750 protein-coding genes, 1 tRNA gene, 25 pseudogenes and 3 riboswitches are annotated in these 922,746 nt (G+C 74.3%); of the genes and pseudogenes, 370 read left to right on the top strand and 406 right to left on the bottom strand.

Annotated elements, in window-relative coordinates:
- Positions 1–222: 222 nt before the first annotated feature.
- The 6 genes from JE024_RS35455 to JE024_RS35430 all read right to left on the bottom strand — a co-directional run bounded on the left by JE024_RS35455 (position 223) and on the right by JE024_RS35430 (position 4,359).
- Positions 223–1,281 (bottom strand): AraC family transcriptional regulator, encoded by a 1,059-nt coding sequence (locus JE024_RS35455; RefSeq protein WP_205377952.1) that lies wholly within the window; start codon positions 1,279–1,281, stop codon positions 223–225.
- Positions 1,282–1,443: 162 nt separating this feature from the next.
- On the bottom strand, positions 1,444–2,484 hold the full coding sequence (locus JE024_RS35450) for a YihY/virulence factor BrkB family protein (protein WP_372449901.1): 1,041 nt from the start codon (positions 2,482–2,484) through the stop codon (positions 1,444–1,446).
- A gap of 158 nt (positions 2,485–2,642) precedes the next feature.
- Positions 2,643–2,912, bottom strand: coding sequence for a DUF4235 domain-containing protein (locus JE024_RS35445; RefSeq protein WP_205377950.1), 270 nt, complete (start codon positions 2,910–2,912; stop codon positions 2,643–2,645).
- Positions 2,909–3,283 carry a DUF3618 domain-containing protein gene (locus tag JE024_RS35440; protein ID WP_205377949.1) on the bottom strand — a complete coding sequence of 125 codons (375 nt, stop codon included), beginning with the start codon at positions 3,281–3,283 and terminating at the stop codon, positions 2,909–2,911. The genes JE024_RS35445 and JE024_RS35440 overlap by 4 nt, the downstream gene beginning before the upstream one ends.
- The gene (locus JE024_RS35435) at positions 3,280–3,696 is read right to left on the bottom strand and encodes a phage holin family protein (RefSeq protein WP_205377948.1); all 417 of its coding nucleotides are present in this window, start codon (positions 3,694–3,696) and stop codon (positions 3,280–3,282) included. Before JE024_RS35435 ends, JE024_RS35440 begins: the two co-directional genes overlap by 4 nt.
- A gap of 285 nt (positions 3,697–3,981) precedes the next feature.
- Positions 3,982–4,359, bottom strand: a complete 378-nt coding sequence (locus tag JE024_RS35430) for an STAS domain-containing protein (RefSeq protein WP_205377947.1) — start codon at positions 4,357–4,359, stop codon at positions 3,982–3,984.
- Between the two features lie 135 nt (positions 4,360–4,494).
- On the opposite strand from JE024_RS35430, the gene JE024_RS35425 reads away from it, so the two are divergent.
- Positions 4,495–4,944, top strand: coding sequence for an ATP-binding protein (locus JE024_RS35425; RefSeq protein WP_244883417.1), 450 nt, complete (start codon positions 4,495–4,497; stop codon positions 4,942–4,944).
- A 178-nt stretch (positions 4,945–5,122) separates the two neighbouring features.
- On the opposite strand, the gene JE024_RS35420 is transcribed toward JE024_RS35425, so the two are convergent.
- Together JE024_RS35420 and JE024_RS35415 are read right to left on the bottom strand one after the other, a co-directional pair.
- Positions 5,123–5,494 (bottom strand): ATP-binding protein, encoded by a 372-nt coding sequence (locus tag JE024_RS35420; protein ID WP_244883637.1) that lies wholly within the window; start codon positions 5,492–5,494, stop codon positions 5,123–5,125.
- Between the two features lie 783 nt (positions 5,495–6,277).
- Positions 6,278–7,654: an IS1380 family transposase gene (locus JE024_RS35415; RefSeq protein WP_205377879.1), complete on the bottom strand. Its 1,377-nt coding sequence runs from the start codon at positions 7,652–7,654 to the stop codon at positions 6,278–6,280.
- Between the two features lie 254 nt (positions 7,655–7,908).
- Here JE024_RS35415 and JE024_RS35410 point away from each other — a divergent pair, with 254 nt between their 5' ends.
- Positions 7,909–8,229, top strand: a complete 321-nt coding sequence (locus JE024_RS35410) for an STAS domain-containing protein (RefSeq protein WP_205377946.1) — start codon at positions 7,909–7,911, stop codon at positions 8,227–8,229.
- Between the two features lie 523 nt (positions 8,230–8,752).
- Here the strand turns inward: JE024_RS35410 and JE024_RS35405 are convergent.
- From JE024_RS35405 to JE024_RS35380, 6 genes are all read right to left on the bottom strand, one after another.
- Positions 8,753–10,618, bottom strand: coding sequence for a serine/threonine-protein kinase (locus JE024_RS35405; RefSeq protein ID WP_205377945.1), 1,866 nt, complete (start codon positions 10,616–10,618; stop codon positions 8,753–8,755).
- 164 nt (positions 10,619–10,782) lie between these two features.
- A complete protein-coding gene (locus tag JE024_RS35400; protein WP_205378538.1) occupies positions 10,783–11,193 on the bottom strand; it encodes an ATP-binding protein in 411 nt (136 codons plus the stop codon).
- A 610-nt stretch (positions 11,194–11,803) separates the two neighbouring features.
- Positions 11,804–12,217, bottom strand: coding sequence for a DUF6355 family natural product biosynthesis protein (locus JE024_RS35395; protein WP_205377944.1), 414 nt, complete (start codon positions 12,215–12,217; stop codon positions 11,804–11,806).
- 465 nt (positions 12,218–12,682) lie between these two features.
- A complete protein-coding gene (locus JE024_RS35390) occupies positions 12,683–13,516 on the bottom strand; it encodes an NAD(P)H-binding protein (RefSeq protein ID WP_205378537.1) in 834 nt (277 codons plus the stop codon).
- A 90-nt stretch (positions 13,517–13,606) separates the two neighbouring features.
- Positions 13,607–14,415, bottom strand: a protein-coding gene (locus JE024_RS35385) for an IS5 family transposase (protein WP_205377943.1) whose coding sequence is annotated in 2 segments (ribosomal slippage) — positions 13,607–14,076 and positions 14,076–14,415 — 810 coding nt in all. Because the reading frame shifts where the segments join, the coding sequence is not laid out codon by codon here.
- Between the two features lie 144 nt (positions 14,416–14,559).
- Complete coding sequence (locus JE024_RS35380) at positions 14,560–15,438, bottom strand: LysR family transcriptional regulator (protein ID WP_205377942.1); 879 nt, start codon at positions 15,436–15,438, stop codon at positions 14,560–14,562.
- A 60-nt stretch (positions 15,439–15,498) separates the two neighbouring features.
- Between JE024_RS35380 and JE024_RS35375 the strand changes: the two genes are divergently transcribed.
- The 3 genes and pseudogenes from JE024_RS35375 (at position 15,499) to JE024_RS35365 (ending at position 17,793) form a co-directional block, all read left to right on the top strand.
- Positions 15,499–15,849: a DoxX family protein gene (locus tag JE024_RS35375; protein WP_372449900.1), complete on the top strand. Its 351-nt coding sequence runs from the start codon at positions 15,499–15,501 to the stop codon at positions 15,847–15,849.
- A 133-nt stretch (positions 15,850–15,982) separates the two neighbouring features.
- Positions 15,983–16,318, top strand: a pseudogene (locus tag JE024_RS35370) (ISAzo13-like element transposase-related protein); the annotation flags it as partial.
- Positions 16,319–17,256: 938 nt separating this feature from the next.
- A complete protein-coding gene (locus JE024_RS35365; RefSeq protein ID WP_205377941.1) occupies positions 17,257–17,793 on the top strand; it encodes a GNAT family N-acetyltransferase in 537 nt (178 codons plus the stop codon).
- A gap of 88 nt (positions 17,794–17,881) precedes the next feature.
- On the opposite strand, the pseudogene JE024_RS35360 reads toward JE024_RS35365, so the two are convergent.
- A pseudogene (locus tag JE024_RS35360) lies at positions 17,882–18,211 on the bottom strand (VOC family protein); the annotation flags it as partial.
- A 251-nt stretch (positions 18,212–18,462) separates the two neighbouring features.
- On the opposite strand from JE024_RS35360, the gene JE024_RS35355 reads away from it, so the two are divergent.
- Positions 18,463–18,885 carry a hypothetical protein gene (locus JE024_RS35355; RefSeq protein WP_205377939.1) on the top strand — a complete coding sequence of 141 codons (423 nt, stop codon included), beginning with the start codon at positions 18,463–18,465 and terminating at the stop codon, positions 18,883–18,885.
- Here JE024_RS35355 and JE024_RS35350 read toward each other — a convergent pair.
- The gene (locus JE024_RS35350; protein WP_205377938.1) at positions 18,864–19,643 is read right to left on the bottom strand and encodes a helix-turn-helix domain-containing protein; all 780 of its coding nucleotides are present in this window, start codon (positions 19,641–19,643) and stop codon (positions 18,864–18,866) included. The two genes, JE024_RS35355 and JE024_RS35350, sit on opposite strands and share 22 nt — an antisense overlap.
- 86 nt (positions 19,644–19,729) lie before the next feature.
- On the opposite strand from JE024_RS35350, the gene JE024_RS35345 reads away from it, so the two are divergent.
- From JE024_RS35345 to JE024_RS35340, 3 genes are all read left to right on the top strand, one after another.
- On the top strand, positions 19,730–20,704 hold the full coding sequence (locus JE024_RS35345) for an LLM class flavin-dependent oxidoreductase (RefSeq protein ID WP_205377937.1): 975 nt from the start codon (positions 19,730–19,732) through the stop codon (positions 20,702–20,704).
- A 37-nt stretch (positions 20,705–20,741) separates the two neighbouring features.
- Complete coding sequence (locus JE024_RS42415; RefSeq protein ID WP_372449911.1) at positions 20,742–21,041, top strand: tetratricopeptide repeat protein; 300 nt, start codon at positions 20,742–20,744, stop codon at positions 21,039–21,041.
- A 142-nt stretch (positions 21,042–21,183) separates the two neighbouring features.
- Entirely contained in the window at positions 21,184–23,037 is a 1,854-nt protein-coding gene (locus tag JE024_RS35340) for a pentapeptide repeat-containing protein (RefSeq protein WP_205377936.1), read from the top strand.
- Between the two features lie 281 nt (positions 23,038–23,318).
- Here the strand turns inward: JE024_RS35340 and JE024_RS41415 are convergent, their stop codons facing one another.
- Entirely contained in the window at positions 23,319–23,534 is a 216-nt protein-coding gene (locus JE024_RS41415; protein ID WP_244883415.1) for a hypothetical protein, read from the bottom strand.
- 105 nt (positions 23,535–23,639) lie between these two features.
- Positions 23,640–25,256 carry a glycoside hydrolase family 43 protein gene (locus JE024_RS35330; protein ID WP_205377935.1) on the bottom strand — a complete coding sequence of 539 codons (1,617 nt, stop codon included), beginning with the start codon at positions 25,254–25,256 and terminating at the stop codon, positions 23,640–23,642.
- 358 nt (positions 25,257–25,614) lie between these two features.
- Here JE024_RS35330 and JE024_RS35325 point away from each other — a divergent pair, with 358 nt between their 5' ends.
- Positions 25,615–26,022, top strand: coding sequence for an STAS domain-containing protein (locus JE024_RS35325; protein ID WP_205377934.1), 408 nt, complete (start codon positions 25,615–25,617; stop codon positions 26,020–26,022).
- A 207-nt stretch (positions 26,023–26,229) separates the two neighbouring features.
- Here the strand turns inward: JE024_RS35325 and JE024_RS35320 are convergent, their stop codons facing one another.
- Positions 26,230–26,433: a cold-shock protein gene (locus JE024_RS35320; protein WP_205377933.1), complete on the bottom strand. Its 204-nt coding sequence runs from the start codon at positions 26,431–26,433 to the stop codon at positions 26,230–26,232.
- A 247-nt stretch (positions 26,434–26,680) separates the two neighbouring features.
- Positions 26,681–27,031 carry a MerR family transcriptional regulator gene (locus JE024_RS35315; RefSeq protein ID WP_205377932.1) on the bottom strand — a complete coding sequence of 117 codons (351 nt, stop codon included), beginning with the start codon at positions 27,029–27,031 and terminating at the stop codon, positions 26,681–26,683.
- Positions 27,032–28,501: 1,470 nt separating this feature from the next.
- Here JE024_RS35315 and JE024_RS35310 point away from each other — a divergent pair.
- Both JE024_RS35310 and JE024_RS35305 read left to right on the top strand, forming a co-directional pair.
- Entirely contained in the window at positions 28,502–29,482 is a 981-nt protein-coding gene (locus tag JE024_RS35310) for an SGNH/GDSL hydrolase family protein (protein ID WP_307840735.1), read from the top strand.
- A 340-nt stretch (positions 29,483–29,822) separates the two neighbouring features.
- Positions 29,823–31,064, top strand: a complete 1,242-nt coding sequence (locus tag JE024_RS35305) for an MFS transporter (RefSeq protein ID WP_205378536.1) — start codon at positions 29,823–29,825, stop codon at positions 31,062–31,064.
- Between the two features lie 581 nt (positions 31,065–31,645).
- On the opposite strand, the gene JE024_RS35300 is transcribed toward JE024_RS35305, so the two are convergent.
- The 4 genes from JE024_RS35300 to JE024_RS35285 all read right to left on the bottom strand — a co-directional run bounded on the left by JE024_RS35300 (position 31,646) and on the right by JE024_RS35285 (position 40,150).
- On the bottom strand, positions 31,646–34,087 hold the full coding sequence (locus JE024_RS35300; protein WP_205377930.1) for a glycoside hydrolase family 3 C-terminal domain-containing protein: 2,442 nt from the start codon (positions 34,085–34,087) through the stop codon (positions 31,646–31,648).
- Between the two features lie 170 nt (positions 34,088–34,257).
- A complete protein-coding gene (locus JE024_RS35295) occupies positions 34,258–35,349 on the bottom strand; it encodes a DUF1996 domain-containing protein (protein WP_205377929.1) in 1,092 nt (363 codons plus the stop codon).
- A 173-nt stretch (positions 35,350–35,522) separates the two neighbouring features.
- Positions 35,523–37,697: a discoidin domain-containing protein gene (locus JE024_RS35290; RefSeq protein ID WP_205377928.1), complete on the bottom strand. Its 2,175-nt coding sequence runs from the start codon at positions 37,695–37,697 to the stop codon at positions 35,523–35,525.
- A gap of 248 nt (positions 37,698–37,945) precedes the next feature.
- Complete coding sequence (locus JE024_RS35285) at positions 37,946–40,150, bottom strand: discoidin domain-containing protein (protein WP_205377927.1); 2,205 nt, start codon at positions 40,148–40,150, stop codon at positions 37,946–37,948.
- Positions 40,151–40,555: 405 nt separating this feature from the next.
- Here JE024_RS35285 and JE024_RS35280 point away from each other — a divergent pair, with 405 nt between their 5' ends.
- The 3 genes from JE024_RS35280 (at position 40,556) to JE024_RS35270 (ending at position 43,739) form a co-directional block, all read left to right on the top strand.
- A complete protein-coding gene (locus JE024_RS35280; RefSeq protein WP_205377926.1) occupies positions 40,556–41,575 on the top strand; it encodes a LacI family DNA-binding transcriptional regulator in 1,020 nt (339 codons plus the stop codon).
- Positions 41,576–42,367: 792 nt separating this feature from the next.
- Complete coding sequence (locus JE024_RS35275; protein ID WP_205377925.1) at positions 42,368–42,736, top strand: low affinity iron permease family protein; 369 nt, start codon at positions 42,368–42,370, stop codon at positions 42,734–42,736.
- Positions 42,737–43,280: 544 nt separating this feature from the next.
- On the top strand, positions 43,281–43,739 hold the full coding sequence (locus JE024_RS35270) for an FhaA domain-containing protein (protein ID WP_244883412.1): 459 nt from the start codon (positions 43,281–43,283) through the stop codon (positions 43,737–43,739).
- 417 nt (positions 43,740–44,156) lie between these two features.
- On the opposite strand, the gene JE024_RS35265 is transcribed toward JE024_RS35270, so the two are convergent.
- On the bottom strand, positions 44,157–45,002 hold the full coding sequence (locus tag JE024_RS35265) for an SDR family oxidoreductase (RefSeq protein WP_205377923.1): 846 nt from the start codon (positions 45,000–45,002) through the stop codon (positions 44,157–44,159).
- 210 nt (positions 45,003–45,212) lie between these two features.
- Between JE024_RS35265 and JE024_RS35260 the strand changes: the two genes are divergently transcribed.
- Positions 45,213–45,776 carry a TetR/AcrR family transcriptional regulator gene (locus tag JE024_RS35260; RefSeq protein WP_205378535.1) on the top strand — a complete coding sequence of 188 codons (564 nt, stop codon included), beginning with the start codon at positions 45,213–45,215 and terminating at the stop codon, positions 45,774–45,776.
- A 126-nt stretch (positions 45,777–45,902) separates the two neighbouring features.
- Here JE024_RS35260 and JE024_RS35255 read toward each other — a convergent pair whose 3' ends face one another.
- Complete coding sequence (locus tag JE024_RS35255) at positions 45,903–46,757, bottom strand: SigB/SigF/SigG family RNA polymerase sigma factor (protein ID WP_244883635.1); 855 nt, start codon at positions 46,755–46,757, stop codon at positions 45,903–45,905.
- 631 nt (positions 46,758–47,388) lie between these two features.
- Between JE024_RS35255 and JE024_RS35250 the strand changes: the two genes are divergently transcribed.
- From JE024_RS35250 to JE024_RS35235, 4 genes are all read left to right on the top strand, one after another.
- The gene (locus JE024_RS35250; protein WP_205377921.1) at positions 47,389–48,006 is read left to right on the top strand and encodes a hypothetical protein; all 618 of its coding nucleotides are present in this window, start codon (positions 47,389–47,391) and stop codon (positions 48,004–48,006) included.
- Positions 48,006–48,527 carry a HEAT repeat domain-containing protein gene (locus JE024_RS35245; protein WP_205377920.1) on the top strand — a complete coding sequence of 174 codons (522 nt, stop codon included), beginning with the start codon at positions 48,006–48,008 and terminating at the stop codon, positions 48,525–48,527. The genes JE024_RS35250 and JE024_RS35245 overlap by 1 nt, the downstream gene beginning before the upstream one ends.
- A 391-nt stretch (positions 48,528–48,918) precedes the next feature.
- Entirely contained in the window at positions 48,919–50,133 is a 1,215-nt protein-coding gene (locus JE024_RS35240) for a PP2C family protein-serine/threonine phosphatase (RefSeq protein WP_244883410.1), read from the top strand.
- Between the two features lie 76 nt (positions 50,134–50,209).
- Complete coding sequence (locus JE024_RS35235; RefSeq protein WP_205377918.1) at positions 50,210–50,965, top strand: NAD(P)H-dependent oxidoreductase; 756 nt, start codon at positions 50,210–50,212, stop codon at positions 50,963–50,965.
- 187 nt (positions 50,966–51,152) lie between these two features.
- On the opposite strand, the gene JE024_RS35230 is transcribed toward JE024_RS35235, so the two are convergent.
- Complete coding sequence (locus JE024_RS35230) at positions 51,153–51,677, bottom strand: VOC family protein (RefSeq protein WP_205377917.1); 525 nt, start codon at positions 51,675–51,677, stop codon at positions 51,153–51,155.
- A 435-nt stretch (positions 51,678–52,112) separates the two neighbouring features.
- On the opposite strand from JE024_RS35230, the gene JE024_RS35225 reads away from it, so the two are divergent.
- Both JE024_RS35225 and JE024_RS35220 read left to right on the top strand, forming a co-directional pair.
- Positions 52,113–52,340 (top strand): hypothetical protein, encoded by a 228-nt coding sequence (locus JE024_RS35225; RefSeq protein ID WP_205377916.1) that lies wholly within the window; start codon positions 52,113–52,115, stop codon positions 52,338–52,340.
- A gap of 158 nt (positions 52,341–52,498) precedes the next feature.
- Positions 52,499–53,665 (top strand): serine hydrolase domain-containing protein, encoded by a 1,167-nt coding sequence (locus JE024_RS35220; protein WP_205377915.1) that lies wholly within the window; start codon positions 52,499–52,501, stop codon positions 53,663–53,665.
- 276 nt (positions 53,666–53,941) lie between these two features.
- Here the strand turns inward: JE024_RS35220 and JE024_RS35215 are convergent, their stop codons facing one another.
- The 4 genes from JE024_RS35215 to JE024_RS35200 form a co-directional block, all read right to left on the bottom strand.
- On the bottom strand, positions 53,942–54,319 hold the full coding sequence (locus JE024_RS35215; RefSeq protein ID WP_205377914.1) for a GntR family transcriptional regulator: 378 nt from the start codon (positions 54,317–54,319) through the stop codon (positions 53,942–53,944).
- The gene (locus tag JE024_RS35210) at positions 54,316–55,164 is read right to left on the bottom strand and encodes a hypothetical protein (protein WP_205377913.1); all 849 of its coding nucleotides are present in this window, start codon (positions 55,162–55,164) and stop codon (positions 54,316–54,318) included. Before JE024_RS35210 ends, JE024_RS35215 begins: the two co-directional genes overlap by 4 nt.
- 437 nt (positions 55,165–55,601) lie before the next feature.
- Positions 55,602–56,018 (bottom strand): RNHCP domain-containing protein, encoded by a 417-nt coding sequence (locus JE024_RS35205; RefSeq protein WP_205377912.1) that lies wholly within the window; start codon positions 56,016–56,018, stop codon positions 55,602–55,604.
- Between the two features lie 26 nt (positions 56,019–56,044).
- The gene (locus tag JE024_RS35200) at positions 56,045–56,410 is read right to left on the bottom strand and encodes an RNHCP domain-containing protein (RefSeq protein WP_205377911.1); all 366 of its coding nucleotides are present in this window, start codon (positions 56,408–56,410) and stop codon (positions 56,045–56,047) included.
- A 377-nt stretch (positions 56,411–56,787) separates the two neighbouring features.
- Between JE024_RS35200 and JE024_RS35195 the strand changes: the two are divergent.
- The 3 genes and pseudogenes from JE024_RS35195 to JE024_RS35185 form a co-directional block, all read left to right on the top strand.
- Positions 56,788–56,898, top strand: a pseudogene (locus JE024_RS35195) (IS481 family transposase); the annotation flags it as partial.
- Positions 56,899–57,120: 222 nt separating this feature from the next.
- The gene (locus JE024_RS35190) at positions 57,121–58,203 is read left to right on the top strand and encodes an IS110 family RNA-guided transposase (protein ID WP_205377910.1); all 1,083 of its coding nucleotides are present in this window, start codon (positions 57,121–57,123) and stop codon (positions 58,201–58,203) included.
- 29 nt (positions 58,204–58,232) lie between these two features.
- Positions 58,233–58,423, top strand: a pseudogene (locus JE024_RS35185) (integrase core domain-containing protein); the annotation flags it as partial.
- Positions 58,424–58,617: 194 nt separating this feature from the next.
- On the opposite strand, the gene JE024_RS35180 reads toward JE024_RS35185, so the two are convergent.
- The 6 genes from JE024_RS35180 to JE024_RS35155 all read right to left on the bottom strand — a co-directional run bounded on the left by JE024_RS35180 (position 58,618) and on the right by JE024_RS35155 (position 64,935).
- Positions 58,618–59,586 (bottom strand): FAD-dependent oxidoreductase, encoded by a 969-nt coding sequence (locus JE024_RS35180; protein ID WP_205378534.1) that lies wholly within the window; start codon positions 59,584–59,586, stop codon positions 58,618–58,620.
- A gap of 14 nt (positions 59,587–59,600) precedes the next feature.
- The gene (locus JE024_RS35175; protein WP_244883402.1) at positions 59,601–60,005 is read right to left on the bottom strand and encodes an NUDIX domain-containing protein; all 405 of its coding nucleotides are present in this window, start codon (positions 60,003–60,005) and stop codon (positions 59,601–59,603) included.
- Between the two features lie 9 nt (positions 60,006–60,014).
- Complete coding sequence (locus JE024_RS35170; RefSeq protein ID WP_205377909.1) at positions 60,015–61,214, bottom strand: damage-control phosphatase ARMT1 family protein; 1,200 nt, start codon at positions 61,212–61,214, stop codon at positions 60,015–60,017.
- 273 nt (positions 61,215–61,487) lie between these two features.
- Positions 61,488–62,402: an FAD-dependent oxidoreductase gene (locus JE024_RS35165; RefSeq protein WP_205377908.1), complete on the bottom strand. Its 915-nt coding sequence runs from the start codon at positions 62,400–62,402 to the stop codon at positions 61,488–61,490.
- A gap of 4 nt (positions 62,403–62,406) precedes the next feature.
- A complete protein-coding gene (locus tag JE024_RS35160) occupies positions 62,407–62,976 on the bottom strand; it encodes a cysteine hydrolase family protein (RefSeq protein WP_205378532.1) in 570 nt (189 codons plus the stop codon).
- 333 nt (positions 62,977–63,309) lie between these two features.
- Complete coding sequence (locus JE024_RS35155; RefSeq protein ID WP_205377907.1) at positions 63,310–64,935, bottom strand: glycoside hydrolase family 43 protein; 1,626 nt, start codon at positions 64,933–64,935, stop codon at positions 63,310–63,312.
- Positions 64,936–65,261: 326 nt separating this feature from the next.
- Between JE024_RS35155 and JE024_RS35150 the strand changes: the two genes are divergently transcribed.
- The 3 genes from JE024_RS35150 to JE024_RS35140 all read left to right on the top strand — a co-directional run bounded on the left by JE024_RS35150 (position 65,262) and on the right by JE024_RS35140 (position 68,371).
- Positions 65,262–66,671: a hypothetical protein gene (locus JE024_RS35150; protein WP_205377906.1), complete on the top strand. Its 1,410-nt coding sequence runs from the start codon at positions 65,262–65,264 to the stop codon at positions 66,669–66,671.
- A 382-nt stretch (positions 66,672–67,053) separates the two neighbouring features.
- Positions 67,054–67,776, top strand: coding sequence for a hypothetical protein (locus tag JE024_RS35145; RefSeq protein ID WP_205377905.1), 723 nt, complete (start codon positions 67,054–67,056; stop codon positions 67,774–67,776).
- Positions 67,763–68,371 carry a Fic family protein gene (locus JE024_RS35140; RefSeq protein WP_244883399.1) on the top strand — a complete coding sequence of 203 codons (609 nt, stop codon included), beginning with the start codon at positions 67,763–67,765 and terminating at the stop codon, positions 68,369–68,371. The genes JE024_RS35145 and JE024_RS35140 overlap by 14 nt, the downstream gene beginning before the upstream one ends.
- 187 nt (positions 68,372–68,558) lie before the next feature.
- On the opposite strand, the gene JE024_RS35135 is transcribed toward JE024_RS35140, so the two are convergent.
- The 3 genes from JE024_RS35135 to JE024_RS35125 all read right to left on the bottom strand — a co-directional run bounded on the left by JE024_RS35135 (position 68,559) and on the right by JE024_RS35125 (position 70,706).
- A complete protein-coding gene (locus tag JE024_RS35135) occupies positions 68,559–68,930 on the bottom strand; it encodes a MerR family transcriptional regulator (RefSeq protein ID WP_205378530.1) in 372 nt (123 codons plus the stop codon).
- Positions 68,931–68,956: 26 nt separating this feature from the next.
- Positions 68,957–69,724, bottom strand: a complete 768-nt coding sequence (locus JE024_RS35130; protein WP_205377904.1) for an SDR family NAD(P)-dependent oxidoreductase — start codon at positions 69,722–69,724, stop codon at positions 68,957–68,959.
- Between the two features lie 457 nt (positions 69,725–70,181).
- Positions 70,182–70,706, bottom strand: a complete 525-nt coding sequence (locus JE024_RS35125) for an AAA family ATPase (RefSeq protein WP_244883633.1) — start codon at positions 70,704–70,706, stop codon at positions 70,182–70,184.
- Between the two features lie 407 nt (positions 70,707–71,113).
- On the opposite strand from JE024_RS35125, the gene JE024_RS35120 reads away from it, so the two are divergent.
- Positions 71,114–72,490 carry an IS1380 family transposase gene (locus JE024_RS35120; protein WP_205377879.1) on the top strand — a complete coding sequence of 459 codons (1,377 nt, stop codon included), beginning with the start codon at positions 71,114–71,116 and terminating at the stop codon, positions 72,488–72,490.
- Between the two features lie 161 nt (positions 72,491–72,651).
- Here the strand turns inward: JE024_RS35120 and JE024_RS35115 are convergent, their stop codons facing one another.
- Both JE024_RS35115 and JE024_RS35110 read right to left on the bottom strand, forming a co-directional pair.
- Complete coding sequence (locus tag JE024_RS35115) at positions 72,652–72,987, bottom strand: hypothetical protein (RefSeq protein WP_205377903.1); 336 nt, start codon at positions 72,985–72,987, stop codon at positions 72,652–72,654.
- Positions 72,988–73,280: 293 nt separating this feature from the next.
- Positions 73,281–74,090 carry a transposase family protein gene (locus JE024_RS35110; protein WP_205377902.1) on the bottom strand — a complete coding sequence of 270 codons (810 nt, stop codon included), beginning with the start codon at positions 74,088–74,090 and terminating at the stop codon, positions 73,281–73,283.
- Between the two features lie 101 nt (positions 74,091–74,191).
- Here JE024_RS35110 and JE024_RS35105 point away from each other — a divergent pair, with 101 nt between their 5' ends.
- Positions 74,192–74,737 carry an AAA family ATPase gene (locus JE024_RS35105; protein ID WP_205377901.1) on the top strand — a complete coding sequence of 182 codons (546 nt, stop codon included), beginning with the start codon at positions 74,192–74,194 and terminating at the stop codon, positions 74,735–74,737.
- 31 nt (positions 74,738–74,768) lie between these two features.
- On the opposite strand, the gene JE024_RS35100 is transcribed toward JE024_RS35105, so the two are convergent.
- Genes JE024_RS35100 through JE024_RS35090 form a run of 3 tightly spaced genes read right to left on the bottom strand, consistent with a single transcriptional unit; the run spans position 74,769 to position 75,996 of the window.
- Positions 74,769–75,092, bottom strand: a complete 324-nt coding sequence (locus JE024_RS35100; protein ID WP_205377900.1) for a DMT family transporter — start codon at positions 75,090–75,092, stop codon at positions 74,769–74,771.
- The gene (locus JE024_RS35095) at positions 75,089–75,451 is read right to left on the bottom strand and encodes a DMT family transporter (RefSeq protein ID WP_205377899.1); all 363 of its coding nucleotides are present in this window, start codon (positions 75,449–75,451) and stop codon (positions 75,089–75,091) included. Before JE024_RS35095 ends, JE024_RS35100 begins: the two co-directional genes overlap by 4 nt.
- The gene (locus JE024_RS35090; protein ID WP_205377898.1) at positions 75,448–75,996 is read right to left on the bottom strand and encodes a TetR/AcrR family transcriptional regulator; all 549 of its coding nucleotides are present in this window, start codon (positions 75,994–75,996) and stop codon (positions 75,448–75,450) included. The genes JE024_RS35095 and JE024_RS35090 overlap by 4 nt, the downstream gene beginning before the upstream one ends.
- A gap of 423 nt (positions 75,997–76,419) precedes the next feature.
- On the opposite strand from JE024_RS35090, the gene JE024_RS35085 reads away from it, so the two are divergent.
- The 4 genes from JE024_RS35085 to JE024_RS35070 all read left to right on the top strand — a co-directional run bounded on the left by JE024_RS35085 (position 76,420) and on the right by JE024_RS35070 (position 78,866).
- Entirely contained in the window at positions 76,420–76,620 is a 201-nt protein-coding gene (locus tag JE024_RS35085) for a type II toxin-antitoxin system VapB family antitoxin (RefSeq protein WP_205377897.1), read from the top strand.
- Positions 76,621–77,012: 392 nt separating this feature from the next.
- On the top strand, positions 77,013–77,321 hold the full coding sequence (locus JE024_RS35080; protein ID WP_244883397.1) for a glycosyltransferase: 309 nt from the start codon (positions 77,013–77,015) through the stop codon (positions 77,319–77,321).
- Positions 77,322–77,680: 359 nt separating this feature from the next.
- Complete coding sequence (locus tag JE024_RS35075) at positions 77,681–78,286, top strand: dihydrofolate reductase family protein (protein ID WP_205377895.1); 606 nt, start codon at positions 77,681–77,683, stop codon at positions 78,284–78,286.
- Between the two features lie 190 nt (positions 78,287–78,476).
- Positions 78,477–78,866, top strand: coding sequence for a hypothetical protein (locus tag JE024_RS35070; RefSeq protein ID WP_205377894.1), 390 nt, complete (start codon positions 78,477–78,479; stop codon positions 78,864–78,866).
- Between the two features lie 54 nt (positions 78,867–78,920).
- Here the strand turns inward: JE024_RS35070 and JE024_RS35065 are convergent, their stop codons facing one another.
- Complete coding sequence (locus JE024_RS35065; protein ID WP_280521582.1) at positions 78,921–80,036, bottom strand: DUF5954 family protein; 1,116 nt, start codon at positions 80,034–80,036, stop codon at positions 78,921–78,923.
- Between the two features lie 169 nt (positions 80,037–80,205).
- Between JE024_RS35065 and JE024_RS35060 the strand changes: the two genes are divergently transcribed.
- Positions 80,206–80,733 carry a hypothetical protein gene (locus JE024_RS35060; protein ID WP_205377893.1) on the top strand — a complete coding sequence of 176 codons (528 nt, stop codon included), beginning with the start codon at positions 80,206–80,208 and terminating at the stop codon, positions 80,731–80,733.
- A gap of 198 nt (positions 80,734–80,931) precedes the next feature.
- Complete coding sequence (locus tag JE024_RS35055; protein WP_205377892.1) at positions 80,932–81,474, top strand: hypothetical protein; 543 nt, start codon at positions 80,932–80,934, stop codon at positions 81,472–81,474.
- A 25-nt stretch (positions 81,475–81,499) separates the two neighbouring features.
- On the opposite strand, the gene JE024_RS35050 is transcribed toward JE024_RS35055, so the two are convergent.
- Complete coding sequence (locus JE024_RS35050; protein WP_205377891.1) at positions 81,500–82,702, bottom strand: serine hydrolase domain-containing protein; 1,203 nt, start codon at positions 82,700–82,702, stop codon at positions 81,500–81,502.
- A gap of 269 nt (positions 82,703–82,971) precedes the next feature.
- A complete protein-coding gene (locus tag JE024_RS35045; protein WP_205377890.1) occupies positions 82,972–84,192 on the bottom strand; it encodes a cation:proton antiporter domain-containing protein in 1,221 nt (406 codons plus the stop codon).
- A 352-nt stretch (positions 84,193–84,544) separates the two neighbouring features.
- Between JE024_RS35045 and JE024_RS35040 the strand changes: the two genes are divergently transcribed.
- From JE024_RS35040 to JE024_RS35030, 3 genes are all read left to right on the top strand, one after another.
- Positions 84,545–85,174, top strand: a complete 630-nt coding sequence (locus JE024_RS35040) for a dihydrofolate reductase family protein (protein ID WP_205377889.1) — start codon at positions 84,545–84,547, stop codon at positions 85,172–85,174.
- A gap of 79 nt (positions 85,175–85,253) precedes the next feature.
- A complete protein-coding gene (locus tag JE024_RS35035) occupies positions 85,254–86,039 on the top strand; it encodes a hypothetical protein (RefSeq protein ID WP_205377888.1) in 786 nt (261 codons plus the stop codon).
- A 295-nt stretch (positions 86,040–86,334) separates the two neighbouring features.
- Positions 86,335–86,538 (top strand): MbtH family NRPS accessory protein, encoded by a 204-nt coding sequence (locus JE024_RS35030; RefSeq protein ID WP_205377887.1) that lies wholly within the window; start codon positions 86,335–86,337, stop codon positions 86,536–86,538.
- Positions 86,539–86,584: 46 nt separating this feature from the next.
- Here JE024_RS35030 and JE024_RS35025 read toward each other — a convergent pair whose 3' ends face one another.
- From JE024_RS35025 to JE024_RS35015, 3 genes and pseudogenes are all read right to left on the bottom strand, one after another.
- A complete protein-coding gene (locus JE024_RS35025; protein ID WP_205377886.1) occupies positions 86,585–86,899 on the bottom strand; it encodes a hypothetical protein in 315 nt (104 codons plus the stop codon).
- Positions 86,900–87,060: 161 nt separating this feature from the next.
- The gene (locus JE024_RS35020) at positions 87,061–88,326 is read right to left on the bottom strand and encodes an IS701 family transposase (RefSeq protein ID WP_205374336.1); all 1,266 of its coding nucleotides are present in this window, start codon (positions 88,324–88,326) and stop codon (positions 87,061–87,063) included.
- A gap of 279 nt (positions 88,327–88,605) precedes the next feature.
- Positions 88,606–88,791 (bottom strand): annotated as a pseudogene (locus JE024_RS35015) (transposase); the annotation flags it as partial.
- 19 nt (positions 88,792–88,810) lie between these two features.
- Between JE024_RS35015 and JE024_RS35010 the strand changes: the two are divergent.
- Positions 88,811–89,209 carry a zinc ribbon domain-containing protein gene (locus tag JE024_RS35010; RefSeq protein WP_307840733.1) on the top strand — a complete coding sequence of 133 codons (399 nt, stop codon included), beginning with the start codon at positions 88,811–88,813 and terminating at the stop codon, positions 89,207–89,209.
- Here JE024_RS35010 and JE024_RS35005 read toward each other — a convergent pair.
- On the bottom strand, positions 89,187–89,669 hold the full coding sequence (locus JE024_RS35005) for an ATP-binding protein (RefSeq protein WP_205377885.1): 483 nt from the start codon (positions 89,667–89,669) through the stop codon (positions 89,187–89,189). The genes JE024_RS35010 and JE024_RS35005 overlap by 23 nt on opposite strands.
- 483 nt (positions 89,670–90,152) lie before the next feature.
- Here JE024_RS35005 and JE024_RS35000 point away from each other — a divergent pair, with 483 nt between their 5' ends.
- Positions 90,153–90,479, top strand: a complete 327-nt coding sequence (locus JE024_RS35000) for an STAS domain-containing protein (protein WP_205377884.1) — start codon at positions 90,153–90,155, stop codon at positions 90,477–90,479.
- 23 nt (positions 90,480–90,502) lie between these two features.
- On the opposite strand, the gene JE024_RS34995 is transcribed toward JE024_RS35000, so the two are convergent.
- From JE024_RS34995 to mihF, 3 genes are all read right to left on the bottom strand, one after another.
- Positions 90,503–92,725, bottom strand: a complete 2,223-nt coding sequence (locus JE024_RS34995; protein WP_205377883.1) for a GAF domain-containing SpoIIE family protein phosphatase — start codon at positions 92,723–92,725, stop codon at positions 90,503–90,505.
- Positions 92,722–93,123: an STAS domain-containing protein gene (locus tag JE024_RS34990; RefSeq protein WP_205377882.1), complete on the bottom strand. Its 402-nt coding sequence runs from the start codon at positions 93,121–93,123 to the stop codon at positions 92,722–92,724. The genes JE024_RS34995 and JE024_RS34990 overlap by 4 nt, the downstream gene beginning before the upstream one ends.
- 257 nt (positions 93,124–93,380) lie before the next feature.
- Positions 93,381–93,698 (bottom strand): integration host factor, actinobacterial type, encoded by a 318-nt coding sequence (mihF, locus tag JE024_RS34985; protein ID WP_205377881.1) that lies wholly within the window; start codon positions 93,696–93,698, stop codon positions 93,381–93,383.
- Positions 93,699–93,927: 229 nt separating this feature from the next.
- Here mihF and JE024_RS34980 point away from each other — a divergent pair, with 229 nt between their 5' ends.
- The 6 genes from JE024_RS34980 (at position 93,928) to JE024_RS34955 (ending at position 100,859) form a co-directional block, all read left to right on the top strand.
- On the top strand, positions 93,928–94,164 hold the full coding sequence (locus JE024_RS34980; RefSeq protein ID WP_205377880.1) for a hypothetical protein: 237 nt from the start codon (positions 93,928–93,930) through the stop codon (positions 94,162–94,164).
- A 243-nt stretch (positions 94,165–94,407) separates the two neighbouring features.
- On the top strand, positions 94,408–95,784 hold the full coding sequence (locus JE024_RS34975) for an IS1380 family transposase (RefSeq protein WP_205377879.1): 1,377 nt from the start codon (positions 94,408–94,410) through the stop codon (positions 95,782–95,784).
- Positions 95,785–95,994: 210 nt separating this feature from the next.
- Positions 95,995–96,882: a nucleic acid/nucleotide deaminase domain-containing protein gene (locus JE024_RS34970; protein ID WP_205377878.1), complete on the top strand. Its 888-nt coding sequence runs from the start codon at positions 95,995–95,997 to the stop codon at positions 96,880–96,882.
- The gene (locus JE024_RS34965; RefSeq protein ID WP_205377877.1) at positions 96,879–98,636 is read left to right on the top strand and encodes an AAA family ATPase; all 1,758 of its coding nucleotides are present in this window, start codon (positions 96,879–96,881) and stop codon (positions 98,634–98,636) included. The genes JE024_RS34970 and JE024_RS34965 overlap by 4 nt, the downstream gene beginning before the upstream one ends.
- A gap of 90 nt (positions 98,637–98,726) precedes the next feature.
- Complete coding sequence (locus JE024_RS34960) at positions 98,727–100,262, top strand: WXG100-like domain-containing protein (protein WP_205377876.1); 1,536 nt, start codon at positions 98,727–98,729, stop codon at positions 100,260–100,262.
- Between the two features lie 27 nt (positions 100,263–100,289).
- Positions 100,290–100,859: an SUKH-4 family immunity protein gene (locus JE024_RS34955; protein WP_205377875.1), complete on the top strand. Its 570-nt coding sequence runs from the start codon at positions 100,290–100,292 to the stop codon at positions 100,857–100,859.
- Between the two features lie 105 nt (positions 100,860–100,964).
- Here the strand turns inward: JE024_RS34955 and JE024_RS34950 are convergent, their stop codons facing one another.
- On the bottom strand, positions 100,965–101,591 hold the full coding sequence (locus tag JE024_RS34950; RefSeq protein WP_205377874.1) for a DUF6461 domain-containing protein: 627 nt from the start codon (positions 101,589–101,591) through the stop codon (positions 100,965–100,967).
- 181 nt (positions 101,592–101,772) lie between these two features.
- Positions 101,773–102,474 (bottom strand): hypothetical protein, encoded by a 702-nt coding sequence (locus tag JE024_RS34945; RefSeq protein WP_205377873.1) that lies wholly within the window; start codon positions 102,472–102,474, stop codon positions 101,773–101,775.
- Between the two features lie 378 nt (positions 102,475–102,852).
- Here JE024_RS34945 and JE024_RS34940 point away from each other — a divergent pair, with 378 nt between their 5' ends.
- Entirely contained in the window at positions 102,853–103,668 is an 816-nt protein-coding gene (locus tag JE024_RS34940; RefSeq protein WP_244883394.1) for a hypothetical protein, read from the top strand.
- Positions 103,669–103,772: 104 nt separating this feature from the next.
- Here the strand turns inward: JE024_RS34940 and JE024_RS34935 are convergent, their stop codons facing one another.
- Complete coding sequence (locus JE024_RS34935) at positions 103,773–104,111, bottom strand: thioredoxin family protein (protein ID WP_205377872.1); 339 nt, start codon at positions 104,109–104,111, stop codon at positions 103,773–103,775.
- A gap of 113 nt (positions 104,112–104,224) precedes the next feature.
- Positions 104,225–105,364 (bottom strand): PucR-like N-terminal domain-containing protein, encoded by a 1,140-nt coding sequence (locus JE024_RS34930; protein ID WP_205377871.1) that lies wholly within the window; start codon positions 105,362–105,364, stop codon positions 104,225–104,227.
- A gap of 131 nt (positions 105,365–105,495) precedes the next feature.
- Here JE024_RS34930 and JE024_RS34925 point away from each other — a divergent pair, with 131 nt between their 5' ends.
- The 4 genes from JE024_RS34925 to JE024_RS34910 all read left to right on the top strand — a co-directional run bounded on the left by JE024_RS34925 (position 105,496) and on the right by JE024_RS34910 (position 109,677).
- Positions 105,496–106,506: a ferredoxin reductase gene (locus JE024_RS34925; protein WP_205378526.1), complete on the top strand. Its 1,011-nt coding sequence runs from the start codon at positions 105,496–105,498 to the stop codon at positions 106,504–106,506.
- Between the two features lie 7 nt (positions 106,507–106,513).
- Entirely contained in the window at positions 106,514–107,632 is a 1,119-nt protein-coding gene (locus JE024_RS34920; protein WP_205377870.1) for a fatty acid desaturase family protein, read from the top strand.
- A gap of 131 nt (positions 107,633–107,763) precedes the next feature.
- Positions 107,764–109,260: a S1 RNA-binding domain-containing protein gene (locus tag JE024_RS34915; RefSeq protein WP_205377869.1), complete on the top strand. Its 1,497-nt coding sequence runs from the start codon at positions 107,764–107,766 to the stop codon at positions 109,258–109,260.
- 144 nt (positions 109,261–109,404) lie between these two features.
- Entirely contained in the window at positions 109,405–109,677 is a 273-nt protein-coding gene (locus tag JE024_RS34910; protein WP_205377868.1) for a hypothetical protein, read from the top strand.
- Positions 109,678–109,770: 93 nt separating this feature from the next.
- On the opposite strand, the gene JE024_RS34905 is transcribed toward JE024_RS34910, so the two are convergent.
- Positions 109,771–110,823, bottom strand: coding sequence for an NAD(P)-dependent alcohol dehydrogenase (locus JE024_RS34905; protein WP_205377867.1), 1,053 nt, complete (start codon positions 110,821–110,823; stop codon positions 109,771–109,773).
- Between the two features lie 127 nt (positions 110,824–110,950).
- Between JE024_RS34905 and JE024_RS34900 the strand changes: the two genes are divergently transcribed.
- Together JE024_RS34900 and JE024_RS34895 are read left to right on the top strand one after the other, a co-directional pair.
- Positions 110,951–111,817, top strand: a complete 867-nt coding sequence (locus JE024_RS34900; RefSeq protein WP_205377866.1) for a helix-turn-helix domain-containing protein — start codon at positions 110,951–110,953, stop codon at positions 111,815–111,817.
- A gap of 209 nt (positions 111,818–112,026) precedes the next feature.
- Positions 112,027–113,715, top strand: a complete 1,689-nt coding sequence (locus JE024_RS34895; protein ID WP_205377865.1) for an alpha/beta hydrolase — start codon at positions 112,027–112,029, stop codon at positions 113,713–113,715.
- Positions 113,716–113,757: 42 nt separating this feature from the next.
- Here the strand turns inward: JE024_RS34895 and JE024_RS34890 are convergent.
- Both JE024_RS34890 and JE024_RS34885 read right to left on the bottom strand, forming a co-directional pair.
- Positions 113,758–113,834: transfer RNA gene (locus JE024_RS34890), tRNA-Trp, on the bottom strand.
- Between the two features lie 78 nt (positions 113,835–113,912).
- A complete protein-coding gene (locus JE024_RS34885; RefSeq protein ID WP_205377864.1) occupies positions 113,913–114,962 on the bottom strand; it encodes a zinc-binding dehydrogenase in 1,050 nt (349 codons plus the stop codon).
- Between the two features lie 277 nt (positions 114,963–115,239).
- Here JE024_RS34885 and JE024_RS34880 point away from each other — a divergent pair, with 277 nt between their 5' ends.
- A complete protein-coding gene (locus JE024_RS34880) occupies positions 115,240–115,716 on the top strand; it encodes a hypothetical protein (RefSeq protein WP_205377863.1) in 477 nt (158 codons plus the stop codon).
- A gap of 177 nt (positions 115,717–115,893) precedes the next feature.
- Positions 115,894–118,641 (top strand): tetratricopeptide repeat protein, encoded by a 2,748-nt coding sequence (locus JE024_RS34875; RefSeq protein WP_205377862.1) that lies wholly within the window; start codon positions 115,894–115,896, stop codon positions 118,639–118,641.
- Between the two features lie 24 nt (positions 118,642–118,665).
- Here the strand turns inward: JE024_RS34875 and JE024_RS34870 are convergent, their stop codons facing one another.
- A complete protein-coding gene (locus JE024_RS34870; protein WP_205377861.1) occupies positions 118,666–119,094 on the bottom strand; it encodes a hypothetical protein in 429 nt (142 codons plus the stop codon).
- Between the two features lie 242 nt (positions 119,095–119,336).
- Between JE024_RS34870 and JE024_RS34865 the strand changes: the two are divergent.
- Both JE024_RS34865 and htpG read left to right on the top strand, forming a co-directional pair.
- A pseudogene (locus tag JE024_RS34865) lies at positions 119,337–119,771 on the top strand (type III effector protein); the annotation flags it as partial.
- Between the two features lie 158 nt (positions 119,772–119,929).
- The gene (htpG, locus tag JE024_RS34860) at positions 119,930–121,846 is read left to right on the top strand and encodes a molecular chaperone HtpG (protein ID WP_205377860.1); all 1,917 of its coding nucleotides are present in this window, start codon (positions 119,930–119,932) and stop codon (positions 121,844–121,846) included.
- A gap of 63 nt (positions 121,847–121,909) precedes the next feature.
- On the opposite strand, the gene JE024_RS34855 is transcribed toward htpG, so the two are convergent.
- Entirely contained in the window at positions 121,910–122,614 is a 705-nt protein-coding gene (locus JE024_RS34855; protein ID WP_205377859.1) for a helix-turn-helix transcriptional regulator, read from the bottom strand.
- Positions 122,611–123,795 (bottom strand): pyridoxal-phosphate dependent enzyme, encoded by a 1,185-nt coding sequence (locus tag JE024_RS34850; protein WP_205377858.1) that lies wholly within the window; start codon positions 123,793–123,795, stop codon positions 122,611–122,613. Before JE024_RS34850 ends, JE024_RS34855 begins: the two co-directional genes overlap by 4 nt.
- Before the next feature lie 373 nt (positions 123,796–124,168).
- On the opposite strand from JE024_RS34850, the gene JE024_RS34845 reads away from it, so the two are divergent.
- Positions 124,169–124,759 carry a helix-turn-helix transcriptional regulator gene (locus tag JE024_RS34845; RefSeq protein WP_205377857.1) on the top strand — a complete coding sequence of 197 codons (591 nt, stop codon included), beginning with the start codon at positions 124,169–124,171 and terminating at the stop codon, positions 124,757–124,759.
- Between the two features lie 10 nt (positions 124,760–124,769).
- Here the strand turns inward: JE024_RS34845 and JE024_RS34840 are convergent, their stop codons facing one another.
- The 4 genes from JE024_RS34840 to lanKC all read right to left on the bottom strand — a co-directional run bounded on the left by JE024_RS34840 (position 124,770) and on the right by lanKC (position 131,513).
- Positions 124,770–126,482 carry an ATP-binding cassette domain-containing protein gene (locus JE024_RS34840; RefSeq protein WP_244883628.1) on the bottom strand — a complete coding sequence of 571 codons (1,713 nt, stop codon included), beginning with the start codon at positions 126,480–126,482 and terminating at the stop codon, positions 124,770–124,772.
- A 131-nt stretch (positions 126,483–126,613) separates the two neighbouring features.
- On the bottom strand, positions 126,614–128,488 hold the full coding sequence (locus JE024_RS34835) for an ATP-binding cassette domain-containing protein (protein WP_205377856.1): 1,875 nt from the start codon (positions 128,486–128,488) through the stop codon (positions 126,614–126,616).
- Positions 128,489–128,691: 203 nt separating this feature from the next.
- On the bottom strand, positions 128,692–128,820 hold the full coding sequence (gene ramS / locus JE024_RS34830) for a mycelium formation morphogenetic lantipeptide SapB (RefSeq protein WP_015037662.1): 129 nt from the start codon (positions 128,818–128,820) through the stop codon (positions 128,692–128,694).
- Positions 128,817–131,513 (bottom strand): class III lanthionine synthetase LanKC, encoded by a 2,697-nt coding sequence (lanKC, locus tag JE024_RS34825; protein ID WP_205377855.1) that lies wholly within the window; start codon positions 131,511–131,513, stop codon positions 128,817–128,819. Before lanKC ends, ramS begins: the two co-directional genes overlap by 4 nt.
- Before the next feature lie 213 nt (positions 131,514–131,726).
- On the opposite strand from lanKC, the gene JE024_RS34820 reads away from it, so the two are divergent.
- Positions 131,727–133,235, top strand: a complete 1,509-nt coding sequence (locus JE024_RS34820) for a DUF4246 domain-containing protein (protein WP_205377854.1) — start codon at positions 131,727–131,729, stop codon at positions 133,233–133,235.
- Between the two features lie 21 nt (positions 133,236–133,256).
- Here JE024_RS34820 and JE024_RS34815 read toward each other — a convergent pair whose 3' ends face one another.
- A complete protein-coding gene (locus tag JE024_RS34815) occupies positions 133,257–137,801 on the bottom strand; it encodes a HEAT repeat domain-containing protein (RefSeq protein WP_205377853.1) in 4,545 nt (1,514 codons plus the stop codon).
- Between the two features lie 264 nt (positions 137,802–138,065).
- Here JE024_RS34815 and JE024_RS34810 point away from each other — a divergent pair, with 264 nt between their 5' ends.
- From JE024_RS34810 to JE024_RS34795, 4 genes are all read left to right on the top strand, one after another.
- A complete protein-coding gene (locus tag JE024_RS34810; protein ID WP_205377852.1) occupies positions 138,066–138,674 on the top strand; it encodes an SUKH-4 family immunity protein in 609 nt (202 codons plus the stop codon).
- A gap of 427 nt (positions 138,675–139,101) precedes the next feature.
- Positions 139,102–139,848 carry an SAM-dependent methyltransferase gene (locus JE024_RS34805; RefSeq protein ID WP_205377851.1) on the top strand — a complete coding sequence of 249 codons (747 nt, stop codon included), beginning with the start codon at positions 139,102–139,104 and terminating at the stop codon, positions 139,846–139,848.
- Positions 139,849–140,006: 158 nt separating this feature from the next.
- Positions 140,007–141,212 carry an NAD(P)/FAD-dependent oxidoreductase gene (locus JE024_RS34800; RefSeq protein ID WP_205377850.1) on the top strand — a complete coding sequence of 402 codons (1,206 nt, stop codon included), beginning with the start codon at positions 140,007–140,009 and terminating at the stop codon, positions 141,210–141,212.
- The gene (locus JE024_RS34795) at positions 141,209–142,132 is read left to right on the top strand and encodes an RNA polymerase sigma-70 factor (RefSeq protein WP_205377849.1); all 924 of its coding nucleotides are present in this window, start codon (positions 141,209–141,211) and stop codon (positions 142,130–142,132) included. Before JE024_RS34800 ends, JE024_RS34795 begins: the two co-directional genes overlap by 4 nt.
- A gap of 58 nt (positions 142,133–142,190) precedes the next feature.
- On the opposite strand, the pseudogene JE024_RS42605 reads toward JE024_RS34795, so the two are convergent.
- Positions 142,191–142,292, bottom strand: a pseudogene (locus JE024_RS42605) (carbohydrate ABC transporter permease); the annotation flags it as partial.
- A gap of 216 nt (positions 142,293–142,508) precedes the next feature.
- On the opposite strand from JE024_RS42605, the gene JE024_RS34790 reads away from it, so the two are divergent.
- The 3 genes from JE024_RS34790 to JE024_RS34780 are packed head-to-tail and all read left to right on the top strand — an operon-like array spanning position 142,509 to position 146,045.
- Positions 142,509–144,302, top strand: coding sequence for a glycoside hydrolase family 20 zincin-like fold domain-containing protein (locus tag JE024_RS34790; protein ID WP_244883393.1), 1,794 nt, complete (start codon positions 142,509–142,511; stop codon positions 144,300–144,302).
- On the top strand, positions 144,299–145,288 hold the full coding sequence (locus tag JE024_RS34785; RefSeq protein WP_244883392.1) for an acyltransferase domain-containing protein: 990 nt from the start codon (positions 144,299–144,301) through the stop codon (positions 145,286–145,288). Before JE024_RS34790 ends, JE024_RS34785 begins: the two co-directional genes overlap by 4 nt.
- Positions 145,281–146,045, top strand: coding sequence for an SAM-dependent methyltransferase (locus tag JE024_RS34780; protein WP_205377847.1), 765 nt, complete (start codon positions 145,281–145,283; stop codon positions 146,043–146,045). Before JE024_RS34785 ends, JE024_RS34780 begins: the two co-directional genes overlap by 8 nt.
- Before the next feature lie 123 nt (positions 146,046–146,168).
- On the opposite strand, the gene JE024_RS34775 is transcribed toward JE024_RS34780, so the two are convergent.
- Genes JE024_RS34775 through kdpF form a run of 4 tightly spaced genes read right to left on the bottom strand, consistent with a single transcriptional unit; the run spans position 146,169 to position 150,751 of the window.
- On the bottom strand, positions 146,169–146,843 hold the full coding sequence (locus JE024_RS34775) for a potassium-transporting ATPase subunit C (RefSeq protein WP_205378523.1): 675 nt from the start codon (positions 146,841–146,843) through the stop codon (positions 146,169–146,171).
- An 8-nt stretch (positions 146,844–146,851) separates the two neighbouring features.
- Positions 146,852–148,993, bottom strand: a complete 2,142-nt coding sequence (kdpB, locus tag JE024_RS34770) for a potassium-transporting ATPase subunit KdpB (protein WP_205377846.1) — start codon at positions 148,991–148,993, stop codon at positions 146,852–146,854.
- Positions 148,990–150,654, bottom strand: coding sequence for a potassium-transporting ATPase subunit KdpA (kdpA, locus tag JE024_RS34765; protein ID WP_205377845.1), 1,665 nt, complete (start codon positions 150,652–150,654; stop codon positions 148,990–148,992). The genes kdpB and kdpA overlap by 4 nt, the downstream gene beginning before the upstream one ends.
- A 7-nt stretch (positions 150,655–150,661) precedes the next feature.
- Positions 150,662–150,751, bottom strand: a complete 90-nt coding sequence (gene kdpF, locus JE024_RS34760) for a K(+)-transporting ATPase subunit F (protein ID WP_205377844.1) — start codon at positions 150,749–150,751, stop codon at positions 150,662–150,664.
- A 283-nt stretch (positions 150,752–151,034) separates the two neighbouring features.
- Between kdpF and JE024_RS34755 the strand changes: the two genes are divergently transcribed.
- Positions 151,035–151,991, top strand: a complete 957-nt coding sequence (locus JE024_RS34755) for a GlxA family transcriptional regulator (RefSeq protein ID WP_205377843.1) — start codon at positions 151,035–151,037, stop codon at positions 151,989–151,991.
- Between the two features lie 152 nt (positions 151,992–152,143).
- The gene (gene gap, locus JE024_RS34750; protein ID WP_205377842.1) at positions 152,144–153,142 is read left to right on the top strand and encodes a type I glyceraldehyde-3-phosphate dehydrogenase; all 999 of its coding nucleotides are present in this window, start codon (positions 152,144–152,146) and stop codon (positions 153,140–153,142) included.
- Between the two features lie 75 nt (positions 153,143–153,217).
- Here the strand turns inward: gap and JE024_RS34745 are convergent, their stop codons facing one another.
- Entirely contained in the window at positions 153,218–153,538 is a 321-nt protein-coding gene (locus JE024_RS34745) for a nuclear transport factor 2-like protein (protein WP_205377841.1), read from the bottom strand.
- Positions 153,539–153,766: 228 nt separating this feature from the next.
- Positions 153,767–154,465: a tectonin domain-containing protein gene (locus tag JE024_RS34740; protein WP_205377840.1), complete on the bottom strand. Its 699-nt coding sequence runs from the start codon at positions 154,463–154,465 to the stop codon at positions 153,767–153,769.
- 443 nt (positions 154,466–154,908) lie between these two features.
- Here JE024_RS34740 and JE024_RS34735 point away from each other — a divergent pair, with 443 nt between their 5' ends.
- Positions 154,909–155,649 carry an alpha/beta hydrolase gene (locus JE024_RS34735; RefSeq protein WP_205377839.1) on the top strand — a complete coding sequence of 247 codons (741 nt, stop codon included), beginning with the start codon at positions 154,909–154,911 and terminating at the stop codon, positions 155,647–155,649.
- A gap of 235 nt (positions 155,650–155,884) precedes the next feature.
- Here JE024_RS34735 and JE024_RS34730 read toward each other — a convergent pair whose 3' ends face one another.
- A complete protein-coding gene (locus JE024_RS34730) occupies positions 155,885–156,559 on the bottom strand; it encodes a MarR family transcriptional regulator (protein WP_205377838.1) in 675 nt (224 codons plus the stop codon).
- A 183-nt stretch (positions 156,560–156,742) separates the two neighbouring features.
- Here JE024_RS34730 and JE024_RS34725 point away from each other — a divergent pair, with 183 nt between their 5' ends.
- The 3 genes from JE024_RS34725 to JE024_RS34715 all read left to right on the top strand — a co-directional run bounded on the left by JE024_RS34725 (position 156,743) and on the right by JE024_RS34715 (position 159,476).
- The gene (locus JE024_RS34725) at positions 156,743–157,936 is read left to right on the top strand and encodes a cytochrome P450 (protein ID WP_205377837.1); all 1,194 of its coding nucleotides are present in this window, start codon (positions 156,743–156,745) and stop codon (positions 157,934–157,936) included.
- Complete coding sequence (locus tag JE024_RS34720) at positions 157,933–158,154, top strand: ferredoxin (protein WP_205377836.1); 222 nt, start codon at positions 157,933–157,935, stop codon at positions 158,152–158,154. The genes JE024_RS34725 and JE024_RS34720 overlap by 4 nt, the downstream gene beginning before the upstream one ends.
- Before the next feature lie 62 nt (positions 158,155–158,216).
- A complete protein-coding gene (locus JE024_RS34715; protein ID WP_205377835.1) occupies positions 158,217–159,476 on the top strand; it encodes an MFS transporter in 1,260 nt (419 codons plus the stop codon).
- 113 nt (positions 159,477–159,589) lie between these two features.
- Here the strand turns inward: JE024_RS34715 and JE024_RS34710 are convergent, their stop codons facing one another.
- The 7 genes from JE024_RS34710 to JE024_RS34680 form a co-directional block, all read right to left on the bottom strand.
- Positions 159,590–161,500, bottom strand: coding sequence for a hypothetical protein (locus JE024_RS34710; protein ID WP_205377834.1), 1,911 nt, complete (start codon positions 161,498–161,500; stop codon positions 159,590–159,592).
- Positions 161,497–165,363, bottom strand: a complete 3,867-nt coding sequence (locus JE024_RS34705; protein ID WP_372449910.1) for a DUF5682 family protein — start codon at positions 165,361–165,363, stop codon at positions 161,497–161,499. Before JE024_RS34705 ends, JE024_RS34710 begins: the two co-directional genes overlap by 4 nt.
- Before the next feature lie 227 nt (positions 165,364–165,590).
- Positions 165,591–166,841 carry an ATP-binding protein gene (locus JE024_RS34700; protein ID WP_205377833.1) on the bottom strand — a complete coding sequence of 417 codons (1,251 nt, stop codon included), beginning with the start codon at positions 166,839–166,841 and terminating at the stop codon, positions 165,591–165,593.
- Entirely contained in the window at positions 166,838–172,039 is a 5,202-nt protein-coding gene (locus JE024_RS34695) for a hypothetical protein (protein WP_205377832.1), read from the bottom strand. The genes JE024_RS34700 and JE024_RS34695 overlap by 4 nt, the downstream gene beginning before the upstream one ends.
- Positions 172,036–172,896, bottom strand: a complete 861-nt coding sequence (locus JE024_RS34690; RefSeq protein WP_205377831.1) for a DUF4132 domain-containing protein — start codon at positions 172,894–172,896, stop codon at positions 172,036–172,038. The genes JE024_RS34695 and JE024_RS34690 overlap by 4 nt, the downstream gene beginning before the upstream one ends.
- Positions 172,897–173,210: 314 nt before the next feature.
- Positions 173,211–173,708 (bottom strand): hypothetical protein, encoded by a 498-nt coding sequence (locus JE024_RS34685; RefSeq protein ID WP_205377830.1) that lies wholly within the window; start codon positions 173,706–173,708, stop codon positions 173,211–173,213.
- Between the two features lie 54 nt (positions 173,709–173,762).
- Positions 173,763–173,978, bottom strand: coding sequence for a hypothetical protein (locus JE024_RS34680; RefSeq protein WP_205377829.1), 216 nt, complete (start codon positions 173,976–173,978; stop codon positions 173,763–173,765).
- Between the two features lie 280 nt (positions 173,979–174,258).
- Between JE024_RS34680 and JE024_RS34675 the strand changes: the two genes are divergently transcribed.
- Both JE024_RS34675 and JE024_RS34670 read left to right on the top strand, forming a co-directional pair.
- Complete coding sequence (locus JE024_RS34675; protein WP_205377828.1) at positions 174,259–174,432, top strand: hypothetical protein; 174 nt, start codon at positions 174,259–174,261, stop codon at positions 174,430–174,432.
- 159 nt (positions 174,433–174,591) lie between these two features.
- Positions 174,592–174,888, top strand: a complete 297-nt coding sequence (locus tag JE024_RS34670) for a YkvA family protein (protein WP_205377827.1) — start codon at positions 174,592–174,594, stop codon at positions 174,886–174,888.
- A 124-nt stretch (positions 174,889–175,012) separates the two neighbouring features.
- On the opposite strand, the gene JE024_RS34665 is transcribed toward JE024_RS34670, so the two are convergent.
- Entirely contained in the window at positions 175,013–175,159 is a 147-nt protein-coding gene (locus tag JE024_RS34665) for a hypothetical protein (RefSeq protein ID WP_205377826.1), read from the bottom strand.
- Between the two features lie 138 nt (positions 175,160–175,297).
- On the opposite strand from JE024_RS34665, the gene JE024_RS34660 reads away from it, so the two are divergent.
- Both JE024_RS34660 and JE024_RS34655 read left to right on the top strand, forming a co-directional pair.
- A complete protein-coding gene (locus tag JE024_RS34660) occupies positions 175,298–175,594 on the top strand; it encodes an ArsR/SmtB family transcription factor (protein WP_205377825.1) in 297 nt (98 codons plus the stop codon).
- Positions 175,594–175,980 (top strand): VOC family protein, encoded by a 387-nt coding sequence (locus tag JE024_RS34655; protein WP_205378521.1) that lies wholly within the window; start codon positions 175,594–175,596, stop codon positions 175,978–175,980. The genes JE024_RS34660 and JE024_RS34655 overlap by 1 nt, the downstream gene beginning before the upstream one ends.
- 39 nt (positions 175,981–176,019) lie before the next feature.
- Here the strand turns inward: JE024_RS34655 and JE024_RS34650 are convergent.
- Together JE024_RS34650 and JE024_RS34645 are read right to left on the bottom strand one after the other, a co-directional pair.
- A pseudogene (locus tag JE024_RS34650) lies at positions 176,020–177,218 on the bottom strand (macrolide family glycosyltransferase).
- A gap of 85 nt (positions 177,219–177,303) precedes the next feature.
- The gene (locus JE024_RS34645; RefSeq protein WP_205377824.1) at positions 177,304–177,957 is read right to left on the bottom strand and encodes a CatB-related O-acetyltransferase; all 654 of its coding nucleotides are present in this window, start codon (positions 177,955–177,957) and stop codon (positions 177,304–177,306) included.
- Positions 177,958–178,060: 103 nt separating this feature from the next.
- On the opposite strand from JE024_RS34645, the gene JE024_RS34640 reads away from it, so the two are divergent.
- Positions 178,061–178,672: a TetR/AcrR family transcriptional regulator gene (locus JE024_RS34640; protein WP_205377823.1), complete on the top strand. Its 612-nt coding sequence runs from the start codon at positions 178,061–178,063 to the stop codon at positions 178,670–178,672.
- 106 nt (positions 178,673–178,778) lie between these two features.
- Here the strand turns inward: JE024_RS34640 and JE024_RS34635 are convergent, their stop codons facing one another.
- On the bottom strand, positions 178,779–179,327 hold the full coding sequence (locus tag JE024_RS34635; protein WP_205377822.1) for a GNAT family N-acetyltransferase: 549 nt from the start codon (positions 179,325–179,327) through the stop codon (positions 178,779–178,781).
- A gap of 204 nt (positions 179,328–179,531) precedes the next feature.
- Here JE024_RS34635 and JE024_RS34630 point away from each other — a divergent pair, with 204 nt between their 5' ends.
- Together JE024_RS34630 and JE024_RS34625 are read left to right on the top strand one after the other, a co-directional pair.
- Positions 179,532–180,680 carry a tetratricopeptide repeat protein gene (locus JE024_RS34630; protein WP_205377821.1) on the top strand — a complete coding sequence of 383 codons (1,149 nt, stop codon included), beginning with the start codon at positions 179,532–179,534 and terminating at the stop codon, positions 180,678–180,680.
- Positions 180,677–181,822 (top strand): polyprenyl synthetase family protein, encoded by a 1,146-nt coding sequence (locus JE024_RS34625; RefSeq protein WP_372449899.1) that lies wholly within the window; start codon positions 180,677–180,679, stop codon positions 181,820–181,822. Before JE024_RS34630 ends, JE024_RS34625 begins: the two co-directional genes overlap by 4 nt.
- A 58-nt stretch (positions 181,823–181,880) precedes the next feature.
- Here the strand turns inward: JE024_RS34625 and JE024_RS34620 are convergent, their stop codons facing one another.
- From JE024_RS34620 to JE024_RS34600, 5 genes are all read right to left on the bottom strand, one after another.
- Complete coding sequence (locus JE024_RS34620) at positions 181,881–183,614, bottom strand: glycoside hydrolase family 13 protein (RefSeq protein WP_205377820.1); 1,734 nt, start codon at positions 183,612–183,614, stop codon at positions 181,881–181,883.
- A 43-nt stretch (positions 183,615–183,657) separates the two neighbouring features.
- Positions 183,658–185,304 carry a PP2C family protein-serine/threonine phosphatase gene (locus tag JE024_RS34615; RefSeq protein WP_205377819.1) on the bottom strand — a complete coding sequence of 549 codons (1,647 nt, stop codon included), beginning with the start codon at positions 185,302–185,304 and terminating at the stop codon, positions 183,658–183,660.
- A 70-nt stretch (positions 185,305–185,374) separates the two neighbouring features.
- Entirely contained in the window at positions 185,375–187,321 is a 1,947-nt protein-coding gene (locus JE024_RS34610) for an alkyl/aryl-sulfatase (RefSeq protein WP_205377818.1), read from the bottom strand.
- 14 nt (positions 187,322–187,335) lie between these two features.
- Positions 187,336–188,532, bottom strand: a complete 1,197-nt coding sequence (locus JE024_RS34605) for an acyl-CoA dehydrogenase family protein (protein ID WP_205377817.1) — start codon at positions 188,530–188,532, stop codon at positions 187,336–187,338.
- Positions 188,533–188,563: 31 nt separating this feature from the next.
- A complete protein-coding gene (locus JE024_RS34600) occupies positions 188,564–190,144 on the bottom strand; it encodes an AMP-binding protein (protein ID WP_205377816.1) in 1,581 nt (526 codons plus the stop codon).
- A gap of 149 nt (positions 190,145–190,293) precedes the next feature.
- Between JE024_RS34600 and JE024_RS34595 the strand changes: the two genes are divergently transcribed.
- Positions 190,294–190,890 carry a TetR/AcrR family transcriptional regulator gene (locus tag JE024_RS34595; protein WP_205377815.1) on the top strand — a complete coding sequence of 199 codons (597 nt, stop codon included), beginning with the start codon at positions 190,294–190,296 and terminating at the stop codon, positions 190,888–190,890.
- Positions 190,891–190,942: 52 nt separating this feature from the next.
- On the opposite strand, the gene JE024_RS34590 is transcribed toward JE024_RS34595, so the two are convergent.
- The gene (locus JE024_RS34590; RefSeq protein ID WP_205377814.1) at positions 190,943–192,328 is read right to left on the bottom strand and encodes an MFS transporter; all 1,386 of its coding nucleotides are present in this window, start codon (positions 192,326–192,328) and stop codon (positions 190,943–190,945) included.
- A 362-nt stretch (positions 192,329–192,690) separates the two neighbouring features.
- Between JE024_RS34590 and JE024_RS34585 the strand changes: the two genes are divergently transcribed.
- The gene (locus JE024_RS34585) at positions 192,691–193,893 is read left to right on the top strand and encodes a serine hydrolase domain-containing protein (RefSeq protein WP_205377813.1); all 1,203 of its coding nucleotides are present in this window, start codon (positions 192,691–192,693) and stop codon (positions 193,891–193,893) included.
- Here JE024_RS34585 and JE024_RS34580 read toward each other — a convergent pair.
- Positions 193,890–194,999: a helix-turn-helix transcriptional regulator gene (locus JE024_RS34580; protein WP_205377812.1), complete on the bottom strand. Its 1,110-nt coding sequence runs from the start codon at positions 194,997–194,999 to the stop codon at positions 193,890–193,892. The genes JE024_RS34585 and JE024_RS34580 overlap by 4 nt on opposite strands.
- Before the next feature lie 262 nt (positions 195,000–195,261).
- Here JE024_RS34580 and JE024_RS34575 point away from each other — a divergent pair, with 262 nt between their 5' ends.
- Positions 195,262–195,969 (top strand): putative quinol monooxygenase, encoded by a 708-nt coding sequence (locus JE024_RS34575; protein ID WP_244883622.1) that lies wholly within the window; start codon positions 195,262–195,264, stop codon positions 195,967–195,969.
- 39 nt (positions 195,970–196,008) lie between these two features.
- Here JE024_RS34575 and JE024_RS34570 read toward each other — a convergent pair whose 3' ends face one another.
- Entirely contained in the window at positions 196,009–197,028 is a 1,020-nt protein-coding gene (locus JE024_RS34570) for a helix-turn-helix transcriptional regulator (protein ID WP_205377810.1), read from the bottom strand.
- 180 nt (positions 197,029–197,208) lie between these two features.
- On the opposite strand from JE024_RS34570, the gene JE024_RS34565 reads away from it, so the two are divergent.
- Both JE024_RS34565 and JE024_RS34560 read left to right on the top strand, forming a co-directional pair.
- Entirely contained in the window at positions 197,209–197,610 is a 402-nt protein-coding gene (locus tag JE024_RS34565; RefSeq protein ID WP_205377809.1) for a RidA family protein, read from the top strand.
- Between the two features lie 125 nt (positions 197,611–197,735).
- Complete coding sequence (locus JE024_RS34560; RefSeq protein WP_205377808.1) at positions 197,736–198,077, top strand: DUF5713 family protein; 342 nt, start codon at positions 197,736–197,738, stop codon at positions 198,075–198,077.
- Between the two features lie 42 nt (positions 198,078–198,119).
- Here the strand turns inward: JE024_RS34560 and JE024_RS34555 are convergent.
- From JE024_RS34555 to JE024_RS34525, 7 genes and pseudogenes are all read right to left on the bottom strand, one after another.
- Positions 198,120–199,477, bottom strand: a pseudogene (locus JE024_RS34555) (VWA domain-containing protein).
- 371 nt (positions 199,478–199,848) lie between these two features.
- Positions 199,849–201,072: an AAA family ATPase gene (locus JE024_RS34550; RefSeq protein WP_205377807.1), complete on the bottom strand. Its 1,224-nt coding sequence runs from the start codon at positions 201,070–201,072 to the stop codon at positions 199,849–199,851.
- Positions 201,073–201,346: 274 nt separating this feature from the next.
- Positions 201,347–201,808: pseudogene (locus JE024_RS34545) on the bottom strand (LOG family protein); the annotation flags it as partial.
- A gap of 118 nt (positions 201,809–201,926) precedes the next feature.
- Positions 201,927–203,414 (bottom strand): SulP family inorganic anion transporter, encoded by a 1,488-nt coding sequence (locus tag JE024_RS34540; protein WP_205378519.1) that lies wholly within the window; start codon positions 203,412–203,414, stop codon positions 201,927–201,929.
- Between the two features lie 363 nt (positions 203,415–203,777).
- On the bottom strand, positions 203,778–204,893 hold the full coding sequence (locus tag JE024_RS34535; RefSeq protein ID WP_205377806.1) for an adenylate/guanylate cyclase domain-containing protein: 1,116 nt from the start codon (positions 204,891–204,893) through the stop codon (positions 203,778–203,780).
- Positions 204,890–205,339: a universal stress protein gene (locus JE024_RS34530; protein WP_205377805.1), complete on the bottom strand. Its 450-nt coding sequence runs from the start codon at positions 205,337–205,339 to the stop codon at positions 204,890–204,892. Before JE024_RS34530 ends, JE024_RS34535 begins: the two co-directional genes overlap by 4 nt.
- Before the next feature lie 184 nt (positions 205,340–205,523).
- Positions 205,524–205,916, bottom strand: coding sequence for a hypothetical protein (locus tag JE024_RS34525; protein WP_205377804.1), 393 nt, complete (start codon positions 205,914–205,916; stop codon positions 205,524–205,526).
- 185 nt (positions 205,917–206,101) lie between these two features.
- Between JE024_RS34525 and JE024_RS34520 the strand changes: the two genes are divergently transcribed.
- Complete coding sequence (locus JE024_RS34520; protein ID WP_205377803.1) at positions 206,102–207,118, top strand: helix-turn-helix domain-containing protein; 1,017 nt, start codon at positions 206,102–206,104, stop codon at positions 207,116–207,118.
- Positions 207,119–207,418: 300 nt separating this feature from the next.
- Here the strand turns inward: JE024_RS34520 and JE024_RS34515 are convergent.
- Positions 207,419–207,985: pseudogene (locus tag JE024_RS34515) on the bottom strand (RNA-guided endonuclease InsQ/TnpB family protein); the annotation flags it as partial.
- Positions 207,986–208,239: 254 nt separating this feature from the next.
- Here JE024_RS34515 and JE024_RS34510 point away from each other — a divergent pair.
- Entirely contained in the window at positions 208,240–208,881 is a 642-nt protein-coding gene (locus JE024_RS34510) for a dihydrofolate reductase family protein (RefSeq protein ID WP_205377802.1), read from the top strand.
- 106 nt (positions 208,882–208,987) lie between these two features.
- Positions 208,988–209,311, top strand: a complete 324-nt coding sequence (locus tag JE024_RS34505; protein ID WP_205377801.1) for a putative quinol monooxygenase — start codon at positions 208,988–208,990, stop codon at positions 209,309–209,311.
- Positions 209,312–209,394: 83 nt separating this feature from the next.
- Here the strand turns inward: JE024_RS34505 and JE024_RS34500 are convergent, their stop codons facing one another.
- The 4 genes from JE024_RS34500 to JE024_RS34485 all read right to left on the bottom strand — a co-directional run bounded on the left by JE024_RS34500 (position 209,395) and on the right by JE024_RS34485 (position 213,799).
- Positions 209,395–210,123 carry a hypothetical protein gene (locus JE024_RS34500; RefSeq protein WP_205377800.1) on the bottom strand — a complete coding sequence of 243 codons (729 nt, stop codon included), beginning with the start codon at positions 210,121–210,123 and terminating at the stop codon, positions 209,395–209,397.
- A 199-nt stretch (positions 210,124–210,322) separates the two neighbouring features.
- The gene (locus tag JE024_RS34495) at positions 210,323–210,805 is read right to left on the bottom strand and encodes a lamin tail domain-containing protein (protein WP_205377799.1); all 483 of its coding nucleotides are present in this window, start codon (positions 210,803–210,805) and stop codon (positions 210,323–210,325) included.
- Between the two features lie 430 nt (positions 210,806–211,235).
- Positions 211,236–212,990, bottom strand: coding sequence for a DUF6297 family protein (locus JE024_RS34490; protein ID WP_205377798.1), 1,755 nt, complete (start codon positions 212,988–212,990; stop codon positions 211,236–211,238).
- The gene (locus JE024_RS34485) at positions 212,987–213,799 is read right to left on the bottom strand and encodes an ABC transporter ATP-binding protein (RefSeq protein WP_205377797.1); all 813 of its coding nucleotides are present in this window, start codon (positions 213,797–213,799) and stop codon (positions 212,987–212,989) included. The genes JE024_RS34490 and JE024_RS34485 overlap by 4 nt, the downstream gene beginning before the upstream one ends.
- Before the next feature lie 108 nt (positions 213,800–213,907).
- Here JE024_RS34485 and JE024_RS34480 point away from each other — a divergent pair, with 108 nt between their 5' ends.
- Positions 213,908–214,903, top strand: a complete 996-nt coding sequence (locus JE024_RS34480; protein WP_205377796.1) for a DUF389 domain-containing protein — start codon at positions 213,908–213,910, stop codon at positions 214,901–214,903.
- A gap of 90 nt (positions 214,904–214,993) precedes the next feature.
- Positions 214,994–215,638: a dihydrofolate reductase family protein gene (locus tag JE024_RS34475; RefSeq protein ID WP_205377795.1), complete on the top strand. Its 645-nt coding sequence runs from the start codon at positions 214,994–214,996 to the stop codon at positions 215,636–215,638.
- Positions 215,639–215,666: 28 nt separating this feature from the next.
- Here JE024_RS34475 and JE024_RS34470 read toward each other — a convergent pair whose 3' ends face one another.
- Positions 215,667–215,993 (bottom strand): hypothetical protein, encoded by a 327-nt coding sequence (locus JE024_RS34470; protein WP_205377794.1) that lies wholly within the window; start codon positions 215,991–215,993, stop codon positions 215,667–215,669.
- A 65-nt stretch (positions 215,994–216,058) separates the two neighbouring features.
- Positions 216,059–216,865: a molybdate ABC transporter substrate-binding protein gene (gene modA / locus JE024_RS34465; protein WP_205377793.1), complete on the bottom strand. Its 807-nt coding sequence runs from the start codon at positions 216,863–216,865 to the stop codon at positions 216,059–216,061.
- A gap of 683 nt (positions 216,866–217,548) precedes the next feature.
- On the opposite strand from modA, the gene JE024_RS34460 reads away from it, so the two are divergent.
- Positions 217,549–219,435, top strand: coding sequence for a CASTOR/POLLUX-related putative ion channel (locus JE024_RS34460; RefSeq protein ID WP_244883621.1), 1,887 nt, complete (start codon positions 217,549–217,551; stop codon positions 219,433–219,435).
- A gap of 61 nt (positions 219,436–219,496) precedes the next feature.
- On the top strand, positions 219,497–220,111 hold the full coding sequence (locus JE024_RS34455) for a GNAT family N-acetyltransferase (RefSeq protein ID WP_205377791.1): 615 nt from the start codon (positions 219,497–219,499) through the stop codon (positions 220,109–220,111).
- Here the strand turns inward: JE024_RS34455 and JE024_RS34450 are convergent.
- Positions 220,034–220,672, bottom strand: coding sequence for a LysE family translocator (locus JE024_RS34450; RefSeq protein WP_205377790.1), 639 nt, complete (start codon positions 220,670–220,672; stop codon positions 220,034–220,036). The two genes, JE024_RS34455 and JE024_RS34450, sit on opposite strands and share 78 nt — an antisense overlap.
- Positions 220,673–220,785: 113 nt before the next feature.
- Positions 220,786–221,331 (bottom strand): EF-hand domain-containing protein, encoded by a 546-nt coding sequence (locus JE024_RS34445; protein ID WP_205377789.1) that lies wholly within the window; start codon positions 221,329–221,331, stop codon positions 220,786–220,788.
- 306 nt (positions 221,332–221,637) lie between these two features.
- On the opposite strand from JE024_RS34445, the gene JE024_RS34440 reads away from it, so the two are divergent.
- Positions 221,638–223,368 carry a protein kinase domain-containing protein gene (locus JE024_RS34440; RefSeq protein WP_205377788.1) on the top strand — a complete coding sequence of 577 codons (1,731 nt, stop codon included), beginning with the start codon at positions 221,638–221,640 and terminating at the stop codon, positions 223,366–223,368.
- Between the two features lie 44 nt (positions 223,369–223,412).
- On the opposite strand, the gene JE024_RS34435 is transcribed toward JE024_RS34440, so the two are convergent.
- Positions 223,413–224,318 (bottom strand): LysR family transcriptional regulator, encoded by a 906-nt coding sequence (locus JE024_RS34435; protein WP_205377787.1) that lies wholly within the window; start codon positions 224,316–224,318, stop codon positions 223,413–223,415.
- Between the two features lie 89 nt (positions 224,319–224,407).
- Between JE024_RS34435 and JE024_RS34430 the strand changes: the two genes are divergently transcribed.
- Positions 224,408–225,751, top strand: a complete 1,344-nt coding sequence (locus JE024_RS34430; RefSeq protein ID WP_205377786.1) for an aspartate aminotransferase family protein — start codon at positions 224,408–224,410, stop codon at positions 225,749–225,751.
- 41 nt (positions 225,752–225,792) lie between these two features.
- Here JE024_RS34430 and JE024_RS34425 read toward each other — a convergent pair whose 3' ends face one another.
- Positions 225,793–227,343: an alpha/beta hydrolase gene (locus JE024_RS34425; protein ID WP_205377785.1), complete on the bottom strand. Its 1,551-nt coding sequence runs from the start codon at positions 227,341–227,343 to the stop codon at positions 225,793–225,795.
- Positions 227,344–227,445: 102 nt separating this feature from the next.
- Here JE024_RS34425 and JE024_RS34420 point away from each other — a divergent pair, with 102 nt between their 5' ends.
- Positions 227,446–228,378: a helix-turn-helix domain-containing protein gene (locus JE024_RS34420; RefSeq protein WP_205377784.1), complete on the top strand. Its 933-nt coding sequence runs from the start codon at positions 227,446–227,448 to the stop codon at positions 228,376–228,378.
- Between the two features lie 20 nt (positions 228,379–228,398).
- Here JE024_RS34420 and JE024_RS34415 read toward each other — a convergent pair whose 3' ends face one another.
- The 6 genes from JE024_RS34415 to JE024_RS34390 all read right to left on the bottom strand — a co-directional run bounded on the left by JE024_RS34415 (position 228,399) and on the right by JE024_RS34390 (position 234,423).
- On the bottom strand, positions 228,399–229,421 hold the full coding sequence (locus tag JE024_RS34415; RefSeq protein ID WP_205377783.1) for an alpha/beta hydrolase: 1,023 nt from the start codon (positions 229,419–229,421) through the stop codon (positions 228,399–228,401).
- Positions 229,414–230,178, bottom strand: coding sequence for an ABC transporter permease (locus JE024_RS34410; protein ID WP_205377782.1), 765 nt, complete (start codon positions 230,176–230,178; stop codon positions 229,414–229,416). Before JE024_RS34410 ends, JE024_RS34415 begins: the two co-directional genes overlap by 8 nt.
- Positions 230,175–231,251 (bottom strand): ABC transporter ATP-binding protein, encoded by a 1,077-nt coding sequence (locus tag JE024_RS34405; RefSeq protein WP_205377781.1) that lies wholly within the window; start codon positions 231,249–231,251, stop codon positions 230,175–230,177. Before JE024_RS34405 ends, JE024_RS34410 begins: the two co-directional genes overlap by 4 nt.
- Before the next feature lie 75 nt (positions 231,252–231,326).
- The gene (locus JE024_RS34400; RefSeq protein WP_205377780.1) at positions 231,327–231,992 is read right to left on the bottom strand and encodes a response regulator transcription factor; all 666 of its coding nucleotides are present in this window, start codon (positions 231,990–231,992) and stop codon (positions 231,327–231,329) included.
- Complete coding sequence (locus tag JE024_RS34395; RefSeq protein WP_244883387.1) at positions 231,989–233,170, bottom strand: sensor histidine kinase; 1,182 nt, start codon at positions 233,168–233,170, stop codon at positions 231,989–231,991. The genes JE024_RS34400 and JE024_RS34395 overlap by 4 nt, the downstream gene beginning before the upstream one ends.
- A gap of 26 nt (positions 233,171–233,196) precedes the next feature.
- Positions 233,197–234,423, bottom strand: a complete 1,227-nt coding sequence (locus tag JE024_RS34390) for an RNA-guided endonuclease InsQ/TnpB family protein (RefSeq protein ID WP_205378517.1) — start codon at positions 234,421–234,423, stop codon at positions 233,197–233,199.
- A 15-nt stretch (positions 234,424–234,438) separates the two neighbouring features.
- Here JE024_RS34390 and tnpA (JE024_RS34385) point away from each other — a divergent pair.
- A pseudogene (tnpA, locus tag JE024_RS34385) lies at positions 234,439–234,823 on the top strand (IS200/IS605 family transposase).
- A gap of 247 nt (positions 234,824–235,070) precedes the next feature.
- Here tnpA (JE024_RS34385) and JE024_RS34380 read toward each other — a convergent pair.
- Positions 235,071–235,355, bottom strand: coding sequence for a hypothetical protein (locus tag JE024_RS34380; RefSeq protein WP_205377779.1), 285 nt, complete (start codon positions 235,353–235,355; stop codon positions 235,071–235,073).
- A 130-nt stretch (positions 235,356–235,485) separates the two neighbouring features.
- Positions 235,486–236,148 (bottom strand): DUF4097 family beta strand repeat-containing protein, encoded by a 663-nt coding sequence (locus tag JE024_RS34375; RefSeq protein WP_205377778.1) that lies wholly within the window; start codon positions 236,146–236,148, stop codon positions 235,486–235,488.
- Positions 236,149–236,371: 223 nt separating this feature from the next.
- Between JE024_RS34375 and JE024_RS34370 the strand changes: the two genes are divergently transcribed.
- From JE024_RS34370 to JE024_RS34360, 3 genes are all read left to right on the top strand, one after another.
- Positions 236,372–237,145 (top strand): GbsR/MarR family transcriptional regulator, encoded by a 774-nt coding sequence (locus JE024_RS34370; RefSeq protein ID WP_205378516.1) that lies wholly within the window; start codon positions 236,372–236,374, stop codon positions 237,143–237,145.
- 154 nt (positions 237,146–237,299) lie between these two features.
- Positions 237,300–237,575: a GlsB/YeaQ/YmgE family stress response membrane protein gene (locus JE024_RS34365; RefSeq protein WP_205377777.1), complete on the top strand. Its 276-nt coding sequence runs from the start codon at positions 237,300–237,302 to the stop codon at positions 237,573–237,575.
- 237 nt (positions 237,576–237,812) lie between these two features.
- Positions 237,813–238,652, top strand: coding sequence for an endonuclease/exonuclease/phosphatase family protein (locus JE024_RS34360; protein ID WP_205377776.1), 840 nt, complete (start codon positions 237,813–237,815; stop codon positions 238,650–238,652).
- A gap of 18 nt (positions 238,653–238,670) precedes the next feature.
- On the opposite strand, the gene JE024_RS34355 is transcribed toward JE024_RS34360, so the two are convergent.
- Together JE024_RS34355 and JE024_RS34350 are read right to left on the bottom strand one after the other, a co-directional pair.
- Positions 238,671–239,306, bottom strand: a complete 636-nt coding sequence (locus JE024_RS34355; RefSeq protein WP_205377775.1) for a hypothetical protein — start codon at positions 239,304–239,306, stop codon at positions 238,671–238,673.
- Between the two features lie 91 nt (positions 239,307–239,397).
- Entirely contained in the window at positions 239,398–240,405 is a 1,008-nt protein-coding gene (locus JE024_RS34350; protein WP_205377774.1) for a GlxA family transcriptional regulator, read from the bottom strand.
- 71 nt (positions 240,406–240,476) lie between these two features.
- Between JE024_RS34350 and JE024_RS34345 the strand changes: the two genes are divergently transcribed.
- Complete coding sequence (locus JE024_RS34345; RefSeq protein WP_244883386.1) at positions 240,477–241,781, top strand: MFS transporter; 1,305 nt, start codon at positions 240,477–240,479, stop codon at positions 241,779–241,781.
- Between the two features lie 82 nt (positions 241,782–241,863).
- On the opposite strand, the gene JE024_RS34340 is transcribed toward JE024_RS34345, so the two are convergent.
- From JE024_RS34340 to JE024_RS34310, 7 genes are all read right to left on the bottom strand, one after another.
- The gene (locus JE024_RS34340; RefSeq protein ID WP_205377773.1) at positions 241,864–242,733 is read right to left on the bottom strand and encodes a heparin lyase I family protein; all 870 of its coding nucleotides are present in this window, start codon (positions 242,731–242,733) and stop codon (positions 241,864–241,866) included.
- A complete protein-coding gene (locus JE024_RS34335; RefSeq protein ID WP_244883384.1) occupies positions 242,730–244,751 on the bottom strand; it encodes an outer membrane protein assembly factor BamB family protein in 2,022 nt (673 codons plus the stop codon). The genes JE024_RS34340 and JE024_RS34335 overlap by 4 nt, the downstream gene beginning before the upstream one ends.
- 133 nt (positions 244,752–244,884) lie before the next feature.
- Positions 244,885–245,895 (bottom strand): hydroxyacid dehydrogenase, encoded by a 1,011-nt coding sequence (locus JE024_RS34330; protein ID WP_372449897.1) that lies wholly within the window; start codon positions 245,893–245,895, stop codon positions 244,885–244,887.
- A gap of 24 nt (positions 245,896–245,919) precedes the next feature.
- A complete protein-coding gene (locus JE024_RS34325) occupies positions 245,920–246,861 on the bottom strand; it encodes a carbohydrate ABC transporter permease (protein WP_205377772.1) in 942 nt (313 codons plus the stop codon).
- Positions 246,858–247,754: a carbohydrate ABC transporter permease gene (locus JE024_RS34320; RefSeq protein WP_205377771.1), complete on the bottom strand. Its 897-nt coding sequence runs from the start codon at positions 247,752–247,754 to the stop codon at positions 246,858–246,860. Before JE024_RS34320 ends, JE024_RS34325 begins: the two co-directional genes overlap by 4 nt.
- Positions 247,755–247,803: 49 nt before the next feature.
- Positions 247,804–249,108: an ABC transporter substrate-binding protein gene (locus JE024_RS34315; protein WP_205377770.1), complete on the bottom strand. Its 1,305-nt coding sequence runs from the start codon at positions 249,106–249,108 to the stop codon at positions 247,804–247,806.
- 118 nt (positions 249,109–249,226) lie between these two features.
- On the bottom strand, positions 249,227–250,318 hold the full coding sequence (locus tag JE024_RS34310) for a substrate-binding domain-containing protein (protein WP_205377769.1): 1,092 nt from the start codon (positions 250,316–250,318) through the stop codon (positions 249,227–249,229).
- 203 nt (positions 250,319–250,521) lie between these two features.
- On the opposite strand from JE024_RS34310, the gene JE024_RS41405 reads away from it, so the two are divergent.
- Both JE024_RS41405 and JE024_RS34300 read left to right on the top strand, forming a co-directional pair.
- Complete coding sequence (locus JE024_RS41405; RefSeq protein ID WP_244883383.1) at positions 250,522–251,388, top strand: hypothetical protein; 867 nt, start codon at positions 250,522–250,524, stop codon at positions 251,386–251,388.
- 410 nt (positions 251,389–251,798) lie between these two features.
- A complete protein-coding gene (locus tag JE024_RS34300) occupies positions 251,799–252,182 on the top strand; it encodes a VOC family protein (protein WP_205377768.1) in 384 nt (127 codons plus the stop codon).
- A 69-nt stretch (positions 252,183–252,251) separates the two neighbouring features.
- On the opposite strand, the gene JE024_RS34295 is transcribed toward JE024_RS34300, so the two are convergent.
- Positions 252,252–253,454, bottom strand: a complete 1,203-nt coding sequence (locus tag JE024_RS34295) for an erythromycin esterase family protein (RefSeq protein ID WP_205377767.1) — start codon at positions 253,452–253,454, stop codon at positions 252,252–252,254.
- A 69-nt stretch (positions 253,455–253,523) separates the two neighbouring features.
- Between JE024_RS34295 and JE024_RS34290 the strand changes: the two genes are divergently transcribed.
- Entirely contained in the window at positions 253,524–254,255 is a 732-nt protein-coding gene (locus JE024_RS34290) for a TioE family transcriptional regulator (protein WP_205378512.1), read from the top strand.
- A gap of 150 nt (positions 254,256–254,405) precedes the next feature.
- Here JE024_RS34290 and JE024_RS34285 read toward each other — a convergent pair whose 3' ends face one another.
- On the bottom strand, positions 254,406–254,960 hold the full coding sequence (locus JE024_RS34285) for a GNAT family N-acetyltransferase (RefSeq protein WP_205377766.1): 555 nt from the start codon (positions 254,958–254,960) through the stop codon (positions 254,406–254,408).
- 214 nt (positions 254,961–255,174) lie between these two features.
- On the opposite strand from JE024_RS34285, the gene JE024_RS34280 reads away from it, so the two are divergent.
- The 10 genes from JE024_RS34280 (at position 255,175) to JE024_RS34235 (ending at position 266,784) form a co-directional block, all read left to right on the top strand.
- Positions 255,175–256,431: an ATP-grasp domain-containing protein gene (locus tag JE024_RS34280; RefSeq protein WP_205377765.1), complete on the top strand. Its 1,257-nt coding sequence runs from the start codon at positions 255,175–255,177 to the stop codon at positions 256,429–256,431.
- Between the two features lie 104 nt (positions 256,432–256,535).
- Complete coding sequence (locus JE024_RS34275) at positions 256,536–257,423, top strand: Rossmann-like domain-containing protein (protein ID WP_205378511.1); 888 nt, start codon at positions 256,536–256,538, stop codon at positions 257,421–257,423.
- Complete coding sequence (locus tag JE024_RS34270; protein ID WP_244883381.1) at positions 257,420–258,655, top strand: PLP-dependent cysteine synthase family protein; 1,236 nt, start codon at positions 257,420–257,422, stop codon at positions 258,653–258,655. The genes JE024_RS34275 and JE024_RS34270 overlap by 4 nt, the downstream gene beginning before the upstream one ends.
- A complete protein-coding gene (locus JE024_RS34265) occupies positions 258,652–259,719 on the top strand; it encodes a mandelate racemase/muconate lactonizing enzyme family protein (protein WP_205377764.1) in 1,068 nt (355 codons plus the stop codon). Before JE024_RS34270 ends, JE024_RS34265 begins: the two co-directional genes overlap by 4 nt.
- The gene (locus JE024_RS34260) at positions 259,716–260,990 is read left to right on the top strand and encodes an MFS transporter (RefSeq protein WP_205377763.1); all 1,275 of its coding nucleotides are present in this window, start codon (positions 259,716–259,718) and stop codon (positions 260,988–260,990) included. Before JE024_RS34265 ends, JE024_RS34260 begins: the two co-directional genes overlap by 4 nt.
- Entirely contained in the window at positions 260,987–261,808 is an 822-nt protein-coding gene (locus JE024_RS34255; RefSeq protein WP_205377762.1) for a class I SAM-dependent DNA methyltransferase, read from the top strand. The genes JE024_RS34260 and JE024_RS34255 overlap by 4 nt, the downstream gene beginning before the upstream one ends.
- A 92-nt stretch (positions 261,809–261,900) precedes the next feature.
- Positions 261,901–263,502 (top strand): ABC transporter substrate-binding protein, encoded by a 1,602-nt coding sequence (locus JE024_RS34250; RefSeq protein ID WP_205377761.1) that lies wholly within the window; start codon positions 261,901–261,903, stop codon positions 263,500–263,502.
- Positions 263,499–264,452, top strand: coding sequence for an ABC transporter permease (locus JE024_RS34245; RefSeq protein ID WP_205377760.1), 954 nt, complete (start codon positions 263,499–263,501; stop codon positions 264,450–264,452). The genes JE024_RS34250 and JE024_RS34245 overlap by 4 nt, the downstream gene beginning before the upstream one ends.
- Positions 264,449–265,234, top strand: coding sequence for an ABC transporter permease (locus tag JE024_RS34240; protein WP_205377759.1), 786 nt, complete (start codon positions 264,449–264,451; stop codon positions 265,232–265,234). Before JE024_RS34245 ends, JE024_RS34240 begins: the two co-directional genes overlap by 4 nt.
- Entirely contained in the window at positions 265,231–266,784 is a 1,554-nt protein-coding gene (locus tag JE024_RS34235; protein WP_205377758.1) for an ABC transporter ATP-binding protein, read from the top strand. Before JE024_RS34240 ends, JE024_RS34235 begins: the two co-directional genes overlap by 4 nt.
- Positions 266,785–267,070: 286 nt before the next feature.
- On the opposite strand, the gene JE024_RS34230 is transcribed toward JE024_RS34235, so the two are convergent.
- Positions 267,071–268,921 (bottom strand): flavin-containing monooxygenase, encoded by a 1,851-nt coding sequence (locus tag JE024_RS34230; protein ID WP_205377757.1) that lies wholly within the window; start codon positions 268,919–268,921, stop codon positions 267,071–267,073.
- Positions 268,922–269,093: 172 nt separating this feature from the next.
- Here JE024_RS34230 and JE024_RS34225 point away from each other — a divergent pair, with 172 nt between their 5' ends.
- Positions 269,094–270,146 carry an SMP-30/gluconolactonase/LRE family protein gene (locus tag JE024_RS34225; protein ID WP_205377756.1) on the top strand — a complete coding sequence of 351 codons (1,053 nt, stop codon included), beginning with the start codon at positions 269,094–269,096 and terminating at the stop codon, positions 270,144–270,146.
- 246 nt (positions 270,147–270,392) lie between these two features.
- Here the strand turns inward: JE024_RS34225 and JE024_RS34220 are convergent, their stop codons facing one another.
- From JE024_RS34220 to JE024_RS34200, 5 genes are all read right to left on the bottom strand, one after another.
- On the bottom strand, positions 270,393–270,995 hold the full coding sequence (locus JE024_RS34220) for a TetR family transcriptional regulator (protein ID WP_205377755.1): 603 nt from the start codon (positions 270,993–270,995) through the stop codon (positions 270,393–270,395).
- 64 nt (positions 270,996–271,059) lie between these two features.
- Positions 271,060–272,061, bottom strand: a complete 1,002-nt coding sequence (locus JE024_RS34215; RefSeq protein ID WP_205377754.1) for a glutathione S-transferase family protein — start codon at positions 272,059–272,061, stop codon at positions 271,060–271,062.
- 138 nt (positions 272,062–272,199) lie between these two features.
- Positions 272,200–272,715 (bottom strand): DUF3291 domain-containing protein, encoded by a 516-nt coding sequence (locus JE024_RS34210; protein WP_205377753.1) that lies wholly within the window; start codon positions 272,713–272,715, stop codon positions 272,200–272,202.
- Between the two features lie 32 nt (positions 272,716–272,747).
- Positions 272,748–273,419, bottom strand: coding sequence for a helix-turn-helix transcriptional regulator (locus tag JE024_RS34205; protein WP_205377752.1), 672 nt, complete (start codon positions 273,417–273,419; stop codon positions 272,748–272,750).
- A gap of 79 nt (positions 273,420–273,498) precedes the next feature.
- Positions 273,499–274,449, bottom strand: coding sequence for an NADP-dependent oxidoreductase (locus JE024_RS34200; protein ID WP_205378510.1), 951 nt, complete (start codon positions 274,447–274,449; stop codon positions 273,499–273,501).
- Between the two features lie 220 nt (positions 274,450–274,669).
- On the opposite strand from JE024_RS34200, the gene JE024_RS34195 reads away from it, so the two are divergent.
- A complete protein-coding gene (locus tag JE024_RS34195) occupies positions 274,670–275,035 on the top strand; it encodes a winged helix-turn-helix transcriptional regulator (RefSeq protein ID WP_244883377.1) in 366 nt (121 codons plus the stop codon).
- 95 nt (positions 275,036–275,130) lie between these two features.
- Here the strand turns inward: JE024_RS34195 and JE024_RS34190 are convergent, their stop codons facing one another.
- The 4 genes from JE024_RS34190 to JE024_RS34175 all read right to left on the bottom strand — a co-directional run bounded on the left by JE024_RS34190 (position 275,131) and on the right by JE024_RS34175 (position 278,157).
- The gene (locus JE024_RS34190) at positions 275,131–275,865 is read right to left on the bottom strand and encodes a chitinase (RefSeq protein WP_205377751.1); all 735 of its coding nucleotides are present in this window, start codon (positions 275,863–275,865) and stop codon (positions 275,131–275,133) included.
- Positions 275,866–276,006: 141 nt separating this feature from the next.
- Positions 276,007–276,525 carry a lytic polysaccharide monooxygenase auxiliary activity family 9 protein gene (locus JE024_RS34185; RefSeq protein ID WP_205377750.1) on the bottom strand — a complete coding sequence of 173 codons (519 nt, stop codon included), beginning with the start codon at positions 276,523–276,525 and terminating at the stop codon, positions 276,007–276,009.
- A 313-nt stretch (positions 276,526–276,838) separates the two neighbouring features.
- The gene (locus JE024_RS34180; protein ID WP_205377749.1) at positions 276,839–277,288 is read right to left on the bottom strand and encodes a GvpU-like protein; all 450 of its coding nucleotides are present in this window, start codon (positions 277,286–277,288) and stop codon (positions 276,839–276,841) included.
- A 149-nt stretch (positions 277,289–277,437) separates the two neighbouring features.
- Positions 277,438–278,157 (bottom strand): B3/B4 domain-containing protein, encoded by a 720-nt coding sequence (locus tag JE024_RS34175; protein ID WP_205377748.1) that lies wholly within the window; start codon positions 278,155–278,157, stop codon positions 277,438–277,440.
- A 119-nt stretch (positions 278,158–278,276) separates the two neighbouring features.
- On the opposite strand from JE024_RS34175, the gene JE024_RS34170 reads away from it, so the two are divergent.
- Positions 278,277–278,861 carry a helix-turn-helix domain-containing protein gene (locus JE024_RS34170; RefSeq protein WP_205377747.1) on the top strand — a complete coding sequence of 195 codons (585 nt, stop codon included), beginning with the start codon at positions 278,277–278,279 and terminating at the stop codon, positions 278,859–278,861.
- Positions 278,862–278,971: 110 nt separating this feature from the next.
- The gene (locus JE024_RS34165; RefSeq protein ID WP_205377746.1) at positions 278,972–279,145 is read left to right on the top strand and encodes a hypothetical protein; all 174 of its coding nucleotides are present in this window, start codon (positions 278,972–278,974) and stop codon (positions 279,143–279,145) included.
- A 133-nt stretch (positions 279,146–279,278) separates the two neighbouring features.
- On the opposite strand, the gene JE024_RS34160 is transcribed toward JE024_RS34165, so the two are convergent.
- Complete coding sequence (locus JE024_RS34160; protein WP_205377745.1) at positions 279,279–279,968, bottom strand: DUF4230 domain-containing protein; 690 nt, start codon at positions 279,966–279,968, stop codon at positions 279,279–279,281.
- 299 nt (positions 279,969–280,267) lie between these two features.
- Here JE024_RS34160 and JE024_RS34155 point away from each other — a divergent pair, with 299 nt between their 5' ends.
- The 5 genes from JE024_RS34155 (at position 280,268) to JE024_RS34135 (ending at position 284,456) form a co-directional block, all read left to right on the top strand.
- Positions 280,268–280,468 carry a hypothetical protein gene (locus tag JE024_RS34155; RefSeq protein ID WP_205377744.1) on the top strand — a complete coding sequence of 67 codons (201 nt, stop codon included), beginning with the start codon at positions 280,268–280,270 and terminating at the stop codon, positions 280,466–280,468.
- 108 nt (positions 280,469–280,576) lie between these two features.
- Positions 280,577–281,104 carry a MauE/DoxX family redox-associated membrane protein gene (locus JE024_RS34150; RefSeq protein WP_205377743.1) on the top strand — a complete coding sequence of 176 codons (528 nt, stop codon included), beginning with the start codon at positions 280,577–280,579 and terminating at the stop codon, positions 281,102–281,104.
- Between the two features lie 127 nt (positions 281,105–281,231).
- Positions 281,232–281,834 (top strand): TlpA family protein disulfide reductase, encoded by a 603-nt coding sequence (locus JE024_RS41400; RefSeq protein WP_244883375.1) that lies wholly within the window; start codon positions 281,232–281,234, stop codon positions 281,832–281,834.
- 8 nt (positions 281,835–281,842) lie between these two features.
- A complete protein-coding gene (locus tag JE024_RS34140) occupies positions 281,843–283,843 on the top strand; it encodes an ABC transporter ATP-binding protein (RefSeq protein WP_244883373.1) in 2,001 nt (666 codons plus the stop codon).
- 142 nt (positions 283,844–283,985) lie between these two features.
- A complete protein-coding gene (locus JE024_RS34135; RefSeq protein ID WP_205377742.1) occupies positions 283,986–284,456 on the top strand; it encodes a S26 family signal peptidase in 471 nt (156 codons plus the stop codon).
- A 75-nt stretch (positions 284,457–284,531) separates the two neighbouring features.
- Here JE024_RS34135 and JE024_RS34130 read toward each other — a convergent pair whose 3' ends face one another.
- Both JE024_RS34130 and JE024_RS34125 read right to left on the bottom strand, forming a co-directional pair.
- Positions 284,532–285,134, bottom strand: coding sequence for a response regulator transcription factor (locus JE024_RS34130; protein ID WP_205377741.1), 603 nt, complete (start codon positions 285,132–285,134; stop codon positions 284,532–284,534).
- Positions 285,131–286,291: a sensor histidine kinase gene (locus tag JE024_RS34125; RefSeq protein ID WP_244883371.1), complete on the bottom strand. Its 1,161-nt coding sequence runs from the start codon at positions 286,289–286,291 to the stop codon at positions 285,131–285,133. The genes JE024_RS34130 and JE024_RS34125 overlap by 4 nt, the downstream gene beginning before the upstream one ends.
- A 268-nt stretch (positions 286,292–286,559) precedes the next feature.
- Here JE024_RS34125 and JE024_RS34120 point away from each other — a divergent pair, with 268 nt between their 5' ends.
- Both JE024_RS34120 and JE024_RS34115 read left to right on the top strand, forming a co-directional pair.
- Entirely contained in the window at positions 286,560–287,444 is an 885-nt protein-coding gene (locus JE024_RS34120; protein WP_205377740.1) for an ABC transporter ATP-binding protein, read from the top strand.
- Between the two features lie 65 nt (positions 287,445–287,509).
- Positions 287,510–288,229, top strand: a complete 720-nt coding sequence (locus tag JE024_RS34115; protein ID WP_205377739.1) for an ABC transporter permease — start codon at positions 287,510–287,512, stop codon at positions 288,227–288,229.
- Here JE024_RS34115 and JE024_RS34110 read toward each other — a convergent pair.
- Positions 288,132–289,109: an EamA family transporter gene (locus JE024_RS34110; protein WP_205377738.1), complete on the bottom strand. Its 978-nt coding sequence runs from the start codon at positions 289,107–289,109 to the stop codon at positions 288,132–288,134. The genes JE024_RS34115 and JE024_RS34110 overlap by 98 nt on opposite strands.
- A gap of 39 nt (positions 289,110–289,148) precedes the next feature.
- Here JE024_RS34110 and JE024_RS34105 point away from each other — a divergent pair, with 39 nt between their 5' ends.
- Complete coding sequence (locus tag JE024_RS34105; protein WP_205377737.1) at positions 289,149–289,733, top strand: MarR family winged helix-turn-helix transcriptional regulator; 585 nt, start codon at positions 289,149–289,151, stop codon at positions 289,731–289,733.
- A 13-nt stretch (positions 289,734–289,746) separates the two neighbouring features.
- Here the strand turns inward: JE024_RS34105 and JE024_RS34100 are convergent, their stop codons facing one another.
- A complete protein-coding gene (locus JE024_RS34100) occupies positions 289,747–290,595 on the bottom strand; it encodes an aldo/keto reductase (protein WP_205377736.1) in 849 nt (282 codons plus the stop codon).
- 113 nt (positions 290,596–290,708) lie between these two features.
- Between JE024_RS34100 and JE024_RS34095 the strand changes: the two genes are divergently transcribed.
- Positions 290,709–291,260: a GNAT family N-acetyltransferase gene (locus JE024_RS34095; RefSeq protein WP_205377735.1), complete on the top strand. Its 552-nt coding sequence runs from the start codon at positions 290,709–290,711 to the stop codon at positions 291,258–291,260.
- A gap of 19 nt (positions 291,261–291,279) precedes the next feature.
- Here the strand turns inward: JE024_RS34095 and JE024_RS34090 are convergent, their stop codons facing one another.
- Together JE024_RS34090 and JE024_RS34085 are read right to left on the bottom strand one after the other, a co-directional pair.
- Complete coding sequence (locus JE024_RS34090; protein WP_205377734.1) at positions 291,280–292,242, bottom strand: LLM class flavin-dependent oxidoreductase; 963 nt, start codon at positions 292,240–292,242, stop codon at positions 291,280–291,282.
- Positions 292,239–293,498, bottom strand: a complete 1,260-nt coding sequence (locus JE024_RS34085) for an MFS transporter (RefSeq protein ID WP_205377733.1) — start codon at positions 293,496–293,498, stop codon at positions 292,239–292,241. Before JE024_RS34085 ends, JE024_RS34090 begins: the two co-directional genes overlap by 4 nt.
- Positions 293,499–293,614: 116 nt before the next feature.
- Between JE024_RS34085 and JE024_RS34080 the strand changes: the two genes are divergently transcribed.
- The gene (locus JE024_RS34080; RefSeq protein ID WP_205377732.1) at positions 293,615–294,175 is read left to right on the top strand and encodes a TetR/AcrR family transcriptional regulator; all 561 of its coding nucleotides are present in this window, start codon (positions 293,615–293,617) and stop codon (positions 294,173–294,175) included.
- Positions 294,176–294,289: 114 nt separating this feature from the next.
- On the opposite strand, the gene JE024_RS34075 is transcribed toward JE024_RS34080, so the two are convergent.
- A complete protein-coding gene (locus tag JE024_RS34075; RefSeq protein WP_205377731.1) occupies positions 294,290–294,925 on the bottom strand; it encodes a response regulator in 636 nt (211 codons plus the stop codon).
- Positions 294,922–296,145 carry a sensor histidine kinase gene (locus JE024_RS34070; protein WP_205377730.1) on the bottom strand — a complete coding sequence of 408 codons (1,224 nt, stop codon included), beginning with the start codon at positions 296,143–296,145 and terminating at the stop codon, positions 294,922–294,924. Before JE024_RS34070 ends, JE024_RS34075 begins: the two co-directional genes overlap by 4 nt.
- 171 nt (positions 296,146–296,316) lie before the next feature.
- Between JE024_RS34070 and JE024_RS34065 the strand changes: the two genes are divergently transcribed.
- The 4 genes from JE024_RS34065 to JE024_RS34050 all read left to right on the top strand — a co-directional run bounded on the left by JE024_RS34065 (position 296,317) and on the right by JE024_RS34050 (position 300,480).
- Positions 296,317–297,402: an ABC transporter permease gene (locus JE024_RS34065; RefSeq protein WP_205378505.1), complete on the top strand. Its 1,086-nt coding sequence runs from the start codon at positions 296,317–296,319 to the stop codon at positions 297,400–297,402.
- The gene (locus JE024_RS34060) at positions 297,399–298,130 is read left to right on the top strand and encodes an ABC transporter ATP-binding protein (protein ID WP_205377729.1); all 732 of its coding nucleotides are present in this window, start codon (positions 297,399–297,401) and stop codon (positions 298,128–298,130) included. The genes JE024_RS34065 and JE024_RS34060 overlap by 4 nt, the downstream gene beginning before the upstream one ends.
- 154 nt (positions 298,131–298,284) lie before the next feature.
- Positions 298,285–299,418 carry a polyprenyl synthetase family protein gene (locus JE024_RS34055; RefSeq protein ID WP_205377728.1) on the top strand — a complete coding sequence of 378 codons (1,134 nt, stop codon included), beginning with the start codon at positions 298,285–298,287 and terminating at the stop codon, positions 299,416–299,418.
- A 66-nt stretch (positions 299,419–299,484) separates the two neighbouring features.
- Positions 299,485–300,480, top strand: a complete 996-nt coding sequence (locus JE024_RS34050; protein ID WP_205377727.1) for a phytoene/squalene synthase family protein — start codon at positions 299,485–299,487, stop codon at positions 300,478–300,480.
- Positions 300,481–300,710: 230 nt separating this feature from the next.
- Here the strand turns inward: JE024_RS34050 and JE024_RS34045 are convergent, their stop codons facing one another.
- The 4 genes from JE024_RS34045 to JE024_RS34030 all read right to left on the bottom strand — a co-directional run bounded on the left by JE024_RS34045 (position 300,711) and on the right by JE024_RS34030 (position 304,162).
- Positions 300,711–300,905 (bottom strand): hypothetical protein, encoded by a 195-nt coding sequence (locus tag JE024_RS34045; protein ID WP_205377726.1) that lies wholly within the window; start codon positions 300,903–300,905, stop codon positions 300,711–300,713.
- A 53-nt stretch (positions 300,906–300,958) separates the two neighbouring features.
- Entirely contained in the window at positions 300,959–301,762 is an 804-nt protein-coding gene (locus JE024_RS34040) for a methyltransferase domain-containing protein (protein WP_205377725.1), read from the bottom strand.
- Positions 301,759–302,994: a lycopene cyclase family protein gene (locus tag JE024_RS34035; RefSeq protein ID WP_244883369.1), complete on the bottom strand. Its 1,236-nt coding sequence runs from the start codon at positions 302,992–302,994 to the stop codon at positions 301,759–301,761. The genes JE024_RS34040 and JE024_RS34035 overlap by 4 nt, the downstream gene beginning before the upstream one ends.
- A gap of 538 nt (positions 302,995–303,532) precedes the next feature.
- The gene (locus JE024_RS34030; protein WP_244883367.1) at positions 303,533–304,162 is read right to left on the bottom strand and encodes a DUF642 domain-containing protein; all 630 of its coding nucleotides are present in this window, start codon (positions 304,160–304,162) and stop codon (positions 303,533–303,535) included.
- Positions 304,163–304,604: 442 nt separating this feature from the next.
- Between JE024_RS34030 and JE024_RS34025 the strand changes: the two genes are divergently transcribed.
- Both JE024_RS34025 and JE024_RS34020 read left to right on the top strand, forming a co-directional pair.
- Positions 304,605–305,645 carry a YihY/virulence factor BrkB family protein gene (locus JE024_RS34025; RefSeq protein ID WP_205377722.1) on the top strand — a complete coding sequence of 347 codons (1,041 nt, stop codon included), beginning with the start codon at positions 304,605–304,607 and terminating at the stop codon, positions 305,643–305,645.
- Positions 305,646–305,772: 127 nt separating this feature from the next.
- Positions 305,773–306,039 (top strand): DUF4235 domain-containing protein, encoded by a 267-nt coding sequence (locus tag JE024_RS34020; RefSeq protein WP_205377721.1) that lies wholly within the window; start codon positions 305,773–305,775, stop codon positions 306,037–306,039.
- Between the two features lie 95 nt (positions 306,040–306,134).
- Here JE024_RS34020 and JE024_RS34015 read toward each other — a convergent pair whose 3' ends face one another.
- The 6 genes from JE024_RS34015 to JE024_RS33990 all read right to left on the bottom strand — a co-directional run bounded on the left by JE024_RS34015 (position 306,135) and on the right by JE024_RS33990 (position 309,876).
- Positions 306,135–306,941, bottom strand: a complete 807-nt coding sequence (locus JE024_RS34015; RefSeq protein WP_205377720.1) for an SDR family oxidoreductase — start codon at positions 306,939–306,941, stop codon at positions 306,135–306,137.
- Between the two features lie 109 nt (positions 306,942–307,050).
- Positions 307,051–307,377 carry a plasmid stabilization protein gene (locus JE024_RS34010; protein ID WP_205377719.1) on the bottom strand — a complete coding sequence of 109 codons (327 nt, stop codon included), beginning with the start codon at positions 307,375–307,377 and terminating at the stop codon, positions 307,051–307,053.
- A gap of 109 nt (positions 307,378–307,486) precedes the next feature.
- On the bottom strand, positions 307,487–307,873 hold the full coding sequence (locus JE024_RS34005) for a hypothetical protein (RefSeq protein WP_205377718.1): 387 nt from the start codon (positions 307,871–307,873) through the stop codon (positions 307,487–307,489).
- 107 nt (positions 307,874–307,980) lie between these two features.
- Positions 307,981–308,850: an FG-GAP-like repeat-containing protein gene (locus JE024_RS34000; protein WP_205377717.1), complete on the bottom strand. Its 870-nt coding sequence runs from the start codon at positions 308,848–308,850 to the stop codon at positions 307,981–307,983.
- A 130-nt stretch (positions 308,851–308,980) separates the two neighbouring features.
- On the bottom strand, positions 308,981–309,205 hold the full coding sequence (locus JE024_RS33995; protein WP_205377716.1) for a hypothetical protein: 225 nt from the start codon (positions 309,203–309,205) through the stop codon (positions 308,981–308,983).
- Between the two features lie 89 nt (positions 309,206–309,294).
- Positions 309,295–309,876, bottom strand: a complete 582-nt coding sequence (locus JE024_RS33990; RefSeq protein WP_205377715.1) for a TMEM165/GDT1 family protein — start codon at positions 309,874–309,876, stop codon at positions 309,295–309,297.
- A gap of 331 nt (positions 309,877–310,207) precedes the next feature.
- Here JE024_RS33990 and JE024_RS33985 point away from each other — a divergent pair, with 331 nt between their 5' ends.
- The 7 genes from JE024_RS33985 to JE024_RS33955 all read left to right on the top strand — a co-directional run bounded on the left by JE024_RS33985 (position 310,208) and on the right by JE024_RS33955 (position 317,161).
- Positions 310,208–311,506 carry an amidohydrolase family protein gene (locus JE024_RS33985; RefSeq protein ID WP_205377714.1) on the top strand — a complete coding sequence of 433 codons (1,299 nt, stop codon included), beginning with the start codon at positions 310,208–310,210 and terminating at the stop codon, positions 311,504–311,506.
- Positions 311,507–311,615: 109 nt separating this feature from the next.
- Complete coding sequence (locus tag JE024_RS33980) at positions 311,616–312,029, top strand: hypothetical protein (RefSeq protein ID WP_244883365.1); 414 nt, start codon at positions 311,616–311,618, stop codon at positions 312,027–312,029.
- A 99-nt stretch (positions 312,030–312,128) separates the two neighbouring features.
- Entirely contained in the window at positions 312,129–313,040 is a 912-nt protein-coding gene (locus JE024_RS33975; RefSeq protein ID WP_205377713.1) for an aminoglycoside phosphotransferase family protein, read from the top strand.
- A gap of 145 nt (positions 313,041–313,185) precedes the next feature.
- Positions 313,186–314,757 carry a glycosyltransferase family protein gene (locus JE024_RS33970; RefSeq protein ID WP_244883363.1) on the top strand — a complete coding sequence of 524 codons (1,572 nt, stop codon included), beginning with the start codon at positions 313,186–313,188 and terminating at the stop codon, positions 314,755–314,757.
- Positions 314,758–314,988: 231 nt separating this feature from the next.
- Complete coding sequence (locus JE024_RS33965; RefSeq protein ID WP_205377712.1) at positions 314,989–315,825, top strand: alpha/beta fold hydrolase; 837 nt, start codon at positions 314,989–314,991, stop codon at positions 315,823–315,825.
- Complete coding sequence (locus tag JE024_RS33960) at positions 315,818–316,381, top strand: TetR/AcrR family transcriptional regulator (protein ID WP_205377711.1); 564 nt, start codon at positions 315,818–315,820, stop codon at positions 316,379–316,381. The genes JE024_RS33965 and JE024_RS33960 overlap by 8 nt, the downstream gene beginning before the upstream one ends.
- A 162-nt stretch (positions 316,382–316,543) precedes the next feature.
- Entirely contained in the window at positions 316,544–317,161 is a 618-nt protein-coding gene (locus tag JE024_RS33955; RefSeq protein ID WP_205378502.1) for a maleylpyruvate isomerase family mycothiol-dependent enzyme, read from the top strand.
- Positions 317,162–317,438: 277 nt separating this feature from the next.
- On the opposite strand, the gene JE024_RS33950 is transcribed toward JE024_RS33955, so the two are convergent.
- Positions 317,439–317,921, bottom strand: coding sequence for a hypothetical protein (locus JE024_RS33950; RefSeq protein ID WP_205377710.1), 483 nt, complete (start codon positions 317,919–317,921; stop codon positions 317,439–317,441).
- 305 nt (positions 317,922–318,226) lie between these two features.
- On the opposite strand from JE024_RS33950, the gene JE024_RS33945 reads away from it, so the two are divergent.
- The gene (locus tag JE024_RS33945; RefSeq protein WP_205377709.1) at positions 318,227–319,477 is read left to right on the top strand and encodes a calcium:cation antiporter; all 1,251 of its coding nucleotides are present in this window, start codon (positions 318,227–318,229) and stop codon (positions 319,475–319,477) included.
- Positions 319,478–319,576: 99 nt separating this feature from the next.
- On the opposite strand, the gene JE024_RS33940 is transcribed toward JE024_RS33945, so the two are convergent.
- On the bottom strand, positions 319,577–323,461 hold the full coding sequence (locus JE024_RS33940) for a BTAD domain-containing putative transcriptional regulator (RefSeq protein WP_244883361.1): 3,885 nt from the start codon (positions 323,459–323,461) through the stop codon (positions 319,577–319,579).
- A 251-nt stretch (positions 323,462–323,712) separates the two neighbouring features.
- Between JE024_RS33940 and JE024_RS33935 the strand changes: the two genes are divergently transcribed.
- From JE024_RS33935 to JE024_RS33920, 4 genes are all read left to right on the top strand, one after another.
- Positions 323,713–324,333: an SDR family oxidoreductase gene (locus JE024_RS33935; protein WP_205377708.1), complete on the top strand. Its 621-nt coding sequence runs from the start codon at positions 323,713–323,715 to the stop codon at positions 324,331–324,333.
- Positions 324,334–324,489: 156 nt separating this feature from the next.
- Positions 324,490–325,734 (top strand): MFS transporter, encoded by a 1,245-nt coding sequence (locus JE024_RS33930; protein ID WP_205377707.1) that lies wholly within the window; start codon positions 324,490–324,492, stop codon positions 325,732–325,734.
- A gap of 408 nt (positions 325,735–326,142) precedes the next feature.
- A complete protein-coding gene (locus tag JE024_RS33925; RefSeq protein ID WP_205377706.1) occupies positions 326,143–327,324 on the top strand; it encodes an IS701 family transposase in 1,182 nt (393 codons plus the stop codon).
- Positions 327,325–327,356: 32 nt separating this feature from the next.
- The gene (locus JE024_RS33920) at positions 327,357–328,064 is read left to right on the top strand and encodes a response regulator transcription factor (protein ID WP_205377705.1); all 708 of its coding nucleotides are present in this window, start codon (positions 327,357–327,359) and stop codon (positions 328,062–328,064) included.
- A 121-nt stretch (positions 328,065–328,185) separates the two neighbouring features.
- Here the strand turns inward: JE024_RS33920 and JE024_RS33915 are convergent, their stop codons facing one another.
- Positions 328,186–328,992 (bottom strand): maleate cis-trans isomerase family protein, encoded by an 807-nt coding sequence (locus JE024_RS33915; RefSeq protein ID WP_205377704.1) that lies wholly within the window; start codon positions 328,990–328,992, stop codon positions 328,186–328,188.
- Positions 328,993–329,230: 238 nt separating this feature from the next.
- Here JE024_RS33915 and JE024_RS33910 point away from each other — a divergent pair, with 238 nt between their 5' ends.
- From JE024_RS33910 to JE024_RS33855, 12 genes are all read left to right on the top strand, one after another.
- Positions 329,231–330,382: a hydroxymethylglutaryl-CoA lyase-like TIM-barrel protein gene (locus JE024_RS33910; RefSeq protein ID WP_205377703.1), complete on the top strand. Its 1,152-nt coding sequence runs from the start codon at positions 329,231–329,233 to the stop codon at positions 330,380–330,382.
- A gap of 165 nt (positions 330,383–330,547) precedes the next feature.
- Positions 330,548–330,733 carry a lysine biosynthesis protein LysW gene (locus JE024_RS33905; protein WP_147986172.1) on the top strand — a complete coding sequence of 62 codons (186 nt, stop codon included), beginning with the start codon at positions 330,548–330,550 and terminating at the stop codon, positions 330,731–330,733.
- Between the two features lies 1 nt (position 330,734).
- Positions 330,735–331,586, top strand: a complete 852-nt coding sequence (locus JE024_RS33900; RefSeq protein WP_205377702.1) for an ATP-grasp domain-containing protein — start codon at positions 330,735–330,737, stop codon at positions 331,584–331,586.
- Positions 331,583–332,650: an N-acetyl-gamma-glutamyl-phosphate reductase gene (gene argC / locus JE024_RS33895; RefSeq protein WP_205377701.1), complete on the top strand. Its 1,068-nt coding sequence runs from the start codon at positions 331,583–331,585 to the stop codon at positions 332,648–332,650. Before JE024_RS33900 ends, argC begins: the two co-directional genes overlap by 4 nt.
- 32 nt (positions 332,651–332,682) lie before the next feature.
- A complete protein-coding gene (locus JE024_RS33890) occupies positions 332,683–333,477 on the top strand; it encodes an amino acid kinase family protein (protein ID WP_244883359.1) in 795 nt (264 codons plus the stop codon).
- 11 nt (positions 333,478–333,488) lie between these two features.
- Positions 333,489–334,052: a type 1 glutamine amidotransferase gene (locus tag JE024_RS33885; RefSeq protein ID WP_205377700.1), complete on the top strand. Its 564-nt coding sequence runs from the start codon at positions 333,489–333,491 to the stop codon at positions 334,050–334,052.
- 94 nt (positions 334,053–334,146) lie between these two features.
- Positions 334,147–335,265 carry a Glu/Leu/Phe/Val dehydrogenase dimerization domain-containing protein gene (locus tag JE024_RS33880; protein ID WP_205377699.1) on the top strand — a complete coding sequence of 373 codons (1,119 nt, stop codon included), beginning with the start codon at positions 334,147–334,149 and terminating at the stop codon, positions 335,263–335,265.
- A gap of 296 nt (positions 335,266–335,561) precedes the next feature.
- Complete coding sequence (locus tag JE024_RS33875; RefSeq protein WP_244883619.1) at positions 335,562–337,199, top strand: AMP-binding protein; 1,638 nt, start codon at positions 335,562–335,564, stop codon at positions 337,197–337,199.
- A 68-nt stretch (positions 337,200–337,267) separates the two neighbouring features.
- A complete protein-coding gene (locus JE024_RS33870) occupies positions 337,268–338,563 on the top strand; it encodes a pyridoxal phosphate-dependent aminotransferase (protein WP_205377698.1) in 1,296 nt (431 codons plus the stop codon).
- Between the two features lie 119 nt (positions 338,564–338,682).
- A complete protein-coding gene (locus JE024_RS33865) occupies positions 338,683–339,594 on the top strand; it encodes a fumarylacetoacetate (FAA) hydrolase (RefSeq protein WP_205377697.1) in 912 nt (303 codons plus the stop codon).
- Between the two features lie 139 nt (positions 339,595–339,733).
- Positions 339,734–341,113 carry an NtaA/DmoA family FMN-dependent monooxygenase gene (locus JE024_RS33860; protein WP_244883357.1) on the top strand — a complete coding sequence of 460 codons (1,380 nt, stop codon included), beginning with the start codon at positions 339,734–339,736 and terminating at the stop codon, positions 341,111–341,113.
- On the top strand, positions 341,110–342,327 hold the full coding sequence (locus JE024_RS33855) for an LLM class flavin-dependent oxidoreductase (protein WP_205377696.1): 1,218 nt from the start codon (positions 341,110–341,112) through the stop codon (positions 342,325–342,327). Before JE024_RS33860 ends, JE024_RS33855 begins: the two co-directional genes overlap by 4 nt.
- A gap of 60 nt (positions 342,328–342,387) precedes the next feature.
- On the opposite strand, the gene JE024_RS33850 is transcribed toward JE024_RS33855, so the two are convergent.
- The 4 genes from JE024_RS33850 to JE024_RS33835 all read right to left on the bottom strand — a co-directional run bounded on the left by JE024_RS33850 (position 342,388) and on the right by JE024_RS33835 (position 348,753).
- Positions 342,388–342,669: a hypothetical protein gene (locus JE024_RS33850; protein ID WP_205377695.1), complete on the bottom strand. Its 282-nt coding sequence runs from the start codon at positions 342,667–342,669 to the stop codon at positions 342,388–342,390.
- 119 nt (positions 342,670–342,788) lie between these two features.
- Positions 342,789–344,630 (bottom strand): ThuA domain-containing protein, encoded by a 1,842-nt coding sequence (locus JE024_RS33845; protein ID WP_244883354.1) that lies wholly within the window; start codon positions 344,628–344,630, stop codon positions 342,789–342,791.
- A gap of 20 nt (positions 344,631–344,650) precedes the next feature.
- Positions 344,651–347,485: a PQQ-dependent sugar dehydrogenase gene (locus JE024_RS33840; protein ID WP_205377694.1), complete on the bottom strand. Its 2,835-nt coding sequence runs from the start codon at positions 347,483–347,485 to the stop codon at positions 344,651–344,653.
- A 311-nt stretch (positions 347,486–347,796) separates the two neighbouring features.
- Positions 347,797–348,753: a helix-turn-helix domain-containing protein gene (locus JE024_RS33835; RefSeq protein ID WP_205377693.1), complete on the bottom strand. Its 957-nt coding sequence runs from the start codon at positions 348,751–348,753 to the stop codon at positions 347,797–347,799.
- Between the two features lie 113 nt (positions 348,754–348,866).
- Here JE024_RS33835 and JE024_RS33830 point away from each other — a divergent pair, with 113 nt between their 5' ends.
- The 3 genes from JE024_RS33830 to JE024_RS33820 all read left to right on the top strand — a co-directional run bounded on the left by JE024_RS33830 (position 348,867) and on the right by JE024_RS33820 (position 351,512).
- Positions 348,867–349,916: a saccharopine dehydrogenase NADP-binding domain-containing protein gene (locus JE024_RS33830; protein WP_205377692.1), complete on the top strand. Its 1,050-nt coding sequence runs from the start codon at positions 348,867–348,869 to the stop codon at positions 349,914–349,916.
- Positions 349,917–349,928: 12 nt separating this feature from the next.
- A complete protein-coding gene (locus JE024_RS33825; protein ID WP_205377691.1) occupies positions 349,929–350,120 on the top strand; it encodes a DUF1737 domain-containing protein in 192 nt (63 codons plus the stop codon).
- 222 nt (positions 350,121–350,342) lie between these two features.
- On the top strand, positions 350,343–351,512 hold the full coding sequence (locus JE024_RS33820; RefSeq protein ID WP_205377690.1) for an alanine--tRNA ligase-related protein: 1,170 nt from the start codon (positions 350,343–350,345) through the stop codon (positions 351,510–351,512).
- 144 nt (positions 351,513–351,656) lie between these two features.
- On the opposite strand, the gene JE024_RS33815 is transcribed toward JE024_RS33820, so the two are convergent.
- The 5 genes from JE024_RS33815 to JE024_RS33795 form a co-directional block, all read right to left on the bottom strand.
- The gene (locus JE024_RS33815; protein ID WP_205377689.1) at positions 351,657–352,682 is read right to left on the bottom strand and encodes a LacI family DNA-binding transcriptional regulator; all 1,026 of its coding nucleotides are present in this window, start codon (positions 352,680–352,682) and stop codon (positions 351,657–351,659) included.
- Between the two features lie 117 nt (positions 352,683–352,799).
- Positions 352,800–353,879: a rhamnose ABC transporter substrate-binding protein gene (gene rhaS, locus JE024_RS33810; RefSeq protein WP_205377688.1), complete on the bottom strand. Its 1,080-nt coding sequence runs from the start codon at positions 353,877–353,879 to the stop codon at positions 352,800–352,802.
- A 117-nt stretch (positions 353,880–353,996) separates the two neighbouring features.
- Positions 353,997–355,013, bottom strand: a complete 1,017-nt coding sequence (locus JE024_RS33805; protein ID WP_205377687.1) for an ABC transporter permease — start codon at positions 355,011–355,013, stop codon at positions 353,997–353,999.
- The gene (locus JE024_RS33800; protein WP_205377686.1) at positions 355,006–356,085 is read right to left on the bottom strand and encodes an ABC transporter permease; all 1,080 of its coding nucleotides are present in this window, start codon (positions 356,083–356,085) and stop codon (positions 355,006–355,008) included. Before JE024_RS33800 ends, JE024_RS33805 begins: the two co-directional genes overlap by 8 nt.
- Positions 356,082–357,599 carry a sugar ABC transporter ATP-binding protein gene (locus JE024_RS33795; protein WP_205377685.1) on the bottom strand — a complete coding sequence of 506 codons (1,518 nt, stop codon included), beginning with the start codon at positions 357,597–357,599 and terminating at the stop codon, positions 356,082–356,084. Before JE024_RS33795 ends, JE024_RS33800 begins: the two co-directional genes overlap by 4 nt.
- A 277-nt stretch (positions 357,600–357,876) precedes the next feature.
- Here JE024_RS33795 and rhaI point away from each other — a divergent pair, with 277 nt between their 5' ends.
- The 4 genes from rhaI (at position 357,877) to JE024_RS33775 (ending at position 363,835) form a co-directional block, all read left to right on the top strand.
- A complete protein-coding gene (gene rhaI / locus JE024_RS33790; protein ID WP_205377684.1) occupies positions 357,877–359,037 on the top strand; it encodes an L-rhamnose isomerase in 1,161 nt (386 codons plus the stop codon).
- 117 nt (positions 359,038–359,154) lie between these two features.
- Complete coding sequence (locus tag JE024_RS33785) at positions 359,155–361,194, top strand: bifunctional aldolase/short-chain dehydrogenase (RefSeq protein ID WP_205377683.1); 2,040 nt, start codon at positions 359,155–359,157, stop codon at positions 361,192–361,194.
- A 225-nt stretch (positions 361,195–361,419) separates the two neighbouring features.
- On the top strand, positions 361,420–362,901 hold the full coding sequence (locus JE024_RS33780; protein ID WP_205377682.1) for a rhamnulokinase: 1,482 nt from the start codon (positions 361,420–361,422) through the stop codon (positions 362,899–362,901).
- Between the two features lie 202 nt (positions 362,902–363,103).
- Positions 363,104–363,835: a hypothetical protein gene (locus JE024_RS33775; protein ID WP_205377681.1), complete on the top strand. Its 732-nt coding sequence runs from the start codon at positions 363,104–363,106 to the stop codon at positions 363,833–363,835.
- 10 nt (positions 363,836–363,845) lie between these two features.
- Here the strand turns inward: JE024_RS33775 and JE024_RS33770 are convergent, their stop codons facing one another.
- The 3 genes from JE024_RS33770 to JE024_RS33760 form a co-directional block, all read right to left on the bottom strand.
- Entirely contained in the window at positions 363,846–365,087 is a 1,242-nt protein-coding gene (locus tag JE024_RS33770) for a DUF4032 domain-containing protein (protein WP_205377680.1), read from the bottom strand.
- 29 nt (positions 365,088–365,116) lie between these two features.
- On the bottom strand, positions 365,117–366,133 hold the full coding sequence (locus JE024_RS33765) for a hypothetical protein (RefSeq protein ID WP_205377679.1): 1,017 nt from the start codon (positions 366,131–366,133) through the stop codon (positions 365,117–365,119).
- A 76-nt stretch (positions 366,134–366,209) separates the two neighbouring features.
- On the bottom strand, positions 366,210–366,629 hold the full coding sequence (locus JE024_RS33760; RefSeq protein ID WP_205377678.1) for a MerR family transcriptional regulator: 420 nt from the start codon (positions 366,627–366,629) through the stop codon (positions 366,210–366,212).
- Positions 366,630–366,690: 61 nt separating this feature from the next.
- On the opposite strand from JE024_RS33760, the gene JE024_RS33755 reads away from it, so the two are divergent.
- The gene (locus tag JE024_RS33755; protein ID WP_244883353.1) at positions 366,691–367,800 is read left to right on the top strand and encodes an alkene reductase; all 1,110 of its coding nucleotides are present in this window, start codon (positions 366,691–366,693) and stop codon (positions 367,798–367,800) included.
- A gap of 211 nt (positions 367,801–368,011) precedes the next feature.
- On the opposite strand, the gene JE024_RS33750 is transcribed toward JE024_RS33755, so the two are convergent.
- Together JE024_RS33750 and JE024_RS33745 are read right to left on the bottom strand one after the other, a co-directional pair.
- Positions 368,012–369,853, bottom strand: coding sequence for an ABC transporter ATP-binding protein (locus JE024_RS33750; protein WP_205377676.1), 1,842 nt, complete (start codon positions 369,851–369,853; stop codon positions 368,012–368,014).
- A complete protein-coding gene (locus JE024_RS33745; protein ID WP_205377675.1) occupies positions 369,850–371,583 on the bottom strand; it encodes an ABC transporter ATP-binding protein in 1,734 nt (577 codons plus the stop codon). Before JE024_RS33745 ends, JE024_RS33750 begins: the two co-directional genes overlap by 4 nt.
- A gap of 280 nt (positions 371,584–371,863) precedes the next feature.
- Here JE024_RS33745 and JE024_RS41395 point away from each other — a divergent pair, with 280 nt between their 5' ends.
- Positions 371,864–372,061 carry a DUF4236 domain-containing protein gene (locus tag JE024_RS41395; RefSeq protein WP_244883352.1) on the top strand — a complete coding sequence of 66 codons (198 nt, stop codon included), beginning with the start codon at positions 371,864–371,866 and terminating at the stop codon, positions 372,059–372,061.
- 40 nt (positions 372,062–372,101) lie between these two features.
- Here JE024_RS41395 and JE024_RS33740 read toward each other — a convergent pair.
- Positions 372,102–374,081, bottom strand: a pseudogene (locus tag JE024_RS33740) (SpoIIE family protein phosphatase); the annotation flags it as partial.
- 244 nt (positions 374,082–374,325) lie between these two features.
- Between JE024_RS33740 and JE024_RS33735 the strand changes: the two are divergent.
- From JE024_RS33735 to JE024_RS33720, 4 genes are all read left to right on the top strand, one after another.
- Entirely contained in the window at positions 374,326–375,507 is a 1,182-nt protein-coding gene (locus JE024_RS33735) for a spore photoproduct lyase family protein (protein ID WP_244883351.1), read from the top strand.
- Positions 375,508–375,582: 75 nt separating this feature from the next.
- On the top strand, positions 375,583–375,762 hold the full coding sequence (locus tag JE024_RS33730; protein ID WP_205377672.1) for a DUF6480 family protein: 180 nt from the start codon (positions 375,583–375,585) through the stop codon (positions 375,760–375,762).
- Positions 375,763–375,894: 132 nt separating this feature from the next.
- Positions 375,895–376,617, top strand: coding sequence for a DUF2470 domain-containing protein (locus JE024_RS33725; RefSeq protein ID WP_205377671.1), 723 nt, complete (start codon positions 375,895–375,897; stop codon positions 376,615–376,617).
- 77 nt (positions 376,618–376,694) lie between these two features.
- Entirely contained in the window at positions 376,695–377,150 is a 456-nt protein-coding gene (locus JE024_RS33720; protein WP_205377670.1) for a potassium channel family protein, read from the top strand.
- Between the two features lie 244 nt (positions 377,151–377,394).
- On the opposite strand, the gene JE024_RS33715 is transcribed toward JE024_RS33720, so the two are convergent.
- Positions 377,395–377,829, bottom strand: a complete 435-nt coding sequence (locus tag JE024_RS33715) for a nitroreductase family deazaflavin-dependent oxidoreductase (protein ID WP_205377669.1) — start codon at positions 377,827–377,829, stop codon at positions 377,395–377,397.
- Between the two features lie 252 nt (positions 377,830–378,081).
- Here JE024_RS33715 and JE024_RS33710 point away from each other — a divergent pair.
- The 6 genes and pseudogenes from JE024_RS33710 to JE024_RS33685 all read left to right on the top strand — a co-directional run.
- Positions 378,082–379,134: pseudogene (locus JE024_RS33710) on the top strand (ATP-binding protein); the annotation flags it as partial.
- Between the two features lie 541 nt (positions 379,135–379,675).
- Complete coding sequence (locus JE024_RS33705) at positions 379,676–380,077, top strand: roadblock/LC7 domain-containing protein (protein WP_030212242.1); 402 nt, start codon at positions 379,676–379,678, stop codon at positions 380,075–380,077.
- On the top strand, positions 380,074–380,427 hold the full coding sequence (locus tag JE024_RS33700; protein ID WP_205378497.1) for a DUF742 domain-containing protein: 354 nt from the start codon (positions 380,074–380,076) through the stop codon (positions 380,425–380,427). The genes JE024_RS33705 and JE024_RS33700 overlap by 4 nt, the downstream gene beginning before the upstream one ends.
- Positions 380,408–381,025 carry a GTP-binding protein gene (locus JE024_RS33695; protein WP_205377668.1) on the top strand — a complete coding sequence of 206 codons (618 nt, stop codon included), beginning with the start codon at positions 380,408–380,410 and terminating at the stop codon, positions 381,023–381,025. Before JE024_RS33700 ends, JE024_RS33695 begins: the two co-directional genes overlap by 20 nt.
- Positions 381,022–382,251, top strand: coding sequence for a cytochrome P450 (locus JE024_RS33690; RefSeq protein WP_205377667.1), 1,230 nt, complete (start codon positions 381,022–381,024; stop codon positions 382,249–382,251). Before JE024_RS33695 ends, JE024_RS33690 begins: the two co-directional genes overlap by 4 nt.
- On the top strand, positions 382,248–383,492 hold the full coding sequence (locus tag JE024_RS33685; RefSeq protein WP_205377666.1) for a cytochrome P450 family protein: 1,245 nt from the start codon (positions 382,248–382,250) through the stop codon (positions 383,490–383,492). The genes JE024_RS33690 and JE024_RS33685 overlap by 4 nt, the downstream gene beginning before the upstream one ends.
- 42 nt (positions 383,493–383,534) lie before the next feature.
- Here JE024_RS33685 and JE024_RS33680 read toward each other — a convergent pair whose 3' ends face one another.
- The 3 genes from JE024_RS33680 to JE024_RS33670 form a co-directional block, all read right to left on the bottom strand.
- On the bottom strand, positions 383,535–384,083 hold the full coding sequence (locus JE024_RS33680; protein ID WP_205377665.1) for a DUF1707 SHOCT-like domain-containing protein: 549 nt from the start codon (positions 384,081–384,083) through the stop codon (positions 383,535–383,537).
- 58 nt (positions 384,084–384,141) lie between these two features.
- Positions 384,142–385,011 carry an APH(3'') family aminoglycoside O-phosphotransferase gene (locus JE024_RS33675; RefSeq protein ID WP_205377664.1) on the bottom strand — a complete coding sequence of 290 codons (870 nt, stop codon included), beginning with the start codon at positions 385,009–385,011 and terminating at the stop codon, positions 384,142–384,144.
- 119 nt (positions 385,012–385,130) lie between these two features.
- The gene (locus JE024_RS33670) at positions 385,131–385,952 is read right to left on the bottom strand and encodes an inositol monophosphatase family protein (protein WP_372449909.1); all 822 of its coding nucleotides are present in this window, start codon (positions 385,950–385,952) and stop codon (positions 385,131–385,133) included.
- A gap of 145 nt (positions 385,953–386,097) precedes the next feature.
- Between JE024_RS33670 and JE024_RS42410 the strand changes: the two are divergent.
- Together JE024_RS42410 and JE024_RS33660 are read left to right on the top strand one after the other, a co-directional pair.
- Positions 386,098–388,163, top strand: a pseudogene (locus JE024_RS42410) (DUF4139 domain-containing protein).
- Between the two features lie 5 nt (positions 388,164–388,168).
- Positions 388,169–389,731: a mucoidy inhibitor MuiA family protein gene (locus tag JE024_RS33660; RefSeq protein ID WP_205377662.1), complete on the top strand. Its 1,563-nt coding sequence runs from the start codon at positions 388,169–388,171 to the stop codon at positions 389,729–389,731.
- 92 nt (positions 389,732–389,823) lie between these two features.
- On the opposite strand, the gene JE024_RS33655 is transcribed toward JE024_RS33660, so the two are convergent.
- The gene (locus JE024_RS33655) at positions 389,824–391,443 is read right to left on the bottom strand and encodes a phytoene desaturase family protein (protein WP_205377661.1); all 1,620 of its coding nucleotides are present in this window, start codon (positions 391,441–391,443) and stop codon (positions 389,824–389,826) included.
- Complete coding sequence (locus tag JE024_RS33650) at positions 391,443–391,892, bottom strand: SRPBCC family protein (RefSeq protein WP_205377660.1); 450 nt, start codon at positions 391,890–391,892, stop codon at positions 391,443–391,445. Before JE024_RS33650 ends, JE024_RS33655 begins: the two co-directional genes overlap by 1 nt.
- A gap of 296 nt (positions 391,893–392,188) precedes the next feature.
- Here JE024_RS33650 and JE024_RS33645 point away from each other — a divergent pair, with 296 nt between their 5' ends.
- The 3 genes from JE024_RS33645 (at position 392,189) to JE024_RS33635 (ending at position 394,137) form a co-directional block, all read left to right on the top strand.
- Positions 392,189–393,070: an SDR family oxidoreductase gene (locus tag JE024_RS33645; RefSeq protein ID WP_205377659.1), complete on the top strand. Its 882-nt coding sequence runs from the start codon at positions 392,189–392,191 to the stop codon at positions 393,068–393,070.
- A gap of 184 nt (positions 393,071–393,254) precedes the next feature.
- Positions 393,255–393,596, top strand: a complete 342-nt coding sequence (locus JE024_RS33640; RefSeq protein ID WP_205377658.1) for a hypothetical protein — start codon at positions 393,255–393,257, stop codon at positions 393,594–393,596.
- Between the two features lie 46 nt (positions 393,597–393,642).
- A complete protein-coding gene (locus JE024_RS33635; RefSeq protein WP_205377657.1) occupies positions 393,643–394,137 on the top strand; it encodes an MSMEG_6728 family protein in 495 nt (164 codons plus the stop codon).
- 45 nt (positions 394,138–394,182) lie between these two features.
- Here the strand turns inward: JE024_RS33635 and JE024_RS33630 are convergent, their stop codons facing one another.
- A complete protein-coding gene (locus JE024_RS33630; protein WP_244883616.1) occupies positions 394,183–394,938 on the bottom strand; it encodes a dienelactone hydrolase family protein in 756 nt (251 codons plus the stop codon).
- Positions 394,939–395,208: 270 nt separating this feature from the next.
- On the bottom strand, positions 395,209–395,613 hold the full coding sequence (locus tag JE024_RS33625) for a (2Fe-2S) ferredoxin domain-containing protein (protein WP_205377656.1): 405 nt from the start codon (positions 395,611–395,613) through the stop codon (positions 395,209–395,211).
- Positions 395,614–395,655: 42 nt separating this feature from the next.
- A riboswitch (cobalamin riboswitch) is annotated at positions 395,656–395,842 on the bottom strand.
- A gap of 262 nt (positions 395,843–396,104) precedes the next feature.
- Between JE024_RS33625 and JE024_RS33620 the strand changes: the two genes are divergently transcribed.
- Both JE024_RS33620 and JE024_RS33615 read left to right on the top strand, forming a co-directional pair.
- The gene (locus JE024_RS33620) at positions 396,105–396,899 is read left to right on the top strand and encodes an SDR family NAD(P)-dependent oxidoreductase (protein ID WP_205377655.1); all 795 of its coding nucleotides are present in this window, start codon (positions 396,105–396,107) and stop codon (positions 396,897–396,899) included.
- Between the two features lie 84 nt (positions 396,900–396,983).
- A complete protein-coding gene (locus tag JE024_RS33615) occupies positions 396,984–397,157 on the top strand; it encodes a hypothetical protein (RefSeq protein WP_205377654.1) in 174 nt (57 codons plus the stop codon).
- A gap of 238 nt (positions 397,158–397,395) precedes the next feature.
- On the opposite strand, the gene JE024_RS33610 is transcribed toward JE024_RS33615, so the two are convergent.
- Complete coding sequence (locus JE024_RS33610; protein ID WP_205377653.1) at positions 397,396–397,869, bottom strand: DUF6194 family protein; 474 nt, start codon at positions 397,867–397,869, stop codon at positions 397,396–397,398.
- 74 nt (positions 397,870–397,943) lie between these two features.
- Here JE024_RS33610 and JE024_RS33605 point away from each other — a divergent pair, with 74 nt between their 5' ends.
- Together JE024_RS33605 and JE024_RS33600 are read left to right on the top strand one after the other, a co-directional pair.
- A complete protein-coding gene (locus tag JE024_RS33605; RefSeq protein ID WP_205377652.1) occupies positions 397,944–398,675 on the top strand; it encodes a MerR family transcriptional regulator in 732 nt (243 codons plus the stop codon).
- Between the two features lie 201 nt (positions 398,676–398,876).
- Positions 398,877–400,913, top strand: a complete 2,037-nt coding sequence (locus JE024_RS33600; protein ID WP_205377651.1) for a glycosyl hydrolase family 28-related protein — start codon at positions 398,877–398,879, stop codon at positions 400,911–400,913.
- A 6-nt stretch (positions 400,914–400,919) separates the two neighbouring features.
- Here the strand turns inward: JE024_RS33600 and JE024_RS33595 are convergent, their stop codons facing one another.
- On the bottom strand, positions 400,920–403,013 hold the full coding sequence (locus JE024_RS33595) for an NACHT domain-containing protein (RefSeq protein ID WP_205377650.1): 2,094 nt from the start codon (positions 403,011–403,013) through the stop codon (positions 400,920–400,922).
- A 226-nt stretch (positions 403,014–403,239) separates the two neighbouring features.
- Between JE024_RS33595 and JE024_RS33590 the strand changes: the two genes are divergently transcribed.
- The 3 genes from JE024_RS33590 to JE024_RS33580 all read left to right on the top strand — a co-directional run bounded on the left by JE024_RS33590 (position 403,240) and on the right by JE024_RS33580 (position 407,072).
- Entirely contained in the window at positions 403,240–403,926 is a 687-nt protein-coding gene (locus tag JE024_RS33590) for a GntR family transcriptional regulator (protein ID WP_244883349.1), read from the top strand.
- A gap of 211 nt (positions 403,927–404,137) precedes the next feature.
- Entirely contained in the window at positions 404,138–405,415 is a 1,278-nt protein-coding gene (locus JE024_RS33585; protein ID WP_205377648.1) for an amidohydrolase family protein, read from the top strand.
- A 349-nt stretch (positions 405,416–405,764) separates the two neighbouring features.
- Positions 405,765–407,072, top strand: a complete 1,308-nt coding sequence (locus JE024_RS33580; RefSeq protein WP_205377647.1) for an amidohydrolase — start codon at positions 405,765–405,767, stop codon at positions 407,070–407,072.
- A gap of 290 nt (positions 407,073–407,362) precedes the next feature.
- On the opposite strand, the gene JE024_RS33575 is transcribed toward JE024_RS33580, so the two are convergent.
- Positions 407,363–409,954: a SpoIIE family protein phosphatase gene (locus JE024_RS33575; protein ID WP_372449896.1), complete on the bottom strand. Its 2,592-nt coding sequence runs from the start codon at positions 409,952–409,954 to the stop codon at positions 407,363–407,365.
- On the bottom strand, positions 409,951–414,264 hold the full coding sequence (locus tag JE024_RS33570) for a HAMP domain-containing protein (RefSeq protein ID WP_205377646.1): 4,314 nt from the start codon (positions 414,262–414,264) through the stop codon (positions 409,951–409,953). Before JE024_RS33570 ends, JE024_RS33575 begins: the two co-directional genes overlap by 4 nt.
- Positions 414,265–414,546: 282 nt before the next feature.
- On the opposite strand from JE024_RS33570, the gene JE024_RS33565 reads away from it, so the two are divergent.
- A complete protein-coding gene (locus JE024_RS33565) occupies positions 414,547–415,056 on the top strand; it encodes a DinB family protein (RefSeq protein WP_205377645.1) in 510 nt (169 codons plus the stop codon).
- A 6-nt stretch (positions 415,057–415,062) separates the two neighbouring features.
- Here the strand turns inward: JE024_RS33565 and JE024_RS33560 are convergent, their stop codons facing one another.
- Both JE024_RS33560 and JE024_RS33555 read right to left on the bottom strand, forming a co-directional pair.
- Complete coding sequence (locus tag JE024_RS33560) at positions 415,063–416,646, bottom strand: molybdopterin-dependent oxidoreductase (RefSeq protein ID WP_205378494.1); 1,584 nt, start codon at positions 416,644–416,646, stop codon at positions 415,063–415,065.
- A 169-nt stretch (positions 416,647–416,815) separates the two neighbouring features.
- Positions 416,816–417,382: an NADPH-dependent FMN reductase gene (locus tag JE024_RS33555; protein ID WP_205377644.1), complete on the bottom strand. Its 567-nt coding sequence runs from the start codon at positions 417,380–417,382 to the stop codon at positions 416,816–416,818.
- Positions 417,383–417,516: 134 nt separating this feature from the next.
- Between JE024_RS33555 and JE024_RS33550 the strand changes: the two genes are divergently transcribed.
- Positions 417,517–418,164, top strand: a complete 648-nt coding sequence (locus JE024_RS33550) for a TetR/AcrR family transcriptional regulator (protein WP_205377643.1) — start codon at positions 417,517–417,519, stop codon at positions 418,162–418,164.
- A gap of 80 nt (positions 418,165–418,244) precedes the next feature.
- Here the strand turns inward: JE024_RS33550 and JE024_RS33545 are convergent, their stop codons facing one another.
- The 7 genes from JE024_RS33545 to JE024_RS33515 all read right to left on the bottom strand — a co-directional run bounded on the left by JE024_RS33545 (position 418,245) and on the right by JE024_RS33515 (position 427,253).
- A complete protein-coding gene (locus JE024_RS33545) occupies positions 418,245–418,610 on the bottom strand; it encodes an SH3 domain-containing protein (RefSeq protein WP_244883348.1) in 366 nt (121 codons plus the stop codon).
- A 150-nt stretch (positions 418,611–418,760) separates the two neighbouring features.
- Positions 418,761–419,786 carry an ArsR/SmtB family transcription factor gene (locus JE024_RS33540; protein ID WP_205377642.1) on the bottom strand — a complete coding sequence of 342 codons (1,026 nt, stop codon included), beginning with the start codon at positions 419,784–419,786 and terminating at the stop codon, positions 418,761–418,763.
- A 109-nt stretch (positions 419,787–419,895) separates the two neighbouring features.
- The gene (locus JE024_RS33535) at positions 419,896–420,720 is read right to left on the bottom strand and encodes a DUF1684 domain-containing protein (RefSeq protein ID WP_205377641.1); all 825 of its coding nucleotides are present in this window, start codon (positions 420,718–420,720) and stop codon (positions 419,896–419,898) included.
- 78 nt (positions 420,721–420,798) lie between these two features.
- Positions 420,799–421,722, bottom strand: a complete 924-nt coding sequence (locus JE024_RS33530; RefSeq protein ID WP_205377640.1) for an LLM class F420-dependent oxidoreductase — start codon at positions 421,720–421,722, stop codon at positions 420,799–420,801.
- Complete coding sequence (metX, locus tag JE024_RS33525) at positions 421,719–422,936, bottom strand: homoserine O-acetyltransferase MetX (RefSeq protein WP_205378492.1); 1,218 nt, start codon at positions 422,934–422,936, stop codon at positions 421,719–421,721. The genes JE024_RS33530 and metX overlap by 4 nt, the downstream gene beginning before the upstream one ends.
- A 5-nt stretch (positions 422,937–422,941) precedes the next feature.
- Positions 422,942–424,303, bottom strand: coding sequence for a bifunctional o-acetylhomoserine/o-acetylserine sulfhydrylase (locus JE024_RS33520; protein ID WP_205377639.1), 1,362 nt, complete (start codon positions 424,301–424,303; stop codon positions 422,942–422,944).
- A gap of 427 nt (positions 424,304–424,730) precedes the next feature.
- Complete coding sequence (locus JE024_RS33515) at positions 424,731–427,253, bottom strand: DUF4132 domain-containing protein (protein ID WP_205377638.1); 2,523 nt, start codon at positions 427,251–427,253, stop codon at positions 424,731–424,733.
- 201 nt (positions 427,254–427,454) lie between these two features.
- On the opposite strand from JE024_RS33515, the gene JE024_RS41985 reads away from it, so the two are divergent.
- The 3 genes from JE024_RS41985 to JE024_RS33505 all read left to right on the top strand — a co-directional run bounded on the left by JE024_RS41985 (position 427,455) and on the right by JE024_RS33505 (position 430,981).
- Positions 427,455–427,586: a hypothetical protein gene (locus JE024_RS41985; protein ID WP_280521581.1), complete on the top strand. Its 132-nt coding sequence runs from the start codon at positions 427,455–427,457 to the stop codon at positions 427,584–427,586.
- Between the two features lie 327 nt (positions 427,587–427,913).
- The gene (locus tag JE024_RS33510) at positions 427,914–429,140 is read left to right on the top strand and encodes an RNA-guided endonuclease InsQ/TnpB family protein (RefSeq protein ID WP_205378491.1); all 1,227 of its coding nucleotides are present in this window, start codon (positions 427,914–427,916) and stop codon (positions 429,138–429,140) included.
- Positions 429,141–429,325: 185 nt separating this feature from the next.
- A complete protein-coding gene (locus JE024_RS33505; protein ID WP_205377637.1) occupies positions 429,326–430,981 on the top strand; it encodes a WD40 repeat domain-containing protein in 1,656 nt (551 codons plus the stop codon).
- On the opposite strand, the gene JE024_RS33500 is transcribed toward JE024_RS33505, so the two are convergent.
- On the bottom strand, positions 430,959–431,330 hold the full coding sequence (locus tag JE024_RS33500; RefSeq protein ID WP_205377636.1) for an STAS domain-containing protein: 372 nt from the start codon (positions 431,328–431,330) through the stop codon (positions 430,959–430,961). The two genes, JE024_RS33505 and JE024_RS33500, sit on opposite strands and share 23 nt — an antisense overlap.
- A 71-nt stretch (positions 431,331–431,401) precedes the next feature.
- The gene (locus JE024_RS33495) at positions 431,402–432,694 is read right to left on the bottom strand and encodes an MFS transporter (protein ID WP_205377635.1); all 1,293 of its coding nucleotides are present in this window, start codon (positions 432,692–432,694) and stop codon (positions 431,402–431,404) included.
- A 72-nt stretch (positions 432,695–432,766) separates the two neighbouring features.
- Here JE024_RS33495 and JE024_RS33490 point away from each other — a divergent pair, with 72 nt between their 5' ends.
- Positions 432,767–434,086, top strand: coding sequence for an aminotransferase class I/II-fold pyridoxal phosphate-dependent enzyme (locus JE024_RS33490; RefSeq protein WP_205377634.1), 1,320 nt, complete (start codon positions 432,767–432,769; stop codon positions 434,084–434,086).
- Between the two features lie 132 nt (positions 434,087–434,218).
- On the top strand, positions 434,219–435,124 hold the full coding sequence (locus JE024_RS33485) for a universal stress protein (protein ID WP_205377633.1): 906 nt from the start codon (positions 434,219–434,221) through the stop codon (positions 435,122–435,124).
- A 156-nt stretch (positions 435,125–435,280) separates the two neighbouring features.
- Here the strand turns inward: JE024_RS33485 and JE024_RS33480 are convergent.
- Both JE024_RS33480 and JE024_RS33475 read right to left on the bottom strand, forming a co-directional pair.
- Positions 435,281–436,642, bottom strand: a pseudogene (locus JE024_RS33480) (GntP family permease); the annotation flags it as partial.
- Between the two features lie 166 nt (positions 436,643–436,808).
- Positions 436,809–438,548 carry an IlvD/Edd family dehydratase gene (locus JE024_RS33475; protein ID WP_205377631.1) on the bottom strand — a complete coding sequence of 580 codons (1,740 nt, stop codon included), beginning with the start codon at positions 438,546–438,548 and terminating at the stop codon, positions 436,809–436,811.
- 130 nt (positions 438,549–438,678) lie between these two features.
- Between JE024_RS33475 and JE024_RS33470 the strand changes: the two genes are divergently transcribed.
- Positions 438,679–439,353 carry a GntR family transcriptional regulator gene (locus tag JE024_RS33470; protein ID WP_205377630.1) on the top strand — a complete coding sequence of 225 codons (675 nt, stop codon included), beginning with the start codon at positions 438,679–438,681 and terminating at the stop codon, positions 439,351–439,353.
- 40 nt (positions 439,354–439,393) lie between these two features.
- Here the strand turns inward: JE024_RS33470 and JE024_RS33465 are convergent, their stop codons facing one another.
- Positions 439,394–448,927 (bottom strand): type I polyketide synthase, encoded by a 9,534-nt coding sequence (locus tag JE024_RS33465; RefSeq protein ID WP_244883346.1) that lies wholly within the window; start codon positions 448,925–448,927, stop codon positions 439,394–439,396.
- A gap of 223 nt (positions 448,928–449,150) precedes the next feature.
- Positions 449,151–449,849 carry a TetR family transcriptional regulator gene (locus JE024_RS33460; RefSeq protein WP_205377629.1) on the bottom strand — a complete coding sequence of 233 codons (699 nt, stop codon included), beginning with the start codon at positions 449,847–449,849 and terminating at the stop codon, positions 449,151–449,153.
- Between the two features lie 76 nt (positions 449,850–449,925).
- Between JE024_RS33460 and JE024_RS33455 the strand changes: the two genes are divergently transcribed.
- Positions 449,926–452,085 carry an MMPL family transporter gene (locus JE024_RS33455; protein WP_244883343.1) on the top strand — a complete coding sequence of 720 codons (2,160 nt, stop codon included), beginning with the start codon at positions 449,926–449,928 and terminating at the stop codon, positions 452,083–452,085.
- A 145-nt stretch (positions 452,086–452,230) separates the two neighbouring features.
- Here the strand turns inward: JE024_RS33455 and JE024_RS33450 are convergent, their stop codons facing one another.
- The 11 genes from JE024_RS33450 to JE024_RS33400 form a co-directional block, all read right to left on the bottom strand.
- Positions 452,231–452,470, bottom strand: coding sequence for a DUF5988 family protein (locus JE024_RS33450; RefSeq protein ID WP_205377628.1), 240 nt, complete (start codon positions 452,468–452,470; stop codon positions 452,231–452,233).
- Positions 452,471–452,579: 109 nt separating this feature from the next.
- The gene (locus JE024_RS33445) at positions 452,580–453,356 is read right to left on the bottom strand and encodes a thioesterase II family protein (RefSeq protein WP_280521580.1); all 777 of its coding nucleotides are present in this window, start codon (positions 453,354–453,356) and stop codon (positions 452,580–452,582) included.
- An 84-nt stretch (positions 453,357–453,440) separates the two neighbouring features.
- On the bottom strand, positions 453,441–460,637 hold the full coding sequence (locus JE024_RS33440; RefSeq protein ID WP_443742876.1) for a type I polyketide synthase: 7,197 nt from the start codon (positions 460,635–460,637) through the stop codon (positions 453,441–453,443).
- Between the two features lie 41 nt (positions 460,638–460,678).
- Positions 460,679–471,850: a type I polyketide synthase gene (locus JE024_RS33435; protein ID WP_205378488.1), complete on the bottom strand. Its 11,172-nt coding sequence runs from the start codon at positions 471,848–471,850 to the stop codon at positions 460,679–460,681.
- A 76-nt stretch (positions 471,851–471,926) separates the two neighbouring features.
- Entirely contained in the window at positions 471,927–476,972 is a 5,046-nt protein-coding gene (locus JE024_RS33430) for a type I polyketide synthase (protein WP_205377626.1), read from the bottom strand.
- A 53-nt stretch (positions 476,973–477,025) separates the two neighbouring features.
- Positions 477,026–486,589, bottom strand: a complete 9,564-nt coding sequence (locus JE024_RS33425; protein WP_205377625.1) for a type I polyketide synthase — start codon at positions 486,587–486,589, stop codon at positions 477,026–477,028.
- 28 nt (positions 486,590–486,617) lie between these two features.
- On the bottom strand, positions 486,618–493,088 hold the full coding sequence (locus JE024_RS33420) for an SDR family NAD(P)-dependent oxidoreductase (RefSeq protein ID WP_443742872.1): 6,471 nt from the start codon (positions 493,086–493,088) through the stop codon (positions 486,618–486,620).
- Entirely contained in the window at positions 493,085–508,576 is a 15,492-nt protein-coding gene (locus JE024_RS33415; protein WP_205377623.1) for a type I polyketide synthase, read from the bottom strand. Before JE024_RS33415 ends, JE024_RS33420 begins: the two co-directional genes overlap by 4 nt.
- Before the next feature lie 657 nt (positions 508,577–509,233).
- Positions 509,234–509,647, bottom strand: coding sequence for a nuclear transport factor 2 family protein (locus JE024_RS33410; RefSeq protein ID WP_244883337.1), 414 nt, complete (start codon positions 509,645–509,647; stop codon positions 509,234–509,236).
- Between the two features lie 187 nt (positions 509,648–509,834).
- On the bottom strand, positions 509,835–512,699 hold the full coding sequence (locus tag JE024_RS33405) for a helix-turn-helix transcriptional regulator (protein ID WP_205377622.1): 2,865 nt from the start codon (positions 512,697–512,699) through the stop codon (positions 509,835–509,837).
- A gap of 704 nt (positions 512,700–513,403) precedes the next feature.
- Positions 513,404–514,084 carry an NAD(P)H oxidoreductase gene (locus JE024_RS33400; protein WP_205377621.1) on the bottom strand — a complete coding sequence of 227 codons (681 nt, stop codon included), beginning with the start codon at positions 514,082–514,084 and terminating at the stop codon, positions 513,404–513,406.
- Positions 514,085–514,238: 154 nt separating this feature from the next.
- Between JE024_RS33400 and JE024_RS33395 the strand changes: the two genes are divergently transcribed.
- A complete protein-coding gene (locus JE024_RS33395; protein ID WP_205377620.1) occupies positions 514,239–515,171 on the top strand; it encodes an AraC family transcriptional regulator in 933 nt (310 codons plus the stop codon).
- Positions 515,172–515,351: 180 nt separating this feature from the next.
- Here JE024_RS33395 and JE024_RS41980 read toward each other — a convergent pair whose 3' ends face one another.
- Positions 515,352–516,407 carry a GbsR/MarR family transcriptional regulator gene (locus JE024_RS41980; RefSeq protein WP_205377619.1) on the bottom strand — a complete coding sequence of 352 codons (1,056 nt, stop codon included), beginning with the start codon at positions 516,405–516,407 and terminating at the stop codon, positions 515,352–515,354.
- Between the two features lie 222 nt (positions 516,408–516,629).
- Between JE024_RS41980 and JE024_RS33385 the strand changes: the two genes are divergently transcribed.
- The gene (locus JE024_RS33385; protein ID WP_244883336.1) at positions 516,630–517,742 is read left to right on the top strand and encodes a serine hydrolase domain-containing protein; all 1,113 of its coding nucleotides are present in this window, start codon (positions 516,630–516,632) and stop codon (positions 517,740–517,742) included.
- 76 nt (positions 517,743–517,818) lie between these two features.
- Here the strand turns inward: JE024_RS33385 and JE024_RS33380 are convergent, their stop codons facing one another.
- From JE024_RS33380 to JE024_RS33340, 9 genes are all read right to left on the bottom strand, one after another.
- Positions 517,819–518,283 carry a hypothetical protein gene (locus JE024_RS33380; RefSeq protein ID WP_205377617.1) on the bottom strand — a complete coding sequence of 155 codons (465 nt, stop codon included), beginning with the start codon at positions 518,281–518,283 and terminating at the stop codon, positions 517,819–517,821.
- A gap of 220 nt (positions 518,284–518,503) precedes the next feature.
- Complete coding sequence (locus JE024_RS33375) at positions 518,504–519,001, bottom strand: metallophosphoesterase family protein (RefSeq protein ID WP_205378486.1); 498 nt, start codon at positions 518,999–519,001, stop codon at positions 518,504–518,506.
- Positions 519,002–519,086: 85 nt separating this feature from the next.
- Positions 519,087–519,233: a hypothetical protein gene (locus JE024_RS33370; protein WP_205377616.1), complete on the bottom strand. Its 147-nt coding sequence runs from the start codon at positions 519,231–519,233 to the stop codon at positions 519,087–519,089.
- Between the two features lie 81 nt (positions 519,234–519,314).
- On the bottom strand, positions 519,315–520,256 hold the full coding sequence (locus JE024_RS33365; RefSeq protein WP_205377615.1) for a Rieske (2Fe-2S) protein: 942 nt from the start codon (positions 520,254–520,256) through the stop codon (positions 519,315–519,317).
- Between the two features lie 242 nt (positions 520,257–520,498).
- Positions 520,499–521,446, bottom strand: a complete 948-nt coding sequence (locus tag JE024_RS33360; RefSeq protein WP_244883611.1) for an endonuclease/exonuclease/phosphatase family protein — start codon at positions 521,444–521,446, stop codon at positions 520,499–520,501.
- A 300-nt stretch (positions 521,447–521,746) separates the two neighbouring features.
- Positions 521,747–522,877 (bottom strand): sensor histidine kinase, encoded by a 1,131-nt coding sequence (locus JE024_RS33355; RefSeq protein ID WP_205377614.1) that lies wholly within the window; start codon positions 522,875–522,877, stop codon positions 521,747–521,749.
- Positions 522,870–523,709 (bottom strand): response regulator transcription factor, encoded by an 840-nt coding sequence (locus JE024_RS33350; RefSeq protein WP_244883334.1) that lies wholly within the window; start codon positions 523,707–523,709, stop codon positions 522,870–522,872. Before JE024_RS33350 ends, JE024_RS33355 begins: the two co-directional genes overlap by 8 nt.
- A gap of 81 nt (positions 523,710–523,790) precedes the next feature.
- Positions 523,791–524,624: a DUF3152 domain-containing protein gene (locus tag JE024_RS33345; protein ID WP_205377613.1), complete on the bottom strand. Its 834-nt coding sequence runs from the start codon at positions 524,622–524,624 to the stop codon at positions 523,791–523,793.
- Between the two features lie 97 nt (positions 524,625–524,721).
- Positions 524,722–525,495 (bottom strand): nitroreductase, encoded by a 774-nt coding sequence (locus JE024_RS33340; RefSeq protein WP_244883332.1) that lies wholly within the window; start codon positions 525,493–525,495, stop codon positions 524,722–524,724.
- A 256-nt stretch (positions 525,496–525,751) separates the two neighbouring features.
- Between JE024_RS33340 and JE024_RS33335 the strand changes: the two genes are divergently transcribed.
- Positions 525,752–526,675, top strand: a complete 924-nt coding sequence (locus tag JE024_RS33335) for a YihY/virulence factor BrkB family protein (RefSeq protein ID WP_205377612.1) — start codon at positions 525,752–525,754, stop codon at positions 526,673–526,675.
- Positions 526,676–526,702: 27 nt separating this feature from the next.
- Here the strand turns inward: JE024_RS33335 and JE024_RS33330 are convergent, their stop codons facing one another.
- From JE024_RS33330 to JE024_RS33290, 8 genes are all read right to left on the bottom strand, one after another.
- Positions 526,703–527,443 carry a nucleotidyltransferase domain-containing protein gene (locus tag JE024_RS33330; RefSeq protein ID WP_205377611.1) on the bottom strand — a complete coding sequence of 247 codons (741 nt, stop codon included), beginning with the start codon at positions 527,441–527,443 and terminating at the stop codon, positions 526,703–526,705.
- 182 nt (positions 527,444–527,625) lie between these two features.
- Positions 527,626–529,092 (bottom strand): alpha/beta hydrolase, encoded by a 1,467-nt coding sequence (locus JE024_RS33325; RefSeq protein WP_244883330.1) that lies wholly within the window; start codon positions 529,090–529,092, stop codon positions 527,626–527,628.
- 208 nt (positions 529,093–529,300) lie between these two features.
- On the bottom strand, positions 529,301–529,876 hold the full coding sequence (locus JE024_RS33320) for a dihydrofolate reductase family protein (RefSeq protein ID WP_205377610.1): 576 nt from the start codon (positions 529,874–529,876) through the stop codon (positions 529,301–529,303).
- 324 nt (positions 529,877–530,200) lie between these two features.
- A complete protein-coding gene (locus JE024_RS33315) occupies positions 530,201–530,806 on the bottom strand; it encodes a hypothetical protein (RefSeq protein WP_205377609.1) in 606 nt (201 codons plus the stop codon).
- Between the two features lie 115 nt (positions 530,807–530,921).
- Positions 530,922–531,854, bottom strand: coding sequence for a CDP-diacylglycerol diphosphatase (locus tag JE024_RS33310; protein ID WP_244883328.1), 933 nt, complete (start codon positions 531,852–531,854; stop codon positions 530,922–530,924).
- A 497-nt stretch (positions 531,855–532,351) separates the two neighbouring features.
- On the bottom strand, positions 532,352–532,675 hold the full coding sequence (locus JE024_RS33305) for a hypothetical protein (protein WP_205377608.1): 324 nt from the start codon (positions 532,673–532,675) through the stop codon (positions 532,352–532,354).
- Positions 532,672–533,469, bottom strand: a complete 798-nt coding sequence (locus JE024_RS33295) for an Asp23/Gls24 family envelope stress response protein (RefSeq protein ID WP_244883326.1) — start codon at positions 533,467–533,469, stop codon at positions 532,672–532,674. The genes JE024_RS33305 and JE024_RS33295 overlap by 4 nt, the downstream gene beginning before the upstream one ends.
- Positions 533,466–534,050, bottom strand: a complete 585-nt coding sequence (locus JE024_RS33290) for an RNA polymerase sigma factor (protein WP_244883325.1) — start codon at positions 534,048–534,050, stop codon at positions 533,466–533,468. The genes JE024_RS33295 and JE024_RS33290 overlap by 4 nt, the downstream gene beginning before the upstream one ends.
- A 207-nt stretch (positions 534,051–534,257) precedes the next feature.
- On the opposite strand from JE024_RS33290, the gene JE024_RS33285 reads away from it, so the two are divergent.
- Both JE024_RS33285 and tatA read left to right on the top strand, forming a co-directional pair.
- A complete protein-coding gene (locus tag JE024_RS33285; protein WP_205377606.1) occupies positions 534,258–534,833 on the top strand; it encodes a TerD family protein in 576 nt (191 codons plus the stop codon).
- Positions 534,834–534,910: 77 nt separating this feature from the next.
- Positions 534,911–535,165, top strand: coding sequence for a twin-arginine translocase TatA/TatE family subunit (gene tatA, locus JE024_RS33280; protein ID WP_205377605.1), 255 nt, complete (start codon positions 534,911–534,913; stop codon positions 535,163–535,165).
- A 94-nt stretch (positions 535,166–535,259) separates the two neighbouring features.
- Here the strand turns inward: tatA and JE024_RS33275 are convergent, their stop codons facing one another.
- Positions 535,260–535,484: a hypothetical protein gene (locus tag JE024_RS33275; protein WP_205377604.1), complete on the bottom strand. Its 225-nt coding sequence runs from the start codon at positions 535,482–535,484 to the stop codon at positions 535,260–535,262.
- A 363-nt stretch (positions 535,485–535,847) separates the two neighbouring features.
- On the bottom strand, positions 535,848–537,155 hold the full coding sequence (gene eno, locus JE024_RS33270; RefSeq protein ID WP_205377603.1) for a phosphopyruvate hydratase: 1,308 nt from the start codon (positions 537,153–537,155) through the stop codon (positions 535,848–535,850).
- Positions 537,156–537,316: 161 nt separating this feature from the next.
- Here eno and JE024_RS33265 point away from each other — a divergent pair, with 161 nt between their 5' ends.
- The 4 genes from JE024_RS33265 to JE024_RS33250 all read left to right on the top strand — a co-directional run bounded on the left by JE024_RS33265 (position 537,317) and on the right by JE024_RS33250 (position 540,458).
- Positions 537,317–537,739: a MarR family winged helix-turn-helix transcriptional regulator gene (locus tag JE024_RS33265; protein WP_205377602.1), complete on the top strand. Its 423-nt coding sequence runs from the start codon at positions 537,317–537,319 to the stop codon at positions 537,737–537,739.
- A gap of 170 nt (positions 537,740–537,909) precedes the next feature.
- Complete coding sequence (locus JE024_RS33260; protein WP_205377601.1) at positions 537,910–539,142, top strand: NAD(P)/FAD-dependent oxidoreductase; 1,233 nt, start codon at positions 537,910–537,912, stop codon at positions 539,140–539,142.
- Entirely contained in the window at positions 539,139–540,038 is a 900-nt protein-coding gene (locus JE024_RS33255; protein WP_205377600.1) for an RNA polymerase sigma-70 factor, read from the top strand. The genes JE024_RS33260 and JE024_RS33255 overlap by 4 nt, the downstream gene beginning before the upstream one ends.
- Before the next feature lie 81 nt (positions 540,039–540,119).
- A complete protein-coding gene (locus JE024_RS33250; RefSeq protein WP_205377599.1) occupies positions 540,120–540,458 on the top strand; it encodes a hypothetical protein in 339 nt (112 codons plus the stop codon).
- Positions 540,459–540,503: 45 nt separating this feature from the next.
- Here JE024_RS33250 and JE024_RS33245 read toward each other — a convergent pair whose 3' ends face one another.
- Positions 540,504–541,511: a winged helix-turn-helix domain-containing protein gene (locus tag JE024_RS33245; RefSeq protein ID WP_205377598.1), complete on the bottom strand. Its 1,008-nt coding sequence runs from the start codon at positions 541,509–541,511 to the stop codon at positions 540,504–540,506.
- Positions 541,512–541,658: 147 nt separating this feature from the next.
- Here JE024_RS33245 and JE024_RS33240 point away from each other — a divergent pair, with 147 nt between their 5' ends.
- Together JE024_RS33240 and JE024_RS33235 are read left to right on the top strand one after the other, a co-directional pair.
- Positions 541,659–541,991, top strand: coding sequence for an alpha-amylase inhibitor (locus tag JE024_RS33240; protein ID WP_205377597.1), 333 nt, complete (start codon positions 541,659–541,661; stop codon positions 541,989–541,991).
- Between the two features lie 272 nt (positions 541,992–542,263).
- A complete protein-coding gene (locus JE024_RS33235) occupies positions 542,264–543,340 on the top strand; it encodes a polyprenyl synthetase family protein (protein ID WP_244883317.1) in 1,077 nt (358 codons plus the stop codon).
- Positions 543,341–543,342: 2 nt separating this feature from the next.
- Here the strand turns inward: JE024_RS33235 and JE024_RS33230 are convergent, their stop codons facing one another.
- Together JE024_RS33230 and JE024_RS33225 are read right to left on the bottom strand one after the other, a co-directional pair.
- Positions 543,343–543,909 (bottom strand): GNAT family N-acetyltransferase, encoded by a 567-nt coding sequence (locus JE024_RS33230; protein ID WP_205377595.1) that lies wholly within the window; start codon positions 543,907–543,909, stop codon positions 543,343–543,345.
- Between the two features lie 54 nt (positions 543,910–543,963).
- Positions 543,964–544,332, bottom strand: a complete 369-nt coding sequence (locus JE024_RS33225) for a VOC family protein (protein ID WP_205377594.1) — start codon at positions 544,330–544,332, stop codon at positions 543,964–543,966.
- 176 nt (positions 544,333–544,508) lie between these two features.
- Between JE024_RS33225 and JE024_RS33220 the strand changes: the two genes are divergently transcribed.
- A complete protein-coding gene (locus JE024_RS33220; RefSeq protein ID WP_205377593.1) occupies positions 544,509–546,461 on the top strand; it encodes an APC family permease in 1,953 nt (650 codons plus the stop codon).
- Between the two features lie 128 nt (positions 546,462–546,589).
- Here JE024_RS33220 and JE024_RS33215 read toward each other — a convergent pair whose 3' ends face one another.
- From JE024_RS33215 to JE024_RS33205, 3 genes are read right to left on the bottom strand one after another with little or no spacing between them, the layout of a single operon-like run.
- Positions 546,590–547,405 carry an ABC transporter ATP-binding protein gene (locus JE024_RS33215; RefSeq protein ID WP_205377592.1) on the bottom strand — a complete coding sequence of 272 codons (816 nt, stop codon included), beginning with the start codon at positions 547,403–547,405 and terminating at the stop codon, positions 546,590–546,592.
- The gene (locus JE024_RS33210; RefSeq protein ID WP_244883315.1) at positions 547,402–548,514 is read right to left on the bottom strand and encodes a FecCD family ABC transporter permease; all 1,113 of its coding nucleotides are present in this window, start codon (positions 548,512–548,514) and stop codon (positions 547,402–547,404) included. The genes JE024_RS33215 and JE024_RS33210 overlap by 4 nt, the downstream gene beginning before the upstream one ends.
- Positions 548,511–549,551 carry an ABC transporter substrate-binding protein gene (locus JE024_RS33205; RefSeq protein ID WP_372449893.1) on the bottom strand — a complete coding sequence of 347 codons (1,041 nt, stop codon included), beginning with the start codon at positions 549,549–549,551 and terminating at the stop codon, positions 548,511–548,513. The genes JE024_RS33210 and JE024_RS33205 overlap by 4 nt, the downstream gene beginning before the upstream one ends.
- Positions 549,552–549,581: 30 nt before the next feature.
- A riboswitch (cobalamin riboswitch) is annotated at positions 549,582–549,759 on the bottom strand.
- 114 nt (positions 549,760–549,873) lie between these two features.
- On the opposite strand from JE024_RS33205, the gene JE024_RS33200 reads away from it, so the two are divergent.
- Entirely contained in the window at positions 549,874–550,407 is a 534-nt protein-coding gene (locus tag JE024_RS33200; RefSeq protein ID WP_205377591.1) for a DUF7822 domain-containing protein, read from the top strand.
- 138 nt (positions 550,408–550,545) lie between these two features.
- Here JE024_RS33200 and JE024_RS33195 read toward each other — a convergent pair whose 3' ends face one another.
- Positions 550,546–551,163, bottom strand: coding sequence for a TetR/AcrR family transcriptional regulator (locus tag JE024_RS33195; protein ID WP_244883314.1), 618 nt, complete (start codon positions 551,161–551,163; stop codon positions 550,546–550,548).
- A 201-nt stretch (positions 551,164–551,364) separates the two neighbouring features.
- Here JE024_RS33195 and JE024_RS33190 point away from each other — a divergent pair, with 201 nt between their 5' ends.
- Entirely contained in the window at positions 551,365–552,645 is a 1,281-nt protein-coding gene (locus JE024_RS33190; RefSeq protein ID WP_205377589.1) for an acyl-CoA dehydrogenase family protein, read from the top strand.
- The gene (locus JE024_RS33185; RefSeq protein WP_244883312.1) at positions 552,645–553,745 is read left to right on the top strand and encodes a phosphotransferase family protein; all 1,101 of its coding nucleotides are present in this window, start codon (positions 552,645–552,647) and stop codon (positions 553,743–553,745) included. Before JE024_RS33190 ends, JE024_RS33185 begins: the two co-directional genes overlap by 1 nt.
- Before the next feature lie 209 nt (positions 553,746–553,954).
- On the opposite strand, the gene JE024_RS33180 is transcribed toward JE024_RS33185, so the two are convergent.
- Complete coding sequence (locus JE024_RS33180) at positions 553,955–554,914, bottom strand: YihY/virulence factor BrkB family protein (RefSeq protein WP_205377587.1); 960 nt, start codon at positions 554,912–554,914, stop codon at positions 553,955–553,957.
- Positions 554,915–555,176: 262 nt separating this feature from the next.
- Between JE024_RS33180 and JE024_RS33175 the strand changes: the two genes are divergently transcribed.
- Entirely contained in the window at positions 555,177–555,458 is a 282-nt protein-coding gene (locus JE024_RS33175; RefSeq protein WP_205377586.1) for a hypothetical protein, read from the top strand.
- Positions 555,458–555,787 (top strand): hypothetical protein, encoded by a 330-nt coding sequence (locus JE024_RS33170; protein WP_205377585.1) that lies wholly within the window; start codon positions 555,458–555,460, stop codon positions 555,785–555,787. The genes JE024_RS33175 and JE024_RS33170 overlap by 1 nt, the downstream gene beginning before the upstream one ends.
- 44 nt (positions 555,788–555,831) lie before the next feature.
- Here JE024_RS33170 and JE024_RS33165 read toward each other — a convergent pair whose 3' ends face one another.
- Positions 555,832–556,281 carry a large conductance mechanosensitive channel protein MscL gene (locus JE024_RS33165; protein WP_205377584.1) on the bottom strand — a complete coding sequence of 150 codons (450 nt, stop codon included), beginning with the start codon at positions 556,279–556,281 and terminating at the stop codon, positions 555,832–555,834.
- A gap of 177 nt (positions 556,282–556,458) precedes the next feature.
- Between JE024_RS33165 and JE024_RS33160 the strand changes: the two genes are divergently transcribed.
- Positions 556,459–557,181, top strand: coding sequence for a (2Fe-2S)-binding protein (locus JE024_RS33160; protein WP_372449892.1), 723 nt, complete (start codon positions 556,459–556,461; stop codon positions 557,179–557,181).
- Here JE024_RS33160 and JE024_RS33155 read toward each other — a convergent pair whose 3' ends face one another.
- The 3 genes from JE024_RS33155 to JE024_RS33145 all read right to left on the bottom strand — a co-directional run bounded on the left by JE024_RS33155 (position 557,182) and on the right by JE024_RS33145 (position 559,724).
- Positions 557,182–557,469, bottom strand: a complete 288-nt coding sequence (locus tag JE024_RS33155; RefSeq protein WP_205377582.1) for a hypothetical protein — start codon at positions 557,467–557,469, stop codon at positions 557,182–557,184. It abuts the gene before it with no gap.
- Between the two features lie 76 nt (positions 557,470–557,545).
- Entirely contained in the window at positions 557,546–557,845 is a 300-nt protein-coding gene (locus JE024_RS33150) for a hypothetical protein (protein WP_205377581.1), read from the bottom strand.
- 118 nt (positions 557,846–557,963) lie between these two features.
- Positions 557,964–559,724, bottom strand: a complete 1,761-nt coding sequence (locus tag JE024_RS33145; protein ID WP_205377580.1) for an FG-GAP repeat domain-containing protein — start codon at positions 559,722–559,724, stop codon at positions 557,964–557,966.
- Between the two features lie 340 nt (positions 559,725–560,064).
- On the opposite strand from JE024_RS33145, the gene JE024_RS33140 reads away from it, so the two are divergent.
- Entirely contained in the window at positions 560,065–560,535 is a 471-nt protein-coding gene (locus tag JE024_RS33140) for a protealysin inhibitor emfourin (protein WP_205377579.1), read from the top strand.
- A gap of 64 nt (positions 560,536–560,599) precedes the next feature.
- Here the strand turns inward: JE024_RS33140 and JE024_RS33135 are convergent, their stop codons facing one another.
- Together JE024_RS33135 and JE024_RS33130 are read right to left on the bottom strand one after the other, a co-directional pair.
- On the bottom strand, positions 560,600–561,475 hold the full coding sequence (locus JE024_RS33135; RefSeq protein WP_205377578.1) for an alpha/beta fold hydrolase: 876 nt from the start codon (positions 561,473–561,475) through the stop codon (positions 560,600–560,602).
- 130 nt (positions 561,476–561,605) lie between these two features.
- Entirely contained in the window at positions 561,606–562,031 is a 426-nt protein-coding gene (locus JE024_RS33130; protein ID WP_205377577.1) for a Rid family hydrolase, read from the bottom strand.
- A 130-nt stretch (positions 562,032–562,161) separates the two neighbouring features.
- Between JE024_RS33130 and JE024_RS33125 the strand changes: the two genes are divergently transcribed.
- Positions 562,162–562,671, top strand: coding sequence for a MarR family winged helix-turn-helix transcriptional regulator (locus tag JE024_RS33125; protein WP_205377576.1), 510 nt, complete (start codon positions 562,162–562,164; stop codon positions 562,669–562,671).
- 557 nt (positions 562,672–563,228) lie between these two features.
- The gene (locus JE024_RS33120) at positions 563,229–563,864 is read left to right on the top strand and encodes a uridine kinase family protein (protein WP_205377575.1); all 636 of its coding nucleotides are present in this window, start codon (positions 563,229–563,231) and stop codon (positions 563,862–563,864) included.
- A gap of 83 nt (positions 563,865–563,947) precedes the next feature.
- Here JE024_RS33120 and JE024_RS33115 read toward each other — a convergent pair whose 3' ends face one another.
- The 6 genes from JE024_RS33115 to upp all read right to left on the bottom strand — a co-directional run bounded on the left by JE024_RS33115 (position 563,948) and on the right by upp (position 571,562).
- Complete coding sequence (locus tag JE024_RS33115; protein WP_205377574.1) at positions 563,948–564,889, bottom strand: pseudouridine-5'-phosphate glycosidase; 942 nt, start codon at positions 564,887–564,889, stop codon at positions 563,948–563,950.
- Positions 564,886–565,140, bottom strand: a complete 255-nt coding sequence (locus JE024_RS33110) for a tautomerase family protein (RefSeq protein WP_205377573.1) — start codon at positions 565,138–565,140, stop codon at positions 564,886–564,888. The genes JE024_RS33115 and JE024_RS33110 overlap by 4 nt, the downstream gene beginning before the upstream one ends.
- A 109-nt stretch (positions 565,141–565,249) precedes the next feature.
- Complete coding sequence (locus JE024_RS33105) at positions 565,250–569,086, bottom strand: amino acid adenylation domain-containing protein (RefSeq protein WP_205377572.1); 3,837 nt, start codon at positions 569,084–569,086, stop codon at positions 565,250–565,252.
- A 213-nt stretch (positions 569,087–569,299) separates the two neighbouring features.
- Positions 569,300–569,956: an HAD family hydrolase gene (locus tag JE024_RS33100; protein ID WP_205377571.1), complete on the bottom strand. Its 657-nt coding sequence runs from the start codon at positions 569,954–569,956 to the stop codon at positions 569,300–569,302.
- Positions 569,953–570,924, bottom strand: coding sequence for an EamA family transporter (locus JE024_RS33095; protein ID WP_205377570.1), 972 nt, complete (start codon positions 570,922–570,924; stop codon positions 569,953–569,955). Before JE024_RS33095 ends, JE024_RS33100 begins: the two co-directional genes overlap by 4 nt.
- Positions 570,921–571,562: a uracil phosphoribosyltransferase gene (upp, locus tag JE024_RS33090; protein WP_205378479.1), complete on the bottom strand. Its 642-nt coding sequence runs from the start codon at positions 571,560–571,562 to the stop codon at positions 570,921–570,923. Before upp ends, JE024_RS33095 begins: the two co-directional genes overlap by 4 nt.
- Before the next feature lie 446 nt (positions 571,563–572,008).
- On the opposite strand from upp, the gene JE024_RS33085 reads away from it, so the two are divergent.
- Positions 572,009–572,527 (top strand): DUF427 domain-containing protein, encoded by a 519-nt coding sequence (locus JE024_RS33085; protein WP_244883311.1) that lies wholly within the window; start codon positions 572,009–572,011, stop codon positions 572,525–572,527.
- A 112-nt stretch (positions 572,528–572,639) separates the two neighbouring features.
- A complete protein-coding gene (locus JE024_RS33080; protein ID WP_205377569.1) occupies positions 572,640–573,200 on the top strand; it encodes a DM13 domain-containing protein in 561 nt (186 codons plus the stop codon).
- A 168-nt stretch (positions 573,201–573,368) separates the two neighbouring features.
- Here the strand turns inward: JE024_RS33080 and JE024_RS33075 are convergent, their stop codons facing one another.
- The 3 genes from JE024_RS33075 to JE024_RS33065 all read right to left on the bottom strand — a co-directional run bounded on the left by JE024_RS33075 (position 573,369) and on the right by JE024_RS33065 (position 575,473).
- Positions 573,369–574,088: an SGNH/GDSL hydrolase family protein gene (locus JE024_RS33075; protein WP_205377568.1), complete on the bottom strand. Its 720-nt coding sequence runs from the start codon at positions 574,086–574,088 to the stop codon at positions 573,369–573,371.
- Positions 574,085–574,555, bottom strand: a complete 471-nt coding sequence (locus tag JE024_RS33070; protein WP_205377567.1) for a cupin domain-containing protein — start codon at positions 574,553–574,555, stop codon at positions 574,085–574,087. The genes JE024_RS33075 and JE024_RS33070 overlap by 4 nt, the downstream gene beginning before the upstream one ends.
- An 81-nt stretch (positions 574,556–574,636) precedes the next feature.
- Entirely contained in the window at positions 574,637–575,473 is an 837-nt protein-coding gene (locus JE024_RS33065; protein WP_205377566.1) for an AraC family transcriptional regulator, read from the bottom strand.
- A 483-nt stretch (positions 575,474–575,956) separates the two neighbouring features.
- Here JE024_RS33065 and metG point away from each other — a divergent pair, with 483 nt between their 5' ends.
- Positions 575,957–577,681, top strand: coding sequence for a methionine--tRNA ligase (metG, locus tag JE024_RS33060; RefSeq protein WP_205377565.1), 1,725 nt, complete (start codon positions 575,957–575,959; stop codon positions 577,679–577,681).
- Between the two features lie 113 nt (positions 577,682–577,794).
- Here the strand turns inward: metG and JE024_RS33055 are convergent, their stop codons facing one another.
- From JE024_RS33055 to JE024_RS33045, 3 genes are all read right to left on the bottom strand, one after another.
- Complete coding sequence (locus JE024_RS33055; protein WP_205377564.1) at positions 577,795–578,994, bottom strand: alpha/beta hydrolase; 1,200 nt, start codon at positions 578,992–578,994, stop codon at positions 577,795–577,797.
- Between the two features lie 557 nt (positions 578,995–579,551).
- Positions 579,552–579,902, bottom strand: coding sequence for a hypothetical protein (locus JE024_RS33050; RefSeq protein WP_205377563.1), 351 nt, complete (start codon positions 579,900–579,902; stop codon positions 579,552–579,554).
- A 282-nt stretch (positions 579,903–580,184) separates the two neighbouring features.
- Positions 580,185–581,099 carry an alpha/beta fold hydrolase gene (locus JE024_RS33045; protein WP_205377562.1) on the bottom strand — a complete coding sequence of 305 codons (915 nt, stop codon included), beginning with the start codon at positions 581,097–581,099 and terminating at the stop codon, positions 580,185–580,187.
- Positions 581,100–581,195: 96 nt separating this feature from the next.
- Here JE024_RS33045 and JE024_RS33040 point away from each other — a divergent pair, with 96 nt between their 5' ends.
- Positions 581,196–581,867, top strand: a complete 672-nt coding sequence (locus JE024_RS33040) for a TetR/AcrR family transcriptional regulator (RefSeq protein WP_205377561.1) — start codon at positions 581,196–581,198, stop codon at positions 581,865–581,867.
- 348 nt (positions 581,868–582,215) lie between these two features.
- Here the strand turns inward: JE024_RS33040 and JE024_RS33035 are convergent, their stop codons facing one another.
- Complete coding sequence (locus JE024_RS33035; RefSeq protein WP_205377560.1) at positions 582,216–583,151, bottom strand: AraC family transcriptional regulator; 936 nt, start codon at positions 583,149–583,151, stop codon at positions 582,216–582,218.
- 93 nt (positions 583,152–583,244) lie between these two features.
- Between JE024_RS33035 and JE024_RS33030 the strand changes: the two genes are divergently transcribed.
- Together JE024_RS33030 and JE024_RS33025 are read left to right on the top strand one after the other, a co-directional pair.
- Complete coding sequence (locus JE024_RS33030; protein WP_205377559.1) at positions 583,245–584,177, top strand: NADP-dependent oxidoreductase; 933 nt, start codon at positions 583,245–583,247, stop codon at positions 584,175–584,177.
- An 838-nt stretch (positions 584,178–585,015) separates the two neighbouring features.
- Complete coding sequence (locus JE024_RS33025) at positions 585,016–585,585, top strand: SMI1/KNR4 family protein (protein WP_205377558.1); 570 nt, start codon at positions 585,016–585,018, stop codon at positions 585,583–585,585.
- A gap of 15 nt (positions 585,586–585,600) precedes the next feature.
- Here the strand turns inward: JE024_RS33025 and JE024_RS33020 are convergent, their stop codons facing one another.
- From JE024_RS33020 to JE024_RS33015, 3 genes and pseudogenes are all read right to left on the bottom strand, one after another.
- Entirely contained in the window at positions 585,601–586,335 is a 735-nt protein-coding gene (locus JE024_RS33020; protein ID WP_205377557.1) for a translation initiation factor IF-2, read from the bottom strand.
- A 124-nt stretch (positions 586,336–586,459) separates the two neighbouring features.
- Positions 586,460–586,624, bottom strand: a pseudogene (locus tag JE024_RS41365) (pirin family protein); the annotation flags it as partial.
- A 425-nt stretch (positions 586,625–587,049) separates the two neighbouring features.
- Positions 587,050–587,577, bottom strand: coding sequence for a reverse transcriptase domain-containing protein (locus JE024_RS33015; RefSeq protein WP_244883310.1), 528 nt, complete (start codon positions 587,575–587,577; stop codon positions 587,050–587,052).
- A 593-nt stretch (positions 587,578–588,170) separates the two neighbouring features.
- On the opposite strand from JE024_RS33015, the pseudogene JE024_RS33010 reads away from it, so the two are divergent.
- Positions 588,171–588,692: pseudogene (locus JE024_RS33010) on the top strand (transposase family protein).
- 50 nt (positions 588,693–588,742) lie between these two features.
- On the opposite strand, the gene JE024_RS33005 reads toward JE024_RS33010, so the two are convergent.
- On the bottom strand, positions 588,743–589,297 hold the full coding sequence (locus JE024_RS33005; protein WP_205377556.1) for an N-acetyltransferase: 555 nt from the start codon (positions 589,295–589,297) through the stop codon (positions 588,743–588,745).
- Positions 589,294–590,556: an NsdA family TPR-like regulatory protein gene (locus tag JE024_RS33000; RefSeq protein WP_205377555.1), complete on the bottom strand. Its 1,263-nt coding sequence runs from the start codon at positions 590,554–590,556 to the stop codon at positions 589,294–589,296. The genes JE024_RS33005 and JE024_RS33000 overlap by 4 nt, the downstream gene beginning before the upstream one ends.
- 152 nt (positions 590,557–590,708) lie before the next feature.
- Between JE024_RS33000 and JE024_RS32995 the strand changes: the two genes are divergently transcribed.
- The 3 genes from JE024_RS32995 to JE024_RS32985 all read left to right on the top strand — a co-directional run bounded on the left by JE024_RS32995 (position 590,709) and on the right by JE024_RS32985 (position 592,103).
- Entirely contained in the window at positions 590,709–591,164 is a 456-nt protein-coding gene (locus JE024_RS32995) for a recombinase family protein (RefSeq protein WP_205377554.1), read from the top strand.
- Positions 591,145–591,558, top strand: a complete 414-nt coding sequence (locus tag JE024_RS32990) for a hypothetical protein (RefSeq protein WP_205377553.1) — start codon at positions 591,145–591,147, stop codon at positions 591,556–591,558. The genes JE024_RS32995 and JE024_RS32990 overlap by 20 nt, the downstream gene beginning before the upstream one ends.
- Before the next feature lie 83 nt (positions 591,559–591,641).
- Positions 591,642–592,103 carry a hypothetical protein gene (locus JE024_RS32985; RefSeq protein WP_244883309.1) on the top strand — a complete coding sequence of 154 codons (462 nt, stop codon included), beginning with the start codon at positions 591,642–591,644 and terminating at the stop codon, positions 592,101–592,103.
- A 576-nt stretch (positions 592,104–592,679) separates the two neighbouring features.
- On the opposite strand, the gene JE024_RS32980 is transcribed toward JE024_RS32985, so the two are convergent.
- Positions 592,680–593,645, bottom strand: coding sequence for a pirin family protein (locus JE024_RS32980; protein ID WP_205377552.1), 966 nt, complete (start codon positions 593,643–593,645; stop codon positions 592,680–592,682).
- Positions 593,646–593,772: 127 nt separating this feature from the next.
- Here JE024_RS32980 and JE024_RS32975 point away from each other — a divergent pair, with 127 nt between their 5' ends.
- Both JE024_RS32975 and JE024_RS32970 read left to right on the top strand, forming a co-directional pair.
- Positions 593,773–594,120 carry a tetratricopeptide repeat protein gene (locus JE024_RS32975; protein WP_205377551.1) on the top strand — a complete coding sequence of 116 codons (348 nt, stop codon included), beginning with the start codon at positions 593,773–593,775 and terminating at the stop codon, positions 594,118–594,120.
- 336 nt (positions 594,121–594,456) lie between these two features.
- Positions 594,457–595,632, top strand: coding sequence for a DNA topoisomerase subunit B (locus tag JE024_RS32970; RefSeq protein WP_244883308.1), 1,176 nt, complete (start codon positions 594,457–594,459; stop codon positions 595,630–595,632).
- A 145-nt stretch (positions 595,633–595,777) separates the two neighbouring features.
- Here the strand turns inward: JE024_RS32970 and JE024_RS32965 are convergent, their stop codons facing one another.
- Positions 595,778–596,722, bottom strand: coding sequence for an AEC family transporter (locus tag JE024_RS32965; protein WP_244883307.1), 945 nt, complete (start codon positions 596,720–596,722; stop codon positions 595,778–595,780).
- Between the two features lie 334 nt (positions 596,723–597,056).
- On the opposite strand from JE024_RS32965, the gene JE024_RS32960 reads away from it, so the two are divergent.
- Complete coding sequence (locus JE024_RS32960; RefSeq protein WP_205377550.1) at positions 597,057–598,307, top strand: DUF6357 family protein; 1,251 nt, start codon at positions 597,057–597,059, stop codon at positions 598,305–598,307.
- Between the two features lie 227 nt (positions 598,308–598,534).
- On the opposite strand, the gene JE024_RS32955 is transcribed toward JE024_RS32960, so the two are convergent.
- Positions 598,535–599,968 carry a dihydrolipoyl dehydrogenase family protein gene (locus tag JE024_RS32955; RefSeq protein ID WP_205377549.1) on the bottom strand — a complete coding sequence of 478 codons (1,434 nt, stop codon included), beginning with the start codon at positions 599,966–599,968 and terminating at the stop codon, positions 598,535–598,537.
- Positions 599,969–600,087: 119 nt separating this feature from the next.
- Here JE024_RS32955 and trxA point away from each other — a divergent pair, with 119 nt between their 5' ends.
- Positions 600,088–600,504, top strand: coding sequence for a thioredoxin (trxA, locus tag JE024_RS32950; protein ID WP_205377548.1), 417 nt, complete (start codon positions 600,088–600,090; stop codon positions 600,502–600,504).
- Positions 600,505–600,597: 93 nt separating this feature from the next.
- Here the strand turns inward: trxA and JE024_RS32945 are convergent, their stop codons facing one another.
- The 4 genes and pseudogenes from JE024_RS32945 to tnpA (JE024_RS32930) all read right to left on the bottom strand — a co-directional run bounded on the left by JE024_RS32945 (position 600,598) and on the right by tnpA (JE024_RS32930) (position 604,155).
- Positions 600,598–601,782, bottom strand: coding sequence for a thiolase family protein (locus JE024_RS32945; RefSeq protein WP_205377547.1), 1,185 nt, complete (start codon positions 601,780–601,782; stop codon positions 600,598–600,600).
- Between the two features lie 275 nt (positions 601,783–602,057).
- Positions 602,058–602,327, bottom strand: a complete 270-nt coding sequence (locus tag JE024_RS32940; RefSeq protein WP_205377546.1) for a hypothetical protein — start codon at positions 602,325–602,327, stop codon at positions 602,058–602,060.
- Between the two features lie 70 nt (positions 602,328–602,397).
- Positions 602,398–603,420 (bottom strand): LacI family DNA-binding transcriptional regulator, encoded by a 1,023-nt coding sequence (locus JE024_RS32935; protein ID WP_205377545.1) that lies wholly within the window; start codon positions 603,418–603,420, stop codon positions 602,398–602,400.
- A 301-nt stretch (positions 603,421–603,721) separates the two neighbouring features.
- Positions 603,722–604,155, bottom strand: a pseudogene (tnpA, locus tag JE024_RS32930) (IS200/IS605 family transposase).
- Between tnpA (JE024_RS32930) and JE024_RS32925 the strand changes: the two are divergent.
- On the top strand, positions 604,154–605,410 hold the full coding sequence (locus tag JE024_RS32925; RefSeq protein WP_205377544.1) for an RNA-guided endonuclease InsQ/TnpB family protein: 1,257 nt from the start codon (positions 604,154–604,156) through the stop codon (positions 605,408–605,410). The pseudogene tnpA (JE024_RS32930) and the gene JE024_RS32925 overlap by 2 nt on opposite strands.
- Entirely contained in the window at positions 605,407–605,904 is a 498-nt protein-coding gene (locus JE024_RS32920) for a type II toxin-antitoxin system PemK/MazF family toxin (RefSeq protein ID WP_205377543.1), read from the top strand. Before JE024_RS32925 ends, JE024_RS32920 begins: the two co-directional genes overlap by 4 nt.
- Before the next feature lie 198 nt (positions 605,905–606,102).
- Here the strand turns inward: JE024_RS32920 and JE024_RS32915 are convergent, their stop codons facing one another.
- Positions 606,103–606,960, bottom strand: coding sequence for a TIGR02452 family protein (locus JE024_RS32915; protein WP_205377542.1), 858 nt, complete (start codon positions 606,958–606,960; stop codon positions 606,103–606,105).
- A 138-nt stretch (positions 606,961–607,098) separates the two neighbouring features.
- On the opposite strand from JE024_RS32915, the gene egtA reads away from it, so the two are divergent.
- From egtA to egtD, 4 genes are read left to right on the top strand one after another with little or no spacing between them, the layout of a single operon-like run.
- On the top strand, positions 607,099–608,373 hold the full coding sequence (gene egtA / locus JE024_RS32910; RefSeq protein ID WP_205377541.1) for an ergothioneine biosynthesis glutamate--cysteine ligase EgtA: 1,275 nt from the start codon (positions 607,099–607,101) through the stop codon (positions 608,371–608,373).
- On the top strand, positions 608,370–609,764 hold the full coding sequence (gene egtB / locus JE024_RS32905; protein ID WP_205377540.1) for an ergothioneine biosynthesis protein EgtB: 1,395 nt from the start codon (positions 608,370–608,372) through the stop codon (positions 609,762–609,764). The genes egtA and egtB overlap by 4 nt, the downstream gene beginning before the upstream one ends.
- A complete protein-coding gene (gene egtC, locus JE024_RS32900; protein ID WP_205377539.1) occupies positions 609,764–610,519 on the top strand; it encodes an ergothioneine biosynthesis protein EgtC in 756 nt (251 codons plus the stop codon). The genes egtB and egtC overlap by 1 nt, the downstream gene beginning before the upstream one ends.
- A complete protein-coding gene (egtD, locus tag JE024_RS32895) occupies positions 610,516–611,478 on the top strand; it encodes an L-histidine N(alpha)-methyltransferase (RefSeq protein ID WP_205377538.1) in 963 nt (320 codons plus the stop codon). The genes egtC and egtD overlap by 4 nt, the downstream gene beginning before the upstream one ends.
- Here egtD and JE024_RS32890 read toward each other — a convergent pair.
- The 3 genes from JE024_RS32890 to JE024_RS32880 form a co-directional block, all read right to left on the bottom strand.
- Complete coding sequence (locus tag JE024_RS32890) at positions 611,373–612,257, bottom strand: lysophospholipid acyltransferase family protein (protein WP_205377537.1); 885 nt, start codon at positions 612,255–612,257, stop codon at positions 611,373–611,375. The genes egtD and JE024_RS32890 overlap by 106 nt on opposite strands.
- A complete protein-coding gene (locus JE024_RS32885) occupies positions 612,254–613,099 on the bottom strand; it encodes a GNAT family N-acetyltransferase (RefSeq protein WP_205377536.1) in 846 nt (281 codons plus the stop codon). Before JE024_RS32885 ends, JE024_RS32890 begins: the two co-directional genes overlap by 4 nt.
- A gap of 174 nt (positions 613,100–613,273) precedes the next feature.
- On the bottom strand, positions 613,274–614,521 hold the full coding sequence (locus JE024_RS32880; protein WP_205377535.1) for an extracellular solute-binding protein: 1,248 nt from the start codon (positions 614,519–614,521) through the stop codon (positions 613,274–613,276).
- 345 nt (positions 614,522–614,866) lie between these two features.
- On the opposite strand from JE024_RS32880, the gene JE024_RS32875 reads away from it, so the two are divergent.
- Positions 614,867–615,082, top strand: coding sequence for a dodecin (locus JE024_RS32875; protein ID WP_205377534.1), 216 nt, complete (start codon positions 614,867–614,869; stop codon positions 615,080–615,082).
- A 70-nt stretch (positions 615,083–615,152) separates the two neighbouring features.
- On the opposite strand, the gene JE024_RS32870 is transcribed toward JE024_RS32875, so the two are convergent.
- Complete coding sequence (locus tag JE024_RS32870) at positions 615,153–615,650, bottom strand: phosphatase domain-containing protein (RefSeq protein WP_205377533.1); 498 nt, start codon at positions 615,648–615,650, stop codon at positions 615,153–615,155.
- Between the two features lie 291 nt (positions 615,651–615,941).
- Between JE024_RS32870 and JE024_RS32865 the strand changes: the two genes are divergently transcribed.
- A complete protein-coding gene (locus JE024_RS32865; RefSeq protein ID WP_205377532.1) occupies positions 615,942–616,412 on the top strand; it encodes an SRPBCC family protein in 471 nt (156 codons plus the stop codon).
- Between the two features lie 37 nt (positions 616,413–616,449).
- On the opposite strand, the gene JE024_RS32860 is transcribed toward JE024_RS32865, so the two are convergent.
- Together JE024_RS32860 and JE024_RS32855 are read right to left on the bottom strand one after the other, a co-directional pair.
- Positions 616,450–617,157: a ribonuclease H family protein gene (locus JE024_RS32860; RefSeq protein WP_205377531.1), complete on the bottom strand. Its 708-nt coding sequence runs from the start codon at positions 617,155–617,157 to the stop codon at positions 616,450–616,452.
- Positions 617,158–617,240: 83 nt separating this feature from the next.
- The gene (locus JE024_RS32855; RefSeq protein ID WP_205377530.1) at positions 617,241–618,128 is read right to left on the bottom strand and encodes an NAD(P)-dependent oxidoreductase; all 888 of its coding nucleotides are present in this window, start codon (positions 618,126–618,128) and stop codon (positions 617,241–617,243) included.
- 54 nt (positions 618,129–618,182) lie between these two features.
- Here JE024_RS32855 and JE024_RS32850 point away from each other — a divergent pair, with 54 nt between their 5' ends.
- The gene (locus JE024_RS32850) at positions 618,183–618,551 is read left to right on the top strand and encodes a winged helix-turn-helix transcriptional regulator (RefSeq protein WP_205377529.1); all 369 of its coding nucleotides are present in this window, start codon (positions 618,183–618,185) and stop codon (positions 618,549–618,551) included.
- 117 nt (positions 618,552–618,668) lie between these two features.
- On the opposite strand, the gene JE024_RS32845 is transcribed toward JE024_RS32850, so the two are convergent.
- The 4 genes from JE024_RS32845 to JE024_RS32830 form a co-directional block, all read right to left on the bottom strand.
- Positions 618,669–619,058, bottom strand: coding sequence for an STAS domain-containing protein (locus tag JE024_RS32845; RefSeq protein ID WP_205377528.1), 390 nt, complete (start codon positions 619,056–619,058; stop codon positions 618,669–618,671).
- Positions 619,055–620,224 carry a cobalamin B12-binding domain-containing protein gene (locus JE024_RS32840; RefSeq protein WP_205377527.1) on the bottom strand — a complete coding sequence of 390 codons (1,170 nt, stop codon included), beginning with the start codon at positions 620,222–620,224 and terminating at the stop codon, positions 619,055–619,057. The genes JE024_RS32845 and JE024_RS32840 overlap by 4 nt, the downstream gene beginning before the upstream one ends.
- Positions 620,221–621,888, bottom strand: coding sequence for a PP2C family protein-serine/threonine phosphatase (locus JE024_RS32835; protein WP_244883306.1), 1,668 nt, complete (start codon positions 621,886–621,888; stop codon positions 620,221–620,223). Before JE024_RS32835 ends, JE024_RS32840 begins: the two co-directional genes overlap by 4 nt.
- Before the next feature lie 260 nt (positions 621,889–622,148).
- Complete coding sequence (locus JE024_RS32830) at positions 622,149–622,568, bottom strand: PRC-barrel domain-containing protein (protein ID WP_205377525.1); 420 nt, start codon at positions 622,566–622,568, stop codon at positions 622,149–622,151.
- A 234-nt stretch (positions 622,569–622,802) separates the two neighbouring features.
- Here JE024_RS32830 and JE024_RS32825 point away from each other — a divergent pair, with 234 nt between their 5' ends.
- The 3 genes from JE024_RS32825 (at position 622,803) to JE024_RS32815 (ending at position 624,505) form a co-directional block, all read left to right on the top strand.
- A complete protein-coding gene (locus tag JE024_RS32825; RefSeq protein ID WP_205377524.1) occupies positions 622,803–623,177 on the top strand; it encodes an STAS domain-containing protein in 375 nt (124 codons plus the stop codon).
- A 126-nt stretch (positions 623,178–623,303) separates the two neighbouring features.
- Positions 623,304–623,741, top strand: coding sequence for an ATP-binding protein (locus JE024_RS32820; protein ID WP_205377523.1), 438 nt, complete (start codon positions 623,304–623,306; stop codon positions 623,739–623,741).
- Positions 623,742–623,998: 257 nt separating this feature from the next.
- The gene (locus JE024_RS32815) at positions 623,999–624,505 is read left to right on the top strand and encodes a MarR family winged helix-turn-helix transcriptional regulator (RefSeq protein ID WP_205377522.1); all 507 of its coding nucleotides are present in this window, start codon (positions 623,999–624,001) and stop codon (positions 624,503–624,505) included.
- A 47-nt stretch (positions 624,506–624,552) separates the two neighbouring features.
- Here JE024_RS32815 and JE024_RS32810 read toward each other — a convergent pair whose 3' ends face one another.
- From JE024_RS32810 to JE024_RS32785, 6 genes are all read right to left on the bottom strand, one after another.
- Complete coding sequence (locus JE024_RS32810) at positions 624,553–625,755, bottom strand: PP2C family protein-serine/threonine phosphatase (RefSeq protein WP_205377521.1); 1,203 nt, start codon at positions 625,753–625,755, stop codon at positions 624,553–624,555.
- Positions 625,756–625,891: 136 nt separating this feature from the next.
- Positions 625,892–627,139 (bottom strand): PP2C family protein-serine/threonine phosphatase, encoded by a 1,248-nt coding sequence (locus JE024_RS32805; protein WP_205377520.1) that lies wholly within the window; start codon positions 627,137–627,139, stop codon positions 625,892–625,894.
- Complete coding sequence (locus tag JE024_RS32800; protein WP_244883305.1) at positions 627,136–628,143, bottom strand: SpoIIE family protein phosphatase; 1,008 nt, start codon at positions 628,141–628,143, stop codon at positions 627,136–627,138. The genes JE024_RS32805 and JE024_RS32800 overlap by 4 nt, the downstream gene beginning before the upstream one ends.
- Positions 628,140–628,676, bottom strand: coding sequence for an ATP-binding protein (locus tag JE024_RS32795; RefSeq protein WP_372449891.1), 537 nt, complete (start codon positions 628,674–628,676; stop codon positions 628,140–628,142). The genes JE024_RS32800 and JE024_RS32795 overlap by 4 nt, the downstream gene beginning before the upstream one ends.
- Positions 628,673–629,095 carry an STAS domain-containing protein gene (locus JE024_RS32790; RefSeq protein WP_205377518.1) on the bottom strand — a complete coding sequence of 141 codons (423 nt, stop codon included), beginning with the start codon at positions 629,093–629,095 and terminating at the stop codon, positions 628,673–628,675. The genes JE024_RS32795 and JE024_RS32790 overlap by 4 nt, the downstream gene beginning before the upstream one ends.
- On the bottom strand, positions 629,092–629,991 hold the full coding sequence (locus JE024_RS32785; protein ID WP_205378473.1) for an STAS domain-containing protein: 900 nt from the start codon (positions 629,989–629,991) through the stop codon (positions 629,092–629,094). Before JE024_RS32785 ends, JE024_RS32790 begins: the two co-directional genes overlap by 4 nt.
- Positions 629,992–630,213: 222 nt before the next feature.
- On the opposite strand from JE024_RS32785, the gene JE024_RS32780 reads away from it, so the two are divergent.
- A complete protein-coding gene (locus JE024_RS32780; RefSeq protein WP_205377517.1) occupies positions 630,214–630,636 on the top strand; it encodes an ATP-binding protein in 423 nt (140 codons plus the stop codon).
- Between the two features lie 191 nt (positions 630,637–630,827).
- Here JE024_RS32780 and JE024_RS32775 read toward each other — a convergent pair whose 3' ends face one another.
- The 4 genes from JE024_RS32775 to JE024_RS32760 all read right to left on the bottom strand — a co-directional run bounded on the left by JE024_RS32775 (position 630,828) and on the right by JE024_RS32760 (position 635,236).
- The gene (locus tag JE024_RS32775) at positions 630,828–632,348 is read right to left on the bottom strand and encodes a hypothetical protein (protein WP_244883304.1); all 1,521 of its coding nucleotides are present in this window, start codon (positions 632,346–632,348) and stop codon (positions 630,828–630,830) included.
- Positions 632,349–633,059: 711 nt separating this feature from the next.
- A complete protein-coding gene (locus JE024_RS32770) occupies positions 633,060–633,263 on the bottom strand; it encodes a cold-shock protein (RefSeq protein ID WP_147988844.1) in 204 nt (67 codons plus the stop codon).
- A 252-nt stretch (positions 633,264–633,515) separates the two neighbouring features.
- Positions 633,516–634,643 carry a YncE family protein gene (locus JE024_RS32765; protein ID WP_205377516.1) on the bottom strand — a complete coding sequence of 376 codons (1,128 nt, stop codon included), beginning with the start codon at positions 634,641–634,643 and terminating at the stop codon, positions 633,516–633,518.
- The gene (locus tag JE024_RS32760; protein ID WP_205377515.1) at positions 634,640–635,236 is read right to left on the bottom strand and encodes an ankyrin repeat domain-containing protein; all 597 of its coding nucleotides are present in this window, start codon (positions 635,234–635,236) and stop codon (positions 634,640–634,642) included. Before JE024_RS32760 ends, JE024_RS32765 begins: the two co-directional genes overlap by 4 nt.
- Before the next feature lie 359 nt (positions 635,237–635,595).
- On the opposite strand from JE024_RS32760, the gene JE024_RS32755 reads away from it, so the two are divergent.
- Positions 635,596–636,714: a winged helix DNA-binding domain-containing protein gene (locus JE024_RS32755; protein ID WP_205377514.1), complete on the top strand. Its 1,119-nt coding sequence runs from the start codon at positions 635,596–635,598 to the stop codon at positions 636,712–636,714.
- A gap of 55 nt (positions 636,715–636,769) precedes the next feature.
- Here JE024_RS32755 and JE024_RS32750 read toward each other — a convergent pair whose 3' ends face one another.
- On the bottom strand, positions 636,770–637,888 hold the full coding sequence (locus JE024_RS32750; RefSeq protein ID WP_205377513.1) for a PP2C family protein-serine/threonine phosphatase: 1,119 nt from the start codon (positions 637,886–637,888) through the stop codon (positions 636,770–636,772).
- Between the two features lie 265 nt (positions 637,889–638,153).
- Between JE024_RS32750 and JE024_RS32745 the strand changes: the two genes are divergently transcribed.
- A complete protein-coding gene (locus JE024_RS32745) occupies positions 638,154–640,850 on the top strand; it encodes a SpoIIE family protein phosphatase (protein ID WP_205377512.1) in 2,697 nt (898 codons plus the stop codon).
- 27 nt (positions 640,851–640,877) lie between these two features.
- On the opposite strand, the gene JE024_RS32740 is transcribed toward JE024_RS32745, so the two are convergent.
- Positions 640,878–641,540, bottom strand: coding sequence for a TetR/AcrR family transcriptional regulator (locus JE024_RS32740; RefSeq protein ID WP_205377511.1), 663 nt, complete (start codon positions 641,538–641,540; stop codon positions 640,878–640,880).
- A gap of 137 nt (positions 641,541–641,677) precedes the next feature.
- Here JE024_RS32740 and JE024_RS32735 point away from each other — a divergent pair, with 137 nt between their 5' ends.
- From JE024_RS32735 to JE024_RS32720, 4 genes are all read left to right on the top strand, one after another.
- Positions 641,678–642,556 (top strand): metal-dependent hydrolase, encoded by an 879-nt coding sequence (locus JE024_RS32735; RefSeq protein ID WP_205377510.1) that lies wholly within the window; start codon positions 641,678–641,680, stop codon positions 642,554–642,556.
- Positions 642,557–642,659: 103 nt separating this feature from the next.
- Complete coding sequence (locus JE024_RS32730; protein ID WP_205377509.1) at positions 642,660–643,868, top strand: PDR/VanB family oxidoreductase; 1,209 nt, start codon at positions 642,660–642,662, stop codon at positions 643,866–643,868.
- Between the two features lie 98 nt (positions 643,869–643,966).
- Positions 643,967–644,839, top strand: a complete 873-nt coding sequence (locus tag JE024_RS32725) for a M24 family metallopeptidase (RefSeq protein WP_205377508.1) — start codon at positions 643,967–643,969, stop codon at positions 644,837–644,839.
- Positions 644,836–646,602, top strand: a complete 1,767-nt coding sequence (locus tag JE024_RS32720) for an SDR family oxidoreductase (RefSeq protein WP_205377507.1) — start codon at positions 644,836–644,838, stop codon at positions 646,600–646,602. The genes JE024_RS32725 and JE024_RS32720 overlap by 4 nt, the downstream gene beginning before the upstream one ends.
- A gap of 99 nt (positions 646,603–646,701) precedes the next feature.
- Here the strand turns inward: JE024_RS32720 and JE024_RS32715 are convergent, their stop codons facing one another.
- The 9 genes and pseudogenes from JE024_RS32715 to pgfA all read right to left on the bottom strand — a co-directional run bounded on the left by JE024_RS32715 (position 646,702) and on the right by pgfA (position 658,760).
- Positions 646,702–647,520 carry an FkbM family methyltransferase gene (locus tag JE024_RS32715; RefSeq protein ID WP_205377506.1) on the bottom strand — a complete coding sequence of 273 codons (819 nt, stop codon included), beginning with the start codon at positions 647,518–647,520 and terminating at the stop codon, positions 646,702–646,704.
- On the bottom strand, positions 647,517–647,804 hold the full coding sequence (locus JE024_RS41360) for a Trm112 family protein (RefSeq protein ID WP_244883607.1): 288 nt from the start codon (positions 647,802–647,804) through the stop codon (positions 647,517–647,519). Before JE024_RS41360 ends, JE024_RS32715 begins: the two co-directional genes overlap by 4 nt.
- 216 nt (positions 647,805–648,020) lie before the next feature.
- Positions 648,021–648,905 (bottom strand): annotated as a pseudogene (locus tag JE024_RS32705) (hypothetical protein); the annotation flags it as partial.
- A 2-nt stretch (positions 648,906–648,907) separates the two neighbouring features.
- A complete protein-coding gene (locus tag JE024_RS32700; RefSeq protein WP_205377505.1) occupies positions 648,908–649,630 on the bottom strand; it encodes a class I SAM-dependent methyltransferase in 723 nt (240 codons plus the stop codon).
- Positions 649,627–650,958, bottom strand: a complete 1,332-nt coding sequence (locus tag JE024_RS32695; RefSeq protein ID WP_244883303.1) for a condensation protein — start codon at positions 650,956–650,958, stop codon at positions 649,627–649,629. Before JE024_RS32695 ends, JE024_RS32700 begins: the two co-directional genes overlap by 4 nt.
- Positions 650,959–651,124: 166 nt before the next feature.
- Entirely contained in the window at positions 651,125–655,453 is a 4,329-nt protein-coding gene (locus JE024_RS32690) for an alpha-(1->3)-arabinofuranosyltransferase domain-containing protein (protein WP_205377504.1), read from the bottom strand.
- The gene (locus JE024_RS32685) at positions 655,450–656,169 is read right to left on the bottom strand and encodes a class I SAM-dependent methyltransferase (protein WP_205377503.1); all 720 of its coding nucleotides are present in this window, start codon (positions 656,167–656,169) and stop codon (positions 655,450–655,452) included. The genes JE024_RS32690 and JE024_RS32685 overlap by 4 nt, the downstream gene beginning before the upstream one ends.
- A 197-nt stretch (positions 656,170–656,366) precedes the next feature.
- A pseudogene (locus JE024_RS32680) lies at positions 656,367–657,506 on the bottom strand (glycosyltransferase family 4 protein); the annotation flags it as partial.
- Positions 657,507–657,794: 288 nt separating this feature from the next.
- Positions 657,795–658,760 carry a cell envelope lipid trafficking protein PgfA gene (gene pgfA / locus JE024_RS32675; protein WP_205377502.1) on the bottom strand — a complete coding sequence of 322 codons (966 nt, stop codon included), beginning with the start codon at positions 658,758–658,760 and terminating at the stop codon, positions 657,795–657,797.
- A gap of 182 nt (positions 658,761–658,942) precedes the next feature.
- On the opposite strand from pgfA, the gene JE024_RS32670 reads away from it, so the two are divergent.
- The gene (locus JE024_RS32670) at positions 658,943–659,095 is read left to right on the top strand and encodes a hypothetical protein (RefSeq protein ID WP_205377501.1); all 153 of its coding nucleotides are present in this window, start codon (positions 658,943–658,945) and stop codon (positions 659,093–659,095) included.
- The gene (locus JE024_RS32665) at positions 659,092–660,300 is read left to right on the top strand and encodes a PucR family transcriptional regulator (RefSeq protein WP_205377500.1); all 1,209 of its coding nucleotides are present in this window, start codon (positions 659,092–659,094) and stop codon (positions 660,298–660,300) included. The genes JE024_RS32670 and JE024_RS32665 overlap by 4 nt, the downstream gene beginning before the upstream one ends.
- A 289-nt stretch (positions 660,301–660,589) precedes the next feature.
- On the opposite strand, the gene JE024_RS32660 is transcribed toward JE024_RS32665, so the two are convergent.
- Together JE024_RS32660 and JE024_RS32655 are read right to left on the bottom strand one after the other, a co-directional pair.
- Positions 660,590–661,264, bottom strand: coding sequence for a response regulator (locus tag JE024_RS32660; RefSeq protein ID WP_205377499.1), 675 nt, complete (start codon positions 661,262–661,264; stop codon positions 660,590–660,592).
- A complete protein-coding gene (locus tag JE024_RS32655) occupies positions 661,261–662,571 on the bottom strand; it encodes a sensor histidine kinase (RefSeq protein ID WP_372449890.1) in 1,311 nt (436 codons plus the stop codon). Before JE024_RS32655 ends, JE024_RS32660 begins: the two co-directional genes overlap by 4 nt.
- Before the next feature lie 214 nt (positions 662,572–662,785).
- On the opposite strand from JE024_RS32655, the gene JE024_RS32650 reads away from it, so the two are divergent.
- The 3 genes from JE024_RS32650 to JE024_RS32640 all read left to right on the top strand — a co-directional run bounded on the left by JE024_RS32650 (position 662,786) and on the right by JE024_RS32640 (position 666,505).
- Positions 662,786–663,493: an ABC transporter ATP-binding protein gene (locus tag JE024_RS32650; protein ID WP_205377498.1), complete on the top strand. Its 708-nt coding sequence runs from the start codon at positions 662,786–662,788 to the stop codon at positions 663,491–663,493.
- On the top strand, positions 663,490–665,859 hold the full coding sequence (locus JE024_RS32645; RefSeq protein WP_205377497.1) for an ABC transporter permease: 2,370 nt from the start codon (positions 663,490–663,492) through the stop codon (positions 665,857–665,859). Before JE024_RS32650 ends, JE024_RS32645 begins: the two co-directional genes overlap by 4 nt.
- A 124-nt stretch (positions 665,860–665,983) precedes the next feature.
- Positions 665,984–666,505, top strand: a complete 522-nt coding sequence (locus tag JE024_RS32640) for a hypothetical protein (RefSeq protein WP_205377496.1) — start codon at positions 665,984–665,986, stop codon at positions 666,503–666,505.
- A 124-nt stretch (positions 666,506–666,629) separates the two neighbouring features.
- Here the strand turns inward: JE024_RS32640 and JE024_RS32635 are convergent, their stop codons facing one another.
- Positions 666,630–668,204: an amidohydrolase gene (locus JE024_RS32635; protein ID WP_205377495.1), complete on the bottom strand. Its 1,575-nt coding sequence runs from the start codon at positions 668,202–668,204 to the stop codon at positions 666,630–666,632.
- Between the two features lie 217 nt (positions 668,205–668,421).
- Here JE024_RS32635 and JE024_RS32630 point away from each other — a divergent pair, with 217 nt between their 5' ends.
- Positions 668,422–670,119, top strand: coding sequence for an ABC transporter ATP-binding protein (locus JE024_RS32630; RefSeq protein WP_205377494.1), 1,698 nt, complete (start codon positions 668,422–668,424; stop codon positions 670,117–670,119).
- A 58-nt stretch (positions 670,120–670,177) separates the two neighbouring features.
- Entirely contained in the window at positions 670,178–671,986 is a 1,809-nt protein-coding gene (locus JE024_RS32625; RefSeq protein ID WP_205377493.1) for an ABC transporter ATP-binding protein, read from the top strand.
- Positions 671,987–672,037: 51 nt separating this feature from the next.
- Here JE024_RS32625 and JE024_RS32620 read toward each other — a convergent pair whose 3' ends face one another.
- From JE024_RS32620 to JE024_RS32605, 4 genes are all read right to left on the bottom strand, one after another.
- A complete protein-coding gene (locus JE024_RS32620; RefSeq protein ID WP_205377492.1) occupies positions 672,038–672,508 on the bottom strand; it encodes an SAM-dependent methyltransferase in 471 nt (156 codons plus the stop codon).
- Positions 672,509–672,622: 114 nt separating this feature from the next.
- Positions 672,623–672,841 (bottom strand): MbtH family protein, encoded by a 219-nt coding sequence (locus JE024_RS32615; protein ID WP_205377491.1) that lies wholly within the window; start codon positions 672,839–672,841, stop codon positions 672,623–672,625.
- A complete protein-coding gene (locus JE024_RS32610) occupies positions 672,838–688,428 on the bottom strand; it encodes a non-ribosomal peptide synthetase (RefSeq protein ID WP_205377490.1) in 15,591 nt (5,196 codons plus the stop codon). The genes JE024_RS32615 and JE024_RS32610 overlap by 4 nt, the downstream gene beginning before the upstream one ends.
- A gap of 406 nt (positions 688,429–688,834) precedes the next feature.
- A complete protein-coding gene (locus JE024_RS32605) occupies positions 688,835–690,187 on the bottom strand; it encodes a lysine N(6)-hydroxylase/L-ornithine N(5)-oxygenase family protein (RefSeq protein ID WP_205377489.1) in 1,353 nt (450 codons plus the stop codon).
- Positions 690,188–690,465: 278 nt separating this feature from the next.
- Here JE024_RS32605 and JE024_RS32600 point away from each other — a divergent pair, with 278 nt between their 5' ends.
- Entirely contained in the window at positions 690,466–691,413 is a 948-nt protein-coding gene (locus tag JE024_RS32600) for a methionyl-tRNA formyltransferase (RefSeq protein ID WP_205377488.1), read from the top strand.
- 46 nt (positions 691,414–691,459) lie between these two features.
- Here JE024_RS32600 and JE024_RS32595 read toward each other — a convergent pair whose 3' ends face one another.
- Positions 691,460–692,515 (bottom strand): maleylacetate reductase, encoded by a 1,056-nt coding sequence (locus JE024_RS32595; RefSeq protein WP_205377487.1) that lies wholly within the window; start codon positions 692,513–692,515, stop codon positions 691,460–691,462.
- A 295-nt stretch (positions 692,516–692,810) separates the two neighbouring features.
- Between JE024_RS32595 and JE024_RS32590 the strand changes: the two genes are divergently transcribed.
- Entirely contained in the window at positions 692,811–693,710 is a 900-nt protein-coding gene (locus JE024_RS32590) for an oxygenase MpaB family protein (protein ID WP_205377486.1), read from the top strand.
- Positions 693,711–693,767: 57 nt separating this feature from the next.
- Here the strand turns inward: JE024_RS32590 and JE024_RS32585 are convergent, their stop codons facing one another.
- On the bottom strand, positions 693,768–694,628 hold the full coding sequence (locus tag JE024_RS32585) for a LysR family substrate-binding domain-containing protein (RefSeq protein WP_205377485.1): 861 nt from the start codon (positions 694,626–694,628) through the stop codon (positions 693,768–693,770).
- Between the two features lie 61 nt (positions 694,629–694,689).
- Between JE024_RS32585 and JE024_RS32580 the strand changes: the two genes are divergently transcribed.
- Complete coding sequence (locus JE024_RS32580) at positions 694,690–695,100, top strand: DUF5997 family protein (RefSeq protein ID WP_205377484.1); 411 nt, start codon at positions 694,690–694,692, stop codon at positions 695,098–695,100.
- 88 nt (positions 695,101–695,188) lie between these two features.
- Here JE024_RS32580 and JE024_RS32575 read toward each other — a convergent pair whose 3' ends face one another.
- The 3 genes from JE024_RS32575 to JE024_RS32565 form a co-directional block, all read right to left on the bottom strand.
- Positions 695,189–695,545: a hypothetical protein gene (locus JE024_RS32575; RefSeq protein WP_205377483.1), complete on the bottom strand. Its 357-nt coding sequence runs from the start codon at positions 695,543–695,545 to the stop codon at positions 695,189–695,191.
- Between the two features lie 10 nt (positions 695,546–695,555).
- A complete protein-coding gene (gene ctaD / locus JE024_RS32570) occupies positions 695,556–697,307 on the bottom strand; it encodes an aa3-type cytochrome oxidase subunit I (protein WP_205377482.1) in 1,752 nt (583 codons plus the stop codon).
- A 346-nt stretch (positions 697,308–697,653) separates the two neighbouring features.
- On the bottom strand, positions 697,654–698,028 hold the full coding sequence (locus JE024_RS32565; protein ID WP_205377481.1) for a hypothetical protein: 375 nt from the start codon (positions 698,026–698,028) through the stop codon (positions 697,654–697,656).
- A 226-nt stretch (positions 698,029–698,254) separates the two neighbouring features.
- Between JE024_RS32565 and JE024_RS32560 the strand changes: the two genes are divergently transcribed.
- A complete protein-coding gene (locus JE024_RS32560) occupies positions 698,255–698,770 on the top strand; it encodes a hypothetical protein (RefSeq protein ID WP_205377480.1) in 516 nt (171 codons plus the stop codon).
- A gap of 90 nt (positions 698,771–698,860) precedes the next feature.
- On the opposite strand, the gene JE024_RS32555 is transcribed toward JE024_RS32560, so the two are convergent.
- The 3 genes from JE024_RS32555 to JE024_RS32545 all read right to left on the bottom strand — a co-directional run bounded on the left by JE024_RS32555 (position 698,861) and on the right by JE024_RS32545 (position 701,255).
- Entirely contained in the window at positions 698,861–699,532 is a 672-nt protein-coding gene (locus JE024_RS32555; protein WP_205377479.1) for an enoyl-CoA hydratase-related protein, read from the bottom strand.
- Positions 699,533–699,715: 183 nt separating this feature from the next.
- A complete protein-coding gene (locus JE024_RS32550) occupies positions 699,716–700,723 on the bottom strand; it encodes an NAD(P)/FAD-dependent oxidoreductase (protein WP_205377478.1) in 1,008 nt (335 codons plus the stop codon).
- Between the two features lie 103 nt (positions 700,724–700,826).
- On the bottom strand, positions 700,827–701,255 hold the full coding sequence (locus JE024_RS32545; RefSeq protein WP_205377477.1) for a nuclear transport factor 2 family protein: 429 nt from the start codon (positions 701,253–701,255) through the stop codon (positions 700,827–700,829).
- Positions 701,256–701,355: 100 nt separating this feature from the next.
- Here JE024_RS32545 and JE024_RS32540 point away from each other — a divergent pair, with 100 nt between their 5' ends.
- Complete coding sequence (locus JE024_RS32540) at positions 701,356–701,916, top strand: PadR family transcriptional regulator (RefSeq protein ID WP_205377476.1); 561 nt, start codon at positions 701,356–701,358, stop codon at positions 701,914–701,916.
- 212 nt (positions 701,917–702,128) lie between these two features.
- Complete coding sequence (locus JE024_RS32535; protein ID WP_205377475.1) at positions 702,129–702,386, top strand: hypothetical protein; 258 nt, start codon at positions 702,129–702,131, stop codon at positions 702,384–702,386.
- A gap of 123 nt (positions 702,387–702,509) precedes the next feature.
- On the opposite strand, the gene JE024_RS32530 is transcribed toward JE024_RS32535, so the two are convergent.
- From JE024_RS32530 to JE024_RS32515, 4 genes are all read right to left on the bottom strand, one after another.
- A complete protein-coding gene (locus JE024_RS32530; RefSeq protein WP_205377474.1) occupies positions 702,510–703,508 on the bottom strand; it encodes a Rossmann-fold NAD(P)-binding domain-containing protein in 999 nt (332 codons plus the stop codon).
- 115 nt (positions 703,509–703,623) lie between these two features.
- Complete coding sequence (locus JE024_RS32525) at positions 703,624–703,971, bottom strand: transglycosylase family protein (RefSeq protein ID WP_205377473.1); 348 nt, start codon at positions 703,969–703,971, stop codon at positions 703,624–703,626.
- Positions 703,972–704,130: 159 nt separating this feature from the next.
- Entirely contained in the window at positions 704,131–707,505 is a 3,375-nt protein-coding gene (locus JE024_RS32520) for a pyruvate carboxylase (protein WP_205377472.1), read from the bottom strand.
- 218 nt (positions 707,506–707,723) lie between these two features.
- Entirely contained in the window at positions 707,724–708,572 is an 849-nt protein-coding gene (locus tag JE024_RS32515) for a class I SAM-dependent methyltransferase (protein ID WP_205377471.1), read from the bottom strand.
- A gap of 288 nt (positions 708,573–708,860) precedes the next feature.
- Between JE024_RS32515 and JE024_RS32510 the strand changes: the two genes are divergently transcribed.
- The 5 genes from JE024_RS32510 (at position 708,861) to JE024_RS32490 (ending at position 714,203) form a co-directional block, all read left to right on the top strand.
- Positions 708,861–709,787, top strand: coding sequence for a PfkB family carbohydrate kinase (locus JE024_RS32510; protein ID WP_205377470.1), 927 nt, complete (start codon positions 708,861–708,863; stop codon positions 709,785–709,787).
- A gap of 275 nt (positions 709,788–710,062) precedes the next feature.
- The gene (locus JE024_RS32505) at positions 710,063–711,574 is read left to right on the top strand and encodes an MFS transporter (protein ID WP_244883301.1); all 1,512 of its coding nucleotides are present in this window, start codon (positions 710,063–710,065) and stop codon (positions 711,572–711,574) included.
- Between the two features lie 148 nt (positions 711,575–711,722).
- Positions 711,723–712,490, top strand: coding sequence for an SDR family NAD(P)-dependent oxidoreductase (locus tag JE024_RS32500; protein ID WP_205377469.1), 768 nt, complete (start codon positions 711,723–711,725; stop codon positions 712,488–712,490).
- Positions 712,491–712,686: 196 nt separating this feature from the next.
- Entirely contained in the window at positions 712,687–713,481 is a 795-nt protein-coding gene (locus tag JE024_RS32495; protein WP_205377468.1) for a VOC family protein, read from the top strand.
- Positions 713,482–713,639: 158 nt separating this feature from the next.
- Positions 713,640–714,203 (top strand): hemerythrin domain-containing protein, encoded by a 564-nt coding sequence (locus JE024_RS32490; protein ID WP_205377467.1) that lies wholly within the window; start codon positions 713,640–713,642, stop codon positions 714,201–714,203.
- Between the two features lie 86 nt (positions 714,204–714,289).
- Here JE024_RS32490 and JE024_RS32485 read toward each other — a convergent pair whose 3' ends face one another.
- Positions 714,290–714,523: a hypothetical protein gene (locus tag JE024_RS32485; RefSeq protein ID WP_205377466.1), complete on the bottom strand. Its 234-nt coding sequence runs from the start codon at positions 714,521–714,523 to the stop codon at positions 714,290–714,292.
- Positions 714,524–714,956: 433 nt separating this feature from the next.
- Here JE024_RS32485 and JE024_RS32480 point away from each other — a divergent pair, with 433 nt between their 5' ends.
- Complete coding sequence (locus JE024_RS32480) at positions 714,957–716,210, top strand: serine/threonine-protein kinase (protein ID WP_244883603.1); 1,254 nt, start codon at positions 714,957–714,959, stop codon at positions 716,208–716,210.
- Between the two features lie 32 nt (positions 716,211–716,242).
- Here the strand turns inward: JE024_RS32480 and JE024_RS32475 are convergent, their stop codons facing one another.
- Both JE024_RS32475 and JE024_RS32470 read right to left on the bottom strand, forming a co-directional pair.
- On the bottom strand, positions 716,243–718,729 hold the full coding sequence (locus tag JE024_RS32475) for a SpoIIE family protein phosphatase (protein ID WP_205377465.1): 2,487 nt from the start codon (positions 718,727–718,729) through the stop codon (positions 716,243–716,245).
- 117 nt (positions 718,730–718,846) lie between these two features.
- Positions 718,847–720,943, bottom strand: coding sequence for a SpoIIE family protein phosphatase (locus JE024_RS32470; RefSeq protein ID WP_244883300.1), 2,097 nt, complete (start codon positions 720,941–720,943; stop codon positions 718,847–718,849).
- 275 nt (positions 720,944–721,218) lie between these two features.
- Here JE024_RS32470 and JE024_RS32465 point away from each other — a divergent pair, with 275 nt between their 5' ends.
- A complete protein-coding gene (locus JE024_RS32465; protein ID WP_244883299.1) occupies positions 721,219–722,067 on the top strand; it encodes a GNAT family N-acetyltransferase in 849 nt (282 codons plus the stop codon).
- A gap of 219 nt (positions 722,068–722,286) precedes the next feature.
- Here the strand turns inward: JE024_RS32465 and JE024_RS32460 are convergent, their stop codons facing one another.
- On the bottom strand, positions 722,287–723,048 hold the full coding sequence (locus JE024_RS32460) for a hypothetical protein (protein ID WP_205377463.1): 762 nt from the start codon (positions 723,046–723,048) through the stop codon (positions 722,287–722,289).
- 375 nt (positions 723,049–723,423) lie between these two features.
- Here JE024_RS32460 and JE024_RS32455 point away from each other — a divergent pair, with 375 nt between their 5' ends.
- The 5 genes from JE024_RS32455 (at position 723,424) to JE024_RS32435 (ending at position 732,932) form a co-directional block, all read left to right on the top strand.
- A complete protein-coding gene (locus tag JE024_RS32455) occupies positions 723,424–724,650 on the top strand; it encodes an MFS transporter (RefSeq protein WP_205377462.1) in 1,227 nt (408 codons plus the stop codon).
- Positions 724,651–724,875: 225 nt separating this feature from the next.
- Positions 724,876–726,225 (top strand): alpha/beta hydrolase, encoded by a 1,350-nt coding sequence (locus tag JE024_RS32450; RefSeq protein WP_205377461.1) that lies wholly within the window; start codon positions 724,876–724,878, stop codon positions 726,223–726,225.
- A 97-nt stretch (positions 726,226–726,322) separates the two neighbouring features.
- Positions 726,323–727,417 carry a trypsin-like peptidase domain-containing protein gene (locus JE024_RS32445; protein ID WP_244883298.1) on the top strand — a complete coding sequence of 365 codons (1,095 nt, stop codon included), beginning with the start codon at positions 726,323–726,325 and terminating at the stop codon, positions 727,415–727,417.
- A 6-nt stretch (positions 727,418–727,423) separates the two neighbouring features.
- Positions 727,424–728,530: an effector-associated domain EAD1-containing protein gene (locus tag JE024_RS32440; RefSeq protein WP_205377460.1), complete on the top strand. Its 1,107-nt coding sequence runs from the start codon at positions 727,424–727,426 to the stop codon at positions 728,528–728,530.
- Positions 728,523–732,932, top strand: a complete 4,410-nt coding sequence (locus JE024_RS32435; RefSeq protein ID WP_205377459.1) for an ATP-binding protein — start codon at positions 728,523–728,525, stop codon at positions 732,930–732,932. The genes JE024_RS32440 and JE024_RS32435 overlap by 8 nt, the downstream gene beginning before the upstream one ends.
- Before the next feature lie 42 nt (positions 732,933–732,974).
- Here the strand turns inward: JE024_RS32435 and JE024_RS41355 are convergent, their stop codons facing one another.
- Positions 732,975–735,503, bottom strand: coding sequence for an FUSC family protein (locus tag JE024_RS41355; protein ID WP_244883297.1), 2,529 nt, complete (start codon positions 735,501–735,503; stop codon positions 732,975–732,977).
- Positions 735,504–735,764: 261 nt separating this feature from the next.
- On the opposite strand from JE024_RS41355, the gene JE024_RS32425 reads away from it, so the two are divergent.
- From JE024_RS32425 to JE024_RS32415, 3 genes are all read left to right on the top strand, one after another.
- On the top strand, positions 735,765–736,259 hold the full coding sequence (locus JE024_RS32425; RefSeq protein ID WP_205377458.1) for a peptidylprolyl isomerase: 495 nt from the start codon (positions 735,765–735,767) through the stop codon (positions 736,257–736,259).
- A 186-nt stretch (positions 736,260–736,445) separates the two neighbouring features.
- On the top strand, positions 736,446–736,601 hold the full coding sequence (locus JE024_RS32420) for a hypothetical protein (protein ID WP_205377457.1): 156 nt from the start codon (positions 736,446–736,448) through the stop codon (positions 736,599–736,601).
- Between the two features lie 110 nt (positions 736,602–736,711).
- Positions 736,712–736,909, top strand: a complete 198-nt coding sequence (locus tag JE024_RS32415) for a CsbD family protein (RefSeq protein ID WP_205377456.1) — start codon at positions 736,712–736,714, stop codon at positions 736,907–736,909.
- A gap of 213 nt (positions 736,910–737,122) precedes the next feature.
- On the opposite strand, the gene JE024_RS32410 is transcribed toward JE024_RS32415, so the two are convergent.
- The 3 genes from JE024_RS32410 to JE024_RS32400 all read right to left on the bottom strand — a co-directional run bounded on the left by JE024_RS32410 (position 737,123) and on the right by JE024_RS32400 (position 739,410).
- A complete protein-coding gene (locus tag JE024_RS32410) occupies positions 737,123–737,350 on the bottom strand; it encodes a hypothetical protein (RefSeq protein WP_205378599.1) in 228 nt (75 codons plus the stop codon).
- A 92-nt stretch (positions 737,351–737,442) separates the two neighbouring features.
- Entirely contained in the window at positions 737,443–738,540 is a 1,098-nt protein-coding gene (locus JE024_RS32405; RefSeq protein ID WP_205377455.1) for an SRPBCC family protein, read from the bottom strand.
- 3 nt (positions 738,541–738,543) lie between these two features.
- Entirely contained in the window at positions 738,544–739,410 is an 867-nt protein-coding gene (locus JE024_RS32400; protein WP_205377454.1) for a histone H1-like repetitive region-containing protein, read from the bottom strand.
- A 246-nt stretch (positions 739,411–739,656) separates the two neighbouring features.
- Here JE024_RS32400 and JE024_RS32395 point away from each other — a divergent pair, with 246 nt between their 5' ends.
- From JE024_RS32395 to JE024_RS32350, 10 genes are all read left to right on the top strand, one after another.
- On the top strand, positions 739,657–740,013 hold the full coding sequence (locus tag JE024_RS32395) for a gas vesicle protein GvpO (protein ID WP_205377453.1): 357 nt from the start codon (positions 739,657–739,659) through the stop codon (positions 740,011–740,013).
- Between the two features lie 30 nt (positions 740,014–740,043).
- Positions 740,044–740,529 carry a gas vesicle protein GvpJ gene (gene gvpJ, locus JE024_RS32390; RefSeq protein WP_205377452.1) on the top strand — a complete coding sequence of 162 codons (486 nt, stop codon included), beginning with the start codon at positions 740,044–740,046 and terminating at the stop codon, positions 740,527–740,529.
- Positions 740,530–740,532: 3 nt separating this feature from the next.
- A complete protein-coding gene (locus JE024_RS32385) occupies positions 740,533–741,246 on the top strand; it encodes a GvpL/GvpF family gas vesicle protein (protein WP_205377451.1) in 714 nt (237 codons plus the stop codon).
- 13 nt (positions 741,247–741,259) lie between these two features.
- The gene (locus tag JE024_RS32380) at positions 741,260–741,511 is read left to right on the top strand and encodes a gas vesicle protein GvpG (RefSeq protein ID WP_205377450.1); all 252 of its coding nucleotides are present in this window, start codon (positions 741,260–741,262) and stop codon (positions 741,509–741,511) included.
- A 66-nt stretch (positions 741,512–741,577) separates the two neighbouring features.
- Positions 741,578–742,030, top strand: a complete 453-nt coding sequence (locus JE024_RS32375; RefSeq protein ID WP_205377449.1) for a gas vesicle protein — start codon at positions 741,578–741,580, stop codon at positions 742,028–742,030.
- The gene (locus JE024_RS32370; RefSeq protein WP_205377448.1) at positions 742,023–742,982 is read left to right on the top strand and encodes a GvpL/GvpF family gas vesicle protein; all 960 of its coding nucleotides are present in this window, start codon (positions 742,023–742,025) and stop codon (positions 742,980–742,982) included. The genes JE024_RS32375 and JE024_RS32370 overlap by 8 nt, the downstream gene beginning before the upstream one ends.
- Positions 742,979–743,236 (top strand): gas vesicle protein, encoded by a 258-nt coding sequence (locus JE024_RS32365; RefSeq protein ID WP_205377447.1) that lies wholly within the window; start codon positions 742,979–742,981, stop codon positions 743,234–743,236. Before JE024_RS32370 ends, JE024_RS32365 begins: the two co-directional genes overlap by 4 nt.
- Complete coding sequence (locus JE024_RS32360; RefSeq protein ID WP_205377446.1) at positions 743,226–743,645, top strand: gas vesicle protein K; 420 nt, start codon at positions 743,226–743,228, stop codon at positions 743,643–743,645. Before JE024_RS32365 ends, JE024_RS32360 begins: the two co-directional genes overlap by 11 nt.
- A 90-nt stretch (positions 743,646–743,735) precedes the next feature.
- The gene (locus tag JE024_RS32355; RefSeq protein ID WP_244883296.1) at positions 743,736–744,284 is read left to right on the top strand and encodes a hypothetical protein; all 549 of its coding nucleotides are present in this window, start codon (positions 743,736–743,738) and stop codon (positions 744,282–744,284) included.
- Between the two features lie 172 nt (positions 744,285–744,456).
- Entirely contained in the window at positions 744,457–744,651 is a 195-nt protein-coding gene (locus JE024_RS32350) for a DUF6381 family protein (RefSeq protein ID WP_205377445.1), read from the top strand.
- A 168-nt stretch (positions 744,652–744,819) separates the two neighbouring features.
- Here the strand turns inward: JE024_RS32350 and JE024_RS32345 are convergent, their stop codons facing one another.
- A complete protein-coding gene (locus JE024_RS32345; protein WP_205377444.1) occupies positions 744,820–745,782 on the bottom strand; it encodes an LLM class F420-dependent oxidoreductase in 963 nt (320 codons plus the stop codon).
- A 73-nt stretch (positions 745,783–745,855) separates the two neighbouring features.
- Positions 745,856–746,887, bottom strand: a complete 1,032-nt coding sequence (locus JE024_RS32340) for an NAD-dependent epimerase/dehydratase family protein (RefSeq protein WP_205377443.1) — start codon at positions 746,885–746,887, stop codon at positions 745,856–745,858.
- A 548-nt stretch (positions 746,888–747,435) separates the two neighbouring features.
- Between JE024_RS32340 and JE024_RS32335 the strand changes: the two genes are divergently transcribed.
- From JE024_RS32335 to JE024_RS32305, 7 genes are all read left to right on the top strand, one after another.
- Complete coding sequence (locus JE024_RS32335) at positions 747,436–748,620, top strand: zinc-dependent alcohol dehydrogenase (protein WP_205377442.1); 1,185 nt, start codon at positions 747,436–747,438, stop codon at positions 748,618–748,620.
- A gap of 138 nt (positions 748,621–748,758) precedes the next feature.
- Positions 748,759–749,511 (top strand): HemK2/MTQ2 family protein methyltransferase, encoded by a 753-nt coding sequence (locus JE024_RS32330; protein ID WP_205377441.1) that lies wholly within the window; start codon positions 748,759–748,761, stop codon positions 749,509–749,511.
- A 19-nt stretch (positions 749,512–749,530) separates the two neighbouring features.
- Positions 749,531–749,701 (top strand): CDGSH iron-sulfur domain-containing protein, encoded by a 171-nt coding sequence (locus tag JE024_RS32325; RefSeq protein WP_205378463.1) that lies wholly within the window; start codon positions 749,531–749,533, stop codon positions 749,699–749,701.
- A complete protein-coding gene (locus JE024_RS32320; RefSeq protein ID WP_205377440.1) occupies positions 749,698–750,735 on the top strand; it encodes an iron-containing redox enzyme family protein in 1,038 nt (345 codons plus the stop codon). The genes JE024_RS32325 and JE024_RS32320 overlap by 4 nt, the downstream gene beginning before the upstream one ends.
- A gap of 140 nt (positions 750,736–750,875) precedes the next feature.
- Complete coding sequence (locus JE024_RS32315) at positions 750,876–752,036, top strand: mandelate racemase/muconate lactonizing enzyme family protein (RefSeq protein WP_205377439.1); 1,161 nt, start codon at positions 750,876–750,878, stop codon at positions 752,034–752,036.
- A complete protein-coding gene (locus tag JE024_RS32310; RefSeq protein WP_205377438.1) occupies positions 752,033–753,052 on the top strand; it encodes a zinc-dependent alcohol dehydrogenase in 1,020 nt (339 codons plus the stop codon). Before JE024_RS32315 ends, JE024_RS32310 begins: the two co-directional genes overlap by 4 nt.
- Before the next feature lie 166 nt (positions 753,053–753,218).
- Entirely contained in the window at positions 753,219–754,184 is a 966-nt protein-coding gene (locus JE024_RS32305; RefSeq protein WP_205377437.1) for a hypothetical protein, read from the top strand.
- 47 nt (positions 754,185–754,231) lie between these two features.
- Here JE024_RS32305 and arfA read toward each other — a convergent pair whose 3' ends face one another.
- The 4 genes from arfA to JE024_RS32285 form a co-directional block, all read right to left on the bottom strand.
- On the bottom strand, positions 754,232–755,773 hold the full coding sequence (arfA, locus tag JE024_RS32300) for an arabinosylfuranosidase ArfA (RefSeq protein WP_205377436.1): 1,542 nt from the start codon (positions 755,771–755,773) through the stop codon (positions 754,232–754,234).
- Positions 755,774–756,128: 355 nt separating this feature from the next.
- On the bottom strand, positions 756,129–756,983 hold the full coding sequence (locus JE024_RS32295; RefSeq protein ID WP_205377435.1) for an SMP-30/gluconolactonase/LRE family protein: 855 nt from the start codon (positions 756,981–756,983) through the stop codon (positions 756,129–756,131).
- Positions 756,980–757,753, bottom strand: coding sequence for an IclR family transcriptional regulator (locus JE024_RS32290; RefSeq protein WP_205377434.1), 774 nt, complete (start codon positions 757,751–757,753; stop codon positions 756,980–756,982). The genes JE024_RS32295 and JE024_RS32290 overlap by 4 nt, the downstream gene beginning before the upstream one ends.
- Positions 757,754–757,901: 148 nt before the next feature.
- Positions 757,902–758,684 carry an SDR family oxidoreductase gene (locus JE024_RS32285; protein WP_205377433.1) on the bottom strand — a complete coding sequence of 261 codons (783 nt, stop codon included), beginning with the start codon at positions 758,682–758,684 and terminating at the stop codon, positions 757,902–757,904.
- A 35-nt stretch (positions 758,685–758,719) separates the two neighbouring features.
- On the opposite strand from JE024_RS32285, the gene JE024_RS32280 reads away from it, so the two are divergent.
- Together JE024_RS32280 and JE024_RS32275 are read left to right on the top strand one after the other, a co-directional pair.
- The gene (locus JE024_RS32280; RefSeq protein WP_205377432.1) at positions 758,720–759,382 is read left to right on the top strand and encodes a TetR/AcrR family transcriptional regulator; all 663 of its coding nucleotides are present in this window, start codon (positions 758,720–758,722) and stop codon (positions 759,380–759,382) included.
- A 392-nt stretch (positions 759,383–759,774) separates the two neighbouring features.
- The gene (locus tag JE024_RS32275) at positions 759,775–761,493 is read left to right on the top strand and encodes a PP2C family protein-serine/threonine phosphatase (RefSeq protein ID WP_205377431.1); all 1,719 of its coding nucleotides are present in this window, start codon (positions 759,775–759,777) and stop codon (positions 761,491–761,493) included.
- A gap of 15 nt (positions 761,494–761,508) precedes the next feature.
- Here the strand turns inward: JE024_RS32275 and JE024_RS32270 are convergent, their stop codons facing one another.
- Positions 761,509–762,522 carry an MASE1 domain-containing protein gene (locus tag JE024_RS32270; protein WP_205377430.1) on the bottom strand — a complete coding sequence of 338 codons (1,014 nt, stop codon included), beginning with the start codon at positions 762,520–762,522 and terminating at the stop codon, positions 761,509–761,511.
- A gap of 106 nt (positions 762,523–762,628) precedes the next feature.
- Positions 762,629–763,465, bottom strand: a complete 837-nt coding sequence (locus JE024_RS32265; RefSeq protein ID WP_205377429.1) for a PP2C family protein-serine/threonine phosphatase — start codon at positions 763,463–763,465, stop codon at positions 762,629–762,631.
- Between the two features lie 274 nt (positions 763,466–763,739).
- On the opposite strand from JE024_RS32265, the gene JE024_RS32260 reads away from it, so the two are divergent.
- Complete coding sequence (locus JE024_RS32260) at positions 763,740–764,096, top strand: hypothetical protein (protein WP_205377428.1); 357 nt, start codon at positions 763,740–763,742, stop codon at positions 764,094–764,096.
- A gap of 216 nt (positions 764,097–764,312) precedes the next feature.
- Positions 764,313–765,734, top strand: a complete 1,422-nt coding sequence (locus JE024_RS32255) for an FAD-dependent oxidoreductase (RefSeq protein ID WP_205377427.1) — start codon at positions 764,313–764,315, stop codon at positions 765,732–765,734.
- Between the two features lie 451 nt (positions 765,735–766,185).
- Here the strand turns inward: JE024_RS32255 and JE024_RS32250 are convergent, their stop codons facing one another.
- Complete coding sequence (locus JE024_RS32250) at positions 766,186–766,872, bottom strand: HNH endonuclease family protein (RefSeq protein ID WP_205377426.1); 687 nt, start codon at positions 766,870–766,872, stop codon at positions 766,186–766,188.
- A gap of 333 nt (positions 766,873–767,205) precedes the next feature.
- Between JE024_RS32250 and JE024_RS32245 the strand changes: the two genes are divergently transcribed.
- Positions 767,206–767,865, top strand: coding sequence for a LamG domain-containing protein (locus JE024_RS32245; protein ID WP_205377425.1), 660 nt, complete (start codon positions 767,206–767,208; stop codon positions 767,863–767,865).
- Here JE024_RS32245 and JE024_RS32240 read toward each other — a convergent pair.
- Complete coding sequence (locus JE024_RS32240) at positions 767,813–768,943, bottom strand: AraC family transcriptional regulator (protein WP_205377424.1); 1,131 nt, start codon at positions 768,941–768,943, stop codon at positions 767,813–767,815. The two genes, JE024_RS32245 and JE024_RS32240, sit on opposite strands and share 53 nt — an antisense overlap.
- A gap of 165 nt (positions 768,944–769,108) precedes the next feature.
- Here JE024_RS32240 and JE024_RS32235 point away from each other — a divergent pair, with 165 nt between their 5' ends.
- Positions 769,109–771,184, top strand: a complete 2,076-nt coding sequence (locus JE024_RS32235; protein WP_205377423.1) for a neutral/alkaline ceramidase — start codon at positions 769,109–769,111, stop codon at positions 771,182–771,184.
- Positions 771,185–771,218: 34 nt separating this feature from the next.
- On the top strand, positions 771,219–771,617 hold the full coding sequence (locus JE024_RS32230) for a DnaJ family domain-containing protein (protein ID WP_205377422.1): 399 nt from the start codon (positions 771,219–771,221) through the stop codon (positions 771,615–771,617).
- Between the two features lie 24 nt (positions 771,618–771,641).
- Here JE024_RS32230 and tgmB read toward each other — a convergent pair whose 3' ends face one another.
- The 4 genes from tgmB to JE024_RS32210 form a co-directional block, all read right to left on the bottom strand.
- Positions 771,642–772,574 carry an ATP-grasp ribosomal peptide maturase gene (tgmB, locus tag JE024_RS32225; protein WP_205377421.1) on the bottom strand — a complete coding sequence of 311 codons (933 nt, stop codon included), beginning with the start codon at positions 772,572–772,574 and terminating at the stop codon, positions 771,642–771,644.
- Between the two features lie 51 nt (positions 772,575–772,625).
- A complete protein-coding gene (gene tgmA, locus JE024_RS32220) occupies positions 772,626–772,817 on the bottom strand; it encodes a putative ATP-grasp-modified RiPP (RefSeq protein WP_147989659.1) in 192 nt (63 codons plus the stop codon).
- A 315-nt stretch (positions 772,818–773,132) separates the two neighbouring features.
- On the bottom strand, positions 773,133–773,705 hold the full coding sequence (locus JE024_RS32215; protein ID WP_205377420.1) for a Clp protease N-terminal domain-containing protein: 573 nt from the start codon (positions 773,703–773,705) through the stop codon (positions 773,133–773,135).
- Positions 773,705–773,914 carry an HTH domain-containing protein gene (locus JE024_RS32210; protein ID WP_205377419.1) on the bottom strand — a complete coding sequence of 70 codons (210 nt, stop codon included), beginning with the start codon at positions 773,912–773,914 and terminating at the stop codon, positions 773,705–773,707. The genes JE024_RS32215 and JE024_RS32210 overlap by 1 nt, the downstream gene beginning before the upstream one ends.
- A 132-nt stretch (positions 773,915–774,046) precedes the next feature.
- On the opposite strand from JE024_RS32210, the gene JE024_RS32205 reads away from it, so the two are divergent.
- Positions 774,047–774,559, top strand: coding sequence for a mycothiol transferase (locus tag JE024_RS32205; protein ID WP_205377418.1), 513 nt, complete (start codon positions 774,047–774,049; stop codon positions 774,557–774,559).
- Between the two features lie 340 nt (positions 774,560–774,899).
- Positions 774,900–776,378 (top strand): glutamate-cysteine ligase family protein, encoded by a 1,479-nt coding sequence (locus JE024_RS32200; protein WP_205377417.1) that lies wholly within the window; start codon positions 774,900–774,902, stop codon positions 776,376–776,378.
- Between the two features lie 39 nt (positions 776,379–776,417).
- Here the strand turns inward: JE024_RS32200 and JE024_RS32195 are convergent, their stop codons facing one another.
- From JE024_RS32195 to JE024_RS32180, 4 genes are all read right to left on the bottom strand, one after another.
- Positions 776,418–776,801 carry an SH3 domain-containing protein gene (locus tag JE024_RS32195; protein WP_205377416.1) on the bottom strand — a complete coding sequence of 128 codons (384 nt, stop codon included), beginning with the start codon at positions 776,799–776,801 and terminating at the stop codon, positions 776,418–776,420.
- Between the two features lie 231 nt (positions 776,802–777,032).
- Entirely contained in the window at positions 777,033–777,224 is a 192-nt protein-coding gene (locus JE024_RS32190) for a DUF6381 family protein (protein ID WP_205377415.1), read from the bottom strand.
- 86 nt (positions 777,225–777,310) lie between these two features.
- Positions 777,311–778,861 (bottom strand): glycerol-3-phosphate dehydrogenase/oxidase, encoded by a 1,551-nt coding sequence (locus tag JE024_RS32185; RefSeq protein ID WP_205377414.1) that lies wholly within the window; start codon positions 778,859–778,861, stop codon positions 777,311–777,313.
- Positions 778,858–779,457 (bottom strand): TetR/AcrR family transcriptional regulator, encoded by a 600-nt coding sequence (locus JE024_RS32180; protein WP_205377413.1) that lies wholly within the window; start codon positions 779,455–779,457, stop codon positions 778,858–778,860. Before JE024_RS32180 ends, JE024_RS32185 begins: the two co-directional genes overlap by 4 nt.
- Before the next feature lie 71 nt (positions 779,458–779,528).
- Between JE024_RS32180 and JE024_RS32175 the strand changes: the two genes are divergently transcribed.
- From JE024_RS32175 to JE024_RS32165, 3 genes are read left to right on the top strand one after another with little or no spacing between them, the layout of a single operon-like run.
- Positions 779,529–781,124 carry an FAD-binding oxidoreductase gene (locus JE024_RS32175; protein WP_205377412.1) on the top strand — a complete coding sequence of 532 codons (1,596 nt, stop codon included), beginning with the start codon at positions 779,529–779,531 and terminating at the stop codon, positions 781,122–781,124.
- Between the two features lie 26 nt (positions 781,125–781,150).
- Positions 781,151–782,065 carry a diacylglycerol/lipid kinase family protein gene (locus JE024_RS32170; RefSeq protein ID WP_205377411.1) on the top strand — a complete coding sequence of 305 codons (915 nt, stop codon included), beginning with the start codon at positions 781,151–781,153 and terminating at the stop codon, positions 782,063–782,065.
- Positions 782,066–782,097: 32 nt separating this feature from the next.
- Positions 782,098–782,397, top strand: coding sequence for a hypothetical protein (locus JE024_RS32165; protein ID WP_205377410.1), 300 nt, complete (start codon positions 782,098–782,100; stop codon positions 782,395–782,397).
- 94 nt (positions 782,398–782,491) lie between these two features.
- Here the strand turns inward: JE024_RS32165 and JE024_RS32160 are convergent, their stop codons facing one another.
- Complete coding sequence (locus tag JE024_RS32160; RefSeq protein WP_205377409.1) at positions 782,492–783,604, bottom strand: ABC transporter substrate-binding protein; 1,113 nt, start codon at positions 783,602–783,604, stop codon at positions 782,492–782,494.
- A gap of 238 nt (positions 783,605–783,842) precedes the next feature.
- Here JE024_RS32160 and JE024_RS32155 point away from each other — a divergent pair, with 238 nt between their 5' ends.
- Entirely contained in the window at positions 783,843–784,178 is a 336-nt protein-coding gene (locus tag JE024_RS32155) for a YnfA family protein (protein WP_205377408.1), read from the top strand.
- Here the strand turns inward: JE024_RS32155 and JE024_RS32150 are convergent.
- Both JE024_RS32150 and JE024_RS32145 read right to left on the bottom strand, forming a co-directional pair.
- Positions 784,161–786,167, bottom strand: coding sequence for an elongation factor G (locus JE024_RS32150; RefSeq protein WP_205377407.1), 2,007 nt, complete (start codon positions 786,165–786,167; stop codon positions 784,161–784,163). The genes JE024_RS32155 and JE024_RS32150 overlap by 18 nt on opposite strands.
- A gap of 262 nt (positions 786,168–786,429) precedes the next feature.
- Positions 786,430–787,089, bottom strand: coding sequence for a hypothetical protein (locus JE024_RS32145; protein WP_244883295.1), 660 nt, complete (start codon positions 787,087–787,089; stop codon positions 786,430–786,432).
- Positions 787,090–787,288: 199 nt separating this feature from the next.
- Here JE024_RS32145 and JE024_RS41350 point away from each other — a divergent pair.
- The 8 genes and pseudogenes from JE024_RS41350 to JE024_RS32110 all read left to right on the top strand — a co-directional run.
- A pseudogene (locus tag JE024_RS41350) lies at positions 787,289–787,453 on the top strand (helix-turn-helix domain-containing protein); the annotation flags it as partial.
- Positions 787,454–788,304: 851 nt separating this feature from the next.
- Positions 788,305–788,949 (top strand): hypothetical protein, encoded by a 645-nt coding sequence (locus tag JE024_RS41345; protein WP_244883654.1) that lies wholly within the window; start codon positions 788,305–788,307, stop codon positions 788,947–788,949.
- A gap of 104 nt (positions 788,950–789,053) precedes the next feature.
- Positions 789,054–789,728, top strand: coding sequence for a class I SAM-dependent methyltransferase (locus tag JE024_RS32135; RefSeq protein ID WP_205377406.1), 675 nt, complete (start codon positions 789,054–789,056; stop codon positions 789,726–789,728).
- Between the two features lie 169 nt (positions 789,729–789,897).
- The gene (locus JE024_RS32130) at positions 789,898–790,443 is read left to right on the top strand and encodes a DUF5709 domain-containing protein (RefSeq protein ID WP_205377405.1); all 546 of its coding nucleotides are present in this window, start codon (positions 789,898–789,900) and stop codon (positions 790,441–790,443) included.
- A 193-nt stretch (positions 790,444–790,636) separates the two neighbouring features.
- Positions 790,637–791,149 carry a DUF5709 domain-containing protein gene (locus tag JE024_RS32125; protein WP_205377404.1) on the top strand — a complete coding sequence of 171 codons (513 nt, stop codon included), beginning with the start codon at positions 790,637–790,639 and terminating at the stop codon, positions 791,147–791,149.
- 6 nt (positions 791,150–791,155) lie between these two features.
- The gene (locus JE024_RS32120) at positions 791,156–791,815 is read left to right on the top strand and encodes a phosphoribosyltransferase (protein WP_205377403.1); all 660 of its coding nucleotides are present in this window, start codon (positions 791,156–791,158) and stop codon (positions 791,813–791,815) included.
- 61 nt (positions 791,816–791,876) lie between these two features.
- Entirely contained in the window at positions 791,877–794,582 is a 2,706-nt protein-coding gene (locus JE024_RS32115) for a SpoIIE family protein phosphatase (protein ID WP_205377402.1), read from the top strand.
- 399 nt (positions 794,583–794,981) lie between these two features.
- Positions 794,982–795,629 (top strand): hypothetical protein, encoded by a 648-nt coding sequence (locus JE024_RS32110; RefSeq protein WP_205377401.1) that lies wholly within the window; start codon positions 794,982–794,984, stop codon positions 795,627–795,629.
- A gap of 54 nt (positions 795,630–795,683) precedes the next feature.
- On the opposite strand, the gene JE024_RS32105 is transcribed toward JE024_RS32110, so the two are convergent.
- The 3 genes from JE024_RS32105 to JE024_RS32095 form a co-directional block, all read right to left on the bottom strand.
- Positions 795,684–796,766 carry a class I SAM-dependent methyltransferase gene (locus JE024_RS32105; RefSeq protein WP_205377400.1) on the bottom strand — a complete coding sequence of 361 codons (1,083 nt, stop codon included), beginning with the start codon at positions 796,764–796,766 and terminating at the stop codon, positions 795,684–795,686.
- Between the two features lie 109 nt (positions 796,767–796,875).
- Entirely contained in the window at positions 796,876–797,367 is a 492-nt protein-coding gene (locus tag JE024_RS32100) for a GNAT family N-acetyltransferase (RefSeq protein ID WP_205377399.1), read from the bottom strand.
- A 78-nt stretch (positions 797,368–797,445) separates the two neighbouring features.
- A complete protein-coding gene (locus JE024_RS32095; protein ID WP_205377398.1) occupies positions 797,446–798,168 on the bottom strand; it encodes a siderophore-interacting protein in 723 nt (240 codons plus the stop codon).
- Positions 798,169–798,309: 141 nt separating this feature from the next.
- Between JE024_RS32095 and JE024_RS32090 the strand changes: the two genes are divergently transcribed.
- A complete protein-coding gene (locus JE024_RS32090) occupies positions 798,310–800,931 on the top strand; it encodes a GNAT family N-acetyltransferase (protein ID WP_205377397.1) in 2,622 nt (873 codons plus the stop codon).
- Positions 800,932–800,981: 50 nt separating this feature from the next.
- Here the strand turns inward: JE024_RS32090 and ligA are convergent, their stop codons facing one another.
- Together ligA and JE024_RS32080 are read right to left on the bottom strand one after the other, a co-directional pair.
- Complete coding sequence (ligA, locus tag JE024_RS32085; protein WP_205377396.1) at positions 800,982–803,102, bottom strand: NAD-dependent DNA ligase LigA; 2,121 nt, start codon at positions 803,100–803,102, stop codon at positions 800,982–800,984.
- A 61-nt stretch (positions 803,103–803,163) separates the two neighbouring features.
- The gene (locus JE024_RS32080) at positions 803,164–803,697 is read right to left on the bottom strand and encodes a GNAT family N-acetyltransferase (RefSeq protein WP_205377395.1); all 534 of its coding nucleotides are present in this window, start codon (positions 803,695–803,697) and stop codon (positions 803,164–803,166) included.
- A gap of 252 nt (positions 803,698–803,949) precedes the next feature.
- On the opposite strand from JE024_RS32080, the gene JE024_RS32075 reads away from it, so the two are divergent.
- Positions 803,950–805,374 carry a PP2C family protein-serine/threonine phosphatase gene (locus JE024_RS32075; RefSeq protein WP_205377394.1) on the top strand — a complete coding sequence of 475 codons (1,425 nt, stop codon included), beginning with the start codon at positions 803,950–803,952 and terminating at the stop codon, positions 805,372–805,374.
- Between the two features lie 162 nt (positions 805,375–805,536).
- On the opposite strand, the gene JE024_RS32070 is transcribed toward JE024_RS32075, so the two are convergent.
- Positions 805,537–807,030: a DNA-binding protein NsdB gene (locus tag JE024_RS32070; protein WP_205377393.1), complete on the bottom strand. Its 1,494-nt coding sequence runs from the start codon at positions 807,028–807,030 to the stop codon at positions 805,537–805,539.
- 235 nt (positions 807,031–807,265) lie between these two features.
- Between JE024_RS32070 and JE024_RS32065 the strand changes: the two genes are divergently transcribed.
- The 3 genes from JE024_RS32065 (at position 807,266) to JE024_RS32055 (ending at position 813,299) form a co-directional block, all read left to right on the top strand.
- On the top strand, positions 807,266–808,390 hold the full coding sequence (locus JE024_RS32065) for an aminoglycoside phosphotransferase family protein (protein ID WP_205377392.1): 1,125 nt from the start codon (positions 807,266–807,268) through the stop codon (positions 808,388–808,390).
- Between the two features lie 501 nt (positions 808,391–808,891).
- Positions 808,892–810,877, top strand: coding sequence for an N-acetylmuramoyl-L-alanine amidase (locus JE024_RS32060; protein WP_372449889.1), 1,986 nt, complete (start codon positions 808,892–808,894; stop codon positions 810,875–810,877).
- A 190-nt stretch (positions 810,878–811,067) separates the two neighbouring features.
- A complete protein-coding gene (locus tag JE024_RS32055) occupies positions 811,068–813,299 on the top strand; it encodes a terpene synthase family protein (protein WP_205377391.1) in 2,232 nt (743 codons plus the stop codon).
- Here the strand turns inward: JE024_RS32055 and JE024_RS32050 are convergent.
- Together JE024_RS32050 and JE024_RS32045 are read right to left on the bottom strand one after the other, a co-directional pair.
- Positions 813,275–815,503, bottom strand: coding sequence for a glycoside hydrolase family 95 protein (locus JE024_RS32050; protein WP_244883601.1), 2,229 nt, complete (start codon positions 815,501–815,503; stop codon positions 813,275–813,277). The two genes, JE024_RS32055 and JE024_RS32050, sit on opposite strands and share 25 nt — an antisense overlap.
- A gap of 212 nt (positions 815,504–815,715) precedes the next feature.
- The gene (locus JE024_RS32045; protein ID WP_147991239.1) at positions 815,716–816,216 is read right to left on the bottom strand and encodes a hypothetical protein; all 501 of its coding nucleotides are present in this window, start codon (positions 816,214–816,216) and stop codon (positions 815,716–815,718) included.
- A gap of 190 nt (positions 816,217–816,406) precedes the next feature.
- Here JE024_RS32045 and JE024_RS32040 point away from each other — a divergent pair, with 190 nt between their 5' ends.
- Positions 816,407–816,790: a hypothetical protein gene (locus JE024_RS32040; protein WP_205377389.1), complete on the top strand. Its 384-nt coding sequence runs from the start codon at positions 816,407–816,409 to the stop codon at positions 816,788–816,790.
- 28 nt (positions 816,791–816,818) lie between these two features.
- On the opposite strand, the pseudogene JE024_RS32035 reads toward JE024_RS32040, so the two are convergent.
- From JE024_RS32035 to JE024_RS32025, 3 genes and pseudogenes are all read right to left on the bottom strand, one after another.
- Positions 816,819–817,013: pseudogene (locus JE024_RS32035) on the bottom strand (CGNR zinc finger domain-containing protein); the annotation flags it as partial.
- A gap of 444 nt (positions 817,014–817,457) precedes the next feature.
- Positions 817,458–817,871, bottom strand: a pseudogene (locus JE024_RS32030) (ABATE domain-containing protein); the annotation flags it as partial.
- A gap of 76 nt (positions 817,872–817,947) precedes the next feature.
- Positions 817,948–818,481 (bottom strand): VOC family protein, encoded by a 534-nt coding sequence (locus JE024_RS32025; RefSeq protein ID WP_205377388.1) that lies wholly within the window; start codon positions 818,479–818,481, stop codon positions 817,948–817,950.
- Positions 818,482–818,779: 298 nt separating this feature from the next.
- Between JE024_RS32025 and paaK the strand changes: the two genes are divergently transcribed.
- On the top strand, positions 818,780–820,078 hold the full coding sequence (paaK, locus tag JE024_RS32020; RefSeq protein WP_205377387.1) for a phenylacetate--CoA ligase PaaK: 1,299 nt from the start codon (positions 818,780–818,782) through the stop codon (positions 820,076–820,078).
- A gap of 60 nt (positions 820,079–820,138) precedes the next feature.
- Here the strand turns inward: paaK and JE024_RS32015 are convergent, their stop codons facing one another.
- On the bottom strand, positions 820,139–821,641 hold the full coding sequence (locus tag JE024_RS32015) for an acyl-CoA synthetase (protein ID WP_205377386.1): 1,503 nt from the start codon (positions 821,639–821,641) through the stop codon (positions 820,139–820,141).
- Positions 821,642–821,824: 183 nt separating this feature from the next.
- Between JE024_RS32015 and JE024_RS32010 the strand changes: the two genes are divergently transcribed.
- Positions 821,825–824,212, top strand: coding sequence for a penicillin acylase family protein (locus tag JE024_RS32010; protein WP_205378460.1), 2,388 nt, complete (start codon positions 821,825–821,827; stop codon positions 824,210–824,212).
- A gap of 155 nt (positions 824,213–824,367) precedes the next feature.
- On the opposite strand, the gene JE024_RS32005 is transcribed toward JE024_RS32010, so the two are convergent.
- Positions 824,368–825,474 (bottom strand): calcium:cation antiporter, encoded by a 1,107-nt coding sequence (locus JE024_RS32005; RefSeq protein WP_205377385.1) that lies wholly within the window; start codon positions 825,472–825,474, stop codon positions 824,368–824,370.
- A 224-nt stretch (positions 825,475–825,698) separates the two neighbouring features.
- Between JE024_RS32005 and JE024_RS32000 the strand changes: the two genes are divergently transcribed.
- Together JE024_RS32000 and JE024_RS31995 are read left to right on the top strand one after the other, a co-directional pair.
- Positions 825,699–827,507: a serine hydrolase domain-containing protein gene (locus JE024_RS32000; protein ID WP_205377384.1), complete on the top strand. Its 1,809-nt coding sequence runs from the start codon at positions 825,699–825,701 to the stop codon at positions 827,505–827,507.
- Between the two features lie 318 nt (positions 827,508–827,825).
- On the top strand, positions 827,826–829,181 hold the full coding sequence (locus JE024_RS31995) for a glycoside hydrolase family 10 protein (protein WP_372449908.1): 1,356 nt from the start codon (positions 827,826–827,828) through the stop codon (positions 829,179–829,181).
- 34 nt (positions 829,182–829,215) lie between these two features.
- Here JE024_RS31995 and JE024_RS31990 read toward each other — a convergent pair whose 3' ends face one another.
- The 4 genes from JE024_RS31990 to JE024_RS31975 form a co-directional block, all read right to left on the bottom strand.
- Positions 829,216–830,757: a phytoene desaturase family protein gene (locus JE024_RS31990; RefSeq protein WP_205377383.1), complete on the bottom strand. Its 1,542-nt coding sequence runs from the start codon at positions 830,755–830,757 to the stop codon at positions 829,216–829,218.
- Between the two features lie 239 nt (positions 830,758–830,996).
- Positions 830,997–833,369, bottom strand: coding sequence for a serine/threonine-protein kinase (locus tag JE024_RS31985; RefSeq protein WP_205377382.1), 2,373 nt, complete (start codon positions 833,367–833,369; stop codon positions 830,997–830,999).
- Positions 833,351–834,289, bottom strand: a complete 939-nt coding sequence (locus JE024_RS31980; RefSeq protein ID WP_205377381.1) for an oxygenase MpaB family protein — start codon at positions 834,287–834,289, stop codon at positions 833,351–833,353. Before JE024_RS31980 ends, JE024_RS31985 begins: the two co-directional genes overlap by 19 nt.
- A 114-nt stretch (positions 834,290–834,403) precedes the next feature.
- A complete protein-coding gene (locus tag JE024_RS31975; RefSeq protein ID WP_205377380.1) occupies positions 834,404–835,564 on the bottom strand; it encodes a serine hydrolase domain-containing protein in 1,161 nt (386 codons plus the stop codon).
- Positions 835,565–835,738: 174 nt separating this feature from the next.
- On the opposite strand from JE024_RS31975, the gene JE024_RS31970 reads away from it, so the two are divergent.
- The gene (locus JE024_RS31970; RefSeq protein ID WP_205377379.1) at positions 835,739–836,785 is read left to right on the top strand and encodes an enoyl-CoA hydratase/isomerase family protein; all 1,047 of its coding nucleotides are present in this window, start codon (positions 835,739–835,741) and stop codon (positions 836,783–836,785) included.
- A gap of 142 nt (positions 836,786–836,927) precedes the next feature.
- Here the strand turns inward: JE024_RS31970 and JE024_RS31965 are convergent, their stop codons facing one another.
- Both JE024_RS31965 and JE024_RS31960 read right to left on the bottom strand, forming a co-directional pair.
- Entirely contained in the window at positions 836,928–839,165 is a 2,238-nt protein-coding gene (locus JE024_RS31965) for a SpoIIE family protein phosphatase (protein ID WP_244883293.1), read from the bottom strand.
- Between the two features lie 557 nt (positions 839,166–839,722).
- Positions 839,723–843,166, bottom strand: a complete 3,444-nt coding sequence (locus JE024_RS31960) for a phosphodiester glycosidase family protein (protein WP_372449907.1) — start codon at positions 843,164–843,166, stop codon at positions 839,723–839,725.
- A gap of 281 nt (positions 843,167–843,447) precedes the next feature.
- Here JE024_RS31960 and JE024_RS42405 point away from each other — a divergent pair, with 281 nt between their 5' ends.
- The 6 genes from JE024_RS42405 to JE024_RS31935 all read left to right on the top strand — a co-directional run bounded on the left by JE024_RS42405 (position 843,448) and on the right by JE024_RS31935 (position 849,235).
- Positions 843,448–843,591, top strand: coding sequence for a putative leader peptide (locus JE024_RS42405; RefSeq protein WP_372449906.1), 144 nt, complete (start codon positions 843,448–843,450; stop codon positions 843,589–843,591).
- Positions 843,592–844,139: 548 nt separating this feature from the next.
- A complete protein-coding gene (locus JE024_RS31955; protein ID WP_244883291.1) occupies positions 844,140–845,162 on the top strand; it encodes an ABC transporter substrate-binding protein in 1,023 nt (340 codons plus the stop codon).
- A gap of 2 nt (positions 845,163–845,164) precedes the next feature.
- Positions 845,165–845,974 (top strand): ABC transporter ATP-binding protein, encoded by an 810-nt coding sequence (locus JE024_RS31950; protein WP_205377377.1) that lies wholly within the window; start codon positions 845,165–845,167, stop codon positions 845,972–845,974.
- Positions 845,971–846,858: an ABC transporter permease gene (locus JE024_RS31945; RefSeq protein ID WP_205377376.1), complete on the top strand. Its 888-nt coding sequence runs from the start codon at positions 845,971–845,973 to the stop codon at positions 846,856–846,858. The genes JE024_RS31950 and JE024_RS31945 overlap by 4 nt, the downstream gene beginning before the upstream one ends.
- A gap of 9 nt (positions 846,859–846,867) precedes the next feature.
- Positions 846,868–848,202, top strand: coding sequence for an LLM class flavin-dependent oxidoreductase (locus tag JE024_RS31940; RefSeq protein ID WP_205377375.1), 1,335 nt, complete (start codon positions 846,868–846,870; stop codon positions 848,200–848,202).
- A gap of 136 nt (positions 848,203–848,338) precedes the next feature.
- Positions 848,339–849,235, top strand: coding sequence for a TauD/TfdA dioxygenase family protein (locus JE024_RS31935; RefSeq protein ID WP_205377374.1), 897 nt, complete (start codon positions 848,339–848,341; stop codon positions 849,233–849,235).
- A gap of 90 nt (positions 849,236–849,325) precedes the next feature.
- On the opposite strand, the gene JE024_RS31930 is transcribed toward JE024_RS31935, so the two are convergent.
- The 4 genes from JE024_RS31930 to JE024_RS31915 form a co-directional block, all read right to left on the bottom strand.
- A complete protein-coding gene (locus JE024_RS31930; RefSeq protein ID WP_205377373.1) occupies positions 849,326–849,958 on the bottom strand; it encodes an LAETG motif-containing sortase-dependent surface protein in 633 nt (210 codons plus the stop codon).
- 136 nt (positions 849,959–850,094) lie between these two features.
- Entirely contained in the window at positions 850,095–850,643 is a 549-nt protein-coding gene (locus JE024_RS31925) for a DUF6328 family protein (protein ID WP_205378456.1), read from the bottom strand.
- Between the two features lie 191 nt (positions 850,644–850,834).
- The gene (locus JE024_RS31920; protein ID WP_205377372.1) at positions 850,835–852,697 is read right to left on the bottom strand and encodes a transketolase; all 1,863 of its coding nucleotides are present in this window, start codon (positions 852,695–852,697) and stop codon (positions 850,835–850,837) included.
- A gap of 151 nt (positions 852,698–852,848) precedes the next feature.
- On the bottom strand, positions 852,849–853,076 hold the full coding sequence (locus JE024_RS31915; protein ID WP_205377371.1) for a hypothetical protein: 228 nt from the start codon (positions 853,074–853,076) through the stop codon (positions 852,849–852,851).
- Between the two features lie 199 nt (positions 853,077–853,275).
- Here JE024_RS31915 and JE024_RS31910 point away from each other — a divergent pair, with 199 nt between their 5' ends.
- From JE024_RS31910 to JE024_RS31895, 4 genes are all read left to right on the top strand, one after another.
- Positions 853,276–855,165 (top strand): methylmalonyl-CoA mutase family protein, encoded by a 1,890-nt coding sequence (locus tag JE024_RS31910; protein ID WP_205377370.1) that lies wholly within the window; start codon positions 853,276–853,278, stop codon positions 855,163–855,165.
- Positions 855,165–857,369: a methylmalonyl-CoA mutase gene (gene scpA, locus JE024_RS31905; RefSeq protein WP_205377369.1), complete on the top strand. Its 2,205-nt coding sequence runs from the start codon at positions 855,165–855,167 to the stop codon at positions 857,367–857,369. The genes JE024_RS31910 and scpA overlap by 1 nt, the downstream gene beginning before the upstream one ends.
- Before the next feature lie 3 nt (positions 857,370–857,372).
- On the top strand, positions 857,373–858,362 hold the full coding sequence (meaB, locus tag JE024_RS31900; RefSeq protein WP_205377368.1) for a methylmalonyl Co-A mutase-associated GTPase MeaB: 990 nt from the start codon (positions 857,373–857,375) through the stop codon (positions 858,360–858,362).
- A 113-nt stretch (positions 858,363–858,475) separates the two neighbouring features.
- Positions 858,476–859,033, top strand: coding sequence for a type 1 glutamine amidotransferase domain-containing protein (locus tag JE024_RS31895; protein ID WP_205377367.1), 558 nt, complete (start codon positions 858,476–858,478; stop codon positions 859,031–859,033).
- A 78-nt stretch (positions 859,034–859,111) separates the two neighbouring features.
- Here the strand turns inward: JE024_RS31895 and JE024_RS31890 are convergent, their stop codons facing one another.
- Positions 859,112–859,351 (bottom strand): DUF6158 family protein, encoded by a 240-nt coding sequence (locus JE024_RS31890; protein WP_205377366.1) that lies wholly within the window; start codon positions 859,349–859,351, stop codon positions 859,112–859,114.
- Positions 859,352–859,698: 347 nt separating this feature from the next.
- On the opposite strand from JE024_RS31890, the gene JE024_RS31885 reads away from it, so the two are divergent.
- Positions 859,699–861,948: a PP2C family protein-serine/threonine phosphatase gene (locus tag JE024_RS31885; protein WP_205377365.1), complete on the top strand. Its 2,250-nt coding sequence runs from the start codon at positions 859,699–859,701 to the stop codon at positions 861,946–861,948.
- Positions 861,949–862,104: 156 nt separating this feature from the next.
- Here the strand turns inward: JE024_RS31885 and JE024_RS31880 are convergent, their stop codons facing one another.
- The 3 genes from JE024_RS31880 to JE024_RS31870 form a co-directional block, all read right to left on the bottom strand.
- Positions 862,105–862,314 (bottom strand): hypothetical protein, encoded by a 210-nt coding sequence (locus JE024_RS31880; RefSeq protein WP_205377364.1) that lies wholly within the window; start codon positions 862,312–862,314, stop codon positions 862,105–862,107.
- A 98-nt stretch (positions 862,315–862,412) separates the two neighbouring features.
- Positions 862,413–865,367: a hybrid sensor histidine kinase/response regulator gene (locus JE024_RS31875; protein WP_205377363.1), complete on the bottom strand. Its 2,955-nt coding sequence runs from the start codon at positions 865,365–865,367 to the stop codon at positions 862,413–862,415.
- Between the two features lie 125 nt (positions 865,368–865,492).
- The gene (locus JE024_RS31870; protein ID WP_205377362.1) at positions 865,493–865,918 is read right to left on the bottom strand and encodes an ATP-binding protein; all 426 of its coding nucleotides are present in this window, start codon (positions 865,916–865,918) and stop codon (positions 865,493–865,495) included.
- Positions 865,919–866,040: 122 nt separating this feature from the next.
- On the opposite strand from JE024_RS31870, the gene JE024_RS31865 reads away from it, so the two are divergent.
- A complete protein-coding gene (locus JE024_RS31865) occupies positions 866,041–866,916 on the top strand; it encodes an RNA polymerase sigma factor SigF (RefSeq protein ID WP_205377361.1) in 876 nt (291 codons plus the stop codon).
- 90 nt (positions 866,917–867,006) lie between these two features.
- On the opposite strand, the gene JE024_RS31860 is transcribed toward JE024_RS31865, so the two are convergent.
- Together JE024_RS31860 and JE024_RS31855 are read right to left on the bottom strand one after the other, a co-directional pair.
- The gene (locus JE024_RS31860; protein ID WP_205377360.1) at positions 867,007–867,453 is read right to left on the bottom strand and encodes an ATP-binding protein; all 447 of its coding nucleotides are present in this window, start codon (positions 867,451–867,453) and stop codon (positions 867,007–867,009) included.
- Positions 867,454–867,464: 11 nt separating this feature from the next.
- On the bottom strand, positions 867,465–867,860 hold the full coding sequence (locus tag JE024_RS31855) for an STAS domain-containing protein (RefSeq protein ID WP_205377359.1): 396 nt from the start codon (positions 867,858–867,860) through the stop codon (positions 867,465–867,467).
- Between the two features lie 342 nt (positions 867,861–868,202).
- Between JE024_RS31855 and JE024_RS31850 the strand changes: the two genes are divergently transcribed.
- Positions 868,203–868,991, top strand: coding sequence for a SigB/SigF/SigG family RNA polymerase sigma factor (locus tag JE024_RS31850; RefSeq protein ID WP_205377358.1), 789 nt, complete (start codon positions 868,203–868,205; stop codon positions 868,989–868,991).
- A gap of 48 nt (positions 868,992–869,039) precedes the next feature.
- On the opposite strand, the gene JE024_RS31845 is transcribed toward JE024_RS31850, so the two are convergent.
- The 4 genes from JE024_RS31845 to JE024_RS31830 form a co-directional block, all read right to left on the bottom strand.
- Positions 869,040–870,515, bottom strand: a complete 1,476-nt coding sequence (locus JE024_RS31845) for an MFS transporter (RefSeq protein ID WP_205377357.1) — start codon at positions 870,513–870,515, stop codon at positions 869,040–869,042.
- Complete coding sequence (locus JE024_RS31840; RefSeq protein WP_205377356.1) at positions 870,512–871,780, bottom strand: FUSC family protein; 1,269 nt, start codon at positions 871,778–871,780, stop codon at positions 870,512–870,514. The genes JE024_RS31845 and JE024_RS31840 overlap by 4 nt, the downstream gene beginning before the upstream one ends.
- An 87-nt stretch (positions 871,781–871,867) precedes the next feature.
- Complete coding sequence (locus JE024_RS31835; protein WP_205377355.1) at positions 871,868–872,122, bottom strand: DUF5133 domain-containing protein; 255 nt, start codon at positions 872,120–872,122, stop codon at positions 871,868–871,870.
- 162 nt (positions 872,123–872,284) lie between these two features.
- Positions 872,285–873,124, bottom strand: a complete 840-nt coding sequence (locus tag JE024_RS31830) for a VOC family protein (protein WP_205377354.1) — start codon at positions 873,122–873,124, stop codon at positions 872,285–872,287.
- 275 nt (positions 873,125–873,399) lie between these two features.
- On the opposite strand from JE024_RS31830, the gene JE024_RS31825 reads away from it, so the two are divergent.
- On the top strand, positions 873,400–873,783 hold the full coding sequence (locus JE024_RS31825) for a VOC family protein (RefSeq protein WP_205377353.1): 384 nt from the start codon (positions 873,400–873,402) through the stop codon (positions 873,781–873,783).
- A 198-nt stretch (positions 873,784–873,981) separates the two neighbouring features.
- Here JE024_RS31825 and JE024_RS42175 read toward each other — a convergent pair whose 3' ends face one another.
- Entirely contained in the window at positions 873,982–874,350 is a 369-nt protein-coding gene (locus tag JE024_RS42175) for a type 1 glutamine amidotransferase family protein (RefSeq protein ID WP_307840728.1), read from the bottom strand.
- Positions 874,347–874,685, bottom strand: coding sequence for a type 1 glutamine amidotransferase family protein (locus JE024_RS42170; protein ID WP_307840727.1), 339 nt, complete (start codon positions 874,683–874,685; stop codon positions 874,347–874,349). The genes JE024_RS42175 and JE024_RS42170 overlap by 4 nt, the downstream gene beginning before the upstream one ends.
- A gap of 129 nt (positions 874,686–874,814) precedes the next feature.
- Between JE024_RS42170 and JE024_RS31815 the strand changes: the two genes are divergently transcribed.
- Both JE024_RS31815 and JE024_RS31810 read left to right on the top strand, forming a co-directional pair.
- The gene (locus tag JE024_RS31815) at positions 874,815–875,720 is read left to right on the top strand and encodes a LysR family transcriptional regulator (RefSeq protein WP_205377352.1); all 906 of its coding nucleotides are present in this window, start codon (positions 874,815–874,817) and stop codon (positions 875,718–875,720) included.
- A 162-nt stretch (positions 875,721–875,882) separates the two neighbouring features.
- Positions 875,883–876,095, top strand: coding sequence for a hypothetical protein (locus JE024_RS31810; protein WP_205377351.1), 213 nt, complete (start codon positions 875,883–875,885; stop codon positions 876,093–876,095).
- A 76-nt stretch (positions 876,096–876,171) separates the two neighbouring features.
- Here the strand turns inward: JE024_RS31810 and JE024_RS31805 are convergent, their stop codons facing one another.
- Positions 876,172–877,395 (bottom strand): cation:proton antiporter, encoded by a 1,224-nt coding sequence (locus JE024_RS31805; RefSeq protein ID WP_205377350.1) that lies wholly within the window; start codon positions 877,393–877,395, stop codon positions 876,172–876,174.
- A gap of 3 nt (positions 877,396–877,398) precedes the next feature.
- Positions 877,399–877,884, bottom strand: a complete 486-nt coding sequence (locus JE024_RS31800; RefSeq protein ID WP_465270494.1) for a cation:proton antiporter regulatory subunit — start codon at positions 877,882–877,884, stop codon at positions 877,399–877,401.
- Between the two features lie 263 nt (positions 877,885–878,147).
- Between JE024_RS31800 and JE024_RS31795 the strand changes: the two genes are divergently transcribed.
- The 4 genes from JE024_RS31795 to JE024_RS31780 all read left to right on the top strand — a co-directional run bounded on the left by JE024_RS31795 (position 878,148) and on the right by JE024_RS31780 (position 882,380).
- Positions 878,148–879,101, top strand: a complete 954-nt coding sequence (locus JE024_RS31795; RefSeq protein ID WP_205378455.1) for a sensor histidine kinase — start codon at positions 878,148–878,150, stop codon at positions 879,099–879,101.
- Positions 879,098–879,766, top strand: a complete 669-nt coding sequence (locus JE024_RS31790) for a response regulator (RefSeq protein ID WP_205377348.1) — start codon at positions 879,098–879,100, stop codon at positions 879,764–879,766. The genes JE024_RS31795 and JE024_RS31790 overlap by 4 nt, the downstream gene beginning before the upstream one ends.
- A gap of 192 nt (positions 879,767–879,958) precedes the next feature.
- Complete coding sequence (locus tag JE024_RS31785; protein ID WP_205377347.1) at positions 879,959–880,939, top strand: LysR family transcriptional regulator; 981 nt, start codon at positions 879,959–879,961, stop codon at positions 880,937–880,939.
- Positions 880,940–881,009: 70 nt separating this feature from the next.
- Complete coding sequence (locus tag JE024_RS31780) at positions 881,010–882,380, top strand: carbohydrate-binding protein (protein WP_205377346.1); 1,371 nt, start codon at positions 881,010–881,012, stop codon at positions 882,378–882,380.
- Between the two features lie 48 nt (positions 882,381–882,428).
- Here the strand turns inward: JE024_RS31780 and JE024_RS31775 are convergent, their stop codons facing one another.
- Genes JE024_RS31775 through JE024_RS31760 form a run of 4 tightly spaced genes read right to left on the bottom strand, consistent with a single transcriptional unit; the run spans position 882,429 to position 888,432 of the window.
- Positions 882,429–883,667, bottom strand: a complete 1,239-nt coding sequence (locus JE024_RS31775; RefSeq protein ID WP_205377345.1) for a type III PLP-dependent enzyme — start codon at positions 883,665–883,667, stop codon at positions 882,429–882,431.
- Positions 883,664–885,475 (bottom strand): IucA/IucC family protein, encoded by a 1,812-nt coding sequence (locus tag JE024_RS31770; RefSeq protein WP_205377344.1) that lies wholly within the window; start codon positions 885,473–885,475, stop codon positions 883,664–883,666. The genes JE024_RS31775 and JE024_RS31770 overlap by 4 nt, the downstream gene beginning before the upstream one ends.
- Before the next feature lie 6 nt (positions 885,476–885,481).
- Positions 885,482–887,233, bottom strand: a complete 1,752-nt coding sequence (locus JE024_RS31765; RefSeq protein ID WP_244883290.1) for an IucA/IucC family protein — start codon at positions 887,231–887,233, stop codon at positions 885,482–885,484.
- On the bottom strand, positions 887,230–888,432 hold the full coding sequence (locus JE024_RS31760) for an ATP-grasp domain-containing protein (protein WP_205377343.1): 1,203 nt from the start codon (positions 888,430–888,432) through the stop codon (positions 887,230–887,232). The genes JE024_RS31765 and JE024_RS31760 overlap by 4 nt, the downstream gene beginning before the upstream one ends.
- Before the next feature lie 284 nt (positions 888,433–888,716).
- Here JE024_RS31760 and JE024_RS31755 point away from each other — a divergent pair, with 284 nt between their 5' ends.
- The gene (locus JE024_RS31755) at positions 888,717–889,583 is read left to right on the top strand and encodes a (2Fe-2S)-binding protein (protein ID WP_205377342.1); all 867 of its coding nucleotides are present in this window, start codon (positions 888,717–888,719) and stop codon (positions 889,581–889,583) included.
- Positions 889,584–889,647: 64 nt separating this feature from the next.
- Here the strand turns inward: JE024_RS31755 and JE024_RS31750 are convergent, their stop codons facing one another.
- Positions 889,648–891,744: a SpoIIE family protein phosphatase gene (locus JE024_RS31750; protein ID WP_372449888.1), complete on the bottom strand. Its 2,097-nt coding sequence runs from the start codon at positions 891,742–891,744 to the stop codon at positions 889,648–889,650.
- A gap of 137 nt (positions 891,745–891,881) precedes the next feature.
- Positions 891,882–892,316 carry a DUF7144 family membrane protein gene (locus tag JE024_RS31745; protein ID WP_205377341.1) on the bottom strand — a complete coding sequence of 145 codons (435 nt, stop codon included), beginning with the start codon at positions 892,314–892,316 and terminating at the stop codon, positions 891,882–891,884.
- 194 nt (positions 892,317–892,510) lie between these two features.
- Here JE024_RS31745 and JE024_RS31740 point away from each other — a divergent pair, with 194 nt between their 5' ends.
- Both JE024_RS31740 and JE024_RS31735 read left to right on the top strand, forming a co-directional pair.
- Positions 892,511–893,104 (top strand): potassium channel family protein, encoded by a 594-nt coding sequence (locus tag JE024_RS31740; protein WP_244883289.1) that lies wholly within the window; start codon positions 892,511–892,513, stop codon positions 893,102–893,104.
- 159 nt (positions 893,105–893,263) lie between these two features.
- Positions 893,264–894,541 (top strand): alpha-L-fucosidase, encoded by a 1,278-nt coding sequence (locus tag JE024_RS31735; protein WP_205377340.1) that lies wholly within the window; start codon positions 893,264–893,266, stop codon positions 894,539–894,541.
- 291 nt (positions 894,542–894,832) lie between these two features.
- On the opposite strand, the gene JE024_RS31730 is transcribed toward JE024_RS31735, so the two are convergent.
- A complete protein-coding gene (locus JE024_RS31730) occupies positions 894,833–895,642 on the bottom strand; it encodes a helix-turn-helix domain-containing protein (RefSeq protein ID WP_205377339.1) in 810 nt (269 codons plus the stop codon).
- 174 nt (positions 895,643–895,816) lie between these two features.
- On the opposite strand from JE024_RS31730, the gene dhaK reads away from it, so the two are divergent.
- From dhaK to JE024_RS31695, 7 genes are all read left to right on the top strand, one after another.
- Positions 895,817–896,809 (top strand): dihydroxyacetone kinase subunit DhaK, encoded by a 993-nt coding sequence (dhaK, locus tag JE024_RS31725; RefSeq protein ID WP_244883288.1) that lies wholly within the window; start codon positions 895,817–895,819, stop codon positions 896,807–896,809.
- A gap of 85 nt (positions 896,810–896,894) precedes the next feature.
- Complete coding sequence (gene dhaL / locus JE024_RS31720) at positions 896,895–897,509, top strand: dihydroxyacetone kinase subunit DhaL (protein WP_205377338.1); 615 nt, start codon at positions 896,895–896,897, stop codon at positions 897,507–897,509.
- Positions 897,506–897,919 carry a PTS-dependent dihydroxyacetone kinase phosphotransferase subunit DhaM gene (locus JE024_RS31715; protein WP_205377337.1) on the top strand — a complete coding sequence of 138 codons (414 nt, stop codon included), beginning with the start codon at positions 897,506–897,508 and terminating at the stop codon, positions 897,917–897,919. Before dhaL ends, JE024_RS31715 begins: the two co-directional genes overlap by 4 nt.
- A 170-nt stretch (positions 897,920–898,089) precedes the next feature.
- A riboswitch (cobalamin riboswitch) is annotated at positions 898,090–898,316 on the top strand.
- Between the two features lie 29 nt (positions 898,317–898,345).
- On the top strand, positions 898,346–899,047 hold the full coding sequence (locus tag JE024_RS31710; protein ID WP_205377336.1) for an energy-coupling factor ABC transporter permease: 702 nt from the start codon (positions 898,346–898,348) through the stop codon (positions 899,045–899,047).
- The gene (locus JE024_RS31705) at positions 899,044–899,469 is read left to right on the top strand and encodes an energy-coupling factor ABC transporter substrate-binding protein (RefSeq protein WP_205377335.1); all 426 of its coding nucleotides are present in this window, start codon (positions 899,044–899,046) and stop codon (positions 899,467–899,469) included. The genes JE024_RS31710 and JE024_RS31705 overlap by 4 nt, the downstream gene beginning before the upstream one ends.
- Positions 899,470–899,475: 6 nt before the next feature.
- On the top strand, positions 899,476–900,225 hold the full coding sequence (gene cbiQ / locus JE024_RS31700) for a cobalt ECF transporter T component CbiQ (RefSeq protein WP_205377334.1): 750 nt from the start codon (positions 899,476–899,478) through the stop codon (positions 900,223–900,225).
- Positions 900,222–901,040 (top strand): ATP-binding cassette domain-containing protein, encoded by an 819-nt coding sequence (locus JE024_RS31695; RefSeq protein ID WP_205377333.1) that lies wholly within the window; start codon positions 900,222–900,224, stop codon positions 901,038–901,040. Before cbiQ ends, JE024_RS31695 begins: the two co-directional genes overlap by 4 nt.
- A 457-nt stretch (positions 901,041–901,497) precedes the next feature.
- Here the strand turns inward: JE024_RS31695 and JE024_RS31690 are convergent, their stop codons facing one another.
- Complete coding sequence (locus tag JE024_RS31690; protein WP_205377332.1) at positions 901,498–903,483, bottom strand: heavy metal translocating P-type ATPase; 1,986 nt, start codon at positions 903,481–903,483, stop codon at positions 901,498–901,500.
- A gap of 72 nt (positions 903,484–903,555) precedes the next feature.
- Here JE024_RS31690 and JE024_RS31685 point away from each other — a divergent pair, with 72 nt between their 5' ends.
- From JE024_RS31685 to JE024_RS31675, 3 genes and pseudogenes are all read left to right on the top strand, one after another.
- Positions 903,556–903,906, top strand: a complete 351-nt coding sequence (locus tag JE024_RS31685) for an ArsR/SmtB family transcription factor (protein WP_205377331.1) — start codon at positions 903,556–903,558, stop codon at positions 903,904–903,906.
- Between the two features lie 141 nt (positions 903,907–904,047).
- Positions 904,048–904,632 carry a hypothetical protein gene (locus JE024_RS31680; RefSeq protein ID WP_205377330.1) on the top strand — a complete coding sequence of 195 codons (585 nt, stop codon included), beginning with the start codon at positions 904,048–904,050 and terminating at the stop codon, positions 904,630–904,632.
- A gap of 13 nt (positions 904,633–904,645) precedes the next feature.
- Positions 904,646–905,268: pseudogene (locus JE024_RS31675) on the top strand (class F sortase).
- A 151-nt stretch (positions 905,269–905,419) separates the two neighbouring features.
- Here the strand turns inward: JE024_RS31675 and JE024_RS31670 are convergent.
- Both JE024_RS31670 and JE024_RS31665 read right to left on the bottom strand, forming a co-directional pair.
- Positions 905,420–906,694: a M48 family metallopeptidase gene (locus JE024_RS31670; RefSeq protein ID WP_205377329.1), complete on the bottom strand. Its 1,275-nt coding sequence runs from the start codon at positions 906,692–906,694 to the stop codon at positions 905,420–905,422.
- A gap of 201 nt (positions 906,695–906,895) precedes the next feature.
- On the bottom strand, positions 906,896–907,564 hold the full coding sequence (locus JE024_RS31665; RefSeq protein ID WP_205377328.1) for a class I SAM-dependent methyltransferase: 669 nt from the start codon (positions 907,562–907,564) through the stop codon (positions 906,896–906,898).
- Positions 907,565–907,941: 377 nt separating this feature from the next.
- On the opposite strand from JE024_RS31665, the gene JE024_RS31660 reads away from it, so the two are divergent.
- Positions 907,942–908,157 carry a hypothetical protein gene (locus JE024_RS31660; protein WP_205377327.1) on the top strand — a complete coding sequence of 72 codons (216 nt, stop codon included), beginning with the start codon at positions 907,942–907,944 and terminating at the stop codon, positions 908,155–908,157.
- Positions 908,158–908,178: 21 nt separating this feature from the next.
- On the opposite strand, the gene JE024_RS31655 is transcribed toward JE024_RS31660, so the two are convergent.
- Positions 908,179–909,180, bottom strand: coding sequence for an alpha/beta fold hydrolase (locus JE024_RS31655; protein WP_205377326.1), 1,002 nt, complete (start codon positions 909,178–909,180; stop codon positions 908,179–908,181).
- A gap of 231 nt (positions 909,181–909,411) precedes the next feature.
- Here JE024_RS31655 and nagB point away from each other — a divergent pair, with 231 nt between their 5' ends.
- The 8 genes from nagB to JE024_RS41340 all read left to right on the top strand — a co-directional run bounded on the left by nagB (position 909,412) and on the right by JE024_RS41340 (position 921,135).
- Positions 909,412–910,197, top strand: coding sequence for a glucosamine-6-phosphate deaminase (gene nagB, locus JE024_RS31650; RefSeq protein ID WP_205377325.1), 786 nt, complete (start codon positions 909,412–909,414; stop codon positions 910,195–910,197).
- A gap of 819 nt (positions 910,198–911,016) precedes the next feature.
- Positions 911,017–912,867: a phage tail sheath family protein gene (locus JE024_RS31645; RefSeq protein ID WP_205377324.1), complete on the top strand. Its 1,851-nt coding sequence runs from the start codon at positions 911,017–911,019 to the stop codon at positions 912,865–912,867.
- 35 nt (positions 912,868–912,902) lie between these two features.
- Complete coding sequence (locus JE024_RS31640; protein WP_205377323.1) at positions 912,903–913,427, top strand: phage tail protein; 525 nt, start codon at positions 912,903–912,905, stop codon at positions 913,425–913,427.
- A 28-nt stretch (positions 913,428–913,455) separates the two neighbouring features.
- Positions 913,456–914,202, top strand: a complete 747-nt coding sequence (locus JE024_RS31635; protein ID WP_205377322.1) for a T4 family baseplate hub assembly chaperone — start codon at positions 913,456–913,458, stop codon at positions 914,200–914,202.
- A gap of 712 nt (positions 914,203–914,914) precedes the next feature.
- Entirely contained in the window at positions 914,915–915,724 is an 810-nt protein-coding gene (locus JE024_RS31630; protein ID WP_205377321.1) for a Pvc16 family protein, read from the top strand.
- A gap of 31 nt (positions 915,725–915,755) precedes the next feature.
- Positions 915,756–918,011 (top strand): ATP-binding protein, encoded by a 2,256-nt coding sequence (locus JE024_RS31625; RefSeq protein WP_244883287.1) that lies wholly within the window; start codon positions 915,756–915,758, stop codon positions 918,009–918,011.
- Entirely contained in the window at positions 918,002–918,298 is a 297-nt protein-coding gene (locus JE024_RS31620) for a hypothetical protein (protein WP_205377320.1), read from the top strand. Before JE024_RS31625 ends, JE024_RS31620 begins: the two co-directional genes overlap by 10 nt.
- The gene (locus tag JE024_RS41340; RefSeq protein ID WP_244883286.1) at positions 918,295–921,135 is read left to right on the top strand and encodes an eCIS core domain-containing protein; all 2,841 of its coding nucleotides are present in this window, start codon (positions 918,295–918,297) and stop codon (positions 921,133–921,135) included. Before JE024_RS31620 ends, JE024_RS41340 begins: the two co-directional genes overlap by 4 nt.
- Positions 921,136–922,746 lie beyond the last annotated feature (1,611 nt).

The following is a 922,746-nucleotide window of genomic DNA, read 5'->3' as shown; positions in this document are numbered from 1 at the left end:
AGGGCCGGCACGAGGTTCGCGCACGGCGGCGCTGGTGCAGCGGCGGGCGGTCCTGACTCGGCCTGGACGAACCTCTCACCAGCGAGTCGGGGTGAGCCGCAGTTCAGCCCGCTGCGGGAGCGGAGCGACAGCGATCACCTTCGCCCAGCGCCAACCGGAGCGCGGTCGCCCCCAGTGGGGGCTTCGCCCGCCCGGGCCATCCGGCGCCGGAGTTCGGACCGGTTACCGTCTCTCGCCCCGCGGCCCCTTCGAGACCGGAGCGCGCCCGGTGCCGGGGGTGCGCATCGTCGAGAGAGGCAAGGCGTCGTCGTGCAGGGTGCGCGACGGGGCGGTGACGTAGGCGCGCCGGTAGGCGGCAGTGAAGTGGCTCGGGTTGGTCCACCCCCAGCGTGCCGCGACCGCGGCGACCGTGGTGCCGTCGCCGTGCTCGGCGACGGCGAGCTCTGCGTGTGCCCGCTCCAGCCGCACCCGGCGCAGGTAAGCCATGGGTGAGGTGTTCAGGTGGCGGGCGAAGCCGTACTGCAGGGCTCGGCCGGTGACGCCGGCGGCCTGTGCGAGGTCGGCCAGTGTCAGTGCGCGTGCGGCGTGGTCGTGGATGTGGTCTACGGCCCGCCGCACTGCCGCCGGGCCGACCGCGCCGGGGCCGCGTCCGCCGGGGCCGGGCGGGGCGAAGCTGCTCGGGAAGACGTCCAAAGCGGTCACGGCGACGAGACGGGCGACCGTGTCCGCCACCAGCGGCGCTACCCGCCCTCCACTGACGACCTCGTCGGCGTAGCGGACCATCGCCCCCCAGCGTTCGTGCAGGACCGCCGTGAGCGGCATCAGGGCGTGCAGGTGCAGCGGGGTCTCGTCGTCGGGAGGGTAGCCTGCCGCGGCCCGTAGCCGGTCGACGGGCAGGGACACGGTGCGGGCGTCCATGGTGTCCAGGCGGCCCTGGTAGCCGGCGCCCGGGTCGCACGGTGCCCACGCCTGCCCGGGCCCGGCATTGACGCCCAGTCCGCCTGAGCGGGTCTCGATGCGGCCGGACTCCAGGTAGGTCACCGCGAACATCGGGAACTCATCGACTTCGAAGCTGAACCGGCATGGCATGCTCATCTCGTCCACGTACAGCCCGGCCGCCTCCCAGCGGGACGCTTCGAGGACGGGAGCCGCACCGACCCCGTCGAGTGTGAGGCGGGATGTCAGCCCGTACAGGGTGTGCAGGCTCTCCACGACCGCCTGCTCGCCGACCGCCCTCACCCGTAGCGGGCCACCCTTCTGCGCACTGTCTGTCGCTGTCACTCGTACCCCTCGGACGGAGGATGTGCCACCGGCTTCCACGCATACGGCACGGTATGCCGCGTCGGCAAACGGCGGGCCGCTTTGCGAAACGTTTCGGCGGTTGGCAGTCACATCGCGCACTTAGCCTGCCGCTGCCCCTGGCCAACTCGATGCCTTCCTGGGTCAGTCGTGGCGCCGGTCGCCGTCGTCCGCGGGGCCGGTGTCGCCCATGGCCCGCCGGTCCTCCTCGGTCCACTTGCGGGTGTCCTGAGGCTCGACGTACGGCTCCTCCTGGGCCGGGTGGCCCGCCACGATGGCCCGTTCGCGGTCCATCTCCGCGTCGAACTCCAGGCCGAGCAGGATGGCGAGGTTGGTGATCCACAGCCAGACGAGGAAAATGATGACACCGGCGAGGGTGCCGTACGTCTTGTTGTAGGAACCGAAGTTCGCCACGTAGAGGGCGAAGCCGGCGGACGCGACCATCCAGATGACCAGGGCGAGCAGACTCCCCAGGGTCACGAACTTGAAGCCGCGGCCCTTGGCGTTGGGGGCCACCCAGTAGAGGATGGCCAGCATCAGGGCAACCAGCAGCACCAGCACCGGCCACTTCGCGATCGACCACACCGTCAGCGCAGTGTCGCCGATGCCGAGCGCGCTACCCAGCTCTCGTGCCAGACCGCCGGAGAGCACCACCATCAGCGCGGTGGCGCAGGCCAGGATCAGCAGCAGCAAGGTGAGACCGACGCGGATCGGCAGCACCTTCCAGACCGGGCGCCCTTCGGGCAGGTCGTAGACGGCGTTGGAGGCCCGGATGAAGGCGGCCACGTAGCCGGAGGCCGACCACAGCGCGCCCAGCAGGCCGACGATCGCGAGAATCGAGCCGACTCCGGCGCTGCCCTGCAACTGCGTCACGGCGTTGGTCAGGACGTCGCGGGCCGCGCCCGGCGCCAGTTTCTGGATGTTGTCGAGCACCGACTGCGTGGTCGACTCCCCCGCGATCCCCAGCAGGGAGATCAGCACCAGCAGCGCGGGAAAAAGCGCCAGGATCGCGTAGTAGGTGAGCCCGGCGGCACGGTCGGTCAGTTCGTCCTTCTTGAACTCCTTCAAGGTCCGCTTGAGGACCGCTTTCCAGGACTTCTTGCTCAGATCAGTCGGGGTGTCCGGCGTTTCCCCTTCCACTCTCGAGCCAGATGATGCGTTTTCAACCTTTTGTTCTCTTGCCATACGGCGAGGGGTAACCCGCTTCAGCCAAGCCATGCCTCGCTGCCTCCGCCACTCGGCCTACGGGGCGCAGCCCCGGTTCCGGCTGTGCCATGAGAGCCAGAACCGGGGGCGGAGCACCCTGCACATGGCGCCGGGGCCAACGGGGGGCGGGAGAGGCATCAGCCGGGCCAGGCGCCGGTGAGGCGGTGCACGGTGGTGGCGCCGGCGCGGTCCACGCCGGCCTTCACCGCGGCGAAGACCGCGCCCTGGAGGGTGGCGGCGAGAAGTACTTCGCGCCAGGTGCGGTCGGGGTCGGTGGCGTCGGGGGCGTCGTCCTCGTCGTGCCCGATCTTCTTCCAGAGCTGCTTGAAAACGGCTCCGGCAAGGACTCCGCTGACCGCTCCGAGGGCCATGCCGAGGGGCTTGTAGGCGACCTTTGCGGTGTTCACTTCCTCCACCTCCTGGACAGGAGAACTGCGAGGGCGAGGGCGGCTGCGCCGGCGATCAGCAGGCCCTGATGCTGCCGGGCGGCGGCACCGGCCTGGGCGGCATGCTGACGCACCGGCTCCGGAGTGCGGTCGTGCGCCGCGTGCAGAAGCCCTGCGGCCCTGTCCTGCGCGTCGTGGGCGACATCGCGGGCCCTGGCCTTGGCCGCGTCGGCCTTCTCCTGCGCCTGCGTCTTCACATCGGCCTTGCCGGCCAAGGCTTCGAGGGTGATGCCGAGTTCCTCGCGGGTGCCCTGGACCTGCTCGCGCAGCTCGTCGGGACCGGGGGCCTCGCTGCTGCGGCTGGTGCCATTGCTGTTGCTGTCGTGAGTCATCGGTGCGCGCTCTCCTTGATCCTCGCGGCGTCGGCCTTGACGCTGTCAACGGTGCGTTCGGGGGCGGGGGAACCAGCCTTGCGGACTTCCTTCTTGCCCAGCAGCGCGAGTACGCCCGCGACGACGAACAGAACGGCCGTGACCACGAGCGCGGCAAGCCACAGGGGCCACACCAGATCGAGCGCGATCACCACGGTGGCCACCAGCACCTGCAGCGCCAGTACGGCCGTCAGTCCAGCGCCGCCGAACAGACCGCCGCCGCGACCGGCGCGTTTACCCTTCTCCTGCATCTCCGCCTTGGCCAGCGCGAACTCTTCACGCACCAGCCGCGTCATCTGCTGCGACGCATCCGCGACCAGTTCCGCCACCGACTCGTCCCTGCGAGACGGCGACGTACCCATGAGCCTGCTCATCGTTACCTCCCGTGCGGCGCCTCGCGGCAGGTAGGACCACGCGCGTTCCCGTGCGTGACCGGCGGCGCCTGTCGCACGCGGTACCCATGGCCGGAGAAGGTATGCAGAGTGAAGGAGACATAGCGGGCGTCCGGCAGAGCGTGCCGGGAGCGGCACGTCGGCCAACGTCCCGCCTGCTCCCACCCGCGATACAGCCTGCCATTCCGCTTCCCGGAACAATCGCCCCGGAAATGCCACGCAAGAGGGCTCGATGAGGTGAAAGGGCTCCGGCCTGGGCGCGCGCTGTCAGGCGCCCAGAGCGCTGTCCAGGGTGTCGTGGCACGGGATGACCTGGTCGATTCCGACCATGCTCAGCAGTCGGATCACGACGGACGAGGGCGCAGCAATGTGGAGGCTTCCGCCGCTCGCTCTGTGGGACTGATACGCGGCAAGGAGGGTGTTGATGCCGGTGGAATCCATGAAGGTGACCCGCCTCAGGTCCACCACGGTCCGGATCGCGCGCCCTTGCGGGGACTGGAGAGCGTCACTCAGCGGCTGCACGTTGTGGTGGTCGATCTCACCCGCTGGGGTCACCACACGGACACCGTCGATCGCCTCCGTGCTGACCTGCAGCCGGTCGTAGTACCCGGGTTGTTCTGAACGCGTCCCATCCTCCTCAGCCATGCGCACTATCCTGGCACACTGGACCGTTGCGCTGCAGTCAAGGTCACTGGCGAGGACTCTGCCCCTGGGAAGCCGCTGTGTCAGGACAGCACTCCGGGGTACTCGCAGGGGCCACGACGACGAGGGAGGCATGCGGTGTTCCGGGAAAGCGGCGACGGGCAGAACGGGCTGCCGCGCGCCCAGGTCGCCTTGGACGGCAGCGGGGCGTGCATCGGTCAGGCCCGCGACGCCGCAGCCGCCTTTCTTGCCCGGGAGTGGGACGAGGGACGGTTTACAGTCTCCAAGCGCACTGCCGAGCTGACCGGACTAGTGGTCAGCGAACTGGTCACGAACGCGATCAAATACGCGCCAGGGCCGGTGCTGCTGGACCTGCTGATCGCTGAAGACACAGTCGAGGTCTCGGTGTGGGACACCGACCCGGTGCTCCCGGCCGCCCGGGCCGCGGACCCCGCCCGGGTGGGGCAACACGGACTCGAGATCGTCACGGCCGTCGCCCGCAGGATGAGCGCGGTGAGCAAGGGCATGGGCAAGTGCATCACTGTCGCTCTCGCACTCGCTGACGACACCACTCCCCGCACGGCGTAGCCGAGGCGGGCGCATTGCCTGGCAGGGCGGCTTAGCTGCCCCGTTGCACGTCCTGGACTACTCGCCGTTACATCGGTTTAGCTTCCCTAGCGATCCGTCGGGCTCGGCGAACGTCGGCCGGCCGGTCTGCCCCGGCTGCACCGGGAAATTGAAGGGGTCACGCCTCACGGCCACCTCCTCACAGGGGAAGGCGTCCGGTCAGCGCTCCACCGGGGTCGTCGGGCAGGGCGATGCGGGCGGTGATGCTCTTCCCGACCGGCTGACGCTGCGCTTCGAAGGCCTGGGCAACGCTCATCACGATTTCCAGGCCGTGCTGGCCGACCCGGGCAGGGTCGGCCGCACGGGCAACAGGAAGGACGGGGTCACTGTCCCAGACAACGACTTCGACCAGGTCTCCGAGGATCCGCAGTTCCAGCAGCATCGGGCCCGGGGCATACTTGCAGGCGTTGGTGACCAGCTCGCTGACAATCAATTGGGTCAGGTCCATCGCCCGGTCCGACACAGGAAGCCCGTGCACCGCTTGTACGCGGGTCAGGAAGCTGGCGGTCATGCGGCGCGCGGCGGAAATGCAGGAGCCGTCCCCGTCCAGAGTGGCACTGAAGACCGGCGTGCTCGTCGTCAGCTCGCTGTCGCCGACCGGTATGGGTTCCGTGTCGTCCATGGCTTCCCCCGTTGTTCGTCCCCCGTCTACCCGCAACATACCTGCACAGGCACGACATCAGCGGCACAGAGCGAGAATCGGAACGCCATGTCAGACGTCCTGACAGTTGCCCGTCGCACGTTCACTCTCCACTGTGCGTTCGTCGAACAGCTGTGGCCGCGCCCGCCGAAGTGCGTTGATTCGTCCGCGGATTGGGCTGCCATGTACCGGCGGGCAGCGGTGGCGCAGTTGCTGCCGAATGCGCGACACCGAATCGCATTCCCGCATAGAGGCTCCATGCCAGCCCACCGGGCGCTGTTGCGTTCTGCAGTCCGACGTTTCGCGCAACGGCTACCAGTTCAGAACCAGGCACCTCACCGCGGTGAGGCTGTCTACGCAGCTCAGCAGTTGCCGCCTCGCGAATAAGCCGGCTTACCAGGGCGTAGGGGCCACTCAGCGGCTGTACCACCTGGCACTGAGCGTATCGGGTATGCGACGCTGAGCTAACAAGAGATTGAGCCGGTGCCGCTAACCTCGATCTTTCGTGACGGTCCGTGGGTTTCTTCGGCGGGCCGTTTCGGTTGTTCGGGCTGGTGGTGGTCAGGCTGATGGCCCGGCTGTCGCGTCGGGTGGGCGCCGGGTTCCACGGCTCCGGCGGGGGTGGTGCTGCTCGCAGGGACGGGAACACGCTGGTCAGCCGGGGTTCGGGAGGGCTTCGAGTCGTGCCAGGGCGTCGGTGATCATGTGGGTCCAGGGCCAGTGGCGGGCGAACCGCAGGTGCCGGCGGCGGGCGGTGGTGACCAGCTGGGCGGCGGCGGAGAAGAGGCGGAGCCTCAGGCGGCGGGGTTCCCACCTGCGGGTTTCGCCGGTCAGGGCGAGCATGGGCATCCAGGCGAGGAGGTCGAGGGCGATCTGGACGATCTCCAGCCAGATCTGGTTCTGCTTGGTGTCGTGCAGGGGCAGGTTGCGCAGGCCGGTGGCGCGAGCGGCACGGATGCGGTCCTCCGCCCGGGCTCGCCGGCGGTGCCGCAGTTCGAGTGCGGCGATCGGGATGCCGGTGGTGTTGGTGGCGAACGCGGTGAGCCGCAGGCCGTCGGCGTCGGTGATCCGCAACTGGGCGCCGGGGTGAGGCCGTTCCTTCCGCACGATCAGCCGCATTCCCTTCGGCCAGCCCTTCAGGCAGTCGCCGGACAGTTCGGCGACCCAGGCCCCGTCCCGGATCTCGCCGCCGGGCTCGGTCGCCGCCGTCCAGGCCGAGGCGGGGGCCTTGAGGACGGCCTGGTGAATCTGCTCGGTGATGGTCATGCCGACCGAGTACGACAGCCACCGGCCGCGTTGGGCGAGCCAGGCGACGAACTCGTGGGTGCCGCCTCCTGAGTCGGTACGGATCAGCGTCCGGCGTCCGCGCCGGTACTTCTTCGGCAGCTGGGCCAGGGCGAGTTGGGTGGTGGTGATGTGGTCGGCGGCGGTGTTGCTGCCTGCGTTGCCGGGCCTGAGCAGGCCGGCCACCGGCTCCCCGCTGCCACTGCTTCCGTGGTCGACGAACCCCATCAGGGGGTGGTGTCCGAAGGTCTTCTTCCAGGTCGCGGTGGCGTCCTGCTTCTCGGAGTGGGCCAGAACGAGGACCCCGTCCAGGTCCACGATCACCTGCCCGCCCGCGTCAGGAGCCGCGGTTTTGGCCAGGCTCCAGACGCGCTCGCGGGCTTCGGCCCGCGCGGCCCGTATCGCGGACAGGGCCTTCGGCCCGGCGGCGGCGAGGGTGTCGACGAGCCGGGAGACGGTCGGGTCGGACGCCACCGGCCCGAACACGGCCGGCTCGGCCCGCAGCATCCCGACATCCGCGAGGCAGTCCCCGCCCAGGGCGACCGCGAGTGCCACGTCCAGCAGGATCTTCCCTGGATCGTGCACTGCCCGTGAACGTCGCCACGGCGTCAGTGCCGTCGATATCGCCTGGTCCAGCCCGGCCTTGCGGGCGGTCTCGACCAGCAGCACGGCCCCGGCCTGGGACACCACTCCGCGACCACCGCCCTCGATGCGGACGCGTGGATAGGACCCGATACGCTTCTTCACCTGGGAAGTGCCTCCGGCATGGCAGGAACAAGGACCTCGACAATCCTCATTCTTGCTGGTCAGAGGCACTTCTCGTTTACCTGACCGCCCGTCGGACAGCCCGCTTCATGAAAGCGCGAGGCTAAGGCCCGGCTCCTTGGGTCTCGGGCGTTGCCCCCTCCCCGGGCATCCGGGGCCTGCCATAGTCGTCGGCCACGCTGATCGTGGCTCGTCTGTGGGCTCATCAACCCCCTGGGAAGGGGGCCTCGCCCACCATGAACATCACCACCGAGATTCACGGCAACGCCGCCACGCTCACGCCCCGCGGCGACATCGATTACCAGCACCTCGACCTCCTGCGCGCCACCCTCCACCAGCTCCCGCCCACCGTGACGGACGTGGCCTGGGACCTGCGCGACACTCCCTTCGTCGATGTCGCCGCCCTGCACCTGCTCAGCACCCCAAGCGACCCGCAGCGCGCAACCAGCCTCACCAACCTCCAGCCCCAGCACCGACGGCTTCTCGACATTGCCTGCGAACTCTTCCCCGACGCGGACTTCGACCGCTACCGCCCCGGCGAACACCAGGCCGCATAACAAGCCACGCGGCCAGACCCGCACACGGGTCGGGGCGTTCGCGTGCGCGGCAGGCGGCACCCCGCAGAGGCTTCAGCATGATTTTGCGAGAAACCCCGGTGCTTTAGCGCCGGGAGGAATCGCATCCTTCGCGCGCAGGCGCGGAGCCATGGTGGTGTGCGCCCGTCGCGGTGCCGCACAGTCGGTTGGTGCGGCAGGAGGTTCTTGGGCGGCGCGGCCGAGGCCGGCATGCAGGGTGACCGATGCCGAAACGCCGTACGCGGCCGGGTCGGCGGCGGCGAACCGGCCCTGGTGGGCGCAGCCCCACCTTCAGCCGTCACGCCACCACTCGGCTATCTGTGGCACCTGCGGTGGGCCCGCGCCCGGGCCCCTCCGGCGGTTCATCACGCAGCCGCGGACAAGGTCGGACGACCCTCTCGATCACGTCGGCGGTTCGAATGCGCCGACGCCGGGGCCGGCAGGCCACTCCGCAGGACATCACCGATCGAGCTCACCTCGGCCCAGCAGGCGCGCCGGTGCCCGGTCAGGGTGTGGTTGTCATCCGGCCCGAGGCCGTGGCGTCCAGCGAGCGGTAATCCAGGTGCCCGTCGGGGGCCACCACCATCAGCAGCGGCGACCGGGTCTCGGGGCACTGCTCCTCCTGGTAGGCGAAGCGGGTGACCGCCCGGAGGGGGGTCGTCAGCAGTTGCGATTCGTCGGCGGTGAACACCCTGGCCTCGTAGTCGCACGACGGGTCCGGTCCCATGCCGTCCCGGAGGGTGATGGTGGAGGTGTCGACTGAACTCCCCGCCACCGAGAGCTGTGTGGTCGGGTCCATGTCCGGGTCGTCCGTGTCGCCCCACCACAGCCCCTTGGCAGCGTACTTGCCGAGGGGTGCGCGCCCCTCTCTCGTCAGCTGGACCTCGAATCCACCGACTCTCCACACCATCCGGTCTTTCCCGCTCCCGGCGAATCCGAGGGTGCTGCGTTCCGGCTGCCAGCAGGCGCCGGCTTCGCCCGCCGGAGTGGCGCTGTCCACGCGCGCCCTGCCCAGGGTGAGGGCATGTCCGGCGAAGTTCTCGTCCTGTGCCGCCTGCTCGATGCCGCTGCCTGCCCGGCACAGCCTGGTCTTGTCGAGCACGGCGACCTGGGCGGGACGTCCGGCGCCGTCGGCGATCTCTATGCGCACGTACCCCTCGGGCGCCCCCGCGCCCTTGGGGAACTCGCCCTTCCAGGTGCCGAGAAACTCGCGAGGGGCGGCCGTCGTGCCCTCGCTTCCGTCGCCTTCGGCGTCCCGGAAGCCGTCGGTGAGCAGGTATGCCCCCGCGCCCGCGGCAACCAGCACCAGGGCGACGGCCAGGGCCATGGGGCGCGAACGCCATCTGCCGGTGCGATCCGGGTTGGCGGGTGGCGCGGGCGGCTGCTCGGGGAGCGTGGGGAACGCGCCCGGGGCCGGCGCGGCGGTCTGAGTGGGTGGATGGGCGGGTGCCGGTTCGGGTGTCGGGTGGTCGTGGTCGAGTACCTGCCCGGCCCGCCGTCCCAGCTGCTCCAGGACCTCCCCCGGCAGCCACGGCCCGACGGGCACCGCGGTGCGCTCGGCGACCTCGTCCGTACCGGGCCGCAGACCGGGGTCCTTCTCCAGACAGGCTCGCACAAGCCCGAGCAATGCCGCGGGCACACCGTCGAGGTCCGGTTCGTCCTCGACCACCCGGAACAGCTGCGCGTGGTGACCTTCCGAGCCGGTTACTCCGAAGGGCTGCCGCCCCGTCGCCGCGTAGGCCAACACCGAACCCAGGCAGAACACGTCGCTCGCCGGCCCGATCTCGCGCCCTCTCACCTGTTCCGGAGACATGAAGCCTGGCGAGCCGACCAGCATTCCCGTCCGGGTCCTCGGCGCGCCGGGCGCAGCCGTGCCCGCATCCTCGAAGGCACGCGCGATGCCGAAGTCGATGAGGCACGGGCCGTCGACGGTGACGAGGACGTTCGACGGTTTGAGGTCCCGGTGGACCAGACCCGCTCCGTGGACAGCCGCGAGAGCGAGCGCGAGCCGGTTGGCCAGCACCCGCAGGGACCGCTCGGGCAGCGGACCGAAGTCCTCCGCAACAACCTCGTACAGCGAGCGTCCGAGGACGTACTGCGTCGCCACCCACGGCAGCGCCGCTTCGACGTCCGCGTCGAGGACGGCCGCCGTCCACTGCCCGCCGACCCTCCGCGCGGCCTCGACCTCCCGCGCGAACCGTGCGCGCAAGTCCGGCACTTGGGCCAGTTCCGCGTGGATGGCCTTGATCGCCACCGTCCGTCCACCTGCGGAACGCCCAAGAAAGACACGGCCCATACCGCCCTCACCAAGCCGGCCCACAAGGCGGTAGTGTCCGAGGTGCGACGGGTCGCCCGGTTGCAGTCGCTGCATGCTCTCCTCCCCCGAGTGGCAAACTCCCAACAGACCGTGTCCGCCATCCTGCACGACCCCCCGCCTCGGTCGGCCATCGGGGTCGCCCCGACAAGCGCACGGAATGGTGCCCGGCAGTCGAACCCCGTGCCCCTGTCCGCGCGTACAGGGTCGAGGCCAAGGATTTAGGAGGCCATGTCGGGGGCGCCGGAGAGGTTGATGCGGGCCGTTATGCGCTTGCCGAGTGGGTCCTGCTCCATGAACAGACTCTCCGTGACCGCTCGGACGATCTCCAGGCCGTGCTGGCCGACCCTGCCGGGATCAGCGGCCCGGGCCGAGGGGATCGTGGGCTCGCTGTCCCACACCACGACGTCCACCGCGCGACCGCTGACGCGTAGCTCCATCAGGACAGGGCCGGGGGCGTACTTGCGGGCGTTGGTGACCAGCTCGCTCACCACCAACTGGGTAAGGTCCCTCGCGCGGGCGGAAACCGTCACCTGGTGCTCAGCGTGTGCCTGGTCGAGGAATGCTGCGGCGTGGTGACGGGCATCCGCGATGCACGCGCCATCCCCAGTCAGGGCGAAGCCGGCCCGCATCAGGCACATGTCCGGCACCGTTGAGCCGTCATCGTCGGCTTGCCCCACAGAACTTGTCCTGACTCTCCCTGCACGCACGTGCCACTACCCGATTATCCGCCGTGCATACCCCAACGCAGTGCACCGCGAAGGTAGGGGGCGGCCGCATCCCAGACGCCGCGCAGCGGCGGCCGTCACACGCTCAGGACTGCGAGCGCCTCATCCCACACCCGGAATCGCTGAGCACCTGTGCCGCGGTCACACTGATGACCAGACGCATCACCCGTCTGTCGTCCTGCGGGAGCCGGCGCCCCGCTTCCCGCGAGGCCAGCTGGGACAGACCGTTCTCAAGTTCACGGTCGGCACTCCCACCCGGACTGAACTCCCGCCGGGAAGCCACCCTGTCATGAACATCCGTGATTCTGAAAGTCGTTCCGCGGCCGCCGCCCCAGGTCGGGTCCACGATCTCTTCCCGCTGGACATCCGGGCACACGACACTCATGACAACGGCCTTCGACTGATTCTCCTTGTGACGGAGCACAGGATCAGACGAAGGCCGCCCTCACGGCGAATGCCTAGGTGAGTGGCCTCGTTCGGGATACCGTTCGAGACCGAGAAAACAAGTGCAGGCTCAGCCGCAGGTGCCTGCGATGGCCCATGCGTTGTCGATCTCGTCGGTCGACCCCAGATGGGTCTCACCCGGCGGGACGCACCTCTTGATGTCGGTCGGCCACCAGTCGATGTCGACCTGGATCTTGACCCAGGTGCTGCCGCAGTGGCCGTAGTACGAGTCTGTCTGCGTCTCGTAGTAGCCGCAGGCCTTGACCCCCATCGCCGTGGCGGCTTTCCCCTCGGGCGCGGCGTGGGCACTCCCGGAAAGCACCGCGCCCGCGAGGAGTGCAGCGCTGAACGCGGCGGCGGCCAAGCGGCGCTTACTTGCGGTCTTCTGCATGAACGGGTTCCTCTTCTTCTCCAAGGACACGCTGTGCCTCTCTTTCTCCCCCCACCTCTCGCGGGGCCACACAAGAGGTTCCCAGCGGTCCATGACCACTCCACGCGGCAAATTTGACGGGACCATGACCGTTCCGCCCCAGGTGCCGTCATGTTGCTCCATCGCGTCGTTCACGGACGAATCAGCACGCAGTCCAAGGCTCAGGCGAGAGAGCTGCACCCTGGGGGCGAGCGCGGTTGCGGCATTACCACCACCCGGTGGTAATGCCGTTTCCCCTGTCTGCCTGCCGCAGGCTCGGAACAGCCATGGGTTGTCGGTATACTTGACAACCTGGGCCCCGCTGATGTTCGGATTGCCGGCACTCTGCACGGACCAAGGACCGCACTGCAGCCAGCCGTTGCCGCCGGTCGCTCGGCATTGAGCTGAAGAACGCCAAGGCTGTGCTGCGCCGCGTGCTGGACGGTGATGACTCAGGAACGCTTCCCGAGATGGAACACCTGGCCCGCACGTTTCGAGTGGCGGCATCGCTGCTACCGCTACTCGCCCTTAGCTAGCGTTTTAACGGAAGGCGTCGGCGTTCTCCGAAGCCCACTGCCGGAACGGGCGAGCCGGCGTTCCGGTGACCTGAGAAACCGTGTCGCGCACCATCAGCAGCTCGCGGTTCACGTCTCCACCAGTAACGTCGAGCACCGCGTCCGCGGCCTCGGCCCCGAAGACCTCGACCATCTGCTCGTGGGCCTGCCGACGGCTGATCTCGACGAAGGGAATCTCCCGACCCAGTACTGCCGCGATGACCTCGACCTGCTGTCGGGCGGATATCGGCTCTGGCCCGGTCAAGGCATACGTGCGTCCGTGGTGGCCTGGCTCGGTCAGTGCCACCCGCGCCACCGATGCGATGTCCGCAGGGTGGATGGTCGGCAGCGCGGTCTCGGCGTACGGCGCGCGGACAGTCCTGCGGCCACGGATGGACGCAGCCCACATCAGGGCGTTCGACGCGAACTGCGTCGGCCGCAGGATCGTCCAGGCCATGCCGGTTTCCTTGAGCAGTTGCTCCACCGCCAGGTTCTCGCCGGCGGGGCCGAGGTGCGGGTGGGTCTGGACGGTGATGGACGACACCAACACGACGTGCTCCACCCTCGCCTGCCGGGCGGCTTCGAGGATGTCGGCGTCCGAGCCCAGGCGAGACACAAGAAACAGCGAGCGCACCCCCGCCAGCGCCGGCTTCAAGGACGCCGGCTCTGTGAAGTCGCCCTTCATAGCCTCGACCCCTTGCGGGAAGACGGCCCGTGCGGCATCACGCGTAAGCCCTCTCAGCGACCCGACACCGCGTGCGTGCAGCTCCTTCAGCAGGGTACTGCCTATGTTTCCAGTGGCTCCGGTCACGAGGATCACGAGCGCGATTCCCATCTTCAGATCATCAGGTAGGCGACACGCTAGAACCTCAATCATGCTTCAGGTCAAGAAGACGGTTAACTGATCGTTTCAGAATGAGGTTCGTAGGCGTCTCAAGCAGATGATGCTGCAGGCGAGTTGGAGCAGTCCGAGGTGGAGGTCGGCGCGTATCTCGTAGCGGATCCGCAGTCGTTTGAACTGGTGAAGCCAGGCGAAGGTCCGCTCGACGACCCAGCGTGTCTTGCCCAGCCCGGAGCCGTGTGGAACGCCGCGTCGGGCGATCTTCGGTGTGATGCCGCGGGCCCGCAGGACGCGCCGGTACTTGTCGTAGTCGTAGCCACGGTCGGCGAACAGCCGGCCCGGCCGGTGCCGCGGTCTCCCGCGAAGTCCTCGGATGCGGGGGATCGCGTCCAGCAGCGGCGTCAGCTGGGTGACGTCGTGCCTGTTTCCGCCGGTCAGCGACACGGCGAGGGGTGTGCCGTGCCGGTCGACGATCAGATGGTGCTTGCTGCCCGGCCGCGCGCGGTCGACCGGCGAAGGTCCGGTGTGAGCCCCCCCTTCAGGGCCCGGACGTGCGAGCCGTCAATCGCGCAGTCGTCCATGTCCAACAGACCTGCCTTGCGCAGCTCCGCCAGGAGGACTTCGTGCAGTCGGGGCCAGACGCCGGCCTCTGTCCAGTCCCGCAGCCGCCGCCAGGCCGTCACCCCGCTGCAGCCGGTCCGCTCCGCGGGAACATCCCTCCAGCTCACGTTCTTGCGCAGCACGTACACGATGCCCCGCAGGGCCGCACGGTCGTCCACCGGCAGACGTCCGGGGTAGCGATGACGCCTCGGCGGGCGGGGCGGCAGCAGTGGAGCCACGCGTTCCCACAGGTCATCAGGCACAAGATCATCCGACACCCGCACCACTCTGCCGCCACCAGACCCGACCGCCAAGCCCTCACACTGAACTCATTCTGAAACGATCAGTAAGGGCTTGCCGATCATCAAGGTGTGCTTTTGCGGCTGGGGTCTCGTTGATGTCGAGCAACGACGGGCCGGTCGTCAGCTCTCGGCCAGTCGGAGCGCGATGGCTTCCAGTAGCTGATCCAGCGCCGCTTCGTGCGTCCGCCGCCGAGGCCGGGCCAGCCCGACCCGGCTCGGTGAGACGCCGCGCACGGGACGGAACACCACGTCCGGGTGGGAGTAGAAGCGGGCTGCCGACACCGGCGCCAGTGCCACGCAGCCGCCGGCCACCGCTCCGAGCCACTCGTCGGGAAGGCTGGTGACGGCCCCGACCCGGGCTGGGCGGTCCCGCTCCTCCTCCGCCAGCCAATGCCCCCTCCAGGCTCCAGTCCCGGCTCCGGCTGCGACGAACGGCTCGTCCCACAGCTCGCGGAATTCCACCATCTCGCTCTTCGCCAGCGGATGCCGAACCGACAGCAGCACCCCGCGCTCCTCGGCGAACAACTCACGCACGGTAAACCGTTCCTGCCCCTGAAATGGCAAGCGCACCACCGCCGCAGCCACCTCACCGCGAGCCAGGCCGGCGCTCGGGTCCGACCAGTCGAACTGCCGCAGCTCCACCCGCCACTCCGGCTGCGCCCGGCGGAACTCGGTAATGATCTCGGGGACACCACCCACTGCGCCGGCATCCAGGAAACCCAGGCGCAGTACCCGCGCTGCACGGCCGGTTGCCCGTACCGCCTCGTCCCAGCCGTCCAGCAGTGCGGGCACCCGCGAGGCAAGCTCACGACCAGCTTCGGTCAGTGCCATCCCTGATCGTGAACGCGTGAAGAGCCGTCCCCCGATCTCCTCCTCCAGACGCCGGATCTGCTTGGTCAGCGCAGGCTGCGAGACGAACAGCCTTTCTGCCGCCCCGGTCAGGCTGCCCTCCTCCGCCACAGCGGCGAAGTACCGAAGCAGGCGCGTGTCCACTTCCATGCCCCCAGGTTATAGAAGCAGGTATTGGACCGCGTCGAAGCGCCCACAGAACCTGAAGGCATGACCGGTATCCAGATCACCCTCCTCGTCGTCACCCTGCTCACCGCCACCATCAACGTCGGGATGGCCGTTGCCGACCTGGCCGGGGCCCGCTTCGTGCTCGCCAACTCGGCGGAGGTGGGTGCCCCTCGATCCTGGCTGCCTCGGCTGGCCGCCCTCAAACTGGCCGGGACGGCGGGCCTCCTCCTCAGCCTCTTCGACACCGCACTGCGCCCCCTCGGTGCCGCCGCAGCCAGCGGCCTCGTCCTGCTCTACCTGGGCGCGCTCGCCTGCCATGTGCGCGCCCGCGTGTTCCACAACCTTGCGTTTCCCGGCTTCACTTCGCCTCCGCCGTCGCCTCGCTGGCCTTGACCGTTTCCTCCTGAGGGCGGCACCAGTCGATGTGCAATGAGAGCACTCAGCCGTCGCTGCGACAGGTCATCAAGCTAAGGGCTTGTCGATCATCAAGGTGTGGCTTTTGCGGCTGGGGTCTCGTTGCTGTCGTATGCGCATCGGGGACGAGCATCGTGACCAACTTGCTGTGCAGTTCACGGTGTTGTTCCCGCATCTAAGCGAGCGGCAGCGGAGGCCCGGAGCCTGGGCCATGGCGGCATGCGGGTGGTGGCCCGGGCGGCCGGGATGAGCGTGACAACGATCCGCAAGGATACGTCCGACCTGGAGGCGGGCGGGGCGGGTGCCGCGGCCGGGCGGTGGGCGCAAACGCGTCGCGGACCTCGATCCCGGACTGCGGTCTGCGCTGCTGGCGCTGGTCGAGCCGGACGAGCGCGGCGAACCGATGTCGCCGTTGAGGTGGACCACCAAGTCGACCCGCACGCTGGCGGTCGACTGACTTACCAGGGACCCCACTAGCCGCCCTGACAGCCCTCCAAGCCAAGTCGCTTCCCGAAGCAACAACCTCAACAGCAAGTTACAGACAACAGGTTGCTGATCGGCAAGTCCTTAGAGTGCGGCCTGGAGCGCTGTTACCCCGGCTCGTAAGCGGTTCCGAACCACCATTCGCCCTGACCGACGCCAGTCGATCACGCCTCCATGAAACGTGTGACGACAGGTATGCCGACCGAGCGGTCCACCGTGACCACGATGAAGCGTCGGTCCGAGGGGGCTTCAGCCAGGCCTCCGACCAAGTCGAAGTCCTCGGTCAGTGCCGTCAAGGCGTCAGTCGTGAAGTAGCCGCTGTGCGGACCGGCTTGGACACAGAGGTCCGGCCCACCTTACATACCTCGAGTTGCCCGTCGTCGGCTACGCGGAAACGTCTCCCGCCGCACACCCCAGAACGAGCCCGGGGCTGCCGGCGAGTTCGAACACGCCGGTGCTGAGACCACGGGCTGGCGACACCTCGAAAACAGGACTTCCGTTGCCGGCATAGCCGGCCAGGAGTCGTACGTGGGTGTCCGCGAGCGGAATGGAAGCAGACGTCATGCGCGCGATCGTGCTACACCACCCGCATCAACCCGAGAAGTCACCGAGGCAGGCCTGGTGTACGGTTTCGTGTCACTGTCAGTGCAGCTGTGCATGATCGATGGAGCGATCAGCGCGGCCGTCCGTGTGTCTGGAACGGTTACGGTCCGCTCGTCGAGCGCAGCAACGATGTCCTCGGCCGACCGCGGTACCTTCCGTCATAAGCGGATCCGCCTCGCGCACGTTTTTCGCCAGGCACCGGAACCGGCCTCAGCTACACGCCCGCCGTGCGCGTCTCGGCCGCCGAGCACACTCGAGAACGACCGCGGTGCGCCGCGCGCTGGATGGCAGACTATGCGAATGATCGCTGATCTTCCCCCCGGCCTGACAGCCCGGCACCTCATGGACGAGGACCATCTCCCCGTGCTTGCCGTGCTGGACAGGTGGTGGGGCGGCCTCAAAGGGCAGGCGGGGTCGACGGAGCGCGCCTTGCTGCTGCCCCGGCTCTACTTCGACCACTTCACCACCACCAGCTTCGTGGTCGAACGTGACGGCGAGATCGCCGCCTTCCTGATCGGCTTCCTGTCCCAGACAGAACCCGGGACCGCATACGTGCACTTCGCCGGCGTCGACCCGGCGCTGCACGGACAGGGTGTCGGACGCGCCCTTTACCAGGCGTTCTTCGCGATTGCCCAGTCCTACGGGCGCCACCACGTGCGCTGCGTCACCAGTCCTGAGAACAGCTCATCGCAGGCGTTTCACGTCCGGCTCGGCTTCACCGCCTCAGCCGTGAAGCCGGACTACGACGGCCCCGGGCTCGACCGGGTGACCTTCAGCATCGAACTGCCCGTGGATGCAGTGGCCGTTCCCCCGGCGGAGCGGTACCTCGGTTCCTGACCTGGCGGGCCGGCCGGGCCGGCATGGCGTTCCTCGGTGCTCGTCGCCGCCGGGTCGTCTTCGTCCCGCAGCCAACTCCCAGCGCCGCTCAGGGGTTCGGACGCAGCGGGGGGCTCGCCACTCCCGCGTCCCGGCCGCTCAGCTCGGCGTCCAGCGTCTCCTGAGCCACGCGCATCGCCTCGGCATACTTCGGCTCGGCCATGCGCTCCCAGGCCAGGTCGGGTGCGACGTCCTCGACCCGGCTCACCACCCACCAGATGTTGCCGAGCGGATCCCGCACCCGGCCCCCACGATCCCCCCACGCACTGTCGGACACCTCGGTGACCACCTGCGCCCCGTGTGCGACGGCCGCGGCCACGGCGGCATCCGCGTCGGGAACGTAGATCCGCAGCAACGAGGGCATCACCGGCCAGTCGGACCGCCAGAGGACACCGCCGGGCATGGTCCGTGACGGGTGCCGACCGGGATCACGGTTCGACATAGGCGTCAGGCCTTTGAGACCCCGCGCCCGGTCGACGGCGGTGGGAGCGGGGTGTGCACCAGGTGCCCCCGCATATGGCCGCTGGCGTCGTTGAGAAAGAAAGTCCCATTCCCTAGAGGGAATTGTCGGTCTCCACCGCGCCCCGCAGGATCTGTTCCGAATGAACCCGTCCAGGCGAGGAGACAAAGGTGGTCGAGATCGACCCGCAACAGTTGGCCGAGCGATACATGGCGCAGTGGAATGCACCCGAGGCTGCGGAGCGCCGCGCTGCCATCGAGGGACTCTGGGCCGAGGACGGCACTCACATCCTTCACCCGCCCGCGGCGATTCGGGAAGCCGCCGCGGCCCTCGGCTTCGACCACCCGACTCTGGAGGCACAGGGACACGACGCCATCGAGACCCGAGTAGGGCGAAGCTACGAGCGGTTCGTCGAGAAACAGGGATTCGCGTTCCGGGCGCGGCCGGGTGCGACACGTCTCAATGACGTGGTCAGGATAGGCTGGGACACGGTGTCCACCGCGACTGGCGACGTGGTGGGTGGTGGTTCAGACCTCCTCGTACTCGACGACGACGGCCTCATCAAGGTGGACTACATGTTCCCCGGCGCCTGAGTGGCGGCTGAACAGGCCACGGCCGCGGCGGCTGCTGAGAGAGCCTCGGCAGTCGTCGGGTCGGCCGGCAAAAACGCCTCCAGCTTCAGCTCGGCAAGCGTCACGTCGACAGCGGTCGCGAAGGTTGTCACCGTCGTCATCAGGCGGAGTTCCCCGTACGGGGACCGCAGTCGCAGCGGCACTGCGAAGCCGAGTTGCCCTGCGGACGGCTCCAAGTCGGGAACGTATCCGGTGAGCTCGGTCCGCAACTCGTCCAGATGGACGAGTCGCACCAGGATGTGGCGCGCCCACTCGGCAAGGTTGAGGATGCGGGGAGCCAGTCCGTGGGGATGCAGCGCCAGGCGGTAAATGTTCGTACCCGGGCCCACCAGTTCGTCTGCCGCGCCCTCGGTGATCAGGTCGAAGGCATCGTTCGCGGTGATTAGGTCGCCGCCTCGGTCCACGACCAGCGCCGGATAGGGAAGATAGCCACGGAGGATGCTGTCGATCGCCGTGCGCACGGGGGCCAGCACGGGATCGTCCAGTGAGCTCTCCGGGTAGGCGGGCGCGTACCCGGCGGTCAGCAGCAGTTCATTGCGCTCCCGCAGCGGCAGCTCCAGCGACTCGGCCAGGCGCACGACCATGTTGCGGCCCGGGACGGACCTGCCGGATTCGATGAAACTGAGGTGGCGCTGGGTAGTGCCCGCTCGCAGCGCCAGGTCGAGCTGGCTGACATGACGGCGGGTACGACGATCACGAAGCATACAAGGGAAGTCCACGGCCCTGTTGTAACGGTGGCGGAGGGCCCCAGGCCATTCCCCGCAGGGAATTGTCGCCACTCCTGCCGGCCGTGCACATTACCGACATGGACATCGGTGTACTGCTTCCGACCGGCACCGCCCAGTGGGGCCCTGCCGACGACCCTCGCGAGCTGATTGCCTTCGGTCGCTGCGCCGAACGCTCGGGGTTCTCCTCGCTCTTCGCAAACGATTCTCTCATCAGCCCGCGCGTCGAAGCACTGACGATGTTGGCCGCACTCGCCCCGGTGACCGAGACCGTGACGCTGGGAACAGCTGCACTGCTGCCGTTCCTCCGTCGACCGATCCAGGCCGCGCAGGCACTCGCGTCGCTCGACCTGCTGTCCGGTGGCCGGCTCACTGTGACCGTAGGGGCTGGCTTCCCCGGCCGCTTCGGGCGGCCCCTTTACGCCCTGTCAGAGCTGCCATGGGAAAGGCGCTTCGCCCGCCTGGACGAGACTGTTGCGCTGTGGCGGGCCCTGTGGGGCGGCGCCGGGGCCTTCCACGGCGAGATCTTCAGGTTCGATGACATCCCGCTCACGACCAGGCCGTCCCGAGCCGGCGGTCCGCCCATGTGGCTTGGCGGTGCGGCCCCCGCAGCCCTGGCCCGCACCGGCCGCCTGTACGACGGATGGCTGCCCTACCCACCTGACCCCGCCGACTACGCGTCCGGCCTGCGCACCGTCCGCACAGCAGCGGCCGAAGCAGGACGCGAGACCGCGGACATCACCCCCGCGCTATTCGTCTCTGTACGTATCGAGAACGACATCGAGAGCGGCCGTCGGGCACTGAACGAATACGCACAGGGCACGTACGGCATGCCGCTGGAGCAGCTGGAAAAAATCCAAGCAGTTGTCACCGGCTCCGCGGACCAAGTGCTGGAACACCTGGAACGGTACGTCGCCGCCGGTGCCCGGCACATCGTCGCCCGCCTCGGTGCCTTGGACCTGCACTCCCAACGCGACCAGCTCGAACGCATCGCAGACCTGATCCCCTCCGTGCAAGGTGCAGCGGACCACCCCTGCAGCTTGGAAAGCTCCTGAGCCCGCGCGCGCCGGCTCCCCGTCGTGACCTGCCGACCTGTGGACTGAGGCCGTCGACATCCTGATACGGCTCGGCGAAACAGCACTCGCCGACGGTCACGCCCCACAGGCGACGCAGCTGTACCAGCGCGCGCTGACCACATGCACCGAACGCGCCTCCCCCCGGGGAGAAGCCCGCACCCAGACCGGTCTGGCCCTGGCCGCCCGCCTGCGAGGAGACGAAGAGGCCGCCCGGCATCACCTCAACCGGGCACCAGCCAAGAACCGTTGCTGTTATCTCGGGTGTCGAGCGGGCGACAGGCGTTTGAGGCATGTGCCCTCGATGTTCCGTGCCTGACCTATATCTACGGTTCTTCAGGCACGTGCGGCATCTTCGCAGTGGGAGCCTCCCCCATGCTGCCCTGTCACCGTCGAGCCTGAACCGTTCCCGTCCGCAGGGCGTCCATACAGGCACCCTGACACCGTGGAGTCGCCGCACCATGAGTACAGCCGAACCGCCGCTTTGGCCGCACTGCGCACACGGTGCAGACCCTGCTGCCGACCCCGTTGGTTGCCGCGGCATCCACGTCCCCGGCCACACCGTATGCCTCGCCCACCTGTCCGTCGACGACCGCGACTCCTACCTGGCCGCCCTGACTCCCGGCGCCGGCATCGACCATCGGGGCACCCACTTCACCGAATCCCTTCTCAATGCTCTCCTCAACGCCCTCCACGACCCTGAAACTGGGCACCCCCGCCTCGGCCATACCAAGTTCGAATTGGCCACCTTCGAGGGCGACGCCTTGTTCGAGTCAGTGATATTCGAGGACTGCGCCTTGTTCGAGTCGGTGATCTTCGCGGGCGACCATGCCCTGTTCGGCCAGGCGACTTTCAAGAGCAGCGCCAACTTCGCATCGGCGACCTTCAAAGGCCAGGCCGGGTTCGACCAGGCGACCTTCGAGGTGGGTAGCGCAGGGTTCGGCTCGGCGACCTTCGAGGCGGCGACCTTTGAGAGCCGCGCCGAGTTCGGCCTGACGACCTTTGAGGGCATCGCCCTGTTCGACTCGGCGACCTTCGAGGGCGGCGCCGGGTTCCTCATGGCGATCTTCAAGGATACCGCCAGGTTCATCTCGGCCACCTTCCAGGGCGACGCCCTGTTCACGGATGCGACCTTCAAGGGCAACACCTGGTTCAACTCGGCGACCTTCCAGGGCGACGCCTGGTTCGAGTCGACGACCTTCGTAGCAGCAGAGCAGCTCGGACCTTTGGCGTGTACTGGACGGGTTGTGCTGTCCGGTGCGGCCTTCGGTGGCCCGGTGACCCTCTCGTTCGCTGCGCGCCGTCTGGAGTGCCGTCGTACTCGCTGGTCATCGACAGCGGAGATCCGCCTGCGTTACGCCACGGTGGACTTCGCGCATGCGGTGTTCGAGTACCCCCTCACAATCGCCGCCGAGCCGGATCCGTTCGTGCTCGCCAACGGCCGACACCTCGCCGAAGAGCCCTTCCCGATCCTGGCGGTCCCCCGCGACCCCAGGGTGCGGATGGCGTCGCTTCGTGGGGTGGACGCAGCTCATCTGGTCCTCTCAGACCTCGATCTGTCGGGGTGCCTGTTCGCCGGCACCGTACACCTGGACCAACTCCGCCTGGAGGGGGCCTGCACTTTCGACACCGCCCCACCCGCCGTGTGGTGGCGCTGGCCGCCCGTGCGTTTCACCGAGCGCCGCGTCCTGGCCGAGGAACACCACTGGCGTGCCAGCCAGCCGGGAGCAGTGCAGGGCTGGAACGTGGCAGTCCTCGGCGCTGGACGCGCTGGGCCGCTGCAGCTGGCTCCGGTGTACCGGGCTCTGCGCAAGGCTTTCGAGGACGGCAAGCATGAGCCGGGGGCTGCGGACTTCTATTACGGGGAGATGGAGATGCGCCGCCACGCCGACGACATCCCCCGCAGTGAACTGGGGCTGTTGACCGCGTATTGGGCGCTGTCCGGCTACGGACTGCGCGCATCCCGGGCCCTGGCGTGGCTTGGGGCGGCCATGCTCCTCACCATCGTCTTGCTGATGGCCTTCGGCCTCGCCAAGGACACCCCGAAGCAGACTGCGATCGGCACCGTCCCGACCGGCGGGGGCAAGGTCACGTTCGAGATCGACAAGGACGATCCGCAGAACTCCACCGGCAATCGGTTCACCGGCAAGCGCTTTGAAAGGGCTCTGAACGTCACCCTCAACTCGGTGGTGTTCCGTTCCTCCGGCCAGGACCTGACCACCGCCGGCACCTACATCGAGATGACCTCCCGCCTGACCGAACCCGTCCTGTTGGGCCTCGCCGTCCTCGCCATCCGCAACCGCGTCAAACGCTGACGGCCCTGCCCCGGGCCGACGAAGCCCTGGGAACGGTTCGACCGAACCGTTCCCGGCTGCGTGTCGTACTTGCTTGCAGCACGGATCATGCCTTTGAACTGCACAGAAAGCCTTCGACCCCTAGATAACGATGGAGGCCGTAGTCAGGTCTCAGCATTGCGGACACTTCTGCGCGGAAGGTCCGTCAGGTCACCAAAGTGTCCGGGGCTCGGCCTGAGTACGGTCTCTCGCTTGCTCCTGCCGCTGCTGCGGCAGGAGTGCGCCCCCTGCCCGCCCCGCACTCACCTTGCGGCGGGTACGGGTGGTGCGGGTCTTCTGGTCGCCTCCACTAAGCTTCGACACCGCCGGGGCGCTGTCCTGGTCTCCGGCCACTCGGTACCAGCCGTGCAGGCCGCCGCGAGCGCGGCAAGGTTGAGTGCGGCGCTGTCGTCCCGGTCGATGACCAGGCCACAGGCGTCGCATGCGTAGGTCCGGACGAGCAGCGGCAGCTTGGCCATCACCGCGCCGCACCCGGAACAGGTCTTGGCTTACCCGATCGCCGGTCGCCCTCCGACCAGCCACGGCCGCGCGGCTGAATACGTCCTCGCGACGTCAGCGGGATGTCAACAGGCCGCGCGCCAGGACGCCTCGTCGAAGTCGGCGGGCAGGCCGCCTCCGGTGAGATCCCAGGCCCACATCCCTGCGAACGCGCCGGTGAAGCCGAGAGACCTGATCTGCCCGTGCTCGAACTCCTCGGCGTGCTCGTCCGACAGGACCGTGGCGTCAAGGGGCACGCCGATCGGACACCAGTCGCCGTCGACGGCGTAGCGAAAACGCAGCACGGGTCCGCTCAGGTCGAAGCCGAGGGACAGGCGGCGCACGTCACCCAGTGGTACTCCCCCGGCCTCGTCCACGCTCAGCACGCCCCGGTCGCAGCCGGCCACACGCAGCACGGCATGCGTCTCGTCGTCCGCGGTGACGTGCAGGAAGTACCAGTTGCGCGTGTTGTAGTACGCGGTGATGCCGGCCAGGTGCTGGAAGGACCGCGGCCGGTACTCCATGGTCGCCTCGAACGCGCCGTGCGCCGCCGTCAGCCGACGGGCCACCAGACTGGGGCCGGTCAGGCTCTGCGGCGAGCGGCCGCCGTGCAAGCGCAGATGGGACGGGCGCGCGGAGAGGGAGGCCCAATCGTCCGTCGCGGGACGCCGCAGGGTGGACCATTGAGGCCCGAGCACAGGCTGCTCGAAGTCGTCGGCGTCGTCGCTCTCGGCACCGGTCGCGTCGTCGCCGGGGCTCAGGTCAGGGGCCGCGACGTCGAGTGCGGGCAGGCTGTCCGGGACACGCGGCCACCCGTCGGCGGTCCAGGTGACGGACGCCAGCGCGGTCTCGCGGCCCAGGACACAGGGGCCATGGCGGCCCTCGGGTCGGGCCACGAGGTAGGCGAGGAACCACGCGCCGTCGCCGGTCTCGACGAGACTGCCGTGCCCGGCCTTCTGCAGCGGCAGGTCCGGACGATGACGGGCGGTGACCAACGGCCCGTGCGGGTCACGTTCGTAGGGGCCGGTGAGAGTACGGGAGCGGGCCACGGTGACCTGGTGGTCGTAACCGGTGCCGCCGTCGGCGGTCAGCAGGTAGTACCAGCCGCCGATCCGATACAGATTGGGCCCCTCGATCCAGCCGGCCTGCGGCGGCAGCACGACAGTCACGGGATCCCCGACCAGGCGGCGCGCGGACCGGTCGTAGCGGGTCGCTTCCAGGCCGGCCGAGCCGCCGTGTCCCGGCCGCCAGTCGTGGACCAGGTTCAGCAGCCAGCTGTCGGGACCATCGTGGAAGAGGGACGCGTCGAAACCACGTGCATGCAACGGCACCGGATCGGACCAGGGACCCTCGATCCCCGGGGCCGTGGAGAGGTAGTTGGGGCTGTCGGTGCAGCCTCCCGCATAGGTGGAGACGTTGCTGAAGACCAGGTGGAACAGGCCGTCCGTGAAGGTGAGGTTCGGTGCCCACACCCCGCCGGAATCGGGGCACCCGGTGAGATCCAGGAGCCGTGCGGCGTCCAGAGCACCACCCAGCGGCCGCCACCGCACCAGGTCACGGGATCGGTGCAGCCGCACGGCGGGGTACCACTCGAACGTCGAGGTCGCCAGGTAGAAACAGTCACCCACCCGCAGCGCGGACGGGTCCGGATGCGAACCGGCCAGGACAGGATTCCGAATGACCTGCACGCTGCGCTGCCGCATACGCCGCCTGAACCTCTTCGTACCTCGGTGAGCACCCCGGACCGAGCCATGACGGTAATGTCGAACAACCTTGCGTGCAACGCACGGATCCGGCCCGTACCTTGCACACCGGCCCCGCCCGGGCCGGCCTCAGCAGGATTCGACGCCGCGGCCACTGACGTCGGTCTTGCTCGCTTCCGGTCACCCTCCCGGTCCCCTGTTGCAGGCACCCTTCCGGGCAACGCTCCAGCCTCCTCCCATGCAGCCCCGGCCCCGACCACTACGCGCGCGTTCAGCGCGCCGCACACCTGCCCCGCGCCGCGTCGCGCCAGGATGGGGGCCCGTGGGTCCGTGAGCCTTCGGGTGGCGGGAGCAGAAATTGATCGACCTAGACGTCCAGCACTGTGGCAGCTCGATTCTGATCAGTGCCGCTGGCGAGCTCGACGAGGGCGCTGGTGCGGTTCTCCGGCACGCGCTGGACCACGTGACTTCGGACGCACGCGATCTCCTGGTGGACCTGCACGCCGTTGCGGCCATAGACGTCGACGGCCTGCTCCATCTCCTGAGCCTGCACGGACGCGCCGAGGGCATGTGCCTGCGCGTACTGGTCACCGGCTGGCAGCCCCAACCCCAGCAGTGCATGGCCACCGTCGCCGGCATCCCCGGGCCCAGAGCGGACACCGGGGAACGCTACGCTCTGGCAGGCTTCCGCCGGCTCCTCGAGCAGAGGGCGCTGGGCGCACGGGAGCGCTCCGACTTCATTGAGGGCTGGCTGCCCCGCGTCTAGCAAAGCCCTGGCATCGCCCAGCCCGGGGGCGACGGTCAACGGGCTCGGCGGGGGCTGTGGCTCACTGCCCAGCGGGACGGGGCGCGGTCCCCGGCGCGGTTCGCGTCGGGGCTCGGCGCCGGGGGCGGCCTGTGAGCCGGGGCGCCGGGTTAAGGTCGACGGAGGCCGAGCCCGCAGCGGTGCCCGCGGGCCGGCCCCCGGCGTGGATCAGGCCGGATTGATGTTCTCGGCCTGGGGGCCCTTCTGGCCCTGGGTGATGTCGAACGTCACCGCCTGGCCCTCCTGAAGCTCACGAAACCCCGTCGAGTTGATCGCGGAGTAGTGGGCGAAGACGTCCGGGCCGCCACCGTCCTGCGCGATGAAGCCGAAGCCCTTCTCCGCGTTGAACCACTTCACCGTTCCCGTAGCCATATGTGTGCCTTCCAGTCGACGGACGCCTGCCGCACCATGCGGGAGGCGGAGGTGATCGCCCTGGTTCCTGCGACACAGCACAGCAGAACGCCCACGCCGAAGGCGTGGGCAGGGAAACTTCCGAACCACGACAGCTGACGCAGAAGATACCCGTCCGCACATCCTGTCACCAGGGGCGACCAGCCGGCTCGCCCCCAGCGGCATGGAGGTCCTGGGCGCCGTTGGCGCTGCGGGAACGGATACGGCGTCAGGAGGAAGCTTCCGGACCGGCCGTATCGGCCGCTCGGCGGTACTCGGCGTTGATGCGCTGCGCCTCTTCGAGCTGGTCCTCGAGGATGATGATGCGGCAGGCGGCCTCGATGGGGGTGCCCTGGTCGACGAGTTCCCGCGCGCGGGCTGCGATGCGCAGTTGGTAGCGCGAGTAGCGGCGGTGTCCGCCCGCGGAGCGGAGCGGGGTGATGAGGCGGGCCTCGCCGATCGCGCGGAGGAAGCCCTGGGTGGTGCCGAGCATTTCGGCGGCGCGGCCCATGGTGTAGGCGGGGTAGTCGTCGTCGTCCAGACGGCCGCCGAGCGGGCCCATCGGATGGTCTGCTGTCATCGAACCTCTTTCGTCAACGCGTGGAGGGGCCCTGGCGCCTATAGCGCCAGGGCCCCGGAGGAACAGTTACACCATCTGCCGGCCCTGATACTGCGCCGGCCCTCTGTTGCCGCCTGCCCGGCCTGAGCTGCGCCGGGGAGAGCGGGGATCGCGGTGCTTGACCGAAGACCACCTCACTATCGATGTCCTGCGGTACCCGGACCCGCATGGCGTCCGGGCGATCCTGATGGTGCTCCCTCCTCCGTTCTTCCCTCTGGGATCAACTACTGGTGACCTGTACAAGCGCCACCTTCGACTCACGGCCCCGTCCTTTGTTGCTCTGGCCGAGACACCCTGCCGAACCTCCCGGAGCGCGCGCCCGCAGCCGACGCCTTCACCGAGGTACTGCTCACTGACTTCACTGCTGGGTACTGCTGTCACTGCATCAACTGCTGGCGGCGGCCCCTGACACTGCGGGCCACCCGGTCCGGTGATCAGTCCCGTCGCCGTCCCGCACCACTCTGGCTTCGACACTCCACCACCGCACCGTCCTGCTGAACGGCACACCACCTTCACGCGCACCGCGAGTACTGCTGCCCGGCAGTTCATCTCTGCCGAGCCCTTCGTCCTCTCTGGCTACGAGAGAAACCATAACCACGCCGAACCCCAATGTCTACTCCCGCCGCGACAGATTTTCGCGAGGTTTCGCTACAGGTAGCTGGGTCTCCGCACTACCCGCACAGACCGGCTCGGCGGAGTAGGCGCAGGACAGCACGCGCCCAGGGCGGCCAGCCGTCGCAGGCGTCGGCGACCACTTCGACCATGCGCATACGGACTCTCGCCGGTGCTCGGGGCTTACCTGGGGGCCTCGGGCCATCTTCAGTACCGGTTTTGAGCTGCGGCGAGGCCCGCGCTGCCCTGCCGCCACCACGGCCAGCACGGCCTCCTCAGGCTGCTCGACGGACGGACGCACGTTGGTGGTGGACCCGGCCGCGCAACCATCCCGGCCATGTTCAGGCGGTTCGGTGACGATGCCGCCTGGCGGTTTCTGCTGCGGCTCGCCGTGAGCCTTTCGCCGCTGGTGGGGCGGTCGGAAGAGGAGGACCTTCACTCGCCCCTGCCCGGGGGACACGCCTTCGGCCAGGCGGACCAGGCGCCTGGTCGAGCCCGGGGCGCGCGAGCCTGCGGGGCCGAGACGTGGTGCCGTCGGACCCGCGCTCGCGGTGGAGGCGAGGTGGCCCAAGCGGGGACGTTTCAGCAGGTGAACCTGGGTTGCCGTTCGAGTGACTCGCGCGGCGGGGGTGGTGAGTGGCCGGAGGGGCGCCGGTATCAACTCGGTCGTGATCAGGAACCTGTCGAGGGGCCGTTCGCCGTTTGCCGTGTCCCCCTCGCACGTTTCCATCCGCTTCTCCTCGACCTTCAACGAAAAGGGGCACATCCATGTCGGAAGCCGTTCGAACGACGACCGCTTCGAGGGCTCGGCTCGCTGCCGTGGCCGTCGCGCTGGGCAGCTGTCTGGTACTCGCCGTCCCGGCCGGTAACGCCGGCGCAGCCGCGGCCGACCCGGTGCCGACCGTCTTCTTCGGCGACTCCTACACCGCCAACTTCGGCATCTCCCCCGTGAACCATCAGGACAATGAGAGAGGTTGGTGCTTCCAGTCCACGGACAACTACCCCGCCGTCACCGCGCGGAGCCTGGCAGCCAAGGGCATTACTCTCGCCGTGCAGGCCGACGTCTCCTGCGGCGGCGCGCTCGTCCACCACTTCTGGCAGCAGCAGGAGCTGCCCTTCGGAGCCGGGAATCTCCCTGCGCAGCAGGAAGCGCTCCAGCAGGACACCCAGTTGGTCGTGGGCAGTCTGGGAGGCAACACCCTGGGCTTCGCACGCATCATCAAGCAGTGTTCCGACAAGCTCCGGGAGCCTTCCCTTCTGCCCGGAGAGCCGGTGGACCCGGACAAGCCGGCCAGTGAGTGCAAGGACTTCTTCGAGACGGGCGACGGCAAGGAGTGGCTGGACTACAAGTACGAGCAGGTCGAAGGTGAACTGGAAGAGGCGCTCCAGCGCATGGAGTACTTCTCCCCGGACGCCCGGCGCGTCCTGGTCAGCTACCCCCGGCTGGTGCCCGCCGACATCACCAAGTGCCTGGCCGCGGCCCCCGGCCAGAGCGAGCTGCCTTTCGCCGATATTTCCCAGGAGGCCCTGCCCGTCCTGGACCAGGCCCAACAGCGGCTGAACGACATCATGATGAAGGCCGCCACGGACAACGGCGCCGACTTCGTGAACCTTTACGCCCACACGGGAAGCAACACCGCCTGTGACGGCACTGATCGGGGCATCGGCGGCCTGCTGGAGAACTCAAAGCTTGAACTCCTCGGCTCCCCGATTCCCTGGTACGCGCACCCCAACGAGAAGGGCCGCGACCTCCAGGCCGAACACGTCGCCACGACGATCGAGACCGCTCTCAACCAGTAGCCATCCGCACCCGCGCAAGCCGCCCGCGGTCGGCCACGACCGTACTGGGTGACTGCCGCCGTGCCGGCCCGCCTCCGGACCGGCACGGCGGCAGCCGAGGACCGGCGTCATCACAATGAGTGATGAGCCACGACCATGATCATTGTTGGCAGCCGCGGAGCCCCGGCACCACCCCGAGATGAAGGCGCGCGTTCGGCACAGGTGTCCTGGTAGCCCGGGAACTCCGCTGGCGCATAGCGGCAATTCCGTTGTACCGGTCCGACGTTGTGGGAGATCATGCGCGTCTGTGAACTCGCGTGAAATTGAACCCGTCCAGGCGACGGCCTCGCCCGTCCCCGCCGTGGCCGTCGCCCCCTCCACCGTGGTGCATCGGGACGGCAACGTCCTGCGCTGGCTGATCGCCTACACCTTCTCCGTGGTCGGTGACGCCGCCTACTTCGTGGCGCTCGGTTGGGCCGCGCAGAAGGTGGCCGGACCGGCCCAGGTCGGCCTGGTGATGGCGGTCGGCGCGATACCCCGGGCGATCCTCATGCTCGGCGGCGGTGTGATCGCCGACCGGTTCGGCCCGCGCCGGGTGGTCATCTCCTCCGACGCGGTCCGCGCCGTGGTGATCCTCGCGGCCGCCGCGGCTCTAGCGTTCAGCACCCCCGGCCTCTGGCTGCTCGTCGTCCTCGCCCTCGTCTTCGGCGTCGTGGACGCACTGTTCATGCCGGCGGTCGGAGCCATGCCGCCCCGACTCACCGGCCGCGACCAGCTGATGCGGGTGCAGAGCCTGCGCAATCTGGTGCAGCGGTCCGGCCACATCGCCGGCCCGCCGCTCGCCGGGTTCTCGATCGGGCTCGGCGGCCCCGCCGCCGCGTTCGCCGTGACCGGCGTCCTCTTCGCCCTCTCGCTGTTCCTCCTGATCGCGGTCCGGCTCGCCCCGCTGCCGCCCGAGGAACAGCCCGCCGCGGACTCCACCGTCCGCCGCGACCTGATCGACGGCATCGTCTACCTGCGCCACGAGCCCGTCGTCGGCCCGCTCGTCCTCTCCGGCCTGCTCTCCATGATCGGCTGCATCCCGCCGATGGCGATCGGCGTCATCATGCTGGCCGAGGAACGGGGCTGGGGCCCCTCCGGCGGTGCCTGGGTGAACGCCGCCCTCAGCACCGGCGTCTGCGCTACCTCGCTCCTGCTCGTCGTGCGCGGGCGCTTCCCGCGGGCCGGCCACTGGCACAACATCACCCTGCTCGTCGCCTCCGCCGGCATCGGCCTGATCGGCGTCATGCCGAACCTCGCCCTCGCCGTCGCCGTGGCGCTCGTCTCCGGTCTGGTCTCGGGCCTCTGCGGCGGTCTGTCCATGGCTCTGATGCAGGCCAACACCGCCCTCAACTTCCAGGGCCGGGTCGCGTCCGTCCAGGCACTCAGCGCGGTCGGCATCACCCCGGTGATGTTCCCGCTCTTCGGTCTCCTGGTGGAAGTATGGGGCGCCGGGCCCACCTTCCTCCTCTTCGGCTGCATCAGCATGCTCGGCGCCACTGTCTCGACCGCCTCTTATGCCGTCCGCGCTGCCGACCTGGACTTCACGAAGACCGCGCGCTGACTCCGGCTCCCGGCCCTCCCGGCCGACCGAACCCTTCTGGACTCCGCCGGCGCGGGCCCGGGTGCCACCTCGCAGGCATGACTGCTCCGGCGGCGTGCGGGAACAGCACACGGATACACGGACGGCGGCACGAAGACGATCGGGCGCAGCGGCGGGGATACGGCGCGGGAGGGCGGGCGGTGACATGTGGACCGGGGTGATCATCGCTGCCGCGGCGGCGGTCGGCGCGGGCGGCTGGACGAGGTGGTGCGTTCGCGCGGCCGCGCGGACGCACAGCCGGACAACCCGCGCGCGGCGTCAGGCGCTTCGGGACGTCGGCCTGAGCCGCCTGCCCTGACCCGTGCATCCGGTCCCATCCGGACGGTTGACGCCGCCCGCTGCCTCTCCTGTCCCCCAGCACGGGAGCCGGCCGCCCGGCGGGGCTCGATCAGGTACGCCTCCTTTAGCCCCGGTGGGCGCGGCGGGCATCGGGCCCTGCGAGGTGCGAGCCCTCGCGAGGGGGGCCGTGCCGCGCCCGGAGCGGGACGTGCGCGACGACGTATGAGGCCGCCCGTCGTGCATCGGCGCCGGGGCGGCTTCCGTCACTGGACGGCGGGCTCCCGGACGTCCAGTTCGCCGTGCCAGACGATCCGGCCCGCCGACCTCCCCACCATGACGCGGTAGGGCCCGGTCTCGGTGCGCCAGGTCCGGTCCTCCTCGGACCAGTGCCGCAGTGCGCGGGCGGGGACGTCCACCACGGCCGTCGCCGCCTCGCCCGCTTCCGCGTGGACCGCGGCGTAGCCGGCGAACCAGAGGGCCGGCCGCTCCACGGCGGAGTCGGGGCGTGCCAGGTACACCTGGACCACCTCGCGGCCGGCCCGCGCGCCGGTGTTGCGCAGTTGGACGGCCACGCTGAACGGGCTGCCCTGCGTCACCCGCGGCGGGACGCGCACCGCCCCGTACTCCCAGGTCGTGTACCCCTCGCCGTGTCCGAACCAGTAGGCGGGTTCGGATTCGGCGCGCGCCCACGCGCGGTAGCCGATGTGCAGTCCCTCCTCGTAGTCGAGCCGGCCTTCGGCCGGCTGCGAGCGGGTGACGGGTGCGTCCGCGAGGGAGGCCGCCCAGGTCGTCGGGAGCCGGCCGCCGGGCTCGGCGAGCCCGAAGAGCATGTCGGCCAGTCCTGACCCGGCCTCTTGTCCGGGGAACCAGGTGAGCAGGACCGCGCCGGCCTCGTCGCGCCACGGAAGCTCCACCGGTCCCCCGCTGTTGACCACGGCGACCGTGCGCGGGTTGGCGGCCGCCACGGCGCGGACGAGGGCGTCCTGGTGGCCGCCGAGGCGCAGGTCGGCGCGGTCGCGTCCTTCGGTCTCGGTGTACTCGGTGGTGCCGACCACCACGATCACCGCGTCGGCATTGCGTGCCGCTTCCACCGCCTCGGTGAGCGCGGCCGCCGGCTCGCGCTCCGGGGGTGCCGCCGCGACGATCACGGCCCGTCCGGTATCGGGCGCCAGTTCGCGCCGGGCCACCAGGCGGACGGGGCGGTGCGTGCCGATCGTCGCTCGTGCCGTGTGGAGGGGCGGAGTCACATGGACGACGGCCGGATCGTCGGTAATGCGGGGGAACTCACCGTCCAGAACGGTCCGGTCGTCGATCGAGAGCGACATGCGGCCGAAGCCCGCGACACCGAAGGTCCACTCCCCCGTCGTGTCGGCCCTGATCAGGGCGCTGATCTCGACGGTGCGGGCACCGGGGACGACCGGCGGCTCCAACTGCCTGCCGGAGAGGCGGTGCTCGGCGTGCAGTTCCTGTCCGGCGGCGTCCAGGAGCCGCAGCAGCACCCCGGGCTGACCGGACCGGGGGTTGCTGCACCGGTCGGGATCGAGCGGAGCGGGGGGCACGTCCAGGGAGGGACCGGGTACGTGGACGACGCGGGCGTGTCCCCGCAGTCGGGCGCGGATGCCGGTGAGCGGGGTGACCGTGCCGGAGTCGAAGACGCCCGCGCTGCCGCCGCCCTGCACCCGCGGTGTCGCGGCGTGGACGCCGATGACCGCGACGGTCGACAGGGCGGCCCGGTCCAGCGGAAGCACGCCGCGGTTGCTCAGGAGCACGGATCCAGCGGCGACGGTCCGGCGCAGCAGCTCGCGGGTGTCGCGGGATGGGGACGCCGGTGCGCGCCGGGGCCTGCGCGGTCCGAGGGCGTGGAGGCGGGCGGCGAGTCTCAGCAGGCGCCGCACCTTGTCGTCGACGGCCTCGACGGGGACGAGGCCGTCCTTCACCGCCCGGACCAACTCCGCTTCCCAAGGTCCCTGCGGTCCGGGCATCGCCAGGTCGAGCGCGGCGAGCGCGGGGGCGGTCGTGGAACGCAGCGCGCCCCAGTCCGACACGACGACGCCGTCGAAGCCCCAGTCGCTCTTGAGGGGTTCGGCGAGGAGGGAATTGGCGGTCATAGTCGCGCCGTTCACGCTGTTGTATCCGGCCATGACCAGCCACACGCCCGCGTCGACGGCCGCCTCGAACGGTGCGAGGTACACCTCCCGCAGGACCCGCTCGGAGACGCGGACATCCACGTGCATGCGCTCGGACTCGGAGTCGTTGGCGACGTAGTGCTTGGCCGTGGCCGCCGTGCCGGCTGCCTGGATGCCGCGGATCAGCGCGGCCCCGGTGCGGCCGGTCAGCTCGGGGTCCTCCGAGAAGCACTCGAAGTGCCGTCCTCCGAGCGGAGTGCGGTGCAGGTTGAGCGTGGGGGCGAGGACGATGTCGACACCCTTGCGGGCCGCTTCCGATGCGAGCAGGCCGCCCAGCCGTGCGGTCAGCTCCTCGTCCCACAGGGCGCCGATCGCGGACGCCGAGGGCAGCAGCGCGGAGGTGCGCCGCTCGTCCCACGCCTCTCCCCGCACACCGGCCGGGCCGTCGGACATGACCATCTGGCGCAGCTCGACGGCCGGCTCGTCGGCGGTCCGCCAGGTGGTGGCACCGCTCAGCAGCCGTACCTTCTGGGCCAGATCGAGCTTGTCGAGCATCAGGTCGATCACGTCGTCGGTCATCCCCACCCCAGTCGTGTCAGCCGCCCGATTGCTCGGGAGAGCGCTCTCCAAACTCTCGCCCCCGCGAAGGTCCACGTCAAGTCCTCGTCGATGGGCCGTCATCGGTGCATGCACAGGGCCCGGTCACCCCGTGTCCGGGGTGACCGGGCCTGTGGGCGCCGCCGACGGGTCTAGGGCAGCCGGTGGTCCTCGTTCAGCACCGTCCCGCGCTCGGGCCGGTACAGGTCGAAGCCCCGTGTGTCGCACTGGAGGCCGCCGACGATGCAGTGGTCGACCAGGGCTTTCTGGGTGCGCTCCTCCCACGCGTTGAAGAAGTCGTAGTGGAAGGAGTAGCCGCGGCCGCTGGCCAGGCGGACCTGGCTCATGTCGCCGTTGACCGGCCACGCCATCTTGAACTCGATCATGGGCAGGGCGACCGGGTGGGAGGCCGGGCACATGTTGTCGTTGGTGCCGGGCTTGACCACCGGATACGCCATGTGGCTCTTGTGGTCGGGGGTGTCGAGGTACAGGCCGTTCCAGCAGCTCGGCGCCTGCATGCGCAGGTTGAGCTGGACGTCGGGCCGGCTCGGACAGCTCGCCGGGATGTCGGTGTTGAAGAAGCTGTCACCGCACTCCCAGCCCTCGACGAAGCCCTTGTGCGCGCGGAACTCCTGGGCGGTCTGCATCGGGTTGCCGACGACGAACCGCAGGCCCTTGGGGAAGGGCCGCACACTGCGGTAGTCGGTCACGCCCGCCTTGTAGTAGATGACCTGCGGGCCCACGGGCAGGATCTTCTGGTCGCCCTTGTACAGCGAGGGCATCCAGTAGGCGGAGGCGTCCGCGGGCGCCTTGCAGGTGGTGGCCCCTCCGTAGAGCGAGCCCGTGGTGCTCGCGGCGTCGGTGGACCTGTTGCCCATGAACGTGTGGTCGTGGGACTTGCCGAACTGGCCCGGGTAGACGATCGGGTCGTCCGGCGCGGTGTGGGTGACGGAGCAGCCGGCCTGGAACTCGTGGTGGTAGGCCGGGGGCGGGGTGGCGGTGGACGGGACGACACCGGCGACCTGGGGTACGGCCGGGATGTAGCCGTCCCCGTCGGGGTCGTCGCCGGAGGCCTGGGTGGAGGCGGCCATCTGGTGACCTGTGTGGTGGGCGGCCGCGGCGGCGACGGAGGACGTGCCGCCGTCCGCGCCGGTGGCCGAGGCGATCGTGCCGGCGCCCAGCACGCCGGCGACGAGGGCGGAGCCGAGGAGGAGCCCGGTGAGCCGTTTGGACGTCAGTCTCATGAAGATCTCCTGCCGGATGGTGGAGGTGGGGGTGGTGCTGCCCGCGGGTGGCGGGAGCGGCTCGCTCCCGCCACCCGCGGTCCGGCCGCTCGTGCGACCGGGGTCGAGGCCGCGGCGGCCCCACGGCCGCGGTCGGCGGACCGGCCGCGGTCGTGCCGCCTCGGGTGGGACGGTCAGCTGTAGATGCCGAACTCGTGGAGCGAGTAGCCCCAGCCGGTCCCGCGTGCGGTCAGGTTCAGGCGCACGTGGCGGGCTGTCGCTGACACGTCGATGGTGTCGACGTCACCGTTGCCGGCCGTCGTGGTGTGGACGGTGCGCCAGGTGGTGCCGTCGTCGGAGACCTGGACCTCGTAGGACTTGGCGTAGGCGGGGTCCCAGACCAGTTGCAGCTTGCGGATCGGGGCGGGGGCACCGAGGTCGACCCTGATCCACTGCGGGTCGCTCCAGTCGCTGGCCCAGCGGGTACCGGTGTTGCCGTCGGTGGCGTTGGCGGCCGGGCACGGGCAGTCGCCGTAGGAGGCCTGGGCGGAGGAGGCGGTGGTGGGCTTGTTCAGGGCGATGTTGGTGCCGGTGACGGGCGGGGCGACGACCTTGACCGACTTGGTCTCGATGCCGGCGTTGCCGCGGCCGTCCTCGGCCTGGATGTAGACCTTCCAGACGCCGAGCTTCTCCGGCGCGGTTACGGCGAAGGTGCCGTTGCCGGTGGCGCGCCACTTCGCCTCGATCAGCCGCTTGTCGCCGTTGGCGTAGTTGCCGCTGAGGAAGATCTTGTGGGTCAGGGGGTCGTTCTCGGGATCGCGGATGTCGGCACGGACGGTGAACTCGCCGCCTGCCGGGGCCTGTGACGCCGGGGAGACCGTCATCCCGCTGATCACGGGCGGGGTGTTGTCGCCCGCGGTCGAACCGGCGTAGGCCCTCTTCACCGCGTAGTACGACAGCCGCTTGAGGCCGTCGGGCAGCAGGTTGAACCAGACGCCGCCGAAGTCGTGCTCGATCCCGTAGTGGAACATCGTGGCGCCCAGGGCCACGCCCCGGTGCCCGGTGATGCACTCCCAGGCCTTGGTGTAGCCCTCGGCCTTCTGGACGTCGGTCGGCTCGTCGGGGACGCCGTTGGCGTCGTCGGGCACCTCCCACTCACCGGCGTTGCCCGTCTCGGTGATGATGTACGGCTTGTTGTAGCCGCCGTCGATCCAGTCCTGACGCACTCCGCAGATGTCGCCGTAGGCGTTCATGGAGTAGAGGTCGAGGTTGGGTGCGTTGCGCTTGTAGTAGGGCCAGGCTCCGGTCCACGCGTCGGTGGAGGTCACGGGGTGGTCGGGGTCGATCGAGTGGATCCTCTTGGCGACGTCGTTGACGAAGGACGTGTAGGCGTTGCGCTGGGCCTCGAGCTCGGTGCCGCTGTAGCAGTTCTGCAGACCGAGGACCGACTCGTTGCCGACGTTCCACATCAGCGTGGCCGGGTGGGACTTGTAGGCGTCGACCCACTTGGCGAACTCGGTGAGCATGGTGTTCTTGTACGCCGTGTCGGTGACGTAGTTCACGCACCCGCCGGAGCCGGGGCCGCCGCCGGGCTGCAGCCAGAAGCCGTTGACCACCTTGATGCCCTGGGCGGCGGCGGTGTCGAGCAGCGGCTTGGTGCCTCCGTCCGTGCCCCAGGTGCGGATGGTGTTGACGCCCATGGACTTCAGGTCCGGCATGTACTTCGGGGCGTCGGCGATGGACGGGCCCCAGGTGAGGCCCTTCACGGTGTACGGCTGCCCGCCGACGGTGAGCTGCCAGTTCCCATGGGAGCCCGTCACGCGTACGGCACCCTGGGGCGGGTTCGTGCCGCCGTTCTCGCCGTACACCTGGAACTCCCACAGGGAGTAGCCGTAGCCGCCGGAGCGGGCGAGGCCATTCATGCGCACGTACCGGCCGGAGCCGGAGATCGCGAGCTCGTCGGTGCCGCCGTCGCCGCCGGTGACGGTCCTAGCGGTGCGCCAGTCGGTCCCGTTGTCCGAGAGCTGGATCTCGTAGTTCTTGCCGTAGGCGCCCTCCCAGGTCAGGACGACACGGCTCAGGTCCCGGCTCGCGCCGAGGTCGACCTGGAACCACTGGGCGTCGCTCCACTGGCTGGCCCACCGGGTGCCGGTGAGGTTGCCGTCGACGGCTGCCGCGGCGGAGAAGGCGGCGCCTTCGGAGGAGGACGCGGTGGCCGTCCTGCCCTGGGAGAGCAGGGACTCCGCGGCGCTCGCGGAGGGCGCGGTGGCGAGGGTGAGGGAGGAGGCGAGGAGGGATCCGAGGGTGAGAGCGGCCGCCGCGCCGCGGGTGCGGCGGGCCGGCGTGGTCGTGGAGGGGGGTCGGGACATTGCGGCTCCTGATGTGAAGGGCGGTGACGTCCGGCCGGTTCCGGGAGGGGGCTCGCCCGTCGGTACGGCGCTCTCCGGGCGACGGACCGGGGCATGCCCCGGTCCGTCGCCCGACGCGTCCGTGCGGTGGACGTCCTGGCCGGTCGGGAGGGTGCCCCGGGCCGGGGAGCGGGGTCTGTCGCCCCGGCCCGGGGAGTCGCGGTCGGCTCCGTCGTGTCACCGGAGTCCGGCGCGATGGTGACGGGTCGTCAGGGGAAGGAGACGAGGGTGGAGGGCACGGTCGAGGTTCCGGCGGGGATCGTGGAGGCCCCGGTGCTGTTGATGACGTGGTTGTAGTGGCCCATCCCGCCGAGGGAGACCACCAGGAGGCTGTGGAACTTCACCCCCGGCTTCACGGGCGCCTTGAAGCCGTGGTCCTGGACGATGGTCGGGTCCACGTTGTAGTTGCAGTAGCTGCCGAGGCCCCACGCCTCGTGGGTGTTCACGGAGTCGTCGACCCGGTAGGCGGCGTACCCCTTCGTGGAGCCGTTCTGGATCGCGGCCTGGTTGGGGGCGTCGTACGCCTTCTCGTTCTGGTAGAAGATCGTGCGTCCGCGCTCGCCGTACCACTCGACGTCGTACTTGTTGAAGTGCTCGACGAACAGGCCGGTGGCGAGCACGTCGTCGCCGTTGACACGGACTCCGTAGTCGGCGCGGTTGGTCTCCCAGCCCCAGCCCTCGCCGTGGTCGGCGCGCCAGACCCAGGTGTGGTCGATGATCGTGTCGTCGCTGTTGACGACCATGCTGGTGGTGGCCTTGCCGACGTGGGCCCCGCCGATGCGGATGTACACGTCCTGCACGGTGGTGGGGTTGGCGGCGTGGTCCGCGCCGGCCCCCTGCGGACCGATCTCCAGCAGCGTCGGCGAGTTGACCGGTCCGGCGTCGATCAGGAAGCCGGCCAGCCGGACGCCGTCGACATCGGCGACCTTCATCGCGGTGACGCCGTTGTCCGGGATGATCGTGGCGAGGCCGAGACCGAGCACGATGGTGTTGGCGCGGTTCACCTCGATGGTCCGGTCGACGTGGTAGACGCCCGGGGTGAACAGCAGGTGCAGGCCCTGGGCCAGCGCCTGGTTGATGGTGGCGGCGGTGGCGCCCGGCTTGACCACGTAGAACTGGCTGAGCGGGATCGACTCCCCCTGCGGTGCGCCGCCGGCCCACGTGGTGCCACGGGCATTGGTCCGCTTGGCGGGCGCGAACACCTTGTACTCGTTGCCGTCCAGGTAGAGGTAGGGCTTCTCCCGGGAGATCGGGGTGGTGTCGAGCGTGGTGTAGCGGGGCTCGGGGAACGCGTTGGCGGGTGCGCCCTGGACGCCCGAGAACGTCTGGTTCCAGACGCTGTTGGACCAGCCGCCGATGGAGCTGTCGCGGGTGTACCACTGCTGCTGCGAGTAGTTGCCGACCTGGCCGTCGATCCTGGAGTCGGCGATGTAGCCGCCGCTGGCCCAGCCGTAGCCGTTCGGGGCGAGGTTGAGGCCGCCCTCGACGTGCATGCGGCGGAAGGAGGACGCCTGCGAGACCGCCCACCGGTTGGTGCCGCTGACCGGGTTGAGGGTCAGGCCCTCGGCGCCGCGCCAGAAGTTCTGGGTCGCGTTGCCGTTGAACCACCCGGCGTCGACGGTCACGTCGCCGTTGATGGTGGTGTCACCGGGCCGCAGCCCGAGACCGGCTATCTGGGTGTAGAAGCCGATCTGCGCGTTGAGGTTGTTGTACGTGCCCGGCTTGAAGAGGAAGGCGTGCCGGCCGGAGCCGAACTGGGCCGACTCCTGCTGCTGGAACACCTGGTCCAGCTTGGCCTGGATGCCGGGTGTGGACGGGTCGAAGACGTGCACGTTGGGACCGAGGTCGCCGCCGCCGGGAAGAGTCGGCCCGCCACCGCCGTCGGTGGAGCCGTACACCTGGAACTCCCAGAGCGAGAAGCCGTATCCGGTCGCCCGGGTGAGGCCGTTCATACGGATGTAGCGCCCGGTCCCGGACAGGGAGACCTCGTCGGTGCCTCCGTCGCCCGCGCCGACGGAGGTGACGGTGCGCCAGTCGGTGCCGTTCTCCGAGGACTGGATCTGGTAGCTCTTTCCGTAGGCCCCCTCCCAGGTCAGGACGGCATGGCTGAGCGTGGCGCTCTTGCCGAGGTCGACCTGGAGCCACTGGGCGTCCTGCCACGAGCTGGCCCAGCGGGTGCCGGTGAGGTTGCCGTCGAACGCAGCGCTCGCGGCGAAGGCGGGGCCCTCGGTGGAGGAGGCGGTGGCGGTCCTTCCCTGGGAGAGCAGGGTGGGGGCGGCCTGCGCCGTCGTTGCGGGGACCAGCGCGAGCAGGCTCCCCGCCAGGGCGGTGGCGAGCGCCCCGGCGATGCCTCTGCGGGCCGGACGAGAACGGCGTCCGCGGGGTGGTGGTGCGAGGGGGATGCTAACGGGCATGAAGGGCTCCTTGGGTGACCCGGGGTGGGAGAGCGACGGGAGAGCGCTCTCCAGACCTTGAACCCTCCGCGCAGGGCGGTCAATATCCCGGACCGACTTTTCTCATGGCTTCCATTAAGTAAGTGAACGAACAAGGGGCGGACGGGCCTGCGGCGGGCAACGGGCGCGCAGGGTCGCGCCGTTGGACGCGGGGCGGCCGTGACGTGCACGGGGCGGGGTGGCCGTTTCTCGCGGCGGGCGGCCGTCGGGGCGGGGTGGCCCTGCTGCTCGTGCGGGGCGGGGTGGCCGTGTCGTCCGCGGCGGGCAGGGGCGAGCAGTGTTCCGCGGCGCAGGCGGGGCGGAGCCCGTGCGCGCGCCCCAGGCCGGGCAACCTCGGGGGTGGAACGGCACGTTAGGGTTCGCGTCATGAGCAGAACGGGTCCGACGCTGGAGGATGTGGCGCGGCAGGCCGGAGTGTCGCGGGCGACGGTGTCCCGGGTCGTCAACGGCATCCGCAATGTGGACCCCGACATCCAGGAGCTCGTACGCCACGCGATCGAGCAGACCGGGTACCGGCCCAACCGCGCCGCCAGGTCGCTCGTCACCCAGCGGACGGAGGCGGTCGCGCTGATCATCTCCGGCGCGGGTGACACCTTCGCCTCACGCGTCTTCGCCGACCCGTTCTTCGGACGGGTGGTGAGCGGTGTCTTCGGATACCTGCGCTCCCACGCGATGCATCCGGTGCTCATCGTCGCCGAGTCCGACGCCGCACGGGAGCAGGTCGTCGACTACCTGAGCCAGGGCAGCGCCGACGGAGCGCTGGTGGTGTCGATCCAGGTCTGCGACCCCTTGCCGCAGATGCTGGTCGCCGCACGGATACCCGTGGTGCTCTTCGCCCGCCCCGGACATATGGACGACGTCAGCCACGTCGACCTCGCACATGCCGAAGGAGCCCGGCTGGCCGCCGAGCACCTCCTGGCCCGGGGTTGCCGGCGCATCGCGACGATCTCCGCGCCCCAATCGATCCCCGCGGCCCGCGACCGCCTCGACGGCTTCCGCGCGGCGCTGGCCTCCGCCGGGGTGGCGGATGTCCCCTCCACCGAGGGGAACTTCACCGTCGACAGCGGCGCCGCGGCCATGGCGGAGCTGCTCGACGGCCATCCGGACGTGGACGGCGTCTTCGCCGCGAACGACCTGATGGCCCAGGGCGCCTGCCAGGTGCTGCGCGAGCGGGGCAGGCGGATCCCCGACGACGTAGCCGTCGTCGGCTTCGACGACTCGAGCGTGGCGACGACGTGCCGCCCGCCGCTGACCACGGTGCGCCAACCGGTGGAGAAGATGGCCGGCGCGATGGCCCGGCTCCTGTCAGAGCACATCCAGGGCACGCGCACCCGGCCCACGTCGGTGATCTTCGACGCCGAACTGGTCGTGCGCGAGTCGGCCTGAGCGGCCCGGGGCGGCACGTACGCAGTCGGCTCGCGGCGGGGGCCGACCACCTCGCGCGCCGACGTACGGGCCGGCATCGCCGGGACCGGGTCCCGTGCCGCGCGGGCCTCCGCACCAGCGTCGGGCCCTTCACGCCGCATCCACGCAGCCTTCGGCAACAAGTACAAGCTGTACCTGCAGGCGCTGGGACCGTACACGCACCGCCAGGACCCCGGCCTGCTGGCGGACCTCGCCCGACGCTCCCGGCTGTGCGCAAACACTTGCTCCGCTTCGACCGAAAGGGCTACTTCAGCGGAAGGCGGGCGCGGCTGCGCTATCACGAACTCGCCGCCGAACCCGGCCCGCGAGGCCCGGATGCGGCCCGCCGGGTCTCACCAAGCTGGCGCCATCTCCTCACCGGCAGCGTGCCGGTGGGCTGGCAGGCACCGACGTGGGTGAACCCCGCGGCCGAGCGGTGTGCCGCGCGCGGTCGCCATGGTCGGCCGCCTCGTCACGCGGCACCTCGACGACGGAAGCAACCATCACGTGGACAGGGCGACCATCGCGAGCAGGCTCCCGCCGCCGCGGTGCCAGCCAGGCAGGCAGCTGATGCCTTCCGGTCTGCCGCCGGGTCGCCCGGCAAGTAAGGGTGACCAGCACGTCTGCCACCGCCACCGCGACTGGCACGGTCGGCCCGGCCTACCCCCGAAAGCCGCCAACGCCCCCGGCCTTCGTCAATCCGAACTGGTCCGGACTGGTCCGCCGCCCAACGGGCAGGAGCAGAACACTCAGCGGGACCGAAAGAGGCGACACATGACCCTGGAGCACCCGGCCGACCGCGGCGGCAGCAGGCGCGGGCCCTTCGAGCGGCTCGCCGAGCACGCGTCCAACTTCACCAGCAGCCCGGCATTCTTCGGGGTCTGCATGCTCCTGGTCGGCACCGTCATCGGCGTGCACATCGCGAAGGCGCCACTCACATGGATGCTGCTCGCCGGCGAGTCCATGACCGCGGTGACCCTCCTACTGCTGGCGCTGCTGAAGAACAGCGAACGCCGGGCCGAGCATGCCGTGCAGCGCAAGCTCGACGCCATCGCAGCCGCTCTGCTCGAAACCCAGCACGATGCCCCCGGCCCGGCCCAGCGCGCCCTGCGCACGGCCATCGGCATCGAAGAGCAGACCTGAGCGAAACCGTGCCAACAGCCACGCCCGCCAGAAGGCGCGCCGTCGTGACGGCCACCCCACCCGCGGCGCCCGAGGCCAAGCCGCAGCGCGCCAGCACCACGACGAAGTGCGCTTGGCCCTGGTGAGGGGCCGCACACCATGTGGTCGCCGCGCACGGATGCTCGCTTCTTCTCGAGTGCGGGCCTCCCGGCCGCCGTAGCAGCAGCGACGGCTGCGCCGCGGTCGGTGCCTAGGAGTAGTAGCGCTCTCCCCGGCCGGATACGCCGCACGCGCCGTCGTCGTGACACTCCCCCGGTCGGCGCCGCAGACGTGAGATCTGAACGTCGGCTGGATCGAAGCCACGCGGTCGCGTGCCCGGCCGGGCATCGTCGCAGTGCCGCCGGGTACGCGCCTGGTGGACGACCCGAGGAGGAACCGTGTCCGCACCGATCAGCCAGAGCAAGGGATTCACCCGCAGCCCTCAGGACCGGCGCGAGGTCGCGTCGGCCCGGCGCGCCGCCGATGCGCGCCGGTGGGAGCGGGTACGCGGGTTGCGAGGATGCCGGTGACGGGCCGGCGGGAGGGCGGACGCCAGGGCGGGCTCTCGCGATGGGAACGGGCCTGGGAACGCTGGCAGAACAGTCTGCTGCGCAAAGTCCGCCGCCGCGGGCACGTCGAACTGCTCGAGGCTCTGCACCGCGAGTGCGATGACAACGCCGTGGTGTGCAGCGAGAACAGGGTTGTCGTCCCCAATGCCTATGAAGTGGAACTGGACGCCCAAGTGCACGAGGAACTGACCCGCCGTGGACGGGGCGGTGTCGGTGAGGCGCTCGCGGAGGACCTCGTCCGCCACGGGGAGCACAACGGCTACGAGTGGGCAGGTCCGCTCACCGTCCGCGTCACCGCCGTCGCGCATCCCCGCGCCGACCCGTACCGCGTGAGCAGCAGCCCGATGCCCCATGTGCGGGCTGACGCCTTTCCGGCCCACGGGATCGCACCTACCGACCCACCACCGTCTCCCTAGCAGCACGCTGCAGCGGGCAACCGCAAGGCGTAGGCGGATCCCCGGGGCGGCAACTCTCCGCCTGTACAGACCCAAGAGGCCAGGCGTGGCCGAACAGTGGATTCTCGGCCTCGATCCGCCCGCCTCCGACGCAGCCCCCGGGACCGGTTGGGAGCGTCTTGTCCGTGTCCGAGCGCCAGACTCGCTCCGGCCACCCGAGGCGGCCCATGCCGCACGGGCAGGAACGACGCCGGCGACGAAGAGGTAGTCGTCTGGGCCCGTCGGTGTCGGTGTGCCGAAGGCCCGCCCGGCAAGACGTTGCATGATGCCGCCACCTCCGCGGGTGGCGAGAAATGCGTCATGCTGAGTGGCGGTTGCTCCGCTACAGGCGCCAGCACCCCGGATGCGGAGCTGCACCAAGGAGCCGGGGCGGGTGGATCAGCGGAAGGCCGGCAGGTTGCGCGCGACCCATGCGTCGAACGGTGCGGCCGGCCGGTGCAAGACCTCTTCCACATCAGGGCTGGGCGCCTGCTCGGCCGGCAACGGGACGCCGAGGACGTCGAGCGTGCCGTCGATGACTTGTTCCGGCATGAACTGAGCCATGCGGGCATGGGCCTCCGCGCGCGACAGTTCCTGGAAGGCAACCCTTTCGCCGAGGCCCCGGGAGATCGCTGCGGTCTGCTGGCGTGGGCTGATGGCCTCGGGACCGGTCAGGACGTACGTACGGCCCGAGTGTCGCTCCTCGATCAGGGCTGCCGTGGCGACCGCCGCGATGTCGGCCGGGTCGATGACGGGCAGGGCCACGTCGCCGAACGGGGCGAAGACGGTGCGCTGCGCGCGGATCGACTCGGCCCACCCGAGGGAGTTAGAGGCGAAGCCGCCCGGGCGCAGGATCGTGAAGTCCGCGCCGGACGTGCGCACGCTGCCTTCGAAGGCGCGCAGTCGTTCGTGGGAGAGCGCGTGAGGGCGGGTGGAGTTGAGCTGGGACGAGAGCAGGACGATCCGCTTGACCCCGGCCTCGACGGCGGCGCCGACAAGGGCGCTGGGGCTTTCGCCGCGGCCGTTGAGCTCCCCGCCCAGCAGGAGGAAGAGGCCGTCGGCGCGTTGGAGTACGGGCTGCATGCTCGCACTGTCCCCGACGTCGGCCCGGACGGGCCTGACCTGGGAGGGAAGCCCTTCGACCTCGGCCCGCCGGGAGACGGCCACGACGTCCTCGCCGGCCTCGGCCAACAGGGACACCAGGGTCCGTCCGATGTTGCCGGTTGCGCCTGTCACCACGATCACGAAGACTCCCGAGCTAGTTAGTTAGCTGACTGACTAAGTGGGTCGGTGAACTGTAGCCAGACGAACCGGGTTCTGTCGAACGCGAGTTGCGCCCCGTCCTCGCGGAGCCGCAGCCACGCCCTGATGCAGCAAAGACGGCTGGCTATAGTCAGTCGGGTGGCCAACTCAGTAAATCGGCGGGGATCGGCGTCGCAGAAGCGCGCACGCCTCATGGCGGCAGCGGCCCGTGTCCTGCATGAGCAAGGGGTTGAACGCACCACCCTCGCCGACATCGCGCAGGCGGCCGACGTCCCCGTCGGCAACGTGTACTACTACTTCAAGACCAAGGACGAGCTGATCCAGGCGGCGCTGTCCGAGCACAGCGCACACCTGGACCAACTCACCGCCCGTCTGGAGCAGATGACCGACCCGCGCGCCCGCCTGAAGGCCCTTATCGAGACCTGGATCGAGCAGCGTGACCTGGCCGCGCGCCGCGGCTGCCCCACTGGCACCTTGGCCGTCGAACTCGACAAGCGCACCGAGGGAGATCTCGACGCGGAAGCCGGCGCACTCATCCGCCGGCTGCTGGACTGGGCCTCGGGCCAGTTCCGTGAACTCGGGCTGCCCGACCCGGACGACCTCGCCCTCACCCTTGTCGCCGGCTACCAAGGCATGTCGCTTATGGCCAACGCACTGCGCGACCCCGGCATCATGAGCCGTGAAGGAGACCGTCTGCTGCGCTGGGTCGACACCCTCCAGCTGCCCGACCGGAACCCGTCCCCCAGGACCCGCTGACCGGGCGATCCCGTCAACAGCTCGCCCCCGGGATCCGGGCCGCAGCAGTGTTCCGCGCAGCAATCGGCCACGGGTGAGCGAGGGTGATCACATGACAGACCGTGTCACTCGCGGCGGCGAGAAATGTCAGGCGAGCATGCCGGTGCGGAGCTGCGCGAGCGCGCGGGACAGCAGGCGGGACACATGCATCTGGGAAACGCCGAGTTCTGCACCGATCTGGGCCTGGGTCATCTCCTGGCCGAACCGCATGGCGATGATGCGGCGGTCCCGCTCACCGAGCCCCCCGAGAAGCGGAGCCAGCGCGTGCAGATCCTCCGCCCTCTCCAGCGCCGGATCTACCGCCCCCAGAACGTCCTCATAAGGGCGTGCGACGCCCGCCGGGCCCTCTCCGTCGCCGGGCACCTCCAGTGAACCGGCCGTGTACCCGTTGGAAGCGATCAAGCCCTCGATGATCTCGTCCTCGCCCAACTGGAGGTGGTCCGCCAGTTCCCCCACGGTCGGTTCACGGTCCAGGCGGGCAGCAAGGAGTTCCTTCGCCTGAGCCAGCGCGATACGCAGTTCCTGCAAGCGGCGGGGTACGTGGACAGCCCAGCTGGTGTCGCGGAAGAAGCGCTTGATCTCGCCGACGATGTAGGGGATGGCGAAGGTGCTGAACTCGACCTCACGGGACAGGTCGAACCGGTCGATCGCCTTGATCAGACCAATGGTGCCGACCTGGATGACGTCCTCCATGTCACCGGCCTCACGGCCGCGGAAGCGGCGGGCGGCGAACTGCACCAAAGAGAGGTTCATCTCGATGAGCGTGTTGCGTGCGTACTGATGCGCGCGCGTGCCCTCCTCCAGCACCTGCAGCCGGTCGAAGAACACCTTCGACAGCGCTCGGGCGTCCCTGGGAGCGACCTTCCCCGCATCCTCGACCCAGGGCAGCTCGGCAACATCCGGGACCCGCTCTTCCGGGCCCGCCTGCGCGTCGGTCGCCATGATGTCCGTCCGCTGCACAGAAATCGCTGCCATGTCCAAGCCCTCTCCGGTGATGCGTTCTTACCGGACCGGCATCTTCCCAAGTGCAGCTCGCCTACACCTCCCGCAGTGCCCCAGCAGGCCGACGTTCACGAGCCCGGGCCGGCTCCCCCGCTGCCGCTCAGCACCCCAAGCATCCCGCAGCGCGCAACCAGCCTCGCCAACCTTCAGCCCCAGCACCGCAGGCTCCTCACCATCGCCTCGCCGGCGAGCTCTTCCCCGACACGGTTCGACCGCTACCTCAACAGCCCCGGTGCGCACCAGGCTGCGTGAGGGTCCGCACGGCAGGCCTGCGAGCACGGCCCGGACCGATCGCGTGCACGCCAGGCGAGTGACGCCGCCCACCTCGCAGGGGTATGAGCGCCGAGCGGTACCCGTGCGCGCGTGCGCTGCATCCGACCCGGGCGGCGTCCCCGGGCAACGCCGCCCTCGGGGCGCTCATAGGCTGTGGGATATCCGCTGCGCCGGATCGGGCAAATCCGGACCGCACCGGAACAGGGCCGGGAGCGAAGTGTTGTATGGGGGCGGGTGCGTGCGCGAATCGTCGGAGTCTTTCCTTGTCGCCGCTGCTCGGGCGGGAGACCTGCGCCGTGTGCAGCAGCTTCTGGAGGAGGACGAGGGCTACGACGAGCTGACCGCCGCGTTCGCTGTGGCTGTTCAGGGGTTCCACGGGCACCTCGCCGATCTGCTGCTCAGGGCTGGTGCCGATGCCCGCCGATGCGCGCCGCAGGAGCTGGTGTCCCTGCGCGAGGCGGTCGACTCAGGTTCTCCCGCGCTGGTTGGGGTCGTCTTGGGTTCCGGCCTTCGGGACAGGTACCCAGCGTTCGAGCTGATGGAGGCGCGGGATCTCGCGGGCACGTGGCACGAGGCGGGGACGGAGGCCGAACTGCGGCGCCGTACCAACGCCCAGGCCGATCCTGTCCGTTCTCGGGTCCAGGACGCCGAGTACTACACCGTCGACGAGTTCACGCTCGGTGGACTCACCGTGCGTGACGGGCACGGGGCGATCCTCACAGACATGGAGGAGCTGCTCGGCATCCGTGCCTCGTGCGAGGAGCTTCTCACACGCGCATTAGAGCGCGACTGCGACCACGCGGCGTGGGGGCTGGCCGCCATCGTCATGTCCCACCGGCGTGACAGAGAGACCTGGCAGGCCGCCGAGGCCCTGCGCACCGGCGCGGACGCTGCCGACTGCTCGGTGCCGAGGTGATGCGGCTGATCAAGCTCTTCGCCGACGACCGCGAGGAAGAGTTCTGCGTCCTCGCCGTCGACGCCCTCACCAACTGGTCGGCCTCGGAGACGAACAACGAGGTGCTCGCGACAGTCCTCCTTGGACTCGGTTCGTACGCCGGACCGCGTGCCGAAGCGGCGCTTCTGGGGCCTGCCGACCACCACGACGCCGATGTCCGGCGTGCCGTGGCCGCCGGCCTCGGCACGAGCCGGGACACCCCATGCCTGTCCACCGAAGCTCGGGAGGCGCTCCTGACCCTGAGGGGCGACCCCGATCCAGACGTGCGGATCGACGCCTGCCGGCGTGCCGGCGAGGAAGGACAGGGCGATTCCGCGCTGTCCGACGCCATGGCGGCACTCCTCGGGCACCCGGAACGCCGGGTTCAGCTGGCTGCCGTATGCGGTCTCGCCCTCCACGACGACGAACTGTGCGTGGAAGCGGCAGACCGTCTGGGCCCTCCGCGGCCCGGCTTCCGCAGCGAGGAACTCGGCTGCCCTTGAGGCTGCGTGGCGTTGTCAATGGCGCCGTGACGGGCTCTGACGATAGTCGGCTTGGATATCGGACGCTCCGGAGCCAGGATACGGCGGCAGCGCGGAAGGGTGCCGGGGCTCGGTAGAACGCCGGGCGGATCCGCGCGACGGTCGCGTTCCTCGGGTGCTCACGGCACGCTCGGGGCGTCGGCACAGACCGCTCCGACGCGCGGCGCGGCATCCGGTCGGCTCGGCTCGCCAAGCGCATGATGGGGAGATCGCCGGGTCGTCCGGCTGTACGCGTGGCAAGGGCGGGCTGATGCCAGTGGCGGAGGGCACAGAGGGCGTGCTGGCCGAGATGCTTGCCGCGTCCCACCGTCTCCCCCCGCGGTGCATCCCTGCTCTGGTGCAGGAGGCCGGGGTGCGCCTCGGGCTCGCCTCGGCGCGGGTGTACGTGGCCGATCTCCAGCAGCGTCAGCTGATCGACCTGCCCGCTTCCCCACCGGAACAACGCGATGCCGGGGAAGAGGACGGGGAGGCGGAAGCACTGCCGGTCGACAACTCGCTCGCGGGGCACGCCTATCGCACGCAGACGGTTCGCGTCGCGCGGCCTGGCGAAGCGGACGCGCTGTCCACCGGCTGGGTCCCCGTCGTGGACGGCATCGGCCGCCTGGGGGTGCTGCGGGTCCGGGCTCCGGAACTCGACGCGTCCCTGCTTGAACAGTGTCAGGCTCTAGCCGATCTGGTGGCCATGGTGCTGACCACCAAGCAGCCCTACAGTGACGACCTCGCCCGTACCATGCGCACCCGGCCGATGAGCCTGCAGGCCGAACTCCTGTGGGCCTTTCTGCCGCCGCGCACCATCGGCACGGACTCCGTGACCTCCAGCGCTGTCCTGGAGCCGGCCTATGAGGCGGGGGGCGATGCGTACGACCACAGCCTGGCCGGCACGACACTGCACCTAACCCTGCTCGACGCCATGGGGCACGACCTCGCCTCCGGAGGCTGCAGCGCCGTGGCGCTGGCCGCCTGCCGCTCCACACGGCGCGCCGGTGGCGGACTCGACGACATCGCGCGGGAGATCGACAGCACGCTGGAGCAGTGGATCCCCGACCGCTTGCTGACCTGCGTCATCGCGAACCTGGACACCGCCACCGGCCGCCTGGACTGGGTCAATTGCGGTCACCCGCCGCCGCTGCTGATCCGTGACCGGCACATCGTGGCAGGAGCACTGGACGGTGTCCCTCACCTGCCGCTCGGGCTGACCGGCTGGGGGGTGCCCCCTCCGCCCGTCCAAACGGTGCATCTGGAGCCCGGCGACCGCGTACTCCTGATCACCGACGGCGTCACCGAGGCACGCTCGGCCTCCGGAGAGCTGTTCGGCGAACAACGCCTGGCCGACATCGTCGTGCGCGCCATGGTGGACGGCTTCGCCGCCCCCGAAGCCCTCCGCCGCCTGATCAAGGAGATCGTCGTCCACCAGGACCAACGGCTCCACGACGACGCCACCATCGTGCTCGTCGAGTGGCATCCCCGGCCCGGGCGGTCGGTGTGCGGGGCCGTCCCGGCCGGCACGTCGACGAGGGCCCGCAACCCCGACTCCACCGGGCATCCTGTGAAACTGGACGGTCCGTGATCACGGTCAGCGAGCCGTAGACGGGCCGTCCGTCGGCCGGGGAGTGCGGCACCGGTGCCGGGGTAGGGCGACCGGCATGGAGATACTCTGGCTTACCGCGCATCCCGAACCCGCCTCCCTCACCGGCCATCTGAGCAGGGAGGGTGCCCGTGCGGCCCGCGCACTCGGGCACATTGTCACCGAGTCGGATCTCTACGCCATGGGCTGGGATCCCGTCGTCACCGCAGCCGACTACCCGGACCACACCGGCCGCCTGATCGTCGCCGACGCCTCGCATGAGGCCCTGGCTTCGGGGCGCATCGCTCCGGAGGTGCGCGCGGAGCAGGAGAAGCTGCTCCGCGCCGATGCGCTGGTGGTCCAGTTCCCGCTCTGGTGGTACGGCCCGCCGGCGATCCTCAAGGGCTGGTTCGACCGCGTCCTGGTCAAGGGCCTCGGCTACGGCACGGGCGAGCGCTACGGTGCCGGGGCGCTCGCCGGGAAGCGGGCGCTGACCGTGGTCACCGCCGGGGCGCGGGGCACCTCCATGGCGCCGCGCGGCATCCACGGCTCGCTGTCGCAGATCCTCTGGCCGCTGCTGCACGGCACCTATTTCTACACGGGCATGTCGGCTCTGGAGCCCTTGCTGATCCCCTCCGCCGACCGCGCCGACGAGCACCAAGCCGCCGAGGCCGCACAACGGCTGGCGTCCCGCCTCGCGACGCTCTTCACCGAGGACCCGCTGCCCTATCGGACCGAGACGGGCGGTGACTACGACGACGACCTGGTCCTGCGTCCACACGTCGCTCCGGGAGAGGTCGGCCTGGAGGCCCACGAAGCAGCCTCCCGCGGGTGACGAAGCACGGGCTGAGGCAACGGGTGCGCGCACACGGGGCGGCGCGCAGGACGCTCCGTCCCTGCCTGCCTCGGGCCGCGAAGCCGCGGAGTTCACCGGTGCTGGCGGGCCGGGGCGGCGGCGTGACGTTCCTCGGCGCTCGCCGCCGCCAGGTGCTCGTCAGCCCGAAGCCGACACGCCGCGCGGCTCAGGGGCTCGGACGCAGCGGGGGGCTCGCCACTCCCGCGTCCCGGCCGCTCAGCTCGGCGTCCAGCGTCTCCTGAGCCACGCGCATCGCCTCGGCATACTTCGGCTCGGCCATGCGCTCCCAGGCCAGGTCGGGTGCGACGTCCTCGACCCGGCTCACCACCCACCAGATGTTGCCGAGCGGATCCCGCACCCGGCCACCGCGGTCCCCCCACGCGCTGTCGGACACCTCGGTGACCACCTGCGCCCCGTGTGCGACGGCCGCGGCCACGGCGGCATCCGCGTCGGGTACGTAGATCCGCAGCAACGAGGGCATCACCGGCCAGTCGGGCCGCCGGTCGAAGGCCAGGACGACCGTGTCGCCGACACGGATCTCGCCATGGCCGATGGTGCCGTCCTCGACCGGCACCCGCGCGATCTCCTCGCCCTCGAACGCGGCGGTGATGAAGTCCAGCAGCGCACCGGTGTCGTCGGTGACCACCCACGGCGCCACACTGGTGTAACCCTGGGGTGCGGTGTGCCTCATCGGCTTCGTCCTCTCGTCGGATCCCTCGATGCGGCGACTCTAGGATCCGGCTAGGTCAGGAGATGACCTAGATCACCACGAGATCGGCAGCGTCCCTACGGCGGCGCCGCCGGGCGAGGTTCCGTGACGCGTACCGGCCGGAATCACGGTGGGCGCGGCCGCGGGACCGACGGCCGCATCGGGGCCGTGCGACCGCCGGGTCGGTCGATGGCGGTGAGCGTGCGGTGCTGGAGAACGGGGCCCCGAAGCCCAGCGGGACGGCCTTGACATATATGTCGAGGGCCATGTCATGGCCGCCTCACCGGCCCGCTGCCAGGCTCGGAGCCACCTGAACCGCCCGCGGCCCAGGGGACGCCGGCTGCCGCCGGTCCCCGGCGTGGGCAGCGCGGCCGGTCCCTCGTGCGGGCGGCGCCTGACAGAAGAGCGGGAGTCGACATGGCCTATCGCTACTGGTGCGGTGAATGCCGTCACCGGACCTCGTGGCTTCGTCAGTCCGAGGCCGAGCGGAAGCACCTCGACCACTACGTGGCCGAGCATCCGCGCATCGCGCTCGGAGGACGGATCGAGATCGACGAGAAGGACCCCGAAGGAGGATCGGGATGCCTGCTCGTCCTGGTCCTTCTCTCCCTCGTGCTGGTACTTCCGGCCGCGTGCCAGCGCTGATTCCCGCCCACGGGAAGGGCCCCGGAGCCGCAACGCCGACCAATGAGCAGGAGTTGGCCATGTGTCCGGCAACGTCCCCGTCCGCCGCGTGACGGCGTCCCTCGCGGCCGAAACCGACCGCAGTTGACACATCGCACCCGAACCGAGGAGCACCGACCATGGCAAGGAACCGCACGCGCGGGACGACTCTCCCCGCGATCACGGCCGCAGTGGTGTGCACGGCACTGCTGACGGTCTCGGCACCGGCAGCACGCGCCGACACGGCCGACGAGGCGCACCCGGCGACGCTTGCCGCGCTCCAAGCGTTCCAGGCAAGAGGAGGCCCCGGCGCGGCCGTGTACGCGGGGGACGGGAACAGTTCCTGGACACTGTCCGCGGGTACCAGCACCACCGGCGCGAACCGCCCCGTCCAGGCGGACGAGTACCTGCGCTCGGGCAGCCAGACCAAGACCTTCACAGCGGCCGTCGTGCTCCAGCTGGTGGACGAGGGGAAGGTATCGCCGGACGAGCCGATCGAGACGTACCTGCCGGGCGTCGTCACCGGCAACGGCTACGACGGCACCCGGATCACAGTCCGCCATCTGCTCCAGCACACCAGCGGGGCCGCCGCCTACACCCCCGACCCTCTCGTCAACCACCCCGCCCCGCTGCCCGACGGCACCTACGACCTGACGGCCTCGATCCGCAAGGGCCTGGCGTTCGCGCCGGTCGCCGTGCCGGGGGCCCGGTACACGTACTCCAACACCAACTACCTCGTCCTCAGCCTGCTGATCGAGCGGATCACGGGGCAGCCGGTCCACGAGGCCGTCACCGATCGGGTCATCACTCCCCTCGGCCTCACACGCACCGTGTTCGCCGCGCCCGGCGAGCGCTCGCTGCCCTCTCCCGCGGTCAGGGGCTACCACGGGGTGCGGGTCGGAGGGTTCTTCGTGTGGTTCCCCGCGACCGAGGCGGACCCCACCCTCTACAGCGGAGCCGGCGCGGTGGTGTCCACCCTGGAGGACCTGAGCACCTTCTACCGGGCTCTGATCGGCGGCCGGCTCCTCTCCCCCGGGATGCTGGCGGAGATGCGGGCAGCGGTGGACACCGACACGCACGGCAGCGGCTACGGCCTCGGTCTGGTCCGCGTTCCACTGACGTGCGGCGGCGTGGCGTGGGGGCACGACGGCGGCGCCCCGGGCTTCAGCACCATGACGCTGGTGACCGAGGACGGCCGCCACGCGTCGCTGGTGACCAACGTGCTCGCGCAGTTCAACGCCCCGGGCAGCGAGCGGGCGCTGCTGATCGACACCGCGCTGTGCGAGGACCGGCCCCGGCAGCCCTGATCCACTGCCCCGCCCCGGGGGGCCGCCCTCGGGGCGCGGCGGCCCCGGCCGCGGTCCGTGTTTCGGGGTCAGCGGTGGAAGGCGTCCTTCGTCTTCTCCCTGGTCTGACGCGCGTGGGAGACAGATCGCCGGCTCGGCCGGCCCTCCCGCCCAGATCCGTTTCCTTGCCCGGCGCTCTGTCGGCCGATGCCCACACCTGCCGCCCCTCGCCACCGCGGAATGTGCGTCCGACGGGCACAGCGCCGGCGCACCGGCGCCGCGGGCTCGACCCGGCCGTCAGTTCGTCAGGGTGGGTGCCGCGCGGTGGCCGAGTGCGGCACCCACGATGCGGAGGGCCTCATCGGCGCCGATGCCGGTGCGGGCGATGACGGCGGCGTAGTCGGCAGCCGCGCGATGTGCCTGGGCGCGTGCGTTCTCACCGGCCGCGGAGACGAAGGAGCCGGCTGCTCTGCGGGTCTCGATCAGCCCTGCCTCCTCAAGTTCCCGGTAGGCGCGGCCGACGGTGTTGGCGGCCAGCCCGAGGTCCGCGGCGAGGCGGCGGATGGTCGGCAGCCGGGTGCCCACGACCAGCGTGTGGTCCAGGATCTGCTGGGCGAGCTGGGCGCGGAGCTGCTCGAAGGGTGGGACGGCCGAGGCCGGGTCGATGACGATCACGGGTTCACCAGCCGCTCGCGGTGAGCCGCAGCCAGGCCGCCTCTGCGGTGGTCCGCGAGATTGGCCGCTACGAGCACGACGGCGCCGACGACGATCAGGACGATCCAGGACACCGTCCACCAGCCGAAGGCGGTGCCCGGCGCCGCCGCCGTAGGCAGGTACCAGGGCAGGCACCAGACCATGGTGGGCGTGGCGGTCTCGCGGGCGTCCTCGATCCGCAGGATGACGTCGGCGGTCAGTGATGCCTCGTCATCGGCCACGGCCGGGCGCGTCAGGACATGGCGGAGCTGGACCAGCACGACGGCCGCGACCCCGCACAGTGCGATAAGCACAACGGCAGCCCCGTACCGGACGCCGGGATCCGCCGATGTCAGCGCTCCGGCGGTCAGCGCCGCCGCACCGGCGAACGTGCCGGCCACGAGGGCGGCACGGGGCCGGCCGAGCACGGCGCGCCAGCCGACGCGGACAGGATGGGCCGCCCGGCGCGGCAGCGCCGCGGCCACCTGCCGATCGATCCTGCGCACGCGCCGGTCCAGCAGCGCCTGGACCGCGACGAGCCCGGCAACGACCGCTGTCAGGAGCAGCAGGGACGCGGACGGTGGCAGGGACGGGCCAGACGGGTCGGTGGCAGGATCGTTGCTGACGGTGTAGACGAGGGCGACCGCGAGGATGAAGCCGGCCAGCAGCAGACTCCCGGCCAGGCGGCAGCTCTGCCGCACGGCCAGACGCCGTGCCAGCGCGGCCGTCGGCGGGATCTCGCCCAGGCCGTGCCCCGCCAGCCACAGGCGGGCCCGCTCGAGCTCGTCAGGCGGCTTTCGGTCACCCCGCGGAGATACGGTCGGCACGGCGCCCCCCTTGTCTCAGGTCTTGCCTCAAGAGGGTGCTTCAAGACTTGCGACAAGTCAACGCCGACGGACGGGAAGCCCGGACGAGCCGTCCGGGAACGGCTCCCTGACGAGAAAGGGGACGCACGGGGACTCCCGGTGCGGGAACCGGCAAACGCCCTGACCTGCGGCGCGTCCTGCAACTGCTCCACGACGCGGCCGCCACCCCCGGCACCGAGCGACGGGCATGAACGGTCGCTCATGCGACCTGCCCGCCGGACGGTCCTGAGGCCACCCCAGAACTGACCTGTTCCCCTTCGCCAGAGGGGTGCCACTTTGGCTGACACGGGTGCCGAGGACGGGGACGCTCCCTGGGGCAGTGGTGACGTTCGGGGGTGGGGGCCGTGGGCGGGGCGCGGCTTCCAGGGGGCGCCCCGCCCGCGGTCGGCACGGTCGGATCACAGGCTGAGCAGGGCGCGGCCGGCGTGCTTGGGGTCGGCGAGGGGCCTGAGGGCGAGGCGGACCAGGGCGAGCGGGTTGTCGTCACCGGCGATGCGGTTGGCGCTGAGCTCGCCGCAGGAGACGCACTGGTGGATGATCATCCATTCGCCGTCCGGGCGGACGGACATGCCCAGCGCCTCCATCCGGCCGTGGCAGTCCGTGTCGCGGTCGCCCGGGATCTTCCGGTCGACGTGCAGACTGGTCAGGCAGTTGGGGCAGTGATTGCGGTGCGCGGTGCCCGGTGCGTCCAGCGACACGTCGAGCCGGCAGGACGTGCACCGGAAGTCGCCTGTCCGGTGCCCGCCCTGCGTGTGCAGGACATCCTTGTGCCGCTGCGGACGGCTCCGCCCGCGACTGCTGTTGGTGCGTGCCATGGCAGTGCTCCTTCCCTGTCGGGCGGTCAGAGGGTTCCGAACGCTTCGAGCGGGAAGGGTGGTTGGGCCAGCGGGCGGACCGCCATGCGCATCAGGATCAGTTGGTCGTCGTCCGTGCACACCGGGTTCGAGGTGAGCTCGTCGCAGCGAACGCAGCGGTGGATCACCATCCAGTCGCCTGTGCGGAGTACGGCGACGGCGATCGGGGACATCCGGCCCTCGCAATCGCTCGGACCGCCCTCCACGTGGTCGAGAAGGTGCAGGGAGTGCAGGCAGGACGGGCAGTGATTGCGCGGAGTGCCGTCGGCGGCGCAGGCGGACACGGTCAGCCCGCACCAGGTGCAGGCGAAGGTGCTGAGGCCGAGAGTGCTGGTGGTGGTGTGGCTGGACACCTGGGTGCTCCTTGCTGGGAGTCGATCAGGACAGCAAGAGCAGGCCAAGTGGCCCCGTCAGAAGACAGCCCGACAACGCGGCGGACAGGCAGATCAGAGCACCGGAGGACACGTCCGGCGGCAGCCCGCAGGATGGGGCAGCCGCAGGTGGCGGACGGTTACGCGGTACGGCGAGGCGCACTCGGCGCGGGCCGGGACATCAGTACACCTCTTCCAGGGCGCGCAGGCCCAGAACGCATCACAACGACCCCGTGAGGCTAACAAGACACCTGCCTGGGGCGTCAACGCATTATTACGCCGGCGGACTGCGGGTGGCAGAACGTGCTCCACGGCAGTGTCTCGGAGCCGAACCGCGGCGCCGCGTCGTCTGATCACTAAAGAAGCTGACCGACAACGGCTCCTGCTACCGCTCCCGCGCCTGGCGCGACGCCCTGGCAGCGGCCGGGATCACCCACAAGCGAACCCGGCCCTACCGGCCCCAGACCAACTGCGAGGATCTGAAGGCGTTCTTCCGGTCGGCCTGACCCACAGACCAACCGGCCGTTCGTGCCTTGTTGCCGATGTGTCGGTCGATTGGGAGAACGCGTGCGGCTGCACCGGCGGACCGCCGGATGTGACCTGATAAGAGCCTGGCTCCCACGCCTCATCGCAGTTGTGTCCCCGGTGCTCCGTCGGTGCGGCTCCAGTCACATGGACCGCCAGGAGGACAGGTGCTTAGCAGTTCCATCACCAGCGTGACACTCGGAGTCGACACCCACGCCGACGTCCATGTCGCTGCCGCTCTCGACCAGCTCGGCCGCCGGCTGGGCACGCTGACCGTTCCTGCGACGCCAGAGGGATATGCCTCCTTGGAGTCCTGGGCGGCGAACATGGGCATCATCGAGCAGGTGGGCCTGGAGGGCACCGGGTGTTACGGCGCCGGCCTGTCGCGGTGGATGCGGCAGAGGGGCCATCGAGTCGTCGAGGTCAACCGACCCGACCGCCAGACACGACGGCGCCGCGGGAAGTCCGACGCAGTCGACGCCGAAGCCGCCGCACGAGCGGTGCAGGCCGGCGTCGCTACGGCCATACCGAAGACCGGCGATGGTGCCGTCGAGATGATCCGCACCCTCAGGGTCGCCCGCCGCAGCGCAATGAAAGCCCGCACTCAGGCCGTCAACCAGCTCAAGTCCCTGATCGTGACGGCTCCCGACACTCTCCGCGAGCGCATCCGAGGGCTGCACCGGTCGGAGCTGATCCGCACCGTCACACGCTGGCGGGCTGGAGCGGAACCGGACACGCTGACCGCGGTCACCAAGCTGGCGATGAAGTCCATCGCTCTTCGGTATCAACAGCTCAGCGACGAGACCTCAGAGCTCGATCGCCACCTGCACAGGCTCGTCGGCCAGGCAGCAGCCGAGCTCTTGGCCGTCAAGGGGCTCGGCGCCGGGACTGTCGCAGCGCTACTCATCGCCGTCGGCGACAACCCCGAACGCCTCCGGTCCGAGTCGGCCTTCGCGCACCTCTGCGGAGTCGCTCCCATCCCCGCCTCTTCAGGCAAGACCAGCCGCCACCGCCTCAACCGCGGAGGCGACCGGCAAGCCAACCACGCCCTCTACATGATCACGGTCACCCGCATGGCCTGGGAGCCACGCACGCGCGCCTACGTCGCTCGCAGGACAGCCGAAGGCAAGACAAAGTCCGAGATCATCCGCTGTCTGAAACGGCACATCGCCCGTGAGATCTACCGCCTGCTCGTCCCCCGCATCCCGGTCCATCCGCCATCCCAACGAGACCTGGCAACCGCAGCCTGATAACCCTCCTTGACAGCTATAGGAGCATCGGCAAGGTCGAACGCCTCAACCGCACCTGCTCGACGAATGGGCCTACGCCCGCCCCTACCGTTCAGAACAGGAACGACGCGACGCCTTCCCCGGCTGGCTCCACTCCTACAATCACCACCGCGGACACACCGCGCTCGCAGGCAAACCACCCGCCAGCCGCGTCCCCAACCTCACCGGGCAATACACCTAGGCACCTGAGCCCGTAGCACCGGTCGACCCGACAGCAGGCTGGCCTGGGAACCTCGCACAACACGAACGGCAGCCGGGATCATCCGCGGCTGCCGTTCGTGTCAGAGGCACCCGCCCAGGGCACCGATCAGCTGGTGGCTGTCGCCCGTAATGCCAGTGAGGCGGACCTCCGGGAAGGCATCTCCGGCTGGTCCTTCAGGACCTGTCTGCCCTGTCGGCGGCCAGGAGGCTCGCAGCCTCTTCAGCGCAGCCCCACGAGAGCGTGACGCCGGCGCCTCCGTGCCCGTAATTGTGCACCACCACGGTGCCGTCCTCAGCCCGCTCCGCCTCCACGCGCACCATGGCCCGGGTCGGCCGGGCGCCGAGCCGGTGCTCCAGGACACGGGCCTTGGCGAGACGGGGTTCGGCCTCGACACAGCGAGCGAGGATTCCGGCTGCCGCCTTCTCGTCGGGGGCAAGGCTGCCTTCGCCGTCGATGGCGGTGCCGCCCAGGACAACGGCGTCGCCGTGGGGGTAGAAGCACAGCAGGTCTTGTGAGAGGCCGGTGTCCTCGGAGAAGAACTCGGTCAGCCCCGGGTTGGTGACGACGACGTGCTGGCCGCGGATGGGCCAGAGGTCATGGTCCGGGACCAGTTCCTGGGCACCCAGGCCCGTGCAGTTGACGATCAAGGCAGCGGGGCCAGCGTCCGCGAGCGAGACCAGGCGCCGCCGGTCGACCGTTCCTCCAGCGGCGTCGAGCCGGCGCAGAAGGTAGGCGAGGTAGGTGGGCATGTCGATCAGCGGCACCGTGAACCGGTAGCCGGCCGACAACCCGACCGGCAGTTCGGCCGGCTCGCACGGCCGGAAGCCGGGCAGGGTGGTGGCCCACTCCGGTGGTGCCTCGGCCGCGCGGGACGCCTCGATGCCGCTGGTGAGCCGGACGCCCGTGGACGGGTCCTCCGCCAATCTGCGGAAGATCTCCAGGGACCTCTGCCCCCACTGGTCGCCCTTGTCCTTCGGCTCGACCAGGTACGGTCCCCACATCGCCCCGGCCGCCAGCGAGGTGACGCCCGGCACCTGCTCGGCGATCACGTGCACCAAGGCTCCGGCCTCGGCCAGGACGACAGCGGTGGTGAGCCCTGCCACTCCAGCCCCGACAACGACAACGCGCACCTCGCGCTTCAAGAACGCGACGGAATTCACGAGAGCAGAGCCTCATCGAGGTAGTTCTGCACCGGCCCGAACAGCCCATGCGGCACGTACTGTGAAAGCTCGCCATGCGTGGCCCAGGCCAGGCCGGCCACCTCATCAGCACTCGCCACGACCGCCTGGCCGCCGACGGGGCGGCATGCGATGTAGTGGATCTCCCGGCCTGTCATGGGGTGCACCCGTTGTCCCAGCACAGTCTGGGGCACCACCAGGAGCCCGGTCTCTTCCTCGGTCTCACGTGCTGCGGCTTCCCCGGGAGTCTCCTCGAATTCGATCTTCCCTGCCGGGAACTGCCACGAGAGCGCCCCTTCCGCCACACGTCGCCGCACGAGCAGGACTCGCTCGCCCCGCACGACGACGGCAGCGGCGACCGCTCTCTGGGTCTCGACCGTCACGAAGATCCCCTACCGTCGCACCTGGACCAGCGCGTGCGTTCCACTCGTTCGCCAGGCAGATCCGGACCGTTCGAGCCCGTCCAGCGCTTCCTGCTCCAAACCGACGATGACGTCGGACTTCAGGGTCCGGAGCGCTGCGACGGCCCCCGGGAAGTACGCGGTGAGATCGGCGAAAGACGCTGTGGCGTCCCACAGCTGGTCGCCCACCAGGCGTCGATAGTTGAGGTCGCCCTTAAAAATGGTGAGCGTGGCGCTCTCGACCTCGCCGCGGAGGTCCTCGGGCATCTCCTCGTATGGCAGCGGAGCGCAGAAGAACGGGTGGGTGCGGACCTCCAGGCTTCCTGCTGCCATGGCCTTCCACAGCCGGCCTCCGATCGCACTGGCTTGGCCGGGTGCGTCGGTGAGGCGGCGGAGGCAGTCGACGACGTCGACCGTCATCGCGTCGGAGACGTAGTAGGGGTACGGCTTGAGGTGGAGCACGACCTGTTCGGCATGCCGCTGTTCGAGGAGGTGGTCGATGAGGATCAGGTCCGGGATCAGCTCGCGCCCCGCATTGTCCGCCACCACGGCGACGGTCGAGGAGCCCCCGACGGGCAGCAGCTGCCACAACAAGGCGCTGTCGTCAGCCACCAGCGCGGAGGCAGCGGCGTCACCGGCTGCCGGCTCCCCCGCCGAGACGCGGAAGCCGAGGTCCGCCCGGTTGCCCCAGAGCGACGCGTGGAGCAGGGCAGCAGCCCGCTCGTCCGCCGGAGCGCTCGCGAGCGCGTCCAGGGCCCGTAGTTCCTCCTCCACGGCCTCACCGCGCAGCTCGGCCCGTTTGAACGGCGCGAACGGATCGACTCCCTGCCATGGCCCGCTGCCGAAGTACCCGACCGCGCCGAGGAGCCTGCGGTAGAAGTAGCTCTCCGCCCACAGGAACGGGGCGTCGTACCAGGAGCGTCCGAAGTGCTCCTGTCCCCAGTCCGCCCAGCGTTCACGGTCGTGCTCTCCAGGGGCGAGCGGCTCGATGACGCCGTTGGTGATCTCGTCCAGCAGGGCGTCGAGGGCCTCGTGCTGCTCACGGCCGTACGGGAAGGCGTCCCGCACTTGCTGAATGAGGGCGGGGTGGCGCTTGGCCAGCACGCCCCAGGCGAACGAGCCGGGCTCGTTACTCAGGATGACCGGTGCTCCATTCGCATCGTTCGAGCTGCGGGAGGTCTTCTCTGTCATGGCGTCCAAGCCCTTCGGGTCTCGCTCACATGTCCATGGTCCCCGCGGGTCACAACGCCAGCAGCGCTGCCTACCAGCACCTCACCGGTCGCCGGAGTGAGACGTCCATCCACCCGGACCTTCGATCTGCCGCTGAGGCGGGAAGTGAACCGGTCCGTCCCCAGATGCCGTACCTCGATACTTCCGGTTCCCGACCCGATCGCCACCCCAGTCTCACTGATCGCGGAGCTTCCCCTCTGAGTGCCATCGTCGTCGCATCCCGCCAACGTGGTCTCAGCCCTTGGCGAGAAGTTCCCTGGCCGCGTAGTAGGCGTGCAGTGCGGCCTCGCTTCCGGAGCCCAAGGCGGTCATGATCCGCTGGAAGCGGGCCGAGCGGAGGTCGCCGGCCACAATGACGCGGGGGTGCTGGTCGGTCGGCGGGCAGTATCCGTCCAGACCGCGAGTCAGGTCGCCGGACGGGGCGGTCGGGGCGTTGCCGATGCTGAGGTGGGCTGCATCCGCCGTGATCGCCTGCCGTTCGCCGTTCCACCCCACCGCTTCCGCCGACACCGCGATGCCTTTTCCGGTCCGGAGCGTCAGGTGCTCCACGGGAAGGAGCGTGACCCGGGGGTCCTCGCGGATCTCCTCAATCTTGTATTCATCCGCCGCCGGGTACGCCACAAACAGGCGAGTGTCGGTGCTCGGGTGGGCGCGCAGGAAGGTGCCGATCGGGCGGTCGCCGCCGAGGACAAGGAGGGTGCTGCCCTCGGCCTCGTCCGCCTCGGCCTGCCAGAGCGGGGACAGGGTCAGGCCGTCCGGGGCGGTGATCCAGAGGACGTCGCGGGGCTGGAGCGGGCCGACGCCGGTGGCGACGATGGCGTACGGGGCGGTGAGACGGGTGCCGGTGTCCACCGTGATGGTCACCCGGTCGTCGTCGGCGTGGAGCTCGGTGACGTGTCGGCCGAGTTCGAGGCGGCACAGCTCAGTGTTCTTCAGCTCCTCGACGATGGAGTCAGCGAGCTCGGGGCCGCTGGTGTGGCCGCCGAGGGAGTTGTTCAAGGCCGGGATCCGGTAGAGGTTGCGGCACAGCCGGTCCGGCTCGACGAGGATCGAGCGCATGCCGACGCTAGCGGCCATGCGAGCGGCGGCGCAGCCAGCCGGGCCGCCGCCGATGATGATCAGGTCGGTGTCGTACAGCGTGTCGGCCATGGGGCTATTCCAGCACCGGGGCTCCGGCGTACGCGGTGAGTTGGCCGATCACGTGGTCGCTGGTGACGAGTTGGCCGGTTCCGATCAGGCGGCGGGCGACGAGAAGCCCGGCGTCATGCACCTCGGGGCCGGCGTCGCTCGCGGAGGCGTCGGTGACGATCCAGGGTGCGTAGCCGTGCTCGAAGGCGTCGGCAGCGGATTTCAGGACGCAGCTCTCGGTGGCGATCCCGCAGAAGACGAGGTCGGTCCAGCCGGCCTGGCGGATCAGATCGGCGGCCTCCGGGGTGAGGAGGGTGTAACCGGTCTTGTCGACGACCGCGTGTGCGTGGGCGGCGGCCTCGACGAGCTCGGGGACGATGTCGGTCTCGGGCGCTTCCTGGAGTCGGCGCCACTGGAAGAAGCGCTCGTAGGGGCTGTCCGGATAGTTGAAGTACCGGGTGAAGATCACAGGTCGGCCCGCGGCGGACCACTGGGCGACCAGGTCGGAGACCGCGAGCACGGCGTGGCGGCTATGGTGGTTCACGAAGCCGTTCTGCATGTCGATCACGACCAACGCGGCGCTGCCGATGTCCATCCGCTGTCTCCCCTGCCCCGTGTTCTCAGCCGACGCTCTCGCGCAGAGCGTCTTGTGCGGCGCGCAGCCGTTCGCCAGTCCGCTGGTCTTCATGATGGCCTCCCGCATCAGGACGTGCTGTGAGTAGGGCGCCACCGTTCGGCCATGCTCTGTGCGCGGCGGGACCATGCTCTGTGCGCCTCGGGACGAATCGGCAGCATCCGGGTTCCGGACCTCGCCCTGCTCGGTGCCCCCTGCCCCACAGCGTCGACGCGTCCCGCCCGATCGCCGGTCGTCGCCCTCCGACCAGCCCCGCCGAGCGGCTGAACACGTCCTCGCGACGTCAGCGGGATGTCAACAGGCCGCGCGCCAGGACGCCTCGTCGAAGTCGGCAGGCAGGCCGCCACCGGTGAGATCCCAGGCCCACATCCCGGCGAACGCGCCGGTGAAACCGAGAGACCTGATCTGCCCGTGCTCGAACTCCTCCGCGTGCTCATCCGACAGGACCGTGGCGTCAAGGGGCACGCCGATCGGACACCAGTCGCCGTCGACGGCGTAGCGAAAACGCAGCACGGGTCCACTCAGGTCGAAGCCGAGGGACAGACGGCGCACGTCACCCAGTGGTACTCCCCCGGCCTCGTCCACGCTCAGTACGCCCCGGTCGCAGCCGGCCACACGCAGCACGGCATGCTTATCGTCGTCCGCGGTGACGTGCAGGAAGTACCAGTTGCGCGTGTTGTAGTACGCGGTGATGCCGGCCAGGTGCTGGAAGGACCGCGGCCGGTACTCCATGGTCGCCTCGAACGCGCCGTGCGCCGCCGTCAGCCGGCGGGCCACCAGACTGGGGCCGGTCAGGCTCTGCGGCGAGCGGCCGCCGTGCAAGCGCAGATGGGACGGGCGCGCAGAGAGGGAGGCCCAGTCGTCCGTCGCGGGACGCCGCAGGGTGGACCATTGAGGCCCGAGCACAGGCTGCTCGAAGCCGTCGGCCTCGTCGGCGTCGTCGCTCTCGGCACCGGTCGCGTCGTCGCCGGGGCCCAGGTCAGGGGCCGCGACGTCGAGTGCGGGCAGGCTGTCCGGGACACGCGGCCACCCGTCGGCGGTCCAGGTGACGGACGCCAGCGCGGTCTCGCGGCCCAGGACACAGGGGCCATGGCGGCCCTCGGGTCGGGCCACGAGGTAGGCGAGGAACCACGCGCCGTCGCCGGTCTCGACGAGACTGCCGTGCCCGGCCTTCTGCAGCGGCAGGTCCGGACGATGACGGGCGGTGACCAACGGCCCGTGCGGGTCACGTTCGTAGGGGCCGGTGAGAGTACGGGAGCGGGCCACGGTGACCTGGTGGTCGTAACCGGTGCCGCCGTCGGCGGTCAGCAGGTAGTACCAGCCGCCGATCCGATACAGGTTGGGCCCCTCGATCCAGCCGGCCTGCGGCGGCAGCACGACAGTCACGGGATCCCCGACCAGGCGGCGCGCGGACCGGTCGTAGCGGGTCGCTTCCAGGCCGGCCGAGCCGCCGTGTCCCGGCCGCCAGTCGTGGACCAGGTTCAGCAGCCAGCTGTCGGGACCGTCGTGGAAGAGGGACGCGTCGAAACCACGTGCATGCAACGGCACCGGATCGGACCAGGGACCCTCGATCCCCGGGGCCGTGGTGAGGTAGTTGGGGCTGTCGGTGAAGCCTCCCGCATAGGTGGAGACGTTGCTGAAGACCAGGTGGAACAGGCCGTCCGTGAAGGTGAGGTTCGGTGCCCACACCCCGCCGGAATCGGGGCACCCGGTGAGATCCAGGAGCCGTGCGGCGTCCAGAGCACCACCCAGCGGCCGCCACCGCACCAGGTCACGAGACTGGTGCAGCCGCACGGCGGGGTACCACTCGAACGTCGAGGTCGCCAGATAGAAGCAGTCACCCACCCGCAGCGCGGACGGGTCCGGATGCGAACCGGCCAGGACAGGATTCCGAATGACCTGCACGCTGCGCTGCCGCATACGCCGCCTGAACCCCTTCGTACCTCGGTGACCACCCCGGACCGAGCCATGACGGTAATGTCGAACAACCTTGCGCGCAACGCACGGACCGCCCGTAAGTTGGACCCTCGCTCTCGCCGAGCCCCCCGACATCGCGGCACCCGACGGACGCGAGCGGCTGGACCGCCGCCTCGCCGCTCCTCTGATCCGACACTCGCGCGAGCCGAGGCGCCGTCGTGACAGACCCGTTCGAAGTGAACGCGGGCGTCCGGTGGAGACGCCGTGACAGGATACCGACGTTTCACCGGACGGTTGGATGTAGTCAACTCAAGGGGAATATAAGGAAGATGAGGATATTTCGGCGGCGCGGAGCCTCTCAGGACCGGGATCGTACCGAGCAGGCGATCCAGGAGTACCGGACGGCCTACGAACGAGGGCTCGCCGCCGAGCAGAGTCAGGAGCCGGCACGGGCGCTCGCCGAGTTCGCGCGGGCGCAGCACGCCCTGGACCGTTTGGACGCCGCCTCCCCGGACCTGCCCGAGGTTCCCCAGGCCAGAGCGGGACTGCTCTACGCCATGGGACGGGCCAGGACCGATGTCGGGGACGTGGCCGGTGCGGTCGCAGCCCTGGACCAGGCCGAGAAGCTGTACCAGCGGATGGAGGCGGAGCAGCTCGTCGCCCGGAAGGAGGGTGAGCTGCGGGGGGACCGGCAGGAGACGGGTCCCGTTCCGGCGGTCCTGCTGACGGCCGATGTCCGGCTGCGAAGGGCCCGGGCCTATGCCGAGTGGGACCGTCCCTTCAGTGCCCTCAGTGATCTGGATATGGCGATCGGTGGGTACATGCGGGCGGGAGCCTTCACTCCGCTCTCGGACCGGTCCGGGGACGCGGCCCGGATCCTCGCGGTCGGCGCGGGGATCCAACTGCGGGCAGGGGACCATGAACTGGCCCTGGAATGCGGCCAGGCGTCCCTCGCGCGATACCAGGAGATGGGCGGGGTCGGCCCTGAGGTGCTCACGTACGCGATCGGTTTTGCCGCCCCGGTCGTCTCCATGCTGGAGGCGGCGCGTGGGCGGTGGGACGCGGCGCTGGCCGTGGACGGCGTGATTCTGGAGGCCGCAGAACTCGGCCGGGCCGGGAGTTCCGGGGCTCATGCCCGGATCGGTGTCCACCTGCGAGAGGCCGGGCGGGACGCGGAGGCGGCCGGACATCTGGCCATGGCCGCCCGTGGGTCGCATGATCGGATCGCGGAGATGGAGCGGGAGTTCGCGTCGGTGCTGGCGCCGAGTCTGCGGGAGGCACTGCTGGAAGCGGAGCGGACGGAATCCACGAGGCTCGCAGGCGGCGCGCGGGCCGGCGCCCTGGATCCGCTGGAGATCCGGACGCTGCGACTTGCCCTCTGCGGCGGGGACGGAGCCAGGTTCTCGGCCACCGGCCGGATGAACGTGGTCAACGCTGTGCCACGTCAGGCCACTTCGCTCGCCCGGATCGGCCACCAGCTGATCGCATCCGACCGCCTTCCCGCGGCACTGCGCGTCCTCTGGGAGGCACTGCTCCTCTGCGATGCCGCCCACCGCTGGGCCACCATGAACACCGGCGACTCCACCGCGACCGTGCCCCTGCGCGAGGCCGAGGAGACCGCCTTGACCGCAGCGGCCGCTCTCGTCGACACACTGGACCGAGCCGGGGATCCGATGAGCGACGCGCTCACCGCCGACCTGAGGAACGCCAGGGAACGCCTCGGCCTGTCGGCACACTGAGCATGGCCGGTGTTGAGGCTCCGGGGTGAGGACGGCTGCGGCGATGGCGGTCTCGCGGTTGGGGCGCAGCGGGCCTTGCGTGAGTTTCTGTGGGCGACCACCAGCACCGGTCGCTCGGCCCTCTCGGCATCGCGCACCGCGCCCGTGCCGGCCCGCAGGTCCACGGTGGAGTACTCCCCGAACCGCTGGATGTGCCCGGTGCTCGGTCAGGTACGGGGAGACCTGGGCGAGGCCGAGGATGACGGGCAAGCCGGCGCGGTCCGGAAAACCCTTCGCTGTCCCGGGGGCATTGAGCCGAGACTGGTGGGTCGATCACATCGAACGGAAAGAGTGGCCGGCCCTGACGTACAACCGTGACTCCTTGCCTCTCCCCGAGAACCGTGTGCCTCGCCTCAATCACGAGGACATCCGGGACTGGGATGACTCCGACCCTGCCCGCCACACGTTCGCCTGGGACGAGGACGAGGAGGAACGCCTCCGCTCGCTGGTCCGCGAGTGGGTACCGCCCGTGCTCTCCGACATGGCCGGCTGGTGGCAGGGAGAACACTGGTGTGAGAGCCAGGTGGACGCGGTCATCCGGGAGCGATACGGCACCTGGACCTGGGGATGGAACTGGAGCTACCGCGACGGTGGGCCCATCGGCAACTGGGCCGGCGGGCCGACCTCGGTGACGGCCCCCGACGCGACCGCGGAACGGGTCGTGGCCGCCCTGCTGGAGTGGCGGGAGTGGTTGGAGCGAACGGCCCAGCGCTTCGCCGAACTGGCGCCGCCGCCGGACGCCGCACCCGAGGATCGCAGTTGGCACCTGGAGCGGGCCTGCGTCCGGCTCGTGACCCACACCCTGGACTCGGGTGCGGAGGGAGGCTGGTACGGGCAGGCATCGCTCGTCCTGGGCTGGTTTCTGACCAGCACCGGCATGGACCGGGCCGAAGCCGCGCGAGCGGTGGAGAGCGCGATCGGCGGCCGGTTCAGGAGCTGGGTCTTTCCGGAGCGGACGCTGATCGAATCCGTCGGCGAGGACCTGGCCATCGGCCTCACCGGCCGCGCCCCGTACCAGGACCACCGTGAGAGGGCGGCGCTGGAGGAGTTGCATGACCGCTACTGACAGCCTTTCGGCTTGGCTGCGCGTGCGCCGCGAGGTCGACTGGCACCGTGCACCGGCCCTGAAACGGGTCCCGGCCGGCCGCGACGGGTTCCCGTCCTGGTGTGAGGGACCGGTGCGCCGGCGCGACCCGATGCGCGCGGAGCGTCTGCTCGCCGCACACACCCTGGCCCGAGAGGATGCCGTACGCCGGAGCCCGCTGAACTTCGCACTCCTGGCCCGCTGGCAGCGCGAAGTCCTCGCTGCAACAGAGACACCGTTCCGCGTGGGCGACGCCTATGCGAAGGCCGGCCGCGAGCGCTACGGTCTCACCTCTCACACGCAGTCTGATTTCGACTGCTGCCTGCGCGAAGCGACCGACCCGGACCTCCCTCCAGCGGCACGCGCGGCCCGCGCCTACCTCGATGTGGCGTTCTTCCACCCCTTCACCGATGGCAATGCCCGCGCCGCACTGCTGACCTTGGTCCATGTCCTGGCGCGGGAGGACATCGCCCTTCCTGAGATCGGCCCTCTCCAGACCACCCGCTACGCGGACGATCCCGCCGGCGCCGCCGATCTTGCCACTCTGATCGGGGTACTCAACCGCCGCCGGCTCTGAAGCGTTCGTGGGGGTGCACCCCTGGTGGTTCAACAACCCCGACCACCCATGTCGCCAGCGCACCGGATCGAACCGCCCGGGGCCGCACCGACCCGTCCGACCGGTTCGAAGAAGCCGGTCAGCCAACTCGTGGGGTCATCATGCGGTGGGTCCGGCCCCGGACCTGCTCGGCAGCGAGACCGACCGGTCAGGTCACTGTGCGGGGTCCGGCACCGCTCTTCCTCCGGAGTGCTGCTTCCAGCCGGTCGCGGGCCTCGGTCTGGGAGGCAATCCGTTCGTTGAGGACCGCGAGGCGTTCCCGTGCGACCCGCAGTCCTTTGTCCGAGGGCGGCGCGGCGGCCACATCGCCGTCCAGACACGGCAGGAACACGCGCACGTCGTCCAGGGTGAGCCCGGCCGTCAGCAAGTAGCGGATGTTGCGTACGCGCACCGCCACGTGTTCGTCGTAGATGCGGTAGCCGTTGGGGGCCCGTCCGGAGGAGATCAGCCCGGCCTGCTCGTAGTGCCGCAGCGCACGGGCGGATGCCCCCGTCACCCTGGCCAGCTCGCCTATCCGCACCCGTCCCACCTCCGAGGCCACTCCTATCACGCCACGACCGCCCCGCCGTCGACGGGGAACACCGCGCCGGTGACGAACGACGCGGCCGGCGAGGCAAGCAGGCTGACGGCCCAGGCCACCTCCTCGGGGCGGCCGATCCGGCCCAGCGGTGTGTGCGCCATCTGCCACTCCCGTACCGCGGCCATCCGCTCCGGCGTCAGGCCCTGATGGTCACCAATGGGGGTGTCGATCGCGCCGGGGGCGACCGCCACCACCCGGATCCCGCGGGGCGCCAGCTCGACCGCCCAGCTACGGGTCAGCAGTTCCAGAGCGGTCTTGGTCGCCGCATAGACCGAGCTGCCGGGCCAGGCCCGCTGCCCCACCGAGGTACTGATATTGACGATCACCCCGCCCGCCTTCTCCAGGAGTGGCAGCGCGGCCTGGGCCAACAGGATCGGGGCGACGAGATTGGTGGCAAGCTGCACCGCGATCGTCTCCGGCGTCAGCGTGCCCAGGGCGCCGCTGCGCACAATGCCGGCGTTGTTGACCAGCACGTCCAGCCGGCCGTGGGAGTCGAGCACGGCGCGGATGATCCGATCGGGCTCGCCCTCGGCGGTGATGTCGGCAGCCAACGGCACGATCCGGTCGTACCCGGCAGCGGTCTCCTCGAGAAGCCCGGCTCGCCGGCCGATCGCGACCACGAGGGCTCCCTCCACGGCAAAGGCCCGGGCGGTTGACCGGCCGATGCCAGTACCTGCTCCGGTGACGGCGACAACCCTGCTGCTCTGCGGTGCGGTCCTGTTCATGCCGGTCATCGTGCAACCCTGCCGCCAGCGGCAAGGTCAAGCAGCCATGATCAGCGGTTACCAAGCCGGGAGCGTTCGCGGCGTGGTGATACGGGAACGGACAGGCAGCACGTCCCGGCCCTTGTGCCTCGGACGCGGCACCCTTGGTGTATCGCGCTGTTCGGCGCCATCGTTCACCGGCGACGCATCGCCGGAACGTCGGGACATCGGGACGACGGGACGACGAGTCGACGCGGCCGAGTGCGGTGGCGTGGTGCACGGGGTCTATGTCGTGCGCGGTGTTGGCAGGCGCCTCACCGGCAGCGTCCGCGCCTCTACTCGCCGACTGTCCCAGGGCGAACGCGGCGTCCAAGCGCTCGCGCCAGTCCGCGTCGGCGAAGCCGGTGCCCACGAGCAGGTCTCGGAAGTCCTGCTGGGCGAGCTCGAGCAGGCTCAAAGGCCGGCTCGGCCGACGACGTCGCAGGCATCAGCGATCGGTCGGCAGCACCGGTCCAGGCCGCTCTCCCGAAGGATCGTCCAGGGCGCTGGTGGTGCCGATGACGGTCTCGAGGGCGTCGGGCAACAGGTCCCCCTCGCGGTACCAGTCGCGCAGGTGCTCCTCGGTGACGTGCTGGAGGTACTCGGCATCGGGCTTTGTCGCGTGTCGGCGCACCGTCTCCCTGAAGGGCACATCGAGGTAGTAGCAGCGGGAGACGCCGCGGTGGGTGCGCACGAGGTCCTGGAGCATGCTGCCGTAGTGATCGGCGTACAGGATGCCCTCGATGACGACGTGGAAGCCGTTGTCCAGGGCGTAGCGCGCGGTGAGGTCGATCAGGCCGATGTTCGCGGCGCCCGGCCGGTCGTGTTCGCGTAGCACGGTCCGTCGCAGGTTGTCCTGCCCGACGATCGCGAGGTTGCGGCCGAACCTCTCGCGCAGGCGACCCGCGACGGACGACTTGCCCAAGGCGCTGTTCCCCCGGACCACGATCAGACGCGTCTCCTCGGTACCCACCACGCACGGCACGATAGCGGCGTTCCCGTCAGATGTCCGGCGCACCGAGCGACGTGCACGAGCTGGCCGGGTCCATCTCCTTCGACACCGATGGGCCGGAGGGCCGCCCCTTCTTCCGGGTCTGGAGTGGCCTTCTCTTCCGGAAGCCCGACCCCGTACTCGTACTCGTCACGCCGAACGCTGTTGAGGCCGTAGCCGTGTTGGTCGGGCTACTACCCGCTCACGGCGTGAAGAGCCGACCGTAGTGGCACCTTTCTTGCACGGCGATATCGGGAAAGCCCTTTAGCCTCGCGCTTTCATGAAGCGGGCTGTCCGACGGGCGGTCAGGTAAACGAGAAGTGCCTCTGACCAGCAAGAATGAGGATTGTCGAGGTCCTTGTTCCTGCCATGCCGGAGGCACTTCCCAGGTGAAGAAGCGTATCGGGTCCTATCCACGCGTCCGCATCGAGGGCGGTGGTCGCGGAGTGGTGTCCCAGGCCGGGGCCGTGCTGCTGGTCGAGACCGCCCGCAAGGCCGGGCTGGACCAGGCGATATCGACGGCACTGACGCCGTGGCGACGTTCACGGGCAGTGCACGATCCAGGGAAGATCCTGCTGGACGTGGCACTCGCGGTCGCCCTGGGCGGGGACTGCCTCGCGGATGTCGGGATGCTGCGGGCCGAGCCGGCCGTGTTCGGGCCGGTGGCGTCCGACCCGACCGTCTCCCGGCTCGTCGACACCCTCGCCGCCGCCGGGCCGAAGGCCCTGTCCGCGATACGGGCCGCGCGGGCCGAAGCCCGCGAGCGCGTCTGGAGCCTGGCCAAAACCGCGGCTCCTGACGCGGGCGGGCAGGTGATCGTGGACCTGGACGGGGTCCTCGTTCTGGCCCACTCCGAGAAGCAGGACGCCACCGCGACCTGGAAGAAGACCTTCGGACACCACCCCCTGATGGGGTTCGTCGACCACGGAAGCAGTGGCAGCGGGGAGCCGGTGGCCGGCCTGCTCAGGCCCGGCAACGCAGGCAGCAACACCGCCGCCGACCACATCACCACCACCCAACTCGCCCTGGCCCAGCTGCCGAAGAAGTACCGGCGCGGACGCCGGACGCTGATCCGTACCGACTCAGGAGGCGGCACCCACGAGTTCGTCGCCTGGCTCGCCCAACGCGGCCGGTGGCTGTCGTACTCGGTCGGCATGACCATCACCGAGCAGATTCACCAGGCCGTCCTCAAGGCCCCCGCCTCGGCCTGGACGGCGGCGACCGAGCCCGGCGGCGAGATCCGGGACGGGGCCTGGGTCGCCGAACTGTCCGGCGACTGCCTGAAGGGCTGGCCGAAGGGAATGCGGCTGATCGTGCGGAAGGAACGGCCTCACCCCGGCGCCCAGTTGCGGATCACCGACGCCGACGGCCTGCGGCTCACCGCGTTCGCCACCAACACCACCGGCATCCCGATCGCCGCACTCGAACTGCGGCACCGCCGGCGAGCCCGGGCGGAGGACCGCATCCGTGCCGCTCGCGCCACCGGCCTGCGCAACCTGCCCCTGCACGACACCAAGCAGAACCAGATCTGGCTGGAGATCGTCCAGATCGCCCTCGACCTCCTCGCCTGGATGCCCATGCTCGCCCTGACCGGCGAAACCCGCAGGTGGGAACCCCGCCGCCTGAGGCTCCGCCTCTTCTCCGCCGCCGCCCAGCTGGTCACCACCGCCCGCCGCCGGCACCTGCGGTTCGCCCGCCACTGGCCCTGGACCCACATGATCACCGACGCCCTGGCACGACTCGAAGCCCTCCCGAACCCCGGCTGACCAGCGTGTTCCCGTCCCTGCGAGCAGCACCACCCCCGCCGGAGCCGTGGAACCCGGCGCCCACCCGACGCGACAGCCGGGCCATCAGCCTGACCACCACCAGCCCGAACAACCGAAACGGCCCGCCGAAGAAACCCACGGACCGTCACGAAAGATCGAGGTTAGTCAGCTGTACCGAACCAGCAGATACCGATGAAACGCTGTGGATCTTCTAGGCGTCGCATCTCGTCCGCCACTCGCCGAAGTGTCTCCTCCTTGGAAATTCCCCACGGAAGAAGATCTTCGCCTTCCGCGCTGCCCATGTCCCCGACCTGAATCCCTTGATCCAGCATTCCGGAGATCAATCGCAGGGTTTCTTGACGAATCTCGGACTCTTTTGCCGAGTCACCAGCGAGGCATTCCGCGGAATCGCGTACCAGGAAGAAATAGACCGGACTCATCCTGGCGTAGTCCACCAGATAGTTCAGTTCCTCTAGGTACCCCTGATTTTCGCTCACCAGCACCACTCCAAAGCGTCGCATATACCGCCCCAGACCAACTCCTGGAGCGTGGCCGTGGTCGCCCCTCGGGAACCCTCACATCCTGCGAAAATGAAGCGGCCCTCCGTGGCTCGACCTGGCAGTCCTGTCCAGCCAGGGGTACTGCCGCCCCCTGCAACACCCCTGGAGTGGCTGAATCACCTACACCGGCGAAGGGGTGGATCATTTATAACAACACACCGAGCTGGAACGCCCGGAGGGTTCATGCCCTGACGGGGAATGCCGGGTCAGTGAGGTTTTCTCTATGAAGATCACTTCCAGCGCTGGTTGAGGACGAGTGCGGAGCGGGTGATGTCGCCGATGCGGCAGGGGCTGAGTGTGATGCGCTTGAGCGCGCGCCAGCGTTCCTTGAGCTCGGCGGCGGCACGTTCCCCCAGGGCTCGGACGTACCTGATCAGGGCGTTCGTCATCCGGATGTCGATGTGGAGGGCTTGCTCGGAGCGGCCTGTCGGGCGGCGGACCGGGACACGAATGCCGATGCCCGCCCCGATGTAGCCCTTATCTGCCAGGGTCGGCAGGCCCTGGGCAGCCGCCTTGTAGAGCGCGGGCAGGACGTGGATCCGGGCCGCAGTGATGTCAGGCGTCGATCCGGGCTCAACCTCGGATACCCACAGCGGAGTGCCGTCCGGGGCGGACAGAAACTGCACGTTGGCGCCGAACGCCTTGTGCTTCTGGCTGAACCACAGGTCGTTGCCGTTCTCGCGCTCCCCGGAGACGCGGTCCGACTCGATCAGGGTGCCATCCAGGATCACGTGCGTCATTCCTTCCTCCTGGCAGCGTGTCAGGACGTCGTGCAGGTCGGGGGCCTGGTCGGCAAGGACGTCGATGCCCTCGTGCAGGTAGCGGTAGCCAGTGGCCTGCGAGATCCCGGCGTCTCGCGCCAGGCAGTGCACGCAGCCACGCTCCCGGAACCAGCGCAACACCAGCACGGCCTGCCGGAACGGCCCGAGCGCCCGCGAGCCGCGCGGAGTGCCGATTAGGCGGCGGTGCGCGGCCAGTAGGCGGGCGAGGTAGTCCACGACCTGGCGGGGGACATCGAGCGTGGCAACATAGGTGACCAACGTGAAGCCTCTTGGTTACGAACATGATCTTGTGGTGAGACCTGTCCTACCAGGGATTTCACGGCAGTTCCGACTCAGGTGCACCACGACGGGGGCCAACAGTGCAGGAGCTCAGTTCCGCAGTCGTGCTCGTTACTGGAGTCATGGCCTCAGGGAAGTCCACCGTCGCCCAGTTGCTGGCCGAGCGGCTCCCACGCTCCGTGCACCTGCGCGGCGACAGCTTCCGGCGGATGATTGTGTCCGGTCGCGAGGAGTTCACGCCCCAGCCGACCGCCGAGGGAAGGGCTCAGCTGCGACTGCGCTACCAGGCATCCGCCGCGGTCGCAGACCTGTACGCGCAGGCGGGATGGACCGTCGTCGTCCAAGACGTCGTTCTCGGCGAGCACCTGGATGCCTACCTTGACGCCGTGAAGGCGAGGCCCCTGTATCTGGTCGTCCTTGCCCCCCGCCCCGAAGCAGTCGCAGCGCGTGAGGCCGGCCGCCACAAGAACGGCTACGGCGGCCCCTGGACGGTCGACATTTTGGACGACGCACTACGCCGGGACACCCCGCTCCGCGGACTCTGGCTGGACACGTCGAACCAGACACCCCACCAAACCGTGGAGCAGATCCTCGCCGACCTCGCCACGGCTCGCATCGTCGGCTGAGAGATCCCATCAGAAGGTCGCTGAGAAAACCTCAGTGGGTGGCGCCGAGTTCGATGCAGAGGACTCCGACGGCGATGAGACCGATGCCTGCGCCCATGACCTTGGTCAGGGGTTCGTGGAACAGGATGCGGGAGGCGACAGCGGTCAGGGCGACGCCGCTGGCGGCCCAGATTCCGTAGGCGACGCCGAGGGCCAGGCCGCCGTCGAGGGCCAGGGTGAGGCAGCCGAACGCGGCCAGGTATCCGGCAACGGTGCCGGCGAGCCACTTGGTGCCGCCGCCGTGGGAGGCCATCCGCAGGCACAGGGTGGCGGCGACCTCGGTCAGGATGGCGCCGATGAGGAGAATCCAGGTCACGAGGCCGCTCCTTGCGTGTCCTGGTTCTGACGGGCGTGCGCGGCCTGCGTGCCGAGTTCGACGCACAGCACTCCGGCGATGACCAGCGCGATGCCGACGCCCATGAGCGCGGTGAGCGGGTCGCCGAAGATGAAGGTGGCGAGGACGGCGGTGAGCGCGACACCGGAGGCGCCCCAGATGCCGTAGGCGACGCCGAGGGGCAGGCCCGCGCGCAGCACCAGGGACAGCACGGTGAAGGCGCCGATGTAGCCGGCTGCGACGACGAGGTAGAGCGCCGGGTGGTCGAGCGCTCCGCGCAGCGAGAGGGTGGCGGTGACTTCGAGCAGGATCGCCGCCACGAGGAGCAGCCACTTCTTCATCGGGAAGTCTCGTCTTTCAGGAGGTCTTCGGTCACGGCCAGGAGTTGGAGGCGGTCGCGGTCGGGCACGGGGAAGACGCTGGTGGCGGCGGCCGTGCAGTAGCCGTCGGCGAGGAGCCGGGCGGCGGTGAGCCGGGCTCGCTCCGTGTCCGGCAGGGTGTCGGGCAGGGTGATCCAGGGCTCGATGCGGCGCACCCAGGTGTCGGTCAGCGCGGTGCGGTAGTGGGCGTCGGCGCAGATCGCGAAGTCCGCCCGGTCGAACGGGGCATCGAGTGCGACCTCGACGTAGGCGCGGATGCGCTGGTGCGGTGACGCGGTCTCCAGCGGCCTGCTCAGCCGGTCGCGCAGCAGCTGCACCCATCGGTCCGCGACATGGTCGACCACGGCGAGCATCAGGGCTTCCTTGGTCGGAAAGTGGTACATCAGCCCGGGCTTGGTGAGCCCGGCCTGCTTGGCCGCCGCGTCCAGGGTGATCGACCCGCCGCCCTCGATGCGGAGAAGCTCCAGCGCGCCGTCCAGGATCAGGCGCTTCACGTTTCTTGCCATGACTCTACTTTACCAACCGGAAGGTAAAGTTGATAGGCCGTGCGCCGCGGCAGCCCTGACCGGACCGCACGGCATTGGGCGGATCACGGCACCCGGGTCCGGTCGAGGTCGCCGCCGCGGCAGAAGGCAGCAGCCGCAGTGGCTGTCAGAGCCGGTGAAGGCCAGGCCCGTTCACCAAGGGCATCACCTCGCCCTCGCCCCCCGGTGTCGGGCAGGAAGACCGCGACCACCGGTCGCGGAAGGCTGCGGGACCTGACGCATACGCAGGTGGCCGGCTCCGTACCCACACCGCCGGCACGACGTGGCCCCCTGACATCGAGGGCCGCGAGGAGGTCGAAGCGCGGATCACCGTGCGCAGGCGTTGCTGATGGAGGTAGGTTCTGGAGCGATTCGTTGCGGAGTGGGGCCGACGAGGAGAGGGCCGTGGCCAAGGTCAATATCAGTCTCGATGCCGAGTTGGTGGTGGAGGTGATGGTCCTGGCCGGCGTCGCGTCGCCGCAGGACGCCATCGAGGTGGTCGTGCGTGACTACATCGCTCGCGGTCATCGCACCGAAGCGCGCGTCGAGCTCACTGACCGGAAACTGCGCGAAGTCGAGGTCAAACCGCAGGACCCGCAAGGCTGACCTTCGATACGCCATGCCGGCAGCGGGACAGCCGTTCCCCGGCTCGGACAGCGACGGCGCGGCAACGCCGGGAGCAGAATCCGCGCTCTGCAGCACAGGCCTCCGGCGCCGCCCCAGCTGCGGTGGCCTGAGCCTGTCCCGGCAAGCCCCGTACCGAGAAGAACGAGTGCAGCCGGAGCCAGGAACGGCATCTGCCGCCCTCACGGTCGAGGTCATCGATGAAGTACCCGCAGAGCCCTGCACACTTCGGGGACAACGCCGAGGATGTGGGGTCACTGTCCCGGTGGCAAGCCGGTGAAGACGTGTGCGGGCGGGCGACAATCCGGCGACGGTACTGCAATTGTGTGCGCTGACAGATCGTCGGATCCTGAAGGGCGTCACCACTCATGCGCATGAACCGTCTCACCACCGTCGTCCTGGCCGCCGCGCTCAGCTGCGCCGGTGTGCTCGTCGTCGGCCCCGCGGCCAGCGCGTACGCCGCGTCCGGATGCCAGTACAAGGTCCTGTGGCCGACCGCCGGTGTGTACGAGAACCCGAACCCGAACAGCGTGGTCGTCAAGACCAAGCACGCCGGTGACATCGTCGGCGCCTCGACCTGCGAGGGCGCCAGCTACAACGAGTACGGCTACGTCCTGGTCGCCACCGACGCGGCAGCCGACGGCCGCGGCTGGATGCGCGCCGAGGCCGTCGTCCAGATCTGACACACCCGCGCGCGGCTCCGGGGCCGAGCCCGTTCGCCTCCTGGTCCCCCGCCACAGCGGGTGCGGCCACCGCGGGGACGGCGGGACGGGCCGCTCCGGGGCCGCCGGGGCCGCCGGTGCCGGCGCTGCTCGCCGGCCCCGGCCCCCGAGCGCGGGGCGGGCACTGTGGGCTCGGTGGGGACCAACTGCTTGTGCGCGGCCGTGTAGGGGACGGGAAGCTCGCGGATCGCTCCCGAGCGGCTCCCCCGACCGGCTGAGCGTTGCGGTCGGCCCGAGCCGATTCACCTTCTCCACCGCGGCCGATGAGTTCGCGGCTCCCGGCCGGTCCAAGCTTGTGACACCAAGGAAAGGACACCGCCATGTCAGAGCTTCTCGTCGACTTCATCACCTCCCTCGACGGCTACGCGTCAGGAGAAGGATGGCCCGGGTTCTGGGGCCTGGAGGGCCCGGAGTACCTCGCGTGGCTCGGCGAGCAGCCCGAGGTCACCTACCTGATGGGAGCGAACACCTACCGCCTGATGTCGGGCTTCGCCGCAGGCGAGGTCCCGACCGGCCAGGACGAGTTCAGGCCCGAAGAGGAGGCGTCCGTCGACGAGCTCACGAGGGCTTCCAAGGTCGTGTTCTCCTCCTCTCTCGAGGAGCCGTTGACCTGGGCCAACACCACGCTCGTCCGCGACGACGCCGTCGAGGCCGTCCGCGCCATGAAGGCGAGTGGCTCGGGGCTCCTCAGCACGATCGGCAGCCTCAGCCTGGGCCGGTCCCTGCTGCGAGCCGGACTCGTCGACCGCTTCCGGGTCGTGATGTTCCCGGTGATCACCGGGGCCACCGGTGCAGAACGCATCTACGACGGCTATCCGGACGTCGCCCTGGAGATGATCGAGCACCGCACCTTCGACGGCCGCACCCAGCTCGTCGAATACAAGCCCCGCGTGCTCGACCACCCGCCGCTCGGCGCACCTGCGTGACAACTTCCTGGCGGACGGCGGCGGTCAGCCGGTCCGACTGCGGCAGGAACACCCTGAGATGGCCTCCGGCCTGATGGAGACCGGCGGGCCGCCGGGCCATCACCGGTCGGCCCGCGCCGCCCATCAGCGCGGGCATCGCCCGGCCCCATTCGATTGCCTTCGGTACCCGGCACGGTGTGGCATACCGGGCATGAGCAGAATGGCGCAGGTCATCGTGTTGGCGCGGTACGAGGACGAGGTGATGGAGCCGCTGACGCGGCCGGACGAGGCCCGTACCTGGCGCGGCTGCTTCGTGCGGGTTCCCTGGTTCGTCGGGGGCTGGTACGTCGAGTTCGAGAGGTGGCAGGAGCGCCGGGGTGTGCTCAGGGACCTGGAGTCGCTCCCGTGGAACGAGCCCGCCTGTGTGCAGGTCATGCTGCACGACGAGGACGACGACGTGTTCGGCCTGTGGATGCTGCGCGACGGGGTCCTCGTCGAGATGGGCATCCCCGGCATTCAGCGGGTGCACACCGCTGTCCGATCGCAGGAAAGGAGCCCTGGCTTCCTGTCAACCAGAGCCGCTCGCCGGACGTCCGTTTGAGATTCGGGCACAGGTGCCGGGGTCGGAGCGGGCCCCGTGCGCGCCCCGCTCCTGTCAGGAGGCGGGTTCGTCTTCCGCGGGCGCGTCGTAATGGACGGTGCCGTCCTCGTCGAGGCGCGGGTGGAGCGCCTTGGGGGTGTGGGTGCTGGTGTCGGACGGGCGGGGGCCTTCCGGGCCGTCGGGGCCCCAGCGCAGGAGGCGTCGCGAGCGGGCGATGCGGTAGACGGTGTTGTGGGCCTCGACCTGGTCGCAGCGGCCGACGCGCAGCCTGTCCGCGGCCTTAGCGAGTGCGTTGAGCGCCGCGGCTGCCGCGTCGGTGGTGCCGGCGGGCGGGTGGCGGGCATCGGCCGTGCGGTCGGCGCCGAAGGGAATCAGGCCGCGGGAGCGGGGCTCCATCCAGGTCAGGCCGAAGTCCAGGGTGCGGCGGGCGTCGTGGGCGGTGGCGTGCAGGGCGCTGCCCGGTGACCAGGGGCCGTCGCCGGAACGTTCGGCGATCTGGAAGGCTGCCGGCATCAGCAGGACGTCCGGATGGGTTTCCACCGCCCGTGCTGAGTCGGCCAGGACATGGGCGGGGAACCGGGACCCGCTGTAGGCCAGGGGGCGCAGGGCGAGGCGCTCGGCCGCCTGCAGCGGGGACAGGGGTGCGTCCGGGTCCAGGACCAGGCCGTCGTCGATCCGGGGACTGCGGGCGCCCGCGTCGGTGCTCCAGTCGGGGACGGGAGGTTCGGGATCGGTGGGCCGCGGCGTCTCGATGTCGCCCTGCGCGTCGACGGCCGCGTACTCCTCGGCCCGCACCACGCGGTAGACGGTGCCGAGCACAGTGAGTTCGTCGACACACTCCTTCTCCAGCCGGGCGACCGCGGCCAGCAGCGCACGCCGCTCCCCGCGGGCCTGCGCCTCGTCCTTCGCCCTGAACCAGAGCAGGGAGTTCAGCGCGTCGCGGGCCTGTTGCGGACAGCCGTGGGTGACCTCGACGACCACCCGCCACCGGCGCCCGCCTTCCGTCTCCCGGTCCTGCACGGCGATGCCGAACAGCGGCCCCCGCACCGCCAGAGAACTGTGGCTGGCCGCGGCGTCGAGGGCATCGGCCTCCATCGCTGCCTCCACCGGCTCCACCGGAACCCGCACCACCACCGGTCCCGGGACCGATCCCGCGTTCTGTTCGCTCACGCCACCATCCTGGCGGCCCCCGCGCGCTCACACCGCCGATTCACCGGATCTCCGCCCGATTCGGGGTCGGTCCGGTGTCGGCCTTGCGGGTTCCGGCAGGTGGGCGGTGGGTGTCGTTGCCGGGTTCCGGCATGGGATCGGCGTCCGTGGGCGTGTGATGCTGCGGGGCATGGGGTGGAGTTTCAAGGTGCACAGTGCCGTCGCGCTGGGGTTGGGCGCGGTGCTGCTGACGGCGGCCGCGCTCACCTGGCTGCCGGGGATGCTGCCGTGGGCGGGGGTGCGCTGGTTGGCCGTGCTGCTGCTCGTGGCGGCCTTTCCGGTCGTCGTGGCGGCGGTGGTGCGGGGCGTCCTCGCGAAGGCGGACCGGTGGACGCTCCTGATGGCGTTGCGGTGCCTGCCGGGCCGGGTGCAGGTGGTCATGGTCGCCTTGGCAGCGCTGGGGCTGGCAGTCTCGTTCGGCCCGGGAGGCGGGGACGGACATCTCCAGGGGCCGGAGATCCGTGACGGCCGGTACACCGCGTTCAGCACCGCCCCGCACGCGCGCGGCACGGTCGAGATCACCCGGGCCCAGTACCTGACGGTGCTGGAGAACGACCAGCGCCTTCTGCTGGGCATCCCCGGGCTGCTGCTCGTCGGCGCGGCGTGCGCGGTCCTGGCGGCCGGTGAGATCCACCGAGCAGACCTGCGAGCGCGATGAGCGCCTCATGCCCGGTGCGGGTGGGAGTCGAGCTTGCGTTGAGGTTCTGAGGTCCGGAGAATGCGCTACTGATCAAGCACGTCATGTGCGAGAGGCGTGGTCAGCGCCTGTTCCTCACGAAACAGCCGATCAATGGTAGCCGTTGGCAGCTGTGCCTGTTCGCGAGAACACATCACCCGGAGCACAGTGGAGGTCGCCATGGCGTACCAGTGGAGAGCGCGGAAGCCCGCAACGAGGAGACGGGGCGGCGGGCGGAGAGGTCTCGGCGCTGCCCTCTGTGTGGCGCTGTCCTGGACTGCGGTTGCCTGTACCGGATCTGCGCCCCGTCCCGCTGATGACAGGCCTGCGGTCGCCGCCACGGCGTCTTCATCGCCTGCGACGGACTCGGACTACCCCGGAGTCACGCACGAGGAGAAGTACCGGGACGCGGAGAAGGGTGTGGAAGCGGCCCTGCAGGAGAAGTACGGCTCCCAGTGGCGCAAGGACTTTGCCGATGTCTCGGTCCACGACGCCATCGTGAGGGTGTTCACGACGTGGAGTCCAGGCGCGGAGGCGCGCCGGCGTGGTGCGGCCGTGTGCGACACCGTCGCGTCGCATGTGCACGAGCGTGCGCCCGAGGGGCAGTTCCCCTCGGGAACCGAGATCATCGTTTACACCGAGGAGAGCGATTCCGGTAACACGATGGCCTATCTCGACGTCGCGGAAGGGAAGTGCCGGGCGACACCCGCTTTTGGGGGTTAGCGATCGACGATGCGCGTCCTGAGTGTCACCTCGGCGGGACCGGGCGGTCGTAGACGTTGTCCGGTGTCACGATCTCGGTGATGGCCCGGGCGAGCGGGGTGCTCGGTTCCACTCCCCCGGTGGTGATGTCGGTGTTGAGCATGAGCACCAGAGTCGCCTGCTGCGAGGGCAGGTACACGGTCACGGTCTCGTAGCCCGGGATGCTGCCGTTGTGACCAACCCAGCCGCCCGTCTCGAAGATGCCGAGCCCATAGCTGGTGCCGGGGAATCCGGTCGGCAGTGTCGTGAGGCGCTCCGCCTGCGTCCGCGGGCTGAGCAGCTCGCCGGTGGCGACGATCCCGGCCCAGCGGCGCAGGTCGTGGAGGTCGGAGATCATCGCGCCGGCCGCCCAGGCCCAACTGGGGTTCCAGTCGGTGGAGTCCTCGACCGCGCCGGTCAGCGTCTGGTTGGTGTAGCCGCGGGGGTGGGGTGCGGAGAACGAGGCGTCGGCGGGGAGCAGGGTGTGGTGCAGGCGCGCGGGGCGGAGCACCCGCTGGTCGAGGAAGTCGGCGAGGCGCCGGCCGCTGACCTTCTCGACGACCAGGCCGAGCAGGACCAGGTTGGTGTTGGAGTACTGGAACCGGGCGCCCGGTGCGAAGGTGTTGTCGTGCCGGTAGCCGTAGCGGAGCACCTCCCGCGGTGTGAACGAGCGGCTCGGGTCGCGGAACAGTGCCTGCTGGAACCGGGCGTCGGCGGTGTAGGGGAACAGGCCGCTGCGCATCCCGGCGAGGTGGCGCAGGGTGATGTTCTCGCCGTCCGGTACGCCGTCGACGTAGTCGGCGATGGGGTCGTCCAGGCCGACCAGCCCGTCGTCGACGAGTTCGAGGAGCGCGGTAACCGTGAAGGTCTTGGTCTCGCTGCCGATGCGGACGAATCCGTTCTTCGACATTGGCCGGCCGGTGGCGGTGTCGGCGACGCCGCTCGCGCGGACGTAGCTGCCCTTGCCCGGCATCCACAGCCCGACGACGACGCCCGGGATGCCGGCCTGCTGCCGGACCTCCTCGATCGCCTTGTCCAGCCTGGCCACCGTCTCGGTGCCGAGTCCGTCGGGCGGGCAGTCGTCCCGCGGGCCGTGCCGGTCGGCGGCCGCGGCGGGCACGGCCGTTGCTGGGGCCGTCGTCACGGGGGCCAGTACGGATGCCACGAGGAGTGCCGCGGCGAACAGGCGCCGGGAGGGGGAACGTCGCATGCGGGGATGCCTCTTCCGGGTCAGGGGCTCTCGGACGGCAACGTCACCACCTCGGCACCGGGCTCAGGGCACGTGCCGGAGGGATTCCGGCCGAGTCCACTCGTTCGGAGCCGCGCGTGCGCGGCGGCCGGTTCGCAGGGCTCGGCGATCAGGCGGGCGGGCATGCGGTCCGGGCGCGGCGGACCACGTCGTCCGTTCGCAGACTCCCGTTTGCGCCCCGCTCGCCGCTCGTGACGCCCGCGCCGCGGCCGGCGCCCGAGGCCGGGCCGTCAGGGGGTCGGCGCCGGTGCGGCGCGCCGGCTGCGGGCGTAGCGTCGGGCCAGGGGTTCGCCGCTGAGGCCGTGGACGACGATGCTGACCATGACGGTGATGACCATGACGCGGGAGATGAAGTTGCCCCCGCTCGCGCCGCGCAGTTCCAGGGCGGCGAGCAGCCCGAAGACGACCGAGGTCACTCCCCTGGGCCCCATCCAGCCGAGGAACAGCCGGTCGGTCAGGGACAGGTCCGTGCCGATGAGCGCGAGCATGACGGGCACGATGCGTACCAGGCTGACGGCGAGGAGCGCGTAGAGGACGACCGAGAGGTGGAAGCCGTCCCAGAACTCATCGGTGACGATCTGTCCGAAGAGGAACCAGAGGGCGAGCGTGAGGAGGGTGACGAGGTCGTCGGTCATCTCCACGGCGTTCTCCGGCATGTGCCGCATCGCGGGCGCGATGCAGACACCGGCCACGAACGAGGCCACGAAACCGTTGCCGCCCAGCGCCGACGACAGCGTGTACGCGGCGACGGGCACGCTCAGGACGCCGAGGCGCATCGCCGCCGGCTGCGCCCAGCCTTTCGCCCAGGACGCGCGGAGCAGCCATCCGGCCCCGTAGCCGACGAGTGAACCGGCGCCGAGCGCCCAGGCCGCTGCGCCGACGGCGTCGAGGACCGCCTCGGCATAGTCGTCGCCTCCCGTGTGGGCCTCCGCCGCGGCGGCCACGCAGAGCAGGAACACCGGCGACACGATGCCGTCGTTCAGGCCGCCCTCGACGTTGAGCACCTCCCGGAGCCGGGCCGGGATGCGGTGGTCGCGCACCACGGCGGCGGTGGGTGCGAGGTCGAGCGGGACGACGACGGTGGCGAGCACCGCCAGGACCCAGCCGGGCCGATCAGGGAAGAACGCGAGCGCGGTCAGGAAGGCGGCGGCCAGGGTCAGGGGCAGCGCGCCCCCGAGGAGGCGGGCCACGACGCGGCGTTCGCGTCGGATGGCGCCCGAGGGGACCTCGGTCGCGTCGACGAAGAGCAGCAGAGCGAGGACGACTTCGACCGCGTGCTCGAACCCGGCCATGTCGCCGAAGTCGAAGACGAGGGCCGGGTCCGAGCCGCTGGTGAGGGCGATCCCGGCGCCGAGCATGGCGATCGGTGCGGTGATGCTCCAGCGCGCGAGCCGGTGCGACAGGACACACCAGGCGAGCAGCACGGCCGCGATGACGGTGACGGCGAGCAACGGCTTCGGCGCTTTCGGAGAGGAGCGGCTGACGCAGGCACGGTAGTGCCGCCGGTGGTTCTCCTCCGGGGAGCACGCCGACGGCCGCGCCGTCAGCCCCCGAACGGCCCCGTGACGCCGGGGAATCCGTCGGCCGTAGCCCCTGCCGTGGGGCAGCGGACGGACGGGACATGACGTCGGCCGGGTGCACGGTCCGGAGCAACTCCTCGGCCCGGGGCGGCCCCAGCGCACCGTCGGGCCGGTGCTTCGGGATCGACGCGCTGCCAGGAGAGGATGCCGCGGTGGGCGATGAGTCCCGCTCCTGCAGGGAGTGGACTTCGGGAAAGCAGGCACGCGGATGGGAGCAGCACGCATGGGACAGCTGATCGTGGTCAACTTCGTCTCGCTGGACGGTGTCATGCAGTCGGTCCTCTCGGCCGACGAGGACCGGGACGGTGGGTTCGAGCAGGGCGGCTGGGTGCTGCCCTATGTCGACGAGGCGGTGGAGCGCTTCATGAGCGAGGCGACGGCCGCTGCCGGAGCCCTGCTCCTGGGCCGCAGGACGTACGAGATCTTCGCCGCGGTGTGGCCGCACGCGGACATGAACGACCCGGCGGTGGCGGCGATGAACGCGATGCCCAAGTACGTGGCTTCCCGCATGCTCAGGGATCCGGAGTGGGATCCGGAATGGGCCAACTCCACCCTTCTCGGCGCCGATCTGGCGGAGGAGGTCAGGCGTGTCAAGGACGCGTCCGCGGGTGAGACGCTAGTGCTGGGCAGCGGAGGGCTGCTGGGAACCCTGATCGAGCACGACCTCGTCGACGAGTACCGGCTGCTGGTGTTCCCTCTCATCCTGGGCGGCGGAAAGCAGCTCTTCGCCGACGGCAGGGGCCTTCGCCGTCTCACGCTCACGGCCACGCGGGCGACACCGTCCGGGGTCCTGATCAACACGTACCGCCGCGCCGACCGCGGCCAAGGGCACACCGCTGCTGTCAGTACCTGATGGCAGCATCACCGATGGGGCGCCGCACGGACGCGGTGCGGGCCCCCGACACCTTCCAGAGCAAGGAGCGTTTCCACCGATGACCGCACAGCTCGCCCGCCCTGAGCGCGGCGCTCCCCGGACGGCTCGGACGGCCTCGGCCGGGGATGTCCCGCCGTTCCCGCCTTCTCTCGTCAAGGCGGTGTTCCGGGACGTGACGTCGCTGAATGTCTCCCGGCCGGCCGCGTGGGCCGCCTCGGTGGTGACGCGGACCGTGCTGGCGGAGATCATCGACGGCGCGAGAGGAGCGGCTGCGGAGGAGGCCAGGAGGAGGCTGACTCCCCGGGACCTGATAGCGGCGATCGACCGGAACGTGGAGGTGGAGGTCGGGTCGGGGTGGTACCTCCACAGCCCGACCTTCCACGGCCTGATGGGTGAGCTGTACGACGCCGAGGGTGTGCTCGTGCCTCTGCGTCAGCGTCGCGGACCGCATAAACCGAGGGCCGTGGCCGGCGCCCACCGGTTCGAGGCCGGGGTACGGAAGCTGCTGCGGAGCCGGGGGGCGACGGCGGTCCCGGCGATGGTCCGCGACCTGGACGGCATCGCGAGCGTGTTCATGACGGACCTGGCCCGGGACGCGGCCATGGTCGTCCGCGAGGGCGGGGTCAAGCGTTTCGGGTCGGTGAGCCTGGTGACACCGGGTGAGCCAAACCCGGCTCCGCTCCTGAAGGATCCCCTGCTGGCCGTGTCCACCCGTCGCGGGGACCGGCGGACCGTCGGCGAGGCCGACGTCCTGGCAGCGGTCACGATGCAGTTGTTCGGCGACATCAGGCAGCGCGCCCTCAGCGAGGTGCGCAGGGCGGCACGGAGCACGTCGGTCGGCTGAACGGCACGCCCGGCAGGGCCCGACCCGGCGCCGCCCGCTGGCTTGCGCGGGTACGGGGGGGCGGAAGGCTCGGCGGGACCGCGAGCGGATGCGGAGACGTTCGCGGTCCGCGAAGGTGGGATGGCCGCCTGGGCGATGGGCCGGCACCGGCGTCACGATCGACACGCGCAGTGGCAGCTCCGCATGCCGACCCCATATCCCGGCCCACCGGTTGCGGGGCGGCATCGGTGCATTGCCACCGGGTTCACGGACAGCAGCGCCGGTCCTCACCCCCCGAGACGAGAGGCACAACGTCGTGACCGGTAAGACCTACACCGTGATCCGCAGCAACACGAACGAGCACTCGGTCTGGCCCACGGACACGCCCGTACCGGCCGGGTTCGACGAGGTCGGGGTGACCGGCTCCCAGGAGCACTGCGAAAGCTACGTCCAGAAGACGCACGCCAACCCGCAGGCCACCTCCCCGCATCCGACGCCGGAGGACGACAACCCTCGCTAGCTCTGACCGCAAAGATTCACCGGGTTTGCTGCACTCCTGGCAAGGACTACTTCTTGCGCTGGCTCTCGATCTCGGCAGACAGCACGACCATGTGGTGCAGATGCGTGTAGTACTTGGCCGCGTACTCGTCGTCGATCGCCGGAAGGACCTTCCCGAACGCCGACGTCAGCCGCGTCAGGCGTGCGTGGGCCTGTTCGCTGAGCAGGTCTTCGTGGACGCAGGCGGCGTAGGCATAGGCGTCCGAGTCGAGCATCACCATGTCCCGGCCCTCGATGTCCAGGCCGCGGAAGCCGGGCGGGAACGGCCTGGCCATGTGCTCTGCCATCATCTGCGCAAGCGCGTCGAGCTTCTCATCAAGCATGGGGAGATCCTGCCAGGCAACCCGGCGAACCTTTGCGGTCACAGCACTAGTAGGGCTTGGTCATGTTGGTGCAGGGTCCGGTATGTCGCGGTGACAGGTGGGGCAGGCGCCGGTCCAGGTCGCGAGGAGTATCTGCAGCTCGCGGACGACTCGGTAGAGGCTCAGGCCGGCGCCGTCTCTTTTGGGGATCGGCTCAGTCGCTGGAGGGTGCAGAAGGCGTGGGCTACTGAGACAAGGGTGACGTGGTGGTGCCAGCCTGGCCAGGTCCGGCCTTCGAAGTGGGCCAGGCCGAGGGCTTGTTTCATCTCGCGGTAGTCGTTCTCGATGCGCCAGCGGAGTTTCGCCGTGCGCACGAGGACGGGCAGCGGGGTGGTCTCGGGCAAGTTGGAGAGCCAGAACTGCACGGGCTCGTCCTGGTCGGCGGGCCATTCGGCCAGCAGCCAGCGGACCGGAAGCTCGGCGGTGGTCGCGGCCTTGCGGATCTCACGTCCGGCGGGCCGGATCCGCAGGGCCACGAAGCGCGAGTACATGCGCTTGAATCCGCTGCGGCCACTGCCCGGCCGTGATCCTTCCCTCCACTGCACCGGCCGTGCAGAGGATTTGCCGGCCGCGATGACCAGGTCTTTCACTCGCTGTGCCGACTCGGGGTATGCAGGGACCGGCCGCCGGCCCCTGCCGAGGTAGGCCGGGGTCGTAGGCTGTGCGTCCTCGGGGTGTGCGGTGGTTGTGGTCGAGATGCCCACCACGTAGTCGAGTCCGCGTGTCTCAAGGCCGAGCCGGAAGGCGGCGGTGTCCCCGTAGCCGCCGTCGGCGATGACCTGGGGCACTTCGATGCCCCAGGATCGAGTCTCATCGATCATGTCGAGGGCCAGCTGCCACTTCTCGACATGGCCCACCTGGGCAGGGATGGCGCACTTGTTACGGCGGGCGACCTTGGCCGGATCGGCTGTCGGTGAGGCGGGATCCCAGCTCCCTGGCAGGAACAGACGCCAGTTCACCGCCGCGGAGGCGCTGTTGGAAGCCAGGTGGAGCGAGACACCGGCCTGGCAGTTGGTGACCTTGCCCGCAGTGCCGGTGTACTGCCGGGTCACGCACGCCGACGCGTCCCCGTCCTTGAGGAATCCGGTGTCATCGATGACCAGCGCGATGGGCTTGATGACCGGCTGTATGCGCCAGGCCAGCCGGGCCCGCACATGCGCCGCATCCCATGGGCTGGAGGTCACGAAGTGGGCCAGGGCCTGCCGGTTACCTTCCTCGCCAAGGCGGGCGGCCATCGGCTCCACCGACTTGCGGCCGCCGTCCAGCAGCAGCCCCCGCAGATAGACGCCGCCCCACCGGCGCTGATCCGCCCGCGCGAACGGCTCGAACATCTCCGCCGCGAAGTCCTCCAGATCACACCGAACCGCGGCCAACTCCTCGCTCAGCACATCCAGTCAACGACACGGCCGATCAAGAAGACACGCCATGGCAAATCGCACATGACCAAGCACTACTAGCACGCGTCGGGGACGGCCGGCAGCCGCGGGAGGGCGCCGCCCCGTGGTTCCGGGTGCCGCGTGACTCCTGGGGCGCCGGGGATCCGCAATCTTGGTTGCTCCGCCCTTCAGGGCGGGTGAAGGCCATCCTTGACCGGGAGGCGCGTAGCGCCGGATTTCTGTGCATCTCCGGGGTGACAGTCAGGCAGGCCGCTTCTGGTTTTCGATGTACTACTTGACCACCGTCAGCGGTGCCCTTCCGCAGCCCCCGGCGAAGTACGAGCCGGACCACAAGTGTCCACCCCACAGGCACCGGCGCAGGTGGCCGTCGTACTCCGTGCGCAGCATCCGGGCCGAGACGTCCTGGAGCGAGTTGACCAGCTTCGACAGCTGGGTCTTGGGCGGGTAGTGCATCAAGGGACTCGCCCGCACCCGCATGGCCAAGTCCGTGCACGACGCCGGATGGTCGGCGTTCACCACGATGCTCGAGTACAAGGCCGCCCCGTACGGGCGCGCCTTCCACCGCATCGGGCGGTTCGAGCCCACGTCTCAGATCTGCTCGGCCTGCGGCGTCAAAGCCGGCCCCAAGCCCCTCCACACCCAGGTATGGACGTGCAGGGCCTGCGGGACCGGGACATCACGCGACCAACAACGTCGCCAAGGCCGCCGGACTGCCCGTATCAGCCTGCGGAGCGCGGGTAAGACCCGGACTATCCCGGCACAGCGCGTAGAAACAGGAACCCACCCGAAACCCCGTCCAGTAACCACCGGCAGGCAGACGGGAATCTTGGCCCCTTGGGACGAAGAGAAATTCAAAGCGGGAGACGTCCCGTAACGGCGCCGTCGGGGTCGTCGGGGAGGGCGACGCGGACGGTGATGCTCTTGCCGACGGGCCGGCGTTGCACCTCGAAGGCCTGGGCCACGGTCATCACGATCTCCAGGCCGTGCTGGCCGACACGGGCAGGGTCGGCCGCGCGGGCGATGGGGACGACGGGAGCGCTGTCCCAGACGACGACCTCGACCAGGTCGCCGACGATCCGCAGTTCCAGCAGCACCGGCCCCGGGGCGTACTTGCAGGCGTTGGTGACCAGTTCGCTGACGATCAGCTGGGTGAGGTCCATCGCACGGTCCGACACCGGAAGGCCGTGCACGGCCTGGACCCGGGTGAGAAAGTCCGCGGCCATACGGCGGGCGGTGGATATGCAGGAGCTGTCACCGTCCAGAGCGGCGCTGAAGACCGGCTCGCTCGCGGTCGTGTCGAAGCCGCCGACTGGTGCGGGTGCTGTGTCGTCCATGGTCCTCCCCCGGTCCCGTGCCGCATCTGCCCGTCATGTGCCGGGGCAACCGGGGTACGGTCTGCGCCAACCGTGCGGCGCGACGAGGAATGCTACGTCGCACCCGAGTGCCGGCACACATCATCGCCCACCCCGCATGCGTTCTGGAGTCCAAGCGTTTCGCTTCCCGGCTGTTCCGCCTGCCGGGAGCCGAAGACGCTCGCGCCGGCATCGTGGCAGACCAGAGGGCATAAAGGCGCCCGGATCCGTTCACGAGGGCGTGGCGGGCCGGCCAGGGGCCTACCCGGTCATGGCGTTCACGGCAGGGCGTGTGCCACGCTGGCCGGACAAGAGAACGGAGCCGGTGCCGCTACGGCCCGGCTCCTTTGGGTCCGCGGACGTTGCCCCCTCCCCGGGCATCCGCGACCTGCCATGGCCGTCGCCCCACGCAGGTGGGGCGCCTCGACTGTGGGCTCATCACCCCCTGGGAAGGGGGCGCCCACCATGCACATCACCACCGAAGTCCGCGGCAACTGTGCGACGTTGACGCCTCGCGGCGACATCGACTTCGAGCACCTCGATCAGCTGCGCACCAGCCTGGACCAGCTCCCGTCCACCGTGACGGACGTGGCGTGGGATCTGCGCGACACGTTCTTCGTCGACATCGCCGGCCTCCACCTGCTCGGCACCCCGGGCACTCCGGAGCGCGCGACCAGCCTCACCAACCTCCACCCCCAGCACCGACGGCTGCTCACCGTCGCCTGCGAGATCTTCCCCGAAGCCGGCTTCGACCGCTACCTCCAGGGACCCGGCGCACAACGGGCGGCGTGACGGGCCTCCGCCGGTCCCGGGCGTCAGGAGGGCTCGGTGGCGGTCAGCACCAGGGCTGCCTGATCGTCGTCGATGACGTCGCCGTCGGTGAAGAAGTGGACGGCTCGGGTGAGCGAGTCGATGATCTGCTGCGCCCCCGGGCGGGCGGGGACGCCGGCGACCGCCTCGGTGAGACGCAGCTCGTCGAACATCTCGCCGTCGCGGCGGCGTGCTTCGGTGATGCCGTCGGTGTAGAGGACCAGGCTCTCGTGGGGTCGCAGGTGCAGGCGGTGGGGTGTGACGTGCAGGTCGGGTCCGATGCCGAGCAGCATCCCCTGGGCGTCGACGGTGCGGACGGTGCGGTCGGCGTCCAGGTGCAGGGGCGGGGTGTGGCCGGCGCGCACGAGTTCGACGTCCAGCCCGGTGGGGGTGGGGATGAGCTGGCCGTAGATGAGGGTGACGAATCCGGTGCCGTGCCCGGCGGGCCGGTTGGTCAGGGCCCGGTTGACGGCGTTGACGACGTCCTCGGGGCCCGGCAGCAGCGGGGCGACGGCGCGGGCGGTGTGGCGGACCAGGGCGGTGGTGGTGGCCGCGATGGCGCCTCGTCCGCAGACGTCGCCGAGCATGAACGCCCACCGGCCGTCGTGCAGGGGGAAGACGTCGTAGAAGTCGCCGCCGATGTCGAGCCCTTCTCCGGCGGGGTGGTAGTAGGTGGCCACGTCGGCGCCGCGCACCTGGGGCAGGTCGGGCAGCAGCAGACCCGCCTGGAGGTCGCGGGCGAGGGTGTGCCGGTGGGTGTACTGGCGGGCGTTGCGGGCGGCCAGGGCGGCGCGGCGGGCGAGTTCTTCGGCCAGGGCGACGGTGTGCCCGTCGAAGCTGTGCTCGGCGGTGGACAGCAGGGTCACGGCGCCGAAGGCCCGGCTCCGGTCGACCAGCGGGAGGCACAGGTAGCCGGTGACGCCCAGGTCGTGCCAGGGTCCGGGTCCGGTGGGGGTGCGGCGGGCGACCTCGCTGGTGCCGGAGGCCAGGACACGGGCGACGGCGTCGTCGGCGGCGTCGAAGACGGGGATGTGCGAGGCCAGCAGGTCTTGCGCACGCTGGGTGGGGGCGGCGGTCGCCATGCGGCGCACCCGGCCGCTCTCGATGACGTCGACGGCGCACAGCGACGCGAGCTTCGGCACGCAGAAGGCTGCCAGGCGGCTCAGGATCTGGCCTGCGTCCAGGGCGGAGGACAGGGCCGTGCTGGCTTCCAGGAGGAAGGCGAGGTCGTCGCGTGCAGCCTTCTCCCGGGCCTCGGCCGTCGTGCGGGCCTGCTCGGCGTGATGGCGTTCGATGGCCAGGGCCGCGGTGTCGGCGAAGGTCCGGGCCAGCGCCAGGTCGGCTTCCTGGGGGGCCCGCGGGGTGCGGTGGTACATGGCGAAGGTGCCCAGCAGCGCGCCGTCGCGGGCCAGGATGGGCGTGGACCAGCAGGCGGCCACCCCGGCCTTGTCGGCCAGGTCGCGGAAGTCGTCCCAGAAAGGATCAGTGCGGATGTCGGTGACGATCACGGGCCGTCGCCGGTGGGCGGCGGTCCCGCAGGAGCCGACGCCTTCGCCAGCAGCAATGCCGTCGATGGCCTGATTGTAGAAGTCGGGCAGACTGGGCGCGGCACCGTGGTGCAGATGGCGGCCGTCGGCATCGGCGAGCAGCACGGAGACGAGGACTTCCTCGGGGGCGAGGTCCTCAATGGCCCGGGCCATGCCGTCCAGGACGTCGGCCAGGGGCGCCTGGCGGGCGATCTGCTCCAGCAGCACCCGGTGCTCGGCGGTCAGTCGCTTGGCCTGCTTGACCTGCGTGGACTCCACGCCGATCACCCGGACGCCCATGACGTTGCCACCGGTGTCCAGCCGGGGCTCGTAGGAGAAGTCGAAGAACCCCTCCCGCGCCCCCGCGCCGACGCCCAGGATCACCCGGGCCTCACGAGCGGTGTACGCCTCGCCCGTGCGGTAGACCCGGTCCAGGAGCGTGAGGAAACCCTGCTCGGCGAGTTCGGGCATCAACTGCCCGAGCGGCAGGCCGGTACGGGTGCGCTCGGGGCCGCCGATCGTCGTGAAGAAGGCGGTGTTCGCCGTCTCCAGCATGTGCGCCGGTCCGGCGAGGGAGGCGAAGATGGCGGACGACTGTCCGAACAGCGACCGCAGGTCCTGATCCCCGTCCGCGGGGCCGGTGACGCGCGCGGCTGCCCTCCCGGCGGGCTGAGAGGCGCCGGGCCGAGGTCGGCGCTTCATGCGTTCCGGCCGTCCGTCGGCTGCGCCGTGGCGGTGGACGCCGTGCCGTGTCGGCCCGTGCCTGCGGCGAGCGCCTGATCGGCGTCGGTGTACACCGGGAAGACCTGGTCCAGTCCTGTCACTGAGAACTGCCGCGCCACCGACGGGGGCAGGGCCGCCAGCCGCAGCGCCCGCCGCTGGGCGGCCAGCTGCTGGAACAGCCGCAGCAGCCCGCCGATACCGGACGAGTCGCAGAACGTGAGGCGTTCGCAGTCGGCCACCACCGGGCCCGCCTCCGGCCCCCGGGCCAGTTCCTCGTCGCCGGCCTCGTAGAGCTGGACCATGCTGTCGAAGTCGAGTTCCCCGCGCAGCGCGAACACCGCCCCTCGCGCCTGCTGCGTGACCTGCACCGAGAACACCGTTCAGCTTCTTTCGTGTGGAGCGTGTGCGGACAACCCTGCCCACAGTAAGAGGCTCGCTCGCGGAGCCCCGGCCAGCGGGCGGAGTGCGCCGTCACCTCCAGGAGCAGCCCTGAAGCCGACGGAAGCCCCCGGGCCGGGGGCTTCCGCCATGAACATGAGAGGCGGCACTCGCCTCGGTGCCCGCCGACACTCCCGAGCCCGGCTCCCGGTCCCGGGAAACCGGCCGCCTCGGCGCGCTGCGGGACAGGGCACAGCTATGCCCGGGCAGGGAACCTCTGCAGGATCGACTCCCGCTGCCGGGGCCCCAGCCCCTGCACCCGCCGGCCCTCGGGGATGGCCAGCTCCTCCATGACCTGCGCGGCGCGAACCTTGCCGACGCCGGGGATCGCTTCCAGGAGCTGGCGCACCTTGGTCTTGCCGACGACGTCGGAGGTGCTGCGCAGTACGTCGGGCAGGGAGCGCTGCCGGGACTTCAGCTCCCCCAGCAACTGGGAACGTTCCCGGCGGACGAGCGCCGCCTTCTGCAGGGCCGCGGCCCGCTGCTCGGGGGTCAGGGTGGGCAGATCCGTCATCGTGTGCCTCTCTCGCTGTGTCTCATCGCGGTGTACGTCTTGCCGCCCGAGCGCCTTTCAGTCCTGCTGACTGGCTGATTCCCTGCGGCAGCACCTGCGGTGACGCAGCCTCATCGGCAGCGCGTGATCGTGGCGAGGGTCATGCCACGCACGCCTCGAATGCCCCCGTGTGCGGCTCATGGGCGTGTTGCCGCGCCCGCCACCGGCCCGGACGTGGAACCGTCTCGGCATGACCGAAGGATTTCCACCTCATGTGCCCGCGGCGCGGATCACCGTACTCGACGTCCAGCCCGGCAACCCGCCCTTTCGCATCGTGGAGGTCGACGGAGAATTCGTCGGCAGGGCGATGTCGATGACCGATGTCCTGCTGGTCGCCTCGGAGGCGGGGATCCCGATCCATGACCTCGACGATCTGGACGAGGTGCGGTGGGTCGGGGGGAACAAGTACGCCTGGACTCCGCACTGAGCCGAGGGGCCGAGGCGTTCGCGCGCGGCAAGGGACCGGTAGCGACGGGCTCCTCGGCGGGAAGCGGGCCCGGTACGGGGCCGGACGGGACTCGCGGCCCGGCTGTCCGCGGGCACGGCTAACCTCGCGCTTTCATGAAGCGGGCTGTCCGACGGGCGGTCAGGTAAACGAGAAGTGCCTCTGACCAGCAAGAATGAGGATTGTCGAGGTCCTTGTTCCTGCCATGCCGGAGGCACTTCCCAGGTGAAGAAGCGTATCGGGTCCTATCCACGCGTCCGCATCGAGGGCGGTGGTCGCGGAGTGGTGTCCCAGGCCGGGGCCGTGCTGCTGGTCGAGACCGCCCGCAAGGCCGGGCTGGACCAGGCGATATCGACGGCACTGACGCCGTGGCGACGTTCACGGGCAGTGCACGATCCAGGGAAGATCCTGCTGGACGTGGCACTCGCGGTCGCCCTGGGCGGGGACTGCCTCGCGGATGTCGGGATGCTGCGGGCCGAGCCGGCCGTGTTCGGGCCGGTGGCGTCCGACCCGACCGTCTCCCGGCTCGTCGACACCCTCGCCGCCGCCGGGCCGAAGGCCCTGTCCGCGATACGGGCCGCGCGGGCCGAAGCCCGCGAGCGCGTCTGGAGCCTGGCCAAAACCGCGGCTCCTGACGCGGGCGGGCAGGTGATCGTGGACCTGGACGGGGTCCTCGTTCTGGCCCACTCCGAGAAGCAGGACGCCACCGCGACCTGGAAGAAGACCTTCGGACACCACCCCCTGATGGGGTTCGTCGACCACGGAAGCAGTGGCAGCGGGGAGCCGGTGGCCGGCCTGCTCAGGCCCGGCAACGCAGGCAGCAACACCGCCGCCGACCACATCACCACCACCCAACTCGCCCTGGCCCAGCTGCCGAAGAAGTACCGGCGCGGACGCCGGACGCTGATCCGTACCGACTCAGGAGGCGGCACCCACGAGTTCGTCGCCTGGCTCGCCCAACGCGGCCGGTGGCTGTCGTACTCGGTCGGCATGACCATCACCGAGCAGATTCACCAGGCCGTCCTCAAGGCCCCCGCCTCGGCCTGGACGGCGGCGACCGAGCCCGGCGGCGAGATCCGGGACGGGGCCTGGGTCGCCGAACTGTCCGGCGACTGCCTGAAGGGCTGGCCGAAGGGAATGCGGCTGATCGTGCGGAAGGAACGGCCTCACCCCGGCGCCCAGTTGCGGATCACCGACGCCGACGGCCTGCGGCTCACCGCGTTCGCCACCAACACCACCGGCATCCCGATCGCCGCACTCGAACTGCGGCACCGCCGGCGAGCCCGGGCGGAGGACCGCATCCGTGCCGCTCGCGCCACCGGCCTGCGCAACCTGCCCCTGCACGACACCAAGCAGAACCAGATCTGGCTGGAGATCGTCCAGATCGCCCTCGACCTCCTCGCCTGGATGCCCATGCTCGCCCTGACCGGCGAAACCCGCAGGTGGGAACCCCGCCGCCTGAGGCTCCGCCTCTTCTCCGCCGCCGCCCAGCTGGTCACCACCGCCCGCCGCCGGCACCTGCGGTTCGCCCGCCACTGGCCCTGGACCCACATGATCACCGACGCCCTGGCACGACTCGAAGCCCTCCCGAACCCCGGCTGACCAGCGTGTTCCCGTCCCTGCGAGCAGCACCACCCCCGCCGGAGCCGTGGAACCCGGCGCCCACCCGACGCGACAGCCGGGCCATCAGCCTGACCACCACCAGCCCGAACAACCGAAACGGCCCGCCGAAGAAACCCACGGACCGTCACGAAAGATCGAGGCTAAGGTCGACTCCGACCACCTGCCGTCTGTCTGTTGTGCGAGGTATCCATGTCGTCCCCCGCTCCTGAGAGCCGCGACGAGCTGCTTCAGCATTTCGGTCGCGACGGGTTGCGGCGTTTCTCGCGGGCGAGCCTGTCAGGGGCGCGGCTGCCGGAGACGGCTGCCGTGCTGCTGAAGGAGTCCGGCGTTCCCGTGGTCGTCCCTCCGTACTTCAGCGCCCCGCTGGAGGGGGACCCGGTGACCCTGGGTGCTGTCGCCGCCCGTTCGGCGGGACCGCGGCCCCATCCGGAGCTGGAGAGCTGGCCGCGCATCGGCTTCGACGGTCTGGCGCATCTGTGCGTCCGGCCCGACGGCGCGGTGCAGGCCGTGGTGCTGAACGGTGTGGTGGACGACATGTTCGTCAGCACGGACGTGTCCACCCTCGGCGCGTCCCTGGTGGCGCTCGACCGTGCGCGGTCCCTCCTTGCCGTGGCCTCGGGGCTGCCGGAGGCAGCGGCGGTCTTCCGGGACCTGGCGGCGGAGCTGCGGCGGATCGACGCCGCGGCGTTCGAGGAGCGCGAGTCCTGGTGGCCGCGCGTCCTCGACGACGTGCGGCACACCCTGAACTTCCCGTTCTCCGCCGCGTTCGCGTACGTCGACTCCGCCGGCGCGGAGCACGTGGTCACGGAGGCGACGGGGCCCGGGCGTCCGCACCCGGAGGAACTCATCTGGAAGCGTCTGTCCGGCGAGGGTGTCGAGCCGCATCAGGTGCGGCGGGTCTACTGCGAGCTGGAGCCGTGCCTCATGCCGGGTCACTACTGCGCGGTGTGGATGAAGGAGACCTTCCCCGAGGCGCAGTTCACCCACAGCTTCGACTACGGGGAGACGGCCGGATCCCGTGAAGAAGGCTTCAAGGAGCTCGTCGTGCACGCCGCGGAGCAGGCGAGGGGCCGGTGACGCGGTGGGAGCGTCCCGCGGCCGGCCGTGAGCCGGCGGCCGCGGCCCTGCTGGGCTGGCTCGCCGATCCCCAGGCTCCCGGGCTGTGTCTGGTGTCGGGCTCGCAGGGGTCCGGGAAGTCGGAGTTGCTCGCCTGGTTCGTGCGTCACGGCAGCCGGAGCGACGTGGTGCCGGAACGTGCCGTGCACGCCGTCGCCCTGCCGGCAGAGCCCGAGACGGCAGAAGCCGTGTCGGCGGGACCTCTGGCGGCTGGACCCCTGACGGCGGGTCAGAGCGTGCTGGGTGCCGTGTGGGCGATCGCCGATCAGCTCGGGATCGTGGCGCGCGCCCCGGGGGAACTCGTGGCGGCACTGGAGCGGGACGCCCGCCACACGGTGATCGTCCTGCCCGACCTCCATGACGCGGATGTGGCCGGGTTCGTCATATCGCTCGCCGAGCTGCCTCAGGTCCGTCTGATAGCCGAAGCCCGCTCGGGCAGTCCCGCCCACCGTCTGCTGTCCGGGAGCCCGTGCGCGGAGCTGGACCTGGATCGTGCTCAGTGGCGGGACGAGGAGCGCTTCGCGCTGTGGCGGGAAGCGGTGGCCCGGAGCCCGCGAGAGGTACAAGAGCACCGGTCGGACGACGGCGCGGCGCCCGACCTGTCCGATCCGGTCGCCGTCTGCGAGGCGGACCCCTGGAAGGTCACCGCCGCCTACGAGAGGGACACCGGCCATGAGCACGGTGGTCTCCGGGCCGCCTGGCTGAGGGCGGGGCAGGCCCTGTGCGCGGAGTCGCGGCCCGCCACCCGTGCGCTGACCCTTCTGGGCGTGCTGGGCGACGGTGCGGACCCGCGGATCGCCGTCGCCCTGCACGAGGCCGCTGCGGGGGCCGACTGGCGGATGCTGTGGCGTCGCGTCCGCGGGGATGTCACGCCGCCGTGGTCCGGCCCCGTCACCGCCGCGGCGGTGGGACAAGGGCCGCTCGCCGGAAGCGTGGTGCTCGCAGATGCCCATGGCGTGGTGCAGGCCGTCTCCCTGGACGGCGCCGCAACGCGCGGGCGTCTGCCGGAGCTGTGCCCCGACCCGTTGACCGCGAGCGTCCTCCCGGACGGGACCGTGCTGGTGCTCGACGACGGCGGCCGGGTGACAGCCCATTCCGGCTGGGCGACGCGCTCGGCGGGCTCGGGACTCGCCGGACTGCTGGCCGACGGCCCCGGTGACACGGAGCGCCTGCTCGACGCGCTGCGGGGGCAGCGGGGCACGGCCCTCGCCCATGCGGCAGGGCCCGGCCCGGGAACCGTGGCCCTCGGCGGCGCCGACGGGACCGTACGGCTCCTCGGCGACGTCACGGATGCGGCCCCCCTGCACAACGGGCCGGTCCGGGCGCTGGCCGTTCTCGACGTGCCCCTGGGCGACGGGGTGAGCACGCCCCTCTTCTACAGCGGCGGGGCGGACGGTGCCGTCCGCGCCTGGGCACCGGGAAGTGCTCCGATGGCGGCGCCCGTCCTTCGGCGGTCGTCGCCGGTGGTCTGTCTCGACGCCGCGGTCACGGCGGGCGGCGCGACGCTCGTGGCCGCCTGGGGCGACGGCCTGGTCGAGTACGTCGGCTGGGACAGCGGCGTTCAGCAAACGTTCCGGCCCGGCCCGCCCGTCCGCGCGGTCGCGCTGGACGGCGCGGGCCGCGTGGTGATCGGCATGGACGAAGCTCTGACCTGCCTCGTGCCGAAGCAGGAACGTTTCCATGAAGACGGGACGCAGCAGCCGCCGTTGAGCTGACGGAACTCCACAGGGCCCTCACGGAAGCAAAGTTGACGAGCGCTCAGTCACCCGAAAGAGTGACAGTTTCATCGTCGAACGGGGGTTCACATGGGCATGACGCTGCCCGACGACCTGGTCGAGGTCCTGGACCTGGTGGGCGTCGACTGGCCGAAGATCGACGAGGACGACGTCAAGGCGTCCGCCAAGGACTACCGCAACCTGGCCGAGGGCATCCGCGACGCCGTCAAGGAGGGCAACAAGGCCTGCTCCCACATCGTCGCCGGCAAGAGCAAGGGCGCCACGGTCAACGCCATCGACCGCCGCTGGGGCAAGCTCACCACGCGCGACCTGGCCACCTTCGCCAAGGGGTGCGACGACCTCGCCGGCGCGCTGGACCAGTGCGCCGACCTCATCGTCGGCTGCAAGATCGCGATCATCGGCAAGCTCACCGCGACGGCCGCCACCGCGACCGCGGGCGTCGTCGGCATGTTCTTCACCGTCGGCCTCAGCGGGCTGCTCTCCGCCGCGGCCATCGCCGCGGCGCGCTTCATCATCCAGGAGGCGATCGACTACGCCATCGGCGAGATCACCGCGATCGTCACGGACAAGATCGAAGGGAAGATCCTCTCCGAGATCGAGAAGCTCTTCTCCGACCACCTCGGCGCGAGCACGCAGGACGTCATGGCCTCGGGCAGCGCGGACATGGCCCAGGACCTCGTCATCGAGTTCGACGAGTTCGACCGCGCGGCCGGCGACTACAAGAAGACCGCCGACAACTTCGGCACCAAGAAGGGCGAGTTCACGACCGGCGGCGCCGGACGCAAGACCTCGGTGAAGAAGGACAGCCGGTTCCACAAGCTCGCCACCGTCATGGACAAGGCCGAGGACGCGGTCGACAAGAAGGCCGACGAGATGGTCAAGACCCTCGAGGACCACGGCGGCAAGATCGACAAGAGCAAGTCCGACCAGAAGGGCACCGACAAGAAGACCAAGGACGAGGTGGACAAGTGCAAGACGCCGGACGGCGACGACGACACCCCGATGTATCTGCTCAACGCCGACGGCACCGTCCGTGAGCTGCACGCCGACGGAACCACGAGCAAGGTCAGCGCCACCGACGACTCGGGCATACGGAACATCATGCAGCCGGACGGGACGGTATGGCGCCACACCGGGAAGGGGAAGAACCCGTTCCCGGTGCAGAAGTCGGACACCGCCAAAGTCACGTCGACGAAGATCCAGCCCGGCAGCACCGACCTGTCCCGAGCAACGGAAATAGCCCGTTTCGCCAAAGGCGACTACGGCGGAACGAATTTCGCCGCCGCTCGATATGTCGACCCGGACACCAACAAACCGATCATCCTGGTCGGCGACAGCGAAGGGCCGCACTCGGAAAAGACGATCGGTTACCCGATACTCAAAAGCGGACGCCAGGACGGACTGGAGGCGGTATACACTGAGCGCGAACCATGCCAATTGTCCCCGAGATGCGACGCCTGGCTGGCCCGGCATTTCGGTCAGGACCTGGAAGTCACACACGCCAACAACTACGACCAGACAGACAAATCGAATGCGCGTGACAGCGAGCACAGGAAATACATGCAGGACCTCAAGGCGCGTCACACGGCTCAAGGCCACCCGTAGCAGCTACCCGAAGATCGGCTCACCCTCATGTTGACCACCATTCCGCCGCAGCGGCTCCTCGACGTGTTCGGCATCACCGGAGTCGTCTACTTCGCGATCCCCCAGGAGTCGGGACTGCGGCAGGAGACAGCCGGCTTCCTCTCGTTCACGGGCCTTCCCACGAGCAAGTGGTTCACCCCCGAGGACGATCTGGAGGAGCGTGAGTCGATCTCCCGCACCTCCGGCCTGCTGGAGTACTTCGAGGACGAAGGATCCGAGGCTCCGGCCGGCTGCGAGAGCTGGGAAATTCTGGGGCGGCTCCTGCACTGGACCATCTTCATCGATCCCGAATCGGGGAAGGTCTACGAAATTCCGGAGGGGGACGATGTGATCACGGAGATCCATGCCGATGTCACGTCCCTCGTCCACGCGTTGATCGTGCTCCAGGAGGGCGAGCGGGAATTCAAGGGAATCTCGGACCCTGACTACACCGTCCATGCCGATATCGTCGAACGAATGAAGTCCGAGATCCTGAGGATCGACGAGACGCCTTTCTCCGGCGCGGAAAGCTGCTGGAACCGCCTGTTCGAGGAGATCTCCCTCGGAATGTGGGGATGATTCTCATCGGGTTACCGAAACCGATCAGGAAGAACGAGGAAAGTTCACGACTTTCACCGAATCCCCGATCGGACTGGTGCAGGCGTACGGCCTGGAAAATGTCACCTACTTCCCACAGCGCATGCTTGTCACCTTCGTGCTGCCGCAGACGAAGGTGGTTGCGGAAAGCAGCTCCCGTGTGAGGCGGATGCCGGTGAGATGCTCGGCGAGTGCGAACGCCGCCGGGCCCGCGAGGGAGTCCGCGGTGTCGGAGGTCTCCGCCGTGAACTGGAAGCCGATGTCGTGCATGGGCTGCAGGACGTCGTCAGGGGTCGTGCCCCACCGGCTGTCGGGAAAGAGCGGCTCGAACGACAGGCGCTTCGTCGTGTCCTCGGCCCAGAGGAACGCGTCGACGCCGTTGATGTTCGCGAAGTGCGAGATCCAGCGCGTGCCCGCGGAGGCCGGCAGGGCCCGGTCCTCGCTGACGCCGAGGTAGCCGTTGGGCTCGATGATCAGCGTCCAGTCCCCGACGGTCGTCATGGCCAGCAGCTGCCGGGCGTCGTCGGCGCACAGTAGGTCGTACGCGGCCTCGTCGATCTCGTCCGCGCCGGTCCTCGGGGGCTCGTCACGGCCGTCGAGGCGCTGGAGCACGTCCAAGGGAGACAGCCCCTGCACCAGGGTGACGCAGTAGGCATTGGCGAGTTCGGGGAAGTCTTCCTCGAACCACAGGTAGTCGGCAGCGGTCGCAGTCATGCCCGAGATCATCTCCGAGAGCACTGACAGTCGCACGTGTCCGCGCCCGAGGGCCGGCCGTGTTGTGTGCGGGGCGATCCCCCGAGGCGGCCGTCTCCGTGATCCGCCGGCCCGCCCCGGGCGGGCCGGCGGATCACGGTGCGGAGGTGCTCCGGGCGCGCACCGAGGCCGGTCGGGGACCTCAGCAGGCCTGCTGCGGGCCCGAGTTGACGGTACCGACACGGCCGATGACCGTCTCGTCGCCGAGACCGGTGCCTGCCGCCCGGGCGATGTAGCAGGAGTACCTGGTCTTGTTGATCACTTCGAGGTGGATGTGGGCGCCGGTGTTCCCGTTGACCTGGTAGCAGGAGGAGTAGCGGAACCTGCCGGTCTGGCCGAGCCGGGTCCAGGGGCCCACGGTGGCGCCGACCGTGATCGAGGCGGGCTTCTGGTCGACGTGCATGACGTCGGCGCGGCCCACGATCGTCCCCGTCGAGTCGTCGCGGGCCTCCAGGCCGATGCGCCAGCCGCCGTCGGCCAGGTTGCCGGTGGCGCAGCCGGGGGTGACGGTCACGACGCGTACGGTCACCGGGCTGCCGGCGGAGGTCTTGCTGCCGAACGGGGACACCACCGTCGCGCCGGGGTTCTGGTAGATGTCGACCGACCAGTCGTTGAGGTAGCCCCAGTTGGAGAAAACCCGGTGGTGGGACGAGGGCGGCGTCTGGCCGAAGCGGTCCCAGAGGGAGGACCCCTGAATGGGCGGGTAGACCGCGATGGTGGCGGCGGCCAGCGGTTGTGCCTTCGGCCCGGCGTCCTCGGCCATGGCCGAGGGAGCGGTCAGCAGAGCGGTGGAGGCGGCCACTGCGCAGGCGATGGCCCATCGTGCGTGGCGGAGCAGTCCCATGTGGGCTCCCGGTGGGTGGAGGGAGAGGCGGGGCGCCAGTCAAGCATTGGGACAGCGGGGGCGCCAGGGTGCATGGGGTGATGATTGGGCGTCAACTTGCCTTTGTCAGAGGCGAGTTGGGGAAGGAAGAGAGGGTTCGGGCGTCGGCTGGTCCATCCGTGTCGCGTCCGTGCGGGTCTGTTGGCGCTCGGCCCGTCGGCCGGCCTCCGGCGCCACCGACCGTCCCCGGCGGCCTCGGTGTTCCCCGGGACGCGGGCGCGGTTGCCCGTCGGTGTGGGAGTCCCCGGCCTGCGAAACGGATGGGTACCCTGCTTGACCTGCTGGGTTACCCCTCACACACTGACGCGTGCCCGGCAGGGCAAGGGGAGAGAACCAAACATGACCACGCTGGAGAATCACCTGGACCGGTGCGAGCAGCTGTTCGTCGCCGGCGGGCACGCCGCCGTGCGGCGCGCGGCGCAGGAAGGGCTCGACGCGCAGGGGCCGCAGCCGGACCTGTACTGCTGGCTCGCGCTCGGACACGTCGCCGAGGACGACGACGACCACGACGACTGTGCCGAGGAAGCGTTCCGGGCCGGCCTCGCGCTCCAGGCGGACCATGCGGGGCTTCTCGCCGGGTACGCCGAGTTCTGCCTCCGCGCCGATGCTTTCGAGCACCCCGCCCGGGCCGGCCGGGCAGCCGGGCTCTCGCGGCGGCTGAGGGAACTGGCACCCCACTCCGCGGAAGCCCAGCGGCTGGCCGAGGCGGAGCGCTGGGCCCGACGAGGCTACTGGGAGGACATCAGGATGCGGGCAGCGGCCAGGACCGCCGAACACCGCAGCACCGAGGCACAGGCACGCGCTCTCGCCGCCGACCTCGCAGGGGGCAAGGTGGCCGCGGCGAGTGCCGTCGACCCTGCCGACCGCGAGGCCGCGGTGCGTGCCGCGACCCTGGGCATGCTCTCCGGACCGTGGAACGCACCGGTCCGTCTGATCGGTCGCCACCGCACGGCCGTCTGGGCCGTATCCGTCGGGTTGGGTCTCCTCACCAACGTGCTGCTCCGTCAGACGGGCACTGTCGAGTCGTTCGGCATCTGGGGATGGCTCTGGCTCGCGCCCGTGCTGCTCGTCGACCGCCGCTTCGCCGCGGTGCGCAGGGAAGCCGAGGTGCGCCATGTCGCCGCTCTCGAGGCCTCCCTGGCCGCACGCGGTTGACGGGACGACCGCTTCCGGTGGGTGAGCCGCGGAGCGGCCGTCCGGGCCCGGACGGGGGTGCGAAGGTCAGCAGCGGGCACGGGGCCGCGGGCCGCGGCGGACGTTCAGAGGTGGCCGTCCAGGAGCGCCCGTACCTCGGCGGTGGTCATGGGCCCCGTGCCGTGGGCCACCGCCTCCCCCTCCTTCAGCAGGACGCAGGACGGGGCTCCGGTGATCCCGTAGCGTTCGGTCGCGGCCGGGCAGCGGGTGATGTCGGCGCGGACGACCGTCAGGCGGCCCGCGCAGTCGTCGGCGATGCCGCCCACGACGAGGTCCATCGCCCGGCAGGGCTCGACGGCCTTGGGCCATGTCCCGGTGAAGCAGGCGAGGACCGGGACGTCGCTCATCCTGAGGATGAAATCGAACTCCGCGTCCTCACGGGGCCGGTGCACCCGCTTCGCCATGGAACCTCCTGACCTCGTGTCCGTTGCGCCGTCCCCATCATCCCCCGCGCGGTGTGCCGGCCCGTGTCGCCGGCGATACGGGCCGGTTCATCCCGGGGACGGGGCCGTGCCCGTCAGCCGGTCCGGAGACCGACCGCCAGTGTCAGTTCGAGGAAGCGCTGCGGCGATGCGAGATCCGGGAACAGCTCCCGCAGCTGCGACATCCGGTACCGGACCGTCTGGGGGTGGACGAACAGCGCCGCCGCCACCTCCTCCCGCCTGCCCTGGTGCAGCAGCCATGCCCGCAGCGTCTCCTCCAGCCGCCGGGCGGTGGCGGCGGGCAAGGTGCGCAGCGGTGCGAGGGCCCGGGCGCGCAGGTCCGCGAACGCTTCCGCGTCGGCGCTCAGCACCAGCGCGGGCAGGTGGTCCTCGGTGTCGCGGATGTCGGAGGAGAGGGAGCGCGCGCGGACGGCCCGCGCGTACGAGGCGGACGCACGGGCCCATGGCCGGGCCGGGCCGACGACGGCGGAGCGGTCGGTCAGCTGCCTCAGGAGATGTGGTCGGTCCGCATCAGGAACGAGCAGCACACCGGTGGCGTCCGGCAGATCGTCGAGGACGAGGGTGCTCGGGTCGAGCACGCGGTAGGCGGGCCGGGCCTGGGCGGCGGGCAGCAGGACGGCGGTCAGCGAACCCGGGGGCTGCCACCCGGCGCGCTGGACGGAGGCCAGCAGCACGTCCGTGCTCGCGCCGGCGAGCAGGTCACGGGCCAGGTGTTCCAGGTGTCGCTCGTGGGCCCTGCCCCGGGCGGCCAGTTCGTCGGCGTGGCCCGCGGCGCTCGCGGCGGAGAGCTCGTCGATGTAGGCGAAGGTCAGCTCGGCGAACTTGGCGACCTCGGCGGCGGGCAGACCCGCCGGTACGGCGCCCGCGGCCAGGCACCGCCAGGCCACGCGGGCGCCGACGCGGTACGCGCCGAGCAGGGCGTCCATCGTCCGGCCGTCGCGGACCTCGCCGCGGCCCAGCTCGTACGCCGCGTCGCCGGCGTCGCCGCCGGTGGCGTTCCCGCTCGCCAAGTCCAGGTAGTGCCCGAGGGCGGTGCGGACGGCCCGGCGGATCCTGGCGCCCATGTGGCCCGACAGGGCGTTGGCGTAGGGAGGGACCTCGTCGATGATCGCCTGGACGACCTCGTCGGCGGTGGTCTTCAGCTCCGCCCGAAGCGCAGTGACCGTCGTCTCGTCGAGGGCCAGCTCGCTGGCTCTTTGGATTGCTTGGCTCATTTTTTGTTCCCTGCGAACAATTCAGACGACCAGATTCACGTCCTGTGGTCAGGACTTTACGCCTTGGGGCACAGCAAGCTGGAGCCATGACGAGTACGGCCCTGCGCGGCAGGGCGTGGAAACTGCTGGAGATGGTCACGACGCCGCTGCTGCCGTCGGACTACCTCGACCTGGTCAGCCCGCTGCGTGCGGGCGCCGACCTGCGGGGGCGCATCGAGGCCGTGCGCCCCGAGACGGGTGACGCCGCCACCATCGTGATCAGACCGGGACGGGGCTGGCGCGGCCACACCGCCGGCCAGTACGTGCGGGTCGGCGTCGACGTCGACGGGGTGCGCCTGTGGCGCGCCTACTCCGTCACCTCGCCGACGCACCGCCGGGACGGCCGCTTCACGATCACCGTGAAGGCGATCCGTGACGGCAAGGTCAGCAACCACCTGGTCCGCCGGGCGAAGCCGGGCACGCTGATCCAGCTCGACCAGGCCACCGGCGACTTCGTGCTGCCGCGGGCCAAGCCCGCGAAGGTGCTCTACCTGACGGCCGGCAGCGGCATCACGCCCGTGATGGGCATGCTGCGCGACAGCGAGTTCGACGACGCCGTCATGGTCCACTGCGCGCCGCAGCCGCACGACGTGATCTTCCGCGAGGAACTGCACGGCCTGGTCGCGGCCGGGAAGCTGAGGCTCACCGAGGTGCACACCGCAACGGACGGCATGCTCGACGTCGCCCGTCTCGGCGAGCTCGTGCCCGACTGGGCCGAGCGCGAGACCTGGGCCTGCGGGCCCGCGGGACTGCTCGACGCCGCCGAGGAGCACTGGAACGGGCACGGTGTGCCCGAGCGCCTGCACACCGAGCGCTTCCGCCCCAACGTCGTCGTCGCCGGGGCGGGCGGCGAGGTCACGTTCAGCACCACCGGCAAGAGCGTCGACGCGGACGGCGCCACGCCGCTGCTCGACGTCGGCGAGGACGCCGGGGTGCTCATGCCCTCCGGGTGCCGCATGGGGATCTGCTTCGGCTGCGTCACGCCGCTCAAGGCGGGTGCCGTCCGCGACCTGCGCACCGGCGAGATCACCGAGGCCGAGCCCGGCGTCCTCATCCAGACCTGTGTGTCCGCCGCCGCGGGCCCCTGCGACATCGAACGGTAGGAGCACCTTGACCGCCATCGACCCCACCGCCCACCTGACCGCGGAGCAGATCGAGGAACTCGGCCGCGAGCTGGACGCGATCCGCGACGAGGTGATCGCCAGCCGCGGCGAGCAGGACGCCGCCTACATCCGCAAGGTCATCGCGGCACAGCGCAAGCTGGAGCTGGTCAGCAGGGGTGTGCTGCTGTTCTCGATCTTCCCGCCCGCGTGGGTGCTCGGCACCGCCGGTCTGTCCGTGGCGAAGATCATGGACAACATGGAGATCGGCCACAACATCCTGCACGGCCAGTGGGACTGGATGCGCGATCCGAAGATCCACTCCACCACCTGGGAGTGGGACCACGTCTCACCGGCCGCACAGTGGAAGCACTCGCACAACGAGCTGCACCACACGTACACCAACGTGATCGGCAAGGACAACGACCTCGGCTACGGCATCATGCGTGTCGACGAGGACCAGAAGTGGCACCCGTTCCACCTCGGCCAGCCGCTGTGGAACTTCGTCAACGCCTGCTTCTTCGAGTACGGGATCGCGGCGTACGACCTGGAGCTCGGCAGGAACCTGAGCAAGCACCGCCGCAAGAGCCCGGAGTTCCGTGCGCGGGCCAGGGCGGTGGGCCGCAAGATCCGCAAGCAGGTGCTCAAGGACTACGTCGTCCACCCGCTGCTGTCGGGCCCCTCGTTCCTCCCGACGCTCGCCGCCACGTTCACCGCGAACCTGGTCCGCAACATCTGGTCCCACTCCGTGATCATGTGCGGGCACTTCCCCGAGGGCGTGCAGGTCTTCGAGCGCCGGTCGATCAACGGCGAGACGCGCGGCCAGTGGTACCTGCGCCAGATGATGGGCTCGGCGAACATCAGCGGCAGCAAGGCCATGCACTTCATGACCGGCAACCTGTCGCACCAGATCGAGCACCACCTGTTCCCCGACCTGCCGAGCAACCGGTACGCCGAGGTCGCGGTGAAGGTGCGCGCGCTGTTCGAGAAGTACGAGCTGGAGTACGTCACCGGCCCCCTGCCCAAGCAGGTGTACTCCGCGTGGCGCAAGGTCTTCCGGCTCTCGCTGCCCAACCGGAAGCCGCACGTCAAGGCACCGGAACGCGAGCGGGAGCTCGTCGCGGCCTGATCCCGGTACCGCTTCGTCCGACCGGGACGCGGGCGGTGTGGGTGAGGGACGGGGGCGGGCCCGGGATGCGGCCGGTGCTTGCCGGGGCACCGTCGTTCCCCCACACCGCGGCCCTGCGCGAGGATGGCGCCATGCTCCTCTCCACCTACCGCGTCACCATGTACGATCCCGCCCACCGCGACGAACACGGCCGCTACGACGGCCCCTTGGAGCCCGTGAGTGATCACGGCGAGCGTGAGGCTGCCTACCTGCAAGCAGTCGAGGCGTTCGCCGTCGACGCCGGCGTCGAGTGGTTGCACGTCCGGGAGCCGATGGTCCCCTCGTTCGTCCACTTCGGCGCCGCGCCGCTCGTCGAGGGCTTCGGGCTGGACGGGCTGATCCCCGGCGGTGTGCGGGGTTTCCACGACGGGGCGGTGGTCTCCCTGGCCACGGGGCTGGAGCTGGTGCGGGTCATGCTGCGGGAACAGGGGGCCTGGTGCCGTCTGGAGGTGGAGGGCGTCTTCGCGGTGCATGTCGGCTGGGACCAGTACGTCTACGTCTCGACCGGCGCGCCCGGCGAGCGTGCGCTGGCCCTCACCCGCGAACTCGGGCTCTTCCCGGAGGCGCTGGACGCCTCGCCCTACGTCATGGAGCGGGACGAGGGCGAGATCCAGCGGCCGGGCGACGACTTGTTCTGGGCGGCGCTGGACTGGTCGGTCTCCTCGGGGTGCGCGGGTCTTCTGGAGGAGACGTACGCCGACGGTGCCGTGCGGTGGCACAGTCTCCTCGACGCCGACCTCGGTGCCGTGCGCGCCGGTCTGGCGCCGCGTGCGCGGCTGGCGGTGTGGCCGGCGCTCTCCCGCGATGTCGGCGCCGTGGTCGCGGCCCTGCCCGACGACGGGCTGATCGAGGGCGTGTGGCAGGACGCCGACGGCCGGATCCACAGCGCCGTCGTGGACGAGGAGAGCTTCGCCGAGCTGACCGCCCGCCTGTCCGGTGCCGTCGCCGCCTGCCTGCTGTCGATGTATGCCGAGGAGCGGGTGCCGCTGTTCACGGCCGTCATGCCGGACGAGGACGGCGTCGTCCGTGCACGCTGGGGCACCGACCCGACTCCCGACGACCGCACGTGGGCCTTCCTCACCATGCTGCGACGCGGGCAGGTCGTGACGGGGACCGTGACCCGGATCGCGCCCTTCGGTGTCACCTTCGTCGATGTCGAGGGCTTCGAGGCCTTCATCAACATCCCCGAGCTGTCGTGGCGCCGCTTCGAGCACCCCTCCGACGTCGTCTCCGTCGGCGAGCGGATCCGGGCGGAGGTCCTGGACGCCGACCTGGTGCGCGGCCGGCTGGCGCTGTCCCTCAAGGGCCTGCAGGACGACCCGATGCGGGAGCTGACCGGGCTCGTCGGCCGCACGGTTCGCGGCCGCGTCACCAAGCTCATCCCCTTCGGCGTCTTCGTGCGCGTCGAGGACCGGCCCGACGGCTTCGAAGGGCTGGTGCACAACGACGAGTTGCTCGACCGGTGGGCGGACGATCCCCAGGCCGGCATCGCGGTCGGCGACGAGATGCGTGTGAAGGTCCTCGCCGTGGACCCGCCCCGCCGTCGCATCACCCTCTCCGAGCGCCGGGCCGACGAGCCGGAGAGCTGATTCCGGTGCCGATGCCCCGCCGAAGAGCAGGCCCGGGGCGGTGGCGCCTCGGACGGTGGCGGTGGCTTGTTCGCGTCGGTGACGGGTGGCAGAGTTCCGCGGACGACCATGCCGTGGTGGCAGGAGGTCTGAGGAGGGGCTGCGGTGTTGGTGGCGATCGGACTGCTGGTGATGGGACTGGCTGCCGCAGGGTGGGGCGCGGCATTCCTCTTCAATCTGCGGGGCGCGACGGATCGGGCAGTGACGCGCCGCAACGCGGTCCGGGCGGTCACGGCGGCTCGGATGTCGGACCTCTCGCTCGCGGAACCGTCCCTGCTGGGCGCCTGGTTCTTCCGGTTGGTGGGAGGCATTCTGCTGCCGGCCGGTCTGTTCATCGCGTTCATCGGCCTGGTTTTCACCATCGCCGGGCCGCCGTGATCCCCCGCGGGCTTCGAGGGGATGCGCCGCGCGGGGTGTCCCTGCGGCGGCCCCCGCTCCGGGCGCGGGCTCGGAGCGGGGGCCGTCGGTGGGTCAGATCGTGGCGGTGTCGATCACGAACCGGTAGCGCACGTCGCTCGCCAGCACGCGCTCGTACGCCTCGTTGATCTGGTCGGCGCGGATCACCTCGATCTCCGCGCCCAGGCCGTGCTCGGCGCAGAAGTGGAGCATCTCCTGGGTCTCGGGGAGGCCGCCGATCCCGGATCCGGCGAGGGTCTTACGGCCGCCGATGACGGAGAACAGGTTCAGCGAGACCGGCTCCTCGGGGGCGCCGACGTTGACGAAGGCGCCGTCCGTGCGGAGCAGGCCGAGGTACTTGTCGACCGGCAGCGGCGCGGACACCGTGGAGACGATCAGGTCGAAGGTGCCCGCGAGCTCCTCGAAGGTCGCCTCGTCGGAGGTCGCACGGTAGTGGTCGGCGCCGAGCTTGAGGCCGTCGGCCTGCTTGCGGAGCGACTGGGAGAGGACGGTCACCTCGGCGCCCAGTGCGTGGGCGATCTTGACGCCCATGTGGCCGAGGCCGCCGAGCCCGACGATGGCGACCTTCTTGCCGGGGCCGGCCTGCCAGTGGCGCAGCGGCGAGTACAGCGTGATGCCCGCGCACAGCAGCGGGGCCGCCTCGTCGAGGGCGATGCCCTCGGGGATGCGGACGGTGAAGCGCTCGTCCACGACGATGTGGGACGAGTAGCCGCCGTAGGTGGGCTCGCCGTTCTTGTCGAGGGCGTTGTACGTGCCGACGCTGCCGCCGGTGCAGTACTGCTCCAGGCCGGCCACGCAGTTGTCGCAGTCGCGGCAGGAGTCGACGAGGCAGCCGACGCCGACCCGGTCGCCGGCCTTGAAGCGGGTCACGCCCGGGCCGACCTCGGTGACGATGCCGGCGATCTCGTGGCCGGGCACCATCGGGTAGATGCCGGTGCCCCAGCCGTCACGGGCCTGGTGGATGTCCGAGTGACAGATGCCCGCGAACTTGATGTCGATCAGTACGTCGTGCTCGCCGACCGGTCGGCGCGGAATGGTCGTGCGCTCCAGTGGGGCGCCCGCGGCGGGGGCGGCGTAGGCGGGGACGGTGGAAACGTTCGTGGTCATATCGTCGAGCCTGCCCGGTCGCCGAGGAGTCACCCAGCCCTCTGTTGTGCCTACGTCCGCCGTGCCTACCACTGGCAGGGTCAGGCTCACCCCACGGGCCGCCGCGGGCGTGGCCGATACTTGGGGGATGGACCAGCGCGCCGAACTCAGTGAATTCCTCCGGTCCCGGCGTGCCCGGCTGAAGCCCGAGGACGTCGGGCTGCCGGACTTCGGCCGCCACCGCCGCGTCCCCGGGCTGCGGCGCGAGGAGCTGGCCCAGCTGGCCGGGGTGTCGGTGGCCTACTACACGCGGCTGGAACAGGGGCACGGGCAGAACGTGTCAACGGAGGTGCTGGACTCGATCGCCAGGGCTCTGCGGCTGACGGACACCGAGCACGCGCACCTGACGCATCTGGCGAGTCCCAAGCTCAAGAAGAAGCGGGGCGCGGTGCACCGGACGCAGAAGGTGCGGCCCCAGCTCCAGCACCTGATCGACACCATGGACCAGGTGCCCGCGGTGTTCCTGGGACGCCGTCTGGAGGTCCTGGCGTGGAACCGGATGGCCCGTGCCCTGTTCGGTGACTTCGCGGCGATGGAGCCGGCCGAGCGCAACATGGCCCGGCTGGTGTTCCTCGATCCGAACGCCCGCTCGCTGTACCTGGACTGGGAGTGCAAGGCGGTCGAGGTGGTGAGCACCCTGAGGCTGTGCGCCGGCTGCTACCCGGACGACCCGCAGCTGTCCTCCCTGGTGGGTGAGCTGTCGGTCAAGAGCGAGGAGTTCCGTTCCCTGTGGGCGGCGCACACGGTGCAGGAGAAGGGCCACGGTGTGAAGCGGCTGCACCACCCGCTGGTGGGTGAGCTGGCTCTCGCGTACGAGACGCTACGCTTCCCCGACGACCACGATCTGTCCCTCGTCACGTACCACGCGGAACCGGACAGCCGCTCCGCCGAGTCCCTGCGGCTGCTGGCCGGCTGGGGCGTGGACGAGGTCCCTGCGGACGCGGGCACCACCTGACGCTCCCCGCCGCGAGCGCCGCCCGGGTCCGGGTGATCCCCTGCGGCCAGGGGGCCGGCGGCAGCGGTCACGTTCCGTAGAAGTGGTTAAGCCGGACAGCCGCTGCCGGCTCGTGCGCGCTCCCGGGATGCGATGCCTTGGACCTGGACGCGGCGCCGGCGCCCCCGAGGAGCGGGTGGCGGGCACGCGTCCGGAGAGGCGGAACACCCATGCCCATACCGGGAGCGACGACGCGCCGTCGAGGTCGCGTCGCCGTCATCGCAGCGCTGGTGACCTGCTCGGCCGTCCTGACAGGTCAGGGCCCGGCCACGGCCGGCGGGGACCCTGCCCCTGCGGTCCCCGCACCGCAGCTCGAATGGAGTCCCTGCACCAAGGGCAGCCCGTTCGACTGCGCGACCGCGCAGGTGCCGCTGGACTACGACGAGCCGGCGGGCCGCCGCATCGAGCTGGCGGTGGTGAAGCGGAAGGCGACCGGGCCCGGCAGCCGGATCGGCACCCTGTTCTTCAACCCCGGCGGACCCGGTGGGCCGGGGACGGTCCAGATGCCGCAGAACTACGAGTCCTTCCCCAGCGAGGTGCGGGAGCGGTTCGACATCGTCAGCTGGGACCCCCGCGGCATCGGCAACAGCACCGCGGTGAACTGCTTTGCGAGCCCTGACGAGGCCGCGGAGTGGAACGCTAGCAAGGCGGCGGGCTTCCCCGTCGGGCAGAAGGAGCGGGCGGCGTTCGCCGCCGCCTACGAGGAACTGGGCCGCCGCTGCGAGCAGCGTGTCCCCGAGCTCCTGCGCCATGTGTCCACCGCCGACTCGGCCCGTGACCTGGAGCAGCTCCGCAGGGCGGTGGGCGACCGGCAGCTCACCTACTACGGGATCTCCTACGGCACGTACCTCGGCGCCACCTACGCGAACCTCTTCCCCGAGAAGGTCCGCGCCATGGTCTTCGACGCCGACTGGGATCCGCGGGCCTGGACGGGCAACGCCTCCGACGCGCCGGCGCGGACCACGTCGTTCCAGCGTCTGGGCTCGGGCCGCGGTGCCGAGGGCGCCGTGGAACGGATGCTCACCTTGTGCGGGTCCGCCCCGACGGAGCGCTGCGCGTTCTCCGCCGGGAGCCCGCAGGCGACCCTGGACAAGTACGAGCGGCTGCTGCAGCGGCTCCGGAAGGAGCCCGTGGGCTCGTGGACGTACGCGGGTACGGTCGCCGACGTGGTGAGCAGCCTCTACGTCGTGCGTCCCGGTGCGGAGAACCTCGCCCGCAGGCTGCAGGACCTGTGGGAGGGGCGGGTGCCCGAGCCCACTCCCCTGCCGCCCCCGCCGCCGGTCCGCGACCCGAATCCGTACGTGGGCGAGGAGCAGAGCAGCGCGGTCTTCTGCGGTGACAGCCCCAATCCGCGGGATCCCGGTGCGTTTCACACGCTGGCGGAGGAGGAGGCCGCCCGTGCGGGGGACACCGGCCGGTACTGGGTCTGGGCGTCGGCGGGCTGTGCGGACTGGCCGGCGGTTGCCGAGGACAGCTACCGGGGCCCGTGGGACAGGCCGACGGCGAACCCCGTCCTGGTGATCGGGAACACCGACGACCCGTCCACGCCCCTGTCGGCCGCGCGGGCCATGACGCGGGAGCTGGCCGACGCCCGGCTGCTGATCCATGACGCCGTCGGGCACACGGCGCTGTTCAACCCGAGCCGGTGTGTCGACGCCCGGACGAGTCGCTATCTCGTCCACGGGGTCCTGCCGCCGACCGGGACGACGTGCCGGCAGGACGTCCTTCCGTTCGCCGCGCCCCAGCTGGCGCGGACGGGCGGCACCGGCACGGCCGCTCTCGCCGGGCTTGGCGCGGCTTTGCTCTTGGTGGGCGGTGGGGTGCTGTCAGCCGTGCGCGGTCGCCGCGGCGACGACTGACGCCGGGGGAGGCGGGCGCCGGCCGGAGGCGGGCGCCCGGGATGGCAGGGGCGACAGGAATCGAACCTGCGACATCCGGTTTTGGAGACCGGCGCTCTGACCAGCTGAGCTACACCCCTTCGGTGTGCGAGCAGCTTGCCACCGCGGCGGGAGGCGGTGCCACCGTATTTCGCCGCGGCGGGGGCGGAGCCGCCGGCTCAGGGATGCATGACGATCTTTCCCACGTGTGTCCTGCGCGCGAGCTCCTCCTGGGCCCGGGCGGCCTCTTCCAGGGGGAACACGGCGGCGACGACGGGCCGGACCGTGCCCCGACGCGCCAGGTCCGTGAGCCCGTCGAAGTGCGCGGGTGTGTGCATGGAGGAGCCGATCACCTGTGCGTTGTGCAGGTAGAGGCGACGCACGTCGAAGGTCACGTCGTGGCCGCCGAGGGCACCGGCGACGACCCACCGGCCACCCTCGCGCAGCAGCGGCAGCCCGTCGGCCACCAGTTCCCCCGCGACGACGTCGAGTGCGACGTCGATGCCGTCCGGGGCGGCGGCGCGGATCTGCCCGGTCAGGTCGCCCGCACGGTCGACCGTCTCGTGGGCGCCCGCCTCGCGTACCTGCGCGGTCTTGGCCCCGCTGCTGACGGCCAGCACGCGGGCGCCGCGCGCCCGGGCGAGCTGTACGAGCGCGAGGCCGACACCGCCGGACGCCCCCGAGACGAGGGCGGTCTCCCCTTCTCGCAGGCGGCCCCGCTCGATCATGCCGAGCGCCGTGCCGTAGGCGGTGGGGAGTGTCGCGAGCTGGTCGTCCGTGAGGGGGGAGGCGGTCATGTCGTGCACGCGGTCCACCGGCGCGGTCACGTATTCGGCGTACCCGCCGTCACGTTCGCTGCCCATGAGCCCCACCGGGTTCGCGTGCGGCCCTTCCGCGTCGTAGATCGCCGGATCGACGACCACTCGGCGCCCGAGGAGCCCGGCGTCGACGCCGGTGCCGACCGCCGCGATCCGGCCGGCCACGTCGGCGCCCTGTATGCGGGGGAACTCGATCGGGCCCCGCCAGCCCGACAGGGCGTCCGGATCCCCCGGCCTGCCGTACGCGCCCTCGCGCGTCCACAGGTCGGTGTTGTTCAGGGCGACGGCGGCCACCCGGATCAGCACCTCTCCCCTCTGCGGGACGGGCACGGGCACCTTCGCCGTCTCGAGAACCTCCGGCCCGCCGTGCGCGGTGATGCGCACCGCGCGCATGGACTCGGGCGTGTCCATCGTTCGACCTCCTCACGGTCAGGGTGCACCGCGCGTCGCCGCGCGGTGTGTGGCATCTGTGCCATGTTCCACGTTTTCGCCGCCTTGATTCCTCATGGGGACCGCCGTTCCCCGTGCTCGCGCGTCCCGTGGGCGGGGCCCGCCCACGGCCACCTGACTCGGGGCTCGGGTCCGGGCTCCGGCCGCCGCTGTGCCCGGGCCGGCCCGGCACCTCGTCCGGATCCGGACGGAGACCCCCGTCCCGGGGTCCGCGGAAGACGGACTACGGTGGCGTGTCGTGAGTGACTACTACGACATGTTCCTGGCGGTGGACCTGCCGCCGGAGCTGTCCGAACCGGTGCTGTCGGAGGTCCGGTGGCTTCTCGGCCAGGGGGACATGCCGACCGAACCGCGGGCAACCGACTGGGAGTCGTGGGGCGGCCCCTGGCAGGCCTTCGCCGGCGGCTCGGCGAGCCACGCGTTCGCAGGGGCCGACGTTTCGGCGCTGACCCGCGCCGTGGACAGGCCCGAGCCCGACGGCGGCGAACCGTGGGCCCTGACCGTCCGGTCGTGCGTGCACGAGGACGACTTCGGGGTGACGATGGACGTCGTGGGGTGGCTGCTGCGGCACGCGACGACCGAGGGGTGGGTCGGCTTCATCCGTGATTCCGGCCTGGGCACGGTCCGGCATCTCGTACGCCACGCGGACGGGTTCGACCTCGTCGACGTCCGCCCGGCCCGCCGACCGCCCGCCGCTCCCCCGGCACCGCGATAGCCCGACTCCGGGAGCGGCACGCCTCGTCGACCGCCGCGGCGAGGCCGGCGGAGAAGGTCAACCCGCGCACGGAGCGGGCCCGTCTCTGCAACCATCGTCGGGTACAGGGGGGTGCCCCGCCGCGCGCGGCGGCAGGAGGCAGGCCCTGGCGCGGCATCGGCCAGGAGGGGGCGGCAGATGGGGAACGGACCGGCGGCGCAGGATCCCCGGGGCGCCTTCGCGGCAGAGCTCACCCGGCTGCGCCGGCAGCTGCCCGGCCTGACCGACGAGGCGCTGGCCCGGCGGGCCGGTGCGGTGGTGCTGCCGTCCGGGAGCCGCGTCGCCGTCAACGCCCGTCGTCTGGGCGAGTGGACGGGCGGGCACGCGGTGCCCCGCCGGTTCGAGGCCGTGATGGCGGTGGTCCACGCCGTGGCGCAGGCGGTCGGCACCGCGGCCCCCGACCGGGCCGCGACGGCGCACTGGCAGCGGCTGTGGCGCGCCGCCCGGGACGAGCGCGGTGCCGGGGACGAAGCCGGATCGCCCCGGGTGGGCCATGCGCGGCGGCCCTCGTCGCCCGTGGTCCGGGCGCCGGTCGTCGTCGGGCGCCCGCCGGGCGACGCCGCCGCGCTGCGGCGGCGGGACGGCATCGCCGCGCGGATCGACGCGGGGCTGGCGGACGCGACCGTCCGCCGGGTCCTACTCACCGGCGCGGGCGGGGTCGGCAAGTCGCAGCTCGCGGCCGCCGCGTTCCACCGGGGCGGGCGGCGCGCCCGGCTGCTGCTGTGGGTGCCGGCGGGCAACCGGGCGTCCGTGCTGCAGAGTTACGCCCGTGCCTGGCGGGCGCTGCCGCGGCTCGGCGCGGGCGGCGACGCGGACCCGCACCCCGGCGACGGCACCCCCGCCGGCCCGTACGGCACCGGCGGTGACGACGAGACCCAGGCCGACCTGTTCCTCGTGTGGCTGCGGTCGACCGACGTCCCCTGGCTGATCGTCCTCGACGACGTCGACGACCTCGGCGAGATGGCGGGACTGTGGCCGGAGGGGGACGCGGGCCGGAGCCTCGTCACCACCCGGCGCCGGGACGCCGCGCTGCTGCGTCCGGGCGTGCGGGTGGTGACCGTCGGCGTGTTCACCGCCGACGAGGCCGTCGGGTATCTCGCCGAGCGCCTGGCGCCCCACTCCCCCGGCGGCACCGTGCACCACGGGGAGGCGATGGCCGCTCTGGCCACGGCGCTCGGCTGCTTCCCCCTCGCCCTGTCCCAGGCGGCGGCCTTCGTCATCGACACCGGTACGGACCTGCCGTCGTACCTGGGTCTGCTGGGCGACGAACGGGAGAGCCTCGCGGGACTCCTCCCGTCCTCCTCCCCCGCCGACGAGCACGGCGGAACGGTGACCGGCACCCTGCAACTCGCCCTGACGCGGGCGCAGTCACTGGCACCGCCCGGTACCGCCGCCGCCCTGCTGGAACTGATCTCGCTGCTGGCGCCGGACGGCATCCCGGAGGCGGTGCTGCTCGGCCCCGCGGCCCGTGCCTGGACCGACGGCGGGCGGCACGCCGCAGGGGCGGCGAACGGCACCGCGCCCGGGGCCGCCGGGCGGCACGCGCTGCTCGCGCTGCGCGCCCTGCACCGGCTGAGTCTCGTCACCCACCGGGAACCGGGCGGCACGGCCCTGGTGGAGGCGCACTCCCTCGTCCAGCGGGCGACCCGGGACGGCCTGCCGGCGGCCCGCCGCGCGGGTGCCTGCGCGGCGGCGGCCGACGCCCTGGAGGAGGTGTGGTCCGCGCCCGACTGCGCTCCCCCGACCGCCGCCCTGCTCCACCGGTGCGCCGAAAGCCTGCTGTCGCACGCCGGCGACCGGCTCTGGTCCGACGCCGGCATGCATCCGCTGCTGCGCAGACTCGGTCCCCACCTGGCAGGGCTCGGCTGCCACGAAGCGGCCCGGGCCACGGCGCAGGCGCTGGCCGGCCGGGCGGAGCTCCATCTCCGCCCCGGTCACCGGGACCTGCTCGTCCTGCGGGCCCAACTGGCCCAGGCCGAAGGGGACCTGGGCAACACCGCGGACGCCGTACGGCTGCTGACGCGGTTGCGCGGCGAGGCGGTGGACGGCCTCGGCCCCCTCGACCCGGACACCATGTCCATCCGTCTGCACGAGGCCCGCTGGCGGATGGAGTCGGGCCTGATCACCGACGCGCTCGCCGACTTCGTCCACCTGGCGGCCGAGGCGCGGACGGTGCTTCCCGCGGACGATCCCCTGGTGACGGCCGCCGAGGAGCACACCGCGCTGTGCCGCGGCCTGTCCGGGGACGCCGTCGGCGCACGCGACGCCTACGCCGCGCTCGCCCGGGTCCTGGAGCGCGGCCCGGGACCGCTGCACCCGTCGACCCTGCGGGTGCTGTGCGACCTCAGCCGGTGGATCGGGGAGACCGGGGACGTCCGGACGGCCGTCGAGACGTACCGAAGGGCAGTAGACGGGCTCGACCGCGTCCTCGGGCCGCTGCACCACGACACCCTCATCGCCCGGCACAACCTCGCCTACTGGCACGGGACCGCCGGTGATCTGGGCCTGGCGATCGAGCAGTTCACGACGGCGGCGCAGGACGCGTCACGCGCCCTGGGCGCCGAGCACCCCACTACGCTCACCTACCGTGCCAATCTCGCCTTCTGGCGCGGCGCGGCCGGGGAGACCGACGTGGCGGTGGAACACCTCGGCCTGCTGCACCGGACGGCGGAACGGGTCTTCGGTCCCGACCATCCCCGTTCCCTGCGCATCCGGCAGCAGCGGGCCGAACTGCTCCACCGCGCGGGCGACCATGGCACCGCGGTCGCCGGCCTCGCCGCCGTCCTGACGGACATGGAACGCGTCCAGGGCGCCCGGCACCCCCGCACCCTGGAGACCGCGCGCATGCTGGCCGACTGGACCGCGGAGCGGGCCGCCGCGCCGTAGGGCGGCGGCACAGGGCGGCTGCGGTCACAGGGACGGGAAGACGACCGTCAGGAAGATCCAGAGCAGCAGGCCCCAGAAGGCCGCCCCCACCAGCGACACCGGCAGGGACCTGCGCCACCGCAGCACCAGGGGCGGGAAGAGCAGCAGAGCCGCCAGCGGACCGGGCCCGCGGTCGGGAAGGCCGCCCGCGGTCGCGGGGCGGCCGGCGGCGGCCCGGCGCAGCAGCCGCCGGGAGACGAGACCGTGGAGGCCGAAGACGACGGGCAGGAACCACCAGGGGGTGGCCGCCATCAGGTCCGACTCGGAGAAGTCGTCGAAGGCGACGGCGTACAGGTATACGGCGCCCAGCAGCCCGCCCGTCAGCGCGACGGCGTAGAGCGCCCCGAGCATGACCGGCTCCTCGGGAGCCACCGGCTCCGGGCCGTCCGGACCGTACCCCTGACGTGTGTTCATACGACACCCCTCTCCGCCGTCCTGTTCGGGCAGCACCGTAGGGACACGGCCGGGCGGGGGCGTCCGGCGCCTCGGGCGGCGGCCGCATCGTCCCAGGCCGGGCCCGGGCCCCCGCTTTCCCGGACCGGGCCGCTACGGGGCGGCGGGGCCGAACCGGCATGTGCTTCACCGGCTTTCGCTTGTCATCCACTGGATGACACATATGATCTCGTCGACGTGACAACGAGCCGAGGGAGATGCCCGTGACCGCGGCCGACCGGCCCCGCGCGGCCGGCGCCGGTGCCCGCCGCCCGGCGTCCTTCCTGGCCGCCGCGGCGGCGCTCGCCGCCGTGGACGACGCCCTGCGCGGCGCCCGGCTGGAGTCCCCCGACACCGCGGGCCCCGGCCCCGAGCAGGCGCTGGCCTCCCTGATGCTGCTGCGGCAGGTGCGCGAGCAGCTCGCCGGCTGGGAGACCGGCCTGATCGAGACCGCCCGTGAGGCGGGCGCCAGTTGGGCCGATGTCGCGGGCCCGCTCGGTGTCGCCAGCCGCCAGGCCGCCGAACGCCGGTATCTGCGCGGCCGGCCCGGTGCCGCCGGGGCGACCGGCGAGCAGCGCGTGACGGCCGCCCGCCGGGCGAGGGCCGCCGAACGGGCCACCGCCGATCTCGCCGTACGCCTGGACGCCCTCGACGGGCGGGTCCCGACGACGGAAGCGGCCGACGACTGACTCCCACCGCCGACAGCCGCACCGTACGGGTACGGTCCGGCCCGCCCGAACCACGCCGACGGCGGGCGACGCCCGCCCCGGCCTCCGAGCCCCATCCGTTCATGACGTTCCCACAGAAAGAGATCCCCATGGTCAGCAGTGTCGAGACGCTGGAATTCCAGGCCGAGACCCGTCAGTTGCTCCGGCTGGTTATCCACTCGATCTACTCCAACAAGGACATCTTCCTGCGCGAGCTGATCTCGAACGCCTCCGACGCACTGGACAAGCTGCGGCTGGAATCGCTCACCGACTCCAGCCTGGAGTCCGACACGGCCGACCTCCATATCTCGCTGGAGGTCGACGATGACGCCCGCACCCTGACCGTCCGTGACAACGGGATCGGCATGACCCGGGACGACCTCGTGGAGCTGATCGGCACGATCGCCAAGTCCGGCACCGCCGGCCTGCTGGAGAAGATCAAGGAGTCGAAGGACGCCGCCACCGCCGAGAACCTCATCGGGCAGTTCGGCGTCGGCTTCTACTCGGCGTTCATGGTGGCCGACAAGGTCACCCTGCACACCCGGCGGGCCGGCACCTCCGAGGGCACCGCGTGGGAGTCGGACGGCGAGGGCACCTACGACATCCGCTCCGTCGACGGCCTGCCCGTGGGCACGTCGGTCACCCTGCACCTCAAGCCCGCAGACAGCGAGGACGGGCTGGCCGACTACCTGTCCCCGGCGAAGATCCGTCAGGTCGTCAAGCAGTACTCGGACTTCATCCGCTGGCCGATCCGGATGGCCGCCGAGCGCACCGACGCCGAGGGCGCGACGACCGTCGAGGCCGACACGCTCAACTCGATGAAGGCGCTGTGGGCCCGGTCGCGCAGCGAGGTGACCCAGGACGAGTACAACGAGTTCTACCAGCAGATCAGCCACGACTGGCTGCCCCCGGCCGAGACCATCCACATGCGCGCCGAGGGCACCTTCGAGTACGAGGCGCTGCTGTTCATCCCCGCGCAGGCGCCCATCGACCTGTTCTCCCGCGAGAGCAGCCGCGGTGTGCAGCTCTACGTCAAGCGAGTGTTCATCATGGACGACTGCGAAGCGCTCATGCCCGACTACCTGCGCTTCGTCAAGGGTGTGGTGGACGCCCACGACCTGTCGCTGAACGTCTCCCGCGAACTGCTCCAGCACGACCGCCAGATCCACGGCGTACGCCGGCGCCTGGTCAAGAAGGTCCTCGGCGCCGTCAAGGACATGCAGTCCAAGGACGCCGAGCGCTACGCGAAGGTGTGGGACCAGTTCGGCCGGGCGCTGAAGGAGGGGCTGCTGGAGGACACGGACAACACCGAGGCGCTGCTCGACCTGGTGTCGGCCGCCTCCACCCACGACCCGGAGAAGACCACCACCCTGCGCCAGTACGTCGAGCGGATGAAGGACGGCCAGGACACCATCTACTACCTGACCGGCGAGACCCGCGCGATGGTAGAGAACTCCCCGCACATGGAGGCCTTCACCGCCAAGGGGTACGAGGTGCTGATCCTCACCGACCCCGTCGACGAGGTGTGGGTGGACCGGGTCCCGGCCTACGACGGCCGTCCTCTGCGGTCCATCGCCAAGGGGCAGGTCGACCTCGACGAGTCCGCCGACAACGGCGAGGACGCCGACGCCGAGAAGGCCCGGCGCGAGGAGGACTTCGCGGCCCTGCTGTCGTGGCTGTCCACCACCCTGTCCGAGCAGGTCAAGCAGGTCCGCCTGTCGTCGCGCCTGACGACCTCGGCGGCGTGCATCGTCGGTGACGCCCACGACGTGACCCCGACGCTGGAGAAGATGTACCGGGCGATGGGGCAGGAACTGCCCACCGTCAAGCGGATCCTGGAGCTCAACCCCACTCACCCGCTGGTCACCGCCCTGCGCACGGCGCACGAGGCCGACGCCGGCGACCCCGCGCTGCCGGAGATCGCCGAGCTGGTGTACGGCAGCGCGCTGCTCGCCGAAGGGGGCGACCTGTCCGACCCGGCCCGCTTCACCCGGCTGCTCACCAACCGTCTGACGAGCGCCCTGTGACCTCGGGCGCGTGAGCGCGCCCGTCTCCGGCGCCCGTACCGGGCGCCGGAGACGGGCGCGGCCCTAAGCCTCCTTCGTGTAGTTGTAGACGGTCGCCCGGGAGATCCCGAGCTGGTCGGCGATCAGCTGTGCGGAGCCTCGGGTGTCGAAGAAGCCGTCGTGGTGCAGCCGCCGCACCAGGTCGCGCTTCTGGTCGCGGTGGAGGGCGCGCGGGGTGCTGGAGCGCTCGGCGGCGAAGGTGTCGATGGCCGAGCGGAGTTCGCGTCCGCCGCGGTCGCGCAGTGTTTCCAGTGCCTCGCCCCGGCGTCCGGCTTCCGTGGCGACGAGGTTGGCCAGGGTCAGGGCGAGCGGCGACAGTGTGCTGACGTCGAGGTTCAGGCAGAGCGCCGCGACATAGCGGCCCTCGGCGTTCTTGATGCCGATCGAGGTGCTCTTGGCGGGGCGCCCGTCGGGAAACCGGTTGCCGTAGTTCTGGACGACGCCGGGGTAGTCGGGGTCGGCGATGCGGCGCAGGCCCAGTTCGGTCGCGGAGTCGCCGACCTGCCGCCCGGACAGGTTGTTCTCGATGACGCGGATGGCGTTGCCGGGGTGGCGCAGGTCGTGCAGGACGACTTCGCACAGGCCGGGGAACATGCGCCCGACGGCGACGGCGATCCGTTCCGCTTCGCGCAGGAGGTGCTCGTCGTCGTCCGGCGCGTGGTGCGCGTCCTGGGACACGGGGGGCCGGGGGGCGTGTCCGTCGTCGGGCCGGCCGGTGGGGTGCGTCATCGGGCGCCGCCGTGTTCCCGGGGGACGGCTGAGTGTTCGGCGAACACCGCGGCCATCTTCTCGGCGGACTTCAGCCCCGCGCCGGTGAGCACGACCACGGTCGTCTCGCCGGGAGCGATCTCTCCGGAGGCGGTGAAGCGGTCGAGGGCCGCCGCCGCGACGGCGCTGGTCGGTTCGGCGTACAGGCCCCGGGCGCTCAGGGCGCGGACCGCGGCGTGGATCTCCGCCTCGGTGACGGCGCAGGCGCCGCCGCCGGAGCGGCGGACGGCCTCCACCGCCTCGGGCAGCCGGACGGGGTGGGCGATGGACGCGCCCTCGGCGATCGTCGGCACCCGATCGCCGCGGGCGGCCCGGTCGATGCCGTTGACGGTGTCGGCGATGGTCGCCCAGTGCTCGGGCTGTCCGACGAACAGGCGCGGGCGCCTGTCGATCAGACCGGCTCCGAGCAGTTCGCCGAAGGCGAGGTCGCACCCGATGACGTTGCTGCCCGCGCCGGCCACGAGGACCACGTTGTCGGGCGCGGTGAAGCCGAGGGACTCCCACATCTCGTAGGCGACGGTCTTGGTGCCCTGGATGAACAGGGGGTGCCAGTTGTGGCTGGCGTAGGGGATCTCCTTCGACTGCCGGACCGCCTCGTCGGCGACCTCGTCGCGGGTGCCGCCCACCAGTTCGATCTCGGCACCGTAGGCGCGGGCCTGGAGGATCTTGGCCGCGGAGGTGGCGGCGGGCACGATGATCCGGGCGCGGACGCCCGCGGCTGCGGCGTAGGCCGCCACCGAGGCTCCGGCGTTGCCCGAGCTGTCCTCGAGTACGCGGTCGGCGCCGTGCGCCGCGAGGTGGGACATCATCACCGACACGCCCCGGTCCTTGAAGCTGGAGGTCGGGTTGAACCACTCCAGCTTGAAGTGGACGTGCTGGCTGCCCCAGGCGGTCCGGACCATCGGCGTGCACCCCTCGCCCAGGCTCACCCGGTGGGACAGCGGGACGGGCAGGGCCGCGTGGTAGCGCCACAGGGACCGTTCGGCGGTGTCGATCTGCTCGGGCCGTAGGCCGGGCAGCGGACCGACGGCCAGGGGGCTCCCGTCCTCCCCCCGCCAGCGGGGACTGTCCAGGGGGTAGCGCTTCCCGGACCGGTCGTGGAGGTGGGGTGCGGTGGGGGCTGAGAGCTGTTCGTCGTCCATGTGCCTGCGGCTCCTCCCGGCTCAGCGTGCGGTCGCCCGGTCACGCGGCCCGGCGCACACTCGGTCCTCCCATTCTAGATACAATTTCCATGTCTGGACAACTAATCCAAGAAGTCCGGGCATGTCCGCCGCCGCGGCCGGCGGTGCCGGACCGGGCAGGGCACGAGAAATCCGGCCATTCCCCGCTCCGCTCAGGCGTTCGGAGGTGTTCGTCGGCCTGCGGGGCTGTCGGGGCGAGCGAACGGATCCGGTCGCGCCCCCGCCCAATGCGCCCCCAATGCGCCTGATCGCACGTTCTACGCACAGCGGCAGGGGCACAGGAGTGAGGTGGCCGCACGGTCACGGATGTACCTGGGGGTCGAAGGGGTGGGGGATGGTACGTGTGACGGTGGTCTACGAGGCGCACCTGCTGCGGGCCGCGCTCGTGGAGCTGCTGGAGTCGGGCGGGATACGGGTGGTCTCCTCCCTGCCTCACTGGCCTCAGGGGGTGGCGGAGGGGGCCCCGCCGGACGTGTACGTCGTCGACGCCGAGTGTCTGGCGCCCGCCGGGGCGGCGCCGGCCGCCTGCCCGGCGGCGGAGGGTTCGGCTCTGCTGGCGCTGATCCCGGCGCAGCGGCCCGGAGTGCTGCGCCGGGCGCACGCGGCGGGGGCGACGGGCTTCGTCGACAAGAACGGCTCGAAGGGGCGCCTGCTGGAGGCGGTGCGCCGGGTGGCGGAGGGCGGCCGCTTCATCGACGACACCCTCGCCGCGGAGTTCCTGGAGGCGGCGGAGATGCCCCTGACCCGGCGTGAGCTGAGTGTTCTCGCGCTGGCCGCCAAGGGCGAGCCGGTCGCCGAGATCGCCGCCACGCTGTACCTGTCCAAGGGCACGGTGCGCAACTACATGGCGAGCGTCATACGCAAGGTCGGCGCGCGCAATCGGGTGGACGCGATCCGGATAGCGCAGGGCGCCGGGTGGACGTGACCCCTGCCGGTCAGCCGTGGGCGTCGTTCCAGTGGCCCACGAGGTCGCGGTAGAGGGCGGACGTGCCGAGCAGTTCCCGGTGTGTGCCGTGCTGTGCCCGGGTGCCGTCCAGGACGAGCACCCGGTCCGCGCGCAGGGCGGACGACAGCCGGTGGGCGACGACGACCACCGTCCCGGTGCGGGAGCGCAGGGCGTGTTCGGCGGTGGCCTCGGCGACGGGATCGGTGTGGCAGGTGGCCTCGTCGAGCAGCAGCAGCGGGGCCGCGCAGAGGTGGGCGCGGCCCAGCGCGACGAGCTGGCGTTCGCCGAGGGACAGCGCGTCGGGCCGCAGGGGCCGGTCGAGTCCGCCGAGGCGGTCGACGAGCGGGTCCAGGGCGAGGGCCCGCACGGTCGCCATGACGTCGGACGGGCGGGCGTCGGGCCGCAGATAGCGCAGGTTGTCGCGGAGGGTGCCCGTGAAGACGTAGGCCTCCTGCGGGAGCAGTGCGCGCAGGGCCGCGAGGTGCGACGGGCGGCAGTCCCCGACGGGGCGGCCGTAGAGCCGGACCTCGCCCTGATCGGGTGTCAGCAGCCCCGCGGCGACCCGCAGGAGGGTGGACTTGCCGATACCGCTCGGGCCGACGACGGCGAGGTGCTCGCCGTCCTCGACGGTCAGGTCCAGCCCGTCCAGGACGGCGCGTGCCCCGGGACCGTAGGCGACCTCCACCCGGCGCAGCTCCACCGCCGCGGCCGCGCGGCGATGCCCCGAGGCCGGGGCGGGTGGCTGCCGGGGCGTGGTCAGGGGCTCGGCCTCGGGCGGCGGCGGGCCGGCGAGCCGCTCCAGGATCACCAGCAGGCGGGCTCCCGCCGTGCCGAGCACGGTCATCAGCGTGTGCAGCGCCGGGAGCAGCGCCTGGAGGAGGTAGGTGAGTGCGCCCACCAGGGCGCCCGCAGTGACGCCCTGGCCAAGGAGCCAGGGGGTCGCGGCCAGCAGCAGGAGCACCGGCAGCTGGCCCGCTGTCGCCACGCAGAGGGTGCGCACCGCCGCCCAGCAGGCCAGGGCACGCTGGGCGGCGGCGGCCTCGTCGATCGCACGGCGGTTGAGCGCGTCGGCCGGTTCCTGGGTGCCGCAGGCGACGATGTCCCTCAGGGCGGTGCGGGTGGTCTGCGCTCGGCGGCCGATGTACTCGTCCGCGTCGAGGTAGCGGTGCTGGGCCCGTGCCATCGGCCGCAGGGATGCGGTGAACAGCGCGAGGCCCAGCACCAGGGGCGGAAGAACGACGAGGAGGAACTGGGGGGCGAGCGACACGAGGCCGGCCAGGGCTCCCGCGGCCACGAAGACGAAGGACCGGGCGGCGAGCACCAGGCCGGCGAAGCTGTCCCGGGCGATCTCGGTCTGGCTGGTGAGCCGGGACACGGCCGTCGCGTCCACGGCCCGGCCCGTGGTGTCGGCGGTGGCGGTGGCGAGGGCCTGCACCACCGAACGCCGTACGAGCGCGTCGCGCAGCGGCTCGGTGAGCAGGGGCAGTTGGGCGAAGACGCCGCGGACGACCGGCGCGCCGAGCAGGATGGCGAGGGCGGCGCCGCCGAGCCAGAGCAGGCCGGTCGCCGGCGCTCCGCGCAGGAAGCCGTCGTCCAGGGAGCGGGCCACGCACCAGCCGCCGAGGAAGGTCTGCGCGGACTCGGCCGCGGACCAGGCGGCCAGCCGGACCAGGACCGCTGCGCGGCGGCGCAGGAAGCGCACGGCCGAGGCGCGGACACGGCGGGAGGCGCCGGAGCGGGGGTTGTCGGCGTGGGGCTTGTCGGCGTGGGGGGCGGCGGGCCCCGGGCCCAGGTCGGGGTCCGGGGTCGCCGGAACCGGTCGCGCCGCGGGGTTCACCGGTCCTCCCGAGGGCCGTCGAGGGCGGCGGACTCGGCGGGGCCGGCCTGCCGGGCGGGGATCCGGGCCGGGGGCGGCGCCGGCGCGGGATCCGTGTCGCCCCGGTCCCCCGGGCCCGCGGCCGGTGCGGGGGGCTGTGCCAGGAAGACGGCGCGGTAGTCCGGGTCCCGCCACAGCAGGTGGTGCGGTGCGCAGCGCCGCACGCGGCCCGACTCCAGCCAGATCACGCGGTCCGCCCGGGCCGCGGTGGACACCCGGTGGGCCACGATCAGTTTGGTGCAGGGCCTCAGTGCGGTGGCCAGGGCGCGCTCGACCTGCCGCTCGGTGGCCGTGTCGAGGCTGGAGGTCGCGTCGTCGAGGATGATCAGCCGCCCCTGGCCGGCGAACGCCCGTGCCAGGCCCAGGCGCTGGTACTCGCCGCCGGAGAGCGGGGTGCCGGCGAGTGGGGTGTCGTAGCCGAGGGGCAGAAGGCGGATGAAGGTGTCGGCGCTCGCGGCGCGGGCGGCGCGGTGGATCCGGGCGGCGGGGACGGGGTCCCCGCCGGAACCGGGAGCGGGGTCCCTTCCGGCACCGGCACCGGCGGCGAGCGCGGAGAGGACGGTGGCGCCGGCGTCGTCGTCGAAGACGGGCCGCGCGAAGGCGTAGGCGATCGCCTCGCGCAACCGGGTGCGGGTCAGGGAGGCCACATCGACTCCGTCCACCAGGACGGTTCCGGCGTCGGGGTCGGCGAGCCGGCCCGCGACAGCGGCCAGGGTGGACTTGCCGGCCCCGGAGCGTCCCACCACGGCGACCGTCGAGCCGCCCTCGATCGTGAGGGTGACGTCCGTGAGCAGGGCGGCGCCCTCGCCCTCCACCCGCACGCCCCGCAGCTCCAGACGGCCGGTGCCGCCGGCGGGCAGGGAGGCCTCGCCGTGGGACATCGGCGGGAGATCGGCCAGTTCCGCGGTGCGGCGGGCGGCGCTGCGCGCGCGGACGAGGGTGCCGAGGGGTGCCGCGATGCCTCCGATGCCCGCGGCCAGCGCGGCGTACCGGGACGCGGCGAGCAGTTCGCCCACGCTGACCTGGCCGGCGGCCAGTCTGCTGCCCGCGACCGCGACGACGGCCGTGGTGAGCAGCGGGAGCAGGACGCCGCTGCGGGCCACGGCCCGGCCGTGGACGAGCCACAGGTGTGTTCCGTGCCGGGCCATGCCGGCGAGCGGCGCGAGGATGCGCTCCTGTTCACGCCGTGCGGTGCCGGCGGCGGCGATGGTCTGCGAGCCGTCCAGCGCCTCGGCGAGCCGGGCGGCGATGGTGCCCTGCGCCTGCTGGTAGCGGTCGACGGCGTCCGAGGAGTCGCGGGAGAACGTCCGCAGCAGCAGGACGAGGAGTGGCAGGCCGGCCACGAAGACGGCAGCGGTCCAGGGGTCGATGAGGGCCAGTGCGACGAGGGCGCCGACGGGGACCAGGACGCAGGAGGCCGCGTTCGCCAGGGCCGCAGGCGCGGTGCCGCTGTCCGTCGCGTTGACGCACAGGCGGGCGGCGACGTCCCCGCCGGGAAGAGGGGCGGCGCGGTCGACGGTGGTGCCGAGCAGGCCGGTGAGGGCGCGGTGGCGGATCCAGCCGGCGGCCCGCGCGTTGGTGAGCTGGGTCAGCAGGACCGCGGCGGTCTCCAGCGCCAGCTCCGCGGCGATCAGCGCGGCGGCCCAGGTCAGCCAGCCGCCGGCGCCCGGGCGCTGGTTCAGCATCAGGTCCAGTGCCCTGCCGGTGACGGCGGGGACGGCGAGCGAGCAGGCCGCCGCGGCGACCTGGCAGAGCAGCAGCAGCGCCGTGCTGCCGGCGGTGTGCCGTACGGCGCCGCGCAGAAGCGGGTCGGAGCCGGTCGGCGAGGCCATCCGATGCCTTTCTTCTGTCGGCCGCGGGCTTCGCGTGTCCTGGCGGCCGCATGCGTCGCGTCTCTGGCAGCCGCGGACTTCGCGTGTCCTGACGGACGGGGTGCGCACCCGGACCGGACGGCCGGTGCCCCGAAGGGTCGCTTCGGGGCACCGGGCGTCGCGTCCTGCGGCATGACGGCCGCAGGACGCGGAGCGGGACCGGATCAGTTACAGGTGGTCACGCTGAGGCTGCTGTCGCCGCAGAGGAGCAGGCTGGCGCGGCTGCCGGTCTCGACGTCGCCGATGGCCTCGTCCTTGGGGGTCTCCAGCGACTGCAGGTCGAACAGGTTCATGATCGTTTCCTTTCCTGTGGGGACGGTGGTGCTGTGGACGACCCCTGGAGCGGGGCCGGTTCATGGGGCCGCGGAAGCGGCGGGAGGAAGGGCAGGTGGGCCGGGCGGTCGCCCAGCGCTGCCGCGAGGACCAGCAGGACGCCGGCGGTGCCGGTGGCGAGGTCCATGGACAGGCGCATCATCTGTTCGCCGGGGAAGGCGAGATGGCCCTGGTAGGACATCGCGTGCCAGGACAGGCAGCCGATCTGGCGGCGCACGTCGCCGGGCTCGGTGCCGGGACCGCCGGCGTCGGTGCGTGCGAGATGGAGCACCATGCCGGCGGCGCCGCGGAAGAGGCCGGGCTGGGCGTAGAAGGTGGCCTGGGCGGCCTGCACGATGTCGCGGCGGGCGGTGTCGAGGGCCTCGTCGCGGCGGTGGTGGAGGAAGTCGTCGATCACCATGCCGATGCCCACGCTGCCGGCGCCCAGGTAGGGCATGGTGCGCCAGCCCTCGTCCACCTGCAGGGTGCCGGAGATCCCGCGGACGCAGCGGGTGAGGTCGTCGTGGAGCGCCTCGGCGGCCAGATCGAGCAGGGCGGTGTCCCGGGTGCGCTCGTGGAGCCGCAGGTACAGCAGGGCCCGGCCGGCCGCGCCGTGGAGCAGGCCGGTCCGCGGCCTCCCCCGTGTCTCCCCCGTGTGCGCGGGGACGGGCCTGCGCGGTCGGGCCGTCAGTTCGGCGCACCGCAGGGCCGCCGCGCGGAGGGTGCTCTCGCCGGTGGCGGCGGCGAGGGCGTCGAGGGCGAGCCCGATCCCGGCGGTTCCGCCGTGCAGGTCGGGGGCGAGCGCCTCATGGTCCTGCGCGAGGACGAGTTCGGCCAGGTCGAGGGCGGCGGCCGTGTGCCCGAGCCGCTGGAGGGTCCAGGCGATGCCGGCGAGCCCATCGTAGAAGCCCAGCGGCGTGCCGGACTCCGGCGCCCGGGCGTACGCCAGGAGCCGCTCCTCCGCGGGCGGGCAGCGGTCGGCGCCGCTCTCGTGCAGGGCGTACAGGACTCCCGCGGTGCCGTGGCCGAAGGACATGCCGCCGCCGGCGTCGGCGAACTGGGCGATGTCGCCGGGGAAGAACCGGTCCTCGCGTGCGGGTGTCGCCGAAGCCAGGATCGCCCGCACCATCGAGTCGCGGCTGCGGGGCCAGTCGCCCGGTTCCTCGGGCGGGAAGCGGACGGCGTCCGAGGGGGCGTTGGTGGTGGCGGTGGTGGGCACGCCGCCGTGCGCCGGGGCGGCGGTGGTGGCGGGATCGCGGGTGATCTCGCGTACCGCCTCGTCGAGGAAGCCGGGTGGCACGGGGAACCGGTCGGCCGCGACCCGGGCCAGATGCGCGGCCTTCGCGCGGTCCACGGCGAACAGGCTGGTGAGCGGGACGAACAGGGCGATCCGCAGGCACGCCAGCGCATAGCGGTCCACGTCGGGGCCGCGCCGGTCGGCCGGGGCGACGAACGCCGGGTTGGCCACCGTCTGGCGACCGCCCAGCTCGGCGGGCTGGGCCGCCTCGAAGTCCAGCAGCACGACGGAGGACTCGTCCTCGGACACCATGATGTTGAACAGGTGCAGGTCGTTGAAGACGATGCCACGGGCGTGCACCGCGGCCACCGCCTGCTCGACGAGCCCGTGGATCCGCAGCGCCCAGTCGGTGTAGTCGGCCAGCCGGTCCTCGGGCGGATCGGCCTCCATCAGCGGGTGCCTTCGGGCGAAGAAGGTGTTGAGCGGCCTGCCCTCCACGAATTCGAGCGCCAGGAAATGGTGCTCGCCGACCGTGAAGAAGTCCAGGACCTCGGGCGTGCAGGCGAGCCCCGCCAGCCGTTCCAGCGCGGTGCGTTCGCGGTGCAGCCGGGTGACGGCGTCGGCGCCGTCGGCCGCGAGCCCGGCCCAGGGGCGCGCCTCCTTGAGGACGACCCGCCGGCCGGTCTCGCGGTGCTTCGCCTCGTACACGCCGCCGCCGTTGGAGAAGTGCAGGGCCTTGACGATCTCGTACGGCATGTCCCGCACGGTCACGGCGGCCCGCGCGTCGAGGTGGGGCCGCAGGAAGGCGGGCGGGGTCACCCAGTCGGGCACGCGGAAGACGGGACCGCGCTCGTCGGGCACGAGGGTGCCGGTGCCGTCCTCCAGCGCCGGCCGCAGTGTGCCGTGCTCGTCGTAGCAGTGGCGGCGGGTGAAGCTGCCGTACCGCAGGTGCACGGGGCCGCTCCCCCAGCGCAGGTCGCTGAGGATGTAGGGGCCCGGCCGGCCGTCGAGGAGGTGGGCCAGGTCGGTGGCGACGCGCTCGCACTGCTCGTCGTCGGCCGGGTACACCGTGATGAACTTGCCGCTCGCGGCGCGGTCGGCGTACTTGGCGTTGCGCTGGTGCAACAGGTACCGGCTCGGCACGAACTTGAAGGCGACACCGTGCCGCAGGCAGTGCTCGCGGACGGTATCGAGGACCGCCTCCGCGTCGTCGAGCCCGGCCGAGACGTGGATCTTCCAGCCCTGGGACGGCAGCGCCCGGTCCAGGGGGCGCAGGGCGAGCCAGTCGCCCGTGCGGTGGCTGGTCCAGCCGTCGGGTACGGGGAGGGTGGCGGCGCGGTAAAGGGATCCGTCCGCGGCGCCGGCGAACACCAGGCGGTGCGGGGCGTCGTAGAAGTGACGGTCTGCGTCGCAGAAGACCGCGTACCCCTTGTTCACACGCACTCCCTCGGTCGGTGACGGGCATGACGTTGTCACGGCCCGCCCGGGCCGGAACAGTCGCCGCTGTCACGTTCCGCCCATGCGCTACGCACAGGTAACCGGGAGCGGGGCGCTGCCCCGCTCGGCCGTGCTCCGGCCATCGCGGTTGTGGTGTCGGTGGCCTGACGTAGGCTTCCGCCACCGCTCGACCGACCGCGAGGATCAAGAGAATTGACTGCCCTGTCTGCGTTTCCGCTGCCCTTCCGCGCTTCCCGTTCCCTGTCGTTCGCATCGCCCCGGACGCTGCGGGAACTGCAGATGATGGAGTGCAGCGCGCACATCCGGGCGAAGCCCCGGTGGTTCGACAAGATGCGCGACGCCGAGATCGTCGCCCGGTGGACGCGCGAGGCCGTCGCCCAAGGCCTCACCGAGGCGCAGGTGCGTCATGTGCTCGCCGAGTTGGCGCACTACGCCGCGCTGCGTGACGGACCGACCGGTGTGGAGGTGTCCGCCGTCGACGGGGTGTGGCAGTCGGACACACTGATAGACGACGGGCTCCGATCCCGGCTGCGCGCGGCGGTCCGGGTGCTGGAGGAGGTGCCGGAGGAGGAACGGGACTGGCATCCCGGATCCGGCGGCCAGGTGCTCGATCTGGTGCATCCCTCGCTGTTCTGCCTGGTCAGGGAGGTGACGGGCGCGCCCGAGCAGGCTTTTGAGAATCCGACGGACCGCTACTCGAAGCACGAGTTCTCGGAGCGGTTCCAGTGGCTGCCCACGGACGCCGATGTCGGCGAGGACGGCGAGGTGGTGTTCCGTTCGTACGTCAACAACGTCCGCCCCGAGGCTCATCGCGAGCTGGCGGCCGTGCTGCCGGACGTGTTCGCGCGGGTGCGCCCGCTGCTGGAGAACGTGCTCACCGATCTGCGCCATCCGCGTGCTCCCCGCATCACCGCGGATCCCTACGGGTGGTACGACTCGGAGCCCGAGTTTCCGGACGAGTCCGAGTACAGCGACGAAGAGGCCCACGCCGAGGCCGTCGAGGCGTGGGAAGCGACCTACGACACCTGGTGGGAGACACGTCGCCCGGTCGTCCCGGACGCCCCGGAGTTCACACCGCCCGAGCTGCCCGACGCGTCGGCGCGGGTCGATCTGCGGGGGCGCCGGCTCCAGGTCATCGTCAAGCTCGCCACGATTCAGCTCACGCCGGACAAGCCCGAGTACGCCGGGGGTTCCTGGCACGTCGAGGGCATGCTGAACGAGCGGATCGTCTCGACGTGCATCTACTACTGGGACAGCGAGAACATCACCGAGAGCCGTCTCGGCTTCCGCACCGCGCTCCACGAGCCGTCCTACGAGCAGAACGACGGCACCGGTATGCGTGAGGTGTACGGCCTGGAGAACGAGGGCGCGCTGAACCAGGTGCTCGGAGCGGCGTCCACCCCGGCGGGCCGCTGCCTGGCGTTCCCCAATGTGCTCCAGCACCGCGTGGGTCCGTTCCGTCTGGAGGACCCGGCGCGCGCGGGACACCGCAAGATACTCGCGTTCTTCCTGGTCGACCCGTCGCGGACGATCGTGTCGACGTCCGATGTGCCACCGCAGCAGCCGTGGTCCGACACCTCGACCATGACGCTGGAGCAGGCCGGGGAGTACCGCGAACAGCTCATGAAGGAGCGCAAGTTCTTCGTCGGGGAACACAACGAGCAGCTCTACGAGCGGGAGTTCTCGCTCTGCGAGCACTGAACGCACACTGACCGGTGCCGGTCAGGAGGGTGCGGGTGCGGGCGGGCCGGGTTCCGGGGGCGCGGACGACACACGGGTCAGCAGATCCGTGTAGCGGACGCGGCGGTCCGGGCGGGCACGGGCGGCGGCGTGGCGCAGCGCCGGCACGGCGGCCGGACCGAAGCGCAGCAGCCCCAGCTCCGCGGCCCGGCGGACCGTCTCGTGCCCGTGGCCGAGCAGGGCCACTAGCGCGGGAACGGCGGACTGCCGGCGGGCCTGCGCCAGAACACGGACCGCCCGGCACACCACGTCCGGCTGGGAATCGTTTAACAGCACTTCGGTGAGCCCGAGGTGGGTCTCCCGGTCGAGCAGCGTCCGGGAGACGCGGTGTGCGTGGAGCCGTACGCCGGCCCTGGGGTGGGTCAGCAACTCGCTGAGGAGGTCAGCGAGTTGCCGGGGCACGATCCCTGCAGGGTTCTCCGTCAGCAGGGTGAGAGCGCGGCGCACCCGTCTCGGTTCGCCCGAGCGTGCCAGGGCGAACAACTCCTCGGTAGTGGGCGGCCGGAGCGCTTCGGCGGGCGCGGCGCGGTCACGGAGCGTCCGCAGCGCGGCGGCGTCCCGCGCCGCGGCTTCCGGGCCGCGCAGTGGTCCGTCGACGAGCAGCAGGCGGGCTTGCGGATGCCGCTCGCGCAGCCGCGCCAGCGCGGGGGTCCGCAGCAGGGGCCGGCCGGCGAGCAGGTCCAGCAGTCCGGTCGCGCCGGCCGTGATCCGGGGCTCCAGGTGCTCGGCGAGGGTGTCTGCGGGCACGTTCGCCAGTCCTCGGGCGGCGTGCCCCCGTGCGTCGGGCGGGCCGGTCTCCCACAGGCGGAGCAGCAGCGGCAGGAACGGTCCGCGCGCGTCGGCGTCCGCCGCGACAAGGCCCGCGGCCAGGAGGGCGAGACGTTCGGGACGGGCGCCGTCCGCGGTGTGGACGGCCGGCCCCGACTCGGCCAGCGCCGTGTGCAGGGCTCCCGGGTCCGGCAGGTCGACGCTGTCGCGCAGGTACGCGTCGAGGACCGTCGCGCGGATCTCCGGCTCGGGCCCGCCCAGCAGGTTGCCGGCGGCCCGTGAACGCCGCTCCCGGTCGTCCGACGCCAGCAGGGCCAGCAGCCGGGCCCGCTGGGCGGCCGAGCGGGGCTGGTCCAGGTCGTCGGCGCGCACCGTGCGTGCCGGTGCGGCCGGGGCCGCTGCCGTCTCGCCGAGCGTCCAGGCGGGCGCGCACGGCGGCTGGAGGTCCGTCATCCAGTCGATCAGCACGGTCCGGGCCGCCGGCGTCGCGTCGGGGTGGGCGCCGGCGAGGGCGGCGACCTGGGCGCGCGATCCGCCGGGGAAGGGGTGACCGGCACGGTAGGCGGCCAGGTCGCCGGTGTCGCGGACGGCGGCGGCCAGCCCGTCCCGCCACGCGCGCACCCGCGCGGCGCGCGGTGCGGTCGGCGACGGGTCGGCGGTGCCCTGCGGTGTCCGTCCGTCCCGGTGTGCGGGTCGCGTCCGGTCGTCGGCCTGCGCGGGTTGCTCCGGCAGTCCGGCCACGACCTCCGGCTGTCCGGCCGCGACCCCGAACGCCTCGTGGAGCAGGCGTTCGCGGGCCGCGTCCGGCTCGGTGGTGAGACCGGCGGCGGCCAGCTCCCGGTCGAGATCGGCGCGCCCGACGACCGCTCCGCAGGCGCGCAGCAGGCGCAGCGCCGAGCGCCGTCCCGCCGCACGGGGGCTCGCCACGCGCACCGCGGCGACGACGGACGCGGCGAGCGCGGGCCGCAGCCGGGTCGCGGCGTCCTCCAGGAGGCCGAGCAGGTCGTCCCGCGCCTGCCCGGCCGCCTCGGCGAGGCCGTCGAGCAGCACGGGCACGCCCCGCGCAAGCGCGGCCTGTTCGTGCGGCGCGCGCGGCTCGGGGCAGAGCAGGGGAAGTAGGGGCAGCACGGCCCGGCGGGCCTCGGCGGAGCCGGCGGCGAGGTCGAGCCAGTCCACGAGGTACACGCGCAGCGGGCGCAACCGCTCGCCGAGCTGCCGCCGCCCGTCCTCCGGTTCGGCGGTGGCGCGCCGGGCGAGGCGCAGGGCGGGCGCCGGGTCCCAGCCGTGATCGGCCAGCCGCGCCACGTCGGCGTCGGGGGGCTCCGGGGCGGTCGGCAGCGCGGCCAGCAGACGGTCGCGGACCGGCCCCTCGGGCTCCTGTTCGGCGGCGGCCCGGACGGTCGCCGGGAAGGCGTCGTCCAGCAGCGCCCGCAGGGCGGCGACGAGCAGCGTCCGCAGTCCGGGATTGTCGTCGCGGCCCAGCCGGTTCAGGAGGGCGGGCACGGCCCGTGGGGTACCGGCCCGGGCGAGCGCCCCGGCCGCCGTCTTCCGCACCTCCATGTGGGGGTGAGTGAGGCAGTCGGCGAGCGCGTCGGACGCCCACCGGGCCCGCGCCTCGCCCAGGGCGGCGGCCGTCGCCCGGACGGTCTGCGGGTCCCCCGCAGACCCGGTCAGGCGGATCAGCCGGGCCGAGAGGGCCGCCACGCCGTCGGGGTCCCGGGCGAGCAGCGCGACGACGTGCTTGCGTACATGCCGGTCCGGGTGGCGCAGCAGCCGGTGCACCCGCGCCCGGACCGGACCGGGCGGGGCGTCGGGCAGGTCGCGGACCATCCGCAGCAGGATCGCCTGCTCGGGCGCGGTGACGCCGGGCCGCTCGACCAGCCCGAGGGCCAGGTCGGCGGCGAAGGCGTGCCCTGCGGCCGTGGCGGCGGGAGCGTCGAGCAGGCACCGGGGCCGGATCCGGCCGCGCTCGTACAGCCGTCGGCCGAGCGCCGTCAGCGCGTCCACGGCCTCCTGGGGGACGGCAGGTTCGGGGTCGGCCGTGCGTGCGGCGACGCGCGCGCCGCCGCCCTCCGCAAGGGATGTCCGCGTGCCCGCCGAAACGGGTTCCGGGGTGCCCGCCGCGCCGGATTCCCGGGTGCCGGGGCGGCCGGATGCCCCGGTGCCCGGCGGCCCCTGGCCCGCCGCACGGGCCGCGACGCACGCTCCGGCGACCCGCAGCAGGAGATCGGCGAGGACGGGCAGGCCGTCCGGACCGCCGTGCGCGGCCAGCCTGGTCAGCGCGTCGAGCGGGTCGCCCGGGTCCAGATGGGAGGCCAGGACGGCGAGTTCGCGTGCGTCGGGCCCGCCGAGGTCGGCGGCGATCCGGGGCGGGAGCAGCAGCGGGTCGAGCCGGGCGAGGATCCTACGCCGCAGGTCCGGGTCGTCGGCGAGCAGCCACAGCAGGGCGAGTGCCGGTGCGCGCAGGGCGCGGAGCGGCGGTGCGACGGTGGGGACGGGCGGCGGTGCGACGGCGGCGGGCGGCGGCGGCTCGGGGTGCAGGCCCGCACCGCCCGACCCGGCGGCGGGCGGTGCGGACGCGTCGGTCTCGTCCGGTGCGATGCCGAGGCCGTGGGCCAGCACGCGCACGGTCCGCGCGCCGCCCACCGCCTCCAGCGCGTGGAGCGAGGCGCCCGGGGCGACCGGCAGGGCGGCGAGTACGGCGTCCTCGGTGCCGGGGTCGCCCAGCTCCCGCAGGGCCCGCAGGAAGGGCGCGGGTGCGGACACCGCGGGCAGCAGCCGCGCGATTCCCGCGGCGACCGGCAGTTCACCATCGCCCTGGGCGGCCAGCGCCACGAGCAGGTCGAGCCGGCGCGGCCAGGAGAGGTCGCCGGGGGCGGCGTCCAGGAGCAGCCGGAGCACGGTGTGCCGGGTGGTCCAGAGGATGGTGGCCACGGTCCGTGCCGGGACGGTGTGGTCGGCCAGCGCCAGATCGATGACGGCCGGGGCTCCGGGTCCGGCGACGAAGTGTCCGCGCCGGTGCAGGGCGCGCAGGCAGTCCACGGCCGGACCGGCGAACAGCAGGGGGTCGTCGGCGGCGAGCGCGAGGAGGTCCGGGATGTCGCTCCGGTCGGCCGTCTCTCCGAGCAGTTCCAGGGCGCGGCGCCGTACACCGGGCGGGAGTTCGGGGTCGGCGGCAGCCAGGCCCAGGAAGGAGCCGTTTCCGTGCGCGGCGGCGACGGCGAGCGCGGATCCGGCCGTGGCGGCGGTACGGAGCAGACCGGCCGCGGGCTCGACGGCGGGCAGGCAGGCGGCCCAGGGCGCGGCCAGTTCATCGAGCGCGCCGGCCACGACGGTCTCCGCCCGGGAGGTCAGCAGACCGGTCAGCACGCCGCGGACGAACCGGGGCGTGAGCACGAGGGCATGGAGTCCGGCCCGGGCCAGCCGCAGTGCTTCGCCCTCCAGCACCGGGTCGTCCGTGCCGGCCAGTGCCGTGACGAGCTCCGGGAGTCGGTCGGCCTCGCCGGCTTCGATGCCGCGCACGGCCTGGTACAGCGGCTCGCCCCGGTCCGCACCGCGCAGCGCACGCGGGTCACGGGCCGTCTCCGCGCCGAGCAGCGCCGCCCGCACCACCGGCGCGAGCACCTCCGGGTCCCACTCCGGCCACCCGTCGATCACCCCGGACCGCGCCCGCTCCAGGGCCTCTTCGGCACTCGCGGGCGCTCGCGTGCGGGCAGGGCGGGCGGACGGGGCCGGGGTGGTGTCCGCGCAGGTGATCATCCCGCGATCGTAGGGTCCGGTCCCGTGGGCACGCACATGTGTTTCAGGGGCGGGAGCGAGGATGCTGCCATGCGGGCCGGCCACGGACTCGCCCGGCGGCACGCCGGCCGGTGGTCCGGACGCTGATCCGGACCGCCGTCCGGACGGTGACGGCGGTGCCGGTGTCACAGCCGGCGGCGGGATCGGCGAGGCTGTGGGGGTGACCTCTTGCATTCCCCATGAGTCCCACGGCGCCCGTGACGGCGCCGGTTCGGAGTGACGGCCGTGCTTTTCGATGTGGACCGCGGTGAACTCGCCGCCGAATTCGGTGAGGACGGGCTCGTGACGCTGCCCGCCTCGGCCTTTCCGGCCTCCTCGGCAAGCTGCGTGGGCGCCCGCCTTCTGGGGACCGTCGGCGTCCCCGTCGGGACGGTGATGGTGCGTGAGCCCGACCAGGGCACCGGGAGGCTGCCGTTGGTGCGGGACGTCGTCGAGGCCGGGGAGTTGGAGGGCGCCCCGGCGGGTGTCGGCGAGTGGCCCGTGATCGGCTGGCTGCTCAACGCCCACCTCGCGCTGGATCCCCGCTCGGGGGCCGTGCACTCCGTCGATCCTGACGAGGAGACCGTGCGTCACCTGCACGCGGACGTCTCCTCGCTCGTGTACGTCGCCGCCCGGTTCCAGCGGCTGCTCGACGGGTTCTCCTTCGGCGACGACGAGGAAGCCGGCTTCGCGCGCCTGGACCGCGAGGTGAGGCGGGTCCGTGAGGAGACGGGCGGCGTGGATCCGCTGCCGTTCCGGGACGACGAGACCGAGTGGTCGGTGGTCGGCGAGGAGATCGCCATGGGCCAGCGCTTCACGTCGGGCAGTCCCGCGGGCCGGTCGCTCCACGGGTGACGGACCGGGCCGGTGGCGCAGCGGCCGGACCGCTGCACGACCGGGCACGAGCGGCGCCGGGGGCGGGTGCTATCGTGCAGGCGGCGCCGATCCGTGCGCTCGGGGAGATCCGAGGAGGTGAGTTGATGACTGTCGTGGTGAACACCGCTGTGCGCGGTGCCCGGACCATCCTCACTTCCCGGGCTTCGTCCTGACCTTCGCCTGCCTTCCTCCCGTGCGGGAGTGGATCCGGCACGCCCGCGGTCCGGCGGAGCCCCTTCTCAAGGGTCCTCACGTTGCCTCGTCAACCCACTTCGTCCCGTCCTGCGCGCTCCCCTGCCGCGCGGGCCTCTCCTGAGCGCGTCCGCCGCGACGCCCCTCTCGCGCGCCCGCGGCGCGCGGTCAACCACTCTTCCCCCCGCACGGCATGACGGAAAGGAATCTGGTCATGGACCTTCCCCGTATCTTCACCATCCGCGAGAGCGGCCACCGCATCCACAACCCGATGACCGCGGCCAAGTTCGCCGCCCTTGGCGAGGCGCTCCGCCTCGCCCCGGGGGCGCGGATGCTCGACCTGGCCAGCGGCTCGGGCGAGATGCTGTGCACCTGGGCGCGCGACCACGGGATCGGTGGCACGGGCGTGGACATCAGCACGGTGTTCACCGAGCAGGCCCGGGCGCGCGCCGTCGAACTCGGTGTCGCGGACCGGGTCGGCTTCGTGCACGGTGACGCCGCCGGACACGTCGCCGACGAACCGGTCGACGTGGCGGCCTGCATCGGCGCCACCTGGATCGGCGGCGGCGTCGCCGGGACGGCGGAGCTGCTGGAGCGCAGCCTGCGCCCGGGCGGTCTGATGCTGATCGGCGAGCCCTACTGGCGGCGGACCCCTCCGGACGAGGAGACCGCCAAGGACTGCCACGGCTCGTCCCTCGCCGATTTCCTGCCGCTCCCGGACCTGATCGAGCGGTTCCAGGGACTCGGGTACGACGTCGTGGAGATGATCCTGGCCGACCAGGACAGCTGGGACCGGTACGTCGCGGCCCAGTGGCTCAGCATGCGCCGCTGGCTCGACGGCAACCCGGACGACGAGCTGGCTCCCGAGGTGCGCCGGGAACTCACCACCGAGCCGGCCCGCCACGCGCGCGCCACGCGTGAGTACCTCGGCTGGGGAGTCTTCGCCCTCATGAGGCGCTGACCCTCCCGCCCCGTGCGCGGACCGGACGTCACACCGTCCGGTCCGCGCACGGGCACGCGGGGGCCGGTGTGGCGCGCGTCACACCGGCCTCGTGTCACGTCCTGGCCGCCCGCTCCCATCTGGTGGGTGTCAGCAGGCGGACCGAGGAGGACGCAACGATGAGCGCACGACACGGGAACGGCACCGAGACGGCGCACCACGTGGTGGTGCTGGGGGCGGGATACGCGGGCATGGCCGCGGTCGTCCAGCTCGCGGCCCGGGTGAAGGGGCGCGACGGGGTGCGGGTGACCCTGGTGAACGCGCGGGAGCGGTTCACCGAGCGGATGCGGCTCCCCCTGACGGCGACCGCGCAGGAGACCGCCGAGCTGAGCGTCCCCGAACTGCTGGAGGGGACCGGCGCACAGTTCGTCCGCGGCTGGGTGACGGCGGTGGACGCGGACGCAAGGACGGTGCGGATCGACGACGACCGGGTGCTGGGCTACGACACGCTGGTGTACGCGCTGGGCGCCGCCGTCGACACCTCGGGGGTTCCGGGAGCCGAGGACCACGCGTACACGCTGGACGGCGCCCAGGAGGCCGAGCTGCTCGCCGGCCGACTGACGCGGCTCGGCGGCGGGACGGTGGTGGTCGCGGGCAGCGGGCTGACCGGTGTCGAGTCGGCCGCGGAGATCGCCGAGCGGCACCCGCGGCTGAAGGTGGTGCTGCTGGGCCGCGACGAGCCCGGTGCCGCCATGGGCCCGAAGGCCCGGGCCCATCTGCGCGGCGCGCTCGACCGCCTCGGCGTGGAGGTGCGCGCCGGTGTCGAGGTGCGGAAGGTGCTGCCCGGCGCGGTGGAGCTGGCGGGCGGGGAGAGCGTCGCCGCCGACGCGGTCCTGTGGACGTGCGGCACGCGGACGTCGCCACTGGCGGCCGCCGCCGGTCTGACGGTCGACGACCGGGGGCGCGTCGTCACCGACAGCGCCCTGCGGTCGGTCTCCCACCCGGACGTGTACGCGATCGGCGACGCGGCCGCCGTCCGCCAGGGGTACGGCGTCATGCACGGCACCTGCCAGGGCGGCATGCCGACCGGGGTGCACGCCGCGCTGTCGATCGACCGGGTGCTCAGGGGCCGGCGGCCCAAGCCGTTCCGCTTCGGGTACTACCACACGCCGGTGAGCCTCGGACGCGGCAACGCCGTGGTGCAGTTCACGCGGCCCGACGACAGTCCGCGGCGGATCTTCCTGACGGGCCGTGCGGCCGTCCGGTACAAGGAGACGGTGACCGCCTCGCCCTGGCCGACGTACGGCCGCATGAAGAAGATGCCCGCCTCGGGCGCGTTCTGGCCCCGTGGCGGCCGCTTCACCCGCATCCGGGGGACCAAGTGACGAACGGCCCGTCCGACCACCCCGGCCAGCGGGTCTTCCAGGAGCACCGGCGGCTGCTGTTCTCCGTGGCCTACCGTCTGCTCGGCAGCGCGGCCGACGCCGAGGACGCGGTCCAGGACGCCTGGATCAAGTGGTCCGCCGCGGACCGCTCGCAGGTGGCCGACCCCAGGGCGTACCTGACGCGGATCGTCTCGAATCTGGCGCTGGAACGGCTGCGCTCGGCGCGGCACAAGCGGGAGACCTATGTGGGGCCGTGGCTGCCGGAGCCCGTCCTCACCGTCCCGGACGCCGCCGAGGCCGTCACGGACGCGGAGTCGGTGTCGATGGCCATGCTGGTGGTGCTGGAGACTCTCAGCCCGCTGGAGCGGGCGGTGTTCGTGCTGAAGGAGGTCTTCGGCTTCGGCCACGCCGAGATCGCCGAGGCGGTGGAGCGCTCCGAGGCGGCGGTGCGGCAGGCGGCGCACCGGGCCCGGGAACACGTACAGGCCCGGCGGCCGCGCTTCACCGCCGACCAGTCGCGGCAGCGCGAGGCCACCGAGCGGTTCCTCGCCGCCGCCACCGGCGGTGACGTCAACGCCCTGATGGAGCTGCTGTCCCCGGACGTCACGCTGTGGACCGACGGCGGCGGCAAGGTCCGCCAGGCCCTGCGTCCGGTCGTGGGCGCGGCGACGGTAGCCGCCTGGTTCGCGGCCATCGGCACCATCAGCTACCAGGGCGTCGAGCCCGCCGACATGAAGGCCGAACTCGTCGGGATCAACGGCGGGACGGGCCTGGTGTTCAGCGGGGCGGGACGCGTGATCGCCACCGTCACCTTCGACTTCGACACCGAGGGCCGCATCGCCGCCCTCCACAACGTGGCCAACCCGGACAAGCTCCGGGCCGTCGCGGACGGCACCGCCTACGACCTCGGCAGGCCGTGAGCGCCGTCACCGCCCGCCACCGCCCGGGCGGACGGGCCGACGGTCGCGCGCCGCGTAACTTGACGCTGCCCACCGTGAGACCTGATTGCCAGAAGCGCAGAAGCAGCAGGAAGGCGACAACCAGGGGCAGCAGGGCGAGCAGCGAACCGATCACACGAAGTCCGCGGCGAAGATGGTGCGACGACGTGAAGGGCTCCACCTCCCGCGCCGATACCTGCGTGGTCCGCGGCTGCTGAGCCCGCCGCCGTGCGCCCGTCCGGGCGCACGGCACCCGGGGGCCGGGTACGCCCGGCTCCCGGTGCACGACCCGCGGCGTGCCCTCCCGGGCGCGGCGCGGGCGATCCGTCCTACGACCTGGAGCGTTTCCTTGCCCGTCATGCCCTTCCCGCGTCCGCGCAGCCTCACCACCTCCCCCGGCGGCGCCCCGCCGGACGCGCCGTTCACCGTCACCACCGACACGGCGCTCCCCGCGCAGGGGTACCGGCTGCGCACCGGGCCCGGTGGTGTGCACCTCGCGCACGCCGACGCCGCGGGGCTGCGGTACGGGCTGGCGACGCTCGACCAGCTGCGCGCAGGGCCCGGCTTCTCGGAGACCGGCTACCAGGTGGACGACCACCCGGACTTCGCCGTCCGCGGCTTCCTGCTCGACGTCAGCCGGGACCGCGTCCCCACCCGGCGCACCCTGCGCCGCTGGCTGGACGTGCTCTCGCTCGCCCGCTTCAACCAGCTCGAGCTGTATACGGAGCACACCTACGCCTTCCGCGACCACCAGGACGTGTGGCGGGACGCCTCCCCGCTCACCGCCGACGACCTGCGCTGGCTGGACGCGCAGTGCGCCGCGCTCGGCATCGCGCTCGTCGCCAACCAGAACACCTTCGGGCACATGGAGCGCTTCCTCGCCCTGGAGCGGCACCGCGACCGCGCCGAGAACCCGGACGGCTTCGTCCGCGGCGGGGTCCACCGCCCGCCGTCGACGCTCGCGCCCACCCCGGACAACGTCGCCTTCGCGCACGGCCTGGTGGCCGAGGTCGCGGGCCGGCTGCGCACCCGCCGGGTGAACATCGGCGCCGACGAGCCGTTCGAGCTCGGCACCGGCCGGTCCCGGGACCGGGTCGCCCGCGAGGGCGTGGGCGCCGTCTGGCTCGACCACGTGGGCTCCTTGATGGAGCCGTGGCTGGCCGACGGGTGGACGGTCCAGTTCTGGGCCGACGTCCTGGCCGGGCACCCCGAGCTGCTGGCCGCGCTGCCCGCGGGCTCGGTGCCGGTGGTGTGGCAGTACGACGCGCCCGGCACCGCCCGCGCCGTCCTCGCCGCCGCCGGTGAGGAGGCCGCCCGCTGGAAGGGGCTGGGCACCGATCTGGACGCGCTGGCGGAGGGTTTCCGCTCCCGTACGCGGATGTTCCGCGAGGCCGGGCAGGAGTTCTGGGTGGCCCCGGGCACCGGCACCTGGAACTCGCTGCTCGGCCGGCTGGACAACGCCCGGGAGAACATGACCGACGCCGCCGAGGCGGGCCTGGCGGACGGGGCGACGGGCTACCTGCTCACCTGCTGGGGCGACCACGGCATGTGGGAGCCGCCGGCGCCCGCGTTCGGCCCCGTGGTCCACGGCGGCGCCGTCTCCTGGTGTCTGGGCGCCAACCGGGACCTGGACCTGCCGTCGGTCCTCGACACCCATGTGCTGCTCGACTCCACCGGCCTCGCCGGAAGCGTCCTCGACCGGCTGGGGCGGCTCGGCGAGTCCCTCGGCGTGCCGCTGCTCAACGCCTCGCCGCTGGTGCGGGTGCTGCGTCCGGACGCCGCCCTGCCGGTCACCGACCACCCCACCGAGGAGGCGATGGACGCGGCGGCGCGCACCCTGGAGGAGTGCCGGCGGGACCTCGCGGACGCGGACCTCGCCGTGCCCGACGGCGAGAGCGTGGTCCGCGAAGTCGGACACGCCATCGGGCTGGCCGCGTTCGCGCTGGACCTGCTGCGCGCGCAGGCGCGGGCCGGCGGCCCGGCGGACACGGTCGACGCCGCGACCGCCGCCCGGCTGCTGCGGCGGCTCGACCCGCTCCTCGCGGAGCAGCGCGCCTGCTGGCTGCTGCGCTCGCGGCCGGGCGGTCTGGAGGACAGCATGGCCCGCTTCGACGCCGTACGGCGTCTGCTGATCGCGGCGGCCGGGGCGTGACGCCCGGGGCGCCGGCGCCCGACGCCTGGACGGCCGCGCTGCTCGCTCAGCCGCCCCGGGCCGGCGTGCCCGACCCGCTCCAGCCCGCCGCCGGCGGGCTGGAGCACGCCCTCGACATGCTCGCGGTGCCGGCGGCCGAACGGCCCGAACTGTTCGCCACGCTGCCCGATCCGGTGCGGACGCCGGTGCGGTGGGAGGCCCTGGTGCGCTGCCACCAGACGCTGTTCGGCGCAGGCCGCCCGTCGAACGCCGCGGACTGGCCGACCGCCCCCGCCGCGCTCGGCGCGGCCGGCCGCTGGTTCTACGTCCACCTCTTCCTCCTCGCCCTGCCGCGCGCGCTGGAGGAGCAGCACCGGCGCGAGGTGCCGGACGCCGTCGTCCGGGACACCTTCGCGGATGTCGGCGCCACGGTGGTGTCCTACCGGCGGGGCCACGGCACCGGCGGTTTCGACCGCCAGAGGTGGATCTGCCGCCACTTCCGCGGCACCCTCCACCGGCTGGGCCGGCTCCAGTTCGAGCGGGCGGTCTACGACTCCGCCGTCTGGGGCGCCGCCGGCGCCCCGGCCGGCGGGCCGGCGGAGGGCGAGGCGGTCCTCGACGTCCACATCCCCGGGGACGGCCCCCTCTCCCCCGCGCTCTGCGACGCCTCCTTCGCCGCCGCCCGCCCCTTCATGGCCCGCCACCACCCCGGCGGCCGGTACGCGTTCGCCGCCTGCCACTCCTGGCTGCTGGACCGCGCCCTCGCCGACGGGCTGGCCCCCGGCTCCAACATCCTCGCCTTCCAGCGGCGGTTCACCCCGCACGGCGACCGGCCCGCCGCCGACGACGACGTGGTGGACGCCCCTGCCCTGACGACTCCGCCCGCCGGGACCGGCACCGGCCGTGCGGGTCCCGGTGCCGGTGCCGTGCCGGTGTGGTCCCGGTCCCGGCAGGGGGCACTCCGGCCGTGCGCGGGCGCGGCCACTAGCGTGGCCTGTCATGGCTGACAACGATCTTCCTCCGCGCCTGACCCGTCTCACCTTCCTCGGTCCGCTCTCCGAGGCCAGAGCCGCACGGATCGTCAGCAGGCTGGCCCCGGCGGCGCCTTCGACGGTCCTCGACATCGGATGCGGCTGGGGCGAGCTGATGCTCCGGACGCTCGACGCGGTGCCGGGGGCGAGCGGTCTCGGGATCGACGTCAACGCGGAGGACATCGCCCGGGGCCGCGCGAACGCCGAGGCCCGTGGACTGGCCGGCCGCGTGCGGTTCACCGAAGGCTCCGCCGGCGAGGACGCGCTGCAGCCCGCCGATCTCGTCCTCTGCCTCGGGGCCAGCCACGCGCTCAGCGACGCGCGGCCGCCCCGGCACACCGCCGCGGCACTGCGGGCGCTGCGCGGTCTGGTCGCGCCCGGGGGGCGTGTCGTGTTCGGGGAGACCTTCTGGCAGCGCACCCCCACCGAGGCGGAACTCGGCGCCATGTGGCCCGGCGCCCGGGCCGACGAGTGCCCCGACCTCGCCGGACTGGTCGATCTCGCCGTCGCCGCCGGCTTCCGCCCGCTCTGGATCGAGACGGCGAACGGCGACGAGTGGGAGGAGTTCGAGTCCGGCTACCAGTCCGACGCCGAGGAGTGGCTGGCGGGCCACGCCGACCACCCGTCGGCCGCGACGACGCGCGAGCGGGTGGACCGGCACCGGGCGAGCTGGCTGCGGGGCTACCGGCAGGTGCTGGGGTTCGCCTACCTCACGCTGGTGCCCGTGGACTGACGGCCGCGCGCCCGGCGGCCGGTCGCAACGGGCGCCCTGCGCAACGGGTGTACGGCGAAGCCGCCGGGCGCGGATGGCGCGCCCGGCGGCTTCGCCGGCGCCGCGGGCGGCCGGCCGTCGGCGTCAGCCGCCCGTCAGTTCCCTGAGCGCGATGTTGAGGCGCAGCACGTTGACGCGGGGTTCACCGATGAAGCCGAGGGTGCGCCCCTCGGTGTGGTCGGCGACCAGCTTCCCGACCTGTCCGACCGTCAGGCCGTTCTTCTCGGCGACGCGGTGGACCTGGAGTTCCGCGTAGCGCGGGGAGATGTGCGGGTCCAGGCCGGAGCCGGACGAGGTGACGGCGTCCGGGGGCACGTCGGAGGGCTCGGGCGTCCAGCCCCCGGCCGTGTTGTCGTCGATGACGGCCTGTTTGGCGTCGGTGACCCACCGGATCAGTTCCTCGTTGTCGCCGGAGCGGTTGGTGGCGCCCGACAGGATCAGCGCGTACTGGGTGTTGACGCTGTTGGTGCCCAGTCCGTTGGAGGGCCGGGGCTGGAACCACCGCAGGTCCGGGCGCGCTGCCTCCTCCGGGTCAGCGGGGTTCCGCTTCGGCAGGTCGTAGCGCTGGCCGATGAGGGCGGAGCCGACGACCTCGCCGTCGCTCCTGATCTCGGAGCCGTTGGCCCTGCCGGGGAACAGCGCCTGCGCGGCACCGGTCACCGCGAGGGGGTAGAGGACACCGCACAGGGCGGTCAGGACCAGCAGGGCCCGCAGGCCCGCGCCGATCAGCCGGGCGGTGCCGGAGAGGGAGTTGTTCATGGTGGTCGTCACCCGATGCCAGGGATGAGGGAGATGAGCAGGTCGATGAGCTTGATGCCGAGGAAGGGCGCGACCAGGCCGCCGAGCCCGTAGACGGCGAGGTTGCGGCGGAGCATGCGGTCCGCGCTGGTGGGCCGGTAGCGCACGCCCTTGAGGGCGAGCGGCACCAGGGCGACGATGATCAGCGCGTTGAAGATCACCGCGGAGAGGATGGCGGTCTCGGGCGAGGCGAGGCCCATGATGTTGAGCTTGTCGAGGCCCGGATAGGCGACGGCGAACATCGCGGGGATGATCGCGAAGTACTTCGCGACGTCGTTGGCGATGGAGAACGTGGTCAGGGCGCCGCGGGTGATCAGGAGCTGCTTGCCGATGGCGACGATCTCGATGAGCTTGGTCGGGTCGGAGTCGAGGTCGACCATGTTCCCGGCCTCCTTGGCGGCCGAGGTGCCGGTGTTCATCGCGACGCCGACGTCGGCCTGCGCGAGTGCGGGTGCGTCGTTGGTGCCGTCGCCGGTCATGGCGACGAGCCTGCCGCCGGCCTGCTCGCTCTTGATGAGGGCCATCTTGTCCTCGGGGGTCGCCTCCGCCAGGAAGTCGTCGACGCCCGCCTCCTCGGCGATGGCCTTCGCGGTCAGCGGGTTGTCACCCGTGATCATGACCGTCCGGATGCCCATCCGGCGCAGTTCCGCGAACCGTTCCCGCATGCCCTGCTTGACGACGTCCTTCAGATGGATGACGCCCAGCACCCGGGCCCCGTCGGCGTCCTCGGCCGCGACCAGCAGCGGGGTGCCGCCGGCCTGCGCGATCGCCTCGGCCGTGCGGCCCGCGTCGGCCGCCACCTCGCCGCCGCGTTCGGCGACCCAGGCGAGCACCGAACCGGCCGCCCCCTTGCGGACCCTGCGGACCGCGCCGTCCTCGACGAGGTCGACGCCGCTCATCCGGGTCTGCGCGGTGAAGGCGACCCACTCGGCGTCCGCGAGCTCGCCCTGCTGCCGCTCGCGCAGACCGTACTTCTCCTTCGCCAGGACCACGACGGAGCGTCCTTCGGGCGTCTCGTCGGCGAGGGAGGAGAGCTGGGCGGCGTCGGCGAGCCTCGCCGCCGTGACGCCCTTCACCGGCACGAACTCGGCTGCCTGGCGGTTGCCGAGGGTGATGGTGCCGGTCTTGTCGAGCAGCAGGGTCGACACGTCGCCCGCCGCCTCGACCGCGCGGCCGGACATGGCGAGCACGTTGCGCTGCACCAGGCGGTCCATGCCGGCGATGCCGATGGCGGACAGCAGGGCCCCGATGGTCGTGGGGATCAGGCAGACGAGCAGGGCGACCAGGACGACCATGGACTGCTGCTGTCCCGCGTAGACCGCGAACGGCTGCAGGGTGACGACCGCGAGCAGGAAGACGATGGTGAGGGACGCGAGCAGGATGTTGAGCGCGATCTCGTTGGGCGTCTTCTGCCGGGCGGCCCCCTCGACGAGGGCGATCATGCGGTCGATGAAGGTCTCGCCGGGCTTGGTGGTGATGCGGACGACGATCCTGTCGGAGAGGACCTTGGTGCCGCCGGTGACGGCCGACCGGTCGCCGCCGGACTCACGGATGACCGGAGCGGACTCGCCCGTGATGGCGGACTCGTCGACCGAGGCCACACCGTCGACGACGTCGCCGTCGCCGGGGACGAGGTCGCCGGCCTCGCAGACGACGAGGTCGCCGATCCGCAGCTCGGTGCCCGGCACGTGCTCCTCGGCCCCGTCCACGAGGCGGCGGGCGACCGTGCCGGTCTTGGCCTTGCGCAGGGTGTCCGCCTGGGCCTTGCCGCGTCCCTCGGCCACCGCTTCCGCGAGGTTGGCGAAGATCGTGGTCAGCCACAGCCAGCCGGCGATCGCCCAGCCGAACCAGTCCCCCGGGTCCTGCACGGCGTAGACCGTGGTCAGCACCGAGCCGACCAGGACGACGAACATCACGGGTGACGTGATCATCACGCGCGGGTCGAGCTTGCGGATCGCGGCCGGCAGCGACCGGAGCATCTGCCGGGGGTCGAACAGCCCGCCGCCGACCCGGCCTGCCGGCGGGTGGCCGCCGGCCGGATCGCCGTGCGGTGCCGCCGCGGGAGCGGACAGGGACATCGTGTCCTCGTGCTTCTTCGTGTCGGTGGTCATGACGCCAGTCCTTCGGCGAGCGGCCCCAGCGCCAGCGCCGGGAAGTAGGTCAGACCGGTGATGATCAGGATGGTGCCGACGAGCAGGCCCGAGTAGAGGGGCTTGTCGGTGCGCAGGGTGCCCGCGGTCGCGGGGACCGGCTTCTGCTGCGCGAGGGAGCCGGCCAGCGCGAGGACGAACACCATGGGCAGGAACCGGCCGAGCAGCATGGCGATGCCGATGGTGGTGTTGAACCACTGGGTGTCGGCGTTGAGTCCGGCGAACGCGGAGCCGTTGTTGTTGGCGCCGGAGGTGTAGGCGTAGAGGATCTCCGAGAAGCCGTGCGCGCCGGAGTTCGTCATCGAGTCGCCGGGCGTCGGCAGGGCCATCGCGGCGGCGGTGAAGCCGAGCACGAGGGCCGGGGTGATCAGGATGTAGCAGGCCGCGAGCTTGATCTCGCGGGTGCCGATCTTCTTGCCGAGGTACTCGGGCGTGCGGCCGACCATCAGGCCGGCGATGAACACCGCGATGATCGCCATGATCAGCATGCCGTAGAGGCCGGAGCCGACGCCGCCGGGTGCGATCTCGCCGAGCTGCATGCCGAGCATGGTGATGCCGCCGCCGAAGCCGGTGAAGGAGGAGTGGAAGGAGTTCACCGCACCGGTCGAGGTGAGGGTGGTGGCGACGGCGAAGAGGGACGAGCCGGCGATGCCGAAGCGGGTCTCCTTGCCTTCCATCGCACCGCCGGCGATGTCGAACGCCGGTCCGTGGTGGGCGAACTCGGTCCACATCATCAGCGCGGTGAAACCGATCCAGATGGTGGCCATGACACCGAGGACGGCGTATCCCTGCTTCAGCGATCCGACCATGCGCCCGAAGGTGCGGGTGAGGGCGAACGGAATGAGGAGGATCAGGAATATCTCGAAGAGGTTCGAGAGCCCGCCGGGGTTTTCGAAGGGGTGGGCCGAATTGGCGTTGAAGTAGCCGCCGCCGTTCGTTCCCAGTTCCTTGATGACTTCCTGGGAGGCGACCGCTCCGCCGTTCCACTGCTGGGTGCCGCCCATGAACTGGCCGACCTCGTGGATCGGGGCGAAGTTCTGGATGGCGCCGCACGCCACGAGGACGAGCGCGCCGATCACGGAGATCGGCAGCAGAATCCGGACGGTGCCGCGGACGAGGTCGGACCAGAAGTTGCCGAGCTCTCCGGTGCGCGAGCGGGCCAGTCCGCGCACCAGCGCGACCGCGACGGCCATGCCGACGGCGGCGGAGACGAAGTTCTGCACCGCCAGGCCGCCGGTCTGGACGACATGGCCCATGGCCTGCTCGCCGTAGTACGACTGCCAGTTGGTGTTCGCCACGAAGGACGCGGCGGTGTTGAACGCCTGGTCCGGGTCGATCGACGCGAAGCCGAGGGATCCCGGCAGGCTCCCCTGCAGCCGCTGCAGGGCGTAGAGGAACAGCACGCTCACCGCGGAGAAGGCGAGCACTCCGCGCAGATAGGCGGGCCAGCGCATCTCGACGTTCGGATTGGCGCCGATGCCCTTGTAGATCCACTTCTCCACCCGCAGGTGCCGGTCGGAGGAGTAGACCCGCGCCATGAAGTCACCGAGCGGGCGACAGGCCAGGGCGAGCGCGGCGATCAGGGCGAGCATCTGGAGGACGCCCGCGATCTGGGGACTCATATGCCGCTCAGAACCTCTCCGGACGAATGAGCGCGAGGACGAGATAGCCGAGCAGGGCGACGGCCACGACGAGGCCGACGATGTTTTCGGCGTTCACAGCTTCGCCACCCCCTTGGCTATGAGAGCCACCAGCGCGAATACCGCGGCCACGGTGACGACGAAGGCCAGATCGGCCATCGTGAGCTCCTGGATGAAGAGACGGGACGGAAAGGGAAGAGAGGGAATCGGCCAGGCGGCCGGATCTCAGCAAACCCCCGCCCCGGCGGGTCGTCGAACACCCTTGATGGGGCCCATACGGTGGAGCCGAATTCCTTGACGGCTCCCTTGCACCGGGTGTGACGGGGCCCACCCGCCGGCGCACCGGGCGATAGCCTCTCCCTGTGCCCGCACCCCGCCTGCATCGTGTCGCCGTCCTCGTCCTGGAGGGTGCGAAGCCCCTGGACGTCGGAATCCCGGCGCAGGTGTTCACGACCCGCGCGAGCATGCCGTACGAGGTGCGGGTGTGCGGGGCGGCGCCCGGTCTCGTGACGGGCGGCGACGGCCTCGCCTACTACGTCGCCCACGGTCTCGACGCGCTCGCCTGGGCCGACATCGTCTTCGTGCCCGGCTACCGGTTCCCCGACCGCGACGATCCGCCGCCGGCCGTGGTCGAGGCGCTGATCGCCGCCCACGCCCGGGGCGCGCGGCTCGCCGCCATCTCGACGGGCGCCTTCGCGCTCGCCGCCACCGGCCTGCTCGACGGCAGGCGCGCCACCACGCACTGGCACTACACCCGGGCGCTGGCGGCCCGGCATCCGCTCGTCCTGGTCGACGAGAACGTGCTGTTCGTCGACGAGGGCAGCGTGCTCACCTCGGCCGGCGCCGCCTCCGGGATCGACCTGTGCCTGCACATCGTGCGCGGCGATCTCGGTGTGGCCGCGTCCAACCACGCGGCCCGGCGGCTGGTCGCGGCCCCGTACCGCAGCGGCGGTCAGGCCCAGTACGTGCCGCGGAGCGTGCCCGAGCCGCTGGGCGAGCGGTTCGCCGCCACCCGCGAGTGGGCGCTGCGCCGGCTCGGCGAGCCGCTCACGCTCGATGTGCTGGCGCGGCAGGCGGGGGTGTCGCCGCGCACCTTCTCCCGGCGCTTCGTCGAGGAGACCGGCTACACGCCGATGCAGTGGGTGATGCGTGCCCGTGTCGACCGGGCCCGCGAACTGCTCGAACGCTCCCAGCTCGGTGTGGAGCAGATCGCCGCCGATGTGGGTCTCGGTACCGGGGCGAACCTGCGCCTGCACTTCCAGCGCATCCTCGGCACCACGCCGAGCGAGTACCGGCGCACCTTCACCCGGGGCGAGTGACCCCCAGCCGGACCCGGGCGAGTGCCCCTCCCACCGGGGCGGACGCCCGCCCGGCGCCGCCTGGCGGGATCCTTGTGAACCATGGCGATCCCGCCACTGTCAGCGGGGCGCGGCGCGAGCGAGCCTGGTGGGGAACCGAAGGGACACCACTCATGACTCGCATCGCCATCAACGGATTCGGCCGCATCGGACGCAATGTGCTGCGCGCGCTGCTGGAGCGCGACAGCACCCTCGAGGTCGTGGCCGTCAACGACCTGACGGAGCCCGCCACGCTCGCCCGGCTGCTCGCCTACGACAGCACCGCGGGCCGGCTCGGGCGCCCGGTGAGCGTCGACGGGAACACCCTCGTCGTCGACGGCCGCCGGATCGCGGTGCTGGCGGAGCGCGAGCCGGCGCAGCTCCCGTGGGCGGAACTCGGCGTCGACATCGTCCTGGAGGCCACCGGCCGCTTCACCTCGGCCAAGGCCGCCCGGGCCCACCTCGACGCGGGTGCGAAGAAGGTCCTCGTCAGCGCGCCCTCGGACGGCGCCGACGTCACCCTCGCGTTCGGGGTCAACACCGACGCCTACGAGCCGGCCGTGCACACGGTCGTCTCCAACGCCTCCTGCACCACCAACGCGCTCGCGCCGCTGGCCAAGGTGCTCGACGACCTCGCCGGCATCGAGCACGGCTTCATGACGACGGTGCACGCCTACACGCAGGAGCAGAACCTGCAGGACGGCCCGCACCGCGACGCCCGTCGCGCCCGCGCCGCCGGCGTCAACATCGTGCCGACCACGACGGGCGCCGCGAAGGCGATCGGGCTGGTGCTGCCGAACCTCGACGGCAAGCTGTCGGGCGACTCGATCCGTGTGCCGGTGCCGGTGGGCTCGATCGTCGAACTCAACACGACCGTCGCCCGCGACGTGACGCGCGACGAGGTGCTGGAGGCGTACCGCGCCGCGGCACAGGGGCCGCTCGCCGGTGTCCTGGAGTACTCGGACGACCCGCTGGTCTCGTCCGACATCACGGGCAACCCCGCCTCGTCGATCTTCGACTCGGCGCTGACCCGCGTCGACGGCCGCCACGTCAAGGTGGTCGCCTGGTACGACAACGAGTGGGGCTTCTCGAACCGCGTGATCGACACGCTGGACCTGCTCGCCTCCTCCTGACCGGACGCCGTGGGCCGGCCCCGCTCTTCGCGAGCGGGGCCGGGCCGCGGCGGGCCCGGAGGCGCCGGAGGCGGGTCAGGCCTGGCCGGTGTCGAAGCGGCTGATGCGCCCGTCGGTGACCTCGAACGCCCAGCGTGTGCGCATGCCGCCGAAGGTGTCGTTGGCGTAGTCGACGACGAGCGAGCGGCCGCCGTCGGATTCGCTCTCCACCTCCATGCGGCCGCCTGAGGACCAGATCTCCCGTTCCGTCCAGTCGTCGACATCGCGGTCGGTGCCGTCGTCGGTCATGGTCGCGCCCGGGGCGAGAAGTGCCTGGAACGCCTTCCGGTCACCGCTGTTGACGGCGCTGACGAAGGCGCGGACGGTCGGGTCGCTGAGTCGGTCCTGAGGGATCACTGGGGCTCCCGGTCATCGAGGGGGCTGGGTGTGTGCGGGGTCAAGGAGAGCACCCCCGCCCCGCCCCCGGAGGGACCGTCACCCGTTCGCCGTGCCCGCGCGGTGGCGTGCGACGGCAGGTGCCCGGGCTCCCTCCGCCGGGAGTCCGGGCAGCCGTCGTGCGTGTGCCGTGCGTGCGGGCCCGCGCCGGGAAGGCGGATTCACGGGTGGGGCCCGCCCGCGGGCCGGTCAGGCGGGGAGGTCGCCGGTGTAGCGGTAGATGTTGCCGGCCGCGTTGACCCCCCACACCGTGCCGTCCGCCGCGGCACCGATGTCGGACAGCCCGCCGGGGATCTGGATCCAGGGGTTGGCGTCGTTGTTGGTGTAGGAGTAGACGCTGTCGGCGGCGTTGACGCCCCACACGTTCGTCCGCGAGCCCGCGTCGATGCCCTTGAGCCCGCCGTTGATCTGCTTCCAGTGACCGCTCTCGTGGTCGCCGGTGTAGCGGTAGATGTTGCCGGCCGCGTTGACCCCCCACACCGTGCCGTCCGCCGCGGCACCGATGTCGGACAGCCCGCCGGGGATCTGCACCCAGGGACTCGCGTCGTTGTTGGTGTACCGGTAGATGTTCCCGGCCGAGTTCACGCCCCACACGTTCGTCCGCGAACCCACCGTGATGCGTGCCAGGCCGCCGTTGATCTGCTTCCAGTGACCGGCCTCGTGGTCGCCGGTGTAGCGGTAGATGTTGCCGGCCGCGTTGACCCCCCACACCGTGCCGTCGGCCCCGGCACCGATGTCGGACAGCCCGCCGGGGATCTGCACCCAGGGACTCGCGTCGTTGTTGGTGTACCGGTAGATGTTCCCGGCCGAGTTCACGCCCCACACGTTCGTCCGCGAACCCACCGCGATCCGCACCAGGGCCCCGCTGATCTGCTTCCAGTCGGCCATGCCGCCGACTCCCTTCGCTGGGGAATGCTGCCGTTGCATGGTCCCGAAGGGAAACGGTTCACCTGTTAAGCGAATTTTCCGAGTGATCATCCTTTTCGACCGGAAGACGGCGTTTACCGCGCCGGGGCGCAACCGCCGCACCAACACCCGCCGTTCCAGGCGCAGTCGACGTGACGTGATCCCCGATCATCCGAACGAGTGAACCCCGCCTCGGTCGTTGATGTTCCGCTTGCGGGAACGGCGCGAGGGGACCGGTCGCGGAGCCCCCGGAAAAGGCGTGGCGGACCGCGGCGACCGCTGCTAGCTTTCCTCGGGCCGTGCGAGAGAACGAGGAGGTGGTACCCGTGAACGCAGTGTCGACATGGGTGCTCCCCTCCGGGGTCACGGTCGGGCGATAGACGGCCCGGGAGCGCCGTTCCAGAGCTCTCCCGAAAGGCACGAACGTGCACTTCGTCTCCGAACAACTCCTCGACGGCGGCGTCCTCGAACGCCGCTTCACCCTCGACCGGATCCCCGGCATCCTGTGGACGCCCGTGTCCGCCTCCGCTCCGGTGCCGCTCATCCTCATCGGCCACCCGCCGCTCGGCCTGCCCCGGATGTATCCCCGACTGGCGGGGCGGGCCCGCCACTACGCGGCACGCCACGGCTTCGCCGCGGCGACCGTCGAGCTCCCCGGAAGCGGCGAGCGGCCCCGCTGGGCCGCGGCCGAACAGGCCCGCGCGGACCTGCGCCGGGCGCTGGAGGCCGGCGGACCGGTCGGCGGCGACATCGTCGACGCCCTCGTCATGCCGCTCGTCGAAAGAGCCGTCCCCGAATGGCGGACGGCGCTGGACGCCCTGCTGGCGCTGCCCGGGATCGGCGGCCCGGTCGGGTACGAGGGCGGAGTGATCTCCGTCGGTGTCCGCCTCGCGGTGGTCGAGCCGCGCATCGTGGCCGCCGGACTCTTCGCCGGGAGTCTCGTCCCCGCCGCCATGTTCGAGGAGGCCCGCCGGGTCACCATTCCGCTGCACGTCCTGCTGCAGTGGGACGACGAGGGCAACGACCGGCAGGCGGCCCTGGACCTGTACGACGCCTTCGGCTCGAAGGAGAAGACCCTGCACGCCAATACCGGCGGGCACACCGGCGTCCCGGCGTTCGAACTCGACACCGGGGCACGGTTCTTCGCCCGGCACCTCCTGACGTGAGGCCGTGCCCCGGGACCGGCGGAACGGCCGCCGGTCCCGGGGCACATCGGGACCGGCGGCCGGTGCCCGGGGGCTGTCCCTTCCCGCCCGGGCACCGGTCGCGCCGCACAGGCAGCGGCACGACGTCCGACGGGCACGCACCCTCCGAGCGGCTCGCGGACGACCTCTCTTCGGGGCCGGCGGGCACTCCGGATTGCCCGCCGGGCGGACATCACCCGATCGGAGCAGCGGCGGCTCAGGTCAGCAGGGTGCGCCAGCGGTCGGCCGACTCCTTCATGTCCTCCACGACCCGCTCCAGGAAGGTGCCCGCCCGGAGGAGCCGCCGGCCGACGGGCGAGCCGGGGCCGAGCGTCCCGGCCGCCTCCGTCGCGGCCCGGGCCGACGCGAGGGTCTGCCGGGCACTGATCGCGATCGAGTGGTACCAGGCCTCGTCGTCGACGACGTAGACGTCGCGCCGCCGCCGGGGATCGCGCTCGCGCCGGGCGTACCCGTGCCGGACCAGGTAGTTCACGGCCACGGAGACGGAGGCCGGGCTGACCTCCAGCCTGCGGACGAGCTCGGCCGCGGTACGCCTGCCGTCCTCGGACATCAGCAGGTCGACATGCACCCGCGCCATGGTCCTCGGCATCCCCGACGCGACCGCCAGCGCGACGATCCGGTCCTCCGTCGTGCCGCCCGGGGGCCTGCCCTCGCGGGAGGCGACGGGTGTGCCGCGCCGCGCCCGCCGCACCGTGGCCAGGTGGGCCTGCTGGGGCCGGTAGCGGCCGGGCCCGCCGTTGCGGGACACCTCCCGGCTGATCGTGGAGGTCGGGCGTTCGAGCCGGCGGCCGATCTCGGCGTAGGAGAGGCCGTCGGCGAGCCCGGCCGCGATGCGCTGGCGTTCCTGCTGGGTCAACCGTCCTCCTGGCATGCCGTCAGTATTGCCTTCGCCGCTATCCATTGCAACGCCCCGTTGCGTTCAAGCGCAGCCATTGCATCAATTTCCCTTGCTCCACCTGGGATGATGATCTCTCATCATTGACCACATCATGAACGCAACGTAGCGTTCGGGCAGTTGCGAACACGCCATATCGCGAAACGGGGATGGGTCGACATGAGTGAGTCCGTACACGCCGTCGGGGCACTGCCCGCGGAGCGCAGCACCGCCTGCCCCTTCGACCCGCCGGCCGAGCTGCTCGACGCCCGCCGGCACGGGCCGATCAGCCGCTACACCCATCCCGGGGGCAAACCGGGCTGGCTGATCACCGGGTACGAGATGGTGCGGTCGGTCCTGGCCGATCCCCGCTTCAGCTCGCGCAAGGAGCTCATGAACGTCGTCGACTTCGCGCTTCCTCCCGCGCCGCCCGGCGAGTTCCTCCTCATGGACGAGCCGGAGCACAGCCGCTACCGGCGGCCCCTGGTGGGCAGGTTCACCGTGCGGCGGATGCGGATGCTCACCGAGAGGATCGAGCAGATCACCGCCGGCTGCCTGGACGTCATGGAGGAGACCGGGCCGCCGGCCGACCTGGTGACCGCGTTCGCCAAGCCCATCCCCACCATGGTGATCTGCGAGATCCTCGGTGTGCCGTACGAGGACCGCGCCTCCTTCCAGGAGCAGATCGACACGTTCATGGGCGGGGAGGTCGGCGACGACGAGCTCATCGCCGCCTACACCGCGACGCAGGAGTACCTCGCACGGCTGGTGGCCGCGAAGCGCGCGGAGCCGACCGACGACATCCTCAGCGAACTCACCGGGAGCGAACTGACGGACGAGGAGCTGAAGGGGATCAGCCTCATCCTCCTGGCGGCCGGATTCGACACCACCGCGAACATGCTGTCGCTCGGCACCTTCGCCCTGCTGCGGAACCCGGAGCAGTTCGCGGCGCTGCGCGACGATCCCGCCCTCACCGACGGGGCCGTGGAAGAACTGCTGCGGTACCTGAGCGTCGCCAAGACGTTCCACCGGACGGCGCTGGAGGACGTCGAACTGGGCGGGCAGACCGTCCGGGCCGGCACGACGGTCGTCCTGTCGTACAACACCGCCAACCGCGACCCGGACCGCTTCGCCGACCCCCACGCACTCGACATCCGCCGGCAGGCCGCCGGACACCTGGCCTTCAGTCACGGCATCCACCAGTGCCTGGGGCAGCAACTCGCCCGGGTCGAGATGCGGGTCGCGTTCCGCGCGCTGGTCGACCGCTTCCCCACCCTGCGTCTTGCCGTCCCGCCCACGGAGGTCGTCCTGCGCCCGGAGACCGCGGACATCTTCGGCGTGAAGCGCCTCCCGGTCACCTGGGACGCGCGGTGAACGCGCCCCGGCTGAGCGTCGATCGGCAGCGCTGCATCGGCGCCGGCATGTGCGCCATGACGGCCCCCGACGTCTTCGACCAGGATCCGGACGACGGCCTCGTGCTCCTGCTCGACGCCGAGCCTCCCGCCGCCCGGCGCGCGTCCGCGCGGACCGCCGCCGGCGTGTGCCCCTCCGGTGCGATCACGCTCCACGAGGCGGACCCCCTGGGACATTGACCCATGATTCCGCCGGGGAAATGCACCCTGCCGCAGGTCGATCGGGGACCTAGCTTCGACGCATGACGACCGTTGACCACACACCGGGGACCGCCGCCGCCGGCCGCTCACCCCTCAGGGGGTGGCTGGCCGTGCTGGCGGTGACCCTGGGCATCTTCACCTTGATGACGTCCGAGCTCCTGCCCGTGGGACTGCTCACCCCGATCGGCTCCGACCTGGACGTCTCCGAGGGAACGGCGGGGCTCATGGTGACCGTCCCCGGACTGGTCGCCGCCCTTTCGGCGCCCCTGGTGACCGTCGCGACCGGGCGCGTCGACCGGCGCGTCGTTCTGGCGGTGCTGATCGGCACGGTCGGAGCCGCCAACCTGGCCTCCGCCTTCGCGACCGGCTTCACCGTCGTCCTGATCGCCCGCTTCCTGATCGGCGTCGGCGTCGGCGGCTTCTGGTCCCTCGCGGGCGGGATCGCGCTGCGCCTGGTGCCGGAGCGGCACGTCCCGCACGCCACCGCCGTCATCTTCGGCGGTGTGGAGACCGCTTCCGTCCTGGGCGTCCCCACCGGCACGTTCATCGGCGACCTCAGCGGCTGGCGCACCGCGTTCGCCGTCGTGGGCCTCCTCGGCCTGACGGCCCTGGTCCTGATGGTCTGTCTGATGCCCCGGGTGCCCGCCGCGCGCACCGTGACCTTCGCCGACCTGCCGGAGGTCCTGCGGGGCAACGCGGGCCTGCGCACCGGGATCGCCGTCACGTTCCTGGTCGTCACCGGCCACTTCACGGCCTACACGTTCGTGCGGCCGGTCCTCCGGGAGGACGGTGTCGACGGCGGCATGGTGGGCGTGATGCTGCTGGCCTTCGGTATCGCCGGGATCTGCGGCAACTTCGTCGCGGGGGCGCTGATCGCCCGACGGCTGCGGGCGACCGTGGCGGGCCTATCCCTCGTCCTCACCGCGGCCATGAGCGTGCTCGCGCTCACCGGCACCGGCGCCGTCACCACCGGCGCCCTGATGGTGCTGTGGGGCCTGGGCTACGGCGCGGTGCCGGTCACCCTCCAGAGCTGGATCCTGGACGCGGCGCCCCGGGCCACCGAGGCCGCATCGTCGCTGTACGTCTCCGCGTTCAACCTGTCCATCGCGCTCGGCGCGCTCCTCGGCGGGGCGGCCGTCGAATCCGCCGGCGCCGCTGGTGTGCTGTGGATCGGGGCCCTCCTCGCCTTTCTCACCCTCCCGTTGGTCCTGCGCCGGCCCTGCCGCCCGGGGGTCGCCGCCGGGCGGGCGGGCGAGGAGCCGAAGGCTTCCGGTACCCCGTCCGGCCTGGACCGGAGCTGACGGCCCCGGACGGGGTGCGGCGGCAGTGCTCGGGCAGGCGGCCCCGGGCCGGGGGCAACATTCGCGCTCCGGCCGGTGGCCCCGCCCTGCCGCCGGGCGGAGCCGGCCTCCCGTCAGCGGGACGGTGCCAGGGCGGACACCGCCGCGGCCCGGTCGTCCTGGGCCGGCTGCCAGGCCGCCGTGCAGAGGGACTCGGCCACGGCCGCCGTGTAGCGGGCGGCGGCGAGCCAGTGGGCGGCGAAGCCGTCGGTGTCGGCGGGCAGGAGCCGGCCGAAGAGGTCGCGCTCGCGCCGGCCCGCGGAGGCGCACAGCGCCGTCAGCAGCCCGGCGGCCGTGGGGAGGCCGGCCCGGCGGAGGCGGCTCGCGTCGGGTGTGACGTCGCCCAGCATGCCGAGGGCCGCCCGGCCCGCCGGGACCGTCTGGTCGACCCGGCGTTCCAGGAGGTGCAGGGGCGAGTGCGCACCGGGCCCGCCGGGACGGGGCGGGGCGATGTGCACCGGGGCGACCGGGTCCGGGAGGTCGGCGCGGCGCAGACGGTCCAGACCGAGGTCGATCGTGCCCTCGCCGGTGGGGTGCGAGCAGGCGAGCAGGGTGAGCCTCGGGTGGAGGGCGGGCACCAGGCGGCCGATGATCCTCAGCCGTGTCCCCGGCGCCGTGGCCAGCAGCATCAGATTGTCGCGGTGGGCCAGCGCCGGGTCGTCGTCGGCGACGGTGAGCCGGACCGGGACGCCTCCGTCGCACAGCGCGAGCAGGCAGGTGCCGCCCGGTTCCCGCACGGCGCCGAGGAGTTCGACGTCCAGGAAGAGCAGGTCGCTGCCGCCACCCTCCGGGTCCGCGTAGCGGGAGGTGGACCGCAGGGCACGGGCGGCCTGTTCGGACGGCGGCGTCTCCCAGAGGGCGGCGAGCGGCTGCTGTGTCCAGGCCGCGCCCCGGGCGCTGACGGCCTTGACGCCCTTCCCGGCGCCGAGTCTGCCGTCCGGCGAGACCGTGGCTCCGGAGACGGCCAGACCGGCCCGGCCGAGCTCCCGGTGGGTGAGCGCGCTGTCCCCCAGGCGCACGGCCCGGTCGGCCACGCCCAGGGCGCGCCCGACGCCGCCGGGCGCCACGTCGCCGACCGTGTAGAGCCGGCCGTCCGCTCCGGCGACCCAGGTCCGGGCGCCGCCGTGCCCCGAGTCGGTGACCACGGTCTCGGTGAACAGCCCGTAGAGGCGCAGCGAGCCGTCGGGGCTGTACGGGCGGCGGGCCCGGCCCCTGACAACGGCCAGCTCCGCCCCGGACGCCGTCCCCACCCGGTGCGCGGTGCCCAGGAGTTCGGCCAGCGCCGTGACGAGGTCGGCGGTGCGGTAGGACGGGTCCCCGGCACGGGCCGCGCGCAGCAGGGTGACGACGGACAGCGCGGCGCCCGCGGGGCGGGGCAGGTGCCGGAGCCGGGCGGTGTGCGCGGCGCGCAGGAGGGCCGACTGGGCGACGGCGCCGGCCCCGTCGACGCCGGCCTCCAGCACGGCCGCGCCCGCCGACCACAGGGCATCGGCCGCGGCCCGCTGTGCCTCGGTGGCCGCCTCCGGCGGGGACTCGGGGACGGGGTCGCCGTCGAGGGCCGCGGTGGTGGCGGGGGCAGCGGAGGGGGCGGGCGCGGCGGGTTCACCGGGGTGCGGGACGGCGGCCGGTTCGCCGGGGTGCGCGGCGGAGCCGGGGGCCGCCGGGGCGGGCGGGTCGGTGAGGTCGGGGGCCGGGTCGGCCACGGGGGCGGCGCAGGCGGCGGCCGCGCGGTGGACGCATGCCGGGGCGAGGAGGCAGCCGCAGGTGATGGCGTCCGACGTCGCCACCACACCGCCCGGGGCGTGCAGGCGCAGCTCGGTCTCGTCGTCGACCGCGATCGTCACCGTGTCCCCGTCGCGGTGCGCCGGGCGGGCGCCGAGCTTGGCCACCGCCCCGTCCAGCCGTTTGCGCAGCCGGGGCGACAGGTCCTCCACCAGTGTGGCCGTGACCTCCGGCGCGACGGGTGGCAACTGGGCGGCGGTCATGCGGTCTTCTCCCCTATCCAGCGGGCCAGTTCGAGTGGGCTGAGGGCCGCGACGGGCATGCCGGCGGCCACGAGCTGCCCGGCGACGCCCGTCGAGTACCGGGGACGGCCGGCGTCGTCGAGGCTGGCGCACCCAAGGACGTGGCAGCCGGTTGCGACCAGGGCCCGCACCTCGGACAGCAGCCCGCCCAGCGGCGCGCCCTCCTCGAAGTCGCTGATGACGACGACCAGGGTGCGGCTGGGCACCGTGATCAGGCTGCGGGCGTGGCGCAGACCGGCGGCGATGTGGGTGCCCCCGCCCACGCTCACCTCCAGCAGGAGGGAGAGGGGGTCGTGGACATGGCCGGTGAGGTCGACGACCTCGGTGGAGAAGGCCAGGAAGTGGGTGCTCAGGGTCGGCACCCCGGCGAGCACGGACGCGGTCAGCGCGGACCAGATCGTGGACGCCTCCATGGATCCGGAGACGTCGGTGACCAGGATCAGCCGCCAGTCGGCCGACCGGCGGGAGCGGCTGCGGAACACCGGCTTCTCCGGGATCACCTGGACCGTGCCGTCCTCCGTCCGGCGTGCGGTGGCCAGATTGGCGCGCAGCGTGCGCGGCAGGTCGAGCCGGCCGCCGGGGCGGCGGGTCGGCCGGGCCGACATGGTGCCGGTGAGGGCGGGGCGCAGCCGGGTGGCGAGCTGCCGGGTCAGTTCGTCGACCAGACGGCGGACCAGGGGCCGGAGCGCCGCGAGGCGGGCTTCGGGCAGACCGCCCGCGTACCGCAGGACCGTCCGGAGCAGTTCCACGGAGGGGGTGGCGGCCGCCGGGTCGAGTTCGGCGAGGACGTCCGGCCGGCCCGTCGCGGCCGCGGCGGCGAGGACCTCCTCGCGGATGCCGGGGCCGAACAGCGCGGCCAGTTCCTCGGACCAGCCGCGCACGCCGGGGAAGGACGCCTCGCGGCCGCCGCCGGGCAGCCCGCCGCGGGAGCCCTCGCCGCGCCCCGCGCCGTAGAGCTCGTCCAGGGCGGTGGCCAGGCGGGCGGCGCCGGACGGCACTTGGTCCGGGCGGCGGCCGAGCACCAGCCGCCACCGGTCGGCGGGCGCGAGGGTCCGCACGGGGGCGGCTTCCGCGGCGGATGCGCCGGTGGACGGCACCCCGGCGGGGTCGCAGGGCGGCGGCGGGAGGCTGTCACCGGGCGCGGTCGGGACGGGATCGCCGGGTGACGGGGAGACGGCGTGGCCGGGTGCCGCGGGCGGCAGGGGGACGGGATCGCCGGGTGACGGGGCGACGCTGTCGCCGGGCGCCGCGGGTGCCGCGGGCGGCAGGGGGACGGGATCGCCGGGCGGCAGGGGAACGGGCAGGCCCAGGTCGGCGAGGAGGGTGCGGGCCGCGAGGTCGGCGGCCGTGCGGCGGGCCAACTCGGCCGGGTCGTCCGCGTCGAGGGTGTCCACCCGAACGCCCAGCCGCTCCTCGACGGTGTCCAGCAGCCGGTCCCTGGCGGCGGGGCTCAGGGTGTCGAAACCACCGCGCAGGGCCGGGAGCCGGGCCAGGAACGCGCTGTCGTCCAGCTCGACGACCCGGTGCAGCAGCGGGTCCAGGGCTCCGACTCCGACGGTCAGGAGAGGGCCCGCGGCCGTCAGCACGCCGGTGAGGCGGGCGGTGAGCGCGGCCCGTGAGGCGCCGTCCACGGCTGCGTCCACCCAGGAGGCGACGCGCACGCCGAAGGCTCCCGCCTCCTCCTGGCCGGTGAGCACCCGGACGGCTCCGGCCGCGGCGGCAATCAGCGGCGTGCCGTCGGCGGCGAGCCGGGCGAGGGCGCCGGCCAGCCGGATGCCGCCCACCCGGTCGGCGCGCTGGGCCAGTTCGAGCAGGGCCCTGGCGTCCTCGGGCTCCTCGGAGCCGGTGAGGCCGTCGACCTGGCGGACCGCCGCCGAGGTCAGGAGCTCGGCCGCGTGCGCGGCGCGGGCGGAGACCGGTGCGGTGGCGGAAGCCGCTTCCGTCGTGGCGGCGGAAGCTGTCTCCGTGGGGGTTCCGGAACCCCTCTTCGTGGTGGCTCCGGTGGCGGGGGCGGATTCCGGCGCGGTGGCCCCGTCGGTATCGGCCGGCGCTCCAGGGGCCGGCGGGGCATCGGGGGCGGTCAGGCCCGGAAGGTGGCCCGCGTCGATGCGGTCCAGGAGGTCGAGCCCGGCGAGGAGCTCGGGCAGGGTGCCGCTCGCGGGGAGCACGGACGCCAGTTCCGTCAGCCGTTCGCCGGCCAGGGCGCGGAGCCCGCACCCGGCGGCCTCCGTGAGGCCCCGCACGACCTGGGCGGCCGTCGGGCCGCCCTCCGCCAGCTCGGCCGCGTGCCGCTGACGCAGCACTCCTTCGGCGGCCTGGGCCGGGGTGACACCGCGGGCACCGGCCGCGGTGAGCATCGCGGCCGTCGCCGGGGTCCACCGCACCTGCCAGCGGGTCGTGAGTCCTTCGCTGCCCGCCGCGCCGGTCACCCCCTGCTCCTGCGCGTAGGGGATGCCGCACACGGTCAGCCTGCGCAGCAGCAGTTCGCGGCGCCGGTCCAGGGCGGAGCGCGCCGGGTCGAGCCGGAGGTCGCGCGGTGTCTTCTCGTGCGCGTCCCCGGGGCCGGGGAGCGAGAGCGCCGCCGTCTCCGTCTCGACGGCGGGACCGAGTCCGCTGCGCGGGGCTGCGGGCGCGGGGCGCCCTGTGCGGGCTCCCACGAGGACGCCTTCGAGGGCCCGGGCGACGGCGCGGCCCGTGCCGTAGGTCTCGCCGCGGCCGAGCACCGTCTGCACGGCCTCCAGCAGTTCGCCGCGGCCGGGGGCGGGCAGGTCGCGCAGGCGGGCCAGGTCGCCGGCCACCCGCACGACCTCGCGGCCGTCCGCCGGGCCGTAGGGGTGGCCCTGTTCGCGCAGGGCCGCGCAGACGCGGACCGCGGTGCGGATCAGCGCCTCGTGCAGCGCGGTCGGGTCCCCGGCGGCGTCCAGCACGGTGTGCTGCCACTCCGGGTCCCGGATGCCGGCCGGGTAGCCGGACCGGGAGTCGAGCAGCGGGTAGGTGTAAGGGATCAGGGAGACCGTGCACGCGGCCGTCCCGGCCGCGTCGTCGGCGTGGCCGTCCGCGCCCGGCGCGGGCTCGGCGGCGGTCCGGGCTCCCCCGGCGGCGGACGCCAGGAGTGCCGGGGTGTGGAAGGCGCCCACCACGACGGCGGGCCGCCGCCCGCTCGCCAGGGCCTCGGCCACATGACGGCGCATGCACGCCTCGCGCACCAGGTCCGTGCCGTCGACCGCGCCCTGTGCCTCGGCCTCGTGGCGCAGCGCCCAGCCGGTGAGCAGGGCGGCACGCCGGAGGGCCTCGGGCGGCGAACCGGGCGCGGGGGCCTCCACCAGCCGGTCCCAGAGGTCGTCGCCGTCGCGGCCGGTGAGCCGGGACCGGAGCGCCGCGGACAGCCCGTGCCCCTCCCCCGGCCCGGGCGCCGGGCCGGCGTCCGGGACGGGGGCGGGTGTGTCGGGGCCGCCGCCCGCCCACGCCCGGTCGGCGAGCGGCAGATCGCAGGCCACGGCCGGGACCCCGTGCCGTGCCGCCCAGCGCAGGGCGACCAGTTCGGGCGAGAAGTCGGCGAACGGGTAGAAGGCGGGACCCCGTTCGCCTGCCGGGCCGCTCCCGGGCCCGTCCGCGAGCACGGCGGCCAGCGCCACCGGTGCCTCGGTGTCCTCGTGGGCGAGCCAGCCCAGCCAGGGCTGGAACTCGGCGGGCAGTTCGACGAGGAGGACGTCGGGGGCCGCAGCGTCCAGCAGGGCCGGGAGGGCGGCCGCGAGCGAGGGCGCGTGGTGGCGCACCCCGATCAGGAACGGCAGCCCCGGGCCGTCCGCCGCGAGGGCCGCCACGGCGGCCTCGGGGGTCAACGGCCCGGCGGCCGGGCCGTCCACCGGGACGCCGTAGGGCGTCCCGGTGGACGGTTCGGCCTCGCCGCCGGGCGGCGCGCCGATGGCGGGCGGCGCGCCGGTGGACAGCGCCGCCTCGGTGGGTGGCACCGCGGCGACCGGCGGCGCCGCGGCCGTGGACGGCGCCACGGCCTCGGCCGGCGTCTCGGGGGTGGTCGATCGGCTCACCGTCAGTTCTCCAGTACCCCGCGCAGGTCCCACAGGGCACGCCAGGTGGCCGAGCCCTGCTCGGCGCGGCGGCGCACCGGGCCGTCCCAGTAGCCGAGCAGCCGGGCCGCGTCGGCGGGGTCGTCCTTGCGGACGACACCGAGGAGATGGCCGGGCAGGAGGGAGAGCACGTCACGGTCGCCGGGGAAGTAGGCGGCGGCCAGGCCCAGGGACCCCGCGACGGAGACCGCCTCGGCCGTGCTCATCACCGTGGAGGGGCGCTCGACCTCCCAGCCCTCCACGGAGCGGCCCTCGCGCAGGTCCCGGAAGGCGGTGACGAGGGCTTCGAGGACCGCGTCGTCCACCTGGTAGGCGGCGCCCGCGCGTTCGACGGCTGCGCGGGACTGGCGCCGGACGAGCGCGGTCTCGGCGTCGACGTCGCCGATGGGGCCCACGGTCTCGAAGTTGAAGCGCCGCTTCAGCGCGGCGGACATCTCCGAGACGCCCTTGTCCCGCAGGTTGGCGGTGGCGATCAGGGTGAACCCGGGGGCCGCGTGCACCTGGGCGCTGTCGCCGCCCGCGAGTTCGGGGACCGCGATCCGCCGCTCGGAGAGCAGGGACACGAGGGCGTCCTGGACCTCGGGCAGGCAGCGGGTGACCTCCTCGACACGGGCGACGGCGCCCCGGGTCATCGCGGTGAGCACCGGTGAGGGGACCAGGGCCTGCTCGGTGGGGCCCTGGGCGAGCAGCAGCGCGTAGTTCCAGCCGTACTTGAGCTGGTCCTCGGTGGTGCCGGCGGTGCCCTGCACGGTGAGCGCGCTCGTCCCGCAGACGGCCGCCGACAGCAGCTCGGAGAGCATGGACTTGGCGGTGCCCGGTTCGCCGACGAGGAGGAGTCCGCGCTCTCCGGCGAGGGTGACCACGCACCGTTCGACCAGGGCGCGTTCGCCGACGAACTTCTGCTCGATCACCAGCCGGCGCGGCACGCCGGCCCCGGGCCGGGCGCCCTTCGGCAGCGCCAGTGCCTCGCCCGCGCTGCCCATCACGAAGGTGACGACGGCGCGCGGGGTGAGCAGCCAGCCGGGCGGGCGCGGCCCGGTGTCGTGGGCGGCGAGGAAGGCCAGCTCGGTGGCGTACCGGTCCTCGGGCGGGGTGACCTGGCGGTGCTCCCGGCCGGTTGCGGCCGCCTGGTCCGGGACGCCGCCGGTGGTGGCGTCGGTGGTGGTGGCGCCGGGGGCGGTGGCGTCCGTCGTGGTGGTGGTGTCGCTCGTCATCGGCGGCGGCCCTTCCGGGGTGCGCGGGTGTCCAGTTCTTCGAAGGCGGGGGCGTCGCCGCCGCGGACCCGGGCCCAGGCGGCTGCGAACAGCGCGGGCACGGGGAGGTGTGGCACGGTCCGGGCGGATCCGGACACCGGGTAGAGGTGTTCTTTCCAGGTCTCCAGCGGCAGTGCGGGGGCGCTGCGTTCGAGCCAGCCGCAGGGGAGGAAGAGGGCGCGGCCGGCGCGGGAGCGCTTGGCCTCCACCACGAGGCCGGTGGCGGCGAGTTCCGCCCGGGCCTTCTTGACCTGGGCCGGCTTCCACTGCGTCCAGCGGACGCAGTTGCGGTCGGTCGGATCGGGGAGGGCGAGCAGCATCAGGTACAGGGCGGCTGCGTCGGCGGACAGGCCCAGGGTGCCGGCAACCTCGGCCACCAGGTCCGGCACCGCGCGCGACGGGTCCTGGGCGGGGTGGTGCGGGGAGCCGTCGGGGGCGCCCGCCGCGGCCAGCGCGCCGGTCTCCTCGTCCAGCAGTGCGCGCAGGGCGAGCAGATCACCGGTGCCGTAGCGGGCGACGGTGCCCTCGATGAGGCCGAAGGCCGGGTCCTCGGGGCCGGACAGTCCGGCCGGGCGGATCAGCAGCTTCTCACTGCTGCCGTGGCCGGGGGCGAGGAGGAGTGCCGTGCCGGCCCGGACCAGGCCGTCGGGGCCGGCGCCGCCGGACTCGGGGAGCCCGTGGGCTAGGCGGATGGCGGCGCCGATCGAGGTCCCCGACTCCGTCCAGTCCAGGCCGAGGTCCAGCACCAGGTGCGGGTCGGCGAGGCGGTCGCGCAGTGCGGCGAGCCCGGTGGGCAGGTGTGCCCGCAGGGGGTGTCCGTACGGGAGCGTGTAGGCGAGGGTGCGCAGGGCGGTGAGGGCCGTGGAGATCGCCCCGCGTGCACCGACCCGGCGCAGGCCCGGGCGGCCGGTGCCGTCCGGGATGTCGGCGCCGTGGGTGAGCCAGTTCCGGGAGCCGGCGTTGAGGATCAGGTCGACGGCGCCGGATGTGGTGCCCGTCAGGTCGAGGTCCAGTTCCTCGGGGACGCGGACGAGGGAGGACAGGCGCTCCTGCCAGACCTCGGCGGCCGCCCCGGTGTCCGGTCCGGTGGACCACAGCGCGGCCGGGTCGGCGGGCAGCAGGGCCCGGAGCAGGGCGTGCCGGTCGGCGCGGGGCAGGGCGTCCAGTTGTGCCTGGGCCGCCTCGAAGGCCCGGGTCTTCGTGCCGAGCAGGGTGAGCGCTTCGGCGCCGGGCTCCTCGACGGCGGCCGACAGCAGGGCGGCGGACTGGAGGGGGCCGATCCCGGTGGCGGCGTGGAACGCCTCGGCGGACTCGGGACGCCAGGGCGCCGGGCCCTGCTCCCGCACCAGGGCGGTGAGCCGGGTGAGCCGGTCGCGGTCGATGCCCTGCCGGTGGACGTGCTCGTTGTCCAGCGTGAAGCCGGGCACGGGGCCGAAGGCGCCGGTGGGGTCGTGGTCCAGGGCGAGCCAGCGGGCCGCGTCGTTCCGGGAGTTCCGGCCCTGGTGGGTGAGGATAACGACGGTGCGGGCGCCCTTGCGCAGCACCTGTCCGAGGCGGTGCACGGCCTCGGGGCTGCTCTGCCCGGAGGTCCCGCCGCTGTACGGCTCGGTGAGCTCCACGTGCCGCACGGTGCCCGCCGGGTCGGCCAGCGGGCCCGCGGCAAGGGTGTCGAGCAGGACCAGAAGCCCGGCGCGGTGCTCGGGCGAGGTGGTCGCCGAGGCCGCCCGGTAGGCGAGTTGGGGCAGCTTGTCGAGGAGCGGCAGCCAGCCCAGGGAGTCGCCGGGCACGGTGTACTCGTCGCGCTGCCAGCCGTCCGCGGCGGTGAAGGGGACCTTGGACGGCACGGCCGGGCCGAAGGCCGGCTCGCCGCCGAGGACGTGGTTGACGGCGAGGATCTGCCGGATCGTGGTCCAGCGGCTCGCGGCTCCCCACCAGCCGCCGTGCATCCGCTCGGAGCCCCAGACGGTGGCGTTCCGCAGGGTCGTGTCGTCGGCGTGCTCGGGGGCGTGGTCGAAGAACATGCCCTGGGTGCGCGCGGTGTTGCGGGGCGTGGCCGGCTGCGCGGGCTTGGGCGGTTCCAGGTAGCGGGCCGCCGCGGCGGCCCGGTCGACGGCGTTGCGGACGAGGGCGGTGACGCCGTCGAGGAGCCGTGGGTCGGACACCTCGGGCAGGACCGCGGCGACGGCCTCGCGACTGAGCTCGCGGGAGGAGGGCCCGGTGTACTCCTTGACCGCCCGGAAGGCCTCCAGGTGGCGGGCGACCGCGGCCTCGACCTCCTTGAACAGCTCACCCGCCCGGGAGTCGGTCAGCTGCCGCAGGGCGGCGGAGCCCCGCTCGTCCCTCGGGCGCAGGGCGTGCCAGTAGGCGACGGGCGCCACATAGGGGGTGCCGGCCGCGTCGTTGCCGCCGGTGGAGTCGGTGCCGACGGACCACAGGCTGCCGCCGGTGCCGTCGGTGTCGGCCGGGTACGCGTGGACGGAGCGGTGCAGCAGGGTCGTGACGGGCCGTGAGCCGCCGGGCAGGGTGAGGGCGCCGATCGGCACCGGGGTGCCGCCGCCGGGCAGCGGGTGCGGCAGGCTCACGGTGTGGCCGTCGGGCGTGCCGGCGACGATCCGGTGGCCGTCGGCGGGGGCTGCCGTGCCGGGCTCGGCGACGGTGCGGCGGACCCAGCGGCCGAGGACGGTGCCGTCGGTGCCGAACGGGGTGTGCTCCAGGCCGGGCTGGAGGGGCAGCACCTGGCAGTCCCCGGTGAGCAGCCGGGTGCCGTCCTGGACGCCGGAGCGGAGGAAGTCGGGGAGGGAGGCGCGGCCGTGGGTGCCGCCGGCCGGGTCGTACTCCAGCCACACCCGCTGCGTGCCCTGATGACCGTCCCGCCAGTAGCCGGTGCCGTCGGAGATGACGGCGCGCTGGGGCGGGAGGGAGGTGTCGCCCGCGTGCAGGGCCTTGCCGCCGGTGGCGCGGCCGCCGCCGGGCAGCGGGAGGCAGACCGCGTCCGAGGGGCTGGAGCCGCCCCAGCGGGGGATCTGGTCGCCGCCGACGGCGAAGACCTCGGCGGGACGGTTCGACCAGTAGCCCTGCTGCTTGCCGTCCTCCCACCACAGGACCAGCAACTCGCCGTCGACGTAACGGAAGGCAGGCGTCCGCCAGCGGTCGGAGCTGGCGGGCATCCGCAGGGTGTGGCGCAGCAGGACGCCTTCCGGGCCGACGACGACGGCACGTTCGCGGGTGTTGAGGATCAGCGCGGGCCAGGCGCCGGTGACGCCGACGCCCTCCGAGCGGCCGCGCTGCTGCTGCGCGGCGGCGGCCGCCTCGGCGGCCAGCTCCGCGTAGGTCTCGTCGAGGGCGGCCCAGCCCAGTTCGTCGAGGACGCCGGTGCGCAGGGTGGCGGCCAGCAGCGGCACCACGTCGTGGGTCCTGAGGCGTTGTACGGCGTCCGGGGCGACGTCCGCGGCGACGGTGCGGAACGCCGAGAGCCGGTTGAGGGTGGTGTGCAGAGCGGGGAGTCCTCGTGCTGCCGTGTACTCCTCGGCGCGGGCGGTCAGCCACTCGCGCAGGATCCCGGAGAGCACGGGGTGTGCCGCCAGGGTCGCCATGGCGGCGTCGCCCAGGCGCTGGCCGCGTCCGCCGCCGAGGTCGCCGACGGTACGGCTGAGCAGGGTGCGGAAGGCCGGCTGTGCGGCGACGGCGGTGAGATCGCGTGCTCCGGGCGCGGTGTCGGTGAGCCAGGCCTCGAGCGGGAGGCCGACGGGCTGGGTGGTGTCCTGGTCGTCCGGTTCGGCGACGGGGACGCCGGAGGCCAGGCAGAGGTCGAGGAGGTCCAGGTCGGCGGTGCGCTGCCAGCGGCCCTGGAACAGTTCGACGGGGCGGTCGTCGGCGCGCAGCCGGCCGGTCATGCGGGCCGCCAGTTCGTGGGTGCCCCGGCCGCGGCCCGAGGTGGCGCGGTTGCGCCGGCGGTGTGCCTCCCAGCGGGCGAGCCAGTCCGCCGGGGACACGGTCGGCGCCGCGTCGGAGGGGGCGGGGGCGGCGGCGTCCGGGAGGGCGGTCAGCAGGTCCTCGGCGCCGGACTCGGCGAGCAGGGCGAGCCAGTCGCGTTCGCCGTCGACGTCACGGCCGCTCTCGCTGAAGGTCTCCGGGAAGAAGCCGAGGAGCCGGGCGCGCACGGCCGTGTCCCGCTGGGCGAGGGCGACGAGCGCGGGGCGGTAGGCCGTCCAGAACGAGGCGGGGGCGCGGACGACTCCCGGGGAGCCGATCAGATCGGCCACCAGATCGCGTTCGGCGGCGTCGCGGTCCAGGCCGGCGGCCTTGACCAGCGCGCGGACGTCCTGCGGGAGGGCGGCGTAGGGCGGCATGCCGGCGGCGCAGCGCTCGACCAGCAGCCGGCGGAACTGCGCCCAGGCGTCCGCCGGGGCGAGGCGGGCGACGAGGTCCCGTACGTACTGGCGCAGCGCCTTGACCGTCAGCGCGCCGGCGAAGGCGAACTCCAGGAAGACGGCCCGCTGCCGGTCCTCGTCGACGACCAGGCCGTGCACCCGCTCGGCCTCGCGGGCCTTGCCGAAGAAGGAGGCGGCGTAGGTGGTGTTCTCGGCCTGGAGGAAGAGACGTGCCACCTGCTCGTAGTAGGTGGGGAGGAAGTGGGGGACGGCGCGGCCGAGCCGGGTGCCGAGGGCGTCGAAGCCCTCCTTGGCCGCTCCGGCGCGGGACTTGGCCTGCCGGCCGAGCCGCTCGATGTCCTTGACCAGGGCGAGGGCGTGGTGCCCGTTGGCCGGGTCGTTGACCAGCGCCCAGGCGGGGAAGCCCAGCGTCTCGCGGCGGACCTGGCCGACGACGGGCGCCTCGGTGCCGCGGGTGAGCCCGAGGAACTCCAGGGCCAGGTCCTCGGCTTCGCCGAGGGTGCCGGGCACGAGCCGGACCACGGGGCGGTCGCCGAGGGCGGTGTGGGTGTAGGTGCGGGCGGTCAGCGCGTCGGCGTCGTCCCGGTCGGTGGTGCCGGCCGGGAGGACCGCGCCCGCTTCCAGCAGGGCGGCCGCGCGGGCCTCTGCGGCGGAACTGCCCGCGCCCCGGGCCTGGGCGGGCAGGGACGCCGCGGTGTCGGTGGTCGTCTGGCTCACGTCGGTGTCCGCATCCGTGTTCGCGCCGGTGTTCGTCGTCGTGGTGCTCATGCCGCCCGCTCCTCGTCCGCCACGTCGCGGCCGGCGTAGAGCGCCGCGGCCATGCGCATGCCCTCGGACCACGCGACGGGGCCGACCTCGGCGGCCGTCAGCGTGCGCCCCGTGGGGTCGGTCCAGCCCAGGGGGCCCGTCTCGGTGTCGTACGCGTCGTATCCGTCGTGCTCGCCGATCCAGATGCGCGCCTCGGCGGTGACGCCGTCCTCGACGACGGGGCAGACGGCATATCCTCCGCGCGAGCGGTACCCGAGCTGGGTGACGCGGCCGTGCAAGAAGCGCAGTTCCTTGAAGACGCCGCCGGCGTAGGTGTCCACGGAGGTGGTGTCGGGGGCGGTGCCGGGCGGGCGGCGCCACACCTCGCGGAACAGCTGCTCCACCTGCTGGTCCACGCCGAGTTCGACGGCGAACTCGCGCAGGTCGTCGAGGTCGTCGAGGAGGACGGGGTGGGGGACGCTGACGACGTCGGGGGTGATGCGGACCGTGTCGCCGTCGAGGTCGACGAGGCCGAGGCCGCGGTCGGGGTCGACATCGCGCAGGAATCCGGCGACCCCGCCGTCCGCGCCGGTGACCACCACGTCCCGCAGGGCCGCCTGCCAGGCCGGGTCGGGCCACACGCGGGCGAGGACGGCCGTGGGCACGGGCAGCGAACGCACCATCCACTGCTCGACGTCGCTCAGGCACCGGCGTTCGTGCCGGTCCAGCCACTCGGTGAGCTGCTGGAGCCCGACGACCGCGGGGTCGTCCTTCAGTTTGGCCGGGACCGACTTCAGCAGCCGGCCCTTCCCGTTGCGGCAGACCACCTTGCCCGCCTCCAGGGCGACTTCGTAGTCGCCCGCGGATACCCACCCCATGCGCTGTTCTCCCCGTAGTCCCGGACGGCCGCCGGACCGGCGGCACGCTGATGAGACCCGTCGACGGCAACACACCGTGACGAGTGGAAGAGACTCTAGGGGGCCCCAGTGACAACGGGGTGGGTGCCCTTGCGTTCACGGGGCCCGGCGGGGGCGGACGTCCGTGCGGCGGGCGGCGGGAGACACGCCCCCGCCCGGGTGACACCGCGTCCGGCGGCCCGTGTCGGCGCGGTGTGCACGGCCGTGTCGGTGGACGGAGCCGGCCCGGAGGCGGGCCGCTCCCCCGGGATCCCGCGGGCCGTCAGGACCCGCTGTCACCCGATGGGTTCCCGCGCGGGTGTGTCCGCCTCGGCGGCCATCCAGGCTTCGAGCTGCTCCCGGGTGGTCGCGGGGTCGGCCACGAGTGCGCCCAGGTCGTCGCCCTCGACGACGGTGGTCGCCAGGGCCGGGCAGCGGCGGCAGCCGTCCACCCCGGTCTGCACCCACCACTTGCAGTGAGGGCGCAGATGACACCGCGGCACGTTCCGGTTCCCGTCCGCGGGCGTCGCCGCGACCCGCTCCACCAGGGTGCAGTCGTTGCCCCTGCGGTGCAGGCAGTTGCTGACACAGTGCGACGCGAAGCGCAGCACCCGTGTCGGCTCGACGTCCTCGGGAACGACCGGGAGGACGTCCCGGGCGGGTACGGGATCGGCGAGGTACACGACCTCACCGTCCTGCCCGGAGCGCACGCCCAGCACGACCGACTCCGGTGCGTCGGCCTTGCCGCTCGGGCACCATGTACGGGTCGTGCCGGTACGGTCCGCGGTGTTCATCTCGACCTCCTCGTAGGTCCTGCGGTCCTGCGGTCCTGCCGGACGTTCCGGCCGCTAGACGATCTGGCCGGCGCAGGCGGGCGTGCAGGCGGCGGCCATGCGCTCCTGCGCGACGGCCTCGGTGAGGTGCGACTGCAACTGCGCCGCGGTGATCTGCGCGGGCTTCGGCGACGGCTGCGCGGACGCGGCCCCCGCGGCACCGAGCACGAGCGCGGCGGCAGCGGCGGCGGCAGCGGTGCCTCCGACGGCGGAGCGGGCGGTGTACTTCATGCGAACCTCCTGGAACGGCATGGCGGAAATCGGTGTACCGGCACGCTAGGACGCCCCCGGAGCCGCCACCGGCAGTTCGGGCGGCTGTCGGGGGGCAGCCTCGGCGCCGGCCCGGACGGGGCCGCCCAGGGCGTGTCCCCTCGGGAACAATTCGTCACCCCGTGCACGTTTTGCGGACTACGGGACGGCAATAACGCCAGTGCGTCGCGCACCGAAGGACAGGGACCGCGCGCACGCGGCGTTCGGCGCCCGGGCAGGGCACCTGTTTCTAGGAGAGTTCATGAGCAAGTTCCGCGGCGGGATCAAGGTGCTGCGCGGCCTCAAGCAGGAGGCCGACGGCAAGGCGCTGATGGACGCCCGGCTGCGCACGGCGGGGCGCCGTCTGATCGACCAGGGGCGCAGCGAGATGCACCCGCACCACACCCGCGTCACGCCCGGCCCCGGCCCCCACTGACCGATGTACCAGCGGGCGGCGGAGCACCTGCTCCTCCGTCCGCGTCCGCCGCGGGAGCGCGGCGGCCCGCGCCGCGCCCGGCACGGCCGGGCTCCCGCGGGGTAGAAGGAGGACATGCCCCCGGGAAGGCCGGGCGCACCGGCGGTGGAGGAGAGTGGCATGGACTTCGAGGTCGGCGGTCCGCTGCTGGTGGCGGCCGTGGTACTCGCCGTGGCGGCCGCGGTCTACGCGGCCGTGCTGCTCGTCAAGGTGTTCCGGGCGCGCAAGCTGCTGATGGACGCCGGTGTGCCGCTGCGGTCCAAGGCCCTGTTCTGGGCGGCGGTGATCTACACCGTCTCGCCCGTCGACCTGATCCCCGACCCCGTCTACCTGGACGACATCGGCGTCCTGCTGCTCGCCCTGCGGGCGCTGCACTCCGCCGCCACCGACCGGTCCCGCGACGGCGCCCGGCCCTGACCGGCGGGCGCCCTCGCGACACCGCCGTGCACAACGGTGCGCTCCCCGCGTCGCGGGGAGCGCACCGCGGGGCCGGGCGGCGCTCGCCTCGGCGTCGTGTCCCGCCCCGCCGGCCGCGAGGGTGTCAGCGGCGTCCGCGCAGCCGGCCGAACAGGCTGCGCGCCTGGGCGCGCTTGCGCGGGTCGGCCGCGGCGCGCCGGGCCGAGGCGATGGTCCGCTGACCCTGAGGGCTGCGGCTGAACTGCGTGAGACGGGCGATCAGTCCGGGCATGGTTCCTCCTCGAAGCGGTATGCGATCCGCCTACCCCGATACGGAGCGAGGATGTCCGGGCGTCGCGCCGCGCCGGCGCCCCGGACCCCGGAGCGGCGCTCCTTGACAGGCAAGTGAGCACTTGCCTATAACGGAGTCATGACCGCCGAAGCCGACCTGTTCAAGGCCCTCGGCGACGCGACGCGGCGCATCATCCTCGACGAGCTGTCCGAGCAGGACGGGCAGACGCTGTTCGAGATCTGCGGCCGGCTCACGATGAAGCACGGTCTCGCCTCGTCACGCCAGGCCATATCCCAGCACCTCGCCGTCCTCGAACAGGCCGGCCTCGTGCACACCCGGCGACAGGGCCGGTACAAGTTCCACCACCTCGACACGGGCCCGCTGCGCTCGATCGTCGAACGGTGGCCGATCGACCGAGAGGAACCGAGTCCGTGATCCGGATCAACATCACCAGCGTGCTCGTCGACGACCAGGCGAAGGCGCTCGCCTTCTACACCGACAAGCTCGGATTCACCAAGAAGACGGACGTGCCCGCGGGCGACGCCCGCTGGCTCACCGTCGTCTCCCCCGCCGACCCGGACGGGGTGGAGCTGCTGCTGGAGCCGGACGGCCATCCGGCGGCGCGCCCGTTCAAGAACGCGCTGGTCGGGGACGGCATCCCCTACACGCAGTTCGCCGTCGACGACGTGTACGCGGAGGTCGAACGGCTCAAGGGCCTCGGCGTCGAGTTCACCCAGGAGGCGACCGACCTCGGGCCCGTCGTGACCGCCGTGCTGGACGACACCTGCGGCAACCTCATCCAGCTCGCCACCATGAAGTAGCCGGTCCGGACCCGCACCGCGGGCGCGGCCCGGCCGCGCTCAGCGCGCCGCGCCCGCCGGAGGCGTCAGCTCCTCCTCGACGAGGGCGACGGCGCGGAGCGTGCCGCCCTCGGCGCGGCAGGCCGCCCGCAGCAGCCGGGAGCGCTCGGCCCGTGCGGGTCCGCGACGAGGTCCTCCAGCGCGGCGCGCAGGGTCGCGGCGGTGGCGTCCGCGGTGTCCACACGGCGGGCGACGCCCAGCTCCACGAGGCGGTCGGCGTTCATGAACTGCTCGGCGCCCTGCGGCACGGCGATCATGGGGACGCCTGCGAGCAGCCCTTCGCCGCACCCGCCCATGCCCGCGTGGGTGACGAAGGCGTCGGCCTGCTCCAGGATTGCCCGCTGCGGGACCCACGGGTGCACCTCGATGGTGCGCGGGACGTCGCCGAGCACCGCGGGGTCGGTGTACGCGCCGATCTGGAGCACGACGTGCCAGCCCGGCAGGTCGCCGAAGGCCTCGACGCACCGGAGGTAGAACTCCGGCTGCCGCGTGTAGGCCGAACCGAGCGAGACGAGCAGCACCTTCTCGGCATCCGCCGGCCGGGTCCAGCCCTCGGCGGCGCCGGCACGGGTGTCGAAGCAGGGCCCCACGAAGGTCACCCGCCGGGGGTCGACACGGTCGGCGTGCGGCTGCATCGCCTGCGGGATGAGGGCGAGGGCCCGGGCGGGCGGCCCGGAGAAGGCGTCGACGTCCGTGGTGGTCGCCCCGCACCCGGCGAGCCACCGGGCGAACCGGTCCCGGTAGGCGTCCGCCCCGGGCAGCTTCCGCAGGTGGACGGCCACGTCCTCCTCGTAGCCGTCCCATCCGACGAAGGTCGGTGACAGTTGCAGAAGGGGCCGCCCCTGCGCCTCGGCGAGGGCGCGGGCGGCATAGGCGCCGATGTCGTAGAGGTACAGGTCGGCCGGGTCGTCGTCGTAGGCGGCGCGCAGTTGTGGAAGCGCCTGGACCGCGTCGTCGAGGAAGAGGCCCGCCGCGGCGATGGGGTCGTCGGGCCAGGTGTTGTCGGCGAAGGGGAGCACCGAGGAGCAGGGCACGAGTTCCGCGCCGGTGGACGCGATCCGCTCGGCCATGACCGGATCGTTGGCACAGGTGACCCGGTGCCCGCGGGCCACCAGCTCGCGGATCACCGCGAGGCCGGGCAGGACATGGCTGACGACGGGCACGCCGACCATCGCGATGTGGGCGCGGCGACGGGACATGGGCGATCACTCGTTTCCTGGGCGTGGCGCCTGAAGTGGTTCCGGGGCCGGGTCTGCAGCCCGGGGCGCGCCTCGGTGCCCGGTGTCAGGCGCGGGCGGCGGGCGGGGCGGCCGCTTCCAGGTCGGCGACCGAGCCCGACATGATCGTCCGCACGTGCGCGGTGATGTGTTCCACGGGCCAGTCCCACCACGCCACGGCGAGGAGCCGCTCGACGTCCCCGGCGTCGTAGCGGGTGCGGATGAGCCGGGCGGGGTTGCCGCCGGCGATGCCGTAGTCCGGTACGTCGGAGGTGACCACGGCCCCGGCGGCGACGACGGCGCCGTGGCCGATGCGCACGCCGGGCATGACCGTGACGCCGTGGCCGAACCACACGTCGTTGCCGACGACGGTGTCGCCCCGCCCGGGGAGGCCGGTGATCAGGTCGAAGTGGTCCGCCCAGGAACCGCCCATGGTGGGGAACGGGAAGGTGGAGGGGCCGTCCATGCGGTGGTTGGCGCCGTTCATGAGGAAGCGGACACCGGTGCCCAGCGCGCAGTACTTCCCGATGACGAGGCGCTCGGGCCCGTAGTGGTGGAGGACGTTGCGCGTCTCGAAGGCGGTCGGGTCGTCCGGGTCGTCGTAGTACGAGAAGTCGCCGACCTCGATCAGCGGCGACGTCACCAGCGGCTTGAGCAGGACGACGCGCGGGTGATCGGGCATCGGGTGGAGCACGGTGGGGTCGGCGGGAACGGGTGGCATCGGGTGGGCGGTTCCTCTCGGCTGGACCACTAACGCGACAGACGTTGCGTTAGGATGCTGACACAGGACAGGCGTCCCGATCAACCGGGAAAGGGGAATGCCCATGACGGACCCACCGGACCGCCGGCCGGGCGGTCGCACCGCCCGGGTGCGCGCCCAGGTGCTCGACGCGGTCCGCGCCGAGCTCGCCGAGGGCGGTCACGAAGGGCTGACGGTGGAGGGGGTCGCCACGCGGGCGGGTGTGCACCGCACCACCGTGTACCGGCGCTGGCGGGATGTGGGCGGCCTGCTCGCCGACCTGATCTCGGCCGCGGGCGAGATCGACTGGCAGCCGCCCGACACCGGCTCCCTGCGCGGCGACCTGACCGCCCTCAACGAGGAGATCCTGGAGTCCCTGACCGTGCGGCCGTCGTTCGCCGTCGCCCTGATGGCGGCCTCATTCCACTCCGAGCAGGCCGCGCGGGCGCAGACGCGGCTGTGGGAGGACCGGTACGCCCAGTGCGAGGTCGTCGTCGCGCGCGCCGCCGGACGGGGGGAACTGCCCCCGGGGGACACCGACGCGCGCGGCCTGCTGATCGCCGCCACCGCGCCGCTCTACCACGCGTCGGTGCTGATGCGCGCCGATCCCGACCCGCGCCTGCCCGCCCGGGCCGCGGCGGCGGCGGTGCTGGCGGCTGCGGCCGGCGCCTTCTCCGCGGGAGGGGGCACCGCCTGACGGAGCCCGGGCGCCCGCTCGGCGCGGGGGCCCGGACCCGGGGGCCGCTCGACGGCCGGCGGGACGCGGGGGCGAGCGGGTGGGTGGGTGGGGCCTCCCGGCGGGCTCAGACGCCGGGCAGGGACGGGTCCGGTGTCCACGGGGCCGGCGCCGTGAGGGCCCAGCGTTCGTGGTCGCGCCAGGCCCCGTCGATCCAGAGGTACGCGGCCGACAGCCCCTCGCGGCGGAAGCCCAGCCGCCGGACCAGGGCGAGGGACGCCGCGTTCCCCGGCTGGATGTTGGCCTCCAGCCGGTGGAGCCGCAGTTCGGTGAAGGCGTGCCGCAGGACGGCGGCGACCCCCTCGGTCATGTACCCGTGCCCGGCGGACGGGGCGAAGGCCGCGTACCCGATGGACGCCCCCTGGTACCGGCCCCGGATGACCGAGTTGATGTTGACGCTGCCCGCGGCCTCGCCGGTCTTCCGGACGCGGACCAGGAACCCCAGGTTGGTGCCGTCGTCGAAGCGGTGCATCCAGACCCGGAACTCCTCCGCCGTCGAGGGCAGTTGCATCCACGGCTGGTGCAGCTCCTGGCTGGCCCGCACGAGCGCGCAGAATTCGTCCTGGTCGGCAAGGGTGAGCGGGCACAGTTCGACCCGGGGCGTCATCGGAAGCATGGGCCAACGGTAGGACCTCCCCAAGACGCCTCCTCCCCGACCCCCGTCGCGGGCGACGGGGCGGCCCCGCGGCGTACGTCCGAATGCCTACCGGTCCCCGCGCCGTAGGACTCCAGAGGGACCCCGGGACGGGCACGAAGGGGGACTACAGGGGCCCGCTCCCCCGCCTACCGTCATGATCACCGAGCTGCGGAAGGCGGATACATGACGGTTCATCAGGTGACGGCCGGCGCGCCGCGGGCCCTGCCCGCGGCACCCGGCGAAGGGCCCGCCGCGGGCCGGGCGTCGGCGCCCGAGTACCAGGGGGCGCTGGGCTCCCTGTCGGTCAACTCCTCGCTGCACGAGGTCGTCGAGCGGGGCCTCGGGGAACTGCGGGCCGCCGAGGCGGCCGGCGACCGCAGGGAGGCCGCACGCTGCGGGATAGCGGTGGCGGAGGCCTACCGGCGGCTGGGCCGGGTCCAGGACGCCGAGCGGGTCTGGAAGTCCAGCTACCGCACCGCCCGGGCGGCCGGCGACCTCGGCGGCATGGCGTGGGCCGCCTGGAGCGGCGGCACCCTCGCCCGGCAGCGCGGCGCGCTCCCCCTCGCGTACCGGCTGCTGCGGATCGCCGCCGACCTCGGCGAACGCGGCGGGGACGTGGTCGCGCGCGGCTACAGCCTCGCCGGGCTGGCCGAGACCGGCCGGATCCAGGGCGACTACGAGGCCGTGGGCAGGCTGCACGAGCAGCTCCTCGCCGAGGCCCGCCGCCGGGGCGAGGCCCGCCACACGGTGTGGGCGCTGGAGGGCATCGCGCAGATGCACCGCAACACCGGCTCCTACGACAGGGCCCTCGCGCTCTTCGAGGAGGCCGCCGCCACGGCGGAGCGGGCCGACGACCGACGGGGACGGGCCTGGGCGCTGCGCGGGGTCGCCGACGTGCTCTCGGCTCGCGACGGCGACGCGGAGCGGGCGCTCGCCCTGCTGAGCGAGGCGGAGGGGCTGTGCCGGGAGATCCGTCTCGCGGGCGCGCTGGCGTACAACCGCAAGATGCGCGGGAACGTGCTCTACCGGGCGGGCCGGTACGCGGAGGCCCGGGAGGCGTACGCGGGTGCTCTAGCGGAGTTCCGGGAGATGCAGGAGGCGCGGGGCACGGCGCTGGCCCGGCTGGGCCTGCTCAAGTCCCGGGCCCGGCTGGGCCGGGACGCCGCTGAGACCGCCGCCGAACTGGCGGAGCTGCACGGGGAGCTGCGGAGCATCGGCCTGCTGCACGCGGACCGGGTCGTCGCGGGGGCGGCCGGGGAGCTGGGGGTCGAGGCGCCCCCGGGGGTGTGCCCCGAGCCGGCCGCCGCGTGGGGCACGGGGACGGATCGTTGAGCCCCGGCCGTGCGGCGACCGCCGCCCTGCCCGCGGGCCCGGTCGCACCGGGCGGCGGCGCCGCGGCGGCCCTGGAGCGCAGCCGGCGGCTGGTGGTGCCCGCGCTGGCGCGCGCACTCGGTGAACTGGACCCGTGGACCGGGGAGATGGCCGCGTACGCGTTCGGCTGGCAGGACGTGCGGGGCACCCCGGCGCCCGGCGCGTCCCCGGGCAAGGGCGTGCGCCGGACGCTCGCGGTGCTCGGGGCGGAGGCGGCCGGCGCTCCGGGCGGGGCGGCCGTGCCCGGAGCGGTCGCGGTCGAACTCGTCCACGCGTTCTCGCTGCTGCACGACGACCTGATGGACGGCGACGAGACGCGGCGCCGCAGGCCCGCTCTGTGGAAGGCGTACGGGGCCGGTCCGGCGGTCCTCGCGGGCGACGCGCTGTTCGCGCTCGCGGTGCGGACGGTGGCGCTCACCGCGGACGGCGTCGCGCCCGCGGCGATGCGCCGGCTGTCGGTCGCGCTGGCCGACCTGGTCCGCGGGCAGGCGCGCGACCTGGCGTCCGAGGGCCGGCCCTGGCTGGGGCCCGACGCGGTGAGCCCGCGGGAGTACGGGGTCACCGCGGAGCTCAAGACCGGTTCGCTGCTGGGCTGCGCGGTGGCGAGCGGCGCGCTCCTCGGCGGGGCGGGCGAGGAGACCGTGCACGCCCTCGACCTGATGGGCCGGCACGCCGGGGTGGCGTTTCAGCTCGTCGACGACGTCCTCGGGATCTGGGGCGACCCGGGGGTGACGGGCAAGCCCGTCCACGGTGATCTGCGGCGCGGGAAGAAGAGCTACCCGCTGCTCGCCGCGCTGGCGGACGGGGGCCGCGCCGCGCGGGAGCTCTCCGCTCTGCTGGCCGAGTCCGAAGAGGGGGCGGGCGGGGCGTCCTTCCCTGGTGCGCGAGGCGGGCACGATCCGGCGGAGGGGGGCATGGACGACGCCCGCGCCGCACTGGCCGCCGCACTGGCCGAGGCGGCGGGCGGGCGCGCGGCGGCACTGGCCGAGGCCGGCCGCCGGCTCGCGACCGCGCGCGCCTGCCTGCGCGCGGTGCCGCTCGATCCGGGGGCGGCGGACGCGATCGACGACCTGCTGACCCGGCTGCGCGAGCGCACGAGCTGACGGGGGCGGGGCCGCGTGCGGCGCGTGAGGGGCGGGCGCCCCGAGCGCCGGCGGCGTGTCAGGTGCGGCAGCGGTGGACGCGGGCCTCCCAGGGGTGCAGGGTGTGCCGGGCTGTGAGCGCCGTGGTGGCGGGGATGTTGGCGATGAGGGTTTCGCTGTGCTCCCAGCCTTCGGGCAGGTCGACGGTGAGGTCGGCTCCGCTGAAGTTCGCGAGGACGAGCAGCTCGGTGCCGGAGGCCGCGTCGTGGCGGGTGAAGGCGTAGAGCTGCTCGTGGTCGGGGTGGAGCATCTGGAAGTCGCCATGGGTGAGCGCCGGTTCGGTGTGGCGCAGGTCGATCAGGCGGCGGTAGTGGTGGAAGACGGAGTCGGGGTCGGCGAGCTGGGCCTCGGCGTTGACGGTGCGGTGGTCGGGGTTGACGGCGATCCAGGGCGTTCCCGTGGTGAAGCCGGCGTGGTCGGTGGCGTCCCACTGCATGGGGGTGCGGGCGTTGTCGCGGCCGCGCCGGCGCAGGCCGGCCAGGACACGCTCCGCGTCGGCGCCGAGGGCGGTCTGCTCCGCGTGGTGGTTGAGGGACTCGATGTCGCGGAAGTCCTCGATCGAGGCGAAGGGGGCGTTGGCCATGCCGAGTTCCTCGCCCTGGTAGACGTAGGGGGTGCCGCGGTGCAGGTGGAGGACGGTGGCCAGCAGCTTCGCGGAGCGCTCCCGAAAGGCGGGACTGTCGTCGCCGAAGCGGGATACGACGCGGGGCTGGTCGTGATTGGTCCAGTACAGGCTGTTCCAGCCGGTGTCGCCGAGCCCGGTCTGCCAGCGCCCGAGGCTGGCCTTGAGGTCGGTCAGCTTCAGGGGGCGGACGTCGAACTTGCCGCCGGGCCCCTGGTCGAGGCCGACGTGCTCGAACTGGAAGACCATGTCGACCTCCCGGCGGGCGGGGTCGGTGAACAGCCTGGCCTCCTCCACGGTGACACCGGGCATCTCGCCGACGGTCAGCAGCCGTCGCGGATGGTCCGCGAAGACCTCGCGGTGCATCTCGGCGAGGAACTCGTGGATCCTCGGGCCGCAGATGTAGTGGGGGCTGCCGTCACCGTACCGGTCGCCTTCGTGGACGGCGCCGTCGGGCAGGCCGGGCGTCTTGGAGATGAGGTTGATGACGTCCATGCGGAAGCCGTCGACGCCGCGCTCCAGCCACCAGCGCATCATCGCGTACACGGCCTGGCGGACGTCAGGGTTCTCCCAGTTGAGGTCGGGCTGCTTGCGGGAGAACAGGTGCAGGTAGTACTCGCCGCTGGTCTCGTCGTACGTCCAGGTGGGGCCGGAGAAGAAGGATCCCCAGTTGTTGGGTTCGGCTCCGGGGGTGCCCGGCCGCATACCGTCGCAGGCGGGGCGCCAGACGTACCAGTCGCGCCGCGGGCCGGCGGGGCCGCCGTCGCGTGAGGCGGTGAACCAGGGGTGCTCGTCGGAGGTGTGGTTGACGACGAGGTCCATGACGAGCTTCATGCCGCGCTCGTGGACGGCGGCCAGGAGCCGGTCGAAGTCGTCGAGGGTTCCGAACAGCGGGTCGATGTCCTGGTAGTCGCTGATGTCGTAGCCGTTGTCGTCGTGCGGGGACGGGTAGACCGGGGAGAGCCACAGCACGTCGACACCGAGCTGGGCGATGTAGTCGAGGCGCTCGATGACGCCTTGCAGATCACCGATTCCGTCCGCGTTGGAGTCGGCGAAGCTGCGCGGATAGACCTGGTAGACCACGGCGCGGCTCCACCAGGCGTCCGCGGGGCCGGTTGCGTTCACGGGCACGTCGGTGCCTCCTTCTCCGTCGGGGGCCACGTTCGTCGGGGCGTCATGCGAGGGGGTCCGGTCGGGGTCGCGGGGGCGGCTCCGCGCGGTCGGCGGACGGTCCCAGGGGCTGTGTCGCGGCCGTCTCCACGCGCGGGGGTCCGGCGGCGGCCGGTTTCGCCGGGCCGAGCGCGGCGGCGAGGAGGCTGACGTCGTCCCGCGCCCAGTCGATGGCGAACCGTTCGGCGGCCGTGTAGAGGGTGGTGACGGCGGCGAGGGGGCTCGGGTCCGCGAGTCCGGACAGGACGCCGGCGACCCGCTGCTCGCCGAACTCCTCGCCGCTGCCGCCACGGCCTTCGGTGAGGCCGTCGGTGGACAGCACCAGCAGGTCCCCCGGGTCGAGGCGGGTGGAGCGCGTCCCCCAGGTGCCGGGCGGGGCGGGCAGCAGCGGGTGGACGATCGGGCCGGTGGTCGCCAGCCGTTCGAGGGTGCCGTCGGTGCGGCGCAGGAACGGCTCCTCGTGGCCGGCGTTGACCCAGGTGAGCGTGGACCGCCGAGGGTCCAGCACGGCCACGGTCAGGGTGGTGAAGCGTTCTTCCTCCCCGGCCAGGGCGTGGTGCACCGCGCGGACGCAGGTGTCCAGACCGGCGCCGAGGCGCAGGCCGACCATGACGACGCTCTTGAGGCGCACGGCGAGCAGGCCCGCGGCCACGCCGTGGCCGCAGACGTCGCCGAGGAAGACGGCGGTGGTCCCGTCCGTCAGGGGCACGGTGCCGAGGTAGTCGCCCGCGATCAGGCCCTCGGCCGCGCGCACGTCGCCGGCCGTGAGGATGCCGGGGCCGGGGTCGTCGCGGGCGGCGAGGATCTCGTGCAGGCCCCTGACCGCGGGCCCGACCTGGACGAGGGCCTCCTGGTCACGGCGGGACGCGCGCTCGGACCTGGCCAGGCGTTCGCGTACCCGGTCGGCCTCCCGGGTGAGACGGCCGAGCCAGCCCCGGCGGCTGGGGTCCGCCCTGCCGGCGGTCGTGTCGCCGCTTGAGGTGCGCCGCAGGTCCTGGGCGAGGGCGCCCGCGGGGGCGAGGTAGCGGCGCTGGAGCACCACCGCGGCGACGACCGCGGCGAGCAGCAGCGCGGCGGCGAGGCCGAGGATGTAGAGCATCACTCCCTTCATGTGCCATGCCGTGCTCTCGACGTCCTCGGCCCGGCGCCGCTCCAGCAGGGCCGCGAGCGCGACGGTCCGGGCGTCGACGGCCGCGTAGGTGCCCTCGGCGGGATCGGTGCCGGCGGCGGCCGCGGGCAGCGCGAAGACGGCGCGGCCGTCCGCCGTGCCGGTGCGGCCGGCGCCGTCCAGCCACCTGGTCACACTGCGGCCGACGTCCGCGGTCCGCAGGCGTACCTCGGTGTCGGCACCGTCCGCCAGCCGCCGGAGCGCGGTGAGATGGCCGCCCATCTCCTGCCGGGGGTCGCCGCGCAGGTCCCGGCCGGCGGCTCCGGCGAGAGCGGCGGCGCGGAAGTCCCCCGCCGCCGCGCGGACGGCGCCGAGTTCCGCGACGGCCGGGCCCCAGCGGGTCTCGATCCGCCCCGCGGCCTCGTCGTGGTGGGCGCTCAGCACCATCCCCACCACGGCGACGACGCCCGCCACCACGGCCACCACGCCGACCACGGCGGTGAGCAGCAGCCTCGATCCCGTCAGACCACGCAGCGACAGCACCCGCACGACGCTACCGACCGGGCGTTCCCGCGTCCGCGGCACCACGCCGGGGCCGGGGCCGGGCGGCTCCTCAGGGCGTGACGATCGGGAAGGCGGGGGCGGGCCTGTCGAGGACGGACAGCAGCCGGGTGAGCAGGGCGGGGTCGCCGTCCATGGTGATGCCGTCGGTGCCCCGGCCGGCGAGCACGCGCAGCAGCTGCGCCTTGGTCATCGTCATGGTGAGCCCGGCGCCGGTGGCCCGGCCGGGGCCGGTGGTCCAGGTGAGGAGCCCGTTCGCGAGGCGGAGGTGCCAGTGGTCGGCGCCGATGTGCCAGTCGATCAGGAGCTCGGTGTCCCACGCCTTCGGTCCGTTCACCCGGACGGCGAGGCCGTCGATGAGCTGGCCGACCGTCAGGGCCTGCTGCATGTCGGGCCCGGGGGCGGCTCCGGCGGCGGGGGCGACACCGTGGGCGAGCTCCTGCGCGCCGGTGAGGTAGAAGTTGCGCCAGACGGCGTTCTCGACCGTCTGCCCGAGGCGGATGTAGAGCGCGGCCAGGTCACGGCGGGCCCGCTTGTCCCCGGGATCGTTGAAGACGGCGTGGTTGAGCAGGGTGACGGCGAAGCGGAGGTCTCCCCGGTCCGTGTAGTGCCGGGCGCGGGCACGGACCGCGGCCTGGCCGCCGAGGGACTCGACCCAGCGGCGGGCCTCCTCGACCGGGGGGTGTTCCCACAGATGGGCGGGGTTGCCGTCGAACCAGCCCATGTAGCGCTGGTACACCGCCTTGACGTTGTGGCTGAGGGAGCCGTAGTAGCCGCGGTTGGCCCAGACGCCTTCCAGTCGCGGCGGCAGCCGGAAGTTCTCGGCTATCTCGGTGCCGGTCAGGCCCTGGTTGATCTGCCGGACGGTCTGGTCGTGGACGTAGCCGTACAGGTCCCTCTGGTGGGTGAGGAGTTCAACGATGGCGCCGTTCCCCCAGGTGGGCCAGTGGTGGGAGGCGAAGGCCACGTCGGCGGTGCCGGTGTACAGGCTGATCGACTCGGTGAGGTAGCCGGCCCAGGCGTGGGCGTCGCGCACCTGGGCGCCGCGCAGGGTCACGATGTTGTGCATGGTGTGGGTGGCGTTCTCGGCCATGCAGACGGCGCGCAGGTCGGGGAAGAGGAAGTTCATCTCCTCCTGGCACTCGGTTCCGGGTGTCATCTGGAAGCGGATCCGGACCCCGTCGAGGGTCGTCTCCTCGCCGGTGGCCCGGATCGAGCGGGTGGGCGGGATCAGGCCGATGGTGCCCAGCGAGACGGTCAGGCCGAGGCCGCATCCGACCTGTGCGGTGACGCCGGCGGGGAGCCGGGAGCCGTACATGTAGGAGGCGCGTCGGGACATGGCCGGGCCCGCGTAGACGTTCTCGCTGACGGCGTGTTCCATGAAGCCCTCGGGGGCCAGGACGGGTACGTCCCCGGCGCCGTCCGGCAGGACGCCCCGGCAGCCGCCGAAGTGGTCGACGTGCGGGTGGGTGTAGATCATCGCCGTGACGGGCCGCTCGCCGCGGTGGTCGCGGTAGAGGCGCAGCGCGGCGGCGGCCGTCTCGGCGGAGATGAGCGGGTCGATGACGATGACGCCCCGCTCGCCCTCGACGATCGTCATGTTGGACAGGTCCAGGCCCCTGACCTGGTAGATCCGGTCGGTGACCCGGTAGAGGCCCTGCTCCGACAGCAGGCGCGCCTGCCGCCACAGACTGGGGTCCACGGTCTCGGGGGCCCGGTCGCCGGCGTCCCGGAGGAAGCGGTAGGCGTCCGGGTCCCAGGCGGTCCTGCCGTCGGCGGTGGTGATCGGTCCGCCGGTGAACGCGGCGACGAAGCCCCTGCGGGCGTCGGCGAAGTCGTCCGTGTCGTCGTAGGGGAGGCCGTCCGTGCGCGTCGGTGACGGTGTGCCGGGCCGGTTGGGGCCCGGTGCGGCCTGTGAGGTCCGGGGGTCGGGCGAGACGGCGGCGGCCGCCGCGCCGGCCGTGGCGGCGACGAAGCCGCGCCTGTTCATCGGCGTCATGGGATGCGTGCCTCTCAGTGCTGGAAGGCCAGGGCCCTCGCGATGCCGTTGCGCTGGATCTCCGAGGTGCCGGTCAGCACCCGGAACATGCGGATCTTGCGGAAGAGGAACTCGATCTCGTGGCCCTGGGTCAGCCCTTCCTTGCCGTGGATCTGCACGGCCTCGTCGAGGATGCGGAAGGCGGACTCGGCGACGAAGAGCTTGCACATGAACGCCTCGGTGTGCACCTCGCGGCCCTGGTCGAGGGCGGCGAGCGCCGCGTAGGTCATGGAGCGCGCGGCGTAGAGCTCGGTCGCCATGTCGGCGACCTTGTGCTGGATCGCCTGGAGGGAGAGCAGGGGCCTGCCCTGCGCGACGAGGCGGGTGCGGGCCCGGTCCAGTGTGAGGTCGAGTGCCCGGCGGGTGGCGCCGAGGACGGTGGGGCAGTGCAGCAGCCGGTTGGTGGTGACCCGGCCGAGCGCGATGCGCATGCCCTCGCCCTCCTCGCCGAGCAGGTTGGCGGCCGGCACCCGGCAGTCGTCGAGGACGATGTCGCTCTCGATGTGCTCGCCGGACATCGGGACGGCGCCGTCCTCGACGCGGCAGCCTGGGCTGTCGAGGTCGACGAGGAACGCGGAGAACCGCGGCTTGCCGTCGGTCGGTTCGTCCTCCCCGGCCATGCGGGCGACGACGATGGCGAAGTCGGCGAACGGACCGGCGGAGGAGAAGACCTTGTGCCCGGTCAGCCGGTACGCGTCGCCGTCGCGGACGGCGACGGTGCTCATGGAGCGCACGTCGGAGCCGGCGTCGGCCTCGGTGAGGGAGAAGCAGCAGGCGCGCTCGCCGCGGATCAGCGGCAGCAGATAGGTGTCGAGCTGGTGCCGGGTGGCGTGGCGGAGGATGTCGCCCGCGCGCAGCGGGCCGCCCATGTCGCCGAGGACGCTGCTCGCCAGGACGCGTCCGCTGGCGCCGAGTTCCTCCTTCAGCGCGGCGAGCCGGGTGTGGTCGAGACCCTGCCCGCCGTACTCCGCGGGCAGATGGATGCCGTAGAAGCCGAGTTCGCGGCTGCGGCGCCAGACCGGTTCGAGATCGGCGCGGGTGAGGCGGCCGGACGGGGTGATGCCGCGCTCGCGCTCGTAGTCGGCGAGTTCGCCGTCAATGTAGTCGCGCAGGCGGTCGACGAGTTCCGCCGTGCGGGGGTCGTCGTAGGCGGGGCGGAGGGAGAAGGTCACGGGTGCTCCTGGAGGGAACGGGAGGGCGGAGTCAGTTGACGCGGCGGGCGGCGTGGGCCCAGTACGGTTCGCGCACGGCCTTGCGGTCGAGCTTGCCGTTGCGGTTGTGGGGCAGCTCGGTCACGAAGTCGACGGCCCGGGGCTTCTTGAAGCGGTCCAGGCGTTCGGCGCAGAACGCGATCAGCTCGTCGGCGGTGACGCCGGTGTCCCCGGGGCCCGCGATGACGACGGCCCTGACGGCCTCGCCCCACTTCTCGTCGGGGACGCCGACGACGCACGCCTCCTGGACCGCGGGGTGCTCGTAGAGGGCGGCCTCGACCTCGGTGCAGTAGATGTTGAAGCCGCCGGAGATGATCATGTCCTTCTTGCGGTCGACGATGAAGAGGTAGCCGTCCTCCCGCATCCAGGCGAGGTCGCCGGTGTGCACCCATCCGTCGCGGAAGGTCTCCGCCGACAGCTCGGGCTCCTTCCAGTACTCGCGCACGCAGTCCGGGCCGCGCACGATGACCTCGCCGACCTCGCGCGGGCCGAGTTCGCGGCCGTCCTCGCCGACGACGCGCACCTCGGTGTCCCAGGAGGCGCGCCCGCACGACTGGAGCAGTTCGGGGTCGTCCAGCACGGCCCGACCGATCTCGTCGGCGCTGAGGCCGGCGACCACGCTGGTGGTCTCGCCGAGCCCGTACCCCTGGGCGACGACGGGGCCGAAGAACTCCACGGCCTCGCGCAGCCGCTGCGGCGAGATGGGCGCGCCGCCGATCCGCACGCTGGTGAGCGACGACAGGTCGTGGCGCCCGGCTCCGGGGTGGGCGAGCACGGTGGTGACCATGGCCGGGACGAGGAAGGTGGCGGTGATGCGCTCCTTCTCCACCGTCTCCAGGAAGGCGGCCGGGCTCCACGCGGGCAGGACGTAGGTCGCGGATCCGCCGAACACACCGGCCAGCAGCCCCATGCCGGTGGCATGGGTGATGGGGCCGCAGGCGAGGTAGCGGGCGCCGGGCCGGGGGCGTGACTCGTCGGACATCAGCAGCTTGCGCATGTTCGCGAGCCGGTTGCCGACGGTCTGCACGGCGGCCTTCAGCGCGCCCGTGGAGCCGGACGTGAAGTTCAGGACACAGGGATCGTTCTCGTCCTGCTCGACCAGGAAGGGGACCGTGGCGTCGCCCTCGGCGAGCAGGGTGGCGTAGGGGACCGACGGCACGGTGGGGGCGGTGTCGTCCCGTTCCTCGTCGAGCGGGACGGCGAGGCAGCCGGTGCCGGCCTCGGCGATCGCGGCGAGGGCGTCCTCGCGGTGTGCGGCGTCGTAGACCAGGGCGCGCACGGGGGCGTAGCGCAGGATGTGCGCGATCTCGCCCCGGCCGAGGCGGGCGTTGACCGGTGCCCTCGTCAGGCCCGCCTTGTAGAGGGCGAATTCGGTCTCCACCAGTTCGCCGCGGTTCCAGGCGACCGAGGCCACGGCGTCGCCGGGGCGCAGGCCCCGGGTGGTCAGGGCGGAGGCCAGGGCGTTCGCCGAGCTCTCCAGCGCGGCGAAGGTCCAGGTGCGGTCGCCGCAGACGAGGGCCGGGGCGTGGGGCCAGTAGCGGGCGCTGCGCGACAGATAGGTGCCGAGGTTCATGTAGCACTGCTCCAGGTCGGGATGGTCTTCAACGGATATGCACAGTCAGTTCAATTACAGACAGCTTGTTCAGTAACTTGTGGAGTGTCAAGAGTCTTCTAGACTGGGCGCCCTCACAGCGCGACGGACGATCGAGGAGAGGTGGCTTCGTGGCCGAGGACAGACGGACGAGGCGCTCACGCCGCGCCCTGGGGGCCGCCCTGGTGGAACTGGTGCTGGAGCGCGGCTGCGCGGCGCTGACCGTCGAGGACATCACCGAGCGGGCGGACGTGGCCCGTGCCACGTTCTACGCCCACTTCCGCGACAAGGAGGACCTGTTCGCCCGGGTGACGGCCGACCTGCTGGCCGGGCTCGGCGAGCGCCTGGAGCCCGCCGTCGCCGACAGCCGGGTCGGCTTCACCGGGAAGCCGGTCCTGGAGATGCTGCGGCACGCCCGGGAGGAGCGCGACCTGTACCGGATCGTCCTGCGGGGCGAGGGCGACGGCAAACCTCTCCAGATGTTCACGGATGCCGTCGCGCGGGCGACGGCCCAGGAGTTCCGCGCCCGCGCGGAGCGCAACGCGGTGCAGCCCCGCATCGACCCCGAACTGCTGGCCCGCGTATGGGTGGGCGAGCAGATCTCCGTGCTGCGCTGGTGGGTCGAGCAGGACACGCCGTCGCTGCCGGCCGAGGAGGTCGTGCGGATGCTGCTCGACCTGGCCCTGCGCGGCAGGTACTGGGCGAGCGGCTTCGACACCCGGGACTGATCCCGGCCGGGCCCCGGCGGCCGGCCCCGGAGCGGGGCCGGCCGCCGTGCGGTCAGCCGACGCCGAGCCGCCGCGCGTCCCGCTCGGGCCGGATGGTGACCAGGGCGACGACGGCGCAGACCAGCATGACGGCGGCGGACAGCAGATACGCATGCGCGTAGCCCTCGCTCCGGGTGGTGGCGGAGTCCAGCAGACGGCCGGTCAGATACGGGGACACCAGCCCCGGCAGCGTCCCGGCCGCGGCGACGACGCCGAACACGGCGCCCCGCTGGAGCGCCGGGACCACCGCCGACGCGGTCATGTAGTGCAGCGGGAAGACGATGGCGTGACCGCCGAACGCCACGGCGAGCAGCACGAGATGGGCGCCCCGCCCGTCGACGAAGGGCAGGGTCGCCATCGCGAGTGCCGCGACGCCGACGGCGACTCCCTGCGGGGCGCCCGTGGACCAGCGGGCCGAACGGCCGCGCCGCCGGAGGGTGTCCACCAGTACCGGCACAGAGAGCAGCAGCACGAGGCTGAAGGCCGAGATCGCGCTGATGACCGTCGCTGCGCCGCCCGGCGCCATGCCGAGTTCGGTGCGCAGGTAGGCGGGCAGCCAGGCGTGGCTCAGCGCCAGCGCCCAGGAGGCGCCGAAGGCGGCGACGACGGACCCGAGCACCGTGCCGTTCAGCAGCAGGCGCCGGTAGGGCAGCCGTACGGGCGGCGCGGACACACCAGGAGCCCCGGCCGGCGAGGCGTCGGCGGCGGCCCCGTGCCCACCGGCCCCGCCCGCGGACTCACCGCCGTAGGGGCCGTCGTGGCCGACCCACCACCAGATCACGCTCCACACCACGCTCGTCACGGCGAGGACCACGAAGGCGGAGCGCCAGCCGAAGTCCGTGATGAGCCAGGTGACGACCGGCGCCGCGACCAGCATGCCCAGCGCGGCACCGCTGATCTGGAGCGCCGACGGCAGCCCTCGCCGGTCCGCGGGGAACCACTTGTACAGCGCGTGCATCGACATCGACGCCGCGGGGCCCTCCGCGGCACCGAGCAGGACACGTCCGGCCACCAGCGCCGGGACCGAGGCGACGACGAGCACCGGCACCTGCGCCACGGCCCACAGGACGGCCATGGTGAAGAGCAGCACCCGGCTGGAGATACGGGCCGAGGCGAAGCCGACCAGCAGCCCCGAGAGGCTGAACAGCAGCGAGAACGAGCTGGAGATCATCCCGTAGGTGCTGTTGCTGATACCCAGCTCGTCCATGATCGGGACGGCCGCGAGCCCCAGCACGGACTTGTCCGCGTAGTTGATGAGCATGAACGCCACGATCATCGCGGCGATCAGCCAGGCGTGACGCCGGTCGAAGGCCGGTCGCGCCGGCGCTCCCTTTCCTTCGACCCCGGGGACACCGCCCGCGGCGTCGAGCGGCGGGGCGGACGAGGACGGTTCGGCCATGGGGCACACTCCTGCGGCTCTGGAGGAAGCATGGAAAGGGAGGGGAAGGGGGCGGGGCGCGGAGTCGGTGCGGGGAAGGGAGCGCGCCGGAGCGCTCGTCACCCGCGACAGCACGCGCGGCAGCCGTGCGACAGCCGTTCGCCGGCTGCGCGACGGCTGCGCGCAACGACCGTGCGACAGATTCCATACACACTGTCTGGTATCGATCGGAACATGTGGCAACGTAGACCGCCCTGGCCAGATCGTCAACGATCCGTCGAGGAGAAATTGGCCTCTGTTCCTGTAAATGAACAATGTGTACGGTAACGAATGACCTGCATGGGAACCCGCAGGAACCCACGGCCCGAGGAACGGAGCGACACATGACCGAGGCCCACCCGCTGAGCGACCTCGGCTGGACGCGCGGCTACACGGACCCGGCCTGGATCCGCCGCTTCACGTCCGCCGGCCGGGAACTCTCACCGACCCGCCGCGTCTGGCGGGGCGCCGGCCGCCCCCGCGACCTGCCCGCCGGAGGCGACGGGTCCGGGCTCGACACCGTGCCCCTCCCCCTCGGCGGCGGCGCCACGGTCACCCTGCCGGAGCTCTTCGCCGCCGCGCAGACGGACGCCTTCCTCGTACTGCACCGGGGCTCCGTCGTGTACGAGCGGTACCTGCACGGCACCGAGGCGCACACCCCGCACTTCAACGCCTCGGCGGCGAAGTCCTGGCTCGGCCTCGTGGCGGCGGTCCTGGCACACCGGGGGCTGCTGGACCGCGAGGCCCCCACGACGGCCTACGTCCCCGAACTCGCGGGAACCGCCTTCGGCGAGGCCCGGATCCAGGACCTGCTGCACATGGGCACCCAGGTCGCCTACGGGCGCCGCCCCTTCGACAAGTCCATCGAGGCGCAGCGGTACTTCGCCGTGATCGCCCCCCGGATGCGCCCTGTCGACCACAACGGCCCCGCCACCATCCGCGAGCACCTGCTGACCGCCCGTGCCACCGGCGCCCCCGGCACCGGTTTCCGCTACGAGAACGGCAATGTGGAGGCCCTCGCCGAGGTGCTGCGCCGGATCACCGGCCTGAGCACCTCGGCCCTGCTCGGCGACGTCCTGTGGTCCGGGATCGGTGCCGAGGAGGACGCGTACTACGTCCTCGACGCCGACGGCGTGGAGGCGGCGAGCGGCGGCTTCAGCGCCACGGCACGGGACATCGCCCGCCTCGGCGAGATGCTGCGCTGCCGGGGAGCGGTGGGCGACCGGCAGGTGGTGCCCGAGGCGGTGGCCGCCGGCATCGCCAGCGGCGTCCCCGACGGCTACCCCCGCCGTGTGCGCCTCCCCGGCGCGCCCCTGACCTCCCCGGCCACGCTGTCGTACCACGACCTGTGGTGGATCCCGAACGACGCCCACGGCTCGTTCATGGCCAGCGGCATCCACGGCCAGCGCCTGTTCGTCTCCCCCGGACTCGACCTCGTCGTCGTCCACTTCGGCTCCCAGGTCGTCTCCCCCTCGGTGCCCGCCGTGCCGTTCGCGCGGGCCTTCCTCGGGATCGGCGCGCAGCTCACGGCGGCCGTCCCCGTCTAGCGGCCGCCCTGCCGGACCTCGCCGTCCGCCCTGGGGGGCTCGTCGTCCGTCCCGTCGGGCTCGTCGTGGGGACGGGCGTCGTGGGGACGGGTCTGCCGGGGTGCCACGACGTCGTCTTCGTGCGGGCCGTAGGCGGATCCGTAGGCCCTGGCCAGGGCGCCGACGGTGTCGGCCATGGCCCGGCGCAGTTCCGGTGGTCCGACGACCACCACGTCGGCGCCCAGGCGCAGCAGTTCGCCGCAGGCGTGGCCGGTGCTCTCGGTCGGGACGACCGCCTCGATCCAGCCCGCGTCACCGACGGGGGTCGCCGTGCCGTCGACCGCCCGCACGAACTCCGGGGGGACGTTGTCGGGCAGACGGCGGCGGCCCCGGGGAGAGAGGCGCACGGTGGCCGTCCCCGTGTAGCGGCGGGCGCCGAACTCGTCGAGGTAGGACGTCCAGTACGCGCCGAGGTCGAAGTCCGCGGGCCGGTCGAACCGTTCGCCGGTGAGCGTCGCGTCGAGGACACTCGTCACCCGGTAGGTGGCCGTCCGCTCCCCGGACTCCGCCACGAGATACCAGACACCGGACTTGAGCACGAGCCCGTAGGGCCGCAGCCGTCGGTGCACCTCCTGCGGCGCGCGCCAGCGGCGGTAGCGCACGTCGACGGCCTGCCGGCCGATCACCGCGTCGGCCAACAGCGGCAGATGGGGTGCGCTCTCGGACTCCCGGTACCAGCCGGGGGCGTCCACGTGGAAGACGGCCGCGGTGCGCCGGGCCTGCTCGCGCAGCGTGGTGGGCAGCGCCGCCAGCAGCTTCAGGCGTGCCGCCGTCACCTCGTCGCCGATCCCGAGATCGGCGGCGGCGCCGGGCAGTGCGGCGAAGAGCAGCGCACGCGCCTCGGCCTCGCTCATGCCCGTCAGCCGGGTGCGGTAGCCGTCGACAAGTCGGTAGCCGCCTGCCCGGCCGGTCTCCGCGTAGAGCGGGATGCCGGCGGCCTGCAAACGGGTCAGGTCGCGGTAGGCGGTGCGGACGGACACGCCCAGCTCGTCGGCGAGCGCGCGTGCGGACATGCGGCCGCGGGACTGCAACAGCAGCAGCACCGACAGCAGTCGACCGGCAGACATGCGCGCAATTCTCCCCCGGAGACCCGGACACCCGGAAACACTGACAGCCCCTGGCACACCCCTCTCCTACCGTCGGCTCACACCGGCTGCGGGGCGGACGACCCGTGACCGCCGCCGGGGAAGCGAACCGAACAGGAGCCTTGCCGTGCCCGCTGCCCGCGTCACCGACCCCAACCACCCCGCTGTGTCCGCTGCGTCTGCTGTACCTGCCGCGTCCGGCGCGTCCGGCGGGCCGTCGGGTGACCCCGTCGTCCGCCCCGCCGTGATCGAGCTGCGGCAGTACACGCTGCGCCCGGGTCGCCGGGACGAGCTCGTCGAGCTGTTCGACCGGGAGTTCGTCGAGACCCAGGAGGCGGCCGGGATGGTGGTGCTCGGCCAGTTCCGGGACCGGGACGATCCGGACCGCTTCGTCTGGCTGCGCGGATTCACGGACATGACGGCCCGCCACCGGGCCCTGACCGACTTCTACGGCGGCCCGGTCTGGGCCGAACACGGCCCCCGAGCCAACGCCACCATGCTCGACTCCGACAACGTCCTCCTGCTGCGGCCGCTCGCGGACCCGAGCGGCTTCGCCGTCCGGCCGTCCGAGCGGCCCCCGGCCGGTGCCCCAGCGCCGGGCACCTGTGTGTCGGCGACCGTGTGGTCCTTCCCGGCGGGCCGGGATGAGGGCGTCACGCTGATCCGCGACGGGCTGCTGCCCGTCCTCCGCGCCCTGGGACCATCGCCGCTCGCCGCGCTCACCACGTCGACGGCGCCCAACACCTTCCCCAGGCTCCCGGTGCGCACCGGGGAGAACGTCGCCGTGGTCGTCACCTCGTACCCGGACGACGAAGCGCGGCGCCGGCACCTGGCCGAGGTGCTGGCCCATCCCGTCGTCCGGGACGAGATCCTGCCGGGCATCGAGAAGCACCGGACGGCGGCTCCGTGGACACTGCGCCTCGCGCCCACGGGCCGTTCGCTCACCGTCTGACCCGGGGTCTGCCGGGGGCCGTGGCGGCCAGGGGTCCGGCTACTCCGGGGCGGGGAGACACCCGGGCGGGACGGCCGCCGCCTCCCGGGTGTCATCCCTGTAGCGGGCGGCCATCGCGGTGGCGCGCTCGTGCAGGGACGCGCGCAACGCCCGCGGTGCGAGCGCCTCCGCGTCGGTGCCGAACTGCCACAGCGCCCACTCGGCGTGCCGCATGTCCTGAAAGGTCGCCTCCAGCCGCAGCCGACCGTCCGCGTCCGGCGTCCGCGCGCGCACGGCCAGCGCCGTGTCCAGCAGTTCCTCCCGCCGCGCCGGATGCAGCCGCAGCAGCACCGTCACGTGGTCCCCGCCGGAGAGGAAGCGCGCCGAGCGTTCGCGCCAGATCCGGTCCAGGTCGACGCTGTCCGGCCGCTGCGCCGGCTCGGGCAGCACCTCGGCGGCCAGCACCCGCGCCAGCCGGTAGGTGCGGTCCTCGCCGGACCGGGTGGCCAGCAGATAGGCCCGGTCCCGCACGGTGACCAGGCCGATGGGGTCCACCGTGCGCCACCGGGGCTCCCGGCCGGTCGGCGCGTAGTGGATGCGCAGTTTGTGCCCGGCGAGCACCGCGCGCCGGACCTCGCCCATGGTGTCCCCGGGGATCTCGTCGGTCACCTGGCGGCGCGCCAGCAGGTCGGTCTCCGGGTCGACGAGGAACCGCCGGGCGGCGTCGCTCGCGGTCGCCCGGTGGCCGGCGGGCAGCGCGTCGACGACCTTCCGCATGGCGGAGGCGAGCGCCGAACCGAGGCCGAACACCAGCTCGCCGCGGCCCGATCCGGCGGTCAGCAGCGCGAGGGCCTCGTCGTGGTTCAGACCGGCGAGATCGGTACGGAAGCCGGGCAGCAGCGCGAACCCCCCGTGCCGGCCGCGCTCGGCGTAGACCGGCACGCCCGCCGCGGACAGGGCCTCGATGTCGCGCAGCACGGTGCGCGTGGACACCTCCAGCTCGCGGGCCAGTACCTCCGCGGTCAGCCGGCCGCGCTGGCGCAGCAGCAGAACCAGGGAGACCAGCCGGTCGGCACGCATGCGGGCACGGTAACGGAATACGTGACCGAGGGTGTCGTGATTTGTTGCGAGGCTCGTGCACACGACGTCCCCGGCCGGCGGTGCACCGGCGGGGGGGCGTATGTCCGTGGATCCGTGATCCCTGAACGGTGATCCGTGGATCCGTGATCCGAACCGATTCCGAAACGAGCTGATGTGGCAGTGGCAGTCGAAAGAACGGCGGTCAACCCGGTGGCATGGTCGGCGGCCCTGGGGTTCCACCAGGGCGAGGTCGTCTCCGGGCACACCCGCACCCTGTACATCTCCGGGCAGACCGCGATGAACGGCGACGGTGTGCCCCAGCACGACGGCGACATGGCGGGGCAGTTGGCGCTGAGCGCCGACAACGTGGAGGCGGTGCTCGGCGAGGCCGGCATGTCCCTCGCGGATCTCGTCCGGCTCACCGTCTACACGACCGACGTCGACCTGCTGCTGCGGCACTACGGCGTGCTGGCGGCACGGCTCGGCGCCGCCGGGGTGGCTCCGGCCACCTCCATGCTCGGGGTGACACGGCTCGCGGTACCGGGCCAGCTCGTCGAGCTGGAGGGCACCGCCGTGGCGTGATCCGCCGGTGTCCGCCGTCCGTGCCGGCCCGGTACGGACGGCGGACGCGCCCCGGGGGCGGGGCGGTTGTCAGTGGGGTCGTGCATGATCGGCGGGTCAGTCCACTCCGGCGACGAGGACGTGTCATGCCGATCACCAACCAACGGGCCGCCGACCACCCGTTCCTGCGCCACATGTACGGGGACGCGTACTTCCCCGATCACATCGTCGACCGCGGCAGGGCGATCCTGGTGCGGCTGTGCGAGCGGATCGAGGCCGAGCGGCCGTCGGACCTGGCCGCGCTCTACGCGCTCACCCAGGCCGCGACGGAGGAGTTCAACGGCCTGGACGAGGAGTTCGGGGCGGCCGGGAGCGGGATCGAGACGGTCGGGCGGGAGTGGATAGCCGAGGACTTCTTCTTCGTCGCCTCCGCCTACGGGTTCGCGGACGCGGACGTCGAGGAGCTGATCGCCAACCGGGACTGGTGACCACGGCGGGCGGCAGAGGGCAGGGGGCAGGGATGCAGGTCGTCAGATCAGGCGGAAGAGGTGGGCCGCGGCGCGGGGGTCGGTGAAGTCCTCGACCGTGCGGAGGTTGTCGCAGAGGGCGTCCAGGACCGAGCCCTCCCCGGCGGCCGGGGGCGCGCCGACGGCCAGGCCGAAGACGCGGAAGCCCAGCCGGTGCCTGGCCTCGTTCCAGCCGCGCATCCATTCCTCGGTGACGCCGCACTCGTCGTCGGTGATCATCACGATGTCGCCGCGCGAGCGGGCGGCGTCGCCGAACTCCTCCTCCAGGACCTCGCGGGCCGCGGTCAGGGGTGTCTGGTAGCTGGTGCCGCCGCCGAGGAAGGTCTCCGCGAAGTCGAGGACCGGCTCGACGCCGGCTTCCCGGCCTGCCGGGAAGCGGAAGACCCGGACGCGGTCGGCGGCGGAGAACAGGATGCCGACGAAGTCGCGCCCCGCGTGGCGGGCCTGGTCCAGCAGGGCCAGGGCGCATGCCTTGGCCCACGCCTCGCGGGTGATGCCGCCGGGGCCCTCGATGTACATGGAGTGGGAGGTGTCGACGCAGGCGATGACGGCGCCCTTGCCGCTGTTCCGCTCCCCCCGGCTGTCGTAGAGCATCAGCTCTCCGGCGGCGTAGCGTGCGGCGAACACGGCGCGCAGCTCCGGCAGGCCGAGGTTGGCCAGTTCGGCGGGTACGAGCCGGGAGAGGTCGCTGCCGAGGGTGACGCCGACGAGTTCGCCGGTGGTGTTCTCGACCTTCCGGGCGCGCTCGCCGCCGGCCATCTCGCGGAACCGGCCGATCAGTTCGGCCCACCGGGTGAGACGGCTGGTGCGCAGCCGCTCGGCGAGCCGGGCGCGCCGGTCGAACGGCATGCGCTCCAGCGTGCCGGGGGCGACGCCCCACGCGCGCATCAGCGCGGCTTCCCGCCGCGCTGCCCGCGCGGCCCGCGACACGGCGCCTGCGGACGCGGCGCGGGTGCCAGGAGCAGCGGCGGCGAGGGCCTGCGCGGCGTCCCGGGCCGCCCGCCGGGCAGCGGACGCGTCGGCCTCGGCGGCCGCGACCGCCCGGTGCACGGCGTCGGCGGCGTCGGCCGGGCCACGCCGTCGTCCTCGTCCGTGCCGGCGGCCGCCGCGGCCTGCCGGAGCGCCTCGGCGACGGCGGTCGCCGCGAGGTCGGAGCCCTGCTGGGCCGACGCGGCCCGCTCGGCCCGCTCGCGGGCGTCCCCGGCGCCGTCGAGCATCCGGCGTACGGCGGTGGCCAGGGCGAGCACGGCCATGGCGGCGGCGTACGGGTCGCCGGCCGTCTCGCGGCGCAGTTCGGCGAAGTCGGGTGTGTCCGCCAGGCTCTGGACGAGGTGGTGGTTGACCAGCAGGCCGGGGGCCATCTCGGCGCGCTCGCGCAGCAGCGGTCCGGCCGTGAAGGCGGCCTGGAAGAGATCGGCCAGCAGCTCGTTGGTGTGCGGATGACGCCTGCTCAGTTCCGCGTCCAGCTCGCGCAGTCCGGCCGACTGCTCGTAGGTGTCGCGCCAGGTCATCCGGTCGAGGCGGTCCGCGACCACGGCCGTGGTGTGCCGCCCGGGGGCGGCTGCGGCCGGGCCGGCCCCCGGGCCGCTCTCCTCCTGACCGGGCCCGTCCTCCCCGTACCCGTGCCGCCGGCCCCGCCCGTCCTGCCGGTGCTGCCCGTCCTGCCGGTGCTGCTCGGCGTGCCCGTGCTGCTCGGCTTGCGTGTTGTCCACGGCCTCGGGTCCTCCGGGGTTCAGAGCTGGGCCTGGACCGTGCTCGCGTCCATGCCCAGTGCCTCGGTGAGGACGCGGGCGCGGACGGCCCGCTGCCGGCCGGTGACCCGGTCGATGGTGGCCGTGGACCGCCCGGCGACCGCCGCCTCCTCGCGGAGCCGCTCCAGCCGCTTGCCCGCCGTGGCGAGCTTGTTGTGGGCGTTCTTGATGACCCACTCGCTCAGCGCCTCGCGGGACTGCCCGGCCATGGCGTCGAGCTGGGTCTCCAGTTCGTGGAGGGTGTCCGCCAGGTCGAGTGCCTCCTTGGCGTCGGGGTTGACCAGGTGCAGCACCTCACGTTCGACGGTGGGGCGCTGCGCGGGAGAGTCCCACAGCACATGGGTCAGCATCTGCAGGTCGGTCTCCGTAACGGCCGGGCGGCCGTCCAGGTAGGCGGAGGCCTGGAGCAGCCCGACGGCCTGCCGCCAGCGGCGGTCGGAGGCGACGATCTCCCTGCGGCGCAGGGCGGACCGCAGCGCGCACACCGCGTCCACCATGTCGTCGGGGACCTCCACCGCGGGGACGGCCTCGGTCACGGCCTGGCGCAGTGCGGCCAGTTCGACCGTGGTCCGGGCCGGCGCCGGGTGGGGCCGTGCGACGGCCGAGCGCACCAGCGCGGCGAAGTTCGAGGGGTCCTCGAGGTAGCCGACCTCCACGCGCACCAGCAGCCGGTCGTAGACGGCGGCCGTGTCCTCGCCGTCGGGCAGCTCGTTGCTGGCGGTGATGGCGCCGATGAGCGGGCAGTGGATCGGGGCGCCGCCGTTCTCCGGGTGGTAGATCCGCTCGTTGAGGAAGCCCAGGGTCTCGTTCAGTGCCGCCGTGGAGCACTTGAAGATCTCGTCGATGAACGCGATGTGCGCGGTCGTGGCGCGGCCCTCGTACACCTGGCGGTACTCGCCGCGGGCCAGCGCGGCCACGTCGACGGGGCCGAACATCCGGGTGGGCGCGGTGAACTTCGACAGCAGGATCTCCCAGTAGGAGGCGCCGTCGATCCGGCCCGTGAGCTCGCGGGCCAGCTCGGACTTGGCGGTGCCGGGCGGGCCCAGCACCAGCGAGTGCCGGCCGGCGAGCAGCGTGGCCGTCAGCGTCCGCACCACGTCGTCGCGCTCGTAGAAGCGCTCCGACAGCTCGCCGACGATCGCCCGCAGCCTCGCGGCCGTCTCCCGCTGCTCCGTGTCCCGCCTGTCCCCGTCCCGCGCTTCCATGTCCCGCCCCTCCCCCATACCCGTACCCGTATCCGTATCCGCGTGGCCGTCCCCGCCGCGCCTCACACGTCGCTCGGGCCGTCGCCGTCGCCGTCCCACCCGCCGGGCACCGCGCGCGGGGCCGTGCCCGGCGCCGCCGTCCGGGCGGCGCGGCGCCGGCGTCCAAGGCGCCGTGCGCGGGGCGGTGGGCGCCGCGCAGCCGGTCCTCCAGCGCTTCCAGCAGGCCGGGGAGGTCGGGGGCGACGGCGAGGTCGTCCAGGGTGCTCGCGGCGAGGAACCCGGTGTCGGAGATGCCGCGCAGGGCGCTCAGCAGCGGTGTCCAGAAACCTCCCGCGTCGAGGAGGCCGACCGGCTTGGTGTGGAAGCCGAGCTGGCGCCACGACCACACCTCGAAGATCTCCTCCAGGGTGCCGAGGCCGCCGGGCAGGGCGGCGAAGGCGTCCGCGCGGTCGGCCATGATCGCCTTGCGCTCGTGCATCGAGTCGCAGATGACGAGTTCGCTCACGCCGTCGTGCGCCCACTCGCGTTCGATCATGCTGCGCGGCATCACCCCGATGACCTCGCCGCCCGCCTCCAGCGCGGCGTCGGCCAGGATGCCCATCAGGCCGGTGCTGCCGCCGCCGTAGACGAGGCCGATGCCGCCGCGGGCCAGCTCGGCGCCGACACCGGCGGCCAGTTCGGCGTACGCCGGGTCGTGTCCGTCGGAGGAGGCGAGGAAGACGGCGAGGCGGCGCATGCGGAACTCCGGTGACGGCTGCGGCGGACGGTCCGGTCTACCACGGCCGCATCGCCGCCGACCAGCGGAATACGGACGGCCGCCGCGCCCGGCGCCCCGCCGGGCGGGGCCGGGGCGGTCAGTGGCCGGCGAGTTCGCCGGTGAGCCTGCGGTGGAGGTCGGCGCTCGGGTCGTTGAGGCCGGTGATCTCGACGGTCTTGCCGCGCTGGGCGTACTTGGTCTCCACCGCGTCGAGGGCGGCGACCGAGGAGGCGTCCCAGACGTGGGCGTCGGACAGGTCGATGACGATCCGGCCGGGATCGCCCGCGTAGTCGAAGCGTCCGACGAGGTCGTTCGACGAGGCGAAGAAGAGCGCGCCGGTGACCCGGTAGACGACGGTGGTGCCGTCCGGGTCCGGCACGGCGGTGACCTCGGCGAGACGGGCGACGCGACGCGCGAAGACCGCCATCGCGGTGAGGGAGCCGAGGACGACGCCGACGGCGAGGTTGTGGGTGGCCACGACGGCGCCGACCGTGACGACCATGACGGTGATCTCGCCCGCGGGCATCCGGCGGAGCGTGGCGGGGGCGACGGAGTGCCAGTCGAAGGTCGCGAACGACACCATGACCATCACGGCCACCAGCGCGGCCATGGGGATGTCGGAGACGACCGGGCCGAAGACGATGCACAGCACCATCAGGAACGCGCCGGCGAGGAAGGTGGACAGCCGGGTCCGTGCGCCGGAGACCTTCACGTTGATCATCGTCTGGCCGATCATGGCGCAGCCGCCCATGCCGCCGAAGAAGCCGGTGACGATGTTGGCGATGCCCTGGCCGACGGACTCGCGGGTCTTGTCGGAGCGGGTGTCGGTGATGTCGTCGACGAGCTTGGCCGTCATCAGGGACTCCATGAGGCCGACCAGCGCCATCGCGAACGCGTACGGGGCGATGGTCGTGAGCGTCTCCAGGGTGAACGGCACGTCCGGCAGGCCGGGCACGGGAAGGGCGGACGGCAGCTCGCCCTTGTCGCCCACCGTCGGCACCGCGATCGCGGCGCCGATCGTGATCACCGTCAGGACGACGATGGAGACGAGCGGGGCGGGGACCACGGTGGTGACCTTCGGGAAGAACACCATCAGCGCCAGACCGGCCGCGATCAGCGGGTACACGGCCCACGGCACGTCCCGCATCTCCGGGATCTGCGCCATGAAGATCAGGACGGCGAGCGCGTTGACGAAGCCGACCATCACCGAGCGGGGGATGAACCGCATCAGCTTCGCCACCCCGAGCACGCCCAGCACCACCTGGAAGACACCGGCGAGGATCACGGCCGCCACGAGGTACCCGAGGCCGTGCTCACGGTTGAGCGGGGCGATGACGAGCGCGACCGCGCCGGTGGCGGCGGAGATCATCGCGCGCCGGCCGCCGACGACGGAGATGACCACGGCCATGGTGAACGAGGCGAACAGGCCGATCGCGGGATCGACGCCGGCGATGACGGAGAACGAGATCGCCTCCGGGATGAGCGCGAGGGCGACGACCAGGCCGGCGAGGACCTCGGTGCGCCAGACCTTGGGGTCGTTCAGCCAGTCGGGCTTCAGACGGCGCAGACGCGCGACCGGGGACACTGCGATGGCGGCAGAAGACAACGGACGGTACCTGTCGTGCTCGGGCGGCCCCCGGCGGGCGGGGCGGGGGCGCGTGAGGAGAGCGGGGGCCGGACCGGCGCCCCGCGGACGGCTCCGCGGTCGCGGAGCCGGACATCGGAGGGGGTCGGGACGCGGCGGGGCCGGCACGGTGGCGCGGCCGGGCTCACGTCCGGCGGCGCGGTGTCACGGCGGGCAGGGGGCGGCGACGGGCGTCATCGGCTCGCGCACGCTTGTCTCCTGTGTCTCCTGCGGGAATCCTCACCGGGATCGCGGCCGGGGGCGGCATCGGCCCCGGCACGACGGCGGCGGGGGCCCGTCGGGGCCGTCCCGCCACCGGCGATCCTACCCCGGCGCGCCGGGGCGGGGTCCGTCGCCGCCCGTCCGCTGCCGGCCGGGCCGGGGCGACCGCAGCAGGACGGGGCGGAGCCTGCTGTAGCCGCGGACGGACACCGGGCGGAGCGCTTTCAGCGCGTAGTCCGTCCTGCCCGCCAGTTCGCCGGCGAACGCCGTGTCGACCAGGACGGTGCCGGGGCGGGCCACGGCGGTGAGCCGGGCCGCGACGTTCACCGTCGCCCCGTAGACGTCGCCGAAGCGGCTGAGGACGACGCCGTGGGCCAGGCCGGACCGCACCTGCGGCAGCTCCCGCTCCGCCTCGGCGCGTGCGGTGAGCTCCAGGGCGATGTCCGCCGCCTCGGACGCCGTCCCGCAGACGAAGAGCACCTCGTCGCCGATGGTCTTCACCACCTGTCCCCCGCCTTCGGCGACCGTGTCCCCGGTCAGGCTCTCGAACCGGTCGAGCACCCGGACGAGTTCGGCGTTGCCCAGGCCCCGGGTCAGCCGGGTGTACCCGACCATGTCGGTGAATCCCACTGCCCGTGCGCGGACGTCGGCACCCTCGCGGGCCGTCGCCTGCCCGCTCTTGCCCGGTCCCGAGGGCTGCGGCCCGGCGGGGGCGGCCTCCTCCGCGTCGGCGAGCGTCCGTTCGGCGTGTGCCGCCAGATGCCTGCGCCACACATGGCGCTGCAGCAGCTCCATCTCCGCCAGCAGCGTCCCGGCGTGCTCCGTCAGCGCCGCGGGGTCCGGGAGGACGCCCGTGTCCTGGTTGATCCACACCCAGAGGGTGTGCACCTGCCACTCGGCGAGGCGGGACAGGTGGTGCCCGAGGGCGCGCGCCATCATGGTCTCGCTGCTCTCGGTGATGAGCCCGGCCCCGATGAGCCGCTCCCCCGCCCGGAGCGCCTCGACGTCGGCGTCGGTGAACACCCTGGCGTCGTCGTCGGCCGCCGGGAAGCCGAGCGCGTGCCAGATCTGCGCGGTGCGCTCGGGTGTCACCCCGGACCGTTCGGCGATGTCCCGCCTCGTCCACAGCCGGCCGCCGCCGAGCAGCACCTCCTCGATCGTCCGCCGTACGTCGTCCGCGGCGGCGGGGGCCGGGGTCCGCTCCGGCGGTGTGCTCATGTGGTGTGCACGATCAGGACGTCGAGACCGGCCTTCCTGGCGATGTCCGCGGGCACGGAGCCCAGCAGGCGCCCGGCGAGCGAACGCAGCCCCCGGTTCCCGACGACCAGCAGATCCGCCGAGCACTCCCGCGCGGTCCGCACCAGCGCGGCGACCGGCTCGTCCTCCACGGCGATGGTCCGCACGTTCCCCGCCCCCTGCGCGCGGGCCCGGTCCGCCGCCGTGCGCAGCGTGTCCTCGGCGGGCGCGGACCCCACGACCTGGTACGCCTCGGCCCCTAACCGGTCCTGCGCCGTGGCGAGTTCACGCCCGCGCATCGGCACGTACGCGCAGACGACCACCAACTCCCCCTCGCACACCGCGGCAAGCCGCGCCGCCGCCTCGACCGCCGAGTACGACGACCTCGATCCGTCCGTGCCCACCATGACCGTCCGATAGACCGCCACCGCACCAACCCCCTTACTCCGGAGTAAACTTACTTCAGAGTAAGCTAGAACGCCGGGACTCCCCCGGGCAAGAGGGCGCGACGCCGCGGGGCCTCGCGATGGGCGAGCCATGGCCCCGAAGCTCTCGACCGGCGCAGGGGCCTGCGGCACCCAGCCGGACCGGCGTTGCCGTCACCCCGCGACGTCAGATCAGGTAGGGCCAGAGGGTCACACGGTCCGAGGCGACGGCGAGCTCCACCCATGCGCCGTCCGCGCCGTCGGCGATCGGCGGCACCACGTCCAGGAGAATCGGCGAGACTCCCATCTGCATCCAGGCGCCGCCCTCGACGAGGTGGAACCGTCCGCGCATGACCACGCGGTCGCCCTCCTGCCACAGACCCGGCTCCGAGAGCCCGGCCGGCACCGTGTTGACGCCCCAGTGGACGTCGTCGTCGACGGTCCACTCGACGTGATGGTGCCCGTCGGCCTCGCGAGGATCTCCGCACCAGACCACCTCGGCGACTCCGACAGGTGTGTGGACCCGGACTCTCGTCCGCTCCTGGCCGACCTTCGCCAGTCTCCCCGTGCGCACCAGCATTCCCTCATGATCCGATGCGCGGCCGCCCGCCCCTTCGGGAGCCCCCCCCAACCGGCTCCCACCCCGGACCGCGGTCCTCGTGGCGGCGACACGCCCCGGTCCCGGACAGCTTTGGCGAGGGTGCGGCGGCTGGGTCATGCTGGTGCCGCGAGTGCAAAGGCTGAGCAAAAACGGGGGAGAACGCGATGCTGCGCATTCATTTCACCGATCCCGACCTGGGCCGCACCAGACTCGCCGCGCGCCCCGACCCGCTGTGGGAGATCGCCGCGAGTCTGCACCGGCTCCAGTCACGGAAGGGCGCCTGGGCGTTCGCCGGGTGGAGCCGGATGGCGCGGCAGCGGTTACGGGAGAAGAAGCTGGACCGGCAGGTGCGGGACATCCTGCTGCGCCTGTACCCGCGGGCCGAGTACTTCCCGGACTTCCTGACACCGGCCGGCGCCCTGGACGGGTTCGACGCAGGCGTGGAGGCGATCCTCGCCACGCCGCCGCGCCGGATCCTTCAGGAGGTGACCACCCTCGACCGGACCGTCGGCGCGCCGCCCTGGGTCGGCCGGCTCGTCGAGCCGTCGGCGCGCCGGGAGCTCGTCGGGCTGCTCCGCGCGTACCACGAGGCCGTGGTGGTCCCCTACGAGGAGGTCGCGCTGGCGAAGCTGGAGGCCGAACGGGCGGCGCGCTGCCGCGGGCTGCTCGACGGGGGCGTCGACGGCATGCTCTCCGGGCTCGGCCCGATGATGCGGTGGCGTCCGCCGGTCCTGGAGGTCTCCTACCCCACGCAGGCGGCGGACCGGGACCTGCATCTGCACGGCCGGGGGCTCACGCTCGTCCCCTCGTACTTCAACTGGGCCGAGCCGGTCGCCTTCGCCGATCCCGAACTGCCGCCCGTCCTGTGGTACTCGATGCTCCACGAACCGCCCGCGGCCGGCGTTGACGACCCCGGGAAGCCCCTGACGGCCCTGCTGGGCCGGGCCCGGGCGGTCGCCCTGCACGCCGCGGCCGCCGGTGCCACGACCGGGGAGATCGCGCGGGCAGCAGGGGTCTCGGCATCGTCCGCCAGCAGGCACGCGACCGCGCTGCGCGACGCGGGACTCGTCACCACCGTCCGCCACGGCCCGGCCGTGCTGCACACACTGACCCCGGTGGGGGCGTCGATGCTGCGGGCCGCAGCGGCCCGGCGTCGGCCCGGGCCGCTCGCCCCCGCCTGACGCCGGGCGCGGCGGCGCTGGGCAGGCGCGGGCAAGCGGCGGCGCCTGCCCGGCCGACCGGGCACGGGGTACGCGACGGTCGCGACGTCGTCAGCGTAGTTGAACGCCTGGACGGCGACGGCCAGGTCAAAGCGCTCGCCGCGGGCGGGCGGTTCGGCGATGCGCCCATCTCGTAGCGGCCCCCAGCGGCTCCTCGTCCTCCCAGGCCCGGGCGGCGGCGATCATGACGCCCGAGATATCGATGCCGAGCACGTCGGACGCGCGCGGCACTTGAACTCCCGGCTTTGACATCCTCTCCGCCTAAGGGGCGGCGATTTCCGCCTGGCTGCCGGATGTCCGGCTGGCCTTCGGGTGGGTTCCTGTTTCTTCGCGCTGCGCCGGGATGTGTCCCGGTCTTACCCGCGCTCCGCAGGCAGTGACCGCCAGCCCGGCGGCCTTGGCGACGTTGATGGCCGCGTTGATGTCCCGGTCCAGGACGGCCCCGCAGGCCTCGCACATCCACACCCGGACGTTGAGGGGCTTGGGGCCGTCCTTGACGCCGCAGGCCGAGCAGACCTGAGACGTGGGCTCGAACCGCCCGATGCGGTGGAAGGCGCGCCCGTACAGGGCAGCGTTGTACGCCAGCATCGCGGTGAACGCCGACCATCCGGCGTCGTGAACGGACTTCGCCAGGCGAGTACGGGCAAGTCCTTTGACCGCCAGGTCTTCCACCGCGACCGCTTGGTTCTCGCGGATCAACTTGGTGGAGAGCTGGTGGTGAAACTCGCGCCGCGCATCGGCGGTCCGTGCGTGGGCGCGGGCAACCCTGATCCGGGCCTTCGCCCGGTTGTTACTGCCTTTCGCCTTCCGGCTCAGGTTCCGTGGTGCTCCCCTCTGGTCCGGGCGCCGGCCTTCGGGAGGGCCGGGGTTCCGGCGGGAAGTCTCGCCGCCGGCCGCCGCGGCGCCGTACTGGCGCTAGGCATCGACCTGCCGGGGCGGCTTCGTGTGCTTTTCGTCCGACGACGGGCGGGTCGGCGGTCCGTAGGAGGATCCGACGGGCGGGCCCCGGCGCGGCGATGAGTATCGGGCTCCGGGCCGGTCTATCCCTCTGCAGGGGACAACCCGATCGTCAGGAGCAAGTGATGGGCCTCATCCACATCGAGATGTTCGCGACCCTCGACCTCGTCGGCCAGGCGCCGGGCGGCCCGGACGAGGATCCGGCGGGCTTCCCGTACGGCGGTTGGCAGGCGCCGCTGCTGGACGACGTCGCCGGGGCGCAGGTCGCGTCGGCGTACGAGGGCACGGACGCCCTGCTGCTCGGCCGGCGGACCTACGACATCTTCGCGGCCTACTGGCCGCACCAGGAAGGCGGCCAGGACAACGCGATCGCCACGCTGTTTAACAGGATTCCGAAGTACGTGGCCTCTCGCGGTACGCCCGACCTCGCGTGGGCCGGCTCCACGCACCTCGGCCCGGATCTGGCCGGTGCGGTCCGCGAGGTCCGCGACCGGCACGAGAACGTGAAGGTGGTGGGGAGCCTGAACCTCGTGCAGACCCTGCTGCGCGAGAAGCTGTTCGACCGGCTCGACCTCTGGCTGCACCCGATCGTGCTCGGCGTCGGCAAGAGGGTGTTCGAGGACGGCGCGGTACCCACCAACGTCACCCTCCTCGCACCCCCGGCGGCCGGCCCGCGCGGCACGGTGTACCTGCGCTACGGCCTCGCCGAGGGCACCCCGGCCACGGGTGACATGGCCGCGTCCGACCGCGGGGCCGCGAGCGGGTGACCGGCGGACGGCGGCGTCCGGGTCCCGGGTCCCCGCCGTCCGGCGCCTGACACCTGGCGTCCGGGGCGATATCAGCGGGATGGGAGGAATGGTCTAGAGTTCCCTGATGATCTTTATCGTAGTGAAGTTTCCGGTGAAGCCCGAGCACGTCGAGGAGTGGCCCGAGAAGGTCGGCGCGTTCACCCGCGCCACCCGCGAGGAGCCGGGCAACCTGTGGTTCGAGTGGTCGCGCAGTCTTGAGGACCCGAACACCTTCGTCCTGGTCGAGGCGTTCCAGGACGACGCCGGTGCGGCCCACGTGAACTCCGACCACTTCCGCGCCGGCCTGGAGGCCATGCGCCCCCTGCTGAGCCGCACCCCGGAGATCGTGAGCACCACGATCTCCGGCGCCGAGGGCTGGAGCGCGATGGGCGAGCTCACCATCGGCTGACCTCCGCGCGGCGACCGGTGGGGCGGGGCGGGAGCCGCCCGGCCCCACCGGAACACCCTCGGGCCCCCGCCGCCGAAGCGGCCTCAGGCGCGCCCGCCGCCCCCGGTGAGGTCCGGGCACCCGTCGGCGAAGCCCTGCGAAACGGGCTGCCACACGCCCTGGTCCTCACGCGAACTCAGCCGGTCCGCTTCCGCTGCGGCGTCCACGAGCTGAGTGGTGGTCAGGGGAACGGCCGCGGCGAGGACGCGTCCCAGGTGGTGGCAGTGCACCATCGGGCGGATCCCCTCGCCGTACGGCTCGCCGGCAACCGCGAAGAGGTCGGGCAGGGTCCAGCCCAGTGGGCCCGCTATCGCGGACAGTTGCTGCCGCCGGTGTGGGTTCGGTTCCCAGCGCTCCACCATCATGTTGAGCGTGCTGCGGGACAGTCCCAGGAACGGCAGTTCGCGGATCCCGAAGCCGCGGTTGCGGATCAGCTCGCCGAGCACGGCGGAGCACCTGGTCCGGGCGGGACGGGACCTCGGCCACGGCAGTCGCGTGCCCGTTTCCGCCGCGGCGTCCCGCGGCAGCGAGCGGACGAATGCCTCCAGCGCGGCGAGCTGCGGGTGGTCGCAGTGACTGGCCCGGTAGACGAACACCCGCACCGCTTCCGCGTCGCGCTCCGGCGGGAGGAGGTCTGCGGGGACCGGATGGCCCGCGACGGCGAGGAGATCGGCCACCGGGATGTCGAGTTCGGCGGCGCGTTCGGTGACGCGTCGCGCGGTGGTGTCGGTTCCGGTCGCGGCGATGCCGCGCAGGATGTCGGCGCGTTCCATGCGAGGAGGGTAACGGCGGCCCGCGCGGACGGAGGGGGCCGAGGCCGCACCCATGTGACGGTGCCGGGGCGGCGCGCATACGACGGGGCCGGACCCTGGGCAGCGCATGCGAGGGTGCCAGGCGGATGGCTCCCGCCCGGCACCGTCACGGCCCGTCCGTCACGGGCGGGGTGTCAGGTCCCTCGCCCGTGCGGATGGATCAGTGGTGGCGGTGGTGGTGGCGTCCGCCCCAGGACTCGGTGTCGACGGTGCGGCCGCGGTCGTCGCGCAGGACGGCCGTGTCGGCGCGGTTGCCCCAGATGTGGTCGCGGCGGTCCTGGTAGACGTCCGTGCGGGTGTCGCGGCCCTCGCCGGTGTGGACACGGACGGTGGCGCGGCCGCGCAGCCGCACGTCGTCGAAGCGGTAGCGGTTGCCGTCGTCGTCGCGCAGCGTCCAGCCCCGCAGGTCGACCGCGTGGCGGGTGTTGTTGGTGATCTCCACCCACTCCCCGTTCAGCGACCGGTTGGAGCGGTTGTCGCGGCCCGGGCTGTCGGCCTGGACGGCGCTGATCTCCACCCGCGGGGTGCGGTGGCGGTCGCGGTCTCCGTCGTGCGCGGAGGCCGGCAGGGCGACGGCCGAGACCACGGCGCCGGCGGCGAGAACGGTGGCCGCGATACGGCGGGCGGAAGTCGAAGCAGACATGGGTGCTGTCTCCTCAGGAACAGTGCCCCACACACCGGAAGGGCGGTGGTGGCAGTGCGGGTCCCCGGCCCGTCGTGGGCCGGGGACCCGAACTCTGCACCGGCCGGAGGGGCGCCGGCGGGCCCACCGGCGCCCGTTACGGAATGCGGATATCTGCGTAACTGTCGCCTGTAACGGTCACGCATATGCGCTGACCGTGGCCCTGACATTCACTGATCGCTACACCCATCCTTTGAACGATCAACAGAAAGGGATTTCCAGCCACCCGCGCACCACCGGTCGCGCCACCCGGCGCACCACCGCCACGTGGGTGAACGGATGAGGTAACGGTCCTTCTGCACGTTTCTTCGCACAGCGGAACGGATCTCGCGCAGGGAGACGGATCCTGTGACGGGAAACGGATCGTGCGGGCCGTGCGTGCTCCGACCGGTCAGCCGGCCTGGAGGCGACGGGCGGTGCGGTGCGCCCAGAACAGACCGCCCGCGCCGCACACCAGCAGCCATCCCGCGCCCGACGGCCCGGCCCCGCCCGCCGCGAGGGCGTCGCCGACGACGGGGACGGCGACCGCCAGCAGCGCGAGGAGTCCGCGCAGGTACCAGACCGCCGTCTGCACCGGGGCGGTGTCGCCCATCGGGGTCTGCGCACCCAGCAGCAGATGGAACGGGACCGGGCCGCGGTAGGCGCCGACGAGCGCGGCACCCACGGCGGCGGGCACTGCCGCCGCCACCGGCACGAGGCCCGGCGTCCACCGGCCGACGATCGCGCACACCAGCATGCCGAGCGTGGTGGTGGCGGCCAGCAGCACGGTGGGCACCAGCGCGTGCCACAGCGCGAGGGCCCCGGCGGTGTACGGGAGGAGGGCGCCGCGGCGTACGTCGTCGCTCTCCAGCCGGGCCGGTTCCGCGAACTGAGCGGCCGCCAGATACAGCGCCCACACCGCGACCGCGGAGGCCACCGTCGCCGAACCGGGCCGCTCCGCCCCCTGGACGAGGGCGGCGGTGGACAGGGCGGACCACGCGCACCCCCAGCCCAGCCGCCCGGGCGCCCGGGCGAGAGCGAGCGCGTCACGCCAGGGCATCACCAGCCACGGCACACGGGGCGCCGGGAGCGGGGCCGGCCGCACGGGCCCGCGCCGGTGCACCGAGTGGATCACGGAGCGCGTCCGGCGCAGGTCGAGGGTGAACAGCGACGCGCTCACGCGGTCGGCGACCGTGGCACGCAGCCGCAGGGACTCCGCGGAGATCTCCGGCACAGCGCGCACCGCCCACAGCACACAAGCACCCACCGCCGCCGCCCACAGGGCCATCGCCGCCCACCACAGCGGCGCGGTGCCCGCAGCCGCCGCGGCGAGGGGCTGGGCCGCCCAGCCCCACGGCAGGAGCCAGGCGGCGGCCGTCGCCGCCCACCCGGGCAGACCGGAGGTGAGTGCCACGACGGACAGCAGCCCGAGCACGGCGACGGTGCCGTGGCAGACCGCGGACCATGTCCGCCGTCCACGGAGGGGGCGCCGTTCGTGCCGCACGGACACCGCGCCCAGCGCCGTGCCCGTCAGCGCCGTGCCCAGCCCCGCCCAGGCGCCCGCCGCCGTCGCCTGCGGCCAGGGCGTGCCGGACGCCGCGGCCACGAGGTGCCCGAGCGCCCCGCCGCCCAGGGTCCCGAGGAGTCCGCCGACGGCCGCCGACGACGCGAGGTGCGGCAGCAGCAGGGGGCCGCGCGCGACGGGTTGGGGCAGCAGCCAGGACACCGTGGCGCCGTCGACGACGACCGGACCGCGCCAGGCGGCGCTGCGCACGACGAGCAGGGTGCACAGGGCCATCAGGGCGGCGGACCACAGCGGCAGGAACTGGAGGAGCGGACGGTCCGCCGGGTCGTGGCCCGCTCCGGAGCGCGCGAGGCGGGCGCCCGCCAGCAGCACCGGCACGCCCCACACGCCGCCGAAGAGCAGCAGCAGATAGGCGGCGAACGCGGCGCTCCGCCGCCGGCGGGCCCGGTGAGCGCCGCGCACCGCCGCCAGGAAGCGCAGCATGTCGGCGGTGCCGGTGTCGGTATCGGTGTCGTTGCCAGTGCCGGTGCCCGCACCGGGGTCGGTGCCGTTGCCGGTGCCGGTCTCGAGGTCGGCGCCCGTGTCGGTGCCGTCGCGGCCGGTCGGCGAGGCGGCCCCGCCGGGACGCGTGCCGGTGCTCATCCGCGGTCCCCGGCCGCGGCTTCCCGTCCGCCGCCGCCCCGGTCCGCGTCGTCGCCTCCGGAAGCCTCCCCCGCCGCGTCGTCCTCCCCGGCCCCGCCTCCCGCCGGACCCTCCGGGTCCGGCGGGTCCTCCTGGCCATCGTCCCCCAGGCGCACCACCCGGTCGGCGAGCGCCGCCACCAGCGGGGCGTGGTGGGTGGCCACGAGGAGGGCGACGCCGTGGGCCTTGTGGCGCACCAGGCGCGCGGCGAGCTCCCGGCGCGCGCCGGCGTCCAGCCGCTGCTCCGGCTCGTCCAGGATCAGCAGTCGGTGCGGTCGCACGAAGGCGGCCGCGAGCAGCATCTGCTGCCGCTGCCCGGAGGAGAGCGCGGACGGCGGCACTTCCGCCCGGTCCGTCAGGTGGTGGGCGGCGAGGGCCGCGGAGACCGTCTCCGGCGCCGCTCCCCCGCCGCCGTGCGCGAGGGCGACGAGCATCAGGTGCTCGCGCACCGTCAGGTCCGGGTAGAAGGCGTCGGTGTCGATGACGGTCGCGACCGCCGACCGCACCTGCCGTCGGTCGCCGTCCATCTCGGCGCCGTCCAGGCGGACCGTGCCCTTCGTGGGGCGCTCGCGTCCGGCGGCGAGCCGCAGCAGGGTGGACTTGCCGGAGCCGTTGCCCCCGGTCACCACGACGCAGCGGCCCTTGTGGACGGTCAGGCCCACCGGGCCCAGCACCGGGACCCCGCCGTAGGACCGCGCGACGTCCCGGAGCTCCAACACGGCTGCGCTGGCGCCCTGTTCGGCATGCGTACGACTGGTGTTCGGTGGCATCCACGCCAGCATAGGTGGACGCGTGTGACGCGCGGGCCGGGGGTGACGCGTGGACGCGGTGCGGTGTCGCAGCGGCCCTCCTGTCCGTCTTGTCCGGATACTTGACGCATGCTCGGCCACCTGCGTGACACGGTTCTGCCGGACCGTCAGCGACATTCCCTGGATGACCTCCGGGAGGACCTGGACCTGTCGTCGGGAGACAGGCGGTCCAAACAGTCGGCGTTCTGGACGATGCTCACGCTGTCAGCGGTGATCGCCGCGGGCGGCATCCTGACGGACTCCACCGCGACGGTCATCGGCGCCATGATCATCGCGCCGCTGTCCACACCCATCATGGGGATCGCTCTCGGCGCGGTGGAGCGCCGCCGTGCCACGGCGGCGCTGTTCGTGGCCCTCGGCTGCCTGCTCGTGCTGCTCGTCGGCGCATGCGCCTCCCTGGTGGTGCCCCCGGCCTACGACCTGCTGGACAATTCCCAGATCTCCGGCCGGACCTCCCCCGGGCTCCTCGACATGATCGCGGCCGTGGCGACGGGCTTCGCGGGGGCGGTGGCGCTGGCGCGTAAGGACGTCGCGGCCGTCCTGCCCGGAGTGGCGATCGCGATCTCCCTGGTGCCGCCGCTCGTGGTGAGCGGCGTGTGCGCCGGGCAGGGGTCGTGGTGGCTCGCCCTGGGCGCGCTGGTGCTCTTCCTCTCCAACCTCGTCGCTCTCGTGTTCGCGGGCATGGTGGTCTTCGCCGTGCTGGGATACGCCCGCGGCGAGGGGCGGCACCGGGCCCGCGGGCGCGCGTACCTGATGCTCGGACTGCTGTTCACCGCGGTCCTCCTGCCGCTGGCGGCCAACACCGTGACCACGGTGCTGCTGAACGCCTGGGCGACCCGCACCAAGAGCGCGGCGGAGCGGTGGCTCTCGGACACGCCGGGCGCGGAGGTAACGAGCGTCGAGGGCCAGTCGCGGACCCTGTACGTCCATGTGCGCGCCCCGGGCGGTCTGCCGCCGATCGACGATCTCCTCGACGACCTGGAGGGCAAGGTCCCCGGCGGGGTTCCGATCGTGGTGGACGCCACCCGGGGACAGCAGATCACCGCCGGCACGGTCGGCGGCTGAGAAAGTCGCACGCCGGTGTCGATCCGGGCCCGTGCCGTTCGACGCGTTGATGCGGGGCACCCCGCCACCGCACCGTTTCCGAGGAGAGCCATGAGCCAGTTGCTGAGAGTGATGAACTTCAACGTCTCGCAGGACGGCGTCGCCGCCGGTGAGCACCAGAGTCTGGAGAACCCGTTCGGTCTGGACGGTGCCGAGCGGCTGTTCTCCTGGGCCGGTGCGACGGCGAGCTGGCCCATGCGTACCGAACCGGGAGGGAGCAGGGGCCTCGACGACTACTTCACCCGGGACTACTCCCACGGCATCGGCGCCGAGATCATGGGGCGCAACAAGTTCGGCCCCCAGCGCGGGCCCTGGCAGGACCACGACTGGCAGGGCTGGTGGGGCGACGAACCCCCGTTCCGTACGCCGGTGTTCGTGATGACCCACCACGAGCGTCCGTCGATCACACTCTCGGACACCACGTTCCACTTCGTCGGCGGCGACCCCCTCGCGGTCCTCGAACGGGCGCGGGAGGCCGCGCGGGGCATGGACGTGCGGCTCGGCGGCGGGGTCACCACCGTCCGGGAGTTCCTCGACGCCGACCTCGTCGACACCCTGCATGTGGCCGTGGCGCCGGTGGAGTTCGGGACCGGGCTGCGGCTCTGGGACTCGTCCGACGAGCTGCTCGACCGCTTCCACCGGGAGGTCGTGCCCAGCGCGAGCGGTGTGGTGCACCACCTGTTCTGGCGGAGGTGACCCGGGGCGAGCGGAAGGGCCGGCGGTGTCAGGCGTCGTCGAGTGCGGAGAGCCCGTCCCGCCACCGGCGCCGGCGTTCCTCGTCGGACTGGTCCCACCACGGTGTGCCGCGCTCGCCGAGGGCGACCTTCGCCGTGTGGACGCGGGCCCGGGCGGCGCGCTCGGCGTCCGGGTCGCCGTCGGCGAGGGCGGCGCGCACGGCACGGCGGGCCGCCATCAGATGGCTGCGCAGGCGGGCCGCCGGCTCCTCGGGGACGCCGGGGTCGGTGGCCCGCCACTTCCGGCCGCGGATGACGACGAAGTGGCCGTCCGGTGTGGTCCGCCGCTCTCCGTCCGCCTGCACGGACCCGATCATCGCAGGCGGCCGCGGGGCGTCGGCCCCGACACACCGCGGGACGGCGGTGTGCCGGGTCCGGGCCGCTACGGCTTCTGAAAGCCGGCGTCCTGGAGGATCTTCTGCCCATCCGCAGAGGAGAGCCAGGCGACGAACGCGGCGGCGGCCCCGGCGTTCTCCGACTGCTTCAGGGTGGCGGCGGGGTACTCGGCGATGGCGTTCTGCGCGTCGGGGATCTCGATCGCGTCAACCTTGTCCGCGGCGCTGTCGGCGTCGGTCTTGTAGACGAGGCCGGCGTCGGCCTCGCCGAGTTCGACCTTGCTGAGCACGGCGCGCACGTTGGGCTCCTGGGAGACCGGCTTCACCGTGATCTTCTGGGCGTCGAGGATCTGCCGGCTGTACTTGCCCGCGGGCACCTCGGGGGCGGCGAGGACGACCTTCAGCTTCGGGTCGGCCAGGTCCTTCAGGTCGTCGACCTTGAACGGGTTGCCCTCGCCGGTGGCGATGACCAGGCGGTTCCTGGCGATGACCGTCGGCGCGCCCGTGTCGGCCTTCACCTTGTCCATGCTCTTGGTGTCGGCGGTGACCAGGGCGTCGGCGGGCGAGCCCTGGGAGACCTGGGCGACGAGTTCCTGGGAGCCGGCGAAGGAGAAGGTGATCTTCATGCCGGGATTCGCCTTCTCGTAGGCGGCGCCGGCGGTCTTGAACACATCGGTGAGGGAGGCCGCGGCGAGGACCGTCAGGTTCGCCTCGGGTGCGGTGCTCCCGGTCCCGGAGGGGGCGGAGCCCCCGGTGTCCTTCGGGTCGTCGTTGCCGCAGGCGGCGAGGGGGACCAGGAGCGCCGCGGTGAGCGCGGCCATGGCGGCACGCCGTCCGGTGAGTGCGAAGGACATCGGGGTGTGACTCCTTGGGGACGTGAGGAGGGTGCGCGAAGGGACGGCCTCGCCGGAACGCCCGCCCGGCAGGCGCGCGTCCCGATCCGCAGCCCGGTGCTGCATATGCGCCACCGTATGGCTGTTCTTCTCGCATGTGCAAGAACACGGTGGAACCATCCATGGCGTTTGCGAGACGCATTGGAGGAATTGCTGAACGGTGAGCCCTGGGGTCTCACCTGGCGGACGCGAAGGGCTGCGGGGGCGGACACCGGGCGGGCTTCCCGAAGACCTAGAGTGGGGGTCATGGGGGAACGGAAGCCTTGCAGACAGTGCCGGCGGCCGCTCACGGGAAGCCGGTGGCGGCGCCCCAAGCGGTTCTGCAGCCGGCGTCACCAGGCGCGCTACTGGGCCGAGGAACTGCTGGACGGCATCTTCGGCTAGGACCTTTCGGCCGGATCCGGACGATCGGCCGCCGGGGTGTCACGAAGGGATGAATACGGGGCAAGATCACCCCGCCGCAGCCGGGCGCCCGGCACGCTGCCGGTGTGCGCAAAGCAGGAGACGGGGCCGTTCCCCGACAGCGGACCACGGCGCCGGAACGCCACCGGCGGCCCACCCCACGCCCCCCGGCCCCCCGGCGCCGGCCCCGCGGGCGCGGCGGCCCCGTCGAGGCCCGCGTCCGGTACTGGTTCGACACCACGCTGGCCCACGGCACCTCGGCCCTCGTCGGATGGCTGGCCCTCGCCTGTCTGGCGGTGGTGGTCCCGCTCAGCGTGCTCCTCGTCTGGACCGACCGGCAGGCCACGGGGTCGAAGATCGCCGCGGTGTGGCGCAGCACCGGCCAGACCATGCGGCTCGGCGGCGAGGTGGGGCCGCCGCTGCGGGTGGCCCTGTCGGTGCTGCTCGCCCTGGTCGCCCTCTTCTACGTGTCGACCCTGGTCAGCCTGATCACCGCGGGGATCACCGACCGGCTGATCGCCCTGCGGCGGGGCCATTCCACGGTCCTGGAGAGCGGCCACACCGTGATCCTCGGCTGGTCCGAGCAGATGCAGACGGTTGTCTCCGAACTGGTGGCGGCGCACACGGGCCGGCGTCCCGCCGTCGTCGCGGTGCTTGCGGACCGCGACCCGGCCGAGATGGAGGAGGACCTGCGGGCCGACGTCGGCGACACGGGCCGCACCCGGCTGATCATCCGCAGCGGGCGCCCGACCGACCCCACCGCCCTGGCCCGGGTCAGCCCCGCGACCGCCGACTCCGTGGTGGTGCTCCCGCGGGACGACCCGGCCGAGGACGCCGAGATCGTCAAGACGCTGCTGTCGCTGCGGGCCGTCGTCGGCGAGGACCGCGAACTGCCGGTGGTGGCGGCCGTGCGGGACGACCGCTACCTGGCCGCGGCCCGCCTCGCAGGCGGCCCCGGGGCCACGGTGCTGGAGATCGACGACGTCACCGCCCGGCTGCTGGTGCAGTGCGCCCGCCGGCCCGGCCTCTCCCTCGTCCACCAGGAACTCCTGGACTTCGCGGGCGACGAGTTCTACACAGTGCGGGATCCGGCGCTGACCGGCCGGACCTTTCGGGAGGTAGCCGCCGCCTGCCCCGTGTCCAGCGCGGTCGGGGTCGTCCACCTGGCGGGCGGGCTCACCCTCGGCCCGCCCGCCGCGCTCCGGCTGGCCGACGGCGACGGGCTGGTCGTCATCGCCCGCGACGCGGGAGCCACCCGCCCGGCGCCGGTCGCCAGCCCCTACGATCCGACGGCCGTGGCCGGCGACGTCCCGCCGAAGGCCGCGAGACCGGAGCGGCTCCTGCTGCTCGGCTGGAACCGCAGGGCCCGCCGGATCGTCGACCAGCTCGCCCGGTCCGCGCCGCCCGGATCGTCCCTGGACGTGGTGGCCGAACGCCGGGCGGCCACGGTGGCCGCGCTGCGGGCCGCCGGACGGACGGCGGGCGACGGGCTCGCGGTCGTCCTGCGGCAGGGCGACCCAGCGCTGCGCGAGACCGTGGCGGGGCTCGACCTGGCCGCCTACGACGGGGTGATCGTCCTCGGCCCGGACCGCCGCCCCGGGCAGGACGACCCCGACGACCGCACCCTCGTCACGCTGCTCCATCTGCGGGCCCGCGAGCGCGAGACCGGCACCCGGGTCCCCGTCGTCACGGAGATGACCGACGACCGCAACCGGCTCATCGCGCCGGTCTCCCCGGGCGCCGACTTCGTCGTCAGCGGCAAGCTGATCGGCCTGCTGATGACGCAGATCTCGCAGAACCCCCGACTGGCCGCGGTGTTCGAGGAGCTGTTCGCGCCGGACGGGAACACCATCCGCCTCCGCCCGGCGGGCGAGTTCGTCCGCACGGGCCACCCGGCGTCGTTCGCCACCGTGGCCGAGGCCGCGTCGCGCCGCGGCGCCTGCGCGATCGGCTACCGCTCGGCCGCCCGGGCCGGGGAGCCACCGCGCCACGGGGTGCGCATCAACCCACCGAAGGCGTACGTCAGACGGTGGGACGAAGCCGACGAGGTGATCGTCGTGGCACCGGCCGGCCCCTCCCCCGCTCCCCCGGCGGCCCTGACGCCCGAGGCGCAGGGCGACACGGTGTGAGAACGGTCCGCGAGGGGCGTGCGGGTGCGCACGAGCGCCCGCCACCGCTAGGTTGCCCCGCATGACCGCACTCGGCCCCTGCGCCTGGCCACCGGCCCCGATCGGCACCGAGCGCCTGGTGCTCCGCGAGTCCGAGGCACGCGACCGCGCGGCGTTCATCGAGCTGTTCGCCTCGCCCGAGGTGCGCGCCCACCTCGGTGGTCCGAGGCCGTGTGCGGAGCTGGAGGAGGCGGTGCCCGAGGTGCCGGGGCGCCGCCCCGGGGTCTTCGTGATCGCCGTCGACAGGGCGATGATCGGCACCGTCTCGCTCGACCGGCGTGACGCGACGCGTCCGGGGCAGGTCCGTGAAGGCGGCGGCGACGCCGAACTCGGGTACGTGTTCCTGCCGGAGGCGTGGGGGCGGGCGTACGCCTTCGAGGCGTGGCCCGCGGCACTCACCTGGTTCGCCGACGCGTTTCCCGGCGAACCGGTGGTGCTGTGCACGCAGGTCGCCAACGACCGCTCGATGCGTCTCGCCGAGCGGCTGGGATTCGCCGAGGCGGCGCGCTTCGAGGAGTACGGCGCCGTGCAGTGGTTCGGCGTGCGGGACCCGGGTGGGTCAGTCCTTGCGTCCCGTCACGGCGACGGTGACGCCGAGGCCGATCATCGTGAGTCCGCCGACGCCTCCGACCAGTGAGAGCCGGCGGGGCGAGCGGGCGAACCAGTCGCGGCCGGTGGCGGCGGCCAGGCCCCACAGGCTGTCGGAGGCCACCGCGATGATGTTGAAGACCAGCCCGAGGATCAGCATCTGCACCACGACATGGCCCTGGGAGCGGTCCACGAACTGCGGGAGCACGGCGGCGAAGAAGACGATGGTCTTCGGATTGGCCACCCCGACGGCGAAGCCCTCCCACAGGGTCCGCAGGCCGCCGTGCGCGGACGTGTCGGCGCTGAACGCGGCGGCGAGCGAGTGGCGTTGCCGCCACGCCCGCACACCGAGGTACACCAGGTAGGCGGCGCCGGACAGTTTCAGCAGGGTGAAGACGAGGACGGACCGCTCGACGACGGAACCGACCCCCAGGGCCACCGCCACGATGAGCGCGTAGGCGCCCAGCGTGTTCCCCACCACCGTGGTGAGCGCGGCACGGCGGCCCTGGGCCAGGGCCCGCCCGATGACGAAGAGCACACTGGGCCCGGGGATCACGATCAGCAGGAACGACATCGCCGCGAAGGCGAGCAAACGCTCGGGAGTCACCATGCGGGTCATGGAAGCACGGGCCCCCCGCTTGCCTCAGCCCCTTTTCCCGGCACCCGCCCGGGGCAGGCGACTTCCCCCGGCACCGGCCCCGGGGCAGGCGGACCGGGGTGCCGTCAGGCGGTCGGGGCGAGCGGGCCGCACATCACGTTGCCCGGCTCCTGCGGGTCGTCGCTGATCCAGAACTGCGTCCAGAGCACGGCGAACTCGGGGCGGCTGAGGTAGCCGTCGCCGTCCTCGTCGAGCCGGTCGAAGACGTCCGCCGTCGTCATGGACCGGCCGTGCCAGGTGTCGATCAGCCGCTGGTGCTCGGCGCGGGAGATCCGGCCGTCGCCGTTCTCGTCCACCGCGTCGAAGATGGTCTCGGCCGTCGCCGCGACGTCCTCCCGCATCGACGGCAGCCGGTCCACCATGGCCATCAGCTCGGCCATGTCGATCCTGCCGTCCTTGTCCGCGTCGGCGGCCTCCGACAGCAGCCGCCACCAGCCCATGATCACGGCCTCCACCCGCGCCGTCAGCTCCGGCCCCTCGGCCACCCGCGGCAGCCTGCCCCACCGGGCCGTCAGGGCCTCGAAGTCCCGCTGCTCCAGATACCCGTTGCCGTCCGCGTCGAAGGCGTCGAACATCGCCTGGATCTTCGCCCACTGGAACCCACTGGCCATCACAAGCCTCCCTCGTTCACTGTGCCGGGGAAGAACCTGCCCGTCCGCGAACGCCGCAAGGCGGCGCACAAGATCACCCCACCCGGCGCCCGCACCACCGCGCTCCGCCCGTACGCTCCGAGCGCCGGTTTGAGAACGGGCCGCCCGGAACCGGACCGTCCGTGAGGCGGGCCGCCCGTGAGACGGGACGACACCGTCGCGAGGCCCGGGCCCGCCCGGTGAAACCACCGGTGCCGCCTCGACGTCTCCTCTAGCCTGACCCGTTGTTCGCGTTCATCGGCGCGGTGGTGAAGGAGACTGTGCGCAGTGCAGGCCCTGTGTGAGGACGACCCGGTCCGGGTTGCGGACTACCGGCTGCTCGGCCGGCTCGGCGAAGGCGGCATGGGCGTGGTGTACCTCGCCCGCTCCCCCCGCGGCCGCATGGTGGCGGTCAAGGCAATCCGCCGCGAGCTGGCGTCGCTGCCGGACTTCCGCCTCCGGTTCGCCGAGGAGGTCGCCATCGCCCAGCGGGTCGGCGGGGACTGGACCGCGGCCGTGCTGGACGCCGACCCGCACGCCGAGACACCGTGGGTCGCCACCGCGTACGTCCCCGGCCCGACGCTCGCCGACGTGGTGACCCGTCACGGACCGCTGCCGGAGCGCTCGGTGCGCGGTCTGGCGTCCGGTCTCTGCGACGCGCTCGCGGACATCCACGCGGCGGGCCTCGTCCACCGCGACCTGAAGCCTTCCAACATCATGATCACCATCGACGGCCCGAAGGTGATCGACTTCGGCATCGTCCGCGCACTGGACGGCCCGACCCACGGCGGACTGACCTCCAGCGGTGTGATCGTCGGCTCGCCCGGCTTCATGGCACCCGAGCAGGTGCGCGGTGAGCGTCTCACCGCGGCCTGCGACATCTTCTCCCTGGGATCGGTTCTCGCGTTCGCCGCGGGCGGCCGTCTGCCGTTCGAGGCGCCCGAGGGGCGTCCGCACGCTCTCATGTACCGGGTGGTGAACGAGGAACCGGACCTGACCGGTGTCCCGGATCCCCTGCTGCCGCTGCTCCGTGACTGCCTCGCCAAGGACCCCGCCGCACGGCCGTCCCTCGCCGCGCTCAGGGAGCGGGACGAGACCCAGTTCCGGCACCTCGGCCCCTGGCTGCCCGCCCCGGTCCTGGCGCGGCTCGGGCAGGACGCGGCGCAGCTGCTGGAGCAGGAGGACCCGCGCACCGCGCTGGGCGACGGGGCCCTCCTCCCTCCACCGGCCCCGGTGCCCCGGGAGGAGACGCTCGGGGCCCCCGGGCCGCGTCCGGCGGTCGCGGGAACCGCCCCGGTGACGGCTCCGGACCTGCCGGTGTCCCCGGGCCCGTCCCCGACGCAGCCGCGCACCCTGGCCGAGGAACGCAACGGAGGCAACGGCCCGTCGCCGGCCACGGTGGCGGTGTACATCATGCTGGCGCTGTACGCGCTGGTGGCCGTGGGCGCGACCGTCAAGCAGCTCGACATGCTGGAGAGCACCTTCGACACCGGCTGGGGATTCGACGAGGAGATCGCCTGGATGTGGGGCTACGCCCAGGTCGCCACCGCGGTCGGTCTGATCGTGGCATGGCTGATCTGGTGCTCCCGGACACGGGCGGCCGCCGAGGAGTTCGCCCCCGGGCGGCTGCGCTACAGCCCGGCGATGGCCGTGCGTTCCTGGCTCGTCCCGTTCGGCAACCTCTATCTGCCCAAGCAGATCGCGAACGACGTCTGGCACGCGTCGAGCCCGCCCGCCGCGGGCGGTGCGATGGCTCCGGCCGCCCCGCTCCACGTCTGGTGGGCCTTCTGGCTGATCAGCGCGATCACCTCGCCGCTCTTCTGGTGGTGGGGTGCCTTCGAATGGGCCACCTACGACAACTTCGTCAGGACCAGGCCCGACGAATACGTGTACGTGCTCGAGACCAACGGGCTGGTGGCCCTGGTGCTGCGCCTCCTGGTCGTGCCCACCACCGTGGCGGCCGCCGTGTACGTCCATCGGCTGACCGCCCTCCAGCAGGCGCGCCGCGCGGCGCTCTGACGGGCCGTGCGCCTCGCCTCGCGCCGCCGGCGCCCCGGGCGCCGTCAGCCCGCGTCGCCCGGAGGCCCCGAGACGCGGCGCAGGGCATCGAGGACGGCCTGGACGGCGGTGCGCGGTGGGGAGGTGCGGCGGATGGCGGCGGTGATGGAGCGGGTGAGCGGGGTGGCGAGCTCACGGGTGGTGACGCGGTAGCGGCCGGTGTCGACGGCCATCCCGGGGAGCAGGGTGATCGCGTGGCCCGCCTCCACGTGCTGAAGCGTCAGCGGGTAGGTGCCGAACCTGCTCACCACCCGCGGTTCGAAGCCGGCCTGGCGGCAGAGCCGCAGCGCGAGGTTCGCCATGTACGACTGCGGCACGTCGAAGGCCCAGGGCTCGTCCGCGTAGGCCGCGAGGTCGGCGGGGCCGCGGCCGGCGGTGGGGTGGCCGGGCGGGAGGACGAGCAGGACGGGGTCGGTGGCCAGCGGCAGCAGGTCGATGTCGGGTCCGAGCGGCTGCTCGTCGAAGTCGGTGGTGGTGATGACGATGTCGGCGTCGCCGCCGCGCAGCGCCGGCAGGCTGTCGTGCGGCTCCAGTTCGAGCAGTTCCACCTCCAGGTGGGGGTGGTGGGCGGCGAGCCGGCCGACGGCCGGGACGGCGAGGGTGTGGACGGCGCTCTGGAAGGCGCCCAGCCGTACCCGCCCCGCGGGCTCCCGGCCGAATCCGCGCAGTTCGGCCTCGACGCTGTCCATGTGGTCGAGGATGTCCCGCGCCCGGCGGGCGAGGATCAGGCCCGCCGAGGTCAGCCGTACCCGGCGGCCGGTGCGCTCCAGGAGCTGGGTGCCCGTCTCGGTCTCCAGCACGGCGAGCTGCTGGGAGACGCTGGACGGGCTCAGGCTGGCGGCCTGGGCGACCGCCCGTACGGTGCCGAGGGCGTCGAGCTGGCTGAGCAGGCGCAGCCTCCACGGGTTCATCACCCGTCGATTGTTGTACGGATCTTCCGAACAGGAAAGCCGGAAAGAGTCGATGGACGTGTGCTTCGCACGGCGCCTACCGTCGCGGCATGACCTCTCCCACCGGCACGACCGTCTCCCCCGCCGCCCCGTCGGCCGACGCCTTCTGGGCCGACGCCGACCGGCATCTGGTCCGCTACGGCGGCGAGTTCTGCCGTGAGGTGATCGAGCACGCCTCCGGCAGCTTCGTCCACACCGCCGACGGCCGGAAGATCCTCGACTTCACCTCCGGTCAGATGAGCGCGATCCTCGGTCACGGGCATCCGGCGATCGTGGAGACCGTGCAGCGGCAGATCACCACCGTCAGCCACCTCTACAGCGGCATGCTCAGCCGCCCGGTGGTCGACCTCGCGCGCCGGCTGGCCGGCACCCTGCCCGAGCCGCTGGAGAAGGCGCTGCTGCTGACGACCGGGGCGGAGTCGAACGAGGCGGCGATCCGGATGGCGAAGCTGGTCACCGGGCGCCACGAGATCGTCTCGTTCGCGCGGTCGTGGCACGGCATGACGCAGGCGGCCGCGTCCGCCACCTACAGCGCGGGCCGCAAGGGCTACGGCCCGGGCGCCCCGGGGAACTTCGCCATCCCGGCGCCGCACGCCTACCGGCCGGACTTCACCCTGCCCGACGGGTCGCACGACTGGCGCCGTCAGCTGGACTTCGGGTTCGACCTGATCGACGCGCAGTCGACCGGCAGCCTCGCCGCGTGCATCGTGGAGCCGATCCTCAGCTCGGGCGGCATCATCGAGCCGCCGCCGGGCTACTTCGCGGCGCTGAAGGCGAAGTGCCGGGAGCGCGGGATGCTGCTCATCCTGGACGAGGCGCAGACCGGGCTGTGCCGCACGGGCACCTGGTACGCGTTCGAACGCGACGGGGTCGTGCCCGACATCCTCACGCTCTCCAAGACGCTCGGCGCCGGTCTGCCGCTGGCGGCCGTGATCACCAGCGCCGAGATCGAGCAGGCGGCGCACGAGCGCGGCTACCTGTTCTTCACCACCCATGTCGCCGACCCGCTCGTCGCCGCGGTCGGCAACACCGTGCTCGACGTCCTCACCGCCGAGCGGCTCGACGAACGCGCTGCCTCGCTGGGCGAGTTCCTCCGCGACGGGCTGCTGGACATCCAGCAGCGGCACCCGGTCGTCGGTGACGTGCGCGGCCGGGGCCTGCTGGCCGGGATCGAGCTGGACGCCTCGTACGAGGCGGGGGCGAGCACGGATCTGCTGGGCGCGCGCATCACCCGCCGCTGTCTGGAGCTGGGTCTGCACATGAACATCGTGCAGCTGCCCGGGATGGGCGGGGTCTTCCGCATCGCCCCGCCGCTGACCATCACCGAGGACGAGCTCTCGCTCGGTCTCGCCCTGCTCGACCAGGCGATCGACGACGTCGTCGGCGGGCGCTGAGCGGCCCGGGGCCCGCGCGGCGGCGCACGGGCCCCGGGACTCTACTCCTCCTCGCGCAGGTGGCCGGCGACGGCCGCGACCGCGGCGCGGACCGCGGCGCGGGCCTCCGGCGTGTGGTCGATCGTCTCGAAGCCGTGGTGGGCGTGCGGGACGTCGATCACCTCCAGCGCCGCGCCGCAGGCGTCCGCGGCCTCGGTGAACCGGGCCACCGTGGCGGCGATCGCGGCGTGTTCCAGGCCCACGCGGGTGAGGACGAGGGGCAGGCTCCCCGCCCGGGGCAGCTCCTCGGCGGGGCGGAACGGACGGCCGGTGGATCCCCAGCCGGGCAGTGCCGCGAGGACGGGGTAGGTCGCCGCCAGGCAGCGCAGCCACGGCGGGGGTGCCGCGAGCCAGTCCGCCGCGAGCAGTCCGCCGCCGGAGAAGAACCAGAGGGCCACCCGGTCCGGGTCGACGCGCGGGTCGGCGCGGACGAGCTCGACGGCGGCGGCGAGGTCGTCGGCGGCACGCCCGTAGTCCGCGACGTCGTGCAGCCGGTGGTCGAACATGACCGCGGCCACGCCGCCGTCCGCCAGCGCGCGGCCGTAGCCGGCAAAGGCGGGCCAGTCGCGCGGGGTGGGCAGGACACCGGCGGGTACCGGGCCGCCGTGCACGAGGACGACGGCGGGCACGGGCCCGTCCGTCTCGGGCAGGTAGAGGTCGAGGGCGTCCGTCCGCTCGCGCGTGCACGGGGGCACGTCGAGCAGGAAGGGCCGCAGATGGGGCGGGTCCTGTCGGGCGGCCCGGGTGATGCGGTGGCCCTCCCCCCGGGCCGCCTCCGCCAGGACGCGGGCCAGTTCGCCGGGGACGGACAGCATCGGCCAGTGCCCCGTGGGCAGTTCGAAGAAGGTGACCCCGGGCGCGGTGAGGGCGGCCTCCAGCCGGGGGTCGCCGAAGCTCACCACGTGCTCGACCAGGGCGATGCTCGACCCGTTGGCGAGGCACAGGACGCCCGTCGTCGGCACCTCACCGGCCGTGCCGGACCGTCGGAGCGGCTGGGTGAGGGTGGCCGCGGGCTGGGGTGCGGCGAGGTGGGCCAGGCGGTCCAGCGCGTCGGCGGGGACGCCGTCGGTGCTGCCCCAGCGGTGCCAGGAGGCGGCGTCGGGCGGTGGGACGGGCCGGGCGCCGCCTCGCCCGGCGACGGTGCCGGGGCCGCCGTCCGAGGCGTTGGCGGCATACGCCGTGAGCCGTTCGCGGACGCCCTCGTCGGGGACGAGGACCAGCGGCGGGTCGCCGTCCCGGGGCAGGCCGGCGTCCAGGTGCACGACCCGGGCGATCCGGCCGGGGCGCAGGTCGGCGGCCCCCAGTACGGGGTGGATGCCGTAGCCGTGCCCGACGAGGACCACCTGCGGTGCCTGGAGGGAGTCGACGGCCTCCACCACGTCCGCGACGTGGGTCCCCAGGTCGGTGTCCGGTCCGGCGGGGCGTGCCGGGTCCCCCATGCCCGTGAGGGTCACGGGGTGTGCGGTGTGCCCCGACTCCCGCAGCCGTGACACGGTTTCCTGCCAGATCCAGCCGCCGGTGTGTGCCTCCGACACCAGGACGAACGCGGTCATGTACGCCTCCTTGTGGACGTCGTGGGTGCGGCCGGGCCCGTGGAGGCGCGGCCGCCGACGCCGGTACGGTAGGAACTCCCCCTGAGGGAGGTTCAAGACGTGATGCCCGACGGCCGGTGGAGCATCGGCGAACTCGCGGCCCGTGCGGGTGCGACCGTCAAGACGGTCCGCTTCTACTCCGACCGCGGTCTGCTGCCCGAGGCCGGCCGCAGCACGGGCGGCCACCGGCGGTACGGCCCCGAGGCCCTCGAACGGCTCGGCCTGATCCGCTCCCTGCGCGCCCTCGGCCTGACGGTGTCCGAGGTGGCCCGGGTCCTGGACGCCGAGGAGGACGTGCCGGGCAGGACGCTGGAGGACGCCGTCGCCGGGCAGTTGCGCGAGGTCGGCTCCCAACTGGCGGCGCTGCGCTGGCGGGAGGCGGCGCTCCGGCTGGTCGGGGAGAGCCCGCCCGGGGAGCGTGCCGAGCGGCTGCGGCTGGTCGGCGCGGTGACCAGTCCGCCGAACACCGCCTCGCTGGCCCGCTTCTGGCGGCGCTGGCTGCCGCCGCGGATGCCGGCCCGGGTGGTCTCGGCCGTCGTCGAGCACGCCGTCCCGCAGCTTCCCGGCGATCCGGCTCCGGCCGAGGTGCTGGCCTTCGCGCGGCTGCACGCGCTGGTGTCGGGGCCCTGCACGGGCGGGCTGCCGTGCCAGCCCGCCGCCCACCGCAGCGGCGGGGGCTACCGGCCCGCGGTGCTCTACGAGGGGCTGCCGGAGGCGTACGCGCTGGCCGCCTCCGAACTGCTGGCGCGGCGGGCCCCCGGCCCGGGTGAGGCGCTCGACTGCTTCGTCGCGGTCTACGCCGCGGCGTGCGGGGCGCGGAGCACCCCGGACTTCCGGCGGCGGCTGGGCGGCCAGCTCGCCGCCGACCCGCGGATCGACGCCTACTGGCAGCAGGCGGCGGTGCTCTTCGGCCCGGCGGCGCCGACGCCGGGTGCCGCGCACGACTGGCTGTGCGCGGCACTGGACGCGGAGACGGAGCGGGCGGCGGTCGCCTGAGGGGGCGGCGCGACATCCGCTCAGGGGTCGAGGGCGTCGAGCAGGGCGGGCAGGGTGCGGTCGAACTCCCGGTGCCAGTACGGCGGGGAGTGGGTGCCCCGGTAGAAGTGGGTGCTCACCTGCACTCCCTCGTCCCGCAGCCGTTCGGCGACCAGGCGTGACTCCTCGCCCATCAGGGCCTCCGTCGGGGAGATCACATCGGCGGGGAAGGGGTCGGCCGGGTCCTCGAGGCCGGGGACGTGCGGGTCGGGGCCGGTGCCCGGCGGGTCGAGCGCCCCCGGCCGGCCGTCCCCGGCGGACAGATGGACGCGGGTGCCGCGCAGGTGCCGCGCGAGGTGGTACGGGTCGTGCGCCTCCCACACCCGGCGCTGCGCCACGGGATCGCCCCACAGGGCCCGCCAGTCGAGACCGAGGTAGGTCATGCCCGCGCGCACCGCGTGGGGGTGGCGCAGCGGGTGGACGAAGCCGCTGTAGCCGGCCACGGCCCGGAAGAGACCCGGGTGCCGGGCGGCGTAGGAGAGGGCGCCGAAGCCGCCCTGGGATTCGCCCGCCGCCACCCGTGCGGTGCCTGCGCCGTAGTGGCGCTCGATCAGCGGCAGCACCTCGCGCAGGTGGAAGCTCTCGACGGCCGGGGGCCCGCCGCGGCCGTGGTTCCACCAGTCGGTGTAGAAGCCGTAGAGGGGCATCTCCGGCATGACGACGAGGGTGTCGCGCAGGGCGGGGTTCTCGTGGACCCGGTACTCGCGGGTCCAGGTCTCGTGGTCGCCGTCGCCGCCGGCGAGCAGGTGGAGCACCGGCCACCGGTCGTCGGGACCGCGCCGCTCCCAGCCCTCGGGGGTCAGCAGCCGCACCCGCGCGTCCCGGCCCAGGGCGGCCGAGCGCACGGTCAGGTCGGTGATCCGCTCCCCCGTCCGCCGCTCGGACACCACCCGGAGGCCGTCCGGCCCGCTCGGCGGTGCCGTGGGGGCGAGGCAGACCGCCGCGGTCACCAGCGCGAGCAGCAGCCGGGCCGCCGTCCACGCCGTCCCGCGCCGCTCAGACATCGCGCCTCCGCAGGACGAGGGCCGCTCCGGCCAGGGCGAGGGCCGTGTACGCCGCGACCAGGGCCAGCGAGGGCCAGGCTCCGAGGCTGCCGACCGCCTCGGCCGAGGCGTCCGAGGTCTGGGTGAGCTTCTCCAGCGCCGCGGTCGGGGCGGCACCCGCGACCCAGGGCCCCGCGCCGCCGAGGAGCGGGCCGAGCAGCGAGGGCAGCAGCAGCACGGCGACCACGGAGACGACCGCGCCGGCCGCGTGGCGCACCAGGGTGCCGATCGCCAGCCCCAGGACGCCGACCAGGGAGAACAGTGCCGCGATGCCGAACAGCGCGGGCAGCGGGCTGCCCTGGGGGTGGGAGCCGTCGATGACGGCGTCGCCCAGCAGGTACACCACGGCGCACGAGACGAGGCCCAGCGCGCCGAACACCCCGGCGACCAGGGCCGCCTTGGCCCCCAGAGCCCTGCCGCGGCGGGGCACCGCCGCCAGGGTGGCGGTGATCGTGCCGCTGGAGTACTCGCCGCAGACCACCAGGGCGCCGACGGCGCCCGCGGTCATCAGGGCGACGACGGCGAGGGTGAGACTGCCGCCGAGCACGGTGTCGTCGGCCTGGAGGCTGCCGCTCAGTCCCACGAACACCGCGCCGGCCATGGTGACCAGCGCCGTGGCGGCCGTCGTCCACACCGTGGAGCGCAGGCTCGCGAACTTGGTCCATTCGAAGGCCAGGGCCCGGCGGAAGCCGGGCGGTGGCGTGGTGGTGTCGGTCATGTCAGCAGCTCCCTCGTGTCCGTTCGCGCCCGCGCGCCCCCGTCCGGGTCGGTGCCTGTGCCCCCGTCCGGGCCGGTGTGCGCGTGGGTGTCCGGGCCCGGGCCGGTGTGCGTGTACGCGTCCCTGCCCGTGTCGGTGTGCGTGTCCGGGCCCGGGCCGCTCGGCGCGTCCCCCCGGTACTCGACGTCCTCCCGGGTCATCGCGGTGAAGATCTCCTCCAACGAGGAGCGCCGGGGCGTGAGTTCATGGACGGCGAGGCCGTGCGTCCGGGCCGTCTCGCCGACGGCCCCGGCACTCGCTCCGGTCACCCGCAGTCCCCCGCGGTCCTCCGGGCGCACCACGGCGCCCAGGGCCTCCAGGGCGGCGCGCATGCGGGCGGTCTCGCCGTCCGGGACGCGCAGCAGCACCGATTCCGGCGAGTGGCGGTCGATGAACTCGGCCATGGAGGTGTCGGCGAGCAGCCGGCCCCGCCCGATGACGACGAGATGGTCGGCGGTGCGTTCCAGTTCGCTCATCAGATGGCTGGAGAGGAACACCGTGCGCCCCTCGGCCGCCAGCGAGGTCAGCAGCGTGCGGATCCAGCGGATGCCCTCGGTGTCCAGCCCGTTGACGGGCTCGTCCAGGACGAGGACGCCGGGGTCGCCGAGCAGCGCCGCGGCGATGCCGAGCCGCTGTGCCATGCCCAGGGACAGGCCCTTCGCCCGTCTGTCGGCGACCGCCTCCAGGCCGACGGTCCCGAGCACCTCGTCCACCCTGCGGGCGGGCAGGGCGTTGGAGCGGGCCAGGCCGAGCAGATGCCGGCGCACGGTCCGGCCGCCGTGGACGGCTCGCGCGTCGAGGAGTGCGCCCACCTCGCGCAGCGGCGCGGCGAGCCGGCCGTACCGGGTGCCGGCGACGGCGACCGATCCCCGGGTCGGTGCGTCGAGGCCGAGGACGAGGCGCATGGTGGTGGACTTGCCGGCGCCGTTGGGGCCGAGGAATCCGGTGACCCGGCCCGGGCGTGCGGTGAAGGTCAGTGCGTCGACGGCGGTCCTGCCGCCGTATTCCTTGGTGAGTTCCCTCGCTTCGATCATGTTCCCGACGCTAGGGACCGCGCGGCGGCGGGACATCCGCCCGGCGGAGTCGGCCGCTGCTCCGCCGGGAGCAGGTCAGTGCTCCCCCGCGCGTACCAGGCCGGTCTCGTAGGCGGTGACGACGAGCTGGGCCCGGTCGCGTGCCCCCAGCTTGGTCATGGTCCGGCTGACGTGGGTCTTCGCGGTGAGCGGTGACATCAGCAGACGGGCGCCGATCTCGTCGTTCGACAGGCCGCGGCCGACCATCGCCAGCACTTCGCGTTCCCGTGCGGTGAGGGGCTCCAGCCGGCGGCGCGCGTCCGCCTCGGGTGCCTTCAGCCGGGCGAACTCCTCGATCACCCGGCGCGTCACGGAGGGCGCGAGCAGGCTGTGCCCGCCGGCCACGGTGCGGATCGCGGCGCGCAGGTCGTCGGGCTCGACGTCCTTCAGCAGGAAGCCGGCGGCGCCCGAGCGGAGCGCCTCGAAGACGTACTCGTCGGCCTCGTACGTGGTGAGCACCAGGACGCGCACCGCGGCCAGTGCGGGGTCGGCGACGATCCGGCGGGTGGCTTCGAGGCCGTCGGTCCGCGGCATGCGGATGTCCATCAGCACCACGTCGGGCAGGGTGGTGCGGGCGAGTTCCACCGTCTGCCCGCCGTCGGCGGCCTCGGCGACGACCACCAAGTCGTCGCCGGTGTCGAGCAGGGCACGGAAGCCGGCCCGCACCACGGTCTGGTCGTCCGCCAGGAGCAATCTGATCACTGTGCCGCTTCCCTGTCCGCGGGCAGCCGTGCCCGCACCCGCCAGCCGCCGCCGGGCACCGGCCCGGCCTCCACCGTGCCGCCAACCGCGACGGCCCGTTCCCGCATGCCGGCCAGCCCGAACCCGGCGCCGTCCGCGGGCGGCGCGGCGGTCCCGTCGTCGAGGACCTCCACGGTGAGCCAGTCTCCGTCCCGGCGCACCGAGACCGCCGCGTGCCGCGCCCGGGCGTGCTTGATCACGTTCGTCAGCGCCTCCTGCACGATCCGGTAGGCCGCCAGCTCCACCAGGCGGGGCGCGTCGCCGTCCTCGGTGTCCACGCGCAGGCCGACGTCCAGGCCGGTCGCGTCCAGCCGGCGCACCAGGTCGCCGAGTCCGTCCAGCCGGGGCACCGGACCGGTCGGCGGTGCGCCGTCCGACCGCAGCACGCCCACCGTGGCGCGCAGTTCGCGCACCGCCTCCTTGCCGGAGGCGCGCACCTGCCGCATGGCCTCCCTGGCCACCTCCGGCCGCGCGTCGAACGCGTCGAGGGCCAGCCCGGCCTGCACCGTCATCGCCGACACGGTGTGGGCCACCACGTCGTGCACCTCGCGGGCGATGCGCAGCCGTTCCTGCTCCACCCGGCGCCGCGCCTCCCGCTCCCGTTCGGCCTCCGCGCGGGCCGCGCGGTCCGCGTAGTGCCGCACCAGTTCACGGCGGCCGCGCACGACCTCCCCGAGCAGCAGCGGCACGAGCGGCCACAGCATCTCCAGCAGGGGCGCGCCCTGCGGCTGTGCCACGTCGATGCCGGCGATCAGCGAGACCACGCCGGACGCGGGGGCGGCGACGAGGCCGGCGCGGATCGTCCGGGTGCGGTCGCCGCGCACGGCGACGGTGTACAGCGCGACCATCACCGGCAGGTTGAGCAGTTCGCCGATGTGCCCGTACAGGGCCCATCCGGCGCAGGCCGCTCCGGTGACCACCGCGACCGCGACCGGATACCGGCTGCGCACCAGCAGCGCCCCGACGGAGACCGCGAACAGGGTCCAGGTGACGGCGTCGGCCTGGCGGTAGCCGGGGTCGTTGACCGCCGCGTCGGATCCGGTGAGCAGGGCGGTGACCGCCGCGACCGCCCAGTCCGCGACGTGCGGGGGCGGCGGCCAGGGGGTGCGGTCGCGCAGCCGGGCGAGGGAACGGTTCACAGCCTCACCTTGACATCCTCTCCGTCCTAAAGGGCGGAGATTCCCGTCTGCCTGCCGGTGGTCACCGGCTGGGGCTTTGGGTGGGTTCCTGTTTCTTCGCGCTGTGCCGGGATGTGTCCCGGTCTTACCCGCGCTCCGCAGGCAGTGACCGCCAGTCCGGCGGCCTTGGCGACGTTGACCGCCGCGTTGATGTCCCGGTCCAGGACGGTCCCGCACGCCCTGCACGTCCATACCCGGACGTGCAGGGGCTTGGGGCCGTCCTTGACGCCGCAGGCCGAGCAGACCTGAGACGTGGGCTCGAACCGCCCGATGCGGTGGAAGGCGCGCCCGTACAGGGCGGCCTTGTACGCCAGCATCGCGGTGAACGCCGACCATCCGGCGTCGTGAACGGACTTCGCGAGACGCGTACGGGCGAGTCCCTTGACCGCCAGGTCTTCCACTGCGACCGCTTGGTTCTCGCGAATCAGCCGGGTGGAGAGCTGGTGATGGAACTCGCGCCGCGCATCGGCAGTCCGTGCGTGGGCGCGGGCAACCCTGATCCGGGCCTTCGCCCGGTTGTTACTGCCTTTCGCCTTCCGGCTCAGGTTCCGCTGCGCCTTCTTCAGCTTCTTCTCGGCCCGGCGCAAAAAGCGCGGGGAGTCGATCTTCGTACCGTCGGAGAGGATCGCGAAGTGGGTCAGGCCCAGGTCGATCCCGACCGTCGCGTCCGTGGCGGGCAGCGCCTCGGGCTCGGTCTCGACCACGAACGAGGCGAAGTACCGGCCCGCGCGGTCCTTGATCACGGTCACCGTGGACGGAACTGACGGCAGCGAGCGCGACCAGCGAACCGCAACGTCGCCGACCTTCGGAAGACGGAGCTTTCCGCCGGCCGTGATCTTCCACCCGGCGTTCGCGGTGAAGCGGACCGCCTGACGGGTGTCCTTACGGGACTTGAACCGGGGCGCACCCACGCGCGGGCGCTTGCCCTTCAGGCCGTCGAAGAAGTTCCTGTAGGCAGTGTCCAGGTCCCTGAGAGACTGCTGCAGCACAACCGAGGACACCTCGCCGAGCCATGCCCGCTCGGAGGTCTTCTTCGAAGCGGTGAGCCGCCTGGACAGCTCGCCCGAGGCAACGAACGGCAGCCTGGCGGCACGGGCGGTCTTACGGACGCGAAGCGCGTCGTTGAAGACCACCCGAGCACACCCGAACGCCCGCCCCAACGCCATGCGCTGACCGGCGCTCGGGTACACGCGGAAGCTGTACCGAAGCTGCATGTTGATCACCATACGATGAACCCCGATCCCGATGTGCGCACCGGTCGTCATGTCCACCACCTGCACGTCCACTTGGTTTTCGTAGTGAAGTACCGGCGTCAGGCCATGACCGACGCCGTGCTGACGCGGTGCGAAGAGATCATGCGGGAGGAGCTCACGGACTTCGAGGCCGAGCTGAAGCAGTTCAACGGCGAGGACGCCACGTCCATCTGCTGGTGCACTACCCCCCCAAGACCCAGCTGTCGAAACTGGTCATTTCACTCCAGGGCGCCTCGGCCCGCATGCTGCGCACGGAGTACGACAGCCACATGCGCCGGTACCTGTGGGGAGAACACTTCTGGTCCGGCTCGTACTTCGCCGGGAGCTGCGGCGCGCACCACTGACCATGGTCAAGCAGTAAGTCGAATACCCGAAGCGGCCTGCCTGACTGCCACCCCCAGAGGCGCAGAGAACTCCGGCGCCTCGCGCCTCCGGGTTAACGATGGCCTTCACCCCCGTCCTGAATGGCGGATCACTGGCCAAGATCAGAGGTAGAAGCCCGCCGGGGCGGGGGTGTACGACGAGGGGAGTACGCGCCGTGGCGGACCGCGCGGGCACCCGGCCGGAGCAGGCCGCGCCTCAGGTGCCGGCGGGTGCGGGCGGAGCGGTCACTCGGGGGCGAGCGCGGCGGCGGGCTTTCCCGGGGCCGTGCGGCGCGCTGCCCGGGCGGGGGCGGCGGCCTCGATGCGCCGGAGCAGGACGCAGGCCGTGAGCAGCAGCCCGGCGAAGAGGCCCAGGAGCAGGAGCGAGGCCCACATCTGGCGTCCGCCCGGGGCGTGGGAGGCGGTCCAGGCGGCCGAGCCGGCCCACAGGAGGAACCCCCCGGTGTAGAAGGAACGGATCCTGCGCAGTTGGCGCACGGCTTTCACGGGCTTGCGGCGATCGGTCCTCATGCGGGCACGTGTACCCCTTCCGCGGCCGGCTAACTGCGCCGGACGCCGGCAACCCGCGGGGCGGCCTCCCCGGTGTCTCCCGGGGTGCGGAGGCCGCCCGTCGCAGGGGCTGCCACGGTGTGCCCGGCGCTCAGAGGCTGCGGGCGGTGATGTCGCCGTGGGCGGTGGTCGCGCGGATGCTGAGCACGGCGGTGCCGTCGTTGCGCAGGCCGTTGCTGACGCGGCCGTAGGAGGTGCCGGCGTCCAGGGCGGCCGAGACCCCGGTGGCGGCGCCGACCGAGATGTCGCCGGACTGGGTGCTGAGCACGACCGCGCCGCGCGTGGCCTCGGTGATCCGGATGTCACCGCGCTGGGTGCTGATCTCCGCGGGCCCGTTGAGCCTGCCGACCTCGACGTGCCCGTCGACGGCGGTGAGGCGGATGCTCGCGGCCTCGTCGATCTTGATCTTCCGGTACGCCCCGTCGAAGGAGACGTCGCCGAGGCGGCCGACGCCCCGGAACTCGGTCGCGGCCGCCTTCCCCTCGACACGGGAACCGGCGGGGAGCCGGACGGTCACCTCGACGGCCCCGGAGGAGCCGAGGTGACGGTTCTTCACCGGGACCTCGACGCGCAGGGCGCCGTCGGCGTAGGCGACCGTGGCCTGCTCGGCAAGCTTCACGTCACGGCTCTTTGAGGCGTCCATGGGCCGGATCTCGACCACGGTGTCCGTGCGGTCGGCGGCGATGATCTGGACGCGCCCGGCGGGGATGTCGAAGGCGGCGGTGACGGGGGCGGGGGTGTCGAAGGTCTGCATGGTGAGCTCCTTGCGGTTCGTTGTTTCTGACACCGCAAAAGCTACGTTGCGTTCAATGTTCCAGCAACTACTTCGTTGCAGAGTTCTCTTGTTTATGCAGTTCAGAGCCTCATAATCGTTGCATCGGGCAGCAGCATAACGCAACACACGATGGCGCATCTGTTGCAATGGAGAGACGGTGAACGCTATGGTGACGGCCGCAGACGCCACGAAGGAGGCCGCAGTGCCGGGAGGCAGGCTCACCCAGAAGGACCGCCAGCAGATCGCCCTGGGGCTGGCCGACGGCCTCGCCTACGCGGAGATCGCCCGGGGGCTCGACCGTCCGACCTCGACGATCACCCGCGAGGTGATGCGCAACGGCGGGCCGACCGGCTACCGCGCGGACCTGGCGCACCGCGCGACGGAGCAGCGCGCCCACCGGCGCAGGGCCCCAGCACTCCGGGGCTCCCGGCCGGTGCCGCAGCCCCACGGGCGTGACGCCGAGGCGGTGCGCGCCTACGAGGAGGCGTTCACGACCGTTCTGATGCAGTCGGGTCTGCCCAAGATGATGGCCCGGGTCATGGTCGCCCTCATGATCACCGACACCGGCAGCATGACCGCGGCCGAACTCGCCCGGCGCCTGGAGGTCAGCCCGGCGACGATCTCCAAGTCGATCACCTTCCTGGAGAGCCAGTCGCTCGTCCGGCGGCAGCGCGACGAGGGCCGGCGGGAGCGCTACGTCATCGACGACGACCTCTGGTACCAGTCCATGGAGGCCAGCGTCCGCTCCCTGGCCCAGCAGGTCGAGATCGCGCGCGAGGGCGTCGGGGTCCTCGGCCCCGGCACGCCCGCCGCCGTCCGGCTGGAGAACGTCGCCCGCTTCCTCGACTTCGTGGGCGAGAGCCTCGGCCGCGCCGCCGAACAGGCCCGGGCCCTCCTCAACACCCGCCCGGAGACGCCCGCAGTCCCCGCCGCCGCACCGCACGGCGACGAGGAGGCGCACCCCGGCGGGACGTGACACGCGTTGCACCCGTCGCCGTCACCGCTCCGCCACGGTCACCGCGCCGTCGTCGTCATCGTCACGGGATTTTCAGAACCGGACGTTTGTCCGGGCTCAAACGGTGCAGACGATGAGCTGAGACACCTCTTGCACATCGGGACGGAGTTGCGATATGGGCATCATCGCGTGGATCATCATCGGCCTGCTCGCGGGCGCGATCGCCAAGGCCATCATGCCGGGCAAGGACCCGGGCGGCGTCATCATCACCATGCTCATCGGCATCGCGGGCGGCCTGCTCGGCGGCTGGCTCGGCAAGGTGATCTTCGGCGTCGACTCGATCGACGGCTTCTTCGAACTTTCCACCTGGATCGCCGCGATCGTCGGCTCGCTCATCCTGCTCGCGCTCTACCGCATGGTGACCGGCAACCGCTCCCGCCGCCACGCGTGAGGCCCGGCGCCTTACGCAACCGGCGCCTCGCGCGGCCGATCGACTCCGGACGGCTCCCGTCCCGCCCCGCGGCGGACGGGAGCCGTCGGCGTGTGCGGGGCCGTGCGCGACCGGTCTTCGCGTGCCGCCGGAGCGCGGCGGCGCGCAAAGACCGGGTCCACCGCGCTCGCCCGTGACCGCATCGCATAACCTCGTGCCCGGGACGTCGTGGACGTGTAGAGGTCACCACCGGGAGGCATGGTGTTCGAAAGGGGCACGCGGTTGCTCGCGGGCGCCGCGGTCGTGGCCCTCATGGTGCTCGTGGGCCCCAGCGCGCCTAGCGGTGCCTTCTCCGCCGCCTCGCTGCCGGCCGAGGACGTCAGACAGGCCGTACCGAACCGGGTGATGACCTGGAACATCTGCAATCCCTGCGACTCGGGCAACGGCGACCGCGCGGCGGACATCGCCGAGTACGCGCCCCAGGTCATCGGGCTCCAGGAGTCGTGCGTCCGCGACGTGAAGAAGATCCGGGACGACCTGAAGCGGCGCTACGGGCTCGTCTACCACGTCGAGTACGGCACGGTGCTGCAGAACTGGGGCCGCTGCGGCGGGCTGCCGTGGGATCCGGGCGGCTACGGCCAGGCGATCCTGTCGGTGGCGCCGATGACGGACCACATTAGCGTGGAGTACCCCGACGGCGGTTCCGAGGACCGCGGGTACATGGCCGTGACGACGACGGTGGGCGGCGAGTCCGTCCGGGTCTTCAACACCCATCTCGCCCAGCGGCAGCAGGAGTCGGTCCGCGCGGAGCAGACCCGGGTGCTGGCCGCCGCCGTCGCCCGGCACGAACGCGCCGTCGTGCTCGGCGACTTCAACGCCCGGCCCGACGCCCCCGAACTCGCCCGGGTGTGGGCACTGGCCAAGGACACCGATCCGCAGTGCCACCCCTCGCCCGTCGGCGCCTGCGCGCCGACCACCGACTGGCAGAGCAAGTTCGACTACATCTTCCTGCGCGGCATCGTCCCGCTCGCCCACCGGGTGCACCCCAGCGAGTACTCGGACCACCACCTCGTCCACGCCGACCTGGGCGCCGCGTAGCGATCGCCCCCGGGCGGGTCAGCCGCGGCCGAGCGCCGGGGGTACCAGCCCCGCCGTGACGTCCCAGCTCTCCTCCCCCGACGGGTCGAACGCGCAGGCGGCGTGCACGCCTCCCCGGAGGCGTCCGCCGTCGGGAGTCCAGAAGTAGACCTGCCGCCCCTCGTCGTCGTGCTCGGCGCGCAGCACCAGTTCGGCGTCGCCCGGCGCGGCATCGTGGGCGACGATCCGCCAGCCGTCGGCGACCAGCGCGTCGTGCAGCCGCTCCAGCCCCGCGACCGCGTCCTCGCGCGGAACGCCGCCGACGTCCCAGGTGTGCGACAGCGCGTAGGAGCCGGGCGTGGGCTCGTCCGCCGCCGACTCCAGGCCGCCGGGGTAACACATGTCGGAGGAGAAGGAGTTCGACTCGCCCGCCGGGATCAACGGGCCGGGGCCGAGGAGGGCGTACGCCTCCCGCGAGCGCGCGGCCGCCCGGTCCGCCGTCGTCCGCGGGGCGACCGTCGGATAGTCCTCGGGGACGGAGCGCTGCACCGCGAAGGTCACCACCACGCCCAGGACGATCAGCAGGGGCAGGCCGACGAGCACGGCCACGGTGACGCCGAGCGCCCGGGTGCACGACATGCCCTGCCGGGGCGCGCTGTCCTTGTCTTCGCTCACACGGCGACGCTACGAGCCTGCGGGCCGGCCCGGCATCCGGTCCCGTCCCCATCCCGCGGTGGGCGATCGTACTCAGCCGGAACGCGCCGCGTCAGGGCGCCGCGGCACCCTGCCCGGCCCGGTCGGCGCGGAAGGCGCGCCGGTAGGCGGCGGGGGTTGTGCGCAGCGCCTCGTGGAACCGCCGCCGCAGGTTGACGGCCGAGGAGAGGCCGACCTGGCGGGCGATGGACTCCACGGGCAGGTCGGTCTCCTCCAGGAGCGCGCGGGTGGCGGCGATGCGGCGGTCCAGCAGCCAGCGCCCGGGGCTGATGCCCAGCTGTCCGGTAAAGCGGCGCGTCAGGGTGCGGGCCGAGACCTGCGAGCGGGCGGCCATCTCGGCGACGCCGATCGGCTGGTCCAGCCGTTCGGACACCCAGTCGAGCAGCGGTGCGAGCGAGTCGCCCACCGGTCCGGGCGAGGGCAATTCGGCGTACTGGAGCTGGCATCCCTCGCGGTGAGGCGGCATCACCATCCGCCGGGCGATCCGGGTGGCGTACGCGGCGCCCTGATCGGCGCTCACCAGGTGGAGGCAGAGGTCCACGCCGGCCGCCGACCCGGCGCTGGTGGCGACGTCGCCGTGGTCCACGTAGAGCACCGCGGGGTCGACCCGGACCCGCGGGAAGCGGGCGGCCAGTTCGGCGGCGCGGGCCCAGTGGGTGGCGGCGCGCCGTCCGTCCAGCAGCCCGGCGGCGGCGAGCACCAGCGCCCCCGTGCAGATGGCGGCGATCCGGGCGCCCCGCCGGTGCGCCTCGCGGACGGCCTCCACGACCGCCGGGGACACCTCGGCACCGGGGTCCTGCTCCCAGCCGGGGACCACCACGGTGTCGGCCCGCCCGACGGCTTCCAGGCCCGCCGTGACCAGCAGGTCCTGCCCGAGACCGGTGCGCACCGGGCCGGGGTGCTCGGTGCAGATCTCGAAGGTGTAGCGGGCGGGGACGGCCGGGCCGTGGTCCCCGAACACCTCGGCCGCGCAGGCCAGCGGGAAGGCCGGCTGCGGGGGCCTGGTCAGGGCGACCACCCGGTGCGGCGCCGGAGTGTTCGGCAGCGGACGAGGCGTCATGGCGCGAAAGTACCCCATGACGTCGTTCGCGACACTGGATTCGGGCTATTGGTCCAGACCAGTATCGCGGCGTGACGACCTCGCAGACCAACACCCCGACACCCCGGGCCGCTTCGGCGATCGCCGGGCCGCCCGCCCCTCCCCCGCTGTGGGACCGGCGCTTCACGCTCTACTTCGCCGCCCGCGCAGTCTCGCTGTTCGGCGACGCCATGATGCCGGTGGCGGCGGCGCTCGCCGTCGGCGCGCTCTACGGCGTGTCCGGGGTCGGCTTCGTCCTCGGCACCTGGACAGGCACCTTCGTCCTGCTGGTGCTGTTCGGCGGGGTGCTGGCCGACCGGTTCGGCGCACGCCGGATGATGGTCGTGGCGGACCTCGTGCGCGTGGTCACCCAAGCGGTGCTGGCGGTGGCCTTCTTCGCCGGGACGCCGCCGTTCTGGCTGCTGGTGTCGATGGCCGCGCTGGCCGGTGCGGCCGTCGCGATGTTCCTGCCGGGGGCGAACGGCATGGTGCCGCTGGTCTCCAGCGAACCGCAGCGGGCCAACGCCACGCTCAAGGTGGCCGACGCACTCGCCCATCTGCTCGGCCCCGCACTGGCGGGCGTGCTGCTGGCGCTGACCAGCGCCGGGACCGTGTACGCCATCGACGCGGGCACCTTCCTGGTCAGCGCGCTGTGCCTGGCCCTCGTCCGGCTCGCCCCCGCCCGAGTGCCCGCGAGCACCGGCGGATCCCTGCGCCGCGATCTGCGCCAGGGCTGGCAGGAGTTCCGCGCACGCACCTGGATGTGGGCCGTGATCCTCATCTGGGTGGGCTGCGGCATTCTCGTCTTCGGCCCGCTGGTCCCGCTCACCGCGGCACTGATCGGGGACCGGCTGGGCCCCGACGCCTACGGCCTGGCGGTCTCCGCACTCGGCGCCGGGACGGTGCTCGGCGGCCTGCTGGCGCTGCGGGTCCGCCCGGCCCGCCCACTGGCCGCGGGCGCGGTGGCCGTCGCCCTGTACACCGTGCTGCCGCTGTCGGTGGCATGGGACGCCGGGCTGCCGGTGCTGCTGGCGGGGCACGTGCTCGGCGGGGCGGCCGTGGCCTTCTGGTCGGTGATGTGGGCGACCAGCGTGCAGACCCACACCCCGCCCGCCGTGCTCAACCGGGTCACGGCGTACGAGCTGGCGGGCTCGGTCTCCGGGATCGCGGCCGGCCAGATGCTGGCGGGACCGGCCACCGCCCTGGCCTCCCCGGACCGGCTGCTGCTGGTGTCGGCCGGCGCCTGCCTGGCCGGCGGGGTGGCGCTGCTCGCGACCCCGGCCGTCCGCGGACTGCGCCGCGCCGCCCGCGCGGACGACGGCGCACACACGGGGACGGCCGCCCCGGAGGGGACGTGACCGGCGGCCGCCAGCCCTCGCCCCCGTGCCCCGCCGGAGCGGCGGGGCACGGGGGCGAGGGCCGGCGGCGGGGCCGCGTCGTTCATCCGCCGGAGAGGCCGGTCACCCGGATGTCGTCGTGGTGGACGACACGGGTCGGCACATCGCCGTTCTCCGGCGTCTGGCCGGGCCGGTACAGGCCCCACTTCAGGTAGCCGAAGGCGGTCGGGTTCTTCGGATGGAACGTCCGGACGCCTTCGTAGGCGTGCCGCGCCGTCCAGCCGGAGTCGCCGGGCATCCGGGTGGAGATCCGGTAGTGGCCGGTGTCGTCGTCCGTCCACTTCACGTCCACCCGGAAGCGCATCCACCTACCCAGGTACGGTCGGAAGTCGTCGACCACGGCGGTCTGCAGGTCGAGGGTGGGTGACCGGAAGGCGATGCCGTTCCGCTTGGTCATCAGGTAAAACGACGGCAGGTTGCCGCCGGCGTGCTTCCCCTGGAAGACGATGTCGCCGCTCTGCGACTCCCCCGGCTCCCAGGTCTTCCAGTCCTGGAGCAGCAGGCTGAACTCGTAGCGGTGCTCGTCGCCGACGCGGAAGGTCCCGCCGGCGACGGCGTTGGTGGCGCTCTCGCTGCGCGGGGCGCCGTCCGAGACGTAGCCGGGGTCGCCGAGGGTCACCTTGTGGGCGACGGCGTGGTCGTCGCCCGCCGGGACGACCGATGAGGCGTCCGCCGCCGTGGCGTGAGTGGTGGTCAGGTCCGGGACACCGGAGTCGAGGGTGCCGGACCGGTAGTCGACGCTCAGCAGCGCCGCCCGGCCGGACGACGGGGCCGGGGCGCCGGGCAGGTGCTGGCCGGCCTCGGCCGTGGCGAGCGCGGCCGGGGTCAGCGTCGCCGCGAGCGCCGCAGCGAGGGCGGTGCGCCGTGTCGTCCTGCCCGTGGTCCGCCCGGCCCTCCTGTCGGTCCTCCTCATGCTCCGAACACCGGCCTGTCGTCGACGCGGACGAGCCGGTGGCCGCGCATCGTGTACAGCCGGCCGTCGCGGTCGGCGTTGACGTGCGGCCCGCTGTACCAGGCGCCGTCGATGGCGGCGACCACCGTGCTGACGGCGAAGGTCTCCGGGTGGAAGCGGAAGAGCGTGGTGTCGGAGACCCCGTAGACCACGTTCCGGCTGGTCACCATCGCGGCGAAGCCGGGGCACAGGGCACGGTGGTCGGCGGTGTGCACGAGGCGCCGGCTCCGGGTGTCGATCACGAAGAAGCCGCCCCGCCTCGTGAGGCCGTACAGATGGCGGCCCCGCACGGCCAGCGCGGCCACACCCAGGGCGAGCGGGAGGTCGATGCGCCACCGCTCGCGCCCGCCGACGGGGTCGACGGCGACGACGGTGCCGCGCGGGCCCCGCGCGGACGGGTTGTCGCCGCCGAGGTACGCGACGCCGTCGCGGGCGGCGACCGCCCGGACGGTCTGGTCGGCGTCGACCGGGTTGACGTACGCGGTCCCCTCGGCCTTCCCCGGGGAGTACGTCCACAGGGCGCCGCCGCCCTCGGTGTCGGACTGCACGGCGACGAGCAGCAGCCGGTTCACGTCGTCCCAGCAGATGTCGAGGGGCCGGTTCTGCTCGCCGGGGAACCCGGCGGCCCGGCGCGGACCGCCGCCGGGCCCCGGCGCGTACCGCCAGATGCCCTGGGAGTTGTACTGCCCGGTGTAGAGCACGCCGTTCAGCACCTCGGCGTCCTTGGCCTCACCGGGGGCCCGGAGGTTTCTCACCTCGCCGGTGCGCAGGTCGTGGCGGGCGATGACGTTGTTGCCGCCGACGTAGGCGTAGCGGTGGTCGGCGGCGATGCCCATCGTGGTCTGCGGGGTCACGGGGGCGCCGGCGGAGCCGAGTTCGGTGATGACGGCCGTGCCGGCGGCGATGTCCACCTCGCCGACGAAGCCGTAGCCGGAGACGACGGCCAGGGTGCCGCCGGCGTGGTCGAGGCCCCAGATCTCGCCGAGGTCCGGCCCGTCGTGCGCGAGGGGTGTCACGGTCCTGGTGGCGGGGGTGCAGGAGTACAGGCCGGCGTCGGTGGCGAAGAAGATCCGGTCGCCCGCGGCGGTGAGGTTCTTGACCACCCCTCCCTCGGTGGGCATCAGGGTGTACGCGGAGGGGTCGGCCAGGTCCAGCACGGCGAGCTTGGCGTGCTCGGTCGACCCCGAGGTGCTGGCCAGGAGCCGGTCGCCGTGGACGGCGAGCTCCCGCAGGCTGGGGTCCCTGGTCAGCTCCTTCGGCGTGATGTCGGTGAAGGCGCCCGACGCCCGGTCGTAGGCGTACAGGCAGGCCCGGCTCGCGCCGTCCCCGCCCGCGAGGACGCTGCCCGCGCCGAAGTAGACGGTCGTGTCGGTCGCCGCGACGGCCCGGGCGAGGGTGGCCTTCGGGTCGGGGACGCCGAGACCGGTCACCTCGCCGGTCCCGGGGTCGTACATCCACAGGGCCGGCGCGTCGCCGGGGACGCCGCCCACGGCGTACACGGTGCCGTCGGGGGCGACGGCGAGTTCGCGGATGTCCCGGTCGCCGGTCCGGCCGATGCCCGCGGCGGGCCGGCCGGGCGTGCTCAGGTCCCAGCGGAAGAGGTTGGGCTTCCCCTCGTCGGCCTTGGTCAGGATGCCCGCGTAGAGGTAGCGGCCGGTGGGGTCGGCGGCGAGGGCCTGCACGGAGTGGCCGCTGCCGAGGTCGGTCCGCGAGACCACCTTCCGGGTCGGCAGGTGGAATCCGATCACCCTGGTGGGCTGCTGGTTGCGGGAGCCGATGTAGACGGTGTCGCCGACGAGGAGTCCGCTCATGAGCGCGAACTGCTCGATGGCGGGGCCCAGGTCGGTGACGGTGGTGCGGGGACCGGCCGGGGCCGCGTGCGCCGTGGGGCCGAGCAGCGGGGCAGCGGCGGCGGCGAGCCCGAGGGCTCCGCCGGCGCTCAGCAGCCGGCGCCGGTCCATGGACGGGGTGGGGGGCATGGGGACTCCTTGGGTCGTCGGTTGGGACGGTGCTGGAGGGTGCGGAGGCACGGGTGTGCCGTGGGAGCCGGCGAAGGGGCCGGCCCGGACGTCCGGCGGGGATCCCGGCGGACGTCCGCCGCCGGGCCGGTCCTCAGGCGGAGGTGGACAGGGCCTCGTGGCGGACGGGGTGCGCGAAGGGGCGTCCGGCGCAGTAGCGTTCGATCTCGTCCAGGGCGCTGTGGGTGATGCGCCCGAGTTCGCCGCCGAGCGAGCCGGCGATGTGCGGGGTGAGCAGCACGTTCGGCAGCCGGTAGAGCGGTGAGCCGGCGGGGAGCACCTCCGGTTCGGTGACGTCGACGACCGCGTGGATGCGGCCGGTGGCGGCTTCGGCGGTGAGCGCCCCGGTGTCGACGAGGGATCCCCGCGCGGTGTTGACGAGCGTGGCGCCGTCCCGCATGAGGGCGAGCCGTCGCGCGTCCATCAGGTGGCGGGTCTCGGGGAGTTCGGGGGCGTGCAGCGAGACGACGTCCGACGCGGCGACGAGTTCGTCCAGTTCGACCTGCCGGGCGCCCAGCCGGCGGGCCTGTTCCGCGTCGGCATGGGGGTCGGCGAGGAGGAGGTCGAGGTCGTGGGGCCGCAGCAGTTCGAGGACCTTGCGGCCGACGAGCGAGGCGCCGACGACGCCCACGGTCCTGCGGTAGTTGCCGAAGCCGGGGAAGCGCCGGGACCAGTCGAGGGGGGCGCGGTGCTCGCGGTAGAGGGCGCCGATCTCCAGGACCCGCTTGTTGGCGAGGAGCACGGCGGCGACGGTGTACTCGGCGACGGGCACCGCGTTGGCCGCGGCGGCGGAGGAGACGCGGATGCCGCGGTCCCAGCACGCCTGGGTCACATGGTGCTTGACGCTGCCGGCGGCGTGGACGACGGCCTTCAGCGCGGGTGCGCGTGCCAGGACGTCCTCGTCGATGGCGGGGCATCCCCAGGAGGTGATCAGGATCTCCGCGGCGTGGAGTGCCGGCGCGCGGCCGAAGTCCTCGGCGACCTCGTCCGGGTCGATGTCGACCCAGCCGGTCAGGCGCCGGACGGCAGGGGCGGGGAAGAGCGTGTCGCGGTGGCGCCGTCCCATGGCGAACAGGGCGCGGGGGCGGCGGGCGGGCGGTTGCATCGGGGAAGTCCTCACGGTGGCGGTCTACTTGACGGCGCCGGCGGTCATGCCGGACTTCCAGAACCGCTGGAGCATCAGGAAGACGGCGATCAGCGGGGCGACGGCGACGAGGGAGCCGACGACGGCCAGGAGGTAGTCCTCGGGGTGGCCCTGGGCCAGCGCCGAGGAGTACCAGACGTAGAGGCCGAGGTTGACCGGGTACAGGTCCTGGTCGGAGAGCATGACCAGGGGAAGGAAGAAGCTGTTCCAGATCTGGGTGAACTGGAAGAGGAAGATGGTGACGAAGCCGGGCGCCAGCATGGGCAGGCCGATGCGGCAGAAGGCCCGGAACTCGCCCGCCCCGTCCATCCGGGCCGCCTCCAGGACCTCGTCGGGCACGTAGGCGGCGCTGAAGACCCGGGCGAGGTACACGCCGAAGGGGAAGACCAGACCGGGGAGGAACACACCCCAGAAGGTGTTCACCAGGCCCGCTTCGGCGGCCAGCAGGTACAGCGGGATCGCCAGCGCCGTGCCGGGCACCATCACCCCGAGCAGGACGAGTGCGAAGAGCCGTTCCTTGCCGGGGAACGCGAGCTTGTCGAAGGCGTATCCGGCCGCGACGCCGAACAGCGCGGCGAGCAGCGCTCCGCCGCCCGCGTAGGCCACGGTGTTGGCGAGCCAGCGGAGGTAGACGCCGCCGTCGGCGGAGAAGAGGTGCCGCAGGTTCTCCGCGAGGTGCATCTCCTCGCCGAGGGCGAACCCGTTCGTGCCGAAGAGATCGGCGCGGCTCTTGGTGGAGGAGAGCAGCAGCCAGGTCAGCGGGGCCAGGGTGTAGACGGTGGCGAGGGCGAGCACCGCGGTGACGCCCGCCCGGGAGAGCAGCGCGGACGGCGGCTTCGGGGCGCGCCGGCGGCGTGCGGGGCTCGTGGGCGGGGTGGTCGCGGGCGTCGCGGCGGGCTCGGCGGGGTGGCGGACGGCAGGGGTCACGACTGGCTCCCGCGGCGTGAGATACGGGTGACGGCGAACGACAGCGCGGCGGCGAACAGGGCGATCAGCAGCGACGCGGCGGCGGCCAGGCCGAAGTCGTTGTTCTGGAAGGCGGCGGTCTGGACGTACATGTTGGGTGTCCAGCTGCTGCCGATCGCGGTCGAGGCGCTGTAGATGACCTTCGGTTCGGTGAAGAGCTGGACGGAGCCGATGACGGTGAACAGGACGGCGAGCGCCACGGCGGGGCGGATCATCGGCACCTTGACGGACAGGGCCGTCCGCAGGGCTCCCGCTCCGTCGACCTTCGCGGCGTCCAGGGTCTCGCGGGGCACCGCCTGGAGGGCGGCGTAGAAGATGACCATGTTGTAGCCGGTCCACTCCCAGACGGCGATGTTGGCGGTGGAGAGGACCGCGGTGTCGGCCGAGAGGAAGCCGATGTCGATGCCGCCGGACCGGAGCAGGTCGACGACCGGGCTCAGGCCGGGCGTGTAGAGGTAGACCCAGATCAGCGCGGCGATCAGGCCCGGTACGGCGTGGGGCAGGAACAGGGCGAGCTGGAAGAACGAACGGGCCCTGGCGAGGCCGGAGTCGAGCAGCAGGGCGAGGACGAGGGCGCCGCCGATCATGACGGGGATGTAGACGGCGCAGTAGGCGGCGACGACGAGGAAGCCGTCGCGGAACCCGGGGTCGGACAGGGCCCGTGCGTAGTTGTCCAGGCCGGCGAAGACGCTCCGCGCCCCTGCGAAGCCGAGGCCCGAGGTGCGGGTGGTGAACAGGCTGAGCCATGCCGTGTGGAGGAGCGGGGCGAGGGTGACGGCGGCGAACAGGACGAGGAAGGGTGACAGGAGCAGGGCGGCGGCTCCGCGCTGCCCGCGCGTGGACGGTGTTGCCATGGCGGCCTTTCGGGGACGGGCGGTGGTGTCGGACGGGGGCCGGGCCGCCTCAGGGGGCGGTGACCTCCATGCCCCGCTGCCTCATCTGCGTGACGGTGGTCCGCTCCGCCCGGGCGAGGACGCCGGGCAGGGTCACGGTGCCGTCGGCGACCCCGGCCAGTTCGTCGGCGATGGCGGTGTTGGTCGTGCCCATGACCGGGCCCCACGTCCAGCCGTGCCGGATGGCCCCGTAGGACGCGGCGCCGACGGCGTAGACGTCCTGTCCCGCGTAGTAGTCCGTGCCGAACGCGGCCTTGGTGACGGGGACGAGGCTCGGATCGGCGGGGAACATGCTGCTGGTGCCGGAGGCGACCCAGGCCTTCATGCCCTCGGGGTCGGTGGTGATCCACTTGATGAACTCGGCGGCGGCGGGGCTGTTCCCGGTGCCCTTGGGGATCACGAAGGAGGAGCCTCCGTACATGGCCGACGCCGGCTTGCCGTCCCAGGTGGGGACGGGGGCGACGGCCCACTTGCCGGCCTGGTCGGGGACGGTCGCCTGGTGCGCCCCGGCGCACCAGCTCGCGCAGACGTAGGCCACGGTCCGGTTCTTCTGGACGCTCGTCCAGAACGGGTCCAGTGAGCTCGTCGGCAGGACGAGGTCGCGGCGGGCGAGGTCGCCCCAGTAGGCGGCGGTCCGCGTGGAGGGCGTGTCGTCGACGGTGACCTTCCAGGAGTCCTCACCGGCGCTGAACCACCGCCCTCCGGCCTGCCAGGCGAGGGCGGTGAGCAGGCCGGGGTTGTCGGTGTAGAGGACGCCGCCGCGGGCTTCGGCGTCCGCCTCCTTCACCTGCTCGGTCATCGTCCGGTAGGCGTCCCACGTCGTGGGGACGGTGATCCCGTGCCGGGTGAAGAAGTCCTTGCGGTACATCAGCAGCAGGGGGGCCGCGTCACGCGGGACGGCCCACGTCCTGCCGCCGAGGTCGACGAGCTGCCGCACCGCTGCGGGGAACCGCTCGCGCACCACGGGGCCGAGCGTGTCGCTGAGGTCCTCGATCTTGCCCTGGGCCGCGAACTCCGGCAGGTGGGGGTATTCGACGACGGCGACGTCCGGGGCGGTGCCGGCCTTCACCGCATTGGTCAGTTTGGAGTAGTACTCCTGGCCCGACGGAACGGTCTCGAAGGTGACCTCGATGTCCGGGTGGGTGCGGTTGAAGGCCGCGGCCACCTGGTCGGATCCCTTGACGAAGGACCAGAACGTGACCTTTCCGGTCGCGTCGGCACGGGAGGCGCCCTCGCCGGGGCCGCCGCAGGCGGTCGCGAGGAGGGCGAGGGCGGTGAGGGATCCGGCCAGGGTGGCGGCGGTTCTGCGAAGCATGATGGACACCGATCGTTCGCTGGGGCTTCGAACGGCATCATTCGTCAGATGCTAGGCGAGCGTCAATGCTTTTCGCTTCGATTGATGTTAAGTGAAAGAAAGTGAAAGCGAATGAGGTTCACCGACGGGCGTCCGACCCCCCGGCGGCCCCGCTGGAGGCCCTGACCCGCAGCTCCGGCCGGAGCAGCAGCTCGGCCAGCGGCGCCGAGGGCTCCGCGAGCCGCCGCCGCATCAGGTCGACGGCCCAGGCGCCGACCGCCCTCTTGGGCGGCGCCACGGCGGTCAGCGGCACGTCGCTCAGCTCGGCGACCTCGTCGTCGTACGTCACGACGGCCAGGTCGTCCGGCACCTTCAGACCGCGCGCCTGGAGCATGCCGACGACGGTGACCGCGTCGAGATCGTTGTGCACCAGGGCGGCCCGGACCTCACCGGCCCCGACGGCGCGCACGAGCTCCTCGAACCACTCGGCCGGGGCCCCGCCGTCGGCCGCGTCGATCCGGTACAGGGGCCCGGCCACCAGCCCGAGATCCCGGCAGGCCGCCGCGTAACCCTCCTGGATCAGCGGCGTGTTCGGGCTGTCGGACCGGGCGACGAAGGCGATCCTCCGGTGCCCGAGCCCGGCGAGGTGCCGGACGGCGAGCCCCGCCCCGTACGCGTGGTCGGACGCCACCTGCTCCAGCCGCCCGGCGTGCCCGCCGGCCCTGCGGTCGACGAGGACGACCGGCACTCCGAGGTCCGCCAGCCACTCCTCGGGGTGCTCGGCGGCCTCCAGCCCGGCCCTCGGCATCAGCAGCAGCCCCTCGGCCCCCGCGGCGACCAGCCTGCGCACCTGTTCCCGGTTGTCCGCCAGGGTCTCGCCGGAGACCGCCAGCACCACGCGCGCCCCGTGCGTGCGGGCGGCTTCCTGCACCCCGCGGATGATCTCGGGGTAGTAGTAGTCGCCGGGCGGAACGACCAGCCCGAACACGGGCCCGGGCCGGGCCGCCGGCCGGGACTCCTCCCCCTGGGGCCCGGACGCCTGCCGCGCGGCGGCCGGGGACATCGCCCCGCCGTGCACCCGCACCACCAGCCCGCGGCTCGCCAGGTCCCGCACGTCCTGCCGGACGGTGACCGCGGAGACCGACATCTCCTCCGCCGCCTCCTTGACCGTGACCGTCCCCCGCCGTTCGACCATGCGCAGGATCGCCTCGCGCCGCTCCTCGGTGAGCACCCGTCCACCCCTCTCCCTCGGATCTCCCGCCGAGTGAAGCCATGCGCTTTCACCCGACAAGTGAAAGGTATCAACGAAGCCTCTCCGCCCGGCGGTGTGCTCCGCCCGGCGGTGTGCTCCGCCCGGCGGTGTGCGAGAGGGCGCCGTACCGGGGCCGGTGCGAGCATCGGACGACGTTCTCTGTTGATCACGGGAGGAGCGGCATGGACGACACCGGTGACGCGCACGGCACGGCCGGCGAGGAAGAGGAACCGGACACCGACGTGTTCGACGAGGACGGCACGGAGGAAGCGGAGGAGTGGGCCGGCGAGCCCGACGTCCTGCTGGACATCCCGCACCTCCAGGTCGACGAGATCGCCCTCGACGTGGAGAACCTGCGGGCCCGGGTGTCGCTCCGGGCGGAAGTGCTCGACCTGGTGAAGCTGCACGTCGGAGCGGATGTGGAGCTCGGCGCCGTTCATCTCGACATCAAGGGTGTCGAGGCGCAGGCGCTGCTGAAGGTGCACCTCGACAACGTCACCGCGGTCATCGCCCGCGTCCTCACCACCATCGACCGGAACCCGGAGATCCTGCGGGACATCACCTCGGGGGTGGGGCCCGCGCTCGAAGAGGCGGGCACCGGAGTGGGCAGGGCGCTCGACGAGACCGGGCGCGGGGTGGGCCGGGCCGTCGACGAGGCGGGCCGCGGAGTGGGCCGGGCCGTGGACGAGGCCGGACGCGGTGCCGGCCGTGCGGTGGCGGACGTCGGCGAGGGGGCACGCTCCGCCGCCGGTGACGTCGGCCGTGCGGCGGGCGAGGTCACCGGCACCGCGGGGGCCGCCGCCGGCGCCGTCGCCGACGAGGGACTCACGGCGGCGGACGGGGCGCTCGGCGCGGACGAGCGCGACGGCGGAACCGACCGGGACAGCCGCCGCCGGGCCCGGGACACCCGCCGCACCCGGTCCGCGAGGCGCGGGGACGCGACACGGGCCCGCCGCGCGGAGGAGTCCGGGGACACGGACCCGCCGCAGCGCACCCACCGCCCCGCGCGGCGCTCCCGCCGGACCTCCGGGGCCGACGAACCGACCTGAAGGCGGCCCCCGTCCGACATCGCGCTGGACGCCTCGGCCGGCGCGCGTGCCCTGCGGTTCCGGGAGCACCCCCGCACGCATGTCGCCGTCGACGCGCCCCGCTCGACGACCGCGAGCAGCCGTACGGGCCTGCCCAGGCCCGTCGACACCGGCACCGTCCACCGGGACGTGCGCGCGTCCTACCGGCTGCGGGCCTCGGCCCCGGACCCCGGACCGCCACCGGACGCGGCGCCCGGGCCGGGTGCGGCGGACTGACCGGGGCGGGTGCGGCGGGCCGACCGGGGCGGGTGCGGCGGGCCGACCGGGGCGGGTCCGTGGGCCCGGGCGGCGCGGCGGATCGGCCGGGCCGGGTGCGGCGGACCGACCCGGAGCGGGTCCGTGGGCCCGGGCGGCGCGCCTATCATCGCGGCATGGCCTGCCGTATCACCGAGATCGTCATCGACGCACAGGACCCCAACCGCCTGGCCGCCTTCTGGTGCGAGGTCCTCGGCTATGTCGAGCTGGACCGCGAAGCCGACGGCAGCATCCAGATCGGCCCGCCCGGCGCGGAGGCCGGCGGCGCGCTGCCGACCGTCGTCATCGGCGCCGGCCGCGACCCGCGCCCCGGGAAACTCCCCGTGCACTTCGACCTCAACGCCACCGACCGCGACCAGGAGGCCGAACTGGCCCGGCTGCTCGCGCTGGGCGCCGTGCCGGCCGACGTCGGCCAGAGCGGCGAGGAGAGCTGGCACGTCCTCGCCGACCCGGAGGGCAACGAGTTCTGCCTGCTGCGCGCGCGGGTGAAGCCCGTCTGAGACGTGACCCGGCCGGCGGGCTCCCGGGGGCGGCGGGCGCCGCCCCGGAACGCACCCGCCGGCCCCTGTTCAGCGCCGCGGGACGTCCCTGAGGAACACGATGCCGTCGATCGCGGGCAGGTGTGCCGGGTCCAGCGGGGCGTAGCCGAACCAGGGGGACGGGCGGGGGGCGGGGGTGGCCGGGCCGAGGGCGGCGGCGAGGCGCGGGGCGTCCAGGAGGCAGCGGTCGCCCGGGAGTTGCGACAGGATCCCTTCGAGGGAGTCGGGCGGCGGCGCGTCCACGCCGCGGTGCCGGAGGGTGCCGAGCGCGGTGGCCACGAAGCCGTAGTCCGCGCCGAGCCGGGTGCTCACCAGCGCGCCGGCGCTCCACCAGTGCAGCGGAGCGCCGTTCATCCGCGTCGTGCTCCGCTCGCGCTGGAGATGGGAGTTGTGCGCGTGGACGAGTGCCGGTCCCCGGTCGGCGACGGCGAGCAGGTTGTGCGCCATCATCTGGTCCCGGACGCCCAACAGCCGGGACAGACGGGCGGGCGAGGTGTCGGCCATGGCGGCGTGGTAGCGCAGCAGGCCGACGGCGGAGCGCGCGTACAGCGCCACCCGCTCCCGGTCGCCGGGCGGGACGGCGGCCGCCAGGTGCGGCGCCTGGGTTTCGAGCAGGGCCGCCAGGTCGTCGGCGAGCAGCCGCAGCCGTGCCGCGTCGTCGGAGCGGCCCACGGACAGGGACGCGTCCCACATCACGGCGGGGTCGGTCCACCGGTCGTCGTCGCCGAGCAGGCGGTCGAGGGTGTCCCGGGTACAGGGCAGCAGTTCGGCGTCCACATGGGCCGCGAGGTGGCCGTGGAGCGCGGTGAGGGCCTGCCGGGGGCTCGCGGCGCCCTCCGTTTCCAGCGGGCCGTCGATCCCGGCGAAGCGGACCGCCTCCGGCGCGGGCCGCTTCGCGTTGTGGGCGCGCATCCAGCGCACGAGGTCGCGGTTGGCCGGTGAGGCGCCCCAGCCGTGGCTGAAGCCGTGCTCCATGGCCTCGTCGAGGGTGCCCGTGCCGGTGGTGACGTAGTCGTCGACGATCAGGCCCTTCAGGCAGTCGGTCTCCATCGCGACCGTGCGGTAGCCCTCCTCCTCGACGAGGCGCCGGAAGAGTTCGTTGCGCACGTCGAGCAGGGCGTCCTCGCCGTGGGTGGGCTCGCCCAGGGCCAGCAGCCGGGGGCGGGCGGCGAACAGGCCCAGCACGGCGGAGGGTTCGACGGCGAGGGCGGTTTCCTTGAGGTCCGTAGCCATGGCTTCAACGGTATCGTTGAACCTTCGGTGGAGACTTGGGCGATGTTTTGCCGGGCCATGGACGGGATGATGGGGAGCAACCTTCAAAGCGGTGGGCGGCTGCGGCCGGTCGATCTCGCGCGCGGGCACGGTCTGTCCACCCAGGCGGTCAGGAACTACGAGGAGGCCGGGATCCTGCCGGCCGCCGATCGCACACCGAGCGGCTACCGCGCCTACACCCCCGCGCACGCGGCCGCGCTGCGCGCCTTCCTCGCCCTGGTGCCGGGCCACGGCCACGCGTCCGCGGCGTCGGTCATGCGGGCGGTGAACCGGGGCGACACCGACGAGGCGCTGCGGCTCGTCGACGAGAGCCACGCCCAGCTCCTCGACGACCGGCGCACCCTGCGGGCCGTCGAGGGCGCCCTTCGCGATCTCGGGGCCGCCGCCGTGCCCGGGGCGGGCGAAGAGCCGGAGCCCGGCGGTGTGTTCATCGGTCCGCTGGCGGGCCGGCTCGGGATCCGGCCCGCCACGCTGCGCGCGTGGGAACGCGCCGGACTGGTGCGGCCGCGGCGCGACCCGCGGACCGGGTACCGCGTGTACGGCGAGGCCGATGTGCGCGATGCCCGGCTGGCCCACCAGCTCAGGCGGGGCGGCTACCCGCTGGAGCGGATCGCCCCGCTGCTCGCCCAGGTGCGGCAGGCGGGCGGGCTGGAGCCGCTGGAGGCCGCGCTGGGCGACTGGCAGGCCCGGCTGTCCGCCCGCGGGAGGGCGATGCTCGCGGGGGCGGCGGAGCTGGACGCGTACCTCCGCCTGCGCGGCTGAGACGCCCCGGCCGGGACGCTTCCGGCGCTCGTCCCCCGGCTGGGACGCCCGCGGTGCCTGCGGGCCCGCCGACCGGGGCGTTTGCGGGCGCGCCCGTCCGGGCCCTGCCGGCGGGTGGCCGCCCCCGGTGGCGGCCACGCACCGGCGCGGTCAGCGCGGCATGGGGATCTCGAAGTGCACGGTGGCGACCCCGGGGCCGTGTTCGCCGGTCGGGCGGGCGTCGAAGATCTCCTTGGCCGTGCTCCGCCAGAAGGCTTCGGCGCCCTCGGCCTCGGTGTTGGTGTGCAGGTAGACGCAGTCGTACCCGGGGACCGACGCGGCGAAGTCGCAGGCCCGCCGGACCAGGGTGCGCGCCAGGCCGTGGCGGCGGTGCTCCGGGCGCACGTACACCCGCACGAGCTGGGCCGTCGTCGCCGGCGGGTAGCGGTCGGCCAGCCAGCGGGGGTGCGGCGGGTGCTGCGGGCCGCCCGCGCGGATGCCCGTGGTGGCGACGACCTCCTCGCCGTGCACGGCCACCAGGAGCAGGTGCCGGGGGTTCTCGAGGTAGGTGCCGGTGATGTCGAGGACGTCGCGGTGCCACGCGGGCACGTATCCGTAGCCGAACTCCCGGTAGAAGGTGTCGAGCATGAGGCGACGCGCGCCTTCCACGTCGGCGGGTGCGGCGGGCCGCACGGTGTACGCGGGGCTGTGCGGGGCGTCGTTCATCGGGTGTTTCCGTTCGCTGTGAGGTGTCGCGGTGCGCGGTCGGTCCGCCGGTGCGGCGGAGACCGGGTGTCCCGGATGGCGGGAAACCGACCGGGCGTCAGATGACAACGACAACCATTGTCGATAGTGTGCGCGTCGGTCAAGGCGCCGCGCCCCCAGGGCGTGCCCGCCGGACCGTGCCGAATCCTCAACCTCGTTGTGAACAGGGGAAGCCGTGGCGCATCTGCTGATGGTGGAAAGCTGGGTCGGATCGATGAGCAGGCTGCTGCCACGGGCCGTCCGGGAGGCGGGGCACGAGTTCACGTTCCTCACCCGGGACCTGCACCACTACCTGCGCTCCGCGCCGGAGGGCACGGCGCACCCGCTGCTCGCCGCGCGCCACGTACTGACGGCGGACACCAACGACACACCGGCGCTGCTGCCGTTCGCCGAGCGGGCGCACGCCGCGCTGGGCTTCGACGGTGTGATCACGTCCTGCGACTACTACCTGCCGACAGCCGCCCGGATCGCCGAGCGCCTCGGACTCCCCGGTTCGCCCCCGGACGCGGTGGAGGCCGCGTGCCGCAAGGACGCGACGCGGCGGATCCTGGCCGACGCCGGTGTGCCGGGCCCCCGGTTCGCGGTCTGCGCGGACTGGGCCGACACCGCCGCGGCGGCGCGCGGCATCGGCTACCCGCTGGTGCTCAAGCCGGTGGACCTGTGTGCCGGGATGTACGTCCGCCGGGCCGACGACGAGGAGCAACTGGCCGCCGCCTACCGGGCGCTGGCCGGATTCCCCGTCAACGCGCGGGGCCAGCGGCGCGTACCCGTGGTGCTCCTGGAGGAGTTCCTCGACGGGCCGGAGGTGAGCGTGGAGACCGTCTCCTCCGGCGGCGCCTCCCGGGTGGTCGGGGTGACCGACAAGAGCACGGGCGGGGCCCCGGCCTTCGTCGAGACCGGGCACATGTTCCCGGCGGCGCTCACCCCGGCGGACGCGGCGGCGGCCGGCGCGACGGCCCTCGCGGCCCTCGACGCGCTCGGCCTGGACACCGCCGTCTCGCACACCGAGGTCAAGCTCACGGCCGGCGGCCCCCGCGTCGTGGAGGTCAACCCCCGGCCCGCCGGGAACCGCATCACCGAACTCGTGCGGCACGTCACCGGCATCGATCTCGCCGCCGCCTGCGTCGAGGTGGCCCTCGGGCGGGAGCCCGATCTGCGCCCCCGGGAGACCGGGCTGCGCAGCGCGGCCATCGCCTTCCTCGTGCCCGGCGCCGCCGGGGAACTCGAAGCGGTCGACGGGGCGGAGGAGGTGCGCGGCGCGCCCGGCCTGCTGGAGCTGCAGCTCGCCGAGCCGGGCAGGGCGGTCGAGGCCGCCGTGAGCAACAACGAGTACCTCGGGCACGTGATGGCCGGCGACGCCGGCGGCACCGGAGCCCGCGGCCGGGCCGAGGCCCTGCTCTCCGCGCTCTCGCCCCGGGTCGTGGGCCGGTGAGCGCGATGGGCACGGTGGGCGCGGCAGGCGCGGCGGACACGGCAGGCACCGCAGGCACGGCAGGCACGGCGGGCTCGGTGAGCACGGCAGGCACCGCAGGCACGGTGAGCGCGGCAGGCACCGCAGGCGCCGCGGGCTCGGTGGGCGCCGCGTCGTACGCCGACCTCGTCGAGCGCGTGCTCCGCGGCGAGTTCGGCCCCGACCCGCGCGAGCGGCGGGTCTCGGTGGCGTTCACGACGCGTCAGTGCGTACGCCACGAAGGGCGCGGCGGGGGCTACCGCAACGAGGTACTGAGTCTACGCGTCGCCGAGGCGGTGGGGTCGTGCGCCGTCGAACCGGGCGCGCTGGCGGACGCCACCGTCGAGGAGTGCGTCGGGGCTGACGTCGCCCGGCTGCTGGGGCACGAGCTGGCGCCGGTGCGGGTGGCCGCGCTGGACGCCTATCTGTCCCACGCGCTCCCCCACACCCCCGCCAACGGGGCGCGGCCCCGGCCGCTGCCCGCCGGCACCTCCCTGGAGAAGTCCCGGGCGCGGGCCCGCGCGGTGGCCGAGCTGATCGGCGCGCCCGACGGCGGCACCGTGCTCGTGGTGGGCGTGGTGAACTCGCTGCTGGAGGCGCTGCGGGCCCGCGGGCTCGGCTACGTCCCCTGCGACCTCAAGGGCGGCACCACGGAGTGGGGCGAGCCGGTGCACACCGACGCGCTGGCCCATCTCGACCGGTGCGACGCCCTCCTGGTGTCCGGGATGACCCTGGGCAACGGCACGTTCGAGCCGCTGCGCGAGCACGCGCTGCGGGCCGGCAAGCCGTTGGTGATGTTCGCCCAGACGGGCAGCGCGGTGCTGCCGCGCCTCATCGGGGCGGGCGTCAGCGCGGTGTGCGCGGAGCCGTACCCCTTCTTCTGGCTGGACGGGGGGCCCGGTGCGGTGCACCACTACGGCGGCACCGGCAGCGGCAGCGGTCTCGCCGGGCACCTCGCCGGAGGGGCTTCATGACCGCCGCCGTGCTCGCCCCGACGGGCAACCGGGAGCTGCTCGCCCTGCTGGGCCGGACGCCGCTCGCCCGCGTCACCGCCGATCTGCCCTGCCCGCAGCCGGGGTTCTGGGCGAAGCTGGAGGGGCTCGGTGTCGGCGGGATGAAGGCCCGGGCCGCCGTCTCGATGCTGCGCGGCGCCGAGGAACGGGGGGAACTGCTGCCCGGCGCGCCGGTCGTGGAGTCCACCTCCGGCACCCTGGGCATCGGGCTCGCCTTCGCCGGACAGGCCCTCGGCCATCCCGTCGTGCTGGTCGGCGACGCGGAACTGGAGCCGTCCATGCGGCAGCTGCTCCGCGCCTACGGCGCACGGCTGGAGCTGGTCGACCGGCCCGCCGCGGAGGGCGGCTGGCAGGCCGCCCGGCTGGCGAGACTGCGCGAGCTGCTCGCGGGGCTCCCCGGCGCGTACTGGCCCGACCAGTACAACAACCCGGACAACCAGGCCGGATACGCCTCCCTGGCCGCCGAACTCGCCGACCGGCTCGACCATCTGGACGTGCTGGTGTGCAGTGTGGGCACCGGCGGTCACAGCGCGGGCATCGTCGGCCCGCTCCGCCGCCACTGGCCGGCGCTGCGGCTGATCGGTGTGGACGCGACGGGGTCGACGATCTTCGGCCAGCCGGCCCGGCCGCGGGTGATGCGCGGGCTGGGCAGCAGCATCCATCCGCGCAACGTCGCCTACGAGGCGTTCGACGAAGTCCACTGGGTCGGTCCGGCGGAGGCCGCGGACGCGTGCCGTCGGCTGGCCAGGCACGCCTTCGTGAGCGGCGGCTGGAGCACGGGCGCCGCCGCGCTGGTGGCGGCCTGGGCCGCCCGCGTCCACCCCGGGGCCGTGGTCGCGACCGTCTTCCCGGACGGGCCGCAGCGCTACCTCGGCAGCGTCTACGACGACGAGTTCGCCGCCGCCCACGGTCTGGATCCGGGCTCCGCGGCCGTCCGGCCCGTCGAGATCCCGCATCCGCGCGCCGTCGAGGCCACCGGCTGGGCCCGGTGCCGCACGGTCACCGACCCCCTGGCCCACCGCGCCGCCCCACCGGCGCCCCGCCTCGCCCTGCCGGCCGCCGACACAACGGCGCACCGCGCCGGCCCACCCGCCGCGGCCCTCCGCGCCACACCGGCGGAACGCGCCACCCCACCGGCCCCCGGCACACCGCCGCACCACACCACCCCACCGATACCGGAAGGGAAACCGTGAAGGTCACCCTGCGCACCGTGCGCCTCGAACTCAGCGAGCCGCTGCGCATCTCCCGCTCCACGATGGCGGCCCGGGACGCGGTGTGGCTGTGCGTCGGGCACGGGGCGGAGCACGGCTGGGGCGAGATCGTCAGCAGCGTCTACTACGGCCTGGACGCCGGCACCATCGCCCGGCTGCTGAGCGAGGTCGCCGCCCCGGAACTGGCCCGCTTCCCCGACCCGGAGACGTCGCTCGCCGCGCTGCGCCACGAGGCGTGGCGCCCGGACGTGCCGCCCGCCGTGACGGCGGGGATCGAGTCGGCGCTGCTGGATCTCTGCGGCAAGCGGGCCGGGGTGCCCGTCCACCGGCTCCTCGGCACCGCGGCGCCGCCGTCCGCCGAGACCGCCCGCACCATCGGCATCACCCCGCCCGGACGGGCCGCGGCCCAGGCGGACCGCCTCGCCCGGGGCGGCTTCACCGTCCTCAAGGTCAAGGCGGGTTCCCCCGATCCGGACGACGACCTGGAACGCGTACGGGCCGTGCGGGCCGCCGCCCCCGGTGCGCGGCTGCTGCTCGACCCCAACGGCGGCTGGGCGGTCAGGGACGCGGCGCGGCTGCTGGCGCGCTGCGCCGAACTCGGCGTCGAGGCCGTCGAACAGCCCGTGGCGCCGGGTGATCCCGAGGCCCTGGCGCGGCTGGCGGAGGGCTCACCGGTGCCGATCGTCGCCGACGAGGACGCGGCCGGGCCCGAGGACGCCCGCCGGCTCGCCGGGCGCGTCCAGGGCGTCAACGTCAAGCTGGCCAAGTGCGGTGGCGTCAGCGCGGCCCTGCGCATCGCGGAGATCCTCGCCGGGAGCGGCACGGAGCTGATGCTGGGGTGCCTGACCGCCAGCACGCTGGGCATCGCCCCCGCCGTCCACCTCGCCGACCGGGCCCGCTGGACCGACCTCGACGGGCATCTCCTCCTCGCCCACGACCCCTGGACCGGCATCGGCGGCGCGGACGGCACGGTGCGGGTGAGCCGGTCCCCCGGGCTCGGCGTCCGCCCGGCCCCCGGCGGCGGCGGCACGGGGCGGCGGCCGTGAGGACATGGCGGGAGCTGCGCGCCTTCCCGCTCGCCATACGCCTGCTCCTGGTCAACCAGCTCGGTGTGAACACCGGCTTCTACCTGCTGATCCCGTACCTGGCCGTCCATCTCACCGAGAACGCCGGCATGTCGGCGGCGGCCGTCGGCATCGTCCTCGGGGTGCGCAACCTCAGCCAGCAGGGGCTGTTCCTCATCGGCGGTTCGGCGTCCGACCGGCTCGGCGCGCGGGGGGTCATCATCGCCGGCTGCGCCCTGCGGACCGCCGGCTTCGGACTGTTCGCGCTGGGCGACGAGCTGGCCGTGCTGCTCGCCGCCTCCGTGCTCAGCGGCCTGGCGGGAGCCCTCTTCAACCCCGCCGTGCGCACGTATCTGACCCTGGAGGCCGGGGAGCGCAGGGCCGAGGCGTTCGCCCTGTTCAACGTGTTCGCGACGACCGGCGCCCTGATCGGTCCGCTGCTCGGCAGCGCGCTGCTCCTCGTCGGCTTCCGGGCGTCGGCGCTCGTCGCCGCCGGGATCTTCGCCGTGCTGACCGTCGCCCAGGCCCTGGTGCTGCCGGGCCGAGCCGCCGTCAGGAGCGGGAACGGCGTGCTCGGGGACTGGCGCGAAGTGGCGGGCAACCGCGCCTTCCTGGCCTTCGCCCTCGCCATGGCCGGGCTGTTCACCCTGGAGAGCCAGTTGTACCTGCTGCTTCCCCACGGAGCCCGCGAGGCGACCGGCTGGGACGGGGCGGCGGCGATCGTGTTCCTGACCGGCACGCTCGCCGGCCTGTGGCTGCAACTGCGCATCACCCGACGGCTGAAGGAGCGGGGCAGCCGGTCCCGCTGGATAGCGGCGGGGCTGATGCTGGCCGGGCTCGCCTTCCTTCCGCCCATGGCCGTGGCCGGCGGCGCCCCGGCCCCCGCCGGGGCCGGCGAGGCCGCGCTCCGCGCGCTTCCCGTGCTGGCGGGGGCGCTGCTGCTGTACCTGGGCGTCATGGTCGCCCAGCCGTTCGTGATGGAGCTGATCCCCGGCTTCGGCCGCCCCGAACTCACCGGCACCTGCTTCGGGGTGTTCTACGTGATCTCCGGCGTCGCCGCGGCCGCCGGCAACACGGCCGTCGGCTGGGCCATGGACGCCGGCGCCCGCAGCGGCACGCCCTGGCTGCCGTGGGCGTGCTGCCTCGCCGTGGGCCTCGCCTCGGCGGCCGGCCTCGCCCGGCTCCACCACCTGGGCCTTCTGCCCGGCCGCCCCGAGCCCGACGGCTCGACACCAGAGAGGGAACGACTGTGAACGGCTGCCCCGACGGCGCGAACCTGCTGACCGACAACCCCGCGCTCTACGAGGCCCGTTTCCCGGATCCGGAGCGGATCGCGGGGCGCTGGGCCGAGGCGTGCCTGGCGCGGTACGGAGCCGGTCCCCGGGTGCTGGACGTCGGCTGCGGGACGGGTCGGGACGCGGAGCATCTGCACCGGGCGGGGCGCGCCGTGACGGGGGCCGACGTCTCCGCGGCGATGCTCGCCCACGCCCGCGTGCACCACCCGGGCCCCCGCTACGTGCACGCCGATCTGCGCCGCTTCGACCTCGGGGAGGACGCCTTCGACGCCGTGGTGTGCCTGGACAGCGCGCTGCTGTACTGCCACACCAACGACGAGCTCGACGGTTTCCTCGCCTCGTGCCGCCGCGCGCTGCGGTCCGGCGGTCTGCTCGTGGCGGAGATGCGCAACGGCGCCTTCTTCCTCGGCCGGACGGAGCTCCTGGACGCTCCCCGCACGGACTGCTTCACCTGGGAGGGCGTCGTCCACCGGTCCACCACCACGCTCCGGGTGGACCGCGCGGCCCAACTGCTGCGCCGCAGCAGGGTGTGGACCGCCGACGACGGCTCACCGCCGGTCGAGCAGCGTTCCGCGTGGCGGCTGCTGTTCCCGCAGGAGCTGCGCCGCTTCCTCGACGCGCACGGCTTCGAGGTGCTCGGTCTGTACGACCGTCCGGGCCCGCGCACCGACCCGCCGTGGCACGAGGGCGCCGCCCCCGAGGAGACCACCGGGGCTCCCGGGACCGCCGACGGGGACCGGCTGCATCTCGTCGCCCGCCTCCGGGCCCCGCGCTGACCGGCCTCCGCCCTCCCCGCGCTCCTTCACCCCCGTCATCGCCCTTCATCCCCGTCATCACCCTTCTTGACCCGTCACGCAAGGACACCGCCATGCACGAAACCTCCGCCACCCCCTCCCCCGGCGCCCCCGGCGCACACCGTTTCCCGGGGCTCGGCCGCCGGGGCTTCCTCGCCGCCGGCGGGGCGGCCGGCCTCGGCGCGCTCGCCGGCTGCGCCGGCACTCCCCCGGACGCCCCGGGCAAGGGCGACGGCGCACCCCGGCGCGGCGGGCGGCTGCGCGCCGCGTTCGCCGGCGGGGGCGCGGGCGAGACCCTCGACCCCCACCTCGCCAACCTGTTCGCCGACGTGGCACGCGCCAAGGCGCTCTACGACAAGCTGGCCGACTACGGGCCGGACCTCTCCGCCCGGCCGCGCCTGGCCGCCTCCTGGGAGCCCGACGCCGGGCTGACGCGCTGGCAGGTCACCCTGCGCGAGGCCGTCTTCCACGACGGCAGACCCGTCACCGCCCAGGACGTGCTGCACAGCTACCGCCGCATCACGGACCCGGAGAAGGCGTTCCGGGCCAGGGCCTCGCTGGAGCCCCTGGATCTGCGCGCCAGCCGCGCCCTCGGCCCGCGCACCCTGGAGTTCGTCCTCAAGCGCCCCACCGCCGAATTCCCCAATGTGCTCGCCGCGTTCGGGGCGTACATCGTCCCGGAGGGCGCCGCGGACTTCGACCGGGCGCCCGTGGGCAGCGGGCCGTTCCGCTTCGTGTCGTTCGCGCCCGGCCGCTCCACGGTCCTCGCGCGCAACGACGCCTACTGGGACGGCGCCCCGCATCTGGACGAGCTGGAGTTCGTCGTCGCGAACGAGGAGTCCGCGCGGGTGGGCGCCCTCCTCGGCGGACAGGTGGAGTACGCGCACGAACTGAACCCCGCCACCGCCCGCGCCCACGAGGGCCGGGGCCGGATCGTGATCGTGCGGCTCCGCAACAGCGCCATGCAGTCCTTCGTCATGAAGACCGACCGCCCGCCGTTCGACGACCCCCGGGTCCGGCAGGCGTTCTTCCTCATCGCCGACCGCGAGGAGCTGGTGAACGGCGCCCTGTCCGGCGCGGGCGAGATCGGCAACGACCTGTTCGGCAAGGGCTACGAGTACTACGCGTCCGGCCTCCCCCAGCGGCAGCAGGACATCGGCCGGGCGCGGGCGCTGCTCAAGGAGGCCGGGGCGGAGGGGCTGCGGGTCACCCTGGACACCTCGCCCGTCGCCGCGGGCTTCACCGAGGCTGCGACCGTCTTCCGGGACCAGGCGGCGAAGGCGGGCGTCACCGTCACCGTGCGGACCGGCAGCAAGGACAGCTACTGGAAGGACATCCTGGACTCCGGGACGCTCGCCTCCTACCGGTCCGGCGCCATGCCCATCGAGTCCCACATCTCCCAGCGGCTGCTCACCGACTCCACCACCAACGCCACGCGGTGGCGGCACAAGGACTTCGACGCCCTCTACCGGCAGGCCCAGTCCACCAGGGACCCCGGGGAGCGTGCCGCCGTCTACACGCGCATGCAGCGTCGGCTGCACGCCGAGGGCGGCTTCCTGGTCTGGGGCTTCGCCGACTGGATCATCGGCTGCGCCCGGAACGTCCGCGGTGTCGACGCCGAGGCGCCGGCCAACTCCCTCGACTGGGCACGGTTCGACCGGGTGTGGCTGGCGTGAGCGGGACCGTCCCCTGGGCCGCCCGGCGGCTGCTGCTCGGCGCGGGACAGACGGCGGCGGTCGTGCTGCTCGTCTTCGTCCTGACCGAGGCGCTGCCGGGCGACGCGGCCGTGGCCCTCGCCGGGGACCAGCCGGACCCGGAACGGATCGCGGCCGTCCGTACGGCGATGGAGCTGGACCGGCCCGCCCACGAGCGGTTCGCGCTCTGGGCGGCCGGACTGCTGCACGGCGATCTCGGCACCTCGCTGGTGTCCGGGCGGCCGGTGACCGCCTACCTCGCCGACGGCTTCGGTCCGACGCTGCTCCTCGCCGGGCTGACCCTGGTCCTGCTGGTGCCGGCCGGGGTAGGGCTCGGGGTGCTGGCGGCCCGTCACGAGGGGCGCCTCGCCGACCGGGTGGTCAGCTCCCTGACCCTCGGCGTCTACGCGGTGCCGGAGTTCGCGTTCGGGGTGCTGCTGACCACGGTGTTCGCCCTGCGGCTGGGCTGGCTGCCGCCGACCGCCGTCGGCCACGGCACGGACCTGCTCGCCCATCCGGCGGTGCTGGTGCTGCCCGTCGTCGTCCTGCTGTCCCGCCCGGTGTGCTCGCTGGCGAGGCTGGTGCGGGCGGGCATGATCGAGGCGCTGGCCTCGCCGTACGCCGCGCATGCCCGCCGCTGCGGGGTCCCGGGTGTCCGCGTCCGGTACGCCCACGCCCTGCCCGGCGCCGTCGCCCCGGCCGCCCAGCAGCTCGCCCGCACCGTCGACTGGCTGCTGGGCGGGGTCGTCGTCGTGGAGGCGCTGTTCGTGATCCCCGGGCTCGGCACCGTGCTGATCGACGCCGTCGCCGAGCGCGACGTGCCCGTGGTGCAGGGGCTCGCGGTGGTCTTCGGGATCACCACCGTGGTGCTGAACCTCGGGGCGGATCTGGTGACCCGCCGGTTCGCCCCCCGGGCGGGGGTGGCCGCGTGAGGCCGCGTTTCGCGCTGGGTGCGCTGCTGCTGGCGGTGCCGCTGCTGCTGGCCGTGCTGGGGCCGCTGTTCGCGGGCGAAGCGGGGCCGCGCGCCGCCTCGTTCACGGCCGGCGGCGGGCACTGGCTCGGTACCGACTTCACGGGCCGCGACGTGTGGCGGGAGGTCCTGCTCGGCGGGCGCTCGGTGGTGCTCGTCGCCCTGTCCGCGACGGTGCTCGCGTATCTCGTGGCGCTGCCGATCGGCCTCGTCTGCGCGCTGACCGGCCGGGGCTGGCTGGAGGAGGCGCTGATGCGGCCGCTGGACGTGCTGCTGGCGGTGCCGTCGCTGCTGATGATCCTGCTGGTGGCGTCGGTGCTGACGCCGGGGCCGGCCGGTCTCACCCTGCTCGTGGCGCTGGTGAACATCCCGGACGCGGCCCGGATCGTGCGGGCCGCGGCGGCCGAGGTCGCGTCGCGTCCGGTGGTCGAGGCACTGCGCATGCAGGGCGAGAGCTGGTGGCGCACGGCCGTCGGGTACGTGGGCCGCTGCCTCGGGCGGACACTCGCCGCCGACGCGGGCGTCCGGCTGACCGGGGTGCTCTACCTGGTGGCGACCGCCGCGTTCCTGGGCGTCGGCGTGGGGCCGGACGCCTCCGACTGGGCCGTGATGGTGGACCGCAACCGCACGGGCCTGTTCGTGCAGCCGTGGGCGGTCGTGGTGCCCGCGCTGCTGATCGTCGCACTGACCACGGGGAGCAATCTGCTCGTCGACGCCGGTCTGGAGAAGAGGAGGCGGACATGACCGCGGTCGCGGAGATCACCGGGCTGCGCGTCGAGACGGGCGGCCGGGCGATCGTCGACGGGGTGGACCTGCGGGTCCTGCCCGGCACGATCACCGCGCTCGTCGGCGCGTCGGGCAGCGGCAAGACCACCACGGGGCTGGCGCTGCTCGGCGAGTTCCCGGCGGGCGCGCTGGTCCGGGGCGACGTACGGGTGCCCGAGGGCCTCGTCGGATACGTCCCGCAGCACCCGGGCACGGTGCTCAACCCGGCGCGCCGGGTCGGGGCGCTGCTGGGGGACATCGCCCGTCTGCGGGTCCGGTCGCTGCCCCGGTCCGCGCGGCGGGCCGCCGCGCGGGAGCGCGTCGCGCGAGCCCTGGCGCTCGCCCAGCTCCCGGAGGGCCGGGAGCTGCTGCGGCGCTTCCCCCACCAGCTCTCCGGCGGGCAGCAGCAGCGCGTCGTGCTGGCGCAGGCGCTGCTGCTGGGCGCCGGGGTGATCGTCGCGGACGAGCCGACCACAGGGCAGGACCCGCTGACCAAGCGGGGCATCGTCGAGCAGCTCGCGGGGGTGGCCGCGGAGGGGATCGCGGTGGTGCTCCTGAGCCACGACCTCGACGTCGTCCGCGCGCTGGCCGACGAGGTGCTGGTCATGCGTGACGGCCGGGTCGTGGAGTCGGGGCCGCCGGAGCGGCTGGCGCTCGCGCCGCGGCACCCGTGGACCAGGGAGCTCTTCACCGCGGTGCCCGCCCCGGCGGAGCACGTGCCCGGCGGGCGGGGCGCCGAGGTGCTGCGGGTCCGTGACCTCACGGCCCGGCACGGCCGCGCCGTGGTGCTGCGCGCGGGCGCCCTGGCGCTCTGCGCGGGTGACGTGCTCGCCGTCGTCGGCCGTTCCGGCAGCGGCAAGACCACGCTCGCGCGCTGTCTGGCCGGGCTCCACCGCGACCACGAGGGGGCCGTCCTGCTGGACGGGGAGCCGCTGCCCCGCAGTGTGCGCGGCCGCGACCGCACCCGGCTGGCGGCGGTGCAGTACGTGTTCCAGGACGCGCGGGCCGCGTTCGACGAGCACCGTCCGGTGGTGGAGCAGGTGGCCCGCACGGCGGTGCGGCTGCGCGGCGCGGCCCCGGCCGGCGCCCGGGCCGAGGCACTGGAGACCCTGCGGGGTCTGGGGCTGGCGGAGGAGGTGGTCGGCCGCCGGCCGGCGCGGCTGTCCGGCGGGGAGCTCCAGCGCGCCGCGCTCGCCCGGGCGCTGCTGGCCCGGCCGCGGGTGCTGGTCTGCGACGAGGTCACCTCCGGCCTCGACACCGTGACCCGGCGCGCCCTGCTGGACCTGCTGGCCGGCGTGCGCCGGGAGCGGCCGGAGCTGTGCCTCGTCCTCGTCACCCACGATCCGGACGTGGCGGCGACGGCGACGCACGTCGCCGTCCTGGACGGCGGGGAGATCGTCGAACAGGGCCCGGTCCACGAGGTGCTGAGTGCGCCTCGGCACGCCTTCGCCCGCGCCCTGACGGCGCCCGGGCCGCGGGCGCTGGGAGCGGGGGTGGGCGCCTCGGGGGCGGCCCGCACCGGGGCCTGAGGGGCTCCGTCCCGGGGGCGGGTCGGCCGCGCGCCGGCGGGCGTAGCGGGTCGGTCGCGCGCCGGTGCTCGTGCCGGGCCGGCCGCGCGCCGGTGGGTGCGGCACGGCCTGCGGCCGTGTCCTCAAACGCCGGACGGGCTGAAGATGCCCCGGACCAACGGCCCAACCCACGGCCGGAGCCCACCCGGACCGAGGCGCGGCACCAGGCCGACCGCACGCCCGTGAGCCCGGCACGGCCTGCGGCCGGGTTCTCACGCGCCGGGCGGGCTGGAGCGCGGTCGGGTTCTCACGCGTCGGGTGGGCTGGAGATGCCCCGGCCAGGGGTGCTGGCGTGTGGTCTCGGGGAGGTGCGGGGGCGGAGGGCCTCGTGGAGGGACTGCTCGCGCCAGTGGCGCAGGAGGTCGTGGAAGGCGGCCGCGCCGTGGGGGTAGGCGATGGGGCCGTTGGGGCGGCCGCGGCCCTCGGCGTTGTAGTAGCCGGGGGTGCACTCGGCGTGGAACCACTCGTGGTCGGGGCCGTCCGCCAGGACGGCGAGCCAGGCGTCCTCCGCCTCGGGGGACGGTTCGACGACCGCGCCCCGGGCCTCCGCCGCGGCGACCAGGGCCGCGGCGTGCACGGCCTGCTCGTCGAGCACATGGGTGAAGTTGACGCTGCTGGCGCTCTGGGCGCCGCCGAGATGGATCAGGTTGGGGAAGCCGTGGCCGGTGAACCCGTGGAGCGTGCGCGGGCCGCGCTGCCGCCAGGCGTCCTGGAGCCGGACGCCGCCGCGGCCGTGCACGGGCAGCCGCCCGGAGTGCACTCCGGAGACGCCGACGGAGAACCCGGTGGCGAGGACGAGGCAGTCGAGCGGGTACTCGGTGCCGCCGACCACGGCTCCGCGCCGGGTCATCCGCTCGATGCCGTGGGTGTCCGCCGTGTCGACCAGGGTGACGTTGTCCCGGTTGAACGCCTGGAGGTAGGCGTCGGAGAACGTGGGGCGTTTGCAGGCGTAGCGGTACCAGGGCTTGAGCTTCCGCGCGGTGTCCGGGTCGGTGACGACGCGGTCGACGCGGGCCCGTATCTCCTCCATCCTGGCGGCGTCCGCGGCCTCGTAGGTCCGCTCGAAGGCCGCCCGGTCGCCGGAGCGGCGGAAGCTCGGCAGCAGCTTCTCCAGCAGGACGGCCGAGGCGGTCCATCCGTCGGCCACCAGATCCGCCTCGGCGCCCTCCCCGGAGACGATGCGCAGGAAGTTGTCCCGGCGTTCCCGCGCCCAGCCGGGGCGGCCGGCGCCGATGTCGCCGGCCTCGGTACGGCGGTTGGCCCGTACGTCCACGCTGGAGGGGGTGCGCTGGAAGACGAGGAGATGTCCGGCCGCCTCGGCCAGCGGCGGGACGACCTGGACGCCGGTGGCGCCGGTGCCCACGACACCCACCCGCTTGCCCGCGAGGCCCGTGAGGCCGCCGTCGGGGGTGCCTCCCGTGTAGGCGTAGTCCCAGCGGGAGGTGTGGAAGGTACGGCCCCCGAAGTCCTCGATCCCGGGGATGCCGGGGAGTTTGAGCTCGGACAGGGTGCCGGTCGCCGTGATCACGTAGGCGGCCCGGAACGCGTCGCCCCGGTCGGTGGCGACGATCCACTCCTCGCTCGTGTCGTCCCAGGTCAGGGAAGTGACGGAGGTGGAGAACAGGGCGTCCTCACGGAGCCCGGACAGCTCCGCGATCCGTACCGCGTGGCGGCGGATCTCCTCGCCGGGGGCGTACTTCCACTCCGGCACGTAGCCGGTCTCGTCGAGCATCGGCAGGTAGACGTGCGACTCGATGTCGCAGTGGATGCCCGGGTAGCGGTTCCAGTACCAGGTCCCGCCGAAGTCGCCCCCCTTCTCGACGATCCTGATGCGCGCGACGCCCGCCCCGCGCAGCCGCGCTCCGGCGAGGACGCCGCCGAATCCGCCGCCCACGACCGCGACGTCCACCGTGTCGTGCAGCGCCTCGCGTCCGGCGGTGTCCGGCGCGAAGGGATCCTCGGCGTGGTCGCCGGGGAGGGCGTCGGCCGTGAGGTACTGCCGCGGGCCGTCGGGGCGTACGCGTCGCTCGCGTTCCTGGCGATAGCGCCGCCGCAGACCGGCGAGCGCCTCGGGTGAGGTGACGTCAGCGTGCGTCATGTGGGGGGACCTCGATCCTTCCGGTACGTGCCGGGAGCGGCACGGTGTCGGTCAAGTGGGGCCGCGGACTGGGGGGTTGAGCGCGCGTGCACTACCGTAGCAAGTACCGGACAACACTGTCCGGTTGAGGCGGAGACTGCTTCCGCGGACCCCGGACAGGAAGAGCGATCCCATGCGACGACGCCCGCTCCGACCCCTTGCCGCACTCGCCGCGGCGATCTGCCTGACGGCCCTCACCGGCTGCGGGACGCAGACGGCGGGCCCCGGCGACCGCGGCGCGGGCGGACCGAACCCGCACACGGCGGGCGGGCCCGGCGGGGGCGGGACCGTCCGGGCGCAGAAGGTCGTGCGGCTCACGACGCCGCACGAGGCGACGGGCATGACCCTGCTCGAAGGGCCGGTCTTCGACGAGCGCGGGGACCTGCTCGTCGTCGATGTCACGGCACCCGCGGGCGGGCCGAAGGTGCTGCGGGTCGACATCGGCCGGAAGACCTCGCGGCAGGTGCACACCGACGATCGCGGCGCCTACACCTCGGCCCAGTTCAGTCCCTACGACGGGCGCCTCTACCTGACCGACTTCGTGCACGGCGACATCGTGAGCCTGGCCCCGGACGGGAGCGATCCGCGCACCTTCTTCTCCGGGGAGGTCGACGGGGCGCCGATGAACCCCGACGACCTCGCCTTCGACCGGGACGGCCATCTGTACCTCAGCGACTCCCGGGGCATGTCCGAGGGGAAGGCGATCGGGCGTGTGGTGCGGATCGACCGCGAGGGGCGCGACGCCACCGTCCTGGCCGGCGGCCTGGCGGCGCCCAACGGCATCTCGTTCGACGAGCGGTACCGCGGTCTGTGGGTCAGTGAGCTGACCGAGAACCGCGTCTCCTACCTCCTCCTCGACGGCAAGGGCTCGGTGGCCTCCCGGCACACCGCGATCCGGGTCGACGGCGGGATCGCCCAGACCGACTCGATCGCCGTGGACGCGGACGGGAACGTGTACCAGGCCCTGCACGGCAGGCCCGCGATCGCGGTGTACGACCGGCACGGCGAGCGCCTGGCGACCGTCGACGTCCGGGGCCGTGATGCCGAAGGGCTCGAATCGGCCACCAATGTGGCCATCACGCCCGGGGGCACCCGGGCCTACATGACCGTCAGCGGGCCCGCCGGGGGGTTCCTCTACGCCTTCGACGCCCTGGGGAAGGGCATCCGCCAGTCCAACGGCGGCTGATGCCGCACCCGTCGGCGGCGAGGCGGTGCGGGTGCCCCGGCGCGGGTTGCTCCGGTGCGGGGCGCGCCGGGATGCCCCGGTGCGAGGCACCGAGGTGCGGGATGTTCCAGCGCGACGCGCGGGATGCCCCGGTGCGGGATGTTCCGGCGCGACGCGCGGGGTGCCGCGGCTCGGGGCCCGCGGACGTGCCCCGGTGCGCCCTGCCGGGTGGCGGCGGTCGGGCGGCGGCCGGTGGTCCGCCGGCCGTCAGCCGGTGCCGTCATCGAAGGGCCGCACCGGCCCCACGTCCACGCCGAGCAGCCGCCACGCCGCCAGCGCGCGGTGCGTGCGCCGTTCGCGGCCCGCCCCGGTGACGGCGCCCGAGACCATGGCCACGGCGATCATGAGGTCCCCCTCCTCCGCAGCCAGCGGGTGCCGGGCCGGCAGCAGGACGCGCAGCGCGCGCTCCACCCGCACGGACAGCGCGACGGCGTACGGGGGCACGGCGGACCCGCCGGCCGCCCCCTTTGCGTGCAGCATGCCGACGAACGCCGCGGATTCCGCCTGATGCCAGGTCAGGACGCCGAGGACATCGGCGAGACCGGCTCCGTCCGTCGCCGCCGCCTGCTCGATCTGCCGGACGTTCTCCTCCAGCACGGCGGTGGCGACGGTGGCGCGGTCGGGGAAGTGGCGGTACAGCACGCCCTGCCCCACACCGGCCCGCCGCGCGACGGCGGACAGCGGGGCGTCCAGGCCGGACTCCGCGTACACCTCCCGGGCGGCGGCGACCAGGGCCGCCCGGTTGCGGGCGGCGGCCCGGCGGCCTTCGTTGGCGGGCCGCCGCTCGTCGCGCAGGGGTTGCTGGGTCACCCCGAGAGGGTAGCGGGGCGGGGTGCGGGCGGCGGCTGCCCGGGGCGCGGTGCGCCGGCGCGGGTCACGGCGCGTGCCCTGCCGGGACCTCCTCGCCGGGCGGGGGCGGCCCGGGCGGGGTGCCGTCGCCGAAGGGCCGTCCGCCCAGTTCCTCGCGTCCGTGGGGTGCGAGCCAGCCGGAGAGGTCGGGGCCCAGGGGGACGATGCCCGTCGGGTTGATGTCGGTGTGGACGACGTAGTAATGCCGTTTGATGTGGTCGAAGTCGACGGTGTCGCCGAAGCCGGGCGTCTGGAACAGGTCGCGCGCGTAGGCCCACAGCACCGGCGTCTCCGACAGTTTGCGCCGGTTGCACTTGAAGTGGCCGTGGTAGACGGCGTCGAAGCGCACCAGTGTGGTGAACAGCCGGACGTCGGCCTCGGTGAGGGTGTCGCCGACGAGGTAGCGGCTGCGTTCCAGCCGCTCCGAGAGCAGGTCGAGCCGGGCGAAGAGGCGCTGGTACGCCTCGGCGTACTTCTCCTGCGATCCGGCGAACCCGGCCCGGTACACGCCGTTGTTCACGTCCCGGTAGACCATGTCGTTCACGGCGTCGATCTCCTGGCGGAGGGCCGGCGGGTAGAGCAGCGGCGCTCCGTCCCGCCAGTGCGCGGACCACTCCAGGGACATGTCGAGGGTGATCCGCGAGACGTCGTTGGTGACCACCGCGCCGGTGGGGACGTCGACGACGGCCGGCACCGTGATGCCCCGGTCGTAGCCGGGGTCGCGGGCCAGATAGGCGTCCCGCAGCCGCTCGATGCCGAGCACCGGGTCGCGGCCGCCGGGGTCGAGGTCGAACGTCCAGCTGCGCTCGTCGTGGGTGGGTCCCGCGATCGCCATGGGGAGGGCCTTCTCCAGCCCGAGGAGCCGCCGTACGATCACGGCGCGGCTCGCCCAGGGACAGGCCCGGCTGACCACCAGCCGGTACCGGCCCGGCTCGACGGGGTAGCCGTCGCGCCCGTCGGCGGTGATCCGGGTGGTGAGGTAGCGGCTGTCGCGTGTGTACTCCCGGCCTGCGCTCACGTACGTCATGTGCGCGCGAGTACCCGGATTCGGTGACGCGGAACGCGCGCCCGGCCCCGGCGACGCGACACGCCCGGCACCCGGCACCCGGCCCGGGGACGCGGCGAGACCGGCTCCGGGGCCCCGAGCGCCTGGCACGGCGGGCCTCTACGGCGCCGGCGTCCCGCCGGCCGCCACCTGCGGGGCGGCCTCATGGGCGGCGGCCTCGGCGGGGGTGTGGGCGGAGGCGAAGGTGAAGGCACGCGGGGAGGGGCCATGGGTCCGCAGATGGGCGAGGCGGTCGAGCGCCTCGGCCACGGTGGGGATGTGGCCCGCCGGGACCCACCAGAGGACGAGATGGGCCTCGACGTGCCGGGCGAACCAGTCCCGGCGCCCCCGCATGACCTCCAGGTGTCCGCTGCGGTAGGTGAAGTCCCACAGCGCCTCCTGGGACTCCCAGACGGTGAGGTTGACGATGACGTCGTCGCCGGCCGGGCGGAGGCCGGTCGCGTCGCCGGACCCGTCGCCCACGAGCCGCCACACGAAGCCGGGCGCACCGTCGGCGGCGGCGTTGACCGGGTCGAGCATCTCGACGAAGGGCGCGATCCGCGGGTCGTCGAGGGGGTACCGGAGGGTGGCGACGTTGAGTTGGGCGAGGTGCGCGTCCCGCGCGGCTTCGGTCATGCCCTCATCCCAGCACGGCGCGGTTTTCTATGTCAATCATCTTTGTTTTTAGAAGCTTCGACCACCACGCAGCACTCCCCCGGCCGGGCGTCCATCCGGGTGCGGACGGGACCGTCGGCACCCAGCAGCCCCTCCAGCAGCGCGAGGTTCATGCCGCAGACGAGCGGCGGGAAGCGTTCGGCGACGGCGTGGAAGGGGCAGTTGCGCATCCGGACGGTCCGGGCGGCACCGTCCCCGGCGTCCTCCTCGTGGGGTTCGTAGCCCCGGCCGGCGAGCACCTCCCGGGCCTCGTCCAGGCCGCCGACGGGCGGGGCCCCACCGCGCAGGGCCTCGCCCCGGCGGCGGGCGGCGGCACAGAGCCCGGCATCGAGACCCGCCTCCTCCGCGGCCTCGGCGAGCAGTTCGGCGGCGGTGCGGTAGTCGCGGGCGGGCAGCGACACGGACCGCTCGGCCGGCGCCCGGGTGTACACCTTCGCGGGCCGTCCGGCCCCGGGCCCGGTGCGGCCGGTCAGGCGGCGGCTGCCGCTCACCAGCAGTCCGGCCTCGGTCAGCCGGTCGAGGTGGTGCGCGGCGAGCGTGCGCGCCACACCGGCCGCCTCCGCCGCCTCGTTGCGGCCGACCTCCCGGCCCTGGGCCGCCACGTACTCGTACAGCCTGCGCCGCACCGGATCCTGCAGTGCCGCGATCGCGTCGATGTCCTTCACACCCGCCATTCTAGGAACAACGCGCGTTGGACTTAGAAGGCCGGAGGGCCCCGGCGGGCAGCGGCCCTCCGGCCGGCGGTCAGCTCCGCACGTCCAGGACCAGCTTGCCCCGGGTGCGGCCCTGCTCCCCCTGTGCGTGGGCGCGGGCCGCCTCGGCGAGCGGGAAGGTCTCCTCGACGGCGACCGCCACCCCTTCGGTGTCGATCAGGCGCGCGATCGCGGCCAGGGCGTGCCCGTCCGGCTCGACCAGGAACGGGCTGGTGCGCACCCCGGCCTCCTCCGCGGCCCGGCGCAGCTCCTCGCTCACCCCGGCGGGCACGGCGACGAGCAGCCCGCCTTTCCTGAGCGTCCGCAGCGACCGGCGGCTGGTGTCGTCGTGGTCGCCGAGCAGGTCGACGACGACGTCGGCGTCGGCCACGACGTCCTCGAAGCGCTCCCGGGTGTAGTCGACGGAGCGCGCCGCGCCGAGTCCGGCCAGCCACTCGTGCCGCGCGGTGCGCGCGGTGCCGACGACCTCGGCGCCCAGGTGCCGCGCGAACTGGACGGCGAAGTGTCCGACCCCGCCCGCGGCGGCGTGCACCAGGACCCGCTGCCCCGGCTCGACGTGTGCCGTGTCGGTGAGGATCTGCCAGGCCGTGAGGGCGGCCAGCGGCACGGCCGCGGCTTCGGTGTGACTCAGCGATGCGGGCTTGCGGGCGAACTGGCGGGCGGGGGCGGTGACGTACTCCGCGTAGGCGCCGGCCTGGCGCGGGAACCAGGGCATCCCGTACACCTCGTCGCCCGGGGCGAGGGCGGTCACACCGAAGCCGACCTCCTCCACGACGCCGGAGACGTCCCAGCCGAGGACGAACGGCGGGTCCCCGAGCACGCCGGCCATGCCGCCGCCGGCGCGGGTCTTCCAGTCGACGGGGTTGACCCCTGCCGCGTGCACCCGCACCAGGACCTCCGTGGGGAGGGGCGCGGGCCGCGGGATCTCCGCGAGCCGCAGCACCTCGGGGCCTCCGAGGCCGTCCTGCACGACGGCGCGCATCATGGGGCTGGTCACATCTGACTCCTGATCCGGTGTTCGCGGTTCTCACCGCCGCACGCCGCTGTCCGGCGCGCCTCCCGCACGCTAACCATGAGGGTGTAGTTACCCGCAAGGGACACTGCTACCTTTTGGGAAGTATGAAGAGTCCCTGAAGCATGAAGAGTCCCGGACACCCTCAGCGTCCCGGACGTACGCAGAGTCCCGAAGGAGAAGCGGCGCCATGACCACGCGGTGCACCAACGGCGAGCACGACCCCCACGACGTGTACGAGGCGCAGTGCCCCTGCCGGGCCATGCTCGACCTGCTGGCGAACAAGTGGGCGGCGCTCGCGATCGGGGCGCTGGAGGGCGGGCCGCAGCGGTTCGGCGCGGTGCAGCGGCGGCTGAAGGGTGTCAGCCCGAAGGTCCTCACCCAGACGCTGCGCCGGCTGGAGGGCGCCGGTCTGGTGGACCGGACGGTCTACCCGGCGGTGCCGCTGCACGTCGAGTACGAGCTGACGGCGCTCGGGCAGGGCGCGGCCGTCCCGCTCGGCGCGCTGCGCGCCTGGGTCGAGGAGAACCTCGACCGCTCCCCCGCCGACGCCTGACCCGGGGGCGGGCCCGGGGACGGCGGGTGCCGCCCGCGGCGCGGGAGCGCGACGGGCGGCACGGTGCGGACGGGGCCGCCGGTGGGCCCCGGGCGTCAGCAGCTCAGATTGCCGCCGGGTTCGACGCCGAGGAGCTGGGTGAAGCGCTGGTAGTTGTCGATCCGGCTCTGGACCTGCCCCGGGTTGCCCCCGTTGCACTCCAGGCTGCCGTTGATGGCGCGTATGGTCTCGCCGAAGCCGGCACCGTTGACCATGGCGTCATGGGGCGTCATGGTGCCCGGACCGCTCTGTGTGTTCCAGTACCACAGGCCCGTCTTCCAGGCGACGGCCGCGTCGTTCTGCACGAGGTCGGGGTTGTTCAGCAGGTCGATGCCGAGGGCGTCGCCCGCGGCCTTGTAGTTGAAGTTCCAGCTCAGCTGGACCGGGCCGCGGCCGTAGTACTTGTCGTTGCCGGCCGGGCAGCCGTACGGCTGGGTGGTGTCGCAGTAGTGGGGGTAGTTGGCCTGGTTCTGCTCGACGATGTGGACGAGGCCGCCCGTCTCGTGGCTGACGTTGGCGAGGAAGGCCGCGGCTTCCTGCTTCTTCACGGTGTCGCTGCCGGTGTTGGAGAACCCGGGGTAGGCGTCGAGCGCGGCGGTGAGGCCGCTGTAGGTGTAGAAGGCGTTCCGGTTCGGGAACATCTCGTTGAACTGCGCCTCGCTGACCACGAACGCGGCGGCGTCGGTCCCGCTTCCCGCCTTTTGGGCGGAGGCGGAGGGGGCGAGGGTCAGGGTGCAGAGGGCCGCGGCCGCGCCGGTGGCGGCGAGCAGTCCGAGGATGCGTCGGTGCACGGTGTCGCTCCTGTGGGGTGTGGGGGGATGTGCGGCGGCGCAGGGGCGTGCGTGTGGGGGGACGCCGGGGTGCGCCTGGAGGGGGCCGGATCGCCGGCCGGGCGGGCCGGTCCCGTGACGGGACCGGCCCCGAGTGGTGTGTCAGCCGCCGACGTTGACGTCGATGCAGGCGTAGAAGGCGTTGTCGGTGTCGGCGACGTTCCAGACGGCGAGCACCTTCTGCTGCCCGCTCAGGCCGCCGAAGTCGACCTGGTGGTTCACGACCGCGCCGGGCTGTGCGCCGCCGTCGTCGAACTGGGCGATGCGCTGCCCGCCGGCGAAGTACTCCCAGGTGCTGGTGGCGTGGCGGGCGGTCAGCTTCCACGAGAACGTGGCGTTCTTCGGGACGGGGGTGACGGTCCAGCCCTTGCCGTCGTCGTCCAGGTCGGAGAAGCGGCTGTTGCCGCCGCTGCAACTGGTCAGCCCCTTGGGGCCCTCGACGCTCTGCGGTTCGTAGCTGATGTCTCCGCAGGACACCGTGCCCGCGGCACACTGCGCCTGGCGGCTGGGCGGATCAGAGATGTAGCCGTGGGCGCTCGCCGTCCCCGCGGGGAGGGTGAGCGCGACGACGGGGGCGAGCACGGCGCCGAGAAGGGCAGCCGTCTTCCTGCTGGCGTGCATGGGGAACTCCTTCACATCTGGCCGTCCGGTCGCGTGCGGTCGAGTGGGGGGACCGCACGCGCCGGGCCGGCCTCTCGTTGGGTGGGGCCAAGAGGCGGAAGGTGACGCGCGCTCGCCATCCGGGCAGGGGGTGTCTCCCCCGCGAAGGGATCAACTCCCCAAACGGAGCGGCGAGTTCTGTTGGCCTAGACCATACAAGTGGTGATGAGCGTGTCAAGGGCTCGGCGGAGCGGGGCACATGCCCGGGCGAGCGCCCCGCGGGCCCTCGGAGTTCCCCCTTGCGACGGCGTGTCGCCGGGTGCGGAGGGGCCGTTCAGGAGGGGATGGACAGCGACCAGCCGACGACGTCGGCGAGGCGTCCGCGCCACAGTTCGTAGTGCATCGTCTGGGCTGTGGCGCCGGTGAGGAACGTGGCATTCCGCAGGTGGACCCACCTCGGGAGCGGGTCGGCCTCGCGCTCGTCCCGCCGGCCTTCGACGACCTCGTCGATCAGGCGCGGGATACGGGCCAGGCCCTCGGCGCCGGCGCCGGGAAGGCCGCGCAGGGAGGACTCCCACTCCCGCGCGTAGGCGTCGCGGCTGACCACCTGCCCGTAGATCACCCCGCCGGGAATGTTGAGCGACACCCCGAAGTGGGACCGGTTCTCCTCGTCCTGGTCCACCAGCCGGACGAGCATCCGCAGCTCCATGTCCATCAGCGGCTCCACCACACCCGGGAACCGCGGCGTCCCCTCGCTGCCGGCCACTGCCTGCCCATCGGCCATCCTGACGTCCTCTCGGCGGGGGCGGCCGCTGCGGGCCGCCCGGGATCGGTTCACGCGTCCCCCGGCCGGCTGCCCCGGCCGGGGTTCCCTGACCGGCTGCCCCGGCCGGGCCCTGACATGCGGGGATCCGCGGCCGGCACCCCGCGCCGCTACCGGCCGGCCGCGATGTCGGCCTCGGGCCGGGCGGGGTCGAGGAAGTACACCGCCGTCCGCTCGGCGTGCGGCAGGAGCAGGCCCTGCAACTCGTGGGCCGCGGCCCTCAGGACGTCCCCGTCGGGGGTGGCGCGCAGGGTCTCCAGGACGAAGACGACACGGGTGGAGTCCTCGGTGACGCGGGTGCGGTGGGCGTCGCGGTGGTTCCAGTGGCGGGTCAGCACACCGGCGGCGTCGGCGTAGACGATCTCGCCGGGCTTCGGGTTCTCGACGGTGTCCGGTTCGCCGAGCGGGGTGAACCCCTCGCCGCCGTCCGCGTGGCGGATGTCGATGTCCCCGACGACGCGGTCGAGGTCGAAGGCGCCCGCGGGAAGGCCGTGGCCGACGGAGACGGTGTTGTAGGAGTCGACGGCCGCGTTGATGCGCGGCAGCACACCCTTCTTGGCCAGCCGGCGCCCCAGCGCGTCGACGCTCGGGCGCACGCGGCGGGGGTTGGTGCCGAAGGAGCGGTAGGCGGCGTGCCAGGAGGCGATGCGCGGATCGTCCTCGCCCGCGGGCTGCCGGCGCCCGTCGGCGAGCTGCCGCTCCAGCTCCCGCACGGCCGCGTCGGTGGCGGGCCAGGGCTCGTGCCCGCGCATGCCGGCGGCGGTGACCAGGGCGATCAGGGTGTCGGGGAAGGCGTCGGCCACGGCGGGGGCGATACGGAGGACGGTCATGAGGACTTCCCTTGCTTTCACGTCGGAACGACCCGACCGTACAATGAACCGACCGCCGCCTGTCAATTGAATGACCGGACGGTGCATTGGAATGATCCCCTTGTCAGGACGGTGACCGGATGCCCGAAGCCGAGGCGGCACTGCGCACGCTCGCCCACAACGTCCGGGCCGCGCGCACCCGCGCGGGCCTGTCCCTCGACGAACTGGGCCGGCGCGCCAAGGTCAGCAAGGGGGCGCTGGTCGGCCTGGAGAAGGCCCAGGGCAACCCCAACTTCGCCACCCTGGTCCGGCTCGCCGACACCCTCGGCGTCTCGGTGTCCGCCCTGCTGGAGGGCCCGGCCCACAGCAGGGTCCGGGTGGTGTCCGCCGATGCCGTGATGCCGTTGTGGGCGGGCGAACGGGGCGGCGAGGCCCGGCTGATGCTCACCACCACGGGGGCGGCTCCGGTCGAGGTCTGGCGCTGGAGACTGGAGCCCGGCGAGGAGTACACCAGCCACCCGCACCAGGCGGGCGTCGTGGAGACCGTCAGCGTCACCGGCGGCCGGATGACCCTGGTCGTCGACGGCACGGAACACCCCGTCGAGACGGGCCAGACCGCCACCTTCGACGGCGACGCCCCGCACACCTACCGCGGCGCGGGAACCGGGACCTGCCACCTCGTCATGACCGTCCACCTGCCCCCGGGCCCCGCCCCGACGGCCTGACGGCCCCGGCCCGCACACAACTCACATCGAACGTGTCTGCGAGCGCTTTCCCGGGGCACACGCACGGTTGCACCAAAGCGATCCGTCCCCGCGCACAGAGGAGTTGTTCCATGCTGGGTATCGCCGCCGCCGTTCTGTTCTTCATCTCCTTCCTCATCAACGCCGCCGATCTCGGCACCAACGACGTGTTCTCGTCGGGCAACATCATGCTGCTGGGGCTGATGTGCCTGGCGCTGCACGTGGCGGGGGTGGGCGGCGCACTGCGCACCGGCCGCCGCCGCTGACGCGTCGCGGGGAACGAGATCGCCGCCCACCCGGACACCGGGTGGGCGGCGATGTGTTCGGGGCCTTCCACGGCCTCCGGCGCTCCGGCCGGCCGTGGCCGACCGCGGTCGGCCGTGGACCGGAAGGGCGCGGTCAGCCGTAGACGACCGTCACCGAGCGGAAGCCGAGGGAGCCGAGCAGGCCCTCCAGCATGGCGGTGGTGTTCTTCTCCGCGCGGGCGGTCAGGCCGCTCTCGCGGGCGGCCTTGTCGATGTGGTCGGCGGCGAGCCGGTGGACGGCGCGCTCGTCGGCCGGGTTGTCGGAGAACAGGTCGCCGAGCCGGTCCAGCAGGCCGCGTTCCTTGGAGACCGCGTAGGAGCGGTCCGGGTCGAGGGCGGCGGATCCCAGGCGGGCGTGCGGCAGTCGGACGGTCGCCTCGGTGCGGTCGTCGTTCACGCGGACGCTGTCCTCGCGGAGGGATCCGAAGTCGACGTAGGCCGAGACACTGCCGGCGCCGACGAAGAGGGTGCGGGTTCCCCGGATGGCGTCCGGGAGGAACTTGGTGTCCTTCTCCAGGTCGACGACGACCTGGAAGTCGCCTGCCGCGCCCTCGTAGCGGTCGAGGTCGCGGACGGATTTCAGCAGGACGGGGCCGGTCCGGTCCTCGGTCCGCTCGCCGAACAGGTCGCCCAGGCCCCCGAACGGGTTGAACCCCACGAGCAGGGTGACCACCAGGGCCAGGCACACCAGCGCGGCAACGACGACCGCGACCGTGCGCCGGGCGCCACGCACGACGGCGGGCTCCGGGGCGGAGCCGTCACTCTTGCGCAGAAGCTTCGTCATAGCGAACGGATGCCCGCGCCACCGCGGATCAGGCCGGGCCAACTCCGCCCGGAGGGCGCCTCGTTCGCCCCGGCCCGTATCACCATATGGACTAGACCAATTTCGTGGCACCGTCGCGCCCACCTGCTGCTCTTCGTCCGCCACCTGCGGCGGACCCGGCGAACCGCGGCGCCCGGCCGGACCCCGGGGCGGCTATTGGTCTAGACGTTTCCGGCGGGCCGTCGTTACGTTGTCCCGCGCACGATCAAGGGAGCTCCCGAACAGCCGTACTCGTCATTCCACGTCATCGGAGGAACCTAATGGTCAAGAGTCTGTCCGCCTTCGCCGGCCGCGCGTTCGCACGGGTCCTGCCCCAGGAGACCGCGGCCGCCGCGTGCGCGTGCCCGGCCGGCAGCTCCAGCTGGTGTTCGGGCGAGAACCTGTACACCCGCTTCTGCTGCTCCTGGAACTGCGCCGCCGCGCCGACCTGCACGGTCACCGTGGTCTACGGGGCCTGCTGACGGACCGGCCGCACCACCGGGTCCCGGCGGCACCGCCCGCCGCCGGGACCCGGCACCGCCGGCCCGCCGGGGGCCGGCCCGGAATCCGGGACGGACAGGACGGGAGACATGGAATACCTGCTCTTCGGCGCACGGTGCGCCCTGGCCCTGACCCTGCTGGCCTCGGTCACCGGCAAACTGCGCGCGCCCGGCGGCATCACCGGGACCGTCGCGGACCTCGGCATCGTGCCCCGCCGCCTCGCGGGGCCGGTCGGCGCGGCCGTGATCGCCGCCGAGACTTCCGCGATCGCGCTGGTCTGGCTGCCCGGACCGGCCGGTGTCGCCGCCTTCCTCGGCGCCGCCGCCCTGATCGCGGCCTTCACGGCGGTGCTGGTCGTCCTGATCCGCCGGGACGACGACGTCTCGTGCGCCTGCTTCGGCGCCTCGCGCACACCGGTGGGCCCCGCGCACCTGGTGCGCAACGGCGTGCTGCTGGCCGTGTGCGGCCTCGGCGCCGCCGCGGCGGCCGCGGGCCCCGGCGCCGCGCTGCCGCCCGAGCTGCCGGCCGCGTTCGCGGCGGGGCTGGTCGCCGTCGTCACCGGCGTCCTGCTGATCTCCACCGACACCCTGGCCGGTCTCTTCACCCGCCCCTCCTGACCGGGGCCGGGCGGCACCGCGCGCGCCGTGCGCGCGGGCCCGCACCCCACCCTCCGAGAACCGGCACCGACCACGGTCCGGCCGGTGGCCGTCCGGCCACCGTCAAGCGCACGGAAGTGAGGCACCGTTGTCCGTCACCACCACCGTCGTCGTCTGCGTCAACGCCGTCATCGGCGTGCTCAACCTGCTGCTGCTCCTGGCGCTCGCCCGCCGCATCGCCGACGGCGGGCACGGTCACGGCGGACCCGCGGGGGACGCGGCCGTCACCGTGCCGGAGAACCGCCTGAGCGACGGATCCCCCGTGCCCGCCTTCCGGGTGACCACCCGCCAGGACGGCCCGATCGGCGACACCGACCTGACCGGGCCCGCCGCCGTCGGCTTCTTCTCCACGACCTGCCGGCCCTGCCGCGAGCAGGCCCCGGGCTTCGCCCGGATCGCGGCCACCGTCCCCGGCGGACGCGACCATGTCGTCGCCGTCGTCAAGGGAGCCGGGCCGGTCGCCGACGAGCTCGTGGAACTCCTCTCCCCCGTCGCACGGGTCGTGGTCGAGGCCGACGACGCGAACGACCCGACGCTGCGGCCCGGCGTCATCCTGGCATCGGAGGCCTTCGGGATCGTCCGCTGGCCCAGCTATGTCGAGATCGGGGCGGACGGGCGGATCGCCAACCGGGAGTCGGCGACCGAGCTGTTCACCGGCTCCGGCGCACTGCCCGCGCCGCAGACGGTCTGAGCGCGGCCGTGGACACCGCGCAGGGCGACGGCACGCGCCGCCAGGCCCGTGAAGCCGTGCGTTCCGCCGCCGCCGCCTTCGCCCTCGCCTGGCGGGCGGGACCGGCGGTGGTCGCGGCGTACGTCGCCGTCAGCGTCGTCGCGGGGCTGCTCCCCACGGCGGCCGCCCTGCTGGTGAGCAGCCTCCTGGACCGGCTCACCACGCCCGGCGGCGGTGCGCTGGCGCCCGTCGCGCTGCTGCTCGTGGCGGCGACGCTCGGCATCTCGCTCACCACCCCCGCCGGGGAGTTCCTGCGCGGCGAGAGCACCCGGGCGCTGCGCGTGCGGGTGCAGGAGGAGATGCTGGACGCGGTCAACCGGCTGCCCGGCATGCGGCACTTCGAGGACCCCGCGTTCCAGGACCGGCTGCGTCTCGCGCAGCAGGCGGCCGGCAACGCGCCCGATCTGCTGGTCGGTTCGGTCGTCAGCGGCCTCCAGGCCGCGGTGCTGCTCGCCGGGTTCCTGATCACCGTCTTCGTGATCAACCCCGTGCTCGGCGTCGTCACCCTGCTGCTGGCGGTGCCCGCGCTGCGCACCCAGCTCGCGGCCGGCCGCCGTCGTGCCGAGGTGCTGCGCGACACGATGGGCAACAGCCGCCGCGAGATGTTCTACGGCAGCCTCCTGTCGGACACCGACACCCTGAAGGAGGTCCGGCTCTTCGGCCTCCAGCGGTACTTCACCGACCGGGCGGCGGCCGAACTGCGCACCGTCGTGCGCGCCGAACGCGGCACCGATCTGCGGGCTCTGCGCGAGCGGGTGCCCGACCTGCTGCTCGGCGCGGCCGTCTTCGCCGCCGGCCTGCTGTGGGCGGTGCGCGCCGCGGACCGGGGCGAGCTGACCGTCGGCGACCTGTCGGTCTTCGTCACCGCCACCGCCGGGATCCAGCGCGGGGTGGCCCAGCTCGCCTCCACCGCGTCCACGGCGTACCAGGCGGCCCTGACCTTCACCTTCTTCCGCACCCTCCGCGACGTGCCGCCGGACCTGGCGCTCGCCGAGGCGCCGCGCCCCGTGCCGGGCCTCGCGGGGCGCGTCGAGCTGCGCGACGTGTGGTTCCGCTACACGCCGGACTCGCCGTGGATCCTGCGCGGCGTCGATCTCAGCCTGGAGACGGGCGGGGTGACGGCGCTCGTCGGCGTCAACGGCACCGGCAAGAGCACCCTGGTGAAGCTGCTGTGCCGGCTCTACGAACCCACGCGCGGCCGGATCCTGTGGGACGGCACGGACCTGCGCGACTTCGACCCGGCCGAACTGCGCGAGCGCGTCGCCGCGGTGTTCCAGGACTACGGGCGGTACGACCTGACGGCGGGCGAGAACATCGGCATCGGCCGCGTGGCGGAGATCGGGCGCGAGGACCTCGTGACCGGCGCCGCCGTGGCGGCCGGGGTGCATCCTCGGCTCTCCCGTCTCGGGCAGGGGTACGGGACGCTGCTCAGCCGGATCTTCGCCTCCGCGGGGTCCGCCGGGGCGGCCGTCGGCGAGCTGCTCTCCGGCGGCGAGTGGCAGCGGGTGGCCGTGGCCCGCGCGTTCATGCGCCGCGACGCCGACCTGATGATCCTCGACGAGCCGAGTTCCGGTCTGGACGCCGCCGCCGAGCAGGAGATCCACGACAGTCTGCGCACGCTGCGCGCCGATGCGACGGTGCTGGTCATCTCGCACCGGCTCAGCACCGTCCGGGACGCCGACCGCATCGTGGTCCTCGGCGGGGGCCGCGTCACGGAGAGCGGGACGCACGAGGAACTGCTCGCCCTCGACGGGACCTACGCGGGGCTGTTCCGCCTCCAGTCGGCGGGGTACGCGCCGGCGGGCCCGGTTCCGGATCCTCCGACGGGGTCCGTTCCGGATCCGGGCGGCGTCACCCGGCCGGGCGGCGACACGGGCACCGGACCGGACCACCGGGACGGGGACGGTGCGGGCGCGCCCGCACACGGCGGGCAGCCGCCCGCGGCCGCCGGCACCGGGGCCCCTCGGTGACCCGCCGCCCCGGCCGCCTCCCGGGCCTCCGCGCGGACGCACCGGCGCCGCGCGCGCCGCGTCGCCGGGCGCACGCGCACCCGGTGGCCCGGCTTGCCCCCGGCCCCAGCTCCCGCCCCCGCACCGAAGGACGTGCCCGCCGATGACCGCAGTCGCCCTCACCGTGTCCGCCGTCGTGGCCCTGGCCGCCGTGCTGCTCGCCGTGGCCCGGCGCGTGCTCCTCGTCGTGACGGTGCACGGCGCCAGCATGTACCCGGCGCTCGCGCCCGGGGACCGCGTCCTGGTGCTGCGGGCCGGGCCCCCCGCACGGCGCCCGCGCCGCGGCCGTGTGGTGGTGCTCCGCGCCGACCGCGTCCCCGGGGCCGGCCCGGGGGGTCTGCTCGTCAAGCGCGTCGCCGCGCGGGCGGGTGAACCCGTGCCGCCGGGGGCCGGCGAGGGCGTCGTCCCGGACGGGCGCCTCGTCGTGCTCGGCGACAACCCGGAGGTCAGCACCGACTCGCGCGTCTGGGGTCCGGTGCCGGCCGCGAGCGTCGTCGGCGTCACGATCGGCCGGCTGCCGCGTGCCGCCGGCCCGTCGCGGCCGCCGGCGCCGAGCGCCCCCCACGGGGTGTGACACCCCGGCCCGTCGCGGCAGGCGGCGCGTGGCGCCCCGCACCGGGTGCGGCACCCCGGCCCGGGGGCCGGGCGGTCAGAGCCAGTCGTGCTCCCGCGCGTAGCGCGCCGCCTCGTGGCGGGTGCGGGTCTGGGTCTTCTGCATGGCGTTCGAGAGGTAGTTGCGCACCGTCCCCTCCGCGAGGTGTAGCCGGGCGGCGATGTCGGCGACCGAGTAGCCCTCGCCGGTCACCCGCAGCACGTCCGTCTCCCGGTCGGTGAGCGGGCAGTCGTCGATGACGGCGCGGGCGGAGACGTCCGGGTCGATCCACCGCTTGCCTTCGTGCAGCGCGGCGATGACCGAGGTGATGTGCGCCGGCTCCGCCGCCTTGCTGACGAAGCCCTGCACCCCCAGCTTGAGGGCCTTGCGCAGCACCCCGGGGCGCGCGTGGCGCGTGAGCATGAGGATCACCTGCCCGGGCCGGGCGCGGCGGATCTCCGCGACGGCGCCGAGACCGTCCACCCCGGGCATCTCCAGGTCGATGACGAGCACGTCGGGCCGGTGCCGCAGGGTGGCCTCGACGGCCTCCGCGCCGTCCGCCGCCTCGGCGAGCACGGTGATCTCCCCTTCCAGGGGGAGCAGCGCCGCCAGCGCCTTGCGCAGCAGGACCTCGTCGTCGGCCAGTACCACCGTGGTCATCTCTCGCCCTCCCTCGTCGCCGGGCTGCCGCCGGGGCGCGGGAAGTCCGCGGCGGTCAGGAACCATCCGTCGTTCTGCTCCACCGTCAGTTCGCCTCCGTCGTCCGCCACGCGCAGCCTCAGGGCGGACAGCCCCCTGAGCTCGGGGAGCGGCCCTTCGCGCGCCCCGTCGTTGACGATGGTGATGCCGGATCCGGAGAGGGTGATGCGCACCGTCGCGGCCTGTGCGTGGCGCAGGATGTTGGTCGTCGTCTCGCGGAGGACCTGGCCGAGGTGCTCGCTGGTGCGGGCGTCGACGGACGGCCCGCGGGTGACGCTCACCTCGATGCCGGCGGCCTCGAAGAGGTTCTTGGCGTTCTCCAGTTCGGCGGAGAGGTTGAGCCGGCGCTGCGCGTGGGCGAGTTCCTTGGTCCGGTCGATGGTGTCGCCGACGAGGGCCTGGATCTCGCCCAGTTCCCGCTCCGCCCGGGCGGGGTCGGTGTGGACCAGCTTCCTGGCCAGGGCGACCTTCAGCTTGACGACATGGAGGGTGTGCCCCTGGATGTCGTGGAGGTCGCCGGCGAAGCGGACGCGTTCCCGGATGACGGCCAGCTCGGCCTCCCGTTCGCGTGACTGCTCCAGCTCCGCCACGAGGCCGTAGAACCGCTGGTTGGGGAACATCAGACCGGTCACCACGGCGGTCACACCGGCGGGGATGATCACGTACGAGATCAGCACGGCGGGGATGTCGTCCTGGGTGATCCACAGCCGGGCCAGACCGACCCCGGTGACGAAGCCGACCAGGGCGACGGCCGCCGCGCCGCGGTGGCGCGGCAGCCGGGAGACGACGTGGGGGCCGACGACGGCCAGTCCGTAGAAGGCGGTGTCGCAGCCCTCGGCCACGCCGTACACCCACACGGCGGCGGTGACGGCCAGGCAGGGGACGGCGACGGCGAAGAGGCGGCCCGAGGCCCACCGCACGAACGCCAGCAGGGCCGCCAGCACGCCCGCGCCGAGCACCGCGGCCTGCGTCCAGCTCTCGGCGTCGAACGCCACCGTGGCCGCCCCGGCGAAGGCGAGGGGCGGGAGCAGCATCACCAGATTGAGCCTGCGCAGCCGGCCGCGGGTCTCCTCGGAGTGCTCGGGCGGGGGGTGCGCCGTGTCCCCGGTCCGCCTCACCGCCGGCGTCCGGCCGTGCGGCGGGGGGTGGCGGCACCGCGCGGACCGTGCGGTGGAACGGCCGCGGGGGCCGTCCGCGCGATGCGCGGTGGTGCGGTGTCCATGGGGGTCTCCGGGCTCGGACGGCGGATGCTGCCTCCCAGTATTGGCCGGGGCCCAGGGCGCGACCAGTGACACCGTGTCATGGCCGGGGCCTGCCGGATGTCACGGTGCGGTGGTGACGTGGCCGCACTGACGGCCCGGCCCGGCGGCCGGTGGAATGGGACGCATGTCCTCCACACCGGTCATCGACGTCGAACACCTGCATCTCGCCTACGGCGACTTCCACGCCGTGAAGGACGTGTCCTTCCGGGTGGCACGCGGCGAGCTCTACGCCCTGCTGGGCACGAACGGGGCGGGGAAGACCTCGACCCTGGAGATCGTCGAGGGGCACCGCCGGGCCACCTCGGGGACCGTGCGCGTCTTCGGCCGCGATCCGCGGGACCGCGCCGCCGTCCGGCCCAGGATGGGCGTGATGCTCCAGGAGAGCGGCTTCTCGCCCGATCTGACGGTGGCGGAGTCCGTCCGGCTGTTCGGCGAGCTCAGCCGGCGGCGGGACAGCGTGCCGCGGGTGCTCGCCGTCGCCGGGCTCACCCACAAGGCCGGCACCAGGGCAGCCCAGCTCTCCGGCGGCGAGAAGCGGCGCCTGGACTTCGCCACCGCCGTGTACGGCACGCCGGAGCTGGTGTTCCTGGACGAGCCGACCACGGGTCTGGACATCCAGTCGCGGGACGCCCTGTGGGACGCGGTGGACCGGCTGCGCGAGGACGGTTCCACCGTCGTGCTCACCACCCACTACCTGGAGGAGGCCCAGCAGCGCGCGGACCGCATCGGGCTGATGCACCGGGGCACCCTCCACCAGGAGGGCACCGTCCACGAACTGACCAGGACCCTGCCGGCGACGATCCGCTTCACCCTCGCGGACGGCGCGCCGGAGCTTCCGCTGCCGGCCGTGCGCCGGGACGACGGCAGGGTCCTCGTCGAGACCTTCGACCTCCAGGCGGACCTGTACACCCTGCTGGGCTGGGCGCACGCCCACGCCACGGAACTGCGGGGGATCGAGGCGGGGCCGACCCGGCTCGACGACGTGTTCCGTGCCCTCGACAACCCGTAGCCGCCCGCCCGCCCCCGGAAAACGACTCCCCGACCTCCCCGTCTCCCCGAAAGGGGCTCTCCACCATGCTCGCCATCGCGCTCAGCGAACTGATCCAGATCTTCCGGAACCGGTCGGTACTGCTGGCCGGCTTCCTCATCCCCGTGGTGCCGTGCGCGTTCTTCGTCTACCGGCACGAGGTCTTCGAGGACCTCGCCGGCCTCGGCTACATCGCGGCGGTGGTGGTGTGCACCGTGGGCGCGTTCGGGCTCTACACCACGACGGTGACCACGCTGGCCTCGCGCCGCCAGACCCTCTTCCTGAAGCGGCTGCGCTCCACGCCGGCGGGTGACGCCACCATCCTGCTGGGGCTGATGCTGCCGGTGACCGTCCTCGCGCTGCTCCAGGTGACCGTGATCCTCGTGGTGCTGTCGGCGGTCACCGGCGGCCCGGCCCAGGTCCCGCTGCTGGTGGCGGCGATCGTCGCGACCGTGGCGATGATGCTCGGTCTCGGGCTGGCCACGGCCGGGCTGACCAACTCCCCCGAGCACGCCCAGGTGACGACGCTGCCCGTGAGCATCGGCACCATCGCGGTGGCGACCTGGGTGGGGATCACCGGTACCGAGGAGCTCACCCTGCTCAAGCGGCTGCTGCCCGGCGGCGCGGCCACGGAGCTGGTGGTCGACGCCTGGGAGGGCGGCGCCGCCGTCACAGACTCCCTGGTCCTGCTGGCCCCCACGCTCGCCTGGGTCGTCGTCGCCGCCGCGCTGGCCTCGCGCCTGTTCCGGTGGGAGCCGCGCCGCTGACGTCCCGCGGCCCGTGCCCGGCCGGGCCGTGCGGACGCCGGGCGGGCCGGCCGAGGACGACCCCGAGCAGCACGAGGGCCAGGCCGCCCGCCTGCTGGAGCGCCAGCGTCTCCCCCGCCACCAGCGTGCCGAGCAGCACGCCCGTGACGGGGTTGAGCAGGCCGACGAGCCCGACGGTGCCGGCCGGCAGACGCCGCAGCCCGGCGAACCAGGCGGCGAAGGCGAGCGCCGTGGCCACCAGGGCGACATAGCCGAACGCCAGCAGCGCGGACGCCGGCAGGGCGGGCGGCGGCCCCTCCACCGCGGCGGCGACGGGCAGCAGGATCAGGCCGCCCGCGGTGAGCTGCCACGCGGTCGACGAGAGGACGTCGGCGCCCGTGCTCCACCGCTTGGCGAGGATGTAGCCGCACGAGGAGACCACCATGGCCGCCGCCGAGGCGAGGACGCCGGGCACGCTCACGCCCCCGTCCCCGGTGAGCACCATGAGGCACACCCCGCCGAGCCCGATCGCGGCACCGGCGAGATGCGCGGCGCCCGGGCGTTCGGACACCAGGGCCCAGGCCATGAGCATCATCGTCAGCGGCGCCGCGGCCATCACCGTGGCCGCGACGCTGGTCGGGAGCAGCTGGGACGCGGCGTAGACGAGGACGAAGAAGACGCTCACATTGAGCAGCCCGAGCACCGCGGAGCGCCACCACCAGGCGCCGTGGGGCCGGCGCCGGCACAGGCACAGCAGGAGGAGGCCGGCCGGCAGGGCCCGCAGGACCGCGCCGTAGAGGGGGTGCTCCGGGGGCAGGTACGCGTGGGTGACGTAGTAGTTGGTGCCCCAGGCCACCGGCGCGACGGCGGTCAGGGCCATCCACCGCAGATTACCTTCCATGGAAGACAATATAGCTTCCACGGAAGATAGACTCGCCCCATGGACTCCAGGGACTCCTCGCACTCCGACCCGCACCCCGGCCCGCACCCCGACTCGCACCCCGACGACCGCGTCGCCCGCATCCAGGCCGAATGGCGCCGGGAACGCCCCGACGTCGACGTCTCCCCCCAGGCGGTCATCGGCCGGCTGCACCGGCTCGCCGGCCGGCTCACCGCGGAGCTGCGGATCGTCTACGACCGCTACGGCCTCGGCGAGGGCGAGTTCGACGTGCTGTGCGCGCTGCGCCGCGCCGGGGAGCCCTTCGAGCGGGCGCCGGGCGAACTCGCCGCGCACACCATGGTCACCACCGGGGCGATGACCAAGCGGATCGACCGCCTGGAGCGCGCCGGGCTCGTCACCCGCCGCCGCTCCGGCGACGACCAGCGGGCCCGGATCGTCGCCCTCACCCGCCCCGGGCTCGACCTCGTCGACCGGGCGTTCGCCGACCACATGCGCAACGAGCGCCGTCTGCTGGACCTGCTGACCGCGGACGAGTCCGCCGGTCTGGAGACCCTGCTCACGAGCTGGCTGGCCCGCATGGACGCGCCCTCGGCCGGGGACCGACCCGCCGGGCCGCCGCGCTGACGGGAGAGGCCGCTCAGTCGTCCAGTGTCGCGTTGCCGAGGCGGCTGACCATCTCGGGGTCGCGGTGGTCGAAGAACGCCGAGGCGCCCGTGTCGAGGGACGCGACGGCGGCCATCTGCTCACCGGTGAGGGCGAAGTCGAAGACGGCGAGGTTCTCGGCCATGCGCTCGGCGCGGACCGACTTGGGGATGACGACGACGCCCCGCTGGACGAGCCAGCGCAGCACGACCTGGGCGACGGACCTGCCGTGGGCGGCGGCGATCCCGGTGAGCAGCGGGTCGGTGAAGAGGTTGTTGCGGCCCTCGGCGAAGGGGCCCCACGACTCGATCTGGACCCCGCGTCCGCGCATCAGGTCCTGTTCGGCCGTGCGCTGGAAGAAGGGATGGGTCTCGATCTGGTTCACCGCCGGGGTGACCTCGTTGTGGTCGATGAGGTCGACGAGCCGGTCGGAGTGGAAGTTGGAGACGCCGACGGCCCGCGCCAGGCCCTCGCGGTGCAGGGCCTCCATGGCCCGCCAGGAGCCGTGGACGTCGCCGTAGGGCTGGTGGATCAGATAGAGGTCCACGTAGTCGGTGCCGAGCTTGCGCAGGGAGGTGTCGAAGGCGCGCCGCGCCCGGTCCTCGCCCGCGTCGGACACCCACAGCTTGGTCGTGACGAACAGGTCCTCGCGCGGGATGCCGCTGCCGGCGACGGCACGGCCGACGGCTTCCTCGTTGCCGTAGGCGGCCGCCGTGTCGAGCGAGCGGTACCCGGCGGCGAGGGCCTCGGTGACGGCCCGTTCCGTGTCGCCGGGCGGGATCTGGTAGACGCCGAAGCCGATGACGGGCATCTCGACGCCGTTGTTCAGGGTGACGGTGTGCATGAAGGGATCCTCGCGTTCCGGGTTGCCTCTCCTGCGGGTGGACGCTCCGGGCCCGCTCGAACCCGCACGGAAAAGCGATTGCCCCGGCGCGGGTGCTCGCGTTGGCTGCGGGCATGACCGAACTGCTCACCGCACGCCTCGTACTGCGCCACTGGCGCGACTGTGACCTCGCGCCCTGGGCCGCCATGAACGCAGATCCCGCGGTGCGCGAGCACCTGGGGGCCCTGCTCACACGGGAGCAGAGCGACGCGTCCGTGGCCCGGTTCCGTGCGGACTTCGAGCGCCGCGGCTACGGATGGTGGGCGGTCGAGGTCCAGGACACCGGGGAGTTCGTCGGGTTCGCCGGACTGGACGACACCGAGGACGCCATGCCGCTGACCGGGGTGGAGATCGGCTGGCGCCTCGCCCGGCCCGCCTGGGGCCGGGGCTACGCCACCGAGGCCGCCCGGGCGGTGCTCGCCCACGGCTTCGGCGCGCTGGGCCTGGCCGGGATCTTCGCCGTCACGACCGCCGGCAACCTCCGTTCGCAGGCGGTGATGCACCGGATCGGCATGGTGCGCGAGCCGGCCGGCGACTTCGACGACCCGTCCGCGCCCGAGGGGCCGCTGCGCCGTCAGGTGGTGTACCGGATCGACCGGGGCCCCGGGGCCGACCGCCCGGCCTGACGGGGCCCCGGGGTCCGGCTCAGAGCACCCGGGCCAGCGCGGCCAGGGCCGCGCGGCGGTCGGGGCCGGCCGGGATGAGCACGGCACTGGTGACACCGGCGGCGAAGAGGCCGTCGATACGGGTCCGGACGTGCGCGGGGGTGCCCGCCAGGGCCAGTCGCTCCACCCACTCCGCCGGCATCGCCTCCGCGAACGCCCGGGCGTCCGCGGAGGCGGCGCGGAGTGCCGCGAGCTCCTCGTGGAAGCCGAGGGGCACGATGTGCGGCCGCCAGTCGGCGTCGCCCAGCGCCTGGAGGGCGGGACGCACGGCGGCGACGGCCGCCCCGGGGTCGTCGGCCACCGCGGCGACGTTGTAGGCGGTGATCCGGTGCGGGCCGCGCGGCGCGATGCTGCGCAGGGCCTCGCGGACGTACGGGGGTGTGACGGGCTCGGCGAGCAGCGTTCCGTCAGCCGTCTCGCCGGAGAGGGCGAGCGACTTGGGGCTGCGGACCCCGGCGAACACGTCGGGGACCAGGTCGGGCACCGCCGTGGGCGCGAGCCGCACGCCGTCGAGCCGGACGTAGCGGCCGTCGACGTCGGCCGTCCCGCCCGACAGCAGGGTGCGCAGGGCGGGGATGTACTCGCGCAGCAGCGTGAGCGGGCTGCGCGGCCAGGCGCCCGCGGCGCGCATCCAGTCGGGCATGCCGTGCCCGACGGCGATGTCCAGCCGGCCGGGGTGGAGCTGGGCGAGCGTGGCCGCCTCCATGGCGGCGAAGGCGACGTTGCGGGCGCCCGCGGGCAGCAGCCCCACGCCGACCCGGATGCGCGAGGTGACGGCGAGCGCCGTCGCGGCCTGGGCGAGCCCGCCGCGGTGTCCGAGGTCCTCGGCGACCCACAGCTCGTCGAAGCCGAGGGCGTCCGCGTCGCGGGCGAAGCCGATCACCTCGGCCGCGGGGAGGTCGCAGGGCAGCAGGACGCCGATCGCGCCGGCCGTGGCGGTCATCGCCCCTCCCCCTGGTGCGACGGGTGCTTCACGGACTCGTCCGCCGGCCGGGGCGGCACCGGCACCGGGCCGGCGGTCACCGGGGCACGGGTGCCGGCTGCGGGGGCGAGGAGGACGGCGGAGGCGACGAAGACCAGGACCACCGCCATCGCGGAGCGCAGTCCGTAGTGGTCCCCGAGGAAGCCGAGGGCCGGCGGCCCCACCAGGAAGGCGACGTAGCCGATGGTGGCGACCAGGCTCACCCGGGCGGTCTTCCCGGGGCCCGAGTCGCCCGCCGCCGACAGGGCGACGGGGAAGCCGAGCGACGCGCCCAGTCCCCAGAACAGCACGGCCGCGGCGGCCACGACGGCGTTGTCGGAGAAGACGACGAGGACCAGCCCGGCGGCGCCGGACACGGCGCTGGCGCGCAGCACCGCCACCCGTCCGTAGCGCTCGATGAAGAACGAGCCGCTGAACCGGCCGAGGGTCATGGCGGCGGCGAACCCGACGAAGACCAGCGAGCCGAGCGCCGGGTCGAGACCGTGGCCGTCGACCATGAGCAGGGGCAGCCAGTCGTTGGCGGCGCCCTCGGCGAGCGCCATGGCCAGGACGATGCCGCCGATCAGCAGCAGGGCGCGGTCCTTCCACACCGGGGCGCCGTGCTCGCCCTCCGGGTGGGACTCGTCCCGGCCCGCGGAGCTGATGCCGGTGCCGGCCGGCACCGCGCGCAGGGCGTGGACGAGGATCGCCGTCGCGATCAGGCCGATGCCGGCCAGGTGCCAGTGGGCGGGGAACGCGGTGGCGGTGGCGGCCATGCCGAGCAGGCCGCCGACGACCGTGCCCAGGCTGAAGCAGCCGTGCAGGGCCGGCAGGACGGCGGTGCCGGTGAGGTGTTCGACGTCGGCCCCGTCCACGTTGACGGCGACCTCGCCGCCTCCCATGCCCGCGCCGAAGACGCCGAGCCCGGCCGCGACCAGCGGTGCCGAGGAGGCGGCGCTGCCCGCGGCGATGACGAAGACGGCGGCGATGACCAGCAGGGTGCCGACGGCGATGACCGGCCGGGTGCCGAAGCGCGACACCAGGCGGCCGGAGCACAGGATGCCCGCCATCGAGCCGACGGACAGGCCGAAGAGGATCAGGCCCATCTGCCCGATGGACACGCCGAGCCCGTCGCGGATGTCCGGGGTCCGCGTGATCCACGACGACATGGCGATGCCGGGCAGGAAGAAGAAGAGGTACAGGGCCTGACGGCGTCGGCGCAGTGCGGGGTCTGTCACGGGGGCTCCGCTGGTTTTCGGAAGTATGGTCCGGCAGACACCAGGTCCGAGCACCCACCGAGTATGCACAAATGTACATACCCGGTGGGCGCCGGTGAAGAGAGGCAGGCTCGGCGATGAGCGGCAGCACGCGCGGCCCGAACGACCCGCGACGACGCGAGCGCATCCTGGACGCGGCGCTCGACGTCGTCGCCGAGCACGGCGCGATCAAGGTGACGTACCGCAGGATCGCCGAAGCCGCGGGCGTGCCGCTGGGCTCGCTCACCTACTACTTCGACGACATGGAGCACCTGCTCACCGCCGCGTTCGGCAGGCTGGCCGATTCCGTCTCCTCCCGCTACGGGGCCCTCCTGGAGGCGGCCGGCACACCGCAGGAGGCGGAGGCCGCCGTCGTCGAGATCATCTGCGGCAAGGTCTGGGGCACCGACCGCGATCTGCTGCTCAGCTACGAGCTGTACGCCTTCGCCACCCGCCACCCGGAGCTGCGCGAGGTGATGCGCTCCTGGATGCGGGCCAGCCGGATGTCGCTGGCCCGCCACTTCGACCCGCTGACGGCCCGGGCGCTCGACGCGCTGGTGGAGGGCCTGTCGATCCACAACTCCGTCGACGCGGAGCCGGCCGACCGCGCGGACGTGGCCGCGATCGTGCACGCCGTCGCCTCCCGGCCGGGCCGCTGAGCCCACGCACGGCGGGGCGCGGGGCCGGAGGGATCGCGCGCGGCGGGGTGCCTGACGCGGACCGGTCATCCCCTGGCCCCCTGCCCGCGCCGACCGCCCTGCGGGTCGGTGCGGCTAGCGGCGGATGATCCCCAGCCCGGTGGCGGCGGCGACGGCCGAGGTGCGGGAGTCGACGCCGAGCTTGGCGTAGACGCGGGCCAGATGGGACTTGACCGTCCCCTCCGTGAGATGGAGACGGCCCGCCACGGCGTGGTTGGACAGGCCCTCGGCGACCAGCGCGAGCACCTCGGTCTCACGGCGGGTCAGGGCCGTGCCCGGTGTGCGCAGCCGGTTCATCAGCCGGTCGGCGACGGACGGCGCCAGCATGGTGCGGCCCTCCGCGGCCGTGCGCACGGCCGCGGCCAGGTCCTCGGGCGGGGCGTCCTTCAGGAGGTAGCCGGTGGCGCCGGCCTCGATGGCGGGCAGGGTGTCCGCGTCGGTGTCGTAGGTGGTGACCACGACCACGCGGGGTGCGCCGGGACGGGCGGTGATGAGGGCGGTGGCCTCGGCGCCGTTCATGCCCCGGCCGAACTGGAGGTCCATCAGGACGACGTCGACGTCCCCCTGCCCGGCCCGGGCGACGGCGGCCTCCGCGGTGGCGGCCTCGGCCACCACGTCGATCCCGGGTTCCGTCTCCAGGACGGCGCGCAGTCCCGCGCGGACGACGGGATGGTCGTCGGCCAGCAGCAGGCGGATGGGGTGACCGGTCACGGGCGTGCCTCGGGTGCGGGGTGGGCGGACGGGGTGTCGAGGGGCAGCCTGGCGGTCAGGACGGTGCCGTCGCCGGGGGCGGAGGCGACGGTCAGGGTCCCGCCGAGGGACCGCACCCGGGCGCGCATGGTGCCCAGTCCGTAGCCGCCGGTCTCCGGGTCGGGTGCCGGCAGGCGCGCCGGGTCGAAGCCGCGCCCGTCGTCGGCCACGCCGAGGGAGACCTGGCCGCCGCCGTAGGTGAGGGTGACGTCCGCGCGGGCGGCTCCGGCGTGGCGGACGGTGTTCGCCAGCGCCGACTGCGCGACGCGCAGCAGCGCGACGTCGTGCGCGGTGGGCAGCGGGACGGGGTCGCCGACGACACGGAAGGCCGCGGCGGGCCCCTGCCGCCCGTCGGTGGCCGCGCACAGACGGTCCAGGGCGTCGGACAGGGTGGCTCCGTCGAGGGCCGGCGGGGCGAGCGCCGCGACGAACCGGCGGGCCTCGGCGAGGTTGTCGACGGCGGCCCGGCGGGCCTGGCCGACGTACCGGGAGGCGTTCGAGGGCGTGTCCGGCAGGGCGCGCTCGGCGGCCCGCAGCAGGAGCTGGATGCTGGACAGGCCCTGGGCGAGGGTGTCGTGGATCTCCCGCGCCAGGCGTTCGCGTTCGGCGAGGACACCGGCGGTGTGCTGGGCGGCGGCCAGGTCGGCGCGGGCCGCGGTTAGCTCCTCGATCAGCCGGCGGCGTGCGTCGCTCTCCCGGTACAGGGCCTGGTAGCCCCGCACCACGGCGACGGCCACCGCCGCGCCGAGCAGGGGGCCGATCGCCATCGCCGCGCCGAAGGAGTCCTGGTGCGCGGCGAACCCGCCGACCGCGGCGACCGCGGTGGCGGCGACGGCCGCCGTGCCGGTCCTCGGGGGCAGCAGATGGAGCTGGAGGAAGTACAGCGGGAAGGCGAGCCACACCGCGTCGGCGGACAGCGCCAGCAGCACCAGCCAGACACCGCCGACGGCGGCCAGCCACAGCGCGGCGGCGCGCCGGGAGCGGGCGACGGCCGGCAGCAGGGGGCCGGCCGCGTAGACCAGGGCGCACACCGCGGCGGCGGCCGGCACGGCCCCCGGGTGCGGGCCGGTGCCGGCCGCCGCCCGTACGGCGGTGAGGGCGAGCAGCCCGAGGAGTAGCAGGTGCAGGCACCACGCGAGGGCGCGCGTGGTCGGGGTGGGGGCGGGGGCGGTGGTCTTCACAGTCCTCCCAGCCTACGGAGGCGGCGGGGCTCGCCGCCTCTGTCGAAAGGTGCAGTCCGCCACCCGCCCATCGGCACGTCAGGTGCTGTCCTGGGCCGGATGCGGGGGCGCGGGGCCGGCCGCGACGGTGGACGCGTACACCGCCGACGGATGGAAGGACAGGCCGACACCGTGTTCGTCGCCTGGAGGGATCTCAGGTTCGCCAAGGGGCGCTTCGCGCTCATGGGCGTCGTCATCGTGCTCATCACCCTGCTGGTCGGACTGCTGTCCGGGCTGACGGCCGGGCTGGGGCGGCAGAACGTCTCCGCCGTGACCGGCCTGCCCGCGGACCGGATCGCCTTCGGCGTGCCCGGCGGAGGCGAGCCGTCGTTCACGGAGTCCGCCGTCACCGAGGAGCAGTGGCGGCGCTGGGCGGACACGCCCGGGGTGACGCGTGCCGAACCGCTGGGCATCGCGCTCACCAGGGCGAGCGCCGGGGAGCGCGGCACCGCGGTCTCCGCCTTCGGTGTGCGGCCCGGTTCCTCCCTCCCCCCGGACGGCGACAGGATCGGCGAGCACACCGCGGTCCTGTCGGCCGCGGCGGCCGAGGAACTCGGCGTCGCGGAGGGCGGCCGTCTCGTCCTCGCCGGACAGCCCCTGACCGTCGCGGCGGTGGGCGGCGACGCCTGGTTCAGCCACACCCCCGTCGTCTGGACGAGCCTGGCCGACTGGCGGCGGGCCGCGCCGCCGGCCGCCGCGTCCGGCGGCCCGTTCGCCAGTGTCATCGCCCTCACCACCTCGTCCGGCAGCCCCGTGGGGGCGGTCGACGAGGCGGTGGGCACCAGCACCGTCCGGACCGCGGACGCGCTGTCGGCGATCGGTTCCTACGCGGCCGAGAACGGCAGCCTGCAACTGATGCGCGGCTTCCTCCTCGTCATCTCCGCCCTGGTCGTCGGCGCCTTCTTCACCGTGTGGACGATCCAGCGCGGCGGTGACGTCGCCGTCCTCAAGGCGCTCGGCGCCTCCACGGGCGGCCTGCTGAGGGACGCACTCGGCCAGGCGCTCGTCCTGCTGACCGGCGGCACCCTCGCCGGCACGGCGCTCGCCGCCGGAGCCGGAGCCCTGCTCGCCGGGTCCGCCGTGCCGTTCCACCTCTCCCCCGCCACCGTCCTCGTCCCGGCCGCCGCGACGGTCGCGCTCGGTGCGCTGGGGGCCGCGCTCTCCGTGCGCCGCATCACCTCCGTCGACCCGCTGACCGCCCTCGGGAGCACCCGGTGAATCTGCGCCTGACCGATGTCACCCTCACCTACCCGGACGGCGACGCCCGGCTGACCGCGCTCGACCGGGTCTGTCTGGACGTGCCCGGGGGCAGCCTCGCGGCCGTCACCGGGCCGTCCGGCTCCGGCAAGTCGAGCCTGCTGGCGGTCGCCGGCACCCTGATCACCCCGGACTCCGGCACCGTGACGGTCGCCGGGACGGACGTCACGGCCCTGACCCGGGCGGAGCGCGCCGTGCTGCGCCGCCGCCACATCGGCATCGTCTTCCAGCAGCCCGGGCTGCTGCCCTCCCTCACCGCCGCCGAGCAGCTCCAGGTGATGGCGCGGATCGACGGCCGCCCGGCCCGCTCCGCCCGGGGCCGGGCCATGGAACTCCTCGCATCCGTCGGCCTGGCGGGCTCGGCCGGCCGGCGGCCGCATCAGCTCTCGGGCGGCCAGCGCCAGCGGGTCGGCATCGCCCGCGCGCTGATGAACGACCCCGCCGTGCTCCTCGTCGACGAGCCCACCAGCGCCCTCGACCGGGAACGGGGCGCGGCCGTCGTCGACCTGCTCACCCGCCTCACCCGGGAGCGCGGCACCGCGACGGTGCTGGTCACCCACGACCGCGCCCATCTCCCCGCGGCCGACCGGGTGGTCGAGGTCCACGACGGTCGGCTGCGCCCCGCGGCGGACCACGAGGCCCCGCTGCCCCGGCCCGCCCGGCCGGCGCCCGCGTCACCGGACCGCTGACCCGGGCCGGGCCCTGACCGGCCGCCACCCGCGCTGGGCCGGGCGGGTGAGCCCCTGCGGCCGGTGCGGCCGCACGGGGCAGGCATCAGCGCATCCGCACCCGTGCCGACGGCAGAAGGACCGTGCACAGGCGGACGAGAGCGGAAGGCTGACCATGCTTGGACTGCGGCCGACAGCGGCCGGACCAGCCGGGCGCTTCGGCGCTCCGCGCACGGCCCGCGACGCCGTCACGGCGGTCGAGGCGGAGCTGGAGCGGTTCCTCGACGCGGAGTTGCGCCGGGCCCGCGGGACGGACGAGGTGTTCGCCCGTCAGGTGGCCGAGCGGGTGGACGCGTTCGTGCGGCGGGGCGGGAAACGGCTGCGTGCCGCCTTCGCCTGGTGCGGCTGGCGCGCCGCCGGGGGCTCCGGCGACGCCCGCGCGGTCCTGCGCACGGGCGCCGCCCTGGAACTCCTCCAGGCGTGCGCGCTGATGCACGACGACGTGATGGACGGGTCGCCGCTGCGCCGGGGGGCGCCCTCGGTCCATGTCGAGCTCGCCGGTCTGCACCGGGCGGCCGGCATGGCCGGCCCGCCCGACGCCTTCGCCCACGCCGCCGCCGTGCTCGCCGGCGATCTCGCGCTGGCCTGGGCCGACGACCTGCTGACCGAGACGGCGCTCGTCTCGCCGCAGGGGCCGCGGCTGCACGAGGAGTGGCGCGCGATGCGCGCGGAGATGGTCGCCGGCCAGTACCGGGACATCCACGCGCAGGCGGCCGGTTCCTCCGGGATCGACGAGGCCCTGACCATCGCCACCCTCAAGAGCGCCCTGTACACGGTCGGGAGGCCGCTCGCGCTCGGCGCCTGCCTGGCGGACGCCGGGCCTCCGGTCCTGGACGCGCTGCGGGACGCCGGGCGCTGCGCGGGGCTCGCGTTCCAGCTCCGCGACGACCTGCTGGGCGCCTTCGGCGAACCTGCGGTGACCGGGAAACCGGCCGGTGACGACCTGCGGGCCCGCAAGCTCAGCTATCTCCTCGCGGTGGGCGTCGAGCGGGCCGGGGCGTCCGGCGACGAGGAGGCGGCCGCCGCCCTCGCCCCGGCGGGTCCCGACCGCCCGGAGCACACCGTGCGGCGGATGCGCGCTGCCCTGGAGCGCACCGGCGCGCGTGCCGCGGTGGAGGACAGGATCGGGGAACTGGCCGCCGAGAGCAGGCGGCACTTCGCGGCCTCCGGCGCGCCGGACGCGGTCCGCGGGGAGTTCGCCGCCCTGGTCGCACGGGCCGCGGGCACGCCGGCCGGTGACGGCGCGTGAGGACCGTCACCGGACCGACCGACGACACGGCGCGCCCCGCGCCCTCCCCGACCGTGGCAGGCACCCATGACCCGTCGTGAACTGGACGCCGCAGGCATCACCGATCCCGCGCTCCGCGCGGCCTACCGCAGGTGCCGGACGCTCAACGCCCGGCACGGGCGCACGTACTTCCTGGCGACCCGTCTGCTGCCGGTGGACCGGCGCTCCTCGGTGCACGCCCTGTACGGCTTCGCCCGGCGGGCCGACGACATCGTGGACGACCTCGGCCCGTCCCGCCCGCCCGGCGAACGGGACGCCCGCCTGAAGGAACTGGAGAACGACCTCGCGCACGGGCTGCGCACGGGCCGCGGGACCGATCCGGTGGTGCGGGCGGTGGCGCACACGGCGGAACGCCTCGGGATCGAGCACATCCTGTTCGCCGACTTCCTGGCCTCGATGCGCAGCGATCTGCGGGTCACCGACTATCCGACCTACGCCGACCTGCGCGCCTACATGCACGGCTCCGCCGCGGTGATCGGCCTCCAGATGCTGCCGGTGCTCGGCACCGTCGTCCCGCGCGAGGAGGCAGCCCCGCACGCGGCGGCGCTCGGCGTGGCGTTCCAGCTCACCAACTTCCTGCGGGACGCGGGCGAGGACCTGGACCGCGGACGGGTGTACCTGCCGGCCGATCTGCTGGCCGCCCACGGCGTGGACCGGCCGCTGCTGGAGTGGAGCCGCCGGACGGGGCGGCGGGACGGCAGGATCCGCGCGGCCCTGGTGGCGGCCGAGGCCATGACGCGCGAGGTGTACCGGGAGGCGGAACCGGGGATCGCGATGCTCGACCCGCGGGTACGCCCGTGCATCCGGGCGGCGTTCGTGCTGTACGGCGGGATCCTCGACGCCGTCGCGGACGCGGACTACCCGGTGCTGCACCGCCGTGTGGCGGTGTCCCGGGGTCGCCGGGCGGCGACCGCCGCGGCCGGCGCGGCGCGGGTGGCCGGCGCCCGGTGGCGCGCCCGGGCCGTGCCCGCCGGCTCCGCGGACCGGGACGCGGCGGTGCCGGGGAACGGCCCCGCGCGGTGACGCGGGTGTGGACGGGCGCCCCGCCCGGTGGACGCCTCCGGCGCGGCGGCGCGGCCCGGGGCGCCGGCCGGCGGCGCCGGTGCGCGGGACGGGGCGGCCGCCGTCGGCACGTCGACCTCGCCTGCGCGGAGCACCACCGGGCGCTGCGCGGCGGGGGCCGCTTCCCCGGGTGAACCGCTGACCCCCGCCCGCGTGCCCCGGGGCCGGGGCATCACCCCCATGCGCCGCCGTTAGCGGACGGCGAGGGCGGAGAGGGTGCGCAGCACCTGGTGCCGTGGCCGGAGAGCCGGCCTGCGAGCGCCTCCTGGGCGGGCGCCGCGTTCGGCCGGCAGGACGGCAGCGGAGAGCCCGGCGATGCCGCCGCCGACCACGGCGACGCCCGGCGCCTCCCGGACGGTGAGGCGGTCCCGGCGGGGGACGGGCATGACGACACGGGCTCCGCGGTCGCGGCCGCGGCGGGGTGGGTACGCGGCGGGGCTCATCGGGTCGGCGGGGTGGGCGTGTTCGGGGTGCCCGGGGTCCCGGGCGTGTTCGGGGTGCTCGGGATCTCCGGCGTCGTCGGCCCCGTCGGGGCGGTGTGGGCGGTGTGGGCGACGAAGGTGTGCGCGATGCCGGTCTGCCAGCCGGCGACCGGCACCGCGCGCGGGTCGCCGAACCCGGCGCGCGCCAGGCGCCGGGTGAACGCGGGGGCGGTGTCGAAGTCGAGGACGCTGCGCCACAGATGGCGGTAGAGGGCCCGGTCCCCGCTGAGGGAGCCCGCCGGCAGGATCACCCCCTGGCACACGGCGGTCCACAGGGCCCGGTGGCGCGCCGAGCCGCTGAGGCTGTACTCGTGCACGGCCAGCCTGCCGCCGGGGCGCAGCAGGGCCCGGATCCCGGCGAGGACGCCGTCCGGATCGGTCAGGTTGCGGAACAGATAGGCGGCGAAGACCGCGTCGAACGGCCCTGCCGTGTCCGGGGTCAGCTCCTCCGCGGGCAGATGGCGGAAGTCCACACGGTCGGGCCACGGCTTGCAGCGTGCCCGCCGGAGCATGCCCGCCGAGGCGTCCACGCCGGTGATCCGGGCGCGGGGCGCCACCCGCAGCAGGGCCAGTGTGGAGGCGCCGGTGCCGCATCCCAGGTCGAGGATGTGCAGTCCCGCCCCGCCGTGGGGCAGCCGCAGCCGGCGCGCCGAGCGCAGCAGGTCCGTGCGGTAGCCGGGGTTGAGGGCGGTGAGCCGGTCGTAGCTCCGCGAGGCGTGGTCGAAGGCGCCGGCCAGCTCGTGGTCGTGCAGGAGGGTCATCGGCGGTTCTTCTCCGGTTCGTTGACGGGGGCTGCGGCAGGGTGCTCGCGGCGGGGCAGGAAGGGGAGCTCGGCGGCGGTCCGGAGCATCGGCAGCACGGGGCCCCGCAGTCCGATGCCGAACTCCTCCCGGGGCGAGGTGGCGCCGTCCAGGAAGCGCAGGATGCGTTCGGCGGGCGTGGTGCGGAACAGGCGGGTGAAGTAGGCGGGGCCGTCGATCCGTCCGGTGTCCAGCGCCCGGAGCAGCACGGCGTCCATGGCGAGGGCGCGCCGCCCGTGAGGGGCGGGGACGGTGGTGCTCCCGTCGCGCAGGCCCTCGGCGATGGCCCGGCTCTGGCGGCGCACGGCGGCGAAGGTGTAGCCGGTGGAGGGGCGGGTGGCGCCGCCCGCGGTCCCGATCCGGAAGACGCCCGGCTCGATCCGGCGCGGGAAGCGCGCGTCGGTCATCGGGATGACGCCGTGTTCGGTGGCCTCGACGGTGAAGGCGTGGAGCCCGAGGACCTTGCGGCTGTAGTGGCTCAGCGCCGCCGCGTACGCGGCCGGGGTTAGCGGGGCCCGGGAGAACTCGGTGTACTCGACGAGGGCGTGGTCGGACGCCAGCGGCAGGACGTAGCCGAAGGCGAGGCCGTGGCGCGGCTGCGGCACCCGGAAGTCCATCAGGTCGGCAACGCCCGGATCGAAGCGCCCGGCCGCCGTGCGCACGAACCAGCCGCAGAAGTGCTGGAGCAGCGTCGTACGGGCGGGCGGCAGCGCGGGCAGCGGACGCGAGTCGAACACGAGGCGGGCGCGCAGGGTCAGTTCCCGTCCGTCCGGGACCGAGCAGCGCACTTCGGCGCCGTCGCCGACCGCGCGCACGGTACCGGCCACGGCCCGCACCACCCGCGCCCGGGGTGACGCGTCGAGCCGTGCGTGCACCAGGCGTTCGAACGCGGCGGAGCCCAGCATGCGGTAGCGCAGGGGGTGCGGTTCGACGGTGGTGGCGCCGCCGTCGGGGGCGTGGATCCGCAGACGCGACCAGGACGCCCGGACGGCCGGCTCGACGTCGTCCGCCTCCGTGTCCCAGAAGCACCACCTCCGTTCGGGCGGCCGCAGCGGGCCGTCGGGCGGTTCCACCACGGTGACCGTGGCGCCGCCGGCGCGGGTCAGCCGGTCGGCGAGGCTGAGTCCCGCCGCGCCCGCACCGAGGATGACGACGTCCGAGGTGCCAGCGGTGTACCGGTCCGCGCCGCTCACCCGGTCCGCCGTCCGGCGGCCCCGCCGGTGGCGGCTCCACGGGGCGCGCCGGCGGGGCCGGCTGCCGGGACTTGTGTGCCGGGATCGTCCACGCATCACTCCGGGGGTCCGCTGCCGTTCTGCCGTGTGCCGGTCGCTTCGTCGCGCCTGTGGTGCCAGTGCCGGTGCCGCTGGTGGTGCCTGTGGTGCTGGTCGTGCTGGTGGTGCCGGTGCGGCTCGTCGTGCCTCGCCGGCCGTCCGTCGTCCCGGTTCGCCGCCGCCGGCATCCACGACGTCCCGGTCCACCGTCGCTTCGGGCCGTGTGCCGCCGGCGGATGCGGACGGACGGGAACGGGGCGCGCAGTCCGGGGCGGGCGCGGGGCGGGGGCGTCGGCGGTCCGCCCAGCGTGGCATACGGGGCGGTGCGCGGCGGGTAGGCACGTCCGGGCACGAGCACGGGCCCGCTGCCGGCGACGGTCGGCGGGACGTCGCGGCCCCCGCCGCCGGGCCCGGGAACGGGGCGGCGACGCGGGCGGGGTGCTGACGACGCCTCAGCCGGTCACCCCGAGTGGGGACTCAGCTGCGGGCCCTTGTGCAGGCAGAGCACCAGCAGGCAGCTCCGGATCGTGACGTCGTCGACGGCGGGACCGCGGTTGCCGGGCGTGGTGCTGGTGAAGGTCAGCGTCGCCGAGGTGTGGAGCACCGTGGTGAAGTACGCGGTGCGCTGCTCCCAGCCCATGTCGCGGGGGCCGCGGCCGGTGGTGTCGAAGGTGAGGTCGTCGATGAGGGCGCCGTTGACCCTGACGTCCCCCGTCTTGACCACGGGCGACGGACCGCCGGTGTTGCCGGCCAGCTTGTAGGTGACGACGTAGGTGGTGAGCGGGAGCGTGGGGACGGTCCGGGAGATGCTGCCGGGAGCGCCTCCGCTGAGGTCGACGGACTGGTCGCCCTCGGCGGCGTCCCACAGCCGGTCGGAGACCAGGTCGACGCTGCCGCCCCCGACCGTCCAGGGGCCGAAGGTCTGGCCGGCGGCCATGTAGGTGAACGGCTGCGGGGCCGGGACGACCGGCTCCTCGAAGCCGTCGGGCCACGCCCCCGTGGTGAGGGTGGCGGGGGACGGCGCGGCGGAGGCGGTCGCGGCGGTGGTGCCCAGCAGAAGTGCCGCCGCGGACAGGGCGGTTATGCACATGCGTAAGTGACGCATCAGGGCCTTCCGGTCAGGAGTGACGCCTCACGGCGGGGCCCCGTGCGAGAACCCAATCGGAGTGTGCAGCGGCCGCCGGAGGCCGCCAAGGGCACGGTCCTCCCACCGGGTCCGGTGCGCCTTCCGCCGCGACTGCTCCGTGTGGGTGTCGGGGAGCACGGGCACCGGGCCCGCACGCCCCGGCGCACGCATGCCCTGACCTGGATCGATGTCGAACCTCCTGCTGCCGGGCGCCACGCCGGAGGCATGGGCGCCCGCGCCGGGGCGTGCGGCCGGACACCCGCGCTCCGACGCATCTCCGGCCGCCCGTCCGGCCGCTCGGCCGACGGCGGGCGGACGGCTCGCGGAGCCACGCGGATCGCACCGAACCGGGAACTTCTCCCGGGTGCCGGCGCATGGGGGCGCCGGGGGCGGTTACCAGTCGTCCATGACCAGAGACCGGACCCACCGTGACACCGCGTCCCCTCCGAGGGCTGAGGGCGAGGCGCCGGACACCCCGACCGACCTCGGCAAGAAGTCCTGGGGCGCGGTGCTCAAACGCACCGTGAAGGAGTTCCAGCAGGACGAGCTGACCGACCGGGCCGCGTCCCTGACGTACTACGCCGTACTGGCGCTGTTCCCCGCGCTGCTGGTGCTGATCTCGATGCTGGGGATCGCCGGGGACTCGGCCACGCAGTCGGTGCTCGACAACATCAAGAAGCTGGCCCCGGGCCCCGCCCGGGACGTGCTGACCGACGCGGTGACGCAGTTACAGGGCAGCGCGGGGGTCGGCTCGGTGCTGGCCGTGGTCGGCCTGCTGGGCGCCCTGTGGTCCGCCTCCGGCTATGTGGGGGCGTTCATCCGTACCTCCAACGCGGTGTACGACCTGCCGGAGGGCCGCCCCGTCTGGAAGGTGCTCCCGGTACGCGTGGGCCTGACGCTGCTGCTGATGGTGCTCGCCTGCGTCACCGCGCTGATGGTCGTCTTCACCGGCGGTCTGGCCCGCGAGCTGGGGACGGCGCTGGGCATCGGCGACACGGCGCTGACGGTGTGGGCGATCGCCAAGTGGCCGGTGCTGGTGCTGCTGGTCGCGCTGATGCTGGCGATCCTGTACTGGGCCGCGCCCAACGCCAAGGGCCGCGGCTTCCGGTTCGTGACGCTGGGCAGCCTGCTCGCCCTGCTGATCTGGCTGATCGCGTCGGCCGGCTTCGCCGTCTACGTCGCCAACTTCGGCTCGTACAACAAGACCTACGGCACCCTGGCCGGTGTCATCGTCTTCCTCGTGTGGCTGTGGATCACCAATCTCGCCATCCTGCTCGGCCTGGAGTTCGACGCGGAGATGGACCGGGAGCGCGCCATCGTGGCGGGCCACCCGCCGCGGGAGGAGCCGTACGTCGAGCCCCGGGACACCCGCAAGTGGAGCGAGGAGGACCGGCGGGCGATGGGTGACACCGGCCCCGAGGACCCCGAGGACCGGCGGGGGGACTGACTGACCGGGAGGCTCGTGCCCGGGGCGGCGCCGCGCGGGGACTGCGCGGCGCCGCCCCGGGTACGCGGGGGCCCAGGACGGATCGAATGCGGGTCCGGGCCCAGTCGGTTCGAGGGAAGGACACGCGATGAAGGCGTCCAAAATCGCCTACAAGCCGGTCGGCATGGTCCTGGGAGCGGTCAGCGGCGCTCTCGCGGGCGCGTTGTTCAAGCAGGTCTGGAAGAAGCTCGGCCACGACGACGACGCACCGGACGCCACGGACCCCGACCGCACCTGGCGCGAGGTCCTGCTCGCCGCCACGCTCCAGGGCGCCGTGTTCGCCGCCGTCAAGGCGGGTGTGGACCGCGCGGGCGCGACCGCCGTGCACCGTGCGACGGGGGTGTGGCCCGGCTGACGGGGGCACGGCGCCGTTCGGCGCCCCGTCCGCGCGGGGAGCGCGCGAACGGGGCGCCGAACGGTTTCCGGGGGATCCGGCGGGGCGTCGGGGGCCTAGGGGACGCGCCAGCTGTCGTCGCCGAGATGGGATCCCGCCATGGGGCCCATGCGGAGCATGCCCCCGTCCACGGGCCAGGAGGCGCCGGTGACGTACGACGCCTCGGGGCCGGCCAAGAAGCCGACGACGGCCGCCACCTCGCGCGCGTCGCCGGGGCGGCGCAGCGGCACGCCGGGGCGCTCCGCGGCGTGGACGTCGGTGTCGGTCTGCCCGGTCATGGGGGTGGCGATCTCCCCCGGGGCAACCGCGTTGACGGTGATGCCGTGCTCGGCGAGTTCGAGTGCCATCACCTGCGTCAGCAGGCCGAGGCCGCCCTTCGCCGCGCAGTAGGGGGCGGCGCCCACCCGGGGCGCGTGTTCGTGCACCGAGGTGATGTTGACGATCCGGCCGCCGTCGCCCTGCTCGATCATGTGGCGGGCGGCCCGCTGCGCGCAGAGCAGCGGGCCGACCAGATCGACGTCCAGCACGCGCTGCACGGTGGCGAGTTCGAGGTCGAGGAACGGGGTGGCGGTTCCGGTGCCCGCGTTGTTCACGAGCACGTCGACGCGTCCCAGCTCCCGGGCGAAGATGTCGACGACGTCCGCCGCGTCCGGCAGCACGGTGAGGTCGCAGTGCTCGACGACGGCCTGCCCGCCGTGCCGCCCCACTTCGTGCGCGGTCTCCTCCGCGCCCCGTTCGTCGGAGTGGAAGGTGAGGCCGACGTCCATTCCCAGGGCGGCGAGCCGGACGGCGCTGGCCCGGCCGATGCCCGAATCGGCGCCGGTGACAACGGCCACCCGTCGTCCCGTGTACGCGTCGGACATGGCGCCTCCTTCGGCGGTCCGGCGCCCGGGGGCGGGCGCCGTGCGGGGGGAGGTGGGCCGGCCGCGCGGCCGGCCCACCTCCCGGTCGACGGATCTGCTGGTCTGCGGGTCAGCGGCCGAGCGCCTCGCGCAGTTCCTGCTTGTTCATCGAGGAGCGGCCCTCGATGTTCTTCTTCTTCGCCTCTTCGTAGAGCTGGTCCCTGGTGGGGCCCTGGGCGCCCTGGTGGGAGCGTTCGCCGCCGCGCTGGGAAGCCGACTTCCTGTCCTGCGTCGAGGTCCTGCTCGCCGTCTTCGACTCGCCGGCGCGGGCACGCTCCTTGTTGACCGTGCGTGCGGCGATCTCCTCGGCGCGGCCGGTGGACTCGCCCCGCCGCTCCGCGCTGTCCTTGATGTGCTCGTACTGCCGTTCCCTCTTGGCGTTCGATCCTGCCGGCATGGCCGCCTCCGATCCGATCACGGTGTCGCCTGCGGTGACTGCTCGCGCTCCCCCGGGTTCCCGGCCCGGCCGCTGGTATGCGGCCCGTCCGGCCGGTGCGCGCGGGCGCTCAGCCGCCGCTGCGGGTGCCGGGCGGGTCCTGGGGGTCGACCCCGGTGGTCGCCGAGGCGTCCTTCGTCCCGCTGGGCCGCTGCGAGCGGCCCCTGCGTCCGGCAGAGTGCATGCCTTCCTCGCCGGACCGCGGCCCGCGCCGTTCGCCGCGGGCGCCGGTGCTCGGCACGGTGTCACCCGGGACGTCCTCGGTCTCCTCCTCGGAGACCTTCCGGCCGGGTCCCTTCCCCGGGGCGTGCCGCTCGGGGTGGAAGGAGCGGTGGGCGCTCGGGTTGTCCTGCCGGCGCGTCTCGTCCACGTCCGGCGACCAGCCGTGCTGGGCGCCCCCGTGCCTGCTCGGCCCCTCACCGTGTGAGGAACCGGACGACTTCGGCTGCTGGGACATGTCCTCACCTGCCTTCTTCCGGACGAGGCTGCTTCCCGCCTCTCGTATGCGGTGTCCGGATTCGGGCGAAGTAGTCATGTCGTTCCGCGGGACGGTGCCGGGCGGCGCTACAGCAGGTCGTAGATCTGGAAGCCGGTGCCGATCCTGACCGGCTTCTCCCAGACCCCGGGCGCGGTGCCCGTGCCCGAGTACCGGTAGAGGTCGCCGTCCGGCTCGCGGGCGATCAGGTCGGCCCTGCCGTCCGCGTCGAGGTCGCCGACGGACAGCAGCCGGTCGTAGGCGTTCCAGCCGCCGCCGATGCGCGTGCGGGGTGCGAAGGGGGCCTTGCGGTCGCCGGTGCCGGGGTGGAGCCACAGGACGCCCGCGGTGTCCCGGGCGACGATGTCGGGCCTGCCGTCGCCGGTCAGGTCCCCCTGGCCGGCGAGCTGGGTGTAGGCGCCCCAGCCGCCGCCGACGCGGGTGCGTGCGGTGAGGGAGCCGTCCGGGCGGGCCAGGTGCAGCCACAGGACGCCCTTCTTGTCGCGGGCGACGAGGTCGGCCTCCGGGGCGCCCCCGAGGTTCCCGGGGGACAGCACGGAGGTGTAGACGTCCCAGCCGGTGCCGACCTGCTCGCTGTGGTAGGCGAGCCGGTCGTCGATCCAGGAGTGGTCGAGGGTCCCGTCCTCGTACAGGTTCCAGGTGCCGTCGCTCCAGCCGTCGCCGTCGTCGTCCACGTCGATCGAGTCGGCGAAGGTGCCGTAGCCGACGGCCACGTGCTCGCGGGGCTCGAAGCCGCCCTCGCGGTCCGTGAAGTACAGGTACGGCTCGGCGGTCTCCCGGTCGACGCCCTTCATCGAGAAGCTGGGCGTGTCGACGCGGGGGCCCGGCGCGGGACGGGCCGCGGCGAAGGCGCCGCCGGCCGTCGCGGCCATGACGGCCGTGACGGCGGTGGCCACGAGCGCGCCCCGGAGCGCGTACCGGCGCCGACCGATGATCATGGAACTCCCCCTGCCGTGTCCCCGACGGCCCCGCCCTGCGGCCTCGATGACTCAGCACCCTCTCAAGATCGGCTCCCTCCCACAAGGTCTCCGCGGAGCGCGGACCCCCGGTGCGGGTGCGACGAGCGGATCAGGCCGCGCTCCAGTGGTGGGCGCGGCCGCCGCGCCACTCCACCCACCGGGGGTCGTCCAGCACCGCCTCCGGGTCGAGGATCCCGGCGGCCTCCAGGAAGACGACGAGATCGTGGTCCGAGTACGCGGTCCCCAGGATCTCGTCACGGCCCTGGGTGTGGACGGTGACCCGCCGGCCGCCGGACGCCGAGGGCCTGTGCACGATGATCGGCGCAGTTCTCATACGTTCCAGGCTGCGCCGGGTGCGCCGGGGCGGCCACCGCTCCCGCGGACGGCCGCCCCGGGGAGCGCCGGGCGGCGCTCCGGGCACCGTCAGACGGTGAACGCCTCGACGAGGGTCCAGATCGCGAGTCCGGCCATGCACACGGCGCCGATGCGCTGGACGGTCTTCAGGGGGACCCGCTGCGCGATGAAGCGGCCCACCAGCAGGGCGAGGGCGGAGACCGACATCAGGGCGAGTGCGGAACCGATCGCGGTGGGGAGCCAGCCGTTGGTGGCGGCGAGGTTGGCGGTGGTGATCTGGGTGAGGTCGCCCCACTCGCTGATGAAGACGGCCATGAACGCGGTGGTGTACACGGGCCAGAAGCCGGTGACGGTCTTCGCCCCGCCCTCCTCGTCCTCGTCGTCCCCGCCCCTCAGCAGGACGAACGCGCCGAACGCGAACAGCGCCGCCGAGACCAGCTTGACGGCCATCTCCGGGAGCAGTCCGAGCAGGCTGCCCGCGCCGACCGCGATGGCGACGTGCACCACGAAGGCGGTGGAGGTGCCGAACCAGACGTACAGCGGCCGCATCCGCGTGCCCATGGCCAGGGAGGCGAACATGGTCTTGTCGGGGAGCTCCGCGAGGAAGATCAGACCGAAGGCGGTGAGCATCGCCACGGGGTCGAAGGTCATTCCCTTGCTTTCTGCTGGGGCCGGGCCGTCGGCTCGTGCGGCACCCAGGGGGCGACGGGAGGAACCACTCGGCCCGGCACGACGGTGGTGACCCCACCCATGTGGGGCCGCATCATGCCTGGCCGAAGGTCTCGTCCGCCCCGCAGAGTATGCGGCGGCCCGGTGGCCGGGGCACCCAAGGGCGCCCAGTGTGTCGACCAGCGGTTCTCGGGACTACTCCCCTTCGCTGCCGACCAGGGTAACAGCCGCGCCCGAGGCGGCCCGCACCGGTTGCGCTCCCCTCGCGTGCGGGGACCATGGGTCGGAGCACTGCGCGGCAGAAAGGACAGCCGTGAACGGGTCTCCTGTCGTCCTGCACAACGCCCGGCTGATCGACGGCACGGGCGCCCCGCCCGTCGCGGACGGCGCGCTGGTCGTCGACGGTCCGCGGATCGGCTGGTGCGGGCCCGCCCGGCACCTGCCGGACGACCCCGCGCTGCGGGGCGCCGTACGCGTGGACCTCGGTGGGCGGACGGTGTGCCCCGGGTTCTTCGACGTCCATGTGCACTTCGCGCTGCCCGGTCCGGCCGGCAACCCGCTGACGGGCGCCGGCGAACCCGTCACCTACCGGGCCCTGAAGGTCCTCGACCGGCTGCGCACCACGCTCCACAACGGGGTGACCACCGCACGCGATCTGATGGGCATCGACGCGGGCTTCCGCCGCGCCGTGGCCGAGCGACGCATCGAGGGGCCGAGGCTGCTGGTCGCCGTGGCGATGCTCAGCCAGACCGCCGGGCACGCGGACTTCCGTCTGCCCGGGGGCGTCGACGGGCTGCGGACCGCGGTCGCCTTCCCCGGCAGTCCCGGCGGCATCGTCGACACCGTCGACGAGATCCGCACCCGGGTCCGCGCGCTGGTGGCCGCCGGGGCCGACTGCGTCAAGCTCGCCACCAGCGGCGGCGTCACCTCCCCGCACGACCGGCCCGAGTGGCTCGGTCTGCGTCCCGAGATGGTGCGGGCGGCCGTGGAGGAGGCCGCCGCCTACGGCGGGCTGCCGGTCGCGGTGCACGCGATCGGGGAGGCGGGCATCGCCGCCGCGGTCCGTTCCGGGGTCGCGAGCATCGAGCACGGCTACGCCCTGACCGACGAACTGCGGGCGGAGATGGCCGAGCGGGGGCAGTTCCTCGTCCCCACCCTGCTGGAGACGATGGCGGAGCCCGACCCCGGCCGGGTGCCGCCCGCCGTGTACGCCAAGGCGGTGCGGTGGCACCGCACCGCCCAGGAGGCGTTCGCACGTTCCGTCGGCGCCGGGGTGCGCGTGGCCCTGGGCACCGACGCGGGGCTGACGGCCCCGCACGGGGCCAATCTGCGGGAGCTGGGCCTGATGGTGCGGTTCGGCGGGATGACCCCGCTCCAGGCCATCCGTGCCGCGACCGCCGACGCGGCCGAACTCTGCGGTGTCGCGGACGCCCTGGGCTCGCTCACCGCCGGACGGACCGCCGACCTCGTGGTCTGCGGCACCGACCCGCTCGCCGACATCGACTCCCTCGGCAGCCCCGACGCGATCCACGCCGTCGTCAAGGAGGGGTGCGTCGCGGTCGACCGGGCGGGCGTGCTCCGGGACGCGGGCCTGCCCCTCCTGGTGCCGTGACCCGGACCCGGCACGCTCCCCGCGGGCGGCGGGAACCGCCGGGCGCGCGGCGGCGTCCTCGTCGCCGTCCGCTGTGGGTGCGAACGGGGAGGCCGTCATCACCGCCATCATGTCCGAGCCGGCCGGTCCGGCCGTGCGGCCGAGCCGGTGGGGCGGGGTCGTCAGGGTGCTGCTGGGGGTGGTCGGCGGCGTCCTGCTGACCACGGCGTTCATGACGGTGATGTGGTGGCCCCGGTCCGAGGTGCTGCACCGGGCCGAGGCTCCGGCGTCGGTGGTGTACGAGGACGGGTCGCCCCACTTCCTGGGTCTGGTGCACCGGCACACGCTGTCCGGACGGCACGACTACCGGCTGGTGATCGGCAGGGATCCCGGGCTGTCCTACGGACACTGGGTCGACGTGGGCGCCTTCGAGGCGGTCGAGGGTGTGCAGTCCACCGCGTGGACGGCGGAGGGGGTGCGCGTCCGGTTCCGGACCGGGCACGAGGTGTTCGTCCCGGCGGAGTACTTCCTGTTCGGGCGGTGACGGCCGGACGCGGCCGCACCGCGACCGCGCGTCCGGCGCGGGGAAACCGCGGGGGAAACCCGGTGGCCCGGCGGGGGCCGCGGCCGCGAGACTCCCGGGGTGACTCTTCACGAGAACGAGGTCCCGGTCGACGGCGCGCTGGTGCGGGAACTGCTGCGGGAGCAGCGGCCCGAGTGGGCGGCGCTGCCGCTGGCGCCCGCGGGCGCCGGCACGGAGAACACCATGTACCGGCTGGGCGACGAACTGCTCGTGCGGCTGCCCAGGACCACGGAGGCGGCCGGCTCGCTGGCGAAGGAGCGGCACTGGCTCCCCCGCCTGGCGCCCCTGCTCGGCCGGGCCGTGCCCGAGCCCGTGCACTCCGGGGACCCCGGGCCCGGTTATCCGCTGCCGTGGTCGGTGCACCGCTGGATCGAGGGCGCGGAGGCGGGCCCCGCGACGGTACGGGACTGGGCCGCTTTCGGGACCGATCTCGCCGCCTTCGTACGGGAGTTGCACGGCATCGGGCTGATGGGCGCCACCCGTGCGGGTGATCTCGCCTGGTACCGCGGCGGGACCCTCGGGGCGTGCGCCGGGTGGGTGGGCCGCGACTTCGGGACGTGCCGCGCCGCCGGGGACACCCACCTCGACCTCGACAGGCTGGAAGCGCTGTGGAACGCGGCGCTGGAGCTGCCCGACTCCCCGGCGCCGCACGTGTGGCTGCACGGGGACCTGAAGCCGACCAACCTCCTCGTGCGGGAGGGCAGGCTGCACGCCGTCATCGACTTCGGGGCGCTGTCGGTGGGGCTTCCGGACGCCGAGCACGCGACGGTCTGGGACCTGCCGGCCGCCGCCCGCCACGCCTACCGGGCCGCTCTGGACCTGGACGACGCGACCTGGCACCGCGCGCGGGCCTGGGCCGTCGCGGTCGGTGTCACCGGTGTCGCGTACTACCGGCACACGTTCCCCGCGTTCGTCGACGAGTGCACCGCACGGCTGCGGGCGATCCTGGCGGACGCTGACGCGGAGGTGTGAGCCGGGGACGGGAGGTGCCGGGGTGTGAGCCGGGGCGGGAGGAGCCGGGGCGGGCCCGGCGGCTGAGCGCGGCAGCGGCCGTGGGCGGTCTGCGGCCTGCGGCCTGCACCGGGGCCGATGGTCCGTCAGCAGCCGCTCGCATAGGGTGATCCGGCCACGGAGGAAGGCGCGCCCCGCGCGCCCGTTCGACGGAGGGGCCATCGAGCTTCGGGAGCAGGACCGCGACGCCTCCCGCACCGCCGCGGCTCCGGACGCGCCGGCGTGGCCGTCGGCGCGGGGCGCGGTCATCGTGCCGGCGCTCGCCGCGCTGGCCCTCGGGCTGTGGGGCCTCACCCGGCAGGGGACCCTGTGGCGGGACGAGTCCGTCACGTACCAGGTCGCACACCGGAGTCTGCCGGAGATCGTGGATCTGCTGGGCGGCGCCGATGCCGTGCACGGGCTCCACTACCTCGCCATGCACGCCCTGTTCGGGGTGTGGGACGGCGGTCTGCTCACGCTGCGGCTCCCCTCGGCCGTGGCCGTCGCCGCAGCCGCCGGGCTCGTCGCCGCGACCGGTCTGCGCCTGACGGGACGCCCCGCGGTGGGGCTCGTCGCCGGGCTGGTGTTCGCGGTGACCCCCGAGGTGCAGATGTACGCGCAGGAGGGCCGCTCCTACGCCCTGGTCTGCGCGCTGGTGGCGCTCGCCACCTGGCAGTTCACCGGGCTGGGCCCGGACGCGACGCCGGGCCGCTGGTTCCGCTACGGGGCGGTGGTCCTGACGGCCGCGCTGCTGCACGAGTTCGCGGTGCTCGCGCTGCTCGCCCACGGCGTGGCGCTTCGGTTCTCCCCCGCCGCGGCCTCCCGCGCGCGCAGGTGCTTCGCCGTCACGGCGGCGGCCGTGGCCATGGCGCTGGCGCCGCTGGCCGTCCTCAGCGCGGCCCAGTCGGGCCAGGTGTCCTGGATCAGCGGCCCGGGTGCGCGCGAGTGGTGCGAGATCGCGGGCTTCGCCGCCCTGGCCGTGGTCTGCCGGTGGTTCCTGGCACGGCGGGGAGGGAGCGCGGCGGCCGTCGGCACGCCCGCCCTGGCGCTGGCGCTGCTGCCGACCGCGGTCCTGCAGTCGGCGGCGGTGCACCAGCCGGTCTACGTGGACCGCTACGTGCTCTACTCCCACATCGGTCTCGCCCTGCTCGTCGGCGCGGCGCTGGTACGGGCGGCGGACGGTGCGGGACGGGTGGTGCGCGGCCGGGCCGCGCGGGCGGCGGCGGTGGGTGCCGCGGGCCTGCTGTGCGCGCCGGCGCTGCTGCCGGTCAGTGCGCAGATGAGGACGCCGGACAGCCGCAAGGACGACGTCACGGCCATCGCCGCGGAGGCGGCACGGCTGTCGGCGGGGGCCGACGCCGTCCTGTTCACCCCGGCCCGGCGCCGTGAGTGGACGCTGTCGTATCCCGGCCGCCTCGCCGGGACGGCCGACATCGCGCTCGCGGAGTCCCCCGCGGCGTCGGGGACGCTCCAGGGGACCGAGGTGGCGCCCGGGGAGATCGGGCGGCGGCTGTCGCGCGCCCGCGTGGTGGTGGTGCTCGCCGACCCGGAGGGGCAGCCGCTGGACACGACGCCCGCGGAGCGGGTCAAGCGCCGGGTGCTCGCACGCGACTTCACCGTCTGCGCCCGCACGGACCTCAAGGGCGGTCGCGTGACGCTGTACGCCCGCACGGTCTGCCCGCCGCCCGCCGCCGACTGAGCACACCGCCGTTCGTCCGCCGGACCCGCACGCCGCTCCGACATCTGCACCTGCGCCCGCACCCGCTGATGTCTGCGCCGTCGGCCTCCGCACCGCAGACAGCCGTGCCGTCGAGAGCCCTGCCGTCGGCGGTCGTGTCGTGGGCGAACGTGTCGTTGACAGCCGAAGCTAATGCTATTAGCTTTACGGCTAACGACATTAACCACGGCACACCGACCCACGGGGTGGATCATGACCGAGTTCCTGGAGACCGACGGCGGCCGCCTCGCGTACGAGGTGACCGGCGAGGGGCCACTGATCGTGCTCGCCCACGGCATGGGCGACAACAGAGCGGCCTTCCGGGAGCTGGGCGCCCTGCTCGCCGGGGCCGGCCACCGGGTCGCCGCGGTGGACCAGCGGGGGCACGGCGAGTCGAGCACCGGCTGGGCGTCCTACACCCGCACCGACGCGGCGGGCGACCTGCTCGCCGTGATCCGCCACCTGGGCGGCCCCGCGGTCGTCGTGGGCCACTCCTTCGCCGGGGGCGCCGCCACCATCGCGGCCGCCGAGGCGCCCGAACTGGTCACCGCCGTGGTGGAGATCAGCCCCTTCACCCGCGCGCAGAAGATCGACGCACGCGCCCTGCTCTCCGACGCCCGCTACCGCAAGGGCATGTCGCTGCTCCTCGGCACGGGACTGCTGCGCAGCGTCGGCCTGTGGAAGCGCTACCTGGACCACGCCTACCCGGGCACTCGGCCCGAGGGGTACGCCGCGCACCGGGAAGCGCTGGAGGCAGATCTGCGCAGGCCGGGCCGGATGGCCGTGGTGAGCAGGATGGGCATGTCCGCCCCCGTCGACGCGGGCGCCCGGCTGGGCGACATCCGCTGCCCCGCACTGGTCGTCGAAGGCACCCTGGACCCCGACTGGGCGGACCCGGTGGCCGAGGGCGAGGGCATCGTGGCGATGATGCCCGAGGGGCTCGGGCGGCTGGTGACGATCGAGGGCGCGGGCCACTATCCGCACGTCCAGGCCCCCGCCGAAGTCGCCTCGGCCGTCCTGGCCTTCCTGAAGGACACCTCCCGTGCCTAGGGCGTCGCTGTCCGCGGACGCGGTCGTCGCCTTCGCTCTGGAGACCGTCGACGAGGCGGGCCCCGCCGCCCTCACCCTCTCGGCCGTCGCGGGCCGGGCGGGCGTCGCCACACCGTCCCTCTACAAGCATGTGCGCAATCTCGCCGAGCTCCGCGACCTCGTCTCGGCGCGGATCATGAACGACCTGGCCGACGAGGTCGGCCTCGCCGTGCTCGGCCGCTCGGGCGAGGAGGCGCTGCGCGCCTTCATGACGGCCTGGCGGGCCTTCACGCTCCGCGCCCCGCACCGTTACGCCGCGATGCTCCAGACCCCGGAGCCGCGTACGGCCGAGGCCGGGGAGCGGCTGCTCGACATCATCCGCGCCGCGCTGCGCTCGTACGGGATGACGGACTCGGCAGCCGTCCACATGGCCCGCTGCCTGCGCGCCGCGGTCCACGGCTTCGCCGTCCTCGAGACGGACGGGGCGTTCGGGCTGCCCGAGAGCCTCGACGAGAGCCACGCGCTGCTGGTGACCATGGTGGTGGCGGGGGCGGGGGCTCCCGGGCCGCAGGGATAGAGCCGGACCGCAGGCGCCCGGCGCAACGGGGTGACGCGGGCGTCGGGCGATGAGTTCCGGCGGCGCGGGCGGTCATCTCTCACACGGACACCGGGAAGGGCCCGGCATCCGGGAGCGGGCCGAGGAGAAACCGTGAACGCCGTGAACGACGACGTCTGGCCGATGGTGCACACCGAGCGCGCGGCGCTGATCGAGGACCTGGCGGGGCTCGACGACGAGCAGTGGCGGCGGCCGTCGCTCTGCGACGGGTGGACCGTGCACGACGTGGTGGCCCACCTCGTCGACACGGCGCGCACGACACGGCTCGGGTTCGTGGCCGGGCTGGCCAGGGCCCGGTTCGACTTCGACCGGCAGAACGCGCGGGGCGTGGAGCGGGAGCGGGCCGCGTCGCCCGCGGAGACGCTGGAGCGGCTGCGGCAGGTGGCGTCGCGGACGTCCACTCCCCCGGCGCCCCTCGACAGCCGGCTCGTCGAGGAGGTCGTCCACGGGGAGGACATCCGCCGTCCGCTGGGCCTGATCCGCGCCTATCCGCCGCAGGCGGTGGTCCGGGGGCTGCGGTTGCAGCTCCGTACCCCCGCGTCGTTCGGCGGCGCCAAGGAGCTGACCTCGCGGGTGCGGCTGGCCGCGACGGACGCCGAGGTCTCCGTCGGCGAAGGACCGGAGGTGCGCGGCCCCGCGCTCTCGCTGCTGCTGGCCGTCTCCGGGCGGCGGACGGCCCTGGGGGAACTCGACGGGCCCGGTCTGAGCGCGCTCGCGTCGCCGACCGGGCCGGCCGCCTGACCGGGGCAGCGCCCGCGGGACCGCCGCCGGGGGTGCGTCGGCGGCCGGGGGTGCGTCGGCGGCCGGGGGTGCGTCGGCGGCCTTGCGCGCGGCTGCGGCCTTGGGCGCGGCTGCGGACCGGGTCAGCGGCCGTGGGCGGGCGGCGGTCCCGGTCAGGCGGCCGTGGGCACGGCGGCGAACGGCGTCAGCGGCCGTGGGCGGGTGGCGGACCCGGTCAGGCGGCCGTGGGCACGGCGGCGAACGGCGTCAGCGGCCGTAGGTGTGGTGCCGGACCGGGTCAGCGGCCGTAGGTGTAGCGGCAGAGGCGGGTCACCTGCGACGAGGTGACGCCCTCCGACTCGGCGCACAGGTGCCGCATCGCGGGGACGTACCCGCGGGGAGGGGCGTGCCGGGGTGCGGAGCGCTGTCCGGGGCGCGGCGCGGGCTTCACGGCAGGGCGGGGGCGGTGGGGGCGCAGGCGCGGCGCCGGGTGCGGCCCGTGCGCCCCGCCGCGGGCCCGCTCGGCGGGCGGCGCCTGCGCCGGCCCGGCCGCCGGCGTCTCGGGACCGGTCGCGGCGAGTGCGTCGCGCCCCGCGGACTGGGCGGCCGGCAGCGGACCGGCGCCCGCACCGGGGACCACCGCGCCGGCCGGAGCGGGCCCGGCGGGCGCCGGGGAGAGGACCGGCCGGTCCCGGCCACTGCCGGTGGGGACGCTGACACAGCCGGAGACGGCGAGGACCAGGACGAGCACGAGGGGAGGGAGGAGGCGGCGCAGGAGCATGCCGCCACCGTGCCGGACGCACGCCGCCGGGCGCAGGGAGACGCGCGGCTCTCATCATGACGAGTGATCACTTCACGGACGGGCGACGCGGGAGCCGGCCGCTTCGGAGCGCCCCCGGACGAACGGGGCCGCAACACCGTCCGGAGCAGGGCCCGTTGGGTGACGAGGGCGGACCGGGGCACGCGCCGGCCGGGGCCCGCGGCGCGCCGGAGCGCCGTTCCGGCCCGGCCGCGGGACGTCAGACGTCGGCGGGCCACGCCGCCCCGGGGCACGGAACGCCGCGGGCTTCTGGCAGTCTGATCACCATGAGCGCGGACAACAGCACACCAGTGGTACGGCAGTGGACAACATGGATGCCGGTGCTGGCGTTGCTCGCACTCGCCTTCGGCTGGGGGCGCGATCTGCCCGCGCTCGGGGTGACGGTCGTCGCCCTGTGCCTGTTCGGGGCCGTGCTCGCGGCCGTCCACCACGCGGAGGTCGTCGCGCACCGCGTCGGTGAGCCGCTCGGTTCCCTGGTGCTGGCCGTCGCCGTCACGGTCATCGAGGTCGGCCTGATCGTCATGCTGATGACGGGCGGCGGCGACAAGGCGTCGACCTACGCGCGCGACACGGTCTTCGCGGCCGTGATGATCACCTGCAACGGCATCGTCGGCCTCTGCCTGCTGGTGGGCGCCGTACGCAATCGGACCGTGGTCTTCAACGCGGAGGGTTCGGGCGGCGCGCTCGCCACGGTCATCACGCTCGCCACCATGACGCTGGTGCTGCCGACGTTCACCACGGGCGCGGAGGGCCCCGAATTCACCGCCGGACAGCTCGCGTTCGCGGCGGTCGCCTCGCTCGGGCTGTACGTCCTGTTCGTCACCGTGCAGACCGTGCGGCACCGCGACTACTTCCTCCCCGTCGACCGCCGCCACGAGCGCGGGGCCACCACGGGGCAGGGGACCCGGCCGAAGTCTCCGGCGCGGGCTCAGGGTTCGGCGGGCGGCACCGGGGGCGCGGCGGCCGGCGACAGGACCGGTGCGGCCGTCCGGGAGGCCCCGGACGCGGGCGAGGGCGCGGTCGGGACCGACGACGGCGAGGAGCACGCTCCGCCGCCGCCGAACCGCGCGGCCCTGATCAGCCTGGGCCTGCTGCTGCTCTCGCTGATCACCGTGGTCGGCAACGCCAAGGTCATCTCCCCGACGATCGAGCGCGGAGTGGACAACGCGGGGCTGCCCTACGGCGTGGTGGGTGTCGTCATCGCGCTGATGGTGCTGCTGCCCGAGACGCTGTCCGCCGTCCGCTCGGCCCGCCGCGACCGGATGCAGACCAGCCTCAATCTGGCCTACGGCTCGGCGATCGCCAGCATCGGACTGACCGTCCCCACCATCGCGTTCGCCTCCATCTGGCTGTCCGGGGACCTGGAGCTCGGACTCCAGCCGGTGCATCTGGTGCTGCTCGCGCTGACCGCCGTGGTGAGCGCGCTGACGGTCGTGCCGGGGCGCGCGAACCTCTTGCAGGGCGGGGTGCACCTGGCGCTGTTCTCCGCGTTCATCTTCCTGTCGCTCAGTCCCTGAGGCAGGGCGCGCCGACCGCACCCGGGGCGGCTCCCGGGGCTGGTGCCGGGGCCGTGCGGCCCAGGACGGGACAGGCGCGGCGCACGGCCTCCTCGGCGGTCAGCGCCGCTCCGTTCCGGTAGGCCGTCGTGAACGCCGTGCCGCCCAGGGCGGTGCGGGCCGCGGCGGCGGCACGGTCGACGTCCCCGCGTTCGGCCGCGGGCAGCGGGGCGCCGACGCCCCGGCGCGCCGCGTCGGCCGCGCCGAGCAGCAGGGCCGCGCACCGCGCCCCGGCGCACCGCCGCCGAGGGCGGCCGCCCCGGCGAGGCCCTCCAGCGAGAGCGCCAGCGCGCGCGGCTCGCCGAGGGAGCGCGCCACGGCGAGACCCCGCAGATGGTGGGCGGCGGCCGTGCCGGCGTCCCCGCGCAGTTCGGCGAGGAAGCCGAGTTCGGCGAGGAGCAGATGGTCGCCGGCCTCGGACGAGACATCGGCGTAGCCGTCGCGGATGCGGGCGAGGTGGGCTTCGGCGGCGTCGAGGTCCCCGGAGCGGCGGGCGCCGAGCGCCAGGCCCATCTCGGAGTGGATCTCGCCGTACTTGTAGCCCTGTTCGGCGGCGATGCGGCGGGCCTGTTCGTGCAGTTCCCTGCCGCGTTCCCAGTCCCGGGAGAGCAGGGCGAGGCGGCCCAGCCCGGAGAGCCTGGCCGAGACCTCGGCCAGCAGGCCGAGTTCCCTGGCCATGCCGAGGCCCTCGCGCTGGCGGCGCGCGGCGTCCTCGTAGTCGCCCCGGATCTCCGCGAGCGCGGCGAGCGGGGTGACGGTCTGCAGTTCGCCCCAGCGGTCGCCGAGTTCCCGGAAGAGGGCGGCGCCGCGGACGCCGTCCCGGCTGAGGCCGGCCAGGTCGCCGCGGACCAGCGCGAGCGTCGCGCGCAGGCCGAGGGCGGCGGCGGTGCCCCAGCGGTCGCCCGCCGCCGTGAACAGTCCGAGGGCCCGGTCGTTGAGCCGATCCGCCGCGCCGGGCTCCCCGGCGCTGAAGCGCCCGTAGGCGCACAGCCACAGGGCGCGCCCGCGCCGCACGGGGTCGCTGACGGCGTCGGCGTCGGCGGTTCCGGGGGGACGGTCGGGGTCGGTGTCCGAGGGCGCGTTCGTGTCCGCGAGGGCGGCCCGGGCGGTGCCGGTGTGGTCGCCGGTGAGGAGCGCGAACGCCGTGTGGAGGAGGACGAGTTCGGGGTCGGGGGCGGGGGTGGTGGCGCCGGGACCGGGGGCCGTGGCGGAGGCGGCGAGTACGGCGGTCAGGGCTCGGTGCGCCTCGATCAGACGGCCGCGCAGCAGCCACCACCAGGACAGTGCCGTCGCCAGCCGGACGGCCTCCCCCTCGTCACCCGCGGCCGCCCGGCGTACCGCCTCGTCGAGCGCGGCACGCAGATTGGCGGCCTCGGCGTCCAGCCGGGCGAGCAGATGGCGCTGGTCGGGGCCGCGCAGCAGGGGCTCGGCGTGCTCGGCGAGTGCCAGGTAGTGCCGCAGGTGCCGCCCGGCGACGGCGGTGACGTCCGCCATCTCGTGGAGCCGCTCGGTGGCGTACGCGGCGACGGACTCCAGCAGCCGGTAGCGGCGCCCGGTGGGACCGTCCACCACGACCACCAGGGAGCGGTCGACCAGCCGTGTGACGAGGTCGAGCACCTCGTCCCGGGTGACGCCGTCGCCCGCGCAGGTCGCCTCGGCCGCCTCCAGGTCGCAGCCGTCGCTGTGCACGGCGAGGCGGCGCAGCACGATGCGTTCGGGGGCGCTGAGCAGTTCCCAGCTCCAGTCGATGACCGCGCGCAGCGTCTGCTGCCGGGCCGGGGCGCCGCGCCCGCCCGTGGTCAGCACCCGGAAGCGGTCGCCGAGGCGTGCGGCCAGGCCGCGTACGCCGAGGGCGCGCACGCGGGTGGCGGCGAGTTCGAGGGCGAGCGGGATGCCGTCCAGCCGGCGGCAGATCTCGGCGACGGCCTCCCGGTCGGCGTCACCGTCGCCCGTCCCGGTGCGGCCGAAGCCGGGGTCGCGGGCGGCGGCGCGCTCGGTGAACAGCCGCACGGCGGCATCCGGGCCGAGCGGCTCGACCACGTGGACGGCCTCTCCCGCCAGGTCCAGCGGCTCCTGGCTGGTGGCCAGCACCCGCAGGCCGGGCGCGGTGCGCAGGATGAGCGCGGCCAGTTCGGCGGCGGCGTCGACGACGTGCTCGCAGTTGTCGAGCACGAGCAGGACCCGCCGGTCGCGCAGGGCGGCGGCGAGCCGGTGCGCCGGTGAGGGGGCCCCGGCGCAGCCCGCCGCACTGCCCGGCAGGGCGGCGGGCGCGCCGTCCCTGATCCCGAGCGTCGCGGAGACGACCTGCGCCAGGTCTCCGGCACCGCCCGCGCGCACCCCGGCGAACTCCACGAGCCAGACGCCGTCGGGCAGTTCGCCGTCTCCACCGGCGGCCACCCGCGCCGCCGCCGCGGCGACGGCCAGCCGCGTCTTGCCGACCCCCCCGGCCCCGGTGAGCGTCACCAGCCGCGCCCCGTCCAGCAGCCGCGAGACCTCGGCAAGCGCCTCGTCCCGCCCGACGAGCCCGGTCAACGGCACGGGAAGGTTCGACGCGACGGGGGTGGCCGCCCGCGGCGGCACGGACACGGGGGTGGCCTGGGGCCACCCTTCGCCGGGCGGAGCCGCCCCGGGTGCCGCCGCACCGGGCGCGCCCGGGAAGGCATCCGCCGCCTGTCCGTCGCCGCCGGGCGGCCGGACACCCGCGGGCCGGCCCACCTCCGGCGCGGCCGCACTCGGGGCAGAGGGAACCGCCGCACCGGGCGTGCCCGGGTACACGCCGGAACCGGCCGGCGGCCACCCGCCGGAGGGCGGAGCCGCATCCGGAGGAACCGCACCCGGCGCGGAAGGACCCGCTCCGGGTGCGGCCTGCGGGGCGGCATCCGGCCGGACACCCACGGGCGGGCCCGCCTCCGGGGCGGCAGCGCGGGCCGTCGGCGGCCACCCCCCGGAGGGTGAGCCCACCTCCGGGACGACCGCACCCGTCGGCGCACCGGTCCCGCCCGGCGGCACGGCACCGGCAGGTGAGCCCTCCTCGGGGGTGACCGCACCGTGCGTGCCCGGGAAGGCATCCGCCGCCTGTCCGTCGCCGCCGGGCGGTCGGACAGGCGCGGGCCGGCCCACCTCCGGCGCGGCCGGACGCACCGCGGCGGAACCCGCCGGCGGCCACGCCCCGGAGGCCGATTCCGGCGAGGCGCCGGGCGGCGGGGTCGTGAGGGCGGGGTCCTGGCGGAGGACGGCCTGGTGGAGGGCCGTGAGGCTGGGGCCGGGGTCGACGCCGAGGTCGTCGGCGAGGCGGGTGCGGAGGTGTTCGTAGGAGGCGAGGGCCTCGCTCTGGCGGCCGGTGAGGTAGAGCGCGCGTATCTGGGCCGCGCGCAGGCGCTCCCGCAGCGGGTGGCGTTCCACCAAGGCGGCCAGTTCGCCCGCGAGCAGCAGGTGGTCGCCGACGGCGAGGCGGGCCTCGGCCTGTTCCTCGGTGACGGACAGGCGCTGCTCGTCGAGGCGACCGGCCGCGCCGCGGACGAAGGGTTCGTCCGCGAAGTCCGCGTAGGCCGGGCCCCGCCACAGGCCGAGGGCCTCGGTGAGCAGGGCGGCCCTGGCGTGTGGATCGGCCGCGGTGCGGGCCTCGTTCGCCAGGGCGCGGAAGCGGTCCGCGTCGACCTGGCGGGCGTCCGGGTCGAGCCGCAGCCGGTAACCGGCGGGCTCGTGGGTGACGTTGTCCCGGCCGAGGACCCTGCGCAACTGGGAGACCTTGGCCTGGAGCGCTCCGGCGGGCTTGCCCGGCGGGTCGTCGCCCCACAGGTGCCGGACGAGGCGGTCGGCGGAGACCGGGCCGCCGTCGTGTGCGAGCAGGGTCGCGAGCAGCGCCCGGACCTTGGTCTCGGGCACCGTGACCGCCGTGCCCCCGTCGTCCCACACCACGAGTGGGCCGAGTACCCCGAACCGCATGCGGGCCACCGTACAGGCTGCCGGGCGGGCGGTGAGCCGCCTCCGGGCAGACGACATCGTGCGTACACAACACCGGTCGGGCGGTGGTGCGACGGGCCGTCAGCGGACCGTCAGGAAACCCTCGGCGGACCCGAAGCGGGCGGGTGCACAGTCGGCTGTGCCGGGCCGCCGTACGGGCCGGCCGCGGCAGCGCGCCGACCGACGTGCCGCCCGCGCGGCGGGTCCCGCCCACCGGAAGGAGTTCGGCAGCGATGACCAGATATGCGGGGAGCAGGGCCGTGGTCGTGGGCCAGGAGCCCGGGATCGCGCTGGCCATCGCCAAGCGGCTGGTGGAAGGGGGTGCGCAGGTGCTGCTGACCGTCGGCGGCCAGGAGGAGCGGGCCCGGGCCCGGACGGAACTGGGCTCGGCCGCCCGGCTGGTGGTCCTCGCGCCCTCCGCCGCGCCCGGTGACCGGGGCGCGCTCGCCGGTGAGCTGGGCCGGTGGGGCGGCCCCGGGGAGGACGGCGGCGCGGATCTGCTGTTCGCCGGGGCCGTGGACACGGCGCGCCCTCTGCTGCCCTGGGTGCGCGACGGCGGAGCGGTGGTGCTGACCTCACCCGTTCCGCCGGACACAGCGGCGCCGGACACAGCGACGCCGGACACGGCGGTGGGCGCGCTCGCGAGCGAGCTCGCCGGGCGCGGGATCCGCGTCAACGCGGTGGCGCCCGGCTGTATCGAGGCGCCGCCGGCGGGCGCCGTGCCGCTGCCGCCGCTCGGCCGGCTCGGTTCCGCCGAGGAGGTCGCCCGCGCCGCCCTCTTCCTGGCCACGGACGCGACGTTCACGACGGGGGCCCGGCTCCCGGTGGACGGCGGTCTGGGCCGCCGCCCCTAGGCGCCTTCCCCGTGCGCCGCCCTCCCGCCCGGGGGCGGCGGCGGCCGCGCGGTCCGCACCGCCGGCGGGCGCATCCGCCGTACCGCCCGGCCCCGCGGCCGGGCCCGAACACATCCCCGGACACCCACACGTCCCCCGACACCCGGAGCACATCACATGAGCACCTCCCCCGACACGGCGACCGCCCCCGGCGGTTCGGAGTCCCGGCCGGCGCCGCCGGCCGCGGGCGCCGGAGAACCGCAGAAGCTGCCGCTGCTCGCGCTGCTGGCCCTGGCCACGGCGGTCTTCATCACCAGCCTCACCGAGACCCTGCCCGCCGGTCTGTTGCCGCAGATGAGTTCGGATCTGCGGGTGAGCGAGTCGGCGACCGGGCAGACGGTCACCATCTACGCCATCGGCACGGCCCTGACGGCGATCCCGCTGACGGCGGCGACGGCCGGCTGGCGGCGCAAGCGGCTGCTGCTCGTGGCCATGGCGGGCTTCGCCGTCGCCAACACCGTGACGGCGGTGTCGTCGGTCTACGGTCTGACGATGGTGGCCCGGTTCGTCGCCGGTGTCGCCGCCGGTCTGGCGTGGGCGCTGCTCGCCGGGTACGCCCGCCGGATGGCGCCGGTCCACCTCCAGGGCAAGGCGATCGCGATCGCGATGGCGGGTATCCCGGTGGCGCTGTCGCTCGGTGTGCCGGCGGGCACGTTCCTGGGCACCGCGGTCGGCTGGCGGGTGGCGTTCCTGGTGATGACGGCGCTGACCGTGGTGCTGCTGGGGTGGATCTGGGCCGCCGTGCCCGACTACCCGGGCCAGGAGCGCGGTGAGCGGCCGGCGATGCTGCGCGCCCTGAAGGTGCCGGGTGTGGCCCCGGTGCTGTTCGTGACCCTGGTCTTCGTGCTGGCGCACACGATCCTGTACGCGTACATCGCCACCTTCCTCGACGACGTCGGCCTGGGCGGCAGCACGGACCTGGTGCTGCTGGTGTTCGGTGCCGCGTCCCTCCTCAGCATCTGGATCGTGGGGGCGCAGATCCACCGGCGGCTGAGGCTGCTGACGGTGGTCAGCACACTGCTGGTCGCGGTGGCGTCGGCGCTGCTGGCGGTGCTCAGCGACAACACCGCGCTGGTGTACGTCGCGGCCGCGCTGTGGGGCCTGGGATGGGGCGGTGTGCCGACGCTGCTCCAGACGGCGGTCGCCGACGCGGGCGGCGAACAGGCCGATGCCGCGCAGGCGATGCTGGTGACGCTGTGGAACGTCGCCATGGCGGGCGGCGGGATCGCCGGCGGCATCCTGCTCGACGGCATCGGCAGCGACTCCTTCCCGTGGACGGTGCTGCTGCTCCTCGCGCCGGTGCTGGCGGTGGTGGTGTTCGCCCGTGCCCACGGCTTCCCGGTGAAGCGGCCGGGGGCCTGACGGCCCGGCCGCGCGGGCCGCGCGCCGAGCCCCCGTACCTCCCGGCCGGGCCGGGAGGTACGGGGGCTCGGCGGTGTGCCGGGTGGTTGTTCACGAGCTGTTGACACAAACCGGCGGCCCCTCGGAGGACGGCCGTCCGGCGGGTCCCCGCAAGGTGCCGGATCCCAGGTGGCAGCGGGTCGAAGGGGTGTTCGGCGCCGGCGCGCGCAGGCATCGCCCGCGCTCCGTGAACACTCCCTTCACTCCCCCCTCGAAGCGGCGTTTGCGCAGGTCGGAGGCGGAAGTCGCTAAGTCGGGGCGCTCCCCGTGAAATTGTGCAGGGAGCAGGTACTTTTGTGCCTCGTCCGAAGCGTCAGGCATCCGTCCCGCGGGGCGGGGCCGGGGGAGGTACGACGAGGGGGGCGTTCCATGGCGTCACACACCGGGCACAGTGCCGTGCCGGACGAGAGCGCACAGCAGCAGGCGTTTCTGACGGAGGTCTTCGGCCCCTTGCACCGGGTGGAGCAGCGCCGCTGGGCGCGGGCGTACCTGCACGGTCTTCTGCACTCGCCCGGGAAGAAGACACCCCGCAACATGGCGCGGACGGACCGCTTACCGCCCGCGGCGGCGCACGGTCTGCACCAGTTCGTCAACGCCAGCACCTGGGCGTGGGAGCCGGTGCGCCGGCGGCTCGCCCAGTGGGTCGCCGCCGATGCGGCGCCGCACGCCTGGACGGTGGCGGAGCTGGTCATTCCCAAGCGCGGGGAGCACTCGGTGGGGGTGCACCGGGTGACCGACCCGGTGACCGGGCGCACCGTCAACGCACAGCGCGCGGTGGGCCTCTTCCTGGTCACCGACGCCCACTGCCACCCGGTCGACTGGAGCCTGGTCCTCGACGGCGTCTGGGGGCGGGACCGCGACCGCCGGCTGCGGGCCCGGGTGCCGGCGCACGAGACGGCGCGGCAGGCGAGCGCCCATGTCGTCGACCACGCGGCCCAGGTGACGGCCCATCCGCTGCTGCCGCGGCTGCCCTGGGCCCTGGACCTGACCCGTGGCCACGACGCCGGCGGGGTGCTGGCCGGGCTCGCCCGGCACACCTCGGACCTGGTGTGCGAGGTGGACCCCGGCCAGGTGGTGATCAGCGGCCACCGGGCCCCGACGGTGACCACGGTCGCGGGCCTCTTCGAGCAGCGCCGGTCCCGCCGTCCCTCCGTGATGACACGTGACACGGCGGACGGGCGGCACCGCGCGGTGACCGTCCACACCTACGCCGGCACCGTCCGGCTGCCCCGGCGGCGGGGCACGGACGGTGTGTCCGGCGCCCACGGCTACCGGCTGCTGGAGGTCGTCGACCCGACGGGTCGTCAGCCGGGCAGGTACTGGATCACCTCCCCGGGCGACCGGTGCGTGGAGAAGGTGCTGCTGGCGATGCGCGGTCGTGCCACGCTCCGGGCGGCCGTCGGCGAGTTGCGGGAACGATTCGGCGTGCTGGACTTCGAGGGACGTTCGTTCCCCGGCTGGCACCACCACATGACCATGGCCTCGGCCGCGTACGTCTACCACCACCTCCACGGCGGCCCGGGCGCCACCGCGGCCCGGGCCGCGGGCTGAGGGCGAACAGGGAAGAGGAAGGGTCCTGAGCAGTGAGAAACGTTCTCGTGGTGGAACGGGAGACATCGGCCGCCGACGCGATGGTGCGCGATCTGCGCCGCCAGGGGTACGCGGCCCGCAGTGTGGGCACCGGCGCGCACGCGCTGCACGCGTACCGTGAGGCCGATCTGGTGCTGCTCTCCCTGGAGTTGCCCGATGTCGACGGGATCGAGGTGTGCCGCACCCTGCGGGCGGCGAGCGACATTCCGCTGATCGCCTTCACCCGTCGCGACGACGAACTGGAGCGGGTGCTCGCCCTCAAGGCGGGTGCGGACGACTGTGTGGCGCAGACCTGGGGATTCCGTGAGATAGGCGCGCGCGTCGAAGCGGTACTGCGCCGCTCGCGCCGCGGCCCCGCGCATTCCGAGGCCATTTCCCTGCGGCCGCTGCACATCGATCCGCGCACCCGGGAGGTGCGGCTGCGCGACCGGCTGATCGACGTGACGTCGAAGGAATTCGAGCTGCTCTACCTTCTCGCCTCGAATCACGAGACGGTGGTTTCCCGGAAGGAATTGATGTCGAAGGTCTGGGGAAGCGACTGGGGGCCGACGAGCCGCACGATCGACACTCATGTGAGCACCCTGCGGGCGAAACTCGGGTGCAGCCGCTGGATCGTCACCGTCCGCGGGGTCGGCTACCGGATGGCCGTCGCCCGCCGCTCCCCCGAGCCGGCGGAGGCGGCGTTCGCCGCGGAGATGTGAGCCGGGCGCCCCGGGCGACCGGAGCGCCCGGCCGCGGGACACCGTGGCGACGGGCCGTCGTGCCGTCAGCGCGTCGGGCCGCCTGGCCGTCAGGCCGTCGCGCCGTCAGGCGGTCAGGCGGTCAGGCCGTCGCGCCTCGCGGTCGCCCGGCCGTCAGGCCGCCCGGCGGATCCCCGGCGTCCAGCCTGCGCAGCAGCGGATGCACCTGGCCGCCGCGGGTGCCCGTGACCCGGCGGGCCCACCAGGCGGAGGCCAGGTTGGAGGTCAGCAGCACCCGGGCCGGCTCCTCGCGGGCGAGTTCGTGGAGTGCGGCGAGGGTGGCCATCCCCGTACCGGTGAACAGCAGCGCGCTGTCCACGGGCGGGCGCCGTCCGCCCAGGTGGGCGCGGAGGCGTTCGCGCAGGCTCGGCAGTCCCACGGCGTACGGGTCGTAGTGCTCCGCACCCTCGGGGGTGCGGCCCGCCGGGACGAGGACGACGCCGTCGACGGTGAGGCCGGCCCGCTCCCAGTAGGCGCGGGAGACGTCGGTGAGCCAGGGCTCGTAGGGCGAGACGAGTGTCAGCCGGCTGACGCCGAGGGCCTCGCAGGCCGCGAGGACGGCCTGGGTGGAGGACCGCACCGGATGGCGCACCCGCACCGACAGCTCCTCGCAGAACGCGCGGTCGCCGGCCGGGTCCAGCAGGTAGTGCGAGGCGCTGCACGCCACCACCGTGGCGTCCAGGCGCAGGCCGCCGAAGTCGCCCAGGGTGTCGGGGAGCACCTCGTTGTAGGTCTCCAGCATCCGCCGGAGGCCGAGGCCGGGCGTGGTCGGGAAACGGGCGGTGTAGACGTTCAGTCCGGTGCCGAGCAGATGGTTGAACTCCGGTTCCGCCGTGGGGTTCTCCGGCGGGACGACGACTCCTAGCCGTGGCAGCGAGAAAAGGTCCATGACGGCACGCTAGGACCGCGTGCGCGACGGCGTCACGAGTACGGCCGGGAAAAGACATGCCGCACACACGCCCTTTGCGCGCCCTTTCGTTCCTGACATTCCTTGACACTCCCCCACACACATCTGACCCGGATTCCCTTGTTTCCGGGGGCGATTCGCCGGATCGTGGTGATCACCGCCCGCCGAACCCTTTCCGACGCGGTTCACCGACCACTTTCCCGAATGAGGAGTGATGGCCATGGCAGCCAAGGAAATACCGGACGAGGCACCGGTCGCGCCGCGCGTCTCCGACGCGACGCTGCGGGATTCGGCGCACATGGCGGGTGTCGAGTTCGGCCCCGGGGACGCCGCCGTGATCGCGGATCTGCTGGTGCGCACGGGCGTCGAACTGGTCGAGGTGGGCATGGTCTCCGGACCGGGCTCCAAGGACGCCCCGCTCGTCGGCGCCGTCCACGAGGCCGTGACCCCCGAGCGCAGCATGACCCTGGTCGTGGTGCGTGACCGGCGGCAGGTCGTGCAGGCGCTCGACGAGGCGCTGCGGCTCGGGGTGCGCCACATCATGTACTCCATCCCCACCTCCGAGCAGCACGCCCGGCTGAAGCTGGGCTCGCCCAGCCCGAAGTTCCTCCAGTCCCTGGCCCGCGCCGCGATCACCGAGGCCAAGGAGCGCGGCTTCCACGTCACCTTCAGCGGCGAGGACGGCGCCCGCACCCCCAGGGAGCGCCTGGTGCCCTATGTGGAGGCGGGGTTCGCGGCCGGGGCGGACCGCTTCCGGCTCGCGGAGACCGTCGCCTACCTCTCGCCGTGGCAGATGGAGGAGGTCGTCGGCGACCTCACGGCGATCGACGGCTCGGAGATCGAGATCCACTCCCACAACATGCTGGGCATGGCCGTGGCCAACTCGCTGGCCGCGGTGCGCGCCGGCGCGCGGTGGATCTCCGCCACGGTCGGCGGCATCGGCGAGCGGGGCGGGAACGCCCCGCTCGCGGAACTGCTGACCTCGCTGCGGGTGATCCACGGCGACACCCGGTTCGACCTGAGCCACCTCACCGAGCTCTCCCGGGTGGCGCTGCGGGGCGCCGGTCTCGGGGAGTCCTTCCAGTCCGGGCCGACGACGGAGCACGCCTTCGCTTACGAACTGCCCGGTCAGCTCGTCAACCCGGAGGCGTACGAGACGCTGCCCGCCGAACTGGTCGGCAACACCCGGGAGCTGAGGGTGCGCAGCAGGCTGACGCCGGCGCTCGTGAAGTGGGCGCTCGACGGTTCGGGCGTCTTCGTCGACCCGGACGCGTTCACCCCGTGGCTGGCCGCGCGCCAGGCGCGCGACGGCGCATCGCTGCTGGACCGCGACGCGATCCGCAAGGCGGCCATCGACTTCCAGGCCGCCTGACGCCCCTCCGCCCACGCCCCATACGAACCCACCGCCCGACCCCGTCACGAACCACCGCACGAACCCACCGCGTGAACCCACCACGCGCCCCCACCGCGCGACCTCATCGCCCGACCCCATCACGCGCCCCCCACCGCGCGACCCCATCGAACAGGAGTGCCTTCCATGACCACCGCCACCCTGACCGGAACCTGCCCCGAGTGCGAGACCGGTCTGACCGTCCCGCCGGTCGTGGAGGGCGAGACCCTCTCGTGCCCCGAGTGCATCCTCACCCTGCGCGTGGAGGCCGTCCGGGAAGGCGTGCTCAGCCTGCGGATGGTCGAGGTGCAGCTTCGCGACTGGGGCCAGTGACATGACCGTCGCCATCGCCGTCGTCGCGGACCGGATCGCCTGGGAGGAACGGCGCCTCATCGAGGCCGCCCCCGCGCACGGTCTGCGCATCGAGTGGGTCAACGACGAGTCGCTGAGCCTGGGCGACCCCTCCGCGCCCTCCCTGGCCGGCTACGACGCGGTGCTGCTGCGCAGCCGCAGCTACACCCGCGGCGGGCTGATCGCCACGCTCGCCGAGGCCGCCGGGATACGCGTCCTCAACTCGGCGCACGCCATCCACACCTGCGAGAACAAGGCGGTGCTGCGCGCGGCGCTGCGCCGGGCGGGCGTACCCGTGCCGGACTTCCGGCTGGCGCTGTCCCGTCCGGACTTCGAGCGGGCGCTGGCGGAGCTCGAACTGCCGCTGGTGCTCAAGCCCGTCTTCGGCGGCATGGGCAAACGGGTCACGCTGCTGCGCGACCCCGACCTCGCCGCGTCCGTGTACGACTACGTGGAGGACCTCGGGCACGCCTTCGAGCAGGCCTGCCTCGTGGAGCCCTACATCGGCGGCGGCACCTCGGTGCGCTGCCTGGTCGTCGGGCGGGAGCTGGTGGCCGCGGCCGAGTTCGCGAGCGGCGGCACCGACTGGCGCAACAACGCGGCGCTCGGCAACAGCAGCCGGGCCGTCGCCCACGACCCCGAAGTCCTCAAGATCGTCGACGGGGTGGTGGACGAACTCGGCCCCGGGATCTACGGGGTCGACCTCTTCGCCACCCCCGACGGCCTCGTCGTCAACGAGGTCAACCACGCACCCGCGTTCCGCGCGGTGGCCTCCGCGACAGGGGCCGACGTCCCGTCGGCCGTCGGCCGCTACCTCCAGGAGCTGCTCGTATGACGCGCCCCATCCGCGCGGGGGTGGTCGGCGCCTCCGGCCTCGCCGGCGGCGAACTCCTCCGCCTGATCACCCAGCACCCCGGTCTGGAACTCGCCTTCCTCGGCGGCTCCTCCCACATCGGCCGCCGGCCGGCCGAGCTGCACCCCGGGCTCCGCCTAGGACTGAACGGCCTCACCGTGCGCCCGGTGACCGAGGAGATCGCCGGCGAACTGGACGTGGTCTTCCTCGCCACCCCGGCGCCGGTGTCCGCCGAACTCGCCGCGCTGCTCGCCGACCGGGTGCCCGCCGTGATCGACCTCAGCGGCGCGTTCCGCATCCGCACCCCCGAGCTGCACCAGCGCTGGTACCCGAAGGTGCAGCGCCGGCCCGACCTCGCGGAGCGCTTCGTCTACGGCGTGCCGGAGCTCGTCGGCGACCGGCTCGCGGACGCGTCCCTGATCTCGCTGCCCGGCTGCTACGCCACCGCGATCACCCTCGGCCTGGCACCGCTCGCCCTCGGCCTCGGCCTCGATCTGCGGACGGTGGTGATCGACGGCAAGAGCGGTTCCAGCGGCGGCGGTCTCCAACTCCGCACCACCGACCTGCACCCGTACCGCAACGGGGCCATCGCCCCGTACGCGCCGACCGGGCACCGGCACGCGGGCGAGGTGCGGGACTTCCTGGAGCGCGAGGGCGCCGGACCGGTCGGCTCGCTCACCATGTCCGCGTACGGCGTCTCCCATGTCCGCGGGCTGCTCACCAGCAGCTACGTCTTCACCGACCAGGAGGTCGACCAGCGCGAACTCCAGCGGGCGTACCTGCGGTTCTACAAGGGGCATCCGTTCGTCCGGGTGCGCAGGCACGACGAGACGCTGATCCCGGTGCCCGACCCGCAGGCCGTGCTCGGTTCCAACTACTGCGACGTGACCGTGCTGCACGACGAGGAGGACGGCCGGATCGTGGTCCTCGCCGCCCTGGACAACCTCGTCAAGGGCGCGGCGGGGCAGGCCGTCCAGGCCGCGAACCTGCGCTTCGGACTGCCCGTGGAGACGGGCCTGACGATGCACCCGGTGATGCCGGCGTGAGCGGCGCGCCCGGTGACGGCGGCGTGAGCGGCGTGAGCACACCGACCGTGGTGAAGCTCGGCGGAAGCTGCCTGGACGATCTCGACGGCGCCTGGTGGGACGACCTGGCCGCGTACGGCCGCGAGCGCCCGCTGGTGCTGGTGCACGGCTGGTCCAAGCCGCTGAAGCGGCTGCGTCCGCGCTACAGCGAGCCGTCCGCGGTCCTGCGCGACCGCTACGGCAACCAGAGCAGGTGGACCACACCCGAGGTGATCGAGGACATCAGGACGGTGAGCGCGGCGCTGGCCGAGGACGTCCTCGGACGGCTCGACCGGCGCGGGATCACCGCGGAGCGGCTGCTCGGCAGCGACGGACTCGTCGCCGCGGGCGAGGCCGAACGCTGGTGGTGGCGCGAGAAGCGGCTCGTGGAGCTGGAGAACCTGGTCGGGCCGATCACCGGGGTCGACCCGGCGGCCCTGAAGAACCTCCGCCCGGGCCACGCGTATCTCGTCACCCCGCTCGCCCGGAACGCCGCCGGCCGGGAGGTCAACACCGACGCGGACCGGGCCGCGGCGGCCGTCGCCGGGGCCACCGGCGCGGCCGACCTGGTGCTCGTCACCGATGTCGCCCATCTGCTGGTCGACGGCGAACCGGTGCGCGAGATCGGCGCCGCACAGGCCGCGGCCTTCCGCGACAAGGGGGCGACGGGCGGGATGCGCAAGAAGCTGCGGGCCGCCGGTGAGGCCCTCGACGGCGGCGTCCGGCGGGTGGTGCTCGGCAGCGCGTCCGTCACCGACCTGCTGGCGGGCCGCACCGGCACCGTCATCACCCGAACCCCGCAGACCTGAGGAGCTGGACCGTGGCGCAACCCCGTGTGCTGGTCGTCGACAACGGCACGCTCTCCCTCCCCCAGCTCCGCGCCCGCTTCGAGCAACTGGGCTCGGACACGGACGCCGTCGACGCCGCGTCCGTCCCGGCACGGCTCGGCGGCCGCTACCAGGCCGTCGTGCTCAGCGGCACCAAGGTCCGGGCGTACGACACCGACTACTACCGGCCGCTGATCGACCTCGTCCACAGCAGCGACGTACCGGTCTTCGGGATCTGCGGCGGCATGCAGATCCTGGCCGTGTCGGCCGGCGGGCGGCTCGCCGACGGCCCCCAGCGGGTCGGCGGCTTCGAGGTCCAGGTCGACAAGGAGGAACCGCTCTTCACCCATGTGAAACCGACCGTGACCGTCTTCCACCGGCACACCCTCTACCTCCAGGAGGCCCCCGAGGGCTTCCGCTCCATCGGCCGCTCCGAACACGCCCCCGTCGAGTTCCTGCGGTCCGACGACGGCCGGATCCTCGGGTCCCAGGCGCATCTGGAGTTCCGCTCCGACGGCCTGGAGATCCTGCGCGGCTTCGCCCAGCTCTACCGGTGACGCGCCCGCGCCCACCCCGCCGGCCCGTCACCGGCGTTCTTCGTACACACCCCCTCGTGTCGCACATGTCCCATGTGCGGGGAAGGACTTGGCAATGAGTGATCAGGACAGCCCGCAGGAGCCGGCGTTCACCGTCTCCCTGAACGGCAGCGGAGGTTCGATCAGGGGCTGGGTGGTCGTCGACTCGCTGTACGACGGCCTGGCGATGGGCGGCACCCGGCGGACGGCCGGTGTCACCGAGGAGGAAGTGGCGGGCCTCGCCCGCGACATGACGGACAAGTTCACGCTCGCCCGGCTGCCCATCGGCGGCGCCAAGGCCGGCATCGTCGCCGACGACGCGGACCGCGAGGAGACCTTCCGCACCTTCGGCAGGACCGTCAAGCCGCTGCTGCACGGCGGCATCCACCTGGGCATCGACATGGGCGTCACCCCCGCCGACCGTGCCGTGTTCTTCGACGCGGCGGGCTACGACCCCCGCTACCGGCTCGGTGCCCCGGACATGCCCGTCGACTGGCGCACCTACTACGAGCCGCTGATCGACGCCACCGGACACGGTGTCGGCGTCGCGGCGGTGACGGCGCTGGAGGCGAGTGGCCGCACCGGTCCCGCCCGGGTGGTCGTCCAGGGCTTCGGCGCGGTGGGCCGGGCGGTGGCCCGGTTCCTGGAGGACCGGGGCCATGTGGTGGTCGGTGTCGCCGACATCGAGGGCACCGTCAGCGCGGAGCGCATCCCGGTGGCCGACCTGGTCGCGATCACCGACGAGTACGGCCGGATCGACCGGTCGCGGCTGCCGCAGGACGTGACCTTGTCGTCCGAGCCGGACGCCTGGCTGGACGTCGACGCCGACCTGCTGATCCTCGCCGCGCAGAAGCACGCGGTGAACGCCGAGAACGCGCACCGGCTGCGGGCCCGGCTGGTCGTGGAGGGCGCCAACCTCGCCTCCGGCGCGGAGGCGAAGGAGAAGGTGCGGGCGGCGGGGGCCGTGCTGGTGCCCGGGGTGATCGCCAACATCGGCGGCGCGGCGTCGGCGGCGCTGGCCGTCACCCGGGTGGTGCCCTTCGACCTGGCGGCCGGGGCCCGCAAGGCGTGGGTCTTCGACTGGGTCGGCGACCGGGTGCGGCAGAACACCCGCGATCTGCTGGAGATCGCGGCGTCGAGCGCGGGCGACCCCCTGCCGGAGTTGCTCGCGGCACGCCGCAAGGAGCGCCGGTGACGGCGGCACCGGCAAGGCCCGGTACCGGGGGCCGGACCGTCCCGGACGAGGGTGCGGTCCGTGGTGACACGGCGGACCGGACCCCCGTGGCCCGGGCGGGGAACGGGCCGTCCCCGGCCGGGGACGCGCCGCGCGGTGACGAGGCGGCGCTCCCCGCGGACGGAGCGGCCTCGGACGCCGGGACCGGACGGGGCGCCGCAGGCGAACGGGGCGCCGCGCCCCTGCCCGGCGCCCCGGGCCGGGCGGCCCCGGACGGGGCAGCGGGCGCCGGCCCGGGGCCTCGCGTCCCGGCCGAGGTGGCGGCGGAGTACCGGCGCCGGGGGTGGTGGCGGGAGGAGACGTTCCTCGACGACCTGTTCCGGCAGGCGCGGGAGCGGCCCCACCGGCTCGCCGTCGCGGCCCGGCGGGTCGCCGAGTCCCGCACCGACACCCTGGACTGGGCCGAACTGGCGCGGCTGACCGACCGCTTCGCCCTGGCCCTGCTCGACCTGGGCGTCCGGCGCGGCGACTTCGTGGCCGTGCAGCTCCCCAACCGGTGGGAGATGGTGCCCCTGATCTTCGCCGCCGCGCGGATCGGCGCCGTGATCTGCCCGATCTCGCCGATCTGCCCGGAGGAGGAGCTGCGGCACCGCCTCGGCCTCACCCGGGCCCGGGTGTTCGTCACCCAGCCGCAGTGGTCGGGGACCGGCCTCGCCGCGATCGGCGTGCGGCTCCGCGCCGAGCTGGACACCCTCGACCATGTGGTCGTCGTGGACGGCCCGGTGCCGGAGGGCGCCCACTCCTTCCACGAGCGCTTCGTGGCCCCGGCGGACGAGGACCGGCGCGCCGGTGAGCTCGCCGGACTGGCGCTCGGGCCCGACGAGCCGTTCGTGGTCCTGTTCACCTCCGGGACCACGGGCGAGTCCAAGGGCGTGCTGCACAGCCAGAACACCGTGCACTCCGCGGTCCGCGGCTACGCGGACGCCTTCGGGCTGGACGGCGACTGGGTCGCCGCGGTGTCCACACCGCTGGTGCACTACTCGGGCTTCGCGCAGGGCGTCCTCGCCGGCACCCTGCTCGGCGGCACGGTCGCCTTCCAGGACGAACGGCGCAACGAGGCCCTGCTGGACCTGGTGGAGCGCTACGGGGCGACGCTGCTCTACGGGCCGCCGGCCACCCTGGCGGACGTCGCGGCGTCCCAGCGGGAGGTGAAGCGCGACACGAGCACCCTGCGGCACGTGGTGATCGGGTCCGCGCCCGTGCTCGCCGCGCTGGCGGACGAGGTGCACGAGACGCTCGGCGCGCGCGCCCACTCGCTGTGGGGCATGTCGGAGAACGGCCCCGTCACCATGACCCGCCCCGACGACCCCCAGGACCGGGCGGCGCACAGCAACGGCCGGACCATCGAGGCGATGGAGGTCCGGGTCGACGCGGAGGGCGTCGGGGACGGCGGGCCGGTGGGCGGCGGCGTCGGCCGGCTCCGGGTGCGCGGCGCGTCGCTGGCGCTGGGCTACTACCGGCGCGAGGAGGTCTTCGCGGCGGAGTTCACCGCGGACGGCTGGTTCGACACCGGCGACCTGGCCCGCGAGGACGGTCACGACGGCATCCGCATCGTCGGCCGGGCCCGTGACGCGATCGTCCGGGACGGGCACGTCGCCCCGATGACCGAGCTGGAGGCGGTGATCGGCAGCCACCCCCGGGCCGTGGAGGCCGCCGTCGTCGGCCTGGATCCGGACGGGCCGGGCGCGTCGTCGGTGATCGTCGCGGTGGTGGTCCCGCGGGACGGCGAGGGGCCGACGCTCGACGAGGTCCGCGCGCACCTGCTGGCGGCGGGCCACGGGGACCGTTTCCTGCCGGACCGGGTGGAGTCGCTGCCCGTGCTGCCCAAGACGCTGACGGGCAAGGTCCGCAAGGTGGCACTGCGCGAGCGGTACGCCGGGCCGCCGGGCGCCTGACGCCCGTGCCCGGCTCGCCCGGGAACACCCGCGACCGATCGCCCGCCCTCACTCCCAGGAGCCCTGAGATGCCTGTGTCCACACCGGTCCCCATGTCGGCCACGCTCGCCGCCGACGAGGCGCTGGCGCGCCGGCGGGCGGCCGGGGAGCGTGTCCTGTCCATGGCCAGCGGGGAGATCGGCCTGCCGGTGCTCCCCGCCCTGCGGGAGCGGCTCGCCGCCGCCGCGGGCGAGAACGCCTACGGGCCGGTGCCCGGCAGCCCGGAGCTGCGGGCCGCGGCCGCCGGGTACTGGCGGCGGCGCGGGCTCGCCACCGACCCCGGTCAGGTGGTGGCCGGGCCGGGCAGCAAACCGCTGCTGTTCGCGCTGCTGCTGGCGATCGGCGGCGACGTCGCCGTCCCCGTGCCGGGCTGGGTGAGCTACGGGGCGCAGGCACGGCTGGCGGGGGCGGAGCCCCTCCCGGTGCCGACCCGGCCGGGCGAGGGCGGGGTGCCCGATCCGGAACTGCTGCGCGAGGCGGTCACGGCGGCGCGGCGGGCGGGCCGGGATCCCCGGGCGGTCGTGGTGACGGTGCCGGACAACCCCACCGGCACGGTCGCGCCGCCGGACACGGTGCGGGCGCTCGCCGAGGCGGCGAGGGAGCTCGACCTGGTGGTGGTGTCGGACGAGATCTACTGCGACCTGGTCTACGACACGTCGGCGCCCGCCCACTCACCGGCCCGGTACGCGCCGGAGCGGACGGTGGTGACCTGCGGGCTGACGAAGAACCTCGCGCTCGGGGGCTGGCGCACCGGGGTGGCCAGGCTGCCGGACGGCGAGGCCGGCCGGGAGCTCGGCACCCGGCTGGTGTCGGTCGCCAGCCAGATCTGGTCCAGCCCGCCCGCGCCGGTGCAGTCGGCCGCGGCGTACGCGTTCGGCGAGCCGCCGGAGGTGATCGCGCAGGTCGCGGCGGCCCGCCGGCTGCACGGGACGGTGGTGCGCGCGGTCGCCGGGCACCTGGTCGCGGCGGGCGCGGCGCTCGCCCCGGTCGCCGCGACCTGCTACCTCTATCCCGATTTCGCCCCGCTGCGCGACCGGCTGGCCGCCGCGCACGGGGTGCACGACGGCGACGGCGTCGCCCGGTTCCTGGGCGAGCGCCACGGCGTGGGCGTCCTGCCGGGGAGTGCCTTCGGCGAGCCGGCGGGGTCGCTGCGCGTCCGGCTGGCCACCAGCCGGCTGTACGGCGCGGACGACGGGCAGCGGCTGGCGGCGCTGGCCGCGCCCGATCCGCTGGCGCTGCCGTGGATCGCCGGGGCCGTCGCCTGGGCCGGCGAGGCCCTCGCCGACCTGGCCGCCGGCCCGGGCCCGGCCGCCCGCCGCCCCTGAGCCGCACCCTCCCTCCCCGGTCCCGCCCACGTGCGGCACCGGACCGGACCCGCCGCCGGGCGGGCCGAACCCGCCGCACCGCAACCGCTGTTCCCACCATCACCAGGAGGACTGGTCCCATGTCCCTTCCGACCCTTCCGACCCTTTTCGAGGCCCTGTACCGGGGCGAGCGGCACGTCGGCTTCGGCAGGCCGGAGCCGGGCACGCCGCAGACCCTGTACCGGGTCCCCGAGGGGCGGCTCGCGGAGATCTTCGTGACCACGGACGGCTCGCCCGGGGCGGTGCGGGCCGCCGTCACCGAGGGCGCCGAGGAGGTCACCGTCACGGCCGGCGACCCGGAGGTCCGGCTGCTGCCGCCGCTGCTGCCCGCGCGGAGCGGGGCGGCCCTGCTGAGCGGCTTCATGGGGACCCACAAGAAGAAGTGGGGCGGCGCGTCCGCGCCGGAGGGCGGCGAGTTCGAGCCGCCGAAGTGGTTCTTCAAGGGATTCGGCGACTGGGTGCGGCTGCCCGGCGAGACGCTGAACGTGCCGGCGAACCCGATCGCCCTGATCGAGGAGCCCGAGGTGGCGCTGGTCTACGTCAACGACGAGGACGGCAACCCGCACTACGCCGGCTACACCTTCGGCAACGACCTCTGCGACATCGGGCTGCACCGCAAGGACCCGGGCTACAACCCGTACTGCAAGCTGTGCGACACCGCGCTCACCCCCTGGCTGTTCCTCGGCGAGCCGCCGCGCACGGTCACCGGGCGGGTCACCATCACCCGGGACGGGGCCACCGCCTGGGAGGGGAGCTTCGACTGCGGCGACGACGCGCTGTACTTCCGGATCCGGGACATGGCGGCGCATCTGTTCTCGTTCCCCGCGGTGCGGCGGCCGGGGCTGGTCAACTACGTGCTCCTGGGGGCCGACGAGGCGAGCTTCCACGACGGGTTCCGGATCGCCGACGGCGACCGGATCGCCATCGACGTGAAGAGCCACGGTGTGGCGTTCGAGAACCCGGTGGCGTATGTGTCGCCGCCGCCGGCCTGAGCGCGGCGTCGCTTCGGCGGCGTGAACAGCTCATGAAACAGGGCCGGTTGGCCTGGGCAGGCCGGTGCCCGCCCAGGCAGGCTCGACGTCGACCGGCCGGCCCCCGGGGGCCGGCCTCCTGGAGTGAAGGAGCCCCATCGTGCCCGCCGGATCGAACGCCGGACAGCCGCCGCCCCGCGCGGGGCAGGCCAAGCAGGTGCACCTCGCGGTGCAGTTGCCCGGCATCCACAACGTGACCGTCTGGACGGACCCGCGGTCCGAGAGCCAGATCGCCGTCGACTCGTTCATCCGGCTCGCGCGCGCGGCGGAGCGGGGGAAGTTCGACTTCTTCTTCCTGGCCGAGGGGCTCCGGCTGCGCGAGCACAAGGGACAGGTGTACGACCTCGACGTGGTCGGACGGCCCGAGAACCTGACGATGCTCGCCGCGCTCGCCGCCGTGACCAGCCGTCTCGGTCTCGCAGCCACCGTGAACACCACGTTCAACGAGCCGTACGAGGTGGCCCGGCGCTTCGCGACGCTGGACCTGCTGAGCGAGGGCCGCACCGCGTGGAACGTGGTCACCAGCTACGACGCCTTCACCGGGGAGAACTTCCGCCGCGGCGGCTACCTCGACGAGGCGGACCGCTACACCCGGGCGGCCGAGTTCCTGTCCACCGCCAAGGAGCTGTGGGCGAGCTGGGGCGAGGACGACCTCGTGGCGGACGCCTCATCGGGCGAGTTCGTCCGCCCGGGCGCGGGGCGGTTCGCCCACCACGGGGAGCACTTCGACATCTCCGGCCGGTTCGGCACGCCCCGCGGGCCGCAGGGGCACCCGGTGATCATCCAGTCCGGGGAGTCCGACGCCGGGCGGGAGTTCGCGGCCCGCGACGCCGACGTCATCTTCAGCAAGTACAGCAGCCTGGAGCAGGCCCGGCCGTTCTACGAGGACGTGAAGCGGCGGCTGGCCGCCTACGGCAGGACGCACGACGACCTGAAGATCCTGCCGACCGCCACGGCCGTCGTCGCCGACACCGACGAGGAGGCGCGGGCCTACGCCGACGAGATCACCCGTGAGCAGGTGAGCCCGCAGACCGCGATCGCGCATCTGGAGGGCGTCTGGGGCCGGGACCTGTCCGCCTACGACCCGGACGGTCCGCTGCCGGACGTCGACCCGGAACCGGAGTCGCTGATCCTCAAGGGCCACTCGGTCTTCCGCAAGGGCCGCGAGGAGACCGCGCGGCGGTGGCGCGAGATCGCCGGGGAACGCGAACTGAGCATCCGTGAGCTGATGATCGAGGTGCACGGCGGCCAGACCTTCGTCGGCAGCCCGCGCACGGTCGCCGACAGCATCGACCACTTCGTGCAGTCGGACGGCGCCGACGGCTTCATCCTGGTGCCCCATCTGACGCCCGACGGCCTGGACGAGGTGGTGGACCGTGTGGTGCCGCTGCTCCAGGAGAAGGGCGTGTACCGCGAGGACTACACGGGGCCCACGCTCCGCGACCACCTGGGCCTCGGCCTGCCGAAGGAGACGCCGTGACCGGCACACCGTTCCATCTGGCCGTCGCCCTGGACGGGGCCGGCTGGCACCCGGGCGCCTGGCGGGCCGCGGGCGCCCGGCCCGGTGAGCTGTTCTCCGCGGGCTACTGGACCGACCTGGTGACCGAGGCCGAGCGCGGGCTGCTCGACTTCGTGACCCTTGAGGACACCCTGGCCCCGCAGTCCGAGCCCTTCCACCGCCCCGACGACCGCACCGACCGGGTGCGGGGCACCGTGGACGCGGTGCTGCTGGCGGCCCGGCTCGCCCCGGTGACCCACCGCATCGGCCTGGTGCCGACGGCGAACGTGACCCACACCGAGCCGTTCCACGTGGGGATCGGCATCGCGACCCTGGACCACGCGTCCGAGGGCCGGGCCGGCTGGCGTCCGCAGATAGCCTCGCGTGCCTCGGACGCCGCGCTCTTCGGCCGCCGCACCACACCGCAGCTCACCGACGACGACATCCGCGACCCGGAGGCCATCGCCCGGCGGCTGCGCCCGCTGTTCGCGGAGGCGGCCGACGCGGTGGAGGTGGCCCGCAGGCTGTGGGACAGCTGGGAGGACGACGCGGAGATACGCGACGCGGCGTCGGGCCGCTTCATCGACCGCGACAAGCTCCACCACATCGACTTCGAGGGCCCGCACTTCCATGTGCGGGGGCCCTCCATCGTCCCGCGCACCCCGCAGGGGCAGCCGGTGGTGGCGAGCCTCGCGCACGCCTCGACCCCGTACGAGTTCGCGGCGACGGCGTCCGACGTCGTGTTCGTCACCCCGCGGGACCGGGCGGGCGTCGCCCGGATCCTCGCCGAGGTGGACGAGGCGGTCGCGGTCACCGGCAGGGACCTGGCCGCACGGCCGCTGAAGCGGTTCGCGGACCTCGTCGTCGTCCTCGGCGACACCGCGGCGGCCGCGGCGGAACGCGCGGCCCGGCTGGACGACCTGGCCGGCGCGCCGCTCGCCTCCGACGCCGCGGTCTTCACCGGCACCGCGGCCGGACTGGCCGATCTGCTGGAGGACTGGCGCGCCGAGGGGCTCGACGGCTTCCGCCTCCGCCCGGCGGCACTCCCCCACGACCTGTCGGCCGTCACCGGCACGCTGGTCCCGGAGCTCCAGCGGCGCGGGGTCTTCCGGACGGAGTACACCTCCACCACGCTCCGCGGCCACCTCGGGCTCGCCCGGCCGGCGAGCCGCTACGCGGTGCCCGCCGCGGGCTGACGGGCGCGGGTGCCGGAGCCGGTCGGGGCTCCGGCGCCCGCCACCGCGCGGGCCGGAGGGTCAGGGGGCGTCGGCGGACCAGTCGTAGCGGCCGGGGTCGCCCGGGCGCGGCTCGTACACGGACCGGCCGCCCGCGCCGAAGGCACCGAGCTCCGTGGGCAGGACGGCGGCGGTGCCCGCGTCGCCCGGGGCGCGGCCGGTGATGTCGAGCAGCAGTCCGTCCAGCGGCCCGCCGACCAGCTCCGCGTAGACGCGGCCCGGCCGCGGGCCGGGCCGGGGGTCGTCGTGGTCCGTGCCGTAGACCCGTCCCCGCAGCAGTTCCTCGTCCCGGTCCCTGTCCATGGGGTCCAGCCTGGCAGCCGCCACTGACAACGGCTGTGCGGGGCGGTGTTCCCGGGGTGGGGCGGGCGCCCGGGCGGATGGGCCCGGGCGCCTGCCGCACCGTGCCGGTGCGGGGTCCGTCAGGGCAGGGTCCACCGCTGGTTGGGACCGGTGTGGCAGGTCCACAGGTGGACCCGGGTGCCGTCGTTCCAGGTCGAGCCCTCCGCGTCCAGGCACTTGCCCGACTGCGGATTGCGCAGCGAACCGTCCGGCTGCGCCGCCCAGCGCTGCGCACCCGTCCCGTTGCACGTCCACCACTGCACCTTCGTACCGTCCGCCGAACCACCGCCGCTCACGTCGAGACAGCCGCCCAGCGCACGCACCGACCCGTCACCCGGCACCTCCCACCGCTGCGCGGCCGTCCCGTTGCACGACCACAACCGCACCTGAGCACCCTCGACACCCGAACCGCCCGCCACGTCCAGGCACTTGCCGTTCACCCCCGTCACCGCCGACGACACCGGCGGTGCGCCGGTGGCGCGGAGGCGGACGTCGCGGAAGGAGACGGTGTCGCCGTCGCCGTGGTTCTGGAGGCCGATGTGGCCCTGGCGCAGGCTGCGGGCGGGGTCGGTGTTGGTGAAGTCGTTGACGCGGGTGCCGTTGAGGAAGACCTCCAGGCGTTCGCCGGTGACCCTGATCTCGTAGGTGTTCCATTCGCCGGGCGGGTTGAGCGCCGCGTCACGGGCGGCGGTGTCGGCGGACCGGAATCCGTAGACCGCGCCGGTGGTGCGGTCCGGGGAGTCGGTCGCGTCGATCTGGATCTCGTAGCCGTTGTTCACCGCCGACCAGGGGTCGTCGGACGCGGGGAAGCCGACGAAGACGCCGGAGTTGTCGTCGCCCTCGGCGCGCCAGTCCAGCTTGAGGGACCAGTCGCCGGTCAGTTCACGGCCCGCGTACCAGAGCAGGCCGAGACCGCCCTGCGAGGTGAGGGTGGAGTCGGCGAGCGAGAACGAGCCGGGGCCCGCCTGCCGCCAGCCGGCCGTGCCGCTCTCGAAGAGCGGTTCGTAGCCGTTCTCCGGGCGGCAGTCGGCACGGGTCATGCCGGCGGCCCAGCGGATCCCGCCGAGGACGTGGCGGCGGAAGGCGGGCTCGGAGTAGGACTCGTCGGTGTGGCCGCCGCCGGTGTAGAAGGCCCGGCCGCCCTCGTAGTCCTTGCACCAGGCGATCGGGTGGTCGCCGGACATGGAGCCGCCGGTGTAGCTGGACTCGTCCAGCGAGGCGAGGACGTGCGCGGTGGTGCGGGGGTTGGTGCGGTAGTTGTACCACTCGTCGAAGCGCTGCCAGGTGGTGCCGAGGTGGGCGGTGGCGTCGTGGGCGCGGTTCTCGACCTCGACGGTGGCGGTCTGGTTGTGCGGGTGGGACTGGAAGAGGGCGCCCGCGAGCCCGGCGTAGAAGGGCCAGTCGTACTCGGTGTCGGCGGCGGCGTGCACACCGACGTAGCCGCCGCCGGCGCGGATGTACTGCTCGAACGCGGTCTGCTGGGTGCCGTCGAGGACGTCGCCGGTGGTGGAGAGGAAGACGACGGCCCGGTAGCGGGCGAGGTTGGCGGTGGTGAACGCGGTGGGGTCCTCGGTGGCGTCGACGGTGAAGTTGTTGGCGCCGCCCAGTTCGCGCAGGGCGGCCAGTCCGTCGTCGATGGAGGAGTGGCGGAAGCCCGCCGTCCTGGAGAAGGCCAGGACCCGGTAGGCGGGGTCGGCCACGGCCGCGGCCGCGGCGGGCTCCGGGGCGGGGTCCGGGGCGGAGGCCGCCGCGGACGCCGTGGCGGGCAGCGTGGCCCCCGCGCAGAGCAGGGCCGCCGCGCCGAGCCAGGCGCCCGCGCGGGCCAGGGGGCGCCGTGTCCGGACCGTCCGGGGCGTCGTCGCGCCCGGTGCGGCGGCGCGGGGGGCGGTGCGTCGGGCGAGGTGTCGTGTGAGGTGTCGCATCGTGTGTCGCCTCCTTCCTGCTACGGCAGGATCCATCGCTGGTTCGGTCCGTCGTGGCAGGTCCACAGGTGGACCCGGGTGCCGTCGTTCCAGGTCGAGCCCTCCGCGTCCAGGCACTTGCCCGACTGCGGATTGCGCAGTGAACCGTCCGGCTGCGCCGCCCAGCGCTGCGCACCCGTCCCGTTGCACGTCCACCACTGCACCTTCGTACCGTCCGCCGAACCACCGCCGCTCACGTCGAGACAGCCGCCCAGCGCACGCACCGACCCGTCACCCGGCACCTCCCACCGCTGCGCGGCCGAGCCGTTGCACGACCACAACCGCACCTGCGTGCCCTCGACGGCCGAACCGCCCGCCACGTCCAGGCACTTGCCGTTCACCCCCGTCACCGCCGACGACACCGGCGGCGCGCCGGAGACGGTGAAGCGGAAGTCGTCGAGGTCGAACAGCGATCCGGCGCCGCCCTTGAAGACGAGGTGGAGCGAGGTGGTGCCGGCGGGCCGGTCGGTGAGCGGGGTGCCGACCTCCTGGAAGGTCTCCCAGCCGCCGGTCACCGGGACGGCGACCGTGCCCATCAGGGTGCCGGTGGGCGAGCCGGCGCGTACCTCGATGGTGCCGCCCGCCCCGCCGGACGACACCCGCGCGGTGAAGCGGGTGGCGTTGCCGAGGGCGTAGGGACGGAAGGAGATCCAGTCGCCGTTGTCGATGTAGCCGACCGTCCGGCCGCCGTGCGCGGTCGCGTGCGAGGCCACCTGGACGCCGGAGGAGTCGCCGAAGTGTTCGCCCTGGCGGTGGGTGGGCTGGCTGATGTGCTGGTCGTGGGTGGTGAGGGCGGGCTGTCCGCCCGCGCCGCCGTCGGTGTACTCCGCGTCCCACACACCGAAAATGTTGGCGTTGGGGTCGTGCTCGCCGTCGGCGATGGTCTGCACGGTGCCCGAGCATCCGGTGGCGGAGGTCTGGGGGTGGCCGTGGCTGTCGTGGCCGATGATGAAGGTGACCTTCACCCGCGAGCAGTCGATGGCGGGGTCCTCGGGGTCGGTCACCGTCACCTTGAAGGGCACCGCCGCGCCGGGGTCGATGATGCTGCCGTCCGCGGGGAGTTCGAGCCTCACGGTCGGCGCGGTGTTGCCGACGGTGATCTGGACCGAGGCGGTGGCCTGTTTGCCGGTGGAGTCGGTGACGGTCAGTTCGGCGGTGTAGCGGCCGTTGGCGGTGTACGTGTGGCTCGGGTTGGCGCTGGTGGAGGTCGCGCCGTCGCCGAAGCGCCAGGCGTGGCGCAGTGTGTCGCCGTCGGGGTCGGCGGAGCCGGCGGAGGAGAAGGCGACGGTGAGCGGCGCCTTGCCCGAGGTGCGGTCGGCGGCGGCCTGGGCGACGGGCGAGCGGCCGTCCGTGATGTGCTCGATGCGGTAGAGGGCGGAGTTCTGGTCGCCGCTGAAGTAGCCGGTTCCGTAGTCGAGGACGTACAGGGCGCCGTCCGGGCCGAAGGCCATGTCCATCACCTGGGTGCCGGTCCAGGGGAAGGGGCTGATGGACTGGATCGTGCCGGCGCCGTCCTGGGCGACGCGGCGGATCCACTTGCGGCCGAACTCGCCGGCGAAGAAGTGGCCGTCGTAGCTCTGGGGGAACTTCACGGCCGAGGTCGAGCCGGCGTCGTAGCGGTAGACCGGTCCGGCCATGGGCGATTCCGATCCGCCGCCGAACTCGGGCACCGAGTCGCCGTCGTACGGCAGCCAGGCGGGCTGCGCGGGCGGCAGTTCGGTCAGGCCCGTGTTGCGCGGCGAGGTGTTGCGGGGTGCCGCGCAGTCGAAGCGGGCGCCGGAGCTCCCGGTGGCGAAGTCGTGGTCGTTGTAGGCGTCGTTGTCGCCGGTGCAGTAGGGCCAGCCGAAGTTGCCCGCCTTGGTGATCCGGTTGAACTCGACCTGTCCGGCCGGTCCCCGGGTGGCGCTCGCGGTGCCGGCGTCGGGGCCGTAGTCGCCGAGGTAGACGGTGCCGGTCTGCTTGTCGACGCTCATCCGGAACGGGTTGCGAAAGCCCATGGCGTAGATCTCCGGGCGGGTCCGCGCCGTGCCGGGGGCGAAGAGGTTGCCCGCGGGCACGGTGTAGGAGCCGTCGGCGGCCACCTTGATGCGCAGCACCTTGCCGCGCAGGTCGTTGGTGTTGCCGCTGGAGCGCTGGGCGTCGAAGGCCGGGTTGCGCGAGGCGCGCTCGTCGAGCGGCGAGTAGCCGTCGGAGGCGAAGGGGTTGGTGTCGTCGCCGGTGGTCAGGTAGAGGTTCCCCTGGGCGTCGAAGTCGATGTCGCCGCCGACGTGGCAGCAGATGCCGCGGGAGGCGGGGACGTCGAGCACGGTCTTCTCACTGGCGGTGTCCAGCGTGCCGTCGGTGCGCAGGGTGAAGCGGGAGAGCCGGTTGACGCCGTCGAACGGCGCGAAGTCGGCGGCCGTCCCGTCGCCGGGCGCGTCGCCGCCGGGTGTGGCGAGCTTGGGCGCGTAGTACAGGTACACGTGCCGGTTGGCGGTGAAGCCGGGGTCCACGCCGATGCCCTGGAGGCCCTCCTCGTCGTGGCTGTACACGTCGAGGCGGCCGGCGACCTTGGTGGTCCCGGCGGCGTCGGTGAGCCGCAGGGTGCCGTCGCGGGAGGTGTGCAGGACGGAGCGGTCGGGCAGGACGGCCATGGTCATGGGCTCGCCGGTCTCGGCGACGCCCTTGGCGAGGGTGACCTGCTGGAACTCCTCGGCCGCGGCGGGGGCGGGGGCCGCCGCCGATGCCGTGGGGACGATGGGTGCCAGCAGGGCGGTGAGGAGTGCCAGGGCGGTGGCCCCGGCGGCTCTGCGGGCACGCGGGGATCTGTGGCGCACGGAAGTCTCCCAGGGGTGGGGGGTGCCGACGGGTCCACTGCGGATCCGCCGGGGAGAACTCGGGCGTGCGCCGTCACGCCGGTGTGCGGGCCGGGTGGTGGTCAACCTGCCTGGCCCGTTGGGAAGTTAGCGCGCCGGGGGTGTGCCGCGTAAGCCCTTCGACACGGGAATCACCAACTTCTTCCACCGGATGGACAAAGGTTTTCGGACATCCGGCGGACATCCGGCGGCCGACGTCCGACGTCCGGCGTCCGGCGTCCGGCGTCCGGACGCCGCTACCGGCCGGGTCGGGGGCCGGACGGGCGGCCGGGTCAGGAACCGGGGGCGGCCGGGCCGGTGCGGAAGGTCCGGCGGTAGGTGTCCGGCGGGACGCCGACGGTCCGGTGGAAGTGCCGGCGCAGGGTCGTGGCGGTGCCCATCCCGGTGGCGGCCGCGACGGCGTCCACGCTCTGGTCGGTGGTCTCCAGCAGTTCCTGGGCGCGGCGGATGCGCTGGGTCAGCAGCCACTGGAGCGGGGTGGTCCCGGTGGCGGCCCGGAAGTGGCGGCCGAGGGTGCGCGAACTCATCCGGGCGCGGCGCGCGAGGTCCTCCACGCTCAGCGGCTGATCGAGGCGGGCCAGCACCCAGGGGAAGAGCGCGGTGAGCGGATGGGAGTCCCGCTCGGGGACGGGCGTGGTCACGAACTGGGCCTGGCCGCCCGCCCGGTGGGGCGGGACGACCAGCCGGCGGGCGGCGGCGTTGGCGACGGACGAGCCGTGGTCGAGGCGGACCAGGTGGAGGCAGAGATCGAGCGCGGCGGCCTTGCCCGCCGAGGTGAGGACGGTGCCGTTGTCCACGTAGAGGACGTCCGGGTCGACCTCCACCCGGGGGTGGCGGGCGGCCAGCACGTCGGTGTGGGCCCAGTGGGTGGTCGCCCGCAGACCGTCCAGGAGGCCGGCCGCGGCGAGGACGAACGCGCCGGTGCACAGCGAGGCCACCCGCGCGCCCGCGTGGTGCGCCGCGCGCACCGCGTCGACCAGGTCGGCGGGCGGCGGGCGGTCGACATCGGCCCAGCCCGGCACGATCACGGTGTCCGCCTCCCGCAGCCGGTCCAGGCCGGCGTCGGGCTCCAGGCCGAAGCGCCCGGCGCGCACGGTGCCGGGGCCGCACAGGACGACGTCGTACCAGGGCACGTCCACACCGTCCGGGACGCCTCCGAACACCTCGTAGGCCACGGCGAGTTCGAAGTGGAGCATCCCCTCGGTGAGGGCCAGCGCGACAGTGGTCATGTCCGGAAGTGTACGGGTCATGTCGTTCCGGACACTCACGCCGGAGCCGGCCGTCCGGCCAGGATGTTCAGCAGCGGATCGACGGAACGACGGAACACGAGAAGGAGCAGGTCATGAGCGCGGGTCAGACGGTCGCGGTGTTCGGGGCGTACGGGCACACGGGGCGGTTCGTGGTGGCGGAACTGCGGGACCGCGGCTTCCTGCCGCTGCTGTCCGGCCGGGACGCGGCGAGGCTGGAGGAACTGGCCGGTTCCGCCGGCGCGGCCCCGGAATCCGTGCGGCCCGCGTCGGTGGACGACCCGGCCTCGCTGGACCGCGCGCTCGCCGGCGCGGCGGCCGTCGTCAACTGCGCGGGACCGTTCGCCACGACGGCGGCCCCGCTGATCGAGGCGGCGCTGCGCGCGGGCATCCCCTACGTGGACGTGGCGGCCGAGATCGAGGCCAACGCGGACACGTTCGCGCACTTCGGCGAGCGGGCCCGCGAGGCAGGCGTGGTGGTGGTCCCCGCGATGGCGTTCTTCGGCGGCCTGGGCGACCTGCTGGCGACCGCCGCGATGGGCGACTGGGCGTCGGCCGACGAGGTGCATGTCGCCTACGGCCTGAGCGACTGGCACCCGACGGCCGGGACCCGGTCGGCCGGCGCGGTCTCCCGCGAGCGGCGCGGCGGCCGGGGGGTCCGCTGGACGGGCGGACGTCTGGAGTACGGGGACGCGGCCCCCGCGACCCGGGAGTGGACCTTCCCCGGCGAGGACACGCGCACCCTGCGCGAGATGACCATGGCCGATGTGGTGACCCTCCCCCGGCATCTGGACGTCCCGGAGGTGCGCACCTGGATGACCGCCGAGGCCGTCGGCGACCTGTCGGCCCCCGGCACCCCGGCGCCCGTGGCGGCCGACGAACGGGGGCGTTCGGCGCAGACGTTCACCGTGGACGTCGTGGTCCGGCGCGGCGGCGCCGAGCGGCGGGCGGCGGCGAGCGGGCGGGACATCTACGCGGTCAGCGCGCCGCTGGCGGTGGAGGCGGTGGCACGTGTCCTCGCGGGCGGGGCCGGGGCGGCGGGCGTCCGCTCGGCGGGGGAGCTCTTCGACGCCCCCGCCTTCCTCGGCGCGCTCTCCGCGCACCTGACCACAGACCTGGCCGGCGGGGGCGCGGACGGGGTGTGACAGGGTCGCCGTATGACGACACCTCCGGACGGGCTGCCCGTCTACCGCGTCCTGACCGGCCCGGACGACTCGGCGTTCTGCCACCGGGTGAGCGAGGCACTGGAGCTGGGCTACCGGCTCCACGAGGGGCCGGCGGTCACCTTCGACGGGCAGCGGGTGGTCGTGGCCCAGGCCGTCGTGTGGTCCGGGCGGAAATCCGGGTGACCCGCCCGGGCCGCGGCGCTATCCTCGGCGGTATGAACGTCACCGGCCCACGCATCACCGCGACCGCGCGAGCGACCAGCTCGCCGGCCGCCGCCGTCTGACGTACCCCCACCCCACCGGCGACCGGAAACGGTCCGCCGGTGGTTCCGTGGCCTCCTCGCCCGGTTCCGGTGACACGGACCGTTGTCCGGCGCCCGACCGCTGTGACGCGAAGGAGCCACCATGGACACCGAGACCGTCGTCCGCACGTTCACGTCGTACTACGAGGAACGCGGACACGCCCTGATCGACGGCTCGACACTGGTACGGCCGCCGGGCGACCCGGTGCTGTTCACCACCTCGGGCATGCACCCGCTCACCGAGTACCTGACGGGGCGCCCGCATCCGCTCGGCACCCGGCTGGCCGGTGTGCAGCGGTGTCTGCGCACGACCGACCTGGAGGAGGTCGGCGACCCGACCCATCTCACCGTCTTCGAGATGCTCGGGAGCTGGTCGCTCGGCGACTACGAGGGGCCGGTCAGTCTGCGCTGGGCCCACGGGCTGCTCACCGAGGGCTTCGGCGTCCCGCACCGGCTGCTGCACGCCACGGTGTTCGGCGGCGACGGGCAGGTGGGGCCGGACACCGCCTCGCAGGAGCTCTGGGAGGAACTCGGGGTGCCGGTGGAGCACACCACCGGGGACAACTGGTGGGACAACGGGCCGACCGGCCCCTGCGGGCCCGATTCGGAGATCTTCCTGTGGACCGGCGACACCCCTCCCGAGTCCACCCCCACGGGCGACGACCGCTGGGTGGAGGTGTGGAACCACGTGATGATGCGTCACCGGCGGCTCGACGACGGCTCGCTGGTGCCGCTGCCCCTGCGCAGCATCGACACCGGGCTCGGTCTCGAACGCCTCGCCGCCGTGCTCCAGGGCCGCGCCTCGGTGTTCGAGTGCGATGTGTTCGCCCCCTGGCTCCGGGAGGTGCCGCTGCTGTGGCCCGGCCTGGACGTGCCGTCGCTGCGGCTGGTCTGCGACCATCTGCGGTCGGCCGTGGTGATGACGGCCGACGGGGTGCGCCCGGCCGCCACCGGGCGCGGCTACGTGCTGCGCCGGCTGGTGCGGCGGGTGCTCACGGTGCTCCGGCGGGACGATTTCTCACGCGGACTCGGCGACCTGCCGAAGGAGCTGGTGGAGCACACCCTGGACCGCTTCCGGCAGGACGGGAGCCCCGAGGAGGTGCGCCGGATGCTGGACGACGAGGAGCGGCGCTTCCGGCGGCTGCTGGAGCGCGGCCGGCAGGTGCTGGCCCGTCCGCGCTTCCGGGGCCCGCTGGACGAGGAGGACCTGCGCTACCTCCACGACACCCACGGGCTGCCCCGCGATCTCGTGACCGACCTGCGGAACGGCTGACCCGGCGCGGGCACGGCGCTCCCGCGGCGCCGCGCCCGGAGCACCGGCGGACGGCACTCCCCCGGGGCCGCGACCGGGGCACGGGGCAGCGCTCTCCCGGGGCCGCGCCCGGGGCTCCGGGGGGGCGCTCCCGTTGTGCCGTGCTCAGGGCACCAGCGTCGAGCGGCGGACGACCAGTTCGGGCTGGAGCACGACCCGGCGGGCGCCGGCCGTCCGCGGTGCCGCGCCCGGGCGCTCGGTCTCCTCCAGGAGCAGCTCGGCGGCCATCGCCCCCATGGAGACGGCGGGCTGGCGGACGGAGGTGAGCGGGACGGCGGCGGCCGCCGCGAACTCGATGTCGTCGTAGCCGACGATGGCGATGTCCTCGGGGACGCGGACGCCGACCCCGACCATGGTCTGGAGCACCCCGAGGGCGAGCAGGTCGTTGGCGCAGAACACGGCGGTCGGACGGTCGGCGAGGCCGAGCAGACGGGCGCCCGCGTCGCGGCCGGCCACCACGTCGAGGCGTTCGGCGGGCAGTTCGTGCAGCCGGTCGGTGCCCAGGCCCGCCTCGGCGAAGGCCTGGCGGGCGCCGGTGCGGCGGTCCTGGACCTGCCGGAGCCCGGCCGGGCCGCTGACGTAGGCGATGGACCGGTGTCCCGTCCGGATCAGATGGCGCACCGCCATCGCCCCGCCCGCCACGTCGTCCACGGACACCGACGACTCGGCGGCGTCCTCGGCGACCCGGTCGACCAGCACGAAGGGGATGCCGTGGCGGCGGAACGCCTGGAGGGTGCGGCCGGTGGCGTCCGCCGGGGTGATCAGCACGCCCCGCACCCGCTGTTCGGCGAAGAGGGAGAGGTACTCGGCCTCCTCCGACGGGTCCTGGGCGCTGTTGCACACCATCACGCCGAGCCCGGCCCGGCGTGCGGCGCGCTCGGCGCCGCGGGCCACGTCCACGAAGAAGGGGTTGCCCATGTCGAGGACGAGCATGCCCATGATCCGGCTGCGGCCGGCGCGCAGTTGCCGGGCGGACTCGCTGCGGACGTAGCCGAGCCGCCGGATCACCCCCTGCACCCGCGTCCGGGTCTCGGCGGTGACCGTGTCCGGGCGGTTGACGACGTTCGAGACCGTGCCCACCGAGACCCCGGCGGCGCGGGCGACGTCCTTCATGCTGACCGACTGGGACATCGGCGCCTCTCCTCCAGGTCCTGACGGCCGGGGCGGCCGTCGCCCCGCCCGTCCGGCCCCGCGCCCGGGCGGAGAACCGGGCGGGCGGGACCGGACGGGCGGTCACGGGGCCGCGGCTCAGAAGTCGAACGAGTCGATGTTCTTCGCGTCGAACACGGTCGGCTTGCCCAGGTTGATCACGCCGTCCTTGCCGATGGTGTACGTCGTCGTGCCGGCGGTGAACGTCTCGCCCTCCTGGCCGGTGATCTGGCCCGACGCCAGCGCGACCGCGGTCCGCGCGGCCAGGTCGCCCAGCGCGGCCGGGTCCCACAGCTCGAACGCCTCGACGGTGCCGTTCTTCACGTAGGTGCGCATGTCGTTGGGCGTGCCCAGGCCGGTGAGCTTGACCTTGCCCTTGTACTTGGAGCCCGACAGGTACTGCGCGGCGGCCTTGATGCCGACGGTGGTCGGGGAGATGATCCCCTTCAGGTTCGGGTACTCCTGGAGCAGGCCCTGGGTCTGCTGGAAGGACTGCTGGGCGTCGTCGTTGCCGTACGCGACCTTGACCAGCTCGATGTCCTTGTACTTCGGGTCCTCGAGTTCCTTCTTCATGAACTCGATCCAGGTGTTCTGGTTCGTCGCGGTCTGCGCGGCCGACAGGATCGCGATCTCGCCCTTGAAGCCGATCTGCTCCGCCAGGAGCTGCACCTCGGTGCGGCCCAGGTCCTCCGCGGACGCCTGCGAGACGAAGGCGTGCCGGCAGTCGGCCCGGGTGTCGGAGTCGTAGGTGACGACCTTGATGCCGTTGCCCATGGCCTGCTTCAGCGCCGTGCACAGCGCGCCCGGGTCCTGCGCCGACACCGCCATCGCGTCGACCTGCTGCTGGGTCAGGGTGTTGACGTAGGAGACCTGGCCGGAGGTGTCGGTGCCGCTGGACGGGCCGACCTCCTTGAAGGACGAGCCGAGCTCCTTGAGCGCCTTCTCGCCGCCCTTGTCCGCGGTGGTGAAGTAGGGGTTGTTGACCTGCTTGGGCAGGAAGCCGACGGTGAGGCCCTTCTTGGTCTCGGCGTTCGGGTCGGCCTTGCCGGCCGCGGCGGCCGCGCCGCCCTCCTTCTGCACGTCCTCCTTCGAGGTGCCGCCGCAGGCGGTGACGGCGAGGGCGAGCGAGGTGACGGCGGCGAGCGCCGCGCAGGAACGGCGGAGGCTTCTCTTGCGCATGACGGGGGCTCCTCGGTGAGGGTGGGGTGTGCGGAGTGGGTGGTGCGGTGCGGGCGTGGGGTGCCCGGTGGGACATGCGGTGCGGGCGTGGGGTGCCCGGTGGGGTGCGGGGCGCCGTCAGGTGGACGTGGGCGCCTGGGCCGGGGCCGGTGGTTTCCCGGCCGCGGCTCTGCGCCCCGCCCTGGCGACGGAGACCTGCCGTGCGACGCGGGGTCCGAGCACGGACAGCACGAGCAGGATGCCGGTGACGACGATCTGGGACTGGGCGGAGACGTCCTGGAGGCTCATCACGTTCTGGAGCGCGCCGAGCAGGAAGACGCCCGCGATCGCGCCGCCGAGGGTGCCCTTGCCGCCGTCGAAGTCGATGCCGCCGAGCAGGACGGCGGCGACGACGGACAGTTCGAGGCCGGTGGCGTTGTCGTAGCGGGCGCTGGCGTAGTGCAGGGCCCAGAACACACCGGTGAGGGAGGCCATCATGCCGGTCACGGTGAACAGCAGCAGCTTCTGCCGCCGGACGCGGATGCCGGCGAAGCGCGCGGCCTCCTCGTTCGCGCCGACGGCGAACAGCGAGCGGCCGAAGGGGGTGGCGTGCAAGGTGACGACGGCGATGGCGAGCAGCACCAGGAAGGGCAGGAAGGCCTGCGGGAGGAAGGTCTCGCCGACCCGGCCGGCGGCGAACTCCAGGTACTGCGAGGGGAAGTCGGTCACCGCGTCGGAGCCGAGGACGATCTGCGCGATGCCGCGGTAGGCGGCGAGGGTGCCGATGGTGACGGCGAGGGAGGGCAGGCCGAGCCGGGTGACCAGGAGGCCGTTGACCAGCCCGCACACCACGCCGAGCAGCAGGCAGATCGGGATGATCGTCTCGATGGTCATGCCCTGGTTCCACAGGGCGCCCATGACGGCACCGGACAGGCCGGCCGTGGAGGCGACGGAGAGGTCGATCTCGCCGGAGACGACCAGCAGCGTCATGGGCAGCGCGATGAGCGCGATCGGCAGGGTGTTGCCGATCAGGAAGGACAGGTTGAGGGCGTTGCCGAAGCCGTCCACGAAGCCGAAGGACAGCAGGAGCAGGACGATCAGGAGGGCGCCGACGACCGTGTCCCACCGGATGGCGCGGGTCAGGGACTCAGGCATGGCGGGTGTCCCCCTTCTGCGGGGTTGGCGGGAGTTCGACGTGTGCCGACTTCTTCTTGAGGGCCGTGGCGACGCGCAGGGCGACGATCCGGTCCACGGCGATGGCGAGCAGGAGCAGCACGCCGTTGATGGCGAGCACCCACACGGAGCTGACGCCGAGGGCGGGCAGGACGCTGTTGATGGAGGTCAGCAGGAGCGCGCCGAGGGCGGCGCCGTAGACGCTGCCGGAGCCGCCGGTGAAGACGACGCCGCCGACGACGACCGCGCTGACGACGGTGAGTTCGTAGCCGTTGCCGGTGCCCGAGTCGACGTTGCCGAACCGGGCGAGGTACAGGACGCCGGCGAGTCCGGCGAGCGCGCCGCAGAAGGTGTAGGCGGCGAGGATGCGCTTGCGGACGGGGATGCCGGCGAGCCGGGCGGCCTCCGGGTTCGAGCCGAGGGCGTACAGCTCCCGGCCGCTCACGAAGTGCTTCATGTAGTACGCGGTGGCCACCAGGACGCCCAGCGCGATCATCGCGAGCCACGGCACGGCCGAGACGCCGCCGGAGCCGAAGTCGACGAAGCCGCCCGGGAGGTCGGCCGCGGTGATCTGGCGGGAGCCGACCCAGATGGAGTCGATGCCGCGGATGATGTAGAGCGTGCCGAGGGTCACCACCAGGGCGGGCACCTGGCCGAGGCTGACGAGCAGCCCGTTGAGCAGCCCGAAGCCGGTGCCCATCAGCACGGCGAGCAGCACGGCGACGACGGGGTGCCCGCCGCCCTGGAGCCAGGTGCCGGCGGCGAAGGCGCTGATGCCGAGGGTGGAGCCGACCGAGAGGTCGACGTTGCGGGTGATGACGACCAGGGACTGGCCGACCGCGACGAGCACCAGGATGGTGGCGTTGAGCAGCAGGTCCTTGACGCCCTGCTCGGAGAGGAACTCGCTGTTGCCGGCCTGGGTGATGCCGATCATCACCAGGAAGACAAGCAGGATGGCGAGTTCGCGCATCTTGAAGACGCGGTCGACCAGGCGGGTGCCGCCGGACTTGGGCGCCTCGGCGAGGGGCGGTCGTGCGGGGGCGGAGACCGTCATGCGGCGGCCCTCCCGGTGGCTGCGGCCATCACGGTCTCCTCGGTGGCGTCGGATCGGGGGATCTCGGCGGTGAGCCGGCCCTCGTGCATCACCAGCACGCGGTCGGCCATGCCGAGGATCTCGGGGAGGTCGGAGGAGATCATCAGGACGGCGACCCCGTCGGCGGCGAGCTGCGACAGCAGCCGGTGCACCTCGGCCTTGGTGCCGACGTCGATGCCGCGGGTGGGCTCGTCGACGATCAGCACCTCGGGTCCGGTGGCGAGCCACTTGGCGAGGACGACCTTCTGCTGGTTGCCGCCGGAGAGCGTGGAGACGGCGTCGGCGATACGGGCGTACTTGACCTGGAGCCGGAGGGCCCAGTCGAGCGAGCGGCTGCGCTCGGCGCCGCGGTCCACCAGACCGGCCTTCACGGTGGTGCGCAGTCCGGTGAGGCCGATGTTGCGCTCGATGGACATGTCCATCACCAGGCCCTGCGCCCTGCGGTCCTCCGGGACGAGGGCGAGCCCGGCCGCCATGGCGGTGGAGGGGGCGCCGTTGGTCAGCGCGCGGCCCTTGACCTCGACCTCGCCCGCGTCCCAGCGGTCGATGCCGAAGACGGCGCGGGCGACCTCGGTGCGGCCGGCCCCGACGAGTCCGGCGAGGCCGACGATCTCCCCGCTGCGCACCTCGAAGGAGACGTCGGTGAAGACGCCCTCCCGGGTGAGGCGGCGCACGCTCAGGGCGACCTCGCCCGGCACCACGTCCTGCTTGGGGTAGAGCTCGTCGAGGTCGCGGCCGACCATCCGGCGCACGAGGTCGTCCTCGGCCATGCCGGCGAGCGGTTCGGAGGCGATCCAGGCACCGTCGCGCAGGGTGGTGACCCGCTCGCAGATCTCGAAGATCTCCTCCAGGCGGTGGGAGATGAACAGCACGGCGGCGCCCTGTTCGCGCAGGGTGCGGACGACGCCGAAGAGGCGGGCCACCTCGCTGCCGGTGAGCGCGGCGGTCGGCTCGTCCATGATCAGGACACGGGCGTCGAAGGAGAGCGCCTTGGCGATCTCCACGATCTGCTGGTCGGCGATGGACAGGCCGCGCGCGGGGCGCTCGGGGTCGAGGTCCACGCCCAGGCGGGACATCAGGGCGACGGTGGCGGCGTGGGTGGCCTTGTGGTCGATGCGGCCGAGGCCCCGACGGGGCTGGCGGCCGATGAAGATGTTCTCCGCGATCGACAGGTCCGGGAAGAGCGTGGGCTCCTGGTAGATCACGGCGATACCGGCGTCGCGGGCGTCGCCGGGGCCGTTGAAGGCGACGGGCCCGCCGTCGAGCAGCACCTGGCCGGCGTCCGGTCGGTGCACCCCGGCCAGCGTCTTGATCAGCGTCGACTTGCCCGCGCCGTTCTCGCCGGCGAGGGCGTGCACCTCGCCGGGGAACAGCTCCAGGGACACGCCTTTGAGGGCGCGAACGGCACCGAAGGACTTGGCGACGTCCTTCAGCGCCAGCACCGGCGCGGGTCCCGGACGGGACGGGTGGCTCATGGGGACTCCTCGACGACACCGGCGGGTAGTCCGTCACGGCATCGTGAAAGGTTTCAATTGGGTTGCCGGGACGTTATGCAGCACCGATGGGCGGAGTCAATGGGTCCGGAGGAAAACCGTCGGCAGGAAAGAGTTGCATTTCGGTCACACTGCGCGCGTGTTTCTCGGGGGTTGACAGTCCCGGCGCGGCACCCTAGCTTCCCCATGAATCGTTTCACTCGCTCGCCTGGCAGGAGTCCACGCTCCTTCGCCGACGCATGACTTCAGGAGTCCCGAAGTGACCGACCTCGCCGCGGTGAAGGCCGCGCTCAAGACCCAGGCCGTCGAGACACCGTCGTGGGCGTACGGCAACTCCGGGACGCGTTTCAAGGTGTTCGCGCAAGCGGGTGTGCCCCGCACGCCGCAGGAGAAGATCGAGGACGCGGCGAAGGTCCACGAGTTCACGGGCGCGGCGCCGACGGTGGCCCTGCACATTCCCTGGGACAGGGTCGACGACTACGCGGCGCTCGCCGCGCATGCCGAGGGGCTCGGGGTGCGGCTGGGCGCGATCAACTCCAACACCTTCCAGGACGACGACTACAAGCTGGGCAGTGTCTGCCATCCGGAGGCGGCGGTGCGGCGGAAGGCGGTGGACCATCTGCTGGAGTGCGTGGACGTGATGGACGCGACCGGGTCGCGGGATCTGAAGCTGTGGTTCGCCGACGGGACCAACTACCCGGGGCAGGACGACATCCGGGCGCGTCAGGACCGGCTGGCCGAGGCGCTCGCGGAGGTGTACGCCCGGCTGGGCGACGACCAGCGGATGCTGCTGGAGTACAAGTTCTTCGAGCCGGCGTTCTACAGCACCGATGTCCCGGACTGGGGGACCGCGTACGCGCACTGCCTGAAGCTGGGGCCGAAGGCGCAGGTCGTGGTGGACACCGGGCACCACGCGCCGGGCACCAACATCGAGTTCATCGTCGCCTCGCTGCTGCGCGAGGACAAGCTCGGCGGTTTCGACTTCAACTCCCGTTTCTACGCGGACGACGACCTGATGGCGGGCGCCGCGGACCCGTTCCAGCTCTTCCGGATCATGTACGAGGTGGTGCGCGGGGGCGGGTTCACCCCCGAGGTGGCGTTCATGCTCGACCAGTGCCACAACATCGAGGCGAAGATTCCGGCGATCATCCGCTCGGTGATGAACGTGCAGGAGGCGACCGCCAAGGCGCTCCTCGTCGACCGCGACGCCCTCGCGGCGGCCCAGGCGGCCGGGGACGTACTCGCCGCCAACGGCGTCCTGATGGACGCCTACAACACCGACGTCCGCCCGCTGCTCGCCGAGGTCCGGAGCGAACTCGGCCTCGACCCCGACCCGATGGGCGCCTACCGCCGCTCCGGCTGGGCCGAGAAGATCACCGGCGCGCGCGTCGGCGGACAGCAGGCCGGCTGGGGAGCCTGACCCACGCCCTGGAGCCCACCCGCCCCACCCTGCCCACGGCCGGGCGGCCGCACACCGCGGACGCACGCGACCGGCGCTGCCCCGTACCCGCAGATCCGCCCGAGAAGGACAACCACCATGGCATCTCATCCCGAAGCCGTTTCGCTGCTCGCCCGGTCGCATCGGCTCGGCGCCGATCCCCGGAACACCAACTACGCCGGCGGCAACACCTCCGCGAAGGGCACCGGCACCGATCCGGTGACCGGCGGTGCGGTGGAGCTGATGTGGGTGAAGGGCTCCGGCGGCGACCTCGGAACGCTGACCGAGGGCGGGCTGGCGGCGCTGCGCCTGGACCGGCTGCGCGCGCTGGAGGGCGTCTACCCGGGTGTGGAGCGCGAGGACGAGATGGTCGCCGCGTTCGACTACTGCCTGCACGGCAAGGGCGGTGCCGCGCCGTCGATCGACACCGCGATGCACGGTCTGGTCGACGCCGCCCATGTCGACCACCTCCACCCCGACTCCGGTATCGCGCTGGCCTGCGCGGCGGACGGCGAGAAGCTGACCGCCGAGTGCTTCGGCGACCGTGTGGTGTGGGTGCCCTGGCGCAGGCCGGGCTTCCAGCTCGGCCTGGACATCGCGGCGGTGAAGGCGGCCAACCCGCAGGCGATCGGCTGCGTCCTGGGCGGCCACGGCATCACCGCCTGGGGCGACACCAGCGAGGAGTGCGAGGCCAACTCGCTGCACATCATCCGCACCGCCGAATCGTTCCTGGCCGAAAAGGGCCGCCCCGAGCCGTTCGGCCCCCTCCTCGACGGCTACCAGCCGCTGCCCGAGGCCGAGCGCCGCGAGCGCGCGGCCGCGCTCGCCCCGCACATCCGCGCCGTCGCCTCCAAGGACCGGCCGCAGGTCGGCCACTTCGACGACTCGGACACGGTGCTGGACTTCACCTCCCGCGCCGAACACCCCCGCCTCGCCGCGCTCGGCACCTCCTGCCCCGACCACTTCCTGCGCACCAAGGTCCGCCCGCTGGTCCTCGACCTGCCCCCCACCGCCCCGCTGGAGGAAGCGGTCGCCCGGCTGAGCGAGCTGCACACCGCCTACCGGCAGGAGTACGCCGCCTACTACGAGCGGCACGCCGCCCCGGACTCGCCCGCGATGCGCGGCGCGGACCCGGCGATCGTGCTGGTGCCCGGGGTGGGCATGTTCTCCTTCGGCAAGGACAAGCAGACCGCCCGGGTCGCGGGCGAGTTCTACCTCAACGCGATCAACGTGATGCGGGGCGCGGAGGCCGTCTCCGCCTATGCGCCGATCGAGGAGTCGGAGAAGTTCCGCATCGAGTACTGGGCGCTGGAGGAGGCCAAGCTCCAGCGGATGCCGAAGCCCAAGCCGCTCGCCACCCGGGTCGCGCTCGTCACCGGCGCCGGCTCCGGCATCGGCAGGGCGATCGCCCACCGGCTCGCGGCCGAGGGCGCCTGTGTCGTCGTCGCCGACCTGAACGCCGAGAACGCCGCCGCCGTCGCCGATGAGCTGGGCGGACCGGACACCGCCGTCGCCGTCACCGTCGACGTCACCTCCGAGGAGCAGATCACCGCCGCGTTCGACCAGGCCGCTCTCGCCTTCGGCGGCGTCGACCTGGTCGTCAACAACGCCGGCATCTCCATCTCCAAGCCGCTGCTGGAGACCAGCTCCCGCGACTGGGACCTCCAGCACGACATCATGGCCCGCGGCTCCTTCCTCGTCTCCCGCGAGGCCGCCCGGCTGATGGCCGCGCAGAAGCTCGGCGGCGACATCGTCTACATCGCCTCCAAGAACGCCGTCTTCGCCGGCCCGAACAACATCGCCTACTCCGCCACCAAGGCCGACCAGGCCCACCAGGTCCGCCTGCTCGCCGCCGAACTCGGCGAGCACGGCATCCGCGTCAACGGCGTCAACCCCGACGGCGTCGTCCGCGGCTCCGGCATCTTCGCCGCGGGCTGGGGCGCCCAGCGGGCGGCCACCTACGGCATCGAGGAGGACAAGCTCGGCGAGTTCTACGCCCAGCGCACCATCCTCAAGCGCGAAGTCCTGCCCGAACACGTCGCGAACGCCGTCTTCGCCCTCACCGGCGGCGACCTCACCCACACCACCGGACTCCACATCCCCGTCGACGCCGGCGTCGCCGCCGCCTTCCTGCGCTGAAACCCGGCCCGCGGTGCCCGGACCGGGCGCCGCGGGCCCTCTCCGGGGCCGTCCCGTCCGCACCGGGGCGGCCCCGGCCGCACTCCCCGGACGCCGGGCCGTGGCCCGACCGGCCGGGCGTCCGGGGCATCCACCCCTTCGCCGTCCCCACCCCGCCCGCCCGACCGGCCGGGGCATCCACTCCTTCGCGTCCCCACCCCGCCCGCCGCACCACTGCGAGGACCCATGTCATCCACCCCGCGTACGTTCGCCGCCGTCGACCTGGGTGCCTCCAGCGGGCGGGTGATGCTCGCCAGGGTCGGCCCCGGCACCCTGGACCTGAGCGAGGTGCACCGGTTCCCCAACCGCCCGGTACGGGTCGGGGGCACGCTCCACTGGGACGTCCTCGCCCTGTACCGGGGGGTGCTCGACGGGCTCCGCGAGGCGGGCCGGGCCGCGGGCGGGCGGCTCGACGGCGTCGGGGTCGACAGCTGGGCCGTCGACTACGGCCTGCTCGACGCGGACGGATCGCTGCTGGGCAACCCCGTCCACTACCGGGACGCCCGCACCGACGGGGCCGCCGAGAAGGTGCACGCCGTGCTCCCGGCGGAGTACCTCTACGCCGCCACCGGCCTCCAGCACCTCCCGTTCAACACCGTCCTCCAGCTCGTCGCGGCCCGGGACACCCCCCAACTGGCCGCCGCCGAGCGGCTGCTGATGATCCCCGACCTGATCTCCCACTGGCTCACCGGCGTCCAGGGGACCGAGATCACCAACGCCTCGACGACCCAGTTGATCGACCCCCGCACCCGCGACTGGTCCACCGAGGTGGCCCGCCGCACCGGGATCGACCTCTCCCTCTTCCCCCCGCTGCGCAGCCCCGGCGACCCGGCGGGCGAACTGCTGCCCGAGGTGCTCGCCGAGACCGGTCTGACCGGGCCCGTCCCGGTGACCGCCGTCGGCTCGCACGACACCGCCTCCGCCGTCGTCGGCGTCCCGGCGGACGGCGAGGACTTCGCGTACATCGCCACCGGCACCTGGTCCCTGGTCGGCACGGAACTGCGCGAACCGGTTCTCACCGAGGCCTCCCGCCGGGCCAACTTCACCAATGAGCTCGGGGTCGACGGCACCGTCCGCCACCTGCGCAACGTCATGGGCCTGTGGCTGCTCCAGGAGTGCATGCGCACCTGGGCCGACCGGGGGGACCCGCAGGACCTCGGCACGCTGCTCGCCGCCGCGGCGGAACTGCCGCCGCTGCGCTTCGTCGTGGACGCGGGCGACCCCGCCTTCATCCCTCCGGGCGACATGCCCCGCCGCATCGCGGACGCCTGCGCCGCCACCCGCCAGCCCATCCCCCGCACGCCCGCCGAGTTCACCCGCTGCGTGCTGGACTCGCTCGCCCTCGCCCACCGCGAGACCGTCGCCCGCGCCCGGGCGCTGTCCGGCAAGCGGGTGGAGACCGTGCACGTCGTCGGCGGCGGGGCGCGCAACGCGCTGCTGTGCCAACTCACCGCCGACGCCTGCGGGCTCCCCGTCGTCGCCGGGCCCGCCGAGGCCGCCGCCCTGGGCAACGTGCTGGTGCAGGCGCGGGCGGCCGGGGCGCTGAGCGGCTCGCTGGCGGACCTGCGGGCGCTGCTGCGGTCCACCCAGGAGCCGGTCCGCTACACGGCCCGCCCCGACACCGCCGCCTGGGACGACGCCGCCGCGCGGATCGGTCTCGGCGTCTGAGCACCGGCCCGTCCCGGGCTCGGCGACGCCCCGGGGGCATCGCCGAGCCCGCCTACTACCCGTTCGGCACTCCGACGCGCCATGATCGACGACACGTACGCACTTCGCGCCCCGCGGGCGGTCCCGGCACCCGGGACGCAGCGTCCCGGGCGGCGGGCGGCGTACGCGCACCAGAGGGCACGCGCGAACGAGGAGAACGTCAGTGGACGCCGGCGACGAAGGACGACAGCAGCTCGACGCGGTCAGCATCCTCAACGCGAGGCAGACGCTCATCGGATACCTCGGCCGGGCCGGGCTGTTCGCCGGTGACGCGGAGGAGCTGGTCCGCATCGTCGAGGCGGGCGCCGTGGCCCTGGCCCACGAGGAGGTCGGCGCACCCGGGCGGGACGCGCCGCGGGACCGGGGCGAGCCGTACGCGGCCGGCTGGCTCGACGGCGCCCGGGCCGTCACCGGCGAGCTCGGGGAGCTCGCCGAGGGCGCGCTGCGGGAGGCCCTGACCGCCGTGCCGGCCGCCCCGGCCGGGCCGCCGCCGCCCGTCCGGACGATGGAGGTGGAGCGCGCCCGGGTGGCGATCGTGCCGCTCTACCTGTCGTTCACCGAGGTCTCCGACCTCGACCCCGAGGTCTCCGAACAGGTCCTCGTCGCCGTCCTCGCCACCATGGACCCCCGGCAGCGGGCCGGATACGCGGGCCGGCTCGCGGAGTTCACCTCCGGGCACCGCGCCCGGCTGGAGCGCCTGTACGCCCGCTACGGACCGGCCAGCCCCACCGCCATCCACGGCCGCTACTCCCTGCTCCACTCCCCCACCAGCATCGCCGTCCTGGAACGCCTCTGGGCCGCCCCCGGCCCCCTGGAGGCCGAATGGGACACGGGCGAACTGCCACCGGCCTGGCTGGAGGGGCTCAGGAGGGGGTGGGAGGAGGCGGGGGCCTGAAGCGGCTCCGCTACGCCTCCCCGGGCTCCTCACCCGCCGGGGCCTCCGCGGTCTTCGCGAGCACCGTGGCGACGAAGTCCTCGACGGCCGCCTCCAGTCCGATGTCCTGCTGGGCCTGCTCGGAGAGGTACCAGCGGTGCTCCAGGAGCTGGTGGTAGACCTCGGCCGGGTCCAGGGCGCCACGGCACCCCGGGGGCACCATGCGCACGGTGGGGCGGAAGACGTCGCGGACCCAGCGGTGGCCGAGCACCTCGGGGCGGGCGCCGAGGGCGTCGCCGGGCGCGTAGTCGTCCTGGGTGGCCATCCAGCTCTCCAGGTCGGCCAGCAGCCGGCGGGCCTGGTTCTCCTCCGTGTCGAGGCCGGTGAGGCGCAGCAGTTGGCGCTGGTGGTGGCCGGCGTCAACGACCTTGGGGACGAAGGTGACCGTGTCGCCCTCGGGCGAGGTGGCGATCTGCATCTCCGCCACGTCGAAGCCGAGGTCGTTGAGCCGGCGCACCCGGCGCTCGATGTAGTGGTACTTGCCCGCCGGGTAGACCGAGGTGCGGGTCAGCTCGGTCCACAGCTCCTGGTAGCGCCGGCAGATCTCGGTGCCGAAGGCGATGGGGTCGACGCTGGGGTGGAGCGCGCCGGACGCCTCCAGGTCGAGCATCTCGCCGCTGATGTTGACCCGGGCCAGGTCGATGTCGTACTCCCGCTGTCCGGTGCTCAGCCGGGCGTGGGTCTCGCCGGTCTCGGCGTCGACCAGGTAGGCGGCGTAGGCCCCGGCGTCGCGCCGGAAGAGGGTGTTGGACAGGGAGCAGTCGCCCCAGGCGAAGCCGACCAGGTGCAGGCGGACGAGAAGCACGGCGAGGGCGTCCATCAGCCGGTGGACGGTGGCGGGCCGCATCGTGGTCTCGAACATGGAGCGGTACGGCAGGGAGCCGCCGAGGTGGCGGGTGATCAGCACGGGCTCCAGCGGTTCGCCGCCGGGGCCGGTGCGGCCGGTGACGACGGCGAGCGGGTCGACCGCCGGTATGCCGAGCCGGTGGAGGTCCCTCAGGAGTTCGTACTCCCGCACGGCGGGGCGTTCGGCGAGTTCCTTGACGGCCACGATCTCGCTGCCCGCCGCGGCGTAGCGCACGACGTGGCGCGAGATGCCGCGGGGAAGCTGCACCAGGTGCTGCTCGGGCCACTCCTCCAGCGGTGCGTGCCAGGGGAGTTCGAGGAGCAGTGCGGGGTGTTCGGGGTTGGTGGCGGTGAACTGCAGTGCCATCGGTTCCTCGCTGGTCGGGGCCGCGGGGGTCAGCGCGGGAGGCGGAGGTCGGTGCAGCCGTGCTGCCGTGCCGAGCGCTCGGCGAACGCGGTGAGCGCGGCACGGGCGAAGGCGTCGTCGTCCTCGCCGGCCGGGGTCTCGGTGTGGACGCGGAAGTGTGCGCGGGCGGTGGCGCCGGGGCAGGCGGCGGTGGCCCAGTGGGTGCCGCCGGAACCGCCGGCCGGTTGCGGCTCGCCGTCGCCGAAGGGGACGACGGCCTGGGCGAAGGGGCCGAAGGAGGCGGTCAGGCTGAGGAGTTCGGGCCGGTTCTCCGCGTCGACCGCCGCGCCGAGGACACAGCTCTCCAGCGGAGCCGTGCCGGGCGACGCGGTGGTCTCCTTGATCCAGTCGACGTCGTCCCGGTCGCGCAGCGGGAGGCCCGCGCAGGTGCCCTCCGCCTCGAAGCGGGACTTCTCCTGCGGCTCGGGGTAGTCGTCGGGTGTCGCGCCGCCTGTACCGGCCTCGCAGTCCCAGTGGCCGGCCGCGCGCTCCGCCGTGGCGGTGAGGAGCCGCGCGGTGGCGCTGCCGGCCACGTCGCGGCCCGAGGGCGCCGCTGCGACGACGACGGAGGCGTCCTGGCCCTCGCACGTGAGCACCACCGCGGCGCTCGCGCGGTTGGTGTAGCCGTGCCAGCCGCCGCCGAGCGGCAGCGGCAGGGTGCCCGCAGGAGCGGGCCGCAACGCGTCGAACACGCTGCGGCGCCCGTCGTCGTCACGGGCGTCGGCGGGGATCCTGGCGATGGTCAGCACCTGCCTGCCGACCTTGCAGTACTCGTAGCCGCCGGACCCGCCGTAGTGCCGGTCGAGCGGCAGCCCGGCCCCGGTGTCGTAGTCGGTGAGGACGGCGGACTCCTCCGGCGGGATCAGCCCCTGGCAGTAGCCGGCGAGGGCGTCCTCGTAGCGCCAGCGCTTGCCCGTGTCGCCGAACTGGTACCAGCCGTAGCCCGCCACGGCGACCAGCGCCAGCGGCAGCGCCACGTACAGCGCCAGCCTGCGTATGACCGTCATGTGAGACCCGCTCCCCCGTTCGGTGTGCCCCGGCACCCTACCCCGGGGTCACGGGCCGTCCCGGGGGCGCGTGCCCCTACGCGGCTCCGCTGCCCGCCGGGACCGGGCGGCCGGGTGCGGTGGCCTCGTGGGCGGTGGTGGTGTCGTGGGCGGCCGCCCGGATCACGTCGTCGAGCAGGGCGCGGGAGCGGACCAGGTCGTCGATCATGCGGTCGATGCGCTCGCGCTCCACGGTGAGGTCCCTGACGAGGTTGTCGTCGGGGGTGGCCGGTCCTCCGTCGGTGTCGCGCATGCAGGGGAGCAGGGTGGCGATCTTCGAGCTGCACAGGCCCGCCGCGTAGAGCTGCTGGATGCGGCCGACCCGGTCCACGGCCGTGCCGCCGTACTCGCGGTGTCCGCCCGGCGTGCGGTCGGCGGAGAGCAGCCCCTCCTTCTCGTAGTAGCGCAGGGAACGTTCGCTCACTCCGGTGCGCCGGGCCAGTTCTCCGATCCGCATGACGTGGATCACACCCTTCCCGCTTGATTCTGACATTGGTGTCAGGTTCTACGGTAGCCGCATGAGCACCGAGACGACCACCTCCCCGCTTCTCCGATCCGCCGCCCTGGGCTCCCACCGCCTGGCGAACCGCCTGGTCATGGCCCCCATGACCCGCAACCGCGCGGCGAGCGACGGCACCCCGTCGCCGCTGATGGCCGACTACTACGCCCAGCGCGCCTCGGCCGGCATGATCATCGCCGAGGCGTCCACCCCCAACGCGGTCGGCCGTACCTACCCGAACATCACCGCGCTGTACTCGGACGCCCACACGGCCGGCTGGCGCGAGGTGGTGCGGGCCGTCGAGGCGGCCGGGGGCGGGCCGCTCTTCCTCCAGATCCAGCACGGCGGGCGGGTGGGCCACCCGGACACCAGCGGCCACACCCCGCTCGCCCCCTCGGCGGTGCCGCTGCCGGACACCATCCACACGCCCACCGGCCGCCAGGCCGCCGTCACCCCGCGCGCGATGACGACCGCGGAGATCGGGAGCACCGTGGCGGACTTCGCCGCGGCGGCCCGGCGCGCGGTGGACGCCGGTTTCGCCGGGGTCGAGGTCCACAGCGCCAACGGCTACCTGCTGCACCAGTTCCTGGCGCCGAACACCAACCTCCGCACGGACGGCTACGGCGGCGGTGTCCCGGGCCGCATCCGTTTCACCACGGAGGTGGTCGACGCCGTCGCACAGGCCATCGGCCCCGAGCGCACCGGTCTGCGCATCTCCCCCGGGAACCCCGTCAACGGCATCACCGACACCGACGCGGACGAGCTGTATCCCGCGCTGCTGAGGGCCAACGCCGGCAAGGGCCTCGCCTATCTGCACCTCGCGTACGCCGATCCCGCCGCTCCCCTCTTCGCCCGTCTGCGGGCGCTGTGGACGGGGACCCTCATCGCCAATCCGGTGCTGCCGCGCGAGCAGATCCCCGCCGACGGCGGGCGGGAGGCCGCCGAGCGCCTGCTGGCCGCCGGCGCCGACCTGGTGGCCCTCGGCCGCCCCTTCCTGGCCAATCCCGACCTGGTGGAGCGCATCCGCACGGGCGGCCCCGTCAATCCGGTGCGGGCCAGGTACGCGATGTACACGGGCGGGGCGACGGGGTACACCGACTACCCCGCGCTCCCGGCGCTCGCCCGCTGACGGCGCCGGCGGCCGGCGCGGTGCGGCCGTCCGGGGGATTCGGCGGCCGCGGCGGGAGTGCCGCCCGCCCGGGGCCCCGGGCACCGCGCATGATGACGGCGTTAACTCCAAGCGCTCCCCACACCGGAGTGGCTGGCCGGAGCCCCCGCGGACCACCTGGTCCGCGGGGGCTCCGTCTCGTCCGGGGGCGCGCCCCCGGGGTGCGGCCCGTTCACACGGCGGGCGCGAACTGGGCGGCGTACAGCCCGGCGTAGGCGCCGCCGGCGGCGAGCAGTTCCTCGTGGGTGCCCTGTTCGGCGATCGAGCCGCCCTCCATGACGACGATCAGGTCGGCGTCGCGGATCGTGGAGAGCCGGTGGGCGACGACGAAGCTGGTGCGGCCCGCCCGCAGGGACGACATCGCCTGCTGGACGAGGAGTTCGGTGCGGGTGTCGACCGAGCTGGTGGCCTCGTCCAGCACCAGGACGGCCGGCTCGGCGAGGAACGCCCGGGCGATCGTGACGAGCTGGCGCTCGCCCGCGCTCAGTCCGGTGCCGTCCTCGTCGAGCACCGTGTCGTAGCCATCGGGCAGGGTGCGGATGAAGCGGTCCGCGTGGGTGGCCTCGGCGGCCGCGACGACGCGTTCGCGGGAGACCTCGCCCGGCACCCCGTAGGCGATGTTCTCGGCGATGGTGCCGCCGAACAGCCAGGTGTCCTGGAGGACCATGCCGATGCCCGACCGGACGTCCTCACGGGTCATCAGGGCGGTGTCCACGCCGTCGAGGACGATCCGGCCGCCGGTCACCTCGTGGAAGCGCATCAGCAGGTTCACCAGCGTCGTCTTGCCCGCGCCGGTGGGGCCGACGACGGCGACCGTCTGCCCCGGCCGCACCGTCAGGGACAGGTCCTCGACGAGCGGGGTGCCGGGCTCGTAGCGGAAGGCGACCTTCTCGAACGAGACCCGGCCGCCGGGGCGCCCGGGGCGCAGCGGCCGGGCCGGTTCCGGGGACTCCTCGGGGGCGTCGAGGAGGTCGAAGACCCGCTCGGCGGAGGCGACCCCGGACTGGAGCAGGTTCGCCATGGCCGCGACCTGGGTGACCGGGCCGTTGAACTCGTACGAGTACTGGACGAACGCCTGCACGTCCCCGACGGACAGGGTGCCCGAGGCCACCCGCAGTCCGCCGGCGACCGCGATCAGGACGTAGTTGAGGTTGCCGACGAAGGTGAGCGCGGGCTGGATGAGGCCGGACACGGACTGGGCGCGGAAGCTCGCCCGGTACAGCTCCTCGCCGAGTTCCTCGAAGCGCGCGACGGCGTCGTCCCGGCGCCCGAAGGCGACGACCTCGGCGTGGCCGGTGATCATCTCCTCGGCGTGGCTGTTCAGCCGGCCCGTGACGGACCACTGCCGCACGAACTGCGGCTGGGCCCGCTTGCCGATCCGGGCCGCGGTGAACACCGAGAGCGGGACGGTCGCGAGGGCGATCAGGGCGAGCAGCGGCGAGATCCAGAACATCATCGCGAGGACGCCGACGAGGGTCAGCAGCGCCCTGATCATCTGACTGAGGGCCTGCTGGAGGGTCTGGGTGACGTTGTCGATGTCGTTGGTGGTGCGGCTGAGGATCTCGCCCCGGGGCTGGGCGTCGATGTAGGTCAGGGGCAGCCGCGCCAGCTTGTGCTGCGCCCGTTCGCGCAGCCGGTGCCCGGTCCGCTGGACGACGGTGGTGGCGATGCGCTGCTGGATCAGATTGAGCAGGGCGGAGCCGGCGGCCAGCGCAAACACGACGGCCAGCGCCCGGGCGAGGGCCGGGAAGTCGACGCCGTCGCCGGCGGCGCCCGCGAGCACGAGGTCGGTGGCCCGGCCGAGGATGGCGGGGGTGACGACGGCGAGCGAGATCCCCACCGCCGCGGCCGCGAACACGGCGGCCAGCCGGGCCCGTTCGGGTGCCAGGGTGCGCAGCAGCCGCAGGCCGGAGGCGCGGAAGTCGAGGGAGCGTTCGAGGGCGGGGGCGGCGAGGCCGGGAGCGCGCTGCTGGGGCGCCGGGCCGCGGCGTTCGGGCGCGGTGCGGGTGGTCATGCGGCTTCCTCCTCGGTGAGCTGGGAGAGGACGATCTCCCGGTAGACGGCGCTGTCCCGCATGAGCTCCTCGTGGGTGCCGCGGCCGACGGCCCTGCCCCGGTCGAGGACGACGATCCGGTCGGCTCCGCGGACGGTGGCGACCCGCTGGGCGACGATCACGACGGCGGCGCCGGCGGTCTCCTCGGCGAGCGCCCGCCGCAGCGCGGCGTCGGTGCGGTTGTCGAGGGCGGAGAAGGAGTCGTCGAAGAGGTACACCCGCGGGCGTGCGACGAGGACCCGGGCGATGGCGAGGCGCTGGCGCTGTCCGCCGGAGAGGTTGGTGCCGCCCTGGGTGACGGGTGCGTCCAGGCCGCCGTCGAGCGCGCGGACGAAGCCGTCCGCCTGGGCCACCTCCAGGGCGTGCCACAGTTCCCCGTCGCTCGCGCCGGGCCTGCCGTAGCGCAGATTGTCCGCGACGGTGCCGGAGAAGAGGTACGGCTTCTGCGGCACGAGTCCGACGGTTCGGGCGAGGAGGGCCGGGTCCATGGCGGTGACGTCGACGCCGCCGACCCGTACCGTGCCGGCGGTCGCGTCGAGGAGCCGCGGGACGAGTCCGAGGAGGGTGGACTTGCCGCTGCCGGTGGAGCCGATGACGGCGGTGGTGGTGCCGGGCCGGGCGGTGAGGCTCACCGAGCGGAGGACGGGTTCCTCGGCGCCGGGGTAGCGGAAGCCGGCGTCGCGGATCTCCAGCAGTCCGGGTCCGCGCAGTGCGCGCACCGGGTCGGCGGGCGGGGCCACCGAGGGAAGGGTGTCGAGGAGTTCCTGGATGCGTTCGGCGCAGACCTCCGCGCGGGGCAGGTGCATCAGCAGGAAGAGCACCATCATCACCGACATCATGATCTGGAGCAGGTAGCCGAGGAACGCGACGAGCGAACCGGCCTGCAGGGCGCCCGATTCGATGCGGTGGGCCCCGACCCAGATGACACCGACGGTGGCCAGTTCCCAGACCACCAGCACGATGGGGAACATCACCGCGGAGAGGCGGCCCACCCGCAGGCCGACGTCGCGCAGTTCGTCGTTGGCGGCGGCGAACCGCCCCTGCTCGTACCGGTCCCGGACGAAAGCGCGGACGACGCGGACGCCGGTGATCTGCTCGCGCACCACCCGGCCCACCCGGTCGACGCGCTGCTGCATGCCGCGGAACAGCGGCCGCATCCGCAGCACGACGGTGCCGACGGCGCCCGCCATCAGCGGGACGAACAGCAGCAGGAGCAGGGCGAGCGGGACGTCCTGGCCGAGTGCCATGACGATACCGCCGGCGCACATGAGGGGCGCGGCGACGAGCATCGTCAGGATGAGCACGGCGAACGTCTGCACCTGCTGCACGTCGTTGGTGGTGCGGGTGATCAGCGACGCGGTGCCGAAGCGGCTCATCTCCCGGGCGGAGAAGGACTGGACACGGCGGAAGGCGTCGGCGCGCACGTCACGGGCGACGCCCATGGCGATCCTGGCGCCGAACCAGACGGCGGCGGCAGCGGCGGCGGCCTGGACGAGGGTGGCCCCGGCCATCCGCGCGCCGCCGGCCAGCACATGGGCGGTGTCGCCGCGCAGGACGCCGTTGTCGATGATGTCGGCGTTGAGGCGGGGCAGGGTCAGCGAGGCGAGGACCTGCACGAGTTGGAGCAGGACGAGGAGGGCGAGGGTCCACCGGTAGGGGCGCAGACGGCCGGCCACGAGTCTCAGCAGCATCGGTCCGCCCTCTCAGCGCGTACCGGGGCGGCGGGGCCGGCGGGTGGGGCGGTGGTGGGTCGGGTGAGGTCCATGCCGGCGATCGTGGTACCTCAACTCCACTTGAGGTCAAGCGCGGTTCCTCCCGGCGGGCGGCACCGGTTCCGCTCCGGGGCCGGGGCGCCGCCCGCCGGTCCGCGGGACGCCGCCTGACGGCCCGTGGGACGCGGGGCGGACGGGCCGAGTGACAGGGGAAACCGGGGGAAGACGCGAGAACGCATCCCGACGAAAGGAGCCCGTCATGCCGATCACGTTCCGCAAGAGCTTCCGGATATTCCCCGGCGTCCGCCTCAACGTCAACCGCAAGTCCATGTCCCTCACCTTCGGCAAGGGGAAGGGCCCGCGGCACACCTACTCGACCACCGGACGCCGGACCACCTCGATGGACCTGCCGGGCCCCTTCGGCTACCGCAAGACCACCACCCGCGGCAGCCGCTGACCCGGGCGGGATCGAGGGCCTGTTCGGTCCAGATCGTCTTGCCGCGGGCGCCGTACCGGCACCCCCACCGGGTGGAGAGCTGCGCGATCAGGAACAGCCCCCGGCCGCCCTCGTCCGTGCTGAGCGCGCGGCGCAGGCGCGGCTGGGTGTTGCTGGGGTCGGCGACCTCGCACACGAGCACCCGGTCGCGGATGAGGCGCAGGACGACGGGGCCGCCCGCGTGCCGGATCGCGTTGGTGACCAGCTCGCTGACGATGAGTTCGGTGGCGAACGACTGCTCCTGGAGGCCCCACACCTCCAGCTGGCGCACCACGTCGGTGCGGGCGTCGTGCACGGCGGCGGGGTCGGCGGCGTACTCCCAGGTCGCCGTGTCCCGTCCGTCGACGGCCCGGGTGCGGGCGAGCAGCACGGTGACGTCGTCGGCGGGCTGCTCCGGCGCGGCGCGGCGGGCGGTGAGCTCGGCGGCGATGCCGTCGAGGGAACGCCCGTCCGCCACCAGCTTCGCCAGCTCCGCCGGGAGCGGATCCTCCGCGCCGCCCGGCGCGTCGTCCCCGCCGCCCGCGCGCCGCACCAGGCCGTCGGTGTAGAGGGCGAGCACACTGCCGACCGGGAGGGTCGTGCTGAACACCTCGAACGGGTTGTCCCCCACGCCCAGCGTCGGCCCGGGGACCACCGCCGCGTACTCGGCGCTGCCGTCGGGGCGGACGACGACCGGCGGCGGATGGCCCGCACTGGCCATCTGGCACACGCCGGTCACCGGGTCGTAGACGGCGAACAGGCAGGAGGCGCCGACGGTGTCGGGCTCCTTCGACTCCGCCACCATGCGCTGCACCAGGTCGTCGAGCCGGGTGAGGAGTTCGTCGGGGGGCAGGTCGAGGTCGGCGAGGGTCTGCACGGCGGTGCGCAGCCGCGCCATGGTCGCCGTCGCCTGGAGGCCGTGGCCGATGACGTCGCCGACGACGAGGGCCATCCGCAGCGAGGAGACCGGGAAGGCGTCGAACCAGTCGCCGCCGACGCTGACGCTGCCGCCCGCGGGGAGATAGGCGCCGGCGGTCTCGGCGGCGGCCGTCTCGGTGGCGGCGGGCGGGAGCAGGCTCTGCTGGAGGACGACGGCCGTGCGGTGCTCGCGGGTGAAGCGGAAGGCGTTGTCGATGGCGAGGGCGGCGCGGAAGCACAGGTCCTGCATGAGTTTGACGTCCGCCTCGCCGAACGGGTCGGGGTTGTCGACGCGGTACACCTGGGCGTAGCCGAAGAAGCGTCCGCGGTGGTGCAGGGGGCAGCCGAGGGCGTGCCGCATGCCCTCGGGCATGAGGCGGCGGAGCAGATGCGGGTCGTCGCCGACGATGCGGCGGCCGAGCTCCTCGTCGATGACGAGCGCGCCCCCGGCGGTCGTCTCGGCGGGCATCAGCGGTTCGGGAGGGGTCGGCACCAGCTCGCCGACCCGCACCAGACCGGCGGGCCATTCGCCGTCGGCCGACTTGGTGGCCACCCGCCGCGCGGCGAACGCCTCCGCGCCGTGGTAGCCGGGCGTGGGGTCGCGGCCCTGGAGGACGTCGTCGGGGAAGTCGACGAAGGCGAGGTCGCCGAGGGCGGGCACCAGGACGGCGGCCAGGTCGCGCGCACTGTGCACGACGTCCAGCGAGCCGCCGATCTCGAAGGCCTCCCGGTAGGCGGCCGACAGCCGCCGCTGGGCCCGGTGCCGCTCGGTGACCTCGACGGCGGCGATGGCGATGCCGACGGGCGCCCCGAGGGGGTCGGTGACGCGGATGCAGGTGAGGGAGACCATCCGGTCGGAGCCCTCGGGGCCGAGGGGGTACTCGGCGGCGACCACGGGTGTGCCGGTCTCGGCCACCCGGGCCATGAACGCGCGCACCGTCCCGTGGGCGCCCGTTCCGGTGACCTCCAGCAGCCAGTCGTCGCCCGCCCCGCCGGGGCGCATCGCCGCGTACGCCCCGTTCGTGCGGACGGGGCGCAGGTCCATGTCGAGCTCCATGACGGCGATGCTCTGCTGGGAGAGCACCGCGCGGGCGAGGGCCGAGTCCTGGTCCCAGCCTCCGGCCCGGCCGTTTCCGTCGCCCCGTGGAGCAGATGTCACGTCGTGTCGCTCCCTGGTTCGGCGGCGTTCGGCGGCAGCGGGCCGGTCGCGGTCGTGGCGGCGCCCAACCGCCAGGATGCGCCCTGCGCGGAAGCGGGGCACTTCGGCGCGTCCCCGTCGCGGGCCGCGGACGGGACGGCGCGGCGCCCGTTCTGTGTACGGTTCCGGGGTGAGCACCTTCGGCCCTTCTTCCGGCCCCGGGGACCCCGACGCGCTGTTCGGCCTGGAGGAGATCCTCCCCGCGCCGCCGGTCCCCCGGGGGCCGGGGCCGTCGTTCCGTACCTCCGCGGAGGCCCGGCGGATGCTGGAGGTGCGGGAGATCCACGCCGAACCGGCCGCGGCGGCGTCCCCGCGCGGCCGGGAGATCCTCGCGAGGTTCCCGGAAGCCCGGGTGGTCCCCGTCGAATCGCACTGGCGGATCCCGGGCCTGCACGGCAATCCGGGCAACGCGGAGAACTGGGTGCGGATCAAGAAGACGGTCCTGGTGTTGGGCGAGAAGAAGACGCTCACGGTGCGGCCCAACGGCAGGTCGGCGGACTGGATCGCCCCCGGCGCCTCCAACGGGTGTGCGATGGCCTGCGCCTACTGCTACGTCCCGCGCCGCAAGGGCTTCGCCAACCCGGTCACCGTGTTCACCAACATCGAGCGGGTGATCGGCCGCCTGGGACGGCATGTGGCGGCCCAGGGGCCCAAGGCCGAGCCGAACCAGTGCGACCCGGTGGCGTGGGTGTACGACATCGGCGAGAACGGCGACTGCTCGGTGGACGCGCTGATCAGCGAGAACACCGCCGATCTGGTGCACGCCTTCGCCCGCTGGCCCACCGCCAAGGCGTCCTTCGCCACCAAGTTCGTCAATCCCGATCTGCTGCTGCTCGCGCCCCGCGGGCGCACCCGGATCCGCTTCTCGGTGATGCCCCCGAAGGACGCCCGGCTGCTGGACATCCGCACCAGTCCCGTCGAGGACCGGATCGCCGCCGCCGGGGACTTCGTGGAGGCCGGGTACGAGGTGCACTTCAACTTCTCCCCCGTCGTCGTGCGTCCCGGCTGGGAGGAGGCGTGGGCGGAGCTGTTGCGCAGGATGGACGACGTCCTGCCGCGGGCGGTCAAGGACCAGGCCGCGGCCGAGGTGATCATGCTGACCCACAACCGGGACCTGCACGAGGTGAACCTGGCCTGGCACCCGCGTGCCGAGTCCGCCCTGTGGCGGCCCGGGATCCAGCAGCCCAAGCGCTCGGAGAACGGGAGCTGGAACGTGCGGTACCGCACCGGGGTCAAGGGCGAGGCGGTGGACACCGTGCGCCGGCTGGTGGAGCGCCACACCCCGTGGCTCCCGATCCGCTACGCGTTCTGACCCGGCCCACCGCAGCCGCGCGGTGGAGCGGGCGCAGCGGGTGCGCCATCGCGCGGGCTCCGCGAGCCTGGATACATGACCGATCCACTGGTACCGCCCGAGGAGACCCCGCCGGCGGAGGGCTCCATCGCCGAGGCCCACGAGGAGCGCCCGGACGGAGGCCCCTGGGAGCATCCGGGCCTCTGGGTCTGGCTGATCGTGGCCGGGGCCGTCGTCGTCGCCGCGTTCTTCATCTTCCGGCTCATCTCGCTGTAGCCCGTTCCCGCCCGGCCCGCCCGGCGGCGTGCGTTGCCGCGCATGCCGCCGAGGTCCGTGCGTTCCGGCCCATCCGGCTGCAACGGGACACAGATTCTTGTTAGGTTAGCCTTACCTAACAGAGGAGAGACGATGATTCCGGCGAAGTCCCGCGTCGACGAGCCCGGCTGCGCCGAGCGCGTCCGCTCCGTCATCGCGGCCGCCCCGTCACTGAGCCTGACCGCCGACGATCGCTGCTACGACCTGGTCGACATGCACAGCGTCGACCGCAAGGGCCGCCTGCTGCTGCACGCGCCGGCGGACAGCCCGCTCGCCGCCCAGGCCGCCCACGCGCCCCGTGGCGACCTCGCGGCCCTCCTCGAATTCACCGACATCGCCCCGGCCGGCGTCCGCGACCGCGTCCGCGCGAAGGTCACCCTGGCCGGGCGGCTCGTCCCCTGCGACGCCCGCGCCGGCGCGAAGACGCTGGTCCTCGGCCTCGACCTGGCACGGGCCGCCATCGAGCGCCGCGGGCGCGTGGAGCACGTCGACCCGGAGGACCTGGCCCGGGCCCGGCCGGACGTGCTGGCCGCGCACGAGACGTCGATGCTGCTGCACCTGACCGACGACCACCAGGACGTCGTCGACCGGCTCACCCTGCTCACCGACCCCGCCCTGCGCCAGGACGCCCTTCGCGTCCGGCCGCTGGCGCTCGACCGCTTCGGCATCGTGCTCCGTCTCGAACACCCCGGCGGCGGCCACACCGACACCCGCATCGCCTTCCCCGGCCCGGTCCGCGACACCGAGGACGTCGGCCGCCAGATCGACCGCCTCCTGCGCCGGCCCGCCCCCCGCCGCACCCGCAACCGCCCCTGACGGCGCCTGTGCCCCGGCGCGCCCCCGGGGCCCGGCGGGGGATCGCGGGGAGACTGGGGCGGGCGGAAGGAGGCGGCATGGTTCCGGGATTCCTCACCAGAGCGGTCGCCGTGCTGCTCGGGCGGGAGGGGCGGTCGTTGCACCTCAAGGCGGCGGGCGGGGCGACGGTCGTCCTGGTGCTGGTCATGCTCGGCGGCGCGTGGGCCGTGACCGCCGCCGAGGAAGGGGCGCACGGGGCGAATCTGACGTCGTACCCGAAGGGCCTGTGGTGGTCGATCGAGACGGCGACCACCGTCGGCTACGGGGACTTCTACCCGGTCACGCTGTGGGGCAGGGTCGTCGGCGCCGTCGTCATGGTCGTCGGCATCACCACGTACGGCATGGTGACGGCCGCCCTGGCGACCTGGTTCGTCGGCCGGGAGGAGCGGCGCCGCGACCACACCCACCGCCTGCGCGAGGAGACCCGCGCCCTGCACGAGCGCTTCGACCGGATCGAGCGGATGCTGGCCGGCGAGCGGGGCGGCGCCGACTGAACGGCGCGGGACGCCGCTCCTGTCGAGCGGCCTCCCGCCGAGGACCCCGCCGGACCCGGCCGCGCACACGGACCCGGCCGGCAGCCTCCCGGCCCCGCCGGCGATGGAGGCGCGGGACGCGGGGCGGAGCCCCGCCGGACCCGGCCGCGCGCACGGGCCCGGCCGCCGGCGGCGGCGACCAGCCCCGCGGAGCGCCGCGCACGGGCCGGCCCGGCCCGTGCGCGCACACCCCGGTGACGTCCCGTCAGGCCCGCTCGGCCAGGAAGACGGGGATCTCGCGGTCGGTCTTGACCTGGTAGTCCGCGTAGTCGGGGAACGCCTCGACGGCGCGCTCCCACCACTCGGCGCGTTCCTGACCGGTGATCAGCCGGACGCGCATGTCCCAGACCTCGGTGGCGTCGCGCAGTTCGATGCCGGGGTGGGCGACCAGGTTGTGGTACCAGACGGGGTGCTTCACGGCACCGCCGTTCGACGCGACGAGCGCGTACGCGCCGTCGTGCTCCACCCGCATCAGCGGTGTCTTGCGGATCCGGCCGCTGCGGGCGCCGACGTTGGTCACCAGGACGACGGGCATGCCCCGCATCGTGGTCCCCTCGGTGCCTCCGGACGACTCGTACAGCTCGACCTGCTTGCGCACCCAGTCCGAGGGGCTGGGCTCGTACTCGCCTTCGAGCGGCATGGCGTTCGCTTCCTCTCGTCGCGGGCACCGGTGCCCGGCGCACCGGCGTGACTCCCGACGCTATCCGATCACACACGGCGGCCGTGATCACACATCGCAAGGAGTGCGACTTTTCCGGGCGCTCATACGAAAAGGTATGCCACAACAGGAATATCAATCCGGTCAAGAGAGTTCCCGACTGATCAACTGCCCCTCTATAGTGCGGACGTTACGACTCCCCGCCCTGTGTGCCCGCTCCCGAGAGTCTGGTTGATGTCGGCGTCACCCACCCCCTTCCGCCCTGCCCTGACCGCCTCGCTGCTCACCGCCGCCGCGGGCGGCGCGATCACCGTGGCGGCGCTCTCCGCGGCCCCGGCCGGGGTCCGCCCCGAACTCGGCGCGGCCGCCGCCTGCGGCGTGCTGCTGCTCTGCGCCGCCGCCTTCGCCGTGACCTGGTACGCGCGCACCGCGCGCGCCCTGAACCGGCGGGCCGGCGCCCTGTCCGGCGAACTCACCTCCCGCGACGCCGCCCTCGCCGCCCTCCGGGCCACCGCGGGCCGCGAGACGGCCGCGGTCCAGGAACGCGCCGCCGCCGAGGCGGCGGCGTCCGAGGCGCGCCACGCCGCCCGGACCGAGGAACTGACCCGCGCGCACAAGGCGCGGACGGAGGAGCTGACCGCCGGCCTGACGGCCGAAAACGAGAGCCTGCGGGCCCGGTTGCGGCGCGCGGAGTCCGGCCGGTCCGCCGCGATGGCCGCCGCCGCCAACTCCGCCGGACGCATGCAGGCCCTCACCACCAGCATGCTGACCGACCTCCGGGAGATGGAGCACCGTCACGCCGACGAGAACGTGCTCACGGACCTGCTCCACCTCGACCACCGCACGGCCCAGGCCGGCCGGCTCGCCGACTCCATCGCCGTGCTCACCGGAGCGCGCTCCGGGCGGCGCTGGGCACGTCCGATCGTGATGGAGTCGATCCTGCGCGGGGCGATGGGGCGGATCGGCGGCTACCAGCGGGTGCGGCTGCACTCCGGGAGCGACGCGGCGGTCGCCGGTCACGCGGCCGAGGGCGTGATGCACGCCCTCGCCGAACTCATGGACAACGCCGCCAACTTCTCCCCGCCGACGGCCGAGGTGCACGTCTACGTGGAGGAGGTCCCCGCGGGCGTCGTGATCACCGTCGAGGACAGCGGTCTGGTGATGAGCGATGTGCAGCTCCGCCGCGCCGAATCCGCCGTGAGCGCGGCCGACCAGGACCTCGCCGGTCTCTCCGGCACCCGGCTCGGGCTGGCCGTCGTCGGGCGGCTCGGCCGCAAGCACGGACTGACCGTCTCGTTCCGTCCCTCGGCGCGCGGCGGCACCGGCGCGCTGCTGATGCTGCCCCAGGAACTGATCACCCGCGCCCCGGCACAGACGCCCGCCGCGCCGTCCGTCGCCGCCCCCGCCCCCGTGCCCGCTCCGGCCGCGCCGCCCGTCCCGGAGCCCGAGGCCGAGCACGGCCCGGCCGCCGAGCGCACCGGCGAGCACCCGGAGTTCGGCGAGAGCGGGCTGCCGCGCCGGCGGCGCGGCCGCACCTCGCCGCCGCGGGGCACGAGGCCCCGGGAACCCCGGGGAAGGAGCGCCCCGCGGCCCCGCGCACCGGCGCGGCGGCGGGCGCCGCCAGCCGGTTCGGCAGCTTCCGCAAGGCGGTCCGCGCCACCGGCGCGACCGCCGCCGACGGCGGCACCGGTGACTCCCCCGCCCCGACGGGCCCGGCGGACGGCGACCGTCCGGCCGGCCCCGCCGCATCCTCCGCCCCGCACGGCGCCACGTCCGCTCCCCGGACGCCGTCGTCACCGAACACCCCGCATCCGGAAGGCAACCCCGAATGACCGGCACCACGACCGACGAGAAGCTGAGCTGGCTCCTGGAAGGCCTGCTGGAACGCACCCCGGGCACCCGTCACGCCCTGGTCCTGTCCCGCGACGGCCTCAAGCTCTGCCGCACCCCCGAGCTCTCCGTCGACCAGGCCGACCAGCTCGCCGCCATCGCCGCGGGCATCCAGAGCCTGTCGCACGGTGCCTCGGTCGAGTTCGGCGACGGCACGGGCGGGGTGCGCTCCGCGATGGCCGAGTTCTACGGCGGCATCCTGTTCATCGTGGAGGCCGGCGAGGGCGCCCACCTCGCGCTCGTCGCGGACGAGGACGCGGACGCCGGCCTCGTCGGGCACAACATGTCGGAGCTGGTCGAGCAGCTCGGCGAGCACCTCGTCGCCAGGCCCCGGGGATGAGCCGCCGCAGACCGGGCCGGGACGACACCCCGGACCGGCTCTACACCCTGACCGGCGGGCGCAGCCGGGCCGGGACCGACGCCTTCGACCTGGTGACGCTCGTCGTCGCCGAGAGCGACCCGGTCCCCGGCATGCAGTCCGAGCACGCCGCGATCCTGCGCATGTGCCGCTACCCCACCGCCGTGGTGGAGGTGGCGGCCGCGCTCTCGCTGCCGGTGTCGATCACCCGCATCCTGCTGACCGATCTGCAGGACACCGGCCGGATCAGCGCCCGCCACCCCCGCCCCACGTACCGCCTTCCCGATCACGACATCCTGGAGCAGGTGCTCGTTGGACTCCGTAACCTCTGAACAGCGCCAGACCCTGCACAGCACCGCCGACAACGGCCTGAAGATCGTGGTCGTCGGCGGCTTCGGTGTCGGCAAGACCACTCTGGTGCGCTCGGTCAGCGAGATCCGTCCGCTGAACACCGAGGAGACCATGACGCAGGCCGGCGAGGGCGTCGACGACACCGACGGGGTCGCCGCGAAGACGGCCACCACCGTCGCCTTCGACTTCGGCCGGATCTCGCTCGACGAGCGCAACGTCCTCTACCTGTTCGGCGCGCCGGGCCAGGAGCGGTTCTGGTTCCTGTGGGACCGGCTGTTCTCCGGCACGCTCGGGGCGGTCGTACTCGTCGACACCCGCCGGCTCGCCGACTCGTGGTACGCCATCGACCGGCTGGAGCACCACGGCACGCCGTTCGTCGTCGCCTGCAACGACTTCGGCGGCACCGCCCACACCCCCGCCCAGATCCGCGACGCCCTCGACCTCGCCGACGAGGTCCCGCTGGTGCTCTGCGACGCCCGGTCGCGCGAGTCCAGCAAGCAGGTCCTGATCTCGCTCGTCGAGCATCTGCGGACCGTCACCGCCGCGGAACCGAAGCCGATCCCGGAGCCCGCCCCGTGACCCGTCCCGAGACCTGCCCCGTCCCGCTGGGCGGCCCCCGTTTCCAGACCGACCCGGCCGGGCTGTACCGGCAGATCCGCGGGGAGCACGGCTCGGTCGCGCCCGTCGTCCTGGACGGCGACATCCCCGCCTGGTTGGTGCTCGGCTACCGCGAGCTCCACCAGGTCACCAGCGATCCGGTGCTGTTCTCCCGCGACTCCGAGCTGTGGAACCAGTGGGACCGCATCCCCGCCGACTGGCCGCTGCTGCCGATGATCGGCCGCAAGCAGCCGTCGATCCTCTACACCACCGGCGAACGGCACCGTGAGCGCGCCCGGGTGATCTCCGACGCGCTGGAGGCGATCGACCCGTTCGCCCTGAAGGAGCGGGCCGAGCGCTTCGCCGACGAACTCATCGACGCCATCTGCGCCAAGGGGTCCTGCGACATCATCGCCGAGTACGCGATGCTGCTGCCGGTGCGGGTGCTCGCCAGCGTCTACGGCTTCGCCGACGAGGAGGGGCCGGGCCTGGTGACGGCCATGAACGACATGATCAACGGCCAGGAGGGCGCCCTGGAGGGCCAGCGCCACCTCGGCACGTCGATGGGCGCGCTGCTGGCCGCGAAGAGCGCGGCGCCGGGCGACGACGTCGCCTCCCGGATGCTCGCCAACACCGCCGGGTTCACGGTCGAGGAGGTCGCCCAGGACCTCATGGTGATGATGGCCGCCGGCCACCAGCCGAGCGCCGACTGGATCGGGAACTCGCTGCGGCTGATGCTCACCGACGACCGGTTCGCCGCCTCCCTCTCCGGGGGCCGGCACAGCGTCGCCGAGGCGATGAACGAGGTGCTGTGGGAGGACACCCCCACGCAGAACGTCGCCGGCCGCTGGGCCTCGCGCGACACCCACCTCGGCGGACGTCTGATCGGCCGCGGCGACCTGGTGCTGCTGGGCCTGGCCGCCGCCAACTCCGACCCCCAGGTGCGCACCGACGCGGGGGCGCTGACCGGCGGCAACAACGCCCATCTCTCCTTCGGCCACGGCGAGCACCGCTGCCCGTTCCCCGCCCAGGAGGTCGCGGAGACCATCGCGCGGACGGGGATCGAGGTGCTGCTCGACCGGCTGCCGGACGTCGACCTCGCGGTCGACGAGCACGCGCTCACCCAGCGCCCCTCCCCCTGGCTGCGCGGCCTCACCGCGCTTCCCGTGACCTACACCCCGACCCCCGCCCTTGGAGCCACGCGATGACCTGCCCGCATGCCGGAACCGCTGCGCCCGCCACCGATGTGATCACCCTGGACCCGTTCGTCGGCGACCTCGACGGCGAGGGCGCGCGGCTGCGCGAGGCGGGCCCGCTCGCCCGCGTGGTGCTGCCCGGCGGGGTGCCCTGCTGGGCCGTCACCCACCACGCCGAGGCCCGGAAGCTGCTCACCGACTCCCGCCTGGTCAAGGACATCGAGGTGTGGGGCGCCTGGCAGCGCGGCGAGATACCGATGGACTGGCCGCTGATCGGGCTGGCCAACCCGGGCAAGTCGATGCTGACCGTCGACGGCGAGGAGCACCGGCGGCTGCGCACCCTGGTGGCGCAGGCGCTGACCGCGCGCCGGGTGGAGCGGCTGCGCGAAGGGATCCAGGCCCTGACCGACGGGATGCTGGACCGGCTCTCGGCGCTGCCGGCCGGTGAACGGGTCGACCTGAAGGCGGAGTTCGCGTACCCGCTGCCGATGAACGTGGTCAGCGAGCTGATGGGCGTCGACCCGGCCGACCACCCGCGGATGAAGGCGCTGTTCGACAAGTTCTTCTCGACGCAGACGCCGCCCGAGGAGGTGCCGCAGATGATGGCGGACCTGGGCGTCCTCTTCGCGGGGATCGTGGCGGGCAAGAAGGAGCGGCCCGGGGACGACCTGACCAGCGCGCTGATCGAGGCGTCCGAGGGCGGTGACAAGCTCAGCACGGAGGAGATCACCAACACCCTCCAGCTGATGGTCGCCGCGGGTCACGAGACGACCATCAGCCTGATCGTCAACGCGGTCGTCGCCCTGGAGACCCACCCCGAGCAGCGCGCTCTGGTGCTCTCCGGCGAGGTCTCCTGGGAGAACGTGATCGAGGAGACGCTGCGCTGGTCCACGCCGACCTCGCACGTGCTCATCCGCTTCGCCCGGGAGGACATCGAGGTCGGCGACCGGGTGCTGCCGCAGGGCGAGGCCCTGATCGTGTCGTTCGGCGCGATCGGCCGGGACGCTGAGCAGCACGGGCCGACGGCGGGCGAGTTCGACGTGACGCGTACGCCGAACCGGCACATCTCCTTCGGTCACGGCCCGCATGTCTGCCCCGGGGCGGCGCTCTCCCGTCTGGAGGCGTCGGTCGCGCTGCCCGCGCTCTACGCGCGATTCCCGGACCTGCGGCTCGCCGTCGCGCCCGGGGAGCTCCGCAACAAGCCGGTCGTGACGCAGAACGACCTGTTCGACCTCCCGGTCGTGCTGGCCTGATCTCCCGCCCCGGCCCCCGGGCGGGGGCCGGGCGGACGACGGCTAGCGGCGTGCGTGACGGACGGTCAGCCGGCCGAAGCCCAGGGTCCCGGTGATCCGGATCCGCGGTCCGGCGGGGCCGTCCGCACCGGTCCGCGCCCTGGCGCGGTAGCGGGTGTCCTTCATCGGGGCCACCACCGCGTCGAGTTCCACGACCGCGTCGCGCGGCACGACGATCCGCGCGCTGCCGGTGCCCAGTCGCAGCTCGATGTCGACCACCGGGTGTTCCAGGACGGCCCGTGACAGGTCCAAGCGCACCTTGGCGAAGGCGGAGGCGACGGTGAGGGTCCGCGGGACGCGCCAGCCCCTGCCGCGCCGGATGCGTCCCACGGCGGCGAGGACCGTGGCGGCGGAGTCCGGCTCCGCCGGGAGCGCGTCGAGCGCGGGGCCGAGGTCGCCGCGCGTCCGTGCGGTGAGGACGCGCTGGATGCGCTCCTCCAACTCCTCGTGGCTCAGGTGCCCTTGGCCGTAGGCGTCCCTCACGCGCCGCAGCGCGGCGTCGCGGTCGTCGTCGGCGACGGGTGTCAGCGGATCCTCCTGCGAAAGGGTCACGGCGTCACCCTACTGCCGGGGCCGCGCGGCGGGGAGCGGTGCCCGGCGCGGCCTCCGGTCAGCCCCAGGTGAGCGGGTCGAGGTCGAGGTAGAACCGCAGCCTGCCGGGGTCCGGGACCATGCCGTACCCCTCGGCGAACGCCGCGTCCGCGGCCTCGGCCTGCTCCTCGTCGGCCCAGGTCTCCCGCGCGTTGGCGAGCAGCAGCGCCACGTCGGCGTGCCGGTCGGCCCGCCCGAGGCGGCCCAGGTCGATGAAGCCCGTCACCTCCAGGGTGTGCGGGTCGACGAGGATGTTGGGCAGGCAGAGGTCCCCGTGGCAGACCACGGTGTCGGCGGGCTCCTGTGCGCGCCGCCGGGGCACCTGGGCGAGGACGCGCTCCAGCAACAGGCCCGCAGGCGTGTGCTGTTGCTCGTCGGGCAGGAACGCGGGATCCACCGCGCCGCGGGCGACCACGTCGCGGGCGGCGGCGACCATGATGTCGAGGCCCCTGTCGTACGGGCATTCGGCGGCGGGCAGCCGGTGGAGCCGGCGGACGGCGTCGGTGACGGATCCCCAGGCGGCCCGCAGGGCCTCCGGCGGCAGCCGGTCGGCGCCGGTACCTGGGACGGCGCTGCTCACCAGGCAGGCGCCTGCGTCGCCGGAGTACCAGTCGAGCACCCGGGGGCCCGGCACGCCCTGCCCCGACAGCCAGGTGATCCGGTCGCGTTCGGCGCGCAGGGCCTCCGTGTCCGCGGCCGGGACGCACTTGGCGTAGCGGGTGGCGTCCGCGCCGCGGAAGACGGCGGCTCCCGACTCTCCCCCGCCGACGGGCAGCCAGTCGCCGTCCGCGCCGGGGGGCGCGGGCGGCGCCTCGCGAGGTGCGTCCGGTGCGGTCCGGGGCTGGGCGGGGCGTTCGTCCTGCGGTTCCGGCGGGGGCGAGGAGGGCATGGCGCGAGTCTACGAGCCCGGTGGCGGGCGGGGCCGCGATCACGCCAGGGGCGCCTTCCCTGCCGCGCACGGGCAGGACCACGGGCCCGGCGGCCCCGGTCCGAACTCCCCCGCGCTGCCTACGCCCCGCCCCGGATCATCGACATCAGCAGCGCGTGGGTCTCCTCGTCGGCGGCGGCCACCAGCCCGCCGGCCGTCTCGCCGATCGGAGCCCCGTCGATCCCGGTGACGACGCAGCCGGCGGCCCGGCACAGCGCGATGCCGGCCGCGAAGTGCACGCTGTCCGAGAGGTCGCCCCCGTCGGTGACGTACGCGGCCCGTCTGCCGGCGGCGACCCAGGCCACGGCCAGGGTCGTCGACACCACCCGGGGCCGGAAGCGCGCGGCGAAGCCGGGGTGGGCGAGCAGTTCGACGGCCCGGAAGCCGGGGGCGTGCGGGAACGGCGGATCGAGGTTGACGTCCACCAGGCGGCTGGCGGACGAGGGCCTGAGCGGCTCCTCGCCGGCTCCTTCGCGCCGTACCCGGGCGGTCCTGCCGTCGGTGAGGTAGACCTCGCCGCCGAACGGGTCGGCCACCGCGGCCGCCCCGTCGCGCAGCGCCACGTTGACGGCCACCGCCATGGTGCTGACGGCGTAGTTCAGCGTGCCGCACAGCGGGTCCACCAGCCACTGGCGCGCGGCGCCCGCGGCGCCCTGCTGCCCGCCCTCCTCGCCGAGCACCGCGTCGCCGGGCCGCGCGGCCCGGATGACGTCGAGCACGGCCTTCTCGGCCGCCACGTCGGCGTCCGTGGCGAAGTCCCCGCCGCCCTTGTCGATACGGCCGAGCCGCCGTCCGTACATGCTCCGGACCACGTCCGCGCCGGCCAGCGCCCCGGCCGCCGCGACATCGGCGTCGTCGGCGGCAGCGTCGAAGGAGCTGTGTGTGTCGATCACGCCCGGCAGGCTACCGAAGCGGGTCGCCGCCGCCCAACCGCCCCCGCCCGGTGCCCTGTCGGTCACGGACCGGTGTCACCGGGACCGGGGCCCCACCGTGCGCCGCGCCCGGCAGTAGGCTTCGGTCCGCACTGGCGCGTCGGGGGCGGAGGACATGGAAGCGACTGGGACAGCGGACAGGTGGGGATCCACCCTCGATTCGGTCGTCGTCTACGCGCAGGGCGCGCTCTGCCGCCGCCTCGCCGCGGGACGCGTGCCGCAGGACGGCCGGATCCGGGTGACCGGACTGCCGCGCAGCCTCGACCCCGCCTCGCTGCGGGCCCACGTCACGGGCGCCGCCGGGGTACGGGTCACCGAGGCCCGGGTGGAGACCGAGGCGGAGCCCGCCGGCGCCGGCCCGCCCGACGGGCTGCGCGGCGAGGTCGAGCGGCTGCGCGACGCCCACGCGGCGGCCCTGGCCCGCCGGGACCGGCAGGCCGCGCTGATCGAGGAGGTCTCCGCGCTGCGCCCGGTCCCGCCGGTGCCCCGGCGGGGGGACCCGCCCCGCCGCACCCCCGTGGACGCGTGGCTGGAGCTCTCCGCCTTCACCGACGAGCGGCTCACCCGGCTGCACGCCCGCCTCGCCGAACTGGAGGACGCGCTGCGGGACGCCGGGCACGAACTGGCCGTCGCCGGGGACCGGCTCGCGCGGGCGTCGACGGACGCGCCCGCGGCGCATGTCGCGACCACCGTCTCGGCCGTCCTCACCCTGGACGGCGCCGAGGGGCGGCCCGAGGTCGGGATCGAGCTGGAGTACGGGGTACCGGGGGCCGTCTGGGTGCCCGCGTACCGCCTGACGCACCGTCAGGGCGAGGACGGCGGACGGCTGGTGCTGCGGGCATCAGTCGCCCAGCGCACCGGCGAGGACTGGACGGGCGTGCGTGTCGCGCTGGCCACCGCCGACCTGGGGCGCCGCACCGATCTACCCCGGCTGCGTTCCGTCCGCATCGGCCGCAGCCAGCCCGCTCCCGCGCCGTCCGGGTGGCGCGAGCCCCCGCCGGGCCTCGCGGGCCTGTTCACCGGCTACGACGCGGCGGGCCCCCGCCCCGCCGCCGCGCCCGTGGCGGTACCCACTTCGGCGGGCGCCCTGCCGCCGCCCCCGCCTCCCCGCCGCCGCCCGCCCCGCTGGGGTACGGCGCCGCTCCCGCCGGACTCCCGCAGCCGGGCGGCGTCTTCGGCGCGGCACCGGAGGCCTTCAAGAGCGCCCCGGCACCCGCACAGGCGGCGCCCTCCCCCCGTGCGCGGTCGGCCGCCGGCCGGCCGGGCGCGCCCGCCGCACCGGCCCCGCCGGGCGGTCCCGTGCCGTCGGCGCCCCCGCCGCCGTCCGCCCAGCCGCCCGCCGGCCCGCCGCGCCCGAGCGACGCCGAACTCGACTACGCCGCCCTCGTGCTGAGCGGCGCCGACGCCCCGTCCGGACGCCGGGGGCGGCTGTTCCCCGGCGCGTCGGGCGACGCGGTGGCCGCCGAACACCGGCGGCGCGCCGAGGCGGTGGCCTCGCTGCCGCTGCCCGCGCACGCCGTGCCTCCCCGGGTCTCGGCCGGCTCCTTCGACCACCGCTTCGACGCGGCCGCCCGCGCCGACATCCCCTCGGACGGCACCTGGCACACCGTCACCGTCGGTGAGATCGCGGTCGGACTGCGCACGGAGTACCTGTGCGTGCCGTCCGTGGAGCAGACCGTGTACGCGACGCTGGTGCTCTCCAACGCCACGGACCAGGCGCTGCTGGCCGGCCCGGTGGAGGTCACCGTGGACGACGAGTTCCTGCTGACGGCCGCCCTGCCGACGCTGCCGCCCGGCGGCGTCCGCCGGGTCGGGCTGGGCCGGGCCGAGGGCATCCGGGTCACCCGCCGCACGAGCCTGCACGAGTCGGCCGCGGGCCTGCGCAACACCACCACCGTGCTCGACCACCGCGTCCATGTGGAGCTGGCCAACCGGCTCCCCGGGCCCGTCACCGTCGAGATCCGCGAACGGGTGCCCGTCACCTCCGAGGCGGACGTCCGCATCCAGGAACGGGGCGACTGGGCCGCGCCCGGGCACGGCGCGGACTCCGAGCCCCCCGTCCCGGGCACCCGCGTCTGGCGGGCGGAGCTGCGCGCCGGGGGCACCGCCGTCTTCGACGGCGGCTACGAGATCCGCTTCCCGGCGGGCAAGTCCCTCGCCGGCGGCAACCGCAGGAGCTGACCACCATGTCCACGGATCCGCAGCCGATCCCCCTTCCCGTCACCGCCGTCACCTGCCTGGAGGACCGCGCGCAGGTCGAACGCACCGCCACGCTCGCCCTGGAGGCGGGTGTGCAGCGGCTGCGGCTCGGGCCCATCGGCGCCCTCGCTGTCGACCGCACCCTGCACGCCGAACTGACCGCGGGCCACGAGGCGACCGTGCTGGACGTGCGGATCGTGCGCGCCTGGACCCCGCGCCACCCGGTACCGTCCCCCGGCGACGACCCCGCCCTGCGCCTGCGCGAGCACGAACTCGACACGGAGCGGCGCACGCTGGAGCAGCTCCGCGACCGGCTGCGCGCCCGGCTGGACCTGCTCGGCCGTCTCGCCGCCGATGTGCTGCGCGACGCCGCCGAGGGCGCGGGGGCCGGTGAGGCGGACGCCGCCCGCTGGGCGGACGCCCTGGACCGGGTCGACGCCGAGCGCGACAGCCACGGCGAGCGGCTGCGCGCCACCGAGGCCCGGCTCACCGCCCTCGCCGCCGAACTCGGCGACGTGCGGCGGGCGATGGAGCAGTCCGTCCAGGAGCCCGCGGAGCTGCTCGGCCATGTCGAGCTGACCGTGGAGTCCGCGGCGGCGGGCCCGGCCGGGCTGCGGCTGACTCATCTGACCCCGTGCGCCCTGTGGCGCCCCGCCTACCGGGCGGTGCTGGACGGCGGTTCGCTGACGCTGGAGACCGACGCGATGGTGTGGCAGCGCACCGGCGAGGACTGGCACGACGTCCGGCTGACGCTGTCGACGGCCCGCTCGGCGCAGGCGGCCGAGCCGCCGCGGCTGACGGAGGACCGGCTGACCCTGCGGGACCGCTCGGCCGCCGAACGCCGCACGGTCGACGTGGAACTGCGCGAGGAGGAGATCGGGGATCTCGGGCCGGCGCCCGTCCAGGGCCTGCCCGGGGTGGACGACGGCGGCGAGACCCGCGTCCTCACCGCCCCCGCGCCGGTGTCCGTCCCCGGGGACGGGCGGGCCCACCGGGTGCCCGTCTCCTCGTTCATGGCGTCCGCGCGCAGCGAGTACGCCTGCGCGCCCGAACTGTCGCCGCTGGTCACCCAGGTGGTGCGGTCCGACAACCTGGCCGGCCACACCCTGCTCGCCGGTCCGGTGGACCTGATCCGCGGCAGCGGCTTCACCGGCCGCGGCACCCTGGAGTTCACCGCTCCCGGCGCGCCGCTGGAGCTGGCCTTCGGCAGCCGCGACGACCACCGGGTGGTCCGGCGGACGGAGGAGTTCCGCGATGTCACCGGCCTCGCCCAGCGGACCGTGATCTCGCGGACGGTCACCCTCCATCTGTCCCGGTTCTCGCCCCCGGGCGAGGAGGGCGACCGGCTGGTCGTCGTGCGGGAGCGGATCCCCGTCTCCGAGGTCTCGGCGGTGGAGGTACGCGTCCGCAAGGACGCCTGCTCCCCGGCGCCCGACGCCGTCGACGAGGAGGGCGTCGTCCGCTGGGAGGTCCTGCTGCCGCCGGGCGGCTCCCGCACGGTGACCCTGGCCTACGAACTCGTCGCGGGCTCCAAGGTCGCGGGGCTCTGAGCACGGGCGCGCGGGGCAGCGTCGGAGCACCCCGCGCCCCGGAGCCGTGCGCCTTGGCACCGCGCCCTGGCACCGGCCGCGCCGGGCCCGGGTCAGGGCCGGGGTTCGCCGGAGCGCCGGGCGAGGGTGTGCTGGGCGCGGGCCAGCAGCCGGCGGGGGGGCCGGGAGCGCAGGGCGGCCCGCGCGGCGTTCGCGCCAGGCGCGCCGTGCACGCCGCCGCCCGGGTGCGCGGAGGCGGACGCCAGGTAGAGCCCGGGTACGGGGGTCTCGGGGCGGCCGGTGCCGGGCAGCGGGCGGAAGAGGAGCTGCTGGTGCAGGGAGGCGGTGCCGCCGTTGATGGCGCCACCGTGGAGGTTGGCGTCGAGCGCCTGGAGCGTGGGCGGGGCGAGCACCCGGCGGGCCCGCACCCCGTCGCGGAACCCGGGCGCGCAGCGCTCGACCTGGGCCTCGACGCGGTCGGCCATGGCCTCCCGCTCGGCCTCGTCCCAGATGCCCCGGATACCGGCGGGCCCGGCGTCGCCGCGCACCTCGTGGGGCACATGGGTGTACGCCCAGGCCGATTCCGTGCCGGCGGGTGAGCGGGATGGGTCGGTGGTCGTCATCTGGCCGAGGACGAGGAAGGGCCTGGAGGGCACCTGGCCGCAGGCGAGCTGCGCGGCGAAGCGGGTCAGCCCGTCGACGCCGTCGGCCAGATGCACCGTCCCGGCCTCCGACGCCCCCGGCGAGGTCCACGGGACCGGGCGGTCGAGCGCCCAGTCGACCTTGAAGGTGGCGTAGTCCCACTGGAAGCGGTCCATGGCCGCCGACAGGCTCGGCGGCAGATGGTCCCGGTCCACCAGGCGTCCGTACAGGGCGGGCGCCGACACGTCCGCCAGCACCGCGCGGTTCGCCCTCACCTCCTCGCCGCCGGCGGTCCGCACGGCGACGGCCCGCCCGCCGCGCACCACCACGCCGGCCGCCTCCTGGCCGCAGCGGACGGCGCCGCCGCGCCGCCGGAGCCGGGAGACCAGCGCGTCGGTCAGGGCGCTCGCGCCGCCGACGGGCGCCGGGAAGCCCACGTGCTGGCCGAGCATGGACATCAGCCAGCCGTAGCCGCCGCTGCCGGCGGCCTCCGGGCCGAGGTCGGCGTGGAGCGCGTTCCCGGCGAGCAGCAGCCGGCCGCCCTCGCCGCGGAAGTGCTCCTCGCCGAGCCTGCGCACGGGCAGCAGCAGGGTGCGTGCGAGGCTCAGCCCGCCGGCTCCCCGCATCCGGGCGGCGAGGCGCCCGGCGGCACGTACGGGCGGGAACGGCGTGAACAGCGCCCGCACGATGTCGTCCCCGAGCCGCTGCCACACCTCGTACAGGCGTTCCCATGCCTCGCCGTCGCCCGCCGCGAAGGCGTCCAGGCCCTCGGCGGTGCGTTCCGGCGAAGCGTCCAGCACGGCGCAGCGCCCGTCGGGCAGATGGTGTGCCAGCACCCGCGGCGCGCGGGCCCAGCGCAGCCCCTCTCGGCCGAGGTCGAGCCCGGCGAGCACCGGGGAGGCGGCCGCCAGCGGGTAGAAGGCGCTGAACAGGTCGTGGACGTAGCCGGGCAGCACACCGCTGTCGCTGCGGACGGCCCCGCCGGGACGGTCCTGGGCCTCCAGGACCTCGACGCTCCAGCCCTCGTCGGCGAGCAGATTGGCGGCGACGAGCCCGTTGGGGCCGGCGCCGATCACCACGGCGTCGGGCATCAGCGCCGCTCCGGGGCGGTGGCGTCTTCCACGGTCCGCGCGAACCGGCGCAGCAGAACCCGGTGCCGCAGCTGCTGCACGGCGTCCAGGGCCGCATTGTGCACGGCGCCGCCCATACCGCGCAGCGGGTGCTCGTCGAAGATCACCAGGGTGTCGTCGCCCCAGGGGCGCAGTTCGAAGGCGATCCGGGCGGTGCCGAGGGGGCCGCTGTAGGCCTCCAGCTCCAGGCGGCGCGGCGGTTCGCTGACGCGCACCACCGTCCGGCCGTCCGCCTGCCACCGGCCGAGGCGGACGGTGTACGTGATGCGCGCCCCCTCCGCCGGCCACTCGCCGTCCCGCTCCGAGGACCCCGAGGTCCCCACCACCCAGGTGCCGAAGCGGTCGCCGTCCGCGAGGACGTCCCACACCTGCTGGGGTGTGCGCCGGACGAGTCGGTGTCGCACAGCCATGAGCCCTCCAGGGGTGCGGCCGGACAGGTGCGCTGCCGGACCCGTTCAGCGTAGACCGGCGCGCCCGTGCCGTCCTGCGGGCGGCCGGCGGCGGTGTGCGCCGGGTACCCGGTGACCCGCCGCGGGGCGGGCGGCGGTGTGCACCGGGCCGCGCCGGGTACCCGGCGACCCGCCGCAGGACGGGCGGCGGCACGGCGCCTGCCGGAGAATGCCCGGTGCGGCAGCGGCCCGCGCACGATCGCGCGGCGGCGGACACCCCGAGGACCGCGCGACGGTCCCGGCCGAAGGGACACCGGATGGACAACGGATTTCCGCACCGCCGCGTGGCGGTGGTCACCGGGGCGGCCCGGGGCATCGGCGCCGCGCTGTCGCGCGAGCTGGCCGCCCGCGGGCTGCGGGTCGCGCTGCTGGGCCGGGAGGTCGAGACGCTCCGGGCCGTCGCCGTCGAGCTGCCCTGGGACGCACGGTGCTTCGGGGTGGACGTCACGGACCTGGCGGCCATGGAGGCGACCGCGGCCCGGGTGGCGGACGAGATGGGGCCGGCGTCCGTGGTGGTGGCCAACGCGGGCATCGCGGCCACGGGCCCTTTCGCCGGGGGCGACCCCGCGCTGTGGGAGCGCGTGGTGGGCGTCAACCTGTTCGGCAGCGCCAACACCGCGCGCGCCTTCCTTCCCCAACTCGCCCGTACTCAGGGGTACTTCCTCCAGGTCGCCAGCACGGCGGCCTTCGGGGCAGCCCCCATGATGAGCGCGTACTGCGCCTCGAAGGCGGGCGCCGAGTCCTTCGCGCAGGCCCTGCGCGCCGAGGTCGCCGCCCAGGGGATCGGGGTCGGGATCGCGTATCTCCACTGGACGAGGACAGAGATGACCCGGGACATCGACGAGCATCCGGTGCTGGAGGCCCTGCGCGCCTCGCAGCCGCGCTTCGCCGCGCGGGTGCACACCGCGGAGGAGGTGGCCCGCCGGCTGCGGCGGGGCGTCGAGCGGCGGTCCACGAGCATCCACTGCCCGCCGTGGCTGCGGCTCGTCCAGCCGCTGCGTCCGGCGTTTCCGCCGCTCGTGGGACTGGTGGCCCGCAGGCATCTGAAGCGGCTCGACACCGGCGAGCTCGCCCGGGCCTCGGGGGTCCTGGGCGCGGGCGGCGAGGCGGACTGGGCGGCCCGCGGCCGAGGGCGATGACGTCCCCCGGGTGGAGGCACCCGCGGGGCGGCCCCGGCGCGGTGGGTGTGGACTCGCCGGGTGGGGGTAAGCGGGCCGGACACCGGCCGGACGGGCGGCGGTCGTGCGATCGCCGTCCGGCGGGGCCGCCGGTTCCGTGCCCAGCCCGCCCCATCCGGTCCGCGACCCGTTTGGAGAACCGCAGATGACAGCGACCCCCTGCTTCACGGCCCCCGGCATCCGGCGACGCGGCCGGGCGTGGGTGATCACCCTCGGGGACACCCCGCGCGGCCCGGCCCTCGACAGCGTGGTCCGCACCGTCGACGGCATCGCCGCGAAGGACGCCGCCCTGGTCGTCGACGCGGGCGCGGTGACCTCGGCCGACGACAGCCTGGTGGAGTGGCTCACGGACGTCGGCAGGCGCCTGCCTCTGTGCGTCGCAGCGCCCTCCCCGGCCGTGCGGACGCTGCTGCGCGGCTCCGGCGCGGGCCGCTCGGTGCCGTCGGCCTCGTGCATGGGCGAGGCGCTCGACACCGTCGGCATCTGACCGTCCCCGGGCGGTCGCGAGGCGCCCGCACAGGAGGTGAACCGGTGTGCAGACCTTTCTGCCGTACCCGGACTTCAGGGAGTCGGCGGCCGCGCTGGACGTCAAGCGTCTGGGCAAGCAGCGGGTGGAGGCGCTCCAGGTGCTCCGCGGCCTCACCGTGCCCGGATACGGCTGGCGCCGGCATCCGGCCGTGCGCATGTGGGCGGGATACGAGGAGGCGCTCGTCCGCTACGGGCTCGACATGTGCGAGGTGTGGACGGACGCCGGGCGCGCCGACACCTGCGCGCTGACCCTGGTGCACGACTTCCGGGGCTGGGCGCCCGAGGGGCTGTCCACCGTGCGGAGCCAGGACCGCCTCGCGGAGGCCGGGGACCTCCCGCCGTGGCTCGGCTCGGCGGACTTCCACCGCAGCCACCGGTCCGCGCTGGTCCGCAAGGACCCCGCGCACTACCGCGAGCGGTTCCCCGACGTGCCGGACGACCTGCCCTACGTGTGGCCGTCCTCCGACCGGGCCACCGAGCCCCCGGCCCGGGCGGGCTGAACGGGCCGGGGTCGTCGCTCGCGGCGGCGGGTCTCGCGACCGGGCTCAGCCCATGCCCGCCGCCGGGTCCCCCGTCATGTCCCCCATCGGGTCCTCCGCCTGGTCCCCCGTCATGTCCTGAGTCAGGTCCTCCGTCAGGGGTAGGCACTCGGCGAGCAGGTCGAGCACGTCGCGCCAGGCCCGCCGCGCGTGCCGTGGATGGTGACCGACGCCGGGGACCGTGGGGTGATCGACCGTCGGATGGTGGAAGGCGTGCAGGGCGCCGCCGTAGACCGTCAGACGCCAGTCGACGCCCGCGGCCTGCATCTCGGCCGTGAACGCGTCCCGTTGCGCGGGCGCCATGATCGGATCCTGTGACCCGACCCCTGCCCACACCGGGCAGCGAATGTTCCCCGCCTCGCCCGGCCGGCCCGTGGTGGTCGCGTTGACCGTCCCGATCGCGCGCAGATCGACGCCGTCGCGCCCGAGTTCCAGCGCGATCGCGCCCCCGGTGCCGTAGCCGACGGCGGCGATCCGGTCGGGGTCGGTCCGCGGTTCGGCGCGCAGCACGTCGAGCGCCGCACGGCCGATGCCCCGCATCCGGTCGGGGTCGTCGAGCAGGGGCAGGCACCGGGCCAGCATCTCCTCGGGGTCGCCCAGATAGCGCCCGCCGTGGAGGTCGAAGGCCAGCGCCACGTATCCCCGCTCGGCGAGGGCATCGGCCCGGCGGCGTTCGACGTCGCTGAGCCCCGTGCCCTCCGGTCCCAGCAGCACCGCGGGCCGGCGGTCGGCACCGGCCGGGAGCGCGAGGTGCCCGGTCATCGTCAGACCGTCGGCCGGGTACGCGACCGTGCGCGTCGTCACCGTCGTCCGTGCCGCCCGTGCCGCCCGTGCCGTCTGCGTCGCCCCGGTCGCCTGTGTCGTCCTCGTCGTCCTCGTCGTCATGGGAAGGGACCGTAGTGATCGTCGGGCCCCGTCCGGGCGGTGTTCCGCCGCCGGCAGAACCCGCCCCGGGCCCCGGACGACGCCCGGCATCCGCCGAGGACACCGAGCCGGGTGTCCGCCGCGCCTGCGGCGGACACGGCGGTGGCGTCAGGAGACCGCCGGGCGGCCGGGCGGGGTGAACGTGTACAGGTCGAGGATGTCCGGCAGCGGTGCGATGCCGGGGCCGCCGGCGCGGACCCAGGCGACGACGTCCTCCGTCGCCGCGGCGTCGTTGACCAGCCCGAGCCAGACCGGGCGCCCGCCGGCGGCCCTGCCCGCGGCGGAGGGCCGGACCACGATGACATTGGCCTGGTCGCACACGTCGAGGCAGTCGGAGACGCTCACCGGCCCGGCCTGGCGCAGGCGTGCGGTCTGGGCGGCGTGGTCGACGCCCCGCACCTTGGAGCTGCCGCAGCAGCAGTCGCGGCAGACGACGACGCGGCACGGCACGGGTCCGCCGCCCGTCCTGCGCGCGGGTTCGCCGGTCGTCGCTCCGGTGGGTGTGGCGGGCATGGCGCACCGTCCCTCTCTCCGGGGAGATCCGCCCCGGTGGTTCGTGGAGGAGGCGACCGCGTGAGTCTCCTGGCTCTCGGGTCCGTGCCCGTCCGCCGCCTTCCCGCCCGTGCGGGCAGGGGCTCGTCGGGACCGGCTCACCGATCACAGTGGCGGGACCGCGCCGGATTCACACCGGCTTCCTCGTCCGCCGTCGCCTTGTCGCCGGGCATCATCTCATCCGCGATCTTGAGCCGGAACGGAGGCCGGCGGACGTGGGCACAGGGGCCGACGCGCATGCGCCCGCGCGGTGTTCGCCCGCGCGGTGTTCGCCCGCGCGGTGTTCGGGTGCCGGCGCCGCTGTTCGCGTGTCGGCGGTTGTGTTCGCGTGTCGGCGGCGACGGCCCGGGGCGGAGGTGACTCAATTGAGGGCGCACCGCACCACCCCGCCGGCTCCGGACGGGTGCACCGGGCCTCCCGGCGGATCCGACCATGTGAGGAGCGCAGTCGCGATGCAGATCGACCTCGGCGGGAAGACGGCCCTGGTGACCGGGTCGACCCAGGGGATCGGGGCGGCGATCGCCGCCGGTCTGGCGGCGGCCGGCGCGCGTGTCGCCGTCAACGGACGCGATGCCGGACGGACTGGGGAGGCGGTCGAGCGGCTGCGCGGGCAGGTACCGGAGGGCGACTTCGTGGCCGCGCCGGGGGATCTGGCCACGGAGGAGGGGGCCGGGGACGTGCTGGGGCGGCTCCCCCGGGTCGATGTGCTCGTCAACAATCTCGGCGTCTTCGGGGCGCGGCCGGCGCTGGAGATCGACGACGCCGAGTGGCGGCGCTACTTCGACGTGAACGTGCTGTCGGCGGTCCGCCTCATCCGCTCCTGCCTGCCGGGGATGACGGACCGCGGCTGGGGCCGGGTGCTGAACATCGCCAGCGACTCGGCGGTGGTGACCCCGGCCGAGATGATCCACTACGGCGCGACCAAGACCGCCCTGCTGGCCGTCACCCGGGGCTTCGCCAAGGAGGCGGCGGGCACGGGCGTGACGGTCAACTCGGTGATCGCGGGCCCCACGCACACCGGAGGGGTCGAGGACTTCGTCCGCGAACTCGTCGGCCCGGACCTCCCCTGGGACGAGGCGCAGCGGGTCTTCATGAGGGAGCACCGGCCGCAGTCGCTGATCCAGCGGCTGATCGAGCCCGAGGAGATCGCGCACCTGGTCGTCTACCTCGCCTCCGGTTTCGCCTCGGCGACGACGGGCGGCGCGCTGCGGGTCGACGGGGGCTACGTCGACTCGATCCTGCCGTGACACCGCTCGGAAACGGTGTGTTTCCCCGCCGGGAGCACGGGCAGGCGAGTGCGTGAGCAACGACGCAGCGAGGAAAGGACCGACATGAGCGCCGGAGAGAAGGCCAAGGCCAAGACCGAGCAGGTTGTCGGGAAGGCCGTGCGCAAGGCCGCCCACGCGATGCACAACGAGACCACCGCGGCGAAGGGTGCGGCCCTGGAGACCCGGGGCAAGGCCCGGGAGGCCAAGGAGAAGACCAAGGGCGGCTTCGGCCACTGACCGCGGCCGCGTACCGCGAGGGGCCACGGGGCCCGGTGTCCATGGGACGGACGCCGGGCCCCGTTCCGCGTCCCGGCGCGGTGCCGGGGCCCTTCCGGCGGCGGGGGCCTCGTACCGCGGACCGAGCCGCCGCACGAACCGCGGAACGAACCGCCTGCCGCACCGCCGCCTGACCGCCGACCGCACCGCGGACCGCACCGCGAACGGATCATCGGCGGTTCCGCCGGATGATCCGCCGTCAGCTTCCCGTGGTGCCGGAGCGCCGCTCGTGGCGGGCGCGGGCGAGGCGGTGGGCGGTGGTCAGCAGCTCCCTGGCGGCCGTCCGCGTGCGGGGGCCCGGGTTCGCCACCGCCAGCCAGCCGGCGGCGCCGTAGACGGGGTGGGCGGTCACGGTGTCGTCGTCGGTGCCCGCTCCGGCGGGGGCCGGGTCGCGGGGCGCGCGGCCGGTCCACCGGGTGAACTCCTCCTTCCCCGCGGCGACGTTCACCCGGTAGGCGCCGGGACGGTCGAGGTGCGACGTCGTGTCGCCGGGGAGGTCCTTGGTCACGATGGTCGCGAACGGCTGGGCGGTCGCGGGGACGGCGCCGTCGGGGGCGTAGTAGAAGTACGTGTCCCCCTGGGCGGCGTCCGGCGAACCGTCCCCGGGGACCGGGCGGATGGTCAGCACGCCGTCCATGCCGCTCGTGAAGGTGATGATCTCGTCCTGGGTCATGTGCTCCAGCGTTCCATTCAGGTGCTTGTGGAGACTTGGGGGCGGCCGGGAGCCGGTGGGCGAAGGGATTCGGGATGACAGGTCTCCACTCGGCGCGTCTGCGGACCGTCGACGTCGCGCGGCGGACGGGGTACTCGGTGCAGCAGGTGCGCAACCTCGAACGCGACGGTGTGCTCCCGCCCGCGGCGCGCACGGCGTCGGGGCACCGGGTCCACGGGGAGCGGCATGTGCGGTCCGCGCTGGCCTACCGGGCGTTCGCGGCGGGCGCCGGTCCGGTCGAGGCGAAACGGATCGTGCGGGCCGCGCACCGGTTCCCCGGGTCGCCGGAGGTGTTCGCCCTGCTGGACGCGGCGCACGCGCGGCTGGACGCGGAACGTGCCGGGCTGCGCCGCGCGCGGGAGGCCGCCGGGCTGATCTCGGGTGAGCCGATCGGGGCGGTGCGGGTGTCGGACGCGATGGGTGTCTCCGAGCTCGCCGGGGCCCTCGGGGTGCGCCCGTCGACGCTGCGGCACTGGGACGCGGAGGGGCTCGCCGTACCCGACCGCGACCCGGTCCGGGGGACGCGGCGGTACTCGCCGGCCCAGGTGCGGGACGCGCGCGTCGTCCATCAACTGCGCGGGGCCGGGTACCGGATCGGCCCGCTCCGGGCCCTGATGCCGGAGCTGCGGCGGGGTCGCCGGTGGACGGAGGTGGCGGCGGCGCTGGACAGCCGGGAGACCGCGCTCACGGCCCGCTCCCGGGCTCTGCTCGACGGGGCCGCCGCCCTCGGCGCGCTGCTCGACGAGGACGCCCCGCGCGGCGCCTGACGCCGGGCGCGCGTACCTCGACGTCGACCTCCGGTCGAGGGCAATCACTCAACATTCCCCTGCATCGATTTGCCTTTGACACGCAATTTTTCGACAGAACTCTTGTGGGCGGATCACCGCGGGCCCTACTGTCCCCACGCCGCCCCCTGCCGTGCGCGGGGGCGCGCGCTCCCTCTACCGCCCGACAGAAGTGAGTCCCGGATGTATGCGAGCCGTGCCGGACATGGCGCACGAAGCGGCCGAAGAGCCGCCCTGGTGACCACCGTCCTCGCCCTGTTCCTGACCGCGACGCCCGACGCCGCGGCGGCGGGCCGTCCGTCCGGTCCCGCGGACCCCGGTGCTCCCGTGGTCACCCGGGCCGCCGTCGACCCCGCGCTCGTCGCGGGGCGGGGCGCCACCGTGGCCTTCGACGAGCAGGAGGCGGAGAACGCCCGCGGCAACGGCACGGTCATCGGCCCGGACCGGACGCCCTACACCCTGGCCTCCGAGGCCTCCGGGCGCTCGGCCGTGAGGCTGACACCCGGCCAGTACGTCGAGTTCACACTGCCCCGCGACGCCAACGCCGTCACCGTGCGCTACAGCATCCCGGACGCCCCCGAAGGAGGCGGGATCACCGCTCCCCTCGACGTCACCGTCGACGGGCAGCATCGCAGGACGATGACGCTGACCTCCCAGTACGCCTGGCTGTACAACCAGTACCCGTTCACCAACGACCCCCGGGCGGACCTGCTCCACCCCGACTGGTGGATCGCCGAGTGCTCCTGCGTCCCCGCGGAGACCACGCCGGCGCCGGAGATCGGCAAGCCCTTCCGGCCCACCCACTTCTACGACGAGCAGCGGCTCCACCTGGGACGCACCCACCGGGCCGGGGAGCGCGTCCGGCTGACCGTGCCCGCCGGCAGCCGCGCCGCCTGGACGGTGATCGACCTCCTCGACAGCGAACTGGTTGCGAAGCCGCACGTCGAGCGGGGCGGCCTGGACGTGCGGCTGTTCGGTGCCGACCCCACCGGACGGCGCGACGCCGCACCCGCCATCGAGCGGGCCGTCGCCCTGGCCCGCCGGCTCGACCGGCCGGTCTACCTGCCGCCGGGCACCTTCCGCGTCGACCGGCACATCGTGGTCGACGACGTCACCATCGTCGGGGCCGGCAACTGGCACACCGTCCTCAAGGGCCGCGCCACGGCCCTCGGCACACCCGCCCCCGACGGTTCCCGGACCACCGGGGTCGGGCTGTACGGGAAGAGCGCGGCGGACGGCGGCAGCCGGGGCGTCCACCTCCGGGGCTTCGCGATCGAGGGCGACGTGCGAGAGCGGGTCGACACCGACCAGGTGAACGCGATCGGCGGGGCGATGAGCGACTCCACGATCGACGGGCTGTACCTGCACCACACCAAGGTGGGCCTGTGGTTCGACGGCCCGATGTCGAACGTGAAGGTCACGAACAACGTCGTCGTCGACCAGATCGCCGACGCCCTCAACTTCCACACGGGTGTCACCGACTCGCTCGTCCACAACAACTTCGTCCGCAACACCGGGGACGACGGGCTCGCCATGTGGTCCGACACGACGGCCGACGCGCGCAACACCTTCTCCCGCAACACCGTCCAGTCGCCGACGCTGGCCAACGGCATCGCCGTCTACGGCGGCGCCGACAACACCGTCAGCGGCAATCTCGTCGCCGACCCCGTCCGCGAGGGCAGCGCGCTGCACGCCGGTTCCCGCTTCGGCGCCGAACCCTTCACCGGCACCCTCCGCTTCACCGGCAACACGACCGTCCGCGCCGGAACCCTCGACCTCAACTGGAGGATCGGACTCGGCGCGATCTGGTTCTACGCACTCGACCGGAGCATCGACGCCGACATCAGGGTGACCGGCGACCACTACCTCGACAGCACCCACAACGCGATCATGATGGTGAGCGAGTACGGGGTGAAGGACCGGTACGACATCCCCTCGGTCCATTTCAAGGACATCCGCGTCGACGGCACCGGAAACTCCGTGCTCAGCGCCCGCACCCGGGGATCCGCCACCTTCGAGAACGTGGACGCCCGCAACGTCGGCGCCGTGGGCGTCAACAACTGCGGCTCGTTCAACTTCCCGGCCACGGGATCGGAGTTCTCCCTCACCGACCGGGGCGGCAACGACGGCGGCTGGCTCGCGGGGTGGCTGCTGCCCAACACCATCACCTGCGACGACCGGCCGCCGGTCGTCCTGCCGCCGCCGCCCTCGACCTGGTGAGGCGGGTCAGGGACCGGCGGGCGGTGTGACCACCGGGTCCGGGTGCGCGGCGAGCCAGTGCTGGAGCTCCGCGTGCCGGAACTGGTACGCGGGGCCGGAGTAGCGCATCAGCCCGGTGGAGCAGGCCCAGTCGAGGAACCGGCCCAGCCGGAACGGCAGCCGTCCGAGGGAGCACAGCAGGAACACCAGATAGCGGCGGGCCGCGCTGCACCCCGAGGCCTGGCCCGCCGCGACCGCCGTGGCCGTCCCGACGACGAGCCCCGTGACCGGCTCCAGCAGCAGGGCGGTCGCGGCACCGACGCCGAGACCGCCGAACAGCCCGGTGGACACGGCGTAGAGCAGCCCGTACACGGTGTCGTCGCGGAGCGCGACCGGCGGGCTCACCGCTGTCGGCGGGGCGCCGCGCAGTCCGGCCGCCAGGCTGAAGCGGAAGCCCGCGCCGAGTCCGGCCGCCCAGCTCACGACGGTCCCGGCGGCGAGCGCGGCCGAGGGCCGTCCGGCGGCGGCGAGCGCCGTACCGGTGCCGGTCCCGGCGGCGACGCCGACGACGGTGGCGAGGACGGGATTGACCGCGAGCCCCGCCACGAACGGCTTCCGCAGTCCGGGGATGCGGCGCTTCTGCCAGTCCACCCGGCTGGGGCTGAGCGCGAGCGCGGCGGCCAGGCCGGACGCACCGGCGAGGGCGAGCACGGCGGCGGCCGCCTCGCCCGGCCGGGGTGTCAGCCAGGCGGCCGGCAGCACGGCGGCGGTCAGACAGAAGGTGAGCAGGGCGTCCGCCGCCCGTACGGTACGGCGGCCGGCGAGCGGCCAGAGTCCGTGCACGGTGATGTCGGTCGTCGGGTAGGCCGCCGCCCCCGTCCCCGTCAGATGGCCGGTGAGGTGGTGCAGCCAGCGGTGGACCTGCTGCGGCCGGTAGCGGGGCGGCGAGGCGTCGCCGTCCGCCGGCCCGGTGGCCGCCGGGATGTAGCGGGCCAGCAGGTGCCGGTCGAGCGCGCCGGGATCGTGGAGCGCGAGCAGGTCCCCCGGGTCTCCGTGGTACCGGTAGACGGTGGCGGTCAGCCCGAGCCGCCAGGGCGTCGACAGGGCCCGTGCGTGGACGCCGTCGGGGTCGGCTGACAGATGGTCCAGCAGGGGCTGCCAGCGGTCGCGGTCGTGGCATCGGTCGCGCAGGTAGGTGAGCGCGGCGGCGGACTCCACCGGCGCGACGACCGCCAGCGCGGAGTCGATCAGGGGCTCGTGCGCGAGGAGCGACTCGTAGTGCGCGATCCGGCTGGTGAGGACCAGCGGGCCCGCGTCCAGGCCGGACTGATGGGCGTTCAGGTGCCGCAGGGCCGCCCGCGCCCGGGGGGCCCGGGGATCGGGCGAACCGTCGGCGCGCGGCGGGTCCATCTCGTCCAGTCCGTCGAGGACCGGCAGGACCATCCCGTGGGCCACCAGCCTCTCGGCCATCTGCCGGGGCCAGTCCAGCGCCTGCACGAGGTGGTCCACGAGCAGTCCGGACAGGTTGTGCGAGGTGTCCCACTGCGCCATGGGGATGCGCACCGGCACCGGGTCCCCCTCGGAGCGGCCGGAGGCCAGGGCGAGGACGAGCTCCAGCGCCAGGACCGTCTTGCCGGAGCCCGGCGCGCCGGCGATGACCAGGCGTCGGGGCCGGACGGCCCGGAAGTACTCGGCGATGTCATGGTCGGGCCCGGGGCTGTCGGCGTCGCGGAAGGTCCGGCCCGACGGCGGGGCGAGGGCCGGGCGCCCCGGCACCTCGCGCAGCGCGTAGCGCAGGTCGATGCGCCGGACGTCGCCGCCGAGGAGCTGGTGCCGCAGCTTGCTCTCGTTCTCCCCGACCTGGGCGGCCAGCGTCGCCGCCCACTGCCGCACCAGGTCGGCGTCGGTGCCCTGCCAGGGGCGGCGCAGTGCCGCGACCGCGGCCACCAGGCCCGCCGCCGCGAGCGGGAGGCCGAGCACCGCGGCGGTGTCCGCCGGATCGATGCCGCCGCGCGCCAGTTGTGTCACCGCGTACGCGGCGCAGCTCAGCAGCAGCGCCGCGACGCACACGGCCGCGACACGCCGCCGGTCCCGTTCCCGCCGTCCCCCGAATCCCGCCATGGCCCACTCCCTACCCGCCGTGGGCCCCGAACTCCCCTGCCGGGGCGGCGGATGTCCCGCGCGGCCCGGGGGCCGCGCCCCGGGCGGGCAGGGCCCGGGGCGTCCGCCGGCCCGCCCCCGGACACCGCCCGCTCGGCGGCTCCGCGCCCGTCCCGTGCCGCCCGCTCGCCTGCCCGCTCGCTCGCCGTATCCTCGCCGGGGACACGGCGAGCGGAGGACGGTGCAGGTGGCAGGCAGCGGACCGGAGGGGACCCCGGCGCCGGGGGCGGGCGGGCGGACCTCGCTGAGCGCGCGGGCGCGCGAGGCGGTGCGGCAGCGGATCGTGGACCGCCGGTATCCCATGGGCTCCCGCCTGGTGGAGCGGGAGATCGCCGAGGAACTGAGCATGTCCCGGGTCCCCGTCCGGGAGGCCCTGCGGGCTCTCGTCGCGGAAGGGCTGCTGGAACTGCTGCCGCACAGCGGGGTACGGGTGCGGCGGCTGGAGCGCGAGGATGTGCGCCACCTGTACGAGGTGTGGGAACCGCTCGCGGTGCAGGCGTCGCGCCTCGCCGCCCGGCGGGTCGCGCGGGCTGAGGAGGAGCCGGACGGTCTCGCCGCCCTGGCCGCGCTGCTGGAGCGCGCCGAACAGGCGGCCGCGGCGGACGAGGACGAGCGCGAGGTGGCCGCGCACACCGCGTTCCACGAGCAGATCGTGTCCCTGGGCGGCAATCCGCTCCTCGCCCGGACCATGGAGCAGCTGAGCTGGCAGCTCCAGTTGCTCTTCGGGCTGCACGAGGAGCCGGACCACATGCGGTCGCAGCACGCGGAGATGTTCCGGCACATCGCGGCGGGCGACGAGGAGGCGGCGGCGGCCAGCACCCTGCTCCATGTCCGCGACAGCCGCACGGTCGCGCTGCGGTCCCTCTTCGGATAGCCCCCGCGGGCGGACCGCTTCCTGGGGACATCACCCCGCTCGGCGGATTTTGTATACCGAATAGCGAGAGGCCTTCGAACGACCTTCGCACCACCTCCCCATATCCCCGCATCGAGCCGCTGGATCTTGTCGCCACCTGAGCCTTGGTATACAAACGGTCGGACAGGCCTTCCGGGCCGCCCCCCTGGCCACCGCTTTCCGAGGAGCCCTCATGTGCGTCGAGCCGATCCCTCCGCCCGCCCCCTCGCTCACCCGCCGGGGCGTGCTCGCCACGGCCGCGGCCCTCGCCGGCACGGCGGCCGTGCTCGCGTCCGCCGACCGCGCCACGGCCGCCCCGCGCCACGGGGAGGGCGCGGCGGACACCGGCGACCTGGTCGTCGAGGGCGGCACCCTGCTCGACCCGGCGACGGGCGAGGTCACCGAGGACGCGGTCGTCGTCGTGCGCGACGGTGTCGTGCGGGCGGCCGGCCCGCGCTCCCGGGTGCGGATCCCGGACGGCCTCCCGCGCCTCGACGCCCACGGCCACTGGGTCCTGCCGGGACTGATCGACGCGCACATCCATCTCTCCACCACCGCCGAGGCGCGTTCGGCCGTGCGCGCCGGCGCGACCAGCGCGCGCAGCGGCTCCACCTCGTACTACCAGGACGTGGCCGTGCGGGAGCTGGCCCGCCGGGCCCCGGAGCTCGCGCCGCGCCTGCGCGCGGCGGGCGTCTTCGTCTCCCCCGACCTCGGGGACACGGTGCTCGCGGATCCCGACCTCACCCCGCTGGCCCGGCTGCGCGACGGCGTGCGGTCCCCCGAGGCGCTGCGCCGGGTGGTCGCGGTCAACCTGCGGCGGGGCGCGGACGTGATCAAGACGCGCGTCAACGAACGGGCCGGGCTCCCCGAGCAGGACCCGCTGACGCAGGTCTACTCCCACGCGCAGCTCAGCGAGGTGGTGGCCGCGGCCCGCAAGGGCGGTCGGGGGGTGCTGTGCCACAGCTACAGCGAGAAGGGCTGCCACGACGCGGTGACGGCGGGCATCGCCTCCCTGGAGCACGGGGTGTTCGTCGGGGAGCGCACGCTGCGGGAGATGAACCGCCGGGGCACGTACTTCACGCCGACGCTCACCGCGATCGCGGGGCTGGCCCAGTCGTCGGACCCGGTGCTGGCGGAGCGCGGGCGCACCTACCTCCCGGTGCTGGAGCGCGCGGTGCTCGCCGCCCATGAGCTGGGTGTGCCGCTCGCCGCCGGAACGGACTCCTCCGGCGGCACGGTCGACCCGATCGGCCGGGAGATCGTGCTGATGCGCGGGGCCGGGCTGCCGGCCCTCGACGCCATCCGCACCGCCACGACCGGCGCGGCCCGGCTGCTCGGTCTGACCGGCACCGCGGGCCGGCTCACGCCGGGACACGCGGGCGACATGGTCCTCGTGGCGGGCGACCCGCTCGCCGACGTCTCGGTCCTCACGGCCCCGGCACGCATCGTCCGCGCGGGCATCCCCGTCTGACCGCCCGGCGGGGCGCTCGGCCTCCGGCACACACCGTCCGCCCGGGGCAGACGGCCTCCGGTGCCCCGGGGCCTCGGCCGACCGGCCCCCTGGGCGCTCGGCGCGGCCGGCCCCGAGACCGTCCCGCCCCCGGTGCCCCCGCCCACCTGCCACCCACCGTCCGGCGCAGCCCTCGGCCGCACCACGCCTCCCCCTCCCGCGCACGGACCGCGGCCGCGCCGCCTCCGGCGCGCGCCGTCCCGCCGGGAGGCACCGCGTGAGCGGCCCCCGCCGGGACCGCGGCGGCCCGCACTTCCCCACCGCCCCGCCCGCGCGGGGCGTCCCCACCCCCACCCAGCAAGGAGTTCCCATGGTTCCCCCTCCCCTCTCCCGGCGCGGAGTCCTGGCCGGGGCCGCGTCCCTGGCGGGCACCGGTGCGGCGTTCGCCGGGGCGGCGACGCCCGCTGCCGCGGACGCGCGGACGGACGGACGGCGGCCCGGGCGTGCCGTCGTCTTCCGGGACGTCCGGCCGTTCGGCACCGGCGACCCGGTCGATCTGACCGTCGTCGACGGCCGGTTCAGCGACCGTCCCGCGCCGAAGGGCGCCCGGATCGTGGAGGGCGGCGGCCGGATCGCGCTGCCCTCGCTGGTGGACGCCCACATCCATCCGGACAAGACCTCCTGGGGCGGCGACTGGGTGTCCCGCGCGCCCGCCTCGGGCATCGCCGAGTACTGCGAGCAGGACGTCGAGCTGTTCCGGTCCCAGCGGCGTCCGGTCGGCGAGCGGGCCTACGGGCTGATGGCGCACGCCGTCACCCGCGGCACCCGGGCCATGCGGGCGCACGCCGACGTCGCCCCGGCCTACGGGCTCGCGGGCCTCGAAGGGGTCGCCGAGGCGAGGGAGCGGCTGGCGCACGCGCTGGACGTCCAGGTGGTGGCCTTCCCGCAGCACGGTGTCGTCCGCACGCCCGGGACGGCGCGGCTGCTGGAGGACGCGGCGCGCGGCGGGCTCGTGGACCAGATCGGCGGCATCGACCCGATCAGCTTCGACGACGCGCTCGACGAGCAGCTCGACCTGGTGTTCCGTCTCGCCGACCGGTACGGCGTGGGCGTCGACATCCACCTGCACGACCGGGACGAGAAGGGCACCCGGGTGCTGCGCGGCATCGTCGAGCGCACCAGGGCGCTGTCCCTCCAGGGCCGGGTGACCGTCAGCCATGTGTTCTGCCTGCCGTACCTCCCGGAGCGGGAACTCGACACCATGGCCGCGGATCTGGGGGCGCTGGACATCGCGCTGACGACGGTGGCGCCCAGCGAGTCGCTGGTCCTGCCGATCGCCCGGCTGCGCGAGCACGGTGTACGGGTGGGGCTGGGGTCCGACGGGGTCCGCGACTCCTGGAGCCCGTTCGGCAACGCCGACATGCTGCACCGCGCCCACATCCTGGGCTGGGTCACGGACGTCCGCCTCGATGCGGAGCTGACGGACTGCTACAGGGTGGGTTCGGACGGCGGCGCCGATGTGCTGGGCCTGGACCGGGTCGGTTTCGCGGCGGGCGACCCGGCGGACTTCGTGCTGGTCCGCGGCGAGTGCACCCCGCAGGTCGTGGTGGACATGCCCCGGCGGGACATGGTCGTCCACGGCGGTGAAGTCGTCGCCCGCAACGGCGAGCTGGTCTGAGACCGCGTCCGGGGCTGCGGGCCGGTCGGCCCGCAGCCCCGGACGCCGGGTCAGCGGCCCGGGAGGCCGCGCGGGGCGGGTCCATGACCGGCCGCCCGCCCGCGCACGGCGGGGGCGATGGTCGCCCGCCCGCGCGCCAGGTCCGTGGCGGTGACACGAGCACCGGGTCCATGGCCGCCGGCACGAGCGGCTGTGCAGGGAGCAACTCGTGCTCCCCGCACACCACTTGTATCACCGGTGGGAGGGCCGGAGCACCGCGTTCCCGGCCGTGCGGGACGCGGCGTCCGGCGTCAGGACACCCGGATGCCGATCAGACAGGTGTCGTCGTCGGTGTCCGACCTGCTGTGCGTCAGCAGACTGTCGAGTCGGCGTTCCAGCGACGCGGCGGGTTGCTGTGCCGTCGCGAGCAGGTGCTGGAGGGACTCCTGCACCGCCGTGTCCCGGCGCTCCACCAGGCCGTCGGTGTACATCATCAGGGTGTCGCCCGGCGTCAGCCGCACCTCGCCCTCGGCGTACTCCGCCTCCGCGACCGCCCCCAGCAGCATCCCGCCGAGGAGCGGCAGCGTGGTGGCCTCTTCCCCGCGGACCAGGACCGGGGGCAGATGGCCCGCCCTGGCCCAGCGCAGCACACGCTCCTGCGGGTCGTACACCCCGCAGACCGCGGTGGCCGTCACCTGCTTGGTGAGATGGTGGGCCACGATGTTCAGCCAGGACAGCAGCTGCCCGGGCCCCGCGCCCGTGACGGCGAGGCCGCGCATCGCGTTCCGCAGCACGACCATGCCGGTGGCCGCCTCGATGCCGTGCCCCGCGATGTCGCCGACGCACAGCAGGATCTTCTTCGACGGCAGGGTGACGGCGTCGTACCAGTCACCGCCGACCAGCGAGTCCGACTCCGCGGGCCGGTAGCGGACGGCGACCTCCAGACCCGGCACGTCGTAGGGGTCCCGGCTGGGCGGCATGATGGCGTGCTGGAGCTGGAGCGCGAGCCGGTTGCGTTCGGCCGACTCCTGCTCGGTGTGGGCGAGCTGGTCGCGGGTGGCTGCCAGCGCCACCTCGGTCCAGTGCTGCGAGGAGATGTCCTGGTACGCCCCGCGCACCGCGAGGAGCCGGTCGCCCGCGTCGAGCACCGGCTCGGCGATGACCCTGATGTGCCGGGTGACACCGTCGGGCCGCTGGAGCCGGAACGCGGTCGACGTGGCACGGCGGTGGTGCAGCACGGCCTGCAGGAACCGGCCGATGGCGACGGCGTCGTCCTGGTGGGCGTGCGCGGCGAGGTCCTGGAGCGAGACCGGGCCGTCGGCCGTGCCCCGCCCGTACAGCGTGAAGAGCTGCCCGTTCCAGGTGATCTCGCCCGAGATCACGTTCTCCTCGAAACCGCCGATGTTGCCCAGGCGCTGGGCGTGCTGGAGCAGGCTGGCCAGCCGGGCCGTCTCGTCCTCGATGCGCCAGATGAACAGCACGCTCCCGCCGTGGCGGCTGACACTGAGGTCCGCCACCGTGGACAGCGGCACCTGGCCCACGAGGGCCGTGAGCGTCATGCGCTGGGCGCGGAACGGCTCGCCCGTCGCGTAGACCCGTTCGATCTTCTCGAAGAGGCCGTCGTCGCCCGCCGCGAGCGGGTACGCCTCCAGCAGCAGCGCGCCGTCGACGGCGCTGCGGGGACGGCCCGCCGGGTCCTGGAAGCGGCCGTTGGAGTGGCGGATGCGGAAGTCCGCGAGGTGGCCGTCCGGGCCGATCAGGGGCGTCAGGACGAGGGCCGGGTCGTACAGGCCGTCCGCCAGGTCGACGAGTTCCGACACCTCGGCCGGCCCGGGCCGGCCTGCCTCGGACGGTGCGCCCCCGGGCGGATTCTCCAGGGTGTGGGCGCAGAGTTCGGCGAGGGCCTCGATCTGGCGTGCCACGGCCGCCGGCTGCGGGGCCAGCGGTTCGGGCCAGCAGATCTCCAGCACCCCGTGGATCCGGCCGCCCGCGCCGGCGGGCACGGCGACGCGGCCGCCCCGGGGGTGCTGCGCGCGCCCGATGCTGGGCGCGGGGGAGCTCGCCGGCGAGTCGATCCACACGGCACGCCGCTCGCTGAGCGCGTGCCGTGCGATGGTCGCGACGCCGGGCGGGACGTAGCGCCAGCGTTCGGCCTCCTCCGGGCCGAACCCGGCGTGCCCCCGCAGGGTGAAGGAGGTGTCGGCAGCGGCGGCCCACACGGCGACGGCCGTCGCCCCCAGCGGGGCGAGCGCGTGCTGCAGCAGCGACTCGGCCACCGTCTGGGTGTCACCGGCCGCCAGCGCCGCGCTCTCGGCCGTCCGCAGCCGCACCGCGACGGAGACGTCGTCGGCGGCCCGGCGGCCGTCCTCGGCCTCCTGCTCCCCGGTGCCCTCGACCGTGCGCCGGACGAAGTCGCCCGCGGCCTCGGCGACATGGTCGCGGGCCGCCTGGTTGATGATGTCCGCGGCCAGTTCGATGGGGGACAGGCCCGCCTGCTCGGCCAGTTCGGCCAGTTGCAGGGCGGCCTGCGCCGGGCCGCAGCCGAGCCGCTCCACCATGATGCCCTTGGCCATCTCGATCAGGGCCCGGCCCTCGGCCGCCGCGTGGGCGGCCTCCACCTCACCCCGCAGCCGATCCACCATCGCGGCCAGCCGCCCGACCGAGGCCGCGCCCGCCGGGCTCGCCCCGTCCCGGTCTCCCGGCGCCCGGTGCGCAGGGTCCGTGATCAGCGGCGACGCGACGCCCACCACATCGGACCGCCCGCCCGGCAGGCCCCCGGAACCGACCTGCGACGGTACGTCCGGGACACCGCCCGTTCCTGCCGCGGCCGGGACGCCGCCGCCCCGCCCTTCCTCCGCCGGTGACGCGCCCGCGGTGCCGTCCGAGCCGGCGACGGACGTCACGCGACGGGCCCGTTCACGTGCCGGGTGCTCAGCCAGCGGCGCACACAGGCGATGAGGTCGTCGGCGTCCACCGGCTTGGTGACGTAGTCGCTGGCGCCGGACGCCAGCGACTTCTCCCGGTCGCCCGGCATCGCCTTCGCGGTGACGGCGACGATGGGCAGGCCCGCGTGCTCGGGCATCCGGCGGATCTCCGCCGTCGCCGCGTAGCCGTCCATCTCCGGCATCATCACGTCCATCAGGATCAGGTCGATCTCCGGATGGCGGGCGAGGGCCTCGATCCCCTGGCGCCCGTGCTCCGCGTGCAGGACATGGATGCCGTGCAGCTCCAGGATGCCGCTGATGGCGAAGAGGTTGCGGGCGTCGTCGTCCACGACGAGCACGGTGTGCCCGTGCAGGCTGTCGTCCGGTGTCTGCGGGGTCCGGGTGGCCGTGTCCTCCCCGCGGACCAGGGGCACCACGTCGCCGGGCTGCTCGGCCGACAGGTGGAGCGCGATGCGTTCCCGCAGTTCGTCCAGGCTGGAGTGCACTTCCAGCGGTCTGTGGTCGGCCCGGTTCTGCAGCATCCGCTCGGCACCGGGGTCGAGCCGCCGGTTGTTGTGCGCGAGCACGGGCACCGTGCGCAGCGCCGGGTCGCCGTCCAGCGCGTCCAGGAAGTCCAGGGCGTCGCTGGTCGTCAGATCGAGTTCGAGGACCACGCAGTGGACCGGATCGGCGGCGAGCGCGCTCGCCGCCTCCTGCGGCCCGAGGACCGGGACAAGCTGGATGTCGGAGCCCGCGTGCCCGCCGTCGAGTTCCGCCAGGGCGCTCTCGGCGACCAGGGTCAGCAGCCCGTGCCGGCGGCTCTCGCAGACCAGCAGCCGCCGGGGCTTGGGCGTCTGGGCCTCGACGGCCGCCGGGCGGCGCGTCTCGGCGGGCACGGCCGCCTGCCCCGCGCCGTGCGGGGTGTGGGTCTCCCGCCCGCCGTCGGCGTGGTGGTGGTAGTCCTCCCGCGCCACCGGCAGGTACAGGGTGAACGTGCTCCCCACCCCCGGCGCGCTCTCGGCGGTCAGCGCGCCGCCGAGCAGGTGGGCGATCTCCCGGCTAATGGACAGGCCGAGGCCGGTGCCGCCGTACTTGCGGCTGGTGGTCCCGTCGGCCTGCTGGAACGCCCCGAAGATGGCCTCCAGGTGCTGCTCGGGAATCCCGATCCCGGTGTCCCGGACGCGGAAGGCCACGACGGGCCCGCCGCGCAGGACCTGGGTCGGCACCTCGCCGTCGGGGGCGGGCTCGATCCGCAGTTCCACACCGCCGCGCTCGGTGAACTTCACCGCGTTGGAGATCAGGTTGCGCAGCACCTGCCGCAGCCGGGAGTCGTCCGTGAGCACGTCGACCGGCACGCCGGCCGCCGTGGTGATGGTGAAGTCGAGGCTGCGCTGGGTGGTCATGGGCCGGAAGGTGGCCTCGACGTAGTCCAGGAGCTGGCGCACCGGCACCCGCTCCGGATTGACGTCCATCTTCCCCGCCTCGACCTTCGACAGGTCGAGGATGTCGTTGATCAGCTGCAGCAGGTCGGAGCCGGCCGAGTGGATGATGCCCGCGTACTCGACCTGCTTGGCGGTCAGATTGCGGGTCGGGTTCTGGGCGAGCAGCTGCGCCAGGATGAGCAGGCTGTTGAGCGGGGTGCGCAGCTCGTGGCTCATGTTGGCGAGGAACTCGGACTTGTACTTGGACGCCAGCGACAACTGCTGGGCGCGGTCCTCCAGTTCCTGGCGCGCCTGCTCGATCTCGAGGTTCTTCCCCTCGATGTCGCTGTTCTGCGCCGCCAGCAGCGCGGCCTTCTCCTCCAGTTCGGCGTTGGAGCGCTGGAGTTCCTCCTGCTGCACCTGGAGTTCCTCGGAGCGCGCCTGGAGTTCGCCGGCCAGCCGCTGGGACTCGCCGAGCAGTTCGTCGGTGCGGGCGTTGGCGACGATGGTGTTCACGTTGACGCCCACGGTCTCCATGAGCTGTTCGAGGAAGTCCCGGTGCACGGTGGTGAACGCCGTGAAGGAGGCCAGCTCGATCACGCCGAGGACCTGGTCGTCGACGACGATCGGCAGCACGATCAGGCCCCCGGGCGCCGTGCTGCCGAGCCCGGACGAGATGGCGACGTAGCCGCCGGGCACGTTGTCGGAGAGGATGACCCGCCGGCTGCGGGCCGCCTGGCCGACCAGCGACTCGCCCAGCAGGAAGCTCCCCGCCGCCTCGTGGCCGGCCGGCCGCCCGTACGACCCGACGAGCCGCAGCTCCAGACCGGAGCCGGACTCCTCGGCGAGGTAGAAGGCGCCGTACTGCGCCGACACCAGCGGCGTCAGCTCGTCCATCACGAGTTCCGCGACGACGGCCAGGTCCCGGTGGCCCTGCATCAGGCCGGAGACGAGGGCGAGGCTGGACTTCAGCCAGTCCTGCTCCTGGTTGGCCCGGGTGGTCTCCCGCAGGGAGCCGACCATCGCGTTGATGTTGTCCTTCAGTTCGGCGACCTCGCCGGAGGCGTCGACGTTGATGGACCGGGTGAGGTCGCCCTCGGCGACCGCGCTGGCGACCTCGGCGATGGCCCGCACCTGGCGGGTGAGGTTGCCGGCCAGCTCGTTGACGTTCTCGGTGAGGCGCTTCCAGGTGCCGGAGACGCCCTCGACCTCGGCCTGGCCGCCGAGCCGCCCCTCGCTGCCGACCTCGCGGGCCACGCGGGTGACCTCGGCGGCGAACGAGGAGAGCTGGTCGACCATGGTGTTGATGGTCGTCTTCAGCTCCAGGATCTCGCCGCGGGCGTCCACGTCGATCTTCTTGGACAGGTCTCCGTTGGCGACCGCCGTGGTGACCAGGGCGATGTTGCGCACCTGCCCGGTCAGGTTGTTCGCCATGGAGTTGACGTTGTCGGTCAGGTCCTTCCAGGTGCCGGCGACGTTCGCCACCCGCGCCTGGCCGCCGAGCTGGCCCTCGGTGCCGACCTCGCGGGCGACGCGGGTGACCTCGTCGGCGAAGGCGGAGAGGGTGTCGACCATCGTGTTGATCACACCCGCGAGCGCGGCCACCTCGCCCTTCGCCTCGACGGTGATCTTCTGCGAGAGGTCGCCCCGGGCCACCGCCGTGGCCACCTGCGCGATCGAGCGCACCTGGCCGGTCAGGTTGGACGCCATGACGTTGACGTTGTCGGTGAGGCCCTTCCAGGTGCCCGAAGCGCCCCGCACCGTCGCCTGCCCGCCGAGGTTGCCCTCGGTGCCGACTTCCCGGGCCACCCGGGTGACTTCGTCGGCGAAGGCGGAGAGCTGGTCGACCATCGTGTTGATGGTCTCCTTGAGTTCGAGGATCTCGCCGCGGGCGGTGACGGTGATCTTCTGGGACAGGTCGCCCTGTGCCACCGCCGTGGCGACCTGGGCGATGGAACGCACCTGGGCGGTGAGATTGCCGGCCATGGAGTTGACGGAGTCGGTGAGGTCGCGCCAGGTGCCGGAGACGCCCTTGACGTCCGCCTGCCCGCCGAGAATGCCCTCCGTGCCGACCTCGCGGGCCATCCGGGTGACTTCGTCGGCGAAGGCGGAGAGCTGGTCGACCATCGTGTTGATGGTCTCCTTGAGTTCGAGGATCTCGCCGCGTGCGGTGACGGTGATCTTCTGGGACAGGTCGCCCTGTGCCACCGCCGTCGTCACCTGCGCGATGTTGCGCACCTGGGCGGTGAGATTGCCGGCCATGGAGTTGACGGAGTCGGTGAGGTCGCGCCAGGTGCCGGAGACGCCCTTGACGTCCGCCTGCCCGCCGAGGTTGCCCTCGGTGCCGACTTCCCGGGCGACCCGGGTGACTTCGTCGGCGAAGGCGGAGAGCTGGTCGACCATCGTGTTGATGGTCTTCTTCAGTTCGAGGATCTCGCCGCGGGCGTCCACGTCGATCTTCTGCGACAGGTCGCCCCGGGCGACCGCGGTGGCGACCTGCGCGATGTCGCGGACCTGGGTGGTGAGGTTGCCGGCCATCGCGTTGACCGAGTCCGTCAGGTCGGCCCAGGTGCCGGAGACGCCGGGGACCTCGGCCTGTCCGCCGAGCGTCCCCTCGGTGCCGACCTCCCGCGCCACCCGGGTGACCTCGGAGGTGAACAGCGACAACTGGTCGACCATGCCGTTGAACACGGTGGCGATCTCGCCCAGCAGACCGTCCGCGTCGTCCGGCAGCCGGGTGCCGAAGTCACCGTCGCGCACCGCCGTCAGCCCCGCCAGGAGCTGCCGCAGCTCCGGTTCCCCGACCTTGCCCGTGCCGCGCGCACGCGTGCGCGCGGCCGGCCGCTCGCCTTCGACCGTCTCCGTCATGTTCGTCCCTGTTCAGCGCTCGGCGGACGCCCGGACGTGCCGGGCCCCGTCACGGCCCTGACTGGGCCGCCCCCCTTGCGTCGTGCGCCAATGATCATTGCCGCACGGCAAATGCGCCGCAGGTTATCCCGCCGCCGGGCGCCGCGTCCACGCGGCGCTTCGTTCCGCGGACACGGCGCTTCGCCCGGTGTCGACCGGTTCATCTTCCTCGTCGCGCCGAGGTCCGCCGGTGCGGCGGAAAACAGCTCGGGCCGCATGGCCGGGCTCCGTAGAGTGGCCGCCATGGTCACCCATCCGTCCGTGGAGCCCGGCGTCCTCGGCGCCCCGCTCCGCCGTCAGTTCGACGCCTTCCTCGACGAGCACCGGGCCGCCCTGCACGACAGCCTGAACGGCCTGACCGAGGAGCAGGCGCGCCGGTCCCTGGTCTCCTCCCGGACCACGCTGCTGGGCCTCCTCAAGCACGCCGTCTTCGTGGAGAAGGTCTGGTTCGACGAGGCGATCACCTGCCGCCCGCGCGAGGAGATCGGGATCCCCGCCACCCCGGACGAGTCGTTCGTCCTCGACGACGGCGACACGATCGCCTCGGTGCAGCGGGCCCACCGGCAGGCGTGCGAGGAGTCCCGCCGGGCCGTGGCCGCGCTGGGTCCGGACGACGTGGTGCACGGCAACCGCCGCGGCCCGCTGCCGCTGCGCTGGGTCTATCTGCACACCCTGCGCGAGCTGGCCCAGCACTGCGGGCACGCCGACATCCTGCGCGAGCAGATCCTCGACAGCGCGGAACGCCCGGGCTGACGAGCCCTATTCGACGGTGACGACGACCGAGTGCCATCCGCTCGCCCCGTCGGGGATCGTCCGGGTGCGCCGGTCGGTCTGGGTCGCGCCGGTGCCGTCGGTGGCCCGGACGGTGAGCGTGTGGCTGCCGGGCGTCGCCTTCCAGGGCCAGGACCACTGGCGCCAGGTGTCCGCGGTGTGCTCGGCTGCGAGGTCGGCGCGGCGCCAGGGCCCGTCGTCGACCCGCACCTCGACCGCCTCGATGCCGCGGTGCTGCGCCCAGGCGACGCCGGCGACCATCACGGTGCCCGCCCCGGGCCGGGCGAAGGGCTTGGGGGTGTCGATCCGGGACTGGGTCTTGACCGGCGCCTCGCGCGCCCAGTCGCGCTTCACCCAGTAGGCGTCGTAGGCGTCGAAGGTGGTGAGCTCGATGTCCTCGATCCACTTGCAGGCGGAGACGTATCCGTAGAGCCCGGGCACGACCATGCGCACGGGGAAGCCGTGGTCGAACGGCAGGGGTTCGCCGTTCATGCCGACCGCGAGGAGCGCGTCGCGGCCGTCCATGACGTCGTCGACGGGTGTGCCGATGGTCATGCCGTCGACCGAGCGCGACACGAGCTGGTCGGCGGGGCCGCCCCGGGACGGCGGCCGGACGCCCGCCTCGCGCAGCAGACCGGCGAGGGGGACGCCGATCCAGCGGGCGTTGCCCACGTAGGGGCCGCCGACCTCGTTGGACACGCAGGTCAGGGTGATGTCCCGTTCGACGAGCGCGCGGCGCAGCAGGTCCTGGAAGGTGAGGGTGAGCGGGGTGCGCACGCCCCGGCCGTGGATGCGCAGCCGCCAGGCGGTGGCGTCGACCTTCGGCACCACGAGGGCGGTGTCGACGCGGTAGAAGTCCTTGTTCGGGGTGACGAAGGGCTGGAGCCCGGGCACCCGCAGGGCCGCGCCCGGGGGCACGGGCGCCGCCTTCGACGCCGGGCGCGGCAGGGTGACGGCGTCGCGGGAGGCGGCGGCGTCGCCGCCCCGGGCACCGGCCGCGACGCGGGCCGCGGTGCCCGCGCCGGCGGAGGCGACGGCCGCGGCGGAGGCGGCGATCAGGAAGCCGCGCCGGTCCCAGGCGCCGCCGTCGGCCCCGTCCGCGCCGGGCGGGGCCGCGGTGAGGCGGCCCGCCAGCACATGGAGCACCGCGGCGCCGGCCAGCGCTCCGGCGACGGAGGGCAGGGCGTCGGTCCAGGAGGAGGAGTCCGGCCGCGACAGGGCCGCCGCCGCACCGACCACCCCGAAGAGGAGCACCCCGGCGGCGGCCGCCCGCCGGTGGCGAAGCGCGGCGAGTCCGAGGCCCACCGCGAGGAGGGCCAGCACCAGCAGGATGCCGAGCTGGAGGACGAGCTTGTCCGCCTCGCCGAACGTGCGGATCGCCCAGTCCTTGACGGGCGCGGGCGTCCGGTCGATCGCGCCGGAGCCGACCGCCACGACCGGGCCCGCCTCCGGGCGGACGGCGACGGCGGCCAGTTCGGCCACCGCCAGGGCGGCGGCCCCGGCGAGCAGGCCGCTGAGACCGGCCAGGGCACGGCGGGCGAGAGGTGCTCGGTTGATCGTCACGCCCGGGATTCGGAACACGGCGGGCGGCGGATTGGTCCGTTCTGCGACCGAGTGATCGAGCGACGGAGCGACGGAGCGACCGAGCGGCCGAGCGGTCAAGCGGCCGGGGCGGCCGGGGCCGGTGTTCGTCCGCCCAGCCGTCCACGGGCCCGTGGTGCGCCCGCCCGCGGTGCGCCGGTCAGGCGGCCTGCGGGGCGGCCTGCGTCACATGGCCGCTGATCCGGTGGATGATCTCGACGAGCTGGTCGGTGACCTCGGTGTCGTCGGCGGGGTGGGTCTCGGCGAAGCGGACCATCGAGTTCGGGATGGTGAGCTGGAGGTCGCCGAGGACGCTGCCGCCGGCGATGCCGGCCGCCTTGCGGGCTTCCTCCTGCGCCCAGGCGCCGCCGTACTGGCCGAACGCTGTGCCCACCACGGCGGTGGGCTTGCCGCTGACGGCGTTGCCGCCGAAGGGGCGGGACAGCCAGTCGATGCCGTTCTTCAGCACGGCCGGCATGGTGCCGTTGTACTCCGGGGTGAACAGCAGCAGCGCGTCGGCACGTCCGGCGGCCTCGCGCAGGCGGACCGCGGAGGCGGGGGCGCTGTCCGTGTCGATGTCCTCGTTGTAGAAGGGGATGTCCCCCAGGCCCTCGTAGAGCTCGACGGTGGTCCCCTCCGGGGCGTGGCGGGCGGCCGCCTCGGCGAGCTGACGGTTGTGCGAGCCGGAGCGCAGGCTGCCGACGAGAGCGAGGATGCGGACGGACATGGCGATCTCCCAAGGGGGCGGAACGGCGACAGGTAATCGGACCGTGGTCCGTTTACAGTTGTACCAGCTAAACGGACCGGGGTCCATTTCCATTCCGCGGTCCTCACCGCACGACGAAGCCCTAGGCTGGAGCCATGCCCACTCCCTCCCCGTTCCCCCTGCCCTCGGGGCCGGACGCGCCGGTTCTCATGGAGCTGACGGGGCCGGACGACACCCCGGCCCTGCGCGCGGACGCGGTGCGCAACCGCGCCCGTCTGCTGGAGGCCGCCTCCCGCTTCGTGGCGGAGCACGGGGTGGACTGCCTCACCATGGAGGCCGTGGCCAAGTCCGCCGGCGTGGGCAAGGGGACGGTCTTCCGGCGCTTCGGCGACCGCACCGGGCTGCTGATGGCCCTGCTCGACCACTCCGAGCAGGCGTTCCAGGCCGGGTTCCTCAGCGGCCCGCCGCCCCTCGGCCCCGGCGCCCCCGCACTGGACCGGCTGCACGCCTTCGGCCGCGCCACCCTCCGGGAGGCGGCGAGCAGGCTGGAGCTCTACCTGGCCGCCCAGCCGGACGGCGCGCGCCGCTACTCCAACCCGCCCTACCAGGTCCGCCTGACCCATCTGACGATGCTCGTCCGCCAGGTGGCGCCGGACGGGGACGCCGAACTGCTGTCCCAGGCGCTGATGGCCTCTCTGGATCCGGCGCTGATCCACCACTGCCTGCGCCGGCGCGCCATGCCGCTGGAACGGCTGGAGGCCGGCTGGTCCGACCTGGTCGACCGCTGCGCCCGGGCGGCGTGACGGCCCCGCCCCGTTCGCGAACGCCGTCGAGGGCACCGGCCTTGCGGCCGGTGCCCTCGACGTGACGCGACGTCGCCCCGCTACGCGGGACAGCGCCGGTCGCTGCCGTTGTCCTCCAGCAGGTCGTCGCGCATCCAGCCCGCGTAGCCGGTGCTGAGGTTGCGGGCGTACGTCCAGGTGTGGTTGTCCTGACCGAGCGTCCAGCAGTGGTAGTTGACGGTGTGCGACAGGTGGGCGAGGCCCCGGCTGCCGCACGCGGTGCTGGAGCCGGTGCGCATGTTCCCCCCGTTCGCCTTCCCCGTGCCCTGCTCGGGGTCGAGGTCGGGCGGCGTGCTTCCGCAGCCGTAGTGCGCGGGGGCGGCCGATGCGGTGCCGGCCAGGGCGAGCGGGCTCACGAACGCGGCTGCCACGGCGAGCGGCAGCAGTCTGGCGGTGAGTGACCTCACGGTCCTCTTCTCCTTCGTCGGTTGGACCCGGTGTGCCGGGGCCCCGGACCGTCCGTGTTCCGTGGGGGCCGCGGCCGGCCGGGACGGGCGCCCCGGCCGACGGCAGCATCCTCAGGCGCGGGCCGGGGCGACAAGCCGTTAAGCCACGCCTTAAAGGCCGGTGCCGCCGTCCCGGGTCCGGCCCGCCGTCGTACCGGTCCTCAGCAGGGCGAGCCCCAGCGGTGTGACCAGGTGCAGCACCGAACCGCCGCGGCGGCGGGTGGTGATGAGCTCCGCGCGGCGGAGCACCGTCGCGTGCTGACTGGCTGCCGCGGGCGAGACACCGAGACGGCGCGCCAGTTCCGTCGTCGTGCAGCCCTGCGCCGTCACCCGCAGCGCCGCGGCCCGGGTGCGGCCGAGCAGCGACTCCAGATGGGGGCCGGGGGAGCCGTCCGGCAGCGCCGGTCCGGCGCCGGTCAGCGGTTCCCGCAGCACCGGCACGGTCAGACGGGGAGGCCGCGAGGCGTCGAGCGGGTCCCAGAGGAAGCTCACCGACGGCGGGGAGAACACCGCGGGCGTGATCACCAGACCGCTGCCCCGCAGACGCACCTCGACCGGCCGGGGATGGGGCGCCTCCAGCACCGGCGGACGCCAGCGGACCAGCGGCGGGCACACCGACCGCAGCAGCAGGTCGGCACCGCCGTCCAGCAGCAGATCCGCGCAGCGCGCGGCGAACGCGGCCAGTTCGGACCGCGCCTGGCGCCAGTAGGGCTCCACCGCCAGCCGGTGGACGGCGCGCACCGCGTCCCCGAGGTCCTTGCGCGCCTCCCGGTCACCCTCCGACACCCGCCGGGCCCACGGGAGATGCGCGGGGTGGAAGTCGATCCCCGCGAACTCCCGCCGCAGCCGCGCCACGGGCACGGACATCAGATGGTCGACGGCATGCTCCAGGGAGCCCGCGTCCCCCATCAGCGCCGGCACGTCGAGCCCCGGTCCGCGCGCCGGGAGCAGGGACGTCAGCGGTCCGGCGTCCGCCCCCACCCGCTCTCGCACCACCGACCGCCACAGCGACAGCAGGGGTATGTCCCGTGGCTCGCGCAGCAGTTCCAGGCTGTGGACGGTCTCGGCCGCCGCACCGATCGTCGGGGCCACATGGGTCCGTGCGAGGTCCTCCGCCGTGAAGTGGATGCGTAACACCGCTCGCCCCCTGCCGCCGTCGCGGATGCCGTGCCGTCCCGTCCCGTCCCGGCCGTCAACACTAGGCCGACGGCGGCCGTTCGGCACGGCGCCGCGGCGGCGCCACCCGTCAGGCGCCGCCGCGTTCGCGGGGGATGCGGTGGCCCGCCTCGATCGCCAGCGGGAGGCGGTTCTCCGCGGGCGGCAGGGGGCAGGTGGCCAGATCCGTGTAGGCGCACGGGAGGTTCGCCGCCCGGTTGAAGTCCAGGACCACGCCGCCGTCGGGGGAGGGGACCCCCACCGTCAGGGCGCGGTTGGCGGCATAGGTGGTCACGCCCGAGGTCGCGTCGGTGAACAGCACCGTCAGTGTGCCCGGGAGGTGCCCGGGGAACGCCGTCAGGGACAACGGCCGCCCCTGGAGCGTGAATTCGATGCGTCCCGGGGCGTCGTAGACGTGCTCCAGACCCTCCACGGAGGCGCCCACGGTGGTCGGCCGGGGCTCCTCGAAGGCGAGGTAGCGGCCCTCGACGACCCAGCCGGGGTCCGGCGCGTAGGCGGGCGTGCCGGCGAAGGCCGTCCGCAGCGGCGCGTCCGGATGCCGCGGCCGGACGATGTCGTTGCCGCCGCGCCGGGCGACCTCGATCACCGCGTCGCCCCACACCGCGTCGACACCGCCGCGCTCGGGCAGCACGCCGAAGCGGTGCTCGCCGCGCACCGGCACCCCGTCCACCACCAGCTCCTCGCCCTCGGCCAGCGTCACGGTGACGCCGTCAGCGCCGGTGCGCCAGGCGCCGGGGGCGTCGTCGAAGCGCTGCGGCCGCTCGTCCAGCCAGTGCAGCGAGGTGATCGCGAGGAAGCCGTGCGGGGCCGCGAGCCGGTCCTCCTGCGCACGGTGCCAGGCGAGCCACTCCTCGGTGAACGCCTGCAGGTCCTTGGCCGTGGCCTGTGCGGTCATGGGTACTCCTCCGTCCGCGAGGCCCGGGGCCCCGCCGTGGTGTGCGGGTGGATGGGGCGGCGGTGCCGCCGCGGGGGTTCAGCCGGCCAGTTCGCCGAGGAGCGCCCAGGTGCGCCGCCGGTCCTCCTCGCCGGCGATCTCCGTTCCGGAGAAGACGACCTCCGTCGCCCCGGCGTCCCGGTAGCGCCGGACCTCCGCCGCGACCGTCTTCTCGTCGCCGATCACGGCCACGTCCGACGCCCGCCGGGCCCCGGAGAGTTCGACGACCCGCGCGTAGGACGGGATCTGCTCGTAGAACGCGAGCTGTTCGGTGGCCTTGCGCCGCACCCGTTCGACGTCGTCCGTGACCACGCCGTGCACCAGGGCCACGACCCGGGGTGCCGGGCGGCCGGCGGCCTCCGCCGCGGCCACCAGGGCCGGGACGATGTGGTCCGCCAGGGCGCGCGGGCCCGCGAGGTAGGGCAGGATGCCGTCCGCCAGTTCACCGCTGACCCGCAGGGCCTGCGGTCCCATCGCGGCGACCAGCAGCGGCACGCCGCCCTCGGCGCCCGGTACGCGTGCCGGGACCGGTGTCACCGCGGTGAGCAGTTCCCCGCGGAAGTCGGCCTCCCCCTCCCGCGTCAACTGCCGCAGGGCCAGCAGGAATTCGCGCAGCCGGGCGATGGGCCGCTCGAAGGGCAGACCGAAGCCGCCCTCGGTGAGCAGCTTGGTGCCCAGTGCGAGGCCGAGGTGGTAGCGGCCGTGGGTGGCGGCCTGGGCGGTCTGCGCCTGGCCGGAGACCACCAGGGGGTGCCGGCCGAAGACCGGGATCGCCGATGTGCCCACCTGGAGCCCGGGCACCGCGCGCCCGACGAGGGCGGCGAGCTGCGGCGAGTCGGCACCGAAGGTCTGCCCGAACCAGGCGGAACGCAGACCGGCCTCCGCGGCCTCACGGGCCAGCAGCACGGAGGCGTCGACCTGGTTGTCCGCGTCGGATGCGTTGAGCGCCACTCCTACTGTCATGTCTGGGAAAACCGCCGTCCGTCGGTACCGCATTCCGGTGGGTGTGTGACAGCTTCTTGTCGGTCATGTGAAGCGGGCGGCGGCAGGAGTTCCCCGACGAGGGCGGCCACCTGCTCCGTCTCGACGAGGAAGCCGTCGTGGCCGTGGGGCGACCCGATCAGCCGGACACCGTCCGCCGTGGGGATGCCCGCCGCCAGCTCCGCCTGCTGCGACGGCGGATAGAGCCGGTCGGAGTCGACCCCGGCGACGAGCGTCCTGGCTCGCACCCGGCCCAGCGCCGCGCGCACACCGCCCCGGCCGCGGCCGACGTCATGGCTGTTCATGGCCTCGGCCAGGGTCACGTAACTGCCCGCGTCGAAGCGGCGCACCAGCGTGGCGGCGTGATGGTCGAGATAGGACTCCACCTGGTACCGCCCGCCCGACCATGGATCCTCCGCGCCCTGTGCCGCACGGCCGAACCGCTCCTGGAGCTCCGGCTCGCTGCGGTAGGTGACGTGGGCGAGGCGCCGGGCGAGGCCGAGACCGGTGTGCGGGCCTCGGCCCGTGCCGTGGTAGTCGCCGCCGCGCCAGTCGGGGTCCGCCCGGATGGCACCCGTCTGCACACCGGCCCAGGCGATCTGCTCGGCGCTCGCTGCGGCCGTCGTCGCGAGCAGCAGCAGCGCCCCGGTGCGCTCCGGCCGGCCGACCGCCCACTCCAGCGCCCGCATGCCGCCCATCGAGCCGCCGACGACCAGGGCCCAGCGGTCGATGCCGAGGGCGTCGGCCAGACCGGCCTCGGCATCGACCTGGTCGCGCTGCGTCAGGAAGGGGAAGGCGCTTCCCCAGGGGCGGCCGTCGGGCCGCGGGGACGACGGCCCGGTGCTGCCCTGGCAGCCGCCGAGCACATTGGGCGCGACGACGAAGTACCGGTCGGTGTCGAGGGCCCGCCCCGGCCCGACGAGCCCGTCCCACCACCCCGCCGTGGGGTGGCCCGGCCCGGCGGGACCGGCGGCATGGCTGTCACCGGTGAGGGCGTGCAGCACCAGCACGGCGTTGGAGCGCCCCGGCGCCGGCCGGCCCCAGGTCTCGAACGCGAGCCGAGCGCCCGGCAGTTCGCCGCCCGCCTCCAGCCGCAGCGGCTCGCCGTGCTCGTACCAGCGGCGCCGCCCGGGCGGGTCCCCCTCCCGCCAGGCACCGGAGGCCGGCGGGAGGGGGACCGGGGAGGGCGCCGGCAGGGTGCTCAGGACGCGCCCTTCGCCGCCCGGAAGCCCGCCTCCAGGTCGGCCTTCAGATCGGCGAGGTTCTCGATGCCGACCGAGAGGCGCACCAGCCCGGGGGAGGCGCCGGTGGCCGCCGCCTGCTGCTCGTCGAGCTGGCTGTGGGTGGTGGACGCGGGGTGGATGATCAGACTGCGGACGTCGCCGATGTTCGCGAGATGGCTGAACAGCTCCACCGCGTCGACGAACCGCTTCCCCGCCTCCGCACCGTCCCGCAGTTCGAAGGCGAGCACCGCCCCGCCGCCGCGCGGGAGGTAGCGCTGCCCGGCCTCGTACCAGCGGTTGGAGGGCAGCCCCGGGTAGTGGACGGCGGCGACCTCGTCGCGCCGCTCCAGCCACTCGGCCAGCGCCTGCGCGTTCGCGGAGTGCCGCTCGATGCGCAGACTGAGCGTCTCCACGCCCTGGAGCAGCAGGAAGGCGGAGTGCGGCGAGAGGGCGGGACCGAGGTCGCGCAGCAACTGCACGCGCAGCTTGACCGCGAACGCGCCGGGGCCGAGCGCGGGCCAGTACCGCAGGCCGTGGTAGCTGGGGTCGGGCTCGCTGAAGTCGGGGAAACGCTCGGGGTGGGCGCCGAAGTCGAAGGTGCCGCCGTCGACGACGACACCCCCGATGGTGGTGCCGTGGCCGCCGAGGAACTTGGTGGCCGAGTGCACCACGATGTCGGCGCCGTGCTCGATGGGCCGCAGCAGATACGGCGTCGGCACGGTGTTGTCCACGATCAGCGGGACGCCCGCCTCGTGCGCGATGTCCGCCACGGCCCGCACGTCCAGGACGTTGCCGCGCGGATTGCCCAGGGTCTCCGCGAACAGGGCCCTGGTGCCGGGCCGGATCGCCGCCCGCCAGGCCTCGGGGTCGTCCGGGTCGTCGACGAACGACACCTCGATGCCGAACCGGGGCAGCGTGTGCCGGAACAGGTTGTACGTGCCGCCGTACAGCGACGTGCTGGAGACGATGTGGTCGCCCGCGCCCGCCAGGGTGAGGATCGCCAGCGTCTCCGCCGCCTGCCCGGAGGCCAGCGCCACCGCGGCGACACCGCCCTCCAGCGCGGCGATCCGCTGCTCGAAGACGTCCTGGGTGGGGTTGTGGATGCGGGTGTAGATGTTGCCCGGTTCGGCGAGCGAGAACAGGTCGGCGGCGTGCCGGGTGTCCCGGAACACGAACGACGTCGTCTGGTAGACGGGCGTCGCCCGGGCGCCGGTCGTCGGGTCCGGCGCGGCGCCGGCGTGCACCTGCTTGGTCTCGAAGGACCAGGCGGAGGTGTCGGGCCCGGCGGGCTCCTCGTCGGGGGTGTGGCCGGCGGTGACGGAGTCGATCGGCTGGCTCATGGTGGTGCTCCCTTGGTGCGGGCGTACGTCGGAGGAGACACCGCTGCGCTCCCGCCGCAGGACGCGGAGCGGCGCGGAGGGGAGGCAGGGTGGAGGATCCGCGCGGCCGCGCGCCCGGAAGCGGGCGGCGGGCGGGGCGGAGCGGTGCGAAGGCGGTTCAGATGCCTGAGCGAGTGGTCAGCGTCAGGCGGAACAACCCGTGGTGGTGACACGCACGTAGTCGACGTGGCGGCGGGTCACGAGCACGGTCATGGAGCCAGGTAACCACACCCCGGCCCCGGAGCGCCAGGACAACTCCCCTCGTACGCAGGTGCGATGGGCTCCCCGGGCGGGGCGCGCCGGCCGCCCGGGCAGACGGATCCGCCCGGGGAGACGGCATCCCCGTGGGGCCCGGGGAGACGGCACCTCCGTGGCGCGCGCCCCCGCGTCAGCGTTCGCCGGTGAGGGTTCCGGGCAGGGCGGGGAACGCGGGGTCGTGGACGGTCTCGTCCTCGGCGAGCAGCAGCACCGTGCCGAGGACGGCACCCGTCGCCCCGTCCTCGTCCGCGAACGGCAGGAACAGGCGCGGATGCGTGGCGGCGGCGAACGCGGCGGGCAGCACGCAGGGCCGGTCTCCCGGCTCGATCCGCACACCGCCGCTCGCCAGATGCACCCGGTAGGTCGCCCGGGTGCCGCGGACCAGGGCGCTGTGCCCCTCGACCGAGACCCGGCTCAGCCCCAGCTCGGCGACGAGTGCCGTCAGCACCTGCGCCCGGCTCGCCGCCACCGCCGTCGAGGAGTCCTCCGCCTGCCCCGTGCCGGCGACCGACACCACCAGGTCCAGGTCCCGCATCGCCTCGGAGAACACCACCGGCGGCACCTCGGCGGGCGGCACGGCCGCGCCGCCGTCCCCGCTCCCGGCGCGGAGCCGGCCGGTGAGGAACCGCAGTCCGCCGACGACGACGGGGCCCGTGCCGAACCAGCCGTGGACCTCGCAGCGCAGCGCCGCCGTCAGGCCCCCGCCGACCGCACGGGTCGCCTGGTGGTCGGCGTACTCGCTGTGAGTGCTCCAGCCCCGCCCGGAGAGCAGCCGGCCCGCCACCCTGCCGTCGACGGTCCGGCCGGCGAACCGCCGCGACTCCTGGCCCGCGTGTTCCGCGGCGGTCGGCAGGTACACCTCCCGGAACACCTGCCGGACCGGCTGCCGGAGCCGCTCGCGCACCACCCGGCCCTGCCAGCCGGCGAGCGACCCCGCCGCGAGCAGCTCCACGGGGTGGACGGCGCTCACACCGCCCGCGGCGTCGACCTCGCCGAGCAGCCCGACCGCCCCCGCCGCGTCCCGCCAGACCAGCCTGCTCAGCATCGCCGCGCCCGCGGGCAGCGACAGCAGCCGCGCCAGCTCCTCCGCGGACAGCGTCCCCGCCGTGGCGACCAGACGCTCCACCAGGCCCGACCGCATCCGCCGGGCCTGCTCCCGGAGCCGCTCCTGATGCTCCCGCAGCTCCCGGTAGGCGGCGTCGGAGCGCACCGCGGCCGGCACCGACTTCAGCGCCCGGCCGTTCCTGCCGACCTCGATCACCGGATCGTCGTCGTCGAAGCGCAGCACGGCACGGTAGGCGCCGATCTCCGCCTCGGCGGGGGCCGCCTCGACGAGGCGCGCCTCGCAGTCCCACTCCAGACGGCTCGCCTCCGCCACCCCGGCCACCTGCGCCAGGTGCTCCAGGGCGACCGCCACGGCGGCGGCGTGGCTGTGCCGGCGGTTCGGCCCGAGGGCGGCCCCCTTCCGCGCGGACTCGCGCAGCGCCAGGTAGCGGTCGAGGACCGTCTCCCCCTCGGCGAGGGGGAGCATCCCGTAGGCGGCGACCCCGTGCAGCGCGTGGTGCCGGAAACGCCGCAGGACCTGCGCCCGGTTCACGCCGACGACGGCCTCGGCCATCTCGTGCGGCACCAGTTCCAGCAGCCGCAGCGCGTTGTCGTGACCCGCGGCCGCCACGGCGCCGAGGACGGCGTCCCGGTCCCGGCGGACCACCTCGTCGGCCGGCATCGCACGGATCAGGCGCAGCAGCCCGGCCGCGGAGCCGAGACCGAACAGCGGCAGCAGCGCCTCCGCGTCACCCGCCTCCAGCCGCCACCCGAACACCCGCCGCCGCTCCGGCTCGGGCAGCTCCCGCGCCAGGGCGAGCAGCTCCGCGCGTTCGCCGGCGGTGAGCTCCGCCGCGCCGAGATGGGCCGCGGCCCGCGGGTCGCCCCGCCACTCCAGGGCCGCCCGCACGAACCGCAGCCCGCGCGGGACGAGGACCTTGGGCAGCTCGTCCCAGCCGGCCGGTGCCGGGCCGGTGACAAGGCGCCAGGTCAGCGCGTCCACCTGTGCCCGGACGGCGTCCGCGCACGCCTTCGGCGGACCGGGCTCCCCGCCGGACGGCGTGCTGCCGACGATCGCGTGCCCGAGGTGGAGGTCGGCGAGGAAGGCGTGCTCGACCACGGCGGCGTCCAGCGCGCCCGCCGCGTGCAGGGCGTCCAGGACGCGTGCCACCGCCTCCCGGCCGAGGTCGCTCAGCGGGGAGGTCACCAGCAGCCGCAGCAACGGCACATCGGCTTCCGCGGCGGCCCGCTCCGCGACGCCGTCCAGCGGCAGCCTGCGGAGGGGCTCACTGCCGAGGAGCGCGGCGAGCGCCGCCCGCCGGCCGGCCGACGGCCACGGGGCGCCGAGCAGGGCGGTGACGGCGTCGGCGGGGGCCACCGGGAAGGCGGTGTCGTACAGCGCGTCGAGCTCCGCGACCACATCGCCCAGGTGGGGCCGCAGATTCCCCAGGACCCGGTCGTCGCCCTGCTCGATCCGGCGCAGCACCGTGGCGGCCAGCTCGCGCAGGCCCGGCAGGTCGCCCGCCGCCACCGCCGACCGCACGGCACGCGCCAGGTCCCCCAGGGCCTCGCGCTCCTCGCGGACGGCGTCGGCGTAGATGTCCGGCACACCGCGCTCCACCGCCGTCACCCGCCGCTCGGCGCGACGGCGCTCCGGAAGCCGGCCGGATCACCCGCGCGCACCTCGGTCTGCGTCATGGGCGTCACCCTAGGACAGGGGTCCGACAACGCCGGCCGCCGGTCAGCGGCGGGCCCACGACACGCGCTGACACACCGTCAGGATGGTCACCGGGCTGCCTCGGCTGCGCACATGGGCCAGGACGACAGCGAGGACCCCCGGCGGCGCCACCTCCCGGCGCACAGCCCGGCCGCCCCCGCGGGCGGCGCGGTGCCGACGGCGTCGGACTCGCTCGACTGGCTCAAGGAACGCCTCTACCTCTGATCTTGGTCAGTGCTCCGCCCTTCAGGGCGGGGGTGAGGACGATCTTTTACCGGGAGGCGCGTAGTGCCGGAGTTCTCTGCGTTTCCGGGGTGACAGTCAGGCAGGCTGCTTCTGGTTGTCGATGTACTGCTTGACCACGGTCGGCGGTGGGCCGCCGCAGCTCCCGGCGAAGACGAGCCGCACTGGAAGTGTCCGCCCCACAGGCACCGGCGCAGGTGGCTGTCGTGCTTCGTGCGCTGCATCCGGGCCGAGACACCCTGGAGCGAGTTGACCAGCTTCGAGAGCTGGGTCTTGTGGGTAGTGCACCAGCGGATATGGTTGATCAACATGCAGCTTCGGTACAGCTTCCGCGTGTACCCGAGCGCCGGGCAACGCACAGCGTTAGCCCGGGCGTTCGGGTGTGCTCGGGTGGTCTTCAACGACGCGCTTCGCGTCCGTGAGACCGCCCGTGCCGCTGGGCTGCCGTTCGTTGCCTCTGGCGAGCTGTCCAAGCAGCTCACCGCTTCGAAGAAGACCTCTGAGCGGGCATGGCTCGGCGAGGTGTCCTCGGTTGTGTTGCAGCAGTCCCTGAGGGACCTGGACACGGCCTACAGGAACTTCTTCGACGGCCTCAAGGGCAAGCGCCCGCGCGTGGGTGCGCCCCGGTTCAAGTCCCGCAAGGACACCCGTCAGGCGATCCGCTTCACCGCGAACGCCGGGTGGAAGATCACGGCCGGCGGAAAGCTCCGGCTTCCGAAGGTCGGCGACGTGTCCGTGAAGTGGTCCAGGTCGTTGCCGTCAGTCCCGTCCACGGTGACCGTCATCAAGGACAGCGCGGGCCGGTACTTCGCCTCGTTCGTGGTCGAGACCGAGCCCGAGGCGCTGCCCGCCACGGACGCAGCGGTCGGGATCGACCTGGGCCTGACCCACTTCGCGATCCTCTCCGACGGCACGAAGATCGACTCCCCGCGCTTTTTGCGCCGGGCCGAGAAGAAGCTGAAGAAGGCACAGCGGAATCTGAGCCGGAAGGCGAAAGGCAGTAACAACCGGGCGAAGGCCCGGATCAGGGTTGCCCGCGCCCACGCACGGACCGCCGATGCGCGGCGCGAGTTCCACCACCAGCTCTCCACCAAGTTGATCCGCGAGAACCAAGCGGTCGCAGTGGAGGACCTGGCGGTCAAGGGGCTTGCCCGAACGCGTCTCGCGAAGTCCGTTCACGACGCCGGATGGTCGGCGTTCACTACGATGCTGGCGTACAAGGCCGCCCTGTACGGGCGCGCCTTCCACCGCATCAAACGGTTCGAGCCCACGTCTCAGGTCTGCTCGGCCTGCGGCGTCAAGGACGGCCCCAAGCCCCTCAACGTCCGGGTGTGGATGTGCGGGGCCTGCGGGACCGTCCTGGACCGGGACATCAACGCGGCGGTCAACGTCGCCAAGGCCGCCGGACTGGCGGTCACTGCCTGCGGAGCGCGGGTAAGACCGGGACACATCCCGGCGCAGCGCGAAGAAACAGGAACCCACCCGAAGCCCCAGCCGGTGACCACCGGCAGGCAGACGGGAATCTCCGCCCCTTAGGACTCCGTTGGGAACGGAGTTCTTTAGGACGGAGAGGATGTCAAAACGTCGTCCACATCGAGCCTGACCCCGGCCTGCTGCCCGGAGCGCTGCGCGGTCTGGTCTCTCGCTGCCTGGCCAAGGATCCCGCGCTGCGCCCCGGCCCGGCCGCGATCCTGGAGGCCGTAGGCCGGATCGCGCCCGCGGTGCGGCCCTGGCCCGCCGCCGTGCACGACCTGATCGACGCCCAGCACGCGGACGTGCTGCGCGTGCTGGGCCTGCGGGAGGACGAGAGCACGCTGGTCACGGAGTCCGGCACGCTGGCGGTGGTGCGCACCCCACCGGGCGCGGACACCTCCCGCACGGCCCCGTCCGGGAGCGACACCCCGGTGGGCGGCTCCTTCGCCGACCTGCCGACGGCGACCGCGGTCCCCTCGGAGCGGCGGCCTCGGGAAGGCGCATCGGGCACGGGCGCCCCCGGTGGCGCGGGCGCCAGGGGTGCGACAGCCGGCACGGGCGGCGCCCCCTCGGACGGGGCGAGAAACCCGGCCGGCTCAGGCGGTCGGGCGGCGGGCGGCGCCGATGCCCCCGGCGAGGCAGGCGTCTCGGGCAGCCCCGTCGGCACCCCGGGCGAGCAGGGGGCGCGCGGGGCGGGCGACCCCGGTGCCGTGGACGGCACCACCCCGGGCGGGCGACCCAGCAGGCGGACGCTGCTGTTCGGCGCCCTGGGGGTGGGCGGGGCCGCAGCCGCGGTCGCCGTGCCGCTGGTCCTGGACCGCGGGAGCGGGGGCTCCGGCCGCGGGGCGTCGGGCGCCGGCTCCTCGTCGAAGTCACCGTCCCCGTCCGCGAGCGCCTCCCCCTCGCCCTCCCCGTCCCCCTCCTACGAACGGACGTCCAACGCCCTGGCCTCCGCCGAGTCGGGCACCATGCTGAGCGCCGGGCGCTTCGGCAAGGACGGCCGGTTCCTCGCGGTCGGCGACCGGGACGGCTTCGTCGAACTGCGCGACAGCTCCACCCTGGAGGTGCTGGCCACGCTCCGGAACGAAGCGAGCGCGGCCGAGTCGGGGGTCGGGGACCTGCGGTTCAGCCCGGACGGATCGCTGCTGGCGGTGGTGGACGACCACGCTGCGGTCACCTTGTGGGACGTGGCCTCCCGGAAGGTCGCGGCGACGCTGCGCGGCGACAGCGCCCAGGTGGAGACGACGGTCGCGGACTGTCTCGCCTTCAGCCCGGACGGGCGCACCCTCGCCTACGGGGCGGACCGCACCGTCGTGGTGTGGGACGTCCCCTCGCGCCGCAGGATCGCGCGGATGACGGACTCCGCCGACCCCGAGGCGGAGTACAAGGCCGAGGACTACATCGGCGCACTGGCCTTCGGCCGTGACGGACGCACCCTCGTGCACTGCAACAACCTCGGCAAGCTGCGCTTCTGGGACCTCGGGCGGCGAAGGGTCACCGCCACCGTGCGGGAGCCGGTGGACTCCATCACCGATCTCGCCGTGTCACCGGACGGCAGTCTGCTGGCGGCGGCCACCCCGGAGGGAGTCAGCATCCTGCGCACGGACACCCGCAGGGTCACCGAGCGGCTCGCCTTCAGCAGCCGGACCGCCTTCGCCGTGGAGTTCAGTCCCGACGGCAGGCGGCTGGCCGCCACGGAGGAGGGCGGGAGGGTGCAGGTCTGGTCCACCGGCGGCTGGGAAGCCCTCGCCACCTTCGAGCGGCCCTCGGACACCCCGGACGGCTATCTCCGGGACGCCATGGCGAACGGCACCGTCCCGCAGGGGCTCTCGTTCGACCCGCGCGGTGACCGGCTGCTGGAGACGTTCGACTACCACCTCGTCATCTGGACGCTCCCCCGCTGAGGCACGGGCCCGGCGGCAGCCGGCCGCCCGGTGCCGTGTCGTCGACTATCGTGAACAGCTTCCGCGTCCCGGAGTGCACGAGCATCCGGTTCATCACCGAGGGCAGCGGCCCCAGCAGGACCAGGGACGTCCGGGCGGGAAGCAGCACCCTCAGCAGCGCGCAGTCGGCGAAGGCTACGGCGCGGCAGTCGACCACCACCCGCCGGACGGCGACCGGGACCTCCCGCAGGGCGTCGCCCACCAGAGGGGCGGTCGCGACGTCGAACTCGCCCGCCAGCACCAGCCGTACCCCGCCGCCGTCGTCACTCCGCACACCGACGGTCGCCGACTCGTGCGCACGCTGTCTCATACGGTCACGGCCCCTTTCGCTCCCCCGCCTCTCCTGTCCCCCGCCCTCGGCTTCTGCCCCGTGACACCACGTCACACCTGAGGAGCCCCGAGGCTTCGTTTTCCGGATACCGGCCGGACCGGCTCGCGCGGCCGGACCAGGCGGTGCTGGACGAGGCAGGCCGTGAGGAGTGTCGCGCCGAGGAGCGGCCAGGCCGCCGCGCCGGCGGTGACGGCGGCCCCGACCACGAGCGGGCCGAGGCTGCGCTGGGCGGACTGGGCGAGGCCGTGCACGCCGACGTAGGCGCCCTGCGCTTCGGCGGGGGCGAGGGCGACGGAGAGTTCCCAGGAGGTCAGCGAGTGCAGGATCTCGGCCAGGGTGAAGGCGGCGCCCGCGAGGAGGACGGCGCTGGTCGCGAACCACGGGCCGCCCCGTGTCGAGGCGGCGAGCGCCACGCCGCCGGCGAGGAAGGCGGCGCCGAGCGGCAGGAGCAGGCGGCGGGCCTCTGCGGTCGTCCCGGCGAAGCGGGACAGCGGCACCTGGAGTGCGACCACCATGACGCTGTTCAGGACCAGGATCAGGGGCGCGAGGCCGACGGGGGCCTCGGTGGCGTGGACGATCCAGAGCGGGAAGCCGACCTGGAGCACGCTGTCGTCGAGGAACAGCCAGACCTCCGTCGCGGTGAATCCCAGGTACCGGCGGTCGCGCCACGGTGTGGCCGGCCGTACGGGCGCGTCCGGGGCGGTGCCGGAGGTGGTCACGACCAGGCCGGGCGCGGTGGGTTCGGCGCAGGTGAGGGTGATCGCGGCGACGGCGAGGTAGGACGCGACGTTGCCGAGGAGCAGTACCTGGTAGGCGGTGGCGGTGCCGACGGTGAGGACGGCCGCGGCGCCGGCTCCGCCGACGGCCCATCCGATGTTGACCGCCGTGCGCTGGATCGCCTGGTAGCGCACGCGCCGCGGTCCGGCGACGCGTGCCGCGAACAGTTTGGTGAGCACGCTGGAGGCGCGGTCGGGCAGGGCGCCCAGTGCCGAGTACAGCATCAGCGGCAGGAAGTCGTGGGTGGTCAGCAGGGCCGCGAGGGCCGCGCCCCGGGCGAGCTGGGCGACGACCAGCAGGCGTGTCACGGGGAAGCGGTCGGCCAGCCGGCCCGCCAGCGGGGGGCCGGCGATGCCGAGGACGCCCGCGACTCCCATCAGGGTGCCGATCTGACCGATCGACAGATGCGCGACGTAGACGAAGTACAGGGTCGAGGCGCCGGCCCACAGTCCGGTGCCGATCTTGTCGACGACGGCGACCAGCAGCATCCGTCTGCCGTCCCGGCCCCCGGGTATCGCCGTGGCGATACGCCGTACGAGCGGTGTGCGGCCCTGCTTCGGCTGCATCCGTCCCCCCTCCACGCCCGGCGGTCGCGCCGGACGTTGACAGATCTTTTGTATCGGTACAGACTTGCTTCTGTGGCAGAACAATATGGGATCACCGGCGGAACGGCCAGGGAGATCGCGGCCTCCGTCGAGAACGGTGTGAGCGCCGGCGCGCTCGGGCCCGGCGCCGCCCTGCCCCCCGTGCGCCGGCTGGCCGGGGAGCTGGGCGTCAGCGCCGGCACGGTCGCGGCCGCCTACAAGGAACTGCGCGACCGCGGGGTGGTCCGGACGCTGGGGCGCGGCGGCACGGTCGTCGCGGCCGCGCCCGCCGTCGCCTCCCGGCGACCCCCGAAGGTGCCCGCCGGGCTGCGGGATCTGGCGGGAGGCCATCCCGACCCGGCCTGCCTCCCGGTGCTGCGCCCCCCGGCCCGGCTGGAGCCCGTGCCCGGCTCGCACCGCGCCGCGCCCCGCCTGCCCGCGCTGGAGGAGGCCGCCCGCGCCTGGTTCGCCCGCGACGGTGTGCCCGCCGAGGCCGTGACCTTCGCCCACGGCGCCCTCGACTGCATCGGACGGCTGCTCGCCACCGGGCTGCGGCCCGGCGACGCCGTGGCCGTGGAGGATCCCGGCTTCCACCATCTGCTCGACCTCGTCCCGGCGCTCGGGATGCGGATGCTGCCCGTCGAGGTCGACGACGAGGGCATGCGCCCCGAGGGCCTGCGCTCGGCGCTGCGCGCCGGGGCGCGGGCGCTGGTGTGCAGCCCGCGCGGCCAGAGCCCGCTCGGCGCCCGCTTCACCCCCGCGCGCCGGGAGGCGCTGCTCGGGGTCCTGCGCGACCACCCCGACGTCCTGGTGGTGGAGGACGACCACAACGCCGAGATCTCCGGCGCGCCCGCCGTGACGCTGGCCTCCGGCGGGCTCCCCCGCTGGGCCCAGGTGCGCACCGTCTCGAAGCACCTGGGCATCGACCTGCGCTGGGCGGCCCTGGCCTGCGACCCCGCCACCCTCGCGCGCCACGACGGGCGGATGCTGCTGACCTCGGGGTGGGTGAGCCACATCCTCCAGAGCACCGTCGCGGACCTGCTCACCGATCCCGCCACGACACGTCTGGTGAGCCGGGCGGCCGAGACCTACACCGTCCGCCGTGAGGCGCTGCGCGCCGAGCTCGCGCGGCACGGCGTCGGCTCCCGCGGGGTGAGCGGCCTCAATGTGTGGGTCCCCGTCCGGGACGAGTCGGCCACCGTCAACGGCCTGCGCACCCGCGGCTGGTGGACGGCGGCCGGGACCCGCTTCCGCATCGCCTCCCCGCCGGCCGTCCGCGTCACCACCGCCTCCCTCACCCCCGACGAGGCGCGCGCCTTCGCCCGCGACCTGGCGGACACCCTGCACGAGTCGGAACCGGTCTACGGAGGCTGACGCCCGTCACGGAGCGCACGGCGCCGGGCACCGGGCAGCACGGGTGGCAGGCGCCCTGTTTGCTGCGCACCCTGGAAGGGTGACGGGGCCGCCGGCCCGGGCGTCATGGATCCCACGAGACAGGGGGACGGTGTGCGACAGCCCGTCGTCGTCGGAGTGGACGGCACGTCCGACAGCCTGATCGCGGCCGGCTGGGCCGCCGGGGAGGCCCGGCGGCTCGATGCGCCGATGGTGCTGCTGCACGGCCACGTCCCGCAGTTCGGCTACAACAGGATGCTCTCGGGCGACATCGAGGACGAGCGCCGGGCCGCGCGGCGGCTGCTGGACGACTCGCTGGCGTGGGTGCGCGAACACTTCGCCGACGTCGAGGTGAGCGGCGAGGTGGTGGCGCAGCCGGAGGCGGACCTGCTCGTCGAGCGCGGCCAAGGCGCCCTGATGCTCGTGCTCGGCTCCCGCAGGCCGGGCCCGGTGACGGGCTTCCTGCTCGGGTCGGTCGGGCTGCGCGTCCTCGGCCGGGCCGCCTGCCCGGTGGTCATGATCCGCGGCGGCACGGCGAGCCGCCGCCCGCAGGACGGCGAGATCGTCGCCGGTGTGCCCCAGGCGGAGGAGGCCGAAGGCGTCCTGGACTTCGCCTTCCGGACCGCCGCCGCACGCGGGGCCCCGCTGCGCGCGGCCCGTGCCTGGAACCTGCCCACCCTGTTCACCTACGAGCCCGGGCTGCTCGGGCGGTCGGACGAACTGGGCGGTCTGGAGGAGGTGCACCGCCACGATCTGGCGACGCTGCTGGAACCGTGGCGCAGGCGCTATCCGCAGGTGACCGTGGTGGAACACGTCGAACTCGGTCCCGCGTCGGAGATGCTGGTGACCCTCGCGGCCGCGGCCCAGCTCCTGGTCGTCGGCCGCCGCGCCCGGCCCCGCAGCCGCTATCTGGGGCATGTCGCCCACGCGACCCTCCACTTCGCCGACGCGGCGATCGCCCTGGTGCCCCACCGGGTGGACGAGGGCGCGGACGACGAGGGCGACGACACCGACGAGTGACGGGCCACGCCGGGGCCGGCGCGTGCCCGGTCGCCCGGCGGACCCCGGCGGTCACCCGGGGCGGCCTGTCGGCGTCGTGTCCGCGACTGCCCGGCGACCGGGCGGGCGAGGCGCAGCCGACGGGTGGCCGAGGGGCGGCCTACCGTCGGTCGACGGTCAGTTGACGAAGACTCCCACGAGAAGGACCGTGGCGAAGCCGGTGCAGCCGACGGCCGTCTTCATGACCGTCCAGGACTTGAGCGTGTCCGCCACCGACATGCCGAAGTAGCGGTTGGCCATCCAGAAGCCGGAGTCGTTGACGTGGGAGAACGCCGCTCCCCCGCAGGCGATCGCGATCGTGGTCAGGGCGATCTGGGCCGAGCCGGCGTTCATGGCGTGGGCCAGCGGTGCGCTGAAGGTGGCGCCGGTGATCATGGCGATCATTCCGGAGCCCTGGCAGATGCGCATGACCGACGCGGTGAGGAAGCCGAAGACGGCCAGGGGGATGCCCGCGTCCTTCATCGACTCGGCGAGGACCGTGCCCAGTCCCGATTCGACGAGCACACCGCCGAAGGCGCCGCCGGCCCCCGTGATCAGGATGATCTGGCCCGCGGGGCCGAGCGCCGAGCCGGCGAGTTCGCGCAGCTCCGCCGTGGTGGCACCGCGGCGCAGGCCGAAGAACCACAGCGTGTAGAGGCAGGTGAGCAGCAGCGCGATGACCGGGTGGCCGACGAAGGCGAGGGCCGTGCCCCATGCCGAGTCCTCGCCGAGGGCCTTGTCGCCGACGGTGCCGAGCACGATCAGGGTCAGGGGAAGCAGCAGGGCGCCGACGACGGCGCCGAAGCCGGGCAGCACCCTCTCCTCCGGCTTCCCGGCGTGGCCGGGGCCGCCGTCGTCCCGGCCCGTACCGCCCTCGCCCGCACCGTCCTCGGTCACCTCGCCCCCGGTCGTGCCGCTGCCGCCGCCGGTGACGCCCGCGACCTGGAGGTGGGCGGGCACGGGGACGAAGATGCGCCGGGCGATCAGCCGGCCGAACAGCGGTCCGCCGACGACGACCGCGGGGATGCCGCACAGGATGCCGAAGAGGATGACGAGGCCGAGGTCGGCGTCCATGATCCCGGCGGCGGCCAGCGGTCCGGGCGACGGCGGCATGAAGGTGTAGGCGCAGCTCAGGCCGGCGCACAGGGGGATGCCGTAGTACAGCAGCGACTTGCCGGTGCGCTGGGCGATGCCGTAGAGCATCGGCACCAGGATGACGATGGCGACGTCGATGTAGACCGAGATCGACACCAGGAAGCCGGCCGCGGCGAGGCCCCAGGCGATGTTCCGGTCGGAGAACTTGCCGGCCAGCGTCGTCGCGATGCGCTCCGCCGCGCCCGCCTGCTGGAGCACGGTGCCGAAGACCGCGCCGAGACTGATCACCAGGGCGAGTTGGCCCAGTGATCCGCCCATCTCCTCGACGACCAGGTCGATCAGGGCGAGGGGGCTGGTGCCGACGGCGAGTCCGAAGGCGAGGGTGGTCACGAGGAGGGCGAGGAACTCCCTGCATCTTGAACTTGATCACCAACAGCAGGAGGAGGGCGATCGCCGCTGCCGCGGCTGTCAGTGTCCACGTCGAACTGGCCATGTCATCTCCGTTGATGCGGCTCGGTGGAGGGGAGAACGGGTGCGGGCGCGGGGCCGGTGGCTGCGGGGCCGGTCCGGGTCAGCGGGTGCGGGGAACGGATCCGCGGAAGGTCTCGGCCTGGAGGAAGCGGAAGTCGACGCCCTCCTCGGCCTGGGTGACCTGTTCGGTGAACAGGCGGGCGTATCCGCGGGCGGGCGTGGGCGGTGCGGACACCGGGGAGAGCCGTGCGCGCTCGGCGAGTTCGTCGTCCCCGACGTCGAGGTGCAGCGTCCGCTCCGAGACGCTCAGGCGGATCGTGTCGCCGTTGCGCACATGGGCGAGGGTGCCGCCGAGCGCGGCCTCGGGTGACACGTGCAGCACGATGGTGCCGGCGGCGGTGCCGGACATGCGTCCGTCGGAGATGCGGACCATGTCCTTGACGCCCTGGCGGGCGAGCTTCCTGGGGATCGGGATGTATCCGGCCTCGGGCATGCCGGGGGCGCCGAGCGGTCCGATGTTCTTCAGGACCAGGATGTCGTCGGCCGTGACGTCGAGGTCCTCGTCGTCGATCCGGCGGGCCAGGTCGGCCGCGTCCTCGAAGACCACGGCCCGGCCCCGGTGTTCGACGAGACGGGGACTGGCCGCGGCCTGCTTGATCAGCGCGCCGCCCGGTGCGAGGTTGCCGCGCAGGACGGCGAGTCCGCTGCCGGGGTGGATCGGCGAGCCCAGCGGGCGGATCACGTCCTGCTCGAACGGGGCCGGGGCGTCGTCGAGTTCCTCGCCCAGGGTGCGTCCGGTGACCGTCAGCGCGTCCAGGTCGAGCAGGTCGCGCAGCTCGTGCAGGAGGCGGGGGACGCCGCCCGCCCGGTGGAGGTCCTCCATGTAGTGCTCGCCGGCCGGTTTGAGGTCGACCAGCACTGGCGTCTGGCGGCTCATCCGGTCGAAGGCGTCGAGGTCCATGCGGTAGCCGAGCCGTCCGGCGACGGCGGCCAGGTGCACCAGGGCGTTGGTGGAGCCGCCGAGTGCGAGCACCACGCGCAGCGCGTTCTCGAAGGCCGCGGGGGTGAGGATCCGGTCGACCGTCAGCCCGTCGCGGGTCAGGGCGACCGCGCGGCGGCCCGTCCGCTCGGCGATCCGCATGCGGTCGGCGGTCACGGCGGGCGGGGTGGCGCTGCCGGGCAGTGCGATCCCGGCGGCCTCGGCCACGCAGGCCATGGTGCTGGCGGTGCCGGCGACCGAGCAGGTGCCGACGCTGCCGACCAGGCGGCCGTTGACGTCGCCGATCTCGCTCTCGTCGAGCTCGCCCGCGCGAAAACGCCCCCAGAACGCACGGCAGTCGGTGCAGGCTCCGACCGTCCGGCCGCGGTAGGAGCCCGTGAGCATCGACCCGGTCACGAGCTGGACGGCCGGCTTGCCCGCCGAGGCGGCGCCCATGAGCTGGGCGGGGACGGTCTTGTCGCAGCCGCCGATGAGCACCACGGCGTCGACCGGCAGCGCGCGGATCATCTCCTCGGTGTCCATGGCCATCAGGTTCCGCAGGAACATGCTGGTCGGGTGGGAGAAGGACTCGTGCAGCGAGATGGTCGGGAACTCCACCGGGAATCCGCCGTCGAGCATGACCCCGCGCTTCACGGCCTCGATCAGCTGGGGCATATTGCCGTGGCAGGGGTTGAACCCGCTGCCCGTGTTCACGATCCCCACCACGGGCCGGTCCAGCACGTCGTCGGTGTATCCGGCGCCCTTGATGAACGCCTTGCGCAGGAACAGCGCGAACTCGTCGTCGCCGTAGCTGACCAGGTTGCCGCGCAGTCCCGCCGCCGGCGTGTCCTCGGCCGTCACCCTTGCCTCCAGATTATTGATAATCTCATCGAAAGTAGGTCGGGGCATGGAATCACAGCCTCCGGGACGGGGCAAGGGGCGTGCGAAGATGGGCCCTCCGGCACCGTGACGCGAAGGAGAGCCAGGTTCCGTGACAGCCGAGCACGCACCGGATCCCAGGGCGGCCTCCAGCGGCGAGGTGACCGACCTGCTGGAGGAGGAGATCGTCCTGGGCCTGCGCTACCCGCGCGAGCGCCTGGTGGAGGACGAACTGATGGAGCGTTACGCGGCGAAGAGGCATGTCGTCCGCAGCGCCCTGAAGGAGCTGGAGACGCGCGGGCTCGCCGTGCGCAGGCCGAACGTCGGCGCCTTCGTCCGCGCGTACACGGCGAAGGAGGTGCACGACATCTACGCGGTGCGCGAGCTGCTGGAGGTGCACTGCGCCCGGACGATCGGCCTGCCCGCTCCCCCGCGCGCGCTGGAGGAGCTCGTCGCCGTCCAGCGGGAGCACGACAAGGCGATCGACGCGGGGGACCTGCGCGGCGTGGTGCGCGCCAACACCGCGTTCCACCGGGCCCTGTTCGCCCTCTCGGACAACGAGGCCCTGGTAGGCGACATCGCGCGGCACGCGCAGATGACCCACGCCATCCGGTCCGTCACCGCGACCTCACCGCAGTTCCAGCGCCGTTCGCAGCAGGAGCACTGGACGATGATCAGGGCCCTGGAGGACGCCGACACCGCGCTGCTCGCCGAGACCTGCCGGGCCCACCTGATCCCGTCCCGGGACGCCTACCTCCAGCGCGTCGCCCAGCCCCCGGCCGGCTGACGGAGCCGGACGGGGACCGGGCGACGCGGGGGCCGGGCCGTCACTCGCCCTCCAGCTCCTTGTCGATCAGGGCGAAGATCTCGTCGTCGTCCGCGGCGGCGGCCAGGTCGTCGTGCCCGCCGGACCGCAGCAGGTCGTCGGCGCCGCCGACCTCCGTCAGCAGCAGGCGCAGCCGCTCGGCCACCGCGCCCCGGTCCTCGCCCGCGACCGCGGCGACGGCGGTGCGCAGCCGTTCGATGTCGGCGAGGACGGCCGCGGCGGCATCGGGGGTGTCCGGCTGCGGGAAGAGCTCGGTCAGCAGCCGGTCGGCCAGCCGTTCGGGTGTGGGGTGCCGGAAGATGACCGTGCTCGGCAGCCCGAGGCCGGTGGCGGAGTTGATGCGGTTGCGCAGCTCCACGGCGGTGAGGGAGTCGAATCCGACCTCGCGGAAGGGCCGGTCCTCCTCCACCTCGTCGGCGTCGGTCAGGCGCAGCACCGTCGCCGCCTGGGTGCGGACCAGTTCGAGCAGCGCGTGGCGGCGCTCCTCGGGGGCCGCGCCGGCGAGCCGCCTGGCGAGGCTCGCGTCGTCGGCGCCCACGGCCGGGGACGGGGCGGCGGCACGGCGGCGGCCGGTGCCGGCCAGCGTGCGCAGGACGGCGGGCAGTGCGTCGGCGCTCTGCTCCCGCAGGGCGGCGATGTCGAGCCGGGCGGCGACGGCACAGGGTTCGTCGGCGGCGAGGGCCGCGTCGAACAGGGCGAGTCCGTCGGCCGACGCGAGGGGCGCGACGCCGGTCCGCGAGAGCCGTCCGACGTCCTGGCCGTCGAGGTGCCCGGTCATGCCGCTCGACTGCTCCCACAGGCCCCACGCGAGGGACACGGCCGCGCGGCCCCGGCGCCTGCGGCGGGCGGCGAGGGCGTCCAGCGCGGCGTTGGCGGCCGCGTAGTTGGCCTGTCCCGCCGTGCCGAGCACTCCGGCGACGGAGGAGAAGAGCACGAACGCGTCGAGGTCGGTGCCGGCGGTCAGCTCGTCGAGCAGTTCGGCGGAGCGGACCTTGGCGCGCAGGACCCGTTCCACCTGCGGGGGCGTCATGGCCTCCACGGTGGCGTCGTCGAGGAGTCCCGCGGTGTGCACGACGGCGCCGAGCGGCCGGTCGGCGGGGATGCCGGCGAGCAGTGCGGTGAGCGCGTCGCGGTCGGCGGCGTCGCAGGCGACGACGTCGGCGCGGGCGCCGAGTTCGCCCAGTTCGGCGGCGAGGGCGGCGGCGCCGTCGGCCTCGGGGCCGCGCCTGCTGGTGAGGAGCAGGTGGCGGACGCCGTGCCGGGTGACGAGGTGGCGGGCGACGAGGCTGCCCAGGGTGCCGGTGCCGCCGGTGACGAGGACGGTCCGGTCGGGGTCCCAGCTGTGCGGCAGGGTGAGGACGATCTTGCCGAGGTGGGTGGCGCCGCGGAGGGTCTCGAAGGCCTCGGGCGCGTGCCGGATGTCCCGGCTGCCGATGAGCGGGAGGCGCACCTCGCCGTCGGCGAAGGGGCCGGCGAGCCGGGTGAGCCCCTGGTGGATCCGGTCGGGCTCCTCGGCGAGCAGGTCGAAGTAGAGGTAACGGACGCCCGGGTGGGCGGCGGCGACGGCCTCGGGGTCGCGGACGTCCGTCTTGCCCATCTCGACGAACCGGCCGCCGCGCGGGAGGAGGCCGAGGGAGGCGTCGGTGAACTCGCCGCTGAGGGTGTTCATGACGACGTCCATCCCGGCGCCGTCCGTCGTGGCGAGGAAGTGCTCGCGGAAGGAGAGGTCCCGGCTGGAGCCGATGTGCGCGTCGTCGAGGCCGAGTTCGCGCAGGAAGGCGTGCTTGCCGGGGCCGGCGGTGGCGAAGACCTCGGCTCCCGCGCGACGGGCGAGCTGGAGGGCGGCGAGGCCCAGCCCGCCGGTGGCGGTGTGGACGAGGACCCGGTCGCCCGGTCCGAGTCCGGCGCCTTCGACGAGGCCGAGCCAGGCGGTGAGGAAGACGACGGGGGCGGACGCCGCCTGGCGCAGGGTCCAGCCGTCGGGGACGTGCGCCAGGGTGCGGGCGTCGGCGACGGCCAGGGGCGCCATGGCGTCGGGCAGCAGCCCCATCACCCGGTCGCCGACCGCGAACCGGGTGACGCCCGGTCCGGTCTCGACCACCGTGCCGGCGCCCTCCACGCCGATGCCCTCCAGCCCGGGCACCATGCCCAGACAGACCACCACGTCGCGGAAGTTGAGGCCGGCGGCCGCCATCCGCACCCGTACCCGGCCCGGCTCCAGCGGCCGGGCCGCGGCGGGCGCGGGCAGCAGGGCGAGCCGGTCGAGGGCCCCCTCGGCGGTGACACCCAGCCGCCAGGGCCCTTCGGCGGGCGCGGCGAGGACACGGTCCGCGGGGCGGGCGAGCCGCGGGACGGTCCGGCTTCCGGTGCCCGTCCGCACCTCCGGTTCGTCCCCGGCCGCCGCGGCGGCGTCCGCGTCGGAGGATCCGGCGGGCAGGTGGACGAGGGCGAAGCGCCCCGGGTGCTCGGTCCGTGCGGAGCGGACGAATCCGGCGACGGCGGCTTCGGCCGGGCTGTCGCCGTGCACGGCGAAGACGAGGGTCGAGCGGGCGGACCGCTCGTCGGCGAGCCACGCGCGCACGGTGCGCAGCGTGTGGCCGACGGCGGCGGCCACGTCGTCCGTGGCCGTGACGCGTGCGACGACGGTTGGCGGGAGGGGGTCGGGGAGTTCGTCGCCGTAGAGGCACCAGTCGACGGAGCCGGTGTCGGCCCCGGTGTCCGGGGCGGGCACCCAGGCGACCCGGTACAGGCCCTCCGGGACGGTGTCCGCCGGGCCGGCGGCGGCGGGCGCCTCGCGCAGGACCAGGGCCTCCACGTCGGCGAGCGGCCGGCCGCTCGCGTCGGCCACGGTCACGGCGACGGTGGCGGTCCCGGTGTCGCCGTCGGTCCCGGGACCGGCCGGGACGATGCGCACCCGGGCCGCGGTGGCGCCGGTGGCGTGGAGTTCGACGCCGGACCAGGCGAAGGGCAGCGCGGGGCGGGCGGCGCCCGCGTCGAGGCGGTCGAGGAGCGCGGCGTGCAGAGCGGCGTCGAGCAGCGCCGGGTGCACCCCGTAGGCGTGCGCCTCGGCGTGCCGGGCGTCGGGCAGGGCGACCTCGGCGTAGACGGCGTCGTCGCGTCGCCAGGCGGCGGTGAGCCCGCGGAAGGAGGGGCCGTACTCGTAGCCGAGGGAGGCGAGTTCGGTGTAGAGCTTCTCCAGGGCGACCGGCTCCGCGCCCGGGGGCGGCCAGGTGGTGAGGTCCGGGACGGGGGCCGGGGCGGCGGTGCGGGAGGGCGCGAGGGTGCCGGTCGCGTGGCAGGTCCACGGGATGTCCGGGGCGCCGTCCGCCGGACGGGTGTGCACGGTGAAGGGGCGGGCGCCGGTGCCCTCCCGGGGCTCGCGCACGGCGATCTGGAGGCGCACCGGGGAGCCGTTGCCGGGCAGCGGCAGGGCGGCGTGGAGCGTGAGGTCCTCCAGCCGGGCGCAGCCGACCTGTTCACCGGCGCGCAGCAGCAGTTCGACGAAGGCGGTGCCGGGCAGCAGGACGTCGCCGGTGACGGCGTGGTCGGGGATCCAGGGCGCGGTGGCGCGCGAGAGGAGTCCGGTGAGCAGGGCCCCGTCGCCGTCCGCGAGGCGTTCGACGGTCGCGGCGAGCGGGTGGTCGCCGGCCGCGGGGCGGGCGGTGGCGCCGTCGAGCCAGTGGCGCCGGTGCTGGAAGGCGTAGGTGGGCAGATCCACCACGGCGGCGCCGGGGAAGGCGGGACGCCAGTCGACGACGGCGCCGCGGACATGGGCCTCGGCGAGCGAGGTGAGGAAGCGGCGGGGTCCGCCGTCGTCGCGGCGCAGGGAGCCGACGGCCGTGAGGGAGCCGTCCGCGGTCTCCGCGACGGCCATGGTGAGCACGGGGTGCGGGCTCATCTCGACGAACAGGCCGTGCCCTTCGGCGGCGAGCCCTTCGACGGCGGTGGTGAACTCGACGGTGTGCCGCAGGTTGCGCACCCAGTAGGCGGCGTCCAGGCCGGCGGTCGCGACGACCTCTCCGGTGACGGTCGAGTGGAACGGCACGTCCGGCGTGCGGGGGCGCACCGGGGCGAGGATCTCCAGGAGTTCGTCGCGCACGGAGTCGACGTGCGAGGAGTGCGAGGCGTAGTCGACGGCGATGCGGCGGACGCGGACGCCCTCCGGTTCGAGCAGCGCGAGGAAGGCGTCGAGGGCGGCGGGCTCGCCGGAGACGACGGTGGCGGAGGGGCCGTTGACGGCGGCGACCTCCAGCCCCTCCCCGACCTCGGCGAGGCGGGCGCGGACGGTGGCCGCGGGGAGCGCCACCGACGCCATGCCGCCGCGCCCGGCGAGGCGCCGGCCGATGACGCGGCTGCGCTCGGCGACGATCCGGGCACCGTCCTCCAGGGTGAGGGCGCCCGCGACGACGGCGGCGGCGATCTCGCCCTGCGAGTGTCCGACCACCGCGGCGGGGGTCACTCCGAAGGACTCCCACAGGCGCGCCAGCGACACCATCACGGCCCAGGTCGCGGGCTGCAGCACGTCCACCCGGTCCAGGTCGCCGGCGAGTTCGGTCCGCAGGTCCCAGTCCGTCCAGGGTGCGAGCGCCTCGGCGCAGGCGTCGAGCGCGGCGTCGAACACGGGGTAGGCGGCGGCGAGTTCGCGGCCCATGCCGGACCACTGGGCACCCTGGCCGGGGAAGACGAACACAGGCCCGGCTCCGGTGCCCGCGGCGGCGCCGGTGACCGTCGTGCCGGCCGGCGCGCCGTCGGCGAGGGCGGCGAGCGCGGGCAGCAGGTCGTCCCGGTCGCCGCCGATCACGACGGCCCGGTGTTCCAGGGCGGACCGGGTGGTGGCGAGGGAGAGTCCGACGTCGGCCGGGTGCGGGGCGCTCTTGCCGGACAGGCGGGTGTGCAGTCGCCGGGCCTGGGCGGCGAGCGCGGGCGCGGTACGGGCGGAGAGCGCCCAGGCGACCGGGGTGTCCGCGCCGTGGGGGGTGGCGGGGGTGTCCGCGCGGTCGGCGGCAGGGGTGGCCTCCGCACGGTCGGGGGCAGGGATGTCGCCCGCGCGGTCGGCGGCAGGGACGTCGCCCGACGCGGCCTCCTCCAGGATGACGTGCGCGTTGGTGCCGCTGATGCCGAAGGAGGAGACGGCGGCCCGGCGGGGCCGGCCGCGGTCGGGCCAGGTCTCGGCCTCGGTCAGCAGCGACACGGCGCCCGTGTCCCAGTCGACGTGGGGAGACGGCTCACCGGCGTGGAGGGTCTTGGGCAGTGTGCGGTGGCGCAGCGCCATGACCGTCTTGATGACGCCGCCGACACCGGCGGCGGCCTGGGCGTGCCCGATGTTGGACTTCAGCGAGCCGAGCCGCAGCGGATGCGCGGGGTCGCGGTCGGCGCCGTACGTGGCGAGCAGGGCCTGGGCCTCGATCGGGTCGCCGAGTGTGGTGCCGGTGCCGTGCGCCTCGACGGCGTCCACGTCGTCGGGGGTGAGCCCGGCGCCGCGCAGCGCCTGCCGGATGACCTGCTGCTGGGCGTCGCCGTTGGGCGCGGTGAGGCCGTTGCTGGCGCCGTCCTGGTTGACGGCGGAGCCGCGGAGCACGGCGAGGACGCGGTGCCCGTGGCGGCGGGCGTCGGCGAGCCGTTCGAGGACGACGACGCCGACCCCCTCCGCCCATCCGGTGCCGTCGGCGCCGGACCCGAAGGCCTTGCAGCGGCCGTCCGCCGCCAGACCGCGCTGCCGGCTGAACTCCAGGAACATGCCGGGGTGCGGCATGACCGTCACCCCGCCGGCGAGCGCGAGGGAGCAGTCGCCCTGGCGCAGCGCCTGGGCGGCGAGGTGCAGGGCGACCAGGGAGGACGAGCAGGCTGTGTCCACGGTGACGGCGGGACCGCGCAGGCCGAGCCCGTAGGCGACCCGTCCGGAGAGCACGCTGCCCGCCGTCCCGGTCAGCATCTGCCCCTCGAAGCCTTCGGGTGCCTCGTGGAGGCGTGTGCCGTACTCCATGGCCATGGCGCCGGCGAAGACCCCGGTGCCGGTGCCGCGCAGGGCGGCGGGCACGATGCCCGCGCGCTCGACGGCCTCCCATGACGTCTCCAGCAGGAGCCGCTGCTGCGGGTCCATGGTGCTCGCCTCGCGGGGCGAGATGCCGAAGAACGCGGCGTCGAAGTCGGCGGCCCCGTCGAGGAATCCGCCGTGCCGGACGTACGAGGTGCCGGGGTGCTCCGGGTCGGGGTGGTACAGCGCGTCGAGGTCCCAGCCGCGGTCGGCGGGGAACGGGCCGATGGCGTCGGTGCCGTCGGCGACGAGGCGCCAGAGGTCCTCCGGCGAGGCGACGCCGCCGGGGAACCGGCAGGCCATGCCGACGACGGCGATCACGTCGTCGTCCTCGTCGGCGGCCGTCGCGGGCCCGTACGCGCCGGAGTCCCGGTCCGCGGTCCCGAGCAGGTCCTCGTGGATCCGGTCGGCGAGGGCGGCCGGGGTGGGGTGGGAGAACAGCACCCCGGAGGGCAGCCGCAGACCGGTGGCCCGGGACAGGCTCTGCTGGAGCTCGACGGTCATGTGGGAGTCGAACCCGGCGTCCTTGAAGGTCGCTTCGTCGTCGACGCGCGCGGCGTCGGTGTGGCCGAGGACGGCGGCGGCGTGGCGGCGCACGAGCTCCAGCAGGCCGCGGCGGTGCTGCTGCGGGGTCCGGCCCGCGAGGTGGGCGAGCGGTGCGGCGGAGGGCGTGTCCGGGTGCCGGGGCTCGGTGGGAGGGGCGGTGGGCACGGGGGTGGTGCTCCCGGCGGTGAGCCAGTGGCTCTCGCGCTGGAAGGCGTAGGTCGGCAGGGGGCCGCGCCGGGCTCCCGGCCGGTGGAACAGGGCGTCCGCCGCCACGGGCAGACCGCTCGCCCAGGCGGCGGCCGCCCCGGCGAGGAAGCGGTCCCGCCCGCCGTCGTCCCGCTTCAGCGACCCGATCACCGCGGTGGCGCCGGAGTCCTGGAGCCCGACGGCGAGGACGGGGTGGGCGCTGCACTCGACGAAGGCGGTGAGCCCGTCGGCGATCAGCGCCCGGACCGTGGCCTCGAACTCGACCGTCCCGCGCAGGTTCCGCACCCAGTACGCGGCATCCAGCGTGTCCGTGTCGATCAGGCCGCCGGTCACCGTCGAGTAGAACGGCACGGTGGCCGAGCGGGGCGCGACCGGGGCCAGCACCTCCAGCAGCTCGTCGCGGATGGACTCCACATGGGAGGAGTGGGAGGCGTAGTCCACCGCGATCCGCCGGACCCGCACACCGTCTCCCTCCAGCATGCTCAGCAGCTCGTCGAGCGCGACCGGCTCACCCGAAACCACCGTCGAGGAAGGCCCGTTGACGGCCGCGACCGCGAGGCGGTCCCCGTAGCCGTCGACCTTCTCGCGCACGGCCTCCGCGGGCAGGGCAATCGATGCCATACCGCCCCGCCCCGCCAGCCGTTCACCGATCACCCGGCTGCGCTCGGCCACGATCCGCGCACCGTCCTCCAACGACAACGCGCCCGCGATCACGGCGGCGGCGATCTCGCCCTGCGAATGGCCCACCACCGCGGCCGGAGTCACACCGAACGACTCCCACAGCCGCGCCAGCGACACCATCACCGCCCACGACGCCGGCTGCACCACATCGACGCGGGCGAGATCCCCCGCGAGCTCGGTGCGCAGATCCCAGTCCGTGAACGGCCCCAGCGCCTCCCCACACGCGTCGAGCGACGCGGCGAACACCGGGAAGGCGTCCGCAAGTTCCAGCCCCATCCGCGACCACTGCGCCCCCTGCCCCGGGAACACGAACACCGGGGCGGGCGGGCCCGTGGGGGCGTCGCCGCCGGTGATGCCGGGGTCGGGGAGGCCGTCCGCGAGGGCGGTGACGGCGGCGGTGAGCCGGCCGAGGTCCTCGCCCCGCACCACGGCGCGGTGGCGGAAGGCGGTGCGGGTGGTGGCGAGGGAGTGGCCGATGTCGGCGGGCACGGCGTCCGGGTGGCGTGCCAGGTGGTCGCGCAGGCGCGCGGCCTGGTCGCGCAGGGCCTCCGGTCCGGCCGCCGAGAGCGGCCACAGCACGGTGCCGGTGGCGGTGGACGGCTCGGCGGGGGCGGGCCCGTCGCTTCCCGGGCCCTCCACCACCACATGGCAGTTGGTGCCGCCGAGTCCGAAGGAGGAGACGCCGGCGACCGGCGTGCGCCGGGGCTCGGGCCAGGGTGTGAGGGCCGTCTGGACGCGGAGGCCCAGGGCGTCGAGGGGGATGCGCGGGTTGGGGGTGGTGTGGTGGAGGGTGGGGGGCAGCTCGCGGTGGCCGGCGCTCAGCAGCACCTTGAGCAGGCCGACGATGCCGGCGGCGCCTTCCAGGTGACCGATGTTGGTCTTGACGCTGCCGACGGCCAGCGGGGCGCCGTCGGGCCGCAGGGTGCCGAGGGCCGCCCCGAGGGCCGCGGCCTCGACCGGGTCGCCCACGGGCGTCCCGGTGCCGTGGAGTTCGACGTAGTGGACGTCGGCCGGGTCGGTGCCGGCCCGCCGGTGGGCGAGCCGCAGGACGTCCTCCTGGGTCTCGCGGCGGGGCACTCCGAGCGCGTCGCCGTCACCGTCGTTGTTGACCGCGCTCCCCCGGATCACACCGAGGATCCGGTCGCCGTCGGCACGGGCCAGGTCGAGGGGCTTGAGGACGAGGACGGCGCCGCCCTCGCCGCGGACGTAGCCGTCGGCCCGCGCGTCGAAGGTGTGGCAGCGGCCGGTGGGGGACAGTGCGCCCATCCGCTCCGACGCGGCCGTCGAGCCGGGGCCGGCGATCAGGTTGACGCCGCCGACGAGTGCGGTGGTGGCCTCCTCGGCGCGCAGCAGTTCGCAGGCGAGGTGGACGGCGACGAGGGAGGACGACTGGCCCGTGTCGACGGTGAGGCTGGGGCCGTTCAGCCCGAGGGTGTGGGAGAGGCGGTTGGCCAGCATCGCCCGCCGGGTGCCGGTGAACGAGTGGTGGGTGAGCGCCTCGGGGCCGCCGCCGTGGGTGAGTTCGGCGTAGTCGTCCCAGATGGCGGCGGCCAGCACGGCCGTCCGGCTGCCGCGCAGGGCGGCGGGGAGGGTGCCGGCGTTCTCCAAGGCCTCCCAGCCGAGTTCGAGGAGGAGGCGCTGCTGCGGGTCGGTGGCGGCGGCCTCGCGGGGCGAGATGCCGAAGAACCCGGCGTCGAAGGCGTCGATGCGGTCGAGGTAGCCGGCGACGGCGGGGGCCCCCGCGGTGCCGCGGCCCTCGGGCAGTGCGCGGACGGCGTCGCCGCCGGAGCGGAGCAGGTCCCAGAACTCGTCGGGGTCCGCGGCGCCGGGCAGCCGGCAGGCCATGCCGATCACGGCGACGGGGGCGACGGGTCCGGCGGGCGCCTTCGGTCGGCGGGCCCCCGGGCGGCCGGCGGAGTCCCGTCCCCCGGGGCCGCCGGCCGGGGCGGGGCCCGTCGCGGCGGCCGGCTCCGCCGCGGCCGTGCCCGGCCGGCCGGTGGTGGTCTCCGGCCGGTCCGGCGTGGGCCGCGGCCCGGATCCGTGCGCCGTCGACTCGTCGTTCCTCATGCCCTCAGCCCCCGCTGACCCGGTGGTCCCGTTGGTGGTGCGGCCTGTCTGATGCCGTACGGCGCCCGTCGGACGCCGGTCGTCATTCTGTGCGGGTGCCGGACGGTCCTGCCCTGGTGATCTCCCCCGGCCACACCCCCAGACTTTCCCGGGGACCGCGGGGCGCCGCCGCCCCGGGGGCCCGGGGTCCCCCCGCGCCCGGGCCCGGGGGGTGGGGGGCGGTTCAGACGGACGGGCCGCCGGGGCCGGGGCGGGGCGCGCCGAGGGTGCCGATGCCGCGGAGGGCGACCGTCGCGGCGGTGGTGATGGCGTCGAGCAGTTCACCGGAGGCGGGGTCGTCGGGCAGGACCGTGAGCGCGGTGTTGACCAGGGCGCCGACGAGGGCGCCGACGGCGGCGGCCGCCTCGGCCGGGGTGAGTTCGTCCGGGAAGGTGCGCAGCAGGGCGTCGGTGAGGTCCCGCTGGGCGCTGGTGATGCAGCGCATGGCGCCCGCCTGGAGGGCGGGGGTGGAGAGCACCAGGCGGATCCTGCGGGAGGCGACCTCGCCGGACAGCTCCTGTGCGGCCGTGCTGGTGTCGAGCGCCTCCAGGAGGGCGCGCAGCAGGGCGTCGGCGGGGCCCTCGCCGGGCCGGCGGTCCGTCACGCGCCGTACGGCGTCCTCGATCCGCTGCCCGGTCTCGGCGAAGAGGATGTCCTCCTTGCTCGGGAAGTAGGCGAAGAAGGTGCGGGTGGAGACCTCGGCGGCGGACGCGATCTCGGCCACCGTCGTCTCGTCGTACCCCTTGGCGTGCATGAGTTCCACCGCTGCGGAGATCAGCGTGGCCCGCGTCCGCTGCTTCTTCCGCTCGCGCAGCCCCGGGGCGGCGGGCGGGGCTGCGGTGGCGGTCGGGTGCGGGCCGGTGGTCGCTGGGACATCTGTCATAGGCGCATTTTAGTCTTCACCGGATGCACATTCGCACTCATTGAAAAACTGCATCGAGTGCGATTTCATGCTTCCCATGGAACGCTTACTGGAACGGCTCGGTGCGCTCTGCGCCCGGCGCCCGTGGCGCACGATCTCCGCCTGGCTGCTGATGGCCGCCGCCCTGCTGGCCGTCGGCCAGACCGCGGGCAGCGCCTTCGTCAACGATTTCCGGGTACCGAACGCGGAGTCTCAGGAAGCCACGGACGTGGCCCGTGAGCACTTCCCGACCTTCGGCGTGGTCAACGCCCAGGTCGTCTGGCGGGCGCCCGAGGGCGAGCTGGACGATCCGGCGCGCGCCGCGGCCGTCCAGCGGATGATCGCGGAGATCCGCGAACAGCCCGACGTGGCGGGCGTGGACGACCCCTTCCCCAGTCCCGACGGGGAAGCCGCGATGGTCAACGTCGACTACGACAAGGAACTGGGCGAGCTGGACGCCTCGCACTACGAGCGGCTGCGGGAGGCCGCCGAACCGGCCCGGGACAGCGGTCTGGACGTCGAGTTCCGCGGCATGGTGGTCGACCTCGGCACCGAACCGTCCACCAGCGGCGCCGAGATCGTCGGCGTGGGCACCGCCCTCGTCGTGCTGATCGTGGCGTTCGGCTCGGTGGTGGCCGCCGGTCTGCCGCTCGCCGTGGCGCTCGTCGGCATCGTGGTGGGCACCGCGCTGGTGCTGCTCGTCGGCCTGGTGGTGGACATCCCGACCTCGGCGCCGATCGTGGCCGTGATGCTCGGCCTGGGCGCGGGCATCGACTACGCCCTCTTCGTCCTCAGCCGCTTCCGCGTCGAACTGTCCCACGGACACCCACCGGTGAAGGCCGCCGGGCACGCCACCGCGGCCGCGGGCCACGCCGTGGTGTTCGCCGGCGGGACCGTCGTCGTCGCCATCCTGGGCCTGATGTTCGCTGGCATCCCCTTCGTCGGCGCCATGGGCGTCGCGGGCGCGCTGACGGTGGGGGTGATGGTCGTGGCAGCGGTGACGCTGCTGCCGGCCCTGCTCGGGCTGCTCGGACACCGGGTGGACTCGCTGCCCGTGCCCCGGCTGCGCCATCGCGGCGAGCGCCGACCCGCCCCCGACGACGAGAACACCATGACGTACCGCTGGGGCAGCCATGTCCAGCGGCACCGGGTGAAGTACGCGGCCGGCTCCACCGCCGTCCTGCTGCTGCTGACCGTCCCCGTGCTGGGGCTGCGGCTCGGGACGCCCGACGACGGCATCCAGCCCTCGGAACTGACGCAGCGCCAGGCGTACGACCTGGTCGCCGAGCACTACGGGCCGGGCTGGAACGCCCCGCTGGTCATCACCGTCGAGGGCGCCGACGCGGCCGGGCTGGACCGGCTCAAGGGGGCGCTGGAGGCGGACGAGGAGGCGGAGACCGTCATGCCGCCCGCGCCGAGTGAGGACGGCGAGGCCGCCGTGGTGACCGTCATCCCGCGGCACGCGCCGCAGGACGAGCAGGTCGGCGAGCTGGTGCACCGCATCCGCGACGACCTGGCGCCCCGGGCGCTGGGCCCGGCCGGCGGCACGGCGATGGTCGGCGGCGCGACCGCGGTGGTCATCGACATGGCCGACGTCGTCGGCGAACGCCTCCCCTGGGTGATCCTGGCGGTGGTCGGCGCCGGGATGCTGCTGCTGTACGGGATGTTCCGGGCGCCGCTGGTGGCACTGAAGGCGGCCGTGATGACGCTGCTGTCGATCGGTGTGTCCTTCGGCGTGATCATCGCGATGTTCCAGTGGGGCTGGGGCCTGGACCTGCTGGGTCTGGACAAGACGGTGCCCATCATGTCCGCCGTGCCGATGCTGCTGTTCGCCGTGCTCTTCGGACTCTCCATGGACTACGAGGTGTTCCTGCTCTCCGCCGTCCGGGAGGCCTACGACCGCGACGGGGACGCACAGCGCGCCGTGGTACGCGGGATCGGCGCGACGGCCCGGGTGATCACGACGGCGGCCATCATCATGGCGGTGGTGTTCCTCAGCTTCGTCTCGGTCCCGGAGACACTGATCCAGATGATCGGCATCGGGCTCGCAACAGCGGTGATCATGGACGCGACCGTGATCCGGATGGTGCTGGTGCCGGCCGTGATGAGCCTCATGGGCGACCGGGCGTGGTGGCGGCCCGGAGCCCGCAAGGCGGCGGGACCGGAGCGGCCGGGCAGGACGGACGAGCCGGAGCCGGCGGCGGCCGGGGAGGCCTGACGTGCCGCCACCCGGCATGCGCGGCATGCCGGGTGGCGGTCGGCGGAAGGGGCCGTGCCCGCGGGCACGGCCCCTTCGTCGCGTCCTGGGCCCCCGGGTCTCCGGTGGGGACGCGGGCGGGCCGGGTCACTTCACCCCCGGCGCCTCACTCGGCGACGTAGGTGCGGCGCGACCACTCGAACACCCGCAGCCGCACGCCTTCCCGCTCGACGCTCTCGGCGGTCGGGAGGAAGTGCTCGTAGGCGTTGCCGAAGAGCACCTTCAGGTGCCCCTCGACGTCCGTCGCGTAGCGCGTGCGCTCCTCGTCGGGCAGCCAGGCCGGTCCACCGCGCAGGACGACGTTGGGCAGCTGCCCCGTCAGGACCTCGGGCTGGGCGGAACTCATACGGAATCACTCTCCGTCTCGGGTGGTGGGGTGAGGGGTGGGTCGAAGCGCGCGTCCGGCGGGCGCCGGGCGCGCGGGTCGGGGGCGGTGCGTCGGCGGTGCGGGCGGGTCAGCGCGGGCCGGCGCCGAACGCGGCCAGACAGGCGCGGACCGCCGTGCCGACGGCGGGCCACTGGTCACCGAGGTAGAAGTGGCCGCCGGGGAAGGTCCGCAGGGTGAAGGCGCCGGTGGTGTGGTGCGACCACGCCCGGGCGTGGTCCGCCGTGACCCGCGGATCGCCGTCACCGGTCATCACGGCGACCGGGCAGGCCAGTTCGGGCCCCGGCGTGTGGCGGTACGTCTCGACGGCGGTGTAGTCGGCGCGCAGGGACGGCAGGATCATCGCGCGGACCTCGGCGTCGTCCAGCAGGCTCCCGGCGGTGCCGCTGAGCGCGCGCACCTCGTCGACCAGGCCGTGGTCGTCGCGCAGATGGACGGTCTCCTCGACGAGGACCCCGGGGGCGCGACGGCCGGACGCGATCAGTCCGAGCGGACCCGCGCCGGTCTCCCGCTCCAGCCTCCGGGCCAGTTCGTAGGCGACGACCGCGCCCATGCTGTGGCCGAAGAAGACGTACGGCCGGTCGCCCCATTCCTCCAGCTCGGCGCGGACGCCCTCGACGAGGACGCCCAGATCGGCGGGCGGCGGCTCGGCGCGGCGTTCCTGGCGCCCCGGGTACTGCACGCCGAGGACCTCGGCGGCGTCGCCGAGCGCCCGGTGCAGCGGGTGGTAGAAGGACGCGGACCCGCCGGCGTGGGGGAAGCAGATCAGACGGACCCCGGGCGGGGCGCCCGGGGCGGGGCCGAACCTGCGGATCCACAGGTCCGTGGGGGTGTCGGTGAGCGGCATGGGCGGTGGTGCCTCCTGGGTGTCGTGCGTGGGAGTCCCCGGCCGGTGCCCGTCGGCACGGGCACCGGCCGGGGACGGGGGCGTTCAGCCGGCCGGGGTCCCGGCGGCGGTTCCGGCGGTGTTGTCGGCCGGGGTCCCGGCGGCGGTCCCGGCCGCGGCTCCGGCGGCGGTTCCGGCCGTGATGAGGTGCAGCGGGGTGCGCAGCCAGTAGCCGGTGCGCTGGAACGGGTAGGTCGGCAGTTCGACCAGGCGGTGCGGGGTGTCCCCGCAGACCCGGTCCCAGGCGACGGCGACGCCGAGCGTGTGCAGCCGGGCGAGCGCCGCGGTCACGGCGTCGGTGCCGTCCCCGGTGACGGCGAGCACGACGCGGTCGGCCGCCTCCTCCGTCCCCGTCCCCGGCGCCGGGCGCGGTGTGCCGCCGAGGTCGAGGACGACGGCCCCGGCGGGTGCCGCGCCGCTGCCGAGGGACCAGGCCGCCGTCCAGTAGGCCGCCGACCCCGGCTCGGGGCTGCCGGTGTCACCGGAACCCGAGGCGTTCGCGGAGTCCGAGGCGTTGAGGGCGTGCCGGGCGTCCAGCGGCGGCAGCGCGGCCCCGGCCGTGGGCGGGGTCAGCCCGGCGACGACCGCCTCCAGGGGCTCGCCCCCGCCCGCGAGGGCGACGAGCAGACGCGCCGCCCCGTCCTCGTCCAGCGCCCCGGTGGCCACGGCCGCGGCCACCGCCCCCGGGCCCCGCCCGGCGGCGGCCGTGGGGCGGACGCCCCAGGAGGCGAGCAGCCGGAACAGGGCGAGCCCGAGGGCGTAGGACGCCGCGTGCGCGGTCGGCGCGTGGCGTGCCGCGCCGGTCTCCGGCGCGTCGGCGAGCAGCAGATCGAGCGGGGAGTGCTCCAGCAGCGGTTCGAGCCGGGCACAGACCGCGTCCAGGGTGTCGGCGAACTCCGGGACCGCGGCGTGGAGGGCGCGTGCCGCGCCCGGGGCCACGGGCGCGTCACCGAAGGCGACGGCCACCGGCCGGTCGCCGGTGCCGGACCGGCCGAGGAACACGGACGGGCTCTCCTCGCCCCGCTCCACGGCGGCGAGGCCGTCGAGGAGCGCGTCCCGGCCGGCCGCCAGGACGACGGCACGGTCGGCGAAGGCGGACCGGCCCGCCGCCAGGGTCCAGGCGACGTCGGCGACATCGGCCGCGGGCCGTGCGCCGAGGTGCGCGCGCAGCCGGGCGGCCTGCTCGCGCAGGGCGTCCGTGCCGCGCGCGGACAGCACGACCGGGGCCACGGGCAGGCCCTGCCGGGTGCCGCGGGCGGCGGGCCCGGCGTCGTCGGCGGCGGGCTGTTCGAGCAGGATGTGCACCTTGGTGCCGCTGGCGCCGAAGGACGACACACCGGCGCGGCGCGGCCGGCCGGTCTCCGGCCACGGGATGGTCTTCCGCAGCAGGCGCACTCCCCCGGCGTTCCAGTCGACGTGGCTGCTCGGCTCGTCGGAGTGGAGGGACCGGGGCAGGCTGCCGTGCGTCAGGGACAGCACCGTCTTGATGACGCCGATGACACCGGAGGCGGCCTGCGGGTGGCCGATGTTGGACTTGACCGTGCCGAGCCAGAGCGGCCGGGCCGGATCGCGGTCCTGACCGTAGACGGCCAGCAGGGCCTGGGCCTCGATCGGGTCGCCGAGTTCGGTGCCGGTGCCGTGGCCCTCGACGGCGTCGACGTCGCCGGGCGCGAGGCCCGCGTTGGCGAGGGCCTGCCGGATGACCCGCTGCTGCGAGGGGCCGTTGGGGGCGCCGATGCCGTTGCCGGTGCCGTTGTGGTTGACGGCGCTGCCCCGGACGACGGCGAGCACGCGGTGGCCGCGGGCGCGGGCGGTGGACAGCCGCTCGACGAGCACCATGCCGGCGCCTTCGCCCCACCCGGTGCCGTCGGCGCCCTCCGCGTACGACTTGCAGCGGCCGTCGCCCGCCGCGCCGACGCCCATGTCCGGGGAGACGGCGGGGTTGGCGAGCACGGACGCGCCGCCGGCGAGGGCCTGTTCGCACTCGCCGTTGCGGACCGCCTGGCAGGCGAGGTGGAAGGCGAGCGAGGAGGACGAGCAGCCGGTGTCGAGGGTGAGCACCGGGCCTTCGAGGCCGAGGGTGTAGGCGATCCGCCCGGCGGCGAGCGCCGGGGAGATGCCGCCGCTCAGATAGGGCCGGGTCGCCTCGGGGACCTCCTGCATGCCGGTCCAGTAGCCCTGCGAGAAGGTGCCGAGGAAGACGCCGACGGGCGCGCCGCGCAGCGAACCCGGCGCGGTGCCGGACCGCTCCAGGGTCTCCCAGGACAGCTCCAGCAGCAGCCGGTGCTGCGGGTCCATGGCGAGCGCCTCGTCGTCGCCGATGCCGAAGAACGCGGCGTCGAACCGGGAGGCGTCCCGCAGGAAGCCGCCCTGCCGCACGAACCGCATGCCGGGGACGTCGAGTCCGGCCGCGACCAGGGCGTCGACGTCCCAGCCGCGGTCCTCGGGCAGGCCGGCGACGGCGTCGCGTTCCTCCACGACGAGCTGCCACAGCTCGTCGGGTGTGTCGACGCCGCCGGGCAGCCGGCAGCCCATGCCGACGACGACCACGGGGTCGTCGTCCGCGGCGCCTGGGCGGGCCGCCGCGGCGGCGTCCGGTGCGCCGTCGGCGCCGTCGTCCGCGTCGCCGAGGAGGGTGCCCCGCAGGTGGGCCGCCAGGTCACGCGGTGTGGGGTGGTCGAAGACGACCGTCGCGGGGAGGGTGATGCCCGTCGCCGCGCCGAGCCGGTTGCGCAGTTCGACGGAGGTGAGCGAGTCGAACCCCAGCTCACGGAAGGGCCGGTCGGCGTCGAGGGCGTCGGGCGACGCGTGGCCGAGGACGGCCGCGGCGTGGGTGCGCACCAGGTCGACCAGGGCCCGTTCGCGCTCCTCGCGCGGCAGTGCGGCCAGTTCCCGGGCGGCGGGGAGGCCGCCGCCGGTGTCGTCCGTGCGGGGCTCGCGTTCCGCGGCGCGCAGCAGCCGCCGCACGTCCTCCAGTTCCCGCAGGAACGGGCGCGGCCTGCTGTCGGCGCCGGTGGCGTTGGCGGCGATGCGGTCCCATTCGATCAGCGCGAGCGCCACCACGGTCTCGTCGTGGTCGAGGACGTGGCCCAGGGCACGCAGCGCCGTGTGCGGCTCGATCTCGGAGCCGCCGCGGCGGCGGAGCTGCGCCTCGGCGGTGCCGGAGGCGATGCCGCCGCCGGACCAGTGGCCCCAGGCGACGGAGGTGCCGGGCAGCCCCTGGGCGCGCCGCGCACGGGCGAGGGCGTCCAGGTAGGCGTTGCCGGGCGCGTAGTTGCCCTGCCCGGCGACGCCGAAGGTGCCGGCGAAGGAGGAGAAGAGGACGAACGCGGTGAGGTCGGCGTCGCGGGTCAGCTCGTCGAGGTGGTGCGCTCCGCGTGCCTTGACGCGCAGGACGCGGTCGAGCTGGGCCGGGGTCAGCGCGTCGACGACGGCGTCGTCCAGCACCGCCGCCGTGTGCACGACCGCCCGCAGGGGCAGCTCGTCCGGCACCTCGGCGAGCACCCGGGCCAGCGCGTCGCGGTCGGCGACGTCGCAGGCGACGACGGTGACGCGGGCTCCCAGGCCGGTGAGTTCACGCTCCAGCTCGGCGGCGCCGGGCGCGTCGGGGCCGCGTCCGCTGAGCAGCAGCAGGTGCGGCGCGCCCTGGGCAGCGAAGTGGCGGGCGACGTGTCCGCCGAGCGCCCCGGTACCGCCGGTGACGAGGACGGTGCCGTCGGGCCGCCAGACCCGCGGCTCGCGCCCGTCGCCCCACGGCGCGCGGACCAGCCGGTGGGCGAGGACACCGGACCGGCGCACGGCGACCTGGTCCTCGTCGTCCGCTCCGCCGAGGACGGCGGCCAGCCGGGCGCGCGCCCGGGCGTCGGCCTGCTCGGGGAGGTCGACGAGTCCGCCCCAGCGGTGCGGGTTCTCCTCGGCGACGACCCGGCCGAGCCCCCAGATCTGGGCCTGGGCGGGGTCGGTCAACGGGTCGGAGGGGGCGGTGGAGACCGCGCCGCGCGTCGCGCACCACAGGGGTGCGTCGATCCCGGCGTCCCCGAGCGCCTGCACCAGGGTCAGCGTGCCGGCGAGCCCGGCGGGCGTCGAGGGGAGGCCGGGCAGGGGTGCGTCGGCGAGCGCGAGCAGCGACAGCACGCCGGTGACGTCCCCGGCGCCGGTCCGCGCGGCGGAGAGCATCGCGGTGTGCTCCGCGCGTCCGGCGCCCGGGTGGAGGGCGACCCGGAGCGTGTCCGCCCCGGCCTCCCGCACGGCGGTCTCGACGGCGTCGGCCCATACCCCGGCGGCGTCCGGGGACGGCTCGGGGACGACGACCAGCCAGGTGCCGGAGAGCACGGCCTCGGGCGTGGTGACGGGCCGCCAGGCGGTCCGGTAGCGCCAGGAGTCGATGACGGACTCCTCGCGGCTGCGCCGCCGCCAGGAGGCGAGTGCGGGCAGCAGGGTGCCGAGGCCGGCCCCGTCGAGGCCGGTCCCATCGAGGTCGAGGGAGGCGGCGAGCGAGGCGGCGTCCTCGCGCTCGACCGCCTCCCAGAAGGCCGCCTCCGCCACATCGGCCGGTCCCGGCTCGGGCGTGGCGTCCTCCTCGCCGACCAGCCAGTAGCGGGTCGCACGGAACGGGTAGGTGGGCAGCTCGACGGGCCGGGCGCCGCCGAGCAGCGGCGTCCAGTCGACGGGGAGTCCGGCGGTGAAGGCCTCGGCGAGCGAGGTCACGAAGCGCTGTGCCCCGCCGTCGTCACGGCGCAGCGAACCGACGGTGCCGGTGGCGCCGGAGTCCTGGATCCCGACGGCGAGGACGGGGTGGGCGCTGCACTCGACGAAGGCGGTGAGCCCGTCGGCGATCAGCGCGCGGACCGTGGCCTCGAACTCGACCGTCCCGCGCAGGTTCCGCACCCAGTAGGCGGCGTCAAGGGTGTCCGTGTCGATCGGACCGCCGGTCACCGTCGAGTAGAACGGGACGGTGGCGGTACGGGGCGCGACCGGGGCCAGCACCTCCAGCAGCTCGTCGCGGATGGACTCCACGTGCGAGGAGTGGGAGGCGTAGTCCACCGCGATCCGGCGGACCCGCACACCGTCGCTCTCCATCATGCTCAGCAGCTCGTCGAGCGCGGCCGGCTCACCCGAAACCACCGTCGACGACGGCCCGTTGACGGCCGCGACCGCGAGGCGGTCCCCGTAGCCGTCGAGCTTCTCGCGCACAGCGTCGGCGGGCAGGGCGACCGACGCCATACCGCCGCGTCCCGCAAGCCGTTCACCGATCACCCGGCTGCGCTCCGCGACGATCCGCGCACCGTCCTCCAGGGAGAGCCCGCCCGCGATCACGGCGGCGGCGATCTCGCCCTGCGAGTGGCCCACCACCGCGGCCGGAGTCACACCGAAGGACTCCCACAGCCGTGCCAGCGACACCATCACCGCCCACGACGCGGGCTGCACCACATCGACGCGGGCGAGATCACCCGCGAGTTCGGTGCGCAGATCCCAGTCCGTGAACGGCCCCAGCGCCTGCCCACACGCGTCGAGCGACGCGGCGAACACCGGGAAGGAGTCCGCCAGTTCCAGCCCCATCCGGGACCACTGCGCACCCTGCCCCGGGAACACGAAGACGGCCTTGTCGCCGCCGCCGGGTGTGCCGGTGACGACCGCGGGGTGCGGCTCGCCGGCCGCGACGGCCGTCAGGCCGGCGAGCAGGGCCGCGCGGTCGGCGCCGACGACGACCGCGCGCCGGTCGAGGACCGCGCGATGGCGGGCGAGGGTGGCGCCGGTCCCGGCGGGAGTGTGCTCCGGGTGGCGTTCGAGGTGGGCCCGCAGGCGGTCGGCCACGGCGCAAAGCTGCTGCTCGTCGCGCGCGGAGACGATCCACGGCAGCGCGGGCGCCGCCACGCCCGCCGGGCGGGCGGCGTCGGCGGCGGCGGGGGCCTGTTCGAGGATCACATGGGCGTTGGTGCCGCTGACGCCGAAGGAGGAGACGGCGGCGCGCCGGGACTCCCCGGTCTCGGGCCACGGTTCGGCCTCGGTGAGCAGGGAGACGGCTCCGGACGCCCAGTCGACGTGTGTCGACGGCTTGTCGACGTGCAGGGTCTTCGGGAGGGTGCCGTGGCGCAGCGCCATGACCATCTTGATCACGCCCGCGACACCGGAGGCGGCCTGCGCGTGCCCGATGTTCGACTTGATGGAGCCGAGGCGGAGCGGCCGGTCCGCGGCCCGGCGGCGTCCGTAGGTGGCGAGGAGGGCCTGGGCCTCGATGGGGTCGCCGAGGGTGGTGCCGGTGCCGTGGGCCTCGACGGCGTCCACCTGGTCCACGGTCAGGCGCGCGTTGTCCAGCGCCTGGCGGATGACGCGCTGCTGCGAGGGCCCGTTGGGGGCGGTGAGCCCGTTGGAGGCGCCGTCCTGGTTGACCGCTGAACCGCGCACCACCGCCAGTACGCGGTGGCCGTTGCGGACCGCGTCCGAGAGCCGTTCGACGAGCAGCACGCCGACGCCCTCCGCCCAGCCGGTGCCGTCGGCGGCGTCCGCGAACGCCTTGCAGCGCCCGTCGGGCGAGAGGCCGCGCTGGCGGCTGAACTCCATGAACACACCGGGGTCGGACATGATCGTGACGCCGCCGGCCAGCGCCATGGTGCACTCGCCCTGGCGCAGCGCCTGCACGGCGAGGTGCAGGGCGACCAGGGACGAGGAGCACGCGGTGTCCACGGTGACCGCCGGGCCCTCCAGGCCGAGGGCGTAGGCGACGCGGCCGGAGACGACGCTGGTGGCGAGGCCGGTCAGGGTGTAGCCCTGGATCTCCTCCGGGGCGTCCTTGAGGCCGGCGCCGTAGCCGGGGGTGCCGGAGCCGATGAAGACACCGGTCCGGCTGCCCTTGAGGGTGTGGGCGTCGATGCCGGCACGCTCCACGGCCTCCCACGCGGTCTCCAGCAGCAGGCGCTGCTGGGGGTCCATCGCGAGGGCCTCGCGGGGCGAGATGTGGAAGAACTCGGCGTCGAACTCCCCCGCCGCGTGCACGAATCCGCCCTCGCGGACGTAGCTGGTGCCGTGGGAGGAGTCCGGGTCGAAGAGGGCGTCGAGGTCCCATCCCCGGTCGGCCGGGAACGGGGACATGGCGTCGGCCTCGTCGGCGACGAGGCGCCACAGGTCCTCCGGGGACCGTACGCCGCCCGGGTAGCGGCAGGCCATGCCGACGATGGCGACGGGCTCGCTGAGCGTCGCCGTCAGCTCCTTGTTGCGGCGGCGCAGTTCCTCCGCCTCCGTCAGCGACGCCCTTAGGGCGGTGACGAGTTGGTCGGTCGATGTGGTCATGCGAGCTCCGTCTCGGTGTCGCGTCCTGCTTCGTTCTTGTGGAGCGCCATGTCGACGAGGGCGTCGATGTCCATGGCCGCGATGGAGGCGGCGTCGTGTTCCGGCGTCTCCGGGGTGTCCGTCTCGTCCTCGAATCCGGTCAGGCGGCGCAGGAGGCCGAGGACCCCCGCGTCACGCAGCGCGGACATCGGCACGTCTGCAAGGGCGCGGCGGAATTCGGCCTCGGACCGGTCGCCGCCGCCGGGGGCGCCGTCGGTTCCGGGGGCGAGGTGTTCCAGCAGGTGCTCGGTGAGCGCCGACGGGGTGGGGTGGTCGAACACCGACGTCGGGGACAGGCGTATGCCCGTCGCCGCGGCCAGCCGGTTGCGCAGTTCCACACCCGTCAGCGAGTCGAAGCCCGCCTCACGGAAGGGGCGTTCGGCCTCCACGCGTCCGGTCTCGCCGAGTCCGAGGACCGCGGCGGCCTGCTGGCGCACCAGGTCGAGCACGATCCGGTGCCGTTCGGTCCCGGAAGCGGCGTCGAGGCGACGGCGCAGCGACTCGGCGCCCGAGGCGTCGACGACGCCCGCGGTGCGCCGTCCCGTCGCGCGGACGAGCCCGCGGAACAGGCCGGGGACCTCCTCGCCGGCGGCGCGGGCGCGCAGGGTGGTGAGGTCCAGGCCGACCGGCACGAGGAGGGCCTCGTCGGTGGCGAGCGCCGCGTCGAAGAGGGCGAGGCCCTCCTGCGAGGTGAGGGCCCGGACACCGGACCGGTCGGCACGGGCCCGGTCGCCGCTGCCGAGGTGGCCGGTCATGCCGCTGGCCTCCTCCCAGAGTCCCCAGGCGAGGGACTGCGCGGGCAGGCCGCGTGCGCGGCGGCGTTCCGCCAGCGCGTCGAGGAAGGCGTTGGCGGCGGCGTAGTTGCCCTGGCCGGCGCCGCCGAGGACGCCGCCGACGGACGAGTAGAGGACGAAGGCCGCGAGGTCGGCGTCCGCGGTGAGGTCGTCGAGGTTGACGGCGGCGTCGGCCTTCGGCCGCAGCACGCGTTCGACCTGCTCGGGCGTGAGCGAGGTGAGGACGGCGTCGTCGACGACGCCCGCGGTGTGGATCACGGCGGTCAGGGGGTGTTCGGCGGGGACGGCGGCCAGGGTGGCGGCCAGCGCCTCACGGTCGGCGGCGTCGCACGCGGCGACGGTGACCGTGGCCCCGTCCTTCTCCAGCTCCACCACCAGCTCGGCCACCCCCTCGGCCGCGGCACCGCGCCGCGACGCCAGCACCAGGTGCCGCACACCGTGCGCGGCCACCAGATGCCGCGCCACCAGCGCCCCGAGCGTGCCCGTACCACCCGTCACCAGCACCGTGCCGTACGGATCCAGCGCACGCGGCATCGTCAGCACGACCTTGCCCACATGCCGGGCCTGGCTGATGAACCGGAACGCCTCCCGCGCCCGGCGCACGTCCCACGACGCGACCGGCAACGGCTCCAGCGTGCCCTGCTCCAGCAGGCCCACGATGTCGGTGAGCCAGCCGCCGATCCGTTCCGGGCCCGCCTCGATCAGGTCGAACGCCCGGTAGACGACGTCCCGGTGGAGGGTGCGCACGGTGTCGGCGTCACGGATGTCCGTCTTGCCCATCTCGATGAACCGGCCGCCGCGCGGCAGCAGGTCGAGCGAGGCGTCCACGAACTCGCCGGAGAGCGAGTTGAGGACGACGTCGACACCGCGCCCGCCGGTCGCGCCGAGGAACCGCTCGCGGAACTCCAGCGACCGCGAGGACGCGATGTGCGCGTCGTCCAGGCCCAGTTCGCGCAGGGCGCCCCATTTGGCCGGGCTGGCCGTGGCGAACACCTCCGCGCCGAGGTAACGCGCCACCTGCACGGCGGCCATGCCCACACCACCGGCGCCCGCGTGCACCAGCACGGCCTCACCGGCGCGCACACCGGCCAGTTCGGCCAGCCCCATCCACGCCGTCAGGAAGGCGACCGGGGTGGCCGCGGCGGTCTCGAAGGACCATCCGGCGGGCAGCGCGGCGAGGAACCGGTGGTCGGTCCGGGCGACGGGGCCGACGGAGTCCGGCAGCAGGCCGAACACGGCGTCGCCGGGGGCGAGGCCGGGCACACCGGGCCCGGTCTCCAGGACGACTCCGGCCGCCTCGTTGCCGATCGCGGGCGCGGCCCCGCCGGGGTACATGCCGAGGGCGATCAGCACATCGCGGAAGTTCAGGCCCGCCGCGCGGACGGCGATCCGCACCTCACCGGGCTCCAGCGGCTCGTCGGCGGGGTCGGGCAGCGGCGCCAGCGACAGGTCCTCCAGGGTGCCCGTCCCACCGCGCACCGCGAGCCGCCAGTTGGGGGCGGACGGCACGGGCAGGGCGTCGGCGGAGGCCGCCCGGGCGAGGCGCGGCCCGAACAACCGGCCTTCCCGTATCCGCAGTTGGTTCTCACCGGTGGCGACGGCGCTCGCCACCGCCGCCGGTGCGGGCCGGTCCTCGTCGGTGTCGACGAGGAAGAACCGTCCCGGGTTCTCGGTCTGCGCGGTCCTGACCAGGCCCCACACGGCCGCGTGGGCGAGCGTGCCGGCCCGGGTGACCACGGCGAGGCGGGTGGCGTCGCAGCGCGCGTCGCCGAGGAAGCGCTGGAGCAGCGCCAGGGTGTCCCCCACGGCACGCCGCACGTCGGCGGCGGGATCGGCATGGGTGACGAGGAGTTCGGGGAGACCGCGGGCCACGAGGTCGTCCAGGGCAGACGCCTCCTCCAGCACGGCGGCGGCCGGGCCGGGGTCCTCGGCAGCGGCGAGCGGTACCCAGTCGATGCGGTAGAGCGAGTCGTGGCCGGCGGTCGAGGCACGCAGGGCGTCCGCGGACACCGGGCGGAGCGTCAGCGCGTTCACGGACACCACCGGCTCCCCCGCGGTGTCGGCCACGAGCAGCGACACGGCGTCGCCCCCGACGGGGGTGAGCCGCACGCGGACGACGGACGCGCCGGAGGCGTGCAGTTCCACCCCGTCGAAGGAGAACGGCAGCAGGGTGCCTCCCTCGTGGGCGTCGACGAGTCCGCCGAGGCCGATCGGGTGCAGGGCGGCGTCCAGCAGGGCCGGGTGCACACCGAAGGCGCTGGTCTCGACGCCCTCGGGGAGGGCGACCTCCGCGAAGACCTCGCCTGCGGTCCGCCAGGCGGCCCGCAGGCCCCGGAAGACCGGCCCGTAGGCGGAACCGGCCTCCGCCAGCCGCGGGTAGAAGCCGTCGAGGTCGACGGGTTCGGCGTCGGCGGGCGGCCAGGCGGCGAGGTCCTGGTCCGGGGCATCGCCGGTGGCGGCGGTGAGCCGTCCGGTGGCGTGCAGGGTCCAGGTGTCGCCCGCGTCGGGCCGCGAGTGCACGGCGACGGGCCGGCCGCCCGTGGCGTCCGGGGCCTCGACCACGACCTGGAGCCGCACCCCACCGCGCTCGGGCAGGATCAGCGGCGCCTGGAGGGTCAGCTCGTCGACCCGACCGCAGCCGACCTCGTCCCCGGCCCGCACCGCGAGTTCCACGAACGCCGTCCCGGGCAGCAGAACGGCACCGGCGACCTGGTGGTCCGTCACCCAGGGCTGAGCGCCCCGCGCGACCCGACCCGTCAGCACCACGCTCCCGCCCTCGGCCAACGACACCGCAGCCCCGAGGAGGGGGTGACCGGTGCCGGAGAGACCGAGGTCCACGGGGTCCGAGGTGCCGTTGTTCCGCTGGAGCCAGTAGCGACCACGCTGGAAGGCGTAGGTGGGCAGGTCGATCCGCCGGCCGCCGGAGCACAACGGCGTCCAGTCGACCGGCACGCCGGACGTCCAGGCGCGGCCGAGTCCCTCGACCACCGACACGGCCTCGTCCCGGTCCTTGCGGCACAACGCCACCAACGCCAGCGCCTCCGGATCGGCCAGCGCCTGACCCGCCATACCCGTCAGCGTCGCGTCCGGACCGATCTCCACCAACGCCGTCAGCCCACGCCCTTCCAGATCCGCCACCGCATCCGCGAACCGCACCTCCACCCGGGCATGACGCACCCAGTACTCGGCACTCGCCACATCACCGCCACCCGCAACGGTCGACACCCACTCGACCGACGGCGCACGGAAGGTCAACTCAGCAAGCACCTGCCTAAACTCGTCCAGCATCGGCTCCATCAACGGCGAGTGGAACGCATGCGACACCCGAAGACGACGGGTCCGCACACCCCGCTCCACGAACAACGCCGCAACCTCCTCGACAACGCCTTCGGCACCGGAGATCACCACCGACGACGGACCGTTCACCGCCGCCACCGACACATCCCGGCGGCCGGCCAGTACCTCCAACACCTCCGACTCCGCCACCGCGACCGCCACCATCGCCCCACCCACAGGCAACTCCTGCATCAACCGGCCACGCGCCACCACCAGACGCACCGCATCAGCCAGCGACAACACCCCCGACACATGCGCAGCCGCGATCTCACCCACCGAATGCCCGACCACCACATCCGGCCGCACACCCCACGACTCCACCAACCGGAACAACGCCACCTCAAACGCGAACAACGCAGGCTGCGCCCACCCCGTCCGCGACACATCCTCCTCACCCGGCGACAGACCGACCGCCGCCCACACCTCGTCCCACACCGCACCGAACACCGGGAACGCAGCCGCCAACTCACCACCCATACCGGCACGCTGCGAACCCTGACCGGCGAACAGGAAACCCACCCGGCCGTCCCGCACACCCACACCCACACCCACACCCGCGTCCGCACCCGCATTCACAGCCGCGGACAGAGCACCCAACAGGGCACCCCGGTCACGACCCGCGAACACCGCGCGATGCGTCAGCCCGGAACGACCGAGCAACGACACGGCCACATCAGCCGCGCCCAGTTCCGGACGAGCCTCCACATGCGCGGCCAACCGCTCGATCTGCGCCGCGAGCGCCGCCTCCGAGCCCGCCGACAGCACCCACGGGATCACCTCTCCGGGCTCGGGCAGTGCCTCGGCCGCGGGCTCCTCCTGCGGGGCCTGCTCCAGCACCACATGCGCGTTGGTGCCGCTGATGCCGAACCCCGACACCGCCGCCCGGCGCGCCCGGCCGGTCTCCGGCCAAACGCGCTCCTCGGTCAGCAGCTCCACCGCACCCGACGCCCAGTCCACCTCCGGCGACGGCTCCTCCACGTGCAGCGTCCGCGGCAGGAGTCCGTGGTCCATCGCGAGGACCATCTTCATGACGGAGGCGACTCCGGCGGTGGCCTGGGTGTGGCCGATGTTGGACTTCAGCGAGCCGAGCCACAGGGGCTGTGCGGGGTCGCGGTCCTGGCCGTAGGTGGCCAGCAGCGCCTGCGCCTCGATCGGGTCGCCGAGCTTGGTGCCGGTGCCGTGCGCCTCGACGGCGTCGACGTCGCCGGTGGTGAGGCCGGCGTCGGCGAGGGCCTGGCGGATGACGCGCTGCTGCGAGGGCCCGTTGGGGGCGGTGAGCCCGTTGGAGGCGCCGTCCTGGTTGACCGCTGAACCGCGCACCACGGCCAGGACCCGGTGGCCGTTGCGGCGGGCGTCCGAGAGGCGCTCCACGAGGAGCACGCCCGCGCCCTCGGCCCAGCCGGTGCCGTCGGCCGAGGCGGCGAACGCCTTGCACCGCCCGTCCGGCGACAGGCCGCGCTGGCGGCTGAACTCGACGAAGACCTCGGCGTCGGGCATGACGGCCACGCCCCCGACGAGGGCCATGCCGCACTCGCCGCGCTGGAGGGCCTGGGCGGCGAGGTGGAGGGCGACGAGCGACGAGGAGCAGGCCGTGTCGACGGTGACGGCCGGTCCTTCGAGCCCGAAGGTGTAGGCGATCCGGCCGGACATGACGCTGGAGGCGTTGCCGGTCATCGTGTAGCCCTCGGCGCCCTCGGGGAGCTGGCCGAGGCTGGTGACGTAGCCGCGGTGGCCGGCTCCGACGTAGACGCCGGTGCGGCTGCCGCGCAGCGCGGCGGGGTCGATGCCCGCGCGCTCCATCGCCTCCCAGGACGTCTCCAGCAGCAGCCGCTGCTGCGGGTCCATCGCCAGCGCCTCACGCGGCGAAATCCCGAAGAAGCCGGCGTCGAACTCGGCCGCGTCGTACAGGAATCCACCCTCGCGGACGTACGACTTCCCGGGTGCGTCCGGGTCCGGGTCGTAGAGGTCGTCCACGTCCCAGCCGCGGTTGTCGGGGAAGAGGGCGATGGCGTCGCCGCCGTCCGCGAGGAGCCGCCACAGGTCCTCGGGCGAGGTGACATCGCCGGGCAGCCGGCAGGCCATGCCGACGATCGCGACGGGCTCGTCCGTGGCGCCGGGCGCGCCGCCGGCCGGGGCGGCGGCGTCGTGCGGGGGGCCGTCGGCGAAGAGCTGCTCCTCGATGTGGCGGGCGAGTGCGGCCGGGGTGGGGTGGTCGAAGACCAGGGTGGCGGGCAGCCGCAGGCCGGTGGCCTGGGCGATGCCGTTGCGCAGGTTCACGGCGATGAGGGAGTCCGCGCCGAGGTCGCGGAAGGGGCTGCCGGCGGGGACGGCGTCCGGGTCGGCGTGGCCGAGGGCGGCCGCGGCCTGCTCGCGGACGAGGCGCAGCAGTTCACGGGCGCGGGCGGGCCGGTCGAGGCCGGCGAGCCGCTCGGCGAGGGCGTTGCCGTCGCCCGCTGCGGCGTCGGCGCCGGCCGTGGGCGTGATGGCCCTGCGGGCCTCGGGCACACCGGTGATCAGCGGATAGGGGCGGACGGAGACGGCGGTGGGGGCGACGCGGGCCCAGTCGATGTCGACGACGCCGACGACGGTGTCCTCCTCGGCGAGGGCGCGGGCGAGCGCTGCCACGGCCGCTCCCGGGTCCATGGGCGGGACGCCCTGGGCGCGGAGGCGTTCGCCGATCTCGCCGTCGGCGAGTCCACCGCCGCCCCAGGAGCCCCACATGACGGATGTCGCGGGCAGGCCGCGGCCGCGCCGGTGGACGGCGAGGGCGTCGAGGTAGGCGCTGGCGGCGGCGTAGTTGGCCTGGCCGACGCTGGGGAAGACACTGGCGAAGGAGGAGTACAGCACGAACGCCGACAGCTCGGTGCCGAGGGTCAGTTCGTGCAGATGGCGGGCGGCGAGTGCCTTGGCCCGCGCGACGCCTTCGGCCCGTTCGGGGGTGAGGGTGTCGACGATGGTGTCGTCGACGACGCCGGCGGTGTGGAAGACGGCGGTGAGCTGGTCGCCGTCGGCGTCGAGGCGTTCCAGCAGCGCGGCGAGGGCGTCGCGGTCGGCGACGTCGCAGGCGGCGAGGGTGACGCGGGCGCCCAGGTCGGTGAGTTCGGCCGCGAGGTCGGCGGCGCCGGGTGCTTCGGCGCCGCGGCGGCTGGTGAGGACGAGGTGCTCGGCGCCCTCGCGGGCCAGCCAGCGGGCCAGGTGGGCGCCGAGCGCGCCGGTGCCGCCGGTGACGAGGCTGGTGCCCTCGGGGCGCCAGGCGGGTGCCGGGCGGTCGGGGCGGGGGGCGCGCACGAGGCGGGCGGCCAGCAGTCCGGCGGGGCGGACGGCGAGCTGGTCCTCGCCGTCGGTGCCGGTGAGGGCGGCGGTGAGACGGCGCAGCGCGAGACGGTCGGCCGTCTCGGGGAGGTCGACGGTGCCGCCCCAGCGTTCGGGGTATTCGAGTGCGGCGACGCGCCCGATGCCCCAGGCGGGGGCCTGCTCGGGATGCGGCAGGCGGTCGTCGGGGCCGGTGGCGACGGCTCCGCCGGTGACGCTCCACAGGGGGGCGGTGTGCGCGTACCGCCCCAGGTCGCGCAGCAGGGCGAGGGTCGCGAGGGTGCCCCGGCCGACGGCCGGGTGCTCGGGGTGGGGCCGCTGGTCGAGCGGGAGGAGCGACAGGGCGCCGGCGATCGGGGGCACGTCGGCGAGTGCGCCGCCGAGCACGCCGGTGAGGCCCTGGTGGGCGGTGTCCGTGTCGACGTCGACCCGGGCGACGCCGGCGCCAGCCTCCCGCAGCGCACGGGCGCAGGCGTCGGCCCAGTGGGCCGTGTCCGCACCGTCGGCCTCGGTGTGGGGCGGCGGGTCCTGTGTGCCGTCGCCGGTGTCCGGGCCGCCGGGGACCTGCGGGACGACGAGGAGCCAGGTGCCGGTGAGGCGCGGGTCGGTGTGCTCGGGGAGGTTCTGCCAGGCGAGCCGGTACCGCCAGGCGTCCACGGCGGACTGCTCGCGGCTGCGGGTGCGCCACGCAGAGAGGGCGGGGAGCAGCTCGCGCAGGCGTTCCTCGTCGAGTTCGAGGGTGCGGGCGAGTCCTTCGGCGTCCTCGCGTTCGACGGCGTCCCAGAATCCTGATTCCACCACGTCGGCGGCGCCGACCGCTTCGACGGTCGCGGCGTCGACGTTCTCCAGCCAGTAGCGGGTGCGCTGGAAGGCGTAGGTGGGCAGGTCGACCGCGCGGGCGGAGCCGGTGAGGAGGGGGTTCCAGTCGACGCGCAGGCCGTGGACGGACGCCTCGGCGAGGGAGGCGACGAAGCGTTCGGCACCGCCTTCGCCGCGTCGGATGGAGCCGACGGTGGCGACTTCGGTGCCGGTGGCGTCCGCCGTCTGGGAGACGCCGAGGGCGAGGACGGGGTGGGCGCTGCACTCGACGAAGGCCGTGTAGCCGTCGTCGACGAGGGCCCTCGTCGTGGCCTCGAACTCGACCGTCCCGCGCAGGTTGCGCACCCAGTAGGCGGCGTCGAGGGACGCGGTGTCGGTCACGCCGCCGGTGACGGTGGAGTAGAAGGGCACCGTGGCACCGCGGGGGGCCACGGGGGCCAGGACGTCGAGCAGTTCGTCGCGGACGGACTCGACGTGCGCCGAGTGGGAGGCGTAGTCCACGGCGACGCGGCGGACGCGGACGTCCTGGGCGACGAGGGTGGCGAGGTAGCCGTCGAGGGCGTCGGGTTCGCCGGAGACGACGGTCGAGGACGGGCCGTTGACGGCGGCGACGGCGAGGCGGTCGCCGTAGCCGTCGAGCTGCTCGCGGACGGTGTCGGCGGGCAGGGCGACGGATGCCATCCCGCCCCGGCCCGCGAGCCGTTCGCCGATGATCCGGCTGCGCTCGGCGACGATCCGCGCGCCGTCCTCCAGGGAGAGCCCGCCCGCCACCACTGCGGCGGCGATCTCGCCCTGCGAGTGGCCCACCACGGCGGCCGGGGTCACACCGAAGGACTCCCACAGCCGCGCCAACGACACCATCACCGCCCACGACGCCGGCTGCACCACATCGACCCGCGCCAGATCACCCGCGAGTTCCGTGCGCAGATCCCAGTCCGTGAACGGCCCCAGCGCCTGCCCACACGCGTCGAGCGACGCGGCGAACACCGGGAAGGCGTCCGCCAGTTCCAGCCCCATCCGCGACCACTGCGCGCCCTGCCCCGGGAACACGAAGACGGCCTTCTCGGCGAGGGGGCCGGTGCCGACGACGGCGCCGGCGGCCGCGGTGCCGGACGCGACGGCCTCCAGGCCGGCGAGCAGGGCGGGGCGGTCGCCGCCGACGACGACGGCCCGGTGCTCCAGGGCGGCGCGGGTGGTGGCCAGGGCGGCGGCCACGTCGGCGGGGTCGAGCGCGGGGTGGTCGCGCAGGTGCGCGAGCAGGCGGCCGGCCTGGGCGCGCAGACCGTCGGCGCTCCGTGCGGACACGGCCCAGGGCAGGACCCCGCCGGGCGCGGCGGCTGCCTCGCCGTTCGGTGCCGTCTCCGGGGCGGGCTGCTCCCCCGGCGTGGTCTCCCCCGGTGCTGCCTGCCCTGGTGCCTCCTGCTCCGGTGCCGCCTGCTCCGGGGCGGTCTCCTCCGGGGCCGCCTCCTCCAGGATGACGTGGGCGTTGGTGCCGCTGATGCCGAAGGAGGACACACCGGCGCGGCGCGGTTCGCCGGTCTCCGGCCAGGGGCGCGACTCGGTGAGCAGCGACACGTCGCCCGCGGTCCAGTCGATGTGCGGCGAGGGCTCGTCGGCGTGCAGGGTCCGGGGCAGCACGCCGTGCCGGAGCGCCATGACCGTCTTGATGACACCGGCGACGCCGGCCGCGGCCTGGGCGTGGCCGATGTTGGACTTGAAGGAGGTCAGGTGCAGCGGCCGGCCCGCGGGGCGGCCCTGACCGTAGGTGGCCATCAGGGCGTGCGCCTCGATCGGGTCGCCCAGCGGGGTGCCCGTGCCGTGGGCCTCGACCATGTCGACGTCCGCGGTGGTGAGGCGTGCGTCGCCGAGCGCCGCGCGGATGACCCGTTGCTGCGCGGGGCCGTTGGGGGCGCTCAGCCCGTTGCTGGCGCCGTCCTGGTTGACGGCGGAGCCGCGGATCACGGCGAGGACCCGGTGCCCGTTGCGGCGCGCCTCGGAGAGGCGTTCCAGCAGCAGCACACCGATGCCCTCGGCGAGGCCGAGGCCGTCGGCCCCGGCGCCGAAGGCCTTGCAGCGGCCGTCCTCGGACAGCCCGCGCTGGCGGCTGAAGGCGATGAACCCCTCGGGCGTGGACAGCACGGCGGAGCCGCCGGCGATGGCCATGCCGCAGTCGCCGTGGCGCAGGGCGAGACAGGCGAGGTGGAGGGCGACGAGTGAGGAGGAGCAGGCGGTGTCGAGGGTGACGGCGGGGCCTTCGAGGCCGAAGGTGTAGGCGATCCGGCCGGAGGTGACGCTGGAGTTGCTGCCGGTCAGCAGGTGTCCCTCGACGCCGTCGGGGACGCTGCCGAGGTGTCCGGCGTAGTCGGGGCGGTTGCCGCCGATGAAGGTGCCGATGCGGCGGCCGCGCACGCCCGTGGGGTCGAGTCCGGCGCGTTCGAAGACCTCCCAGGAGGTCTCCAGGAGCAGCCGCTGCTGCGGGTCCATCGCCAGTGCCTCGCGGGGGGAGATCCCGAAGAGGCCGGCGTCGAACCGGGAGGCGTCGTAGAGGAAGCCGCCGTCGCGGACATAGCTCTTGCCGGGGGCGTCCGGGTCGGGGTCGTAGAGGCCGTCGACGTCCCAGCCGCGGTCGGTGGGGAGGTGGGAGACGGCGTCGACGCCGTCCTCGACCATCCGCCACAGGTCCTCCGGGGAGCCGACGCCGCCGGGGAAGCGGCAGGCCATGCCCACGATCGCGATCGGCTCGTGGGCGGCGTCCTCGGCGTCCCGCAGGCGCTGACGCGTCTCGTGCAGGTCCGCGGTCACCCACTTGAGGTAGTCACGGAGCGTCTTTTCGCTGTTGGCCACTGGTGTCTCCCACGAGTCGTTCAGGCGTAGCAGTCGTCAGGTCTGGGCGCCGGGCGGCGGCGGGGAGGGCCGCCGCCGCCCGGCGGGTCCGGGGGGTCGCTCAGGAGCGGCCGAACTCCCGGCGGATGAAATCGAACATCTCCTCGTCGCTGGCGGACTCCAGCTGTTCGGCGACGGAGGCGGGTCCGGCGGCGCCGTCCGGCTCCCCGGCCGTCCAGCGGTCCAGCAGGGACCGCAGCCGCGCGGTCACGGGCGCGCGTTCGGCGGTGTCGACGTCGAGCCGGGCGAGGACGGTCTCCAGGCGGTCGAGCTGGGCGTGGAGGGACTCGGAGGTGGCGGGCCCGTCGTCGAGGAGTTCGGTGCGCAGCAGCGCGGCCACCGCGTTCGGGGTGGGGTGGTCGAAGACCAGGCCGGCGGGGAGGCGCAGGCCGGTGGCGCGGTTGAGGCGGTTGCGCAGTTCGACGGCGGTGAGCGATTCGAAGCCGAGGTCGCGGAAGGCGCGCGCGGGCTGGACCTCGTCCGGGCCGTCGTGGCCGAGGGAGGCGGCGGCGTGCTCGCGGACCAGGTCGAGCAGGTGCCGGTCGGCCTCCTCGGCGGTGAGCGCGGAGAGCCGCTCGCGCAGGGTCTCGGCCTCCTCCTCGTCGTCCGTGGTGCGCTTCTCGCTCTCGGCGATCCGCTCCAGGGCGGCGCGGGCCTCGGGCAGGTCGTCGAGGAGGCGGGTGGGGCGGGCCATGGTGAACAGGGAGACGAAGCGGTCCCATTCGATGTTGGCGAGGGCGACGTTGACGTCGTCGTGGTCGACGGCCTGGCGGAACGCCTCGATGCCGAGGTCGGGCTCCAGGAACGGCAGTCCCTGGGCCTGGGCGCGTTCGCTGATGGCCATGCGTTCGGCGGCGTAGCTCTCCTGGATGTCCACGGGCCGCCACACGCCCCAGGCGAGGGAGGCGGCGGCCTTGCCGCGGGCGCGGCGCTGCTGCGCCATGGCGTCCAGGTGGGCGTTGGCGGCGGCGTAGGAGCCGTGCAGGCCGCTGCCCCAGAAGGCGGCGATGGACGAGTAGAGGACGAAGGCGTCGAGGTCGTGGTCCTCGAAGACGCGGTCGAGGTTGCGGGCGCCGCGGATCTTCGCGTCGTAGGCGTCCGTGAACTCCTCGACGGTGGTCTCCAGGAGGGGGCCGAGATCGATGTGGGCGGCGGTGTGGACGACGGCGGTGACGGGCGGGCCGTCGGCCTCGACGCGGTCGACGAGCGCGGCCAGTTGGCCGTGGTCGGCGATGTCGCAGCCGGCGATGGTCACGCGGACGCCGAGGCCGGTCAGTTCCGCTTCGAGGGCGTCGGCGCCGGGGGCGCCGGGTCCGCGCCGGCTGGTGAGGACGAGGTGCTCGGCGCCGTTGCTGGCGAGCCAGCGGGCGAGGAGCTTGCCGAGGGCGCCGGTGCCGCCGGTGACGAGGACGGTGCCGCGCGGCCGGTAGGTGCGCGCGGGGGTGCGGTCGGCTGCCAGGTCGCGGACCATGCGGCGGCCGAGGGGGCGCCCGCCGCGTACGGCGATCTGGTCCTCGGCGTCGGTGCGGCGCAGGGCGGCGGCGATCTCGCGCGCGGCGGTGGCGTCGTCGGTGGCGGGGTCCAGGTCGACGAGGCCGCCCCACAGGCGGGGGTTCTCCAGGGCGGCGACGCGGCCCATGCCCCAGAGTTCGGCCTGCACCGGGTCGGCGGGGGTGCGGTCGTCGGTGGCCACGCCGCCCCGGGTGACGCACCACAGGGGCGCGGTCAGACCGGTGTCGGCGAGGGCCTGGAGGACGGCGAGGGTGCCGAGGGTGGCCGTGCTGAGGGTCGGGCTGCCGGGCAGCGGGCCGCCGTCGAGGGACCACAGGCTGAGCACGCCGGCGAGGTCCCGGCCGTCGCCGACGGCCTCGTGCAGACGGGCGGCGAGCTTGCCGCGGTCGGCGTCGGCGGAGGCGACCGGCAGCAGGTGGACGTCGGCGCCGTCCGTCTCCAGGGCGCGCAGTGTCGCGGCGACGAAGGGTGCGGACGCCTGCTCCTCGGGCGCGACGAGCAGCCAGGTCCCGGCGGGCGCGGGTCCGGCGGGGGCGGGGCCGAGCGGACGCCAGCCGGTCTTGTAGCGCCAGGCGTCGACGGTGGCCTGCTCGTGGCGGGTGCGCCGCCACGCGCCGAGGGCGGGCAGCAGTTCCGGCAGTCCGGCGCCCTCGGACAGGCGGAGGGTGTCGGTGACGGCGGAGAGGTCGCCCCGGTCGACGGCCTCCCAGAAGCGGGCCTCGGCGCGGTCCGCCGGCGGGGCCGCGGCGAGGGCGGCGGGCTCCGGCTCCAGCCAGTAGCGCTTGTGCTGGAAGGCGTAGGCGGGCAGCGGGGTGGTCCGCGCGCCGTCCGGGAGGGCGGGGGTCCAGTCGACGGGGGCGCCGTGGACGAACGCCTCGGCGAGGGAGGCCAGGAAGCGGTCGTGGCCGCCGTCGCCGCGGCGCAGGGAGGCGACGGTGACGGTGTCGGGGCCGGTCGTCTCCTCGATCGCGAAGGAGAGCACGGGGTGGGCGGCGGCCTCCACGAAGAGGGTGTGGCCGGCGTCCGCGAGCTGCCGGGCGACCTGGGCGAACTCCACGGTCCGGCGCAGGTTGCGGACCCAGTAGGCGGCGTCGAGCCCGGTGGTGTCGAAGGGCCGGGGGCCGGCGTCGACGGTGGAGTGGAACGGCACCCGGGCGGCGCGGGGCGTGATCGGGCCGAGTTCGGCGAGGAGTTCGTCGCGCACGGCCTCGACCTGCGGGGAGTGGGAGGCGTAGTCGACGGGGACGACACGGGCCCGTACGCCGTCGGCCTCGCAGGCGGCGACGAGTTCGGCGATCGCGCCGGGTTCGCCGGAGACGACGGTGGCGCGGCTGCCGTTGACGGCGGCGACGCCGAGCCGGTCGGCCCAGGGGCGCAGGCGCTCCTCGGTGTCCTCGCGGCCGAGCGCCAGGGAGGCCATGCCGCCGAGGCCGGCCAGGCGGCGTCCGATGACCTTGCTGCGCCGGGCGACGACGAGGGCGCCGTCCTCCAGCGACAGCGCACCGGCGACGACGGCGGCGGCGATCTCGCCCTGCGAGTGGCCGACGACGGCGGCGGGCTCCACGCCGTGCGCCCGCCACAGCTCGGCGAGGGACACCATGACGGCCCAGGAGGCGGGCTGGACGACGTCCACCCGGTCGAGGGGGCCGCCGAGTTCGGTGAACAGCTCCCAGTCGACGTGCGGTTCCAGCGCCGCGGCGCAGGCGTGCAGGGAGGCGGCGAAGGCGGGCTCGGCGTCGGCGAGGGCCAGCGCCATGCCGGACCACTGCGCGCCCTGCCCGGGGAAGACGAACACGGGGCGCGTGGCGCCCTCGCGGACGGAGCCGGTGGTGACGGTGCCGTTGCAGGCGATGGCGCCCGAGGTGGCGATGCCGGCGAGGCCGTCGAGGAGGGCGGCCGGGTCGGAGCCGACGACGGCGGCCCGGTGGTCCAGCGCGGCGCGGCCCGTGACGAGTGTCCGGGCGACGTCGGACGCGTCGGTGCCGGGCCGGTCGGCGAGGAAGCCCCGCAGCCGGGCGGCCTGTTCGCGCAGGGCGGCCTCGGTCGCGCCGGACACCACCCAGGCGAGGGCCCTGCCGTCGGCGGGCGCGGCCTGCTCGCCCGTGGCTGCGGCGGGCGCGGCCTGCTCGCCCGTGGCTGCGGCGGGCGCGGCCTGCTCGCCCGTGGCTGCGGCGGGCGCCGGGCGGTCGGCGGGGTCCGGCTGTTCGAGGATGACGTGGGCGTTGGTGCCGCTCATGCCGAACGCGGAGACGCCCGCGCGGCGCGGCCGGTCGCGGTCGGGCCAGGGCAGGTTCTCGGTCAGCGGGGTGACCGAGGCGTCGGACCAGTCGACCTCGGGGGTGGGCCGCTCGGCGTGCAGGGTCCGCGGCAGCAGTCCGTGACGCATGGCCTGGACGGTCTTGATGACGCCGCCGATGCCTGCGGCGGCCTGCGCGTGGCCGATGTTGGACTTCAGCGAGCCGATCCACAGCGGCCGGTCCTGCGGGCGGTTCCGGCCGTAGGTGGCGAGCAGCGCGCCGGCCTCGATCGGGTCGCCGAGCTTCGTGCCGGTGCCGTGGGTCTCGACGGCGTCGATCTGGTCGGGTGCGAGCCGGGCGTCCTGGAGCGCGGCCTCGATGACGCGCGCCTGGGCGGGCGCGCTCGGCGCGGTGAGCCCGTTGGAGGCGCCGTCCTGGTTGACGGCGGAGCCGCGGACGACGGCCAGGATCTCGTGGCCGTTGCGGCGGGCGTCGGCCAGCCGTTCCACCAGGACGAGGCCGACGCCCTCGCCGAGGCCCATGCCGTCGGCGTCGGCGGAGAACGCGCGGCAGCGGCCGTCGGCGGACAGTCCGCGCTGCCGGCTGAAGCCGACGAACTCGGCGGGCGTCGACATGACCGCGACGCCGCCGGCGACGGCGAGGTCGCACTCTCCGCGGCGCAGCGCCTGCACGGCCAGGTGCAGGGCGACCAGGGAGGAGGAGCACGCGGTGTCGAGGGTGACCGCGGGGCCCTCCAGGCCGAAGGTGTAGGCGATGCGGCCGGAGACGACGCTCGCGGCGCCGCCGGTCAGCAGGTGTCCCTCGAAGCCGTCGGGCACGGTGGTCAGCCCGGAGCGGTAGTCGAGCGGGTTGGCCCCCACGAAGGTGCCGACGCCGCTGCCGCGCAGGGACAGCGGGTCGATGCCGCCGCGCTCGAAGACCTCCCAGGCGGTCTCCAGGACGAGCCGCTGCTGCGGGTCCATGGCGAGTGCCTCGCGCGGGGATATGCCGAACAGCCCGGGGTCGAACTGGTCGGCGCCGTCGAGGAAGCCGCCCTGGGTGACGTAGGTGGTGCCCTCGCGGTCGGCGTCCTGGTCGTGGAGGGCTGCCAGGTCCCAGCCGCGGTCGGCGGGGAAGGCGCCGATGGCGTCGCCGCCCTCGCTCACCAGCCGCCACAGCTCCTCGGGGTCGCGCACCCCGCCGGGGAAGCGGCAGGCCATGGCGACCACGGCGACCGGCTCGTGCTCGCGGGACTCGACCGAGCGCAGCCGCTGCTGGGTCTGCTGGAGGTCGGCGGTGACCTTGCGCAGATAGTCGAGGAGTTTCTCTTCGCCGGCCGGCGTGGACGTGTTCGACATCGTGGGATCTCCAGTCAGGGGTTCGGGTCGTCGGGAGGCGGGGTCCGTCTCGGTCACGAGGGATCCAGTCCCCTGTCGATCAGGTCGAACAGTTCGTCGGCGGAGGCCGAGGCCACGTCCACGGGGGCGGTGGCGTCGCCCTGTCCGGCGGCGGCGCCGTCGGCGGGGCCGCCCTCCTCGGACCAGCTCCACAGCAGGCCCTGGAGCCGGCGGGCGAGCTGCTGCCTGGTGGCCGGGTCGGGCGGGGAGGCGGCGAGCGCGGCCTCGAAGTCGCCGAGCCGGAGCAGGGCGAGCGGGTGGGCGGAGTCGTCGTCGGGCAGCAGCAGGGCGCGCAGCCGTGCGGCGAGCTCCAGCGGCGAGGGGTGGTCGAAGACGAGGGTGGCGGGCAGTTTCAGACCGGTGGCGGAGGCGAGCCGGTTGCGCAGCTCCACCGCCGTCAGCGAGTCGAAGCCCATCTCCCGGAACGCCCGCCCCGGATCGACGGCCTCCGCCTGCGGGCCGTGCCCGAGGACGGCGGCGGCCTGGGCGCGGACCAGTTCCAGCAGGAGGTGCGCCTGCTCGGGCCGGGAGAGCCCGTCGAGCCGCCGGGCGAGCCCGTCGGCCCCGTCGGGTCCCGCCGTGGGCTCCTCGGGGGACTCCAGGGCGCGTGCGGCCTCCGGCACCTCCGTGAGCAGGACGGATTCCCTGGCCATGGTGAACAGGGCGACGAAGCGGTCCCAGTCCACGTCGGCGACGGCGACCACCGTCTCGTCGTGGTCGATGATGCGCCGCAGCGCGGTGAACGCCTGCTCCGCGTCGAGCAGCGGCAGCCCGTGCCGGCTGGACTTCTCGTTCTTCAGCGCCCGCATCTCGGTGTTGCGCTCGTCCCAGTCGTTCGCGGCGTCCCAGATGCCCCAGGCGACGGAGCTCGCCCGCAGCCCCCGTGCCCGGCGGCGTTCGGCGAGCGTGTCGAGGTGGGCGTTGGCGGCGGCGTAGGCGCCGTGGTCCCCGCTGCCCCAGAACCCGGCGATGGACGAGAAGAGCACGAACGCGTCGAGGTCCCGCCCGGCGAAGACCGCGTCCAGGTTCTCGGCGCCGAGCACCTTGGCCCGGCAGATCTCCGACAGCGCGCCGGCGGTGGTGTCCGCGAGCATGCCCAGTTCGATGTGGGCCGCGGCGTGCACGACGGCGGTGACGGGCGGTCCGTCCGCCTCGACCTGCCGCACCACGGCGGCGAGGGCGTCGCGGTCGGCGATGTCGCAGGCCGCGAACACCGTCTCGGCACCCAATTCCTCTATGGCGGCTGCCAGTTGGGGCGCGCCGATCGCGTCCTCGCCGCGCCGGCTGACGAGCACGAGGCGCTCGGCCCCGCCCCGCGCCAGCCAGCGCGCCAGGTGCCCGCCGATGCCGCCGCTGCCGCCGGTCACCAGGACCGTGCCGCGCGGAGCCCAGGTGCGGCCGGGTGTCCGGCCCGCGAGCAGGGAGCGCACCAGCCGGCGCCCGAACACCCCGGCCGCCCGGACGGCGAGCTGGTCCTCGCCGGGGGCTGCGGCCAGCGCGGCCGTCGCGAGCCACAGGGCACGCTCGTCCGCCGCCGCGGGCAGGTCCACGAGACCGCCCCACAGCTTCGGGTGCTCCAGCGCGGCCACCCGGCCCCAGCCCCAGAGCTGGGCCTGGGCGGCACCGGTGAGGCGGTCCGTGTCGGACACGGCCACGGCGTCCCGGGTGAACAGCCACAGCGGCGCCTCGGCGCCCAGGTCGTGGAGGGCCTGGAGCAGGGTGAGGCCCCCGAGCGAACCGCCGCTCAGAGCAGGGAAGTCGGGGTGCGGGGCGTCGTCGAGACCCCACAGGGCGACGACACCGGACAGCCGCACGCCCTCGCCCGCCACCTCGGCGATCCTGGCCGCCAGTTTGGCCCGGTCGGCGTCCCCGGCGGACACCTCCAGCAGGCAGACGTCCGCGCCCCGGGCCTCCAGGGCCCGGGTGAGGGCGGGCGTCGTGCCCGCGCGCTCGGTCACGGGAGCGACCACGAGCCAGGTACCGGAGAGCGCGGACCCGTCGTCGAGGCCGGCCAGCGGCCGCCAGGCGGTCTTGTAGCGCCAGGAGTCGATCACGGACTCCTGGCGGCTCGCCCGCCGCCACGACGCCAGCGCCGGCACCAGGGGGCGCAGATTCTCGCCGTCCAGATCGAGCGAGCGCGCCAGCGACTCCAGGTCCTCGCGCTCGACGGCCTCCCAGAACCGCTCCTCCACCTCGTCCCGCGACACGGCGGTGGCGGGAAGCTCACCCGCCTCCAGCCAGAAGCGGGTTCCCTGGAACGGGTACGTCGGGAGATCGACCGTCGAACCGTCGGCGACCAGCGAGGACCAGTCGACGGGGAGCCCGGTGGTGAAGGCCTGCGCGAGGGAGGTGACGAACCGCTGGGCGCCACCGTCGTCGCGCCGCAGCGAACCGACGACGCTGGACGCGCCCGACTCCTCCACACCGAGAGCGAGGACGGGGTGGGCGCTGCACTCGACGAAAGCGGTCAGCCCGTCGCCGATCAGCGCGCGGACCGTCGCCTCGAACTCGACCGTCCCGCGCAGATTCCGCACCCAGTACGCGGCATCGAGCGTGGCGGTGTCGATCGGACCGCCGGTCACCGTCGAGTAGAACGGGACGGTGGCGGTGCGGGGCGCGACGGGGGCGAGGACCTCCAGCAGTTCGTCGCGGATGGACTCGACGTGGGAGGAGTGGGAGGCGTAGTCCACGGCGATCCGCCGGACCCGCACACCCTCCGACTCCAGCATGCTCAGCAGCTCGTCGAGCGCGGCCGGCTCACCCGAAACCACCGTCGAGGACGGCCCGTTGACGGCGGCGACCGCGAGGCGGTCACCGTAGCCCTCGACCCGCTCCCGCACAGCGTCCGCAGGCAGGGCGACGGACGCCATACCGCCGCGTCCAGCGAGCCGTTCGCCGATGATCCGGCTGCGCTCGGCGACGATCCGCGCACCGTCCTCCAGGGAGAGTCCGCCCGCCACCACCGCGGCGGCGATCTCGCCCTGCGAGTGGCCCACCACGGCGGCCGGGGTCACACCGAAGGACTCCCACAGCCGTGCCAGTGACACCATCACCGCCCACGACGCGGGCTGCACCACATCGACGCGGGCGAGATCCCCCGCGAGTTCGGTGCGCAGATCCCAGTCCGTGAACGGCCCCAGCGCCTGCGCACACGCGTCGAGCGAGGCGGCGAACACCGGGAAGGCGTCCGCCAGTTCCAGCCCCATCCGCGACCACTGCGCCCCCTGCCCCGGGAACACGAACACCGGACGCGAACCCGCACCCGCACCCGCCACACCCGACACCACACCCGGCTCACCCGCGGCCACGGCACGCAGACCGGCGAGCAGCTCGTCGCGGTCGCGTCCCACCACCACCGCGCGCCGCTCCAGCCGCGCCCGCGACCGCACCAGCGCACCGGCGACGGCGGCGGGGGCTTCGTCGGGCCGGCTCTCGGCGTGGGCGTGGAGGCGGAGTGCCAGGCGTCGCAAGGATGCGTCGGACCCGGCGGTGAGCGCCCAGGGCACGACTCCGTGTGCCGCGCCGGCCGGTGCGGGCCGTTCGGCGGGGGCCTCGTCGGCCGCGGGCTGCTCGAACAGCACGTGCACATTGGTGCCGCTGATGCCGAAGGAGGAGACACCGGCCCGGCGCGGGCGTCCGGTTTCGGGCCACGGCTCCGCCGCGGTCAGGAGCGAGACCGCGCCCTCCGACCAGTCGATGTGCGACGAGGGGGCGTCGACGTGCAGGGTGCGGGGCAGCACCCCGTGCCGCATCGCCATCACCGTCTTGATCACACCGGCGACACCCGCCGCCGCCTGCGCGTGGCCGATGTTGGACTTGACCGAGCCGATCCGCAGGGGCTGCGCGGGGTCCCGGTCGCGGCCGTAGGTGGCCATGAGGGCCTGCGCCTCGATGGGGTCGCCCAGCTTGGTGCCGGTGCCGTGGGTCTCCACCGCGTCCACGTCGCCCGCCGCCAGACCGGCGTTGGCGAGGGCCTGGCGGATGACGCGCTGCTGCGAGGGGCCGTTGGGGGCGGTGAGCCCGTTGGAGGCGCCGTCCTGGTTCACTGCCGAACCCCGCACCACCGCCAGCACCCGGTGACCGTTGCGCCGCGCGTCCGACAGCCGCTCCACGAGGAGCATGCCCACGCCCTCGGCGAGGCCGAAACCGTCGGCCGCGTCCGCGAACGCCTTGCACCGGCCGTCCGGCGACAGGCCGCGCTGACGGCTGAACTCGGTGAACGCGGCGGGCGACGCCATGACGGTCACACCGCCCGCGAGCGCCATCGTGCACTCGCCCTGCCGGATCGCCTGCACGGCCAGGTGCAGGGCGACCAGCGACGACGAGCACGCGGTGTCGACGGTGACGGCGGGGCCCTCGAAGCCGAAGGTGTAGGAGACACGGCCCGAGGCGACGCTCGCGGTGCTGCCGGTCATCCGGTAGCCCTCCAGCCCCTCCGGGACGGGCAGGGCGGGGTGGGTGACGCCGTAGTTGTGGTGCGTCATCCCGGCGAAGACACCGGTCCGGCTGCCCTTGAGCGACGTGGGGTCGATCCCCGCGCTCTCCAGCACCTCCCAGGACGTCTCCAGCAGCAGGCGCTGCTGCGGGTCCATCGCCAGCGCCTCACGCGGCGAGATCCCGAAGAACTCCGGGTCGAACCGGTCCGCGTCGTGCACGAACCCGCCTTCGCGGACGTAGGTGCGGCCGGTCGCCGCCGGGTCGGGGTCGTACAGCGTCTCGATGTCCCAGCCGCGGCCGGCGGGCAGCGGCGAGATGGCGTCCCCTTCTCCGGCGACGAGCCGCCACAGGTCCTCCGGCGACGCGACCCCGCCGGGAAGGCGGCAGGCCATGCCGACGACGACGACCGGGTCGTCGTGCCCCGCCGTGCCGCCCTGCCGGACGGTGACGGCCGACTCGGCGCCCTCGCCGAGGAGTTCGGTGTGGAGATGGGCGGCGAGCCCGGCCGGCGTCGGATAGTCGAAGACCAGGGAGGCCGGCAGGCGCAGGCCGGTGAGGCTGTTGAGGCGGTTGCGCAGTTCGACGGCGGTCAGCGAGTCGAAGCCGAGGTGCCGGAAGGCACGGCTCTCGTCGACGGAGGCGGGGTCGTCGTGGCCGAGGACGAGTGCGGCGTTGCGGCGCACCAGTTCGGTGAGTTCGCGGCGCCGGTCGGCCTCGGGCAGGGCGGCCAGCCGGCCGACCAGCTCGGACGCCTCCTGCTCGTCGTCCTCCGCCGCCGCCGCCGCGTCGGCCTCGAAGAGCGCGCTGCGGGCCTCGGGGATCTCGTCCAGCAGCCTGCTGGGCCGCTCGGAGGTGAACACCACGGCGAAGCGGTCCCACCGCATGTCGATGACGACGGGGCAGGTCTCGTCGTGGTCGAGGATCTGCTGGAGCGCCCGGGTCGCGGGCTCGGCGTCCAGGGCGAACACGCCGTGGCGGCGCGCCCGGTCGCCGACCGCGCCCTCGGCCATGCCGGCTCCGGCCCAGGTGCCCCAGGCGACGGCGGTCGCGGGCAGCCCGGCCGCGCGGCGCTGCTCGGCGAGGGCTTCGAGGTGGACGTTGCCGGGCGCGTAGTTGCCGAGCCCCGGGGTGCCGAAGGTGGCCGCGAACGAGGAGAAGAGGACGAAGGCGGTGAGGTCCAGGCCGCTCGTCAGCTCGTGGAGGTTGAGCGCGCCATGCGTCTTCACGCGCAGCACCCGCTCGACCCGGTCGGCGTCGAGGGCGTCGACGACGCCGTCGTCCAGGACGGCGGCGGTGTGGAACACGGCCGTGAGCGGCAGGTCGCCGGGGACGCGGGCGAGTTCGGCGGCGAGGGCGTCCCGGTCGGCGATGTCGCAGGCGGCGAGCGTGACGCGGGTGCCCGACTCGGCCAGTTCGGTGACGAGTTCGGATGCTCCCGGAGCGTCCGGTCCCCGGCGGCTGAGCAGGAGGAGGTGCGGGGCCCCGTTGCGGGCCAGCCAGCGGGCGATGTGGGTGCCGAGGGCGCCCGTGCCGCCGGTGACGAGGACGGTGCCCTCGGGCCGCCAGTCGCGCGGCGGGACCGCGCCGCCGAGGGGTGCCCGCAGCATGCGGCGGGCGAGCAGCCCGGTGGGCCGGAGCGCGAGCTGGTCCTCGCCGTCGAGCCCGGAGAGCGCGGCGGCGAGACGGCGCCGCGAGGCGGTGTCCGGCTCCTCCGGCAGGTCGAGCATGCCGCCCCACAGGCGGGGCTGCTCCAGGGCGACGACCCGGCCGAGGCCCCACAACTGGGCCTGCGCGGCGTCGGCCGGCGGCTCGTCGGGGCGGGTGCCGACGGCTCCCCGGGTGGCGCACCAGACCGGCGCGCCGAGGTCGCTGTCGGCCGCGGCCTGGACGAGGGCGAGCGTGGCGGCGTAGCCGCTGGTGACGGTGGTCAGCCCGGGGTGGGTCCGTCCGTCGAGCGCCAGCAGCGAGAGGACGCCGGTGACGGCGGCGCCGCCGAGGTCGGCGGCGAGGGTGTGCCGGTCGGCCGCCGTGGTGTCGGGGGCGAGGACGGTGACCCGGGCGCCCGCGTCACGCAGCGCGCGCTCGGCGGCCTCGTTCCACGGCTGCGCGCCGGGGACGTCGGATACGACGAGGATCCAGTGTCCGTCGAGCCGTGCCGCCGCCGGGTCGGGCAGCGTGCGCCAGGCGATGCTGTACCGCCAGGAGTCGGTGACGGTCTGCTCGCGGCTGCGGCGCCGCCAGCCGGCCAGGGCGGGCAGCAGGGGACGCAGGTTGTCGTCGTCGAGGTCCAGCGAGGCGGCCAGCGCACCCAGGTCCTCGCGCTCGACGGCGTCCCAGAAGGTCTCCTCCGCGGGATCGCGCGGGGCGGCCGTGCCGACGGACGCCCTGGCCAGCCAGTACGAGCGGCGCTGGAAGGCATACGTGGGCAGGTCGACCACGGGGCCGTCGCCGAGCAGCGTGGACCAGTCGACGGGGAGCCCGGTGACGAAGGCCTGCGCGAGGGAGGTGACGAACCGCTGGGCGCCGCCGTCGTCGCGCCTCAGCGAACCGACGACGGTCGACGCGCCCGACTCCTCCACACCCACGGCGAGCACCGGGTGCGCGCTGCACTCGACGAAAGCGGTGAGCCCGTCGGCGATCAGTGCACGGACCGTCGCCTCGAACTCGACCGTCCCGCGCAGGTTCCGCACCCAGTAGGCGGCGTCGAGCGTGTCGGTGTCGATCGGACCGCCGGTCACCGTCGAGTAGAACGGGACGGTGGCGGTGCGGGGCGCGACGGGGGCGAGGACCTCCAGCAGCTCGTCGCGGATGGACTCCACGTGCGAGGAGTGGGAGGCGTAGTCCACCGCGATCCGGCGGACCCGCACACCGTCGCTCTCCAGCATGCTCAGCAGCTCGTCGAGCGCGGCCGGCTCACCCGAAACCACCGTCGACGACGGCCCGTTGACCGCCGCGACCGCGAGCCGGTCCCCGTAGCCGTCGAGCTTCTCGCGCACGGTGTCGGCGGGCAGGGCGACGGACGCCATCCCACCCCGGCCCGCGAGCCGTTCACCGATCACCCGGCTGCGCTCGGCGACGATCCGCGCGCCGTCCTCCAGGGAGAGCCCGCCCGCCACCACCGCGGCGGCGATCTCGCCCTGCGAATGGCCCACCACCGCGGCCGGAGTCACACCGAAGGACTCCCACAACCGCGCCAGCGACACCATCACCGCCCACGAGGCGGGCTGCACCACATCGACGCGGGCGAGATCACCCGCGAGTTCGGTGCGCAGATCCCAGTCCGTGAACGGCCCCAGCGCCTGCCCACACGCGTCGAGCGAGGCGGCGAACACCGGGAAGGCGTCCGCCAGTTCCAGCCCCATCCGCGACCACTGCGCACCCTGCCCCGGGAACACGAACACCGGGCTCGGTGTCCCGTCGGCCGCCGTGCCGTGGGCGACGTCGGCGTCGGGGGTGCCGTCGGCGAGGGACCGCAGGCCGCGGAGGAGGTCGTCGGGCCGGGTGCCGACGACCACGGCGCGGTGGCCGAGCGCGGCGCGCGTGGTGGTGAGCGCGCGGGCGACGTCCGCGGGCACCGGCTCGCGGTCGGTGGGGTGGCCGGTCAGGTGGTCGAGGAGCCGGGCGGCCTGGGCGCGGAGGGCCTTGGGCCCCGCGGCCGAGATCGTCCAGGGGACGGTGGCCGGTGTCGGGGCGTCGTGGGCCGCGACGGGGTGGTCCGGGGTGCCGGGGGCCTCGGCCGGCGTCTCGGCGGGGGCGTCCTCGATCACGACATGGGCGTTGGTGCCGCTGACACCGAACGAGGAGATGCCCGCGCGGCGGGGCTCCTCACCCGCAGGCCACGGGCGGGCGTCGGTGAGCAGGGACACGGCGCCCGCGTCCCAGTCGACGCGAGGCGTCGGCTCGTCGGCGTGCAGGGTCCTGGGGAGGGTGCCGTGGCGCAGCGCCATGACCATCTTGATCACACCGCCGACCCCGGCCGCGGCCTGGGAGTGGCCGATGTTGGACTTCAGCGAGCCGAGCCACAGCGGCTGTTCGGGGTCGCGTCCCTGGCCGTAGGTGGCGAGGAGGGCCTGCGCCTCGATGGGGTCGCCGAGGGTGGTGCCGGTGCCGTGGGCCTCGACGGCGTCGACCTGGTGGGAGGCGAGACCGGCGTTGGCGAGGGCCTGGCGGATGACGCGCTGCTGCGAGGGGCCGTTGGGGGCGGTGAGCCCGTTGGAGGCGCCGTCCTGGTTCACGGCCGAGCCGCGCACCACCGCCAGCACGCGATGGCCGTTGCGGCGGGCGTCCGACAGCCGCTCCACGAGGAGCACACCGACGCCCTCGGCCCAGCCGGTGCCGTCGGCCGAGGCGGCGAACGCCTTGCAACGGCCGTCCTGCGACAGGCCGCGCTGGCGGCTGAACTCGGCGAAGAGTTCGGGGGTGGGCATGACGGTGACGCCGCCCGCGACGGCGAGGGAGCACTCGCCCTTGCGCAGTGCGGTGACGGCGAGGTGGAGGGCGACGAGCGACGACGAGCAGGCGGTGTCGACGGTGACGGCCGGCCCTTCGAGGCCGAGGGTGTAACTGATCCGGCCGGTGACGACGCTGGCGGCCTTGCCGGTCATCGAGTAGCCCTCGACGCCCTCGGGGAGGTCGCTCTGGCCGAAGGTGACCCCGTATCCGGGGTGTCCGGCGCCGATGAAGACCCCGGTGTCGGAGCCCTTGAGGTGTGCCGGGGCGATCGCCGCGCGTTCGACGGCCTCCCAGGTGGTCTCCAGCAGGATCCGCTGCTGGGGATCCATGGCGAGGGCCTCGCGCGGGGAGATCCCGAACAGTTCCCCGTCGAATTCGGCGGCGTCGTGGAGGAAGCCGCCCTCGCGGACGTAGCTGGTCCCGGGGGTGCGCAGCTCCGGGTCGTAGAGGGCGTCGAGGTCCCAGCCGCGGTCGGTGGGGAAGCCGGACACGGCGTCGCGGCCCTCGTCGACCAGGCGCCACAGGTCCTCGGGGGACCTCACGTCCCCGGGGTAGCGGCAGGCCATGCCGATGATGGCGACGGGTTCGTGGTCGCGCTCCTCCAGTTCGGAGATGCGCCGCCGGGCCTGGCGCAGGTCGGTCGTGGCCCGCTTGAGGTAGTCACGAAGCTTGTCTTCGTTGGTGGTCATGATCGCTACTCACCTGTCCTGGGCCGCGTCACGGGGTTTCGAGTTCGTCGTCGAGGAGGCCGAACAGCTCCTCGTCGGTGGCCGAGCCCAGATCCTCGGCAGGGTCGCCGTCGGTCGGGTCGGCCTTGGCGTCCCAGCGGGAGAGCAGCGTGCGCAGCCGCAGGGTGACCTCGGTGTGGACGGCGGCGTCCACGTCGAGGGATGTGAGGGTGCTTTCGAGCCTGCTCAGCTCCGTGAGGAGCCGGGGCACGGCCTGCGTGCCGCCGTCGGAGGCGAGGTGCTCCAGCAGGTGTTCGGTGAGCGCCGCCGGGGTGGGGTGGTCGAAGACGGCGGTGGGCGACAGCCGCACCCCGGTCGCCGCACCGAGCTTGTTGCGCAGTTCGACGCCGGTGAGCGAGTCGAAGCCGGCCTCCCGGAAGGGGCGTTCGACCTCGACGAGGCTCGCGTCCGGCAGGGCGAGCACGGCCGCGGCCTGCTGCCGGACGACGTCCACGAGCAGGCGTCGGCGCTCGGGCGCGGACGCGGCGTCGAGGCGGCGGCGCAGGGCCTCGGCGGCGGAGGTGCCGGTGTCCGTGGCCGCCGTGCGCCGGCCGCCGGCGCGCACCAGTCCGCGGAAGAGGGACGGCAGTTCGCCGTCGGACGCGGCGCGGGTCCGCAGGACGCCGAGATCGAGGTGCAGGGGCACGAGGAGGGCTTCGTCGGTGGCGAGCGCGGCGTCGAAGAGGGCGAGGCCCTCCTGCGAGCTGAGCGCGCGGACGCCGGTGCGCTCCATGCGGGCGCGGTCGCTGTCGCCGAGGTGCGCGGTGAGGGCGCTCTCCTCCTGCCAGAGTCCCCAGGCGAGGGACTGTGCGGGCAGGCCGCGTGCGCGGCGGCGTTCGGCGAGCGCGTCGAGGAAGGCGTTGGCGGCGGCGTAGTTGCCCTGGCCGGGTGTTCCGACGACGCCGGACGCGGACGAGTACAGGACGAAGGCCGCGAGGTCCGCGTCCGCGGTGAGGTCGTCGAGGTTGACGGCGGCGTCGGCCTTCGGCCGCAGCACGCGTTCGACCTGCTCGGGCGTGAGGGTGTCGAGCGCCGCGTCGTCGGACACACCGGCGACGTGGATCACGGCGGTCAGGGGGTGTTCGGCGGGGACGGCGGCCAGGGTGGCGGCCAGCGCCTCACGGTCGGCGGCGTCGCACGCGGCGACGGTGACCGTGGCCCCGTCCTTCTCCAGCTCCACCACCAGCTCGGCCACACCCTCGGCCGCGGCACCGCGCCGCGACGCCAGCACCAGGTGCCGCACACCGTGCGCGGCCACCAGATGCCGCGCCACCAGCGCCCCGAGCGTGCCCGTACCACCCGTCACCAGCACCGTGCCGTGCGGATCCAGCGCCCGCGGCACCGTCAGCACGACCTTGCCCACATGCCGGGCCTGGCTGATGAACCGGAACGCCTCCCGCGCCCGGCGCACGTCCCACGACGCGACCGGCAACGGCTTCAGCGTGCCCTGCTCCAGCAGGCCCACCACCTCGGTGAGCCAGCCGCCGATCCGCTCCGGACCCGCCTCGATCAGATCGAACGCCCGGTAGGTGACTCCGTCGTGCTCGGCGGCGACGGTCTCCGGTTCGCGGATGTCGGTGCGGCCCATCTCGACGAACCGGCCGCCGCGCGGGAGCAGGTCGAGCGAGGCGTCCACGAACTCGCCGGACAGTGCGTTGAGGACGACGTCGACACCGCGCCCGCCGGTCACGTGGAGGAACCGCTCGCGGAACTCCAGCGACCGCGAGGACGCGATGTGCGCGTCGTCCAGGCCCAGTTCGCGCAGCGCGCCCCATTTCGCCGGGCTGGCCGTCGCGAACACCTCCGCGCCGAGGTGACGCGCCACCTGCACGGCGGCCATGCCCACACCGCCGGCGCCCGCGTGCACCAGCACGGCCTCACCGGCGCGCACACCGGCCAGTTCGGCCAGCCCCATCCACGCCGTCAGGAAGACGATGGGCACGGAGGCCGCGGTCTCGTGCGACCAGTCCTCGGGCACCCGGACGACCATGCGTGCGTCGGCGACGGTCCGGGTGGCGAAGGCGCGCGGCACGATGCCGAGGACGCGGTCGCCCGGCGCCAGGTGGGTGACGGCCGCCCCGGTCTCCAGGACGACGCCCGCGGCCTCGTCGCCGAGCCAGGGGGCCGACTCCCCGGGGTACATGCCGAGGGCGATCAGCACGTCCCGGAAGTTGACACCGGAGGCGCGGACGGCGATCCGCACCTGTCCGGGCTCCAGCGGCGCGTCGGCCTCCGGGGCGGGCGCGAGACGCAGCGCGTCGAGGGAGCCGGCCTTCGCGGTCTCCAGGCGCCACGGCCCCTCGGCCGGGGGAAGCAGGGTGTCGGGTCCCCCGGCACGCGCCAGTCGCGGCACCCGTACCTCTCCGCCGCGCAGCCGGACATGGTCCTCGCCGGGGACGACGGTGCCGGCGAGGGCGGGCGCCGGGAGGGTGTCGTCGTCCGTGTCGAGCAGCAGGAAGTGTCCCGGGTGTTCGGCCTGCGCGCTCCTGACGAGACCGCGTACGGCGGCGTGGGCCGGGTCCTCGCCGTGGGTCACGACGAGCAGCGGCGTCCCGGCGGCCGGGGACTCCTCGTGGAGCCGGAGGCGGGCGAGGGCCAGCACCCGGTCGACGGCCTCGCGGACGCCGAGTCCCCGGGGCACCCGGGTGAGCAGCAGTTCCGGCGCCTGCCCGTCCGGAAGTGGCGTCGCGGCGGCGTCCGGGCCGATTTCGGCGACGGTCACCGGCCGGCCCGCCGCCCCGTCGGTGCGCGGTGCGGGCACCCAGTCGACGCGGTACAGCGAGTCCTGGCCCACGGACGCGGCCCGCAGCGCGTCCGCCGAGACGGGCCGCAGGGCGAGGGCGTCGACGGACGCGACCGGCCGGCCGGTGGCGTCGGCCATCAGCAGCGACACGGAGTTCCCGCCGGCGGCGGAGAGCCGCACCCGCAGCAGGGTCGCGCCGGTGGCGTGGAGTTCCGCACCGTCGAACGAGAAGGGCAGCATCGCCCCGCCCGGGGTGTCGACGAGTCCGCCGAGGCCGATCGGGTGCAGGGCGGCGTCCAGCAGGGCCGGGTGCACACCGAAGCCGTCGGCCTCGGCACCGGCCGGGAGGGCGACCTCGGCGAAGACCGCGCCGGCGCCGCGCCAGGCGGCCCGCAGGCCCCGGAAGACCGGGCCGTAGGCGAGCCCTTGCTGGGCCAGCGCGGCGTAGAAGTCGGTGAGGTCGACGGGTTCGGCGTCGGCGGGCGGCCAGGCCGCGAGGTCCTGGTCCGGTGCGGCGCCGGCGGCGGTGAGCCGGCCGGTGGCGTGCAGGGTCCAGGCGCCGTCGTCGGCGTCCTCCGTCAGGGAGAAAACCGAGACCGGGCGGCCACCGTCCTCGTCGGCGTCCCCGACGACGACCTGGATGCGCACGGGACCGTCCTCCGGGAGGACGAGCGGTGCCTGGAGGGTGAGTTCGTCGACCCGTCCGCAGCCGACCTCGTCCCCGGCCCGCACCGCGAGTTCCACGAACGCCGTCCCGGGCAGGAGAACGACGCCGCCCACCTGGTGGTCGGTGACCCATGGGGTGGCGGAACGCGAGAGGAGGCCGGTGAGGACGAGCCCCCGTCCGTCGGCCATCGGCAGGGCAGCGCCGAGGAGGGGGTGACCGGTGCCGGAGAGACCGAGACCTTCCGCGTCACCCGAGGCGGTGGACTTGGGCAGCCAGTAGTGGGTGCGCTGGAACGCGTAGGTGGGCAGGTCGATCCGCCGGCCGCCGGAGCACAACGGCGTCCAGTCGACCGGAACGCCGGACGTCCAGGCGCGGCCGAGTCCCTCGACCACCGACACGGCCTCGTCCCGGTCCTTGCGGCACAACGCCACCAACGCCAGCGCCTCCGGATCGGCCAGCGCCTGACCCGCCATACCCGTCAGCGTCGCGTCCGGACCGATCTCCACCAACGCCGTCAGCCCACGCCCTTCCAGATCCGCCACCGCATCCGCGAACCGCACCTCCACCCGGGCATGACGCACCCAGTACTCCACAGTCGCCACATCACCGCCACCCGCAACGGTCGACACCCACTCGACCGACGGCGCACGGAACGTGAGCGAGTCCAGCACCTGCCTGAACTCGTCCAGCATCGGCTCCATCAACGGCGAGTGGAACGCATGCGACACCCGAAGACGCCGGGTCCGCACACCCCGCTCCACGAACAACGCCGCAACCTCCTCGACAACGCCTTCGGCACCGGAGATCACCACCGACGACGGACCGTTCACCGCCGCCACCGACACCGCATCACCACGGTCGGCCAGTGCCTCCAACACCTCCGACTCCGCCACCGCGACCGCCACCATCGCCCCACCCACAGGCAACTCCTGCATCAACCGGCCACGCGCCACCACCAGACGCACCGCATCAGCCAGCGACAACACCCCCGACACATGCGCAGCCGCAATCTCACCCACCGAATGCCCGACCACCACATCCGGCCGCACACCCCACGACTCCACCAACCGGAACAACGCCACCTCGAACGCGAACAACGCAGGCTGCGCCCACCCCGTCCGCGACACATCCCCCTCACCCGGCGACAGACCGACCGCCGCCCACACCTCGTCCCACACCGCACCGAACACCGGGAACGCAGCCGCCAACTCACCACCCATACCGGCACGCTGCGAACCCTGACCGGCGAACAGGAAACCCACCCGGCCGTCCCGCACACCGACCCCACCCCGCACACCCACACCCGCGTCCGCACCCGCGTCCGCACCCGCATTCACAGCCGCGGACAGAGCACCCAACAGCGCACCCCGATCACGACCCGCGAACACCGCACGATGATCCAGACGCGCACGCCCCAGCAACGACACCGCCACATCCACCGCGCCCAGCTCCGGACGAGCCTCCACATACGCGGCCAACCGCTCGATCTGCGCCGCGAGCGCCGCCTCCGAGCCCGCCGACAGCACCCACGGCACCACACCGGCCGGGGCCGGTGTCTCGGCCCCGTCCTGGGTGGCGTCCGCTGCGGCGTCGGCAGGCGTCGGCGCCTGCTCCAGCACCACATGGGTGTTGGTGCCACTGGCTCCGAAGGAGGACACGGCGGCGCGGCGCGGACGGCCGGTCTCCGGCCAGGCTCGGCGCTCGGTGAGCAGGGCGATCTCGCCGCTGTCCCAGCCGACCTGGGGCGTGGGCTCGTCCAGGTGGAGGGTGCGGGGCAGTACGCCGTGGCGCATCGCCATGACCATCTTCATCACGCCGCCCATGCCGGCGGCGGCCTGGGAGTGGCCGATATTGGACTTCAGCGAGCCGAGGTAGAGCGGGTGTCCGCCGTCGCGGTCCTGGCCGTAGGTGGCCAGCAGCGCCTGCGCCTCGATCGGGTCGCCGAGTGTGGTGCCGGTGCCGTGCGCCTCGACGGCGTCGACCTCGGAGGCGGAGAGCCGGGCGGCGGCCAGTGCCTGGCGGATGACGCGCTGCTGGGCGGGGCCGTTGGGAGCTGTGAGGCCGCTGCTCGCGCCGTCCTGGTTGACGGCGGTGCCGCGGACGACGGCCAGGACCGGGTGGCCGTTGCGGCGGGCGTCCGAGAGTCGTTCGACGAGCAGGACGCCCGCGCCCTCGGCCCAGCCGGTGCCGTCGGCCGAGGCGGCGAACGCCTTGCACCGCCCGTCCGGCGACAGGCCGCGCTGTCGGCTGAAGCCGATGAAGACGTCGGGTGTGGCGAGGACGGTCACACCGGCGGCGAGGGCCATGGTGCATTCGCCCTGCCGGAGGGCGGTCACAGCGAGGTGCAGCGCGGTCAGCGACGACGAGCAGGCCGTGTCGAGGGTGACGGCCGGTCCTTCGAGGCCGAAGGTGTAGGCGATCCGGCCGGAGAGGACGCTCCCCGCGTTGCCGGTGCCGATGAACGCCTCGACGTCCTGCGGCACCTGGTCCATCGGGGCGCCGTAGTCGTGGTACATGATCCCGGCGTAGACGCCGGTGCGGCTGCCGCGCAACGCGGCGGGGTCGATGCCCGCGCGCTCCATCGCCTCCCAGGAAGTCTCCAGCAGCAGCCGCTGCTGCGGGTCCATCGCCAGCGCCTCACGCGGCGAGATCCCGAAGAAGCCTGCGTCGAACTCGGCCGCGTCGTACAGGAATCCGCCCTCGCGGACGTACGACTTCCCGGGTGCGTCCGGGTCCGGGTCGTAGAGCGTGTCGAGGTCCCAGCCCCGGTCGGCGGGGAAGCCGGACACGGCGTCGCGGCCCTCGTCGACCAGGTCCCACAGGTCCTCCGGGGACCCGACGCCGCCGGGGAAGCGGCAGGCCATGCCGACGATCGCGACGGGTTCGGTGGCGGCGGCCGTCAGCCGGTCGTTCTGCCGGCGCAGCCGCTCGGTCTCCTTCAGCGCGTTCCGGAGGGCGCCGACCACCTTGTCCTGGGTCGGCCGGTCTCCGGCGTTGTCCTGGGATGGAGTCATGGCTCGTTCCTTGGCTTCGGCGCGGTCGGGGGTCACTGGTCGTCTCCGGCGAGGCGGAGGAGGTCGTCGAGGTCCATGCCGTCGATGCCGGCGCTCGCGTCGTCGTCCGTCGTGCCGTCGGGGTCACCGTCGGGCGAGGGAGCCCCGGTGAGGGCGTCCGCGGTGTCCAGTCCGGCGAGGCGGACCAGTGTGTCGAGGACGCCGGCCTCCCGGAGCCGGTTGAGCGGGATGGCGGAGAAGGCCCGGCGGACGCGCTCCTCCTCGGCCGCGCGGGTGTCCGTGCCGTCGGCGACGGCGAGTTCCTCGCCGAGGTAGCGGGCGAGCGCGGTCGGTGTCGGGCAGTCGAAGATGACGGTCGCGGGCAGCCGGATCCCGGATTCGAGGGCGAGCCGGTTGCGCAGTTCGACGGCCATGAGGGAGTCGAAGCCCTGGTCGAGGAAGCCGGTCTCCGCACCGACGGTGCCGGGGCTGCCGTGTCCGAGCACCGTCGCGGCGTGGCCGCGGACGGTGTCGAGCAGCAGCGCCTCCCGCTTCTCGGCCGGGACGGCGGCGAGGCGCCGGGCGAGCGTGGGGCCGTCGCCCGCCGCAGGGCCGCCGACCGCCGCGGCGCGCCGGACGGGCACCCGCACCAGGTCGCGGAAGAGCGGCGGCACGGGTTCGGTGGCGGCGCGGGCGGTGAGCGCCCGCTGGTCGAGTGCGACCGGGACGAGCAGCGCCCGGTCCGCGGTGAGTGCGCGGTCGAACAGGGCGAGCGCCTGCCCGGTGGTGAGGGCGCGGACGCCCGCCCGGGTGCCGCGTGCCAGGTCGCCGCGGTCCAGTCGTCCGGTGATACCGCTGGCCTGCTCCCACAATCCCCAGGCAAGCGACACGCCGGGGAGACCGAGGGCCCTGCGGTGCTGGGCGAGAGCGTCGAGGAACGCGTTGGCGGCGGCGTAGTTGGCCTGTCCGGCGCTGCCCAGCACACCGCTGAACGAGGAGAACAGGACGAAGGCCGACAGCTCCATGTGCTGGGTCAGACGGTGGAGGTGGACGGCGGCGTCGACCTTGGGCCGCAGGACCCTTTCGAGCTGTTCGGCGGTGAGGGTGCCGACGATGCCGTCGTCCGTGACGCCCGCGGCGTGCACCACGCCGCTGAGCGGGTTGTCGTCGCCGAATCCGGCGAGCAGTCCGGCGAGTGCGGACGGGTCGGCGGCGTCGCAGGCGGCGACGGTGACCTCACTCGCCCCGGCGGCCGTGAGGTCGGCGACGAGGTCCGCCGCGCCCTCCGCGTGCTGGCCGCGGCGGCTGGTCAGCAGCAGACGGCGTACACCGTGCCGGGTGACCAGGTGGCGGGCGACGAGTCCGCCGAGGGTGCCGGTGCCTCCGGTGACGAGGACGGTGCCGGTGTCCAGGCGCACATCCGGGGTGGTCTCGGGAGCGGCTCCGGCCGGGGCGAGCGCCGGTGCCAGCGATGTGCCCGCGCGGACGGCGAGTTGTTCGTGTCCCGAGGCGACGGCTCCGGCGAGGGCGTCCCAGGAGGCGGCCGAGTCGTCGACGTCGACGACGGCGAACCTGCCGGGGTGCTCGGCCTGCGCGGAGCGCATCAGCCCCCAGAGGGCGGCGCCGGGGAGACCGGTGGCGGCATCGCCCGCGAGCGGCACGGCGCCGCGGGTGACGCAGACCAGCCGGGCCCTGGCGAAGCGCTCGTCGGCGAGCCACCGCTGTGCCGTGGCGAGCGCGTCCGCGGTGCGGCGGTGCACGGTGCCGGCGAGGTCGTCACCGACGGCGCCGGCCGTGGCCGGCGTCGCCAGCACCACGGTGTCGGGCACAGGGGCGCCGGCGTCCACGCCCGCGATCAGGGCATCGAGGTCCGGGTACGCCTCGACGGTCGCGGCACCGCTCTTGAGCGCCGGCAGTACGTCCGCGCCGGTGCTCTGGAGCACGGCCCACCGGCCGTCGCCCCGTGCCGGGGCGGCCGAAGTGATCTCGGAGGCCGGCTTCCAGTCCAGGTGGAACAGCGACTCGCCGCCCGCCGCCGCACCGAGCGCGCCGCCCTTCACGAGCCGGGAGACGAGGCCGTCCACACGGGCCACGGTGTGTCCCGACGCGTCGAGCAGGGTGAGCGCGACGGAGTCGGTCCCGGTCCTGGCGATGCGCACCCGCGCCGCGGCGGCACCGGAGGCGTGCAGCTCGACCCCGTCGAAGGAGAAGGGCAGCCGGACGTTCTCCTCCCCGGGAGCCCCCGCGTCGAGGAGCACCGGGTGCAGCGCGGCGTCGAGGAGTGCGGGGTGGATGCCGTAGGAGGCGGCGTCGCCGTCCTCGGGCAGGGCGACCTCGGCGAGGAGGTCCGTGCCGTGGCGCCATGCCGAGGCGAGCCCGCGGAAGGCATGTCCGTAGTGGTAGCCGCGTTCGGCCAGGTCCTCGTAGAAGTCGGTGAGGTCGACGGGTTCGGCGTCGGCGGGCGGCCAGGCCGCGAGGTCCTGGTCCGGGGCATCGCCAGCGGCGGCGGTGAGCCGTCCGGTGGCGTGCAGGGTCCAGGTGTCGCCCGCGTCGGGCCGCGAGTGCACGGCGACGGGCCGGCCGCCCATGGCGTCCGGAGCCTCGACCACGACCTGGAGCCGCACCCCACCGCGCTCGGGCAGGATCAGCGGCGCCTGGAGGGTCAGCTCGTCGACCCGTCCGCAGCCGACCTCGTCCCCCGCCCGCACCGCCAGTTCCACGAACGCCGTCCCGGGCAGCAGAACGGCACCGGCGACCTGGTGGTCCGTCACCCACGGCTGAGCGCCCCGTGCGACCCGACCCGTCAGCACCACGCTCCCGCCCTCGGCCAACGACACCGCAGCGCCGAGGAGGGGGTGACCGGTGCCGGAGAGACCGAGACCTTCCGCGTCACCCGAGGCGGTGGACTTGGGCAGCCAGTAGTGGGTGCGCTGGAACGCATACGTCGGCAGGTCGACCCGCCGGCCACCGGAGCACAACGGCGCCCAGTCGACCGGCACGCCGGACGTCCAGGCGCGGCCGAGGCCCTCGACCACCGACACGGCCTCGTCCCGGTCCTTACGGCACAACGCCACCAACGCCAGCGCCTCCGGATCAGCCAGCGCCTGACCCGCCATACCCGTCAGCGTCGCGTCCGGACCGATCTCCACCAACGCCGTCAGCCCACGCCCTTCCAGATCCGCCACCGCATCCGCGAACCGCACCTCCACCCGGGCATGACGCACCCAGTACTCGGCACTCGCCACATCACCGCCACCCGCAACGGTCGACACCCACTCGACCGACGGCGCACGGAACGTGAGCGAGTCCAGCACCTGCCGGAACTCGTCCAGCATCGGCTCCATCAACGGCGAGTGGAACGCATGCGACACCCGAAGACGCCGGGTCCGCACACCCCGCTCCACGAACAACGCCGCAACCTCCTCGACAACGCCTTCGGCACCGGAGATCACCACCGACGACGGACCGTTCACCGCCGCCACCGACACATCCCGGCGGCCGGCCAGTACCTCCAACACCTCCGACTCCGCCACCGCGACCGCCACCATCGCCCCACCCACAGGCAACTCCTGCATCAACCGGCCACGCGCCACCACCAGACGCACCGCATCAGCCAGCGACAACACCCCCGACACATGCGCAGCCGCAATCTCACCCACCGAATGCCCGACCACCACATCCGGCCGCACACCCCACGACTCCACCAACCGGAACAACGCCACCTCGAACGCGAACAACGCAGGCTGCGCCCACCCCGTCCGCGACACATCCCCCTCATCAGGCGACAGACCGACCGCCGCCCACACCTCGTCCCACACCGCACCGAACACCGGGAAAGCAGCCGCCAACTCACCACCCATACCGGCACGCTGCGAACCCTGACCGGCGAACAGGAAACCCACCCGGCCGTCCCGCACACCCACACCCGCACCCGCACCCGCGTCCGCGTCCACAGCCACGGACAGAGCACCCAACAGCGCACCCCGATCACGACCCGCGAACACCGCACGATGACCCAGACGCGCACGCCCCAGCAACGACACGGCCACATCCACCGCGCCCAGCTCCGGACGAGCCTCCACATACGCGGCCAACCGCTCGACCTGTTCCGTCAACGCGGCCTCGGAAGCGGCCGAGAGCACCCACGGCACGACCGCGCCCGGCTCCTGAACCTCCGGCTCGGGCAGTGCCTCGGCCGCGGGCTCCTCCTGCGGGGCCTGCTCCAGCACCACATGCGCGTTGGTGCCGCTGATGCCGAACCCCGACACCGCCGCCCGGCGCGCCCGGCCGGTCTGCGGCCAAACGCGCTCCTCGGTCAGCAGCTCCACCGCACCCGACGCCCAGTCCACCTCCGGCGACGGCTCCTCCACATGCAACGTCCGCGGCAGGACACCGTGCTGGAGCGCCAGCACGGTCTTGACGACACCGGCGATACCGGCCGCGGCCTGCGGGTGCCCGATGTTGGACTTCAGCGAGCCGAGGTAGAGCGGGTGTCCGCCGTCGCGGTCCTGGCCGTAGGTGGCCAGCAGCGCCTGCGCCTCGATCGGGTCGCCCAGCGTGGTGCCGGTGCCGTGCGCCTCGACGGCGTCGACCTCCCCGGTCGTCAGCCCGGCGTTGGCGAGGGCCTGGCGGATGACGCGCTGCTGCGAGGGGCCGTTCGGTGCGCTCAGTCCGTTGCTGGCACCGTCCTGGTTGGTGGCGGAGCCGCGGATGACGGCGAGCACCGGGTGGCCGTGGCGCCGGGCTTCCGACAGGCGTTCCAGGAGGATCACACCGACGCCCTCGGAGAGACCGATGCCCTCGGCGTCGCTGGAGAAGGTGCGGCAGCGGCCGTCGTGGGACAGACCTCGCTGACGGCTGAAGCCGATGAAGCCCTCGGGCGTGGACATGATGGCCACACCTCCGGCGAGCGCCATCTCGCACTCGCCCTGCTTCACCGCCTGCGCGGCGAGGTGCAGCGCGGTCAGCGACGACGAGCAGGCGGTGTCGACGGTGACGGCCGGCCCTTCGAGACCGAAGGTGTAGGCGATCCGGCCGGACACGACACTGTTGTGCCCACCGGTGACGAGGTGGCCCTCGTAACCCTCGGGCGCCTGGCCCATGGCCGCCCGGTAGTCCGACGGGTTGGCGCCGATGAAGGTGCCGGTGCGGCTGCCCTTGAGGGTGGCCGGGTCGATGCCGGCCCGCTCGATCGCCTCCCAGGACGTCTCCAGCAGCAGGCGCTGCTGCGGGTCCATCGCCAGCGCCTCACGGGGGGCGATGCCGAAGAAGCCGGCGTCGAACTCGGCCGCGTCGTGCAGGAAGCCGCCGTGGCGGGCGTAGGTCTTCCCGGGGGTGGCGGGGTCGGGGTCGTAGAGGCCGTCCAGGTCCCAGCCGCGGTTCTCCGGGAAGCCGGTGATCGCGTCGCCGCCGTCGCGGACGAGCCGCCACAGCTCGTCGGGCGAGGCGACGCCGCCGGGCAGCCGGCACGCCATGCCGACGATGGCGACGGGCTCGTCGTGCAGCGCCGTGGTCGCGGTGACGACGGGGGCGGCCGCCGCGGGCCGGTCGGCCGCGTCCGGGAAGCACCTGTCGTGGAGGTGGGCCGCCAGCTCGGCGGGGGTCGGATGGTCGAAGACCACGGTCGCGGGCAGCCGCTCGCCGGTGGCGGCGTTCAGCCGGTTGCGGAGGTCGACGGCGGTCAGGGAGTCGAACCCCAGCTCACGGAAGGCACGGTCCAGACCCACCTGGTCCGCCGTGGCGTGCCCGAGGACGGCGGCGGCCTGCGCACGCACCAGGTCGGCCAGTTCGCGTTCCCGGTCCTCGCGGGGCAGCGCTCCGAGCCTGCGGAGCAGGGCGGCCGCGTCGTGCCCGGCGGCGTCGCCCGGTGCGGCGGCGTCGGCGGCCGCGGCCGCCTCCGGGATCTCCCGGATCAGGGCGCTGGGCCGGGCCGAGGTGAACAGGGTGGCGAAGGGCCCCCAGGCGATGTCGGCTATCGCGACGAACGTCTCGTCGTGGTCGAGCGTCTGCCGAAGGCCGGCGCACGCCGCCTCCGGGTCGAGCAGCGGAAGGCCCTGCTGCACGGCGCGGTCGGTGATCGTGCGGCGCTCGGCCGCGCTCATGGAGTCCCAGTCGTTGTACGCGTCCCAGATGCCCCAGGCGATCGAGGTGGCGGCGAGGCCGCGTGCGCGGCGGCGTTCCGCGAGCGCGTCCAGGTGGGCGTTGGCCGCTGCGTAGGCGGCGTGATCGCCGCTGCCCCAGAAGCCGGCGATCGACGAGAAGAGCACGAAGGCGTCCACGTCCGCGCCCAGCAGGGCGTCCAGGTGCTCGGCACCGGCGACCTTGGCGCCCAGGAGTGCGGCGAAGTGGCCGGGGGAGGCGTCGGTGAGCGGGGCGAGTTCCGCCTGGACGGCGGCGTGCATCACGGCACGGACGGGATCGCCCTGCTCCGCGAGCCCGGTGACGAGGGCCTCGACGGCGGCGCGGTCGGCGATGTCGCAGGCGGCGACGGTGACCCGGGCGCCGAGCGCGGTCAGTTCCCGCGCCAGGTCCTCGGCGCCGGGGGCGTCGCCGCCGCGCCGGCTGGTGAGGACGAGGTGCTCGGCACCCTCGCGGGCAAGCCAGCGGGCCACATGTGCGCCGAGGGCGCCGAGTCCGCCCGTGATGAGGACGGTGCCGTCGGGCTGCCAGCGGCGGGGCGCGGCAGCGCTGCCGAGCGGCGCGCGCACCATGCGCCGGGCGAGGACACCGGCGGCGCGGACGGCGAGCTGGTCCTCGCCGCCGGGCTCGGCGAGGATGCCGCAGAGCCTGCGCAGCGCGCGCTCGTCGGCGTCGGCGGGGAGGTCGACCAGACCGCCCCAGACACCGGCCTGCTCCAGCGCCGCCACCCTGCCGACGCCCCACACCTGCGCCTGCACGGCGCTGATCGTCATCGTCGCATCCGAGGGTCCGGTGGCGACGGCGCCGCCGGTGAGGCACCAGAGCGGCGCGGGCGCGTCGAGGTCGCGCAGCGCCTGCACCAGGGCGACGGTGCCCGCGAGCCCGGCCGACACCAGCGGCTGGGCGTCCGTCGGCGTCTCGTCGAGCGCCCACAGCGACAGCACACCGCCCGCCTTCGGGCGCCCGGCCAGCGCCTCCTGGACGCGGGCGGCGAGCGCGGTCCGGTCGGCGTCGTCCGCCGTGACGGCCAGGGTCACGACGTCGGCACCGCGGCCGGTCAGCGCACGGACGAGGGAGGTGGTCGTGTCGTCCTCGGCGATCGCCGCGGGGACCACGACGAGCCAGGTGCCGGACAGGACGGGGACGGAGGTGCCGGGGACGGGCCGCCAGGCGGTCTTGTAGCGCCAGGAGTCGATCACGGACTCCTGGCGGCTCGCCCGCCGCCACGACGCCAGCGCCGGCAGCAGAGGACGCAGGTTCTCGCCGTCCAGATCGAGCGAGCGCGCCAGCGACTCCAGGTCCTCGCGCTCGACGGCCTCCCAGAACCGCTCCTCCACCTCGTCCCGCGGCACAGCGGTGGCGGGAAGCTCGCCCTCTTCCAGCCAGAACCGGCTGCGCTGGAACGGGTACGTGGGCAGGTCCACCCTTCCGCCGTCACCCGTCAACGGGGTGAAGTCGACGGGGAGCCCCGTGACGAAAGCCTGCGCGAGGGAGGTGACGAACCGCTGCGCGTCGCCGTCGTCGCGCCGCAGCGAACCGACGACGGTCGACGCGCCCGACTCCTCCACACCCACGGCGAGCACCGGGTGCGCGCTGCACTCGATGAAAGCGGTCAGCCCGTCGCCGATCAGCGCACGGACCGTGGCCTCGAACTCGACCGTCCCGCGCAGATTCCGCACCCAGTACGCGGCATCCAGCGTGTCCGTGTCGATCGGACCGCCGGTCACCGTCGAGTAGAACGGCACGGTGGCGGTACGGGGCGCGACCGGGGCCAGCACCTCCAGCAGCTCGTCGCGGATGGACTCCACGTGCGAGGAGTGGGACGCGTAGTCCACCGCGATCCGCCGGACCCGCACACCCTCCGACTCCAGCACGCCCAGCAGCTCGTCGAGCGCGGCCGGCTCACCCGAAACCACCGTCGACGACGGCCCGTTGACCGCCGCGACCGCGAGCCGGTCCCCGTAGCCCTCGACCCGCTCCCGCACAGCGTCCGCAGGCAGAGCGACGGACGCCATCCCACCCCGCCCCGCAAGCCGTTCACCGATCACCCGGCTGCGCTCCGCGACGATCCGCGCACCGTCCTCCAACGACAACGCACCCGCGATCACGGCGGCGGCGATCTCGCCCTGCGAGTGACCCACCACCGCGGCTGGAGTCACACCGAACGACTCCCACAACCGCGCCAGCGACACCATCACCGCCCACGACGCCGGCTGCACCACATCGACGCGGGCGAGATCACCCGCGAGTTCCGTGCGCAGATCCCAGTCCGTGAACGGCCCCAACGCCTCCCCACACGCATCGAGCGACGCGGCGAACACCGGGAAGACGTCCGCCAGTTCCAGCCCCATCCGCGACCACTGCGCCCCCTGCCCCGGGAACACGAACACCGGACGCGAACCCGCACCCGCCGCACCCGACACCACACCCGGCTCACCCGCGGCCACCGCGCGCAGTCCGGCCAGCAGTTCCTCGCGGTCGCGTCCCACCACCACCGCGCGCCGCTCCAGCCGCGCCCGCGACCGCACCAGCGCACCGGCGACGGACAGCGGATCGCGGTCGGCGTCGGGCGCGGCGAGGAGGTGGGCGCGCAGCCTGTCGGCGGTGGCGCGCAGGGCGTCGTCGGAGGCGGCCGAGAGCACCCACGGGGTGACTCCCCCGCCGGCGGTGGGGAGGGACGGGGCGGGCGCGTCGACCGGTTCGGCGGATTCCAGGATCACATGGGCGTTGGTGCCGCTGACGCCGAACGACGAGACGCCCGCACGGCGCGGACGGCCCGTGCCCGGCCACTCCCGGGCCTCCGTCAGCAGCGACACCTCCCCCGCCGACCAGTCGATGTGCGACGAGGGGGCGTCGACGTGCAGGGTGCGGGGCAGCACACCGTGCCGCATCGCCATCACCATCTTGATCACACCGGCCACACCCGCCGCCGCCTGCGCGTGGCCGATGTTCGACTTCAGCGACCCCAGCAGCAGCGGACCGCTCTCCCCGCGCTCCTGCCCGTAGGTCGCCAGCAGCGCCTGCGCCTCGATCGGGTCGCCCAGCCGGGTGCCCGTGCCGTGCGCCTCGACCGCGTCCACCTCACCGGTGGTCAGGCGCGCGCTCTCCAGTGCCTGGCGGATGACGCGCTGCTGCGCGGGCCCGTTGGGGGCGGTGAGCCCATTGGAGGCGCCGTCCTGGTTGACGGCCGAACCGCGCACCACCGCCAGCACCCGGTGGCCGTTGCGCCGCGCGTCCGACAGGCGTTCCACGAGGAGCACACCGACGCCCTCGGCCCAGCCGGTGCCGTCGGCGGCGTCGGCGAAGGACTTGCAGCGGCCGTCGGTGGCGAGGCCCTGCTGGCGGCTGAACTCGGAGAAGACACTGGGGCTGGACAGGACGGTGACACCGCCGGCGAGGGCCATCGTGCATTCGCCCTGGCGCAGTGCCTGTGCCGCGAGGTGCAGGGCGACCAGCGACGAGGAGCACGCGGTGTCGACGGTGACCGCCGGTCCTTCGAGGCCGAGGGTGTAGGCGACACGGCCGGAGGCGACGCTGCCGGAGGTGCCGGTGGCCAGGTAGCCCTCGACGCCCTCGGGCAGACGGTCGAGGCGGCTGGCGTAGTCGTGGTACATCACGCCGGTGAACACACCGGTCCGGCTGCCCTTGAGCGACGTGGGGTCGATCCCGGCACGCTCCAGGGCCTCCCAGGAGGTCTCCAGGAGCAGCCGCTGCTGCGGGTCCGTCGCCAGCGCCTCGCGCGGCGAGATCCCGAAGAAACCGGCGTCGAACTCGGCCGCGTCGTAGAGGAATCCGCCGTCGCGGACGTAGGAGGTCCCGCCGCTGCCGTCGGTCGCGCCGAGCAGCGCGTCCATGTCCCAGCCGCGGTCGGTCGGGAACGGCGAGACGGCGTCGACGCCGTCGGCGACGAGCTGCCACAGCTCCTCCGGGGAGCCGACGCCACCGGGCAGGCGGCAGGCCATGCCGACGATGGCGACGGGCTCGTCGGTGGCGGAGGTGCGGCGGGGGCCCGGGGTCGTCAGCGGCCCGGGGCCGCCGTCGAGCAGGGTGCCGATGTGGGCGGCGAGGCGGGCCGGTGTCGGGTGGTCGAAGACGGCGGTGGCCGGCAGGCGGAGACCGGTCGCGGTGTTGAGGCGGTTGCGCAGTTCGACGGCGGCGAGCGAGTCGAAGCCGAGGGCGCGGAACGGCTGGGCTGCGTCGACGGCGGCCGCCGACTCATGGCCGAGGACCGCGCCGGCCTGGGCGCGCACCAGCTCGGTGAGGGTGTGCTCCCGCTGCTCGGGCGCCAGGGCGAGGACGTGCCGGGCGAAGTCGCTGACGGCGGCCGGTGTCCCACGTCCGGCGGTGGTGACGCGCCGCCGCACGCGGGGGGCGTGGGCGCGCAGGAGGGACGACAGGGTGTCGCCGTGCGCGGCTTCGCGCAGGGCGGCCCGGTCGAGCGCGAGGGGCACGACGGCCGGGTGCGGGGTGTGCAGGGCGGCGTCGAAGAGGGCGAGGCCCTGGGCGGTGGTCATGGGGGCGACGCCGGTCCTGGCGAGACGCAGCACGTCCCCGCGGTCCAGGTGGCCGGTGAGGCCGCTGGCCTGCTCCCAGTAGCCCCAGGCCAGGGACACGGCGGGCAGGCGCTCCCGGTGGCGCCGGGCGGCGAGGGCGTCTAGGTAGGCGTTGGCGGCGGCGTAGTTGGCCTGGCCCGCGGTGCCGAGGACGCCGGCGGCGGAGGAGAAGAGCACGAAGGCGGAGAGGTCCAGCTCGGCGGTGAGCTCGTGGAGGTGCCGGGCGGCGTCGGCCTTGGGGCGCAGCACCTGGTCCACATGGGCTTCGGTGAGGGAGGTGACGACGGTGTCGGCGAGTGCGCCGGCGGTGTGGACGACGGCGGTCAGCGGGTGGGCGGGGTCGATGCCGGCGAGGACGGCGGCGAGGGCGTCGCGGTCGGCGGCGTCGCAGGCGGCCAGGCCCACCCGGGCGCCGTGGGCGGTGAGCTCGGCGGCGAGTTCCGGTGCGCCGGGGGCGTCGGGACCGCCGCGGCTGACGAGCAGCAGGTGCCGTACACCGTGCTCGGTGACGAGGTGGCGTGCGAGGAGGCTCCCGAGGGTTCCGGTGCCGCCGGTGACGAGGACGGTGCCGTCGGCGTCGAAGGGGGTGGCCGTGGTGTCGGGGGCGGCGGGCACGGGGGCGAGGCGCGGGGTCGCGACGCCGTCCGGGCCCAGGGCGAGCTGAGGCTCGGCGGTGGCGAGGGCGGCTGCCGTGGCGTCTTGCGACGGGCTGGTGCCGGGGGCGATTTCGAGGAGCTGGAAACGGCCGGGGTGCTCGGTCTGCGCGGAGCGGACGAAGCCGCGGACGGCGGCGTGCGCGAGGCTGTCGCGGTGGGTGACGAAGGCCAGGCGGGCGTCCGCGAAGCGGTCGTCGGCCAGCCAGCCGCGCACGAGCGCGAGTGCCGAGCCGACGGCTTCGCGTATGTCGGTGTCGCCTATGCCGGTGCCGCGTACGTCGGTGTCGCGTACGTCGGTGTCGCGTACGTCGGTGTCGCGTATGCCGGTGCCGCGCATGCCGGTGTCGTCCGGCAGGGTCACGGCGACGATGTCGGGTACGGAGCCGTCGAGGGTGTCGAGGGCCCCGTCGGCGGCGTCCAGGAAGACGACGGTGGGCGCGGTCGCCGGGATGTCGGCGGCCGGTTCCCACACGACGTGCAGGAGATCCGCGGGGCCGGAGGTGCCGAGCGCGTCGGTGGCGGGTGCCCGCAGGACGAGCGCGTCGACGGCGGCGACGGGTGCCCCGTCGGTGTCGCCGAGACGCACGCTCACCGTGTCGTCGGCGGTCCGGGTGAGGTGGACGCGCAGATCGGACGCGCCGGTGGCGTGGACCTCGACACCGCTCCACGAGAACGGCAGGCGGAGCGTGCCGGTGTCGGCGGTGCCGCCGGTGCCGCCGGTGCGGACGAGGATCGCGTGCAGCGCGGCGTCGAGGGCGGCCGGGTGGAGCAGGAAGCGGTCGGCGTCCTCGGACGCGGGCGGCGAGACCTCGGCGAAGACGTCGTCGCCCGCGGTCCATGCGGCGCGCAGGCCCTGGAAGGCGGGCCCGTACTGGTAGCCGAGGGCCGCGGCCTCGTCGTAGAAGGCGTCGACGGGAACGGCGGTGGCGCCGGGCGGGGGCCAGGCGGTGAGGTCGAAACCTGGGTCGGCCGCCCCGGCCGGGGCGAGGGTGCCGGTGGCGTGGCAGGTCCACGCGGCGTCCCCGGAGTCGTCCGTGCGGGCGTGCACGGTCAGGAGCCTGCTGCCGTCCGCCTCTGGGGCGCCGACGGCGACCTGGACGGTGACGGGCCGGCCGTCGACCAGCTCCAGGGGCGCCTGGAGGGTGAGGTCGGCGACTCGGCCGCAGCCGACCTCGTCGCCCGCTCGGACGGCGAGTTCGACGTAGGCGGCACCCGGCAGGATGACGTGTCCGTCGACCGCATGGTCGGTGAGCCACGGGTGGTCGGCGAGCGACAGCCGCCCGGTGAGCAGCGCGCCGTCGGTGTCGGCGAGACGCACGACGGCGCCGAGCAGCGGGTGGTGCGCCGCGCCGAGGCCGACGGCGGTGACATCGGCGCGTCCGAGACGCGGGCGGATCCAGTAGTGGGTGCCCTGGAAGGCGTAGGTGGGCAGGTCGACGGTACGTCCGTCGGCGACGAGGGCGCCGAGGTCGACGGGGAGTCCGGTGGTGAACGCCTGCGCCAGCGAGGTGACGAACCGCTGCGCACCACCGTCGTCGCGCCTCAGCGAACCGACGACGCTCGACGCACCCGACTCCTCCACACCCACGGCGAGCACCGGGTGCGCGCTGCACTCGACGAAAGCGGTCAGCCCGTCGGCGATCAGCGCACGGACCGTCGCCTCGAACTCGACCGTCCCGCGCAGATTCCGCACCCAGTACGCGGCATCCAGCGTGTCCGTGTCGATCGGACCGCCGGTCACCGTCGAGTAGAACGGCACGGTGGCCGAGCGCGGCGCGACCGGAGCCAGCACCTCCAGCAGCTCGTCCCGGATGGACTCCACATGCGACGAATGCGACGCGTAGTCCACCGCGATCCGCCGGACCCGCACACCATCCGACTCCAGCACGCCCAGCAGCTCGTCCAGGGCCGCCGGCTCACCCGAAACCACCGTCGACGACGGCCCGTTGACCGCCGCGACCGCGAGCCGGTCACCGTAGCCCTCAACCCGCTCCCGCACAGCGTCCGCAGGCAGAGCGACGGACGCCATCCCACCCCGCCCCGCCAGCCGCTCACCGATCACCCGGCTGCGCTCCGCGACGATCCGCGCACCGTCCTCCAACGACAACGCACCCGCCACCACCGCGGCGGCGATCTCACCCTGCGAATGACCCACCACCGCGGCCGGGGTCACACCGAAGGACTCCCACAGCCGTGCCAGTGACACCATCACCGCCCACGACGCCGGCTGCACCACATCGACGCGGGCGAGATCACCCGCGAGTTCGGTGCGCAGATCCCAGTCCGTGAACGGCCTCAACGCCTGCGCACACGCGTCGAGCGAGGCGGCGAACACCGGGAAGGCGTCCGCCAGTTCCAGCCCCATCCGCGACCACTGCGCACCCTGCCCCGGGAACACGAACACCGGACGCGAACCCGCACCCGCCACACCCGACACCACACCCGGCTCACCCGCGGCCACGGCCGCGAGGGCGGTGCGGAGGGTGGTGTCGTCGGTGCCGACGGCGACGGCACGGTGGTCCCAGAGGGCACGGGTGGCAAGAAGGGAGTGGCCCACGTCCGCCGGGCGCACGGCGTCCCGGTCGTCCCCGTCCTGCCGGGCGTCCCGGTCGTCCCCGTCCTGCCGGGCGTCCCGGGCGTTCTCGTCGTCGAGGTGGGCGAGCAGGCGCGCCGCCTGGTCGCGCAGGCCCTCGGCGCTGCGCGCGGAGAGCACCCACGGCACCACTGCCGCCGAAGCGTCGGCCAGGGCTCCGGCCCGAGCCTCCTCCTCCGGCTGCTCGTCGGAGGTGGTGTCCGGCCACGGGGCCTGTTCGAGGACGACGTGGGCGTTGGTGCCGCTGATGCCGAACGACGAGACGCCCGCGCGGCGCGGGCGGCCGGTGCCCGGCCATTCCTGCGACTCCGTCAGCAGCGCCACCTGCCCGGCCGACCAGTCGATGTGGGTCGACGGCTCGTCGACGTGCAGGGTGCGGGGCAGCATCCCGTGCCGCATCGCCATCACCATCTTGATCACACCGGCGACGCCCGCCGCCGCCTGGGTGTGGCCGATGTTCGACTTCAGCGACCCCAGCAGCAGCGGACCGCTCTCCCCGCGCTCCTGCCCGTAGGTCGCCAGCAGCGCCTGCGCCTCGATCGGGTCGCCGAGCCGGGTGCCCGTGCCGTGCGCCTCGACCGCGTCCACCTCACCCGTGGTGAGGCCGGCGTTCGCGAGGGCGCGTCGGATCACGTCCTCCTGGGCCTCGTCGTTGGGGGCGGTGAGGCCGTTGGAGGCGCCGTCCTGGTTGACGGCGGAGCCGCGCACCACGGCCAGCACCCGGTGGCCGTTGCGCAGCGCGTCGGAGAGGCGTTCGACGAGGAGGAGGCCGACGCCTTCGGCGGGGCCGAAGCCGTCGGCGCCCTCGGCGAAGGCCTTGCAGCGGCCGTCCGCGGCGAGGCCCTGCTGGCGGCTGAGGTCGACGATCCAGTTCGGTGCCGCCATGACGGTGACACCGCCGGCGAGGGCCATGGTGCACTCGCCCTGGCGCAGTGCCTGCACGGCGAGGTGCAGCGCCACCAGCGACGACGAGCACGCGGTGTCCACCGTCACGGCGGGGCCGCGCAGGCCGAGGGCGTAGGCGACCCTGCCGGACATCACACTGGTGGTGTTGCCGACCGCGAGGTAGCCCTCCAGGTCCTCGGCCGCCGGGTCGCCGTGGCGGGGCGCGTAGTCCTGCGGGACCGCGCCGACGAAGACGCCGACGTTCTCGCCGCGCAGGGTGGCGGGGACGATGCCGGAGCGTTCCAGGGTCTCCCAGGCGGTCTCCAGGAGCAGCCGCTGCTGGGGGTCCATGGCGAGGGCCTCGCGCGGCGAGATGCCGAAGAAGCCGGCGTCGAACTCGGCCGCCCCGTGCAGGAATCCGCCGCCGCGGATGTAGCTGGTGCCGGCCCGCAGCGGGTCGGCGTCGAAGAGCGCGTCAAGGTCCCAGCCGCGGTCGGTGGGGAGCGCGGAGATGCCTTCCGCCTCGTCGGCGACGAGGCGCCACAGGCTCTCCGGGGAGTCGACGCCGCCGGGGAAGCGGCAGGCCATGCCCACGATGGCGATGGGCTCGCGGTTGCGGGCCTCGGCCGCGTTCAGACGCTGCCGGGCCTGCCGGAGATCGGCCGTGACCCGCTTGAGGTAGTCGCGGAGCTTCTCTTCATTGGGCGAGGTGGCAGGCATGGAACACAACTCCACAGGCGGAAGGGAGACGGGACGGCAGGGTGGTGCGATGCCGCGGGGGTACGGGCGCAGGGCGCGCGGAGGCGTCACGGCGTCTGCGGTGTCGGGGATGCGGCCGCGACCGTCGGGGCGCGGCGTGCGGTGACGGCGGTCCTGTGCCTAGGACCGGGTTCTCCCGCCGGACGCCGATCGCGTCGACGGACAGGCATGCCGGACCGGATGATCCCTCACTGAATACGTCCCCCGAGTCGTGCCGTATCGATGGTTGGTGCGTGCTGCCGGTCCGCGGTGGGCGGCGGCTTCGTGCCTGTTCCGTCCGGTGCGGTGCGTCGACAGCGGTGTGGTGCGGTGTGGCCCTGGCGGGCGTGGTGTCGTGGGTTCCGGCGCCGTGGCCGGTGGCCGGCCGCGTCCGGGAGGGGACCTCTCCGGTCCCCCGGCCGCCGGGTGGCGGCACGGTGTGTTCGACGAGTCGATTCTGCGCCAGAAGTGGCGGCCCTGGCTTCGGGGTTCACCCCCGGCCGCCACCCCAGCATCATCGTTCCGTCCAGCCCCGGGCGTCCCTGGGGACGCGGCCGGGGCCCCTGTTCTCCGGTGTCAGGGTCCCGGTGTCACAGTCCAGGCGTCGGAATCCCGGTGTCAGGCGCCGGAGTCCCGGTGTCAGGCGCCGGCGGGTGCGATGTCGGTCATCCCCCAGTAGGCGCGCATCTCGCGGATGAGGCCGGAGTCCCCGATGGTGAAGACGGAGATGACGTTCACGTCGAGGCGGCTTCCGCCGGTGGGGTCCTGGGGGTTGTTGATGGTCGCCTTGAGCGGGACGGCGACGCTCGCTCCGTCCTGGGCGCCGGTGGGCACGCCCGGGACGTCGTGGGTGTCGAACTCGTGCAGGACCCGCTGGAAGTAGGCGCGCAGGGCGTCCTCGCCGGTGACGGCCGGGCCGCCGACCGGGTCGAGGACGAGGGCGGCGGTGTCGAAGAGCTTCACGACACCGTCGAGGTCCTTGTCGTTGACGCGCTCGAAGTACTCGAGAACGGTGGCCTTGCGCTGGGTCTCGTCGATCACGGGTTTCTCCATGCCATTCGGATACCGGCGTTGTGACGCGAGCGGTCGCTCGCGCGGCCACCGACGCCGTCCGGTCTGCGGTGGCCGCGCTGCGATTCTGGTGCGCCGGTCGGAGCGGCAGGTCGGGGTTCGCCCCCAGCCAGCCCCCAGTATCGGCCCCCGGGCCTGGGGTCCGGGGCGGCGGGAGCGGGCCCCGGGGTCAGTTCTGGGTCAGGGCGTCCCGGAGTTCGATGCGGGAGGCGACGCCCAGCTTCCGGTAGACCTGGCTGAGATGCCATTCGACGGTCTTGACGGTCACGAAGAGCATGTGGGCGATCTCCTGGTTGCGCTTGCCCTCGGCCGCCAGGAGGCAGACCCGGTGTTCCCTGGGGGTGAGTCCGGAGATGCCGGTGCGCGCCGTCTCGCGGACCCGTACGCCCATGACGGCGAGTTCCTGGCGGGCCTGCTTGCTCAGGGCGGTGGCGCCCATGCCGTCGGCGAGGTCGCTGGCCGCGCGGAGCCGGCGCCGGGCCTCGGCGGGCTGGCCGGCGACCCGCAGGGCGGTGCCGTACTGGATGAGCGCGGCACACTCGTCGACGGCGTCCGCGGTGCCGCCGAGCAGTTCGACGGCCTGTTCGAGGTCTTCGAGGGGCATGGCGCCGCGGGTCGCCCGGGCCCGTGCGCACAGCACGAGGGCGATCTCCCGGTCGCTGCCGAAGGCACGGGCGACGTCGAGCTGTTCCTCGGCGAGGGCGTGGGCCTCCTCCCTGCGTCCGAGGTCGCACAGGGCGTGCACGGCCTCCGTCGACGGGGAGAGGGCGGGGCACTTGGCGCCCCAGTCGTGCAGCAGTTCATGGGTGCGGAGCAGGTCGCGCATGCCGGCCTCGACCTCGCCCTGGGCGATGCGGATCTGGCCGCGGGCGACCATGAACGGCAGGAAGGTGGAGAACTGGGGTATGTGGGCGGGGATGCCGTACCGCTCGTACGCCTCGACGGCGGCGCCGACCTGGTTCCGGCGCAGGAGCACACCGACGAGGGCGAGCACGGCGAGGGGGCGGCCGAGCGCGGGGACGGAGTCGCCGCCGCTGATGCCCTTGAGGGCGCTGAGCGCGTCGACCTCGGCCTCGCCGAGCGCGCCGCGGCGCATGTTCACCAGGGCGCGCAGGGCGCGGATGTCCTCGGCGGCGAGCCGCAGGTGTTTGGCCTCGGCCTCCTGGAGGGCCTCGTCGAGGATGCCGAGGGCCTGGGTGAGCCGGCCGCAGCAGAAGAGGCAGAACGCGGCGATCCAGGACGCCTGGGCGCCGCCGTCCGGTTCGGCGACGAGGGTGCCCGGGAGCACGGAGTCCTCGCTCAGGCGGGCGACCTTGTCGGCCGGCTCGCCGTTGAGGAGGGCGGCCTGGGCCTGCTGGGCGCGGATGAGGGTGGCGGATCCCTCGGTGCCGCCGGCGCCGACGATGGCGGCGAGATCCTGTTCGGCCGCCGGTTTGGTGTTGGGCGAGAGACTCGCGAGCTTGATGAGTTCGGAGCGGAGGCGGACGGCGAGTTCGCGGTCGTGGGGTTCGACCTCGGCGTGCACACCGCGCAGGACGTCGAGTGCCTCGCCGAAGCGCATCGCCATGCTGAGGGCGCCGCTGAGGCTGAAGGCGATGGAGGCGCGGGTGACGGGGTCCTGGGTGAGTTCCATGGCCTGGGTGAGGTGTTCGACGGCCCGGGGGTCGCGTGCCCGGTGCTCGGCCTCGCCCAGCCGGATGAGGAGGTCGGGCAGCATGTCGTCGGGGACCTTCTCCTGCATGGCGCGCCGCAGGACGGAGACGGCCACGGTCGCGTTGCCGCCGGCGAGGGCCTTCTCGCCCGCGGCGACGAGGATGTCGACGGCGCGCCGGTCCTCGCTGGGAGGGGCGTGGAGCAGGTGTTCGGCGACGTGTTCGGCGGGGGCGCCGTCGCGGTCGAGGGCCTTGGCGGCGCTGGAGTGCGCCCGGAAGCGGAAGGTGCTGGGCAGGTGCTCGTAGACGGCGTTGCGCACGATGGGGTGGCGGAAGCGCAGCGGGGTGCCGTGGGCGAGGAGTCCGATGTCCATCAGCGCGCTGGCCGCGTCGGTGACCTCCTCCTGGTGGAGGCCGGTCGCGGAGGCGAGTTGGGCGAAGTCGCCGCTGGAGCAGAGCACGGCGAGGCTGCGCGCCAGGACGTTGGCGTTGTCGCGGTATCTGGGCGGGACGAGTCCGACCCAGCGGGGCAGCGCGCGGGCCAGGGTGCGCGGGGCGGTGCGGGCGGCGGCTCCGGCGCCGGGGGCCTCGTCGCCCTGGCGCTGGATCTCGATGAGGAGTTCGTTGAGGAAGAAGGGGTTGCCGCCGGTGACCTCGTGGCACATCCGGACGACGTCGGGGTCGGGGTCCCGGTTGAACACGGCGGCCAGGAGGTCGCGGACGCCGTCGCGGCTGAGGTCGTCGAGGCAGAGCGCGGGCATGCTGGGCAGGGTGATGACGTGCTCGGCGTCGGGGTCGTTGCCGTGGTGCACGGGGGCGGTGACGGCGACGCACAGGATGGGGTGCTGTTCCAGGCGGCACTCGATGTACTGCAGGAACCGGAGCGAGGGTTCGTCGGCCCAGTGGAGGTCGTCGACGAGCACCAGCACGGGGCGGCGCTGCGACAGGTTGACGAGCATCCAGTACAGGCCGCGCAGCAGCGCCTGTTCTCGGTCGGGGGCGACCTCGCCGTGGACGCCGCCGTCGGTGTACTCGAAGAGGGGTGCCGCCATGGCGGCCGGCCCCGCGAGCAGCGCCCGGCGTTCCTCGGGGCTCGCGGCGGCGAGCAGGTACTCGAAGAGCTGTCGCACCAGGCCGTAGGAGAAGCCGGATTCGGTCTCGTTGCCCCGTGCGTGCAGGACGGTGAACCCCTCGACGGACGGCAGCGAGCGGACGGCTCTCAGCAGCGAGGTCTTGCCGGTGCCGAAGCGTCCTTCGACGAGGAGCAGTCCGCCGTTGTTCTTCTGGCACTCGCGGCAGGCGTCGTCGAGGATCTGGATGTGGTGCTGCCGGTCGATCAGCGGCGTGACGTCCGACCCTGCTGATCCCCTGTGGTGCAACAAATGAGGAACCCCCGTCCTTCTTCCGTTTCGGCCCGGGTGCCCTGGTGCGGGCCCGCCCGGTGGATGTCCGCGTGGATCCGGCCTCAGCCGTCGTGACGGGGAGGGCGGTCGGATCGTGCGAGAGAGCGCCGTACGGCCGGACCGGAAGGGTGTGGCGTCGGGGGCGGTCCGGGCTCGGGGCTCAGCGGGCGGCGGGCGGGGGCGAGGCGTCGTGTGCCGTCGGCCGACGGCATGCGCCGAACACCCGCATTCGTACGAACCACAGCGGCTCCCCCAACCGTCTGGTCCTCGGCGCACCGCACCGAATGTCCCGCTGCCGGGCAGCGGGAACTCCTGTGACCTGCGGTAACTGGCTCGCCTGTGGTGCGCCGGATCGCGACTGCCAGGAGGGACGACAGCCGCCCCCACCGCAAGACTTGGCCATCATAAGGAGCAAATATGACGGAGAATTTACGAACGGCAAGATCCAGTCGACTTCTCCCGACCTCCCATGATCGACCCCGACCGTGTGCGCCGGACACCGTCCCGCACCAGCAGCCACAACGACACCACGGAGGGTTGCGCGAGGATCCGGCCGAAGTGGCCGAGGATGGCTGAAAAGTTTCGACGTGGCGACTTGATGTCCCCGCCCTGTATCCACTCCGCGACGACGCCGTCCGCCCGGTCGCGTACCGGGCGGACGGCGTCGGGACGGACCGCCGGCGTCAGACCGCCACCAGCTCCTCCGTCAGGAACTCCTCGACGAACCGGTGGGCGCGGCGGTCGAAGTCGGCGTACTTCGCCTCGCGTTCGGCCCCCGTGACGACGTCGCCGACGAGCAGGGCACCCGTGGCGTCGACGCGCTGCGGGCGCTCCTCCGCGTCGAGGAGCAGGCCGACCGCGGAGCGGGCGAAACCGCAGTAGTAGGCGATGCCGTCGCTCAGGGTCGCTTCGAGGGCCGCCCGCATGCCGTCCGCGACGGGGTCGTCGGCGGTGGCACCGGCGAGCCCCAGCCACAGCACACGCTTGCCCGCGAGGCGGGGCCTGCTGCGGCCGTAGGCGAAGCCGTAGTTCCACACCCGGTCGATCCACCCCTTGAGGATGGCGGGCACGCCCTGCCAGTAGACCGGGAAGACGGCGACGACGGTGTCGGCGTCGAGGATGCGCCGCATGTGGGCATGCGTCTCCTCGGAGTACGCCTTCTCCCGGTCGCCCCAGTCCGGCTGGTCCTGCGTGGTCATCCGGGGGTCGAAGCCCTCGGCGTGGAGGTCCAGCAGGTCGACCCGGTAGCCGGCCTCCTCCAACTGGGCGGCGGCACGGCGGGCGGTGTGCGCCGTCAGGGAATCGGTGCGGTGGTGCGCGACGACGACGAGGGCCGTCCTGACGTCGGTGCTGTGCTGCGTCACAGTGTCTCCTGGCTGGTCTCCACGCCGTTCGGCAGCGGCCGGTGCCGGTGCCGACGCGGTCTCGATCACGTCCTGGATCCAGTACAACCGCGATCCCGTGGACGATCCATGGGAGAAGCTCCATGAGACATAGGAGATCGTCTACGCTCTGTCCATGGATCCTCTGAGTGCACTGCTGAGCGGCATCCGGGCCGAGGGATCGATCGTCAGCCACGCCGTCCTGACGGCCCCGTGGACGATCAGCTTCACCGACGGCGCGCCGCTCACCATGGTCACCGTCCTGCGCGGCGGCGGCACCCTGCTGCTGGCCGACGGCACCGAACGGCCGGTCGAGGCGGGCGACACGGCCGTCGTGCGCGGCCCGGCGCCGTTCCGTCTCGTCGACGACCCCGCCACCGTCCACGGGCCGCACGCCGCCTACGAGATCGCCTGCTTCACCCCGGACGCCGACCGCACCTCCGAGGAGCTCGACGGCCTCCACTGGGACACCGAACCGCAGGGCGCGACCGCGATGATCGTGGGCGCCTACCGCGCCCCCAGCCACCGCCACGAACGGCTCATGCGCACCCTGCCGCCCGTTCTGGTGGTCCACGAGGGCGACGAGGTCTGCGCCTGGCTGGAGTCCGCCGCCACCGACGCCGTCCAGCTCTCGGCCGGTTCGCAGGCCCTGATGGACCGCCTCCTCGACTGGGCCCTGGTGTGCACGCTGCGCACCTGGTTCGAACAGGCGGGCGCCGACGCGCCCGACTGGTACCGGGGCCTCGCCGACCCCGTCCTCGCCCCCGCCCTGCGGGCCTTCCACGACCGCCCGGCCGGCCCCTGGACGGTGGCGCTGCTGGCCGCCCGGGCCGGTGTCTCCCGGGCGCTGTTCGCCCGGCGCTTCACCGAACTGATGGGCCGTCCGCCCCTGGCCTACATCACCGAGTGCCGGATGGACGAGGCCGAGGCGCTCCTGTTCGACACCGACCTCAGCATCGCCCGGATCGCCGCGTCCGTCGGCTACGCCGACGCCTTCGGCTTCAGCGCCGCCTTCAAACGCCACAAGGGCCTGAGCCCCAGCACGTTCCGGGCCGCGGCGGCCGCCTGACCCCGGGTCACGTGGGCACCGTGCCGGGCGGCACGGCGGCCGGGCGGGACCGTGGGGCAGGGGCCGGGGCGGGCCGGCGCACGTGGCCGGTCGCAGGCGGCGGGTCCGCGCGGCGGCAGGCCGTCGCACATGGTGGGACGCGGCCGGCGGGCCCGCGCCGGGTGCGGGGCGACCCGGCCGTCAGGGACGGCCGGTCGGGTCCGCTGCGGGGCGGGGCGGTTCGACGGGCCGGGCGAGCGCCGTGCGCTGGGCCGGGGTGAGCCGGCCTTGCCGGTCCCCGACCAGGAGCGCCCCGGACGGTGTGCGCCGGAGCGCCACGGGGCCGGTGGCGTCCGGCGGGTGCTCGGCGGCGTCCACGGCCGCGGCGGTGCGCCCCCTGGTCCACCCGAGGGCTCCGGCGAGTTCACCGGCGGTGAGCGGGCGGCCCGCGTGGAGGAGCGCGGCCACCACGGTGCCGGCGTCGTCGAGGATCTCGGTCGCCGACGCACCGGCCATCTCCCGGTGGACCCCGGCGAAGAACCTGCGCATCGCCTCCAGCCGCACCCCGGCGGGAGAGCCCGCGCCGAACAGCTCGATGCCCCGCCGAGCCGTCTCGGCCCACACCGCGTTCTTCCGGGCGCCGGCCCGCCAGGTGCGGAGCCAGACGCCGTCGTCGACGACATGGAACGGGCGGCGCCGGCCCGGTTCGTACCGGCGGGTGAGCACATCGAGCGCTTCGAGATACCCCACGGCCTTGGACACTGAGGCGGGGCTGACGCGCAGCCGTTCGGCCAGCTCCGCCGCGGTGAGCGCGCCGGACGGAGCGGTCACCAGACAGGCCAGCGCCCTCGCGGCCGTGCGGGGGAGCCCGGCCCCGGCCAGCACGGCCGCGAAGCCGTCGACGTACGCGTGCACGGCGGCGGGATCGGCGCCCCGCGCCGTGTCGTCGCCGGTGCCGTCGGGACCGTGGCCGAGCGGGCCGCCTGCGGCATCGGCGTGATCGGGGCCCCGAGCGGCTCCGGTGCCGGCGTCCCGCCGGGCCGCGCGCGGCGGACGGCGGTCGCGGCGCCGCCAGACGGCGGCCCGGTCGGCGTGCTCCGCGCGGTACCCGCCGCGCCCACCGTTGCGGGCGACCTCCCGGCTGACGGTCGAGGTCGGCCGCCCCAGCCGTCGGGCGATCGCCGCACACGCCAGCCCCTCGGCCAGTCCCGCCTCGATGTCCTCGCGGTCCCGCGGAGTCAGTCTCCCGCCGCCCATGTCCGACCTCCCGCCCCGGGCCCTGACGACAGCGACGCGACCTTGCGCCCGCCCCTGCGGAGCGCCCGTTGCGTTAGCCGTCACGGGCAACGCTACACAACCCCGAAATCCCTCGGGATTCCCGGACTTCGCCTGCCCGCACGGCTTCCGCGGCCACGCCCCGACCGTAGCTTTCAGGTGGAACGAAAAGTCGAGAAACGAGGGCTGTACATGGGGGTTCACATGGCTGACGACACCTCTGCCACGGGTGTCACCCGCGAGGGCGACACCGCCGTCCGGCAGGTGCTCGACGCGGCGGTGCGCGAAGGGGGCGTGCCGGGCATCCTCGCCGAGATCCGCGACGGCGGCGGGCAGTGGTACGGCACGGCGGGCGCCGCCGACACGGACACGTGCCGGCCGCGCGGGCACGGGGACCGCTTCCGGATCGGCAGCATCACCAAGACCTTCACCGCCACCGTGCTCCTGCGCCTCGTCGCCGAGGGCCGGTTGACGCTGGAGGACACGGTCGAGCGATGGCTCCCCGGCATGGTCACGGGGAACGGGCACGACGGCAGCGCCGTCACCGTCCGCCGGCTCCTCGACCACACCAGTGGGATCCACAGCCACACCAACGACCAGCCGGCGCTCAGCAGACAGGCGAGCTACACGCCCGGCGAACTGGTGGCAATCGCCCTGTCCCATCCGGCCGACTTCCCGGCGGGGACCGGCTGGGCCTACTCCAACACCAACTACGTCCTGGCCGGGCTGATCGTGGAGCGGGTGACCGGGCGGGGGCTGGCCGAGGAGATCGCCGACCGCCTCGTCCGCCCGCTGGGCCTGACGGGGACCTCCCTGCCGCTCGGCGCCGACCCGGACCTCCCCGCACCGCATGCCCGCCACTACACCCGGCTGTTCTCCCCCGACCCCGGGGCGCCGGTCCACGACGCGACGGAGCTGGAGACCAGCCCGTACTGGGCGGCCGGCGGCATGATCTCCACCGTGTCCGACCTCACCCGGTTCCTCGCGGCCCTGCTCGGCGGGGAACTCCTCGGCCCGGAGCAGCAGCGGGAGATGCTCACCATGGTCCCGACCGCGGACTGGCTCCCCCGCGCCTCCTACGGACTCGGCCTCTCCCGGCTGGTCCTGCCCTCCGGGGTACCGGTCTGGGGCATGGGCGGCGCGCTGTTCGGTTCCTGGTCGTACGTGTACGGCACCCGCGACGGCAGCCGGGTGGTCGCGGCGAACATCAACGCCGACTGGGTGCGGGGGCGTTGGGAGGATCCGGTCGGTCTCTTCACCGACCTGCTGGAGGCGGGGCTCGGCCCCGCGGCAGGCGGCGTCCAGAGCCTCGACTGACCGGCCTGCGGCAGGTCGGGCAGATCGGGCGGGTCAGACGGGTCGGGCAGATCGGCGGGTTGGGCAGATCGGCGGGTCAGGCGGCCCGGGGTGCGGAGCGGCGCTCGTGGCGGCGGCTCATCCAGGTCCGCCTGCCCTCCGTACGCGAGGGCTCCGCCGTGCGCGCCGTGCCCGCGAGATCGGCGTGGGCGCGGCTCGCCGAGCTGAAGGCGGTGTCGAAGTGGGGGTGGACGCCCATGCGGTGCCGCACGGTGGTCTCCTCGGCTTCGAGCAGACGCCGCACGGGCGCGCTGTGCGTCGCCACGGACAGCAGCACGCCCGGATTGCCGCACCGGCGGTGCGCCTGGCGCACGACCTCCGCGGTCGCGGCGGTGGACGCGGCGTCGGCCATGACGACGACCACCGGCGCGGGCCGGTGGGCACACATCAGGTCGGCGAGCCGCCGGGCCGTCTCCGCGCGCTCCGCGCGGGCCGGTTCGTCGTGGATCGTGATCACCAGGACGCCGTGGCCGAAACTCTGGGACAGCATCATCGTCTTCACGGCGCTCATCCTCCTGCTCGTCCGCGCGGCGCCGCCGTCGGCACCGCATCGGCGCGCCTGCCCGGCGGACCGCTTCGCAACTGCGGCGGAGGCGATCCGTTCGCTCAGTGCGCACCCGGCGGCGTCGCGCTTCGTTCGGCGGACAGCCGCACCGGCCGGGCGGCGCCGGTGCGGCTGTCCGCCGCCCTCGTCGAGGCGTTCACCGGCGGCGGGGACGGATTCAGCGCTGCGGAAGCCGGTGCAGGACGAGGTCCCGGAGGGTCCCCTCCCCCACCACGCACGTCATGTAGGTGCGGTACGGCTGTCGCCGGCGGTCCGTGGGCGAGCCGGGGTTCAGCAGCCGCAGACCGCCCGCGCTCGTGTCCCAGGGGATGTGGCTGTGGCCGAAGACGAGGACGTCCAGGCCGGGATGGCGCGCGGCACAGCGCTCCTCGCGCCCCCGCGCGGGCCCCGTCTCGTGGACGACGCCGAACCGCAGGCCGCCGAGCCGGGCGCGGGCGACCTCGGGGAGCCGTGCGCGCAGGCCGGGGCCGTCGTTGTTGCCGAACACACCGATCAGCCGCCGCGCCCGGGCCTCCAGCAGATCGAGGGTGGCGACGTCGACCCAGTCACCGGCGTGGAGCACGACGTCGGCGCGCTCCACCTCGCGCAACAGCTCGTCGGGGAGCCGCTTCGCCCGCAGCGGCACATGGGTGTCCGCGACGAGGAGCAGCCGCAGCGGGGACGCCTCCCCGGGCGCGGCGTCGTCCGTGGCGTCGTCCATCTCCGTACCGCCTTCCACGAGGGGCGGGGCTCCGGGCGGCTCAGTCGTCGCCGGATTCCCCGACGTCCTCCGTCGTCTCCTCCTCGCGCTCCCCCTCGGCCTGGGAGGGGGTCGTGCGGGGCGGGCCGGGCGGCCCGGTGTCCGGCTCGCGTTCGCCCTCGGCCTGGGACGGTGTCTGCTCACTCATGATCGGCCTCCGTGTCGGGGCTGTCGGGGCTGTTGCTGCTGTCGGCGCTGTCAGGGCTGCCGGCGTGTTCGGGGGACGGCGTCACGCCGCGTCGGGGGCGGAGGTGCCTTCGTCCGGGGTGCCGCGCAGCCGGGCCTCGACCCGGCCGCCGGTGACGCGGGCCTCGAAGGCGGGCTGCGGGGCCGTCGCGGGCCCGCGCACGTTCCAGCCGTCCTCCAGCCGGAAGACGCTGCCGTGCCAGGGGCACCGTACGCAGCCGTCCTCGACGGTGCCCTGGGAGAGGGGTCCGCCCATGTGGCTGCACTCGTCCGCGAGTACGTGCACCCGGTTCCCGCTCTCCCGCACGACGAGGACCGCGACGTCGTCGATGTGGCGCCGGACCGGGCTGCCGACGGGCAGGGCGGCGACCTCGCCGATGTCGTGCCAGCCGGGCTCCACCAGCTCCGGCACAGCCTCGGCGTGGTTGGCTCCGGAGGCCTGCCGGTAGGCCATGTGTCCGCCGATCGCCCCGCCGAGGCCCACGGCCGCCAGGCCGGCGAACCCGAGGGTCTTGCCCAGCGCGGTGCGGCCGCGGGAGCGGGCGACGAGGGAGCCGGTGTAGAGCCACACCCCGGTGAGGTTGGCCGCCGCGTGGACGAGGCCCACGCGCATCTGGCGGCGCTGGAGCTCGGCCCAGTCGGCCCAGCCCGCCGCGGCCGCCGGGGCGGCGGCCGCGAGGCCCACGCCGATCAGCACGCTCGCCGCCCGCCGCTGCCCCGGTACGAGGTCGAGGACCGCGGCCGAGAACCAGGTGCCGACGGGCACCTGCACCATCACCGGGTGCAGGGGGTGCCCCAGCCAACGGCCGTGCAGCACGTCCCGCCCCGGGCCCAGCGGGGCGGCCCGGACGGTGTCGCGCACCCGGTCCGCCACACCGTCCAGGGCCTGCGCCCGCTCCAGGCGGTCCATGCCGCGCAGGATCCTGCCGGGGCCCGCGGCCGACGGGAGGACCCGCCTGATCGCCCGCTGTACCGATCCGCTCATCTCAGACACCGTCCTCATGGTCCGGTCGACGCGTCAAGGACGACAGGTAACCGTTCGGCGGGCGGGGAAACGGCCGACGGCTCCGTTCGGCGGGCCCGGGGGTACGTCCGACAGGTCCGGCGGCGGGCCGGGATGAGCCCGACGGGTCGGTTCGGCGGGCCGGGATGAGCCCGACGGGTCGGTTCGGCGGGCCGGGATGAGCCCGACGGGTCGGTTCGGCGGGTCGGGCGTTCGGCCCGTGGTCACCAGGCGAACGCCGCCGCCACCGGCAGATGGTCGCTGGGCGTGGCCGGCAGCACCCACGCGCTCCTCGGCTCCACCCCCCGGGCCAGGATCTGGTCGATCCGCGCCATCGGGAAGGACGCGGGCCAGCTGAACCCGAAGCCGTCCCCGGCCTTCTCGTGGGCCGAGTCGAGCCGCGCCGTGAGGCCGTCGAACACGCGGTCGTCGGTGGTGCCGTTCATGTCGCCGAGCACCATCACCCGTTCGTTCGGCTCGGCGGCGACCGCCGCGGTGAGCGCGACCGCGCCGGCGTCGCGGGAGTCCGTCCAGAAGCCGTTGCGGGGCATCAGCCGCACCGACCCCAGGTGCGCCACGTACACGGCGAGCGGCCCCCGGTCGGTGGCGACGGTGACGCGCAGCGCCCGGGGCGGTTCCGCCGGGCGGTCCCCGGCCCGCCGGGTCTCCGCCAGCGGCCCGGCGTCGCCCCGCAGGACGTCGACCGCCCGGGAGTCGGACAGCGGCAGCCTGCTCCACAGGCCGACCGTGCCCCGCACGGTGTGGTGCGGGTAGGCCGCGGCCAGTTCCTTCCGGTAGGTCTCCGTGGCCTGCGGGGTCATCTCCTGGAGGGCCAGCAGGTCCGCCCCGGAGGCGGCGAGGTCGCGTGCGGTGCCCGCGGGGTCGGGGTTCTCGGCGTTGACGTTGTGGCTGACCACGGTGAGGTCGCCGCCCGGCGCGGATCCGCCGGCGAGCAGTCCGCCGAAGAGGCTCAGCCAGGCCGTGACCGGCAGCAGCAGGGCGATCAGCGCCGTGGCCGAGCGGTGCCACAGCGCCGCGGCGAGCAGCACCGGGACGAACAGCCCGAGCCACGGCAGAAACGTCTCCACCAGGCTGCCGAGACCGCCCCGGTCCGTGACCTCGGCGTGGAGCAGCAGGAGCAGGCCGAGGCCCAGGGCCAGGGCGGCGAGCAGCGGCCCGCGCTTCCACGGTCCCGGCCCGAAGAGGCCGCGGACCGCCCGGCGGACGCGCGGATACCGGACGCCGGGGCCGGCGGGCCCGGTGGCGCCGGTCGCGCCGCTGTCGGCTGCGCCGGTGGTCGCGGAACCGGCCGTCCCGGGAGCGGCGGGCCCGGTGGCGTCCGGCCCGGTCCCCCGTACGTCCGGTGCAGCCGGTGGGTTCGGTGTGTTCGGTGTGTCCGGGGTGCCGGCACGCCGTCGGCCGCCGCCCTCCCGCGGTGCGCGGGGGGCGTCTCGCAGTGCTTCGGTCACGGGTCAGCTGTCCTTCGGGAAGGGTTTCGAGGAGGGCGCGGGCGGCGCGGGCAGTCGCACGTCGACGCGGAGGCCGCCGCCGGCGCGAGGGGCGAGGACGAGGGAGCCGTCGTGCACCTCGGTGATCCGCCGGACGATGGCCAGCCCGAGTCCGACACCCGCGTGGTCGCCGCGCAGCCGCGCGGTGGCGCGCTGGAACGGTTCGGTGAGCGTCGCGATCAGCTCGGGGGCGAGGTGCTCGCCGTGGTTCTCGACCGTGAGCACCACGGTCCCGGCGGGGCCCGCCCCGGTGCTGACCCGGACCTCGCCCCCGTCGGCGACGTTGTGCACGATCGCGTTGTGCACGAGGTTCGTCGTGAGCTGGAGCAGCAGCGCCGGTGACCCGAGGGCCGGCGCGACGTCCCCGGAGGTCTCCAGGGTGACACCGCGCTTCTCGGCGAGCGGGAGCAGCGTCTCGGTGGCCTCCTCCACGAGGAGGGAGAGGTCGACGGGCTCCCGGGTGAAGGACCTCTGGTCGGCGCGGCTGAGCACGAGCAGCGCCTCGGTGAGGTCGATCGCGCGCGCGTTGACGGCGTGCAGGCGGTCCAGCGTCTCGCGGAGGTCCTGGTCCGGATCGTCGCGGGCCACGTCGAGGAGCGCCCGCGAGATCGCCAGCGGGGTGCGCAGTTCGTGCGAGGCGTTGGCCGCGAATCTCCGCTGCTCGGCCATGTGCGCTTCGAGGCGGGCGAGCATCGTGTCGAAGGCGTCGGCGAGTTCGCGGAACTCGTCGCTGCGGCCCGGCAGCCGGATGCGGTGGGAGAGGGATCCGCGGGTGGCGGTGCGGGTCGCCTCCGTGATGCGGGTCAGCGGGGCGAGCATGCGGCCGGCGAGTATCCACCCGCCGACGAGGCCGAACACCAGCAGGAAGCCCAGTACCGCGGCCGCCCTCGGGGCGAAGACGTCGAGGAGCGCGGACCGGATGGGGAAGACCCCGTCGGGACGGTCGCTGGGGTCGATGAGCATCGCGCGGTCGGGGACGTAGCGCAGCAGGAACACCCACACCGCCGCGAGCAGCAGCAGACCGGCGAAGACGAGGAAACCGGCGTAGCTGAGGGTGAGCCTGACGCGGACGCTGAGCCCGGGCCGTCTATCCACGGTCCGCTCCCCCGTGGTCCGACGACGGCCGACCGCTGTCGGCTCCCCCGTGGTCCGACAACGGCCGACCACCGTCCGCTCCCCCGTGGTCCGACGACATCCGACCACCGTCCGCTCCCCCGTGGTCCGACGACATCCGACCACCGTCCGCTCCCCCGTGGTCCGCCGAGGGCCGGGTGTCGATGCGGTACCCGGCGCCGGGAACGGTGGCGATGACCCAGGGCTCCCCGAGCCGTTTGCGCAGGGCGGAGACCGTGATGCGGACGGCGTTGGTGAACGGGTCGGCGTTCTCGTCCCAGGCCCGCTCCAACAGTTCCTCGGCGCTGACGACACCGCCGTCGGAGGCGACGAGGACTTCGAGCACGGCGAACTGCTTCCTGGTCAGCGCCACATAGCGGCCGTCGCGGTGGACCTCGCGGCGGAACGGGTCGAGCCGCAGGCCGGCGATCTCGCGGACGGGCGGTCTGCTGTGGGCGCGGCGGCGGTCGAGCGCCCTGAGCCGGAGCACGAGTTCCCGGAGCTCGAACGGTTTGGTGAGGTAGTCGTCGGCGCCGAGTCCGAAGCCGGTGGCCTTGTCGTCGAGCCGGTCGGCGGCGGTGAGCATGAGGATCGGCATGCCGCTGCCGGAGGTGACGATGCGTCGGGCGATCTCGTCGCCGGACGGGCCGGGGATGTCCCGGTCGAGCACGGCGATGTCGTAGCTGTTCACGGTGAGCATCTCCCAGGCGGTGTCCCCGTCACCGGCGATGTCGGAGGCGATCGCCTCACGGCGCAGGCCGTCGCGGATGGCCTCGGCCATGTAGGGCTCGTCCTCGACGATCAGCACTCGCATGTCCCGAGGGTACGAGTCGCCCCATATCGTCGGCATATCGAAAGCCTCCCGGGCACCTGGCGGGGCCGTCCCGCCCGTCGTTCAGGGCTCGTGGGGACCGTCGTGGAACGTGCCGTCACGGCCGTAGGGCCAGGCGTTGGACACACAGCCGTGCAGTCCCTTGATCTGCTGCATCATCACCGGGGCGGGCGCGCCGGGCCCGGGGCAGCCGCGGTGGCCGTACCCGAGCCAGTGTCCGACCTCGTGGTTGACGATCAGCGCCCGGTACTCCTCGGGCGGCCCGTCGAACTCGGGCGAACCGAGCTGCCAGCGCCGGAGGTTGACGACGACCGTCGCGCCGACCCGGCAGTTGAGCTCGCCCCGGGTGTCGAGGCCGCCGGTCGCGCAGATGCCGTCGGAGGTGTGCGGGGTGGCGATGCGGATCACCAGGGTGGCGCTGTCGTCGGCGACCTGTCGGAAGGCGGTGCCGTCGCCGCGCGACCAGCCCTGTTCGTGGCCGAGGATCGCGGCGATCCGCTCGGCGGCGTCGTCGGGGCGGACGCCGCTGCCGTCCTCCGTCTCGACCCGGTAGGGCCTGCCCGCACCGGTGGCCCGCGCTCCGGCGGTGGCGGTGGTGAAGGTGCCGGGGCCGGATTCCGGCACGGACGAGCGGGTGGGGGCCCGCGCCGTGCCCGCCGGGTCCGGCGCGGCCGTCTCCCCGGCCGGGGTGGCCCCGGCGGCGTCCCGGCCCGAGCGGTCGTGCGGTCCGGGCAGGCCGTGGGCGACGGCGAGGTAGAGCGAGGCGGCGCCGGCGGCCAGCAGGGCGGTGGTGGCGGCTGCCCTGCGGCGTCCTGTCCTGCGGCGCGCCGTCCCGCGGCGTCCGGGGGCGGCCCGGTGGGTGCGCGCCCCGGGGTGGTCCTGTCGTGCGTCGAGCATGGGTCCACTGAAGGCGACCGGCTGTTGCGGCGGCGTATGCGGTTTCCGATACGCGCGCGATACACGCCCCGGGCGGCACCGGACCGGGCGGAGACCGTCAGTCGGTGTGCCAGGTGGTGGCGTTCCCGGTGTCCTCGCGGCCGGTGCGGAACCCGTTGACGGGATGGCCGGGGTCGGCGTATCCGAAGGCTATGCCCGCCACCACCCGCCGGCCGGGAGGGAGGGCGAAGTGGTCGCGGAGGAAGTCGGAGTAGGAGGCGAGGGCGGCCTGCGGGGCCGCGGCGAGCCCGAGGCTCTGGGCGGCGAGCAGGAAGGTGCCGATGTAGAGGCCGCAGTCGACGGCGCCGTACACGCCGAGGTCGGCCTCGGTGGTGACGAGGGCGACGTGCGGGGCGTCGAACAGCTCGAAGTTGCGCAGCAGTTGGATCAGCCGCGCCTCCTGGTCGTCCTTGCGGATCCCGAGGCTGTCGTAGAGCTGGTGGCCGCACGCGCGGCGGCGTTCCCGGTAGGCGCCGGTGTACTGGACGGGGAAGGGGAAGTCGGGCGCGGGCGTGCCGGTGGCGACATGGGCCGTGAGCCGGGTGCGCAGCCGCTCGGTCGCGGCGCCCTCGGTGAGGTGGACGTGCCAGGGCTGGGTGTTGCACCAGGACGGGGTGCGCTGGGCCAGGCGCAGCAGTTCCTCCACGACGGCCCGGGGCACCGGGTCCGGGCGGAACTGGCGGCAGGTGAACCGCTCGGCGAGGATCCGGTCCAGCGCCCGGTGCAGACCGGTGCCGGGGCCGGTGTCCCCATCGGCGCCGCCGTCGGCGCCGCCGTCGGCGCCGGTGCGGTGGGGGGTGTCGCTGTCCGGGTGGGTGCCGGCGGGTGTCACGGGCCCTCCGTGGGTGCGGTCTCGTCTCGGGACCGCACTGTATCCGGGGCGTCCGGGGCACGTCGCGGGTGCACTCCTGTGGCACTCGGCACCCCGTGGGACACGGGAGGGCACGCGTCCCGTGGACCACGTCCGCCGGGCGTCTGACCGGGGATTTCACGGGAAGGCGCGTCACAGCGGCTGCGCGACGGTGTCCATCCACCGTGACAGCACCATCACGGCGCCTTGCCGGGCGTTCGACGAAGAGGACGTGGGCATGACGACGCAGCACACCGCACCGATGCGGCGGACCACGGGCCGCCCCGTCCCGGCCTGGTGGCCGGCCCTGCGCCGCACGCCGGTGACCATGTGGAACGACGACGTCACCGACGACGCGGCGGCGCTGACCTACTACGCCATCCTCGCCGTGCTGCCGACGCTCCTGGTGATCGTGCTGGCCTTCGGAGTCGTCAGCCCGGGCACCGCCGAGCAGTTCACCGCCCATGTCGCGCAGTACGCCCCGGGCCAGTCCGGCGCCGAGCTGCACGACCTCCTCGCCCGCGCGCTCACACCCCACTCCGCCACGTGGACGGTGATGGCCGCGGGCGCCGTCAGCGCCCTGTGGTCGGCGTGCAGCTATCTGGCGGTCTTCCGCCGTTCCCTGCACCGCATGCACGGCATGCCCGACAGCCGCTCGCCGTGGCGCAAGGCCCACCGCATCGTGGCCACCGCCCTGCTCCTGCTCGCCCTGCTCGTCGTCAGCGCCCTGGTGCTGCTGCTGAGCGGACCGGTCGCCGCCGCCCTCGGCCGCCTGCTGCATCTGAGCACCGCCGTGCCGCTGGTCTGGAGTCTCGCGCGCTGGCCGCTGCTGCTCGGCCTGGTGGCGGCCCTCGTGGTCATCGTCTTCCACACCGGCCCCGCCCCCGCGCGCCGGCGCCGCCACAGCGTCTCCGGCGGTGTGCTGGCCGCCGCGCTGTGGCTGGCCGTCTCGGCGGGCTTCGCGCTCTACACCTCCGTCCTCGGCACCTACAGCCGCCTGTACGGGTCGCTGGCCGGGACGGTCGTCTTCCTCGTCTGGCTGTGGCTGTCCAATCTCGCCCTGCTGACGGGCGCCCAGTTCACCGCCGAACTGCAGTCCCGCATCCCGCTCGCGGACGCCCCCGCCCGATCCGCGGCGCCGGACGGCCGGGACGAGGGCTGACGGGGCGGGCGCGCCCCGCGGGGCGTCTCAGCCGGATTCCGCCGCGAGCGCGTAGCGCACGATGCGGCGCTGCTCGTCGGTCATGTGCGCGTCGAAGAGGGCGCAGGCGGCGCGGAACAGCTCGATCGCGGCGGCAGAGCTCCTGCGCGGGTCCTCGCCGCCCGCGGCGAGCGCCGCCGTCTGGGCGTCGCGCCACGCGCCGCCGAGTCGGTCGGCGAGCAGATGCCAGAGGTGGTTCTCGGAGGGGAAGAAGGTACGGGTGCCGCCCGCGACCACCGGCGCCAGGTGGACGGCGAGGATCGACGCCTGGACGCGGGCGTTGACCCGGTCCTCGCGCGCGATCGCCCGGTGCAGCTTCATGACCTCCTCCGCGTAGCCGTACACGGCCTGCGCCGCCCAGACCTCGGGTGTGGGATCGAGCAGGTCCCACGTCCACCGGCGGGCGTGGTCGACGAGCTCCCGGGCCCGCCCGTGGGGATCGTCGAGGATCAGCGCGTCGCGCCACGCGGGGACGACCTGGCCGCAGGAATGGGGGTTCGCCATGTTGGCGAGGTGCTCGTCGGCGGTGGCGAAACTCCAGGAGACCGGGCCGAGTCCGGTGAGGCGGAAGACGTAGCCGGGGCCGTTCCCCACACAGACGACGTCGATGTCCGACCAGGGCGTCGCGTCCCCCCGAGCATGGCTTCCCACCAGCACCGCGGCCTCCGGTTGCGGGTCCCACTCCCGCAGCAGCGGCTTCAGTTCCCGGGCCCAGTCGACAGCGGTCACGCTTTCCTCCGTGGTGGCGGCCGTCCCTCGTTCTCACGACCTGCGGGCTGATGTGCGGGTGCCGGTCGGCAATTCTCGCCGCCACGTCATGTTCTCGCACACCGTTTCGGCGATCCACGGCTCGGCGGCGCGCGGCCGGCGGGGCGGGCCGGAACCGGACCGGACCCCGCCGGGCACCCCGGCTACGGGACGATGCCCACGCCCTCGATCCGGCTCCACGCCGCCTCCTGGGCCGCCGTCATGGCCGGCCAGGAGAGCCCGCCCGGCCGCGGGGCGACCCGGGAGGCGTAGGGCGCGGGACGGAAGGCGGGGTCGTAGTGGCAGCCGGTCCGGTGCACGGTGTCGAAGGACGGGCAGGAGGCGGCGACGGACCGCGGAGTGGGCTTCCGCCCCGTCCGCGCCCAGGTGTCCAGGGCGGCGACGGAGGTGGCGTACTCGGCGGCGCTCAGCCCGCTGTGCTCGCTCTCCGTGGTGAACGTCTGCACCAGGTGGTGGTCCCGGCGGGCGCCGCGGAGCGTGGCGAGGTAGGCGGCCTCGTGCTCGACGAAGGCGGTGGGGTCGTCGACGGCGTGCAGGGTGAGCACCGGGACGGCCACACGGCCGGTGAGGTCGCTGTCCCAGGACAGGTCGCGCCGGGCGCCGGGATCGGCCCGGAACCGTGCGACACCGGCGTTGAGCGCGCGGTCGTCGTGCGAACCGGTGTAGCGGACGCCCTGGTTGCCGAACGGGTTCCGGCCGCCCAGGCGGTGGTGGACGATGTCGCGGAAGGTGAAGACGGCGAAGCGCAGATGGGTTTCGAGCGTGCGCTCCGGGATGCGGGTGACGGCCAGGATGTCGTCGAGGTTGCGCTGCTGGAGCGCCGTCCGCTCCCCCGCCGGCGCGTCGTACCCGGTGCACTCCCGCAGACGGGCGCGCAGGCCCGCCGACGTCAGGGTGGAATCGGCGCGAAGCCCCTGCCACAGCGGGTACGAGGGCTCGCCGGGGCGGGGGAGGTTCTTGCAGTAGTACTGGTAGACCACCCGCAGGTCGACCCGCTGGTCGTAGCCGCGCGACCCGCCGGCCAGCACGCCGTTGGTGAGCAGGGCGCCGTCGTAGGGCCCGTGTTCGGTGGCGTACGTCTCCACGGTCTTGGCGGCGACGTTGCCGCCCCAGGACTGCCCGTGGAGGTACGTGCGCTCCGGCCGCCCGAACTCGCGGACGAAGAGCCGGCGCAGGTTCTCGGTGTCCTCGGCCGCCATGCGGGTGCCGTAGCCGCCCCGGCGGTACGAGGAACCGGCCCAGGCGTACCCCTCGTCCACCATCACCGACCACCGGTCCAGGTCGTCGGTGCTCCTCGCCGGATCGGACCCCTCGCCGAGGTCGGGGCCGCCGTGGGCGTGGACGACGAGGGAGCCGTTCCACTCCTTGGGCACGGCGATGGCGTAGTGGGCGCCGTTGACGTCCCGTCCGGTGTAACAGTCCGCCGTCTCCCCCACGTTCGCCGGGCACACGGCGGGAGCCGGACGGTCCGTCACCCCGGCGGCCCGGGCCGCCCCCGCCGGGCCGAACGTGGTCGCGACGAGCCCCGCGACCCCGGCCACCACCGCGAGCCGGTGCCGCATCCGTGAACGGGCCTGTACGGGCATGCCGGGGTGTGGGCTGCTGCTCATGTGACGGTGCATCTCCTCGGAGCCGTGGTGCGGGTTTCCGCTGGTGGGGTGCGATGCTAGGAACCCCTCGCCACGGGCACCATGGGCCGGCGCGTTTCGTTCATACTGTGCGCGGAACGGCCCCGGATCGGCGCACGGGCACGCGGCGGCGGGAGCGGGTCACCGCTCGACGACCGGCCCGCGTCCTCGAACCGCCCGACCGGCGCGTTCAGCGCCTCGTCTCGTACCTGTTCAGGACCACGCCACCGGGAAACGTCCGCGTCTCCAGCAGGTTCAGCTTCGTCCGGCCGTCCAGCGCGGTGAAGAACGGTGTGCCGCCGCCCACCAGGACGGGGTGGGTGACGATCGTGTACTCGTCGATCAGCCCGGCCCGCATCGCCGCCCCGGCGAGCGCCGCGCCTCCGACCCGCATCGGGCCACCGTCCCCGGCCTTGAGCCGGGTGATCTCCGCGACCGCGTCGCCGGTGAACAGGCGGGCGTTCCAGCGGGCGTTCCAGTCGGCCTCGTCGAGCGTCGAGGAGAACACCGCCTTCGGCGTGTCCCGCCAGTTCCGCGCGAACGCGACATGCGCCGCGTCGGCGCCCGGCTGCTGGTCGCCCGTCGGCCAGTAGGAGCTCATGGTCTCCCACAGCCTGCGCCCGTAGAGCATCAGGCCGACCGCCTGCTCCTCTTCGAGCCAGAACTGGAACAGCTCGTCGCTCGGCTCGCCCCAGGCGATGTCGTCACCGGGCGCGGCGACATAGCCGTCCAGGGAAAGGTTCATGCCGTAGTGAAGTCTCCGCATGGCGCCGGCCTTCCGTCCGTCGGTCTCCGGAGTCTAGACGGGCCGTGCGCCCGGAATCCGGGAGCCGGGCGGTGTGGTCGCGGCCGCATGCGAAGCCGCCGCCGTGCCCGCCCGGAGCCGCGCTGTGCACCCTGGCTTGTGCGCCCTCGGCGTGCACCCTCGGCGCCTTCGCCGTGCGCCTTCGCCGTGCGCCTTCGCCGTGCGTCCTCGGCGTGCGTCCTCGCCGTGCGCCTTCGCCGTGCGCCCTCGGCGTGCGTCCTCGGCGTGCGTCCTCGGCGTGCGCCTTCGCCGTGTGCCCTCGGCGTGCGGCCCCACCATGCGCCCTCAGGGGCGGAGGCCGGTGTGGGCGAGGGTGAGCGCGGCGAGGGCCGCGACGGTCCTGGGGTCGCCGCGGCGCCAGGCGTCGGCGAAGCCGCCGGGTGGGGTGGGCAGTGCGGCGAGGGCGGAAGGCGGGCCGGTGAGGGCGCGCAGGGCGAGCAGATCGGCGCCGCCGGGTGCCTCGGCGAGGCGGCGGACGGTGGCGCTGCGGCGGATCCAGAGCAGACGCGGCGGGAGCCACAGCACCAGGATGAGGAGCACGGGCACGACGATGAGGGCCGCGGCGGTCGCGTCCGCGACCTGGGTGACGGTGTCCTGCAAGGAGGCGCCGGCGTCCGCGAATCCGGTGCCGGCGTCGGCCGCGGCCTGGAGCGGCTTCTTCAGGACGTCGCCGATGAACGGCACGTCCCCCGCCGCGTCCGAGGCGTTGCCGAGTTCCTCGGCGAGGCCGTCGCCGGAACTCTCGACCTCCCGCCCCGGGACGGCCAGCAACAGGATCGTGTCGCGGACGAGGAGGGCCGTCCACACCGTGACGGCGATCAGCACCACCGCGACCAGGTCCACGAGCACCTGGCGGCTGCGGCGTGCGGGGGTCTGGGCGTAGAGGCGCAACGGCGGGCTCCTGTTCGGGTCAGGGCGTGGCGCGGGGGCGTCGGCAGCGAAGGAGCCGGGCCCGCCCCGCGTGTGTCGCGGCCGGCTCGGCCGAGGCCCGGCCGCCGCCGCGGCCTCAGGTGTAGACGAGCAGGTGGTCGCAGGTGCTGGTGCCGTCGTGGAGCGACGCGTCGCTGTTGAGGACGTAGAAGCTGCCGGCGAATCCGCCCGCCGGTGTCGTCTTCGGCACGACGACCAAGGTCTGGTCGGCCATGTCCAGCCCGAACCGCACCACCACGTACCGGTTCAGCAGGGCGAAGAGGTTCTGGTCGAGGCTGTTGAGCCTGAGCACCCGGTAGGTGCGGTCGCCGGAGCCGAGGGTGCCGGTCACGGCGGCCTGGTACTGGAGGTCGCCCCACTGCGACGGCTGGAAGGCGACGCGCCCGGTCGCCTCCAGTTCCTGGAGCCGCCGCTGGGTGCTCGCCCGGACGCCCGCCATGTGGATGTGGAGCTGGTTGAGCCGGCGGGCTCCCTTCGAATTGACCCCCAGTCCGATGTTCGGGAACTGCACGGGGACACTGCCCCCGCTCCGCGCGTTCTCCCACGCGGCGTCCCAGTAATTCGCGGCGTCGTTCGTGACGATGAACGGGCACTCGATTCCCGTGATCCGGCAACTCGGCAGGAGCAGGAAATTGTGCGGGGAGACCGGCTTGCCGTGCAGGACGACGTAATGCGATGTGACCTTCAGGCAGTCGGGCTTCTGCTGGGGCGGCGGCGGGGCGATGCCCTGGGTGCAGTACCGCACGTCGTGCCAGAGGGAGTCGTTGTCGGCGGGGCTGCCGCACAGGGCCTGCATGTGCGCGGGAGGGCAGGGACTCTGGCCTCCCCCGGGCGGGTTCGGGTCGGTGGGGCAGGGGCACGGACACGACGCGGGGCCGGCGGGCACGGGGCCCGACGCCGCTGACGCGCCACCCGCGGAACCGGCGAGCAGCGCGCCGGCACCGAGGGCGCCGGAGAGTGCGACGAAGCGGCGCCGGGGGACGCCGTTCGCCGTGTCGTTGTCGTTCATGCGTGCGCTCCGAGGGTCGGGGAGTGTGTCCGGCTGCTGCCCGCGGGCGAGGGCGAACGGTGCCGTCCGGTGCGCGCCCTCGCCGATCCGCTCACAAAGTAGGGGATCGCGATCGCATTTACTAACAGGTGAATGAGGAGGCGTCGGCTATTACTCCATGAGGAGGCCGCCGCTTTTCAGTGACGGCCGATTCGGTGACCGCGGCGGCGGATTTCCGTGGGCGGCGCGACGGATTCTCGCCGCCGGCTGCCGCTTCCCGCGGGCGGCGCGACGGATTCCCGTGGGCGGGCCGACGGGTTCTCGTCGCCGGCGCCCGATTCCCGCGGGCGGGGCGGCCGGGTCCCGCGGCGGAGTCGCCGACACCGTGCGCCGTCCGGCGAGTTCGCGACGCGTCACGTGCCGGCGGGACGGCCCCGCCCGGCGGGGCGGGGCCGTCCGGCGGGGCGGGGCCGTCCGGCGGGGCGGGCCGTCCGCGCTGTCTCCGGTTCCGTGCCCGGTCACACCATGCCGGTGACGGTGACGGTGACCCGGGCGGCCCGCTCCGGCCGTGCGGTCCTCAGGTACGCGCCGACGGCGGCACCGGTGGCGCGGGCGACGTCCAGGGCGCGGGCGTCGGCGAGCGTGACGATACGGACCTCGATCCGCCAGGGGCCCGCGCCGTCCGGCGGGCTGATGCGCAGCCCGCCCGCGTCGGTCCCCTCCTGCCGGGCGCCGGAGAGCGCCGATCGCAGCCGGCCGCTGACACCGGGGGTGAGGAAGGCGACGCCCGGCACCCGGCGTACCTCGGCGGCGAGTTCGTCGGTGAGCGTGGTGGGTGTCATCGGTCGGACCCCTCCTCCTCGGTGCCGCCCGGGTGGCCCGGGCCCCCGGGCCCGCCCGGGTCGTCGTGCCCGCCCGGGACCCCTGGTCGGTCCGGGACGTCGGGCCCGCCCGGGACGTCGGTTCGGTCCGGGTCGTCGTGCCCGCCGGGGCCGCCCGGAACCCGGGGTCGGTCCGGGACGTCGGGCCCGCCCGGGACGTCGGGTCCCCCGACCAGATCGGTGATGTGGATGTCGATGCCGTCGATCCGCAGCCCCAGCCGCCGCTCGGCCGCCCGCTGGACGTGTGCGCGCGCCTGCTCGGCCAGACCGGGCAGGTCGCCGGCGTCGAGCGGGAGCTGGACGCCGAGCCGTACGGTGACGCGGCCCGTGGCCGTGTCGCTCGCGGGGACGATGCGGCAGGACCCCGCGCGGACGCCGGGTGCCTGTTCGGCGGCGGTGCGCAGCACGCGGGCGGCCGGCGCCTCCATGATCCAGAGGTCCTCGTCGGGTTCGCCGAGGGGCAACGGGCGTCCGGGGCGCAGCTCCATCCGGACGACGTCCATGACCCGCCGGGTCAGGGGTGCCGCGTCGTAGGACGGGGTGCCGGGCGTGTCGTCGCGCAGCTCCCGTACCGCCGTCTCCAGGCGGTCCAGGTCACCGGCCGCGCGGCGGCAGTGCGGGCAGGTGCGGCCGTGGTCGTCGGTGGTGCCCTCCTCCCAGTCGGCCCACACCCGGGACAGCAGGCGCCCGCAGGGCAGCAGCTCGTCGTCCGGGTCGGGGGCCGGGGAGGCGGGCGGGTGGTTACCGGAGGTCATTGCCAGGCCCCCAATGCGTGGGTCAGTTGGCGTCGGGCGCGGAACACGCGGGCGCGGACCGCCTGCTGGGTGATGCCGACGGTCTCCGCGATGAACTCGTAGGACCGGCCGTCCCATTCCCTGAGCACCCAGCAGGTGCGCTGTTCGTCCGACAGTCCGTCGAGCGCCCGCAGCAGGTCCTCCACGGCGGTGCGCCCCTCGGTGATGCGGTCGGGGGCGACGGTGTGCGTCGGTGCGGCCGGTTCGTGGGCGGCGTCGAGCGGCGCCTGGGGTCTGCGGGCGCGCAGGACGTTCAGACAGCGGTTGGTGACGATGCGGTACAGCCAGGTGCCGACGGCGGAGCCGCCGCGGAATTCGGGCAGCTTGCGCCAGGCGCTGATGAAGGACTCCTGCACCGCGTCCTCCGCCTCGGCCCGGTTGCCGAGCAGCCGGGTCGCGAGCCGGACCAGCGCCGGGGCGTGCCGGCGGACCAGGACGGCGAACGCCTCCTCGTCGCCCTCCGCCGCGCGGACGGCCAGCAGGGAGTCGTCGGGCTCGTCCCCGGTGTCCGGTGGTCCGGTGGGTGTGGGATCCCCCGCCACGGGGCCCTCCTCTCGTTCGTTCCGTCCCATTGGACACGTCTTCGGCGCGGGTGTGACGCACGCGGGGGCGGGTGTCGGCGAGCGGTGCCGTCACGGGCTCCTCCGGAACGCCCGCGACCGGGACCTCTACTTCTACACTGGTGTAGATTTTCCTTGGCTCGCGACGAGCCGGCACACCGAGAACACCGACTGGGGACGGGACTTGATATGGGCGTGAGCCTGGGCAAGGGCGGCAACGTTTCGCTGAGCAAGGAGGCCCCGGGACTGACCGCGGTCCTGGTCGGTCTGGGCTGGGACGTGCGGACCACCTCGGGAGCGGACTTCGACCTCGACGCCAGCGCGCTGCTGCTGAACGAGACGGGCAAGGTCGCATCCGATCAGCACTTCGTCTTCTACAACAACCTCACCAGCCCCGACGGCTCGGTCGAGCACACCGGGGACAACCTGACCGGCGAGGGCGACGGCGACGACGAGTCGATCAAGGTGAACCTGGCCGCCGTACCGGCCGGCGTCTCCCGGATCGTCTTCCCGGTCTCGATCCACGACGCCGTCTCCCGGGGCCAGAGCTTCGGCCAGGTGCGCAACGCCTTCATCCGCGTGGTGAACCAGGCGGGCGGGGTCGAGCTCGCCCGCTACGACCTGTCCGAGGACGCCTCGACCGAGACCGCCATGGTCTTCGGCGAGCTCTACCGCAACGGCGCCGAGTGGAAGTTCCGCGCCGTCGGCCAGGGCTACGCCTCCGGACTCGCGGGAATCGCCTCCGACTTCGGCGTCAATGTCTGACCCGTGTTCACCCGGCGCGACCCGTCGCGCCGCACTCCAGCCGGCCGCCCACGGGCGCCTCGAGAAAGCGTGAACCGGTGTTCGGACTCAGCGAACTCGCGATCCTCCTGATCGTCATTCTGATCGTGTTCGGCGCGAAGAAGCTCCCCGACCTCGCCCGCAACGCGGGCAAGGCGGCGCGCATCCTCAAGAGCGAGGCGAAGGCGATGAAGGCCCAGGAGCCGCCGGCCGACGGCCCCGGGCAGCCCCCGCGCACCATCCAGGGCCAGGTCGACCGCAGCGGGCCGCAGGGCGGCGGCACCCCGCCGGCCGACGGCGTCCCGCGCCCCTGACGCAGCGCCCGCCCGGACGGCGCACCGGGGCGGCCCCGGTGCGCCGGGGCCGCCCACGCCGCCGGGCACATCCGGTGCGGTCACCGGGCGCGCGTCACCGGCCGACGAGCAGCGGCACCAGCGCGGTGTCCCGGTGCCTGCGGCGGTACGCCTCCCGGCGGGCGGTGTGCACCGCCCGCCGGGCCCGGCAGAGCTCCCCGGCCGGGACATGGCACGTGGGGCACGGCTCCGCGTAGGCGCCGTGCCGGAACCTGGCGGCGGTCGTGTGCGCGGCGTCGTGCGCGGCATCCCCGGCCGGGGACGGGAGAAGGGTCGGCATGCCGTTCACCTGCCCCGCTTCAGGCGTTTCACCGGCACGGACACGGAAATCCTCGTACGCCCCGGGGCCGCTCCCGGCCCGGGTGCCCGCATCCGGCGCCGCCGCCCGCCGATCAGGCCGGGCGCGGGACCGCGCTCCCGTTGTCAGATGCTGCGCACAACGCCGCCGCCCGCCGATCAGGCCCGGCACGGGACAGCCCGCCCGTCAGGCCGGGCGCACAACGCCCGCCCGCCCGTCAGGCCCGGCGCAGGACGGCGCTCCCGCTCCTCAGGCCCGGCGCAAACGCCGCGTCCCCCCGTTCAGGCCCGGCACGGGACAGCCCGCCCGCCGATCAGGCCGGGCGCGGGACCGCGCTCCGGTTGTTCAGGCCCGTCGCAGGACCGAGCCGCCGGCGAAGCGGGCCGCGGTGCCCAGCTCCTCCTCGATGCGGATGAGCTGGTTGTACTTGGCCGTGCGGTCGGAACGGGAGAGCGAGCCGGTCTTGATCTGACCGCAGCCGGTGGCCACCGCCAGGTCCGCGATGGTGGTGTCCTCCGTCTCGCCCGAGCGGTGCGACATGACGGCCGTCCAGCCCGCGCGGTGCGCCGTGGCCACCGTGGCGAGCGCCTCGGTCAGGGTGCCGATCTGGTTGACCTTGACCAGGACCGAGTTGCCGACGCCGGTGCGGATGCCCTCGCGCACCAGCGCCTCGTCGGTGCAGAAGACGTCGTCCCCGGTGAGCTGGCAGCGGTCGCCGACGCGGGCGGTCAGCTCGCGCCAGCCGTCCAGGTCGTTCTCCGCCATCGGGTCCTCGACGGAGACGATCGGGTAGGCGTCGATGAGCTTCGCCAGGTAGTCGGCGTTCTCGGAGGGGGTGCGCCGCACGCCCTCGCCCGCGTAGTCGTAGACGCCGTCGCGGAAGAACTCCGACGACGCCGGGTCCATGATCAGGCCGATGTCGGCGCCGGGGCGGTAGCCGGTGCGCTCGATCGCGGCCATCACGAAGTCGAGCGCCTCCTCGGCCGTGCGCAGTGCGGGCGCGAAGCCGCCCTCGTCGCCGACGCCCGTGGAGTGGCCGGCGGCCAGCAGGTCGCGGCGCAGGGTGTGGAAGATCTCGCTGCCCATGCGGACGGCTTCGGCGAAGGTGTCCGCGCCCACGGGCGCGATCATGAACTCCTGGAAGTCCAGCGGATTGTCGGCGTGGGCGCCGCCGTTGACGATGTTCATCATCGGCAGCGGCAGCAGGTGTGCGTCCGGGCCGCCGAGGTGGCGGTAGAGGGGCTGACGGGCGGCGGCAGCGGCGGCCTTGGCGGTGGCGAGGGACACCCCGAGGATCGCGTTGGCGCCGAGCCGGGACTTGGCGGGGGTGCCGTCGAGGGCGACCAGTGCGGCGTCGAGGCCCGCCTGGTCCGCCGCGGCCCGGCCGCGCACGCACGCCGCGATCTCCCCGTCGACGCCCGCCACCGCACGGTCGACGCCCTTGCCGTGCCAGCGTGCGGCGTCCCCGTCGCGCAGTTCGACGGCCTCCCGGGCGCCGGTGGAGGCGCCGGAGGGGACGGCGGCGCGGCCCAGCGAGCCGTCCGACAGGACGACGTCGACCTCGACCGTGGGGTTGCCCCGGCTGTCGATGATCCGGCGGGCGGTGACGGTCTCGATGACGGCGCCGGTGGGCGCGGCGGTCTCTGCGGACATGGGAGTTCCTTCCCGTTGTCGTGTGCCGGGCCCCGGCTGCGACAGCGCTGGCGCTGAGCCCGACAACGCCAGACTCTACAGCAATGCTGTTCAGTTTAGCTGTGCAGTATTGCTGTACAGTTCGGGCGCGATGCCGCCTGCCCACCGGGGTAAAGTGCCCTATGCCCACCTCGGAAGCCGCCGCCATCGCCGCAGAACTGCGCACCGCGATGGGCAAGCTCACCCGGCGCGTCAAGCACGAGGACCGCATCCCCCTGGGGCAGGTCGCCGTGCTCGGCGCCCTCGACCGCGCCGGCGCCATGACCACCAGCGACCTCGCCGCCGACCAGCGCGTACGCCCCCAGTCGATGGCCCGGGCCGTGGGGCTGCTGATGGAACAGCACCTCGTCACACGCCGCGCCCACCCCACGGACGGCCGCAAGTCGCTCGTCGAGCTGACGGACGCGGGCCGGGCCGCGCTGGAGGCGGAGCGCGGCCGCCGCGCCGGATGGCTCGCGCAGGCCATCGACGCCGAACTCACGGACGAGGAACGGGAACTGCTCGCCCGGAGCGCCGCCCTGCTGGAGCGGCTCGCCACCCGTTAGACGGGGCGGGCACGCCCGTCCGCGACGACCGGGACCGAACCCGGCCGCCCTCACCGGACCGGGCGGCGGCCCCGGCCACGGATGCCTGGTGATCCGGATCACACGGTGTCACAGGGGCCGCCCAGGTGGTGTCTTGAGCGCGAACCGTTCAAGACGAGGGAGACGTCATCATGGTCGAGAACACCGATGTGGTCGTGGTGGGCGGCGGGTACGCCGGCGTCATGGCGGCCAATCGCCTGACGCGGCACGCCGGCCTGACCGTCACGCTGGTCAACCCGCGCCGCGATTTCGTCCACCGCGTCCGCCTGCACCAGATGGTCGGCGGGACCGGCACCGCCGTCGTCGCCTACGGAGAAGTGCTCGCGGAGCGGGTACGACTGGTGGTCGACAGCGCGGCCCGGATCGACGCGGCCGGTCGCCGCGTGGAGCTGGCGAGCGGGGGTGCGGTCGGCTACGACTACCTGGTCTACGCGGTCGGCAGCGACAGCGCCGACCCCCGGGTTCCCGGGGCAGCCGCGTTCGCCTACCCGGTCGCCGGACTGGAGGAGGCGCAGCGGCTGCTGCCGGTGCTCGCCGCCACCCCCGCGTCGGCCCCGGTGACCGTCGTCGGAGGCGGCCCCACGGGTATCGAGACCGCCGCCGAACTGGCGGAGCGGGGCCGCGAGGTGACCCTGGCCTGCGGTGGGGTGCTCGGTCCGTACCTGCACCGGCGGGGACGGCGGTCGGTGGCCGGGCGGCTGACGGCGCTCGGGGTCCGGGTCGTGGAGGGCGCCGCCGCGAAGGTGACGGCGGTGACGCGTGACGCGGTCCGGCTCGCCGACGGCCGGGAGCTGCCCAGCGCGGTGACCGTCTGGACCGCGGGATTCGGTGTGCCGGACCTGGCCTCGCGCAGCGGGCTGCGCACCGACGCACTGGGCCGCCTGCTCACGGACGAGACGCTGACGAGCGTGGACGACGACCGTGTCGTCGCCGCCGGGGACTCGGCGGCACCGTCCGGCCTGCCGCTGCGGATGAGCTGCCAGACGGCGATGCCGCTGGGGGCGCGGGCCGCCGACACGGTGCTCAGCCGGCTCGCCGGGGAACAACCGGAGCCACTCAGCCAGTCGTTCGGCGCGCAGTGCGTCAGTCTGGGCCGGGCCACCGGCATCTTCCAGTTCGGCAACAGGTCCGATGTCGCGGTCCCGTTCCACATCGACGGCCGCCTCGGCGCGACGATGAAGGAAGCCGTGTGCAAGGGCATCGTGAAGCATCTGGCCGACGAGGCGCACGCGCCCGGCGGGTACCGGCTGCACCGCGTGAAGGGCGGCGCGGGGCGCCGCAGGGCGCTGGAGGCCCTGAGCGCACCGGCCGCCGCGCGAATCCCCTCGTCCGCGGCGGCCGAGGGGGAGATGATCACGTCATGACTGAGGAACACACCGCCGACGGGGCGACCGAGACCTTCGTCGCCCTGCGCAACCTGCTCTTCACCGTCGCCTACGAGATGCTCGGCTCGGCCGCCGATGCCGAGGACGTCCTCCAGGAGACCTGGCTGCGATGGGTCGAGGTCGACCTCGGCCAGGTGCGCGACCGGCGCGCGTACCTGGTCCGGATCACGACCCGGCAGGCGCTCAACCGGCTGCGCACCATGTCCCGGCGCAAGGAGTCCTATGTGGGCCCGTGGCTGCCGGAACCCCTGCTGACCACACCGGACGTGGCCGAGGACGTGGAGCTCGCCGAGAGCGTGTCGATGGCCGTGATGCTGGTGCTGGAGACCTTGTCACCGACCGAGCGGGCCGTCTTCGTGCTGCGCGAGGTCTTCGACGTCGACTACGACGAGATCGCGGCGGCGGTCGGCAAGTCCCCGTCCGCCGTCCGCCAGATCGCCCACCGCGCCCGCCGCCACGTGGACGCCCGGCGTCCGCGCGCGGTGATCTCGCAGCGCCAGACGCGGGCGGCGGTGGAGTCGTTCGTGCGGGCGCTGGAGGGCGGGGACCTGCAAGGGCTGCTCGACGTGCTCGCACCCGACGTCGTCTACATGGGCGACGGCGGCGGTGTGAAGCACGCCGCGCTGCGGCCGGTCGTCGGCGCCGGCAAGGTGGCCCGCCTGCTGACCGGCGGCCTCGGCAGGAACACGGTCCCGATCACCCTCGTCCCCACCATGGTCAACGGCGGCCCGGCGCTGGCGATCCACCTGGACGGCGTGCTGGACGGCATCCTCGCGGCCCATGTGGAGGCCGGCCGCATCACCGGCCTGTACGCCGTCCGCAACCCCGAGAAGCTGTCCCGCATCGCCTCCGAGACCCCGCTCACCCTGCGCTGAACCCCCTGGCACCGCGGTGCCCGCACGCGGTTGTGACACCTCATCGCCGACTCGTTCCGACCCACGAGAGAGATCACTGGTATGGAGACCCTCCGGTACGTGTTCCTCGTCTTCCACCTCTTCGGGTTCGCCGCCCTCCTGGGCGGCGTCTTCTACCAGTTGAGAGCCAAGGACCCGGTGACGGGCGGCTACATGGTGACCAGCGCGGTCGTCCAGCTCGTCACCGGCACCGGGCTCGTCTGGACCCGGATATCCCTGGACCTTCCGGTGGACGGCCCGAAGACGGGGGTGAAGCTGGCCCTGGACGTCCTGGTGGCGGCGACCGCACTCGCCGGCATGCGCGACCGGCGGCCGTGGGCCTTCTTCGCGGTGGCGACGTTCACCGCGGCGGCGGCGGTCGTGGCCGTCGTGTGGACGTAGCCCCGGCGAGGGCTGCGGAGAGCCGAAGCCCCCGGCGCTCCGGGGTCAGGACGCGGTGCCGAGCAGGCCGGCACCCAGCGGGCTGAGGGAGTGGAGGGCGGTGTTGTGGTGGCGGAGGGTGGTGACCAGACCGGCGGTGCGCAGGACGGTGGCATGCTGGCTCGCGCTCGCCGAGGAGATGCCGGCGAGGCGGGCGAGTTCGGTGGTGGTGCGGCTCGGCCGGTGCGCGATGGTCCACAGCACGATGGCACGGGTGTGGCCGAGGAGTGCGGTCAGCGAGTCCGGGGCCGTGCCGAGGGCCCGCGCGGTGTCCGTGGGCAGCAGGAAGTCGCCGGTCTCACCGGGCCCGACCGGGTACGTCAGCCATGGCTGGTCCCCGGTGTCGTCCACCGCCGGGTACACGGCCCCGAAGACCGACGGGATCAGCAGCAGGCCGCGGCCGGAGAGATGGATGTCGCCGTCCGTTCCTGACGCCATGGTGAGTTCCAGCACGGGTGGTCTCCACCGGATGCAGCGGGGATTGAGCCGGGAGAACAGGTGATGCAGCCCGTGGTGGGTGAGCTGACGTCTGCGCATCGCCTGGTCCGCGCCGCAGAGGGTGTCGAGTTGCCGCCGGTAGGGGGCGATGATCTGCCGGTAGGTGTGGGCCGTCGTGTCCGCCAGTTCCGCCAGCAGCCGCTTGTCGCTGCCGAGTGACCTTGTCCATGCCGGGACGGGCCGCCGCCCCGCCCGCGCCGCCCAGGTCTCCATGTCCCCGCGGAGATCCGCGGCGGAGGTGGACCGGACGCGTTCCAGCGCCTCGTCCATGGTGTCCGCCGTCGCATGGTCGAGGAAGCCCACCGTCCAGCCTGTCGGCGGGATCAGGTCGAACAGGCCCCTCGCTCCGGGCGACAGGCGCCGGAACGATTCCCGGCGCCACGGCCCGAACCGGGTCGGATGGCTTCCCTCCTGGAGGAGCCGCACCGCGATGTCCAACTCCAGCATGGGACGCAGACCGTCCGCCAGTCGGGTGCGGGCGAGGTCCTCGGCGGTGAAGTGGATGCGTAACGGCATGCCCCGAGCCTGTCCCGAATGCCGTTGTTCGGGCTAGGCCAAATCACGTCGCCCGCCCGCCGGCCGGACATCCACTCTGTTCCCGGGACCACCATTCCCGGGACCACCGTTCCCGGGACCACCATCGCTCACGAGGGAGAACGCGACATGGCATCACCGTTCCTGCGCAAGGCGGCCGCGGCCGCGTCGGGCGCCGCCGTCGCCGGCGGCCTGCTGATCGTTCCGGCGGGCGCCGCTCAGGCCGCCACGGCGCAGCCGACGGCGGGCGGCACCGCGCCCGCGTGCATCGGGCGCTACGTCGAGGGCCAGGTCGACGGCTTCTTCGTCTCCCTGTCCAACGGCTGCGGCCGCACCATGCGGGTGCAGGTCGTCGTGAACTCCGCCCCCGACAGCCCCTGCTACACGCTGTCGGCGGGTTCCCACCGCACGTACACCTACGAGGGCATCCTGGGTACCTACGACCGGACGGCCGTCTGCTGACACCGGACCACCACCGCCTGCGGGTCCTCGCGATCTCCTGAGAGAGGAGACGCAGGCGTTGCCACGGGGGACACGGGCCGGGTCTCGGAGACGGGGGGAGACCCGGCCCGTACGGCGTTCGCTCCTCCCGGGCGCCACCGGCGGCGCCGGCCCGGAGCCGGGCGGCGACGCCCCGGGCGGGCCGGGCGGGCGCGGTCCGTAGGATGGCGGGCACCGGGGCGTGTCCGCCGGGCGGGCGTCGGGGGCAGTGGTGTCGGGAACCTGGGAGAGCAGTGACTGTGCAGACCTCGGCCGGTGTCCGCGAGCGGCTCGCCGGGCACCGGGAGCGCTTCGACGCGTTGTTCGCGGAGTACTTCACCGCGGTGGGCGGGCAGGCGCTGCCGCGGAGTTCGTTCGTGCCCGAGGCTCTGGACCTGGTGCGGGACATGTCGCTGCGCGGCGGGAAACGGCTGCGGGTCGCGCTGGTGCACGAGGCGGCGCGGCTGGTGACCGACGAGGCGGTGGCCGGTGCGGACGCGGCCGCGATCAGCATCGAACTGCTCCAGACCCACGGGCTGATCCACGACGACATCATCGACGACTCCCCCGTGCGCCGGGGGGCGCCGTCGGTGTACTACGCCTACCAGGAGCGGTTCCCGGAGCGCCCGCAGACGGCGCTGGGGCTTGCGGTGCTGGCCGGTGACCTGGCGGCGTTCCTGTCGGTACGGGTGCTGCTCGACGCGCCGGTGCCCGCGCCGCTGCGGCAGGCGATGGCAGCCGTGCACGCGTCGGCCGCGGCGGACACGGTGATCGGGCAGTTCCTCGATCTGGAGCGCGACTTCGGCCCGGTCCCCGGCCGTGAGGCGCTGGACACGGTGTCGGATTACAAGACCGCCCGGTACTCACTGCTCGCCCCGCTGCGGCTCGGTCTCCTCGCGGCCGGCGGGGACCCGGACGCCCACGGGGAGGAACTGGCCCGGTACGCGCGGCTCGTGGGGGTGAGCGGACAGATGCGCGACGACTACCTGGACCTGTTCGGGGACGCCGCGCTGATCGGCAAGCCTGCCGGATCGGATCTGCGGTCCGGCCGGCGAAGCTACGCGGTGTGCGCCGTGCTGGCGGCGGCGAGCGGTGGGGAGCGGGAGCTGGTCCAGGAGGCTCTCGACGCCCCCGGCTGCCCGCCGGAGACCGTCGCCCGGGTGCAGGACATCGCCCGGCGCCACGGCGTCGACGAGCACCTGCGCGCGGAGATCCGCCGTGGCGCGGAGAGCGCGAGCGCGGTGGCGGCCTCCTGGCGGGGCCGGTGGCGGGACGACGCCGTCGAGTTCTTCGAGCGGCTGCCGCTGTGGGGCGCTCAGCGCGCCCTGTGAGTTCAGGCCGCGCCCGCTCCGGGCGCGCGGGGTACGCCACGCGCGGGGGCGGCCCCGCGGTCCCGGGCGTGCAGATGGCCTTCGAGGGGGTGTGGCGGGCGGGGCGGGAGCACGGCCTGAAGGGCGTAGCCCGCCTTCTCCGCTACCCGGCAGGAGGCGGGATTGCCCGCGTTGTGCACCAGCTCCAGCCGGGTGGGGCCCTCCCCCCGGGCGGGATCGAAGGCCCACAGCGTCAGCATCGCAAGCGCCCGAGAGGCGACCCCCTGGCCGCGGGCGGGCGCGCCGGTCCAGTAGCCGATCTCCGCCACGCCGCGCGGCCCCGAGGGCTGCTTGAGCACGATGTGGCCCGCGATCCGCCCGCGGGCGACCATCGCGAAGCTGAGCCGCTCCCGTGTCCGCCACCCCGTCTCCTGCGCGGCGATCCAGCGCGCCGCGTCCTCCAGGTCGTCCACTCGGTGCGACGTCCAGCGGCGCAGTTCCCTGTCACCGGCCAGGGACAGCAGGGCGTCGGCGTCCCGTGCCGTCCACGGTCGCAGCGTCAGATCCGCCTCGGTCAGAACCACGTCCATGCCTTCGTCCCCCTCCCCTTCGTGCTGCGCACAGCCCTTTCGCGCACGGCGCGGTCAGCCTCTCACCAGGCAGAAGGGATGCCCGGCGGGATCGGTCAGCACCCGCCACCGGTTCTCGTCCGGCTGGTGATCCGGCTTGCCCGCGCCCAGTTCCAGCAGGCGGGCCTCCGCCTCGTCCAAGTCGTCGACCGCGAAGTCGAGATGGATCTGCTGGGGCACGCCCTGGTCGGGCCAGCGGGGGGCGCGGTAGCCGTCCACGCGCTGGAAGCCGAGGAGCAGACCGTTCCCGTCGGTGAGGCCGGCGAATTCCGCGTGCGACTCCGGGTGCGGGTCGAGGCCCGTGGCCTGCTGGTAGAAGGCCGCCAGAGCCGGCACGTCGGAGCAGTCGAGGGTGATCGCGCGCAGGCTCATCCGTGGCGGCATGCCACCACCCTAGTGGCGGCCGCCCCACCGCTCGGAGGCGGCCGGGGCTCCCGGTGGCGCGGCGGTGGGCGGGCGCGGCGGACCCCGGCCGCGAACGCCCGGTCCGGCCGGGCTGTGCGGGTGGCCGCCGGTGGTGCCTGCGCGGTCCCGGCCCGGCCGACCGCTGTGATGGACGCATGACCCTTGATCGGCCGATGTACCGCGTCAAGCGGCGGCTCCTCGGCAAGCCGCTCACCACCGAACGTGCCGGCGAGGAGAAGCTGGGCAACCGGACGGCGCTCGGCGTGCTCGCGTCCGACTGCATCAGTTCGTCGGCCTACGGCTCGGAGCAGATGCTCCGTACGCTGGTGCCCGTCGTCGGAGCGGCCGCCTTCACCCTGGTGATGCCGGTGACCGGCGCGATCCTGCTGGTGCTGCTGCTTCTGACGCTCTGCTACAGCGACGTCGTCACGATCTACACCCGGGCCGGTGGCTCCTACGTGGTGGCCCGGGAGAACTTCGGGCCGGACGTCGCGCAGGTCGCCGCCGTGGCCCTGCTGGTCGACTACATCGTCACCGTCGCCGTGCAGGTGTCGGCCGGCACGAACGCGCTGATCTCACTCGCGCACCTGGTCGGCGACGGCTGGACGGGGCTCGACCATCTCCAGTTGCCGGTCTCCGTGGCGATGATCGTGCTGCTCGGCTACGGGAATCTGCGCGGGGTCCGCGAGGCGGGCCGGATGTTCGCGCTGCCGGCCTATCTGTTCATCGCCGCGATGGGCCTGGTGTTCCTCGTCGCGGCGGTGCGCGCCCTGACGGGCGGGCTGCCGCACGCCGATCTGAACGCCCCGGGTGTGGTGCCGCTGGGCACGCCCGGCGACGGCTGGCTGTACGGCGCCTCGCTCTTCATCGTGCTGCGCTCCTTCGCCAACGGCGGCTCGTCCCTCACCGGGCTCGAAGCGATCTCGAACGGCATCTCCGCCTTCCGCGAGCCGCAGGGCCGCAACGCCCGGCGCACCCTCGTCACCATGAGCTGTGTGCTCGCCGCGCTGGTGCTGGGCGTCTCCACCCTCGCGCACGTCACCCACGCCGTGCCGTACACCGACGGCACCCCGACGGTCATCGCGCAGGAGGCACGGCTCGCCTTCGGCGACGGTACGGCCGGGACGATCGGGCTGGTCTTCGTGCAGCTCGCGACCGCGCTGGTGCTCTACACCGGTGCCAACACCCCGTTCACCGGCTTCCCGTTCCTGGCCAGTTTCGTCGCGCAGGACCGGTTCCTGCCGCGCATGCTCACCCGGCGCGGGCACCGGCTGGCCTTCTCCAACGGGATCGTCACGCTCTCCGCCCTCTCCCTGGCGCTGCTGCTCGTCACGGGCGCCAGTGTGGACAAGCTGGTGGCCCTCTACGCGATCGGTGTGTTCACCGCGTTCACCATGGCCGGGGCCGGTCTCACCGCCCACCATCTGCGCGGGCGCGAGCGGTTGCGCCGGGTGAAGATCGCGGTCAACGCGCTCGCGGCGATCGTGTCCGCCTCCGTCGTGCTGATCTTCGCCGTCACGAAATTCACCGAAGGCGCGTGGCTGGTCGTGGTGGTCTTCCCGCTCGGGGTCTGGGTGCTCATCCGGATCAACCGCGAGTACCGGCGCGAGGCCGCCGCCCTGGAGCGGCTGCCCACGGGCGCGGACCGGCCGCGCACACGCCGCCACCAGGTGTTCGTCCTCGTCGAGACGCTCGACCTCGCCACCCTCAAGGCCCTGCGCTACGCCCATGAGCTGCGGCCCGACAACGTGCGTGCGGTGCACTTCGCCATCGACGAGGCACACGCCCGCCGCCTGTCCGCCCGCTGGGCGTCGACGAACGCGACCTCGGTCGACCTGGAACTGGTGGCCTGCCCCGACCGCCGGCTGCGGCACGCGATGCGCGAACTGGCCGTGCGGACCACGCAGGACGGCGACACCTCCCTGACGGTCCTCGTGCCCCGGCGGATGTACGCCACCGCCCTCGGCAAGCTCCTCCACCGGGGCACCGGCGAGAAGATGGCGAAGACCCTGGAGCGACTGCCGCACGTCGCGGTCACGATCCTGCCGTTCAACGCCTCGCACGCCATCGAAGCCCTGGAGGCGGACCGTCTGCCCGACCTGGGCTGAGACGGACCGGCCCCCCGACGTGACGGGAGACGGACCGGCCGCCGGACGCGACGGGAGGCAGGCCGCCCGCCGGACACGCGCGGTGGGAGACCTCGGCCCCGTCGCCCGTGCCCGTGCCCGACGGCGGGTCAGCCCGTCGCCGGGTGCGGCGCGGCAGGCGGCCGGGGGCCGCCGCCGGGCAGGAAGGTGACCTGCGGGGTCCCGGTGCGGGGGTGGACGGCGACCTCCGCGTCCACCCCGTAGACCTCCTGGAGCAGCGCGGGGGTGAGGACGTCGGCGGGCGGGCCCGAGGCGACGACCCGGCCGTCGCACAGCACGTACAGGCGGTCGCAGAAGCCGGCCGCCAGGTTGAGGTCGTGCAGGGCCACCAGCACGGTCGCGGGCAGTCGGCGCAGGACGCCCAGGATGTCGAGCTGGTGGCGGATGTCCAGGTGGTTGGTGGGCTCGTCCAGCACGAGGAGCGCGGGCTGCTGGGTGAGCGCCCGCGCCACGAGGACACGCTGGCGTTCGCCGCCGGAGAGGCGGTCGTAGGGCCGGTCCGCCAGGTGGAGCGCGTCCACCGCGGCGAGGGACGACGCGATCAGGCGGCGGTCGTCGGCGGTGTCGCCGTCGAGGAGGCGCTTGTGGGGCGCGCGTCCCATCGCCACCACCTCGCGCACGGCCAGGTCGACGTCCGTCGCGGCGTCCTGCACCACGGCGGCCAGGGTCCGCGCCACCTGCCGCACGGGCAGCGTCCAGGCGTCGGCACCGTCCACGCGCACCGTCCCGGAGTCGGGGCGCAGGATCCGGTAGACGCACCTGAGCAGGCTGGACTTGCCGCTGCCGTTGGGGCCGATCAGTCCCACGACCTCGCCCCGCTCCGCGGTCAGCGAGACGTCCTCGGCCAGCCGCCGTGCCCCGGCGGTGAGGGTGACGCCCTCGACGACGAGCCGGCTCCCCTTCACGCGGGACCTCCGCCCGTGGTCCGGCGGGCGTCGCGGCGCATCAGCCACAGGAAGAACGGTCCGCCGGTGAGCGCCGTGAGCACGCCGACGGGCAGTTCCGCCGGCGCGGCCACGGTGCGGGCGGCGATGTCCGCCCAGAGCAGGAAGACGGCGCCGCCGAGTGCCGCCGCGGGGAGCACCCGCCGGTGGTCGCCGCCGACGAACAGCCGCACGACGTGCGGTGTCATCAGCCCGACGAAGCCGATCGGCCCCGCGGCCGCGACCAGCACACCGGTGAGCAGCGACAGCAGGACGAACAGACGGGCCCGGAAGCGGGCCACGTCGAGGCCCATCGTCGTCGCGGCCTCCTCGCCCGCCATCAGCAGGTTCAGCGGGCGTGCCTGGAGGAGCAGGACGCCGAGGCCGAGCAGCATTGCGCCGGCCGGCAGCCACAGCGTCCCCCACCGCACACCGCCGAGTCCGCCCATGGTCCAGGCGAGCACCGCACGGGCCTCGTTGCCCCGGTCGCTCGTCAGCAGCAGCAGGTTCATCACCGCGGTGAGCACCAGGGCGTAGGCGACGCCCGACAGCACGAGCCGGCCCGAGGTGATCCTGCCCCCGCTGCGGGCCGTCGTGTAGACGAGGAACAGGGTCAGCAGGGCGCCCGCGAACGCGGCGGCCGAGAGCGAGAGATGCCCGAAGACCTGCACCCCGAAGACGATCACCGCGACCGCGCCGAGCGAGGCGCCCGAGGAGACGCCGAGCAGGTAGGGCTCGGCGAGCGGGTTGCGCACCAGCGCCTGGAGCGCGGTGCCGATCAGGGCGAGCCCCGCCCCGGTCACCGCGCCGAGCACCACCCGGGGCGCGCGGACGTCGAGCACGATGGTCTCGCGGGCCCGCGACCAGGTGACCTCCGACCATTCCAGGCCCAGGGCGTGGCCGACGATGCCCCACACCTGGCCGGCCGGCACCCGCACGGAGCCGATGGCCATGCCGGCGGTCATCGAGACGACGAGCAGGGCGGCGAGGAGCAGCACGGCGGGACCGAAGGCGACCCGCCGGGACGTGTCGCCCGGCCCCTCGGTCCCGGCGAGCCGCGGGGCCGCGGTCTTCCCGGCGGGCACGGTCACCGGAACCGCTGCGGGTGCAGGTCGCGCGCCAGGTCCTCGACGGCGCGGGGTGCGCGTACGCCGACCAGGGTGGCGGTCAGCGGCAGCACCACGAAGCGCTTGTTCCGCACGGCCGGCACGTCCGCCAGGGCGGGCTCCGCCAGCAGGAACTCCTTCTTCTGCTCGACGCTTCCGGCGCCGGCGTAGTCGTAGATCGCGATGACCTCGGGCCTGCGGGCGACGACCTGCTCCCAGGAGACGTCGCCGAAGACGTCGTCGAGGTCGGCGAACACGTTGCGCCCGCCGGCGAGCCGGATGATCTCGGTGCCGAGGCTCCGGCCGCCGGCCGTGAAGGCGCTCTTGTCCCCGCTGTCGTAGACGAAGACGGGCGTCTCGCGCTCGCCGTCGACCTCGGCGGTGGCGGTCCGCACCCGGCCCCGGAGGTCGGCGACGAGTGCGTCGGCCCGGTCCCGCACGCCGAACAGGCCGCCGATGGTGTCGATCTCGTCGTAGACGTCCTGCATCGAGACCTTCTTCTTCCCGCAGTACTCGCGGTTGAGGTAGGTGTCGATGCCGGCGTCGGCGAACGCCTCGCGGGACCGCCCGTCGTTCTCGGCGAAGGCGCTGGCGTAGCCGCCGTAGACGAAGTCGGGCTCGGCGTCGAGGATCTTCTCGAACGACGGTTCCTTCGCCGACAGTTCGGGGACGGCCGCGAAGTCCTCGCTCAGTCCGGGGAGGACGGCGGAGTCGGGGAAGGCGGTCCCGATCATCCGGTCCTTCAGACCGAGGGAGAGCAGCAGTTCGGCCGGGTGCTGGTGGATGGTCACCACCCGGGAGGGCGGCGCCTCGTAGGTCGTGCGGACACCGCAGTTCTCCACGGTGAGAGGGAAGCCGTCCGCCGCGGCCGCCGCGGGCTTGTCCTGCCGCGGGGCGCCGGGCGCGCCGCAGCCGGTGAGAAGGACCGCCGCCAGTGCGGCGACGGCTCCGGCCGTGCGCACGGCACGGCGGCCGGGCCCGGTGTCGGGCAGGGCGAAGGGACGGGGCATGCCGTCGTACACGTAAAGCCTCCTGCGGAGTCCGCGCTCCTCGGATCGGGCCCGCGACAGGCCAGTGTCCTGACTTCCGGATCGGCGTTCCCCGGCCTTCCCGCGCTGCGCGCAGTGGCTCATGGAGGGGTCGGCTCCCCGGTCACAGTGGCGGGACCGTGCCGGATTCGCACCGGCTTCCTGTCTCCCGTCGCGGCGATGACCTGTTGATCCTATGGTTCCCCGGGAAAACGGCAAAGGGCGCACCCCGGCACCGGGAGCGGCACCGCCCCGGCGCCCGCACCGGCGCCTGCCGGCACCGGTGTTGTCGGTCCCCGGTGTTAGCGTCGCCGCCATGGCAAACCGTTCGTACCTCTACTCCGCCGACTCGATGCCGAACGACGCGGAGATCCCCAAGCCGGTCCGCTGCATATCCGAGCACAACTGGGACATCCCGCTCGCGCACAAGCTCCTGGTGGGGCGCGGCACGACGATCGTCCCGTCCATGATCTGGAACCCTCCGATCGGCATCGCCGCGGAGTACGCCGGAGGGGCGGCCCTGCTCGGCGACCTCCTGCGCGCGGTCGGCCGGGGCCTGGAGGACGACGCCGAGTTCGCCGCGTGCGTCGCCGGGACCACGGCCCACCTCGCGAAGCAGCAGGCGAAGTACTTCGTCCTGGAGACCGGGGAGATCGTCTCGATGACGGACGACGACCCGGCGGAGAGCGTGCGGCGTCTGGCGTCCTCGGAGATCCCCGCCGCCGTCGCCGAGGCCGAGGCGGCGATCGCCGGCCGGAACGACGCGTGGCTGGCCTCGGTCCGGTCCGACTGGCAGCGGCACTTCGCGTCCTTCTACGGCGACGCGCTGTACTTCTCCTTCCCCGGCTGACTCCGGCTGATCCGACCCGTGGAGCGGCGCCCGGCGCTCACCCGGCGCTCCGGGCCCGTTCGACGACGCCTCCCGCGCGGAGGCCGGGCGACGCCCCGGGCGGGGTCCCGGCGCGGGGCGGGCATGGTGCCGGGCCCGTCAGACGGCCGGTGCGCCGACCGTCCCGCGGGTCATGGCGCGGTACCGCTCGGCGAGTTGCCGCGGGCTGTGCGGGCCGTCGGCGCTGTACCACTGGGCGACGCCGGTGCACATGGTGACGACGGCCCGGGAGACGTCACGCGGGTACGCCGTGGTGAAGACCTTCCGCGCGACACCGTCCTCGATCACGCCGTCCATCAGGCGCTGCTGACGGTCGCGGGCGCCGATGTAGGTGGTGCGCGCCTGTCCGGTGAGGCTGCGGATCTCGCTGGAGGCGATGAAGGCGAGGTCCCTGCGGTGCGCGTGGAACAGCACGAGGCATTCCACCAGCAGGTCAAGCCGTCGCGCGGCGTCGTCGCCGGCCTCCTCCAGGGCGGCGAGGCTGCGCTGCCACAGGTCGTCCATGGCATGGGAGACGATCGCGACGAGCAGGGCCTGCTTCGAGGGGTAGTGGTAGTAGAGCCCCGGCACCGAGAGCCCGGCGCGTGCGGCCACCGCGCGGATCGAGGTGCCGTGGTAGCCGTGCTCGACGAAGCAGGCCAGCGCGGTCCCGAGGATCGGCGGCAGGGTGCCGTCGGGGTACGACCTCCAGCCCGTTTCGGCCTGACTGCTCGCCACCGTGCACCTCTCCCCCGGATCTTCGCCGTGTCGGCACAGTATGCAGCGCCGGTCCGGCACGCCCGATGACGGGCCTCTTGACATGCCCTCGGCACCACCCTTCACTTTACCGAGCGATCGCTCGGTAAACGAGCGGCCGATCGGTATCCGGATGTCCGGGTCAGTGCGGGCGGGAAGCACCGCGGACGGGAAGGACGGCACATGACGGCGAACGAGGAGCCCGGGCGGGGCGCGCCGGCCCCCGAGGCCTTCACCCATCTCCCCGACGAGGTGGAGGAACTGCGGGCGCGTACACGCCGGTTCGTCCGCGAGCAGGTGATCGGCGCGGAGCCCCCGCCGGGCGGCCGGCTCGACCGGGCGACCCGTGACCGGCTCCAGGCGGCGGCGAAGGAAGCCGGCGTCTTCGCTCCGCACGTGCCGAAGGAGTACGGCGGGCAGGGCCTGCCCCTCGTGCACTGGTCGCCGATCCTCCAGGAGGCCGGATACTCGCCGATCGGCCCGAGCGCCCTCAACTGCATGGCCCCCGACGAGGGCAACATGCACCTGCTCAACCTGGTGGCGACGGAGGACCAGAAGCAGCGCTTCCTCGTGCCGCTGGCCGCGGGGGAGGTCCGGTCGTGCTTCGGCATGACCGAGCCCCACCCGGGAGCCGGATCCGACCCGGCGGCGCTGCGGACCACGGCCGGACGCACCGCCGGCGGCTGGGTGATCAACGGTCACAAGCGGTTCACCAGCGGCGCCGTGGGCGCCGCGTTCTGCATCGTGATGGCGCGGACCCCGGCCGTGGACGGCTCGCCCGAAGGGGCCACCATGTTCCTCGTCGACATGGCGAACCCCGGCATCCGGGTCGGCGGGGCGATCCACACCGTCGACCGCTCCATCGACGGCGGTCACCCGCACCTGCACATCGAGGACTGCTTCGTCCCCGACGACGCGGTACTCGGCGAGGTGGGGCTCGGCTTCCGCTACGCGCAGGTCCGGCTGGGCCCGGCACGGCTGACCCACTGCATGCGGTGGCTGGGGCTGGCACGCCGCTCCCTCGACATCGCACTGGACCGGGCCGCGCGGCGGGAGCTGTTCGGCGGGCCGATCGACTCGCTCGGCCTGGCGCAGCACCTGATCGCGGAGTCCGTGATCGACATCGAGACGTCCGACGCCGTCATCACCAAGACCGCGGCACTGCTGCACGGCGACCCGAAGGCGGGCTCGGCGATGTCCTCCGTCGCGAAGGTGCACTGCTCGGAGGCGATCTTCCGGGTGATCGACCGCGCCGTCCAGATCTGCGGCGGGGACGGGGTCTCCGACGGGCTCCCGCTGGCGCAGTTCCTGAACGAGGTCCGCCCGTTCCGCATCTACGACGGCCCCAACGAGACCCACCGGTGGGCGATCGCCCGCCGGGCCTCGGCGGCCCGGAACGCCGCCGTCCGCGCCGGTGAACCGGCCTTGGGCGAAGCGGTCGCGGGACGGGGCGGGGACGCGTGATGGAGAGCGTTCCCGACGGTGCGGAGGTCGTCGCGAGCCGGCAGGAGGCCCGTCGTCTCACCGCCCCTCCGCTCCTGGTCGTCGACGCGGTCACCGACTTCCTCGACGCCCACGGGATCGGACGGGGCCCGCTCTCCTGGCGGCGCATCGGCGACGGGCACTCCAACATCACGTATCTCGTCCGCCGCGGCGGCGAGTCCGTCGTCCTGCGACGGGGGCCGCGCCCGCCGCTGCCGAGGTCGACGCACGACATGGTGCGCGAGGCCCGCATCCAGAGGATCCTCGGCGGGCACGGCATACCGGTGCCGGAGATCGTCGCGGTCTGCGAGGACGCGTCGGTCCTGGGCGTGCCCTTCTACCTCATGCGCCGCCTCGACGGGACGGTCGTCACCGACACCGTCCCGGCCCACCTCGCCCCCGCCGCGCGGCGCCGTGCCACCGGCGAGGCGGTCGTCGACGCCCTCGTCGCCCTGCACGGCATCGACGTGACCCAGGGCGAACTCGCCTCCCTGGGCTCCCCCGGCGGGTATCTCCGGCGCCAGGTCGACCGGTTCCGCGGCCTGTGGGAGGTCAACACCACGCGCGCCCTGCCCGCGGTGGAGCGGATCGCGGACTGGCTCGCCGGCAACCTGCCGCCGAGCCAGGCGGCTTCGGTGGTGCACGGCGACTACCGCATGGGCAACCTGATGTTCGCCCCGCGGGCGCCGGCGAGGATCCTCGCGATCCTCGACTGGGAGATGGCGACGCTCGGCGATCCGCTGGCGGACCTCGGCTATCTCACCGCCACCTGGTCCGAGGCCGGCGCCGTGGCCACCCCGCTCGAACTCACCCCCGTCACACGGGAGCCCGGCCACCTCACCCGGCGCGAGCTGGCCGAGCGCTACTGCTCCCGCACGGGTCTCGATCTCACCCCGCTCCCCTGGTACCAGACCCTCGCGCTGTGGAAGGCGGCGATCTTCTGCGAGGCCATCCGCACCCGCTGGCTGCGGGGCGAGCGCCCGGACGACACGGTCTTCGGGCCCTCGCTCGAAGCGGGTGTCCCCCGCCTGCTGGAAGCGGCGGCAGGGCACGCCGGCCTGGCCGCGACGCCCCGCGGCTGACGCCCGCCCGGCGGGTCGGCCGGGCGGGTCGGCCGGGCGGGTCGGCCGGGCGGGTCGGCTCCCGGGGGCCGGGCCCCACGGCCGCCGGGTCCTGGCGGTCAGCTCCCGGGGCCCGGGCCGCACCGCAACCGGGTCCTGGCGGTCGGCTCCCGGGGCCCGGGCCGCACGGCAACCGGGTCCTGGCGGTCGGCTCCCGGGGGCCGGGCGGGTCAGCTCCCGGGGTCCGGCCGGACCGGCTTCTCCTGGCCCGCCCGGGCCGCCTCGAGCTGCGCGGCGAACGCGATGCCGAGGAACAGCGCGACACCGGTCACATTGGCCCACAGCAGCAGGGCGACGAAGGCGGTCAGCGGTCCGTAGACCGCGCCGAACGACCCGCTGCGGCCGACATAGAGCGCGAGCAGCCAGGTCGCGCACACCCACAGCACCAGATGGATGCCGGAGCCGAACGCGAGCCAGGTGTAACCGGGCTGGCGCCGGCGCGGCGCCCAGCGGAAGATCACGGTCGAGGCGACGCACGCCAGCGCGACGCCGATCGGCACGTGCAGCGCGCCCCACCAGCCGAGCAGTGCCGGCGGCAGTCCGAGGGCGGTGACGACGGGCTCCCCCACCTCCTCGCCGGCGACGACGGCGAGGAATCCGCCGCCGAGCGGGAGGCCCGCGCACAGGGCGAGCAGCACGCCGCGGCCGTACTTCAGCGGGAAGGCGCGGTCGCGCTCGATGCCGTAGATGCGGTTGCAGCCGCGTTCGATCTGGGCCATCGCGGAGGCCAGGTTGAGGACGGCGAAGGCGAGGCCCGTCCACATCGCCACCGCCCCGGCGATGTCCGCGCCCGCGCTGCGGCGGGTGTCGGCGAGGGCCTGCTCGACGAGCGGGGCGCTGGCTCCCGGCACGATGCGGGAGAGCACCTGGTCCACCACCCGGCCGACGGCCTCGGTGTGCAGGGTGGTGGCGACGCCGACCAGCGCGATGACGAACGGCACGATGCCGAGCACCACCTGGAACCCGAGGGAGCGGGCGGAGCTGAACCCGTCCGCGTACCGGAAGCGGGCGAAGGCGTCGAGCAGGAGCCGCCACCCGCCGTAGCGGCGCAGAGCGGTGAGCGCCTCGTCGCCGGAGAGCTCGTCGCCCACCATGTCCCGTGTCTGGGGTACGTGTACGGCCGTTCCCATGGTCCCCCCTTCGTGTGCTGCGGCTCGTGTGCCCCCGCAAGCCGGTCGTCAGACGTGGCGGGGCCGGACACAGCTCCGGACACACCGCCGGGACCACCGGACACACCACCCGGCACGCCCCCGGACACGCCACCGGGCACGCCCCGGCCCCGTGCCGGCCCGGTCGGCGGGGTTCCGGAAGAAGCCGCCGGGCCCCGGGAACCGGACGGCCGGGCGCGGATGTCCCTGCAGGCAACAGCGCTGTCTTCAGGGGGTGTTGACCATGCGTGGACGACGTGCGGGGGTCGCTGCGGTGTTCCTCGTGATGATCGTGGCCGGCACGGCCACAGGGTGTTCGGACGCCTACAACGACGAGCGGGGCAAGGGGGACGCCTCCGTGCGGGGCGGGCGCGGGGACGACACACCGGCGCAGGTCTTCAACATGCCCGACGGGTTCGGCAACCTCGCCACCAAGTGCGTGGGCCACGGGTACCGGGCGTACGTCACGACCAACGCCACGGGCCCGTCCAACGTCGAGATCGTCCCGGACCGGACGTGCACGTGATGAGCCGGTTCGCCGGCGCCCGCCGCACCACGCCCGTGTGGGCCGCGGTGCTGGCGGGCGTCCTGCTGTCCGGGTGCGGCCCGGAGTACTACGAGGAGCGCGGCAAGAGCGACGCCCCCGTGTGGGGCAAGGTCGGCGACGGCACGCCCGCGGAGGTCTACAACTTCCCCGACGGCTTCGGCAACGTGGCCTCGAAGTGCGTCGGCCCGGGCCGGCGCGGCTACGCGACGACCCAGGCGGTCCTCAGCGACCCGGAGGGCGGGGCGGGCGACGTCATCGTGATCCCGGCCAACGCGGTCGTGGTCGACGACCCCGGGTGCGCCCCTTAGCCCACCGCCGCGGGGGCGGCGGGTTGGCCCCCGCCCCGGCGTTCCTACACCCGTGCGGAGCCCGCGCCGACCGTGGGGGGCTGCTCGGAGGTGCAGTGGAGGCACCTGCTCGCCGCCGCGGGCAGGTCCTCGGAGAGGCAGGCGGGGCAGGTCTTGACGGGGCCCGGCTCCTGGAACACGGCCACACCGTGGCGGGACTGGTAGTGCTTGTAGGGCACCACGACGCAGAAGTAGATGACGGCCATGAAGATGATGAAGTAGATGAGGGCCGAGATGAACTGGCCCAGGTCGAGATAGGTCGCGTCGTTGCCCTCCTCGCCCAACTGCCATCCGAGGCCCACGGACTGGCCGCCCTGGAGGCGGGCGACGACGGGGTTGATCACGAAGTCCGTGAACGCCTTGATCAGCGTCGAGAAGGCCAGCGCGATGACCAGCCCCACGGCGATGGTGATGATGTCCCCGCGCATGAGGAAGTTCTTGAAGCCTTTGAGCATTCCCTGTTCCCTTCCGGCACCAGGCCGATGGCGTATACGCCCTCAGCTCAGCACGCCCGGCGCGAACTGCCGGGCAGCGGCGGAGCCGCGGCGGGAGAACCACACGAATGGTGGCTGCGCGGCGGTGCGGGGGACCCGCCCCGAGGAGGCGGGACGCGCCGCCCGACAATGGTGCGCATGACTCCCACAGCCCGTGCCGGCACCGCGGACGTGACCGCCGCGCTGCGCGATGTCGCCTCCCTCGGCGGGTTCTTCGAACTGGAGACCGGCGGTACGGACCGCGGCTGGCATCCGGTGGGCGAGTCCTACGCACGGGGCTTCACCGACCTCCTGGCGGCCGTCGCGCGCCGCCACCGCACCCCCGAGGCACGCATCGACGCGTCCGTCGCCCAGCTCGGCCACGCCGCCCGGCTCTGGTCTCCCGCGATCGCCTGCGCGGTCCTGCACGGCATCGTCCTCGACCTGGAGGGGCTCCAACGGGCCGACGAGGGACCGCGTCTGCGCCTGCCGCGCCCCGGCGGCTGGCACGCCGACCGCCTGCCCGATCCGGCCGGGACCCTCGGCGACCAGGTGATGGGCCTCCTGGGCGCCCTGCGCGCGGGCCTGGGCGTCAAGGTCGCCCCGCGCCTCCTCGACGGAAACGCCGCGTCCGCGCTGGCCGGGTCCGCCCAGGTGCTCCTCGGCGCCCGCCCCGAGGTGCGCGAGCCGCTCACCGGCCTCGTGACCAGGCTGCTGCGGACGGGGCGCCTGGCGGGGACCGGGCGGTTCACCGGACCCGATCTCGCCTTCCGGCGCCGCAGTTGCTGCCTCTACTACCGCGCACCCGCCGGATCGGTGTGCGGGGACTGCTGCTTCGGCGGCCGGGAGACGGAGCACCCGGGCGGCCAGGGCATGCCCTAGTCATCGCCGCTCGCCCCGCCCGCGGAAACCGGAGCAGGCGCAGTGCGTCGGATTCCACCAGCCGACCCAGTTGCCGCCGCCGTCGTAACGCTCCCGGCCGCCCCCGGTCTCCACCAGGCACCGCCCCGTGCCCGTGCGGTGCTCGGACGACCGGTGCCCGCACTCCGCGCACGTCGGCGGCGTGTTGTCGGGAAACACCGGGCCACCGCGCACGACGGCCACCAGGTACACCAGGCCCGCGACGATCACGGCGACCCCGGCCGCGCCGACGATGCCGGCCCCGGTCACCGCGGCCTCCGCGGCGCGGCCGGATGCGGGCGGGCCGCCGCGAGCGCGGTGACCGGAGACGGCGCCGACGCCGGGCTCACCAGAAGCTCTGGCAGGCGCAGCGGACGTCGATCCTGCTCTCCGTGGTCCAGGTGTCGCCCTCGAAGCCGAAGTGCCGTTCCGTCACGGTCTCCCGGCCGACCGGGGCGGAGCAGCTCACCCGGGTGTGCGCCGCCCTGTCGTGACCGCACCCGCGGCAGGTGTCGGTGGTGTTGCGGCGCCAGTGGGCCGGGTGGAAGCCGTCGCAGTCGCAGGAACCGCTCCCGTCGTGGCAGCGGCCCTCCTCGTGGACCGTCCACAGGTGTCCGCACCGGCACGTGACCACACCGTCGTCCAACGCAGCCGCCCCCTTCGACCGAGGCGGCCCAGGGTAGCCGTCGTCCATGACACCCGGGTGAACGCCGCCGCTCCCCGGTGCGAACGGCGCTCCGGCCCGGCTCCGGAACGGCCTGGGCTCAGGCGACGTGGTCGTACGCCCGGCCCTGATGCGCGTCCGTGAGGGTCTTCGCCCCGAACGGCTTCCGCCACTCGCCGGTGCCGCGGTAGTGGTAGGTCCGGCCGGTGGCGGGGTCGTGGGCGAGGAGGTCGTTCCTGCCGTCGTGGTCCACGTCCCCGGCTCCGGTGACCTGGCCGTACACCTGCCAGCCGCCTCCGACGGGCTTGCGGGCGGTGTAACCGCCGTCGCCCGTGCCCAGGTAGAGCCAGAGCCTGCCGTCCCTGTCGCGGGCGAGGAGATCCCCGCCGGCGGCGCCGCCGATGTCGCCGACCGCCGTCAGCGAGTTGTAGATGCCCCAGCCGGTGCCGATCTTCGTACGGGGCGCGTAGGGGCGTTGGGCGGTCCCGGTGCCGGCGTAGAGGTAGAGCCCGCCGGCGGTGTCGACGGCGACGAGGTCGGCGCGGCCGTCACCGGTGAGGTCGCTGCCGCCGGCGATCCTCTCGTACGTCTGCCAGCCGCCGCCGACGCGCACGCGGGCGTGGAATCCACCGTGCCCGTCGCCCGCGTGCAGCCACAGGACGCCGGCCGCGTCCCGTGCGACGACGTCCGCGGTGAAGCCCTCGCCGGCGGCGTCGCCCACGACCTCGATCCTGTCGTAGCCCTTCCAGCCCGTACCGGCCGACGCCCGGGGCCGGCCGTCCGCGGCGCTGTCCCGCCACAGCGTCCCCGTGGCGTCCCGGCCGAGGAGGTCCGGGTATCCGTCGGCGTCGACGTCGTGGACGAAGGCGCCGTTGGTGGCGCTCCGCGCCAGGGGCTCCGCCGAGGGCCTGCCGTCCGGGCCGATCGTGACCCGGTGGACGCCTGCGTCCGGGCCCCGGCTGCCCTGGACGACGGCGGCCGTGCCGTCGGGGGCGGTGAGCACGCTGTCGGCCCGGTCGAAGAGGGCGACCGTCTCACCGCTCCCGAGGTGCCTGGCCGAACCGCCGTACAGGAGCCAGTCGCCGAGCAGCCCGAGGGCGCCCGCGCCCGCCGCCGGGACGAAGGTGTCCTGCCCGGTGGCGCGGTCGCGGACCACCGCGCGGGCCGGCTCGGTGCCGGTGGCCGGCTCCGTCCAGGCGACCCGGGTGGACGAGACGGCGGCCACGCGCGGGTACGTCTCCAGGACGGTGGCGGTGTCCAGGTCGATCAGCCCCACCCGCTGCTCCCCGGCGGCGGACTTGTGGTCGAGCAGCCCGAGCGCGGCGGTGGCCGGGCGCACCCCGAGGTACGCGGTCCCCGAGGGCAGCCCCCGGATCTCCTGGGGGGCGCCGTCCCGGGTGTCGAGCCACAGCTTCCCGCCGCCGCGCAGGGCGATGGCCGACCCGGCGGTGCCGGCGTACTCGGGGTCGAGCACGCCGGGCACGTCCTCGGTGCGGAACCACTCCCCCGTCGCCATGTCGAAGCCCTGGCCGTAGTACCCCTCCTCCGTCCGGGCCACCATGTCCCCGGACGTCTCGTTCATCCCCTCGAACGACACCGTGGTGAAGTCCCGGTGCGCGCCGCCCGCGTACGGGATCCACCGCAGGGTCGCGTGGTCCGCGCCGTCGGGGAGGCGGAGGATGAAGCCCTGTTCCCCCGCGCTCCGCAGCACGGCGCCGGGCACGAGCGAGCGGACCGGGCCCGCGGCCGGGCCGACCGCCGCCGCCGAGGGCACGCCGAGCAGGCGCGCGCCGGCGGTCAGGGCCAGCACGGCCGCGACGGAGGCGGCGAGACGGGTGGAACCAGCGGTGCGGTACAGCAAGAAGACCCCCTGGGGAAGGACCGGGCGCGGACGTGCCGCGCCCCGTCGGACTCACGGGCGGCCCGCGGGGTTGTACGGCCGCCGGGCCCTCGTGCCGGGCACCGGGTCCCGGTCCGCCGCGTTCGCCGGTGACGTACCGGGCCCGGAGGGGTCCCCGCCCCGCGGGCGCGCCCCGTGTCTGTCGCCACGGCATGCCTGATGGCATGGCATCCTGGCCCGGACAACTGCCGCAGGGGCGGCGGACGTTCACCGGAGGCGGGCGCCCGGGCAGGGGCCGCGGAGTCCGGGGGCGACCGCACCCCGGCGCACGACGGACGACGGGGGACCGATGAGGGCGCGCGTGTCCTGGACCCGGGCGGCACTGCTGGCGGGCGCGCTCGCCGCCGGCGGCTGCGGAACGGCCGGGCGCGGCGGTGGTCCCGCCGGGGATCCGTCCCCCGGGGCCACGGCGTCGAGCACCGCTCCCCCGGCCTCGGCCCCGGCCCCCGCCGCCACGCTCGTCGAGCTCTCGGTCACGGGCGGGTTCGCGGGCGTGCGCGACGTCGTGGTCGTCCGGGAGGACGGCACCTACCTCAGCCACCGCAAGCAGGGCAAGGTCACGTCGGGACGGATGGAGGCCGCCGAGCTGGACCGCCTGCGGGACGCGCTCGACGCGGCCCGGTTCACGGCCCTGCCGGCGGAGGTGACGTCCGCGCCCGTCGCGGACGGGTTCACCTACCGCATCACCCACCGCGGCCACGCCGTGACGACCTCCGACCCCGTGCCGCTGCCCGGACTCAGCGCCGTGCTCGCCGCCCTGCCGGCCCGCTGAGCGCCGCCTCGCGACGACCGTTCGGCGGCCGGCGCGAGGCCGCGCCGTCCGCGAAGGCCCCCGCTCACTCCCCCGCGAGCAGCACCTCCCGCAGGGCCCGGGCGAACTCGTCGGGCGCGCCGTGCTGGCCGAACTCCCCGCCGAGGAAGCCGCCGTGGTGGCTGGGGAAGACGGCGAGCTCGCTGCCCAGCGAGGCGGCGATCGCCGCGGCGGCGCGGGCCGGGAACTCGTCCGCGGACTCCTTGCCGGCCGCGAGGACGACGCGTGTCGGGGCCGCTCGCAGCGCGTCGGTGTCCGGCCGGAAGCCGGTGCAGCTCAGCATGTTCTGGCCCAGCAGCGGGTCGTCCCGGGAGCCGTCGTCCTCGGTGGGGAGGCCGAAGGCCGCGGGGTCGGGGGCGGGCTCGCCCGACGTGTCGTCCGGGAACGGGCCCCTGCGCCCGGCCACCGCGATGAACTTCGCCATGGCGGGCCCCATGCCCTCGCGCAGATACGTCGCGTGGATGTCCTCGCAGGCCGCCAGGACCGCCCGGTGGTCCGCGAGCACCGGCGCCGCGGGCGGCTCGTGCGCCACGAGGGTGCGCACCAGGTGTCCGTGACCGGCCACCAGGGCCAGCGCGTTGACCGCGCCGCCGCTGCTGGCGAACACGTCCACCGGTCTTCCGCCGAGCACCTCGACGATGCGCCGCACGTCGTCCGCGTGCTCCCCGGGAGTCGACCGGGTGGCGCCGTCGGTCCGCTTGCTGCGGCTCACGCCGCGCGGGTCGTAGGTGACCACGGTGCGGTCGGTGAAGTGGGACGCCAGGGTGACGAAGCCGCTCGCGTCCATCGGTGAGCCGATCAGCAGCAGGGCGGGCTCGTCGCCCGCGCCCGCGGCGGCCCGGACGTCGTACGCGATCGTGGCACCCCGCGCGTCCAGCGTGCGGGACTCGGGCTCGGTCATGGTGCTCTCCTCGGTAGGTGTGCCGTTCACCAGGAGAGACCGTCGGGCCCGCCGGAACTCATCGCCCGCGCCCGCTCGTCTTCCGGGGGCTTCCCGCAGTGCGCCCCTCGCCGTCGCCGCGGGTACCGGTTCAGTCCCCGGAGCCGACGATGGCGGTGACGCGGATCTCCACGCGCATGGCGGCGAGGCCGAGGACGGTGACACCGGTCTCGGTCCAGATCGGCGCGCGGCCGCCGAGCCAGCGGCGGAACTGCTCGGCCATGACCCTGTTGTGGTCGTCTCCGATGACGTCGTCCCCCGGCTCGACCTTGTGGTACGAGTTGACGTGGATGACGTCCTTCCAGCTCGCCCCGACCGTGGCGAGCGTGCGCTCCACGTTGTCGAAAGCCCGGATGATCTCGTCCTCCAGCGAGTCGGGGAGGACCAGGTCGTCGTCCACCCCGGCCTGGCCGGAGATCTCGACCCGGTCGCCGACCCGGACGGCCCCGCTGTAGCCGAGGGCCGCGTGCAACTTCTCGCCGTAGCCGGGGGCGACGCCGAAGGTGACGGTGCTCATGGTGGTCCCTCTTTCCTGTCCACAGGGGGCGCGTTTCCCCCGACATCACTTCACGCGTAAAGTGAGACTAGCAAGCGATGACTTCAAGCGCAAAGTCATTGCGGGTGTCGTCGGAGAGGCGGGAAGATCCATGACCAAGACGGAGGGGCCCATGAGCGGCGCGGGCGATCACGAGGACGAAGAGGAGCTGCGATGGCTCGACGAGCAGGAGAAGGCCGCGTGGACAGGGCTGATCTCCCTCGTCCTGCTGCTGCCCGGCAAGCTCGAGTCACCACTGCGGCAGGACCACGGCCTCACCCTGTTCGAGTACCTCGTCCTCAGCCACCTCTCGGAGGCCCCGGGGCGCAGGCTGCGGATGGGCGAACTCGCCTTCCTCGCCAGCGGGTCGCTCTCCCGCCTGTCCAACGTCGTCAAACGCTGCGAACAACGCGGCTGGATCGTACGGACACCCGACCCCGCCGACGGCCGCTACACCCTCGCCGAACTCACCGACGCCGGCTTCGCCCTCGTCGAGCGGGCGGCGCCCACCCACCTGCGCTCCGTACGCCACACCGTCCTCGACGCGCTCAACGCCACCGACCGGAAGGCCCTCGCCCGCATCGCGGAGAAACTGCGCATCGTCCCCGACGACTTCGGCTGAACCGGCCACCGGGCACACGGCCGGCCGGGACGGCGGGGTGACGAGGGCCCCCGCGCGCCGAACACCACGGACAGCACGCGGGGCCCTTCCGGCCGGCCGGAAGTCGGCGAGAGCCACTTCTCCGCTTCGGGGCCGGCGCGAGTCAGTCAAACAGTCTTCGGACTGTCGGGGCCATGGGATCAGCGCACGGAAAGCGGCCCGCCGGGCGGCCCTCGGTCCGGCGGATCATCCAAGAGGTGAAGGAGAGCCCTGAGGTGGCATCCGCAAGGTGCTTCAGGGGTTCGTCGCAGCTGATGCGTTCTTCGCGTCGACACGCGCCCGAGGTGCGTGACGGACGACGGAACCCTGCCGTCGAGGGGGCCCGCCACGCCCCCGCCGACGGTCCGCGGCATCGCCGGGACGGGCGCGCGGGCCGGCCGGAAGCCGGGGTCCCGGCCGCCGCCGAGCCGGGTCGCTTTTCCCTGCTTGCCAGGGGCGAGCACGCGGCCTTACAGTCCCTCCACTCGGCTTGTCAGCCGCTTCGTCTATTCCCTTTGAGCACATGAGGAGCGCCCGGTATGACGGGTGTACTGGCGGTCGCAGGCGGCACCGCATCCGGCAAGTCCACCCTTGCCGAAGCCCTGTCGCTGGAGTGTCCCGACACCGTGGCACTGATCCATCTGGACGACTACTACGTGCCCGCGCACGACCCCCTGCGAGGTGTGTGGACGGTCAGTGCCAGCGGACACTCCATCCTCGACTGGAACCATCCGGGGTCGATCGACGAGACGGCCGTGACGGACGCCATCGACGCCGCGCTGCTGCGCCCCGGTGTGCTGCTGGTGGTGGTCGAGGGGCTGTTCGCGCTGACACTGCCGTCGGTGGTGCGGCGCGCGGCGTGGCGGGTGTACGTCGACACCCCCGACGACATACGCCTGGCCCGCAAGATCCTCCGGAAGATCGAGGCGCAGCGGCAGGACCCGCTGCTCTCCCTGCGCAACTATCTGCAGACGGGCCGGGACCGCCACGCGGCCCATGTCGCGCCGTCCCGGGCGGCGGCCGATCTGGTCGTGGACGGGACCGCGAGCGAGGCGGAGATGCTCGCGGCCGTCATGCCGCTGATCGGGCCGACCCTCGCGCCCGCGGCGCCCTCGCGGGCACCGGGCGTGTGCGCCGCGACCCGTACCCCCGGGGTCCCCGCGCTCGCGTTGTGAGGTGCCCGCCGGCCCGCCCGCCGGGGCGGGCCGGGGCGGCCGGCGGATCGAAGCCGGCCACCCCCCGCCCGTGACGACGTGCGTCAGGCGGCCGCGGCCCGATGGCGGGCGTAGGCGGCGGCCAGTCGCCCCCCGGTCTCGGCGGTGGAGACGAGCACGGCGAGATTGGCCTTCGCCGTCCGGCCGCCGGTCGCTCGGTCGACCGCGCGCATCAGGTACTTGGTGAGCCCCTGGCCCCGCACGCCGTCCCGCTCGGCGCTCGCGAGGGCCTCGGCGATGGCCTGTTCGGCCTCGGCGGGATCCACCGCGTCCTCGGGGCGCGGCGGCGTGGTGATGACCACACCGCCGGGCTGTCCGGCCGCCCAGTGCGTGGCGACGATCCGGGCCAGCAGGTCGTCGTCGTCCACCCGGTGCGGCGAACGCACGCCGCTGGAGGCGCAGTAGAAGGCCGGGAAGTCGTCGGATCCGGTGGAGATCACGGGCACGCAGTGCGTCTCCAGGTACTCCATCGTCAGCTTCAGGTCGAGGATCATCTTCGCGCCGGCGCAGACCACCGCCACCTTCGACCGGGTGAGCTGGATCAGATCGGAGGAGACGTCCATCGTCGTCGGCGCGCCCCGGTGCACCCCGCCGAGACCGGCCGAGGCGAAGAACGGGATGCCGACGAGTTCGGCCGCGACGAGCGAGGAGGCGACCGTGGTCGCGCCCCGGCCGCCCCGGGCGAGGACCACCGGCAGGTCGCGGCTGGACACCTTCGGGATGCCCGGCTCGGAGGCGAAGCGCTCGATCTCCGCGTCGGACATGCCGACCCGGATCGCACCGCCGTCCACGCAGATGGTGGCCGGTACGGCACCGCCCTTGCGCACCGCCGCCTCCACCTTGTGGGCGGCCTCCACGTTGGCCGGGTAGGCGAGACCGTGGGTGATGACGTTGGACTCCAGGGCGACGACCGGCCGGCCCTCGTACAGGGCCTCGCGGACCTCCGCGGTGGGGACGACGGGGATCGCACGGCCCGCGGACCTCATCGGTCGCCCTCGCCGCCGGCCGACGGGGTGTACTCGGGGTGCTTCCACAGCAGTTCGGGCCGCTCCTCGACGGCCGGCCGGTAGACCTGCTCGGTCCAGTCGGACGGATCGACCGCTTCGACGGCGAGGGACACGTTCCCCGGGCCGGTGCCGAAGACGCGGGTGACCGCCTCCGTCACCGCCTCGACGAGATCGGCCTTCTCGGCATCGGTGAACGTACGGGTGAAGTGCTGGACGGTGACATGGGGCACGGCCGGGTTCCTTCCGGATACGGGGCCGCCCTCGCGGCGGCCCCGGGGTTGGGTTGCGGGGGCGTTGCGGGTGAGGGGACCGGCGGGCGCCGGCCGGTCTCGTGACGGGTCAGCCTCCCCGGGCGGGGTCCAGGCCGCGGATGGCGGCGACCAGTTCCGCGACGCGGTCCTCCCGGAGCACCTCGTAGTGGTCCCCGTCGAGGTGGACGACCCGTGGCGGGCGGGCCGACCAGCCGGAGGCGCTCTCCAGGGAGGAGTAGTCGTCGCCGCGCGCCTTGAAGACGGTCACGGGTGCTTCCACTCGGCGCTCCCGGAGTTCGCGGAAGGTGTACTCGAACGCGTAGGTGACCGCGACGACCTCGGTGACGCGGCGCACGGTCCCCTCGTCGAGCGTGGGGATGGTCCGGCGGACGAAGGCGGTGAAGGAGTCCTCGTCCGCGGTCTCGCGGAGGCAGGCGTCCACACCGGGGCCGTGGGCGGTGCCGGCGAACACCGAGTAGAGGACGGAGACGTATGCCGGGTCGGCGAACGACGCCGCGCGGGCCCGGCCCGCGCCCTTCCGCTTCCGCACCGGCGGGTTTCCCGGGCAGATGAGCAGCAGGTTCTCCACCTTCTCGCCTGCCTGCTCCAGCTGCCAGGCGGCCTCGAAGGCGACCCGGGCGCCGAACGAGTAGCCCCAGAGCGTGTACGGGCCCATCGGCTGGATCCGGCGGATCTCGGCGACGTCCGCCTCCGCCATCCGGCGGATCGTGGTGTGGGGCGTCTCGCCCGGGTTGACGCCGTGGGCCTGGATCCCGATCAGCGAGCGTTCACCGGCGACGCCCTGCGCGAGCGGGCGCAGGTTCATCGGGTAGCCGCCCAGCCCCGGCCAGACGAAGACCTGGGTGCCCCGGCCGTCGCCGCCGAGGCGCACGAGCCGCGAGGCGGAGGCGGGTGCGCCGTCGTCGATGCGCGCCGCCAGGTCGGCCAGTCTCGGGACGTCGAGGACCGTCTGCAGGGGCAGGCGCGTGCCGAACCGCCGGTTCACCCTGTTCACGAGAGCCACGGAGTGCAGGGAGTTGCCGCCGGAGGCGAAGAAGTCGTCCTGGGTGGAGACCTTCTCGTAGCCCAGCAGCCGGCCCCACTCGGCGGCCAGCCAGCGCTCGGTGCGGGTGGCGGGCTCGACATGGACGGCCGCGGTGCCCGCCGCCGTCACCTCGGGCAGGAGCGCGGCCGCGGTGAGATCGGTCTTGCCGTTGGCGGTGACGGGCAGCCGGTCCACCACGACCACCCGGGCCGGGACCATGTAGTCGGGGAGGAAGCGCCCGGCGTCCTCGCGGATCATCTCGGCCGGCCCCTGGGTGTGCACGGCGTCCTCGTCCATGCCCTGGTGTTCGGTCTGCCCGGTGGTGACGCGGCCGCCGACGAAGAAGTAGGAGGCCGGTGCGGCGGGCACGCGGGCCAGGCGCAGCAGTTCGTCCAGGCGGAGCGACGCCGGGAGCGGGTGGCCGGACCGGGAGGAGTAGCCGGCCGACATGAGGCCCATGCCCGGCACGCGCTGGAGCCGGTGCAGCAGCGTGCCGAGGACGATGTAGTGCCGCCACGCCTCGCTCGCGCGGGAGACGGCGCTGATGCCGAACGAGGCCCGGTCGTACACGCCCTGGTTGATCGCGATGACATGGCGCCGCTCCACCACGTCCGCGCCGACCGGGACGAGTTCGCCCTCGTGGAGGCGGTAGAGCCCGCCCGGGAGGCCCGCGACCCGGTCGCCGTGGGCCTGGACGAAGAGCTCCGCCTCCTCCGGCCGGGGGCGGCCGTCGTGCGGGACGATCGCGAAGGTGCCGAGGTAGTGGTCGTCGTCGGCCGCGTCGAGCAGGGGTGCCACCGACGGGTGGTGGCCGGCCGGGCGGACGGTCAGGCCGTACGGGGGCAGCACCTCCTCCAGGACGCCGAGCATGTGTCCGGCTTCGAACTCCAGCACCTCGCCGATGTTGTTCCGGTACACCGGCTCGATGGCGCGGCGCTTGCCCAGGAAGTGGAGCGTCAGCCCGGGTGCGCCGCCCGCCGAGGGGTGGTCGCCGACCCGGACCAGGGTGTGGTCGACCGGGTGGTGGTAGTAGATGCCCGACAGTCCGGCGACGCCGTCGATCTCCAGGTAGAGCTGGGTGGCGTAGAGGGCGCCGGGAGAGGCGTAGGCGTACTTCGGCAGCAGGCGCTCGGCGCTCCGGTGCGGGCCCAGCCACCGCAGCAGGTGGCCGAGTTCGGCGGCGGTGAGACCGGTGACCTCGCCCGGGGCGGGGGCCTCGGCGGGCCGGGGGGCGAGCAGCGCGCGCACGTCGTCGAGGGTCACCCGGCCGCCTTCGTAGAAGCGGTACGTCTTGCGGGCGAAGGCGGTCAGGCGCTGCTCGTCGGATGCTTCCGGCGAGGCGAGCCGGACGACCGGCCGTCCGGCGAGGAGGGCCGGCTCCCGCAGACCGCGGTGGGCGAGCTGGGCGGTGACCTGGAGCCTGGAGGACTTCGACCGGTGGTGTCCGGAGTCGGCGCGGCCCTGGTCCATCAGGGCGGCCGTGCGCTCGTCGAGTTCGACCGCGGCGACGAGCGTCGGGGAGCCGGTGCGCGGGTCCGGGGTGACGACGGCGACGGCCTTGCGGACCCAGGGGTGCTCCTCGACGCGTGACGCGACCTCCTCCAGTTCGATCCGGTGACCGCGCAGCTTGACCTGGTTGTCGACGCGGCCCTCGAACTGGAGGGTGCCGTCCGTGTTCCACCGGGCGAGGTCGCCCGTCCGGTAGAGGCGCTCGCCGGGGTGGAACGGTGAGGGGTGGAAGCGCTCCCGCGTGGCGTCCGGGGGTCCGGTGTAGCCGCGGGCGACCTGGATTCCGCCGATGTACAGCTCCCCGCTCCGGCCGGCGCCGACGGGACGCCGGTTCTCGTCCAGGACGTGGCAGGTGACGCCGTCCACCGGATGTCCGACGGGGAGCAGGAAGGGGCAGGAGTCGCCGAGGGAGTCCGGGTCGATCCGGAGAGAGGTCGCGTTGATGGTGGTCTCGGTCGGGCCGTAGAGGTTGACCAGCGAGATGCCCGGGAGGGCGCGGTACAGGTCCTGGGCGAGGGAGCGGGTCAGCGCCTCCCCGCCGGAGAAGACGCGCGCCAGTGTGGCGCAGGCGGGGAAGCCGTCGGTGTCGGCGAGGGCGCGCAGCAGTGTGGGGACGGCTTGCAGCGCGGTGACGCCCCGCTCGCGGATCAGGGCGACGATCCCCTGCGGATCCCGGAACATACCGGGCGTGCTCATGACAACGCGGGTGCCTGCGGCCGCGGCCAGGATCTCCCACTGCGCCGCGTCAAAGCTGATCGGCGTCTTCTGCAGGACGGACACCTGGGGGCCGATGTGGCCGTTGCGCTCCAGCCAGCGCACCTGCGCGACGATGCTGCGGTGTTCGATCATCACGCCCTTGGGGCTGCCGGAACTCCCCGAGGTGTGGATGACGTACGCGAGGTGCTCGCCCCTCACCTCGGGAAGAGGATGCCGGCCGGCCGCGGCCATGGCCTCGCGGACGGTGACCACCACCGTCCCCTCGGAGACCAGTCCGCGGAGCCGGCCGCGTAAGTGCGGCTGGGTGACGACCACCCGGACACCCGCGTCGTCGGCCATGTAGCGCAGCCGCGGGTCCGGGTAGTCCGGCGACAGCGGCAGATACGCCGCGCCGGCCGTGAGGATGCCCCACACGCCCGTCACCACGTCCGCGGAGGGCTCGGCGAAGAGGCCGACACAGGTGTCGGGCCGCACCCCGAGGCCGACCAGGTGGGAGCCGATCCGCTCGGCCGCGTCCCGCAGTTCGCCGAACGTGAGGTCGCCCTCCGCCCCGCAGACGGCGACGCGGCCGCGGTGTGCGCGGGCCTGACGGCGCAGCAGGGACGGCAGCGAGTCGTGGTGGTGCTCTTCCGGTCTCGGTGACGTGATGCCCATGTCCGAAGATCCCCTCGGGAGTGTGAGCTGCGACGGCCCCGGCAGCCGGGGCCGGGTGTGCCGGTGTCGGCCTGGTGCTGGACGTGCGGGGTGGGCCGGTGCGCGGGCGGACGGCCGTGCCGCTGCGCGCCGGCGATCCCAAGGGCGGCGCGGCGTGCCACGGCCGCAGCCGCCGGGGCGGCGGGGCCCACGGGCCCCGCGCTCACTCCGCGCTCACTCCGCGTCGACGATGAGCTGGACGACCTCGGCGAAGGACCGCGCCGTCCAGGTGGGCCCGGCCGCGGCCAGTTCCGCGGGCGAGTGGATGCCGTAGGTGACGGCGATACATCGCATCCCGGCGCGGTGGGCCATCAGCAGATCGTGCGTGGTGTCGCCGACCATGATCGCGCGATCGGCCGGAGCACCGAGGCCGGCCGCGATGAGCAGCCCGGTCTCCGGCGCGGGCTTCGGCTCCGTGACGGCGTCCGCGCCGACCACCATGGCGAAGTGCCCCCGGATGCCCGCCGCCTCCAGCAGCACCTCGGCGCTCGCGGTGTGCTTGTTGGTGGCGACGGCGAGGACGAAGCCCGCCTCGCGCAGCCGCGCCAGACCGTCCGCGACACCGGGATACAGCAGGGACTGGGCCCGCGGCACGATCTGTTCGCGGTACAGCCGCTGGTAGCGGGGGACGGCCTCCTCGACGGTGACCGGGAAGTCACCGATGAGCTCGGCGAACGCCTTCTCCAGGGGCTTGCCGACGGTGCCCCGGATGTCCTCGGCGGACACGGCCGGGAGGCCGAGCGAGGCGAGGGTCGCGGTGAAGTTCTCGACGATGGCGCTCGGGGTGTCCACGAGGGTTCCGTCGAGGTCGAACAGGACCGGGCGCGTCACGCCTCCTCCTTCTGTGCGGGGTGCGGAGCCGACCGTGCGGCGCCCTCGGGCCGGTCCGCGCGGGTCCGCCGGACGCCTGCCGGGGCGGGGCCGCGCGCCGCTCGGGACTCCCGGGCCGTCGAGCGCTGCGCCAGCAGGACCGCGCCGACCACCGCGGCCGCACCGGCGGCCTGGACGAGCGTCAGGCCCTGCCGCAGGAAGAGGAATCCGAGGAGGCAGGCGGCGACCGGGCTGGCGAAGCCGAGCAGCGAGACGGTCAGTGCGGGCAGCCGCTCGATCCCGCGGAACCAGACCGCGTACGCCAGCAGGGCGCCGATGAGGCTGAGGTAGGCGAAGCCCGCCACGTTCGTCCCGGTGATCCGCTCGGGAAGCCCTTCGCCGACCAGGGCCGCCGGGGCGATCAGCACACCGCCGACGGCCAGTTGCCAGCCCGTGAAGGTGAGCAGCCCCACCCCCGGCGGGCGGCCCCAGCGCTTGGTCAGGACGATGCCCGACGCCATGCAGAGGGCGGCCCCCAGCCCGGCGGCCACCCCCACCGCGTCGAGCCGCGCCTCGGGGCCGAGCACCAGCATGCCCACACCGAGCGCGCCGAGCACGCAGGCACCGACCTGCCAGCCGCGGACCGCCTCGTTCAGCAGCAGGGCCGACAGCACCAGCACCACGAGCGGCTGCACCGACCCGACCAGCGCGGCGACACCGCCCGGCAGGTGGTAGGCGGCGAGGAAGAGGAGGTAGAAGAAGAAGCCGATGTTCAGGGCCCCCAGCACCGGCACCCGCCACCACCAGGGGCCGTACGGCAGCCGCCTGCCCAGCAGGGTGAGGATCAGCCCGCCCGGCAGCGCACGCACCGCGGCGGCGAGCAGCGGGCGGTCCGGGGGGAGGAACTCCGTGGTCACCAGGTAGGTGCTGCCCCAGACGACGGGCGCCAGCACGGTCAGCGCGGAGTCGGTCGCGAGACGCTGTCTCATGAGGTGGTCGCCACCGTGCCGAAGTACCGGTCCCCGAAGTCGCCGATCCCGGGAACCATGAACGCGTGCTCGTTGAGACCGTCCTCGACGGACGAGGTCACGATCCGCACGGCCGGGGCCTCACGGCCGAGCCGCTCCAGACCCTGCGGGGAGGCGAGGAAGTTGACCAGGACGACGTTCTCGTCCGGGACTCCGGCCTTGCGCAGCACGTCCAGCGCCGCGAGCGCCGATCCGCCGGTGGCGAGCATGGGCTCCATCAGCAGGACATGGCTCGCGGCGATGCCCGCGGGAAGGTGGTGGTAGAAGAGCTCGGGCTGCTTCGTCCGCCGGTCGCGCTGGATGAGGATCTTCCCGATGCCGATGCCGGGGATCATCTCGCGCAGCTCGGCCTCCATGCTCTCCCCGGCGCGTACCACGGAGACGCCGCAGACCGGCCGGGTGAAACCCAGCCCGTGGTAGGTCTCCCCGACGGGAGTGGTGACCTCGCGCTCCTCGAACGGCAGCAGATCCAGCCCCGCTTCGAGCAGCAGCCGGATGATCCGGCGCGAGAAGACCTCGAACTCCCGTCCCGAGACGCCCCTGTTGCGTACGACCGTGTGGAGCGCGCGCAACTGGTTGGTCTGCGGCAGCAGGCTCACATTCCGTGCAGGTATCACGACGAACCCCTTCATGACTGACGGAGCGGCTGCGCGCGCACGTGCGGGCGGAGCGGTGCCGCGCACGGGAACGATCGCCCGTGCCCCGGGACGCGTCAAACACCCGTCGGCCGGCGCTCCCGCCCCGTCCGCTGCCCGGGACCGCGGAGAGGGCGGGGGACCTCGTGGAACCGTTCGACGCCGAACGACCCGGCGACTTCGCGGGGCCGGTGGGCGGAACCGGTGTCGTCTCACGGAGTGGACAGGCGGGAGGCGAGGATCCCCCGGGCCGCGCGCCCCGGCAGCGGTCCCGGGCAGTCGTCCGACGGCCGCCCCCGGCGGACGCTCCCGCGCGGCGCCGCTCCCGTGGCGGGCGCGCATCCGTGGGCCGGGGTGCGGAGGAAACACGTGGCACAGGCAGTCGGACGACACCGGGAATCGAGACCTCGATGAACACTGACGGCACACCGGGCGGCCCCCAGGGCATGCCGCGGTCCGGCGCGCGGCCCATGGAGTCGGTGTGGGACTACCCCAGGCCCCCGGAACTGGCGGGGGACGACCGCCGCGTGACCGTCCGGGCGGGCTCCCAGGTCGTCGCGGACACCCGCGCGAGCCTGCGGGTCCTGGAGACCAGCCATCCGCCGGTGTTCTACGTGCCCCGCGGCGACGTCCGGGCGGAGCTGCTGCGCGCCCGGCCGGGCCGTACCCACTGCGAGTGGAAGGGCACGGCGTCCTACTGGGACGTCGTCACCGACGACATCGTGGTGCCCGGGGCCGCCTGGAGCTACGAGCAGCCCCTCGGCCGGTACGAGGCCCTCCGCGGCCACCTGGCCTTCTATCCCTCCGCACTGCACTGCACCGTCGGCGGTGAGGAGGTCGTCGCCCAGGAGGGGGACTTCTACGGCGGCTGGATCACCTCCGAGATCCAGGGTCCGTTCAAGGGCGGCCCCGGCACCGGCGGCTGGTGATCCCGCCGGGGAGGCGGGGACCGGCTCCGTGCGGGCGGGAGTGCGGCGAGCTGGCGCGGCCGGTGCCCGGCATCGTTGAATGGCGTTCCGACGTACGTGAAGGGGGGCCGCGATGGACGACGGGCGGCATCGAAGGCGCAGGTCCTGGGCCGTGGCACTGTCCGGGGCGATCGCCCTCGCGGGAGTGGGGCTGTACTGGTTCCAGCCGTGGAAGCTCTGGCAGGACGAGACGGTGCGGGAGGCGCTGCCGGGCACCGCGCCCGCCGCGGACGAGCCGTCCGACGCCACCGGGTCCGCCACCGCTCCCCCGCCGTCACCGCGAACGGTGGCCGAGGGCCGGCTCATCAGCCACGAGCACGAGACCTCGGGAACGGTGCGCCTCATCCGGCTGCCGGACGGCAGCCACACCATCCGCCTGGAGAACCTCGACACCAGCAACGGCCCGGACCTGCGCGTCTTGCTGACCGACGCGCGGGTCGTGGAGGGCCGCGCGGGCTGGCACGTGTTCGACGACGGCGCCCATGTGAGCCTCGGCAAGCTGAAGGGCAACAAGGGCGACCAGAACTACCCCGTACCCCCGACGGTGGACCCGGCCGACTTCTCCAGCCTCGCCATCTGGTGCGACCGCTTCGACGTGTCCTTCGGCGCGGCCGAACTGACCGAGCCGGCCTGACGGCCTGTGCTCCTGCGACGCGGGCGGCCGATGCCACCCGCGTCGCCCGTCGTCCCGGGCCGCGGCGCTCCGAGGAGACGGCACCGGCCCACGAGCCGCCCCTCGACGCATGCGTCGTCCGCGCGGCGGACGGCATCCGACCGGCCGGGCGGCCGGGCGCCGGAGCGGCTAGCCGCTCCGGGCGAGCAGACCGGCGTCGATGACCTCGGCGATCAGCGCCGCGCCGCGGCTGTTCTGGTGGATCTGGTCGGTCGTGAGCACGAGACCTCGCCGCCGCGAGATCGTGTCGAGGCTGCGGCGGAGCACCTTGTGCTGGGCGAGGACGCCGACGACCTCCGCGGGGGTCACCTCCCGGTACGCGATCGGCGGCGGGTCCGCCCGGCGCAGTTCCTCGATCTGGCGTTCGTGGAGCGGAAGGCAGGCCACCCCGTTGCCGGCGGCGACCTCGGCGATCATCCGGCTGTACGCGTGGGACGCCTGCGCCGCCGCTCCGTCGAGTCGCTGGCCGAGTACCGGCAGCGACAGCAGACCGATCGTCGCGTCGGTCTCCGCCCGCAGCCGTGCGACGACGGCTCCCAGGCACTCCTGGAACCAGCCGGCCGACGGGCGGCCGGGGAGCCGTTTGCGCTTCACGGCCTGCTCGACGGGGTAGCCGGCGAGGCTCGCTCGGGCGTCGTTGGTCCCGATCAGCACGGTGATCACCTCGGGCGGGTCGGCGACCACGGCGTCGAGGCGTTGCAGGAGGTTGTAGGCGAAGTCGCCGTTGACGCCGAGGCGGGCGGGCCGCACCTCGCCGGGAGGGTGGCGTCGTCCGAGAAGTTCCAGGTAGTCGACGCTGAACTGCGCGCGGGTGAGGCTGTCGCCGAGGCACGCGATACGTGTCGTCACGGCGCTTCCTCCGGGCCGGGCGTGCCGGCGTGTCCGGTCGGGCCGGGGTCGGTCCGGGGACGGTGGTCGGTGCCGAGTCCCGCGGTGACGGCCAGGATGGACGACGGCCCCTCCATGTCGACCGCGTGCCACACCCCGGCCGGGTTGATGGTGGCCTCGCCCGGCCCGAGCGGTACGCGGTCGGGCACCCCGTCCACGTCACGGGTGACCGTCACCGACCCGCTGAGGCAGACGACCAGCTCGTCTCCCGCGGGGTGGCGCTCCCAGTGGTCGCCGGGCCCGTCGCCGTCGAAGATCATCACCATCCGGCCCTCGGCGCCGTCCGCCGCGACCGCGGCGCTGTAGGCCCGGAGCGCCTCCGGGTCCCAGGCGAAGCCCTCGACGGGTTTCGCCGTCGATCCCAGTCCGAGGTGCACGGGGACGGTCCGCAGGTCCATGGCACGGGGTTCGTCGTTGAGGAGTCTCATGCCGACGATCGTCCGCGCCGGCGGTCGGGCGGTCTTGAAGAAAAGGGAAGAGAAGCCGGCGCGAAGGGCGCGCAGCCGGCGCTACCCGGCTCCGAGGAGGACTTCGCCGCGACGCCAGGCCGTCGGCGACCGGCCCGTGAACTCGCGCCAGTCCCGCACGAGATGGGCCTGGTCGGCGTAGCCGGAGACGGCGGCCACATCGCCCCACGGGAGCGGGTCCCGCGCCGCCGCCAGTCGGTGCGCGTGCTCGAAGCGCAGGACTCGGGCGAAGGTCTTCGGGGACAGGCCGAGCTCACCGCGAAACCGCTCGGTGAGGTGCCGCCGGCTCCAGCCGAGCTCCGCGGCGACCGCCCCGACCGGGACGCAGCCCCGCGCGGCGACGAGGCGGCGCCATGCCTCGGCCACCTCGGGACGGAGCCGTCGCACGCGGTCCTCGCCGGCGCCGCGGCCAACAGCCCGGAGGAGCAGTTCGTCCAGCGCGGTGAACCGTGCCGCCCATGTCGTGGCCGACCGGAGCCGGTCGACCAGCTCGGCCGCCAGCCCTCCGAGAAGCTCGTCGAGGGGGACCAGCCGGTGGGCGAGCTCGGCGGCGGGCAGGCCGTAGACGGCCCGGGCGCCGAGCGGTGTCAGCGAGATCTGCACACCGAGCTGGCGTCCGTCGTGGTGGATCGCGACGGACCGGCACATCAGACCGCCGGCCACGCTGCCGAACCGGGTGACCGGCGATCCGTCGTCGACACCCGCCGCCACCTCCAGAGGGTCCGACAGGCTGATCACCGCGGTGAGCGCCCGGCTCGGCGGGCCGCAGTGCACCCCCGCCGGGAGCCCGCGGAGGTCGAAGCCGACATAGGAGTCGACGTACTCCCGCAGGGCGGGCGCGGGCCGTGCGCCGATCCCGGTGACCGTGTGGTCCTCCATGCGCGTCAGTGTACGAGCGGTCGGCCCAGGAGGATCACCGTCATGGGGGGGGCGGATCACCGCCGCTCGCGTCAGGCCGTGCCGGACCGGGCGGCGAGGGCCGCGTCCGGCGGGAGGAGCCCGTTCTCCGAAGCCCGCCGGCCCGGCTGGAATCTGCTGCGCGCCCCCAGATGCGCGGACACCGCCCCGCGGCCCTCCGTACCCTCCTCGGCCGCCACCCCCCGCGCCCCGCCCCACGCCGTGCCCGGGCCCATGCCCGGGCACGGGACATCCGGCCGTCCGGCGAGCGGCCGGTCCGGCGCCTCGGGCCGCCCGCCGGCGTCGCGCGGATCACCGCCGCTGGTCACGTAGGATGAACGCCGATTGGCCGTCTTCGTGGACTCGCTTGGCCGCCTGTCCCGAGACGGCCGTCGTGTTTGGCACTCTCCGAGCCTGCCACTGCCCCGCGGACGGCTCCGTACACACGAAAGGGAGCATCTCAGGATGGCTCGACACCTTGTTACCAGCGCACTTCCCTACATCAACGGGATCAAGCACCTGGGCAACATGGTGGGCTCCATGCTCCCCGCCGACGTCTACTCCCGCTATCTGCGCCGGCGCGGCCACGACGTCCTCTACATCTGCGCCACCGACGAGCACGGCACCCCCGCGGAACTCGCGGCGAAGGAGCGCGGGTTGCCCGTCGACGAGTTCTGCGCGCAGGCCCACGACGTGCAGAAGGCCGTCTACGACGGCTTCGCCCTCTCCTTCGACTACTTCGGCCGCAGTTCCAGCAGCCAGAACGCGGAGATCACGCAGCACTTCGCGCGCCGTCTGCACGAGAACGGCTACATCGAGGAGCGGGCGATCCGGCAGGTGTACTCGCCGGCCGACGAGCGCTTCCTCCCCGACCGCTACGTGGAGGGCACCTGCCCCCACTGCGGCTACGACCGCGCCCGGGGCGACCAGTGCGAGAACTGCACCCGGGTCCTCGACCCGACCGACCTGATCGCGCCGCGCTCGGCGATCAGCGGGTCCACGGACCTCGAAGTGCGGGAGACCAAGCACCTCTTCCTCCTCCAGTCGAAGTTGCAGGGCCAGGTCGAGGCGTGGATCGACGAGGTCTCGGCCGAGTGGCCGCACCTGGCGTCCTCCATCGCGCGCAAGTGGCTCACCGAGGGCCTGCACGACCGTGCCATCACCCGGGACCTGGACTGGGGCGTGCCCGTCCCGGCCGACACGTGGCCGGAGCTCGCCGCGGAGGGCAAGGTCTTCTACGTCTGGTTCGACGCCCCCGTCGAGTACATCGGCGCCACCAAGGAGTGGGCGGACGCGGCCGCCCCGGGCGAGACCCGTGACTGGCGGTCGTGGTGGTACGGCCCCGAGGGCGCCACGGACGTGACCTACACCCAGTTCATGGCCAAGGACAACGTCCCCTTCCACACCGTGATGTTCCCGGCCACCGAGCTGGGCGTGCGGGAGCCGTGGAAGAAGGTCGACTACGTCAAGGCCTTCAACTGGCTGACCTACTACGGCGGCAAGTTCTCCACCTCCCAGAAGCGCGGTGTCTTCACCGACCAGGCGCTGGAGCTGCTGCCCGCCGACTACTGGCGCTACTTCCTCATCGCGAACGCTCCCGAGTCCGACGACTCCGCGTTCACCTGGGAGCACTTCACGGCCACGGTGAACAAGGACCTGGCCGACACCCTCGGCAACTTCGTCAACCGGGTGCTCTCCTTCTCCCGCAAGCGCTTCGGCGACCTGGTGCCGCAGGGCACGGAGGCCGGCGAGGCCGAGACGCGGCTGGGCGAGGAGGTCGCCTCGCTGCTGGCCGAGTACGAGACCCACATGGACACCCTCCAGTTCCGCAAGGCGGCCCAGGCCCTGCGCGCGCTGTGGTCCGCGGGGAACTCGTACCTGGAGACCAAGGCGCCCTGGCTGGAGATCAAGACCGACCCCGAGGCGGCGGCGCTCACCCTGCGCACGGCGATGAACCTCATCCACCTCTACGCCGTGGTCTCCGAGCCGTTCATCCCCACCACCTCCGCCGCGATGCGCGCGGCCTTCGCGCTGGAGTCCGACACCGCGCGCTGGGTGAGCCCGGCGCAGGCGCGCTCGCTCGACGCGGTCCCGGCCGGCACCGCGTTCACGGTCCCGCCCGTGCTCTTCGCGAAGATCACCGACGAGGACATGGAGTCCTACCGGGAGCGCTTCGGCGGGCAGGACTGACCCGGGGCGCAAGCGCGCGGCGCATGCCGCCGGAGGGCCGGAATCCGTGAGGTTTCCGGCCCTCCGGCGTTCTCCGGAAATCCTGTCCCTGGCGCCATCTGTCGGCCAGGGGCTCATTCCGATGGCGACAGCACGCCGTCGAGGTCCCTGACCCAGCTTCCCTTCTGGACGCCGTACACCTTCTTGTCCTCGAGCCACTTCACGCACATGTGCTGCAGGAGCTGGTTGGCCTTGCGTTCCCACACCGGGTTGTGGTCCCAGCCCTCGACACGGAACATCAGCTTGTCGGCGCCCGGGATCGCCTGGTAGAGCTTGGGAACGGAGAAGTGCAGCACCGGCCCCAGCTCCTCCGGAGTATTGGCCGTTCTGTCCTGGTCCCCATAGACGATGCACACCGGCACAGTGCTGCCGAGCGTGGGGCCGTGCGGCACGGTGCTCCTGTTCCAGCCCCACCAGTAGGAGTTGCGCCACCGCATGACGCCCTCGGGTGCCCCGGCGGTTGCACCACCCCACTTCTTGCCGGTGCTGTCGCTGTCCATGATGGCCCGCCATACGTGATCGGCCAGAGTCGCATCACTGATGCCTGCTTGCAGCCCCGCCTTGCTGGTCAGGTTCATCGGGAACCCGAAGGCCGCGGCCGGGTCGGACACGGCCTTTGTGGGCAGGCCTGTTCCGGCAGGCGGAGCGAACGCTGCGGCGGGGTCCGTGGACCATCGGCCGTTCGGGGGGAACATGGGCGCGAGAAGGAACAGCCTCGCGACGTCACCCGGATGCTGCAGTGTGTACGGCCCCATGACGAACGCGGCCGCAGACCAGCCGATGAAGGACACCTGCTCGTTGGCACACCGGTTCCTGATGAATTTGACGACGGTGCCCAGCTCGTCCCATTCACTCTGGGAGTTGCCCAGTTGGGAGGGGTAGGACGCTGTCGCGGAGCAGTGCCCCGTACCGGGATTGGTCTTGAGGAAGCCCCGCTGGGCCGGATTGGCGTTGCACGGGTCGTCCATCCTCGGGCGGGGCGAGAGCCCGGACCCTTGGAGGTCCATGATGTACACGTCGTAGCCCTTGTCCGCCAGGGCTTGGGCCCAGCTGTAGCTGGTGTCCGGGTGCGGGGAGCCGCCGGGCGGGGGGAGTACGAGGTCGAAGCCGGGCAGAGCCGGAACGCTCCTGCCGTGAAGCATGAGGACCGGCTTGGGTGTACCGCCGGATCCGTCACTGTACTCCCGTACGAAGAGTTTGATCTCCTCGCCGAAGTTCGCAGGGATGCTTGAGGTGTGCTTGACCCAGTGGTTCGTGGGTTCCAGGTGTGACATGGCCGCCTCCGACGGCTTGGTCCTTTGCGTGATGGCCCCAACGGGTGACCCGCCTCAGTGGCGAGCACTGCACGGCCCCGCCCGTTCGGATTTCGCGCGGCAGCGATCCTGTCGGCATCGCCGCCTTTGTCGATCTCCAGATCAACGCTCCGGGCCGGCGAGCCGCCTGCTGCTGCGTTGAGGGGTTGTCCGTGGGACGGGTTTCCGTCGCACGGACACCGAGGCTGGACATCGCGATGCCGTGCACGATCCGAAAGGATGCGAAGGCGGCGGTTCCGGAGCGGAGCTTGGCGTTGAACGTACCGCCCTCGACGCCCGGCAGGAGTACCGCACGGTTGGTGAGCCGAGTCACCGACACCGACCCGGCGCGTTGTGACCGGATGATTGCCCAGGATCGCGGCGGGAGTGTCATACATGCTGCCGGGTCGCCCGCCACAGGACCCTCATGACCAGCCTTCACCCATTCGGGAGGCAGAGCAACCGGTGCACCGGCAAGTGAAATTGCAGGGCACCTGCCTCGCTCGAAGGAAACCGGGCCGCGGTTACGAGGCAGGGGCTCAGCAGCCGGCCGCACCGTCCGGGCACTCGGCGAGCAGCAGTCCGAAGACCAGGAAGAAGACAACCGGAACGCTGGACACCGCGGCCATGATCAAGAATCGCCCGCGTACGTCTCGCCGGTCCGCGAGCCGTGCCACCACCAATCCAACTGCGGGCGCGAGCACGGCGGTGAGCAGAGCCAGCAGACCGAACGCCCGACCGGCCTCCCGTCGCATCTCCGGCCATCCCATCGCGTGCGCGATCGCCGGTGCGCACAGAAGGAGCGGAGCCGACACCCACCACCACGACAGCACCCTGATGAGACGATCCGCTCGTGCCGGTGTCCCGCCGGAAAGGCCTGCGTTTTCCATGAACGAAAGGTACTGCACTGCTCTCAACAGGGGCCGAGCTGTTGAAGACTGGCGTCACACAGCGCCCGGTGCAGCAGGCGGGCCCACGAGGGGCGACGGCTCCCCGGCCAGGACGTGGAGCCGGAACCGGGCTCGATGCGCACGTCCGGGCCGCGTTCGGATGCGGACGTAGCCGTGTTGCGGCATGTCGCCGGGTGTCGCCGCGTGCACCGGCAGCTTGCGGCCGGCGCTCCTGCCGACAGGCGGGGGTCGCCGGTGTGACCCGCGCCGACCGCATGACGCTCAGTCTTCACACAGGGTGGCCGATCGGCCGTCGACGCGGTCGGCGAGCGCACGCAGCTCGTCGGCGTATGCGGCCCACACGTCGCCGACGAGGAAATGCCCGACACCTGGCAGCGCGCGCAGGCGGGCGCCGGGTACGGCCGCGGCGATGTCGCGTGCGGCGGACACCCGCAGCAGTGGGTCTCGCAGTCCGTGCAGCACCAGGGTCGGTGCGGTGATCCCGGCGAGCGGACCACCGTGCCACTTCGCACCGATCTGGCGGCTCTGTGCGTTCCGGTCACGGAAGCTGGTGACCTGGTGCGCGGCCTCTTCCTCCACGAACTCACGCACGTCGCCCTCGTCGACGTCCTGGCCGGGTGCGGCCATGACACGGGCGACGGCCACGGCCAGGGCGAGGTCGCCCTGCGGGGTCTCGGGATGACGCAACCTGGCGAAACGGACCAAGGATGCCACGCGAAGGTAGCGCAGGACACGCAGCCCCTTGACGTCGCTGGGCACGGCCGAGGACGTGGCGAGGGTGTGCACGCGGTGCGGGTGACGGATCGCGATGCGCTGCGCCACGAGCCCGCCCATGGAGTGGCCGAACAGGTGGGCTCGTCCCCAGCCGAGCGCGTCGAGGACGGCGATCGCGTCGTCGGTCAGATCCTCGGCACTGTAGGCCGGGGGCGCGTGGCGCAGCAGGGCTGCGACGGGCGCGCCCTCACGCCGGTCCGGCAGGTATGTGGACTGGCCGGCATCGCGGTGGTCGTAGGCCACGACATGGAAGCCGCGGCGGACCAGTTCGGCCACCAGCCCGCCGGGCCACCAGAAGCGCGAGGCTCCCAGCCCCATCACCAGCAGCAGCGGGTCGCCGCCCTCACCGCCGAGATCCTCGAAAGCTATCCGGACATCGTCGTTGCAGGCGAAGCGTGGCATGGCAACTCCCTCGCATCGATCGCGAACATGATTCGCGAACATCATTCGCGAACACCGTACTCGGAACGCTAGAGTGACGGCAACACGGGAGGTGCGGTGGCAGGACAGAAGGAAGAAGTGATCTGGCTGCGGCCGGAACAGGCACCGGTCGGACGGCCTGCCGAGCGCAGCCGCGCCGAGATCACCGCCGCGGCACTGGAACTGGCCGACCAGGAGGGCCTGGACGCCGTCTCCATGCGCCGCCTCGCCGCGACCCTGGGCACCGGCGCCGCATCGCTCTACCGCTATGTGGCCACCCGCGACGATCTGCTCGACCTGATGATCGACAGCACCGCCCGCGAGTACCACCTGCCCGCCCCGAGCGGCGACTGGCAGGCGGACCTCCTGGCGATCGCCCACGAGGCCCGGCGGATCATGCGACGCCATCCCTGGCTGCCCAGCCTGGTCGTCACACGTCCCGGCCTCGGCCCGCACGGGGTCGACCTGCTCGAGCACCTGCTCGACGTACTCGCCGACCACCCGGCCGAGCCCGCCCACAAACTCGAGGCATTCGCCGTACTGAACGCGCTCACCGCGCTGTTCGTCCAGAACGAACTGGCCGCAACGCACTCCGGTGCCCAGCGCCGGTCTTCCTACCTCGGCCACGTGGCCGCCGCCGGCACCCACCCCCGCATCGCGGCAACGCTCGCGGCCACCCAGCCCGAAACCACCGCGCACGACCGGTTCGCCACCGTACTCGCCCGCGCCCTCTCCGGAGTGCTGGGCTGACTCCACCACCGTCTCGGCGCACCACCCAGCCCCCGAGCACCGGCGCCTCGACGGTCCAGGGCTCTGACCACCGCAAGAGCGCCGGAAGCCGGGCACTGCTCTGCTTCACCCGGGAACCTGGCGCCGCAGTCGCCTTCACGCCTGCCCGGACCGGCAAGATCACGATCCACGACTGGAGCAGGGACGTGCTCGACCTTGCGTTCGCGGCTGCGATACAGGCGGCGGGCGTAGCTCCCCACCCTCCAGACCGCCACGGGCAATCGGGGTCGGCGCGTGCGGCATCTCCGATGCTCCGGGGATCGAGCATGCCGTCGACAGCGGTCTGCTGGTCCAGGCTGCCGTTTCGGATCAGTTGTTGCGCCGGTATGTGCCGGGCGCGGTTCCGTGGGTGCGTTTGAACGCGTGGGCGAAGGCGAACTCGGATGTGTAGCCCACCTGCGTGGCGACGGATCTCAGTGGTGCGTCCGATGTCCGAAGAAGTCGCGCCGCGGTGGTCATCCGCCACCAGGTCAGGTAGCCGAGGGGTGGCTGGCCGACCAGTACGGCGAAGCGTCTGGCGAAGGCGGCCCGTGAGAGCCCGGCTTCCGCGGCGAGTTTCGCCACGGTCCAGGGTGCTGCGGGGTCGCGGTGGATGGCGTGGATGGCGGCGGTGACCGGCGGGTCGTTCAGTGCGGCCGCCCATCCGGTGGTGTCCCCGCGGGCGGGCTGTCCGTTGAACCAGATGCGCAGGATGTACAGCAGCAGTGCGTCCAGGAGTCCGGGGACGACTGCGTCCGTGCCCAGGCGCGGGTCGTCCAACTCGGCGGCCAGAAGCTGCACCGCTGAACGCAACTCGGGATGGCGGTCCGGGTGTGCCGGCAGGTGGACAAGATCGGGCAGTGTCTGCAGCAGCGGGTGGGCGCGGGAGAGGTCGAGCTGATAGGCCCCGCAGAGCACCACGGTGGCCGGACCGCCGTCTCCGCTCCGGTCGACGCTGTCCGAGGCGTAGGCCTCGTGCAGCTCGTGGTCGCCGGGGCCGCAGACCGGTGCCGCCACCAGGCGCTCGGGGCTGTCGGCCAGGGTGTGCCCGCTGCCGTGGGGCAGGAACACCACGTCGCCCGCGCGCAGATGGACAGGCGCCGCGCCCGGAGGCAGAAGCCAGCAGGAGCCCTGCAAGATCACCTGGAAGCCCGCCGAACCGGGGACGGAGGCGAACTCCTGTCCCCACGGGGCATGCCACCGCACATGCGCCGACCGGGGCAGGCCGGTCCGCGTGACCGCGAGCACGTCGCTGAGTACATCCATGCGCCGAGGGTATGGGCACACACGAGACGCACGCGCATGAATGAGGCGGCCCGAAGCATGGATCGTCTCGACGTGCGGTCGTAGATTCGCGGCATGCCGATGATGAACACCGCGCGTATCCACGAGTACGGCGATACCTCCGTGATCCGCTTCGAAGCCGTACCCCGACCACAACCCGCGTTCGGCGAAGTCCTCGTCCATGTCGCCGCGACTTCGTTCAATCCCACCGAGGCCGCCCTGCGTGCGGGGAGGCTGCTGGAGTTCTTCCCTGCGCACCTGCCCTACACGCTCGGCTGGGACGTCGCCGGCACGGTGGCCGATGCCTGCAGGGGGACGGAGGGCTTCGCCGTCGGCGACCGGGTCATCGGGCGGCTCGACAGCGGTGGTGCCGCTGCCGAGTACGTCTGTGCGCCCGCAGCCGGGCTGGTCGCCGCGTCGGCGTCCGTGCCTCTCGCGACCGCTGCGGCCCTTCCCGTGGCCGGCCTGGCGGCCTGGCAGGCGGTCTTCGAGCACGGGCAGGTCGCTGCCGGTCAGCGGGTGCTGGTCAACGGCGCGGGTGGCGGCGTCGGAGGCTTCGTGACGCAGCTTGCCAAGCTCGCGGGGGCGGAAGTGATCGCCACGGCCAGTCCTCGGAGCACCGAGGCGGTCCTGCGGCAGGGGGCGGATCACGTGATCGACTACACCGCAGGACCGGTCGGTGCCGCGCTGCACGGGCAGGTGGACGCTCTGCTCAATCTGGTCCCACTGAGCCCGCCGGAGGCGGCTGCTGTGGCGGCTCTCGTGCGCCCGGGCGGAAGGATCGTCTCGATCGCGACGCCGATCGAAGCGGCTGCCGACGCCGGGGTGAACGCGATCCACATGGTCGCTCACAACGATGTGACGCATCTTGCGAGACTCGTGGCACTCGTGGACGCGGCCGCACTCACCATCGACATCAGCGCGTCACGACCACTGGCCGACCTCGCGGACGTCCACCGACTGAGTACGTCCGGACGCATCCGCGGCAAGGTCGTCATCATCCCGTGAACACCGGCGGCTTCACGTGCCGCGCCGGCAGGTCGCCGCGCACGTCGCGGGCACGGGCCGCGCCGCCACAGGTCGCCCCCTCGCAGGGAGCGCATCTCGTGGACCCTCCTGTCACTACGTCGCCGCATCCGCCCGGCTCCGGCCGACCGGAGGCCGGCATCCTCACCGGGATGGACGCCCAGGCCACACGAAGGCCGAAGTCGGCCACGACATGGAGGACTGACCACACCTGGGCGCCTGCCCCGCCGCTCGCCCGACGGGCCCTCGAGGCCGACCGCTCCATCGGCCTGCTCCTGCCCTGGAAGGGTGCCGCCGCCGTGGCGACCACACGCTCGTCCAGGCCCTCAGCCCGGGCACCGTGGCCCGCGTACCGCCCTCGTTGCGGCCCGGAGCGGTTCGTCGGGTACAGGCGTAGCGAGCCGGGCCTCCCGACGGGAGGCTGAGCACTTCAGAGTCGTGCACCTCGCCGGTGAATTCGGCGAACCGGACCAAGAAGGGCTGGTGCGCCTGGCCGGCAGGGGCTGCCCCCTTGCAGCGGCAACTCCAACCCGGAGCAGCTGCGCGCAGGCTCGCGGAAGGAACGTTGCCTGCGCCGCCGCCCCGGGGGTGCTCGCCCCGCGACAGGCGATCGCGGGTACCGGCCACCCGCACCCCGAACGCTGCGACACAGACCCCCACTGACACATCATCAGCTTTCAGCGCATCAAGCCGAACGACGGGCGGATAGGTGCTCGACGTAGCATCCTGCAAGGTTCTCCGGACGGCGTGCGCGACGTGCGCCCCCGACGCGATCCGTGGAAGCGTCCGCAGGGAGCGGGCAGGAGGGGAAGCAGAGAGAATGCGTGTGGAAGAGAGCTGGTCCCGCGTGATGAGTCTGCTCCGGCAGCACGCCCCGGCTGATCACGCCGATCTGCCCGGGCCCGCTACGGAGCAGATGCTCGTGGCCGCCGAGAAGCGGATGGGTATCCCCCTTCCGCAGGACCTGCGGGCTTGGCTGCTGCAGAACAGTCTGGATCTGCCCGAGGAGGAAGTCGACGACGAGGTGATGTGCTGCGGCTTCGCCGGTTTCCCGGATGAGGGAAGCTTCTTCCTCGGCGTCCGAACGATGGAGCGGCTCTACGCGAACCGCTCACGTCCCGGTGGATTCGACCCCCCGGACCAGCCGGACGATCCGTTCTGGCGCAATGAGTGGATCCCGTTCCTCTCGGATCAGGACGCCTGGGCCGGAAAGTTCGTCGACGTTCGGGACGGGCGGGTCGGCAGGTGGTTCGTGGGTGAGGCCACTGTCACGGGTGAGTACGAGTCACTGGCCGACTGCTTCGACGGCCTGGCGGAAAAGCTGACCAGGATCGGCGGTGGGGAGTATCCGGTTTGCGGGGTGAGCGAAGGACGACTCGTCTGGACGTGACCGACGTTCCCGCAGTCAGTGCGGTGGCGGCAGCGGGTCCAGGGCGTTGCCCACCGTGCAGCCGCCCTCGCCGGGCATGCGCTGGGCCCGCGGTGGCGTCCACACGTCGGTGCTGCCGGGCTCCACACGTGCGAGGAGGCAGCTCTGGGGGTCGAAGCCGTTTCCTTCGACCGACAGGAGAAGGCCGACCCGTCCGCCGTCTTCCTTCATCTCGGTGCGGACAGCCGGATCCATGTCGAGGGCAGCGACCGCCCGGCGCACCTCGGCCGCCTCGACGCGGCCGTTCTGCGGCACCCGGGGAAGCTGCGCGCGGAGTTGTGCGACCGGCAGAGGGGGAGGCTCGGGTGGCGGAGCGAACGCCAGTGGAGGGCCGTCCGGGCAGTCAACGCCGTGGGGCGTCCCACCCCTTTCGGTCCCGGATGACACGCGCAGGACGAAACAGCGCCGCACGACGGTCTTCCGGGAGTCGAGCCGGTCGCCGTACGCCGAGCCGGAGGTGCGGATGATCACCTCGATGCCGTCGTCGTGGGTCGAGGTGCCCGTCACACGCAGCACCTCGACGCCGTCGATGTCCGCGGCGGAACGGCCGACTTCCGCTGCCGATCGCGGACGCTGCCCGTACAGCTTTCCACCTGCCTCCACGGCCACGTCCTGTGCGGCGTCCGCCGCACGTTCCTCGGGGAGCTGCACCACCACCCCGCAGCCGACGACGAACGGCAACAGCGGTGCCAGCAGCAGGAATCGGCGCATGCCCCACCCCTCCCTGCGCGACGCCCGGCGGACAGCCGCTCACGTACTCGGACCGATGAGGGTGATCGTACTCAGTCGGTCCGAGACAGCCGCGGAAACCGCCCCTGGGGGGGTCGCCCCCGCTTCAGCGCACCCTCCCCCGCGGCTTCAGCGCCACAGGCGGGAGTTCAGGAGCCGACAGACGGTCACCGTCGTAGCCCTTCAATTCACCGAACCGGGTGCTGTTCATCCACTCCTCGCGGGCCTGTGCTACCTCCTCGTGCGAGCGGCCGGTGAAGTTCCACCACATAGCGCACCCTCTGACCATTCATGCAGGTCAGGGCCCTCTTGGAACCGAATTGGTCAGCAAAAGGTCAGCATCGGTCGCAGGAGGGTGGTCGTCACATGGCGGCAGGGACGCTGGTTCGCGGGATGGCGTCGTTCTTCAAGGAGTGCGAGCACCCGCGGCCGCGGTGGTCGAAGTGCCGGCACCCCTACGTGGTGCGATTCCGGAATCATCGGGCCGACAGGTGGAGGAGTCGGGCTTAACGACTAGAGACGTGGCCATCCGCCGGTTGAGGGAGGTCTACAACGCGAAGCAGGTTGCGCCAGGGGGCCGAGCGCGGGCGGACCGGGTGGCGATGTACGGCGCGATGCGGTTCGAGGAGGACGCCACCGAGTGGGCAGCAGGCCAGCGAGACTTGGCCGCCTCGTCGATCCGGCATCTGGACTCGCTCATGCTCCACCACAAGGAACGCCTTGACCAGCCGCAGCACGCGCTTGTCCTTGACTCTCACGCGCGCTCGGTCCATCAGGGCCCGTGTGGTCGACGGAGTCGAAGCACGCCTCGATATCCGCCTCCAGCACCCAGCGATAGCCGCTGGTGCCGTAGCGGTGGATCTCGGCGATCGCGTCGTGTGCGCGCCGCATGGGCCGGAAACCATAGGAGACCGGCAGGAAGTCGGCCTCGAAGATCGGCTCCAGCACCAGCTTGAGGGCGGCCTGGACTACCCGGTCGGTCACGGTCGGGATGCCGAGCTTGCGCACCTTCCCGCTCCCGCCGGGCTTGGGAATCTTGCGCTCGCGCACCGGCAACGGACGGAATTCACCCGCCTTCAGTACGCGTCGCAGGTCCTCCAGGTAGCCCGGGAGGCCGAGTTCCCGCTCGACGTTGACGACCGTGAGGCCGTCGACGCCCGGGGATCCGGCCCCCTTGTTGCCCGCGACCCGTTCGAACGCGACGAGCAGCGTCGCCGGAGCCATAGTCGGACGCTGCCCAACGGTGAAGCTTGGTCTGCATCCCCGATACCCGCTGGCGAGGCCCCACCGGGGCCTCGGGAGCACCGCCGTTCAGCGGTGCGTCTTTCGGCATTGCAGCCTCCTTCCCTTCTCGAAACCGCTGCCGCCCTTCCCCATGTGCCGGGCTCTCCCCCGCTCGGAGTACTACGGCGGCTCCGCCCCGTCCCGGCCCGATAGGCCGACGGTGGACCCAGCCCTCCCACTGCACTGGACGCACGGTTTGAGGGCGAGACCGGGACGGTTCCCGTGTTCACTCACTGTTCGATCGTCGGAGTAGGAGCCCGGCTACGCCCCCGCGGCCTCGCCACGGCTACCCCGCAGCACTTCCCGTGGCCCCCCGCGCGACCGGAATAGACCACGCGGAGAGTTCCCCGCCAGCCGAATATCCAGCAGGGACGCACCGCATCCAGCCCACATCCACCAGGTTCGAGCTGGCGTGCCTTAAGGAGGCGTAGACGCCGGTTCCTCGCGTACTCCTCTCCGTCTCGCTCGCCGGACCCGCACCATCTGGCAGTACTGGCACGTCCCGGCTTTGTCGGGGCTGCTTCCCGCCCTCCCTGGCACTTCCCGGATCAGGCTGCCCCAGCTTCAACCGCCCTGCTGCGACAGGACGATGGTGGTGGCCTGGCCTTTCACCTCCACTCGAACAGCAAGCGCCTCACGGCGCACACTTCGGAAAACACAAGAGACACGGCATGAACGTGCAGGTCCTCGCCGATCCACACGGCCGACTGCTGTGGGCCTCACCAGCGCTGCCTGGCAGCACCCATGACATCAGGGCGGCCCGCACCCACGGCATCATCGACGCACTTACCGACGCGGGCCTGCCCTGCTGGGCGGACACGGGCTACCAGGGTGCCGGCGGTGCCGTCGGAGTCCCCTTCCGCGGCCGATAAACCCAGCTCTCCCCAGGTCAGCAGACCGTCAATCGCTCCCGTGCGCGGATCCGGGCTCTGGGGAAACAAGCCATGGCCACCCTAAAGACCTGGCGCCTCCTGCGAAAGCTGAGATGCAGCACCATCCGCATCACCAGCATCGTTCGAGCCGTCCTCACCCTGCATCTGGTCTGCTCAAAGTAGGGTTGGAAGCGGCTCACTGAGTGAGGGAAACAGAAGGCGTGGGGTGCCGCTCAGTCCAGCGTGACGGCGCGGAGCATGGTGGTGAAGCGGGGTGAGTCGGGGAAGGGCTGCTGAGCGCCAACGGATTGGTAGCCCCAGGCCTCGTAGCGGGCTTGGACGGCGCCGCTTCCGGCCGCGGGGTTGACCAGGAGGGTGACACGCTCTTCAGTGCGGGGGCCGAGCCATGCCTCGTGGAGTTGCCAGGCAATGGATCGGCCCCGCCACTCCTTGCGTACAACGATCTCGTTGAGCGCGACGGTGCGGTGTCCGTCTTCACGGGTGAGCTCGACTGGCTGGGGCTCCAGCATCGAGTCCCACCACTTCGTGTCGGAGGCAAGGGTCGTGCCGAAGCAGAAGCCAGCGGGCTGCTCACCGTCGTAGCCGAGGACTGCAGTCCAGCCAGGGCGGGACGCATAGGCGGCGAGACGCTCGTCGAACCGGTCTCGATCGTAGAAGGGGCCGGTCAGCCCGAAGTCACGATGCCGGACCTCGACGTGGATGTCGAGGATGGTCTCGCGGATCTGGTCCAGGTCCTCGGCCGTGTAATGCCTGACGTCGACGGTCACGCAGTTGCTCCTCGCGGGTAGTGGGCGGCCCAATCAGCGGCAAAGGAGGTGCCGCCGGCCTGGATGGTGAGGTCGCGGTCGAATTGCGCGAACAACGCTCCGGTGCGGCCGGGAAGATCGTGCCCAGGGCTCGGCAGCGAGGCCACGGCAGTGGCGCATGCAGCCTCCGCTTCCCCTTGGCGAAGTTGGGCAGTGGCGAGCAGCGCGGAGTAGTAGACCCGATTGCGATGGAACTCTGGGCGGAGGCAGGCGAGCGCGTGGTGCAGGTGTCCCTCAGCCTCCTCGTGCCGGGCCAGGCGGAGCATGGTGATGCCGGCGAGGCCCTCGAACTCTGCGCGGTCGTAGAAGTCGACGAAGGCGGGGCGCTCCATTGCGTTGATCCGGTGAAAGGCTGCGTCGGCCCGGCTCAGGGCCCTGTGCGCGGCCGCCCGCTCGCCCGCCTGCGCGTGAACTGCGGCCAAGCGGGCGGCGGCGAGTGAACGGAACAAGGGATCGCGGCGACAGACGTGGGTGGTGCTGCTCATCTCTGCTGCGGCCACGGCGTCAGGAAGCTGGCGTTGCTGCACGTAGAGGACAGATGCGTGTCCCCACAGGCGCATCTCCATTGCGGTGTCACCCGAGAGGCGGGCGAGGCGCAGGCCGCGGTCGAGATGGCGGCCCGCGCGGTCCGGTTCCATACGGTCGATGGCAGCCCACAAGGCTGTCCCGGTGAACGCGGCAGCCAGGGCGTAGAGGCGCTTTCGGACACGCTCGGTGGCCGCGCCGATCGCCATGAGATCGAGGGCGTGCTGGGCGTGGGCGAGTGCGCGCGTCTCCAGGTCGACGGAGAGCCCTGCCGTGTTGTCGGCATGGATCAGGCGGGCAAAGTTGGCTTCGAGGCGGTCGGCGTCGGCCATACCGATTCGAGAGGTCCCTGAAGGCGCGCCAGGGGCGAGGGCCGTGGCGGTGAAGGAGGCTGCTGCTGTGGTGAATGTTCGTCGGCGCACGTCGTCGTCCTCTGGTGGCGCTGGGGTGATGCGGGCTCGGGCGATGAAGCCCAATTCCTCGGCGGATGCTCCGAACTCTGCTTCGAGGACGAGCCGTTGTCTCCGCTGCGGCCAGCGAGTCTTTCCGGTCAGCCAGTGACGGATGTGGCGGTCCGACAGGTTGCCTGGAGAGCCGGTCAGTTGCTCGATCCTGAGGTTCAGCCGCTCCGCTAACTCCGCTTGCCCCAGTCCGGCGCGCTCCATGGCCGCCGCGAGGAAGACATTTGCCGTCACTCGTTCACCGTAGCGGGGCTCCAACCGTGGGAAGGTAAAAATTTCCGGTCCCCCGAGCCGCGAGCGCCGCCGCTATTTCCTGTGCGCGTGCTGTGACAGGTCGTTGACTGAGTGACGTCACGACCTGTCGGGAGCGAGGGAATGAGGAGTCGATGATCACGCCCGGAGACGACTACGGCGAGGGGGTCCGTCAGGACCGCTTCGGCCAGCTTCACGCCCGGCGCCGGGACATGCTCGCCACGCTCAACCCGCCCACCTGTGGCTTTCGAGTCGTTCCCTACGCGCTCACCGTTCATCCTGTCGCACCGTCGGCCACGCTCCAGCGCGTCCGCGCCTATGCCGCCTTTCGAGGGTGGCGCGTGGTCCGAGACGGACTCTGGGACAACGGCGGCATGGACCGGCCCGACGCCCGAGACGGGTGGATGGAAGCCCTGAGTCTGGTCCGCAACGGCGTGGCAGATGGGATCGTCACCTTCGACGCTGCCGCAGTGAGCGCCCTGCCCTCCGAGTACGCCGCGGTTCTTGACGAGTTACAGAACAGGGCAGGGTTCCTCGCCCATGTCCCTCCGAACTGGAAGGAGGGGGCTGATGTCGCCGCGCGCCCGTGAAGCGAACACGGCCTTCTCGATTGAATTCGGTGACTGGGCCGAGCAGAAGGCCCGTGTCGAGGCCCGCGCACGGCTCACCGCGATGCACTGGCCCGGGCCCGTTGAGCACGCCACTGCCGTAGTGGGCATCCTGGCCGACAACGCCAACCGACACGGTCGGGGCAGCCAGCGCCGTTTCAGCGTCGGCCTGCGCGTAGGCGCAGGAGAGCTCACGGTTGACGTGACCGATGGGAAAAGTGCCTTCGACGCCTTCGACCAGGTGGTCGGACGGTTCGGCGGAAGTCTGTGGCGGGCCCGCATCATGCATGGCGCCCGTCTAACCTGGCACCTGAACCACGAGAATCCCGGCAAGACCGTGCGCGCCATACTGCAGCCGGGTCCGGTGGCCCTGTGACCGTCACCGCAGCACCTGACACCCAGCTGATGATGCAGTCCCTGTTACAGCGAGCAGGTGCGCCCGGTGAGCCGGCTGCCGATATGGCAGACCTTGCGGAGCTGCTCCGTACCCTCCTGGCAGTCACCGCCCGGCAGAAGACCCGCGTCCGTCTGGGCGGCAATCTCTTCGATGTCGTCGTGACCAGCTCTGGCTTCCAGGCCCGCGCCGCGGCAGCCGTCATGGACGAAGTCCAAGGAGAGGGTGGCTGTGGTCCGGTTGTCGAGGACACCCGTGACCACCTCTTCTACTGGCTCGTCCCGCCCGGGACCACCAGGCGATGGAAGCCGCACACACACGCCGTATGTCTCAGCGAGCCCTTCCGGATAATGCTGCCGTCCCTGGACACCACGGTCTCACCTATCGAGCCGGGCCCGTACTGGTTCCGGCCCTCGGCGAGCGACCGTCTGGTCCCCGCCGGCCCGCTCTGGCGGACTCTGGCCGAGTTCAGGCCGGAGCCGACTCCGCATGCCGCGTTCGCGGCACGCCTCGGCATCACCCCCTAGATTCCCGTGTCGGTCGGTCCCCCCGTAACTGCCCGACACGGGCGCATCCCCTGCTGCCGGAAGCGGCTCTCCGGCGGCAGGGGACCCCTCACTCTCCTGCCCGGCCTCCTGGCTCCCACCATGTGGCAGCCGCCGACCTGGACGTACAGCCGCGGCCGATCTGCCCCGATCCCGGTCTTGAGCGTGAAGTCCGGGCCCGGCGGCCGCCGGGCTCTAAAATCCGAAAACCGGCGCCCTGCCCAACGGCGTCAACTAGAGGCAGGAAGCGAATGCCCTCGCTGACATACACCGCTTCATGCCCGGCTGCTCGCCACCGTCACTGCTCTCCCAACTCCCTCCCGCAGGTCGGGGCACGGTCTTCGGTGCACGGATACAGCAGAGCTGTTGGCCAATCAGAAAGGTCAACAAAGGTCAGCATCAGGTCTGTCAGACATTGCCTAACGCAACCACACATGGCGACGCGTCCGAGCGCTCGCAGCACCGCGTGTGGCAAGCCCCGGGAGCGTTCCGCTTCCACGGAACGGCGTCACCCCCGAGGCTTCGCGCACGCACCTGCGGACCAGGCATCACCGCAGTTCAGCGCACCCTCCCCCGCGGCTTCAGCGCCACAGGCGGGAGTTCAGGAGCCGACAGACGGTCACCGTCGTAGCCCGTCACTTCACCAAACCGGGTGCTGTTCATCCACTCCTCACGGGCCTGTGCTACCTCCTCGTGCGAACGGCCGATGAAGTTCCACCACATCACGATCTCCTCATCGAACGGCTCGCCGCCGAGGAGCATCAGGCCCGCGTCGGATGCGGCGCGCAGGGGGAGATCGGTGCGGCCGCAGCCGAGGTAGAGCATGGAGCCGGGGAGGACCGGGACGCCGTCGACGTGAGCCTCGCCGGACATGGCGAGGACCGCGTACTCGAAGTCGGGGTCGAGGGGCAGACGGGTGTCCGTGCCGGCCGCGAGGGCAAGGTCGGCGCCGACGATCGGGGTGTAGGCCGTGCCCGGCGACTCGGCCCCGTCGAGGGAGCCGAGAATGACCGTGGCCGTGAGGCCGGGGGCCGTGACCTGGGGCAGGTCGGTGTGGTGCTGGAAGTGGGGCTCGACGCCGCGGTGCGCGCCGGGCAGGGCGACCCAGAGCTGGGCGCCGTGCAGATAGCGGGCGTGCTTCTTCGGGCTCTCCTCGGAGTGGCTGATCGCCCGGCCGGAGGTCATCAGTCCGAGTTCGCGCGGACGGATCGTGGCGAGCGAGCCGGTGCTGTCGCGGTGCAGCACCTCGCCGTCGTGGAGCCAGCTCACCGTCTGGAGGCCCATGTGCGGGTGGGGCGGCACCTGCATCCCGGGTTCGTCGGCGATGTCGTCGGGGCCGTAGTGGTCGACGAACGCCCAGGCGCCGACCATGCGCCTGCCGAGGTTGGGCAGCAGCCGGCGGACCTCGGTGGACTCGCCGAGCTGGACGCGGCGGGGGCTGAGGAGTTCACGGACGGGCTCGGCGACGACGAACCCGCGACCGCCGCAGACGGACGGGGCGGGCTGACGATCGAGATTGCTCATGGCGCCCAACCTAATTGCTGAGGCGGCCCGCAGGGGCTCCCGGGGTGCCGTTTCCCGGCGCGGGAATGCACGGCTACGGCGTGGCGTTCACGCGATCGTCCGAGCCCGTCACAGGAAAGGTACGCAGGTGAGCGAGAGCTACTTCGAGTTCGGGACGCCCGCCGAGCGATGGGACCGGGCGCAGATGTTCTTCGAGTCCAAGGAGTACATGACGGCGGCCCGGATCCTCACCGGTCTGGTCGAGGAGGCGCCGGAGCAGGTGGCGCCGCGGCTGCTGCTGGCGCGCGCCTACTACCACTCCGCCCGTCTTGGCAAGGCGGAGACGGAGCTGCGGGCCGTGCTGGAGCGGGACCCGGTCGAGCACTACGCCCGTCTGATGCTCGGCCGCACGCTGGAGCGCCAGGGGCGGGCCGACGAGGCCGCGCCGCATCTGCGGCTGGCCGCCGCGATGGCGGGCGACGTCCCCGCGGTGTGACCCCGGCGGAGCCGGTGTCCGGCACGGACCGGTGTCCGGCACGGAACCGGCGTCCGGCGCGGATTCCGGTGTCGCGGGCTCGTGCCCGTGGCACCGGAATCCGTGGCCGTCGCCCCGCCGGGAACGGACGTCCGAGGGGCGCCCCCGTGGCCCCCGGCGCGTTTCCGGCACCGGGCGCGTGCGCCGGGATCCCTCCCGCCCGGACAGGCCAGCACAGGTCCGTGCAGATGCTTCCCCAGGGCGCCCGCACGCTGCCCGATAACCGCTCTGACCTGGGTTTTCCTCGTCATTCCTCCTAGGCTGGCCGCACTGTCGGACACCGTGGGAGGGGATGTCGTGACGGAGGACTCGGGCAGCTACGAGGCGGCGCACATCGAGGTGCTGGAGGGGGTCGAGGCGATCCGCCGGCGGCCGGGGATGTACGTCGGCTCGACCGGCGGACGCGGTCTCCACCAGATGGTGTGCGAGGCCCTCGGCCCGGCGGTGAACGCGGTCCTGGCCGGGCGGGCGGGTTCCGTCGGTGTGGTGCTCACGGCCGACGGCGGCGTGCGGGTCGAGGACGACGGCCCGGGCGTCCCGCCGGACGCCTCGGGACCTCCGGGCGTCCCCGGCATCGAGTCCCTGCTGACCCGCACGTCCACGGGGCCGGGGCCCGGCGGCCGGGACTCGGTCGCCCTGAGCCTCTTCCACCTGGGGCCCTGTGTCACGAACGCGCTGTCCCGTCGGCTGACCGCGGAGGTGCGGCAGGAGGGCACCCGCTGGGTGCAGGAGTACGTGCGCGGTGTCGCGGTCGCCCCTCCCCGCGCGGCCGGTCCCGCGACGGGAAGCGGAACGAGTCTCGCCTTCCTCCCGGACCCGGATGTCTTCGGCGCGGGCCGGCCCTCGTTCGAGACTCTGGCGGGACTCCTGCGGGAACTGGCCTTCCTCAACCGCGCGCTGACCCTCTCGCTGACCGACGAACGCACACAGGGTGAGCCCGTCGTCGCACGGTTCCGGTTCCCGGGCGGGGCGCGGGACTTCGTCGCCTTCCTCGACGCGGGCACGGCCGGTGCGCCCCTCCCCGAGGACGTCATCGGCTTCGAGCGGGAGGACGCGCGGATGGCGGGGACGGTGGAGGTCGCGCTGCGGTGGCGCGGCAGCCACGAGGGGCGGATCCGCGGCTTCGCCAACAGCCTTCCCACGTCCGGCGGGGGCGTCCACGAGGAGGGTTTCCGCGACGGGGTGACGGCCGCGGTGGACGCCTGCGCGCGCCGGCTGGGCCTGCTGGACGGGGCGGACCCCTGCCTGGACGCGGAGACCGTGCGCGTGGGCCTGACGGCGGTGGTCTCGGTGAAGCTGGACGGCCCCGAGTACCTGGGGGCCACCCGTCGGACGCTGGGCGGCGCCGAGGTGCGCGTCTGTGTCGAGGAGGCCGTCCGGGACCGGCTCGGCGGCTGGCTGGCGGCGCACCCGGGGCCGGCCAGGGAGCTGGTGGGCGGCATCCTCCGGCGCGCCCGGAGGCGGGGTAGGTGAGACGGCGCCGAAGGGGCGCGCGGCCGAGGGGTGCTGACGGGGCGTCGGCCCCTCTCCGGTGACGCGCCGCCCCGGCGCGCGGTGGCGGGCGAACCCGGACTTCCTCCCCGGCTCCCTCCTCTTCGACCCCCTCGCGCCCCGCGGGTCAGGCCAGGAGCCAGGTGATCACCGACAGCGAGGCCGTCGACACCACGGTGGACAGCAGGACGGTGTCCCTGACGAGGCCGGTGTCGAGACGGTACTCGGAGGCGTAGACGAACGCGTTCTGGGCCGTCGGCAGGCCGGCGCACAGGACGACGGCGTAGAGCTCGTGGCCGTCGAGCCGGAAGGCCCAGCGGGCGAGGGCGTAGGCGAGCAGCGGGTGGACGACCGTCTTCAGCAGGACGAGGACGTACCGCTCGCCGCGCCGCGCCCGGACGGGGACAGGGACCTGGGCCGGCGCGGCGCCTTCCCGGCGGCGGTGGAGCGACAGGCCGAGGGCGAAGAGGGCGGCGGGCACGGCCGCCCCGCCGAGCATCTCGACGGGCGCGGTCGCCTCCGGGGGCAGGCGCAGGCCGAGGGCGGCGACGGCGGTGCCGGCCGCGGAGGCGGCGATGACGGGGTTGCGCAGCGGCAGGAGCAGCAGCCGCAGCGGCCGACGGCGTTCGCCGCCCGTGTCGAGCTCGATCAGGGCGATGACCACGGGCGTCACGAACAGCGTCTGGAAGAGCGCGACCGCGATGACGAACGAGGCGTCGCCGAGGAGCTGGACGGCGACCGGGATGCCGAGGTTGGCGGAGTTGACGTAGGAGCCGGCCATCGCGCCGATGGCCCGGTCCGCCGGGCGTCTGCGGAACACCCGGCGCCCGACGACCAGTCCGACGGCGAACATCAGCAGCAGGCTCAGGGCGAAGACCGCGACCCCCGGGGTCGCCAGCCGGGAGAGCCCTGCCCGCGAGAGCGTCAGGAACAGCAGCGCGGGCATGGCAAACGCGAAGGCGAACCGGGCCAGCACGAACTGCGCCTGCCCGCCGAGCACATCGAGGCGCCCGGCCGCCCAGCCGGCCGCGGTGATCGCCCAGATGGGCAGGAAGCCGGAGAGCAGGTTCACCAGGTCAGCATGCCGGAGCGTGATCGGCTTCAGGCGGCCGGGGTCGGACGCGGGTGCCTCCGGCGGCGGGGCGCAGGTACCTCCGGCGGCCGAGGGCGGACGCCGAGACCGCGAGGCTCCGGGTCGGACGCGGGTGCCTCCGGCGGCGGGGCGCAGGTACCTCGGGCGGCCGGGGTCGGACGCAAGCGCCTCCGGCGGTCGGGGTCGGACGCAGCGACCGGGACGCCCCGGGTCGGACGCCGTACGCCCTCCGTGACCGCCGCGCGTGGAGGAGCGTTCGGCCGGTGGGAAAGACTGGGCCCGTGAGAGACGGCACGAGAGACGGACTGGGCCCATGAGAGACATCGTTTTCACGCGCATGAGCGGCTGGATCCCGACCGTGGTCCGCGAGGACGGTGAGCTGAGGCTGATGCTCGGTGCCGGGGCCGACGCCAACCACGAACCCCGCACGTTCACCTTCCCGATCGGCGACGCCCATCTCGCGGTGATCCGCGAGGATCTGGCCAGGCACCTGCTGCTGTGGAGCGCGGTCCTTCCGCTGTGCGACGCCGCCGGGACCCGGGGGCCCCTCGACGAGCGCGCCGCCGCGGCACTCCTGGACCCGATCCTGCTCGCCGCGCCCGCGGACGTCGACGCGTTCTTCCGGGGGATCCCGTGGGACAGGGGCCGGCTCGTCGCCCACGGGGCCGACACCGATCTGCTCCGGCGCGGTCGGGTCTGCGCGGCGATGAGCGCGGCGACGGAGACGTCCGACCCGAAACGGGCCCAGGAGGACCATGCGAACCGCCGCCGAGCCGAGCGCGGGGTGGTGCTCGGTCCGCTCGACACCGCGGTCCTGCGGTACACGGGCCAGTACCTGCACGGCTCGACGGTCCCGAAGCGGACGCCGGGTGCCGTCGAACCGGCGCTGCTGCCCGAGGTGATGCGGGTGATCGCCACCGCGGAGCGGGCGTGCGCCGGGATGCGCATCGGCCGCGATCCGCGGCGGGGAAAGCGGGGCACGGACAAGCGCGACTGGGAACGGATGGCGGCGGCGGTCGACACGGCCATGCGCCGGGCACACCCGGAACTCGTCGACGACGCGGTGCGCACCGTGGGCTTCCTGATGTGCTCGGAGGCCACGGACCGTGCCAGGAACGCGCCCATGGACACCGAGGGGGACGAAGCAGGCTCCGGCGGGAGTGCGCGGCGGACGGGCCTGACGTTCACGGACGACAAGGGCGCCGAGAGGAAGTGGCTCCCGGAGGGTCCCCGCACCGCGGCGGCGGAGTTCTGGGAGTTCGTCGGCGACCGCTCGGCCGCGGACAACGAGGTGTTCACCATCGAGGACGAAGAGCGGGGCGAAGGGGTCCAGCTCCACTTCTACGCGGACTCGCTCGCCCGGATCACGACGGTGCGCGCGGGTGACGGCGGGTCGGATCCGCAGTACCGGGTCGAGTACACCCTGGTCGACGGGATCGGCGGGTACCGGACCCTGGTGAGCGCGTTCGTCCGCGGCGGCTGCTCCGCACTCGACCCGCACGGCCCCTGGATGTCGGACGTCGACGAGTTCGAGCGCGCACGCCGGCGGCGCGGCGCCGGGTAGTCCCCGGCGGCGGGCCCGTGCGCGCCGTCGGAAGGACCCGCCGAGGAACGGGGCCGGAAGTCCGCGCACGGGCCGGTCGGCCGACCGGTGCCGGAACGGCTCGCGCCGCGCCCCCGGCCGCCACCGGAATGCCGCGCGGACTTCCGGTACCGGAACGCCTCGCCCCGCGGGGCCGCCCCGTGGCGGAACCGGCCCCGCGACCGGCCCGCGCACCCGGCGGCGGCCGGCTACCCCCGGTACGCCTCCAGGAGGCGCAGCCACACCTCGCTGATGGTCGGGAACGCGGGGACGGCGTGCCAGAGGCGGTCGATCGGCACCTCGCCCGCGACCGCGACCGTCGCCGAGTGCAGCAGTTCCCCGACGCCGGGGCCGACGAAGGTCACGCCGAGGACGATCTCGCGGTCCAGGTCGACGACCATGCGCGCGTGCCCGCGGTAGTTCTCCGCGTAGAGCCCGGCGCCGGCGACCGAGCCGAGGTCGTAGTCGACGGCGCGCACCCGGTGGCCGGCGCGCTCCGCCTCGGCGAGGGAGAGTCCGACGGCGGCCGCCTCGGGGTCGGTGAAGACGACCTGGGGGACGGCCGCGTGGTCGGCGGTGGCGCTGTGGGCGCCCCAGCGGTCGGTCTCCAGCAGGGGCACCTTCTGCGCCCTCGCCGCGATCGCGGCGCCGGCGATCCGGGCCTGGTACTTGCCCTGGTGGGTGAGGAGGGCGCGGTGGTTGACGTCGCCCACCGCGTACAGCCAGTCGGTGCCCTCGACGCGGCAGCTGTCGTCGACGGTCAGCCAGGAGCCGTCCGTGAGGTTCACCGACTCCAGTCCGATGCCGGCGGTGCGCGGGGCGCGGCCGGTGGCGAAGAGCACCTCGTCCGCCTCCACGCTGCTGCCGTCGCCGAGCACCACGGTGACGGGGCCGGTACTGCCGCCGGGGCGGTCCACGGCGGCGACCGAGGTGTGGAGGCGGACGTCGGCGCCCGCCTCCTTCAGCGCGTCGACGACGTGCTCGCCGACGAAGGGCTCCATGCGGGGCAGTACGCCGCCGTCGCGGACGAGCAGGGTGACCCGGGAGCCGAGGGCCTGCCAGGCGGTGGCCATCTCCACGCCGACGACGCCGCCGCCGACGACGACGAGGCGGTCGGGGACCTCGCGGGCGCTGGTGGCCTCGCGGCTCGTCCAGGGCCGGGCGCCGACGAGGCCGGGCAGGTCGGGGAGGACGGCGCGGCTGCCGGTGGCGACGACGACGGCGTGCCGGGCGGTGAGCAGGTGGTGCTCCTTCTCCGGCCCGTCCACCACGACGCTCCTGGGGCCGTGGAGCCTGCCGTGACCGCGGTAGAGGCGCACGCCGATCGAGTCGAGCCATTCGGCCTGGCCCGCGTCGTTCCAGTCGCCGACGCGTTCGTCGCGGCGGGCGAGGACGGCCTTGGCGTCCAGCGGCCCCTGTACGGAGCCGGCGAGTCCGGGCACCCGGCGGGCGTCGGCGCGGGCGAGCGCCGGGCGCAGCAGCGCCTTGCTGGGGACGCAGGCCCAGTACGAGCACTCGCCGCCGATCAGTTCGCTCTCCACCACGGCGGTGCTCAGGCCCGCGGCCCTGGTCCGATCGGCCACGTTCTCCCCGACGGGACCGGCTCCGAGCACCACGACGTCGTATTCCACAGCTTCGGTCATAGGGTCAGTCTGCTGCGGGGTGTGCGTCATGGCCACATGGGCAGGGGCAGGAATAGCAGCGCCCCGGGCACGGTTGTGCGGGGCGACTCCACCGGACGTCAGCGAGAGGTAGACAGGCCATGAGCACGCTTGAGCTCACCAAGGAAAACTTCGATCAGGTCGTGACGGACAACGACTTCATCCTGATCGACTTCTGGGCGTCCTGGTGTGGCCCCTGCCGGCAGTTCGCCCCGGTCTTCGAGGGCGCGTCCGAGCGGCACCAGGACCTCGTCTTCGCCAAGGTCGACACCGAGGCGCAGCAGGAGCTGGCGGCGGCCTTCGAGATCCGTTCCATCCCGACGCTGATGATCGTCCGCGACAACGTGGCCGTGTTCGCTCAGCCGGGGGCGCTGCCGGAGGCGGCGCTGGAGGACGTGATCGGCCAGGCCCGCGCGCTGGACATGGACGAGGTGCGCAAGTCGATCGAGAAGGCGCAGAAGGACGGCGCGGACGGCACGCCGGGCGGACAGCAGGCGGGCGGCGAGGCCACGGCCTGACCCAGCCCCGCGCGACGGGCCCGGCGGCCGGAGCGACCCCTCAGGGGGTGCTCCGGCCGCCGTCGTGTGTGCGCCCCCGTCGCAGGGGGCGGGTCAGCGTTCGAGGACGAGGGCGAGGCCCTGGCCGACGCCGATGCACAGGGCGGCGAGGCCCGTGCCGGAGCCCGCGGCGGCGAGCTGGTGGGCGACGCTGCCGGCCAGGCGGGCGCCCGACGCGCCCAGCGGGTGGCCGATGGCGATGGCGCCGCCGCGCGGGTTGACGAGCGCCGGGTCGAGCCCGGGCCACTCGGCGAGGCAGCCGAGCGACTGGGCCGCGAAGGCCTCGTTGAGCTCGAAGGTGGTGAGGTCGCCGAACGAGCGCCCCGCCTTGGCCAGCGCCTTCGTCACCGCCTCGACCGGGCCGAGCCCGAAGAGCTGCGGCTCGATGCCGGTGACGGCCGAGGCCCGGATGCGGGCGAGCGGCTCCCGGCCGGTGGCGCGCAGCCCCTCGTCGTCCACCAGGAGCAGGGCGGCGGCGCCGTCGTTGAGGGGGGAGGCGTTGCCCGCGGTCACGGTGCCCTCGGGGCGGAAGGAGGGCTTCAGCTTGGCGAGCGCCTCCATCGAGGTGGCGTCGCGGATGCACTCGTCCCGGGTCAGGGCGACGCCGGGCACGGGCACGACCTCGCCGTCGTAGAGTCCGGCGGCCCAGGCGTCGGCGGCCTTGCGGTGGCTGGCGAGGGCGAAGGCGTCCTGCGCCTCGCGGCCGATGCCGTGCTTGTCGGCGACGAGTTCGGCGCCCTCGCCGAGCTGCACGGTCCACTCGGCGGGCATCCGCGGGTTGGTCATGCGCCAGCCGAGCGTCGTGGAGTGGAGCTGCTGGTGGCCGGCCGGGAAGGCGCGTTCGGGCTTCTGCATCACCCAGGGGGCCCGGGACATGGACTCGACGCCGCCGGCCACGGCCACCGAGGCGTCGCCGAGCGCGATGGCGCGGGCGGCCTGGACGACCGCCTCCAGGCCGGAGCCGCAGAGCCGGTTGACCGTCACGCCGGGCACGCCGACCGGCAGGCCCGCGAGGAGTACGGCCATCCGGGCGACATCGCGGTTGTCCTCGCCCGCGCCGTTGGCGTCGCCGAAGACGACGTCGTCGATACGGGCCGGGTCGAGTTCCGGGGTGCGGTCGACGAGTGCCCGCACGACGTGGGCCGCGAGGTCGTCGGGCCGGACGGAGGAGAGCGCGCCCCCGAACTTCCCGATCGGTGTACGGACGGCGTCGACGATGTAGACGTCGCGGATGCTCATCGAAATCTCTCCCGGCGGCCGGGACCCCTGTTCGCCTGGTGAACAATGGTCCACAAATCGAGTCGCCAGAGTGTGGGCCCGGTGCGGCGGGTTGTCAACGGTCCACCGGGCGTCACCGGGACCGGCCCGGCGGGTCGCCGGGCCACCGGTGTCAGCGGACCCGCCCGGCGGGTCGCCGGCGGGGCCGCCCGGCGGGGGCCGGGAGGTCGTCGGGCCGGGAGGTCGCCGGGCGGAGGTCGTCGGGCGGAGGTCGTCGGGCGGGACGGCCCGCGCGGTCAGACCCGGTCGGCGTCGACGACGCGGACGGTCAGCCCGTAGTCCAGCTCCGCGCCGTCCACCAGCAGCGCCTCCACGGCGCGTGTCGTCGGGTCGATGTCGGCCTCCACGCCGTCGCCGACGTAGCGGGGGTAGCCGGAGGCGCCCCGGCGGCCGGTCGCGTCGACGACGGCCGAGCGGATCGCGCTCTCGGCCGCGGCGACCGGGTCGTCGCCTTCGACGTGCTCGGGGAGGACAAGGATGCCGAAACGCTCCGGTTCGTTGCTCATGGGGCGACGGTAGACACCCGCCCGGTCGGCCGCATGTCGTCACCGCCGGGCAGGACGGGGCGCCCGGGGGTCAGCTCGACTCGCGGTGGACGGCGCGGGCCGCCATGAGGTCGTGGTGCTCCGGTTCGGCGGCCGGTTCCCGGACCATGCGGTCGACGAAGTCGGCGAGCCGGCGCCCGCTGACGGTGTCGACGCGGACGGTGCTCAGCCGCGGGCGCAGCAGTCTGCCGAGCAGCAGGTCGCCGGCGCCGATCACGGCCGTCTCGCGGGGCACGTCGACGCCCTCGTCCTGGAGCGCGCGCATCAGCAGCATCGCGTACTCGTCGTCGAAGGCGAAGACGCCGTCGAGTCCGGTCGCCCGCCAGCGGGCGGCGAGGGCGGCGGCCGACTCCTCCTCGTAGGCCATCGGCAGCGCCACCGTCCGCGCCCCGGCGCCGTCCGCGGCCGCGCGGACTCCCTCCAGGCGGAGCCGGGCGCAGTGCGCCGGGACCGGTTCCCGGGGGACGACCACGCCGATGGCGCGCCGGCCGCGCTGGATCAGGTGCTCCGCGGCGGCGGCGCCGATCCGGCGTTCGTCCAGGGCGAGGAAGTGCGCGCCCTGGGTGGGGTGCGGCCCGAGGGTGACGACGGCGCGCGCCCCGGAGCGCCGGAGCAGGCTGACGCCGTGCGCGGTCGGCTGGGTGCCGCCGGGGCAGACCACGGCGACGGGGCGCAGTTCGGCCCAGGCACGGGCGGCCTCGTCGCCGTCGAGGCCGAGACCGCCGTATTCGACGACGGTGTACTCGAGGCGCCGCAACTCGCCCTGGAACTCGTCGTAGAAGCGCAGGGGCAGCGGGCCGGCCGGCCGGCGGGCCGAGGGCATGACCACCGTCCGGGTGTGCCCGGCGCGCAGGCTGCGGGCGGCCGCGTGGGGGACGTAGCCCAGTTCCTCGGCGGCCGCGCGGACCCGCAGCCGGGTCGGTTCGCTGATGCGCACGGCGGCGGTGTTGTTGAGGACGTACGAGACGGTGGCCCGGGAGACTCCGGCCAGCCGGGCGACGTCGGCGCTGGTCGGGGCGGAGCGGCCCACGGGCGGTCGGGGTGTCTGGCTCATCGCCCTCGTCATCCTTCCAGAGCGCGGGCGGGCCGGGATCCGGGGATGGCCGGAAAAGTCCGGCGCGGAGCGGGGCCCGGCGGGTGCCCCGGGAAGGGTCGCCGCCCGACCCGGCGGGGTCGCTCCGGGGGCACGGCGGGCGGGTGGGGCGAGCGCGTCGTCCCCGGATGGCTGGATCCGGAAGGTGGTGCGGTTCTACCGCTGAGCTTGGCCAGTGCTCCGCCCTTCAGGGCGGGGGTGAAGGCCGTCCTTGACCCGGAGGCGCGAAGCGCCGGAGTCCTCTGTGCCTCCGGGGTGACAGTCAGGCAGACCGCTTCTGGTTTTCGATGTACTGCTTGACCATGGTCAGTGGTGCGCCGCCGCAGCTCCCGGCGAAGTACGAGCCGGACCAGAAGTGTTCTCCCCACAGGTACCGGCGCATGTGGCTGTCGTACTCCGTGCGCAGCATGCGGGCCGAGGCGCCCTGGAGTGAAATGACCAGTTTCGACAGCTGGGTCTTGGGCGGGTAGTGCACCAGCAGATGGACGTGGCGTCCTCGCCGTTGAACTGCTTCAGCTCGGCCTCGAAGTCCGCGCACACCTCCCGCATGATCTCTTCGCACCGCGTCAGCATGGCGTCGGTCATGGCCTGACGCCGGGACTTCGTTACGAAAACCAAGTGGACGTGCAGGTGGTGGACGACCTGACGACCGGTGCGCACATCGGGATCGGGGTTGCATCGTATGGTGATCAACATGCAGCTTCGGTACAGCTTCCGCGTGTACCCGAGCGCCGGGCAACGCACAGCGCTGGCCCGGGCGTTCGGGTGTGCTCGGGTGGTCTTCAACGACGCGCTTCGCGTCCGTGAGACCGCCCGTTCCGCCGGGCTGCCGTTCGTTGCCTCGGGCGAGCTGTCCAAGCGGCTCACCGCCTCGAAGAAAACCCCCGAGCGGGCATGGCTCGGCGAGGTGTCCTCGGTCGTACTGCAGCAGTCCCTCAGAGACCTGGACACGGCCTACAGGAACTTCTTCGACGGCCTCAAGGGCAAGCGCCCGCGCATGGGTGCGCCCCGGTTCAAGTCCCGCAAGGACACCCGTCAGGCGATCCGCTTCACCGCGAACGCCGGGTGGAAGATCACGGCCGGGAGGAAACTCCGGCTTCCGAAGGTCGGCGACGTGTCCGTGAAGTGGTCCAGGTCGCTGCCGCACGTCCCGTCCACGGTGACCGTCATCAAGGACAGCGCGGGCCGGTACTTCGCCTCGTTCGTGGTCGAGACCGAGCCCGAGGCACTGCCCGCCACGGACGCAGCGGTCGGCATCGACCTGGGCCTGACCCACTTCGCGATCCTCTCCGACGGCACGAAAATCGACTCCCCGCGCTTTTTGCGCCGGGCCGAGAAGAAGCTGAAGAAGGCACAGCAGGATCTCAGCCGGAAGGCGAAAGGCAGTAACAACCGGGCGAAGGCCCGGATCAGGGTTGCCCGCGCCCACGCACGGACCGCCGATGCCCGGCGCGAGTTCCACCACCAGCTCTCCACCCGGCTGATCCGCGAGAACCAAGCGGTCGCAGTGGAAGACCTGGCGGTCAAGGGACTCGCCCGTACGCGTCTCGCGAAGTCCGTTCACGACGCCGGATGGTCGGCGTTCACCGCGATGCTGGCGTACAAGGCCGCCCTGTACGGCCGCGCCTTCCACCGCATCAAACGGTTCGAGCCCACGTCTCAGGTCTGCTCGGCCTGCGGCGTCAAGGACGGCCCCAAGCCCCTGCACGTCCGGGTATGGACGTGCAGGGCGTGCGGGACCGTCCTGGACCGGGACATCAACGCGGCCATCAACGTCGCCAAGGCCGCCGGACTGGCGGTCACTGCCTGCGGAGCGCGGGTAAGACCGGGACTCATCCCGGCACAGCGCGAAGAAACAGGAACCCACCCGAAGCCCCAGCCGGTGACCACCGGCAGGCAGACGGGGATCTCCGCCCTCCAAGGCGGAGAGGATGTCAAGGTGTGCCGATGACGATCTCTCCCCGCCCGCCCGGCGCTCCGGCCCCGGGCGGAGCGCCCCAGGACTCCCCGGGGGCCGTACCGGCGCCGGGCCGTGACGGGCCCTTCGCGACGACCGAGGCCGCGCCGGCCGCGGTCGGCCCCGTGCGCACCTCGTACGCGCCGGACCGGGACGGGGCCCCCGACCCGGGCGAGATCGTCTGGACCTGGGTGCCGTACGAGGAGAACGACGGGCGGGGCAAGGACCGGCCCGTGCTCGTGGTGGCACGCGAGGCTGCGGGAACGCTGCTCGCCGTGCAGTTGTCGAGCCGGGCGCACGACGGGGACCGGGAGTGGGTGGCCATCGGCACGGGCCCGTGGGACGGCGCCGGGCGCGAGTCCTGGGTGGACCTGGACCGGGTGCTGCGGGTCCACGAGGCGGGCATGCGGCGGGAGGCAGCGGCGCTGGACCGGCCGCGTTTCGACCGGGTGGTGGGCCGGCTGCGGGAGCGCTACGGCTGGACGTGACCGCTCCCCCGCGGCCCCGCAAGCCCGGTGAGCGGCCGCGGAAGCGCCACAGCCGGACCTGACCGCTCCCCCGCGGCCCGGAAGCGGAGGCGCCACAGCCGGACCTGACCGCTCCCCGGCGGCCCGGAAGCGGAGGCGCCACAGCCGGACCTGACCGCTCCCCCGCGGACCGGAACCCCGCGGCCGGCAGCGGAAGCGCTACGGCCGGACCTGACCCGCGCTCTCGGGCCCCGGGAGCCCGGCGAGCACGCGGCGGAACGCGCCCAGTGTCGACGCGCCCGCCGTGCGGTCGAGCACGGCGAAGACGACCTCGTCGAAGTGGCCGCCGAACCGGCCCTCCGGGCCCAGCAGCCCGCGGAAGGCTCCGGCCACCTCGGCCGGATCGTTGCGGAAGACCCCGCAGCCCCAGGCCCCGAGGACGATCCGGGTGTAGCCGCGGGCGACGGCGGTCTCCAGGACGCGCTCGGCCCGGGCGGCGAGCGCCGCGGGCACCCGGTGCGCCTGCTCGGGCAGGTTCCGGGCGATGACGCTGGCGTTCGGGGCGGGGGAGGTCAGGAACCCGGCGAGGAACGGCTCGTCGAGCAGGGCGCCCCGGTCGTCGCGGAAGACGGGCACGCCCGGGGAGGCGATGACCCGGTCGGAGTAGAAGGGGCTGCGGTCCTCGCGGTGGTGCGCGTAGTAGGCCGGGGCGCACAACAGGGTCGTGTGGAGGGCGGAGGCCCGGCAGAGCGCCTCCTCCTGGGCCTGGGCGCCGTTCAGGTAGCCACCGCCCGGGTTCCTGGCGGAGGCGAAGTTCAGGACGGCGACGGGGCCGGGCGCGGCGGTGGCCAGGCGGCGGGCCGCGGCGGTGCTGGATTCGCCGGTCACCTCGAAGGCCGTGGCGCGGCCGGTGCCGGGGACGGCGGCGACGGGCTCCGGCCCGTACAGCGCGGTGCCCTCCCGCGCGGCGGCCACCGCGTCCCCCAGTTTGACCAGGCGGCCGCCGGGCAGCCGGTATCCGCCGGCCGCCACGATCTCCTCGGTCTGCCGGGCGATCTCCCGTAGTCGTGCGCTCATGGAGGGACATGCTCGGTGACCGGCCAGGACGCGATCAACCGCATTTCCGCCCCCGGGGGCACCCTTGTGCGGACCGGCGGCGGTGGCCTTAGGTTGACAGAGTCCCTTCGCGGGATCCTTCGAGTGGAGGAGTCGCTCATGCATCCGCCAGATTCCGACGGCTTCGGTCCCCGGATATCCGAGGACGAGGCCGAGGACCTGCTCCGATGTATCTGCTTCAAGACCGGCCCGCCCCGGGTGGTGGGTGTCGAGGTCGAATGGCTGATCCATGATCGTCGACGACCCGCCGCCCCGGTGGACGCGGAGCGTCTGCGGGCGGCGTACGACGATGTGCGCGCCCTGTCGCTGACCTCGGCCCTGACCTTCGAGCCGGGCGGCCAGCTCGAACTCAGCTCCGCCCCCGCCTCCTCCCTGATGGAGTGCGTCGACTCCACCGCCGCCGACCTGCGCGCCGTGCGCGCGGCGCTCGCGGCCTCGGATCTGGTCCCCGCCGGATACGGCATCGATCCCTGGCAGTCCCCCCGCCGGATGCTCCACGACCCGCGCTACGACGCGATGGAGCGGCATCTGGACCGCGCCGGCCCCGCGGGGCGCACCATGATGTGCACCTCGGCCTCCGTCCAGGTGTCGCTGGACGCGGGCGAGGAGGAGCCCGGTCCCCTCGGTCACGCAAGGCGCTGGCAGCTCTCCCATCTGCTGGGCGCCGTGCTGCTGGCTGCCTTCGCCAACTCCCCCGCGCGCCGGGGCCGCTTCACGGGCTGGCGGTCGACCCGGCAGGCCGTGTGGGCGGCCATCGACCCCGTCCGGGCGCTGGCGCCCGCACCGTGGGCGGAGCCGCGGGCCGCGTGGGCGGCGCACGCACTGGACGCGCCGGTGATGTGCGTACGGCACGCGCGGGGCCCGTGGGACAGCCCCGCGGGGATGACCTTCCGGCAGTGGCTGCGCTCGGGGGTGCCGCGGCCCCCCACGAGGGAGGATCTGGACTACCACCTGACGACGCTGTTCCCGCCGGTCCGGCCGCGCGGTCATCTGGAGCTGCGCATGCTGGACGCGCAGCCGGGCGACGACGGGTGGATGATCCCCGTCGCCGTGACGACGGCCCTGTTCGACGATCCCGAGGCGGCGGAGCGGGTGTACCGGGCGGTCAAACCGCTCGCCGAGTACGCCGGTTCGCTGCCGGCACCGGTCAACCCGCTGTGGGTGTCGGCGGCCCGCCGGGGTCTCGCCGACCCGGCGGTGCACGCCGCCGCCGTCACCGCCTTCGACGCGGCGCTCGGCGCGCTGGAGCGCATCGGCGCCACACCGGACCTGGTGGCGGCCGTCGCGGCGTTCAACGAGCGGTACGTGCTGCCCGGCCGGTGCCCCGGCGACGACCTCACCCTCCCGCCCGCGGTCAAGGAGCCCGTCCTATGAGCGACCACCAGCCGGCCCGCGCCGCCGGGGCCGCGGCGGCCACCGCCGCCGCCGGCTCCCCGTACGACGGCGGGCCGCTCGGCGATCCGCGCGGCCGGGCCCTCGACGCCCTGGTCGCCGCCCGCGCCCGGACGGCGCTGCTCACCTCGTGCGTCGACGACGGCGAACTGACCGCCCAGCACTCCCCCCTGATGTCGCCGCTGGTGTGGGACCTCGCCCACATCGGCAACCAGGAGGAGCAGTGGCTGCTGCGCACCGTCGGCGGCCGGGAGGCGATGCGGCCCGAGATCGACTCCGTCTACGACGCCTTCGAGCACCCGCGCGCGAGCCGTCCCTCGCTGCCGCTGCTGGCGCCGGCCGAGGCCCGGCTGTACGCGGCGGACGTGCGCGGCCGGGTGCTGGACATCCTGGAGCGGGCGGAGCTGGCGGGCGGGCCGCTGGTCGACGCGGCCTTCGCCTTCGGCATGATCGCGCAGCACGAGCAGCAGCACGACGAGACGATGCTGATCACCCACCAGCTCCGGCGGGGGCCGGCCGCCCTCACCGCGCCCGAGCCGCCGGACGGTCCGGTGGGCGCGCTGCCCGCCGAAGTGCTGGTGCCCGGCGGTCCGTTCACGATGGGCACCTCGACCGAGCCGTGGGCGCTGGACAACGAACGGCCCGCGCACCGGCGGGAGGTGCCGGCGTTCTGGATCGACACCGCACCGGTGACCTGCGGCGCCTACCAGGCGTTCATCGACGACGGCGGCTACGGCGAGCGCCGCTGGTGGGCGGACGAGGGCTGGGACCAGATCCGCCGGCACGACATCGGCGCCCCGCTGTTCTGGCGGCGGGAGGGCGGGGTGTGGCTGCGCCGGCGCTTCGGCGTGACGGAGGAGGTGCCGGCCGACGAGCCGGTGCTGCACGTGAGCTGGTACGAGGCGGACGCGTACGCCCGCTGGGCGGGCCGGCGGCTGCCGACGGAGGCCGAGTGGGAGAAGGCGGCCCGCCACGACCCGGGGTCCGGCCGGTCCCGGCGCTACCCCTGGGGCGACGCCGACCCCGGCCCGGACCACGCCAACCTGGGGCAGCGCCATCTGCGCCCGGCTCGCGCCGGCAGCTATCCGGCGGGCGCCTCGCCGCTCGGGGTGCGGCAGCTGATCGGCGACGTCTGGGAGTGGACGGCGAGCGACTTCCTGCCGTACCCGGGCTTCGTGGCCTTCCCCTACCGGGAGTACTCCGAGGTGTTCTTCGGGCCCGGCCACAAGGTGCTGCGCGGCGGGGCGTTCGGCGTGGACCGGGTGGCCTGCCGGGGCACCTTCCGCAACTGGGACCTGCCGGTGCGCCGGCAGATCTTCTCCGGCTTCCGCACGGCCCGGGACGCCCGCGTCCGGCAGGACGGGGAGGCCTGATGTGCCGGCACATCGCGGCGCTCGGACCGCCGGCCCCGCTGGGCGAGCTGCTCGTCGCGCCCGAGCACGGGCTGCTGAGGCAGTCCTGGGCCCCGCGCCGGCAGCGGTACGGCACGGTCAACGCGGACGGCTTCGGGGTCGGCTGGTACGCCGACGACGACCCGGTGCCCGCCCGCTACCGGCGGGCCGGGCCGGTCTGGGGCGACCTGTCGTTCGCCGACCTCGTCCGGGTGGTGCGCAGCCGGGCGGTGCTCGGCGCCGTCCGGGACGCGACCGCGGCGGGCGCGGACGGGGAGGCGGCGGCGGCGCCGTTCGCCTCCGGGCCGTGGCTGTTCTCGCACAACGGCGCGGTGCGGGGCTGGCCCTCCTCGATGGGGGCCCTGGCGGGCACGCTCCCGGCGGACGACCTGCTGTCGCTGGAGGCGCGCAACGACTCGGCGCTGGTGTGGGCGCTGGTGCTGCACCGGCTGCGGGCGGGTGACGGTCTGGGGCAGGCGCTGGCCGACACCGTGCGGGACACCGCCGCCGCCGCGCCGGACTCCCGGCTGAACCTGCTCCTCACCGACGGCCGCGCCATCGCGGCGACCGCGTGGGGCGACACCCTGTGGTACCTCACGGGCTCCGGCGGCCGCACGGTCGTGGCATCGGAGCCGTACGACGACGATCCGCGCTGGCAGGAGGTGCCCGACCGTACGCTGCTCATGGCGACACGGACGGACCTGCTGCTAACCGAGCTCAAGGAGCCCACCCAGTGAGCCCGTTCCTGCTGACCCGCACGATGCCCGAGGACACCACCGGCGCCGATCTGCGCGCCGATGTGCTCAGCGGGCTGACTCGCACCCCGAAGGTGCTGCCGCCCAAGTGGTTCTACGACGCCCGCGGCAGCGAGCTGTTCGAGGAGATCACCCGGCTGCCCGAGTACTACCCGACCCGTGCGGAGCGCGAGATCCTCGCGGCGCGGGCCGGGGAGATCGCCGCCGCGACCGGTGCCCGCACCCTGGTGGAGCTGGGCTCGGGGTCGTCGGAGAAGACCCGTTTCCTGCTCGACGCCCTGACGGAGCTGCACACCTACGTCCCGGTCGACGTCAGCGAGAGCGCGCTGACCGGGGCGGCCGAGGCGCTGCTCGCGGAGCGTCCGGGGCTCGACGTGCACGCGCTGATCGCGGACTTCACCCGGGGGCTGGCGCTGCCCGGGACGCCGGGGCCGCGTCTGGTGGCGTTCCTGGGCGGCACGATCGGCAATCTGCTGCCCGCCGAGCGCGCCCTGTTCCTGCGCTCGGTGCGCGACCTGCTGGAGCCGGGCGACGCGCTGCTGCTCGGCACGGACCTGGTGAAAGACGAGGAGGTGCTGGTCCGGGCGTACGACGACGCCTCCGGTGTGACGGCGCGTTTCAACAAGAACGTGCTGTCGGTGATCGCCCGGGAGCTGGGTGCGGACGTGGATCCGGCCGACTTCGACCATGTGGCCGTGTGGGACCGGGAGCACGAGTGGATCGAGATGCGGCTGCGCGCCCGGTCCGCGCTGACCGTGAAGATCCGCGAGCTGGATCTGGTGGTGCCCTTCGCCGAGGGCGAGGAGATGCGCACGGAGGTGTCGGCCAAGTTCCGTCAGGACGGCGTGCGCACCGAACTCGCGTCGGCCGGGCTGGAGTTGACGCACTGGTGGACCGACGGAGAGGGGCGGTTCGCGCTGAGCCTGGCGACGGCGAGCTGAGCGGAGCGGGCGAGGGCGCGGCGGTCGGTCCGGGGACCGGGGACGAGGGGCGGCAGCAGCCGTATCTCCGCGGTCAGCCGGGCGGCCGTCGCGACCCGCCACAGGGAGAGGGCCAGCGGGTCGTCGCCGACGAAGGCGGCGGCCCCGGTGGGCCCGTAGGACAGCCGGACGGGCCGCACGACGGCGCCCGCGTCCAGGGCGGCCTGGAAGGCGGCCGGACGGAACCGGCCCTGCCCCCGGCCGCACCAGGTGGAGCCCTCGGGGAAGACGACGACCCGGGAGCCGGCGCGCAGGGCGCCGCTCATGGCGGCGACGGTGCCGGGCAGGGTCCGCAGCCGGTCGCGTTCGACGAACAGGGTGCCGCCGCGGGCGGCGACCGGTCCCAGCACAGGCCAGCGGCGGATCTCGCTCTTGGCGAGCATGCGGCCCGGCAGGACGGCCGCGATCAGCGGGATGTCGAGCCAGGAGACGTGGTTGGCGACGACCAGTTCGCCGGGGCCGGCCGCCGCCCGCGGCACGGGGCGCCCCGGCGGGGCACCGACGACGGTCACCCGTACGCCGAAGGCCCTGAGCACCGCCCGGCACCAGGACGCGGTGAGCCGGTGGCGCGGGCGGGTGCCGAGGAGGGCGGCGGCCGGGGCGAGCAGGATCCCGGCGGCGACGACCGCGGTGCCGGCGGTCAGCCGGAGCACGGCCCGCGCGGCCCCGGCCGCCGGCCCTGCGCCGGTGGCGCACGCCTCGGGGGTGCAGGTCGCCGTGGGCAGCCAGGCGCTCGTCACAGCGGGGCCAGCGACAGGAAGTGGCGCAGGTAGCGGGGGTCGGTGCGGCGCAGCGACAGCAGCACGTAGAGGTCGGCGACGCCGAACTCGGGGTCGTGGGCGGGGGCTCCGCAGACCCAGGCGCCGAGGCGGAGGTAGCCGCGCAGCAGGGGCGGGAGCTCGGTGCGGCTCGCGGGCGCGGGCGCGCCGGCCGCGTTCCACAGCTTGTGCGGGGTCACCCAGTACTCCTCGGGCGCCAGGTGGCGGGTGCGCACGGTCTCCCAGGTCGCCGCGGCGAGGGTGCCGCCGTCGTCGAGCGGCAGCGAGCAGCAGCCGGCGAGCCAGTTGTGGCCGGTGCGGGTCATGTAGCGGGCGAGTCCGGCCCAGATCAGCGCGATGACGGCGCCGTTGCGGTGCAGCGGGTGGACGCAGGAGCGTCCCACCTCGACGAGGTCGTGCCGGATCGGGGCGAGCCGGGTGAGGTCGAACTCGCTCTCGGAGTAGAGGCGTCCGGCGATCCGGGCGCGCTCGGGCGGCAGGATCCGGTAGGTGCCGACGACCTCGCCGGTGACGCTCTCGCGGACCAGGAGGTGGTCGCACCAGGCGTCGAACGCGTCGCTGTCCAGGCCGGGCTCAAGGCCGCTCAGCAGGGCTCCCATCTCACCGGCGAAGACCTGGTGGCGCAGGCGCTGGGCGGCGCGCACCTCGTCCTGGTCACGCGCGAGGGAGACGACGTACCGGTGGTCGCCGCCGGCCGCGGCCTGCGCGGGAGCGGCGGCCGGGGCGGGCGGGACCGCCGCGGGGCCCCGCGGGGCGGCGGGAAGGGGGACCGGGGCGGGCGCGGCGAGGGGGGTTGCGGGCATGGCGGTCTCCTGTGCCGGACGGAGGGGACGGACCGCGGGTGCGGCGGCCCGGCTCCTCGTTTCTTCCGTGACAGGCTGGATTCGACATGACCGCCCGGCGGAGCGCGGATGTGAGAACGCTGAATGCCGGACGTCCGCGCCCCGGGCGTGCGGCCCGGGGCGCCGGGGGGACGGTCAGGGGCGCAGGGCGGCCGTGATCCGGGTGGAGGCGCTGCGGGCGGCGGTGGCCGGGTCCTGGCCCTGGAGGACGGCCGTCATGTAGGGCTTGATCGGGTTCTCGACCTCCACCTCGGCCCACTGCGGGGAGTTGGGGGTGGCCCGGCCCTGTGCGGCTCCCGCGGCCATCGCGGAGGTGCTCTCCACGCCTTCCAGCTCCAGGCCGAGGGTGGCCTTGTTGGGCACGTAGTTCATGGTGCGGGCGAGGTCGAGCTGCCACTCGTCGCCGGCGAGCGCGGACACCACCTCGACGGCCGCGGCGCGCTCCTTGGAGTTCTCGGGCACGATCAGGTCCGAGCCGCCGATGAAGACGGATCCGGGCGCGGCGGCGGTCTTGCCGGGGACGGGGAAGAAGCCGAGCTTGCCCTTGAGTTCGGGGTTGGCCTTCTCGATGACGGTGGCGGCGCTGGGCACGGCGATCATCTGGGCGACGTTGCCCTTGGCGAACACCTCCGCCTGCGGCGGGGTCTCCTCGTCGCCGTCCTTGGGGCCGCTGCCGTGGGCCTGGAGCTCCTCGTAGAACTTCATCCCGCGCAGGGCGGCCTTGGAGTGCAGCGCGCCCTCCCACTCCCCCGCTCTCTCGACGGCGAGTTCACCGCCCTCGTCCCAGATGAAGCCGGCCAGGGTGTACCAGTCCTGGCCGGAGAGGTAGATGCCGTCCTGGCCGGGCTTGTCGAGCTTCTCGGAGATCTCCAGCCATTCGGCGCGGGTCCTCGGCGGCTCGGTGATGCCGGCCTCGGCGAAGAGCTCCTTGTTGTAGATGACGACACGGTTGGCCGCGTACCAGGGGATGCCGTACTGGGAGCCGTTGACGCTGCCCGGCTCGGCGAGGCCCGGCAGCCAGTCCTCGTTGCCCAGGTCGCGCACGGACTCCAGGGTGAGGTCGCGCAGACCGCCGCTCTCCGCGTAGCCGGCGACCTGGGTGTTGCCGACCTCGATGACCTCGGGGGCGTCGTCGCTGCGGAGCGCCTCGGTGACCTTCTTGCCGATGCCCGTCCACTCCTGGAACGTCACCTCCAGCTCGATGCCGGGGTGTTCCTTCTCGAACGTCTCGGTGAAACGGTTCAGCCAGTCCTCCGAGACGCTGTTCTGCATGAGCCAGATGCTGACGGTGCGGGTGTCGGAACCGCCCGGTATCAGACCGCACCCACCGAGGGCGAGCGAACAGGCGAGCACGGTGGACAGAGCGAGGTAGCGGTTCTTCACGAGGTCACCTTCTGCGTCGGGGCACATGAACGGGACCCGACGTGGGGGGAGGAGCTGACGCTCGCACGGGCTGGCTGGATTTTGGTATGGACCATACGTCCGGTCAAGTCCGGAAAGCGGAGTGTGAAGTGGCCGACAGCGGACACCGATGTCATCCGGGACATCATCGGCGCGTCATCCGGTGGCCGAATCACGGTCGTTCGGCCGTGCCGGGCCGTCCCGGCGGGGGCCCCGCCGGCCGACCAGCATGCGGACACCGCGCCCCCGGAGCGGCGGCCGACGCCTCGCGGGACCGTGCGGGGTGCGGCACCGTGGAGAGAACGCATCGAGAGGAGCACGACGCACATGTCGAACCACACCTACCGGGTCACCGAGATCGTGGGGACCTCCCCGGACGGCGTCGACCAGGCCATCCGCAACGGCATCACACGGGCGTCCCAGACCCTGCGGGGCCTCGACTGGTTCGAGGTCACCCAGGTACGCGGGCACATCGCCGACGGGCAGATCGAGCACTACCAGGTGGGGCTGAAGGTCGGGTTCCGGCTGGAGGACGGCGAGTGAGCGGCGCCGGGAGGGCCGAGCCCTCCCGGCACGGGCGCACCCCGCGGGCCCGGGCACGCTCCCGGCCGCGTCAGGTGCGCCCTTCGCGCTCCTGGGCGTCCCGCATGGCCGCACCGGTGCTCTCCACGCCCCAGACGGCGCGCACCACCCGGAAGCCCGCCCGCTCGGCGTCCAGGCACACCAGCTCGTCGTCGTCGACGAGCATCCGGATCCCGCGGCCCGCGCCGAGGCGCCGCAGGATCTCCAGCTTGGTCCTGCGGGCGGGTCGCCGGTCGTCGTCGCGCCGCATGAAGATCCGGCCCTCGGGCAGCTCCCGGGCGGCGAGCCAGTCCACCGTGTCCCGGCGGCACCGCTCCGGGCGGCCGGTGAGATAGACGATCTCGCACTCCCCCGCCGCCTCCCGGCACAGCCGCACGCCCTCGTCGAGCGGCGGGTCGTCGGGCGCCGCGGCGAAGAACGCGTCCCAGTCGCGCGGCGCGCGCCGCAGCAGATGCTGCCGGTGCCCGGCGTCGGCGAGCGTCCCGTCGAGGTCGAATACGGCCAGCGGCCTGCTGTCTCGCGTCGTCACGGCCCTCAGCGTAGGCCCCGCCGCCCGCCGCCCGGCGGGCGCGGGTACCGCCGGGCGGCGCGCGGGAGGCGGTCCCCGGCCCCTCAGGGCTGTCCCGTCATGCCCGGTGGATCAGCGTGCGGCGTCAGATGCGTGGGGCCTCCCCGGGCCCGCAGGGCACAGGGGACGCATCGCAAGGCGGAGAGTCGTCCTCATACCGGGCATATTCGGGCGATTCGACAACGCGGCGAGGTGCCCCAGCTGTCGTCGCGCGCCCGCCGGGGATCGCGGGACAGCCCTTAGATTCGCCTCATGCACACGACGCGCGTCTCCCGCCATGTGAACGCCTCCCCCGCGGCCGTCTACCGGGCGCTGCTCGATCCCGGTGCCGTCGCCCGATGGCGGGTGCCGGACGGGATGAGCGCGCGGGTGCACGAGTTCGACGCCCGGCAGGGGGGCAGGTTCCGGGTCTCGCTGACCTACGACGACACCGGCGCCCCGGGCACGGAGGGCAAGTCGGACGCCCGGACCGACACGTACCACGGCCACTTCGCCGAACTCGTCCCCGACGAGAAGGTGGTCGAGGTGCTCGCCTTCGAGTCGGCGGACCCGGAGTTCGGCGGCACCATGACGATGACGACCTCGCTGGCCGCGGCCGAGGACGGCGGGACGGAGGTGCTCGTCGTGCACGAAGGGCTGCCCGACGCCGTGCGGCCCGAGGACAACGAGGCCGGGACGCGGATGGCGCTGGACAACCTGGCCGGGCTGGTCGAGGGCGGCTGAGGGCCGGGGCGGCCGTGGCCGCCCCGGTGCGGGCGGGTCAGCCGGCCGCGGCGGTCGCGGCGCAGGCGGGGTGGCCCCAGCCGTCGGGGTTCTTGGCGATCGACTCGCCCTTGTCGTAGGGGCGGCCGCACCGGCAGCGGCCGGGGAACTTGGCCTTGAGCGTCCCCCGGGAGCCGCCCTTCGCGCCCCCCTTGGCGCCCGTGCCGCCGCCGGCCGCGGGACGGCGTGAGCGGCCCGCGGCGGGCTTCGACGGCGGCTCGGGCGGCGGGAGTTCGGAGCCCCGGTCCGAGCCGGCGGCCTGCTGGGTGCGGGCGGCCTGGCTGGCGGCGGCGTCGGCGGCCGCGTTCAGCGCGTCCCCGTCGACCTGGTGGGCGGGGGTGTAGACGAAGCGCACGTCCCGGCCGCTGAGCAGGGCGTCGATCGCCATCACCAGGTCCTGGTTGGCGACGGGGGTGCCGGCGGCCGTCTTCCAGCCCTTGCGGCGCCAGCCGGGGAGCCAGGTGGTCACCGCCTTCATCGCGTACTGCGAGTCCATGCGCACTTCCAGCGGGACCTCGGGCCCGGTGCGTCCGAGCAGTTCGCGCAGCGCGGTCAGCTCGGCGACGTTGTTGGTCGCCCGCCCCAGCGGGCCCGCCTCCCACGAGGCCACCTCGCCGTCCGCACCGGCGATCACCCAGGCCCAGGCAGCCGGTCCGGGATTACCCTTCGACGCCCCGTCACACGCGGCGATGATTCGTTCCACCATTCCCCCGATCCTGCCACGCCCGCGGGTGTGCTCCGGCCGCCCCGGCTCCCCGGCCGGGTGCCGGGGAGCCGGGGCGGGGCGGCTCAGCGGCGGGAGAGGACCTCCGCGACCCGGACGAACCCGTCGTCGCCGTGGCCGAGGCCGACGGCACGGCGGGCGAGGCCCTCGGCGGCCCGCATCACGCCGGCGTCGATGCCGTGCGACTCGGAGGCCGCCACGATGTGCGCCATCGACGACACCGCCGAGGTGAGCGGGTTGCCCTCGCCGGAGTAGGTGCCGCTGTCGGCGTCCTCGGCCGTCTCCGCGAAGACGGGCGGCAGGATCGCGCCGATGCCCTGGGCGAACGGCGCCAGCTCCCGGGCGGTGATCCCCTCCGCCCGCGCCACGGCCACGGCGTGCGCCCAGCCCGCCATCGCCGTCCAGAAGATGTCGAGCAGGGCGACGTCGTAGGCCGCCGCCCGGCCGATCTCCTCGCCGAGGTGGGTGTGGGTGCCGCCCAGCGCCGCGAGGACCGGCTCGTACTCGCGGTAGAGGTCCTCGGGACCGCTGTGGATGAGGACCGCGTCGGGCGTGCCGATGGTGGTGGTCGGTGTCATGATCGCGCCGTCGAGGTAGCGGATCCCCTGCCCGGCCGCCCAGCGGGCGGTGTCCCGGGCGCGTTCGGGGGTGTCCGCCGTCAGGTTCACCACGGTGCGGCCGGCGAGGGCCGAGGCCACCGCGTCCGCGCGCAGCACCGCGTCGGCGGCGTCGTAGTTCACCACGCAGACCACGGTCAGCGGGCTCGCGGCGACCGCCTCGGCGGCACAGGCGGCGGGCCGCGCCCCGCGGGCTACCAGTTCGGCGTCCCTGCCGGGGGTCCGGTTCCATACCGTCGTGCCGAGGCCCGCGGCGAGGAAGGCGCCGGCCAGGGCGCGGCCCATGGGGCCGAGTCCGAGTACGGTGACGTCGGACGGCTGGGGGTTCGTGGACATGAGACAACTCCCGTACGAATATGGGTGGATGGCAATAAAAAGGACGGATCGGCGATGACGCGAAGCCGTGCCCTGGATCCGGAGGTGTGCGGAGTGACCGCTGCGGTCGCCGTGATCGACGGCAAGTGGAAGACCGCTCTGCTGTGGCAGTTGGAGGCCGGCCCGCAGCGCCCCGGCGCGCTGCGCCGGGCCCTGCCGGGCCTGAGCGAGAAGGTGCTCACGCAGGCGCTGCGCGAGATGGAGTCGGACGGACTGGTGCACCGGGAGGTGCACGACGTGCTGCCGCTGCGGACGGAGTACTCCCTGACCCCGTTCGGCCGCGACCTCTCCGAGGCGCTGGCGCCCCTGTCCGCGTGGGGGCACCGCCGGCTGGACATGCTGGCCGGACGGTCCGCGGCGGCCGGGGCCTCACCGGTCGCCTGACACCGCGCCACCTCCTTCCCGCCGGGCGGCCGGCCCGGTGCCCGCCTCCCGTCACCAAGACTCGCCGGGCCCCGGGCGTCTGCCAAGTACCCACTAAAAGGTGGCTACCGGCGCGGCTCAGCGCGGGGCGTCGGTCCCGTCGCCGTCCAGCCGTGCGGTCCGCGCCGGCGGGGTGCCGGTGAGGTGGTCCAGGGTGCCGGTGAGCGCGAGCATGCGGTCGAGGAAGGCCGGCCGGTTGTCCAGGCGCAGCGAGGCGCCCGCGGCCGTGACGTCGCGGTGCACCATCAGCAGCGCCGAGAGCCCCGTCGAGTCGCACACCGAGAGCTGGGCGCAGTCGAGGTGCACGGCGGGGCGCGGCCGCGGCTGCCGGCCGAGCTGTTCGCGGGCGGTCTCGACGAGATCGCCCGCGCTCTCCCAGTCGAGTTCGCCCACGAGGCGCAGGCACACCCCGCCGTCGTCCGCGGTGCAGACGGTGAGGTGGAGGATGTCGTCGGGGTGTGTGGTCATACCTGTCCGGATGCTGCTTTCGGGCGGGCCGCGACGGTGGCGCGGCCGTGTGCGAGGTGGCGGAGGGCGCGGGGGAAGTCCTTGAGCTCGTCCGACAGCAGCTCCAGGCCGGGCAGCAGGACGTCCGCCGGGACGCCCCGGGCTTCCAGGATGTCGCCCGTCCAGCCGAGGAAGCCGCCGAACAGCGCGCGGTCGTCGGTGTACAGGGACACGGCCAGGAAGTCGACGATGTGCGCGAGGTCCTCCGAGGTCCGCTCGCGCTGGCGGTCGGTGTAGGCGCGCACGGCCGGGAGGCGCTCCGCCAGGCCGGTGAGGGTGGTGCGCACCAGGTCGGGACGGCCCCGGCTGATCAGGGTGTACTCCTGGTCGGCGAGGTGGGGCAGGTCGTCGATCGGCTGGTGGAAGGCGGTGCGGTCGCCCCCGCCCAGCGTCTGCCCGATGACCTCGACGGCGTCGCGGGCGTCCGCGGCCCAGCCGTCCGCCCCGAGCAGGCGGGCGTAGCGGCCGTCGGTCCCGAAGGCCGCGCCGCCGGCGATCACCGGCAGGCCGATGGCCTGCACGGCGGAGATCGCCGCGTGGGCGGCCGGCAGCCGGGTCGGCAGGGAGGACGAGAGGGCGACGATGTCGGGGCCGGTCTGGTGGAGGTGGGCGATCAGATGGGGGGTCGGCACCTGCGCGCCGAGGAAGTCCACGGTGAATCCGCGGGCGCGCAGCACCTCGGCGAGGATCCGGGCCGGCAGCGCGTGCCATTCGCCGTCGACGCAGGCCACCGCGACCCGGCCGGCGCACGGGGTCCCGGGCGGGGCGGCGCGCAGGGCGAACGCGGCGATGACCCGCTCGTGGATGGCGGTCACGGCGTGCTCCTGGGCGACGCCGATCCGGCCGGCGGCCCATTCCTCGCCCACCCGGGCCTGGACGGGCGCGATGACGTCGAGCAGCACCTGTTCGGTGGTGACACCGCCGTCGAGGGCGTCGAACACGGCGCGGGCGGCGGCCTGTTCGTCCCGTCCGGCCAGGGCGGACCAGAGCAGGTCGCGGGTGTCGCGGCAGGCCCGTGCGGCGTCGGCGGGCGCGGCGCCGCCGGCCTCGGGGGCGGTGGCGCCGTCGCGGGCCGGGGAGCCGTCGGGGCCCGGGGCGCCGTCGGGGGCGGTGGGAGCTGCGGTCATGCGGTGAACCTGCCCCGGGTGCGGCCGTCCACCGCCGTGAGATGCGTCGAGTGCGGAGCCGTGATGGCGACGACGGCCATGTCGTCGTGGGCCCGGTCGCCCACCCACTGGGACGCGAGCATCTGCACCCGTTCGACCACGGCCTCGGCCGGCAGTCCGGCGCACTCGCCGAGCGCCGCCTTCAGCCGGGTCTCGCCGAACATCTCGCCGCCGAGCGGGCCGCCGCGTGCCTCGGTGATCCCGTCGGTGTAGAGCACGCAGGTCTCGCCCGGCGCCAGGTCCACGGCCGCCGAGCGGGCCGTCACCTCGGGCAGGGCGCCGACGAGGGTGCCCGCGGTGTCGGCCTCCTCGACCTCGCCGGTGTTGCGCACGATCAGCGGCGGCGGGTGGCCGGCGCTGGTCAGCCGCAGGCCCGTGCGGCCGCCCTCGCGCCGCACGGAGGCCAGGACCAGTGTGGCGAACCGGGTGTGCCGGGACGTCACCAGCGAGCCGTTGAGCAGTCTCAGCATCTGCTGGTGGTCCCCCGCGAGCGGGATCATCGCCTGGAGGGTGGTGCGGATCCTGCCGGTGAGCACGGCCGCCTCCAGCCCCTTGCCGCAGACGTCGCCGAGCACCACCAGGGACGGGCTGTCGGGCGTCGCCCCCGGATGGACGTCGTAGAAGTCGCCGCCGATGCGTTCGGAGTCGCGGGCGGCGCGGTAGCCGCCGGCGAAGTCGACGCCGTTCACGTGGTGGAGGCGCGGGGGGAGCAGCTCGGCCATCAGGGTCCGGGTGATGGTGGCCTGCTCGCTGTACATCCGGGCGGCGGAGACCGCCGCACCGGCGCGCGCCGCGAACAGGCGGCCGAACAGTTCGTCCGACGCCGTGAAGGCGGCGTGGCCGTCGCGGCGGAGCAGGATCAGCGCCCCCGCCGGCACCCCGTGCCCGGGGAGCGGGGTGACCACCACGGAGCCCACCGGGCCGTCCCAGCCGTCGGGGACCACCCAGCCGGGCAGGGCCAGGGGGTCTATCCACCGGGACGGCACGGGCGGGAAGCCCTGGAGGGCCTCGGCGAGGCCGGGGACGAGGGTGGGGTCCATGGTGGTGGTGTGCCTGCTCGTCCGCCCCTCGGAGGCGGCGATGACGGCGTGGCGGCGGCCGCTGCGCGGGGCGACCACGACCGCCGCGTCGGCGAGGTGCTCCGCGGCGAGCTGGGCGGTCACCTCCATGCAGCGGTCGACGTTCAGCGAGGCCAGGAGCCGGGAGGACGCCTCCGTCAGGAGCAGCGCCCGTTCGCGTTCACCGCGCAGGGCCTCCTCGGCGGCGTGCCGGTCGGTGTCGTCGGCCAGCCACCAGGCCACGTCGCCGCCCGCCGAGGGTGTGGGGTGCGCGGCGAACATCCGTCCCCCGTGGGGGCCCCGGGCGGCCTGCACGGGGAAGACCCCGGCCGGTCCGGGTTCCGCCGGGTGTCCGCCGGGCGGGTCGGCGCGGCGCCGGGCGGCCGCGGTGAACCGGCTGTGCGCGTCGGCCAGCCAGGACGGGGCGACGTCGGCCAGCCATGCGCCGGTGATCATCCCGGGGAAGAGGCGGGTGGCGGCCTCGTTGACCTCCACCACGCCTCCGTCGGCGTCGACCACGAACGACGGGTAGGGCGCCCGCAGCCAGGAAACGGTCACGGTCGGCATGCCTTGCTGTTGAACCGGGGACTCCTCGGGAGCTGTCATAGTGCAGGGCCGGCGGGCCGGCCCTGTCCCTTCCGCTGGACATCACGGGTGGAGCCACCTTCGCCCACCGGGCGAAGCGGCATCAAGCCGAGCCGCCGCAATCACCCCCCGATCGATGCCGTACGGCAACACCCACACACGGGCGGCGCACCGGCTTCACATCGCGGGCACATACGGGCGGCGCACCGGCTTCACATCGCGGGCTCGTACGGCCGCGCCGGTCAGCGGATGAACGGGTACCCCGGGTAGACGTAGCCCGCCCCCCAGTAGGGGGCGTAGCCGTAGTGGCGGTAGACGCCCGCGTAGTACTCGTTCGCGTCGACGAGGTCGGGGTCGTACGCGGGGGCCTCGGCGACCTGTTCGTGGGAGGGCGCGATGTGGACCTGGGTGTCGGTGATCCGCACCACGGCGTCCACGGGGACGAAGGACTTCTTCTCGCCCAGCCCGAGGAAGCCGCCGTGCTCGACCAGCAGGAACCGGACCTTGCGCTCGTCGGCGTCGACGATGAGGTCGCCGACGCGTCCGAGGTCGTTGCCCTCCGCGTCCGTCACCTTCCGGCCGCGTACGTCCTCGTCGGCGTCGGCCACGGTCTGGTCGCAGTCGGTGAGCGTGGTCAGGATCGGGGTGCCGCCTGCCGTCATGGTGCATCGTCCTTTCGTCCGGGGGCAGCCGGGGTCTGTGATCCGTGTGCCGTCCGGCCGCCGTCCTGCCCTTCGCCTGCCCTCGTTCCCGTGCGGCATGCCCGGCCCGTCCCGGCCCCCGCCGGACAGTGACAGTTGCCGCATGACAATGTGTGCCTGGGCGCCGCGCAGGCGTCCGGGCCGGAGCCGGGTCCGTATCCCGGGACGTCCCTACCATCGAAGAGCAGGAGAGCCATGGCCGTTCGAGAAGAGAACCTGGACATCGAGGTCGAGATCCTCGACGACGCGACGGCCGTCCTGACCGTCGGGGGCGAGCTGGACATCGAGTCCGCCACGTTCCTGCACCACCACATGGCGAACCAGTTCACGCACGGCCGCCGTCATCTGGTGCTGGACCTGTCGGCGCTGACGTTCATGGACTCCTCCGGCCTCAACGTCGTGATCAAGGGCTCCCGCGAGGCCCGGGAGAAGGGCGGGGACGTGCATCTGGTGGCCCCGACCCCGGCGGTGCGGCGGCTGCTGGAGATCACCGGTCTGACGGTGACCACTCCCCTGCACACCGATGTCGAGACGGCCGTCGCGGCCATCCGGCAGGCCGGGGAGGAGTAGGCGCCCGCCGGCTCCGCGGCGCGCTCCCCGGCGACGGGGGGTGCCGCGGAGCCCGGGCACGCGGGCCGGTCACGGGACGGGCCCGCGCAGGGCGAGCGGGGCCGGGCGGCCATCGCGTAGCCTTCGATGCGGTATTTTCAGGCCGGGGCGAACGAGGCGGGGGATGTGATGGACGCACAAGGGCACATCTGGCACATCCCGCAGGAGCCGGGCGCGTTCGCCCGTGCCCGCGACCTGACCGCCGCCGCCCTCGGCACCTGGGGCTGGCCGTCCGAGCGGGTCGAGGTGGCCGTCCTGCTGGTGTCGGAGCTGGTGACCAACGCCCACCGCCACGCGGGCACCGACGCCTGGCTGCACGTCGAGCCGCTCCCCGACGGCGTGCGGATCGCCGTGCGCGACGGGAGCCCGGCCCCCCTCGCCCAGCGCACCCCGGGGGTCTCCACCGCGTCCGGCGGTTTCGGTCTGCACCTGCTCGACCATCTGGCCGCGGGGTGGGGAGTGGACAGCCGTGCCGACGGCAAGCGGGTGTGGGCGCACGTGCTGGGCGCCCCCTCGGACGCCTGACGGTGACCGGCCGGTGCGCCCCGGGGAACGGAGCGACGTGCGCCTTCGCTGCCGACCAGGTGAGGTGGCCGGATATGGTGGGGGCGCGGAGCGACCCGCCCGGCCCGCGCCGGGAGCGGCGCCCCGCACACGGCACGTTCCACCACGCGTGCCGCGTAGCCGAACGGTCAACGCTTTCCGGGAGAGGCAAGGGCAGGCGCGCGGAGCGCAGGCGGCGCCACCGGCCGAGGACGTCTGATTTCGGAGTGTCACCAGATATGGACGCGAACAGCACCGCTTCCGACGGCGGACCCGAGGCGACCGCCGAGGCCGCCCGTGAGCTGATCGAGCTCCTGGAGGTGCTCTGGGAACGCGGCAAGGACATGGTGTCGCCCGCGCCGGTCTCGGCGTCCCAACTGCGCGTCCTCTACTGCCTCGACCGTGACGACGGCATCAATCTGCGCACCCTGGGCCAGGTGCTGGGCTCGGCTCCCCCGTCCGTGAGCCGGCTCTGCGACCGCCTGGAGGCGCTGGGCTTCGTGAGGCGGCAGCCGAGCCAGGTCAGCCGGCGCGAACTGGAGCTGCGTCTCACCCCCCGCGGCCGGGCCTATCTGCGTGATCTGCGCGCCCAGCGGCAGGTGGCGCTGCTGGAGGTGATCGCCGCGATGCCGCCGTCCGCGCGTTCCGCGCTGCTGCACGGGCTCTCCAGCTTCCAGGACGCCCTGGACGACGCGGGCACGCTCCCCCGGAGACCCGCGGCGGTCAAGGACGCCCGCTCGGCCTGAACCGGGCGGGGGCGCCCCTTGACGGCCGCCCCCGCCGCCCCGCGGGCTCAGCTCCCGGGCGCCACCGCCGCCCCGGGCGCGTCCCCGGTCCCGGGGCGCCCGTACCAGTCGAGACAGATCACCAGGGCGTCGTCGTCCAGCGGCGACTCCCCGTGGTAGCCCGCGAGTTCCCGCAGCACGGCGTGCGGCACCTGGGCCGGGGGAAGCAGCGTGGTGCCGAGGAGCGAGCGGGCCAGCGCCCGGTCGCCGTACGGCTCCCCGCCCGGGGACGCGGCGTCGTACACCCCGTCGCTGCCGAAGAGCAGCCGGTCGCCGGGCCGCACCGTGAAGCTCTGGGTGGTGTAGACGCTGTCCTCGAACATGCCCAGCGGGAGCTGGTGGTCGAAGGGGACGGCCTCGACGGCGCGGTCCCGCAGGCGCCACATGCGCGGGGAGCCGGCGTCGACCGCCTCGACCTCGCCGGTGCGGCAGTCGAAGCGCAGCAGCAGCACCGAGACGTGCGCACGCCCCTGGTAGTGGGAGTAGACCGCCTGGTCGGCCAGGGTGGCCTGGTCGGCGAGTCCGAGACCGGCGCGACGCGCGTTGCGCAGCGCGTTGATCGCGAGGTTGCTCAGCAGGGCGGCCTCGATGCCCTCCCCCATCCCGTTGGCGATCGCGAGCGTGAGGTGGTCGGCGGACACCGACCAGTCGTAGCTGTCGCCGAAGATCGCGTACGCCGGCTCCAGGTGGGCGCCGAGCGCGAACTCGGTGCGCTCGCAGGAGCGTCCCGGCAGGAGCTGCCACTGCATCTCCGCGGCGAGGGTCAGCCGGGCCGCGCGGCGGGCGAGGATGTAGAGGTCGGTGTCGCGCTCGGCGACCAGGATCTCGTGCCCGAGGGCCTGGCAGACGTATTCGAGCTCGGGCACCAGCTCCTGGGAGTTGTGGTCGTCGGGCAGGCGCACGGAGAGCACGCCGAGGCGGTCGCCGCGGATGGTGACGGGCAGATGGACGTCGACGTGTCCCCCGTCCCGGGTGAGGGCCGGCTCCTGGGCGCCGAACGCGCGGCCCTGGGGGGTGCCGTGCACGGCGACCGGCTCGCCGCTGCCCGGCTGGTCGCCGACGGCCTGGAGCGAGCGCATGGCGTAGTCCGCCATGCGCAGCTCGACCTTCTCGGCCCCGTACCGCTCGGTCAGCTCGGCGGTGACCACGTCCAGCAGCGCATGCGGTGCGGCACCGCGCAGTTCCCGCTCGAAAGCGGCAGATCTGTCCACGTCGTCCAGTTTCTCTCGGCGCCGGGGGTCCCGGCGATCGCCCGTGTGTGCCGCCCGGCCATGGTCGTGGGGGCGGGCGGTGTATTGGATCGTCTCTTCGTCCTGATCCGGCCGGTGGGGCAGCCGGGGGGTGCGGTTACCAGCCGTCCTGCCGCCTGCGCAGCGTGAGGGCCAGGGTGTCGTCCGGATGGAGGACCAGGGTGTGCATGTCCCCGGCGATGGCGCCGGGGATCTCGTCGACCGGGCGGCCCGCGTGGCGCGCCGCCGACGCCGCCAGGCGGCGTTCGCCCTCCAGCGGGTCCCGGCGGCTCTCGGTCAGCCCGTCGGTGTAGAGGACCAGCAGGTCGCCGGCGTCGAAGCGGGTGCGCAGGACGTGGTCGCTGCCGGGTTGCGGGTAGCCGACGCCGCGGCCGGTCACGTCCAGGTACTCGGTCGCACCGCCGGCCCGCACCACCAGCGCGGGCGGATGGCTGCCGTTGGCGAGCAGCAGCTCCCCGCCGGCGGTGTCGATCCGGACCAGCAGGAGGGTGGCCATCAGCTCGGGGTCGATGCCGTTGAGTACCTCGCTCGCGCGTCCGACGATCGTCTTCAGCGGGTAGCCGTCCAGGGCGAGCGTCCGGACGGCGTGGGTGACGTCGAGCGCGGCGCGGGTGCTGCCCACGCCGTGGCCGAGGGCGTCCACCACGGTGATGTGGACGCTGCCGTCGGGCAGCACGAACCAGTCGTAGAGGTCGCCGCCGGTGGGGGCGTCGGTGTCCGCGGGCGCGTAGTGCACGGCGAGGTCGAGGCCGGGCACGCTGAGCGGCGGGGGTCGCAGGGCGTCCTCCAGTTCGCGCAGCATCTGGCCGTGGGCCCGGCGCAGCCGTTCGTCGCGCTCCTCGAGCTGGACGTAGAGGGCGAGCACGCCGCTGTTGGTCTCGTCGAGCTCGCTCTTGAGGCGCTGGTGGTCCGCGGCCAGGGAGTCCGTCCCGGCCAGGAGCAGGGCCAGTTCCTCCTCCGCCGCCTCCTCGCAGCCGGCGGGGTGCACGGCCGCCCGGTCCCCGGCGGGGCGGGGCGACGGGAGGGCGAGCCGCCACTCGGTCCGGCGCGCGCCGGACGCCGCGGGCGCGGGCAGCAGCGCCAGGGCGCCCGTGTCGGCCGGCGGGGCGGTGCTCAGCGCGACGGTCAGGATGCCGGCGGCGGGGCCGTCCTCGGGGCCGCGCCGCGCGGTGACGCCGACCGGACGCCCGCGTTCGAGGTCCTGGCGGGCCACCTCGGCGACGGCGGCGGTGAGCCGTGCGCGGGTCTCCACCGGCAGGCCGTGCCGGACGGCGATGGAGCGCACCGCGCGGCGCACGGCGGCGAGGCTCTCCAGCGGACGTCGCCGGCTGGTGTGTTCGGTCATCGCGGCACCGTGAGGGTCAGGGCCGTGGCGTCGTCCCGTGACCTTCGGTGGCGGTGGGCGAGCGCGGCGGGCAGGAGTTCGGCGGGAAGGCTGAGCAGGGCCGGCGGCGGGGAGTGCGCCCACCGGGACTCGATGCCGTCCGAGTGCACGACGACGAGCTGGCCGGCCTCGACGGGGGCGCTGCGCACCTGGGGGGTGGGCAGGTTCCAGCCGACGACGCCGGGGCGGCTCTCCATGCGCTGTCGCGGGGCGTCGGCGGACAGCAGGCACATGCGGATGTTGCCGACGCCGCAGTACTCGGCGCGGCCGGGCAGCAGGCGCAGCAGCCCCACCGCCGCGCCCCGGGTGTGGCGCAGCGCGCGGTGGAGCGTCCGCATGATGTCGGGCAGCGGCGCGGCGCAGGCGGAGTCGAAGGCGCGCAGCGCGGTGCGGGCCGCGCGGGCGGCGGGCTCGCCGTGCCCGAGTCCGTCCACGACGACGGCGGTGCGGCCGCTGTCGGTGTCGCGCACGGCGCAGGCGTCGCCGCACTCGGTCTCGCCGTCGGCGGGCAGGCACACTGCCCCGGTGCCGGCCGCCTCCGTCCCCGCCGCGCGGGCGGTGGCCGCGATGCGGGCCGACGCGGCCGTGCCGTAGCCGGTGCGGCTGCGGATGACGAAGTCGTCGGCGACCCGGCGCACGGCGCCGAGGCCGGTGCCGAGCGTGCCGGTCGTGGTGTAGCCGTCCGCGAGGCACTGTCGCAGGTCGGCCATCCCGGGCCCGCGGTCGACGGCGACGATCTCCAGCCCCTGACCGAGGGTCAGCGGCTGGACGTAGACGGCGCCGTCCCTGGCGTGCTTGTGGAGGTTGCTCGCCAGTTCGCTCGCCACGGCCGCCGCACTGTCCGGACGCGCCCCCTCCAGGCCGCACCGCAGCGCCGTGTCACGGGCGACGGTGGCGGCCAGGTGCACGGCGCTCTCGTGGTCGATGCGCACCTGGGCGGTGGGGAGCGGCTCGGCGGCGGTCACCGGTCGGTCCACCGCACCGCGGTCACGGTGGTGCCCTCGCCCGGTGTGCTGCGCACGTCGAACTCGTGCATCAGCCGGCGTGCTCCGCCGAGGCCGTGCCCGAGTCCGCCGCCGGTGGTGAAGCCGTCGGTGAGGGCGCCTTCGAGGTCGGCGATGCCCGGGCCGTCGTCGCGGACGGTGAGGCGCAGCCCCGCTCCCCCGCCGCGCCGCAGCGGTTCGATGTGCAGCATTCCGCCGCCGCCGTGGACGAAGGCGTTGCGGGCGAGTTCGCTGGCCGCCGTGACGACCCTGGTCTGGTCCACGAGGCTGAACCCGAGCCGCTGGGTGGCGGCGCGCACGGCGTGACGGGCTGTCAGCAGGTCCTCCTCGGTGCGGACCGGGCACTCGGCGGACGTGTCGGCGGCACCCGCGGGGCCGCCGTCGGCGAGGGGCCCGCGCTGGGCGCCGAGTGCGGGCGCGCCGGCCGTCGCGGCCCCCGGCCCGGCCCGGTTCGCTCCGCGGGCGCCGTGGCCCGTCTCGTCGGACCGCATCATCCGGCCGCCCCCTCCACGGCGCGCGGCCGGGGTGGCACGGACGCGGCGGAGCTCTGCGTCCAGCCGAGGGCCGCCATGCCGCGTTCGGCGTCGAGTGCCGTCTCGACGCCGGTGAGTTCGATGCCCAGCTCCACCAGCGTCACGGCCACCGGCGGGCTCATCCCGGCGACGATCACCCGGGCGCCGAGGAGCTGCGCCATGGTGCTGAGTTCCATCAGGGCGCGGGCCACGAAGGAGTCGATGACCTGCACCCGGGAGATGTCGATCAGCACGCCGCGGGCGCCGTCGGACGCGATTCGGGCCGTCAGTTCCTCGGCCAGGGCCATGGCGGAGGTGTCGTCGAGCTCGCTGAGTAGCCCGGTGACCAGGGTGTCCCCCAGGGTGAGGATCGGCACACGGCCGACGTCGGGAAAGCTCATCGCACGCTCCGCACGCCGTCCGCCGCGGCAACCGACTCCTGGACGGACTCCTGCCCGGTGAGCCGGACGGCGGTTGCCAGGGCGTCCGCGAGGGAGGCCCGGGTGAGGATGTCCGAGAGATCGATGCCGAGCTGGACGATGGTCTGGGCGATCGCCGGGCGGATGCCGCTGACGACGCACTCGGCCCCCATCAGGCGCACCGCCTTCACCGTCTGCATCAGGTGCTGCGCGACGGAGGTGTCCACCATCGGGACCCCGGTGATGTCGATGATCGCGACGAGCGCCCCGTGCCGCTGGATGGCCTCCAGGAGGTGCTCCATGACGATCTGGCTGCGGGCGGTGTCCAGGTTGCCGATGAGCGGGACGGCGAGGACGTCCTGCCACAGCTGCACCACGGGCGTGGACGCCTCCAGGAGCTGCCGGGACTGGCGGCGGATGATCTCCTCGCGGCCCTCGGCGTAGGTCTCGAAGCAGAGCGCGGCCGCGGCGTCGAGCAGCCCGTTGAGGAGCAGGGCCGCGTGGAACATCTCCTCGGGCCCGAACGTCTCGTGCCGGACGGCCTCCAGCAGGGCTTCCTTGAGCCCGAGGACGGCCTGCGAGGTGGCCGACGGCACGGCTCCGGCCCTGGCCCTGCGCAGCGACATGTCCACGACGGTGTCGCGGAGTTCGGGGTGTCCGCCGAGCCCGTGGCCGGCCGGTGCCGGGCGTTCCATGGCGGCGGGCAGGGCGGCGACGAGGGCGTCGCCCTCCTCGCGCAGATCGGCCTCGGGGACGGACCGGGCGCCGGGATCGGCGCGGTCGAGCTGGAGCTGCACCCACCGGTCGGCGATCTCGGTGCCCCGTCGTGCCAGTACTTCTGCCAGACGATCCCGTACGGCGGACTCGGTGGAACTCATCATCGCCTCTCCACGACTGCATGGTGTGGTGCCCGGGCGAACCCGGGACCAGCCCGAATAGTAGCCGCCCGGCAACTGTCTCAGCAGCCCCGGGCGTCGGCCCCTCCGGCGGCGTCTTCACCGATCCGGAACGTGATCCGACAGGTTCGTTACGTGTGCAAAGCCCCCTCCGTGGACAGACGAACACCATACGGACTCAGGTCGAGACAGGGGGTTGTGCCCATGACCACGGACGAAACGGCTTCGGTCCGCTCCGAACTCCTCGCGGGTGCACGGGACGTCACGGCGGCCGCCGCGCGTGACGAGGTGCGGCGGCTACTGGACGAGGAGTTCTGCCGGCAGCGGCCGGGCCACGACGAGGACGTGGTCGTCGCCGACGCGCTGCTGGTGACATCGGAGCTCGTGACGAACGCCATCCGGCACGGCGGAGGCGTGAGCACCTTCACGGCGACCGTGTCGGAGGAGGGTCTGTGGATCACGGTCGGCGACCGCAGCCACGACTGGCCCACCACGCGCCACGCCGCGCCGGGGGACATGAGTCCCGGAGGGTTCGGGCTGCGTGTCGTACGCCGTCTCAGCAAGGATGTCACCATCGTCTCCGTGCCCGGCGGGAAGGCCGTCCATGTGCTGGTGCCGCTGAGATGAGACGCACATCGCACCCGAGGGGGTCCCGGACATCACGCCCGGTCCCCCGAAGGAGTGGGCCAGGGGCGCGGTGATCACCGCGCCCCCGGCCTCGCGCGCGGCGGCGCGTCCGGTCCGCGGAGCCGTTCCACGGACCGGACGCGCCGCCGCGCGCCGGTGTCCGTGCCGCCACCGGGACGGCACGGGAGGGCTCAGGAGGTCTTCGGCGCGATCCGCAGGACCCCCGTGACCGTGCCCTGCCAGAGCACGCCCGGGGCGGTGACGTTGCCCGCCATCTGGAGCGTGTCGAAGAGGAAGCCCGTGCCCAGGTGGTGACGGCCCGTGACCCGGCCCGTGGCACTGTCCAGGGACACGGCGTCGAACCGGTCGAGGATGCCCGTCCGGGTGGGATCGATCACCCCGGTCCGCTCCACGGTGTAGAGCCTTCCGTCGGCGACGGAGAGCTTGGGCACGGCGGCCGAGCGCACGGCGCTGGTCCACTTGACCGCGCACCCCTCGCCGTCCGCCTCGATGTCGACCCGGGTGACACCGCCCCGGAACGGCGCCGTGGCCGGGACGGCGTCGCCGGCGCCCTCGGGGACGGCGGGGTAGGGATAGCCGTAGGTGTCGGCGACGTAGACGCTGTTGCCGTGGCCGACGGGCGAGTTCTCGGTGCCGCTGCCGTCCGCGGCGAGGACCGGCAGCTCGCAGATGGTGCGGCCGCCGTCGGCGGTCAGCACGATCAGCTTCTCCTGCGACGCCGCGTTGTCGGTGATCGCCAGGTACTCGGCCCCGGTGCGGGGGCCGAAGAAGGTGGGCGTCGCCCCGGTGCCCCGGCTGAGCCGGCCGGGCTTGCGGGACGGGCCCTGGTCGTACGCGCGGCGCCACTCGGTGCGCGGGGCGCCGTCGGCGCCGGCGGTCAGCAGGTACAGGGCATGGTCGGTGGCGACGGCGGTACCGCCGGGCGCCGTGGAGATGCTGTTGGCGACGCCCTCGCCGAGCGCCCCGTGGCGGACGGCGCCCGTGGCGGTGTCCACCGTGCCGACGACCCCCAGCGCGGTGGCGAACCACACCCGGCCCTGCCAGTCGGGCGCCAGGCCGACCACCGAGTCCCCCTCCGCCAGCGCCGCGCCGAACGGCGTCCGCTCCACGATCCTCAGCTGCCACCGGCCCTCGGCGTCCCGGGTGTGCGCGATCCGCAGCAGATCGCCGGAGCCGTCGGCGACGACGAGCCGGTCGAGGTGGTCGAGGTAGCTGTAGATGCCGCCGAGGATGCTGCTCTTCTCCAGGTCGAGCGTGGTCACGGAGGCGCCGGTCGCCGGGTCGAGGAGATGGACGTGCGGCGCCCGGTCGAACATGCCGGTGCAGACGGCGACGGGGATGCCGTCGGACCCGGCGAGGACGGTGGGGCAGGCCGACTGGAGGGCCGTCCGCCGGGAGGTCAGGGGTCCCGTGCCGGGCCCGGCCAGGGGCGTGGTGTCGGAGGAGGCGCTGTCGCCGTGCATGGCGGCCGCGCCGCCGGGCGCCACATAGGGGTTGGCGGGCGGCGCCGGGGCCGCGGCGGCGGGGGCCGTGGCGGCGGCCGTGCCGGCCGTCAGGGGCGCGGCCGTCACGAGCACGGCGGCCAGGGCGGCGAGACGGGTGCGGCGGCCCGAGGCGCGGCGGACGGGGCTCCGGTCGGCGGGACGGCCGGGGGCGGGGACGGGGCGGGAGGGGATGCTGCGGGCGGGCATGGGGCGGCTCCGTTGGGGTCGGCGGCGCACGCGGACGGCACGCCGGCGGCCCCCGGCACGGCGGGGCGCGCGGGCGCGCGGACGGACGGGCGCGACGCGGGAGGGCGCGGGCAACGCGCGGAAGGGGAGGGAGAGGGTGACCGCAGGACCGGGCGCGGGTGCGCGCCAGGTCAGGGGCGCGGGGTCAGGGGCGCGCGGAACACGCCGCGGACGACGTCCGCGCGAGGTCCAGGAAGAGGCGCCGGCGCAGCCAGGAGTGACCTGTCACGCGGGTATTGCAGCACGGCGGGATGCAACGATCAACGGCTGCCCGCCAGTTGAGATGTCCCGGGCTCCCGGGGCGGAGAGGCGTGGCGCGGGCCGGGGGGCCGGTCCGGGGCCGCGGCCCACGGGCCCCGGCCGGTGCGTGCGCGGGGCCACGGACGCACCGGACGGGTGCGGGCCCGCGGACAGCCGCGGTTACGGGGGCCGGGGCAACAACCGCACGGGGCGGGGCGGATGACGACCGGCGGTACGGGCCGGCGAAGGACCGCGGGTGCGGGAGCGGGCAGCAACCGCGGCTGAGGGAGCGGGAAGCAACCGCAGTTGAGGGGGCCGGGCAGCAAGCTCGCGGTACGGGGCCGCCCGGCGACCGCGCGGTGCGCGGACGCCCCCCGACGACCGCACCCCCCGGAGCGGCTGCTCCGGGGGGCGCGGCGGGTGGTACGCGCGTCAGGCGATGGTGATGTTCTCCGCCTGCGGGCCCTTCTGGCCCTGGGTCACGTCGAACGTGACGGCCTGGCCCTCCTGGAGCTCACGGAAGCCCTGGGCGTTGATGTTGGAGTAGTGGGCGAAGACGTCGGGGCCGCCGCCGTCCTGGGAGATGAAGCCGAAGCCCTTTTCGGAGTTGAACCACTTGACGGTGCCGCTGGCCATGCCGGTGCCTCTCAGTCGATATCGGATCCGCACCGCGCGGACCCGGAGGTGATCGCCCTGGTCCTGCACTGCACAGCAAAGCGCCCACGCCGGAGCGCGGGCAGGGACTGCGAACCACGACATCTGTGAAAGGACGCTACACGGCGAAACCGGCCACCACCAGAGAGCCACGGCCCGAGTCGGTCGAAGGTGGTCCCGGAACGGTCGCGGACCGCGACGTTCCGGAACCACCTCGCGCCCCTGCCGCGGCCCTCAGAGGACCGCCACACCCAGCGGACGGCTGCCCGCCGGCAGACGCCGGGTGTCGCCCGAGTCCAGGTCCACCACGGTGATCCCGTCCCAGTAGCCGTCCCGGGTGAAGCCGCCCGTGACGTAGGCGGTGCGGCCGTCCGCGGAGACGGCCACGTCCTCGTGGGGGCCGTCCAGCGGGATGATCCGCTCACGGCCGTCCGGGGCGCGCACGGTCAGCGAGGGGCCCTCGTCGCTCGACGGGTCGATCGGGCCGGTGCCGACGACCAGCAGGGTGCCGTCGGCGGTGATCGCGGCGCCGTGCTGGTGGGTGTCGGCGGTCATCCGCTCGACGCGCGACTCCCCGCTCGCCGGGTCGAGGACCACCAGCCGCTCGCCCTCGAACGGCAGCAGCAGGCGGCCGTCCGACGGCCGGACCACCGCGTAGTGCGGCTTGAGCCACGAGCCCAGACCGCCCTCGGTGCCGTAGGGCGCGACCTCGATCCGCCGCGTGGCGAGGGTGTCGGCGCGCACCACGGTGACGTCGAAGGAGTCGTGGTCGGTCGCGTACACCTCGCGGCCGTCGCGGGAGACGTCCACGTCGAAGGGGCGGCGGCCCACGTCGGCGGTGCCGGTGACCTCCAGCGAGGCGGTGTCGACGACCTCCACCGTGCCGTCGCCGCCGGGCCGGTTGACGCCGACGTACACATGGCGGCCGTCCGGCGCGAGCGCGATGCCCATGCCCCCGCCCCGGTACTCGCCGTGCTCCGGAGGGCCGATGCCGTCCGTCTCGTAGGGGATCAGGGCGGTCCGGGACCGGCCGGCGGTGTCGACGACGGCGACGCCCTCGGCGGTGGCCACCCAGGCCCGTCCGTCGTCGCCGACGACGAGGCCGTACGGCGCGGTGCCGACCTCGACCGAGTCGAAGGCGCCCCGGGCGGGGTCGACGAAGGTGACGGTGTCCGCGCCGAAGTCGGCCACCAGCAGGCTCCCCGAGGGCGTCCGGCCGGAGGGCGCGGGCGCGGCCGGGGACCCGGCGGCGGCACTCGGCGTGCCGCGCGGCGCGGGGCCGGTGTCCGCCCCGGCGGCGCAGCCGGTCGCCAGGACGACCAGGGCGGCGACGCCGGCGGCGGCGCTCGCTGCCCGCCTCATCGCACGGCCCTCAGCAGTCCGGCGATCCCGGCGAAGCCGCGCCGTTCGGCGTGGCCGAGGGCGGTGACGCCGTCCTGGTCGGCGAGCCCGGGGTCGGCGCCCGCGGTGACGAGCAGTTCGACGATCTCCTCGTGGGCGCGGCCGCCGTCGCCGAGGATCACCGCCTCCAGCAGGGCGGTCCAGCCGAGCTGGTTGACGTGGTCGACGTCGACGTCGCTCTCGCGGAGCACGGCGCGCACGTAGTCGACGTGGCCGCGTTCGGCGGCCGGGATGAGCGAGGCCCCGCCGAAGCGGTTGGTCACCGTCGGGTCGGGGCCCGCGGGCAGCAGGATCCGCATCATCGCGACGCTGCCGGTGACGCCGGTGACCAGCCAGGGGCTGTCGAGCCGGTCGTCCCGGGCGTCGGGGTCGGCTCCGGCGGCGACCAGCACACGGGCGGCGTCGGTGTGGTCGGCGAGCGCGGCGAGCAGCAGCGGTGTGCGGCGGTGCTCGTCGCGGACGTCGACGGCGGCTCCGCCGTCGAGGGCGGCGCGCACGGCGTCGGCGTCACCGTGGGCGGCGGCCTCCAGCAGGGCGCGGTCGGGCGCGTTCATGGCGGTGCTCCTCGTACTCGGTGCGGCCTCGCGCCGGGCCGGTGCGAGCGGCCCGGGGCCGGCGGCGCACGCTTCGGGGGGTGCGTGCGCCGCCGGGGTCGGCGCGGCCCGTGCGGGCCGGCCTCCGTGTCCCATCCTCGCCCTCCGCCCCGGGCGGGCGGGTCGGCACAGCGGATCGGGCGGGAGGGCCGGCCGGCCGACGGCGGTGTCGTCCGATCGGTCGATGCGCCGCGGCCCGGGACGTGCACGCGGGAGCGGGGCGGCGCGGCCCGGGACGTGTACCCGGGAGCCGGGCGACGCGGGGCGGGACGTGTACCCGGGAGCCGGGCGACGCGGGGCGGCGGGCGAGAATGGCGGTCATGGTGATCAGCGCGCGTGCTCTCAACCGGTCCACTCTCGCACGGCAGTTGCTGCTGGAGCGGGAGCCGCTGGACGTGGTGGAGGCGGTGCGGCGGGTGGTCGCCCTCCAGGCGCAGCAGCACGCCTCGCCGTACCTGGCGCTGTGGAACCGGATCGACGGCTTCGACCCGGCGTCCCTGGACGCGGCGCTGGCCGGTCGCCGGCTGGCCAAGTCGACGCTGATGCGGGTCACGCTGCACCTGGTGGACGCCGCGGACTTCGGGGTGTTCCGGGAGGCGATGGAGCCGACGCTGCGGGCCGCGCGGCTCGGCCCCGAGGAGACCGCCGGCCTCGTCGCGGGTCTGCTGGAGTACACGGGCCGGCCGCGTGCGGACGCCGAGGCGCGGGCCTGGGCCGAGGAGCGTCTGGGTGCGCCGCTGGAGGCGCCGGCGTGGCGGATGCTGCGCCAGTACGCACCGCTGTGGCACGCGCCGGTGCCGGGGCCCTGGTCGTTCGGGGCCCGGCACACCTGGGCCGGTCCCGGCACACCGCCCCGCCTGGCCGACCCGCAGGCCGCGGACGCCGGGCTGCGGATGCTGCTGTTGCGGTACCTGGCGGGCTTCGGGCCCGCGTCGGTGGCGGACATGGCCCAGTTCACGATGGCCACCCGGAGCCGGGTGAGGGCCGCGGTGCGGGCGCTGGACGGCGAGGTGGAGGAGCTGGCGGGCCCGGAGGGCACCGTGCTGTTCGACGTCCCCGGGGCGCCGCGGCCGGACGAGGACACCCCGGCGCCGCCGCGGCTGATGGCGATGTGGGACAGCGTGCTGCTGGCCTACGCGGACCGCGGGCGGGTGATACCGCCCGAGTACCGCCGGGAGGTGATCCGGGTGAACGGCGACGTGCTGCCCACGCTGCTGGTGGACGGCCGGGTCGCGGGGGTGTGGCGGGCGGTCGCCGGGGGGATCGAGGCCACGGCCTTCCACGGGCTGCCGGAGGCGGTGTGGGAGGGGCTGGCCGCGGAGGCGGTGTCGCTGACGGCCCTGCTGGCGGACCGGGACCCGCTGGTCTACCGCCGCTACGACCACTGGTGGGCGCGCGGCTTCCCGGCCGCCGGGACCCGGCTGCTCGGCCCCGGCTGACCCCCGGCGCCTCCCCGGTCACCTCGTGCGGTGGGGCCGGCGGGGCGGGACCCGGTCACCTCGCGCGGGTGGAGCCGGCGGGGAGGCGGGCGCCCTGCGGCGCCGGGCAGCGGTTCAGCACCATGACCGCGCTGTCGTCGTCCGGCGAGGGCCCCGACCAGGCGCTCACCGCGCGCAGCAGGGCTTCGAGCACCGCGTCGGGGTCACCCGAGTCGCAGTCGCCGAGCGCCGTGAGCGGCGTGAAGAAGGCGCCGTCGTGGTTGCGGGCCTCGGTGATGCCGTCGGTGACGAGGACGAGGCTCGCGCCGTCCGGGAACGGGTACTCGTCGACCGTCCGCGCGGTGTCCGCCAGGGGGCCCATGCCCAGCGGCAGGGAGAAGTCGCCGGGGTCGAGGCTCCGGATGCCGTCCGCGTCCACCGCGTACGGCGCGGGGTGGCCGCAGTTGAGCAGCCGCAAGCGGCCTCCCACCGGCGGGAACTCCGCCAGCAGGGCCGTGGTGAAGCCCTCCGTCTGCTCCAGGCCGCCCCGGCGTCTGCCCTCGCGCTCCAGGCAGCGCTCCAGCCGGTCCGCGACGGCCACCAGGTCGGGCTCCTCCTCGGCCGCCTCGCGGAAGACGGCCAGCAGGACGGCGACCGTCGACACGGCGCCGAGCCCCTTGCCCCGGACGTCGCCGATGAGGGCGCGCACCCCGAAGGGGGTCTCCTGGACGCCGTAGACGTCGCCGCCGATCCGGGCGTCGGACTGGGCGGTGCGGTAGACGGCGGCGATCCTGAGGTCGCCGACCTCGCGGGGCGGGACGGGCAGCAGGGCGAGCTGGGCGGCCCTGGCCACCGTCTCCGCGGCCTCGATGCGGTGGCCGTAGCGGTTCAGCAGGCGGTTCAGGTCCACCGCGAGGAGCCCGGCCAGCGCGACGAAGAGGTTCTCGACGACCTCGTGCGCCTCGAAGACGCCCTGGTTGACGCCGGAGAGGACCTCGAAGACGACCGCGACGACCGACACGTGGACGGTGGTCCGCAGCGAGGCGGTGCTGCCGGCGAAGACGCAGGCCAGGGCGAGCAGCGGGCTGGCGCTGACGCGTTCCGGCGTGGAGAACTCCAGCACCACCCCGGCGACGAGCAGTGTCCAGGGCACGACGAGGGTGTATCTGGGCCATTTCCTGCCGATGCGGTCCATTCGCCTATCAGTACCGCACCTCCCGCCGCGACCGCCCGGCCCGCCGAACCGGCGCGCCGGTTCGGCGGGCGGTGCGGGCGGTCGGATGTGCGCGGGCGGGGCACCGGGGCGGGGCCGGATGCTAGAAAGGGACCATGGTCGGGCTGTACGGGCGGTCCAGGAACGCCGACCCCGCCACCGGCGGTGGCGGGCCCGCCCCGCGCGGGCGCGGCACGGGCCCGGGGCCGTGAAGGGGCGGGCGCCCCGGGGCGCGCGGACGTCGCGGATGTCCTGGTGGCAGCGGACCAGGGCCGCGCTGGACGCCCGCAGCGTCGCCGGCCAGGTGCTGTTCCTCCAGGTGGTCGTCGCCGTCCTGCTGATCACGGCCGCCCTGGTCGTCCTGGTCATCCAGGCACGCAACGAGAGCGAGCAGGCCGCCCGGGAGCGCTCGCTGGCGGCGGCCGCCTCCTTCGCCCACTCCCCCGGCATCGTCGCGGCGCTGCGGTCCGGCGATCCGGGCGACGCGCTCCAGCCGCTGATGGCGGAGGCGGGGTCGGAGGCGGGCGTCGACTTCATCAACGTCATGGCGACCGACGGAACGCGCCTGGCCGACACCGACCCGCGGCTGGTCGGCGAGGTGAACGAAGGTGTGGAGCGGGCTCTGCGGGAGGGGGCGTTCACCGAGATCTTCAAGGGCGCCCCGACGGACGCGGCGCGGGCCATCGCCCCCGTCACGGGGGCCGACGGGGCGGTGATCGGTCTGGTCGGCGCCGGGGTGCAGATCGGCACCGTCGGCGACGAGGTCGACCGGCAGCTTCCGGTGTTCCTGACGTCGGCGGGCGCCGCGCTGGCCCTGGCGACCGTCAGCGCCGCGCTGGTCAGCCGGCGGCTGCGCCGGCAGACGCACGGCATCGGGCCGAGCGAGATGACCCGCATGTACGAGCACCACGACGCGGTGCTGCACGCGGTGCGCGAGGGCGTGCTGATCGTCGGCGACGACAACCGGCTGGTGCTGGCCAACGACGAGGCCCGCCGGCTGCTGGAGATCACCCGGGAGGCGGACGGGCGTCCGGTCACCGAGCTGGGCCTCGACGAGGGCATCGCCGCCCTGCTCGTGTCCGGCCGGTCGGTGACCGACGAGGTGCACCTGGCCGGTGACCGGCTGCTGGCGGTGAACACCCGGCCGACGGCGCCGTACGGCGGCAGCTCGGGCTGCGTGGCCACCCTGCGCGACACCACGGAGCTGCGGTCGCTCGCGGGCACGGCCGAGGTGGCCCGGGAGCGGCTGAAGATCCTCTACGAGGCGGGCGTGCGGATCGGGACCACCCTGGACGTGGTACGGACGGCCGAGGAGCTGTCGGGCGTGGCGGTGCCGCGGTTCGCCGACTTCGTCACCGTCGAGCTGCCGGACGCCGTGCTGAGCGGCGACGACCCGCCGGATCCGCCGACGACGATGCGGCGTGCCGCGCTCAGCGGCGTGGATCCGGACCATCCGTTCCAGCCCGTGGGCGACCCGGTACGGTTCGTCGCCCACGCGACACCGATGGCGCGGGCGATGGCCGGCGGCCACGCGGTGCTGGAGGCGAATCTGGGGAGCGCGGAGGCGTGGCGGGCGCAGGACCCGCAGGGCGCCGCGGGGGCGCTCGCCTACGGGGTGCACTCGCTGGTCACCGTGCCGCTCCAGGCCAGCGGGGTGGTGCTCGGGATGGTCAGCTTCTGGCGGGCGCAGCGGGCGGAGCCGTTCGGGGAGGAGGACCTGTCGTTCGCCGAGGAACTGGCGGCGCGGGCCGCCGTCGCCATCGACAACGCCCGCCGCTTCACCCGTGAGCACACCATGGCCGAGACGCTCCAGCGCAGCCTGCTCCCGCATGTGCTGCCGAGCCAGCCGGCGCTCGACACCGCGTACCGGTACCTGCCCGCGCAGGCGCGGGTGGGCGGCGACTGGTTCGACATCATCCCGCTGCCCGGCCTGCGGGTGGCCCTGGTCGTCGGGGACGTGGTCGGGCACGGTCTGCACGCCGCGGCGACCATGGGCCGGCTGCGGACCGGGGTGCACAACTTCTCCACCCTCGACCTGCCGCCGGACGAGCTGCTGACCCGGCTCGACGACCTGGTGGGCCACCTCGACCGGGAGGAGCGCCGAGCGGGTGAGGGCACCACCGGGGCAACCTGCCTGTACGCGGTCTACGACCCGGTCTCCGGGCGGTGCACCCTGGCGTCCGCCGGGCACCTGGCGCCCGCGCTGGTGCACCCCGACGGCACGGTGGAGTTCGTCGGGGTGCCGGTGTCGCCGCCGCTGGGCGTCGGCTCGCTGCCGGTGGAGTCCACGGAGCTGGTGCTGCCCGAGGGCAGCCGGCTGGTGCTGTACACGGACGGGCTGGTCGAGGACCGGGTGCGGGACATCGACGTCGGCCTGGAGGAGCTGCGCTCGGTGCTGGCGGCCCATGCGCACGGCACGGTGGAGGAGATCTGCGAGGGCGTGTTCGCCGGGATGGTGCCCGCCCGCCGGCGGGACGACATCGCGCTGCTGGTGGCCCGCACGCGGCGGCTGGACCCCTCGCTGGTCGCCTCCTGGGAGGTGCCGCAGGAGCCGTCGGCCGTCGGTCCGGTGCGCGCGGCGTGCAGCCGCCGGCTCGCCGAATGGGGGCTGGAGGACATCGCGTTCACCACCGAGCTGGTGCTGAGCGAGCTGATCACCAACGCCGTCCGGTACGGCAGCGGGCCGATCGGCGTGCGGCTGCTGCACGATCCGGGCCGCACGCTGGTGTGCGAGGTGTCGGACGGCAGCAGCACCTCGCCGCACCTGCGGCGGGCCACGGCGACGGACGAGGGCGGCCGGGGACTGTTCCTGGTGGCGCAGCTCGCCTCCCGGTGGGGGACGCGCTACCTGCCGGCCGGGAAGGTGATCTGGGCCGAGCAGTCGCTGGCCGAGGGCGGACAGCCGCCGGGCGAGGCGCTGTTCGAGGGCATCGGGAACTGGTGACCGCGGGCGCCCGCGGCCCCGGGCGGCTCACCGGGCCGGCGGCGCGGGCGGGCGGACGGTGACCCGTTCGCGCAGCAGCAGCCACTGCTCCTCGTCGTCCAGGGCGGCCCGGACGAGCTGGTAGAAGCTGCGTTCGCACAGCTCCTCCAGGCTCCGGCGGTCCGTGGTGGGCTCGTCGAGCCAGGCGAGGACGATCTCCTCCATGCAGGCGAGCCATCCGGTGACCGCGAGGGTGACGGCGGGGGTGGCCGGCGCCCCGGCGCCGGCGAGCGCGGTGTGCAGCCAGCCGGCGAGCGTGGAGCGGGCCGACCGGTGCAGGGTGCGCACGCCGGCGGCGGCGCCGAGACGGGTGACGGCGCGGTAGACCGCCGGGTAGCGGGTGACGTGGTCGGTGAACGTCGTGATGCCGGCGCGCAGTTGCTCGGCGGGGCTGAGCGCGGGGTCGGGGCGGACATGGGCGAGCAGTTCGTCGGCAGCCGCCTCCAGGACGGCCTGACGGAACCTCCGCTGGGATCCGAAGTAGTGGAAGAGCAGCCCGGGGGAGACGCCCGCCTCGCGGGCGACGGACTCCACGGACAGTTCGTCGACGGGGCGGAACTCCAGGAGCCGGCGGGCGGCTTCGAGGATCTGCGTCCGGCGGTCGGCCGGGAGCATCCGCGACGGGCGGGCGGCGGGGGTGCGTCGTGCCATGCGGTCCATCCTATTGACAGAAAGTCTATAACTTCTACTGTTGAGTAATCCTCAACAGGGCGCGTCCCGCGGCGGGCGGTCCCCCGCCCGGGCGCCCGTGTCCGGCCCCCTCATCCTCGTGACGGAGGAGTGTGTCCATGAGCAGCACGGAAGACCACGACGACCTGGTCCTGCGGGCCCGCGACGTCCATTTCGACTGGGGTGCGCTGCCCCTGCACTGGATCCCCGGCCGCCCGATGGCCACCCATGTGGTCAATGTGCTGCACCTGCTGCTGCCGGAGGGCGAGCGCTGGTTCGTGCGCACCTTCCGGGAGGCGGTGCCGATGATCACCGACGAGAAGCTGCGCGAGGAGGTGCTCGGGTTCATCGGCCAGGAGGCCGTGCACGCCGAAGCCCACCAGGGCGTGCTGGACCACCTCCTGACGCAGGGTCTGGACCCGGGGCCCTACATCCGCCAGGTCGAGTTCGTCTTCCGGCGCGTCCTGGGCGAACGGCCGGGGCTGCCGGCCGCCCGGGCGCGCGAGCACGTCGTCGAACGGGTGGCGATCATCGCGGCCGTCGAGCACTTCACGGCCTTCCTCGGCGACTGGGTGCTCAACGCGGACGGTCTCGACCGCGCCGGGGCGGACCCGGTGATGCTCGACCTGCTGCGCTGGCACGGCGCGGAGGAGGTCGAGCACCGCAGTGTGGCGTACGACCTGCTGCGGCACCTCGACCCCGGCTACCGCAGGCGGATCCGCACCCTGTTCGTCGCCGGTCCCGTCCTGTTCCACCTGTGGATCCGCGGCGCCCGCTTCCTGATGGCCGCCGACCCCTCGCTGCCGCGCGGCGCGAAGCCCACCTGGCGCGGGTACGCCGACGGGGCGCGGCGCGGTGTGCTGCCGGGGCTCGGCAGGCTGACGCGCTCCGCCTCCCGCTACCTGAGCCCGGCCTACCACCCCACGCAGGAGGGCTCGACCCGGCAGGCGGTGGCCTATCTCGCCGCCTCCCCCGCCGCCCGCGCGGCAGCGCACTGACCGCTTCCGCGAGCGGTCCCGGGCGCCCGCCCGGGGCCCCGCCGAGGCCGTGCCCGCCCGAGACCCCGCCCCGAGACCCTCCCCGAGACGAGGACCCGCCCCGATGAGCCGCCGACGCGCCACCGCGCCACCCGATCCCGCCGCCGGGCCGCCACCGGACCACCCCGCACCGCCGCGGGTCGACCCCGCGCGGCCGGCACCGGACGACGCCCGGGCAGCTCCGGGGGCCGGAGCGGCGGAAGAGCTGCCGCCCGACCTCTACGGCCGCGAGCGCGGCGACCGGCTGATGCGGTTCCTGGCCGCCTTCTCCGACCGGTATCTGCCGCTGGTCACCGCCGGCGGGCGCCGCACACCGCCCCGGCCCGCGCCGCGCCCCGCCTCCCTCGCCCTCGTGGTCGCCTCCCGCGAGCACCCGGCCGACGGAGTCGTGGCCCTGCGGCTGACGGCCCCGGACGGCGCCCCGCTCCCCCGCTGGCAGCCCGGCGCCCACCTCGACCTGCTGCTGCCGTCGGGCCGCACCCGCCAGTACTCGCTGTGCGGCGACCCCGGCGACCGGTACGCCTACCGGATAGCCGTCCGCCGCACCGGCGGCCCCGGCGGAGGCTCCGACGAGGTGCACGACGCGCTGCCGGCCGGCACCCGGGTGGGCGTCAAGGGACCGCGCAACGCGTTCCCGTTCGCCGCCGAGCCGTCGGTGCTGTTCCTCGCGGGCGGCATCGGCATCACCCCCGTGCTGCCCATGGCCCGCGAGGCGGCCCGGCGCGGTCTCGACTGGCACCTGGTGCACACCGGCCGCTCCCGGGCGTCCATGCCGTTCGCCGGCGAACTCGGCGAACTCGCGGGCGCAAAGGGCCGGGTGGAGCTGCTGGCGGACGACGAGCACGGCGTCCCCGACGGCGCGGCCCTGCTGCGCCGGGCCGCCGGCCGCGCGGTCTACTGCTGCGGCCCCGGCCCGATGCTCGACGCCGTGCGCGCCGCCTTCGACGCCGGCGGCGCGCGCTCGCTCCACGCCGAGCGCTTCACCGCCGCGCCCGTCAGGGACGGGCGGCCGTTCGAGATCGCGCTGCGCCGCAGCGGCGAGGTCCTCGCCGTACCGGCGGACAGGTCCGTCCTCGACGTGCTGCTGAAGCGCGACCCGGCGACGCCGTACTCCTGCCGGCAGGGCTTCTGCGGCGTCTGCACCGTGCGGGTGGGCGCCGGACCGGTCGAGCACCGCGACGGACGGCTCACCGATCAGGAGCGCGCGGAGGGCCGGATGCGGGTGTGCGTCTCCCGCGCGCCCGAGGGCGCCCGCCTCGAACTGGACCTGTAGGGCCGCCCGTCCGGATCCCGGCCCCCGCATCCGTGCCGGGACGGCAGGCCCCTCCCCCGCTGTCGCGTCCCCGCCCTTCCCCGACCGAAGGCACGAACATGAGCACCCACGCACCCGTCCGCGGGACACGCTCCGCGCGCGTCCCCTCCTTCCCCTACGACGACACCGATCTGAGCCGCTTCCGCGAACTCCAGCAGCTCGCCTACGCCTGCGCGCAGCGGGTCGGCGACTGGCTCGGGCCCGGTGTCACCGAGCGCCAGGCGGCCGCGAGGCTGCGGCGGGAACTGGTCGCCGAGGGCGTCCGGGACTTCTTCCACATCCCGTTCGCCTGGTTCGGCGACCGGACGGCGTTCCGGAACTTCCGCACCCCGCTGCAGTTCTTCGCCGGCGGCCGTCCGCTGGCCGAGGGCATGCCGTACGTGCTCGACTGCGCCCCCGTGGCCGACGGCTACACCGCCGACATCGGCTACGCGGGCAAGCTCGGCGACAACCCCGTCTGGGACCGGATCGCCCTCGACCTCGGCGAGTACCGGGAGCTGATCGTCCGTGAGGTGCGGGCCCGCAGGACGCTCGCCGAGGTGTACGCCGCCGTCGACGCCCTGATCGCCCGCCACGGGTACGACAACCGCCACCGGGTCTACCCCGGCCGGGTGATCGGCCACCAGGTCACCCGGACCACCTCCCGGGGGCCGGCGGGCGTGAACGTCCTCGGCTTCGGCGTGCGCACCCTCCAGACGCTCGGGCGGGAGCTGGTGGGCGAGCGCCTGCACGGCCGTTCCCCGCTGTGGGCGGACGGCCGCTCCTCCCGGCACGCGCCCACGCCGGGGCTGTGGGCCGTCGAACCGCACATCGCTTTCCGCGACGTGGGCCTGAAGTTCGAGGAGCTGCTGGTCGTCACCGAGGACGACGCCTACTGGCTCGACGACGACCTGCCGCACGTGCGCCGCCTGAAGCCGGGGGCCGCCCGATGAGCGCCGCCACGCCGGCCCCGCGCCGGCGCGAGGTCACCGGCCGCGGCGTCCGGCTCGCGGTGTGGGAGCAGGGCGCCGAGGACCGGCCCACCGTGCTGCTGGTGCACGGCTACCCGGACACCCACCGGGTGTGGGACGACGTCGCGGCGGCCCTCGCCGCGGACCACCACGTGGTCCGCTACGACGTGCGCGGCGCCGGCGCGTCCGGCCGTCCGGCACGGCGCCGCGACTACCGGCTGGAGCTGCTGGCCGACGACCTGTTCGCGGTGGCCGACGCGGTCAGCCCCGGCCGCCCCGTGCACCTGGTCGCCCACGACTGGGGATCCATCCAGTCCTGGGAGGCCGTGACCCGGCCCGACGCCCGGCGGCGGATCGCCTCGTACACCTCGCTGTCCGGGCCCTGCCTCGACCACGTCGGGCACTGGATACGCCGCCGGATGGCGAACCCGACGCCCCGTCACATCGGGCAGCTGCTCAACCAGCTGGGGCACTCCTGGTACATCGGCGCCTTCCATCTGCCGGTGGTGGCGCCGGCCGCCTGGCGCCACGGGCTGGCCGGCCGCTGGGACACGGTGCTGCGGGTCGCCGAGGGCGTCACGCCCCGCCCGGAGCACCCGCAGCCGACGCTGGCCGACGACGCCGTGCACGGCATCAGCCTGTACCGGGCCAACATGCTGCCCCGGCTGCTGCGTCCGCGGCACCGGCCGACGGACGTGCCCGTGCAGCTCGTCGGGCTCCGGCGGGACCACTACGTCGGCGCCGCCCTCGCCGAGGACCTCGGGCGCTGGGTGCCCGACCTGCGACAGCACACACTCGACGCCGGACACTGGTCGGCGCTCCTGGAGAAAGGACCCGTCGTGGCCCGTCTGGTCGGGGAATTCGTCGCCGAACGCGAGGGCCGTCCGCTCCCGGCGGGGCCGCCCGCCGGACAGGACGGCCGCCGGGGGCCGTTCGCGGGCAAGCTCGCGGTGGTCACCGGGGCGGGCGGCGGGATCGGCCGGGCGACCGCGCTGGCCTTCGCCGAACAGGGCGCCGATCTGGCCCTGTGCGATCTCGACCTGGCGGCCGCGGAGCGGACGGCCGAGCTGGCCGGGCTGCTGGGGGCGACGGCGCACGCCTGGCGGGTGGACGTCTCCGACGGTCCCGCCGTGGACGCCTTCGCCGCCGAGGTCGCCGCCCGCCAGGGCGTGCCCGACATCGTGGTCAACAACGCGGGCATCGGCCACTCCGGCACCTTCCTGGAGACCACGGAGAAGGAGTGGCAGCGCGTCCTCGACGTCAACCTCTGGGGCGTGATCCACGGCTGCCGGGCCTTCGGCGCCCTGATGACGGAGCGGGGCCGGGGCGGACACATCGTCAACCTCGCATCCGCGGCCGCCTATCTGCCCTCCAAGGTGCTGGCCGCCTACGCGACCAGCAAGGCGGCGGTGCTGATGCTCTCGGACTGCCTGCGCGCCGAGATGGCCGGGCACGGGATCGGGGTCTCCGCGATCTGCCCGGGCGTGGTGAGGACCGGGATCACCGCGACGACGACGTTCTCCGGCCTGGACGCCGCGCAGCAGGCGGCCCGGCAGAAGCGCGTCTCGAAGATGTACGCCCGGCGCAACTACCCGCCGGAGAAGGTCGCCGACCAGATCCTGCGCGCCGTCGCCGGCCGCCGCGCCGTCGTCCCCGTGACGTTCGAGGCACGGGCGGCGCGGGTGCTCAGCCGTCTCGCGCCCGGAGTGCTGCGGGCCGCGGCCCGGCTCGACATCGGCCGCTGAGGCCGGGCCCGCCGCCGCCCCGGGGCGGCGGCGGGCCGTGTTCCGGCGCCGGGGTCCGTGTTCCGGCGCGCGGGCCGGTGTTCGGCGCGGGGCCGGTGGTCAGGCGCCGTACGGGGCGGCGCGCGCGTACCCGGGGTCGCGGCCCTCGGGCAGGAACAGGACCGAGTTGACGTACCGCTCCCGCCGCGCGGCGGTGCCGGAGCGGGCGCCGCCCGGGGACAGGGTGCGGCGCAGCATGCCGCGGTGCACCAGGTGCTCGGTGCGCTCCTGGTGGGCGGCGAGGTCGAAGTCCGCCAGCGCCACCCAGGCCCGGTCCGGGAGCACCCAGCCCTGGTAGCCGAGCCCGGCCAGCAGACCGACCACCGGGGCGGGCTCCTGGATGCGGGCCTCCAGCTCGATCAGCAGCGCGGGCCGCTGCCGGGCCAGGGTGCCCTCCGCGCCGCGCAGCGCCGGGAGTTCGCCGCCGTCCACGTCCATCTTGACGAACACCACGTCGCCGAGGCCCAGGGCGTCGACGGTGAGCGCGGGCACCTCCACGCTGTGCGCGTGCACCCCGCTGCGGGTCAGCGACGACAGCCCGCGGTCGCCCTGGTCCCCCTCGGGCAGCCAGAGCCTGGCCGTGCCCTCGCGGTCGCAGGCGGCGCCGTGCACGACCCGGACGTTGCCCGGCAGGGACGTCCGCAGATAGCCCGCCAGATGGGCCACGGGCTCGACGGCGACCACCCGGTCGCAGCGGTCCGCGAGCCGTCGTGCCCAGGGGCCGTACCAGCTCCCCACGTCGACGGCCGTGCCCCCGGCCGGGCAGTAGTCGGCGAGCCGGGCCAGCTCCGGTTCCAGGCGCGGGTAGAGCGCGCGGGCCGCCGCGCCGACCCAGCGGACCGGCAGCCGGGCGGCGAGCGCCGCCGCGGGCGTGGTCACTCCCCCGCCGTCCCGTCACGGGGCCCGGAGACGGCCTCGGTGCGCGCGGTCCCGTCAGGGGGCTGCGGGCCGTCCGCCGTGCGCGCGGCGGCGTCACGGGGCTCCGGGCCGTCCGCCGTGATCCGGACGCCGGAGGACGGGAGCAGCTGGGGTATGCCGTCCACCACCGGATATCTGAGCTGGAGGCGGGGGTTGAGGAGGGCGTCCCGGTCGGGGAGCAGGGTCAGCGGGCCCTTGTCGAGCGGGCAGGCCAGGATCTTCAGCAGCGGGTCGTCGGGCTTCATGGACGGTCTCCAGTCGGAAGGGGCGGTTGGGGCTCGGGTACGGATGCGGGTGCGGCGCCGGCGGGCGGTGCGGTCCGGGGCGCGCGGGCGGCAGGGGTGCCGCCGCCGGGCGGCGGCGCGCTGCGGCAGGGGCGCGGGCCAGGGCGGCACGGGCGCGGCGGGCGCCGCGGGGGCGTCGCCGGGCGCCGCGGCGGCCCGGACGGGCGGGGCTTCGGGAGCGTCCGGGGCCGCGTCGTGGCGGGGCATGGCCAGCAGCACCGACAGGGCCAGCGCCGTGCCCGCCACCCGCAGGATCAGCGCCGACGGGTCGTCGGGCAGCGTCTCGCCGAAGGTGAACGTCCCGAGGACCGCCGTGAACACGCAGCTCACCGTCGTGCACACCGGCACGATCAGCGAGGCGCGGCACCGCTGGAGCGCCGTCTGGGACATCACGAGCCCGGCGCCCGCCGTCACCAGCAGCAGGTACGGGTACGGGGAGGCCGGCAGCGAACGCGCCGCCGCTGCCGGACCCTCGCTCGCCAGCAGGCCCGAGGCGCCCTTGACGGCCAGCGAACTCACGCCGTACAGCAGGCCGACCGCCACCCCGTAGCCGATGCCGTTGGTCGGCACCCGGTGGCGTTTGCGGGAGCGCCGTTCGACCTGCCGGTAGAGCCACACCCCGGCGCCCAGCGTGGGCACGCTCACCAGGAGCACCAGGGCCGCGGGCGCGCCGGTGCCCACGGTGTCCTCGCCCTCCCGGACGGAGCCGACCACCATGAACAGCGCGACCAGCACCGCCCCGAGGGCCCACCGCTCCCGGCCGGACGGCTTCTCCCCGAGGACGGCCGACGACAGCAGCAGGAGCAGCACCATGCCGGAGACGAAGATGCCCTGCGCGGCCGCGATCGGCAGGGACCGGTACACGACGAGCTGGGCGGCGAACCCGGCGGCCAGGGCGAGGGATCCGGCGATCCACGCCGGGCTCGTGGCGAGGATCAGCACGGTGCGCAGGGGGCGCCCGGCGGACAGCGCGGGAAGCCCGCCGAGCGCCCGCTTCTCCAGGACGAACCCGACGCTGTACAGCAGATTGGCGGCCAGTGCCGCCCCCACCCCCCACCACATGGCTACCTCCGCCGGGCATGCGCCAGCAGGATCGACGCGGCCGACGGCACGGCGCACGCGGCCCGGTCCAGCAGGCGCAGCCCGCGCGGCACGCCGTGGAACGGGGCGCCGCTGATCCTGACGTCCGTGAAGCCGGAGGCGGTGAGGAGGGAGCGCAGCGCACGGGCGGTGCAGAGCCGCAGGTGCCCGACGACCTCGCTCCCCGGCCGGCCGTGGATGCCGCGCAGGCTCACCTCGGAGAACACGGGCTGCACCCCGGCGAGCAGCAGGCCGCGGTTGTACCAGGCCGCCAGGTTGGGCGTGGACAGCATCAGATGGCCGCCGGGCCGCAGCACCCGCCGCAGTTCGTCCAGCGCGCCGTCCGGGTCCACCAGGTGCTCGATCACCTCGCTGAACAGCACGGCGTCGGCGCAGCCGTCCGCGAGGGGCAGTCCGCCCTGCTCGAACTCGCCGCGCACGACGTGGTCGACCCGGGTGCGGGCCCGGCGCAGCGCGTCCTGCGACCAGTCGACGCCCACCAGCCGGTGGCCCGCGAGATGGGGTGCGGCGGTGGCGGCGGCGGTCCCGTCGCCGCAGCCCACGTCGAGGACGAGGGCGCCGGTGGTGCCGCGCAGCGCGGCGGCGAGCAGCCTGGCCTGGCGGCTGCTGCGGGCGTCGCCGGAGGCCACGGGCACGGCGGGGTTCTCGTAGAAGTCCCGCAGGCCGGCGGGCCGCCCGGTGCTCACCGGGCCCCCTGGTCCACGGCGGCCAGCCGCTGCGCGAACAGGTCGCGCAGCCGGGCGCCGTCCTCGTCGCCGAGCAGCGCCCGGGACCAGCGCAGCGCGAGGTGCAGCCGCCCGCCGGTGGACGCCGTGGTGAAGGTGAGCCCGCGGGGCATCCGCGCGGGGGCGGAGAACCAGACGGCGCTCGCCCGGCCCGCGTCGCCGAAGTCCAGCGGGTACGGGATGCGTCCGATGTTGCTGAGCAGGGTGGTGGACGTCCAGGGCCCTGCGGCGCGGCGCAGCGCGCGGGTCGCCCGCGCGCGGACGGACACCGGGACGACGGGGGCGGTCAGCAGCGCCGCCGGGGCGCCGAGCGGCGGGCGGGGGACGGCCTTCAGCGCCCGGGTGCGCTCCGCCGTGCGGCGCAGCAGTTCCCGGGGGTCGGCGCCGGGAGCCGTCTCCTCGGCGGCGAACGGGACCTCGACGAGCCGGGTGCCGTTGCCGATCGGCATCTCCGGGCCGCGGGGCCGGTCGTCGACGGGCATGGTGATCCGCAACGGCCGTCCCCGCGGGGCGCCGTGGAGCCGGTTCCACTCGGCGACGGTCAGCGCCGTGGCCACCATGAGCTGGTCGTTCACCGTCCAGGGCACACCGGGTCCCCTTGCGGGGACGGGGAGTTCGCACAGGTCCATCCCGTTGCCGGGGGCGGGCGGGCCGGGGGCGCCGGCGGCCACCCGGGCCACACGGGCGTACGCGCTCCCCCGCGCCGGGGGCGGCGGCGCGGGAGGGCCGGCGGCGGCACGGGCGGCGGGCGCCGGCCGCGCCGCGGTCGTGCCGCTGTACAGGTCGGCCGCCGTCGCCGCGATCCGCAGGCACGCGGGGCCGTCCAGGGCGGCGTGGTGCAGCGTGAACAGCAGCACCGAGCCCTCCCGGCCGGGCTCCCGGACGACCTCCAGGCGCAGCGGCGGCGAGGCGGTCAGCGGCGGGGGCTCGGCCAGCGCCCGGGCCCGGGCGGCCTCCAGCGCGCCGGGCTCGGCGGGCGGGAACGACACCACGCCGGTGTCCGGTGTGCCGGTCAGCTCCCAGACGTAGCGCAGCGCGTACCGCCGGGCGGCCCGTTCCCGCACCAGCACCCGCGGATGGCGTCCGAGCGCCCCGTCGACCGCCGCCCGCAGCCGTGCGGGGTCGGGCCGTCCCGGGAGGTGGATCTCGATGTGCACGGTGTCCGGCTCGGCCGGGTCCGCGCAGTGGCGCGCGATCTCGTCCACGACGGAGAACGGCACGGCCCCCGTCGGCGGTGCCCCCGCTCCGCCTCCGGCGCGCGCCCCGGCGATCTCGTGTGCTGCGGTCATCGCTCGGCCCCTCTCCTGCTTCCGTGCTGACATCCCGTCCGGGCCCGGCCCGGGGGCCGTGCCCGTACCCGCCACCGGGCGCCGTTCCGGCGGGCCGCGGCGGCCCCGGCTCCGGTCCGGGCGCCGGTGGCGGCCCCGAAGCCGGCCCGGGCGGCGGTCGCGGCCCTCACCGCGGGTCCCCGCCGGGGGCGGGTGGGGGCTTGCGCAGGCCGATGGTGCGTCCGCTGCCGGGTCCCCCGGGCTCCGGTGGTCCGGAGGGAGCCGGGTCGTGGCGCTCCGGGTCCGGGTGCGCGCGGCCGGCGGGAGGCGGGTCGTACCGCTCGCGCTCCTGTTCCGGGTCCCCGGAGCCGGCCGGTGCCAGGGGGTCGCCCGCGCGGTGGGCCGCCCGGGGGCGGCGGTCGGCGGTGACGGTCACCAGGGCGGCGAACAGCGCGGTGAGGGCGAGGAGTTGCGCGAGGGCGCCGTACGCCCCGCGTCCCGCCGCCGGTCCGTCCGTGCCGCCGGCCAGGGCCACCGCGCCCGCCGCCGTCATGGCGGCGAACGCCACCGGCACCAGCAGGCCGGGCCGCAGCCGGGCCACCAGCGCGAGGACCGGCACCACCAGGGCGACCGGCCCGGCGACCGCCACGGCGACCAGGGTGAGCGCCACCGTGCCCAGCAGCAGCCCCGGAGCGGGCGCCCTCACATGGTCCGCATCCGGCCCGGCGTCCGGACCCGCCCGGCGGCGGCCCACCGCGAGGGCTCCCAGGATCAGGAGCAGCACTCCGGCGGCGGCCAGTCCGGCGGTGTAGACGCGGGACGGCTCGTAGCTCAGGGTCACCGTGCCGCCGTCGCCCTCGGGGACCAGCCAGCCCTGCTGCCAGCCGTCGATCCGCAGCGGTTCGAGCTCCTCGCCGTCGAGTTCGGCCTTCCAGCCGGCGTTGTGGTTCTCGTGGATCTGGAGGTAGGCGGCCTCGCCCGCGCCGACGCGGACCGTGCGCCGGTCCCCGTCGCCGGACAGGGTGCCCGCGCCGCGCGGGGCGGCCACGGCGCCGGGGTCCCCGGTGGAGAGGGTGACGGAGTCGACCGCGAGCGGCCCGGCGTCACCCGCCTCCACGGTGTGGCTGCGGCGGCCGAGTTCCACCCCGCCGCCCTCGGTGCAGAGCGACACCTTCACCGGCCTGCGCTCGGTCAGGTCCCGTACCCGGCCCTCGGCGCGGGTCTCGAGGAACTGTCCGTCCACGGAGACGACCGGGCCCTTGCCGCACGGCAGGCTGAACGTCTTCTCCGGGGCGGGCCGCGGTGTGCGGTACTTCTCCAGGGCCGGGATGTGGAGTTCGCTGAGGCCCACCGGGAGCTGCAACTGGTCGTCGGCGACGGGGTTGTGCAGCGTCAGCGGGGCCTGCTCGGAGATGGTGATGTCCATCCGGTCGGTGGTGATGGGCGCGAAGCGGGCCATGCCGTTCTCGTCGACCGCCGCGACGGCCGTCCCGTCGGGTGAGCTGATCTGCACCTGCTCCGGACGGGTCGACAGTCCGCCCGCCCCGGCGAAGACCATCTCGCCCACCGAGGTCTTCTCCGGCCAGCGCAGGTGCAGCACCGGCCGTTCCCCGGCGATCCACGCCGTGGTGAGGTCGCCGTCGGTGAGGTTGCGCGGGCTCAGGCCGGTGCCGAGACGCGCGGTGGAGTCGGCCGACACGGAGATCCGCTCCCGCTGCCCGGTGAGGGAGAACAGCAGCTCGTCCAGGGCTTCGCCGGGCACCGGCAGCGCGGTCGCGTCCAGTGTGTACGTGCCGGCCCGGGCGGCCTCGAACTGCCGGTGCAGTCCGGGCTCCGAGGGGGCGGCGGACAGTCCGCCCGGGTCGCTGCCGCGCCGCAGCGAGTAGACCACCGCGTCGCCGGTGTCCTTCGGCGCGTCCGTGGGCAGCCGCAGCATCCGGGTCACCTGGACGCCCGGGATCGCGATGTCGGTGAACCCGGCGCCGGTGAGGCCCGGGCGGCCCTGCTGGGAGTCGAGGACGGTGACCTTGAGCCAGGCGGCCGGTCCGTCCGGCGCGGCCACGTCCTGTGCGGTGCCGTCGGGGCGCAGCGGGCTGACCCGGCTGCCCCGGTCGGTCTCGACGCGCACCGAGGTCGGGGCGGCGCGCACGTTGCCGCTGGGCAGCGGGGTGAGCTTCAGGGTGGGCGGGATCGCGGTGGGCGCGGTGAAGTCGACGCGCACCCACTCGCCCTCCGGCGAGCCCGGCGAGCCCTCGGCCCAGCCCGTCTCCGGGTCGCCGTCGAAGGCGTTCACCGGGTCGTACTGCGGCAGGTGGAACAGCCAGTTGCCCACGGAGGACGCGGTCACCTCCGCCGCGCCGCGGAGCACGGCGGTCGTCTGGTGTTCCTCGCCCTCCACCGGCAGGATCCGGCGCGGTGCGGCGCCGGGGTCCTGGACGGACTCGGCCGGATTGCGCTCGTCGGCCGTATAGGTGTGCGAGGTATTGGAGTTGACCAGTCCGAAGCGGGTGTCGGCGCGCCGCATGCCGTCGCCCGCCGCGTACAGCGACGGCTGCCGGACACCGGGGTGCCCGTCGCCCGCGAGGACGGTGGGGCGGCCGTCGAGGGTGCCGCCGGCGCCCAGCGGCAGGAGGCTCTCGGGGCCGCCGCTGACGACGGCGGTCCGGGCGACCGGGGAGATGGCGGACCGGCCGGGGCGGTCGACGTCGGCGGGCGGTTCGTAGATCTCCACCGCGCGCCGGCGCGGGAACAGCGCCTCCACCTGGATGGGCGTGTCGTCGGCGATCCGCCCGGCGGTGGTGACGGGGCCGAAGCCGGTCACCCGCTTGTAGCCGGAGGCCTCCAGGGTGCGCACCACGGTGGCCGTGGGGACGTACCCGAGCTGGTCCGGGTCGAGGTCGCCCCGCACCACGACGTAGTGCAGACCGGCCCGGTTGAGGTAACCGGCGAGGCCCGGCACCTCGCCGCCCGTCGTGAGGGCCTGCTCGACCGCGTCCATCGCCCGCCGGTTGCCCGGCGTGCCGAACGGCACGTAGTCGCGCTGGGCCCAGGGCGAGCCGGCGAGCACGTCGAGCGGCTGGTCGACGGGCGAGCCCCAGGTGTAGATGCCGTGCGCGGTCGCGGGCACCACCAGGGCCCGGTCGTCGGCGGAGTTCTCCGCCAGCCAGTCCGCGGTGGTGTCCCAGTAGGCGGGCAGCTTCTGGAAGGAGCCGGGCTGGAGGATCGCGCCCGTCAGGTACGGCAGGGCGAGGCCCGGCAGCACGGCGAACGCGGCCAGCGCCGGGGCGAGGCGCCGCGCCCGCGCCCGCGCCGGGGCCGCGTGGGCCAGCAGGTGCGCCAGGCCCAGCGCCAGCACCAGCGCGAGCCCGGTCTGGAACTTGTAGACGTTGCGGAAGGGGACCAGCGGTCCGTTCAGCAGGTCCTGGACCACGCCGTGGAACGGGCCGCCGAGCGCGCCGCCGTAGCCGGCCAGGGTGATCAGCGCGGCGGTGAGGGCGGTGAGCACCAGCCAGCGGCGCTCCGGCAGGTCCCGGCGGGCGAGCCCGGCGAGGCCCAGGGCGGCGGCGAGCACGGAGCACAGGACCACGGGGGCGGAGGTCGCCACGGCCCAGCCGGCCGGCAGCCACGCCTCCCCGAAGTTGAGGTAGCCGACCCAGTTGCCCGCGCCGCGCAGCACCTCGGTCGCCGACATGGTGGCGGTGGTGGTGTGCGAGGTCTCCACGTACGGCATGAAGTTCTCGCCGTAGGTGCCCAGCAGCAGCAGCGGGACGATCCACCAGGCCGTCGCCATCACCACGAACGGCGCCCACCAGGCGATCAGCGGCCACTTGCGCGGACCGGCCGGTCTGCTGAGCAGGTAGAGGCCGACCGGCAGCAGGGAGGCGAGGGTGGAGGCGGCGTTCACCCCGCCCATCAGCGGCACGATCAGGGCCGAGCGCGCGGCGGTCACCCGGGGCGAGTACCGCGCGCCGGTGAGCGGGAGCAGCACCCACGGGAGCACCGCGCCGGGCAGCGCGGCGGCCGAGGTCGAGCCGACGACGACGGTGTACGTCGGCCAGAGCGCGTAGACCGCGGCGCCGAGCAGCCGGGTGCGGTCCGAGCCGGTGCCCAGGCGTTCCGCGAGACGCAGCGCGCCCCAGAAGGCACAGGTCACCACGAGGGAGAGCCAGAGGCGTTCCGCCAGCCAGACCGGCAGCCCGGCCAGGTCGGCCGCCGCGTGGAAGGGCAGCATCGGAATCGCGTAGCCGACGTACTGGTCGGCGATGCCGCCGAACCCGGCCCGGTCGTGCCAGAGGTGGCCGAGGTCGCCGATGAAGCGCCAGGGGTCGGTGACCACGCCGAGTTTGGTCTCGAACGTCATCCGTCCGGGTGCCGCGGCGAGGAACGCCGCGAACACGGCGGCCCAGAAGCCGAGCAGCCACCGCCGCGACCGGGGACGGGACCCCGGGGCGGCCGCGGCCGCGGGCTCGGGACCCGGGGGCGCGGCGGGCGGACGGGCGGGGAGCGTGCTGGTCATGGACACCGCCGGAGGATGAGGAGAAGGTTCCAGGTGGCGACTTCGCGCAGGTACGGGACCCGGGGCACCAGCTCCGGGACGACCGGCCAGTAGCGCGAGCGGGCCGAGACGATCCGCACGTCGTCCCGTGCGCGGACGTCGCGCAGCGTCTGCCCGACGCCGATGGGGAAGAGGTTCTCGCCGAGCCGGTGCTTGGCCGGCCGGCCGGTGCGCCGCTCGTAGCGCTCCCGCGCCCGTTCGGCGCCGAGGTAGTGCCAGGGCGCCCACTCGTGACCGCCCCACGGGGAGAGCCAGTTGGTGAACGACACGTAGATCAGGCCGCCGGGACGGGTGACCCGGGCCATCTCGCTGAGGAAGGTGTGCGGGTCGGCGACGTGCTCCAGCACGTTGGAGGAGAAGCAGAGGTCGGCGGCGCCGTCGGCGAGCGGCAGCAGATAGCCGTCGGCCAGCACCGTCACCGCGCCCGGGGCGCCGGCCAGTTCCGCCGGGTCGGGCTCGAACAGGTAGCTCTGCGCGCCGCGCCGGCGGAACTCGCGGGTGAAGTGGCCCGCGCCGCCGCCCACGTCGGCGACCACCCGGCCGTCGAGGCACATGTACCGCTCGACCTGGTCGGCCGCGTCCCGGGCCAGCAGGGTGTAGGCGGTCGCCGGGTCGTCCTGCTCCCGCATGAAGGCCCGGAACAGGGAGAGCGAGCGGCGGAACGAGGGGTCCTTCACGTGCGTGCACCGCCGCTGCGGGGAGCGCGCCCGGGGTGCGCCCCGGACCCGCCGGGGGCGCGCCGGGCGCCGCCCGCCGGGTCCTGACCGGCGGAGCGGACCGGTCCGGCCGCCGGGGCCGGTCCGGCGCCCTGGGCGCCTCCCGCCGCCGGGGCGCGCCGGGCGCCGCGGGCGGGGGTGGGGGGCCGGGGCGCCCCCGGCGTCCCGGTCCGGGCCACCGCCTCCGCCGCGACCGCCCGGAAGCCGGCGACCGTGGCGCTCCAGCGGTAGGCGGCGGCCCGCTCGGCCGCGGCCTTGCCCATCTCCTCGCGGCGGGCGTCGTCCAGCGCCAGCGTGCACCAGGCCGCGGCGAACGAGGACTCGCCGCGGGCGAGGACGCCGGTGACGCCGTCCGCGACGGAGTCCCGCAGCCCCGGTACGTCGAAGCCGATCGCCGGGGTGCCGCGCGCGGCGGCCTCGGTGATCACCAGGCCCCAGCCCTCGACCGACGCGGGGTGCAGCAGCAGCCAGGACTCGCACAGCAGCCGGTGCTTCTCCTCCTCCGACACCCGGCCGGTGAACACCACGCCGGGGCCGGCCAGCCGCTCCAGGCGGGCGCGTTCGGGGCCGTCCCCGACGACGACGAGACGGCCACCGGTCACCGGACGGACCCGTTCCCACAGCCGCAGCAGCATGTCGACGCGCTTGTAGTCGACCAGCCGGCCCAGCGCGGTGAACAGCGGGGTCGCCGATCGCGGGGTGCGCATCGGAGGCTCGTCGACCCCGTTGTGCACCACCCGGACGCGGTCGGGCGGCACACCGAGCGCGTGCAGTTCCGCGGCCGTCGAGGGCGACACGGCGACCAGCAGGTTGCCGCGGTGCGCGCCGGACAGCGCCCAGTGCTCCAGCCTGCGGCCGAACCGGGCGACCGGTGCCGGGAAGCGCATGCCCCACAGGTCGGTGTGGACGTGGTTGACCAGGCACAGGGTGGGCCCCCGGTGCCAGAGCGGGGCCAGGTACGGCATTCCGTTGCACACCTCGACCAGCAGGTCGCAGGCGCCGACCTGGCGGGCGAACGCGGACCGGGCGGCGAGGAAGTGGCCGAACTCGGAGCCCGCCGACACCACCCGGTAGGGACGGTGCGCGGCCGGGCCGCCGCAGAGCAGGGTGACCTCGTGCCCGGCGGCGGTGAGCCCCGTGGCGAGCTGGTCGACGAGGAGTTCGGAGCCGCCCGCGGACCGGTTGCCGAGGTCGCGGTGGGCGAGGAAGACGATCCGGCGCGGTGCGGCGCCGAGTGGCCCGAGCGCGCCGGCGAGGGGCGGCGGCGCGGGGCGTGGGGGATGGACGTGCTGGGGCATTGCGTGCTCCAACTCGCTTCGGTGTGCGGAGGGTTGACGGACCGCCGGCGGTCGGCGGAGGCGTGCGGCAGTCCGGTGGCGCGGTGGGCGCGACAGGGATCGGGATGCCGGCGGACGAAGGACGGGGGCGACCGGTGGGGAGCGTGCTGTGGTGGGGAACGTCAGTTTTCGTCAGGTGATCGACGTGCGGCTACTCACCGGTATGACAACTTCCCGCGAACTCGGGTGAGCGAATTCGTCATCAGGTGAGTACCGCGGGCTCGTCATCGGGTGAGGACCGCGGGTTCGTCATCGGGTGAGGACCGCGGGCTCCCGCTCGCCGCGGCGTCCGCGCACCAGCAGCACGACGCCCGCCACCGCGAGCAGCGCCCCGAGGGCCCCGGCACCGACCGGCACCGGGCCCGCGAGCAGGGCGAGTTTCCGGCTGTCCGCGGCGGCGAGCTCCACCTGCCGGCGCTGGGTGGGCTCGGTGAACGCGATCCGGTCGCTCTCCAGCAGCACGACGGCGTCCTTGTCCGAGCCCGGGGCGCGCAGCGTCTTCCGCGGGCCGATCGCCGCGTACAGGATCCGGCCGGTGCGCCGGTCCACCACCAGCTCGATGCCGCTGTTGGAGTACCACTCCTCGGCCAGCACCTGCGGGGTCCGCGGCTTGCCGACGAGCCTCCCGGGCACCTGCCGCACGCCGGTGCGGGTGGGCTCGACGGTGCCCGTGAAGCGCAGCCCCTCGTGGCCCTGGATGCTCCGGCGGCCGTCGTGGCGGAGCTGCACGACGCCGCCGAGCGTGCCGTCCCACCAGCGGTAGCCGCGTTCCTCCACGTCGAAGGGGAACTTCAGGTACGCCTCGCCGTCGAAGACGGGCGACTCCTCGCAGCAGTGCACCGGTTCGTTGGTCTCGCGGTCGGTCACCCAGCGCTCCAGCGTCCACTGGAGGGAGTCGCGCACATCGGCGGCGGGCAGGGTGGCGTCGTTGTCGACCGAGGTGGACACGTCCCAGACGGCGTTGCCGCTGCGCAGGCCCTCGGACACGTCGCCGCGCACCTGCCGGGTGATGGTGATCCGCCGGTCGTCGACGGTCTTCAGCCGTGCGGTGTCGAAGTAACTGCCGGTGCCGGTGAAGACGGTGGTCGTGTCGATGTCGAGGGGTGTCCGCTTCGCCTGCGGCAGCACATGGGCGAACAGCAGGGGCGCGAGGACGAGCAGGAACGTCCCGGCGCCCAGCAGGGCGAGGGACAACGGTGAGGCGGTGCGGCGCATCCGGGCTCTCCTGAATCGAGGCGTTGGAGATGGGAGCGCACGGACCCCGGGCCGGTCAGCCCTTCGGGCGCCGACGGTAGGTCCGCCCTTGACGGATTGTCAATGTCATGTCGACACTGTGCGTTCAGCCGGTGGGGGCCGGCGACCGGTGGGATCGCCTCCAGCAAGGAGCTGACCCGACTATGCGCAGAACGCTCGCAGCCGCGATCACCGTGGTGGTCGCTGCCGCACTCGCCGTCGCCGCCGCGTTCGGTACCGTCACGCTGCTGAACGCCCCGCCCGAGCAGCCGAACACGCCGCTCATCAGCTACGACACCGCTCCACCCGCCCGATGACCCGGTCCGCGTGGAGCGAGGTGCCGCAGTCCCAGGTCGACCGTTTCTCCTCACGGGTGCTCGCCGAGTCCGGAGCGCTGGCGGACTCGATCCTGCGGGAGATCCGCCAGGCGTTCCCGCATCTGCGCCTCGTCGAGGACGAGTCCGGGACGCCGCTGGCACTGCTCGGCATCCGGCGCGCCATCGAGAGCTTCGTGCACAACCTCGCGGCCGACGCCCGCACCCCCCGCGTCCCGCCGGTGATGTTCCAGGAGTTCGGCCGGGGCGAGGTGCGCGGCGGCCGGAGCCTGGACTCGCTCCAGGCCGTCTACCGGCTCGGCATGCGCCTGGCCTGGCGGCGCTTCGCGGAGATCGGCCAGCAGGTCGACATCGCCCCGCCCGCCATGTACGAGGTCGCCGAGTCCGGTTTCGCGTACCTCGACGGCCTGGTCGAGCAGTCGGTGCGCGGCTACGCCGAGGCCGAGGCGCGGCGCGCCGGGGAACGTCTGCGGCTCCAGCGCCGGCTCATCGACCTGATGCTGGCCGAGCACCTCGGCGACCCGGCCGCCGTGCTCGGCGAACGCGCCGCCCGGATCGGCTGGGAGCTGCCGGGGGTGGTCGCGGTGGGCCTGCTGATCCGGCCGGCGCGCGAGGCCGTCGCGCCGGCCGTCGAGGAGGGGGTGCTCCTCGACATGGAGAGCGAACGCCCCCGGCTGGTCATCCCGGAGCCAGACACCGGCGGCCGGGCCGAACTGGTGCGCCGCGCCACCGCCGGCTGGTCCGGTGCGATCGGGCCCTCGGTGCCGCTGGCGTCCGCCGCGATCTCGCTGCGCTGGGCGGAGACGGCCGTCCGGCTGGTGGAGAGCGGTCAGTTGCCGCCGGGCGAGGTGCTGCACTGCACGGAGCGCACCGAGGAACTGGTCCTGCTCCCCTCCCAGGAGCTGATCGACGCGGCCTCCGTGCGCTGCCTCGCCCCGCTCGACGGCATGAGCCAGACCCAGGCGCGCCGCCTCGCCGCGACGCTGCTGGCCTGGATCGAGACCTCGGGCGGGGCGCCGGAGGTGGCCCAGCGTCTCGGGATCCATCCGCAGACGGCGCGCTCCCGGCTGCGCCAGATCCGCGAGCTCTGGGGCCCGGTGCTGGACGACGCCGACCGCCGCTTCGAGATGCTGCTCGTGCTGCGCGCCCGGCGGCTGCGCGGCGAACTCACCGAGGGGGCGGGCTGAGCAAGGCCGCACGGCCGCTGCGGGAGCGGGCTGAGCCGGCGTCCCGCTGCGGGAGCGGGCCCACCGCTCCGGGAGCCGCCCGGCCGGAATCCGCCCGACCGGGGCTGACCGTCGACCCGGGAGCGGGCCGAGTGGAGCGCGACTGCTCCGGGAGCCGCCCGACCGGGAAGAACGCACGGCCGGGGCGCGAACTGCCGGGGCGTAACCGGGCTGGGCGTGACCGGAAGCCGCCCGTCCGCTACAGGAGCCGCCCGGCCGGGGCGCGGCCGGTCGCTCAGCGGGCGGGCCCTCAGCCCGGGGGGCCGGTGACGCCGACGAGCCCGGTCTCGTAGGCGACGATCACCGCCTGGACGCGGTCGCGCAGGCCGAGCTTGGCGAGGATACGGGCGACGTGCATCTTGACGGTCGCCTCGGCGAGGTGGAGGCGGGCCGCGAGTTCGGCGTTGCTCAGACCCCGGGCCAGCAGGCCGAGGACCTCCAGCTCGCGCGGGGTGAGCGGGGCGAGGTCGCGGTGGAGGGCCGCCGAGTCGGCGCCGTGCCGGGTGAAGCGCTGCACCAGGCGGCGGGTGACGGCGGGCGCGAGGAGGGCGTCGCCGGTGCGGACGGTACGGACGGCGGCGGTGAGCTGCTCGGGGGTGACGTCCTTGAGGAGGAAGCCGCTCGCCCCGGCGGACAGCGCCGCGTAGACGTACCGGTCGAGGTCGAAGGTGGTCAGGATGATCACCCGCGGCTCCCCGGGGGCGCCGGTGAGGATGCGGCGGGTGGCCTCCAGCCCGTCCGTGCCGGGCATCCGGACGTCCATCAGGACGACGTCGGGACGGGTGCGGCGGACCGCCTCGACCGCCTCGGCCCCGTCGGTGGCCTCGGCCACCACGTCGATGCCGTCGGCGCCGAGGATCAGCCGGAATCCGGTGCGGACCAGGGTCTGGTCGTCGGCGAGCAGGACGCGCGGCGGCTCGGTCACAAGGTCTCCAGGGGGATGAGTGCCCGCACACGGTAACCGCCGGTCAGGCGCGGGCCGTTGGCGAGGGTGCCGTCGTGCACGGCGAGGCGCTCCCGCAGGCCGATCAGGCCCCGGCCGCTGCCCGCGCCCGCGGCGGCCGGCCGCCCCCCGCTGTCGGTGACCTCCACCCGCAGCCGCTCGGGCCCGTAGTCGACCTTCACGTCGGCCGTGGCGCCCGAGGCGTGCTTCACGGTGTTGGTCAGCGCCTCCTGGACCACGCGGTAGGCGGCGAGTTCGAGTCCGGGCGGCAGGGGGCGGGGCCGCCCCGTCACGGTCAGGCCGACGGGCAGTCCGGCGTCCCTGACCCGTCCGACGAGCGCTTCGAGCTGGTCGAGGCCGGGCTGCGGGGCGAGTTCGGCGGCCGGGTCCGCCGCAGCCGGCCCGCCGTCGGTGTCCCCGCCGTCGGCGGCCATGGTGAGCAGCCCCATCACATGGCGGAGTTCGGTCATGGCCGCCCGGCCGCCCGCCTCGACGGCGAGCAGCGCCTCGCCCGCCCGCTCGGGCGAGGTGGGCATGATCTTGCGGGCCGCGCCCGCCTGGATGATCATCACGCTGACGTTGTGGGTGACCACGTCGTGGAGTTCGCGGGCGATCCTGGCCCGTTCCTGCTCGACGGCCCGGCGCAGCGCGTCGGCCTGTTCGCGTTCCAGGGCGGAGAGCAGGGTGCGGCCCTCGGCGGTCCGCAGCTTCCAGGTGCGCAGACCGACGGCGGCCACGGCCATCGGGACGAGGATCAGCAGGGCGATGTACTCGTTGGGGACGATCGGGGTCAGCGAGTTGCCCGCGGTGCCGACGAGGAGCACCGACACCGGGAGCGCCGCGAGCGTGGCCACCCGGTAGGGGCTGTACACGGCGGCGCTGTAGACGGCGACGACGAACGCGTAGAACGTCAGCCGCAGGACGCTGTGGGGCGTCGCCAGGGTCGCCGCCGTCACCACGCACATCACGGCGAGCGGGTAGCGGCGGCGCAGCGCCAGGGCGCCCGACGCGACGACGGCGAGGGTCACCATCAGCACCAGGCCGCCGGGCCCGGCGGGCCGTGCCAGCACGACCTCCACCCCGGGGGCGATCTCCCGCAGCACGACGACGCCGGTGTTGTCGATGCCGTAATGGACGGTGGCGACGGTGAACACCAGGGCGATCAGCGCGTCGGACAGCCGGGCCCGCCGGGTGGGCCGCGGCGGCGGGCCGCTCGCGACCGCCGCGTCGCGGACCGTGCGGCGGGCGGCATCGCGCAGCCGCCCGGGCAGGGTGCGTGTCTGCGTCACCGGTCCATTGTGGCGGCCGTGCGGAACGGCGGGATCCGCCGTGGTGGCGATGTCTCCCGCACCGGATACACCTGGCGCCTACATCGCAGGGATGACGTCCGCGTCCGTCGTCCGCACGCAGTAACGCACGTGGTCCGGGCGGCCGACGCGGGAGCGGCCGCCCCGCTCCTAGCGTTCGGGGAGCCCGACCAGCCCGTACCCGAAGGAGCGCCTCATGACCGTGCCGGTGATCGAACTGAGCGGGGTGAGCCGGCGGTACGACGACGGCCCGCCCGCCCTGCGGGAGGTGTCGCTGACCGTGCGGCGGGGCGAGGCCGTCGCGATTCTCGGCCCCTCCGGCAGCGGCAAGTCCACGCTGCTCAACCTGATCGCGGGCCTGGACCGGCCGGACGCGGGGACCGTCACCGTGGACGGGGTGCGGGTGGACCTGCTGGGCGAGGCCGGTTCGGCGCTCCACCGGCGGTCCAGGATCGGGATGGTCTTCCAGTTCTTCAACCTGCTCGACGACCTGACCGTCACCGAGAACGTCGTCCTGCCCGCCCGCCTCGCCGGCACGGCGCGCGGCGAGGCGGAGCGCCGGGCCGCGGAGCTCCTGGAGCTGCTGGGCGTCGCCCGGCACGCCCGCGCCCACCCGGGCAGGCTCTCCGGCGGCGAGCGGCAGCGCGTCGCGGTGGCCCGGGCGTTGATGAACCGGCCGGCGCTGCTGCTGGCCGACGAGCCGACCGGGGCCCTGGACACGGCCGCCGGACAGGACGTCAGCGAGCTGCTCGCAGCCCTGGGCGCCGAGGGCCAGACGGTCGTGCTGGTCACCCACGACCTGGCCCTGGCGCGGTCCTGCACACGCCGCACGGTCCGGATCGCCGACGGCAGGATCACCGAGGACCTCCCCACGGGGACGGGCGCCCCGGAGGCCGTCCGATGAGCGGGCTCGGCACGGTGGTGCGCTCGGGGACCGGCCGGCGCCGGGTGCAGACGCTGGTGATCGGCCTGGCGACGATGATGGCCGTGGCGGCCTCCGTCCTCGGCGGAACCCTGCTGGTGATCTCCGGCGCGCCGTTCGACGACGCGTTCGCCCGGCAGCACGGCGCGCATCTGTCCCTCCAGTTCGACGCGGCGAAGGTGAGCGCGGGACGGCTGGCGGCGTCCCGGGACGCCGAGGGCGTGAGCGCCGCCGCCGGGCCGTTCCCCACGGCGGTGCTGACCCCGCGGGGGGACGCGGGCCCCGCGTGGCCGGTCACCGTGGCCGGCCGGGGCGATCCCGGCGGCGTGGACCGGGTGGCGCTGGCCGACGGCCGGTGGCCCGCGCGCCCCGGCGAGATCGCGCTCTCCGCAGACGCCCCGCTCTTCGCCGCACCCGGCACCCGGATCGGCTTCGCGGGCCCCGCCGGCGCCCAGGAGCTGACGGTGGTCGGTGTCGGCCGCTCGGTCACGGGGACCGCCGACGCCTGGGTGGTGCCGTCCCAGATGCCGGCGCTCACCGCGCCCGGCACCGGCGGCCACCAGATGCTCTACCGTCTCGCCGACTCCGGTACGGCCGCGGGGATCGCCGCGGGCGGCCGGGCCGTCACCCGGGGGCTGCCGGCGGGCGCGGTGGCCGGCGAGCAGTCCTGGCTCACCGTCAGGAAGAACGCGGAACGCGACACCGCCCTCTACGTTCCGTTCCTGATGGCGTTCGGCCTGCTGGGCCTCGTGATGTCGGTGCTCGTCGTCGGCAACGTCGTCGCGTCGGCCGTGGGCACCGGGACGCGCCGCATCGGCATCCTCAAGGCCGTCGGCCTCACCCCCGCCCAGGTCGTACGGGCCTATGCGGCGCAGGCGCTGATCCCGGCCGCCGCCGGGACGGTGCTCGGTGTCCTCGCCGGACATCTGCTCGCCGTGCCCGTGCTGGCCGAGGCGGGGGAGGTCTACGGCACCTCGTCGCCGGCCGTCGCCCCCTGGGTCGACGCGGCGGTGGTCGCCGGGGTGCTCGCTCTGGTGGCCGCGACGGCGTGGGCGAGTGCCCGGCGGGCCGGGCGGCTGCGCACCGTCGACGCCCTCGCCGTGGGGCGGCACACCCCGGCGGGGCACGGCCGGTGGGCGGCCCGCGTCGCCGGGCGGCTGCCGCTGCCGCTGCCGGTCGCCCTGGGGGTGGTCCGCCCCTTCGCGCGGCCGGCGCGGGCGCTGGCCATGGGTACGGCGGTGCTGTTCGGCACCGTGGCCGTCACCTTCACGGTGGGGATGGGCGCCTCGCTCGGCGAGGTCATGGCGGCCAGGGCCCACGACGCCGCGGATGTCGTGGTGCCCGCTCCCCCGCCGGACTTCGGCTCCCGGGGGCCGGGCGCCGGCGGCCCCGGCACGGACGGGGGCGCCGGTGTGCCGCCCCGGGCCGCGCCCGCCGCCGTCGCCGCGGCCGTGGAGGCCGCCGCCGGGACGGGCAGGCACTACAGCGCGGCGACGGTACGGGCGACCGTCGCCGGCCTGACCGGCACCGTCGACGTGCACGCCTTCACCGGCGACGCCTCCTGGGGCGGCTACACGATGGTCTCGGGCCGCTGGATCGAGGGGCCCGGCGAAGCCGTCGTCCCGACCCCCCTGCTGGCCGCCACCGGCACCCGGATCGGCGGGAGCCTCACCCTGGGCGGCCTGGCCGAGCCGGTCACCGTCCGGATCGTCGGCGAGCTCCTCGACCCCCGCAAGGAGGGCATGCAGGTCTTCACCGACGCCTCGACGCTCGCGGCGGCCCGCCCCGATCTGACGGAGACCAGCCATCACATCGCCGTCGCACCGGGCACCGACGTCGACGCCTACGTCGACGCGCTCGGCGCCGACCTCGCGCCGCTCGGGGCGACCGCGCGGGCGGGCGGGCTCGACGGCGGCAGCGACATGGTGGTGACGCTCAACGCGCTCTCCGCGGTCCTCACCCTGATGCTCGTCGCCGTCGCCGCGCTCGGTGTGCTCAACGGCGTGCTCCTCGACACCCGGGAGCGGATCCGGGAGATCGGCGTCCACAAGGCGCTGGGCATGACGCCCCGTCAGACCGTCGCGATGGTCCTCACCTCGGTCGCCGTGACCGGCCTGGCGGCGGGCGTGCTGGGGGTGCCGCTCGGCGTCGCCCTGCACGGCCGGGTGCTCCCGGCGATGGGCGAGAGCGTGGGCCTGGGCCTCCCCGGTTCCGTGATCGCCGTCTACGACTGGGCGGCCCTGGTCCCGCTCGCCCTCGGCGGCCTGCTCATCGCCGGCCTGGGCGCCCTGCTGCCCGCCGGCTGGGCCGCCAGGACCAGGACGGCGACGGCCCTGCGCACGGAGTAGGCGGACGCCGGCCGCCCGCGTCCTCGCGGGGGCGCGGCCGGCCGCGTCCGGTGACGGGCCGGCGCCGCACTGTCGGTGGCGGGGTGTGTACTGGTGTCCGATCAGCTGCGACCCGGAGGTGGCGATGGCACGCCTGTACGTGCGTACCGGTCTGGACCCGGACGAGCCCGGCGTGCCCGCCGCCGTCCTCGTCGTCGATCCCGGGGGCACGCCCGGGGAGCGCGCGGTGGCCCTGCTCGGCGTCCACTGCCACGAGACCGACGGGTGGGCCTGCCTGGCGCGCACCGACGGATGGGCCGAGCACACCCGCGACGGGGAGGGGCTGGAGGTCGCCGTCGTCGCCTACCCGCGCGTCCTGCGGGCGGTTGACGTGGACCCGGCCGGCTTCTCCGGCCGTTCGGCCGCCGACGGGGAGGCAGTGGTGATCCTGCGGGTGCGGACGGCGGACGTGCCGGAGGCCGCCGTCGGGCTCTCCGAGGGGACCGCCGTCTGGACCACCGGCTCGGACGCGCCGCTCGACGAGGTGATCGCGGCCTGCGACGACTGGCCGATGGTGCTGGCGTCCCCGCCCGCCGGGGTGACGGGCGGGGCCCGGCCGGCCGGGACGCGGGAGGCGCCGGCCCCGGCGCACGGGGCTCCGGGCTGATCGCGGCCGTCCGGCGCCGCGGACACGAGCGGAGCCGACGGGACGAGGTGACCGGCCGGGACGCCCGCCGCCACGGTGCCGTCGACGACGGTGGCCACCACGCCGTGGCCGCGTCCCGGGACCGTCAGGCCAGGGCGCCCGCCGCCACCGTGCCGTCGACGACGGTGGCCACCACCTCGATCGCGGCGATGCGCGAGACGTCCACCCGCCGGGGGTCGTCGCCGAGGACCACGAGGTCGGCGCGCTTGCCGGGGGCCAGGGTGCCGGCGCTGTCCTCCCAGTGGCAGGCGTACGCCCCCGCGACCGTGCAGGCGCGCAGCGCCTCCTCGACGGTGAGCGCCTCCGCGGGGCCGACCGGCAGGCCCGACGACGAGGCCCGCTCGACCATGAACTGCACGGCCCGCAGCGGCGCCCCGTCGGTGACCGGGCGGTCGGAGCTGCTCACCAGGGGGATCCCGTGGTCCAGGAAGGCGCGGCCCCGGTACATCCACGGGGCCCGTTTTGCACCCATCACGGCGGAGTAGTCGTCGCCGAAGGAGTACAGGAAGGCGGGCTGGACCACGGCGGTCACCCCGAGCGCGGCGAAGCGGGGCAACTGGTCGGGGCGGACCAGTCCGGCGTGTTCGATGCGGTGGCGGGCGCCCGGGCGGGTCAGCACGCGCTGGGCGCGTTCCAGGGCGTCCAGGGCGAGGTCGACCGCGCGGTCGCCGATCGCGTGGACGGCGAGCTGCCATCCGGCGAGATGACCGGCGAGGACGGTGGCCGCGATGCGCTCGGGGTCGTCCTGGAACTCCCCCGTCAGACCGGTGCCGCTGTAGGGCTCGGTGAGCGCGGCGGTGCGGGCCATCATCCCGCCGTCGGTGTAGATCTTCAGCGCGCCGACCGAGAGCCAGTCGTCGCCGAAGCCGGTGCGCAGGCCGAGGCCGAGGGCGTGGGTCATGCCGTCGGCCTCGTGCGCGGTCACCGGCAGCAGGGTGTCGCCCGCGGCCATGAGCTGGACGCGCAGCGGCAGCCGGCCCCGGTCGCGCAGGAGTTGGTACGCGCCGAGCTCGACGGGACTGTGTCCGAGCAGGCCGCCGCCGATGCCCGCCTCGGCGACCGCGGTGACGCCCTCGGCGAGACAGGTCCTGGCCGCGCGTTCCACGGCGTCCGCCAGCTCGCCTTGGGCGTAGGGCAGGCGCAGCCGGCGGGCGGCGGTCATGGCGCTCTCGGCGAGGAAGCCGTCGGACGCCGGGGCCCCGGCGGGGAGCAGGTCGAGCACGGCGGTGCTGACGACGCAGCCGTGTCCCGAGTCGTGCATCAGGAACACCTTGCGTCCGCCGGCCGCCGCGTCGAGTTCGGCCGCCGTCAGATGGCGGCCGAGAGCGCGCTGGTCGTAACCGGCGACGTCGACCCAGGCGTGGGGCGGCAGCCCCGCGGCCGCGCGGGCGACGACGGCCAGCACGTCCTGGGCGCGCTCGCAGGGCGCGACGCTCGGGGTGGCGGCCTTCAGCCCCGTCCAGGCCATGTGCACATGGCTGTCGATGAAGCCCGGCAGCACGGTGGCGCCCTGGAGGTCGATCACCTCCCGTGCGGGCAGCGAGGTGACCTCCTCGTCCAGACCCACGATCCGGCCGCGCCAGACGCCGAGGTCGCGGGCGGTGGGCCGGGCGGGATCCATGGTCAGGAAGCGGGCGTTGGTCAGCCTCGTGTCGAGCACGGGCGCTCCTCTCCGAGGACCACGGCGGCCGTGCCGGCGGTGGTGGGCACCCCGCGACCAAGGCAAGCCTAAGCGCAGCCGATGTCCATGGTCAACGAGCCCGCGGAACCGGTCGGCGACGGGTGCCCGGGAGGCGGATGAGCAGCCAACACACCTGCTGGGTGGCCTGGTTGCAGTAGTCTTGGCCGACCCACCGATGCCCTTGTGGAGGTGCCGCATGCCCGGGGAACGAGGCGCCGGACGCGCCGTGCTGCGCGCCGCGGTCGCGGGCCAGCGGCGGCGGGTGGTGACGGCGTCACTGCTCGGCATGGGACACCAGGCGTGCGAGGTGCTGGTGCCCGTCGTCATCGGCCTGGTCATCGACGAGGCGGTCGCCACCGGCGACACGGCGGTCCTGCTGCGCTGGCTGCTGGTCCTCGGGGTGCTCTTCCTCGCCCTCTCCACCTGCTACCGGACCTCCGCGCGGATCACCGACGCGGCGGGCGAGCACGCGGCGCACCGGCTGCGCGGGGAGCTGGGCGCCCGGGTGCTCGACCCGCGCGGCGGGGCCGACACCGGGCGGCTGCCCGGTGCGCTGACCGCCCTGGCCACCGGGGACGCCGCCCGGGTGGGCGCGGTCGCGGCGGCCGTGCCGTACGCGGCCGCCGCGCTGGCCGGGCTCGCCGTCAGCGCGGTCGCGCTGCTGCGGATCTCGGTGCCGCTCGGTCTGCTCATCCTGCTCGGTGTGCCGCCGCTGCTGTGGGCGGGGCACCGGATCAGCCGGCCGCTGGAGCGCCGCAGCGAGGTGGAGCAGGAACGCGCCGCGCACGCCTCCGGGGTGGCGGCGGACCTGGTCGCCGGGCTGCGGGTCCTCAAGGGCATCGGCGCGGAGGCGGCCGCGGTCGCCCGCTACCGCGACACCAGCCGCGAGTCGCTGGCGGCCGCGCTGCGGTCCGCGGTCAGCCGCGCCTGGCACGACGGGGCGATCCTCGTCCTGACGGGCCTGTTCATCGCCGCGATCGGACTGGTCGGCGCGCATCTGGCGATGCGCGGGTCGATCAGCGTGGGCGAGCTGGTCGCCGCCGTCGGCCTCGCCCAGTTCCTGCTGGGCCCCTTCCAGCTCCTGACGTACGTCAGCGGGGAGTTCGCCCAGGGCCGCGCGTCCGCCGACCGGATCGCCGAGGTGCTGTCCGCGCCGCCCGCGGTGGGCGCGGGCGCCGCGATGCCCGCGGGGCCGGTCGCGGGGCGGCTCACGCTGCGCGGTGTCGTCCACGGCACGCTGCGCGGCGTGGACCTGGACACCGCTCCCGGCGAACTCCTCGGCGTGGTCGCCCGGGACCCGGCGGCGGCAGCGGACCTGCTGCGCTGCCTGGGACGTGAACTCGACCCGGACGCGGGAGAGATCAGCGTCGACGGACAGCCGCTGACCGCGCTGGACCCGGACGCCGTCCGCCGGGCCGTCCTCGTGGCGCACCACGACGCGGACCTCTTCGAGAGCAGCCTGCTCGACAACGTGCGCGCCGGCACCGGGCGTGCGGACGCCGCGCTCGGACCGGCTCTGGAGGCCGCCTCGGCGGACGACGTGGCGCGGACGCTGCCGCACGGCGGCGCCACCCTGCTCACCGAGCGGGGCCGTTCGCTCTCCGGCGGCCAGCGCCAGCGGGTCGCGCTGGCCCGGGCGCTCGCCGCCGATCCGCCGGTGCTGGTGCTCCACGACCCGACGACCGCCGTCGACGCCGTCACCGAGGCGCGGATCGCGTCCCGGCTGCGGGAGTTGCGCCGGGGCCGCACCACGCTCCTGGTGACCACCAGTCCCGCGCTGCTCGCCGTGACGGACCGGGTGGTCGTGCTCGACGGCGGCACCGTCACCGCCGAGGGCGGCCACCGCGACCTCGTCGCCGCGGACGCGGGCTACCGGGCGGCGGTGCTGGCATGACCCGGGCCCCCTCGGCACGGCCGGCCGGGCCGGCCGCCACACCGACGCAGGAGGAACGATGACCGAGGAGGCCGCACCCCGGGCGGATCCGCCCGGGCGGGAGCTGCTGCCCACCGCGACGGCCCGCCAGACCCTGGCGGCGCTGCGGGAGCTGCTGCGCGGGCACCGGCTGCTGGCCGTGTCGGCGGCGGTCGTGCTGGTCGCCGGCACGGCGGTCGGGCTGCTGACCGCCCCGCTGCTCGGCCGGATCGTGGACCTGGTCGTCGACCGGCGCGGCACCGCCGCGCTGACGGTGCCGATGATCCTGCTGCTCGCCGTCGCCGTGGCCCGGGGCGCCCTGACCGCGGTCGGCAACGCGCTCGTCGCGCGGCTCGGCGAGACCGTCCTCGCCGGCCTGCGCGAGAAGTTCGTCGCCCGGGCCCTGCACCTGCCGCTCGACCGGGTCGAGCACGCCGGCTCGGGCGATCTGACCTCGCGGGTGACCGGCGACGTGACGGTGACGACGAAGGCGGTGCGCCAGGCACTCCCCGAGTTCAGCGGCGCGCTCCTCACCATCGTGCTGACGACGGCCGGACTCGCCGTGCTGGACTGGCGGTTCCTGCTCGCCGTGCTCCCCGTGGTGCCGGTCCACGTGCTCACGGTGCGCTGGTACATCCCGCGCGCCGGACGCGTGTACGCGGCGCACCGGGTGGCGGCGGGGGCCCTCCAGCACCAGTTGCTGGACAGCATCGGCGGGGTGCGCACCGTGCGGGCGTTCCGGCTGGGCGACGCGCACGCCGGGCTGCTGCGGGAGCGGTCCGACACGGCCGTCGGGCTCGCGCTGCGCGGCAGCAGGCTCGTCTCGGGGTTCTTCTCCCGGCTCAACGCGGCCGAGTTCGTCGGGCTGACCTCGGTGCTGGCCACCGGCTTCCTGCTGGTGCGCGCCGACTCCGTGAGCATCGGCACCGCGACGGCGGCGGCGCTCTACTTCCACGGCCTCTTCAACCCCCTGAACGCCGCGCTCTTCCTGATCGACGAGGCCCAGTCCGCGGGCGCCTCGCTCGCCCGGCTCGTCGGTGTGTCGCGGCTGCCGGCCGAACGCGCGCCGGACGGGCGGGCCGTGCCGGTCGACGGCTCCGTCAAGGTCGGCGCGCTCAGCCACGCCTACACCCCCGGGCACCCGGTGCTGCACGAGGTGGACCTGGAGGTGCGCAGCGGGGAGCGGGTCGCCCTGGTCGGGGCGAGCGGGGCCGGCAAGACGACGCTGGCGAAGCTGATCGCCGGGGTGCACGAGCCGTCGGGCGGGGTGATCGTGCTGGGCGGTGTGGACACCCGGGAGCTGGGGCCCGCCGGTGTGCGGCAAGCCGTGACGCTGATCAGCCAGGAGGTCCATGTCTTCGCCGGCCCGCTCGCCGACGACCTGCGGCTGGCGCGGCCCGGTGCGTCCGGGGCCGAGGTGCGGGACGCGCTGGCGCGGGTCGGGGCGCTGGAGTGGGCCGAGGCGCTGCCGGAGGGGACGGCGACGGTCGTCGGCGAGGGCGGGCACCGGCTGACGGTGACCCAGGCGCAGCAGCTCGCGCTGGCCCGGCTGGTGCTCGCGGGCCTCCCCGTCGCGATCCTGGACGAGGCGACCGCCGACGCGGGCAGCGCGGGGGCGCGGGTGCTGGAGAGCGCGGCGAACAGCGCGCTCCAGGGCCGTACGGGGCTGCTCGTCGCCCACCGGCTCCCCCAGGCGGCCACCGCGGACAGGATCGTCGTGCTCGACGAGGGCCGGGTCGTGGAGACGGGCACCCATGCGGAGCTGCTGGCGGCGGGCGGGCGCTACGCGGCGCTGTGGGCGGCGTGGTCGGCCGGCCGGGGTACGCCGGAGCCTCCCGCCGAACCGTGATCCCGCCCGCCCCCGGGAGCGGCGGGTGCGGGGCGGGCGGGGGGCGGCGGGTCAGTAGTAGCGGCTCATCAGCCGGGTGCTCCACGCGGGCTGGGTGACGTCCTCGGCCGGCGCGAACTCCGCCATGTACGGCTTGATGTCGAGCACCGGCGAGCCGGAGAGCGCGTCCAGGCCCGTGACGTGCAGGTCGAGCCCGTCGACCCGGAGCAGCCGGCACCGCGAGACGCCGAGGCGGTTGGGCCGGTACGGCCCCCGGTGGGCGAAGACGCCCACCGGCGCGCCGTCCGGCTGCCCGCGCGGCGGGATGGGGCCGGTGCGCACGGCGCCGGGGTCGATCCGGTCGAAGACGAAGACGACCTCCAGGTGCGAGAAGTGCTCCAGCCCGAGCACCGGCGACTCCTCGCGGAAGGCGTCGTCCAGGCGGATCACGGCCCGGACGTCGCCCCAGCCGTCCTCGACGGCCTCGGCGCGGCCCCCGACCACCCGCCCGACGGGGGTGAGGGCGACGGGCTCCGCGCTCATGCCGCCACCCCCCGCTCCCGGTTCGTACAGGGGGTGTCGCGCGGCACGGTCGTCATCGGCGTCTCCCGGGTGGCGTCGGATCGTCGGGCACCCGGGCGACGTTACCCGCGGCCGTCAGGACATGCGGGCGATCAGGCTCGCGGGCCGCAGGTCCGTCCAGTGGCTCTCCACGTACGCCAGGCACGCCTCACGCGTGTCCTCGCCGAACACGGTGCGCCAGCCGGCCGGGATCTCGGCGAAGGAGGGCCACAGGGAGTGCTGGTTCTCGTCGTTGACGAGGACCAGGAACCGGCCCTGCGGGTCCTCGAACGGGTTGGGGGTGCCGGTGCTCATGCGTCGTCGCTCCTCGGTGTGGTGGTGACGGACAGTTCGGACAGCGGTCGGCCGGGGGCGTCCACGGCGCGCCGCAGCAGTGCCACGAACTCCGCCGCGAGCCGCGGGGCGTCGTGCGGGCCGTGGAGTTCGCAGGAGACCGGTCCGGTGCCGCGCGGCTCGTAGAAGCCGAGGACCAGTTCCGCCTTGGGCCCGCCCGTGGGCACGGCGTGGAACGTGCCCGCGCCGCCCTCCAGTTCGGCCAGGTCGGCCTGCTCGTGGTGGATCAGCAGGACCTGCGGCCCCTCGGGGGGCAGGCCGGTCGCCCGGACGACCTCGTCGAAGGGGACGTCCTGGTGGTCCAGGGCGCCGAGGGTGGTCTCGCGGACGCGTTCCAGCAGCCGGGCGAAGCTCGGGTCGCCGTCGGTGTCGGTGCGCAGGACCACGGTGCCGAGGAAGCAGCCGACCAGATCGCCCAGCCGTTCGTCGTGCCGGCCCGCGACCATGGTGCCGACGGGCAGGTCGGTGCCCGCGCCGTGTGCGGTGAGCAGCGCGGACAGGGCGGCGTGCAGGACCATGAACATGCTGGTGCCGGTGGCGTGGGCGAGCCGGTCGACGGCCCCGTGCAGTTCCTCGTCGAGGACGAAGGGGTGCGGGTCGCCGGGGCCGTCGGCGCGGGCGGGCCCGGTCGGCAGACCGATGCGCCCGGGCACGTCCCGCAGGGTCTCCCGCCACCAGGCGAGCTGGCGCGCGCCGGTGCTGCCGGGGTCGGCAGGATCGCCGAGGACCTCGTGCGCCCAGGCGGTCCAGTCGGTGTAGGTCACCGGCAGCGGCGCCCAGGCGGGCGGGCCGCCCGCGGCTCGCGCGGTGTAGGCGGTGGTGAGGTCGCGGAAGAGCGGTACGACCGACCATTCGTCCACGGCGAGGTGGTGCGCGGTCAGCAGCAGGGACTGGGCGCCGTCCGGCCCGGTGAGCAGCCGGGCCGCGAAGGGCGCCCGGCGGGACGGGTCCGTCGTGCCGGCGGCGAGTTCACGGATGCGGGCGTCGGGGTCGGGGCAGTTCTCGTGCTCCAGCACGGGCGGCGCCGCGGGGCGCTGCCGCGGGGCGCCGGCCGCGTCGGGGGTGAGGGCGGTGCGCAGGGGTTCGTGGCGGGCGACGAGGTCGGCCACGGCCGCGGTGAGCGCCCCGGTGTCGAATCCTCCGCCGGGGGCGCGCAGCACCAGGGCGTGGTCGTGGGCGGGGTGGCGGTGCCAGGACGTCCACGGCCACCGCTGCGTCGGGGCCGCGGGCAGGTCGGCGCCCGGCGGCCGGCGGTCGCCGGAGGGACGGAGCGCGGGCCGGGCGGTGGCGGCCGTGTCGAGCGCGGCGGCGATCCGGGCCACGGTCGGGGCGTCGAAGACGTCCCGGACGGCGAGTTCGGCGCCGAACTCGGTGCGGATCCGGGCGAGCAGCCGCATCACCGCCATCGAATGGCCGCCGAGGGCGAAGAAGTTGTCGTGGGCGCCGACGTCGGGGAGTCGCAGGATCTCGCCGAAGAGCGCCGCCAGGCGCTGTTCGGTGGCGGTGGCGGGGCGGTCGGCGCCGGTGAGGGCCGCCCAGTCGGGTGCGGGCAGGGCCTTGCGGTCCAGCTTGCCGTTGGGTGTCAGCGGGAGCGGGCCGTCCAGGGCGACGACCAGCGCCGGCACCATGTACTCGGGCAGCAGCCCGGCCGCGTGGGCGCGCAGTTCCTGCGCGTCGGCCGGGGTCCCGCCGTCGCCGGGCCCGCGGTCGGCGACGGTGTAGGCGACGAGGCGGACGATGTCGCCGTCGCGTTCGGGCACCACGGCGGCCTGGGCGACGGCCGGGTGGGCGGCGAGCGCGGCCTCGATCTCGCCGAGTTCGACGCGGAAGCCGCGGATCTTCACCTGGTCGTCGACGCGGCCGAGGAAGTCGAGGTTGCCGTCCGTGCGCCAGCGGGCCCGGTCCCCGGTGCGGTACATCCGCCCGCCGGGGGGCCCGTACGGGTCGGCGACGAACCGTTCGGCGGTGAGCGCGGTCCTGCCGAGGTAGCCGCGGGCGAGGCCGCGCCCGGCGACGTAGAGCTCCCCGACGACGCCGGGCGGGACGGGGCGCAGGGCCTCGTCGAGCACGTAGCAGACGGTGTTGGGGTCGGGGCGGCCGATGGGGACGCGGCCGGCGGGCCGGGCGCCGGCCTCCCGGGCGTGCCACAGCGTGGAGTTGACGGTGGCCTCGGTGAGCCCGTACGCGCAGATCAGGTCGGCGGTCGCGAAGCGGGTGAAGAGGTCCGGCGGCACGGTCTCGGTGCCGACCAGGACCGTCGATCCCGCGGGCAGTTCGCAGCCCGCGGGCAGCGCGGAGACCAGGGACGGCGGCAGGATCATGTGGGTGACGCGCTGTGCGGCGAGGAAGTCGGTGAGGGCGGGCCCGGCGACGCGTGCCTCGTCGGGGACGAGGACGAGACCGCCGCCGTGGCACAGCGCCATCACGAGTTCGAAGACGAAGACGTCGAAGCCGACGGAGGCGAACTGGAGCACCCTGCTGTCCGGGCGCAGCCCCATCCGGTCGACGGCGGTGGCGACGAGGCTGGCGATGCCCTCGTGCGGCACGGCCACGCCCTTGGGCCGGCCGGTGGAGCCGGAGGTGTAGATGACGTAGGCCGTCTGGTCGAGCGCGATCGGCCCTGTCCCCGGCGCCGCCGCGGACAGGGCGCCGAGCGCGTCCCGTGTCCCGGGCGCGTCGAGCAGCACGACGGGGGTGCCGGCCACGGCGGGGATCTTCCCGGCGACCTGTTCGGTGGCGACGACGAGCGCGGCCCCGCTGTCGCCGATCATCCAGGCCAGCCGGTCGGCCGGGTGGACCAGGTCGAGCGGCAGGAACGCGGCGCCGAGCTTGAGGACGGCGAGGACGGTCGCGATCATGTCGGCGGACCGGGGCACGGCCACGCCCACGATGTCCTCGGCGCCCACGCCGCGATCGGCGAGCAGCCGGGCGATCCGGTTGGAGCGGGCGTCGAGCTCCGCGTAGTCGAGCTGCCCGGAGCGCTCGACGACGGCGACCGCGCCGGGCTGCTCCGCCGCGCGTGCCGCGAAGAGGGCGGGCAGCGGGGCCTCGTCGACCGGGCGGGCGGTGGCGTTGAACTCCGTGAGCACCTGGTCGCGTTCGCCGGGTGCGAGGATCCCGGCCCGGGAGAGGGGTCGGCCGGGCTCCGCGGCAAGCGCGGCGGCCAGGCGCCGGAGCCGGTCGCCGATCCGTTCGGCGGTGTCCCGGTCGAACAGCTCGGTCGCGTACTCCAGCCGGCAGCTCAGGGAGCCGGGGCCGCCGTCCCCCGGGTGGTGCTCGGTGAAGCTGAAGACGAGGTCGAACTTGGCGGACCGGATGCGGAACGGCACGTCCTCGACGGCGAGTCCGGGCAGCGCGGCCGCGTCGCCGGTGCGGGTGTGGTGGCCGACCATCACCTGGAAGAGCGGGTTGCGGGCGAGCGAGCGCGTCGGGTTGAGGGCTTCGACGACGGACTCGAAGGGCACGTCGGCGTGCGAGAACGCGGCGAGGTCGGCGTCGCGGACCCGGGCCAGCAGCTCGGTGAAGGAGGGATCGCCGGCGAGGTCGGCGCGCAGCACCAGGGTGTTGACGAAGAAGCCGACGAGGTCGTCGAGCGCCTCGTCGCCGCGGCCGGCGATCGGCGCGCCCAGCGGGATGTCGGTGCCGGCCCCGAGGCGGTGCAGCAGGGCGGCGACCACGGCGTGGGTGACCATGAACATGCTGGCGCCGCTCTCGCGGGCGAGCCGCCGCAGGCCGCGGTGGGTGTCCTCGCCGATGCGCACGTCGAGTTCGGCTCCGGTGAACGCGGGCCGGGCGGGCCGGGGCCGGTCGGTGGGGAGTTCGATCTCCTCGGGAGCGCCGTCGAGGGCGGTGCGCCAGAAGGCGAGCTGCCGGGCGGCCCGGCTCGACGGGTCCGCCGGGTCGCCGAGGAGGCGCTGCTGCCACAGGGCGTAGTCGGCGTACTGGACGGGCAGCGGCTGCCAGGCGGGGGCCCCGCCCGCGCGGCGTGCGGCGTAGGCGGTGGCCAGGTCGCGCAGGAAGGGCCGGTCCGACCACTCGTCGGTGGTGATGTGGTGCAGCAGCAGGATCACCACATGGTCCTCGGGGGCGAGTTCCACGACCGTGGCGCGCAGCGGCAGTTCGGCGCGCAGGTCGAAGGGCCGGGCGACGGCGTCGTCGACCAGCGCGCCGAGGTCCCGCCCGGCGCCGTCGACGTGCTCGACCACGGGCCGCGCGTCCTCGGCCGGCAGCACCCGCTGGTGGACCCGGCCGTCGCGTTCCCCGAAGACGGTGCGCAGCGCCTCGTGGCGGGCGGTCACATCGGCGAGGGCGCCGGTGAGGGCGGCGGTGTCCAGCGGGCCCCGCAGCCGCATGACGAGGGGGAAGTTGTACGCGGCGGAGGTGCACTCGATCTGCTGCACGACCCACAGGCGCTGCTGGGCGTGGGACAGGGGCAGTTCGTCCGGCCGCCGGACGGGCACGAGCGCGGGGCGGGAGGCGTCGCCCGGGGAGACGCGCCGGGCGAGCGCGGCGACGGTGGGCGCCTCGAACAGGTCCCGGATCGCCAGGTCGGCGCCGAGCAGGGTGCGGGCCCGGCCGATCAGCCGGGTGGCGAGCAGGGAGTGGCCGCCGAGGTCGAAGAAGCCGGCGTCGGTGCCGACGCTCCCCTCGGGCAGGGACAGGACGTCGGCGAAGAGGGCGCAGAGCACCTCCTCGGCCGGGGTGCGCGGGGCGCGGCCCGCGCTCGCCGGGGCGAACTCGGGTGCGGGCAGGGCCTGCACGTCGAGTTTGCCGTTGACGGTGAGCGGCAGGGTGGGGGCCGTGACGAGGGCGGCGGGGACCATGTAGTCGGGGAGCAGCGCCTTCAGGTGGTCGCGCACGGCGGCCGTGAGGGCCGTCGCGTCGGCGGCGGGGTCCTCGGGGACGACGTAGCCGACCAGCCGCCTGGTCTCGGCGGCCGTGTCCACGACGACGGCGGCGTGGGCGACGCCGGGGTGGGCGGCGAGGGCGGTGGAGATCTCGCCCAGCTCGACGCGGTAGCCGCGGATCTTGACCTGGTCGTCGGTGCGGCCGAGGAAGTCGATCTGGCCGTCGGGGCGTTGCCTGACCAGGTCGCCCGTGCGGTACATCCGCTCGCCGGGCTCGCCGAACGGGTCGGCGACGAAGCGTTCGGCGGTCAGGCCGGGCCGGTCGTGGTAGCCGCGGGCGAGGCCGGTGCCGGCGATGTACAGCTCCCCGGGGCAGCCCGCGGGGACGGGGCGGAGCATCGGGTCGAGGACGTGTGCGCGGGTGTTGCGGATGGCGGTGCCGACCGTCGGTGTGCCGCTGTCCGCGGTGGAGCCGCCGAGGGTGTTGATCGTGTACTCGGTCGGGCCGTAGAGGTTGTAGCCGTAGGTGCCGGGGGTGTCGCGCAGTCTGCTCCACACGGTGTCGGAGACGGCCTCGCCGCCGAGCAGCACCAGGGCGGGACGGTGCCCGCCCGGGGTGCCCGCCGCCGGCTCGCCCCGGTCGAGGAGGCCCTCCTCGATCAGCAACTGGGCGTAGGTGGGGGTGACGTTGACGACGTCCACCCGGTGCCGGTCGCAGTACGCGACCAGCGCGGCGGCGTCGCGGCGCAGTTCCTCGTCGCAGATGTGCACCTCGTGGCCCTCGACGAGCCAGAGCAGTTCCTCCCACGACATGTCGAAGGCGAAGGAGACGGTGTGGGCGATCCGCAGCCGGCGTCCGCCGGCCGACGCGATGGCCGGGTCGAAGATCTCCTTCTGGTGGTTGAGCTGCATGTTCGTCAGGCCCCGGTAGGGCGTGACGACTCCCTTGGGCCGGCCCGTCGAGCCGGAGGTGTAGATGATGTAGGCGGGGTGCTCCAGCCGGTCCGGCACACCGGGGGCGAAGGCGGGCCGCTCGGCGTCGGCGAGCGGCCCGTCCGGCAGGGCGGCGAGGGCCGCGAGGACGGCGGTGCCGTCGAGCGGGATCTCCTCGGCGAGCGGGCCGCCGTCGCCCCGGAGGCCGGGGGCGACGGCCGTCGTCGTCAGCAGGCACAGCGGCCCGGTGTCCTCGATCATCAGACGCAGCCGGTCGGCGGGGTGGTCGAGGTCGAGCGGCAGGTAGGCGGCGCCCGTGCGCAGGACCGCGAAGAGGGCGACGACGGTCTCGACGGACCGCGGCAGGGCGAGGGCGACCGCCTTCTCGGGGCCCGCGCCCCGGGCGAGCAGCAGCCGGGCGAGCCGGTTGATCCGTGCGTCCAGTTCGGCGTAGCCGAGCCGCTGTCCGCCGAAGACGAGGGCGGTCTCCTCCGGTGTCCTGGCGGCCTGGGCGGCGAGCATGTCGGCGACGGTCTCGTCGGGGACGGGGGCCCGGCTGGCCGCCGACCGGCCGGCGAGCGCGCGCCGTTCGCCGGGCAGCAGCAGGTCCAGCGAGCCGACACGTGCGGCCGGGTCCGCGGTCAGCCGGTCCACCAGGGCGGTGAACCGGTCCAGCGTGGCACGGGCGGTCCCGTCGCTGACGAGGTCGGGCCGGTACTCCAGTTTGACGCGGACCACGTCGCCGGGGGCCACGATCAGGGTCATCGGGTAGTGGGTGGCGTCCACGCTGCCGATCCCGGTGATGCCGTGCCGCTCGGTCAGCTCCGTCAGGGCCCGGTCGTCGGCGAAGTTCTGGAGCACGTACAGGGTGTCGAAGAGCGTGGGGTGGCCGCCCTCGCGCTGGAGTTCGGCGAGCCCCAGGTACTCGTGGTCCATCAGCGCGACCCGTTCGCCGTGCAGCCGGCGCAGCAGATCGCCGGCCGTCTCGGCCGGGTCGAGGGCGACCCGCTGGGGAACGGTGTTGAGGAACATGCCGATCGCGGTGTCGGAGCCGGGGACGTCGTGCGGCCGCCCGGCGACGGTGGCGCCGAAGACGATGTCGGCGCGCCCCACGGTCGCGGAGAGCACGAGGGCCCAGGCGGCCGACAGCACCGCGTTGGGCGTGACGCCGAGTTCGCGCGCCCGGGCGCGCAGCCGGTCGCCGAGCCCGGCGGGGAGCTCGGTATCGCACCGGTGCGGGATGGTGGGCTCGCCGCCCGGGTCGCGGGCCACCAGGGTCGGCTCGGCGAGCCCGGCGAGCGCCTCGCGCCATGCCCGCCGCGCGGTGGCCGGGTCGCGGCGGCCCAGCCAGCTCAGGTAGTCGCGGTAGCCGCCGGGGACGGGCAGGGCCCGGTCGTCGCCGCCGGAGGCGTACAGCTCCAGCAGTTCACGCAGGAAGAGGGACTGGGACCAGCCGTCCCAGGCCACCAGGTGGTGGCGGAGCATCAGCCGGTCGGTGCCGGGGGTGAGGCGGATCAGGGTGAGACGGAACAGCGGGGGCGCGGCGAGGTCGAAGCGTTCGACGCGGGCGGCGTCGGCGATCGAGGCGAGCCGGGCCCGCCGTGCGGTGTCGTCGAGGTGGGTGAGGTCCACCTCGGCCAGCGGTACGGGCACGGCGCCGGCGGCGCACACGAACTGCACGGGGCCCGGCAGTCCGTCGGCGGTGATGCCGGTCCGCAGTCCGGCGTGCCGGCGCAGCAGCGCGGCGACGGCGGCCCGCAGCCGGCCGGCGTCGAGCCGGTGGCCGAAGTCGAAGGTGTCCAGGGCCGTGTAGACGTCCAGGGCGGAGGTGTCGTAGCTGGCGTGGAAGTGGATGCCCTCCTGGAGCGGGGAGAGCGGCCACACGGCGGTCACCGGGAACGGGCTCAGCCGGACGACGGCGGCGGCCTCCTCGGGACCGAGGCCGCTGAGCTCCGTGTCGACGGGGGCGGTGTCCGGGGCCGCGGGGGCCGCCGTCGCGGCGGCGCCCGCCTCCGCGGTGCGGGCGGCGAGTTCGCCCAGCGCGGCGGTCCAGCCGCCGGCCAGCCGGCGCACCTCGTCCTCGGTGAGCGGGCCCTCCCCCGTCCAGGTCCAGGCCGCGCGCAGCACGGGCCCTTCGGGGGTGTCCGCGCACAGGGCGTTGACCTGGAGCGCGTAGGGCGCGGCCAGGTCCGCGTCCGGCTCCCCGGACAGGGCGTCCGCCTCGGGCGCCGGTGACCAGTCCCGGCCGGTGCCCGCCTCGATCCTGCCGAAGTAGTGGAACAGCACCTGAGCCTCGGACAACCGGGCGAAGACGGGGGCCAGTTGCGGGTTGAGGTGGCGCAGCATGCCGTATCCGGCGCCGGAGTCGGGGGCCGAGCGCACGGCCTGGCGGACGCCGTCGAGGGCGCCGAGCGGGTCGTCGGCGGCGGGCAGGCGCACCGGGTGGAGGCCGGTCAGCCAGCCCACGGTGCGGGTCAGGTCGGCGTCCGTGCCGTCGCGGCCGTGGCGTTCGACGTCGACGAGGAGGTCCGTGTCCGCGCCGGTACGGGCGCGGGACACGGCGAGGCGCAGCGCCGCGAGCAGCACCTCGGTGACGTCGGAGCCGGTCGCGGCGGGCACCGTGGTGAGCAGTGCGCGGGTCGTGGCGGGCGGCAGGGCGACGGTGAACTCGCGGCAGGCACCGGCGGTGCCGGTGCGGGCGGCGCCCGGCACGAGGTCGGCGCCGGGGGCCAGCGTGGCGGCCCAGTGCGGGAGTTCGGCCTGCCGCAGCGGTGAGACGGCGGCCTCGGCGACCTGGCGGGCGTGGCGGCGCAGCGAGGTGGGCACCGGCGGCAGGGCGGGCCGCTCGCCCGCGGCGACGGCCGTCCAGGCCGTCGCGAGGTCCTCGAGCAGCACCCGCCAGGACACCCCGTCGACGACCAGGTGGTGGACGGCGAGCACCAGCCGGCCGGGCCGGTCCGGGCCCGCGTCGCACCACACGGCCTGGAGCATGGTGCCGGCGTCGGGGTCGAGCCGGCCGGCCGCCGCGTCGGACTCCTCGGCGACGAGGGCGCGCAGCGCCGTGCCGTCGAGGCCGCGCGCGTCGGCGCGGCGCAGCAGCGAGGCCGCGTCGGCGGAGCCGGCGGGCAGGGTGCGCGCCGACCACAGGGCGGGGACCGCCGGCCCCAGGTCCATGCGGGTGAGCACCAGGCGGAGGCCGTCGTGGTGGTCGAGCACGGCCTGGAGCACGGCGGCGAGGCTGCCGGTGTCCGCGCCGGCGGGGGTCTGGAGCAGCATCGGGAGGCTGAAGCGGCCGATCGGGCCGCCGTCCTCGCGGAGCTGGTGGACGATCGGCAGCAGCGGCACGTCGCCGATGCCGTCGCCGTCCCCGGTGGGCTCGGGCGGTGCCGCATCGCCGCCGGTGTCCCCGAGGAGGGCGGCCAGGGCGGCGGGCGTGCGGTGCGCGAAGACGTCCCGGGGGCTGACGGGGAGTCCGGCCGCGCGGGCGCGCCCGGACAGGGTCATGGCCATGATGCTGTCGCCGCCGAGCATGAAGAAGTCCTCGTCGGGTGCGACCTCGTCGACGCCGAGGACCTCGGCGAAGACGGCGCGGAGCCGCTCGGCCGTGTCGCGGCCGGGCCGGCGGGACGCGGCGGCGCCGGTCCGGCGCGGCTCGGGGGCGGGGAGCGCGGCCGGGTCGGTCTTCCCGCCGGGGGTGAGCGGCAGGGCGTCCAGCAGCACCACGTGCCCGGGCACCATGGGCGCGGGCAGGGCGGCGGCCAGCGCCTCCCGCAGCGCGTCGGGGTCGGGTGCCGCGCCGGGCACGGGGACGGCGTAGGCGACGAGGCGGCGGACGCCGCGCTCGTCGTCGCGGGCCACGACCACCGCGTCGGCGACCGACGCCTCGTCGCGCAGCCGTGCCTCGATCTCGCCCGGTTCCACCCGGTTCCCCCTGATCTTGATCTGCTGGTCGGTGCGGCCGAGGTACGTGAGCACGCCGTCCTCGTCGTACCGGACGAGGTCACCGGTGCGGTACATCCGCTCCCCCGGGCCGCCGAACGGGTCGGCGACGAAGCGCTCCGCGGTACGGGCCGCGAGGCCGTGGTAGCCCTGGGCGAGCTGGGCGCCCGCGATGTGGAGTTCACCGGTCTCGCCGGCGGCGACCGGGCGCAGATGGCGGTCGAGGACGTAGAGCCGGGTGCCCGCCGCCGGGCGTCCGACGGGGACCGTGCCCCCGTCGCCGCTCCCGGGGGCCGCCTGGGCGGAGGTGACCTGGATAACCGCCTCGGTCGGCCCGTAGACGTTGAACAGCGGCACACCGGTGCGCTCGTGCCAGCGGCGGGCCAGCGGCGCGGGCAGCGCCTCTCCCCCGCTGAAGGCCCGGCGCAGGCTCGTCCACCAGGGTCCGCCCGGCACGTCCTCGGCGAGCAGCGCCGCGTAGAGGCTGGGCACCAGGTCGACGGTGGTGACCCGTTCGGAGCGGATCAGCCCGGCGAGGTAGCCGGGGTCGCGCTGTCCGTCCGGTTCGGCGACGACGACGGTGCCGCCGGTGAGCAGCGGGACGAAGACCTCCTGGAGGGCGGGGTCGAAACCGGCAGCGTACTGGTGCAGCGTCCGGTCGCCGGGGCCGAAGCCGAAGTGGCCCGCCGTCCAGGTGAGCTGGGCGATCAGGGCGCGGTGGGACACGGTCACCCCCTTGGGGAGGCCGGTGGACCCGGAGGTGTACATCAGGTAGGCGGCGCTGTCGGGATCGGCGGGCGGCAGGGGCGGCGCGTCGTGGGGCTGGGGCGTCTCGTCACGGCCGAGCAGCACCGTGGTGACGCCCTCGGTGCGCGGCAGCCGGGCGAGGGCGTCCTCGGTGGTCACGACGGTGCGGGCGCCGGAATCGGTGAGCATCCGGCGGAGCCGGTCGGCGGGGTGCCGGTCGTCGAGCGGGAGGAAGGCGGCGCCGGTCCGCAGGACGGCGAGCAGGGCGGCCACGGTGGCCGCCGAGCGGGGCACCGCGACGGCGACGACGGCCCCGGGCCCCGCGCCGCGGGCGGCGAGCATCCGGGCCAGCGCCCGTGCCCTGGTGTCCAGTTCGGCGTAGGAGGTCGCCGCGCCGCCCGTGACGAGCGCGGTGGCGCCGGGGGTGCGGCGGGCCTGGGCGGCGAACGCCTCGTGCAGGGTGCCGTCGGCCGCCGGGCCGACGGGCCCGGCGAGCAGGGCGAGGGTGTCGCGCCGCTCGCCGGCGCTCTGCGCGGCGAGCCGGCCGGCCGGCACGGCGGGGTCGGCGGCGAGCTGCCCGAGCAGCGCGGACAGCCGGGCGGCGAGGCGCCGCGCGGCCCGCGCGTCCAGCCGGGCCGGGTCGTGCTCCAGGGTGAACTCCAGGCGTTCGCCGGGCACCACGGTGAGGGCGAGCGGGTAGTGGACGGCGTCGCGGACGTGCGATCCGGTGAGGCGGACCAGTCCCCGGGGATCGGCCGGTTCGCCGGCCGCGGGCTGGTTCTCGACCACGGCGAACGCCTCGAACAGCTCGCCCCGGCCCGCGGCCCGCTGGATGTCGGCGAGGCCCAGGTACTGGTGGTCCAGCAGGTCCGCCTGCTGCTCCTGGAAGCGGGCGAGGACCTCGGCGAGGGGCTGCTCGGGACGCCATGTCAGGCGCGCGGGGACGGTGTTGGCGACCAGGCCGACGAGCGTGCCCACACCGTCCACGGGCGCCTGCCGTCCGGAGACCGTGAGGCCGACGACGGTGTCGTAGCCGCCCGTGAGGTCCGAGACCAGCAGCGCGAAGCCGCCCTGGACGGCGGTCGCCGGGGTCAGTCCGAGCGTGCGCAGCCGCCCGGTCAGCGCGGAGGTCTCCGCCGCGCCGAGGGTCACGGTGACCGAGCCCCGCTCCTCGCCCGCGGCGGGACGCACCGGGAGCCGGGCCGCGCCCGGGTCGTACCCGGCCAGCGCCTCGGCCCAGGCGCGCCGGGCCTGTTCGCGGTCCCGCCCGGCCAGCCAGGCCGCATGGGCGCGGTAGGCGGTGTCGGGGGCGGCGGCGGGCGCCGGGGTGCCGGGGCGGTAGCCGTCGAGGAGTTCGCGCAGGAGCAGGGCGAGGGACCAGCCGTCGGCGACGATGTGGTGGAGGGTGAGCACCAGCAGGGAGCGCTCGGCCGACAGCCGGACGAGCGCGGCGCGGATCAGCGGCGGGGTGCCGAGGTCGAAGCCGGCCGCCCGTTCGGCGGCGGCGATCTCCTCGACGGCCGCCCCGTCCGTGCCGGACAGGTCGTGAGTGCTCCAGGGCAGGGTGACGCGCGCGGGGACGACCTGCACGGTGCGGCCGCCCGGGTCGCGGCGGAAGCAGGCGCGCAGCAGGGGGTGACGGTCGAGCAGCCGGCCCGCGGCGGCACGCAGCGCCTCCGCGTCGACGTCGCCGGAGAGTTCGAGGACGTCCTGCACGGTGTAGCCGTCGGCGCCGCCCTCGTCCACGGCGGCGTGGAAGCAGAAGCCTTCCTGGAGCGGGGTGGCGGGGAGGACGTCGTACAGTTCCCCGAGCCCTGCCCCGGTCCGTGCCCGCTCCCCGGCCGTCATCGCCACCAGGGCGAACGCCTCGGGCACGCGGGCGGACTGCCGCTCGGCGGCGGGCGCGGCGAGGGCCGCGACCGTGCGGAGGCGGAAGACGTCGCGCGGGCTGACGGTGAGTCCTTCGGCGCGGGCCCTGGTGACGAGCTGGATCGCGACGATGCTGTCGCCGCCCAGCTCGAAGAAGCTGTCGTGGACACCCACCGATTCCAGCCCGAGGACGTCGGCGAACAGTCCGGCGAGCAGCGCCTCGGCCGGGGTGGTGGGCGCGGCGGAGCCGCCCTGGGCGGTCCAGCGGGGCTCGGGCAGCGCGCGGGTGTCGAGCTTGCCGTTGGGGGTGAGCGGCAGCGGGCCGTCGAGCGCGACCACGGCCGACGGGACCATGGCCTCCGGCAGGGCGCGGGCGGCCCTGCCCCGCGCCTCGGCCACGGCCTCGCCGGCGCGGTCACCGCCGTCCGGGACGAGGTAGGCCACGAGCCGCCGGATCCCGCGGTGGTCCTCGCGGACCAGCACGGCCGCCTGGGCAATCCCCGGGCAGGCCATGAACACGCTCTCGATCTCGCCCGGTTCGATGCGATGGCCGCGGATCTTGATCTGGCCGTCGGCCCGGCCCAGGAAGTCCAGGTTCCCGTCGGCTCCCCACCGCACCCGGTCGCCCGTCCGGTACATCCGCTCGCCGGGCGGCCCGTAGGGGTCGGCGACGAAGCGCTCGGCGGTCAGCCCCGGGCGGCCCAGGTAGCCGCGCGCCAGTCCGCGCCCGGCCACGTACAGCTCGCCCTCGACTCCGGCGGGCACCGGCCGCAGCGCGGCGTCGAGCACCCGGCAGCGGGTGTTGGGATCGGGCCGCCCGATGGGCGCGGGGCCGGGGCGGTCCGGCTCGGCGGCCCAGAGCGTGGAGTTGACGCTCGCCTCGGTGAGCCCGTAGGCGACCACGATGCGCAGCCGCCCCGCCCAGCGGGCGACCAGTTCGGCCGGCACGGCCTCGGTGCCGACCACCAGCACGGCGCCCTCGGGCAGTTCGCACTCCGGCGGGAGCGCGGAGACGAGCGAGGGCGGCAGGATCATGTGGGTGGCGCGGTGGCGCTCGATGTACGTGGTGAGGGCGGGCCCGGCGACGCGCCGCGCGGCGGGCACGAGGACGAGCCGGCCGCCGACGCACAGCGACATGATCAGGTCCCAGACGGTGACGTCGAAGCCGACCGAGGCGAACTGCACGATCCGGCTGTCCGGCCCCACACCGATCCGGTCGGTGGCCGTGGCGATCAGGCTGCCCACGCCGTCGTGGGGGACGACCACGCCCTTGGGCCGGCCGGTGGAGCCCGAGGTGTAGATGACGTACGCGGCGCGGCCGAGGGGCACGTCGAGGCCGAGCGGGGCGGGGTCCCCCGCGGCGAGCGCGGCGCCGGTCGCCGGGTCGTCGAGCACGATCCGGCGAACCCCGGGCGCCTCGGGCAGGTCGCCGGCCGTGCCGAGGTCCGTGAGCACCGTCCGCGCCCCGGAGTCGGCGAGCATGTGGGCGATCCGGTCCCGCGGGTGGTCGGCGTCCAGGGGCAGATAGGCGGCCCCCGCCTTCATCACGGCGAGCAGCGCCACCACCAGCCGGGGCGAGCGGGGCAGCGCGACGGCGACGACGTCCTCGTCCCGCACACCCTCCGCACGCAGCAGCCGGGCCAGCCGGTTGGCCTCCGCGTCCAGGTGGGCGTAGGTCAGCTCGGTGTCCTCGCAGACCAGGGCGACCGCGTCGGGCGAGCGGCGGACCTGGTCCTCGAAGGCGTCCGGCCAGGAGCGCTCGGGCACTTCGCGGGGCGAGGTGCCGAACGTCTCCAGCAGCCGGTGCCGTTCCTCCTCCGTGGTCAGGTCGACGCGTCCGACGGGGAGCGCGGGCCGGTCGGCGAGGGCGTCGAGGAGCAGGCCGAAGGCGCGGCGGTGGCGGTCGAGGGCCGCCGCGTCGCACACGGCGGCGTCGGCGTCGAGGACGATGCGCAGGGTGCCGTGCGCGCTCTCGCCGACGGTGAGGGCGAGGTCGCTGACGGGCCCGGTCCACTCGCAGCGCAGGTCCCCGTCGAGGTCGCCGAACGGCAGCCGGCCGGTGCCGGGCAGGATGTTGACGGTGGGTCCGACGAGTTCGGCCACGCCCTCGACGAGTCCGAGGTCCTTGGCGAGGTCCTCGGCGCGGTAGCGGCTGTGGGTGAGCGCCTCGGCGATCCGCTCCTGGACCTGGGCGGCGAGTCCGGCCCCCGTCGTGCCGCCGTGCACGGCCAGGCGCAGGGGCACGATGTTGGACACCATGCCGGGCACCGCCGCGGTCGCCGGGTCGCGCCGGGTGGTGACGGGCAGGCCGAGGACGAGGTCGTGGGCTCCGGTCACCCGGTGGAGATAGGCGGCGACGGCGGCGACCAGCAGCCGGGAGACGCGCACCCCGCAGGAGTCCGCCGCCGCCCGCAGCCGCGCGGTCTGCCCGGGCGTCGTCTCCAGGGTGCGCCGCAGCCGCCGGGCGACGAGGCCCGGGCCGCGTTCGAGGAGGCGCACCGGTTCGGGGCGGCCGGCCATCCGCTCGTGCCAGTACGCCCGGTCGGCGGCGTGCTGCGGCGAGGCCCGGTAGGCCCGTTCGGCCGCCACGAGCCGGGCGAGCGCCCGCTCGGGGGCGGGGGCGGGGGCGCCGGTGTCGGTGCCGGTGCCCGTGCCGCCGTCCGCGCCCTCGGCGGGGCCGGGCTGCGCGCCGGGGCCGGAGGCCGACGCGGTGCCGCTGCCGTAGAGCTCGCCGGCGCGGCGGGTGACGAGGGCGACGGTCACGCCGTCGACGGCGATGTGGTGGTAGCGCTGGTACCAGAGGACATGGTCGTCGGCGACGCGGATCAGGGCGTGGGCGTGCGGGGGCTCACCGGCGAGGTCGAGGGGGCGGTCGCGCTCGGCCTCCGTCCAGGCGCGTGCGGCACCGGCCGGGTCGGGCGCGTCCCGCAGGTCCACGACGGGGACGTCCACCGGTGCGGGGGCCGCCCATTGCGTCGGTGTGCCGTCCGCCGCCTCGCCGACGCGCACATGGAGGCACTCGGCCTCGCCGACGGCGGTGCGGACGGCGTCGGCCAGCCGGCCGAGGTCCGCACGGCCGCGGAGTTCGAGGGTGAACGACACGTTGAGCGCCGCGCTGTCCGGCTCGATCCGCTGGGCCAGCCACATCCCCGCCTGTCCGCCGGTGAGAGGGGTTCCGGCGGCTGCCGCCCGGTCAGGCTCGGCGTGAAGCATCGTTCGACTGGCCCTTTCGCGTGGGGTGCTGGGGGATGCGCCGGCGCGGGCGCGCGCGGTGCGTGTGCCGGTGGTGCGCGTGCCGGTGGTGCGGGTGGTGGCCCGGGGCCGCCGGTGCGCACCCGGTACCGGTCGTGCGGCGCGGGATGCGGGGTGGCGGTCGTGCGGGAAGCGGGCCGGCCGGTGGCGGTGGGTGTCGTCCCGCTCGTCCGGCCCGGCGAGGGCTGCCCGTCCGGCCCCGAGCGCGCCGCCCGTCCGGCCCGGACGCGTCGGACGGGGCCGGCCCGGACCGGGCGGAGAGCTCCGGCCCTGGCGTACGGAGCCCCCGGACGGGCCGGCGGCCCGCCCGGGAGCGCTCCGCCGTGCCCGGCGGGTCCGCCCGTACACGCCGGGCCGGACGGACCGGCTACCCGGGGGTGCCGATCTCGCCCGCGAGTTGGCGGGACTCGTCGCCGGCCGCCTTGCGCCCCCGGTCGATGATCGACTGGAGGATCTCGCCGACCCGGATCGCGGTGTTCGACAGCAGCGAGGAGGTGATCCCGTGGGTGTGCTCGGTGCCGCCCTGGAGGTAGATCCCGCAGCGGGTGTCGGGCGTGGTCACCACGCGGTAGTCGCGTTCGACGAGCGGACGGCCCTCGGTGTCGAGGCGGCAGTGGGCCGCGGCGTCGCCGAGCAGGCCGAGGGCGTCGGCGGGCCGGTAGCCGGTGGCGTAGACGACGACGTCGGCGTCCAGCGGCGTCTTCTCGCCGGTGACCAGCGACTCGACCATGGTGCGGACCCGGTCCGGTGTGTGGACGACGTCGGTGAGCCGGGAGACGTTGAGGAAGCGCAGGCGTTCGGTGCCGAGCACCTTCTCCTGGTACGACTGCCGGTAGAGGTCGTCGATCAGGTCGATGTCCACCACGGCGTAGTTGGTGTTGCCGTGATAGCCCATCAGCTTCCGCTTGATGTCGGTCGGCGCGGTGTAGTACTCGTCGACCGCCGCCGGGTCGAAGATCCGGTTGGCGAAGCTGCTGTCGTCGGCCGGGCTGTAGCCGTAGCGGGAGAAGACCGCGCACACCTCGGCCTCGGGGAAGCGCCGGTGCAGGAAGGCCACGTTCTCGGCGGCGCTCTGCCCGGCGCCGACGACGATGAAGCGGCTGGGACTGGTGCCGCTCAGCGTCTCGACGCGGGACAGCAGGTCGGAGTTGTGCCAGATGCGGTCCGTGCGCTCGACGCCGTCGGGCATCTGGGGCCGCAGTCCGGTGCCGATGACCAGGTTGCGGGCACGGTGGACGACCGTCTCGTCGCCCGAGCGGGCCGTGACGTCCACGTACTCGACGGTCCCGTCACGCACCACCGGCGTGACGGCGACGACCTCGTGGCCGTAGGAGACCATGTCGTCGACCTTGGCCGCGGCCCACTCGAAGTAGTCGTGGAACTCGACCCGTAACGGGAAGAGGTTCTTGTGGTTGACGAAGTCGATCAGCCGGCCCTTGCTCTGGAGATAGCACAGGAAGCTGTACTCGCTGGCCGGGTTGCGCAGGGTCACCAGGTCCTTGAGGAACGAGACCTGCATGGTCGCGTCGTCGATCAGCATGCCGCGGTGCCAGCCGAAACACGGCTGCCGCTCGAAGAAGTGAGCGGTGACCGCTCCCTGCCTGCCGACGCCGGCGTTGTGCTCGCTGAGTGCCAGGGCCATGGCCACATTGGACGGCCCGAAGCCGATTCCGATGAGGTCGTGGATCGGTGGTGCGTCGTCAGGAAGAGCCTGAGACATGTCACTCCCATCGTGCGGGTTCTTGCTCGGTCGGTCGCTGGTCAGGCGTGTGCAAGAGCGGGGGACCACAGAGGGCCGGGTACGCGGGCAGGGCGGGCCAGGGGCACCCGGGACAGAACTTAGGTAAAGCTAACCTGATCTGATGGAACTGTCGATGGGCCGACGGGATTTGCGCAGCCGGGAACGCGTCAACTTGGCCTGAAATAGAGCCCGTTGAAACCTTAGGTAAGCCTTGCTTTACTGACGCGGGTCATGTCCCGATCCAGAGGAGGAACCCCATGCGGGTCGTCATGTTCGGCTATCAGACCTGGGGCCACCGCACCCTGCAAGCGCTCCTGGACTCCGAACACGACGTGGTCATGGTGGTCACGCATCCCCGGAGCGAGCACGCCTACGAGAAGATCTGGAGCGACTCCGTCGCCGACCTCGCCGAGCAGCACGGCGTCCCGGTGCTCATCCGCAACCGGCCCGACGACGAGGAGCTGTTCGCCCGCCTCGAGGAGGCGGATCCGGACATCATCGTGGCCAACAACTGGCGCACCTGGATCCCCCCGCGGATCTACGGCCTCCCCCGCCACGGGACGCTGAACGTCCACGACTCGCTGCTGCCGAAGTACGCCGGCTTCTCCCCGCTGATCTGGGCGCTGATCAACGGCGAGCAGGAGGTCGGGGTGACCGCGCACATGATGGACGAGGAGCTCGACGCCGGTGACATCGTGCTCCAGCGCGCCGTCCCGGTCGGGCCGAAGGACACGGCGACGGACCTCTTCCACAAGACCGTCGACCTCATCGCCCCCGTCACCACCGGCGCCCTGGACCTGATCGCCTCCGGGCAGACCGCGTTCACCCCGCAGGACCGCTCCCGGGCCAGCTTCTTCCACAAGCGGGCCGAGGAGGACATCCGGATCGACTGGAACTGGCCGGCCGAGGACCTCGAACGCCTGGTCCGCGCCCAGTCGGCCCCCTACCCGAGCGCCTTCACCTACCACCGGGGCCGCCGTCTGGAGGTACTGGCGGCCGTCGTCTCCGAGGGCCGCTACGGCGGCACGCCCGGGCGGGTCTTCTACCGCGAGGGCGACGGCGTGGTGATCGTCGCGGGGGCCGACGCCCGCGCCGGACGCAACCACGGGCTGGCCGTCACCCGGATCCGCACCGAGAACGGCGAGGAGATGCCGGCCACCGACTACTTCACCTCGATGGGCGGGTACCTCACCGGCCGCCCCTGACCGCCGCCCCCGTCCCGCCGGCTCACCACGCCGCCGTCCCGCCGGATCACCACGCCGCCTCCAGGAGGCCCAGCAGCGCGGCGGGCTCCGGGGGGCGGGGGTTCGGGTAGGGCCGGGCCGCCACCTGTCCGGCGACGCCGGCCAGCCCGTCGCGCGGCACCCCGAGCGCGCCGAGGCCGGCCGGCCCGCCGGCCGCGCCGGCGAGCCGCCGCACGGCCGCCACCGGGTCGCCGTCCGTGATCCGGCCCAGCCGGGCGGCGGCCTTCGGCGCGGCCGGCAGGTTGAAGGCCATGACGTGCGGCAGCAGCAGCGCGTGCAGCCGGGCGTGGGGCAGGCCGTACGCGCCGCCGAGGACATGGGCGAGCTGGTGGTGCAGGCCCATCCCGGTCCCCGCGAGGCAGAGACCGGCGAGCCAGGCGGACTCCTGGAGCCGCGCACGGCCCGTGAGGTCCCCGAGGTCTCCGAGGACCACCGGCAGCGCGGTGAGCAGCCCGGTGGCGGCCTCGGTCGCGAGCGCGTCGCTCACCGCCGTGGCGTCCGGCGCCCAGAGCGCCTCGACGGCGTGCGCCAGGGCGTTCAGCGCGCTGGTCAGGGTGAGCTCGCGGGGCATCGTCAGCGTCAGCTCGGGGTCGTACACCACCGTGCCGGGAGCGATGGCCGGATCGCGCCGGGTCGTCTTCACCCCGTGCTCCGTCTCCCCGAGCACGGGCGTCACCTCGGACCCGGCGTAGGTGGTCGGGACGGCGATCTGCGGCATCCCGGTGCGGGCGGAGAGCGCCTTGGCGAGACCGACGGCGGAGCCGCCGCCGACGGCCACCACGCAGTCGGCGCGGACCCGCCCGACGTCCGCCATGGCCTCGTCGGTGACGGCCACCGGGGTGTGCACGGCGGGCCGGCCGAAGCGCGCCGCAAGGCGCGGGCCGAGCGCCTGGGCCAGCTCGTCGGCGGCCCCGGCCGCGGAGGGCGCGGCGACGAGCACGATCCGGCGCGCGCCGAGACGCTCCGCCTCCGCGGGGATCCGGTGCCGTGCCCCGGGCCCGGCCAGGACACGGGAGGGGTGGGTCTCGTGGACGCTCACCCGGGCGGTGCTGCTCTCGGACATCTGCCTGCGCCTCCGTCGGTTCGGGCCCGCCCGGCCGGGCCGTCCCGGACCGCCGGGCCGTGGCCCGCGGGTCGGTTGGCAGGGCGCCGCCCGGCCGGGCACCACCGTACGGCAGCGGCGCTGCGCCGCCCCGGAACGCCGCAGCCCCCAGCCCGGCCCGACCGGACTCCACCGGACCGGGCCTCACCGGACCGGGCCTCACCGGACCGGGTTCGGACAGCACGGACGACGCGGCCCGCCGGTGACACGCACGCCGCCCGTGACACCCCGGTCGTCCGGGACGGATACTGGCTCCATGAACGGGACCGCGCCCGCCCTCACGGAGCTGCGCACACGGGTGGCGGCCGGGATCTTCCGCCGGGTCGCCGGTCCGGCGGGTCCGGCCACCCGGGACCGCATCCATCTCACCCCCGGGCCGCGCTGGTTCGCGCCGGACCGGCCGATCCGGCGGGTGCACGGCGACGCCTCGATGTTCATCGGCGGGCTGCGCGCCCTGCTGCTCCAGTCGCTGCACCCGCTCGCGATGGCGGCCGTGGCGGCGCACTCCGGCTACCGGGGCGATCCCTGGGGACGGCTCCAGCGCACCAGCACCTTCCTCGCCGTGACCACCTTCGGCACCGCCGACGACGCGCAGGCCGCGGTGGACCTGGTGAGGTCGGTGCACGGACGCGTCACGGGGACGACCGGCGAGGGGGTGCCGTACCGGGCGTCGGACCCCTGGCTGCTCGGCTGGGTCCACGCCGCCGAGGTGGACAGCTTCCTGCGGGCGCACCAGCGGTTCGGGGCTGCCCCGCTCGACCGCGCCGGCTGCGACGCCTACGTCGGCGACATGGCCCGGGTCGCCACGGCGCTCGGCGTCCCCGATCCCCCGCACGACGTGCGGGGGCTGGCGGAACGCATCGACGCCTACCGGTCCGAGCTGCGCGGCACCACCGAGGCCCGGGAGGCGGCGCGGTTCGTGCTGCTCCGTCCGCCGCTGCCGCTCGTCGCCCGGGGCCCCTACGCGTTCCTCGCCGCCAACGCGGTGGCCTCCCTGCCGCCGTGGGCGTGCGCCGCGCTGGGCCTGCCGAGCTTCCCCGGACCGGCCGGAACCGCCGTCCGGGCCACCGGCCACGCGCTCACCCGGGGCATCCGCTGGGCCATGTCGCCGCCCCCGGGCACAACCGGCCGACGGGATCCGGGCGCGGCCTCCTGAACCGGCGGCCACCGGCCGCCGGCCATCGGGGAGAGCGAACGTCCCGGACCGTCCGGATCAGCGGCGTCCCCGCTTGCCGCGCCCCGTGCCCTTGGCACCGCCGGAACCACCCGAGCCGCCCGAGGCTCCCCGGGAGCCCTTGGCGCCGGCCCGGCCACCGGACTTGGCGGAGGGCTTCGGCGACGCCTTGGCGGACGCGCCGCCCGACCGCCGGCCGCCCTGCCTGCCGCCTCCCGAGCCGGCCGCCGCACCGCGCCCGTCCCCGGCGCCGCGGCCCTGCTGCGTCGCCGCGGCCGCGGGGCGACCCCGGGAGCTGTTGACGGTGCGCCCGCGCACGATCCCGATGAACTGCTCCACCAGGTCGGTCGTCGCGTCCTCGGGCCAGGACAGCACCACACCGGACTGCGGCGCGTCCGTCACCGGCCGGTAGGTGAGGTCCTTGCGGTGGTGGAGCCGGGCGAGCGACTGGGGCACCAGGAGCACGCCGATCCCGGCCGCCACCAGTTCGACGGCGTCCGCCGTCGTGGCCGGGCGCTCCAGGGCGGGCCTGCCCGGCGCGGGCTCCCAGCCGGGGGTGCCGAGGGTGTCGTCCAGGGGGTGGAGCACGATCTCGTCGGCGATGTCCGCGAGGGTGATCTCCTCCGCGGCGGCGACCAGATGATCCTTCGGGACCACGACGACGGTGGTCTCGGTGTAGAGGGGGATGGCGCTCAGCACCGTGCGGTCCACCGGCAGCCGCACCAGGCCCGCGTCCACGTCGCCGTCCCGCAGGGCGCCGACCGCGTCGGCCGCGGGGACCGCGACGAGGGTCAGGGGGACGCCGGGCATCCGCTCGTTCCAGATCCGCACCCATTTCGCGGGTGTCGCTCCCGGTACATAAGCGAGCCGGAAGGAGAGAGCAGCTTGCGAATCCGTCACCCGCCCAGGCTACCCGCCGCCGTGGTCGGATCCGGCACGCGCGGTCGATACCCTTGACACCATGACGTCGCACCAGACCTCCCAGACGATGAAGCCCGCGACCGCGGCGAAGAAGCTGGGTGTGTACCTAGAGGCCACCCCCGCCGAGTTCCGGGACGGTGTCGTCTCACGGGCCGAGCTGAACACCCTCCAGTCCGACCCGCCCGAGTGGCTCCAGGAGCTGCGGCGCAACGGCCCGCACCCGCGTCCGGTGGTCGCGGCGAGGCTCGGCGTCTCCATCGCGGGCCTGGCGCGCGGCGGTGTCACCGAGGCACTCACGACGGACCAGATCGAGGAGATCCGGCAGGAGCAGCCCGAGTGGCTGCTCAAGGAGCGTGCCACCCAGGCCGAGGTGCGCAAGGAGTCGGTGCGGATCAAGGCCAAGCACGCCGAGGAGGCCGAGCGGCGCGCGCAGGCCGGTCCCCGCGACTGAGCCCGCCCCGGCAACCGGAGCCCGTCGACGCGCGACGCCCGGCGGCCCGCCCCCTTCTCGCAGGGTGCGGGCCGCCGGGCGTCCGGCGTCAGCGGGCGTACAGGGCGGCGCCCGCGCACAGCGCCGCCGAGCAGAGGAGCGCCGCGAAGCTGCCGCACAGCAGACGGCGCCTGAGGTCCTCGTAGCGCTCGGTGTACTCCTGGCGGAGCTCGCCGGCCCGGGCGACCAGGGCGGTGAGGACCCGCCGGGTCAGCGCGACACGGTCCTGGACGTAGTGGCTGACGACGTCCTCGCGCTGGGCCGTGGTGAGCCACGGCATGCGGTCGGCGAAGTCCTCCGCCTCGCGCCGGGCCTCGCTCATCCGGCTCTGGGCGAGCAGATAGCCCTCCAGCCGGGCGATGCCGGAGGCCACGTCGGGCCCGGGGCCCTGCGCGGAGCGGGTCACCGGCTGCCCCTCACTTGTCGCCGAGCGGCGGGGCGACCCCCTGGCCCGGTTCCACGACGTCGCGCCGGCCGGTGTCCGAGGCATGGTCGAGCGAGGCCATCTCCGGGTGGTGGAGGTCGAAGGCCGGGGACTCGCTGCGGATGCGCGGGAGGGTGACGAAGTTGTGCCGCGGCGGCGGGCAGGACGTCGCCCACTCCAGCGAACGGCCGAAGCCCCACGGATCGTCGACGCCGACCGGCTTCCCGTACTTGGCCGTCTTCCAGACGTTGTACATGAACGGCAGCATCGACAGGCCCAGCAGGAACGAGCTGATCGTCGAGATGGTGTTCAGCGCGGTGAAGCCGTCGGCGGCCAGGTAGTCGGCGTACCGGCGCGGCATGCCCTCGGCGCCCAGCCAGTGCTGGATGAGGAAGGTGCCCTGGAAGCCGATGAACAGCGTCCAGAAGGTCATCTTGCCGAGCCGCTCGTCCAGCATCTTGCCGGTGAACTTCGGCCACCAGAAGTGGAATCCGGAGAACATCGCGAACACCACGGTGCCGAAGACCACGTAGTGGAAATGGGCGACGACGAAGTACGAGTCGGAGACGTGGAAGTCCAGCGGCGGAGACGCCAGGATGACACCCGTCAGACCGCCGAAAAGGAACGTCACGAGAAAGCCGATGGCCCAGAGCATCGGTGTCTCGAAGGACAGCGTCCCCTTCCACATCGTGCCGATCCAGTTGAAGAACTTCACACCGGTGGGCACCGCGATGAGGAACGTCATGAAGGAGAAGAACGGCAGGAGTACGCCGCCCGTCACATACATGTGGTGCGCCCACACCGTCACCGACAGACCGGCGATCGCGATCGTCGCGCCGATCAGGCCGATGTAGCCGAACAGGGGCTTGCGGGAGAAGACGGGGATGACCTCGGAGATGATGCCGAAGAACGGCAGGGCGATGATGTACACCTCCGGATGGCCGAAGAACCAGAAGAGGTGCTGCCACAGCAGCGCTCCGCCGTTGCCCGCCTCGAAGACCATCGCACCGAATTTGCGGTCGGCCTCCAGCGCGAAGAGCGCCGCGGCCAGCACCGGGAAGGCCAGCAGGACCAGCACACCGGTCAGCAGCACCGTCCAGGTGAACATGGGCATCCGGAACATCGTCATACCGGGCGCGCGCATGCAGATGATCGTGGTGATGAAGTTGACCGAACCGAGGATCGTGCCGAAGCCGGAGAAGGCCAGACCCATGATCCACATGTCGCCGCCCACACCGGGCGAGCGCACCGCGTCGGTGAGCGGGGAGTAGGCGAACCAGCCGAAGTCGGCGGCGCCCTGGGGCGTGAGGAAGCCGGCCACCGCGATCAGCGAGCCGAAGAGGTACAGCCAGTACGCGAACATGTTCAGCCGCGGGAACGCCACGTCGGGCGCGCCGATCTGCAGCGGCATGATCCAGTTCGCGAATCCGGCGAACAGCGGCGTCGCGAACATCAGCAGCATCACCGTGCCGTGCATGGTGAACGCCTGGTTGAACTGCTCGTTGGAGACGATCTGCAGACCGGGTCGGGCCAGTTCGGCGCGCATCACCAGCGCCATCAGACCGCCGACGAGGAAGAAGCCGAACGCCGTCGTCATGTACAGGGTGCCGATGGTCTTGTGGTCGGTGGTCGTCAGCCACCTGATCACCACATTGCCGGGCTCACGCCGTTTGACGGGCAGCTCGTTCTCGTACGCATCCTCGTCCGCGGCTGTGCCGACCGGCGAATGCGACTCAGATACCACGTGAACTCCCCGCACATGAGTGGGCTGTCTGACTTTGCAGAGATACAGCGGCAATCTATCGGCCGCACCCCGCGAACAGGCCCGCAACATCGGCCGTCCGGGGGAGGAAAAAACGGCGCCACGCATTCGGGTGACATTCCTGGACGGTGATCGACGGAAAATCACCGCCATTTCGGCGGGAGAAACGTATCGCCGTCGCATTTACCGATGAGAACACCGCGGCGCGCACCCTGTGGACGAGCGCACGGGGACGGGCCGCCGGCCCCGCGCCGGACGGCGGCGGGCGACCGGGGCCCCGTCCGGAAGGGCGGGGCTCAACCGGGGGCCCCGTCCGAAGGGGCGGGGCTCAGCCGGGGACGCCGTCGCCGGTGCGGGCGGAGCCCGCGGAGAGGGCGGCGACGGCCTCCGCGGTCGTGGCGTGGACGCCGAGCGGCGTGCCGCTGGTGTCGCTGTTGGCCTGGATCAGCCGCCGGGCCGCCGCGCCCGGGGTGGCGACGCACATCGGGACGCCCAGCCGGGCGCACATCCGGTGGGCCCGCACCACCGCGCTGACCGCGGCGGCGGCGACCGCCGGCGTGTCCAGCTCCACGACCACCGGCGCCGGGGCGTACGCGCCGACCAGCCGGGCGATGCCGGTGGAGAGGGCGGACCGGTCGCCGATGCCGACATCGGCGGGGAGAGAGATGACCAGAACGCCGTTCCCGAGCGTGTGGGTCAGCAAGACAGCCTCCGATCACCGCACGGCGTGCGAGGTTCCGCGTATTGAAACCGCACCGCCGAGCCGCCCGCAACGCGCCACGCCATCGTCCGGTGACCGACCGCGTGCGGAGCGCGACCGCCGGCGGCGGCGTGGCGGACGCCACGGCGCGGACGTGTCCCACGTCATGGTCCGCCGACGGCGGCCGCCGTAGCCTCGCGGGCCGGGACACGTACGGAAGCGACCTCGGATGCCTGCGGTGCACACAGACCTCACCCCGCTGATAGCGGCGACCACACGATGGCTCACCGGCGCCTACCCCTCGCCGGGCGGTGCCGTCTCGCAGGCGCTGGGCGAGGCCCAGGCCCGCCAGGCGGTGACCGTCGCGGCCCGGCTGCGGTATCCGACCTCCGTCGACGCCGCCCTGGTCGCCATGGCGGGTCCCGGCGGCTCAGCGCGGCTCGACGCGCTCGCGGGGGCCGTCGCGCCCGCCGCCGGCCGGGAGCACGCCTGGCGGAGTTGGGTGGACGAGGTGGTCGCGAGCTGGGCGGCCTGCCTGCTCGCGTCACCGGTCCTGGCCAGGGCGGCGGTCGACGCCCTCGGGGACGCCGTCCGGGCGGACTTCCGGCGCCTGACGGCACCGGCGGCACGCGATCTGGACGCGGCGGCCCTGCTGCGCCACCCCGACCTGGTCCTGCCGGTGGCCGCGCTGCACCGGGCGGACCTCACCGGCCGGCTCGGCACCGGCCCGGCCCTGGCCTGCTGACATCCCCCGCCCCGCCATGACCTGCCGGGGGCTCCTCCGCGGCCGACGCCGCTCCCTCGGGCCCCTCCGCGGCTGCCCGGGAGCGGCGTGTCAGCCGAGCGGGGCGACGCGGTCGCGCAGGACCGTGAGCGCCGGGGCGTACATCCGGGCCTTGATGGTGCCGAGGGTCGCCCCCGCCTTGGCGACCAGCGCCGCGGCCTTCTCCACCGCGGTGTCCCGGACGGCCGCCTCCTCGACGGCCGTGTCCACGATCGCGGCGGCGAGGGCGTCCCGGCCCCCGTACCGGCGGGCGGTGGTCATGGCCTCGTGCGCGGTCTGCGGCGTGAGCCGGCCCTGGACGAGGGCGGACATGCCGGGGGTGAACGGGATGTCGATGTCCGCCTCGGGCAGGCACCAGTAGCCGCGGTCGGCCCGCATCACCCGGAAGTCGTGGGCCAGCGAGAACATCGCCCCGGCGGCGAAGGTGTGCCCCTGGAGGGCGGCCACCGTGATCACCGGCAGGGAGAGCATCCGGGCGAACAGGTCATGGACCGAGACGACGTAGTCCAGGTGCTGGTCGGCATGGGCGAAGAGCCACTCCAGGTCGAGGCCGTTGGAGTAGAACTTGCCGGTGGCGGTGGTGACGAGAGCCCGGGGCCCCTCGGCCTTCTCGACCTCGTCGAGGGCGGCGCCGACGGCGGCGATCCAGTCGGGGTGGAAGCGGTTCTCGCCGTCCCCCAGGTCGAGCAGGAAGACATTGTCCTGGCGGTCGAGCACGGGCATGACGGCTCCCTCGGGCTGGCGGCGATCGGTGTGCCGGCGGGCCCCGCGACCGGCGGCCCCGCCGGGCCGCCACATACGGACCTACCAGTCGGTAACTTATTCCGCCCGCCCGCCCCCGCGCAAGAGCCATGAAGCCCCGGGCCCCGGGACCGGCACGGTCGCGCCGTACCCGGGACCCGGGCGTCAGGCCCGGGCCCCGGCTCCCGCGGCGAGGCGCCGGCGGTGGGCGGCCACCGCCTCCCGGGTCTCCTCGGCGATCAGGTCGGCGTTGATCTGGGCCCCGGCCATGGCGCCCGCCGCGGCGGCGTTGCCCACCTGGGCGGTCGGATCGGTGACATTGCCCGCGACCCAGACCCCGGGGACCTCCGTGCGCCCGGTCGGGTCGGCGGGGACGTGCTCGCCCGCGCCCGAGGGGTGCTCCACCGCGCGCAGCCCGAGGGCGGAGAGGAATCCGGCGCGCGCCTCCATCCGCGGCGCGACCACCACCGCCGCGGCGGCGACGACCGTCCCGTCGGCGAGCCGCACGCCGGTGAGCCCGTCCCCGTCCGCCTCCAGCGCGGCGACCTCGCCCTCGACCACCCGCACGCCCCGTGCGGCGAGCTGTTCCGCCTGCTCGGCCGTCGGCGGTTCCATGGTGTGCGCGAAGTAGGTGACGTCGTCGCTCCACTGCCGGAAGAGCAGCGCCTGGTGCACGGACATCGGTCCCGACGCCAGTACGCCGATGGCCCGGTCCCGGACCTCCCAGCCGTGGCAGTAGGGGCAGTGGAGCACGTCGCGGCCCCAGCGCTCGCGCACGCCCGGCACGTCCGGCAGCCGGTCGGCCAGTCCGCTGGCGACCAGCAGGCGCCGCGCCCGTGCGACCCGGCCGTCGGCGAGCCGGACGGCGAAGCCCTCGCCGTCGCGGTCGACCGAGGCGACCTCGCCGTCCACCACCTGCCCGCCGTAGCCGCGGACCTCCTCCCGTCCGCGCGCCACCAGTTCGGCCGGGGCGATGCCCTCCCGGGCCAGCAGGCCGTGCACGCCGTCGGCGGGGGCGTTGCGCGGGGCCCCCGAGTCGACGACCGCCACCGACCGCCTGGCCCGGGCCAGCATCAGGGCTCCGTTCAGCCCGGCCGCGCCACCGCCGAGCACCATCACGTCATAGCTGTTCGTCAGCCGATCGGTCACCGTGACCACCTCCGCGACGAGCATGCGGGCGCGGGCGCCTCCTCGGCAAACAGAGTTGCGGTTCCGGCAAAGTTCCGGCAACGCGCCCGACGCGAAGGTTCCGGCAGGAGAAGGGCGGCCCGACGGCTCAGGGCGCGGCCGGGGCCAGCCCGTCCTCGACCAGTCCGGCGAGTACGGCCTCGCCGAGGGCGTGGACGGCGGACTGCGGACGGACCATCACGGTGAACTCCTTGATCCGGCCGTCGTCGGCGAAGTGCAGCATGTCGATGCCGTGGATCTCCTTGCCGCCGGCGGTGGCCCGGAACAGCAGGATCTCCGCGGGGGCGGACGCGCCGTCGGAGCTGGTCTCCGCGGCCCCGGCGAACTCACCCACGTAGCGGAAGTCCTCGAACGTGCGCAGCAGCACGCCGAAGAGGCCGAGCACCATCGGCCGGCCCTCGAAGGGGGTGAACTTCACCGGGCTGTAGAAGCGGACGTCCTCGGTGAACAGATCGTCGAGCGCCGCCAGTTCGCGGTTCTCGACGGCGGCGCGGAAGCGCTGGGCGGTGGTGGTCATGACTGCTCCTCGGGCTACTCATCATTCGGAGTACTCATCAACATGAGTATCATGAGGGCCATGGCCCGGCACAGGCCCCGGGCGGAGAGGAAGCGGACCGGTGGCGTTGCGACATGCCGTCCTGGCGGCACTGCTCGACGAGGAGCTGAGCGGCTACCAGCTCGCGAAGGCGTTCGACCTCGGCGTGGCGAACTTCTGGCACGCCCAGCCGCAGCAGCTCTACGTGGAGCTGACCCGGCTGGAGAAGGAGGGGCTGATCACGGGCCGCGAGGTCGTGCAGGACAACCGGCCCAACAAGCGGCTGTTCCGGGTCACCGACACGGGTCTGGCCGAACTGGAGCGCTTCACCGCCGCCGCGCCGAAGCCCTCCTTCATCCGGGACGACCTGGTGGTGATGGTCCAGGCGGCCGACCACGTCGACACGGACGAACTCGTCCGGCAGCTCACCGAACGGGCCGTCTTCGCACGGGCCAAGATCGACCTCTTCGACCGGCTGCTGCACACGATGCGCGGCGAGCGCTCCGAGGCCGAGTTCCTGCGCACCGGCACCCGCGTGGGGCCCTATCTGACCTGCCTGCGGGGGCTCGCCTTCGAGCGGGGCAACCTCGACTGGTGCGAGCGCACGGTGGCGGTCCTGCGGGAGCGGCGCACCGCGCACTGACGGGCCGCCGGCCGCCCGGCCACCACGACGGGTCGGGCCGACCGTACCGACGGACCGTCAACTTCCGTGCGGGGCACCGCACTTCGCGTCGGCATCCGGTGAACGCCGGGGCATGGGGCGGTCGTCGGGCGCCGGGCCGCTTCTGCCACAGTGTCGGCTGCAGACCGCGCCCGGCGCCCGGGCGCTCCGCCGTCCCACGCCTGGAGGCCATGATGACCGCGCCCAGCACACCGGCTCGCAGACCCGGACTCTCCCCCACCGTCCGCGCCTCGCTGATCAGCGGAGCCGTCGGCGGCGGAATCGGGGCCGTGATGAGCGCGCTCGTCAACTACCTGGTCATCGGCATGCCGGACAGCGAGACGGTCAACGCCGTCAACCACGCCGTCTCCGGCCTGGTGAGCGGCTTCATCGCGGGCTTCGCCGGCCTCCTCGCCCATCTGCGCCGCAAGCCCGCCGCGCCGGAGGCCTGACGCCCGCACGGCCGCGCGCCGGTCCGGAGGCGGACCGGCGCGGGAGCCGCACGCCGCGGGAGCCGCACGCCGCGGGAGCCAGACGGCGCGGTGCGGCTCGGTCGCCGTGCGGCTGCCGACCCGTCAGACGGCCGGGGTGCCGAGCGCGGCGAGGAGTTCGCGCTCGCGGCCGGCGCTGAGGCCCGCACGGCGCGGCCGGTCGAGGCCCTCCTCGCGCTCCCAGCGCAGGGTGTCGGCGACCAGGTCCGCGCGCGGCCGGTGGGCCAGCCCCGCGGCGACGGCCGCGGAGCCGTCGCGGGCGCAGAAGCCCTCCCAGCCCGGCTCGACGATCCACAGGGGCAGCGACTCCTCGCCCATGAACTCCGCGACCCCCTGGTCGTGCAGCCACGCCGAGTCCGCCGGCACGACCGGGCCGGTGTGCCCGCCGGCCGCCCGGGAGAGGGAGATCCACTCCTCGAAGGGCATGACCGGGCCGACCGCGTTGAAGGCGCCGGTGGTGCCGCGGGCGGCCGAGTCCAGCAGCCAGGCAGCGAGGTCCCGGACGTCGATCACCTGGGTGGGCATGCCCGGGGTGTCCGGCACCAGCAGGGGGCCGTGCGGGTCGCGTGCGGCGCGGGCCGCCCAGTAGCCGGTGCGGCAGGAGTGGTCGCCGGGGCCGCCGATGAGGCCGGCGCGTGCGATGAGCAGCCGGTCACCCACGGCGGCGACCGACGCCTGCTCGCAGGCGGACTTGGCCTCGCCGTACTCCTCGCGGTCCACCTCCGGCAGCTCGGTCGGCGTCCGCAGCGGCGCGGACTCGTCGGTGCCCGGCTCGGCGTGCGAGGCGTAGACGTTCCCCGAGGAGACATAGCTCCAGTGCCGGGCGTGCGGACCGATCCGCGCGAGGGCCTCGCGCACGAACGCGGGCTGCCAGGACACCTCGACGACGGCGTCCCAGGTGCGGTCCAGCACGGGGGCGTACGCGCCCGCCTCGCGCCGGTCCGCCGGGACGAGCACCGCTCCGTCCGCCACCGTGCCGCTCTCGCCGCGCGCGAGGCAGGTCACCCGGTGGCCGCGCTCCAGGGCCAGTCGTGACACCTCGCGGCCCACCCATGCCGTGCCGCCCAGTACGAGTATCTCCATGTCCGCACTCAAGCATCCGCGGGAGGGCGCCTCCAAGCGGGTTCACCGAGAGCGGATGCGCCGGTCAGGGGCACCGGGGCCCGGCCGGGGCGGCCGGGCCGGGGCGCCCGCGGGGTCAGCGGCGGGCGCAGGACCAGGCGCCCATGCCCTGGATGGCGGCGAGTCTCCTGGCGGTCGCGATCTGTTCGGAACGGGTGGCCAGGTCCGCCCGGGGCGCGTAGCGGCGTCCGCCGGCGGCGACCCAGCTCGACTGGGTGAACTGGAGTCCGCCGTAGTGTCCGTTGCCCGTGTTGGCGCGCCAGTTGCCGCCGGACTCGCACGCGGCGATGGCGTCCCAGTCGGTGGCCGCGTGGGCGGGTGCGGCCCCGGCGGCGAGGGCGAGGGCCACGGCGGCGGAGGCGAGGGGGCCGAGGACGCGGGCGCGGCGGAAGAGGGGCCGGGCGACGGTCTGGTGACGGGACATCAGATGCCTTTCCCTGCGGGGGCACCGCCCGGGGCCGGGCGGTGCCCCCGACCCTAGGTTCGGGCCCCGGCGGCGGCACCCGGTGTTGCGCCCATCGGGTCGCCGGCCGCCACCGGGTGCGCCGTCCCTCCGAGGGGGCGGGCGGCGCACCCCGGCGGGTCAGCCGAGTTCGGCGAGCAGGTCGCCGCCCTCCACCTGCTGGATCGGGTTGATGGCCAGGCGGCGCACCGTGCCGCCGTTCGGCGCCGTGATGGACGCCTCCATCTTCATCGCCTCGATGGTGGCCACCGTGGCGCCGGCCTCGACGGTGTCGCCCTCCGCGACGGCCAGGGTGACCACCCCGGCGAACGGGGCCGCGACATGGCCCGGATTCGCCCGGTCCGCCTTCTCGGTGACCGGGATGTCGGAGGCGGCGGCCCGGTCGCGCACCTGGATGGGCCGGAGCTGCCCGTTGAGCGTGGACATCACGGTGCGCATGCCCCGCTCGTCCGCCTCTCCGATGGCCTCCAGTTCGATGAGCAGCCGCACGCCGGGCTCCAGGTCGACGGTGTACTCCTTGCCCGGGCGCAGCCCGTAGAAGAAGTCCCTGCTGTCGAGCACGCTGGTGTCGCCGAACGCCTGTCGGTGGGTCTCGAACTCCTTGGCCGGGCCGGGGAAGAGCAGCCGGTTCAGTGTCGCGCGCCGGTCCTTCTCCAGCCCCTCGCGGTCCTCGCCGGTCAGCTCCTGGACGGGCTTGGGGCCCGGGCGTCCCTTGAGGGCCCTGGTGCGGAACGGCTCCGGCCAGCCGCCGGGCGGGCTGCCGAGCTCGCCGTGGAGGAAGCCGATGACGGAGTCGGGCAGGTCGAAGGTGTCGGGCTCGGCCTCGAAGTCCTTCGGCGACACGCCCGCGCCGACCAGGTGGAGCGCCAGGTCGCCGACCACCTTCGACGAGGGGGTGACCTTCACCAGCCGGCCGAGGATCCGGTCGGCGGCCGCGTACATCGCCTCGATGTCCTCGAAGCGGTCGCCGAGTCCGAGGGCGACGGCCTGGGTCCGCAGGTTGGAGAGCTGGCCGCCGGGGATCTCGTGGTGGTAGACGCGCCCGGTCGGGGAGGCGAGACCCGCCTCGAAGGGCGCGTAGACGCGGCGCACGCCCTCCCAGTAGGGCTCCAGGTCGCCGACGGCCTGGAGGTCGAGCCCGGTGGGGCGGTCGGAGTGGTCGGTGGCCGCGACGATCGCCGACAGCGAGGGCTGGGAGGTGGTGCCCGCCATGGACGCCACCGCCCCGTCGACGGCGTCCGCGCCCGCCTGGACCGCGGCGAGGTAGGTGGCGAGCTGGCCGCCCGCGGTGTCGTGGGTGTGGATGTGCACCGGCAGGTCGAACTCCCTGCGCAGCGCGGCGACCAGCTTCGCGGCGGCCGGGGCGCGCAGCAGTCCGGCCATGTCCTTGACCGCCAGCACATGGGCGCCGGCGGCGACGATCTCCTCGGCGAGGCGCAGGTAGTAGTCGAGGGTGTACAGCTTCTCCGCGGGGTCGGAGAGGTCGGAGGTGTAGCAGAGCGCCACCTCGGCGACCGCCGTGCCGGTCTCGCGCACCGCGTCGATGGCGGGGCGCATCTGGCCGACGTCGTTGAGGGCGTCGAAGATGCGGAAGATGTCGATGCCGGTGGCGGTGGCCTCCTCGACGAAGGCGGAGGTCACCTCGGTCGGGTAGGGCGTGTAGCCGACCGTGTTGCGGCCGCGCAGCAGCATCTGGAGGCAGATGTTGGGCACCGCCTCGCGCAGCCGGGCGAGCCGTTCCCAGGGGTCCTCGGCGAGGAAGCGCAGGGCGACGTCGTAGGTGGCGCCGCCCCAGCACTCAAGGGACAGGAGCTGGGGGGCGGTACGGGCGACCACCGGTGCGACGGCGAGCAGGTCGCGGGTGCGCACCCGGGTGGCGAGCAGCGACTGGTGGGCGTCGCGGAAGGTGGTGTCGGTGACGCCGATGGTGGGCGACTCGCGCAGCCATCGGGCGAAGCCCTCGGGCCCGAGCGCGGTGAGCTTCTGGCGGGAGCCGGCGGGCGGTTCGCCCGCGGGCAGCGGCGGCAGCTTGGCCGTCGCGTCGATGAGCCGGGGGCGGTCGCCGTGCGGCTTGTTGACGGTGACGTCGGCGAGGTAGGTGAGCAGCTTCGAGCCGCGGTCGGCGGAGTGCCGGGAGGTCAGCAGGTGGGGGCGCTGCTCGATGAAGGAGGTGGTGATGTTCCCGGCCTGGAAGTCGGGGTCGTCGAGCACGGCTTGCAGGAAGGGGATGTTGGTGGACACGCCGCGGATGCGGAACTCGGCCACGGCGCGCCGGGCGCGGCCCACCGCGGCCGGGAAGTCCCGTCCCCGGCAGGTCAGTTTGACGAGCATGGAGTCGAAGTGGGCGCTGATCTCCGTGCCCGCGTGGGCGGTTCCGCCGTCGAGCCGGATGCCGGAGCCGCCGGGCGAGCGGTAGGCGCTGATCATCCCGGTGTCCGGGCGGAAGCCGTTGGCCGGGTCCTCGGTGGTGATGCGGCACTGGAGGGCGGCGCCGCGGAGCTGGACGGACTCCTGGCTCAGGCCGAGGTCCGCCAGGGTCTCCCCGGCCGCGATGCGCAGCTGGGCCTGGACGAGGTCGACGTCGGTGACCTCCTCGGTGACCGTGTGCTCGACCTGGATGCGGGGGTTCATCTCGATGAAGACGTGCCGGCCGGACGGGTCGAGCAGGAACTCCACGGTGCCGGCGTTGCGGTAGCCGATCTGGCGGGCGAAGCTGACCGCGTCGGCGCAGATCCGCGCCCGCAGTTCCGGGTCGAGGTTGGGCGCGGGGGCGAGCTCGACGACCTTCTGGTGGCGGCGCTGGAGCGAGCAGTCGCGCTCGAACAGGTGGATGACGTTGCCCTCGCCGTCGGCGAGGATCTGCACCTCGATGTGGCGGGGTTCGACCACGGCCTTCTCCAGGAAGACGGTGGGGTCGCCGAACGCGGACTCGGCCTCGCGCGCCGCCGCCTCGATCGACTCGCGGAGCGTCGACGCGTCCTCCACCCGCCGCATGCCGCGCCCGCCGCCGCCGGCGACGGCCTTGACGAAGACGGGGAAGCCGAGGCCGTCGGCGGCCCTGACGAGTTCGTCGACGTCGGTGGAGGGCTCGGAGGAGCCGAGCACGGGCACTCCGGCGGCCTTGGCCGCGGCCACGGCGCGGGCCTTGTTGCCGGTGAGTTCGAGGGTGTCGGCGCCGGGGCCGACGAAGGTGATGCCCGCGCTTTCGCAGGCGCGGGCGAGGTCCGGGTTCTCGGAGAGGAAGCCGTAGCCCGGGTAGACGGCGTCGGCGCCCGCACGGCGGGCGGCGTCCACGATCTGTTCCACCGACAGGTAGGCCCGCACCGGGTGCCCGGGTTCGCCGATCTCGTAGGCCTCGTCGGCCTTCAGCCGGTGCAGGGAGTTGCGGTCCTCGTGCGGGAACACGGCGACCGTTCGCGCGCCCAGCTCAAAGCCGGCGCGGAACGCCCGGATGGCGATCTCGCCACGGTTGGCGACGAGTACCTTGCGGAACATGCGCGATCCCTTCTGTCTGCCCTCTGCGGGCGCGTCACGCGGGTGGCGCGCGGCCCCGGCACCGGTGCTGGCAGAGTAGAGGTTCCCCGCGAAGGCCTGTATGTGACCATGCGCACGCCGGACGGCAGGTGTGAAGGGGCCTGACAGGGGTGAGACGGGCCACGGGCGCGGCGGCCGGACCGGGCCCCCTCCCGCCCGGACCCGGCCGCACGGCTCGCTCAGCCGTCCCGGGCGGGGCGGGTCGCCGTGACGATCCAGACCGCTCCGGGCAGGCGCACGCCGTCGGGGCTCTCGAACTCCCGGAGCGCGTCGCGTACCTCGGCGCGCACCCGCGCCACGGTGCCGGCGTCGACCTCGCGCAGGTTGTGGCGGGTCGGGCCCATGGAGAAGACGAACTCGGCGGCGTCGTCCGCGTCGGCGCCCAGCGTCATGGGCCCGGAGCACGGGGCGATCCCGACGCCGGTGAACCCGGCCGCGGTCAGGATCTCGCGGATGCGCACCGGGTCCAGGAGCGAGCCCATGCCGCGGGCGGCCGGCGACGCCTCGCGCATGTAGGGGGCGAGGGCGGCCGTCGCCCTGCTCCAGGCGCTGTCCGGGCCGCCGGGCTGCGGGCCGAGGAAGGCGAGCCGGCCGCCGGGCACCAGGGCGTCGCGCAGGTGGGTGAAGGCCGCCACGAGGTCGGCGAAGAACATCACCCCGCCGCGGCTGATGAGGACGTCGTAGCCGTCGCCGGGGAAGGGGTGCACCTGGGCGTCGCCCTGTTCGAAGGTGATGTTGGCGAGCCCCTCGGACTCGGCGTCGCGGCGGGCGCGTTCCAGCATGGGGGCGGAGATGTCGATGCCGACGGCGTGTCCGCGCGGGGCCAGCCGTGCGGCGAGCCGTGTGGTCTGGCCGGTGCCGCAGCCGATGTCGAGGACCCGGTCGGCGGGGGCGAGGCCCGCCGCGTCGAACAGGGGCGCGTTGAAGGCACCCATCATCCCGTCGTAGCGCTCCGGATGCTCGGCCCAGTGCACGCCCTCCCAGTCGTTCCATGCCTCGGCCTGCTGACGGTTGACGACGGTACGCACGGCTCACCCTGTCTCACTGGAACGTCTTCTGAAACATTTATCCGGAAAAGGACCCTAATGAGCCGCCGTTGAGCCGGGGTCACAACGCGCCGCGCGTCACCCCCAGGGGGCAACGCGGGCACTCCCGGGGAGGTCACGGGCGGGGAGCTCACGGGCGGGGACGGCCGCCTCGCAAAAGCTTGCGGAAAGTATCTGCACGATCTTGCCAGCACGGCGGCCCCCTGCTTGACTCACCGTCACGCGGGGCGGCCGGACGCCGTCCGGCGACGGCGCAGGGGAGGTACAGCGGTGAGCGCAGCGGAGCACGACGTCCTGGTCCTGGGCGGTGCGGGCGTCGACACGATCGTGTACGTGCCGCGGCTGCCGCTGCCGTACGCGGACAGCTACATGATCGGCTCCGGCATCGAGACCCGGGCCGGCCAGACCGGGGACTTCGTCGCCCTCGGCCTGAGTGCGCTGGGGCTGCGCACCCACCATCTCGACATGGTCGGCGACGACGGACCGGGCGACCTGGTCCGCGAGTTCCACCGGAAGCACGGCATCGGCCTGACCGCGCTCCCCCTGCAGGCGGGCACCAAGCGCGCGGTGAACCTGGTCGGCCCCGACGGCCGCCGGCTGTCCCTCTACGACAGCACCCGCGCGGACGCGGACGGCCGTGTGCCCGAGGCGACGGTCCGCGGCCTCGCCGGGGCGAGCCGCCACGTCCATGTCTCGATCACCCAGCCGTGGGCGTCGGCCCTCCCCCTGCTGCGGGAGTCCGGGGCGACCGTCTCCACCGACCTGCACAACTGGGACGGCACCGACGGCTACCACGAGGCGTTCGCCTTCGACGCCGACATCGTCTTCCTGTCGGCCACGGCGCTGGCGGACCCGGAGGCGACGATGCACCGGATCGCGGAGCACGGCAGGGCGCGCGCGGTCGTCGCGACGGCGGGCGCGGAAGGCGCCCGGCTGCTCGCGGACGGAGAGCTGACCCACGTCCCCGCGGTGGAGCCGCCCGGGCCCGTGGTCGACTCCAACGGCGCGGGGGACGCCTTCGCCGCCGCCTTCCTCTTCGGCCTGCTGTCCGGCGAACCGCTGCCCGTGTGCGCACGCTACGGAGCCGTCGCCGGGGCGTTCGCCTGCACCGTCCCCGCGACGCGGGCGGAGTGCATCGGCCGCGACGAGCTGCTGCGCCGCGCGCCGCGCGGCGTCGCGGACCTGCCGGCGGTCTGACGGCCCGCGCCGGCCGGGTCCGGCGCCCGCTGCGCCCGGACGAACCTCCGCCGGCGCAAGCCGGCTCGCCCGGCGACGCGCCCCCGGAGGAGGGCCGCCCGCCGGGCGGCGCGCCCTGCCCGGAGAGCCCGCCCGCCCGGGCGACGCGCCGTGGCGGTGGAGAGCCCGCTTGCCCTGCCGCCGAGCGGGAAGCTGCGACAGTGGCGCTTGCGCGGTTGCGACCGGTACGGACCGGTTCGGGCCGGTGGCGGCCGTTCCGGCGAGAGGTGGCAGGCGTGACGTCCCCGAGCGGGTCCCCGGCGAACGGGGCAGGAACGACGGCGGGGGACGGCACCCCGGGACGCGACCAGCGCTGGAAGGCGCTCGCGGTCTGTCTGATCGCCGGCTTCATGACCCTGCTGGACGTGTCGATCGTCAATGTGGCGCTGCCGTCCATCAAGGAGGGGCTCGACGCCTCGGAGTCGGTGCTCCAGTGGGTGCTGTCCGGCTACGCGCTGGCCTTCGGGCTGCTGCTGGTGCCCGCCGGGCGGCTCGGCGACGCCCGGGGGCGCCGGGCGGTGTTCATGCTGGGGCTCGTCCTCTTCACGCTCGCGTCGGCGGCCTGCGGAGCGGCGCAGTCCGGGACGTGGCTGGTCGTCGCCCGGGTCGCCCAGGGGTTCGCCGGGGGCCTGGTGACGCCGCAGATCTCGGCGCTGATCCAGCAGATGTTCACCGGTGCCGAACGCGGGCGCGCCTTCGGCATGTTCGGCACCGTGGTCGCCGTCTCCACGGCCGTCGGCCCGCTCCTGGGCGGGCTGCTCATCCAGTTCGCCGGGGCCGAGCACGGCTGGCGCTGGGTGTTCTACGTCAACCTCCCGCTCGGGGCGGTCTGTCTGGTGCTCGCCGCACGGCTGCTCCCGGACACCCCGTCGGCGGGCAAGGTGACCCTGCGCCGGCTCGACCCGGTGGGGGTGGTGCTCCTCGGGGCGGGCCTGCTGGCCCTGCTGCTGCCGTTCGTCCAGGCCCAGCAGTGGCCCGGCTCCCGCAAGTGGCTGCTGCTGATCGTGGCGGGCGTCCTGCTCGGCTGGTTCGCCCGCTGGGAGCGGCGCTGGGCGCGGCGGGGCGAGGAGCCGGTGATCGATCTGACGCTGTTCCGGGTGCGCGGCTACTGGCTGGGCTGCCTGCTGATCACGTTCTACTTCGCCGGGTTCACCTCCATCTTCTTCATCAGCACGCTGTACCTGCAGAACGGCCTCGGCTTCAGTGCCCTGCTCGCGGGCGCGGCGCTCACCCCGTTCGCGGTGGCCTCGGGCGTCTCGTCGACGGTGGGCGGGCGGCTGGTCAGCCGTTACGGGCGGCCGCTGATCGCCACCGGTCTCGCCCTGGTCGCCGTCGGTCTCGCGGGGACCGCGCTCGCCGTCCACTTCGTGCCCGGGAAGGCGGTGGGGTGGGCCATGGCCGCGCCGCTGCTGGTCGCCGGACTCGGCAGCGGGCTGGTGATCTCGCCGAACCAGACGCTCACCCTGGCGGAGGTCCCGGTCGGCCGGGCGGGCAGCGCGGGCGGGACGCTCCAGACCTCGCAGCGGGTCGGCTCGGCGATCGGCATCGCCGCCGTGGGGGCGGTGTTCTTCGCGCACCTCGGGCCCGAGCGCTGGGCCGACGCCTACGACGCGGGGCTGATCGTCTCGGTGGCCTTCGTCGTCGCGGCGCTGGTCATCGCCCTCACCGATGTGCTCGGCGGCCGCCGGACCGGCCGCGACGCCGGCCACCGGACCGGTGACGCGGGCCGCGCCGCCCCGCGCGCCTGACCGGCCCGGACCTCGCCGAAGGGCGGGCGGCCCGGCGTGACATCCTCGCGTGGTGCCGGGCGCCGGCCCGCCTCCCGCCGGCGGGCCCCGAGGCGCAGTGTCCCCCGGCGGCCGCCCGGGCCGCCGCCCAGCGAGAGGTCCCCGCCCCATGAGCCTGCCCCCCACCGGCCGCCGCGTCCTGGTCACCGGTGCCGCACGAGGTCTCGGCAGGGCCGTGGCCCATGCCTTCGCCGCCAACGGCGACCGGGTCGCCGTCCACTTCGGCAGCCGCGAGGAGGAGGCGCGCGCCACCCTGGAGTCGCTGCCCGGCGACGGGCATGTCCTCGCCGGCGGTGACCTCTCGGACCCGGCGGGTGCCGCCGCCGTCGCCGCGCGGGCGACGGCGGGGCTGGGCGGTCTCGACGTCCTGGTGAACAACGCGGCGGTCAACGAGCCGCATCCGCTCGCCGAGACCCCGTACGACGTCTGGGCCGAGACCTGGCAGCGCCATCTGTCCGTGAACGTGCTGGCCGCCGCCTGCCTCAGCCATCTCGCGGCCCGGGGCATGATCGAGGCGGGCACCGGCGGGCGGATCGTCAACATCGGTTCGCGCGGCGCGTTCCGGGGGGAGCCCGACCACCCGGCGTACGGGGCGACGAAGGCCGCGCTGCACGCGCTGGGCCAGTCGCTGGCCGTCTCCCTCGCCCCCCACGGGATCGGTGTGGCGTCGGTCGCCCCCGGCTTCTTCGCGACCGAGCGGGTGGCCCACCGGCTGCGGGGCGCGGAGGGCGAGGCGATCGCGGCCCAGAGCCCGTTCGGCCGGGTCGGCACGGCCGGGGAGATCGCGGACGCCGTGCTGTGGCTGGCGTCGCCCGGGGCCGAGTGGGCCTCCGGCACGGTCCTCGACCTGAACGGCGCGTCCTACCTGCGCACCTGACGACCGCCGTGCCTGCGGGTCCCCGGGACCCGTCGTGCCCCGGTGGGGATCGGCCAGGCGACTGACCCGTCTCAAGGGCCGGCCGCCCGCGGCCGAACCATGGGGAGACCACCGCTTCCCCGGCCTGCGTCCCGGCGCGCTCCCCCGCGCGCGGGCGCGCCGGGCGCGGGACCGACGCACGAGGGAGAGGCACACCATGGCGGAAGCGCGCGAGGGCACGCCGGTCTGGGCGGACGCGATGTTCGCGGACGTCGAGGCCGCCAGGACGTTCTACGCGGGCGTCCTCGGCTGGACGTTCGCCGAGCCGTCGGCGGAGTACGGCGGCTACACCCAGGCGTACGCGGACGGGAAGGCCGTGGCCGCCGTCGTGCCGCCCATGCCGGGGCAGGAGGGCCTGTCCCAGTGGTGTCTGTATCTGTCCTCGCCGGACGCGGCGGCGACGGCCGAGCGGATCCGGCAGCACGGCGGCACCGTGCTCATGGAGCCGATGCGGGTCGGCGACTTCGGCACGATGTGCCTGGCGCAGGACCCGGGCGGCGTCACCTTCGGTGTGTGGCAGGCCGAGCGCCACCGGGGCTTCGAGGCGACGGCCGTGCCGGGCGCCTACTGCTGGGCCGAGGTCTTCACCCGCGAGCCGGCCGCGGCGGACGCCTTCTTCCCGGCGGTCTTCGGCTACGGGGTGCGGCAGATGGCGGACGAGCAGATGGACTTCGCCGTCTACGGCTTCGGCGAGGACCGGCCCGAGATCGGGCGCATGACGATGCGGGCCGGGGACTTCCCGCCCGAGATCCCCGCGTACATCCAGGTGTACTTCGCCGTGCCGGACTGCGACCGGGCGGTGGCGATGGCGCAGGAGATGGGCGGGCGGCTGCTCTTCGGGCCGATGAACAGCCCGTTCGGGCGGTTCGCGGCAGTCCTCGACCCGCAGGGCGCCGCCTTCGCCGTCATCGACGTCGGCACGACCGAGGGTGAGATGCCCGCGTTCTCCTGAGCGGTGCCGGCGCGGCCGCCGCGCCGGCTTCGTCCGAAAGGCGGCCCTGTTCGGGTGGCACCCGGCGTGCGAGGTGAACCGGTGGCACGGCGGTGGGAGTCATGCACCGGGCGCTCTTCCGCGCCCGTGAGGTCGTGACACACAGAAGGAGCTTCTCCATGGGCCAGGGTGGCAATGTCATCGACGAGCTGACCGCCGATCACCGTCAGGTCGAGGATCTCTTCGAGCGGATCGCGGGCCTCGCCCCCGGCGATCCCGCGCTGCGCGGCCTCGCCGACGAGCTCACCAGGGAACTGGTCCGGCACTCGGTGGCCGAGGAGGAGCACTTCTACCCGGCGGTCCGCCGCTTCGTGGACGACGGCGACGACATGGCGGACAAGGAGCTGGCCGACCATGCCGAGATCGAGCGGATGCTGAAGGACCTGGAGGACTGCCCGGCCGAGGACAGCCGCTTCGAGAGCCTGATGGGGATGGTGCGGACGTCGGTGACGACGCATGTCTCCGACGAGGAGAAGCGGCTGTTCCCGCTGCTGGTGGAGTCGTGCCCGGGGCGCATCCTGGAGGAGCTCGGTGAGCGGGTCCGCGCGGCGAGGGCGAAGGCGCCGGTGCAGCCGCACCCGTCGGCCCCGGCGGGCGAGGCGTCCGGCCCGCTCGCCCCGGGGGCCGGGATGGTCGACCGGGTCCGCGACATGCTCGTCAGCCGCGGCGGTGCCCGCGGCTGAGCCCGCCGCCCCCGCCGGGCCCCGCGCCCGTGCCCGTGGCCCCGGCGGACGGAGCGCCGCCGGGGCCGTGCGCGGGTACGCGGAACTCAGCCCCGCAGGAAGCCGTCGCCGTGGGCGGTGATGTGGCTCTCCACGGCGGTCAGCGCGGCCTGGGTCGCCTCGGGCGTCCCGGTGCCGCGGCGCTCCGCGAGGTACGCGGCCCCCAGCTTCTTCAGCAGGTCGTTGCCGGCCCGCTGCTGCTGGACCTCGTCCACCTTCTGCTTGCCCTGGTTCAGTGCCGACTGGGCCTGTTCCTTCGCGCGGTCCAGGAATCCGGACACGTTGCCTCCTCGTGGTCCTCGGTGCGGCCGAGTCGGGTCCTCGACGCTGCGGGAATGATCTCCGGACGGGCCGCACGGCGCGCGGTGGCACGCCGGTGCGGCGGCACCGGCCGCCCGATCCGGTGCGCGCGGGGGCCCTTCCGCGGCCGGGCGGTTCACGGCCCCCGACCGGCTGCTGACCTGTCGTGACGGTCGGTTAGACTCGCGTGGATCACCGGCACACGACTGCCGGTGATCGCGCTTGTGCCGGTCCGGCGCGGCGGCCCCGGCGGGCGTACGCCGGTGTCCCGCACCCGGCACGGCCGGCGGCGGCTCCCGCACCGAGTCCGCGGATCCGGCGGGCGGATCGTGCGTGGAACCGGGGTGAGGTGTGGTGCAGCAGGTGCTCGTTGCCGGTCGTTACCGACTGGACAGACGCATCGGCCAGGGCGGCATGGGCGAGGTCTGGCAGGCCTCGGACGAGGTGCTCGGCCGGCCCGTCGCCCTCAAACTGCTCCTCGGCGAGCACGCCGACGCGCAGGCCGCGGCCCGGTTCCGGCTGGAGGCGCAGACCGCCGCGCGGCTCAACCACCCGCATGTGGTCGCGGTGTTCGACTTCGGCACCTGGGACGGCCGCTTCTATCTGGTGATGGAGCTGATACCCGGCCGGAGCCTCGCCGAGGAACTCACCGCCGCCGGCGGCCGGATGCTCGCGCCGGAGCGCGTAGCCGCCGTCGCGGCGCAGACCGCGGCCGGTCTGGCGTCGGCGCACCGGCAGGGCATCGTCCACCGGGACATCAAGCCGGGGAACCTGCTGTCGGACCCCGAAGGCACCGTGAAGATCGCCGACTTCGGCATCGCCCGGTTCGTGAACGACCCGTCGGCCGCGCTCACCACCACCGGCCAGATCGTCGGCACCAGCCTGTACCTCGCGCCGGAGCGCGCGCTCGGGCGCACGGCGGAGCCCGCATCGGACGTGTACGCGCTCGGCTGCGTGCTGTACCAACTGCTCACCGGACAGCCGCCGTTCCGGGCGGACACGCCCACCGCCACGCTGTACCAGCACATCGACGCGGTGCCGGTGCCGCCGGCGGAGCTGGGCTCCGGGCTCTCCCCCGCCTTCCAGAACTTCCTGCTCGTCATGCTCGCCAAGCAGCCGGAGGACCGGCCGAGCACGGACGAGGTCGCCGCCTGGTTCGCTTCGGACGCCTGGCAGGGGCGCTCCCGCCCGATGCCGGAGACCCGTCCGGCCGCCGCGGTGCCCGCCGCTCCGCGTCCGGCGCCCGCGGCCGTCGTGGCGCCCGGCTCCGGGACGGGGCCCGCCACCACGTACATGCTGCCCGGCTCCCGGCCCGCCGGCCGGGGGCACCGCTCGCCGGGCGGCCCGCGCCGCGATGTGCGCGCCGCCTTCCGGCGCCGTCCGCGCGTGGCGACGGCGGTGGCGGGGGGCGTCGCGTTCACCGCGGCCGTGCTCATCGGCATGGCCCTGTTCTCCCCCGAGGAGAGCTCCGCGGACACGCCGCTCACCGATCCCGCCCCGTCGGCGCCGGCCCAGGAGTCCGGGGCCGCGACGCCCTCCGGGGAGCCGGCGGGGGCGTCGCCGGAGCCCGTGGCGGATCCGGCGAAGGGGAAGAAGGACGACAAGCCCGGCGGCGAGCACAAGGACGGGCCCAAGGACGGCAACAAGGACGACGACGAGGACGACTGACCCCGCCCGGGCGACACGGTCCCCCGGGGCCGTCAGGGCTCGGGGCTGCCCGGGGGGAACGCCTGCTCCGTCCAGATGGTCTTGCCCGAGGGCGTGTAGCGGGTGCCCCAGCGGCTGACGAGCTGGGCGACGATGAACAGCCCCCGTCCGCCCTCGTCGTCGACGGTGCTGTGCCGCAGATGCGGGGAGGTGTGGCCCGCGTCGGCCACCTCGCACAGCAGTGTCCGGTCGCGTATCAGGCGGAGCTGGAGGGGCCCCTCCGCGTACCGCACGGCGTTGGTGACCAGTTCGCTGACGACGAGTTCGCAGCTGAAGGCGAGGTCGGGCAGGCCCCAGTCGTCGAGCCGTCCGGTGACGAGTTCGCGGGCCCGGCCGGCGGACGCCGGTTCGGCGGGCAGGTCCCACGCGGCGACCCGCTCCCCGTCCAGCGCCTTCGTGCGGACCAGCAGCAGCGCGGTGTCGTCCGGGGTGGTGCCCGGGGGCCGCAGTTCGGCCACCGCGCGGTCGCACAGGTCCTCCAGGTCGGCCCCCGCCCGGCCGCCGAGCACGCAGCCGAGGGTGTCCATGCCCTGCTCGATGTCGCGGGAACGGGCGTCCACGAGACCGTCCGTGAACAGGGCCAGCAGGCTGCCCACGGGCAGGTCGAACTCCATGGACTCGAACGGCATGCCCCCGAGCCCCAGCGGCGGCCCCGGCGGCAGTTCCGGGAAGGTGCAGCTCCCGTCGGGGTGGACGATCGCGGGCGGCAGGTGTCCGGCGCGGGCCATGGTGCAGTGCCGGGAGACCGGGTCGTAGACGGCGTAGAGGCAGGTCGCGCCCGTGGTGACCTCGGGGTGGGGACCGGCGGCGCCGCCCGTCCGGGCGGCCGTCCCGCCCTCCGCTCCGGGCGGCACGGGCTGCGGAGGGGAATCGGGCGTGCGGCCCACCAGGTCGTCGAGGCGGGTCAGCAGTTCGTCGGGCGCCATGTCGAGCGTCGCCAGGGCCTCCACGGTGGTGCGCAGCCGCCCCATGGTGGCCGCCGCGGCGAGTCCGTGCCCGACGACGTCACCGACGACGAGGCCGACCCGCGCCCCGGAGAGCGGGATGACGTCGAACCAGTCGCCGCCCACGCCGGTGAGGTCGTCGGCGGGCAGGTACCGGTGGGCGACGTCGACCGCCGACTGCGGCGGGAGGTACTGCGGCAGCAGCTCCCGCTGGAGGGTGAGCGCTGCGGTGCGTTCGCGGGTGTAGCGGCGGGCGTTGTCGATGCCGAGGGCGGCGCGGGCGGTCAGCTCGTCGGCGAGCGCGACCTCGTCGCCGTCGAAGGTCCGGGGGCCGGCCGCGCGCCGGTAGCTGACCAGGCCCATCGTCCGGCCGCCGCTGCGCAGCGGCACGACGAGGGTGGTGTCGTCGAGGACCCGGCCGCCGGAGGAGAGGCTGCGGAGCTGGGGCGAGCCCTCCGGGTACACCACGGCCCGCTCGGCCCCGTCGTCCCGCCCGCGCGCCTGCGGCCCCGCGTCCTCGCCGGACGGTCCGGAGCGGGCGGCCACCCGGATCAGGTCACGGCCGGCGGCGGGCCCGTGGAGGGGCTCACCGCCCTCGACGGCCGCGCGCAGCACGTCCACGGTGACCGAGTCGGCGAAGTCGGGCACGGCGACGTCCGCGATGGCCTGCGCGGTGTCGGCGACGTCCAGGGTGATGCCGATCCGGCGGCCGGCCTCCGCGAGCAGGGAGAGCCGGTGCTGGGCCTCGTGCCGGTCGGTGATGTCGAAGGCGTCCTCGCAGACGCCGAGGACGGTGCCGTCGTCGTCCTGGAGCCGGTAGTACGAGCAGGACCACAGGTGGTCGCGCCGCGGGTCGCTGGGCAGCTTGGCCAGGAAGTGCAGGTCGAGGAAGGACTCCCCGGAGTCGATCACCCGCCGCATGACCTCGTTCAGGGTCCGCGGTCCGGTCACCGTCTGGAAGGCGCCGTCGGGGTAGAGCTGCTCCGCGGGTCTGCCCCGGTACTCGGCGAGCGGACGCCCCACCTCCTGGTCGTGCGCGGCGTTGGCCCAGGTCAGGCAGAGGTCGGTGTCGTAGATCGCCAGGCCGAGCGGGGACTGGGTGGCCAGCCCGTGCAGCATCGCCTGGCGCGAGCGGGCCTCCCGGGCGCGCCGCGCCTCCTCGATGACCAGGATCCGGCCGGCCGCGCCGCCTGTGGTCAGGGGGCACTCCAGCACGACGGCGGGGATCCGGCGGCCGTCGGCGTGCCGGGCGACGCGTGCGGAGCCGGTGTCGGGGGCGCCGCCCGCCGCGTCGGCCGGAGGCTCCAGGAAGGTGTCGGCGGGCCGTCCGGTGACGTCCTCGGCCCGGTGGCCGAGCAGGGCTTCGGCTGCGGGGCTCCAGCCGATCACCGTGCCGCCCGGGGCGAGGACGACGGTGGCGGCCACGGCGATGTCGAACGGGCCGCGCAGCTCGGCGCCGTCCGGCGCGCTCCACGCGGTCCGTCTCCTCTTCGCCGGCGCCCACGGGTTCACGGCGGCCGGCACGGCACGGTTCATCCCCTCAAGAATCCGCCCCGGAGGCCGCCCCGCACAAGCCGGGCCGGGGCGGATTCCGGCTCCGTCGCAGGTCGGAGGGGTTCCGGCGGATTCGGGGGCGGGGCGCCGCCGGGGCGCTCAGGTGGCCGGCAGGGCCTGCTCCGCCCAGATGGTCTTGCCGTGGGGACCGTAGCGGGTGCCCCAGCACTCGGTGAGGCTGGCCACCAGCAGCAGCCCCCGGCCGCCCTCGTCGAAGATCCGGGCGCGCCGCAGATGGGGGGCGGTGCTGCTGCCGTCGGACACCTCGCAGATCAGCGCGGAGTCACGGATGAGGCGCAGCCGGATGGGGGCGCCGCCGTAGCGGATGGCGTTGGTGACGAGCTCGCTGACGACCAGCTCCGTGGTGAAGACGGAGTCCTCCAGCCCCCACTGCTCCAGTTGCGCGGCGACGTGCTTGCGGGCCCGGGCGACGACGGACGGGTCGGCCTCCAGGTCCCAGGAGGCGTGGCGCCCCTCGTCGAGGCGCCCCGCTCGGGCGAGCAGCAGCGCGATGTCGTCGTCGGGGCGGTCGGGCAGCAGCGCCGCCATCACCGCGTCGCAGGTGTCCTCCAGCGATCCGGACGGGCGGGCGAGGGTCTCGCGGAGCACCGCGAGGGCCGCGTCGATGTCCCGGCCCGGCGTCTCGATCAGGCCGTCCGTGTAGAGCGCCAGGATGCTGCGCGGCGGCACCTCGAACTCCGCGGCCTCGAAGGGCAGGCCGCCCACGCCGAGCGGCGGTCCGCTGGGCAGGGCGATGTGGGAGGCCGTGCCGTCGGGGCGGACCAGGACCGGTTCGGGGTGTCCGGCCCGTGCCATGGAGCAGTGGCCGGAGACGGGGTCGTAGACGGCGTACAGGCAGGTCGCGCCCGCGACGGAGGAGCCGCCGGGGTCGACCGACTCCTCCCGGTCCAGTTTGATCACCAGGTCGTCGAGCTGGGTGAGCAGTTCGTCGGGGGCGAGGTCGACGTCGGCCAGGGTGCGCACCGCGGTGCGCAGCCGGCCCATGGTCGCCGACGCCTGGACGCCGTGGCCCACGACGTCGCCGACGACCAGGGCGACCCGGGCGCCGGACAGGGCGATGACGTCGAACCAGTCGCCGCCGATCCCGGCGCCCGTGGTGTTGGGCAGGTAGCGGGAGGCGACCTCGACCGCCTGCTGCCGTGCCGTGCGCCGGGGCAGCAGGCTGCGCTGGAGGGCGAGGGCGGTGGCGTGCTCACGGGTGTAGCGGCGCGCGTTGTCCACCGCCACCGCGGCGCGCGAGGCGAGCTCCCCGGCGAGCAGCAGATCGTCCTCGTCGAAGGGCTCGGGGGTCCGGTGGCGGAAGAAGGTGGCCATGCCGAGGGTGATGCCGCGGGCGGCGAGCGGGGCGACCATCGTGGAGTGGATGCCGTGCTCGCGGATGCTGCGGGCGCGGTCGGGGTCGGTGAGCTCCCACAGCCGCAGCGACTGCTCGTCGACGGTGTACCGCGCGGCCTCACCGCGCATCAGGGCGCGTCCGACCGCCGATTCGCGGTCGAAGGTGTGGCTGGTGCCGACGCGGACCACGGATTCGGGGCAGCCGTCCAGGACCGAGTGCTGGGCGGCCCGGTGGAAGACGATGGCGCTGCCGGGTGCGGGGGCGCGCGGTTCGTCGCCGGCGAGGACGGGGGCGAGCAGGTCGACGGCGACGAAGTCGGCGAAGGTCTCGGTGGCCATTTCGGCCAGTTCGTCCGCGGTGGTGATGACGTCCAGGCGGCTGCCGATGCGGAGGCTGGCCTGGTCCAGGACGGTGAGGCGTTCGCGGGCCCGGTGCTGCTCGCTGGTGTCGAGGGTGACCACGGAGCAGCCGAGCACCGTGCCGTCCGGGCCGGTGATCGGCGAGAGGACCGCCGTCAGCACGCGTTCCTGGACGCCTTCGAGGTGCAGATGCGTCTCGTAGGTCCGGGACTCGCCCGCTTGCATGACGTCCTCCATGGCGGCCTCGAGCCCCTCCGCACCCCTGATCACCACCCCGGGCGCCACCTCGCCGGGCCGCAGGCCGACGAGTTCCTCCAGTGTCCTGCCGACGCCGGCCAGCGCGGCCGGGTTGGCGCTCACGAGCCGGGCGGAGCGGTCGAAGAAGGAGACGGGGACGGGAAGCTGCTGCAGGATCAGGCGGGGCAGCTCGGCAGCGGCGGCCTCCTCCCGGCCCGGCCGGCCGCTCATCTCTTCGTCCATGGGGACCTTCACTCGCCCTTCGCCGTACCGCGGGTCGGTGGAGCCGGTCCCGGCCCCGCGCCATTCCAGCATGCTCCCGCCGGTGGCGGCCCTCAACCACGCGCCACGGGGGTCACACGGGTGGCCTGTCCTGATCGGTGACACCCGTCCGGGCTGCTAGAAGTGCGAGGTCATCACGGAGCGCGGGTGGCGGTCCACGCAGCGTACGGACGGGTGCCCCGGCGGGGGCCGGCCGGGGCGCGGGGCGCCGGGGCGCGGGAACGGAAGGAGCCGCCGTGGCGGACTTCGGGATCAGGAACGCCGGCGCGCGGGACATCGGGCTGATGCGACGGTGGGCCGAGGAGGAGGGGTGGAACCCCGGTGACTCGGACCTCCAGGCGTTCACCGTCGCCGACCCCCGGGGCTTCCTCGTGGGCGTCCTGGACGGCGAGCCGGTGGGCTGCGTCTCGGCGGTGCGGCACGGCGCCGGGTCGGGGTTCATCGGCTTCTACATCACCCGGCCCGCCGTGCGCGGGCAGGGTTACGGCATCCGGCTGTGGCGGGCCGCGACCGAGCGGCTGGCCGGGCGGCTGGTCGGCCTGGACGGCGTCGTCGACCAGCAGGCCAACTACCGGAAGTCGGGGTTCGAGCGGGTCTGGAACAACGTCCGCTTCGAGGGCGTGCCGCAGGGCGGGCCCGCCGCCGTGCCGGGGGTGGCGCTGGTGGACGCGGGGACCCTGCCGTTCACCGCGCTCGCGGCGTACGACCGCCGGTTCTTCCCCGAGGACCGCGACGCCTATCTGGCCGCCTGGACGGGGCTGCCCGGGCGCACCGCGATCGCGGCGGTGCGCGACGGCGGCCTGTGCGGCCTGGGCGTGGTCCGCCCGTGCAGCGGGGCGTCGCGGATCGGGCCGCTGTACGCGGACGGCCCCGGGGTGGCCGGGGCGCTGCTGGGGGCGCTGGCCGGCGCCGCGGACGGCGGGCCGGTCGCGGTCGACGTGCCGGACCACAACGGTCCCGCCGTGAAGCTGGTGACGGAGCTCGGGCTGCTGCCCTCCTTCGAGGCGGCCCGGATGTACACCGGGCCCGCCCCGGAGATCGACCGGGCCGGGCTGTACGGGGTCACCAGCCTGGAGCTGGGCTGACGCGTCCGGGAGCCGGGGCCGGCTCCCGGACGGGCCGGGGCGTCGGGGGCGGGGGCGGAGGCGGGGGGCGGGGTGTCGGGGGCCGGGCGCCGGGTCGCCCTGCGCCGGGGTGTCAGGGCCCGGGTGCCGGGCCGGGATGTCAGGGCCCGGGTGCCGTCCGCGCAGCCCGGCGGCCGGTGCCGGCTGTCGTCCGCGCGGACCGGCGGCCGGGCCCCGGTGTCATCTGCGCAGTTCGGCGGCCGGGCCCATGACGACGAGGGGAAGCTTGTCCGGGTCGAGCGCGAGCAGCAGTTCGCGCATGTGCTCCTCGGCGAAGGAGACGCAGGCCCGGGTGGGCCCCTCGTGGTCGACGTGGATCCAGACGCCGCCGCCGCGCTCGGCGCCGAGCGGGCGCTCCTTGTCCAGCGGGGTGGTGCCGGTGACCCGGTTGTAGTCGATGGCGACCACGTAATCGAACGAGCCTTCGAGCGGCTCCCCGAGGAATCCGGTCCCCGAGGTGGCGAAATCGGGGGACTCGTCGTAGGGCAGCAGGGTGCCGGGGTCGGGCAGCCGGCCGCCGGCGTCGCCGAGGCCGAAGACGCCGATCGGCGAGCGCAGGTCGTCCGCCACGTGCTCGCGCGTCCAGCCGCGCAGGGCGTTGTGGGCGGGCCACGGGCCGAGGACGGGGCGCCAGGGCGCGTCGGCGCCGTCGCGTTCGTAGAGCACGGCCGAGGAACCGCTGGAGTCGGGGCCCTCGCCGGTGACGACGAGCGCCTGCCGGTTGGCGTCCCCGAGCCCGGCCCCGGTGGCGGGGCCGAGACCGGGGATGCCGCGGGGCGGCGGGGCGGGCAGGGGTGATGCGGCGTGCCGGGCGGAGTCGTCGGTGCCGGGCGGGGTGCGGACGGCGCCGGACGGGCCCCCTCCGTCCGCGCAGCCGGTGAGTACGAGTGCCGCGCACAGGGCGTGGAGCAGCAGCCGTGCGGCTCCCTGTCTGACGGGCATAGGGCAGCGTCCTCCGCTCTCGGGAAACAGTCCGGCCCATGCGTACCCCCTGCGCGCGTGCCCGGTCCGCCCCGGCGGGCGGGCTCACTCCTGCGGGGTCGGCGGCGCTGGTCCGTCCGCGTCAGGCGGGCAGGTGGGGCGCGGGTTCCGGGGCGCGCGAGGCCGGAGGCCCGGGTGGGCCGGGTGCCCGGGTGGGCCGGGTGCCGGGGAGGGGCCGTGCCGGGATATCCCCGCGGGGGCGGGGCGGGCCGCCGTAGACTCGGGGGCATGCGCCGACGACATTGATCCAGCACCGGTCCTGGTACGGGCTGTCGCGGGCCGCCGCACGGGTGAGCACCCGGCGTCCGCTGTCCGTCCCACCGAAGGACCTTCCGCATGCTCACCCTGTCGTCATGCCCGAACGACGCAGCAGCCGTCCGGCGCCTGGAGCGCCGTCTCTGCCTGTACGCGGGCCTCGAGGACTTCGTCCTCCTCTATCCGCTCTACGCCCTGCTCTTCGCCGAGCACGGGCTGAGCACGGCCGAGATCTCGTCCCTCTTCGCGCTCTGGTCGCTCACCGGTCTGGTGGCCGAGGTGCCCTCCGGGGTCTGGGCCGACCTGGTGTCGCGCCGGCTCATGCTCGTCGCCGGCCCCTGTCTGACGGGCGCCGGGTTCGCCCTCTGGTCGCTGGCGCCCTCGTACGGCGCCTTCGCCGCCGGTTTCGTGCTGTGGGGCGTCGGCGGCTCGCTGCGTTCCGGCGCCTACGAGGCACTCGCCCACGACGAGCTCGAACGGCTCGGCGCGGCCTCGCGCTACGCGCGGGTGATGGGGCGCGCGGCGGCCTGGAGCATGGCCGCCACCGCCGCCGCCACGGCGGTGGCCGCGCCCGTGCTGGCGGTCGGCGGACTGCCCGCGGTGGCCGCCGCGAGTGTGGTGGCGTGCCTGCTGTGCGCGGCCGCGGGCGCCGCCCTGCCCGAGCACCGGAAGGCGGTGCGTGACACACGGGAGGAGGACGGCGCGGGTGCGTCCGGGACGCTGCGGGCCGGGCTCGCCGAGGTCCGCGGCAGCGCGCCGGTGCGGCGGGCGCTGCTGCTGAGCGTGGCCGTCACCTCCCTGTGGGGCGCCCTGGACGAGTACGTGCCGCTGCTGGCCGCTGCCACCGGCGCGGCCGAGTCCGCGGTGCCCCTGCTGGTCCTGGTGGTGTGGGCCGGGGTGACCGCGGGCTCGCTGCTCGTCGGGCGGGGCGAGCGGCTGACCGGGCGGGCGCTCGGGGCGCTGGTGGCCGGCGGGGCGCTGGCCATGGCCGCGGGCGCGCTGTCGGGGCATCCGGCCGGTTTCGCCCTCGTGGGCGCGGGTTTCCTGGTGTTCCAGCTCGCCGACGTCCTGGTGGACGCGCGGCTCCAGGCGGCGATCACCGGTCCCAGCCGGGCCACGGTCACCTCGCTGGCCGGGCTCGGTTCGGGCGCGGCGACGCTCGGCGTGTACGGCGCGTACGCCACGCTGTCCGGCCACGCCTCCCACGGGACGGTCTTCGCCCTGCTGGGCCTCCCCTATCTGCTGGTCGCGGCGGCGCTGTTCGCCCGCCCCGCGCCCGAGCCGGTGCCGGAGGGCGCAGCCGACTGACCGGCCCGCGTCCGAGCCGGTGCCGGACGGCGCAGCCGCCTGACCAGGCCGCGCCGAACCGGTGACCGGGCCGGCCGCGCCGCCCCTCTCCGACCCGGTCGCGCAGCCCCGGCGCGCGCCCGCGCCCGCGCGCCGGGGACGTTGTGCGGGCGCGGCGGCCGATTAGGATGCGCCGAGGGCGGGGACCATCGTCTGGTCCGGCAACGGCGAGGCACGGGGGAAGAGTTGGACGAGTCCGACGCGCTGGCGACGGCCGCGGCCGAGGTCTGGCCCGCCGCGACGGAACTGCTGGGCGAGGGGGAACTGGAGTCGTTCGCCTCGGAGGTCCTCGTGGGGCTGCGCGCGCTCGAAGCCGCCGCGCAGACCGCGCGGGAAGCCGCCGCCGGCCCGGACGACGGGGCCGACGAGGACACCGCGCGCGAGGCCGAGGAGGCCGCCGCGGCGGCGCGGCGGCAGGTCGCGGTGCTGTTCGGCGCCCACCCGCCGCTCGGCGACCGGCTGGCCGCGGAGTACCGCGCGCTGGTGACCGGCCACGAACGGCGGCCCACCGAGGCCCCGCGCGGCTCGCTGCCGTATCTCCGGTCCCTGATCGTCCCGGTGCTGTACGCGACGGACCGGGACGACGCGCCCGGAGGCGGCGGCACCGACGGCGGCTTCGGCGGCGGGCGGGGCGAACTCCGCTGGGGCAAGGCCCTGGTGGGCATCCCCGACGACCACCGGCTCGGGGCGACGGAGAAGCCGCGCCGCTGGCTGCTGCGCTTCCGTTCCAGCCCGGAGCGGGACGTCGTCCTCGGCGGGACGACGGAGCTGACGGCCGAGGGCTTCGGACGGGAGGCGCGGTCGCTGCTCGACGGCTCCGGCCCCCGGCGGCTCCTGGTCTTCGTGCACGGCTACAACGTCGGCTTCGGGGCCGCCGCCGTGCGCACCGCGCAGATCGCCTACGACCTCGGCTTCACCGGCGTGCCGGTGCTCTACAGCTGGCCGTCCCGGGGCGGCGTCCTGAGCTACGAGGAGGACGCCAACAACGCCCGCTGGACGGTCCCCCACTTCCAGGACTTCCTGCGGCGGACGCTGACCGGGTGCGGCGCGGACGAGGTCCATGTCATCGCCCACAGCATGGGCAACCGGGTGCTCACCGAGGCCCTGGCGGGCCTCGACGGCACCGCGCTCCCGGCCGGCGCCGCACAACTGGGGAACGTGGTGCTCGCCGCGCCCGACGTCGACGCGGACGTCTTCCGCCAGGTCGCCCCCGCGCTCGTCGGCCAGGCGCGGCGCACCACGCTCTACGCGTCCTCCAGGGACCGGGCGCTGAGGATGTCCCGGCGCCTCGCCGGCTACCCGCGGGCCGGGCAGTCGGGCGAGGGGATCGTCGTGGTGGAGGGGGTGGACACGGTCGACGCGACCGCTCTGGACACCGGTCTGATGGGCCACTCGTACATCGGCGACCACAGCTCGATCCTGTCGGACGTCCACGCGGTGCTCCACCACGGCACTCCCCCGGCGGGTCGCTTCGGCCTCACGGCGGTCGAGCACCGGGACGGCGCCTACTGGGAGTTCCTGCCCAGGCGGCGCTGATGGCCGAAAGGAGCCGTGCCGTCACCCGCCGCTGGGATGATCTGGATCACGGGGCCGGGGGCGACCGGTTGCACGAGGGGACCTCGGGGGTGGCGCGATGCGCCGGGACGACGCGCTGGAGCGGGCGATGAACGGCGGTACGGCGGGGCACGGTGTCCATTTCCTGGACCGGGTGCCCTTCGACTGGAGCCTGCCCGCCTCCCGTGAGCTGCGGGACCTGCTCTGTTCGGTGCACTACCGCGAGGGGCCGGTGATCGCGCTGGCGCAGCAGGCGGGCATCTCGCCGGCGAGCGTCCACTGGGGGCAGCCGATGGCGGCCGTGTGGCACGACCTCATCACCACGGCACGCAATCAGGACAAATTGCGGGCGCTGCTCGACCAGGTCGTGAACGGCCCCGACACGGCCCTCGCCGGACGCGTCGGCGAACTCCTGCGCGCCGAACCGGTGGTCCAGGCGCCCGCGCCGCCCGCGGCCCCCGGCACCTGGCGTCACTTCCACGACCCGGACGCGGCGGAGCGGCGGATCTTCCGGACCGGTTCCTATCTCGACGTGTCGTTCCTGCGGCGGGGCATGGAGCTGTCCACGGCGGTCGCCCGGCTGCTCGTCACGTTCCCCGACGGCAGGCAGTACCACGGCACCGGTTTCCGTATCGGCGAGGACCTGCTGCTGACCAATCATCATGTGCTGTTCGACGACTCCGACCCCGCCCGCCCCGCGGCCCGCGCCGAGGCCTGGTTCGGCTACGAGGCGGACCTCGGGGGCAGGGAGCTGGCGCATGTGCGGGTGCCCTGCGCCGTGGAGTCCGCCGTCGGCGACCCCGCGTACGACTGGGCCGTGGTGCGGGTCGCCGCTCCGGTGCCCGAGGGGACGGCCGTGGTGGAGCTGCCCGACACGAGCACGGTCGCCGCGGGCGACCGGGTCTACATCGTGCAGCACCCCCAGGGCGGGGTGAAGAAGCTCGCGGCCCATCACAACGTCGTGCGCCACGCCGACGACGAGGTGGTGCAGTACTGGACGGACACCGACCACGGGTCCTCGGGCTCACCGGTGTTCGACGAACGGTGGCGGCTGGTCGCGCTCCACCACCGCTGGGTGGAGATCGGCCCGCTCACCGAACCCCCCGAGTACCGCAACCAGGGCATACGCATCGACAAGGTCACCGAGGGCGTGCGCCGCGCCGGGCGGGTGTGAGCGCCCGTGGTCCCCCTTCTCGACCGTACGGTCTTCTCCCTGGCGGACGCGGAGAGCAAGCGGCTCTGGGAGGCGCTCTGCGGCCTCTACTACGAGGCGGGCCGGATCCGCCGGATCACCGACGCCGCCGCGCTGCCGCCCGGTCAGTTCGCCTGGGGCGAGCCGGCGTTCGACCTGTGGTACGACGTCCTGCGGTACGCCGCGCCCCGAAGGCGCCTCCGGCCGCTCGTGGAGGTCGTCGCGGCGGAGTCGGACAGCAGCGCGCTCACGATCTTCAAGGAACTCGTCGCCCAGGCCCCGACGCCCGCCGCCGGGGGCGGTGACGACCCCTGCGCCGTACCGCTGATCGGCTACGGAAGGCCCCGGGCCTTCATCGACCGCGAGGAACTGCGCGGGCACCTGAGGGAACTGCTCCACCGCAACGGCTGCCGGGTGCTGGTCGTCACCGGTGCCCCGGCGACCGGCAAGACCTGGACCTGGCATCTGATCTCGCACGTCCTGGAGTCCCTGCACGGACAGGCCCCCTACCTCGTCGACTTCTCCGCCTGGGCGGGCTCCCCGGCGGGGCCGGCCGACGTGATGGGCGAGATCACCGATCTGCTGTGCTGGGAGCGCTTCCGGGTCGACGCCCGCGAGAACGAGGAGACGCAGGGCCGCACCCTGCTCAGCAAGTTCAAGGGCATGATCCGCGGCACGGGCGACCGCTGGTTCGTCTTCGACGCGCTGGACTCGCCCAATCTCACCGAGCCCGCCCGGCGGCTGATCGAGGGCCTGGCCGTCGCCGCGGAGCGCCGGGAGACGGGCGGCGGCATGCGAGTGGTGCTGCTCGCCTACGACCGGGCGCTGCCGCCGTCGGTCGCGGACACCGCGCTGACCGAGGATCTGCGGCCGGTCCGGGTTGAGGATCTGCGTAGCTTCTTCGTACGGGTGGCCGAGGGAATCGGGAATTCGCTTCCGGATGAAGCCGTGGCGGTGCTTGTGGCGTCCGTACTGGAGGAGGCACTCGGCGACCGCGGCGATCCGTCCGCACCACTGCCGTTCGACCTGGTGTCCCGCGCCGCCGCGGACCGTGCGCGGCTGCTGCTCGACGGGAGGGGAGGGTCCTGTGACTGAACGACGTCTGACGGCCGACCGGATCCGGGCGCTGCTCAGCGCCCCGGCCGCCGGTCCGGCGGCCGTGCCCGAACCGGTGCCGGCCGCCCGGTGGGCGTACCGGGAGGCGGCGGCGCTGCTCGGCGCGTTCGAGGCGGGGGCGCTGGGCGCGGGAGCGGCGGAGCGGGCGGGGGCGCAGCCGGACGACCCGGCGCTGCGGGAGATGCTCGCGTTCGACTGCGACCGGGTCAGCACCCGCGAGGGGCACCGCTGGCGGCTGACCGCGCAGGTCCGCTCGGCCGCGCTGGAGCGCCTGCGGACACCGGAGCGGATGCTGCGCGCCGCGCTGTCCGTGCCCGGCGACCCGGCGGACACCGCCCGTGCCTGGGCGCAGCGGCTGCTGACGGGCCGGGCGCGGGAGCTGGCGTCGTCCGGAGTCGACGAGTTGCACGCGGCGCTGACCGTGACGCAGTGGTTCGCCTCCGCCCCGGGGGCGCGGGCGGCGCTGGCCCAGCACTCCGTGGACCTGCCCGAGCCCGGTGAGGTGCGCGGCCGCATCGAACTCGCCTCCCTGCTGGAGCCGTTACGGGCCCTCGTGGGCGACCGCTTCGTCGGACGGCACCACGAGCTGGACATGCTGGCCGCCCATGTGGGGGTGCTCCCCCGGCGCGGCGGCACGCCCCGGCCGACCCCGGCGGGGCGCCCGCGGCTGATGATCCACGGGCCGGGCGGCGTCGGGAAGTCGACCCTGATCGCCCGCTTCGTCCTGGACCACGCCGGGGAACCGGGCGCGCGCGTGCTGCCGTTCGCGTATCTCTCCTTCGACCGGGCCGACCTGCTGCCGCAGCAGCCGCTGACCCTGCTCGCGGAGGCGGCACGGCAGCTCGGGCTGCTCCACCCCGAACTCGCGCCCGCGGCCGCCGAACTGGGTGCGGCGGTGCGGCTGACCCTGCTCGCGGACCACAGATCCTCGGCCGAGCGGGCCCGCACCCACTCCGGCGGCCGGCGCGGCCACGCCCGCGACGAGCGCGAGCTCGCCGAACTCTTCGCCCGGCTGGCCGGATCGGCGGACGGCGACGGACCGGTACTGCTGGTACTGGACACCATGGAGCAGGCGCAGCGGCAGGGCGGCAGCGCGATGACCCGGCTGACGGAGTTCCTCGACGTCCTCCAGTCGGTGTGCCCCCGGCTGCGCGTGGTGCTCGCGGGCCGGGCGCCCCTCGACGACGCCTCGCGCAGCGCCTACGGCACCGAGTCGCTCGAACTGCGGGGGTTCGACCAGGCGCTGGCGCTCGACTTCCTCCGCCACCACACCGGCGGGGGCGAGGAATCGGGCGGCGACTTCCTGCCCGGGGTCGTGCGCCGCTTCGGCACCAACCCGCTCAGTCTCAAACTCGTCGCCGAGGTGATCCGGCAGGGCGGACCGGGCGCTCTCGACGATCCCGCGTCCCGCCGGCAGCTTTCCCTGCTGATGGATCCGGAGCAGCTCCAGGGCGCCCTCTACCAGCGCATCCTGGACCATCTCGGTGATCCCGCGCTGCGCCGGATCGCCAGTCCGGGGCTGACGGTCCGCCGGGTCACCCCCGATGTCATCCGCGAGGTGCTGGCGGGGCCCTGCGGCCTCGGCGACGTCGATCCCGTCCGGGCGCACGACCTGTTCCGGCTGCTGCGCGCGGAGGCCTCGCTCGTCGAGGACGTCCCCGGCCGGGAGGCCGTGGTGCACCGGCCCGACGTGCGGCGGGCGATGCTGCTGCTGCTCCGCCGGGACGATCCGGCGCTCATGCGGCGGATCGACAAGAAGGCCTACCGTTACTACCACCGCCTCGGGCGCCAGGAGACCGATCCGGCGCTCGTCGTGGAGCACCGGGCGGAGGAGCTCTACCACCGCATGGCGCTCGACCAGCTCGCCGGCACGCTCGACGGGCGCTGGCTCGACGCCGCCGCCCCCCTGCTGGAGTCCGCGCTGGACGAACTGCCGCCCCGCGCCCAGGTGTACCTCTCCGACCGGCTGGGGATCACCGTCGCGCCCTCGCTCAGGGCACAGGCGGACGAGGTGACCTGGGCCCGGCAGGCGGAGTCCGAGGCCGGCCGGCTGCTCGCCGACGGCCACCCCGAACAGGCCCTGGCCCTGCTCTCGGAGCGGACCGGCGAGCACGCCGGGACAGTGGCGCTGACCCTGCTGCGGCTGCGCGCCCTGGGCGCCCTGGGCCGCACCGACGAGGCCCGGCCTCTGATCGAACCGGCCCTCGACCGGGCGTCGCAGGAATCGGCGGCGGCCTTCGTGGAGATCGCCCTGCTCGGCGCCCGTCTGGAGGAGGACGCCGGCCGTTTCGCCGCCTCCCAGGGCCTGCTGGCAGAGGCACATTCGGCTCTGTCCGCCCGGCAGGACCGTACGGCCCTGCTGTCGGTGGACACCGCCCGCTTGCGGCTGTACCGGCGGACCGGCACGGCGGACGCGCCCGACGCCCGGGCGCTCCGCGAGGACGTCCTGGCACGCGTGGCCGAGTGGCGCACCCGCGACCTGGAGCGGCACCCGACGCTGGTGCGCGACCTCGCCGCGGAGATCGGCGACGCCCTGCCGCACCTGGTGCCGCTCGCCGCCCGGCTCAACGGCGTCGATCTGGACAGCGGCACCGGGCGGGTGCTGGGCGACCGGCTCAGCACCGCCGACATCGCGGACTTCACCCGGCACATCGGCCCGGTGGCGCCGCCCTCGGAGCAGGACGCCCCGTCCGTGCGGCTGGGCGCCGAACTGCCGTCCGTGAACACCGTCGCCCGCGGCGACCTGGTCTCGGAGTACCTGCTCAGCGGCGCGGACCGGCAGACGTCGTGGCGCGACGCGCTGGTGGAGGCCTACCGGCACGAGGTCGACCAGCCCGACCACGGCGGCCCGTCCGCGCCCGGCGGGCGGCCCGCCTTCACCCGGGACGCGGTGGTCGTCGTGCCGGGCTTCCTCGGGAGCGAGCTGCTGGACACGGACACGTCCTCGCTCGTGTGGGGGCAGGCCCCGGGCGAGCAGCTCGAAGCCTGGCGCCACCGGGACCATCCCGCGCTGCGGTTCACCGCAGCGGACCGGGATGACGCGGACAGGGCCGGCGCGGGCCGGCTGCGTGCCGCGCGGCTGCTCCGCGGACCGGTCTGGGCGCCGTACTTCGGCGGTGTGGAGCCGTACACACCGCTGCTGGAGACCGTGCGGTCGCGGGTCGTCCACCCGGACGCGGTCCTGGAGTTCGCGTACGACTGGCGGCAGCCGGCCGCCCGCAACGCCGCGCTGCTCGCCGAGGCCGCGCAGCGCCACCTCACCGCCTGGCGGGAGAGCCTCCGGCGCGCGGGGCAGGGCGGCCCGGGCAGGGCGCAGCCGCCCCGGCTGGTGTTCGTCGCCCACGCCCTGGGCGGGCTGCTGGCCCGGGCAGCGCTCGCGCACACACCCGGGCTCGCCGCCGACACCCGGGTGCTCCTCACCCTCGGCACCCCCTTCGAGGGGTCCGTCGCGGTGGCGGCGATGCTCGGCGACCGGCGGCCCCGGTCTCGCGCGGCACGCCGTATGCGCCGGGCCGTCCTCACGATGCCGGGTGTGTACGACATGCTCCCCGCCCTGCCCTGCGTGGAACGCGGCGGCGGGGCGCCGGAGCGGCTCACCCCCGCCGACCTGGCGGACTTCGGGGCGGACGCCGAACTGGGCACCGCGGCCCTGGAGTTCCAGCGGGCGGTACGGAGCGCGCCGGCCGTCCTGCCCGCGCACCGGGGCGTGGCGGGCATCGGGCAGCCGACGCCGCAGAGCCTGCGCATCGGCCACGGGGAGGCCGAACCGCTGTACAGCGCGCTGCGCACCCGCACGAACGGGGAACTCCTGCGGCTCGCGGACGGCACCCCTGTGCGCTGGGACCGCGGCGGTGACGGTCTGGTGCCCCGGGACGCCGCCGCGCCCGGCGGATCGACAGCGGCGCTCTGCCATGTGACGGCACGCCATGGATCGATGACGTCCCATCCGGTGGTCCTGGGGTACGTCGCGGCGGTGCTCACGGAGCAGCCCGGCCGTCCGGTGACCCCGGAGTCCGTGGGCGCGGCCGTGCCGAGGACGGCCGAGACCACGGCACGCGGCGTGCCCGGGGGCACGGCTCCGGGCGGGCCGATCGGGCTCGTGGCGGCCGGGTCGGACAGCCTCGGTCTCGCCGTCCCGGACGCCGTGACCACGGGCGAGCCGTGGTCGCTGAGGATCACGGGCGCCGCCGGTCTGTCGGGGGTCGGCTGCACCGTCACCGACGTCACGACGGGCCGCCCGGTGCTCGCCCCCGGTCTGCGTCCGGACGGCCACGGGCTGTCCGGCACCGTCACGCTGCCCTGGTCGGGCCTCTACCGGATCGCCGTGTCCCTCGACGGCGGCCCGCCGGTCACCGAGCTGACGGTGGCGGCGGCCCGCTGAGACCCGCCCGGGCGGCTCACGACGGGCCCCGGGGCCGGTGCCTCAGGTGGCGCGGGTGAGTTCGGCGAGCCGGGCGTTGAGGTGGTCCGCGTCCCCGCGGGAGACCGGCGCCGCCCTGTCGTCCGCCTCGACGGCGCAGGCGGTGATCGAGTCCAGCAGTCCGGTGAGCCCCGAGGCGATGTGATGTGCCCCCGCGCTGTGCCGTGCGATCGAGGGCAGTTCGGCGGCCGACAGTCCGGCCGCCGTCTGCGCGGCGGCGGCCGCGCGGTACGCCTCGCGGCGCAGGAGCCGGCGGCCGGCGCGGTCGCCGGGCGAGGTCAGGACATGGTCCAGGTAGCGTCCGGCGGCATCGCCCGCGACGTCCAGACGGTGACGTACCGCGTTCCCGTGCCGGCCCGGCAGCGGCAGATGCCCGACGACGAGGACGGTCGCGCACGCCAGCAGCGACTGCACCACCCGCTCACCGGTGGCGGGCGGCTCCCCCGCGAGAGCCACGAGGCACAGCACCAGCACGGTGACGACGGCCGTCTGGGCGGCGAAGTGCCGTGTGGCGAACGGGACGAGGGCCCCGCAGACGGCGACCGTCGCCGTCGTCGCCTCCGGCCCCGGACCGGTCGCCAGGAGCCCGGCGCAGAGCACCGCTCCGACGACGGTGCCCAGCGCCCGGCACACGGCACGGGAGGCGAGCGGCCCGAGGTCCGGCTTCACGAGGAACACGGCGGTCGCGGGGAGCCAGTACCAGTGCTGCTGCCCCAGCACCAGGGCGAGCGCGGCGGAGACCGCGCAGCACAGCCCGACCCGCACCCCGTACTCACGCCCGGCCGCCCCGGCGGCCCGCCGCACCACGGCGGCCACCCGGCGGACCACCGCCCCGACGGGGCCTCCCGCCCGGCCGGTCGGGCCGTGCGCCCCGGCCGTCCCCCGGGTACCGGGCGACGGGGCACGGTCCCGGGAGCCGTCGGTGCCGCCGTCACCGCGGCCGCCGGTCACCGACGACGGAGCACCGGGCCGACGCGATGTCCCGGCCTCCGGGCCGCCACCGGCACCGCCGTCAGCCCCTGCCGCACCACGGGTCCCCCACGACGAAGACCGCCACCGGATACCGGCCTCCCGGGAGCCGTCGGTGCCGCCGTCACCGCGGCCGCCGGTCACCGACGACGGAGCACCCGACCGGCGCAGCATCCCGGCCTCCCCGCCGCCACCGGCACCGCCGTCACTCCCCGCCGGGCCACGGCTCCCCCACGACGAAGACCGCCACCGGATACCGGCCTCCCGGGAGCCGTCGGTGCCGCCGTCACCGCGGCCGCCGGTCACCGACGACGGAGCACCGGGCCGACGCGATGTCCCGGCCTCCCCGCCGCCACCGGCACCGCCGTCAGCCCCTGCCGCGTCACGGCTCCCCCACGACGAAGCACCCGACCGGCGCAGCATCCCGGCCTCCGGGCCGCCACCGGCACCGCCGTCAGCCCCTGCCGCGCCACGGGTCCCCCACGACGAAGACCGCCACCGGTTGCCGGCCTCCCGGGAGCCGGCCGTGGCGCGGGCCCGTGCGGGCGGCGCGGAGGCGACGCCACCGGCCCGCGTGGTGCCGCGGGCGGGGGCGGTCGGGGGCGGCGCCTCGTCGAAGGCCTCCGCGGCGCGGAGCAGCGCGTCGTCGAGGGCGCGCAGACCGGCGGCGGTGCGCGGGGGTGCCGGGAGAGGGCCGCAGGGGCTGCCGGTACGGGCGGCGGCCGCGAGGCGCTCTGCGCCGCGGACCGCGCGCTCCGGCACGGGCTCCCCCGTCCACGCCAGCGCGGTCGCCGCCTCGGCCAGGGCCGCGGCGGCACCGTACCGGGCGTGCAGCCCGCGTTCCGCCCGGGAGGCACGCGGCCCGGAGCGGGTGCGGGCGAGCACGTCCTGGGCGTGGTCGAGCGCGGCGGTCAGCGCGGTGCGCCGGGCCGCGGCCGCGGGGTCGCCCGCCGCCGCCAGCAGAGCGGCCGTGCGCTCGTAGACGGCGGCCAGCGCCGCGTGCTCGCCGTCGAGGCGGTACGGCGCCGGGCCGCGCCGCCGGGGCCCCGGCACCAGCCGGCGCAGCAGCAGCGGCCAGGCGGCGCCCGTGAGATACGACAGGCCGCGCAGCCAGGCCGGTTCGGGCAGGTCCATGCCCGCGCCGATGACGGCGGCGATCAGCACCTGCGTCCCGCAGGCGGAGGCGGTGGCACCGGTGGCACTGATCGCACCGGCGAACAGGCCGAGCAGTCCGAGGAACACGGGCAGCAGCCATGCCTCGAGGTCCCGGGGGACGCCCGCGCCGACGAGCGTCCCCGCCAGCAGCCCGCACGCTCCGGCGACCGCCGGCACCCCGATGGCCGCCACCGCGGTGCGCCGGCTGCCGGGCCGGTCGTTGATGCCGGCGAACAGCGCCCCGATCGCGGCCGGCACCCCGGCGGTCGGCGCTCCGGCGAGGACGGCGGCGAGCAGCGGCAGCACGGCGGCCGCGCCCCTCGCCATCGCGCTCCAGGGGACGGGCCCTGCCTGGGCACGCAGGGCGTGCCGGAGCCAGAGCGGTACGGCGGGCCGTTCGACGGGCATCGGGTGCGCTCCTGTCCGCGGTCTTCGTTCGGTGCGGACGTCGTCGGCCTGGCCGTTTCCCGCACCGTACGCGGCGGGTGCGTCGCGGCCGTTACCCCGGCATGACGGCCCGATGATCTTCCCGCGCGGACACGGGCGCTCCCCACCCCGCCGACCCGCCGGGCGCGGCCGGGGGCATGGAGAGGGCCCGGGTGGCCGAGGCTTCGCCAGGGGTGGGGGCCGGATGTGCGCGGGGGCGGCGGAAGATGCCAGGATGCAGGCATGAGCAACGTGTTTTTCGACATCACCATCAACGACCAGCCCGCCGGCCGCATCGTCTTCACCCTGTTCGACGACGTCGTCCCGAAGACGGCCCGGAACTTCCGCGAGCTCGCCACCGGCGAGCACGGCTACGGCTACGAGGGCTCGTCCTTCCACCGTGTCATCCCGGACTTCATGCTCCAGGGCGGTGACTTCACCGCGGGCAACGGCACCGGTGGCCGCAGCATCTACGGCGAGAAGTTCGCGGACGAGAACTTCCAGATCAAGCACACCAAGCCGGGTCAGCTCTCCATGGCGAACGCCGGCCCGAACAGCAACGGCTCGCAGTTCTTCATCACGACCATCGTGACCGACTGGCTGGACAACAAGCACGTCGTGTTCGGCGAGGTCGTCGAGGGCATGGACCTCGTCAAGCAGATCGAGAAGCTGGGCTCGCGCAGCGGCGGCCTCAGCGCCAAGGTCACCATCGCCAAGTCGGGCGTGCTCGACGCCTGATCCGGTACCGACCACGGGACGGCCGTGGCCAGGGAGCGCACCTTGCTCCCGGCCGCGGCCGTCCGTCGTTCCCGGACGCATTCCCGACCGGCGGCGCACGCCCGGAATACACCGCGTGAAAGACCTCCGTTTGACAACCGCTTCAGCGGAAAACCGTAACCTCGGGAACGTCAACCGGAGGACGAAATGATCATTCTGGGTCTGATACTGCTCATCGTGGGTGCCGTCGCCGGCATCGGAATTCTGTGGACGATCGGCATCGCGCTTGTCGCGATCGGCGCGGTCCTGTGGATTCTGGGAGCCGTGGGACGCCCGGTCGGCGGCCGCAAGACCTATTGGTGACCAGCGACGTCACCTGCCGCGACGCGCGCGTGCCACGGCGCAGACCCTACGTTTGCCGTGGGATTCGCCGGGCAGCCCACTGGAAGCAAGCAAGCGAAAGGGTGTCTCTCATGGGCGCACAGGAAAAGGCCAAGGCAAAGGCCGAGCAGGCCAAGGGAAAGCTCAAGGAAAACACCGGGCGTTCGGTGGGAAACGAAAGCATGACCGCCGAAGGCCGTGCCGAGAAGTCACAGGGCTCACTGCGTGACGCCAAGGAAAAGGCGAAGAGCAGCGTGCGCAAGGTGGGCGACGCCCTCAAGAACGACTGAGGGAGCGGCGCGAGCGATATCGCGGACGTCGCGGGCACGCGCCGGACGCCGTCGCGGACCGAGAACGGTGTGTGGGATCCGAAGCTCCGGGTCCCACACACCGTTCTCGGTTCTCGGCATACCTGCGCGCGTGTGGGCAGGCATGCCGCGCGCGTGCACGGGCCCCGCACACCGTCTCCGGTGTGCGGGGCCCGTACTCGGCCGGCCGGCCCGTCAGCCGCTGGGTTCGCCCGGCTCGGGACCCTCGGTGGGCTCGGTGTCGTCGGAGTCCGGGACCTTCTCCCGCTGCTCCCGCTGTGCGGGCGAGTCCGGTTCCTTCGCCGCGTCGTCGACGTCGATCTCCAGTTTGTCGTCGCCCCCTCCTGCCTGCTGGTCGGGCATGTCGCGCGGCAGCGGGTTGTCGGTGTCCTCGAAGCCCTCGGGCCGGTATTCTCCGCTCACTTCGTCTCCTGTGACGTGTCTCGGGGGCGGGTTCTGGCGCGTACCCGGCCGGGCGTGGCCCACACCGCGGGCCACGCGGGCCGAGACGGATCTCACCTCCGCGCGCGGGCCTCCTCGGGTTCGTCCTCCTCCTCGTCCTCGTAGGCGTCGTCCTCGTCGCCCTCGTCCTCGCCCTCGTAGTCCTCGTCTTCGTCCTCGTCCTCGTAGCCGTCGTCGGCCTCTTCGTCCTCGTAGCCGTCGTCGGCCTCTTCGTCCTCGTCCTCGTAGTCGCCGTCCTCGCCCTCGGCGCCCTCGTCGTACTCCTCGTCGCCCTCCGCCTCTTCGCCGTCCTCCGCTTCCTCTTCCTCCACGGCCTCCTCGTGGCTGCGGACCACCTCGCCGTCGCGGATCTCGCCGCGCCAGCCCTCGGGCTCGTCGTCGGTGAGCGTCACGTAACGCTGGAAGTGCTTGAAGTCCAGCCGCAGTCGGCGGCCCTGGGCGCGCCAGAGGTTGCCGGTCTTCTCGAAGAAGCCCGAGGGGTAGTACTCGACCACGAGCACGATGCGGGTGAGTTCGGGCGCGAGTTCATGGAACGACACACAGCCCCGGGTGCTGCCCTTGGCGCCCTCGGAGGTCCAGACGATCCGCTCGTCGGGTATCTGCTCCTGGACGGTGGCCTTCCACCCGCGGGTGGAGGGACCGACCTTGACCTTCCAGTCGCTGGTGACGTCGTCGCCCTTCGAGACGCTGCGCACTCCCTTGGTGAAGCTGCTGAACTGCTCGAACTGGGTCCAGTGGTCGTAGGCCGTGCGCAGGGGCACGCCGACGTCCAGGACTTCGACGATGTTCATCACCTTGGTACTCCCGGACTTGCGCCCTCCGCCGCCACCACCCGATCCGTCGCCGTCCCCCTTCCCGAAGACGTTGCCCACCTTCGAGAACAGACCGTCCTTGAGACTCTTGGTCTTCTCGCCGACGATCGCCTTCAGCGGCGAATCGCCCTGGAGCACCCGCAGGCCGGCCCGGGGCAGCGGGCCGCCGTTCTCCGCGGAGTCGAGCAACTGGTCCGTGAATCCGGCCAGCTTGTCGCCGGCCTTGTCCGCCAGCACCTCGACCTGTGCGCTGAGGTGGTCGATCAGTTCGTCCCGCAGCATCTCCAGCCCGGAGGCCTCGCCGCGGTCGGTGCCTGTGTCACGCTCCTTGTCCGCCATGGCCTACCTCCGCCGCGTCGCCGTCTTCTTGGCCGCGGTCTTCTTGGCCGCTGCCTTCTTCGTCGCCGTCTTCTTCGCGGGCGCCTTCCTGGCAGGTGCCTTCTTCGCCGCGGTCTTCTTCGCCGCGGTCTTCTTCGCCGCCTGCCCGGCGGCGGGCTTCCCGGCCGCCGTCTTCTTGGCCGCCGTCTTCTTGGCCGCCGTCTTCTTCGCGGGCGCCTTCCTGGCCGCTGTCCTCCCGGCCGGTGCCTTCTTCGCGGCCGACGGGCGGCTTCCCTGCTTGCGCGGGGGCGTCTTCTCCGCTCCGCCGCCGCCTCGGCGCGGCCTGCGCCGCTCCTCCGCCTCGGGCTCCTCGGGCTCTTCCGGTTCTTCGTCCTCCTCGGGCTCCTCCGGTTCTTCGTCCTCGGGCTCCTCCTCCGGCTCCTCGTCCTCGTCGGCTTCCGGCTCCTCGTCCTCGAAGCCCCGGTCGTCTCCGTACTCCTCGTCGCCGTACTCCTCGTCGCCCTCTGCTTCCTCGTCCTCCTCGCCCCGGGCCTCGTCCCGGCCCTCTTCCTCGGGCTCCTCGCCGAGCCGCAGGGTGCGTTCATGGAGCGAACCGGCCAGATCGGCGAGCCGGCGGTCCGCCGTGGCCGTGAGCGCCTTGCGCCCCGCGTCGAACACTTCACCCTTCAACTGGTCGTTCAGTTCGGCGACCTGGGGTATGTCCTTGAGCCATCGCACGCCCTGGGTCAGCAGTTGCTGCGGGTCCAGGCCGATGCGGCGGCCGGCGACGAAGGTCGCCAGCGAGAAGGCGAGCTTGGCCTTCTTCGTCCGCCCGAGCACATAGCCGCCGGCAACGGCGGCCGCGAGCGCGATCTTGGTGGTGTCGTCCATGGATGGGTTCCCTTCGAATGGCAAGGGGCGGACAGCCGGGCGCACGCCCGGGTCTCACGGGCTGTCGCACGGCGGGGCCGGTGCGCGAAACCTGGCGCTCCAAGCACCCCGGGGCACGGCCGTCGCGGCCGGTTTAGCCCGTCCGTCATGGAGCACACTTCCCCGTGACGTACCAAACATCCCTCTATGATGTAATTGTCCGCTTGTGGGTGGAATGTTGCCCACGCTTCGACCGCAGAGGAGATCATGGCCTCCGAAGCAGGGTCCGAACGCCGCTCCGGTTCCGGGCGTGCGCGCAGCGGTTCCGGGACGTCACGGAGCGGAACCGGCAAGGGCAGGAGCAGGGGCACCGCTGCCGGTGCGATGCGCTCGGCGGCGGCCCAGCTCCAGGAACTCCTCGGCAGGCCACCCGAGTCGGTCTCCGCGCTGCGCCCCACCGACGACGGCTGGGAGGCGTATGTCGAGGTACTGGAACTGGAACGCATCCCCGAGACCACCAGCGTGATGGGCAGCTACCGCGTCACCCTGGACACGGACGGCGATTTGGTGAGTTACGAGAGAACCCGGCGCTACACACGCGGACAGATCGACCGGCGCGACTGAGCGCGCGCCGGTGCGGTGAAGGGAGGCACCATGACTGTGGTGCCGCAAGGCAACAGCGGCGTTTCCCGCGGCGGTACGGGCAGTCTGTACGACGTACTGGAACTGATCCTCGACCGCGGACTCGTCATCGACGTCTTCGTGCGGGTGTCCCTGGTCGGCATCGAGATCCTGAAGATCGACGCCAGGATCGTCGTCGCCAGCGTGGACACCTATCTGCGCTTCGCGGAGGCGGTCAACCGGCTGGATCTGGAGGCCGGGAGCAGACAGCCCGCCCAGCTGACCGACATCGTCGGCGACACCCTGGAGAGCGGAGCCAAGGGCAAGTCCAAGGGCGCCCTCTCCGGCGCGGTGGAAGCCGTCACCGATTCCGTGAAGAGCGTCACCGGGCGTGACGACGACGCGGACGACGCCGATGCCGACGGCGACGAGGAGACCCGGGAGAAGGAGCCCGCCGAGCGGCGCCGCCGCCCGGCCAGGCGCACCGCGCGCCGGGAGTCGTCCCGCGAGAGGGAATGAGACATGGCCGTCTACATCTACTCCGTCGTCGGCAAACGGCATCCGGCGCGCGTCGAGGAACTCACCGGCGTGGGCGACCCGCCGGCCGCCCTGCGCACCGTGGCGGCCGGGCCGCTGTGCGCCGTGGTCAGCGACGCACCCGACGGCCTGCGCGCCAAGCGCCGCGATCTCGGCGCCCATCAGCAGGTGCAGGACGCGCTGATGTCCGACGGCACGGTGCTGCCGCTCCGGTTCGGCCTGCTGGCCCCGGACGACGAGGCCGTGCGCCAGGCCCTGGAGGAGCGCGCCGACGAGTACCTGGACAGGCTGCGCGCCCTGGAGGGCTGCACCGAGTACAACCTGAAGGCCTCGCAGGAGGAGGAGACCCTGCTGCGGCAGATCCTCGACTCCTCGGGAGAGGCCCGCCGGCTCAACGAGGAGATCCGCGGCGGCAGCGCCGGACCCGACGCCCCCATGCGGCTCGGCGAGATGGTCGCGGCCGAGGTCAAGGCCCGTCAGGAGGCCCTGGCGGCCGGGGTGGTGGAGGCGCTGCGTCCGTTCTCACGGGACCAGGTGCAGTCGCCGCCGGGCGGGGACGACTTCCTGAGCGTGTCGTTCCTGGTGCCCGCCGACAAGGAGGAGCTCTTCCTCGCCACGGAGTTGAGCGTGGCCAACCAGTTGGGGGAGGACCTGGACTTCCGTCTCACCGGGCCCCTTCCGCCGTACAGCTTCGTCTGAGGGGACCGACCCCATGGGAATGTTCACCCAGCTCGTGACCCTGCCCCTGGCGCCCGTGCGCGGCGTCGTGTGGGTGTCCGAACGCGTCCTGGAGGTGGCCGAGGACCAGTACTACGACCCCGAGCCCGTGCACCGGGCGCTCGCCGACCTGGAGCGGCGGCTGCTCTCGGGCGAGATCGACGAGGAGGCGTTCGACCGGCTGGAGGACGAACTCCTGGACCGGCTGGACGAGATCAAGGCGCACCGCGCCGCCGGCCAGGGCTGACCGGCGGCGGCACGCAACGGCGTCCCGACCACGCGGCCCGGCGGCGCGGAAAGGCGAGGGCACATCGTGAGCGAGCACACCTCCGGCGGTCTCGGCTCCTATCCGACCAGGGCGGGGCCGTCCCCCGTGTCGCCCTATCCGCAGCAGGGCTCGTCCGCGAATCTCGCCGACATCCTCGAACGGGTGCTGGACAAGGGCATCGTCATCGCCGGCGACATCCGGATCAACCTGCTGGACATCGAGCTGCTGACGGTGAAACTGCGGCTGCTCGTGGCCTCCGTCGACAAGGCGAAGGAGATGGGCATCGACTGGTGGGAGCACGACCCCTCACTGTCCTCGCGGGCGAGGGACGAGGAGATGGAGATGACCTCCGGGCACCGGGCCGGGCGGCAGTCCCTGGCGGAGGAGAACCGCCGGCTGCGGGCCGAGATCGAGGCCCTGCGCGGCGAGGCCGAGCTGCCCGCCCGCGACGAGGACGCGCCGCGCGGGGCGCGGCGGAAGCGGGACGCCGATGAGTGACTCCGTCGTGTACGCGTACGCCGTGGTCCGCGCGGCCGACGGGGTCGGCGCGGCGGCCGGTGCCCTCGCGGGTGTCGCCGGGGGCCCCGTGCGCCTGACCGCCGGGAGCCGGGATCCGGGGGTGCTGCTCGCGGTCGGCGAGGTGCCCGCGGCCGACTTCCGGGAGGAGGCGCTGCGGCGCCGTCTCGAGGAGCTGGAGTGGCTGGAGACGGTCGCCCGCGCCCATCACGCGGTCGTGGAGGCCCTGGCGGCGGTGACGACCGTGCTGCCGCTGCGGCTGGCCACCGTGTACGTCGACGAGGCCGGTGCGCGCGCCGCGCTGGACGAGGGGGCGCGGGCGTTCGCCGAGCGGCTGTCGCTGCTGGCCGGGCACCGGGAGTGGGGGGTGAAGGTGTACGCGGACCCGTCGGCGGCACCCCCTCCCCCGGCGCCCGCGGCGGACGGCCTCTCCCCCGGCCGCTCGTACCTGCGTCAGCGGCGCGAGCAGCGGAGCGGGCGCGAGGAGGTCTACCGGGACGCGCGGACCGCCGCCGGGCGCGTGGAGGAGGCCGCCCTGCGGTACGCGGCGGGGCGGGCCCGGCACCGGGTGCAGCAGGGGACGCTCGCCGGTGCGGCGGGCGAGAACGTGCTCAACGACGCCTTTCTGGTGGCCGACGACCGCACCGAGGCGTTCCGCACGGACGTGGCGGGTGCGGCGCAGGGGCTCACGGGGGTGCGGGTGGAGGTCACGGGTCCCTGGGCCCCGTACTCGTTCGCCGTCCCGGCGGAGGGCAACGGGGACGCGGAGGACGCACAGGACACGGAGGACACGGAGGGCACGCAGGGCAGGCAGGGCGACGCGGAGGGCGCACACGACACGCAGGGCGCCGGTGGTGCGGGGAGCGCCCGTGGGCCGGAGGGCGTCCGCGGCGCCGCGGACGCCCGTGGGCCGGAGGGCGGGAGCGCACCGTGACCGGCACCGACCGCTCCCCCGGCGGGGCGGTCGCCCCCTCCTCCGAGCCGTTGCCGGAGCGGCAGGTGGCGCTGATCGATCTGCTCGACCGGCTGCTCACCGGCGGGGTCGTGATCACCGGGGACGTGGTCCTGTCGATCGCCGACATCGATCTGGTGCGGGTGTCGCTGCGGGCCCTGATCGTCTCCATCGGGCCCGACACCCCCTCGCCGTGGCCCGCCGCCCGTCCGCCGGGAGGCGGCGATGACGGCTGACCGGCCCGGGGGCCGTCCCCCGCCGCGCTTCGACGAGGTCGCGGAGGCCGCCGCGCGCGCGTTCCGGCTGCTGCCCGCCATGGAGCGTGACCTGCCGGCGCCGGGTGACCGGGCCCGTACGCCGTCCCGCAGGATCGCGGCCGACCCGGACACCGTGGAGCGCGACCTGGTGCGGCTGGTGCTGACCCTGGTGGAGCTGCTGCGCCAGCTCATGGAACGCCAGGCCCTGCACCGGGTGGACCAGGGCGACCTCACCGAGGAGCAGGAGGAGCGCCTCGGGTCGACGCTGATGATCCTGCACGACCGGATGAGCTCCCTGTGCGAGGAGTACGGGCTGACCCTGGGCGACCTCAACCTGGACCTCGGCCCGCTCGGCCCGCTGCTGCCTCCCGAGGACCCGCCGCGCTGAGGGCAGGCGGTGCGCGGGGACGGGGCCGCACGGCGAGGAGGCCGCGTCCGGCCGGACCCGAACCGGCCCCGAGTGCGCCATAATTCTCCGGTGAAAGACGATCAGGTGCTGCGCCCGGCCGGGCGGGAACACGTGCCCGGCAGTGCGCATCCGCTGCCGCCGCGGGCGGTCGCCTGGCCCCAGTGGCGCGAGGATTATCCCGTCAACTCGCCCTCGGGCCATGCCTATGTGCTCGCCGCGCTGCGGATGACGGTGCCGTCGGGCCGGAGTTGGCAGCAGCACCGGCTGGTCGAGAACGACGCGCTGCGCACCCGGCTGGCCCCGCTGTTCGGCGCGCTGCCCATGAGTCATTCACTGCTCCAGGAGCCCCACGGGGGCCAGCACTGCCGGCACAGCGCGGGCGGGCCGCGGATCTGGCACGACACCGACCCCGACCGCTGGCCGAACACCCTCTACCGCACCCTCGCCGAAGCGGACGGACCGCGTTCGGGACTCGGCGAGATCACCGTGACGCTGCGCCTGACCGCGCGGGACGGGGCGCTCGGCACGGCCGAGCGGGTCATAGCGGAGTGCAACGTCCGCTCGGACGGCCGGCTGCTGCTGACCCAGGTGCCGGACCGGCTGCCGCCGCTGTCCTGAGGGGGCGCGGCGGCCGGGGCGGGGCGCGGTGACCGGCCCAACTGGCCTGGCCGGGCTGTCGATCAAGGTCTTCACCAGGCGGTATCGCGGTCGGTGACCGTTCGACATGCGCGGTGACCGGCGCCCTGTTTCTCTGATGTGGCCCGCTCACCCCCATCACAAAGGAGTGATCATGAGCGCTGCAGACGAGTTCCAGGCCCGTGCCCAGCAGGTCCGCCGCAAGGCCCAGGAGATGGAGCAGGCGGCGGAGCGCAGCTCCGACCCGCAGGAGCGCCGGCGCCTCCAGGACAAGGCCCGCCAGCTCCGCGAGCAGACGGAGCAGCACGAGTCGCGTCGTCGGACCGAGGACCTCGACCCGATGATGTAAGGCCTCTCGAACTGCCGCAGGACCACCGGCCGGTGGCGTTCCGCGCAACCCTTCCGTGCGCGCGGGACTCCGCCGGCCGGCCCGCGTTCGGCGCCGTCCAGCGCGCCCGGTCCTGCCGGCCCGTGGTCGGACCGCGTGGGTCACACCACGCGGGTCACACCACGCTGCTCACAGCGCGCGCAGTTCCGGCAGGAGCTTGGCGCCCGCCCACTCCAGGAAGTCGTGCTGGGTGTCGCCGCCGATCTGGACGAGCGCGACCTCGGTGAACCCGGCGTCCGTGAACTGCCGTACGGCCTCCACGACGGCCTCCGGGTCGTCGCCGCACGGGATCGACTCCGCGACGTCCTCGGGGCGCACGTACCGCGTCGCGGCGTCGAAGGAGTCGGGGTGCGGCAGCTCGGAGTTGACCTTCCAGCCGCCGCTGAACCAGCGGAACTGGTCGTGCGCCCGCTGCACCGCGCGGTCGCGGTCGGTGTCGTAGCAGATGGGCAGCTGTCCGACGCGCGGCTTGCCGCTGCCGCCCGCGCGGTCGAATGCCTCGACCAGGGAGGACTTCGGCTCCGTCGCGACGAGTACGTCGGCGAGTTCGCCCGCCAGGCGGCAGGAGCGTCCGCCGGAGGCGGCGATGCCGATGGGCGGGGCCACGTCGGGCACGTCCCACAGCCGGGCCGACTCGACGGTGAAGTGGCCGCCGCGCCTGCTGACGTGCTCGCCGCGGAACAGCTCCCGGATGATCTCGACCGCCTCGCGCAGCATGTCGATCCGGATGTCGGCCGGCGGCCAGTCCCCGACGATGTGCTCGTTGAGGTTCTCGCCGGAGCCGAGGCCCAGCCGGAAGCGCCCTTCGGAGAGCAGTTGCAGGGTGGCCGCCTTCTGCGCGACGACCGCGGGGTGGTACCGCATCGTCGGGCAGGTCACATAGGTCATGAGCGGGATCTCGGTGGTCGCCTGCGCGGCGGCGCCGAGCACGCTCCAGGCGTACGGCGAGTGGCCCTGCGACCGCAGCCAGGGGAAGGCGTGGTCGGAGGTGACCGAGAAGTCGAATCCGACGTCCTCGGCGTGGACCACGTGGTTCACCAGCTCCCGGGGGCCGGCCTGCTCGGTCATCATCGTGTATCCGATTTGCACCATACGCGGCGAGTGCCCGGGCTCCGGCGCCGGAAACACCGGCGCCGGATGCCGGGCGGCCCTCGCGCCCCGCGCCTCAGACGGCCAGGGGTGCGGTGTCCATGCCGGCGCGCTCGCGCAGCCCGTCGAAGAACTGCCGCATCGCCTCCACGGCCGTCCAGCGCGGCTGCCAGTCGAGCTCCGCGCGCGCCCGTGAGCTGTCCAGCAGGGGCAGGCGCAGCACGGCGTCGAAGAGGTCGGGCGAGGCGCCCACCATCCGCAGCCGCCATGCGGCGGACAGCGCGGCACGCACCGGCGGCGACGGCAGCCGCAGCGGCCTGGCGTGCAGCAGACGCCCCAGCTCGGCCGCGTTCAGCGGCGGGTCGGCGGCCAGGTTGAACGCGCCGCGCACCGGTCGCAGCACGGCCTCGCGGTAGGCGTCCGCCGCGTCGTCGGTGTGCAGGGCCTGGAAGGCGAGCCCGGGCAGATCGGGGACGGCGGGCAGCAGTCCGCGCCGCACGAGCTGGGGCGGCAGCAGCCGGTTGCCGAAGATCCGGAGCTGCTCGGCGGCGGCCTCGCGCTTGAAGAGGAAGCCGGGCCGCATCCGGACCACCCGCACGTCCCGGTGCGCCTGCTCGTAGGCGTCCAGCAGACGTTCGAGATACGCCTTCTCCCGGCAGTAGGCCGCCTGCGGCCAGCCGTGCGTCGGCCAGCTCTCGTCCACCCTGCGGTTCTTGGGTCCGGGCGAGTAGGCGCCGACGGAGGAGGCGTGGACCAGCGCGGGCACGCCCGCCGCGGCGACCGCGTCGAAGACCCGGACGCTGCCCAGCACGTTGGTGCGCCAGGTGGTCGCCGGGTCGTGGGTGGGCCGGAACTTCCAGGCCAGGTGGACGACGGCGTCCGCGCCCGCGAAGTGCGGTGCGAGGTCCTCGCCGCCGGGCTCGATGTCCACCGCCGCCCAGCGCACCCCCTCGGGGCGCCAGCCGGGTGTCCGGCGGGCGATGCCGAGCACCGAGCCGACCCGGGGATGCGCGGCGAGGGCCTGCACCACGCTCGTGCCGGCGTTGCCTGTCGCGCCGACGACCACCACCCGCAGGCCGCCGGCTTCGTGGGTTGCACCGCCGCTCATCGTCATCCGCCTTTCCAGGGTGGTCGCCGGGAGGTCCGTTCCTCGGGAGGTCCGGCCGTCGGAAGGTCCGGCCGTCGGAAGGTCCGGGAGGGCCGGGGGTGACCGGCCGGGGAGGCCCCGGGTACCCGCGGTCTCCCGGAGCATGCGCCCCGGGGCCGCTCGGGCGGGGTCGCCGGCGCCGACGCGGATGGTGTGCGGTGCGGCGTCCGCGGTGTCGGGGACACCTCGGCCACGGCGGCGAGGTCGGCGGCCGAACCGTCGGGCGTCGGGCTGGTGACCGGGGCGCCCCGGGGCCTGGGGGCGTCGCGGCCCACGAGCAGCTTCTCGTGGTGGTGGGCGACGGTCGGCACGGCGGCCTTCACCGAGAGCGAGCTGCCGCCCCCACCCGGATCCCGGCGGACGCCACGTCCCTTTCGCCCCGTATCGCGACCGCGCGGCCGACCGGCGGGGCGGCCCATAAAATCCGGCATACCGGGTACTCGGCGCCGGGAGACGACAGCGCCGGGCGGATCCGCCGCCGCGGAACGAGACGACAGCGGGAAGCGACCATGAAAGCTCTGACCTGGCACGGAAAGCGCGATGTGCGCGTGGACACCGTCCCCGACCCCGTCATCGAGGACCCGGCCGATGTGATCGTGAAGATCACCACCACGGGACTGTGCGGCTCGGACCTGCATCTGTACGAACTGCTCGGCGCCTACCTCGATCCGGGCGACATCCTCGGGCACGAGCCCATGGGCGTCGTCGAGGAGACCGGCCCCGAAGTCACCTCGCTGGCCCCGGGCGACCGGGTGGTGGTGCCGTTCAACGTGTCCTGCGGGACCTGCCGCATGTGCGGTGCGGGGCTGCACTCGCAGTGCGAGACGACGCAGGTGACGGCCTACGGCAAGGGCGCGTCGCTGTTCGGCTACACGAAGATGTACGGCCAGGTGCCGGGCGGGCAGGCGGAGTACCTCCGGGTGCCGTTCGGCGACCACCTTCCCGTGAAGGTGCCCCACGGCCCGCCGGACGACCGGTTCGTCTACCTCTCCGACGTGCTGCCCACGGCCTGGCAGGCCGTGGAGTACGCCGCGGTGCCGCCGGGCGGCAGCGTGGCCGTGCTGGGGCTGGGCCCGATCGGCGACATGTGCGCCCGGATCGCCCTGCACCGGGGCGCCGGCCAGGTCTTCGGCGTCGATCTGGTGCCGGAGCGGCTGGAGCGCGCCAAGGCGCGCGGGGTGCGGGTCTTCGACCTGGAGAGCTACGGCGACAAGCTGGCCGACGCCATCCGCGACGTCACGGACGGGCGCGGGCCGGACGCCGTCATCGACGCGGTCGGCATGGAGGCGCACGGCAGCCCGTCGGCGAAGGGCGCCCAGCAGCTCACGACCCTGCTGCCCGACGCGCTGGCCACCAGGATGATGGAGCGGGCCGGTGTCGACCCGCTGCCCGCCCTCCGTCTCGCCATCGACCTCGTCCGCCGGGGCGGGACCGTCTCGCTCTCCGGCGTGTACGGCGGCATGGCCGACCCGCTGCCGCTGCTCAAGATGTTCGACAAGCAGATCCAGCTGCGGATGGGGCAGGCGAACGTGCGGCGCTGGATCGACGACCTGCTGCCCCTCGTCGGCGACGGCGACCCCCTGGGGGTCGAGGACTTCGCCACCCACCGGCTGCCCCTCAGCGAGGCGCCGGGGGCCTACGAGATGTTCCAGAAGAAGCGGGACGGCGCCGTGAAGGTGCTGTTCCAGCCCTGAGCACACGCCCCGTCCGGGCCCGCCCCGACGCCTGGCCGACCCGTTCCGGGCCCCGCCCGACCCCCCGCCCGCCCCCGGCCGACCCCCTTTCCGGGCCCGGCCCGACGCCCCTTCCGACGCCCCGAGAGGCAGGAGAGCATGACGGACACCTCGTCGCGGACCGCGCGTCCGCCGGGCGGCCGGCCCGCGCACGGCCCCGAGGCCCACGCCTCGTCCGCCCCCGGCCCGGAGGTCCACTCCCCGCCGGCGTACGGCCCGGAGGTCTACGCCCCGCAGGCCGACACCCAGCTGCTCGCCGAGGCGCTGCACGCCTCGCCGCCCCCACCGGGGTCGGACGTGCTCGACCTGTGCACCGGCAGCGGCGCGCTGGCGCTGATCGCCGCCGCCTACGGCGCACGGGTGACCGCGGTCGACCTGTCCGACCAGGCCGTGGCGGCCGCACGGCACAACTCCGCCCGCGCCCGGCTGCCCGTCCGGGTGATGCGCGGGGACCTCTTCGAACCGGTCGCCCGCTGCCGCTTCGACCTGATCCTGTGCAACCCGCCCTATGTGCCCGCCCGGTCGGCGAAACTCCCGTCCGGCGGGCGGAGCGTCGCCTGGGACGCGGGCCCCGAGGGCCGGGCCGTCCTCGACCGGGTCTGCGAGGGGGCGCCGCGCCTGCTGAAGCCCGGCGGCGCGCTGCTGCTGGTGCACTCCGCCCTGTCCGGCACCGTGCCGACCCTCACCCAGCTGCGGCGGCGGGGCCTCGTGACCGAGGTCGTCCGCCGCCGGGAGGTGCCGTTCGGCCCCGTGCTGCGCTCCCGGGCGGCCTGGCTGGAGAGCCGGGGCCTGATCGGCCCCGGCGAGACCATGGAGGGACTGGTGATCATCCGTGCCGAACGCCCCCGCTGACCCGACCCCGCCGCGCCGGATGGTGCTGACCGGTGACGGCCCCCTGCTCGTGGAGGGCCCCGTGGAACTCACCCTCGACGACGGCACGGTCGTCACGTCCGACCGGTTCACGGTGGCCATCTGCACCTGCCGCCGCAGCCGCACCTATCCGTGGTGCGACACCAGCCACCGCCGCAGGAGCCGCTCATGACCAGCGTTCTGGGAACGACGGCGCCGAAGACGCTGAGCGCGCCCCTGCCCGGCGGACGCGGCGAGATCTCGGCCGGTCTGCTCGACGCCCTGCGCGCCCCGGCGGGCCGGGCCGTGCCCGGGCCGGCCCTCGCCGCGCACGCCGACCCGCTCGGCGACGACCTGCAACTCGCCCTGTACCTCTGCTACGAGCTCCACTACCGGGGCTTCACCGGTGTCGACGCGTCCTGGGAGTGGGACCCGGAGCTGCTGCGGCTGCGGGCCGCGCTGGAGCGCCGCTTCCTCGACGCCCTGCGCGAGGGAACGGCCGGGCACCCGGACCTGGAGGCGGTGCTGGACGCCATCCTCGTCGAGCCCGTCGCGGGCACCGGCGTCTCGTACCACCTGCGCGACCGGGGCACGCTCGCGCAGATGCGCGAGTACGCGGCGCACCGGTCGCTGTACCACCTCAAGGAGGCCGACCCGCACGCCTGGGTGATCCCCCGGCTACGCGGCAGGGCGAAGGCCGCGTTCGTCGCGGTCGAGTACGACGAGTTCGGCGGCGGGCACGCCGAACGGGTGCACGCGGAACTGTTCGCCGCGCTGATGCGCGACCTCGGGCTGGACCCCTCCTACGGGCGCTACGCGGACGCCGCGTCGGCCGAGATGCTGGTCACCGTCAATCTGATGTCGCTCTTCGGCCTGCACCGCTCGCTGCGCGGCGCCCTCGTCGGCCACTTCGCCGCCGTGGAGACGACTTCCTCCCCCGGCTCCCGGCGCCTGGCCGCGGCGATGCGCCGCCTGGAGGCGGGCCCGGCCGCCGAGCACTTCTACGCCGAGCACGTCACCGCCGACGCCGTGCACGAACAGGTGGTGCGCCGGGACGTGATCGGCGGCCTGCTGGCGGACGAGCCCTCGCTGGCCCGGGACATCGCCTTCGGCGTGGCGGCCACCGGCTGGGTGGAGGACCGCTTCGGCGTCCAGCTCATGTCCGCCTGGGAGACGGGCCGCAGCAGTCTGCGGGTCCGGCTGGACCCCCCGGTCGCCGGGGGCTGACCGCCGAGGCGGCCCCCGGGCCGGTCCGCGCGCGGCGGCGCGGGCCGGTGCGGGGCTGTTGACACCCCGTCGTCGCTCTCCCTACTGTCACGGCAGCATTTCGAACGACAGTCGAAATATCGAACACGGAGGGAAGCGTCGTGCGCATCACGGGCATCAGCACGCATGTGATCGGAACGCCGTGGCGGAATCTGACCTATGTCCAGGTGCACACGGACGAGGGGCTCACGGGGGTCGGGGAGACCCGGATGCTGGGGCGCACCGACGCGCTGGTCGGGTATCTGCGGGAGGCGGAGGCCAACCACGTCGCCGGATCGGATCCGTTCGCGATCGAGGACCTGGTGCGCCGGATGAAGTACGGCGACTACGGGCGGGCGGGCGAGATCGTCATGTCGGGGATCGCCTGTGTGGAGATGGCCTGCTGGGACATCAAGGGCAAGGCGCTCGGCGTGCCCGTGTGGCAGCTCCTCGGCGGCAAGGTCACCGACCGGGTCAAGGCGTACGCCAACGGCTGGTACACCACCGAGCGCACCCCCGAGGCCTACCACCGGGCCGCCCTCGGGGTGATGGAGCGCGGCTACCGGGCCCTGAAGATCGACCCGTTCGGCACCGGGCACTACGAACTCTCCCACCAGGACACGCTGTACGCGGTCTCGCTGATCGAGGCGGTGCGCGACGCGATCGGGCCGGACGCCGAACTGATGCTGGAGATGCACGGCCGCTTCTCCCCCTCCACGGCGGTGCGCCTCGCCCGTGAGCTCGCGCCCTACCGCCCGGCCTGGCTGGAGGAGCCGGTGCCGCCGGAGAACCTCAAGGCGCTGGCGAAGGTCGCCGGCAAGGTGGACCTGCCCGTCGCCACCGGTGAACGCATCCACGACCGCATCGAGTTCCGCGAGCTGTTCGAGTCGGGGGCCGCCGACATCATCCAGCCCGACGTCGGCCACATCGGCGGCATCCTGGAGACCCGCAAGCTCGCCGCCACCGCCGAGACCCACTACACGCTCGTCGCCCCGCACAACGTCGGCGGCTCCGTGCTCACCGCCGCCTCCCTCCAGGTCGGCTTCTCCACCCCCAACTTCAAGATCCTGGAGCACTTCAACGACTTCGCCGACGCGGAGATCAAGAAGGTGGTCAAGGGCGCCCCGGAGGTGGTCGACGGCCACTTCGAGCTGTCCCACGAGCCCGGCCTCGGCGTCGAGTTCGACGCGGAGGCGGCGGCCGAGTTCCCGCAGCAGCAGGCCCGGTTCGACCTCTGGGCCGAGGGCTGGGAGAAGCGCGACCCCACGGCCGGCCGGTCATGAGCACGGGCGCACGGGGCGTGGTGCTGGAGCGCCCCGGGTCCTTCCGGCTGGCGGAGCACGCACCGCGTCCGCCCGGCCCGGGCGAGGCCCAGGTCAGGGTGGCGGCCGTCGGGGTCTGCGGCAGCGACCGCGAGGTGTACCAGGGCAGCCGGCCCGCGGGCTACGTCCGGTACCCCGTCACGCCCGGCCACGAGTGGTCGGGCACGGTCACCGCGGTCGGCGAGGGCGTGCCGTCCTCGCTCGTCGGCCGCAAGACGGTCGGCGAGGGGTTCCGCAACTGCCAGGTGTGCGAGCGCTGCCACGCGGGCGAGACCACGCTGTGCGACGCCGGGTACGAGGAGACGGGATTCACCCTGCCCGGCGCGATGGCGCCGACGCTCACCCTGCCCGCCCGGCTGCTCCACCCGCTCCCCGACGACGCGGACCTGACGGCGGCCGCGCTGCTGGAGCCCGCCGCCTGCGCGGCGGCCGCCGCCCTGCGGGCCGCGGTGCGGCCGGGGCAGCGGGTGGCCGTCGTCGGCACCGGCGCCCTCGGGATGCTGGCGGCGCAACTGCTCGCGGCCTCCTCCCCGGGGGACCTGCTGATGGTGGGCCTGAGCCCGGACGCGGCCCCGCTCGCCGGCGCCTTCGGCGCCACCCGCTACCGCACGGCGGACGAACCGGCCGCCGACAACGGCACCTTCGACGTGGTGGTCGAGGCGGCGGGCGCGCCGACCACGGCGCGCACCTGTGCCGCGCTGCTGCGGCGCGGCGGCCGGCTGGTGCTCACGGGGATCCCGGCGCCCGGCGCGTACGGGCTCGACCCGACGGATCTCGTGGTGCGCCAACTGGAGGTGCGGACGGTCTTCGGCGCGACGCCCGAGGCGTGGGCGCACGCCGTGCGCGCGTTCGCCTGCGGGCTGCTGACACCGCTGCCGCTGGTCACCCATGAGCTGCCGCTCGACGGCTTCGAGCAGGCGATGGCGCTGGTGGGGTCCGGCGACCCGGGCGTCGGCAAGGTCCTGCTGCGCCCCTGACGGACGGCGGGCCCCCGGAACCGGGGGCCCGCCCACGCCTCACACCCCGTACACCCGGCTCACCCCTCCCACCCCGCCCGCGCGCCGCGCCCACGCACCCCGACACCCCGCACTCCACGTCCCGAACACCATCCGACCCGTCGAACGACTGCCCGCGAGGAGCCCCATGTCCCCGTCCTCCGCACCACGCCGCCCCGGCGAGCCGGCGCTCGCCGCGCTCGGACTGGGCGGCCCGGATCCCGATCCCGCCGACGCCTCCCCGCACACCTTCCCCGACGGCGGCCGCTGGCGCGTGGAGATCCCCTCCGTCGAGGGCCCCGAGGCACTGACCGCCGTGCTCACCGAGGCCGCCGCGCTCGACGTGCCGGTGCACCGCGTCAGCCAGGGCTCCGGCGTCTGGATGCTCACCGACGCGGAGATCACCGAGATGGTCCGCGCCACGGCCGAACGCGACGTCGAGCTCTGCCTGTTCACCGGTCCCCGCGGCACCTGGGACACCGGCGCCTCCACCCGCACCGACTCCCGCGGCGCGGGGTTGCGCGCCCGGGGCCACGACGCCGTCGCCGGCTGCGTCGAGGACGCCGTCCGGGCGACCTCGCTCGGCGTCGGCTGTCTGCTGGTCGCCGACGAGGGCGTGCTGTGGACGCTGCACCGGGCGCGGACGCGCGGCATCATCCCGGCCGACACCACGCTCAAGGTCTCCGCGCTGATCGGGCCGGTCAACCCGGCGGCGTACGCGGTGCACGAGGGGCTCGGCGCGGACTCGCTCAACGTGCCCAGCGACCTGACCCTGCAGCACCTGACGGAGATCCGCCGGGTCAGCGGGGCGCCGATGGACATGTACGTGGAGGCCCCGGACGACCTCGGCGGTTATGTGCGGATGTACGAGGTGGCCGAGCTGATCCGGCGCGGCGCGCCGCTGTACCTCAAGTTCGGCCTGGCGAAGGCGCCTTCGATCTATCCCTCGGGACTCCATCTGCGCGAGACCGTGCTGAGCACCGCCCGGGAACGGGTGCGGCGCGGACGCCTGGTGCTGGACCTGCTGGCCCGGCACGGCGCGGACGGCGGCATGTCGCCGCTCGGCTCCCGGCTGCCGGGCGAGCTGCGCCGCTTCGCCTGCCCGGCGGACTGACCCGCGGGTGCCGGGACCGGTGCGGTCCCGGCACCCGCGGGCAGCGCTCAGGCGCCGGGGGCCAGGCGGATCACGTTCCACGACAGGGGTTCGAGGGTGACGTCCAGGATGCCCGCCGCCAGCACGGCCCCCTCGCCCTTGCGGGGTGCGACGCGGTCGGGGTCGGCGAGGGTGTTGCGGGCGTCCGGGTCCTCGTCGGCCAGCACGCTGTGCTCGACGACGGTGTCGAGGCCCAGTCCGTTCAGCGTGACGCGCAGCGGCAGCGGCCGGCGCAGGTCGCGGTTGACGGCGAAGACCGTGACGCCGCCGGTCTCCGGGTCCCGGACGGCGGTGGCGTGCAGCAGCGGCACCTCGCCGTAGCGGGCGGTCTCGTGGACGGGCGACTCCACGCGCACGTCGAGGACCTCGCCCCGGCCGTGGCGGGACGCCTGGGCGAACGGGAAGAACGTCGTCTGCCGCCACGCGGGGCCGCCGGGCTCGGTCATGATCGGCGCGATGACGTTGACCAGCTGGGCGAGGCAGGCGACGGTCACCCGGTCGGCGTGGCGCAGCAGCGCGATCAGCAGCGAGCCGACGACCACCGCGTCGGTGACGCTGTAGCTGTCCTCCAGGAGCCGGGGCGCCTCGGGCCAGTCGAGCGGCGCGGCCGCGGACTCGGCCTGGAAGCGGCTCATGTACCAGACGTTCCACTCGTCGAAGGAGAGCTGGATCCGCTTCTTCGACTTCAGCCGGGCGCCCACGTGGTCGCAGGTCGCGACGACGTTCTCGATGAAGGACTCCATGTCGACGGCCGAGGCGAGGAAGGAGTCCCGGTCGCCGTCGTGCTCCTCGTAGTAGGCGTGCAGGGAGACATGGTCGACGAGGTCGTACGTCTCCTCCAGCACCGTCGCCTCCCAGGCGGCGAAGGTGGGCATGGACTGGTGGGAGCTGCCGCAGGCGACGAGTTGCAGGCCGGGGTCGATCTGGCGCATGGCGCGGGCGGTCTCGGCGGCCAGCCGGCCGTACTCCCGGGCCGTCTTGTGGCCGGTCTGCCAGGGGCCGTCCATCTCGTTGCCCAGGCACCACAGGCGGATGCCGTACGGCTCGGCGTCCCCGTGCGCCGCCCGCAGGTCCGACAGCGCGGTCCCGGAGGGGTGGTTGGCGTACTCCAGGAGCTCGACGGCCTCGGCGACCCCCCGGGTGCCGAGGTTCACCGCCATCATGGGCTCGGCCTGCGGGCCCGCCTTGGCGACGAAGGCGATGAACTCGCTCAGCCCGAAGCGGTTCGTCTCGGTGGAGCGCCAGGCCGGGTCCAGGCGCCGGGGGCGCTCGTCGACGGGGCCGACCGAGTCCTCCCAGCGGTAGGCGGAGACGAAGTTGCCGCCGGGATAGCGGATCGCGGTCACGCCGAGTTCGCGGACGAGTTCGAGGACGTCGGTGCGCAGTCCGTCCTCGTCGGCCGCGGGGTGGTCCGGCTCGTGGATGCCGGTGTAGACGCAGCGGCCCAGGTGCTCGACGAAGGAGCCGAAGAGCCGGGGGTCGACCCTGCCGACGGTGAAGGCGCGGTCGAGTGTGAACCGGGCGGCGGGGAGGGCGGTGGCCTCGGACATACTGTCCTCTCGACGTTCGATATATCGCACAGTGATCGTGATTCCGAACGGACCGTATGCGGGGACGGGCCGGGCGTCAATGGGCCCGGGAGACCGCGGGCGCGCACCCCGGGCGAAGGTGCCGGGGAGACCGCGGGCGGCCCGCGGGCGAAGGTGCCGGGGAGACCGCGGGCGCGCACCCCGGGCGAAGGTGCCGGGGAGACCGCGGGCGCGCACCCCGGGCGAAGGTGCCGGGGAGACCGCGGGCGGCCCGCGGGCGGAGCGGCCGGGAAGACCGCGGGCGGCCCGCGGGCGAAGGTGCCGCACACCGGGCGGCCGGGCGGACAGTGGTGTCCGCCCGGCCGCCGGGTCCGTGTCAGCCGGCGAAGGCGGGCTGTTCCAGCCCGCGGCCCGCGCCGGGGAGCACCAGCAGGGAGCCGGAGAGCGGATGGGGCGCGTCCAGCCCGGTGCGGGCCGAGGTGATGTAGAGGTCCGTCAGGTCCGCGCCGCCGAAGGCGCACGCGGTGGGCCTGAGCACCGGCAGCTCCAGGACCCGGTCCAGCCGGCCGTCGGGCGTGTAACGGCGGATCGCGCCGCCGCCCCACAGGGCCACCCACACACAGCCGTCCGCGTCCACGGCGAGCCCGTCGGGCCAGCCGGCACCGTCCTCGACGACCGCCAGCGGGCGGCGGGCCTCGGGGAACGGCACGTCCGACGCCAGGTCGACGACGTCTATCCGCCGCGTCGGGGTGTCGATGTAGTACACAAGGCGGCCGTCGGGGCTCCAGCCCGTGCCGTTGCTGACCGCGACGGACGGCAGCAGCGGCGTCGCGGCGCCGTCCGCGGCGTACCGGGTGAGCGTGCCGCCGCCGGGCGCCTCGTCGTAGCGCATGGTGCCGGCCCACAGGGACCCGTCGGGGGCGATCGCGGCGTCGTTGCCGCGCCGCCCGGGGACCGGCTCGCGGTGCAGCCAGCCGAAGGAGCCGTCGGGGCCGTAGAGCCCCACGCCGTCACGGAGGTTGACCACCAGCCCGCCGCCCGCCCGGGGCTTCGCCGCGCCGACGTGCTGCCCGGTGGCGGTCACCGTGCGCCGCCCGGCCGCCGGATCCCAGGTGTGGACCCGGGAGCGCAGGATGTCCACCCATATCAGCCGGCGCGCCGCCGCGTCCCAGGTCGGCCCCTCCCCCAGCGCCGCGTCGTCGCGGACCGCCACCTCGACCGGCGTCCTCACACCGCCCCCCGGAAGCCGAGCCGGCCGGACAGCTCGGCGGCGCCCTTGGCCGCCAGTTCCGCGAGCTCGGCGCGCCGTCCGTCGCTCCAGCGGATCATCGGCACCGAGACGGACAGCGCGGCGACGACCCGCCCCGCGCGGTCGCGCACGGGCGCCGCGACACAGCTCACGTCGGCGTTGGACTCCATGCTCTCCAGCGCCGTGCCGGCGGCCCTGATGCCCGCGAGCTCGGCCCGCAGCCGGACGGGGTCGGTGATGCTGTTGGGCGTCATGCCCACGAGTTCACCGCCCTCGGGGATCCGGGCGTCGAGTTCGGCCTCCGGCAGGGAGGCCAGCAGCATCTTGCCCACGGCGGTGCAGTGCGCCGGCAGGCTGCGCCCGGCGGCGGACACCATGCGCACGGCGTGGGTGGAGTCGGCCTTGGCGATGTACAGGACGTCCACACCGTCGAGCACGGCGAGATGGACCGTCTCGCCGCAGGTGTCGGCGACCGTCCGGGCGACCTCCTGGCCCTCCCGCGCGAGGTCGAGCTGCTCCGCGTAGCGGCTGCCGAGCTGATAGGTGCGCACACCGAGGCGGTACCGGCCCTGGCGGCCCTCCACCGGGACGATGTAGGAACGGGCGGCGAGGGTGGTCAGCAGCTCGTGGACGGTGGTGCGGGGCAGTTGCAGCCTGCGGACGATGTCGGGCGCGCTGAGCGTGCCGTCGCCGTCCAGGAAGAGCTCCAGGATGTCGAAGGCCCGGGTCACCGCGGGGACGAGACGTCCCATGATGTTCCCCCTTGTTTCCGCTTGTTCGGTATTTCAACAGGTGGTCGACAGGGCGAACAGTGTAGCGGCGCACCGGCCTCCCGGGGAGATCCCGGAAGGCCGGCGCGCACCGCCCGCGGGGCGCGGGAGACGGCCGCGTCCGCGTCCGTCAGGAGCGCGGGCCGAGGAAGAGGCCGCCGCTCGCGTCGACGACCTGACCGGTGATCCAGCGGGCGGCGTCGGAGGCGAGGAAGGCGACCACGTCGGCGACGTCGTCGGCCGAGCCCAGCCGGTCGAGCGCCGTCGCGCCGGTGATCCGTGCGGCGAGGCCCGGCACCTCGAAGACGTCCCCGTTGGCCTCCGTCCTGGTGGCTCCGGGGGCGACGGCGTTCACCGTGATCCCCCTGGCCCCGAGCTGGTTGGCGAGGGTCCTGCTCATCGTCTCGACGGCGGCCTTCGTCATGGCGAAGGACGTCTGGGCCGGGTTGGCCATCCGGGTCGCCACCGAGGAGATCGTGATGATCCGGCCGCCGTCGGGCAGCAGGGGCAGTGCCTGCTCGACGATGAAGTACGGCGCCCGCACGTTGACCGCGAACAGGCGGTCGAACTCGGCCCGGCTCGTCGTGCCGAGCGGGCCCGCCGGCGCGGCGGCCGCGTTGTTGACGAGGATGTCGAGCGGCCTGCCGGACAGGCGCTCCGCGACACCCGCGAGAAGCGTCTCGGCGTCCCCGTCCACTCCCAGTTCCGCCCGGACGGCGTGGGCGGTGCCGCCCGCCCGCTCTATCGCCTCCACCGTCCCCGCCGCCCCTGCCGCGTCCGAGCCGTAGTGCACCACGACCTCGGCCCCGTCCGCCGCGAGCCGGGCCGCGATCGCCCGCCCGATGCCCCGTGACGCACCCGTCACCAGTGCCGTCCTGCCGGTTCGACCGTTCACGCCGCCCACCCCATCCATGTGTTAGTCACTAACATGGAAGTAGTGTCTACCATATGACGGAGCGAAAGCCGACCCTGAGGGACCAGCAGCGGGCCGCGACCCGGCGCGTGATCCAGGCGCACGCGGTGCGGCTGTTCACCGACCGCGGCTACGACACGGTGACGGTGGCCGAGGTGGCCGAGGCCGCCGGCGTCTCGGCGATGACGGTGTACCGGCACTTCCCCACCAAGGAGGACCTCGTCCTCGTCGACCGGCCCGCCCTGCTCGTCGCCGAGAAGGTCGCCGCGTCGCCCCCGGACCTGCCCGTGGTCCGCCGTGTCGCCGGCGCGCTCGTCGAGGCGGCCGGCGTGCTGACCGGCGGCGGCGAGGAGGGCGGACGGGCGCCGGACGAGCGGTTCCTGCTGGACTGCCTCCGGCTGATGATCGCCACACCGGCGCTGCGGGCCCGGCACCTGGACAGCCAGTACGCGCTCCAGCAGGCCGTCGTCGAAGCCCTCGGCCACGACGCCGCCGACCAGGACGCCGCCTTCGGAGCCCGGGCGGCGACGGGGGCCTGCCTGGCCGCGATGCACACGGCGCTGACGCAGTGGGCCGAGGACGACGGACGGACCGCGCTGCCCGCCCTGATCGCGCGGGCGCTCACGGCGTCCTTCGGGGACGTCCTCGCCGGCGGTCCGGGCGAAGGCGGCCCCGCCGCACCGCCGGGCACGGGGTGACCGGTCCCGCCGCACCGGACCGACCCGCCCCGGACCCCGGCGCCGGACCGGACCGACCCGCCGCCCGACCCGGGCGCCCCCGCCGACGGACCCACTCGCCGAACCGGAACCGACCCGCCCCCAACCCGCGCGCCCCCGCCGACGGACCCACTCGCCGGACCGGACCGACCCGGCCAGTGGTCACGGAGTGACCCGCCCGCCCGACCCGGGCGCCCCCGCCGACGGACCCGTCCCCCGCTGCGGACGCCCCCGGAGGACCCGCCCCCTCCCGCTGGTCCGTACGGCGGCACGGGCCCGCGCCCCGTGTCGTCCCGCGCCTACGATCGACGCACCTGCGACCATGATCCGGCCGGGCTGAGCGGCTTCACCCCGGCCGGGGTGAGGGAACCCGCATGACGCTGCCCCAGTCCCCGGACGTCGCCTCGCTCAAGGCCCTCGTGCGGCGCGAGATCGAGACCCTGCGCACCGAGGTGGGCCGGCGCGCCGCCGCGGCCCCCATCCCCCGGGAAGCCGACCGGGCCGTCGCCGCGGACCTCGCGCAGGAGTGCGCCTGCGGCCTGGGCACCGGCCCCTCCCACAGCTGCCGGGACGGGGGCGAGGACCACGACCCGTGGGCCTGCCTGTGCGCCACGCTGCCCGCCGTGCCGGTCTCCGCCGCGCTGCTCTCCCCCGTGCGCGGCCCGGACGGCGGCATCGCCGACTTCCTCATCCGGGCCGGCAACCACGTGCGCTCGGCCGAATGGCTGCCCTCCCCCGACCAGCAGGTCGGACGGCTCTTCACCGAGGCCCGGCCGGGCGTCGCGGCGGGCGGCCTGATCGCCGCGCTGGCCGAGGTGGTCGAGACGGGGCGCGCCCTGACCGGCCGGGTCGTCGACTACACCGAGGAGCGCGAGGGCGGGCTGCGGCGGGCGCAGCTCGTGCACTACGCGGCCTCCTGCGACGGGCAGGTGCTGACGACCTGGCACGCCGTGCGCGACCAGGCCGAGATGCTCACCATCGACGCCCAGCACCTGGCCTCGATGGGCTGGGGACGCTGGGACCTGCTCTCGGGCGCCGTCACCTGGTCCGAGGGCATGCAGCGGATCTTCCGCAGCGATCCCGCGCTGCCGTGGACGCTGCTGGAGCTGTGCGACGCGCTGGTCCCCGCCGACTCCGGGCCGTTCGGCGAGTTCCTCTCGTCCGTCCTGGCGGGCGAGGAGCCGGCCTGGACCCGGGTGCGGTTCACCGTGCTCGGCGAGGAGCGCACGGTCGACCTGCTGGGACGGCCCGTCACGGACACCGACGGCCGGTCCTGGGCCATCCAGATCCTGGCGCACGACCTCACCCCGCAGATGCGCAGCCGGCGCCGGGTGGTGGAGAAGCAGGGCGAGGCGGACCAGTTGCGGCAGCAGGCGGCGGCCGAGCGGCATGTGGCCGGTGCGCTGCGCGAGGCGCTGCTGCCGTCGTACTCGGAAGGGCTCGCCGGTCTCGGGCTGACGGCGGCCGCCGCCTATCTGCCGGCCGAGCAGGACGCGGCGGTCGGCGGCGACTGGTTCAAGTGCCGGCCGCTGGCGAACGGGCGGGCACTGATCGCCATCGGGGACGCGAGCGGGCACGGTCTGGACGCCGTGGCGCGGATGGCCCAGCAGCGGTACGCGGTGGCCGGCCTCGCGCAGACCGGGGCCGACGCCGGGGCCGTCACGACCTGGCTCAACGAGCTGGTGGCGGGCGACTGGGCGGTGGACACGGCGACGGTGGCGATCTGCCTCTACGACCGGGACCGGGTGCTGCGCTGGGCCAGCGCGGGTCACCCCGCTCCCCTGCTGCTGCGCGGCGAACGCGCGTTCCCCCTGCCGACCGGTCACCGGGGGCCGCTGCTGGGGGCGCTGTCCGGACACCCGTACGAGACCGCCGAGTTCCCGATGCTGCCGGGCGACGTGCTGCTGCTGTACACGGACGGCGTGGTCGAGCGGCGCGGCCAGGACATCGAGGTGGGCATCGACCAGCTCACGGCCTCGCTCGCCGACTGCCGGGGCGTCTCGCCGCGGAGCGTAGTCGACCGGCTGGCCGAGGAGTACGTGCGCTCCGCGCACGACGACGACGCCTGCCTGCTGGCGGTGCGCTTCGACTGAGGCGGCCCGCGCGGCTCAGCGGCGGCGCTCCTCGCCACGCTCGGGGTACGGGCCGCCGGGCAGCGGCCACAGGTGGGCGGTCTCCCCGGGCGCGAGCTGGTCGACGACGTCGGCCAGCGCCACGCACGCCTCCTCGATCCTCCGGCGCACCGCCCGCTGCTCGGTGACCAGGGCCCCCAGCAGCAGCCCGGTGAGCGCGGCGGCGCCGTTGAGCGCCTGGAGGAGGGCCATCGTCTCCAGCATCGAGCGGCCCTCGAAGGGGCCCTGTCCGGAGGTGGCGGCGGTGACCGCGAGGACCGAGACCACCAGGGTGCAGGGCGCGGAGCCGGCGAGCTGGTAGCGCAGCGCCGCCCAGATCAGCACCGGGAACACCAGGAAGAGCAGGGCCGACTCGGTGCGGGTGGCGAACCAGGCCACCGCAAAAGTCACCAGGGCGAGCACCACCGCCTCGGTCCACCAGAAGTCCCGGTTCGCCGCCGGCCGCCCCGCGCTGCGCAGCACCAGCAGCATCGGGGTGACCACGAGGACGCCCATGGCGTCCCCGGCCCACCAGGCGGCCCAGATGGGCCAGAAGTCGTCCGGCGCCAGCGAGCCGCTCATGACCAGGGTGCCCGCGCCCGCGGTGGCGCTGATCAGCATCCCGGCGAGCGCGCCGAGGAACACCAGCGCCACACCGTCCCGCAGCCGGTCCAGCGCGGGCCGGAAGTCCGCGATCCGCAGCATCAGGTACGCCGCCACGGGTGCGAGCGTGTTCCCGGCGAGGATGGCGAGGGCGTCGACGCTCACCGAGCTGATCGTCGCGATGGTGGCGAGCGCCCCGATCACGATGCCCGGCCACACCGACAGGCCCATCCACAGCAGCGCGGCCAGCGCGATGCCGGTGGGCGGCCACAGCGGTGTGACGACGGAGCCGTCGACGACCACCCGCTCGGTGAAGCCGATGCGCCCGCCCAGCCAGTAGGCGCCGGCGACGGCGAGGATGCGCAGCGCCGCTGCGGCCGGACGTCTCAGTTGCTCGCTGCGGATCACGCATGTCATCACACAACGCCGTCGGCCCTCCGTCGCCGTGACACGCGCTGCGAGGCCCGTCCCGGGGCCGTCCGGACCCCCGTGCCCACCCCCGTCCGTGCCGCGCTCACTCCGGGACGGCGGCCTCCGCGGCGCCCATGAGCACCAGGACGGCGGCGTCGTCGGTGTGGTCGGTGAGCGCCGTGAGGCCCATCACCCCGGCCGCGAGGCCGCCGGCGGACACGCGCTCACGGACCGCCCGGCCGACCAGTTCCGACACCGCGCCGAGGCCCGCCTCGATCGGGAAGGCGGGCCCTTCGACCACCCCGTCGGTCACCAGGACGAGGGCATCGCCCTCCGTGAGCCTGCGGCGGACCACGGGGTAGACCTCGCCGGGCACGATGCCCAGCGGGACCCCGGTCTCGTCCTCGACGATCCCGCACCCCTCACCGGACGCCCAGACGGCCGGCACGTGCCCGGCGCGGGCGCTCTCCACCACGCCGGTCGCCGGGTCGAACCGCAGGAAGCTGCAGGTGGCGAAGAGGCCCTGGTCCACGGAGAGCAGCAGGTCGTTGGCCCGGCCCAGGATCTCGCCGGGGTCCACGGTGGCGGTCGCGACGGCGCGCAGACCGATGCGGATCTGCCCCATCACGGCGGCCGCCTCGACGTCGTGGCCCTGCACGTCGCCGATGGACAGGCCCAGCGAGCCGTCGGGGAGCAGGAAGCCGTCGTACCAGTCGCCGCCGATGTCGAGCCCGTTGCGGGCGGGTGCGTAGCGGGCGGCCACCCGCAGGCCCGCCACTTCGGGCAGGTCGCTGGGGAGCATGGACCGCTGGAGGACCTCGGCCAGCTCGACCCGGGCCTTCTGGATCTCGGCGGTCTTGCGCGCCCGGTCCGTGAGCCTGCCGAGGGCGGTGAGCAGGTCGTCGGCGGAGGCCGACCGCGGATGACGCCGCCAGGTCATGGGACTCTCCGCGCCACCTTGACCTCCTCCTGGCCCCGGCTTCCGCCCGCTCGCGCGGCGGGCCGGCCCGGCAGGGCTCGCACAGCCCGACCCCAGTGTATTTCCGCCCGCATCGTTCCGCCGGGCGGGCGGAAACGGGCCGCCCGGGGGCATCCGGGCGGCGTTCCGGCCCTCCGGCGGGAGGGCGCCCCGGCGCCGGATGAGTACGCGGGGCACGGCGGACTGAGTATTCCGGCCGATTTCCGCGAGCCCGCCGACTGGTCGGATGAGGGGCATGACCTCCGAAGTCCCCCGCCGCGCGCGCCTGCGGCAGATGACCTCCACCGGCACCGTGCTCGCCGGTGTGCTGCTGCCCCTCGCGGCGGGCGTCCTGCTGGCCCGAAGCGTCGGCGCGGACCCGCTGACCCCGGTGAACGCGCTGATCACGGGCGGTGCCCAGCGTGCCGCGGCACGGCAGCCGCGGCTGCCCGGATGCCGCCGGCACGCGCTGCTGGGCAGGGCGCCGGCCGTGCGGTCGGCGGCGCTGCGGATCGCTCCGGCCGCCTCCCGCTGCGCCGGTATGCTCGCCCGCGTCCGGCCCGGGGCGGCGCCGGACCGGGTCCCCGCCCGGAGCGGCCCCGGGGCCGGGTGACCGCCGGCCCGGACGCCCGGGTCGTCCGTCCGGGTGAAGGGGCGGGTGCACGTGCGGGACGTGGCGGGGGCGACGGCCGGGGCGGGCGGGACGCGGTGGGCGCAACGGCCGGGGCGGGCGCGACACCCGGGGCGGCAGGAACCGTTCGGGGCCGTTCCCACCAGCGGGGATACTGGTCGGTCGGGCAACAACTCGCCGACCACGAGAGGCAGATGGATGGACGACGCACTGGGGAAGGGCTCCGCCCGGCGGGGCGCGGGCGGGCGGCGGCACGCGGTCGTCGTCGGCGGAAGTCTCGCGGGGCTGCTGGCCGCGCACGTGCTGGCCGAGCACGCGGAGAGGGTGACGATCGTCGAACGCGACCGCCTCCCGGACGAGCCCGGTGTGCGCCCCGGCGTCCCGCAGGGCCGGCACGTCCATGTGCTGCTGGAGGGCGGGCAGCTGGCGCTCGACGCGCTGCTGCCGGGCTTCATGGCCGGACTGCGGGCGGCGGGCGCGCCGCGGGTGGGCATGCCGTCGGACATGGTCCAGTGGCAGGGCGGCCGGTGGTTCCGGCGCACGGAGGCGACGACGCACATCTACACCGGGTCCCGGGGGCAGGTGGAGCATCTGGTGCGGGCGCGGGTGCTCGCCAACCCGCTGATCTCGGTGCTCGGCTCGACCGAGGCCGTGGGACTCGCGGGCGACGCCCGCCGGGTGCGCGGTCTGCTGGTCCGCGAGCGCGGTGCCGGCGCGGACGCCGAGCCCCGCACGCTGGAGGCGGACCTGGTGGTGGACGCCTCCGGGCGCGGCACCCGGGCGGACCGGTGGCTGTCGGCGATCGGGGCGGAGCCGCCGGAGGAGGAGACCATCGACACCGGACTCGCCTACGCCTCGCGGCTCTACCGCAACACGAGCGACCACCTCGGCACCGGGGCGCTCGGCTACTACGTCTACCCCAGCGCCGACCAGGTCTACAGCGGCGGGGTGCTGCCGCTGGAGGACGGGCGCCACCTGGTGATCCTCGCGGGGCTGCGCGGCGACGAACCGCCCACCGACGAGGAGGGGTTCACGGCGTACGCGGCCCGTTTCCCGCACCCGTTCATCCATGAGTGGATGAAGGAGGCCGTGCCGGAGTCGGCGCCGTTCGGGTTCCGCCGGACGTCCAACGTCCGCCGCCGCTACGACCGTCCGGGCCGCCGGCCGGCGGGCTTCCTCGCGACGGGCGACGCGCTGTGCACGTTCAACCCGATCTACGGGCAGGGCATGGCGGTGGCGGCGATGAGCGCGGTGGCGCTGCGGGACGCGCTGGCCGACCCGCGCCGCGTCCCGACGACCCGGCGGGTGCAGCGCGCCCTCTTCGAGGCGTCGCGCCAGGCGTGGGACATCTCGGCGGGCGCGGACCGCGCGATGCCGGGCGCGGCGGGCAGCGCGGTCGCCACCCGCGTGGTCGACCGGCCGGCGGGCTGGTACCTCGGGCGGGTCCAGCAGCGGTACCCGGGGGACCCGGTGATCGGCCCGGCGTTCCGCTCGGTGCTCACCCTGACCTCCCCGGTGAGCGCCCTGTTCGCGCCGCAGGTGGTGCGCGCGGCGCTCTTCGGCCCGGTCGCGGAGACCCCCTCCGGCCCGCCCCTGGAGCGCGAGGCGCCGACGGGGTGAGCCGGCGCGCGCCGGGCGCCGGGCGACGGACGACGGGCGACGGGCGACGGGCGGCGGGCGACGGGCGGCGATGGTCGGCATGCCGCCGACCTCGCACGGGGGCGGGCCGGGCGCGGGCGCGCCGGGCCCGGTCGGCCGGTGAGGTCCGGGCGGGCCGAACGGCACCCGGCGGCCGGGTCGCCGGGTGCCGGAGGGCACAGGCCCCTGACCGGCGGGCCCCGGACGCCGCCCTGTGCCAGCCCGTCCGGCGCTTGAGGACACGGCCGCAGGCCGTGCCGCGCCGGGCCGAAGGGGCCCGGGCCGGCTCGGGACGCCCGTCCCGCGCCCTCGGGCACCCGGCGGGCCCGCCCCGGCGCAGGGACCGGGCCGGCGGACCGCTCAGCCGGCCGGCCCGGCCCCGGCGGACCGCCGGAGGCCGACCCGACCCCGCCGGGGCCCGCCCCGGCGCCGCTCAGGCGGTGGCCGGGACGACCGTGTAGTGGACGACCGTGTCCTCGCACGGCCCTTCGGCGAAGACCTTCATCGCCTCCATCTCCGCGGTGTCGGCGTCCAGCCCCCAGCGCAGCTTGGTGGCGACCCACTCGGCGATGTAGCGGCAGTGGGCGGACGGCTCCGCGGGGATCCAGTCGGCGGGGTCGCGGTCGCCCCGGGCCCGGTGGGTCCCGGTGGTGAGCACGGTGAGGGGCTGGGGCGCGCCCTGGTCGTTCGCGTACGCCTCGCGGCGCGCGGCGGGCCAGGCGGCGGCGCCGGACTCCCACGCCTCGGCGGGCGGGACGGTGTGGGCGACCACCGCCGCGTCGGCGCCGGTGATCTGTCCGCCCCCGGTGTACGGGGCCCAGCGTCCGCCCGTGAGGCGGCAGCCGGGGCCGGCGGCCGGTACCTCGACGGCCTCGGCGAGCAGGACCTCGGCGCGGGTGTCGCACCCGTCGTCGGGCACCAGGCCGGCGTTCCAGTGCGGGAAGGCGTCCGGGCCGGGGGCGGCCCCCGCCTGCTCGGGCACGACGGGGACCCGGCCGACGGCGTCGGCGAGCGGCACGACCTCGGCCGCCCCGGCGGGAGCGGGCGGGGCCAGGCAGAGGGCGGCGAGGAGGGAGACGAGGGCGAGCACGCGCGGCGTGCGCAACCGGTGTGTGGTCATGGGGCGGTGATAGCGGGCCCGGGGCCCGCCCGGGGGCGGACGGCGCGGACGATCACCCGCGCGGGTGTCGCGGTTCACCGCAGAAACGTTGCCGGACCGCCGGCCCGAACCGGCGGCCCCGGCCGTCCGTCCGAATCCGCCCCCGGCCCGGTCGGCCGCAACCGGCAGCCCGCCCGGCCCGTCCGCAACCGGCCGCCCCGCCCGCCCCGACCCGTCGCGCCGGGGCGGCGACACGCCCGGGATGCACGGGTGGGCCGTCCGGCCGTGTCCTCGGGGCGGGTACGGGCGTTGAACCGGGTGTCCGTCGTCAGCGCTTTCGCGAGGGGGACCTACGTGAGCAGCGACGCACCGTTCTTCACCGCCGACTTCACTTCGACCGCCCAGTGGGTTGCGGGCCGGTCATGGGCCTATCCCGAGGGAGGCCCGCGCAATCGCTCCGACAACAAACTGGACCATCTCACCGACGATCCCGCGTACAGCCGGGAAGGCGTCTTCCGCGCCACCCGGCGTGACGACGGCTACTGGGACACCGGACTGCTGACCACCGAGGAGAGCGAGGAGGGCTTCGCCCTGCGCTCCGGCGACGTGCTGGAGACACGGGTGCGGCTGCCCGAGGAGACCGGCGCCTGGCCCGCGGTGTGGACCTGGCGCGACGGGGGCAACGAGGTGGACGTCTTCGAGTACCACCCGGACAACCCCGGCCTGCTGGAGCTGACCAACCATGTACGGGGCGGCCAGCGGTACTTCAGCGACCCCCGGATCCGGCCCGGCGCGCAGGTGGACCTGCGGGTCGAGTTCGGGTCGGGCTCGGTCGTCTGGTGGGTCAACGGCAGACGCGTGTTCGCCGACGGCCGCGGTGTGGGCCGTCGCTGGCGGGCGTACATCATCGTGAACCTCTCGGTGTGCGCGGGGCGTTACCACCCGGCACCCGACGAGGACGTCACGGAGATGTCGTACGCCGTGGAGTATCTGCGGGTCCACCGGCGCCGTTGAGGCCGGCGGGCACGGTACGGGGCCGGGCGGCACCGGCCGCCCGGCGGATCGCCGAGGGGCTGGTGCCGAACCACCGGGTCACCGCGCGGCGCAGGGTGCGGGCGTCGCTGAAGCCCAGCAGTCCTGCGACGGTATGCAGGGGCAGGTCGCCGGTGGTCAGCAACTCCTCGGCGCGCACCAGGCGTACGGAGTCGACCAGGGCCTCGTACGTGGTGCCGTGGCCGGCCAGCCGCCGGCGCAGCGTGCGCTCGCTCATGCCCCGGGCGAGCGCCTGCTGCGCGAGGGGAGGCACCCTCGGCAGACCGCGGGCGACCGACACCTCCAAGCCCTCCACCAGGTCCTGCCGTTCCCGGCCCCGGGTGCGGGCCGCGTCGAGGAGCTGGACGACCTGCGCGAGCGCGTAGGCGTCGGCACTCGGCACGGGGCGGTGCAGCCAGTCGTCGCCGAACTCGATCCGGTCGTCGTCCGCGCCGAAGCGCACCGGGCAGCGGAACCACTCCTCGTACGCGCCCCCGTAGGACGGCCGGGCGTGCCGGACGGCCACCGCGCGGGGCGCGAAGTCCCCGTCCAGGGAGTCCCGGACCAGGGCGACGATGCTGCCGAACGCCTCCTCCAGCAGGAAGGCCCGCAGCCCCGAGTCGGTGTAGCGGGCCCGCGCGAGGACCGCCGCGCCGCCCGGCACGGGCTCCATCCGGTAGTCCAGCATCGAGCCGGCCACGCCGTGGTGGCGCACCCCGAGGTCGAGGGCGTGGCCGAGGGTGGGGCTGGCCAGCAGGCCGAAGCCCACCAGCCCCCACGCGGTGACCCGTTGGCGGCGGCCGACGGCGAGGCCGAGCGCCGGGTCGCCGAGCGAGCCGAGCGCCTCCCGGATGACGCTGCTGCCCTGGCGGTAGGAGATCCGCCCGCCGACCGCGCTCAGCGCGCCCTCGCTCAGTCCGGCGCGGCGCAGCGCGGGCCCGAGGTCGTGGCCGCGTTCGGCGGCGACCAGGGTGAGGTAGCGCAGCAGGTGCGGAGTGATCGTGGCCGATCCGTACCGGGGATCGGCGAGGCCGGCCGGCGGCGGTGACGGTCGGGTCATGTGATCTCTCCTCCGGCCCGTCACCTTAGGCATTCGGCACGGCCGCGGACAGGGGGCGTGGCCGGTGAAGTCCCGTTACTGGCCGGTCCGGTCCTCTCCCCCGCCCGGGAACCGCCCTTACCGTCGGTCACACCCGTTGTCCCACTGCATCGCGAGGGAGCAGGCATGCGGTCCCCCACCACGCGCGCGAGAGCGGTCTCCCTGCTGCTCGCCGGGGCGCTCGGCGCCCTGACCCTGTCGGCCGTGCCCGCCGCGTCGCCCGCCGGCGCCGCGACCGCGGCACCCGAGGCCGCCCCGGACGGCACGGCCTACCTGGTCGGCCGCGGCATCGCCGATGTGACCGGCGAGGCGGCCGAGGTCGGCATGATGGGCTACTCCAGCTTCGACCAGAAGGCCACCGGCATCCATCAGCGCCAGCGTTCACGGGCGTTCGTCGTCGCGGACCCGGCCGGCAACCGGGTCGTCTACGTCAACGCGGACCTGGGCATGATCTTCCAGTCGGTGCGCCAGGGCGTCCTGGCCGAGCTGGGGCGGCGCTACGGCTCGCTCTACGGCGAGCGGAACGTGCTGCTGTCGGCGACCCACACCCACGCCGGGTCCGGCGGCCACTCCCACCACATCGCCTACAACCTGGCGTCGCTCGGCTTCCAGAAGGACACCTACCGGGCCATCGTGGACGGCATCGTCGAGTCGGTCGCCGAGGCGCACGAGGACCTGAAGCCGGGCACCATCAGCCTGGGCCGGGGCGAGCTGACGAACGCCAGCGTCAACCGGTCGAAGACCGCGTTCGACCGGAACCCGGCGGCGGACCGGGCCGCGTTCCCCGGCGGGATCGACCCGGCGATGACGGTGCTCCGCTTCCGCCAGGGCGGCAGCGACGTCGGCGCGATCAGCTGGTTCGCCACCCACAACACCTCGCTCACCAACAAGAACACCCTGCTGAGCCCCGACAACAAGGGGTACGCGTCCTACGCGTGGGAGCACGACGACAAGGGCGTGCGCTACCTGGACGACGCCAAGGGCTTCGTCGCCGCGTTCCCGAACACCAACGCCGGTGACATGTCGCCGAATCTGAATCTCAAGCCGGGATCGGGGCCCACCGAGGACGAGTTCGAGAACACCCGCATCATCGGCGACCGGCAGTACACCCGCGCCAAGGAGATCCACGACCGCGCCACCGTCCCGGTGACCGGCGGGGTGGACGCGCGGCTGCGGTACGTGAACATGGAGCAGGTGACCGTCGACGGCCGGTTCACGCCCGACGGGCGGGAGCACCGGACCTGCCCGGCGATGGTCGGCGCGTCGACGCTGGCGGGCAGTGTGGAGGACGGCCCGGCGATCCCGGGCTTCACCGAGGGCATGAACAGCCCGGTGGCGAAGCTGCTGGAGCCGCTGCGCATCGACCCGCCCGAGTGGCTGGTGGGCTGCCAGTACCCGAAGGCGAACCTGGTGCCCACCGGGCTGGTGTCCTCCGTAGTGCCGGCGACCCCGAGCGTGCTGCCCGTGCAGATCATGCGGATCGGCCAGTTCTACCTGGTGGCGGGGCCGGCCGAGTACACGGTGGTGGCCGGGCTGCGGATCCGCCGCTCGGTCGCGGCGGAGCTGGGCGTGCCGCTGGAGAACGTGCTGATGCAGGGGTACGCGAACGCCTACAGCCAGTACGTGACGACCCCCGAGGAGTACGACCTCCAGCAGTACGAGGGGGGCTCGACGCTCTACGGGCGCCACACGCTGCCCGCGTACCAGCAGGAGTTCGCCTCGCTGGCCGCGGCGATGCGCGCCGGCACGCCGGTGGACCACGGCCCGCTGCCGGCCGACCACTCGGCGGGGCAGATCACGCTGCAGACGGGCGTCGTGATGGACAACCCGCCGGCGGGCAGGTCGTTCGGCGACGTGCTCACGGCACCGGCCCAGAGCTATGCGCGGGGGTCGACGGTGACGGCGGAGTTCGTGACCGGGCACCCGAAGAACAACCTGCGCCGGGGCGGCACCTTCCTGGAGGTCCAGCGGCAGGTCGACGGCCGCTGGGTGCGGGTGCTGGACGACGGCGACTGGGACACCGTCTACCGGTGGGTGCGGATCAACGGCCTGCTCGGCACCTCCAAGGCGGTCCTGACCTGGCGGATCGCACCGGGCACGCCGCCGGGGACGTACCGGATCGTGCACCACGGCGACGGGAAGAGCCTGCTCGGCAGGGTGACCGCCTTCAGCGGGTCGACGGCCGCGTTCACCGTGCGCTGACCGGGCGCCCGGGCCCGGGGCTACGCTGGGAGGCATGACCGAACGGAAACCGCCCGGCGTCAGCTTCGAGTCCTGGGTCGACCGCCAGGTCCGGCAGGCCACCGAGAACGGCGAGTTCGAGGATCTGCCGGGGTTCGGCAAGCCGCTGCCCGAGGACCCGGGCGGCTACGACGAACTGTGGTGGATCAAGGGCAAGATGCACCGCGAGGGTCTGGCGGTCCTGCCGCCGGCCCTCGCGCTGCGCAAGGAGGCGGAGGACGCGCTGGCCGAGGCGCTGCGCGCCCCCTCCGAGGCCGCGGTGCGGCGGATCGTCGCCCGGATCAACGAGCGGATCACCCCGGCGATGCTGCGCCCGCCGCCGGGGCCGCCGCTGGGCCTGAAGCCGTACGACGCCGACGCGGTCGTCGAGGAGTGGCGCCGCGGGCGGCGGTAGCGGCCCGCGGTCCGCCCGGGCTCCTCAGGCGGTCGGGTCGGCCGCGAGCCACTCGGCGACGGTGCGGGCGATGGGCTGGCCGGTCTCCAGCTCGACGAAGCCGAACTGGCCGCCCTGGTTGCACTCCAGGAACCACCAGGTGCCGGTGGCGTCCTCGGCGAAGTCGAAGGCCCCGTAGGCCAGTTCCGCCTCCTTCGTGTAGCGCTCCACGGCCCGGGCGACGGGCACGGGGACCTCGACGGGCTCCCAGGTGTGCCCGGTGTCGCCGAAGCGGCCGTCGACCTGCCCGGCCTCGGCGGTCTTGCGTGCGGCGAGATGGGTGCCGCCGACGCTGGTCAGCCGGATGTCGGCGGCCTTGGCGATGTAGCGCTGCAGCAGGGTGGGGCCGGCGGCGACCCCGGAGAAGTCCGCGTCGGGCGGGACCAGGGTCGTGGGCAGGGCCATGGGCGGGTCGCCGGGCGACTTGCCGGACACGGACTTCACCACGACATGGCGGTACTGCTCGGCGAACTTCCGGGCCATCGCGGGATACGTGGTGACCAGGGTCGCGGGCACGGGGAAGCCGCTGCGGTGGGCGAGGCGCATCTGCCACGGTTTGCGGCGTGCCCGGGCCGCCGCGCTGGGGTGGTTCATCCAGCGGGCGGCGGTGGAGTCGAGCATCCCGTACAGGGCGTGGCTGCTCTCGTCGGTCAGCCAGGAGGACGGATCGGGCGCGTGCGCGGCGGCCTCGCCCGGCCTGCGGATCCAGACCGAGCGCATCGCCTCGACGCTCGCCACCCGGCCGCCGGTGGACAGGTAGCCGCGGAACTCGCCGCGTACGTACTCGGCGGACAGCGCGACGTCCCCGGGGAGGTCGCCGGGGTCGAACCGGACGAGCGGGACGCCCAGTTCGTGCAGTTGCGCCACCACCATGTCCGCGGTGACGTCCTGTTCGCTCGTCAGCACCAGTACGGTCACGGAGTGCGGTCCGTCCCGCCGGTGGCCTGTCCGTTCATCGGGGCGGGCCGGTCAGTCGTCGAAGTGGGTGGCGGAGCCGGCCTTGGACGTCGTCGTGCCGGCCGCGGCCATCAGGGCGCGGTCGGCGATCGCGGGACGGCCGTCGGAGAGCACGTTCAGCTGGAGCGCCGCGTCGTACGCGTACGCGGTCAGGGCCGGTGCCTGCTCGGCGGGCCGTGCGTAGTTCCACGCGAACGGTTTCATCGCTGGTTTCCTCCCCTGCCCGCGCGGCAGCCCGGGCTTCATGACGGTACGTGGCGAGGTCGCCACAGTTTCACCACACAGAGTGACACTGTGAAAGCTCTTCACGGAAAGACCTTCGGATCCGAACATCTGCATCGGCGGTGACATGCCCCGCCGGTGCCATCCAGACAGACGCACCACAGGCCGTGAGGGTTTCAAGTTTTGGCCATGACGTGACGCAGATGACACGACAAAAGTCGCGAAACACAAGAAAGGCCCCGTCGTCGAGCGGTGTGCGGCACGCACTCCACTCAACGGCGGGGCCCCGGGAAAGTGTCAACCCGCCTGAGCCGGCGGGGCGTTCCCCGCTCCGAAGGCGACCCGCTCGACGGATCCGTAGGTCACCCCGTGGTCCGCGAGCACCTCCGCGACCACGCCCGGCCGGGCGGCGAGCGCCAGCAGCAGGTGCTCCGACCCGATGGCCCGGTCGCGCCGGCCGACGGCGATCCGCAGCGACCGCTCCAGGACGCCCTTCGCCTCGCGGGTGAAGGGCCGGTGCCCGGAGCGCGGGCGGCGGGGGGCCGGGAAGGCGGCGAGGGCGCCCTCGCCGTGCGCCTCCTCGACCCGTGCGACGATCCGGTCCACGTCGACGCCGAGCCCGGCGAGCGCCCGCTCGTCGGCCGCGGTCATCCCGCCGCGGCGCCGGGCCCCGGCCAGCGCGGCCTCCAGCCCCTCGCGCCGGTCGGCCGCACCGAGGGCCCGCAGGACGAACGCCGCCCGCCCCTCCGTCATGTCCAGCAGGGCGAGCAGCAGATGCTCGTCGGTGACGCGGGGTTCGCCGGTCCGCCGGCAGCGGGCGACCGCACCGGTCACCACGGCCCGGGCCTCCCCGGTGAAGCGTTCGAACATCACTGCCTCCCGTGCTTCTTGTGTACGGCCTGCCGGCTGACGCCGAGCTCCGCCGCGATGTCCTGCCAGGACCAGCCCTGGTTGCGGGCGCTGCGGACCTGGACGGACTCGAGCTGCTCCAGCAGCCGGCGCAGCGCGGCGACGGCCCTCAGCCCGATCCGGGGGTCCCGGTCGCCCGCCCGCTCGGCGAGATCGGTTGCTTCGGTCATGATGTCAACGTACATTGACACCTCTGACGCGTCAACCTTCATTGACAACGGTGAAGGCCCGCCCTGGCGTGTCCGCCCGCCCGGCGGCCCCCCGGGCGGCACCATGGGGCGGACACGACCGAGGAGCGGACCATGGACAGCGCCGACCTGCTGACGGATGCCTTCGACCGGGTGCGCGAGGTGGTGCACGACACCGTCGAGGGCCTGTCGGCGGACGACCTGGCCGCGCGGCCCGACCCGGGCGGCAACACCATCGCCTGGCTCGTCTGGCACCTGACCCGGATCCAGGACGACCATCTCGCCGGCGCCGCGGGGACCGAGCAGGTGTGGACGGCCGACGGGTGGGCCGAGCGGTTCGCGCTGCCCTTCCCGCCGGCGGCGACCGGGTACGGGCACACGGCCGAGGACGTCGCCGCTGTACGGGCCGGCGCCGGCGAGCTGCTCGGCTACCACGACGCCGTGCACGCCGCCACCCTGCGCCACCTCCGCACCCTCGACGCCGACGCCCTCGACCGGGTCGTGGACGCCTCCTGGACACCGCCGGTCACCCTGGGGGTCCGCCTGGTCAGCGTGATCTCGGACGACCTCCAGCACGCCGGCCAGGCGGCCTTCGTCCGCGGCCTCCTCCGGCGCCGCGGCGAGTGAGCCCGCCCGGGCCTGGGCCGTGTCTGACAAATCCCGCCTGGCGCGCGACGCCCGGCACGCACTCCCCCAGCTACCGCTGGGAGGTACCCCCATGCCGCGTTGTCGGAGTCATCCGAGTACGCCCAGTACGAGGATGATCCTCCGCCTTGCGATTGCACGCACCGGACGCCGCGCGCCCCGCCCTGCGGGCGGACGGCGCCATTTGTCAGACAAGGCCTAGGGCCGGACGGCGGGTGACCGGACGGGCGCACACCGTCGCCCCCGCTCCCCTCGCTGGTAGCGGCCGCCGGTGAGTGGCACGCTGAGACGGGGGTGTCTGCCCGACGACCCGGGAGGACGGATGGGACGTGACGTCCCGGCGCTGGTGTTCACCCGTGACGACCGCCGCCGCTACCGCACCAAGATGCAGTCGTGCCTGGACACCTTCGCGCAGATGCTGCGCGAAGCCCGTTTCGAGTTCGAGCGCCCCCAGGTGGGCCTGGAGATCGAACTGAACCTGGTCGACAGCTCGGGCGAGCCCGCGATGCGGAGCACCGACGTGCTGGAGGCCATCGCCGACCCCGCGTGGGACAGCGAACTCGGCCGGTTCAACCTGGAGATCAACATCTCCCCGCGGCAGCTCACCGCGGGCGGCCCGGACTCCTGGGAGCAGGAGATCCGCGACGCCCTCAACCACGCCGAGCGGCGGGCCGCGGACGTCGGCGCGCACCTGGCGATGGTCGGCATCCTGCCGACCCTGCGCCGCGACCACGTCGGCGCCGCCGCCCTCTCCGAGAACCCCCGCTACCACCTGCTGAACGAGCAGGTGTTCGCGGCGCGCGGCGAGGACCTGCGCATCGAGATCGACGGGGTGGAGCGGCTGCGGACGTACGCCGACACCATCACGCCCGAGGCGGCCTGCACCAGCACCCAGTTCCACCTCCAGGTCTCGCCCGACCGGTTCGCGGCGTACTGGAACGCGGCGCAGGCGATCGCCGGGGTGCAGGTGGCGCTCGCGGCCAACGCGCCGTTCCTGTTCGGCAAGGAGCTGTGGCGCGAGACCCGTGTCCCGCTCTTCGAGCAGGCGACCGACACCCGTCCCGACGAACTCAAGGTGCAGGGCGTGCGCCCGCGCGTCTGGTTCGGCGAGCGCTGGATCAACAGCGTCTTCGACCTGTTCGAGGAGAACCTGCGCTACTTCCCGGCCCTGCTGCCGCTCTGCGACGACGAGGACCCGAAGGAGACCCTGGACGGGGGCGACACGCCCCACCTCGCCGAACTGACGCTGCACAACGGGACGATCTACCGCTGGAACCGCCCGGTCTACGCCGTGGACCAGGGCAAGCCGCACCTGCGGATCGAGAACCGGGTGCTGCCCGCCGGGCCGACGGTGGCCGACATCCTCGCCAACGGGGCCTTCTACTACGGTCTGACACGCGCCCTGGTGGACGAGGAGCGCCCCGTGTGGTCGCGGATGTCGTTCCAGGCCGCGGAGGACAACCTGCACGCGGCGGCCCGGCACGGGATCGACGCCCGTCTGTACTGGCCGGGCATGGGCGAGGTGCCGGTGGCCGAACTGGTGCTGCGCCGCCTGCTGCCGCTGGCCCACCGGGGCCTGGAGGTCTCCGGGATGGACGCGCCCTGGCGCGAGCCGCTGCTCGGCGTCATCGAGCAGCGGTGCGTCACCGGGCGCAACGGGGCGGTGTGGCAGGCTGAGATGTTCCACCACATCGACCGCACCAGCCGGGTCGGGCCGCAGGAGGCGCTGCGCCTGATGACCCGCCAGTACCTCGACTACATGCACCTCAACGCCCCGGCCCACACCTGGCCCGTGGAGTAGGGCGGGGTGCGGGCCGGGGCGGGGTGGCACCGCCCCGGCCTAGCGGAGCACGTCCTTGCAGTAGTTGACCGTGCCGGTGGGGACGACGTAGCGGGCGGGGACCCAGACCTTGCGGCTGTCCCGGACCAGGTACCAGACGTCGTTGCCGGCGATGTTCTGCGCGCGGACCTTGCACACCAGGCCGACCTGGGCACGGTAGGCCAGCGTGCCCTTCACGGAGGAGTCGGTGCTCGGGTAGGCGCGCAGGTTCAGGCCGCTCTGGGCGGTGACGGTGCCGTACGGCTTGGCCGGCGCGGCGGCCGGGGCCGCGGCACCGGCGGGCGCGGCGACCGTCAGGGCCACACCGACGGCGAGCACACCGGCGGCGACACGGGAGGTGAGGCTTCCGGCCGGCCCGACACTGCGGATGGTGGTCATGGTCATCGAACGGCTCCGATCGGTGGACGGCCCCCCACTACCGGGCCGACCCTAGGGCGGCCGGGGCCCGTCACCGCGCAGAAATGCCCGGAAAGCGCCCGGGTTCGCCCCCAGGGGGCAACGCGGGCGCGCCCGCCGCGCCCCGGAACGGCGGCCGGCCCGGGGAGCGTTCCGCTCCCCGGGCCGTGCCGGGACCGTGCGCGCCGCGGGCCGTGCCGGGACCGTGCGCGCCGCGGGTCACACGTCGGGGTAGATGTCCCCCGTGCCCATCGCGGACTCCTGATCGGACTGGGCCTTCAGGCGCTGGGCCTTGTCCTTCAGCCGCTGGGCCTCCTTGGGGTCGCTGCTGCGGCTCGCGGCCTCGTCCAGCTCCTTCGCCTTGTCCCGCATCTGCCGCACCCGGCCGCGGGACTCCTCGATACCGCTCATGATCACTCCTCGTGCGTGTCGAGCACTGACCACCCAGCGAAACAGGGCGGCCGCGCGGACGCATCTCGAAGGCCGGCCGGCGCCGGTCAGGCGGCGGCGAGGGCCGCGGCGGCGGCCTCGCGGGCGCCGGCCCGGTCGGCGGCGATCAGGCCGATGCGGGTGCGGCGGTCGAGGACGTCGGACTCGTCGAGCGCGCCCTCGTGGCGGACGGCCCAGACCAGTTCGGCGCCGGTCACGGGGTGGCCCGGCACCACCGGGCGGGCGAGGGACGGGTCGGCCAGCCCGAGGGCGTGCACGGCCGGGGCCTCGGCGCCGTAGCGGCGCACCAGCCGGCGCGGCACGTCGAGCGCGGCCAGCTCGGCCGGGCGGGCGGCGCCCACCAGCGGGAGGGACGCCGTGCGGCAGGGGCCCGCGGCGAGGCGGCCGGCCCGGACGGCGGCGTCCACGGCGTCCTGGGCCATGCGCCGGTAGGTGGTGAGCTTGCCCCCGACGACGGTGACGACTCCCCCGGGCGAGGTGACGACCGCGTGCCGTCGGGAGATGTCGGCCGTGCGCCCGGGGCCGTCGCCGGTGTCGAGCAGGGGGCGCAGGCCCGCGAAGGCGCCCACCACGTCGGCGCGGCCGAGGACGACGTCGAGCGCGGAGCCGAGCACGTCGAGCAGGAAGCCGATGTCGGTCTCGGGGACCTCGGGCACGTCGGGGACGTCGCCGTCGACCGGCTCGTCGGTGAGCCCGACGTAGACCCGGCCGTCGCCCTGGGGCAGCACCAGCACGAAGCGGTTCCGCTCGCCCGGGATCGGGATGTGCATCCCGGCCGCGAGGCCGCCCAGCGCCTCGGAGCGCAGCACCAGGTGGGTGCCGCGCGAGGGGCGCAGGCGGACGTCGCCGACCAGGCCGCCGGCCCACACACCGGCGGCGTTGACGACGGTGCGGGCGCGGATCTCGGACTCCTCGCCGGTGAGCTCGTCCCGGACGCGGGCGCCGGTGCCGGTGAGCGCGAGGACGCGGACGCGGGTCAGGATCCGGGCGCCGTGGGCCGCCGCGGTGCGGGCGACCGCGGTCACCAGACGGGCGTCGTCGGTGAGCTGCCCGTCCCAGGAGAGCAGTCCGCCGCGCAGTCCGGTGGGCCGCAGGGCGGGGGCCATGTGCCGGGTCTCCACCGCGGACAGGGCGCGGGGCGCGGGGAGGGTGGCGCGCGAGGTGCCCGCGGCGGCGCGCAGCAGGTCGCCGGCGCGGAACCCGGCCCGGGCGATCGCGGCCTCGGCGCGGGAGACCAGCGGGGTGAGCGGCAGCACGAACGGCTGGGCGCGCACCAGATGGGGCGCGGTGCGCTCCATCAGGACGCCGCGTTCGACGGCGCTCTCGTGGGCCACGTCGAGCTGGCCGGTGGCGAGGTAGCGCAGTCCGCCGTGGATGAGCTTGGAACTCCAGCGGGAGGTGCCGAAGGCGAGGTCGTGCGCGTCCACGGCGACGACGCTCAGGCCGCGGGAGGCGGCGTCGAGCGCGGCGCCCGCCCCGGTCGCGCCGAGCCCGACGACCAGGACGTCCGCCTCGGTGCGGGTGCCGGCGACGGCGGTCAGTTCACGGGTGCGGCGGGCCGCGTGGAGCGAGGCGGCGGCCGGGGCGTGGGGGTTCACGGTGCGAGGGTCCTCTCCAGAAGGGTGCGCAGTTCGCCGAGGAAGGCGGCGTCGGTGAGCTCCTCGTCGCCGGCGTCGGTCATCGTGCGCAGGGACATGGCGAAGGACTGCACGACGAGGAGCAGCGAGCGGGCCTGCCGGACGGTGTGGGCGCGCCGGACGGATCCGTCCGCGTGGCCCTCCTCCAATCCGCCGGTGATGAGGCCGAGCAGGGCGTCCTGGCTCGCGCCGCGGCGGTCGAGGAGGTAGGGGAGCAGCAGTTCGGGGTCGACGTCGAGGATCTTGTGGAACAGCGGATGGCCGCGGAACGCCTCGACACCGGCGACCAGCCCGTCGACGATCCGGGACCGGGTGGGGACGCCGGGCTGCTGCCCGGGCATGGCGCCGACGGCCAGCGCGATCCACTCGCGGGTCATCAGGTCACCGACGAGGCTGCGCACGTCGGGCCAGCGGCGGTAGAGCGTCATCCGGGACACCCCGGCGCGCCGGGCGACATCGGTGAGGGTCGTGCGGCGTACGCCGACGGCGAGGACGCAGTCGCGTGCGGCATCGAGCACGGCGTCTGCGTCCGACTGGTTGTGACGAATGGGCGTCATCTGTCACAGTGTAATGCCAGGGCGGGCCGCGCGGCAGTGCACCCCGCGAACCGACGGTGAGGAAGAGCGACGTGGACATGTTGTGGAGCGGCTGGGGCGACCCGGCCAAGGCGGCCCCCCTGCCCGACGCGGTGACCGGTCTGCTGCGCGACCTGCTCGGCGTCACCCGCGGCGCCGGGGGCCCCGCGTCCCCGGCCGACGTCGAGGTCCCGGCCACGCCCCTCGACGCGAAGACGCTCGCCGCGCTGGCCGACTGCGTCGGCGGCGCCGCGCACGTGGACACCGCCGCCGAGGCCCGGCTGCGCCACACCCGCGGCAAGTCCACCCCCGACCTGCTGCGCATCCGCTCCGGCGACACCGCCGACACCCCGGCCGCGGTCGTGCTGCCCGGCAGCCACGACGAGGTGCTCGCCGTGCTGCGGTGCTGCGCCGAACAGGGCCTGTCCGCCGTGCCGTTCGGGGGCGGGACCTCCGTCGTCGGCGGTCTCGCGCCGGACGCAAGGCGCCCGTTCGTCGCCCTCGACCTGCGCCGGCTCGACCGGCTGGTCCGCGTCGACGACGTCTCGCGCACCGCCACCCTCGAACCCGGTCTGCGCGGGCCGCGGTGCGAGGCGCTCCTCAACGAACAGGGCTGGACGCTGGGCCACTTCCCGCAGTCCTTCGAGTGGGCGACGGTCGGCGGTTTCGCCGCGGCCCGCTCCAGCGGCCAGGCGTCGGCCGGTTACGGCCGCTTCGACGAGATGGTCCTCGGACTGACCGTGGCCACCCCCGAGGGCACCCTGGAGACCGGCCGCGCGCCCCGCTCGGCCGCCGGACCCGACCTGCGCCAGCTCCTGCTCGGGTCGGAGGGGGCGTTCGGCGTGATCACCGCCGTCACCGTGCGCATCCGGCCGCTCCCGGAGCGCCGTGTCCACGAGGGCTGGCGCTTCCCCTCCTTCGAGGCCGGGGCCGCCGCGCTGCGCGCCCTCGCCCAGGACGGGCCGCGGCCCACCGTGCTGCGCCTGTCCGACGAGACCGAGACGTTCATCGGGCTGGCCCAGCCCGACGCCATCGGCAGCACCGACGTGCCGGCCGCGGGCGGCTGCATGGCGATCGCCGGGTACGAGGGCACCGCCGAGGACACCGCCGAACGCCGGGAGCGCGCGGCCGCCGTGCTGGCCGGCCTCGGCGGGGAGTTCGCCGGCGCGGAACCGGGCGAACGCTGGGCGCACGGCCGCTACGACGCCCCCTACCTGCGCGACGCGCTGCTGGACGCGGGCGCGTTCGCCGAGACGCTGGAGACCGCCGCCTTCTGGTCGGCGATCCCGGGGCTGTACGCGGCGGTGCGCACCGCGCTGACGGACACCCTGACCGAGGGCGGCACCCCGCCGCTCGTCATGTGCCACATCTCCCACGTGTACGAGAACGGCGCCTCCCTGTACTTCACCGTCGTCTCGGCGCAGGGCGAGGACGCCCTCGCCCACTGGGACACGGCGAAGCGGGCGGCCAACGAGGCGATCCTGGCGGCGGGCGGCACCATCAGCCACCACCACGGGGTGGGCACCGACCACCGCGACTGGTACGCCCGGGAGGTCGGCCCGCTCGGGGTCCGTATGCTGCAGGCCGTCAAGGCCGAGACCGACCCCGCCGGCGTCCTCAGCCCCGGCGTCCTGCTCCCCGTCCGCTGACCACCGAGCCGCCCGGAGGCGTATCCATGCGACAGTTCACCGCCGTCGTCAACCCCACCGCGGGGAGCTCCAGCGGTACGGCGGCGCTCCTTCCCGTCGCCCGGCTGCTGCGCGAGGCGGGCGCCGAGATCGACACCCAGTACAGCCGGAGCCTGGAGCACGCCCGCGAACTCGCCCGCCGGGCGGGGGAGGCGGGCAGGGCGGTGCTCGCCGTCGGCGGCGACGGGATGGCCGGCTGCGTCGGCGGGGCGCTCAGCGGCACCGGCACCGAGTTCGGCCTGGTGCCCGCGGGCCGCGGCAACGACTTCGCCCGCGCGCTGGGGATGCCGTCCGACCCGGGTGAGCTCGCCGGCGTCCTGCTGCGCGGCACGGCCCGGCCCGTCGACACCATCGAGGTCAGCTCCGCGGTGCACGACGGCATATCGGTGCTCGGCAGCGTGTACGCGGGCGTCGACGCCGTCGCCAACCGGCACGCCAACACCTCCCGGCTGCTGCGCGGCGCGGCCTCCTACTACGCGGGCGGGCTGCGGGCGGTGACCGCCTGGCGGCCCGCCTCGTACCGGATCACCGTCGACGGCGTCCTGCACGAACGCCGCGGCTACACCGTGGTCGCCGCCAACTCCGGCTTCTACGGCTTCAATCGGCGGATCGCCCCCGGGGCGCGCGTGGACGACGGCAGTCTGGACGTGGTCGTCATCCACGACGCCCCCAAGCGCCTGTTCTTCGCGATGATGAACGAGCTGAAGACCGGCGCCCATGTGCGCCGCCCGCAGGTGGAGATCCTCAGCGGCAGGGAGATCCGCATCGAGGCCGAACGCCCGCTGCCCTACGGGGCGGACGGGGAAGTGGACGCGGCACTGCCGGTGACCGTCCGGGTACAGCCCGGAGCGCTCAGGGTGCTGTGTCCCGAACCCGTTCCGGAAATTTCGTCCCGCCGGTAGCGATCAAGCGGGAGGAGTGTGACGTTGGATGCATGAGCTGGGCATCCTGGACTACTCCTGGTGTGTATTCCGGACACGGCGGCGTCCTGACCGAAGAGGTCGGTGTCGTGTCGGGCGACCTCACGGTGCATACCACCTGGGTCGACGGCGAGGCGGCCGTCACGGTGCAGTACACCGGGGCCGCCGACTGGTTCACGATGTCGGGCAGTCCGGCACCGTGCCCCTCCGAAATGGCGAGCCGTGATCTCCACGACGCGGTGATCGAAGCGGTCCGCGGACCGACGACGGCGACGGTGCCCCCGCTGCCGCAGGCGTCGGCCGAGATCGACTGAGCGCCCCGAGGACACAGACCCCCCACGGGGCAGGGAACGCCCGCCGCACCGGCGGGCGTCTCCTGCGTGTCCGGGCCCGGGGCGGCGCGATCGCTCAGCCGGTGCGGAGGACCCGGAAACGGGCGGGGTCCGCCGGGTCACGGTCGGCGACCTGGACGGGCGCCCACGCCCACTGCCACACACCGCTGCCCGGCGTCCGGGAGAACCGGACCGGTCCGCGGGTCCCCTCGGCCCCGGCCCGCCCCCATGACGCGGCGATCGCCGCCCGGTCCGTGCCGTGCGCGCGCAGCGCCCCGGCGAGGACGGTGACCGTGTCGTAGCCCTCGAAGGCCACGAACGAGGGCTCCTCGGCCAGCCGCTCGCGCAGCGCCGCCCCGACGCGGACGCCGAGCGGGCCGGGGTGCTCGGGCAGATAGCGCAGGAACGGGACGCCCGCGCCGTCGGCGCCCAGCGAGGCCGCCCACCCGGCGAACTCCGGCTGCCCGGCGGGCGCCCCGACCAGGAGGCCGGCGAGGCGCGGATCGCGGCGGACCGCCCGGACCAGCGGCACCGCGGGCTCCGGATACCCGGTCAGCACCAGCAGGGCCGTGGCACGGTGGCCTGCGAGCGCGTCGCACACGCCCGAGGGGCCGAGCGCGGGCATGTCCAGTGCGGTGACGGTGCCACCGTGCGGCGCCAGACGCTCACGGAGGATGCCCGTCCCGGCGGCCCAGTAGACGCTCGCGTCGGCTGCCACGGCGATGTGCCGGTGGCCCGCGCCGAGGAGGAAGTCGCCGTAGATCCGCCAGCCGTGGGACTGCGCCGGGGCGATCCGTGCCACCCCTTCCGCCGGCCGGTCGGTGAGCGCGTCGAGCACCGCCGACGAGCAGAGGAACGGCAGGCCGAGGGCGGCGGCGCGGGCGGCGGCGGCACGGGCGACCACGCTGTGGTACTCCCCCGCCAGCGCCGCCACGCCCAGCGCCGCGAGGTCGTCCACGGCCGCCTCGGCCCGCCGCGGGTCGGCCGCCGTGTCCCGGACCACCAGGTCGAGCGGGGTCCCGCCGATCCCCCCGGCGTCGTTGACGTCGCGCACGGCGAGTTCGAGACCGGCGAGCAGGTGCGCTCCCGCCTCCGCCCAGCCGGGCCTGGTCAGCGGGACGAGCGCCCCGATCCGCACGGACGGCCCGCCGGCCCGCACGGCCCCGGACGGTTTCGACGGCGTACTCACGAGACGGTAACCCCCTCTGACGACGCGTCCGCCCTGCCCGGACGGCACGGCGGCCGGGCCCCGGGGCGGCCTCCGTGCGGCACGGCGGCCGCTCCCCGGGCGGCCCTGCAGGACATTGATCCACCGCCCACGCCGAGGGGCAAGCGGATATCCGGCGGCCGGACCGCCGCCCCGGGCGGCTACCGTGGGGCCGTCCCGGCCGGGACGCCCCCGCCGCCTTCCAGGAAGTGCCCTCACCGTGCTCGTCGCCCGTTCCATCGCCCTGTTCGCCGTCGCCGCGCTGTTCGAGATCGGCGGGGCATGGCTCGTCTGGCAAGGGCTACGGGAGCACCGCGGCTGGGTGTGGGTCGGTGCGGGGGTGATCGCGCTCGGGCTCTACGGAGTGGTGGCCACCTTCCAGAGCGACGACAACTTCGGCCGCATCCTCGCCGCCTACGGAGGGGTCTTCGTCGCCGGGTCGATCGCCTGGGGCATGGTCGCCGACGGGTACCGACCCGACCGGTACGACGTGGCCGGCGCCCTGATCTGCCTCGTCGGCATGGCCGTCATCATGTACTCACCGCGCTCCCACTGACCCGCCGCCCCCACCGCGCGCCACCCGCTTCAGGTAGCCCTCGCGGTCCAGCGGATCGGCGTCGGTGCGCGGGCGCACCGGCGGGGCGCCGGCGACCGGCCGGTAGTGGTCGAAGACGGTCTCCAGCACGCCCTCCCCGCTGGTGAGCGACGGGACACGCCGCTCCAGCGCGTGCACGGAGGCGGCCGGCAGGTCGCCCTCGACCACGTACGAGCGGGCTCCCGGCAGCGTGTCGCGCGGGACCGCGCCGTGGCGGGCCAGCACCGGCAGCACCTGCCCGTACTGGGCGGCGGGCACCTCCAGCCGGAAGCGGTGCACCGGTTCGTGGACGCGTGTGCCCGCCCGGCGCAGGGCGTCCATCAGCACCAGCGGGGTGAGGTTGCGGAAGTCGCCGGCCGTGCTCGACATGCTCTTGTCGAAGACGGCGTGCGCATGGCTCTGCCGGGCCGCGTAGCCGGAGTGGGTCAGGGTGACGACGCAGTCGTGCACCTGCCAGCCGTACAGCCCCTGTTCGAGGGTGCGGGCCACCGTCTCCTCGATCGCGGTGACGAACGCGGCGGGCAGCGAGCCCAGTTCGACCTCCAGCCGGAACGAGGACCCCGATCCGGCCGCCGCGGGATCGACGCGCAGGCCCACGGTGGCGAGGTACGGATTGGGGTCCGTGTGGATGAACTCGGCCGCCGCGCCCGATCCGGTGGGCCGCTCGGTGTGGACGGTCGTCGTCCCGCGGAACCGCACACCGAGCCCGTACTCCTCCGCGAGCGTCGCCTCCACGACCTCCTTCTGGACCTCCCCGTAGAGCGACAGCGAGGTCTCGTGCCGCACCTCGTCCTGCCGCAGGCCGATCAGCGGGTCCTGCTCGGCGAGCCGGGCCAGGGCCTGGTGGAGGGCGCCGCGCTCCTCGGGGCGCACCGGTTCCACCACCGTCTCCAGGCTGGGCGGGGCGAAGTGGCCGCCGTGGACCGCCTCCGGCCCCGGGGCGCCGAGGGTGTCGCCGACACGCGCCCGGCCGAGGCCGCGGACCACGGCGATCTGGCCCGCCGACACGGCGTCCCGCTCCACGGGCACCCCGTGTTCGATGACCCGGATGCCGGTGACCCTGGCCGGGAGGCCGTCGCCGCCGACCGGTACCCGCTCGCGCAGCCGTGCCGTGCCGGAGAACAGCCGCACCCACGCCGACTTGTCGCCGTCCGGACCGCGTTCGACCGCGAACACGGTGCCGGAGAGCGGACCGCCCGGGTCCCCGGCGGCCGGGGGCAGCAGTCCGGTGATGCCGTCGATCAGCGCGTCGACACCGGCGCCGGTGATCGCCGAGCCGAAGTACACCGGATGCGCACGCCCCGCACGGGTGGCCGCCGCGAGCGCGCGGCCGAGCCGCTCCCCGGACGGCAGCGCGCCGTCGACCCAGGAGGCGAGCAGTGCCTCGTCGAAGTCGGCCAGGAGCGCGGTCAGTTCGGTGCGGAAGGAGTCTCCGGTGCGGGGGGTGCTGGACGCCGCGCGGGTGCCGAGGGCCTCGGTGCGGCTCATGGCGATGTGGGCCGGGGTCAGCTTCTCGCCGATGGAGGCCAGCAGTCCGTCGCGGCGGGCCCCGCTCCGGTCGATCTTGTTGACGAAGATCAGCGTGGGCAGGCGCAGCCGCTGGAGCACCCGCATCAGCACCCGGGTCTGCGCCTGGACGCCTTCGACCGCGGAGACGACGAGCACCACGCCGTCGAGGACGCCGAGCGCCCGCTCGACCTCGGCGATGAAGTCCGGGTGGCCCGGGGTGTCGATCAGGTTGACGGTGGTGTCGCCCGCGTCGAAGGAGGCGACGGACGCCTTGATGGTGATGCCGCGCCGGCGTTCCAGCGCGAGGGTGTCCGTACGGGTGCTGCCGGCGTCGACGCTGCCGAGCGCGTCGATGGCGTGCGTACGGTGCAGGAGCCGCTCGGTCAGGCTCGTCTTGCCGGCGTCAACATGCGCCAGGATTCCCAGGTTCAGCGTGTGCACGAAGTGTCATGTCCTTGAGATGGGGGGCGTTTCCTTCCTGGGTGGACATGAGAGTTCCGCGCATGATCTGGCCTCCTGGCTCGGTCCGGCGTCGTTCGCCGGCGCACCCCGCGAGTGCAGCAGACGGGCCGCCCCGCGGACAACCGGATTTCGGGGGCGGCGGGGCCCGGCGCGGCGCGCGTGCGGTCCCCCGTCCGCACGCGCGCCGCCGCGCGCCGGGCCGTTCCGGCATCCCCGTGCACACCGGAACGGCCCGGCGGGATCAGTGGAGCCGGGCCACCGCGGTCGCCGTGGTCCGCTGGAACGCGGCGAGCGGCGCGCCGTCCAGCTCGCCGAGCTGCCCCCACTGCACGACGGTCACGGTCCGGCCGTCCCGGCCGACGGACCACAGGGCTATGTCGGTCGAGCCGACCTCGGGGTCGTGGGTGTCGATGCTGTAGACGTTCGCACCCTCCTCGACGTCCACCGGCCCGTGGTGGAACGCCTCGCCCTCCAGGCCCGGGTAGCCCGCCTTCATCCGGTCGAGGCAGGTCTCGACGGCGAGCCGGAGCCGGTCGGCGAGCTGCGCGGCCTTCGCCGGGGTGGCGGCGACCGTGGTCGTCTGGCGGGCGGTGGTGTCGAGCTCGGTCCTGAAGTCCCGGTACCGCGTGCCGGTCGCGGGCGTCGTGCCCGCCGTGCAGAACGACTCGTCGGCCGGCAGGCCCTTGCGCACCGGGTCCGCCGTCCACGGCGTGCTCGCCGCGGGCAGGTCGCCCGGGGCGAGGAAGCGCGGCACGGCGGCGGAGTACGCCGTGGGGCCGCCGGCGGCCGCGGGCGCGGCGGCCGCCGCCGTCAGCGCGGCGCTCACGGCGAGGGCCGAGGCGAGGCCGGCGCGGGTGAACCTGCGGGTGCTGCCGGGGGTGTTGCTGCGGGTGTGGTTCATGGCTGGTGTTCCCCGTGGGTCGTGGTGGGTCGTGGTGGGTCGTCTCCTGTCGAGACGTCCACCAGCGTCGGCGCGGCCGGACCGGCGGGCAATGTCCGACGGGTCATCAGGAACGGTGGAACCGTTTCACCCCCGGTGACGTGGGGGTTTCACAGAGGGGTGAAATGCGCTCGGGAACGGGCGCGGGAGAGGAACGGCCATGACGGACACACCGCGCCGGACGGACACCGAGGAGTTCGCGGCCCGGCTGCACGCGCTGCGGACCGCCTCCGGCCGCACCTACGAGTCCCTGGCCCGCCGCGTCGGCGTCGGCGCGGCGACCCTCCACCGCTACTGCTCCGGCCGGACCGTCCCGATGGAGTTCGCCCCCGTGGAACGCCTGGCACGGGTCTGCGGCTGCACCCCCGAGGACCTCGCCGACCTCCACCGCCTCTGGCTCTCGGCCGACACGACCCGCCGCACCCGCCCCGTCCCGACGGGGGGTGCCGCCGGGGGCGGCGGTGAGGGGGTCGCCTCGGGCGGGGGCGCCGCCGGGGCGGCGGGGGTTGCGGCGGGCGGGGCGGCCCGGGGGCCCGAGGGCCCCGGAGCCCCGGCAGGCCGCATCGAGGGTGCGACGCCGGGCGGAGGCGCCGCCTCCGGCGCGGGGGCGGCCGAGCGCCACGCGGTAACGGACACGAAGGCGCCCGGGACCGCCGGGCCGACGGTGCGTCAGGGCACCGCCTCCGGCGCGGGAGCCGGCGGAGAAGCCGGCTCCGGCGCCCCCGCCGCCGACACGGCGGGCGGGGCAGCCCGGCGGCCCGAGGTCCCCGGAGCCCCGGCGGGGCGCGCCGACGGCGCGACGCGGCGTGGAGGCACCGCGGCACGGGTGCGGCGGAGGTGGGTGGCGGGGGTGGTGGTCGCCGGGGTGACGAGTGTGTTCGCGCTGGTCGCCGGGTTCCGGGAGCTCGGCGCCCCGGAAGGCGGCGTCCCGGCGCCGCCCGCGCGGGCCGCGACGGCGCCCCCCCCGCGACCGCCCCGCCCCGCGGGGCGTCCTCGCCCTCCCCCACTCCGTCGCCGTCGGCCGCTGCCGCCGGGACCGATGCGCCGGTCTCCGCGACGCCCTCCCCCGGTGACCGCCCCGCCGCGACGGGCGCGCCGATCGCCTGGACCGGTGACGACCACGTCTGGCAGGGGGCCTGCGGGCACACCTATGTCATCGGGCGCGGCCCGGCGGCCGTGCCGCCGCCGCCCACGCAGGCGGACGCGGCGTCCTGGGCCTCCGCCCTCGGCGCGCTGCACGGGGGCGAGACGCTGGTCCGCGTCACCGTGCAGGGCACCGGCGGGCAGCCGGTGGTGCTGGAGTCGATGCAGGTCAGGGTCGTCCAGCGGCGTGCGGCGCGGGAGCTTCCCGCGTACCGCATGAGCTCCGGCTGCGGCGGTTCGCTCACCCCGCGGCTCTTCGAGGTCGACCTGGACCGGGCGCGGCCGGTGGCGCGTCCGGTGCCCGGCAGCGACTCGGGCGTGCCGATCCCCGCGGTGTCGTTCCCCTACACGGTCTCGTCGTCGGACCCCGAGGCCCTGCTCGTCTCCGGGCGTTCCGTCGCCTGCGACTGCGACTGGGTCCTCGACGTGGCCTGGAGCAGCGGCGGCCGGTCGGGCACCGTGCGGATCGACGACGGCGGCCGGCCGTTCCGCACCACCGGAGTGCGGGGCGGCGCCGTGTACGACTACGACTACACGAGCCGGGGCTGGACGGCGGCGGGCGCCGGGACGGAGGCGGACCCCGGTGCCGGCACCGAAGCCGGTCCCGGGGCCGAAGCCGGTCCCGGCACCCGCACCGGCACGGCCCCGGCCGCCGACCCTCCCACGGCCACCCGCTGAAATTGCCGAACCGGCAAGGTTCTTTGCCCGCGGTGGCCCCCCGGGCGCACCATCGGGCAGGACGGCGGAACCCGCCGTCCCACGAGCCCCCGAGGAGCGCATCGATGAGCCAGCACCACACCACCGGGACCGGCGCCGGGGCGGGCCAGGAGTTCTGGGACGCCCGCTACCTGGAGAGCGACCGGATCTGGAGCGGGAACCCGAACGCGGCGCTCGTCACCGAGGTGACGGACCTGGCGCCGGGCAGCGCGCTGGACCTCGGCTGCGGCGAGGGCGGCGACGCGATCTGGCTGGCGCGCCGCGGCTGGCGGGTCACGGCGACGGACATCTCCGGCGTCGCGCTGGACCGGGCGGCCCTGCACGCGCGGGAGGCCGGGGTGGCCGAGGACGCGATCGACTGGCAGCGCCACGACCTCGCGCTGTCGTTCCCCGAGGGCCCCGAGGGCCCCGAGGGCGGCTTCGACCTCGTGTCGGCGAGCTACCTCCACACCCCCGGGGACATGCCCCGCGAGCAGATCCTGCGCCGTGCGGCCGCCGCCGTCGCGCCCGGCGGCGTGCTCCTCGTCGTGGGGCACGCGGGGCCCGGCCCGTTCGACCCGGAGGCGCACCACGACATGTACTTCCCCACCCCCGACGATGTCTTCGTCTCCCTGGAACTGCCGTCCGGCGCCTGGCGGGTGGAGCGCGCCGAGGAGTTCGAGCGGACGCAGAACGGCCCCGACGGACGCCCCGGGCTGCGCCGGGACAACGTGCTCAGGGTGCGCCGCGCGGCGGCCTGACCTCCGGCACCGGCCCCGGGCGGCGTCCCCGGCCGCCCGCCCGGTGCGGTCGCCGCGGGACGCCGCCCGGCAGATGATGAAGACGTGGATGAAGTGCGTCGGGTGCTCCGGCGCTCCTGACGCACCGGGCCACTTCTGCGGCCCACTGCGCGCCGGAAAGGGAAAGGCCATGGCCGACGACACTGGGCGGGACGACGACCAGGGGCGGGGCGACGACGTCTACCAGCCCGAGCACTCCGACACGGGCAACCGTCCCGACGGGGAACTCGACCTGGAGAACGTGATCGGCGAGCGCAGCCTGGACGACATGATGGAGGAGGGGTACTCGCCCCTCGACCGTCCCCTGGTGGTCGGCCGGCACGGCACCACCGGTGAGGAGCTGGCCCGCGGCGAGAGCCTGGAGCAGCGCCTGGCCCAGGAGGTGCCGGACACGGCCTCCCCGGACGGGGACGGCATCGGCGATCTCGCGGACGGCGACGGCGAACCGCTGGACGGCGAGTCGGGCCGCGCGCGGTCGGGCAGGCTGGCCGCGGTGGACGACATCGCGCCGCGCCGCCACAACGACGTGGTCGCCCGGGACGTCGGCATCGACGGCGGGGCCGCGTCCGCCGAGGAGGCCGCGATGCACGTGATCGACGGCGAGGAGGAGAGCGAGGCGGAGGAGTACGTGCCGTCCGCCGCCGACTCCGCGCCGCGGACGCCCCCGGGCACCTGAACCTCCCGCGTACCCCGCCCACCTGCACGGAGTCCCCGTGCACCGCGCTGTGCGCCCGCCCCCGCGAGGCCGCCGGCCGGCAGGCGTTCCCGGCCGGCGCCGGCGCGCGCTGTTGAACGGCGCCGAGGTGGGCACCCGGCCCGTAGCGGGACCGCGACCGCGGTCCACGACCGGCTGATGAAGGGGAGCGGACATGTCGGACGACACCACCGCCGCGGACCAGGCACGGGGCGACGACGTCTACCAGCCCGGGCACTCCGACGCGGACAACCGTCCCAGCGGCGCGTTCGACCCGGAGAACGTGATCGGCGAGCGCAGCCTCGACGACGTGATGGAGGAGGGCTACTCGCCGCCGGAGCGCCCCCTCGGAGTGGGCCGGCACGGCACCACGGGCGCCGAGGCCGAGGAGGGCGAGACGCTGGACGAACGGCTGGCGCAGGAGGTGCCGGACGTGACGCCGCCGGACGGGGACGGCATCGGCGACCTGGCCGGCGGCGACGGCGAACCGGCCGGCGAGATCGCCGGGGGCGCCCGGGCGGGACGGCTCGCCCCGGCCGACGACCCCGCGCCCCGCAGGCCCGCGGGGACCGTCGCGCGGGACGTCGGCATCGACGGGGGCGCGGCGTCCGCCGAGGAGGCGGCCGTGCACATCGAGGAGGAACCCGGCGCGGACGACGGCACCGGCCCTCCCGCCCGGTGGGAGTGAGCGGCGATGCGCTTCGCCGACCGGGGGGAGGCGGGCCGGGAGCTGGCGGCCTCGGTACTGGTGCGCCACCGCGCCGGTGAGCTGCGGTCCCCGTACGTGCTGGCGCTGCCGCGCGGCGGCGTGCCGGTGGCGGCCGAGGTGGCACGGGCGCTGGACGCGCCCCTGGACGTGGTCGTGGTGCGCAAGATCGGCGCCCCGTTCAACCGGGAGCTGGGGGTGGGCGCGCTGGCCGGCGAGGCGCCGCCGCTGTTCGACACCCGGGCGCTGGAGTCGCTCGGGCTGTCCGCCGACGGTCTCGGCGACCTGGTCGCGGCCGAGCGCGCGGAGCTGCGCCGCCGCGAGCAGGTCTACCGCGCGGGCCGCCCGGCGCCGGTGCTGGGCGGCCGCACGGCCGTCCTCGTCGACGACGGGCTGGCCACCGGTGTGACGGCACGGGCCGCGGTGCGGGCCGTGCGGGCCATGGAGCCCGCGGCGGTGGTGCTGGCGGCGCCGGTGTGCTCCCGGGAGGCGGCCGGGACGCTGCGGGCGGAGGTCGACCAACTGGTGACGCTGTACACGCCGTGGCCGTTCCACTCCGTCGGCCAGTGGTACCACGACTTCACCCAGGTCGGGGACGATGAGGTGGTCGCGGTCCTGCGGGACGCGGCGGCGGCGCGGCCTCAGTGACGGCCCGGGCCGCGCCCGGTACCGTTTCGCCCGCCGTGTGGGGGAGGTGTAGAAAGAGCATATGGCCGCACGCTACGGCCGCCCGCGCTCGGTTCTGCGCATGAGAACTGTCGCAGGCCAGGTCTTTCTCCTGCAGGTGGCGATCGTGGTGCTGCTGGTCGCCGCCGCGATCGCCGCCCTGGTGCTGCAGTCCCGCGCGGGCAGCGAACGCGAGGCGCGCAACCGGTCGGTCGCCGTCGCCGAGACCTTCGCCAACTCCCCCGGTATGGAGGCGGCCCTGCGGAGCCGGGATCCCTCGGCGATCCTCCAGCCGAAGGCCGAGGAGGCCCGCAAGCGCTCGGACGTCGACTTCATCGTCGTCCTCGACACGAACGGGATCCGCTACACCCATCCCCTCCCCGACCGGATCGGCAAGCAGTTCGTCGGGAACATCCAGCCGGCCCTCGACGGGGAGGTCCTCGTCGAGAGGATCACCGGCACGATCGGCCCGCTGGTGCAGGCGGTGGTCCCCGTCGAGGACGCGCGCGGCCGGGTCATCGGGCTGGTGTCGGCGGGCGTCACCCTCGACAAGGTCAGCGGTGTCACGGAGGACCAGTTCCCGCTGCTGTTCGGCGCCGCGGCCGGAGTGCTGCTGCTGGCCATGGGCGGCACCGCCCTGGTCACGCGCAGGCTCCAGCGCCAGACCCATGGCCTGGGCCCGGCCGAGATGACCAGGATGTACGAGCACCACGACGCGGTGCTCCACTCGGTCCGCGAGGGCGTGCTCATCCTCGGCGGCGACCGCCGGCTGGTGCTCGCCAACGACGAGGCGCGGCGGCTGCTCGGGCTGGCGCAGGACACGGAGGGCCTCGCCGTCGAGGAGCTGGGGCTCGATCCGCGGATGTCCCGGCTGCTCGGGTCCGGCCGGATCGCGACGGACGAGATCGTGCCGGTCGGCGACCGGGTGCTCGCCGTCAACCAGCGCACGACGAACCAGGGCGGCGGCCCGCCGGGCACGGTGGCGACGCTGCGGGACACCACGGAGCTCCAGGACCTTACCGGCCGGGCCGATGTGGCGCGCGAGCGGCTGCGGCTGCTGTACGACGCGGGCACGGAGATCGGCACCACCCTGGATGTACTGCGCACCTGCGAAGAGCTGGCCGACTTCGCCGCCGCGCGGCTCGCCGACCATGTGAGCGTGGATCTGGCGGAGGCGGTGCTGCGCGGCGAGGAGCCGACGTCGACGGGTGCGGACGTGGACATGCGCCGGGTGGCGTTCGCCGGGCCCGGGGACAGCGCCCTGTATCCCGTGGGGCATCCGATCCGCTTCCTGCCGGGGACCCCGATGGGCGTCGGTCTCGGCCGGGGGGACGCGGTGCTGGAGGAGGACCTGAGGACGTTCTCCGGGTGGGAGCGCCAGGATCCGGAGCGTGCGCCGCTGCTGGTGGGCGCCGGGATGCACTCGATGATCGCGGTCCCGCTGCGGGCCCGGGGCGTGGTGCTGGGCGTCGCGATGCTGTGGCGCTCGGGCACCGCGGAGCCGTTCGAGGAGGACGACCTCTCCCTCGTGGAGGAGCTGGTGGCCAGGGCGGCCGTCAGCGTGGACAACGCCCGGCGGTATTCGCGCGAGCACACGATGGCGGTGACGCTCCAACGCAGTCTGCTGCCGCGGACGCTGCCCGAGCAGGACGCGCTGGAGGTCGCCTACCGGTACCGGCCGGCGCAGGCGGGCCTCGGCGGTCTCGGCGGGGTGGGCGGCGACTGGTTCGACATCATCCCGCTGCCCGGGGCGCGGGTCGCGCTCGTCGTCGGCGACGTGGTCGGGCACGGACTGCACGCCGCCGCGACCATGGGGCGGCTGCGGACGGCCGTGCACAACTTCTCCAGTCTCGACCTGCCGCCGGACGAACTGCTGTGGCATCTCGACGAACTCGTGGCGCGCATCGACCGGGACGAGACGGACGAGCGCGAGGAGGCCGGCGTCACCGGCGCCACCTGCGTGTACGCGATCTACGACCCGGTGTCCGGGCGGTGCAGCATCGCGCGGGCCGGGCATCTCCAGCCGGTGATCGTGCACCCGGACGGCAGCGCGGAGTACGCGGACGTGCCGGGCGGCCCGCCCCTGGGCCTCGGGGGCATGCCGTTCGAGACCCTGGACCTCGAACTGGCCGAGGGCAGCCGTCTGGTGCTGTACACAGACGGCCTGGTCGAGGACCGGACACGGGAGATCGACGAGGGGCTGGAGCTGCTGCGGCGCGCGCTGGAGCGCCACGCCGGGCTGGCTCCGGAGGAGATGTGCGAGCAGGTACTGGCCGGGCTGGTGCCGGAGCGCCCGCGGGACGACATCGCCCTGCTGGTGGGGCGTACCCAGGTGCTCGCGCAGGACCGGGTGGCCCGGTGGGAGGTGCCCGCCGACCCGGCGGCGGTGCGCGAGGTGCGGGCGGCGGTGTCCCGCAAGCTGGCCGAGTGGGACCTCCAGGAGGCGGTCTTCACCGCGGAGCTGATCCTCAGCGAACTGGTCACCAACGCGATCCGCTACGCCGCGGGGCCGATCCGGGTGCGGCTGATCCGTGACCGGGCGCTGATCTGCGAGGTGTCCGACCAGAGCAGCACCTCGCCGCATCTGCGGCAGGCCGCGGGCACCGACGAGGGCGGTCGCGGACTGTTCCTGGTGGCGCAGTTCGCCGAGCGGTGGGGCACCCGGTACACGGGCAACGGCAAGGTGATCTGGGCGGAGCTGCCGCTCACCCCGCAGGGGGCGCTGCTGCCCGACTTCCCCGGTCTCTGACGGCGCCGCGCCCGGCGCCCGCGGCGTCCTCGGCGGTCCGCCCGTGGTGCCCGCGGCGTGCTCGGCGGTCCGCCGGCGGCCGAGAGCACTCACCGGCGGACAAGAACGGGACGCCGACTGCTGCCCCGGCGACAAGAATCGGTGCCCCGGACCGGGCCCGCGCGGAAACCGGCGGACCGCTCTTGCCTGCCTGGTTACCCGTGCGTAACGTCATCGGCGCACCGCAGGCCGGAGGCGGTTCCACGCACCGGCCGCCCTCCGGAACCCGCTCTCCCGGACCACGCACCCGCGTGTTCCCGGCCGCTTCGTCCTGGCCGGAAGCACGACCGTCGCACCGTTTCCGCGTTCATCCCCGCCGTCCGTGCGCCCCGAGGCGCACCGCCGCATCCTGGAGCCGAAATGAAGCGTCCCAGTCTCCTCCCCGCCCGGGGCCGCAGAGCCGCCGCCCGCGCGGGTGTCGCCCTCGCCGCCGGGCTCGGGCTGCTCGCCACCAGTGCCGGTTCGGCGCACGCCGCGCCGGTCAGGCTCGACTACCCGCTCACCGGCCTGACGGTCCTCGAGGGGACGGGCTCCGACCTGGCGCTGGGGCCGGGCACGCTGGAGGTCAACGCCGACCTGAAGCTGGGCACGATGACGGCCAACACCAAACTGCCCGCGGCCCCGGGCGAGTTCAACATGATCGGCATCGTGCCGGTCAGCGTCACCACGGAGTTCATCGAGACGGAGCCCACCACGGGCACGATCGACCTCAAGACCGGTGCGGTGAACAGCACCACCAAGATGACGCTGCGTCTGAAGAACCTCAAGGTGGCGGGGATCCCGACGCCGGTCGGCAGCCACTGCCAGACCGAGGTGCCCGCGGTGCTGAACCTGACGTCCGAGCCGGGCTTCAACGCGCTCCGCGGCGGTGTGCTGGTCGGGTCGTACACCATCCCGAAGTTCGAGCACTGCCTGCTGGCCACGCCGTTGATCAACCTGGTCATCCCGGGTGACGGCAACACGATCCGGCTGAACCTGGGCCAGCCGGTCCGGCCGCCGGCCGCGTGACGGTCCCCGTTCCCGCCGTGCGCGCGCACGGCGGGAACGGGTCGTCGCCGCCGGTCACTCGGTGGTGGCGATGTAGTAGACGTTGAGCGGGTCGCCCTCGACGGTGACCACGTCGACATGGCCGAAGCCCGCCTCGGCCAGCATCCGCAGGGCGGTCTGGCGGCCCCAGAGGGTGCCGAGCCCCGCGCCGCCGGTGGCGAGCGAGGTCGTCATGCAGTAGAAGACGCTGAATCCGTAGAGCGCGGGACCGAACGGGTGGCCCGTGTTGTCCTCCAGATTGCTGGAGGCCTCGATGTCGGCCATCAGGAACACACCGCCCCGGCGCAGCGACTTGGCGATGACGGCGAGCGTGCGGGCGGGCTTCGCCAGGTCGTGGATCACGTCGAAGGCCGTGATCAGGTCGTAGGAGCCGGTGATGCCGGTGGAGTCGCGGAGGTCGAAGGCGACGTTGCGGAGCCCGCGGGACGCGGCCTCGGCGCGGCCCGCCGCGACGCCGCTCTCCGACTGGTCGACGCCGGTGAAGGTGCTGGCGGGGAATGCCTCGCCCAGCACGACCGGCGCGTGGCCCTGGCCGGTGCCCACGTCGAGGACCTCGATCCCCGAGCGGAGGCGCTCCGTCAGTCCGGGGACGAGGGGCACGATCGTGTCGACGAGCCCCTGGTCGTAGACGCGCGCGGTCTCCTCGGCCTGGAGCGCCTGGAAGCGCGGATACGCGGAGTAGGGCACGCCGCCGCCCTCCCGGAAGGCGCGGACGACCTGCTGCTCGACCTCGCCCATCAGCGCGACGTACTGCATCATCCCGGCGAGGTTGTCCGGTCCGGCCGCCGCGACGAGGGAGGCCGCGTGCTCGGGCGGCAGCCGGTAGGTGCGCCCCTGCGGCTCGTACTCCAGGAAGCCGCCGACGACCATGCCGCCCAGCCACTCGCGGACGTACCGTTCGTCGAGGTCCGCCGCCTTGGCGATGTCGGCGGAGGTGGACGGCGGCAGTGCCGACATGGTCTCGAACAACCCCGCCTGGTGGCCGACGCTGGTCAGCAGGGCGAGCGCGCCCTTGTTGAGGACATCGACGACCTCACCGGCGAACGCCTCCTGCTTCGCGGGGTCCGGCGTGCCGCTCTGCGTACCGGGGCTCGACATGACTGCTCCTCTCCACCGGGCGGATGACGCGCGCCGGCGGAGCCGGCACGCTCCTTTTGTCACACTACGCCGGTATCGCGGACTCCACCCCGAGGGCGGCCGTTCCCCGTCAGGCGACCGGGAGTTCCAGCTCCGGCCGCTCCCAGCGGACGGCGGGCGGGGTGGCGGGCACGGTGCCGGTCCTGCGGGCGCCGAGGCCGAGGTAGAAGCCTTCGGAGGGAGGGTGGGAGACGATCCGGACGGCCGTCAGACCGGCGTCCCGGGCCCGCCCGGCGAGGTGCGCGGCGAGCAGCCGTCCGATGCCGAGGCCCTGGGCCTCGTCGGCGACGAACATCAGGTCCAGCTCGGGCGGTGACAGCACCAGGGCGTAGAAACCGAGCACCCGCTCGTCCGCGCCGACGGCGGCGAACACCTCGTGCGCCTCGATGTACGCGGGTCCGACGGTGTAGCCCTCGACCATCGCCGCCCAGTGCCCCTCGTAGGCGCGCGAGCCGCGGACGATCCGGGTGAGCCGGCGGGCGTCGCGCGCGGTCGCCCTGCGGATCCGCACGGCCTCGCCGCGGTGGCGGACGCGTGCGGGCGGGGGCGGCGGCGGGGTCATGGTCCGATTGTCGCGCACCGGACCGCGGGGGCACGCCGCGGCGCCGGGGCGGCCGGCCCCGGACCGCGGCGACGGGCGTCAGGCGCGCCAGTAACCGAGGGCGTGCACGCGCTCCTTGGGGAGGGCGAGCTCCTTGCGGGCGAAGGTGCTCAGGGTGCGGGTGGTCGCGGTGTCGCAGGCGATCCACAGATAGGCGCCGTCGCGGTCGGCGGCGAGCCCGGGCAGGGCGGTGCGCACCTCCTCGGCGAGGTGGGCGCCGTCGTCGCGGCGGGGGACGCGGCGCACCTCGTGGTGCGCGGCGTCGCTGCGCAGCGGCAGTTCGCCGTCGCTCCCGTGGGTCGTCTCGAACCAGATGGTGGCCGGTGTCCCGGGCAGCGCGCCGAGCAGGGAGTTGATCGCCGGCAGGGAGGCCGGGTCGCCGACGACGAACAGGTGCGAGGGCAGCGGGTCGGGGACGGTGAATCCGGTGCCCTGGAGCGTCGCCTCGACGGTGTCGCCGGGTGCGGCCCCGCGCGCCCACTCGCTCGCGCGCCCGTCGTGCAGGGCGAACTCCATGCTGAAGGTGCCGGCCTCCGGGTCGGCGTCGACGAGGGTGTAGGCCCGCTGGTGGGGCTTGTCGCCGTTCTCGAACCAGACCCGCACCCACATGGTGGGGTGGACGCCGGTCCGCGCGAGCATCCCGCCGTCGGTGAAGTGGACCCTGCGGTAGTGGTCGGTGACCTCTTCCGCGCCGGTGACGGTGAACGTGAAGTCCTTGCCGCGCATCAGTCTGAGGACGACGCCCTCCCAGCCATGCCCCACTGCGCTCTCCTCGTCGTCTCGTGTCGTTCCGTGTGATGCCGGGCCGCCGCCCGACCATGGCCGAAGAGCCATGGCCGGAATTGTGTCTCGAACAGCCGTGCCTTAAGTTAGGTCAGCCTAACCTAAAGAGTGGGATTCAGTGTGAACAGAGCGCTATTCCGGGACCCGTGGGGCATCCCGCACCTGCGGGCCGGCAGCCCCGGGGAACTCGCCTACGCCCAGGGGCACAACGCCGCCGCCGACCGGGCCTGGCAGCTGGAGGTCGACCGCCACCGGGCGCAGGGCACCTCCGCGTCGTTCCTGGGCGCCGAGGCCCTCCCCTGGGACCGCTTCGCCCGGATGTCCCGGATCGAGGACACCGCCCGGCGCTGCCACGCCGCCCTCTCCGAGGAGACCGCGGGCTGGATCGCCCGCTACGTGGACGGCGTCAACGACGGCCTCGCCGCGGGCGCTTCCCGGATGCCGCAGTTCGCCGCGACCGGTCTCGCCCCCGGCCGCTGGGAGGTGTGGACGCCGATCGCCGTCTGGCTGTCGACCCACATCCTGTTCGCCGGATTCCCCACCAAGCTGTGGCGCGAGGAGGTGGCCCGGGTCCTCGGCGAGGACGCCGCCTGCCTGTTCGCCGCCGACGGCCCCGGTACCGCCGGCAGCAACGGCTGGCTGGTGCCCGGCGACCGCACCGCGTCCGGCGCCGCGCTGATCGCCGGGGACCCGCACCGCTTCATCGAGGATCCGGGCATCTACCAGCAGATCCGGCTGGCCTGCCCCGAGTTCGACGTCGTCGGTCTCGCCGTGCCCGGCGTCCCCGGCATCGCGCACTTCGGCCACACCGGCTCGGTCGCCTGGGCCATCACCAACGCCATGGCCGACTACCAGGACCTCTACCGGGAGCGCCTGCGAAGACGCGGCCCGCTCGTGGAGGCCCTCGGCCCCGACGGCTGGCGCCCCGCCGCCGTGCACACCGAGGTCGTCGAGGTCGCCGGCCAGGCCCCGGTCACCGTCGAGGTCGTGGAGACCGAACGCGGCCCGGTCGTCGCCGGGGACGCCGACACCGGCGAGGCGCTCAGCCTGCGCTGCCCCGCCCGCGCCGACGGCGACATCGGCTTCGACGCGCTCCCCGCCCTGCTGCGCGCCCGGACCGTCGAGGACGTCGACCGGGCGGTGGACCGCTGGGTCGAGCCCGTCAACGTCGTCCAGGCCGCCGACACCGCGGGCGGACTGCTCCACCGGGTGGCCGGCCGGGTGCCGCGCCGCCATCACCTCAACCGGATCCGGGTCGTCCCCGCCTGGGAGGCGCGCCACGCCTGGACCGGCACCTACGAGACCATGCCGCGCGCGGCCGTCGACGGCGTCGCCGTCATGGCCAACCAGCGCGGCATCGCCGCCCCCCTCGGCGTCGAGTTCGCCCCCCGCCACCGGGCGGCCCGGATCCGCGAACTGCTGGACGCCTCCGGCGCCTGGACGGGCCCCGCCATGGCGGGCGTCCACACCGACACCCTGCTGGGCTCCGCCGAACCCCTGCTCGCCCTGCTGGCCCGGACCGACGGCCTCTCCCCCGCGGCCGGCCGGCTGCGCGCCCGGCTGCTCGCCTGGGACCGGCACATGGCCGCGGACAGCGCGGACGCCGCCGCCTTCGCGGCCCTCCGCTCGGCGGTGGTGCGCCGGGTGGCCGGCCTGCCGGCCCTCGCGCCGCTCGCCGACGCGCCCTCGCTGCCCGAGGTCTTCCACCCCTGGCTCGCACCCGTCCCGCGCGTCGCCCACGCGCTCGAAACGCTGCTCGCGCCGGACGCGCTGCCCGGGCTGGACACCGCCCGGGTGGTGCGGGAGGCGGCCGAGGAGGCGGCCGGCCTCGACACCGGCGTCTGGGGCGACACCCACCGGCTGGTGCCCTGGCAGGCGCTGCCCGACAGCCCCGAGGACGGCTGGCCCGCCCTGTCCGGCGACGTCGACTGCGTGCTGTCCACCTCCAGCGTGCCCGGCGTCACCGACCTCAGCGCACGCGGCCCCGCGGCCCGCTACGTGTGGGACCTGGCGCGCCGCGAGGACAGCCTGTGGATCGTGCCGCTCGGCGCGTCCGGCGTCCCGGGCGATCCCCACCAGCGCGACCAGCTGCCCCTCTGGGCGGCCGGAGAACTCGTCCCCGTGATCACCGACTGGGACCGCCTCACCGAGGAGAAGCAGATGACCGAGCCCGCCGCACGCCCCCGGGAGGCCGTGCACGAGCAGCACATCGAGGGCTTCGGCACCGTGCGCGTCCTGCCGCTCGACCCGGTCGCGGACCTGGACGTCGTCCACGGCTGGGTGACCGAGGAGCGGGCCCGCTTCTGGGGCATGAACGGACACACCCGCGAGGAGGTGCGGGAGATCTACGAGTACGTCGGCTCCCTGACCACCCACCACGCCTTCCTGGTGCTCCTGGACGACGAGCCGGCCGCGCTCTTCCAGACCTACGAGCCGGACGCCGACCCGGTCGGCGAGTGCTACGAGGTCCGGCCCGGGGACTTCGGCGTCCATCTGCTGGTGGCGCCCGCGGCCGGGGGGCACCGGCCGGGCTTCACCTGGGCGCTGATGCTGGCGCTCATGGCGTACTGCTTCGCGGACGAGAAGCACCTGCGCATCGTCGTGGAGCCCGACGCCCGCAACGAGAAGGCGATCGAGCGGATGGTCCGCTCCGGATTCGTCCGCGGGCCCGTGATCGACAAGCCCGAGAAGCGGGCTCAGCTCGCCTTCCTGGGCCGCGAGGTCTACGAGCGCCGCGCCTGAGCGGGGCCCGGGGGCGGCGGACGTGCCGGCCGCCCCCGGGCCACGGCGGCTCAGGCGGTGGCGGGGAGGAAGCCGGCCACCGTCGCCGCGAACTCGTCGGGGGCGGTGATCCGGATGCCGAGCTGCTCCGCCTTCTCGCGCTTGGAGCCCGCGCCCTCGCCGGCGACCAGGAGCGAGGTGCGCTTGGAGACGCTGGAGGACGCCTTGCCGCCGGCGCGCTCGACGAGTTCGTTCATCTGGTTGCGGGAGAGCTTCTCCAGGGCGCCGGTCATCGCGCCCGTGACCACGACCGTCATACCGGCCAGCGGCCCGGGGGCGGCCTCCTCCGAGGGCTCGCCCTCCGCCGCCCCGTCCGCCGCCGCGGGCACCGGCGGTGTGGCCCCGGGCTCCGTCATGTTCACCCCGGCGGCGACCAGCCGGTCGATCAGCGGGGCGAGTTCGGCCAGCTCGTCGACGACCGTCCGGGCCTTCTCCCCACCGATGCCCTCGACCTGCTGCAACTCCTCGGCACCCGCGGCCCGTATGTGCTCCATGCCGGCGAAGTGGCGTGCGATGCGGCGGGACATGGAGCGCCCGGTGCCGCGCACGCCCAGGGCGCAGAAGACCCGCGACAGCGGCTTCCTCTTCGCCTCCGCGATCGCCGCCAGCAGGTTGTCGGTGCTGGTGGCGCCCATCCGCTCCAGGGACAGCAACTGCTCCCGGGTGAGCGAGAACAGATCCGCCACGTCCCTCACCAGCCCGGCGTCCACGAGCTGGACGACCCGGGTGGTGCCGAGTCCCTCGATGTCGAGCTGGTCGCGGCCGGCCGCGTAGGAGACGGAGGCCACCACCCGGCAGTCGCGGCCGCGCTCGCAGCGCCAGCGCTGCTCGGAGGTGTCGATGCCCGAGCCGCACTGCGGGCAGACCTCCGGGAACTCGACGGGCCGCTCCGCGCCCGTGCGCAGATGCGCGACCGGCGCCTCGATGCGCGGGATGATGTCCCCCGCCTTGTGGACCATGACCCGGTCGCCGATGCGCAGGTCGCGGCGGGTGATGTCCGCGGGGTTGTGGAGGGTGGCGTAGGTGACGGTCGATCCGTCGATCTCGACCGGCTCCAGGACCGCCCGCGGCGCGATGATGCCGGTGCGGCCCACGTTCCACTCGACGCCGAGCAGGGTGGTGACCTTCTCCACCGCCGGCAGCTTGTAGGCCACGGCCCACCGCGGCGCGCGGGTTCCCGAGCCGGCCTCGGCCTGGTCGGCGGCCGGATCCGCCTTGACCACGATGCCGTCGATGCCGAACGGCAGTCCGGCGCGGGCCTCGGCGATCTCCTCGATCCTGGCCTGGATCTCCTCGACCGCGCGGACCGTCCGCGGGGCGACCTCGGTGCTCGCGGCGGTGTGCACACCGAGCCGGACGACCTCCGCCATGACCTCGCTGTGCGGCAGGGAGGCGAGGCGGTCGGCGAGGCCGGGGTCGGTGCCGGGCAGGGCGAGCGCCCCGTACCCGAAGAAGGTCATCTCCACCCGGTAGGCGCGGTCCCTGGCCCGCAGGGTGCCGGCCGCGCCGTTGCGCGGGTTGGCGAAGGGGGCGCCGCCGTGCGCGGTGCGGGCCGTGTTGGCCTGCACGAACTGCTCCTGCGTCATCAGGACTTCGCCGCGTATCTCCAGCGTCGCCGCCTCGGCCAGCGCGTCGGGCAGCCCGAGCACCGTGCCCACGGCGTGCGAGACGTCCTCGCCGGCCGTGCCGTCGCCCCGGGTCACCAGGCGGGTGAGCCGCCCGTCCTCGTAGCGGGCGGCGACGGCGAGCCCGTCGAGCTTGGGCTCGACACTCCAGCCGGCGACCGGCCGCCCGATGCGCCGCTCCAGGGAGGCCGTCCACGCGGTGAGCTGCTCGGCCGAGAAGACGTTGTCCAGGGAGAGCATCGGGACGGTGTGCGGCACGTCGCCGACGGCCGCGCCGCCCGCGACCTTGCCCGTCGGCGACTCGGCGGCGATCTCCTCCGGATGGGCCTCCTCCCAGGCGGCGATGCCCCGCGCGAGACGGTCGTAGGCGTCGTCGTCGAGGGCGCTCTCGCCCGTCGCGTAGTACGCGGCGGCGGCCCGGGAGGCGGTCGCGACCGCTTCCGCGTACGCCGCGGCGTCGGCGATCCCGGCTGCGGGAGCCGCGGGAACGGCAGGTGAAGTCGTCATGGCTCCATCCTGCCGCCCACCACTGACAACGGCCCCGGCGCGATGTCCGGCGGGGGCGTGCTCAGCCCTGGTACTCGGTGAGGTCGATGGAGTGGATCTGGAGGGGGTACCCGTGCTCCGGGTGCTGCACCTCGCGCTCCAGCGCCATGCCGAGCTTGCGGGCGACGTTCTCCGACGCGGTGTCGCCCACCCTGATGACGGCGACGACCCGCTCCAGCCCGCGGTCCTGGAGCGCGAACTCCAGGGTGGCCTGCGCCGCCTCGGAGGCGTAGCCCTGGCCCCAGAACTGCGAGCCCAGACGCCAGCCGATCGCCACCTCGTGGCGTGTCTCCGGCAGGAAGGCGGGCACGAACAGCCCGACCGCGCCCGCCAGTTCCCCGGAGGCGAGCAGCTCGACGGCGAAGACGCCGAAGCCCTCGTCGTCCCACTCCTCCTCCCACCGCTCGATCGCCTCGGCCGTCCCGTCGAGATCGAGCAGCGCCCCGTCGTCGACCCACCGCATCACCCGTGGATCGGTGTGCAGGTCCGCCAGGGCGGCGAGGTCGGAGTCGTACCAGCGGCGCAGCCGCAGGCGGGGGGTGCGAATCTCTGTCATGGCGTCCATCCTGCCCGACCGGCGAGGGGTGCTCCGCCACGCGGGGAGGGTGCGGCTCCGCTTCGGCGGCTCGCCCGCCAGATCACCGTGCGAACGGGCTCTCGAACGATCGGAGGGCCCGTGGCATATGCCCAAGGCACCACCGGATCGAGTGTTGCCAAATGGCTTACGGCACTTCGCCGCCTGTGCAACAGTCGTATCCGGTCCCTGTTCGAGACCTGGCCGTGGCCGCGCCCTGTATCGGAGTTCGAGATGCCGTCCCATGTGTTCGCGGACCGTCCCGCCCAGCCGCCGGAGCGCGGCGCGATGGACGCCCTGATCACACGTACGCGCAGACTGCGCGGCGACATGGAGGCGATGCGCCAGGACGCGGTGACGGCCGACGACGACGCCCGGGGCCGCTGGCAGCGGGCGCTCTGCGACCTGGCGGTGCATCAGCTCGACGACCTCGGCAGCCACCTGGACCAGCTCAGGTCGGGCGTGCCCGCCACCGAGGCACGGGCCGACGAACTCGCGGAGTACGAGGCCGACGAGGCCGCCCGCTCGGGCTCGCTGCTCAGCCGGGTCGGCAGCGCCGAGTGGAATCTGCTGACCGACGAGGTGAGCTGGTCGGACGAGTTGTTCCAGATCCTCGGCCGCGACCCGGCCGGCGGCCCGATGTCCCTCGACGAACTGCCGTCCCTGGTGTACGCCGAGGACCAGGCGCTGCTGACGGCCGTGGTGACGGACTGCCTGGTCGACGGGCGGCCCATCGACGAGGAGTTCCGCATGGTGCGCCCCGACGGGCGGTTGCGCACCGTGCACATGATGGGCGAGCCGGTCCTCGACAGCGACGGCGGCACCGCGTCGATGTGGGCCGTCCTGCGCGACGTCAGCGAACTGCGCCGCAGCCAGCGGGCGGTGCGCGAGAGCCAGGACTCCTTCCAGCGGCGCCGGCACGCCGAGCAGACCGAACGCCGGCTCGCCGTGGAGATGCAGGAGGCCGTGCTGCCGCCCTGGCGCGGCTCCCTCCAGTTCCCGCCGACCGGCCCCACCTCCCTCGACGTCGCCGCCCACTACCTGCCGTCCGCGAACGGCGCGCTGATCGGCGGCGACTGGTACGACGCGCTCCAGCTGCCCGGCGGGGAGTCCCTGCTGAGCATCGGCGGCCTCACCGGCCACGGTGTGACGGCCACCTCCTCGATGGCGATGCTGCTGGGCGCCCTGCGCGGGATGGCCGTCGCCGGCGTACGGCCGGGGCAGCTCATGTCCCACCTCAACCACCTGCTGGACACGGCCGGCCAGCCGGCCCTCGGCAGCGGGCTCTGCTGCCGCTACGACCCCGGGACCCGGGTGCTGCGCTGGGCCCAGGCGGGACACCCCGCCCCCCTGCTGTTCCGCGACGGGGCGGGGCGCGCGCTGGCGACGCCGGACGGCGCCCTGCTCGGCGCGACCAGCGCCGCGGCGTACGAGGAGGCCGACGTCACCCTGCTACCCGGTGACCTGCTCGTCCTGTACACGGACGGGCTGACGGGTGCGGCGGTGGCCGGGGACACGGCGGACCGGCTGACGGCACTGGCAGCACGGTTCACCGGGGCCCGGGACGCCCGTGAGTGCGTCAGGGTCGTGGTGGAGGAGTTCGGTCAGGGCGCTCGTGAGGACGACGCCTGCGTACTGGTGGCACGGGTCACCGGCTGACGGGCACACCTGCGCACGGACGGCAGGGCACAGGGCACCCGCTGACAGGCACACCCGCGCACGGACGGCACGGAGACGGACACTCGCCGACGGCACCGCGGAACCACCCGCTCGGCGTTGCCGCCGCGCGGAACTCGCCTCGTGCCGGGGCCGAGAGCCCCCTCAGGTGTCCGTGCGCCGGGGCTTGGACGCCGCCTGCGGCGGCATCGCCAGCTGGATCTCCTCGCGCAGGTCCTCGATCTTCGCGTAGCCCGCGTACTGCCCGGTCAGCCGGTACATCTCGCGCAGCCGGTCCCAGGTCCGGTGCGAGGAGGTCTCCCCCATCGACACCAGGGCCAGGCGGGCGTAGCGGTCCGCCTGTTCGGGATCGTCCGCGATGAAGCAGGCCGAGGCCAGCGAGATGTAGTCGAAGATCTTCGAGCGCTGCCGTCCGCCCTCGCGCAGTTGCAGCGCCTGCCGGGCGTGCCGCTGGGCGATGCCGGCGACCGAGGGGTCGTGGTCGGCGAGGGTGCGGTAGGCCAGCGCCTGCATGCCGTGCATGTCCGCCTCGTCGAAGAGCTGCATCCAACTCGGCGGCGGCACGTCGGACTTGTCGGAGACGAAGAGGTCCTCCGCCTCGCCGAGCGTCCGGCGCATCGCCTGGCCGTGGCCCATGGACGCCTGCGCCCACGCCTCGATGGTGTGCAGCATCGCCTGGGTCCGCGGCAGGGTCTGTTCGCCCGAGCCGGTCCTGGCGAGCTTCATCAGGTCCAGGGCGTCGTCCGGGCGGCCCAGGTGGACCATCTGGCGCGCCGCCCGGGACAGGGCCTCGCCGGCGCGCGGACGGTCGCCGCCCTCGCGCGCGGCGTGGGCCGCGATGACGAAGTACTTCTGGGCGGTGGGTTCGAGGCCGACGTCGTGGGACATCCAGCCGGCGAGCACGGCGAGGTTGGCGGCGACGCCCCACAGGCGCCGCTGGAGGTGGTCGGGGTGGCGGTAGGCGAGCATGCCGCCCACCTCGTTGAGCTGGCCGACCACCGCCTTGCGCTGGAGTCCGCCCCCGCGGGCGGCGTCCCAGGCGCGGAACACCTCGACGGAGCGCTCCAGCGCGTCGATCTCCAGCGACCCGATGGGGGCGGCCTCGTAGCGGTCGTACCCGGCGGAGTCGGCGTGCAGGAGCTCGGAGTTGCGGACGGGGGGCTGGGTGGCGGGGTCGCTCCCCAGCCAGTCGTGCATGGCGCTGCTGAGCGCGGAGCCCGCGGCGAGTGCCGCGCCCGCGCCCACCAGGCCGCGTCGGTTGAGCATGAGGTCCATTCCCGTGAATTCGGTGAGGACCGCAGCCGTACGGTCGGGCGCCCACGGCAGTCCGTCAGGGTTGTCACTGCCGCCCTGTACGTCCCGCCGCCTGCCTGTTCGTCCGCTCCGTGCGAACCCGAGGTCCTCGATGGTCACGACACGACCGAGCCGCTCGGTGAACAGTGCCGCCAGCACCTTGGGCACCGGATCGCGGGGGGACTCCCCCATGTCGATCCAGCGCCGCACACGCGAGGTGTCGGTCGCCAGCTGCGGATGCCCCATGGCTGCCGCCTGCCGGTTCACGAGTCTCGCGAGTTCGCCCTTGGACCAGCCGGCCAGGCCGAACAGGTCGCTCAGGCGGGTGTTGGGTTCACCGCTCACGTCAAGCCCCCAGGTTCTCGGCTGAGTTGACAGTAACGGCCCGTGATGGGGGTGGCGACTATTCGCCAGGGTTCGCCAGGGTGCGCCAGATGGTGTGCCACCCGCGCCGGGGTGTCAGGTAGGAATGCGCCACCCCGCCCCGTCCGCCGGGGCACATTCCCCAGGGTGCTGCCTCTGGCATATGGGGCGGGGCGCGCACGCAACCTGTCGGCGCACGAAGGGATCTGTATCTCCCATGTACACAGCATCGTCCTCCGTGTCCGCCCCGTCCCGGCTCCAGCAGCGCACCGCCGTCCCGGCCGGCTCCGGACCGTATCCCGTGCCCGCGCAGACCGGCCGGGCCCGCAGGCCCGCCGGCGTGGTGGGCCAGCCCCTCAGCGGGCGCATCGACCTCTCCGGCCCCCAGGGCGCGCAGCTCCGCAAGGCGGTCGCGTCGGTGCACCGGATCTGTCCGGAGTTCAACCCGGTGCAGGTGCTGCGCCGGAGCGGACGGTCCGTGCTGATCGTGGGGACGACCGGGCGAACGACCGCGGTGGCCAAGTGCTTACTGGACCACTCGCCGGCGTGGGCCGAGCGGCTGAGGCACGAAATAGCTTCCTACCGTGCGTTCGTGCGGCACCGTCCGCCGGTCCGGGCCCCGCGGCTGATCGCCGCGGACCCGGAGAACTGCACCCTGGTCATCGAGCGTATGCCCGGCCGCCCCGCGGCCCTGACCCGGCACCCGATGGAGGCACCGCCCCGCGCGGACCTGCGCGCGGTGCTGGGGGCGGTCGTCCGTCTCAACTCCTGGCGCCCGCCGGCCGGGATGTTCGACGCGCCGCTCGACTACGGCTCCCGGATCTCGCGCTATCACGAGCTCGGTCTCTTCACGGACCGTGATCTCGGCGACCTCCAGAAGCTGCTCCACGGCGTGGCCCAGGCGGGCGGACGCCAGGGGATGGGGCAGTTCTGCCACGGCGACGCCCTGCTGTCGAACATCCTCCTCTCCCCCACCGGCCCGGTGCTCGTCGACTGGGAGCACGCCGGCTGGTACCTGCCCGGCTACGACCTGGCGACGCTCTGGTCCGTCCTCGGGGACGCGCCGATGGCACGCCGTCAGATCAGCCAGCTCGCCCAGCAGCAGGGCCCCGCCGCGCGGGACGCGTTCCTGGTGAACCTGATGCTGGTGCTGACGCGGGAGATCCGGACGTACGAGACGGCCGTGCAGCGCACCATGCGGGAGGCGTCCCCGGTGACCGCCGCGCAGCACCCGGCCTCCGGGATGGCCGCCGGTGAGGAGCAGCGGCTGCTGCTGCGCCGGCTGCACGACGACTGCGCCCTCGCCCGCAGGGCGGTGCGTGCGGCGGTCGGGACCCGCTGACCGCCACGAGGGGGAGGCGCGCCGTGCGCCCGGTGCCGACACACCGGGCGCACGGCGCGTCGGCGTGTTCCCGTCCGGGCGGGCTGCCTCTCCGGGTCCGGGACGCGCACGGGAGGGGGGCGCGGCGGGGCGGACGGCTTTCGGAGGGGGCGGCTGAGGGAGGGGCGGCTCTCGGAGCCGGCTGCCTTCGGAGCGGGCGGCTTTCCGAGCGGGCGGCTCTGGGAGGGGGCGGCCTTCGGAGGGGGCGGCTCTCGGAGGGGGCGTCCTTCGGAACCGCCGGCTTTCCGAGCGGCCCGGGAAAGGCCGCCCGGCGGGGCCATTGGTCCATGCCAGTGACGCGCCGCAGGCCGGTGGCCCGCCCGCCGGAAAGTGCGCCTGACACCCCGTCCGAACCGGTGCTGACGTGCGCAGTTCCCGCTGTGGAGCCTGATTGACGGATCGTCCGCGAGCCGCTACCCCTGTACGGGTCCGGCCGCGCACCATCCGTCCCTGGAGGCTGCATTGCAAGGATCCGCCCCCGCACGTCCCGACCTCCCCCGCCCCCGCCTCCGGCACGCACGGACCGTCGGCGCGGCCGCGGCCGTCGGTGCCCTGCTGCTGCCGCTGATGTCCTCGGGGCCCGCCGCGACCGCCGGCCCGGCCGCCTCGCCGAGCGCGCTCCAGCGCGCGTTCGACCGGGCCGCCGAGGAGTACGGCGTGCCGGGGAGCGTGCTGCTCGGTGTGTCGTACCTCCAGTCCCGCTGGGACGGGCACGGCGGCGCCGCCAGTGTCACCGGCGGCTACGGGCCGATGCATCTGACGGACGCCCGGACCGCGCTGGCCGAGGCCCCGCACCACAGCCACGGCGCGGAGGACGCGCGCGGCGACTCGGCCCGCCCGGCGCGGACCGTCACCGACGCGGCGCTGCCCGACCCGGCCCGGCTGCCGGCGCAGCTGCGGACCCTGGAGCGGGCCGCCGGCCTGACGGGGATCCCCGCCGGGGAGCTGCGGGAGAGCGTGGCGGCCAATGTGCGCGGCGGAGCGGCGCTGCTGGCCGACGCCCAGCGGCGGCTGGGGCTGCCGCTGAGCGAGGACCCGGGCGACTGGTACGGGGCGGTGGCGCGCTTCTCGGGAGCCGACGACACGGCCACGGCGACGGTCTACGCGGACGACGTCTTCGACGTGATCCGCTCGGGCGAGGCGCGCACCACCGACGACGGGCAGCGGATGGTGCTCGCGGCCGACCCCGGCGCGGCCCCCGACCGTACGCAGGCCGCGGCGCTCGGGCTGCGCACCGCGGACGCCTCGCGCACGGAGTGCCCGCCGACGGTGGCGTGCGAGTGGATCCCCGCGCCCTACGAGGAGTTCGGGGAGGGCGACTACGGCAACCACGACAAGGGGGACCGGCCGCGGTCGCAGTCGGTGGAGTACATCGTGGTCCACGACACGGAGGCCACCTGGGACACCACCCTCCAGCTCGTGCAGAACCCGGAGTACGTGTCGTGGCAGTACTCGCTGCGGTCGTCCGACGGGCACATCGCGCAGCACGTGCCGCTGAAGGACGTCGCCTGGCACGCGGGGAACTGGTACGTCAACGCCAAGTCGGTGGGCCTGGAGCACGAGGGCTTCCTGGTGGCCCCGGACGCCTGGTACACGGAGGCGATGTACCGGACGTCGGCCCGGCTGGTGCGCTATCTCGCGCACCGCTTCGACATCCCGCTGGACCGGCAGCACATCATCGGCCACGACAACGTGCCGGGCACCACGACCGCCACGATCCGCGGGATGCACACGGACCCGGGGCCGTACTGGGACTGGGCGCACTACTTCCGGCTGCTGGGCCGGCCGCTGACGCCCTCCGCGGGTCCGGACAGCGCCGTGGTCACCGTGCGTCCGGCGTACGACGCCCACAAGCCGCTGTACACGGGCTGCGTGCGGGCCGGCGAGGCCTGCGCGCCGCACGGCTCCGGCGCGGTGCGGCTGCACACCGGTCCGGGTGAGGACACCCCGCTGGTGAAGGACGTCGGTCTGCGCCCGGACGGCGCGGATTCGACGAACGGGGTGAACGACACGGGGGCGCGGGCCTCGACGGGCCAGCAGTACGCGGTGGCGGAGCGCCGCGGCGACTGGACGGCGGTCTGGTACCTGGGGCAGAAGGCGTGGTTCCACAATCCGCGCACCCAGCCGACCGCGGTTCCCTCGCGGGGGACGCTGGTGACGCCCCGGGAGGGCCTCGACCGGGTGCCGGTGTACGGGCGGGCGTACCCGGAGGCGTCGGCGTATCCGGCCGGGGTGCCGGTGCAGGCGGTCTCGCCGCTGCCGTACACCCTCGGGGCGGGGCAGCGGTACGTGGCGGGCGACCGGACACCGGGCGAGTACCTGTACGCACCGAAGTTCGACACGTCGGTCCACCGGGTGGTGCGCGGACAGGAGGAGTACGTCCAGATCCAGTTCGGGCACCGGGTGGCGTTCGTGAAGGCCGCCGATGTGCGGGTGGTGCGCAGGTGACGGACCTCCGATGACCGCGGGGTGCCACCGCCGTGGGGGTCCGGTGGCACCCCGCCCCCTCGCCCGGGAACCACACCGGTATGACTATTCGCCCGGGTGCGTGCGTCCGTCCGGGCGAGGGTAGTGCTGGGCCGACCACGCACAGTCCGCGCCGCCGCGCGCGGTGACCGGGGAAAGGCCCGTATCCCACATGGCACAGCCCTTCGTACTGCCGGACTTCTACGTCCCGTATCCGGCACGGCTCAATCCGCACACCGAGGAGGCGCGGCGGCACACCACCGACTGGGCCCGGCGGATGGGAATGCTGGAGGGGTCCGGCATCTGGGAGCAGAGCGACCTCGATGCCCACGACTACGCGCTCCTGTGCGGGTACACCCACCCCGACTGCGACGCCGGGGCCCTGAGCCTGGTCACCGACTGGTACGTGTGGGTCTTCTTCTTCGACGACCACTTCCTGGAGATCTTCAAGCGGACGCAGGACCGGGCGGGCGGCCGGGCCTATCTGGAGCGGCTGCCCGCCTTCATGCCGATGGACGGCACGGCCGCGATGCCGGACCCGGTCAACCCGGTGGAGGCCGGCCTGGCGGACCTGTGGCGGCGCACCGTCCCGGCGATGTCCCCCGCCTGGCGCGCCAGGTTCGCCGAGGCGACGAGGAATCTGCTCAACGAGTCGATGTGGGAGCTGTCCAACATCAACGAGGGCCGGATCGCCAATCCGGTGGAGTACATCGAGATGCGGCGCAAGGTCGGCGGGGCGCCGTGGTCGGCCGGGCTGGTGGAGTACGCGGCGGGCGCGGAGGTGCCCGCCCGGGTGGCCGGCTCACGGCCGCTGCGGGTGCTGCGCGACACCTTCTCGGACGCGGTGCACCTGCGCAACGACCTGTTCTCCTACCAGCGCGAGGTCGAGGAGGAGGGCGAGAACAGCAACGGTGTCCTGGTGCTGGAGACCTTCCTCGGCTGCACCACGCAGCAGGCGGCCGACGCGGTCAACGACCTGCTGACCTCGCGGGTCCAGCAGTTCGAGAACACCGCGCTGACCGAGGTGCCGGCGCTCTGCCTGGAGGAGGGGCTGGGCCCGGACGAGAGCGCGGCGGTCGCCGCGTACACCAAGGGGCTCCAGGACTGGCAGTCCGGCGGCCACGAGTGGCATCTGCGCTCCAGCCGCTACATGAACGAGGGCCTTCGGGAGAGCACGTCATCGGCGCCGCGGGGCTCCGGCGGCGGGCCGGCCCCGGGGCTCACCGGATTCGGGGCGTCCGCGCTCGACATCCGGGCGCTCCTCGGCCGCCCCGCCGAGGCACGGCTGCGCACCCTGACCCACCGGCCGCGGGCGGTGGGGCCCTCGCTGCTGCCAGACCTGGAGCTGCCGTTCCCGCTGTCGCTCAGCCCGCATCTGGACGACGCCCGTGCCCGGTCCGTCGAATGGGCCGCCCGGACGGGCCTGCTGAACGACATCTGGGACGAGGCCCGGCTCACCGGCTTCGACTTCGCGCTCTGCGCGGCGGGGCTGGACCCGGACGCCACCCGGGAGGAACTGGCGCTCAGCGCCCAGTGGCTCACCTGGGGGACGTACGGCGACGACTGGTACCCCATCGCCTACGGACGGCGGCGCGACCTGGCCGGGGCGCGGGCGGCGACCGAGCGGCTGAAGGCGTGCATGCCGGTCGACGACCCGGCGGCGGGCGCGGCGGGGGCGGTCACCCCGCTGGAGCGCGGTCTCGCCGATCTGTGGGCGCGCACGGCGGGCCCGATGACGGCATCGGCGCGCGAGACGCTGCGTCAGGCGGTCGCCGTGATGCTGGAGAGCTGGCTGTGGGAGCTGCACAACACGGCGCAGCACCGGGTGCCCGATCCGGTGGACTACATCGAGATGCGGCGGCTGACGTTCGGTTCCGACCTCACCATGAGCCTCGCCCGGCTGCGGCAGGGGGACGCCCTGCCGCCCGGGGTGCGCGGGAGCGGACCGCTGCGGAGCCTGGAGCTCGCGGCCATGGATGTCGGCTGGCTGGTCAACGACCTCTTCTCGTACCAGAAGGAGATCGAGTACGAGGGCGAGATCCACAACGCGGTCCTGGTGGTGGAGACCTTCTTCGGCTGCGACTATCCGACGGCCGCCGCGATGACGGCCGGTCTGCTGGAGTCGCGGCTGCGGGAGTTCCTGCATGTGAAGGCGCACGAACTGCCGCTGCTCTGCGAGGACCTCGGGGTGGACGACCGGGTGAGGTCGGCTCTCGGCACCTACGTGCGGGAGTTGGAGGACTGGATGGCGGGCGTCCTCAACTGGCACCGCCACGTGCGGCGTTACCGGGAGGAGGACCTGCGCGGCGGCGCGGTCCCCTGGCGGCTGGGCGCCCCCGCGGGGATCGGCACCTCCACCGCGCGGTGGCCGCTGCCGGCTCAGCCGCCGGCGGTCAGCGTGTAGCTCTCGCCGGCCCGCACGTCGAGCACCCGTTCCCCCGAGGCGAAGAGGGTGGAGCGCACGGTCAGGGTGCCGGTGCGCTCCGCCCTCAGCACGACCCGGCGGGCCGCACCGGCCGACCAGGCGATGTCCACACGGACGCCGCCGCGCGCCCGCAGTCCGCGCACCTCGCCCCCGGGCCAGACGGCGGGCAGGGCGGGCAGGATCTCGACGGCTCCGTGGTGGCTCTGGAGCAGCATCTCGGCGATCCCCGCGGTGGCGCCGAAGTTCCCGTCGAGCTGGAACGGCGGGTGGTTGTCCCACAGGTTGGGCAGGGTGGAGGTCCGCAGTTGCCCGCGGAGCATGGCGTGGGCGCGGTCGCCGTCGTGGAGCCGGGCCCAGAAGGCGAGCCGCCAGGCCCGGGACCAGCCGGTGCCGCCGTCGCCGCGCGCCGTCAGGGACACCGCGGCGGCCTCGGCCCAGCGGCTGCCGGGAGTGATCTGCCGCCCGGGGTGGAGGGCGAAGAGGTGGGACACGTGCCGGTGGGTGTCGTCCGGGTCGTCGAGGTCCTCCTTCCACTCCTGGAGCTGGCCCCACGATCCGATGCGCAGCCCCGGGTCGAGCCGGTCCAGCGCGTCCTTGAGCCGGCGGCGGAAGCCGGGGTCGTCGCCGAGGGTGCGGGACGCCTCCAGGGTGCTGGTGAACAGGTCGTGGACGATCTGCTGGGACATGGCGGGGCCGGCGGTGAAGTCACCGTGCTCGGGCGAGTAGCCGGGGGTGACGACCAGGGTGCCGTCCCGCGGATCGGTGCGCAGGGCGGCCAGCCAGAAGACGGCGGCCTCCTTCATGACGGGGTAGGCGGTGTCGCGCAGGTAGTCCGTGCAGCCGGAGAAGCGGTGGTGCTCGTAGAGCTGCTGGGTGAGCCAGGCGGCGGCCTCGGGGAACCAGAACGCGGTGGCCCAGTCGTGGACGCCGGTGAAGCCGTACGGGTTGGTCTCGTTGTGGACGACCCAGCCGGGGGCCCCGAACATCTCGCGTGCCGTGACGCGGCCGGGCGCCCGCAGGGCCTCGACGAAACGGTCGTAGGGCACGGTCGTCTCGGGGAGCGCGGTGACCTCGGCGGGCCAGTAGTTCATCTGGAGGTTGATGTTGGTGTGGTAGTCCCCCGCCCAGGGCGGGGCGGTGGAGTCGTTCCACACGCCCTGGAGGTTGGCGGGCAGGGAGCCGGCGCGTGAGGAGGCGATGAGCAGGTAGCGCCCGTACTGGAAGCTGAGCGCCTCCAGGGCGCGGTCGGCAGGGGCGGTGCCGCCGGTGTAGGAGGCGAGCAGTTCGTCGGTGGGCCGGTCCGGGGGCCGCTGCCCGATGTCGAGCGACACCCGGCCGAACAGGGCGCCGTGGTCGGCCACATGGTCGGCGCGCAGTCGCGCCCAGGGCAGCGCCGCGGCGGCGTCGACGGTCGCGGTGACGGTGGCGTGGGGGTCGGGCCCCCGGTACGCCGGGTAGGTGTCGGCGTAGTCGGTGCCGGCGGCGAGGACGAAGTGGGCGCTGTCCGCGCCGCTCACGGTGAGGGTGCCGTCGGGCCCGGCGGTCACGGTGCCGCCCTGTGCGACCACCCGGATCTGGGCCTCGAACCGCAGCCCGTTGTCGGCGAGGCGGCCGCGCACGGTGAGCCGGTCGCCGTCGGCGGTGACGGTCCGGTCGGCGTGCGGGGAGGTGTGGCTCAGGGTGAAGCCGGTGCGGCCGGGCCGGTCCGCGTGGAAGCGGCCCGCGATCACCCCGGCGGGGTGGGAGGCGAGGAACTCCCTTGTCCAGGTGGCGCCTTGATGGGTGTAGCCGACGCGGGCCAGCGCGGTGGCGAGGTCGAGGCTGCGGCGGTACGAGGCGTCGGGGACGGCGGGCGCGCCGGGCACGGCGATCAGGAGGTCGCCGAGGACCTGGTAGGCGCCGTAGCCGCGCCGGGGGCGGCCGAGGGCGGCGGCGACGGCCGGGGGCGGGAGCGTCCCCTCGCCCTCCAGCCGCCCCTGCACTGCGGCGAGGGCGCCGGGGGTGGTCCCGTTGCCGTGGTCGTAGCCCTCCGCGGAGCCGGGGCCGCCGGTCCACAACGACTTCTCGTTGACGGTGAGGCGTTCGGCGCGGAGCGTCCCGTACACGCTCGCGCCGAGGGCGCCGTTGCCGACGGGGAGGGATTCGCGTTCCCAGTCCTCCGCGGGTCGCCGGTACCAGAGCAGCAAGTCATCGGAGGTGTCGCCGGTGGCGGCTTCGAGGGGCTCCCCGAGGATCTGCTCTCCGTGCGCGCCGTTCGCGCCAGTTGTCGACGTCATGCGGAGGTCACCGGCGGCCCTGGGATCATGACTCGACGCTAGAGGTCCGATGATTCACTTGGCAAGAGGCAAACGAAAACTGCCCGGGGGTACCCCGGGCAGTACGGAGGGGCAGGGGCTCAGGCCTGCTGGAAGAGCTCCGCCGGGAGCGGCTTGAGCAGCGCGTAGAGATCGTCGGTGATCGGCCGGTCCCAGCTCGCGATGGTGACGAGGACGTTGTCGCTGCGGTCGAACTGGACGCAGGAGATCCGGCTCTCGGAGAGCTTCACCCGGCGCACGATCAGCAGGTTGTCGCCCTGCATCACCGGGGTGTCCTCCACGCCGGTGACGTGGACGGGCTCGTCGTTCTCCAGGGCGAGCAGGAGCTGGGCGGCCTCGAAGGGGATCTCGCCCTCCTCGACCTCGCGGGCCGGGGAGCCCTCGGGGAGGTTGCCGATGATCATCGCGGGACCGCGGCCGCCGAAGAGGTCGTAGCGCAGGAACACGCCCTGGCAGGTGCCGTCGGGGGCGGGCAGCAGACCGGCGCCGAGATTGCCGGGCCAGTCGCCCGGATCCATGGCCAGGACATCGAAGTCCGGACCCGCGGGAGTGGCGGCGCTGCGGCGGCGGAGAAACGACATAACCGCCATGGTACGTGCCCGGAGGCACCCGGCCGAGTCGGGGCCGACACCGCGCGGAGGCGTCGGCGGACGCGTCGGGGACGGCGGTGAACGCGGCGTGTCGCACGGCCGTACTCGTGGGCACATCAGGCGTCCGCGGGGAGCAGCACGCCCCTCGGGGACGGGGTACCGACAAGGTGAGGACCAGTCCATGAACGACCGTGTCAGCCCTCCGTTGCAGGCCCTCCCCGACGGTGAGGCCGAGCTCCGCCTCGTCGTCCGGCTGGCCTGGGAGGACGTGGCCGCGCTCGGCCGGGAGGCGGGGCGGCTCGCCACCCGGATGCAGCGCCCGGTGAGCCTCGACGAGGCCGCGGGCCACCGGCTGCGGCTGCGCTCCGGCGCCCACTCCGCGCCCCCGCCGGCCCAGCCCGCGAGCCCGGAACGGACGCAGCAGCTCCCGCCGCCCGCACCGTCCTCCGTCTCGTCGCTGACGGCGCGTTCCCAGGGGGAACACGCCCGCCAGGCGATCGAGAAGATCAACGGCACCGCGGGGGCGGCCGGCGGCGGGCGGGACGCCGCCCCGACGCCGGCGTAGGCCCGCCACCGGGGGCCGCCGCCCGCCGTCAGCCGTCGGCCCGCCGGCGCTCGTGATGGCGCGCGACCCGGGCGCGGTTGCCGCAGGCCGGCTTGCACCACTCCTGCCGGGGGTGGTCCTTCAGGAAGTACCGCACACACCGCGGCGCGTGGCAGGCCCGCAGCCGCACCCGGTCCGGCCCCGCCAGGAACGCGATCGCCGCCCGCGCGAGCACGGCCCCGAGCACCCCGCCGGCGGAGGGTCCGCCCTCCGGGCCGGGCACGGCACCCCCGGCGCCCGGGCCACCGGCTTCGGGAGCAGCGCCCGCGGCAGGCAGGCCGTCCCCCGCGGGGGCGGACCCGGAGCGCGAAGCACCCCCGGCCTCCGGGCCACCGGCCTCGGGAGCAGCGCCCGCGACAGGCAGGCCGTCCCCCGCCGGGGCGGACCCGGAGCGCGAAGCACCCCCGGCCTCCGGGCCACCGGCCTCGGGAGCAGCGCCCGCGGCAGCGTCAAGGCCCGGGAACCGGCCCCCGTCCGGGCCGACGGCCTCGGGAGCAGCGCCCGCGGTGGGGCCGAGGCCCGGGAACGGGCCCCCGTCCGGGCCGGCGGCCTCGGGAGCAGCGCCCGCGGCGGACCCGGCACCCGGGAACGGCCCCCCGTCCGGGCCCGGGCCGGTGGCCGCGGCTCGGGCAGGGGCGTCCGTGACGAAGCGGGTGGCGGGGACGAGTTCGGAGGCGGGGTCGGCGTCGTCGGGCCAGTGGAGGGCCGGGACGACGGGGACGGCGGCGGCCGCCGCGTTGAGCCGGGCCGTGGCGACGGCGGCCGGCAGCAGCCGGCCCTCGTCCGCCCGGCTCGGCGGCCCGGGGAGCACGGCCCGCGCGAACAGGGAGCGCACCGCCGCCCGCAGGTCGCGGACGGCGGCGAGCGTCCGCTCGTCCGCCGGCGCCCGGCGCGCGTCCTCGCCGAGGACGGCGGCGTGCTCCCGGATCCACACCGCGAGGCCCGCGGTGTCCGCGAGGTCGTCGGCCACTCCCCCGCGGCCGTCGTGGCGCACGGTGAGGACGAAGTCCAGGACGAGGGCGTGTGGGGCGGGCGCGGTCATGCCCGAACGGTATCCCCGCCGCCGGCCGCCCCGGCGACCGGTGCGTCCCGGCCGGGCCGGCCTCCGCGCGGGCCGGTCAGTCGTCGACCGCGGTCTCCAGGATCTGCTCGCCGTCGAAGATGCCGAGCCGCTCCCGGTAGAGCTCCAGCGGCACCCCGTTGGGGTCGTGGAGGTAGAGGCTGTCCTCCACACCGCGGTCGGGGCCGAGGTACTCGACGCCCGCGGCGTCGAGGGCCTTGCGGGCGGCCGTGTACTGCTGGACGTCCACGGAGAGCGCGAGGTGCTGGACACCACCGACGGTCTCGGTGGCCGGCGGGTGGTCGTGGCCGGGGAAGTCGAAGAAGCCGAGCAGGTTGTTGTTGCCGATGTCGAAGAAGAAGTGGGTGGAGCCCCGGTAGTCGCGGTTCTCCACGATCTCCACCAGCGGGAAGCCGAGGAACTCCTGGTAGAAGCGGATGGTCTCCTCGACGTCGCGGCAGATGAACGCGACGTGGTGCACGCCGCGCGCGGAGCTGACCGGGCGGTCGGCGGGGGCGTGCAGATAGCGGCTGCGCAGTTCCTCGCGGCGGGCGCGGATCGCCTCCAGCGCGGCTCCCTCGGGCTGCGGCATCACGGACTCCTTCGTTCGATCGCACGGGGCGAAGGCGGGACGGGACCGGATCCCGCTTGATTGCGGGATTCAACTTCCCTTCCCCGGTCATCCTCCCGCGATTCGTCCCCGTCCGCCCCGGTTGCGGCCCGCCGCCCGCGCGGGGAGCGCCCGACGTCCCCCGGACGTACCAGCGGTTCCGGTCCGCGGGACGGCCGCCGCCGATCCCTTGACGCGGCCCCGCGCCGGCTGAGTAACTGATCCCGAACAGCACGACCGAATGATCGGTCGTCCGGTTTGCGACGGGAGTGGGCCCACCATGACGGACTGGTCGGACGCGGCGGAGCGGCTCGGGCGCGAGGAGCTCGAAGCACTGCAACTGGAGCGCCTGCGCACCACCCTCCGGCACGCGTACGACAACGTCGGCTTCTACCGCGACGCCTTCGACAAGGCCGGGGTGCGCCCGGAGGACTGCCGGACGCTCGCGGACCTCGCACGCTTCCCGTTCACGGCCAAGACCGATCTGCGCGACCACTACCCGTTCGGGATGTTCGCCGTCGACCGCTCGCGGGTGCGCCGCATCCACGCCTCCAGCGGGACCACCGGGCGGCCGACGGTGGTCGGCTACACCGAGCGGGACCTGGACACCTGGGCCGACGTCGTCGCCCGGTCCCTGCGGGCCGCCGGCGCCCGCCCGGGCCACACCGTCCACATCGCCTACGGGTACGGGCTGTTCACCGGCGGCCTGGGCGCCCACTACGGCGCCGAGCGGCTCGGCTGCACGGTCGTCCCGGCCTCCGGCGGCATGACGGCACGGCAGGTGCAGCTCATCCAGGACTTCCGCCCCGAGATCATCATGGTGACGCCCTCGTACATGCTCACCCTGCTCGACGAGTTCGAGCGCCAGGGCGTCGATCCGCGCGGCACCTCGCTGAAGGTCGGCGTCTTCGGCGCGGAGCCGTGGACGGAGGGGATGCGGCGCGAGATCGAGGAGCGCTTCGCCATCGACGCGGTCGACATATACGGGCTATCCGAGGTGATGGGCCCCGGCGTGGCCCAGGAGTCCGTGGACGCCAAGGACGGGTTCCTCCATGTCTGGGAGGACCACTTCTACCCGGAGATCGTGGACCCGTTCACCGGCGAGGTCCTGCCGGACGGGGAGCGGGGGGAGCTGGTGTTCACCTCGCTCACCAAGGAGGCCATGCCCGTCGTGCGGTACCGCACCCGGGACCTGACCCGGCTGCTGCCGGGCACGGCGCGCCCGTTCCGGCGGATGGAGAAGGTGACGGGACGCAGCGACGACATGATCATCCTGCGCGGGGTGAACCTCTTCCCCACCCAGATCGAGGAGATCGTGCTGCGCACCGCCCATGTGGCACCGCACTTCCAGCTCCGGCTCACCCGGGAGGGCCGCCTCGACGCGCTCACCGTGCGGGTGGAGGCGCGGCCGGAGGCGACGGGCGACCAGCGTGCCGAGGCCGCCCGCGCCGTCACCGCCGCCGTGAAGGACGGCATCGGCGTCTCGGCCGCCGTCGAGGTCGTGGCCCCGGAGACCCTGGAGCGCTCGGTCGGCAAGATCCGCCGCATCGTGGACCTCCGCCGGGAGGGCGGCGCCTGACGGCCGGGCCCGCGTCCGGACCGGGCCCGCGTGCCCGGTGCGGACGCGGACGCCGGGCCCCTACCCCTGCGCGAAGCGGTCGCGCAGCTCGCGCTTGAGGATCTTGCCGCTGGCGTTGCGCGGGAGGGCGTCGGTGAAGACGATCCGCTTGGGGGCCTTGAAGTGGGGCAGCCGTTCGCGGGCGTGGGCGATCAGTTCCGCCTCGGTGGTCTCCTCGCGGGTGACGACCACGGCCGTCACCGCCTCGATCCAGCGGTCGTCGGGGAGGCCGACGACGGCCGTCTCGGCGACGGCCGGGTGGGTGTAGAGGGCGTCCTCGACCTGGCGGGAGGCGACGAGCACGCCCCCGGAGTTGATGACGTCCTTCACCCGGTCGACCACGGTGAAGTAGCCCTGGGCGTCGCGCACGGCGAGGTCGCCGGAGTGGAACCAGCCGCCGCGGAAGGCCTCCTCGGTCTCCTCGGGCTTGTCCCAGTAGCCCTCGCAGAGCTGCGGGGAGCGGTAGACGACCTCGCCGGGGGTGCCGTCGGGGACCTCCTCGCCGTCCTCGTCGACGACCTTCGCCTCGACGAAGAGGACGGGCCGGCCGCAGGAGTCCATCCGGCCCTCGTGCTCGCCGGGGCCGAGGACGGTGGCGAGGGGGCCGATCTCGGACTGGCCGAAGCAGTTGTAGAAGGCGAGTCCGGGCAGCCGCGTCCGCAGCCGCTCCAGGACGGGCACGGGCATGATCGAGGCGCCGTAGTACGCCTTGCGCAGCGCGGTCAGGTCGCGGGCGCCGAAGTCGGGGTGGTTGGCCAGGCCGATCCAGACGGTGGGCGGAGCGAAGAGGCTGTCGGCGCGGCCGGCCTCCACGAGGTCGAAGATCTGTCCGGCGTCGGGCGCGTCCAGCAGGGTGTTCTCCGCGCCGACGGCGAGGTAGGGCAGCAGGAAGACGTGCATCTGCGCCGAGTGGTAGAGCGGCAGCGCGTGCACGGGGCGGTCGGTGGCGTGCAGGTCGAGGGCGGTCATCGCGCTGACGTACTCGTGGACGAGGGCCCGGTGGGTCATCATCGCGCCCTTGGGCAGCGCGGTGGTGCCGGAGGTGTAGAGGAGCTGGACGAGGTCCTCGGAGGCCGGTTCGCGGTCGGGCGTGAACGGGCGGGGCGAGGACAGCGCGGCCAGCAGGGAGTCGTCGCTCTCCCGCAGCGCCCGCACCGGCGTCCCGTCGGGCAGCCGTGACGCGAGGGCGGGGTCGGCGAGGACCAGGGCGGAGCCCGACTGGGAGAGCACGTAGGCGAGATCGTCGCCGGTGAGGTTCTGGTTGACCGGGACGTGCACGAGTCCGGCGCGGGCGCAGGCGAGGAAGGCGATCAGGTAGGCGTCGGAGTTGTGGCCGTAGGCGGCGACGCGCTCGCCGGGTGCGAGGCCGTGGTCCGCGAGGACGGCCGCCGCGGTGGAGACGGCGGTGTCGAGCTCGGCGTACGTCCAGGTGCGGTCGGCGTAGCGGACCGCGGTGCGCTCCGGGTTCCGCCGGGCACTGCGGCGTACGAGGGAGTCGACCGTGTTGTGGTGAGCGCCTGTCATGGCGTGATCCTGTGCGGCCCGGTGACGGAACGTCAAGGGGCGGGACCGGCGCGGGACGGGGGCGGCCGGTCCCCGGACGGCACGTCGAGGGGCCGGATACCGACCGGACGGTTGACAGCGGTGCCGGGGGCTGACTGCATAGGGCTCCGCTGCTGCGCACTCACGTCGGGAGGCTCGTTGCTCATCCGGACCCGCATCGGACGGCTCGCCCTGGGCGCCGTCGCCCTGCTGACCGCCGCGACGGCGCTGCCGCCCCCGGCGGCGGCCGACGGCCGCGAGCGGCATCCCTCGGGCGGCGGGCTGTCCGCCGTCATCCGCTACACCGAGTACGGCATCCCGCACATCGTCGCGAAGGACTACGCGGACCTGGGCTTCGGCACGGGCTGGGCGCAGGCCGTCGACCAGGTGTGCGTGCTGGCCGACGGCTTCGTCACGGTGCGCGGCGAACGCTCGCGCCACTTCGGGGCGGCCGGTGCCCCGGACGGGTCGCTGTCGTCGGCGACGGACAACCTCGCCAGCGATCTGTACTTCCGCGGGGTGCGCGACGCGGGGACGGTGGAGCGGCTGCTCGCCACGCCCGCGCCGGCCGGGCCCGGCCGGGCGGCCGAGGAGCTGATGCGCGGCTGGGCGGCCGGCTACAACGCCTGGCTGGCCCGCAACCGGATCACCGACCCGGCCTGCCGGGGCGCCGACTGGGTGCGGCCGGTGACGGCGCTGGACGTCGCCCGCCGCGGGTTCGCGGTGTCCGTACTCGGCGGTCAGGGCCGCGGGGTGGACGGCATCACGGCCGCGGCCCCGCCCGGTTCCCCGGGGGCGGCGCGGGGGCCGGCCGCGGCGCCCGATCCGGCGGCGACGGCGCGGGCCGCGCGGCAGCTCTTCGCCGCCGGGAGCGCCGACATGGGGTCGAACGCGGTGGCCTTCGGCGGGCAGGTGACCGCGAACGGCCGCGGTTTGCTGCTCGGCAATCCGCACTACCCCTGGCACGGCGGCCGGCGCTTCTGGCAGTCGCAGCAGACCATCCCCGGGGAGCTGAACGTCTCGGGGGCCTCACTGCTCGGCACCGTCGGCGTCAGCATCGGCTTCAACGAGCGGGTGGCCTGGAGCCACACCGTGGCGACCGGTGTGACGCTCAACCTCCACCAGCTCGCCCTCGACCCGGCGGACCCGACGGTGTACCTGGTCGACGGGGTGCGGGAGCGGATGACGCGCCGGACGGTGACGGTGCCCGTGAAGGACGGCGCCCCCGTCAGCCGGACCCAGTACTGGACGCGGTACGGCCCGGTGGTCACCTCGCTCGGCGCCTCGCTGCCGCTGCCGTGGACGACGGCGACGGCATACGCGCTGAACGACCCCAACGCGGTGAACCTGCGCGCCACCGACACGGCGCTGGCCTTCGCCAAGGCCCGCTCGACCGGTGACATCGTGCGCGGGCTGCGCCGTACGCAGGGGCTGCCGTGGGTGAACACGGTCGCGGCGGACTCCTCGGGGCGCTCGCTGTTCACCCAGTCGCAGGTGCTGCCCCGGATCACGGACGAGCTGGCCGAGCGGTGCTCGACGCCGCTGGGGCGCGTGACGTACCCGTCGTCGGGCGTCGCGGTGCTGGACGGGGCGCGCGGCGACTGCGCCCTCGGCCGGGACCGGGACGCGGTGCAGCCGGGGATCCTCGGCCCCTCCCGGATGCCGCTGCTCCAGGACGCGCCGTACGCGGAGAACTCCAACGACAGCGCCTGGCTGGCGAACGCCGACACCCCGCTGACCGGCTACGAACGCGTCTTCGGCAACACCGGCACGCCCCGTTCGCTGCGCACCCGCGGCGCCGTCGAGGACGTGGCGGCGATGGCGGACCGCGGGCGTCTGACGGTGCGCGACCTCCAGCGGCAGCAGTTCGCCAACCGGGTGCCGGCGGCGGATCTGGCCCTCGCGGACACGGTCCGCGCCTGCCGGGCGCTGTCGCCCGCGCCGGTGGCGGCGTGCGACGCCCTGGCGGGCTGGGACGGCCGGATGGACACCGGCAGCCGCGGTGCGCTGCTGTTCGACCGGTTCTGGCGCGCGCTGACGGCCTCGGTCCCGGCGTCGCGGCTGTGGAAGGTGCCGTTCTCGGCGGCCGACCCGGTGGCCACCCCGCACACCCTGGACACCGCGTCGCCGGAGTTCGCGGCGGCGCTCACGGGTGCGGTGGCACAGCTGCGGGCGGCGGGCATCGCCCCGGACTCGCCGCTCGGCGACCACCAGTTCGTGGTGCGGGGCGGTGAGCGGTACCCGGTGCACGGGGGCACCGAGTCGCTGGGCGTGTGGAACAAGATCGAGGCGGCCTGGCAGCCGTCGGCCGGCGGGTACGCGGAGGTCGCCCACGGCACCAGCCATGTGCAGGCGGTCGGCTGGGACGGCAGCGGCTGCCCGGTGGCCCGCACGCTGCTCTCCTACGCGCAGTCGTCCAGTCCCGCCTCGGCGCACCACCGGGACCAGACGGCGCTCTACTCGGGTGAGCGCTGGGTGACGTCGCGCTTCTGCGAGCGGGACATCCTCGCCTCGCCGGAGCTGGAGGTGGTCCGGGTGCGCGAGCGCCGCTGATCCGGGGCGGCGCCACGGCGGCGGGTCCGTGGGTCCGTGAGCCGGCGGGTCCGTGAGCCGGGGGGCCGTGAGCCGGGGGTCCGCGGGTCCCTGGGCTCACCGCGCGGGGCTCACCGCCGGGGCGCGCACCGCGGGCCCGCCGCCGGGATCAGGCGCTACGGGCTCACCGCCAGGAAGACGAAGGCCGCGAGGATCGCCAGGTGCACACCGCCCTGGAGCGGTGTCGCCCGGCCGGGCACGATGGTGAGCGCGCCGGTGACGACGGTCAGGGCGAGCAGCACCATGTGGGTGGCGCCGAGGCCGAGGACCAGCGGTCCCTCCAGCCAGATCGTCGCCAGGGCGATGACGGGGATGGTCAGTCCGATGCTGGCCATGGCGGAGCCGAGGGCCAGGTTGAGGCTGGTCTGCACCCGTTCGCGGCGGGCGGCGCGCACGGCGGCGAGGGTCTCCGGCAGCAGCACCAGCAGGGCGATCACCACGCCGACGACGGAGTGGGGCATCCCGGCGGACTCCACCCCCGACTCGATGGTGGGCGAGACGGCCTTGGCGTCGCCGACGACGGCGACGAGTGCCACGAGCAGCAGGACGAGACTGACGAACGCCGCCGCGCGGGTCGGGATCTCCGCCCGGTCGCCCTCCTCGTCCTTGAGTTCGCCGTCCGGGGTGACGGACAGGAAGTACTCGCGGTGGCGCACGGTCTGGACGGCGACGAACAGCGAGTAGAGGCCCAGCGAGAAGATCGCGGCGAAGGTGAGCTGGGCCGTGGAGAACTCGGGGCCGGGCTTGCTGGTGGTGAAGGTGGGCAGCACCAGGCTCATCACGGCCAGGGTGGCGACGGTGGCGAGCGCGGCCCCCGACCCCTCGGCGTTGAAGACGGCGACGCGGTGACGGAGCGCGGCGACGAGCAGGGACAGTCCGACGATCCCGTTGCAGGTGATCATGACGGCGGCGAACACGGTGTCGCGGGCCAGGGTGGCGGACTTCTCGCCCCCGTCCACCATCAGGGTGACGATCAGGGCCACCTCGATGACGGTGACGGCCACGGCCAGCACCAGGGAGCCGAACGGCTCCCCGACCCGGTAGGCGACCACCTCGGCGTGGTGGACGGCGGCGAGCACGGCGCCGGCCAGGCAGAGGGCGACCACCACGACGGCCAGTGGTGACAGGTCGCGTCCCCAGCTGAGCACCAGCGCGACGACCGCGGCCAACGGCACCCAGACGGTCCACCGGCGCAAGAAGGACAGGACGTTCACCGCGCTCATGCGGGCAAGGCTGCCAGCGCCCGGCAGGGCGCGCGCGACGAGAGTCCGGTCGGACCAAACGCCCCACCACCCCCGTGCCGCCGCGCCCGCCCGGGGCCGGGGTGCGGACGAGCCGGTCCTGACAGTGCGTCACCTTCGACGAGATGGTTGACAGTCCACCGACACTGCAAGAAAGCTTCACGTGTCGCCGAAGATCCGAAAGATACTTTCAGGGAGGATTCCGGATGACCGAGGACGCAGCGCACAGAGGGAGCGGGGCCATCAGCCGACGAGGACTGGGACGCGGGGCCATGGCGCTGGGCGGCGCCCTCGCGCTCGCCTCCGTGCCCTTCGCGGCGACGGCGGCCGGCACCTCCCCCGGCGCCGGCGCGGGAGGACCGCACCACCCGACCCTGCGGCGCGGCACCCCCGCCCGGGCCGGGCTGCTCGCCCCGCACCTCGACCGCCTGGTCACCGACGCCGAGGCCTTCCTCCAGCCCTCCCCGCGGCACCCCTGGTACGCGGGAGCCGTGCTGCTCGCCGGACGCGGCGGCACGGTCGCCCTGCACCGGGCGATCGGCAAGGCCCTGCGGTACTCCGCCTACGACGAGACGACCGACACCGCCGTCGAGCTGCCCGAGGACCAGCAGATCCCGATGCGCGAGGACACCGTCTTCGACCTGGCGTCGGTCTCCAAGCTGTTCACCTCGATCCTCGCCGTGCAGCAGATCGAGCGGGGGACGCTGGAGCTGGAGGCGACCGTCGCCTCGTACCTGCCCGAGTTCGCGGGCGCCGGCAAACAGGACATCACCGTGCGGCAGCTCCTGACGCACACCTCCGGCTTCCGCTCCTGGATCCCGCTCTTCAAGGAGCCGACGCAGGAGGGGCGGCTGCGGCTCCTGTGGAACGAGGCCCCGCTGAACGCGCCGGGCACCCGGTACCTCTACTCCGACCTCAACCTGATCTCGCTGCAACTGGTCCTGGAGAAGATCACCGGCCGCGCGCTGGACGTCCTGCTCCACGACGAGATCACCGCTCCGCTCGGGATGCACCGCACCCGCTTCAACCCGCCCGCCGAGTGGAAGCCGCGCATCGCCGCCACGGAGGACGCCCGGCTGCCCTGGTCCGGCCTCGACCGCGGACTGGTGTGGGGCGAGGTGCACGACGAGAACGCCTACGGCTTCGGCGGGGTCGCCGGCCACGCCGGGGTGTTCTCCTGCGCCTGGGACCTGGCCGTCCTCGCCCGCACCCTGCTCAACGGCGGCTCCTACGGACGCGCCCGGATCCTGGCCCCCGCATCGGTCGAGCTGATGTTCACCGACTTCAACACCGACTTCCCCGGCGACGAGCACGGCCTCGGCTTCGAGCTCTACCAGCACTGGTACATGGGGGCGATGGCCACCCCGCGCACCGCGGGACACACCGGCTTCACCGGGACCAGCATGGTGCTCGACCCGACCACGGACTCGTTCCTGATCGTCCTCGGCAACTCCGTCCACCCGGTGCGGAGCTGGCGCTCCGGCAGCGCGCCGCGCGCCGCGGCGGCCGACAACATGGCCCGCGCGGTCCCCGTGCGTCCCGCCCGGGGGCGCACCGCGTGGTTCTCCGGCATGACGAACGCCACCGCCGCCACGCTCACCCTGCCGCCCCTCGGTCCGGGCGCCGGACGGCTCCGCTGCTCCCTGTGGTGGGACACCGAGCCCGGCGCCGACGCCGTGCTGCTGGAGGCCTCGGCCGACGGCGGCGCGACCTGGCAGCCGGTGCCCTTCGTCGCCACCGGACCCGACGGCACCGCGCGCACCCACCCCGCCGGCACGGCGACCGGCTGGTCGGGGCGCGTGTGGCACGACGTGGAGGCCGACCTCTCCCCCTGGCGCGAGGCACCGGTGTCGCTGCGCTGGCGCAGCGCGACCGACCGGCTCTACGTCGGCCGGGGCGTGTACGCGGACGGCCTCCGCGTCGAGGACGCGTCCGGCCGCCGGCTCTTCGACGAGTCGCGGCCCTCGGACGCGGCCCGCGTCCAGGCCACCGGATGGGCGCCGTCCGGCGACTGACGGCCCGTCCTCCCGCACCTCCCGGCCCCTGTGCCGCGGCGACCGCCGCGGCACAGGGGCCTCTTCCATGGGCCCGCCCCTGGCATCGAATGTTCGGCGGAGTTTCGTAACACCACTGTGAAACTTCACATCGATTGACGGGCCTTCGGCGGCAACCTGCCGACCACCGGTGGATCGGAGCAGCTCAGAACCTTTGTCCGAGGAGCCGAACCACCCGGACACTTCGAAATGTTTCGAGATCACCGGCGTTGACGAGGCGTTCGGCCGGGGCAACACTCTCACTCGCTCCTCACCCCCTGGACGAAGGGTTCGGATGTGATCAGGACAGCTTTCGCGCGCCGTGCGCTGGCCGCGGGCACGTCGGCGGTGCTCGCCGCCGCGGGCGTCGTCGCGTTCTCCGGCACCGCGCACGCGGCGGGCACGCTCGGAGCCGCCGCGGCCGAGAAGGGCCGCTACTTCGGTACGGCCGTGGCCGCGAACCACCTCGGCGAGGCCGACTACGCCACTACGCTCAACACCGAGTTCTCCTCGGTGACCCCCGAGAACGAGATGAAGTGGGACGCGCTGGAGCCCAGCCGCGGCACCTTCACCTACGGCAACGCCGACCGGATCGTCACCCACGCCGAGAGCCGCGGCATGCAGGTGCGCGGGCACACCCTGGTGTGGCACTCCCAGCTCCCGAGCTGGGTCGGCTCCCTCCCCGCCACCGAGCTGCGCTCGGCGATGAACAACCACATCACCCAGGTGATGACGCACTACAAGGGGAAGATCGCCGCGTGGGACGTCGTCAACGAGGCGTTCCAGGACGGCGGGAGCGGCGCCCGCCGCAGTTCGCCGTTCCAGGACAAGCTGGGCGACGGCTTCATCGAGGAGGCGTTCCGCACCGCCCGGGCCGCCGACCCCGCGGCGAAGCTCTGCTACAACGACTACAACACCGACGGCGTGAACGCGAAGAGCAACGCGGTCTACGCGATGGTCAAGGACTTCAGGCAGCGCGGTGTGCCCATCGACTGCGTCGGCCTCCAGTCCCACTTCAACGCCCAGTCGCCCGTGCCCTCCGACTACCAGGCGAACCTCCAGCGCTTCGCCGACCTCGGCGTCGACGTGCAGATCACCGAACTCGACATCGAGGGCTCCGGATCGGCGCAGGCCACCAACTACGGCAATGTGACCAGGGCCTGCCTCGCCGTCACCCGGTGCACCGGGATCACGGTGTGGGGAGTGACGGACAAGTACTCGTGGCGCAGCGGCGGCACCCCGCTGCTGTTCGACGGCACCTACCAGAAGAAGCCCGCCTACACGGCGGTGCTCACCGCCCTCGGCGGCACCCCGGGCGACGGCGGCAACCCGCCCGGCGGCGGCACGGGCACCTGCACCGCGGCCTACACCACCACCGCGAGCTGGCCCGGCGGCTACAACGGCCAGGTGACGATCACCGCGGGCGGCTCGGCGATCACCGCCTGGGAGGTCCCGCTCACCTTCACCGCGCCGCAGAAGGTGGCCAACTCCTGGAACGGCACGGCGAGCTGGGACGGCAGCGGCACGGTGCTGACGATGCGGTCGAGCTACAACGGCAACCTCGCCGCCGGGGGCTCCACGTCCTTCGGCTTCACCGTGACGACGGGCGGCGGCAGCGCCTCGCCGCCGGCCGTCGGGGCCTGCAAGGCGTCCTGACGCCGGACGGACCCGGGGCAGGAGCGGTCCGCGGTCAGCCCGCCCGGCCCAGCGCCGCCATCGCGGCGTTGTGGCCGGGCACTCCGCTGACACCGCCGCCGCGCACCGCGCCCGCCCCGCAGAGCAGCACATTGGCGTGGGCCGTCTCCACGCCCCAGCGCCCGGTGTCCGGTGCCGCCCACGGCCAGGACAGGTCCCGGTGGAAGATGTGGCCGCCGGGCAGGCGCAGTTCCGCCTCCAGGTCGAGCGGGGTCTTCGCCTCGATGCAGGGCCGGCCCTCGGCGTCGACGGCGAGCGCCCCGGCGATCGGCTCCTCCAGGTAGGTGTCGAGTTCCGCGAGGGTGGCCGCCAGCAGCCGCTCCCGGGTCGCGTCGTTGTCGTCGGCGAACAGCCGGGCGGGGGTGTGGAGTCCGAACAGCGTCAGGGTGTGGGCGCCCTCCGCGTTCAGCCGGGCCCCCAGGATCGAGGGGTCGGTCAGCGAGTGGCAGTAGATCTCGGACGGCGGCGCACTCGGCACCCGCCCGTCCGCCGCCTCCCGGTAGGCGTCGGCCAGTTGCCCGTAGCCCTCGGAGACGTGGAAGGTGCCGGCGAACGCGTCCGCCGGGTCGACCCGCCGGTCCCGCAGCCTCGGCAGCCGCCGCAGCAGCATGTTCACCTTGAGCTGGGCGCCCTCGGCAGGCGCGGGCGCCGGGTCGCCGAGCAGCGCGGCCAGCTCCCGGGGCGAGGCGTTCACCAGCACGTGGCCCGCGCCGACGGTGCCCTCGGCGGACGGTGTCCTGAAGGTCACCTCCGCCCGCGTGCCGTCGGTCACCACGGCCGTCACCTCGTGCTCCACGGCGATCTCCGCGCCCGCCGAGCGGGCCGCGGCGGCGAGGGCGTCGGTCAGCGCGCCCATGCCGCCCACGGGGACGTCCCAGTCGCCCGTGCCGCCGCCGATGACGTGGTAGAGGAAGCAGCGGTTCTGGGCCAGCGAGGCGTCGTGGGCGTCGGCGAACGTGCCGATCAGCGCGTCCGTCAGGACCACGCCGCGCACCAGGTCGTGGTCGAAGCGCCGCTCGATCGCGGTGCCGATCGGCTCCTCGAAGAGCATCCGCCAGGCCTCCTCGTCGCCGACCCGGGCGCGGAGTTCCTCCCGGGTGGGCAGCGGCTCGGTCAGCGTCGGGAACACCCGCTCGGCGACCGAGCGGGTCAGGCCGTAGAACTCCTGCCAGGCCGCGTACTCCCGGTCGCCGCCGGTGAGCCGGGCGAAGGACTCCGCCGTGCCGGGGCCCCCGACGAGGAGCCCGTCCCCGGCGCGGGTCGGCGTGTACGACGAGACGGTGCGCTTCCGCACCGCGAAGTCGAGGCCGAGATCCCGGACGATCTTGCCGGGCAGCAGGGAGACCAGGTACGAGAAGCGCGACAGCCGGGCGTCGACACCGGGGAACGGCCGCGTGGAGACGGCCGCTCCCCCGGTCGTCGCGCCGCGTTCCAGGAGCAGGACCGACCGGCCGGCGCGGGCGAGGTAGGCGGCGGCGACGAGGCCGTTGTGGCCCCCGCCGACGATGACGGCGTCGTACGAGGCGTGAGCGGGCATGGGCGGACCTTACCCGGCGGGGCGGGGGGTTGGTGGGGTGCCTGGGGTCGGTGGGCGTCCGGCGGCCCGCCGGCGGGGCACCGCGCTGCGCGCGGTCGTCCTCGAACGCCGGACGGGCTGGGGTGCCCTGGTCGGGGCCGTCCTCGAACGCCGGACGGGCTGCAGTGCCCTGGTCGGGGCCGTCCTCGGACGCCGGACGGGCTGGGAGGGCGCTCCGGAGGGCTGGAGGTACCGGGTGTTCAGGCGGGTGGGGCGGCGCGGAGGGTGGCGACACGGCGGTAGAGGTCGACGGCCTCGGAGTGGCGGCCGAGCTGTTCGAGGCAGTGCGCCTCGTCGTTGCGGCTCGCCAGGGTGTCCGGGTGGCCGGGCCCCAGCACCCGCTCGCGGGAGTCGGCGACCTGGCGGTAGACGCCGTACGCGTCCTGCCAGCGGCCCAGCCAGCCGAAGCCGACGGCGATCTCCCGGCGGCTGACCAGCGTGTCGGGGTGGTCGGGGCCCAGCACCCGCTCCCGCAGCGAGCAGACCTCGCGCGCCTCCGTCAGCGCCTCATGCCAGCGGGCGAGCCGGCCCAGGTTGACGCCGAGTGTGTGGCGGGCGCGCAGGGTCTCCGGGTCGGCGGGGCCGTGCACCCGGGTGCGGTCGTCGACGAGCGCGCGGTAGAGGTCCAGGGCCTCGGCGCTGCGGCCGAGCCGGCCGAGGCTGATGCCCACCTCGTAGCGCGCGGCGAAGGTGTCGGGATGGTCGGCCCCCAGCGTGCCGGCCCGGGCCTCGGCGACCTCCCGGTAGGTGTCGAGCGCCTCGGCCCAGCGGCCCAGCCTGCCGAGGGTGTAGGCGACCTCGTAGCGGGTCGCCAGGGTGTCGGGGTGGGTGGCGCCGAGGACCCGGGCGCGGGCGGCGGCGACGTCGCCGGCCGTCCGGCAGGACTCCTCGATGCGGCCCAGCCGGCCCAGGTTGAACGCGATGTTGTGGCGGCAGCGCAGGGTGTCGGGGTGGTCGGGGCCCATGGTGCGGGCGCGCGACTCCAGGACGGACTCGTAGATCCCGTGGGCCTCCTCGTGCCGTCCCAGCCGGCCGAGCACATAGGCGGCCTCCTGGCGGGAGGCGAGGGTGTCGGGGTGGTCCGGGCCCAGGGCGCGGTCCCGCCCGGCGGCGACCGCGGAGAACTCGGCGAGGGCCTCGGCGGCGCGGGCGGTCCTGCTGAGGGTGAAGCCGACCTCGTAACGGCTGGCGAGGGTGTCGGGGTGGTCCGCTCCGAGCAGCCGGTCGCGCTCGGCGGCGACCGCCCGGTGCACCTCGCCCGCCTCGTCCCAGCGGCCGAGCCGCCCCAGGCTGAGGCCGGCGTCGTGACGGCTGGCGAGCACCGCGAGCAGCTCGGGCGACGGGGTGGTCCGCGCGGCCGTGGCCGAGGTGTGGGGCGGCGCGGGGAAGCCCGCGGGGGTGTGCGGGCCGGTGACGGCGGGCGGGGTGTGCGGCGCGGGGAAGCCCGTCGGTGTGACGGGGGTGTGCGGGCCGGGCGTGTGGCGGCCGGGGAGGGCGGAGTGGGCGGTGCCGGGGGCGTGCTGCGCGGGGAGCGGGGCGATCGCCGGCGGGTTGGTCCAGGCGCCGGTGAGCGCGGCGGTGTGGTCGGGCAGCCGGGAGGCGGCGGGGGCGCCCGGGGCCCTGATGCCCTCCGTCATGCCGCGCGTCCACTCCGGCAGTGCGGGCGCCCGGCCGGCGGTCCGGACGGCCGGGCGCTGCGGCGGGAGCGCCGGGTGGGCGCCCGGCCGGCGGGACGCGCCGATGCGGCGGCGCAGTTCACCGGCGTCCGCCGGCCGCTCGTCGGGGGTCTTGGCGAGCAGGTCGAGGACGGCCCGCTCCAGGTACTCGGGGATCTCCTCGCGGACCTCGCGCGGCGGCACCGGGACGGTGTCACGGTGGCCGACGAGGATCGACCAGGTGTCCTCCAGGTCGAACGGCGGTGCCCCGGTGGCGAGTTCGTAGAGCACGCAGCCGAGCGAGTAGAGGTCGCTGCGGTGATCGACGGAGCCGCCGCCGATCTGCTCGGGCGACATGTAGTGCGGGGTGCCCATCGCGATGCCGGTGCCGGTGAGCTTGGAGCTGAGGCCGATGTCCTCGCCGAGGCGCGCGATGCCGAAGTCGCAGATCTTCACCGTGCCGCCGGTCAGCCGCATGATGTTGGCGGGCTTCAGGTCGCGGTGGACGATGCCCTGGTCGTGGGTGTAGGCGAGGGCGTCGGCGATCTGGTCGGCGATGTCGACGACCTCGTCGACCGGGAGCGGCTGCTGCTTGTTGTCCTCCATGAGCTGGCTGAGGTTGCGCCCGTCGAGCAGTTCCATGACGAGGTAGAGCACGCCGTCGTGTTCGCCGAAGTCGTGGACGACGGTCACGCCGCGGTGCTGGAGCGCGGCGGCCACCCGGGCCTCGCGGCGGAACCGCTCCCGCAGGACGTCGCCGATCGACCGGTCGGGCTGGACCCCGATCGGCTTCAGGCACTTGACCGCGACCTCGCGCCGCAGCGACTCGTCGCGGGCGCGCCACACCTCGCCCATGCCGCCGCGCCCGATCTGGTCGAGCAGTCGGTACCGGCCGTGGATCAGCCTGGTTTCCGCCATCTCGTGCTGTCGCCCCCGTCGCTGCCGTTCGCCCTCCCCTGACCGTCCAGTATGGCGGCCCCTCCTGTGAGTCCGTGCGGGGTGGGGCGGGTGCCGGGCCCGAGCCGTGCCATCGCCTTCAGGATGTGACCGGGCGGCAACTGCCAGCGTATCCGGGCGGGGACGCGCCGCAGCAGACCCCCGGTGACGGCGAGCCGGTGCGAGACGACCGCCTCGGGCGGGGCGGGTCTGCCGTAGAGGCCGTGGGCCCAGCCGGGCAGGGAGGCGTACGCGAGGGCGGCGGCGTGCCGCCACAGCAGGGCGCGCGCGGGGACGAGCAGCGGGTGGACCGGGGGCCGGCGGAGGAAGTCGTCGACGGCGTACGCCTCGGGTCCGGCGGCGAGTTCGGGGCGCACCCGCGCGAAGTAGGCGTCGAGTTCGGCCCGGGTGGCCGGGACGGCGGCCGGGTCGAGGCCCACCAGGCGGGCGGACTCGCGCTGTTCGCGCAGGTAGCGGTCGGCGGCGGCGCCGTCGACCGGGAGGCCCGAGCGGCACAGCACGTCGAGGTAGGAGGCGACCTCGGCGCAGTGCACCCACAGCAGCAGGGCGGGCTCGCCGACGCCGTAGCGCTCGCCGGTGTCCGGGTCCTCGGCGGTGAGCCTGGAGTGGATGCGGCGCACGCGGGCGCCGGCCTTCTCGGCGGCCCCGGTGGCGCCGTAGGTGATGGTGCCGACGAAGTCGGCGGTGCGCAGCAGCCGGCCCCAGGCGTCCTGGCGGAAGTCGCTGTTCTGCATCACGCCGCGCACGGCGCGGGGGTGGAGCGCCTGGAGCCAGAGCGCGCGGACGCCGGCGATCCACATGACCGGGTCGCCGTGCGCGTGCCAGGTGACGGACGAGGGGCCGAAGAGCCCCGGGTCGCCCGTGCGCGGGTCAGCGTCCATACCGGCGTCGTACCCACCCGGAGCCCGTCCGATCCCCACCGGCAGTGCCTCCGGTCCCCGGCGGGCGCCCGCGCCGCCCCGCACACCCGCCGGGGCGGGCGGGGCGGCGCGGGGTTACAGGGCGCGGTAGGCCGCGTCGACGAGGGTCATCTTGCGGGGGTCGTCGGCGATGTGCGGGCCCATCCGGTTCATCACGTAGCCGAGGGAGAGCCCCGCCTCGGGGTCGGCGAGGCCGCAGGAGCCGCCGAATCCGTCGTGGCCGACGGCCCGGGGGTTGGGGCCGTAGGAGCCGTTCGCGCCGCTGAGCCAGAGCCCCAGCGCGACGTCCGTCTCCTGGGCGAATCCGGCGCCGAGCACCAGGTCGCGGCAGGCGCCCTGTCCCTCGCGCACCCGCTCGGCGGCGGCCTCGCTCAGCACCCGGTGCCCGTCGTGCTCCCCGCGTCCCGCGACGATCCCGTACAGCGCCGCCACGGCGCGGGCGGTGCCGTGCCCGTTCGCGGCGGGGATCTCGGCGGCGCGCCACGGCGCCGTGTTGGCGGCGGCCACGCCCGTCCCGGGGTTCGCCAGCGCGGCGACGGCGACCGGCGGCAACTGGGCGAAGGCCGCGGCCTGTTCGCCGCCGGAGCGGGGCTGCACGAGTTCGGCGATCCGGCCGCTCTCCTCCTCGGGCAGGCCGATGGCGAAGTCGATGCCGAGCGGGCCGGTGATCTCCGCCGCGAGGAACTCGCCCGGCAGCACTCCGGTGATCCGCCGGACGACCTCGCCGACGAGGTGTCCGTAGGTCAGGGCGTGGTAGCCGGAGCGGGTGCCGGGCTCCCACCAGGGCTCGGTGGCGGCGAGCCGGGCGCAGGTCAGGTCCCAGTCGTAGAGGTCGTCGAGGGAGTGGGGCTCCCGCAGCCCGGCGAGGCCGGCGCGGTGCGACAGGAGGTGGCGTACGAGCACCTTGCCCTTGCCCGCGGCGGCGAACTCGGGCCAGTAGAAGGCGACCGGGGCGTCGAGGTCGAGCAGTCCGCGGTCGGCGAGGAGGTGGGCACAGAGCGCGGTCGGGCCCTTGGTCGTGGACCAGACGTTGACCAGGGTGTCCCGTTCCCAGGGGCGGGTGCGGGCGGCGTCGGCCCAGCCGCCCCAGAGGTCCACCACGAGGGCGCCGTCCACGATCACGGACACGGCCGCGCCCAGTTCCCCGCGGTCGCGGAAGTTCTCCTCGAACGCCTCCCGCACGGCGGCGAACCGCTCGTCGCAGTGGCCTTCGATCCGGGTGGGCTGCTCGGTCATGGAACCTCCGTCGAATCGGCCGGGCGCGTCCGGCGTGCTCACCCGGAACATACCGACTGGTCGGACCGCGCGGGAAGAGGGGCGGCGGACGTATCGCACGGGCGCCCTCCGGCGTGCCGGGCCGGTGCGCGAGGATGGGCGCGGATCGATCCACGGACGCGGAAGGACCACGGCATGGCCCCCGACGAAGGCGACGGACCCGTACTGCTGCGCACCGAGGGCCGCGCCGCGTACCTCACCCTCAACCGCCCGCGCGCCATCAACGCCCTGACCCACGAGATGGTCCGCACGGCCGCCGCCGCGCTGGACCGCTGGGAGCACGACGAGGGCGTCGGCGTCGTCGTCCTGTCGGGTGCGGGCGAGCGGGGCCTGTGCGCGGGCGGCGACATCCGCGCCATCCACGACGACGCGAAGGCCGGCGGCCGGGAATCCGTGGAGTTCTGGCGCGACGAGTACCGGCTCAACGCGCGTGTCGCGCGCTACCCGAAGCCGTACGTCGCGCTGATGGACGGCATCGTGATGGGCGGCGGCGTGGGCGTGTCCGCGCACGGGGCGGTGCGGGTGGTCACCGAGCGCTCGCGGATCGCCATGCCGGAGACGGTCATCGGCTTCGTGCCCGATGTCGGCGGCACCCATCTGCTGGGCCGGGCGCCCGGTGAACTCGGCACCCACCTCGCGCTGACCGGCGAGGCGGTGGGCGCCGGGGACGCGCTGATGCTGGGCCTCGCCGACCACTTCGTGCCGTCCGACCGGCTGCCCGCGTTCGCCGCCGCCCTCGCCTCGGGCGAGGTCGGCGCCGCCGTGCGGCGGTTCGCGGAGCCCGCGCCCGGGGCGCCGCTGGCCGGCGCGCGGGAGTGGATCGACCGCTGCTACGCGGCCGGCACGGTCGAGGAGATCGTCGAGCGGCTGCGCGCCTGCGGCGAGCCCGAGGCGAAGGAGACGGCCCGGGCGCTGCTGGAGCGGTCGCCGACCGCGCTGAAGGTGACGCTGGAGGCGGTGCGCCGCGCCCGCGCGCTCGGCGCCCTGGAGCCGGTGCTGGAGCAGGAGTTCCGGGTCTCCTGCGCGGCCCTGTCGTCGCCGGATCTGGTCGAGGGCGTCCGCGCCCGGGTCATCGACAAGGACCGCGCCCCGCGCTGGTCCCCGGCGAGCCTCGCCGAGGTGTCGCGCGCCGAGGTGGAGCGCCACTTCGCGCCCCTGGACGGGCCCGGGGTGTGGGGCTGAGGCTTCCGGCGGAAGGGTCGCGGGGGGCGGGGCGCGGTGGCGGTCGCGGGGGTGAGGGTCACCCGGGGCCGGCGCCGGGACGCCGTCCGGGGCGGTCGCGGGGGGGGTGAGGGCCGCCAAGGGGGCCGGTGCCTGGGCGCCGTCAGGGGCGGTCGCGGGTGCGCAGCAGCAGGAGCGCCGTGTCGTCGCCGCGCTCCGAGGGCGTGTCCCCGAGCAGGGCGTCGGCGAGCTCCTCCAGCGGTTCGCCGGCGCGGGCGAGCCTGCCCGCCAGCTCCGCCAGCGCGTCGTCGATGTCCGTCCCCGGCCGCTCGATCAGCCCGTCGGTGTAGAACACCAGCACCGACCCGGGCGGCAGCGGGACCGACGTCGTCGGATAGACGGCCGACGGGTCGACGCCGAGCAGCGGCCCGCCCGCGAGGTCCAGGACGTGCACCCGGCCCTCGGGGTCGCGCAGCAGCGGCTGCGGGTGCCCGGCCCGCGCCAGCAGCACCCGCCGCCGGTCCAGGTCCAGGTGCACGTAGAGGCAGCTCGCGAGGAGGTCGGCGTCGAGGTCGATCAGCAGCCGGTTGGTGCTGGACATGACCCGGCCCGGTGACTGGCCGGCGGCCGTGTAGGCCCGCACCGCCGTGCGCACCTGGCCCATCATCCCGGCGGCGGCGACGTTGTGGCCCTGGACGTCGCCGATGACGGCGGCCGCGTCCGGGCGGATCCGGGAGACGGCACCGCGCCCGGCCGCCTCGGGAGGAGCCGCGCCCCCCTCGGTGCGCATCAGGTCGTAGAAGTCGCCGCCGATGTCCATGCCCTGGGTGCCCGGGAGGTAGCGGGCGGCGACGTCCAGGCCAGGGAGCAGCGGCAGGCTGTGCGGGAGCAGGGCGGACTGGAGGCCGTGCGCGAGGCGGTGCTTGGCGTCGTAGAGCCGGGCGCGCTCCAGGGCCTGCGCCATCAGCCCGCCGAGGCTGGTCAGCAGGGCGCGTTCGTCGGTGCCGAAGCGGTGCGGCTCGGCGTACCCGAGGACGCAGGTGCCCACCGGGCGGCCGGAGGCGATCAGGGGCAGATAGGCCCAGGCGGCCATGCCGTCGGGGGTGGCGGTGCGCACCGGGTAGATGTGCTCCAGCTCCGCGCGGGTGGCGAAGAACGACGGGACGCCGGTGGCCAGGGCCCGCGCACCGGGGGTGGGCGCCGTCAGCGGCATGCCGTCGAACCGGCCCACGATCATCGGATCGTCGTATCCGCGGTGGCCGAGCACCCGCAGCCGGCCGCCCTCGGCCGCCAGCACCACCAGGGCGCTGCTGCCGACGGCGGGCATGATCTCGTCGGCCACCAGCTCGACGACGTCCGAGACGCCGACGGCCTCGGTGAGCGCGCCCGCCAGGCTCAGCAGATGGGAGATGGCGACCAGGCGGGACGGTCCGTGCCGGGCGGCGTCGTCGGCGGGCCGCTCCGGGGCGGACCGGGGGGTGTCGCGGTCCTTCGCGGGCGGCCCGCCCGGCCGGCCGTCGCGGAGCGCCGTGCCCGGCGGCTCCCCCGCCGCGCCTCGGCTCGCGGGCGCGACCTGGACGGTGATGCCGCTGCGACTCGGGTGCAGCCGGAACTCCAGCCAGTGCCGCGGCGGCCTCAGCGCCACGAACGACGTGCCCTCCTGGCTCATCAGCGCGGCGCGGTAGCGGTCCTCGTGGACGGGGTCGTCGAGCCACGGGAGGGCCGACCACAGGCTCCGGCCCACCAGGCGGGCCGCCGGGACGCCGACGAGTTCGCCCATCGCGGTGTTGGCGAAGGTGATGCGGGCGTCGATGTCCAGGGAGCAGACGCCCTCCGGCAGCCGGGCGACCATCCGGGCCGCCTCGGCCGCGGCGCCCGCGGGAGGCGCCGTCCCGGTGAAGTCGGCCTCCCCGGTGATGCGCTGCCCGCGCTCGGCCGCCCGCTCCAGCCGGACCGCGAGCCGGTCGGCCGCGGCCACCAGCCGGGCGCGCTCCACCGCGGAGAGCTCAGCCGGGCGGGAGCCGGGCCAGGTCACGAAGACGGCCCCGTAGAGCGCACGCGGGGTGGCGACGGGGACGGCCGCGACGGCGAACGGGTACGGCAGGACGACGGAGACCCGGGGGTAGCGGCGCGCCATGGCCTCCTCCCCCGGCACCCACACCAGCCGCCGGGCCCGCGCGGCGTCGGAGACCGGGATGCGCGCCGACAGCGCGACCCGCTCCCAGGGGGCGGCGAAGGCCCGGGGCAGCCCGGCCATGACGGCCATCTCCAGGATGTCGTCCGCCTCCGACATCAGATAGACGGCGCCCGCGTGGGCGCGGACGTCGTCGAGGATCCCGGCCAGCGCGAAGGACAGCAGCGGCTGCGCTCCCCCGCCACCGGAGGCGGCCAGGTCCGGCACGTCCCCTCACCTCCTCGCCACATCCAGCTCCCAGGCTCCCGCGCCCCCGCCGTTCCCGCACGGCGGGTGGCGGCCCGGGGGCCGCGCGGCGGGGGTCGGCCCGGGCCCGGTGACCCCGCCCCGACGGGTCCGGTCACCGGGGGGCCGGGCGGGAGCCGCACGTCCGGAGCGGCCCCGGGGCACGACCGGCGGTGCGGCTCGCCGCCCTCGCCCCCGCCTCCGCCCCGTCCCAGGGCGCCTCGGATCCCGCGCCGTAGCCCGGCTCCGGAGGCCGGTGGCTGGTGGCCGGTGGACCCGTATCGCCCCCGGGTCCGGGCCGGCGGGGTGCTTCCGCTCGGGCCGCACCCGAGCGGACCCCGAGGCCCGGCCGGGGAGCCTCCGGCCGGGACACGGCCCGGCGGCGCCGGTCCTCGATGCCGACGGCACCCGATGACACCCGCGCGACCGGTGCCCGGCGCACCCCGCCGTGGTCCGGCCCGGCCCTCCGCGGCCGGACCGGGCCCGGCCTCCGGGGCCGGGCCCGCGCACGGTCCCGGGTGGCGCGCGCCCCCGGCGCGCTACGCCGCCGAGGCCGTGGTGCGGGTGATGGCGACGGCTGTCGTCGTGGTCACGCCGTTGACGGTGACGGCGAGGGTGATCGCGCCGCGGCGGAGGCCGGTGAGGAGGCCCGTCGCGGGGTCGAAGGAGGCGGCGTGGCGGGTGCGGGCGTCGCGGGGGCTGCCGATGTGGAGGGTGGGGGAACCCGACCAGTCGACGCTCACCGGCCAGGCCGCGGGGACGCCGCGGGTGCCCTGGAGTACGGTCGCGGTGGCCGGGGCCGTGGCGCCGGGGGCGAGGGTGAGCGGGGCGTCCAGGCGCAGCGAGTCCGTGTGGGCCCTGGTCTGGACGGAGACCCAGTCCGGCTGGGGGCCGAAGGGCGCGCGGCGGGCGGCGGCCTGCTCGGCGGGGTCGACCTCGTCGACGCCCACCATCGACCAGCCGGTGAAGCCGCCCTCGTCGGCGGGCGCGGCCGGGTTCTTCCCGGAGTTGCCGTTGACGAGGTAGGGGACGCCCTCGACATGGGAGGCGTGGAAGACGCCGACATGGCTGCCGATCAGGCCCGCGCCCTTCCCCGTCGAGCGGCGGAACTCCGCCAGCCAGTTCTCCACCAGCGCGGCCTCCTTGCGATCGCCGAGCTGGCTCGCCTTCTGGACGGTCGGGTCCCTCGGCGGCACGTGCTCGACGACCATCACCGAGCCGATCCCCGGGTCGGCGGCGGCCGCGTCGAGCTGGGCGCGCAGCTCCCTGATCTGGGCGATGCCGCCGCCGCGCAGGCTCAGCGACGAGGTGTCGAGGGTGACGAAGCGGGTGCCGCGGTGGTCGAAGACGCGCTGCGCGGGGCCGAACTCGGTGACGAAGTCGCCGATCCGGCCGCCCATGACCTCGTGGTTGCCGGGCACGTAGTACCAGGGCACGGCGTCGCCGAGCTCCTCCTCGAGGACGCGGCGGGCGAAGGCCAGGTCGGCGGGGGCGCCCTCGTCGACGAGGTCCCCGTTGACGACGAGGAAGTCCGGCGCCGCGGCCCTGATCTCGCGCAGGGTGCGGCGCGCCTGGCGCACCAGCGCGCTGTCCGGGTCGCGGGCGACGAACTGGGCGTCCGACATCACGGCGAAGCGCCAGTCCCGGGCGCCGGTGACGGCGGCGGGGTCGATCAGCGGGTCGGTGACCCTGGGCGGGGCGGGCAGGTCGATACCGGGCGGGACCTGGGCGGTCAGGCCGTCGATGACGATGCGTCCGGTGTACTGCCGGTTGGCCGCCGTCTCCGCGAGGTAGAAGCGGAACACCGACAGCGGGGTCGCCGCGCCCGCCGGGACGGGGAAGGTGACCTGCTGCCAGCCGGTCCAGGTGATGTACGGCCCGCGCAGCAGGTGGTCGGAGCCCGCGGCGTCCTTGAGGTGGAGGGTGGGCCAGGCGCCGTTGCCGTCGCCCTTGATCCACAGGGCGAAGGACTGCGGCTGCCCGGGGACGGCGACGGGCTGCGGCGGGGCGGCGTAGGCGGCGCGGGTGCCGGTGGACTGGGTGAAGTCGTAGGTCAGTTCGAGGCCGGTGCCCTCGTGCCCGTCGGGTGTCGCGGCCAGCGAGCCGCTCGCGCGGGCCTGGCTGAAGCGCCAGGCGGCGGCGTCTTCGAAGCCGGCCACGTCCTGCTCGGCGAGGCCGACGGTCACACCGACGACGGTGGTCTCGCCGCCGGCCCGCACGGTGACCGGCCCGGCACTGCGCCCGCCGGTGCGGGCGAGGACGGAGAAGGAGCCGCGCCCGTCGGGGCGGATGTCGAACAGGGCGCGGTCGTAGTCGAGGGTGACGTCCCCGGGCTCCACGGGCGCGCTGTTGCCCTGGGCGTCGTGGCCGAGGACGCCGAAGGTGCCGGTGGCGGAGGAGTCGCCGAGCGCGACACGGCGCACGGTCGGTTCGATCCGGTCGAGTTCGCCGAGCACGGACAGGCGGAGGGTGCCGCGGGCGGCGCCGCGCTCGGCGACGGCCTCGGTGGTGCCGGTGCGGCGGGCGTGGAAGACGCCGTCGCCGTCGACCCGCCCGACGGAGGCGGCCCGGGTGTGCCAGCGGGGCGTGCCGGCGGCGGGGCCGTAGGTCTCGTCGAAGCCGGCGGCGGTCAGCCGGCGGGTGAGGCCGGGGAACACCCGGTCGGGGTGCCCGCCGAGCACGGGGTCGCCGGTCGGCGCGGTGGCGGCGGGCGTCGCGGTCTCGACCCAGAAGCCGCGCAGCCGGCCGCTGCCGTCCGGGACGGTGAGGGCGAGACCGTTGGGCACGGTGCGTTCGCTGCCGTCGGAGGGGCTGTTCTCGACGAGGAGGGCGTCGCTGCCCGGTTCGCGGGCGACGAGCGTGGAGGAGCCCCCGCCGTCGAGGTTGAGCGCGTTGTGCGCGCCGGCCTTCTGCATCATCAGGCCGAGTTCGGTGAGGGTGACGCCGCCGCTGTCGGCCTGCCGGCCGTCGACGGTGATGACGTGCATCCGGCGGCCGTCCGCCGAGAAGCCGACGGCGGTGCGGGGCGCGGTGGCGTTGTTGCCCTCGCCCTCGTGGTCCTGGGCCACGCCGTCGACGACGAGGAGTTCGCGTCCGCCGACCGCCGTGCGGGGCACCGGGCCGCTGTCGGTGCGCGGCCGGTAGGCGAGGGAGACCGGGTCCCCGGGGGCCAGCGCGGCGAGCGCGGCGGCGCCCGCCTCCCGGCCGACGAGCACGGTGGTGCCGTCGGCGACGGCGCCGGTGCCGGGCCGGTCGTGGACGGCGACGACCCGGCCGTCGCGGACCTCGGCCTCGGCGACGGGCGAGGCGGCGTCGACGGTGAGGGCGCGGTCGGCCTCGCCCCAGGCCGAGGTGTAGGCGCCGATGCCGCCGGCGGGCACGTTCGCGGCGTTGTAGGCGCCGAGGGGGTGGGGGCCGGAGGGGAGCGTGAGGGTGCCCTCGAAGTACAGCTCCAGCACGCGCCCTGCGCCGCCCGGCCCGATGCCGACGGCCCGGTGGGTGCCGTAGCCCGGCGAGTGGGTGAGCTCGCCGTCGCGGATGCCGGCGCCGAGCGGTGCGCCGGTCTGGTTGATGTCGAAGAAGTCGGCGTTGATCGCCGCGACCGTGCGCCGCCCCTCGCCCGCGTCGTGGCGGGCCGCGAGGTCGCTGACGCTCTGCCGGTCGGCGACCTTCCCGGACGACAGGTAGTCGGTGGCGACGTCGCCGCCGAGGTCGACGGAGAGTTCGTCGACGCGCAGCCACTTGGCGGCTTCGAGGCGGTCGTAGGAGGTGAGCCGTACGCCGGGCGCGACGGGCCGTGCGCTGCGGGCGGTCTCGATGCCCGTCCCGTCGACGACCGCCGCGGAGCCGGTCCCCGGGCCGGTGGCGGGCGGCGGGGCGATCGGCCGCAGTATCTCCGCGCTCTCCCGGGGCGGCGGATCGGGTGTGGCGGCGGCGGCCGGCGCGGCGGCGCCCACCGCGAGGGCGGTCACGGTCGCGAGCAGCACGACGGTGTGTCTTGCTCTGCCAAGGCCCACAACTACTCCCGGAATACGGCTGGTCGAGCTCGTGGTAAGCGCTGTCGGCGGACAGCATCCCGGTGCGGGGGCGCACGCACCAGAGGGCGGGGGGAACACGGAGGGGAACGGGGGCTGTCGGGACCATGGACGTCCTGGCATCTTGCGCGGACCGGGCCGCGGGGGCCCGGTCACCACGCCGGTGAGGGGCCCCGGTTCCGTCTGCTGACGCAGTGAAAGGTGGCGCAAGAAATCTGCAACAATTCACGATGCGAGACGTTTTACCTGCGATATTGACGCACCGGGAATTCGCTGCCAGTCTCTTGAGCGTGAGTCAAGCCGAGATTCTCGTTTCGCGTCTGCACGTCGATCTGCGACGCCTCGCCAGCGCGCTGTGTGCCGCCGGCCGCTGAGCCGCCCCTGAGCGGCTGAGCCGCCGGGACACGCCCGCCGGGCGACGGCCACGCACTCCCTCCGTCGCCCCCGGCTCCGCGTTTGCGGCCCGGCTCGTACGGGCGGCCCGCTCCCGGGTCACCGCGGCCGCCGCCCCCGGCGCTCCCTCCTCCGCGCACACCGCCCCGGTTCGGCGCTCCCGGCCGTATCGGGCCTGGCCACACGACTGTTCACGGCTCGCGGCCGGAAGCCCGAGGCGGCGCCACGGTCCCCCCGTCCACGGGGCGGGCGGTGCACGCGGGCCGAGGGCGGGTCCGTCCCGCCGGCCGGACGGCGGGACGTCCCGCGGCCGGTGTCCGCCGGCCCGGCGGGCTTCCCTCGACCGCCGCCCGCCCGTGTCCCTCGCGGCGCACCCCGCGCCGGGCCGCCGTCCGCACCGTCCGTGTCCGCGCGGCGGGCGCGGCGTCCCGCGCCGGGACCGCCGGGCGCGCATTCCCCCTTTTCCGTCCGCCGATTTCCGACGCCTTTTCCGCCCCTGCCCTCCGCGCAGCGAATAAAGGAATTCCACGTGCACACCACATCACGACGCACATTTCTCGCGTTCACCGGACTGTCCGCGCTCGCGGCCGCCGGCTGCGGCACGGCGAGCGGCAGCGGGGTGCGGAACACCGGGAAGCTGCGCTACCAGGGCTGGGCCGGGCAGGTCACCCCGGCCGAACTCGCCGCCGAGCTCGGCTACCTGGAGGACGTGAAGCTCGACTGGGTCGGCAACACCATCAGCGGGCCGCAGGACATCCAGTCCGCGGCCTCGGGCCAGATCGACTTCGGCGGCGCGTTCAACGGCGCCATCGTCAAACTCGCCTCCCGCGACGCGCCCGTCAGAGCCGTCATCAGCTACTACGGCTCCGACGAGGCCGCGTACAGCGGCTACTACGTCACCGAGGACAGCCCCGTGCGCACCCCGCGCGATCTGATCGGCCGCAAGGTCGGGATGAACACCCTCGGCGCCCACAGCGAGGCGATGCTCGACATCTACCTCCGCGAGCACGGGCTGAGCCGCGCCGAGGCGCAGAAGGTGGAACGCATCGTCGTGCCGCCGGTGAACACCGAACAGACGCTGCGCCGGGGGCAGATCGACGTGGCCGTGCTCGGCGGCATCCTGCGCGACAAGGCGCTGGAGACCGGCGGCGTCCGCAAGCTGTTCAGCGACTTCGACCTGCGCGGCGCCTTCAGCGCCGGGACGTATGTGCTCACCGAGCGGTTCATCCGGCAGAACCCGGAGACGGTGCGCACCTTCGTCACCGGGGTGGGGCGGGCGCTGGACTGGTCGCGGGCCACACCGCGCGACGAGGTGGTGGCGCGGATGACCGAGGTCGTGCGCCGGCGGAAGCGCAACGAGAGCACGGACGCGCTCCGCTACTGGCGGTCCTACGGGGTGTCGGCTCCCGGCGGCCGGATCGACGAACGGGAGCTGTCCGTGTGGTCGGACTGGCTCACCGAGCGGGGCGACATCGAGCGGGGCTCGGTGGACCTGAAGAAGCTCTGGACCAACGAGTTCAACGGCGGCGCCGGCGCCGCGAGGAAGGGCTGACCATGACCGCGAAGATCAGTTTCCGGGGCGTCGGCAAGACGTTCCCGGGCCGGGGCCGGGGGCCGGGCACGGTGGCGCTCGACGGCATCGACCTCGACATCCCCGCCGGGGAGTTCACCGTCGTGGTGGGCCCCAGCGGATGCGGCAAGTCGACCCTGCTCGACCTGCTGGGCGGGCTCTCGCGGCCGACGACGGGCGAGATCCTGCTCGACGGCAGGCCGGTGCGCGGCCCGGGTCTCGACCGGGGCATCGTCTTCCAGCAGTACGCGCTGCTGCCGTGGCGCACCGCGCAGGGCAATGTGGAGTTCGGCCTGGAGGCCACCGGCGTGCCGCGCCGGGAACGGGCCGGCCGGGCACGGGACCACCTGGCCCTGGTGGGGCTCACCGGCTTCGAGGACCGGCATCCGCACGAGCTGTCCGGCGGTATGCGCCAGCGCGTCGCCATCGCCCGCAGCCTCGCCTACGACCCCGACGTCCTGCTGATGGACGAGCCGTTCGCCGCGCTCGACGCCCAGACCAGGGAGTCGCTCCAGGACGAGCTGCTGCGGATCTGGCGGCGCACCGGCAAGACCGTCGTGTTCATCACTCACGGCATCGACGAGGCGGTGCGCCTCGGGCAGCGCGTCGCGGTGCTCACCTCGCGGCCCGGCCGCATCAAGGAGGTGGTGCCGATCGACCTCGGCGAGGCGTCGCCGGACGAGGACCCGCGCTCACGGCCCGAGTTCGCGCATCACCGCCACCGGATCTGGAGCCTGTTGCGCGACGAGGTCACCCGCGCCCAGCAGCAGGAGAGGGAGAGGCCGGCGGCATGACCAGCACCGTCACCGAGAAGACCCCCGGCCGCGAGCAGGCACCGCCCGCCGCGCCCGCGCCACCCGCTCCCCCGTCCCCGGCGGCCGGTTCCGGGGCGCCGTCCCTGCCGCGCCGGGCCGGCCGGGCCCTGGCCACGGCCGCCACCCGCAGCGTGGCCGTGCTGGCCCTGCTGGGGCTCTGGGAGACCGCGCCCCGGCTCGGCCTGGTGGACGCCACCTTCCTGCCGCCGTTCTCCGACGTCGCCTCGGCCTGGTGGGGGCTGGCGCGGGACGGCTCGCTGGCCGAGCACACCTGGGCGAGCCTCGGCCGCTCGCTGGCCGGCTTCGGCCTCGCGGTGGCCGTGGCCGTGCCGCTGGGCCTGCTGATCGGCTGGTACCGCCGGGTCGCCGACCTGCTCGGCCCGCTGCTGGAGGTGTTCCGCAACACGGCCGCCCTCGCCCTGCTGCCCGTCTTCGTGCTGCTGCTGGGGATCGGCGAGACGTCGAAGGTGTCGATCGTGCTCTACGCGTGCACCTGGCCGGTGCTGCTGAACACGATCAGCGCCGTGCGCAGCGTGGATCCGACCCTGCTGCGGCTGGCCCGGTCGATGGACCTGCCGGCGCACCGGATCTTCCAGAAGGTGATCCTGCCGGCGTCCGTGCCGTCGGTGTTCACCGGCATCCGGCTGGCGGGCGCGGTGGCGATCCTGGTGCTCGTCGCCGCCGAGATGGTCGGCGCCAAGGCCGGACTCGGCTACCTGGTCAACGCCTCGCAGTTCAACTTCGCCATCCCCGAGATGTACGCGGGGATCATCACGATCTCCGCGATCGGGGTCACGTTCAACCAGCTCCTGGTCGCCCTGGAACGGCGTTTCACGTCGTGGCGCACCCCTACCGGAATCTGAGGACCCGCCATGCCCGCGCATCCGCCGCGACAGTTCCATCTCAACGCCTTCCTGATGAACGCCGGCCATCACGACGCAGCCTGGCGCCATCCGCGCACCCAGCCGGAACGGGTCACCGACCTGACGTACTTCCAGGAGCTGGCCCGGACGGCCGAACGGGGGCGGCTGGACTCGCTGTTCCTCGCCGACGGGCTCACCCTGTGGAGCAACGCCCGCCACAACGCGGTCGGCGGCTTCGAGCCCCTGACACTGCTGTCGGCCCTCGCGGTGGCGACCGAGCACATCGGTCTGATCGCCACCGTGTCCACCACCTTCAACGAGCCCTACCATGTGGCCCGCAAGTTCGCCTCGCTCGACCACCTCAGCGGCGGCCGGGCCGGCTGGAACATCGTGACCTCGGGCAATGTCGCCGAGGCCCGCAACTTCGGGCTCGACGAGCACCCGGACCACGCGCTGCGCTACGAGCGGGCGGCCGAGTTCGTCGACGTGGCGCGGCTGCTGTGGGACAGCTGGACCGACGGCGCGCCCGTCGTCGACCGGGCCCGCGGCGTGTACACGGAGGAGGGCGCGGTCGCGCCCGTCGGCCACCGGGGCGCCCACTTCCGGGTGGACGGGCCGCTGAACGTGCAGCGCCCGCCGCAGGGGCACCCGCTGCTGGTGCAGGCAGGGTCGTCGGAGGACGGCAGGGAGTTCGCGGCCCGCTACGCGGAGGCCGTGTTCACCGCCCAGCAGACGCTGGCCGACGGGCAGACCTTCTACAAGGACCTCAAGTCCCGGCTCGCCCGCCACGGCCGGCGGCCCGACGAGGTGAGGATCCTCCCCGGGATCTGCCCCGTGATCGGTGCGACGGAGGCGGAGGCCCGTGCCCTGGAGGCCGAGCTCACCGCCCTCCAGGTGCCGGAGTACGGGCTCCAGCAGTTGTCGGGGATGCTCGGCACCGACCTCACCGGCCTGCCGCTGGACGGCCCGCTGCCCGAACTGCCGGGCGAGAGCGCCATCAACGGCAACAAGTCGCGGTTCACGCTCGTCGCCGACCTCGCGCGGCGGGAGCGGCTCACGATCCGGGAGCTGATCGCCCGTCTCGGCGGCGGCCGGGGGCACCGGGTCTTCGCCGGGACGCCGGAGCAGATCGCGGACCAGCTGGAGGAGTGGTTCACCTCCGGCGCCGCGGACGGCTTCAACATCATGCCGCCGCATCTGCCGGGCGGTCTGGAGGACTTCGTCGACCACGTCGTGCCCCTGCTCCAGCGCCGGGGGCTGTTCCGCACCGAGTACGTGGGGCGCACCCTGCGCGACCACTACGGCCTGGAGCGGCCCGCCGGCCGTTCCGCGCCGGCCGCCTGACCCGGCCGGCCCACCGTCCCGGGCGTCCCCGGGACGCCCGGTCCCCCACTCGCCACGAGAGCCCCCACCCGTACAGGCCACGCGCCACGAGAGCCCGGACCCGTACGGGCCCACCCGTACAGAGAGGCAGCACCCCATGACCACCACCGGTTTCGACATACGCCGCGTCGGCGGCCGCATCGGCGCGGAGATCCTCGGCGTCGACATCTCGCAGGAACTCGACCCCGGCATCGTCTCCGAGATCAACGCGGCGCTCGTCGAGCACAAGGCGCTGTTCTTCCGGGGGCAGCGGCTCGACGACGCGGCCCAGCTCCGCTTCGCGTCGCTGTTCGGCCCGCTGACGGGCGCCCATCCGACGGTCCCCTCGGTCGAGGGGCAGCCGCAGATCCTGCCGGTCGACGGCGACGAGGGCGTCCGCTCCAACCACTGGCACACGGACGTCACCTTCGTGCGCACCCCGCCGAAGGCGACGACGCTGCGCAGCCTGGTCGTCCCCCCGTACGGCGGCAACACGCTGATCGCCAACTCGGCGGCGGCCTACCAGGACCTGCCGGAGCCGCTGCGCGCGTTCGCCGACCGGCTGCGGGCGGTGCACACCAACGCCTACGACTACGCGGAACCGCGCAGCGAGAAGGCGGCCGAGCACCGGCGGCGCTTCGTGTCCACCCGCTACCGCACCGAGCACCCGGTGGTGCGGGTGCATCCGGAGTCGGGGGAACGGGGCCTGTTCATCGGCGGGTTCGCCCAGTCGCTGGTCGGCCTGTCGGCGTCGGAGTCGCGGGACATCCTGCGCATCCTCCAGTCGTACGTGACCCGCCCGGAGAACGTGGTGCGCTGGACGTGGGCGCCGGGCGACCTGGTGCTGTTCGACAACCGCATCACCCAGCACTACGCGCCCGACGACTACGGCGACCTGCCGCGCCTGCTGCACCGGGTGACGGTCGCCGGTGACGTCCCGGTCGGCACGGACGGGCGGACCAGCACGGTGATCGAGGGCGACGAGGCGCCGCACTACACGCCCGCCGCCGCCTGATCCGCGGACGACGAAGCGGCCGGACCCCGAAGGGTCCGGCCGCTTCTGCCTGCCGGGGCGGCGGGGCCGCCCGGCCGGGTGACGCGTGGGTCAGCTCTGGGCGCCGCGGCGCTTGCGCGAGGCCCACACGATGCCACCGCCGGCGACGATGACGACGGCGGCCGCGCCCGCGATCAGCGGGGTGGAGCTGGAGGAGCCGGTCTCGGCCAGGTCCGGGCCCTCGCTGCTCGGCGCCGGCGACGGCGTGGCGGCGGGCGAGCTCGGGGTGTCACTGGGGGTGTCGCTCGGCGTGGGCGTCGGCGTCGGGGACGCCGTGCTCGGGGTGGGGCTCGGGGCGGAAGGAGTCGGCGTGGGGGGCTCCTCCTCCTCGCACACGGGGGCGGTCTTGGTCTCGTCGCGCGAGTACTGGTCGCCGTCCTGCGCCTTGACGACGAGGCGGACCGCGACCTCCTTGTCGTGCTCGGGGAGCGCGAGCTTCTTGGCGAAGTCGTTCTCGAACGTCTCGGTCGGCAGCAGGTCCTTGCCGTCGACGGTGACGGTCACGGTGTTCTGGGTGTTGCGGCCGTAGTTGGTGAGCTTGATGTCCACCGCGTCGCACGTCACCGACCACGTCGGGGTGTGGGCGACGGCCGGGCCGGCGGCTATGCCGAGGCCGATCACGCCGGCCGCGGCGGCGACCACCATGGCCGCCGAACGCCGCAGCGTTCTCTTGTTGTTGGTCACTTGGGTTCCTCCACGAAGACACGCCACCACTGCTGGCGGTCCGCGAACCCTACCGTCGGTGCCCGAACGGCGTGCGGCCACCCCGGAATTCCCGCCGGGCGGGGGGCGTATTCACGTCATGCGCGGCCCGGTCCCGTCAGGAGCGGTCCCGGTCCCCCATGTCCCGGTCCCGCATGTCCCGGTCCCGCATGTCCCGGTCCCGCATACGGAGCCAGACGGGCAGGGCGAACCACCACAGGACGAACCAGGCGACCATCAGGGCCACCAGCCAGACGGCGTCGGTGTCCGTCACCACGAGCCGCAGGATGAGGAGCAGGGCGCTCGCCATGGTGCACACCAGCAGGGCGAGACCGAGCAGGGTCAGCCGGGACGCCCAGTCCACCGTCTGCGGTTTGAGCCTCCTGCCGGCGACCATCCGGTGCAGGGCCACGGGCCCCACGAGCGCGCCGGTGGCGGCGGCGCCGAGCATCACCGTGACGGTGTAGATCGCCTGGTCGGTGCCGGACAGATCGGTGAAGCGCGGCTGGAAGGCCACGGTCAGCAGGAAGCCGAAGAGGATCTGGACGCCGGTCTGCGCGACCCGGAGCTCCTGGAGCAGATCGCGCCATTTCCGGTCCGCCCGCTCCTCCTCGGTCTCGTCCCGGCCGTGCGACACGCTCGTGCTCCCGCCGCGGCCGTCCGGCACCCCGGCGCGCCCGTCCCGGCCGTGCGACACGCCGGGGTTCCCGCCGCGGCCGTGCGACGCGCCCGCGTTCCCGTCCCGGCCGTCCGGCGCGCCCCGTGGGTGGTCGTGGTCGTCGTCCCTCATGACCGCTCCCTCTCAGCCGTCCCGCCGCGACGCACCGCCCGCGTCCCCGCGGGCGGTGCGCGGCGGCGTCATGGACTCACCATCGCCTCCGCGACGAGCAGCCGCACGGCGGCGGCGACGGACTCGGCGTCGATGCCCGCGGCGTGGAGCTGCTCGGCGCCGGTCGCGGACCCGGGGACGCCGCGCACGCCGAGGCGCACCAGCCGGGGCACGGGGCGGCCGTCGGCGAAGGCCTCGGCGACGGCGTCGCCGAGACCGCCCTCCAGGCGGTGGTCCTCGACGGTGATCAGGCAGCCCGTCTCGTCGGCGGCCTGCTGGAGCATGGCGGTGTCCACGGGCTTGACGGAGTAGGCGTCGACGACCCGGACGGAGATGCCCTCGCGCTCCAGGATCCGCGCCGCCTCCAGGGACTCGTGGACGGTGATCCCGGCGGCGACGACGCACGCCCGGTCCCGGGTCGAGGAGCGCAGCACCTTGGCGCCGCCGACGGGGAACTCCTCGCCGGGCCCGTAGATCACGGGCGTGCCGGAGCGGGTGGTGCGCAGGTAGACGATGCCCGGCACGTCGGCCGACGCCGCGACGAGCCGGGCGGTCGCCTGCGCGTCGCACGGGTAGAGCACCGTGCTGCCGGGCACCGAGCGGAACATCGCGAGGTCCTCCAGGCCCATCTGCGAGGGGCCGTCCTCCCCGATGGAGACGCCCGCGTGGGAGCCGGCCAGCCTGAGGGAGACCCGGCTGACGGCGGCCATCCGCACGAAGTCGTGGGCCCGGGTGAGGAACGCGGCGAAGGTGCACGCGTAAGGGTTCCAGCCGCGGGCGGCCATGCCGACGGCCGCGGCGACGAGCTGCTGCTCGGCGATGTAGCACTGGAAGTACCGCTCGGGGTGCTCCTTCTCGAAGCGGTCGGCGCGGGTGGAGTCGCCGACCTCCGCGTCGAGCACGACGACGTCGTCCCGTGCGGTGCCGAGCGCCGCCAGCGCCTCGCCGTAGGCGTCACGGGTGGCGACCTCGTCGCCCTCGGCGTACACGGGCAGCTCCAGGCCGCCGCCCGCCCGGCCGGTGCGGCGGGGCGCCTCGTGCGGCGGTGCGGCCTCGACCGTTGCGTCGCGGACGCCGCCGAGCTCCCGGATCGCCTCCTCCGCGTCGGGCAGCGGCTTGCCGTGCTTGCCCTCCTTGTCCTCCACCGCGGCGACGCCGTGGCCCTTGTCGGTGCCGGCGATCACGGCGGTGGGCCGGCCGGTGGTGGCGGCGGCGTCGGTGAGGGCGGCGTCGATCGCCGCCGTGTCGTGGCCGTCGATGCGCAGCGTGTGCCAGCCGAAGGCCTCCAGCCGCCGGGCGTAGGCCTCCAGGTCCCGGCCGTGCCGGGTGGGCCCGCGCTGGCCGAGGCGGTTGACGTCGATGATCAGCGTCAGATTGTCGAGCCGCTCGTGGGCCGCGTGCTCGACCGCCTCCCAGACGGACCCCTCGGCCATCTCGCTGTCGCCGGAGAGCACCCAGACCCGGTACGGGACCTTGTCCAGGTGCTTGCCGGCCAGGGCCATGCCCACACCGACCGGCAGCCCCTGGCCCAGGGAGCCGGTGGCGACGTCCACCCACGGCAGCCGGGGCGTGGGATGGCCCTCCAGCCGGCTGTCGCGGGAGCGGAAGGTGAGCAGTTCGGCGGTGTCGATCGCGCCCGCGGCCCGGTAGAGGGCGTAGAGGAGCGGTGACGCATGGCCCTTGGACAGCACGAACCGGTCGTTGCCGGGGTGCTCGGGCCGGTCGAAGTCGTAGTGCAGATGGCGGGCGAGCAGGACGGCCGCGATGTCGGCCGCGGACATGGACGAGGTGGGGTGCCCCGACCCGGCGGCGTCGGCGGCGCGGATCGCGTCGACCCGCAACTGCTGCCCGAGTTCTGCCAGTTGTTCGTCTTGAGCCGTGGAGACTCGCATGTCAGCTCCTTGGGGACGGGGAGCAGGACGGGGCGCGCCCGGCGGTGTGCGAGTGCCCGGCCGCCCGGCCGTCAAACGCCGGGGGGCGGCCGGCGAGGCGGTCACGCGCTGTGGCGGGGCCTCGCTCCGTGCGTCCCGTCGGGCCCGCCGCTCACTCGTAGGGGCGGCGCGTGGCCCGCTCGTCGATGACGGGTGTGGCCGGCGGGACGACGACACGGCGGCGCTTGGCGATGCTGGTGAACGTGGCGACCCCTATCAGCCCCACTGCCATCAGGATCAACCCCACCACGTCGAGGTTGGCACCCTCGACTTCCCAGTCGGTGCCGAAGGTCAGGATCGCCCCCGCGGCGATCAGGATGATGCATCCGCCGATACCCACGCGGACCACCTCTCTCGGTTCGGTTCTGTGCGCTGTCCGTGCTGTGTGCTGCTGTTTCGCTGTTGCGGGTACCCGGCCGCGGTGCGGTCATGTCCCGGGTAGTGCACACAGTGCGAGCGATCAAGTGCGGACCGGAGAGTGCAAGGTCACAGAAGATAGGGGCTACGTGGCGGCCCCGGCGCTGTCTAGCATCGTGGCCATGACGGTCCTCCCCGATGACGGGTTCACACTGGCCGCCGAATTCCCTGGTGCGACCCGCGAAGAGTGGCAGCGCCTCGTCGAGGGTGTGCTGCGCAAGGCAGGCAAGGACGCCCAGGGTTCGGCGGCGGAGGAAGCGCTGTCCACGGCTCTGGAGGACGGGATCACCACCCGTCCTCTCTACACGGCCGACGGCGCGGACTCCGCAGACGGCGCCGGGCTGCCCGGCTTCGCTCCGTTCACCCGCGGCGGCCGCCCGGAGGGCGGCGCCGTGTCCGGCTGGGACGTGCGCCAGCGCCACGACCGGCCCGATCCGGTACGGACGAACGAGGCGGTCCTCGGCGACCTGGAGAACGGCGTCACCTCCCTCTGGCTGACCGTCGGCGACGGCGGCGTGCCCGCCGGCGGCCTCGGTACGGCCCTCGAAGGGGTGCTGCTGGACCTCGCGCCGGTGGTGCTGGACGCGGGCGCCGGGTTCGAGGCGGCCGCCGAGGCCCTGTTCGCCCTCCACGCGGAGCGGGGCGTCGCCCCTGCGGCGGCGCTCGGCAACCTGGGCGCCGACCCGTACGGGCACGCGGCGCGCACCGGCGACCACGGCTTCGTCGCCCCGGGGACGGCCGCGGCCGCCGCGCTCGCGGCGCGCTGCGCCCGTGAGTACCCGGGCCTGCGGGCCGTCGTCGTGGACGCGCTGCCCTACCACGAGGCGGGCGGCAGCGCGGCCCAGGAGCTGGGCTGCTCGCTGGCGACCGGGGTGGCCTGGCTGCGTGAGCTCACCGCGGCCGGGCTGGACGCCGACGTGGCGGCCGGTCAGCTCGAATTCCGCTACGCGGCCAGCGCCGACCAGTTCCTGACGATCGCGAAGCTGCGCGCCGCGCGCCGGCTGTGGTCCCGGGTCGCCGAGGTCAGCGGGGTCACCGGCGGTGCCGCCGCACAGGTGCAGCACGCCGTGACCTCGTCCGTGATGATGACCCGCCGCGACCCGTGGGTGAACATGCTGCGCACCACGGTCGCCTCGATGGCGGCCGGAGTGGGCGGCGCCGACTCGGTCACCGTGCTGCCGTTCGACCACGCGCTCGGGCTGCCCGACGCGTTCGCCCGGCGCATCGCCCGCAACACGTCGACCATCCTCATGGAGGAGTCCCACCTCGGCCGGGTCGTCGACCCGGCGGGCGGCTCCTGGTACGTGGAGCGGCTGACCGAGGAGCTGGCGCAGGCGGCCTGGGCCTGGTTCCAGGAGATCGAGGGCGCGGGCGGCCAGGCCGCGGCGCTGCGCGACGGGCTGGTGGCGGACCGGATCGGCGCCACCTGGCAGGCCCGGAGCCGGAAGCTGGCGACCCGCCGCGAACCGGTCACCGGCGTCAGCGAGTTCCCGCTGCTGGCCGAGGCACCCGTGGTGCGCGACACGGCGCCCGCACGCCCCGGCGGCGGTCTGCCCGTGGTGCGCAGGGACGAGGCGTTCGAGGCGCTGCGCAGTCGTTCCGACGCCCATCTCGCGGCCACCGGAGCCCGGCCGAAGGTGTTCGTCGCCGCGCTCGGCCCGGCCGCGGCGCACACCGCGCGGGCCGGTTTCGCGGCCAACCTCTTCCAGGCCGGCGGCATCGAGCCGGTGCACGACCCGGTGACGGTGGACGCCGCGTCGGCCGCCGCCGCCTTCGCGGCGAGCGGGGCGCGGGTGGCCTGCGTCTGCTCCAGCGACGCGCTCTACGCCGAGCAGGCCGCCCCCGTGGCCGAGGCGCTGAAGGCGGCGGGCGCGGAGCGGGTGTTCCTCGCCGGACGGCCCGGGGACCTGCGTGAGACCTACGAGAAGGCCGGGGTCGACGAGTTCGTCGTCGCGGGCGGTGACGCGGTCGCCGTCCTGGGCTCCGTCCTCGACCGGATCGGAGTGGCGTGATGGGCATCCCTGACTTCACGGGGATCGAGCTGGGCACGGCTTCCGGCCCGGCGACCGAGGACGAGTGGCGCGCGGCCGTCGAGGCGTCCACCGGCAAGGACGCGGAGGCGCTGATCTGGGAGACCCCCGAGGGCATCCCGGTCAAGCCGCTGTACACCGGGCGGGACGCGGAAGGGCTCGACTTCCTCGGCACCTTCCCCGGCATGGCGCCGTTCCTGCGCGGCCCGTACCCGACGATGTACGTCAACCAGCCCTGGACGATCCGTCAGTACGCCGGGTTCTCCACGGCCGAGGAGTCGAACGCCTTCTACCGGCGCAACCTCGCGGCCGGGCAGAAGGGCCTGTCGGTCGCCTTCGACCTGCCGACCCACCGCGGCTACGACAGCGACCACCCCCGGGTGACCGGCGACGTCGGCATGGCGGGTGTGGCGATCGACTCGATCTACGACATGCGGCAGCTGTTCGACGGCATCCCGCTGGACCGCATGAGCGTGTCGATGACGATGAACGGCGCGGTGCTGCCCGTGCTGGCGCTGTACATCGTCGCCGCCGAGGAGCAGGGCGTACCGCCCGAGAAGCTGGCCGGGACCATCCAGAACGACATCCTCAAGGAGTTCATGGTCCGCAACACCTACATCTATCCGCCCGGCCCCTCGATGCGGATCATCTCGGACATCTTCGCGTTCACCTCGCAGAAGATGCCGCGGTACAACTCCATCTCGATCTCCGGCTACCACATCCAGGAGGCCGGCGCGACGGCCGACCTGGAGCTCGCGTACACGCTGGCCGACGGCATGGAGTACCTGCGGGCCGGTATCGGGGCGGGCCTGGACGTGGACGCCTTCGCGCCGCGGCTGTCGTTCTTCTGGGCGATCGGCATGAACTTCTTCATGGAGGTCGCCAAGCTCCGCGCCGCGCGGCTGCTGTGGGCGAAGCTGGTGCGGACCTTCGACCCGAAGAACCCCAAGTCGCTGTCGCTGCGCACCCATTCGCAGACATCCGGCTGGTCGCTGACGGCGCAGGACGTCTTCAACAACGTCACCCGCACCTGCATCGAGGCGATGGCGGCGACCCAGGGACACACCCAGTCGCTGCACACCAACGCGCTCGACGAGGCACTCGCCCTGCCGACGGACTTCTCGGCGCGCATCGCCCGCAACACCCAGCTCCTGCTCCAGCAGGAGTCGGGCACCAACCGGGTCATCGACCCGTGGGGCGGCAGCGCCTACGTGGAGCGCCTGACGCACGACCTCGCCCGCCGCGCCTGGCAGCACATCGAGGAGGTCGAGGCCGCCGGCGGCATGGCGAAGGCCATCGACGCGGGCATCCCGAAGCTGCGCGTCGAGGAGGCCGCCGCCCGTACCCAGGCGCGCATCGACTCCGGCCGGCAGCCGGTGATCGGCGTCAACAAGTACCGGGTGGAGTCCGACGAGCAGATCGACGTGCTCAAGGTCGAGAACTCGCAGGTGCGCGCCCAGCAGGTGGAGAAGCTGCGCCGGCTGCGGGCCGAGCGCGACGAGGCGGCCTGCCAGGACGCGCTGCGCGCGCTGACCGCGGCCGCCGGGTCCGAGCCGTCGAAGGGCGGCTCGCTGGAGGGCAATCTGCTCGCGCTGGCCGTGGACGCGGCGCGGGCGAAGGCGACCGTCGGGGAGATCTCCGACGCCCTGGAGAAGGTGTACGGCCGGCACGCGGGCCAGATCCGTACGATCTCCGGTGTGTACCGGAACGAGGCAGGCATGTCACCGTCGGTGGACCGTACCCGTGCGCTGGTCGACGCCTTCGAGGAGGCCGAGGGCCGCAGGCCCCGCATCCTGGTGGCCAAGATGGGCCAGGACGGCCACGACCGCGGCCAGAAGGTGATCGCGACCGCCTTCGCCGACCTGGGCTTCGACGTGGACGTCGGCCCGCTGTTCCAGACGCCGGGCGAGGTGGCCCGGCAGGCGGTCGAGGCGGACGTGCACATCGTCGGTGTGTCGTCGCTGGCCGCCGGGCACCTGACGCTCGTGCCCGCGCTCCGCGAGGAGCTGGCGGCCGAGGGCCGCGAGGACATCATGATCGTCGTCGGCGGCGTGATCCCCCCGCAGGACGTGCAGGCGCTGCACGACGCGGGCGCGGCGGCGGTCTTCCCGCCGGGCACCGTGATCCCGGACGCCGCCCGGGACCTGGTGCGCACCCTCGCCGGCTCGCTCGGCCACGAGCTGTAGGCCATGCCTCCGACGATCGACATCGACACCTATGTCAAAGGCGTGCGGGACGGCTCGCGTGCGTACATCGCGCGCGCCGTCACGCTCGTCGAGTCCACCCGCCCCGACCACAGGGTGCTCGCGCAGCAACTGCTCACCGAGCTGCTGCCGTACACCGGCGAGGCGCGGCGGGTGGGCATCAGCGGTGTGCCCGGCGTGGGCAAGTCCACGTTCATCGACGCCCTGGGGACGATGCTGACCGGTCTCGGGCACCGGGTCGCCGTGCTCGCGGTGGACCCGTCGTCCACCCGGACCGGCGGCTCCATCCTCGGCGACAAGACGCGGATGGAGCGGCTCTCGGTCGACCCGGCCGCGTTCGTGCGCCCCTCCCCCAGCGCGGGCACCCTCGGCGGCGTCGCCAAGGCGACCCGCGAGACGATGATCGTGATGGAGGCCGCGGGCTACGACGTCGTGCTGGTCGAGACGGTGGGCGTGGGCCAGTCGGAGACCGCCGTCGCCGACATGGTCGACTCCTTCCTGCTGCTGAGCCTCGCCCGCACCGGCGACCAGCTCCAGGGCATCAAGAAGGGGGTGCTGGAGCTGGCCGACGTGATCACCGTCAACAAGGCCGACGGCCCCCATGAGCGCGACGCCCGCGCCGCCGCCCGTGAACTGGCGGGCGCGCTGCGGCTGATGCACCCGGCGGACGCCGCGTGGACCCCGCCGGTGCTGTCGTGCAGTGCCCGGGAGAACACCGGTCTCGACACGGTGTGGGAGCGGCTGGAGCAGCACCGCGCGCTGCTGGACTCGACCGGCAGGCTCGACGCCAAGCGGCGTGACCAGCAGATCGGCTGGACGTGGTCGATGGTCCGCGAGACCCTCATGGACCGCCTGCACCGGCACCCGGCCGTCCGCGCCGAGGCGCCCGCCGTCGAGCGGGCGGTCCGCGACGGGGAGCTGACGGCGACCCTCGCGGCGCAGCGGATCCTGGAGGCCTTCGGGCGCACCCCGTAGGCAGCGCGGGGGCCCGCCCCCGGGTGTGTCGGCGGCCGCGCGGCGGGTACCCGTGCGTGGTCGCCGGCCGCGGAACCGGATCGGCCGGCGGCGGACGACCCGAGGAGCGCAACATGCCGATCGCATTTCTGACCGCGCACGAAGGTGTGGAGCAGATCGAACTCACCGACCCGTGGCAGGCGGTGAAGGACGCCGGCGGCGAGCCCCGGCTGATCTCCACCCGGCCGGGCACGGTGCAGGCCTTCGAGCACCTCGACGCGGCCGGCACCTTCCCCGTCGACCAGGTGGTGTCCGAGGCGTCGGCCGGCGACTACGACGCGCTGGTGCTGCCCGGCGGTGTGGCGAACCCGGACGCCCTGCGGATGGACGAGGACGCGGTCGCCTTCGTGAAGGCGTTCGCCGACGCGGGCAAGCCGATCGCGGCGATCTGCCACGCGCCCTGGACGCTGGTGGAGGCGGACCTGGTACGCGGCCGGACCCTCACCTCGTGGCCCAGTCTGCGCACCGACATCCGCAATGCCGGGGGCACCTGGGTGGACGAGCGGGTGAAGGTCTGCACGGCCGCCCCGAGCACCCTGATCACCAGCCGCAAGCCGGACGACCTGAAGGCGTTCTGCGAGACGTTCACCGCGGAGTTCGCCAAGGCCGCGGGGGTGGGCGCCGCCCGCTGAACCCCGGAACGGCCGACGGGCCGGCCGCCCCCGCACCGGGGCGGCCGGCCCGCTGCCGTGTGCCCGGGCCGGTGCGGGTCAGCTCTCGCGGGCGCGGGCGCCCTCGCGGGTGCGGCCCGAGGCGGGGGGCCGGTCCCGGTGGCGCCGGAGGTACTCGCCCTCCAGGTCCGCCATGCGCGCGTTGTGGGCCGCGAGGGCGGCCGCCGAGCCGTACAGCAGTGTGTCGTGGCGGCTGCGGTGGATGGTCTCCAGTTCGCGCAGCAGGTCCTGTTCGCTGAGCCGCGCCGGATCGACGCCCTGGCGCCCGGTCTCCTTCACGTCAACCGTCCCCTTTCCGTCTTCCCGCCGGTGCCGCCGTCGTCAACGGACACACCGGTGTCATCCCCCCAGACTGGCCCGCCCCGGCCGGTCCCGCACACCCCGGGGCGCCCGCCGCCCCGGGCGCACCGTCCCGGGCCGGTGCGCCCGGGGGCCCGTTCACCCGGACGGCCCTGCGCGGGGAGGCCGGGGCCCGCCCGCCGCACACCGCCACGGGGCCGGGGCCGGACACCCCTCCGGCCCCTCCGAAGCCGCGCGCGGGCCCGGCCCGGCGGGAGCCGCGCGCGTAACATCCCACGGGGGCGCGCTTCGGACGGCCGTCACGGCCGCCGCAGAGGGGAGTGGTCGTGAGCGCTGCTGCACCCGGTCCCCCGGGACCGGAGGGCGACCGGGGCGACTCCGGCACACCGCCGTCCGGCCCGCCGCCGGGCGAACTCCCCCGGCAGCACCTGACGGACGTGGCGACCGGCGTCCTCGCCGCCCAGCTCGGGCTGCCGCCCGTCGAGGCGGCCGAGCACCTGAACCGCCTCGCCGCGGCCGCCGGGAGCTCCCCCGAGGACCTCGCGGCCGACATCGTGAACTCCGTCGCCGGGTACATCGCCGTGTCGGCCCCGCCGAGGACCCCCGCCCACCGGGAGGAGGCCCGGACGCTGCGGCAGGTGGCCGCCGCCGTGGAGACCGAGGACTCGGCCGCGCGCGGCGCGCGCACCCTGCTGGACGGCGGGCTGCGCCCGCTCGGCGCCCAGGCCCTGTGGCTGTGGCGGCTGACGTCCACGGGCTGCCTGGAACTCGCGGGGCACGCCGGCGTCTCCGCCCTGGAGGCCGACCAGTGGCGCTGGATCCCGCCCGCCACGCCGCCGTCCGTCCGGGCGGCGCTGTCCGGCGGCGAGCCCGTGTGGCTGCCGTCCGGCACCCGGGACGGCGACACACTGCCCGGCCCCTCGCCGAGGGCGGCACGGGCCGTGATCCCGCTGCGGCTGCGGGGCCAGAACACCGGCCTCGCCCTGGTGGTCTGGCCCCGGGAGACGGATTTCGACGCACGGGTGCGCGCGGCGCTGCCCCGGCTGGTGGAGGTGGCGGGGCGGCTGCTGGCCGCCGACGCCGACCCGGCCGCCCCCGTGCCCGCCCTGGACGACCTGCTGGACTCCCTCGTCCATCCGGGCATGACCCTGCGCCGCGACGACGCCACGGGGGCGCTCACCGTCGAGCACCTCAACCGGCCGGCCGCCGAGGCGCTCAGCGGGGCGGACCGGGCGGCCGGCGAGTCCGTCGAGGCCGCCCTGCCGCTGCTGCACCGGGACCTGACGGCGATGGCACGGCGGGCCTGGCACGTGTCGGTGCCGCAGCGCGCCGCCCGGCTGCCCGCCGAGCACGCCCGGGACGTCCCGGACCCGATGCTGGACGTACGGGTGCTGCCCGCGGGACCGGAGCGGGCGGTGGTGCTCTGGCACACGGACAGCGACCCGCGGACGGCGCTGCGCCGTGCGGTGGCCCGGCTCCAGGGGATGGCGCTGTTCCAGGACGACCTGATGTCGGCCACGACGGCGTGGACGGAGGAGACGTACGCGATCTTCGGCATGGCGAAGGACGCGGCCCCGGTGCCGCTCGCGGAACTGGGCCCGCTGGTGCACGCCGACGACGCCGGCGCCTTCGGCGAACTGCTGGGCGACGTGATCGACCGGCGCAAGGGCGCCTCGGCCGTGGTCCGGCTGATCCGCCGGGACGGCGGCCCGCGCCATGTGCGCATCGCGGCAGAGCCGCTGATCAGCGGGCCCGCGCTGACCGGGATCACCGGCGTCTACCAGGACGTCTCGGCCGAGTACCACGCGGAGGTCGCGCTCAACGCGACGTTCGACCAGCTCACGGCGGTCCGGGCGCAGGCCGTGCTGCGCCACCGGCTGGTGCTGCGGCTCCAGCAGGCGATCGTGCCGCAGATGCCGTCGGCGGGGAGCCTGCACGGGCTGTCCGCGGCGGCCCGCTACCGGCCCGCGGCGGCCGAGTACCGGGTGGGCGGCGACTGGTTCGACGTGCTCCCGCTGCCCGGCGGCCGGGTCCTGGTGGCGGTCGGGGACGTCGCCGGCCACGGCATGGACGCGGCGACCGGCATGGTCGCCCTGCGCAACGCGCTGCGCGGACTGGCCTTCACCGGGCACGACCCCGCGCGGCTGATGGGATGGCTCAACGAGGTGACGCTGCACGTCCCCGGGGAGCCCACGGCCACCGCCCTGTGCGCGCTCTACGATCCCGCCGGGCAGGTGCTGCGCTGGGCGAACGCGGGCCATCTGCCGCCGCTGCTGCTGCGCGACGGCCGGGCCCGCCTGGTCGAGGCCCCGTACGACGTCCTGCTCGGTGCGGCCCGGGGCGCCGCCTACCGCGAACGCACCCTGCGGCTCGAACCGGGCGACACCCTGCTCCTGTACACCGACGGGCTCGTCGAGCGCCGTACGGAGGGCCTCGACAAGGGTCTGGAGGCCCTCTGCCGCACGGTGGAGACCCTGCGCACGACGGGCGTCGACGCCCTGGTGGAGGGTCTCCTGGCGCGCGCGACCGGGGACACGGACGACGACACGAGCGTCGTCGCCATCCGCGTCGGCTGACCCCGGGCCCGCGGCACCGGCCGGCCGGCGCACGTGAGTGCCGGTCATTGCCGGTCGGCGCAGGCCGGTGCAGGCCCGGTGCAGGCCCGGTGGAGGTCGGATCCGGTCGGCGCCGGTCAGCGCAGGCCGGTGGAGACCGGTGCCGGTCGGTTCAGGTCAGTGCCGGTCGGTGCCGTCGCGGTGGTCGCGGTGGTCGCGGCGGCGGGATTCGGCCTCGGCCTTGGCGGCCGCCTCCTCGTCCCGGCCCTGCTGGGCCCGCCGGCGGCCCTCCTCGCGCAGGCGCTCGTTCTCCAGCACGATGCCGTCGGACTCCTCCATCCGGCCCCGGAGCTGCTTCAGCCGGGCCTTGGCCCTGCCCATGATCATGTTCTCTCCTCTCGTGCGTGTGCGTCCGTGTGCGTCCGTTCGCCCCCGCGCGCCCCTCGGCGGGGCGCGCGGTGTGAACCGGGCGGCGCGGGCGGCGGTCATCCGGGCTCCGACGCGAGCCGTTCGCTGATCATCGCGAGCAGCTCCGCCGTGTCCACGGGCTTGGCCACCCAGTCGTCGGCGCCGGCCGCGAGCGCCTCCGCGCGGTCCCCGGGCATCGCCTTGGCCGTGACGACGATGACCGGCACCGCCTGGTTGCGGGGCAGTTCACGGATCGCGGCGATGGCCGCGTAGCCGTCCATGCCGGCCATCATCACGTCCATGACGACGAGCCCGACGTCCTCGTTCCCGCGCAGGAGCTCGATGCCGTCCGCGCCGTTGTCGGCCGTCAGGACCCGGATCCCGGCGCCCCGGAGGACCTCGGTCAGCGCGAACACGTTGCGGCTGTCGTCGTCGACGACGAGCACGGCGCGGCCGTCGGCCGGCGGGGGCGCGCCGGCCGGCAGGGCGGCCGGTTCGGCGGGCTCGTGGACGGGAGCGGCCGTGACGTCGGAGGAGCCGCCCCGGCCGCCGGCCGGCAGATAGAGGGTGAAGCGGCTGCCGCGCCCGGGGGTGCTGCGGACGTCGATGGCGCCGCCGAGCAGTTTGGCGACCTCCCGGCTGATCGACAGCCCGAGGCCGGTGCCGCCGTAGTGGCGCGAGGTGGTGCCGTCGCCCTGCTGGAAGGCGCCGAACATGCTCTCCAGCCGGTCCGCGGGGATCCCGATGCCGGTGTCGTGCACATGGAAGGCGACCACCGGTCCGGCGTCGCGCAGCGCGGCAGGCACCTCGTCCTCCGCCGCGACGGCGGCCCGCAGTTCGACCCGGCCGTGGTCGGTGAACTTCAGCGCGTTGGAGAGCAGGTTGCGCAGGACCTGCCGCAGCCGGGCCTCGTCCGTGACGAGCGTCCGCGGGGTGCCGGGCTCGGCGATCACCGCGAAGGCGAGGTCGCGTTCGCCCGCGACCGGCCGGAAGGTCGCCTCCACGTACTCCAGGAGCTCCGGCAGGGCGAACTCGGCGAAGTGGACGGGCATCTTGCCCGCCTCCACCTTGGACAGGTCGAGGATGTCGTTGATGAGCTGGAGGAGGTCCGAGCCCGCGGAGTGGATGACCTCGGCGTAGTCGACCTGCTTGGCGGTCAGGTTGCCGTCGAGGTTCTGGGCGAGCAACTGGGCGAGGATCAGCAGGCTGTTCAGCGGGGTGCGCAGCTCGTGGCTCATGTTGGCCAGGAACTCGGACTTGTACATCGAGGTCCGGGACAACTGCTGCGCACGGGCCTCCAGTTCCTGGCGGGCCTGCTCGATCTCGAGGTTCTTGCGCTCGATGTCCCGGTTCCGGTCGGCCAGCAGCGCGGCCTTCTCCTTCAGTTCGGCGTTGGAGCGCTGGAGCTCCTCCTGCCGTGCGGTGAGCTGCTTGGAGCGGGTGGAGAGCTCGGCGGTGAGCCGCTGGGACCGGCCGAGGAGTTCATCGGTGCGGCTGTTGGCGATGAGCGTGCCCACGTTGACGCCGACGCTCTCGGCGAAGCGGTCGAGGAAGTCGCGGTGGACCCCGGTGAACGGGGTCAGCGCGGCGAGTTCCACCACGGCCAGCACCTGTCCCTCCAGGACCACCGGCAGCACCAGCAGATGGGCGGCGTCGGCGCTGCCGGTGCCGCTGCTGACCGTGGCGTAGCCGGGCGGCAGGTCGTCGACCTGGACGGGCCGGCGGCTGTGGGCGGCCTGGCCGACGAGGGACTGCCCGAAGCGGAAGACGCGCGGCGTCCCGGGCGGGTCGGGCGACCCGTAGGAGGCGATCAGGGCGAGTTCCCGGCCGCCGGGGGTGTCGCGGGCCAGGAAGAAGCCGCCGTACTGGGCCCTGACCAGCGGCGGGACCTCGTCCATGATGCGGGTGGCGAGCTCGTCGACGTTGCGGGCGCCCTGCATCTGGGAGGACATCCGGGCGAGGTGGGTCTTGAGCCAGTCCTGCTCCTCGTTGGCCCGGATGGTGGCGCGCAGCGACTCGACCATCGCGTTGATGTTGTCCTTCAGTTCGCCGACCTCGCCGGGCGCCTCGACGGTGATGGACCGGGTGAGGTCGCCCTCGGCGACCGCGCTGGTGACCCGGGCGATGGCGCGTACCTGGCGGGTGAGGTTGCCGGCGAGTTCGTTGACGTTCTCGGTGAGGCGCTTCCAGGTGCCGGACACGCCCTCGACCTCGGCCTGGCCGCCGAGCCGCCCCTCGCTGCCGACCTCGCGGGCCACGCGGGTCACCTCGGCGGCGAACGAGGAGAGCTGGTCGACCATGGTGTTGATGGTCGTCTTCAGTTCCAGAATCTCGCCGCGGGCGTCCACGTCGATCTTCCGGGTGAGGTCGCCGCGGGCGACGGCGGTGGTGACCTGGGCGATGTTGCGGACCTGGTTGGTCAGGTTGGTGGCCATCGAGTTGACGTTGTCGGTGAGGTCCTTCCAGGTGCCGGAGACGCCGCGGACGGTCGCCTGGCCGCCGAGGTTGCCGTCGGTGCCCACCTCGCGGGCCACCCGGCTGACCTCCTCCGCGAAGGACGACAGCCGGTCGACCATGGTGTTGATGGTCTCCTTGAGCTCCAGGATCTCCCCGCGGGCGTCGACCCGGATCTTCTGCGTCAGGTCGCCGCGGGCCACCGCGGTGGCGACCTGGGCGATGGAGCGCACCTGGGAGGTCAGGTTGTCGGCCATGGTGTTGACGCCCGAGGTGAGCTCGCTCCACGCCCCGCTGACGCGCGGTTCCCTGGCCTGGCCGCCGAGCAGCCCCTGTCCGCCGACCTCGCGGGCGACGCGGGTGACCTCGGAGGTGACCAGCGAGAGCTGGTCGACCATGCCGTTGTAGATGCCGGCGATCTCGGAGAGCAGGGGCGAGGTGTCGCCGGGGAGCCGGACCGACAGGTCTCCGTCGCGAACCGCGACGAGACCGGCCAGCAGCCTCCGCAGGCCCTCCTCGCTCGGTTCCGCGGACTCCCGGCCCGCTTCGGGGCCCGGTCCGGGGGCTGACGCGTCCATCGGCGACCTCACCGGGTGGCGGTGCGCCGCGTCCCCGGAGCCGGAGGCACGGCCTTCCCGCCCTCCACTGTGGCACGGGGGCCCGGACACGCCACCCCGCGCGCGGTGGCGGCCGGGCGGCGGCCTCATCCGGGCACGTCCACGGCGAACCAGACCGACTTCCCGGAGCCGTGGCGCGCCCAGCCCCAGTCGGCGGAGAGCCGTTGCAGCAGGTACAGCCCGTGTCCGGAGGCCCGGGCCGCCCGGTGGGGGCCGTGCGGGCGAGGGCGCTCGGGGCTGGCGTCGCTGACCTGGACCCAGATGCGGCCGCGGCCTCTGACCAGCTCCAGCTCGTACGGAGCGCCACCGTGGCGGTAGGCGTTGGTGACGACTTCGGAGACGAGCAGCAGGATGTCGCCCACGAGGACGGGGTGGACGGGGCCGGTGAGGCCGAACCAGTCACGGAGCGCTCCGCGGGTCAGATCGCGGCACCTCCCGACGCCTCCCGGCCCCTTTTCCAGCACGAACCTCCTGGTCTCCCCGGTGGTGCCCAGCTCGGATGCGTGTCCCATACGCTCCCGGTTCCCCTGATCGGCGCATCAAAGCATCCAAACCGGGAAGTAGCCTTGAAAAGGGTTTAAAAGGCATGATTGGGACAGGCCGCCCAGACTCCGTACCCGGCGAAGGGCATCAGATGTTCAACACCGTGCAGACCCGCTCAGGAGCCGTCTCCGGCCCCGGGACGCGCGAGGACGCGCGCCCGCCCGCGGCGCCGGTGTCCGACGACCCGCGGTCGGTCGGCCCGGCCGACGCACGCTCCTTGTCGGCCTCGCTGCTGGAGCGTCTCGCGGAGCTGGAGGAGGGGACCGCGGAGTACGCCTACGTGCGCAACACGCTGGTCGAGCTCAACCTCAGCCTGGTCCGGTTCGCCGCCCTGCGCTTCGGCAACCGCGCGGAGCCGATGGAGGACATCGTCCAGGTCGGCACCGTGGGGCTGATCAAGGCCATCAACCGCTTCGACGTCTCGCGCGGGGTGGAGTTCGCCTCCTTCGCGCTGCCGACGGTGGTCGGCGAGATCAAGCGCTACTTCCGCGACTCGAGCTGGTCGGTGCGGGTGCCGCGCCGGCTCCAGGAGCTGCGGATAGAGCTGGCCAAGGCGATGGACGTCCTGGAACAGGAGCTGGGCCACCGGCCGACCACCCCCGAACTCTCCGAGTACCTGCACGTCAGCGAGGCGGAGGTGGTCCAGGGCGAGCTGGCGTCGAACGGCTACAGCGCACAGTCGCTGGACACGGCCGCCGGTGACGACGAGGAGTCCGGCACCGGTGTGGCGCGGCGGCTGGGCGCCGAGGACCCCTCGTACGACCTGGTGGAGAACCTGACCGCGCTGCGGCCGGTGATCGCCGGGCTCGACGAGCGGGACCGGCTGATCCTCTCGCTGCGCTTCTGCGACGAGCTGACGCAGTCGGAGATCGGTGAGCGGCTCGGGGTGTCGCAGATGCACGTCTCGCGGCTGCTGCACCGGATCCTCGGCGTGCTGCGGGAGGCGCTCACGGAGGAGACCGTCTGACCTGCCCGGACGACCGCACGGGGAAGTGCCCGGCCCCCTCGGAGGGGGCCGGGCACTTCCCTGTGCACCTCCTCGGGCCGACGGCGGCGGTCAGACGGGCGGCACCGGCACCTCGGCCCAGACCACCTTGCCGGTGCCGCGGGGCTCGGAGCCCCAGCGGTCGGAGAGGCGCTCCAGGATGATCAGGCCGTGCCCGCCGGGCTGGGCCAGGTCCCCCGGCGCACGGCGGTGCGGGGGCGCCGGGTCGGCGTCGGCGACCTCGATGCGCAGCAGCCGCGCGTCCTGGTGGAGCGCCAGCTCCTGCGGTCCGCCCGCGTGCAGGCAGGCGTTGGTGACGATCTCGGAGACGAGCAGCAGCACGTCCTCGACGAGTTCGCCGGGCGGGTCCTGCCAGGGCTCCGGCCCGTCGGCGCGCGGCCATCCCCAGTCGCGGAGCGCCTCATGGGTGAAGTCGCGGCAGCGGCCGACCACGCCCCGGGTGCCGAACAGCGCCAGCCTCCTGGTCTGTCCGCGGGATCCGTCCGGCCCGGTACGCATCGGCGGGCCCGTCACGCGGGCCGCTCGCGCGCCAGCGCCTCGTCGAGGCCGGCGTGGACGCGGAAGACGGTGTGCGCCCCGGTGATCTCGAACATCCGGGCCACCGGCGGGCGGAGCCCGGCCAGTTCGATGCTGCCGCCCGCGTCGTGGGCGGCCAGCCGGGCGTGGAGCAGCACGTTGAGTCCGGTGGAGTCGCAGAAGGTGAGACCGCTCAGGTCGACCAGGACGCGCTCCGCGGCGGCGCCGGTGTGCCGGTCGAGGGCCTCGCGCAGCGGCTCGGCGGTGTCGTGGTCGAGCTCGCCGCTCAGCGACAGCACGACCGTGTCCCCGCGCCGGCTGTCGCGCACCGCGAAGCGCCCGTCGCCCGACTCCCTCTCCGGGGACTCCCCCGCGTCCGACGCACCCATGGGCTCCGCCTCCTCGACCCTTGCGCCCGCCCGTCGGACAAGCTTTCGACCATTGTCCGGCGGTACGCGGCGCACCGCCCGGGAGCGGGTGATCCACCCGCGTCGCGACGGGTACCCACCGCGCGTGCGGTGTACACCCGCGGAACGTACGGCGTCTGCCCCGCCTTCCGGCGGACGATCGCGTTCCGCGACGTTTCCGTACGAAAGACCCGGGCAGCCGCGTCATGTGCTCCGCGCGAGCACGCCCCGCGGAGCGGGGCCCGCGGCCGGGCGACCGGCGCGGACCGCGCCCGCGGTGCGTTCCTTCGAGGCCTCGACCCCCTGCGAGGAAGACCGCACATCATGCGCATGCACCCACACCGCAAGCACAGCCACTCCGACGCACCCGACACCGCGGCGGCCTTCAGGAGACTGGCGGAACTCGACGACGGGCCGGACCGGCGGGAGCTGCGCCAGGCCGTCGTCGCCGCCTGGCTTCCGATGGCCGACCGGATCGCCGGGCGCTTCCGCAACCGGGGCGAGTCCCTGGAGGACCTGCGGCAGGTCGCCGCGCTCGGTCTGGTGAAGGCCGTCGACCGCTACGACCCGGAGCGCGGGGCCTTCGAGAGCTTCGCGGTGCCCACCGTCGTCGGCGAGGTCAAGCGGCACTTCCGCGACCACATGTGGGCGCTGCACGTCCCGCGCCGTGTGCAGGACCTGCGCAACCGGGTCCGCACCGCCCGCCGCGACCTGGTCTCCACCACCTCTGGCCGCTCCCCCACGGTCGCCGAGGTCGCCGCCGAGGCGGGGCTCAGCGAGGAGGACACGCTCGTCGGCCTGGACGCCCTGGAGAGCTTCTCCGCCCTGTCGCTCGACGCGGAGCTCCCGGGCGCCGACGACGGGTACAGCCTCGGCGACACCCTGGGCTCGTCCGACCCGGCGATCGACGTCCTCGTCGACCGGGAGGCCGTCAAGCCGGGGCTGCGGCGGCTGCCGGAGCGCGAGCAGACCATCCTGTACATGCGGTTCTTCCGCGACATGACGCAGAGCAGCATCGCGCGCAGCCTCGGGATCTCCCAGATGCACGTGTCGCGTCTCATCAGCCGCAGCTGCGACCGCCTGCGGGACGAGGTGATGCGGGACGCCGCCTGAGCGGCGCCCTCCCCCGCCGCCGGTCAGGAGTCCCTGCCCCGCCACCGGTCAGGAGTCCTTGCGCCCCTCGGCCTCGGTGACGGACAGCGGTGTCGCGATGTCCTCCAGCGACTTGCGTTCCGCGGCCACCGCGAAGAACACCGCCACCAGCCCGGCGGCCACCATGAGGGCGGCCCCGATGGAGAAGGCGAGCGCGGCGTCGCCGACCACCCCGCTCTCGGTGAGATCGGCGAAGAGCAGCGGGCCCGAGATGCCGCCCGCGGCGGTGCCGATCGCGTAGAAGAACGCGATGGCCATGGCCCGGGTCTCCATCGGGAAGATCTCGCTGACCGTCAGATAGGCCGAACTGGCCCCCGCGGACGCGAAGAACAGCACCACGCACCAGCAGGCGGTCATCGTGGTGGCGTTCAGATGACCCTCGTCGAAGAGCCAGGCGGTGACGAAGAGCAGCAGGCCGGAGAGGATGTAGGTGCCCGCGATCATCGGGCGGCGGCCCCAGGTGTCGAAGAGCCGGCCGAGCAGCAGCGGCCCGAGGAAGTTGCCGAACGCGATCACGGCGAAGAAGTAGCCGGTGTTCCCGCTGGGCACGTCGAAGAACTTCACCAGGATCGAGCCGAAGCCGAAGGTGATGGCGTTGTAGAGGAACGCCTGCCCGATGAAGAGCGAGAAGCCGAGCACGGCCCGCTTGGGGTACCGGCGGAACAGGGTGCGGGCGATCTCGATGAAGCCGATGCTGCGGCGCTGCTCGATGGTGATGGCCTGCGCCGGCTCCGGCAGCGGTTCGCCCTTCTCCGCCTCGATCCGCCGTTCGACGTCCGCCACCAGTTCCTCGGCGCCCTCGGAGCGGCCGTGGATGAACATCCAGCGCGGGCTCTCCGGGACGTGGCGGCGCACCAGCAGGATGACGAGGCCGAGGACGACGCCGAGGGCGAAGGTGAGCCGCCAGCCGACGTCCGCGGGGAAGATGTCGGTGTTCAGCGCGACCACGGACAGCAGCGCGCCGCCGACCGCGCCCAGCCAGTAGCTGCCGTTGATGATGAGGTCGACCCGGCCGCGGTACTTGCTGGGGATGAGCTCGTCGATCGCCGAGTTGATGGCCGCGTACTCGCCGCCGATGCCGAAGCCGGTGAGGAACCGGAAGAGGAAGAACCACCACACCGAGAAGGAGATCGCCGTGAGCGCCGTCGCCGCGAGGTAGACGGCGAGGGTGATGAGGAACAGCTTCTTGCGCCCGTAGCGGTCGGTGAGCCAGCCGAAGAACAGCGCCCCGGAGCACGCGCCGGCCACGTAGAGCGCGGCGGCGACGCCGGTGACCTGCGCGTCGGAGATCGGCAGCCCGCTGTCCGGTTCGGACAGCCGGCTGGCGATGTTGCCGACGATGGTCACCTCCAGGCCGTCGAGGATCCAGACGGTGCCGAGGCCGATCACGATCATCCAGTGCCAGCGCGACCACGGCAGCCGGTCGAGGCGGGCGGGCACCTTGGTGGTGACGGTGCCCAGCGACACGTCGGGGGCTCGGCTCATCGGTGGCTCCTGTCGGTCTGCTGACGGCCGGACCCGTCCCGATCCGGTGGACTGCCCCTGCCGCGTGCCCGCTCCCCCAGCGCGAACACCCGCGGACGCCGCTCGCGCTGCTCCCGGGTGTGCCGGTCGAGTTCCTCCATCAGGCGGCGCGAGCGGTGGTCGAGGTCCAGCTCGTCGAGGATCCGGTCGATCTCGGTGAGCAGCGCGCCGTGGAGCTGCCACTGCCGCGGCAGCCGCTGCACCCCCTCCAGCAGCAGGTCGGCCGCCGTGTCGCGGCTCGCACGGGCGGCGGCGAGTTCGCCGGTGAGCCGTTCCTCGGCGGCGTCGGCGCTCTCGCTCGTCCGGGTCGTGACCAGCACGGCGAAGCTGACCAGGGTGTCCGCGACGTGGGCGAGCAGCTCCTGGAGCGCCACGCCGACCTCGTGCGGGAACAGCGCCTCGTCCTTGCGTTCCTTGGCGAGGTCGGTGATGGTGCGGGCGATCACCCGCAGGACGACCGCGCAGATCTCCAGGGTGTCGAGGCCGGTGCGCAGCACGATGCGGTGCAACAGCCCCTCCTTGACCCGCGGGTTGAGCCGGAGGCTGTCCTCGGCCTGGCGCAGCGCGGCGTCGACGTCGGCGACCTCGTTGTCGAGCCGGCGGGCCTCGTGGAGCCGTTCGGCGGCGCGCTCCACGGGGGTCTCGCGGGTCAGTTCGTCGCCGATGCCGAGCAGCAGCCGCCGCATCCGGCGGGCGAGGTCCTCGATGGAGTCGCCCGCCGTCTCCACCCAGACCGGCGGCACGAACAGGACGTTGAACAGCAGGCCGACGACGGCGCCGATCAGCGTCTCCAGGACGCGGTCCCAGGCCGTGTCGGCGACCTGGGTGACCCCGAGGACCAGCATGGCGCTGATCGCGACCTCGGGCACGAACTCGTCGACGCGCACGAAGCGTCCGACCACCAGCGAGGCGAGGATGATGAGGCCGAGGCTCCACCAGCTCAGTCCGACGAGCACGCTGAAGCCGATGGCGATGAGCACGCCGACGACGACCGAGTTCACCCGGCGGACGCCGGTGGTGAGGGTCGAGTAGAGCGTCACCTGCACGACGAGCAGCGCGGTGAGCGGAGCGGTGAGGGGCGCGGGCTCACTGCTGAGCTGGAGCGCGACGACGTAGGCGATCGTCGCGGCGGCGGTGGAGCGGAGTGTCTGGGCGACGACCGGGTCCCTGCGCCTGGCCAGGAGCGCGTGGACCCGTGTGCTCAGTGCCGTGCGGGCGTCGGGCACCTTCCTCCTTCTTCGTGACGAGCGGTCGGCCCGGGGCGCGGCACGGCCGCCGGCCCGGGGCGGCACGACGCCGCCCCGGGCCGGCGGTCAGCAGCCGCCGGACGCCGCGCGTCTGGCCGCCACGGGCTGCGGGGCGGCCCGGACATGGCGGTGCACGTAGCGTTCGGCGGCGAGCACGGCCTCCCGGGCCGAGCGCTCGCACATCAGCACGCAGAGCGTGTAGGCGGTGTCCTCGAACCTCCGCCGCGCTCGTTCGTCGTGAGGAGCGTCGAGCAGGCGGTGCTCCTGGGCCCGGTAGCGGGCGATGAGCCTGGTGACGACGCTCGTGTCGGGCATCAGCATCGTGTGTCTCCCGGTTTCTGCGAACCCCCGGCACACGGCGGAACGATGTCCGTCCGGTGCCTCATTGTGATCCGTGACGGCGTCGTCCGCCACGCAGGCTGTCACCGTCCGTCACCATGCCGGGCGCGTCCCCGGGAGAGGTGCCGGACGGGCGAACTCCGGTCAGGGGCTGGCGGAGTGGGGAGACGAGCCCGGCAGGGTGTCGTTGCCCGAGCTCACGGTGAAGATGGCGCCGTCGGGGTCGCGCAGGCTCGCTTCGCGGCCGCGGGGCGTGAAGCGCTCGCCGAGCAGCGTGGCGCCGAGCCGACGGGCGGTGAGGGCGGTCTCCTCGACGTCCTCGACGCCGAAGTGGACGTGCCAGCGCGGGTGGAGGAGGGGGTTGTCCGAGGTGGGGTCCGCCCCGGAGGTCAGCCGGGCGAGCACCCGGCCCTCGCGGTGGAGCTGGACGGCGTCCTCCACATAGCTCACCTCGCAGCAGCCCGCGCGGTCCGCGGCCCAGTCGAGGATCTCGCCGTAGAAGATCGCCGACTCGAAGGCGTCCCGGGCGAGCAGCCGGATCCAGGCGGGTGAGCTGTCGCGCCAGGCGGGCCAGTCGCGGACCAGCTCGCCCTCCCAGACCCCGAAGACGGCGCCGTCGCGGTCGGCGGCGAGCAGGCCGCGCCCGGTGGAGAGCGAGATGGGGCCGACGGCGACGGTGCCGCTGCGCTCCCGGATCCGCGCGGCCGTCCGGTCGGCGTCCTCGACGGCGAAGTACGGCGTCCAGGCGACGGCGACGGTCAGCCTCGGCGCGAGGGCGCCGATCCCCGCGACGGGCACGCCGCCGGACAGGGCGACGCTGAACTCCTCGCCGAGCCGGCCCTTGCGGAACTCCCACCCGAGGACGGCTCCGTAGAAGTCCTGCGCGGCCCCGAGGTCGCGCGCCATCAGGCTGACCCAGCACGGTGCGCCGTACATGGAGGCACTGGGGGCGGCCGTCATCGACCGGGTCGTCTTGTCGTTCATCACCAGTGTCCGGCTCTCAGGGACTCGGGGAACCACTGCGCGGCGCCGCTCGCCGGGCTGCGGGACGCCGTACACCAGCATGCGTGCTCCTTCGTACGGCCGCGCTCAGGCTAGCCGCTCGTCACGGTATGTGACCCTGCGGCTCGCTCAGGTCACCGTTTCGGCGGCCGGACGCTCCCCGCTGCCGCGCCCCGGGTACCCGGTACGGGGCGGTCCAACCGTCCCGCGGCGGCCGGGGCCGTATGGGCGCCGGCGGCGGGGGTAGGCGGAGCCCCATGACGACACCCAAGGTCCCCGTTCTCGTCCTCGACGCCGCCGAGCCGCTCGAACTGGCCGAGTTCTACGCCGGGTTGCTGGGGGGCGAGGCCCGCCCCGGCGCCGACGGCGATCTGGTGGAGGTCCACACCCCGGACGGCGTACGGGTCGCGGTGCGCCGCGACCACGGTCACGCGCCGCCGAGCTGGCCGCGGCCGGAGGACTCGCTCCAGTCGCATCTGTGCATCTTCGTGGCCGAGGGCGACATGGACGCGGCGGAGCGCGAGGCGGTGAGCCTCGGGGCGATGCCGGTGGACAGCGGGGGCCCGGGGCCGCGCGGGGCGCGGCTGTTCGCCGACCCGGCGGGCCACTCGTTCTCGCTGGAGCCCTCGCAGCCGCGGTAGGGCGCCGGCGCCGCGAGCCGCCAACAACGGGAGCGGACACGCCCCGCGGCGGCGCCAGGCCCGCGGGAGCGGCGGCACACACCCACGGCCCCGCAGCGAGGCACGCGGCCGCCGAAGCGCCGGCACACGCCCATAGCCGCACCGCGAGGCACGCGGCGGTGCCGCGCCCCCGTCGGGGCGTGGCGCCGCCGCGCCGGCTCAGCGGTTGCCGAGGGCGCCCACCACGCGGCGGGCGGTGTCGGCGCTGGACTGCGGGTTCTGGCCGGTGATCAGGTTGCCGTCCTCGACGACGGTGCTCGACCACGCGGGGCCGGTCGTCACCACGGCGCCCAGCTCCCGCAGGCGCGACTCCACGAACCACGGCGAGCGGTCGCCCAGACCGCCCTGGGCCTCCTCCTCGTCGGTGAAGGCGGTCACCTCGCGCCCGGCGAAGGCGAACGCCCCGTCGTCGCCGACCGCGCTCACCAGCGCCCCCACCCCGTGGCAGAGCGCGGCCACCACCGCGCCCCGGCGGTCGGCCCCGGTCAGCAGCCTGCCGAGCGCGGGGCTGACGGCGAGGTCGGTCATCGGGCGTGGCCGCCCGGGAGGTACACCGCGTCGTAGTCGTCGGCGGAGACCGCCGCGAGGTCGAGCGGGGCGGCGAGTTCGGCGTCGATCCCGTCGAGGTAGGCGCGGAAGCGGCGGGCGGCGTCCTCGTCGACGCCGCCGCGGGCGTCGAGGCTGATGGGGTCGGGGACGGGGCGCGTGCCGCCCGGGGTGGCGATCGACACCTCGTGACCGGCCGCGCGCAGCACCTCGTGCGACGCGGCGACCTCCTCGGCCCAGAAGCCCGTGGGGTGCGCGGAGCCGTCCGCCAGCTTCAGGGTGTCGGCACCGGAGACGATCATGAGGATCTTCGACATGGGAGTCCTTCGCGGAGTGGGGCTGGTTCCCCGGGGCGCGGCGCCCCGGGCGGACTGCACCCAGCTTTCACCCGGCGGGGCCCGCGGGCATCATGGAGGTCATAAGACTTCTTATGGACGGGAGGTCGCGTGCCGGGCCTCGACCTGCTGTCCACGTTCCTGGAGATCTACCGCTGCGGTTCCCTGTCGGCGGCCGCCGAGCGGCTGGGCCTGACGCAGCCGGCGGTCAGCGGACAGCTCGCCCGGCTGGAGGAGGAGCTCGGCGAGACCCTCTTCGTGCGCTCCCGGCGGGGCGCGGCACCCACGGCTCGGGCGGCCGACCTGGCGGCCCGGATCGGGACGAGGATCGACGAGCTGCGGGCCGCGACGCACCCGTCGAGCGGGCTCGCCGCGCATGTCGGGACGGTGCGGGTGGCCGGTCCGGCGGAGCTGATCACACTGCGGGTGCTGCCCACGCTGGCCCCGCTGACGGCCCGGGGACTGCGTCTGAAGGTGACGCTGGGGCTGGCCGCCGAGCTGCTGGAGGGACTCGCGGCCGGTGAGTCGGACCTGGTGGTGTCCGCGGTCCGGCCGCTGCGGCAGGATCTCGCCGCGACCCCGCTGATCGACGAGGAGTTCGTGCTGGTGGGGCCGCCGGCGCTGGCCCGCAGCGTCGATCCGGTGCGGCTGGCCGAGGACCCCGTGGGGGCGCTGGCGCACCTCCCGCTCGTCGTCTACGCGGACGACCTGCCGATCGTGCGGCGGTACTGGCTCAGCGAGTTCGGCGGCCGGCCGCCGAACGGTGTCGCCGTGACCGTCCCCGATCTGCGGGGCGTGCTCGCCGCGGTCGTCGCGGGCGCGGGCGTGAGCGCGCTCCCGCGGTACCTGGCCGAGCCGGCCCTCACCGCGGGGTCGGTCGAGCTGCTGCACGAGCCGGCGGCGCCGCCGCTGAACACGCTGTACCTCGCCGTGCGGGCGGGTGCGCTGGTCCATCCCCCGCTGGCGCTGGTGCACGACCGGATCCGCAGCCGGGCGCATCTGTGGGGACCGCTGTGACCTCGGGTCTCCCGGGCTCCGCGGCCCCTCGGGGCGCCGCCGGGTGCGAAATGGGTGCCGTCCCCGATACCGCGACGGCGCGCCAGGGGCGATGGTGGATGAGGGACCCGGTCACCCGTTCCGTGAGGGACCCGGTCACCCGTTCCGGCGGAGGGAGAGGCGATGCGCAGCAGTGGCGTGGGGCACATCACCGTACGCAGCAGCGGCCTGCGCCGCCGTGACGTGCTCGCGTGGGCCGTGCTGGCCCTCGGCATCGTCGCGGCCGTGGCCGGCATGGCGCTGCCGAACGGGATCCTCCTCGCGGCGGGCCTGGTGCTGGCCGGAAGCGTCAGCCTCTCGGTGCCGCCGACCACCCGCCGGCGGATCCGCCGGTGAGCGCGCTCACCGGCGTGCGCGTCCGGCGGTGTCCCCCGCCCGCGCCCACGGGGCGGGGCGGGAGACGGCGCCTTCGTCAGTCGCGGACGTCGACCCTGGCCTCGACCCGCTCGGGAGCCGCGGCGGGCGCGGCGGGGCCGTTGCCGCGCAGCGCCATGAGCTTCAGCGCGACGGGCTCGGTGAAGCGGGCGGTGAGCGGTCCGACGACGACCAGGATGAGGACGTACGCCGTGGCCAGCGGTCCCATCATGGGCTCGATGCCCGCGGAGACGGCGAGTCCGGCGATGACGATCGAGAACTCGCCGCGGGCCACCAGGGTGCCGCCGGCGCGCCAGCGGCCCTTGGGGCCCACCCCCGCGCGTTTGGCCGCCCAGTACCCGGTCGCGATCTTCGTCAGCGCGGTGACGACCGCCAGCGCCAGGGCGGGCAGCAGCACCGGGGGAATACTGGACGGGTCCGTGTGCAGGCCGAAGAAGACGAAGAACACGGCGGCGAACAGGTCCCGCAGCGGGCTGAGCAGCGTGTGCGCGCCCTCGGCGACCTCACCGGACAGCGCGATGCCGACGAGGAACGCGCCGACGGCCGCCGACACCTGGAGCTGCTGGGCGATGCCCGCCACCAGCAGGGTCAGGCCGAGGACGACGAGCAGCAGCTTCTCGGGGTCGTCGCTGCTGACGAACCGCGAGATCACACGGCCGTACCGGACGGCGACGAAGAGCACCAGGCCGGCGACGCCCAGGGCGATCGCGAGCGTGACGCTGCCGGCCGCCAGACCCACACCGGCCAGCAGTGCCGTGATGATCGGCAGGTAGACGGCCATGGCGAGGTCTTCGAGGACCAGCACGCTGAGGATGACGGGCGTCTCGCGGTTGCCGAGGCGGCCGAGGTCGCCGAGGACCTTGGCGATGACGCCCGAGGACGAGATCCAGGTGACACCGGCGAGGACCACGGCGGCGACCGGTCCCCAGCCCATGAGGAACGCGGCGATGGCCCCGGGCAGGGCGTTGAGCGTGAAGTCGACGAGTCCGGCCGGGTACTGGGTCTTCAGGTTGGAGACCAGATCGCTGGCGGTGTACTCGAGGCCGAGCATCAGCAGCAGCAGGATGACGCCGATCTCCGCGCCGATCGCCACGAACTCCTCGCTCGCGCCGAGCGGCAGCAGGCCGCCCTCACCGAACGCGAGTCCGGCCAGCAGGTACAGCGGGATGGGCGAGAAGCGCAGGCGTCCGGCGAACCGTCCCAGCAGGCCGAGCCCGAGGATGATCGCGCCGAATTCGATCAGGAAGACAGCAGAGTGCACCGCTCACTCCCGCCCGAGTATCGCCGCGGCGCCGTCGACGCCCTCACGGGTGCCGACGACGATCAGGGTGTCGCCGCCGGCCAGGCGGTAGTCCGGGCCCGGGGAGGGCACCGCGTCGGCCCGGCGGAGCACGGCGACGACCGAGGCGCCGGTCTCGGTGCGCAGGCGCAGGTCCCCCATGACCCGCCCGTTCCACACCGAGTGGGCGGAGAGTTCGATGCGCTCGGCGACGAGGCCGAGGTCGGTCGTGTGCAGCACGCTGGGGCTGTGGTGGTCGGGCATCAGGGCGTCGATGAGCGAGGACGCCTCGGCGCTCGTCAGATGCAGGGAATGCGCGCAGGCGTCGGGATCGTCCGGCCGGTAGACGTTGACCGACCTCGTCCCGTCGCGGTGGGCGATCACCGACAGATGGCGGTGTTCGCGGGTGGTGAGGTCGTACTGGACACCGATGCCCGGCAGGGGCGTGGTGCTCATCCGTGGAGCGGGCACGGCCCGTCCTCCTTGTCCGTTCAATTCGTGCAACGACTGCTCGCGCGGCGGCCGCCCCCGGCAGGGGACGGCCACCGCACACAACGCGCCATCGTTTCATCCCCGTACCGTGGCGCGATATGGGTGTCAGCACGGATGGACAGATGCCGCTCCCGGCCGAAAAGCTGGGAGTGGAGACGAGTGAGCCCCGGGCGGACGGCCTGAGGCGGTGGCACGGGCGTACGACGGCGACGATGGGAAACCCCCACGAGAGAGGCGGGACCATGTCGCTGTTCTGGCGGATCTTCCTGCTGAACGCCGCCGTGCTGGTGGCGGCCGTGCTGCTGCTGCTCGGCCCGGTGACGGTCTCCACCCCGGTGCTGCTGGTGGAGGCGCTCGTGATCGGGGTGGGGCTGGTGGTGATGCTGGTCGCCAACGCGGTGCTGCTGCGGATCGGCCTCGCCCCGCTGGCCCGGCTCACCCGGGCGATGACCTCGGCCGACCTGCTGCGTCCCGGCAGCCGGGCGGCGGTGGCCGGGCCGGGTGAGATGGCCGAGCTGATCACCACTTACAACACCATGCTGGAGCGGCTGGAGGCCGAGCGGGCGACGAGCAGCGCCCTCGCGCTGTCCGCCCAGGAGGCGGAGCGGCAGCGGATCGCGCAGGAACTGCACGACGAGGTGGGGCAGACGCTCACCGCGGTGCTGCTCCATCTGAAGCGGACGGCCGACCAGGTGCCCGAGCCGCTGCGGGAGGAGCTGCGCCAGGTGCAGGAGACGACCCGCGGCGGGCTGGACGAGATCCGGCGGATCGCCCGGCGGCTGCGCCCGGGCGTGCTGGAGGAGCTGGGGCTGCACAGTGCGCTGCGGGCCCTGTCGGCCGAGTTCACCGCGCCGGGGCTCACGGTGCGCCACCACATCTCCCCCGGGCTCCCCGAGCTGGACGACAAGCAGGAACTGGTGGTGTACCGGGTGGCTCAGGAGAGCCTGACGAACACGGCCCGGCACGCCGGGGCGCGCTCGGTGGACCTGCGGCTGGAGCCGGGCCCCGGCGGCGCCGTGGACCTGGTGGTCCGCGACGACGGCGCCGGGCTCGGCGGCGCGCCGGAGGGCTCCGGCATCCAGGGCATGCGCGAGCGTGCCCTGCTCATCGACGCCGGGCTGACGCTCGGCCCATCGGCGGACGGCGGAACGGAGGTGCGTTTGCGCGTGCCGGCCACGGAAGGAAGCACCGTATGACGACCCAGGCACCCGGACGGGCGGCCCGTATCCTGCTCGCCGACGATCACGCGCTGGTGCGGCGCGGGGTGCGGCTCATCCTCGACGGGGAGCCGGACCTCACCGTGGTCGCGGAGGCCGGCGACGGGGCCGAGGCCGTCGCCCTCGCGAAGAGCGAGGAGATCGACCTGGCGGTGCTCGACATCGCCATGCCCCGGCTGACCGGTCTCCAGGCGGCCCGCGAGCTGTCGCGGCTGAGGCCCGACCTGCGGATCCTCATCCTCACCATGTACGACAACGAGCAGTACTTCTTCGAGGCGCTGAAGTCGGGGGCGAGCGGCTACGTGCTGAAGTCGGTCGCCGACCGGGACCTGGTGGAGGCGTGCCGTGCGGCGATGCGCGACGAGCCGTTCATCTACCCGGGCGCGATCACCACGCTGATCCGGCGCTATCTGGACCGGGCGCGGGAGGGCGATCCGCTGCCGGAGCGGGCGATCACCGAGCGCGAGGAGGAGATCCTCAAGCTGGTCGCGGAGGGCCACACCTCCAAGGAGATCGGCGACATGCTGGTGATCAGCGCGAAGACCGTGGAGCGGCACCGGGCCAACCTGCTCCAGAAGCTGGGGCTCAGGGACCGCCTGGAGCTGACGCGTTACGCGATCCGGGTCGGCCTCATCGAACCGTGAGGCGCGGACCCGGCAAGGGCTCGGCGATCCGTGCGCCGAGCACCGCACGGGGCGCGCCGTCCGGTGCACCACGGGACGCGCCGTCCCGGTGCCGGGCACCCGCCGCGGGGCCTCGCCGGACCGTGAACCCGGCCCAGCATTGGTCCGGACCAGTGTATTGCCGGGCCGGGTGACCGCCGTCAAGCTGCCGGTATGGAACTGGAGTTGCGGCACCTGAAGACGATCCGGGCCATCGCCGACGCCGGCAGCCTCACCAAGGCCGCGACGGCGCTCGGACTCGCCCAGCCGGCGCTGAGCGCTCAGCTCCGCCGGATCGAACGGTCCCTCGGCGGGACGCTGTTCGAGCGCGGACGCTGCGGGGTGCGCACCACCGCGCTCGGCGAGCTGGTCCTCGACCGGGCCCGGGTGGTGCTGCCCGCGGTGCACGACCTCCAGGAGGAGGCGGTCCGCTTCGCCCGGACCTGGGACGGCGGGAGCCGGGGCTTCCGGCTCGGGGGCACCCACGGGCCGCTGCTCGGCGGGCTCATCGACCGGCTCGCCGAGGCCGAGCCGGACGCGAGCGTGGCCACCCATACCTCCTGGTCCGAACGGGAGATCGCCGCGCAGGCCGTCGAAGGGCGCCTGGACTACGCCCTGATCGGCACCTGCGGCGAGAGCGCGCCCCCGGAGGCGGGACGGCTCGCCTGGACGGAGGTGGCCCGCGACCCGGTGTTCGTGATGCTGCCCACCGGGCATCCGCTCGCCGCGCTGGAGGAGATCCCGCTCGCCGAACTGGCGGGCCAGGACTGGGCGGACGTCCCCGGCGACGGCTGCTTCGGCGACTGCTTCGCGGCGGCGTGCGTCCGCGCGGGCTTCACCCCCGCCCGCGTCTACGAGACCGACACCGCGTCCTGTGTGCACCTGGTGCAGGTGGGCCGGGCGGTCGGCCTGTGCCGGGCCACCTTCCCCACCACCCCCGGCCTGGTGACCCGCGCGCTCGCCGGCACGCCGCTGGTCTGGCGCCATCTGCTGGGCTGGCATCCCGCGTCGCCGGCCGCCGCGGGGGCGCCGGCGGTCATCTCCCATGTGCGGGCGGCCCATCACGAGGCGGCCCGCCGCAGCGCCAGCTACTCCCGGTGGCTGGCGGCGGGCGGGGGCGCGCCCCGCCATAACGCGATGCAGGGGGCCGGCTGACATCTGCTCGGCGGGGCCCCGCGGTCCCTACGGTTTCGGCACACCTCACCCGAGACCGAGGGGACTCCCCATGTTCCACAGACATGCCAGGGCGGCGTGCGCGGGCGCCGTGGCCGTCGGCGCGCTCGTCCTGGCCTCGTTGCAGGGCACCGCGTCCGCCGCGCCCACCGCGGCGGACCCGGCCGCCCGTTCCGCCGCGCGGACGCTGGGCACCGCGGCCGCCGCGCCCGAGCTGCTCGACGCCATGCGGCGCGACCTGGGGCTCACCCTGCCCCAGGCCGAGCGGCGCCTGGTGAACGAGGCCGAGGCGGGCGCCGCCGCCGCGCGCCTCCAGCGGCACCTGGGCGCCACGTTCGCCGGCGCCTGGGTGTCCGGCGCCGAGTCGGCCACGCTGACGGTGGCGACGACCTCGGCGGCGGACACGGCGGCGATCCGGGCGGCCGGCGCCGAGGCCCGGCCCGCCGCGCACTCGCTCGCCGCGCTGGAGAAGGCCAAGGCGGCCCTCGACCGGGCGGCGCTGCGCGGCGGTTCGGCCGGGGTGCCGGTCTGGTACGTGGACGTCCGCGCCAACAGCGTCGTGCTGGCCGCCGCCGATCCGGCGGCCGCCGAGTCGCTGATCGCCCGGAGCGGCACGGACCGGGCCCCGCTGCGGGTCACCGCCACCACCGAGGCGCCGCGGCCGCTGTACGACATCCGGGGCGGCGACGCGTACTACATGGGCGGCGGCGGCCGGTGCTCGGTCGGCTTCGCCGTCACCCGCGGCACCCAGCACGGCTTCGCCACGGCCGGCCACTGCGGCCGTGCGGGCACCGCCACCAGCGGCTGGAACCAGGTCGCCCAGGGCACGTTCCAGGCGTCCACCTTCCCCGGCCGGGACACCGCGTGGGTGCTGGCGAACGCCAACTGGACGTCCACGCCGTACGTCAAGGGCGCCGGCGGCCAGAACGTGCAGGTCACCGGCTCGGTGCAGCAGCCCGTGGGGGCGTCGGTGTGCCGGTCGGGCTCGACCACCGGCTGGCACTGCGGCACCATCCAGCAGCACAACACCAGCGTCACCTACCCGGAGGGCACGATCACCGGGGTGACCCGCACCTCGGTGTGCGCCGAGCCCGGCGACTCGGGCGGCTCGTACATCTCCGGCAGCCAGGCGCAGGGCGTCACCTCGGGCGGCTCGGGCGACTGCCGCACCGGCGGGACGACGTACCACCAGCCCGTCAACCCGCTGCTCCAGGGCTACGGCCTGACGCTGCGGACCACCACGGGCGGCGAGGAGCCGCCGCCGGGGGGCGAGGAGCCCGGCGGCACCTGGGCCGCGGGGAAGGTCTACGCGGCGGGTGACCGGGTCACCCACGGCGGCGCCGGCTACGTCTGCCTCCAGGGCCACCAGGCCCAGGCCGGCTGGGAGCCGTCGAACGTCCCCGCGCTGTGGCAGCGCGTGTGACGGCCTGACCGGAGGGGCGTGTGCCGCGGGGGGCCGCGGCACACGCGGTCAGGTGCCGGCCCCCGGGACCGTGGGCCCGGGGGCCGGACCGCCGTCCGTGCCCAGGAAGTGGAAGCCGGGCCGGGGGTGCATCAGGAAGTCGTGGTGCGAGATGTTCCACGCGTAGGCGCCGGCGAGCCCGAAGAGGACCCGGTCCCCGGCCCGCAGCCCGGGGGCCGGGACCCCGCGCGCGAGGACGTCCTTGGGCGTGCAGAGCTGGCCGGTGAGCGTGACGCGGCCGGACCGGGCCGCGGGCCTGGGCCAGGGCTCGGTCCAGGTGCCGACGGGCAGCACCGTGCAGGGCTGGTCGTGCCCCTTGGTGGCGGGGGTGCGCAGATGGTGGGTGCCGCCGCGGACCACGGCGAAGTCCTCGTCCCGGCTGCGCTTCACGTCCAGCACCTCGGTCGCGTACCAGCCGCAGTAGGCGGTCAGCGCGCGGCCCGGTTCGACGCGCAGCCGCAGTCCGGGGCGGGAGGCGAGCAGCTCGCCGAGGCCGTGCCCGTAGGCGGTCCAGTCGAAGCGGTCGCCGGGGCGGGCGTAGTCCACGCCCATGCCGCCGCCGATGTTCACCTCGTGCAGCGGCAGCCGGTGACGGGCGGTCAGCTCCTCGGCCCACCCGACGACGGAGCGGGCGACCGACAGCAGGGCGGGGGCGTCCAGTCCGCTGGCCAGGTGGGCGTGCACGCCCCGCAGCGCGAGCCCGGGCGCACCGGTCACCAGGCGCACCGCCTCGTCGGCGTCGGCCGGGTCGATGCCGAACGGGCTGGGCGTGCCGCCCATGGCGAGGGCGCTGCCGCGCGCGGTCTCCGGGTCGAGGGGCAGGTTGAACCGCAGCAGGACGCCGAGGGGGCGGCCGGGGCCGTCGGTGAGCCGGGCCAGGACGCGCAGCTCATGGAGGCTCTCGGCATGGATCCGGTGGATCCCCGCGCGGAGCGCGGAGCGGATCTCGTCCGGTGTCTTGCCCGGTCCGCCGAAGGCCGGCGGGCGGCCGGGCACGGCGGCGGCCACATGGGCGAGTTCGCCGCCGGAGGCCACCTCGAAGCCGTCGCAGTGGGGCGAGAGGGTCTCCAGCAGCCGCGGTTCCGGATTGGCCTTGGCCGCGTAGTACAGCTCGACGCGCTCCGGCAGGGCGGCGCGGACGCGGGCGGCGTGGGCCCCGAGGGCGTCCAGGTCGTAGAGGTAGGCGGGCAGGTCCCGGGACGGGAGCGCGAGGGCGAGGTCGCGGACGGCTGCGGTGGGGGCGGTCACCCGGCCTCCGTCCCGGGCGTCGCCGCGGCCACCGGTCGCCGCGGGGCGAAGGGCGAGTCGATGAGGACGTAGCCGGCGTCGCGGTCCGCGTCCCGCCGCCAGCGGGTCAGCAGGTTGGCCTTGGCGGGCAGGCGCGCACCGTCCAGCAGCGCCGTGAGCTCCGGCCGCGCGGGGCGGTGCCCGCCGGCGCAGCGGGCCAGCACCCCGCGGACCTCCTGCCACAGGGCGTCCTCCAGCCGCGGATGGCGGTCGGCGAGCGCGGCGAGGAGTTCGGCGACGTGGTTGACGAGCAGGCAGTAGACGACCCGGTGCCAGCCGCGGGCCGGATCGTAGGTGAGCGGGCCGGCGACGTCGGGCGGCAGCGCGGCGAGGGCCCGCGCGTGCGGGCCGGGCAGCAGCTTCGCGCCTTCGAGGTCGCGCAGCAGGACCTGCGCGGGCAGGCCGTCGCCGTCGACGCAGACCACCACGTTCTGCAGATGGGGTTCGAGGACGAGGCCGTGGTCGAAGTAGGCCGCGAGCACCGGCGGCACCAGCAGGTCCAGGTAGCGGCGCCACCAGTCGAGGGCCGCGGCGGAGCCCCGGCCGGCGAGCAGGTGGCGGACGCGGCCCGGCCCGTTGGGGTACTCGTCGGCGACGGCGGCCGCGAGCAGCGCGGTGGTGCCCGCGCGCTGGCGGGCCCCGAGACCCTCGCGGACGATGACGCCGAAGCCTTCGAGCAGGTCGCGGTCGGGGGCGCCGCCGGGGCCCGGGAGGGCGAGGCCGCGGTAGGCCGGTTCGCGCAGGACGGCCGCCCCGGGGAAGCGGGCGGCAAGGTCGTCGAGCGCGGGGCGCAGCAGCCGGGTGAGCGCGACCGCGCCGCTGAGCTCGTAGTGGGCGTTCTTGCGGACGCAGTTGGTGATGCGGACGTCGAGGCTGAACTTGAGGAAGGTCTCGCCGTCGTACAGGGTGCGCACCGACGCGGTCGGCACGAAGGGCACCGTGCCCGTCCCCAGGTCGAGGACGTCGCCGCGGGCCAGCGCCGCGCGCAGGGCGGGCCGTTCGCGCAGCAGCTCGTACTGCCAGGGGTGGGCGGGGAGCAGCCGGTAGCCGGGCGGGGCGTCGCCGAGCCGGTCGAGCGGGGACGCGGCCCCGGGCTCGGCGCACTCCTCGGCCGTCAGCTCCTCACGGACGGCGAGCAGCCGCAGCCCGAACGCGGCCCCGGCCTCGGGTGCGTAGGCCGCCCAGCGGTCCGGGTCGCCGCCGTGTGCCTTGGGCGTGGGGTGGAAGCGGTGGCCGAGGAGGAGCGACTGCTCGGAGGCGAGGTAGGCGGCGAGGGCGCCGCCGCCGTGGGTGCGCCGGGGGGCGGCGAGGGCGGTGCGGACCGCGCGGTGGCCGGCGGCGAGCTGGGCGAGGAACTCGTCGTTGACGACCCCGCTGCGCAGGGTGAGTTCGGCGTGGACGTGCTCGGCGAGCCGCTGCCAGGTGACGGGTGTCCAGCCGCCGTCGCGCTCCTCGGCGACGGGGCCGGTGAAGCGGTGGTGGCCGGTCCGCGAGGTGCGGCGCAGGGCGACGCGCAGGGTGGCGCCGCGGCGCGGGAGGCGCAGGGTCAGCCGGCCGTCGGCGACCGAGGTCTGCCCCTCGGGGCCCGAGACCTCGCGGACCAGGCAGTTGAGCAGGGTGTGGGCGACGGCGTCGTCGGCGGACGGGACCGCGGGAGGCGGCGCCGTCCCGTCGCCCTCGCCGTGCTCGGGTGCGGCTCCGTCCGGCCGTGCGGGGTGCGCGGGCCGGGAGACGGTGCGGGACAGGGGGCGGGGGGTGGTGCTGGGCATCGTCGGTCATGCCTCCCGCGGCAGGTAGTTGGGGCCGGTGGTGTAGTGCTTGTTGACGTCGCTCGCGCCCGACCGGGCCTTGGTGAGCAGGGATCCCGCGGTGACCATGGCCTTCACGGGCAGCCCGGGCGCGTCCAGCACCCGGGCGCGCAGCACGTCGCCGCCGTGCGCGGAGCCGAGCCGCCCGACGGCCTCGCGCAGGCGGTCGCGCACCAGGCGCAGCAGGTCCGCCAGCGGGGCGCGGCCGTGGGCGGCGAGGCCGAAGGCGTAGGCGCCGGCGCACAGATGGAGGGTGATCGTGGTGAACAGGTCGGCCACCGGACCGTCGTCCGCGCACAGCACGCGGGGGTCGTCGAAGGCGGGACCGGGGGCGGCGGCGCCGAGGCGGGCGCGCAGCCGGACGGTGTTGACCCGCGGGCCGTCGTTGTCCTTGAGGAGCAGCCGTACGGGGTGGGCGGCGGCGGGGTCGAGCACCAGGGAGACGTTCTGCTGGTGCGACTCCAGGGCGATGCCGTAGCCGAAGAGCGTGGTCCCCCAGTCGAACAGCAGCGTGAGCAGGGCGTCGAGGAGGGCGAGCGGGTCCCCGGCGAAGTGCCGGCGGGCGAGGTGGTCGATCACCAGGCCCCCGGCGGGTGCGGGCGCGAGCAGGGCGGCGAGCGGGACCACCGTCGCGCCCCGGACGGCGGCGGGCAGCGTGCGGGTCAGCGCGGCGAGCAGCTCGTGGCCGGCGTGGGCGTACGCGCTCTCGTCGGCGAGCAGGACCGTGTCGCGGAAGCGCGGTTCGCGGGCGACGACGGCCTCCAGCAGCCGCTGTCCGGCGGCCCCGTCGCGCAGGGTGCCGGGTTTGACGGTGCGCCGGTTCAGCAGGCCGAGGGTGGCGGTGGCGAGCGGCAGTTTGACGTGGACGCGGGGGTCGGCCGCCAGGGCGACGGTCCGCATGGAGAGCGTGGGCACCACGGTGGGCCCGTGCCCCGGGGGCGCCAGGTGGGCGCGGCCCTCCAGGCCGCTGGCGCGCAGGGCGTCCCGCAGCGGGCCGTCGGCGGTGAGCGGGTGGACGGGCAGCAGCACGTGCCCGGCGTCGAGCCGTGCCGGCAGGCCCGCGGCGGACGGTGCCACGGGCAGCGCGCCGGCCGCGGCGCTCCCCGCCGAGGTGACGGCCCCGGCGGGGAGCGCCAGCAGCCGCAGGGCGAACGACGGATGGAACTCGGGCGCGTAGGCGCGCAGTTCGGCCTCGCCGAGGCCGGTGCGGCTCCGGGAGGCCGGGTACACGGGGTGGTCGGTGCGCGCGGCGAGGGTGTCGAAGGCGAGCGACGCGGCGGGGCCCGTCCAGCCGGCCGGGTCGGGCCCGTACCGGTCGCCGAGGGCGGCGGCCGTCGCGGGGTCGGTGGCGGTGTGGAGGCGGGCCGCTTCGAGGGCGTGGCGGCATTCGCGGGCGAAGGCGCCGAACCCGGGGCGGTCGGCCGGGTCCGCGTGGGCGGCGAGCGCGGCGAGCACCTCGTCGCAGGTGGTCAGGTCGGTGCCGGAGCCCTCCCGGCGCAGCAGCGGGAGCCGGGCCGTCCACTCGCCCTGGAAACCGTCCTCGCGCACCGGCAGCAGCAGCGTCTCCGCGTCTCCCCCGCCCGCCAGCCGCAGCCAGACGCCGTCCGGCGCGGGGCAGGCGGTGGTGCGGCTGCGCAGCCCGGCGGCGTCCTCGCGCAGCAGCGCGCCCAGCACCCGCAGCAGCAGCGCGGCGGCCGGGCCGTCGCCGGCCGGGCTCACGGGGTGATCTCCCAGTGGAGGCCCGCGAGGAAGCCGTCCACGGCCCGGTCGACGCTCTCCGTGCTGTCGCCGACGGCGCGCACGATGCCGAGGAAGTCACGGTTGCTGTGGTGGACGTCGCGCCACTCGCCGATCTCGCGCGCCGGACGGTACGTCAGGCGGACGTCCCCGAGGGTGAGGTCGGCGGGGCCCGGGGCGGCCGTCAGGGTGCCGGGGCGGTCGGCGCACGGGTAGTCGAGCCGGGCGGCGCGGCCGGTGCGCGCGCCGAGGTCGCCGGGGAGCGGGCGCCCGAGATGGGTGGCGAGGACCAGTTCGAAGTAGGGGATGCCCAGCAGTTCGGCGAGGAGCAGGTCGCACTGGTCGCCGATGGCCCGGTAGTTGACCTCGATGAGGCGGGCGCGCCCCTCGTGGACGACGAACTCGGTGTGGCAGGCGCCGAACCCGACGCCCAGGGCCTCCAGTTGCGCCAGCACCTGGCCGACCACCGGCGCGGGGTGGGCGGGCACGAAGGTGAGGCGCTCCTCGATGAAGTGGGGCGGCGGCGACAGCTCGGTGCGGAAGCCGCCCAGCACATGCAGCGTCCGGCCGTCCCCGAGGGTCTCCAGGGTGCACAGGTCGCCCGGCAGGAACTCCTCCACCACCAGCGCGGCCCCCGGCCGGCGGGCCCGGACGCGCTCGCAGTGCGCGAGGAGCGCGGCCCGGTCGTCCGCGCGGACGACGTCCTCGCCGGCCACGCCCTCGCGCGGTTTGACGACGCACGGGTACGGGACGCCGGGGGCGGCGAGCCCGTCGAGGACGCCGGCCGGCTCGCGGTCGGCGGGCAGTTCGGCGGCCCACACGGTGTCGGCGCCCGCCCGCGCGAGCCGGCGGCGCATCTGGGCCTTGTCCTTCGCGCACAGCGCGGCGCGCCAGTCCTTGCCGGGCAGGCCGAACCAGTCGGCGGCCAGCGCGGCCTGGGCCTGGAGGTGGTCGCTGTTGGTGAAGACGGCGCCGGGGGCGGGGCCCTGCGACAGGGCGCTGATCACGGCACGGAAGTCGCGGACGTCGCAGCCGGTCACCTCGGTGTCCGGGTACGCGGCGCGGTGCGCGTCCGGCTGGTCGGTGAGCACGGTGAGGTCGAGTCCCATGGCGCGCGCGGCGGGCAGGAAGCCCTCCGTGACGGAGTCGGTCGGGTTGAGGGCGAGCAGGTGGAGCTGCATCAGGGGGTCACTTCCGGGGGGTCACAGCCGAGGGATCACTTCCGCGCGCACGCAAGGAGAGGGCGGACGGCACCCGGCGGGGTCCCGTTCCCGGTCATGGCCGGCGAGTCGCTGGTCATGACCGGTGAGCTTAGGTTAGGCAAGCCTTATTCCGCCAACTCGGCGCGCCCGGGCCGGGGTTCGCGATCATCGCGCCGGTTTATGAGTAAGGTGACCCTTACTCCGGCCCCCGCGGCGCTCTGCCGCGGTGCGCGCTCCCCCCTGCCCGTACGAGGAGTCCCCCCGTGATCCCGGCCCCGGCGTCGGCCCCCGCCCGCCCCTCGGTGAGCGCCGCCGCCCTGCTCGCCCCGGTCCACCGGCGTCTCGCCGCGCTCTGCCCGGCGCTCGACCTCACCGTCGCCGAACCGCCCTCCCCCGTGCGCCAGGGCTGGACGGACGCCGCCGAACTGGTGCTGCGGCCCGAACTCCTCGACACCCTCCTCGACGCCGAGGCGGAACGTATCCGCGCGCGCCACGGCCGCACGCCCCGCCCCGACGTCGCCGCCTCCCGCACCCTGCACGCCATGCTCTGGGCGGTCTCACTGATCGTCAGCGGCCCCTGGTACCTGGAGCGCCGGGTACCGCTGCTGCGCTCCGGCGACGTGCGCACCCGGCTCGCCGACGACGCCTTCGAGGTGGTGCCGGGCGCCTTCGCCTGCCTGCCGGACGACCCGGCAGCGGCGCTGCCCGGCGTGCGCGTGGTGCACGACGAGGAGGCGCTGCGCGCCGAACTGCGCGTGGCCGTCACCGGCCAGGTCCGCCCCCTGCTGGCGGCGCTCGGGCCCCGGCTGCGGCGCGGACCGCGCGCCCTGTGGGGCATGGCGGGCGACGACCTGGTGTCGGCCGTCTGGTACCTCGGGCGGATGCTGGGCGAGGAGGAGCACGCCGTGCGGGCGGCCGGCGAACTGCTGCCCGGTCCGCTCGGCCCCTTCCCCGGCGGCGCGGACTTCCGCACCCTGACGGGGCGGGACGGCCGGCGGCACCCGACCAGGACCCGGCTCGGCTGCTGCCTCCACTACACGGTCGCCCCGGCCGAGGCGTGCGCCACCTGCCCGCGCACCTGCGACGCGGAGCGCCTGCGCCGCCTGGAGGGCGACCCCCCGGCGGGGTGAGACGGGCCCACGCACCGCCGGGGCATGCCGGGAGGCCGTACGGGGCCGGGCTCGCGGGGCCGGTTCAGCCCGTGACGCGGGCCATCAGCAGGGCGACGTCGTCGGGCGTGTCCGGCCTGCGCAGGGCGCTCAGCAGCCGCTCGCACGTGTCACCGAGCGTCGCGTCCACCGTCTGGAGCAGCCCCGTCAACGTCCCGAGCCGGGCGTCGATGTCCTGGTCCCTCGTCTCCACCAGGCCGTCCGTGTACAGCACCAGCACATCGCCGGGATCGAGGCCGACGGTGATGCTGCGCAGCGGGACGCCGCCCACCTGACCGACACCGAGCGGCGTCCCCGACGGCAGGTCCAGCAGCCGCGGCGCGCAGCCCCGCCGCACCAGCACCGGCGGCAGATGCCCCGCGTTGGCGATGCAGCACTGGGCGCGGTGCGGGTCGTAGACGGCGTAGATGCAGGTGGCGATGTACGGGTCGAGCCCGGCGGTGATCTCGTCGAGGTGGCGGAGCACCACCGCGGGGTCCAGGGCCAGCCGGGCGAGCGTCTGGGTGGCGGTGCGCAGCCGCCCCATGGCGGTGGCCGCGGTGATCCCGCTGCCCATCACGTCGCCGACCACCAGCGCGGTGCGCTCCCGCTCCATGGGGATGACGTCGAACCAGTCGCCGCCGACCTCGCTCCCGGCCCGCGCGGGCTGGTAGCGGGAGGCGGCCTCCAGCCCGACCAGCCGCCGGGGCATCTCGGGCAGCATGCTGCGCTGGAGGGTGAGCGCGGTCTGGCGCTGCTCGCGGTACCAGCGGGCGTTGTCGATGCAGACGGCGGCGCGGGAGGCGAGCTCGGCGGCGAGCAGCACGTCGTCCTCGGTGAACGGCTCCGGGTTGCGGCACCGCTTGAGGTCGATCGCGCCCAGCACCTCGCCCCGCGCGATCAGCGGCACCGCCATGTACGAGTGCACCCCGGCCCGCGCCAGCAGCCGGGCGGCGCGGTCGTCGCGGGCGATGACCCGCAGATCGGCGGCGGACACCTCGGGGATCACCACCGGGCGCGCGGTGGCGACGCACCGGGTGACCAGGCGGCCGGCGTCGTAGCGGGCGAGCTCGCCCGGACGGTCGGCGGCGTCGACGGCGACGCTGGGAAAGGCCGCGGCGACGGCGAGCGCGCGGATCAGCACATGCCCTTCGTCGGAGTCGGGGCCCGGAGGGCCGCCCGGCCCGGCGAGCACCCGGTCGAGCACGTCGACGGCCGCGACGTCGGCCAGGCGGGGCACGGCCACGTCCGCGAGTTCGCGGGCGGTCTGCTCCAGGTCGAGCGTCGTCCCGATGCGCACGGAGGCGTCGGCGATGAGCGCGAGCCTGCTGCGGGCCCGTTCCGCCTCGATGGCCGCCCGGTGCCGGTCGGTGACGTCCACGACGGACACGGCGACGCCGATCACGCGCCCGCCCGGGTCCTCCAGCCGGTACAGCGACACCGACCAGGCGCGCTCCCCGGCCGGTTCGGCGCGGATCCGCCCGACCACATGCCGGTCCAGCAGCGGCGTCCCGGTGGCCAGGACCTCCCGCAGGGCCGCCTCCAGCCGGTCGGCGTCGCCGAACGGCAGCGTCTCGCGGAAACTGCGGCCGAGCAGCTCCTCGGCGGGCAGCCCGCCGATGCGCTCCAGGGCGGGGTTGACGGCCACGTACCGCAGGTCGGGGCGGAGCACGGCCAGCCCGATCGGCGACTGGTCGACGAGACGGACGGAGAGGGCGAGGTCCCGCTCGACACGGCGCAGGGTGGCCTGGTCCTGGGCGAGGCCGAGGGCGTAGAGGTTGCCGGTGTCGTCCTGGAGGCGCATGTTGCGCCACTCCAGCAGCCGGGTCGAACCGTCCTTGTGGTGGACCCGGAAGACGCCCTCCCAGCCCTCGCCGCTCTCCATGACCTGCTGGAAGAGGTCGAGCACCAGGTCGAGGTGCTCGTCCGCGACGAGCAGCCGAGCGGCGGGCCGGCCGAGGGCCTCCTGCGGCGTGTAGCCGAGCAGCTCCTCGGCCTGCGGGCTCCAGAGCACGATCCGGCCCTCGGCGTCGAGGACGACGGCGGCGACCCCGAGCAGGTCCATCAGCCCGCCCGGCGGTGACAGGGCCGCTTCCGCGCGGCTCTCACCCGCGATGCCAGCACGGAACACATCGCTGCCCACGATCACTCCTTGCCGCAGTCGCGGTGCGCGGGCGGGGGCACGCCGAACGGCTCACGTCCTCGCACCGGGATGACGGGTCACCCCCCATACTCCCTCCCCGTCCGCCGGTGCCGCAGCCCTTCGGGCCGATCCGGCCGTCAGAGCACCGGTTCCGCGGGGTGGTGTGCGGCGAGGGCCCAGATCACGAACACGTCCAGCGCGATCACGATCACCGACCAGACCGGTGCGTACGGCAGGAAGAGGAACTGGGTGACCATCGACAGCGACGCCAGCAGGATGCCGGTGATCCGGGCCCAGGAGGCGCCCTTGAGGACGCCGGCGCCGGTCGCCGCGACCAGGACGCCGAGCACCAGGTGGATCCAGCCCCAGCCGGTCAGGTTGACGCGGTAGACGTAGTCGCCGACCCGCGCGTACCAGTCGTCCTCGGCGATGCCCGCGATCCCCTGGAATACGGCGAGGACCCCGGTGCAGAGCATGAGGACACCGGCGAAGACGACTCCCCCGGTCACCCAGCCGCTGTGCGGATCGGGCACCGGGGGCATCGCGCCCACCGGGGGCGACTGCTGGCTCATGGCGTGCTCCTTCCGGACCGCGCACGGGAGCGCACGGTGCGTTACGAGCGTGTGGCCCGCCCGCCGGGGCCGCCAGGCGGCCGGTCCGGACAGGGGACGGGGGCCGGCGTCACCCGGTCCGAGCAGCACACCGGGCGCCCGGCGCCCGGGTCGGCGTTGACTGGGCGGGCAGGGGGGCGAGGCGGGAGGACGAGATGGCGGCCGCGCAAACCAGAGGCCGGCGCAGCGGGCTGCCGGTGCGCGGCTGGGTCGTGGGCACCACCTGCGCGGCGGCGATGACGCTGGCGTACTTCCTGGTGCCCCTGGAGCATTTCGGCACCGACAGGCCGCTGCTGAGCTGGGCGGTCTTCATCGCGCTGCTGGTCTCGGTGGCGCTGCTGCTGCTGGTGCAGATCCGCGACGTCCTCACCGACGACCCGCGCGCCCGGCCGGGCATCGTGATCCCGCTGCTGGTGTGTCTGACGGTGGTCGTCTTCGCGGGGGCGTACCACGTGCTGGCCCGGCATCCCGGCGAGTTCAGCGGCCTGAGCACCCGCACGGACGCCCTGTACTTCACGGTGGTCACGCTGGCGACCGTCGGCTACGGGGACATCGTGCCCACCGGGCAGAGCGCCCGGGTGGTGACCATGGTCCAGATCCTCTACACCTTCGTCTTCCTGACGGCGGCGACCACGACGCTCTCCCGGCGGCTGCGCAGCCGGGTCGGCGAGCGGCTCGGCGTCCGCATCGACGGCCCGGACGGCCCCGACGAGCCGGGCCCCTCCGCCCCGGAGCCCGGCGCGCGGTGAGGGGGCGGCCCGCGGCGGGGCCCTCCGGCTGGGCTGCGTGGTGAGAACGGACCAGTGAGAGTGATCCGTTCCCACGCGCCCCCGGGGCCGTACGGCATACCGTCGGCGTGCCGGCACCCGGCGCCGGCCCCCGTCACCCACCGCCCCGAGGTGTGCCCGATGCCCCTGCAGCCCTGGTTCTCCGACGCCAAGCTCGGGATCTTCGTCCACTGGGGCGTCTACGCCGTCGAGGGCGTCCCCGAGTCCTGGGCGTTCTACACCGGGCGGATGCCCCACGAGCGGTACATGGCACAGCTCGACGGCTTCACCGCGGCCAAGTACGACCCCGCCGCGTGGGCGGACCTGTTCGCCCGCGCCGGAGCCCGGTACGCCGTGCTGACCGCGCGTCACCACGACGGGGTCGCCCTGTGGGACACCGCCTTCGGCGAGCTGGACGTCGTGCGCCGTACGCCCGCGGGGCGCGACCTCGTCGGGCCGTACGCCGACGCGCTGCGCGAGCGGAGGCTGCGGGTGGGCCTGTACTACTCGCACTCCGACTGGAACCACCCCGACTACGCCAGCGTGCTGCACCCGTCCCCGGGCCGGGACCACGCGGACGTGCTGACCAGCCCCTGGGTGGCACCGGCCGGCGGGGCCGAGGACCCCGCCGCCTGGGCGCGCTACCTCGCCTACCGCGACGGCCAGGTCGGCGAGCTGGCCGACCGCTACCGTCCGGACCTGCTGTGGTTCGACGGCGAGTGGGAGCGCGCCGCCGGACAGTGGGGCGCCGACGCGCTCGCCGCCCGCGTCCTCGCCGCCGGTCCGAAGACGGTGTTCAACGCGCGGCTGCCCGGCCACGGCGACTACGCCACCCCGGAGCAGGGCGTGCCGCCGGTCGCCCCCGAGGGGCCGTGGGAGCTGTGCCTGACGGTGAACGACTCCTGGGGGTTCCAGCCGGGCGACACCCGCCACAAGCCGGTGCGCCAACTGGTGCGCCACTTCACGGAGACGATCGGCGCGGGCGGCAACCTGCTGCTCGGCGTCGGTCCCCGCGAGGACGGGACCTTCACCGCCGAGCAGACGGAGCGCCTCGAAGGGCTCGGCGCCTGGATCGCGGCCCACCGGGACGCCGTGTACGGGACGGCGGCGGGCCTGCCCCCGGGTCACCACTACGGCCCGAGCACCCTGTCGGCCGACCGCCGCACCCTGTACCTGGTCTGCTTCGACGCGCCGCGCGAACACGTCGCCGTACGGGGGCTGCGCAACCGGGTGCGGCGGGTGTCCGTGCTGGGCACGGGCGCCCCGCTCGGCCACCGGGTCGACGGCGGTCTACACGAGGTCCCCGGTACCACCTGGATCGACGCGCCCCGCGAGTCGGACGTGGACGCGTACGCGACGGTCCTCGCACTGGAGCTCGACGGCGAACTCGACCTCTACCGCGGCACCGGCCGCACCTGACACCGCCCGCGCCGCGCGCCGGACGGCGCGGGCACGGTGCGGGGCCTGCCCTGTCCGGGGACCGGGCCGGGCAGGCTCGGCGCCACGCGGCGCGACCCGCCCGGTCCGGCGGCACCGCGCCGGCGCGCGGTGTCCTCGATCGCCGGACGGGCTGCCCCTGTCAGCCGGTCCGGCGATCGAGGACACGGCGAAGGCCGTTCCGCGCCCACCGGCCCGCACACGCTCAGCCCGCACGGGCCGCACGGCCCGGTTCGACCGGCCCGGTTTCGCCCGGCCCGCTCCCGAACCGCGTCAGCCGCTCCCGTGGCCGGCGCGGACGGCGCGCGGGGAGGCGCCGAGTTCCCTTCGGCAGGCCTTGTTGAACGCCTGGAGGTCGGCGACGCCGACCGCCGCGGCGACGGCGGCCACCGAGAGCGTGGACTCGCGCAGCAGATGCCGCGCCCGCTCCATCCGGCGCCGCCGGATGTGCGCCACCACGGTGGCGCCGGCCTCGGCCCGGAACAGCCGGGTGAGGTGGTTGTGGGAGACGCCCGCGGCGGCCGCGACGGCGGGCACCGTCAGCGGCTCCGCGATACGGGACTCGATGTACGCGACGGCCGCGGCGAACGCCGGGTGCGGGCCGGCCGGCGCGCCCCGGGCCCCGGCCAGTCCGGCGACCCGCCACAGCGCCGCCCACACGTCCGCCGCCGCCCGTCCCGGCTGCCCGGCCCCCGCGGCGGCGGCGTGCCGCAGCAGGTCGCCCAGCACGGGCAGCAGCGCGCCGCAGTCCTGCATGACGGGCACCCGCACCGCCTCGCCGGTGCCCGGCAGCGCCAGGTGGGCGTACAGATGCTCCGAGCGGCCCCGGTACCGGTAGCGCACCAGCGCTCCGGGCGGCACCAGGCTCACCCGGCCGGGCCGGATCGTGAACCGCTCGCCGTCGACGTCGAGTTCGCCGTCGTAGGCGTAGAGATGGAGCTGCCACAGGTCCGGCAGCCGGAAGACGTCGTGCAGCCCCGTGGTGCCGTGCACCCCCGTGCCGATGCTCGCGACCCGGGGCGGCAGATCGAGCCGGAGCGCGACCGTCCGGGGGTCCTGCGGGGAGACGGCGGCCGGTGGCATGGTGAAAACGTACCAGCGGGCACGCTCCGAGGGACCGGCCGCCCCGGTGGCCGGGGGCGGCCCGTCCGCTCGCGGCGGCGTGCGGCCCGCCGCGTCGTTCCGCGAACGGACGGCCGAGCCGGCGGGGAAGGGCCGATACTGAGGGGAGTCGCCCCGCCGCACCGAGGAGGACCGTTGAAGATGCTCATCAATGTGCCGGAGACCGTCGTGGCGGACGCGCTGCGCGGGATGGCCGCGGCGCATCCGGAGCTCACCGTGGACGTCGAACGCCGGGTCGTCGTCCGGGGTGACGCGCCCGTCGCCGGGAAGGTCGCCCTGGTATCCGGCGGCGGTTCCGGGCACGAGCCCCTGCACTGCGGGTTCGTGGGACCCGGGATGCTGGACGCGGCCTGCCCCGGCGAGGTGTTCACCAGCCCCGTGCCGGACCAGATGGTGCGCGCCGCGGCCGCCGTGGACAGCGGCGAGGGGGTGCTCTTCGTCGTCAAGAACTACACGGGCGACGTGCTCAACTTCCGCATGGCGCAGGAGCTCGCCGAGGACGAGGGCGTGCGGCTGGCCACCGTGCTCGTCGACGACGACGTCGCCGTGGCCGACAGTCTCTACACCGCCGGGCGGCGCGGCACCGGGGCGACCCTGTTCGTGGAGAAGCTCGCGGGGGCGGCCGCCGAGGCGGGCGCCCCGCTGGAGCGGGTGGAGTCGCTGGCCCGCCAGGTCAACGAGAGCTCCCGCAGCTTCGGGGTCGCGCTGAGCGCGTGCAGCACCCCGGCCAAGGGCGGGCCGACCTTCGACCTGCCGCCCGGCGAGCTGGAGCTCGGCATCGGCATCCACGGGGAGCCCGGACGCGAGCGCCGCCCGATGATGACCTCGGGCGAGATCGCGGACTTCGCCGTCGGGGCCGTCCTGGAGGACCTGCGGCCGACGGGCCCCGTCATCGCCCTCGTCAACGGGATGGGCGGCACACCGCTGCTGGAGCTGTACGGCTTCAACGCGGAGGTGCAGCGGGTGCTCTCCGAGCGCGGGGTGCCCGTGGTCCGCACCCTCGTCGGCAACTACGTCACCTCCCTCGACATGGCGGGGTGCTCGGTGACGCTGTGCCAGGTGGACGAGGAACTGCTGCGGCTGTGGGACGCGCCGGTGCAGACGCCCGGGCTGCGCTGGGGCCGCTGAGGTCCCGGGTCGCTGAGCGCGGGCGGCTGCGTCCCGCGCGACAGGCGGCGAAGGGCCGCACATCCGACACGACGAGGGAGTTCCTGTGCTCGACACCGCCTTCTTCCGGCGCTGGCTGGCGCTCGCCGCCGCGGCCGTGGACCGGGAGGCCGACCGGCTCACCGAGCTGGACTCGGCGATCGGTGACGCCGACCACGGCAGCAATCTGCGGCGCGGCTTCGCCTCCGTCTCCGCCGCCCTGGACGCGGAGCCCCCGGCGACCCCGGGCGCCGTGCTCGTCCTCGCCGGACGGCAGCTCATCTCCTCGGTCGGCGGCGCGTCCGGACCGCTGTACGGGACGCTGCTGCGCCGCACCGGCAAGGAACTCGGGGACGCGACCGAGGTCGCTCCCGGGCGGCTCGCCGAGGCGCTGCGCGCCGGCGTGGCGGCCGTCGCCCAGCTCGGCGGGGCGGCGGCGGGCGACAAGACCATGCTGGACGCGCTGGAACCGGCGGTGGCCGCGCTCGGTGACACGACGGAGTCGTTCGCCGCGGCACGGGACGCCGCCGAGGCGGGCGCGCAGGCCACGGTGCCCCTCCAGGCGCGCAAGGGCCGGGCCAGCTATCTCGGGGAACGCAGCATCGGGCACCGGGATCCGGGGGCGACGTCGTCGGCGCTGCTGATCGCCGCCCTCGCGCAGGCGGCGGAGGAGGAGGCGTGAGCGGCGGGGACGGCCTGGTCGGCATCGTGCTCGTCTCGCACAGCGCGCGGGTGGCCGAGTCCGTGGCGGAGCTCGCCCGGGGGCTCGCGGGCGGGGGCGCGCTCGCGCCGGTGGCGCCCGCCGGCGGGACGCCGGACGGCGGCCTCGGGACGAGCGCCGAGCTCATCACCGCCGCCGCATCCGAGGTGGACGGCGGGGCCGGTGTGGCGGTCCTCGTCGACCTCGGCAGCGCCGTGCTGACGGTGAAGGCCCTGATCGCCGAGGGGGACGAACTGCCCGCCGGGGCCCGGCTGGTGGACGCGCCGTTCGTCGAGGGCGCGGTCGCCGCGGTGGTCACGGCCTCGGCCGGCGGGGACCTCGACGCCGTGGCGACGGCGGCGGCGGAGGCGTACGGCTACCGCAAGGAGTGACCGGGCACGGCGCCTTTCCGGCGGGCGCCCGGCCTCTCCCGGCGGCGCCTCGCGGCGGGGCGGCGCCGGGGAAGGCCCCGGCGGAGGGCGCGCGGCGCGCGGGGCGGGCGCGCGAGGGGTCGCGGAGAGCGCCCGGCCGGGAGCGGCTTGTGAGCCCGCTGGTCGGGGGACTACTGTCACGGGGCCTTGGTGTTCGGGAAACCGGTGCGGAACCGGTGCGGCCCTCGCCACTGTGATCGGGATGTCCGGCTCCACCTCCCCCTCCGGGGGAAGCCACTGGGACACCGCGGGAGACCGCGGCGCCTGGGAAGGCGGAGCCGGGTGTGACGTGTGCCCGGAAGACCTCCGGACACCGACGCCCGTCAGCCAGGAGACCGGCCAGGGTGCGTTGTCCATCCACGAGGTGCTGGAGAGGGTCTCCCAACCATGCATATAGCCGAGGGGTATCTGCCCCCGTTGCACGCCGTCGCCTGGGGCGCGGCGTCCGCCCCGTTCGTCGTCCACGGTGTCCGCGCCCTGACCCGTGAGGTCAAGGCCCATCCCGAGTCCACGCTGCTGCTCGGCGCCTCCGGCGCCTTCACGTTCGTGCTCTCGGCGCTCAAGATCCCGTCGGTGACGGGAAGCTGCTCCCACCCCACCGGCACCGGACTCGGGGCGATCCTCTTCAGGCCGCCGGTGATGGCGGTGCTCGGCACCATCACGCTGCTGTTCCAGGCGCTGCTGCTGGCGCACGGCGGGCTCACCACGCTCGGCGCCAACGTCTTCTCGATGGCGATCGTCGGGCCGTGGGCCGGCTACGCCGTCTACCGGCTGGCGCGCCGCGGCGGCGCGCCCCTGATGGTCGGCGTGTTCCTCGCGGCGTTCACGGCCGACCTCGTCACCTACTGCGTGACCAGCGTCCAGCTCGCGCTCGCCTTCCCCGACCCGGGCACCGGTTTCCTGGGGGCGCTCGCCAAGTTCGGCGGGATCTTCGCGGTGACGCAGATCCCGCTGGCGGTCAGCGAGGGGCTGCTGACCGTGCTGGTGATGCGGCTGCTCGTCCGGTCCAGCAAGGGCGAACTGACCCGTCTGGGCGTGCTGGTGACCGGTGGCGCCCGCGGCGCCGCGAAGGAGGCGGGGGTCCGATGAGCCGTAACGCGAAGATCAACACGCTGCTGGTCCTGATCGTGGTGGCGCTGGCCGTCCTGCCGCTGGCCCTCGGGCTCGGGGACCACAAGGAGGAGCCGTTCACGGGCGCCGACGCGCAGGCCGAGACGGCGATCACCGAACTGGAGCCGGACTACGAGCCCTGGTTCTCGCCCCTGTACGAACCGCCGTCCGGCGAGGTGGAGTCCGCGCTGTTCGCCGTCCAGGCGGCGCTCGGCGCGGGCGTCCTGGCGTACTACTTCGGGCTGCACAAGGGGCGCCGCCAGGGGGAGGCGCGCGCGGCGGCGGCCGCCGCCGCGGATCCCGGCGCGGGTGACGCGGGTGACGCGGGTGACGCCGCGTCCGGCGGGGCCGGGGTCGCGGACGGCACCGCGCCCGGCGGCAGCACGACGGCCGCTTCCTGACCGGCGGTGCTGCCGATCGACGCGGCGGCGCACAGCAGTCGCTGGCGCCGCCGCCATCCCCTGGAGAAGGCCGTCCTCGGTCTCGGCCTGACGGTCACGGCCGTCTGTCTGCCGCCCTGGCCGGGCGCCGTGCTCGTCGCGGCGGCGACCCTCACGGTGCTGCTCGGCCCGGCCGGCGTCGCCCCGCGGCAGCTCTGGCGCGCCTTCCGCGTCCCGCTGGGCTTCTGTGTGACCGGGGCCGTGCCCCTGCTGTTCGCCGTGGGCGGGCCGCAGGGCGCGGTGTCGCTCGCGCCCGGCGGGCCCGCGCACGCCGGGCAGTTGCTGCTGCGGACGTCGGCGGCCTCGCTCGGCGTGCTGCTGTTCGCGTTCACCACCCCCGTGTCGGACGTGCTGCCCCGGCTGGTGCGCGCGGGGGTACCGGCGCCCGTCGTCGACGTCGCCCTGGTGATGTACCGGATCACCTTCCTGCTGCTGGACTCCGTCGCCCGGGTGCGCCAGGCCCAGGCCGCCCGGCTCGGCGCGACCAGCCGGGCGGCGGCGTGGCGTTCGCTGGCCGGGCTCGGGGCGACGGCGTTCGTCCGCGCCTTCGACCGGGCGTCGCGGCTCCAGACGGGCCTCGCGGGACGCGGCTACGACGGCACCCTGCGGGTGCTGGTGACGCGCGCGGCGGTGTCCCGGCCGTTCCTCTGCGGTGTCGCGGGGCTGCTCGCCGCGATCGTGCTGCTCACCCTCGCCCTCGAAAGGTACGTCCTGTGATCGTCCAGCTCGTCGACGCCCGTTACGCCTACGAGGACGGCCCGTTGGTCCTCGACGGGATCGGCCTCGCGCTCGCCGAGGGCCGCGCGACGGCCCTGCTCGGGCGCAACGGGAGCGGCAAGACCACCCTGCTGCGGCTGCTCACCGGCGGCCTGCGGCCCGCCTCGGGGCGGCTGCTGCTGGAGGGCGAGCCGGTGACGTACGACCGGGCCGGGCTGACACGGCTGCGCACGACGGTGCAGCTCGTGGTGCAGGACCCGGACGACCAGCTCTTCGCGGCGTCCGTCGGGCAGGACGTGTCCTTCGGGCCGATGAACCTCGGCCTGCCGGAGGAGGAGGTCCGCGCGCGGGTCGGCGAGGCGCTCGCCGCGATGGACATCGAGTCCCTGCGCGACCGCCCGACGCACCTGCTCTCCTACGGGCAGCGCAAGCGCGCGGCGATCGCGGGGGCGGTGGCGATGCGGCCGCGGGTGCTCGTCCTGGACGAGCCCACCGCGGGGCTCGACCCGCACGGCCAGGAGCGGTTGCTGGAGGTGCTCGACGGACTGCGGCAGGCGGGCACGACGGTGGTGATGGCCACCCACGACGTGGACCTCGCCCTGCGCTGGGCCGACGACGCCGTCGTCCTCGCCCCGGGCGGCCCGCGCACCGGCCCGGTCGCCGAACTCCTCACCGACCAGGCCCTCCTGGACACGGCCCGCCTCCGCCGCCCGTGGGGCACGGCGGTGACCCACCTCCTCACGTCCCACGGCCTCCTCCCGCCGGGCACACCCGGCCCGCGCACGGCGGAGGAGGTGTCGGGGTACCTGCCGTAGGCCGGGGGCCCGCCGGGGCGGGGGCTGCCCGGTGAGGTTCGCCCGCCTTGGCAGGCGCTTCCGCCCGGATGGGGGCCCGCCGGGGCGGGGGCTGCCCGGTGAGGTCTGCCGCCTTGGCAGGCGCTTCCGCCCGGGTGGGGCTGCCCGGATGGGGCCCGCCGTGGGCGGGGGCCGCCCGGTGGCGCTCCGGCCCGGACGGGGCCTGCCGCAGGCCGGCGGGCCGCCGCAGGCGGTTCCAGCGCAGGCCGGGCAGTCGGCCTGCGGCACGCGGCCGGCGGGCACGGCGTTCCCGCCGCAAGCGGATCCCGCTCAGGGGGCATCGCCAGGCGAGGGCCTTGCCGCAGGCCGGGCAGCCGCCCGCGGCCCGCGGCCCGCGGGCGCGAGGTGCCCGCCGCGGGCGCAGGTGTCCCGCCCAGGCGGCCCCCGCCCCGGCGAGGGCCCGCCGCCGGCCGCGGGATCAGCGCGGGACGGCGGGCGCGGCCGTGTCGTCGGTCGCCGGCAGGGCCGGCCCTCCCCACTCACGATCCCTCAGCAACCGGACCCCGTTGAGGGCCACGAGGATCGTCGAGCCCTCGTGGCCCGCGACGCCGAGAGGGAGCGGGAGGTGGCCCACGAGGTCCCAGGTCACCAGTCCCGCGATGCAGACCGTGGCGATCACCAGGTTCTGGACGACCAGGCGGCGGGCGCGCCGGGAGAGGGCCACGACGGCGGGGACGGCCGCCGCCTCGTCGCGGACGACGACCGCGTCGGCGCTCTCCATCGCGAGGTCGGAGCCCACGTGCCCCATCGCGATGCCGGTGTGCGCGGCGGCGAGCGCCGGGGCGTCGTTGACTCCGTCGCCGACGACGAGCACCGTGTCCCCGTCCCGCTGCCAGGCGCGGACGGCGGCCACCTTGTCCTCGGGCAGCAGTCCGGCGCGTACGTCCCGGATGCCGGTCTCGGCCGCGACGCGACGCGCGGCGCGCGGGTTGTCCCCGGTCAGCAGGGTGGGCGCGCGGCCGGTGAGCCGGGTGAGGGCGGCGACGGCGGCGGGGGCCCCGTCACGGAGGCGGTCGTCGACGGCCAGGACGGCGGCGGGTGTGCCGTCCACGGTGACGGCCACCGCGGTGCGGCCCGCGGCCTCGGTGGTCTCGGCCTCCGGGCAGCCGCCGGGGATCAGCGCGGCGGGGCTGCCGACCCGCACCTCGTGCCCGTCGACGCGCGCGGACACCCCCCGGCCGGGCACGGAGGCGAAGGCGTGCGCCTCGGGCAGGTCGAGTCCGCGTGCGCGGGCGGCGGCGACCACGGCCCGCGCGAGCGGGTGCTCGCTGGCGAGTTCGGCCGCGGCGGCGAGGGCGAGCGCCCGGTCCCCGGCGGTGCCGTCGAGCGGCAGGACCTCCGCGACCCGCGGCGCGCCCTCGGTGAGGGTGCCGGTCTTGTCGAGGGCGATCCGGTCGGCGGTGCCCAGCCGCTCCATGGCGGCGGCCGACTTGACGAGGACGCCGTGCCGTCCGGCGGTGGCGATCGCGGAGAGCAGCGGCGGCATGGTGGCGAGGACGACCGCGCAGGGCGAGGCCACGATCATGAAGGTCATCGCGCGCAGCAGCGTGCCGGTGAAGTCGGCGCCGAGCGCCAGGGGCACGGCGAGCAGCGCGAGGGTCGCCACGACGACGCCGGTCGACCAGCGCTGTTCGACCTTCTCGATGAAGAGCTGGGTGGGGGCCTTGGTGGCGCTCGCCTCCTCGACGAGGGCCACGATGCGGGCGATGACGGAGGCGGAGGGGTCGGCGCCGACCCGTACCTTGAGCGAGCCCGTTCCGTTGAGGGTGCCGGCGAACACGGGGTCGCCGGGGCCCCGGTCGACGGGCAGCGGTTCCCCGGTGATCGTGGCCTGGTCGACCTCGCTGGCCCCGTCGAGCACGGTGCCGTCGGCGGGCAGGCGTTCCCCGGGGCGGACGAGGACGGTGTCGCCGGTGCGAAGGGCGGCGGCGCCGACGGTCTCCCCGTCACCGGTCACGGGGTCGAGGCGCAGCGCGCGGGCCGGGGCGAGGTCGAGGAGTCCGCGTACGGAGTCGGCGGTGCGCCGGGTCGCGAGCGCCTCCAGGGCGCCCGAGGAGGCGAAGATCACGATGAGCAGGCCGCCGTCGAGGAACTGGCCGATGGCCGCGGCGCCGAGGGCGGCGGCCACCATCAGCAGGTCGACGTCGAGCGTGCGCGCGCGCAGGGCGCGGACGCCCTCGCGTGCGGGCTCCCAGCCGCCCGCCGCGTAGCACACGGCGTACAGCGGTCCCCAGATCCAGGCGGGGGCCCCGGCCAGGTCGAGCGGGAGGGCGCAGAGGAACGCGGCGGCGGCGAGGGCGGCCCAGCGGACCTCGGGCAGCTCGGCGGCACGGGTGCGGGCGGCCGCCGCGACGGGCGGGGGCCCGGAGCGCGGCGGGGCCACCGGCGAGGTGGAGGAAGCCATGGCCCCAGACCATACAGGAACGCATGAACAGGTCTTCATTCATTCGATCGGATGCGCGACTACGATGGGCCCATGGGACACGGAGTCAGCGGCACCACACCGGCCGCCCACCTCGACGCGGACTCCGCGGCCACCATCGCGGCCACCCTCCAGGCCCTGGCCACGCCGTCCCGCCTGATGATCCTCACCCGTCTGCGGCAGGGCCCCTGCGGTGTCACCGAGCTGGCGGCGGCGGTCGACATGGAGCAGTCCGCGGTGTCCCACCAACTGCGCCTGCTGCGCGCCCTCGGCCTGGTCACCGGCACCCGCCAGGGCCGGCGGATCGAGTACAGCCTCTACGACAGCCATGTGGCGCACCTGCTCGACGAGGCGGTCTACCACATCGAGCATCTCCGGCTCGGCGCCCGCGACCTGCCCGGCTGACGGGCGGCCCGCGCCCCCGGCCCATCGGCCCCCTTGAAGTGGCAGGCGCCCGGGGGCCCTCCTAGCGTCGTTGCCGTCGAGGTGCGCTGTCGCCTCCGTGGAACCGCTCCGCGGCTGCGCCTCGGGAACCGGAGACGCCTCATGCACCCACGGCTCGCCTCCCTGTGCCTCCTCGTGCCGGCCCTCCTGGCGGGCGCGGTTCCCGCGGCCCGTGCCGAACCGGACGGCGACATCACGTCGTTCGCGTACAGCGTCTCGCCCGCCTCCGTCGCCCCGGGCGGCACGGTCTCGCTCACCGCCACCGAGTGCGCCTCCGCGACCGTGACCGTGACCGCTCCGGTGTTCGACACCGTGACCCTGAGCGGCGGGAAGCCGGGCCGGGCCGAGCTCTACCCGGACGCCGAACCGGGTGCCGAGTACGAGGTGGTCTTCACCTGCGAGGGCGAGACGGGACGCGCCCGGCTCACCGTCTCCGGCTCGTCGGGACAGCACCACTCCCCCGCGCCGCGGCCCGGCGAGAGCACCCGCCCGCCGGCCCACGACCCGGATCGGCACGAGAAGCCCGGGGAGGACGTCAAACCGGGCGGCGGCGTCAAGGCGGGCACCGGCGGCAGCTTCACCGACCTCGGCCCGGCCCGACTGGCCGCGGGCGGCCTGGTCATCGCCGCCGGACTCGCCTGGGCCGCACTGCTCCTGCTGCGCCGCCGCTCCGGCGGCCGGGCCTGAGGGGAGGGCCGCCGTGGCCGGCACGGGACGCGGGGCGTGGTTCACCGTGCTCTGCGTCCTGCTGTTCGGCGTCTTCCTCGTCCGGGGCGGCACCGCCGCCCTGCCCGCCGGCGGTCCGCCGCAGCCCGCGCCGGCGGCCGCGGGGCCCACCGCCCGGCCGGCACCTCGCCCGCGCCGCTGCCGCACGCGGTGCCCAGCCGGATCGTGATCGCCTCGGCCGGCGTCGACGCGCCGGTCGCACCGGTCGGCCTCGACGCCGACGGGTGGATCGCCGCCCCGCCACCGGAACGGGCGCGGCTCGCCGGCTGGTACCGGGGCGCCGTGTCGCCCGGGGAGCGCGGCACGGCCGTGGTCGTCGGCCATGTCGACAACGACGCCGGCCCCGCCGTCTTCTACCCCCTCGGCTCGCTGCGCCCCGGCACCCGGGTGGAGGTCGAGCGCGAGGACGGCCGGACGGCGGTGTTCGCGCTCTACGCGGTGGAGGTCTTCCCTCAGCGGGGATTCCCCGCCGACACCGTCTACGCGGACGGCCCGGCGCCCGAGATCCGCCTGATCACCTGCGGCGGCGCGTACTCAGCACGCGACGGCTACCAGGGCAACGTGGTCGCCTCGGGCCGCCTGGTCGCGGTCCGCTGAGCCGCCGCGCACCCCGACCGGACGGCACCGGCCCCGCTGCCGCCCACGGCGCGAGGAGCCCGCCGGGGGCCTGCGCCGCCGCGGCCGCCGTCGCCGCCGTCAGGCCGTCAGGCCGTCAGGCAGGTCAGGCAGGTCAGGCAGGTCAGGCAGGTCAGGCCACACCGTCGCGGATGACCAGGTGGGCCGTGCGCTCGCGCGCCGAGGCCAGTTCGGCCGCGATCAGACCCGCCCTCTCCGCGTCGCACCGCACCGTCGCCTCCCACTGCTCGTCGGCCTCCACCCGCTGCCGTCGCAGATGAGTCGGCGGATGGGTCGAGTCGGCGCTGTGCCCGCGCAGGGCGCTCACGCGGCGCAGCCGCTCGTACTCGCGCTCCGGCACGGACGCGATGCGCGCAGCCACCCGTTCCCAGAGCCCGTGCGCCGCGTCGCGCCGCGCCGCCGAACCGCCCCTGCTGTGCGCCACGACGGACTCGCGCCGCAGTGCCAGTTCCACGGAGGGGACGATGAGCAGCCGGTCCAGCAGCCCGGTCGCCGCGGCCGTGGATCCGGCGCGGGCCGCGGTCCCGTCGGCCAGGTACTCGGCGCGCTGGGCGGCACGCAGGGTCAGCAGGTCGAGGAGACGGAGCAGGCCGAGGACCGCCCATCTCGGCCCGGCCAGCATCCAGTTGGTGGCCCGCTGCATCAGATCGCCGTCGTGGGCGGGCGTCAGGAAGTAGTGCCACAGCGCGAGCGAGTGCAGCGCCCGCGCGACCACGGCGCCGTGCCGGAGGTCCCCGTGGGCGAAGTGACCGAGCTCGTGGCCGAGGAGCGCGACGCGCTGCTGCGGGGTCAGCACCTCCCACACCCCCAGCCCGATGTGCAGCACCCTCCGGTGCCGCACCCCGTAGGAGCCGACCGAGGCGTTGGCGTCGGCGTCGACGACGACGGCATCCACGCCGGTCGTCCCCGCCACCGCCGCCACCTCGTCGACCAGCGCGAACAGCGCGGGCGCATCCGGCCTGCGCAGCACGACGGCATCCTCGGGAAGGGCGGCGAAGCGCGGCCTGAGCACCACCGCGAGGACGACGAGCAGCAGGCCCACGACGGGGAGCAGCCCCACGCCCCAGCCGAGGACGGCCAGGAGGACCCCGGCCACCAGCAGGCCCACCGTCACGCCGTGCACCAGCAGCGCGAGGACGTAGGCGACCACACTGGCGGCGTCCCGATGCGGACGGGGCCCGAGGTCGGCGACGAGGCGTTCGCCGTAGCGCCGCGCGAGTTCCCGCCGCATCGCCTCGATGCGACCGGGAGCCGGGTCCGGGGCCCCGGGGTCGACGTTCCACCCGCACGCTTCGCACCATGTGACGAAGCCCGCCTCGACGGGCGCCCACGTTCCGCAGTCCGGGCATCTCTGCCCCTGCCCGGCCACGGTGATCCGATCGGTCATGTTCCCCACCCCTTGGCGCGTCCGCGCCACCGCATGTCGCTGATCCGCCGCGGTGTCGTCCACGACCTCCGCGAAGCGTCGGCCGAGACTACGGCACGGTTCCGCCGCAGGTCACGGGGATTCCGACTCGGCCGGGCCGCGACGCCCGCGTCCGTCCTCGCGCCCCGCAGGCGTCGGCGGGCGTCGGCGGGCTCCCGGGGCTCAGTCCGGCCGGCGGGCCATGACGACCACGCCCGGGCCGCTGTAGTCGGTCGGGGGGAGCCGGAGTTCGGCGACCGGGGTCAGGCCCGCCTGCTCGATCAGGGCGACGAGCTGCTCCGGCCGCCACTTGTGGGTCGTCCAGTGGACGGGGACGCCGCCGTACGCCTCGGTGCGCACGGCGTCCTCGTCGCCGACGTGGGTGGCCGTGATGAGGTGGCCGCCCGGCTTCAGGGCGCGGGCGAACAGGGCGAGCACCTGGGGGAGCACCGCGCGCGGGAGGTTGAACAGGGACCACCACCCGAGGATGCCGCCCAGGGACGCCTCCGGCAGGTCGAGTTCGGTGGCGGAGGCCACGCGGAAGTCGCACCCGGGGTGGAGGCGGCGGGCGTTGTCGATCATGCGGGGCGAGAGGTCGACACCGGACACGTCGAGGCCGCGTTCGGCGAGGTAGGCGGTCACCGTGCCCGGGCCGCAGCCGACGTCGAGCACGGGACCGAGCCCGGCCACGGTGTCGGCGAAGGCGTCGATCGACGCCTTGAGCCAGGGGTCGGTGCGGATGTCGCCGATTCCGGTCGTCAGCACCATGTGGGCGTAGTTGTCGGCCACCCGGTCGTAGGAGTCGCGGACGGTGTCGAGGTCGGCCGGGCGGTCGATGCGGTGTGCGGGCATCGGCCAACAATAGGACGCGCACGGCCCGCGCGGGGCCGGCTCCGGATCCTTCCCGCTCCGGCCCGCGACCGGCTCCGGATCCTTCCCGCTCCGGCCCGCGGCCGGCGCCGGGGCACGCATCCGGCCCTGTCGGCGCCGGGGCACGGTACCGGGCGTTGCCTGCGCCGGGGCGGCGGACCGGCGCTGCCGGTGGCAGAGCATGGTACGGGCGTGCCGGCGCCGGGGCACCGTGCCGGCGTTGCCGGTGGCAGAGCATGGTACGGGCGTGCCGGCGCCGGGGCACCGTGCCGGCGTTGCCGGTGGCAGAGCACGGTACGGGCGTGCCGGCGCCCGGGCACGGTACCGGCGTTGTCGGTGGCGGCTGGCAGACTGGGCGCATGTCTGCTCCACGCCGTCTGTGCCCCGTGTGCCGCCGCCGGATCGCCGTGGTCGCGGGCCGCTGGGCGCGTCATGATCCGGCCGACACCCGGTCGGGGTCCGAGCTGGTGTCGTGCCCCGGTTCGCGCCGCCTAGCGCCGCTCGACCCGGCGCTCCAGCCGTCGCTCGACGGCAGCGTGGTGCCGGTGCTCCCCGGCCAGTTGGCGCTGTTCTGAGCCGGTGCGGCGCGGCGGCGGTCAGGTCGCGCTGCGTTCGCTGGCGTCCCGCAGCCGCGCACCGGTGTCCCGGCCGGACGTCCTGAGCAGGTCGCGCCAGCGTTCGCCGTCCCACCGGGCGGGCGGTGTGCCGGCGACGAAGTCCTCGATCAGGGCGAGGAATCGGGCCGGGTCGGTGTGGAAGGGGAAGTGTCCGGCGTCCTCGAAGATCTCCAGGCGGCTGCCGGGCATCGCGAGATGCGCGAGGTGTGCCTGGTCGGCGGGGACCACGGCGTCGCGGGCGCCCCAGACGAGCATCACCGGCATGCCCTCGGTCAGGTAGCAGCGGTCGAGCATGGTCACCACCTGTCCGCGCCAGTCCACGACGGCGCGCAGGGTGCGGATGAACGCGCTGCGGGCGGTGGCGTCGGGCAAGGCGTCGATCAGGCCGAGCAGTTCGGGCGCGTCCAGGCCGAGTCCGGTGTCGAGCCCCCGCAGCAGCGCGGTGCACAGCCGGGCGGACAGCCGCATGCCCGGCAGCCGCAGCGCGGCGAGCAGGAGGTCGGCCCCCGGCAGGGACACGGCGCGCAGCACGGGGTTGACCGCGCGGCCCACTCCCCCGGTTCCCACCAGCACCAGGCGTTCGGTGCGTTCGGGGAACTGGTAGGCGAACTGCATGGCGACGCCGCCGCCGAGCGAGTGGCCGACCAGGGTCACCCGGTCGATGCCGAGGACGCCGAGGAGGTCCCGCATGCCGTTGGCGTAGGCGGCGACGGAGTAGTCGGCGCGGGGACGGTCGGACCCGCCGTGGCCGAGCAGGTCGGGCGCGATCACGGTGTGGTGGCGCGCGAGGGCGGGGATGAGGTCGGACCAGGTGGCGGAGGAGTCGCCGATGCCGTGGATCAGCAGGAGCGCCGGCCCCTCCCCGGCGATCCGGTAGGCCCTGCGGTAGCCGTGGACGGTGCGGTGGCACAGCCGCACATCGGTCGCGGCGACCGGGCGCAGCCGGGCCTCTCGCGGCGGCGCGGTCCGGGGCGGGAGCATCGGCGGCCTCCTGCCGGATGAGGGCGCGGCGGTGCGGCCGCCGTCCGGTCCGAGCGTAGGAACCCCGGCCGCACGGGGGGTTTCCGGCAGGTTTCGCGCCGGGTACATGTGCCCGGCGCGAGCGCGAAAGCCGTATTACCGGTGCGTAGAGGCCCGCGCGGGTGAGACAGATCGCCTCCCCATTGGGTAGATTGGTCTACACCACTGGGCGTTTCAGAGACAGGGATCTTCGTGGAAGTTGTCATCGTTCCGGACTCCGCCGCGGGTGGCGAGCTGATCGCCGAAGCCATGGCCGGCCTGCTGCGACAGAAGCCCGACGCGCTGCTCGGCGTCGCCACGGGTTCGACCCCGCTGCCCGTCTACGAGGCCCTCGCGGCGAAGGTCCGGGCCGGGGAGGCGGACACCTCGCGGGCGCGCGTCTGCCAGCTCGACGAGTACGTGGGCCTGCCGGCCGGCCACCCGGAGTCGTACCGCTCCGTGGTGCTGCGCGAGGTCGTCGAGCCGCTCGGCCTGAGCGAGGACGCGTTCCTGGGGCCCGACGGCACGGCCGAGGACGTGGCCGCGGCCTGCCTCGCGTACGACAGGGCGCTGACCGAGGCGGGCGGGGTCGACCTCCAGCTCCTGGGCATCGGCACGGACGGACACATCGGCTTCAACGAGCCCTGCTCCTCGCTCGCCTCCCGCACCCGCATCAAGACGCTCACCGAGCAGACCCGGGTGGACAACGCCCGGTTCTTCGACGGCGACATCGGCCAGGTGCCCCACCACGTGATCACCCAGGGCATCGGCACCATCCTGGAGGCGCGCCACGTGGTGCTGCTGGCGACCGGCGAGGCGAAGGCGGACGCCGTGGCCCTCGCGGTCGAGGGCCCGCTGTCGGCCCTGGTGCCCGCGTCGGCCCTCCAGCTCCACCCGCACGCGACCGTGGTCGTCGACGAGGCCGCGGCCTCCAGCCTGAAGCTGGCGGACTACTTCCGCGCGACGTACGCGGCGAAGCCCTCCTGGCAGGGCATCTGAGCACGGCGCTTCACACGCGGAGCGGGCGGCGGCCGGTGACGGCCGCCGCCCGCTCCGCGTTCCGCGCGCCCCGACGCGGCCCGACGACCCGCGCGGCGCTCGCACCCCCGCCGCGCGGGAGGCCGGGCCGACACCCCCGACACCCCCGCCGCCACCCCCGACCGCTTCCTACCGCTCCCTACCGCTCCCGCGACGTTTCGGGATCGCGCGATCGGATTCCGGACACGGCGCACCCGGTGCGCCCCGCGCACACCGGGATGCGGCCGCCGCCGTCCGCGCGCCCCCGGGTTGGGCGTGATGCGGACATCCGCGGCGCGGCACCGGACGGCCCGCCACCGGCGCACAGGACGGGCGGGGACGGACACAGCGGGCCACCCGCCCGGAGAAATCGCGGCGGACACCCGCACATTGCGCCAGAAAAGGGATACAAGGCGGCGCGCCGGAGCACTTTCCGAACGACCGAAACGGCGCCTCGGCGGACGCGATTGTGTGAAGCGGACGTGAATCGTTCTTCATATCTCATCACCGGTATCGCGCTGACCAGAACGATTAACCGAACAGATCTTTCGCCGGCGCACGGCAGGGGATGACCGAATAGGTGCCTTGACCATTCCTTGAGACGCGGACGAGACTCGCAGAGGCACTCATGCATCAGGAGCCACAAGCGCTTGCGCGGCGAATGGCCCTGCGAGACCGATATCGCACGGGGTGTGCGACGGGGGAAAAAATGAAGAGCGGGTCCGCGCGTCCGATGACGCACGCCCCTTTTCCTTCACCTCCCCTCCTCATCTCTTGGTGCGCGAAGGGAATGGAGGGGGAATGCCGACGCACACGGGCTATCCCGGCGTATACATCGAGGAACTTCCGAGCAGCGTCCGCACCATCGCCTCGGTCACCACGTCGGTGACCGCGTTCGTGGGCCACACCCGCCGGGGCCCGCTGGGCCGGCCGGTGCGCGTCACCAGCTGGGCCGACTTCGAGCGCCGCTTCGGCGGGCTCACCGCCCGGAGCGCCGTCGCCTACGCGGTGCACCAGTTCTTCGGCAACGGCGGCACCGTCGCGGTCGTGGTCCGTGCCGCCAGGGCCGGCTCCGGCGAGGAGGCCTGTGTCACCCTTGAATCCACCGAGGGCCGCAGCGAGTGCCCGGTGCTGGAGGTCCATGCCAGGGAGCCCGGACTCTGGGGCAGCGGGCTGCGGGTCGCCGTCGACCACGACACCCGCACCCCCGACAAGACCTTCAACCTGCACGTCCTGGACTCCCGCGGCGAGGCCCGGGAGACCTTCGGCGGCCTGTCCATGGACGCCGGCCACGACCGCTTCGCCGAGACCGTGGTCAACGACGGCTCGGCGCTGGTGCGCGTGAAGGTGCTGGACGAGGACCGGCCCGACCCTTCGGGGACGGTGTCCAAGCCGTTCGCCGAGCGGCTCCCGGACCTCGAGGTGGAGCTGAAGGTCAAGATCGGCGACGTGGAGCGGGAGTTCACCCTCTACGAGCCCGACCGCGACGGCACGGCGCCCGCCGACGTCACCGAGCTGGCGCTGCTGCTGGAGCGGAAGCTGCGGGCCCTGCCCGACGCGCCCGGCAAGCACGCCTTCGCCGGGGCGGAGGTCTCCTCCTTCGGCCGGCGCCTCCAGGTCGTCGCCGGCTCCCTCGACCCCGACGACGTGGTGCGCTTCGTCGGCGAGTGCGCCAACGACCTCGGTCTGGAGGCGTCCGTCAACCCGCCGGTGTTCGCCCTGGCCGGCGGCAAGGACGGCGATCCGCCCGGGCCGCGCGACCTGATCGGCAGCGAGGCCGACAAGACGGGCGTCCAGGCCCTGCGCGACGTCGACGACGTCAACCTGCTGGCCCTGCCCGAGCTCGCGGCCTACGAGTCGACCGAGGACATGGTCACCGTGATCTCCGCGGCCGCGCAACTGTGCCGGGAGCGGCGGATCTTCCTGCTGGTGGACGCGCCCTCGGCATGGGGCAGCGTCGACGCGGCGCGCGCGGGGATCGGCGCCTTCGACACGGTCCGCAGCGACCACGCCGGCCTGTACTTCCCCCAGCTCCAGCTCACCGACCCGCTGACGGGCCGGCTCCGCTCCTTCCCGCCCTCCGGCACCCTCGCGGGCGTCATCGCCCGCACGGACGGCGAACGCGGCGTCTGGAAGGCGCCCGCGGGCACCGAGGCCAGGCTGCTCGGCGTCCGCTCGCTCTCCGTCCGCCTCACCGACCGCGACAACGGGCTGCTGAACCCGCTGGGCGTCAACTGCCTGCGGACCTTCCCCGTCGTCGGTCCGCTGGTGTGGGGCGCGCGGACGATGGCGGGCGCCGACGCGCTGGGCGGCGAGTGGGCGTACGTGCCGGTGCGACGGCTGGCGCTGCACGTCGAGGAGAGCCTCTACCGCGGCCTCCAGTGGGTCGTCTTCGAGCCGAACGACGAGCAGTTGTGGCAGCAGATCCGGCTGAAGGCCTCCGCGTATCTCAACGACCTGTTCCGGCAGGGCGCCTTCAAGGGGGCCACGCCGCGCGAGGCGTACTTCGTGAAGTGCGACAAGGACACCACGACCGACGCCGACATCGAGCGCGGCGTCGTGAACGTGGTGATCGGCATCGCGCCCGTACGCCCCGCCGAGTTCGTGATCGTCAGGATTCAGCAGATGGCCGGCCGTTTCGACCTGTCGTAGTCCCGCGCCCGAGAAAAGGATCACTGAGGAAACCGATGGCTGAGTTCCAGGTAAACGCCCATCGTTTCGACCCCTACAAGAATTTCAAGTTCCTGGTCCTGTGGGACGGTCGAACGGTCGCGGGCATCAGCAAGATCAGTCCGCTCAAGCGGACCACCGAAGTCGTCAAGCACCGGCACGGCGGCGATCCCAGCTCGCCGCGCAAATCACCGGGCCGGTCGGAGTTCGAGGGCATCACCCTGGAACGCGGCGTCACCCACGACCCCGAATTCGACCGCTGGGCCAACAAGGTCTGGCAGGTCGGCGCGGGGCTGGGCGCCGAGGTGTCGCTGCGGGACTTCCGCAAGGACATCATCATCCAGGTCCTCAACGAGGCCGGGCAGGTCGCCGTCTCCCACAAGCTCTACCGGGCCTGGGTGAGCGAGTACCAGGTCCTCGGCGAGCTCGACGCCAACGCCAACGCCGTCGCCATCCAGAGCGTCAAGCTGGAGTGCGAGGGCTGGGAGCGGGACTACGAGGTGCCGGAGCCCGCCGAGCCGTCCTTCACCCACCCGGCCTGAGCACCGCACGGGCGCGGAGGACCGGGGCATGAGGGCGACGGACCCGGCGGCGCTGCTGGCCACCTGGGAAGCCGGGCTGACGGGCCGGGCGGCCGACCGCTCGCTGCTGCTGCACCTGGCCGCCCGGCCGGGCGCGGACACGGGCGAGCTGCTGGCGGTGCCGGTCGGCGAGCGGGAGGCCGATCTCTTCGCGCTGCGCCGGGCGCTGTTCGGCGACCGGATGCAGGTGCGGGTCGCCTGCGGGGCGTGCGACGAGGAGATGGAGTTCGACCTGGACGCCGGTGTGCTCGGCGCCCGGCCGGATCCGCCGCCCGGGCCGCTGCGGGTGGCGGAGGACGGCTGGGAGGTCGAGTTCGCCCTCCCGACCGTCGCCGCGCTCGAAGCCGCCGCCTCGGCGGGGGACCCGGCCGAGGCACGGCGGCGGCTGGTGGCCTCCTGCACCGTACGGGCGCTGCGCGGCGGCGAGGAGGTCCCGGCACCGGACCTCGCCTCCGTGCTGCCCGCAGGGGTGGAGCGCCGGATCGCCGAGGCGGCCGCCGAGGCCGACCCGGTGGCCGACGTGACGCTCAGCATCGCCTGTCCCGAGTGCGGCGAGGCCACCCCGGCCGAGCTGGACATCACCTCCTACCTGTGGACCGAACTGGACACCTGGGCACGGGACCTGCTCCTCGACGTCCATCTGCTCGCCTCCGCCTACGGGTGGAGCGAGCCGGAGATCCTGGCGCTCAGCCCGACGCGGCGCCGCTACTACCTGGAGCTGTGCGCTGATGTCTGACCACTTCGACCGGCTGCTCGCCCGGCACACGCCGGCGGGCCCCGGGGCCGGGCCGCCGGCCAGGGTGCGGCCCCGGCTGCCCGGTCCGTTCGAGCGCGTCGACGCGCTGCGGCACGGCCCGGACGGACCGGACGAGCCGCCCGCGCCGTTCGCCGCCGTGCCCGCGTCCGAGGTCCGGGCGGCCCCGGCGGCAGGTCCGCGCCACGAGGTCCGCAGCGAGCACCGCACGGTGGTGCGTACCGAGTCCGTGGCCGGCGACCGCCCGGCGCCAGTGGCCGGACCGCCGCCCGTGCAGGGCCTGTTGCGTCCGGCGGCCGACGCCCGGCCGGTGCCGCAGGCGGCGCCCCGGGCGGCACCGCCGGCGGCAGCGGCACGCCCCGGGCGGGACGGCGGCGGGGCCCCGGCCGCGCCGGTTCCGGCGGCGGCCCCGCCGCGGCCGCTCGTCGCCCCCGCAGCGGTGGCCGTACCGGCCGCGCGGGTCGGTGCGGACGCGGCGGCGGCACGCGGCACGGGGCGGGGCGCCGCGGGCGGACGGCGGGGGCGGGGCGGCCGGCCGAGCGGGTGGTGCACGTGCAGATCGGTCGGCTGGAGGTCAGCGCGGCTCCCCCGCCGGGTGCCGGGCCCGCGCGGAGCGCCCCCCGCGCCGGGCGGGCGGGGCCGGTCATGACCTTGGACGACTATCTGTCACGCGGCGGGAAGAGGGACTGAACGGATGAGCAACGCACTTGCGCTCGCCACGGTGACGCAGGCCCTCGCCCTGCTGATCGAGAGCAACCTGGGCCCCGAGATGGACATCGCGGTCAAGGTCGAGACCCGCAAGCCGCCGAACGAGCCGCCCGCGGAACCGACGATCACGGTGTTCCTCTACCAGGTGACGCCCAACGCCTCGATGCGCGGGGCCGATCTGCCGACCCGTGCCCCGGACGGCAGCCTGCGCCGGCGCCCGGCGGCGGCGCTCGACCTCCACTACCTGATCAGCGCCTACGGGGAGGAGACCGAACTCGTCGGGCAGCGGCTCATCGGCTGTGTGGTCCGCACGCTCCACGAGATCCCGGTCCTGCCGCGCGAGCTCGTCGAACTGGCCGCCGAGCGGCCGCCCCTGGCGGGCAGCGACCTCGCCGAGTCGGCGCAGCGGGTGCGCTTCACGCCGACGGTGATGGACGTCGACGAGACCTCGAAGCTGTGGGGGATGCTCCACCAGACGCCGTACTCCCTCTCGGTGGTCTACCAGGCGTCGCTGGTGCTGATCGAGGGCCGGGAGGAGCCCGTCCCGGCGGAGCCGGTGCGGGAACGCACGGTGCGGGTGCTGCCCTTCGGAACGCCCGGCGCCCCCGTGCCGCCGGGCACGGAGCCGCCGGCCGCCGTGCCGGCCGCCGGTGACACCGCGGGCGCCGACTCCGCGCCGCCCGCCGCACCGGCGGAGCCGGGCACCCGGCGCACCCCCGCGAAGCGGACCGCGCCGACGGGCCGGGCACGCAAGGCGGCCGGGGCCAAGGCGCCCAAGCCGGACGGGAAGAGCTGAGCCGGTGACGACGACGGGGGCGGGTGACCACATGCGCGCACACGAGGGCCCGGGGGCTCCGGCCGGGGCAGGCGCCCACGCGCTGGCGTCGGCGATCCGGGACGTCCTGTCCCGCCTCGACACCCACGCCCGCCGCACCCCGCACCCCGGCTCCCCGCCCGCCACGGACCGACGGGGCGCCGTCGCGGACTCCGCGGCGCCCACGGGCGATGCGGCGGTGCCCGGCCCGGACGCGGATCCGGCCGGTGGCACCGGCGCCGAGGCGGCCGGGCCGCGCGGCGGCAGCCGGGGACCCCTGAGGCGTCACGGTGCGGATCCCTCCGAGGACGCACCGGGCGGACGGCGCCCCGCGGCGGGTGCCGGTGCCTCACGGCCCGACGACCGCACGGCCCCGGGCGGCGACCGCACCGGCGACACGCGGGCGCTGCCGCCGGGCGCCGAAGCCCCCGCGGGCGAGGCGGCCCCCGTGGCCGGCGCGGGCGCGGGGCAAGAGGCTCCCGCGGTCCCCGAGGCACTGGACGCGCTGGTGGCGTGCTTCGGGCTCAGCGCGTTCGAGCGGGACATCGTGCTGCTCACGGCCGCCGCCGAGCTGGAGCCCACCACGGCGGCCCGCTGCGCGGCCGCCTGCGGGGACCCGGAGCGCGCCCACCCCACGTTCTCGCTGGCCCTGGCCGTCCTCGACGAGCCGCACTGGAGCGCGCTCACGCCGGTCGCACCGCTGCGGCGCTGGCGGATCGTCGAGCTGGACGACGAGACCCGGCTGACGACCTCCCGCCTGCGGCTCGACGAGCGGATCCTGCACTTCCTGCTCTCCTCGCCCTACCTCGACGCGCGTCTGCACGGAATGCTGCGCCGCGTCCCGGTCCCGGACCGGCTGCCCCCGTCGTACGACAGGGCGGCCGAACGCCTGACGGCCGGCTGGACGGGGCCCTCGCGCCGGGTCGAGCTGTCCGGCGGGGACCTGCGCACCCGCGCGGACATCGCCGCGGCGGCCGCACGGCGGCTCGGGCTCGGGCTGTACGAGATGGCCGCCGAGGACATCCCGACGGCCCCGGCCGAACGCGACCGCCTGGCGCGGTTGTGGCAGCGCGAGGCGATCCTGCTGCCCGCCGCGCTCCTGGTCGAGACCGGTGACCTGGACCGCGAACAGGCCGCCGCCACCGACGCGTTCCTGGAGAGCGCGGCCGTCCCGCTGGTCGTCTCCGGCCCCGACCCCCGGGCGACCGCCCGCCCGCGCGGCGAACGGGTCGTCGTGCCGCCGCTCGACGCGGACGAGCAGCTCGACGTGTGGACGGACGCCTTCGCCGGGGTGCCGGAGGTGTCGGAGGCCGATCTGCGCGACCTCGTCGAGCAGTTCTCCCTGCCGCCGCACCTGGTGCGCGCGGCGGGCGCCGCGGTCCGGCGCGACCTGCCGGAGGAGGAAGCCGACGCGCCGGCGCTGGCCTGGCGCGCCGGTCTCACCGAGGCGCGGATGGGCATGGACGGCCTCGGCCGCCGGATCGAACCGCGCGCCGGCTGGCGCGATCTGGTGCTGGCGGAGCGGCAGGCGAGGGTGCTGCGGGAGATCGTCGCGCATGTGCGGCAGCGGCCGGTCGTCTACCAGGACTGGGGTTTCGCCGACACGCTGCGCCGCGGTCTGGGCGTCACCGCGCTCTTCGCGGGCGGCTCCGGCACGGGCAAGACGCTGGCCGCCGAGGTGATGGCCCGCGAGCTCGGCCTCGACCTGTTCGTCGTCGATCTGTCCCAGGTGGTCAGCAAGTACATCGGCGAGACGGAGAAGAACCTGCGCAAGGTCTTCGACGCGGCCGAACGCGGCGGCGCGCTGCTGCTGTTCGACGAGGCCGACGCCCTCTTCGGCAAGCGCAGCGAGGTCAAGGACAGCCACGACCGCTACGCCAACCTCGAAGTGAGCTATCTGCTGATGCGGATGGAGGCCTACCGCGGCCTGGCGATCCTCACCACCAACATGAAGCAGGCCCTGGACACCGCGTTCATGCGGCGGATCCGTTTCGTCGTCGACTTCCCGTTCCCCGGCGAGAGCGAGCGCGCCGAGATCTGGCGCCGGGTGCTCCCGGCGCGGGCCCCGGCCAAGGGGATCGACCCCGCGCTGCTCGCACGGCTCACCGTGGCGGGCGGCTCCATCCGCAACATCGCGCTGTCGGGGGCGTTCCTCGCCGCGGAGGAGGGCGACCTCCTCCGGATGCGCCACATGCTGGCGGCGGCGCGCACCGAGTACCAGAAGCTGGACCGCTCCCTCACACCGTCGGAGGTCCACGGATGGGTGTGAACGGGACGGCGCCCGACGAGCCGTCGGTGCGCGTGGACATCGGCGAGCTGGTGCTCGACGGCTTCGGCCGGGACATCGACGCGGCCCGGGTCTCGGCCTCCTTCCAGGCGGAGCTGACCCGTCTGGTGCGGGAGCACGGGGTGCCGCTGGCGGCGGACGGCGGACGGGCGCTCGACGCCCTGGCGGGGCTCCCGCCGCTGCCCGCGGACGCCTCCGCGCGCCGCCTCGGCCAGGAGATCGCGCGGGCCGTGCACGCGGGTCTGTCGGGCAGGGGGGAGGTCCGGTGAGCGCGCCGTCCCACGGGCAGGACGCCCGGACCGAGCAGTCCGGCAAGCGGCGCCGCCGCAAGGACCGTGCCGCCTCCCGCGCTCCGGAGCCGAAGCAGATCGTCAGCGGCGCCGGGCAGCCGCTGGACGCGAGCGTGCGCCGGGAGCTGGAGGAGGCCCTCGGCCACGACCTCGGCCGGGTGCGGCTGCACACCGACCGGGACGCCGACGCGCTCACCGGTCTGCTGGGCGCGGACGCGGTGGCCGTCGGCCAGGACGTGTTCTTCCGCGACGGCGCGTACGTCCCCGGCACGGCCGAGGGCCGGCGGCTGCTCGCCCACGAGCTGCTGCACACCGTCCAGAACCAGGACGGGCTCGGCGCGCTGCGCGCGGGCCGGGACCTGGGCGCGGTGAGCCTGCCCCAGCAGGCGGTGGAGCGCGAGGCGGAGGCCGCGGCCCGGGACTTCGTGCGGGACGGCGACGGGCAGGCGGCGGAGGCGGTCGAGGAGGGCCGTGCGGCGACACCGGGCTGGCTGCGGTACGCCACGGTGGACGCGGACCGCACACGGATGGAGCGGATCGACCCGGCGACCCTCGTGGACCGGCTCGCGGCCTCGGTGGCCCGTTCCCTGCGCGGCGACCCCGAGGACCGCTCGCAGCGCACCCGCCGTCAACTGGTGCGCCTGCCGGACGAGTTGCTGGAGGACGTGCTCGCGCGGCTGGAGTCGCGGCTGCTGACGTCGGAGCACGAGCGGCTGCTCGACCTCGTCGAGGAGGCCGAGGCCGCCGACGCCCTGGATCCGGAGCCGCTCGCCGCCCCGCCGGTGGAGAACGACCTGTTCGACGAGGTGGAGTACGCGCGGGAGACCGAACGGCGGCGCGCGCAGGACGAACGGGACCGCGAGCAGCGGACCGGGCCGAGCACCGCCCCGGAGACCGCACCGGGCCGGCGGGACGGGGCCGGGGACGGCACCCGGGAGGACGGGGAGTGGGACGACCCCTCGGGCGACGGCCCCGGGCGGCAGCCGGGCGGCGAAACGGCCCCCGGGCCGGCGGAGCGGGCCGACGGGGCGGACAGGGCCGACGGGGCGGATCGCGAGCCCGGGCAGGCCCCCGTCCCCGCGGCGGGCGCCGGGCAGCGGACGGACGAGGGCGAGCAGGCGTCGGGAGGCGGCCCGGGGCAGCAGGCCGGGCCGGGGCAGGACGGCGGCGCGGGGACGGCGCCGGGCGGCGGGAAGGGGACGGAGGCCGCGCCGGACGGCGGGGCGAGCCGGGCCCCCGCCGCGAGCAAGGAGGAGTCGGCCGCCCGCAACCGCCCGGGCGCGGTCGACGCACTGGTGGCGGGCGAGCGGCCGCAGCCCGGGGACAGGGCCGGGCAGGAGAAGCCGGCCGGCCCGGCGGCGCCCGGCCGCGGGACGCAGGAGCCCGGCCGGACCAGCCGCCTGGACGGCGCCCGCACCCAGGACACGGAGGGCCCCGAGGAGAAGGACGGGGAGGAGCCCTCCGACAGCACCTCGGAGGTCGACGCGGGCGGCGGGGAGCGGAGCGCCTGGGACGTCGCCCTCCAGCCGGACGACTTCCTGCCGCAACAGGACCCCGATGTCTCGGCGGTCCCCACCGCCGAGCGCCTCGATCCCTCCTCCTCCGCCGCTCCCGCCGCCCCGGCCTTCCCCGCTCCCCCGCCGACCAGGGCGGACAAGGTGCAGGCCGAACGGGACGCCGAGGACGCCGCCGACGCCGCCCGCGAGGCGGAGCCGCAGGAGGACGGACGCGCCGCCGAGCCCGCCGGGCCCGGGAAGCCGGCGGAGGCCGCCGGTGCCACCGCCCCCGGGCGGGGCGGCGGCGGGACGGCGGACGCCGGACCGGGCGGCGCCGGCGCGGACACCGGCCCGGAGCGTGCGACCGCGCCGCCCGCGCCGGGCTCGGCGTCGAAGGACCCGGCGAGCGGCACGGACCCGAAGGCCGGTCCGGTGGCGGCGCAGACCGCGGTCCAGGAGTCGCGGGGCGGGTCCGCGCCCGGCAGCGACGAGGGGCAGGCCGCCGCCGAACAGCAGAAGGGCACCGGCGTCGCCGCTGACGGCGCCGGAGCGGAGCGGGCCTCGGCGCCCGCCGCACCGGCGAAGCCCGCCCCGGCGGAGCCTGCCGCGGCCCGGAGCCGCAGCAGGCCGGGGCGACGGCGCCCGCGTCGCCGTCCCCGGCCCGCGACTCCCATGTCACGGGCGGCGGTTCGCGTACGGAGGACCGGCCCGCGCCGTCCGCCGGAGGCGGCGCGAAGGCGCCCGCCCCGCGCGCACCCGAGGCACCGGCGCCCGCCGCCGCGCCCGCCCCGAAGGGCGCCGGCCCCGCGAAGTCGGGTGCCGCGCCCGCCCGCAGGGCCGCGCCCGCCGCCAGGGGGTCGCGCGGCGGAGGGCGCGGTGGCGGGGGCGGGGGCGCCGCCTCGCCCGCCAAGGGCGGGAAGGACCCGGGCCCGGCGCCCGACCTCTCGGCCGTCGCTCCCGAGGCCGGCCTCGCCACGGCCTCGAGGCTCAAGCCCCACAAGGCGCTCGAAGCCATGGGCGGCGTCGGCGGCTCCGTCGATCGCACGGTCGGCGAGGAGCACTCGTCGCTGGCGGCGGCCCCGCCGTCGATGGAGCGTCCGGCGGGAGCGCCCCGGACACTGCGGGGCAAGCCGCGCGCCGACGCCCCCGCCGCGTACGCGCAGGACCCGGCGGCGAAGTCGGAGGCGCCCCGGCAGGAGGACGCCGAGGTCACCGGGGCGAAGGCGCCCGAGGGGCAGATCGAGGCGGAGAAGGCGGAGGAGCCCGGCGGCTGGGACACCTTCAAGATGGCCCTCGGCTTCGGCATCGGCAAGGTGCTGAGCTGGGTGGGCTTCGAGGTCGACGCCTCCGAACTGGCGGCCAAGTTCGCCGGGCTGCCCACCAAGGACGAGGCCCTGGCACAGGCCCAGGCGGGCAACGCGCCGGGCGTCGAGATGCAGGGCGCCGCCGAGCGGACGGCGGGCGAGCAGGGCTCGGCCGTCGACACCAAGGGGCAGGAGACCGTCGCCACCGGCCGGGACGACGCGGGCCGTCCGATGGGTGAGGACCAGGTCTACCCGGACGCCCCCAAGGAGCGGATGGCCGCGAAGGTCCCGGGCGGGCAGGGCGGCGCCGGCGGGCCGCGGGCCGGCGGCGCCGCGACCGGGGCCGTGCCGCCGGAGGCGGCGTCGGAGGTCGCCGAGCACGAGCGCGGGCCCCAGTTCCAGGCGGCGTTCGGCGAGGGCCGCAAGCAGATGTCCGAGGGCCGGCAGAAGAAGGACACCGACTTCCGCACCTCGCAGGAGAAGCACCGGCAGAAGGTGGACGCGGAGGTCGCGTCCAACACCGCCGGCCAGGCCGCCGAGCGCGACCGCGCGATGGCGGACGTCACCGCCCAGCGGGCCGGCTGGCGAGCGGAGCAGGACGAGGAACTCGGCAAGCTGGGCGACAAGAAGACCGAACGGCACGAGAAGGTCCGCAAGGACGTCCAGGACAAGGAGAAGCAGACCGACGACGACGTCGCCAAGGAGAAGGACGACGGCGACAGGAAGATCCGGGACGAGAACACCAAGGCCGAACGCGACGCGGAGAAGAAGCGGGACGACAGCGTCGAGGACTCCGGCAACTGGGTCACCAAGGCCTTCGACTGGATCAAGAAGAAGGTCATCGAGATCAAGGACGCGATCGTCCGTGTCATCAAGGCGGCACGGGACGCGGTCGTCGGCTTCATCAAGAACTTCAAGGAGACCGTCGAGCGCTGGATCGACGCCGCGCGGAAGTTCGTCGTCGACACGATCAAGCAGCTCATCGACGATCTCGTCGAGTTCGCCAAGGCGATGGTGCGGGCGATCGTCGAACTGGCCGCCCGCGTGCGAAAGTTCGTCACCGATCTGATCGCGGCCGCGATCGCCCTCGTCAACCGCCTCGCGGACGCGCTGAAGCAGGCCGTCAGCGACCTGCTGGACGCCATCGGCAAACTGCTCGGCAGCATCCTCGACTTCCTGAAGAAGATGCTCCAGGCGGCGGTCAAGGCGGTCGTCGACGCCGTCAAGGCCGTGCTGGACTTCGCGTCGAAGCTGCTCAGCGCGCTGGGCGACTGGATGCTGATCGCCGTCGACTTCCTCTCCGACCCCGGCGGCTGGCTGGGCGGAGCGAAGAACTCCGCGGTGGACGGCGCGAAGAACCATCTGTTCGCCGAGGTCTCGTCGGCGGTGAAGCAGTGGTTCCGGGAGAAGATCCAGGAGATCATCGGCGTCCCGAAGGCGGTCATCGACAAGCTGGTCCGCGGCGGCTGGACCCTGGACAAGATCGTCAAGGAGGCGTGGGACGCGGTCGTCCCCCAACTGCCGCTGATCATCGGCGAACTCGTGCTCACGAAGGTGGTCGCGAAGCTGATCCCCGGCGCGGGGTGGGTGATGGCCGTCATCGACGCCATCCGCACGGCGTGGGGCG

Origin of the sequence: Streptomyces zhihengii (assembly GCF_016919245.1) — a bacterium.
Taxonomy (GTDB): Bacteria; Actinomycetota; Actinomycetes; order Streptomycetales; family Streptomycetaceae; genus Streptomyces; species Streptomyces zhihengii.
Note: the sequence above shows the minus strand (reverse complement) of the source record. Positions and strands in the feature narration are given on the sequence as shown.

Excerpts from the sequence above, each read along its gene's own strand:
- JE024_RS35450 (WP_372449901.1), bottom strand. The coding sequence starts at position 2,484 with ATGGCAAGAGAACAAAAGGTTGAAAACGCATCATCTGGCTCGAGAGTG.
- JE024_RS35440 (WP_205377949.1), bottom strand. The coding sequence starts at position 3,283 with ATGACTCACGACAGCAACAGCAATGGCACCAGCCGCAGCAGCGAGGCC.
- JE024_RS35435 (WP_205377948.1), bottom strand. The coding sequence starts at position 3,696 with ATGAGCAGGCTCATGGGTACGTCGCCGTCTCGCAGGGACGAGTCGGTG.
- JE024_RS35430 (WP_205377947.1), bottom strand. The coding sequence starts at position 4,359 with ATGGCTGAGGAGGATGGGACGCGTTCAGAACAACCCGGGTACTACGAC.
- JE024_RS35420 (WP_244883637.1), bottom strand. The coding sequence starts at position 5,494 with ATGACCGCCAGCTTCCTGACCCGCGTACAAGCGGTGCACGGGCTTCCT.
- JE024_RS35410 (WP_205377946.1), top strand. The coding sequence starts at position 7,909 with ATGAACATCACCACCGAGATTCACGGCAACGCCGCCACGCTCACGCCC.
- JE024_RS35405 (WP_205377945.1), bottom strand. The coding sequence starts at position 10,618 with ATGCAGCGACTGCAACCGGGCGACCCGTCGCACCTCGGACACTACCGC.
- JE024_RS35400 (WP_205378538.1), bottom strand. The coding sequence starts at position 11,193 with ATGCGGGCCGGCTTCGCCCTGACTGGGGATGGCGCGTGCATCGCGGAT.
- JE024_RS35395 (WP_205377944.1), bottom strand. The coding sequence starts at position 12,217 with ATGGACCGCTGGGAACCTCTTGTGTGGCCCCGCGAGAGGTGGGGGGAG.
- JE024_RS35380 (WP_205377942.1), bottom strand. The coding sequence starts at position 15,438 with ATGGAAGTGGACACGCGCCTGCTTCGGTACTTCGCCGCTGTGGCGGAG.
- JE024_RS35375 (WP_372449900.1), top strand. The coding sequence starts at position 15,499 with ATGACCGGTATCCAGATCACCCTCCTCGTCGTCACCCTGCTCACCGCC.
- JE024_RS35365 (WP_205377941.1), top strand. The coding sequence starts at position 17,257 with ATGATCGCTGATCTTCCCCCCGGCCTGACAGCCCGGCACCTCATGGAC.
- JE024_RS35345 (WP_205377937.1), top strand. The coding sequence starts at position 19,730 with ATGGACATCGGTGTACTGCTTCCGACCGGCACCGCCCAGTGGGGCCCT.
- JE024_RS35340 (WP_205377936.1), top strand. The coding sequence starts at position 21,184 with ATGAGTACAGCCGAACCGCCGCTTTGGCCGCACTGCGCACACGGTGCA.
- JE024_RS41415 (WP_244883415.1), bottom strand. The coding sequence starts at position 23,534 with ATGGCCAAGCTGCCGCTGCTCGTCCGGACCTACGCATGCGACGCCTGT.
- JE024_RS35330 (WP_205377935.1), bottom strand. The coding sequence starts at position 25,256 with ATGCGGCAGCGCAGCGTGCAGGTCATTCGGAATCCTGTCCTGGCCGGT.
- JE024_RS35320 (WP_205377933.1), bottom strand. The coding sequence starts at position 26,433 with ATGGCTACGGGAACGGTGAAGTGGTTCAACGCGGAGAAGGGCTTCGGC.
- JE024_RS35315 (WP_205377932.1), bottom strand. The coding sequence starts at position 27,031 with ATGACAGCAGACCATCCGATGGGCCCGCTCGGCGGCCGTCTGGACGAC.
- JE024_RS35300 (WP_205377930.1), bottom strand. The coding sequence starts at position 34,087 with ATGACCGACGACGTGATCGACCTGATGCTCGACAAGCTCGATCTGGCC.
- JE024_RS35295 (WP_205377929.1), bottom strand. The coding sequence starts at position 35,349 with ATGAGACTGACGTCCAAACGGCTCACCGGGCTCCTCCTCGGCTCCGCC.
- JE024_RS35290 (WP_205377928.1), bottom strand. The coding sequence starts at position 37,697 with ATGTCCCGACCCCCCTCCACGACCACGCCGGCCCGCCGCACCCGCGGC.
- JE024_RS35285 (WP_205377927.1), bottom strand. The coding sequence starts at position 40,150 with ATGCCCGTTAGCATCCCCCTCGCACCACCACCCCGCGGACGCCGTTCT.
- JE024_RS35280 (WP_205377926.1), top strand. The coding sequence starts at position 40,556 with ATGAGCAGAACGGGTCCGACGCTGGAGGATGTGGCGCGGCAGGCCGGA.
- JE024_RS35275 (WP_205377925.1), top strand. The coding sequence starts at position 42,368 with ATGACCCTGGAGCACCCGGCCGACCGCGGCGGCAGCAGGCGCGGGCCC.
- JE024_RS35260 (WP_205378535.1), top strand. The coding sequence starts at position 45,213 with ATGGCGGCAGCGGCCCGTGTCCTGCATGAGCAAGGGGTTGAACGCACC.
- JE024_RS35255 (WP_244883635.1), bottom strand. The coding sequence starts at position 46,757 with ATGGCGACCGACGCGCAGGCGGGCCCGGAAGAGCGGGTCCCGGATGTT.
- JE024_RS35245 (WP_205377920.1), top strand. The coding sequence starts at position 48,006 with ATGCGGCTGATCAAGCTCTTCGCCGACGACCGCGAGGAAGAGTTCTGC.
- JE024_RS35235 (WP_205377918.1), top strand. The coding sequence starts at position 50,210 with ATGGAGATACTCTGGCTTACCGCGCATCCCGAACCCGCCTCCCTCACC.
- JE024_RS35230 (WP_205377917.1), bottom strand. The coding sequence starts at position 51,677 with ATGAGGCACACCGCACCCCAGGGTTACACCAGTGTGGCGCCGTGGGTG.
- JE024_RS35225 (WP_205377916.1), top strand. The coding sequence starts at position 52,113 with ATGGCCTATCGCTACTGGTGCGGTGAATGCCGTCACCGGACCTCGTGG.
- JE024_RS35220 (WP_205377915.1), top strand. The coding sequence starts at position 52,499 with ATGGCAAGGAACCGCACGCGCGGGACGACTCTCCCCGCGATCACGGCC.
- JE024_RS35205 (WP_205377912.1), bottom strand. The coding sequence starts at position 56,018 with ATGGCACGCACCAACAGCAGTCGCGGGCGGAGCCGTCCGCAGCGGCAC.
- JE024_RS35170 (WP_205377909.1), bottom strand. The coding sequence starts at position 61,214 with ATGACAGAGAAGACCTCCCGCAGCTCGAACGATGCGAATGGAGCACCG.
- JE024_RS35165 (WP_205377908.1), bottom strand. The coding sequence starts at position 62,402 with ATGGCCGACACGCTGTACGACACCGACCTGATCATCATCGGCGGCGGC.
- JE024_RS35160 (WP_205378532.1), bottom strand. The coding sequence starts at position 62,976 with ATGGACATCGGCAGCGCCGCGTTGGTCGTGATCGACATGCAGAACGGC.
- JE024_RS35155 (WP_205377907.1), bottom strand. The coding sequence starts at position 64,935 with ATGCGGCAGCGCAGCGTGCAGGTCATTCGGAATCCTGTCCTGGCCGGT.
- JE024_RS35150 (WP_205377906.1), top strand. The coding sequence starts at position 65,262 with ATGAGGATATTTCGGCGGCGCGGAGCCTCTCAGGACCGGGATCGTACC.
- JE024_RS35140 (WP_244883399.1), top strand. The coding sequence starts at position 67,763 with ATGACCGCTACTGACAGCCTTTCGGCTTGGCTGCGCGTGCGCCGCGAG.
- JE024_RS35130 (WP_205377904.1), bottom strand. The coding sequence starts at position 69,724 with ATGACCGGCATGAACAGGACCGCACCGCAGAGCAGCAGGGTTGTCGCC.
- JE024_RS35095 (WP_205377899.1), bottom strand. The coding sequence starts at position 75,451 with ATGAAGAAGTGGCTGCTCCTCGTGGCGGCGATCCTGCTCGAAGTCACC.
- JE024_RS35090 (WP_205377898.1), bottom strand. The coding sequence starts at position 75,996 with ATGGCAAGAAACGTGAAGCGCCTGATCCTGGACGGCGCGCTGGAGCTT.
- JE024_RS35080 (WP_244883397.1), top strand. The coding sequence starts at position 77,013 with ATGAACCGTCTCACCACCGTCGTCCTGGCCGCCGCGCTCAGCTGCGCC.
- JE024_RS35075 (WP_205377895.1), top strand. The coding sequence starts at position 77,681 with ATGTCAGAGCTTCTCGTCGACTTCATCACCTCCCTCGACGGCTACGCG.
- JE024_RS35070 (WP_205377894.1), top strand. The coding sequence starts at position 78,477 with ATGAGCAGAATGGCGCAGGTCATCGTGTTGGCGCGGTACGAGGACGAG.
- JE024_RS35060 (WP_205377893.1), top strand. The coding sequence starts at position 80,206 with ATGGGGTGGAGTTTCAAGGTGCACAGTGCCGTCGCGCTGGGGTTGGGC.
- JE024_RS35055 (WP_205377892.1), top strand. The coding sequence starts at position 80,932 with ATGGCGTACCAGTGGAGAGCGCGGAAGCCCGCAACGAGGAGACGGGGC.
- JE024_RS35050 (WP_205377891.1), bottom strand. The coding sequence starts at position 82,702 with ATGCGACGTTCCCCCTCCCGGCGCCTGTTCGCCGCGGCACTCCTCGTG.
- JE024_RS35040 (WP_205377889.1), top strand. The coding sequence starts at position 84,545 with ATGGGACAGCTGATCGTGGTCAACTTCGTCTCGCTGGACGGTGTCATG.
- JE024_RS35035 (WP_205377888.1), top strand. The coding sequence starts at position 85,254 with ATGACCGCACAGCTCGCCCGCCCTGAGCGCGGCGCTCCCCGGACGGCT.
- JE024_RS35025 (WP_205377886.1), bottom strand. The coding sequence starts at position 86,899 with ATGCTTGATGAGAAGCTCGACGCGCTTGCGCAGATGATGGCAGAGCAC.
- JE024_RS35010 (WP_307840733.1), top strand. The coding sequence starts at position 88,811 with ATGGCCAAGTCCGTGCACGACGCCGGATGGTCGGCGTTCACCACGATG.
- JE024_RS35005 (WP_205377885.1), bottom strand. The coding sequence starts at position 89,669 with ATGGACGACACAGCACCCGCACCAGTCGGCGGCTTCGACACGACCGCG.
- JE024_RS35000 (WP_205377884.1), top strand. The coding sequence starts at position 90,153 with ATGCACATCACCACCGAAGTCCGCGGCAACTGTGCGACGTTGACGCCT.
- JE024_RS34995 (WP_205377883.1), bottom strand. The coding sequence starts at position 92,725 with ATGAAGCGCCGACCTCGGCCCGGCGCCTCTCAGCCCGCCGGGAGGGCA.
- mihF (WP_205377881.1), bottom strand. The coding sequence starts at position 93,698 with ATGACGGATCTGCCCACCCTGACCCCCGAGCAGCGGGCCGCGGCCCTG.
- JE024_RS34980 (WP_205377880.1), top strand. The coding sequence starts at position 93,928 with ATGACCGAAGGATTTCCACCTCATGTGCCCGCGGCGCGGATCACCGTA.
- JE024_RS34970 (WP_205377878.1), top strand. The coding sequence starts at position 95,995 with ATGTCGTCCCCCGCTCCTGAGAGCCGCGACGAGCTGCTTCAGCATTTC.
- JE024_RS34960 (WP_205377876.1), top strand. The coding sequence starts at position 98,727 with ATGGGCATGACGCTGCCCGACGACCTGGTCGAGGTCCTGGACCTGGTG.
- JE024_RS34955 (WP_205377875.1), top strand. The coding sequence starts at position 100,290 with ATGTTGACCACCATTCCGCCGCAGCGGCTCCTCGACGTGTTCGGCATC.
- JE024_RS34950 (WP_205377874.1), bottom strand. The coding sequence starts at position 101,591 with ATGACTGCGACCGCTGCCGACTACCTGTGGTTCGAGGAAGACTTCCCC.
- JE024_RS34945 (WP_205377873.1), bottom strand. The coding sequence starts at position 102,474 with ATGGGACTGCTCCGCCACGCACGATGGGCCATCGCCTGCGCAGTGGCC.
- JE024_RS34940 (WP_244883394.1), top strand. The coding sequence starts at position 102,853 with ATGACCACGCTGGAGAATCACCTGGACCGGTGCGAGCAGCTGTTCGTC.
- JE024_RS34935 (WP_205377872.1), bottom strand. The coding sequence starts at position 104,111 with ATGGCGAAGCGGGTGCACCGGCCCCGTGAGGACGCGGAGTTCGATTTC.
- JE024_RS34930 (WP_205377871.1), bottom strand. The coding sequence starts at position 105,364 with ATGAGCCAAGCAATCCAAAGAGCCAGCGAGCTGGCCCTCGACGAGACG.
- JE024_RS34925 (WP_205378526.1), top strand. The coding sequence starts at position 105,496 with ATGGTCACGACGCCGCTGCTGCCGTCGGACTACCTCGACCTGGTCAGC.
- JE024_RS34915 (WP_205377869.1), top strand. The coding sequence starts at position 107,764 with ATGCTCCTCTCCACCTACCGCGTCACCATGTACGATCCCGCCCACCGC.
- JE024_RS34905 (WP_205377867.1), bottom strand. The coding sequence starts at position 110,823 with ATGACCACGAACGTTTCCACCGTCCCCGCCTACGCCGCCCCCGCCGCG.
- JE024_RS34900 (WP_205377866.1), top strand. The coding sequence starts at position 110,951 with ATGGACCAGCGCGCCGAACTCAGTGAATTCCTCCGGTCCCGGCGTGCC.
- JE024_RS34895 (WP_205377865.1), top strand. The coding sequence starts at position 112,027 with ATGCCCATACCGGGAGCGACGACGCGCCGTCGAGGTCGCGTCGCCGTC.
- JE024_RS34885 (WP_205377864.1), bottom strand. The coding sequence starts at position 114,962 with ATGGACACGCCCGAGTCCATGCGCGCGGTGCGCATCACCGCGCACGGC.
- JE024_RS34875 (WP_205377862.1), top strand. The coding sequence starts at position 115,894 with ATGGGGAACGGACCGGCGGCGCAGGATCCCCGGGGCGCCTTCGCGGCA.
- JE024_RS34870 (WP_205377861.1), bottom strand. The coding sequence starts at position 119,094 with ATGAACACACGTCAGGGGTACGGTCCGGACGGCCCGGAGCCGGTGGCT.
- htpG (WP_205377860.1), top strand. The coding sequence starts at position 119,930 with ATGGTCAGCAGTGTCGAGACGCTGGAATTCCAGGCCGAGACCCGTCAG.
- JE024_RS34855 (WP_205377859.1), bottom strand. The coding sequence starts at position 122,614 with ATGACGCACCCCACCGGCCGGCCCGACGACGGACACGCCCCCCGGCCC.
- JE024_RS34850 (WP_205377858.1), bottom strand. The coding sequence starts at position 123,795 with ATGGACGACGAACAGCTCTCAGCCCCCACCGCACCCCACCTCCACGAC.
- JE024_RS34845 (WP_205377857.1), top strand. The coding sequence starts at position 124,169 with ATGGTACGTGTGACGGTGGTCTACGAGGCGCACCTGCTGCGGGCCGCG.
- JE024_RS34835 (WP_205377856.1), bottom strand. The coding sequence starts at position 128,488 with ATGGCCTCGCCGACCGGCTCCGACCCGCTTCTGCGCGGCGCCGTACGG.
- ramS (WP_015037662.1), bottom strand. The coding sequence starts at position 128,820 with ATGAACCTGTTCGACCTGCAGTCGCTGGAGACCCCCAAGGACGAGGCC.
- JE024_RS34815 (WP_205377853.1), bottom strand. The coding sequence starts at position 137,801 with ATGATCACCTGCGCGGACACCACCCCGGCCCCGTCCGCCCGCCCTGCC.
- JE024_RS34805 (WP_205377851.1), top strand. The coding sequence starts at position 139,102 with ATGGACCTTCCCCGTATCTTCACCATCCGCGAGAGCGGCCACCGCATC.
- JE024_RS34800 (WP_205377850.1), top strand. The coding sequence starts at position 140,007 with ATGAGCGCACGACACGGGAACGGCACCGAGACGGCGCACCACGTGGTG.
- JE024_RS34790 (WP_244883393.1), top strand. The coding sequence starts at position 142,509 with ATGCCCTTCCCGCGTCCGCGCAGCCTCACCACCTCCCCCGGCGGCGCC.
- JE024_RS34780 (WP_205377847.1), top strand. The coding sequence starts at position 145,281 with ATGGCTGACAACGATCTTCCTCCGCGCCTGACCCGTCTCACCTTCCTC.
- JE024_RS34775 (WP_205378523.1), bottom strand. The coding sequence starts at position 146,843 with ATGAACAACTCCCTCTCCGGCACCGCCCGGCTGATCGGCGCGGGCCTG.
- kdpB (WP_205377846.1), bottom strand. The coding sequence starts at position 148,993 with ATGACCACCGACACGAAGAAGCACGAGGACACGATGTCCCTGTCCGCT.
- kdpA (WP_205377845.1), bottom strand. The coding sequence starts at position 150,654 with ATGAGTCCCCAGATCGCGGGCGTCCTCCAGATGCTCGCCCTGATCGCC.
- gap (WP_205377842.1), top strand. The coding sequence starts at position 152,144 with ATGACTCGCATCGCCATCAACGGATTCGGCCGCATCGGACGCAATGTG.
- JE024_RS34740 (WP_205377840.1), bottom strand. The coding sequence starts at position 154,465 with ATGGCCGACTGGAAGCAGATCAGCGGGGCCCTGGTGCGGATCGCGGTG.
- JE024_RS34730 (WP_205377838.1), bottom strand. The coding sequence starts at position 156,559 with ATGCCAGGAGGACGGTTGACCCAGCAGGAACGCCAGCGCATCGCGGCC.
- JE024_RS34725 (WP_205377837.1), top strand. The coding sequence starts at position 156,743 with ATGAGTGAGTCCGTACACGCCGTCGGGGCACTGCCCGCGGAGCGCAGC.
- JE024_RS34715 (WP_205377835.1), top strand. The coding sequence starts at position 158,217 with ATGACGACCGTTGACCACACACCGGGGACCGCCGCCGCCGGCCGCTCA.
- JE024_RS34710 (WP_205377834.1), bottom strand. The coding sequence starts at position 161,500 with ATGACCGCCGCCCAGTTGCCACCCGTCGCGCCGGAGGTCACGGCCACA.
- JE024_RS34700 (WP_205377833.1), bottom strand. The coding sequence starts at position 166,841 with ATGACGAGCGACACCACCACCACGACGGACGCCACCGCCCCCGGCGCC.
- JE024_RS34695 (WP_205377832.1), bottom strand. The coding sequence starts at position 172,039 with ATGAGCACCACGACGACGAACACCGGCGCGAACACGGATGCGGACACC.
- JE024_RS34690 (WP_205377831.1), bottom strand. The coding sequence starts at position 172,896 with ATGGGGTGGGTATCCGCGGGCGACTACGAAGTCGCCCTGGAGGCGGGC.
- JE024_RS34685 (WP_205377830.1), bottom strand. The coding sequence starts at position 173,708 with ATGAACACCGCGGACCGTACCGGCACGACCCGTACATGGTGCCCGAGC.
- JE024_RS34680 (WP_205377829.1), bottom strand. The coding sequence starts at position 173,978 with ATGAAGTACACCGCCCGCTCCGCCGTCGGAGGCACCGCTGCCGCCGCC.
- JE024_RS34675 (WP_205377828.1), top strand. The coding sequence starts at position 174,259 with ATGAGCAAGTTCCGCGGCGGGATCAAGGTGCTGCGCGGCCTCAAGCAG.
- JE024_RS34670 (WP_205377827.1), top strand. The coding sequence starts at position 174,592 with ATGGACTTCGAGGTCGGCGGTCCGCTGCTGGTGGCGGCCGTGGTACTC.
- JE024_RS34665 (WP_205377826.1), bottom strand. The coding sequence starts at position 175,159 with ATGCCCGGACTGATCGCCCGTCTCACGCAGTTCAGCCGCAGCCCTCAG.
- JE024_RS34660 (WP_205377825.1), top strand. The coding sequence starts at position 175,298 with ATGACCGCCGAAGCCGACCTGTTCAAGGCCCTCGGCGACGCGACGCGG.
- JE024_RS34645 (WP_205377824.1), bottom strand. The coding sequence starts at position 177,957 with ATGCCACCCGTTCCCGCCGACCCCACCGTGCTCCACCCGATGCCCGAT.
- JE024_RS34640 (WP_205377823.1), top strand. The coding sequence starts at position 178,061 with ATGACGGACCCACCGGACCGCCGGCCGGGCGGTCGCACCGCCCGGGTG.
- JE024_RS34635 (WP_205377822.1), bottom strand. The coding sequence starts at position 179,327 with ATGCTTCCGATGACGCCCCGGGTCGAACTGTGCCCGCTCACCCTTGCC.
- JE024_RS34630 (WP_205377821.1), top strand. The coding sequence starts at position 179,532 with ATGACGGTTCATCAGGTGACGGCCGGCGCGCCGCGGGCCCTGCCCGCG.
- JE024_RS34610 (WP_205377818.1), bottom strand. The coding sequence starts at position 187,321 with ATGACGCCGATGAACAGGCGCGGCTTCGTCGCCGCCACGGCCGGCGCG.
- JE024_RS34600 (WP_205377816.1), bottom strand. The coding sequence starts at position 190,144 with ATGAACCTCGGCACCTATCTGTCGCGCAGCGCCCGCTACTGGCCCCAC.
- JE024_RS34590 (WP_205377814.1), bottom strand. The coding sequence starts at position 192,328 with ATGGCCGAACCGTCCTCGTCCGCCCCGCCGCTCGACGCCGCGGGCGGT.
- JE024_RS34585 (WP_205377813.1), top strand. The coding sequence starts at position 192,691 with ATGACCGAGGCCCACCCGCTGAGCGACCTCGGCTGGACGCGCGGCTAC.
- JE024_RS34580 (WP_205377812.1), bottom strand. The coding sequence starts at position 194,999 with ATGTCTGCCGGTCGACTGCTGTCGGTGCTGCTGCTGTTGCAGTCCCGC.
- JE024_RS34570 (WP_205377810.1), bottom strand. The coding sequence starts at position 197,028 with ATGCGTGCCGACCGGCTGGTCTCCCTGGTTCTGCTGCTGCGCCAGCGC.
- JE024_RS34560 (WP_205377808.1), top strand. The coding sequence starts at position 197,736 with ATGCCGATCACCAACCAACGGGCCGCCGACCACCCGTTCCTGCGCCAC.
- JE024_RS34550 (WP_205377807.1), bottom strand. The coding sequence starts at position 201,072 with ATGGAAGCGCGGGACGGGGACAGGCGGGACACGGAGCAGCGGGAGACG.
- JE024_RS34535 (WP_205377806.1), bottom strand. The coding sequence starts at position 204,893 with ATGAGCACACCGCCGGAGCGGACCCCGGCCCCCGCCGCCGCGGACGAC.
- JE024_RS34525 (WP_205377804.1), bottom strand. The coding sequence starts at position 205,916 with ATGCTGGTGCGCACGGGGAGACTGGCGAAGGTCGGCCAGGAGCGGACG.
- JE024_RS34520 (WP_205377803.1), top strand. The coding sequence starts at position 206,102 with ATGCTGCGCATTCATTTCACCGATCCCGACCTGGGCCGCACCAGACTC.
- JE024_RS34510 (WP_205377802.1), top strand. The coding sequence starts at position 208,240 with ATGGGCCTCATCCACATCGAGATGTTCGCGACCCTCGACCTCGTCGGC.
- JE024_RS34505 (WP_205377801.1), top strand. The coding sequence starts at position 208,988 with ATGATCTTTATCGTAGTGAAGTTTCCGGTGAAGCCCGAGCACGTCGAG.
- JE024_RS34500 (WP_205377800.1), bottom strand. The coding sequence starts at position 210,123 with ATGGAACGCGCCGACATCCTGCGCGGCATCGCCGCGACCGGAACCGAC.
- JE024_RS34495 (WP_205377799.1), bottom strand. The coding sequence starts at position 210,805 with ATGTCTGCTTCGACTTCCGCCCGCCGTATCGCGGCCACCGTTCTCGCC.
- JE024_RS34490 (WP_205377798.1), bottom strand. The coding sequence starts at position 212,990 with ATGAGCACCGGCACGCGTCCCGGCGGGGCCGCCTCGCCGACCGGCCGC.
- JE024_RS34485 (WP_205377797.1), bottom strand. The coding sequence starts at position 213,799 with ATGCCACCGAACACCAGTCGTACGCATGCCGAACAGGGCGCCAGCGCA.
- JE024_RS34480 (WP_205377796.1), top strand. The coding sequence starts at position 213,908 with ATGCTCGGCCACCTGCGTGACACGGTTCTGCCGGACCGTCAGCGACAT.
- JE024_RS34475 (WP_205377795.1), top strand. The coding sequence starts at position 214,994 with ATGAGCCAGTTGCTGAGAGTGATGAACTTCAACGTCTCGCAGGACGGC.
- JE024_RS34470 (WP_205377794.1), bottom strand. The coding sequence starts at position 215,993 with ATGATCGGGTCCGTGCAGGCGGACGGAGAGCGGCGGACCACACCGGAC.
- modA (WP_205377793.1), bottom strand. The coding sequence starts at position 216,865 with ATGTCCTTCGCACTCACCGGACGGCGTGCCGCCATGGCCGCGCTCACC.
- JE024_RS34455 (WP_205377791.1), top strand. The coding sequence starts at position 219,497 with ATGACCGCACTCGGCCCCTGCGCCTGGCCACCGGCCCCGATCGGCACC.
- JE024_RS34450 (WP_205377790.1), bottom strand. The coding sequence starts at position 220,672 with ATGGTGACTCCCGAGCGTTTGCTCGCCTTCGCGGCGATGTCGTTCCTG.
- JE024_RS34445 (WP_205377789.1), bottom strand. The coding sequence starts at position 221,331 with ATGGCCAGTGGGTTCCAGTGGGCGAAGATCCAGGCGATGTTCGACGCC.
- JE024_RS34435 (WP_205377787.1), bottom strand. The coding sequence starts at position 224,318 with ATGAACCCGTGGAGGCTGCGCCTGCTCAGCCAGCTCGACGCCCTCGGC.
- JE024_RS34430 (WP_205377786.1), top strand. The coding sequence starts at position 224,408 with ATGACCTCTCCCACCGGCACGACCGTCTCCCCCGCCGCCCCGTCGGCC.
- JE024_RS34425 (WP_205377785.1), bottom strand. The coding sequence starts at position 227,343 with ATGACCGCGTTCGTCCTGGTGTCGGAGGCACACACCGGCGGCTGGATC.
- JE024_RS34420 (WP_205377784.1), top strand. The coding sequence starts at position 227,446 with ATGCCCGACGGCCGGTGGAGCATCGGCGAACTCGCGGCCCGTGCGGGT.
- JE024_RS34415 (WP_205377783.1), bottom strand. The coding sequence starts at position 229,421 with ATGTCTGAGCGGCGCGGGACGGCGTGGACGGCGGCCCGGCTGCTGCTC.
- JE024_RS34410 (WP_205377782.1), bottom strand. The coding sequence starts at position 230,178 with ATGACCGACACCACCACGCCACCGCCCGGCTTCCGCCGGGCCCTGGCC.
- JE024_RS34405 (WP_205377781.1), bottom strand. The coding sequence starts at position 231,251 with ATGATCGAAGCGAGGGAACTCACCAAGGAATACGGCGGCAGGACCGCC.
- JE024_RS34390 (WP_205378517.1), bottom strand. The coding sequence starts at position 234,423 with ATGCAGCTTCGGTACAGCTTCCGCGTGTACCCGAGCGCCGGTCAGCGC.
- JE024_RS34380 (WP_205377779.1), bottom strand. The coding sequence starts at position 235,355 with ATGAGGACCGATCGCCGCAAGCCCGTGAAAGCCGTGCGCCAACTGCGC.
- JE024_RS34375 (WP_205377778.1), bottom strand. The coding sequence starts at position 236,148 with ATGCAGACCTTCGACACCCCCGCCCCCGTCACCGCCGCCTTCGACATC.
- JE024_RS34365 (WP_205377777.1), top strand. The coding sequence starts at position 237,300 with ATGGGCATCATCGCGTGGATCATCATCGGCCTGCTCGCGGGCGCGATC.
- JE024_RS34360 (WP_205377776.1), top strand. The coding sequence starts at position 237,813 with ATGGTGTTCGAAAGGGGCACGCGGTTGCTCGCGGGCGCCGCGGTCGTG.
- JE024_RS34350 (WP_205377774.1), bottom strand. The coding sequence starts at position 240,405 with ATGACGCCTCGTCCGCTGCCGAACACTCCGGCGCCGCACCGGGTGGTC.
- JE024_RS34340 (WP_205377773.1), bottom strand. The coding sequence starts at position 242,733 with ATGAGGAGGACCGACAGGAGGGCCGGGCGGACCACGGGCAGGACGACA.
- JE024_RS34335 (WP_244883384.1), bottom strand. The coding sequence starts at position 244,751 with ATGCCCCCCACCCCGTCCATGGACCGGCGCCGGCTGCTGAGCGCCGGC.
- JE024_RS34330 (WP_372449897.1), bottom strand. The coding sequence starts at position 245,895 with ATGCAACCGCCCGCCCGCCGCCCCCGCGCCCTGTTCGCCATGGGACGG.
- JE024_RS34320 (WP_205377771.1), bottom strand. The coding sequence starts at position 247,754 with ATGGCAACACCGTCCACGCGCGGGCAGCGCGGAGCCGCCGCCCTGCTC.
- JE024_RS34315 (WP_205377770.1), bottom strand. The coding sequence starts at position 249,108 with ATGCTTCGCAGAACCGCCGCCACCCTGGCCGGATCCCTCACCGCCCTC.
- JE024_RS41405 (WP_244883383.1), top strand. The coding sequence starts at position 250,522 with ATGGACGACACCGGTGACGCGCACGGCACGGCCGGCGAGGAAGAGGAA.
- JE024_RS34300 (WP_205377768.1), top strand. The coding sequence starts at position 251,799 with ATGGCCTGCCGTATCACCGAGATCGTCATCGACGCACAGGACCCCAAC.
- JE024_RS34295 (WP_205377767.1), bottom strand. The coding sequence starts at position 253,454 with ATGGCTACGGACCTCAAGGAAACCGCCCTCGCCGTCGAACCCTCCGCC.
- JE024_RS34290 (WP_205378512.1), top strand. The coding sequence starts at position 253,524 with ATGGGGAGCAACCTTCAAAGCGGTGGGCGGCTGCGGCCGGTCGATCTC.
- JE024_RS34285 (WP_205377766.1), bottom strand. The coding sequence starts at position 254,960 with ATGAACGACGCCCCGCACAGCCCCGCGTACACCGTGCGGCCCGCCGCA.
- JE024_RS34270 (WP_244883381.1), top strand. The coding sequence starts at position 257,420 with ATGACCGCCGCCGTGCTCGCCCCGACGGGCAACCGGGAGCTGCTCGCC.
- JE024_RS34250 (WP_205377761.1), top strand. The coding sequence starts at position 261,901 with ATGCACGAAACCTCCGCCACCCCCTCCCCCGGCGCCCCCGGCGCACAC.
- JE024_RS34235 (WP_205377758.1), top strand. The coding sequence starts at position 265,231 with ATGACCGCGGTCGCGGAGATCACCGGGCTGCGCGTCGAGACGGGCGGC.
- JE024_RS34230 (WP_205377757.1), bottom strand. The coding sequence starts at position 268,921 with ATGACGCACGCTGACGTCACCTCACCCGAGGCGCTCGCCGGTCTGCGG.
- JE024_RS34225 (WP_205377756.1), top strand. The coding sequence starts at position 269,094 with ATGCGACGACGCCCGCTCCGACCCCTTGCCGCACTCGCCGCGGCGATC.
- JE024_RS34215 (WP_205377754.1), bottom strand. The coding sequence starts at position 272,061 with ATGACGTACGTGAGCGCAGGCCGGGAGTACACACGCGACAGCCGCTAC.
- JE024_RS34210 (WP_205377753.1), bottom strand. The coding sequence starts at position 272,715 with ATGACCGAAGCCGCGCGGGACGCGCACCTCGCCCAACTCAACGTCGCC.
- JE024_RS34200 (WP_205378510.1), bottom strand. The coding sequence starts at position 274,449 with ATGCGCGCCGTCGTGCAGGACGGCCTCGGAGGCCCCGAGGTGCTGCGG.
- JE024_RS34195 (WP_244883377.1), top strand. The coding sequence starts at position 274,670 with ATGACCACGCGGTGCACCAACGGCGAGCACGACCCCCACGACGTGTAC.
- JE024_RS34185 (WP_205377750.1), bottom strand. The coding sequence starts at position 276,525 with ATGCACGCCAGCAGGAAGACGGCTGCCCTTCTCGGCGCCGTGCTCGCC.
- JE024_RS34180 (WP_205377749.1), bottom strand. The coding sequence starts at position 277,288 with ATGGCCGATGGGCAGGCAGTGGCCGGCAGCGAGGGGACGCCGCGGTTC.
- JE024_RS34175 (WP_205377748.1), bottom strand. The coding sequence starts at position 278,157 with ATGACCGTCCTCCGTATCGCCCCCGCCGTGGCCGACGCCTTCCCCGAC.
- JE024_RS34170 (WP_205377747.1), top strand. The coding sequence starts at position 278,277 with ATGCCCGAAGCCGAGGCGGCACTGCGCACGCTCGCCCACAACGTCCGG.
- JE024_RS34165 (WP_205377746.1), top strand. The coding sequence starts at position 278,972 with ATGCTGGGTATCGCCGCCGCCGTTCTGTTCTTCATCTCCTTCCTCATC.
- JE024_RS34160 (WP_205377745.1), bottom strand. The coding sequence starts at position 279,968 with ATGACGAAGCTTCTGCGCAAGAGTGACGGCTCCGCCCCGGAGCCCGCC.
- JE024_RS34155 (WP_205377744.1), top strand. The coding sequence starts at position 280,268 with ATGGTCAAGAGTCTGTCCGCCTTCGCCGGCCGCGCGTTCGCACGGGTC.
- JE024_RS34150 (WP_205377743.1), top strand. The coding sequence starts at position 280,577 with ATGGAATACCTGCTCTTCGGCGCACGGTGCGCCCTGGCCCTGACCCTG.
- JE024_RS34135 (WP_205377742.1), top strand. The coding sequence starts at position 283,986 with ATGACCGCAGTCGCCCTCACCGTGTCCGCCGTCGTGGCCCTGGCCGCC.
- JE024_RS34130 (WP_205377741.1), bottom strand. The coding sequence starts at position 285,134 with ATGACCACGGTGGTACTGGCCGACGACGAGGTCCTGCTGCGCAAGGCG.
- JE024_RS34120 (WP_205377740.1), top strand. The coding sequence starts at position 286,560 with ATGTCCTCCACACCGGTCATCGACGTCGAACACCTGCATCTCGCCTAC.
- JE024_RS34115 (WP_205377739.1), top strand. The coding sequence starts at position 287,510 with ATGCTCGCCATCGCGCTCAGCGAACTGATCCAGATCTTCCGGAACCGG.
- JE024_RS34110 (WP_205377738.1), bottom strand. The coding sequence starts at position 289,109 with ATGGAAGGTAATCTGCGGTGGATGGCCCTGACCGCCGTCGCGCCGGTG.
- JE024_RS34105 (WP_205377737.1), top strand. The coding sequence starts at position 289,149 with ATGGACTCCAGGGACTCCTCGCACTCCGACCCGCACCCCGGCCCGCAC.
- JE024_RS34100 (WP_205377736.1), bottom strand. The coding sequence starts at position 290,595 with ATGCACACCGTCACCCTGAACAACGGCGTCGAGATGCCCGTCATCGGC.
- JE024_RS34095 (WP_205377735.1), top strand. The coding sequence starts at position 290,709 with ATGACCGAACTGCTCACCGCACGCCTCGTACTGCGCCACTGGCGCGAC.
- JE024_RS34090 (WP_205377734.1), bottom strand. The coding sequence starts at position 292,242 with ATGACCGCCACGGCCGGCGCGATCGGCGTCCTGCTGCCCTGCGACCTC.
- JE024_RS34080 (WP_205377732.1), top strand. The coding sequence starts at position 293,615 with ATGAGCGGCAGCACGCGCGGCCCGAACGACCCGCGACGACGCGAGCGC.
- JE024_RS34055 (WP_205377728.1), top strand. The coding sequence starts at position 298,285 with ATGCTTGGACTGCGGCCGACAGCGGCCGGACCAGCCGGGCGCTTCGGC.
- JE024_RS34050 (WP_205377727.1), top strand. The coding sequence starts at position 299,485 with ATGACCCGTCGTGAACTGGACGCCGCAGGCATCACCGATCCCGCGCTC.
- JE024_RS34045 (WP_205377726.1), bottom strand. The coding sequence starts at position 300,905 with ATGCCCGTCCCCCGCCGGGACCGCCTCACCGTCCGGGAGGCGCCGGGC.
- JE024_RS34040 (WP_205377725.1), bottom strand. The coding sequence starts at position 301,762 with ATGACCCTCCTGCACGACCACGAGCTGGCCGGCGCCTTCGACCACGCC.
- JE024_RS34030 (WP_244883367.1), bottom strand. The coding sequence starts at position 304,162 with ATGTGCATAACCGCCCTGTCCGCGGCGGCACTTCTGCTGGGCACCACC.
- JE024_RS34025 (WP_205377722.1), top strand. The coding sequence starts at position 304,605 with ATGACCAGAGACCGGACCCACCGTGACACCGCGTCCCCTCCGAGGGCT.
- JE024_RS34020 (WP_205377721.1), top strand. The coding sequence starts at position 305,773 with ATGAAGGCGTCCAAAATCGCCTACAAGCCGGTCGGCATGGTCCTGGGA.
- JE024_RS34015 (WP_205377720.1), bottom strand. The coding sequence starts at position 306,941 with ATGTCCGACGCGTACACGGGACGACGGGTGGCCGTTGTCACCGGCGCC.
- JE024_RS34010 (WP_205377719.1), bottom strand. The coding sequence starts at position 307,377 with ATGCCGGCAGGATCGAACGCCAAGAGGGAACGGCAGTACGAGCACATC.
- JE024_RS34005 (WP_205377718.1), bottom strand. The coding sequence starts at position 307,873 with ATGTCCCAGCAGCCGAAGTCGTCCGGTTCCTCACACGGTGAGGGGCCG.
- JE024_RS34000 (WP_205377717.1), bottom strand. The coding sequence starts at position 308,850 with ATGATCATCGGTCGGCGCCGGTACGCGCTCCGGGGCGCGCTCGTGGCC.
- JE024_RS33995 (WP_205377716.1), bottom strand. The coding sequence starts at position 309,205 with ATGAGAACTGCGCCGATCATCGTGCACAGGCCCTCGGCGTCCGGCGGC.
- JE024_RS33990 (WP_205377715.1), bottom strand. The coding sequence starts at position 309,876 with ATGACCTTCGACCCCGTGGCGATGCTCACCGCCTTCGGTCTGATCTTC.
- JE024_RS33980 (WP_244883365.1), top strand. The coding sequence starts at position 311,616 with ATGTCCGAGCCGGCCGGTCCGGCCGTGCGGCCGAGCCGGTGGGGCGGG.
- JE024_RS33965 (WP_205377712.1), top strand. The coding sequence starts at position 314,989 with ATGACCGAGTTCCTGGAGACCGACGGCGGCCGCCTCGCGTACGAGGTG.
- JE024_RS33955 (WP_205378502.1), top strand. The coding sequence starts at position 316,544 with ATGGTGCACACCGAGCGCGCGGCGCTGATCGAGGACCTGGCGGGGCTC.
- JE024_RS33950 (WP_205377710.1), bottom strand. The coding sequence starts at position 317,921 with ATGCTCCTGCGCCGCCTCCTCCCTCCCCTCGTGCTCGTCCTGGTCCTC.
- JE024_RS33945 (WP_205377709.1), top strand. The coding sequence starts at position 318,227 with ATGAGCGCGGACAACAGCACACCAGTGGTACGGCAGTGGACAACATGG.
- JE024_RS33940 (WP_244883361.1), bottom strand. The coding sequence starts at position 323,461 with ATGCGGTTCGGGGTACTCGGCCCACTCGTGGTGTGGGACGACGGGGGC.
- JE024_RS33935 (WP_205377708.1), top strand. The coding sequence starts at position 323,713 with ATGACCAGATATGCGGGGAGCAGGGCCGTGGTCGTGGGCCAGGAGCCC.
- JE024_RS33930 (WP_205377707.1), top strand. The coding sequence starts at position 324,490 with ATGAGCACCTCCCCCGACACGGCGACCGCCCCCGGCGGTTCGGAGTCC.
- JE024_RS33925 (WP_205377706.1), top strand. The coding sequence starts at position 326,143 with ATGGCGTCACACACCGGGCACAGTGCCGTGCCGGACGAGAGCGCACAG.
- JE024_RS33915 (WP_205377704.1), bottom strand. The coding sequence starts at position 328,992 with ATGGACCTTTTCTCGCTGCCACGGCTAGGAGTCGTCGTCCCGCCGGAG.
- JE024_RS33910 (WP_205377703.1), top strand. The coding sequence starts at position 329,231 with ATGGCAGCCAAGGAAATACCGGACGAGGCACCGGTCGCGCCGCGCGTC.
- JE024_RS33905 (WP_147986172.1), top strand. The coding sequence starts at position 330,548 with ATGACCACCGCCACCCTGACCGGAACCTGCCCCGAGTGCGAGACCGGT.
- JE024_RS33900 (WP_205377702.1), top strand. The coding sequence starts at position 330,735 with ATGACCGTCGCCATCGCCGTCGTCGCGGACCGGATCGCCTGGGAGGAA.
- argC (WP_205377701.1), top strand. The coding sequence starts at position 331,583 with ATGACGCGCCCCATCCGCGCGGGGGTGGTCGGCGCCTCCGGCCTCGCC.
- JE024_RS33880 (WP_205377699.1), top strand. The coding sequence starts at position 334,147 with ATGAGTGATCAGGACAGCCCGCAGGAGCCGGCGTTCACCGTCTCCCTG.
- JE024_RS33870 (WP_205377698.1), top strand. The coding sequence starts at position 337,268 with ATGCCTGTGTCCACACCGGTCCCCATGTCGGCCACGCTCGCCGCCGAC.
- JE024_RS33865 (WP_205377697.1), top strand. The coding sequence starts at position 338,683 with ATGTCCCTTCCGACCCTTCCGACCCTTTTCGAGGCCCTGTACCGGGGC.
- JE024_RS33850 (WP_205377695.1), bottom strand. The coding sequence starts at position 342,669 with ATGGACAGGGACCGGGACGAGGAACTGCTGCGGGGACGGGTCTACGGC.
- JE024_RS33845 (WP_244883354.1), bottom strand. The coding sequence starts at position 344,630 with ATGCGACACCTCACACGACACCTCGCCCGACGCACCGCCCCCCGCGCC.
- JE024_RS33835 (WP_205377693.1), bottom strand. The coding sequence starts at position 348,753 with ATGACCACTGTCGCGCTGGCCCTCACCGAGGGGATGCTCCACTTCGAA.
- JE024_RS33830 (WP_205377692.1), top strand. The coding sequence starts at position 348,867 with ATGAGCGCGGGTCAGACGGTCGCGGTGTTCGGGGCGTACGGGCACACG.
- JE024_RS33825 (WP_205377691.1), top strand. The coding sequence starts at position 349,929 with ATGACGACACCTCCGGACGGGCTGCCCGTCTACCGCGTCCTGACCGGC.
- JE024_RS33820 (WP_205377690.1), top strand. The coding sequence starts at position 350,343 with ATGGACACCGAGACCGTCGTCCGCACGTTCACGTCGTACTACGAGGAA.
- JE024_RS33815 (WP_205377689.1), bottom strand. The coding sequence starts at position 352,682 with ATGTCCCAGTCGGTCAGCATGAAGGACGTCGCCCGCGCCGCCGGGGTC.
- rhaS (WP_205377688.1), bottom strand. The coding sequence starts at position 353,879 with ATGCGCAAGAGAAGCCTCCGCCGTTCCTGCGCGGCGCTCGCCGCCGTC.
- JE024_RS33805 (WP_205377687.1), bottom strand. The coding sequence starts at position 355,013 with ATGCCTGAGTCCCTGACCCGCGCCATCCGGTGGGACACGGTCGTCGGC.
- JE024_RS33800 (WP_205377686.1), bottom strand. The coding sequence starts at position 356,085 with ATGACGGTCTCCGCCCCCGCACGACCGCCCCTCGCCGAGGCGCCCAAG.
- JE024_RS33795 (WP_205377685.1), bottom strand. The coding sequence starts at position 357,599 with ATGAGCCACCCGTCCCGTCCGGGACCCGCGCCGGTGCTGGCGCTGAAG.
- JE024_RS33785 (WP_205377683.1), top strand. The coding sequence starts at position 359,155 with ATGGCATCTCATCCCGAAGCCGTTTCGCTGCTCGCCCGGTCGCATCGG.
- JE024_RS33780 (WP_205377682.1), top strand. The coding sequence starts at position 361,420 with ATGTCATCCACCCCGCGTACGTTCGCCGCCGTCGACCTGGGTGCCTCC.
- JE024_RS33770 (WP_205377680.1), bottom strand. The coding sequence starts at position 365,087 with ATGGCACTGCAGTTCACCGCCACCAACCCCGAACACCCCGCACTGCTC.
- JE024_RS33765 (WP_205377679.1), bottom strand. The coding sequence starts at position 366,133 with ATGACGGTCATACGCAGGCTGGCGCTGTACGTGGCGCTGCCGCTGGCG.
- JE024_RS33760 (WP_205377678.1), bottom strand. The coding sequence starts at position 366,629 with ATGCGGATCGGAGAACTGGCCCGGCGCACCGGAGTGAGCGAACGTTCC.
- JE024_RS33755 (WP_244883353.1), top strand. The coding sequence starts at position 366,691 with ATGAGCACCGAGACGACCACCTCCCCGCTTCTCCGATCCGCCGCCCTG.
- JE024_RS33750 (WP_205377676.1), bottom strand. The coding sequence starts at position 369,853 with ATGACCACCCGCACCGCGCCCGAACGCCGCGGCCCGGCGCCCCAGCAG.
- JE024_RS33745 (WP_205377675.1), bottom strand. The coding sequence starts at position 371,583 with ATGCTGCTGAGACTCGTGGCCGGCCGTCTGCGCCCCTACCGGTGGACC.
- JE024_RS41395 (WP_244883352.1), top strand. The coding sequence starts at position 371,864 with ATGCCGATCACGTTCCGCAAGAGCTTCCGGATATTCCCCGGCGTCCGC.
- JE024_RS33730 (WP_205377672.1), top strand. The coding sequence starts at position 375,583 with ATGACCGATCCACTGGTACCGCCCGAGGAGACCCCGCCGGCGGAGGGC.
- JE024_RS33725 (WP_205377671.1), top strand. The coding sequence starts at position 375,895 with ATGATTCCGGCGAAGTCCCGCGTCGACGAGCCCGGCTGCGCCGAGCGC.
- JE024_RS33720 (WP_205377670.1), top strand. The coding sequence starts at position 376,695 with ATGGTTCCGGGATTCCTCACCAGAGCGGTCGCCGTGCTGCTCGGGCGG.
- JE024_RS33715 (WP_205377669.1), bottom strand. The coding sequence starts at position 377,829 with ATGCCGCTCGAAGGCGAGTACGAGCCCAGCCCCTCGGACTGGGTGCGC.
- JE024_RS33705 (WP_030212242.1), top strand. The coding sequence starts at position 379,676 with ATGACCGGCACCACGACCGACGAGAAGCTGAGCTGGCTCCTGGAAGGC.
- JE024_RS33700 (WP_205378497.1), top strand. The coding sequence starts at position 380,074 with ATGAGCCGCCGCAGACCGGGCCGGGACGACACCCCGGACCGGCTCTAC.
- JE024_RS33685 (WP_205377666.1), top strand. The coding sequence starts at position 382,248 with ATGACCTGCCCGCATGCCGGAACCGCTGCGCCCGCCACCGATGTGATC.
- JE024_RS33675 (WP_205377664.1), bottom strand. The coding sequence starts at position 385,011 with ATGCCCTCCTCGCCCCCGCCGGAACCGCAGGACGAACGCCCCGCCCAG.
- JE024_RS33660 (WP_205377662.1), top strand. The coding sequence starts at position 388,169 with ATGTCCACGGATCCGCAGCCGATCCCCCTTCCCGTCACCGCCGTCACC.
- JE024_RS33655 (WP_205377661.1), bottom strand. The coding sequence starts at position 391,443 with ATGCCCGACGCCGTGGTGATCGGCGCCGGCCCCAACGGGCTCGTCGCC.
- JE024_RS33650 (WP_205377660.1), bottom strand. The coding sequence starts at position 391,892 with ATGGCTGTGCGACACCGACTCGTCCGGCGCACACCCCAGCAGGTGTGG.
- JE024_RS33645 (WP_205377659.1), top strand. The coding sequence starts at position 392,189 with ATGGACAACGGATTTCCGCACCGCCGCGTGGCGGTGGTCACCGGGGCG.
- JE024_RS33640 (WP_205377658.1), top strand. The coding sequence starts at position 393,255 with ATGACAGCGACCCCCTGCTTCACGGCCCCCGGCATCCGGCGACGCGGC.
- JE024_RS33630 (WP_244883616.1), bottom strand. The coding sequence starts at position 394,938 with ATGACCGGGCACCTCGCGCTCCCGGCCGGTGCCGACCGCCGGCCCGCG.
- JE024_RS33625 (WP_205377656.1), bottom strand. The coding sequence starts at position 395,613 with ATGCCCGCCACACCCACCGGAGCGACGACCGGCGAACCCGCGCGCAGG.
- JE024_RS33620 (WP_205377655.1), top strand. The coding sequence starts at position 396,105 with ATGCAGATCGACCTCGGCGGGAAGACGGCCCTGGTGACCGGGTCGACC.
- JE024_RS33615 (WP_205377654.1), top strand. The coding sequence starts at position 396,984 with ATGAGCGCCGGAGAGAAGGCCAAGGCCAAGACCGAGCAGGTTGTCGGG.
- JE024_RS33610 (WP_205377653.1), bottom strand. The coding sequence starts at position 397,869 with ATGACCCAGGACGAGATCATCACCTTCACGAGCGGCATGGACGGCGTG.
- JE024_RS33605 (WP_205377652.1), top strand. The coding sequence starts at position 397,944 with ATGACAGGTCTCCACTCGGCGCGTCTGCGGACCGTCGACGTCGCGCGG.
- JE024_RS33600 (WP_205377651.1), top strand. The coding sequence starts at position 398,877 with ATGTATGCGAGCCGTGCCGGACATGGCGCACGAAGCGGCCGAAGAGCC.
- JE024_RS33595 (WP_205377650.1), bottom strand. The coding sequence starts at position 403,013 with ATGGCGGGATTCGGGGGACGGCGGGAACGGGACCGGCGGCGTGTCGCG.
- JE024_RS33585 (WP_205377648.1), top strand. The coding sequence starts at position 404,138 with ATGTGCGTCGAGCCGATCCCTCCGCCCGCCCCCTCGCTCACCCGCCGG.
- JE024_RS33580 (WP_205377647.1), top strand. The coding sequence starts at position 405,765 with ATGGTTCCCCCTCCCCTCTCCCGGCGCGGAGTCCTGGCCGGGGCCGCG.
- JE024_RS33570 (WP_205377646.1), bottom strand. The coding sequence starts at position 414,264 with ATGACGGAGACGGTCGAAGGCGAGCGGCCGGCCGCGCGCACGCGTGCG.
- JE024_RS33565 (WP_205377645.1), top strand. The coding sequence starts at position 414,547 with ATGGTCACCCATCCGTCCGTGGAGCCCGGCGTCCTCGGCGCCCCGCTC.
- JE024_RS33555 (WP_205377644.1), bottom strand. The coding sequence starts at position 417,382 with ATGTCCGTCCGCATCCTCGCTCTCGTCGGCAGCCTGCGCTCCGGCTCG.
- JE024_RS33550 (WP_205377643.1), top strand. The coding sequence starts at position 417,517 with ATGCCCACTCCCTCCCCGTTCCCCCTGCCCTCGGGGCCGGACGCGCCG.
- JE024_RS33535 (WP_205377641.1), bottom strand. The coding sequence starts at position 420,720 with ATGACCGCACAGGCCACGGCCAAGGACCTGCAGGCGTTCACCGAGGAG.
- JE024_RS33530 (WP_205377640.1), bottom strand. The coding sequence starts at position 421,722 with ATGACAGTAGGAGTGGCGCTCAACGCATCCGACGCGGACAACCAGGTC.
- JE024_RS33520 (WP_205377639.1), bottom strand. The coding sequence starts at position 424,303 with ATGAGCCAGCCGATCGACTCCGTCACCGCCGGCCACACCCCCGACGAG.
- JE024_RS41985 (WP_280521581.1), top strand. The coding sequence starts at position 427,455 with ATGGGCCAGGACGACAGCGAGGACCCCCGGCGGCGCCACCTCCCGGCG.
- JE024_RS33510 (WP_205378491.1), top strand. The coding sequence starts at position 427,914 with ATGCAGCTTCGGTACAGCTTCCGCGTGTACCCGAGCGCCGGGCAACGC.
- JE024_RS33500 (WP_205377636.1), bottom strand. The coding sequence starts at position 431,330 with ATGAGACAGCGTGCGCACGAGTCGGCGACCGTCGGTGTGCGGAGTGAC.
- JE024_RS33495 (WP_205377635.1), bottom strand. The coding sequence starts at position 432,694 with ATGCAGCCGAAGCAGGGCCGCACACCGCTCGTACGGCGTATCGCCACG.
- JE024_RS33465 (WP_244883346.1), bottom strand. The coding sequence starts at position 448,927 with ATGAGGAACGACGAGTCGACGGCGCACGGATCCGGGCCGCGGCCCACG.
- JE024_RS33460 (WP_205377629.1), bottom strand. The coding sequence starts at position 449,849 with ATGACAGATGTCCCAGCGACCACCGGCCCGCACCCGACCGCCACCGCA.
- JE024_RS33455 (WP_244883343.1), top strand. The coding sequence starts at position 449,926 with ATGGAACGCTTACTGGAACGGCTCGGTGCGCTCTGCGCCCGGCGCCCG.
- JE024_RS33450 (WP_205377628.1), bottom strand. The coding sequence starts at position 452,470 with ATGAGTTCCGCCCAGCCCGAGGTCCTGACGGGGCAGCTGCCCAACGTC.
- JE024_RS33445 (WP_280521580.1), bottom strand. The coding sequence starts at position 453,356 with ATGCCGCTCACCGACACCCCCACGGACCTGTGGATCCGCAGGTTCGGC.
- JE024_RS33430 (WP_205377626.1), bottom strand. The coding sequence starts at position 476,972 with ATGTCGAACACGTCCACGCCGGCCGGCGAAGAGAAACTCCTCGACTAT.
- JE024_RS33425 (WP_205377625.1), bottom strand. The coding sequence starts at position 486,589 with ATGACCACCAACGAAGACAAGCTTCGTGACTACCTCAAGCGGGCCACG.
- JE024_RS33415 (WP_205377623.1), bottom strand. The coding sequence starts at position 508,576 with ATGCCTGCCACCTCGCCCAATGAAGAGAAGCTCCGCGACTACCTCAAG.
- JE024_RS33410 (WP_244883337.1), bottom strand. The coding sequence starts at position 509,647 with ATGGAGAAACCCGTGATCGACGAGACCCAGCGCAAGGCCACCGTTCTC.
- JE024_RS33395 (WP_205377620.1), top strand. The coding sequence starts at position 514,239 with ATGGATCCTCTGAGTGCACTGCTGAGCGGCATCCGGGCCGAGGGATCG.
- JE024_RS41980 (WP_205377619.1), bottom strand. The coding sequence starts at position 516,407 with ATGGGCGGCGGGAGACTGACTCCGCGGGACCGCGAGGACATCGAGGCG.
- JE024_RS33385 (WP_244883336.1), top strand. The coding sequence starts at position 516,630 with ATGGCTGACGACACCTCTGCCACGGGTGTCACCCGCGAGGGCGACACC.
- JE024_RS33370 (WP_205377616.1), bottom strand. The coding sequence starts at position 519,233 with ATGAGTGAGCAGACACCGTCCCAGGCCGAGGGCGAACGCGAGCCGGAC.
- JE024_RS33365 (WP_205377615.1), bottom strand. The coding sequence starts at position 520,256 with ATGAGCGGATCGGTACAGCGGGCGATCAGGCGGGTCCTCCCGTCGGCC.
- JE024_RS33350 (WP_244883334.1), bottom strand. The coding sequence starts at position 523,709 with ATGCGAGTGCTGATCGTCGAGGACGAGCCCTACATGGCCGAGGCCATC.
- JE024_RS33345 (WP_205377613.1), bottom strand. The coding sequence starts at position 524,624 with ATGCTCGACGCACGACAGGACCACCCCGGGGCGCGCACCCACCGGGCC.
- JE024_RS33335 (WP_205377612.1), top strand. The coding sequence starts at position 525,752 with ATGACGACGCAGCACACCGCACCGATGCGGCGGACCACGGGCCGCCCC.
- JE024_RS33325 (WP_244883330.1), bottom strand. The coding sequence starts at position 529,092 with ATGAGCAGCAGCCCACACCCCGGCATGCCCGTACAGGCCCGTTCACGG.
- JE024_RS33320 (WP_205377610.1), bottom strand. The coding sequence starts at position 529,876 with ATGCGGAGACTTCACTACGGCATGAACCTTTCCCTGGACGGCTATGTC.
- JE024_RS33310 (WP_244883328.1), bottom strand. The coding sequence starts at position 531,854 with ATGAACGACAACGACACGGCGAACGGCGTCCCCCGGCGCCGCTTCGTC.
- JE024_RS33305 (WP_205377608.1), bottom strand. The coding sequence starts at position 532,675 with ATGACACCCACCACGCTCACCGACGAACTCGCCGCCGAGGTACGCCGG.
- JE024_RS33295 (WP_244883326.1), bottom strand. The coding sequence starts at position 533,469 with ATGACCTCCGGTAACCACCCGCCCGCCTCCCCGGCCCCCGACCCGGAC.
- JE024_RS33285 (WP_205377606.1), top strand. The coding sequence starts at position 534,258 with ATGGGCGTGAGCCTGGGCAAGGGCGGCAACGTTTCGCTGAGCAAGGAG.
- JE024_RS33275 (WP_205377604.1), bottom strand. The coding sequence starts at position 535,484 with ATGCCGACCCTTCTCCCGTCCCCGGCCGGGGATGCCGCGCACGACGCC.
- eno (WP_205377603.1), bottom strand. The coding sequence starts at position 537,155 with ATGTCCGCAGAGACCGCCGCGCCCACCGGCGCCGTCATCGAGACCGTC.
- JE024_RS33265 (WP_205377602.1), top strand. The coding sequence starts at position 537,317 with ATGCCCACCTCGGAAGCCGCCGCCATCGCCGCAGAACTGCGCACCGCG.
- JE024_RS33260 (WP_205377601.1), top strand. The coding sequence starts at position 537,910 with ATGGTCGAGAACACCGATGTGGTCGTGGTGGGCGGCGGGTACGCCGGC.
- JE024_RS33255 (WP_205377600.1), top strand. The coding sequence starts at position 539,139 with ATGACTGAGGAACACACCGCCGACGGGGCGACCGAGACCTTCGTCGCC.
- JE024_RS33250 (WP_205377599.1), top strand. The coding sequence starts at position 540,120 with ATGGAGACCCTCCGGTACGTGTTCCTCGTCTTCCACCTCTTCGGGTTC.
- JE024_RS33245 (WP_205377598.1), bottom strand. The coding sequence starts at position 541,511 with ATGCCGTTACGCATCCACTTCACCGCCGAGGACCTCGCCCGCACCCGA.
- JE024_RS33240 (WP_205377597.1), top strand. The coding sequence starts at position 541,659 with ATGGCATCACCGTTCCTGCGCAAGGCGGCCGCGGCCGCGTCGGGCGCC.
- JE024_RS33230 (WP_205377595.1), bottom strand. The coding sequence starts at position 543,909 with ATGGACGTGGTTCTGACCGAGGCGGATCTGACGCTGCGACCGTGGACG.
- JE024_RS33225 (WP_205377594.1), bottom strand. The coding sequence starts at position 544,332 with ATGCCGCCACGGATGAGCCTGCGCGCGATCACCCTCGACTGCTCCGAC.
- JE024_RS33220 (WP_205377593.1), top strand. The coding sequence starts at position 544,509 with ATGACCCTTGATCGGCCGATGTACCGCGTCAAGCGGCGGCTCCTCGGC.
- JE024_RS33200 (WP_205377591.1), top strand. The coding sequence starts at position 549,874 with ATGGCAAACCGTTCGTACCTCTACTCCGCCGACTCGATGCCGAACGAC.
- JE024_RS33190 (WP_205377589.1), top strand. The coding sequence starts at position 551,365 with ATGACGGCGAACGAGGAGCCCGGGCGGGGCGCGCCGGCCCCCGAGGCC.
- JE024_RS33185 (WP_244883312.1), top strand. The coding sequence starts at position 552,645 with ATGGAGAGCGTTCCCGACGGTGCGGAGGTCGTCGCGAGCCGGCAGGAG.
- JE024_RS33180 (WP_205377587.1), bottom strand. The coding sequence starts at position 554,914 with ATGGGAACGGCCGTACACGTACCCCAGACACGGGACATGGTGGGCGAC.
- JE024_RS33175 (WP_205377586.1), top strand. The coding sequence starts at position 555,177 with ATGCGTGGACGACGTGCGGGGGTCGCTGCGGTGTTCCTCGTGATGATC.
- JE024_RS33170 (WP_205377585.1), top strand. The coding sequence starts at position 555,458 with ATGAGCCGGTTCGCCGGCGCCCGCCGCACCACGCCCGTGTGGGCCGCG.
- JE024_RS33165 (WP_205377584.1), bottom strand. The coding sequence starts at position 556,281 with ATGCTCAAAGGCTTCAAGAACTTCCTCATGCGCGGGGACATCATCACC.
- JE024_RS33160 (WP_372449892.1), top strand. The coding sequence starts at position 556,459 with ATGACTCCCACAGCCCGTGCCGGCACCGCGGACGTGACCGCCGCGCTG.
- JE024_RS33135 (WP_205377578.1), bottom strand. The coding sequence starts at position 561,475 with ATGACCGAGCCCGAGTCCCGCACGCTGGACGCGCGGGGTGCCACGATC.
- JE024_RS33130 (WP_205377577.1), bottom strand. The coding sequence starts at position 562,031 with ATGAGCACCGTCACCTTCGGCGTCGCCCCCGGCTACGGCGAGAAGTTG.
- JE024_RS33125 (WP_205377576.1), top strand. The coding sequence starts at position 562,162 with ATGACCAAGACGGAGGGGCCCATGAGCGGCGCGGGCGATCACGAGGAC.
- JE024_RS33120 (WP_205377575.1), top strand. The coding sequence starts at position 563,229 with ATGACGGGTGTACTGGCGGTCGCAGGCGGCACCGCATCCGGCAAGTCC.
- JE024_RS33115 (WP_205377574.1), bottom strand. The coding sequence starts at position 564,889 with ATGAGGTCCGCGGGCCGTGCGATCCCCGTCGTCCCCACCGCGGAGGTC.
- JE024_RS33105 (WP_205377572.1), bottom strand. The coding sequence starts at position 569,086 with ATGGGCATCACGTCACCGAGACCGGAAGAGCACCACCACGACTCGCTG.
- JE024_RS33095 (WP_205377570.1), bottom strand. The coding sequence starts at position 570,924 with ATGAGACAGCGTCTCGCGACCGACTCCGCGCTGACCGTGCTGGCGCCC.
- JE024_RS33085 (WP_244883311.1), top strand. The coding sequence starts at position 572,009 with ATGAACACTGACGGCACACCGGGCGGCCCCCAGGGCATGCCGCGGTCC.
- JE024_RS33080 (WP_205377569.1), top strand. The coding sequence starts at position 572,640 with ATGGACGACGGGCGGCATCGAAGGCGCAGGTCCTGGGCCGTGGCACTG.
- JE024_RS33070 (WP_205377567.1), bottom strand. The coding sequence starts at position 574,555 with ATGAGACTCCTCAACGACGAACCCCGTGCCATGGACCTGCGGACCGTC.
- JE024_RS33065 (WP_205377566.1), bottom strand. The coding sequence starts at position 575,473 with ATGGAGGACCACACGGTCACCGGGATCGGCGCACGGCCCGCGCCCGCC.
- metG (WP_205377565.1), top strand. The coding sequence starts at position 575,957 with ATGGCTCGACACCTTGTTACCAGCGCACTTCCCTACATCAACGGGATC.
- JE024_RS33055 (WP_205377564.1), bottom strand. The coding sequence starts at position 578,994 with ATGTCACACCTGGAACCCACGAACCACTGGGTCAAGCACACCTCAAGC.
- JE024_RS33050 (WP_205377563.1), bottom strand. The coding sequence starts at position 579,902 with ATGGAAAACGCAGGCCTTTCCGGCGGGACACCGGCACGAGCGGATCGT.
- JE024_RS33045 (WP_205377562.1), bottom strand. The coding sequence starts at position 581,099 with ATGCCACGCTTCGCCTGCAACGACGATGTCCGGATAGCTTTCGAGGAT.
- JE024_RS33035 (WP_205377560.1), bottom strand. The coding sequence starts at position 583,151 with ATGGATGTACTCAGCGACGTGCTCGCGGTCACGCGGACCGGCCTGCCC.
- JE024_RS33030 (WP_205377559.1), top strand. The coding sequence starts at position 583,245 with ATGCCGATGATGAACACCGCGCGTATCCACGAGTACGGCGATACCTCC.
- JE024_RS33025 (WP_205377558.1), top strand. The coding sequence starts at position 585,016 with ATGCGTGTGGAAGAGAGCTGGTCCCGCGTGATGAGTCTGCTCCGGCAG.
- JE024_RS33020 (WP_205377557.1), bottom strand. The coding sequence starts at position 586,335 with ATGCGCCGATTCCTGCTGCTGGCACCGCTGTTGCCGTTCGTCGTCGGC.
- JE024_RS33015 (WP_244883310.1), bottom strand. The coding sequence starts at position 587,577 with ATGGCTCCGGCGACGCTGCTCGTCGCGTTCGAACGGGTCGCGGGCAAC.
- JE024_RS32995 (WP_205377554.1), top strand. The coding sequence starts at position 590,709 with ATGATCACGCCCGGAGACGACTACGGCGAGGGGGTCCGTCAGGACCGC.
- JE024_RS32990 (WP_205377553.1), top strand. The coding sequence starts at position 591,145 with ATGTCGCCGCGCGCCCGTGAAGCGAACACGGCCTTCTCGATTGAATTC.
- JE024_RS32985 (WP_244883309.1), top strand. The coding sequence starts at position 591,642 with ATGGCAGACCTTGCGGAGCTGCTCCGTACCCTCCTGGCAGTCACCGCC.
- JE024_RS32980 (WP_205377552.1), bottom strand. The coding sequence starts at position 593,645 with ATGAGCAATCTCGATCGTCAGCCCGCCCCGTCCGTCTGCGGCGGTCGC.
- JE024_RS32960 (WP_205377550.1), top strand. The coding sequence starts at position 597,057 with ATGAGAGACATCGTTTTCACGCGCATGAGCGGCTGGATCCCGACCGTG.
- JE024_RS32955 (WP_205377549.1), bottom strand. The coding sequence starts at position 599,968 with ATGACCGAAGCTGTGGAATACGACGTCGTGGTGCTCGGAGCCGGTCCC.
- trxA (WP_205377548.1), top strand. The coding sequence starts at position 600,088 with ATGAGCACGCTTGAGCTCACCAAGGAAAACTTCGATCAGGTCGTGACG.
- JE024_RS32945 (WP_205377547.1), bottom strand. The coding sequence starts at position 601,782 with ATGAGCATCCGCGACGTCTACATCGTCGACGCCGTCCGTACACCGATC.
- JE024_RS32940 (WP_205377546.1), bottom strand. The coding sequence starts at position 602,327 with ATGAGCAACGAACCGGAGCGTTTCGGCATCCTTGTCCTCCCCGAGCAC.
- JE024_RS32935 (WP_205377545.1), bottom strand. The coding sequence starts at position 603,420 with ATGAGCCAGACACCCCGACCGCCCGTGGGCCGCTCCGCCCCGACCAGC.
- JE024_RS32925 (WP_205377544.1), top strand. The coding sequence starts at position 604,154 with ATGCAGCTTCGGTACAGCTTCCGCGTGTACCCGAGCGCCGGGCAACGC.
- JE024_RS32920 (WP_205377543.1), top strand. The coding sequence starts at position 605,407 with ATGACGATCTCTCCCCGCCCGCCCGGCGCTCCGGCCCCGGGCGGAGCG.
- JE024_RS32915 (WP_205377542.1), bottom strand. The coding sequence starts at position 606,960 with ATGAGCGCACGACTACGGGAGATCGCCCGGCAGACCGAGGAGATCGTG.
- egtA (WP_205377541.1), top strand. The coding sequence starts at position 607,099 with ATGCATCCGCCAGATTCCGACGGCTTCGGTCCCCGGATATCCGAGGAC.
- egtB (WP_205377540.1), top strand. The coding sequence starts at position 608,370 with ATGAGCGACCACCAGCCGGCCCGCGCCGCCGGGGCCGCGGCGGCCACC.
- egtC (WP_205377539.1), top strand. The coding sequence starts at position 609,764 with ATGTGCCGGCACATCGCGGCGCTCGGACCGCCGGCCCCGCTGGGCGAG.
- JE024_RS32885 (WP_205377536.1), bottom strand. The coding sequence starts at position 613,099 with ATGCCCGCAACCCCCCTCGCCGCGCCCGCCCCGGTCCCCCTTCCCGCC.
- JE024_RS32875 (WP_205377534.1), top strand. The coding sequence starts at position 614,867 with ATGTCGAACCACACCTACCGGGTCACCGAGATCGTGGGGACCTCCCCG.
- JE024_RS32865 (WP_205377532.1), top strand. The coding sequence starts at position 615,942 with ATGCACACGACGCGCGTCTCCCGCCATGTGAACGCCTCCCCCGCGGCC.
- JE024_RS32860 (WP_205377531.1), bottom strand. The coding sequence starts at position 617,157 with ATGGTGGAACGAATCATCGCCGCGTGTGACGGGGCGTCGAAGGGTAAT.
- JE024_RS32855 (WP_205377530.1), bottom strand. The coding sequence starts at position 618,128 with ATGTCCACGAACCCCCAGCCGTCCGACGTCACCGTACTCGGACTCGGC.
- JE024_RS32850 (WP_205377529.1), top strand. The coding sequence starts at position 618,183 with ATGACGCGAAGCCGTGCCCTGGATCCGGAGGTGTGCGGAGTGACCGCT.
- JE024_RS32845 (WP_205377528.1), bottom strand. The coding sequence starts at position 619,058 with ATGACCACACACCCCGACGACATCCTCCACCTCACCGTCTGCACCGCG.
- JE024_RS32840 (WP_205377527.1), bottom strand. The coding sequence starts at position 620,224 with ATGACCGCAGCTCCCACCGCCCCCGACGGCGCCCCGGGCCCCGACGGC.
- JE024_RS32835 (WP_244883306.1), bottom strand. The coding sequence starts at position 621,888 with ATGCCGACCGTGACCGTTTCCTGGCTGCGGGCGCCCTACCCGTCGTTC.
- JE024_RS32830 (WP_205377525.1), bottom strand. The coding sequence starts at position 622,568 with ATGACGGCAGGCGGCACCCCGATCCTGACCACGCTCACCGACTGCGAC.
- JE024_RS32825 (WP_205377524.1), top strand. The coding sequence starts at position 622,803 with ATGGCCGTTCGAGAAGAGAACCTGGACATCGAGGTCGAGATCCTCGAC.
- JE024_RS32820 (WP_205377523.1), top strand. The coding sequence starts at position 623,304 with ATGCGGTATTTTCAGGCCGGGGCGAACGAGGCGGGGGATGTGATGGAC.
- JE024_RS32815 (WP_205377522.1), top strand. The coding sequence starts at position 623,999 with ATGGACGCGAACAGCACCGCTTCCGACGGCGGACCCGAGGCGACCGCC.
- JE024_RS32805 (WP_205377520.1), bottom strand. The coding sequence starts at position 627,139 with ATGACCGAACACACCAGCCGGCGACGTCCGCTGGAGAGCCTCGCCGCC.
- JE024_RS32795 (WP_372449891.1), bottom strand. The coding sequence starts at position 628,676 with ATGATGCGGTCCGACGAGACGGGCCACGGCGCCCGCGGAGCGAACCGG.
- JE024_RS32790 (WP_205377518.1), bottom strand. The coding sequence starts at position 629,095 with ATGAGCTTTCCCGACGTCGGCCGTGTGCCGATCCTCACCCTGGGGGAC.
- JE024_RS32785 (WP_205378473.1), bottom strand. The coding sequence starts at position 629,991 with ATGAGTTCCACCGAGTCCGCCGTACGGGATCGTCTGGCAGAAGTACTG.
- JE024_RS32780 (WP_205377517.1), top strand. The coding sequence starts at position 630,214 with ATGACCACGGACGAAACGGCTTCGGTCCGCTCCGAACTCCTCGCGGGT.
- JE024_RS32775 (WP_244883304.1), bottom strand. The coding sequence starts at position 632,348 with ATGCCCGCCCGCAGCATCCCCTCCCGCCCCGTCCCCGCCCCCGGCCGT.
- JE024_RS32770 (WP_147988844.1), bottom strand. The coding sequence starts at position 633,263 with ATGGCCAGCGGCACCGTCAAGTGGTTCAACTCCGAAAAGGGCTTCGGC.
- JE024_RS32765 (WP_205377516.1), bottom strand. The coding sequence starts at position 634,643 with ATGAGGCGGGCAGCGAGCGCCGCCGCCGGCGTCGCCGCCCTGGTCGTC.
- JE024_RS32760 (WP_205377515.1), bottom strand. The coding sequence starts at position 635,236 with ATGAACGCGCCCGACCGCGCCCTGCTGGAGGCCGCCGCCCACGGTGAC.
- JE024_RS32755 (WP_205377514.1), top strand. The coding sequence starts at position 635,596 with ATGGTGATCAGCGCGCGTGCTCTCAACCGGTCCACTCTCGCACGGCAG.
- JE024_RS32750 (WP_205377513.1), bottom strand. The coding sequence starts at position 637,888 with ATGGACCGCATCGGCAGGAAATGGCCCAGATACACCCTCGTCGTGCCC.
- JE024_RS32745 (WP_205377512.1), top strand. The coding sequence starts at position 638,154 with ATGTCCTGGTGGCAGCGGACCAGGGCCGCGCTGGACGCCCGCAGCGTC.
- JE024_RS32740 (WP_205377511.1), bottom strand. The coding sequence starts at position 641,540 with ATGGCACGACGCACCCCCGCCGCCCGCCCGTCGCGGATGCTCCCGGCC.
- JE024_RS32735 (WP_205377510.1), top strand. The coding sequence starts at position 641,678 with ATGAGCAGCACGGAAGACCACGACGACCTGGTCCTGCGGGCCCGCGAC.
- JE024_RS32730 (WP_205377509.1), top strand. The coding sequence starts at position 642,660 with ATGAGCCGCCGACGCGCCACCGCGCCACCCGATCCCGCCGCCGGGCCG.
- JE024_RS32725 (WP_205377508.1), top strand. The coding sequence starts at position 643,967 with ATGAGCACCCACGCACCCGTCCGCGGGACACGCTCCGCGCGCGTCCCC.
- JE024_RS32720 (WP_205377507.1), top strand. The coding sequence starts at position 644,836 with ATGAGCGCCGCCACGCCGGCCCCGCGCCGGCGCGAGGTCACCGGCCGC.
- JE024_RS41360 (WP_244883607.1), bottom strand. The coding sequence starts at position 647,804 with ATGAAGCCCGACGACCCGCTGCTGAAGATCCTGGCCTGCCCGCTCGAC.
- JE024_RS32695 (WP_244883303.1), bottom strand. The coding sequence starts at position 650,958 with ATGACCGCAGCACACGAGATCGCCGGGGCGCGCGCCGGAGGCGGAGCG.
- JE024_RS32690 (WP_205377504.1), bottom strand. The coding sequence starts at position 655,453 with ATGACCAGCACGCTCCCCGCCCGTCCGCCCGCCGCGCCCCCGGGTCCC.
- pgfA (WP_205377502.1), bottom strand. The coding sequence starts at position 658,760 with ATGCGCCGCACCGCCTCACCGTTGTCCCTCGCCCTGCTGGGCGCCGGG.
- JE024_RS32670 (WP_205377501.1), top strand. The coding sequence starts at position 658,943 with ATGCGCAGAACGCTCGCAGCCGCGATCACCGTGGTGGTCGCTGCCGCA.
- JE024_RS32665 (WP_205377500.1), top strand. The coding sequence starts at position 659,092 with ATGACCCGGTCCGCGTGGAGCGAGGTGCCGCAGTCCCAGGTCGACCGT.
- JE024_RS32650 (WP_205377498.1), top strand. The coding sequence starts at position 662,786 with ATGACCGTGCCGGTGATCGAACTGAGCGGGGTGAGCCGGCGGTACGAC.
- JE024_RS32645 (WP_205377497.1), top strand. The coding sequence starts at position 663,490 with ATGAGCGGGCTCGGCACGGTGGTGCGCTCGGGGACCGGCCGGCGCCGG.
- JE024_RS32640 (WP_205377496.1), top strand. The coding sequence starts at position 665,984 with ATGGCACGCCTGTACGTGCGTACCGGTCTGGACCCGGACGAGCCCGGC.
- JE024_RS32630 (WP_205377494.1), top strand. The coding sequence starts at position 668,422 with ATGCCCGGGGAACGAGGCGCCGGACGCGCCGTGCTGCGCGCCGCGGTC.
- JE024_RS32625 (WP_205377493.1), top strand. The coding sequence starts at position 670,178 with ATGACCGAGGAGGCCGCACCCCGGGCGGATCCGCCCGGGCGGGAGCTG.
- JE024_RS32620 (WP_205377492.1), bottom strand. The coding sequence starts at position 672,508 with ATGAGCGCGGAGCCCGTCGCCCTCACCCCCGTCGGGCGGGTGGTCGGG.
- JE024_RS32615 (WP_205377491.1), bottom strand. The coding sequence starts at position 672,841 with ATGAGCACCGGCACCCCCAACCCGTTCGAGGACCCGCAGGGCCGGTTC.
- JE024_RS32610 (WP_205377490.1), bottom strand. The coding sequence starts at position 688,428 with ATGCTTCACGCCGAGCCTGACCGGGCGGCAGCCGCCGGAACCCCTCTC.
- JE024_RS32605 (WP_205377489.1), bottom strand. The coding sequence starts at position 690,187 with ATGTCTCAGGCTCTTCCTGACGACGCACCACCGATCCACGACCTCATC.
- JE024_RS32600 (WP_205377488.1), top strand. The coding sequence starts at position 690,466 with ATGCGGGTCGTCATGTTCGGCTATCAGACCTGGGGCCACCGCACCCTG.
- JE024_RS32595 (WP_205377487.1), bottom strand. The coding sequence starts at position 692,515 with ATGTCCGAGAGCAGCACCGCCCGGGTGAGCGTCCACGAGACCCACCCC.
- JE024_RS32590 (WP_205377486.1), top strand. The coding sequence starts at position 692,811 with ATGAACGGGACCGCGCCCGCCCTCACGGAGCTGCGCACACGGGTGGCG.
- JE024_RS32580 (WP_205377484.1), top strand. The coding sequence starts at position 694,690 with ATGACGTCGCACCAGACCTCCCAGACGATGAAGCCCGCGACCGCGGCG.
- JE024_RS32560 (WP_205377480.1), top strand. The coding sequence starts at position 698,255 with ATGCCTGCGGTGCACACAGACCTCACCCCGCTGATAGCGGCGACCACA.
- JE024_RS32555 (WP_205377479.1), bottom strand. The coding sequence starts at position 699,532 with ATGCCCGTGCTCGACCGCCAGGACAATGTCTTCCTGCTCGACCTGGGG.
- JE024_RS32550 (WP_205377478.1), bottom strand. The coding sequence starts at position 700,723 with ATGCTCGTCGCGGAGGTGGTCACGGTGACCGATCGGCTGACGAACAGC.
- JE024_RS32545 (WP_205377477.1), bottom strand. The coding sequence starts at position 701,255 with ATGACCACCACCGCCCAGCGCTTCCGCGCCGCCGTCGAGAACCGCGAA.
- JE024_RS32535 (WP_205377475.1), top strand. The coding sequence starts at position 702,129 with ATGACCGCGCCCAGCACACCGGCTCGCAGACCCGGACTCTCCCCCACC.
- JE024_RS32530 (WP_205377474.1), bottom strand. The coding sequence starts at position 703,508 with ATGGAGATACTCGTACTGGGCGGCACGGCATGGGTGGGCCGCGAGGTG.
- JE024_RS32525 (WP_205377473.1), bottom strand. The coding sequence starts at position 703,971 with ATGTCCCGTCACCAGACCGTCGCCCGGCCCCTCTTCCGCCGCGCCCGC.
- JE024_RS32520 (WP_205377472.1), bottom strand. The coding sequence starts at position 707,505 with ATGTTCCGCAAGGTACTCGTCGCCAACCGTGGCGAGATCGCCATCCGG.
- JE024_RS32500 (WP_205377469.1), top strand. The coding sequence starts at position 711,723 with ATGAGCCTGCCCCCCACCGGCCGCCGCGTCCTGGTCACCGGTGCCGCA.
- JE024_RS32495 (WP_205377468.1), top strand. The coding sequence starts at position 712,687 with ATGGCGGAAGCGCGCGAGGGCACGCCGGTCTGGGCGGACGCGATGTTC.
- JE024_RS32490 (WP_205377467.1), top strand. The coding sequence starts at position 713,640 with ATGGGCCAGGGTGGCAATGTCATCGACGAGCTGACCGCCGATCACCGT.
- JE024_RS32480 (WP_244883603.1), top strand. The coding sequence starts at position 714,957 with ATGGGCGAGGTCTGGCAGGCCTCGGACGAGGTGCTCGGCCGGCCCGTC.
- JE024_RS32475 (WP_205377465.1), bottom strand. The coding sequence starts at position 718,729 with ATGAACCGTGCCGTGCCGGCCGCCGTGAACCCGTGGGCGCCGGCGAAG.
- JE024_RS32470 (WP_244883300.1), bottom strand. The coding sequence starts at position 720,943 with ATGGACGAAGAGATGAGCGGCCGGCCGGGCCGGGAGGAGGCCGCCGCT.
- JE024_RS32460 (WP_205377463.1), bottom strand. The coding sequence starts at position 723,048 with ATGCCCGTCAGACAGGGAGCCGCACGGCTGCTGCTCCACGCCCTGTGC.
- JE024_RS32455 (WP_205377462.1), top strand. The coding sequence starts at position 723,424 with ATGCTCACCCTGTCGTCATGCCCGAACGACGCAGCAGCCGTCCGGCGC.
- JE024_RS32445 (WP_244883298.1), top strand. The coding sequence starts at position 726,323 with ATGCGCCGGGACGACGCGCTGGAGCGGGCGATGAACGGCGGTACGGCG.
- JE024_RS41355 (WP_244883297.1), bottom strand. The coding sequence starts at position 735,503 with ATGCCCGTCGAACGGCCCGCCGTACCGCTCTGGCTCCGGCACGCCCTG.
- JE024_RS32425 (WP_205377458.1), top strand. The coding sequence starts at position 735,765 with ATGAGCAACGTGTTTTTCGACATCACCATCAACGACCAGCCCGCCGGC.
- JE024_RS32420 (WP_205377457.1), top strand. The coding sequence starts at position 736,446 with ATGATCATTCTGGGTCTGATACTGCTCATCGTGGGTGCCGTCGCCGGC.
- JE024_RS32415 (WP_205377456.1), top strand. The coding sequence starts at position 736,712 with ATGGGCGCACAGGAAAAGGCCAAGGCAAAGGCCGAGCAGGCCAAGGGA.
- JE024_RS32405 (WP_205377455.1), bottom strand. The coding sequence starts at position 738,540 with ATGGCGGACAAGGAGCGTGACACAGGCACCGACCGCGGCGAGGCCTCC.
- JE024_RS32400 (WP_205377454.1), bottom strand. The coding sequence starts at position 739,410 with ATGGACGACACCACCAAGATCGCGCTCGCGGCCGCCGTTGCCGGCGGC.
- JE024_RS32395 (WP_205377453.1), top strand. The coding sequence starts at position 739,657 with ATGGCCTCCGAAGCAGGGTCCGAACGCCGCTCCGGTTCCGGGCGTGCG.
- gvpJ (WP_205377452.1), top strand. The coding sequence starts at position 740,044 with ATGACTGTGGTGCCGCAAGGCAACAGCGGCGTTTCCCGCGGCGGTACG.
- JE024_RS32385 (WP_205377451.1), top strand. The coding sequence starts at position 740,533 with ATGGCCGTCTACATCTACTCCGTCGTCGGCAAACGGCATCCGGCGCGC.
- JE024_RS32380 (WP_205377450.1), top strand. The coding sequence starts at position 741,260 with ATGGGAATGTTCACCCAGCTCGTGACCCTGCCCCTGGCGCCCGTGCGC.
- JE024_RS32370 (WP_205377448.1), top strand. The coding sequence starts at position 742,023 with ATGAGTGACTCCGTCGTGTACGCGTACGCCGTGGTCCGCGCGGCCGAC.
- JE024_RS32360 (WP_205377446.1), top strand. The coding sequence starts at position 743,226 with ATGACGGCTGACCGGCCCGGGGGCCGTCCCCCGCCGCGCTTCGACGAG.
- JE024_RS32350 (WP_205377445.1), top strand. The coding sequence starts at position 744,457 with ATGAGCGCTGCAGACGAGTTCCAGGCCCGTGCCCAGCAGGTCCGCCGC.
- JE024_RS32345 (WP_205377444.1), bottom strand. The coding sequence starts at position 745,782 with ATGGTGCAAATCGGATACACGATGATGACCGAGCAGGCCGGCCCCCGG.
- JE024_RS32340 (WP_205377443.1), bottom strand. The coding sequence starts at position 746,887 with ATGAGCGGCGGTGCAACCCACGAAGCCGGCGGCCTGCGGGTGGTGGTC.
- JE024_RS32335 (WP_205377442.1), top strand. The coding sequence starts at position 747,436 with ATGAAAGCTCTGACCTGGCACGGAAAGCGCGATGTGCGCGTGGACACC.
- JE024_RS32330 (WP_205377441.1), top strand. The coding sequence starts at position 748,759 with ATGACGGACACCTCGTCGCGGACCGCGCGTCCGCCGGGCGGCCGGCCC.
- JE024_RS32325 (WP_205378463.1), top strand. The coding sequence starts at position 749,531 with ATGGTGCTGACCGGTGACGGCCCCCTGCTCGTGGAGGGCCCCGTGGAA.
- JE024_RS32320 (WP_205377440.1), top strand. The coding sequence starts at position 749,698 with ATGACCAGCGTTCTGGGAACGACGGCGCCGAAGACGCTGAGCGCGCCC.
- JE024_RS32310 (WP_205377438.1), top strand. The coding sequence starts at position 752,033 with ATGAGCACGGGCGCACGGGGCGTGGTGCTGGAGCGCCCCGGGTCCTTC.
- JE024_RS32305 (WP_205377437.1), top strand. The coding sequence starts at position 753,219 with ATGTCCCCGTCCTCCGCACCACGCCGCCCCGGCGAGCCGGCGCTCGCC.
- arfA (WP_205377436.1), bottom strand. The coding sequence starts at position 755,773 with ATGTCCGAGGCCACCGCCCTCCCCGCCGCCCGGTTCACACTCGACCGC.
- JE024_RS32290 (WP_205377434.1), bottom strand. The coding sequence starts at position 757,753 with ATGGGACGTCTCGTCCCCGCGGTGACCCGGGCCTTCGACATCCTGGAG.
- JE024_RS32285 (WP_205377433.1), bottom strand. The coding sequence starts at position 758,684 with ATGGATGGGGTGGGCGGCGTGAACGGTCGAACCGGCAGGACGGCACTG.
- JE024_RS32280 (WP_205377432.1), top strand. The coding sequence starts at position 758,720 with ATGACGGAGCGAAAGCCGACCCTGAGGGACCAGCAGCGGGCCGCGACC.
- JE024_RS32275 (WP_205377431.1), top strand. The coding sequence starts at position 759,775 with ATGACGCTGCCCCAGTCCCCGGACGTCGCCTCGCTCAAGGCCCTCGTG.
- JE024_RS32265 (WP_205377429.1), bottom strand. The coding sequence starts at position 763,465 with ATGACCTGGCGGCGTCATCCGCGGTCGGCCTCCGCCGACGACCTGCTC.
- JE024_RS32260 (WP_205377428.1), top strand. The coding sequence starts at position 763,740 with ATGACCTCCGAAGTCCCCCGCCGCGCGCGCCTGCGGCAGATGACCTCC.
- JE024_RS32255 (WP_205377427.1), top strand. The coding sequence starts at position 764,313 with ATGGACGACGCACTGGGGAAGGGCTCCGCCCGGCGGGGCGCGGGCGGG.
- JE024_RS32250 (WP_205377426.1), bottom strand. The coding sequence starts at position 766,872 with ATGACCACACACCGGTTGCGCACGCCGCGCGTGCTCGCCCTCGTCTCC.
- JE024_RS32240 (WP_205377424.1), bottom strand. The coding sequence starts at position 768,943 with ATGACCCGACCGTCACCGCCGCCGGCCGGCCTCGCCGATCCCCGGTAC.
- JE024_RS32235 (WP_205377423.1), top strand. The coding sequence starts at position 769,109 with ATGCGGTCCCCCACCACGCGCGCGAGAGCGGTCTCCCTGCTGCTCGCC.
- JE024_RS32230 (WP_205377422.1), top strand. The coding sequence starts at position 771,219 with ATGACCGAACGGAAACCGCCCGGCGTCAGCTTCGAGTCCTGGGTCGAC.
- tgmA (WP_147989659.1), bottom strand. The coding sequence starts at position 772,817 with ATGAAACCGTTCGCGTGGAACTACGCACGGCCCGCCGAGCAGGCACCG.
- JE024_RS32215 (WP_205377420.1), bottom strand. The coding sequence starts at position 773,705 with ATGTTCGAACGCTTCACCGGGGAGGCCCGGGCCGTGGTGACCGGTGCG.
- JE024_RS32210 (WP_205377419.1), bottom strand. The coding sequence starts at position 773,914 with ATGACCGAAGCAACCGATCTCGCCGAGCGGGCGGGCGACCGGGACCCC.
- JE024_RS32205 (WP_205377418.1), top strand. The coding sequence starts at position 774,047 with ATGGACAGCGCCGACCTGCTGACGGATGCCTTCGACCGGGTGCGCGAG.
- JE024_RS32200 (WP_205377417.1), top strand. The coding sequence starts at position 774,900 with ATGGGACGTGACGTCCCGGCGCTGGTGTTCACCCGTGACGACCGCCGC.
- JE024_RS32195 (WP_205377416.1), bottom strand. The coding sequence starts at position 776,801 with ATGACCATGACCACCATCCGCAGTGTCGGGCCGGCCGGAAGCCTCACC.
- JE024_RS32190 (WP_205377415.1), bottom strand. The coding sequence starts at position 777,224 with ATGAGCGGTATCGAGGAGTCCCGCGGCCGGGTGCGGCAGATGCGGGAC.
- JE024_RS32180 (WP_205377413.1), bottom strand. The coding sequence starts at position 779,457 with ATGACGCCCATTCGTCACAACCAGTCGGACGCAGACGCCGTGCTCGAT.
- JE024_RS32170 (WP_205377411.1), top strand. The coding sequence starts at position 781,151 with ATGCGACAGTTCACCGCCGTCGTCAACCCCACCGCGGGGAGCTCCAGC.
- JE024_RS32165 (WP_205377410.1), top strand. The coding sequence starts at position 782,098 with ATGAGCTGGGCATCCTGGACTACTCCTGGTGTGTATTCCGGACACGGC.
- JE024_RS32145 (WP_244883295.1), bottom strand. The coding sequence starts at position 787,089 with ATGAACCACACCCGCAGCAACACCCCCGGCAGCACCCGCAGGTTCACC.
- JE024_RS32135 (WP_205377406.1), top strand. The coding sequence starts at position 789,054 with ATGAGCCAGCACCACACCACCGGGACCGGCGCCGGGGCGGGCCAGGAG.
- JE024_RS32130 (WP_205377405.1), top strand. The coding sequence starts at position 789,898 with ATGGCCGACGACACTGGGCGGGACGACGACCAGGGGCGGGGCGACGAC.
- JE024_RS32125 (WP_205377404.1), top strand. The coding sequence starts at position 790,637 with ATGTCGGACGACACCACCGCCGCGGACCAGGCACGGGGCGACGACGTC.
- JE024_RS32120 (WP_205377403.1), top strand. The coding sequence starts at position 791,156 with ATGCGCTTCGCCGACCGGGGGGAGGCGGGCCGGGAGCTGGCGGCCTCG.
- JE024_RS32115 (WP_205377402.1), top strand. The coding sequence starts at position 791,877 with ATGGCCGCACGCTACGGCCGCCCGCGCTCGGTTCTGCGCATGAGAACT.
- JE024_RS32110 (WP_205377401.1), top strand. The coding sequence starts at position 794,982 with ATGAAGCGTCCCAGTCTCCTCCCCGCCCGGGGCCGCAGAGCCGCCGCC.
- JE024_RS32105 (WP_205377400.1), bottom strand. The coding sequence starts at position 796,766 with ATGTCGAGCCCCGGTACGCAGAGCGGCACGCCGGACCCCGCGAAGCAG.
- JE024_RS32100 (WP_205377399.1), bottom strand. The coding sequence starts at position 797,367 with ATGACCCCGCCGCCGCCCCCGCCCGCACGCGTCCGCCACCGCGGCGAG.
- ligA (WP_205377396.1), bottom strand. The coding sequence starts at position 803,102 with ATGACGACTTCACCTGCCGTTCCCGCGGCTCCCGCAGCCGGGATCGCC.
- JE024_RS32080 (WP_205377395.1), bottom strand. The coding sequence starts at position 803,697 with ATGACAGAGATTCGCACCCCCCGCCTGCGGCTGCGCCGCTGGTACGAC.
- JE024_RS32075 (WP_205377394.1), top strand. The coding sequence starts at position 803,950 with ATGCCGTCCCATGTGTTCGCGGACCGTCCCGCCCAGCCGCCGGAGCGC.
- JE024_RS32065 (WP_205377392.1), top strand. The coding sequence starts at position 807,266 with ATGTACACAGCATCGTCCTCCGTGTCCGCCCCGTCCCGGCTCCAGCAG.
- JE024_RS32055 (WP_205377391.1), top strand. The coding sequence starts at position 811,068 with ATGGCACAGCCCTTCGTACTGCCGGACTTCTACGTCCCGTATCCGGCA.
- JE024_RS32045 (WP_147991239.1), bottom strand. The coding sequence starts at position 816,216 with ATGTCGTTTCTCCGCCGCCGCAGCGCCGCCACTCCCGCGGGTCCGGAC.
- JE024_RS32040 (WP_205377389.1), top strand. The coding sequence starts at position 816,407 with ATGAACGACCGTGTCAGCCCTCCGTTGCAGGCCCTCCCCGACGGTGAG.
- JE024_RS32025 (WP_205377388.1), bottom strand. The coding sequence starts at position 818,481 with ATGCCGCAGCCCGAGGGAGCCGCGCTGGAGGCGATCCGCGCCCGCCGC.
- paaK (WP_205377387.1), top strand. The coding sequence starts at position 818,780 with ATGACGGACTGGTCGGACGCGGCGGAGCGGCTCGGGCGCGAGGAGCTC.
- JE024_RS32015 (WP_205377386.1), bottom strand. The coding sequence starts at position 821,641 with ATGACAGGCGCTCACCACAACACGGTCGACTCCCTCGTACGCCGCAGT.
- JE024_RS32005 (WP_205377385.1), bottom strand. The coding sequence starts at position 825,474 with ATGAGCGCGGTGAACGTCCTGTCCTTCTTGCGCCGGTGGACCGTCTGG.
- JE024_RS32000 (WP_205377384.1), top strand. The coding sequence starts at position 825,699 with ATGACCGAGGACGCAGCGCACAGAGGGAGCGGGGCCATCAGCCGACGA.
- JE024_RS31990 (WP_205377383.1), bottom strand. The coding sequence starts at position 830,757 with ATGCCCGCTCACGCCTCGTACGACGCCGTCATCGTCGGCGGGGGCCAC.
- JE024_RS31985 (WP_205377382.1), bottom strand. The coding sequence starts at position 833,369 with ATGGCGGAAACCAGGCTGATCCACGGCCGGTACCGACTGCTCGACCAG.
- JE024_RS31980 (WP_205377381.1), bottom strand. The coding sequence starts at position 834,289 with ATGGACGCTGACCCGCGCACGGGCGACCCGGGGCTCTTCGGCCCCTCG.
- JE024_RS31975 (WP_205377380.1), bottom strand. The coding sequence starts at position 835,564 with ATGACCGAGCAGCCCACCCGGATCGAAGGCCACTGCGACGAGCGGTTC.
- JE024_RS31970 (WP_205377379.1), top strand. The coding sequence starts at position 835,739 with ATGGCCCCCGACGAAGGCGACGGACCCGTACTGCTGCGCACCGAGGGC.
- JE024_RS42405 (WP_372449906.1), top strand. The coding sequence starts at position 843,448 with ATGCGAGACGTTTTACCTGCGATATTGACGCACCGGGAATTCGCTGCC.
- JE024_RS31950 (WP_205377377.1), top strand. The coding sequence starts at position 845,165 with ATGACCGCGAAGATCAGTTTCCGGGGCGTCGGCAAGACGTTCCCGGGC.
- JE024_RS31945 (WP_205377376.1), top strand. The coding sequence starts at position 845,971 with ATGACCAGCACCGTCACCGAGAAGACCCCCGGCCGCGAGCAGGCACCG.
- JE024_RS31940 (WP_205377375.1), top strand. The coding sequence starts at position 846,868 with ATGCCCGCGCATCCGCCGCGACAGTTCCATCTCAACGCCTTCCTGATG.
- JE024_RS31935 (WP_205377374.1), top strand. The coding sequence starts at position 848,339 with ATGACCACCACCGGTTTCGACATACGCCGCGTCGGCGGCCGCATCGGC.
- JE024_RS31920 (WP_205377372.1), bottom strand. The coding sequence starts at position 852,697 with ATGCGAGTCTCCACGGCTCAAGACGAACAACTGGCAGAACTCGGGCAG.
- JE024_RS31910 (WP_205377370.1), top strand. The coding sequence starts at position 853,276 with ATGACGGTCCTCCCCGATGACGGGTTCACACTGGCCGCCGAATTCCCT.
- scpA (WP_205377369.1), top strand. The coding sequence starts at position 855,165 with ATGGGCATCCCTGACTTCACGGGGATCGAGCTGGGCACGGCTTCCGGC.
- meaB (WP_205377368.1), top strand. The coding sequence starts at position 857,373 with ATGCCTCCGACGATCGACATCGACACCTATGTCAAAGGCGTGCGGGAC.
- JE024_RS31895 (WP_205377367.1), top strand. The coding sequence starts at position 858,476 with ATGCCGATCGCATTTCTGACCGCGCACGAAGGTGTGGAGCAGATCGAA.
- JE024_RS31880 (WP_205377364.1), bottom strand. The coding sequence starts at position 862,314 with ATGATCATGGGCAGGGCCAAGGCCCGGCTGAAGCAGCTCCGGGGCCGG.
- JE024_RS31875 (WP_205377363.1), bottom strand. The coding sequence starts at position 865,367 with ATGGACGCGTCAGCCCCCGGACCGGGCCCCGAAGCGGGCCGGGAGTCC.
- JE024_RS31870 (WP_205377362.1), bottom strand. The coding sequence starts at position 865,918 with ATGGGACACGCATCCGAGCTGGGCACCACCGGGGAGACCAGGAGGTTC.
- JE024_RS31865 (WP_205377361.1), top strand. The coding sequence starts at position 866,041 with ATGTTCAACACCGTGCAGACCCGCTCAGGAGCCGTCTCCGGCCCCGGG.
- JE024_RS31860 (WP_205377360.1), bottom strand. The coding sequence starts at position 867,453 with ATGCGTACCGGGCCGGACGGATCCCGCGGACAGACCAGGAGGCTGGCG.
- JE024_RS31855 (WP_205377359.1), bottom strand. The coding sequence starts at position 867,860 with ATGGGTGCGTCGGACGCGGGGGAGTCCCCGGAGAGGGAGTCGGGCGAC.
- JE024_RS31850 (WP_205377358.1), top strand. The coding sequence starts at position 868,203 with ATGCGCATGCACCCACACCGCAAGCACAGCCACTCCGACGCACCCGAC.
- JE024_RS31845 (WP_205377357.1), bottom strand. The coding sequence starts at position 870,515 with ATGAGCCGAGCCCCCGACGTGTCGCTGGGCACCGTCACCACCAAGGTG.
- JE024_RS31835 (WP_205377355.1), bottom strand. The coding sequence starts at position 872,122 with ATGCTGATGCCCGACACGAGCGTCGTCACCAGGCTCATCGCCCGCTAC.
- JE024_RS31830 (WP_205377354.1), bottom strand. The coding sequence starts at position 873,124 with ATGAACGACAAGACGACCCGGTCGATGACGGCCGCCCCCAGTGCCTCC.
- JE024_RS31825 (WP_205377353.1), top strand. The coding sequence starts at position 873,400 with ATGACGACACCCAAGGTCCCCGTTCTCGTCCTCGACGCCGCCGAGCCG.
- JE024_RS42175 (WP_307840728.1), bottom strand. The coding sequence starts at position 874,350 with ATGACCGACCTCGCCGTCAGCCCCGCGCTCGGCAGGCTGCTGACCGGG.
- JE024_RS42170 (WP_307840727.1), bottom strand. The coding sequence starts at position 874,685 with ATGTCGAAGATCCTCATGATCGTCTCCGGTGCCGACACCCTGAAGCTG.
- JE024_RS31810 (WP_205377351.1), top strand. The coding sequence starts at position 875,883 with ATGCGCAGCAGTGGCGTGGGGCACATCACCGTACGCAGCAGCGGCCTG.
- JE024_RS31795 (WP_205378455.1), top strand. The coding sequence starts at position 878,148 with ATGTCGCTGTTCTGGCGGATCTTCCTGCTGAACGCCGCCGTGCTGGTG.
- JE024_RS31790 (WP_205377348.1), top strand. The coding sequence starts at position 879,098 with ATGACGACCCAGGCACCCGGACGGGCGGCCCGTATCCTGCTCGCCGAC.
- JE024_RS31785 (WP_205377347.1), top strand. The coding sequence starts at position 879,959 with ATGGAACTGGAGTTGCGGCACCTGAAGACGATCCGGGCCATCGCCGAC.
- JE024_RS31780 (WP_205377346.1), top strand. The coding sequence starts at position 881,010 with ATGTTCCACAGACATGCCAGGGCGGCGTGCGCGGGCGCCGTGGCCGTC.
- JE024_RS31770 (WP_205377344.1), bottom strand. The coding sequence starts at position 885,475 with ATGCCCAGCACCACCCCCCGCCCCCTGTCCCGCACCGTCTCCCGGCCC.
- JE024_RS31760 (WP_205377343.1), bottom strand. The coding sequence starts at position 888,432 with ATGCAGCTCCACCTGCTCGCCCTCAACCCGACCGACTCCGTCACGGAG.
- JE024_RS31745 (WP_205377341.1), bottom strand. The coding sequence starts at position 892,316 with ATGAGCCAGCAGTCGCCCCCGGTGGGCGCGATGCCCCCGGTGCCCGAT.
- JE024_RS31740 (WP_244883289.1), top strand. The coding sequence starts at position 892,511 with ATGGCGGCCGCGCAAACCAGAGGCCGGCGCAGCGGGCTGCCGGTGCGC.
- JE024_RS31735 (WP_205377340.1), top strand. The coding sequence starts at position 893,264 with ATGCCCCTGCAGCCCTGGTTCTCCGACGCCAAGCTCGGGATCTTCGTC.
- JE024_RS31730 (WP_205377339.1), bottom strand. The coding sequence starts at position 895,642 with ATGCCACCGGCCGCCGTCTCCCCGCAGGACCCCCGGACGGTCGCGCTC.
- JE024_RS31710 (WP_205377336.1), top strand. The coding sequence starts at position 898,346 with ATGCATATAGCCGAGGGGTATCTGCCCCCGTTGCACGCCGTCGCCTGG.
- JE024_RS31705 (WP_205377335.1), top strand. The coding sequence starts at position 899,044 with ATGAGCCGTAACGCGAAGATCAACACGCTGCTGGTCCTGATCGTGGTG.
- JE024_RS31690 (WP_205377332.1), bottom strand. The coding sequence starts at position 903,483 with ATGGCTTCCTCCACCTCGCCGGTGGCCCCGCCGCGCTCCGGGCCCCCG.
- JE024_RS31685 (WP_205377331.1), top strand. The coding sequence starts at position 903,556 with ATGGGACACGGAGTCAGCGGCACCACACCGGCCGCCCACCTCGACGCG.
- JE024_RS31680 (WP_205377330.1), top strand. The coding sequence starts at position 904,048 with ATGCACCCACGGCTCGCCTCCCTGTGCCTCCTCGTGCCGGCCCTCCTG.
- JE024_RS31670 (WP_205377329.1), bottom strand. The coding sequence starts at position 906,694 with ATGACCGATCGGATCACCGTGGCCGGGCAGGGGCAGAGATGCCCGGAC.
- JE024_RS31665 (WP_205377328.1), bottom strand. The coding sequence starts at position 907,564 with ATGCCCGCACACCGCATCGACCGCCCGGCCGACCTCGACACCGTCCGC.
- JE024_RS31660 (WP_205377327.1), top strand. The coding sequence starts at position 907,942 with ATGTCTGCTCCACGCCGTCTGTGCCCCGTGTGCCGCCGCCGGATCGCC.
- JE024_RS31655 (WP_205377326.1), bottom strand. The coding sequence starts at position 909,180 with ATGCTCCCGCCCCGGACCGCGCCGCCGCGAGAGGCCCGGCTGCGCCCG.
- JE024_RS31645 (WP_205377324.1), top strand. The coding sequence starts at position 911,017 with ATGCCGACGCACACGGGCTATCCCGGCGTATACATCGAGGAACTTCCG.
- JE024_RS31640 (WP_205377323.1), top strand. The coding sequence starts at position 912,903 with ATGGCTGAGTTCCAGGTAAACGCCCATCGTTTCGACCCCTACAAGAAT.
- JE024_RS31635 (WP_205377322.1), top strand. The coding sequence starts at position 913,456 with ATGAGGGCGACGGACCCGGCGGCGCTGCTGGCCACCTGGGAAGCCGGG.
- JE024_RS31630 (WP_205377321.1), top strand. The coding sequence starts at position 914,915 with ATGAGCAACGCACTTGCGCTCGCCACGGTGACGCAGGCCCTCGCCCTG.
- JE024_RS31625 (WP_244883287.1), top strand. The coding sequence starts at position 915,756 with ATGCGCGCACACGAGGGCCCGGGGGCTCCGGCCGGGGCAGGCGCCCAC.
- JE024_RS31620 (WP_205377320.1), top strand. The coding sequence starts at position 918,002 with ATGGGTGTGAACGGGACGGCGCCCGACGAGCCGTCGGTGCGCGTGGAC.